An 872810-nucleotide genomic window follows, 5' to 3' on the forward strand; every position below is an offset into this window, starting at 1 on the left:
ATTACGCATATGAGGGAACAGCAGCACGTCACGGATAGATGCTGAATTGGTCAGCAGCATGATCAGACGGTCTACACCGATACCCAGTCCGCCTGTTGGCGGCATGCCGTACTCCAGAGCACGGATGAAATCATCATCCATCTCATGGGCTTCATCATTGCCCTGCTCTTTCTCGTGAATCTGTGCTTCGAAGCGCTGACGCTGGTCAATCGGATCATTCAGCTCGCTGAACGCATTGGCATGCTCGCGGGCTACAATGAACAGCTCGAACCGGTCGGTGAAGCGCGGGTCCTCTTCATTCTTTTTGGCAAGCGGTGAGATCTCTACAGGATGTCCCATTACGAATGTCGGCTGAATCAGCGTCTCTTCCACAAACTGCTCGAAGAACGCATTCAGAATATGCCCAAAGGTCATATGCTTCTCTACCGGTACCCGGTGTTCCTTAGCCAGAGCCTGTGCTTCTTCATCCGTCATCTGAACACCGAAGTCTACTCCGGTTACTTCCTTAACAGCATCCACCATAGTAACGCGGCGCCAGCCTGGAGACAGATCCACTTCCTGTCCTTGATAATTAATTACCTGGGACCCCAGCACCTCGCTGGCAATATGAGCGATCAGGCTCTCTGTCAGATGCATAATGTCCTTGTAATCCGCATACGCTTCATACAGCTCGATCATTGTGAATTCCGGATTATGGCGTGTTGAAATACCCTCATTACGGTATACACGGCCAATCTCATAGACTTTCTCCAGACCGCCGACGATTAGGCGCTTCAGGTGCAATTCGATGGCAATCCGCATATACAGCTGCATATCCAGCGTGTTGTGGTGGGTAATAAACGGACGGGCCGCTGCTCCGCCAGCGATGGCATGCAGGGTCGGAGTCTCCACCTCTAAATAGCCCAGCGAGTCCAGATAACGGCGCATCGACTGGATAATCCGTGAACGCATGATGAAGGTCTGCTGTACCTCAGGGTTAATGATCAGGTCCACATAACGCTGACGATAGCGGAGCTCTACATCCTTCAGACCATGATACTTCTCGGGAAGCGGAAGCAGGGACTTGGACAGCACCTCAAGGTTATCCACTTTAATAGAGGTTTCGCCGGTCTTTGTCTTGAACAGGTTTCCCCGGATACCGACGATATCGCCAAGATCAAGGATCGTGAAGGCTGCATATTGCGACTCAGGGATACTGTCCTGGCGCACATAGATCTGGATTTTGCCGCTAAGGTCCTGGATGTGAGAAAAGCTTGCCTTGCCCATGACCCGTTTCGCCATAATGCGTCCGGCCACACTAACCTCCAGCGCCAGCTCGTCCAGCTCTTCCTTGGTTAGCCCGTCGTATTTGGCCAGAAGATCGCCAGCAGCAGCGGTACGCTCATATTTCTTGCCAAACGGATCGATCCCGAGTGCGCGGAGCTCGTCCAGCTTGCCCCGGCGGATCTGCAGCAATTCACTTAATTCATTCTCTGTAGCTTCGACGTTGTTGATTTCTTCCGTCATGTTCTTCATCCTCTCTTACTCACTATACAAAAGAAGAAACGGCTCCGCCCCGATCTTGCGGACAGTCCGTTCCGTTACAAAATATAAGCTGTATGTGTTCACCCATATTTTACGGCTGGCTGTAACTTTGAAAAAAGCTTCCCTAAGGAAGCTTTCGGAACCGTCTTACTTCATTTTGATATCAAGAATTTTATATTGAATGACGCCTGCAGGGACACTAACATCCACAATCGTACCAATCTTCTTGCCGATGATCGCTCTGCCTACAGGGCTCTCATTGGAAATTTTGTTGTTCAGCGGATCGGATTCGGCAGTACCCACGATGGTGTATTCCATAATGTCGCCATACTCCATATCTTCAACGTTCACCGTTACTCCGATGCTTACCACATCTGTCACGATCTCATCGCTATTAATAATACGGGCATTGCGGAGCATCTTCTCCAAAGTAAGAACCCGTCCTTCAATGAAGGCCTGTTCATTCTTCGCGTCTTCATATTCCGAGTTCTCACTGATATCTCCGTAGCCGATGGCCACTTTGATACGTTCCGCTACTTCGCGGCGTTTAACGGATTTGAGGAACTCCAGTTCTTCTTCCAGACGCTTAAGTCCGTCCGGTGTAAGGATGACTTCTTTATCGCTCATCTTAACCGATTCTCCTGTCGTATACATTTATTGAAAACACCATACTATATGCGAATCCGGAGGGATCAGAACCCTCCTTCACCATTGCTCCTGCTGTAACGGCGATTTTATACTGTGAAATTATATTGGAACCGCTACAAAATGTCAATGACGCCCCATATAATGTTTAGCAATAATCAATAAAGCACACAGGAACGGGGCTTAATCCCAGGAATATGTGAGGCTCATACGGCAAAAAGCTCGCTATCCGCGCTGTTCTGCTCCTCATCCTGCTTAAGCTGACCGACAAAATCATTCAAAATCCGCACCATCTCGTCACGTTTGGTTTCTTCCATAATAACGTCCTTCACGCGGGCCGCCGCCTTAAAGCCCTTCAAGTACCAGGCCAGATGCTTGCGCATCTCGCGGACAGCCACCGCTTCACCCTTAAGAGCAATCAGGCGGTCCATATGAAGAATGGCTACCTTAATCTTCTCTTCAGCGCCAGGCTCAGGCATCAGAACACCGGTATCCAGATACTGAATCGTCCGGTACAGCATCCACGGGTTGCCCAGTGCACCCCGCCCGATCATTACACCGTCACAGCCGGTCTGATCCAGCATCGCCCGCGCATCCTCCGGCGTATTCACATCACCGTTGCCGATCACCGGAATCGATACTGCCTCTTTAGCCATACGGATATAGTTCCAGTCGGCGCGTCCGGTATAGAGCTGCTCGCGGGTCCGCCCGTGTACGCTGACCGCCGCTCCGCCGGCCCGTTCCACCGCACGCGCATTCTCTTCAACGAAGATATGCTCGCTGTCCCAGCCGATCCGCATCTTCACGGTGACCGGTTTGTCCACGGCCTCCACTACTGCGGATACCATCTCATAGATTTTGTCCGGATTCAGCAGCCAGCGTGCTCCGGCATCGCACTTCGTCACCTTCGGCACCGGGCAGCCCATATTGATGTCGATGATATCGGCATTCGTTTCTTTATCGACAATTCTCGCCGCATCCACCAGTGATTCCCGGTCCCCGCCAAAAATCTGCAGGCTCAGCGGTTTCTCACGCTCATCAACAAACAGCATCTCACGCGTACGCTGGTTGCCATGTACAATCGCCTTGCCGCTAACCATCTCCGCACAGACCAGGCCAGTCCCGAATTCCTTGGCAATCAGACGAAATGCCGGGTTACATACGCCAGCCATAGGCGCCAGCACGACCTGATTCTTCAATTCAATATCACCAATCTTCAGCATGGCCCAATCACTTCCCTACCTCAATTTGTAACGTTCAGCCCGGTCTTATGGTGCCGGATGGGCCAATTCCTCTACTGTCACTTCCAGAAAATCCGCAATTTTATTTAAAATTTGATCTTCCAAACGTCTGTTGCCCCGCTCCACTGCGCCAAGCACAGCAAGTGATATTCCGACAGAATCCGCCAGTTCCTGCTGCGTGTAGCCCTTCAGCTTCCGGAACGCTCTGACCCGCATTCCCATACGTTTGTTGTCCACAGGCGAATTCCTGCCTTTCCGTCTATGTCTTGCAGCGCTGTTGTAATTAATCTGCGGAATCCGGAAGACTCTTCGTTCTGCGATAAGATATCGCTGAGCGGCAGAAGGACAAACGCCCGCTCCAGCATCCTCGGATGAGGCAGCGTCAGATCCGGCGTGTCCAGGGTCAGCCCCTCTACCCACAGCAAATCCAAATCTACCGTTCTCGGTCCATACCGCACATCCCGGACCCGGCCTAACTGGGTCTCTGTGTCCAGCATCACATGAAGCAGCTCCTCCGGTGCCAGTGTGGTGCGCAGAACAGCCGCCATGTTAAGAAACTGAGGCTGATCGAGATATCCGACAGGCTCCGTCTCGTAGACCCGGGAGGTGCGCACAACTTCAATCTTGTCGTGATGCTCCAGCCGGTGCAGGGCTTCTCTCAAGGTGCCTTGACGGTCACCCAGGTTAGCCCCTAAAGCAATATAAGCCTCTGATGCCTCAGAGGTGGAAGGTATGTTCATCAGTCTGTCTCACTTTCTCGTCCGGCGCAATTCTACAGTGACTCCCTGGAAATGAATATCAAAAGGAGGATGCGGCTTGGTCACCTGGACCGTTACTGCATTGATAACAGTATAAGTGTCCAGTAACCCGGATGCAATATGTTCCGCCAAAGCTTCTATCAGCTTGAAGGACTGGGTTTCGACAATTTTTTTGACCAAAACATGAACTTCAGCATAATTCACAGTCTGCTCCAGATCATCGCTGAGCCCTGCTCCCTGCAAATCAAGCTCCAGCTCAAGGTCGATATAATAACGTTGTCCGAGCTTCCGCTCCTCTTCGAACACTCCGTGGTAACCGTAGTACTCCATGCGGTGCAGCTTCATTTTATCCATTAAGGGTACCTGCCTTCTCTTGAAGAATATAGTCTATACGCAGAACACAGGTGACCCTGCATATAACATGGCGTCACACATCTCTACTGTACGTTTTATTGCCGCAATATCATGAACCCGCACAAGCTGACAGCCCTGGGCAATCCCGAAGGCGACAGTAGCTGCGGTCCCCTCCAGGACATCATCTGCGGGCAGACCTAGGGCGGTACGAATGAATTTTTTGCGCGAAGTGGCCAGCAGCACCGGATATCCCAGCTTCGTCAGTGCGCCGAGGCCGGTCATGACCTGAAGATTCTCTGCATAGTCCTTGGCGAAGCCGATTCCCGGGTCCAAAATAATATTCTCCGGCTTCACTCCCGCTGCCAGCACCAGGTGAATGCTCGCGCTCAGGTCATCCGTCATATCGCTGATCAAATCGTTATAATCTCGGTCATGGCGGTTATGCATCAGAATGATCGGACAGTCTGCCTGCGCAGCAACTGCCGCCATCTGCGGATCGGCCTTGGCTCCCCATACATCATTGATGATATGCGCACCGGCCTGAATCGCCTGGCGGGCGACTTCCGCCTTGTAGGTGTCTATAGAGAGGGGGAGATGCGGGGCGGCCTGATGGATGCGCTCAATGACAGGAAGTACACGGGCCAATTCTTCCTCAGCACTCACCGGCTGGTGACCCGGACGCGTGGATTCTCCGCCTATATCGATAATATCGGCACCCTCTGCCGCCATTTGCAACGCATGCTCTACCGCTCTATCCCGCTCTGTCCACAGGCCCCCATCCGAAAAGGAGTCCGGCGTCACATTGAGTATGCCCATAATCAGCGTGCGCTTGCCCAATTTCAGCTCGCTGCTTCCGCAGCGGTAAGTCCGCTCATAGATCATCGGCTTCATATCAGCATATCCGTCCTTTCTCTGTACAGCCTCATAAGTGCAGCCGTCCGCTCTCCACAGCGCCCGCTGCCTATGGTTACCCTCCGGTCCCCATTCCACAAGGTGCTCACCGGTACGATCTCCTGCACGGAATTGGTGAGGAAGATTTCATCTGCAGCTTCAAGCTGCTCCCAGCGGTAAAAGCCCTGCTCAGGCTGAAGGCTGGACGCTGCCAGCTCAAGCACCATTTCCCGGGTAATTCCCGGAAGAATCCCGGTGTCGGCATCGGGGGTATAGAGCCGCTTATTGGAGATGAAAAAAATATTGCTCACAATCCCTTCGGCAAGCTCGCCCTGTGCGGTCAGCATCAGTCCCTCGGCTCCTCGCTCTGCGGACGGATAACCGGCCAATTCACGTTTTGCCAGAATGTTGTTCATATAGTGCAGCGATTTGAGTCTTACCGGGCCCTCCGGGGTATTGCGTCTGTGGTTCAGGAGCTGAAGTTCTTTGCCTTCCGTATAAAGGCTGGTTGGCGTGACCGGCAGGGCTTTGATATAGAGCAGCTGATTAGGCTGCTTATAGGCTGCGGATGGCAGACCCAGAATATCCTCACCCGCCGTAACGGTGTAGCGGATATACGCCTCACTAAGCTCATTCCTGTCCATTACAAGCTGAATCCATTCCCGCAGCCCCTGCACATCCGGCTCGAAGGGAATGCCCAGCTGACGGCAACCCGCTGCCATTCTGTTCAGATGACGATCCAGCAGGAACGGCTGCCCCCCATAGGTGCGGAAGGTCTCGAACAGACCCATGCCGTACAAAAAGCCGTGATCCAGAGCGGAGACCACGGCGTCTTTGGCGTCGACTGCTTTGTTGTTAAGTCCTATATATTTCATGCCGGTTCTCCGGCTCTCCGTTTCAGGAAATTACGCAGCATAGTATGACCGTGGTTCGTAATGATCGACTCGGGATGGAACTGTACCCCTTCAATCGGGTATTCCTTATGCCGCAAGGCCATAATCTCGCCTTCAGCGGTCTCGGCGGTAATCTCCAGGCAATCCGGCAGACTCTCACGTTCCACGATCAGTGAATGATAGCGTGTCGCTGTGAAAGGAGACTCCAGCCCCTCAAATACGGAGGTACCGTTATGATGGATGGGCGAGGTTTTGCCATGCATAAGGCGTTCTGCACGGATGACATTACCGCCAAAAGCCTGTCCGATCGCCTGGTGTCCGAGACATACGCCGAATATGGGGATGATGCCCTTGAAATGCTGCAGCAGCGCAAGGCTGATGCCTGCCTCATTCGGTGTGCAGGGTCCCGGGGAGATCAGAATATGATCCGGGGCTAATGCTTCTATCTCCTCAATGCTGATCTCATCGTTGCGCGCTACCTTAACTTCTTCCCCCAGCTCACCCAGATACTGCACCAGGTTATAGGTAAAGGAATCATAATTATCGATGACCAAGATCATATTGTGCTTCCTCCTTCGGCGCCGAGGGCAGCCCGCTCTTCCTGCTCGCGTTCACTGCAGAGAATGGCTTTTACTACCGCTTTGGCTTTGTTGTGGCATTCCCGGTACTCACGGTAAGGGTCTGAATCGATCACAATTCCCGCACCTGTCTGAATGTAGCCGATTCCGTCCTTCACTGCGAGCGTACGTATGATTATATTTAATTCCATATTGCCGTTATAGTCAATCCAGCCCATAGATCCAGTATATGGCCCCCGGCGGACCGGCTCCAGCTCTTCGATGATCTCCATGGTGCGCACCTTGGGCGCGCCCGTGATGGTGCCGCCGGGGAACAAGGCGGCGATGACATCGTACGCATCCCTGCCGGGTGCGATGATCCCCTCGACCTGCGAGACGAGATGCATGACATGCGAGTATCGCTCTACGGTCAGCAGCTCCGGCACGCTGACCGTTCCGTAGGCGGCGACACGGCCGATGTCGCTGCGCTCCAGATCGACAAGCATAATATGCTCGGCGATCTCCTTCTCGCTCCCGCGCAGCTCCGCCTCCATGGCGGCGTCCTCCGCGGGAGTATGGCCCCGCCGCCGGGTGCCGGCAATGGGGCGGGCGCTGACCTTGTCCCCGTGCAGCTTGACGAGCAGCTCCGGCGATGCGCTGGAGAGCGCGAAGCCGGGCGTGCGGAGCAGCCCCATGTACGGGGACGGGTTGAGTCTACGGAGCCATTCGTAGACTTCCTCGGGTGTAGACTTGAGCTGCGCCTGCTGGCGCAGCGAGAGGTTCACTTGGAATACATCTCCGGCACGGATGTATTCCTGGACCTTCAGCACAGCCTGCTGGAAGGGTGCGGCTGAGAAATCCGAGCTCATACCGGGCCACTCGCCGGTGATCTCGGCCTCGCTCTCCACCCTGCGTGTAAGCCCGGCGTACCTTGCAGCGGCTGCTTCTTCCGGCTCTGCCGGTGCGTAGAGAAGGCTCCACTGCTCCAGCATGCGCTCCGCACGGTGTACAGCAGCCTCATACAGACTCCTTAGCCCATCCAGGTTACCGGATACAGTATCCGGCACAGAGATATGAACTGCACAGTAGAGCTGCTGCTCCTGCTCATCGTAGATCCACACTTCTTCCAGTCTCATGAACAGATAATCCGGAAACTCAGGGTTGTTCCTGGCAAGCGACGGCAGCTTCTCCAGGGAACGGGCCACATCATAGCCAAGAAATCCGATACAGCCGCCGGTGAACGGCGGCAGACCGTCAAGCGGCAGGCGGGGAGACGTATATTCCCTCATCCATGCCTGCAGCACTTGCAGCGGCTGGCCTTCCGTTACGGCAGACTCTATATGCCCCGAAGCCTTGGCTCCGGGAGTATAGCTCTCCGCAACGGCTCCCCGGCCTTCGATGATCGAGACAGGGCTCAGGCCCAGATAGGTGTAGCGCCCGCCCTTGCCGCTCTCCAGGACAACCGAATAGGGGGAAGCCTGTTCCCAGGCCTGCTTCCAGCTGCGGGGCAAGCCTTGGTTGTCCTGCCGTTTCCTCAGGATCAGGGGAAGGACGCTCCAGGCCTCATCTGCCTCTGCCCACTGCTCCCAGTCCTGCCAAGCCGTTAAGATCTCCACAACCATTCTCCCGTCTCATCGATAGTTTATTGCCTGTCAGTATACTGTACATAGGGTTACTTTGAAAAGCCCGCAATTCTTATAAATGCTTATTATCCGAAAAAAGAGCCTGCGGTATCCCTGTGAAAGCAGATAGGGCAGGCTCTTCGTAAGAGCTGAATTCTCAGCAATTATACTTCAAAGTTATAGAGCGGAGTGCTCAGGTAACGTTCGCCGTTGCTTGGAATGATGACAACAATTTTCTTACCTGCGCCTAGTTCCTTCGCTACCTTCAGTGCAGCAAATACAGCCGCACCGGAGGAAATGCCGGACAACACGCCTTCTTCCTTAGCTACGCGGCGGGCAGTTTCGAACGCTTCATCATTCTCAACATGAATAATCTCATCATAGATATTCTGGTTCAGAATTTCTGGCACGAAGTTAGCGCCGATACCCTGAATCTTGTGCGGGCCCGGTTTGCCTCCAGCCAGAATCGGTGAAGCCGCAGGTTCTACCGCATAGATCTTCACGCCCGGATATTGACTCTTCAGCACTTCACCCGCGCCGCTGATCGTTCCGCCTGTGCCGACACCGGCAATGAATGCATCCAGCGGGCCGCCGACAGATTCAATCGCTTCAACGATCTCAGGTCCTGTGGTCTCGCGATGGATCTTCACGTTAGCCTTGTTCTTGAACTGCTCCGCAAGGAAATAATCCGGATTCTCGCTCAGAATCTGCTCAGCCTTCTTGACCGCACCGTTCATTCCTTCCGATCCCGGAGTCAATACCAGCTCAGCGCCGTAAGCGCGCAGCAGGTTGCGGCGTTCAAGGCTCATCGTTTCCGGCATAACAATAATGGCCTTGTAGCCTTTGGCAGCTGCCACAAGCGCCAGGCCGATCCCTGTATTACCGCTGGTCGCTTCTACAATCGTGCCACCCGGCTTCAGCAGGCCCTCTTTCTCAGCCTCTTCTACGATGCTGATGGCAATACGGTCTTTCACACTGGAGCCTGGATTCTGGTATTCCAGCTTCAGGAAGATCTCTGCCGAGCCTTCCGGAACAATCCGGTTCAGGCGGACGAGCGGTGTGCCACCGATCAAATCTGTTACACTGTTGACGACTTTAGCCATGAGTAAAAACCTCCTTGGAATGATAAATGAATTAGGGTGCGGGACTTATGACAGATGCTATCAGCATATATTACCGTAGCTCCCGGTTCACAATGCCTGGGTAACTAACAGTTGTAATTGTACCGCTTAATATTTCCGACTAAATCAGTAGGTTTTATATTTAATTTCATATTATCAATCTTGCAGGCTGTTGTCAATATATATTGCTGTATCATATTTGGCCCGTAATTCACGCTCTACCTGCTGCAAGGGCGCTGCCTGCTCCAGTCTCAGCTGCTGGCCGATCATCCGGCGCAGTTCCTCCTGATCCGGCTTCACCGGATCAATTAGCTTCTCCAGACGGATCACAGCATACCCCCCGTCAACCTGCAGCGGTCCTGCGATATCCCCGTTCTCCAGCCCGGCTGCTGTCTCCAGCAGCTCCTCAGGCCAGAACGGGTCCTTCTCCTCGACCGTTCCGATACTGCCGCCATGCTGGCGGCTCTCCTCGTCGATCGAGACCTCACGGGCCAGCGCTGCAAAATTCTCACCCCGCTCCAGGCGGTCCATCACTGTACTGGCCTCGTTATAGGTGGAGGTCTGGATGATGGAGAGCTGCATTTGCTTGCGTGGCATAAATCTCTCGCTATTTTGCTTCAGATAATCATCAATTTCCGCTTCACTGACCGTAATGCCGGCCGTTGCTATGGCTTGGAGCGTCAGCCGGTATAACGTCTCCTCACGCAGCTCCTGACGGGTTAGTCCAAGCTCAGACTGCATCTGCTGATAATATTGCTCCTCCGAGCTGTAACCGGACATTCCCCGCTTCAGTTCCCGTTCAATCTCCTCATCCGTGACCGTAATTCCCAGCGCTGCGGCTTCCTTGCCCACCACGATATGATTCAGCATGCTCAGCAGCACTTCTTCCCCGTGCTTCTTCTGAAGCTCCTCTATCCATTCCTGTTCCGTGACCGGCTGTCCTCCGGCAGCAGCGACATCCGAGGCTTCCCCTTCAGCCGTCTCTGCCTTCAGCAGTGCCATGGCACGCAGGCTCCAGAATAATAGCCCTCCCAGCACCAGCGTTGCCACGGCAAGTAATATAACGGCATTGCGCAGCGCGCGCTCCTGTCTTGTCACCATTTCATAGCCCTATGACTTCGCTTGATCGAGGATTACCTGCAGTTCATCCTTGTTAAATACATAGCTCTCATTGCAATAATGGCAGACAACTTCTGCCGTATCATCTTCTTCGATCAGCCGTTCCAGCTCGTGCTCACCCAGACTAACCAGAGTCTGCTCAATCCGTTCCCGTGAGCACTGACATACAAAGCGGACCTCGAGCTCATCTAGGATCACAGCATCCGGCAGCAGCAGCCGCAGCATTTCCTCAGGCTCAAGCCCCTGATCCAGCACCGACGTAACCGAAGGCATGGCTCCAACCGCTTGCTCAACCTCGGTAATCTCCTCATCGGTCAGGCCGGGCAGCAGCTGAATAATAAAGCCTCCGGCAACTCTGACCGAATTATCGGTCTCCACCAGCACTCCAAGTCCTACAGCAGCAGGCGTTTGCTCCGAGAGGGCAAAATAATAGGTAAAATCCTCACCCAGCTCTCCTGAAACGATAGGCACACTGCCACGGTACGGCTCCTTCATCCCCAGATCCTTGCTGACATCAATGAAGCCTTCCGTGCCTACCGCCCCTGCAACATCCAGCTTGCCCATGCTGTTGCTTGGCAGATGAACATGCGGATTGTGCACATAGCCGCGAACTTCTCCCAGGGCATTGGATTCAGCCGTAATCTGCCCGAGCGGACCGTTTCCTTTGACCATAATCGCGAGCTTCTCCTGCCCCTTGAGCATGGCCCCCATTATAGCTGCGGCAGTAACCGTACGTCCAAGCGCTGCCGTAGCCGTCGGATACGTATCATGTCTGCGCCGCAATTCATCGACAAGCTCTGTGGTACGGACAGCGAATGCTCTGACTCTTCCGTTCATCGCCGTCCCCCGGACCAGCCGGTCCTTCTTATTATCCATTAGGTGCATACTCCTCCTATCCCTCTCTCTTCTGTATAGGTTCATCTTTATGATTATTTGTTACGGTTGTAAATAATGCGCAATCCTTCAAGCGTCAGCATCGGATTAACCTCATCGATACATTCTGTCTCACTGGCAATCAGTGAGGCCAGCCCTCCGGTAGCAATAACCTTGAGAACGGGAGCGTTCATCTCCTGCTTGATGCGTCTGACGATACCCTCAACCTGACCGGCATAGCCAAAAATGATCCCTGCCTGCATCGCATGTACGGTATTGCGCCCGATTACCTTCTTGGGCTTCTCCAGCTCAATCCGGGGCAGCTTGGAGGCCCGCAGATAGAGGGCCTCCGTGGAAATGCCCAGACCCGGCACAATAGCACCGCCCAGATAGTTGGCCCCGGCATCAATGCAGTCGAAGGTGGTTGCCGTGCCGAAATCAACGACGACAAGCGGACATTTATACTGCTCAATCGCCGCAACCGCGTTCACAATCCGGTCCGCCCCCACTTCGCGCGGGTTCTCATAACGCAGATTAAGCCCGGTTTTGATACCAGGCCCCACAAGGAGCGGGTCCTTGCCGATGAATTTGACACACATCTCTACGATAACCTGCACGAGCGGCGGAACAACCGAGGAGATGATGACCCCCTCGACATCCCTGAACGAGAGATTCGACATGCTGAACAGATTATGAATCATCACACCATACTCATCGACAGTGGACCCGCGGGCAGTGCTCAGCCGGAAATGGTGCAGCAGCTCACTGCCCCGGTAGACGCCCAGCACGATGTTCGTATTGCCGATATCGACGACAAGTATCATCAGAGGGCTCCCTCCTTCTTGCCATTCAGATCCAGGCTGATATCGAGACTCGCGAAGGAATACGTCAGCCGTCCTACCGAAATCACATCCACACCCGATTCAGCAATGCCCCGGACCGTCTCCAGAGATACATTGCCCGATGCCTCAATGGTGACATGCTTCGCCTTGGTCCGGATTCTTCTCACGGCTTCAGCCATCTGCTCAGGAGACATGTTATCGAGCATAATAATATCAGCTCCGGCCGCCAGCGCTTCCTCTACCTGCTCCAGACTCTCCGTCTCTACTTCAATGGTCATGGTGTGCGGGATATTGGCACGGGCACGTCCTACTGCCTGACGGATGCCGCCGGCCCCCTTGATATGATTGTCCTTAATCATCACCGCATCATACAGACCGTAACGGTGGTTGGCTCCGCCGCCAATGCGGACTGCATATTTCTCCAGCATCCGGTGACCCGGGGTGGTCTTGCGGGTATCCACCAGGCGGGTCGGCAGTCCTTGAAGCTTCTCTACAAAAGAAGCCGTGCGCGAGGCCACACCGGATAAACGCTGCATCAAGTTGAGGGCAAGCCGTTCACCAGTCAGGATGGCATGAGTGCTGCCTTCTACCTCAGCAATCACAGTGCCCTTGGAGACAGCTTGTCCTTCCTGGACCAGCGCCGTGAATACGAGCCCAGGATCAACAACTTCGAATACCAGCTCAGCCACGGGGATTCCACAAATAATCCCGTCTTCCTTGGCATGGATGATTCCCTTGGACTCATGCCCGGCAGGAATGGTAGTACGGGTAGTAATATCCCCCGAGCCGACATCCTCCTGCAGCCAGCCCTTAATAGCCTTAAGCAGATCTTCATTGTATCCGTTAAACATCATCACTTAATTCCTCCACTATTCCAAGTTCGCGAATCTGGAGCAGATGCTTCTGCCACTGTGCGTCACTGCGCAGCGGATAATCCTCACGATAATGCGCACCGCGGCTCTCCTCCCGTGCCAGGGCCGATTCAGTGATCAGCAGACAGCATGTAAGCATATTGGCGAACTCGTATTCTTCCCGTGTTGTCAGTTTGGTCTTAAAAATCGGCAGCTGGCGCTTTATCTCATCCAAGCCTTTGTTCAGCATTTCCCGGTTCCGCCGCAGTCCGGCGTACCGCACCATAGCCTTTTGAAGCTTCAACCGCCGTTCAACAATAGCCTGTGCAGGAGCTTCTACCCTTGCCTGATGATAGGCTGAGGGTAAGTTATCCCGGTGAAGCGGCGGCAGCTGGCGGATTCGTTCAATGATCCGGCGGCCGAACACAACAGCTTCCGACAGGGAGTTGCTGGCCAGCCGGTTGGCACCCTGCACGCCAGTAGATGATACCTCACCGCAGGCAAACAGGCGGGCAACCGTACTCTCTCCGCTCAGGTCGGTCTTCACGCCCCCCATCATATAATGCGCAGCAGGAGCCACCGGAATCCAGTCACTTGTAATATCCAGCCCGTAGCTCATGCAGGTCGCATAAATGGTCGGGAAGCGGTGTTTAACCATATCCGCCGGTTCATGTGTAATATCCAGATAGACGAAGGTTGATTTGGTCAATTCCATCTCGCTTACAATGGCACGGGCAACAATATCCCGCGGGGCCAACTCCTGCAGCTCATGATAACGTTCCATGAACCGCTCACCGTTAATGTTCCGCAGCACAGCGCCTTCTCCCCGCACAGCCTCCGAGATCAGGAAGCGCGGAGCACCAGGATAGCTGAGTGCGGTCGGATGAAACTGAATGAACTCCATATCCCGGATATGGGCACCGGCACGGTAGGCAATGGCTACCCCGTCTCCGGTGGCCACCTCAGGATTGGTCGTGTAACGGTATAGCTGTCCTGCTCCCCCGGAGCATAGGATTGTTGCATCTGCCTGCAGGAATAACCGCCCGCCGTCAGGCCGCTGTACAAGAGCTCCCAGACACTCTCCGCCCTCCGTAATCAGGTCAATGACATAATGGTCGTCCCAGGTCTCAATATTCTCATGCCGGGCAGCCTGTTCAGCAAGTGCGCGGACAATCTCATATCCTGTAGCATCCCCATTTGCATGTAAAATACGGCGGTGGCTATGTGCCCCCTCCTGGGTTAAGGCCAGTACACCATTCTCCTTATCGAAAATAGTGCCAAGCCGGATCAGCTCACGGACGCCCTCGGGTCCTTCATTGACCAGCACATCGACAGCCGCAGAGGAGTTCAGCCCCGCGCCGGCCATCAGGGTATCCTGACGGTGATACGCCGGCGAATCATCCTCCGAAATGACGGCCGCAATTCCGCCCTGGGCATACCGTGTGTTGCTCTCCATTACGGTCTTCTTCGTAATCATAATAACCTTCCGGTCTTCGCTGGCCTTAATCGCTGTGAATAACCCGGCAATACCGGAACCAATGACCAGGCAGTCTGTCTTAACTACAGGAAGTCCCTGAAGATCAAAATCAACCAAATATTGTGGAATCATGACCGCTTTTCACCTGTTTCAACGAAAGAGTAGCGCATGCTACCGGACTTGTAGCATGCGCTCTAGGGATGTTCTGGCTTTGTCGGCGACTGCAGGCGGTACATAGATCTGCGGCTTCATCGTCTCCAGGCATTTGACCAGCTTTTTCAAATTATTTACCTTCATATTAGGACATACCAGGAATTTGGTGGCAAAATGAAACTCCTTATCCGGGCTATCCAGCCTTAGCTGATACCCGGTTCCATCCTCAGTTCCCACAATAAACTGCCGGCGGTCCGATTTCCGGCAATATTCCAGAATTGAGGTAGTGCTGCCCACATAGTCCCCCATTGCCACGACTTCCGGGCGGCATTCGGGGTGTACAACAAATTCAGCTTCCGGGTATTTGGCTCTCATCTCCATTACATCCTTGACGGTAAGCATGTCATGAGTATTGCAATAGCCCTCCCAGATAATCAGCTTCTTGCCGGTCTGATCCTGCACATATTGACCCAGATTCTTATCGGGCACCCAGATGATTTCTTCGGCATCGAGTGATTCGATCACCTTTACCGCATTCGCTGAGGTGCAGCAAATATCTGTCTCCGCCTTGATCTCTGCAGAGGAATTGATATAGGTTACTACCTTCGCACCCGGATGCTGAGCCTTCAGCTTGCGCAGCCCATCCACGTTGACCATGTCAGCCATCGGGCAACCAGCACGTTCGTCAGGAATCAGGACCGTCTTGTTCGGTGCCAGAATCTTGGCACTTTCCCCCATGAAATGAACGCCGCAGAATACGATTACATCTGCCTCTGTCTCCGCTGCCTTCTGGGCCAGCAGGAAAGAGTCTCCCCGGAAATCGGCGACCTCCTGAATTTCATCACGCTGATAATAATGAGCCAGAATAATAGCATTCCGTTCCTTCTTAAGCTGTTCGAGGCGCACACGAAGTTCACGATTCTGTTCCTGCTTGCGCTCAAGCGCCAGAGCTTCCACGGTCAGTCTCCCCCTTATGTCTTCATGGCTTGCCGCCAGTACATTTCTTATAAATGATAAATTTAATATTTATTCACTAATGTACACAACGTTCCACCCCCTGTCAATCCAAGCGGGTGCTCTGTTTCAGAGAGAAACCGGAGGACAAGTTGCCGTGTGAAACCTGTGCATGCTTATATCCAAAAAAAAAGCCCGGAGAACCAGTGGTTCTCCGGACTAGATTACACAATGTGCTGCGGTACAGCTTAGACGAGGCTTCCGCCGCCCTTATTCCCGTCATCCGGTCCGTTGCCCTCTTCAGGGTCCGGCTTGTTCGGAATATCCTTGGACAGGTCTAATGGGGATTCCTCGCCAGTTTTGCCTTGAATCCGGACACGCACATCACCGATGGAATCAATAATCGGCTCGCCCGCTTCATTGGTAACGGCGTCGCCTTCTTCTGGCTTGCCATCCTCGCTCAGGTAGCCTTGCTCAATCAATTCTGTGATCTGATCAAGCTCCAGCGTTTCCTTCTCAAGCAGGGTGTTGGCAATCAGGTGCATTTCCTTGGAATGCTTGGTCAGCAGCTCTCTGCAGCGCTCATAGCTGCTGCGGATAAGGTTCTGCATTTCCTGATCAATTTCATAAGCAATGGAGTCGCTGTAATTCTGTTCATGTCCGATATCCCGGCCCAGGAAGACTTGGCCTTGGGTTGCACCGAACTGCAAGGGCCCAAGCTTATCGCTCATTCCATATTCCATAATCATCGCACGCACAATGCGCGTAGCCTGCTGGAAGTCACTATAAGCGCCTGTGCCGATTTCGCCAATGAACATTTCTTCAGCAACGCGTCCACCAAGCAATCCGGTAACCTTATCCAGAAGTTCTTGCTTGGTTACGATCATCCGGTCTTCCTTAGGAAGCATAATGACATATCCGCCGGCACGGCCGCGCGGGATAATGGTAACCTTGTGAACCACATCAGCATGCTCAAGGAAGTAGCCGGCAATGGTATGGCCTGCTTCGTGATAGGCGACAATCCGTTTCTCGCGGTCACTGATGACGCGGCTGCGCTTCTCGGTACCGACGATGACACGGTCAATCGCTTCATCCACTTCACGCATCGTAATGTCCTTGCGGTTACGGCGGGCAGCAAGCAATGCCGCTTCGTTCAGCAGGTTCTCCAGATCCGCACCGGTGAACCCGGTAGTACGCTTGGCGATAACGTCAAGTCTTACATCCTTGGTCAGCGGTTTGTTGCGGGAGTGAACCTTCAGTACAGCTTCACGGCCCTTCACATCTGGGCGGTCAACCGTAATTTGACGGTCGAAACGGCCCGGACGGAGCAGCGCCGGGTCAAGAATATCTGCGCGGTTGGTAGCCGCGACAATGATAATGCCTTCGTTGCCGCCAAAGCCGTCCATTTCAACGAGTAATTGGTTAAGGGTCTGTTCCCGTTCGTCATGTCCGCCGCCAAGTCCTGCGCCGCGCTGACGTCCCACAGCATCGATCTCATCGATAAAGATAATACAAGGAGCATTCTTCTTCGCGTTCTCGAACAAGTCACGTACGCGGGATGCGCCGACACCGACGAACATTTCCACGAAGTCGGAACCGGAGATGCTGAAGAACGGAACGCCTGCTTCCCCTGCAACCGCACGGGCCAGCAAGGTTTTACCTGTTCCCGGAGGACCTACAAGGAGTACCCCCTTCGGAATCCGGGCACCCACTGCTGCGAATTTGCGCGGGTCCTTGAGGAATTCAACAACCTCAACCAGCTCTTGCTTCTCTTCGTCAGCTCCTGCAACATCCTCGAAGCTGATCTTCTTCTTCTCTTCATTATATAACCGGGCCTTGCTCTTGCCGAAGTTCATCACCTTGCCGCCGCCGCCCTGTGCATTATTGAACAGGAAGAAGAACAGGATGAACATGATAACCAGTGGAATCATGGAAGAGAGGAATGTCAGCCAGATGCTGTCACCTTCCATTTTCTTCTGGCTAAGTTCTATGCCGTTCTTATCGCTGGCAGCCACAAGCTCGTTAAGGGCCTCGTCTGTAGGAGGAACATAAGTGGAGAAATTCTTCGATTTAGCCTCGGGTGGCAGCTCTTTATATTCGCCAGTAACCAGAAATGCATTCCCCTCAAACTGAACCGTCATGCTCTTCACATTATTGTTCGAGATCTCCTGCCGCAACTCATCATATCTAGGGAGATCGGCGGATTCATTTCCATTGCTTACAAACTGGACTATGCCCACCACGACTAAAAATAAAATCAAATAAAAACCAGAATTCCGGATGAACCGATTCATCCCCTACCTCCTCTCGCAACGCTCAAGTTATTGTACCATAGCCTGACCGGACTCCTCAAATTGTCAGGAAATCCAGAAAAGTGATCCGTAGATCTAAGGCTGTCGGGTTGTTCATTTGGTATAAATCTCAGGCTTCAGTACACCGACATAAGGGAGGTTCCGGTACAGCTCGGCATAGTCCAGTCCGTAGCCTACGAGGAATGCATCAGGAATCACAAAGCCTGTATACTGGGCTTCAAGATTCACGGCGCGGCCCGAGGGCTTGTCGAACAGAGTGACTACATTGACAGAAGCGGCATTGCGCCCCTGCAGCATTTCAATCAGATAGCTGAGTGTAAGGCCACTGTCGATAATATCCTCGACAATCAGAACATCACGGCCTTCAACCGATGTGTCCAAATCCTTGATGATTTTGACTACGCCGGATGATTTGGTTGTACCGCCATAGCTGGATACCGCCATGAAGTCCATTTCAACGGGTACTGTAATCACTTTAACCAGATCCGCCATAAAAATAAACGCACCTTTGAGTACACAAATCACTAAAGGTGTGCGGTCTGCATATTCCTTGCTCAGCTGGGCGCCAAGCTCCCTGATTCTTTGTTGAATTTCTTCTTCGCTGATCAAGATTTCCTGAATATCATTCTGCAACTTGCGAACCTCCTAAGATATACTTATGAAAGACTTACTACGGCCATTACGATTCTTCGCCCTGTTCCATGTCTTCCAGGGTCAGGAGCAGAACTGAGGCCGTGTGCCGCCCAACTGCGGCATGCACCGAGCGCCTTACGCCCGGAATCCAGACGATATTGCCGAGTGCATCACATACGAGGGGAATTGCAGGCCGTTCGGAAGAAGGTATTTTATCATCAATGTAAATATCTTTTACCTTTTTGCTTCCGTTTAATCCCATAACCCTTATGGTATCTCCAGGCAACCGGGAACGAATGGTGAGCGGCAGGACAAGATCGTCCCCGTCAAACCAAGCCGAGTTCTTCCCGTAATCCTCCTCCTGTGCAGAAAAAACTTCCCCCGCAAGCCCCCTCATCGTCATAACCTTTCCTATCTCCATCAGCTTAATCCGGGGATGAGTCAAAGACAGCCGGTATGTATAGCTTACCTGCCGGGTCAAGGGCTTGGACGAGAACACAATGGTATCATATTGCCGCACACAGACATAACCGCCACCCATATCCAGTGTCCAGACGGTAGGGTATTCCTGCAGCGTTCCCCGGCGTACTGCTTCAATCTTGGAAAAATCCATGAATGATGAATCCGCCGACAGATAATTTAATATTAGTTTAATCAAACGCCGTTGTAAAGCGGAGGGTATGGCCGCAAAGGCAGCTCTTTTCAAGGTGTATTTTCCATGCTCGGTGAAAACCAGCTCATCAAAGCATTTTGCCGCATTCGCCTCCATATATTCATCTTCCGCCGAGGCAATTTCAGCCAGCTGCAGAAGCGATTGTCTCACTCTCGGATTATGCTGCTCCAGCATAGGGAGCAGTTCCAGCCTGACTGCATTCCGCTTGTACTGCGTCAGGAGGTTGGTCGCATCCTCCGCATAAGCTAAGCCCTCTTCTAGGCAAAAGCCGACAAGAGCCGTTTTGTTAATACGCAGGAAGGGGCGGATGAGTTCCACCTTTTTTTCGGTCCGTTTCCAGCGCATGCCTGCAAGGCCCGAAGGCCCGCTCCCCCGCAGCAGCCGCATAAGCACCGTCTCGGCCTGATCGTCTGCATGATGGGCCAGCGCCACCGAGCGCGCCCGGTAACGGTGTGCGGTAGCAATCAGGAACTGGTAACGCTTCTCCCGTGCAGCCCCTTCCGGGCCAAGCCCGCTCTCCTTAATGATGGACGGAATATCGAATTCGCCCAGCTCGAAGGGAATGCACAGCTCTGCCGCGAGGTCCCGGACCAGCTCTGCCTCCTCAACCGATTCGGCTCTGAAGCCGTGATTGACATGGGCGCAGATCAGCGTCAGCGGCATCCGGGTCAGGGAGATCTCATGCAGAATACGCAAAAGAGCCACAGAGTCCGGCCCTCCGGAAACTGCGACTACAATGGTGTCATGCGGCGCCCACAGCTCATATTCAGCCGCAGCCTCCATTACGGATTCCACCAGTTCCTTCCTGTGCTCCATAGGGGCTTCCTTTCCTGCCATCCCTTACACCGCCTGCTCCGGCGGTCAGCATCTTGTTGATTATGTACGATTTCAGATCTCAGAAACGGAAAACCCAGTATAGCGTGAATGCCAGCAGAAATAAAGACAGCGCGAACGCATTTTTGAGCCAGCGCGGGGTCGCCATCGTCTCGTGTCCGCTCTTCCGTCCTCTGTAGATGTGGCTTCTCCAGATCTCTGCTGCCTGCGCGGAACCGGGGAAACCGCCTTTGAGCGCGAGGCATAGCCAGGAGGACAGCTTCTTATCCGGCAGCTCCCGGGCCAGCTTCATCAGCTCCTCTACGCTCCTTGTCTGCGGCAGCTGCTGGGCGGCAGACTTCAGCCCTTCTTCATTAAGCAGACGCAGGCACAGGACGGCAAAAGAAAACAGGTCATAGCTCTGGTCGCCTGTCCGGCTGCCGGCATTCCAGAATCCGCGGTCATGCCATTCGGTGAACTGCTTCACGCTCCGTCCGATTGGGCTTGCCCCTCCGTAATCAATCAGCTCGGCTTCCCCATAGCTGGATACCATGACATTCTCCGGCTTCAGGTCCCCGAACACGAAGCCGCACTCATGCAGCGTCTGCAGCTTCTCCAGTATCGTCATTCCGACCAGCCCCAGCCAGGAGGCACCGTTCCTGGACAGGAAATGGTGCAGCGGCCTTCCTTCCACATAACGCATTACATAAAAGGGCGTATGGTCCCGGTCCTTGAAATCATCCGATTCCAGCAGATAGGAGGATAGCGGCGATTCCTTGCGGGCCCGGTGCTCGCTGCGCTTGCGGCAGGACTGCAGGGAGGTCAGCACGTTAATCTCAGACTGCAGCTCCAGCGTATCGTATCCGATCTTGAGCGCATACCGCTCCCGTCTGCCTTCCCGCTGCACCAGATATACGGTTCCGTTTGCCCCCTTCCCCAGCACACGCTCCACGACATAACGGTTCCCCCGCCATTTGCCGGTAATCACTGTGCCTGCCGGATAGGATGGATTAGACGACATACCCATCAATCATCCCTTCTCTTGCCCCGTCATCTTCCCCTGGAAGATAATTACGATGTTCTTCCAGTTTATCATACCGGTAATGTTCCAGCACCTTGAAAATAGCCGGTCCGGTCGGCGTAGCCCCCCGCATCTTCAGTCTGGAAAAGAGGGAGCGGACCTCGGACACATTCCGGGTCCAGTCGATATCCAGCATGGCATCCTCACTGCCGGAGCGTCCGGGAAAATGGAACACGGCAATCTCGCTGCGCCCTTCCCGAGCCTCCAGACTTAGCGCCAGATCACGGATGGCGTCCTCCACCGCGCCAAGCTTCGGCTTCATACTGGCGCTTGCATCAATTAAAAGCGCTATGCGCAGCGGCGAGGTCTCGGTCAGCTCATCGACCACGGTAACCACCTGTGAACGCTGCTGCGGAGGCAGCTCCGCCAGTGAGCCGTCGCCGAGAATTTTTTGCACCTCTTTATTAACCGCCTGCTGAATGGTCTGAACCACCGTCTTGCGTGTCATCATCTGAATGGTCTGGGCCAGCTGCGGGGTTCCCACGATCCGGCTGATCCCGCCCCCCGCCTTGGCAATATCGGCAATCTCCCGGCTGCCCAGCTCACCGATGGTTCCATAATCTACGACCCCTACAACATTGACCGTGATGCCCTCCTGACGGGCGTGTGCAGCCGCCAGCACCGGACTCTCCCCCACATTCGAACAACCGTCTGTGATCAGCAGAATTTGCTTCATGACCGTTCCTCCCTTCCTTGTCTAGTTACTAGCATTGCCAAGGTTGAGAGATTTCAAACGCCGCTTAACGCTTAAAGATTAGATCTGAATGAGCTCGTAAAAAAGAGTCTCTGCGAGAATTTTGGGCCTTCGATCGCTGTTGTCTTCCGATTTCTTGATTTATTGTACCGCAGCTCGCGGTTGAAATCGGAAGACAAAGGCGAACGCTTCGCTTCTACGGCTCCAAAATTCTCTCCGTTCCGTTAATTTTACGATAAACCTTCAACCTCAACTTTCGTCCGCTAACCAGCAGCGGTTGAAAAGGAGAGGAGCAGGGGCTGGCGCGTGGGTGGAATGCACCCGCTGAATAATTTAAAGACAAAACCCGGCCTTTCAGCGCTCACTTTGCTTTCGGCCCTTGAATGTTACTTTTACTCATACTTTTACTCATACTTTTGCCCATTCTCATGCTTCATCCCCTAGCTCCAGCTCCGAATCTAATAATCCTGCCTAAAATGCAACATTCCTCTCATTAATCCCTCCTGGTATGGGAAATGTTGCACAAAAGGCAGGAATCCTCCTCCTTTAAGCAGATTAGTGTAAAAAATCTTGCAATTCATGCAGCAATCCACTCCAACACCCGGATATCTTCAGCGTCAAGCTGCATTATGTGCAACATTTCCAGCTTACTCATCCAATAGACTAATTAGTTGTCAGTTCAATGGCTTACTGCGTTAGCTAACCGTACGCGGACGCTCCATCCGGCCCACGCCGGGCATATGCAGGCTGGACCATTCCGGGTGGTAATGATCCACACGGCTGACTACGATGGTCATGTCATCATGGACCTCATTGCCCTGATAGCGGATTACTTTATCTAGCAGCTCGTCCGCCATATCCTGCGGGTCATCGCCCTCCAGCTCCTGAATCAGACGTTTCATCCATATCTCCTTATTAACGGCATAACCGGGCGCATCATAAATACCATCAGTCATCATAATGAGGATATCACCGGGGCGCAGCTGCATGGTGACCAGATCGACCTCAATATCTTTGATGATGCCGATCGGCAGATTGCTGGCCGTCACGGGGATCACCTCGCTGCCCCGCCGGATGAAGCTCGGAGCGGAAGCAATCTTCATGAAAATGGTCTGCGCCGAATACTGGTCGATCAGCGCCATATCTACTGTCGCATAGAATTCATCCGGGGAGCGCAGCAGCAGAATGGAGTTAACGGACTTCACCGCCAGCTTCTCATCCATTCCCGATTGCAGCAGCTTCTCCAGCATAGATAACGCAGCGCTGCTCTCCATCCGGGCCCGCTCCCCGTTGCCCATTCCGTCACTGATGGAGACGGCAAAGGTGCCGTTACCCAGCTCCACCGTACTAAAGCTGTCTCCCGACAGCATATCGCCTCCCATTGCGGCGGCAGCTACACCGGAGCTTATCTCGTAAGCCTTCGCCGAGCCAAAGGTCACCATCGACAGGCCCTCGCGGGGATGGACGGCGGTCTCACTGACCACTGCGATATTCTCCTCCAGAATATCCGAGAGCAGCGGGGCGATCATTTTGCGGCATTCATCGAAGCCCCGGGTGTAGGCATGCACGACTTCAATCTCTACCCGGCCGGGATCGAGACTCAGAATCTCAATGCTGTGAATGGAGAGGCCCAGCTTCTCCAGCGCCTCCCGGATCTGGCTCTCCTGCCGGTACATCGCCTGCCCTTCCCGCTTAATCTCCTTCGCCAGGTCCTCCATTACCTGCGAGACGCCGGATAATTGCTCGGCCACAAATTGGCGGCTGTCGTATATTTGCCACTTCCAGCGCATATCATGCTGGTATAGCTCATATTGGCCCTTCATCACCTCAAGAACCTCCCCCGTCCTGCCGCAGATCCGGCTCCACTCCGGCGGCAGCTGGGCAGCGGTAATGTCCGGGCACTCCTCCACCGTGGTCATCATGTCGGTCATATATCTGTAGGTCTGATAGAACTTGGCATCCCAGCAGTGGGTCCGCCGGATGCACCCGGCGCAGGCTCCCTCTGTTACCGTATTCATAAAATCCTCCATCTCACGGTCGCTTTTGCCCGCCTCTGCGGCCCGGGGAATCTGCCCGAAGCTGCTGGAGAGCTGCTGGAATACCTGCGAGAACTGGGTCACCCGGTCTGCTGTAATATCCCGGACCCTCCGGGCATATTCATGCTGGGAACGGCTGTGATCGGCCGTGCCTGGTACATATTTGGCAATGGCAGTAATCATCCCCTTAGGTGTTAGAAGAAACAATACTACGGCTGCACAGGTCTCCCAGGTAGAATTCATGACATCGCCCGGTCCCATGAAGTATACGGATAGAATCGTTGATCCCAGCAGCATCCCGATGGAGACCGCCCCTTTGCGTCCGGACTGCATCATACCTGCCAGCATCCCGGAAAAGGCCAGCAGGCTCATTTGATAGATGGCTCCGATATCGGCCAGACTGAGAATAAGTCCGGTCACTACACCAACCGCAGCACCAAGCGGCGCTCCTCCGGCCAGGGCAAAGATCAGAATCAGAAACCGCGATAAAACATGCTCCAGCGATAGACCGTTAATGGTCCAGCCGACAAGGCCGGTCATGACGGAAGCCAGCAAGATGATCAGACAGAGTACCTCCTCATTGCGGAGTGCCCTGCTTTTCTGCTTATAGGTGAATAAAGGAAGCGCCTGCAGGAATACAAGCGTCAGCACGAACCCGAGTATGGCATCAATGGCCGCCATCATCAGCGGATACCACGTGAGCGAAGGACCGATAACGACCTGAAACAGTCCCACCATAAAAGAAGCTACGAACACCATCAGAGGGGCATAAGACAGATCCACCCGCTGGAAGTTCTCCAGCCCTTTGTAGATCAGATAAAAAATAATCAGCTCTGCCGCAACCACGATGGCACCCGGAAACGGGGTGAAGAGACTGCCGAGCACGATGGCTGCGGCCACAGGCAGCATGGAATCCCTGCGCATAAATACAATGACGGCGAAATAAGCAGCAGCAAACGGGGTAAGCTCATCCAGGATCATAGCCCGTCCCAGCAAAAAGCCCATAAGGCTAAGCAGCAGCACCCACTTCTTGACCGCGATGAACTGGATAACCGGCAGCTTGGTGCCCCACGCCTTCAAGCGCGTACCTAAGGCTTCTTTCTGATTTTTGTCTTTGCTTCCTGCTCTTGTCCACTCCGGCAAATTCACCACATTGCTTTTACTCATTCCCTGCACCACCCGTTTATGAATTTTATGGTTCTCATTATATAGCGGGGGTCTTAAGAAAGTTTGTCAGAAACGGAGAGCAATCTGTAAAAAATTTCCGACAAAAAAGCCTGTCCCGACATTCTGTGGAAAAGCCTCCCAATCCCATACGGGGTAAAAGATCGGCTGCGGACTGCCGCAGTCAGACTGCCGGTTGCTGGTAGTGGCCGCGCGGACATTCGTCAGCGATTGCCCTGGAGTTATGTGAGAATGGCATAGATGCTGTCGGCAATTTGTTCAAAGCCCGACAAAAATAGCCGGAAGCTTGGGCGCGCGGTATAGAGCTGGGGCGGGGTGGGCTGCTCATACTCTGCGTTGCGAGCAAAATGTAGTCGGTTTTCCGATTACATTTGGTCCATACACCTCTCCGTTGCCGATTGTAATCGGTTTTCCGATTACATTTGGTCAATGCACCTCCATGTTGCCGATTGTAGTCGGTTTTCCGATTACATTTGGTCAATGCGCTTCCACGTTATCGATTGTAGTCGGTTTTGCGATTACATTTGGTTCACGCTCCTCCAAGCTGCCAATGGTGTTCGGTTTTTGGCTTACATTCGGCCCGCGGGCACAAACACAAAAAAACCGCGAAGGGCGCAATGCCCCTGCGGTTTATTTATGATGTGCAAGACTCAGATTATACGCGCTTGGCTCCACGGCCGCCGCGCTTTCCTTCTGTGTTCTTCTTGATCGAAGATATCCGTTCTTCGCTGTCTTTCAGGAAGCGTGACATTTTATCCTCGAATGAAGGTTTACCGGCTGCAGGCTTGAATGGACGCCCACCCCGTTCACGATTGAATCCACCGCCGCCTCCGCCACTGCCGCCACCACCGCCGAAACGGTCTCCACCGCTTGGACGTTCAGGTCTTGGAGCTCTGGGGGGACGTACTTCCGATGCCGGCTTATCAACGGCTTGCTTAATGGAAAGTCCGATCTTGCCGTCCTTGTCAACATTGATCACCTTAACGGTTACTACATCCGCAATCTTCAAATGATCGTTGACATCCTTGACGTAGTTATCGGCGATCTCCGAGATGTGAACGAGACCTGTGACACCTCCTGACAGATCCACAAATGCTCCGAAATGCGTGATGCCTGTCACTTTGCCCTCTAACTTGGTGCCCACTTCAATTGCCATAGAATAAAATGATCCTCCCTTAAAAATATACAGACGAATATAATGTCCATCCTGTCTGCGGTGATTTGATTATACAGTAAAGAGCAAAGCAAGGCAACACAGCGTAAGCCTCTTTTCGCCTGCTTTTATTGCCCGGATTGCTCGGTACGGATAGGTGATTCGCCTGCAGGATACATATTGTACCATTTACGCGCTAATTGTCCGATATACTCATCGTCATTCAGACGCGAGACCTCATATTTCAGTTGATTCAGCGTAGCTGTTACACTCTCATTGCTCTCGGTCTTACGGGCGAGTTGTGCACTCTTGTCTGCGATTGCTGCGCTCTGGGCAAAGAAAGTGAATCCGGCCCAGCCGAAGAAAACAGCCATCACAAGAATCCATATAAACTTTCTTCTCTTCGCGCCTGCGGCCGAAGCACTCTGGTTCGTATTCTTCTCTTCCGCAGAGAATCTGTTCATTTAAGCTTACCTCCAGTTCCAGGGTTCAAGGTCAGCGCTTCCGCCACCCTGATATCCACTTGGTGATCCTCACGATCCGGGCGCTATGAACGAACCGGGATGTATACGGAGAGGCCCACCTTACAGGAAGTACCCAGATTGGCTTGGTTAGACGCAGCAGCAGCTTAAAAATATAAAGAAGGACCCGGCCGAACAGCAGCACTGTTCCCTTAATCAGGCGCCACAGCCAGAGAATCGGACCTCCGATAACTATGGTAATGAACCGCCATAGCTTCCTGCATGCATACTGCACCGACTGAATTAACCTTACCACAAAACGCTGCACCGTAATACTGAAGATCAAAAAATAGATCCATACACCTAGAAAGAGGCCAAGAACGACATAAAACCTCAATTGTCCCTGGTTTCCGGCATAAAGCATGCGAAAGACCAGCAGGGCCGCCCCTATCCAATACAGCAAATCCAGCAGCGCATTCAGCCAATTGGGAAATCTCAGCTTCTGCGACAGCACCCGGTAGCTGTCATAGGCCAGTCCCATGCAAATGCCGGACAGAATCATATAGAGCAGGGTGATCCATTGAACGGAGGGATTCATTTAAACAGCTTGCGGAGAATCCCTTTATTTTTGCCTTGCGCCCCGGGGTCAAGATAAATCAGGGAATGAACATTGCCTTCAAGGGACAGCATTCCATTCTCCAGACTTAGATTCTTGATATGTAAATGAGTACCCCGAATGGTCAATTGGCCGAGTTCTGTACTTAGCAGAAACTCCTCGTTGTCAAAGCTCTCCACATTCTGCACACCTGTCAGCTCAATCTGCTTACGGCTGCGCATGTGCAGATCATGCTGTTTGTTGACTTTAGTTGGCTCCATCATAGCATGTACCCCTCCTTCTTGGTTCTAATCTATGAAGGAAGGACAGGGTATAGAACAAGAAAAAAGAGGCATCCCGCTCCGCCGTCTTCCGGCTTCAGGAATACCTCTTCACCTTATGCTGCAATCATTTGCTGCTACCAGTCGAGTCCCGTGCTTTTGGCAACAGGCTCTTCACGGAGCAGGGTATACATTCCGGCGGCCTCGTCCTTGCGGGTGGTTTCCACCAGCTTTTCCACTTTGACCGTCACAAGCTTTTGGCCGAACTGCACGGTAATTTCGTCACCGATCTTCACCGTGCTGCTCGGTTTGGACTCCCGTCCATTGATCAACACCCGGCCCTGTTCGGACACATCCTTGGCCACGGTGCGGCGCTTGATCAGACGGGAGACCTTCAGGAACTTGTCCAGACGCATTAGTTAACGGCTTCTTTGAGCTTGTTACCTGCCTTGAAGGCCGGCACTGTGGATTCAGGAATTTCGATAGGTGTGCCCGATTGCGGGTTACGGCCGGTGCGGCCGGAACGTTTGCGCGTTTCAAAAGTACCGAAGCCGATCAGCTGTACTTTATCTCCGCTTGCGAGAGCTTCTGTAATTTCGCCGAGCATTCCGTTAAGTACGGTTTCTACGTCTTTTTTGGCCAATCCGCTTTTCTCGGAAATGTTGTTTACCAGATCTGTCTTGTTCATAATTTGAAGTTCCTCCTAGGATACAAAAAATAAATGAAAATCAGGTTTACCGGAGAATCACGGCAAATCGTCATTTCGTCTTTATGATATTCTGGATTCCGCCCTCAATTCCTGCCACGATCCGCCGTTTTTTTTGAAAAAGTAACATCGTGCGTAGGATATGGGGGTTATAGCACTATAACATTATAAACCTCTCAATGCATTTTAAATCAGAGATTCGCGCCAATAGTCACAGCATTGCCGTGAAACGCGCGGGATATACGCCGAAGACTATAATTCTAAAATCTATTGCTTCCGCTCTTCTGTCTTGGCTTCCTGCCAGAGGGCCTCCATCTCTTCGAGCGGGCTGTCCTCCAGCCGGACCCCCTGATCCCGCAGACGCTGCTCAATATACTCGAAGCGGGATACGAATTTGCGGTTGGTGCGGGTCAGCGCTTCTTCCGGATCGGCTCCGATGAAGCGGGCCACATTGGTGGCTGCGAACAGCAGGTCGCCCAGCTCCAGCATCTGCTCCTCGGCGGACTGTCCCGTCTCAATCGCTTCCTGAAGCTCGTCAACCTCCTCGCGGATCTTGGCCAGCACATCACTGGTGTTATCCCAGTCGAAGCCGACGCGGGACGCCTTCTTCTGCAGCTTATACGCCTTCATCAGAGCCGGCAGATCCCTCGGAACCCCGCTGAGTGCGGACAGGGCTTCGGGCTTCACGCCTTTGCGCCGCTTCTCCTCAGCCTTCATCCCTTCCCAGTTCTGCAGCGCCTCCTCGGCATTGCCCGCCGCCTGATCGCCGAATACATGCGGGTGGCGGAACAGCAGCTTCTCATTCAGCCCCTCAATGACATCGTAGACACTGAAGGTTCCCAGCTCCTCTTCCATCTGGGAGTGAAGCATAATCTGGAGCAGCAGGTCGCCCAGCTCTTCCCTCATATGGTCTGGATCATCCTCGTCAATCGTTTCCAGCACCTCATAGGTCTCTTCGATCAGATTTTTGCGCAAGGATTCATGCGTCTGCTCACGGTCCCAGGGGCAGCCCTCGGGGCTCCGCAGAATATCAACAATCTCATGCAGCCGGGCAAAGGTGCGGTTACGTGCTTCATCCGCACGGCTCGCCGGAACATATACCAGCGACAGATTACCATAGCCGTCCAGCCGGTCCAGCTCGTACAGCGGCACCCGGAGAATCTGCTCTTCGCCCTCCACGCCAAGCGCATGTGCGGCAATGACCTCATACTCTGGCGGGTACAGCTCCATCAGGCAGAGCTTGGTCTCGGACGCAGTGAAGCTGTCATAGACCTGCCCGATCAGGGTGTGCAGCTCCGGGTGAAGCTGGGAGCTGCGGATACCGGAGGCGTCCAGCAGCTGGAAGCCTTCAATCGGATCAAAGCCCAGACGGACAAACGCTTCGTCGAGGAAGCTCTCGCCGCCGAGGATATTCAGCTCAATGCCCGCCTCCGGGCAGCGCCCGCGCAGCAGAGAGACGGCGGATTCGGCCACCATGGGATGCCCCGGCACGGCATAGACGATCTCCGTGCCCTGCGGAGCGGATGCAGCCTTCTCCATTAGCGTTGCCGCAATGGCTTCATAGACCTCAGGGAAGGACGACAGCGACTCATACAGCCCGTCGAAGGACTCCCAGAATATCTCCATCTCCGCCAGTGCAGCCATGACAGGATGCTCTGCGGTCCGCACGTATACGGCCGAGGCCGCCTTCAGCTTCTTGATAATGCCCAGTGTCAGCCGGTCCGGGTTCCCGGAGCCCAGGCCGACGATCGTTAATGTTGCGCTCATGCCATTCTGCTCCTTCCAGGCAGCCGCGTCCTGCTGTTCGCGAAAGGCGGCTGCGCTATGTATCTATTGAGCTGCGCCTTATGGGAACAGGCGCAGCTTCTTCAGCTTGTCCGCTAAGCGCGGGCCGAAGCCCGGAAGCTGGCGCAGCTCGCTCTCGCTGAGCAGCCGCAGCGCCACTGCGCCGAGTGCGAAGACGGCGCAGCCTGCGAGCACGCCGAGCAGGCTCTGCGCCAGGGCCGCGGTCCGCCCGCCGCCGAAGCCGGCGGCGTCTGCCGCCCAGGCTGCGCCGTGGCTCACAGCCGCGGCGGCCAGCCCCAGGCCCGCGAGCAGCGCCGCGGGCTTCAGCAGGACATCTGCTGCGCGCAGCCGCAGATGTCCCTGCCGGTAGAGCAGCAGCACGTTCAGCGCTGCTGCGAAGAGATGTGCGGCCACGCCAGCGATGGCCGCACCGGTAATGCCCTGCTGCGGGACGAGCAGCAGGTTGAGGGCCGCCTTAAGCACAGCGGCGGCCAGCAGGGTCAGCGCCGGCGCGCGCACGGCGCCCAGGCCTTGCAGCAGCGCGGCGGAGATGATGCTGACCGTGCCGCCCGCGGCGGTGAAGGCCAGCCAGGTCATCGCGCCGCTGCCGGCGGCGTCCCCGTACAGAGCCGTGTTCACCGGCTCGGCAAGCACGGCCAGGCCTACGGAGGCGGCCAGCCCGAGGAGCCAGAACCAGCGCAGCGACAGCGTGATGCGCGTGCGGATCAAGGCCTCATCCCGCTGATACTTCGCTTCGGCCAGTGCCGGGATGAAGACGACCGAGAGCGAGGTCGCCAGCATCATTACGATCTGCACGAGCGGCAGCCCGCGGTTATAGATGCCGAACTGGGCCATCGCCGCCGTCTCGCTGCTCCCGCTCCCCGCCAGCAGACGGGGAACTGTGAAGACATCGACCAGTCCGATTAACGGAACAGCCAGCGCACCAAGCATCACCGGGAGGCCATAGGCTAACAGCTCGCGGGCAGGAATGCCCTGCTTATCCCTTCGTACGGCCGATGCCGTTCTGTTCTGAAGCGGAGCTTGAGGCAGCCTGTCGGGCAAGCCCCGGCGGTGGCTGCGCCAATACAGCAGCATCACGCCGAGACCGGCGATCCCGCCCCCGGCTGGACCCAGCATCGCACCCGCAGCGATTCCTGCCGCATCTGCGCCAGCGCCCGTTAGATACAGCAGAAGCGCGATCATGACCGCCACGCGTACCGACTGCTCGACCACCTGTGACACGGCGGTCGGCATCATATTATGCAGTCCCTGGAAGTAGCCGCGCAGCGCCGCCATCAGCGGCACCACCGCCAGCCCCCAGGCACTGCTGCGCAGCGCCGGAACAATATGGGAGCTGCCGACCCATACCGCAATGAGCGGAGCCCCGGCGTAGACCAGAATGCCGAGCACCAGGCCGCTGGCCGCTGTAATTCCGGCGGATAGAAGCAGGACCCGCCGCCCCTTCTGCGCGTCCTGTGCCGCCGAAGCCTCGGCCACGAACCGCGAGATGGCGGCAGGCAGCCCGAGCATCGCCACCGTAACCAGAATGGTATACAGCGGATAGACCGTATTGTAGATACCGAACGCGGCGTCACCGCCCAGATTCTGCAGCGGTATCTTCTGGAGCGTACCGATCAGTTTCGAGAAAATAGCTGCCGCGCTAAGAATAAAAGCGCCCTGCAGCAGCTTCGAGCCTTGCGAATTGGATGTCATCGTTTACCTGCTTCTACAGCCATAACTGCCATAATATAGAGCTTGCTTTAACCTAAGCAAATGAATTTCTATATTATAACTTATCTAAGGGTAGAAGTGTAAATGGCTATGCGTCTATTCCTTAGCGGGCCGATTCACAGCAAAAACCCGCCATTCCCTACGGTCATAATAACCAAAGGAAAAGCGGGACTCTCCAGCACCAGCTGATTACTGCTCCATTTGCTTGCCCAGGAAGGCTGCGGCTGTCTCCGCCATTTTCACTTCCATCTGGGCCATCTTGACCGAATCATCCTTGTTCAGCAGCACTACGCAGCCGATCGGATCTCCTCCGGAGATAATAGGCGCTGCCACATAAGTGGATAACAGCTCCGTGTGGTCCTTGCTGATGTCATAGCTGCCTGCATTGGTCTCAAGCATCGTTTTACGGCTTTCCATTACCTTTTCCAGCAGCACACCCACTTGCTTCTCCAGATAATCCTTCTTGGAGCCGCCGGCGAGCGCGATGAACGTGTCCCGGTCCGTAATCATGGTAATATGCCCTGTTCCTTCATACAGCGACTCTGCATATTCCTTGGCGAAATCGCCCAATTCACCAATCGGTGAATATTTTTTCAATATAACCTCACCATCGCGGTCAACAAAAATTTCCAGAGGATCGCCCTCACGAATCCGTAAGGTGCGTCTGATCTCTTTGGGGATAACAACTCGTCCGAGGTCATCAATACGTCTTACAATACCAGTAGCTTTCATTTCAAATGTTGCCCCGCTTTCCTTAAGATGTATGGTCCAACTACTGTCCATTATGGGAATGGTTAATCCCGGTGATTTATCGTAATATCTGACCATAGTATTCATCTCTTCCCAGTTCCTTATACATCCGTCAGTCCGCATATAATTGTTCATGGAGAATGAGAACGCCCCGGCCCGGCATCATTCCAGTTATGATCACAAATAGTCATTTCTATACCGCCGCAGTATTTTCCCCGTTTTGCTCTATTACGGCAAAAAAAACCGCCCGGATGCATGGCGCATCAGGCGGCTTGTCCAGCCTAAATTTATTTAGCGGCTTCTGTAGCAGCCGGTGTATCTGTAGCGGCTGGCGTGTCACTGCCCGCAGCCGGAGCCGGTGTGGCTGTGGCTCCCGCGCTGCCTGCAGCAGCAGAGCTCTTCGGCAGATTGATTTTAATCTCCAGACTATCCAGTTCCTTCTCCAGGAAGGTCTCCAGGCTGGCAGAAGCGGCAGAGTTCTTCACAGCCTTCAGCTGGTCGGCAGTCAGCGTATCGAAGGTAGTGTCCTTGCGGGCTTCCACCTTGATAATGTGATATCCGTAGGTAGTCTTGACCGGCTCACTGATCGTATTCAGCGGAAGAGAGTGGGCTGCAGCCTTGAACTCTGCTACATAATCTACCAGTGCCTTGTCCTTGTATTCACCGCCGGTTTCCTTCGTGCCGGTATCATCCGAGTATTCCTTGGCAACGGCTGCAAAGTCCGCCCCGCCATCCAGCTTCGCCTTCACTTCCTGGGCGCGCTTCAGCGCATCGGCATCCGTCCGCTCTTTACCGGCGCTATCGGTCAGGCCCACCAGGACATGGCGCAGAGTAGCCACGCTATAATCAGCCTTGGTGGCTTCATAATGGGTCTTGACCTGCTCGTCCGTTAATTTCAGCAGCATGTCCTGATATACGGTAAGTACGCGCTGCATATAGGAACGCAGGTCCGACTCGCTTAGATCCTGTTCCTTCAGCGTGCTCTTGTACTTATCGCCCAGCGCAGTCTTGATAGAGCCGATCTGAGTATCGACTTCTTTCTCTGCAGCCTTCTTCGCTTCATCTGTGGCCTTGTCCGCCAAGTATTCGAACGCGACCTCCTGTTTCAGGATGGACTCCTTGAACATATCGATCTCCAGATACTGCGCCTGCTCGGGGGACAGGAATTTCATTACGCGGGTATCCAGATTGAATTCCTTCTGGGTAATGGTGCCGCCCTTATACGTTGCCACCGCAGTATCATCACTTTTATTGCTGCAGGCAGCAAGCATGGAGAAGGACAGGGCTGCGGTCAGCGAGACCACCAGTACCTTCCAGGATTTTTTATTTAACGACATTGTGTAATTCTCCCTTCGATTTTAAAGACTGTTTGGCTGCCGCCAGGAATTGCTCCAGCACATCCAGCAGCTCCTTGTCACCTAAATCCTTCGCTTTGATCCGGATCGTTGCCTTGGCATCCTTATCAAATTGTACACGCCTTTCGAAGCTATTACCAACTTTGGCGAGCTTTGCCGTATCAAACGCCCCGAGGCTGCCCTCGTGGAAATTAAGCAGGGCATCATCCCCGCGCCGGACCATGGATTCCATGCCGTACAGCTTGCCATACACCTTCAACCGGGCCACAGAGAGCAGATTAATAACAGCTTCCGGCAATTCGCCGAACCGGTCCAGCAGCTCATCCTCAAGCTCGGAGGCATCTTCGAAGGAAGCCACAGCAGCAACCTTCTTATAGATTTCTATTTTTTGGATACTGTCGTAAATATACTCGGAAGGAAGATACGCGTCAATCGACAAATCAATGACCGTATTCCCCTGCTTCAGCGAAGTATCCTCCTCGCCAAGCACGCTCACCTTGCGTTTGCGGATTTCCTCCGCCAGCATCTGTGAATACAGGTCGAAGCCGACCGAGGCAATGAAGCCGTGCTGCTCCGCCCCCAGCAGATTGCCTGCTCCCCGGATGGAGAGATCGCGCATAGCAATTTTGAAGCCTGAACCGAGCTCGGTGAATTCCTTGATGGACTGCAGGCGCTTCTCAGCCACCTCGGTCAGCACTTTATCGCGCTGGTAGGTGAAGTAGGCATAAGCAATCCGGTTGGAACGGCCGACGCGTCCGCGCAGCTGATAGAGCTGGGACAGACCCATTTTGTCAGCATCGTGAACAATCAGTGTATTTACATTAGGAATATCGACACCGGTCTCTATAATACTGGTGCTAACCAGCACATCATACTCTCCGTCCAGGAAGTCGAGAATCGTCTTCTCAAGCTCCGATTCCGACATCTGTCCATGCCCGATACCCACTCTTGCCTCCGGCACCAGCATGGAGATCTGCGCCGCCATTTCCTGAATCCCCTGTACACGGTTGTACAGATAATAGACCTGCCCGCCACGGGCCAGCTCGCGCTCCACTGCTTCCCGGGTCAGCGTCTGGCTATGCTCCACCACATACGTCTGTACGGGAAAGCGGTTCTCCGGTGGTGTCTCAATAACTGACAAGTCACGCACCCCGAGCATCGACATATGCAGCGTGCGGGGAATCGGTGTGGCTGTCAGAGTCAATACATCGACATTGGTCTTCAGCCGCTTCAGCTTCTCCTTGTGGGTCACGCCGAAACGCTGCTCTTCATCGACAATCAGAAGGCCGAGGTCCTTGAAGACCAGATCCTGTGATAGCAGCCGGTGTGTGCCGATAATAACATCCACTGTCCCCTGGCGTACTCCCTTGATCGTCTCATTCTGCTCCTTGCGGCTGCGGAACCGGCTCAATACCTGAATATTCAGCGGATAATTGGCGAAGCGCTCACGGAAGGTCTCGTAGTGCTGCTGCGCCAGAATCGTCGTCGGCACGAGCACAGCCACCTGCTTGCCCTCTATAGCAGATTTAAAAGCAGCCCGGATCGCCACCTCTGTCTTGCCATAGCCTACATCACCGCAGAGCAGCCGGTCCATCGGACGGTTCTGCTCCATATCCTTCTTGATCTCTTCGATCGCCCGCAGCTGGTCACGGGTCTCCTCATAAGGGAACATCTCTTCGAATTCGCGCTGCTCCTGCGTATCCTTCTCGAAGCCATAGCCAAGCGCGCTCTGGCGCTCTGCGTACAGCTTGATCAGATCATCGGCGATATCCTGAACCGAGCTCCGTACCTTGCTGGTCACCCGGGTCCATTCATTGCCGCCCAGCTTATAGACCTTCGGCTCCTTATCTTCCGAGCCGACATATTTCTGAATCAGGTCAATCTGTTCAATCGGAACAGAGAGCTTGTCGCCTCCAGCATAGAGGATATGCATATAGTCGCGGTGAATGCCGCTGACCTCAAGCGTCCCGATGCCCATATATTTACCGATCCCGTGATTCTGGTGAACCACATAATCCCCGATCTTCAGCTCGGTATAGCTCTTAATCCGTTCGGCATTATCAATGCCCTTCGAGACCTTACGCGCCTTGCGCTGCTTCTGCGAGAACATCTCACCCTCAGTGATCACCGCGAGATGAATCGAAGGAAGCTCGAAGCCGGAGCCCAGGTTACCCTGCAGGATCGTCGGCTCCTCGATGCCATAGTCGTCCAGTACCCGGCGGATACGCTCCATCCGCTCCTCGCCATTAGCCAGCATGATCACCTTCACGCCGGACTTGTGCCAACGCTCCATCTCGGACTTCAGCACATTCATCTGGCCATGGAAGTCCTGCATTCCGCGGCTGATGAAGCCCAAGATATTCTGTGGCTGAATATGCGGAACCTGACGCAGAAATATCGACATAAACAGGCTCTGGAACGGACGCTGGTACATAATAACCTCGCTGTCGACAGAGAGCTGCAGCTCAGGCAGCGTCTTGCCGTTCTGCAGCAGGTGCAGATTCCATTCCGACTCATCCCGCTCCAGCTGCTTGGCGGTCTCCAGAAGTCTGGCCGGCTCATCCAGGACAAGCAAAGTATCCTGAGCCATATAATCATACAGATGAATACGTTCAGGGTAGAGCAGACTGATATATTTATAGACTTCCGGGAAATAGGTGCCCTGCCGCAGCATCTCCAGCTCCCGGCCCATCTCCTCACGCAGACGCAGCTTGGCCTGACGGTCACTCATCTTCTCAAGCTGCCGCTCCAGCATTGCAGACGCAGCGGTAGAAGCCGCATCCTGGCGGAGCTGATCGAATATAATCTCCTTGGCCGGTGTAATCTTCACACTGCGGACCTTATCGATGGAGCGCTGATCCATAGGATCGAAGGTGCGGATAGAGTCTACCTCATCATCAAACAGCTCCACCCGGTAAGCCAGTGGAGAGGTCATGGGATAGAAGTCGATAATACCGCCGCGTACACTAAGCTCACCGCGGTTCTCTACCCGCTCCACCCGCTCATAGCCCATCTCAATCATGGACATGAGGAAGTCATCCAGTGGTAAGGTTCCGTCCTGAGAAACCGTAAGCTGGGCTTCAGCCATGACATGCGGAGCGGGGAGCAGCCTCCGAACGCCGGAGTAGGGAACGACTACGATTCCCCGGAAGCCCTGGGCGCAGCGCGTAAGCACATCAATCCGCTGGGCCAGCGTCTCCGGGCTTGAGACAGCGGCCTCAGCCGCCACCAGCTCATTCGCCGGGTAGAGCAGCACTTGCTCCGGGGAAAGCGCTTCCTGCAAATCATCAGCCATCTTCTGGGCTGAGAACATATTATGGGTCACAACCAAGAGCGGACGCTGCGTCTCCTCATGCAGGGCAGCCAGCATGATTTGTCTGGCCGAGCCGGACAGACCGGAGATAAGCTGTTCCTTCATCCCTGCTGCGATGCCACGGGTGACAGACTGGAAATCAGTATCCTTGGAAAAAGCTTCTATAAGACCTTGTAACAACAGGTGCACCTCTCTTACTAAACAGGCTGACAGCGGCAATGCCGCTATCACCTATTATAATTGGAATCGAAAACAAGCCTCAGCGGATAAGGCCAAGGCTTGCGGATGACGATAGAGACAGGCGCTTCCACCTTACTGAAGCGGACTGGCCAGCAGGCTGAGCTCGGGGTTGTTATCCAGCGCCTGCTTGCAGTAATCGCAGGTCACCTTCACCGTAATCTCGCCTTCTGAATCATACGCTATGATATCTCTGCGCTCCGCAGGGGTCAAGGATTGCAGCCCCAGCTGCATCTCTGTAATATCGCTTCTGCCAATGCTTCCCAAGAACGTCCGGCAGTGCCTGCATACATAGTGTATTGCCATCTATATGCCTCCTGAAGGTAGTATATACCTTCAGTATGCCCCGCCCGGGAGGGCTTTAGCCGCAGGGTCCTGAACCCTATGCCTTGTATTTCATCCGTTGAATTTGGCCATGGTCTGTTCAAAGGTATGCTGCAGGCTATATTCCACAGCATCGCAAGTATCACTTATCATGCTCTCAAGCCTTGCTCCATCCTTCTTGGCGAAGGTAGATAGTACGTAGTCAACTATAGCAAAGCCCGGCTCCGGACGGGATATGCCCATCCGCACCCGGTTGAAGCTCTGGGTGCCCGTATGCTGAATGATGGACTTGATGCCATTGTGCCCGCCGGCACTGCCTTGATAACGCAGCCTGATCTTACCCAGCTCCGTATCCAGGTCATCATAGACCACAATCATATCTTCCAGCTGGACCTTATAATAATCCATATAAGCCCGTACCGCTTCCCCGGACAGATTCATGAAGGTCATCGGCTTGATCAGCACCGTCTTCACACCGCCGATCATCCCTTCACCGATTACCGATTTGCATTTATTCTGGTTAAAGGCAATTCCGTGTCTGGACGCAAGCTCATCGAGGGCCATGAAGCCGACATTATGCTTGGTCTTCGCGTATTGCGTTCCGGGATTCCCGAGTCCAACAATCCATTTCATATTTAAGGTTTTTCCTTTCCGCCCGGTACTCTCAGCAGAAGAGTTCCGTTTTTGGTACAATAAGTTTATACTCCGGAGACAGGTGATGAACATGCCACATCAGGGCGATATCTTAACACTGCAGCGCCATTTCCAGTACCATATTCAATATGCTGTGCCTGTTGAAGTCTATAGGGGGAACGCGCACGTAGACATCGGTGTGATTACAGCGGTGGACGAAGGCTTCGTAGAGCTGCAGGGTACGCTGTACAACCGCAGCCTCTTCACCTTCATCTCCCGTCCGGGATATTGAAGCTTATACGAGCCTTTAGTCCCTCCCGCTGCATCACGCCGATAAGGGTTACACCTTCCGCTTGACGAAAGGTGTAACCCTTTTTCTGCTGATCTGCCTGCGGCCTATTCGATTTCGAACAGCTTACTGATCGACAGCTCTTCATGCACGCGAATGATAGCTTCGCCCATAAGCGGGGCCACGGACAGTACCTTGAGCTTGGAGGTCGGGTTGCTGCTGCGAATTGGAATGGTATCCGTCACGATAATTTCTTTGATCGGAGAGTTTTCCAGACGTTCATGCGCCGGACCGGATAATACAGGATGCGTACAGCAGGCGTAGACTTCTTTCACGCCGCCTTCCATCAGAGCATTGGCTCCCAGAACGATCGTTCCTGCCGTATCGATGATATCATCGATCAGGATCGCCGTTTTGCCTTCAATATTACCGATAATGTTCATAACCTCACTGACGTTCGGTTCAGGACGGCGCTTGTCGATAATCGCCAGCGGAGCATTAAGGAAGTCAGCCAGCTTTCTGGCACGCACCACGCCCCCATGGTCAGGAGAGACGACCACCGGGTTCTGAATTTGCTTCGAACGGAAGTATTGAGCCAGAATCGGAACACCCAGCAGATGATCCACAGGAATGTCGAAGAAGCCTTGAATCTGCATCGCATGAAGGTCCATAGTAATGACGCGATGTGCACCCGCCTTCTCAATCAGGTTCGCTACCAGCTTGGCCGTAATCGGATCACGGGAACGGGCCTTACGGTCTTGACGGGCATACCCGTAGTAAGGAATTACGACATTGATGCTCTTCGCGGAGGCACGCTTAAGCGCATCTACCATCACCAGAAGCTCCATCAGATTGTCGTTCACCGGTCCGCAGGTGGACTGTACGATATAGACATGACAGCCCCGGACACTCTCCGACAGCTTAACCTGAATCTCTCCGTCACTGAAGCTGGTCGTATGGGACTCGCCCATCGGAATGCCGATATAATCAGCAATCTGGCTGGCCAGCTTAGGATTGGAGTTGCAGGTGAAAATCTTGAGTTTGGAATCACAATAAGTCATAAAATATAAACCCTCCGTGACGGAATTTAACTGGCCAAAGCACCGGCGCGGATGTGCAAGAAGTCCGTCCGGCGCTCTAAGCCTACAGCTGCTTTCTGCTTACACGCTTTACGATGGACTATGCTGGTCTTTCTTCGCCTTGGCCCGGGAGCGGATCTTCTCTGCATATCCCGGCTTATTCTCCTGCCTTGCTCTGGCAATCGCCAGATCGTTCTCCGATACCGGACGCGTAATCGTGGAACCGGCGACAATGAATGCGCCCTTGCCCACTGTAACCGGAGCCACAAGGTTCACGTTGCTGCCGATAAAGGCATCATCGCCAATCTCGGTTCTGAACTTATTATAGCCGTCATAATTAACGGTGATCGCGCCGCAGCCGATATTGACATTCTTACCGACCTCAGCATCACCGACATAGCTTAAATGAGATACCTTGGAGCCGTCGCCGATTGTAGCATTCTTGATCTCTACGAAGTCGCCGACCTTAACACCCTCACCCAGAACGGTACCGGGACGTAAATACGCAAAAGGCCCAACGGAAGCCCGTGTGCCGACCTGAGCCTGATTCAGCACGGAATGCTTCACAGCCGCTCCGTCCATAATCACGCAGTCTTCAATTTCACTTGCCGGACCAATCACACAATCTTCGCCGATCACTGTCTTGCCCTTGAGTACCGTGCCCGGATACAGCACAGTATCTGCTCCAATGACAACATCTGCTCCAATGTAGGTTGAAGCCGGATCGATGATAGTGACTCCTCCGAGCATATGACCCCGGTTGATGCGCTGACGCATATAGCCTTCGGCTTCAGACAACGCCAGTCGGTCATTCACACCAATGGACTCTGCTGCATCATGGGCCTGATAGCCCAGAACGATATCGCCCTGCGCCCGGAGTATGCCGATAACATCCGTCAAATAATATTCCTGCTGGTTGTTGGTATTCGTAACCTTCTCGAGAGCAGCAAAGAGCTTCGCGTTATCAAAACAATACGTCCCTGTATTAATCTCGTTAACCGCAGCTTCACTCTCTGTGCAATCCTTCTGTTCCACAATCTTCAGCACTCCGCCGTCTTCGCCGCGGATAATCCGTCCATATCCGGCAGGCTGCTCCATAACAGCAGTAAGGACTGTTGCAGCAGCATTCTGCGCTTCATGCAGCACCATCATGCCTTCGAGTGTCTCGCTCATGACAAGCGGCGTATCTCCGCAGATGACAATGGTGGTTCCTTCTTCGCTGCCCAGAAGATCCTTGGCCTGCTTGACGGCATGGCCGGTTCCAAGCTGGACATCCTGGAGCACATATTCGGCATCCTCGCCTAAGTATGCCTTAACCTTCTCGGCGCCGTGGCCTACAACAACTACATTACGCTGGCATCCGGTTGCCTTCACTGTATCAAGCACGTGCCCTACCATCGGTTTACCGCAGACAGGGTGCAGTACCTTGTATAATTTAGATTTCATGCGCTTGCCTTGACCTGCAGCAAGTACAACAGCCATTCTTTTCAAGAATGCCAACCTCCCACTTCTTGAACTCACTACTGAATATATCTCATTCCGGGCAAAAAGAAAAGAGAACCATGCAGGCATGGTTCCCTTTTCTTCGAACCCCAATAAAATCCCCCACAATGTGGGGCTTTGGCTCCGAGGCTGACCCGGGTACTTTGCGGGGACCCCGAAACATATAAAACGGTATGGCCTATTGCCGCCCTGGGGAGGCAGCAACTTCCAGAGAGTCAGCGGTTCACCGCTTAAGCTCCCTCTTCAATAACTTCCTCTTCTTCCGTAGCGGCACGTTCGTACTCGGCCAGAACCGCAGATTGAATCTTCTCGCGCGTTCCCGAAGAAATCGGGTGTGCGATATCGCGGAATTCTCCGTCAGGTGTACGCTTGCTGGGCATTGCAACAAACATCCCGTTATTCCCGTCGATGACGCGAATGTCATGAACAACAAACTCGTTATCGATTGTAATGGATGCGATTGCTTTCATTCTCCCCTCAGAGTTGACGCGGCGGAGTCTGACATCCGTAATTTGCATGTGTGTGTTCACCACCTTTTTCCATCAGAGACTTGGTGTATAATTCCACACAGCAAAGCGAATTCCTTCTTTTTCATTCCAAATAATGCCTGATTAAGAAGATTATTTTTGCAGAATCGTCGATTTCGACAGATTTCGTGCAGTTATCTTAAGAATCCTCACAGTTTCGACATTATGCGCGACTTTTCAGAACCGGCACTATCCCTCGTTCAGGAGGAGAAATAGTTGCCCGGAAACGCCGAAATACGCCGCACCTTGGAGTCCACCTCTGTCAGCTTCACCAGCGACACGTAGTCATGCAGCAGACGTTCTTCATTCTCCACGTCGCCGGACTCTACGAGCACGCCTACACCTGCGACCTCTGCATTGAACTCACCCAACAGATCGACCATTCCGCGTACGGTGCCGCCCGCCTTCATGAAGTCATCGACAATCAGCACCCGGGATTTCTCGCGCAGTGCCCGTCTGGACAGGGACATCGTATGGATGCTCTTATGGGAGCCCGATACATAGTTGATGCTTACAGCCGAGCCCTCGGTTACCTGATGGTCACGGCGGACCAGCACGACCGGCAGCCCCAGCTGCGCTGCCGTTGCGTACGCCAGCGGAATCCCCTTGGTCTCCACCGTCATGACGACATCAATCTCCACGCCGTAGAAGGCGGTGGCAATGATCTTGCCGGCCTGCTCCATCAGGGACGGGAGGCCGAGCAGATCCGACATATACAGATAACCGCCGGGCAGTATCCGGTCGCTCTGCTCAAGCTGCCCGCACAGACGGTTCACGAAGGCAAGCGCCATATCCATAGGCATGCGCGGAATATAACGCACTCCGCCCGCTGCCCCGGCCAGTGTCTGCAGCTCGCCCATTCCTTCGCCTTCAAATACCTCTTTTATAATAGCCAGGTCCTCGCTGACCGATGACTTCGCCGCACCGTACCGCTCTGCAAAAGTGGACAGAGGCAGCAGATCGTGCGGCTTCTCCAGTAAAAATTGGGTCATGTCAACTAACCGTTGGCTTCGTTTAAGTTTTTTCACGGAACGCTCCTCGCCTTATAAGCTGAATTTAAGAATAATGCATGCTTGCTTCTTAAATTCACTTTATACAAAACCGAATATTACTATGAATAATATCATTATTGTACGGATTTACACAAGCGAAAACCGCTCTGCCTCCGTGATTAGAGGATGGTCCTGCTCCGCTTAGCTCAGCGAACGCACTGCATAGACTTCCTTGCAGAATCCGCGCAGCCCGTTATAGATTCTCGCCACCTTGGAGTGCTTGGAGACAAGGCCAAATACGGTCGGACCGCTCCCCGACATCAGCACGCCGTCCGCTCCCAGCTTCAGCATCGCTTCCTTGAGCTGCTGCACCTCAGGGTGCAGCTTCAGAGTCACATCCTCCAGCACGTTGCCAAGGCCCTCACAGACGGCTGAGAAGTCACCGGCCTCCAGAGCCTGCTGCATGCGGAGCGCGGACGGATGCACCGCTATGTTGCCGGCGCGTACGCGTCCGTATACCTCAGCCGTCGATACATTGATCGGCGGCTTCGCCAGGATGACCCACATTTGCGGAGGATTCGCGATTTGGGTCAGCCGTTCGCCCCTGCCCGTAGCCAGGGCAGTGCCTCCTGTGACGCAGAACGGGACGTCTGAGCCCAGCTCAGCGCCCAGCTCCTGCAGCTCCTGCACCGGGATGCCCAGGCGCCAGAGCCGGTTCAGGCCGCGCAGCGTAGCCGCGGCATCGCTGCTGCCGCCGGCGAGGCCGGCAGCCACCGGAATTCTTTTGTCCAGATGGATATGTACTCCGCTTCTGACGTTATACCGGTCCTTGATCAGCCTTGCCGCCTGGAAGGCCAGATTCTTCTCATCCAGCGGAATATATCCGGCCTGGCTTGAGATAATAATCGAATCCCGCTTCAGCTCCGACAGCTCCAGACGGTCCGCCAGATCGACCATTGTCATTATCATTTCCACTTCATGAAATCCGTCAGCCCGCTTATGCAGCACATCCAGCATCAGATTAATTTTTGCCGGTGCCTTCTCATACATTTTCAAGGCGTTCACCCACCCTCAGCTTTTCCCGTACAAAACAACTTAACATATTATATGAGAAACTGACAGTGAAGTCCATTAAATAAACATCCGGTTCTATGATGCAGAAAAGGTACCGCCCGCAGGCGATACCCGGTGCGGCATAACACCGCTATAGCCGCTTACAATTTCCGCGCAGCAGCCTGCTCTGCCAGCTGAATCGCCCGTTTCACCATATTCCCGGCGTCGACTGCCCGGATTCCGCCCCAGCCCTCCTGCTCAACCGTTTCGTAGAACCCAAGCTCCTTGGCCAGCTCCGTCTTCAATTCCTCGGACATCATGCTTCGTCTTCTGCGGCTCATTACGAATTCCTCCCTTGTATGCTGCTCTATGATGAACGTACTGCCTATGTAGTATGCAGCCGGGAGGCCAGTGTCATGCAGCATAATTCAGGAAGACCCCCTACATGCAAAATAACCCCACAAAGTGGGGCTTTAGCGTAGGTGTTGACTCAGGTTCTTTGCGGGGACCCCAAAACATAAAAATTCTATCAAAAAACAGCCCCCCCGCAGGGAGACTGTCATGACGCTAAGCTTTGATATACATAATCCGCATCTGCCCATCGTCTTCGGTAACTGTGATTTCCACAGATTCAGTAAGTATATCGGCATAGCTATAGGAGACACGCTTGAATGTCTGCTGCTCCTGATCGAGTTTGACAATAAATACAGAAGGGTACGTTTCTTCCAGGACACCGGTGCGTTCAACGGTCTTCCGACGGCCACCGTTAGCCCGCAACGTGATCTTATGACCGACGTGAGCTTCAAGACTGCGTTTAATTTCTAACAGCGCGTTATTAGCCATTACCTGACGACCACCTCTTTCCTTGTCCATTATACAACCTCTATAACCACTTGTCAAATTAAATAAATAATTATAGATGATGAGAAAAAAGTTGTCAACGGAATTTTTTTAGACGGGGATATTCCTGACTTAAGCACCTTGTTATCAGTAATGATGACTGGCTGCTCCCTAACCCATCTTGTGTCCTAAGCGGCTTCCGTGGCAGCAAAATAGGATAAGCACGAATGCTTACCCTATTCCTTCCGCCTGTTCAGTTATCACTTGAATGGTTACAGCACCGAAGGCGCTACCTTCAGCGTAGCCAGGTTCTGCAGCTGAGGCATTCCGATCCGGAAGCTGCCCCGCGTCTCTATTCCGCCCATACCCTGATTGCCGCTGATCGTATGGCTCAGCACATCGCTTAAGTTCACCGTATCCCGGATAGAGGTAAAAGAGGCCTTGGCCGCGATATACACCGGGTCCAGGGCATGAATGAGTATTCTGCCCGGGGAGCTGGCGAAGTTGGCACCATTGCCCAGGAGAGCCTCGAAGTGCGACTGGCAGGCTCCGGCTACAATCGTCAAAGCATCGAAATTCCGCTCATATTCACGGGCCACCCGGATGGCTGCCACAAAATTCTGTGAATTCTTATAGCTGCTCAGACTGTACAGATCATAATTCTGCTGTTGCTTAAGTACTCCATCATGGCCGGTAATCACTACGATATCGGGACGCACACGGGGCAGCAGACGGTACAGCGTCTCCGCCATTTTGGATTCGTTGACATGATGTCCCTCCGCCGGTATGCGCAGCTGCTCGTAGAGGCTCAGGCTCTTCTTCAGATAGAGTGCATCACCATCCAAATGCAGGACCTTACCCGGCACTTCAAAATAAGCCGCTTCCTTCGGAGATTGGCCCCAGGTTCCCGTGGACCCCGACACGCTCTCTCCGCTTCGCTGGCTCTGCACCTGCCGGTCTTTACGCAACCAGGTTAGAGATTCTGTTGCCTTGATCTGCGCACGCGCTCCCCGCTCGGTAACCCGTGTAGGAGGCACCTGAACCAGATCCTCCAGCGGGGAATCCGCCAGCAGACGGAACTCCGTGCCTTTAATGACTGCTCTATTCTGCAATATATTGTCTACCCGGAAGGTCACATCGCCGCCATAGGATTTACGAATGACCAAGTCTCCTAGATTCATCACAACACCACCTCTACCCCATGTTATGGGCAAAGGCCCCGGTTGGTTCATCCGCCGGGAGGGTTTTCTGTATTCTATGCGATGCCTGCGGCCAGAAGAACCGCACTGAGCCGTGCATACTCCTCAATGCTAAGCGTCTCGCCGCGCCGCGAGGGTTCAATGCCGGCTTCGGAGAGCAGCGCCTCCAGGCGCTCCCGCCCTTCTTCCGGGAAAAAGCGTGCCTTAAGATTATTGGCAATCGTCTTGCGCCGCTGGGTAAAGGACGCCTGAACCACACCAAAGAAATGCTTCTCGTCCGCTACCTCCACCGGAGGACGTTCTCTGACCTTCAGCCGGATCACAGCCGATTCCACGTTAGGCTGCGGGATGAACACCGTACGCGGCACCATACAGACCAGCTCAGGCTCGCTGTAATACTGGACGGCAATACTCAGGCTGCCATACTCCTTGCCGCCCGGAGACGCCGCCATACGCTCGGCAACCTCCTTCTGGATCATGACCACGATATTATCCAGCGGCAGCTTCTCCTCCAGCAGCTTCATGAGGATAGGTGTAGTCACATAATACGGCAGGTTAGCTACGACACTAACCCGGTCCCTGCCCGCGAAATCCTCAGCGAACAGCTCCTGCAGATTCACCTTCAGCACATCGTCATTACGGATCTTTACATGGGGATAAGGCGACAGGACATCCCTAAGAATCGGAATCAGCCTGCGGTCAATCTCTACCGCAGTGACGGCCCCGGCCGTCAACGCCAGCCGTTCCGTCAGTGCTCCGATCCCCGGCCCAATCTCAAGCGCACCGGCTGTGCTGTCCAGACCGGCGGCATCCACGATTTTGTCCAGAATATTCTGATCGATCAGAAAGTTCTGGCCCAGGCTTTTTTTGAAGGAGAATCCGTAACGCTGAATTATCGCTTTGGTTCTTGTTGGGGACGAGATATTCTCGATACCGCTCATGAAGTAATGCCTCCCTGATCAATTTGGGCGAGGGCCTGCGCGAACTCTTCGCGGGTAATGCCGAACATCGCCAGACGTTTGTACAGCTGTTTGCCATTGCAATAACCGATACCGAGCAGATTGCCAAGCTGCATTCTGCGCTCAGCCGCCCGGGGATGCACCATCAGCCCTGCGGCCATAAGCTCATCCAGCCCGATGATGGGCGGCGCCCCCTCGAAGGAGGTATGTACATGCTCCAGCGCATGGCGGATAGCCTCAGGCGAAGCATTCTCTATTCCGATATCTCCTTTGCGCGTTGCATCCTTCTCCGGGATGAAGGCATGCTTGCAGCCCGGCACCTTGGCCGCGACGATTTTGCGGATTCGCTCTCCGGCATGATCCGGGTCGGTAAGAATGATTACACCCCGGCGCTCCATGGCCAGCTTGATCTTGGCAATGACCCTGCTATCTACTGCCGAACCCCCGGTTTCAATCGTATCGGCCTCAACCGCCCGCTTAACGGCAACGGTATCACTTTTCCCTTCAACCACAATTAGCTCTTTAATCATAAATATTTTTACTCCTTACTCCAGAACGCAAAAAGAAGAGGATTCGCTCCCCTTCTTTTTGGCTAAAGAATGTATAAGTGATGAGCGGCAGCTCTCTGAAATTTCGTAAGTGCTTCCCTCACTATATCGTATTAACCGCTAATTTGCAAAAGACTTTACGTTTAGTTCAGCTCCGGCTTCACAGGTCCGATCACATAGAGTGTGCGCGACTTGCGGCCGAAATTACGGGCATGACTCAGTGAATCGTAATAGACATCCACCTTGTTGCCTTTGATGGCACCGCCGGTATCCTCTGCTCGGCGAAACCCTAATCCTTCAATGTACACCCACCAGCCGATTGGTATAACCCTAGGATCTACAGCAATAGTGCGGCCTTCCGTTACGCGTGTGCCGGAGGCAGTACGTGTTCCAATACCCGGTTCCTGCGACGAATACGCGGTCATGGATACGTTTTTGATCATTCTTTTGTACTCGAAATCCACACCAGCCTTACTGGTAACATTGCTGGCCTTTGCGCTCGCTTTAGATGACTTGGAGGTTGTTACAGGTTTGGAAACTTTGGCAGTAACTACGACGGGCTTAGGAAGCGGCTTGGTTCCAATGGCAATGACTTTGTCCTTGGTAACCGTCTGTACTTCCTTGCCGATCATGCGCATGGATGCCAGCTCGCCATCTTGATAGATCTTCTCGATGTGCTGGACCATTACGCCAGGCTTACCTGCCTGTGCCACTCTTACGGTTCCCTTGGTCAATGAGGGGTCTGCTGTCTTAATGACCCGGAAAGGCAAATTAGTTGTCCGTTGAACCACATGCTTGTTAATCCGGACAATTTTGATTTCCATGTCTGCAGATACTGCGGTTTCTAGCGAAGGGTAAATCTTGTCTAAGCCTTCCAGGCTGTAGCCCAGCTTGTCGATGGCCTGACCAATGGTATCCTCGGTCGTAAATAACGTCTCGGTCTTTCCGTCTACGGTAAGAGCGAACTTCTGCGCAGTGTTAATCACGATACGGTCGCCGTCTTTTATTTCATCACTAAGGCCAATAGATAATTCATCATGCGCCTGCAGCGAAATCTGTTCCTTAGCCAGCACATCACTGAACAGCGTTTCCCGCGTCTCCAGTGTCTGTACCTGTCCGTCTATTACTAGGGTAATTTCTTTTTTGCTCTGACCGTGTACGTACAGCAGTATTAACAGTGCGATAACAATCGATGCCACACCGGCAAGTAAAACTACGCGGGGATTCACTTGCTTCAACCGTAATGCGAAAGACCTGCTGGATGATTGCGAATCATGGGATACCTCTGGTTGGAATACGCCCACTCTTTCCATCCTCCTTACATAGCCCCGTCGTCTAAGTTAGTTCAAGGTGACTGTATCACTTCTGACGAAACTAGGTTTGAGTTTGCAACAGGATACGCCCGCACTTGCTTCAGCGTTTCCTGCTCATGGATCGCCTGCTCGGCATAGTTACTCCGGAGATCTGTTATATAACAGTATGCCGGGAGCATTCTCATTATTCAAAACAAAAGAAGCCTAAAAAGAGCTCATAGAGGACTCTTTCGTGGCTTCCCGGTGTCGAATACGTCGGAATGCTTATGCACGAGGTTTCCTCTCTTACTTGCGCTTACGGGGTTAGCTGTCGGGTTCGGACATAAGAGAGACGCCCTATCTCAGGTCACCCGCTCACGGCGGTTGCCCTCAAATTCACCCCAAAGACCACGTAAAGAAATCAAATAATGCCTGCGGCAATTCTGCGTTGTACTCTGTACGTTCATGCGGCAGCGCATTATTGGTTCCCCCGTTCTCCATACGGAGACTCAGCGAGACGATCCATGAAATTAGTGACTGTCACAGTTACAACAGCTCACTGCACTGAAAAGATGATATCCTGTTTTGATACATGTTGTAAAGGACGATTCAACCACGTTTACGTAAAAAAATGATTAAAATATTGTAATAATCGGCCGTTTTTCCGTCATAAAAGTTTAATATATCCGCTATACTTCATTTTTCACCGCTTTTACTCCTGTTTTCAGAGTATCCCAAATCGTTCCAGTGCGTTCGCATACGTAATTTCCGCCAATTCCTGTAATTCAATCCCTTTTATTGCCGCGGCCGCCTCCGCTACCAGCCTCACATGAGCGGTCTCATTTCGCTTGCCCCGGAAGGGGTGCGGAGTCAGATATGGGGAGTCGGTTTCGATCAGCAGCCGGTCCAGCGGAGTCTGGGCAAGCACCTCTTTGGGCACCCGGGCATTCTTGAACGTAATCGGTCCTCCAAAAGAAAGATGGAAGCCCAAATCAAGACACATCTTGGCACTTTCCCAACTCCCGGAGAAGGAGTGCATTACCCCGCCAACCTCGCCCGCCTTCTCCTCGCGGAGTATACGGATCACATCTTCATGAGCATCACGGTTATGAATGCTGATTGGCATCTTCAGCTCACGGGCCAGCCCGATCTGCTTGCGGAATACTTCATGCTGCACATCCTTAGGAGAGGTATCCCAGTAGTAATCCAGCCCAATCTCGCCGATGGCAACCACCTTGGGATGAGCGCATAAGGAGGCGATCCATTCCAGGTCTCCGTCCTTCATCGTGATGGCATCCTGGGGATGCCAGCCAACGGCTGCATAAATATAATCATATTTCTCGGCAAGCTGCATGGTGGTCGGTATCGTATCCCGGTTAAAGCCGATGTTGATCATCTTGCTGACGCCGGCTTCCAGCGCCCTGGCAATGACCTCTTCGCGGTCTTCGTCGAATTGTGGAGCATCCAGATGGGTATGGGTGTCGAATAACTGCATTACATTACATCCTTTCGGCCTGTTGTTGTATCTATAATTCCAAGCATGATCTGATTATTTGGCAAAAATCTCTGCGATGGACGGCGGCAGCTGTGGAAGGGCTTTCTGCAGTCTGTCCTGCGGAAAATACAGATGGTATCTGCCGCGGTGAATACCACTGATAGAGCGAACAATATCCGAGACCTCCGAGATTTCCCTCAGCCGGTCATGCTTGTCCAGAAGCAGGATCTGCTTGCTGTCAAAGCCGTCTCCCGGACGGAACACATCATAGGGAAGATCGGTGGGATAATCAATTTCCAGATCATAATCGGGCCGGAGTCCCGCACCGGCGAAGCTGCGGCGGATTTCGTCAATCGTGTCAGAATCCAAATGCTCCATCTCCACATATTTATACAGTTTACGATGGATAAACCGGCTGCACAAGTCGCTCAGGATGTCATCCTCCTCCAGCGTCCACTGCATGAAGGCAGTCTGCATCAAGGCTTCATCCAGCAGCAGGTACTGCCCTACCGTTACCTCTCCGCTGAACAGATCACTTAAGGGCTCGATCATGAAGCGGAAGGCATGCTGCTGCTGCACCAGCTCCTTGGCCCGGCGGAGAATCTGCCTGAGAATAATCTCAGAGCTGCGGGTTACCGGGTGGAAATAGACCTGCCAGTACATCTGGTACCGTGACATCAGGTAATCCTCAATCGCATGCATCCCTGATTCCTTCACAACCACCCGGCCGTCATAAGGGCGCAGCATCCGCAGAATCCGGTCGATGTCGATGGTTCCATAATTTACTCCTGTATAATATGCATCCCGGAGCAGATAATCCATCCGGTCCGCATCCAGCGGTCCCGACACCAAATTGACAACAATTTCATGCTCATAGGTTTTGGAGATGACCGAGGCTACTTTACCGGGGAAATCTTCGGCCACATCACGCAGAATAGCCGTAATCTCTGTATCCTCCAGAATGATACGGCAGGTCCATTCTTCATGATCCATTTCGAAAGCTTCTTCTATAGAATGGGAAAATGGGCCATGCCCCAAATCATGCAGCAGTGCCGCACACAGGGTAAGCAGTCTCTCCTCCGGCATCCAGTCCTTATAGCCGCTACGTTCAAACTGGGAAATAATCCTCCGCGTAATCTCATATACCCCCAGAGAATGGGAGAACCGGCTGTGTTCCGCCCCGTGAAAGGTCAAATAGGAGGTGCCCAGCTGCCGGATGCGCCGCAGACGCTGGAACTCCATAGTATTGATCAATCTCCAAATAATAGTGTCCTGTACATGGATGTAGTTGTGGACCGGGTCCTTAAATACCTTCTCTTCTGACAGCGGTTGCTTCATGAAATCATCTCCTTTTCTTGTTTTATATAATATATTGTCGCTCTTTGTCGAATATTAGCGATTCATATACTGCCAAATCGACAAACATCTTCATTAGCTTTTTTAGAGTGATTTGCCCGATCAAACGCGGAATAAATGTGGTCTCAAAAGATTCCTTAAAATTAGCCTGAAAAAAGGTTGACTGTTTTGGGAATGGTTGGTATTATAAATATCATAAAACAGTGAAGAATGTCGAATAATGACGCTTTTGAACATTGAGAGGAGCAACGATTGTAATGATGAAATCAACAGGAATTGTACGTAAGGTAGATGAGCTTGGACGGGTCGTTATTCCAATTGAATTGCGTCGCACCCTAGGCATTGGAGAAAAAGATGCGCTCGAAATTTACGTGGACGGTGAGCGGATCATGCTTAAGAAATACGAGCCTGCTTGCATTTTCTGCGGTAATGCTGAGAATGTAACTTACTTCAAAGGTAAAATTGTTTGTCATGAATGCATTTCGGCTATCCCTACCCCTGTGACAAACTAAAATAAATAGGGTATAATAGGAACTAATCCAATTGTTAATTCTAACCTTTTTATATCTCCTTGGCCTCCCGTTCGCGCGGGAGGTATTTTTTTGTGTGTACCCTCCCAAACCCTTCCTACAGGGAGGGCCCCAAGGGCCCCGGCCCTCTGGACACCCGGAAGCTTGGCGGATCTCTGCAGCGGACGCGGAAGGAAGCGGGGTTCGGCGGTGGACCGGCCCTTTTCGGACTCCCTGCGGTGATCCCTCGGGCCTTGCCATACGAAGGGTTTCGCCATAGGCAGGTGCCTATGGCGGCTGCGCCGGGTGCTTCCGTGTCACAGATGAGCGTAGAACGCTCTCCCTGCGGGATACGCTTTACTATAGAGTGACTAGCGACTTGGATGCTGGATGGTTACTGGCTGCTGACTTTCTTTTTGCCAGAACTTGCTATGTGGAGCGACTAGTACAGTGTCAGATAATGAAACCCTATCATCCCAAAAAATCTAACGGACCGAAAAGACCTTATTCCCACGAGAACGTCACCTTTTGCAGCGTAACGGACTCAGGCGACCTTATCATCCTTCTACGAGTCGTTTTGGAGCTGAATTGCAGGGGATAAGGTCCTTGGGGTCCGTTAATCGCCCAAGTGACGACTTTCTTCCCGGATAAGAGCACCTCAGTCCGTTACGCTAAGCCAAACGCCCCTAAGGTGAGAATCATTATATAAGAAAAATGGTCTTGAGAAATTTGGATAACTGTATTCTGTACAGCTATTTATTGCTAAAACATCCATTTGATCATTATAAGTGTACTTTGAACACTTATATCCACATAATTCTTCCAAAAGATTTATTTTCCTATACATATAAATGTATAAACTACAACTATAATCAATAAATGGAACAAGACAATCCATATAAGTGTACGAAATACATTTATTTCATTGGGTAATCAGATGGTTAAACCCATCTTTAGGTTTTTACTGGAATTGTAATAACTACAACACCACAGTGTTCTAACTCCGCTCCAGGAGTTCATTATAAATATCTCGCTTGGACAGGCCACGGTCGGACGCTGCCTTTTTCATCGCATCCTTACGTGTTAAACCTGAAGCCTCATAGTGGGCTACATGCTCCCCGGTACTAAGCTGACGCCACCAGGAAGACTCGGCCAGCTCGGCCTCCTCCTTGCTCTCTCCCTCAAGCACAATTACGTATTCGCCAAGCGGGGGATGCTCCTCCAGCCAGGCCAGGCACTCCTCAATGCTTCCGCGCAGGAACTCCTCATACCGCTTAGTTAACTCACGGGCCAGTGTGATCCGGCGGTTGCCGAAGGCCTCCTGCAAATGAACAAGGGTCTTGGCCACGCGGTGCGGCGATTCGTAGAAGAGCAGTGTCCCTTGGGCAGAACGCAGAGGTGCCAGGACGGCCCTTATATCCTTGCGCTCTCTAGGCAGGAAGCCGACGAACGTGAAGCTGGCGGTAGGCAGTCCTGAGGCAATCAAAGCCGACAAGGCGGCATTCGCTCCAGGCACCGGAATCACCGGAATCTGATGGCTGACAGCCAGAGCTACCAGATCGGCACCAGGGTCGGAAATCGCCGGCAGACCGGCATCGCTGACGAGTGCCAGATTTTTACCTTCTATTATATAGCGTATCAGCTCCGGCCCACTGGCGGCCTTGTTATGTTCATGGTAACTGAACAGCATGGACGGTGTTATTTCAAAATGGCTCAGCAGCTTACGCGTCTGCCTCGTATCCTCAGCTGCGATAATATCGCATTCCTTCAGCGTGCGTACTGCCCGGTAAGTCATATCCTCCAGATTGCCGATCGGCGTAGCCACCAGATACAGGCATCCGCATCCTTCGGGCTTCGCTCCGTCATGGTTATTTTGAAAGCTGCTTTGGCATTGTATGGTCATTGGCTCGTATCCTCTTTGTTTCCGTAATAAATATCCATAATCTCGGGGCAATATTGATTGTCCTCATTATATACGATTAAAGGCGGTTGTAAACGCACCTCCGGCTTCCCGTCACGCGCGGCCTCGATCAGAACCATATTCGCTTCCAGATGGGCGCGGGGATGTACAAAGCGGATCAGCTTCGGTTCCAGCCGGTGCTTCCGCATCAGACTGATAATATCCACGAGGCGCTGCGGCTTATGCACCATGCTGACTTTGCCTCCGGTACGGACCAGCCGGACACAGGCCTGAATGACCTCCTCCAGGGTACAACCGATTTCATGGCGGGCCATCGCCTGATGGGAATTCAGCTTCAGATCGCTCCCGTTCAGCGGCATATAAGGGGGATTCACCGTGATCGCATCGTATACGCCATAGCCCGCTGTAAGATGAAGCTCCCGCAAATCGCCCTCATGAATCTGTACCCGCTCCTCCAGACCGTTAAGCGATACACTGCGCCGGGCCATGTCTGCCAGACGGGGCTGAATCTCGATTCCTTCAATAGAAGCCTTCGTCCGTGTAGTCAGGAGCATAGGAATTACTCCGTTACCCGTACACAGGTCAAGCACCCGTCCGCGCGGCGGTACACTGGCGAACCGTGCCAGCAATACGGCATCCATCGAGAAGCTGAACACTTCGTCACTCTGGATAATTCTCAGATCATGGGTGAGCAGGTCATCGACTCGTTCTGCTTCATGTAAGGGTACAGGTGTATTGTTCATTGAATGGGTCATTGTAATCTCCTTCTCTACATTCAAAAAAACCGTAGGCGACAATCTCCTACGGCTGGATATCCTCATTTATTAAGAAAAGAAAGGCAGAACAGACAATCGCCTTCCGTCCGCAAATGCCCAAAGTAGACATTACAGATGTGGAAGCCTTCGTGATACAGCCGGGCCAGATTATCGTAGCCTTCCCCGACAACCTCCTCTTTCCCTTCGGCAGCAAGTATAGCCTCCGCCTCCGCAGACAGTGCGGCCTTATCTACAGGCGCTTCCCTTTTCAATATGATACGAAGTTGCTCGTTCTCCAGACTCAGCTTCTGATTCGCTTCCATCAGCTCTTTGACCGTCTGCTTCCAATCGCCCAGAGTGGTGCGCATTTCATCCATCTGCGCTTCCATCTCCTGCATGTGTGCAAATATATTTTTCTTCTCCAAGTTTCCACCCCGAAAGTAACCTTATAATGGTTTACTTGACGACAACATCATCCATTGGAAGTTCTTTAACTTTGCCCACTTCAAACAGCTGCACATGAACCGTGCGGCTGCCGGCATTGATACCGACTACCTTGCCGTCACCCAGTGAAGTAACGACCATTTTGCCTACAGCCGGCATTTCTTCCTTCGTGCTCTCATAATTATCATGCTCAAACTTCAGACAACACATCAGCCGTCCGCATAATCCCGAGATCTTGGTCGGGTTAAGCGACAGATTCTGATCCTTCGCCATCTTGATGGACACCGGCTCGAAATCGCCAAGCCAGGAGGAGCAGCAGAGCACCCGTCCGCATGGGCCTAATCCACCCAGCATCTTGGCTTCATCACGCACACCAATCTGCCGGAGCTCAATGCGGGTACGGAAAATACTGGCCAGGTCCTTCACCAGCTCGCGGAAATCCACGCGGCCCTCGGCCGTGAAATAGAAAATAATCTTGTTACGGTCAAACGTAAACTCCACATCCACCAGCTTCATTTTGAGGCCATGATCGCGGATTTTATTTAAACAGGTGGTAAAAGCGTCCTTAGCTGCACCTTTGTTCTCTTCCACCACGCGCGCGTCGGTTTCACCGGCAATGCGCATGACTTTCTTAAGCGGCAGTACAACGTCAGCTTCCTGCACCTCTTTTTTGCCAACGACAACCTTACCGTATTCGACCCCTCTTGCAGTCTCGACAATCACGCATTGATCGCGTTCAATCGGGAAATCAAGCGGATCGAAATAATATATTTTACCCGCTTTTTTGAAGCGGACACCTACTACGCTGTACAAAAATTAACCCCCTTGTTTGACGGTAAAGGAACCCTTAAGCAAGACTGCTTCCCTGATGATCCATGCTTGTCCTTCCTCGTCCGCTATACCCGGTCTTTCCAGGTGCTGAGGATTATATCCCGGAGGATCTATTATAAATAACCCGAGCCTCTAGCTTTCCAGCCGGATTAAAAACTGCTCCAGACACAGCTGGGCATTGGCATTGGAACGCAGCTTCCGCTTGCTCTCCGCCGCATATTCCATATAAGCCACCCACTGCTGCGTACTCCTCTGACGGGCAGCCCTCGAAATAAAGTCTAACTGATCTATGAAAACGATACTTTCGTGCTTTCGGTACAGGAAGTAGAGCATATCTTTGAACCATAAGTGGAACATGCTGAATAGAGTGTCCAAATGTTCACCAAGTCCGGTCTTGAACAGCTTCGAACCCGCGGTTGCTACCGCAGTGCTGCCCTTGCCCAGAGACTCCTTCGCTAATTGTAACACTAGATTTCTCATTTCTGCAAACCAATTCTGTGCCAAAAGTTCCCTGCAGCCGTCAAGACCGGCCGTCAGTGATACCGCGCAACGTGCAAGCGGCACTGGAACCCCTTCTCCAGACAACGCCTGCAGCATAATATCCGGATGCAGCGGGCTAAACGGAATGCGCTGGGTTCTGGACTGGATCGTCGGAAGCAGGGAACTGCTGTTATCCGAAATCAGAATACCGACCGCCGGGGCAGGCGGCTCCTCCAGAAATTTCAGCAGACTATTGGCGGCTTGCACCGTCATTTTGTCCGCTCCTTCTATAATATAGACCTTCGGGTTAATCCCTTCCGAGCGGTAGGAAAAAACACGCTGAAGCTCACGAATCTGGTCGATCTTAATGCTGGCCCCGTCGGGACGCAACAGGGTGAGATCAGGATGATTGCCATGCTCCACCTTGCGGCATTCCAGGCACTCTCCGCAGGCATCATCTTTGCTGGCGGTACAGAATATCGCCTGGGCGAACGTCAAAGCCATCTTCACCTGCCCGCTGCCTGCCGGACCCGTGAACAGATAGGCATGGCTGACCGCATCCTTGCGTAAGGCATTCTGAAGCAGCCGCTTGGCGTCCTCCTGGCCTAATAGTTCATGAAAAGACATAGGTTCCTCCAAGTTGTCAGAAAGAAAGGTTAATCAGCAGCCCGCGAATCTCTCCAACCCGTCCCAGGAGATCGATCCGGCCCTGCTCGCTGTCCAGCAGATCATCCGCCATATTCAGCAGAGCGGCATCAACCTCTTCGAGCAGCTTGTAGCGTTTGCCACGGCCCCGCCGGTCCCAGCCTTTGGTGTCCTTCAGGATCACTCCGCGGCGGGCCGTCTCCTCCAGAAACCGTTTGATCAGGTTCCGATAGATGGATAGCTCACGCACAGTCATGGATTTGGAGAGCCGGTCGCCTTGCAGCTGGATATCTTTGATCTGACGGTTCAACTCATCTATAGTTTTCTGCTGGCTTTGCTGTTGAAATACATCGTTGAAGTTTTTTTGCTGGACCGGACGCCTCTCAGCCTCCGTGGTCAGCATTTCGCTTTTTAAGGGCCTGTAGCCCGGGTTGATCTTCATTATGCTCAATAATGCTCGAAACGATCGACGGGAAGTACGAATACGGTAGCTCCGCCCACCTGCACTTCAACAGGAAGCGGCAAATAGGAATCTGTCGTGCCGCTCATCGGCGTTACAGGAGTGACCAATTGCTCACGCACTTTGCAGCTGTTACGGATTACACTGAGTACGGCATCCACCTGAATATCATCTACCCCAATCAAAAAGGTAGTGTTACCCGCACGGAGAAATCCGCCTGTACTGGCCAGCTTGGTGGCACGGAAGTTCGCCTTCACCAGTTCACTGGATAGCCGGTTGCTGTCTTTATCCTGGATAATTGCAATGATCAAATTCATCTTCGTATCCCCTCCTATTAGTTATGTTCACAGGCTTTCCGCACAACATCGATTCAATCTGCGGAGAAGCCCTGTTCAATCATTATACCTCTATTATTTATTTGACAAAACACCTCAGAAATCCTTTAATATCCTGTCCTTCAGTACACGTACAATATCCTGCTCCACCATATGGATGGGACGACCCGCATCAAGCACCACAATCCGCTGCGGATCAGAGCTGGTTACCAGCTCATAGCCCGCCCGCACCTTCTGATGAAACTCCAGGCTCTCCAGATCCAGCCGGTTCACTTCCCGGTTCTGGTTGGCGGCAATCCGCGACAGGCCCACCTCAGGATCTACATCGAGGTAAAAGGTAAGATCGGGCATTCTCCCGCCGGTCGCAAACCGGTTAATCCCCCACACCTCTTCGATGCCCAGCCCTCTGGCGTACCCTTGATAGACCAGACTGCTGTCTACAAAACGGTCACAGAGCACGGTAATGCCCTCCTGCAAGGCAGGCTCGACCACCTCCGCCAGATGCTGGCTTCTTGCCGCCGCATACAGGAGTGCCTCTGTCCGGGCATCCATAGCCGTATGTGCCGGGTCGAGGATAATAGAGCGTATCTTCTCGGCGATCTCTATCCCTCCCGGTTCGCGGGTGATTAAATAGGGCATGGAATGGTTCTGCAGATAAGCTGCCACCCTGCCGAGTACGGTTGTTTTACCGGAGCCGTCGCCTCCCTCCAGTGTAATGAAGAATCCTTCTCGCTTCACTTATGCTTCTCCGCCCTTCTGAATGTTGTATACCCTAATATGCTGTAAGGCCGGATCAGCACAGGCCTGAAATTTCGCCCCGCCTATTCTCAGACGGATCAGCCTGTCACAGACAGACGCTGTAATGCTCTCTCCGGGATATAAGAGCGGGATGCCTGGCGGATAGGGAATAACCATCTCTGCCGCAATCCTGCCCGCGCTTGCCTCAAGCTCTATACTCTCTGTCTGCCCGGCAGCCACCGGCCGGATCGAGAACGCGACCGGAGCCGATACTGCCGGAATGTCGAAATTGTTCCACGTGGAAATATCACCGGAGAAGGTTGAGTCCCCTTCTCTGCTATTATATGACGCTGCCTGGGCTGCGGTCCGTGCGCTGGAGAAGGATTCTGCGCCTTGGGAAGCGGGAGCTGCGGCAGTGTCTGAGTAAGCAGGCTGGCTGGGGCCGGAAGCCCGATCACAACCGGGAGCCGATCCTGGGCCGGGAAATCGGTCAGGATCAGGATCAGGGCCAGAACCAGAGGTAAGATCGAGGCCAGCGACAGGATCAAGGCCAGCGGTAAGATCAAGGTCTGAGGGGGCTGCGCTCCCGCCGGTCTGCTGCGCTGCCAAGGAGGTCTGCGCTGCAATGTCCTGCAGCGCTGTCAGCAGCTCTGCTGCCTCTTCAGCCTTCGAGCCGAGGCTGAAGGCCAGAACCACGTGCCGGTCGTCGCTCATCTCCGGCACGATTCCCCTCTCTTCGAGCCTGCGCTGCAGCTCGAAGCCCCCCAGGACCCCCGCGGCGTCATATATGACCGCCTTGAAGGGGTCCTGGGTCACGTACGCCGCCCCGCGCAGCGGCGGCGAACTCACTCCTGCGGCGCCCGCCCCGCCGCAGACAGGCTGCTGCGGCGAGCCCGGCTGCAGCAGCCCGAAGCGCGGCAGCGCCGCCAGGCCGCGCCGCAGGACATCCACGGCGGCGAGTCCCGCCGTGAAGGCACCGGCGCCCTGGCTGTGCAGCAGGCGCCGGGCCAAATCGAGCGAAGCCATCACGGGGTAGGATGGGCTGGAGCTCTGCACCATGGCCAGGCGCTGCCGCAGCAGCGCGCGGTCCAGCCATGGCCCTTGCACATGCAGCATGGCGCCCATCGTCAGCGCCGTCAGCATCTTATGCGTGGACTGCACCACGCCGTCCGCGCCCTGGGCAAGCGCCCCCGCCGGAAGCGCGGGGTGCTGCCCGTAATGCGCTCCGTGCGCCTCATCCACCAGCAGCGGCACGCAGCAAGCGTGACAGGCCTGCGCGAGGGGCGCTAAGTCACTGCCCATGCCGTAGTAATTCGGCATGGTGACCAGGACCCCGGCAGCCTCCGGGTAAGCGGCCAGCGCCGCCTGCACCGTCTCAGCAGACGGTGCCACCGCAAGGCCGCTGTCCGGGTCGATCTGCGGCTCCAGGAAAACTGCACGCGCTCCCGCCAGCATCAGTCCATGGATCACGGACTTGTGGACGTTGCGCTGCAGAATAAGCAGACATCCGGGCTCAGAACAGACCGTCAGAATGAGCGCCAGATTCCCTGCGGTACTGCCGCCCACCAGCATATAACTCTCCTCCGCGCCGTAACAATCGGCTGCCAGCTCCTGGGCTTCCCTTATTACCCCTTCCGGATGATGAAGGTCATCCGTTCCGGTAATCTCCGTCACATCGTAACGCATCACTTCCGTGAGATATCCTGCACTCTCTGCACTTACAGCACTCCGGTAAGCCTCCCCGTTCTTGTGACCCGGCACATGATAAGATATATTACCCTTATGTCTATATTGTTCCAGCATTTCGTATACAGGTGCCCTGCCAGGCTGTAGCTTGTCCATAGATTCTTCCTCCCCTGGGGGTTACCTTCTATTTTAACGCAAATACACCCACACGCCTATCACTTCCGCAAAGGATTGCACGCAATAAAACGGCTCCCCTCACCCGGTCAGGGCGGAGAAGCCGTTAAGAGGAACCTTGTATTTGCAGCCAACGCGACACAGATTCACCGCCCGCTCTTTATATGTTGCTTGTTACAGGTACTGCAATTCGTACATTAAGCATGCATACGCAGATTGATCTTCTTCATCCGGTTAATGAAAAAGTTGTACTTCACATCCTCAGCCTCCGTACGCACCATCTCACTCTCACAGTCCACACAGATGAAATGCGCGACAATCACAATGCCTTCTTCCTTTTCCTGCCCGCAGATAATGCAGGCCTTCCCGGTTTGCTGTTCCATTTTCATCCCACCTTGACTCTTTTAAGAACAGTATGGTACACCTTCTATCATTTTAAACCTTTTCATAGTTTTTTCCTAATCCTTCATAGCCTAAAATATATATATTCGCCCGCTGCCCATTCGGTGAATCTGAGTCCGTTGTTTAATAAAAAGGCAGGAGCAGGCCGATAATAATAACAAGAGAACTTGCGAGGAGGTCCGAATTCCAGGTATGGAACCAAACACCAAAGGTGCCGCTACATTCTATCAATACAAGCTTATCAAAAAAATTACTATTACAGCATTCCTGCTGCGGGTCTATGTCACCCTGCCCTTTATATGCCTTGTACTCGAAAGTGTCTTTCTCTCCTGGCTTAGTATTCTGTTCATGATTATAGCCGGACCTGTCATGCTGTGGATTCAGTATGTCATCTCACGCTCTGTGCTGCTGATTAGCGGACACCCTATCGCCAAGCGCTGGAGATTATCCCTGCGCCTGCCCTGGCCCGGTTACATGCCCGATCAATATATCAATTACGGCATCTTCCGCACCGTACAGCTGCATAACCTCTGGATCGGTCTTTGTATAGCCGCACTCTTCATCGTCTGGGCTCCGCCAGCCTTTACGGTTTCGCTTGCGGTATGCCACCTGTGGCTGCTGCTACCCCGTCTGTATGCGCTGCTGCGGTTAAAAAGTGTAGGCAAAGACGGGATGCTCAAGTTGGGTGCGGCAGACGCCTCCTATTACGCCCAGTAATCCCAACCAGATATACATAGCGCTGTATTTAAGCGGCCAAGCGTGCACGCAAAATAACCCCACAAAGTGGGGCTTTAGCATAGGTGATGACTCAGGTAATTTGCGGGGACCCCAAAACATATAAATTCTTATCTTTCAAAAAAATCGCCATCCATAACCGGACGGCGATTTTTTATCTGTTCTTCAAGCCTTTGGTCGTGACCTTCTTTTCCTTCGGAATCATCACGATGAAATAGTCATCATGCACGGTCAGATGTACAATAAGTCCTTCTTTCTGAAAAACACGGGAGCTCCCGGAATCGTCTGCTTTCTGTTCCTGCTCTTCCCAGCCCCATGCTTTAATGGCTGCAAGATAAGGCTCCGGCACGCCTTTCTTCTCCTTCAACCCCGGCAAGGAGTACCGTACATAGTCCATGGCTACGTTTGTAGTTGTTCTGTCGGGTGAGCTTGCCTCTTTGGGAACGGGGAAGTCTTCCTCATTAAGTGCACCGTTAAAAGTATCCCAAGCCGGCTCCTTCGTTCCGCAACCCGCCAGCATTACTCCGACTATACAAAGAATAACTAATATCCACAAAGGTTGAGTTCGCTTCATACCTTAAATCCTCCTTACCTCTACCATGCATCTAAAGACGCAAGAAAATTCCAAGATAGAATTTATACGTAGTTCATTCGTATTAAGGCTTTTGCTTATTTATTGCACTTTTCCATTATACTTGGAACCATCGCCTCGTCGGTAACAAAAATGTCACTCGTTTGTAAGCGTTTTTATAATAAAACACCGCACCCCTGCCCGCTTTTTATATATACGGATATACAAAAAAGCCATTGTCGATAATTCGACAATGGCTCATGTGTGCTTGGCAACGTCCTACTCTCCCAGGACCCTTCGGTCCAAGTACCATCGGCGCTGGAGGGCTTAACGGTCGTGTTCGGGATGGGTACGTGTGGAACCCCTCCGCTATCGCCACCAAACATGATTTTTCGAAGCTTCCGCTTCTCGAAATCGCTGCGAGAAAATATCCGTCCCCAGAAAGGACATGCAGCTTAAAGTGTACCAGGCTTGATCGCCTGAAAACTGAATCCGAAACGAATTTGTGTGTTAGTGTGTTTGGATAAGCCCTCGACCGATTAGTATTGGTCAGCTCCATGCATTGCTGCACTTCCACCTCCAACCTATCTACCTCGTCGTCTTCAAGGGGTCTTACTAATTGGGAAATCTCATCTTGAGGGGGGCTTCACGCTTAGATGCTTTCAGCGCTTATCCCGTCCGTACGTAGCTACTCAGCCATGCTCCTGGCGGAACAACTGATGCACCAGCGGTACGTCCATCCCGGTCCTCTCGTACTAAGGACAGCTCCTCTCAAATTTCCTGCGCCCACGACAGATAGGGACCGAACTGTCTCACGACGTTCTGAACCCAGCTCGCGTACCGCTTTAATGGGCGAACAGCCCAACCCTTGGGACCTACTTCAGCCCCAGGATGCGATGAGCCGACATCGAGGTGCCAAACCTCCCCGTCGATGTGGACTCTTGGGGGAGATAAGCCTGTTATCCCCAGGGTAGCTTTTATCCGTTGAGCGATGGCCCTTCCATGCGGTACCACCGGATCACTAAGTCCGACTTTCGTCCCTGCTCGACTTGTAGGTCTCGCAGTCAAGCTCCCTTATGCCTTTGCACTCTGCGAATGATTTCCAACCATTCTGAGGGAACCTTTGAACGCCTCCGTTACTCTTTAGGAGGCGACCGCCCCAGTCAAACTGCCCGCCTGACACGGTCCCCGTACCCGCTAAGGGCACTAGGTTAGAACCTAGATACGATCAGGGTGGTATCCCAACGGCGCCTCCGCAGAAGCTTGCGCTCCTGCCTCACCGGCTCCCACCTATCCTGTACAGATCGTACCCAAATTCAATATCAAGCTGCAGTAAAGCTCCATGGGGTCTTTCCGTCTTGTCGCGGGTAACCTGCATCTTCACAGGTATTAAAATTTCACCGGATCTCTCGTTGAGACAGCGCCCAAGTCGTTACGCCATTCGTGCGGGTCAGAATTTACCTGACAAGGAATTTCGCTACCTTAGGACCGTTATAGTTACGGCCGCCGTTTACTGGGGCTTCGGTTCACAGCTTCGGGTTACCCCTAACCGCTCCCCTTAACCTTCCAGCACCGGGCAGGCGTCAGCCCGTATACTTCGCCTTGCGGCTTCGCACAGACCTGTGTTTTTGCTAAACAGTCGCTTGGGCCTTTTCACTGCGGCCCCCTCGGGCTATTCACCCTACCGAGGCACCCCTTCTCCCGAAGTTACGGGGTCATTTTGCCGAGTTCCTTAACGAGAGTTCTTCCGCGCGCCTTAGAATTCTCTTCTCGCCTACCTGTGTCGGTTTGCGGTACGGGCACCTTCTCCTGACTAGAGGCTTTTCTTGGCAGTGTGAGATCATGACCTTCGCTACTATAATTTTCGCTCCCCATCACAGCCCAGCCTTACGATGTGCGGATTTGCCTACACACCAGCCTCACTGCTTAGACGGACATCCATCAGTCCGCGTCACTACCCTCCTGCGTCACCCCATCGCTCATAGCGGATTACGGTGGTACAGTAATTTCAAACTGTTGTCCTTCGACTACGCCTGTCGGCCTCGCCTTAGGTCCCGACTTACCCTGAGCGGACGAGCCTTCCTCAGGAAACCTTGGGCTTTCGGCGGATCAGATTCTCACTGATCTTTTCGTTACTCATACCGGCATTCTCACTTGTATACTCTCCAGCGCTCCTTACGGTACACCTTCAACGTATATACAACGCTCCCCTACCCCAGATACAAAGTATCTAGCCATAGCTTCGGTGGTGTGTTTAGCCCCGTTACATTTTCGGCGCAGAGTCACTCGACCAGTGAGCTATTACGCACTCTTTCAATGGTGGCTGCTTCTAAGCCAACATCCTGGTTGTCTGTGCAACTCCACATCCTTTCCCACTTAACACACACTTGGGGACCTTAGCTGATGGTCTGGGCTGTTTCCCTTTTGACAATGGATCTTAGCACTCACTGTCTGACTCCCGGCAAGAAGTAAATGGCATTCGGAGTTTGACTGAGCTTGGTAACCCTTGCGGGCCCCGCACCCAATCAGTGCTCTACCTCCACCACTCCATTCACCGAGGCTAGCCCTAAAGCTATTTCGGGGAGAACCAGCTATCTCCGAGTTCGATTGGAATTTCTCCGCTACCCCCACCTCATCCCCGCATTTTTCAACATGCGTGGGTTCGGGCCTCCAGTGCGTGTTACCGCACCTTCACCCTGGACAGGGGTAGATCACACGGTTTCGGGTCTACGTCCACATACTCAGTCGCCCTATTCAGACTCGCTTTCGCTGCGGCTCCGGCTTCTCACCTTAACCTTGCATGTTAAACGTAACTCGCCGGTTCATTCTACAAAAGGCACGCCATCACCCATAAAGAGGGCTCTGACTTTTTGTAAGCACACGGTTTCAGGTTCTATTTCACTCCCCTTCCGGGGTGCTTTTCACCTTTCCCTCACGGTACTGTTTCACTATCGGTCGCCAGGTAGTATTTAGCCTTAGCAGATGGTCCTGCTGGATTCATACGGGGTTTCACGTGCCCCGCACTACTCGGGATCCGTCTCGGAGAGAACACAGTTTGGGCTACAGGGCTTTTACCTCTATCGCGGGCCTTTCCAGACCTCTTCACCTACTCTATTCCTTTGTAACTCCATGTGAGACGTCCCACAACCCCAAGAGGCAAGCCTCTTGGTTTAGGCTGTTCCGCGTTCGCTCGCCGCTACTGACGGAATCACTATTGTTTTCTCTTCCTCAGGGTACTTAGATGTTTCAGTTCCCCTGGTCTGCCTCTGCGTATCCTATGTATTCAGATACGAGTAACTGCGAATTACCACAGCTGGGTTTCCCCATTCGGACACCCCCGGATCAAAGCTTGCTTACAGCTCCCCGAGGCAGTTTCGTTGTTCGCCACGTCCTTCGTCGGCTCCTGGCGCCTAGGCATCCTCCGTGTGCTCTTAGTAGCTTAACCAATGCGTTTTCCCTAAGGAAAATCACGGTAGCAACTAATAACTATTTCCACTTGCTTACACAAGTTTCAGCTAAAAGATGTTCTAAAACGCAAATTCGTTTCGGTATCCAGTTTTCAAGGATCAAGTTGCTGTAAGTTCGGGTCGAACACAACTGTGTCGATTGAAGTTACAGCCGGTTGAGAGCTTAAACTCTCAAAACTGACCAACGAGTGAGTAACTAGCCGACCGGCTAGATTTAAGATTTGAATGTTTCCGTTGCAGGAAACGATTCTCCATAGAAAGGAGGTGATCCAGCCGCACCTTCCGATACGGCTACCTTGTTACGACTTCACCCCAATCATCTACCCCACCTTCGGCGGCTGGCTCCCTTGCGGGTTACCCCACCGACTTCGGGTGTTGTAAACTCTCGTGGTGTGACGGGCGGTGTGTACAAGACCCGGGAACGTATTCACCGCGGCATGCTGATCCGCGATTACTAGCAATTCCGACTTCATGCAGGCGAGTTGCAGCCTGCAATCCGAACTGAGACCGGCTTTGCTGGGATTGGCTCCACCTCGCGGCTTCGCTTCCCGTTGTACCGGCCATTGTAGTACGTGTGTAGCCCAGGTCATAAGGGGCATGATGATTTGACGTCATCCCCACCTTCCTCCGGTTTGTCACCGGCAGTCACTCTAGAGTGCCCAGCTTTACCTGCTGGCAACTAAAGTCAAGGGTTGCGCTCGTTGCGGGACTTAACCCAACATCTCACGACACGAGCTGACGACAACCATGCACCACCTGTCTCAACTTTCCCCGAAGGGCACCTGATGCATCTCTGCTTCGTTAGTTGGATGTCAAGACCTGGTAAGGTTCTTCGCGTTGCTTCGAATTAAACCACATACTCCACTGCTTGTGCGGGTCCCCGTCAATTCCTTTGAGTTTCAGTCTTGCGACCGTACTCCCCAGGCGGAGTGCTTACTGTGTTAACTTCGGCACCAAGGGTATCGAAACCCCTAACACCTAGCACTCATCGTTTACGGCGTGGACTACCAGGGTATCTAATCCTGTTTGCTCCCCACGCTTTCGCGCCTCAGCGTCAGTTACAGCCCAGAAAGTCGCCTTCGCCACTGGTGTTCCTCCACATATCTACGCATTTCACCGCTACACGTGGAATTCCACTTTCCTCTTCTGTACTCAAGTCACCCAGTTTCCAGTGCGACCTCAGGTTGAGCCCAAGGTTTAAACACCAGACTTAAATAACCGCCTGCGCGCGCTTTACGCCCAATAATTCCGGACAACGCTTGCCCCCTACGTATTACCGCGGCTGCTGGCACGTAGTTAGCCGGGGCTTTCTTCTCAGGTACCGTCACTCCGGTAGCAGTTACTCTACCGGACGTTCTTCCCTGGCAACAGAGCTTTACGATCCGAAAACCTTCATCACTCACGCGGCGTTGCTCCGTCAGGCTTGCGCCCATTGCGGAAGATTCCCTACTGCTGCCTCCCGTAGGAGTCTGGGCCGTGTCTCAGTCCCAGTGTGGCCGTTCACCCTCTCAGGTCGGCTACGCATCGTCGCCTTGGTGGGCCGTTACCCCACCAACTAGCTAATGCGCCGCAGGCCCATCCCCAAGCAGCAGATTGCTCCGCCTTTCATTCTCTCCTCAGGAGAAAAAAGAAATTATCCGGTATTAGCTACCGTTTCCGGTAGTTATCCCAGGCTTGAGGGCAGGTTGCCTACGTGTTACTCACCCGTCCGCCGCTAAGTCTGAAAGGAAGCAAGCTTCCTCTCAAACTCCGCTCGACTTGCATGTATTAGGCACGCCGCCAGCGTTCGTCCTGAGCCAGGATCAAACTCTCCAAATTGGTATTTAGAAAGAGCGATTGCTCATTTTGAAACATCTGACGAGAATTGTTAAATTCTCAATTTTGGATCTCACCGAAGTGATCTCCAGATACTCACTCGTTGTTCAGTTTTCAAAGATCAAGCTCGTTGTCAGCGGCGATGTTGTCGTCACCAGCAACTCTTATAATATATCACATCCAGCCGATCAATGCAAGCTCTTTTTTTAACTTCTTGTTCGAGCTCGGCGTTGATGTTTCGCGGCCAGAAATAGAATATATCACGGATAGAGATTCATTGCAAGTATTATTTCATACTCATTATCTAAAAGCTACGCTTCCCCTAACCAGCCATAGCCCGGCAAGCAAGTTAGCATAGCTCTACTCCTTTGTCCGTGTGCTTAAGCAATAATCTCCTGAATATGCAGCTCCCGTTCATTGATGAGATTAACGATGTTTCCTTCAACCTGAACCATGGGTCTTGTCGGGTTGTTACGGTCAGTAAAGATGATTTCCCCATGACGCCCATCGCTGAGCCGTATCCGTGTACCGTTGTAAAGGTCTGTCGTCTTTTGAATGAAGGTCTGTACGATTACCGGATCGAGCTTCCCGAAGCTCTCCTTCTGCAGCTGCTCCAATACCAGATAAGGCGACTGTGCCTTTCTGTAGGCTTTTCCCAGCGTCATGGCATGGAAGATATCGGCGACTGCCACAATCTTGGCGTAGAAATGAATCTGGCTGCCATCCAGCCTAAGCGGGTACCCTGAACCGTCTATCTTCTCATGGTGCTGCAAGGCGGCGAGTCTAACCCCTTCGTTAATGGCTGTAACATTGCGCAGCAGCTGATAACCGTATGTAGTGTGCCTGCGTACCTCGTCAATCTCTGCACCGCTTAGAGGGGTTGGCTTCTGCAGCAGCGCTTCGTCTACCTTAATGTTACCTATATCGTGCAGCAAGCCGGCAAAAGCAGCCTGCATCCAGTCCTTCTGCGGATATCCGCACCACTGGGCAATTCGATAGGAGGTCAGGGCAGACAAGACCGCATTATGATAGTTATATTCCTGGTCAATCAGCACACGCGGCGCAAACTTTAAGACATGGTAATCCTTCAAATGGGTGATCAGCAGCTCCAGCTGACTCCGCAGTTCGAAGATCGGCAACGCCGCAGCGGCCGCTGCGCGGTAGCTCTGCTTGATAAGCACCAGCATTTTCTCATACTCATCGTGAAGCGGAGAATTGCTCTTGGACAGCACCGACTCATTAATTAGAGCACCCGTCTTGGCCGCTTGCTGCTTCACTGCCGGTTTAGCGCTCTCTGCCGGTTTGTCTTCCCCATGCGCCCCTTCAATCTCGACCTGTCCGATCAAAAAAGCCTGCAAAATTTCAATATCCCGGGGGAGAATAATCTTCCCCTTTCCGAATAATACTCCCCCTAAGGGAGTAATTACATCCTTTATAATCTTTGAACCCGCTTTAATCTCTCCAACGGATATGTTTGGCATTAGCCTAAGCCCCTTTATGTCGGTGACACCTGTAATTCTCTAATTATAGTATGGAACACGGGAAGCGGCTAGATAGAGAATTCCCCGTTTACTCATTGCGAGGGTACAAAAAAAGAGCATAGGCTTCTGTAAATCAGAAACCCATGCTCTCCTGCAAAATATTATTCGAGATTGTCGTCTTCGTCCACAGCGTCCGCTTCAGGCTGGCTGGCTTCGCCATCGCCTTCTGCCGGAACTTCTTGAACGAAGTCTTCGCCATCCTCATGCTCAGACAGCTCTTCATCCTCTTTGTCCGCTCTGCACAGTGTAGCTACAGCATCATCCTCACGGATATTAATCAGCTTAACGCCCTGCGCATAACGGCCCATGGTGGATATTCCGTCCATGCTGGTACGGATCAGGGTACCGCTGGTCGTAATAATCATCAGGTCCTCGTCCTGCTTGACCACTTTCAGCCCGACAACCGGCCCGTTCTTATCCGTAAGGTTAATGGTCTTGATGCCTTTACCGCCGCGGGTCTGAGACCGGTAGTCAGCAGCAGGTGTCCGCTTACCATAGCCCTTGGTGGTTACGATCAGCACCTCAAGCTCCTGGTCTACGCAGTCCATGCCAATAACATGGTCATTGGAATCAAGCGTGATCCCCTTAACCCCGGTAGCGCTGCGGCCCATGGAACGCACATCATTCTCCGAGAAGGTAATCGACATTCCGCGTGCAGTACCGATAATCAGATTCTGCTCACCGTCTGTCAGCTTCACCTCAATCAGTGAATCCTCCTCACGGAGATTGATTGCAATCAGGCCACCCTTACGGATGTTGTTGTAATCTTCCAGAGGCGTCTTCTTCACAATTCCCTCGCGGGTAGCGAAGAACAGGTACTTGTCACTGTCCGCTTCCTCCACCTGGATGACCGCGCTGATCTTCTCACCCTGCTCAATTTGAATCAGGTTGATGATCGGCGTTCCCCGGGCAGTCCGTCCAAGCTCCGGAATCTCATAAGCCTTAATCCGGTACACCTTACCCTTATCCGTGAAGAACATCAGGTAGTTATGGGAGTTACTCACGAAGAGATGCTCCACAAAGTCCTGGTCCTTGGTGTCCATCCCGATGACACCGCGTCCGCCGCGCTTCTGGCTGCGGTAGGTGTTGACCGGAAGACGTTTGATGTAACCGGTGTGGGTAATCGTGATAACAACCTCTTCACGCGGAATCAGATCCTCGTCGAGGATGCTTTCTTCCCCAACCGTAATTTCTGTACGGCGGTCATCGGAGTACTTATCCCGGATCTCCTGCAGCTCATTGCTGATAATATCCAGCACAAGATGCTCATTGGCCAGAATCTCACGGTATTCGGCAATTTTGGCCAAAAGCTCGTTATATTCGTTCTCAATCTTCTCGCGTTCCAGACCGGTCAGGCGCTGCATCCGCATATCGAGGATCGCCTGGGCCTGCTCTACGCTTAGACTGAAGGTCTCCATCAGACCTTCCCGGGCAATGTCGGTAGTGCGTGAGGCGCGGATCAGGGCAATGACCTCATCCAGATGATCCAGGGCAATACGCAGACCTTCCAGAATATGCGCCCGTGCCTCCGCCTTCTTAAGGTCGAAGATCGTCCGGCGGCGGATGACTTCGATCTGATGCTGCAGATAGTGATACAACACATCGCGCAGATTCAGAATCTTCGGTTCATTGTTGACAATAGCCAGCATGTTGATCCCGAAGGTGGACTGCATAGAAGTATGCTTGTAGAGATTGTTGAGTACAACACTCGGATTCACATCCCGTCTCATTTCAACCACTACGCGCATTCCGTTACGGTCAGACTCATCACGCAGATCCGTAATGCCCTCGATGCGCTTCTCACGCACCAGCTCCGCAATCTTCTCCACGAGCCGGGCTTTGTTGACCTGGTAAGGAAGCTCATGCACAATAATCCGGGCCTTGCCGTTATTCTCTTCAATGACCGCTTTGGCACGCATGGTAACCGATCCGCGTCCCGTGCGGTAGGCCTGACGGATGCCTTCACGGCCCAGAATATATCCGGCTGTCGGGAAATCCGGGCCTTGAATATATTCCATAAGCTCCATAGGCGTAATATCAGGATTCTTGATCATCGCCTGCACACCGTCAATAACCTCACCGAGGTTATGCGGAGGAATGTTGGTTGCCATCCCCACCGCAATCCCGCCTACACCATTGACCAGCAGATTGGGATAACGTGCCGGCAAGACTACAGGCTCGTTCTCTTCACCATCATAGTTGGGCGCGAAGTCAACGGTCTCCTTGTTCAGGTCACGGAGCATTTCTCCGGCAATTTTGGACAAACGTGCTTCTGTATAACGCATTGCAGCCGCCATGTCTCCGTCTATGGAACCGAAGTTACCATGACCGTCTACAAGCATATAGCGCATGGAGAAGTCCTGTGCCATACGTACCATTGTTTCATAGACTGCTGAGTCACCGTGTGGGTGATACTTACCGATAACCTCACCGACGATTCTAGCTGACTTCTTATGTGGCTTATCCGAGGACATACCAAGTTCCGACATCGCAAACAAAATGCGTCGGTGAACAGGCTTAAGTCCATCCCGCACATCCGGCAAAGCCCGGCTTACAATGATGCTCATTGCGTAATCCATAAAGGATTCGCGCATTTCCACGCCAATGTCCCGATCTTTGACTTGCGGGTTATTTTGTTCAGCCATGAGTTGGTGGACCTCCTTCAGTTAAAAACCGCTACCCTATATTATATTACTTTCACAAAACCAGCACAATTAAACATGATAGCCTGTTATCGTCTATATTGATTTTCTTTTAGTACGGATAAGGGTATACGCCCTCTCCGCTGCTGTCTTCAGTACATAGACTGTAGAGACAAGAGAATTGGCTTCATGCCCCTGTTTTCGTCCCAAAAAGCATAATCTCATATCCTTATATTATAACATTTTTTTGTTTGCTTGTCCTGAAAATTCGCTATGCGTAAAGAAACGGAGGCAGAACATGAAGATTCAACGCGTGTCCAGCAAATGGGCAAAAACGAAAGTCATTCTGCAAAACCGTCAGCTATCGGTCTATATTCCGGAAACGCGCAAATACGGCCTGGAGGATCTGAAAGAAATGCTGCATCTGCATGGCACGGTATATATAAAGCCCGACCGCGGCACCTATGGCAGCGGAGTGATGAGAGCCGAGCAGAGGGTTGTACACTTAAGTCCCAGCGGGCAGCAGCCGGAGACCCGTGAACCGGAGACAGCAGCTGCAGACATTGAAGCAGAAGTACCAGCAGAGCCGAAGCTGATGTATATTCTCAGGTATGCAAAGGACGCCGAGGTCTTTAATAGCCCTGAAGAGCTTCATGCCGCACTGGTGCCCCGGATTAAAGACCGCAGCTATCTGGTCCAGCAGGGCATTGATCTGCTGCAGCATCAGGAGCGCCCCTTCGACCTGCGGGTGCTTACCCAAAAGAATCTCCAGGGCAGCTGGGAGACTACAGGCATGCTTGGCCGGGTTGCCGCACCGCAGAAGGTGATCACGAATTATCACAGCGGGGGCAGTGTTTTTCCGGTAGATGCCCTGTTCAAGGAGCATATGACCTCTGACGAAATGTCTGCGACTACCCAGCAGCTCAAATCGCTGGGCGTTCGAATCGGCGCACAGCTCGAAACGGCTTATCCAGGCCTTAAGGAGCTGGGGCTTGATGTAGCCATCGACCAGCATCACGATCTATGGCTGCTTGAAGTAAACACCTTACCCTCCATCATTGTCTTCAAATTGTTCAAGAACAAAGCAATTTACCGCAGAATCCACCGTTACGCTGTGGCCTATGGACGTTTGAAGCCTAACCGGAAGTCCGTGACCAGCCGCCGCAAGCGAATATCAAACTTCTAGCTCTATGTATTCAAGCGGCAGGATATATCCCCCTCTTGATTACTAAAAAACCTCCGGCTTCATCCGCAAGGGATAATCCGGAGGTTCGCTATGTGCGGCTTAAATATCCAGGTTCTTAACCGATTGCGCATGCTCCTGAATGAATTCACGGCGCGGTTCGACATTGTCACCCATCAGGGTATCAAAGATGCTGTCCGCCAGCATGGCATCCTCAATGGTCACCTGCAGCATGGTGCGGCTCTCAGGGTCCATCGTCGTGTCCCACAGCTGAGCGGCGTTCATCTCACCCAGACCTTTGTAGCGCTGAACGTTAACCTTCACGTTCTCACCGAAGGCAGCAATGATCTCATCGCGCTCCTTCTCGGTCTGTGCATAGCGCACAACCTTGTTGCGCTCGATCTTGAAGAGCGGCGGCTGGGCGATATAGATATACCCTGCGTCAACAATCTTCCGCATGTAGCGGTAGAAGAAGGTCAGCAGCAGTGTTCGGATATGGGCGCCGTCGACGTCCGCATCGGTCATGATGACAACCTTGTGGTAACGCGCCTTCGAGAGGTCGAAATCATCACTGATCCCGGTCCCCAGTGCGGTGATAATCGCCCGGATTTCCGCATTGGACAAGATCCGGTCCAGCCGGGCCTTCTCCACGTTCAGGATCTTGCCGCGCAGCGGCAGGATAGCCTGGAAGTGACGGTCCCGGCCCTGCTTGGCAGATCCTCCGGCCGAGTCACCTTCGACGATGTACAGCTCACTGATGGACGCATCCTTGGAGGAGCAGTCTGCCAGCTTACCCGGCAGGGCGCTGACTTCAAGCGCACTTTTGCGGCGGGTCAGCTCACGGGCCTTTTTGGCCGCTTCACGGGCACGGGAAGCCTGCAATGACTTCTCCAGCACCTTACGTGAGACGGCAGGGTTCTCTTCCAGGAACTCCTGCAGCTTCTCGCCGAACAGTGATTCTACAATCCCGCGGACTTCACTGTTGCCGAGCTTGGTCTTGGTTTGGCCTTCGAACTGCGGCTCAGGGATTTTGACGGAAATAATCGCCGTTAGACCTTCACGGACATCGTCCCCGGTCAGATTCTGGCTGCTATCCTTGATCACGCCGGCCTTGCGTGCGTAATCATTAATGATCCGCGTCAAGGCGCTCTTGAAGCCGGATTCATGCGTTCCGCCCTCGTGGGTATTGATATTGTTGGCGAACGAATAGATATTCTCTGTATATGAATCGTTATATTGGAGAGCTACTTCAACCGCGATCATATCCCGTGAGCCTTCCACGTAGATCGGTTCCTCATGAAGAGCTTCTTTTTTCTCGTTAAGGTATTTCACATACTCCACAATACCGCCTTCATACTTGAACGTATTGTTGACTCCGGTCCGTTCATCCAGCAGTGAAAGCTCAATGCCCTTGTTCAGGAAGGCCAGCTCGCGGATACGGGTAAGGAGCGTGGAGTATTCAAAAGTAGTGGTTTCGGTAAAAATATCCGGGTCCGGGTGGAAGGTAGTGGTGGTTCCCGTCTCCTCTGTATCCCCGATCACTCTGATGTCATATTGCGGCACGCCGCGGTTGTACTCCTGCTGGTAGACATGCCCGTCACGTTTGACAGTGACAACTACCTTCTCGGACAAGGCGTTAACTACAGAGATCCCTACGCCGTGAAGACCGCCGGACACCTTGTAACCCCCGCCGCCGAACTTACCGCCTGCATGCAGGACAGTCATGACCACTTCAAGCGTGGACTTCTTCAGCTTGACGTTCTCACCGACAGGAATTCCTCGCCCGTTGTCAATAACAGTCACACTATTATTTTCAGTAATTATGACTTGAATCCGGTCGCAAAAACCTGCCAGCGCCTCATCGATACTATTATCGACAACCTCCCAGACCAAATGATGCAGACCTTTGGAGCTGGTGGAGCCAATGTACATGCCGGGACGTTTCCGAACTGCTTCCAGCCCTTCCAGTACCTGAATCTGGCTCTCATCATATGTTGGTTGATTCATTGACATGCCTTCACCTACTTCTTTCAGATTATCTCTTGTAACTTACGAAACCTATATTTCTAACAAGATCTTGGCTCTTTTTTTGAGAGTGGAGGAGGAGATCGGGGAGTAGTAGACAGTATTCCTGGTCACGACAATAGACTTCGCTTCCTCTTCACCAATGCGTTCCAGCTTCTTATCCTGCTGGGAATGAGTCATAAACTGCTTCGATACCTTGGAGGATTTCTCAATCGATATATCAAATATAGCAATCAGCTCTGAGGATCGAATAATTTTTTCTCCGCCCAAATGAATATACATGGTCTTCCTCCGCTCTTTATAACCCCACTTTGCCGCCATGAACATGATACAGGATTGCACCCTTTAGTTTATCAGCATTCAGTCCCTCAACACCGGTGGCAGTGATGAAGGTCTGCACCTTGCTCTGAAAGGTTTCGATAAGCTGGGTCTGACGATAGGGATCAAGTTCGGACAAAACATCATCAAGAAGCAGCACAGGGTATTCTCCGATCTCCTCATGGATCAGTTCAATTTCCGCCAGCTTGAGCGATAAAGCTGCCGTACGTTGCTGCCCTTGGGAACCGTAGACCTGAGCTTCTCTTCCGTTGATAAAAAAGGACAGGTCATCCCGATGGGGACCCGTCAGCGTCATGCCGCGCCTGATTTCCTGATCTCTTGTTTGTGATAACTTTAACATAAATTTGTCCAATAAGACAGCTTCATCTTCCTCTTCACGCTCACCAAACGAGGGGACATAGAGCAGCTTGAGCTCTTCTCCGCCGTTTGTGATGCCCCGGTGGATGCTTTCTGCCCATATCTGCAGCTTCTTTATGAATTGTTTCCTTTTTTTGACGATTTTAACACCATGTTCTACAAGTTGGGCATCCCAGATGTCCAGAAGCTCCCGGCCGCCAGCCTCCTTGCCCCATAACTGCTTCAGCAAGTTGCCCCGCTGGAGGAGGATTTTCTGGTACTGCTGCAGATGAAACAGGTAGCTCGGCTGAACCTGGCCAATCTCCATGTCAAGGAACCGGCGCCGGATGCCCGGGGTGCCTTTAACAATCTCCAGATCCTCCGGGGCGAACATTACAACATTCAGCGAGCCTACGAATTCACTGAGCCGCCGTTGCTCCAGTCCGTTAATTCTGGCCTTCTTGCCCTGCGGGGACAGGGTCAGCTCCAGCTTAAGATCCCCGTATTTGCGCTCTACTTCAGCAACAATCTGTGCAGAGCCCGACGGGGCATCGAAGGAGATCAGCTCCTTGTCCTTGGAGGTCCGGTGGCTTTTGGTCATCGCCAGGACAAACAAAGCCTCCATGAGATTGGTTTTGCCCTGGGCGTTCTGTCCGAGAATGAGATTCACATCGCCCAGATGCTCAAGACGCAGCAGCCCATAGTTGCGGTAATCCTGCAGTCCGATATTTTTGACAAACAAGAGCCTGTTCCTCCTTAGGGTTACTCCTCCTTGACGCCGCCGCCCTCAACTTCAAACACGCCGTTATCCTGTACCTCTATTCTATCACCCGGGTAGAGCTTCCGGCCACGGCGTTCTTCAACCTCTCCGTTCACCTGCACATGCCCTTCCTGCAGCAGCGCCTTGGCCATCCCCCCTGTGGATACACAATCAGCGAGCTTCAGGAACTGGTCGAGCTTAATGTATCCACTGTGGATAACTATTTTTTTCATGATTTTAATCCTTTCAGCCACTTATCCACATGTTGATGGACAGGGCGTTAATTAGTTGTCCGGTACGGCAAAATCACATACAGGCTGCGGCTCTCATCGAGCGGTCTGAGAATAATCGGGCTCATCATACCGGTGAAGGCGATCACGAGCTGCTCACTCTCCACCACCTTCAGCACATCGAGCATATATTTGGAGTTGAAGGAGATGCGCAGCGGCTCGCCTTTGAAATCGATAACTTCCAGCTCTTCACGGACCTTCCCCAGCTCCGACGAGCTGGAAGAGATCTCCACATCACCGTTTTCCAGGGTCTGCATCCGGACGATGTTCGTTTTCTCTTCACGGGACAGCAAATAAGCACGGTCAATCGATTCGCTTAATTTTTTTGTGTCCAAAGTTAGTTCTGTTTTGTAGGTGGTTGGAATAATTCTAGAAGTATCCGGATAAATGCCATCCAGAATCCGCGAATAGAACAATACTTTGTCGATTTTGAACAGCACCTGGTTATCGGCGACGACAATATCCACCAGCATATTCTGATCAGGGATAATTTTGCTCAGCTCGTTCAGCGTTTTGCCGGCAATGACAATATTCGCGAACTGGATATTCTCTGTGCCTTCCAGGTGGGCAGCTCTGGTTGCGAGCCGGTGGCGGTCGGTAGCCGTGAACTTGAATTCATTGTCGGCCAGATTCCACAGAATGCCTGTCAGGATCGGTGTTGTCTCTTGGGTGGAGATGGAGAAGGCGGTCTGCTTAATCATATTCTTCAGCAAATCACCCGGCATGGAGATGGTTTCATTCTCCTCAATGCTTGGCAGAACCGGGAATTCTTCAGGATCAAGACCCACGATCTGAATCTCCGTAGAGCCGGAGGAGATATAGGTCTGGAAGCCTTCCTTGACTTCCATGTGAATTTCTTTGGAGGGAAGCTTCTTGATAATCTCAACGAAAAATTTGGCGGGAAGCACTACGCTGCCCGGCTGTTCTACCTTGACGATCGTCTGGCTGTCATTCTCGGCAGGGATGAAGGACTGAATGGAAATATCCGTATCACTTGCAGTCAGTGTAACGCCCTGATGGCTAACCTCAAACTTAATACCGGTCAGAATAGGGATAGTTGTTCTGCTGGAGATTGCCTTGGAGACATGGCCGATGGATTCGTTAAGCTCGTTTTTGAGAATGCTGATTTTCATGATTTCACTCCTAGCTGAAAAATTGGGAAATGGGTGTACGTAAATGCTCTTTGAAACCTGCTCTTAGAAGATGAATTATTATAGTTATTTAATAGTATTAGTAGTAGGGGCTCCGTTTATGTGGATAAGTGGCTAAACAGCATAAAATTAAGCCTACCCACATGTGTATAGATTGTGTATAGGCTCTTTGTTCCTCTTAGGAAGGATTTTTAATTTTCTCCGAAAGATTATTTACCACTTTATAGAGCTCCTGGTCCACCTTTAATTGCTGCGTAATCTTCTCATGGGCATGGATAACGGTCGTATGGTCGCGTCCTCCGAACGCCTCACCGATCTTAGGAAGCGAATAATCCGTCAGCTCGCGGGAGAGATACATGGCAATCTGCCTTGGAAAAGCTACAGCCTTCGTGCGTTTCCGCGCTTTGAAGTCCTCCATGCGCAAATTGTAGTATTCACCGACTTTTTGCTGAATATCGTTAATGGTGATCATCTTCGGACGGCTTGAAGGGATGATATCCTTCAGCGCTTCGGCTGCCAGATGTGTCGTCACATCCTGGTTCGTCAGGGAAGAATAAGCCACAACACGGATCAGCGCGCCTTCAAGCTCCCGGATATTCGTGTCGATCTGGTTGGCAATGTACATCATGGCTTCGTTCGGGATATCCAGGTTCTCCGCCTTGGCCTTCTTGCGCAGAATGGCAATCCGCGTCTCAAGATCGGGGGGCTGGATATCTGTGATCAGTCCCCATTCGAACCGGGAACGCAGCCGTTCTTCCAGAGTGGGAATTTCCTTGGGAGGCCGGTCGCTGGAGATGATAATTTGCTTGCGTTCTTCGTGAAGAGCATTGAACGTATGGAAAAATTCCTCCTGCGTGGACTCCTTGCCGGCCAGGAATTGGATGTCGTCAATCAGCAAAATATCAACATTGCGGTACTTGTTGCGGAAGCTTTCGCCGCGGTTATCACGGATGGAGTTGATGAATTCATTCGTGAACTTCTCGGAGGAGATGTAAATCACCTTGTTATTGGGGTTATGCTCCAGCACATAATGGCCGATCGCATGCATAAGGTGAGTCTTTCCGAGACCTACGCCTCCATACAGAAACAGAGGGTTATAGGCTTTGGCCGGCGCTTCGGCTACAGCAAGGGAGGCTGCATGCGCAAAACGGTTGCCTGAACCGATCACGAACGTGTCGAAGGTGTATTTGGGATTGAGCAAATGAGTCTGTGCCTCTTCGCGCGAAACAACGGGAGTAGGCGCACTTTGCTGAACTACAGGCTCAGAGGGCTTGTTCTCCTCAATGACAAATTTGACTTCCACCTGCTGTCCGGTAACTTCATATACCGTTGCTCCTACCAGTTTGGTATAGCGACTTTCCAGCCATTCTACGGCAAAGGTTGTAGGCGCCGAGATGATAAGAGCCTGGGAATTGAACGTCATGGCCTTGGTGGCCTTGAACCAGGTATCGAAGCTCGGCTTGCTTAGTTTGGTTTGAATAATCGATAATATTTGCTGCCATAATTCGGAAGTATGGCTGTCCACAGACTGTCACTCCTTTAAATCTTCCAAATGTGGCATCAGCCATGAAGTGGAAATGTCGAAGAAAATGGGTTGGTGCTGAATCTTATCCCCAGTATGCAACTTCAAGAGACAAAAAAATATGGATAAATTTGAATTGTTCACAACTTTATCCACAGCTTGTTGATAATTTATTGAACAAACAAATCTATTCACATTCAAAAGTAATACTATCATAGCAAAACGCCCCTTGTTTTTCAATGAGCGAGGCCATTTTATCCACAAATTCAATCACTTGTGTATAATTTTTAGGCACACCACTACATATTGTTGATAATTTGTTTACCGTTCGACAGTTTCCGCGGCTGCGCCAATTTTTTTATACACAGGTTGTGCTCACCTGTGAGCAAAATCCGCCCGGAATTAATCACAGGTGGATAACTGGACAAGCCTGTGGATTATTATTTTGGATGTGTTCCTTTGTGGATAAGCGGAGCAACCTGAAAAAGAGGGAGAAAGAGACATGGTTGACTTTTGGCGCTAATATATGTTTAAATATATAAAGGTGTTTTCTGTGAGGATATGTCTCCAAATTAAATTGATAATACTTGTAGATACTGTCCCTACTTTAAGGACGGCTTAGTCCGTTTCTGCTTATATGACAGTAATTATGTTCCTGTAAGGGAGGTGCAATACATGAGACCGACGTTCAGACCAAATGTTAGCAAACGCAAAAAGGTGCATGGTTTCCGCAAAAGAATGAGCACGAAAAACGGCCGCAAAGTGCTGGCAGCCCGCCGCTTGAAAGGCAGAAAAGTTTTGAGTGCGTAAGATAGGCCACTTTGGGACCACTGCTGTGGTCCTTTTTTACGCTTTATTTGCAGAATGCATCAGCTGTTTTTATTTCTCTTCTATATATAGCGCAGAATAGGATGACGCTCAGTGAGCAGAAACCCACGCACTACTTCTGCTGCTGCAACAATAAATGATAGGCTCTGCAGGGGATGTTAACGCTACTGCGGGGCTTTTTTTAAAGATATAAGAATTCCACAAGCTGTCTATGTTTGTTGGCAGGGGATCTCCAGGGCCGCCGCGGTAACTGTTTATGGTCTCCCTTGAATGACAATACTAATTAGAAGATGAAATTCCGGAGCCTGGAGCAATTCCGGTATTTGAATAGGAGATTTCCGTGCACAAAAGTCTACGATTACGAAACCGTGCCGACTTCAGCCGCGTATACCGCCATGGGAAGTCATTTGCGAATCATCAGTATGTGGTGTATTGGTTCCCCAGAAGAGAAGTGGAACGATTCCGGGTGGGCATATCCGTCAGCAAGAAGGTCGGGAATGCCGTAGTCCGCAACCGGATGAGAAGGCTGGTCAAGGAGATTGTCCGTCACCACGAGGCGGAAATTGCCGGCAATCTGGATATCGTTTTCATTGTCAGAAAAGGAGCGCTCTCCAAGGATTACGCCGAGCTGGAGAAAAGCGTGCTGCATGTGCTGCGCAAAGCCAAGCTGCTCAAGGCTTTACGCAAGTAAAAGAGCCTGAAGAGGGCTTGTTTATTTGTATCCATAATTATGTTATGATTTACGGTGCAATGGAATGTTTATGAGAGGGGTTTTGAAGTGTCTCTAATGAAGACTAAGCGAGGAAAAATGTTTCTTCTCCTCGGGTTAATGGTTCTAATGATCGCTGTTCTGTCGGGATGCTCTCCGTCTGCGACAACAGTGACGCACACTACGGAGGATTTGAAAAATGGAGGCTTCTGGCAGAGTAATGTTGTCTATTATTTCGCCTTAGCTCTGGATACTTTCGCCAAGTGGTTCAACGGCCAATACGGCTTTGCCGTTCTTGTGATGGTGATTATTGTCCGCACGCTGATTCTCCCGCTTACGATTAAGCAGGTGAAGAGCTCGCGCGCCATGCAGGCGATTCAGCCGGAACTTGAGAAGATTAAGAAGAAATATAAAGATGAGCCCGAAAAGGTACAGCAGGAGACCATGCGCCTGTTCCAGGAGAACAAGGTTAATCCGATGGCGGGCTGTCTGCCGCTGATCGTGCAAATGCCAATCTTTATTGCCCTATACAATTCCATCTACTACAACCCGGATCTCAGATTGCATGACTTCCTGTGGCTGCAGCTTGGCAAGCCCGACCACCTGTTCATTCTGCCGGTTCTCGCTGCCGCAACCACCTTCATTCAGACCCGCATGATGACCAAGATGAACCCGGTCCAACAGCAGGGTCCAATGCAGTTCATGATGATGGTCTATCCGGTTCTGATCTTCATCATGTCCTACAACTTCCCGGCTGCTCTGCCTCTGTACTGGGTATACAGCAATATTTACACCATTGTCCAGAACTACTTCCTGTACCGCAACAATGATAAGCACAAAGCAGCACTTGTGGCTGCGAATGCTACGGTAAGTGCAGGCAACAGCAAGGCCAAGGATGTTAACCTGACGAAGAGCAAGAACAGCAACTCTAACGCCCGCAAAGATGTAACTCCTGCTGCTAAAGGAAACGGAAGCAATGGGAAGAAGGGGGTCAAAAAGTCAAAATGAGCAAAGTCGTCGCGACAGGGAAAACCATTGAAGAAGCTGTAGAACGGGGACTTAATCAGCTTGGAGTTCACAAGGACCGGGTAACGGTCAACGTACTTGAACAGCCGTCAAAAGGATTCCTTGGATTGATCGGTGCGAAGGGTGCCAAGGTGGAATTGACCTTGATCCCGGAAGCCGCACCGGCATCAGCGGCGAGTGCTCCGCTACTGTCTCAGCAGACAACAAGAGAGAGCAATACAGAGGCGATCAGCGGTGTACCGCGCCAGGATTCCGGACACCCGGTAGAAGAAGCATACGGTCAGGCCGTTCATTTCATTGTAGATGTCGCCAAGAGCATGGGGCTTGAGGTGGAAGTTGAAATTGTTCATGCCAAGGAATCAACTGTTCTGCAAATTTCCGGTCCGGAGCTTGGGCTGCTGATTGGCAGAAGAGGACAAACTCTCGATGCTTTGCAGTATTTGGCTAATATTGTGGCCAACCGGTATTCTGACAGCTTCATCCGGCTCGTGCTGGATGCGGAGAACTTCCGGGAGCGCCGCAAGAAGACACTGGAGGAGCTGGCTGACCGTCTGGCCGGGCGTGTGGTGAGGACCCGCAAAGAGGTGGTCCTGGAGCCCATGTCCCCGCAGGAACGCAAGATCATCCATTCCAGATTACAGGATCACAAGCAGGTGAACACCCTCAGCAAGGGTGAAGAGCCGAACCGCCGCGTCGTTATAACTTTGAAGTAGAACCATATGCCGCAATGACTCCTTGACCTATGCGAGGAGTCATTGTTTTTTTGAAGAGACCATAACCAGAGGTGAATTACAACATGCTTAGTGACACTATTGCCGCTGTATCGACAGCCTTGGGCGAGGGCGGTATTGCCATCATCCGGGTTAGCGGACCGCAGGCAATCCCCCAAGTAGCCCCTTTGTTCAAAAGCCGTATCCCCCTTACGGAAGCTGATTCTCATACGGTGCATTATGGACATATCGTAAGTCTGCAGGACGGCGAACAGCTGGAAGAGGTACTGGTAACCGTCATGAAGGGACCACGCTCCTTTACCACGGAGGATGTGGTGGAGATCAGCGCCCATGGCGGTGTAATCTCTGTAAGAAGAGTAATGGATCTGCTGCTGCAGCAGGACATCCGGCTGGCCGAGCCGGGAGAGTTCACCAAGCGTGCCTTTTTGGGCGGACGGATTGATCTCTCGCAGGCCGAGGCCGTAATTGATCTGATTCGTTCCAAGTCGGACCGGGCCTTCTCGGTTGCCCTCAAGCAGGTTAGCGGCTCGTTATCCGCACGTATTCATGAGCTTCGGCACACGCTAATTGAGACATTGGCCCATATAGAAGTGAATATTGATTACCCCGAGCATGATGTGGAATCCTTAACTGCCGATTTCATCAAGGATAAGAGTCAAGAGGTTATGCAAGGCATAGATAAGCTGCTTCGAACCGCCAATGAAGGAAAGATTCTGCGCGAAGGGATTACGACAGCTATTGTGGGCAGGCCCAATGTCGGGAAGTCCTCACTGCTGAACGCGCTTGCCCGCGACAACAAGGCGATTGTGACCGACATTCCGGGAACAACGCGTGATGTGATAGAAGAGTACGTAACGATTAATAATATCCCGCTGAAGCTGCTGGATACTGCCGGTATCCGTGAGACGATGGATGTGGTGGAGAGAATCGGTGTGGAGCGCTCGAAGGCGGCTTTCAGCGATGCGGATCTGATTCTGCTGGTGCTGAATGCCAATGAGGAGCTTCATGAGGATGAACTGGCACTGATGGAACAAATCCACGGTAGACAAGCGCTGGTCATCATGAATAAAATGGACTTACCGTCCCGTCTGGACACGGGGAAGCTGCGCTCCTTTTTCGCTGAAGCGAGTATTGTACCGATGTCGGTGCTGGAAGAGGAAGGACTCGATAGACTGGAAGAGGCGATCTCCGCACTGTTCTTCGGAGGCAAGCTGGAATCTGGCGATCTGACTTATGTAAGCAATGTAAGGCATATAGCCTTGCTGAAGAAGGCACATAAATCATTACAGGATGCCTATGAAGCAGCGGAGATGCTGATTCCTATAGATATGATACAGATTGATGTACGTCTAGCCTGGGAGCAGCTTGGAGAGATTATTGGAGATACGGCGGCTGATTCGCTGCTGGACCAGATCTTCTCGCAATTCTGCTTGGGCAAATAAGAAGGAGGAACCGTTATGAATTATGATGGAGGCAGCTATGATGTTATCGTCATCGGCGCCGGTCATGCCGGCTGCGAAGCAGCTCTGGCTGCTGCACGGATGGGCTGCCGCACACTGATGATCACAATTAACCTGGATATGGTGGCCTTCATGCCATGTAATCCATCGATTGGCGGACCCGCCAAGGGCCATGTGGTGCGTGAAATTGATGCACTCGGCGGAGAAATGGGCCGCAATATAGACAAGACCTTCATTCAATTGCGAATGCTTAATACAGGCAAGGGGCCTGCGGTTCATGCTCTGCGTGCACAAGCCGACAAATTCCTCTATCAGCACGCGATGAAAGAAACGATGGAAAAGACTCCTAACCTGACTCTGCGCCAGGGGATGGTGGAGGAGCTGATCACCCAAGACGGACGCTGCGCCGGAGTGGTGACGAAGACAGGGACGGTGTATCAGAGCAAGACCGTTATTCTGACAACGGGAACCTACCTGCGCGGCAAGGTGATCATGGGTGAGCTGACATATGAGAGCGGACCAAATAATCAGCAGCCGTCCGTACGCCTGTCCGAGAATCTGCGCGAACTGGGGTTCGATTTGGTCCGCTTCAAGACCGGAACGCCGCCGCGTGTCCACAAGGATTCGATTGATTTCTCCAAGACCGAAATCCAGCCGGGCGATGAGAAGCTGAAATTCTTCTCTTTTGAAACCAAATCCTCGGATAATGAGCAGTTGCCTTGCTGGCTGACCTACACCTCCCCGGTTACTCACCAGATCATTAATGACAATCTGCACCGGGCGCCGATGTTCACGGGTATTATTGAAGGAACGGGTCCGCGTTATTGCCCTTCAATTGAAGATAAGGTTGTCCGGTTCAGTGATAAATCACAGCATCAGATCTTCCTGGAGCCGGAAGGTAAAAACACATCGGAATACTATGTACAGGGTCTGTCGACAAGCCTTCCTGAGGATGTGCAGCTGGCGGTTCTGCGGTCTATTCCCGGTATGGAGAAGGTAGAGATGATGCGCAACGGCTATGCCATTGAATATGATGCCATGGTTCCGACGCAGCTCTGGCCGTCTCTGGAAACCAAACGTCTGCCGGGACTATTCACTGCGGGACAAATCAACGGGACCTCCGGTTATGAAGAAGCGGCAGGGCAGGGGGTTATTGCCGGTATCAATGCAGCGCGTAAAGTGCAGGAGAAAGAGCCGGTGGTGCTGGATCGTTCGCAGGGCTATATTGGCGTTCTGATCGATGATCTTGTCACTAAGGGAACGAATGAGCCTTATCGCCTGCTGACTTCCCGTGCAGAATACCGGCTGCTGCTCCGTCATGATAATGCGGATCTCCGGCTGACACCAATCGGTTATGACATTGGGCTGATTACAGAGCAGCGCTATGAAGCCTTCCTTGATAAGAAGGGCCGGGTCGACCGTGAGATTATCCGTCTGCAGGAGACGAAGATTAAGCCGGTTCAAGTGAATGAAGCTCTAGCCAGTTATGGATCTGCACCGATTGTTGACGGAAGCAATCTGCTGACCTTAATGCGCCGCCCTGAGCTAGCCTACAGCTTCGTGGATCTGATCTCTCCTTCTCCAGAAGAGCTGGATGAAGAGATGAAGGAGCAGGTGGAGATTCAGATTAAGTATGCCGGCTATATTGAGAAACAGCTCCTGCATGTGGAGAAGCTGCAGAAGATGGAGAAGAAGAAGATTCCTGACGACATCAACTATAATGAGATTCATGGACTGGCCATGGAGGCCCGGCAAAAGCTGACCAAAATCGCTCCAATCTCCATTGGGCAGGCTTCACGTATCGGAGGCGTTACCCCGGCAGATATCTCTATTCTGCTGGTCTATCTGGAGCACTACAACCGTGTAACAGCGGCGAAAGGATAATCTATGGATACAACGGTAGCTGAGTTCACCGACCTGCTTAAGGTGCATGGGCTGGAACTCTCAATGAAGCAGCTTGAACAATTCGAACTCTATTATCAGGAGCTGGTCTCCTGGAATGAGAAGATGAATCTAACCGGGATCACAGAGCGGAGCCAGGTATATACCAAGCACTTCTATGATTCTTTATCTTTATCCTTCTATGTGAATATGCAGGAGACGAAGAGTCTTGCTGATATTGGTTCGGGGGCAGGGTTCCCTGGAATTCCGCTGAAAATCTGCTTCCCTGATCTTAAGCTGACGATTGTGGATTCACTTAGCAAACGGATCACCTTTCTGAAGCATGTCTGTGATACCCTGGGGTTGAAGGGGGTACAGCTCATTCACGGCCGGGCGGAGGATGTCGCCAGACAGTTTGTTCACCGGGATGCTTATGATGTAGTCACTGCCCGTGCAGTGGCCCGCTTATCGCTTTTGAATGAATTCTGTCTGCCATTCACCCGCAAGGACGGCATCTTCGCTGCCATGAAGGGGAGCGATCCGGCGGAGGAACTGCAAGAAGCCAAGCGCAGCTTCAAGGAGCTGCGTGCTGAACTGCACAAGGTAGAATCCTTCAGTCTGCCGGTGGAAGAATCTTCCCGGCATATCATTCTTGTACGTAAGACAGGGGCCACCCCGTCCAAGTATCCGCGCAAGCCCGGCGTACCTGCGAAGTCGCCGCTTATCTAATTGTTTCACGTGAAACAACATTTGACAGTCTTCTGTTATACTGGATCAAGCTCATGCGAATGTGAGCTTGATCTTTTTATTTTCCTGGAAAGCTGGCTTAGTTGAGGCTGGTTTGCAGGAAAAATAGGTCATTATGGAGAATAGGATTATTAGCAGAAAAGTGATAGAATAATATAGTAAGACTTTTAATAGATATGATCAGAATGAATGCCAGGCCGTCTTTTAAGAGAAGTGGCTAAGAATGACTTATGGATACTTTTCTTACGCTGTACGATAAGCTTTTCGCATGAAAGGTTAAGAGGATCGTACTATAACGAAATTAGGTGGTTATGAACGGAATGAAAGAACAATTCACCAAGCTTTTTGGATTTACCGAGCGGAGCAGCGGAGAAGAGATCAAACAAATCCCGGTTCATGAGGTCATCAGCAGTCCGTATCAGCCACGGACTATTTTCGATGATGAGAAGATCGACGAGCTGTGTCAGACTATCAAAACTCATGGCGTGATCCAGCCGATCGTTGTTCGTATGCGTGATTCCCAGTATGAGATTATTGCAGGCGAAAGACGCTGGCGGGCAGTTAAAAAGCTGGGCATGGACACCATTCCGGCGCTTGTCCGCGAATTCAATGATTCACAGGCTGCATCGATCGCACTGATAGAGAACCTGCAGCGTGAGGGCTTAACCTCTATTGAAGAGGCGATCGCGTATCAGAAGCTGATTGACTTGCATCAATTGACCCAGGAGAGTCTGGCTCAGCGGCTTGGCAAAAGTCAATCCACCATTGCCAACAAAATCCGCTTGCTGAATTTGCCTGAACAGGTTAAAACTGCATTAATGGAAAGAAAAATCACCGAGCGCCATGCACGCTCGCTCTTGTCGCTAGACACTGAGGAGATGCAGCTAAAAGTTCTGGCTGAGGTTATTTCCAAGGAATTGAATGTAAAACAAACAGAAGCACGTATCGCCTTCTACAAGGCCGTTACCCAGACCAAAAAATCAAAACGGACCTCCTATACCAAAGATGTCCGTCTCGCTCTTAATACAATTCGTCAATCTATAGACATGGTGACCGGCTCAGGAATGGAGATTAAGACCTCCGAGAATGACCGCGGAGATCATTATGAGATTGTGATCCAAATTCCAAAACGATAATGGCAACAAAAAGCTGAAGGCGGCCCTGAGGTGTTGGCCGCCTTTTCTATGACTAGCTCCGAACATTATCACATATACACTCTAAGGATAAGTTGTTGTCTATTTATCTACATCTCCGCAAATGTGATGCCGTAGATCCAGATTATAATGCCGTTAACAGCTAAGAACTACAAGATGATTCTTTCTAAACAATTCGAGGTGAAATAAGTGTCCAAGATTATTGCCATAGCAAATCAAAAAGGCGGGGTAGGTAAAACAACAACCTCTGTGAACCTGGGTGCCAGCATGGCTACTCTGGGGAAGAGAGTGCTGCTTGTTGATATTGATCCGCAAGGCAACACTACGAGCGGCGTTGGCGTCAACAAAGCGGATGTAGAGAATTGCATTTACGATATTCTTATTAATGAAGTGAATCCGCAGGAAACAATACAGGAGACCCGGATTGAGGGCCTTCATATTATTCCGGCAACCATTCAGCTGGCAGGAGCAGAGATCGAGCTGGTCTCTACGATATCGCGGGAACTGAAGCTGAAGAAGGCACTGAATGCAGTGAAGGCGAATTATGATTACATCATCATCGATTGTCCGCCATCATTAGGGATTCTTACCATTAACTCTCTAACGGCTGCAGACTCAGTGATTATCCCTATACAATGCGAATATTATGCGCTTGAAGGATTAAGCCAGCTGCTCAACACGGTAAGACTGGTTCAGAAGAATCTTAATCCGCATCTCAAAATTGAGGGAGTATTGCTCACGATGCTGGATGCCCGGACGAATCTCGGAATTCAGGTTATTGAAGAAGTGAAAAAATATTTCCAGGAAAAGGTATACAGAACGATCATCCCGCGTAATGTGCGCCTAAGCGAAGCCCCTTCACATGGACAGTCAATTATTACCTACGATTCCCGTTCCAAGGGAGCGGAAGTATATTTAGAGTTGGCAAAGGAAGTGATCTCTTATGAGTAAGCGTTTGGGAAAAGGCTTGGATGCATTAATACCTTCTCTGTCGATCAATGAAGACGATAAGGTAGTAGAGATCCCGTTGACGCAGCTTAGAGCCAATCCTTATCAGCCGCGCAAGGATTTCAATGAAGAGGCCATTCAGGAGCTTGCAGAATCCATAAGACAGCATGGTGTGATCCAGCCTATCATTGTTCGCAGTGTGTTGAAAGGGTATGAGATTATTGCCGGGGAACGCAGATTCAGGGCCTCGCAATATTGCGGCAAAGCTACGATTCCGGCAGTGGTCCGCAGCCTCAGTGATCAGCAGGTAATGGAGATTGCCCTGATCGAGAACCTGCAGCGTGAGAATCTTAACGCGATGGAAATAGCGGTTGCTTATCAAGGACTGATGGATCAATTCTCACTAACTCAGGAAGAGCTTTCTCTTAAAGTCGGAAAGTCCAGATCGCATATCGCCAACTTTTTGCGGCTGCTTAGCTTACCGGAAGAAGTGAAGGATTATGTTTCACGTGGAACAATTTCGATGGGGCATGCCCGGGCAATTGTGGCTCTGAAAGATCCGGAGGTCATCAAGCAATTGGCTGCTCAGTGTGTGGAGCTTCAGTGGAGTGTTAGAGAACTGGAAGAGGTAGTGAAGAATCTCGACCGCAAACCGGCTAACGGAATTAAGGCCAAGGTTGTGAAACGTGATCCTTATATTGATAATGTAGAGGAAGTATTACGGGAGCGATTCAAGACAACCGTCAAAATTAAACAAGGCAAGGAAAAAGGAAAAATCGAATTAAACTATTACAGTGCCCAAGACCTGGAAAGATTGCTGGAGCTGCTGGGGAACTGATTTGGATATTTGTACCGAAGACATATCCTGAGATATCCTTAATACGGATATGGAGGGGTATGTTTTTTAAATCGAAAAGAGGGAGGGCGGAAGATGGAGAGGCTGGTATATCTCGATCACGCAGCTACTTCGTGGCCCAAGCCGCCGGAGGTGGCTGCAGCTATGGTGGAGGCCTTGGAGCAGTCAGGAGCCAATGCCGGGCGGGGCAACCACTCACTGGCTATCGGGACGGGGCGGGTATTAGTTCGTGCACGAATGCTGCTGGCAGAGTTGTTTGGTATAGCGAATGCTCAGGATATCGCGTTCACTCATAACACAACTATGGGGCTAAATATGGCTATTAAGGGTACACTTCAACCAGGGGGTCATGTCGTGTCAACGATGACGGAGCATAACTCTGTGCGCAGACCCTTGGAGTATTTGCGCCGGAGCATCGGGATTGAAGTGGATTATATACAGGCGGACCGCGAGGGCCAAATTAATCTTCACGAGCTTCAGCGGTCTCTGCGTCCTAACACCCGGATGGTGATCTGCAATCATAGTTCCAATCTGCTGGGAAGTATTCTGCCGGTTGGGGATATCGGTGACATCGTGAAATCGCATGGGGCTGTGTTCCTGGTAGATGCCGCTCAAAGTGCAGGGGCGCTTAATATTGATGTGGCGGCTATGAATATTGATCTGCTGGCATTTCCGGGACATAAAGGGCTGCTCGGTCCGCAAGGAACCGGGGGGCTGTATATCTCTCCTGTGCTGGATCTGGAACCGCTGATGCATGGAGGGACTGGCAGTCAGTCGGAGAACAGCGAGCAGCCAAGTGTTCGCCCGGACCGTTATGAGGCAGGAACACAGAATGCCGTCGGAATAGCCGGTCTGCTGGCTGGCGTGAAGGCGGTTAAGGCGCTGGGAGTGGAACAGATTCATATGCAGGAATGGAAGCTGACACAGCTGTTGATGGAGGGCTTGGCTGCTATTCCGGGCATGCGGATTCTGGGCCCGGCGCCGGGCGCTCCGCGCAGCGGAATTGTGGCTTTTGTCGTAGAGGGACAAGAGTCGGCGCATATTGCCCACCGGCTGGACCGCGAATACCAGATTGCCGTACGGGCAGGTATGCACTGTACACCGCTGGCGCATCAAGCAGCGGACACTCTGGATAGCGGAGCGGTAAGGGCAAGTGTAGGAGTGAGCTCCACGGAAGCGGATGTTCAGCGGCTGCTGTTAGCCATGAAGGAAATGTACGGCGTATCGCGTTCAAGTTAGTAAGGGGATAAGGATTCGGGTGGATTATACAGGTCGGTGTCGTTACAGCGTGGGAATTCTTATTTTTGTATAAAGGATGATTCAACATGTCGGAGTTAAATGAAATCATAAGCGAGTATTTATCGGCGTTCATCATGGGCTTTGCCGGGGTCATCATACTGATGGTCATTATGTTGATCGTCCAGGGCGCCAAGCTTCGCAGAATGCGGAGCCGGTACGAAGCCATGATGGGCGGGAATGGCATAGAGGATCTGGAGAATCTGCTGGTCAACCTGAAGAATCAGGGGGATATGCTGGAGGAGGTCCAGCTGGAGCAGAAGACGCTGCTTGAAGCGGCACATACCAAAATGCGCGGCATGAAGTCCAAGGTGGCCATGAAGCGCTATAATGCTTTTGGAGAACGCGGTAATGACCTGAGTTTCTCGCTTGCCATTCTGGATGACAACCACAGCGGGATTGTGCTGAGCAGTCTGCACAACCGCGAGAACTCATATATCTATGCTAAGCCGGTTGAACAGGGAGAGTCTCCGTATGCTCTGTCACCGGAGGAGAAGGAAGTTATTGCTCTCGCGTTGCAGCAGATCTAGCATGCAGGTTCCATTGCTTCAAGGCAGAGTAGAGGCTGGATGAAATAATATCCGACAAGCGCATCACCAGGCTTAATCTGGTGTTCTGCAATACGAAATATTCCATGAATCCTCCCACATTAACGATGCCGGTCAAATGGATATCGCCAACAGGGGGGAGCTGCTTGTTGACCCCTGCGCCGGGACGCAGCGGACCTTCAACCACCTGAATACAGCCGACGCTGGTGGACTGGCCGAGGCAGGCGTCAATGGCGATGATGAACGGGTTGGCATGCTTTTGGTACACAAGGCCCACTGTCTCTTCCAGGTTAATAGCATGTACCGGCTCCTCCAGCGTTCCGTAGAGATGGAACAGCGGGCTGTGAAAGCGGGCCAGTGTCGTGCCGACCAGGGGGCCAAGAGAATCGCCGGTCGAGCGGTCCGTGCCCACGCAGATAATGACAATGGGCGTATCCGGACGGGTGCGCGAAAAGTGGAACAGCAGACGGTGGGTAATGGCAGAATAGATATTGGGATCGGCATGTGATATTTTTAAACAGGATGGTTCTTGCAGCGGTGGAGCTTTGGAAGAGAAATTCATATAATCGTCCTTTCTGGGGCGGCGACTGCAATTCACGGGAAAATCAGCTAAAAAAGCAGTCAGGCTGCCAGGCTGCTGATTATGCAAGGCTTACGTCCGCGGGAGCGTGTTCTGATGATCCTAGTATATGGATGGAAGTGGTTTTTTATACTATGGCGGCAATAGATAGGACCAATAGCCCAGAGGAGGCGTGGAGTGTGGAGGAGGAACTGCTGCTAGCGTTTGATTCGACCCAGCAGGCGCTGCGCGCCGAGATGCTGCTTGAATATGCGGAGATTGAAATCGATATCTTCCCTACGCCCAAGGAGATCACCGCCGGCTGTGCGATGTCGATCCAATTCTCCCGGAGTGCGCTGGATGAGGTAAGGGTCCTGGTCGAAGAGCAGAACGTAGAGATCCGGGGGATCTTCGCCAAGGCCGTTGAGGGTGCAGGGTATGTGGAAATAACGGAGAAGGAGGGGTTCGATGATTAACAGCTTACTTGCGGCCGACGGTGTTGAAGGTGTTGTTAATGATGCCGTCCGCTTCAAAGATAAATTATGGGACTGGTTCACCAATGCGGATATGTGGGCCACGGTCTTGTTTTCGGGAATCAGAATTCTCTTAATTTTCATTCTGACCCGGGTGATTATCAAAGTGGTCTCCAATGTGATTGACCGGTCTCTTGAGCGGGAGACGAGGGGGAGGATGCTAGCGAACAACCGGCGTTTCTCCACTGTCGGCGGACTGATGAAGAATGTGGTTACCTTCTTCTGTAACTTCACCATGATTCTGCTGGTTCTGTCGGAGTTCAACTTCGATCTGAAGCCGCTGCTCGCCGGAGCAGGGGTAGTCGGGCTGGCTATAGGGTTCGGCGCACAAAGTTTGGTCAAAGATGTGATTACGGGCTTCTTTATTATTTTTGAGGACCAGTTTGCAGTCGGTGATGTGATCCAGAGCGGAACCTATAAGGGAACGGTAGAGATGATTGGCCTGAGGACGACCAGACTGTTAAGTGCTACGGGCGAGGTACACATCATTCCTAACGGCACGATTGTGAATGTGACGAATTATTCGCTGGCGAATGCACTGGCTGTAGTAGATGTTCCGGTTAAAATCGAACGCGGGCTCGAAGCCACCCTGGCCCTGATCGGCGAGGCGCTTCAGGGCATCGAGGAACGCAGCTCCAGTGTCATTGCCTACCCTAATATTCTGGGAATCCAGTCGATGAGCACCTCGGAGTATGTCATCCGCATAGCGGCGAATTGCCTGCCTAATGCCAGAGACGCTGCCGAGCGGCAGATTCAGAATGATATCAAGCATGCTCTGGAGAAGCAGAGCGCCCTGGAGGCTGCTAAGGCCGAGCAGGAGGCGCGTGAGCAGGCGGAGAGGGAGGCAAGAGAGGCTAAGGCGGCTCGTGAGCAGGAGCGTACAGAGGAAGCCCGCAGAGCCCGTGAGGAGCAGGAGGCCAGCCCAAGAAGGCAGGTGGCAGCTGCGCAAGAGGCAGAGGAGGGGGAAGAGTAATGGAACGCAAGGTATTCGGGCTGGGTGATATAGTACAGATGAAGAAGCAGCATCCCTGCGGAACGAACGAGATGGAGATTATCCGTATGGGGATGGATATCCGGATTAAGTGCACCGGCTGTCAGCACAGTGTCCTCATTCCCCGCGCCAAATTCGAGAAGAATCTGAAGAAGGTCCTGCATTCAGCGGATAGCGGAGCGGAGAATAATTAAGCCGGTGCAGGCAGCGAAACGCAAATGAATAACGCTTGCAATTGTGCGATTGGCATGATATGATAATTCTTGCTGCGGAGAGGTACCCAAGAGGCCCAAGGGGGCTGACTCGAAATCAGTTAGGCGTGTCACAGCGTGCGTGGGTTCGAATCCCACCCTCTCCGCCACTTCAGCAATTATATTCTTAATTTATGAGACCTCCGTTCTGATACGGGGGCTTTTTTGTGCAAATATAAGAATTTTATATGTTGCACACGATTAATTATCCTTCTATTTCTCGCTGAAACGGTACCGTCCTGTAAAAGGACGGCAAAGCCGTTTCCACTTGCTGCATACTTCATCGTGAAGTCCGGATAGATTGCACGCAAAAAGAGAGACCTTCGCAGGTCTCTCTTCCAGAGGCAGTACATCAATGACGTTCGGAAATCTCTGTCTATAGCTACTACTGTGATTGGGTAATACTAAAGCTGTTACTCCTTTTTACAGAGCCAGCTTCACTCTCCCCGGGTACGATAGCTGCTGAATTCAGAATCCCTGTGATCGTGTTCGTCTGCGACGTTCAACGGAACCACACCTCTCTTTTGTACTGCCTGGGTCTAGTATGCGCAGCGTTCAAGGTTTTATACCTGGCTGCTGAAATTAATGGACACGGGCCTTCTCGACTTTTTTCCACTTGCGGTTCTGGTTGCTGGTCTCCGGGAAGGTGTCGCCTTTCTCCATTGTAATCCGCTTTGGATTCTGAATCTCCGTGTGGAAGCTCCGCGCTTCGCCTACCTCGGTGTAAACGCCCGGGTTGGGGGCTTTGTCGCCTTTTTCATACTCCGTCTGTTCGCCCATTGGTGAATAACCTCCTGTTATCGAATGATGAAGCGGTTATATTGTGGCCTTGACGATGAGGGATTACTCAGAGGTTATTATGGAATCCGCCAACACCTTTTTACTATGGTCCAGCATCTGGTACGTATTAATAAAACTTGCAATCCTCTGCTGGGTTTGGTATATTGATTTGGTGCGAGTCTATGTTTGTGCTCGTTCCTTGCTCCTGACCTGATCAGGGGCCGCAGACCATAAGGAGGTGAAAATTATGCGCAAATATGAAGTCATGTACATTATTCGTCCTGACATTGAACAAGAAGCCGTTCAAGCAGCAGTCGAAAAATTCCAAGGCATCATCTCCAACGGCGGAGAAATTACAAAGCACGATGTGCAAGGTAAACGCCGTCTTGCGTATGAGATCAAGAAACATCGTGATGGCGTTTTTGTTTTGGTTAACTTCAATGCAGAACCTGCAGTAGTTACTGAGCTTGAGCGTATCATGAAGATTTCTGACGAAGTAATTCGTTATCTCATTACGAACGACGTTGCCTAAGATATTGACAAGCTTTGTAACGAATCGCGCTATTAAGGAGGGGACCTAATTGTTGAACCGTATCATTCTGATCGGTCGGTTGACCCGTGACCCGGAACTTCGTTATACTCCTGCTGGTGTTGCCGTAACACAGTTTACGCTTGCCGTAGACCGTAACTTTACGGGCCAGAACGGTGAACGCGAAGCGGACTTTATCCCGGTAGTAACCTGGAGACAGCTGGCTGAGACCTGTGCCAATTATTTGCGCAAAGGAAGACTGGCAGCCGTGGAAGGACGCATCCAAGTACGGAATTACGAGAATAACGAAGGCAAACGTGTATACGTTACTGAAGTTATTGCCGATAATGTCCGTTTCCTGGAATCCGCGCAGAGCCGTGAAGGCGGAAATGCAGCAAGTGGCGGAAGTATGCCTGAAGAGCCAGCCTTCGGTGGCGGCGGTAACGGCGGGAACAGTGCTCGCGGAAATGGAAGCAACAATAATTTCTCGCGTAACAACAATACCCAAGATCCCTTTTCGGGCGATGGAAAACCGATCGATATATCGGACGATGATTTGCCATTTTAATAAGGAAGGACTGAACTGAACATGGCTTTCAAACCAAGAGAAGGTGCGGACAACGACAAAAGACCGGCACGTCGTGGTGGACGCAACAAGCGTAAAAAAGTGTGCTATTTCACTGTGAACAAGATTACTCACATTGATTATAAAGACACTGAGCTTCTTAAGAAGTTCATCAGCGAACGCGGAAAGATCTTGCCGCGTCGTGTAACTGGTACAAGTGCAAAATACCAACGCGCTCTGACTATTGCTGTAAAGCGCTCGCGTCAAATCGCGCTGCTGCCTTACACAACAGAATAGGACGTTTTATGAAGCAGCCGGCTTAGCCGGCTGCTTTTTGTATGGGATAACCCCTAATTGACAAACGGATTCCAGCTGTAGTAAATTACAGGTATCCTATAACTAAAGGGGAAATTTTGATGTTGGTGAGCGTTCTTAACTAAGCAATTTCATATCGTTCCGGCTGTTAGCCGCCGCATGCTCTGATTTTGCCAGAGGCATGTCTTGTTGGAGTCTGTCCTGGTGACATCTCTGACTGAGTAGACCGTGGGCTGCTGGAATGAATGATTTAGTTAAGAACACACGCGAAGCGTCATGATGGCCTCTTGATCCGGCTATTGTTCTCTTTGTGATTAACCGTGCTCTTGCAGCACGGTTTTTTCTGTTTTCAGGTGTCCTCCCGACAGAGCCGGGACTCTGAGGCCAAAGAGAAGCAGCAGCAATAAGAGGGCGAAGACTGCCGTAGTGGCGGTTCTTTGCCCTCTTTTTGCGTTATGCGCAGTGGATTGGGATAAGAAATATACTTGTATACAAGGAGGAATTCAGCTTGAATCTGCAAAGTCTGCACACATTGGAATATGAGACGATTAAGCAGGAATTGCTGCGTCATGCGGTATCTTATGAGGGAAGAAGGATTGTCAGTGAGCTTCAGCCGATGATCTATCTGCCGGCGATACACCGGGCGCTTGAGGAGGCGCAAGAAGCGAAGGAGCTGCTGGAACGCGGAGCCAGTGTGCCGATTCCCTCGCTGGAGGGCATTGAATGGGTGCTGTCACTGCTTGGAACCGGCTATATGTATAATGAGCAGGATTTCACTGCAGTCTCGCTGTTTCTGAACAGCTGCGGACAGCTCAGGAAATACATGGCCGCCAAGGAGCAGATAGCGCCGCGCATCGCCGCTTACGGGGCATCCCTTCAGGAGCTGAATGGGGTTCGGGACGAGATAGAACGGTGTATCCGGCTGGGCGTCATTGATGACCAGGCCAGCAAAGGACTGGAACGGGTCCGCAAACGGCTGGCGGTCGCCAAGGAGCGCCTGCACCGGAAGCTGGAGAGTATCATGAACCGCCACAAATCCATTTTACAGGAAAGTCTGGTCAGTATGCGCGGCGGGCGGTATGTCATCCCGGTGAAACGGGAGTATCATAAGCAAATTAAGGGCTCGGTGCTGGATCAGTCCACCAGCGGGCAGACGGTATTCGTGGAGCCGGATGAGGTGGCCTCGTTACAGGGAGAGATCGGGCTCCTGACTGCTGACGAGGCCCGCGAGGAAGGAATAATCCTGAGTATGTTGACAGGGCTGTTAGAGCAGGAGCAGGCCGCTATCCGGCTTAATATTGAGGTAACGGGCATGTATGACTTTATTTTCGCCAAAGGGAAGGTTGCCCGGGTAATGGATGCTGGGCCGGTTGCTCTGAACGAACGCGGGTATGTGAGGATGAATGGAGGCCGTCACCCCCTGCTGAAGGATATGGTGCCGGTCAGTCTGGAGCTGGGTCAGGGGTATAAATCGCTGATCGTAACCGGGCCGAATACAGGCGGCAAGACGGTGGTGCTCAAAACTCTGGGCCTGCTCGTATTAATGGCACAGTCCGGCCTGCTGGTACCGGTTGATCCCGGCAGTGACTTCGCGGTCTTCACCAATGTAATGAGCGTTATCGGAGACGGACAGAGCCTGACACAGTCCCTGAGCACCTTCTCGGCACAGATGAAGAGTATTGAAGGAATGCTCTATGATGCCGGCAGAGGCGTGCTGCTGCTGATTGATGAGCTGGCTGCCGGCACAGACCCTGGTGAAGGGTTCGCGCTGTCCATCGCGATTCTGGAGGAGCTGAACCGGAAGGGGGCTAATATCGTGGTAACGACCCACTTCAATGAGCTGAAGGCCTTCGCGGCGGCAACGGCAGGCTTCGAGAATGCACGGATGGAGTTCAATCAGAACACGCTGCAGCCGCTGTATAAGCTAACGATTGGCGAGGCTGGCGAGAGCTACGCGCTGCAGATCGCCGAGAAGCTGGGTATTCTCCATTCCGTTATCGAGCGGGCCAAACAGCTTGTGACAGAGCAGCAGGGACACAGAAGCGGCCACAGCCCGTGGACGGACGCTATCAGAGCTGCTCAGAGGGCTAAAGAAGCAGCGGAGGCTGAAATATCTGCAAAAGCGGATAGAACGGCTGAAGGACAGCAGGTAAACGGTGTATCACAGGAGGCGCATACTCCAGTACCTGAATTTGCGATCGGGGATGCTGTCTATGTCAGCTCTCTGGGGCGCACTGGAATTGTCGATGAGAGGAAGGACAGCCGGGGGAGGGTCGGAGTGATGATCCAGAAGCAGAAGCTGAGCATTAACCATAAGCGGCTGAAGCCTTATCTGTCCAAGGAGGAGCTGTATCCGGAGGATTATGATTTTGATATTATTTTTGAGAGCAAGGAGACCCGGAAGAAGCGTAAGCTGATGCGGAAAAAGCATGTGGAGGGCCTTAGCATCATCCACCCGGGAGAGGAAAATTAAGGCGCTGCTGTAGCTGAAGTCTGCCCGTCAGGGCAGGCTTTTTTCAACATCGGAAGGGTTCTTGGCTGCCCCGAAATAAATTAAAGACTTCACTTTACAGTGAATATTGTATATCCTCTATAATGTGGAATAATTAATTGTCCATAATCTGCATAATAGGCATTACAGTAAAATCTAGTGTGGAAACCGCTTACATTACTGTGTGATCCAACCCGGGAGGGAAGAAATATATGTCAAACCGACTCATCGGCAGACTGATGCTACCGCTTGCGCTCTTGGTGGCATTGTCGGCATGCAGCGGGCCAAGCCCGGCCGTCAAGAATGTTGTGGCGCGCCTTAGCCAAACAGCCGATGAACCCATTACAGGCGGGACTGTGACCTTCGGCTACCCGTCGGCTTTTCAAGGGATTTTTGAACCGGCATTCTTCGAAGGAGAAGATGATTCCAATGTGCTGGAGTTCACCACTGAGGCCATGTTCACTGTGAAGGATGATTTGTCCACTGCTCCTAATATCGCCAGCTGGCAGGAGTCCGAGGATCATACGGTGTTCACATTCACCATTAAGCCCGGGGTCCGCTGGCATAACGGGGATGAGCTGACCGTGGAGGATTGGAAGTTTGCTCTGGAGACTATCGCCAGCCCGGAGTATACGGGTTCCAGATACTATAGCGTTGAGATGATCAAGGGCGCAGAAGCTTACCACCAGGGCCAGGCGAAGGAAATTACAGGGCTTAAGGTGATGGACCCGTATACGCTGCGCATTACAATGAATTCAGCACGGGTGAACATGATTGATAATCTGTGGGCCTACCCGATGAACAAGCGGTACTTCGAGGGAGTGGCTGTTAAGGACATGCCGGACAGCGATCAGGTGCGCAAGCAGCCAATTGGCACGGGTCCGTTCATGGTAACCAGCATTGTGCCGGGCCAGACGGTGGAAATGAAACGGTTCGATAATTATTACAAGGGCGGAGCGCTTCTGGACGGGATTACTTATAAGGCGATCGACAGCAAGGATATTACCGCTCTGCTTGAAGCAGGAACTGTCGATATGGCGGCTTTGCCGCGTGATGCCTATGAAGCCGCAGGGCAATTGGATAATGTAGAGATTAGGGTCACACCAGGAATGTCGTTTGAATATATCGGGTTCAAGTTTGGACACTGGGATGAGACAGACGGTCAGGTGGTAATGGATAATCCCAAGTTTAAGGATAAACGACTGCGTAAGGCAATGTATTATGCACTTGACCGGCAAGGGATTCTAGATAAATATTCCTATGGCCTTGGGACGCTTATCGAGACACCTATCCCCAGCTCCAGCTGGGCCAAGATCGCGGATGAGGAGATCGACACCTATCCCTATTCTCCGGAAAAGGCTGGGCAGCTGCTGGATGAGGCCGGGTATCTGGATATGGACGGGGATGGACTCCGCGAAGATCCCGGCGGCAAGAAGCTTGTTATTCACTATGATGCGATGAGCGGCAGCAAGACAGCTGAGGCCCGGACGGCAGCCATTCTCCAGAATTGGCGTGATGTCGGGCTGGATGTGCGGCTCAGCGGAGGAAGCCTGAAGGAGCTGAATACCTTTTATGAAGCGGTGGAGTCGGATGATCCGGCAGTGGAGCTGTTCAACGGCGTGTGGGGACTGGCCAGCGACCCTGATCCTTCGGGCTTATGGCGCGCTGCCGATTCGTGGAATTACCCCCGGTGGACGTCGAAGCGCAGTGAGGACCTGATCCGGGAAGGAGTCAGCTTGAAGGCGTACGATAAGGACTTCCGGAAGGAAATCTATTATGAATGGCAGAAGCTGATCAATGATGAGGTTCCGATGATCTTTTTCGCTGAACGCTCGGATATTACTGCGGTGAATAAGCGCCTGCAAGGGGTAACAATGAACGCTTTAAGCAATATCATCAATCCGCAGAGCTGGTGGATTAAGGATACTGAATAGGCTAAGAGGACGGTCTGATCTGCTGTGTTAAGTGGCTGAACAGACTGTCTTTTTTTATTTTTTTCCCTGAAAAAGAATCAAAACGCCGTTTGCTGCGTCATATACTTTATGGAATATAAGCGGCTTAAATGCCAATGTTGTCGTTATTTGTTGTTTCTTTTTAGTTGTGAAGTGATTACAATAGAAATATTGTTTATGTGTCAAAGCCGTTTTCCAGGTTTATTCTACAATTAGAACGACCCGAATCCCGGAAAGGGGGAATAATACCATCTGAAGCAGGGCGGCGTACAGCAGCTAGAACAGCCCACTCATGACTGTCTTGGAAGCCCAAGCGGCCATTGTAAATAGATTACGTTCATAATATGTACATTCCACCATAAAGAAGGAATAAATAATGATGAATAAGCTTAAAAAAATAAAGAAAAGATACATTGCGCTCATTCTGGTACTGGTGATTGCCGCCGGAGGGTTTCTGTTCCAGAAGCCGCTTGCTGTGCTGGCCTTCGACCTCTTTTTGTCCGATCAGGTAGAGACCAAGCTGGCAAACGAATCTTATGTGCCTCTGGAGAATAACACCAGCAAGACACCGACTTCCGTTAAGGCTGAACCCGTGGCACTCAAAAGCGATCCGTTCTCTCTGATGCTTCTGGGTACAGATCAGCGGAAGAATGAAACCGCACGCTCAGATACCATGATGTATGCGGTGATCCGGCCGGAGGATTATAAAATTCTGCTGATCTCCGTTCCCCGGGATACCTACACGGAAATTATCGGATACAAGGACAATAAGAAGGATAAAATTACACATGCTTATGCGTTCGGCGGGCAGCAAATGTCCAAGGACACACTGGAAGCGCTCCTCGGCCATGATATTCAATATTATGCCACCATCAACTTTCAGGGGCTGAAGGATGCTGTCGATGCCATTGGCGGTGTGCCGCTCCCGATCAAGAAGGATATTGTCAACAAAGGCAAAGACCATGAGAAATTCACCATTAAGGCCAATAAGTCGAATTATAACGGCGAAGAGGCACTTAACTATACCCGCTACCGTGAGGATAGCGATTTCAACCGGACCAAACGTCAACAGGTCTTTATTGATGTCGTAGCGAATAAAATGTTATCAATCAGCCAGATCGGCAATATTCCTGAGCTGCTGGATATCATGGGCGACAACTTCAAAACGGATATTCAGCCCTCGATGATCATCAGTCTCGCCAAGAAGTTCATGGGCGGCAAGGACATGGATATCTCCAGCTTCACGGTGATGGGGGAAGGCAAACGGATGGACGGGGTCTACTACGATGTAGTGAACGAAGAGGATCTGAATAAAGCCAAGGCGCTGATCGACAATTGGATGAACCCCAGCACACCGGTTGACCAGCTGATTGAGCCGGGCAAGGCCGGCAATGCGCTTGAGCCTTCGGCCACACCTGCAGTACAATAGGATTAGAACGGCCATTGTTGTCCGTGTAAAAACAGCAGCCATTCCCTCAAGGTTAATGGCTGCTGTTTACTGTCTTCATGCTATAATGGAATGGAACTTATTGCTGAGGGCAGACGTATTACTACGGTGGGCTTTAGTGCAAGGAAGGTAAAGTAGCATTCCTTCGGAATTCTTTGAGGAGGATCAAGAGATGAACATTGCGTTTTTTTTACTTCCGAAGCAGGAGGTCGCATGTGTTACCATGGATTCGACGCTGCGGCAGACCCTGGAACGGATGGAGTTTCACCGCTATACAGCAGTGCCGATCCTGAACCGCAACGGTGAATATGCCGGAACGGTTACTGAAGGTGATTTGCTCTGGTATATGAAGGAGTCGGGCGGCGCGGTCACTTTTGAGAATGCTTCCAAATTTCTGCTTAAGGATGTCCCGCTGCGGATGAACAATCTGGCGGTCTCGATTGATGCGGATATGGAAGATCTGATTAATTTGGCCAAGGTCCAGAACTTCGTACCGGTGGTCGACGATATGAAGCGGTTCATCGGCATTGTACGCCGGAGCCAGATTATTGAATACTGCGAGAAATTTGTCTCACGGCAATCGCTCGAATCGTTATAAGGTACCAAGGCCTGTATTTCCGGCGAAGCGGAATGCGGGCCTTTTTTGAAAGATGGAAGGCGGTATTCAGGGGCGGCAGGCGTCCGTGTGGCTCGGAAATTTTTATGCTATAATGGAGAATAATGCTTTTTGCCGGAGGTAGAGAGACAGTGCCCAATGTGCCGAAGGATCTGGATGTGGCCAAACGCGCCAAGGTAATTGAGTGGTTAAAGACGGAAGTTATTGATCAAGTCTCAAGGTTATTCAAAGCGCTGTGGGAAGGCAGTACCACGCGTGTCGGCGACAGTCTGGCCAGCCTGATTATGAGCTCGTACATCTTGGGGCGCAGACTCGGTATCCCTTATCGCGAGCTGGATGATTTACTGCTGGAGAAGCTGAGAAAGCACAGGCAGGAGGGCCATCAGCTGGAAGAATGGTACCAGGATATATCTGCATTAGAAGAACATATGCGTAAGAGGTGAATACTGTTGAAATTTCGCTGGACATCTGTGGCTTGGAGCGTAGCTTATCTGTTGCTGCTGTTATCCCTGTCAACCCCGCTTTTGCTTATTACAACATTCTTTATGATTATTCCGGCCATAGTGCTCTTTACGACCCTTAACACCAAGCAGTTCATTCTGCATCTGTTACCGGTTCTGCTGATTGTGGGCCTGATTACCCCGATGTATATCCTGATTGCGGCTTATTTCTTAATCCCGGCCCTTGTGATGGGACGATGGTACAAGAAGCGTGCTTCAGCGATTTCTACACTGATTGCCGGTATGGTCGCTATCCTAGCTGAATTCCTGCTGATCCTGCTGATCAGTACGACGTTCCTTAAGTTCAACTTGTACGACTATGTCTATGATGTTCTGAAGACCTATGCAGACTGGCTGGCAAGTATGGGGGCAAGCAATCCGCTGCTGTCCGAGATCGCCCTCTCCTCCGATCAGATTGGCCAGATGAGCTGGCTGACGATCCAGGCGATACCGATGACGCTGATCCTCAGTGCGTTCGTGATTGCGGTCATTACCCATTCCATTGTCCGCCCTATTCTGAACAGTATGGGATATGCGGTGCCCAAGCTGAAGCCGGCGCGGGAATGGAGACTGGCCAGAGCATTCATCTGGTATTATCTGCTTGGCGTCGTAATCAGCCTGCTGTTCGGCGGTGCCGACAGCGGCTTCATGCTAATGGTCTCGGCCAATCTGCTGCCGCTGCTGCAGATTGCGTTCAAGATTCAGACCATCGGCTTCCTCTTCTTCCTGGTGCATGAACGGAAGTGGAGCAAGATCATCGCTCTTCTGCTGGCCATCCCTGTTATTGCTCTGCCGGGATTCTGGATTATTGGTGTGGTGGACCTGGCGTTTCCGCTGCGGGAGCTTGTGAAGAAATCGAAACGATAGGGTGAGGGCTCATGCCAAAATTTCTGCAAAGACGCTGGCACGGCTATCATACCGTGTGGGCGTTCTTACTGCTGCTGGTCCTGATTATAGTAGTGAGTATCTATAACTGGGTCCTCGGTGTTGCCAGCCTCTTCCTGGCCGGCACATTGTGTTTCACCATGCTGCAGGCCGAGCTGTCGTTCCGCCGCAACCTTGTAGATTATATCAACGGCCTGTCCTTCCGCATCAAGCGGGTGGAGGGGGAGGCTGTAAGCATGCTTCCGCTCGGAATTATCCTGTACAGTGAGGACCGGGCGGTGGAGTGGCATAACCGGAATGCCGGCCAGATCTTCTCCCGCAAGTCTCTTGTGGGTGAAGATATGCAGGAGCTGATGCCTGAGGTTATGGCTTCTCTGCAGAGCCTGCCGTCCAAGCGGGAACCGGTTAAGGAAGGGGTATTGAAGGAGCAGCGCCATGAGCTTACGGTGGATGACCGTTATTATGAGGTCGTGGTGATTCCAAGCGAACGGCTGCTGTATTTATTCGATATTACCGAGCTTGTGGTGCTGCGTGAGCGGTATGAGGAAGAGAAGCTGGCGATTGGAATTGTCATGATGGATAATCTGGATGAGGCCGCCCAGGGGATGGATGATCAGCAGCGCACTTCGCTAATCGCCAAGGTTGCCAGTGAGATTACCGAGTGGAGCAAACAATTCGAGGTATATCTGCGCCGGTTGTCTTCCGAGCGTTACCTGATGCTGCTGAATCACCGCAGCCTTCAGGCCCTGGAGGAGAGCAGGTTCGTGGTGCTGGATGAGGTCCGTGAGATGACGGCTGACCTCAAGGTGCCGATGACGCTGAGCATAGGCCTTGCCTACGGCTCGGAATCGGCCAGTGAGCTGGGAGCGCTTGCCCAGTCGAGTCTGGACATGGCGCTCGGCAGAGGCGGGGACCAGGCCGCGGTGAAGGCGGGCCAGCGGCTCTCCTTCTACGGCGGCAAGACCAATGCCGCCGAGAAACGCACCCGCGTCAGGGCGCGGGTGATCGCCCACGCCCTGCGGGATCTGATGCAGGAGAGCGACCGGGTCCTGATTATGGGGCACCGGATACCGGATATTGACGCGGTGGGAGCGGCGATTGGCCTGCTTAAGGCGGCACAGATGTACAATGTGGAAGCCAGCATTGTGATGGAGACGCCGAATCCTTCGATTACCCGGATGTTGGAGGAGATCCGTAAGGATGAGGCGCTCTACAAGACCTTCATCACGCCAGAGCAGGCTCTCCAGATGATGACGGAGCATACGCTGCTGATTGTTGTGGATACACACAAGGCTTCCATGACTATGGAGCCGAGGCTGGTGCAGGTTGCCAGCCGGATTGTGGTGGTTGACCATCACCGCCGGGGTGAGGAGTTCATCAATGACGCTGTACTCGTGTATCTGGAGCCGTATGCGTCATCGACCTGTGAGCTGGTGACGGAGCTGCTGCAGTACATTCATGACAAGATTAAGCTCAGCCCGCTGGAGGCCACGATGCTGCTGGCCGGGATTACGGTCGATACGAAGCATTTCGCGCTGCATACAGGTTCGCGGACCTTCGAGGCGGCCGGGTTCCTGCGCCGGGTCGGGGCGGATACGATTCTCATTCAGCGTATGCTGAAGGAGGATCTGCAGGAGTATATCTCGAAGGCGGAGATCATCAAGCATGCGCGTATGGTGTATGACCAGATAGCACTGGTGGTCACACAGCCCGGGATGAAGATTCCGCAGCTGCTGATCGCCCAGACGGCGGATACGCTGCTTGGGATGACGAATGTGGTGGCATCCTTCGTCATCAGTGAACGTCCTGACGGCCTGATCGGCATCAGCGCCCGTTCTCTGGGTCGGATGAATGTGCAGGTAGTCATGGAGAAGCTGGGCGGCGGCGGACATCTGTCCAACGCGGCTGTACAGCTTGAAGGAACAACCAAAGAAGCGGAAGCCAGACTGCTCGCAGTGCTGGCCGAAATTGAAGCGAAAGAGGGGTTATTTGAATGAAGGTCATATTCTTGAAGGATGTTAAGGGTCAAGGCAAGAAGGGGCAGGTCAAAGAGGTGTCGGAGGGCTATGCAGCCAATTTCCTGCTGCCGCGCGGGCTGGTTCGTCCGGCTACAGACGGTAATGTGAAGACACTGGAGAACCAGGCGGCAGCCGAACAGCGCCGCAAGGACCAGGAGAAGGAGGAAGCGGTACAGCTGGGCAAGAAGCTGGATGAGCTGACCCTGACTCTAAAGGCCAAAGCAGGCGAAGGCGGCCGTCTCTTCGGCGCTATTACCAGCAAGCAGATCGGCGAGACACTGGCAGCTACTCAGGGCATCGTCATCGACAAGCGCAAAATTGAGCTGAGCGATTCGATCCGCCATGTAGGCACGTTCCAGGCAACAGTTAAGCTGCATACTGAAGTAAAGGCTAACCTCACGGTTCAGGTAACGGAGGAGTAGGATGGGTGGAGATCTCTTTTTCGATCGGGTTCCCCCGCAGAATCTGGAGGCAGAACAGGCCGTACTGGGTGCAGTTCTACTGTCGGATGAGGCGCTAATTACCGCGATGGAGCGGGTGAATACCGAAGACTTCTACGACAAACCGCATCAGATGATATTTGAGGCGATGGTGCAGCTCGGAGAAGAGAGCCAGCCGATTGACCTGATTACATTGACATCCCGGCTCCAGGATAAGGGGGAGCTTGAGGATATCGGCGGTGTCAGCTATCTGGCGAAGCTGGCGCATGCGGTGCCGACTGCGGCCAACGTCGATTATTACGCCCAGATTATTGAGGAGAAGGCGATGCTGCGGCGGCTGATCCGCACAGCCACGCAGATTGTCAGCGAAGGCTATACCGGCGGCGAAGACGTAGGCATTATGCTGAGTGACGCCGAGCGGCGAATCCTGGAGATCTCGAACCGCCGCAGCGGCAGCGGGTTTATTGCCATCCGCGATGTGCTCATGCAGGTATTCGACCGGGTCGAGCTGCTCCATCAGAATAAAGGCGGAACCTCGGGGATTCCAACCGGGTTCGTTGACCTGGACCATATGACGAACGGCTTTCAGCGCAATGACTTGATTATTGTGGCGGCCCGTCCTTCCGTCGGGAAGACGGCCTTCGCTCTGAATATCGCGCAAAATGTGGCGGTGCGGGCGAAGGAGACGGTAGCCATCTTCAGTCTGGAAATGTCGGCGCCCCAGCTGGTTCAGCGTATGATCTGCGCAGAGGCCAATCTGGACGCCAATATTATGCGTACCGGTGATTTCAAGAGCGATGATGACTGGTCCAAGCTCACGATGGGCATCCAGTCGCTGTCCGAGTCCGAAATCTACATCGACGACACTCCGGGCATCACAGTTACCGATATCCGGGCGAAATGCCGCCGGCTCAAGAAGGAAAAGGGACTCGGAATGATTGTCATCGACTACCTGCAGCTGATCCAGGGCCGGGGCAAGGCCGGCGAGAACCGCCAGCAGGAGGTATCGGAAATCTCCCGTACCCTGAAGCAGATCGCCCGTGAGCTTGACGTTCCGGTTATTGCCTTGTCCCAGCTCAGCCGCGGTGTGGAGCAGCGCCAGGACAAACGGCCGATGATGAGTGACCTTCGTGAATCAGGCTCTATCGAGCAGGATGCCGATATCGTAGCCTTCCTGTACCGTGATGATTATTACAATCAGGATACCGAGAAGAAGAACATTATCGAAATTATTATTGCCAAGCAGCGTAACGGTCCGGTAGGGACGGTGGAGCTTGTGTTCCTCAAGAACTTCAACAAGTTCGTCAACTACGAGCGGGCCCATGCAGAACCGTTTGCAGGTTAGGCAAACTTCGCACAATACACGAACGATCGCACATTTCAGTCTGTGATCGTTCGTTTTTATTTGACTTTAAAAAGTGCCGCTGTTACACTGATTATTGTGCTTTGGCGGCCTGCCCGCCTGGTGTCCGGAGGGCTGCGTACAAGATGAAGCGCGTACAGAGCCCCTATGATAAGCGGAAAAATAATGGTGCTTGCTAGCACCTACGGAGGAATGTACATGTCAACGGTAGTCGTCGTGGGAACACAATGGGGAGACGAAGGCAAAGGCAAGATCACGGATTTTCTGGCGGAAAGTGCAGATGTGGTCGCCCGGTATCAAGGGGGTAACAATGCCGGTCACACGATTCTGATTGACGGAAAGAAGTTCAAGCTGAGCTTGATTCCATCTGGTGTATTTTATAAAGAGAAGACTTGTGTTATCGGCAACGGAATGGTCATTAACCCGGAAGCGCTGATCCAAGAAATTAATTATATTCATGACAATGGCTTCGATACGAAGAACCTGGTAATCAGCGATCGTGCGCATGTCATTATGCCTTATCATATGGTGCTGGATGCGCTTGAGGAAGACCGCAAAGGCCCGAACAAAATCGGTACAACACGCAAGGGGATCGGCCCGTGCTACATGGATAAGGCTGCCCGTAACGGCATCCGGATTGCCGATCTGATGGACGCTGAGGAATTCGAGCTGAGACTTCGTCCATTGATGGAAGAGAAGAATCAGGTGATCACTCAGGTATACGGCGCTGAGCCGCTGAATGTGGAAGAGATTCTGACCAAATATCTGGAGTATGCAGAAGTGCTGCGCGGCTATGTAACCGATACTTCGGTGGTACTGAATGATGCGATTGATGCGGATTCCCGGGTGCTGTTCGAAGGTGCGCAGGGCGTGATGCTCGATATCGACCAGGGAACTTATCCGTTCGTTACTTCATCGAATCCTTCGGCTGGCGGCGTCTGCATCGGTTCGGGCGTGGGCCCGTCCAAGATCAAGCAGGTTATCGGTGTGGCGAAGTCTTATACTACCCGCGTTGGAGACGGCCCGTTCCCTACAGAGCTGAACGATGCTACCGGTGATTATATTCGCGAGACCGGGCATGAGTACGGAACCGTAACCGGACGCGCCCGCCGCGTGGGCTGGTTCGACAGTGTGGTTGTGCGTCACGCCCGCCGCGTCAGCGGAATCACCGGCCTGTCGCTGAACTCGCTGGATGTCCTGAGCGGTCTTGAGACTGTGAAGATCTGCACCGGCTACAAGTACCGTGGAGATATTATCACACATTACCCAGCAAGCCTGAAAATGCTGGCAGAGTGTGAAGCGGTCTATGAGGAGCTTCCAGGCTGGAGTGAGGACATCACTGGGGCGAAGACGCTGGAGGATCTGCCGGCCAACACACGCAAATACGTGGAACGTGTATCGGAACTGACGGGGATTCCGATCTCGATCTTCTCTGTGGGCCGCAACCGTGAACAGACTAATCAAGTACTGCCAATCTATATCTAGACTGAAGCAGAACTAAATAGATATGTATAGGAGCAGGGGCCTCGGTGAGGCTCCTGTTTCTGTATGTTCTGATGTTTTTTTAGCAGGTTAATCAGCTTTAATGTGCTTCGGGGACGTTTCCCGGACGTTGTTCTAGTCAATACTGTGAGAATGGGATCATAGCGAACCGATTCTTCTGAGGTTGAATAGAGCAGGGTGTAAGGGAGTGATGTTGGTGAAAATAGTGAAGCGTGCGCTGAGCATCTGCCTGATTGTGGTGCTGGCGAGCGGCCTGTCCATGCTGACAACGGCCTATGTGGTGAATACGTATATCCAGTCGGTGCTGGCCAGCTTCGATATCAAGCTGGACGGGCCGGGGCCGGGAATCGGCGGCTTTGTGAAGAGTCTGACCGGTATGGGCGGCAGCGGGGCTGCTCCCAAGGAGAATTCCAAAGCGGCCTCAAGCGAGACTAAAAACTTCAATAAGGAGGCTGATTCAAGCAAGACGGAGGTAGAGAAGAAGGACAGCAGTGGCGGAAAAGCCGGGAATCTTCAAGAGAAATCGGTAGACGAGACGGTGCCCGATAATGCACTGCCTGTGATGGGACAAGCCGCTTCGGGAGAAGAACAGAGTGAGCAGGGGCTGGACCAGAATCTGGTGATGACGCCGGAGGCTATGAATGATCTAAAGGAGAACCTGCCTGCTAATGCGAAATCCAATATCTTCAATATTCTGATGAATAAGCTTCCCCAGGAGGAGATGATCAAGATCTCTGCTGCCCTGGAGGGCGGCTTGACAGAGAGCGAAGTAACGGAACTGCAGGGTATCATTGCGAAGTACGTAGATGAGGATGAATATAAGGCGCTGATGAAAATGCTTACACCAGATAGCGGAGGGACGAATCAGAATTAAAATTGTCATTTTTTGGACAAGATTTCGCCGTTTAAAACGCATATTTTGGGAATAAACCCGCGAAATTGGCGGGTTTTGCTATGGGAGCAAAGTTGAAATTTTTCTTCAGGCTATGGTACAGTAAAAAAGGACTAATAAGGGTTAATATTTTGTAACCTTTTTCGTATGCGTCATACAGTCATATTCGTACTCATGCAAATCGGATGCGCGAAGCATATACATTCTTGTTTTTACAGCCGAAAGGGAGAGTTTCATGAAAGGATTTAAGTTTATACGCCGGATGGGGAACCTGCGGAACCGTGCAGAAGCATCCGCAGGATCTGGTGCAGCAGGTGAACAAGGTAAGGATGCAATGACTTCGGGGGAATCCCGTGTCTTTCAGCCGGAGATGAAATCCCGCCGCCGGCGTTCATGGATACTGGCTTCTGCCGGTCTGGTTCTGCTGACCACCTTCCTGGTGGGGGCACAGAAGAAGCAGGTAGCAGCGAATACAGTAACCTATTACAAAGTGCTGGTGAACGGTGAGGAGATTGGAGCGCTGAACCAGGAGGCGGATTTGAACAAGCTGTTCGAGGAGAAGAGACGGGAATATCAGCTCAAGTATCCTGAATCTGTGATGGTACTACAGACCGGCGGTATTACGACCGAGGCCCAGCGGGCTTACAAGCCGGAGATTAACAGCGAGGCTACACTGGACAAGCTGGATGGTATGCTCAAGGCTTATGCCGTAGGCGTACAACTGGCTGTGGATGGGGAACCACTCGGGATTGTGAAGGATCAGGAGACGGCGGCGGCGGTGCTTCAGGCCGTTAAGTCGCATTACGCTCCGCAGAAGGCGGCAGCTCCGGGTGCGAAGCTGAAGAAGACAGCGGCCAAGGCGGGAGCGGCTGGTTCAGCCGCCAATGATCAGGTGGAGTCAGTCAAGATCCGGGAGGAAGTTAACATTGTTCCGGTGAAGGCAGATCCCAATAAGGTGCTTAGTGTAGAAGAGGCAGTGAAGGTGCTGACTGAAGGCAGGGAGGCGCCGCTGCGCTATGCGGTTCAAGAAGGCGACACAGTCTCCGCTATTGCTTCCCGGTTCAATATCACTCAGGCGGAGATTTTCCGCAATAATCCCGAGGTGAAGGAGCTTAGTCTGCAGATTGGGGATGAATTGCAGCTAACGGTGCCACAGCCTGACCTAACGGTAGTGACCGTAGAACAGGTAACTGAAGAGGTGGTCACGGAGCCTGAGGTTATTATCCGCAAGAGTGACCAGCTGCCGGCAGGCAAGCGGAAGGTAGTCCGCCCCGGACAAACCGGGCTCAAAACGATGAAGTACAGGCTGACCAAAGAGAACGGACAGGTGGTTCAGGAGGAGTGGCTGGGCCAGAGCGTAGTGAAGGCTTCTCTGCCTGAAGTGGTCTATTCCGGCACCAAGGTTGTAGGTGAAGGAACAGGAATGTTCGCCTGGCCGGTTAGCGGAGCGATGATCTCCAGCAGCTACGGCGAGCGTTGGGGACGCACACACAAGGGAGTCGATCTGGTATCGGGCAACCGCACGATCAAGGCTGCGGACGCTGGGACGGTCAGCTTCGCTGGTGTGCAGAACGGGTACGGCAATGTGGTGATCGTTAACCATAACAACGGATACGTTACGTACTATGGGCATTTAAGCAGTATTTCGGTCTCTATCGGACAGAAGCTGGGACAGGGCAGCCCCATCGGAATTATGGGCAACACCGGGCGCTCCACGGGGACGCATCTGCATTTCGAGATCCGCAAGAACGGGACGGCCATCAATCCAATGAAATACCTGAAGTAATGGATAAGAGCTAGACCACCATTCTATAATTCTTCTCTGCCGTCCGGATCATTTCGGGCGGTTTTTATTTCTCTTTGAACTGGCATCTTATATAGATGTGACGCTAAGGCAGGTATGTTAAAATAAAGGAATCAGGGTTTCGAGTATCGTTAGAAAGGTGAAGCTGAGCATATGCAAATGGGAACGATTCTTGTAGTGGATGACGAACAACCTATTGCTGATATATTGAAATTCAATCTGGAAAAAGAGGGCTACGAGGTCATCTGCGCCTTCGACGGCAACAGTGCAGTGGAGCTGGCTCTGTCCAAGCGTCCCGATCTGATGCTGCTGGATCTCATGCTGCCCGGCAAGGACGGAATGGATGTCTGCCGTGAGGTGCGCTCTGCCCATCTGGATATTCCTATCATTATGCTTACCGCCAAGGATGGGGAGATTGATAAAGTGCTGGGTCTGGAGCTTGGTGCGGATGATTATGTGACTAAGCCGTTCAGTACCCGTGAGCTGCTGGCCAGGGTTAAGGCCCAAATGCGGCGTCAGCATAAGCCGTCCCCGTCGGAAGCGCCGAGTGAGACAGTGGAGAGCAAGCAGGGGGTCTATCATTTCGGATTATTCATTGATACGGATATGTACATGGTCTACAAGGATAGTGAGCCGCTGGATCTGACACATCGTGAATATGAGCTGCTCTATTACATGATCCGCCATGCGGGCAAGGTAATGACCCGGGAGCATCTGCTGCAGGCTGTGTGGGGCTTCGAATATTTCGGCGATGTGCGGACGGTGGATGTGACCATCCGCCGGCTCAGAGAAAAAATTGAGGAGAATCCCAGTAAGCCGGAGTATATTCATACCCGGCGCGGACTCGGTTATTTGATGCATAGCCCCAAAAACGGAGGGTTGTAATGAAGGCACTGTCCTTTTTCCGGACGATTCAGGCCAGGCTTATCGTAATCTATGTGCTGCTGATTCTGATTGCGATGCAGCTGATTGGCGTATACTTTGTCAGCTCGATGAAGAACTCGCTGACGGATAACTTCACCAAGGATCTGAAGGCCCGGGCCGAGATGCTCTCGATCCTCACCGCTGACAAACTCGGCAGTGAGACAGGAACAGCCGATGAGGAGTCGGCGGTGGAGAGCCTGCGCGGCATGGTGAATAATCTGTATATCAATGGTGCAGAAATTCAGGTGCTGGATGCGAGCGGCAAGATTATTACCACCTCGATCCCTTCACAGAATGACTATGTCGGCCAGCGGAACACGCAGACCGTGGTCAGCCGCGCCTTGCAGGGGATCAGCGATAATGAGGAATATATCATCGCTGATGATAATGTGCGCAAGAAGGTAGTAGCGAAGCCGGTAATTTCCGGTGATAAGGTGGTAGGCGCCATCTATATAGCTGCCGATATGAAAGACTTATATGCCACCATGAGCCGGATTAACAGTGTGTTCCTCTCGGGGCTGCTGCTGGCGCTGGCGTTGACGGCCGTACTGGGTGTCATTCTGGCCCATACGATCACACATCCGATTAAGGAGATGACCAAGCATGCCACGGCTGTGGCCGAAGGGCGCTTCAACCGGAAGGTTCCTGTGTTCGGCAATGATGAGATTGGCCAGCTGAGCCAGGCCTTCAACTATATGACGGACCGGCTGCGCGAGGCGCTGCTGCAGAACGAAGAGGAGAAGGAGAAGCTGTCGTCCATTCTCGCCAATATGAGTGACGGTGTCGTAGCCACAGACGAGAGCGGCGCGGTGATTCTGATGAATACGCGCGCTGCCCTGATGCTGGGCGCGGAAGGACCGCTTCCGGCAGGAGCCTCGCTTGGCGGGCTGCTGGGCCTGGAGCCTGAGCAGTCTGTCTCGGTAACTCAGGGCGTTCCCCAGTCGGCCATGCTCCATCTGTCTCCCATGGTCGGAGAGGACCCCAATATTGTGCGGGTGACCTTCACCCCGATTCACCGCCGCGAAGGCGGACGGATCGCCGGGACGATTGCGGTGCTGCAGGATGTTACGGAGCAGGAGAATCTGGAGGAGTCTCGCCGGGAGTTCGTGGCGAACGTGTCGCATGAACTGCGGACGCCGCTTACGACGATCAAGAGCTATGCGGAGGCGCTGGATGACGGCGCACTTGAAGATCCGCAGCTTGCCGTGCGGTTCGTCGGCGTTATCCGCAATGAGACGGAGCGCATGATCCGGCTGGTTACGGATCTGCTGCATCTGTCGCGACTTGATTCTAAGGAATCCAGCCTGCGCATTCAGCAGACGGATATCACCGAGATGCTGGAGGATGTGGCGGACCGCTTCTCCTTCCAGATCCGCCAGAAGCGGATTCACATCAGCACCAGGGTGCGTAAGGATGTCGCTACAGCCTGGCTGGACCGCGATCAGATTGATCAGGTGCTGGGCAATCTGGTCTCCAATGCCCTCAAGTATACGCCGGAAGGCGGGACGATCCAGCTGGAGGCGCATAAGAACGAGGACGGCATGCTGGCCGTGTCTGTCCGTGACTCTGGTATAGGGATTCCGAAGAAGGATATTGAGCGGATCTTTGAACGCTTCTACCGGGTGGATAAGGCACGCTCGCGGAACATGGGCGGAACAGGTCTGGGGCTGTCCATTGCCCGGGAAATTGTCAAAGCCCACGGCGGCTCCATCTCCCTGCAGTCGGAGCTGAATGAGGGCTCGCTGGTCACGTTCACACTGCCTTTGATGAAGCAAAGGGGGAGTGAGGCGTGAAGGAGAGAATCAAGTCATGGATGCTGGTCCTGCTTATACTCGGAAGTCTCGTGGAGAGCTATTACCTGATCTACAGGCTGCCGGGCAGCGACTCGGCGGTGTTGTCGAAGACCTTATATGTGAAGACCGATAATATGGGGCCGGAGGAAAAGGTGGAGAACCTGCTCTACCCCGATAAAATGATTATTCATATGGGCGGGGACAAGCATACGCTGTTCTACCCTAGTTCCACCTTCTATAATCTGATCATGAACCGCCTGAAGGGCCGCAGCTTCGAGAGCTTCCAGCGGCGGTCCGTACAGGATTTCGACTGGGACAAGATTCGCAGCGAGAATCCGGGCATTGAGCTGTCGTTCGGGGCAGGCATTCCGGTAACGCTGCTGCAGCGGATCATGCAGATTTCGCCGGATTCACTGTTCGAGGGGGAGAGCATTGACCGGATCTGGATCTATAATATCAAAAATGACTCCAAAGCCCATGCCATCTTCTTCAGCACACGCGGGGATATTGTGTACGAAGCGGCTAAGGCCGATCTTACGGTCCAGGATGTGCAGCAGCATGTGGACTTCGGCAAGAATCTGACGCTGTATACAGCCGTGAACGGTGAGTATTATGTTCCTGAGGCGGATGTTCCGCTGGTTAAAGTCGTGATGCCTGCGGGTATGTATACCATTGAACAAATGCAGAGCAATCTGTTCTTCGATGCGGGCAGCACCAGGTACATTCCGGAGAAGGATGGCTCCAAGATTTATACGGATAGCAAGCGCAGCCTGCAGGTAGACCAGGAACAGAACTGGATGAGCTATAGCGACCCGGCTGCACTGCCGGATGGCGACAGTACGCCGGCAAAGGATGCGCTGGAGGCGGTGGATTTCGTGAACCGGCACGGCGGCTGGAACGGAACCTACAGGCTGGCTGCTACGGAAGAGGGCCGACAGGACCGCAAGGTTTCTTTTCAGCAATATTATGGCGCTTATCCGTCGGGCTCCTATCCGATTATGAGTAACCCGCAGCTTCAGTACGGCGTAATCCATCTGGAGCTACAACAGGGAACGGTCTCTTCCTATGAGCGCTCCCTGATGTATACGAATGAGGACAAGTCTGAGAAGACCATTGTCGAGCTGCCCGGCGGCGAACTGCTGAAGCAGCGGCTGGCGCAGATCGGCAGCTCCTTGCGGATTGTTGAGCTTACGCCTGCTTATATGCCTGCGCTGGCCGGGGAGAAGCTGCAGCTTCATCCCGTCTGGCGGGTTACGCTTAGTGATGGCAGTGAGCTTACATTGAATTAGGGCGGAGTTAAGCCAAGCGGACAGAATACCGATTCGAGGAGGGACGTTATGGACTGGGGAAGGGCCAAGAGTGTATTGATATATGCCTTTCTGGTGCTGAATCTGCTGCTGTGCTATCAGCTATGGATCGATGTGCGCGATCAGGTCAGTGCGGGACTTGACTTCACTTCCCTGTCCGCAGAGACTCAGGCGGTGATGGAGGAGAAGAATATCCGGCTGCTATGTCCGATTCCGGCTGCTACTCCGCAGCTGCCTGATATCACGTACCGTTATTCGGCCGAAGAGCAGAATGAACTGCCTGTGAAGCTTAAGGAGCCGATCGACAGCAAGCTGATGTACTCCTCGTTCTCGGAGCTGAGCAATCTGCTGAAGAGCCAGATTCCCGACATTGCCAATTACCGGTTCGATTCACAGGAGAGTGAGGTCGGGAGGTTCGTCCTGCATCCGCTGGTGGATAACAAGTGGTCTCTGTTCAGAGTGCGGCTGGAGCTGATTAACAGTGACCAGAAGATTGTGGCCTACCGCTGGCCGAAGATTGAGATCGCAGCAAGCCGGAGCGAGGATTTGCAGAAGGTGCTCCCGGCTTCGCAGGCGCTTAGCAGTCTGATCGAGAAGTATTTTCCTGCGGATGCCGCAGTGAAGGAGATTGAGCTGGGCTATTACGGCGAGCTGTTCAACTCCGAGAGCCAGGTGGCTTCGCCGATGTGGCGGTTCATGCTGGAGGACGGAAGCGCCTATTATATGGATGCGATCAGTGCGGACATTATCAGTCCGAAGACAACAGAGTAGAAGGAGCAGGAGAGATATGGGGATTTCATTTACAGTACTGTCCAGCGGTTCTACCGGGAATGTGACAGTGGTGCGTAACGGCGAGACCACACTTATGATCGACGCGGGTCTGAGCGCGAAGCGGATTGACGAGCTGCTGGCTATGCGCGAACTGACGGGAGCGGAGCTGGACGGAATTCTTGTGACCCACGAGCATTCGGATCATATTAAGGGGCTGGGCGCGATGGCCCGCAAGTATAATCTTCCGATCTATGCGAATTCGAACACCTGGGGAGCCATTGAGAAGGGGATTGGCAAGATTGAGGAGCATAACCGGGTCATTATGGAAACCGGGCAGCACCGGGATTTCGGCAGTATGCGGGTGGAATCCTTCGCCATCTCCCACGATGCTGCAGAGCCGGTGGCTTACAATTTCTATGACGGCAAGGAGAAGCTATGTGTTGCGACAGACCTCGGGTATGTCAGCGACAAGGTGAGAACGGCGATATCGGATGCCGATGTGCTGGTGCTGGAGTCGAATCATGATATCGAAATGCTGCGGATGGGGCGTTATCCCTGGAATACGAAGCGGCGAATTCTCGGCGATCTGGGGCATCTGTCCAATGAGGCGGCAGGCGCAGCGCTCAGCGAGATTCTGAGCGGGCGGACCAAGCGCGCCTATCTGGCACATCTGAGCAGAGACCATAATATGATGGATCTGGCGAAGATGTCCGTGCGCGGGGCTATGGAGGACCGGGGCTGCTTTTACAAAGACAGTGAGTTCAGGCTCTGCGACACCTACTATGACCGGCCTACGCCATGGGATAAGGTGAGCCAGTCATAAGACGGTCAACCTCGGTAATCTTGTGCTCCAGCTCCTGGCGGGAGAATAGCCCTTTATCAATTAACAGCTCAATCATTGCATGCTGGACAAGAATCAGCTGATAATGTTCATCCTTAAGGTCCCCCAGCTTGCCAATGAATTGCACCAGATCTTTACTTGTTGAAAAAGATTCCATAGTCGGGCCCTCCTTGTGAAATGGATAGTAATGAAGCTGTGAATAATTTACATTTATTTAACATAGAAAACATGTGGGCAGCGCGGCTGCCTGTGATACAATCATATAGAGCGTTCTAATCCTATTGTAGTCTTTTAAGTTGCAAAATATTCCGGATACAAGCTGTTAAACTTTTTAGTAGCTTATTAGAATAATAGACATCCCTTGCGCTTAGAACCCACTGGAATGTGGTGAATAAATCAAGTGAAACCTTTTAGTACTTCGTGAAGTCTAAGAGATATAGCGGGTAAGCTCGGGCGTGGTTGCTTGGCGTTCAGTCGTGAATGCGGTGGCAATAGAGGGGAGAGAGTGTAACATGGGATTATTCGATGATGATTTCTATTCAACCAAGGTGTCACGGCGCAAAAGCGGCAAATCTAAATCAACCGGCGATTATGCTGACGGCAAGTGGGCTGTCCGCAAATCGAAGCGGTCGCTGGCAACCTGGCAGATCTCGCTGATTAGCTCTGTCTGCAGTGCTGTAGTGGCTGTGCTGCTGTTCAGTCTGGTAACGGGACAGTTCGCCGCTGAGAGAGCTCAGGCTCCGGTGGTTATTGATAAGGTGGCTGCGAGCAGCGCAGATCCGTATGACCGGATTATTCAGGCTGCTGCACATATCCGCCCTGCGGTAGTGAGCATCATTAATCATAAACAAGACAATAAGGAACTTAATATTCTCGATGAATCTGCGCTAGGCTCGGGAGTTATCTATAAGAAGGATGACAATAAGGCATTTATCATCACGAATAATCATGTCATTGAGGGTGCCGGCAAGCTGGAAGTGGTTACAGTAGACGGCGTGACACACAAGGCGGAGCTGGTAGGGGCCGACAAGGTGAGCGATATTGCTGTACTCTCCATTGACGGCAAGGGAATCGACCGGATTGCTGAGATCGGGGATTCCTCCAAGCTGCGTCTGGGTGAGACTGTCATTGCCATCGGCAACCCGCTGGGGCTTGGAGATACACTGACTTCCGGCATTGTCAGCTACACAGAGCGGACGATACCGGTATCACTGAACCAGGACGGCGTGTACGATTGGGAGCAGGAAGTGATCCAAACGGATGCGGCCATTAACGAGGGCAACAGCGGGGGCGCACTAGTGGATCTGGACGGCAAGGTGATTGGTATCAATACGATGAAGATCTCCGATACGGGGGTAGAGGGACTGGGCTTTGCGATTCCCGCCAATCATGTGGTGGATACAGCCAATGAGCTTACCTCCAAAGGCCGGATAGCCCGGTCATACCTGGGCGTCTATTCAGTGGATCTGAATAATCCGTATGTGCCGCTGGCCGACGACCAGCGCAAGGAGCTTAATCTTCCGTCTGTAGTTACCGATGGGGTTGTAGTTCTGGATGCGGTGGGACCGGCGAAGGATGCGGGTCTGCAGCTTAACGATGTAATTACGAAGTTCAACGATAAGCCGATTACCTCCACCCTGTCGCTGCGCAAATATCTGTACGATCATACCAAGATCGGCGATAAGCTGAAGATTACCTTTTACCGCAATGGTGAAGTGAAGCAGACCACGGTCCAGCTTCTTGAGAAGCCAGAGGAATAAAATTGGAAATGGCCGTATATAATAATGAGGCAGTCACGATTACGGAAACAGTTCAAGCCGTCCTTTTCAGGAAAAAAGAAGAGGGCGGGGCTGTTTCAAGAATAAATAAATGGGGTAATTGGTAGCATTGGGTATAAATATTACAATTTAATATGACTGGTAGCCCTTACATTGGGAAGTAGTCCTTATAAGGGAAAAAACGGAGGAATTAGGATAGAACAGCTTGCCTTTGTTATTAAGGTGTGGTAACATGAAATTATTCTTACATTGATACCTTATTCTCGCATTGAAAAGGGCTGTCAACCAAAGCTACAACCTTTCTCAATGTGTGAATTTTTTCTTTGTCTGAAGATAAAAAGAACATATTAATTTAAATTTGTGGAGGTAACACACATGCAAACAGGTACAGTTAAATGGTTCAACGCAGAAAAAGGATTCGGTTTCATCGAAGTTGAAGGCGGAAGCGACGTATTCGTTCACTTCAGCGCAATCACTGGCGACGGCTTCAAAACTTTGGACGAAGGCCAACGCGTTGAATTCAACGTTGTTCAAGGCAACCGCGGACCACAAGCCGAAAACGTTGTAAAACTGTAATTAATAGAAGGTACCGTCCCCGCTTGTGAAAGTTGGGACGGTCTTTTTTTATCATTACTTGCTTGCAACATAAAGGAAGGGAGGAACGGCAATGAACTACCGGAAAAAGCCTTTGGAGGAAGTACCGGAAGAAAATACCGCAATTTGGGCCTGTACCAATGAGGATTGCAATGGATGGATGAGGGATAATTTCGCATTTGAACATGCGCCTTCCTGCCGTCTCTGTCATTCCCCAATGGTTCGTAGCATGAAGATGCTGCCGCAATTGCTTAATTCAAATGGCGATCTCAAATCGCTTAAGAAAGGTATTTCCATTACCTAGACCAATACCTTTATGAGTCAAGACAACTATATATGCAGGGCACCTTCAAGACGGTGAAACCGTCTTATTTTTTTTGCTTTTAAATGCAAAATTGTGATATTTGTCACAAATTTATTGTTTTTTATGCCTAAACGGGGCGTATAATGTGATAATTATCACACTTTGAGTGATAGAAATTTGACAAAATAGACATAACGAAATGGGGAGAAGGAAGGGGAGAAATATGGATACAGTACTGCTGTCGCGTATACAATTTGCGTCGACGACAATTTTTCATTATTTCTTTGTGCCAGTATCGATCGGACTTGCGCTCATAATTGCCATTATGGAGACCATGTACGTAAGAAAGGGCAATGAAGAGTACAAAAGAATGGCGCAATTCTGGGGGAAGCTATTCCTGATTAACTTCGCAGTAGGTGTAGTAACAGGGATCTTGCAGGAGTTCCAGTTCGGGATGAACTGGTCGGATTATTCGCGCTTCGTCGGTGATGTGTTCGGGGCTCCGCTTGCGATTGAAGCCTTGTTGGCCTTCTTCCTGGAGTCCACGTTCATCGGAATCTGGATCTTCGGCTGGGATAAGGTATCCAAGCGGATTCATCTGTTATCCATCTGGCTGGTTGCCTTCGGAACGATGCTGTCGGCATTCTGGATTCTGCTGGCTAACTCGTTCATGCAGCATCCGGTCGGCTTCCAGATTAGCAATGGCCGGGCTGAGATGAATGACATCTTCGCACTGATTACAAATGGCCAGCTGCTGGTCGAATTTCCGCATACAGTGCTTGCCGCCTACGCTACAGGCGCCTTCCTGGTAACAGGGATCAGTGCTTACAAATTGCTTAAGAAGCAGGACGTTGCTTTTTTCCGGAAATCATTCGAGATTGCAGCCATTGTAGGGGTTATTTCTTCCTTCGGCGTTGCTGTTGCAGGACATGCACAGGCTCAATATCTGGTAGAGACACAGCCAATGAAGATGGCTGCATCCGAAGCGCTGTGGGGTGAGAGCGGCGACCCGGCACCTTGGGCGGTATTTGCCAATATCGATGTGAAGAACCAGACCAACAGCAATGAAGTTCAGGTTCCGTATCTGCTGAGCTTTCTGTCCTACAGTAAATTCTCCGGTGATGTGAAGGGGATGCTGGAGCTGCAGAAGGAGTATGAAGTAGCCTACGGACCAGGAGATTATATTCCGCCGGTCAAAACAACCTTCTGGAGCTTCCGGATCATGGTTGCTGCCGGCACGCTGATGATGCTGTTCGGGGTATATGCTATCTACCTCATGTGGCGTAAAAAGATGGACAGACCCAATACCTGGTTCATGCGCTTCATGTTCTGGGGACTGCTGCTTCCGCCGATTGCCAACACGGCCGGCTGGATTATGACAGAGATCGGGCGTCAGCCATGGACTGTATTCGGACTTATGACTACAGAAGACAGTGTATCACCTAATATTACGAGCGGACAGGTGCTGTTCTCGGTGATTTCTTTTACCGCGATCTATGCCATATTGGGTGCAGTGCTGGTCGGCCTGTTCGTCAAAGTGATCAAAAAAGGTCCTTATGCTATGGATAACGAACACGGTGAATCCCACGATCCGTATAACAAGGAGGGCTAACCCATGTCACTTAATGAATTATGGTTTCTGCTGATTGCGGTGCTGTTCGTCGGGTTCTTCTTCCTGGAAGGCTTCGACTTCGGTGTAGGGATGGAGACGCAGATTCTGGCTAAGAATGATACGGAGCGACGGATACTGATCAATTCGATCGGGCCGTTCTGGGATGCGAATGAAGTATGGCTGATTACGGGTGCCGGTGCAATGTTCGCGGCCTTCCCGCATTGGTATGCTACGCTGTTCAGCGGCTTCTATATTCCGTTTGTATTTGCTCTCCTGGCGTTGATCGCCCGTGGTGTCGCCTTCGAATTCAGAGGCAAGCGCGATTCCAAGGCTTGGCAGAAAACATGGGATGTCTGCATCTTCTTCGGCAGCTTCCTGCCGCCGTTCCTGCTCGCCGTGGTATTCGCCAGCTTCATCAAGGGTTTGCCGATCGACAAGGATATGCAGATGTATGCCGGATTCTTCGATATCGTCAATGCGTATACGGTGGTTGCAGGGATTACGGTTGTCCTGCTGTGTCTGGTACACGGGCTGATGTTCACTACGCTCCGCACGCTTGGAGATCTGCAGGAACGGGCGCGTAAGCTGGCCCAGAAGCTGCTGATTCCACTGGCGGCGCTCTTGGTAGCCTTCGTTGTGATGACATATACTATGACGGATATCTTCGATAAACGCGGAACGCTGCTGTGGATTGTAGTTGTTCTCGCTGTAGCCGCTTATCTGCTGGCCGGATATTTCATGACTAAGAAGAAGGACGGCTATGCCTTCGGGATGACCGGCGCTGTGATGGCGCTGTCTGTTGCATCGATCTTCATCGGACTGTTCCCGCGGGTGATGATCAGCTCGCTGGATCAGGCGTTCAACCTGACGATTACGAATGCGGCCTCCGGCCAATATTCGCTGAAGGTGATGACGATTGTAGCGCTGACCCTGCTGCCGTTCGTGCTGGGCTATCAGATCTGGAGTTATTTCATCTTCCACAAACGGGTTCATGAGAAGGAGCATCTTGAATACTAATGGATAAAAATTTGCTTGGGTACAAAGGAGTTAAGCCTGTCTTTCTGCTGGTTGGCTTCCTGACCCTGGTGCAAAGCTTCTCCATTCTTCTGCTGGCGAAGTCGCTGGCAGAAGCTGTCTCTGCGCTGTTTGCGGGAGAACCGCTGAAGGAACAAGGGGCTAGAGCGCTCTTGTTCCTTCTTGCGTTTCTTGTACGCCATGCCTGCGCTCTGCTGATGAGCCGGGTGTCGTACCGCTTCGCAGAAGCGACCGGCAGCAGCATGCGGAGACAGATGATGGACAAGCTGTTCCAGCTGGGACCAAGGCTGGCTGGCGACCGGGGGACCGGAAATATGGTCACATTAGTGCTTGAAGGAGTAACGAAGTTCCGAACGTACCTGGAGCTGATTATTCCGCGTATGGTCGGTATGGCGGTCACACCCGCTCTGCTGCTTATCTATGTATTCACCCTGGATACGTCCAGCGGTGTCATTCTTACCTTAACGATGCCGATCATTATTGTATTCATGATCCTGATCGGGATGACGGCCCGCAAGCAGATGGACCGTCAGCTGAAGTCCTACCGTACCTTATCGAATCACTTCGTGGATTCGCTACGCGGTCTGGAGACGCTGAAATTTCTTGGACGCAGCCGCAGCCACAGTGAGAGTATTGCCAAGGTCAGTGACCGCTACCGTTCAGCAACCATGCGTACGCTGCGAGTCGCCTTCCTGTCATCGTTCGCACTGGACTTCTTCACTATGCTGTCTGTCGCTTCGGTGGCGGTAAGCCTCGGTCTGCGTCTGGTTAATGAGCAGATGACGCTGGTTACCGGACTAACGATCCTGATTCTCGCGCCGGAATATTTCCTGCCGGTGCGGCTGGTGGGTGCAGATTTCCATGCCACACTGGACGGCAAGGAAGCCGGAGAAGCGATGAAGAGCATCATTGACCGTGAGACGGTCCAGGCGAAGCTGCTGGAGCCGGGTGGGCAGAAGGAGATGACAGGCCTGGGCGGAGCTTGGTCCGGCGACTTTTTCACGTGGAACAATAACAGCCACCTGAAGCTTGAAGGGGTTGGCGTGACCTATGAAGCGGATGGAGTGCCGTCCCTTGAAGCTGTTCATCTTGAATTCAGCGGTTATCGCAAGATTGGCATTATCGGAGAGAGCGGGGCAGGGAAGTCTACGCTTGTAGATATTCTGGGCGGCTTCCTTCATCCGACCTCTGGAACCCTTACGATCAATGGAAGCCGTGTCAGCGCGCTGACGGATGAGGGGTGGCGGAAGCAGACGGCTTATATTCCGCAGCGCCCGTATATCTTCAGCGGCACGCTGGCTGATAATGTCCGGTTCTATTATCCAGAGGCTTCTCAGGAGGCTGTAGCTGCCGCGCTGGAGTCGGCAGGTTTATCGAAGCTGGTATCCTCGCTGCCGGAGGGATTGAACGAAATGATCGGCGGCGGCGGCCGCTCACTCAGCGGCGGACAGGAGCAGCGTGTGGCTCTGGCCCGCGCTCTGCTGAGCAGCCGCCCGATCATGCTGCTGGATGAGCCGACGGCCCATCTGGACATTGAGACGGAATATGAGCTGAAGGAGACGATGCTGCCGTTATTCGAAGGCAAGCTGGTATTCCTGGCTACACACCGCCTGCATTGGATGATCGACATGGATCTGATTGTCGTTATGCAGCAGGGACGGGTGGCTGAAATAGGCACACACGACGAGCTGACTGCGCGGAAGGGTGCTTATTATGAGCTTATTCAAAGTCAATTGGAGGGAATCCATTGAAACGTGAAGGATGGTTTGCTCCCTATTACTCTGCCTACTTCTGGCGGTTCGTGTTAATTATCTTGCTGGGCGCACTGACGATCTTCTCAGCGTCTTCGTTGATGTACACCTCAGGCTTCCTGATCTCGAAGGCCTCGATTCCGCCGGAAAATATACTGATGATCTATGTCCCCATTGTTGGTGTGCGTACCTTCGGGACCAGCCGGGCTGTCATTCACTATGTGGAACGGCTGGTGGGACATGACACGATTCTGCGCATTCTGTCGAAGATGCGGGTCCGGCTGTACCATATGCTGGAGCCGCAGGCACTGTTCTTATCCACACGCTTCCGTACCGGGGATATTCTCGGTATGCTTGCCGATGATATCGAATATTTGCAGAATGTGTATCTGCGTACGGTCTTTCCGGGTATTATCGCGCTCTTGATCTATGCAGCGGCGATGATTGCGCTCGGGACGTTTGATGTGGCCTTTGCTCTGCTTATGGGACTCTATATGCTGGTGCTGGTTGTCGTATTGCCGCTGATCTCCCTCCTGCTGACCCAGAAGCGTCAGCGTCAGGTGAAGCAGGAGCGCAACCGGCTGTATCAAAAGCTGACAGATGCTGTGCTTGGCTTAAGCGACTGGGTCATCAGCGGGCGGCAGAGCCAGTTCGTCGATACGTACGAAGCAGACGAGCAGGCGGTTGCCCGCGTAGACGGTTCGCTGCGGCGCTGGGCACGGCTGCGTATGTTCATCGGGCAGGCTGTTGTCGGCCTGGCCGTGTTGTCCTTGTTATACTGGGCGGCTGGACAGTATGCTGAAGGGACGATTGCCGGAACGCTGATTGCGGCGTTCGTGCTGGTTGTCTTCCCGGTAGCGGATGCCTTCCTGCCCGTATCCGAGGCTGTGGAGAAAATTCCGCAATACCGGAATTCACTGGAGCGGCTGGAGGGCGTGGAAGCCGCAGCGGGAGATGCGCCGCTTAGCACGGGAACTGCTGCTGGGAGTGCGGGAGCGGAAGCTCAGGCTGACGCTGCGATGCAGGCGGCTAAGGCCAGCGGACAGGTTGAGATTGAACTGAAGTCGGCGGGCTACCGCTATGCGGCAGGTGACGACTTCTCTGTTCAGGGGTTGGACCTTGCGCTGCCGCAGGGGCGGAAGGTTGCAGTTATCGGCCGCAGCGGAGCGGGTAAATCGACGCTGCTCAAGCTGGTGCAGGGTGTGATAGCGCCCACCATCGGCTCTGTGACGATTAACGGTATCGATGCTGCGGCTTACGGTGAGCGGATTCCGCAGCTCATCGCGGTGCTGAACCAGAGCCCGCATCTGTTCGACACCACGGTGGCGAACAATATCCGGCTCGGGGACCCGGGGGCTTCAGAGGCAGCGGTCCAGCAGGCGGCAGCCCTGGCGAAGCTGGATACGCTAATCTCTTCGCTGCCGGAGGGCTATGATACTCCGGTACGCGAGGCGGGGCAGCGCTTCTCCGGCGGAGAGCGCCAGCGCATGGCCCTGGCCCGTATTCTGCTGCAGAATACGCCGGTAGTCGTGCTGGACGAGCCCACGGTTGGCCTCGACCCGCGCACGGAGCGCGAGCTGCTGGCCACGATGTTCGAGGCAATGGCCGGCAAGACGCTGATCTGGGTCACGCATCATCTGGTGGGTGCCGAGCAGATGGACGAGGTCATCTTCATGGAGAACGGCCAAGTGGAGATGCGCGGCACCCATGCCGAGCTGATGGAGCAGCAGCCGCGTTACCGCAAGCTCTATGAACTGGACCGGCCGGGTCAATATCTGAATGGGGCAGATGGTGTGTAGAGGCTAGGATTAGAGCCGAGGTAAGTGTGTGAGTACAAAGGTAAAAGCTCTTCCTGTCCCGCTGGGGGCAGGAAGAGCTTTTTTGCACGTGCGCCCAATGTAATCGGAAAACCGATCACATTGGGCGAGTGCTGGGTGTTGGGGCGGGATGTAATCGGAAAACCGACCACATTGGGCGAGTGCCGGGTGTGCGGGCGGGATGTAATCGGAAAACCGACCACATTGGGCGAGTGCTGGGTGTTCGGGCCGGGTGTAATCGGAAAACCGATCACATTGGGCGAGTGCTGGGTGTTGGGGCGGGATGTAATCGGAAAACCGATCACATTGGGCGAGTGCTGGGTGTTGGGGCCGGGTGTATGCGAAAAAAGGTGCCTGGCTGTGGATGGGAGACGTTCAGGAATTAAGGTATACTGAAATGGATGATCCTGTCAGGATCAAGTAGAACGGGGTGGAAGCATGTGATAACGGAGGGCTCCTGCGATTATAAATAAGGAGAGATTAATCAATGGAATCAACAACATGCGAATTAACATGGAATCTGGACCGGATCTATCCCTCGTTCGAGTCGGAGGGATTTCAGCATGACCGCCGGCAGGTGGAGAGACTTGCCGGGGAGCTGAACACATGGTCGGCCTCGCAGCCCGTTAGCGGGCAGGCTCCTGCCGAACTGATGGAAGAGTTCCTTAAACAATATAATGCGTATCAACAGCTATATTTGCGTCTGTTCAGCTACGCGGAGCTGCGGTTCAGTGCGGACAGCCAGTGTGAGGAAGCTGTGAATCTGATGGACGAGCTGGAAGAGGTGACCAGCGGGGCGCAGGAAGCCCTGGTCCGCTTCAGCAAATGGCTGGCAGGTGTAAGTGCGGATGAACTGGAGCAGAGTCTCCGCTCCAGCGCTTATCTGGAGCAGCATAGCTTCTATCTGCGCGGATTACAGGGTAAATCGCAGCATATGCTCAGCGCGGAAGGCGAGGCAGTAATTGCCCGGATGCAGCGCACCGGCTCCAAGGCTTGGGAGCGGCTGTACATGCAGACGCTGTCTACACTGCGGACCGATCTGGAGCTGGCCGGAGTGACCCGCAGTGTGACGCTGGCGGAGCTGCGGAATCTGGTCTACGATCCCGATCCTGCGGTACGGCAGGCGGCGGCTGAAGCAGAGCATGAGGCTTGCCGCAGTGTAGCGGAGCAGAGTGCTGCCTGTATCAATGCTGTCTCCGGTGAGGCGGCAGCCATCTATGAGTTAAGGGGCTATGCTTCCCCGCTGCATAAGGTGCTGGAAGCAGCGCGGATGGATCAGGAGACGCTGGAGGTGATGCTTCAGGCCATCCGGGAGAGCCTGCCGGTCTTCCGGCAGTATTATGCTGAGAAGGCTGGGCGGCTGGGGCATGCGGGGAGACAGCTGCCGTTCTGGGATGTTTTTGCGCCCACCGGCACTGAATCCTCAGTCCGCGTAACCTATGCTGAGGCCCAGGCGATGATTATCGCGGGGTTCAGCGGGTTCAGCCCCGAGCTGGGCGGGTTCGCCCGCAAGGTGTTCGGGCAGCGCTGGATCGATGCCGAGCCGCGCAGCGGGAAGGGCAATTTCGGGATGTGTGTCGATATCGTCCCGATTGGAGAGAGCCGGATCATAACAAGCTTCCACGGCCAATATATAGATGTGAGTGTGCTGGCCCACGAGATTGGGCATGCGTACCATAGCAGCCGTCTCGCGGGACATACAATGGTTAACACGGAGTATCCGGTGCCGATTGCGGAGACGGCGTCGATTTTTTGCGAGAGTCTGATCCATGTTGAACTCTTGAACTCGCTGCCTGCGGAGGAAGCGGATGCGATCCTGGAACGTAGTCTTTCGGATGCGGGGTATTATATTGTCGATTTCTATGCCAGGTACTGCTTCGAGAGCGCACTGTATGCCCGCCGGTTATCCGGTCCCCTCCCATTAGAGGAGCTGAATGCATTGATGCTGGAGTCGATGGCCGCGACTTATGGGGACAGTGTGCTGCCCGGGTCCATTCATCCTTACCAGTGGATTAGCAAGGCCGGGTATTATATGGCAGGCAATGAGTTCCTGAACTTCCCGTATTCCTTCGGGCTGTTGTTCTCTAAGGGGCTGTATGCGCAGTACCAAAAGCAGGGGCAGGCGTTCGTAAGCCGTTATGAACAGTTCCTCTCAGCGACCAGTACCCGGAGCATTGCAGACGCTGCGAAGCTGATGGATATTGATGTGCATTCTCTGAATTTCTGGCAGGAGGCACTCGGATTTATTGCCGGGGATGTCCGGAAGTTTACGGGGCGGGAATAAGGGCGCGTTTTGCGCTGCGGGAGGTTCCTTTTTGCAGGGAAGTGTGGTAGAACAGTAGTATAAGTCTACGCCGCAGCGGCACAGAAAGGGATGCTTGATTGAATGTATGTAGTCTGTAAGGAACACGTAGAGCTGGCCATCGACAAATTTGTGGACGAGTACGAGGATGCACCAGATGTAGTCGATCTGAAGGAGACGGAGTTCTCGGACTGGGACCCGCCGGCGAAATGTGCGGAATGTGAACGAAATGCGGAATATCTAGTCGTCTGAGGACGGCTGGAATAAGAAACACCCTGTGGCTGTGAAGGCTGCAGGGTGTTTTGGCGTGTGGGCGTATGTGCGAGTGTGCGAGTGGTACAGTTGCGGATCTAGCATTACCTAAAATGGATCTAGCAGTCTGCGGCTTTCGCCATCTCGGACAGCGGTCCGCGCCCACTGCCCCGCAGGTAGATGAAGGCAGAGCCAATCGCCACGATTGCCGCAACCGACAAACCCCAGTAGATGTTGGAGTAAGCGGCTTGAAGCGGCAGGCTGCGCTGCCATTCCAGAGCGCTGGCGGCCATCGCTACACTGAAGGCACCGCTGAAGAACTGCAGCAGCTGGAAGAGCCCCATCCCGGAGCCGATCTGCGAAGCAGGCAGGATACGCGAGATTTCATTCGACACACTGCTCGACAGTACAGTGAAGGACAGGCTCATGATCATATAGACGAGCATAACGGCGATCCAGGATTGTCCGGCGAATAGGGCGAACAATACGGTGGCGGCCAGAACCAGCAGCGGTGCGAAGCGCAGGATTCCGGTATTGCCGTAACGGTCAATCATCCGTCCGACCAGGCGGGAGACGAAGATAGCCAGCAGCGAGCCCGGGAAGATCACAAGCCCGGCATGGCTGGCACTGAAGCCGAAGCGGTGAGTCAGAATCTGCGGCAGCAGGAACAGGGTAGCGAAGCTGCACAGGTAAGAGGCAACCCCGATCAGCGCCAGTACCAGATATGGCCGGTTGCTGAACAGCGCGGGCAGCACGAATGGATCAGGAGTCGTGCGGATGCGCCCTACGAATAAGGCAATCGCGGCGATGCCGGCGATCAGCGCGATCCACAGTCCGCTGGTCAGGAACAGCAGCAGACCGGTGGTACCCACGCCGAGGAAGATCCCGCCCAGAACGTCGAATGAGCCGCGAGCCGGAACTTCCTTGGGCAGCAGGATCAGGAACAGCGGCACCAGCAGCAGAATGGCAGCAGTGACCGCGAACAGCCAGGTCCAGCCGAGGTATTCAACAATGGAGCCGCCGGCTACCGGACCCAGACCGAGTCCCAGAGAGACGGCCGACATGATCGTCGCCATGGCTTTGCCGCGCCGGGCCTGCGGAATGTAGCGCGTGAACAGGACAAGGGACAGTGACATCACGGCGCCTGCACCCGAGGCTTGCAGAATACGCACAATCAGCAGGAAAATGAAGCTGGTGCTGAAGAATCCGGCCACAGCTGCAAGCCCTAAGGTGAGCAGCCCGATAACCAGCAGCCGGCGGATCGGCAGGAAGTCCGAGAGCCGGCTGTATGTGATTGAGGCAATAGAGAACATGATGGAATACCCGGTTACAATCCAGGAGGCGGACGCTGCGGTGATGCCGAAGGTCTCGGTTACATCAGGCAGGGCCAAATTGAACATCGCTGTGTTCATAATCACGAGGACGACAGCAACGCTGAATAGCAGAGTTAACAGTCCTTCCCGTGGAAGAGCCGCTTGCGGAGCAGCCATTGAATGCTCTTGATCGCCCTCAGAAGCAGGTGATGAGGTCATGAGAAAGCCACTCCTTCATTCTTTTATTGTATTGTTCGATTACTTACGAACTATTGAAATATAGCATGCGCTAATGTAAAATGCAATTAGGAAATAATCGTGAAAAGAAGTACTATTATATACTCTGAAGGAGTCTTATTCATGAAGCAGCTCCATCATCCGGAACGCAAGGACATTCAGCTCGCCTCGGTGCTCTATGCGCTTAGCGACCCGGTCCGTCTATATGTAGTGTCGGAGATCTGCAACCACGGCCCGCAGTCCTGCAACAGCTTCAAGGTGCCGATTGCCAAGTCCACGCTGACCCACCATGCCCGGACGCTGCGCGAAGCGGGTGTCATTCATACCCGGGTGCAGGGTACCCAGCGTATTCTGTCCCTGCGGACGGAAGATCTGGACGAGCGGTTCCCCGGGCTGCTGGATTCTGTATTGCAGGCTTACGTCAGTCCTGGCCCGGATGAGGGATTCGGGGAGCCGGAAGAATAGATGTGGAGCAGATTAATGAAGTAATCTACACCTGGTGAGCAACAGAGGAGACTATGGTCTCGCCTCTTGCCCACCTTTTTGATGTGGATCAAGCTTCTTATAGGACTCATTTGCTTCCGCCAGTACCTCCGCTCCGCCCGCCGCCAGGAACTCCTCCACGAACTCCCCGAATTCCTCCAGCGGACGCTCCCCGGTGATGAAGGCAATATACGCCTGGTCTCTTAGGTTAATAAGCCCAGGGCTGTTCCTGATCAGAGAGGGCGTAGCCACCTCCAAGGCATTATAGATGCCGTCGTGATCCAGCCCCAGGGTTGCCGCCCACTGCTCGCTCCGGCCGGCAGGAAGAATGGGCAGGGTCATGCCGATCCCCGCGCCGATCGTATTCTGGTAGCTGAACTTATGGTTATACGGCGGCAGCAGGATGATATCCTTCTTGTCCGTTCCGGCCCAGTCCCAGTGTGTCCCCTGAATACCGTACTGCAGAGATGCCGCTTCATCGGGGTCAGGATTTGCGCTGACGTAGTCCAGCAGCTGGAGGATCTTCTCCAGCTTGCCCGGCTCCTGGGTAGCATCCGCGCCAATGGCGGTGAAGCTCATCAGCATATCGTAGGCTTTGGAGCCGCGCCTGCCGTCCGGACCGCTGAAGGGCCGCCCGAAAGCGATCTTGGCCTGCGGATGCTTGGCGGTTAACTCCTTGACGTTAAACGTTGCTTCTACCGGAACCAGCCTCGCTGCCTTCTGGTCATCCAGTCTCCAGTCCGTATAATCCCCTGCCTGTGTCCAATGATAATAATTGCCCATGGAGGTCATGCCGATTCGCCCGTTAATGAAGGCATGCGACAGATGCTTGTAGCCTCCGCTATTCTCCCCGGTGATGAACTCGGGATCGATGACCCCGTCCCGGTACCATTTACGGAGATAACGCAGCGCTTCCTGCATGTCCGGCTCCAGAGCGCCAATGACCAGCCCCTGATCCTTCCGGCTGAAGTAGAGCTGATCCGTGAAGACCATCTGTCCGAATGCGCCGAAGACCACATTCATGCCCTCCTGCGACAAGCCGTAGGTGTCCCGGATCCCGTTGCCGTCCGGGTCCTCGTTCGTAGCCGCATAGATGAATTTCTCGAAATCGGCCAGGGTGTCCGGCACCTTAAGGCCGAGCTTGTCCAGCCAATCCTGCCGGTAGACCACGGGGACCCGATAGATATTGGTAGGATTAATGACCGGAATGCCGTAATAGGCCCCGTTAATGCGGCCATATTGCTGATAGGCAGGTGCATTCTCGCGGATAGCCTTAAGGATATTGGGAGCGTAGGTGTTCAGCATATCCTCGGGAATAGGGGCGAGCACGCCCTGCTGCTGGTACTTCAGCAGATCCTGGGTCTGCCTGACCCGGAACAGGTCGGGAATGCTGCCTTGCACCAGCTTCAGGTCGAGCAGGGATTCGTATTTGTTGTTCGGCAGATTCCAGAACTCCAGATCTACCTTGAACTTCTGCTCCAGCTCCCGCACGATCACTGCATCCTCCGCAACAGGCAGATTCTGATGCATGGTCCAGGAGATTTTGAGCTTCGGGGCAGAGGCAGCGGGAACAGCAGAATCAGCAGAATCAGAAGCGGAAACGGCGGCATCCTGCAGCCCTTGTCCAGGCGCGGATGAGAGGGAAGCTGGCTGCCCGCTGCAGCCGCAGATCAGCCCCAGGAGGGGCAAGAGCATTAATCTTTTATACATATACATAAGGCCCCCTCCTTATCCCATGCTAATCCCCGCCTGCGGCGGCAGTGTATTCACGGTTCGCAGATAATTCCCCGGCGTACAGCCGTAGATCTCCTTGAAGCGCTTGATGAAGTACGGAGTCGTTCCATAACCGACCGTACCGGCAATCTGTTCGATCGACATGTTATTGTTCTCAATCAGCCGCCGGGCCTCTTCCATCCGTATGCCGGTGATATAGTCGGTGTAAGTGATCCCCAGCTCTTCCTTGAACAGCTTGCTTAGATACTTGGGACTAATGAAGACCTTGGCGGATACGGCATCCAGCGATAGATCCTCGGACAAATGCTCCCCGATATAGGCCTTGGCCGCTTCAATGGCCGAGAGTGCGCGGTCACTGTTCCGCTTCTGTGTCTCCATAATGAAGGTGCCGATAGAGGCCGCGAACCACTCCTGCAGCTGCCGGATATCCGGCAGGGCAATATATTCGTTATACAGATCCAGAGGCCCGTGGGCGGAAGGGGTGTAGCGGATGCTTTTCAGATAATCCGAGTACATAAATACGGTGTTCGCCAGCACGAAGTGGCAATAATCCGCCGGGTAGCTGCCTTCCCGCATGACGGCTATGAGCTGTTCCAGCGCGGCCAGAGTCTCATCCAGCTGCCGGGTCTGCAGCTTATCCTTGAACCTCATCAGCACAGGCTGCGGAATCTCGTCAAGACTCTGCTCCTTCTTCAGCAGCTCCCGGTCCTTCAAGATCCTGCTCTCCGGCAGAAAATATGCATACTTCATTAAAGTCTGCGCTTCAGCGTAGCTGGTGTGGAGAAGGCTGATGGCATCCACCCAGCAGCCCTGCGAGAGCTGAATATCCAGCTGGAACTGCTGCTCCGCCGCTGCTGTAATCCGGTCCGAGAGCTGTTCGAGCAGCGTCCCGGAGGCTTCGTGCGCGCTGATAATGACAACTGTCTGCTTGTCCGGTAGCTCCTCGGTCAGAATGCGGCTTCCGTGAAGCCGGATTGCCTCAAGCGTCCCAGTCATCCCGCTTATTGCTGCCTGCAAGCCGCTTAGACTCATGCGGGCGTAGGCTCCACGGGTGTTGAGGAGCAGGCAGCAGTAATAACGGTGCTCCGGAGAGAGTCCCAGGAATTGGGGATCTACGGTTACGCTGCCTTGGGCAGGGCTGTCCTGAAGGAGATTCAGGATCATATTCTGCCGGATATGCGGACTGCTGGCCTCAAGCGTTCCCTCCAGTGTGGTCACTTTGTCGTTCAGGCGGATGAAAGCGGAGTCAATAATTCCGAATTCGTTAAGGGCTTGTCCTGGAAGTTCAGGTACCCCTGGCCCCGGGCTGTAGAGGTCCTTAATAGTGCGAAGCAGCCGCTTAAGCGGACTGTAATTCAATTTGGCCAGAATGCCGGACAGACAGATTCCTACCAATAGAGCAAGCAGACACAGGGAGAGGATGACCCTCTGGACAACGAGCCATTTCTCATAGAACAGGTTCGCCGGAGCCGCACTGAAGAGCTTCCACCCGGTGGTCGGCAGGTCCTGATAGGAAATGACGTAGGTACTGCCCCCGATCTCCTGGCTCATGTTCCCGGATGTTTCAGGAGAGGCTAGGGCATTCGAGATACTGGCAGCATAAGTATCGGCCTGAGCCGCAGCATCCGGATTCGATCCGGCCACGATTCCCCCGGAGGGCATAGCAATGAAGCTGCTCTGATAGCGGGCAGGCATCATATTCTGCAGGATGGCGCGCAAAGCGCTCTCCTTCAGATCAATGGCAATCAGCAGCTCACTGGCTGCCCCGGGAGATTGGAATGGATAGCTGTGCACATAGGTGATCAGCTGGCTGCCGCTGCCGCCGGGGATGCTGGAGACGATATCGTCCGGCACGAACCGGGCCTCCGTCCAGAGGCTGTTACGGGAATTAAGGTTCATGCCGTTCACCCAATCCATCCAGTAGGCGGCACCCGCCTGCTGGTCCGCACGGAATTTCAGCCCATACAGCGAGGACAGCAGGAGATGCTGCCTGGGAGCATACAGATGTACAGCTTGAATCAGGTCCGAATGATTGGATACCTGCATGTTCAGCGACTCCTGGAGACTGCTTACCTTGCTGAGATTCGCTGGAAGTGAAGCATCAGGCAGCATACGGAGCGCAGCCCGCTGGTTCAGGGAGACTTCCAGATAGATCTGCTGCACCCGCTGAAGCACGGAAGCTTCAAGGGTACGGGCGGTATTGTCAAGGATGAGCCGGTTGCGGCCCTGAAGCTCTTCCTTATAATGGTTCGAGAAATACAGATAGAAGGCAGAGCAGAGTAAGAGGACAATGACTAACACAACTGAGATGTATGAAGCGGCAAGGGCGGCAAAGGCAGAGTTCCATTTTCGCAAGATGTATTCTCCTCCCAGGCGGATTATACACTAGCCCCTCACAGATCTGTTCGGGATTCATGTTAAATCAATGTTAAATGGCCGGAAAAAAGCTGAATTGTTCCCAAAATCATAGAATTGCGAAATTGTGTTATTGAGCGGCGGTGGAGGCAGGTGCTATATTGAGTCCGATTCAGGCAATCAAAATAACAGGATAGGGGCTGACACATTGAACTTGAAGTCGAAAAGAAAGCTGTTGTCTGTTACGGCAGGTCTGGTACTCCTCACGAATTCGATCGCGGTACATCCTGCAGAGGCGGCCACGGGTCATTCATTAACCGGGCTGCCGGCTGCTCCGGCATGGGGACATTTCGTAGATACTTATAAGAATAACACACCTGTGAATACGGCGGTGTATTCCAACCCCTCGATCGGTGTTCTCTCCGGCTTCCTGGATCTGTGGACACCGGGCGCCACCTGGGATACCGGGAAGATGAAGAATCCCGATGTACTGAATTATAACATTCAATATGTGGCGGATCTGTCTAAGACCCGAACTCCGGCAGAGGAGGAGGCCGCGTATTACGATGACCGGCGGAATCAGACTTATGGAGCGGCTGACGGCCTTGGACCGTTGTCTGAGGTGTACCGTTCGATGTCAGGAACCTTCACGACCATTAACAGCATCCCTGATGATGCCACTTCCGTGAAATATAGTGACGGCAATGACAGTAACAAGGCAGGCGATTCCAATTCCAGCTTGGGCAAAATGGTGGACCTGATCGGGATTGTCCGCGGCAATTATGCTTCAACGAGTCAGGCCAAGAATTTCTACAGCTACATGCGTCCTTTCCGCTGGAAGGATATCTCCGTCATTGTGCCGACGCTGGTGCCGGCGAGAAGCAGTACGCCTGCCACAGACGGCGGCTTCCCGAGCGGACATACCAACGCTTCCTATCTGGCAGCCCTGGCTCTGGCGTATTCTGTACCTGAGCGCTTCCAGGAGCTGATGGCCCGGGCCTCGGAGATGGGCAACAACCGGGTTGTCGCCGGGATGCACTCGCCGCTGGATGTTATGGGCGGACGGGTGACGGCCATGGCCTTCGCAGCAGGAGCGCTCAATGACCCGGATAATGCGGCATTGAAGCAGGCGGCCTATACTCAGGCTCATGAAGTGCTGCTTACACAGACGGGTACCGCAGAAGACCGGTTCACGGATTATGCGAAGAATAAGGCCCAGTATACCCAGCGGCTGACCTATGGCTTCCCGCAGATTCACTCCACGACTGAGCCTGCCGTTGCTCCTAAGGGAGCGGAGGTCTTGCTGGAGACCCGCCTGCCTTACCTGACTGCGGATCAGCGTAGAGCAGTTCTCGTAACAACGGCACTCCCTTCCGGTTATCCGCTGCTTAATGATCCCGAAGGCTGGGGACGATTGAACCTGTTCGCCGCTGCTGACGGGTACGGTGCATTCGCTGAGCATGTGACGGTAGCGATGGACGCTGCGAAGGGCGGCTTCCACGCCGCAGACCGCTGGCGCAATGATATCTCCGGGATGGGCGGACTGACCAAGGAGGGTACAGGCACGCTGAAGCTGGCGGGCAACAATACGTACTCCGGCGGTACTGAGGTGAACGCAGGTGTCCTGGAAGGCGACTCGGCAACAGCCTTCGGCAAAGGGAATGTGACGAATACCGGCGGCTCTGTAGTTGAGAACGTCTACGGTAAAATAGTGATTGGCGGCAGCTTCACCCAGGCCTCCGAAGGTACGCTTGTACTGAGCCTTACCGGAGCAGACGATGTCCTTGAGATTAAGGGTGAGGTGAAGGCTGACGGGAAGCTGAAGGTGAACTTCGCGAACAGCTACGTTCCAGGTAGCGGCCTGATTCCGCTCATTACACATGGCGTCAACCAGCGCAGCGGGCAGTTCGCTTCTGTGCAGGTTGAAGGATTGCCAAGCAAATATAACACCCAGGTAGTATACCTGAGCGATCATATTGCGCTTAGTATTACAGATACGACAAGCGGCGGGAATCCTGGTTCCGGCGGTGGAACTGGCGGCGGAACGCCGGGTACTCCGGCTGGAAATACCGGAACAGTACCAGGCACCACTGGCACCACTCCAGGGAATGGCAGCACTACTCCGGCTGAACCGGGGAAACAGCCACAGGGCGGAGTTGATCCGTTCCAATCCGGAGTGGTCAGCAGAGAAGCGGTGTACAAGACCGTGACTGAAGCTATTGCAGCCACGAAGAATCAGAGCATCAGCTTCAAGGATACCGCAGACCACTGGGGCAGCAGCACCATCGCTACAGCCGTGAAGCTGCAGATTATCAGCGGCTATGCAGACGGCTCCTTCCGGCCGGATGCGCCGGTGACCAGAGCCGAATTCTCGGCGATGATCGCCCGTTCCTTCGGGCTAGGCACTACATCAGCGGTCTCTAAATTTGGAGATACAGCCTCCAATTGGGCGGCAGGCTATATCGGTGTCTTGGCAGACAAAGGCATCGTAACCGGCTACTCGGACGGCAGCTTCAAGCCGGGCGCGACCATTACCCGCGCTGAGATGGTCACAATCATTGGCCGTGTGCTTGATCTCGGCGTGCTCCAGACCGGCACTCCGGTGAGCTTCAAGGATGTCAGCAGCAGCTACTGGGCGGCTGACGCCATCCGCCAGGCTGCTTCGGCCAATCTGGTGAAGGGCATCTCTGCTTCAGCGTTCGCTCCAAAGAATCAGGCTACCCGTGCCGAAGCGGTGGCTGTGATCATCCGCGCGCTGGAGAGCGACAGCTCGGTTAAGGCTTTGATTGCGGGGTTGTAAGCGGCAGGGTTGTTAGCTGCAAGTGAGTGACAGGAGTAAGTAAGTTCTTATGAATAGGATGCAGGAAGTACAAGCCGCTGGCTTGTGCTTTTTGCTATGGTTACGGCTACTTAGCCACTTCGGGTGTCGTTTCGCGTGCTTTCATCACAATGTGGGCATATTTGACAAATTAAATCTACAAGTGTAATGTATAGAACAGAGCTTGTATTTACACTTGTAGATCGAATGCCTTCGCCACGGAATGGAGCTGTTATGATGAGTACAACCCCGAAGATTTCGGAAGCTGAATGGGAAATTATGAAGATTATCTGGGAGCATCATCCGCTCACCTCGGAACAAATCACCCGGCTCCTGCCTGCATCTGTGGAATGGAGCGAGCAGACGGTGCGCACCTTCGTCACCCGGCTGCTTAAGAAGAACGCGATAGCATATGAGAAATCCGGCCGGAGCTATCTCTATTATCCGCTGGTGTCAGAGAATGAGTGTGTCCGGGCCGAGAGCCGCTCCTTCCTGAAGCGCGTATTCGGCGGGGCCACCCAGTTAATGGTGACCAGCTTCCTGGAGGATGTCGAGCTGTCCAAGCAGGAGATTGAACAACTCGAACAGCTGCTGAGGGAGAAGAAGTCGCAGGGCACCAGCGGCAACTCAGGTAAGCAGGAATGAATATGGTCTACGGATGGTTTGCCGGTATCGCAGAACAGACACTCGCGGCAAGCATGGTGATTCTGGCTGTGTTGTTCATTCAATATGTTCTGCGGAGATTCATCAACGCCCGGGTGCGTTACCTCCTGTGGCTGCTTGTTATCGCCCGGCTGTTATTGCCTGCTGTACCGGACAGCCCTGTCAGCATGTTGCATATTCTTGGCAATAGTAAGCACTTCTTAACAACTGTCCTGGACAAGGGGCCGGGCACTGGAGCTTCTAAGGGTGATTATCAGGAGCTTCCGCCTGGAGAGGGAGCTAAGACTACATATCCGGCGAATAGTAACGTCCTGAATGAAACGGGACAGACAGGCCCAATCGAACAGAACGATGAATCGGCAGCCGTTAACCGCAGCTCTGCGGGGGCCGCAGGCTATCCGCTCTGGATGAAGATAGGCACCGTGATCTGGCTGCTGGGCGCTATGCTTATGCTGCTGAATGGACTCCTGTACATAAGGCGGATGCACCGCGAACGCAGACAGCTTAGACGGGTGAATGCCCCGGAGATTCTTAAGGTGGTTCTTGCCACCAGACGCCAGTTTGGAATAAGGAGAGCGATACCTATCTATACCGGAGGTTCCGCTAACAACCCATATCTGTCAGGACTCCTGCGTCCATGGATCTTTGTCCCGGAGCAAGCTCTGCGGGAACTGGATGCTTCCCGGCTGCGGCACATCCTCGCGCATGAGCTTGCCCACTACAAGCGGAGGGATATGCTGTGGAACCTGCTAGGGAGCCTAGCCGCAACGATACATTGGTTCAATCCCCTGATGTGGCTGGCGATCCGGCGGATGAAGATCGATAGGGAGGTTGCGTGCGACGCCTATGTGCTGGAGGTATTGGGAGAAGAGGAGGCAATTGATTACGGGCTTACTCTGGTAGAGTTCCTGAAGCGCTTTTCAAGAGTCCGGGAGAGGCGGGAGCAGCTCTATTTCTTCAATCCGCAGCAGCGGCAACAGATCAGAAGAAGAATCAGTATGATTCAATCTTTCCGAAAAGGCTCCTACCGCATCTCCGCAACCGCTGTAGTTCTGGTAGCTCTGCTCAGCGTCGTGACGCTTACAGGTGTCTCTAGAGAAGCTGGTGACTCTGCTGTCACGGAACCTGAGGCTAATTCCGCTGGTACTCATGCAGAAGGCGTTGCTGTGGGGGAACGCGTAGATACGGCAACGGAGCAAGGGGAGACTCTGGTGCCGTTAACGAGCATAGATGCACAACAGACGGAGTATGCCATCAGGCATAATCTTCTGGTGCCGATGAATGTGGAGATTGAACAAGACGGTTACCAGGTCACAGTGACGGGCTTCATGGCAGACAAGAACCAATTCCTTATCTTCTATACTGCGAAAGTGGACGGCGGTAGGTCACTATTCTCCAGTGATCCTCGTTTTGTAGAATGCATCATTACGGATGGTATTACTGGCAAGGTGATTAACGGCCGGACCCAGGCGCTAGTCAGCAGCAGCAGCCCGGAGCCGCATATTGCATATGCGGTTGCCAGACTTAAGTTCGCGACTCCTTTGACGGACCTGCCCTCAAAGATTAAGGTGGAGTTCCATTTGCGCACACTGGCAGCCAATGAGTCCAACATTCAGGAGTCTCCGGCACTCCAGACAACCTTTGATGTGAGGGCAAATTACTGGAAGCAAGAGACGCATACAATCACATCGCCAGAAACGCTTAATGTAGGCGGACACAAGATCAGAGTGAAATTACAATTGACACCCTTAACAACCATAGCCACTTTTTATTCAGATGAACCTTTGTTTAAGAATAAGGAATTTATTAAATCATTCCATGAGAAGTACGGTTCTCCCTTCCTGTGGTGGAGCAAGACTGGAACGGGAGACTATAGGCAGCAGCCAGGCACTTCATCAATTACGTTTACAGACTATGAAATGAAGATGGTTACAGAAAGCTATTATTTGTTGGATAAGTTGCAATCTCTGCGGCTGGATTTCATGAAGAGTCCGGCGAAACCTACTGGAATGAATGATCTTGAGCATACATACCAGATGACCTTTGATGTCCCCGGACAGGATCAGAGCTGATCCGGATGAAACAACCAACTTGTATTGAAGGAGAGTGTAACAATGATTAGAATGAAGCGGAATGAACTGGAGATCTCACATGCGGCGCAGATGCAGCCTATACAGGAGCAAAAGCAAGGGTCAGCGCCAGATAAACGGCGGTCCTCCAGGACCGGGCTATCTACCGCCATCGTCGCAGTCATGACAACCGCAGCGCTGGTGCTTAGCCCTTTTGCCGTGACAGGTCAAGCTTTGGCCGCCTCGGCAACCGCCGCGAAACCGTCGGCAGCGCTTGCCCCCTTTGTAAATCCCGAGATTCAGGGTTATCGACAGGTTGAGTATGCCATTAAGCACAATCTGGTACAGCCGCTGAACACGGTGGTCAAAAAAGACGGTTACCAGTTGACGGTAAACGGTTTTATCGCAGACAAATATGAGCTGATCATCCTTTTTACAGCCCAAGCCGACAGTAAGAGAGCATTCGTGTTCATGCCGCCAAAGGGTCATAGTCTCCAATTGTCCGATGCGGTTACAGGCAAGGTCATCAGTGGCAAGAAATTCAATGATGCTCTAGTCATAGGCACAAGTCCGGCAAAGAAAGATCATATTCTATATGGAATTGCTAAAATCCCGTTAAGCAGTCCATTGACCACGCCGCCCAAAAAAGTAGCTGCTGAGTTTCAGCTAGGCACCTTAACCGCCATTGAGCTGAATCAGTTAAAGGCGCTGGATGCTAAAATGCTCGCTACCGCCGAAAAGGCCCATGCGGACGACCCGGACCAGACCTCATCGTTCAGCTACAGTCCTGAACTGCTAAAGAAGTATAACACGCTCAAGTCCAACGTGAAGTATAGCCCTGTGCTGAAGGTGGCTTTTGATATCAATCCCAAGGTCTGGAAGCAGGAGACCCGGACACTGATGCCGGAGGAAACCATTGATGTGGCAGGGCATAAGATCAAAGTGAAGCTGGAATTGACACCGTTCACGACGGTAACCACACTATCCTCAGACGAAGCTTTGTTTAAAAACAGAGAGTTTATGGAGACCTTCTATATGGAATATAATCCATCGCTATTGGTCAAGAACGGAACCGGTGATTATAAATCGCAAGAGGGAGCTTCTGCCTATACCTATGCAGACCATGAGATGAGAATCGTGTCGGAAAGCTACTTCTTCTTGAATAAGCCGCAGTCGCTTCGCCTGGATTTCACCAATATGAAAGACCGTAAGATTACACAGCAGTTAGTTGTTGATTTGTCTAAGCAATAATTGCAGGTATTGCAGGTTATACGAAGTGTCTTAGGGCCATCCGTGAAGGATGGCTCTTCTTTTGGCGTTACAGGGTGTGTGCGGGGAATGTCTCCTTAGCAGGGCATGTTATGGACAGGGATGTGATAAAATACAGGGACATGACAAGATCAGACCGATGGAGGAACTATGTTAATTCAACTGATAAGCGTAGGCAAATTGAAGGAAAAGTATCTGACGCTCGGCATCGCAGAATATGCCAAACGGCTCACGCCCTACCTCAGGTTCCAGATGATTGAGGTGGCGGATGAGAAGGCCCCTGATAACCTCAGCGACGCAGAGGTTATTCAGGTGAAGGTGCGCGAGGGTGAGCGTATCCTCGCGCAGATTAAGAGCGAGGCGCATGTCATTGCGCTCGCGATCGACGGCAAGCTCTGGAGCTCCGAGGAGCTTGCCGCCGAGATCGACCGGCTCGGCACCTACGGGACGAGCCATGTCGTCTTCGTCATCGGAGGCAGCCACGGGCTCTCCGATGACGTCATGCGCCGCGCCCAGCAGCGCATGAGCTTCGGCCGCATGACGCTGCCCCACCAGCTCATGCGCCTGGTGCTGGTGGAGCAGATTTACCGGGCGGTGAAGATCAATCGGGGGGAACCGTATCATAAGTAGGGCGAAATTTAGGGGCAGCCTATAACACTGGGGATATTAAAGATATGACCCTCGGGGATATTCTGGTGGAAGGAAACACCATCCGAATTAAGAATGTTTATGAGAACCCTCTTCACAAATTAAAATTGCTTTTGACCAAACACCTGTTGGGGGAGAAGTATGTTCAGTATCACCATGACGTTATTTTTAATTCGATGATAGAGAAAATAGCTCGAAATTTGAAGGAACTGTCTAAGGATTAGTTATCTTTCAAACGATTAAGTGCAGGAGCGTCTTGCGCCTCCTCTAGTTTGGCGATTCTGGCCTTTGAACTAGTGCTGAACTTGCTTCCATAACTCTTCTGTTATGATCGCTTCATGGGTTCCGGTTACAAGCTTTTTTTGAGGGCCATTCGTAGTATTGAATTTTTCAAATGTAGTTATAGTTTTTCAAGATTCCACGAACTTACCCTGTTTACTACGCTCACGCATTCCGAGACTTACGTTCTGAGAGATTTGTACCCTTTTAAGTTGCGCTGTCGCACCCATCATTTGCAGCACAGACTTTCCCATCGTTCTATTGCGGAATAGAATAACACTGCGAAGCACATAGTAACAGCAGAAACAGAGGGAGGGATTATAGATTTTGGGTACTCCAACAGGTAAATTACCCTGGTGGCAGTTAACTTTATTTGGTGTTGGCTGCACGATTGGCACCGGTTTCTTTCTGGGTTCCAGCATCGCTATCCGAAAAAGCGGATTATTGGTGTTGGTTATTTTTGTGTTAGCCGCTATAGCAGCTTTATTCGTTTATGAAGCCTTGGGTCAAATGACGATGCAGAATCCTCAAAAGGGATCTTTCCGCAGTTATGCCAAAGATGCTTTTGGTAGCTGGACCGGCTTCAGTATGGGCTGGATCTATTGGTGTTCAGAGATTCTAATAATCGGGAGTTCATTGACTGCCTTGGGACTGTTCTCGCGGTTATGGTTTCCCAGTTGGCCACTTTGGAGTTTCACCGTATTCTACACAGTGCTGGGGCTGCTGGTTATTCTTCTAGGTAGCAGAGGGATTAATAAAGCGGAAAATTTATTTGCCATGATCAAAATCGCAGCTGTGCTGACGTTCATAGGGGTCGCCGTGGCCGCACTTGTGAGGGGGAAGGGAAACTGGGTTACGGTTTACAGCCTGGAAGCATGGCTGAATAAAGGATGGATAGGGGCCTGGAAAGGGCTACTCTATGCGTTCTATGCTTTTGGAGGCATTGAGGTGATGGGCTTTATGGCGGCGGATCTACGTAATCCGAAAGAAGCTCCAAAAGCAGGAAGATTTATGCTGTTAGGGGTGACCATACTATATGTATTGTCTATAGGGCTTGCGCTGCTATTCGTCAGTCCTGAGAAAGTAACTCCTGCCCAAAGCTCAATAATTGCTGCACTTGTAGCGATGGGCCTACCCATCCTTGTGTATGTGCTAAATGGAGTAATGATAGTGGCCGGATTCTCAATCCTCGTTGCATCATTGTACGCGGTCTCAACTATGCTGGTAGCCTTGGCTGAGGATAAAGATGCTCCTTCCTGGCTAGCGGTGACCAAAGGGAAAAGAAAACTGCCGATCTACGCACTTGGCATTAATACGCTGGGCCTGTGCGTGACGATTGTGCTAGGCGTACTGCTGCCGAAGCAAATATTCGAGCATATCACCACAGCGGCAGGATTAGTTATTTTGTACACTTGGCTATTCATCTTAGCTTCGTACCTTAAGTTATTGAAGCCGAAGATGGGGGGATGGATCAGATCGAGTATCGCTATGGTGCTGATTATTGCTGCCGTGGCAGGTGTACTCTTAGAGAAAAGCGGTCGTCCCGGCTTCTGGTCTAGCCTTCTGCTCGTCGGTATTATTATGTTGATCACTTGGTTTAAGCAGCATCACGGGAAGAAGCGCGGACAGCTTTTTTAAGCTTTCAAGAGTGGAATTTGGTTCCTAGTCCTTTGAACTTGTTCTTCATATTCGTAAAGGGACATTTAGAGGGTGCACTTTCGTCATCGCGTAGAAAATATTGCTTCCATTCCAAATTGTTCTCCTGCCCATACCATTTAAGGGAAGGATGCGCGGGAATACTATCGTAGTCGGCGAGCTTCTTGCGGATTAGCTTCTTCATATTGCGGCCAAATGCAGTAGAATCATTAATATCTTCGAATACCCATCGAGGCTGAAAGGCAATCACAAAATAAGGAGTATGGCGGCTTCTCCGCAACTGATGTGCCGGGGTTGCACAAAAGGCGAAATATGGTTGCCCATCAAAGCAGAACTCCCAGGAAGGGTTCGAGGGGTCTGTAGAAATCTGATCCGGCCAAGGTACTGTATCTACCGCGCTGACGCGGCTCAGGACGGACCAGAACAAAGCTTCATTGTCCTCAATGGAGCGGCCCTCTGCTAAATCTTCCGGAGTTTCGAAAAAGAGAACAAGTGAAGCATATTTGCCGGTATCCCGCGAGCACTCGCCATATTGGCGAAGGAAATCGGCGACTTCCAAAGTTGATGCTTCGTTTCGTGGATCAGTTGCAAATCCAAAACGTAAATGATTAGACAAAAAACCCTGCCTTCCCGGAATACAGGGATATTTCCCTTCGGGATCTGCAATCATAGCTGTAAATTGGCGAAAAGCATCCTGTTGCCAGTCCGGTATCTCGGACATATGTTCATCCAGCCATTGCTTTGTTTTCAAATAGACCATCCTAAAACACCCTCCTCGTTACGCACAAAACATCCTATGCGCTAGAAGGGGGATGGGTGAAAGCATAGAAACACTCTTGCCAGGTGAACTTATTAGGCGAACAATTGTATAAATGCCTGATATCCGAAATACAGACCAAAGCTAAGCAAGCAAATGCCAGCCGCAAGGGAAATGAATCGAAGTACAGCAGGGCCGGTAAACTGATGGAATAAACTGGATATCATTGCCATTACCAGATCCCAGAATAAGATGCCAACAAAAATACCAATGCTATTCCACAGCACTTGATCGAACTGTTGATTCTCCATGCTTTTGGCCAGAATTGAGCCGTAAATACCTAACCAGAACAAAATGCTGAGGGGGTTCATCAGTGCCATCAGAAATCCAGAATGAAAGGCGCTGATGCTTGTCTGTTCACCGCGCAAGGCGGTTTGGGAAGCGGTATTCATGTTTTTTAAGGTGTCAATCCCGGTATAAAGAAGAACAAAGCTGCCGAAAGTCCACAGGAAGGTTTTCATGAATGGGGTATTAAGGAAGTGCGCTAGTCCAAAGTAGATGAGCAGCATGTATACTAAATCTGCACACATGGCGCCCAGTCCGATCATCCAGGATTGCAAGAATCCCATCCGCGCTCCCCGATCGAGCTGGGCTACATTGATGGGGCCCATAGGTGCAGATAAAGAAATCCCTAGCACTATATAGGTTAAAAAGCTATTCATGGACATCGCTCCTTGAATGAGAAGTATCTTGTACAAGTCATTCTATTCAAAAAGTGGGCCAGATAGAAGACGAGCTTAATGGATTCTAAAGGATCTTCACCGCAATAGGGGTACATTTGTAACCGTTGCAAGCACTTTCGGAGCAGGGGCAAGCAGATATAGCAATAATAAGGTCCATCTCAGCCCGCAATTCAATGTAATCACCTGCTTTAGATAGCGGACGCTCCACGCTAACTTTTCCGGAAGGCTCAATGACGGTATTCATAAAAAGATTGAATGGATAATGCTGATCGGGAGCGGGCAGACCAAACTCTTTCAGGGCTTCATTTAGGTTGTTGTAGCAGCTGGTGTGATCTTTTCTGTTATATAACACCTCATACATCTCGGGACGGCAGGCAGAATTAATGAAATCATGGCGGCCCACGGTGTCCTTCATAATTGTAAGTAAGGGTCTATATTGATTGGAATAGAGGATGTCTCCTGGCATTACATTTATCTTCCCAAGAGCATCTATCGTTACGCCGGGATCAATCCGCTCATTGGGGCGAGAGGCATTATAGGCAGTAAAATCAGCAACCTGCTCTCCCTCCACATCGGTCACTCGGACGATCTGCCCTTTGTCCAGCTTGAAGCCCAATCTCTGCGTTGCTGGTATCAGCCATTGTTGTTCAGTCATCAGTAATCTCCTCTTGGATGTTCATAGTCTATACAAGTTAGTATGGCTGTTTGTCAAAAAAGTCATGCATAGTAAGAGCCATTATAGCTATGAGAAAAGAGATCTATCTTATTAGGGGCCGGGGGAACCAACGCCTTAATAGCGACTAGTGGATAAGGTCAATCAATTAGACAGTTAATAAAAGAAACTTTCTGGCGATAAATGAGCAAGGGAGGTCAATAAGATTATCGAAAAATACGGAAGTGACAGAGAGCGTTTTCTAATGGATTTAATGAATTTGATGGTGCCGGTAAAAGGGGGGACCATTGAGTTACGCGATTATATTAACACAAATAAATGGTTTAGCTCTGACTACACGTTATCAGACCCTGGAAGTAATAAAAAAGCTATTACATGGACTGAAACGATTGAACCTTTCTATGTAATGAAGTATCCGGTAACCCAGCAGTTGTATCATTTTGTCATGTATGAAGAAGAAGTGGAACCGCATGTAAATAACCTTCCAATTACGGAAGTTTCGTGGATGGATTCGCTTGTCTTTTGTAATGAATTGTCCAGAATGCTTGGAAGGACGGAATGCTACACATTCACAAATGAAAGTGAGAACACGAAATATAACAAGACAGCAAATGGCTTTCGATTACTGTCAGACGCTGAATGGCAATATGCGTGCAAAGCGGGAACTACGGGATACAGATATGCAAGCATTGATCAAATTGCATGGTATCAAGAAAACTCCAATGGTTCCGTTCATCAAGTAGGACAACTGCGTCCTAATCCATGGGGACTTTTTGATATGATTGGGAACGTTTGGGAATGGTGCTGGGATCTATATGATACTGAACGATATGGGAACTATAGAGTCTTCCGTGGAGGTAGCTGGGCTGAAGTTGAGAACAACTGTGGTTCTACCAGCAGAAGGAAAAGCATGCCCGATCTCAAGATAGATGATCTTGGTTTTAGAATAGCCCTTACAAAACCTTGAGAACGTGACATCAAGCATGCCGAAATTGACTTAAATTCATCATGAATACCATTCTGCAAAGGATGATCCTCAACTTGCCGTTACAGACAGCGCGGTGAACCGTATCATAAGTAGTAGTAAGCGGAAAGTTAGAGTCAGACATGTGACTGGTCTGGCTCTTCTTGATTTATGGAAAGTAAATTCACAATAGCGCTAAAAGGTATTTTTCTCGCTATGATTACCTCTCTCTACATCCCTACCCTCCAACACAACTCCTCCAAAACCTCACCCGCCCGTCTCATCACTCTCTTCATATCCTCGTCCGTTATCATCTCTAACTCCTTCCCCTCCCCATTAACGAGGGCAAAAAAGTTCGTTAGAAACAAAAGCGCAAGCCATTGGTTTGTGCTTTTTGCAGTAGTTAACCGGGTTTGGAATTATTTTATAGACTACTTTTTGCGCCCCTATAGCCGTATACTCTTATACGAAAGTCTAAAACAAAAAGGGGTGTGCCTATATGAACCACAAAAAAAACATCTTAGATCCAGGTCCGTTTTTTCATGGGACTAAAGCAGCATTGAAGATAGGAGACTTGCTTGAACCATTGTATGTATCCAATTATCAGGATAAAAAATCTAATCATATATATTTTACTGCAACCTTAGACGCTGCTAAATGGGGTGCTGAATTAGCAAAATCTAATTCAAAAGAGAGAATTTATATTGTGGAGCCCGTAGGTGATTTCGAGAATGATCCAAACTTAACAGATAAAAGATTTCCAGGAAACCCAACACGTTCATATAGGTCTAAATCGCCTCTGAAAATAGTAGCGGAATTAAGTTCATGGGAAAGACATTCCGATGAGGAAATAAATCATATGCTTACATCTTTGAAAAAACTGACTGAAGAAGGAAAAAATATAATATATGATTGAATCCTGCATTATTAAATGGGGTGATACCAGCATCGCTGTCACCAAGTGCAAACGTATAGGTTATATTGGAAATTTGTTGATCACCTCATTGTACTCGTGTTGTGCTTCAGTAATGGCGAGTTTTGAATACACCTCTAGCCAGTAAATCATCACACCAAGGCCTCGGTACCGGATGTGCCATTCCGTCATGAGGTTCTGATCCCCATGCACCGAATTCCTTAGAGTCTGACGCGCAAGACGTTGTACCCTCACCCCAAACCTCTTGCATCCTCACTTTGAAAATATGGTTGACGACATCGGCTATGGCATTTCGCAATTCGCAGAAAATTATGGCTTCAAACTTTTTCACGGTCTGATTCGTCTTGCATAATGAAAGGCGGTAAATAAAGAAATGCGCGCGCAGTAAAGAAGGAAGAGAGGCCTATTGATGAATAGCAAGCTATTTCACAAGATATTGACAGAATTTATGAGGGATTACAAGGAGAATGTGTACCGATTGGCTTATAGCTATGTAAAGCATCCGCAGAACGCCATGGATGTGGTACAGGATGCGATACAGAAGGCGCTGACCAAGAGCGATTCGCTGACAAAGCCAGAATCCATAAAGAGCTGGTTTTACCGCATCGTGGTCAATACGGCGCTCGATTATTTGCGGAGAGCAAAAAAGCTCGTTCCCGTTGCTGATGAGGTGCTGGAGCAGCAGGGAGTGAATGATCATGATGTGATTCAGGATTTGCATCTGTCAGAGACCTTAGAGGAGCTGCCTATGATGTATCGGGAAGTCATTATTTTGAGGTTCTTCGAGGATATGAAGCTGGAGGATGTGGCTCTCGTTCTCAATATACCGTTAAGCACCGTTAAATCCCGGTTATATCAAGCACTGAAAATTCTTCGCATCAATATGAAGCAAGAGGAGGCCTATTAATATGGACAAAAAAATGGAAAAGCTCAAGCAAGATTATATGAATATACAAATCCCCACTGAATTGGATACGCTCGTCACACAATCGCTGCGGCCTGCCCCGCAGCGCAAACGCAGCATCAAATGGTACCTTGGCTCGGCGGCAGCTGCGATTGCTCTGTTCGTGTCTGGGGTGAATATAAGCCCGACGTTTGCACAATCCATGTCAGAGCTGCCGGCTGTCGGTGCATTGGTGAAGCTGGTAACCTTCACGGAATATACAGCGGAGGGAGACGGCTACCATGCGGATGTGAAGGTTCCAGCAATTACGAATATGCCCGATATGAAGTTGCAAGATATGTTGAACGAGAAGTATATTGCGGAGGATCAAAAGCTGTACAAGGAATTCATGGCCGAGATTGATCAGTTGAAGGACAAGGGCAGACCCAATATGGGAGTAGACAGCGGGTATGAGGTTGTCACCGATACGGATCAGCTTCTCTCTATTCGGCGCTGGGTCGTGCAAACGGCGGCATCCGGTTATGAAACGATGAAATACGATACGATTGACAAAAAAAATCAAGTGCTGCTCACTTTGCCAAGTCTCTTCAAGGATGGAAGTTATGTATCTGTTATCAGCGAAAATATCAAGGAGCAAATGTACGAGCAAATGAAGGCGGACCCAGATAATAAGCATTATTGGATAAAGGGCGAAAGTGAGGATTATCCGACACGTGGATTCGACAGCATTTCGAAGACTCAGAGCTTCTACATTAATGCAGAAGGGAAATTGGTTATTTCCTTTAACGAATATGATGTTGCTCCGGGATTTATGGGACCTGTTCAATTTGTAATACCGACAGAAGTAATTAACTCGCTGCTGGTCAGCCAGGAATATATTAAATAGGGCATAGCGGCAGGGCGGTCTGAAGTGGGGACATGCGGGAGCATCTCCTTGTTGACACGAAAGTAATTAGGTGCCATACTATGTGTATGAAGAACAATAGAAAAATAAATGACATGGAGGCTATTCCCTCCCTTGTACAATCCCAGCGTCAGATTGATCGCTATAACCTAGACATAGACGCACAGGCTATACTCGTCGCATCTAGGCTAATGGCAGCGGGAGCCCAGCTTGGTCAGGCCTCGGAGATTCATTTCTCCAGATTCGGCTTATCAACAGGCCGATATCGTGTATTGGCAGATCTCGAGGATTACGAAGGAGAAGAGCTGCCTTCGCAATTAGCAGAGCATCTAGGCGTTACACGTGCTACAGTGACTGGTCTGATCGACATTCTTGAACGAGATGGCCTAGTATCTAGACGCTTAAGCTCAAAAGATGGCCGCCAGAGATCGGTTATTCTGACGGAAGAAGGAGCGAAGAAGCTACGTGAAATGGCTCCTGAGCATTTCGCTTGGCTGGAGGCCACGGTGGGCTTACTCAGTATAGACGAGCGCAGCGTATTCCTCGACTTGCTAGGCCGGGTTACACAAGGCATCTCTGCACTTACGGACGAACCAGGCACGAAACCAAAGTGAAACATCAGTAATGAGTAGAATGGGCTAGTAATGCTAGCCTATTTTTACTCCTATATAGTTAGGTTCCTAATTATATTCCGCTGAAAGTATCGTTGATTGAATGATCTCTAAGAAAGAAGGGAGCAACGAAATGAACCAGATGAAATACCCGAATCAGACAGATGATGTTCATGGTATCAAGACTGTGGGTTCCAGAAAAAAGGCCTTTGTACTATGGCGTGAAGTTGTAATGGCCTATGTCGCTCCTGCCATCATGGCAGGTATTGGGGGATTGGTTACTGCTGATAGGGGGCTTCAGATAGGGGCATTGACCACAATCGGCGGTGCATCGGCCTTCATGGCCTTGATGCTGGGCCTTTTGTTGCGCAGCCGAGTGGGCCATATGCGATGGGTCATAGGTGCACCTCACTTGGTTGTGCTAGGAGGGTTCGCATTAGCCGGGTCCTTGTGTGGCCTATGCGTGGCATGGGTGATATCTGGTGTACTAGAACTTATGATGCCTGGCCATCACTTGGCCTGGGTCGATCGCGTCTGGACCGATTTCCCGTTGTCCGGATTCATAGCAAGCACGATAGTGACATGGCGGTGGCGTCTGGCCGTCACAAATAATTTTTTATCCAAAAGGAGAAGAAAAAAATGATAGTTATTATGGGAGCAACAGGTACGATAGGCAGTGCGCTGGTGGAACGATTGGTTGATCTTGGCGTGCCCGTCAGGGCTCTGAGCAGAGACCCAGAGAAATTGCGTCATCAGATCGGAGAAAAAGGCCGGGCGGCTATTGAGGTCGCATGGGCAGACGCTGCTGACCCCGAATCGCTGCGCCGCGCCTTTACAGGTGCCAGCCAGCTCTTCCTCGCCATGTCCAACAGTCCAAGACAAATCGAATTGGAAACTTCAATCATTCAGATTGCAGCCGAGTCTGGAATCGAGCACATCGTGAAAATATCCAGCCCTGCCTTTGAGCAGAGCGCTCCCGTAGCAGTCGCGGGCTGGCATCAGGAAATCGAGAAAGTGCTGAGGGAATCAGGTCTCACCCACACCGTGTTGCGCCCTTATGCGTTCATGCAAAACCTCATGCGCTTTGCACCAACGATTACAACCCAAAATGCTTTCTTCGGCTCCATGGGCCATTCACCGTGTAACTTCATTGACTGCCGGGATATCGCAGATGTTGCCGCAGAAGCCCTAACCAACCCTGACGTATCAGGCCAAATATATACGCTTACGGGTTCAGAGATTCTCAGCTATCCTCAGATCGCGGACCGGCTATCCGTCCTGCTTAATCGGCCAATAAGTTATATCAACATGGAACCCCAAGAGCTACTCCGTAATCTTATCGAACACGGGCATATGCCTCCTTGGCTTGCGAACCACGTGGTGGAAATTCAATCCATGGCTACGGCGGTTCCAGAACGTCCAAATGACACTGTGCAGCGCTTGCTTGGCAGAGGGCCGCGCAAGCTGGAAGCTTTTCTGCATGAGAGTGTAGACAATTTCCGGTAGAGGCACCATAGTTTAAGGAACATTCCGGTGAACCGTATCATAAGTAGGGGCAAGTTTTTTCTGAAAAGCTTAATTTACTTGGTTTTTGTTGGACATATCAAAATCAACATCTTCAATTAATTCGATAATCTCTCCGTTGGGACTGTGAATGATCGCGTTCTTTATCAGAAGAGGCGGTTCGCCGAGAGAAAGGTTATCCGGTTCTATAAAAGCCTTTGCTCCATGAGCAAGGGCTCTTTGATACATTTCATCTACATTATCTACATAGAAGGCGAAATGTAATAACGCTCCGTGAGCTATATCTTCTTCGGAAGATGCTTTCTTCCCTTGAGCTGGGATGACTGCATCGTTATCAAAGATCTCAATGCAGGTTCTTTGGTCAGGTGAAATCAGCATGGAAGCTTCTTTGATTTGAAATAGTGGTAGACTCCAATGATGCCCTAACTTGAACCCTAGAACTTCAATATAGAATGTAATAGTTTCTTTATAATCTCTGGCTTGGATCGCTACATGTGAAAGGCCTTTTACGCTCATCTAAAATCGCTCCCTTAAATAATATATGTTTATTATAGTTATATTAAAATGTGAGATACATACAAAAGATAAGGGTTTTATAGTAATATGGTTATTGAATACAAGGTGTTTTAGTTAAATGGGTTTATTTTATTAAATAGGTTCAGGGGGTTCTTGATTTGGAACATCTTATGGATGACATTGATAAAAAGATCATGGCATTACTTCAGTACAATGCGCGAATATCCATTTCTCAAATCAGCAAAAAGGTTTCGATGTCGCAACCATCCGTTAAAGAAAGAATGATCAAGTTAGAAGAAAAAAACATCATTTCTGGGTATAACACAGTTTTTAATTTACGGGATCTGAATCGGGGTACGACCACTTTTATTCTATTAAAAACAGAACATTGCCAAGAGATCACTGATTTTTGTAAGAATGCTATGGAAGTAACTGATTTATTTCGCATTAGTGGGGAATACAATTATCTCATTAAGGTACAAACCGCATCTATTGAGGAACTTGCCGAATTTCAAGATTACCTTATAAAGTTCGGACCTTCAAAGTCTCATATCAGTTTGAAAAATATATTGGAAAACAGGATTTTGCTCTAACCTGTTACGTGCGCAGCTTGTTCCCCAGCAAAGATGGTATGTTACAATAGCATTATTTGATGAAGCTCTGGGTGATGAATTTCAAGTATATGATGCGTGATGCACCACAGTTTGAAAAACGATTTGCAACAATGATGGAAAAGGCGAACATCTCCCGCTATTCCGATTATAGAACGCCGAGGAGAAGGTACGTGTGGCTAAAAATGTACTGAAGGAATTATTATAAAGAATCATTATGAATCAAGCCTATCTATTCATAATATAAACAACAGTGGCGGCCCTACAGGCCGCCCTTTGTTTTTGCCTGTAGCCCCGTTAAGCTAAAGGAATCAAGGCTGCATAACCTTCACCATCTGCGCCTCGAATTCGGCGTAAGTGATTTTACCCAAAGCCAAATCCATGCTGTGAAGGTATATTTGTTCTGTTTTCGAATAGTCGCGCTTCACTTTCAGTGACTGCTCCTCCCCCTGGAGGGGCTCCAGGACATGACACTTGTTCGAAAAAGCTTCGAAATAGCGGTAGCCGAATTTGCGTTGCGAAACCGCGTTCATATGAATGCCATCAGGATTCGCGGTCAACTCTGCTGCCGTTACAAAATAACAATTTTGCTGTTCGTTAGCGAAGCGCAACAATTGTTCATTGACCTGTCTATACTCTGTCGCTTGCTGTCCAAAACCAGTCTTCCCAAGGAAATCACCAAGTCCGCCAATGATTAACGGCACCTCATCAAGATTCAATTCGTTTCTTAGGGTCTCGATGATAAGGGTTAATTTCTCGTAATACGTTTCATGCAGCGAATGATAGCTGTCGCTCTCACCCTGGTGCCAAAGAATTCCGCAGATTTGACTGGACCGCAAGGCGAAGCGGGCTTCGGACAAAGCATGCTGAAAAAGGATGCCCTCCGGATGCCAATCATTCAAAGAGCTGCCACCTTCTGCACAAGGAATCAAACCAATTTCTTCATCCGAATTGGCTTTTGACCAGGCATCGGCGAAAGACGCCGCCAGGCTTACACCGGAAACCGGACGGTCATAATTAATCGGCTCTGTCATCATCTGCCACTGTCCGTTACGCAGCATTTTTATTTTTTCATTATATATAGGGTCGACTTCATGCAAGAATCCACGGCCTGCCATATTAGATTGACCCAACATTAAAAATGATTTTATCATTTAATCTTCACTCCTTTACCTAACTATTATAGACTAATTGAATTATTTTATAGTCTGAGCGTTGTTCTATGCTGGGTTCAGCAATGAATACGAAAGAAACGTTGTGTAATTTTGAGGAAACGGTCAGCGGTAATATTCAAGAATTGGCTGGCTCAAGTCTTGAACAACTTATTCGAAATACGGTTCTCCATCCGCGTTCCTATTGGATAGCGTCGTCTCGGCATCGCATGTACAACGCGGGGTTAGTGCTAAAGCAATAAGCGGAATTAATAATTAATTCAAAGTACACGATAAGACTTTGTCTCCAAAAGCTTTAATATCCTCCAAGTAGTCGTACCCCGGTGGATTTGAACCTACTTGGTTATACATTCTAACCGCGACTAGCCGATGTTCAGGAATAACCAAACAGGCACAGCCAGTTAGTCCCAGCATTTGATAGGACCCGGGTGGGATTGTGTTTCCTATTTCAGAAATAGCTCTAGGCGTATCCTGAATCCACCATGCGAAGCCATTTCTAGGCAAAGTATCATCAAGATTTGCTGGGCTCTGATTAGTTGTAGCTTGTTCTATAACCTCTTTCGGAACAAGCTGTTGTCCATTAACGAGTCCATGGTTAAGGTGAAGATAACCCCACAATGCCAATTCACGGGCACTTACAAAAAGATTAGCTTCTCCCCCTTGGTCATCAGCATATTCTTCATTTAACCATACTAAATTGTCATCTCTATTCTTACACCAACCTGTCTCAATGAAATTGCAGGGTTTGAAAACATATTGTTGCATGACCCCTGACAGGGGCGCTTCAAATAATTTCCGTATTAATCTAATGAGCATATTGATTCCTATATTGTTATAATTCCAATTCGATCCCGGCGGGAAGAGTTTCTCTTGATTATTTTTGAGTCCATGAGTATGTGTTAATAAATGTCTTATTCTAACCCCTTCTACAGCAGCTAGGTTTAGATCTTCTAAGTATTCTGAAATATAATCATCAATGCTTGAAAGTTTATTTTGGTATAAGGCCAAGCTGATCGCAAAGCCAATGTATGACTTTCTTACTGAAGCAACATTAAACCGGGTTGAGGGCATCACTGATTGTATCTTTGAATTATACTCATATGAGCCAAAGTAGCTTTCATTAACAATGGTGTCATTATGGATGATAATTGTAGCGGCTGCGGAGCAGGAAATTTGGTTCTTAGCTCTAATTACATGGTTAGTAAGCGCTAAATATTTATCGTTTTTGGTATGTACTATTTCTTTTTGTAAAAACATAATCTCACTTCACCTCTAGGTGTTAACGTTGATAAGGTACAAAAGAGTTCTTATTAAGCTAAGTGGCGGTGCTGTAGCGGGTAACCGCAATTATTACAGCTAACGCGATGAAGACGATGTTCACTCCGAGTTCCCGGTATTCCTTACGGCTAACATGGAAAAGTGCCCCGCAAAGAACGATCACGGCCAGTCCCGTTGCGGCAATTGGCGTTAGCACAGGTGCGATTTTGGTGGCGTAAGGCAATATGATTCCAAGTGCCCCCAATAATTCGGCTAGCCCGATAAGAACCACAAGCGCTTGTGGAACGTCTTTTACCCATCCCCAGGACGCTTTAGCTTTCTCATACTGGAATGCCTTTAAACCACCTGAGTATACAAAACCGATTGCCGTAATAACCTGCACAACCCATAACGCGATATTCATGACTATGACTCCTCCTGAGTATTTATTCGTTGCCCGCTACAGGTATAATAGTCCCTAAGAGGGAACTCACGGAAGTAGGCACTTTAACTAAACATAGTAAACAAAAAGTAACCGTATTAAAGCAAAGGGTGGTGCGGACAATGAAATCATATTGTAAGTTTGAATCGGCGCTGGATATTCTAGCGGGGAAATGGAAAGCGGTCATCCTGCTTCAGCTTATTTCAAACGGCACAATGAGATTCGGTGAGCTTCAAAAGGCAATACCGGACATAAACAAGAGGATGCTTACCCAACAACTAAGAGAACTTGAATATAACGATATCGTTCATCGCGAGGTCTACAACCAAATTCCTCCGAAGGTAGAATATTCGATCTCGGAGTACGGCAAAGGTCTGAGTACGGTGCTACAGGTGTTAAACGATTGGGCAATTTCCCATATTGAACATATGAATAAGAAATAGTCGTCCAACGATGATCATCAAATGTATAAAGAAATAAGTGAACGTCAAGGGTCATCAGGGCCTTCGCCGCTATTAAAGAGAAGTACGGATTTATTGCATCAACACAGTAGCGCCAACACTTATCCAGTGTCCGGCAAGTGTTGCCGGAAATGCTGGATAAGCAAAGCGGTGCCCTGTTATTTACAACTGGAGGTGCATCAGTCCACCCAGTTCCAAGGATGGGGAATGTCGGAATTGCAATCTCAGGACTTCGTAATAATATCTTTAATTTGAACAGCGAATTAGCGGACAAAGGTGTGTATGCGGGTCACCTTTCGATCGGAATCTGGATGCAGCCGAATTCAGGAGTTCAAGACAAAATCGCTGATATTTGGTACGACATGTACACCAAAAGAGACAGAGTAGAAGAATTTATAAATTAACCAAGCAGCTCAATAAATAAGCCCCGCAAGAATCATGCACAAGCCACTCGCTTGTGCTATTTGCCGTAGCTTAAGTGTAGTTCATATTCTATGATTAATGGTGCTGATTTTGAGCGGTTATTTGAAGTAGGAGGTAAGGATCATTTATGACTGAATTATTAGCGCCAGCAGGAAATATGGAAGCTTTAAAGGCTGCAATATCTAATGGTTGTGATGCAGTATACTTAGGCATGCAAAAATTTGGTGCGCGCGCATACTCATCTAATTTTGACTTGGAAACGTTAAAAGAGGCTGTTACGTATGCGCATCTGAGGGACGTTAAAATCTATGTTGCCATGAATACCATCGTGTTCGAAAACGAAGTGGAAGAGATGAAACAGCAGATCCGCGAATTAAATGAAATCGGTGTGGATGGCATTATCGTCCAGGACCTGACGGCTTTCGATTATATCGTTAAAAACTTTCATGATATGGAAGCACATTGTTCCACCCAGATGGGAATAGACGATGTAGACGGAACTTTATTATTCAAAGAACTTGGTGCTAAAAGGGTTGTTCTGTCCCGTGAGGTTAAGATTGAAACAGTCAAAGAGATCAAAAGAGTAGCTGACATCCCTTTAGAGATTTTCGTTCACGGTGCGTTATGTGTATCTTATTCGGGAAACTGTCTAATGTCAGGACTAAGCGGCTTTCGGTGCGCCAATCGCGGAAGATGTGTGGGTTCCTGCCGTAAGGAATATGATCTGATTGATCAGACAACAGGTACATCTTTAGGCAAAAGCTATATTCTGTCTACTAAGGACTTGAACACCATCGATTATATCGACGATTTAAAAGAAATCGATTCTTTAAAAATAGAAGGCCGAATGAAAGTGCCGACGTATGTGGCGAATGTGGTATCCAAATATCGCAGGGCTTTAGATCATAAAATCACCGAAGCAGATAAAGAAAATCTGAAGAAGACATTCAATCGCACCTTTACCAAAGGCTATTTGTTCCACGAGGACCGGAGGAATATTACAAACATATCAAGACCTAATCACTTTGGTTATGAGATTGGAACCATTAGCAGGATTGAGAAGGACAGGTATGAAATCACACTTACACGTATTTTAAATCAAAATGATACCATTCGAATAAGCCATAACAATGAAGATGTTAATTTAACGGTTGCCAAGCTATACAACAAAGACGGCGACTTAATCAACACAGCAGCTGATGTCTGCTATATCAAAGTCAAAGAAAAGATGTCTACGGGAGATGTAGTCTATAAAACGAAGGATTATTTCTACCACAAGGAATTAGAAGCGTCACTGGAAAAAGAATTTAAGCGGTTCGACCTGGATCTTAGAGTATATGCATATCCAGGTTCAAAGCTTGTCATAGAGGCGGAGGGCTTAGGCTTTAATTATTCCTATGAAAGTGAGGAAATACTGGGCGAAGCCATTAATAATCCAACCACCAAAGACCAGGTCATCAAGCAATTCTCCAGATTAAATGATACAATATTTGAACTTAATCATGTCGATTATGAGGAAGGCAATGCGTTTATTCCAGCCAAACTGTTAAATGCAGCAAGAAGAGAGATTGTACTGGGCTTATATGACTTGAAGCTTAACAGCCAGCAGAAAAGAACCAAGGCTGTGTCTACAAAAGAAAAAATAAGCTTTGCCCCTGTAATGCCATACCTTACGGCCTCTGTAACGAATCAGGAACAGTATGATGCCTGCGTGAGCTGTGGAATTAAGGAGATCTATTTTGACAATGTGGTTAGAAGAAATCAGAATGATTATCAGGAAAAAGAAGGGCAGCTGCTGATCGGAGGATATGGCGGAATTCATCACTACCGAGAAACCAATCCGTTCGTTACGGACTATTCTCTAAATGTTATTAATGCTACTAGCTGCTATGAACTATATAAATTAGGGGCCAAGCGGGTCACTTTATCTTATGAAATGAATAAGAGCCAAATTGAAGATGTAATGAATGCTTATGTGGAAGAAAATGACGGTTCTCCTGCGCTGGAAATGATTGTGTATGGCAAGGCTCCTTTGATGTTCACTAAATATTGTCCGATGCGAAAAATGAATCAATGCAGAGTCTGCAGAACGAAGAGCTATGAGTTAAAAGATGAGCAAGGAACGTTCCCTATCCTTTCCCATGAGGATTGTACAGCGACTATTCTTAATGGGAAGACGCTTAATCTGCTAGATGAGCTGCCGAACCTCAAAGGAATCGAGGCGCTCCGGTTAAACTTCACCGTTGAATCTAAAGAGCAGGTTGTAGAGGTCATTCATATGGCCTCAGGCAAATTAAATGGCTCAATGAATCATGCTGTCTTTAATCCGGAAACCGACACAAGAGGGCATTATAATAAAGAGATTGTGTAAAGGATGACCTTCAGATGAAAATATTATTAGTTGAAGATGATAAGACGATCGCTTCGGGACTGGAATATTCGCTGCAGCAAGAGGGTTATTGGACTGTTCTCTGCCATAATGCCGCTTCAGCCCGAAAGGTGCTTGCCGAAGACATCGATCAGTTCACTTTGTGCCTGTTCGATTTACAGCTTCCAGACGGAACGGGCTATGAATTATGCAAGATGGTGAAGGAACGGCGGGATATTCCGGTCATTTTCTTAACGGTGATTGATGATGAGGTCAATGTCGTGATGGGGCTCGATATGGGAGCCGATGATTACATTACCAAACCTTTTCGGGTTCGCGAGCTTCTCTCCAGGATCAAATCCGTCTTGCGGAGATACCAGAAGCTATCCCACGCCGGAGCGGTCATCGACATTGACAATGTGCGCATCCATACGCTGGAAGGCAAAGTATATAAGAACGGTTCCGAAGTTTCGCTAACCGCTTTGGAATACCGCTTATTGCTGATCTTTGGCAACCACGTTGGACAGGTCCTCAGCAGGAATCAGCTCTTGGAGCAAATCTGGGACGTGGCCGGCGACTTCGTGAATGACAACACGTTAACGGTCTATATCAAAAGGCTAAGGGAAAAGCTGGAGGATAATCCGGAGCAGCCGGCTCTGATCAAAACGGTACGCGGTTTAGGCTATAAGGTTGGTGATTAGATGCTGCGCAATCGGGAAAATCTAATATTATTGCTCGTCATGGGCTCGATCAGCTTATCGGCGACCGTCATTGCTGCTTTCATTTCGTCTGCCGCCGTAGCCCTGGTTATTATTGTATCCGTGCTGCTCACCGGCACAGCTGTATTATTCACAAAACGAAGATATTACGAGCTAGAGAAGCTGTCCGTCTATTTGCGGGAGACTAGCAGAGGCCAGGCCTCCCTTGACCCCCGTGATAATCAAGAAGGCGAGCTTAGCATCTTAAAGAATGATATTTACAAGGTGACACGCATGCTCTCCGAGCATCGTTCGCTATTGCAGCAGGATAAGCTTCAACTGACCGATGCCATCTCCGATATTTCACATCAACTCAAAACACCGATCACCTCTATGACAGTCATGGCAGATCTGTTAAGCGCCCCTGATCTGCCTCCACTCAAAAGAACGGAGTTCACCCATCATATTCGCATTCAGCTTGAACGGATCGATTGGCTTGTTTCATCCTTATTAAAGCTAGCGAAAATGGATACGGGAACTATCCCGTTCAAAAAAGATCGAATACACATGAAAACCCTAATCCAAAAGGCACTGGAGCCGGTTATGATTCCGATGGATATTAAGGGACAGACCGTTTCCATCACAGGGGATGACAACGTCTCTTTTGACGGTGATTTGCATTGGACTGCTGAAGCGGTTATCAATATTTTGAAAAATGGAGTGGAGCATACACCTGAGGGCGGTGCGATTACCATCACATTTTCCGACAACGTGCTATTTACGGAAATCGTTATTGCTGACAACGGAGAGGGCATTCCGAAAGAGGATTTGCCTTATATATTCAAACGTTTTTATAAAGGAAAGAATGCTAATGAAGGAAGCATCGGTATAGGGCTTGCGTTGGCTCACAGCATCATTGCAAGCCAGAACGGCGTGATTGATGTAACGAGCGACAAAGGGACTGGTACAGAGTTTCGGATCAAATTTTATAAGCATGTCATTTAACAGCACTCCGTAAGTGACTGAACTGTCACCTCCAACGTCACTGTAAAGTCATTTTAGACAGATAAAATGATATTCATCAGATGAACGATGGAGGTACAACCATGCAAATGAAGCAGCAGCGCAAGATTACTTTTTTTATCACGATAGGCTACACCCTGATTATTCTTTATTTTATGTTTTTTGCTTTCGGCAGAGCAGATACGGTAGATCAAACCAGTCAGTACACCTTTATTTTTTTGCCGGACGATTTTTTTAGGGTGCCGGGTCTTTCCGATCTCCTGCATCCGACCCTGATGGACTTGGTGGGTATTGGAAATATTGCAGCCTTCATACCTTTTGGCATACTGTTCCCGCTGTTATACCGTACCAGCTTTGTTCGTTTCATGACAGGGTTTATCCTATCCATTCTTGTGGTGGAGACCATCCAGGCACTAACATTCCTCGGCAGCTTTGACATGAACGACGTCATAAAGAACTCATTGGGCGCTGCTATTGGATTCGGGGCGTACAAGATTGGCTTCCGTACAAAAACCTACTGGAGAAATATCACTGCTACGGGATTTGCCGGTGCTGTCTTAATGCTCGGCGTGTGGGGGGTCTTAGGAGTAGTGGATCAAGTGTTCACCAAAGAGTTGGCCCCTTTTGTAGCGATAAACGAATGGGAAGATAGTACCGGAAATCGATTAACGGGAACCAAACAGGACCGTCTTAAGATTGGCGGTCAAGACGTGACACCCCAATATAATGTGTATGGCATCGAAGGTAAAAAGAAGGAAACATATACGTATTCGCTAGACAATAAGGGAGAACTGTATCTTAGCTTGAATTATGGAATTCCTGATCATAAGGATTTTCAGGGCAGCCTTAAGGTTACCGTTGACGGGAATGAGCTCCTGTCTGTATCTGCAGAAGATCAGCTCCATGAGCCGGATAATAGGATCCTTCATCTCACCCGGGCTAATGAGCTTAAGATAACCATTGAGGGGAATGAAACCCTTTGGGATGTTGGATATAGAGAGATGGTGTATACCTGGAATTGAGCATCTAGGGAGGGAGGGGTGGCAATGGAGATTTTAACCATTGAAAATTTGTCCAAAATATACGGCACAGGCGAATCGGCGGTGAAGGCGCTTGATGATGTTTCCTTTTCGGTCCAAAAAGGTGAATTCGTCGCCATTATCGGACCTTCCGGATCGGGGAAATCGACACTCCTTCATATGCTGGGCGGTGTGGATCGACCGACTGGCGGGAAAGTGTATGTTCAGGATACGGATATGTATACCTTGGACGAAACGCAGCTGGCCATCTTCAGACGGAGGCAAATTGGGCTGATCTACCAGTTTTTCAATCTGATTCCCGTCCTGACGGTGGAAGAGAATATTACGCTGCCGCTCTTGCTGGATCAACAAAAGGTAGATCAAAAGCAATTGGCTGACCTTGTGAATACGTTAAATTTGCAGCATCGATTAAACCATCTGCCGAATCAGCTATCCGGTGGACAGCAGCAGCGTGTCTCGATTGGCAGGGCGATTATCGGCAATCCTGCGATCATGCTGGCCGACGAACCCACCGGGAATCTGGACAGCAGGAATAGCAACGAGATCGTCGTTTTATTGAAAATGCTGAATAAGACCTATCATCAGACACTGATCGTAATCACGCATGACGAACGGATCGCCCTGCAAGCCGACAGAATCATTTCGATTGAAGATGGGAGGATTGCCAAAAACGAGGTGATCAGGCGATGAATATTGTCAATACATTAACCATCCGGCATCTGAAGCAGAACAAGAGACGAACACTTGTGACTATTTTTGGCGTAATTATTTCGGTATCCATGATGACCGCTGTCATTACGCTTATTTTTTCCTTTGCGGATTTAATGATTAGACAAACTATCATAGATACAGGGGATTGGCATATTCAGTATCAAGATATAACCAAGAAACAGCTTGCGGCGATACAGGGCGATGATGCAACCAAAACGGTTGCAATCACAAGAGACCTTGGGTATGCCCCATTAGAAGGGGGACAAAATTTCAATAAGCCGTACTTGTTCATTAAGGAATATGATGTGCAAGGGTTCACACAATTTCAGATAGAAATAAGCAAGGGACGTCTTCCGCACACGGACAAGGAGGTTGTGATCTCCGAGTCTGTTGCAACAAATGGCAAAGTGAAGTACGAAATCGGCGACCGTCTAACGCTTCGCGTAGGCGACCGGTTCGACCAAGGGGGCGATCATCCCCTGGATCAGACGGAACCGCTGCGCAGGAAAGAAGGCACATTGACCGAGACATTACAGCATAGCATAATTAGGGATTATACGGTGGTAGGCTTCATTAAACGCCCGGTGTCGGAAACGGCTTGGGCCCCGGCTTATACGATTATTAGCTATGTCGATGATCATATCATCGGGGGGGACGATCGGGTCGATGCGTCGGTGGTCTTGCAGCAGGTCAATCCGTTCTTGTTCGCACATGCGGAGAAGCTGGCTGAGAAAAACCAAATTGACACTGTCCAATATAATAACGATTTGCTTCGTTATTATGGCTTGTCCAGCAGCGGGGCCTCATCCAGCATGATGTTCTCCTTATCGGCAATCATTATAGGGACCATTATCATTGGCTCGGTTGGACTCATCTATAACGCTTTTGCGATATCCGTCTCGGAACGTTCCCGCCATCTAGGGATGCTCGCAAGCGTGGGGGCGACGAAAAGGCAGAAGCGAAATTCCGTATTTTTTGAAGGTATCGTCATTGGTTTGATCAGCATTCCCATTGGTATCTTATGCGGTCTTGCCGGAATCGGAATCACCTTTTCGTTCATGAACACAATGATTGAAGGGGCATTATGGACTAGTGAAAAGCTGAGGCTTATCGTCACGCCGTTATTGCTCTTGATTACTTGTCTTGTTTCGATGCTGACGATTTTCGTTTCGGTGTATCTCCCGGCGGTTAAAGCATCCAGGGTATCTCCTATGGACGCGATTCGCCAAACCACTGACGTAAAGCTTACGGCCAATGCAGTGAAGACGCCCGAGATCATTCGTAAGCTCTTCGGAATCGAAGCAGAAATCGGGCTGAAAAACTTAAAAAGGAACAAACGAAGATATCATGTTATTCTTTTTTCGCTTGTCATCAGCATCGTTTTGTTTTTGACGATATCGTTTTTCACGACTGGCCTGACACAATCTCTGGCATTGTCGCTGGAAGGCATTAATTACGATATTGAAGTGTCGTCCAGTAATGGCGAAAGACTAGATGACCAGTTGATGCAATCGCTTGTATCTCTGGATGGCGTCACGGAATACAGTGTGAGTCATGAGTTAGTCAGGAACGCTTGGGTCGATGCAGCAAGCATCGCCGACGAGTTGCAAGAGAAGGTTAAGCAGGATAAGAGTATGCTGCAAGACGGGAAATACCCTTACGAAATTAAGCTCTATGCACTGAATGATTTGAGCCTGCAAGCCTATGCCAGAGCGGCTCACGCAGATTATGAACAGCTTACGGATCTGGATCATCCCGCCGCAATCGTGATGGATACGATTCATTACAAAGATATAGATACCGGGAAATATATTCAGACGAAGTCCATATATGCGAATATCGGACAACATATCGAGCTAACGAGTTTTTTTAAAGCGGGCGGGGAAGAAACGAAGACAAATAAAGTGATATTTGCCGCATTGACGGATAAGGCACCGATGGGGATGAGCCCGTTAGGCGTAGGCGGGTTAAATATGATCGTGTCGGAACGCGTCATGAATCGGCTGGCAGACGGCGAGGAGCTGGCTAATGCTTCGATGTACCTCCATTTGAAAAGCACGGAACCGTTGAAAACGCAGCAGGAAATTGAAGCGATGAATGAGACCCATCTGAATGTCTACAATGTAAATCAATCCAGAATAAGAGAAGAACAACAGATTCTGCTGATGAACGTCTTTTCTTACGGTTTTATCGTATTAATCTCTGCGATTTCCGTTGCGAACATCTTTAATACGATCTCAACAGGGCTGGCTCTTCGCAAACGGGAATTTGCGATGCTGAAATCCGTAGGCGTGACGCCAAAGGGGTTTGCAAAAATGCTGAACTATGAGAGTGTTTTTTATGGGGTCAAGTCGCTCTTGTATGGGCTTCCTGTCAGTTTCGCCGTGATGGTTCTGATCTATAAAGCATTTGCGAACAAATTCAGCTATGGGTTCACCCTGCCCTGGATGAGCATTCTGTCTGTCATTGTGTGTGTATTTGTCATTGTCAGCTCTGCGGTTGTTTATTCCGGAGCTAAAATAAAAAAGGAGAATATTATTGATGCATTAAAGCAAGAGAATATATGAAGTTCTGTTCAAAAGCCCACTTCTTTGAAGGAAATGGGCTTTTATTTATATTGATATATAAAACCTGTGGTCAAAGTGATATTAAATATTCGCTACCTGGTAATGATGGGAACACATAATACCTGCTCTATTTTAGCTCCTGGAGTTAAATAATTCTCTATACAAGGAAGATTTGCAAGCTCGTATCCAGATGTAGGAAGCCATTCAGTATATAAGCGCTGCCAAGCATTGACGTTATCGTTAGGGAAAACTACATATACAGAGGGAGGAAGAGTTAGTTCTTCCATATCGTTCGGTATATTTCCGTCATATCTACACCCCATAAGTAAATCAAAGGTATCCTCTTTAATTGCTGCATCTTTACCAAAGATACCAAGCAACCCTTCAAGTTGGCATTTTGGATTTTCCCAAGACATGTCTATCAGCTTTTGAAGAAACCCATTTGTTTGTGCTGTGGCCCACAATTGTGGAACAGTATTAAAAGCATCATCAGTTTTTACCGTTTCCCTTTTAACTGCAAAACGGAGGCTACAATCAATATTTTCAATTCGATACTCCATCTCAGAGACTCCTTTTATGGTAATCTGAAAGGACATGCGAGGATATGCTTTCAACTGAACATTGCTTTCACGAACGGAAGCAGGTGTAACGCCATGCAGTTGGCGAAAGGCTCTCGTAAATGCATCAGGGGAACTATATCCGTATTTCATAGAAATATCAGTAATCTTTGCACTATGTTTCTGTACTTCAAAAGCCGCCTTAGTAAGCCTTCTACGCCGAACATATTCAGCGAGAGTAACATTGGCTAAAGATGAGAACATTCGTGAAAAATGGAACTCGGAGCAGCAAGCAATTTTTGCAATATAAGAATAGTCAATTTCGTTATCAAGGTTACTTTCTATATAATCAATTGCTTTGTTAAATCTGTTTAACCAATCCATATACTCACCTGCCTTTCACTAATTACTATACAGCAGCTATCATTGAAATACCCTGCAATGCTTGCCTAAGTTTGCAGGAATATGCTATGTATTTGGAAACGATATTGATTAAGCCATAGAGGTGGAAATTATGAGTTTTGGAGAAAAAGATGCAGTACCCTTTGAATTCCTTGAGTTGGTTGGAGATGACGAGGCTTCATTGATTTGGGTGAATACAGCGAAGACCTATTATATTCAGGGTAAAAGTGGAGTAAATAAATATTTGAAAATCCAGGAAGCAGGACATGCTGAATCCTTAGAAAGACAAGCCCATAGGTTATTGTGGTTATACAATAAGTTACCTGTTCCGGAGGTTATTGATTTCGGTATGATCGGGAATTATGAGTATTTATTAACACTTGAATTGCCAGGCGTTCAAGCTTCCGATAAGCAGTATTCTTCAAATACAGAAGAGATAATCTCTTTATTGGCACAAGGTCTTCGGAGAATTCATGAAGTTTCAATTGAAGATTGTCCTTTTGATCATTCATTTGAACAGCTGATGAGCACTATTCAGTACAAGTTGAGTGGAGGGATTAAGTATGATTCGACGGAGCTGCACAGAAGATTTGGTGAGGAGAGTGTTGAAAAGTTGCTGCTTGAAGTCAACAATCATTCTCGGGGACTCAAAGAAGATTTAGTATTCACACATGGTGACTACAGCCTGCCAAACATCATCATTGCTGATGATTCTATAAGTGGATTTATTGATCTGGGGAACTGCGGGATTGCGGACCGTTATTATGATTTGGCAGTAGCGGAGAAGAGCATTATCAGAAACTTCGGCGAGCAATGGGTCAAGTTATTCTTTACATCCTATGGAGTTTCAGAGATTGATTATGCAAAAATAAGATTCTACCAAGTTGTAGAGCATCTGGTTTGGGCCTGATCAACAAGGTTATTATCTGTCTATATAGTATTTTAATTGAGTGGGCACAGGGAGGATACCGGGATGAGAATGCCAAGCGACAGCGAACTGACATTGCTATTCGAAGGAGATGGGCAACAGCTTGAGCAATTTACTTTTGCGTACAGCGTCATTGTAGATTGGCGAGAAGAGGACGAGGAGATCGTCAGGTTGTTCGGTAAACGGCTTCCAGATGAAACGGTTGAGGTGACATCAACGGACAAGGGACTGGACGTTACCTACAATGGACAACTGCATTCGATTGCGCTTACCTTTAGCGGACAAGACCGCTACATCACGATTCGCGGCTTTCAGGAGCTGATCCGGGACAAATACGAAATCCGGCTGTTTGAGGACTCATATTTTTCGGATACGCACGAATTTTTGATTTTACCGAAGCGGCAGTGGGAAGAGCTGGATGCCCGGTATCCGGCGCGGAGCAGGGAGATATTCCGTGTCATCGATGATGAGCTCGATTTTCCGTAACTTTTACAACTTGGAAGAAAACGGCCTCTGTCCGCATGGTTTGCGGCAAGGCCGTTTTTCGTTTTTCATACGCTAGCTTCAAATTGCTATTCTTGCCATACATTCATAGGGTCCCATGGCTTGATCAGATTGCCATATTTTTCGGCCAAAAAAGCTTTCATGTCTTCCAGCTTAGCAGGCACCTCGTTCCAGGCTGGAAGGGGGGATAACCCCCGTTTGCTTTTCAATAGGATATCCACGGTAACATACAAGCGTTCTGGCTGAATCCAATGAAGGAAGCGGGAAATATCAATTTGCTTGGTCAAGGACAAGGAATCAATTTCGTCATTGTAATGCTTGTTGAACTCGCTGATCAGGTTCAGGAGGTAGTCCCTCTGCTCCTTCACGAAGTCCAGGCCGCAGATGGCGCCATGTCCTGGAACAACGATTTCGGGTTTAATTTCATCAATAATGCGATCAAGCACTTTAACCCAATTGAGGGTTCCCTCTTCGCTGTATGCCGTACAACCGTTAAACACGACATCGCCGGCGAACAGCACTTTTTCTTTGGGCATCCACAGCAGCAAGTCACTGTCGGAGTGGGCCGGGGCTACGTTGTAAATCATGACTTCCGTATCGTCAAGCCGGATGCTGATATCGTCCTTGATCTGAATATTCGGGTATACCCATTCTACGCCCTCCAGGTCGAATCCTTCAAATTCTGCTGCAAAAAACCGCTCACCCGAAGTCGATTCCAGAGAATCCTTCCCTCTTCTGATGACGTTGTCCATCCAGCTGATATTCTCGGTGAGACGCTCTCTGGAGGCTTCCTTGTGCATAATAATGCAAGCATCTTCGAACACTTTGTTTCCCCAGGCATGATCACTGTTATAGTGCGAGTTCACCACATATGCGGGAGAGCCGCCGTTGCTTACTTCCTTATAAGCCTCCCGCATTTCCCGTGCATGGAACAAATCGAAAAACGTGTCATACACCAGCCCTTCACCCTTGTTGATGAACCCGGCATTGGCCCAACTGATACCGCGATACGGCGAAATACCGGCAAAGACGCCAGCTGCAACTTCAAAAAATTTGACGCGGGTTTTTTGGATAATACGTCCATACTTCATAAGAATTCTCCTTTGCGTATGTGCTTTTGGGATAAAGCATACTGATTATGCCTTTATTATAGAGAAGGGAAAACATAAATGCAAGCAAGTACTTGCACGCATTTACTCTATGTTTTATGATTGTAGCAGAACAACATCACACCACTATGTGGATGGAGGCACTGCCTATGCAAAACTTGTAGTAGAATAGGCTTAACATATGCAAAAGGGGAAATACAATGAATACTTCGGACAGAATCATTGAAGCCGCGACACGGCTCATCAGAAAGAAGGGCTATCAGGGAGTCAGCACCAAAGCCATTGCAACGGAAGCTAAAGTCAATGAATCTACGATTTTTCGGCAATTTGGAAGCAAGCAAGGCATATTGGAAGCCATCGTTGAAAGACATGCAGATATCCCGCAATTTGAGAAGCTGTTAAAAGAGGACGCAACCGATAATCCGGAAGTCGATCTGCTGAATGTAAGCCAGCAGTACCGTTTGTTCTTCCATAACAATGCGGACATCATTATGATTGGCATCCGTGACACAGGAATGCTTCCTGAATTGGACAGAGTGCTGGCTGATCCGCCAGTGAAGCTGCACTCCTTGCTGGTTGAATATTTTGAACGCCTGCAGAAGAAAAAAGTGATAGCTAGACAGGATGAGCGCCTTACCGCTATGTCTTTTCTCTCGATGTGTTACGGATTTCAGATGAGCGAGCTGATTCACCGGCAATATCAGTCCCAACTCATCACTGAGGAAGAGTTCTACAAGCACAGTGTCTCATTGTTTGTTAAAGGAATATTGTCTCAGTCATAAGCTTGGTGAGTACCATTTATTAAGGTTTCATGCTGTATATCAGTTACTTCAAAAAAATTTCAGGGTGAGTCAAAAACACTGACCGTAACTGTCAGTGTTTTTTTTGTATGCTTGTCGTGTGTAAGCCAATAATGGAATGGAGGAACAGGAAATGTTTACGAAAATTGAAGACTTTGCTGCGGAATGGACTAGCGAGGCGGAAATAACCGCTACTGTACTGGATGCACTTACGGATGATTCTCTTGGACAGGAGGTTATCGAAGGCCGGCGAACGCTTGGACAAATCGCTTGGCATCTGGTTCGATCGCTGCACTTCATGACATCTTTGGGACTCGCGTTCGAAGCTCCCTCTGGAGGCGAAGAAGCTCCGGATTCTGCTGCATTTATAGCTTCGGAGTATCGGCGGATCACCAAGAATGTGCTGAACGCGGTTCGAACGCAGTGGAATGACGAATCTTTGCGCGAGTCGGTCATGATTCAGGAGGAAGCTTGGCTGAACGGAAGTTCCCTTCGTTATACGATCATGCACCAAGCGCATCATCGCGGACAAATGACCGTGCTCATGCACCAGGCCGGACTTCGAGTGCCTGATGTTTACGGTCCGACTTACGATACTTGGGTCGAGAAAGGGATAGCGCCTTTAGTCTAAGCTCCTTTACAATGAAATAAACGGTCTAGGGAGTGAAGAACGGTTTGTCAAAAGCGGATAACATGCTGTCCATACTATGGTTGCTTCGTTCGGGAAAGCGGGTGACGGCGCAGCAGCTTGCGGACGATTTGGAGATTCATGTCCGCACCGTATACCGGTGCATTGATTCATTGTGCGCGAGCGGAGCCCCGATTATTGCCGATGCCGGTCCGAACGGCGGTTACCGGCTTCTCGGTGAATTCGTTGATTCTCCGCTGCTCTTCGATTCTGAAGAGCAGAAGGCGCTCGTACATGCATCCGTCTTCGCACGGGAAGCGGGCTATCCGTTCACGGATGCGCTTTCCCGGGCGGTCGATAAGCTGAAGCGATACACGAATGAAGAGCAGCTTGAGCGGATTAACAGACATAGCAGCGGGCTTGCTGTTATTCAGACACCCACGGACGCGAGAGAACTTGAATTGCTCAGACGGTTAGAGGAGGCCATAGCCCGGGGAGAGTCGCTGAACATGGACTATGCCAAAGGACCGGAGCTTACTCCAAGCCAGCGGGTCCTCGACCCCTACGGCATCGTGCATTGGAAAGGGATATGGTACGTTGCAGGGTTTTGCCGGTTGCGGCAAGAGATCCGAAGCTTCCGGGTGGATCGCATTATCCGTTTAGAGGCGGCGGATACCCGCTTCGAACGTCCGGCTGCCTTTTCCGCGAGGGATTTCCTCTTGCATTCTTTACTTCCGGATTCGCTCGAAGCCGAGACACTAGTCATCGTAAGGCTTCAGGGACACGAACACGCGCTTAACGAGCTATGCAAGCATTGGCTGTTTGGTCATGCGCTGATCGAACGCAGGCAGCCCGGCGAAGCTCTTTTTAAGCTGGGGGAACTGTCGCTAGAAACATATGTTCCGTACTTTCTTCTTCCGTATGGGAAGTCACTCAATATACTTGAGCCGCAAATACTAATCGATCGAATGGCTGAGGTCAGCCTCGAAATGTTTAAACACTACGAAGCGATGCAAATAAAATCAAAGGATAAGAAGGGATGAAGAGCGGATATGAGCAAATTTGCGATGTACGGAAAATTGACGGCCAGCCCCGGGAAACGGGATGAACTCGTATCATTATTGCTGGAAGCTTCGCGTAGCTTGAAGGATATGGCAGGCTGTGAGCTCTATATTATCAATGAATCCGTAGATGACCCCGATACGATCTGGGTCACTGAGCTGTGGAGCGATGCAGAGGCTCATGCCGGCTCTCTCAAGAACGAAGAAGTGTTGGCCGTCATTCAACGCGCACGCCCTTTAATCGCAGACGCAGAACAGGTTCGGCTTCGTCCCGTTGGCGGCAAGGGGTTAGACGAATAGAGAGTTGGGCCATAAAATCAACCGTCCGACGGGGCGTACTTACCTGCGTCCGGCTCGAATGCCGCTTCACCCGCCAGGTCCAGCTCTACGTGGGTAGTTCCGCGTTCGCCGGTCAGCACGATCATTCGCGACCCGACGAGGGGAACGCGGTCGGCGCTGGTGCGCATGTGTGCTGAGACAACACGAGGAGCACCGTCAACGATATAATTTACCTCAACCGTGAATATCGGGAAATGAAAGAGCCAACTGTTAGTAAAATTCACGGCGGTCAATGTCCCGGTGTATGACGCCCCCTCCACGCGGAGTCGCTCGATGTCCGCCTGACGCTGCCGGGCGTGGGTGATAGAGCCGGGCAACCGCAGGAGTGTGATGGCAGCCCAGAGGGCGAAGGCAGCCCCGACGACGGCGCCGAGCTCTTTCGGGATCGTCGTCGACGTCGCTATGGCCTCAAGATCGAAGGGTTGCGATGGATTGCTTGTTAGCGTCCAGAGCAGGAGGGCTCCCGCGGTTACGGTGAGTCCTCCTGTCACTCCTAGCGTCCCGAACAGACCAGCTATCCTGGTCTGTCCAAACTGCTGGGCCGCACTTGAATACAATCCGCTGGTTGCACCGATCGAGACGATGAGCAGCACCACGGAGACTCCCACGGTAACCGGATGACCGAGGAAAATGCTGATCGCCGTTGTCGGTGCCAGGCCGAGCAGGGCACCGAATGGCACGGAGCCTGTTAGTGCCCACAGAACAGCGGATGCGAGCAACCACGGCAGTACTGGAGCCACTCGTCCTATGCGGCGTCCAGGCTGAAGCGTAGTCATCCGTCCGTTCCTGTCTGTGGTGGAGAACAATGGCAGCATCACAATATGCTCTTGCTGCCCTAGCTTTTGCTGACCCTCCGCAGTACCCCTCATCAATATCGCCCTCCCGAAGAAGATGTTATTTTTGTACTCAGCCATACATATCTTCACCCTCAATACTTCATATCTATATTTTCAACATTTTAGTGAATATAGTGTTTTAAAGCAGGAAATAATTGTTGGTATAGAAAGGGCGGGGATAATATGTTAAAAGAAATAGGCTTATTAACCGTTGCAGTGACTATTATTTTTTCAGTTGAAACTCCTGTTAACACTAACTTTTCAACAAATAACGTAAAATCCGTAGAATCAGAAAAAAACGTAGAATCCGTAGAATCAAAAATCGCAAAAGGGGATTCTAGTCAATTCTATACACCTCATGGCATGTTTGTGCGGGCAGAGGAACAAAGTATCTTTAAGGAATCGGAGATAGCAAGAAAAATAGATGAAATCGGGCCTAATACGAATCAACTAATTTTTGAAGGCGCGTTTTTTTTAAAAGTAGATGAAGCAGAATTTCATAAAAATTATCCCAATTCGTTGCTCTTAGGTAAAACCTTAAATGATGAAAATCTGACTGATACAGATGTTCCATCAAGTTCATCAAAATAGTAAGTTCATTTCATAAAGAAGGAGCCATTGTTTTCGACAATGACTCCTTCTTCGCTTTTATGTCACGGAGCCAGCGTCACCGGTACGGTTAGAGACCTTGCACGCTTACGTCCCATATTTAGAATGTTCGCAGACTGTATTATTACCTGCGGTGATCCCCTCTCTTTTAAGATGATTATCGCCCGCATCACACATTTCTTTTAATAAGGGAAGCAATGTCCGGCCATAGTCTGTTATTGTGTATTCTACTTTAATGGGAACCTCGTCTGCATATACCGCCCGATGAACTAATCCATCCTGTTGCAGTTGCTTTAATTGTTCGTTTAAAACTTTATGTGAGACGCCTTCACAAATCTTGAGTAAGTCTTTTGTACGCTTTTGCTCATATCCCAGTTGATACAGGATAATGCTTTTCCATTTACCACTAATGATATTTTGTACCACATCAAATCCTGTATTTATTTTATTCATGATATCCTCCTTACTTCGAAGTAACCTAATGACTACAAAGTGCAGTATTTTCAATTGCAGACGCTCCAGATAAGATGATTATAGCAAATCTAAGCTATGGGGGGCGTTAAAGTGAGTGTGCAGGATATTATTTTACACAGGAAATCAGTCAGACACTATGATCCAAACTATGCGATTGAAAGAAAGGAAATACTTGATTCGATCGAACTGGCAGCCAAATCACCAAACGGAAATAACATTCAGAGTACACGCTATTTAATCATTGAAGATAAGGAGTTACGCGCTAAAGTTAAACCCATTGCATATCACCAGGAGCAGGTTGAAACCTCCAGTTATTTGATTTTGATTCTAGGGGATTACCATGCTTTTCATGCTGAGAATATCCAAGCTATTCAAGAGCAGGCTTTGGAGAAAGGTTATTTTACACAAGAGACGAAAACGTATTTAACAAATGCAGCCATTGGTTATTATCGAGACATGTCTAATCAGGAGTATTTAAAAGAGTTGGTCCGCGATGGCAGTCTGGCTGCAATGAGCTTGGTCCTTATTTTGAACGAAAAAGGCTACCAAACCATCACGATGTCAGGTTATGATAAAGCTGCCCTTTTTGCAGAGCTCGAAATTCCCCGGCACTATGAAGACATTATGTTATTAAGTGTGGGCAGAGGGATTCAAGAAGGACATTCCACTGTAAGACATGATGTTGAGGATATAACGTTTATAGATCGGGTAACCTCGTGATTTTATAAGGAAATAAGCCTGGAGTGACTAGAACATGATGAATTTATATGGAGCAGAGCATCACTTGATGGTGGTGTCCGATTCGATTGATGCGGAAGAGCACCGGCATTCTTTTGTACAGGTGACGATCTCCTTAACGGGTGAATTTGACATGGAGGTAGCGGGGCAAAGCTTGCGTTGTCCAGGGATCGTTATCAATTCAAGTGTCATTCACCGGTTAAAAGAAGCGGGACATCCGCTAATTCTTCTTCTGATCGACAGCGCCTCTGACATGGCGGCAAGCTTTAGCCGGATGCTGGAGGGGCAGCAGTTCCATGTGTTCCCGCATGAAGTGATGAGGAGCATTCGTGCATTGGTGCAAAAGGAGTACGCCGGCATTAAGGACCCGGACAGCTATCGTTCTTTTCTGGGACAACTCTTGAGGTTATTGGGTGTAGAGCAGGTGAATCCCGCTATTGTTGATCCGAGAATCAAAGAGTTTATTCAGCTCCTCAAAGATTGCACGCATTTCTTACATTACAAGGAAACATTCCGCAAATTCTAAAACGCTACTGACATTACTCTGCCAGTAGCGTTGTTTAATTGAACCCTCTCTCTTTTTCTTAACCAACATGCGCCACAGCCCGCACCTCTACCCACTGTTCCGGGAATGCCAGGTAAGTCACCCCGATCATGCTCCCCGCCGGCCGGTGCACTCCGACATACTTTTTGAACAGTCCGATCGCGGCTTCCCCGTGCTCCTGTGCATTCGTCAGATACAGCTCCACGTAAGCCAGATTATCCTTGGTCGCTCCGAACTCTTGTAACACGGTATCCAAATTCTTCAGCGTCTGTGTCATCTGTGCCTGAATATCGCCTGCTCCAACGAAGCTGCCCTCCGCATCATGGGAGAACTGTCCCGAGATATACAGGGTGTTGTCGACAAGGTACCCCTGCGAAATCCCGTGATCCCAGAGGGTATGGTTGTACGTTCGAATGGTTGTCATTGCTTTAGCCCCTTTACTTCAAAGTAAAGCTATTATAGACTGAGCAAAAATAAAGGGATAGTACGCACAAAGAAGTGGGCTACTATCCGAAAGGATAGCGTGAACATGGGCATTTCTGATCTGAAGGGCAAGGAGACGGTGATCCAAGACACGCCGTTCGGTTATACGATGTCGGTGATCGGCGGGAAATGGAAGATGGCGATTCTGTATCTGCTGTCCGCCAAACCGTCGATTCGATTCAATGAGATGCAGAGACAGCTCGGAGCGGTGACGTACAAGGTTCTCAGCGCGCAGCTTAAGGAATTGGAGGCTGACGGGCTGGTGAAGCGCGTGGAGTATCCGCAGATTCCGCCCAAAGTGGAGTATTCGCTGACACCGAAAGGGCAGACCCTGCTGCCTGTGTTGGAGCAGCTATGCGAGTGGGGAGCACAGAATCGGTAAGGTTCATACATTCACATTAGCGCCAAAAGGTAATTTCCTCGCTACTCAAGCGCACGGATTCATGACCCTCATCTTTGGCCTTGCCGATGGATAGGATCATGACCGGAACATACCTGTGGTCGTCCAGATCAAAGGCGCTAACGATCTGGTCGCGTTCAAAGCCCGCCATCGGATTAGTGTCATACCCATGGGCACGGGCGACCAGCATCAGTTGCATCGCGAATAAACTTGCATCGATTTTGGCAATTTCGATCTTTAATTCTCTAGGGATTTGCGGATACATGCCCAGAATTTGCGTGACCTGCTTGTCGCGTATGTCTTTGGGCATCTTTCCTTGCTCCACAGCCGTATCATAGATTTTCTCTACATATAAATCGCTCTGCGTATCTCCCAGAATGATGAGCATCGCCGCAGAGGTATCATTTTGCCGTGTATTGAACTGGACTAGAGGCCGAAGCTTGTCTTTCCCTTCAGGGGAATGAACCACGATTATGCGCCAGGGTTGCATATTCGCGGAAGAGGGAGCCAAGCTTGCTTCTTGAATCATAGCGTGCATTTCTTCCTCCGAAATTTTGATGCTCTCATCGTACTGTCGTATGGAACGGCGGCCGGTCAGAATGTTGACAAAATCATTATTTTGAATAGATTCCAGCATAAATGCACTCCTTCTGAGGTAACCCATTATTTTGACAGTATCGCTGTCCCGGGTTATCATATTTTTATTTTGAACTATGAACCTTGGTTTATAGCAAATATAAATTAATGATTTATTTAGAAGGAGCAGAGTATGAAAGCAAATGAAGTCTCCAGGCTGACGAATCTACCCATATCCACCTTGCGATTCTATGAACGCAAACAGTTGATCCCTGAGCAGTTCATATCAAGGGATGAGAATAATTACCGTGTATACGATGAAGGAGTGGTCACCTATTTGCATGATGTGAGAATGCTACTCACTTTAGGTTTAACGATCCAGGACATAGTTTTACTTATCAATGAGAGCTCGTATATTAAGAAGGAAGCATTGGTAAAGGAGAAAATCAAAGAAATCCAGGAGTTAGAAGCCAAGTTGAATGCATCCCAAAAGTTTTTAGGTGATTTGCTAGAGGGCAGAGCGCATTTTCAGACCGGATGTGAATCTCAATAATAGTTTCGTTACCCATGTTAGGATCTACAGAGGTAGTTATCCGATCACTTCATAATGGAGGTTGTAAAATGGCTTTTCCAACGCATATTGTGTCGGCAGGCGGAATTGTAGAAGATGGGAAGGGAAATATCCTATTAGTAAAAGCCCATGATGATGGCTGGGTGTATCCTGGCGGGATAACTGAAATTGGAGAGAACCTTATCGATGGCGTGATACGTGAAATCAAAGAGGAAAGCGGAATAGACGATGGGTGGCCAAGGAGAACGTTCTGGATTTCATTACCCTGCCCCCCATCCGCTTACGGTATGAAGCTTATTTGAACTTTAACGGCTCTGTAAATTTCATAGAGTACGCCACCACAACAACGTCCGAATGTAGCGTCAAGCTACAAAGAAAGGTTTGAGGCGCTTAAGAGTGAATTTTGACCGGAGATCGGAATGAAATCTATACAGATATTTTTCCATTTCAGCCGTAGATTATTCCGTCGGTATGCCGTCCGAAGACTGACTTCGCATCGAGAACGATAATATAGCCGGAAGGAGTGCGATGGCAACGCCCATTGCGCCAGCCACGCCGATTGACTGTAAGGAAAGACTCTCCACCACAAGACCGCCAATGGCAGCTCCGGCAGCAATCCCCAACTGGATGAAGGAGGTATTCAAGCTCAGAAGAATGCCCGCTGCGCTTGGTGCCAGGCTAATCATATAGACTTGTTGAATGGGACCCGTAGACCAAGCGAAAAACGACCATAACAGCAGCAGCGGAAAGACAGCGATAGACGTATGGGCAAAGAGGGTCATAAGGATCAGAATACCCGCGTGGATAATCAAGCTTCCATTCAGCGTACGCGGAATACCTAATTTATCTGCACCAAATCCTCCAGCCTGGGCGCCCAGCAAGCTTGCTATGCCGAATGAAAATAGCGCGATGCTCACCATCCCATTGCTCATGCCCGTAATGTCCAACAGAAATGGTGTAATAAACGTGTAAACGATCGTATAACCGACCATCCAAAAGAAGCTAATCGACAAGGTTAGTAATAGCTGCGGTCTTTTCAACAGGGCGAGTTGTTCTTTGAGAGGCACATTTGCTTCTCCCTGCGACTTGGGCAATGCCATTAAAATGACCAGCATGGCGATAAAACTAAGAGCGCCGATTCCATAAAAAATGATTTTCCAGTCGTAGGTGCTGGCGATGACTCTTCCCAGAGGAACACCTAAAATAAGCGATAGATTAAATCCCATCATGATGGTTGCTATGGCAGTGCCTTGTTTTCCAGGCCCGGCAATTTGAGCAGAAACCGTTAGGGCAACCACGGTGAAGACACCTGTACTAAGCGCTAAGATCACTCTCGCACCAACAAGCATGGGATAGCCCGTCGAGAACACCGTAATTAAATTCCCTATAAAAAACAGCGCCAAAGCAGCCAGCATAAGTGTTCTCCGGCTTAGTTTGGAGGTAGCCGCAATGAGAATCGGAGTACCCACTGCGTATGATATGGAATAGACCGAAATGAGTTGGCCGGCCGCAGCAATAGTTACGCCTACATCTTTGGACACCAGATCCAATATCCCGGCGATTACAAATTCCGAGGTTCCCACTAAAAAACTGATAATCGCTAAAATATAAACTTTCCAAGATTTAATCATTTGATTGTTCCCCTTTCAGATTCTTGAGCTGGTTTCTTGCGGTTTTTCTATAATTCTAAAAATATAGAAATGTTATTTAAAAAAATTTACGCCAGTAAATATGGCGCAAACTTCTTTGCCACTTCTTGATCAACGCTGTAGTGAATAAATGAACCGTTCTTTTGCGCCTGGATTAAACCCGATTCCGTCAGTTGCTTGAGATGATGGGATAACGTTGAACCGGCTACATGTCCAAGCTGTTCACTGATCGCGGTAACGCATTGATTCTCTTGCTTAATTAGCATTAAGGCTATTTTAAGCCGTGTAGGCTCACCTAGAGCCTTATATACTTTGACAGCTTGCACCAGATCACGATCGACATCAGCCATTATATTCTCCCTTCCACCATCATTTCTATATTTGTGGAATTATAGAAATGATATTACCACCTAAATGCTGCGATGTAAAGTGAAAATGTAGCCGGGTGCATTTATCTTAAATCCTCCACAAAATAACAAATGTTCTTATTGGGATAATACAAAATAACTAATCGGTCGCCGTCATCGTATCCTATACAGAGAACCCTCAGGCATACGAACCTGGTTTTTTCTACAAACGGGAGCTTCCCTGCATACGGAAACTGCTGAAACTTACGGATATGAACCATATCCACACCATTGTGGTGGAGACTCATCCCACACCATCACTTTCCAACAAGGAGTAAAAATTATCGCGGTCTTCATCATCAAATTTGCCAAGCGCCTGTACCCTGACAAATTGATGTCCGCCATATATATCGATCTCCTCACCATTACTATTGTAGAGCGCGATCCTATGACCATCCCGATCTCGTTCCATATACCCGTAACAATCTGCCTCAGGCTCTTCGCCGTTAAAGAGTACGGGACGTGATTAGAGGAGTACTATAACGTGCCGGTTAACACAACGGAGCCCTTTATAGTTTTATATCCCAAGTATTTCCTCCCTGTGTTAATATTATTGAGACAGCACGAGCCATTAAATGGATTGGAGTGGTTGAAAGTGAATCAATTTCTGCAAATGGGAGCAAATACAACTTTAAGTGCCGCAAAAGGTAGCATTACGATTAGCCACGAAATCTCTACTCTGGTAGACGTTTCTTTAACAGCCTTCCTCTTAACGGATTCGGATAAGGTACAAGGAGATAGCGGAATCATCTTTTATAATCAGCCCACAAGTTCCACGGGTGTAGCCACGCTTCAACCATCCGAGCAAGTGGGTAATACCAAAGTTCATAAGCTTAATTTCGACATGGATAAGGTCCCTGAAGGTATAACCAAAATAGCTGTAACTCTGACAGAGGATAACAGTACGGGATTTGCGAATGTGAAGAATCTGGCAGCAGAGATATGTATACAGAATACGGTTATTCAATTATCACCATCCAGCTTCACGAACGAGAATGGAATTGTAGTGCTTGAATTATATCTAAGGAACGGTCAGACCAAGGTAAAATCAATCTGGCGCGGATTTGATTCCGGGCTTGAAGGGTTATGCAAAAACTATGGTGTTGAGGTTGAAGCTGAGGCTGATGAGCCCATTGAGCATTCTGAACCTAAGATTATTCAAAAGCCTGTATCAAAGGAACCTGGTTCGGCTATGTCCATCAACCTTGAGAAGGTAAAGGGTAAGATCAATCTCGATAAAGGGCAGAAGCCGGTTATCATTGAGAAAACACCAGAAATTACGGCTACGGTATCTTGGGAGACTGGAACGGATTATGACATTTATGCTTTAGTCTATACAAAGGATGGAAAGCAGATTGATGTAGCTATGTTTGGTGCAACGGGAACACCTCCCCTCAAAAATTATGGTAAAGGGACAGTTGAGCATATGGGCGATGTGGGGAGAGGTAAAAAATCAAAGAAGACAGAGGTCATAAAGTTAAGACTAAGAGATGATGTTCTTGCGGTTGTTCCTGTAGTTTATTCAGCGCAATCCAATGGAACCGGTTCATTTTACAGATATAAGGTGTCCATGAGTATAGATAATCATAATGGAACCTCAGTTACGATCTCCGCCAAGAATGCAAATAATAATGATACGATCTATACCTGTGTACCCGGGATACTTCATAATACGCCAAATGGCGTAATTATTAGTCCGCTAGAGCTTTACAGCAGACCAAATTCAGAGTATAGGCCGATTCTTAAGGTAGGGGACTCCAATATGGTAGAAGTGATAATGGATCAAGGACCTTTAAATGATTATAAATAGGTTATCGAGAAAAGCTATGACCAATCATGCTTTTTTCATATAACATGCATTCCTTGCCCTCATGCTATACTCATTACACTATAGAATTGTAAGGAGAAATAGCGATGACGATACCTTTTCGCAATGACCATGTAGGCAGCTTTCTGCGTCCGGCAAACTTAAGCCAGGCCCGTGAACAATATAAGGCAGGCAACATCACATATGATGCATTAAGAGCAGTGGAAGATCAAGAGATTATCCGGATTATTGAGCAGCAGAAGGAGAATGGCGTATTCGCAGTGACGGATGGGGAATTCCGCAGAAGCTGGTGGCATTTTGACTTTCTGGGCGGCCTAGACGGCGTAGAGCTGTATGAGGAGATCGACGGGCCCAAGTTCCATAATATGCAGACCCGTAAGGGTGGCATTCGTGTGGTGGGTAAGGTGGATTTCTCGAGCCATCCCTTTGTGGAGCATTTTGAGTTTTTGCTGAAGCATGCAGGTGACGCCGTAGCGAAACAAACCATTCCAAGCCCCAACATGCTGATCTATCGGCTGGAGCCTGGGGCCAATAGTTATAACGACCGGGAGCAATTCCTTCAAGATACGATTGTGGCGTACCAAAAAGCCATTCAAGCGTTCTATGATGCCGGATGCCGGTACCTGCAACTGGATGATACAGCATGGGCAGACCTTTTCTCAGCAGCGGGTCACGATAAGCTGCGGGCAAAGGGTCTGGAACCGGCGGAAGAGCTCAAGATCATGCAGCGCATGATTAACGAAACCTTGGCTCATAAACCGGCAGACTTAGTTGTGACGATGCACATTTGCCGGGGGAACTATAAATCCAACTACTTCTCAAGCGGCGGTTATGATTACGCTTCTGAGGTCATATTTGGAGGCTTGAATGTAGATGGCTTATTCCTGGAATTTGACGATGAGCGTTCAGGCAGCTTCGAGCCACTGAAATATGTGAACCGGCCGGATTTGAAAATCGTGCTGGGTCTGCTCACATCCAAAACAGGCGAACTAGAAGATAAAGAGTACATTAAAGCCCGGATTGCCGAAGCAGCAACCTATGTGCCCCTTGAGCAGCTGTGCTTGAGCCCGCAATGCGGGTTCTCCTCTACAGAGGAAGGCAATATTCTAACGGAAGAACAACAGTGGCGTAAGCTTCGTTATGTGAAGGAAATTGCCGAAGAAGTGTGGAAGGCAGACCAAGAGACCGTTATTGTGGAGGCCTTCATTAATGGTCACCATGTACCCTCCCTTTCGCAGTCAGCCAAAGAGAATCCGGCGAACCCGGCTGAAATCGTAGGCTATTTCCCTGTCACTACGAAGGAACAAGCGGTGGAAGCGATTGAAGCGGCGGCAGAAGCTTTTAAAATATGGAAGAAGACCTCGATTGATGAACGTATTACCCGGATGCGTAAGGCAATAGAGAAGATTAGAGCAGCGGAGAATGAAATTGTCCATCTGCTGTCCAGAGAGCATGGCAAGCCCCTCTATGATGCCCATGGTGAGATTTATGTCTCGTTAATGTGGATGGAGTTCGCTTGTAATGAAGCTGCATCCGTTCTACAGGAAGAGGTCCAGGAGCATGACCATGGTACAACCATCCTGTCCTATGATCCAATGGGTGTGGTGGCAGCGATCAGTCCATGGAACTATCCGATTGCGTTATCTACGATTAAAATTGCGCCTGCCTTACTTGCGGGTAATACGATTGTGCTCAAACCGAGTCCATTTGCACCGCTGGCGGCGGCGAAGGTGGCAGAGCTGATCGCGGGTGAGTTCCCGGCGGGTGTCATCAATGTCGTTCATGGGGATGCGGATGTAGGCGTTGAACTGACCAGCAATCCGCTTGTCGCCAAAATCGCCTTCACAGGCGGGACTGCAACGGCCAAGCATATTATCAAAGCAGCTGCAGATACGATCAAGGATATGACGCTGGAGCTGGGCGGTAATGATGCGGCGATCTTCCTGGATAGCTTTGATGTTCAAGATGAGCGGGCCATGCGCCGGATTGTTATCTCTAACTTCCTGACGACAGGCCAGATTTGTATGATTGCCAAGCGTGTCTATGTACACCGTTCTATCTATGATGCTTTTGTTGAGAAATATATCGAGGCGGCCAACCGCTGGATTCGCATTGGTGATCCCTTTGACGCCAATACGACAGTAGGTCCGGTGAATAACCTGAAGCAGAAGAATTATGTGCAGGGTCTGATTGAAGATGCGCAGAGGCGCGGGGCTAAGATCATTCCTCTCGGCCAAATTCTGGATCAGGAGCGGTTTGAACAAGGTTATTACCTGCAGCCTACGCTTGTTCTGGACTGCGATTACCATGATCCGATTGTGGTGGAGGAGCAGTTTGGTCCTACCGTTCCGATTCTGCCCTTTGATGATGTGGAGCAGGTGATTCATCTGCACAATGAGAGCATCTATGGATTGACGAGCTCGGTGTGGGGGCAAGAAGATGAGGCCATCTTGGTCGCACGTCAGCTCGAAGCGGGAACGACCATGATCAACACGGCTGCTGTGCAGGGGCTCGATGTCCGGTTCCCTTTTGGTGGCTTCAAGCAGTCCGGTATCGGCCGTGAATACGGCGCAGAGGGCATCCGCACGTATACAGAGCAGCATGTGATCAACGTTCCGAAGACACTGGATCTTCCTTATATCCCGGAGTAAAAAAGAAAAAAATGTAAACACCTTCAAGAGAATGAACTCTGTCGTAAGATAGAGAGATCCTTGGAGGTGTTTTTTGCGTTGGCAACTAGAGTGAGTTACCCGGTAGAGCAGCATTACGAACTTTTTGGAGAAACATGATATCATTAAGGAGCGGGACTGCTCAAAGTACGGGTTCAAGGAGATAAATTCATGAAGAAAAAGATTGCCTGTTTACACGCCCACTATTCAAATATCCAGTATATTCAAAACGCTCTTACCTCTGATGAGTTGGAATTGGTTCATTTTGTGGATCCTGGTTTGATGAGTAGAATTACATCAGATAAAAATTTCGATGAAGGACAAGCCAAAAATAAAGTCATCGAACAAATAGAATGGATATCACAAGCAAATGTTGAGGCTATTCTTATCACATGTACTAATTATATTGCTCTTCTTGAAGAAAACCGGCTTAATACATCTATTCCTATAATAAAAATCGATGAGCCTTTCTTTAGTTCTGTCTGCAGTATTACAGAACCACAAGTTCTATTATTCACTAATCCAGCAACCGTCGAAGGGACAATGAGAAGGCTTAATGAATTTGCTTCTATTCAGGATAAGCCAATTCATATTGAGGCACGTGTCATAGAGAATACATTTGAGCTAATCATGCAAGGTAAAAATGAGCAATATGTTGAAGAATTATCAAAGTACATAAAGAGGATACTTGCATCAGAAAAAAACAAGAAAATTTCTGTTGCTCAATTATCTATGGTGGAATCAGCCGTTAAAGTTGAGCGAGAGTTAAATGTGAGAATCGGGAATCCGTTGGATTCACTGATAATTCATTTCGAGAGCTTGTTGCTCAACTAATGGCGAACGTGAACGTTAGGGAGAACAATAAACCGACCAAAATCCTTAGTGGACTTTGATCGGTTTATTCTTTTATCACCTGCCTGCACCTGAGTCACAGCATTTTTCCGAAGAAAAATCGAACGAAATTTTCTTTATTCCCCAATACATAGTGTAAGACCGAAGGGAGGGGTGATGAATGGAACATCCAAAAGAATATTCTCAGCTCATTACGCTTACGCTAGCCGGCAGTCGTGAAGCATTTAGTGAGCTATATGAAGCTACGATTAGGGATGTATATCAAACCGTTCATTTCCTCGTTCGCGAAACATCTGAGGTGGATGATATCGTTCAGGAGATTTATATTCAAATGCGCAGATCTCTTGAACATTTTGACATCAGTCGTCCCTTTAGACCCTGGCTTATGGGAATAGCAATGCGACAAATTCATGCCTACCGGAGAAAGAGATGGACGCATCTCCGAGTTCTCAAAAAGGCAGAGCAGGTCAATCTGATGGTGGAGCCTGAATTTACAAATAAGGTTGTGGACAGGATCTCTAACCATTCCTTGCTTGCTAGCGTAGAAAGTCTTCCATATAAGCTGAAGCAGGTGATTATTCTGCATTATTTAAATGAATTATCGCAGGAAGAAAGTGCCGCAATCCTTGAGATCCCTCTGGGTACCGTGAAATCCCGTATTCATGCTGCACTGCGCAAGCTTCGTCAGAAGCCAGAGAATCAGACTCTTTTTAAGGGAAAGGTGGAGGATCTGCATGAATTTCAATGAAAAGCTGCGAACAGTTCTGCAGGAAGAGGCCAGAAATTTAAATGCCCCACCGGAACTGAAGGAGAGAATACTAAATCAGACCGTAACCGGACAAGGGGGAAGACGAATGAAAAAGAAGTGGATCGTAGCAGGCGTTTTGGCAGCTACTTTATTAATTCCTACTGGAGCGTTTGCCGGATATCATTATCTGGCGGATAGTATGTATGGTTCGAAAGAAGCAGCGGCTACGATTGGCCTAAGCCAGCAGAAATATGAGGAGTTTGAGGCCAAGCTTCAGAGGTTGAAGCATAATTTTAGCGAGGAAGAAGCTGCCACGGTTATGTCCTTATTGAAGGAATTAGGCGATTACAATCTGCTGGCGGCAGATTCCAAGGGGATTTTTCACATAGAACAGCTTGATGCAGAAGAACAGAAGGCTTACAAGAAATTACTGGTGGAGCTTGAACCGTATTTCAAGAAAATGAACGAAACGGATAAATCCAAGGCAAAGGCATCTGGCACAGATCGTGGCGCTTTCTGGGATAGCTTGCTTGAGAAGGCTGAACAGAGACTCACTAAACAGGAGTATAGGGAGCTTGAACCCATAATAAATGAGTTGAAAAGCTATGATGCCAAGGTAACTGATGCAGACGGAAGTGTTCATATGGATCGGTTGTCGACAGAAGAAATACAGGATCAACAGAAGTTATTGGAGGCGCTCACCCCTTATGTTAATAAACTGGACCTAATGGTTAAAAAAGGCTTTTAAACCATACTCCCTCAGTATGGTTTAAAAATCAGTCATTATGATCCAAAACTCGCAGGAGCTTTATTTATCAGCAAACTTTTCGCGTTCCGCACAGCAGTAATGAATAACAATGATGTGATCGGACGGAAGGATGAAGTGGAAACGGTACCGTCCTTTTAAAGGACGGTACCGTTTTTTCGTACGCAGCGTTAATGTTATCCGCGCGATTTAGACTTCGGCTTCTCCAACCGGCTACGTTCACGCATAGCGTTAATTTGCCTTGCAGCTCTTTCATCCCGGCGGCCTTGTCTCGTTCGGAGTTGGCTGAGCATCACGAGCAGGCCAAGGGCGCCGAATACATAAGAGATGATGGGATTCACTTCATTCCACAGGTTGACCCCGGCCAGAAGTAATACTGCGCCAATGATGGTGGCAATCAACCGCTGTGTGTTTTTATTCTGCGTCTCGATTAATTTTTGCTCCAGGGAGCTCGACAGCTTGACTCTTAAGCCTCCGCTATCCATTTTATCGATTGCCGACATGAACTTCTTGGTCGTTGGAAGGATGTCTTTGAGCATATCCTTGCCATCCGCTACAACTTTGGAGATGACACTTCCCCGCAGATCCCTCCGCACCACCTGTTCCACATAAGGCTTAACCGTCCCGACCAGATCAAGCTCAGGGTCCAGTCCGGTACAGAGGCCGTACACGGTGCCTATGGCTTTGCCCAGGAATGTGGTATTGGCAGGTAATTGAAACGGCTGAGAGTAGAGAAAATTGCGTAATTCCTCCACATTGTCGCCTGACGTCACAAAACTCAGGTCAAATGTATCGCCGTTAATTTGTTCGAATAATAACGTAAGGTTCCTGGAGAAGACCTCCAGATCTACATTTCGTCTTAAAAATCTCAACCGGTTCAGGGCATCGATGGCGCCGTGGGCGTCTTTCAGATATACGGCTAGCAGAAGGGCTACCATCTGGGTCTTCATATCCTTGGGAATTCGCCCAACCATTCCAAAATCAATTAAGGCGATGGTGCCGTCAGGCTGCACGAGCACATTGCCAGGGTGAGGGTCTGCGTGAAAAAAGCCATTCAATAGAATCTGTTCTACGAACATTTCAATCAGTGACGTTGCCAGTTGGGTCCGGTCCACACCCCAAGCCTCCAGCTTGGTGAAATCATTGATTTTGACACCCTCCATAAACTCCATGGTCAGCACCTGAGAGGTAGTACAGGACCAATGAATGTGGGGAATCACGACATCCTTCCGGTGGGCTAACTGCTGCTTGAACTCTTCGGCATTACGCCCTTCTTGCTGATAGTCGAGCTCCTCCATAATGGTGTCATGAAACTCATCATATACGGCATCAAGATCCATGAAGTCTGTAATCATCTTTTGGCGCTTCAATAACGAAATAGCGACCTGAATGGATTTCCAATCAATCGCGATAATGTCCTCGACCCCGGGCCGCATCACCTTCACGGCGACTTGCTCACCTGTCCGTAAGGTGGCCCGGTGGACCTGTCCGAAGGATGCTGCTGCAATAGGAGTCTCGTTGAACTCAGCATACATCTTGCTGATGGATACCCCGAGTTCACGCTCTACCTTCTGCTGGATCTCGGAGAAATCTACGAATTCTACAGAATCCTGCAGCTTGGACAATTCTTCAATAACTTCCTTCGGCAGCATATCCACCTGCGCACTCACATGCTGCCCAAGCTTGATAATTAGCCCGCCCATATCCATGGCGGTTGTCGTGAAATACACTGCCTGCTTGCGGTATAAGGCTTTGGTTCTCGCTGCAAAGCGCCGCCGTGACATCAAGTACTTCAGCTTGCCCAGCCACCAGAAATCCCAGGCGAACTTGAAAATCATCCGCATGGTTCTTCTGAAACGTACATCCTTCATCAATTTCAGGAATTCGCTCATTCTTGTTCATCTGCCACAGAGTCAGTATGCTGCATCCCAGATCTCTCCTTCTAAAATCCATGTGCCTAATTGTATGATATTTCATATCAGACACATATACAATTACAGGCTTGGGCGGCTGGCTGCTGATGACTCCGGTTCGTCCCGGAACGCCCGGCGGCCGAGCAAGCCGACGCAGAAAGCCAGCGATGTCAGAACCGCCGCCAGCAGATACAGGTTGACGATCCCGAACCGTTCGGCCAGTCCGGCCATGACCAGCAGCGAGATGCAGAACACCAGATGCAGCAGCGAAGCTTGTGCCGACAGCACCTTGGGCAGCATCTGCCTGCTGGTGCTGCGCTGGATGAGGGTACGCCGGTTAATCACCGACATCTCCGCAAACGGTCCCATCAGCAGGACAAGGACCAGTGCTATATACGGCTGGGTAGTCAGAGCATACACCATGGTGAGCAGACCATAGCCCGCCATACCGGTGAGCATCGCCCCCAGGTAACGGTCTCCGATGAGACGCACTGCGGACAGGACCAGCAGCCCGCCTCCGACCGTTCCTGCGAAATAGGCTGCGTTAATGAAGCCCCACCATTCTTCGCCTTGCTTCAGCGCCACCTGGACGAAGGCCAGTGTGAACGCGCCGACCCAGACCGAGCCCCCCAGCATGTCGATGATGTCCATGAAGGTCAGCATCCGCAGGCGGGGCATACGCCAGATGACTTGCCAGCCTTCAGTCAAGGTCTTCCATTTCGAAGCAGATGACGGTGCCGGTTCAGAGTCCGCCGGCTGCCCCTGTATCTGGACACTTGCCTCTGCCGGCTCTCTGACGCCAAGTGTAAAAGCGGCCGCCAGCCCATAGATGGCCGCTGTCAGCAGCAGCGCCGGGCTGGGCCCAAGGAATGCGACCAAAAGGCCGCTCAGTCCCCAGCCCGCAAACTGCACGACCTGATCACTGACGCTGATCAGACCGTTGGCTTGAAGCAGCCCCTCCTCCCGCGTGACGAGCCGCGGCACCAGCGCATTGCGGGCCGGAACGCTCCAGCCGTCCAGGAAGGACATGACGAAGACCAGGGCAAAGACCAGCGTGAGTGAAGCCGCCGCACTGTTAAGCTGCAGGTACAGAGCCAGCAGCACAAACAGCAGGAACTGGCCTGTCTGTGAGATTAGCAGCAGCGAGGGCAGCTTGATCCGGTTGATGAGCAGCGGCGCAATGAAGCCGCTCACCATCTGGGCCGAGCTGCGCATCAGCGGCATCAGTGCTGCCGAGACAAGGGAATCTGTACGGTCCAGCACCAGCACCGTCAGCGCCATAATATACAAGACATCGGCGGCATTCGCCGCCGTCTGAGTTGTCCAGAGATAATAGAAGGAACGTGTTAATAACCGTGGTCTCAAGGAAATCCGGGCCTCCATTTCTGCATCCATAACGTCAAATGTAAGATAAGGATAACAATAATGGAAATATCAGAGTTTGACAAACCTCAGAGGAAATGTGAAGTCGTTACACGGTTCATTTAATGTGACGGGTTAATGCCCAGAATATAAGCGCCGCAGCACTGACCATTGCACCGAGCAGACACACCCCGTTCCAGCCCGAGTATGCATACATACTGGTAGATGCAATCGATCCGGTAGCGCTGCCAATCGAATAGAAGACCATGTAACCGGCAGTAATCCTGCTGCGCGCTTCCGGGCGCAGATTAAGGATCATGCTCTGGTTGGTGACGTGTACGGCTTGTACGGCCAGGTCAAGAAGGATAATCCCGGCGATTAACGCGAGGAGCGAATGTGGAGTATAACTGATTGGCAGCCATGAGAGAAGCAGCAGAGATAGCGCCACGCCGGTGGTTTTTTGCCCTAGCCCCCGGTCAGCCAGACGGCCTGCCCGTGCTGCTGCTAACGCCCCGGTGACTCCGGCCAGACCAAACGCTCCAATCGCAGTATGGGACAGGGACAGTGGCGGAGCGCTGAGCGGCAGCACCAGGGAAGTCCACAATATACTGAAGGCGGTAAAAATCAGCAGGCATAACACAGCACGGATTCGCAGAAGCCGTTCTTGTGCGAACAGGGTGAACATCGAACGGAGAAGCTGCGGATAGGATAAGGACTCTCTGCGGGGCTCAGATTGCGGCAGCACCCTGAACAATACACCTGCCATGATTAACGTGAGTCCCGCCGAGACTAGGTAGACTGAACGCCAACCGGCCAGATCGGTTAACACACCGGCGAACGTCCGTGCCAGTAGAATACCAACGACAATTCCGCTGGTCACCACACCCACCGTTCGTCCGCGTTCGGCCGGGGCAGCCAGAGTTGCTGCGAATGCAACAAGCGTCTGTGTCACTACCGCAAGCAGTCCGACCGTAGCTATGCCTATGAATAACACCATGCTGGTGGGGGCAGTGCCCACAACAACCAAAGCCAGCACGGATACCAGCATCTGTCCGGCAATCAGCCAGCGCCGACCCAGCAGATCGCCCAGCGGCACCAGCAACAGTAGTCCGATGGCGTAACAAATCTGAGTCACTGTAATCACGATACCTACGGACGAATGCGTAATCCCGAATTCGCTGGAGATCGCGTCGAGCAGGGGCTGCGCGTAATAGATGTTGGCAACGGTCAGACCGCAGGTGATGGCAAACAGAAGTGCTACCTTGCGGGACATTGAAGATGCAGGCGTTGGCCCGGATGGTGCGGTAATGGCTTGCGGTTCTTTTACAAAGTTAACCAGAGATAACGCCTCCTTCGATATATGGATATAATAATATACTGAACGGTATGAAATAATTCCTGATAAATATACCGCTAACCAAAATTAATTGTCAAGGGGAAAGCGGGAAGAGTCGGATATAAATTGCTCTAATTGACAGGGGCTACTTCGTCAAATACAATCGTAATATACCATTCGATACGAAATGAGGGAGATCTATGGCCCGGCCGCGTGAATTTGATGAGGACAAGGCGCTGGATGCAGCGCTGCATGTATTTTGGGAAAAAGGGTTCGAGGCTGCCTCCTTAAGCGACTTAACCGCAAGGATGGGTATTCAGCGTCCAAGCCTGTACTCTACCTTTGGAGACAAAAAGGGCTTATTTGAAGCTGCGCTGCGGAAATATACGAGTTCCCACGCTGCCTATGTCCGGGGCAGTCTGCACAAGCATTCTTCAGTGAAAGAGGCGTTCCGTACTTTTTTTGAAGATGTGGTGTCCAAAGAATATGAGAAAAGCCCGAGCACGGGGTGCTTCTGCATCAATTCAATGGTGGAGCTTGCTCCCCATGATGAGAAGTTTGAGATCCTGACCAGAGAACATCAGATGTACCTCTCGGTCATCTTCCAGGAAACGATTGAACGGGGCTTGCGGTCAGGGGAGCTAGCTGCCGGGATTAATGCCAAGAATCTGGCGCAGACACTGGTCATTTCGTTAATAGGACTTACGGTGTTCCTGAAGTCCCGTCCTGACAGAGCAGTTGTTGATACTTTTGTAAAAGAGATACTTAACTTATTAACCATATCCTAATCAAAAGAGGAAAGGTGATGACCATCTTCATGGAATCAACTAAAGAGAGGGAGCTCTCCTTCGATATCCGCAGAACCCTTATCTTGGGTGCCTATATGCGGGAGTGGCAGATGCCGGAATACCGGGTCATTCTGAAGAAGCCCGAAACAGGAGCCTATGTTGAGATCTATTATTTTCCTGCAGTGGAGGGGGAAGAGATTGCGAGGTTTGCAACAGTCGGGTTATCCGCGACTCACCGTCCGAATGGGCAAGCTGTGGGTACAGAGTGGGTGATGGCTCTGACCTCTGACTTAGGCGGAGAGTCTATGGACCGGATATTTACCTATCTCAGTGATCTTATCGCCCATCATATAGAGGCTGCCGGTGATTCGCGGATACCTAGGGTTATGGAAGAGAGCCCGCTTGCCCCGGCTAACTGGACAACCACTGCTTTTCTGCTGGATGAGCTGAGGGGAGAAAGTGAAGAGCTGGAGGAGATTCAGGTCGGGAGCGAGAGGGCCCAGATCCTATGGGCGCTGCCAGTCACGGCGCAGGAGGCCGCATTGATCTTAAGTGAAGGCGTGGAAGCGTTCGATTCCTACGTCGAGGATATCGAGCATTCCATTATTGATCCGCGGCGGCCATTGGGAAATGTTCACTAACAATGCTAAACTAATGATATATATCACCAAGGACAGGACGGAAGAGATGTAATGGGAAGAAAACAGTCTTTTACAGAGACAGAGCTGCTGGATACAACCAAACAATTGGTGCTTGAGCATGGATATGACGGGTTTCATCTTAAGCTGCTTTCACAGCATCTGTCAGGGGCCAGAAGCACTATCTATCAATATTATGCGAATAAGGAAGAGATTGTGGCGGCTTGTATGAAGCGCGTAATGTCAGCGGTACTAGACAAGGCTTTAGCCATTGATGAGGCTGATCCTATGGAAGCCCTGGAACAGCTGCTGCTCATTTACGTGGAAGAGTCTGCGCTCCATCAGCTGCTCGGAAATGCCAATAAGATTAATACGGCCAATTCTCTAGCGGCGGCGAGAGATCTCGAATATATTGAGGAAGGGCATCAGACGCTTAAAATTCAATTATCCCGCTTATTTGAACGCGCCCAGCAGAATCAGGACCTGCGGCAGGATATCCCACTTCCTGTACTTATTGGTGTGTTCTTTAACCTGATTGATACGCCGAATATGCTGAATATCCCTACTCCTGCTTGGGGTAAGCTGCTGTTTCAAATGTGGATCGGAGGGGCCAAGAGCTAACATGCGCCTTGAATATAATTTGACACAAGTGTCAAATATGGTGTTTAATTTAAGTGTCGGATGCCGGTGATGGTAACAGCAGGTTTAAATTGACACATGTGTCGAAAAATAAATAAGGAGTTGGCAAGGGAATGTTTTTAGCTGTAAAAGAATTGATGCACAGTAAAGTGAGATTTTTAATGATCATCATTATTTTCGTGCTCTTAGCTTGGCTGGTATTTATCTTATCAGGCTTAGGGAATGGCCTATCTACGCTGGCTGCGTCAACCTTTAAGACGATGAAGGCAGACTATGTCATTTTTGAAGAAGGGTCACAGTCCTCAATGAGCAAGTCGCTGTTGTCAGATCAATTACTAGCAGAAGCGGAGCTGCTGCCTAATGTAGATGACGCTGCCCCGATGGGAACTACCATGGCAGCAGCGATGAAGGCAAACAGTACAAGCAGTGAAGACAAGCTGGATATCGCGATTATAGGGATTAACCCGGGAAGCTTCCTGGAACCGGCTGTCATTGAAGGGGAGAGCTTATCTGCTGAGAACCTTACGGGTGTCATTGTGAATTCGACCATGAAGGACGAAGGTTATGGCGTGGGTGACACTTTTCAATTAGACGGCACAAGGGAGTCACTAACGATTATAGGATTCGTGAAGAATCAGACCTACAACCACGTGGCCTCCGTGTTCACTCCAATGGCCGAATGGCGGAAGATTGCCTTCGCGGCTCCGGGTTCGGATAAAGGCATTGCCGGGCCCGTTAATGCGATTATGCTACAGGGCAAGGATATCGACCCAGACGCTATGAATAGCGGGCTAACTGGGACGGACACGGTTACCCGGTCGGCAGCAGTACAAGGAATGCCAGGGTACAAAGAAGAGAACGGGACTATTCTGATGATGCTGGCATTTCTGCTCGCCATCGCCGCGTTTGTGCTTGGCGTATTCTTTTACGTAATGACGATGCAGAAAACCAATCAGTTCGGCATTATGAAAGCTATAGGTGCCAGTAACAGATTCTTAAGCAAAGCCATTGTATCACAAGTGCTTGTGCTATCGCTGACCAGCATTGTAGTCGGAGTCCTGCTTACGTATGGAACAGCAGCCATTATGCCGAAGGGTATGCCGTTCAAGCTGGAGACTACTCTTGTTGTCACTTATTCTGTTATCCTGCTGGTTATCGCTATGTTAAGTTCGCTGGTATCGGTTCGAAAGATTACCAGGATTGATCCGCTCAAGGCGCTCGGGAGGGCTGAGTAATGACAATGACTAAGGGATTACAAATGAGTGAAGTCACCAAGTACTATGCCGAAGGAAGCAACCGGATCGCAGCACTCGATCATGTGTCTATCTCCGTGGAGCCGGGTGAGTTCGTTGCTGTCGTTGGACCGTCGGGTTCAGGGAAAAGCACATTCCTGTCTATTGCCGGAGCACTGCTGAAGGCTTCAGAAGGAGAGGCCAAGCTGAATGGACATCCTATATCCAAGCTCACAGCACAGGAACTGGCGGATCTAAGGCTGAAAGAGATCGGGTTTATTATGCAATCCTCGAATCTGGTTCCCTATCTAAATGTACTCGACCAATTACTCATCGTCAAAAAGATGTCAGGGAGGGTGAGCAAAGCAGATAAAGCATTCGCCGTTAAACTGCTGGAAGAGCTGGGCCTGGGCTCGAAGCTGAACAGCTTCCCAGAGGAACTGTCAGGCGGTGAGAAGCAGCGGACAGCGATCGCCCGTGCGCTCATTAATAATCCCGGGATCATCCTGGCGGATGAACCTACCGCAAGCCTAGACACCAAGCGTGCCCATGAAGTGGTCTCCCTGATTGCCCATGAGGTGAGAACACGCCGCAAAGCGGCGATTATGGTCACACATGATGAGCGTATGCTTGAATATTGCGACAAGGTGTACCGGATGGAGGATGGCAGGTTATCTGTGGCAGAACTGGAGCCCAGCGTATAGCACTCGGAAAACAGGGAGAGTGATTGCCATATCCATTGAATCCAGCGAAGAACATGAGCTTTCCTTCGATATCTGCCGGTCGGTCATCTTAGATGCTTATATCAGGGTGTGGCAGATACCGGAATACTGGATCACTTTAATGAAGCCCAAAACAGTCCATGTAGAGATCTATTATTTTCCGGCGGCAGAAGAGAAGGAGGTAGCGAGATTTGCGACAGTCGGGTTATCCGCTAATCACCTATCCGGTGGACGAGCGCTGGGGACAGAATGGGTGATGGCCGTGCCCGGCGACTTAGGCGGAGAGACGCTGGAGCGGATTTTCACCTATTTATGCGAGCTAATCGCCCATCATCTGGAGGCTGTCCCTGATTCCCCGATGCCCAGGCTGATAGATGAGAGCCAGTACACACTGGCCTACTGGCCACACCATCCCTCCCTGCGGGGGAAGCTGATGGAGGAAAGTGAGGAGCTGGAGGAGATTCAGATCGGGGATGAGGTCATCCGCATCCTGTGGTGGTACCATTCACGGGGAATGAGGTTTCATTAACCGCAAGTCGCTTGATCCTGATGGATGGAATTATTACACTTTTCATAAAAAGAAGAGGAGCTGCTGAGGGATGGACAAACCAATCAATCTGCTGGCCCAAAGAACAGACTGTATGCTGTATTATGTGGAGCCGGCTATAGCGGACATCCCCCGAGCAGGCTGGATCGGCGGGAATGCGCCCGAGTTTTTTGACAATCCAGCCCATCTCCTTGACCTGGGGGGCCGAACCTACCTGTTCTATCTGAGCTTCGTTCATCCGTTTCAACCCGGGCGCATGATTTCGATCTTCATTCCTGAAGAGTATGAGGAGTACTTGGAACATAACATGTACCCTGACTGCCCGATCAAGGTAATAGAACATCCTCTATCTGCGGAAAGCCATATAGAGACGTATACAAACGCGGGTCTGCGGAAACACCACATTACAACCGGAGAACCGTGTACTGATGATAAATCGGTAGAACGGTCCTTCTTGATCAAAGTGGGCGGGACGCCGAGACTTCTTCAGAATGAAACGTATTATTCCGCAAAGCTGGAGGAGGAGGCCTTCTCTTTCTTCTTCCAAGTCGATGAAGACGGCTACCCCGACACCTTGCTTCAAGGGGACGGGAGTTATCTTCTTGGGTTTGGAGCGCTGTATGTATACGCCCATATCGGAACGAAAGGAATCGGCCATCCGGTAGCAGGGTTCTGGCAATTCTCTTAGGGGCGGTTCGGCTTACTGATATCATTATTTATGATACTCACCTTCTCTTCTAATCATTTTACCTGACCGCTGTAACAGCCTACACTTTGTATGAAGCCACTACAGCGTAACAGGAGGATATGAAGATGAAGGCAATTATACTTGGACCGCAGGGTCTACAATATACGGATCATTCGGACAAGCATCCTGAACAGGGGCAGGTTAGGGTAAGGTTAAAGACAGCCGGATTGAATCACCGGGATTTATTCATCATCGCTGCTGCTTCTGCTACAGAAGGTGCGTCTGGTCCGGTTCATCCTTGCGTGCTGGGTTCAGACGGGGCTGGCGTTATTGCAGAGACGGGTGAAGGGGTAACTGGCCTGTCTCAAGGGATGGAAGTTATCATTAATCCATGCCTGGGCTGGGATCGGGCGGATGAGGTGCCTGTGGTTCCTGACATATTAGGGTATCCTGCAGACGGGACTTTTGCGGAATATGTCATTGTGCCTGAGCAGAATGTTGTGCCTAAGCCAGCGTATCTGTCCTGGGAAGAGGCGGGTGTGTTACCCCTAGCGGCACTTACTGCGTACCGGGCGTTATTCACTAGAGGGGGCCTGAAGCGGGGCGACCATGTGCTGATTCCGGGCATTGGCGGCGGAGTGGCTACCTTCGCAGCACTAATGGCGGCAGCCGTTGGGGCGCGGGTCACAGTTACGTCCAGAAGTGAAGCGAAGCGTGCAGAGGCTCTGCAATTACCGGTTACTCAGGTTATAGACAGCAACAGTCCTTGGCGGGAAGAGCTTCAGAACAACCCAGTGGACCTGATCCTGGATAGCGTAGGTCCAGCCACATTCGATCAATACTTCGAGGTCATTAAGCCTAACGGGAGAATCGTCATGTTCGGCGCAAGCTCAGGCGATGATCTCACTATTCCGGCAAGAGCGATATTCTTCCCGCAGCTTCAGGTGCTTGGAACGTCCATGGGCAGCCATGAAGAATTCACCGCGATGCTTCAGTTCATGGAGCAGCATCAGATACACCCTATCATGGATAGCGTGTATTCCATAGCGGAGACTCCGCTTGCCCTTCAGCGGATGGAGCGCGCGGAGCAGCTCGGGAACATTGCCCTGAGAATAGGCTAAGGGTAGAGGATACACGTATAGCTACTGGCATAAAAACGCTACTGACATAACGTTGTCAGTAGCGTTTTTGTATCATTGGACATGTAAACATTCAAGAAAGGATGAACACTTATGAATTTCGCTTCGATACGTATCATTACTGACGACATCGATCGTCTGGTTGAATTCTATGAACAAGTGACGGGGGTGACGGCAGAGCGGCCCGCTCCTGTATTTGCCGAATTCGTAGTGCCGACATGTACCTTGGCCATCGGCCACTCCAAGACAGCGCAGCTATTCGGTGCTGATTCTGTAGTGGCGGGCAGTAACCGCACGGTCATTCTGGAGTTCCGCGTCCATGATGTCGATGCTGAATATGTGCGCCTCCAGCAGGTTGTCCAGGATTGGGTACAGCAACCTACAACGATGCCCTGGGGGAACCGTTCGATGCTGTTCCGTGATCCCGACGGCAATCTGGTGAATCTCTTTCAGCCGGTGACGGAGGATGCGGTGAAACGGTTTGAGGGCAGGCCTTGACGGAAGCTTATGGGAGCGCCCTTATAGCGCCCCTGCATCTCTTGCCGTATAGAACGACGGATAGATCGGCCGGTAATGCAGCTCATCTCTAATCCGCGAAGTATCAACGATCATATCCCAAGGATCATAGGGCTGCTGCAAGGCTTCCGGCGTAGACTCGGCCTGATGAAGCTGAAGCATCTCGGCCACGGAGATCGGCGCATCATCAGCCACATTATAGATGCGTCCATCGATGCCCGGCGTGAAGGCAGCGAGCATCAGGGCCTGGCTGATATCCGCATGATGGGCCATATGAATGCGTCTGGCCGGATTCCATTGGCTGAAATAGGGCAGAACCTCCGCGATATGGGGGTCGCGCTCACCGTGGACGAAGGGAAACCGTACAATGCGCAGCCCTAAGCCCTGTTCACGGTGGAGAGCCAGCAGCGCCGCTTCAGCCTCAGCCTTACTCTGGGGATAAGCAAAAGCAGGCCGGAGTTCATCCTCCTCCCGGCTGGGCCGCGAATGGCCTCCCGGTCCATAGACGTGGTTGGTGCTCGCGAATACGAACCTTGGCACATCCGCATCCAGCGCAGCCCGGGCCAAGGACACGGCGCCGTCAATATTGGCTGTTCGGGTGGTCTGCTCATCTACACCCCGAAACTGGGCAGCCAAGTGCACTACAGCGTCATTGCCCCGCAGCGCATTAAGGTAATTTTCCGGCTGCAGAAGGTCACCATCGACACATTCAGCCCCTTGCCGGTGAAGCTCCTCCACCCTGGCAGCATCCCTGACCAGCAGCGTGTGCTGGACACTATGTAATATTAGCTTTGGTCAACATTTCCAGGACTTTTAATGAGGCCTCCAGCTTTTTGGTTCTTGTATAGCAAATTATGATTTTCTTCTTTTGGGATAAGATGTGCTGCGATGAGGGATGGGCCCCATGCTCCCAAGCGAATAACATTTTTGGAGAAATCCTGCAAGAAGTGCAACAATGCAGCCCAATAGGAGCGGTATATGCCGAAATCCTGCACGAAATGCAACAAATTCAGCGCTAACTTGCTATCAGCATCGGAATTTGTGCAAATAATGCAACATTGTACCGCATTCAGTAACCTTGATAGAGAAATCCTGCAAAATGTGCAACAACGCTCTATGCAAGCGGTCGGTGAGAGAGATTCAACAAGCCCAGCCTGCGGAATACGCGGGCCGGGCTCTATAGATGCAGTTGTAGCGTTGCAGTAGTGGTTATTTTCGATGCGGACTTTCCTGCGGATAGCTCTGTTAATTTTCAAGTTCAATCTTAATTAGTCCCGTAACTCTTCAGCCACGATTTCAGTGATCCGCTCATAATCTCATATTCGCTCTGTGCATCACCTGGATGCAGCTCAATTCCCCCAGACGGGCCCAGAATCACCATATCTACACGGGTCTGGTCCTTAAAGGTGATAGTCCCGGTGTTGCTTGCCCCGAACGAATTCCCTGCATCAAAAGGTCTAAGCTCAGCATCCTGGATCATTTGGATCATTCTATTCGTTTCTTCTTCGCTTAATACGGTGGGGTTAATCATGCCGATGCTGATTTCCAGAACCTGCCCCGATTCCAGCTTCTCTTTGAAATTCTCCGACCAGCGGCGCTCTGCGTTTCCTGAGGCGCAGCTGGATACCATCAGGATGAAACCGGCGATTACCAGGACCACCCCGGTTACCCGTTCCGCCCCTAAGGCCAGCCCGCTGGGCTCCGCATTTTTGAACCTCCAGCCAAGCCGCAGATACCAGGCTACCTTCGGCCAAATGGCGATAACCAATCCTATGGCTAGGATTATAACACCGATAAATCCTGTCACATCAATCACATCCCATGTCTGTTTATTCATATGTACTACGGGAGACTCTTCTTTCAGGTTTCTTTTATAGAAATGCCATCCTGCCCAGGGGGGCTTTAACTTTTGAAGGGAAAACGCGGCAGCTTACAGAAATAGTATATTAGACAAGAAAATCAACCCAATGAAAGGATAGAGCCATGAGTAACTTCATCCAGAAGCATTGGACGGAGGAGCGTGAGCTGCCGGGGATCAATTGTATTGCTTGGGCAGATGGCAGCATTACGATTCTAAATATTGAGACCTGTTACGACCCAAATACCCGTCAGCGCACAATGAGCTGTTCCCCCTTGTGTGACACAACGATTGAGAGCATTGTGAAGTACAATGATGATCCTTGGATCATCGTGGATGAATGGACGAGCCTGGATTATGAGGGCGGTACAATCTACGGCGGGGACGGGCAGATGGGGAACGAGGGCTTCATTGCCTGCACCGATACGGGCGGTGATTTGGTTTGGGCTTTTTTCTCGGATGTCACCAATCCTATTAAGCAATTAAGTATCGAAGCCCGGACATTAATCGCGGTGAATGAGCATGATGAGCTGAGGATCGAGATCAATCTGGATCATCTTACAGAGATGAGGCTGATCCCATGCCGCAAGTAGAATCAAGAAATGCCTTTTCCAGTATTCTAGAATGAACATAGAGCGGTTGGAACGAGGGGGTGAGCGGACGGTGTACGAGTGGCACAGGCAGATCCAGACCATTGTCGATGATATGGACCAAAGCATTAAGCAGCATAACAGTGAGGCCATAACGCTGCAATCTCTTGCTGACAAGCTGGGGTATTCGGAGTTTCATACGACGAGGAAATTCAAAGAGATATCCGGGATGCAGCTTAGGGATTACCTTCGCCACCGGAAGCTGGCTTTTGCACTGAAGGAGGTGCGGGACAGCGGAAAAAGCATTCTGGATATTGCGCTCGACTATGGATTCTCCTCCCATGAAGCCTTTACGCGCGCGTTCAAGGTGACCTATGGTGTGGCCCCAAGCGAGTACCGGAGACACCCGTATCCTGTCGTCCTTCGTACCAAAATCAACCCGTTTGACCGCTACTTTTTCGGACTAGGAGAGGTTGGCATGATCAAATCTACAGAAGAGGTTAAGATTTATTTCGTAACCATTCCGGCGCACAAATTCCTGCACATTAAGAACTACGAGAGCAACGGGTACTGGGATTTCTGGCAGAAGCAGAGCCTGATTCCAGGGCAGGACTGCGAGACCATCACCGGCTTGCTGGATAGTATCAAGGGCAAGCTGGATGATGACGGCGGAAGCGACACGAACAGCGGCAACGGCCAGATTATGGCCTATATGAATGACCCGGACGGCAGGCTCTGCGATTGGGGATTTCCGCGTACAGAGTGCTATGGGGTACGTCTCCCCTATGATTATGAAGGCGAAGTCCCTGCGCAGATGCTGATGGCGGATGTCCCCGAGGCGGAGTATATTGTGTTCGAGCACGGGCCATTCGATTATGAGCAGGAGAACCGCAGTGTTGAGGAACGGATGGAGCAGGCGATGGCCGCTTTTGACTATACAGGCACTGGCTACTGCTTCGACTCTACCCCCGGCCGGATCATCTACTTCTATTTCAACCCGGAGCGGTACTTCAAGTATGTCCGGCCTGTACGGAAGTCATAATTGCTGCCAAGCACCTGCTGCTTCATAGGGCGGGTGCTTTTCCTTTTCGATAGTAAGCAAACCTGCGGAAATGGTATATTAGTATGGTAGTTTCCATTTCTTAAGCGGATGGGCAGGTGTATCATTTGGACATGAATAATGGAAAAGGAAAAACTCATATTGGGGAATTTATCATTTGGGCGGAGGCAAACGGCTGGGAGATAAGGAGAAAGTCCGGTGCTCAGCTGCATTTGAATAGCGGCATTACTTCCAGATATAAAGGACTCCCCAATGAGTATTTAGAATTTCTAAAGGCAGTTGAGACCTGCGTTGCACCGGATGAACAAACCTGGTTTATTGGTGAGGCTGAGTTCAATCATAGCGCGGAAACCGAATTCCGGTGGAATGAATTTGAAATGCTTAGCGTGGAGGCAGCAGTGGGTGATCCAGCTTGGCAGTCCGAGATCACGGCCTGGTGGGATCATCACTTGCCGATCGTAATGTCTGTGGAGGATGGATATTCCTTCTATGCCATCGATTTAACAACGGATAGCGGGGCTATTGTTCATGGATGTGAGCCTGAATTCGAAGAGGTTGAGAAGGTAGCCGACTCGTTCGGGGAATTCCTGGCCTGGCTGATATCGAATTCGAATAGATAGATTCTAAGATGCGAGAAGATCAGAGCCTGAGGGAATAGGTTCTGATCTTTTTTATTGATTAGGAGATTATGATTTTCGTCCAATGTGGATAAGTTGTGCATAAAGTTGGGGGTAAGTGTCTTGGAGCATCGGCAGGATGACTATATTCTGGTTCAGTAATAGGAATGACTTCGCTGATTTCACCGAACAGCCGGATAAGGTCGAAAACCGATCACATTCGGTGCGGCAGAGGCGAGTGGGCCGGATAAGGTCGAAAAACCGATCACATTCGGTGCGGCGGAGGTGTGTGGGCCGGATAAGGTCGAAAAACCGATCACATTCGGTGCGGCAGAGGCGAGTGGGCCGGATAAGGTCGAAAAACCGATCACATTCGGTGCGGCAGAGGCGAGTGGGCCGGATAAGGTCGAAAAACCGACCACATTCGGTGCGGCAGAGGCGTGTGGGCCAGATAAGGTCGAAAAACCGATCACAACGGGGATGCCGCAGGCATTTTATGCTTGGATAGAGCTTGAGAGTTGCTTCAATCCTGCTCCCAGTCTCTGTCATACTCAAGTTCAACCAATTTAAAGTAGGAGGGAGTAATCTTTAAGCCTCCGATAATTTGTTTAAGGGTGTGGTGTGTATCGTTCAAGGAAAATATTCCTTTTATCATTACTATCTCTGTCCCACCATCTCCAAAAACCTGGACATTGCACTGGAAAGCACGGAGTTGCGGCGGTATATCAACCATACCTCTAGCTTTCTGTATTCTTCGGGCAGGCGGTGGGAGATAATTCGTCCGGCCTCTTCCGCCTTGCGGATCGAGGACTCAGGCAGCAGGGATACGCCGAGTCCGGCAGATACTCCGTGTAGTATCATTTCCAGCGTGCCGAATTCCCAGATCTGAACCGAGTGCATCCCGCTCTCGCGCAGGAAGCGCTCCGCTTTGACGCGGTGCGTGCAGCCAACGTCGAAGAACAGCATGGGCTTGTGCAGCAACTCATGCAACTCAGTTGTCCCCGGTTTAGCAATGAGCACCAGTTCCTCCTCGTAAGCCGCAACATGCCCGATATCCGGCTGGTCTATAGGTCCATAGACAAAGGCGCCATCCAGCTTGTGATCAAGCACCTTGTGCAGAAGGTTATGCGTTTCGCCTGTGATGAGCGACAGATGGACATCGGGGTAGCGGGAATGGTAGTCAGCGATCATGGATGTGAGATGAATGACCGCTGTTGTCTCAATAGAGCCGATTCGCAGAGGGCCTGCCGGGTGCTCGGAGTATTGTGTTGATTGGACAGCCTCATCCATTAGCATCAGTATGGCATTCGCGTATTCCAGCAGGTTCTCACCCGCAGGCGTTAACTTCATTCCCCGGTTGGACCGGTGGAACAGCGGGACCTTCAGCTCGGCCTCCAGGAACTGAATCCGGCTGGTCACATTGGACTGAACATAGTTCAAGGCTTGCGCAGCCTTCGTAATCGTACCCTCACGGGCCACAGCCTGAAAAATCCTCAAATCTCCACTTTCCATTGCGGTGTCACCTTCTGTATATCATAATCTATGGTAGTACCTTCCGATGCTGATCATTGTACTGAATTCCATCCTTAATGACAAATCCGGCACCCGCTAGGGCCACCTGGATTAACGATCTCTTACAGGGAGTGAGCAGATGGAACACCGCAAATTAATAAAAGCATTCAACAAAGAGATCCGTACCCTCCAAAAGAAAACCGTATCCGAAGAAGAACTCAAAGGATGGTATACGTTAATTAAAGAAAGTATCCAGGACGACATCAAAGACGGATACAAAGAGACCATCGCCAGAAACCTGACCCTTGGAATCGGTGTACATGGCGGAGATTATCCGAAAAATCTGATTCTGAACGGGGAACAGGAAGGGTGGAAGTATGTTACCCGGTTTCTTTATTGGGAGGAACATATCCTGCGGAGGCTGTTTGATTATAAAGAGGTCTCTTCAAGAACGATAGGCTGTATCATAGGATTAGCCTTGCTATGGGATATGAAGGAGCTGGCGCAATTAGCCAGGGACTATTTTCAGATGATATTTGAAAAAGATGCACAGCGCTATGCCCTCAAGGAGACGCATCATTTGTTCATGGCGTTGTTACATGACTTATTCATCACGGAGCAGATCAATCAGGAGCTGTATCCGGTGTTGCCGGAGCAGCATGTGTACCGGAGGCTTCTCGATCATTGGTCTACCACGGATGAAGCGCTGCTGCGCAGCCTGATGGGTGAAATCTGCGATTACCATATCTATAGCTCGCTGGATCTGACTAATAAATTCGCAGAAATTCTATGCTTGAATTACATCCCTTATGAAGTCCGGCTCATCCAAAAAATGAGACAGGCCGAGGGGCTCAATAACGTTTCAGTAGACCATCCACTGCTGACCACCCCGCTTGCTCAGATTCCTGAAAGCAAAGTAGAGTGGGATTTAGCGAGTGATGAAGTGTATCAATTTGTATTAAGAAGGGAAGCCGGGAGCTAGAGCTCCTGGCCGAAAGGAGACCTATATGGCATATGACCGGATCGATTGGCATTCCGGGGGAGATTATCCCTCGGATCTGCCGGAAGAGAATGGCGGGATTCATATCGGCATGTTTCTAGCCTGGGCCTTAGGCCGCGGTATGGCGGGGGAAATTCACCTTGAGGAGTCGGCGGAGGCGCTGAAGCGGCTGAAACGCCGTGAGCTCACGGGGCTGGATTACCTGCTGGAGTATTGCGACGGGAAATTCTGGGATGAAGATCTGGATGAGCGCGGCAATGCCTTCGCCACTGATTATTACGACGGTCAATCGGCCTTCGCCGCACAGTATGGAAGCTATCTTAATGATTATTGTGAAGTCTTCAACCGCCAGGCGGCTGAACAAGGCCGCGAATACCCCAGCATCTATCATGTGGAGAACACCTGGGAGAATTATGACCGCCTGCAGCCCTTGCTGGACGAACGTTATGCCCAGTGGGAGGTCTGGTCAGAAGGTCTGTCCAACCGTAAGGTCGATCCCAAAGCTCAATTCCTTCAGGCCTGTCAGCAGATCGGACAGCAGTTCCTCCAGGCCGAGGGCTTCAGATCCAATAAGACGGGTACGGTATGGAAAAAAACAGCGGCCGACAAAGATACCGTATTCGAGCTCTCTTTCCAACCGCAGTCTTACAACACCCGCACCGATGTGCGGATGACGGTGAACCTGTGGATTGCCAGCAAGCCCCTCAAAAAATGGCTTGCCGGACAAACCGGCAGAGGGGACGATACCGTACTGTTCGGCTCGCTGCGCAGGCCGCAGAAATTCTCTAGCGCCATCGTCTGGCAGGTCGCCGGCTCACAGCTGGATTCCTCCCTGGAGAGTATCGGTCAGCAGATCGGGGAACGTGTCCTGCCGCTGTTCGAGCTGTTCGCAGACCGTCCCCGCGCACTGGAGCAGCTTGCCGCCTGCGGCGCAGGATTCCCCGGCATCTGCGATACTGAATCCAGTCCGCTGGCCTATTTGCTGTGTTTCGGCACACAAGAGCAGGCGCAGCGCTTCTTCACGCATTACTTCAACAGCCGGCCGTCGCCTTGGCGCCGGAATATTCATCAGACCTACAAGCGGCTGCAGGAGGGAGAATCCTGGGACTATTCCGCCTATGTCCGTGAGAATGATGTGAAGCTGGCGTTCAAGAACGGCCTGGTTATCCCTTGATGCTGTAGACAGGCAGCAGGGATGTTACCACACTCCGAAGCCCGGATCATACTCACGGACGGCTGAATAAATCCCCTCCACTATACGGGGAAGATCTTCTTCCGGGTAGCCATAGTCCTCGGGCATGGCCTGCGGGGGAACAATAGCAGATACGCTGCCGGGGTACAGCTCAATCTTATGCCTTTCCAGCCCAATCTCGAAAGAATCCTTGAATGTCAACCCGTCATGGACCAGAAAAAAGTACATGTCGTGGATATCATCCTCTTCAATGATGAGCACACCTTGTTCGTTCAGCTTCATGTGGCTACCCCCCTGCTCAAATAGTGTTACATCTATTATATTCGATTTGTTATGAGAGAAGCACGGTAGGACCGGGGAGTTGCCGACTCGTATTTCTTGAAGATCTTAATGAAATAGCCGGCATCGCAAAAATTCAAGTGATTGCTGATCTCGTTGACTGACCAATCCGTTGTTGCCAGCAGCTCCTTCGCCCACCCGACCTTCATGCGGGCGACATATAGGGAGAAAGGCTCGCCCATCTCCCTGGTGAACAGGCGGCTGAAGTAGCTCGGACTGATATGGCATAGCTGCGCCAGCATTTTCAGCGAGAAATTCTCCTCCCGGTGGCTTAGCATATAGTCAAAAGCAGGCTGCAGCGTAGGACTTATGCATTCCGTCTTGTATGCGCTTCCCGAAGAGGCCGGAGTCTTGGGAGCCGAGGGCGGCTCTACGGGCAGCGCAGACAGCTCGGGCTTCGGCTTGGACTCCTGCTGCGGGTTCAAGGCCTCATGCTGCCGGTTCCGCTCCAGCAGCTCATGCTTCAGGATCGATTCCTTGACCACATAGTTGCACAAATGATAGAGCATATCGGCGGTGGCCACAACCTCCTCATACGTCATGACAGGCAGCAGCTCGTACTTCCGGGCCCGATCCTCCGTCATGGCGTCCTGCTGCGGACGGGACACAATCTGCTCCAGATTCGGGCCGCTTCCCTCCGCCAGCCGGATCTGTCCGGCCATCAGCGCCCCGATGTACTGATTATCGACAATGATAGGGATAGCAATGTCGAGAATATCGAAGTGGCAGCGGTAGATATAGGGCCGGCTCAGCCGTACAGCCTCCAGACCTCCGCGCGCGTCACATTTTTGACAATAGGGCGAGAATTCCTTGTCGCTGCGCACGGTCTGGCAGAAGGCCTGACAGCGGCTATGTGCCGTAACCGGCACGCCTTTATAATCGACCATAATGATGGCCATGCGCGTCACCAGGGACAACGATTCCTGAAGCTTGCCCCATTCATCCATATCAATGATATATTTCAAATCGAATTTGGATTGCATTCGGCTCACCCTTTCCATCTACAGTCACAATGAGTACAAAATAATTATAATTCAGATGTCTAGAACATAATAATACTATTTTGCAGCATATTAATTCGTTTGCTTTGTCCCATGCGCCCCTCTATCCACTTGTCTATAATGGGGACATACGACTCGAGGAGGAATGAAAGAATGAGAAGAACCTTTATCAGCCCGGCTAAATACACACAAGGTGAGGATGAGATGCTTCAATTGGGATACTTCGTCAGTACTTTCGGCACATCGGCTCTGCTGATTGCGCACCCGGATGATGTGAAGCGTGTGCAGGCCAAGCTCGATGCCACCAGCAGTCAATTCGGCATTACTCTCGTGAAGGGGGATTTCCAGGGCGAATGCTCCCGGCCGGAGATTTCCAGACTACAGGAGCTGGCCCGTGAGCATAAGTGTGCTTGTACTATCGGTCTTGGCGGCGGCAAGGCCATCGACACGGCTAAATGTGTGGCAGAAGGCGAGGCGCTGATTATCGTTCCTACCATTGCAGCCACCGATGCACCCACCAGCCATTCCGCTGTGATTTACACTTCTGAAGGCGCTTTCGAGGATTATGCTTACTTCAAAGCCAGCCCTTCGGTCGTGCTGATTGATACGACTGTTATCGCGCAGGCTCCTACCCGCTTCCTGGTATCCGGGATGGGCGATGCCCTCTCCACCTACTTCGAGGCCAGAGCTACTGCGGCATCCTATTCCAATGTCAATGCGGGGCTTCCTTGCGGAGTGCATGCAGGTGTAATTACGGAGGCCAAAGGCACCAAAGCCGCGCTGGCCCTTGCCCGCTTATGCTACGATACCCTGCTGGAGGATGGCGTCTTAGCCAAGCTGGCTTGTGATCAGAACGTGGTGACACCGGCGCTGGAGAATATTATTGAAACGAACATCCTGCTGTCGGGGCTCGGGTTCGAGAGCAGTGGTCTGGCTGCCGCACATGCCATCCATAACGGCCTGACGGCGCTCGAAGGCACCCATCATTATTACCATGGCGAGAAGGTGGCCTTCAGCACGATTGCACAGCTCGTTCTGGAGAATGCGCAGCAGGCAGAGATTGATCAGGTGTTGTCCTTCTGCCACTCGGTGGGCCTTCCCGTATGCCTGGCCGATATTGGTGTCGCTTCCATCTCCCATGAGGAGCTGCTGGAAGTGGCCCGCAAGGCGTGTATCCCGGAGGAGTCGATTCATTCGATGCCGTTCCCGGTTACCGCTGAAGCGGTTGCCGCTGCCATTGCTGTTGCTGACAAGCTGGGCGAAGCCTTCAAGAAGAGCAAGGAGCAGCGCGTATGAAAAAGATAATCAACGATCCGGCCAATCTCGTCCGTGAGATGTGCAGCGGACTGGTGATGGCTCATCCGCAGCTGACATTCGACAGCAAATACAAAATTGTCTCCAGGTCTGCGCCCAATCCTGACAAGGTAACGCTGATCAGCGGCGGGGGCAGCGGCCATGAGCCGGCGCATGCCGGGCTGGTTGGACCGGGAATGCTGGATGCCGCAGTCTGCGGGGATGTCTTCGCCTCCCCGTCACAGATTCAGGTCTATCAGGCGATCCGCAACCATACCGGCCATAAGGGCGCTCTGCTGATCATCAAGAATTACAGCGGCGATATGATGAACTTCCAGAATGCGGCTTATCTGGCGGCTGAGGACGGCCTGGCTGTGGACTATGTGAAGGTTGATGATGATATTGCAGTAGAAGACAGCCTGTATACGGTGGGACGCCGAGGGGTTGCAGGCACGATTCTGGTGCATAAGGTTGCCGGGGCGGCTGCCGAGGCTGGACTGCCGCTGGCAGAGGTGAAGCAGGCCGCGCAGCATGCGGCTGCTCATGTGCGCAGTCTTGGTTTTGCTTTTACCTCCTGTACCGTTCCGGCCAAGGGTACGCCTACCTTCCAGCTTCAGGAGGATGAGATGGAGTATGGGGTCGGCATTCATGGTGAACCGGGCATCCGCAGAGAAAAGCTGCTGACCGCCGATGAGCTGGCGGAACGTATGATCTCTGCCCTGCTGGCCAGTCTGAACCTGGATCAGCAGGATGGCGGAGAGGTGGTGGTGCTGGTCAACGGCTTCGGCGCAACGCCTCTGCAGGAGCTGTACCTGCTCAATCACTCCGTGATCCGTAGTCTGGGAGAACGGGGGATCATCATCCGCCAATCTCTTGTGGGCAACTATATGACCAGCATAGATATGGCCGGCGCTTCCATCAGCCTGATGAAGCTGGATGATGAGCTGCGCAGATGGCTTGCTGAGCCTTGCGATACTCCGGCGCTCCGGTTAACGGGCGAGCTTGCGCCGGTGCAATACGTCAGCCCGCTTCCGCAGCAGGAGACTCAGGCTGAGGTGAGCCTGACAGCCGAGACCGATCCGGGCTTCGCTGTCCTCCGTGACGAACGGCTGCGGCTGGAGAATATCATCTATCTGGTGGATAAGATGAGTGAGATTATTATCGCGAATGAGGCTCCCTTCTGTGAGCTGGATGCTCATGCGGGTGATGGAGACTTCGGGATGAGTGTCGCCAAGGGTTTCAAGCAATTGAAGCGGGAATGGAAGGAGCTTGTGCAGCATCATTCCACGGATATCGGCAGCTTCCTTCAGGCCTGCTCCCTGATCATTATGGAGCATTGCGGCGGAGCCTCCGGTCCAATCTGGGGCTCAGCCTTCCGCTCAGCAGGCAAATATGCCACTGGCCGGACCTCGCTGAAAACGCTGGAGATGGCCGAAATGCTGGAAGCAGCGGTTCAGGGCATCCAGGCTACTGGTGAACGCTCCTTCGGTCGCGGGGCAGTCGTGGGCGATAAGACGCTGATTGATGCGCTGGTCCCTTGTGCCGAAGCCTGGAAGAGCAGTGCACAGCAGAAGCTGTCCTTGAAGGAAGCCTTCGCCAAGGCGGCCGAAGCGGCTGTTGAGGGAGCCCGGCGCACCGAATCCATCGTTGCGCGGATGGGCCGGGCCGGGACGGTAGGTGAGCGCAGCATCGGCCACCCGGATGCGGGCGCATTTGCCCTGGGTGTTATTTTCACAGAGCTGTCTAACGCTGTCCAATAAGTATTCTATCGTTATAAGCCCGCCTGTCATTTCACCGTGACGGCGGGCTTATTCTTGTCTGGTAAACGAGGAGCCTGGAACATATGCAGGGTGTGATATGATGGAAGACAATCGGCCAGGCCATTATGTGACATTCTTTGAATATGCAGGAGGGATCATCATGGAATTAGAGAAGCAGGCTGATCAGCTTGAGCGGATCAGGACGAAGCTGGAGCAGGCCCTGCGCAAGGATGCGGAGTTCGCGGAATTTGGGGCTTCATCGCATCGATATAAGCTGAAAGAAAAGCTTACAGCAGGCGAGCTGGCGGACTGGGAGGCACAATATGGGATCAGGCTTCCTGAACCGTTCGCCCGGTTCTTGACAGAGATCGGGAACGGCGGGGCGGGACCGTATTACGGGATCTATCCCCTTGGACAGGCAACCTCCTATACCGAGCTTCCGGCACTTCAGGGGCGGGCGGCACTTTATCCGGGGATGATCCCAGAGGAATGGAATCTCTTGACGGAGCCTCTGACGGGGGAACGGGACATCTCGGATGAAGAGTACGAGGAAGCGAGAAACATGGCGCTTGGCGGAATGCTGTGTATCGGCACCCAGGGCTGCGAATATGAGATGTATCTCGTGTTGGAAGGGGAGCACCGGGGGAGGATTGTGTATACCTCGGAATTTTTCCCTGACCGCCCGTTCTTCTTCGTCTATGAAGATAACTTCCTGGACTGGTACGAGCGCTGGCTGGATGAGATTATTCTGGATTATGACAACGCATGGTTTGGCAGCCGGCTGCCGGGTGACGAGAATACGCTTATTCAGCTGTATCGGAACACTCCTGACGGGAAGCTGCAGGCCAAGGCGCTGGAGGCCATGTTCAAGTTCAAGCGAATCGCCCCGTCGACCCTGGAATTCCTGAAGCATGTGACGGAGCATAGCCCCAGGGATTCCAAAACAGCCATCTCGCTGCTCTGCAAAACGTCCTTTGCGGCGGGCAGACCCTATCTGCTGAAGCTGCTGCAGTCGGATGACGCTGAGGGATCGCTCCGCGCCTTAAGCATTCTGCATACTTACGGCAAGAATGAGGACCGGACCGAATTCATTCCACTGATCCGGCAGAGGCTTGAACGGATTAATGACGCGGAAACTCTGCGTTATGCAGGTTATATCCTCAAAGACTGCGATGCTGTGAACCTCCGCGATTTCGCACCCTTCCTGTGCCATACCAGCCTGGTTATGCAGACGACTGCGATCTATGCCGTGAGAGACTGCGGGAATAAGCAGGAGAGCTGGCAGATCATTGAGCAGATGTTCCGTACTGGAGGTACAGAGGTACTGCGCAGCTCTATTTCACATTGGGATGTTATTCCACACGGGAAGCTGCTGACTTACTATAAGGCGATATGGCCCGAATACAGAGGAAATCCTAATTTCAGGGAGAAATTCACCGCTTGCCTGCGGGAGCTGCACCTGCCGGATGATTATTTGGACTGAGGAGTTGGCCCGGCCTATTCAGGATTAGATGTAGCCCTCACCGCCGTCAGATAGGCCCAATCTTCCCCGGCCCGGAATGATTATCAAATGAATACCGGTTGAAGATGTCGTTAAGCTGCCTTTTATGTCCTCCTCACTACTATTGTGAGATTCATAAGAAAAGTTAGACTATGCAAATAAAACAATGTTCTAATAGGAGTGTTCCCATGAGACTTCGAGATAAAGTCGTTCTCGTAACAGGCGTTACGGGCACGGCAGGAGATAAAATAGCCAGAAGATGTGTTAGCGAGGGAGCGGAGGTCAAGGGACTTATCCGAAATAGGGACCAGATCGTGCGATGTGAAGAGCTCGGCATTACACCTGTCATCGGAGACTTGACAGATAGAGCCGTCATCGCGGAAGCGCTCAGGAATGTGAATATTATTATTCACGCTGCGGCATATCTGGGTGAGGACCGGGTGATTGCCGAGGCGTCCAACATCCAGGGGGTGCAAAGTCTGGTGGACGGGGCAATATCCGCGGGAGTGGAACGCTTCGTGCATATTTCTACAGTATCGGTCTATGGTCATTTTGATGGAGAGGTGGAGCTGGATGAGTCAAGCAGCCTTGCCTTCGGCCACGGGGAGGTATACATTTCAACCAAATGCGAATCGGAACGGATCGTACAGGCTGCAATGGCTAACGGTTTGACAAGTGTTATTCTGCGTCCTGGAGTGATCTGCTCTGAATATAACTCGCACTGGGGCGACCGGCTGATCGCTAAGCTTGCTGATTCTGCGGAAGTGGACTGGATTCATCCGGAGGACTTAACGCCTTGGGTGCATGCGGACAACCTGGCTGAGATGTGTGTACTGGCAGCGACGCAGCCTGCGGCTGGGAACCAGTGCTATAACGCAATTGACGGAAATTATCCGGAAAAAGATTTTACGATGCGTATCGGGCTTGCCCTGAATAAGAAGTTCATTATACCGGGCGGGGACCCTATAAGAACGGCGTATAGTTGCGACAAAATAAAAAACGAGCTCGGCTACAGTCCGGTCAAAACGTTCGAGGAGACCGTTGTCCGGCTGGAGCAGCAAGCTAGGGGAGAGCTAAATGTATCATAAACCGAAGGCCATGCGTTCCGTTCTAGATCCAAAGTATTTGGAATATTGCCTTAGTCCTCTGTATGACATTGGGGATTGGCGAGATTGCCTGTTCTGGTTACGCGGCTTAAACGATACTTACAGAATCCGTACTGGCACAGGTACTTATATTCTTCGGATCTACCGCCAATCGATAGCTGAAAGTGATGTTGTCTATGAATTGTCTCTGCTGACACAGCTGGAACACCAATTAAGCGCAGTAAATACAAAGGTTTCCGTTCCCCTCCCTCAAAAGAACAGCAGCTTATATACGGTCATCGATGCGCCGGAGGGCCCGAGAGTTGCCGTGATTTACAGCTATCTGACAGGCACTGAGAACGTGCTGCATGATGAGGAATCATGTGCTTCCTTCGGGAAATCTGCTGCTGAATTGCACGCTGCCCTGGACAGGGTTTCCTTGGATCTGCCTAGACCGGATCTGGATACCCGCGCTCTGATCCTCCAGCCGCTGAACCGTATTGTGGATTATCTCGGCGAGGGACACCGCTCAGCTGCCTATCTGCGCGAGTTCGCCGGTGCATTAACGGAGCGGATCATCGCTGCCAGTCCGGGCCTGGACTGGGGCATCTGCCACGGAGATTTGCACGGGAACAATAATGCCTTCCAGGAGGGCGATGCGTTCACGCATTATGATTTTGAATGGGCGGCACAAGGTTGGCGCGCCTACGACTTGGCCCAGGTCCGGCACAGAAAACGTCTGCCGCAGGAGAAGAAGGAACCGCTGTGGCAGGCGTTAATGTCAGGCTACCGCTCGGTCAGAGACTTCTCGGAACAAGATGAATCTGCAATTGATCTGTTTATGATTGCCCGCCGGTTGTGGGTGATGGGACTTGATGTCGAGTTCATCAGTGACAGCGGGGCGCTGGATTACACGGAAGACTGGCTGGAGGAGTTCATTGATGAGTTCCGCTCTTACGATATAGCCTGATGATCCATGAGCTATAGTGCCGATTACCCTCCGCTAGGCGGAATACTGTTAAAAGCCCATTGCAGCTGGGCACCCGCCCAGGCATCTTCTCCGCGAATGCATATGATGATTATGCCTAATGAAGCGAAAGAGGAGTGATATATATGGGATTTATACCAGTGCCGGGAGGCGGCGGAGGATTTCCGGGGATACCGGGATTTCCGGGTGGACCAGGCTTGCCGGGAGGGCCGGGGACTCCGGGGATACCAGGTTTGCCTGGGATTCCAGGCGGAGGGCCTGGAGGTTTTCCGGGGGCGCCCGGGGGTGCGCCGGGAGGAGTAGCCGCACCGACGGCGCCACCGCCGCAATTCGTACCGCAAGCACCAGCGGTCACGGCTTATGCGGTTGACCCCGGAGGCATCAGAGGATGCCTGTTCCGCAACACCTATATCTGGCTGAATAATGGTGAGCAGTTCTGGTTCTACCCGGTATTCGTGGGCAGAAGTTCGGTCGCAGGCTTCAGATGGAACGGCTTCTTCTGGGGATACTACGGCGTTGATTTGAACCGGGTTAGCTCGTTCACCTGCTTCTAGGTTGACCTATCTCCCTGTTTGGCCTCACTTGTGCTGGTTAAGTATACAGCAAGACAACTAGACAGGGAGGTGTACCATGGGGAACCTATGGATGGCATTCGTCTACCCTGGCAGCTTCTTGAGTCTGCTGGGGATTGTACTACTCATTATTGGCTATCAACGGCGGCGTACGGGCAAGCGTACCCGTCTGGAAGGCGCGGTAGCCCAGCCCGGCCCGCCGGCACCTGGAGGCCCAGGCACCGCATCGTTTCAGCGGGAAGTACGGTATTCGCTGATGGGCGGCATTCTGTTGGGGCTGGGCTTGCTCCTATTTGCTGCACTGGGCGTTACCTCGCTATTAGAATAGGACAAGCATATTGAGCTGGAAACGGCTTAAGTGATAGCGGGCAGAACGATACACCTTGCTAAATTCGGGAGCAGGGTGTATTCTTAGTCTAATATGTCAGTTAGTACTGACAGTCAACTTTTGAAATGAGGAACATGATGATGGAGAGCAAATCGCTAAGTACCAGTGATAAACTCCTGACCGCTGCCATTGATCTATTCGCAGAGAAGGGCTACAAGAGTGTGACCACCCAGGAGATTGCGGCGGCGGCAGGCTTAAGCGAGAAGACGCTGTTCCGCCAGTTCGGAACCAAGCTGAACCTGCTGGAGCGGGCCTTCGACCGGTTTCATTATACCGAAGATATGGCCAGGCTGTTCAATGAAAGCATCATATGGGATCTTCCTACCGATCTGCTTCTGGTCAGCCGGACGTATCATGAGATTATGAACCGCAACCGGAAGATGAACATGATATTTATCAAGGAAGGGGATCAGCTCCCCGGTCTTAAGGAGTATAGCAGAACCGCCCCGGAGCAGTTGATGCGGAATCTGACGGATTATTTCAAGACCATGACCGAGCGGGGGAAGCTGATTCCCGGGAATCCCAGAGTGCAGGCTGTGCAATTTATGGTGATGAATTATGGCGCATTCCTGAACAATCTGGACGATGAGGGGAATTTCACTTCGGTGTCGCTGGATGAATTCATCACGGCAAGTGTCCAGACGTTTACTAGGGCGTTAACGCCCTAGTTGTTTTTTTGAATGAAATGACAGTAAGTACTGACTAACCTTATCGAATTGATATACGGAGAGAGGAGCACCACCTATGGAGAATCATGCTGTAACCCCTACTACCAAAGGTAATGTGTTAATGCGCGCACTCGTTTTTACCCTGGTGATTTCGTCAATGAATGCGAATATGTTCAATATTGTGCTGCCTACGATCAGTAAGGAATTTGAATTATCACCATCCCAGGTGAGCTGGGTCATTACCAGTTATATGATTGTATATGCTGTCGGTGCGGTTACTTTTGGCAAATTGACGGAGAAGTACCGGCTGAAGGACCTGCTGACGTATGGATTATTACTCTTTGTCCTGGGTTCTATGGCTGGCGTTGCCGCTACCGAATATTGGATGATCATTGCGGGCCGTGTAGTTCAGGCAGGCGGGGCTTCTGTGATTCCTGCTATGGCGATGATCATCCCGATCCGTTACTTTTCTCCCGAGAAAAGAGGCCGTGCGCTGGGTACCTCTGCTATCGGGATAGCCTTGGGTACAGCGCTGGGCCCGATTATTGCCGGGATGGTCATCAGCGCCTGGAGCTGGCGGGTTCTATTCCTCATTCCGTTGCTGTCGCTGCTGACACTGCCAGTCTACCGCAAATATCTGCAGGATGAATCAAGGAAGGCTGCTTCGATCGACTGGCTTGGCGGGATATTGCTGGCTGGGGCGGTAACGGCTATCCTTTTGGCGCTAACGAACGGGAGCTTCCGGTTTGCGCTGGCAGCGGTTCTGATGCTCATTCTGTTTATTCTGCGTATCCGCTCCGCTGCGGCTCCGTTTATCCATCCTGATATTTTCCGCAACAGGCAGTATGCGATCATCCTGATCATTACCTTCTGCATTACAGGCATCAGCTTCAGCACTCCATATCTCATCCCGCAGCTGCTGACACTTGTAAACGGCCTGTCTCCCGCCTATATTGGAATCGTCATGCTGCCCGCAGCTATCGTTACCACGGTTCTGGGCCGTAAGGGCGGTAAGCTGGCAGATGAGCACGGGAATCCGCGGCTCGTGTATACGGCGGCCTCACTTCTGGGGATAGGCTTCCTGTGCTTGTCTTCCGTAGCTGGAGGATCAGCGGTCCTGGTCTCGATCTCGCTCATCTTCTGTGTGCTGGGCCAGTCGTTCATGCAGATTGCTATGTCCAATACGGTCTCGCGGACGTTGACCCCAGAGCAGACAGGAGTGGGGATGGGGCTGTTCTCCATGCTCACCTTCATCTCAGCCGCTACATCGACGGCCGTCTTGGGCAAGGTGCTCGACTCCGGTGCCCCGGCAGCGGCGTTCAATCCTATACCTGGAAATGAGGCTTCCTTTGTGTTTAGTAATATTTTCACGGTGCTTGCTGTTCTGGTTATGGCGGTGAGCATGGTTTATTATGTGCAGTTCGGGCGCAAGGAGAGCAGATCATCCGGGACCATAAGCAGGGGCTTATAATAACAGACCGGCCAGCCGGTGAATCCCCTGCTCAATTAAGGTCTCATCCACCTTGGCAAAACCCAGCACCCAACCCTTCCTGCGGCTCTCCAGACAGTAGTGCGCAAGAGGATATACCCGGATTCCCTGCTCCAGGGTTAACCGGGTCACGGCTTCCTCATCGTAGTCTGATTCTGCCTCAAGGAATACATGCAGTCCCGTCTCTGCTCCGCTCAGGGTGAACCGCTCGCCTAGACCGCTTGCGGTTATCGCCTTGGTGATGGCCTCATGTCTGCGGCGGTACACATTGCGGACTCTGCGCATATGGCGCATGAAGTGCCCCTTTTGAATAAAATGAGTCAAGGTGAGCTGGTCCATCACGGGAAGGTGGCGGTAGGTCAGCTCCTGTACACGCGCCAACTGGGCAATGGCCCGCGCCGGGCCGACAATCGCCGAGATGCGGATGGCCGGGGCGATCATTTTGGAGAAGCTCATCAGATACAGGGTATTATTCGGAGCTTGGCTATAGAGCGTGGGCAGAGGGTCGCCACGGTAGCGGAATTCACTGTCATAGCCGTCTTCTATAATCCATAGCTGCTCCTGCACGGCCTGATGCAGCAACTGCTGCCTGCGCGGCTCTGACATCACGGAGCCTATGGCGCACTGGTGCGATGGAGTTACGAAGACCAGCCTGGAATTCGGGTGGATCTGGTCAACCACAAGACCATGTCCGTCTACCGGGACAGGGGCTACGTGCATCCGCCGGTAATTCATCGCCATCCAGGCCGCAGGGAAGCCGGGATCTTCCACAGAGACGGTATCTCCTTCCGTGAGCAGGGATTGGGCAATCAGGTCAAGGCTGTGCTGCGCGCCTGAGGTCAACAGAATCTGATTGAGCTCAATCCGTATGCCCCGCTCAAGCAGCAAGTAACGCTGAATCTGTTCCCTGAGCGGCAGGAGACCATAGGGATTACCGTAGGACCAATCGGATAGGTCCATTGCGGCAGAGGCGTGAAGCAGAGATTGCCGCCAGTGGTTCTGGAAGGTCCTATCCACATAGGGCTCGTGGGGGGTGAAATCGATCTCCACCTCCTGAGGCAGATGGCCTCCGAACCAGTCTTGCAGCTGATCTACCGCCGAGTTCAGCAGGGGGATTGAGGGAGGAACGGGTCCTTCCGGCATGGTCTCCCGGGTAGTCTGGATGGACGGATTCCAGTGGCTGACCCGTGTTCCGCCCCGCCGGGAGGTTACGGTATATCCTCTGCTCAGCAGTTCCTCATAGACGAGCTGCACCGTGGAGCGGGAGACTCCCAGCTGCTCGGCGAGTTCACGGGAAGGGAGCAGCAGCTCACCCGGCGCCCAGATGCCTTGTGTAATATTATGAATGGCCTGATTCAGCAATTGCTGCCAGATCGGGGCCTTGTCGTTACGGTTGACGAACATCATGAGGAATCCCTCCTAATCGTAGCTTTGGTTCCGTATTTGCATTATGGATTGCCAAGAACCGTCCTCTTTGGATATTTTAGCACAATCCAATAGCTGATATACTACCGAATAACGTATACGCGGAGGACGCGGGAAGGAGAGGGTTCGATATGAATCCGGTTCGTTACAAGGTCAGGGAATGTAAGGATGAGGCGAGGATTGAACAGTTTTTGAAGCAGGCGAGAATTGGGTTTCTGGGATTAGTCGATGGTAATCTCCCGTATGTTGTGCCGCTTAACTATGTATGGATGGACGGCAAGCTGTATATCCACGGGGCCGGGGATGGAAGACGCAATCAGGTGATGAGTGACAATTCAGAGGTATGCTTCACGGTCTGTGAGGAATACGGAACGATCACGAACCCCGTGCCCGCCAAGACGGATACCGCTTATATGAGCGTGATGGTCTTCGGCCAGGCAGAGCCGGTGACGGATCTGGATGAGGCTACGCAGGTCCTGCAGGAGATGGTGAACAAGTATGTGCCCGGTTACTATAACCGGCCTCTGTCCAAGCAGCATGTCGAGAAATACCGGTCGGCTGTGTACGGCGGGCCCGTACAAGTGTACCGGATCACTCCGCAGCATCTGACAGCCAAAGAGAACCCGGTTGAAGCGGAGAGTATGTACAAGGCAGGGACGAATGTGGGGCATGGCGTGTAGGGACTGTACTCCAAACTGAATATAGAATAAGTGCTCGGGCCGGTAACGGCCCGGGCCTGTTTGCGTTATGGCGCGGGCCGAATATATGTGAAAAACCGAACACAATGGGCGGGGCAGGGCGGGGGATGTGCTGGGCCGGATGTAATCGAAAAACCGATTACAATGCGTCGCGAGGGGGGAATGGACGGAGATGTAAGCGGAAAACCGATTACAATGCGTCGCGAGGGAGGAATGGACGGAAATGTAAGCGGAAAACCGATTACAATGCGTCGCGAGGGAGGAATGGACGGAAATGTAATCGGAAAACCGATTACAATGGGCCGCGAGGGGGAATGGACGGAAATGTAATCGAAAAACCGATCACAATGGGCAGGGTGGGGGCTTGTGGACCAAATGTAAGCGAGGATAGAGGGCCGGCAAAGTTGCTGTGAGCCCCAGGATATCGTATGGTTGAGTTAGTATAGCAAACAAAGGTAGTCTGGAGAATATTAGTAGTTTCGTGAATACAGGTAGGATCAAGCAGAAAGGATGAAGCAAATGTCCAAAGATAACCAATCTCTTCCCCCGGCTCCGATTACAGAACCAGGGAACTACGTCATTGACCTCACTGGCCCTGGCAGCCACACACTGGTCCGTAAGGCTGGGGTTGGCAGCTTATCGATCGGCCCCCGGGAATCGAAGCCACCGGCAGAGGTGCTGGTCGCTGCGGATGAGCGCATCAACTGGTCCGTCTTCGAGCCCTTCGCCACCCCCGCCGGCTCGCCATGGCCGCGTTATATAAGCTATACCGGCGGTGACACGGGCTTCCTGGAGTGGGCAGAGCAGCGGCCGATCGAGAATATAAGCTGGACTCCGGTGCTGCCGGAGGCTGCATCCTTGGACGGTAGCCGGGCGGATATCTATACCCTGGGTATCAAACTGGGTCCTCTGGTAAATGGAGGGCTGAGCCTTGTCCTGCCGGAGAAGCTGTACAACCTGAGCCTGTCCGGCGATCTGACGCTCTTCTCGGCTTCCGGCCATCTGCCGGCTTATCTGGCCCTGGTGCCGGACACCAGCCGGCGCAAGAGCGATGCGCCTTACCGGTTGCCGGACTTGGGCATGCTGCATGAGGTGACCACTCTGGCGCTGAATAACCCGCCGCTGGGCCAGCCCGTCTCGCTGGCGGGCCTGGAGCAGTTCCCGAACCTGGAATCCCTGAGCCTGTGGGGAAGCTTCTGCGATCTGGAAGCACTTGCCCGCCTTACCGGGCTGACCAGCCTGGAGCTGCGCTTCATGCCGGAGCTTGACGGTCTGCCTTCGCTGGATACGTGGCCGCTGCTGGACCGGTTCATTGCCTTCAATGTGGAAGAGGCCGGCGGTAAGCGTCTAAGGCAGCAGATGAAGGCGCGGGCCAAGGTGCGCCCTTGGGATGAGTATGCGTCTGTGAGCCAGCTGAGAAAGCCGGAGTGGTGGGCGAGTGAGTACGGCCGCCCGTTCTCCGCCTGGCCGAAGCGTCTGGCCAAGCTGGCGAACGAAGCCTACGATGCTGCGCAGGCAGCCTTGGCGGAGGCCCGCAGTCTTGAAGAGGCAGAAGCAGCCATTACCGCCTTCACTCTGCGCTTCAATTCACTGAAGGGCATCGAGACTACCGAGAGGGAAGACCTGGGCGAAGCGGTATGGCAGCTCAGCCAGTCAGAGCACCAGCTCGGGCAGCCTATAACAGAGGAAGCGGCGCAGGGCTGGTTCGATGCGGCCCGTGATTATTAATTAAAAAGTTTATAAAAAATAAGATAAATCTTAAAATTTAGTTTCATTAGTGATAAACTAGGATCAGGATTGATCCAAACGGTGTGTGACCTGGTCCGCGCTGGCTTGCTATGGCGCCTAAGCAGGAGTGTCTGCATCCTTCCTGCAAATCGTAGGGTAGAAGGACGGTATAATATGAGCAACCAACAAACAAAAACAGACGTTATTTTAATTGGTGCTGGAATCATGAGTGCAACACTTGGTTCACTGTTAAAGGAATTAGTACCGGATTGGAAAATAACCGTGTTTGAGCGGCGTGCGGGTGCCGGGGAGGAAAGCTCGGGGGAATGGAACAATGCGGGAACGGGGCATTCTTCACTCTGCGAGCTTAACTATACTACAGAGCAGCCGGACGGATCGATCGACATCAGCAAGGCGATTAAGGTGAACGAGGAATTTCAGTTCTCCAAGCAATTCTGGTCCTATCTGGTGAGCCAGAAACGAATACACAATCCGCAGGATTTCATTGTTCCTGTGCCACATATGAGCTTTGTGGAAGGGCAGAAGGACGTAACATTTTTACAAAAACGATTTGAAGCGCTTTCAAACAGTCCGCTGTTTCAAGGCATGGAATTCTCCGATGATCCAAGGCAGCTGATGGAATGGATACCGCTGATGATGAAGAACCGGAAGCTGGACCAGCCGATAGCGGCTACCAAAATCGATTCGGGAACGGATGTGAACTTCGGCGCCCTGACCCGTATGCTGTTCAACCACTTGCAGAGCAATAACACCGATATTAGATATAATCATCAGGTGGATGACCTGAAGCGCGCGCAGGACGGCTCCTGGGAGCTGAAGGTGAAGAATCTCGCCAGCGGCGCAACAGAGCGTCATAACGCCAAGTTCGTCTTCATCGGCGGCGGGGGAGGAAGCCTGCATCTGCTGCAGAAATCCGGCATCCCGGAAGGTAAAAAGATTGGCGGATTCCCGGTAAGCGGACTGTTCATGGTCTGCAAGAAGCCGGAGATTGTAGCCCAGCATCATGCCAAGGTGTACGGTAAGGCTGCGGTGGGTGCGCCTCCGATGTCTGTTCCGCATCTGGATACCCGGGTGATCGATAAGCAGGAATCCCTGTTCTTCGGGCCGTTTGCCGGCTTCTCGCCCAAGTTCCTGAAATACGGCTCCATGTTCGATCTGATTACCTCGGTCAAGCCGGATAATCTGGTTACGATGCTTGCAGCAGGAGCGAAGAACCTGTCATTGACCAAGTATCTGATCGGGCAGGTCATGCTGTCCAAAGAACAGCGCATGGAAGCGCTGCGGGAGTTCATCCCGGATGCGAAGAGCGAGGATTGGGAGCTGGTGGTGGCGGGCCAGCGGGTGCAGATTATTAAGGATACAGCAGCCGGTAAAGGCATGCTTCAATTCGGAACGGAAGTGATCAGCAGTGCTGACGGCTCGATCGCCGCATTGCTGGGAGCCTCTCCAGGGGCGTCAACGGCCGTCTCTGTCATGCTGGAGGTAATCACCAGGTGCTTCCCGCAGCAGATCAAGGCCTGGGAGCCGAAGATCAAGCAGATGATTCCTGCCTACGGCATGTCCCTGTCCGCTAACCCGAAGCTATTGAACGACATTCATGCTTCCGCAGCGCAAACGCTGGGCCTGACGAATGGAACAGATGGGCATGAGCCGCCAGTCGCGGTCAATCATCTATAGAAAAGATTGGCGTGTGCTGACCACAAGCCTGTCAGCTTTTGTATACGTGTAAAGAGGCCATCCCTTGGGATAGCCTCTTTGTCTTGCTGTATTAAACCTGCCCAACCTATACCCCGAAAGAGATCAAGCCTTATGAGTCTTGAACAGCCGGATGGCCAGAATCAGAGCCACCGCTACAGCCGCGAGACCCGCCCAGTTCAGGTGGAGCACCGAGGTGCGGCTGATCACAAAGCCGCCTAAGCCCGATCCCAGCGCGAATCCGAACTGGATGAAGGAGGTGTTTACGCTCAGGGCCATATCCGGGTTCCGGGGAACCAGGGTGACCAGCAGGAGCTGCTGCGCAGGGGAGATGCTCCAGGTCCCCAGCATGAAGATCATCAGGATCAGTAGGAGGACAATCACATGAACGCCTGCCAGCGCGAACAGGAGGAGCGTGGCTGCCTGTAACAGAAGTCCCGTAATTATGGTGAACTTCGATCCTTTGGAATCAGCCAATTGCCCGCCTAACTTGGAGCCCATGAAGCTGCAGACTCCCGCCAGGAAGAGCACCCCGCTGATTTCGGTCACAGACAGTGAGGATGCGGCCTGCAGGTAAGGGGTAATATAAGTGAAGAGTGTAGCGTAACCCCCTACATATAGTAAGGTGATCGCCAGAGCAGTAACAATTCTGGAATCCTTCAGCACAGACAGCTGCATCCTGAGGGTGACGGCTTCTTTTTCTTTGATGGCAGGGACCTTGGCAGAGATAATGAACAGCGGAACAAGGCTCAGCCCCCCGACGATGATGAACAGAGCCCTCCACCCAAAGTGTTCGCTGAAAAAAGTGCCGGCAGGAACGCCCAGAACCAGCGAGCTGCTCAGTCCCATCAGAATAATGCCAATCGCATTGCCTCTGCGCTCCTTCTCCACGAGCCGTGTAGCTACAGCCATAGCGACTACGGTAGCTATGCCCCCGCTTGCCCCTTGGATAACCCGTACCCCCAGCATAGCTTCATAAGGCAGGTTCAGAAGCATCAGCCCGTTGCTGGCAATGAACACGCCGAGGGCGGTCAGCAGCAGCTTTTTGCGGTCCATATTGAGGGTGAGTGCAATGAGAACCGGGGCAATAATCGCTGCGGACAGCGCGAATACGGTCACCATCAGCCCCACTTCAGAGGTGGATACGCTAAGATCTGCCGCCATCATCTCAATGACGCCGGTAATAATATATTCAATCGTCCCGATCAGAAAAACGGCAAGTGCCAGAATGTATATCGTCAATCGGTTATTCAAGTTCATTCGCTCCTTGTGGTTTCATATCCTTGTACATGCATAACGGAATCGGCCGCCGTTCTTGTCATCACTCTACGATGCTGCTAAGGTTAAGTCAAAGAAACGTTTCTGAATGGAACGTTCATTTTTTTTGAATGAAGGAGTGATACAGATGGAATTACGCCAACTTAAAACCTTTTATACGCTGGCTTCCACACTCAATTTCGCCCGCGCCGCCGAAGCGCAGAACTACGTTCCCTCAACGGTTACGATGCAAATGAAGGCCCTGGAGGAAGAATTGGGGGTGAAGCTGGTGGACCGGCTCGGCAAAAATGTGACGTTAACCGATACCGGAAAAACGTTCCTGCGTTATGCGGATAACATCCTGTGTATGGTGGAGGAGGCGCAGCACGCGCTCAAGCAGCCCGGCGAGCTGACAGGCACCATCGTAATCAGCGCAGATGAGACATTATGCACCTACCGGCTCCCCGCTGTGTTACAGAAGTTCCGGCAGCTTCATCCCGGAGTCCGGCTGATTTTCCTGCCGCTGGTGAGTTCAAGCCTCAGACAGAGTCTGCGGGACGGGGATGTCGATGTGATCTTTATGCTGGATGAAGTGAAGGGCGAGAGCGGATTTTGCGGAGAAAAAATAAGGGAGGAACGCTTCTGCCTTCTGGCCGCTCCCGATCATCCGCTGGCGTCGCGCCTGGCGCTGGCTATCGAGGATTTCCACGGTGAAACGTTCTTATTGACGGAGCAAGGGTGCTCCTACCGCAGCTTCTTCGAGCGCAGCCTGTCGCAGAAGGGAATGGCGGGCATTACGGAATTGGAGTTTCACAGCGCAGAAGCCATCAAACAATGTGCGAAGCTGGGCATGGGCATTGCCATCCTCCCTGAAATGGCCGTAAGCGAAGAATTGAAGCGGGGGGAGCTGATCTCCCTGCCGTGGGATTTGACCGCAGTATCTTTTGCCACCCAAATGTTCTGGCATGAGGAGAAGTGGCTCTCCCCGGCAATTGAGGCTTTTATCCATCTGGCCCGGGATCTCGAATCCTCCCCTTGACCTTAGGTCAGACCCAGGGTGTATCGTAGAGATATTCCAAGCCGCAGTCCGGGGAGTGATTAGGATGAGAAATGAAATAACGATTAGTGAACTGGCCAAGCTGATGAATGTGTCGGTCCACCAGATCCGGTATTTTGAAGAGAAGGGTGTGCTGCAGCCTGCTTATACCGGTGAGAATCAATACAGAATGTACAGTATGGATCAAGTGTATCAGCTCGCGCATATCCTGCTGCTCCGCAAGCTTGGAGTGCCTGTTCAGTCGATTAACGAATGTATGACCTATAGTCCGGAGCAGCATCGCGGGCTGCTGGAGAACTCTCTCGAAGGAATTGAACAGGAGCTGGCGCGTCTTCAGGAGCTTCGGCAGTTCATCCGTAAAATGTTGGAGGAACAGCAGAGCTACAGCACCTCGCCTGAGACCTTTCAGATCAAGAAATGTAAGGCTACAAGTCTTATGCAGGTGATGAAGCTGGATTCACACAGGAAGCTGAGTGCAGCGCTGCTTGCGGAGCAGGCGGCAGGGATACCGGATCTGTTCGAATCGGATATGTATTATGTGCTGGAGGAGTCGGGTGCGGTAACCTTGTGTCTGGAGCAGCCGGATGCGGGCGGGGTGATTTTGCCGGACGGGGAGTATCTGACTCTGCAATGTGTGGCCCGCGAGGAGGAGCTGGAACAGTGGATCAGTCAATTACTGGAGCATGCTGCTGCACAAGCGATTCCTCTCGCGGGACCGCTGGTGGTTATTGAACGTTCTTATCTCTCCCTGTTCGTTCAAGGCAAGCTGCATTATGAGCTGAGGGCCTGCATCGGCCCGGCTGCACCTGTGGAAGGGAGAGGTTCCGTATGAGAACGATGCCAACAGGTACAACGTCAATAAGTACAGCGCCAATTACTATCGAGCCCATGGAAGCGAAGTATAGTCGTGCGGTAGGTGGGTTGCTGGCTGAGGCTTTTCAGGGGAAATTTCAGAACCGGATCAGGCTGAAGGAGGCAGAGCTGGCAGAGTGCTTCGAGTTGCTGCTTCAGCATGCTCCGGCTGATCCCTATACACAAGCCTGCATGTATCAGCCGGTAACCCGCATGCCCGTCAGCTATACGGGAAGTGGTCCTTCCACACGGAAGCCTGGGAGACACGTTATACCCTGTACTTATTGTTCAATGAGTTGAGCTGGGAATACATGGTTCAGCAGAGGGGGGGATAAAGAAATGAGGACAACGAAGAAACTATGGATATCTCTGCTAATTGTAGTACTGCTCCTTGGCGGTGCGGGGTTGTATATTGTGCAGCAGAACCGCTTTGAGATGACGGAGCAGGCCATCGAGATTGCGTCGCCCGAAGGCAAGTTGACGGGTACGCTGGTACTGCCTAAGGAGGCTTCGCAATCTTCCGGCAAGCTGGGACTTGTGCTCTTCATCCATGGGGACGGGCCGATTAATGCCTCGCATGATGACGGGTATAAGCCGCTATGGGAGCGGTTAGCCAGTCTGGGGTATGCCTCCTTGTCGCTGGATAAAAGAGGTATCGGTGGTTCCGCAGGCAATTGGCTGGATCAGAGTATAGATGACCGGGTGGAGGAAGCCCGCGAGGCTATCGCATGGGCCCGGAAGCAGCCGAATATCGATCCGGACCGGATCGGGGTGTGGGGTGCCAGTCAGGCAGGCTGGGTGATTCCCAAGCTGGCGGGCAAGGAGCCGCTCGCCTTCAGCATTCTGGTCTCACCGGCCGTCAACTGGCTGCGCCAAGGAGCCTATTATACCCGGCAGCAGATGCTGCAGGAAGGGAAATCGGAGGCGGAAATCGCAGCCAAAGAGGCGGCTAACAACGAGGTTAGGCAGCTTCTGGCGCGGAAGGCGGGCTATGAAGACTATCTGGCTGCGGTGAAGGAAGATGACCTGATGACGCGGGAGCGGTGGACTTTTGTCAGCAAGAATTATCTGTCGGATGCCGGGCAGGATCTTAAGCAATTCCATTCCCCGGTGCTGTTGCTGCTGGGCCAGCAGGATATTCATGTAGACTGGCAGGAGACAGAGCAGGTGTACCGCAAGCTCGTCCAGCCGGAGCTGCTGAGCGTGGCGGTCTTCCCGGAGGCCGAGCATTCGATGCTGAGCAAGAAGACGGCGGATTCCAGCGTCAAGGCGCTCATGATCAGTCTCTTTGCCCCGCGCCACATCACAGTTCCGGGCTATATGGACCGGATTGAGGAATTCCTTAAGGAACTGGACTAACAGCCAGCTCCCTTAACACCGTAATTACTACGTATACCGGCTCATCATTTCAAGTAGATACTTACGGAATTCTTCACGGTAGGGCTTCGGCTCCATAATCTCCAGACGGGTGCCGAAGCCGGCCAGGAATTGATATCCGATCGGGTGCTGCGGAATATAGAACGTAGCCAGCAGTTGTTCAGCGCTATAGGCTTCGATGCTCTTGCGGCCGTACCGTTCAATGAAATGATCCTTAATCCCCGGCGAGATCAGCGCCTTCACTTCGGTTAACTGCGGCGGAACTTCAGCCTCCCGTGCCTGATTCAGCATGTCCGCTCTGGGGCTGAACGTCTGTTCCTTACGCTCAAGCTGCTCCATCCGGGAGAGCTTGAACATCCGTATCCCCATCCGCTCCAGGCAGAAGCCTTCAGATACCAGCTCGATTCACTGAAATGAAGCTGATAGGGCTCCACTGTCCGTGTCGTCGGAGTGCCGGATCTGTCGGTGTAGCCGAAGGACAGCAGCCAGCTCCCGGCGATGGCCTCCTGGCAGGTCTTCAAGGCTCCGGCAAGCTCTGCGCGGCCCTCCCAATCATAGAAGGACAGTTGAACCGACCCCTTAGGAGCGATTGGACTCACCATCGCTTCTATTTTTCGTAGCGTCATGGCAACGTCTTCGCTGATCAGAATTTGCTCCAGCCCGCCGAGCGCAGCCAGTATATTCTCCAGATCGGAGCTGCTCAACAGGCGCTTATCCACCTTGTATTCTTCCATGATGCCATAGCCGCCCTGCACGCCGGGTGTGGCGTATATAGGTATGTGCGCCAGACTGAGCGTCTCCATATCGCGGAGAATCGTCCGTTTGGACACGCCGAATAACTGGGCGAATTCACTGCTGGGCACAATGTCTTTTTTGAGCAGAATCATAATGATGGTAATCAGCCGCTCCACCTTGTCCATCCGCTTCCCTCTTTCTTGAGTTGAGTATGAAACGGTGACATACAGCCGTCACCTATCGTGTATTATACTACATTTATCTTACGAAGGAGGTTATGCTCAATGTCAGCGATTGCTTATCTTAATTTCGATGGTGTTGCCGAACAGGCGATTGAATTCTACACAGAGGCTCTACAGGCCACCCAAGTGAAAAAGGTCAAATTCGGAGATATGCCGCAGGACCCGAACTATCCTCTGTCCGAGCAGGAGTCAGCGATGATTATGGAATCCTCTATAGAATTCGCAGGCGGCAAAATTATGATGTCCGACCTTCTGCCCTCGATGCAAGCGGTAATGGGAGAGCTGGTGAAGGGGAATGCCATGCTGATCAGCCTGGTGATGGAGGACAAGCAGAAGCTGGAAGAGTACTTTAAGGGCCTGTCTGCGGGCGGACATGTCATCATGCCTTTATCCGCTACACCATGGTCTTCGTGCTTCGGCTTGCTGGTGGACCAGTATGGTGTGGGGTGGAAATTCAACAGTGATGCCGAGCAGTTTCTGGATGCGATCATGGAGGGGAATTCAAGTAAATTGCAATAATGGGACGTAAATCACAGTTTGTTAAATTTTCTCCGCTAAAGCCCTGAATCGTTGAAGGAATTGGCCTGAATCTATGGAAAGATAGAGTACCTGAGACCAGTCTGCGTCATATATTCAGGAATTCACTCATGAAAAGAGGAATTTGAGCTGATGTCAACGATTCGTCTGGGCAATACCCGGCTAACAGGAGCGGATGGCGTTCGTGCGATCGCCTGCCTGTCAGTCATCCTGCATCACTTGTCGCAAAAGCTGATCATGCCCGCACAAAAGCCCTGGCTGCAGGAGCTGCAATCCGTGCTGCTTCTGGGGAACAGCGGGGTCAGCTTGTTTTTTCTGCTAAGCGGCTTCCTGCTGTCGTTTCCCTTCTGGAGTGCATATCTCGATAACAGGCCGTATCCGAGTTTGAGGACGTACACCCTGCGCCGTGCCGCAAGAATTATGCCCGGCTTCTATGTATCCCTGCTGGTCTGCCTGCTCCTGACCTGGAGGCTGGATATTCCGATGGAGTACTTAGGGCGGCGTATTGTCACAGCCTTCACCTTCACATCGGGCTTCCACTATACCACGTTCTTCCCCTCCGACTTGAACGGCCCGCTCTGGTCGATCAGCTTCGAGGTATTCTGCTACCTGCTGATGCCACTCTTCATGGCGGTGTTATTCCTGCTCGGTAAGCGGCATTCCTTCAGTAAGGCGATCCTGTTCTGGGTCGCCGTGTTTGGGTTGGTGCTCACCGCCAATGCCCTGATTCATCATTGGTTTACTCCAAGCGCGCAGGGCCGGGGCTGGGACTATGGCCAGGTCGGCGGCGCGAAATTCTGGATGCCGAGATACAATCCGGTCGGCTTCTTCGGCCACTTCACCATCGGCATTCTGGCGGCGGGCATCACGAATGCCTTGCTGCAGTGCCGCTCCAGAGTGGAAAGGCTCAGCAGACTTGGTGTGTTCGATGCCGCCGCGGCGTTTTCCCTGGGTCTTGCCGGTCTCCTGATCTGGCAGATGCGCCACGCAGGCGAATTCGATTTCAGTCTCCAGCAGCAGCCGTATCTATTCCCGGTCTATGCCATGCTGTTTGGCATTGTACTGTTCTCGGCACCGTTCAGCCGGGTGGTTGGGCGTGTGCTGGATAACCGCTTCTTCCGGTTTACAGCCAAAGTGTCGTTCGGCCTGTACATATGGCACTATCTGTTCATTACCTTGATCGAGAAGTATGGCCTTCAGGATTTCCATTATTCCGGGATCAGGGATGTGTGGCGCTGGCTGGGCATCAGTATGTCTGTTGTGGTCATCTCGTATGCAGCGGCCACTATTTCGTATTACGCCATAGAACAGCCGTTCATTAACTGGTCCAAAGGCAAGCCGCTCTTCCGGCGCAAGCCGAAGGATAAGCCTGCGGAGGCGGCAGCCTAATCTTCACCCGACCGTTGACTTTTTGAAATCCCCGTGATACATTGTGTATACACGGAATACACAATTTATTGGGGAGGGTTGTTATGCTGGCCTTGGATGTTAGACACTTGAATAAGAAATACCCGAATTTTCAGCTCAAAGACGTATCTTTTCAACTGGAGCAGGGGTATATTATGGGCTTCATCGGCGTGAACGGCGCCGGCAAAACAACTACGATCAAATCGATTCTAAATATGATTCAGATGGACAGCGGCGAGATTCACATTCTGGGCAAGAATATCGCGGAGCATGAGATGGAGCTGAAGCAGGACATCGGCTGTGCCTTCGGCGATATTAACTTCTACACCCGCAGCCGGATCAAGACGCTGACGGGCATCACGAAGAAGTTCTACAAGAACTGGAATGATGACACGTATTACAAGTATCTGAAGCGGTTCAAGCTGGACGAGAACAAGAAGATCGCTGAGCTGTCCACCGGCATGAAGGTCAAATACAGCTTGACCCTTGCCCTGTCGCACGGCGCCAAGCTGCTCATACTGGATGAGCCGACCAGCGGACTCGATCCCGTCTCCCGTGATGATCTGCTCGATATTTTCCAGGAGCTTATCATGGGCGGCGAGATCAGCATCCTTTTCTCCACTCATATAACCTCTGACCTCGAACGCTGTGCGGATTATATCACCTTCATTGAGCAAGGAGAGATTGTGGCAAGTAGCGAGAAGAACGAGTTCAAGGAGTCATACCGGTTACTTAGCGGCAGCGAGTCGCAGCTTAACGAATTGAAGGAGAAGCTGATTTCCTACAAGATCAACTCCTTCGGCTTCACCGGATTGATTCATGCCCGGGATATCGATCCCGCCTGGACGCTTAACACGGCCATCCCGACTCTTGACGACATCATGATCTACTTTGCCAAAAAGGAGGGTGTATATGTATAATCTGGTGCTGAAGGATTTGAAGTTAGGCGTCAATCCCTGGTTCTTCGTCCTGCCCTTCCTGATGGGCGGTCTTATGCTAATTCCCGGCTGGCTCTATTTCCTGGTCCCGCTGTACTTCTGCTTCATCACGGTACCGAACATTTTCGGCGGCTTCAAAAGCCAGAATGATCTGATGTTCAGCACCGTATTGCCTGTGACCAAGAGCGATATTGTGAAGTCCAGAGTCACTGTACTTGTCATTCTGGAGCTGATGCATCTGCTGGTCGCCATGATTGCCAGTATATTTACCTTTCAGCTATACCCGAAGATGCAATATTTCTTTTTTGCGCCGCATATGGGCTTCTGGGGCCTATGCTTCATTATGCTGGCGGTGTTCAACCTTATATTTATCTCGATGTATTACAAGACGGCATATAAGTATGGCGCGGCTACGACTGCATCGACGGCTGCGGCGATCCTGTTCGCGGGCCTGGTCCAATGGGCCGGAATTCAGAATAGCTGGATGCACGGCATTTTCTACGGCTCCGGGACCGGCAATGCGGCGCTTCAGTTCTCGATTCTGATCGGAGGCATCCTCATTTTCGCGGTCTTCACCCTGCTTGCCTACCGGATTGCGGTGAAGAGATTCCTCAGAGTGGAGATTCTATGAATGTAACAATATCCAGCACCTCTGAGAAGCCGATCTATCAGCAGCTGTATGAACAGATCAGCGCCCAGATTCTCCAGGGGGAGCTGGAGAGCGGCTATTGTCTGCCGCCGATCCGCCAGGCTGCGCTGGAGCTTGGTGTCAGTGTCATCACGGTCAAGAAGGCCTGGGAGGAGCTGGAGCGGAGCGGGCTGATCAACACGGTAACCGGCAAAGGCTGCTTTGTCGCTGAATTCACGCCGGAAGAGATGCTGCGGATTCGTAGTGAAATGGTCTTGAAGCAGATGAAGGGCGACATTCAGTATTATAAGTCCTTCGGTCTTACGCTTGATGAAGTGATCGCGCTGCTGGGCAAGATCTACTGAACAATATGGACTGGATAGGAAAAGGCTTTTCACGATCCCTTGCGGGGTTGTGAAAAGCCTTTGTTTGTTCGTGTTTAGGAAATTATGATTTTCTTTTATTGTGGATAAGATATGCATAGATTTAGGGATAAGTATTCCTTGAATACATCCAAATGATCAGTTAGGCATGTAAGTGCAAAACTGAATACAGTGTGCTGGGCGAAGGTACGTGGGCCTGATTGTATACGAAAACCCGAATACCATGGGTGCTGCTGCGCCGAGGGAAGGGCCCCATGCGTCACAGCGAATAACATTTTAAGAGGAATCCTGCCAAAAGTGCAACATTACTGCCCCAAAGAAGCGGACTATGCTGAAATCCTGCATGAACTGCAACAAATTCAGCGCTAACTTGCTCTAAACACCGAAATTTGTGCAAATAATACAACATTGTACTTGCAACCCGTAAAAGGTATAGAGGAATCCTGCAAAAAGTGCAACATTACCATTACTACTCCTTAAAAGCGGCCGGTGAGAGAGACATTAGCATCGTTCATCCGCAGTGTGATTTTGTGCGATCAACTTCCCTTTGGGTGGGATGGGAGAATCTGTATTATTATGGCTAAGTTGGATGGTTATATGCGGATCTATTGCAGGCTACATTACTCCTGAAACTTGACATGATCCAGTATCGTATTCCCCCACTCAGGCAGCAAGTGTGCCTCTCCCGCAAAGCGGCTTCCAGCTATGGAGCCGTCTTGAAACAGCGCCCCCTCAAAGCTGCATTCCTCGAACCGGCAATACAGGAATAAGGCACCGCGAAAGTTGGCGCCGTCAAAGCGGCAGCGGGTGAAGGATGCATCATTAGCGATCGCTTTGCTGAAGTTGCAGCCGGTGAAATCACAATCATGGAACTCCTTGCTGATTCGGGCACGATTCAGCTTCGCTTCCCGGAAGGAACAGTGGCTGAAGGTATGGGTCACGAATCTGTTGTCCAGCTTGACCCCGTCCAGGCAACAATGGGTAAGCGTTGAGGTATTGAGGCTTGCCGCATCCTCGAAGCGTGAATAAGAGAAATCAATGCCCTGTAGAGTGAGGTACTGTATGCTCTCTATCAGAGTAACCCCCCGGTAATCTTCCAGTCCTGCCTCCGTCTGTCCATAAGGGGAGACGGGAAAGGAGCGGTCCTTTTGATGGAGATTATGTTTGCCTGAAATAGCGGCCAGACGCCGGTTCACTTCAGAGAGCTGGTCGTCCTGCCATCTGGCCAAGAGGAATTTCTTATTCAAGGTAGCCCCTCCTTACATTAATTTGGTAAAATGAATGGAATCTAGTTTATATGTTAGTATGCCAAGCAACTATAGACAAGCCATTAAAGGAGGCCATCCACGCGTGGGAAGATCGTTTGCAAATCTGCACATCAAGTCAGGTGACCTGGACAAGACCCTTCAAGCCTTGAAAGAGCTGACCGCCAAGCATGGCAAGGTTCTGGGTTATCCTGATTCTGAGACGCCGGAGCGTAAGGCAGTTATCTATGTAAGCCAAAGCAACGAGGGCTGGATCAGCGTGCTTCACGATTATTTCGTATGGGGTACGGTGAAAAAGGTTGGCAGAACGTTGTCCGGGCTGCTGGAGGAGCCGGTGATGACGGCGGGATACATGAATGAGGAGATCTTCGAGCTGTCGTTCTTTGAACAGGGGGAGATCCAGGCCGAACGAATCTTCTGTGAGCCGTGGACCCGGGAGGAATACGAACACCTGCGGGAAGAGCGTATAGCTGACGAATATATGCAGCGGGTGCTCGGGATGCAAGCTCAGGAGGAGAACTTCGGCGCATTCATCAGCCTTACCAGCCCCGGGCAAGCGGTGGAGCGGCTGTCCGAAATTACTGGATTGTCTCTATGGAGCGATGCGGAATGGCTGCCGTATGAAGAGACGCTCAGAGCACGGTTTGTTGCCTATGAGTGGTAGAAGAAGATGCTAAAAAACAGCGGATTCTACAAGCAGCGCTTCTTCATCACACCCGAGGAGCTTAAGAGAGTCGTAGAGCTTCTGGAGCCTACGCAAGTGCGGTACTATTTAACCAATTATACCCATACAGAGCATGATCAGAATCAGGTGGTGGAGGCGTATCGCGCCTTCTATCAATATTATACAGCTGCGGAAAAAGAGAGCGGGGTGCGCCCTTTCTTCATCTATTCGATATCGGTTCTGCCGGATACAGAGAGCTTCGGTTTTTTTGCGAGAAATGAGGGGATTTCTATTCCCTATCACGGGCAATGGGCAGAGAATGAGCTGCCCTGTATCCTGATCTCCTGCCCTAAGGGGCACCGGGTCAATGCTCAGGATGAGCAAGGGGAGTATTATCTCTATGAGGATGTCCGGGAGCACAAGCCGCTGAGCTATGCCCTGTATAAGGAAATCACCGGCTCTATTCAAAAAATAACCAAGCCTCTCCGCTTCTCGGCGCAAGATACGGAGGCGATGGACGAACAGAAGCCCTCTGTACGTATAAGCCGTGATGCGGCTCAAGACTTAAGCGACTCGTGGATGGTCAGACAATATGGACTCTTGATCCATGGGCAACCAGGGCCTAGCTGATCTATTGGATTACTCATGAAAGGGAGGGGAGCCGATGGCGCTGAAGTTCATCTGTACCTGGGGCGTGCTGGCTCTATCGTGCTGGGCGGTATGGTGGAGCTTCAAGACCGAAAAGCTGATCACCGTCGCCTGGCTGATGTTCCTGCTCCCTGCGATTCTCCAGCTCGTTGCTGCTGTACGGATCGGGCTAGGCAAAGCCAAGTTATTTCTTGTATTCGGCTGTATTAATCTGCTGTTCGCAGCCCTGACCGGTGCGGCCGTCTGGTATCTGGTCCAGCTGGCAGATGCCTATAGAAGGGGGAAATAGTTCAAGCGTGTCTTAAGCGGGGGAGGGGTGCTAATATGCAACTGGGTTTTACGCTGGATACCCATGGAACATGTGTGGGTGTACTAAGAGATGAATTGCTGCCGTTAGAGGAGCTGGCGAATACATTGGAGTTCCCCTACGATATCTTCGTTGTGTTCCGGGTGTTACCTGATAGCTACGGGCGGAGAACGTTCAGACGCTTTGACAGCGGGGATCATACCCTCTATTTGGATATCAGCCTCAGCTATGAGCAGTACCAGCGTATGTCCAAGAATGAGCAGCGCGAGGCTCTGGGCATTCACCTGTACAGCTATCTGGCAGAATCTATTGCCAAGTATACCAAGCATGCCGGTAAAACTGCCCAAGCAGAGCTGCTGGAACGGGTGAAGAGCTGGATGCTGGCCAACAACTGGCTGGAAGGGAAAATCCATCAGGCACGCCTCCTCCTCTCCCGGGAGATGGGACTCCATGAGGTTAGCCGGACCTTGAAGCTGCCGCTGGAGGAGATTGAGTATATCCTGCTGCGCATGAATAATGATGCGCCAGCTGCTGTTCATCCTGACAATCTATAATCAACCCTTAGCAGGGAAAGGGGAGTACAACTATGTATGAGCGTCTGACAGAGTTATTAAGCAAGCCTTCCCCGGTCCGGTGGTTTCCGGGCCATGGGGCCGAGGAGAGCTGGATTGCCGAAGCCGAGGAGGAATTAGGCTTCAGGCTGCCGCCGTCTTACCGCTGGTGGCTGGCCCGTTATGGGGGTGGGAGCCTGGGGGACGGGCAAATTCTGACGCTGGTTGCTCCCGAGGATAGGGAGTATACCGACTGGGATCTGCTGTATATCCACAGGCTGAATCTGGCGGAGGATTGGTGGGTCAGCCGGTTTCCGCACCGGCTGGATCTGTTCGTGCCGGACAGCGATGAGCTGTATTACTTTGACACCTCTGTCCCCGATGTGCAGGGGGAATTCCCGGTCATGCGTTATGACCTCATGAATGATCTGATCGAGGAGTATGCTCCCACGTTCGCCGGATTCCTGGAACAGCTGATCGACGACAGGAAGTAACCATGAATACGGCACAGAAGGAAGTGGAGCGGCTGGCGGCGGAGATTGCGGAGGCGGCCCGGAGGTCGTTCCGCGCGCTTTTTGCGAATGGGGAGCATTATTATTACTGCACGTTATATACAACGGGTGAGGGACTTGCGCCAAGCCTCTCTGCCTGGTCGCGGGAAGCGCTGGAGCAGGAGGCGGCCAGACAGGCAGAGGGCGGCAGCACACCGGCAGCAGAGATCGCCGAGCTGATTAAATGGTCTTATGCTGATTCGCCGTATTGCTGCTTCGGAGATGAGTATTTCGATGAGGTCAAGCGGTTATTCCTGGCGCGTCCGTCCATTGCGGAACTGGAGGATGACGAATGGAACGATGAGTTCATTATGAGACTGGGGGCCATGGAGCTGGCGATACGGATGCTGGATGCTGAGGGTCTGTTCGCGCTCAATCAGCCCAGGGAGGACGTATGCGTGCTGGCCGAGGTGATGCCGCCGGACGAGGGGAATACGCAGATTGCCCTGCGGCTGAACCGGGAGGAGTCTCCGGCGATGCAGGCCTGGCTGGCGGAAGCGGCAGAATAAGATTATAGATGAATAACTCACGCAGGAAACCGGGGGAATGTCGATGTATATCGTAAGTGAGCCGATAGGGTTGTCAGAGCATCACAGGCGCCTGCTTGAAGCGGAGAACGCGGGTCTCTATCCGCCAGCCTATACCCGGTTCTTGCAGCAGTACGGCGAAGGGACGTATCGGGGCTGGATGAATGTGCAGACCCCTGACCCGGAGGTGCTGCGGCCTTTTGCCGAATATGGATTATGGGAGCATGATCAGGATAGCCCTATAACGGAGCAGCAGATCGGCGAGTGTACCGCTATCGGGACCACTGTGGACGGTGATTTCCTGGCGGTTCATCCCAAGGTGGACGGGCTGCTATGGCTGCCTCGTCATGCGGAACAGATTCAAGTGATCCCGCTGCCATCCGGGGAACAGGAGAAGGATGAGAGCTATGCCATGATCCTGGACGGCATCTACCGCCGGATGTATGGGCGGAGCCAGGAGGAGAGCGTCTATTATGAGCCATGGACGGGAACCCGCAGGCATCTTTTCCTGCGGATGCCGCCGGGAGAGGGCCAACTGGCGCTCACGGAGCTGGCTGACCTGTGCCGGGCGGAGTCTCAGCCGGATCTCTTCATTGAGAATTCTTACGTCTGCTACCTGTTCTACCGGAATCTGGGCGGCTATATCCGCCTGAATCTGGCGGGTGGGCAGGAGGTAGCCGTCTTCTATGAGCAGGCTGCCAGGCAGGTATCGGCCAAGATGAAAGAGTGGCTTCTGTCGAAGGGATGCGAGCAGTATTCGTGGGAGTGAAGAATAAGGAGGAGTGCGGATGATTGCCCTGAAGGACATAGGAAAATTCGAGGTGCTGCCGGAGCGGGCGATGCAGATCTATCAGGGGGATGTTCCGGCCTTGCAGGCGGCCGTTGCTGCGGGCTGGGATATTGAAGCGGAGCTGGAGCTTAGCAAGCGGACCACGATCAGCCCGCTTGATCTGGCGATTATTACGCAGCAGACCGAGGTTGTGAAGCTGCTGGTGGAGCATGGCGTGAACCTGAATGTACCTCAGAATCCGGCCTTCCTGCGGGCGGTCCGTTACGGGAAGGAGGAACTGGTCCGATACCTTGCTGCACAGGGCGCGAAGCTGGACCTGCTTAACCGGACGGGATCGGGCGCTTATTCACAGGCCTACTATGGCAACAAGAAGAATATCCCGCTGATCCATGAGCTGGGTCTGGACATCCGGCAACATGCCGGTGCTGTGCTGCGGCAAGCCGCCTCGGATCATGATCTGAAGACGCTTACCTATCTGCTGGATCAGGGAGTGGATATCAACTACAACAAGCCGGATATGGTCTATCCTTACGGGGCGACGCCGCTGACAGTGGCTGCCCGGCTGGGCAATCTGAACATGGTCCGCTTCCTGGTGGAACGCGGTGCGGACCTTATGATGACGGAGAAGGACGGCGAGCGGCCGTATTCGATTGCGGTCAGCAGCAGGCATACCGCTATGGCGGAATACCTGAAAGCTTTGGAACCGCCGGATGTCCATGATGTGGAGAACAAGAAATACGAGCTGGCCAAGTATAAATTGCCCGATGAGCTGGTCCGCTTCCTTACAGGGGACCAGCTGCGCCTGACACTTGCCCCCAATGAGTATGAGATCGGGTACATCGACTTCTTTAGCTTCACTGACACGATAGAGATGAAGGCCGGCCGGCGCAAGCTGTTAAGGCTGTCTGCCGATATCGATAATTACTCCGGTCTGGTGCTGGTCTGGAATCCGCAGAAGAAGGGGCAGCTCGGCTGCTATGATCTGGAGCATCAGACGTATGCGGATCTGTGCAGCTTCCCGGAATTTGTTGCGCAGCCTGAACACTACCTCATACAGTTCATGGAGGGAGAGCTGGACGGGTCATGAAGGAGAGGCTGTCTAAAGTGAATCATAATCATGAGACCTATGAGACCCCGGAGACCCTGAACGGACTGGAGGACATGCGCTCCGAGCTAACCGGGTATTGTTACCGGATGATGGGCTCCATCTTCGAAGCGGAGGATGCCGTCCAGGATACCATGATCCGGGCCTGGCAGCACCAGGAGCAGATGAAGCAGCAGGCCTCTCTCCGGGCCTGGATGTACCGGATAGCCACCAATGTCTGTCTTGACCGGTTGAGAAGCGCCAAGCGGCGGGCGCTGCCGATGGATCTCTCGGAACCGGCCGCTGCCGTTACGGAGCCTAGGGAGAGCCTGCCTCAGCATTCCTGGATCTGGCCCGCTCCGGGCTATGTGGATGACCCTGGTAATATTCTGGTCAGCAGAGAGACCCTCCGGCTGTCCTTCATTGCACTGCTTCAGCTGCTGCCGCCCCGCCAGCGTGCTGTGCTGATTCTGCAGGAGGTGTTCCGGTGGTCGGCAGCCGAGACCGCCGGGGCACTGGAGATGACCGTGGCAGCGGTGAACAGCGCGATGCAGCGGGCACGGGCAGCCATGGCCAAGGCACAGCTCCGGTCCGAGGCCTTGCAGGCTGATGATAATGAAGTGGACGAAGGACTGATTACCCGGTACGTGGAGGCTTTTGAACAATACAATATTGCTGCGTTGTTAGACCTATTCCAGGAGAACGGCAGCCTGTCGATGCCGCCATTTACGATGTGGGTGCAGGGCGGCGCGGATCTCGCGGCCTTCTACCAGATCACACGCAGTCACTGTGTGGGATCACGGATGGTGCCCGTCCAGGTGAACGGGAACCGGCCCGCATTTGCCCAGTACGTTCCCTCTGGAGAAGATGGATTGCTGGTTCCGTGGGCGATTCATGTGCTTGAGCTGAGCGGGGGGAAGATCGCGCATGTTCATCATTTTATAGATGCTGATTTATTTATTTGCTTCGGATTGCCGGAACACCGATGATTCTGCCGCGGCCGGAACGTCTATACTAATGAATCGCACAAGCGAGACCATTCCGAACTCAAGGAGGAACACACAATGACAATCAAACTTACTCCCTACATTACCCTGGAGGGGCGCACGCAGGAGGCCATTCAGTTCTATGCACAGACTATGGGTGCCGAAGTCCTCTCCATCCTGACGTACGGTGATATGCCGGACCTCCCGGACACGTTCCCGGATGAGGTGCGGAGTCTGGTGGCACATGCCAAGGTACAGGTGGGCGGCACGGAGCTGATGTTCTCGGATACTCCCGGCGGTACGCCAGTTGAGAGCGGGAAGCGGGTAACGGTCTGCGTTACTACGGACAGCGTGGAGGAGTCCCGGAGAATTTTTGATGCGCTGCAGGAGGGCGGTCAAGTCAATATGCCGTTTCGGGAAGAGCCGTTCAGCCCCGGCTTCGGCGATCTGACGGACAAGTTCGGGGTGACGTTCCAGATCTATACGGAGCTTGGATAGAGTGGAGATATAACGGCGGAGAGGATCAATTATGAATAAGACGAACGTAGAAGTACCCATACGTTGTACAGGTGTTGCTGTAGTATTGCTGAAGAATACACCCTCTGGTCATCATGTCCTGTTACTGAAGCGGGCCGGTTCGGTACTCAGGGATGCCTGGTGCTATATCGGCGGGGGCATTGAAGAAGGGGAGCAAGCGTGGGAGGCTGCGCTAAGAGAGGTTCGGGAAGAGACGGGGATTACCCAAGTCACTCTCTACACTTCCAATACCTTCGACCAGATCTATTCGGCAAAAGAAAACTATATCTACGTCGCACCAGTGTTCGTGGGATATGTGAATGACGACCAGGATGTCATTCTTAATCATGAGCATAGTGATTATGAATGGCTGCCGGTGAATGAAGCCATAGACAGGGTCGCTTTACCGGGGAATGATGTAGTGCTTGCTTCGGTAGAGAAGCATTTCATCAGGAAAACTCCAGCAGCATGGTTACGTGTTGGCACACCATAAGAGGGCTTGAGAAGGGCTGCACGTGATAAGCGTGCAGTTTTTTTTGCTCTCTGGCGAGGGCATCGATCAAAATGTAATCGAAAAACCGATCACATTTGGCATTGTGGTATTATCCCCTTTAAGTAGACACTCGAAAAAACCTCATGTGTTAACATGAGGAAATGAGTGAACTGGGAGGGGATTTTGGTATGGCCAAAAAGGGACAAGTGTTTCAATCGTACACGGAGGCATTCAAGAAAGAGGCTATTCAAGCCTATTTTACAGGAGGGGAGAGCTATAAGGTCGTCTCCGACAGGTTGGGGATTGTGAACTGTACCCAGCTTAAAGTATGGGTAAAGAAATATCGGAATGGGGAGCCACTCGATACACCAAAAGGGGCAACAAGCCCTTTAAAAGGACGTCCACGTTCTACATTTGCCAGTATAGAAGAAGAACGAGATTACTTAAAGGCACAGGTGGACTACTTAAAAAAGCGGTATCCAAATCTGTAAAGGGAGGGAAGCTTGGACTGCATGACAAATACGCCGTAATTGAAGAACTACGTGACCAACATGGCATCACCCGCCTATTAGCCATTGCAGAGGTATCGCGGGCAAATTACTACAAGTGGCGAGGTGCAGAGGTTCGACGAATGGATGCCCATGAGCAAGAGCACGCCATGAAAGAGCATATGGTGGCGATTCACCTGGTTCATCCCTATTTCGGGTACCCTCGAATGCAGGCAGCCCTGCGGGAGGCAGGCTACCTCGTCAACCACAAGAAGGTATGGCGGCTCATGAAAGAGCTATCGATCCAGTCTGTCATTCGCAAGAAAAGGAGTCGTGCGGGCTCTACTCCTTCCGTGGTCTACCCGAACCGATTAAAGCGTAAGTTTCATGCGACAGCACCTCAGCAGAAGCTAGTAACGGACATTACGTATATCTCAGACGGCACCCGTTTTTATTATCTGTCTGCGATTCAGGACCTCTTCAACAATGAAATTGTAGCTTGGCAGATCTCGGAGCGAAACGACGTAAACCTCGTCTTGGATACGGTTGAACAGTGGACACGGAAAAGAGACGTGTCTGAGGCCGTGCTCCATTCGGACCAAGGCTTTCAGTACACGTCTCAGGCGTACAACACACGATTAGAGGCATTCAGCGTCAAGGGCAGCCACTCTCGCAAAGCAACCTGCCTGGATAACGCCTGCATCGAATCCTTCTTTTCGCATCTGAAGACAGAAAAGTTGTACCTTCACCAGTGTAAGTCAGAAGCAGAGATTCATCAAGCCGTTGAGGAGTATATCTACTTTTACAATTACCAACGTTTTCAGGCGAAACTGAAACAGCGCGCGCCGATTGAGTATCGACACGCGCTGGCTGCTTAGCTTTTTTCATCTGTCTACTTGACAGGGGTATGACCAGTGTGTGGGCGCGTGGGCCGAATGTAATCGAAAAACCGATCACATTCGGCGTTGTGTGGGCGCGTGGGCCGAATGTAATCGAAAAACCGATTACATTGGGCGTTGCGTGGGCGCGCGAGCCAGATGTAATCGAAAAACCGATTACATTGGGCGTTGCGTGGGCGCGCGGGCCAGATGTAATCGAAAAACCGATCACATTCGGCATTGCGTGGGCGCGCGGGCCAAATGGTAGGTCTATTTCTATCATTTTCGCAAAATAGCCAGTCCATGCAAACTATACCCGAGCAGACTCTTGTCCTCACAGGTCCGCAGATGAAGCTGAAGCCAGCGTTCAAAATCTTCTTGCTGTGCCTCATTGATGTGCTTGGCAAACAGATAACCGACGCCGTCTGTTCCAATATGGGCCACAAGCTCTGTGTGATAGGCCGCTGCTATGCGTTCCATTTCCAAGGGGGACATATGTAGGAATAGACCATCTTTCGTCTGGTTGGTATGCCAGGTAAGCACATCATCCATATTCCCTAACCTATCGCCTATGCTTAATAACGAAACGGCAGCATTGTTAATATATGAGACTGCCAGCAGCCCTCCCGGCTTCAGCACGCGCAGGCATTCGGCCATGGCCAGCTGCCGATCTTCATTGCCGATATGATAAAAGGCTCCCATGTTCAAAACAACATCAAAGGTTTCACTGTCAAAACGGGATAAATCCGTGATGCTTCCTGCATACATATCGGCCAATACCGGATGCTTGCTCTGCTTCTCTCTTAGGATATCTACATGATAAGGAACGAGATCTCCAGCTACAACTTTATGCCCCAATTCTGCCAGTGGAAAAGAGTAATTCCCTGTCCCTGCGCAGCCGTCAAGAATGTAGGCTTCCGGCTTAAACAGCTTCTTGAAGTAGGCCATCGTTGTGATCCATTCGATCTGATGACCGTTATCCCTGGACAGCCTTCCTTCTTCATCATAGGAATCATAGTAATCCGTTATCGCATTCGCCATATTGCCCTCCTTAAAGTTGGCCGGGCCTTATCAAGAAAAACTGCCCTCCCCCAACCTTAACGGATCGGGAGAGGGCAGCCTATGACCTAAATTACTTGAAGATCCGCTGCGAGAACTGGTACAGTCCGCTGCTCCAGACCTTGCCTTCATGTCCGCCGACATCCAGATACCACAGATGCGGAACATTCATGCTGGTTAGGCTGTTATGGAAGTTCTGGCTGATATACAGCAGGCCGTCGGAAGCACCGCAGGAGAGCCAGAGCAGCTTCAGCTGGCTGGCCGTCTGCGCCGGATTCGTGATCAGCTGTGAGGCCGGCTTCGTATTCGGAGCAGAGGAGAACGCGCCGATCCAGGAGAACTTGTCCAGATGCTTGAGCCCGAAGTTCAGCGTCTGGCCGCCGCCCATGGATAAGCCGGCCAGGGCGCGGTTTTGCTTGTTTTTGTATACCGGGAAGTGGGAATCGACATAAGGAATGAGATCATTGATCAGGTCGAATTCAAACCGCTCGAAGGCGGCTACCTTGTCCGGTGCATAAATATCGCCGATCGGGCGGTCATCCGCCATCGCGCGGCCGTTCGGGAACACCACGATCATCGGCGCAAGCTTGTTCTCGGAGTACAGGTTGTCCAGGATATTGCGCGGATTCATCCCGTTCAGCCATTCGTTCTGATCCCCGCCGATGCCGTGCAGCAGGTAGAGAACATTGTAGGTCTTGGAAGGGGTATAGCCCGGAGGGGTGTATACCATTGCGTTTCTTGACTTACCTACGGTAGTCGAATAATAAGAAATCTGCTGTACGTTGCCGTGGGGAATATTATTGCGGTATCCGTCATAGCCTTGCGGAGCGGGAGTGATGGTACTGGTTATAGCCGCAGCGGCATCCGCAGAGAGGCTCAACTCCTGCTCTTCGGCTACCGGCGAGGCATAGGACATAGCGGGCAGCATCAGCGCTGCCGTCAGAGCCAAAGCGGCAATACGAGTCATAATCTTCTTCATTTCACATATCCTCCTTAGTTTAAATAGATTAGGCCAAACCTGATTCATCCGTCCTCTTATGTCCCTCTATGAAGCAGAGCTCTTCTTTTACGGCATAAAATGTAAGCGAATCCACCATAAGGATACCATATATAACATATTATGTAAATTGTCTTTTTGGGATTTTTTGATAGATTTTAGAGTCATCCGGCGGCTAAGCTGTAGTCATACCGGAAGAGGCAGGGTAATAGACAGATATAGACGCTTTAACTGTAGCCACAGCAATCCCGGCGCGGAAACGTTACAGGTACGATCATCCGGAATGCGGCGGGACCCAAGGACTGGAGGGATGGATCATGATAGGACAGAGTGTATCAGGAATCAGTCCGGTACAGGTCATCATGGCCTACGGCGGCACACAGAGCGATGTCAGCTCACTGGAGAAGCAGCGGGATCGGCTGATGCTGGAGCTGGACCGGGTGAACGCGGGACAGAGCAGCGAGGCCGTGCCCTACCGCCGTGAGCAGCTGCAGCGGCAGATCCGGCTGCTGGAGGTTCAGCTTGCACGCAAAGCCGGCAGCAGTACTTCCACCGACGTAAGCACAGCCTTCCAGAATGTCCAGGGTCCGCTGATGAGGACCGAGTGGAAGGGGTTCCTGAAGGGGATCGGCCAGACCGATCCGCGGACGGCGACGGTGAATGCAGAGGGGCGTTTCGAAGCATTCATCTAATGCATAACATCTAAGGTTAACAGATGGTGCAGAACAGTATAATTGTGTCCCTGGAGAGTGGGTTTGCCACCCTCCTTTCTTTTTGGCCCGGGATTATAGTAAGGAATGACTCTATGTATCCTGCTGGAAATTGAAAGCGGTTGCCTGGAGCCAAATCGATCTGGAGGAGGTATTTATGCTTACTCACAAAGTCATGAGATTACTGCTGGTGCTTGCCGTCGCATTCACGGGGTTCATCCCGCAGACCGCCGGTGCGGCTGAACCGGAACCGGGAACGGAACCAGTGCCGCAGGTGGCCGCCGCTGGCCCGGCAACCATCCAGAATTACCCGATGCCGTCTATCTATACTCCGTCTTCTGTTTACTCGTTGAAGGTGAACAATGAGGCGGTCCCCGTCGTCAAGTATTTACCCGACTATGATTATGCCCAGTTCTCCTTTGAAGGAACCATTAGCCTTGAGGTGACGGCAGACAAGCCAATCACCTCGTATTCGATCAGCCCGCTGGCCAAGAACATCACGGGAACGGTCAACGGCAACAAGCTGACCTTCACCCTGTCGGCCTCTACCTATGTGATCGTCGACATTAATGCACCTGCGAACGAAGACCCGAATGAGAAGGACCCGGACAAGCGCCGCAAAAGACTCGTGATCGCCGCCGATCCGCTGGAGACAGACATCCCCGCGTCCTCCGGCCCGGGAATCTACAATGTGACCGCTGCACCGTACAACGCAGACAAGACGGGGGCAACGATCACCTCGGGCGCCATCCAGCAGGCGATTGATGCTGCCAATCAGGCCGGAGGCGGTATCGTCTATATTCCGGCGGGCGTATATAAGAGCAGCAATCTGACCCTCAAAAGCAATGTTACGTTCTATCTGGCCGGGGGTGCAGTCATCGTCGGTACAGGCCGGGGCGAGGACTACCGGAATGACTTCCGCAAGGATTCGATCTCGGATGGAACCTATTTCATCCGCACCGCCACCAATTCCGTGAATATCACCATGCGGGGGCGCGGAACCATTGACGGCAAAGGGATAGAAATGCGCAAACGCAAGATGACGAACCCGCCTGCAACCCATAAGCAGGGAGAAGGATTCATTAATAACCTGGTGGTGCCGATGGCGACCAGCAACTTCAAGTTCGACGGATTAACCCTGCGGGACGGCGGCTTCTGGGCGTTCCTGGTGGTCCGCTCCGATAACGTGACCATCACCAACTATAAGGGATACCAGGATTTATTTACGCTTGAGGATGATGCCATCGATATTAACGAGAGCCAGAACGTGCTGGTGAAGCATGCCCTTGCCATCTCGGATGACGATACCTTCTCCACCAAGACCTGGCCGCAGAAAGGAATGTCCAAGGACTGGCCGGGAGCCATCGAGCATCTGGAGAATGTGGTCTTCGAGGACTGCTTCGCCTGGACACGCTGCGCCGCCTTCAAGCTGGGGATGGGCATATGCACGCCGCAGATTGGCGTAACCATCCGCAATTCGTATGTCTATCAAAGCGCGCGGGCGCTGCTGGTGGATCATGCCTATACAGAGAATCCGCTCCCGGTCGAAGGCTGGGCCCAGGATGTGACCTTCGAGAATATCGATATTGAACGGGTGGGCATCAACCAGTTCGGCAATTACTGGCTGCGGGTCTCCACCAGTACATCCGGTGATGTAAGCAATGTTATTCTCCGGAACATCAATGTCCGCGAGACGGGAGGAGATTCTCCTATTCAGGGCAATCCCACCAGAGGCGGGATGGTGAACGGGGTAACTTTTGAAAATGTGGTGGTCAAAGGAACGCTGGCGAAGAATCTCAGTGACCTGAAGGTGAGCATCAAGAATGAGAATGTAAGCGGGGTAGTCTTCGCGAATACGGATCAGGCCTGGTTCAGCGATCACTTCACCTCCGGGCTGCTCCCGGATTGGACCGTGGCTTCAGGTGCCAACAGTTGGGCGGTAACCGATCGAACAGGGAACCGGGTGCTGTCCACCAGCCAGACCACGACGGCGCTGATTACCGCCAAGGCCGGTATATCCTGGACAGATTACACGTATGAAGCCAGAGCCAGACTGCCTCTCATTAATGGAAGCGAGAACGCAGGCATTGTCTTCCGGGTGCAGGATCAGAACAACTTCTATATGTACCGGATCGATGCCAGCACAAGCCAGCTGCAGCTCTACAAGGCTGTAGCCGGAACGTTGACGCAGGTCTCGAACACCTCGTTCGTGCCTGTCAAGAACCAATGGTATACCCTTAAGGCGACGGTTCAAGGCAATACCGTCAAAGGGTATGTGGATGGAGTGCTGAAGACGACATGGACCAACCCGGTCAATGAATTAACCTCGGGCGGAATCGGCTTCCGCACCACTTCAGCCGGGGTCTGGTATGATGATGCCAAGGTGACCGCCATTCACAATCCGCCCACGGATATTACACTCAGCGCTACCCAGGTGCCGGAGCTGACTACTCCAGGCGGTGTAGTGGGCACCTTCACTACAGCACATCCGGATGCGGGCCAAACCTTTATTTACGCGCTGGTTCCGGGGCAAGGAGACGCCGATAACAGCAGCTTCTCCATTGCCCCGCAGGGAGACAGGCTGACCCTCCGCACTACGCCGGATTATGAAGCGAAGAGCAGCTACAGCATCCGGGTGAAGAGCATTGACGCCAATGGCCTGTCGCTGGAGAAGAGCTTCACGATTCAGGTTACAGATGTGGACGAGACTCCGATTGATGCCAATCCGAATTCCGTCCGGTTCACGGATAACTTTGAGGATGGCAATACGACGGGCTGGACGGCTGCCAGCGGGACCTGGAGTGTAACCACTGACGGCAGTACGAAAGCCTTGATCCAGACAAAAGGAAATGGGGCGGGGCTCATTACAGCCGGGGATTCATGGCAAGATATTGCTATGGAAGCCAAAGTAAAGGTTCCCATCGCGAATGCCAATGCCGGCATTCTCTTCCGGGTGCAGGACGCCAACAACTATTACATGTACCGGATCAATGTCAACGACAAGAAGCTGGAGCTGTTCAAGGCGGTAAACGGAACGCTGACCCCGGTGTCCAGTACCCTCTTCGCCGATGCGGCTGCGGGCCAGTGGTATACGCTGAAGGCGGTCATCAAAGGGAACAGAATTCTAGGCTTTGTGGACGGCCAGTTGAAGCTCCAATGGACGAACCCGCAAACGGAATTAACTGCAGGTAAGATTGGCTTCCGAACAACCTCCCAGAATACGGTGTTCGATAATGCCCGTGTTACAGGGATACAAAAGGTGACGGCCAGTGCGCTTAAGACGGTAACCCTCGATGTGTATGAAACGGTTACGCCTGAAGGCAACCGGCTCAGCGTTAGCCCGGGCAGCCCTTTTGCAGGGGAAACACTTACCCTGACGGCCGAAGGCTATAACCAGAGCCTGGTACCTGCCAACCCCGGAGATGAACGTTATCATCCGGAGGCCTGGAGCTCCACAGAGGAAGGTATGGCAGGCGTCTTCACCGTAACGGATGAGGTGTATCAGGCTGCATATGTTCCGTCTGCTGTAGGTGATTACAAGATAACCGTTATCTACCGCAAGCAGATATGGGACGGCTCAGCCTGGGCCGATACGGAGCTGACGGATACCCTGATTGTGGACATTAGAGTAACCCTGAAACCGGCAGACATGGAGGATGACAGCACGGATGAGCAGGACCCGCCGGTCCTCGGTTAACCTATAGATTACTATCTCTATCCCGGTGTGTAAGCAGTGATATGCTTATGTTCCGGGATTTTTTGCGTAAAAAAAGATTAGCGTATAAGTGCAACCGGCACCCGGAATTCTCTACTATATAGATAAGAGGATACCAAAGGAGAAACAGCAGATGGAAGATCAGGGAATCATTCAGCTATACTTGCAGCGCTCACAGCAGGCCATCACGGAAACCCGGAACAAATACAGCGCGTACTGCCGGGCGATCGCCAGAAACATTGTTGCTAACCCTTCCGATACCGAAGAGTGTGAGAACGATACATACCTCGCTGCATGGAACGCTATACCGCCTAACCAGCCGAGAAGGCTGCCGGTATTCCTGGGGCGGATCACCCGCAATATCGCGCTCGATAAGTATGGGTATAATACGGCCAAGAAGCGGAGCCGCCAGCTTGAGGTGATTCTGGAGGAGCTGGAGGACTGCCTGCCCGCAGCAGAGACGGTGGAGACCGAGTATGCCGCCGGTGAAACCGCGCGGTTGATCAACGAATTTCTGTACGGGCTGGAGGAGGGCACACGAAATTTATTCATCAGGCGGTATTGGTATGCGGATTCCATAGAATCCCTCGCCGGCAGGTTCGATATGAGCAGCAGTAAGGTGAAGTCGAGCCTATTCAGGACCCGGAACAAGCTTAGAATTCATTTAGACCAGGAGGGCGTTCACCTATGAAGCGGGAGGACTTGTATAAGGAGATCGGTCAGATTGACGAGGAATTGATTGCGGCGGCCGAACACAGCGGAGTAAGGGGAAGATCCAGAAGAAGAGGGTTCTCCAAAAGGTGGATCGCACTGGTCGCGTGCCTGATTGTCTACAGTTCTACGGCTACCGCGCTGCTCGCCACGGAGTACACGAAGAATAAAGCGGCGGAGCCTTACATCCGTTATCTGACAGCGGAGGATATGGAGCTGGCCCCTCCTGCTCAATATAAGGCGGACAAATTCCTGAAGGCGTTAGCCAGCGGCAACGATGAACATGTCTACATTGCGGTAAACCGGCTGGTGGAGAGCTTCAATGATCCGAAGGCGCGGGAGCTGGCGTTGCAGAAGCTTCAGCCTTTGCTGAAGGATGATTCTCCGAAGATCGCGGGTGCGGCTGCTTTTGCCACAGATATCCTGTCGAAAAGCTACCAGAGTCCGTATCTCCACAAAATGGCTGACGGGAGCATCGTATTCGCCTTATTCAACAACTATTCGGATTACGGTACCCAGAATGTACTGTGGCGCATACAAGATGATGTGCTTGAACCCTATTTCAGCTTCGCGGCCCCTTCCATGTACATTAAGGAAATCCTCCCGTCACCGGACCGGAAGCTCCTGGCAGTGGTCACCGGCTCTAACAAAAGTGAATTCGTGCAGATCCTGAATGTGGAGAAGGGGACAATCAGCCCGGAGCTGGTAGAGTCGGCGAGGATCAGACACGGCGCGCAGCGCAAGCTGGATACCTGGGTCCGCCCGGATCATGAGAATTACAGCTATCCGAGTCAACTTGTGTGGAAAGATAATGACACGTTAGCGTTCGAGGGCTCCCTGGCCTACGACGACACAGCGGTTATCGAGAATGTTAGTGTGACGTACCGCTTCAAGGATAAGGTCATGGAGGTACAGCCGGTGAAGTAGTGAGTTTGCGCTACACGAATTAGCTGCGAATGGATGAGACATCCGTTTGCGGCTTTTTTTGCTGCTGGCGGGAGGGCGATCAGGCCGAATGTGCTGCTGCGCTGAGAATTTAAGAAAGTTTTAATCTTTACCCGACTTGTTCTTAAACAGTTGAGCCTATTCTTGAGTACAGGGAGGGAGCAACTTGAAGAATTGGGCCCGTAAAGATTCATCGATTGCATGGTTATTTCTGGCACCCAGTGTGGTTGGGTTCGCCCTATTCTATCTGATTCCGTTCGGCATGGGCGTGTTCTATTCCTTCATGGACCGCACGGTGGGGGGCCACTATGTGGGACTGGATAATTACCGGGAGGTCATTGCGGGCGAATCCTTACGGAAGGCGGCCTCTAATACCTTCTACTTCAGTATGGTGAGTGTTCCCCTGCTGATTGTGCTGTCGCTTGGACTAGCGCTGCTGCTGCACAGGAAATTGTATTTTCAGAAATGGCTGAGAACTGCGTACGTACTCCCGCTGGTCGTGCCTGTAGCCTCGATTATCTTGGTCTGGCAGATCCTGTTCGACTGGAACGGGGTGCTTAATGCCTGGCTGAGCGGCTTCGGCCGGACGCGGGTGGACTGGATGAAGACGGAGGCTGCGCGGAATGTCATCATGCTGATGTATGTCTGGAAAAACATCGGGTATAACGTGATCCTGTTCCTGGCCGGCTTGCAGCAGATTCCGAAGGATTATTATGAGACCGCCCAGATCGAGGGGGCCGGACGGATAAGGCAGTTCCGTAGCATTACGCTGGTCTATTTAACCTCTACGATGTTTTTTGTCGTCATTATGTCGGTCATTAATTCCTTCAAGGTCTTCCGGGAGACATATCTGATTGCCGGAGCTTACCCGCATGACAGTATCTATATGCTGCAGCACTATATGAACAATATGTTCCTGTCGCTTGACCTCCAGAAGATGACGGCTGCATCGACCTTAATGGTCGGCGGCATTCTGATCATCGTGCTGGGATTGTTCGCTATGGAACGCCGCTACCGGCGGTATATGGAATAGAGGTGAAGGAGTCTTGGCAGCTGGTAAAGTCATACAAAAGCTGACGTTAACCGTCTTGATGGGGGCGATTGCCCTCCTGATGCTGTTCCCCATCGGAGTGACCCTCATCAATTCGTTCATGAGCAGCCGCGAAATCGGGATCAATTACGGCCCCATCGGACAGATGAATCAGGTAACTCCAGGCAGGAGCGATCCGTTCGCCAACCTGAAATGGCTGCCGGACCAGGTCTCCCTGGAGCAATACGGCAAGGTGCTGCTGGACAGCCCGATGTACCTGTCGATGTTCTGGAATTCGGTCTTCCTGGTGGTGCCGATTATTGCCGGACAGACGCTGATCGCCGCGCTCGCGGCCTATGCGTTCTCCAAGCTGAAATTCCGGGGCCGGGAAGCGCTGTTTCTGGTCTATGTCCTGACGATGCTGATGCCCTTCCAGGTCACACTGGTGCCCAACTACATCATGGCAGACCGGCTGGGGCTGCTGAATAGCGCGGGTGCCATTATCCTGCCCGGTATTTTTGCCGCATTCGGTGTGTTCATGCTCCGGCAGTTCATGCGGGATATCCCGTATGCCTATATTGAAGCGGCCAAGATGGACGGAGCCGGACATTTGCGGATTTTCTATACGATTATTGTTCCGATGGTCCAGCCGGGCCTGGCCGCTCTGATGATTCTGTTATTCGTCGATTATTGGAATATGGTGGAGCAGCCGCTTATTTTCCTGGACGACCCGTTCAGACAGCCCTTGTCTGTCTACTTATCGAATGTCAGCAGCGAGAAGGGCCTGGCGTTCGCCGCTTCCATGATCTATATGGCACCGATGGTGCTGCTCTTCCTGTATGCGGAGACGTATTTCATTGAGGGCATTCAGTTATCCGGGATCAAGGGCTAGGGCTCGTATATGAGGGACTTATGAGGATAGGAGGAGAACGGGGAAATGGAGACTACAGGAGTGCCCGCAGACCGCAGACGCAAAAAAAATATCAGAACAGCCTTCCTTCTGCTCATGGGCGTGTTACTCTTCTTCACCTTCTTCAGCAATACGCTGCAGTCGTTGACCCTGCCCAAGGTGACCACGGTCAAGCCGCAGACCAAGAGCCTAGAATTCACGCTGGAGGGCAGCGGGAAGCTTACGCCCTTGAGAGAAGCGAAGCTCCTGAATGCCAGCGGCTGGAAGGTCAGGCAGGTTCTTGTGAAGGAGGGGGAACAGGTCACGAAGGGGCAGACGCTGATCCGCTATGACAGCCAGGTCGCCGAAGCGGAGCTGAAGGATGAAGTCGCGGCGCTCGATAAGCAAAAGATCGCGCAGCAGACGCTGCAGGATCAGTTCATTCAGACGTATGCGGAAGGCGATGAGCTTCAGATTCGCAAGGCACGGCGCGAGATTGAAGCGGGCAAGGTCGATCAGGTCACCCAGGCGCGGAAAATTGCCGGATTGAGAGAGCGGTTAACGGCGGAGCAGCAGCTTAAGGCACCCTTCGACGGGATTGTGACCCAGTTGAATGCCCTGCCGGGGATACTGTCATCGGGCGAGCCGGATCTGGTGCTGTCGAGCAGCCGCGAGGGGTTCCAATTCGATTTCACAGCGGACGCTGGGCTATTATCCAGCCTTGGAATTACCCTGGGGGAGAAGCTTGAGGTGGAGGTTCATTCTGCTGAGGGGCCATCGGCCCGGATATTGCCGGGAAAGATTGCAGAGATCAAGAGCGCTCAGGCGCGTGCGGGAAGTCCGGCCGGTGAGGATAACAGCGGGGCGGAGGACATCGCGCAGAAGACGGTCTTCATTGTAATGAATGAGGGTTCGCTCCAGGGGGGGGAGCAGGTTCAGATTAAGCTGAAGAAGCCGTCCCTTCAGGAGGGCGTGGTGGTACCGACTAAGGCCATCCATCAGACGGGCGGGCGCAGCTTCGTCTATACCATCGAGGAGCAGAGGGGGGCATTAGGCAATACGTTTGTCGCCCGCGAGGTTCAGATCCGCTCCAGTATCACGAACGGCCCGGACAGCATGATTCAGACGGATAACCTGTATGGGGACGAGATGATTATTTTGGAGAGCAGTGAGCCCTTGCAGGACGGGAACCGCGTACGTCTGCAATAGCCGTAGGAGTACGGCATACTATACGAACAATTATTGGAGGTAGCGAAAGATGAAGATGATTAACAAAATGGGCTTTCTGGGGATGAGTCTTGCTTTTACAACGATGATGTCAGCATGCAGTTCAGGGAGCAATACAGAGGCTCCAAGCACCGGGGGGAAGACGGTTGTTACGTTATCGGTCCAGCAGGATAGTGAGTTCTACCGTGCGGTTGAGCAGAAGTTTGAACAAGCTTACCCGGATATCGACTTGCAGATTCAGGCGTATAAGGGGATCAGCGAGAAGATGGAGGGGCCGGATTATGAGAAGTATCAGAAAACCGCCGGTACGGCATTGCTCTCAGGCAAAGGAGCCGATATTTATGAAACGGGCAGTCTGCCCGCCAGTGATTACGTGAGCAAGAAGCTATTCCTTGATATGAATGATTACCTCAAGCAGTCGAAGACGCTGAAGCAGGAGGACCTGCAAATGAATGTGCTGGATGCGCTGAAGGTGAACGGGGGCACCTATATCATTCCATCCGGGTTCAGCCTGAGAGCGTTCCTCGGAGACGGGGATGTACTTAAGCAAGCGGAAATCATTGATAAGAGCTGGACTTGGCAGGATTGGAAAAAAATATCCAAATCGCTGATCGCGTCGGAGCAACAAGCGGGGGCCGCACACCGCTACGCGCTTCCGAATAATCCGCCGGATATGCTGCTTCAGGAGATGGTGGTCGACGGCTATAACCAGTTCGTAGACGTAGCTGCACGCAAGGCCAAGTTTGATTCCCCTGCCTTCATATTTATGATGCGGGAGATTAACGAGATGTATCAAGAGAAATTGATGACCACCGAGCCGGTGGAGACCGAGAATCAATTGTTCTATTCTGCCGTTATACAGGGCCCGGCGGATTTCATCAACATTCCGTATACCAATTTTGCCAATCCGAAGCTGCTGTATAAGCCGCATAGCGGAACTTCCGGGGCCATGAGAATTATTCCGAGCTATACGTTTGCGATACAGGCCAAATCGCCGGTTGCCGAACAAGCCTGGACGTTCATGGAGTTCCTGCTCTCTGATGAAGTTCAGTCCCTGCAGAGCAGAGAAGGCTTCTCCCTGCTCCGATCGCTTAATGAGAAGCAGTTCAGTGAGCTTCAGCAGCAGGTGAAGAGCGGGACGTATAAGCTCCCGGGCGGCAAGCTTGCAAGTGTTCCTGAGGGACAATTCAAGGTGTTCCAAGACATGATGGATACAGCGGATAACTTCGCTATGATGGATGTGAAGATTCTGAGCATCATCGGCGAGGAAGCAGGCGCGTTCTTCAGCGGACAGAAGACGGCAGAGGATGTGGCCAAGCTGATTCAGAACAAGGCGACTACGTACCTTAACGAATAGATTCAGGCCTAGGAGGGTCCCGGTATGAAGCGAGTTACTATTCTGATCGCAGAGGACGAGAAAGAGATTGCCGGCCTGATTGCCCTGCACCTGGAGAAGGAAGGGTATCACTGCATTCAGGTATCCGACGGCCAAGCGGCCGTTCAGGCTATTCAGTCCCAATCCATTGATCTGGCCATCCTGGATATTATGATGCCGAAGCTGGACGGATACGAGGTCACCCGCCAGGTGCGGGTGAAGCATAATCTGCCGATTATTTTCCTCAGTGCCAAGACTTCTGACTTCGATAAGATTACCGGCCTTGTCATGGGCGCGGACGATTATATGATCAAGCCCTTCAATCCGATGGAGCTGCTGGCCCGGGTCAATTCCCAGTTACGGCGCTCCCTGCAGTTCAGTCAGCCTCCGGGTGCCCCTCTGACTTCGGTTCTGGAGCTGGGCGGGCTGATCATCTCCCCTGACCAGCACACCGTTATGCTGTATGGAGAAGAGATTGACCTTACGCCGAAGGAATTCGACATCCTCTATCTGCTGGCGAGCCACTCGAAGCAGGTGTTCAGTGCAGAGAGCATATTTCAGCAGGTATGGGGCGAGGCGTACTATGAGAGCGGGAATACAGTGATGGTACATATCCGCACCCTGCGCAGGAAGCTGGGAGAGGATCAGAACAAGGACAGGTTCATCAAGACCATCTGGGGTGTCGGGTACACGTTCAATGCCTAAGAGACGCCGGGGCTTCAGAACCAGACTGGTTCAGTTACTGGGCGTAAGCATGCTGCTCTCCGCCGGGATCACCTACGGGATCTTCAAGCTGCTTCAGCTCTATTACGCCGGGGTGAAGTGGGAGGACCCGGAGGCGGAAATCCGCCGGTTCATCTACAGGATCGGAGACTTCAATGTGTCTCTGATGCTGTTCATTCCAATCATGCTGATCTTATTCTTCATGTTCACCAAGCCGTACATCCGCTACCTTAACGAGATTTCCAAGGGGATTCATCATCTGGCGGGCGGAGATTTCCAGAATCAGGTGCGGATTGCCTCAAGGGATGAGTTCAGCGCAATCGCAGAGGATCTGAATGTGGCCGGGGCCAAGCTGCAGGAGGCGGTACAAAGAGGTGATTTCGCCGAGAGCAGCAAGGACCAGCTAGTCGTCAATCTGGCGCATGATCTGCGTACACCGCTGACGTCCGTTCTCGGATATTTGGATCTGATTCTGAGGGATGAGCAATTACCAGTGGAGACGATCCGGCATTATGCGACGATTGCCTTCACCAAGTCCCAGCGGCTGGAGAAGCTGATTGATGGGCTGTTCGAGATCACCAGGATGAACCATGGCACACTGCCTGTGGTGAAGACATATCTGGATATTACCGAATTGCTGCGGCAATTGAACGAGGAGATGTACCCGGTATTCGAGCGCAATGGCCTGACCTCCCGGCTGAATGTGACTCCTGGCCTAATGATCTACGGGGACGGGGATCTGCTGGTACGAGTATTAGGCAATCTGCTGACCAACGCCGCCCGTTACGGGCAGGAAGGCGGTTATGTGGATATTAACAGCCGCCCTGATTCAGGTTCAGTAGCGGTTGAGGTCATCAATTACGGAAATCCCATTCCGCCGGAGGAGCAGCCGCATATCTTCGAGATGTATTACTCGGGGGACCGGGCACGGACACATCAGGAGGGCGGGACCGGCCTGGGACTGTTCATTGCACGCAATATTGTAGAGCAGCATGACGGGAGCCTGTCTGTAGAGAGCAATGAGCTGCGGACGAGGTTCGAGGTCCGGCTGCCGCAAGCTTAAGCGAAGTTAAGGGAGGAGAGAATTATGAATCATTCCACTAGAAAATATGCTGTCGCCATGCTAAGCCTGGCGGTTCTCAGCCAGTCCATCGCCTTCGGAGCCTATGCGGCGGCCGGGCCTTCAGCGGGAAAGGCGGCTACAGCCGCCGTGTCCACGCTGGAGGGACTGGGGGCGGTCTCATTGAAGAGCGGGGTGAGCGTGAAGCTGCTGGACGCTGCCCTTCAGCCCCAGGAGAGCGGGAATATGATTACGTACACCCTGAATTACGTCAACGGGAGTAACAGCAACGTGAGCCTGATTGATTATTTCTCCAAGGTTACTACCTCAAGCGGCGCAGTTATTCAAGGCAAGCCGGTAACAAGCAGTGCTGCGATCAAGTCTATTCCGGCTAATAGCAGCCAGTCGGTCACGTATTATGTCAATGCGGGGAAGGCTGCCAAAATAACCGGAGTCCGAATCGCCCTGTACGGCTGGGACTTCAGCCAGGCGAATTACCAGAAGAAGCTGGGAACGTTCACGATTCCGGGTTCCTATTCGGTAGCCACCGCCAGAGGGCAGAGCAAGAAGCTGGTCCTGGCGGGTATGCCGGTGATCAGTAAGGCCGAGAGCCTGCAGATCGTTAAGGCTAACGGAAAAGTGTATGCCAGGGTGGGCATCAGCTTCGCCAATTCGGGCACCAAGGTGCTTAAAGACACGGGCCTGAAGGGATATCTGATATCCTCGGGAGGCTCCAGATTTGAACTGAATGCCGCTCCTGCCGATTACCAGATTCAGCCCAAGGAGAAACGGACCGTGCAGTATCTGGCGGACATCCCCTCCTATACGAAGACGGATAATATGTCCCTGCAATTCGTCCAGGAAGACAGCGAGCTGCAGCTGAACCTGCCGGTGGCTGAGTATAAGCTGCCTGCTGCACAGTCGCCCAACTTCACCGTACCCGCTAATGCCGTCGCGAAGCTTAAGATAGCTAACCATACAATTGAGACACAGCTCGCAAGCGCGGCGGTGTATTCGGAGGATCATCTGGCGAAATGGAGCCTGAAATTCCGGGTGCGCAACACAGGCAACCAAGCGGTGACGATTCCGGCCTACCCCTTCAGCCTGACGACTGCCGAAGGGTACAGCTATCCGGTAAGCAATAAGGCACTGGCCGGTCTGAGTCTGAAGCCGCTGGAGGAGCGGGTAGTCGAACTCAGTGCAGAGCTGCCCCTGAAGCTTAATCAGGGAGTGCTCCAGCTACAGATGAACGAGCCGGCAGAAGAGGGCCGGATCGCCTTCCCGGCGGCTTACTATCAGATTCCCTACTCCTTACAGCCGAATCATCTGCTGGCGACTGAGTACCCCGTGCAGAACAGTCTGGGTACCTTCGTGGTGAAGCTGGAATCGGTGGAACGCCTGCCGTGGTCGGACCGCGATCAGGTCGTGACCAAGATCAGCCTCCGCAACTCAGGGTCCACGAATGTGCAGCTTCCGGCGCTAACAGCGCTTCTGAAGGCGGGGGATCTCGATATCAGCGGCAGTGCGCAGATGGTGATCGAAGGCTCCAAGAGCCAATTGGCCCCGCAGGAGACAGCGGTTCTGTATATCACGGGGAACCTTCCCTATTCTTATCAGCTGATGAAGCTGAAGGTGATCCTCCAGTATCCTTCGGAAGAGACCCAGGCGAATTTCCTTACGCTGTTCACCAGCCAGGTGGAGAATACCTTAAGAACCGTAGCGGCCGGTCAACCCTTCCGCCTGGAGCTGGCCGGGAAGAAGGCAGAGATTCTGGAGCGGCAGAGCCGGATCTATCCGGGCACCGATTCCAAGCTGATCTATACCGAGCTGGTGATGACCAACGAGGAACTACGTAAGACCCAGCCGGCGCAGCTGGTGGGCTACTACCGGACCCCGGATCGGCAGTATTTCGAGGCGGTAATCTCGCAGTCCGCCGCAGCCCTGAACCCCAAAGAGAAGAGTCTCGTAACCGTCTGGAGTAAGCTTCCTCCGGAGATCAATGCGTCGGATCTAACCCTTTTCCTCGGGGAAGGCATCGCCGAAGGCAAGCTGACCACACCCGGCGCAGTGCCGGCCGCTTACATCCAGACCGTGGGCCTGGGGCTGAGTCCGGCCAATCCTGCTCCGCAGCCGTCCCTTCAGAAGCTGGACCTGTTCCCGTACTCCCTGTCCGTGAACCAGGTGACCGCTACTATGCCTGAAGACCGGGAGTCCATAGAGGTACAGATGAACTACCGGTTAACCCGCAGTGAGCAGTATGTTGCTGAGGCGAATGAGCATAAGCTCGTAGCCGAGCTGATCGATCCGTTCGGTCAGCCGTCGGAGCAGCTTCTGCCTCTGGGAGACGGACCGGCTGGTGCGGGAGCCACGGGCAGCTTGTCCTTCCCGCTGAACAACAAAGCATACAAGGCCCTTAACGGCGGCACGGTGCGGTTGAACATCTATGACGAGTTCCAGGGCAAACGGATTCTACTGGGCAGCCAGAATTATGCTGTGGTGTATGAGCGGCCTGCGCCGAAGAAGGCGGAGGGGGAGTGATATGAAGTTGGAATGAACAGCGTAAGGATGACAAGAGGAGACTAGACAGGTCTCTTTAAGAGAGCTGCCTATGTAGGCAGATAAGGAACAGGCCGTATCCAGAGGAAGGATAGCGGCTTGTTTTCTACAGTATAGAAAAGTGCATACTGCGATTAAGTAAAAAGTGAAATTATTCAGGACAGAAATGGAAGACATATGGGATAATAAAGCAATATAAGGTGAGTGGATAGAGAAGACGGAGTTGCATGAGCTTGGGTTAAACGTAAATAGTAATGACAAAACTATACAGTACGAGATTTGCATTTTAACAAAGAAGGGAGAGCGCGATAATGAAGTCTAGGATCGAAATCATATCTTTGCTGGATCAGTTGGACATTGTAGTCGCTGACGATCTTGAAGGGCAGGATTTGGATTTTAAGGAATGGGGCAATCGCAGCTTAAATGATAACCTCTCTCTTATGGTGAAAATGGCAGTTTGTATGGCTAATGGAGGTGGAGGTACAGTCGTCTTCGGTGTGGCTGATCGCGTTAGAGGAAAGAGTAAAGCCCTAATTGGTGTGCCGTATGAGGTGGATGTGCTTACTTTACAGAAGTGTGTATACGAAAGAAGCGAACCCCATATAACGCCTGTATTTGAAGAGATCCGAATCTTTGAAGGTACAGGGAGAATTCTTCTGATGCATGTGTATCCCGGTATACCCCCATACACCTTAACAGACGGCGCTGCAACAATTAGACAAGGAAAAGATTGTATTCCATTCACAGGTACTTTAAGAAGACAACTGGTTGAGACAACAGGTCAAGTGGATTTAACTGCAGAGATTGTTTACGAAGACTGGAAGGATAACATATCTCCATCTGCAGTCGAACGGATACGAGAAATGATGTCTGCTGAGAGAGCGCCTGATGGACTAAAAGATTTAAATGATGAGGATTTACTTAGCTCAATCGGAGCATTGAAAGGAAATCACCTTACAAAAGGCGCAATTCTCCTTGTTGGAAGGCCTGATGCAATTGCTCGTCTAGTACCTGAATATCGTTGGTCCTACCGCAAGATGATGAGTGATACTGACTACTCCCATCGTGACGATGGAACGCAAGCAATACCTATTGCATTACACGAATTAGAACGTTTTATAGCTGTGGACAATCCAATGGTGACAATCGAATCTGGATTAGTGCATCCAGAGTTCAGCACTTACCCTCGAATTGCACTACGTGAAGCGTTGCTAAATGCGTTCGGTCATCGCGATTTTAGAATGATAGGTGCAGTGATGCTTAAACATTATCGAGATAAGCTAATCATAACTAATCCTGGCAAGTTCATAGGTGGAATAACCCCTCTAAATATTCTCCATCATCCTCCAGTAGCTAGAAATAATCATCTGATGGACTTGTTGGATCGCTTAAAACTCGTTAACCGTTCTAATCTGGGTGTCTCCCGGATTTACCGCTCTCTATTAGTTGAGGGTAAGGAGCCACCGATATACAGGGAAGTGGGAAACCATATCGAACTAACATTCACAGCTTCCCCTTTAAATACTGGTTTTATGAACTTGATTAATAAAATGACGGAAAGTAATCAGCTTGTTGATGTCGACCATCTTCTGATTATTCAGTATTTGATGCGGCATGAAGATATTGATACGCATAATGCTGCTCTAGTCACACAAAGAAGTCTGGAGCAAGCAAGGGAATTGCTTAGTAGACTTGCACACAACATGAATCTAATTGAATCTGTCGGTCGTGGGAGAGGACGCTACTACACTCTAACCAGAACGGCATATGAGCATCTGAAAGGTAACATGACGTATGAGCGACAACAGAGCTTGGATAAAGAAGCTATTAAGATTCGGTTACTATCAATCTTGCGGGAGCGAGAGCTAACGAACAGAGAGATTAGACAGATGACAGGTCTAACCAGTAAACAGGTTCAGCGAGTTATAAAAGACCTTGCGACAGATGGAGTTAAAGTTATAGGTCATGGAATGGGCGCTAGGTATGTATTGGATCGGGAATAGGGACAAATAAGGACAGAATAAGGACAATAGATACATATGATAACCAAGGATGCACAGGTTTTCACGGAAAGAATTAGGACAAGTAAGGATTGAATAGGGACAATTGGATAAGGAGTGGATGAATGGAATTGTTCTCTTCTAACAAATGAGTTTTGCTTTTGTAATGATATGCTGAACCTTATCATAATTCATGTGTAAAAAATAAAACCCAAAACAAGCCTCTAGAATACTTCTAAGGCTTGTTTTGGGTGCATTAAATTACGCTACAGCTCTAACCAGCGGCCCACACATCCAATTCAATCTTCAGCTCAGGCAGACCTAATCCCTGGATATAAGCAACCGTCATGGAGGGCGGCGTGGGGCCGAACACCTTATTCCAGATGGAATAGAAATGATCCCAATCGATTTCCTCCGTGGCCCAGATGTTGATTTTGATGACATGATCGGGAGTTAGTCCTTGAGAGGACAGAATGTCAACAATATTGCTCATCGTATGGGTTACTTGCTGGTTGAAGTCGGCAGGGATATTATTGTTCTGATCGATCCCGATTTGACCGGAAAAGACATACATTTCAGCGTCTCTGCTGATCTTAGTGACATGGCTGTAGCTTCCAACCGGTTTTGCTATATTTTCCGGATTATATCTTTGAATGACATTGTTATTTAGGCTCATTGCTTATAAGTCTCCTTTTAAATGGGTTGTTTTTTCATAGTATTACTTCATATTGGACAGACCTATCCCGTCCACATGAATTCTAGAAAAAAACAGCAGTCGAATACCCGATTCCAGCAGACAAATATTGAATAGATCTCTTTTTCATCAGGTATCCCTCCTAGACATTTAAAATTTAACTTACGTAAGAATGATAACATATCCTCAACAAAAACCAAAATACAGGGTGCGATAAGGTGCGGGGCGGCAAAATAAGTTAAAATTTCCCTCTGTCGTAATACTTCCGCCCTGTTGGCCTGCAGAAGCGTATGCGATGATGGATTCATCAAACGGCGGCAAGTTCGCCGGGAGATCTTCAGGCTATTGCGGTTCTTCCTTCTACTCAATTGGATGAATTAGAGCCGCAGCTCTCCTGAAGGATGCTTATCCAGAGAGGAGGCGTCCAGGCTATTGTATTCCTTCCTTCTACCCATGGACTGAAACCGAGTAGGGATACGGCTCTCCTGGACACTTTTACTATGAAAATAAACCGAATTTACCTGCGTAGAGCAGGCAAAATGATGCTGAAACACACACCTGACGCTGCTGACACGAAACAGCTCCCGAAGGGGTACTTGGCCGCAGCTCTCCGCAATCTGCAGGGGCTCGGGTATACCCTGTCGCCTGCCTTCTTCCGGGCGGTCCAGAGGCTGCCCCGCGAGGCCTTCGAGCAGCTATACTATCCGCTGATTGCAGATATAAGACGGATGGTTGGCGCGCATGTGCATTATGCACCGATGTATCCGGGGTTCCCGGAGCAGGTCATGCAGGAGGACGAAGCGGAGCTGTATTTCAATGCGATGTTCCATTACTACACTTGGGAAGTGCCGGGTGCTGAGCCTGTGCAGAGAGAACCGCTTCAGGAGAAAGTCACGCTGAAGGTCATTGACCTGGGCAGCATCACGGAGTTCCGGACCCTAATCCGCCAGCTGATGGAGGCCAGAGGCTCGATCTCGGCAGAGGATCAGAAGGATATCGATGCTGTGATTGCGAATACAGCCAACGAAGAGCTGGATGAACTCCTGCCGCAGGAGATCCCGTTCAAGGAGATTGCCGGTTATGTGGCGGCGTCGCTGCTTAAGCATGGTAAGGCGGATGTGGCGAGAATAAGCCCTTACTTCAAGACGGCAACCGATGTGCTGCGGCTGGCGGTGGCCTGGTCGGAGGGCGATGTTAGTCTGGCCTTGCCCACCCGTTTCCGCAAGTTCAAACGTAGTGAACGCCGGCTGCTGCTGGGGCTCTTGGAGCGGTGTCAGCCGATCACGGAGGATATGCTTAGGTACAGGGAGCGCTGGATTCGTCTCGGCGAGATCCTGCATCCATCTGAATACAAGCAGCGGTATAAGCGCTGTGAGGAAGCTTTTGATATCCTGCGCAACAGAAAAGCCTTCACGACCTTTAATGGAAGTGTGGAGCTGGCCCTTCAGTATCACCAGATGTGGACGGCGCTGGATCTGCTGGCGAAGCGTCCGGGTGAATTCGCACGAAGATTGGCGAAGCTGCTGCGGATGACCCGGGAGCCTGAGTATGTCGTGATGGCCTTCGGCGAAGTGGCCGATCAGGTATCGACCCCGGTGCTGCTACAGGTGAAGAACTACTTCGAACGCCAGCGGGAGCTGCCGGATCTGAGGGTGTTTTTCCCCAAGGGAAATGTCGCCAAAGCCTGGGCCACCCCTAACACCCTGCCAGAGATCAGTGAAGAAGCCTGCCGGGATATTGTGGATCTCTGCGAGCAGACGCTGGTTGCGCGCTTCTCTGCACAGCCTTCCCTGGGGAAGGTATATGTTGACGAGCGCCTGAAGAATTATCTTGTGCCGTTCTCCCAGAGATCGGCCAGTAAAGCGCTGCATACTCTGGTACGGGGAAGCCGGATTCCGATGGCCGAAGGGAACACGATCCGCTTCTTCTGCTGGTGGAAGGAAGGGAAGGTGGACGGTACATCCACAGGCCGCGTAGATATTGACCTGTCCGCCGTGATGTATGATCAGAACTGGAAGTACGTAGAGCATATCTCTTATACCAATCTGCGCTCGGCACAATATCATGCAGCCCATAGCGGGGATATTGTAACGGCGCCCTACGGGGCCAGTGAGTTCATTGATCTGCATATTCCTTCTATTGTTGAGTATGGCGGAAGGTATGTGGTGGCTACCCTCCATTCTTTCACAGGACAGCCGTACTGCAATCTGCCGGAGTGCTTCACGGGCTGGATGATGCGGAAGAAGCCAGGGTCCGGTGAAATCTATGAGCCAGCTACGGTGTCGAACAAGATTGATGTCACGGCGGATACCCAAATCGCCATTCCTGTGATACTCGATCTGGTGGAGCGGACCGTGATCTGGACAGACCTGTCCCTGACCAGAGATCCGTTCCATGTGAATAACGTGGAGGGGAACCAGAAGGGGATGGTAATCATCGGCAAGGCGATGACCTCGCTCCGAAAGCCCGATCTGTATGAATTGTTCACGCTTCACGCCAAAGCCCGCGGCGAACTGGCCGCTTCACCGCAGCAGGCCGATACCGTATTCTCGGTGGATCAGGGAGTGACTCCATACCACATTGAGCAGATTATGGCCGAATATGTGGTGTGAGCAGAGCGGGCAACCGGTTGGCTTATAAAAAAAGGGGTGTCTCCGCCATTTGCATGGTGTGGGACACCCCTTCTTTAATGTATGCGAAAACCGAATATCGATGGGTACTGCTGCGCTGAGAGAAGGACCCCATGCTCCACAGCAAGTAACAGTTATAGAGAAATCCTGCAGAAAGTGCAACAATGCTACCTCATAGAAGCGGTATATGCCTGAAATCCTGCACGAAATGCAACAAATCCAGCGCTAACTCGCTCTAAATTTCGAAATTTGTGCAAATAATGCAACATTGTACTCCAGCCAGTATCTTTTTGAAAGGAATCCTGCAAAAAGTGCAACAATCCTGCTCCTTACAAGCGGACGACGAGAAAAGCACCAGCATCCTTCACCTGTTAGGACGGTACCTATTCTATCTCGATTCCGTACCAGCCGTCGGCCAGCGTAGTCAGCTTATACTTAATCGGCTCTGCGGCATAGGCCTGCTCCACCATGCTCTGACTTGCGCAATACACGATATGATAGGTGGGGCCATGCTCCCGTTCCCAGTCGAATACGAACCGGAGGAGCGGCTTCCCGTCCTGCCTGCTGTAGCGCACGAAGTCCAGGCTGTCTCCGGACCATGCAGCGATCTGCCCGATCTTGTCTTGCATTTCTGTATTCACACTGTCATGAAACGGAGAGGTGGTATTACCATTATTGGAGTAGATGAAGGTATTCCCGATATCACTCCGTTCATCCAGGTTGTCCATCAGCAGCAGGGTCTCCGACTTCACGGCCTCAAACTGCCCGCTATGCTCATGGAATAGTCCGTATTTCGCCCCGGAGGGATCATAACGGATGATGAAGCCTGCTGCTGCAAGCAACAGTATGAGGGTCATGCCAATGAAGATTCGTGTCCTGCGGCTCAATCATTTCACCTGCCTACTTATTTAGAATGTTTTTACGGAGCCGCTGAACTCCAGCTCGCAATCAATTGTTGTAATGAACGGCACATATTTGCCATTGAACCGTTCGTAGTGCTGCAGGGTGAACCAGTCCACAAATCCCGGATTATTGATCTCATCATCGGCATCCAGGCCGAAATGATCGTAGAAATGGAATACCAGCTTCCCGCTGAATTGCCCCCCGATGTTCTTGAAGTCCTTAATGGTAATATTATGACCATGGAAGGCATGAATGGCGAGCGATAACGCCAGATTGCTCTTCTCTGTAAATACCGGATACGGGCTCGTCGGAAATTGATTCACATAATTATTCACAAGATTCCGGCTGCTGTTCGGGTCAAATTTCAGCCTGGACAGATCACCGTTATTACTGCGCAGCTCCTGCACAACATAATTCTTGATGAGCTCTACATAGTTCTGGGTGCTGGAGTCAGTAATAACGGCGTTGCCCAGCTGGCTGTTATGATACTTGATGTATTTGCTGGTATCGAAGGTATCGCCAAGGGCTACCGATGTTCCCTCGGTTATGGTTTTGCTGTATTTGAAGGTTGAGATCAGATCGCCAAGAACGAACTTCATATCATCTGTTGCACCTATCTTACCGACAGCGAACAGAACGGCCATCTCGCCCCAGATCATGGACTCGGGCGTAATCCTGGCCACCGAGAATACCGGGCCCAGCTTGATTAATTCACTATACGTGTAGTCATTGAATGTCAGGTCGTCAGAGACAGGGGACGTTCCCTGCGCAGCGGTCTTCAGAATCCCTTCCCTGTGATTCGATTGAAGGATTAAGGCCTGCTCCACATCTGGAATCAGTCTTCTGCTGTCCACCGCATCGTTCAAGCCGTCGCCGTCCGTATCGGCCAGGTTGGGATTGGAGTACAAATAAGCGTAGACCTTGTCGCCGGATTTGACAATGCGAATCTCTTGCCCGTCCTTAAGACCGTCGTTATCGCTGTCAGCATCCAGATAATTCAATCGGATAGCCGCACCGCCAGTACCAACACGCAGTCTTCCGGCCTGCATCTCCTTCTCATGATAATCACTGATGCCGTCCTTGTCGGTGTCCTTGTACAGGTCAGAAGTCTCCGCAATCGTATCGAAAATTCCATACAACTGGCTGGCATTGCTCGCATGATAATAGCTGCCGCCGGTGCCCTGGGCCATGCTGGTCAGCACACTGGTCGAAATACTGCTCCCCAGGCCCACTGTATAAATGACGATGCCCTGATCCGCAGCCCGCTTAGTCAGAGCGGTGTCATAAGAGCCTTCCCCGTCCGTGAGCATGATAATGTACTTCAGGACATCCGCTCTGCCGCCGGCGGCGAACAGACTAAGCGCACTGGCAATCCCGCTGCTCAGAGTCGTTCCGCCATACGCATCAATCCGTCCCGCAGCCTGACTCAGCACGGCCTTGTCTGAAGTGAAGCCGGATAATACCGTAGCATAGTCGTCAAAATCAACCACAGCCCCGCGGTCACTGTCCGTCAGCAGATCAACAAACTGCCGGGTGACGCTGATTCTCACATTGTTCCGGTCATTATCTGACATACTGCCCGAGGAATCGATGACGAAGGCGATATCCATCCCGGCATAATGCTCCTGCCCCTCATCATACAGGAACTTATACTGCCAGACCTGGTCGTAGACCGTCTTATTCAGGAGAATGTATCTGGAGAAATGAGCCGTCCCGGCCGAGACCACATTTCCGTCCACCTGCTGATCCGGCAGCTCCTCGAACAGCTGCGACTCCTCATTGTAATAGTAGATCCGCGGCGCAAAATCTGCCTGATTCCATAGGCTCTGATCGAACTCAAAGGAGATCGTTGCCTTCTCAAAGCTTCCCTCGATGGAGAAATTATAGCCTTGATCAATGTATCCGGGAATGGTTGTATCATTAAGAATGCCGTCTTGGACCGGCTGGACAGACAAGCTGTCTACCTGCTCCGCAGTGATCCCTTCAACGAACACACTTGGAACGGCCTTGCCCCCGGCATCCTCTGCCTTCACCGTTCTTGCGAACTTCGCCTCAGGCACAAGCGGGTCGCTACCGATCTTGAGTTCCCAGGCGTCAGAGAGCCCGTCGCCATCGGTGTCGGCCTTCAGGGGATCGGTCTTGTGCGTATGAACCTCTTCGCCGTCCGTAAGCCCGTCACCGTCACTGTCCTCGCTGATGAGGCTGGTGCCCAGCAGCAGCTCCTCCAGATTAGTTAATCCATCCTTATCGTAGTCTTCATCACCGTCAGCGGTCCCATTCTTATCACTGTCCGGTTCAAGCGGATTCAGCTTCAACACGAGCAGCTCATCCCGGTCGCTTAATCCGTCACCATCGGTATCCTTGCTGGTAGCGGAGAGCCCATAATGCTCCTCATAGTAATCGCTGATGCCGTCATTATCGCTGTCCTTCTCCCGGTCGATCCCGAGGTTATCCAGATTGCCCTCGTCGAAGTTCACGATCATATACTCTTTGGTCACTTCAGTCCCGTCTTGAACTTGTGCGCGCAGCTTCAGCAGATTGTATCCGGTCCCAAGCCCGATTCCTTCTGCAGACCACACCGCACTTACAGGGATTGTCCCTTGCTGGAGGACTGCTTTATTTCGGTCTTCAATCTGATAAGTGAGGGCCGTAACGCTTGCTGTCCCGCTCAGCGTTCCGGTCAGCTTATCCATCTTCGAGGTCAGGAAGTAGTAGTCTCCATCCGGACTGTTCTGAAGCTGGAGGCTGTACGTATCGAGCTGTACGGATACCCCCTCCGGTTCAGGAGCTTCCTGCCTTGAAGAGATCTGCGTCAACTGATAGCCTGAAGGCCCGCTTACCACATTCCCCGGACTCCCGGAGAAGCCCAGGATAAGAGTCTCACCCGGCTGAATGTTGGCATTGTAGCCCGCATTATGTATAACGTAATGATTTCCGGTATGGCTGGTGATGTCAGCCGTCCAGAAGCGGTCCAGCTTCCCGTCATAATCGAATTCCAGCGTCCAATCCTCAATGGCGGAGTGCGATATATTTTTAATGGCAATCTCGCCGTTAAAAGCGCTCCCCCAATCACTTGTTACCTTGAAGCTTGTTTCGTATTGCCCCGCCGGTACGATCTGTTCCGCGCCCTGCATTTCAAATGCTACAGGCAGCTGAAGCTCTCCTTCAAATGAAGCCGTGAAGCCAAAATTCACACTGCCGCCTACCGGAATGTCCTGGTTGCTGCCCGCATTCTTGATGGTATACATCCCGTTCTCGTAGGCCTGTACCTGTCCGTTCCAGATATTCGTAATCTCATAAGGGGATGTAAAACCAATACTCCAGTTCTCCAGCGTCCGGTACCCCGTATTCCTGATTGTGACATCTGCGTTAAAGGCATCCTCCCACTTGGAGGAAATCGTGTAGATTACCTCGTACCCCTCTCCAGTGTACGTTGTTTCCTGCCTGCCGCCCGTGTCTTCCTGAGCTAGAGCGGGCCTGAGCTGAAGAGAAGAGAATACCAACACCAGAATGGCAAATAAGATGAAGCTTCGTTTCATGATCCTTTTCTTGAACATTGCTGCCGTTCCTCCTTATATGTTCGCTAATAGGGTGGAGAATATGTAAGATCTTGGAGTATATAAATCTATCATATTTGCATAAAGAGGTTTAGGCAACAACAAATGGAATAAAAGTATGAGGACGACAAATAGGGCCGAAGTTGTGGAAAATCGGGCTTGCATTCAGCCATGAATTCTGTTATTTTGATATTAACAAAATGTAATTATCAATTAGTTAATAAGTAATCATTTTCTTAGGATACAGAGAAGCGGAGGGATGAGCATGAAGAAGGCACCCGGCAACTGGAGCGGGTTTGAACTCGCCTGGCTGGTGATATTTACGCTGATCGCTGTTACTTTTACGGTGATGTCCAAGGATTCGCTCTTCGGGTTCACGGTCTTCATCACCGGGGTACTATGCGTGGTGCTGACGGCGAAGGGGAAGCTGGCGAGCTATGGATTCGGGATGTATAATACGTTCGGATATGCTTATTTGGCCTATATCAACGGATTATTCGGCGAGGTTATGCTGAATCTGCTATTTTTTGTGCCGATGAATATTGTAGGCTTCTATATGTGGAAAAGAAACATGCACGGCGGCAAGCTGTCCATGCGCCAAATGGAAACGAGGGGCATCCTGCTCACCGTTGCAGTCTGTGTGGCGGGAGCGCTGCTGCTGGGCTTCGGCTTATCGTTCATTCCCGCGCAGAATTCGCCTTACATCGATGCCCTGACTACCGTGTTATCGGTAGTGGCAACGCTGCTGATGGTGCGTCGTTTCAAGGAGCAGTGGCTAGTCTATATTGTGCTGAATATGTTCACCGTGCTGCTCTGGGTGATCCGGACGCTGGAAGGCAGCGGGGAGGGGCTGCTGATGATTGTCATGTGGAGCGCCTATCTGATCAATGCGGTCTACGGCTACTACAACTGGAACAAAGGGGCTAAGGAGGCGCTGTCATGAAAACACTTGGATTAACACTCGGGAAGTTCGCCCCGCTGCATAAAGGGCACCAGTTCATGTTCGAGACGGCGCTGCGGGAGGTTGACGAGCTGATTGTGGTGATCTATGAGACCAAGGTCTCTCCGGTACCTCTGCAGATCCGGGCGAACTGGATTCGCAGCCTCTATCCTGCCGTCCGGGTAATCGAGGCCTGGGACGGCCCCGATGGATACTCGGATGACAGGGAGCATGAGATCCGGGAGGAGCAGTATATTCTCGGGCTGCTGAAGGGCGAGCAGGTGACCCATTTTTATTCGAGTGAATTCTATGGAGAACATATGAGTCTGGCGCTGGGTGCTATTGACCGGCGGGTGGATGAGGCGAGGGTGCAGGTTCCGGTATCGGCCACGATGGTCCGCTCGGACCCTTACCAATACCGGGGTTATGTCAGCGGGCTAGTCTACCGCGATCTAATTACCAAGGTCGTATTTGTAGGGGCGATGTCTACCGGCAAGTCTACGATCACCGAAGCACTTGCCCGGAGATACGGTACGGCCTTCGCCAGTGAATACGGGCGGGATTACTGGACAGAGCATCAGGTGGACCGCCGGATTGGGCTGGAGGCTTTTGACGAGATCGCGGTGGGGCATCTGGAGCGGGAAGAGCAGGCACTGCTTGACGCCAATAGGTATTTATTCGTTGATACGAATGCGATTACCACGTATATGTATGCGCTGGATTACCATGGGAAGGCACCTGACCTGCTAACCCGGCTGGCCCTGGAGAACGCGCAGCGCTATGACCTGTTCTTCCTGTGCGACGACGATATTCCGTATGACGATACGTGGGACCGCAGCGGGGATCAGAAGCGGCAGGTGTTCCACAAGCAGATTATCGCAGACCTGAAGGAGCGGCGGATTCCCTATATAACCCTTAGGGGCACGCTTACGGAACGTATAAGCAAGGTGGACAGTGTACTGGCAAAATTCAAGCCGTACGGGAATTATTTCGGTGAGCTGGAGCATTGAACCAGAGGGCAGAGGAGGCGGAGAGTGTGGAATTGAGAGATCGTAACGGACTTACGGAACAGGAATTCCTGGAACAGTACCGGCCTGGGGATTATGTGCGGCCTTCAGTGGCTACGGATATGGTGATCTTCACTGTCACAGACACAGAAGCAGACCAGGGGCCTGGTCCAGTGGCGAAGGAGCTGCGCTTGCTGCTCATCCGCAGAGGCGGGCATCCTTGCCTGGGCAAGTGGGCGCTGCCGGGCGGCTTCATCGAGCCGCATGAGAGCGGGGAGCAGGCGGCTGCGCGGGAGCTGTATGAGGAGACCGGCGTTACCGGCGTCTATCTGGAGCAGCTTCGCACCTTCAGCGATCCCGGGCGCGACCCCCGCACTTGGGTGATCAGCAGCAGTTATATGGCGCTGGTCGACAGCCGCCGCAGCCAATTAGAGGCAGGGGATGATGCCGAGGCTGCGGCCTGGTTCAAGGTAAGCTACCAGCTCCGGCAGGAGCATAAAGAGCTGCTGGAGCAAGGCTGCATCCGCACCCGTACCTATGAGCTGCGGCTGGAGGCCGCAAACCAGGCTCTGACTGCGGTGGTAGAACAGACGGTGACGGCGGCACCGGCGGCCAGATCGGTGCAGTATGCCGTCTTGTCCAATGACGGACTTGCTTTTGATCACGCTAAGATCATTGCTTATGCCATTGAACAGCTGCGTCAGGAGACGGAAAGAACAGGAATCGCACTGCACTTAATGCCTGCGCGCTTCACCCTGGCGGAATTGCAGCAGGTCTACGAGGTGATTCTCGGCCAGGAGCTGCTGAAGGCGTTCTTCCTGGACAAGGTGGCTGCGCTTGTAACCGCAACTAACCTGTACACAGAGCATACGGAACACACACCCTCCCGCCGCTTGTATCAGCGGAACTGGGGAGAAGTCTGAATCTATTAAATCGGAGGAAATCATCCATGAACGCAGGAAGAGCAATATTAAGAACAATGGAATTCAGCCACGAACTGGATGTGCCGCTACTCAGGCGCGGCAATGCGCATCGTGACTTTCCCGCCCCCGGATGGGGAGACATTGCTGAGGTGCAGACTGCCTCCGTGCTGCTCGGCCACAGACCTCGCAATATATAGCCCCATCCCGTGATGATTCCCGGAGCTGCGGCTCGGATCACCCCGGTAGAATTGGTTAGTGGCCTCCCGCAGGTCGGCCGCTGAGAAGCCGCTGCCGGTATCGGTAACCGTGAACTGAACCGCCCCGGCTTCGCCCTGGACGAGCAGGGCAATGCTTCCCCCGGTCGGCGTGTGTTCGGCCGCATTGGCGATCAGGTTCATGATGCCCCGCAGCAGCAGCTCCTTGTAAATGAACAGGAATTCCGGCAGCTTCTCCTGCCGGACAGAGGTCTGCAGGTCCCTGCCTGCTGCGAGGGCCATCATCTGCAGCTCCAGCTCGGCTATAAGCTCGGCAGCCGGGACCCGAGTCTGCTGGCGGGATGAGCCGGCCTGCAGGCTGGACAAGTCTATGACCTCCTGCACGAAGGCTTCGATGTCTGCGGCGCTGCGGCGGATATAGCCGCTGTATTCACGCTGCGGCTCAGTCTCTACAATCTCCTGCAGCAGCTCGGCATTGCCCCGGATAATGGTCAGCGGCGTCTTGATGTCATGGGCCAGCGCAGAGATCTGCTCCCTGCGGGAGCGCTCCAGCTCCCACTGCTTCTCCAGTGAAGTCTGCAGGGCATCCTTCATCCGGTCCAGGGAGCCCAGCACCTCGTCAATCTCCTGGATGCCGCTGGGCTGGACGGTGAACTCCAGATTCTCGCGCCGGATGTTCTCGGTCGCTTCCTGCAGCCCGGCCATCCGCTCCGAGAGCTTTCGGCCGAACCGGGCTGCGAGCAGGCCAGCCTGAAGCAGAAACCCGAGCACGAAGAGCACGGGGGCCAGAAGCTGGGGGTTCGGCAGCGAGCTGCGCAGCAATGGAGAAGCGTACTGCGGCGTCAAGACATAACGGAAGATCCACAGCTTTTGTCCGTGCTCGGCGGTGGTGTAGAAGTAGGAGCCTCTGTAGTCCCCCTGCCGGGTAATTCTCCAGGCCTGCTGTGCCTCTTTAGCATTCAGATTGCCGGCCAGCGGTTTCCCGTCCAAGGTGAATACGGTGTAATCCAGCCGGTCCGGAACCTGCGGGGCCGTATCCGCTGCACCCGCAGCCAGCTGCTGCTTGAACTGGGTGATCTCCTTCTCGTCATAGTTGGCAGGCAGCACGGCACCCCAGGCGAACGCCAGCGTGAATGCGCCAAGCAGTCCTCCCAGCAGCAGAAGCGTGCCCAGACTCAGCAGCAGCAGGTATTGCAGGAAAAAGGTGCGCAGCCGCACGGTTTTGCGTTGTTTTACAGCTTCCACTTATATCCGATCCCCCAGATAGTTTCAATGGCCTCAAGCCCGTACCGGCCCAGCTTGGCGCGGATGTTCTTGACATGCTCCGTAATGGCACTGCTGTCACTCTCCCCGTCATATCCGAAGACCCCTTCATAGATATTCTCCTTGGAGAAGACCTGACCGCGGTGGCGGGCCAGAAACTCGCAGATTTCATATTCACTTTTGGTCAGCGGCACCTTGTCCTCCCGGGCGTAGAGCTCTTTACCGGAGAGGTTGAAGCGCACAGGGTCCATATACAGAATGTTGCGCTTCTCCCGGCTCTCCCGCCGCAGATGAGCGTTGATCCGCGCCCGCAGCGCACCTATGCCGAAGGGCTTCATAATATAGTCATCCGCGCCCAGCCCGAGTCCGTACATCAGGTCACTTTCCAGCGTCTTCGCCGTCAGGAACAGAATCGGACAATCCACCGCCGTGCGGATCTCCCGGCACAGGGTGAAGCCGTCCACGCCGGGCATCATCACATCCAGCAGAATCAGGTCATACGCACCGAGGTCAGTCCGGCGCACCAGCGCGGGATCAGAGAAGGTGGTTACCAGATGGCGGTCGGTACTGAGCGCGTTGGCTATCAGAGACAGGATGGCGGGTTCGTCGTCTACCACAAGTATTTTGGCCATAATCATTAATTCCTTCATTTACAGATTAGCAGGCTAGTTATCCGCAGAGCGGCCTTCCCACTTGTAGAACCATAACATACTGAGGAGGCCGGCAGCTATCGTTGCTCCTATACAGATGGATACGCCGGTGGCCAATCTCGTTTCGGCAAAAGACGGCAAGCCTCCCGAATGCTGAATCTCCAGCAGGGAGAGGAAACGGCCGCCCCAGGCGAAGGGGATATACGGCCACAGGATATCGCCAAGACCGGTCAGCATCAGGGCGGCGATCAGGCTTCCCGTGATTCCTATGCCGATAGAGACGCCCCGTCCGAAGCGCAGGCTGACTGCGAAGTGAAGCAGATAGAGCAGGATATTGCTTGCGAACAGGATCACAGACCCGGTGAGATAAAAGGGGATGCCGTGGCGGTCCTGTCCCAGCATTCCGGCAAAGCCAAGGCTGAACAGGACGAAGACTAGCAGGACAGCCCCCAGGCTGAATCCCAGCAGGAGCAGCAGCTTGCTCAAAAAGGTTGTTGTCCTGCCCGCAGGCAGGGCAAGCATCCCCTGGAACCCTCCGGAGGCGGCCTCCTGCTCCGCCGCCATCGCACAGACCAGCCCGATGAGGGTAGGAAACGCACAAGCGACGGCCTGCATGAACCCCATCACCTTGCCTGCTTCACTGGCAGGGGAGATGGAATAGTAGGCCACGAACAGGGCAGCCCCGATCAGCGGGGTCACCAGATGGAACAGGAGAAACGGGGTGCGCCGCATTTTGAGCAGATCGGCCCTGAGCAGACCCGGAAGTGCATTCATGCTACTTCGCCTCCTGTCTACGGAACCATACGGTGGTGAGCAGGAACAGGATGGCGAACCATCCGAGAGAGACCAGTGTACCCGGAAGAATCATGTCTGTGCTGCGCAGCGGGCTGTCCGCCGGGACCGGCAGGCCGTTCGGCAGGATGGACAGCACCGGACACATGAGCCTGAAGGTAATTGTATAAGGAATGTAGTCCCACAAGCCGCCCCTGTCAAATTCAACTACACCCAGAACGGTACCGAACAGGTTCAGCAGGACCGCTGCGAATAATCCGAGACGGGCAGCCAGGAACAGGCACAGCGGGATCTGCCACAGGAAGGTGAGGAAGATCAGTATGCTGCCCGCCAGACTGCTCAGCAGTGTAATCGTCTGTCCGAACAGCAGGCCCCCGGCTGTAACGCCGATCAGGAATACGAGCAGGGCGGCCAGGAGCCAGCCGATACAGGCAAGGATTTTGCCGGCCCAGAGCGTTCCCGGTGTAAAGGGCAAGGCCAGTATCCCCCGGTACTTCAGCTTCGCATCTTTCTGCAGTGCCAGCGAACAGACCAGGCTCAGCGCTCCGGGCAACAGCATCGTGTACCACCAGTTGTAGGACCCGCTCTGAAAAAAGCCGCCGCCCATCAGAACAGCGCACAAGAGCAGAGTGAATACAGGAGCGATCCAGGCCAGCTTGGGAATGAAGGTACGCCGCCATTTCAGGTGTTCCGCCCTAACGATATTAAGCATAAGCGGCACCCTCCCGCCGCTGGGCTGTTACGACCTGCATGAACAGCGCCTCCAGGTCCTGATCCGGGGAGATCGCCCCCTGATAGCCCAGCACGCCGCCTGCGATGATGCCGATATGGTCGGCTGTCTGCTCCACCTCGGAGAGCAGGTGGCTCGACAGAATGACGGTGATTCCCTGCTCCGGGAAGGAGCGGATCAGCTCCCGCAGCTCCTGAATCCCGATCGGGTCCAGCCCGTTCGTCGGCTCGTCCAGAATCAGCAGCTCCGGCTGGTTCAAGAGCGCAATCGCGATGCCGAGCCGCTGCTTCATCCCCATGGAGAATTGTCCGGCGCGTTTTTTCCCGGTAGCGGTCAGATCGACAACAGCAAGCACCTCTTCAATACGCGACTGCGGCAGTCCGAGGGCCAGTGTGCGTACCTTGAGATTCTCCCGGGCGGTCAGATTATCGTACAGCGGCGGTGCTTCAATCAATACGCCGATCCGGCTTAAGTCCTTCCGGGTCCATTCCTGCCCCTGAAAACGGATTGTCCCGGAATCGGGACGCAGCATCCCGGTAATCATTTTGAGCAGGGTGGATTTGCCTGCACCGTTCGGACCGAGCAGCCCGTAGACGGAATTGCGCGCGACTGTTAACGATACGTTGTTGACGGCTGTCTGGCGCTTGAAGCTTTTACATAGATGCTGTATTTCCAGAATATGTTCCTGCATAGTATATCATCCTTTCTCTGCCTCTACTCTAAGGGCAGATTCTAAGGATTCTGTAAGGATGACATGGCAGAGCCCCTGCCTGGGTGAACAGGAGGGGCTCTGTGTTGACTTTGCAGCAGCCGGCGGGAAGGATTAACGGCGCCGGAAGGCGCCGCCGCGGGCCAGGGCAAAGAAGATCAATAGTGCAACGATGGAGCCGATAATGGCCGGAACAATGTGGAAGCCACCTACTACAGGGCCCCTTGGACCAAGCAGCTCGGTGCCCAGCCAGGAGCCGATGAAGCCGGCGATGACATTGCCCAGCACGCCTCCCGGAACATCGCGCCCGATCAGATTGCCGCTTAGCCAGCCGATGAGTCCCCCTATGATGATTACCCAGAGCAGATACATTGATTTGTCCCCTTTCTAGTTGGTTTATTCAAGGTATGTTGAGAAGCGGGCAAGGTGAACCATCTGCGAAGGTTTATTTTTGGAAAGCGGTGAAAACAGGTGATCTGCGCTGCGGGGAGATTAACGTCCTTTGCCGGTGTTAATATTAAGTATAGGAGGAGGGATCGGATGAACAAAATTCTCGTAATCGACGATGAAGCGGCTCTTAGAGATCTGATCGAGCTTGTGCTCCGCAGAGAGAATTATGAGGTGCGGACAGCGGAGAACGGAAGTGCGGGACTTACAGCCCTGGAGGCTTTTCAGCCGGATCTGGTGGTACTGGATCTGATGCTGCCCGATTGCTCCGGCTATGACCTGTGTAAGGAAATCACCAAGCGGCAGGCGGTTCCCGTCATTATGCTGTCGGCCAAGAATGAGATTATCGATAAGGTGCTGGGGCTGGAGCTGGGGGCCGAGGATTATATGACGAAGCCGTTCGATAACCGGGAGCTGCTGGCGCGGATCAAGGTGGTGCTCCGGAGAGCCCAGAACAGCGGACTGCCGACAGATGCCGAAGATACCCGGATTACGCATGAGGAGCTGACCTTCGATCTGGAGACCAGGGTAGTGCAGAGAAGCGGCGTTCCGGTTGCCCTGACGGCCAAGGAATTCAGAATTCTGGAGACGCTGCTGAAGCGCCCGGACAAAATCTATACCCGGGATGAGCTGCTGGAGATCGTCTGGGGCTATGACTTCATGGGAGACAGCCGCAGCGTGGACATGACGATCATGCGATTAAGAAAGAAGCTGGAGGATGATGCCGAGAATCCGAAATATATCCGGACCGTCTACGGCTTCGGTTATCAGCTGGGAGGTGGCTCCGCCTGAAATATGCGACCCGGCTGGTGCTAATGTATTTGCTGTTCTCGGTACTGTCCTTTGCCGTTATCATTATTTCGGTGAATAAGGCGATTGACTATTTCAGCTTCGTGACGATAGAGAAGCAAATGATGGAGAAGGCGGATCTGGGCGAGATGTCCTTCAGGGAGGTGCTCTCCAGGCACGAACAAGAGGTAGATGCAGGGCAGATGGAGGAGGTGGCAAGAAGCGCGCTGGAGACGTTAAAAGCTTCCGTCAAGGAGGTGCGGATCTACGACAGCAGCCAGAAGCTGCTGGGACTCGCTGTTGACGGGATTGTGATCAATAACAAGACCCCCGTCATTTTTCCCGGGAATATCCAGAACGCCCTTAAGGGCAATTATGCATACACGGTCTCTGAGGATCACCTGCTGTACTTCGCGGTTCCGATCCAAGACAAATATTATCAGAACAGCTACGTGTACGAGTTCGTGGAGGATGTCTCTTATTTCTATACGATGATGGACCAGATCAGGTATATCCTGTTCGCCGGTGCGGGAGGATTCATTATTCTGATTGCGCTCTCCAGTCTGTTCATCGCCCGCAATACGACGAAGCCGATCAAATACCTGCTTGGCGCCACAGAGAGCTTCTCCAGGCAGCAGTTCCGGGAGGTTCACCTGAACAGGAAGGATGAGCTGGGCATGCTGGCTGCGGGCCTGAACCGGATGGGCATTCAGCTCAGTGACTATATCCAGTATCAGAAGCAGTTTGTCTCGAACGTATCCCATGAGCTGAAGACGCCGCTTGCTGCTATCAAGGGATTCTCTCAATATTTGTACGAAGGTGAGGACGAGGATGAGGAGCTGCAGCGGATCTACTTCCATCTGGTGAATGAATCGGACCGCCTGACCCGGCTGGTCAATGAGCTGCTCATGCTGTCGCGCTTCGATAAGGCAGGGCAGGATGGAATCGATGCCGAGAAGACGGACCTGGCGCAGCTGGCTGCGGGGGTAGCCGCTGGATTGAGGACCAAGGCTGACAGTAAGGGGATAGAGCTTACGATCCAGCAAGGACCGCCAGCCTTCGTCTTAGTGAATCAGTTGTTGATGTCCCATGCCATCGCCAATGTGCTGGACAACGCGATTAAATACTCCGGTCCCCGTACCCGGGTAAGTATTGAAACTTCGGTCCGTGAGCAGGAAGCCATTGTACAGATCAGCGATCAGGGGATTGGAATCAGTGCGGATGAACTTACCCGTGTACAGGAACGGTTCTACCGGGCAAGGAATGCCAGCGCGGCAGGCGGAACGGGGCTGGGGTTATCCATCTGTAAGGAGATCGCCGAGAAGTTCGGCGGGCAGCTGGATATAGAGAGCCAGCTCGGCGCGGGAACCACGGTCTACATCCGGCTGCCGCTCCTGTGATATGCGTTACAAGAATGATACAACTCTGTTATTACACTAATAAATGCTTTTCGTATACTAACCTCATACCAAACAAACAACGCGTCCATCGCGTACATTCATGGAGGGATTACTTATGGGAACATTTAAAAAACCGGCAGCGCTGCTGCTGCCCGCAGTATTATTAATGACACTTCTGGCCGGATGCCAGTCCGATTCGGCCGCTCCGGCGGCTACCCCTTCGGCAGAACCTACAGCTGAAGCGGTGGCCACGGCGGCACCGGAGGCTTCGGCTACCCCGGCTGCTGAGCCTGCGGCGACTGAAGCTGCTCCGGCTGAGCCAACCCCTGCGGCTTCAGCAGGCAGCTCCGAGGCGATCAAGGAAGGAACTATTGAGAAGGAAGGGAATGTGATTCTGAAGGAGCTGGCTTTTGTCCATAAGGATCACACCATCGCCCTCTCCGACATTGTGGATGATGCTAAGCTGGAGAGTATGCTGGGCAAGGCAACGGCGAAGAAATCGCACACGTATTCCTTGGATGACGGTAAGAATATGGATACCCTGATCGGCAGAACAGAGAACACGTATACCTTCCCGGGCCTTGAGATTAAGACGATTGATTCGGGTGACGGCAAGCAGTTCTATATCTTCAGCATGAAGATTACCGATCCGAAGTACACTACGGTCCGCAATATCAAGGTCGGAGACAGCCTGGACACGCTCAAAAAAGCCTATCCCGAAGGCAAGCTGACCGGAGACGGGGCACCTGAGGAAGAGGATGACTACCGGTTCGCCCCAAGCAACTACGTGGATTATATGCTCTTCCATGTGAAGGGCGCTAAGATTGAAAGCATAAGCATCTCTACTCTGCTGGACTAAACATTGAGCCGGTTCAGCGGGATTGAATAAGAACAGCCCTGACCGCTTCATGACCGTTACAGGCCGTGAAGCGGTCAGGGCTGTTTGTCTCTGTCTTCTATTTCCGGGCGGACTACCCTATTCCGCAGGAGCTGGCTCCAGCACCCGCACCGTCTCCCCCTCTACCAGCTCAGGCAGATAGTAGGTGCTGTTCTTCAGATCTTTTTTACCCTGGAGCTTCTTAATGACCCATTCGGCCGCATCCCGGCCCATCTGCTCCTGCGGGTGGGTTAAGGTCGTCAGCTTGATGCCAGCGTTCTTGGCGATATAGGAATTGTCCTGGCCGATGATCGACAGCTCCTCTGGAATAGAAAGTTCCAGCTGCTTGCATACGTTAACCACTTCGAGTCCCACCTCGTCGTTATAGCACACAAGGGCTGTCAGTACCTCCCGGTTATCCTTCAGGAACTGCTTGAGGTTCGCCGACAGGTCACGCTTGGATTCCGTATCGAAGGAGAGCACCTGCTCCGGGTGGAAGCGCAGCTTGGCTTCGCCGAGCGCCTTGATATAGCCCTTCATGCGGTATTTGCCCTGGAGATCGTCCATTTTGGCAATAATTCCGATCTGGGTATGGCCCTTCAAGATCAGCTCACGGGTCGCCAGATAGCTGGACTGTACATCATCCAGACAGAAGAACGGCACCTCCAGCTCTTCATAGTAAGCGTTAATCATAATGAACGGAACGTCCTGCTCCTTAAACGACAGGTAGTAGGCAATGTTCGGGTTGTACAGGTTACTCTTCGTAGGCTCGATGATCAGCCCGTCTACCCCGAAGGACAGCATCATCTCCAGCGCCTTTTTCTCCTGGGCCACATCATTATTGGTGCTGGCGAGCAGCAGTGAATAGTTGTCCTCATTGAGCCTGCCTTCAATCCCCCGGATAATGGACGGGAAAATATAATCGGAGAGGTAAGTGGTTATTACGCCGATGGTCCGTTTGCCCGCGCCATTCCCGGATTTGGACCGGAACTGGTGGCTGACATAGGTGCCCGAGCCCTTCTCGCTCCGCAGGAACCCCTCGTTGGACAGCTCCAGAATGGCCTTCCGCACGGTCTGGCGGCTGACGCCGTACATCTCCTGCAGCGCAGATTCCGTAGGGATTTGTTCGCCCACACTGTAGGTGCCGGACAGGATATTGCTTTTGAGTTCATCGAAGATGATCTGGTACTTGGTTCTCACACGGGTCACTTCTTTCATAGTTGTTCTTATATAGAGTGGAAAAATTAATGTAGTTGTACGTACATATTATAGCTTGAATATAAGCTTAATATCCTCCGGTGTCTACCATATATCATGATTTGCGTAAAATACGGGTAATTTTCCGGTAAATTTGTAGGTATATCTTATATCTATTATTGACAAATGTACGAACAAAAAATATACTAAACCTGTTCATAAAGGAAGCGCATTCTTTAGATTCGTAAGTAACACAGTTTGGTTCAGAGAGGAGTAACGTGGGCATGGATCAGAACATCAAGCAAGCGATACTTAAGGGAGAGACATCACTGGGTATCGAATTTGGGTCCACACGTATCAAGGCCGTCCTGATTGATCAGGGGTTCGAGACGGTTGCATCCGGAAGCTACGAGTGGGAGAACCTGCTGGAAGGCGGGTACTGGACGTATCCCCTCACCGATATCATCAAGGGGCTGCAAGCGGCTTACCGCGAGATGAAGCATGAGGTTGCACAGAAATACGGGGTTACGCTTACTACTGTCGGTTCGATCGGATTCTCAGCAATGATGCACGGATATATGGCCTTTGACAGCGCGGGTGAGCTGCTGGTTCCGTTCCGGACCTGGCGTAATGCTACAACCGGTGCGGCGGCCAAGGAATTAACAGAGCTGTTCCAGTTCAATATTCCGGAGCGCTGGACCATTGCCCACCTGTATCAGGCGATTCTGAACGGGGAAGAGCATGTCCCGCAGGCAACGTTCGTAACGACGCTGGGCGGATATATCCATTGGCTGCTGACCGGCAGCAAGGCGATCGGGATTGGCGATGCCTCCGGGGTCTTCCCTATAGATGAAGCTTCACAGGATTACCACCCGGCCATGGTCAGCCAGTTCGATGAGCTGATTGCTGCTAAGAATTACCCTTGGAAGCTGAGTGATCTTCTGCCCAAGGTCTACGCTGCAGGCGAGCAGGCAGGGGTGTTAACGGAAGCCGGAGCGAGACTGCTGGATGAATCCGGGGACCTGCTGGCAGGCATTCCGCTCTGTCCTCCAGAGGGCGATGCCGGAACCGGAATGGTCGCTACGAACAGTGTGCGCAAACGGACCGGTAATATCTCTGTAGGTACCTCCGTGTTCGCCATGATCGTGCTGGAGAAGGACCTTACAGCGGTATACCCTGAGATCGACATGGTGACTACCCCGGATGGCAGTCCGGTAGGGATGGTGCATGCCAACAACTGCTCCAGCGATATCAATGCCTGGGTCGGCTTGTTCCGGGAATTCTCGGAGGCGATGGGCTTCAAGGCTGATCCGGCGAAGTTATTCAGCGTTCTGTTCAACAAAGCGCTGGAGGCGGACGCCGATGGCGGCGGGCTGCTCAGCTACGGCTATTTCTCAGGTGAGAACATCACCGGGATGGAGAAGGGACGGCCGCTGTTTGTCCGCTCGCCGGAGAGCCGGTTCACGCTGGGCAACTTTATGCGGACGCATCTGTTCTCCGCTTTTGGCGCGCTGAAGATTGGGATGGATATTCTGACCTTGAAGGAGCAGGTGTCCATCGACAGCATTCTGGCGCACGGCGGCCTGTTCAAGACGCCTGTCGTCGGACAGAGAATCGTGGCTGCTGCGATGAATGTTCCGGTCTCTGTGATGGCAACAGCCGGAGAAGGCGGCGCGTGGGGCATGGCGATTCTGGCCTCTTATATGAAGAACAGAGCGCAGCAGGAGCGTCTGGATGATTTCCTCGACCAGAAGGTCTTCAAGGATATCGAAGGCGAGACCATTCATCCGGTTGCGGCGGATGTGAAGGGCTTTGAATTGTTCATGGAACGCTACACGGCGGGTCTGGCGATTGAGCAGGCCGCTGTAGATCATCTCGTAGAGAACGGGGGGCATTAACACATGCTGGAGCAACTGAAGGAAGAGGTGTACGAGGCCAATCTGGAGCTGCCTAAGCACGGGCTGGTCAAATACACCTGGGGCAATGTGAGCGCGGTGGACCGGGCGAGCAGTCTGTTCGTCATCAAGCCGAGCGGCGTCAGCTATGACAAGATGAAGCCGAGCGATATGGTCGTTGTGGACTTCGATGGCAATGTGGTGGAGGGAGAGATGCGTCCTTCCTCGGATACAGCGACCCATGCTGTACTCTACAAGCATTACGCCGAGATCGGCGGCATCGTGCATACGCATTCCACGTGGGCAACCATCTGGGCTCAGGCCGGACTGGATGTTCCGGTTATGGGGACGACACATGCAGACACCTTCTATGGTTCTGTACCGTGCACCCGGTTCCTGACACAGGAAGAGATTGACCGCGGTTATGAAGCAGAGACCGGGCATGTGATCATTGAGACTTTTGAACAGCGGGGGCTGGATGTGATGGCGATTCCCGGCGTTCTGCTGAAGGGCCACGCGCCGTTCACGTGGGGCAAGGATGCCCACGCTGCTGTCATGAACAGTGTGGTGCTGGAGGAAGTGTCCAAGATGAACCACTTTGCCCGCCAGCTGAACACCTTCGCCGAGGAGCTGCCGCAGCGGATTCTGGACAAGCATTATCTGCGCAAGCACGGCAAGGATGCGTATTACGGACAGAAGTAACTGACTTTTACCAATTCAAGTAGAGAAGAGGATGAATGATATGTCAACAGTAAGCGACAAGCAATTCTGGTTCGTAGTAGGATCGCAGCACCTGTACGGAGATGAAGCGCTGGGTGAAGTGAAGGCTCATGCCCAGGAAATGACCGATGCGCTCAACAACAGCGGGTTGCTTCCTTATCCGCTGGTACTTCAGGATCTGGCCGTCAGTGCAGATAAGATTACCTCCATCATGAAAGAAGTAAACTACCGTGACGAGGTTGCTGGTGTTATCACCTGGATGCACACCTTCTCCCCGGCCAAAATGTGGATTCGCGGCACGAAGCTGCTGCAGAAGCCGCTGCTGCACCTGGCTACCCAGTACAATGAGAGCATTCCTTGGGCAACGATTGATATGGATTTCATGAACCTGAACCAGGCTGCCCATGGTGACCGTGAGTATGGCTTCATTAATGCCCGCCTGAAGAAACAGAACAAGATCGTTGTAGGATACTGGGAGCGCCCGGAAGTCCAGAAGCAGATTGCAGAATGGATGGACGTTGCCGTAGCATATAACGAAGGCTTCAATATCAAGGTTGCCCGCTTCGGCGACAACATGCGCAATGTTGGTGTTACTGAAGGCGATAAGGTGGAAGCTCAGATCCAGTTCGGCTGGACTGTGGACTACTTCGGTATCGGCGATCTGGTAGCTTATGTGAATGAAGTGAAGCAGGAAGAGATTGATGCCCTGTTCGCTGAATATACCAAGCTGTATGCCGTTGATTACGGCACGTACAGCAAGGAAGATTGGGAAGCCAGCGTGAAGGTGCAGGCGAGCTATGAGATTGCTCTGAAGCGCTTCTTGGATGCAGGCGGCTACAATGCCTTCACCTCTAACTTCGAGGACCTGCACGGCATGAAGCAGCTTCCGGGTCTGGCTGTTCAGCGCCTGATGGCCCAAGGCTACGGCTTCGCCGGTGAAGGGGACTGGAAGACTGCGGCCCTGGACCGCCTGATGAAGGTGATGAGTCACAACCTGAACACCGGGTTCATGGAGGATTACACTTACGAGATGGCTGCCGGACAGGAAGCGATTCTCCAGTCCCACATGCTGGAGGTTGATCCGAGCCTGGCCAGCAACCAGCCGAAGATCATTGTCTCTCCGCTGGGAATCGGCGACCGTGAAGACCCGGCCCGTCTCGTCTTCGACGGCAAGGCAGGCGAAGGTGTCGTGGTATCGATGGCTGACTTCGGCACTCATTACAAGCTGCTAATCAACGAAGTTACTGCCTTCGAACCTACCGTTCCGGCTCCGAATCTTCCGGTAGCCCGCGTACTGTGGCAGGTGAAGCCGAACTTCCAGGACGGAGTAAGAGCCTGGATCGAGAACGGCGGCGGCCACCACACGGTCGTATCGCTCAACCTGACTACCGACCAAATCGTTACCTACGCCAAGCTGGTGGGTCTGGAATACGTGATTATTAAGTAATTGAGTTACTTTAAAGTGAACAGCGAGTAGATGTTAAAAAGAGCGAGGAGGCATATAGCCCTCTCGCTCTTTTTGTTTGGCAGATATGGTGGGCGCGGCGGCGGTATGCCAAAGACATCTGCCTGCCCGCCGGGAAGCGTGGAAAGATGTATGCGAAAAACCGATCACAATGTGCAGGCGCGGACCAAATGTAATCGAAAAACCGACTACAATGCGGCGGATGGGGGCGTGCGGACCAAATGTAGTCGGAAAACCGATTACAATGCGGCGGAAGGGGGCGCGTGGACCAAATGTAATCGAAAAACCGACTACAATGCGGCGGATGGGGGCGTGCGGACCAAATGTAGTCGAAAAACCGACTACAATGCGGCGGATGGGCGCGTGCGGACCAAATGTAATCGAAAAACCGACTACAATGCGGCGGATGGGCGCACGCGGACCAAATGTAATCGAAAAACCGACCACAATGCGGCGGATGGGGGCGTGCGGACCAGTGCCCCTAGTGTCCCTAACGTCCCCGCCCGCCCCGCTCACTTCTTATTCCGCGCACGGTACTGCTGCGGTGTGGCGCCGACGATCCGCTTGAACAGGTTGGAGAAGCTGCCGAGGCTGGTGTATCCGACCTGCTCGGCGATGTCGGTGATCTTCAGCTCTGTCTCCTCCAGCAGCTGCTTGGCCTTCTGCAGCCGTTCCTGAATGATCACATCGGAGATCGACAGCCCGGTCTCCTTCTTGAACAGCCGGGACAAGTAGGCCGGGTTCAGGTAGACATAGGCCGCGAGTTCGTCGCGGGTGATCTCCTCGCTTAGACGCGAGCGGATATACTGCCTAATCTTGGACACCGTGGCCGAGGATACGTTATTGCTTGTCTGCAATAAGTGCATTACGGCTCGCAGGCATTCCATCGCCCAGCTCTGGAGCGAAGCGGACTGCTTCGGATAATTTTCCTTATCCATCAAGGGCTTCAGCTCCGCTGAGGCGTGAGCGGATAAGCCTTTTTTGGCGAGAACGGTGTGTACAATGAACAGGATGCCGTGGATAAGCTGGCGGTGCAGCTCACTTGTCCAGCGGCCGGGCCCGATGCCCGAGAACCACAGCGTCACGCGGCGCTCCAGCTCCTCCAGCTCGCCAAGCTCCAGAAGGGTCGCCCACTCTCCGAAGATATGCATAGGCGCTGCCTGAGGCACCGGCGCGAGCGGCTGATCTCGGCTATAGGCCTGATCCTCCGGTCCGAACACCTGACGCGAACGGTTCAGGTTGCGTTGTTCCCGCTCCGTGACATCCGTGTAAGCGCTCATGATTCCGGACAGAGGGACACCCGCGCTGATGTAGATCGACAGGGAGCAATGCAGCAGCCGTCCGCAGGTATCCAGGAAGGTGCGGCCATTCTGCTCCAGCGTATGCCAGGCGGCGTTCATATCGCCACGCACGTAGATGACCGCCAGATTATGGCCGACCTGATCCTGCAGCACAGTGCCTTCCAGCCCGCTTAGCAGCAGCTCATCGGCCATGTTGCGCAGTGCATATTCCATAATCGTCTCATCCCGTGCGCTAAGGTTCTCCTTCCACTGCTCCAGCCCCAGCAGGGCGAGGAAGTAGCGGTCTCCAGGCTGCAGATCCAGATTATAGGTGTTCGCCGGAAGGGTGAGCGATTCCAGCACGGGCGCTGCCCGCTGGCTGAGAATATCCTGCCAGAACCGTTCCACCAGCAGGGGGAGCTGATGCTCCCACTGTCTCCGGTACTTCTGGATCAGGGCCTCGAACTGCTGCTGCTCTCTCTGTTTGCTGATTTCGAATAGCGCCTCACGGGAGATTTTCATCAATTCCTCATAGTCTACCGGCTTGAGCAGATAATGGAAGGCACCGTGATAAATCGCGCGCTGGGCATACTCGAAATCGGCATGGCAGGTCAGCATAATCGTCAGCGTGCCGGGAGCGGATTGCTTCACCCAGGCCAGCAGCTCCAGGCCGCTTCTGCCTGGCATTTCGATATCGCAGATCAGCAGGTCTACAGGCTGCTGCTCAAGAACGGCAATCGCCTGGTCTACGTTCTCCGCCAGACAGACATCTGACACGCTAAGCGCGCTCCAATCCACCCCCTGCTGGAGGCCGAGCAAGGCGAAGTATTGGTCGTCAACGATTAGAACTCTGTACATTGAACGTCACAGCTCCTTTTGAACGGGTAGTCTGATTTCCACAACCGCGCCTCCGTCTGGAGCATTGTGGAAGGTAAGCCGTGCCCGGTTGTTATAGAACATCAGCATGCGTCTGTATACGTTCCATATTCCCAGATGGCGGTCTGTCGGCTTGCGCTCATATACGCCATGATTGAGCCTGTCGAGCTGAGCCGCGGAGAAGCCCGGCCCGGAATCGCGGATCTGAATGGCAATGCAGGAATCGCCGCTCTCTCCGGCTTCTTCACTGACTGTGATGCCGACATTGAAGGGCTTCGAATTGTTAATGAAGCCATGCTTGATGGCATTCTCGACGAAGGGCTGGATCAGCAGCGGCGGAATCAGCGTAGACTCCAGCTCCTGCGGAAGCAGCACCTCATAAGACAGCTTGTTCGGATACATAACCATCTGGATCTCAATGTAGTTCTGAATATGACCTAGCTCGCTGCGCAGCGGAAGCCAGGCGTCGTTGGTATTCATGATGAACCGGAAGTGGGAGACCAGATGTCCGATCATTTTTTTGATTAGCGCATATTGCTTCAGCTCTACCAGATGAAAGACGATGTTCAAGGAATTCATGAAAAAATGGGGATTGATCTGTGCCTGAAGATGCTTCAGCTCCGCTTGCTGCACCTTCATCTGCTCCTCATACACATCAATCTTGAGATTGCCGATCTGCTCCGCCATCTGGTTGAATTGCATCGTAATGATCTGGAACTCCCTGCTGTTGCCATCCTTCAGCCGGTATTCCAGCTGTCCCTTCCCCAGGATGCGCATCCCGCTGGTCAATTGCTGGATAGGCTTGAACACCAGTCTGCTAAGCAGAGCCAGCAGGATAACCATTACGAGGATAATGACGAAGGGAATCACCTTGATGATCCGCTGGAAGACCGGCAGCTCGTCCAGAATGGATTTCTCGTCGAGCAGGAAAAAGACATTCAGATTGGAATATTGGGAGGGCTTGTCAATCAGCAGATACGAATTGCCGTTACTCAGGCGAATCGAGGCATCCGCACGAGGGTTGGGCTGATTAAGCCGGCTGCGGATGAGCGCAAGATCTTCACTGGCGAACTGGCCCCAGAGTAACTTACCGTCATTGTCGATCATGCCGACCTGTCCGCTGCCCCCGGTAGACTCCAGCTGGGTCAGGGGCTGGGCCAGAGAGTCGATGCTGACCAGTACCCCCATGAGAAGCCGGCCGCTCTTGTCCGGCAGCACCTTGAATAACACCGGCTCTCCGCCGAGGGTCACGGTCTCCCACTTCAGGGAGGCCTGGAGATTAGGGGTCTTGAGGTGTGAAGACAGCCCCGAGGCAATCATCTCCTTCTCTTGGTAATACTCCTTCTGGCTGCTCAGGAAGAGTTCATCCCGGTCCTGATGGTAGACGAAGACACTGCGGATAATGGTATAGTAGCTGACATCGCTGTACCACTGGTCCATCAGCTTACGGATGGACAGATAATAATTGACGCTGTCGGGACCGCTGTCGGAATAGAGCTCCAGCAGCATGTTTTCATTGGCCGTACGCAGCAGATAATGGCTGGTCTGCTCCAGCAGCTCATCGAGTGTACCTAAGTGCAGGGTCAACGTGTCCGAAGCGGACTTCGCAACCTTCTCCCGGACAATGTTGGTGGAATAGAGGTTGGTGTAAGAGAGAAAGAGGAACAGCGGCGTGACCAGCAGCAGGACAAGGGCACTCACTTTGAATCGCAATGATAGTTTCACAGTCTTCCCCCTTATCTTAGGTACAATTACACGCTGAGCGGCAGGAAAGGGGAAGGACGGCAGCCGTCCTTCCCCTCAGCTTAAAATATAAGAATTTGTATATTCCACACGACAACTTATCCTTATATTTCTCGCTGAAACGGGTGCCGTCCCTAAAAAGGACGGCATCGTCGTTTCCACTTGTTTGTTTAGGATTGTTTGGCCTTCCAGGCATCGTATTGCTTCTGAACCTCGGCGCGGATTTCTTCAATGCCGTTAGCCTTAAGCTTCTTATTGTACTCCGTAAGCACCTTATCTACACCCAGGCTGCCCGTTTCCAGCAGCGGGCGGAATTCCTTGATAATGTTGCTGACCACGGAGACCTGTGTTTTGACAGCGTCGGTATTGAAGTTGAAGCCGAAGGACTTCACCTTATGGGCGCTCTCGTTATAAGCCTTGAATTTCTCCCACTTGTCGGCGCTTTCGCCTTCCCACAGATAGGTTATGGTCTGGTTACCGAACATCCATTCAATGCCCGGAGCCCAGCCGGTATCGGCACGGGTAGCAATGCCGTCAGGCAGCTTGATGAAGTTCTCTTTGCCTTCCACCTTCACATATTGCCGTCCTTCTACACCGAAGTCAATGAGATTGACCAGCACCGGGTCGGTATGCAGCAGGTTCAGCAGCATCATGGTCCGCTCGGGATCAATCGAGGTGCGTCCGATGGCCATCATGGAGTTGCTGACGCTGGCTGTACTGATCTCAGGCTCATTCCCCTTCAGCTTCACCAGCTCAATGCCGGTGGCGATGGAATCTTCCTTGTCGGAATCCGGTTTGTCTGAACCGAATTTCATCCAGGTCTTGCCGGCCTTGAAAGCGTCTTCAGTACTGGTTTTGGTCGTTGCAGCATCTTTATTGATGTAGCCTTTGCTGAACCAGTCGCCGTAGAGCTTCATCCGGTAGATTGCGGTGTCGGATTCCATGGAGCTGATCACCATCTTATCAGTCTTGGTATCCAGTACAATTCCGGCAGGAGCGCCGGCCACCAGCTCATAACGGAAGTTCTCCTTCATGCTCTCTCTGGTCTTATCGAAGTAGCCCAGGGTATCGGAGCCGCTGCCGGAGAGCCAGATCGGCGCAATTGCCGGTTCCTTCTCCTTGATCGTCTGCAGCCATGGCTCCAGATCCTCCAGCGTCTCAATCGAGTTCACATCGAATCCGTATTTATCTACCAGATCCTTGCGGAACATAATGGTATGGCTCTCACCAATTTCCTTATTGGTAGGAATCGCATAGATTTTGCCGTCTACAGTTCCGCCGTCAAGGAAGCGGGGATCAAGGGTCTCCTTGATGCCTTGTCCATATTTGGCTAACAGATCATCCAGCGGAAGGAACGCGCCCTTGGCTACGTTATTGGCGAAGTCGGCCCAGTTGGGGGCGAAGGTCAGATCGACCTGTTCACCGGACTGGTAAGCCAGTGCCATCTTCTCGGCCCAGGAGGACCAAGGGAGTCCCTGGAAGTCAATCTCGGCGTTGATTTTCTCTTTGAGATACTTGTTGATCTCATCTACAACCGCCTTGGTATCATTCTGCGGGAAATTCCCGACCGTGTACACTTTCAGCTTCCGGAACGTTGAGGTATCAGGATTCGTGCTGCCTTCCGTGCCTGCTGTTGCGGCTGCTGCTGTCGATTCTGCCTTGGACGGGGCGGATGGACCTGAATTGCCCCCGCCGCATCCGGTAATGCCCAGTATCACGGCAGTCAGAGCGGCAAGCACCGTGCCTGAGCTTCTTGTTGTTCTCATTTGTATGAACCTCCTCGAATGATAATTAGATCATATATTCTAACCGGCATTTACGCCAGAGCTAGACCGCTTAACCCTTGATCGCACCAATCGTAAGGCCCTTGGTGAAGTACTTCTGGAAGAACGGATAGATGAACAGAATCGGACCAATCGACAGCACGACCATAGCCATCCGCAGACTTTCGGTCGGAACGGATTCCTGGACCATCAGGGCGACACCGCTGCCTGCAAGCTGGGTTTTGAAGAATTCCGCCTGGCGGATCATCTGAATCATGACGTATTGCAGGGAGAACTTGTCGGTGTCATTAATGAATAGCATGGAGTTGAACCAGTCATTCCAATACATCAGTGTAGTGAACAGACCGATCGTAGCCAGAACAGGCAGGGAGATCGGAAGCACAAGCTGGAAGAATATCCGCCATTCCGAGGCCCCGTCCAGCTTGCCGGATTCAATCATCTCCTCCGGGATCGTCTGCTGGAAGAAGGTACGGGTGATGAAGATATAGAAGGCATTGGACAGGCCGGGCAGGATCAGCGCAACCAGCGAGTCCTTCAGATCGAGATAGTTCACGTACAGCAGATAGAAGGGGACAAGCCCTCCCGAGAACAGCATGGTGATCAGCAGGTAGAAGTTGAATGTTTTTTTGAAGGGAAAATCCTTCCGGTAGAGCGGATACGCATACAGCGCAATCAGCAGCACGGCCAGCACAGTTCCGATCACTGTAACCGTCAGGCTGACGCCATACGCCTTAACCAGTGTCTCCGAATGCTTGAACAGATATTGGTACGCAGACGCGTCGATATGATCGGGCCAGAACTTGTAACCCTGCAGCGTCAAGGCCTTCTCGTTGGTTAAGGAGATGGCGACAATGAGCAGGATCGGCAGAATACATGCCAGGCTGAAGGCGATGAAGAACACATTCAGAATAATCTGGGCGGTAGTGGAGCCCTTGGTATATGGGTTGCTTCGGGATGCAGTAGTCATTAGAATCCTCCGTTTCTAGAAAAGCGCCGTATCGCGGTTCAGCTTGCGGGCCAGAGCGTTCGCGCCGATGACCAGGAAGAAGCCGACGACCGATTGATAGAAGTTCGCCGCTGAGGACATCCCCAGGTCGTTGAGCTGGATCAGGCCCCGGTAGACATAGGTGTCAATAACGTCCGTAGTTGAGCGCAGCGCACCGGAGTCCAGGGTCACATGGTAGAACAGCCCGAAGTCAGAGCGGAAGATGCCGCCCATGTTAAGAATCGTGAGAATGACCATGATCGGCGTGAGCAGCGGCAGGGTAATCTTGGTGATCTGCTGCCATTTGCTGGCGCCGTCCATCACCGCAGCTTCGTACAGCTCTTCGCTGATGCCGGTGATGGCTGCAAGGTAGATGACACTGCCGATCCCGATGGAGTGCCACATTTTGGTGATCCACAGAATGTAAGGCCATGCGTTAGGATGCATATAGGCATTCACTGAGGAGTAGCCGAACATTGGCAGAATATGCTTGACCAGGAAGCCGTACTCCGGGTGCAGGAAGGCATAGACGATGAAGCTGACCACGACCATGGACAGGAAGTTCGGCATAATCATGACGGTCTGGAAGAACTTCGAGGCCAGCTTGTTACGCACCTCATTGATCGCAATCGCCAGCGAGACGGAGAGAATGAGGCCTGAGATAATGAAGACCACATTGTAGCCCACGGTGTTGATGGTCACGCGCAGGGCGTCAGAGGTGGCGAACAGGAACCGGAAGTTGTCGAGCCCGGCCCAGGGACTGCCCATAATGCCGTCCACGTAGTTGATGTTCTTGAAGGCAATGAATAATCCGAACATTGGAATATAGCAGTTGATGAAAAAAATAATCGATGTGGGCAGCAGCATCAGCAGCAGCACCCGGTATCGCACGATATTGTGCAGCAGACGGCCGAAACGGCCCTGGGGCGGTGTCGCTAACTTGGTGTTCATAGCTTGTGGTGCGGGATTTGCCATAAGTTCTAACCTCACTCTACTTGTTCTGGATGAATTTATTATATTAGAGCGGTTGAACCGAATTCTCTCTTGCAAATGACCCTGTTTATTCAAAAATGACTTTGTGCAAGTAGGAGGTTATTCTGCGCTCCTGTCACAAAATAGCAGCAGGTGAACGTTATACCTGTATATTCTTAATAAGCAAAGGAGAGAAACTATGTACACGATCAGCTTAAATACGATGAAGAAAGCAATTATAGCAACAGCAGTAACCGCTGTACTCGGAGGGACAGTTGTCGGCGGGGGATTCACTGTACCCGTAGCGGCGGCAGCCAATGTCAACAAGGATGCTAAGGCTGACAGCGCGTTCGCGGCCAGCGACAACGCCACTCTGAAGGCTATTTTCCAGAAAGGGCTTGCTGCTGCCCCGAATCAGGCCGTGACCCAGGAAGGGGTGACCCTGACTCTAACCGATCTGATCTATGACAGTAATCAACTTATCGCAGGCATCCGGCAGGAGGGAGGGACGGTGGACAAGAACGGTTCTTTCATGGACCAGACCAGGAATGTGGACGTGTTAATCAATGGGAAAAAGCTGCTGTTTGATACTTCCATCATTCCCAATTTGGAAGATACGGACACAGCCTTGATCTATTTGAGTAAGGGAGCCATGAAGCAGCAAATCCCGGACAAATTCGACCTGACGCTGAAGGCATACGCCAACGGGGTGAAGGAGCCGTTTATTTTCAAAGTTCAAGTGAACAAGCTGGGGACCCTGTTAAGCCTGAAGCCGGGCGTCTCCAAGAAGAACAACAAATTCAATTATACGGTGAATTCCTTCGAGATGACCGCGTTAACGATGTCTCTGCAGGTGACCTTTAAGGGGGAAGTTCCGGCAGCGGCCAAGTCCAAGGTGAACAACCCGGAAAGAATGTTATATGACCTTGTGGACGAGAAAGGAAATGTGATTTCGCCATGGGGCAAGCCGTTTGAGAAAGTCCGGACAAGCGGTACCGAGGAACAGAACTATAGTGCATTCCCAGCCGTTCCGAAGTCCATTAGCGTTAAGCCTTTTACGTATTCCAAAGATTCCAGCGGGAAGATGTTCAAAGACAAGCAGGGCCAGTGGGCTAAAACTTATTATAAAGACCTGGAAACCAAAATTACGGTTAAATAACTTGCAATGAAGCAGTGCAGGACACCCGGCGATGACCAAGAGAGTAACAAATGATATTGACAGAAGTCTGGACTGTGCATAGAATTGAAAAATATTTACATGAAGTCAGCTTCAAATAATTAAATATTCGCAAGCTATGAAGGCTATGGATCACACTATAGCTGGAGCAGCTTCTGGAGAGACTGCGGGGAACCGCAGCGCCGAAGGGTTCACAATCTCAGGCAAAAGGACAGAAGAGTACCGGATTTGTTTTTTGCCGTGCGGATTAGCCGCTGCTGCAGAAGCTTATTTGGAACTTCTTATGAACCGGGAGATTGGATGACATCCAGTCTCCTTTTTGCGTTATTTACAGCGTTGAATTCATTAAGGGGGAAACAGGTATGGCACAGACAGAATTAAAAAGAGAGCTTGCGAACCGGCATGTTCAGCTAATCGCCATCGGAGGTACGATCGGCACAGGATTATTCCTGGGCTCAGGCAAGGCGATTCAGCAGGCCGGGCCTTCCATTATGCTCACGTATCTGATCGTGGGGATTGCCGTGTTTTTTGTGATGCGGGCGCTGGGGGAGCTGCTGCTCTCGAAGGCGGGGTATCAGTCTTTTACAGACATTGCTGAGGATTACTTGGGGCCGCGCGCGGCCTTCATTACAGGCTGGACCTACTGGTTCTGCTGGATTATGACGGCGATGGCCGATGTGATTGCGGTGGGTGTCTATGTGCAGTACTGGTTCGATATTCCGCAGTGGGTGCCGGCCGTGATCTGCCTGATCATTCTGCTCGGGCTCAATCTGCTCACGGTCAAAAGCTTCGGCGAACTCGAATTCTGGTTTGCTCTGATCAAGGTGGTTACGATTCTGGCTCTGATCGGCCTGGGGATTGTCCTGCTGGTGACCCAGTTCAAGACGGATGCAGGCTCAGTGTCGGTCCGCAATCTCTGGGAGCACGGGGGCGTGTTCCCGAACGGGGTGAAGGGCTTCCTGTTCTCCTTCCAGATGGTGGTATTCGCCTATGTCGGCGTGGAGCTGGTGGGGGTATCGGCAGCGGAGACGGCTAATCCTGAGAAAAACATCCCGTCCGCGATCAACAAAATTCCGCTGCGGATTCTCTTCTTCTATGTCGGCGCGCTCTTCGTGCTGCTGTGCATTAATCCCTGGACCCAGCTTAGCGCGTCTGAAAGTCCGTTCGTGCGCACCTTCAGTCTGGTCGGCATTCCCGTCGCTGCGGGCATTATCAACTTCGTTGTGCTGACCTCGGCGGCCTCTGCCTGCAACAGCGGGATGTTCTCGACCAGCCGGATTCTCTACAATCTGAGCAGACGGAATCAGGCCTCCCCTCAGCTCGGTAAGCTGAACCGGAATCATGTACCTGCGAATTCCCTATTCATTTCTACTATAGTGATCTCTGCCGGGGCACTGCTCAGCAAGCTTATTCCGGGTCAGGCCTTCGGCATCGTGACTACGATCAGTGCCATTTGCTTCATCTGGGTCTGGGGCGTTGTGCTGGTCTGTCATATCAAGTATAAAAGGAACCGCCCGGACTTACATGCCGCTTCCAAATTCAAAGCGCCGTTCACCCCGGTAATTAACTATGCTGTCCTGGCGCTGTTCGCCACCATTCTGATCATCATGCTCTTTGCCGATGAGACCCGTCCAGCGCTGCTGTTCACCCCGCTCTGGTTCATCCTGCTGTTCGTTCTGTATTCCATTCGAAGCCGTAAGGAGAAAAGTGAACAGGAAATCAGTATAATCAATACATAAACTGATTTCAGGATGAAGAGGGTGCAGCCGCCGCATGAACAAGACAGACCGCATGTTAGCCATCGTACTGGAGCTGCAGCGCAAAGGGGTCGTACGGGCAGAGGATCTGGCGTCCGTCTTCGAGACGAGTGTAAGAACCATCTACCGCGATATCCAGGCGCTTAGTGAAGCCGGAGTGCCAGTGGTAGGAGCTACGGGTCAGGGATATTCACTGGTAAAAGGGTATTTCCTGCCCCCGGTCAGCTTCACGGCCGAGGAGGCAGTGACCCTGCTGATCGGAACGGATTTCGTGGAGCAGCGGTTCGACACTCAGTATGGTCACCAGGCCTCCGCAGCAGGCCGGAAGATTGAAGCGGTTCTGCCGGATGATGTCAAGGAGAATGCCGCCCGCATCCGCCAGAGCATCCGGCTGCTGAGTACCCGTAAAGATAGGCTGCAAGGACAGGAGAAGGAGTACATGGAGCAGATCCGACGCGCGATTCTGGAGCAGCGGAAGATCAGCTTCGGGTATACAAAGGGCAGACAGGAAGCTGACGGAAGTCACCGCAGTGTCCGAACCGCCTCGCCGTATGGACTTGTCCTGAACAGAGGCGCATGGACCTTGGTGGCCTGGTGCGGGCTGCGGCAGGAGATCCGTCATTTCCGCTTATCCAGAATGAGCGGGCTTACCATTCTGGATGACCGGTTCGAAGCACCTGCGGATTTTGATCTGCACGAGTACCAGCCGGAGGATGACCGCCATGTACGCGTGTGCATTTTGGTTCAGCCGGAGATAGCGGGCAAGGCGGCTGAATCCGGGAACTTTTATCTGGAGGAAGTGGAGGACCGGGCAGACGGCAGGCTTATGACCTTCCGCGTGCGCCAGCCCGAGGACCTGCTGCAATGGGTGCTTGGCTGGGGATCGGGGGCGGTTGTCCTGGAGCCGGAAGCCTTGCGGAAGCTTGTGCGGGCCGAAGCGGCGAGAATGCTGGAACGCTACTGACATAACGTTGTCAGGAGCGGTTGTGTATATTCAGGGCAGACCGAGGAATAAAGGAGCTGCCTGAATATTATGAATAAGAATCTTATAGAAGCTTTAGAGCATTTTGAGAAGACTGCGAATCACTATCTTATGGAATTAGATACCTTCAGTATGGAGCAACTGCTGCGGCAGCCTGGTGAGGGAGAGTGGTCGCTCGGGCAGATGGTCCAGCATTTGATACAGTCGGCGCTGTACATGCAGCTCCGTAATATCGATCAGTGTCTGGCCGGGAACGGGGAAGCGGCGGGGAATGAAGCAGAGATGACCCCGGAGGGTAAAGCAATTTTTGCCGGGGGCAGCTTCCCGCCTGTACGTGTTCATGTTCCGCCGTCACCGCAGTATACGCCGGTGCAGCCGGAGAGCAAGGAGCAGTTGATCCAGGGCCTGAACACGGTGGTTGAACGGATGCGGGAGACCTTGCCGAAGCTTGCGCAGGCACCTGAGCACAGTACCGTCCCTCATCCCCGGTTCGGCCCCTTGTCTGCGGCAGAATGGTATCTGCTGATCGAGATGCACTACCGCCATCACTTGCTGCAGCTGGACCGGTTGAAGGATGCAATAGCGGCAGGAGTACAATAGAGTTAAGCCGCAATGAGCGAAGGAAAGCCGAAGCCTGTCAGCAAAAGACTGACGGGCTTCGGCTTTTTTTGGTTGAAAAACCGCCCACACTAGGTACGCCGAAGGCGCGCGGGCCAGATGTGGTCGAAAAACCGCCCACACTGGGCACGCCAGCAAGTAGGCGGAGAAAATCAATTTTTAATTATTCATTTTTGATTAAAGGAGGTTTGTCATAAAATGTCGAACTTAACTCTTGATTTCGCTGTACCCTGAAGCCACCTGACTAAAAGGAGACTCACACCTATGAAAAACATCGTCCGCTCTCTTGAAGATATAGTGAATCTGGCACCGATTCTGAAAGCTGCCTTTCCATATGATATATCGATTGCTGTCTGTGATACCGTGAAGTTCCTTGCCTATTACCCCGGCGATTCCATCGATCTGGGGATTCGCGCCGGGCAGATTATTCACGCGGACGAACCTCTGTATCACGCACTAAAAAATGATAAATACTCAAGGGCCAACGTTCCCAAAGAGTATTATGGATACGAATTTGTGGGTACGGTCCTTCCGGTACATGGAGAGGATGAACGTGTCTGTGGGGCGGTCTGCATTCAGGTACGCAGACAGACCGAGCTGCGGGAAATTGCCGACCGGATGGCACTGTCCCTGAATCAGGCTAATGCGCGGATCATGCAGGTAGCGGGCGGGTCTAACCAGCTGGCCGGCTTCTCTCAGAAGCTGCTGGTCCAGTCAGAGTCGACAGCCCATAGTGTCCACAAAAGTAGTGAAGTGCTGGCCGTTCTGAGGAAGGTTGCCGACCAGACGCATCTGCTTGGAATTAATGCGGCCATTGAGGCCGCCCATGCCGGAGAGAGGGGCCGGGGCTTCGACATTGTCGCCAGAGAAATCCGCAAGTTCTCACAGGAGACCGAGCAATCCGCGCAGCGGATACGGGACACCCTGCGGGAGATCCAGGCAGCGATGAAGGGAATCGGCCAATCCATCGGTCAGATTGCCTCAGTGGGACAAGAGCAGGCAGCTTCAACGCAAGAGATGTCCAGCTTCATTGAGGAGATCCGGGCGATGTCTGAGCAGTTGAACGAGTTCGCGCAGAAGCTGTAAGGCTTGAGCAGAGAGGAAGCTGCCTGCATCGCTCCGTGAAGCTTACAGGTGTGCGATCAATGTGGCCGCCAGCGCCAGAAAGGCGGGGAGGCCTTGCATCAGCAGGATAGATCTCTTGGAAGTGAGTCCGCCATAGATGGCCGCAACCGCCACACAGATCAGGAAGAACAATTGCAGCTGGTACCCGAAGTCCGCGCTTGGATGCAGCAGCCCCCAGATTAGACCGGCTGCCAGGAAGCCGTTATATAAGCCCTGATTGGCTGCCAGCGATTTCGTCTCCTGTGCGAAGGCAGGGGTCAATCCGAACGCCTTCTGTGCTCTCGGGGTGGTCCACAGGAACATCTCCAGTACAAGTATGTACACATGCTCAAGTGCTACTAAGGCAACAAGAATTAAACTTACAGTCATCATAAGAAGTCCCTCTTTTCAAGTGATAGGAATTTACATTGCGCAAAATATAATTTTACAAACCTAAATATAACCAAATATTAGCCTTTTGTCAATTTATTGAATACATATTGTAAGGGAGGAAGGAAATGTACATCAGAACACTGGCCCCCCCGGACGCCGAAAGCTATCGTGCGCTTCGTTTGCAGTCGCTGCAGCTGCACCCGGAAGCTTTCCTTAGCTCTTATGAATCGGAAGCGAAGCTGTCTATCGAGACTACCCGGATTAGGCTGGATTCCTCCGATGAGCATTTCACCCTGGGCGCCTTCTTGGAGGGGGAGCAGAGGCTGGCGGGAATGGCTACCTTGTTCCGGGAGAGCAGGCCCAAGATTCAGCACAAAGCTAATGTCTATGCAGTATATGTAGATCCGGCTGCCCGCAAACATGGCGTGGGCCGCGCGCTGATGCTGGAGCTGATTGCACAGGCAAAGGCCGCACCGGGGCTGGAGCAGCTTACGCTGACCGTAACCTCCAATAACGCTCCGGCCAAAAGGCTCTACGAATCCCTTGGATTCGTCTGCTACGGCACAGAGCCAAGGGCGATGAAGCTTGGCAGCGAGTATCTGGACGAGGATCTGATGGTGCTGATGCTGTAGAACACAGCACAAACCCCTCCCGCATGTTCGCAGAAGGGGTAAGATAAATGACATATGTTGCTTACTTCGCAGACTTTCCGCTCAGGATGGCCTTCACCTGGCTGACCATTGCCGCTGCGTCAGCACTGGTGACCCCGTCCTGCGGACGGAAGCTTCCATCTTGATCCAGCTTCACGATGTTGAGGGCAAGCGCGGTCTGAATGGCTCCTGAGTTCAGGATATTGATCTTGTCGTTATCCTTGATCTCCACCGGGATCAGCTTGATCATCGGCAGTTGGCCGCTGGTCTGGAGCGTGTTGATGAGCAGATACGTGAACGATTCTCGGGTTACGCTCATATTCGGATCGATTTTGATCTGAAGATTCACCTCAGGCCCGGCAGCATCCTTGATGAACTGGACGGCCTCGGTTGCGGTGATTGTCTTGCTTACAGCACCGGGTGCCGGATGGGCCTTCAAATAATTCATGGCATTTCCGGCGATGGAAGCAGCCTCAGGACGGGTGATTGCCGCCTTTGGATTGAAGTTCCCGTCGGCATCCAGCTCCACAAAGCCAAGAGCAAGGGCGGTCTGGATAGCTCCCGAGTTCAGGATGTCGATCTGATCGCCGTCCTTCACGTCTACTGGAATGACATTAATCATCGGCAGTTGACCGCTGGTCTGTAACGTATGGATTAACAGATACGTGAAGGCTTCACGTGACATGCTGGCCGCCGGAGCAATCTTGATCTGCAGGCCGGCTTCAGGACCGACCGCTTCTTTAATAACCTTCACAGCTTGTTCTGCGGTCAGGACCTCATCCGTAGCAGCAGGGGCTGGATGTGCCTTCAGATAAGCGAGTGCATTGCTGATGGCTACTGCCGCTTCCGCACGGGTGATTTCCTGCTTCGGGTTAAGCTTGCCGCTACCATCCAGCTTCAGGATACCGTAATTCAGCGCACGCTGCAGGGCACCGGAGTATTCTACCTGCACCTGATCCTGATCGGCATACTCCACCACCACTGGCTTAATCATCGGCAGGCGGTTCGTGTTCTCCATCGCATCAATGAGCTGGTAGGTAAATTCTTCGCGGGTCAGCTTCTCACCAGGCTTCAAGTCCGCTGGCAGGTCCAGGCCGTGCACACCGGCAATAATCAGCGCCTGTGCATACCAGGCGGAGTCACTCGCGTTCTTGAAATAGTCGGTGGCATGCGGCTCCTTCACGAACCGGATCGTATCCAGATTCAGATCAAGCGCACTCACGATCATCTGCACCCCCTGGGCTGCTGTGATGCTGAGGCTCGGGCCGAACAGATCCGCGCTGATGCCTTTAATCAGTCCGCTGTTCTGAAGCGCGATAATCTTGTCTTTATCCTGCACGTTATGGATATCCTTGAAGGCTGCGGCCGAGGCGAATTGTTGTCCTGTGAAGCTGAGCGCCAGAGCTGCTGCTGCGGATAGGGTTATCATCTTGAATGTCTTCTTCATGTCCAGTCACCTCGCAAGAGTAGTTTGTGGTTTATTTGTGATCTTAGACGGCAGCTTAGTCAAAAAGGTTCCAGCAAAACTAAAAAAACAAAATTATAAAAAAAGCACTGGCCGCTTCGGGCTAGTGCCGTTTTCTCATACAAATCTCCTGCCATCTCATAAGCCATCCATACTGCTCATCACAGAATTCTTTCGATACAGACTGTAGGCCCTGGCAGCGGACAATGCGGGAGATAATCTGATAATGCCTTACCGCAATGAAGTCGAAAATCCCGTAGATCTCAATGTCACTCAGGGTTCGCACCTTACAATACCCGGTATAGATGCGTTCAAATAAACGCTGGGTAGCATCATACATAGAGTCGTGATATCGATTAAAATGAGTAGCGTCAGACATGTATGCCATGTCCATGCAGGGGTAGTCGCCGGAGGCATCATCAAAATCCATAAAGATATACTGTCCGTGGCTGTCCCTAATCATGTTGCCTGTATGAAGGTCGCCGTGGCAAAAGCCATGCGGGAGCTTTGACATACGGCCCCACAATTCATTTCCATATTGTTCAAGAGCAGCCACGGAGTTAGAATCACAGTCCAACTCGCTCATAATAGAGAGATAATCATCAATATATTCTTTTTTTGTCCGCTTAATCAGTTGTTTTTCAGGGTAATTCTGCATTAGCTTATGAAGCTCGGCTGTCTGGTAACCGATAAGCTCCGCTTCGGCTAGTCCATCAGGAGTGTCACCCTCTACATAGTCGTAGAGCACAGCGGTATGCCGGCCCTCCTGAGCTTCAAGAAGAATGTGATTCTTGTGTCCGGAAGTCCGTAGGACCGTCACAGCCGGAAAGGAATGAGCCTGCAAGTAGTCAAGAATTCGAAGAGACTGCATGGCATCGGCTGTTTTGAAGCTGCGGTATATTTTGAACACATAACGTTTACCCCCGCCCTCTGCAAAATAAACCGAGCCAATCATCTCCCTGTAAAGCTTGATCTGCTCAATACGTAACGAGTAGGATTGGTTAATCTCACGGATAAGATGATCATGGTTCATCTGGCAGCATCCCCTTTGAATGGCTCCAACTGCTATTCATTATCCTATGGGAGAAAGACAGGTGTATAGAGAAACATTAGTTATAATTATACCTCCGCCGCAACAATCTGATTCCGGCCCTGATGCTTGGCGGCGTACAGGGCTTTGTCGGCAGACTTGAACAGGTCGTTCAGGTAGGTGGTCGCATCCATGGCAGGCGGGATCTTGAATTCGGCGATGCTGAGCAGTCCCATGCTGATGGTGATGGACACAGGCTCATCGATATAATCGATGTGGATGGTATTGTGCTCAACCTCGGATTTCAGCTGCTCCGCCAGACGCCGCGCCTCGGCTCCATCCGTATCCGGCAAATAGATAATGAATTCCTCTCCGCCGTAGCGGGCCAGAATATCGGAGGGCCGCAGGCTGCGCTGCAGCAGCTCCACTGTGTTGCACAGGACCATATCTCCGGCCAGATGGCCGTGCTGGTCGTTGATTTTTTTGAAAAAGTCGATGTCGATCAGTATAATAGTCGAAGGTGTCCGGGTATCGCTGACCCGCAGCGCCTCCTGCTCCAATTGCTGCATCAGATAATGCCGGTTGTAGCAGCCGGTCAGGCTGTCGGTGATCGCCAGCTTCCTCAGCTTGCCGTTCGTCTGGAACAGCTCCTCCTGTACCTTCACCAGCGAGTCGTTGCGTTCCTTCAGGATGGCATTCTGCTGGTTCGTCTCATCGATGAGCCGCCGGATCTCGGTAACATTCTGGAAGGTGACAATCCGTCCGACCCGGCTGCCACTAACCATGATGGGTGCTGCATGAATACTGACAACCATTTGGATAAGGGGATACAGAATTTCCAGCTCGGCTGTCTCCAGCGGATACCCATGGTATTTCTCAAGGAAGGACTCGATCTTCATGGCAGGATCATCCGGCAGATAGCTGCTCATGTTGAACGCCGCACCCGTCACAAGCGGGATATAGGGATGCAGGGCATGATTGATCTCTACGACTTGCTCCTGGTCATCCAGCACGAGAATTCCGTATTCCATGGTATTGATAATATCCTGATGGGCGATAGTTACGATATCGAATACTTTGTCCTGGTGGATCGTAATCACAAAGAACGTAGCCGACACCACGATACCCAGCGAAGTGAAGCCCGGAATTACCGGCAGATAGTCATCCAGAATGACATTGAGAAGCACATCGATCATAAGGAAGACGCATAGGGCTGTAATGCCTTTGAGCATATACATAACCTGATTTTTGATCCGTGCAGCCTGATTAGAGGTCAGAGCCACGTAGATGACATACATGGACATGATGGCGTTAATCGCAAGTACGCTTATGCTAATCCAGAAAATAGGTCCGTAGATCCGCTCCACATACCCTCCGTTCACCGGACGGACGAACCATCCATAAGGATTGAGCACCACTCCGAGGGAGGTCAGTACTGCAGGGATCACCAGCGCGGACACTATTTTTCTACTCAGGAACTGGGATTGTCCCGCAAGCAGAATCGTGAAGAAGATCCAGCCCAGGCCCAGCAGGGAAGCATCCACGAAGGCAAGCTTCACATAAAAGAGCTGATAGAGAGGATCATCAACGGTTCTTATGGCAAACTGGCAGTAAGGCCAGATCAGCATGGAGAAATGGAACCCTAAATAGACCTTGTGCAGCTTGGTAATGGTGACCGTAGCCACGATATAGATGAGCAGCAGGAACAGAAGGAAGCACATAATCAGGTCAATCCAAGAGGCTAAGGCCAATATGTTACACCTTCTTGATTTTAATAGTATTTATTGATTTTTGTGGGTCTTAGGTCTTATATATTGTTTTTAATATATAATTAGCGTGTGCAGATTACAAGATTTTTAGATAAATCTATCGGAAAATATTGGATTGGGAGGGGACCACATGAAGTCTATTAGCGTGCAGAGTCTTGTAGAGAAATTCCATCTGGAGGTGCTGGCCGGAGCGGGCCGGATGGACCGGAACATCACCCGTCCAAGGACGCACAGACCGGGTCTGGAGTTTGTCGGTTATTTTGATTTTTTTCCGATGGAGCGGGTGCAGGTCCTTGGACGTAAAGAGATCAACTACCTGTTAACGCTGAGTGTAGAGGAGCGGATGCTGCATATTGGCAACATCGTCAAATACCATCCGCCCTGCTTCATCGTGACCAGCGGCCAGCAGGAGATTCCTTACCTGACGCTGTTCTGTGACCAGGAAGGCATTCCGCTGCTGCGGACGCCGGAGGTGACCACCGAATTCATCGCCAAGCTGGACAGCTTCCTGGTGAAGACGCTGGCGCCCGAACTGTCTATCCACGGGGTATGCGTTAACGTGTCGGGGATCGGTATCCTGCTGCGGGGCAAGTCGGGGATCGGCAAGAGCGAGACGGCGCATACGCTGATCCGCAGGGGCCACCGCTTCGTAGCTGATGATATTGTGGTGCTGAAGAAGCTGGGTCCGGCGACGCTCCTCGGGACCCACAATGAGACCACACGTGAATTCCTGGCCCTGCGCAGCATCGGCCTGATCAACGTCGTGCGGCAGTACGGGCGGCGGGCGTTCCAGGATGAGACGCGGATTGTGCTGGATATCGAGCTTGCCCCCTGGCAGGAGAATTCACTCAACAATGAGCTGGAGCTGGTGCCCCAGTTCACCGAATATCTCGGGGTGCAGATCCCGCATATCGAGGTCCAGCTTCAGCCGGGCCGCGATGTAGCGGGTCTGATTGAAGCGGCTGCGAACAACTGGTATCTCAAGCAGCTGGGCTACAGCGCGGTGGAAGAATTCATGCAGCGGATTGAGGACGGGATGCAGTCTTAAAGGACGACAGGGAATGAAGGCCAACACTCCTGGGTAACTTAGAGGAAAGACAGCAAGGGAGTGTGTCCTTAAATGGCGAGAAGAAGCAGAAAGTATGCTGTACCAGGGTCCGCCCAGGGAATGCAGACATTCAAAGCGGAGGTTATGCGGCAGGAAGGATATCACGTAGATCCGAATCACCCGGACGATGTGAAATACGAGGTGGCGAAGGAACTGGGCATCCCGCTGCAGGCCGGTAATAACGGTAAGCTGACGACCGAATCGGCGGGACAGATTGGCGGCCGCATCGGAGGCTCCATGGTTCGTGAGATGGTGCGTCTGGCACAGGAGCAGCTGGCGGGTAAGCAGAAGTCGTAGCATGCGCTCTAAGATTTTTATGCCGCATTGCAAAAGATCCCCTTTCTTAATCAGAAAGAGGATCTTTTTTGGCATGTGCTGACTGTAGTTAAAGCTGCAATTACGGTTCAAGGTACAGGCTGCCGCTGTAATATCTGTACTCTGAGTTAATCTTAAATCCGGCACGGAGATAGAGATTCAGCGCCCGGACATTCCCGGTGACAACACTTAGGCGAATAACCGGGTAAGGCTTCTGCAACAGGATACCGACGGTCTGTCTTAGCACCTTCCCGCCAGCCCCCTTCCCCTGATGGGAAGGCAGGATACAGAAATTATGAATAAAAGCCGTATCCTCATTGATATAGTTGACCCGGATCAGGCCGATTCGTTCACTCCCTGTCCAAGCGATATACGTTATCCGCTCTGGCTCATCCGTCTGTGTGAAGTACTTGCGCGTATCGTCTTCCGATTCTCCGAAGGCCTGGGAGGAGCAGGAGACTATGAATTCGAAATCCTCAGGCGCAGCGGGAAGCAGGATTAGCTCTGAAGGAAACGTGCTGGCGGAATTCATACCGGCGTAGGACATGGCGTATTCTGACCGGTCAAAATCCCCGCCCAGGGCCTGCGCCGCCCATAGTCCTGTCTGCGAGCTGGCGGGAATTTTGTAGCTGAGCAGGTGTACGCCAAGAGGCTCAATGTCTGCTCTGGCACGTTTCACAAGGCTGCGGAACACACCTTGCCGGCGGTAATCCGGATGGACCATGGCATTGATCTGTGCATAATCACTGTCCGCAGCGAACCAGCTAAGCAGGCCAATGAGCTGATCTTCGCAGTAACAGAGCAGGGCATGGTCGCCGTCTTCCTTGACGAGATGCTCTAGATCGGAGCTTAATTGGATAGAATCGGCTTGGCTGCACTGCTGCTCTAACGCCTTAATGTCCGCTGCCTGCTGCTTAGAATGGTAGGTCATTGGTATAATGTTATTCAATTGGAGAAGCCGCTGGAACTCCGCAACATTCTCCAGAATGCCGTCCGGCGCAAGATCATAGGCCTGACTCTGGAAGGTGGGTAGCCAGCGGACAGCGTAGGTCCGCATTCCGGCAGCCTTGCCTGCGAGAATATCCGCATTGCTGTCCCCTACGAATATGGCCTGGGATGGTTCAATGCCCAGTGTTCGCAATGCCGATTGTATACCTTCGGGATCAGGTTTTGGCTTCGCGACATCATCGCCGGTAATCGAGATATCGAAGAAATGCTCCAGATCCAGCGCTCCGGCCGATATCTGATAGGCCCGCCTGCTTTTACCGGTAATGACTCCAAGCTTCATTCCCCGAGCCTTCAAGGCTTGAAGTAATCCAAGGATGTGTGCATTATTCTGGAATTCTTCGGTGTGTCCCAGCTTATATATTGAATAATAATCCTCTATCGCTTGTGGAACCGAAGCCGGATCTGTGAAATTTCCGCTGATGATGCCTTCCTCGGTGGGACCGAACATCGCGACAAGCTCATCGCGGGTGACCTCTCTCAGGTCATATTGCTTAAATACAGCCTGGAAGACACGAAAGGATAACGGCAAGGTGTCTGCCAGGGTTCCATCGAAATCAAACAGCACAGCTTGAATGGACATAAAGACAGGGCCTCCTCTCCCTTGGGTTCATGCGGGTGGGACGGTACCCCAGCATCATTATGAAGTAGGCGTGCCCTGAAGCAGGCTGTTTCTGTAATTCATGAGCGGGGCCAGCCAGACCATGCCGGTTCCCCGGTACACGTTGACCAGGCCTTCGCCTGAGGCGGCGGAGCCCAGACGGGTCTTGCCTGACTTCTCGACCGTGAAGTCCAGAGAGTTGGACCACATGAGGGCAAAATTCCCGTCCACCTTCAGCACATCATTCTGCAGCTCGACCACGACAGCCTCCTCGGAAGGAATGGGAGCTTCGAGGGCAAGAATCCCTTTGCCGCGCGCGCTCAGGTTGAACAGCCCTTCACCGCCGAGGACGGCAGAGGAGATGTTCTTGCGTGCCGCAACAGAGATGTCGAGCGTAGTCTCACAAGCCAGGAACATGCCGTCATCGATTACGATATGGTCGTTGTCCACATCAATCAGCCAGAGGTATTTGTAGGTGGTCTCCAGCAGGATGGTTCCGGTTCCCTTGTAGAGCGGCTTGACTGCACTGGTTCCGGTTGCCGCCCCGGATAGCATATTGCGCATCAGTCCACCTACGCCCTTGATGCCGGAGGTCATCTCGATATTGCCGATCATATACTGCATGGCTCCGGCACTGAGCATCACCTCATTGTTATTCAGCTCAATCATCAGCTGCTTGTTGCGCATATTGCTCTTGCTCATGAAGAAGTTGGTCTCTGCTTCATACCGGGTAGTGGTGCTGAGATCCTCTTTGTATTCGATGATGCTGAAGCCGCCTAGCTGCTCTTTAATGATAACGTTGGAATTGTCCTTCAGATTATTAATGGTAAAAGCCATGGATACCCGCTCCTTCGGTAGCTGTAGTTATGCAATTCTGTGCATCATGCCTTCAAAGCATACGTATTCGACACTTCTCGCGGGTATCCTTGAATTCCGGGAGAAAAAACGCATACAATAATTCCTTTACTTCTAATATCAGGTTAGCGTAATGTTCTAAGTATAGTGCTCAGAATACAAACGTATCTCTTGACACCAGCATTAGAACCGAAAGGAAGTTAGCCTTGTTTGAGACGCTGCTGCTCAATTTTTTGTTTATGCTGTTTCCGGTGCTGATATTTCTGATTTTCTTCGAAAACAGGCCCCACGCCTACAATCATAAGATTCTTGTACTGCTCATCGCCGCCACCATGATCCTGTGTATCGCTAAGCCGATCCGGCTGGAGACCGGGTTCATCTTTGACTTGAGGTATGTTCCGTTTGTGATTGCGGCCTTGTATGGAGGGTACAAACATACCCTGCCCTTATATGTGATTCTGAATGTGTACCGTTTCTACATAGGCGGTGAGGGAACCGTCCAATCTTTACTTTTTTCGACAGCAGTCCTCATTCTGGTTCCTTCCATAAGCGCCAGATTTCTCCGTTCTAAGCCCAAGGGACGGATCTTGTGGGCTACCTCCATCGTGGTCCTGACTATGGGCTGTTATCTGATCATTCTGGGCCGGATCATGGATAAGCTGGATACCCAGTTCTGGACGCTTGCCTTCTATGCCTTAACTACGCATGCGGTGGTCATGGTGATCCTAATGATCCTGCTGGAGCAGATCCTGGCGAATCTCAGGAACCGTGAGCGGATTATGCAGTCGGAGCGGCTGAATGTGGTCAGTGAGCTGGCGGCCAGCGTCTCCCATGAGATGCGCAATCCGTTAACCGTGACCAGCGGTTTTCTCCAGCTGCTTAATCTCTCCAAGAACCTCACACCGGAGGAGAAGGGGTACGTCGAGCTGTCACTGCTGGAGCTGAACCGGGCGGAGAAGATCATCAGCGATTATCTGTCTTTTGCCAAGCCGCAGTCGGAGAGCCGGGTCTACTCCAACCTGATGGCTGAATGTGAATACACCAAGAATGTGATCCTGCCGTATGCCACGATCCACAAGGTTGCGGTTGAATTCAGCTTCAACAACCCGCTTAGCACCCATTATGACAGTAATGGGATGCAGCAATGCCTGATTAATCTGTACAAGAATGCGATTGAAGCGATGGATGGGGTGGAGGATGCGGTCCTGTCTATTTCTGTCTTCGCGAGCGGGCAGAATATTATCATTACCATCCGCGACACCGGTGTCGGAATGACCAAGGATGAGATCTCGCGCCTGGGCAAGCCGTATTACTCCACCAAGGCAGACGGGACAGGGCTCGGAATGGTCATGGCCTATAACACGATTAACAAGCTCAAGGGGCGTATTGAGGTCACCAGCGAGAAGGGCAAGGGAACCGTCTTCCGGATCATTATCCCGGCCTAGCGCACGGCAACAGTGGGAAACTTGGTGTGAAAATGATAAAGTATCTCTAAGAGAACTTGGAACTATTAACCGGGAGGCTATGGGTAATGAGAGAAGAATTAATCGCGCAATTGAACGCTTGGCACGAGGCGGACGAATATGAAGAAATCGTATCCCGCATCAAAGAGGTGCCGACACCGCTGATCGATGAAGAGCTGGCGGTACATTTGGGCCGGGCGCTCAACAATCTGGGCCGCTACCGGGAAGCGCTTAAATGGTTCAACAAGGCAGCGGATCAGGGTAAAAAAGATCCGCTCTGGCATTTCCGCGTCGGCTACGCCCACTATTATCTGGACGAGTACGATCAGGCGATCAAGGCGTTCAAGAAGGCAAATAAGCTGGACCCTGAGGATCAGGATACTATCGAATTCCTGGAATGGAGCCGCAGTGAGAAGGCGGCGCTGGCCGCTGCGGACGAGGATAGCGAGGATGCAGAAGAAGCTGCCGAAGCGGATTCCGCTTCAGATGCCAGCCCTGATGCAGAACCGGATGCGGCAAAAGGGACTAAGCACTAGGGCTTGACGGCCGGTCTGGCCGAAGCATACAATGAAGGTCAATCTTATCAAAGAGGTGAAATGGATGCCATTCCGTACCGTCGCAAGGAACTAGTTATCGGGCTGGGTAGAACGCGTACCAGCCACCAAGGGGGAGGTCTGTCCTCTTGGTCACAGCTAACTGGATTTTTGTACGGTGCCTGGAAGGTCATTCTTTGTGAGCCGGGACACTGAGTTATTCCGCTTGAAGACTATACTGCCGGGGCAGGAGTCTTTGGCGCGGGGTGGCGAGGAGAGTTCCCGGCTTTTTTGCCATATTCTTATGTATAAGATTGGAGATTGTGATCATGTTAAAGAAATGTCTTGTCCACCTCAGAGGGTGGGCCGCTCTGTATATAGGTCTCGGCTTCGCCATTCAGCTCTTAAGCAGTCTGGGCATTGTTGTCTTTCAGCGGATTCTGGATCAGGCGGTGGCGGGAACGGGCTTCCGTGAAATCTTATATGGGGTTATCTTTTACGGCATACTGCTCGGCCTGAATGTCCTGCTGAATTATGCGGATGAATATCCCAGCGCTTATCTATCGAACAGCATCACGGAAAGACTGAAGATTATGGCCTTGTCCAAAATCTCCAGAATGGATTATTCCGCCTATCAGAACATGGGCACAGGCCAGATGATCAAGGTGATTGAGAACGGCGCGGCGGCCGGGAACAGCATTCTGTTTTCTTTTATCCTCCACACGCTGCATGAGCTGCTGCCTACGATTCTCTTCAGCCTGCTCTTCATCAGCTACTATGACCTCCGGATCATGCTGGTGATTGCGGGCGGGTACGTGGTCATCTTCCTGTTAACGAATGTTCTGCTCAAAGTGCTCTACCGGATCAAGGAATCGGTGCTTATGCAGCAGGAGGCCATGTCCCGGTACGGGGTCCGCGGCTTCATGGAGCTGGTCGTCTTCCGCACCAACAAGAAGTACGCGCAGGAGATCGGCAGACTGAACAAGGCGGCACAGCAGATCATCAGGCAGAGCGCGAAGCTGCAGATGATTCATGAATCCTTCTTCGCCTTATTCGAATTGTTCATTACGGTCATTAAGGTAATCGTGCTGCTGTACGGCGTGAAGAATGTGGTCTCCGGGCAGGCTTCTGTCGGGGTCATGGTCGCGCTGTTCATGTTCATTGAGAAAATCTATACGCCGATCGCCATCTTCAACGTATTATTCGTCGGCTATAAGCTGAACAGGGTGACCTATCAACGGTTCGAGGCCTTCCTGAATGCCCCCGAGGACCGGAATCTGGAGCAGGGCAAGGCGCTTGCGCACCTACAGGGCAGCATCGAATTCAAGGAGGTATCGTTCAGCTATGGAGAGGTGCAGGTGCTGGACCGGCTGTCCTTCTCGGTTGCGCCCGGAACCTCAGTAGCTCTGGTCGGCCTAAGCGGCAGCGGTAAGTCAACAGTCATTAAGCTGATTACGGGCCTGCTCAAAAAAAGCGGCGGACAGCTGCTGGTCGACGGCACGGATATCGATGAGCTGAGTCTCGACAGCTACTATGATCACATCTCTTATCTGTCACAGGACAGTCCGATCTTCGACACTACCATCCGGGGAAACATGGTGTTCGAGCAGGACGTCCCGGATGAAGAGCTGTATGCGGTGCTGGACAAGGTTCATCTGAAGGAGAAGGTACTGGAGCTGCCGGAGAAGCTGGAGACGCGGGTTGGGGAGCGCGGGCTGAAGCTGTCGGGCGGGGAACGGCAGCGGCTGGCTTTTGCCCGGGCGATCCTGCAGAAGCGGAATCTGATCATCCTCGATGAGCCGGTATCGGCACTGGATAATATTACGGAGCGCAGCCTGATGGAGACGGTGTTCGCGGAGTTCAGGCATAAGACGGTCATTATTATCGCGCACCGGCTGAATTTCATCAGCGGCGTGGACCAGATTCTGGTCATGGAGCAAGGCAGGCTGGCGGGGGAAGGGGATTTCGATTCCCTGATCCGGGACTGTTCATCCTTCCGTACGCTGTGGAATAACGGCAGGGGGCAAACGGATTAAACTATCTTTTACCTTGTGGACAATCCTGGGCCTGAACTATGCTGGGGACAGATAGAACTTGAAGGTGAGGGTATGCGTATTATGAATCCGGTACTGTCCAGGATGAGGCTCGAAACGGAGCGGTTAATCATCCGTCCCTATATGGAAAGTGATCTTATGGCTTCATTCGAGCTGATGCAGAACCCGGAGGTGCTGGCCTTCATGCATATGGAGGTCATGCCGCTGCATGAGTATGAGGGGATGTTCCGCTGGCTGATGTTCAGCTATCATACGCCGTTCGAGCTGCCGTTCAAATATTCATTCGCCGTCTGCGATAAGGCCACCGGCCGGCTGATCGGCTGGTGCGGGACCGGCGTGCTGGAGTTCAGGGCGCCGGATGCGGAGCTGTATTATCTGATCGGGCGCGAACACTGGGGCCGGGGCTATGCTACCGAAGCCGCTGCGGCGATGGCGGACTACGCCTTCGGTGTGATCGGACTGGAGCAATTATATGCCAAGGCAGATCCGCGCAACACCGCATCGCTCGGGGTGCTCCGGAAGCTGGGCTTCCGGGTGGAGCAGGAGCTGGCCGGATTAACCGGCGATTATGAGGACTGCAATGGGGAGCTGCTGCATGTGCTGAGGAAGGAGCGGTTGATGGAGCGGCTTAAAGGTGGGAAGTGACCATAAGCTGAGCAGGCGGGCGATGAACTGAAGAGGGTTATGCGTGAAGGATGCGCGTAATATATAATCGGAAGAAGATCGGAAGAAGATCGGAAGATTAGAGATTACAGCTTGCTTTGCCGTATTTTAATAACAGGTGCCGTCCTTATAGGATGGCACCTGTTGTGCATGAGCAGGACTCCTATCGCTATCTTATGCAGGATTGCAGCAGTTTTGTAGACTGATTGTATTTTCTGCAATAGAATTCGCACTTTGCTAAGCTAAATGATCATCTGTTGTATTTCAGAGACAATTTCATAATTCAAAACCCTTGCTATACCTGGTTTTTTTGAGCATAGAAAAAGGAGTACCTCCCCAAATTCTCGAAGTTATAGGCGACGAAACCAACACCCGAGAAGAAAAGAGGTAATCCCCATCTATTCTATTCGACAAGAAGAACTGTTTTCCTTCGAGGAATTGCTCCAAATGAGTCCAGAAGATAAATACAGCCAAATCTTTGAACACTTACATTTAGCTCCAGTTCTGTTCGCACTGGGGAAAAAGAACCATCGCGGACGGCCTGAAAAATTAAACGTACCTGCCATGATCTACTCGCTGCTGATTGCAAAAATGGAGAACATCGAGTTTGTCTCTGCCTTGGTCCGGCGACTGAATCATAGCAACGAATTTCGAGTCCAGTGCCGGTTCACCGGCTCGGATAACATTCCAAGTCAGGCCTCCTATTCCCGTTTGATTCATGCGCTGGAGCAAACGGGAATGCTGGAACAACTTCAGGATCGCCTAGTCACGTCTGCCCTAGAAGAAGGCTTTGTGAGCGGAACCCATCTGGCTGTGGATTCCTCCATGGTCGAGGCTTGGGATTGCCAATTTAGCGAATCGGCCTCCAAGCGTCGTGCAGCTCGCCGGGGGCAAAAGGAAGGCGAAGCTTCGGTGGCCGAGCAAATTCAGCTCGAACATCCCGAGCCTGAGCCTAAGGTGGCGAACGAGCCGCTGAAGAAACCCAGATATAGCAAGCCCGGCCGTCCATCCCAGGCGGAAAAGGAACGTCGGCGCGAGGAAATGGAAGCCTATGAACAAAGTCTCGGACCGTTCCAGAAAACCATTGAAGCGATGTTGCCGTACCCGTACGATGAACTACTGACCGCGTTGCCCCGGCATGCTGCGCGTTGTGACAAGAAAAATACGAAGGGCCGAATGACCAGCTATTACGGGTTCAAGGCGAATCTGCTGGTCGACACGGACAGCCAGTATATCCTCAGCGGCCTCTTTAGTTCGGCCAATCCGAATGACCAGCGTATGGCGGTCGTCCTTCTCAAAGGCCTGCTCCTGAAGTTTCCGATGCTAAAGGTCAAGCATATCTTGGGCGACAAGGGGTACGATTGCGCGGCGGTCTACCAGCTGATTCATTCGCTCGGCGCCTATCCTGCGATTTCCCTGATTCACCACAAAGACCCGCCTGCGGGAATGAATCTGGATTACACGCCGGTGTGCGCTCAAGGGCATGCGTACCGTTACGACAGTTTTGATGCCAAATATGAGACCCTGAAGTACACCCGGCCTAGTGAATGCAAAGGCTGTGCGCTTTCCGGTACCGAATGCCAAAAAGTGTTTAAAATTCGAATCCAAACGGATTTGCGTTTACACACCTATCCCGCCAGAGGTAGCGAAAGTTTTACAACACTGTACAAGAAGCGTACGGCCGTGGAGCGTGTATTTGCCTATCTCAAAGAGTATTTCGGGATGAAGCGCACACGCCACCGCGGTGTCCGGGCAAGTGTCGATTTCCAGCTCAGTACGCTCGCGTACAATTTGAGTAAGTTTGCGTTAGACAAATTGAACCAGCAGTTGAGGAATTCCCAGCAAATCGCCTGATTTTTTAAAAATGTGACCTTAGATTTTGGCCTAATCTTGCTATTTAACAAATTGAATTATGAAATTGACTCTTTCATACAATGGCTTTCGTGAATTCTGCCCGTGGGCCCTGATTTTTCCCGATTCTGCTGTACAGAGTGCAACAGATTTGATTTTTAGAACAATTTCGGGGTCAGCTAATGTACAAAGTGCAACAGAAGTAGAGTGCAGCCAGTTCTGAACCCGCACACAATTCAGGCATAAGTGTGCCTAGATAAGACAACTTACGTTCGCGGATTAACTCTAACCTGTGCGCCCTTGCCGCTGGTCTGCAGGCCGGAGGCCTTGGTTCCGGCTTCCTTCAGATCGGCCACGAGCCGCTCCAGCACTGCCTTCGCAGCGGCGGCCTCCTTGGCGCCGGAGGACTTCACGACAAGCTGCACCGGCTTGCCGGAGCGCAGATGCTTGTCCGCCTGACGCAGCTTCGTGTCGTAGTCATGCTCTTCAATATGGGCAGTGAAGCGCAGCTCTTTCACCTTCTCATTACTGCCGCCGCCTTGCGGACGGCTGGTATCGCCCTTGCGGACAGCTTGCGCAGCCGCTTTGCCTTTGCCCTTGGCAACCAGGCTGCAGGGCGGCGGGCTGCTCATCAGCGAGGTGCAGACCAGGTCGGCCCCTGCGGCTCTGGCCTTGGACAGCGCCTCGCTTCTGGATACGGTGCCGAGCTTCTCGCCCTTCAGCCCGGTCAACTCTACCTCGGCTGCCTTAATCTGTTCATTAATCAGTACGGCCACGGAAATGATCCTCCCTTTGCGGATATGATATAGCTATCATATATGGAAGCGGCCAGGGCTTCAATAACGGCTGCCGGATGCTTGCAGCAGCCAGGCCGGCAGGTTGAGACAGTTGTGCAAAGCGGTTATACTCAGTGGACGCAGGTTTTTCAGCATTGAACCACTGGCACTACTATATTTTCTGTTGAATGGGGGATGGCAATTGAATGACACAGCTGACGATAAGCAGTTAATTCTGCTTATTGCACAGAAAGACTCGAATGCCCTCGAACTGCTCTATGACCGGTATGAACGGGTCATCTATAGCTTTGCTTACCAGATCGTGAAGGATTCGATGGCTGCCGAGGAGGTTATGCAGGAGCTGTTCCTGCGCCTGTGGAAGAATGCAGGGCAGATTGACTTCGGCAAGGGCAAGCTGCTCACCTGGATGTTCGCAGTGACCCGCAATCTGGCGATCGATTATCTCCGCAAGCGGGACGCCAGGCTGCCGCGTCAATCCGGCGAATCCGGGAATCTGGAGCAGGTTCAGGACCATAGCGCGCTTACTGAGGATCTCGTTGAGCTGCAGATGGCGGGGGAAGAGATCAGAGAGGCGCTGCTGGGATTAAGCCGCGACCAGCAGCAGGTAATGGATATGATCTATTACCAGGGCTACACCCAGCAGGAGGTAGCGCAGCTTGCGGCTATCCCGCTGGGCACGGTCAAGGGAAGAGTCCGGCTGGCGATGAAGCAGCTTCACAAATCGTTACGGCACTGGGGAAGGAGGGATCATGCGCATGAGTGAACACAATGAGGAACTCTGTGAATTGGCCGAATTATATACGCTGGGCGCGCTGACTGCAGAAGAAATGCAGCAATTCGCTGCCCATGCGGCAGAATGCGCGGAATGCAGGGAGCTGGTGGCGGAATACCGCCAGGTACTGGACCATCTTCCGCTTGCCTCTGTGCCGGTAGACCCGCCCTCCGGCATGAAGGAGCGCATCTTGTCACGGGTGCTGGAATCCGGGAATGCGGGCGCACCGGCAGCCCGGCCGGAGACCCGCCTGCTCAATATGAAGCCTGATGCAGAGCGGGGGGCGGAGCATGAGCCAGCGAGGACTCCTGCGGCAGAGCAGGAGCAGGGCATGCCCCAGTTAAGCATCCCGGAGCCCAAGAGAACCCGCTTCTGGGGGTACCTGAGCCTTGGACTGGCTGTGGCTGTGCTGCTCCTGGTCGTCTACACCGGCCAGCTGCGCGGGAATGTGTCTGAGCTGAAGGAGCAGCTGGCCTCCGGCACCGGACCGCTCCAGGGGCTTAAGGTGAATGAGGCGGTAGCGCTTAGTCCGGCGGGAGAAGGGATTACCGCCAAGGGCACAGCAACCATTGTCGCAGACCCTGCTGGCACCCACCTGGTGCTTCAGGCAGAAGATCTGCCGGAGCTTACCGGCACCGAGGTCTATCAGGTATGGCTGATCAAAGGGGACAAGCCGGTGAATGCGGGCACCTTCATCTCGCAGGACGGGAACGGGGCACTGTATTATTCCTTTGACCCGAAGGCTTATGATACCATAGCCGTTACGCTGGAGCCGGATGGCGCGGGCGTTACCCCACGCGGGAAAATGATTCTCGCAGCGCCGATTAAGCAGGGGTAGCGGGCATTAGAATTCCACAGCGGCTGAAATCGGAAGACCAAACGTCATTAAATGACGATCAGGAGGGATTAGGTATGTCTGAGACAATGATTTCACGTGTAGAAGGTCTTGAACTGGTTCTGGAACGTGTATTCGCCGCCCCGCATGAGCTTGTATTCAAAGTGTTCTCTGAAGCTGAGCATCTGAAGCAGTGGTGGGGGCCCCGCGGCTGGATCGTTCCCTTCTGCAGTGTTGATTTTAGGCCAGGCGGCATTTGGCATTACTGTATGAAGTGTGTCGATGAGAAGCAGGGGGAATTCTTCGGAATGGAATCCTGGGGCAAAGGCATCTATCATGAAATTACCGATGGTGAGAGCTTTGTCTACACCGACTACTTCTCCGATGCCGAAGGCAATGAGACTGAGGGAATGCCGTCTACATTGGTCAGCATGATCTTTGAAGAGGCGGAGGGTGGCGGAACGAAGCTGGTCAGCCGCTCGAAATATGAGTCTGAAGAAGCGCTCCGCACTGTTATGGATATGGGGATGATTCAGGGAATTACCGAAACCTGGGACCGTCTCGGGGAGCATCTGCAGTCCATTCAGTAGAGCTTTGCCGGAATAGAAGTTGAACGTTCATAGAGAGGTTGTCTTGATGCCGGATGCCCGGCCGAGGCGGCCTCTTTTTGGGATGGACTGTTATAGGTTTCACCTCAAAAAGGACTGTGTGGCCGTTTCTACTTGTGATTTTCCGGTGAATGGGTAATAGCGAATATACTGACAAGAAGCAGTCCTTCGGAATAGGGGACAGGCTTGTTTTGCAGTGTCCAATTAGGGAGGCTAAAGGCATGGAAGAGGCGTTGCTGGAACAGGTGAAGCGTTGGCATGAAGAAGATGAATATCAGCAGATTGTGGACCGTATTCTGGAGATTCCGCCGGATGCAAGAGATTATGAGTGTATCGGCCAATTAGGCAGAGCCTACAATAATCTGGGTGAATATAGGGAGGCGCTGGAGCAGCTGCTCAGCATCTCCAAGGAAGGCGAAGATGATCCGCTGTGGCAATTCCGCATAGGGTATTCTTACTATCATCTGAAGCAGTATGAGCAGGCTATTCATGCATTTGAACGTGCAGAGGAGCTGGAGCCGGGAGACGGGGATACCGCAAGAATGCTGGAGTGGAGCCGGGAAGGCGCCCGGCGTGAGGCAAGAGAGCAGGCAAGACGCGCCGAAGCGCTGGAGGCCTTGAAGGTGAATAGAGAGGGTGGCGGTAGAGACCTTGGTGCATTCCTCGACTATTGCGCGGATTTCTGGGAGGACAGTGATTATGCCTTGAAGTCTTATGTCTCTCCGCTGCCCAGTGACGAGCTGATTGCTTCTGTGGAGGAGGAGCTGGGCTATAAGCTGCCGGCCTCTTACATCGCCATGATGAAGCAGCATAACGGCGGAGTTCCACTCAATACGTGTTTTCCTGTGAATGAACCCACTTCCTGGTCAGCAGATCATGTCGCAATTTCGGGAATTGCCGGGATCGGCCGCGACAAACTCTATTCCCTCTGCGGGGAGCTGGGCAGCCGTTTCATGATTGAGGAGTGGGGCTACCCCGATATCGGCGTGGTCTTCGGCGACTGTCCTTCTGCCGGACATGATGTCATCATGCTGGATTACCGTCACTGCGGCCCGGAAGGGGAGCCTGAGGTGATTCATGTGGACCAGGAGAGCAACTATGAGATTACGTTCCTGGCCCCGGATTTTGAGACTTTCATTCGCGGGCTGGTGAATGAGGAGGTCTACGATACCTCGGAGGAGGATAAGCAGGAGGACCTGGAGAAGGTAGCGTCCGCGCCATTCTCTCCGCTGCTTCAGGAGCTGTGCGATAAGGTTACGGAAGTGGACCATATGGAAGGGATCATCCGCAAGATCTGCACCGCCATCGTAGAGGAGAAGGGCCATTTCTCTCTTCATGCGGACGAACGCTCCACCCTGATGTATGATCTGCAGTTCTGGCTCTATACCAGCGCTTACCCGAATACGGGCCGTGACCAGTATCTGGAGGTGTATTCCACAATGATCGCGTTCGGCGGTGAATTCAGCACAGGCGGATATGCCCCGGGCTTCATCACGGACTGGCTGGATGACCGGGTTAAGCAGGGAATGATCGTGGAGACTGAGGGGACGCTCCGGTTTACGGATACAGCGAAGGATCAATTGCTTGAAAAGCTGAAGGAAGCAGAAATAGCGGGAGCTGAGGATCTGAAGCCTTTTATTATCGTGGAGCAGGATAACGGCGGCAAGTCGGTCATTCTGAGCGTTGGCAATTATAAGACAGAGGTATTCGCTGCACGGGAGGAGGAGGGCTTCGAGGGCAATGGATATGATTGGGCCTCTCTGGCAGCCGTATTCCTGGAGGAAAAGATGCCTGCGCTGGCGGGTGTTGTCCAGTTCGACCCGGAGGCCGGTATGTTCTGCGCCTATTCATCTGACGGTGATGCGCTTGTCGCCTTCGCGACTGCCTTCAAGCAGGCTTGCGAGGACGATATGCTCATCCGCGATTTATTCTCGCGGGCTGAGCTGGACTAGGACGAATCAGACGGGGTTGCCTGTATATAGGCAGTCCTGTTCTTTTATAAGGGGACTAATTGGATAGCTTATCTGATTACGTGACAGCCAAATATTGTGGAATGTGGGGAAGGGTAAGGGATAGTTGTAATTGGTGACACTCGATCATTTTCAAATTCAACGTTACGGAGACGCTTGGCTTATGAATTTGTTGAAGGCTAATAAATGTGGGTCTTTATATACAAAATAAGTAGAATAAAATTCAAGGGTTACTCTAAGTAACTCTATTTTTGTTGTTAAAAGTCGAACTATGTAAAGAAATACACAAAATTGATTCGAAAGTAACTTACCATTTAAATCGCTTAATTGATAAAATTTAGTATTTAATACTCATGAAACCAAAAATGTTATCATCCATACTTATATCTGTAATTATAAATTATTTGAAGGGGAGATTTGAGAATTGAAGAAGATGAAAATTTTAGCGAGTTTAGGGTTGTCATTGGCAATTGCCTTCGTTGGTGTTAATCCTTCTGTTTATGCAGCAGAAACCAAACCAACAACTGAAGTAATTACAGAAACTAGCGATATTTATTCAAAAGAGGGGGATTTAATTGGTTCAGTAGCTAAAACACATACGGTAAAGATAATTGAGGCAACTGAAGGTTCAACTACAACAGTTACAACGACAAGAGATTTTACACTATTACCTGAATATGAAAACGTAGAGAGTTATAAGACAATTTTCCAAGATGACTCAACTACATCGGAAATATTTTATAATAACTTAAATCATAAGATTTTAGTAAATGACGAAGAATTGAATATCGAAGATTTAAATGCCGTCACTAACCCACTTATCTCACCATTACAAGATACTGGGGGCGTAACATGGCTTAGTCATTACTACAGTACAAACGATTTATCCTCTTATGTATTTACTGGCTACCAGTCAATGAATTATAATTGGATTGGGAACAATAACTCACATGGAGAACCAGAAGGCGCTCATGTGTACAAGAGTGGTGTTAAGCCAAGCAACACTTGGTTTCCAACTACTAAAAACGCAGTGGATTTGTTTAGCCATTCTTATGCAGACTTTAGACAGGCTCAATATGTAATGTACGCGGAAGCTATTGGATCAGGATGGACGGGGGCTATACTTCTTTGGTCTGGATGGGGATGGGTTGCTGCTGGTGGGGCTGTGTCAGTTCTTGCAGGTATAACTATTAATTCATTTAACACTGCTAAGAATGATATGCAGAAAGCTTACACTTATATGGTAAAACTATAAAATTTATTAGTTGGGTTTGATCTTCTATGATACTAAATATACTTATAGGAATTGGAATCATTTGGCTTGCTTACTATAGCATTTACTCAGCTTATAAAAAAGATCGCAGTGCTCAAAGTGTTTCACTTAGTCTTATAACTACCTTTACCTTATTGGCAGCCGCACTTCTTTTGGCCGATAAAAATGACAACTATTATATTTTGGTGGCCGTAAGTATCGCTATTCTGCTTCATAATATCAGCATTTTTTTTAGCAGACGAAAAAGAAAGTGAAGCTTCTTCAACAAAACCATGCTCATTGAGCATGGTTTTGTTTTTATTATCTTGAGGTTAGAGTAAAGCGCTCAGGGATAATTCTAGCCGCCTGTCCTATCAGAAGGCAGCTATTATTTTATCCAAGGTCTCCAAGGAAATATTACGGTCTCCGCGTTCAACCCCACCTATATAGCTATAGTGAAGTGATGCAGCTTCCGCCAGCTGTTCCTTGGTCCATCCTTTTGCTTTTCTAAGTTCGCGTATCCGAGCTCCTACACTTTCTGGTAAATTCTTGGGATCACCTCAGGAATACTTATGCCTCAAAAGCTCCTTTTACCTCGCTAACAATCCTCTGCAGAGTACTGATTTGCTTCACGCTCAACCCGCTGACAATAACCGCATATTCATCAAGGGCTTTCCGCTGCGCAGCTTCAGTGTCGTTAAGATCATGTAAATTGAGAAATAACTCTGCGGGCTGAATTTGTAATGCTGTTACGATCTTCTCTAAGGTATCTATAGAAAAATTACGTTCTCCACGTTCAACTGCCCCTATGTATGCATCATCCAAATTGGATAGTTCCGCTAATTGCTGTTGTGTTAATCCTTGGGCCTTCCTTATTGCGCGCATTCGGTCTCCGACCGTGTTCCGTAAATCTGTCATAGCGTAGTATTCTCAGAGGTCATGTTTCTTCTCTTCCCACTCTAAAACGGATTTTAGCAAACTAAGCGCCATTTTCTGATCTTCTGAGGGGCGCTCAACCAGTAACTCTATAATCTGACTAAGAGCATCCTTTTGTTCCATGGGTCCAATATAGCGGAACAGTTCCTCAAGCGATATGTTTAACCCTGTAACGACCTTCTCCAAGGTCTCAAGCGTGAGGTTCTTCTCTCCGCGTTCAACTTGACCCACATAATTAGTATGAAGACCGGACCGTTCTGCAAGTTGCTCTTGCGAGAGGTTCATTTCTTTGCGTAATCTTCGGATACGTTCTCCGATTCTTTTTACAAGCTCTGTTTTGGACTCGTCTGGCATCTTGGATCACCTCTTAGAAGTAGGGCTTAATTTAGTTAGTATCCTTTCTTCCAGAGATATCTAGTGTAACAATCACTTCCCGGTTTATTTTAGTGAGGGCAACTATTTCTTCAATACTCCGATCACTAATCAAAATCATATGTTCATCTAACGCCTTGCTGCGGTCACTTTCATCCTCAAAGCGAAAAATTTCTAATGCTGGAACTTGGAAGGCAGCTATTATTTTCTCTAGTGTCTCTAAAGAAATGTTACGGTCTCCCCGTTCAACACCACCTATGTAACTGTAGTGCAGCGATGCTGCCTCAGCCAGTTGCTCTTGTGTCCATCCTTTGGCCTTTCTGAGTTCACGTATCCGATTTCCTACACTTTCTGGTAAATTCATGGTATCACCTCCACTTAAGGTTAGAAGAGGTGCGCTAACCAATACAGATAACTAAACTCAAACTTAATGAGAATTAAATTGTACTTATAAGTACAATTTATATTGACCAAATATATATTCGGCTATACAATTAATTGGAAATGGATAATAAAGGAGGCCCCATCCATGCGCCCTTCTATTCTGAAACTACTTAATCCAGACATTGTCGTTGAAATGCTGGACATGGCGTATCGCTTAGAGGATTGGGACAAGATGCTGAATACGGCAGGTATTCTGTACAGCTATGCGCAGTGTATCTATGAGGAGCGGCAGTATCACAAGGCTAAAGGCCTTCCGGTACCACTTGTGGACACGCAGCGTCCGCTTGTGTATTACTTCGGGTTCAGTCACCTGATGCAGGGCATTGCCTATCAGAAGCAGCGGAAGTATGACGAGGCTAGAGAGACGATATACCGCTATGCCGAGCTTGGGTGGATGGAGGACTTGGGGGTAGAAGGGGAGGCAATTGCCGAGGAGTTCAGAGGTTTGGCTCGTGCCAACCTGTATATCGTGGAGATTTTGTCTGGCAGAACGGAGTTTCTGGAGGGGTATACTCAGTTCTTGCAGGATAATCCTGAAGAGCTGTTGCCGGGGTTAGGAACTATTGTGCAGGCTGCGGTGCAGTATAGGTTAGATGTGGACGATCTGCTGTATACGTTCGCGGAGCAGAGCGCCGGATTTGGGGACTACGAGGATGCAGGCAATCTCTCGCATTATTTCAACTATTGTTATAATTTGGCTCTCTATCATAAACGGGCAGGCAGACTGCCGGAGGCGCTGGACTGGACCATGCAATCTTTAAGGCTGGCCCACCAGTCCAGGCATGACGGTAATTTCAAGCGCTGTCTGGCGTTGTTCGAAGCACTGCGGGAAGGGGTGACAGACCAACAGGCTGGGGGGTATTATGAGTTACTACAGGAGTACCTAGGTCAAATTGTTTGAGTGCATGTGGAGTTAGGCTCAAATCTTGTTCTTCTTCTGTAAGAGAAAAATCAATCCTCCAATCAAAAATTCGCTTATCACTCCTGCTAAGACGGATTTGAGGATGCTTAGTATAATATCTATGGATGTGTCGTCAGGTGTTGAAAGTGGTATCCTTTTTTGCAAAGTGAAATTATAGGCACCTACAATTCTACCATAATTATCCTGCAAAATAACCAGACGGCAGCTATCCGGCTTCCTCAGTTATACTGGGTTTATCTCAAGCGACAAGGAGACAAGAACCAGAATGGGCGAGATCATTAGACATGATGTGAATGAGGAATATGCATACTCCGGTTTTGTAGAGGCGGGGGACTTCATTTTCCTGAGCTTCTGTGTAGGTAATGTTGGCGGAACAGTGGAGGAGCAGGTAGACGGTGCGCTGAATGATATGAGCGGCCGTCTGAGTCAGGTAGGTCTTACGCTAACAGATGTGGTGAAAGTGGACATTCTGCTGCGGGATGTGTGGGATATTCCGGTTATGGAAGAGGTGTTCAAGCGCAGATTCCAAGGCAAGTACCCTGCCCGCAAAACGATCTCCACCGAGTTCGCGCATGTGGGCGGCCCGGATGGACTTAAGGTCCAGATCGACGGTGTAGCGTACCGTCCGCGTATGTAGCGGTAATTCCAACCCCAAGAGCAGCCCTCCTGCCGGGATGAGCTGCTGTTTGGGTTGCCTAAAAGTTGCAGCGGGATACATGACTTAGGGCAGCAGTGATACCATACAATGTTCCTTCAGGATTATGACGGCTGTCCATTATGCTCCTTCGGGGCAGGGCGAAGCATGCTGCCGACCAGCCGCAGACTTTGTCTGCGGGTCATGAACCGGGAGATCTGGGCACCGAGGTAGTTGCGGAATCCCGGAACAACGTATTGCTTCCCTCTGGCCATAGCGCGCAGTGTAAGGGCTACTACACGTTCCGGTGAGTCTTTCGCGCCGCCGACTGAGGCATCCTCCGTTCCTACCACGTTGAAGAAATCCGTCTCCGTTGAGCCTGGACACAGGGTGAAGAATTGCACGCCGCGGTCACGATTCTCCCAGTAGAGGGCATCGGTGAAGGATAAGACAAAAGCTTTGGTCGCCCCGTAGACCGCCATATAAGGCAGCGGCTGAAAGCCTGCGGTAGACGATACATTGATCACAGCGCCTGCTCCTCTGTGGAGCATCCCAGGCAGGAATAGATGAGTCATATCCACTACAGCAGATACGTTCAACATGACCTCTTCATGCTGGCGCCCGCCGGAGACCTGCTCGAACAGACCGTGAGTGGCGAATCCTGCATTGTTCACCAGCAGATCGATGCTCAGGCCTAACTGCTGGCAGGTCTGATACAGCTCTCCGGCAGCACCTTGAAGCGACAGATCCTGGGGAATCACCCGGCACTGAATTCCATGGCTTCGGGTCAATTCGGCTGCGAGCGCATCCAGTTTGTCTTTGGATCTGGCTACAAGCACCAGATGGCTGCCTTTCTTGGCGAGTTGTCTGGCGAACTGTTCGCCGATTCCCGAAGAGGCCCCGGTGATTAATGACCATTTCCCTGCAATATTCATGTTTTTTGCTCCTTTTAGAATCAATGTTTTGTGATGGAAACAACGTTACCACATTCGAAAAAATATAACCCGTCTTAGCGGGCTTAAATTCGTTCTCAGCGTGATATATTTATTCGGTAACACTGTTTCTTATATGAATCATAGTAACCAAAAGAATACTGCTGTGTCAATCTGTTTTTTTCGCGTAAGGGTTCAATTGACATCCTATGTTCGAATGTTTAGAATTCCTGTTAGAACCCGGCAACCCTGTTGCTGGTCAACAACATTGATAACCGAATGAAGGTGATTCCTATCCATAACGAAGACAAGTCCTCGCCGTCCACGGGCCGTACCTTAAAAACCTATCAGGAAGCCCGTCTGCAAAATACGGAAAATCTCCGTAAGCTGGTGGTGGATGCCGCCGCAGCCATTCTGCAGGAAGAGGGGCCAGAGGCCGTTACGGTGCGTAAAGTATCGCAAAAGATGGGCTGTTCCACCAAAATTATCTATAGTTTGTTCGTCAATAAAGAGGGTTTGGCCCAGCAATTATATCTGGAGGGCTGCAGCCTGCTGGCCCGGCAGTTTGATGAGGTGCCGCCGTCCGCTAATCTGCGGCAGCATCTGCTGGAGCTAGGCGAAGCCTTCTGGCAGTTTGGACAGGAGCACAGCAGCTACTACAAGCTGATGTTCGGAGGAGCCTTTGCCGAGTTCAAGCCGGATGCGGAGAGTATGCAGGGAACGCTAACTGCCATACGCCAATTACAGGTTTTAATCATTACTGCCCAGCAGCAGGGACTTATTTCGGACCAGGAAGAGACCGGGGCACTTGTCGCCGCCATCTGGTCATCGCTGCACGGTGTAATTCACCTGTATATGGGCGGGTTCCTTGGCGATGCCGATGCCGCCCATACCGTATACAAACAAACCATGGCTATGCTGGCCCGATCCTTGTTTACCGCACCGGAGCCAGGCAGAGGAGAGAGCAAGGGATGATTGCATTAATCTTGGCTGCGGGGTATGCGACCCGCCTGTATCCGTTAACGTTAGACACACCGAAGCCGCTGCTCCCGGTTCAAGGAAGCCGGACGATTCTGGATCTGCTGGCCGCCCGTCTGGAGGTGCTGGAGGAGATCTCGGAGATTCTCATTGTGACGAATGACCGCTTTTTCAATGCTTTTGAACAGTGGCAGCAGCAGTATAAGGGTATGAAGCCGATTCGCGTTCTGAACGATGGCACTTCTTCTCCTGAGGGGCGGTTAGGCGCGATTGGCGATATCCAGTTTGTGCTGGAGCGGGAGCAGCCGCAGGAGGATCTGTTGGTTCTGGCAGGCGATAATGTGCTGGGATTCGGCCTTGAGGGGTACTTGGACTATTTTCACAAGGTGGATACCGACTGTATTCTTGTCCGTAAGGTGGATGATCCAGAAGAGTTGCGCAGTATCGGTGTGGCGGAGCTGGATGCGCAGAATCGGGTCTTGTCCCTGGAGGAAAAGCCGCAGGCGCCCCGCTCGAACATTGGCGTATTCGCGCTGTATATCTACAAACGGTCTACGCTGCCGCTGTTCTCCCGTTATCTGGCTGAGGGGGGCAACCCGGATGCGCCGACTTATTTCCCCGAGTGGCTGCATGCCCGTCAGGAGATGCGGGCCTACTATACGGAGGGCACGATAGAGGATGTCGGCACCCCGGAAGCCTATGCGCAGATGCGGGCGAGGCTGGAGGAACAGGCAGAGTGACCTGGGTTAACAATCCAAAAAACGCACGGGTACAGAGAGAATTTCTCATTCCCGTGCGTTTTATTTGGCAGAGAAAGGGTAGTAGAGCGGTTCTTGGAGATTATCTATGATTCAATACAATTGGGCCGCCGCCTCTGGAGTAAAAGCTTGAATCTCTTCCAGCCTGCCCTCACGGATTTTCTTCGCCCATGCCGGATCACCCAGAAGTGCGCGTCCAACCGCTACCAGATCGAACTCCTGGTGGTCCAGCCGCTTCAGCAGCTCCTCCATCCCTTGATGATCTGCTTCCCCGCCTTCAGCGGGATCATTGGCCATGCCTACGGAACCAACGGCAATCGTTGTCTTCCCGGTAAGCTTCTTCACCCATCCGGCGAGACCCAGCTCCGAGCCCGCGAATTCCGGGTCCCAGAACCTGCGGGTCGAGATGTGGAAGATATCCACCCCTGCCTGTACCAGCACATCCAGGAATTGCTCCAGCTGCTCCGGTGTATCCACCAGCTTCGCCGTGTAATCCGTCATCTTCCACTGGGACAACCGGATGGAAATCGGATAATCCGGTCCGACTGCAGCGCGGACGGCCTGGACAACTTCGGCTGCAAACCGGGTACGCTTCAGGAAATCGCCGCCATAGCGGTCCGTCCGCTGATTGGTTCTTTCCCAGAAGAACTGGTCAATCAACAAGCCGTGGCCGCCGGAGAGCTCTATTCCGTCGAAGCCAGCTTGCTGTGCATTCACTGCCGCATCGGCATAGGCTTGAATGACCCCCGCAATTTCTTCTTCTGTCATCGGCCCGCTTATCTTGTTCCCCTGCATGTCAAGTCCTGATGGCCCGATCGATGGTGAATCCGGGTAGGGCTGGGAACCCATGGGCCGAATCATTCCCATATGTGACAACTGCGGAAAAATGATACCGCCGGCCTCATGAACCGCTCTGACGACTTCACGCCAGCCGTTCAGAGCGGCTTCACCAAAGAGATTAGCCAGTCCCGGATCACTGCTTGCTGCCGGATGGTCAATCATACCAACGGTGATGATTAACCCCACCCCATTCTCAGCACGGCGGCGGTAATACGCTGCCATATCCTCACCCGGTACTCCCTCCGGTGAAAAAGCACGCGCCATCGGTGACATTACAATCCGGTTGGGTATAGTTAATTGTTGAACCGTGTACGGTTCAAATAAGGTCTCCAGTGAGTGGATTTGCTCCTGTTGTTTAGCCGTGGTTAACGCCTCCTGTAGGTTGAATGATTATTCTCAAAGCGGGGTATGAATGCAATAGTAACAAGCTCCAGTCCACCCTTCAACCAACAAACTGCGCAAGTTGTTGCTTAAGCTAGAAGCCGGAAAAACTGTCGTATTGGCAGATCCTATTTGTTGTGTACAGAGCACATGTTTATAATAAGAGGATTATAATCTCTTCTGAAAGGGGTGCTCCTTGGATGGCTGGCATACTTCCCCCCAATCCGAACGACCCGCGGGTGATTCGGACCCGTCAATTAATTCTGGATGCCTTCGTCCGGCAATTGAATATTATGGACTTCAACTCGATAACCGTCGGCGACATTACCAAAGCAGCTACGATTAACAGGACCACCTTTTATGCCCATTTCCAGGATAAATATGCGCTGTTCGAAGCCTTTTTGTTAGATGCCTTTACGAATATGGTCCTCCATAAAGTCGATGCCAAAGGACCGTTGACCGAGAAAACGCTTCAAGAGCTGATAGTAGCATTATGTAATTATCATGAAACCAGTCACCGCTGTTTCAAAAGATATGATTCTGTAGCTCTCTTGCTGGAGGAGAATATTAAGCTGCATCTCGAGAAACTCATCCTGCAGCTGATCTCCGGACCAGCTGCGGCTACAGATTCGAAGCCGCTTGCAACTGCCGCCACGCTGCTAAGCTGGTCCTTATATGGCGTAACCTACCGCTGGAATCTGGAGGGAAGATCAGAGTCTTCCTCCGAACTGGCGGAGCGGGTAATGCCGCTGATCACGGGCGGATTTCCCATGAGCCCCCAATGACCAAAAACGCAGAGCAGCGATTCTCCCATTTGGAGGATCGCTGCTTTGCTCACTTTTTGTGGTTTTAAGAATGAAGAAAACTGTCTTCTGCCGTAGAAAACCTGCTTTTGGGACAGCCTCGTAGCCGTTTCCGCTTGGTTACGGCTCTACCCCGTAAATGAGCGTTCCGTTATGGTAGACTGTGATCCGGTCATTGGCGGTGTAGCTGGTCAGCAGCGGCCGGAAAGAGTAATCGTTGGCCTGGCTGTAATTCGCATAGTTATCCTTGTGAATACGGAACTGGATATCTCCGGTCGAGCCGGAAGCCGCCAGACTGCCCGCCCCATCCTTGAAGGAGATTTCAGCGTAGGCATCCGCGTTCGGGACCGGGACCGCGAGCGGGACGATGGTGGTCTGGATATTATTTTTGCCGACGACGGCGTAGTCAATCTCCATGGTATGGGCGGTGCTGCCGTCCTGGGTGAACCAGTAACGGATTGTGAATTGGCTTAGCGGGACGGGGACGGTGGAAGTGCTCTTCAGCTGGAGACTGGCCCGGATGGAGCCCACGTTGTTGCCGGTCTCATCACTGCGGTAGAGCGGAGTGGCGGTTACAGGTCCTGCCCCGGGGCCGCCGGGCTCCTCAATAGGAGGGAAGGTGACCGTCTTCATGATCCGGTTCAGCATGAGCTGCTTCGGCCGGTTCCAGGTTACCCAGTCATCCTGCAGTAGACCGCCGGTATCCCCGCTGTTGGGGTTCAGTGTCCAGTAGGTCCAATAGAGATCATTCGTGCCGATGTAATCGACTAGTTTATTTTGCCACTTCCCTTCAACCGAGAGGGTGTCCACGCTGCGGCCTCCGAATTCACCCATGATTAGAGGGGCAATGTTCTCTTTGCTGATATAGCCCCAGGTCTGATCCCATATAGCAGGCAGGTTCGCCGGAAAAGCCGGATCGCTGAACCATGGCTGCTCCGCCACCCCGGGACCGTAATCATGCGGAGAATACACCACTTGATTAGGTACGGTAAGCGTTACCGGATAATTCCGCACCCCGGTAAGGTTGCCGCCCCACCAGTACTTGCTGGTGTTACCCTGGACATTCTGCTCAATCCCTTCGACGATGATCAGCCAGTGCGGATTAACCGTAAGGATGGCATTCCCTGCCCGCTGGGCCGCGAGCCGCCAGTCTGTGCTGAGATCACCGGTCCCCCAGCTTGCCGTGCCGTGAGGCTCATTATGCAGATCTGCGCCGATCACCGTAGGATTATTCGCATACCGTGCAGCCAGCATCACCCAGTCACTGATCCAGCGGGATTCAGGATAAGCGGCGGTATACCAGAGCGTCGATTGCCCGCCGGAATCGGGACGGTGCCGGTCCAGGAAGATTTGAATGCCGCGCTGGCCGGCTTTTTCAATTAAGGTATCCATAATTTCGATGGGAGTCAGACCGGCCAGGTCCGGGTTTTTGGCATAATCAATGCTGTTGGCCTGGGAAGCCGGATCGAACATTTGACTGCTGAACGGCAGGCGAATCAAGTTGTACCCTTCTGCGCGGACCTGATCGAGCACATCATCCATGGAACGCGACCATAATCCGTGCGGGGAATAGTTCGGCGTCTCGAAGCCAAACCAGTTCAGTCCGTTGAACACGGCCGGGTTCCCCTGCGAGTCTACAATCCGGCTGCCCGAGGTGTGATAAAAAAGCTTCCCTGCCCCCTCAGCCTTCACCGGCTGTCCGGCAATAGCGGCGGTACCTGCAAGCAGTGTTAGAGCCAAAAGCATTGTCCCCAATGTCCTGAAACCAAAGGTCATTCATCTTCCTCCTCGTATATGGTTCTTGATAAAGTCGAACTTTATATCATACGGGTAAAATGAAAACCTATTCATCCTGGATGGGTCTTAAATATGGAAAATTATTGAATAAAACAGGAGGGGGTTGCAGGAACGGGGGGTACTCGCCCCTGTTATATCTCTCCTTGTCCCCGCTAGTAATTATCCCAAATTGTAAGAATACCACCTAGCTTAAAAAGGGAATAATTGCTATAATTACTAATGTAAGCGATTGATAACAACGGAGCGTATACATACAGTTATAGTCTTAGCGGCTTCATCCTTAAGATTTACTGCTTAACGGTTACAGTCAGGAAACTATTTCATTCGAGAGGAGATTAGAAGAATGTTTAAAAGTAAAGCTATACAATGGGCAGCTATCGGGTCGCTTGTCGTGTCTTTATTTATGGGGTCGCTGGCTTTGGGCGGGGAGAAGGTGTTCGCCGCCGATTGCTCGGCGGGCTACGTCGCTCTAACGTATGATGACGGGCCTAATCCAAGCACCACGACGAATCTGCTGAATGCTCTGCAGCAGAATGGCCTGCGCGCCACGTTCTTCAATATCGGGCAGAATGCGCAGAACAATCCTTCGCTTGTACTGGCCCAGAAGAACGCAGGAATGTGGATCGGCAACCACTCCTGGTCGCATCCTAATCTGACACAGTTGGGCGCTTCCCAGGTCACGTCTCAGATTACGCAGACGCAGCAGACGCTGCAGTCTATTACCGGCACCGCTCCGAAGCTGTTCCGTCCGCCGTATGGGGCGACCAACGCGACTCTCAAGTCCATCGAGGCCCAGAACGGCCTTACCGAAGTGCTCTGGAACGTGGATTCCCAGGACTGGAACGGAGCGGGAACCGCCCAGATCGTGGCCGCTGTGGGCACGATGAAGAATGGGGATGTCATCTTGATGCATGACCAGTATCAGCCCACACTCCAGGCGGTTCCGCAGATTGCGCAGAATCTCAAGAACCGCAACCTGTGTTCAGGCATGATTTCTCCGACCACCGGCAGGGCGGTTGCGCCTGATGGCGGTGGCAATGGTCCTGGCCCCGCTGTAACGAAGGTAGAGGCGGAGAGCATGACCAAGGCCGGTCAATATGCCGCCAATATTAGCTCCCCTTTCTCCGGAGTTGCCTTATACGCTAATAATGATTCTGTGAAGTACACCCAGAATTTCACCAGCGGCACCCATAATTTCTCCCTGCGCGGGGCCTCCAATAACGCCAATATGGCCAGGGTGGACCTCAAGATCAGCGGGGTGACGAAGGGGACCTTTTACTACGGGGGAAGCAGCCCTGCAGTCTATACGATCAGCAATGTCAGCCATGGAACTGGCAATCAGGTGATTGAGCTGGTGGTTACCGCCGATGACGGGACTTGGGATGCTTATATTGATTATTTGGAGATTAACTAAAGCTACAAAATTGAAGGGGGTGCCCCAGCTATCGCATAGCTGACGGGCACCCCCTTATTCAAGTATAAGCCTATCGGTTTCACACGATAACTTATCCTCCAGCGTTAGCTTGCTCTTCATTCACCCGCAGGGTAATTTTGTGGAACGAGTTCTTTGAATGATTCGTAGAAGGACTTTGATGCTAAATGTGACTGAAGGCTGAGGGTATGCTTACAACCGAATACAATTGGTTGTTACAGCGGAAATATGGACCAAATATACGTGAAAAACAGCATATATTGTGCTCGCAAGCAGGCGCACGGCCTGAATATATGTGAAAAACAGCATATATCGGTGCGACCCCCTTATCCCGGAGTCCTCCATATAAAATCAGCACTTGTCGTACATATGCTCTTTATTTCGCTTTTTCTCTCGGCCAGAAGAAGCGGGAGCGGTCTTCTAGAGTCTGGACCCACTCCGCAAAGGTAGCTGGCGGCATGTTCCGAAGGCTCGTATGCATTCTGCGATTGTTGTAAAAGTCCATGTACCGGTCCACTGCTTCATAGGCCTCTTCGAACGTGTCGAAGGCCTCTTTGCGGAACAAATCCCGATCAATATTACTGTGGAACGATTCAATAAAAGCATTGAAATCCGGCGTTCGAGGCGGAATACGTTCATGGGTCATTTCCCAGCTTTCACACATGTCGCCAAACAGGTGGCTGACGAACTGTGGACCGTTGTCGGTGCGGATCACCGGGCGTGCGCTGTCAGGGGCGCAGTGTTGCTCCATGGCGCGTCCCAGCGTCTGGCAGGCGTGCTTGGCCTCACACGACGATCCTCGGTGGTAGCCGACGATAACACGGGTAAACACATCGATAATGCTCAGGACAAAGAAATGCCGGTCACGGCCCGCCACGTACCCGTACTTAATGTCCATCTGCCAGAGCTGGCCCGCCCCGGTAATGACTCGGTTCTCCGGCAGCTTCCGGGGGTGCTTAAAGCGCTTGTGGCGCTGCGGCTGCAGGATATCCAGCGCCTGACACAGCCGATAGCTTTTCTTGTGATTGAGCCTCAGCCCGTGCTGGTTCCATAAGCACTTGGCCAGAAGTTTGTATCCGTACACATGCTCTTCTCCAGTGATTAATTCCAGCAGCCATTCCTGGATTTCCTCGTCGCTAATCTTCTCTCCAGACTCGGTCAGGGAATAGCCGGGTACGGGTCTTCCGCGCCCCTGGGATACGGCCTGTGCAACCTGCTTCTTGCGTTTCTTACGGTCGTAATACGTAGACTCTGCTAGCCCCACGAGACGTAGTACCAACGCTGCGGTATTCCCCTGCTTAATGAACATGTCGGCTACCTCGATTTTTTCGGATAAGCAGGGGTTGGCTTTTTTAGCAGTTCACGTAGAATCTCGATCTCTAACTCCTTTTCGCCGAGGATCTTGACGGCCTTCTCGTATTTCTGCTCCACTTCCAGGAGGCGCTTCAGTTCCTCCACCTGCTCCTGGGGATACGGATGATCTTGTTCCCCATGGGTCTCTCGGTAGTCCCTCACCCACTGATTCACCGTCGATGGGGTCACCCCATACTTTCGGGCAACCACCGCTGCCTTAATGCCTGACAACACCTCTTGCGCAGCCTTCTCTCTTGTTCCTGTTAAGTGTCCCATACCGTTCATCCTCCTCCTATATCTAGTCTACATTTTTGTGGGGGAGGACTCCAACTTCTTTAGGGGGCTGTGGAGATATTGTGCTCGCAAGCAGGCGCATGGCCTGAATATATGTGAAAAACAGCATACATTATACTCGCAAGCAGGCATATGACCTGAGTGTATGTGAAAAACAGCATATATTGTGCTCGCGCGAAGGTAATCTTATTCATCCTTTAGGGTAATTTTGTTCTGGTTCAGTCCCGCCCTAAACCAGCCTCCGGATCTGCTCCAGATCACTGCTGCACAGCTCCTTCAGATGGGCGGTGATCTTCTCAGCGCTCCAGTCCCACCACTTCAGCTCCAGCAGCAGGGCGATGAGCTCGTCATCGAAACGCTGCCGCAGAATTCGGGCGGGATTGCCCCCGGCAATATGGTATGCGGGAACATCCTTGGTGACGGTAGCATTAGCGGCGATAATCGCCCCGTCGCCAATGGTCACGCCAGGCATAATCGTTGCATTCTGGCCGATCCAGACATCGTTGCCGATAACGGTATCGCCTTTGTAGGGCAGATCCGCCAGTTCAGGAGTGGCCTGCTCCCACCCGCCGCCCATAATGTTGAAGGGGTAGGTGGTCACGGAGCCCATCCGGTGGTTGGCGCCGTTCATAATGAACTCGGTACCCCTGGCGATGGCGCAGAACTTGCCGATAATCAGCTTGTCGCCGATGAACTCATAGTGATGGGTAACACGGCTCTCGAAGGTCACCGCCTCGTCGGGATCATCATAGTAGGAGAAGTCTCCGGCGATGATGTTGGGGCGGGTCAGCGTATTTTTGATAAAACGGACCTGTCTGATCTGGGGATTGGGATGGATTGCGTTCGGATTCGGACCAACAGGCTGCATAAGCACACACCTTTCCAGAAGAATGATAGGGTTCATATAAGTCCCCATTATAACCGATGGCTCCCTCAAGGCAACTGCACATAGAAGGTCACGGACTCTCCGGTCACGCTCTTTGCATAGATCTTTCCTTGATGCTGGTCCACAATGGACCTCGCGATAGCCAGACCCAGCCCGTAGCCGCCCTGCTTGCGCGCTCTGGAGGTATCCGTACGGTAAAAGCGGTCAAAGATCCGCGCCAGATGCTCCGCCGCGATGCCTTCCCCTGTATTCGAGACGGAGAGGAGGACATCGCTGTTCTGCTTATAGAGCGAGATGTGTACAGCGCCCTTGGGATTCGTATATTTCACTGCGTTATCGAGCAGAATCATGACCACCTGCTTGATCTGCTCGTTGTTGCCCAGCACGGTAAGCCCGGGCTGAATATCGTAGTCGAAGGAGAGGTTCTTCTCGAAGATGACTGCCTCCATGGTCAGAATAATATTCTCAACTGCCTCGCTCATATTGAACCGGCTGTGGAGCTTCCCGGTCCGGGAGTCATCCATCTCCGTCAGGTACAGCAGATCGTTAGTCAGCCGGGTCATGCGTTCCGTCTCGGACTTGATATATTGCAGCCATTTTGCCTGATTGCGGATCGTATCCTCACTGTTCGCCAGCAGCACATCCGCGTTGGTGTTAATAATCGTCAGCGGCGTCTTCAGCTCATGGGAGGCGTCGGCAATGAACTGCTTCTGCTTGTCAAAAGCCTCCCGCACCGGCGCAATCGAGCGCCCCGCAAAGTAGCGGCTGGTGAAGTAGAGGATGACCAGCGTCAGCAGGCCGACAGCCGCGAAGGTATAGATCAGGTTCGTCAGGATCTGCTGCTGGGCGGTGATGTCCATGAAGACATACTGTTGTCCGCTGCTTACAGGCTTGGCCATGAAGATCCAGCGGCTGCCGTCCAGCGTGAACCGGCCGGTATCCTTGCCGATACCCTGAGCCTCCTTCAGTGCGGCGGTATAGAGTTCATCGTCCATCGTGAACTTCGATTCTTTGCCGGTCATCGCGCCGCTGGCATCTGTTTGTACCGTGAACGAGACGGAACGCTCCGGCTGGTAAGGGTCGATCGGCCCTTTATCCATGGGGCTGGCCCCCCCGCCGCCTCCCGGACCGCGCGGACCTTGCCCGTCGCCCGGACCTCGCTGCTGCATGTCCGCAATCCGGTGGAGCGCCATATCGATGTCTCCCTGCACATTGCGGTACGTGAAGATGTAGATGGCGGCGAAGGCCACCAGCATGATGATGGAGATGGTGACCAGATTGACAATCAGGAACCGGGTTCGGAGTTTATTGAACATCAGGCACTCCCCTCCAGCACGTACCCTACGCCCCTAATCGTGCTGATGCGCACCTCCGAGTTCAGGAAGGCCAGCTTTTTACGCAAAAAAGAAATATAGACCTCCACGTTATTATGCTCCGCATCGGAATCGAACCCCCACAGCTTCTCAATGATCTGCTCCTTCGAGGTGACCGCCTGCTTCCTTAGGATCAGCAGCTCCAGCAGCTCCGTCTCCTTGAGATTTAGCTTCATCTCCTTGCCCTTCACCGTCAGCTTCGGGTTAGCCGTATTCAGCTCCAGATCCCCGAACTTCAGGGCATCGTCAGGAATCACCTCGCCCTTACGCCGCAGCGCAGCCCGGATACGGGCCAGCAGCTCCTCTGAAGCGAACGGCTTGGCGATATAATCGTCTGCTCCATGATCGAGTCCGGTCACCATATCGGTGATCTCCCCTTTTGCGGTAAGCATAATGACCGGTGTGGAGACTCCGTCCCTTCGCAGGATCTTCAGCACGCTGATTCCGTCCAGCTCCGGCATCATAATATCCAGCAGCAGCAGGTCATAGATCCCGCTCTGCGCATAATCGAGACCGGCTCTGCCGTCATGCACCGCATCTACCGAATAATTGTGTTTTTTGAGGATTTGGGTTAAGGCCTCCGCCAGATGGACCTCGTCTTCTACAATTAATATTCTCATGGGATGGCTCATCCTCTTCCTAAGTAAGGTACTTGCTGCTGGTGCCATTATATCAAGGGGACCTTTAATCAACCTTAACCCATTTAAGATTCGTTAAAGGTTCGGGGGCTAAGATACATTCATAAGCAAGTGCACCCCATACTCACCCGAAAGGATCTGAACCCTATGGCGATCGAGGTCTTCAACCGCTACGAGAACAAGTATCTGTTCGACCACGAATCTTATCTGAAGCTCTATGACGAACTGCTGGAATATATGGAGCCCGATGCGTACAACAAGCAGCACGAATTTTATTCTATCACCAATCTGTATTATGACACCCCGCAGAATTCCCTGATCCGCAGCAGCCTGGCGAAGCCGAAATACAAGGAGAAGCTCCGCATCCGGGCCTACGGCATTCCTGAAGGCGACACCAGAGTCTATCTGGAGATCAAGAAGAAGGTGCTGGGTCTGGTCAACAAGAGGAGAACCTCACTGACGCTGAAAGAGGCCTATACGTTCATTGAGAGCGGCAGAGAGCCTGAATTCGAGAGTTATATGAACAAGCAGGTGATTGAAGAGATCAAGTACTTGCTGACCCGCTATGATCTGCAGCCGAAGCTGTATCTGTCCTATGACCGCAAAGCCATGTTCTGTAAAAATAACAGGGACCTGCGCATCACCTTCGACACCAACATCCGCTGCCGCCGGTATGATCTGAAGCTGGAGCACGGCGTGTATGGCGAGGAGCTGCTGGAGCCGGGGCAATGGCTGATGGAAGTGAAGGCGGAGAAGACCATTCCGGTCTGGCTGGCCAGGATGCTGTCGGAGCATCAGATGTACCGCACCAGCTTCTCCAAATACGGCAACGAATATAAAAAGATGCTGCGAAACAGCCAATCAGAAAGAGAGAGTGTTCTATATGCTTGATTCGATTTTTGCCGTAGCGGAGTCTACTTCGGAACTAACGTTCATGAATGCTGCCTTAACCATCGTCATCGCCATTATACTCGGCGGGCTAATCAGCTTCACCTACATGAAGACGAGCCCCGCCGGATACTCGCAGAGCTTCACACTGACCATGGTTCTGCTGCCGGTGATTGTTGCTATCATTATTCTGCTCATTGGCAGCAATGTGGCCCGGGCCTTCAGCCTGGCGGGTGCTTTCTCGATCATCCGGTTCCGAAGCGCTCCCGGCGATCCGAAGGATATCACTTTTGTCCTGTTCACCATGGCCTCCGGGCTGGCCTGCGGGGTAGGGGCGTTCGGTTACGCGGTCTTCTTCACCCTTATCCTCTGCGCTCTGATGGCCGTGCTTAACCGTACGGGCTTTGGACTTAAGCAGTCGATGCACAAGACACTGAAGGTAACGATCCCTGAGAATCTGGGCTATGAGGAGGCCTTCGCGGAGGTCTTCAATACCTTCAATGTCGCCTACGAGCTGAAGAAGATCAGAACCACGGAGCTGGGCAGCCTGTATGAGCTGGTCTACGCAGTAACGATTAATGAGCAGACGAGCCAGAAGGAGCTGCTGGACGCCATCCGCACACGTAACGGGAACCTGGATCTCTCACTAACCATGGCACCTGTCATGAATGAATACTAATCCGCTACAGGAAGGGAATGATGACTGATGAAGAACAGATTAACAGCCGGTAAAATCGGACTTATGCTGCTATGCGCCGCAGTCATGTCGGCATGCAGTGCAAAAGTCGCTACGCCATCAGATACAAGTAACAACGCGGGTGCATCAGTTGCGGCCGTGCAGAGCAGTTCCTCTGCCGCTGTGCAGCCGGCAAGTGTGAAGGCGGCAGATCTTGTGACTTGGGAGGAAGAGGATACTGTAACTGCCTGGACGGCAGCAGATTCGACCGCAATAACTCTGGCTGGCACTGCTGCTGTGGTGGACGGTGCAGGCGCAACGGCGCAAAAGGGCACGGTAACTATTACAGAAGCAGGCACTTATGTGCTTAGCGGCACACTGAGTGACGGCCAGATTATCGTAGATGAGCAGGCCAAAGGGACCGTAAGGCTGGTGCTGAACGGCGCTCACCTGACGGACAGCGATAGTGCCCCGGTCTACATCAAGGAAGCCGGCAAAGTGGTCATCACCTTGCAGAAAGGGACGGATAACAGTGTGACGGATGGAGCCGCCTATGTATTCGCAGACGGAGCTGAGGATGAGCCAAGCGCGGCGGTCTTCAGCAAAGCAGACCTGACGATTAACGGCACCGGCAAGCTGACGGTAACCGGCAACTATAACGACGGCATCACCGGCAAGGATGATCTCAAAATCATGTCCGGCACCATCGAAGTGCAGGCAGCAGATGACGGTATTGTCGGCAAAGACATGATTGCCATTCAGGACGGCAATCTAACGATTCAAGCAGCAGGCGATGGCATCAAATCAACCAACGATAAGGATGCCGCCAAGGGCTTCATCGCCATTGCAGGCGGGACCTTTGATATTACGGCCGGTAATGACGGGATACAAGCGGAGACCGCTGCTGTCATCGACGGCGGCACGTATACACTGGTGACTGGCGGCGGCTATGTGAATGCCGAAGTGAAGACCGGCGATCAGGGAGGGCCGGGAATGGGCGGCGGCTTCGGCCAGCGTCCGGAGGGTGGAGCCTTCCCTGCTCCCGGGGAAGAAGGGGGTACGCCGCCTGCGGTGGATGCTGGGCCGGCGGCTGACCAGCCCCAAGCAGCGGAGAGTGGCACCGCAGCCGTGGCGCAGTCAGACACCGCTTCAGCGGCACAGACGGACACCACAGCAGCGGCGGAGACAGAATCCGTCAGCGCCAAAGGGATTAAGGCAGGCGGCAACCTGACGGTGAACGGCGGAAGCTTCACGGTGGACGCCGCAGATGATGCGCTGCACAGTAACAGCAGCCTCTCGGTAACGGATGGGGAATTCCAGATCGCTACAGGGGATGACGGGCTTCACGCCGATGCTCTGGTCTCGATATCGGGCGGCACCGTCAATATTACGCGGAGCTATGAAGGGATAGAAGGGGCGGACATCACCATATCCGGCGGTGAGATCCATGTGACAGCTACAGACGATGGCGTCAATGTGGCCGGAGGCAACGATGCTAATACGGCAGCAGGAACGCAGGCTCAGGATTCGTTCAGCAGCACCGGCAGCAACCTGCTGACCATCAGCGGCGGTACCCTGACTGTAGATGCCGCAGGCGATGGCCTGGACTCTAACGGCTCGGTGACTATGACCGGGGGCACCGTCATTGTGAATGGCCCCGAGAACTCCGGCAACGGTGCCTTGGATTATGACGGGGCCTTCAACATCACAGGCGGATTCCTGGTAGCCGCAGGCGCTTCCGGCATGGCACAGGCTCCGGGCGAGGACTCCGGCCAGTATTCGGTAAGCGTGGAATTCGCAGCTACTCAGCAGGCCGGAACGATGGTTCATTTGGAAGACGCTGACGGTAATGTTATTCTGACCTTCGCTCCGGCGAAGAGCTTCCAGACCGTCGTAGTTAGCGCTCCAGAGCTGAAGGACGGCTCTTATGCCGTCTATACCGGAGGCAGCTCTACTGGAACAGCTGCGGATGGACTGTATACCGGCGGGACGTACAGCGAGGGCAGCAAATTCGTTGCTTTTGACATCACCAGTACAGTGACCTGGGTGAATGCATCGGGTGTAACCACAGGCGGCAGCGGTATGGGCGGGCCGGGAGGCTTCGGCGGCGGCAGAGGCAACAGAGCCGGAGGCGGACCAGGCGGAGAGGGAGGAACGCCGCCTGCGGACGCGGGCACCACGAAGCCAGCCGACGCGGGCACCACGAAGCCGGCCGATGCAGGCACTACAGCTCCAGACAGTGCAGGTACAAGCACGAATTAAGCGGGACAACAGAGCAGAGACTATCCATTAGCGGATAGTCTCTGTTTTTGTACAAATATAAGTGTGATCAGCGGCTACATGAAGTCGAAATAGTAGCGGATCACATGGAAGAATACCGGTGCGGTGTAGGCAAGACTGTCTACGCGGCTCAGATAGCTTTGCTTAAGGGCAGCGAATTTGTCATCGTCCCCGATCAGCAGATCCCGCTTCAGGACGGAGACTGTCAGGCTGCCGAAGAAGCCGCTGAGACTGATCAGCATGCCGGAGAGATAGCCAAAGGCCGGATTCAGCGGGGTGAGGTGCGGATACATCAGATATGAGGCGATCGTTGTGATCACGAACGCACAGCCGAAGCCCTCCCAGGTGAGGTTCGGGTTCGCGGTCGGGACGATCCGGTGCTTGCCGATGTAGAGCGAGGCCAGATAATGCACAGCATCATTGAGCTGGGTCAGCACCACCAGGAAGAGAACCAGCCCTGCACCGTATTCCGGCGTGGCGAACTGGAAATAGGCCAGATGGCTAAGCCCGAAGACCATCAGCATCAGTCCCCACTGCACCGCGCTGACACCGCGCAGGAAGCCGAGCGTTCCCTTGTTAATCAGCCGGGGAATCGGCAGCAGCAGGAACACATAGACTGGAATGAAGATAATGAACATCCCGTACCATTCCACGTAGATCCAGTAGAATTGCAGCGGAATGGACAGGTACGCCCAGAGGAACAGCCTGCGGTCTGCTTTGCGGGTGCGGATCATGGAGAAGTATTCCTTGAGGGCGAAGAAGCTCAGCACCATCAGGGACAGCAGGGAGACAACAGCATTGGACAGCGTGGCGAGGCAGAAGATAAACACCATGCCCCACCAGGTTCTGATCCGGAAGCCGATGCCGGAATAGTCCTTGTCCTTCTGCAACCGGCTGACAATCAGATACAGTACATTTACAACCGACAGCACTGCAATAATAAGAATAAGTGTGAATAAGGAGCGGTTCATCAGCAATCACCAACTTGTCTCGGGGTGGGCATTCAATACAGGGATTTTATGCTAAAATAGACAAAGCGTCCAGCTTATTATGAAGCAAAACAACCGACTTGATAAGGGGAAATATTGTAAATGTCAGCAGATCCATCGGTGTACATCATGCTCACCAATACGGGAACGCTGTTCACGAAGCTCATTCAGGGCTATACCAAAGCGCCGTATAATCATGCCTCGATCTCGTTTAACCGGGAGCTGTCCGAGCTATACAGCTTTGGAAGGAAGCATCCGGCCAATCCGCTGAACGGCGGGTTCGTGAAGGAGGATATCCGCACAGGCACCTACAGTAAATACCCGGAGACGACCTGCGTCATCTACGAGCTTCAGGTTACGGACCGTGAGGTTGAGAAAATGAAGCGGGTGCTCCAGGTCTTCATCCGCAGCCGCCAGAAGTATCTCTACAATATCCTCGGTGTTATCGGCATTGCACTGAAGGAGCCGGTGGAGTTCAGCAACTCCTATTTCTGCTCACAGTTCGTGGCCGAGATTCTGGAGCGCTCCGGCATTAAGCTGTGGAACAAGCTGCCTGCGCTCGTCACCCCGGATGACTTCCGGCAGAGCGACCGGCTGCATCTGGTCTATTACGGTAAGCTGAGCGAATACAAGCCGTCCAGCCACTAGAGAAGTCCTCGTTCCCGGTAGGGAAAGGGGGCTTCACTTCAAATATAACGGAATGCGAAGAAGAGGAGAGTGAAGGAATGGTTCATGCCAAGGATGTGCTGGCCAATCAATTGCTGGCCGGGGCCAACGATCCCAGCTGGCATCTTCCCTATATGCAGGCTGTGGAGAACGTGACCGAGGAGGAAGCGTTCTGGAAGCCCGGTGAAGGAGTCAGCAGCATAGCTGAGCTTACCCAGCATTTGCTGTACTGGAATGAAGCCTGGCAGAGCCGGTACCGCGAGGGGCGTATGGACGCTGTGCCTCCGGTGAAGGATAATAACCTCAGCTTCAGGCTTCCGGCAGATATTGCGTTCAGCGAGCTGCGCGGAAGGCTGCTGCAGACGCTCTTGAACTGGCAGAGCCTGTTGTCTGAGGAAGGGCTGGAGGAACAGGTGGACGGCTTCCCGGTAACGGCTGCATGGTGGGAGATCATCAGCAATGCGGCAACTCATAATGCCTATCATATAGGTCAAATGGTGTTGATCCACAAGCTGTACGTCCCGGCCAGGCCACAAGCATAAGCCCCTTCCAGGGCAGGCATTGGCTGTGCAGGAGACCGCTATGCCGCTATGAGGCATGGCTCCAGCAGACTGGCCGGATTCTCTCGCCGGTCTCTTTGTCATACATACAGTGAGGGCCGCCAGCATAGATCTGCTTGTGCAGAATAGCTTAATCTGTAATGAAATGGAGCATGTGATATTCTTGGAATAAAGGCTTACAGAAGGAAAAAGAGAGGGATTCATATCATGATTGAGAACATCATCAGAGGTCTGGAAGCAAGATATGCCTGCCGGCTGGAACGGCTGACAGGGGGATATACGAATCTCACCTATCTGATGGCGGGGGCCGAGCCGCCGCTTGTAGCCAAAATAACAAATCTGTCCAATGAAGATACGCTCAATGAGGTTCAGGTAATGCAGCTGGTGCAGGGAAGCTGTGATACCCCGGTGGTGCATGAGGTGGCAGAGATGGACGGGAAGCGCATCATCATCATGGACTGCATGCAGGGCGGGAACGCCCAATCCGTTCTGGATGCCAGGGACTGGACAAGAGCCGAGCGGATCTACAGCAGAATGGGGCAGCTGCTGGCTGCCCAGATTCATTCCCGCCCTTATCAGCCGCAAGAGACAGAGATCCGGCTCAGCAACAGGTCTGCACTGAGTCAGGTGATTCAGAAGCTGGAATTCGTTCCCGCCGCTCTCGGCAGGCAGTCGCTTCACTTGCTGTCTGCGGCGGAGGCCGGGGAGCTTCCGTGGGTCCTGACCCATGGCGATTACGGAGTACATAATCTGCTCTGTGAAGCCGATGATCTGCTGCATGTGCTGGACTGGGAATGGGCGGAATGGGGCAGCCCGCTGAATGATGTAGCCTGGGTCTGCTGGTTCACGAAGCACCATTATCCCGTACAATCCTCGCTGCTCAACACTGCCTTCATGCAGGGCTATCTGTCTGTTAACCCGTTATCCTTCACGCCGCAGCAGATGAAGGCGGCGAGTCTGTACAGGGTATGGAATATCCTGCACCGCCTGCAGATCGCGCCCAAGGAGGTGCAGCGTGAATGGGTCAGACGTCTGGAATGGACACTCGGTGAGGACTTCGCAGAGCTGCACGGAATCAGCTAAGGAAGAGGCTTCTCCCGGATTCCTGTATTCTGCAGCCTGGAGCACCTGAGGCGCCCGAGCTGCTCAGTCCTCCGGCACCACGACCTGAATGTGGCGCGGAATGGTGCTTAAGCGGATCGGCAGCGGCGGACCTTGCTCGCCGTCCACATTCGTCTGTACCGGCTCGGCGGAACGGACGGTGACCTCCTTGGCTGTGAAGTAGATGACATCCTTATGATTCCGCAGATTGCCGAGCAGCAGGGAGATGCTGACCGTAACGGAATTCAGCAGGTGCAGGTCCTTGACGATGAAGCAATGGAGCAGGCCGTCATCTACGGCAGCGGCAGGGGCAAGCTTCTCGAAGCCGCCCACGGAATTGGTCAGTGCAGCAATGAACAGCGGGGAGGAGCCTTCCCAGATCTCCCCGTCGTGAGTAATCGTCAGGGTATGTGCAGTATTGCTGGCCAGCTCCTTAATGCCCTCTTTTAGATAAGCAAGGAACCCGAGCCGGCTCTTGTCTTCGGAGCTAACCGAGGAGAGGGAGCCTGCCAGAGAGCCTGCGGCCACCACATTGACGAACAGCCGGTCATTCAGCCGGCCCATATCGACTCTTCGGGTCCGGGGCGAAGCCAGGCTCTGGATTGCCTCTTCAGGAACAAGCGGAATCTGTAGCGCGCGGGCGAAATCATTGACGGTGCCCATTGGCACAATGCCAAGTGTAGGGCGGTGCTGCTGATCTGTGAGGCCGTTCATCGTCTCGTGGAGCGTTCCGTCTCCGCCAATGGCAACCACCAGATCATAGCACTCGGCGCAGGCCTGGAGGCAGAAGGCGGTTGCATCTCCTTCCCCTGCGGTCTCCTGGACGGTAACCTGATACCCTGCGCCTTGCAGCACCTCTTCCGCTGCTCTAATATAATCCCGCGCCTCTGCCTTGCCGGACGACGGGTTCATGATGACCATGGCCTGCTGCATACTGCACTCCTCTCTCTTGTAACCGGATTAATATCCATTAACCAACTAAGTATAGCGTTTGAATCAAAAGCGCCAAAGGGCGCAGTGTCCCTTTGGCGCTGGGCCGGTGTATAGCTGCCACAGCGGGCAGAAGCTATCTTCCTTCGATCCGCCGCCCATAAGATTCGGCGTAGGCCGCACTGCGGAACTTAAGAATCGGATCATCCGAGAGGAGCATACCAGTTGTAAGGATCGTGGGGTCCATGAGCAGATATGCCGGATCGGGGCAGATCTCTGAAATATGCAGCCGCCCGAGATCGATTCTGCGGCGGTCCTCCGGCCAGGCGCGGGTAGGATCATCCGTAGCATCGCCTTCCTCTCCAAGAACAGCGACCAGTTGGAAGATAGCCGGCTCATCCTTGAAGCGCAGCTCCAGCTCATCCTCCAGATAGCGGTCCGGCTGCTGCGCAGCCTCTTCCAGTGTCAGTGTGCGCACGCCCGTCTCGGGAACCCACTCGAACCGGACAGGCTGCTGCCTGCCCTCTGCATTGACCAGCACATAAGCATGTATGCAGTAGTAATGACATTCGGCGTAGCTGGCAGGCGGCTTCAGCCGCCGCACAGCAAGCAGAGCTTCCTTGCTCTCGCTGAAGTGGCTGACAATTTCCTTCATCAGCTCAATCGGTCCGAGTGTCCCGGTCCGCAGCCGGTGGGCCATATGCACAATGTCGATGAAGGACTCCGGGGTCCGCGCAAAAAAGACAGGGACGGTCACTCCAACCAGATTCGTAACCCCGCCATCCGGCAGGATGAACTGGACAGCCATCCCCTTGGCAGGGGATAGCAGATCCGCAAGTGCCGGATCAGTCGAGCTGCCCGAGAAGCGGATAATGGCATTCACCTGCTGCTCCTGAAGATGCGCAGCCTCCGTGAATTCCATTCCCAGCCCGCTCGGCCGGAAGAAGCCGCGGCAGCAGACTCCCGCCGCATGGGCGCGGCGGTATCCGGGATGGATACCGGACAGGTTCTCTATGGCATCTACAGCCTCAGCGGCAAGCGCTGTATGCTCCCCGATGTCTGCGGCAGGCTGGCTGCTGCTGTGCTCCGATTCCGATTCATTCATGCCCTCATTCACTCCTTCACGGTCATTTATAACGTATACAAGCTATCTTCTAATTATTACCACTTCCATCGCTCATCCAAACTGCTTCTTGTAGACATCCATCTGGTTACCAGGTTGAATCAGGCAGGGGGCGGAGTTAAATCAAGTTATATGTTAAACTTAGACAGACTTATCCCTATAACACATGCTTAAGCAGGAATGGAGAAAAGAAATCATGAATGAATTGCCAAATTGCCCGCAGTGCAGCTCTGTGTACACCTATGAGGACGGAGCGCTTCTGGTCTGCCCGGAATGCGGACATGAGTGGTCTTTGGATGCAGGAAGTGCAAGCGGTGAAGAAGAGAAGGTAGTTAAGGATGCTAACGGAAATGTACTGGCTGACGGGGACACCGTAACGGTGATTAAGGATCTCAAGGTCAAAGGCAGCTCGTCCGTTCTGAAGATAGGCACCAAGGTGAAGAATATCCGTCTGGTGGAAGGCGACCATGATATCGATTGCAAAATCGACGGGTTCGGCGCAATGAAGCTGAAATCGGAGTTTGTACGCAAGGCATAGCATGAAGCAGGACCGGAAGAGATGGAAATAAGGCACTTATTTCTGGCGGAATGGAGTCATATGAAGAAGCAGTTGGAAAAAGTACACCTGATTCACCGAATCTCATAGAATCGGCCACGTTTGGTCAGATTAAGTGCCTTTTTTCCAACTGTCACTCCTGAATGGGGCATTTGCTTAACAGCAAGTGTAGAAAATCCAACTGTTACATGGTTTGCCTAATCTCTCCCCGTTATAGAATCCGCCGCGCGGTAACAAACCGCTGCTTCCACTTACTGCTGAAATCCTCCATATGTACACCCTGCTCCTTGGAGTAGGTATGCAGGATCCGGTTATTTCCGGCATAGATGGCTACATGTCCGATGTCGAGACCTCTGGCGGTGAAGAACAGCAGATCTCCGGTGCGCAGCTCGTCCAGGCTAATCTTTCGGCCTTCAAGGGCCTGATCGTAAGAGACGCGGGGAAGCTCAATCCCGAGCGTATCCCCGAACACACGCTTCACAAAAGAAGAACAGTCGAACGTATCCGTCTGGTCAGGAGAAGCGCCGAATTCATAAGGGGTATTCAGGTATTTCCTGCCCTCGTTAATCACTGCCTCTCCCTGCTTCTGCAGTAGCGAGGGGCTTCTGTAATCCGTGAATTTCGGCTTGGAAGATACATATCCTCTTACATGATCTGCGGTCCGCACCTCCAGCCAGAGGGCATCAATCTCACGGATGACATGAACCTTGCTTCCGGCGGGCAGCAGGCCCAGACTGGTGGCGCTGCTCCCGGCATCCGGGGTGCTGCGCAGGTTGACCCCCCAGGTGACCGAGGTCTCATAGGCAGCCGCCGAGGAGATAAGGACGGAGCCCGAAGCCGGCTCCCAGCTCACCTCGCTGCCCAGGGCTTCACTGACGAAGCGCAGGGGAATCATACTGTAGCCTTGCGACAGTTGTCCCGGTACAGCCAGCTGGGAGGTCTTCCCGTTCAGCAGAGCTGTGGACGAGCCTAAGGTATAGGTGAGTGCAGTGCCGCCTTTGACGGCGGTTACCGTCTTGCTTGCATTGTCCCAGGAGAGCTCGGCCCCTTGGGCTTCGAACAGCCCGCGCATAGGAACCAGTACAGTCCCGCTGATGTTCAGCGGCCGGGTCTCCGGCTGGAGCTGCTGCCCGTCCAGGTAGATGGAGATGGGCTGGGGTGAAGGGGCTGCATCTGCATGGACGCGCTCTGGCAATAACAGGGCCAGTCCAAGCAGAGACAGCAGCATAGTCGTTCTTGTTGTCATGGATTCATCACCTTATGGATAGATTTAACTCTCTCCAGTTAGACGCGATTGGTGTGAATTGGTTTTGTGCCAATTGTTGGCAGGAATATGGAGACAGGATAGTTCCTCAGCTCAAATAAAATACCTTCTGCTGCAAGAGATCGAGCGCCCACTCGGTCTCTTTGCGTTCCTCAGCGCTCAGGCCGGCGATGCGCTGCTCGAACCGCACGGCTATCTGCGAGAACGCCTCATTCATCAACGCCTCGCCTGCGGCGGAGAGCGTAATTCCCTGCCTGCGGCGGTCAGCGGGGTCGGTGATGCGGGTACATAGTCCTTTTTCGCTGAGCTTCTTCAGCTCCCGGCTCGTATTGGGCATCGACATGTTCATGCAGTCGCTGATCTCGCTGAGCGTAACGGGCTGGCTGACGGCGATGTATTCGATAATCTTATATTGCAACGGCGTTAAGCCGTCCGAATTCACATCTTTGGAAATATTGTTCGTTATTTGATGGACGGCGGCAGTGAAGGCTATGAATTTCTGGAATAGATGGTTGTTGTCCATAAGATCACCTCAGAGGTCACAATACCAGAATAATTATCAAAAAACAATTATCATTTGACAAGTAATTCGCGGCTGTGCTATGTTTTGGTTATCAAATGACAACTAAAGGGGAATGCCACTAATGAATACACTTGTGATCTACACCCATCCGAACCATAAGAGCCTGAGCTACGCCTTCCTGGAGGAAGTGCTGCGCGGCAGCAAGGAGAATGCGAAGATTACGGAAGTGAAGGTGCTTGATCTGTATGAGGCCGGATTCGATCCGGTCCTGGTGTTCAATGAGAATCGGCGCAGACGGGATATGTACCGGGAACCGGAGCTGGCAGAGTACAGGGAGCAGCTGCTGTGGGCCGATCAGATCGTCCTGGTCTATCCGATCTGGTGGGGACGCCCGCCAGCGATGCTGATGGGCTACATCGACCGGATGTTTGCATCGGGCTTCGCCTACCGGGATAAGGGCGGACTTTTGCCGGAGGGGCTGCTCAAGGGGAAGAGCGTGATCTGCATCTCCAGCATGAAGGGGCCGACCCACTACCCGCTGCTATGGCTGGGGAACTCGCATAAGATACTGATGCGCAAAGCCCTGTTCAACTACGTGGGCATCCGTAAGGTGAAGTTCTTCGAATTCGGTAACATGGAGAGCAAGAAGGGGAAACATAGCAAGAAGCTGGAGCAGATCTACCGCTATTTCAAGACGGTGGGGTGAATCTTGAACAATCTATTTGACATCCGGCCAACTTGTAACTACAATGGTTACATGAGTGATGATTACCGATGTCAACGAGAGCTTATAGCTGAGATTGAAATACAAGAACCCAAATGGAGGAATTAGAGATGACAATCGCATTAACAGGAGCAACAGGTAAATTTGGTTCCATCGTAGCAGAGACTCTGCTGAAGACCGTACCCGCTGGGAATATTGTAGCCAGTGTCAGAAACCCGGAGAAGGCAGAAGCACTGAAGGCGCGCGGGGTCGATGTCCGTCATGGTGATTTCGATCAGCCGGAGACGCTGGACACCGCCTTTGCCGGAGTGGAGCGCCTGCTGATCGTCTCGGCTGACGGCGACAACGACACCCGTATCCGCCAGCATAAGGCAGCTATAGACGCAGCTGTCCGTGCAGGTGTAGGCTTCATCGTCTATACCAGTGTAGGCGATGCCGATAACAGCTCCCTGTTCCTGGCGCCGGTACACCGTGCGACAGAAGAGTTCATCCGTGAATCCGGCATTCCGTATGCTTTCCTGCGCAACAACTGGTACCTGGAGAACGAAGTCGGCTCCATTCAGGCCGTGAAGGCCGGCGCTCCATGGCTGACCTCTGCCGAAGACGGCAAGGTAGGCTGGGCATTGCGCAGCGACTATGCTGAAGCGGCGGCTGCTGTTCTGGCTGGAGAGAGCCGTGAGAGTGTCATCTACGAATTGTCCGGCACCCCGCTTACCCAGGCAGAACTGGCAGCGGTGGTCGGCGAGGTTCTGGGCCAGGAGGTTGCCGTGCAGCAGGTGGATGACACCGCCTATGCGAAGATTATGGCAGGTGCAGGCGTGCCGGAAGCGGCGCTGCCGATCGTCGTGGCCATTCAAGCAGCTATCCGTGATGGCGCGCTGAATATCGAGAGTGGCGACCTTGCGAAGCTGCTGAACCGTCCGCTTACCCCGCTGAGTGAAGGCGTACGCGCGTTGCTGGGTTAACCAGCGTTCTGCTGGCAGGTTATATCATTACAAGAGGCTGCCCGTTCCGGTGTTTTATACCGGCGGGCAGCTTTTTTTTGCGGGATGGTGATCCAAACCTGAATTCCCTGCGTTTCAGTGTATGTACAGGCAAACAGGCAGACAGGAAACGTGAACACCATATATTACACCAACCCAAGGAGTGAAGTGAGATGAAGATGAAGAAGCTAGTCGTTCCGATGTTAAGCTTGGCCCTGATGATCCCTGCGCTGGCAGGTGCAGAGGCAGCTCCGGCAGCCACAGTGATGAAGGCTTCGGTGAATACACCGGCAGCTGAGCTGAGAGCGGGCCTGGATTATTTGCTCTCCGAGCATTTCACCCTTGCCGTAACCGCAATGACGAAGGCCTATGACGAGACCAAGGATGCGGCAGCAGCCTACCAGGCGCTTGATCAGAACGCGCTCGATATGCAGCCCGCCATTGCTTCACTGTACGGTGATGCAGGTGCAGCTGAATTTGAACGGATTTTCCGCGCTCATAACAAGTACACCGACGATTTGGTGAAGGCGACGAAGAACAAGGACGCCGCAGCCGTCAAAGCTGCAGAAGATAAAGTAAGCGGCTTTGTAGACGAATTCGGGAATTTCCTCGGCACGGCAACAGAGGGCAAGCTTCCGGCAGCTGCCGCGAAGCAGGTTATCCGCAGTCATGAGAACCATGTCCAGGAAGTGTTCGAGGATTATGCAGCCGGCGATTACAAGGGCGCTTATGAAGCCTACCGTAAGGGGTATGCTGAGATGTTCAGCATCAGCAAGGCCTTGTCCAGTGCAATTACTACGCAAATGCCTGCTAAATTCGAGCATACCATGGCAGATACCAAGGCTGCTGATCTGAGATCCGCACTCAACCAGTTAGCGGGTGAACACTTCGCTCTGTCCGTCCTGCAAATGCAGGAGCAATATGACGGAAGAGCCGCTTCCAGTGCGCTGCTTACAGCCGAAGCCATGAATACGGCCGACTTCAAAGCAGCGATTGCCTCCATCTATGGTGCAGACGGGGCAGCGGCCTTTGAGAAGATCTGGGTCACGAATCATGTGAATGCCCAGGCTGATTTCACAGCGGCAGTGAAGAACAATGATGCAGCGGCAAAAGCAGCAGTAGAAGCGCGTATCGCAGGCTTCACCACTGAATTTGCAGCCTTCCTTGATTCGGCTACAGCAGGCAACCTGCCGAAGTCGGCGGGGCAATCCGCACTGACCACCCACGAGAATCAAGTGCAGCAGGTGCTTACGCAATATGCAGCGGGCAACTATGACGCATCGTACAAGACGAACCGCGAGGGCTACAAGACAATGTTCGGGGTAGGCCAAGCGCTGGGCAATGCAATTGTCACACAGTTTAACGACAAGTTCCAGGATGCAGTAGCACCTGTAACACCGGCAGATCCCGCTTCCATGATGAAGGTCTGGATGAAGGTAGGCAGCAGCGTCCTGAATATTAACGGAACTGTAACCCAAATGGATACCAAGCCGTTCATCTGGAGCGGAATGACCTACATCCCGCTTCGCTACCTGAGTGAAGGCATCGGGGCAGAAGTGAAATGGGATAAGCAGGCGCAGCAGGTTACTATTACCGCAGGCAGCGACACCCTGGTATTCTGGATGAACAAAGACTTCATGGAAGTCAACGGCATGAGAAAATCCGTCGGCGCCAAGGTCTTTGTGAACGACGACAACAGAACCGTAGTTCCCCTTCGTTTCATCACCGAATTACTGGGCTGGAACGTACAATGGGGTAAAGCGGATCAATCCATTACATTGACCAAGAGCATGTAATTTTAAGTAAGCTAACTTAGCTAACCTTTCTGTTCTCCCCCCAGACTTCCCCACAAGCGGCCCACTATAAAGGGCGGTTGTTTGTGGGGCTTTTTTTAATGTACACGTAGAATGAGTATTCAAAGGGATAAATACTATTAAATTAGGCGGAGGTTAGCTATATCGGACAAGCAGAGGGATAAATCCCATTAATTCAGGTGAAACGTGCTCGTTGCAAGGGGATAAAAGGGATAAATCCCATTAAATATGGTTAAAGCGGTTGGTGTGAGGAGATCAAAGGGATAAATCCCGCTAAATTTGGTAAAGGCGGTCAGAGTGGCAGAACTGAGGAGCAAAGGACCCCTGAATTCCTGGAAAATGGTAGGGAAGTAGAGTTGTGGAGCAAAAATGCCCCCGAATTCCTGGAAAGTGGGCTGGAGGCGGGAAGGTAGGTTACCTTATAATCAATGCCGTTCACCGGAGCCACACCATTACGTTAGCAACTATCACCATCCGCACATTATCACCAGCAATCAGCCTATAAGCTCATAAGCCCCATCATCCACCCCAATACCACCAGCCACCACCACAGCTACTACTATCCCAACCAACGATCCTAATCCCGCCCCGACCACCAACAGCGCCCTTTAGCCCAATTTTTTAAAAATTTTTTTAATCCGAAAATTACCATCGGGCATTTTGCTGAGGTTTGCGGGCGGAATCCAAATTTTACATTGACAACCTGCCCCAGCCCCTATATATTTATCGATAATGATTCTCATTATCGTATAAAATTGCACGATGTCTTATTGCCGGATAAGCCACAGTATAAGATCGACCAAAACCTTTTCAGATAAGGAAGGGTCCACACATGAACCGTACCAAAAAGTTCTCTTTCAAGACATTATTCATTCCATTAGCGCTAACTATAGTGCTGGCAGGCTGCTCGTCCAACCAGCCGAATTCAGCAGCTTCACCTTCCCCTGCACCGGCAGCAGCTGCAACCAGCGAAGCGGCAAGCACAGAAGCACCAGCGGCGCAGGATGCTGTGACCTATCCGATTACCATCAAGCATGCGCTTGGTGAAGCTGTAATTAAGAGCAAGCCGGAACGCGTAGTTACTGTGCAGTGGGCTAACCATGATGTGGCTCTGGCCTTGGGCGTTGTCCCTGTAGGCTTCTCGGCTGCGAACTTCGGCGTGCAGGATGGCAGCGGACTGCTGCCTTGGACTGCAGATAAGCTCAAGGAGCTGAATGTAACCGATCCGAATGTATTCCAGGATACCGATGGTCTTGATTTCGAGGCGATCTCAGACGCCAATCCTGATGTTATTCTGGCCGCGTACTCGGGCCTAACGAAGGAAGACTATGAGACACTGAGCCAGATCGCTCCAGTGGTAGCTTACCCGACAGCTGCTTGGGCTACGACATGGCGTGAGCAGGTGCTGCTGAACGCAGAAGGAATGGGCATGAAGCCTGAAGGCGAGCAGCTCATCAAGGACACCGAAGCCCTGGTTAAGGACAAGCTGAGCAAATATCCGCAGATTGCCGGCAAAAAAGTAGTCTGGGTCAATTTCTCCGCTGAGGATTTGTCGAAACTGCATATTTATACACCTGTGGACTCCCGGGTCGCATTCCTGTATGAGCTGGGCATGACGTATCCCGAGAGCATTACCAAACAGATTACAGACCCAACCAGCTACTCGCTCAGCTTAAGCTCTGAGAATGTAGAAGCTCTGAATGATGCGGATCTGATCGTAGGTTATGGAAATGCCGAATTGCTTAAGACGCTTCAGGCAGATTCACTGATCGGCAAAATCCCGGCCATTGAACGGGGATCGGTAGCTTTTATCGACAGTGATACTCCGCTGGTTGCTGCCGGAACACCGAATCCGCTGTCCATTGCGTACACCATTGATGAATACCTTGCCTTAATTGGGGGAGCTATTGATAAAATAAAATGATGAGTTCACCGGTCTCGGACAACAATAAGCTAAAATTGCATATGCCGAAGAATTTCATCCTGGTGCTGATGAGCTGCATGGTCCTGCTGGTCCTGTGCATCATTGCGTCACTGGTACTGGGAGCCCGTCATGTAGGCTGGAATGAGCTGATTGACGGGCTTTTCCGTCCAGAGGTGGACAGCTATGGGGCAAATGTGGTGCGCAAGCGGATCTCCCGGACGGTGTTCAGCCTGATGTGCGGCGGGGCGTTAGGTGTATCGGGAGCCTTGATGCAGGCGGTGACCCGCAACCCGATTGCCGACCCCAGCATCCTCGGGGTGAACACGGGAGCCTCTTTGTTCGTGGTCTGCGGAATTGCTTTCCTGAACATAAGCACTGCGGGCCAATATATATGGTTAGCCTTAGCCGGAGCTGCAATTACAGCGGTCTTCGTATTCGGAATCGGCTCGATGGGGCGTGGCGGAGCCACGCCCATTAAGCTCGTTCTGGCGGGTGCTGCGATCAGCGCGGCTCTGTCCTCTCTGGTCACTGCCATCATGATTCCGCGCGCTTACGTCATGGACCAGTTCCGGTTCTGGCAGGTGGGCAGCGTGGGTGCGGGGACCTGGAGCGGCATTACAACCTTCATTCCGTTCCTGATGATCGGCATGCTGATTGCCTTCCTTACAGCTCCGGCCCTGAATGCGCTGGCCCTGGGCGATGATGTGGCGACAGGCCTCGGGGTCCGCACAGGGACACTGCGGCTTATCGCCGCGCTGGCAGGGGTATTGTTATGCGGAGCTGTGACGGCCCTGGCCGGGCCTATCGGGTTCATCGGCCTTTTGTCCACTCATGTGATCCGTCTGATCCTCGGTTCGGACCTGCGGTTCGTGATCCCGATGTCAGCGGTCACCGGGGCGATTATTCTGACAATCTCCGATGTAGGCGGGCGGCTGATCGGCAGCCCCGGAGAGCTTGAAGTCGGTGTAGTTACAGCCTTCGTAGGGGCACCGATCCTGATTCTATTAGCGATGAAGTCGAAAGCGCGATCCTTATGAGAAATGAAACGATTGAATTTATTATGGCGGGCAGACGTCAGCGACACCGCCGCGGCCTGATTGTTACCAGCCTGCTTGCAGTACTTGCCGTAGGGCTCTGCTGCGCCATGCTGCTGCTCGGCAATACCGTCTATCCGATTGCCGATGTGCTGCGCGCACTCTCCGGGGAAGAGCTGAAGGGCGTCTCCTTCGCCGTGAATGTGATCCGGCTGCCGAGGATGCTGGCGGGTCTTTTTGCCGGATTCGCCTTCGGGATTGCCGGGTACACCTTCCAGACGATGCTGCGCAATCCGCTGGCGAACCCGAATGTGATTGGCATTACCTCAGGATCTAGTGCGGCAGCGGTATACTGCATCGTGATCCTTCAAGCCAGCGGAGCTGTAGTCTCTGTTGCTTCGGTAATCGCTGGCCTTGCCACCGTGCTGCTGATCTATGTGCTCTCCAGGGGAAGAACCTTCTCCATCGGGCGGTTAATTCTGATCGGGATTGGTCTTCAGGCGATGCTGGATGCCGTGATCTCCTACCTGCTGCTGATCGGCTCCGAGAAGGACATCCCTTCAGCGGTCCGCTGGCTGACCGGCAGTCTCAACGGCTCACAGATGCGCGAGCTTCCGCCGCTGGTGATCATCGTGCTGATCTGTTCGCCTATCATCATCCTGCTGGGCAAGCATCTGAGTATTCTGGAGCTGGGGGAGCAGTCGGCTACCTCGCTTGGAGTCCGCACAGACCGGACCCGAATTGCGCTGATTGTCAGCTCTGTCTTCATGGTGGCGATTGCTACGGCTACTACTGGACCTATTGCGTTTGTCTCCTTCCTGTCAGGGCCAATTGCCAAAAGACTGGTAGGTACAGGTGCCTCCAGCATCATACCCGCAGGTCTGGTCGGCGTGAATCTGGTCCTGGCGTCTGATCTGATTGGACAATTTGCTTTTGAGTACAGATTCCCTGTAGGCATCATTACCGGATTACTCGGAGCGCCTTACCTGATCTTCCTGTTAATCCGCATGAATCGAAAGGGAGAATTATAATGAACAAGGCACATGTGTTTGGAGCTGAGCAGTTGATAGCGGGCTATGAGAATAAGACGATTATTCATGGGATAGACCTGGTGATCCCGGATCATCAGATCAGCGTCATTATCGGCGCGAACGGCTGCGGGAAATCCACCCTGCTCAAAACCATGGCCAGGCTGATCAAGCATACCGCAGGCCAGGTAACGCTGGACGGCAAGCCGATTTCACAGATTCCGGCCAAAGCGCTGGCCCGGGTCATCGGGCTGCTGCCGCAATCACCGATTGTGCCGGAAGGAATATCGGTTGCCGATCTGGTGGGACGCGGCAGATTCCCGCACCAGTCCTTGCTTGGGGGCTGGTCCCGGAAGGATTACGAAGCCGTGGCCGAAGCGATGGAGATTATGAATATCACAGAGTTCGCTAACCGTAATATCGATGAGCTCTCAGGCGGCCAGCAGCAGCGGGTCTGGATTGCGATGGCCCTGGCCCAGCAGACCGATATCCTGTTCCTGGATGAGCCGACCACCTTCCTGGATATCACCTACCAGGTGGAGATTCTGGACCTGCTCACCGATCTGAACCGCAAGCACGGAACCACCATTGTGATGGTCCTGCATGATATCAACCTGTCCGCCCGGTATGCCGACCATATCTTTGCGCTGCATTCCGGTCGGCTGGTTGCCGAGGGCTCGCCCGCAGAGGTTATCACAAGCCTGCGGGTTAAAGAGATCTTCGGACTGGATAGCACAGTCATTCCTGACCCGGTCTCCGGTTCCCCGCTGGTCGTGCCTAGAGGGCGGTATCATAACAATTAAGCTCATATAAGGCTGTCCGTACCGGAGTATCTGGCGGATGGCTTTTTTTCTGATGATAAATACATGCTCCTAAGCATCGTTTAAAATTAATCCGCGTTAATGTAACCGTAACTTCGCCTAAATCATATGGAACCAAGTGGCTGGTAAGATACGGCCATTTATATTATGAGAATATGATGATCCTATTTGGTATTGCTCTTCTGAATTATTTGTTGTTTAACCACAAAAAAAGAAAAAAGGTAGTAGATTCCTCTCAAAATTCTCCCTTATAGATGAGAAGCAAAACGGCGCGCCAGCTTCCAAGCTACTCAACTCATACAAATAAGGAGAGAAAAATTATGCTTAGACATGGTGCAGTAAGAACACTTACAAAATCAGCCTCTTATACAGGAGTGACAACCAAACTCATTTTGCCTACGACCATCAACTTGGTCAATGGGTATGTCGATTGGTACCTGGGCATTGGAGATGCGGCTATTGAAGCCGGCATATCGTATTCCTCCGCAGGATTCAAAGTTTTCCTTGGTTCGTCCTACAATAACAACTCGACGTATTTTCAATCCAACCCGGTAGCCAGTCTGGGCAAAGGTCAAACCGTAGATTTGAAGCTGGTATACAACTACGCGACGAATCGGGCAACTTTGTATGTAAACGGTTCTGCCCTGCCTTGGACGGATAACGTTAACGTTGGACTTACCCAAAACCTGCTGGGCACCTACAACAAAGTCAAAATGATTCACGGTGTTGAGGATCAGGGCGGCAGCTCGTACAGCCAAGCCAGCTTTTCACAAACCCAGCTGCGGATGGATGTCGCAGGAGCGATTTACAATACATGGACGGACAATCTATCTACCACTAACCGCGTAGTAGTCAGCACAGAGGAAAATCCTGCTGACCCCAATAGCGCCGCCAAATTCACCATCTATAACTTCGCTCCGCTTATCACCAAGCTTGACCCTGCCTAACCGGAGCAGTCATACTAAAAACAAAGAAGAAACTTCTTTTAAGAAGTTTCTTCTTTGTTTTTAGTAACATTTTGGATATATTTGCGTCTACATTACAGGGAGTGAATACAATAAATGGAACAAGGAGGATGTGATAACGTGAAAAAAATGTTAAAAAGATCATTTGTTGGGTGTCTCGCTGCGTCCCTGCTGATCGCGGGAAGCGCCATATCTGCAGGAACGGCTTCCGCAGCTTCTACAGCAATCAAAATTAGTATCAACGGCCTTTACGCAAATACGGATGTAGCCCCTTATATCACTAGTGGTACGACTATGGTGCCCTTGCAATTAGCCCAAAAAATACCTGGAAGCTCGATACAATGGAATAACGCATCCAAGACCGTCACCATTACCCGGGACGGGGCAACCACCACCTTGGTAGCGGGCCAAAAAACAGCAAAGGTCGGGAATAAAGAAGTGAAGCTGGAAGCGGCCTCGACCCTTAAACAAGGGCGTGTGATTGTACCGTTACGCTTTATCGCAGAATCCACGGGGGCATATGTCCTGTGGAATCCTAAACAACGAATGGTATTCGTCGCACAATCCGGTGAAGAGCTGAAGGAACAATTGGCTTCGTCCAGCCTGGCTGAAGCTCGGAGTGCAGCGCTGAAATTTCCAATGGTGAGTTCATTAAAGGCCTTGAAATTTATCCCTAGTGAAGTTGGAGGAAATCAAAATTATTATTTCCCGGAAGGAAGAGCAGATCAATTTTTCTTGACTGGGGGTAATAGCATTTCATACTACGAAGTTTCGGGGAACCATAGCGAAGAAAAATGGACAGCCACCTTTAAATCAGATTCAGGTTCAAGTGGCCTGTTCTTTTTGCCCCGAAAAATCACCGACCAGGATGGCGTACTTCCAAAAATCACGAGTCGTGTCTTCTTTTTCCACTTCAAGGGGCATGTCGGACAATCGGATTATGGATTCGTTGAGACTAACGGTGAGGTCACTACCCTGGGGACAAAGGAAATGAATCTGAATCAGTTCTTCGACATTCCGGAAGAAAACAAGTCCTAAAGCATTCCCATAAACATAGCGGGCAGCGCCACTTATCAGGCGTTGCCCGCTTCTTTATGAGATGTTGTTTCTTTGAATATAAGCCAACAGCTCCGTCACAATATGAGAAACTGCATCTTCTCGCGGGATGCGGATACGTTGACTGACGGTTTCAATATCCTCCTGGAACAATTCGATTATTTTTAGTATGGCTTCGGGCTGCTGCTGTTTGGCCGCCTGCAGTAGCTCTACAAATTCACAGTCTGTGATAGCTGCTGTATCATTCTTCGTTTCCATTTGTTAACCCCCTGTTGACTCATGTGCAGCTGCGCAGCGACCTCGGCTTCTGTCAACTCTTGCAAGTACAGCTTTTGCAAGATCATCTTTCCTTTGGCCGGCAGCGTGTCCAACAATTGCTCTATGGATAACCGGTTAATTATGTCCTCTGCTTCATCCTTCTGAATAGGGTTGATATCCAAAAAGCCACACTCATTTCGATAGATTTTTTTGCTCCGATATTGCAAGCGCCAGCCAATCCGATACACTTCCCGGCGATAGCGTTGTATTATTTGCTGCTCCATCCTCAACCTACCTCCTTGGTACAAATATCTTTCTACTTAGAGGGAAAATTTAGGAGGTGTTTCACAACCAAAATACGAACTTGTGTTCCTATATCTTATCATATTTGGTTGTATATCCATATCAAAAATTTCCCTATTTGTAGAATCCAGAGACACTATGTAGAAAGGAGGAGGTTCTCGATGTCTCCTACTGATTTGATATCCTTGGTTACGAACGTCGGATTTCCGGTCACACTATGTTTCATCTTGATTCACTATGTATTGCAAACCATTGTTGAGAGACTGGATCACTTGGATCAGTCACTCGCCCAGCTCGTTCAAGCGATTCAGGCCCTTCCGGATAAAATAAAGCCCTCAAAGAGAGAGGACGACACATGATGACTCGATGCGCCTCCAGCTCTTTCACATCTTGATCGCAATTTCCAACAAAAAACGTTGAGATAGAGATAAGCTCCATCTCAACGTTAGGCTCAAACCTACGATAAACAGGGTAATTCTAATCCTAAATTAGAATTACCCTGTTTATCGTATTCGTTATACTGACACTGCCCCCGTTATGGATTGGAGGTTCAGTTGGGGAATACTGGCGGCATTGCTGTTTATTTTTACGCTGAAAGGCTCGGTTGATCTGGTCCGCAAGAAGACAGGCGTGAGACCGTCCAGACATTCAACCCGGGTGTGGAAAAGGCTGCTAAATCAGGGGGCCAAGCACTTGAGCTTGACTGATCTGCCGCTGTTCTCCCCCATCCTTGCGAATATGCTGCAGCGCGGGCAGGCGGATATCGATAAGTATTACTGTATTGAGACCATGAACAGGCTAATTCTTGAATTCTATGACTATACGTTAAAAGGCACCGGGCGGTTTGCGCCGCAGGTGGTGTATTAAGTGGGGATGCAGAGTCAATTGCTATGTACCCAAGACAGAAGACTGAACCAGTTCCGCTATCCCTTCCTCTAACCCTGTCACACCCTCATCCTCCAACCACTCCGGCGGGACGAGCAGATAATGGCTGGAGCTGTTCTTGAGGTAGCTGTAGATGATCTGTGCCTCGTCGATCTTGTGGCGGTTCATCTCTTCCGTAGCGGCGGTCTGGCTGCTGCTGTGGAAGACTTCCCTGGCAGATGCAGCGATCATCCCGGTGAGCTGCCCCTTGTTCAGCGCGTCTCTTGCCAGCAGGGTGCGGTAGAGGATGACGCTGCCCTTGATGAGGATCAGCTTATGGGACTGCGCGTCCACTGGCTCCAGCACGATAATATTCTTGTTCGCTCCGGTGAATTCGATCACTTGCTCCTTCTGCAGCAGCGAGTGAACCGCCCCCAGATAATCGCGGAATTTGGCGGCCGTCTCGAAGTCGAACCGCAGCGCAGCTTCCTCCATCCGGGCTTCCAGTCCGGCTACAATTACGCTGTCCCTGCCTTCCAGCAGGCAAATGATCTCATCTATAACGGCTTCATATTGTGCCACAGCTGCCTCCCCGCCGCCGCACATGCCGATGCATAAGCCCAGCGAATGGTTCAGGCAGCGGGAGCTGCGGGAATGGGGACTGCTGCACAGAATGCGCTGCGATTCTTTGATGCCCAGCACCGCTCTTTCCACCGTACTCCGGCTGGTATAAGGGCCATAGACGAGGCCGCCCGCCTCTGTACTTGGCTCATAGCCGATCTCAATCTGCCGGTAAGGCGCTTTGTCCACGATGGAAATATAGCTGTAGGCGAGCGGATTTTTCATTTTGCGGTTATACATCGGCTTGATCTCTTTGATCAGCTGGCATTCCAGCATGAAGGCCTCCAGCTCTGTATCGGTCAACCGGTAGTCCAGATCGCGGATATGCTTAACGAGCTGCTTCACCTTGGGCGAATGTCCCTTATTATTATAAAAATAAGACTGGACCCGCTTCCTCAGCTGCTTCGCCTTACCGACATAAATCACATGACCCAGGCCGTCCTTCATTAGATATACGCCAGGCGTCAAGGGCAGGTCAGCGACCTTGTCTGTTAGCTTTGCGGGCATGGCAGCCGCCTCCGTTCGTGAGTTTCTTCCGTATCTTTCAAGTATAGACCATGCCGCCGTCACCTGCGACAGGAAAAGCTCCTCCCGGTCCTCCGGCAGAAGCGGTGTGACATAATCCACAATGTCTCCCGGTCAAACCCTCTATCATTAATTACATGAATCATAGGCATGAGCGTATGCGATCAAGTAAGCTGGGGGGCTGCTGATGAAGTATTCAATCGGTGAATTTGCATCCATTCTGGGAGTGACGGCAGATACACTGCGCTTATATGAGAAACATGATATTGTCCGGCCGATGAAGGATCATCATAATAATTACAGGTATTTCAACGATCTGGATGCGCGGAATCTATTGACGAGCAGATGGTACCGGAGCATGCAGATCCCGCTTCAGGATGTAGCCGGGCTGATCAAGGACGCGCCGTGTGAGCAAGTGGTAGAGTCGATTGCCGCTGCGGGTATGCAGCTGGAGGAGGAGATCCGGCGCAGCACGCTGCTGCTCGGCAAGATTCAGGAGATTCAGGCGGAGCTGGCGCAGGTCAGCGCATCCCTGTATACGTGCAAGATGAAGCAGGTGCCGCGCATGTACCGGATTCAGCAGACGAACAAGAATCATTTGCTGCAAAAGGAGGAGCTCAAAGACACGGTTCAGGCGTGGATGGAGCTGCTGCCGTTCACCTTTTATTCCTTCCGGGTTGAGCATAAGGCGGGCGAATACGTCTGTGGACCAGGGGATCTGGAGTATAGCTGGGGACTTGGCCTGCTTGCGGAGGATCAGGTGAAGCTCGGAGTCTGCCTGAATGACAGTGTGGAGGTTCTGGAGCCGGCTACCTGCATCTCTGCCGTCATTGTCAGCGGCCAGGAGGATTACCTGGAGCGGGATGCCTTCGGATTCATGCTGGAGTATGTGGAGGCAAGGAATTATAAGATTAGCGGGGATATCAGCGGTAAAATTCTGTTCACTGAGCGCACGGGTAACGGCAGCAAAACGTATCTGGAGATTAATATTCCGGTTGAACTGGAGGAAGCGTCTTCCCTACTTTGAGAAAAGTTTCACATATTGTCCATTGACCTTGGTACTGTACCAAGGTTTACACTTTGTGCGGTAGTCAGCAGTCCTATTAGAGAGAAACGGGACTGCATTAACCACACAGGGGGAGAAATTAATGCGTAAGCAAGCAACAAAACGAGTGTTCCTATTCACCGTATGTCTGGTATTGGTCCTGTCGCTCCTGAGCGGCTGTAGCGGTAATAATTCCGCCGCACCGGCAGCTTCCGAGCAGCCGTCCGCTTCGCCGCAGGCGTCACAGCCAGCGGATACAAGTGCTGTACCGGCAGGCTTCAAAGCCGGAACCTATAAAGCAGAAGCTGAAGGCAAGGACGGCAAGATTCAGGTTGAGGTGACGCTTGACGATCATTCGGTCATTACCGGAATCAATGTGGTCAGCCAGAACGAAACCGCCGGAATCGGGGTGGAGGCGATCAATAAGGTCAAGGAGGAGATTCTATCCGGCCAGACCCTGAATATTGATGCCGTCAGCGGTGCGTCCGAGTCCAGCAAGGCGATTCTGACCGCTGTGGAGGATGCGCTTAAGCAGGCGGGCGGCAATGTGGAGGCTTTTAAAACAAAGGCTGTAGTGAAATCGGGAGAAGGCAAGACCGAGCAGCTGTCCGCAGATGTGGTCGTGGTTGGAGCAGGTGCCTCTGGAGTATCGGCAGCGGTATCGGCAGCGGATAAGGGCGCGAAGGTGATCCTGATCGAGAAAACAGCGACGATCGGCGGCGCGAGCAACCTGTCCTGGGCGGGCAAATTCTACAACTCCTCGGCCGCGCTAAGCAGCGGGCTGAAAGTAGAAGTCGAGAAGGAGATTGCCGACTGGATCGTGAACAATCACTGGCGCGTGGATGCGGCGGCAATCCGCCAATACGTTACGAAGTCGGGCGAGACCTATGACTGGCTGACCGGCAAGGGCTACACCACCACCTTCCTGAACTTCGCCGGGGAACAGCTCCATATGCTGCCTCCTTATGAGACCCGCCAGGAGCTGCTGCGCAAGATGCTTGCAGCATCCGTAGAGAAGGGCGGCGGACAGGTGATCACGGAGGCCACCGCGCAGAAGCTGATGACTGGCGCTAATGGAGAGGTGACCGGAGTCGTTGCCAAGAAGTCTGACGGAACAACCCTGGAGATTGCAGGGGCAAGCGTTGTGATGGCTACCGGAGGATATGCCGGGAATAAAGAGATGGTTAAGGAAGCCTTTGGCTTCGAAGGCGTGAACGGCGGGCTTGGGCAGAACATCGGCGAAGGGCTGAAGATGTCCTGGGAGATCGGCGCGAAGGTGCCGGACAACTTCGGCGGGCAGATGCTTCACCAGACGCTGGCCAGAGCTACAGATAAGCTGAAGACGGAGTATGAGCCGTTTGAAGCCAGCTATCCGATGATGCTGTCTTACCTGCCAACCCTGATGAATGTAGGCCCTTCGGGCGCGAGATTCAGAGATGAGGCGGCGACGCTGACGGCGGTTGCAGCGGCGAATACCAGTGCTTTTAACGGAGCGTATCATCTGGTTATTGTCTCGCAGGCGCAGCTGGATGCCCTGAAGTCCAAGGGGATGAAGGGGATTCAGGCACCTAAGCTGCCGGGCATGCCGCCGGAATTCTATGCCTCCTACAAGGGCAAGTTCACGCTCGACCAGCCTTGGAAGGATGCCGATAAAGTCTTCGAATCCATGGTAGCGAACGGCGACGGCTTCAAGGGCAATACACTTGAGGAGCTGGCGAAGAATGCAGGGATGGACCCGGAAGTATTTGCCGCTGAGTTCAAGCTCTATGAGGAAGCAGCGAAGACGGGCACCGATACGGAGTTCGGCAAGGCGAAGGAATATCTGATTCCTATGGGCAGCAGCGGGCCGTATTACGCCGTTATTGCTGAGATCAACAACCTCTGTTCAGTAGGCGGTCTGCTGGTCAATACCAAGTTCCAGGTGCTGAATGATAAGCGTCTGCCGGTCAAAGGACTGTATGCCGTAGGCGTGGAGTCTGAAGGGGTGTTATTTAATGATACCTATGTAGGCAACGGCGTTGGACTGGGATACTCCTTCACCTCCGGGCGGCTTGGCGGTGAGGATGCAGCTGCGGACGCATTGGCTAAGGAATAGCCCTTTATAAGTAATTTTCCTCTTTTTGCCGATAAATAGTTGTCCTGAACTTTACGCGCGAGAAGAGGAGCGTCCGATGTATATTCCCATATCACGAATCAACGCCGCTTCGCTGACCCGCTCACCGCAACAGGCGGACCACACTTCCGCCGGGTCATCCCCGCTTAGCTTCCCGGAGATGATGGCGGCTGTGGGAGCGGCAATTGAGGATCAGGCACGAAGAATCAAGGCAAGGTACGGTCTGTCCGTCCGCATTATGGCGGTAGCCAAAGACGGCAGCAAGGGGAAGAAGACGGATGCAGGAGACCGGAGGGACCAGCGAGAGCTTGTAATCGCTCCGAATATTCTGCAGCAGATGAGCAAAGATCCTGTGATGCAACGTAAGGTATATGGCTACCTTGACGAGTATGTGCGCGAGCCGCACCCCTCGCCCGGCCATAGTCTGATCGTTCACAGGGACGGCACCTCCACTCTTCTTCCTGCTGCCGCAAGACCGGCAGCAGTGCAGGAGATTACCCATCTACATACCGGGCAACCGGAAACCGCGGGCAGCTTATACGATCAGGACAGACTGAAGCAGCTCGCGTTCCTCCGGGCCAGAAGAGCAGGCAGGCACCGGTAACAGAGTGTAATCCGCAAATAAGATCCCTGAACCCATGTGATGTGGAGGCGGGGGTCTTTTTGCGCGTCCCTGAGGCGAACAATAGCCTATCCTCCTGCATAGCATATAGCACCTGCTTGCTATTTGTAAGTGGAAAGGGGGCGCATGGCTAATGGGTATCCAGCTTACTGCGATTCATTGGGTGTATCTGGTGTTTATTGTGTTCATTCTGGCGCTGCTGATCAAGCGGCGTGATACAACCATGATCTGTGTGACCGGGATTCTGGCGCTCGGGCTGCTGGCAACGGCGACGCTTAGCGGGTCGGTGTCGGGGATCTTTAACTCTTTTGTCTATGCGACTAAGGAGCTGCTCGGCACTATAATGATTATCTCTATTATCGTGGCGATGAGCCGGATTCTGATTATAACGGGCATCAACGAGACGATGGTATCGCCGCTCACCCGGTTCCTGCGCACACCGGCGATGGCCTACTGGGGAATCGGACTGATTATGATGGTGACCTCGTTCTTCTTCTGGCCGTCCCCTGCGGTAGCGCTGGTCGGGGCGGTTCTGCTGCCGGTGGCGGTCCGGGTCGGCCTGCCTGCGCTGGGCGCAGCGGTAGCCATGAACCTGTTCGGGCACGGGATCGCCCTCTCCGGCGATTATATTATTCAAGGCGCTCCGAAGCTGACGGCGGATGCCGTCGGTCTTCCGGTGTCCAGCGTGATGGAGGCCAGTATTCCGCTGGTGGTCGTAATGGGGGTAGTGACTACGGTGACAGCCTTCTGGATGATGAAGAGAGACCAGAGGAACGGCACCTGGAGAGACGGTCTGGTCACTTCACCCGTAGCAGCAGCAGAGCCGCTGGCTGATGCGGGGACGGAGGATGACCAGCCAGTCCTCCTGAGTGAACGTCTGCGCAAAGGGCTGGCGATCGCCATTCCGCTGCTCTTCCTGCTGGATGTGATCGGCATGTTCATGCTTCACCTGCAAGGCGGCGATGCTACCGCGCTGGTCGGAGGAACCGCTGTGCTGATCCTGATTGCCGTTACCCTGCTGGCCCATCGCGGCCAGGGGCAGGGGCTAGAGAGGATTACCGCCTATCTCATTGAAGGGTTCACCTTCGGCTTCAAGGTCTTCGGGCCGGTCATCCCGATTGCCGCCTTCTTCTATCTGGGTGATGCCGCCTTCACCGAGCTGTTCGGCAAGGTGCTGCCGGACGGCTCGCACGGCATCGTGAACGACCTGGGCGTGGCCCTGGCCAATCACGTGCCCCTGAACGGCGCGGTAGGAGCCGTTACGCTGACGGTAATCGGCGCGATCACCGGCCTCGACGGCTCCGGGTTCTCCGGCATCTCGCTGGCCGGCTCGATTGCCGGGCTCTTCGCCGCCGCGATCCACTCCGGCGCGGCGACGCTGACCGCCCTTGGGCAGGTGGCCGCCATCTGGGTCGGCGGCGGCACCCTGATCCCGTGGGCGCTCATTCCCGCCGCTGCGATCTGCGGCGTCAGCCCGTTCGAGGTGGCCCGGCGCAATCTGAAGCCGGTCCTGCTGGGTCTTACGGCAATGACCATTGTCGCCATGTTCCTGGTGTAGATGCCGCTTAAGGTACCATAACCTCCGCTACTCAGTTACGTACGGACTCCAGCGCCGTTATTTCCAGCAATCAGCCTGTTTTCGAGCCCATGCGGACTCCAGAGCCTTTATTGCTCCCATTTGGCACAATTCGGCCTTGCTTTTGGGGGGATAAGGTCTCTCCAGTCCGCATGGAGCGAAAGGCCACGGTTTTGAGAGTAATAACGTCCGTACGGTCCGCATGTGAACCCCGCGCCTACAATCCGCATAAGATTTCCTTCCCTAATCCATCCTACAGAAGAACGGACATTGTGATGGAGGGGGAAATATAATATGAAGCATTACGAATCTAGTCTGCGCACCAACAGCACGGTGGATCAGGCGCACGATGCGGTGACGAAGCTGCATAACGCTGTAACCCAGGCCGTGAGCCATCCGACCGGACAGATGATGGAGCAGGCAGAGAACAGCCTGGACCACGCTGAAGAAGCCGTGCGCCATGCCCCGGAAGGTTCGGTCGGCAGACAAGGGGTAGAGCTGGTCCAAGAGAGGCTGGAGGAAGAGAAGCGCAGATTGTCTTCGCTGGATGGGCAGGCAGGCGAGTCACAGGATTAAAGCCTGAACCAGGCTATGGTGAACCGGCATTCCCGGAGTTGATCCGGGAGTGCCGGTTTGCTGTTGCTGGGATGCGAGGCCCGGATATGGGGCCTCTGCAATCATTTGCTGTGAAAAAGGGTTATAAGGTAATGACGAGACCATTCAGGGGAGGTACATAACTATGCCAGAAGCGGACAATACCGGTTCAGGAGGGCCTCCGGAGACACCGGAGATGCTGTATGCCGCGCTTAAGGAGATTACCAGGTGGGAGAAAGAGCAGAATAGGCTGATGATCTGGGACCGGATTACCCGGTTGCCCTTCAAGCTGCTGGATGCAATCACGCCAAAGGTTATCCACGAGAAGGTAGGCCGGTTGCTTGATGAACTGGGCGGCTACATCCAGAACGGCGGCAACTATCTGGTGGCCGGGCGCAAGGTGGGCAAGCTGATGGAAGAGACAAGCCGGGCGGCGGGCGCTCCCTCTACCGGGCCTTACCCGCTGGCTGTCATGGATGCAGTGGCACTGAAGCTCGCGGAGCGGAGCCGGAATACGGCTACGGCCCAGGGGGCGACCACGGGCTTCGGCGGGATTTTTACACTGGCTGCCGATATTCCGGCTGTCCTGGGCCTCTCCTTGAAGGCGATTCAGGAGATCGGGTTGTGTTATGGCTACGATCCGACCGATAAGGCCGAGCGGATCTTCACCGTGAAGGTGATGCAGTTCGCCTCCTCCGATGTAGTGGGGAAGCGCACGCTGCTGAAAGAGCTGAATCTGCAGGCAGGCGGGGACGGCAACATTCTCGCCGCGACCCAGGAGACCGTCTCCAGGATTCAGGGCTGGAAGGAGGTAGTGACTGTATACCGCGACAATTGGGGCTGGAAAAAGTTGCTCCAGACCGTTCCGGTCGCAGGCATGTTCTTCGGCGCATACCTCAACCGGAAGACGCTGGAGGAGGTTACAGAGGCTGCGCGGATGCTCTACCGCAAACGACGGATTATCTCCAGGCTGGCAGAGCTGGAGCAGAGATGATACGCTGAGGGTACTGTAGCAGGGCACGCATGGATAGGAGAGAGAAGATGAATCACACAGTTCCACAGCATAGCACTCAGGAGCTGATCCGGCAGGCGGAGTCCTTCATTACGGCCTGCTATCAGGAGCTGGGGTTAACAGAGGGTGAACGGGACCTTCGTCTGGCGGATATATTCGAAGAGGTGCAGCGCACAGGTACATACAGGCATACGGCAGAAGAGCTGGCGCACGGGGCAAGGATGGCCTGGCGCCATAACAGCCGCTGCATCGGAAGACTGTTCTGGCATTCCCTGGAGGTGATTGACGCCCGCAGAGCAGAGACTGTCGCGGAGGTCGCGGAGGCGCTGCTGCATCATATGAAGCATGCGAATAACGGCGGCCGTATCCGGCCGGTCATTACCGTCTTCCGCAGTGAAGAGGAGCAAGACCGTGCCATCCGGATCTGGAATCATCAGTTGATCCGCTATGCCGGTTATCCCGGGGACGGGGAGCATCCGCGTGCCGGTGATCCGGCTTCGGATGAATTCACCGCCGTCTGCCTCAGGCTGGGCTGGCAGGGCACGGGCGGGGATTTCGACATTCTGCCGCTCGTGATCAGCATCGGCCGGGAGGAGCCCCGTTACTTCCCAATCCCGCCAGGACTTGTGCAGGAGGTTCCGCTCAGCCATCCGGAGATTCCGCAGTTCACGGAGCTGGGCCTGCGCTGGTACTCCGTTCCGATTGTCTCGGACATGTGTCTGGAGATCGGCGGCATCCGTTACCCGGCAGCGCCATTCAACGGCTGGTACATGGAGACGGAGATCGGCTCGCGGAATTTCGGCGATACGGACCGCTACAACCGTCTGCCTGCGGTAGCTGACCTGCTAGGCCTGGACCGGTCCACTAATACCTCGCTGTGGAAGGACCGGGCGCTGCTGGAATTGAACCGGGCTGTCCTCCATTCCTTCAAGCAGGCTGGGGTCAGTATTGTGGACCATCATACTGCCGCAGACCAGTTCGTCCGCTTCCAGGAACAGGAGCAGCAGCAGGGACGGGAAGTATCCGGCAAGTGGGGCTGGCTGATTCCGCCGATGTCGCCTTCCTCCACGCCGATCTGGAATGACAACAAGCTGCGAGATTTGCAGCTAAGCCCGCGCTTCGTCTACCGGAAGAAGCAACAGGCGGACTCTGGGCAGCATGAGGCTGCGGAAGCGAAGGGCTGTCCTTTTCATCAGTCCATGAAGAGTGATTGATCAATAACCAGTATGATTTGAAGCCGTAGAGCCGGATTTTTTGATTTTTCCTTATAGCTCTAGGGTAATTTGCACAAGATACAAATAGTCACGATACCCATTCTGTGATACTATTTATTTCTATATCCAATGAGGAAGTGAAGCTTAATGATCAGCATTACCATTCCGTCACCGGAAGTTATTATTTACAAGCAAGCTAACCCTGAGCTGAGCCATATTTACGGATTCACCGATTTCCACCTGATTACCCGCGAATCAGGCGGCATCTTCATGTTCTACAATGATCAGGACGAGCTGTTGTTTGTGGGCAAGGCCCGCAAGCTGAGACCGCGGATCAAGAAGCATTTCGAGGATAATGTATCCGTGATGAAGCCCCACCGCGATGAGGTTACCCGCATCGAAGTCTGCCTCGTCGAAGATCCGGTGGACAGAGAGATTTATGAGACCTATATCGTGAACAAGCTCCGCGCGAAGTACAATGTCGAGAAGGTTCTGTATAAATAAGGTTTGGCGAAAAAGGCGTGGTCCCTGCGGACTGCGCTTTTTGTAAATATAAATTTATATGTTTCACATGATAAATTGTCCTTCTATTTCTCGCTGAAACGGTACCGTCCTTTAAAAGGACGGCAAAGCCGTTTCCACTTGTTTCTCTGCTCAAAAGCGCCCGGCTCCGCAGTGTTTCCTCTTGTTTTAATAAACGAAATTTGAGACAATAAGGTATTGTTGCTAATGTCCCTGTCAAGGTAGAATAGATAGATTGAACTTTAATGTTTTGAAAAGAGGATATGAAATGAATAAAGAATCCATTTATGGATTGACTTTGGAGCAACTGACAGCATGGCTGCTGGAGCATGGCCACAAGAAATCCCGGGCCGCTGCGGTCTGGGAATGGCTGTACCGCAAGCGGATCACCAGCTTCGCCGAGATGGACGGAATGAATCAGGAATGCATAGAGCTGCTGGAAGAGCATTATGTGTTTCAGACGATGGAAGAGCATGTGAAGCAGGAATCGGCCGACGGTACGGTGAAGTTCCTCTTCCGCCTTCAGGACGGCAACCTGATTGAGACAGTGATGATGCGGCAGAAATACGGCTTGTCCGTATGTGTCACCACTCAGGTCGGCTGTAATATCGGGTGCAGCTTCTGTGCAAGCGGGCTGCTGGCGAAGAGCCGGGACCTGACCAGCGGCGAGATCGTGGAGCAGATTATGAAGGTCCAGCATTATCTGGATCAGGCCGGCCACGGCCAGAAGGTCACTCATGTCGTGGTTATGGGGATCGGCGAGCCGTTCGATAACTTCCGGCATCTGCTGAACTTCCTGATTACCATCAAGGATCACAAGGGTCTGGCGATTGCCGGCAAAGGAATCACCGTATCCACCAGCGGCCTGGCGGACAAAATCAGAGAATTCGCCGACGCCAATATGCAGGTTAATCTGGCGATCTCGCTGCACGCCCCGAATAATGAGCTGCGGACACAGATTATGAAGATTAACCGGGCCATTCCTATAGAGAAGTTAATGCCGGCGATTGATTACTATCTGGAGAAGACGAACCGGAGAATCACGCTGGAGTATATCCTGCTGAAGGATATCAATGACCGCGAGGAGCATGCGCTGGAGCTGGCCGAGTTAATCGGAGACCGCCGCCAGCTGGCGAACGTTAACCTGATTCCGTATAATCCTGTGGATGAGCATAGCCAGTATCAGCGGAGCAGTCGGGAGTCGGTGCGTGCCTTCTTCGATACGCTGAAGAAGCAGGGCGTCAGCGTCAGCACCCGGCTGGAGCAGGGCGTCGATATTGATGCGGCCTGCGGACAGCTGCGCAGCAAGCAGATTAAGAAGACCAAAGGCAAAGCCGCAGATACTGTGTTACAATAATCTGGCAGTGAATTGAGAAATGAGGAATGCAACTTGTTGACATTTACAAGCTACACCGTGGAGAACGTAAGAGATCCATTTAATATCCTAAGCGGCAAGCGATATGAGTTCGTCGTGAATATTGATGTGCCGGAGGATGATGAGCTGTACGTGGAGAACGGCGTGTCCGCCCGCGTGATTGTCAAAGTGGAAGAGGAGCAGACAAGCATTGTCAGCTACGATCTGCTGGAGACCTCGTCAGGCCAGCTGCTCGATTTCGATATGGAAGAAGATGAGGAAGCCGCGCTGCTTCAGTTCTGTTCGGAGCATGTACCTGCATAGGACAAGGCGGCAGCGGTCTTAAGAGAAAGGAACTGCTTATTTCAGCAGTTCCTTTTTTTTGTACAAATGGGTTCGCGTTCAAGCCCGGCTTCACTAGCCCAGGCAGCCTTCCACATAATAATGAATCTGCTTGTTCCACCATGGCCAGTCATGGCTGACATCATGGCCCCAGTAGTCGATCCTGGCCGGAATACCCTTTTGCCCCAGCACTTCCTGAAGCAGCCGGGTCTCATGAAGCATCTCGTCCTCATACGCCCCTTGACCGACACAGACGATGATTGTGCTGCTGCGGTACTGGTTCAGATAATGCTCATCCGTCAGCCCGGGCAGGTAATGCAGCGGTGAATTAAGATAGACGTTCCCGCTCATATAGTCGCCGAAGAAGTAGTAGGTGGAGTAGACGCCGCTCAGGGCGATCAAGGTATCGAAATAGTGCGGATAACGGAAAAAGAAGCTGGCGCTGTAATAAGCGCCCATCGAGCAGCCGGAGATCAGAATGCGCTGGTCGGTCCCGCCGTTGTTGTGCTTGCTCTCATGGAGGATGCCGGGAATCAGCTCATGCGCAATATATTTGTCATACTGCTCATGGCGGTGCACACGGTCCTCATTGTTCCAGTGGGTGGAGAAGAAGGTCTCCTCATCCAGACTGTCGCAGGCCCAGATCTGCAGCTTGCCCGCTTCAATGAAGGACGAGAGCGTATCGATCATGCCCGAATCCTCATATTGATAAAAGCGTCCAAGCGAGGTGGGGAAGACGAGCATCGGTTTGCCGGCGTGGCCGTATATTTTATACTCCATGTCTCTGCCCAGGTTGTGGCTGTACTCCTTATGGTAGCTTATCCTCATCCGTTAACACATCCTATCCCTCTTCTTGTTGAATATAGCCTCTAATGTCTCTGACCTCCGAAAGCTCGGGTGAACGGAACTGATAAGCGCGGTTGCCCATCGCTCTGCTGAAGACCTCTTCAATCTCGTCATAATTGACGATCTTCCCGCCGAATGCACGGTAGATGTCCTCGTGGCTGTGAGCGTAATGCTTATGATTCTTGCGGCTGGCATAGCCGGTATAATATTTGCCTTCGTATGGACCGCCGACCTCATTATGCACAACCATACTGGCCCATTCCTTATACACATTGACATCATAGGCGAAGTTAATCGCATCAGTCATCCAGGCGCCGGGCGGTCGCATATTCACTTCCAGGGCAATGATCCGGCCATCCTTGTGCGATTTGAACAGCTCGATATGGAAGAACCGTTCCCGGATGTCAAAAGCCTGCAAAATGCTCCGGCCCGCCTCCTCGACCTCTGGACTGATCTCCCGCAGACAGAAGTAGTAGAGGTGATTGTCCGTATTGACGACATCCATTACACTGTTCTCGAACAGGTGGCTGACTGCGAAGCGTACATTCCCGTCCCTGTCCACCAGCCCGTCATAGGTGAGGATGACCCCGTCTATGAATTCTTCAATAATGAAGGCTACATCCTCCGGCTTCGTGTCAAAAAAGTGCTGGAGCTCCTCTTCGTTATTGATCTTATACGTGTTACTGGCCCCGGAGCCAAGATCGGGCTTCACCACCAGCGGGAAGCCGGCGCTCTGGATGAAGCTCTCGACGCTCACGCGTGTTGTGCCGGTGGAGAACTGGACGGTGCTTACCCCGCTTTTGCGGAAAAATTCCTTCATCTTGGACTTCTGCTTCAGATTATGGACGAAATCCGACTTGGTGCCGTAGATGTTGAAGTCCGTACGGATCGCCGCATCCTGCTCCAGCCAGTATTCATTCAGCGACTCAAAGCGGTCAATCTTGCCGTATTTATGGGTGAAATAACCGACAGCCCGCAGAATCTCCTCGTAGCTCTCGAGGTTGCTTACCTTATAGTACTCGGTCAATGCCGATTTCAGCTTGTCCTCCAGCTGGTCATAGGCTGCATCGCCAATCCCAAGCACCGTGGCTCCCTGCTCCCGCAGATGCGTACAGAAATCAGCGCTGTTCTTGGGGAAATGCGGGGAAAAGAAAATAAAGTTCATGCAGACCGGCCCCTTTGGCTAAAATATAATTCCGAGTTATTTTGTATGATTAATTCAATCTACCAGCTTCGCCAGCATCCGTCAATCCTCTTCGTGCTATTTTTGCTGCAGGGTGCGGTTGAGCCGGGCGAGCAGTCCGCTGAAGAGTCCGCAGTCCTCCGGGGACCAGTCCCCGAAGATCTCCCCGTAGCGCGCAAGCCGGATGTCCCGGGCCTCGGCGAAGGTCTGTGCACCAAGCGCAGTAAGCTGAAAATAGCTGGAGCGCCCATCCTGCGGATCAGGCACCCGCTCCACATAGTTCTTCGCCTCCAGGACACTTGTCTGCCTGCTGATGGTAGAGGTGTCGAGGCCGAATTGTTCGGCAAGCGCCTTAACGCCTACCTTGTCGTGTATCGACAAATGGTGGAGCAGGGTATACGAGGAGCGGTCCAGCCCGCCATGCTTCTTATCCAGCGAGCCGAGGCGGATCAGCGTGATCAGCTCCTGGTTCAGGGCTTCGAGGTGCTTATCCTTCTGTTCATCAGCCATAGTTAGATTCCGTCCTTTACCGGTTACTTTGTCATATGTCTCCCTAGTATAAGTGATAACACCGGCCTTATGCTAAGGGAACCGGATATTGCCGCCTTATTATGAAAGAATCATGAAATAAGTCAAGTTGACTTTCAAACATATAGTTGTATAATACACATATATTAAATTAATTGTATTATACACCTATATTGGGGTGAACCGCAAAATAGAGGAGAGAGCGCCCTTGAGCAGTCCGGCGGCAAAACATTCATCATTCTGGCTGATTATTCTGGCCATCTTTTTCGGAAATTTCATGGCGATTCTCAGTACGACCACCATTAACGTAGCGTTCCCGGTCTTTCTGAACGACTTCCACGCCGGGATCAGCACCGTACAATGGATGATAACCGGCTATCTGCTGGCTACCGGCGTCATTGCGCCTGTGGTGGGTTATTTCGGGGATAAATGGAGCTATAAGGTTCTGTACGTATTCGCCCTGTCGGGCTTCACCTTGTTCTCGGCACTGTGCACGGTGGCCTGGAATATTCATTCCCTGATTACCTTCCGCATTATCCAGGGGATATTCGGCGGTCTGATCATCCCTACTACCATGACGATGATTTATCAGTTCATCGACAAAGAAAAGCAGGCCTTTGCGATGAGTCTCTGGAGCCTGTCCTCGATGCTGGCGCCTGCCTTCGGCCCGACACTCGGCGGTTGGCTTACCGGATACTTCGGCTGGAAATCGCTGTTCGTAATCAATCTGCCGATTGGCCTGATTGCCATTGGCGTAGCTCTCAAGTGCCTGCCGTTCCAGCAGCAGAGCACCGGGAGCAGAAGCTTCGATCTGCCGGGCTTCGTCACAGTCATTCTGAGCAGCGCCTTCATTATTCTGGCGTTCAATAAAGGGGGCGCCTGGGGCTGGACGTCATGGAACACCCTGACCCTGCTGCTGGTTGGGGCGGCGGCCTTAACGTATTTCATCCGCAGGGAGCTGTCGATCCAGGAGCCGCTGCTGAATCTGAAGGTCTTCCGGCAGAGCCGGTTCACCTACAGCCTGATCATCAACTGCATTATTACCGTTGCGTTATACTCGGGAACCTTCCTGATCCCGGTCTTCCTGCAGGATATTCAGCAGTCTACCCCGCTGAAGACCGCGCTGGTGCTGTTGCCGGGCTCCATCGTGATGGCTGTTCTGTCACCGGTGGTCGGCAAGCTGTACTCCCGGATCGGCCCGTTCTGGCTCATCCTTGGCGGCATTCTGCTGCTAAGCGCCTCAACCTGGGAGCTTGCCCACATCACGCTGGCCGTGGCTCATACCCGTGTGGCGGTGCTTATGGCGGTGCGCAATGTCGGCATTGCACTGGCCTTCATGCCGGTGACCAATGCCGGAATGTCGGCGGTGCCAAGAGCCATTACCGGGCATGCCTCCTCTGTAACCAACTGGGTCCGCCAGGCTACAGGTGCCTTGTCCATTGCCGTATTCAGCTCGCTGCTCGCTTCCAGATCGCTGGCCCATCAGCAGGAGCTGGCGGATGGGCCAGCCCGGACAGCCGGTTCTCTGCTGAAGGCGCAGGGGATGACGATGGGCGTGCAGGATATTTTCCTGATCGCTACGGCAGTGGGGCTGCTGGCTATTCCGCTGACCTTTCTCCTGAGAAGCGGCAGCGGCAAGCCTGCAGCGGCCCCTGCTCCGCAGGCAGAGGCTTGAAGCCGGGACTCTGCCGTAAATACTCCTTAATAATGCGTTATAGCGCTTTCTCTTCGCATGTTGGGCGATTATGAGTTAGAATACTATAAAGTGAGCAAATAATAGGAGTTGTATACATGTCTAATAATGACGAAGTATTTTTGACCAAAGAAGGCTTGGCCAAGCTGGAGGAAGAGCTGAGGGAACTGAAGGGAGCAGGGCGCAAGGAGCTTGCAGCCCGGCTTAAGCTGGCGATCAGCTACGGCGATCTGAAGGAGAACAGCGAATACCACTCCGCCAAGGAGGATCAATCCTTCATGGAGACCCGCATTATGATTCTCGAGAAGATGCTGATCAAGGCACAGATTGTGGATGCCAGCAATATGGATCTGAGTACAGTCAGCGTAGGCTGCATCGTTATCCTCAACGATGTGGAGTACTCGGAGAAGATCGAATATAGAGTGGTTGGACCGGCGGAAGCCGATGTGCTGGACAACAAGATTTCCTACGAGAGCCCGCTCGGCAAAGAGCTGATCGGCAAAAAGGTAGGCGATATCATCAGCGTCAATGCCCCGATGGGGATCATCAAATACGAGCTGCTTGAGATCAAAATGCTGTAAAATGAAGACCTGACCGGAATCCCGTGGCCCTTAATTTAAGGGTGCGGGATTTTTTTTATGTTTTGGGGTCCCCGCAAAGTACCTGAGTCAACACCTACGCTAAAGCTCCACTTTGTGGGGTTATTTTGTCTGCACGGGCCGGGGGTCATAGGCAATTGCTATCAAGGATATTGCTTCCTTGTCTTAGACGCTCCCTGCCCGGAGGGTTATAGTAGAAATAACTACTACATAGAGGAGTCCTGGCTTGTGATTCAGACTGTACTCACGACACTTGTTGAGGTCATCGTGCCGCTGTCCATTCCGGTGGCCGCCGGAGCGCTGCTTGGACGGTATAAGCAGCTCGATACGAAGCCTCTGCTGACGCTGTACCTGTATTTTCTCAGTCCGGCTATTATTCTCGACACGCTGGCTACGGCAGATATCTCCTTCGATGATGTCTATAAGACACTGGCCTTCTCGCTCATGAACCTGTTTCTGCTGTGGGGTGTGGCGACCCTAATCGGTAAAATGCTGAAGCTGGCTCCGCCGGAGGCCGCCGGCCTGACGCTCATCTCCACCTTCACGAACAGCGTCAATTACGGCCTGCCGCTGGTGCTGCTGGCCTTCGGCCAGCTGGGCCTGGACAAGGCATCGATCTATGTCATCGCCCAGATGGTGATCGTGAATACGATCGGCGTGTATTTTGCCGCCCGGTCACAGTTCTCCGTGCGCAGCGCGGTGAAGTCCGTCTTCTCGCTGCCGGCCATCTACGCCGCCATCCTGGCGCTGCTGCTGCGGGCGCTGGGCCTGCATATGCCGCATGAGCTGGCCTCAGGCGTTGCGATGGCCGCCGGAGCATATTCGCCGGTAGTACTGGCGATCCTCGGCGCGCAGATGGTCAAGGTCCAGGCAGCACATACGGAGCGCAATGTGCAGCTGGCCTTCTGGACGGGGCTGACCGTCCGGCTGGTGCTGGCTCCGCTGCTGGCCGCGCTGGTGCTGCTTGCCCTGAACATCACAGGCACCCTGTTCTCGGTGCTGCTGATTCTGGCCTCCATGCCGGTGGCTGTCAATTCCGTCGTCCTGGCGGAACGCTTCGGCAGCTCGCCTGCGCTGGTCTCGCGCTGTATCGTCTGGACGACGCTGGCCTCCTTCCTGGTCCTGCCGGTGTTGATTGCGGCGGTGGGGGGATAGGGGCGCTGAGGAGCACTGGGTTGATGCGGAGTGCGCAGGCCGAATGTATGCGAAAAACAGCATACAATTTGCTGATACGGGGTGCGCGGACCGAATGTGTGTGAAAAACAGTATACAATTTGCTGATGCGGAGTACGCGGGCCAAATGTATGCGAAAAACAGCATACAATTTGCTGATACGGGGTGCGCGGACCGAATGTATGCGAAAAACAGCATACAATTTGCTGATGCGGAGTACGCGGGCCAAATGTAAGCGAAAAACCGAATAAAGGGGCAATAGCGCCCCCCAGAAGAAATTATTAAGACACAGGTACTTCGCTCATCAGTGCATGTACATTTTGATCGGGGTCCTGAAAGAACGTCATCCAGGTAGCGGTTTGACCCATCTCAGCGACTTTATGCGGCTTGTCCAGAAAATGTACATTCCGCTCGACCAACGTTTCGTACGATGCGTGAATATTGTCAACTTGGAAATAGAACACCGAGCTGGGATGATCGAACCGCGGGTCTTCGGCAATACTCAAGACCAGCTGAATTCCGTTACACTCCAGGAAAGTCATGTTTGGGATCTGAAATAAAAGGTTTAGGCCTAGGGTATCTTGATAGAACCGGGTGGCAGCTTCCATGTCATGTACCCGAATGGATATTTGCCCGATGCCTTTGATTTGAAATTCTGAATTCATGTGAATATCGCTCCCTTGTTATATTGTATGCTCCACATAGTAAATGTAACATGTGCGGATGAAGGTTACTTTTCCAAAATCACTTTTTTCTAAACATCCGGGGTGAGAGTCCCGTTCTTTGTTTAAAAACCTTATTGAAGGAAGAGACATTATCGAAGCCAATACTTAGGCTAATCTCGGTTACACTGCTTTCCGTTTGAGCAAGGAGACGCTGTGCTTCAAGTAACCTTTTATCGATGATGAACTGGTGTGGCGTTCTTTTGAAAAAGTGGCGGAAGCTGCGGATCAGATGGTTTTTAGAGAGACATGAGACCTTTGAGACTTCTTCAAGAGACACATTTTGGTTGTAGTACGCATGCAAGTATTCGTATGCTACGGTTAACCGCCGGAACAGCTCCTCCCTGGTGGCCGGGCGTGTGCCGGGGACGGTATTAATTTCTTGAGCCATCTTCTGATGGACGTTAAGCAGTGCCTGAATTAGATTTTGATACTGTTCATCAAGCCAGAGATTCTCGCTGCCGAGTACAGGTAAGGAATTCTTGAAGTTCTCGATAAGCGCAGTTATCAAATGACTATGGCGGTATGACTTTGTATGAAATTGCAACGGGTGCTTAGATTCTGAAAATGGATCGTCCAAAGACTTCTCTGTTCCGACATGAATGGCTCGATGAAATTCTTCAGCAAAGCCAGTCTTGAAAAAGACACAAAAAGAGTCGACTTCTGTCTCTGACTCAATGGCTATTCCGTACTGCTCCCCCTCATTTAGAAGAAGGTAGCCCTCTTCCTCCACAGCATAATGACCAAGATTTGTTTTGTAATAGGCCCGGCCATTCCGAAATGTCTTGATCGAAAGGGGACCGGTGCCTTCCCAATGATGAGTTGTACTTCGCGCCTGCAGCACGAAGTTTTGCTGGAACAAAGGGAATCTAGAGGTTCCCATCTAAAGAGTTCATCCCCTTCCAGAGTTAATCCATTTCATTCTACAATAGTCCACAGCAATAACAAAGAAGCTCCCGCTTCATGATCTGAAGGGGGAGCTTCTTGTATGCAGTGAGACGGGTTCATGCTGAAGGACGGGGGAGCCTCAGTCCGGCTGGCCTTCAGCGACCTGGATGGTGAAGATGAAGGTAGCCCCGCCCACTACACCCGGCTTGGCATAGATCGTTCCGCCCATGAGGTCGACCAGCATTTTGCAGATGGACAGCCCGAGCCCGGTTCCGCCGAACTTGCGGTTGATGGTGGCCCCGATCTGGGTGAATGGCTGGAACAGATATTTCATCTTGTCTTCTGGAATGCCAATACCGGTATCTTCAATAATGAATTCCAGCTCCAGCAGCTTATCCATAGCCTGCCGGAGATGGACATGCACTTTGACGCCGCCGGTGATCGTGAACTTGATGGCATTGCCGATCAGATTATTCAATACCTGGCGCAGACGGTTGGGGTCACCGATAAGCAGGGCAGGAATGTCAGGATCAATAGAGGTCTCCAGGGTCAGGCTGCGTTCTCTCGCCAGAGCCCTGAACAGATCGACCGTTTCTTTGATGCAGGAGTGAAGATTGAAGAGCTCATAATCCAGCTCCATTTTGCCGGATTCGATCTTGGTGAAGTCCAGGATGTGCGTAATGACAGAGACAAGCGCGTGACCGCTGGTATGAATGATTTCGGCCATCTCCTGGTCGTCCGGGGACAGCTCGGAGGAACGAAGCACATCCGACATGGCGATAATCCCGTTCAGCGGAGTACGGATCTCATGGCTCATCATGGCAAGGAAGCCGCTCTTGATCCGCAGCGCCACCTCGGCGGTCTCCTTCAGCTCGGTCAGGATGCTGTTGGCTGTCTCCAGCTCCTGCGTTTTGAGCTGCAGCTCCTTGCGGGTCTGGTAGAGACGGACGAAGCCGTCAATCTTGCTTTTTAACACGATCGGATGGAACGGCTTGGTCAGGTAGTCAATGGCCCCTGCCGAATAAGCCAACATATAGTTCTCCAGCTCAGAGGTCAGCGAGGTTAGGAAAATAATCGGGATATCCCGTGACTTCTGACGCATCTTAATCCGTTTCGCCGTTTCAAACCCGTTCATGCCAGGCATGAGCACATCCATAATGATCAGGGCGAATTCCTGCTCCAGCAGACATTTCAGAGCATCCATGCCCGAGAGGGCTTGAACCAGCCGGTAGGGCGAATCGGCCAGCAATGCCTGAATGGACAGGAACTCATCTGCCCGGTCATCTACAATCAAAATATTAATCGGATACTCCATGCTGCCTCCTATTGAATCAACCATAATTTCAGCACTCTCACCAGCTGTGTGGTATTAATCGGTTTGGATATATAATCGCTCGCCCCAGCTTCGAGGCATTTGACCCGGTCTTCCTCCAAGGCGCGGGCGGTCAGCGCAATAATGACGATCTGATCATAGTCCGGATTTAGCCGGATATGCTTCATCGTCTCGTAACCATCCATCTCCGGCATCATAATATCCATGAATACCAGTTCAACGCCAGGGTGGGTCTCCAGATGCTCCAGGGCTTCTCTGCCATTCTGGGCAAAGCTGATCTCCATATTATAACCTTCCAGCACACTGGATAACGCAAAAATATTACGCATATCATCATCCACAAGCAGAATGCTTTTCCCGGCAAAAGCGGACTCCGGATTATGCAGGTTCTCGATCAGGCGCTGCTTATCCAAAGGCAGGTCTGCATGCTTGCGGTGGAGGTAGAGGGCCGTATCGTCATAGAGACGTTCCATTGAACGCACGTTCTTGATCACAATACTCTCGGCGTAGTGCTTAAGGCGCTGCTCATCTGTCTTGCTGAGATCCTTGCCTGTATAAATAATCACCGGCAAGGTCTGCAGCTTGCGGTTGGTCTTGACCTGCTCCAGCAGGTCGAAGCCGGAAATATCCGAGAGGCCCAGGTCCAGCACCATACAGTCAAAATGATGGCTGGCCAGATGCTCCATCGCTTCTCTTCCGGTGCCCACTGCAATAATGTTCACATCGGGATGGGCGATGAATTCGACAAGACTGCCGCGCAGAACCTTGTTGTCTTCGACAATCAGCAGACTCTTCACCGGACGGCGGATATAAGTCTCAATCTGGAGAAAGGCTGCTTCCAGCTCTGCATAATCATTCGGCTTCTTCCAGAAGGATAAGGCGCCCATCGACAAGCTCTGCTGGTTCTCCTCGGCTGTCGAGATGACATGCACTGGGATATGCCGCAGTTCCGGCCTGCTCTTCAGGCGGCTGATAATGGACCAGCCGTCCAGAACGGGAAGATGCAGATCCAGCAGGATGGCATCAGGCTTGTAGGCATGGGCCAGGGCAAGCCCCTGATCGCCCTGGAAGGCGACGATGGTCTTGAAGCCCCGGCTGCGCGCCAGCTCCAGCAGCCGGGCGGCGAATTCGGCGTCCTCTTCGATAATCAGCAGGGTAATATCCCCGCTCAGCAGATTGCCCCGGTCATCATCCATTTCCGCATATTGCAGCAGCTTCGGATTGGAGATGGAAATGTCGGGCACGAAGGACTCGCGGAAGGCCGGATTCTCGCGGCGGATAGGCTCGGAAGCCGGAATCTCCGGAGAGGCTGCTGCTGAATAGGCTGCGGCAGCAAGGGTCTGGGCATCCTCTCCCGGTTCCACAGCGGGAATAATGAGGGAGAAGGTGCTGCCCTTGCCTTCCACGGAATCAACCTCAATTCTTCCGCCCAGCAGGGTAGCCAGCTCCCGGCAGATCGTGAGGCCGAGACCGGTGCCGCCGTATTTGCGGCTGGTGGTGCCGTCTGCCTGCTGGAACGCTTCGAAGATGCTCTCCAGCTTGGAAGCGGCTATGCCGATACCGGTATCGCTGACGGCGAAGATGACCTCTTCGCCGCTGGTGCGGATCGACAGGGAGACGGAGCCTTGCTCCGGTGTGAATTTGATGGCGTTGGATAACAGATTATTCAAGACCTGCTGCAATCTGTGACCGTCGGTCATCAGATAATCCGGCAGCCGGTTGTCGGAATGGACATCGAACCGCAGGTTCTTCTTCTTGGCCTGCTGTTCGAAGTGACGGAAGACATGATTGCTGAGATCCTGTGGGGAGACCGGCTCGATTACAGGGGTCATTTTGCCGACCTCAAGCTTCGCCAGATCGAGAATCTCATCGATCAGCTGCAGCAGATCCTTGCCTGCCGAGAAGATCGTATGAACGTATTCCAGCTGCTTCGCTTCCAGATTGCCGTCCTTGTTCTCGGCAAGAATCTGCGAGAGGATCAGCAGGCTGTTCAGCGGGGTGCGCAGCTCATGGGAGACATTGGCCAGGAATTCCGATTTGTACTGCGCGGCCATGAAGATTTCCTGCGCCTGTGCCTGGATCTCCTCCTTTTGCTTCTCAGTAAGCTCGACTTGAAGCAGCAGCTGATCATGGGAGGCAGCCAGCTCCTCCTTCTGGATCAGCAGTTCATCAGCCTGAGTTTGCAATGTATCGGTCTGGGCCTGAAGCTCCTCCGTCTGAGACTGAAGCTCTTCTGTCTGGGCCTGAAGCTGCTCCTTCTGCTCCAGCAATTCACTCGTCTGGGCCTGGAGCTCCTCGGCCTGATCTGCGATCTCGGACTTTTGCATTTCCGTGATTTGCAGCTGCTTCTGCATATCGCGGTTTGCCGCAGAGATCTCGTCGGCCTGGGCCTGGATCTCCATGGTTTGCCGGCGGGAAATCTCCATCTGATTCTGCAATTCCAGGTTGGAGGCATGCAGCTCTTCCGTCTGCTGCCGCAGTTCCTCCGTCTGGGCTTCAATCTCGTCCTTCTGGGCCTCTGTGAGCTTCATTTGTGTCTGAAGCTGTTCATTGGAGGTCAGCAGGCTCTCGGACTGCGCCTCGAGTTCAGTCTTCTGGTCCTGTAACTGGTCGGTCTGCAGCCGCAGCTCCTCTGTCTGGGCCATCAGCTCTTCGGTCTGAGCTTCCAGCTCCTGGGTCTGGGCGGTCAGTTCTTCGGTCTGGGCCTCCAGTTCTTCCTTCTGCAGCTGAGTCTCGCTCAGCAGCTCTTCAATTCTGGCGACATCCGCCAGCGTATTCATCAGCACGCCCATGTTCTGTCCGGTGCGTTCAATCAGCTGCATCTCCTTGGAGTTGAACGGGCTTAAGGCAGCCAGTTCCATGACTGCTACAACTTCCTGTTCATGCTTAATAGGGACTATAATCAGCGAGGAGGGCGCAGCCTCCCCCAGGCCGGAGCGGACCTTGATATAATTCTCTGGTAGATCCTGCAGTACGATCATCTGCTGATCCAGCGCGCATTGTCCGACCAGGCCGCTGCCCAGCGGTATGGACTCCTGTTGCCCTGAAGCATCATCGAAGGCATAGCCGGCCGCGAAGTTCAGCTGCCCCCCCTGCTTCAGATAGATCGCCCCGTAGCTTCCGCCGACAGCGGTAGCCAGCCTGCCGATGAACACACGCGAGGCCGTCCTCAGCTGGACAGAGCCTTGAAGCAGCAGCGCCATCTCAGACACCTGCGTATTAATCCAGGCCTGTTCCTCGGCTCTAAGCCGCAGTTCGCGCTCATCGGCGGTTCTGTGATGGAGCTCAGCTGCCAGCCCGAAAAAGGAAGCTGAAAGCTGGCCAAATTCATCCTTCCGGACAGTAGCCGCAGCAGCAGGGTCAAAAATGCCTGCTGCGATATCCTGTGAGATCTCCGTGATCCGGCCCAGGCCGCGGTCTATATTTCGCTGAATACTGTACAGAATGCCGATACTAACCAGAATGCCGCCCGCGCCTAATCCTGCTGTAAGCAGGCGCGGGCCACCCTCCATAAAGAGGATAGATATAGTAATCATACTGCCTAGCAGCAGGATAGAAGCTGATGCAGCTAACCAAACCTGTTGTTTTATTCTCATTGTCCGCCGCCTTTGTTCAGTTAGAATGCTAAGCTATATAATTATAGCTTTTATGGAGCTTCAGTGATATAGAAGACATGAAGAATACACCTTAAACCTAAAATTTACAAGGCTTTCCGGAGGCAGGCCCGCTTTTGCCGGAGTTTTCATGAAAACTTTGAAATCACCGCAATTTACTTAAAATTTTGCTTGTAAGCAGCGAGTAGAGCGTGTAAGATAACAAACATGATTCATTCTGAGTTCAAATAACAGATTTCATATAACTCATATAATCTTGGGAATATGGCCCATAAGTTTCTACCGGATAGCCACTGTAATTATCCGACTATGAGTGAAATAGCGCATCTAGGGTTCCGTTTCTTGTGCTGCGGCACGGGAAAGACTGGTCCAAGCGATGCGGACACGTATATGTGTTACACCACCAAGGGACAAAAACCCAGAAGGACAGATTCACTTGAGAGAAACACTCAGGGAATCTGTCCTTTTTATTTTATCTGTCTTTTTTTATTTCTAAGGAGGAAGATCCGCTGTAATGAAAGTATTAGAAGAACGCATTAGACAAGAAGGCTTAATTCTATCGGAGACTGTGCTGAAAGTGGACTCATTTCTTAACCATCAGGTAGACACGGCGCTTGCGCTTGCGATCGGGAAGGAATTCGCAGCAGTCTTCGGAGACCGGCAGATCACCAAGGTGCTGACTGTGGAGGCCAGCGGCATTCAGTTCGCCATGGCGGCGGGAATTGCGCTGGGTGTTCCGTTCATCTACGCCAAGAAGAAGAAGGCAGTCACCTTGTCCGAAGCGGTGTATTCGGCACCGGTTCACTCCTTCACCCGTCAGGAGGACTACCAGATCAGCATCTCGCAGAAATATCTCGGGCCGGACGATACCGTATTGATCGTTGATGATTTCCTGGCTACCGGCGCGGCGCTTGTAGGGCTATGCGATATCGTAGCAGAGTCGGGGGCGCAGCTGGCCGGGGTCGGCTGTGTCATCGAGAAGAGCTTCCAGGAGGGACGCGGTCTGCTGGAGCAGCGCGGAGTTCCGGTGTATTCCCTGGCACGGATTGCTTCCATGTCGCCGGGTGAGATTCATTTCATAGATAATGAAGGATTAATCAAGGAGCGTGCAGGATGTTAAGCAAACAGAAGATACTGGCCCTAGGGCTTCAGCATGTACTGGCGATGTATGCCGGAGCGGTCATAGTACCGCTGGTTGTCGGGGGAGCACTCAACTTGAATGGTACGCAGATGGCGTATCTGATTGCAGCGGATCTGTTCACCTGTGGACTGGCGACCCTGCTGCAGATTATGGGCAGCAAATATTTCGGAAGCGGGCTGCCGGTTGTTCTCGGCTGTACCTTCACAGCCGTTAGCCCGATTATCGCCATCGCTTCAGGCTCCAATCTGGCAACGGCTTATGGCGCAATCATTATCTCCGGGTTGTTCGTGGTGCTGGCAGCCCCGGTGTACGGGAAGCTGCTGAAGTTCTTCCCGACCGTGGTCACCGGCTCGGTAGTCACAATTATCGGACTGTCGCTGATTCCCGTAGCGATGAATAATGTGGCCGGCGGCCAGGGCAGCGCCGACTTCGGGCAGCCCCGCAATCTGCTGCTGGCTCTGATCACACTGCTCGTTATTCTGGCCGTTAACCGGCTGACCACAGGGTTCCTGCGCTCCGTATCCGTGCTGGTAGGACTTGTAGTGGGTACAGTAATCGGCTATGCCATGAGCATCGTTCATTTCTCTACCGTGACCACAGCTTCCTGGGTCAGCGTTGCACAGCCGTTCTACTTCGGCTGGCCTCAGTTCAGCATTACCGCCATATTCACAATGATCATCGTCAATATTGTGTCTATGGTCGAATCCACCGGGGTCTACTTTGCCGTAGGTAAGGCGACGGACCAGCAGGTGGAGCAGAAGCAGATCGTGAACGGCCTGCGTTCCGAGGGACTGGCCATCATGCTGGGGGGCCTGTTCAATGCCTTCCCGTACACCGCATTCTCCCAGAATGTCGGCTTGCTGTCGCTGACGCGGGTGAAGACGCGGAATGTTATTTTTGCAGCAGGCGGAATTATGATCGTACTTGGTCTGCTGCCGAAGCTGGCGGCACTGACTACAGTGGTGCCGAATGCGGTGCTGGGCGGGGCGATGATTGTCATGTTCGGCTCGGTCGCTGCTTCAGGTATGTCGATTCTGTCCGATGTGGATCTGCGCAAGGACGGCAATCTGCTGATTGCTGCCTGCAGCATCGCGGTGGGCCTCGGCTCTGCAGTGCTTCCGTCCATGTTCGACCAGCTGCCGGAGTTCGCCAGAATGCTGCTGCAGAACGGAATCGTGTCGGGGTCGCTGACAGCGATCATTCTGAATATCTTCTTGTCGAAGACCCAGGAGAGTGCGGTTCCTGCCGCAGCCGCTCCGGAAACGAAGTAAAATATTCCATCCGCGTAGCTCTAATAAGATGAACAGCCGATTCCGAAATAAATGGAACTCGGCTTTTTTTTTGCTTCAGATGAACGGAGCCTGTTGTATAATTTATACAATGACAACTAGAAGGGACTGGCAGAGGACATGAGAAAGTATTGGCTGAGCATTCTCGGCAGTCTGGTGCTGGTGTTGATCGTTCCGCTGCTCTCGGTCCTCCAGACACATCAGATTAAGGGAGACAGGCCGCAGGCGGTGCAGGGTGTGATTGACCTTCGCTCCTGGGACGCCCGCCACGACGGGATTATGAAGCTGGACGGAGAGTGGGAGCTGTACCGGGATGTACTGCTGTCGCCCGGGGATTTCCATCCGGTGAACGCTGGTAAGGAGGTCCCCGCCCCCTCAACGATGATTCAGGTCCCGGGGAAGTGGAACGACGATATCTCCGAACAGGGCGAGCGCAGAGCCAAAGGCTATGCTACATACCGCCTTCAGGCGATGATTGCCCCAGGGGAAGACATGGTCTACGGCCTGCGCACCAGCAACATCCGCAGTGCCAGCAAGGTCTATCTGAACGGGCAGGAGATTGGAAGCAGCGGAACCCCGGCAGCCTCGGCCTCTGAGGGCAGACAGAATAACATGCCTTTTATGGGATTCGCCTCGGTAACCGGGGATACCATGGAGATTATTGTGCAGGCAGCTAACTACAGCTACTCCTCAGGCGGGATCGTTCAGCCGATTGTGATCGGTAATCAGGCCGCTATTTTGAAGCACAGGGAATTTGCCCTGTTTGTAGACGGGGCTGCACTGATCGGATTCTTCGTGCTAGCCCTCTTCCTGCTGATGTTCTCCAAGGTGAGGGAGAGCCGGGGGGTCACATTGTATCTGGGCTTGTTCTGCATAGCGGCTTTTGTCTACATTTTTACGCACGGCGAAAAGCTTATCCTGGCGGCACTGCCGGGCTTCCCTTACGAGATTATACTCAAGCTGCAGCTCGCGTCCTCTACACTGGTCTATTATTATCTGCTGCACTATGTCGCCAATTCAGTGAATTACCCGATGTCTATCGGGGTAATTAAGGCCTCCAGGCTGGTTACGGCATTCCTGCTGCTGATTGCTGCCTTCGTCCCGGCCTATCTGTTCAGCTATCTGGAGGTGCTGCTGCTGACCTGGGGCTCGGTAAGCCTGGGCTTCGTGCTCTACTCCATGGTCCAGGGCACCCGGCGCAATCCGAAGAATATGTTCCTGATGATGGTCAGTATTGAAAGCCTGAGCGTGGTCATTATCTATTATCTGGTCAGCTTCATGGGCATGACCTTCAGCTATTTCATCATCTCCTACGAGATACTCCTGTTCGGGTTCGTGCAGGCGATCCTTATGACCCGGCAATACGCAGCTTCCTTCCGCGAAGTGGAACAGCTCTCACGCCGCCTTTTGTCGCTTGACGGCTTGAAGGATGACTTCATCTCCGATACCTCGCAGGAGCTGCGGAGGCCGCTGCAGGGAATTGTCAACATGGCCAAGGTGCTGGCTCAGGGGACGGCCGGCTCCATCAGCGCTGCCCAGCAGGATCAGCTGCTCACGATTGTCTCCACCGGCAAGCGGCTTACAGCCCTGATCCATGATATGTCGGACTTTGCGAAGCTGAATCACGGCGCGCTCTTCCTGCGCCGGCAGGCCGTCGATCTCCGCATGGCAGCTTCCTCCATTATGGCGGTCACCCGTCAGGTCTACGGCAACAGCCAGCTGGAATTCCGGCTGAATCTGCCGGAGCAGCTTCCGCTGCTGGAGACGGATGAGCAGCGGTTCGCTCAGATTCTGCATAATTTACTCGCAAGTGCAGTGAATTATACGCCCAGAGGCGTGATAACGCTGTCTGCTGAGGTTAAAGAAGAGTATGTTGCCATCATCATAACAGACACTGGCCAGGGTATCGCGCCTGAGCGTCTGCGTACGATCTTCGATGCCAATGATCCAAGCGGTCCTGCCGCCAGTAAGGTCTACCGTGAGAACGGGCTTGGCCTCAGCATTACCCAGAGGCTGGTAGAACTGACGGGCGGGGAGATTGAGGTGCATTCCGAACTGGGGCAAGGCTCCGTCTTCAGCTTCACCCAGCCGATCCTGCAGAGGAGTCATGCACTGCTGGAGGAGGAATTCGGAGAGCTTCACGGCTGGGAGACGGCGCCTTCGTACACGCTTCACGGAGAAGAACCTGTGCAGCTGCCGGCTGAAGACTGCTGCTCCATTCTGGTAGTGGATAATGATCCCGTTAACCTCCGCGTGCTGGTAGGCGTATTGCAGCTGGATAACCATTCTGTGATTACCGCCAGCAGCGGGGCTGAGGCGATCCAGATCATCCAGCAGCATCCTGAGCTTGATCTGGTGATTGCCGACTGGGTAATGCCGGAGATGCCCGGGCTTCTGCTCTGTAAGGCCATCCGTGAACGGTTCACCTTGTCCGAGCTGCCGATTCTGGTACTGATGGCGAGCAGCCGCCCTGATGATATCCTCGCAGCCTTCGAGGCCGGAGCGAATGATTATCTGAGCAAGCCGGTGGAGGTGCGCGAATTCAAGGCACGGATGCAGACCCTGCTGGATATGCGCAAGTCGATCCGTGTATCTGTCCAGTCGGAGATTGCCTTCCTCCAGGCGCAGATCAAGCCGCATTTCTTATATAATGCGCTGAATGCCATTATATCGGTCTGTCCGGAGGACCCGGACAAGGCCACGGAGCTGCTGCTGGACCTCAGCCAATACCTGCGGAGCAGCTTCGACTTCCAGAACCGGGGACAGACGGTATCCATGGAGAAGGAGCTGGGACTGGTCAAATCCTATCTTGCGCTGGAGCAGGCGAGGTTCGATGAACGGCTGAACATCGAGTTCGATGTGCCGGAAGATGTGATGGCTATGGTTCCGCCGCTGAGCATCCAGCCGATTGTGGAGAATGCCGTGAATCATGGCCTGATGCAGAAGGAGGCCGGAGGAACGGTACGGCTGACCGTCGAGCTGCTGCCCGGCTGTCTCAAGGTAGCAGTCACGGATGACGGTGTAGGTATGACCCCGGAGAAGATTGCGGAGGTCCTCTCGGAAGAGCGGACAGATGGGGGCATCGGACTGCGCAATATTCAGCACCGCCTGCTCAAGATGTATGGAGCAGGCCTGAATATTGACAGTGTACCGGGAAGAGGGACCGCTATATCATATACTATCCCCACCTAAAGGCATTTGAGAACTACGAACGAAGAGGAGGTGAGTCCGACTGATGAAGGCCATATTGATTGACGATGAGAAGCCGGCGCTGCAGCATCTGGAGCGTATGCTCCTGAAGGATGGGCGTGTGGAAATCACCGGGAAATTCACCTCGGCACGCCTGGGACTTGCGCATCTGGAACGGGAGAAGGCGGATATTGTCTTCCTGGATATCGGGATGCCGGAGATGAACGGGCTGGAAGCAGGTGAATACATTGCCGGTATGGACCGGAGCACCCGGATTGTCTATATTACCGCATACAGCGAGTATGCGATCGAAGCCTTTGAACTCAATGCAGCTGATTATTTGCTGAAGCCGGTGACCTCCCAGCGGTTAAGCAAAACCCTTGAGCGGCTGGAAGTCGGCAAGGAGAGTCCTGAAGTGAAGATGCCGCCTACACCGGCGCCTGTCAAGGAGCTGTCAATCCTCTGCTTCCACCGGCTTGAATTCACAGACAGCACGGAGCCGGGGCGCAAAATGCAGTGGAGAACCAGCAAGGCGCAGGAGGTCTTCGCCTTGCTGCTGCATAACCGCGGCCAGTGGATACTCAAGGACACCATTGTGGATCTCGTCTGGCCCGATTTCAAGCCCGAGAAGGCCGTAACGAACCTGCATACTACGGTATACCATATCCGCAAGCTGCTGAAGGCCTGGGATATGGAGGTGCTCGTCGAATTCTCGCAGGAGCGGTACAGGCTGACCAAGGAGCAGGTGCTGCTGGATGTGGAGGAGTTCGAGCTGGGCTATGCCGGTACGCCTGTGGAGTCAGAAGAGGAATGGCTGCGCCGGGAAAAGATATTGAAGCTGTACCGTGGAGACTACCTGCAGGAGCATCATTACGACTGGGCAGAGATCCGGCGCAAGGAGCTGCAGGTCCGGTATATCCGCATGGCGCTGCATTCCGCCGAATATGAGCTGTCCTCCGGGCGGCCCCGGCTGGCACTGGAGAGGCTGCTGGAGCTGCAGGCAGCCGATCCTTATTCCGACCAGCTCTGCAGGCTGATTCTGCGAAGTTACGCCGACCTGGGGGATTTCATCGGATTCAGGACACACTACGATAAATACAAGGAGCTCCTGGAGAATGAGCTGGGCATCCGCCCTGACCAGGTCATGGACAGCTGGGTCCAGAAGGTATTGTAAGTCCGTAGCCGGCCACTGCAAAACTGCTTGTTGTCATTATTATTTATATGCTGTGGTATACATATTCAAGGCTGCGGGAGTTGAAACGAAAGAGTCATAGCAGCGTATCAGAAGCATACGAGTATTCAAGAGGAGATGGAGTAGAATGGATAACGGGTTGAAGGTCATCCTGTTCGAGAAGCTGCCTGAAGGCGACCTGCAAATGATTGAAGAGCGCGTCTGGAGCATGAATATGGTTACGGCGCTTGAGCATGTCAATTATATTGTCGTTGGCGGCCGTGAGTTCGAGGCGGTAGAGGGAAGGCTGAATGTGGATGAAGGGAAGCTGGAGCTTCTGCTGGTTCCTATGCGTACGGAAGGTTAAGGATGAATACCAGGAAAGGAGGCCCCAAGTTGGCAAAAGACGAAAATGCTAAAGAACCCGCAGTCAGCAGGCTGTTCACCCCGGACGGCAAACCGGTCCGCGTATTATCCACCTCGCTCGGCATTGCCCTGCTGGCTAACGCGTTATTCATTCCCGGAGGTGCAGGCGCAAGCGGCACAGGCGGTGAGGAGCCTAAGCTGGTCTCCTGGTCTACCGAGGAGGTTAAGCAATACTTCGACAAGAATGTAGACTGGAGTATTCCATATCCGGAAGACCAGGAAGAGAAGGTCCAGGAAGGGCAAGGGGCAGTAACCTCTGGCGGCACGACGGTAATCAACAACTACGGCGGGTATAACTCGGGCTTCGGCTGGGATGATGTGCTTCTGTATCACATGCTCTTCAATAGCGGTTCGTTCTACTCTTCCAGAGGCTGGTACAATGACCGGCCTACTTATTATGGTGGTACACGCAATACCTATAAGCCGCCTTCCTATAATAGCGGACGATTCCAGAACAAGCCGGTGGCCGGCTCGGTGGTGAAGCCGAAGACCTCAACTTCATCCACCGGCTCCATTACCAGAAGGAATACCTCTTCCAAATCGGGCGGTATCGGCGGCACCTCCAGCGGGCTGGGTTCGAGCAAATCCAAATCCGGCTCTAAAAGCTCCGGCAAAAGCTCGGTGCGCTCCGGCAAGAGCGGGTTCGGCGGATGATCCGGGCGGAGCAGGCATTCGAGTATATAGACCAGTCCGGTCTGGAGCGCGCTCCCCGGGTTGAGCGGCTGCATGAGCTGGGCTTCACCTGGGCCGATCTGGAGGACGAGGAATACTGGCTGGATGCGGTGGCTGTGATGCGCAGCGAGACCTATCAGGAATTGAAGGAAGCCGCCGCCGCGCTCTGGGCGATTCTGGATAAGGCCGTGCGTTATGTCCATCTCAGACATGACCTGTACGACCTGCTGGGGATTCCGCCGGTGCTGTGGCAGATGCTGGATGACTGTCCGTTGCCGGAGCCGGGATTGATCAGCCGGTATGCCCGGTTCGATTTTGCCGTGGCAGGTGATGGTACGATTAAGCTGCTGGAGCTGAATGCGGATACTCCGACCGGCTATGTGGAGGCTTCCATTGCAACGCCGTGGATCTGCGCGGAAGCAGGCGTCGGAAGCGCGAATGCAGCCATGAAGCAGCAGCTTGCTGCAGCCTGGGGCGTGGAGCGCCCCGACACGGTAGCCTGTGTGGATTATGGCAGCCATGAGGAGGACAGCGGAACGATTGAGGCTCTGGCCGCGCATAGCGGACTGGATGTCCGCTGTGTCGATTGCCTGGATTTGTGGATTGATGAGGGTGTGGTCAAGGACGGAGAGAACCGGATCATAGAGCGGATGTTCGCGCTGTATCCGAAGGAGTGGATGGCCGTAGATGAAGGAGGCGAGGCTCTGGCCTACGCCATTGAGAGCGGGAAGCTCCAGCTGTTCAACGGACCGCATAGCATCATTCTCCAGTCCAAGGGGCTGATGGCCGCTGTCTGGGGAATGTACGAGCTTGGCCTGCTGTTCACAGAGCCGGAACGCGAGGCCATCTCCCGGTACATCCTGCCGACGTACAATAAGGCAGTGTTCTCAGAGAGCTTTGTATCCAAATCTGTATTCGGCCGCGAAGGCGGATCTGTACGGATCTTTGATGACAGCGGCGCGCTTGAGATCGAAGACGAGGAGGGCTACGACAGCAGCCAGCTCTTCCCCGTGGTCTATCAGAAAAGGGCAGAAATGGCCCGGATCATGACGGCGGAGGGTGAGCTGCACCTGCTGACCGGCATATTCGTCATTAACGGAACGCCCTGCGGGCTGCTTGGCCGGGCCGGCGGGCCGATTACAGGCAATGCCAGTCATTTTATCGCGCTAGGAGTGAGGGGGCTTGAAGATGTTCAAGGATAGAGAGGGGCATGCTGCCGGGCGCAGAGCCCGGGGCACCCTGCTGACTACAGTGCTGCTGCTGGCGGTTATGGTGCTGAGTGCATGCTCAGCGAACAGCGACAGTGTATTTCATACCGGCACTGATACGTCGGATAGTGTATCGCGTGTACCATGGGATTACCGGGTGGTGGAAGGCAAGGTTGGCGATCTGGTCGGCAGCGATATGACTATATTGCCGGATAATGAGCTGCTTCCCAACGACGGGAATTATGCTACAGGCGACACCGTCTGGACGCTCCAGTTCATGGATGCCGAGCTGATAACGGACGCTGACCAGAAGAATGAGATTAAGCTGTCCGCCTGGACGACACTTAAGTCTTACGCCGACCAGAAGGCGGCCACAGAGGATCTGGCTAATCTCAAGGTGTCCATCACAACGGATGTGGACCTGGTTGGCGTGTACAAGACGGAATACCAGAGCAAGACCAGAAATTTCGCAGTGCTGGAGCTGCCTTCCGGCAACCGGATCAAGCAGCCGATTGACGACAAGCGCTATACCGCGCTGGAGAAGCAGAAGAAAGTCTCAGTGGTGCTGGAGGAAGTACATGATTTCGCCGACTATGATTCGGCCTATGCGAAATTTCGGGGGTGGGCTAAATGACGATCGTAATTAATCTGGTGGTTAGTATTCTGACCATTGTTCTGCTTCAGGTGCTGGGTATGGTGATCTTCGCGCTCATGACTCCATTCAAGGATATGGAGGAGCTGAAAAAGGGAAATGTTGCGGTAGGCCTGGCGTTCGGCGGCAAGTTCCTGGCTACGGCGGTCATTCTAGGCGTGGCGGCCTACACAAATACCTCCATCTGGTTCATGATGCTCTGGTTCGCTGTGGGGTATGTCTGCCTGATTGCTTCTTACTGGATCTTCGAGCTATTCACGCCCGGCTTCCGGATTTCAGAGCAGCTGGAGAAGGGAAATGTTGCGGTCGGCGTCATGCTCTGCATGGTGTTCATCGGGACGGCCTTTGCGGTCAGCAGTCTAATTATTTAGAAAGCCTGGCAGGCGGTCAGCGGCTGCGCTCCGCGAGGGACTTGGTGCAGGCTGCTGCCCGCCGGCTCAATTCACCCGGGAGGCAGGGATGAGCATTGCATTTTCTAATCCAATTATCCGGTAAGCTGCTTCATCTCAAGAAGAAGTCCATTGCCTTTATTATTCTGGCCTTCATTCTTCTGAGCGCAACCATCGCCTTCCTGCTGGAGCCGGATACGTTTCATAGCTGGTTCAACGCCTTTTATTGGGTAATGACCACCATGGCTACCGTCGGGTATGGCGATTACTTTGCCGCTACCGTCACCGGCAAGGTGTTTACGATTTTCTTATATATCTTTGGCATCGGTCTGCTCAGTCTGGTGATCGGCAAGATTATCGATGCCATGGGCGAGATGCAGCGCAGGAGAGGAGCCGGAACCTTGACCTTTCACGGGCACAATCATGTGGTGCTGATTAACTGGAACCGCAAGACACAGGCGGCAGTGGATGAGATTCTGTGTTACGACGGGGAATGCAAAGTAGTCATTATTGATGAGAACGGACGGCATCCGCTGGAATCCATGGAGCAGGTCCACTTCATCAGCGGCGATGCTGCGAGCGATGACATTCTGCTGAAGGCGAATATCGGGAGCGCCAGAGCAGCGATTGTGTTCAGCGACACCCGTATTGACGAAGCTTCCTTAAGCGACGGCAAGTCGCTGTTGATTGCTTCCAGCATTGAGCGGATTGCCCCGCAGGTACATACTACCGTAGAGATTATGCAGGAGAAGAACATTCAGAACTTCAAGCATGTGCAGGTGAACGAGTTCGTGCTCTCCCATGATGCCATCTCCAGACTGGCCGTCCGCTCTGCCCTGCAGGAGGGCAATTCAGAGGTCATTACTCAGCTGCTCAGCCGCGAGCACGGGGATGATATCTTTGAGATTCCCCGCCGCAGCGGCTGGACAACCTATGGAGAGGCCTTTCAGGATCTGCTGCGCCAGGGGGCGACCCTGTTGTCCGACCGGGGCGATCTGGGCATTAACCGTAAGCTTGACCAGGCGATTCCGGCAGACGCTAGACTCTACATCGTCGCTGATGAGGCTACGTACCGGAGAATTAAAGAGAGCTAGAGATAGAGAATACCTAAGCATTCATAAGAGCTGTTCCAGTCGTTAAGACATGGAGTGGCTCTTTTTCTGGCGGAAAAGGAGAAATATGTGATAGCGGCACATAATGTTTGAAGAAACAGTAAATAATGTGACAATAATTACCGTTATATTAGTATGGATCAATTGGTAGTTGTCATTTAAGGATGTGATCGATTGGAAAACAGATATAGCAAGGCTGCTGTTCTGGGGATGTCGCTGCTCCTGCTAACGTCCTGCGGCGGCGATCAGTCCGGGCCGGCACCATCCTCTCCCTATACTCCGGTAGCCTCTCCTTCAGAGACTACACGGCCGGATGAAGCGCCGCAGCTTGAGCCTACAGTGGAACAGCGGGAATTATTTCATTTCATAAATACGCAGCTTACAGGACCCGATGGTGTATATACGAATCTGAAGGAGACCTCTGAAGCGGCAGAGGTGGCTACAGGCCATGAGATTCTGAGCGAGTCCGCGTCTCTCCTGATGGAGACTGCTGTCAGGACCCGCAATCAGGAGCTGTTCGACCGGCAGTGGAAGACGGCCCGCAGAACCTTCGATATGGAGGGCGGCTTCAGCTACCGCTACAGTCCCAGGCAGCAGAAGCGTTATCCCGTGAATGCAGCGGTGGATGACCTGCGGATGATCGGAGCGTTATATGAGGCAGGGCAGGCATTTAGCCAGCCGGAATATACCAGAGAAGCTGATAAATATGGAGAACGTTTCTATAAAAACAATACTAAAAAAGGTTACATTTATGACATCTATGACAATTATTTGAAAGTGGTCAACAGCTTCGTAACTTTGTGTTATATTGATCTGAGTGTATTGCAGAAATTGTCGATATCTAGCGAATTACAAGAGAATTTGCTGAAGAATATGAGCGGTATTTTAGAGGAGGGATATTTGTCCGATTCTTTTCCATTCTATGAGACCCGCTTCGATTACCAGAGCGGACAGTACAGCTCTGAAGGCATCAACTCGGTAGAATCTCTGCTGACTATTCTTCATCTGGCAGAGACCGGCCGTCAAAAGCCGGCCAGCATCAGCTACATCAAAGCTCAGGTCGCAGCGGGAACCTTATTCGGACAATATACACGTGAGGGCAAGCCGGCTAATGATATCCGTTCAACAGCGGTCTATGCGCTCACAGCCATGATTGGAGCCGTGCTGGAGGATGGTGACCTCTATCAGTCCAGTATAGAACGGATGAATGAATTCAGGGTGACAGATCCAGTGAGTCCGCTATATGGCGGCTTCGGTGATCCTGCCTCCGGGCAGGCATACTCTTTTGATAACCTGATGGCACTGCTGGCTTACTCCTATAAGGCTCCATAATATAACCAAAAGGGGAATCGGAATGATAAACAACCTAGAGCTTACATCCACCCGGCCCGGTATCACGTTAGCTGGCTTTCGGATTACTCCGGCATTTGCCGCCGCATTCTGCGTGCTGCTGGTGACGGCTATTTCGCTGTTTACCTCCCCTTATATCGGCATGGCAGATAACGGAGACTTTTACCGGATTATATATAGCAACGGTCTGTATTTCAATGCTCCGGACTATGACAGCCAGTACTTCGGCTATTTCGTCAAGCAGTTCGGAATCTTTCAATATTTCAACGAGAACAGCACGATGGTGGTCTCCTCCCAGTCCCTGTTCATCAAGCTGGCGATCTTCGTCAACAAGCTGTTTTTCAGCCGCGAGGTCTTCGATATCCGCTTCCAGGCTGCCATCTACACCGTGCTGTATGTTGCCGCAGTCTACTTGCTGGTTGAAGCAATCACGCTGAAAATGTCACTTAAGCGGGGGATGGCAGTCGCGGCTCTTGCGGTGTTCATTTTCGGGGATACGGGTTATACCAACTACTTCAGCTCCTTCTTCGGCGAGAGCCTGGTGATGGTGACCATGATTCTGGTGTTCGCCTCCTGGCTGCTGCTGTACCGGAAGAGATACAACGATTATGCCATGCTGGCGATCCTGCTGATCAGCACCCTGATCCTGACCACCTCCAAGCAGCAGAATGCTCCGGTGGGGATGGTAATTTCCCTGCTCTCAGTTCCGCTGGTGCTGATCCGCCGGGATAAGCTGTTCCGCTGGGTCACGCTCCTGTCGGCCGGTCTGATGATGTTCGCCGGAATTGCGACGTATCTTAATATCTCCAAAGAGTTCGTGAATATTAACCAGTATCATGCGATGACGCGCGGGGTGCTGATGGAATCCAAGAACCCGGAGACGGCGCTTGGCTCCTTCGGAATCAATGAACAATACGCAATTCTCAAAGAGAATACGTACTATGACCAATACGGGACGGTGGATGTGAAATCCGAGCTGCTGGATAAAAATTTCTACAGCCGTTACGGCTTCGTCTCCATTCTGACCTATTATGCTTCTCACCCGAATGAGCTGGGCTCGATTCTGGATACGGCTGCTGAGAGTGCCTATAAAATTAAGCCGGCGGCCATGGGGAACTACGAGCAGTCCGCAGGCAAGGAGTTCCGGGCGCAGAGTCATTTCTTCAGCTTGTACAGCACACTTAAGGAGAAGCTGGCGCCCCGTCCCTTTGCCTTCATTCTGCTCTGGATGGCTGTAACGATAGGGGTCTATATGCCATCGTTCGTCCGGTCCATCCGTACCCGGGATTTCCGGGGCATGCAGCGTCTGCTGGTGATTCTGGCGACCATGCTGGTCGGACTGTCGGGTATCGTGGTCTCCATTATCGGGGCAGGTGACGCGGATATTGCCAAGCATGAATTCCTGTTCACGCTGGCCTTCGACCTGATCATCTTCCAGACGGCTGCCAGCGTAATCGGCCGCGGCATCTCATCACGCAGATCGGTGCCCTCTGCACCGTCCGCGCCGTCTGCACGGCCGCTCAAGGAATATCCGGCACTGAATAAAGGGGTGGGCATGTGAGACGCAGAGGGATCGTCATTCTGCTGTTCATTGTATTGGCGGGTGATCTGCTGCGGTCTGCCGGTCCGGCATCCGCTGATGCTTCTCCGGCTCCGGCGCAGCGGATTCTGCTGCTGTTCGACAGTCTGGCGAATAATTCAGGCCAGCAAGGGAATGTGGCCGAGCTGCAACGGCTGCTTGCCGCCTACAGCGCACAGGTTACGCTGAAGCCTATTTCCTCTTATGAGCCGGGCGGCATGAAGGGCTATTCCGGCGTGATCACTGTGATTAACAATGATGAGCTTGAGATTACGAATCAAGCCTACCTTCAGGAGGCTGCCGGGTATAAGGGGGCTATGCTGCATGTTGGATATAGACCGCCTGCCCGAATGCAGCAGACGCTGCGGCTGAAGACCGGGGTATGGCATAGAGCGGGCGCAAGTCTCTCCATCGGCGGATTCACCGGAATTCCGGTGGAGGCCGAAGGGATGCCTTATATAACCGCTTCGGACGCGGGGCGTTCTTATGGAACGTGGTCCTCATCAGATGCGGGGGCGCAGGCGCCGTTTGCGGTAAGCAGCGGCCGGACCGCATACCTGCCTTATCTGAAGCAGGGCGATTTCACAGCCATAGCTGCGGCCTATGTGCTGAAGGATTGGCTGCACTATACCGCACAGCCGCAGATGTATCTGGTAATCAAGGAGATCTATCCCTTCTCGGATCTGAACCTGCTGGAGCAGATGGCAGACCGCCTGTATAGAAGCGGTATTCCCTTCATCGCCAGTGTCCGTCCGGTATTCGCGAATACGGATTTCCCCGCGATGAAGCGGTATCTGGAGGCGCTCAGAGCCGTCCAGTCCCGCAACGGCAGCATCGTGGTCAATGCCCCTGCGGTCAGACCGCCGATCAATTCGAATGACCGGTCCCTGCGCGGGAAGATGAATCAGTTCATTAATGTTCTGGCGGAAGGGGGCGTGGCACCGCTCGGCGTTGCTGCCGAGAGCTACTGGACGTATGACAAGGAGTATTCTGCCGCAGGCATGGGGTTCTTCAATTCGGCGGTGCTCTTCCCGGACGGAGAGACCCATTATATGGAGCAGACAGACACCTCAGCGCCCTTCTCTTCCTCTCTGTACAGTCTGCCCCCGGCACTGCTGCAGGGAATTGGCAGAACAGGCAAGGCGATGCCGGAGCTTCCGCTGAATACGGCGGTGACGCTGGACCTGCCGGAGGATGAGCGCGGGCTGGAGGAACTTCTGCAGAATCTGAATGCGGAATGGTATACCTTCGCAGACTATAAGCAGGAGGCCCATACGGTCCGCACGGATATGCACACCCTTGAGTCTGCTGACGGGGTGATCCGCTTGGATGGCAACACACTGGATGTCGATTATACCCCGCAGAAGGTCGCCGTTGATTTCCAGTACAAGGAGAAGCAGGCGACAAGCTTCAACAAGCTGTTCAGCGTGCAGAATCAATTCTTCATCATCGTGATCCTGGCTGCGTTGCTCTTGTTCGGCGGCCTGCTCACTATCGGTTACAGGCTGTACCGCAGGAAATATTTGAACAAGTAATTCGGGAAAAATATAGCGAGTTTAGGAGAATACTATGACGATCTCAGACGTATTGATGGTGATCGCGGTCATCTGTATCTGGTCCCTGCTGCTGGTGAATGTGATGCTGATTATAGCGGGGTATCTGTACTACATTCAAACGGAAAACGAACCGGTGCCTGAGATTACCGGGGAGCATCCCATGGTGACGATTATGGTTCCTGCCCACAATGAGGGGGTCGTCATCAGCAAAACCGTGGAATCCCTGCTGGCACTGGATTACCCGCATGACCGGTATGAGATTATCGTCATCAATGATAATTCGTCAGACAACAGCGCTGAGCTGCTGGCTGCTATCCAGGAGCGGAATCCGCAGCGCAAGCTGATCATTATCAATACGGACGCCGTCACAGGCGGCAAAGGGAAATCCAATGCGCTGAACATCGGCTTCACCCGCAGCAGCGGGGAGCTGATTGCGATCTATGATGCCGACAATACGCCGGAGCGCACGGCGCTGAAATACCTGGTGGCGGAGATTATGAATGATGCCTCCCTGGGGGCGGTGATCGGCAAGTTCAGAACCCGCAACCGGAATGCCAGCCTGCTGACCCGGTTCATTAATATCGAGACGCTGTCCTTCCAGTGGATGGCGCAGGCAGGGCGCTGGAAGCTGTTCAAGCTCTGTACGATCCCGGGAACAAACTTCATTATGCGCCGGACCATTGTCGAGAGCATCGGCGGCTGGGATGTGAAGGCAATTGCCGAGGATACGGAGATCAGCTTCCGCATCTATATGATGGGCTACCGGATCAAGTTCCAGCCGAAGTCGGTCACCTGGGAGCAGGAGCCGCAGACAGTGAAGGTATGGTTCAAGCAGCGGACACGCTGGGCGAAGGGCAATATCTATGTCATTGTGAAGAACCTTCCGCTTCTGTTCGACCGGAAGGCGGTCAAGATCCGCTTCGATATTCTGTATTATGTCTCGATCTACTTCCTGCTGCTGATCTCGCTGGTCACCTCGGATATTCTGCTCGTGCTTCATGCCATGGGGTATGTACATACCACCATCGCCGGGCTCAGCAGCTTCCTGTGGCTGCTCGCCATTGTGCTGTTCGTGGTGGGGATCTTCGTTACCCTGACCACGGAGAAGGGCGAGATGAGCCTGTCGAACCTGTGGATCATTCTGCTGATGTACGTCTCGTATTGCCAGCTCTGGATGGTAGTGGCCGCTTACGGGCTGTACAACTATTTCAAAGACGTTATCTTCAAACGGGAAGTCAAGTGGTACAAAACCGAGCGGTACTAGTGCGCCGGAGGTCCAGAAATAAGATATACAGGAGATACGGAACATGATGAAAAAACAGATCCTAACAGTGCTGCTCTGCCTCTCCCTCTTCCTGGTTCAAATTCCTGCGGCGCAGGCGGCGGTGCTTCCCGGTGAAGCCGGAGCAACGTATGAGACGCTGTTCACCAGCGATGTCTCGCTGAGGGGCGCAAGCTCCCAGCAGCAGTTCTTCACAGTCATGGATTACTGGAATGTGGATAAAGTGATGATCAATCTGCAATTCCAGACCTCACAGATCAGTGAGGATAAGCTGTCGAGCGTAACACTGTCGCTGAACGGCATTCCGTTCTATTCCTTCCGGCCGTCCCTGGACAATAACGGGCAGCAGAGCCTGAGTGTAGAGGCGCCCAAAGGCTTCCTGACGAAGGGCAGCAATACGCTGCGGATACTGGGGAGCTTGAGAACCACAACGGGCGGTTATGAGCTGTGCAATATCGATGATATGCAGGACAGCTGGCTGCATCTGTTCAACACCTCGAACATTGCTGTGAATTATACACCGAAGGCCATTACAGGAGGCATTCAGGATTTCAGTGCCAGATTCTCAGGAATGGATACGGTAAAAAATGAACAAAGCCTGCTCGCCGTGCCGCAGAATGCCAGCGGAGCAGAGCTGGAGAGTGCTACTTACGCCCTCTCGGGATTCGCCAAAGGCAACACGCTGAATGACAGAACCATTCCGCTGCTGCCTTACCGCGAGGATACCGTCAAGGACAAGAGTGCAGTAGTGCTGGTAGCTATGTATGATCATCTGCCCGATAGGATCAAGAAGCTGGTAAGTACGGCGGATGACCTCGGCACCCATGCGGTCATTCAGCTGGTGAACAAGGATTCCCTGCCTACGCTGGTGGTGACCTCGAGGGACGAGAGCCTGCTGATCAAGGCCGGACGGCTGATGGCAAGCCGGGAGCTGGTGAGCCAGCTCCGCAAGGATCTGAAGGTTGTTACTGGTGCTACCGATGTAGTGAACCCTGCGCCGGCCATCAGCTCGAACATTACGTTCACGGAGACGGGGGACAAGCTCACCGGGCCGAATCATCAGGAGCAGACGTATTTCGTCTCTCTCCCGTCCAACCGCTCCATTGCGGATGACGGCAGAATCAGCCTGGATTTCCGGTATGCGGCGAATCTGGACTTCAACCGTTCCCTGGTGACGGTGAGCATCAATAATACGCCCATCGGCAGCAAGAAGCTGACGAAGGAGCTGGCCAACGGTGATGTGCTGAATCTGAATGTGCCGCAGAGCCTGAATATCTCCGGCAACTTCACCGTGACGGTGGCGTTCGATCTGGAGCTTGCGAGTATGCTGTGTACTCCGAACAAAGAGGAGATGCCGTGGGCCTATATCAGCAAGGAATCGCTCATGCGCCTGAACACGAAGGACCGCACCGACCTCCTGCTGAGCAATTACCCTTATCCGTTCCTGCGGGACGGCATCTTCAACCGTGTGGCGGTGGTGCTGCCGAAGGAGAGGGATGATTACACCTACCGGAGCCTCGGGAATGTCTTCAATATGCTCGGGCAGTTTGCCGGAGGAAATACCGGTGATGTCCACTTTTACAGCAATAACGCAGCAGCGGATAACCTGAAGGACAACAATATCATTGCAATCGGGACCTATAAGAATAACAAGGTGATCCGTGACAACAACGGCAAGCTCTTTTTCAAGTATAACAAAGAAGGATCAACCCTCCTCTCCAATGAAAAAATCGCTCTGGACGAGCAGTACGGAGCCGCCATCGGCACGCTTCAGCTCCTGGAATCCCCTTACGAGAGCGGACGAGGCCTGCTGGCAGTCACTGCGGTCAGCTCAGAGAGCTACTTCGTAGTCTCCAAGCTGATCGGGAGCGAGAAGGACCGGTGGAGGGTGTACGGTGACGGCGTTGTAGCGGATAAGGACGGCACGGTGAATGCCTACCGCTTCAAGACGGTCTCCGGCGCCAAGCCGGACTCTCTGGTCTCGCGGGTGATGGAGCGCAGCGATGTGCTGGGCTTCGTGACCGCAGCGGTGATGATCGTGACGCTGGTGGTCGTGGCGCTGATTCTGATGCTGCGCAAACATAAGAAGAAACGTGGTGATCAAGCGTGAGACGTAACCGCAGCAGTCTAACCTCGGATCTGGGCTTCCTGGCCTTTCTGGTTCTGATCTTCGCCTGCATCGTATATATCGCGGGCTCACCGGATAACTACGTCCAGAACATTATTATTCTGAATGTATCGTTCATCCTGGCGCTGGTCACGTATTTCACCACGGTCACGGCGGGACTGACGCTGAATCTGGCGTTTGTCTTCGGCTACGGCTTCTTCGTGGTCTATCAGACGGTATCGCAGGGCGCATCGATTGGTGTAGAGACGTATTTCTGGCTGATTATGACCCCGCTGCTTACGGTGGTGCTGTGGGTCTTCACCTCCAGCACCCGTGAGCTGCAGGCAGAGAATGAACGGCTGCTGAAGCGCACGAATAATCTGGCTGCGGTGGATGAGAATACGGATCTGCGCAACAGCATTTCTTTTCAGAAGGACGCCAGCCTGTTCACCGGAATCTCGGTCCGTTATAAAATCCCGCTGACGCTGCTTGTGGTGAAGGTGAAGTACTGGAATGAAATCCGCCGCCTGATCCCGGAAGAGCAGCTGTCCGAAGCCATCTACGATGTCTCCCAGCTCAGCCAGTCGAGCATTCGTACCAATGACGCGCTGTATCTGCTGGACAAGGAGGATGCTACCTGGGGCCTCCTGCTCTTCACGGACCGGGAAGGGGCCAAGATTGTCATTGAGCGGATCAAACAGCGGCTGCAGGAGCTGAATGACTCGGAGTTCTCCGGCAAGTACAAGGTCACCTTGGGGCTGAAGATCGGTGCAGTGGAATATGCGGCGGACACTATCGAGAATCCGCTGGATTTCATTGTCCAGGCCAAAAAGGAACTGGAATACGATGTATAATGAGTGGGAGCAGGAAGTCCTGCAACCAATCTGACAGGAGGACTGGACGATGGATTTGGGTCTTGAGGGGAAATCGGTGCTCGTTGCGGCAGCGAGTAAGGGGCTGGGATTGGCGACCGCCCTGGAGTATGCCCGTGAAGGGGCGAGGGTGACGATTGCGAGCCGGAGCCTGCCGCAGCTGGAGACGGCGCGGCAGGCGATCCGTGAGGCTACGGGACAGGAGGTCGCCGTAGCGGAGCTGGATGTGACCCGCCCGGAGGAGATTGCCCGGGCGGTGCGGACGGCCGCCGGATTCGGCGGCGGCCTGGAGGTGCTGGTCACGAACGCCGGCGGGCCTCCGGGCGGCAGCTTCGGGGATATGGCCGACGCTGACTGGAGCGGCGGCTTCGAGCTTACGCTGATGAGCGCGGTCCGCCTGATCCGCGAGGCGCTGCCGCATATGCGCAGCGCAGGGGGAGGGCGGATCGTCAGCATCAGCTCGGTCTCGATCAAGCAGCCCATCGCGGGGCTGATTCTCTCGAATGTGTTCCGCGCAGGCGTGAGCGCGCTGAACAAGAGCCTGGCTACAGAGCTTGCCCCGGAGGGCATCCTGATCAACAGCCTGGCCCCCGGACGGATCGGCACAGACCGGATCCTCCAGCTTGACGGCAAGCGGGCGGACGCGCAGGGCATCACACTTGCGCAGATTCAGGAGGAAGCCCTGAAGGCGATTCCGCTGGGAAGAACCGGCACGCCGGAGGAGTTCGGCAAGGCGGCGGTATTCCTCGGTTCTTTTGCCAATACTTATATAACCGGACAGTCCCTGCTGATCGACGGCGGAATGGTGAAATCGCTCTAGGACAGGCTCTTGACTCAGCGGCTCATTTCACGTATGATAGTATGGCGTGTAAAAATCGGAAGATTTACGCATCTCCCTTTGTCTAACCGGATTTTCAAATAGACCAAGAGATGGCTTCAATAATTCTTCATAAGTTGTATCCGTACGGAAAGGAGGTTACTACAATGAAACAAGGCATACACCCTAAGTTCAACCAGGTTATTTTCTTCGATGCTAGCGTAGGCTACAAATTCCTTAGCTCATCCACCAAATCATCCGGTGAAACTATGGAATGGGAAGACGGCAACTCTTACCCGGTAATCCGTGTAGACTCCAGCTCTGCATCCCACCCGTTCTACACAGGTAAACAAAGAGATACCGAAACTGGCGGCCGCGTTGACAAGTTCAAACAACGTCTCGCTCAGAAGAAATAATGGTATTGCTATAGAGGATATTCCCGCATCCATGCAGATGGTGAAGGAGTATCCTCTTTTGTTTTGTCCGGTACTTTAGGTACCGGTAGTATTTTTTGGCAGGATGATTCATTTGTGCGAAAGAGTAGGATATAATAAGGCAAAGCAATCTCAAAAATAGGAGAAATATGACATGCCGTGGATGCAGGGTTATCCGTTTTACTTGGTAATGGGCAGCGTTCTAAGTCTCTACATGGGCATCGGTTCTTACAAGCACCGACATACACCAGGAAGATGCTATTTATGGATATTGATGCTGCTGGTCAGCATGATCTTCGCTGCTACGGCCGGAGAGATTCTAACGGATTCCTTCGAGGCGAAGCTATGGTGGAAGAATGTGCAGCAGGGCCCGCTTTTTTTGAGTGCGATCTTCACCTATGCGGTTATTAAAGAGTATGTATCCCGTTCCTCTGAGGGTTTGTCCAAGAGGCTTATTTATTTTTGTATCCCGGTGGCGGTGGATGTGCTGCTGATCTTCACCGACTCTTACCATCATCTGATGCGCAGTGAGGTCGGACTGGCTACGGTAGCCGGTGTTACCGGAATCGTAGTGAAGCCCACGGTACTCAGCATGATTCTCATCGCGTACGATCAGTTATTCGGACTGTATGCTGTATATCTGCTGGCAATCTCCCTCCTGAACGGTCCCAGGTATTATTTCCGCCATAATGCGCTGCTGTTATTCAGTCTGCTGGTGCCGGTCCTGGCGGTGTTCCTGCTTCCGCTGCTGCACATTACGATTACAGGCTTCACGGCCTTCACCTACCTGCCGCCCATCGTGGCCGCTTACCTCACCTTGTTCCGCGATCCCAGACTGTCCTTATATCCGCTGGCTAAGAATAAAATCTTCGAGAATATGAAGGACGGTATCGTCCTGACGGACCGCTACGATTACATAATGGATATCAATGAGGCTGCTGCTGCTATGCTCTCTGAGCTGCTGGAGGAGAAGCCGGAGACCTGGATGGGCACTAGCATTCAACCGCTGCTGAGGCAGCACGGGCAGCTGTCGGCCTGCTATGCGGAGCGGAGGGAAGGCCAGTTCGAAATCGAGCCTCCCGGCCGGAGCGGGTCCTGCTATGGGGTTGTGCTCATTGCCACAGAGCAGGTCCGGGCGAAGAGTACGGGAATGCTGCTGGTATTCAGTGATCTCAGCGAGAAGAAGCGCTATGAGCGGGAGCTGCTGTATCAGGCCACGGTGGACGATCTGACCGGGCTGTACAACCGCAGGCATTTCATGAGGCTGGTGCAGAATTATTCCGCACAGATCGGCGCGGGCATGGCCTTGCTGCTGTTCGACATCGATGATTTCAAATTAATTAATGATACATACGGACACATGGCCGGTGATCAGGCACTGTTGGATTTGTCTGGCAAGATTATGCGGGTATATCATAACAAAGGAATTGCCGGGCGCGTAGGCGGCGAAGAGTTCGCCGTCTGCTTCTTCGCCGGCAGCGAAGCTGCGGCCTTGAAGGAGGCGGAGAGCTTCCGCACCGCTATGGGCGAGCACATCGTTGAGCTGGACGGGGGGCATCACATCCAGCTTACGGTGAGCATCGGCATTGCTTTTACGGATCGCACGGATGTGACCTTCGAGGACCTGTACCGCGAGGCGGACGAGGCCCTCTACCTGTCCAAGGCCACCGGCAAGAACCGGGTAACCTTAGGCCGTGAGCCTATGGTGCGTCAGGCGGCTAAGGGGTAGGCGCGGCCTCAACCGGCCTTGTTCTGGCTAAAGACGCGTCAGCTTCAGGACCGCGCTGCTGCGGTCGTAATGCATCGCTACGCCTAGCTCGGAGCATAGCGCATCCAGCGGAACCATGACCTTCCCGTTCCGCAGCTCCGGCGGAGTTCCGGTAAGGAGAACCTTCTTCCCATTCACGGTCAGAATCATCGGCGGCTCGAATTGCTTCAGCTGCTGGATGGACAGCTCTGGGGTTAGGGTCCGGTTCCCTTCATTGATCCGTGGAGCGTTCAGTGTGGTTCTGGAGCTCAGGCCCAGCCCGATATTGAATTTCAGACGGATGCCGAGTGAATCGCAGACTTCCAGCAGCTTGTCGTTATAGGAGCCGTAAGGGAAAGCGATAGCCGAATCGGTATTGCCCAATTCTTCTTTCAGCCTGCGCTCTGCATGAGCCAGGTCCCCGGTTACTCTTCTGTAGTATTCTTCATTCAGTTCATTCCGGTTCTCATCATGAATGTACAGCAGGGAGCTCGCCGCCGGGCGGGTGCCGCCCTCTGCATCGACTTCGGCGTAATAATGCAAATTATACGTATGATTATAAAAGCCCATTCCGGCGCGCTTCATCTCCCGCATCTGCTCCCAGGTCAGCTTGGGCACCTGACGCTTACTAGTGTTGTCTACATCAGAGACAATGATGAAGTTCACTGCGGTGTAGCCGTACTTTTGCAGAATGGGAAACGCCAGCTTGTAAAAGCTCTCATAGCCGTCATCGAACGTCAATAGAACCGCATTATCGGGAACCGGCGCGCGGTCCAGCATGAATTCCCGGTACTGCTTCATCGTAATGACATGGAAGCCCTCCTGCATCAGGAGCTGCATCTGCTCATCGAACTGTGCTGCGGGTAATACGCCGGGATAGAGCATTAACGGGTCTTTCGTCAGATGGTGATACATGAGTACCGCCACATGATCCTTATAGTACACACCCTTGGGGAGCGAAGCCTCCTTCTCCCAGCCGATACGTGCATTCAGAATCCGTTCAGCGATGTCTTTATCCAGCATTAGCTTATGGTCCGCTGTCAGTGCATAGGCATCTGTCTTGAATTCGACTCCGTCAAGGCCGGTAATGCTTAGCTTAGTCATCGCTTTATGTATAAAAGGCACAGGCAGGAAGACCAGCAGCAGTAACAAGATGAGGATATAACGTTGTTGTGGTTTATGCAGGTTCAGTTTCAATGTACGATTCTCCCCATCTCCCGAATATTAAGATAATAATAAACCTATAACGTCTGCCAAGACAAAAATGTGACAGGATCTTAACTAAGCGATGTGGTTTTTGTAAGGTCTGTGGTGGTAATTAGAAATATAGTAATATCAATATATTAACAATTTGCCGATTAGCAGATACTGGGGGGCGGCTATGGAGGATTTCAGAGATCGGATGAGGGCTGTGCAGCAGCAGCAGGACGGGCTTTTGAAGGAATACCAGTCTTTGATTGAAGAATACGAGAGCAGTGATCTCGTCCGTGAGAACGAAGTGTTAAGACGGGAAAATGGGGCAAACAGGCAGAGCCTGGCGGAGCTGAAGGCTCAGGCTGCGAGGCTTGAGCGCGATAACTCGGAGCTGCGGACTGCGCTGGCGGAGCAGATTCTGGATGAGAAGCTGGGCATTCTGCGGGTATCGCGGCAGAAGCTGCAGACTTATTTTGCCTCCCGGGATCATGCGTACCTCGACCGTCTGACGTCCTTCGAGCAGGACGCCAAGCGGCGAATAGAGGAGATGTACAGTATCGGGGCACGCGAGCTGGGCCAGGAGAAGTCCCAGATCACTTACATTCTGGATGAGGTACAGGCGAAGCTGAATGAGAGTATCCTGCTGCGCAGACAATGGCAGCGGGAGGCAGAGCGTTCGCTCAGGGGGACGATGGACAGCGGTCTGGATGATTTGGCTGCTGAAGGGGTTGACGAGGAGACCCTGCAGCGCCGCCGCAAGCAGAACCGGATCGAAATGAAGATCGGCCTGAACTGGATCAACCGCCTGGGGATTCTGCTGCTAATCCTGGCTGTGGGCGCCGGGTTCAGATACACCTACTCCACCTGGTTCAATGATTATATGAAGGGCAGCGCCTTCTTCCTGCTGGGGGCAGTCATGCTCGCGGGAGGGGAGTGGCTGTTCCGCAAGGGGCGGGGAGCCTTCGCACTGGGTCTGATTGGCGGCGGGGTGTCGGTACTGTACGGCTCGATATTTTACAGTTATTTTCTGCTGGAGATTATCGGGTTATGGGCCGGGATCGGCCTGTCGGTGCTGGTCACGCTGTCCGCTGTGTTGCTGTCGCTGCGCTATGAGTCACGGACGATCTGTTCCATGGGGCTTGTAGGGGGCTATCTGCCGCTCTTCTCTTATATTGGAGCCTTCGGGCTGGAGGGGAGTGCGGTGTATGCGGCTATGGGATATCTGTTCGTGCTGAACCTGCTGATTCTGCTGATCTCTCTGCGCAAGCGCTGGGTGGTTGTCAATTACATCAGCTTCCTGTTCAATACGCCGTCTATCCTGCTGCTGATTTATCTGGCGGATAGCTATGCTGCGGGCATTCTCTGCGCCGTGCTGACCTTCGCCATGTATCTGGGTATTACCCTCTGGTATCCGTTCAAATTCAAGACGAAGCTGAACTGGCTGGACTTCGGCCTGCTGGGCTGTAACACGCTCGTTAGCTGCATAACGCTGTATCTTCTGTTCCTGAATGCCGGTCTGGATGAATTCAAAGGCGCGCTGGCGCTGGCCTTCTGCCTGATGTATCTGGGGCTTGGCGTGCTGCTGGAGAAGCAGATGCCGCAGGAACGCGAGAGCCGTCTGCTGTTCTATGTCACCTCACTGACCTTCGCCATTCTGATGATTCCATTCCAGCTTGGAGCGGCCTGGTGGTCGATCGGCTGGCTGGTGGAAGGCGTGGCGCTTACAGTCTACGGACATCTGTACCGCTTCAAAATGGTAGAACGTGCAGGCTGGGGCATCCTTTCCCTCTGTCTGCTGACCTTCTTCGGATTCGACGTTCTGCTGCAGCTCTCGGATTATAATGCGGTAATCTACTACACGAATACCTATTTCGATCTGAAATATACATTCATTACGGCGGGAATGATGATTGTAGCCTTATTGTATGCCATTCGTTATTCGAATCAGGAGACGCTGCTCCGCAGCACGCCTGCGGAGGTGCAGGCTACCGTCTGGTTCAAATATGCGGCTACCGTCAACTTCTACGGGTATGTGGTGTATGAAGCATTACGCCTGTACGACCGGATGGTGCCGGAGGATATAGCGCACAATGCCTTCTACAAGCTGCTGCTGGCGGGCCTGCTTACCTCTGGACTCGCTTATGCGCTGCCGAAGGTGAATGTTCTGTATGACAGGGTGGTCGGCATCATGGTCCTGGTGCTGCACGGGATCGCCTATGCAGTCTGTATTGGCATCACACTGGGTCTGCCCAGTCTTCCGGAAGGCTGGTCCCGCAGCACAGCTGCAGATATTGTGGTGCTGGGTCTGCTGATCCTGTTCAATGTGTTCGTGTGGTTCAGCAGTGCCAGGCTGCTGCGGACGACGCTGCTGCGCGATTACAAGAATATAGAGCTGTACCCGGTAGCTATGGGTATCTATCTGCTGGTGATGATTACGGCGTTCCTGGGGGTGCAGATGCAGGTGCGTGACGGCGGGCTGGCCTTCAGTCTGCTCTATCTGCTGCTGGCCGTGCTGTTCATTATGTACGGCTTCTGGAAAAGATATCTGTATATCCGCCGCTTCGGCCTGGCGCTGTCTCTGCTGGCAACCGGCAAGCTGCTGCTCTATGACTTGACCCTGCTGAACACTGGCAGCAAGATCATCGCGTACTTCAGTTTCGGACTCTGCCTGCTGGGGATATCCTACCTCTACCAGCGGATATCGGTCAGAATGGAGGAAGCTTATGCGCTTGCTGAGCAAGACAGGCCGGAGAGCTAGAGCAGCTGTGCTGCTCGCTGTATTGGGCGGACTCGTGCTGGGGCCCGGCGCTTTCCCGGCGCACAGTGCAGCAGCAGCATCCGGCGGAGCGGAGAAGACGGGCGGCGGGCAATGGAAGTTCTCGCGTGAAATCTCCGTCCCCGAGGCGGCTCCGTACTATGAATTGTATCTGGATGAAGCGGTGTACCGCTCGGCGGCAGAGGACTTGCGCGATCTGCGCATACAGGACAGCACCGGCGCTCCGGTTCCCTATTATAGGGAGAGCGGAGCAGAGACGGTGGAGGAGCATAGTGCGGTCTACTCCTCGGCTCTGATCCACAAGGCAGTGAAAGGAACGGATACTCTGCTGGATTATCAGATTAAGCCGCTTGCCGAGCATGTCGATATTCAGGGGAACCGCCTGGTGTTCGAATTGCCCGCAGAATCCTTCCTGAAGCATGTGGAGGTGTGGGGCGGCTATGACGGGCAGGCCTGGGAGCAACTTGGTACAGGGGATCTGTATGCCACGAACGGGTTGAGTGCGGACAGCATTACGCTGGAGCGCAGCTACAAGTTCGGCTATTACCGGCTTGTAGTGAAGAACAACCCGGAGGGGCTGGAGTTCCCCGGCCTGACGCTGGTGGACAGCAGCCGGGAGTGGAGCACGGCTGCATTCATGCGGCAGAAATCGCCGCAGGCGGAGATTACGCAGGTGGAGAACCGGACCGAGATCCTTATAAGCAACACGGACCGGCTGAAGATTGGGAAGGTGAGGCTCGGCAGCGCCGGGAATTTCCTGCGGCGTTATGAACTGTATGACAGTGCCGGGATCAAGCTCCCGGTCACCGGAAGCGGGGAGCTGTACCGGCTGGACTTCAAGGATACCCGGATCTCCCGGACAGAGATTCAGCCTGTGGCCCCAACCTCTTCTGATTCCCTGCGGGTGGTTATCTACAATCTGGACGATGCCCCCATCTCCATCACGGACCTTAAGATCGAATATCTGGTAGACCGGCTTGTATTCGCGGGAGGGGAGAAGACTCCGTATTCCTTGCGCTATGGCAACGCGCTGGCAACTGCTCCTCAGTATGATATTATTAATTTCAAAGACCGGATCAGCGGGGAGAAGCTTGTGCAGGCTGCTCTTGGTGCAGAGGCCTTGGTACCGGTGACGGCAGCAGAGCCGCCCGGCACAAGCTGGTGGCTTCAGGGCCGCTGGGGCTTCAATGCCATTATTATTGCGGTCTCGCTGTTGCTCATTCTTATCGTAGCTCGCAAGCTGGGCCAGGCGAAATAGGAAAGGCTGATCCTGTTATATAAGATGGGCTGGAATCGCTAGACATGAACCCGCAGAAAGAAGGATTACCGCATGACCCTGATTATTATTGGTTCTATTCTGCTTGCAGTTGTTGCCGCTGCGTATCTTATCATGACCGTATATCCGGCGTTCGGGCGCAGGGCCGGGGAGCAGGAGAGGGCCCGTAACCTCGGCTCCGCCCATTACAGCAAGGGCAAATTTGCTTATCCGCAGACTGCGGACCTGAGCGGTGAGAAGGCCGGAAGCAACGGACTCTCCATTCTGAAGGACTTCATTAAAGGCAACCCCCACTCCAGACCCGCTGAGCCTCTTCAGCCGCAGCCGCTGTTACCGTCCTCTATAGGAGCGGGCCGCGACACCCGGGTTACCTGGTTCGGACATTCAGCGGTGCTGCTGGAGATGGACGGCTTGACCCTGTTCCTCGACCCTATGCTGGGCCGTGCCCCGTCCCCGTTTCCGTTCATCGGCGGCCGCCGCTACAGCAAGCAGCTTCCGCTGGAGGCTGCCCTCCTGCCGCAGCTGGATGCGGTGCTGCTCTCCCATGATCATTATGATCATCTGGACTATGGAACCATCCGCCAGCTGAAGGATAAGGTCGGACTGTTCATTGTACCGCTGGGTGTCGGCGCCCATTTGCGCCGCTGGGGGGTAGCCGCAGAGAAGATCCGCGAGCAGGACTGGGGCGACACGCTTACCTATGAAGGGATTACCTTCACCTGCGCTCCGGCACGGCATTTCTCCGGGCGGAGTCTGCTGGACCGCAACACCACGCTGTGGTGCTCCTGGATTTTGGAGGGGGAGAAGACCAAGGTCTTCTTCAGCGGAGACAGCGGGTATGGTCCGCATTTTGCCGAGATCGGACGTACGCATGGACCCTTCGATCTTACGCTGATGGAATGCGGCCAATATGATCCGCGCTGGGCGGACATTCATATGCTGCCGGAACAGACTGTCGAGGCGCATATCGATGTGCAGGGAGGTCTGCTGATCCCCATCCATTGGGGCGCATTCACCCTGTCGATGCATGACTGGACTGATCCGGCAGAACGGATCTCGGCTGCTGCGGCGCTGAGAGGGGTGCGGCTGGCCACGCCGCGAATCGGGGAGACTGTAACCGCAGGGGCCGCCGGATATCCGGTTCTGCCCTGGTGGAGATGAGGCTGCCCGCCTGAAGGGGACTTGTGGTACAATCAGGGTTCATAGATACCAAGGAGCTGACGAACGAAGATGAGTAATGAAGTGAATGAGCAGGAACTGGTGGAGGTATTGTCTGCACAGACGAAGGTGAACCCGGCCGTTATCCGGCTGGTGCTGAAGCATGAGCAGACGTTCATTAATAAGGCCAAGGCCAATGCCAAAGGCGAGGTTGATATCGATAATGATGATCTGGTTGACTATGTGACTGCACAGCGCGATGTGAAGCTGGACGAGCTGACGGTGGAGACCATTCTGGATGCGGAAATGGATTACCTGATGGACAAGGGACTGGCCGGATATATCGACTGAAGCCTTAGCCGGTGGTGCGCGGCTGATCCCCCAAAGCCGTGCGCCTGGCATAGGTTCTCTAAAATTTAAAATTTATTTTGTATTATTGGCAGTAACCCTTTGCATTTGGGAAAATAGTGTGCTACAATGAAGTCAATCATAAATTTAACCCTTAATTCACATATTGTAAAAGGTTAGCATTTGTGTATGAAGCCTTTTCCAATGTGTGAATTTTTATTTGTTCGTACAATACGTAGGAATAAAAGGACATGTGTTAAATAAACTTTGGAGGTAATATCATGCAAACAGGTACAGTAAAATGGTTCAACGCAGACAAAGGTTTCGGTTTTATCGAGGTTGAAGGCGGAAGCGACGTATTCGTACACTTCTCCGCAATCACTGGCGAAGGCTTCAAGTCTTTGGACGAAGGCCAACGCGTTGAGTTCAACGTAACTCAAGGCGCTCGTGGACCACAGGCTGAGAACGTTGTAAAACTGTAATTCCACAAATAAGCTGCCCTTAACACCAGTTGAGGGTAGTTTTTTTTATGACCATGTAGTAGAGAACAAGCTTCCGTTCTGCCATAACAGTCCGTAGGACGCACTAACTAAGCTATTAGGAGGGGTACTTATGTATTTTCGTAAAAAAGCGATGGTAGATCTTCCGCAGGAAGAGACAGCTATCTGGTCCTGCACCAAGGAAGAATGCACCGGATGGATACGCGACAACTTTGCCTTTCAACATGTGCCTACCTGCTGGCAATGTAATTCGCCCATGACCCGGAGCATGAAGATGCTGCCTACGCTCGTTAATAAGAATTTGGACGCGAAGGCTATTAAGAAGAGCGTTACTATCCGCTAAGCTGCCGCTCTTTAAGCGGTTCATACAGAATTAGAGGATAGTAACCTTATACAGCTGTCTGTTCCTTGCCCGCAATGGGCTATTTTTTTTGGATTGACAATAATGGCAAATACAGGGATGATGTAGCTATGAGAAAATATTTTCTGCTTCTGACGCTCCTTGCGGTTGCCTTGAATGCAGCGGGGATTTTTTATCATAAGCCTATGCTCAACATTATCGCGATTGGTCTGATTCTGATCTTGATTCCGCTTGATATTTATCTGGAGCCGACCCGCCGCAAAATCATGAGCTACTGCATCGGCGCGGTATTGCTGGTTCTGCTGTGGGCAGCCCTGCACTTCGAATGGATCACTCCGTTAATGTTCATCTAAGTAGTCTTCTGTGTTAGCCCTTAGGGCAGCTCCTCGAAGCGGGAGAACTGTGCTAAGGGTTTTTTGTTGCTGGTATCCGCGGGGACCTCAGGGCCGTCTCTCGCCTGCGGGCAATGATTTATCTTGACAAAACTCCCGGGGTTTGGAGAATAGAGTTGGAAACGCTGCCAACGAAAGAAGGAATTCTGATGCTTCAGAGGTTCAGAGAGCTCAACACACTGCGCAATCAGATATTCATCGGTTTTTTGCTGGTGATGCTCATTATTATTCTGGTGTCCGGAGCATTTGTATATGACCGTGTCTCTATTCTGCTCAAAAATAATGCCGAGCGGCACATCCAGCAGACGGCGGTTCAGGCCAACGGAAGGCTGGACGCGCTGACCGGCCAGATTGACGGTCTGATGGAGCAGGTGGCCAATCATCCTACCGTTCAACAGCTGCTGCTGGAGGAGCTGGACGGCAATGAGGTGTCCTTCAATCAGCGCCAGTCGCTGCTGCAGATTGTCTCCAGCTATCAGGCGTACATGCCGAGCGTAGGCTCGCTGGAGCTATATACCGCTGATTACAGGCTGCTGTTCCCGATTAAGGAAGGCAGCCTGGAGAGCAGAATTAACGAGCAGCATATCAGTGAGGCTAATGCCCAGAAGGGCCGGCTGGTCTGGATCGGCGTTGATCCGCATGATGAACAGAGCCTGCTGGCGATCCGCCAGGTCAGCCTGATGGACCGCTGGTTCTCGCGGGGCGGCTACCTGATGGCCCGCATCCAGCGCAGCTACTTCCAGCTCGACGATCCGTTCTCCGGCAGTGACAGCGGAGAGTCTGTGCTGCTCGTGAATGATGAAGGACAGCTCCTCGGGAGCAGCGGAACGCCGCAGGAGGATCTGCTGCCGCTGCTGGAGAGCGGAGACCAGACGGTGAGCTTCCGGGGCAAGGAGTATGTACAGGTCAAGCTGCGCTCGGACAAGACCTCCTGGACGCTGCTGGTGCTGACACCTGTCAGCTATGTCACCAAGGGACTGTCCGTGCTGCGGACGGTGCTGCTGGTGTCAGGCGGAATCGGAACCCTGCTGTTCCTGATTATATCCTTTCTGTTGTCAACAATGATTACCCGGCCGATTATTCACCTGATCCGGGCGATGCGCAAATCCCGCATGGGGGTGCTGACCCCCAATTCGCAGAAGGTATCTACCATGGAGCTCCGGGAGCTGAATAATACCTACAACGGTATGGTGGCTAATATTAATGATTTGATCAGGGTGGTCTATGAGAAGGAGGTCCTGCAGAGCCGGACCGAGCTGAAAGCCTTGCAGGCGCAGATCAATCCCCATTTCCTGTTCAATACGCTGGAGGCCTTCAACTGGTCACTGGAGGAGAAGGGGGAGGAGGAGCTGGCCGGATTAGTGGTCATGATGTCCAGGCTCTTCCGCTACATTATGGGCAGCCCGCACAACAAGGATGAATGGGTCACGCTGAGTGAAGAGGTGGAGCAGATCAGGCGGTATCTGCGGATTATGGAGATGCGGATGGGAGAGCGGCTGTCCTGGGACATCAGGCTTGACCCGCATGAGGCTGCTGTACCGGTACCGAAGCTGCTGATTCAGCCGATTGTCGAGAACGCCATACTCCATGGCGTGGAGAGCCGAGTCGGCAAGGGCGTGATTGAAGTCATAATCACCCCCTCCTCCCGCAAGGGGTGGACCTCAGTTGAGGTGTCGGACAACGGGCCGGGTATGGATGAGGCCACGCTGCTGGCGCTGCGAGATGCACTGGATGGCGGGCCGCCGGTCTCTGCCAAGGGCAGTGGAGTGGGGCTGGTGAATGTGCAGCGGCGGCTGAAGCTGTACTATGCGGAAGCGGGCATGAAGACGGAGGGGCTGATCGTAGAGAGCCGGCGGTCTGAGGGGACTGTAATAAGGTTTGAGATTCCAAGCAATGGAGGGGATACCTATGAGTCTGGGCAACAAGACGATTCTAATCGTAGATGATGAACCAAGAACGCGTCAGGGGATTAAGCAGACGCTGGAAGTATGGGCGGCAGGCAGGTATATCGTGGAGACCTGCGACAACGGGGTGGAAGCGCGTGAGCGGCTGCGGCAGGAGCGCGTCCACCTGCTGATCACAGATGTGCGCATGCCGGAGGTGAGCGGGCTGGATCTGATCCATTCGCTGCAGGAAGCTCCCCGGAAGCCGGTGATCATTGTCATCTCCGGCTATGCGGAGTTCGATTATGTGCAGCAGGCGATGCGGCTGGGGGCAGTCAATTATCTGCTGAAGCCGCTGGACAAGTCCGAGCTGCTGACAGTGGTCGAGGATGCGCTGAAGCGGGAGGAGGAGCAGCAGCGCCATGTGAAGCTGGAGAAGCTGGTGGATCACAAGCTGCTGGAGATTGACCCGGAGCAGGCCGGGATGGGGCAGCCGGTTAAGGAGGCCATTGCCTATGTGGAGCAGCATTTGCACGAACAGCTGACGATGGCTGAGGTAGCGGGGATGATTCACCTGAATGCCAGCTATTTCAGCGTGCTGTTCAAGGAGCAGGCCGGGGTCTCCTTCACGGAATATCTGTCCCGTCTGCGGATTCAGCGGGCGAAGGAGTTATTGCTCCAGACCGCGCTGCCGGTCGGGGAGATTGGAGAGCGTGTAGGGTATCGGACGGATAAATACTTCATTAAGGTTTTCAAGTCCTTGGAGGCGATAAGCCCGAGCCGGTACCGTCAGCAGATGAAGGGCGGAGCACAGGAAATCCAATAAATGTGGTATTTTAGCCAATAAATGTGCCCTTATCTGCCTCGGAGTACGATGCTAGAATTTGAATGATAGCGATTACATGGATAATTACGGCCTTTTGCAATGTGAGATGGGGAGGCAATGGCAATGCGAAGGAATCACATGACCAAGGGGCTGCTCCTGGCCTGCATCTGGCTGCTTGTTCTGACAGGCTGCGGCTCTGCGGGAGACAATAATAGTGAGCTTGCAGCTACCGGTGCCTCTTCCCCCAAAATAACCATTCATATGATGCACATCTGGCCCGCCGGACTCTCCGCGCAGCAGTATAAGCTGGTCAGCCAGATTATCGCAGAATATGAGAAGGAGCATCCGGGTATTATCATCAGGCAGGATGTGCTGGAGAATGAGCAGTATAAAAGCAAGCTCAAGGTGCTCTCCGCTTCCAATGACCTTCCCGATGTGGGCATAACCTGGGCAGCCGGCTTCATGGAGCCTTATGTAAGAGGCGGATTATTCGCTCCGCTGGATGACATCCTGCATGGCGGGCAGCTTAAGGATAAGTTCCTGAAGAGCACTACAGAGTCTTATGTTGTCGATAACAAGACCTATGCGCTGCCTCTGGAGATGAACATCTCACCGATCTTTTATAATAAAGAGATCTTCGCCCAATATAATCTTCAGGTGCCTTCAACGTATGAGGAGTTCAAGGCAGTTGTGAGAGCGCTCTCCAGTCATGGTGTGCCTCCGGTGGGGCTGGGCAATAAGGACCGGTGGACAGGCTCGCTCTGGTATATGTATCTGGCGGACCGTATTGCCGGAAGTGAGACGCTCAAGCGGGCAACGAAGGGGATGGGCTATTTTGATGATCCCGGACTGGTGCAGGCTGCGGCGGAAGTGCAGAACCTCGTCGATATGAACGCCTTCAACAACGGCTTCAACGGCTTGTCGTATGATGAGGGCAAATCGGAATTCATGGAAGAAAAGGCGGCCATGTACCTGACCGGTACCTGGGAGCTGCCCAACTTCACGACCAACCCGGAGATTCCGCAGGCCTTCAAGGACAAGGTCGGCTTCTTCAAATTCCCTACAGTGGAAGGCGGGAAGGGGAATTCGGGGGACTGGGTAGGCGGTCCGGGTGTCGGACTGTTCGTAGCGGAATCGTCGAGGGTGAAGGAGGAGGCCAAGGCTTTTGTCGAATACTTCGTCTACAAATGGGGCGAGGCTTCAGTGACGAGTGCGGGGGTGATTCCGGCGACCAAGGTCGATACCACGAATGAGGAGCTGCCGCAGCTATACGTGGATCTGCTGAATGAATTGAACAATGCCGGCAGTATTACCCTGTTCGCGGATGTGCAGATGAAGCCGAATGCTGCCCAGGTCCATCTGGATATGATCCAGGCGCTGTTCGGCAAAGCAGTCACGCCGGAGCAGTTCGCAGCCAGACATAAGGTTGCAGTAGCCAAGGGGAACTGAGCATGGGCCAAGCTTACGACAAAGGGATGCTAATCAGCCGTATTTCCGGTGGCTGATTAGCATCCCTTATTTGTGTGCGAGCCGGCCTGAGGAGCTGCCGCAGAGTTAGTGCGCCGGAGCTGCCGGAGCGGCTTCCGGCGGTTCGTGCTGGATCAGGCCATGCTTCTCCCAGGCTCTGCTCTTCCAGCGGAAGTACATAATGACGGCCCGCACCCATTCGTCGAACGCTGTGGCCAGCCATACCCCGGCCAGACCCAGATCAAGTGTGAACACCAGGAAGTAGCCCAGCGGCAGACTCATGCACACCATGGAAATCATGCCCATGTAGACCGGGAACTTGGCATCGCCCGACGCGCGCAGCGAGTTGATAATGACCAGATTGCAGGTCCGTCCGGTCTCCAGGAAGAAGCTGAGCAGGATGACCTGGGCGCCCATGGCGATAATCAGCTCATTATCCGTGAACAGGCCCAGCAGCGGCTTGCGGAACAGAATGACGATCAGGTCCATGATGACTGTGACCAGCAGTGCCCACTTCACACTGGTGAACACCCGTGAGTAAGCCTCCTGCGTCCGTTTTGCACCTACAAGATGCCCTACAATAATTGAGGTCCCCATTGCCACCGCTACGCTGAACAGGAAGATGTAGTTCGAGATATTAACCGCATACTGGCGGGTTGCCATGGCCTCGGCCCCCAAATAGATGATGTACAGGGTGAAGACGAGCTGGCAGCACTGGTACATTACCGATTCGAAGGCGGACGGAATACCGATTTTGAGAATCTGCAGCACGTATTTCTTGGAGAGGTGAACGTAATAGCTCCATTTCACTCGTACCTCCATAATGCGGTAGAGCAGCAGGAAGAAGATCAAGAGAGCGATGGAGCGGCTGATCACAGTTGACACGGCCGCACCCTCCACGCCGAGCGCAGGCAGCCCGAAATGGCCGAAGATCAGCAGATAGTTGCCGCCGACATGGATAACGTTCATCAGCAGCGATACCGCCATCGTCTGCTTGGTGAAGCCGTGGGTCCGGATGGTGGCGGCCAGCGCGTTGATGAGGGCCTGCAGGAAGATCGCGCCTCCGACAATGTTGATATACGAGCGGGCGTAGGCGAGAATGTCACCCTTCACGTTCAGCGCCTGCAGCAGATGGCCTCCGAGCAGCAGCATGACTGTGCTGAGTATAATCCCTACCGCAAGATTCAGGGTAACTGCATTGCCGATCACTCTGGCGGCTTCTTTGGGCTGCTTGGAGCCGAGGTATTGCGACACGACTATCGCCGCGCCGTTCCCGATGACACTAAGCGCCAGAATGGCTATGGCAATAATCTGATTGGCCGCTCCGACACCGGAGACCGCATCATCGGACACAGAGCTGATCATGAAGGTATCCATACTGCCCATGAGCATGAACAGGAACAGCTCCAGGAAGATCGGCCAGGTCAGCTTCATTAAGTTGAATGTTGCGGGCTTGCTTGTTTCCATCATACACCTTCTTATTAGGATTCCTTATGGCTGTGAATCTTTGAATCAAATGTATGGTAGCACAGCTGTTGTGAAAATGCAGTAGGATTTCAGACATGTTGCCTCAAAATCCGCCTGCGCCGCCCAATAGTATCCTCCAGGTGACTACCTCACTTAAAAGTGCCTACTTCCCTAATCGGCAGTATATCCCTAAACTGAGAAACAGCACTTCCTAAAATAATTTACGGATAAGGAGAACTTACACATATGAAATTACAGTTAGCACTCGATCTGGTGGATATTGCCGGAGCCAAGGCGGTTGTTGCAGAGGTTGCTGAATCTATAGATGTTGTTGAGATTGGAACACCGGTCGTTATCAATGAGGGCCTGCATGCGGTAAAAGCGATTAAAGACGCTTTTCCGGCGCTTACGGTACTGGCCGATCTCAAAATTATGGATGCCGGCGGATACGAGGTCATGAAGGCTGTGGAAGCGGGCGCAGGTATCGTGACTGTGCTGGGCGTATCCGATGATTCAACGATCCGCGGCGCGGTGGAGGAAGCGAAGAAGACAGGCGCTGAGATCCTGGTCGATCTGATTAACGTGAAGGATCTCAAAGCCAGAGCCGCTGAAGTGGATGCGCTGGGTGTGGATTATGTCTGCGTGCATTCCGGCTATGATCATCAGGCTGAAGGCAAGAATTCCTTCGCGGATCTGAGAGATATTAAGAGCGTGGTTACCCGGGCCAAAACGGCAATTGCCGGCGGCATTAAGCTGAGCACACTGCCTGAAGTGATTGCTGCGCAGCCTGATCTGGTAATCGTGGGCGGCGGCATTACTAGTGAAGCCGACATGAAGGCAACTGCGGCGGAAATGAAGCGCCTTGTCAGCCAGGCTTAAGGCAGCCATGGACACGCAGCATTACGCAAAGGAGATTGTGAAGGAGCTGGAAGGCTCCGTCTCCGGGTTGAATGCCGGAGAAGGCGAGGCACTGACGGAGCTGCTGCTGCGCGCAGGCCAGATCTTCGTGGCCGGTGCCGGGCGTTCCGGCCTGATGGGCCGGGCCTTCGCCATGCGGCTGATGCAGGCCGGGCGGACAGCTTATGTGGTCGGAGAGACAGTAACGCCGGGCATTGGCCCCGGCGATGTGCTTGTACTGGGTTCCGGCTCAGGCGAGACGAAGGGACTAGTCTCCATGGCTGAGAAAGCCAAGGCAATCGGAGCAGCTATAGTCCTCGTAACCATTCAGCCGGATTCGACGATCGGACGTCTCGCAGATTATACAGTTAAGCTGCCTGGCGCTCCGAAGGAACGGCCGGACGGCGGCTATACTACGCTGCAGCCGATGGCCTCCTTGTTTGAACAGACGCTGCTTGTATTCTATGATGCAGTCATTCTGCGGATCATGGAGCAGACGGGGCAGACCTCCGGCCGGATGTTCGGCAAGCATGCCAATTTGGAATAGCATGCGATTTGGAATAGAATAGAGCTTGGAATACAATAAAGCTATCACACGGATGCTTTCCTTGACGGGAGGGCATCCTTTGCTGCCTATGTGCGGCCCATGATGGAATTGGTAGTATGATTTATAGCCGGAAGGGGGCTGGATCTTGGCAACTGAAATTAAAGACCGTATCAACCTGAAGGAGATCAACTGCGAGAAGGAGCTTACGCTCGCTGTGATCGGCGGCAAGTGGAAGCTGATTATTCTGTGGCACCTGGGTCTGGAAGGGACCAAGCGGTTCAGTGAATTGAAGAAGCTGATTCCCCATATCACCCAGAAAATGCTGACCAATCAGCTTCGCGAGCTGGAGGAGGATCAGCTGGTATTCAGGCAGGTATATGCGGAGGTTCCACCGCGGGTAGAATACTCCCTGACAGAGTATGGACATACGCTGATGCCGGTGCTGCGTATGATGTATGACTGGGGCAAGAATTACGGGGAACAGGTGATCTGGAAAGATGCGCCTCACTGTGATAGATAGATAGCATCTGTAAACGAAGGTGCTATATTTGTATTGTGCAAAATTAAGTTGTATACTAACATTCGTGAAGATTTAAATAAATGGAGGCTGGTAGGTATGCTGAAGACAGAATATAGCCCGCTGCTGGAGACGTTCAAATTCAAGAACGGGATTGAACTGAAGAACCGCGTGGTCATGGCGCCGATGACTAATTTCTCCTCGAATGAGGATGGAACTGTCTCCCGGCCGGAGCTGGATTATTATATCCGCCGTTCGGGCGGGGCGGGTATGGTCATTACCGCGTGTGTCTATGTCTCACGCGGCGGGAAGGGCTTCCCTGGCGAATTCGGAGCTGACCATGACGGGCTGATTCCAAGCCTGCGTGAGCTGGCAGAGGCCATCAAGGGCGAAGGAGCGAAGGCCGTGCTCCAGATCTTCCATGGCGGACGCCAATGCCCGCCGGAGCAGCTGGTTGACGGGCAGCCTGTTAGTGCAAGCGATGTGCCGGCTGAGCTGCCGGGCGGCGGACAGGGTGCGGTTCCGCGCCCGCTGACAGACGAAGAGATTACCGGAATTATCGCTGATTTCGGTGAAGCGACGCGCCGGGCGATCGAGGCCGGCTTCGATGGCGTCGAGATTCACGGTGCGAACGGATATCTGCTGCAGCAGTTCTTCTCGCCGCATTCCAACAGACGCGAAGACCGTTGGGGCGGGGATCTGCAGAAGCGACTCGCCTTCCCGCTGGCCGTTCTGCGCAGTGTCAAGGCTGCGGTGAAGCAGCATGCAGAGGGTGCATTCCTCGTAGGCTACCGCTTCTCGCCTGAAGAGCCGGAGACGCCGGGGATTACGATGGCTGAGACCTTTGCCCTAATCGATGCACTGACAGCGGAAGGGCTGGATTACCTGCATGCCTCCCTTATGGAGCTGTGGTCGCTGCCGCACCGGGGAACGGAGGACAGCCGTCCGCGCATTGAGCAGATCGTAGACCGGGCAGGAGGCAAGGCTCCGGTAATTGGCGTAGGCTCGCTCTACTCTGCCGCCGATGCCCTGAAGAGTCTGGACAGCGGCATCAGCCTGGTAGCCCTGGGCCGCCCGCTGCTGATTGAACCGGACTGGGTGCAGAAGCTGGCCGGGGGCCGGGCCGATGAGATTAAGACGGAGCTTGATCCGAACGCCCAAGCAGAGCTTGTGATCCCGGATTACCTCTGGGGAGCACTGGTGAACACGCCGGGCTGGCTGCCGGTTAAGCAATAAAGTAACAGACGGATAACGGTCTGTGACCAAAGCAATAGAAGAACCCCGTGCGCCCCTGTTTCCAGGGCAGCACGGGGTTTTTGCTGTTTTTAATATAATCTTATTTACGCTTTCTGCTCCGCCAGACGGGCAATCTCAACGATAACCTGTACAGCCTTCAGCATTACGTCAACAGAGGCGTATTCAAATTTGCCGTGGAAATTCTCGCCTCCGGTGAATATATTCGGTGTAGGCAGCCCCATATAAGAGAGCTGTGAGCCGTCAGTTCCTCCGCGGATTGGACGGATAACCGGCGTGATTCCGAGGCCCTCCATCGCTTCCCGGGCGATATCGACGATATGCCGGACGGGCTCGATTTTCTCGCGCATATTATAGTATTGGTCATTCATCTCCAGCACGATGTTGTCCGCTCCGTACGTAGATTTGAATTCCTCCACAATCGCAGCGATATTCGATTTGCGGTTCTCGAAGCTGTCGCGGTCAAAATCACGGATAATGTAATGCAGCTTGCTGTGCTCGGCACTGCCTTGCATGGAGATCAGGTGGTAGAACCCCTCGTAGCCGTCTGTGAATTCAGGGGCTTCACCGGCGGGCAGACGGAGATGGAAGGCCATGGCGATTTTGGACGAATGGATCATCTTGCCCTTGGCTGTACCGGGATGGACATTGACTCCGTGGAAGGTGATTTTGGCGGCGGCGGCATTGAAGCTCTCATATTCCAGCTCCCCAAGCGGGCCTCCGTCCACGGTGTAGGCATAGGAAGCGCCGAAGGCGGCAACGTCGAACTTATGCGGGCCGCGTCCGATTTCTTCATCGGGGGTAAAAGCGACCCGGATCTTGCCATGCTTAATCTCCGGATGCGCCAGCAGATAGGCCATAGCCGTCATGATCTCAGCGATGCCTGCCTTGTTGTCCGCCCCCAGCAGGGTGGTGCCGTCGGTCGTAATCAGCGTATGCCCCTTGTAGCCGCTCAGCTCCGGGAAACTCTTCGTGGACATGATGATATTCTGCGCTTCATTCAGCACCAGATCCTGCCCGTCATAGTTCTCTACAATCTGCGGCTTCACATTCGTGCCGGTAAAATCCGTAGCGGTATCCAGATGGGCCAGGAAGCCGATTACCGGAACCTCTTTATCTGTGTTGGCGGGCAGCGAGGCCATGACATAGGCATGCTCGTCCACCGTAATCTCCGTCAGTCCCAGCTCCTGCAGCTCCTCTGCCAGCTTATGCGCCAGTACCATTTGGCCTGGAGTGGACGGGCAGGACTCGCTGTCCTCATTCGATTGGGTATCCATTTCAGCATACGATACAAAACGTCTAATTAATTCTTCCTTCAATGCGGGTCATCTCCTCTTCAGCTTCGTATGTCTATATTATCACGATCCGGCCCGGGTCTCATACTTTAGGCAGCGGGTGCGGAGTGAAAGGGGATAACTGGCTGGAAGGAGGCGAGGGGCCGGAGATAAGTTGGAAGGGGGAAGGCAGCGTGTAAGTGGGGGACGGGAGAACGGGCTATGGCTGCTGCCCCGGCAGCTGGCTGGAGACGAGCTTGGCCGAGAGCAGGTAGCGGTCGGGCGCTGAGCCTACATAAGAGAACGGGTAACAGGTAATCAAGGTGAGTATGGGATCTCTGCTGGGCTTAACCGCTCCCCGCGTATCTCCATCAACAATCCGGCTGCCGGTCACTTCATAGGTAAAAGTTCCATCTGCTGTCGCAAGCTCAAGCGTGTCTCCGGGCCCCAGCTCCCCGAGGCTGCGGAAGACAGTGTCACGATGTCCGGCCAGGACGCTGTTCCCTGAGGCGCCCGGGGCGGCGCTTGCCTCATCGTGTCCGGCGCCCTGGTTAAGCTCCGCCCATCCGGTTCCCTCCAGAATGGCCACCCGCTTTTTAAGCTTCGGAAAAAAGATCTCTCCAATTACCTCGCCCGCTATATAAGCGGGTATGTCAACCCTTGGTGCTTCCGCGCTGCTGACCATACCTTCAGGAAGTGGCGTTTCTTCTTCGGAACTTACGGGATTTTGGGCTTCCTCCCTCTTTTTGTCCCAGATTCTCAGGGCTTCGCGGGCTTCGGCGGGCGCTTGGAGGATCTGGAAGGCGGAATACAGCATAACGCACACAGAGAGCAGGAAGATCAGCTTGACGGCTAAAATGAACCCGCTGCGTATCTTCATGCTCTCTCCTCCTTACATCTACATAAAGTTACTTCTTCTGGCCCAGCCTGCGGAGCACAAGCACACTAATCATGGCGACAACCAGGCTGGCCGCAATCAGATTGTACCAAGGGCTGGCTGTGTCCGGCAGTCTGCCGTCTTCCTCCGGCCCGCCCAGCGGAAGCGTGTCGTCTGTGAGGTTGACCTCTTTCCCTGGTGAAGGGGCTGGTGTGCTGCCGGGTGCAGCGGCTCCGGAATCAGGAGTTGCGGACGGACGGTTGCCGCCGTCTTCCTCTCCTGCCCCTAGCGGAACAGGCTCTTCGCTTACGCTCACTCCATCCGGTGCTGCCGTAGCAGTTGCCGATGCCTGTGATGGCGCTGCTGAGCTGCCAGGCGATGCACTGCCCGCCGGTGAGGCTGTAGGGACTGATGTTGCAGCAGGCGGTGTACTGCCAGGGCTGCTGGAGGACCCGGGCGTTGACGTAGGCATAGGCGTTACTGTAGCCGTTGGCTCCTCTGTGGATTGCGGTGTAGAGGTCGGACTGGCTGTAGGCGCAGGCGCAGCAGTTGCCGTGAATTCAAAGGCGACACTTACCGTCTTCTCCTGGAACTCGTTGCCTGCCTCTGGAGGGAACAATACCTTCATTTCGATAGCTTCCGCTTCCCCTCCGGCAAGCGAGCCGATGGTCACTACCCCCGGGGCCTCGCTCATTACCCCTGAGTAGAGGATTACTCCCTCTTTTTGCAGGGTCATTTGCAGGATATTGTACAGAGCTGCGTCCCCGGAACGGAACTGAAAGGCTACTGCATAATCGAACGGATCATTTCCGTCATTGATAATCTTATAATCCGAAGCCATCGTATCTCCCGGCTGCATGTTGTTCATGGTTGCCGTACTGGTCGTATGTGAGTTGACAGTGAGCTTGATCGTATCCTCGGCGCTGACCCCTCCGGCATGCCAGATTACACCTGCCAGAACGGCCAAAATATACGCGCCAATTATAGATGTATGTCTCTTCTTCACTCTCCCCGCCCCTTCCTGTGCAGACCTTCGGCAGCCAATAGCCACAATCCGCCCCGGTTCGCGCTTCTAAATCATAGTTTGTCGAATAAAGTGGTTTCTTGAAGAACTACTACTAAATGAAGCGATAATATAAATCGGAACGAGTATGAGCGGGTCTGGATAAGCCTGAACATGCGTGAACGGGGCGGAATGGTCAAAATGCGCTACCGTTCGTTATAACGAATATTAACTACAGTATAATCTTAAATGGGCATAAAGAAAAACCGGATAAGGGGTTTGAATTTAATGAATTTAGCTACTTTTTCTATTGAAATTAGATTTAAGTCCGAATACCTACGGATATCTCTTTATTTCTCTGTTTATTGCATTTTATTGTATGTTATAAAGAACATAGTGATTGCGGAAAACTCGTGGTTGCTGCACAGAAACAGCCCGTATAACTAACCTGCTGGGTTTGCGCAGGCCGTTGTACGGGCTGATTAATTCAATAAAATCGGCAGTATTACTTCTTCAACAGGTCGGCCACAAGCTCATACGAATGCAGGCGGGCAGAGTGATCATAGATCTGTGAAGCGATAATCCACTCATCGGCATGGGTCTCTTCGAGAATCTGGAGCAGCCGTTCTTCGATCAGGGCTTGGTCGCCCGCAATGGAGTATTGCTGTTTGCTCATGAGCAGCGCCTTCTCCTGGGAGGTCCAGATTCCGTCCAGACTGTCTACAGGCGGCTGGAGCTTGCCGGTGCGGCCACGGATGATGTTAAGGAATTGCTGCTGCTGGGAAGTGGCAAGTCTGCGCGCTTCTTCTACTGTATCCGCTGCCGTAATTCCCAAGCCCACCATAACATAAGGCTTGTCGAGTACAGCTGAAGGCTTGAAGCTGGTACGGTACAGATGCAGAGCCGGCAGCAGATAATCCGGTGCGAAGTGGCTGGCAAAAGCAAAAGGCAGACCCAGCTGGCCCGCAAGCTGGGCGCTGAAGCCGCTGGAGCCGAGCAGCCAGATCGGGATGTTCAGCCCTTCACCGGGCACGGCGCGGACACCGGCCGGACGGGAGCCTGATCCTTCGGGGTCGAAATACGCCCGCAGCTCGCTAAGCTGCTCGGGGAATTCACTGCCATCGCTGCCGAGGCCACGGCGCAGTGCTCTGGCGGCTGCCTGGTCGGAGCCCGGGGCTCTGCCCAGACCCAGATCAATCCGTCCGGGATACAAGGATTCCAGCGTACCGAATTGTTCTGCAATCATAAGCGGTGCGTGGTTGGAGAGCATGATGCCGCCTGAACCAACGCGGATGGTGTTAGTTCCGGCTGCCACATGTCCGATAACCACGGAGGTAGCGGAGCTGGCAATGCCGGTCATATTATGATGCTCTGCCAGCCAGTAGCGGTTATACCCCCACTTCTCAGCATGACGGGCCAAATCAAGGGTGTTATGAAAAGAATCCGCCGCCGTTCCGCCCTCCCGGATAGGGGCTAAATCCAGTACGGAGAATGGTATGTCGTGCAATTGCTTCACATGAATCCCTCCTATAGTAGATGCATTCCGCATCAGTAGCATTATTTGCAGCCATGAATCAATATACCCGCCAATTATAACATGAAATAATATAATTTACACACTTTAAGTAAGCGGCATGACGGGGAGAGGGAACTTGAAGGGGGAAAGGTACAGTTATTGAAGGGATGAATTTGGAGTATTTGGACTGAATTTGGACGGTTACAACCGTAAAGCAAGGGCTCCGCAGGCAAAAATGTAAGCGCATAACAATTTGCTTGCCAATTTAAGGGAGCCTTGCTATAATCGCTTTGAAAAGCTTTTCTAACTTAAGCGGCAAGGCCAACCCTGGTAAGGAGGGCACACGTTTCGGGCTAAAAGAATAAGAAGGAAGTCAGACTATGAAGCCAACAATCAGAGATGTCGCCAAGATGGCCGGAGTATCCATCAGCACTGTGTCCCGTGTAATGAATGCCCCGGATACGGTCGTGGAGAGTAAGCGCAGCCGGGTCATTGAAGCGATAGAAGCGCTCAAGTACCAGCCTAATGCATTCGCACGGGGGTTAATTTACAGGAAATCATTCACTCTTGGGCTACTCATTCCTGATATTGAGAACCTGTATTTCGCAGGGGTGATCCGGGGCATGCAGGATGCCTGCATTAAGCTCGGTTACAGTCTGATGATCTGCAATACAGACCGTGACAAGGAGCGGACATTGTCCTATATGGATACTTTTCATGAGAAGCAGGTGGATGGTGTTGTGTTCGCCAGTGATATTCTGCACCCTGAGTATTATGAGAAGCTTATAGGCTGCAGAATTCCATTCGTGCTGGTCTCCTCCCATTCCGATGAGTACGAGGTAGCGTCGGTCGAGGTGGATGATGAGAAGGCGGCGTATGATGCTGTGAAATTCCTGATTGAGCTGGGGCACCAAGAGATTGGGATGATCGGCTTCAATCATGATAATTCGGTGTCCGGGCCACCGCGGATGGCGGGGTTCGTGAGAGCCCTGAGCGAATCGGGGCTGGAGCGTAATATCGGGAAGATCAAGTACGCTAACCACCGCTTTGAGCAGGCCTATCAGGCAACGCACGAGCTGTTCACTGAATATCCGGAATTAACGGCTGTATTCTGTGTAGCGGATGAGTTCGCCATGGGAACGATCTCTTACTTAAAGGACCGCAATATTCTGGTTCCCGGGCAAGTATCGGTCATCGGCTTCGACAATCTGCGGATGTCGGGGATGTTCATTCCGAAGCTGACAACCATCGCACAGCCTATCTATCAGCTGGGGTACCGGGCGGCCGAGAAGCTGCATGAATTGCTGACTACGGGCAAGGTGGCTGTCATGAAAGAGAAGATGGAGCATAAGCTAATCGTAAGAGAATCCTCGCGTGAGAAATGAGATGTAAGTTCCTGCAGGCTGAAGCACGGCTGCCTGGGGATAGGGCAGCACGGTTTCTTCGCATTATTCTGAAAAGCTTTTCAGAATAATGCGTTACAGGAATATGAGCTAATTGTTTCGGGACCGTTCCGGGAACCATTTCAGGAAACGTACCCACAGCAGAAGGTACTAACACACTATTGGAAGCGCATACATGTGAGTGTGATATGGAAAATATACGTTTGAATTAGCGGTTGTAATGGGTGTGGGTGCCTGTTGTCCGTGAATTTCGATAAGGGGGTGAGTTGCTGCGCTGCCGGAAGGAATTCCGGTAATGAAGCTGGCTTAATGCAATCTCTAAAAACAATTAAAGGGGATGTATGAAACAATGAAGAAAGCTCCAGCACGTAAACTGTCACTTGCGATGGTGCTGTGTCTATCCTTCACCATGATGCTCAGCGGCTGCGGTGGCAATAACAATGCTGCACCAACGCAGGCTCCGGCAGCTACAGAAGCGCCAACAACCGCACCTTCAGCAGATAACAACGCAGCAGCAACAGAGAGTCCGGATCCCGCTGCGGCAGGCAGTCCATTAGACTTGGCGATGAAGGGTGAATATAAAGGCATGAAGGTCACGATGTTCGGACCGTTCGTCGATGCGGACCAGGTGAAGTTCGAGAGCAGCATTAAGGAATTTGAAGAGAAGACCGGCATTGATATTCAATACGAAGGCTCCAAGGAATTCGAAGCCACGATTAATATCCGGGTCGATGGCGGCAATGCGCCGGATATCGCGGACTTCCCGCAGCCCGGTCTGCTGGCCTCCATTGCCAAGACAGGTAAGGTCATCGATCTGACCGGGGTGCTGGATCAGGCGAAGCTGACGGCTAATTACAATAAGAGCTGGCTGGATATGTCCACCATGGACGGCAAGGATGGCAAGATTATGGCCGGGATCTGGAACCGCAGCAACGTGAAGAGCCTGGTCTGGTATCCGAAGAAGCAATTTGACGAAGCGGGATATACGGTTCCGCAGACCTGGGATGAAATGATGGCCCTGACGGAGCAAATCGCCAAAGACGGTGATCCGGCCTGGGCAATCGGTATTGAGAGCGGCGCGGCAACCGGCTGGGCGGCAACCGACTGGGTAGAGAACATCATGCTGCGGACCACGACGCCTGAGAATTACGACAAGTGGGTAGGCGGGGAACTGCCGTTCACTTCTCCAGAAGTGAAGAACGCGGTAGAAGTGATGTCCAAGATCTGGCTGAACAAGGATTATGTCTACGGCGGTGCTAAATCCATTGTCACGACTGCCTTCGGCGATGCTCCGAAGCCGATGTTCGAGAATCCGCCCAAAGCCTGGTTCAACCTGATGGGGAACTTCATTACCAGCTTCTTCCCGGAAACGGCCAAGGTGGATACAGACTATGACTGGTTCTATCTTCCGCCGATTGATGAGCAGTACGGCAAGCCGGTCCTGGTGGCAGGCGACATCTACGCTATGTTCAATGACCGCCCTGAAGTACGCGCTGTAATGGAGTTCTTCACTACTGGCGAATCGATTAAAAGCTGGGTGCAATCCGGCGGTGTCATTGCCCCGATGAATGATGCTTCCCTGGATTGGTACCAGTCCGAATCCGACCGCCGGATGGCGAAGCTGGTACAGGATGCCTCGACCCTGCGCTTCGATGGCTCGGACCTGATGCCGGGCAAGGTGGGTGCAGGTACCTTCTGGAAGGGCATGACTGACTATGTGAGCGGAACCGCTACGCTGGATCAGGCCCTGGAGCAAATTCAGTCAGGCTGGAAGAACTAAGAACCAGGCAGCATGGGACTTAGACGCCAAGAGGTTGAAGGGGTGGTCTTGAGCAATCAGGCCTGCCCCTCGGCTGGTGGTAACGGGTGCTTATGATGAGGGCTCTGCTCTAACAGAGCCTATAGGAGGAACCGATATGGATGCACAAATAAGGCCGGAGCCGGGTGCCGCCGGGGCGCAGGCCAAGCAGAGAATCAGCGGCAGGGCAGTGCTGCTATCGCTTGGCGTCTTGCTTGCGAATATTGTGGTCAACGGGCTGATTTTCCTGTTTTTCCGCGATTCAACGCTTCAACCGCTGCTGACTGCGGTGCTCGCAGTGTTGTGGGGCGTGCTGGGCGTATATCTGATCTACTACACCTTGACCTGGGCAGTGGAGCAGTACCCGGACCATGTCCGCAGGAAGGTGCTGCCATATGTTTTTGTCGGACCGGCTGTCCTTATTCTCGGTTGGCTGCTGATTCTGCCTGCCCTGCGGACGCTGTACTTAAGCTTCTTCAACGCGTCCTCCGAGAAGTTCGTCGGACTCAGCAATTACGCCGCCATCTTCAGCGACCGTCTGATGGCTACGGCTCTGCGCAACAACCTGCTCTGGGTGTTCGTGGGCACGCTGGCCTGTGTCTGCTTCGGGCTGCTGATTGCCATTCTTGCCGACCGGAGCAGCTATGAGCGGATCGCCAAATCGATTATTTTCATGCCGATGGCTATTTCCTTTGTGGCCGCCGGGGTCATCTGGAAGTTCGTCTATTATTATCAGCCGGGCGATGAGCAGATTGGACTATTGAATGCGATTGTGACCTATTTCGGCGGTGAACCGCAGGCCTGGACGAGTATGCTGCAGCCGTGGAACAACTTCTTCCTGATTATCATTCTGATCTGGATGCAGACGGGGTTTGCGATGGTTATTTTCTCGGCGGCCATCAAAGGAGTGCCCGAGGATATTCTGGAGGCTGCACGGGTGGATGGCGCGGGTGAGGTGAAGATCTTTTTTGGCATCATGATTCCTTACATCTCTACGACGATTCTGACGGTGACCACCACGATTATTGTCTTTACGCTGAAAATATTTGACGTTGTCATGGTGATGACAGGCGGTCAATACGATACAGAAGTTGTAGCGACGCAGTTCTACCGGCAGTTCTTCATGTACCGCAACTTCGGCTACGGCTCTACGCTGGCTATCGTGCTCCTGATCGCGGTATTGCCTGTTATCCTTATTAATCTGCGGCAGTTCCGCAAGCAGGGGGGATTCTAATGGTGGGCACCAAGAAAAAAAAGGGCAGCAAAACGGCCGTCAATCTGATTCTGGGCGTCATCTGCTTCCTCTGGATTCTGCCGACCTTCGGACTCTTCGCCTCCTCCTTCCGTCCCGCGGCGGATATTCTGCAGACGGGCTGGTGGAAGGTGTTCCCCCATCAGGAATGGAAAGCGGGCGGGACGGTGCAGCTTCCCAAGGAGGTTGATCTGCGGGAGCCGATTGAGGTGAACGGCAAGACCTATACGGATGAACAGCTCAAGGCAGGGGTGAAGGCGGATGGCAGCCGCCTGATGTGGGAGAATCGCAGGGTACGTACGGTGAATATGCAGGAGCAGGGCTGGCAGGCGGTGCCTGATCTCACACTCGACAACTATAAGAATGTGTTGTCCGGCAAGGAGTACACACTCAAGGAAGCGGATGGCAGTGAAACGGTGCAAAAGGGGAGCGGATTGTCGCAGGCGTTCTGGAATACCCTGACGATTGCTGTTCCGGCGACGGTGATTCCGGTGCTGATCGCCTCTTTTGCCGCCTATGCCTTCGCCTGGTTACGGTTCCCCGGACGCAAGACGCTGTTCGTCATCATTATTGCGATGCTGGTCATTCCGATTCAGGTTGCGCTCATTCCGGTACTCAAGGATTACACGGCGCTTGGGCTGAACGGCAGTTATCTGGGAATCTGGCTGGCACATACGGCCTTCGGCCTGCCGCTGGTTACGTACTTCATGTACAACTTCATCAGCCAGCTGCCGAAGGATCTGTTTGAATCTGCTTTTATTGACGGCGCCAGCCACTTTACTATTTTCAGCAGACTGATTCTGCCGCTGTCGGTGCCCGCGCTCGCTTCGATCGGGATCTTCCAGTTCCTCTGGGTATGGAATGATTATCTGGTGTCGCTGATCTTCATCGGGAACCAGCCGTCGGTGCAGGTCATGTCGATGAAGATCGCCGATCTGGTCGGCTCGCGCGGCAATGACTGGCATCTGCTGACCTCGGCAGCCTTTATCTCGATGCTGATGCCGCTGGCGATCTTCTTCCTGCTGCAAAAGTATTTCGTCCGGGGTCTGATGGGCGGCTCAGTTAAAGGCTGATCTGCGGCTGGGACAAGAGAAGTCGGCAATCGGGAGGAGAATACGAAGATGAGACCGGAGATCAGTGCGGAGATAAGTACGGAGATACGCACGGAGATGAACATAAAGATGAAGTCCTGTGAGCATCCTCCCGCCCTATATCCTTACAGGGAGTGGAGTATCGAAGAGGAACACTACGAGGATGAATACAATCAGCGGAGCGAGAGTGTCTTCGCACTAGGCAACGGCTATATCGGCATGCGCGGGAATTTCGAGGAAGGCTATCACGGCAAGGCTGGGGCTTCGGTAGCCGGGAATTATCTGAACGGCTTCTTTGATTCTGAGCCGGTTGTCTATCCTGAGGGGGCCTTCGGATACCCCTCCCGCAACCAGGCCATGCTGAATGTGAGCGATGCCCGTATCATCCGGCTGAGCATCGAAGGCCATGAGTTCCGGCTGGATCAGGGGAAGCTGCACCGGTATAAGCGCCGGCTGGATATGCGGAGCGGTATGCTGCACCGGGAGCTGGAGTGGGAGTCTCCCGACGGACACCGGGTACTGCTGGTGATCCGCCGGATGGTTGCCTTGACGCATAAGCATCTGGCCGCTATCGACTATGCGGTGACGGCGCTGAACTTCTCCGGGACACTGAAGTTCGATTCAGCGGTGGACGGCGAGATTGCCCGGCCTGAGGTTACCGGTGACCCGAGGCTGGGGGCGGGCGGCGGCGAGTCCCGCCTGCTGCTGGAGGATACCGGATATGACGCTGCCGCCCGGAAGCTGTGGATGAAGCAGCGCACCCGCCACACGCGGTTTGCGCTGCTGACCGCTGTCAGCCATGCACTGCAGGCGAAGTCCGGGCGCGAGATGAGCCACCAATTGATCGGGCAGCGCATCTCCGTCTGTTACGCCGCTGCTGTCCGCAGCGGAGAGACGGTGACGCTTACCAAATATATAACGTATCATACCTCCAGGGATTACAGGGAGGAGGAGCTGCCCGGCCGGAGTGCTGAAGTCTTGGCGCTGGCCAATGAGCTGGGCTTCGCCGGTCTGGCCGGGGAGCAGCAGGCGTATCTGGACAGCTACTGGGCACATGCGGATGTGGAGATTAGCGGTGATCCTGCACTCCAGCAGGGCATCCGCTTCAATGCTTATCAGCTGCTGCAATCCGTGGGCCGGGACGGAGCAACGAATATCGGAGCCAAGGGCTTAACCGGCGAAGGCTATGAGGGGCATTATTTCTGGGATACGGAGATGTACATGCTGCCGTTCTTCACCTTCACGCAGCCGGAGATCGCCCGTGCGCTGCTGGAATTCCGTTATGCTACGCTCGGCAAGGCCAGAGAGCGGGCAGCGGTCATGTCGCAGAAGGGGGCGCTGTACCCGTGGCGGACCATTGACGGCGAGGAGAACTCCGCTTACTTCCCCGCAGGCACTGCCCAGGCGCATATCAATGCCGACATTGCCTACGGCCTGAAGCAATATGTCCAGGCCACAGGCGATATGGATTTTCTGGTTAGCCGGGGTGCGGAGATGCTGTTCGAGACCTCAAGGTTCTGGGCCGATCTGGGCCACTACAACCCCGCGCACGGAGGGGCCTTCTGCATTGATGCAGTAACAGGGCCGGATGAATATACGGCGATTGTGAATAACAATGCTTACACCAACCTCATGGTGCAGGATCAGCTCCAGTATACCTATGAGACGGCGCTGCTGCTTCAGCGGGAGTATCCGGCGGATTACGAACGGCTGCGGCAGGCGATCGGGCTAACTCTTGAAGAGGCGGAGGGTTGGAGAGAGGCCGCAGCACGGATGTTCATTCCTTTTGACAAGCAGCTCGGGATCTATGCCCAGGATGACACCTTTCTGAGTAAGCAAAAATGGGATTTCGAGCATACGCCTGCGGATAAGTATCCGCTGCTGCTCCACTATCACCCGCTGGTGATCTACCGGCATCAGGTGCTGAAGCAAGCCGATCTGGTAATGGCTCTGTTCCTGCTCGGGAACAAGTTCAGCCTGGCGGATAAGCTGCGCAACTACCATTATTATGAGCCGCTGACGACGCATGACTCCTCGCTGTCTCCGTGCATCCACAGTATTATGTCTGCGGAGATCGGCGATCTGGCCGGGGCATACCGTTATTTCAGCCGCACGGTACGGATGGATCTGGACGATATCAACTACAATGCCAAGGACGGGCTGCATATGGCGGCAATGGCCGGGTCATGGATGTCGATTGTGAACGGCTTCGGCGGCATGCGGCTGTACGACGGAGAGTTGAGCTTCGATCCGGCTCTGCCGGAGCAGTGGGAGAGCTACCGCTTCAAGGTTACAGTGGGCGGTCAGCTGCTGGATGTCTTCGTTGACCGTGAGGCCGTGTTGTATACGCTGCTGGAGGGGACGGGGCTTGGGATCAGGCATAAGAAGCAGCCGCTGCGGCTGCTTCCGCAGGAGCCGGTGAGGATTTCGCTGGCGCACCGGCTGGAGGCCGTAATCTTCGATCTCGACGGCGTGATTACGGATTCCGCCGAAGCTCATTATCTGGCCTGGCAGGCCCTCGCGGATGAGCAGGGTATACCCTTCAGCCGGGAAAAGAATGAACGGCTGAAGGGCGTCAGCCGGATGGAGTCGCTGGAGATTGTGCTGGAGGGTAGCGGCCTTGCGAAGCTGCCTGAGGCCGGGAAGCTCCGGCTGGCGGAGCAGAAGAACGATCATTACCGGCAGATGATCGGCCGTATCACCCCGGCGGACCTCCTGCCGGGGATCAGGGAGCTGCTCGATTCCCTGCACGAGCGGGGAATCTCCGTGGGGCTGGCCTCGGCCAGCCTGAATGCGCCGCTGATTCTGGAGCGCCTCGGCGCAGCCCGGTGGTTCCAGGCCGTTGCCGACCCGGCTGCGCTCCGGAAGGGCAAGCCCGATCCGGAGATCTTCCTGCAGGCGGCAGAGCGGCTGGGTGTTCCGCCGGGCAACTGCATCGGCGTGGAGGATGCAGCCGCAGGCGTGGCCGCGATCCGCGCGGCGGGCATGAAGGCTGTGGGCATAGGGGAGGCCGAGCAGCTTGGCGCGGCCGACCTGGTGCTGCCCTCTACGGCGGAGCTGGACGCAGGGAAGCTGCTTGAGCTGTTCGCGCGTTAGCCGCTGGCGGTAGGCGGCATCGGGCAGTGGGATTGCTGTCCGTACAGTCAGGGAGCGGGCGCGTGGCCGGCTGTATGCGAATACAATTTGTTAAGCGAGGACTAGTGGACCAAATGTATGCGAAAAAGCGAATACAATGTGCTGGCGAGGAATAGAACGTTAATTACTCAAAAGTCGATTTTGTTCATGCAACACACCACTTACTATGAGATTAAACAAGGGGCTGTCCCATAGCCATGCAATGGCTGTTTGGGCAGCCTCTTCTGTTTCGGCTTTGGCCGGAAGCGGGCTATACGGGGAAATGAAGGGGATAAATCCCATTAAATCAGCCGGAAACGGGTCGGATGTGGAAATGAAGGGGATAAATCCCATTAAATCAGCCGGAAACGGGCCGGATGGGAAAATGAAGGGGATAAATCCCATTGAATCGGCCGGAAACAGGCCCGATGGAGAAATGAAGGGGCTGTCCCAAAAGTAATTTTCTATGAGCGACGACAGCCACTTGCAGAAATCTCCGGAAGCCTCGATTGTTCTTCAGGTGTCCAAGCAATTTCCGGTTCTGTCATTCAGCGTACAGCTAATGGGTCGTCTTTTAAGGCAACACCTCCTTACGCAACTGCCGAACGCCCTCTGAGCGATTTTTTTGTTTCTTTTTTAGCATGGATGAGTGGTTTCCCGCTTAAGCAGCGGTGCGGACGGAACGATTGTGTAAAAGCGGAAGCGGTCGCCTTTGTGTCCGGATTTTCACCGCTAAGGGGAATGAAAAAAATCTGGACACAACAGCGATTGGAACAACGGTCCGTTTGCGGAGCGTCCACCTAAGTGCTCAGGTTGGTCCCACTCCGCAATAAAGAGCTGTCACAAGCAGCCATTTCATGACTTTTGAGACAGCCTCTTCTTTCGGTGTACGCCCAGCATGGGCGCCATCACTAGGGTGAAAGTCCCGGACGGGGGCTGGCGAAAGCCTACCGTTAGCCAAGAGCAAGGGTGTCCGCCGCGAGGCGGAATCTGAAGGAAGCTGGAGGTAAATGCACGAACCAAGGTATACGAACTCAATTTGAGGTAGGGATAGTCGGATGAGTCATCACAACATGACAAAATCATAGTCAGCAGATGCCATAGTACGGGAGTACGGAACGCCAGAAACCGGAAGGGCAGAACCGAAAGGAGAGAGGAAACCGATGCCTTCGCATGAAGAGCAAAGACAGCAGAATATCTCGCAAGAGAGCTTATGGCAAAGAGGAGCGGTGAAGCCGTCAGGGCAAAAAAGATCCTTACTTCTAGGAAAAAGCAGAGTGCCGGAGTGCTATACTTGTTCAACTATCATTCGACGTTAATTCAACTCTTTCGGAAATATTTTTACTTATTTCTTCAGGATCTTTAATGCCAATGATCAACTTTGATATTTTGAATTTACCAACTTTAAAGCTATCCAAATCGAAATGAAGAGTTTCTAGCTCATTCTCAAAAAAGTGCAGTTGAAAACCACCTTTTGATCTAAATAACCCATTTCTCTTTTCTCCTAATAAAGCACCATATAGTTTAAAAGCATTTGGTATCGGTCTGCCTGTTGTTATTCCCTTGATGAAAGAGTATGGAATTTGCAACCCTGTATCTATTTTTAAAAAGGGTGAGTTTCCAAGGTCGATATTTACGTAGGTTTCCATTAGTTGAATTTTACGTTCCATATTTTGAATCCCCATTCCATTTATTTCACAACTCATAATTACATATAATACCACAAAACCCTCTTTTAGTAAAAAAGTCTAAGCTCTGCCCGTTGGCTTAACGCACGCCGCCAGTCCACAACTTTAATTTTCAGTCTAATTGATGCATTCGAGAAGGAAGGAGAGGAGCTTTTCCGTTATTTGTTATTTGATTGTGATGTTTTATTATTCTTCTTTAGGTGGCTAAATTTCTTTTCTGAAAGTGTGATCAGCACAAGCGGCGAGAAGAACGTTCTAATTAAGATTTTGCCGCAAGGCTGGTCGTTCTTTAGTAAGTCGCCACGTGACCATGAATTTGTTGTCCTTGATCCTGACACACTGGAGCTTGCTGTCGCGGCGATGTATGGGGGTTTGTTCGATAGTAGCCCTTCAAGTAGCAGCCCTCTCAGGTAGTCCCCCCCTCCTCCAGCTCCACAGGCAGAATGTGCGCGGCGGCCACGCTCTGGCCCTGCACCTGCTGCAGGATCAGGTCCACGGTGAGCTTGCCGATCGCTTCCATCGGCTGGCGGATGGTGGTGATATGCGGGTCGAGCAGGCTGCGGAGCATAATGCCGTCATAGCCGACGATCTTCACATCCTCCGGGACGCGCCGTCCTCTGGTACGGCAGGCCTTCAGGGCATAGGCGGCGATGATATCGCTGCCCGCAAAAATCCCGTCCACCTCAGGATGCTCCGCAAAGAGCTGACCGAGCAGCTGCTCGTAAGCTTCGAAGTCGAAGCTGTTGTTGTCGGTATGGAGGGTGACATACTCCAGGCTGTGCTGCTTCGCCATATCCTCGAAGGCCACGCAGCGCAGATGGGATAAGATATTCAGCTTGGGATGCCCGCCGATATGGGCGAGGTGACGGCAGCCTTTTTGAATCAGAAGAGTGGTAGCCAGCTTGCCTCCCTCATAATTATCCGAGCAGACATAAGGGATATCCGGTGAGATCTGCCGGTCAAACGTCACCAGCGGCAGATTCATCTGCCGGTAGGCTTCCACCTCCAGTGTATGGCTGCCCATAATAATGCCGTCTACCCGGCTTGCGCGCAGCATGTGGATGTATTCCTGTTCCTTCTGCTTGTCCTGCCACGAATTGCAGAGCAGCAGCTTATAGCCTTCCCGGTAGGCATGTTCTTCAATATGACTGGTCAATTCGCCGAAAAAAGGCAAAGACACATGCGGAATAATCAGTCCGATGATGTTGGATTTCGAGCGGCTAAGGGAGCGGGCCAGTTCGTTCGGCCGGTAATTCAGCTCCTCCATCGCCTGGTGCACCCTGTGCTTCAATTCCTCGCTTAAGTAACCCCTGTTGTTCAGTACCCGGGATACGGTGGTTGCCGATACGCCAGCCTTCAGCGCAACGTCTTTGATGGTCGGCATGGCATGGCCTCCTGTCTGAGCAGTCAACTGCAGATTCATTCTAACGTGAGCGGTCTGCTCTGTCCAATATCGGCGGCTGCTGTCGCTTTTTGTTGTTTCTAAAAACACCTTTACCCCCTATAATTGTATCAAAGCAGTCCCCGTAATGAAGCCTCATGTATACATTATCCTTCTACTTGTCAGATTCCGATTATAGATAGATGAACGGGAGTGTGCGAATGAGTGTAGATCATATTCATCTCAGGTTGTTAAGAAGCTTGCTCTTGCCTCTGCTGATCTTCCTGTGTATAACAGGACCGGCAGGAGCTGCATACGCCGCAGCCGGGGAGCTTCCCGCCCGGAACGTGCTGGTGCTGCATTCCTATCAGAAGGGCTTTGCTTGGACTGATGACCAAAGTGCCGGAATAGAGGAACGTCTCAAGGGCACAGCTAATCCTCCCGTCATCTACACCGAATACATGGACTGGAAAAGGTACCCCACGCAGGGGAACCTCGAACATTTCTACGAAACCATCCGCTTCAAGTATCAGAACATCCCTATTCATACGATCATTACAACGGACGATGCGGCCCTGAGCTTCGCAATGAAGTACCGCCATGAGCTTCTGAACGATGCTCCGGTTATTTTCAGCGGGGTCAATGAGCTGGGGGTATCCAGTATCGGGGACCTGAGCAACATGACAGGCGTTATTGAGAAAATCGATGCGGCACCCACCATCCGTATGGCGATGGACCTCAACCCTTCGCTGAAAAAGGTGTATGTCGTCTTCGATAATTCGGAGAGCGGACTGTCAACCGGCCGGATGGTGATGGATCAGATTAGCGCCTTGAATCCGGGGCTTGAGCTGTTCCCCATGAACCGCTTGTCCATGGAACAGATCACAGCCACGGCAGCTGCGCTGTCCCCGGACAGTATTGTGCTGATGACTACATATTATAGTGACTCTACCGGAAGAATTGTGGAATTCGACAGGTTCGCAATCGAGCTGGGCAAGAGCAGCAGTGTTCCGGTGTACCATATCTATGATTTTGCATTGAACCACGGCGCCTTCGGCGGGAGCCTGATCAGCGGCAGAATGCAGGGGCAGACGGCGGCCGATCTGGCACTGCGTATCCTGAAGGGGGAGCGTGCCGGGGATATCCCGGTGGTGACCGACAGCAATGTACGCAAGGTGTTTGATTACAATGAGCTGCAGCGGTTCAAGATATCACCGGATAAGCTGCCGAAGGGCAGCGAAGTGATTAACGAGCCGTTCTCCTTCTATCAGACCTACAAGGTGCTGGTGCTGAGCATCGTGGCTGCTTTTGCGGTGCTGGTAACCTTCATTCTGGTGTTGTTATTCTATGTGCAGCTGGTCAGAAGGATCAGAAGCAATCTGGAAAAAAGCAATGAACGCTTCAGCCTGGCAACCTACGGCTCAGATGCGGTAATCTGGGACGTTGACATGTCTACCATGATCTATTATTTCTCGGACAGCTGGTATGAGGTGCTGGGATATGCCCGGGATGAGCTTAATGAGAGCCGCGGCGGCTGGCGGGATATTCTCCATCCGGAGGATGCCGAGCAGGAGAACCGGCTGCGTATCCAGCATCTGGAGGGTCGTTCTTCTTACTACTACGCTGAATACCGGATGCGGAGCAAGGCAGGCGAATACAAGTGGTTTCAGGCCCGGGGCAAGGTGCTGCGTAATGCGGGCGGCGGATATATCCGGTTTGCCGGGTCGATGGTGGATGTCACGGACCGCAAGGGTTATGAGAGTAAGCTGCAGACGAGCTATCAGGAGCTGGAATCGACCTATGAGGAGCTGACTGCCCTGCAGGATGAGCTGCTGGAGCAGTATAACAAGGTGGTGGAGAATCAGGCGCTGCTGCAGACCAGTGAGGAGAAATACCGGCTGCTGGCTTATAATGACGTGCTTAGCGGTCTGCCGAACCGGCTGTCGTTAGCCGAGGAGCTGCAACAATTCATTGAAGAGCATTCCGGCGGACATGCGGCGTTGTTCTTCCTGGATCTCGATAACTTCAAGTACATTAATGACTCCATGGGCCATACCTTCGGGGATGAGCTGCTGGTGCAGGTCGGGGAACGGCTGCTTAGCCGCTCTGACGGGCGCAGTAAGCATTTTCGCTTCGGCGGCGATGAGTTTGTGATTCTGTTCAAGGATGTGGCGGAAGCAGGAGAGGTGATCCGCTATGCGGATTCACTGGTACAGGGCTTCATGGAGCCATTCCAGCTTCATGCAAGTGTGGTGCATATCTCGGCCAGTATCGGGATTGCCCAATACCCGGAGAACGGGAAGAGTGCGGAAGAGCTGCTGAAGAATGCAGACATTGCCATGTACAAGGCCAAAGAAGCGGGCAAAGGCAGCTATATGATCTACGGGCAGGAGATGCAGCAGTATTTTGACGAACGGATGATTATTGAGAATCACTTAAGAAGCGCGGTATCCAATAATGAGCTGTCGCTGCATTACCAGCCGCTGGTGGATACCGGCTCCGGTGAGCTCTGGGGCTTCGAGGCGCTGATCCGCTGGAACAGCCCGGTGCTCGGCTTCGTCTCCCCCTTATCCTTCATCCGCATTGCCGAGGACTGCCGCCTGATCATCCCCATAGGGGAGTGGGTGCTGCGGGCTGCCTGCCGGTTCACCAAGGATCTGCAGAATCAGGGCTATGAGGGCTATCATATCTCGGTCAATATCTCCGTCATTCAGCTGATGCAGGATGACTTCACAGAGATGGTGCTGAGCGTGCTGGAGGATACCGGGCTTGCGCCGGAGCATCTGGAGCTGGAGATTACGGAATCGATCTTCATGGAATCCTTCGAGGCGATCAGCTCCAAGCTGGAGGCGCTCAAGGAGAGGGGCATTGGCATTGCGCTGGATGACTTCGGAACGGGCTATTCCTCACTCAGCTATCTGAAGCAGCTCCCGATTACTACCCTGAAGATCGACAAGTCCTTCATCGACAGCATCGATACCCCGAACAATAGGTCGCTGGCCAGCTCCATCGTCACCATCGGCCATGATATGGGACTGAACGTTACGGCTGAAGGGGTGGAGACCCCGGAGCAGCTTGCTTTTCTGGAGCGGACCCGCTGTGACAAGATTCAGGGCTACTATATCAGCAAGCCTATTCCAGAGAAAGAGGTCGCGGGCTGGGTCGCTGGGCGGATGGCGGGTTGAGGTAAGTTAGCGCTATTTCAGCAGCTTCCGCGCCAGCTTGACCTTGCTGCCGTAGGGCGGGTAGACAATGCCGAGATCAAGACGGGTGCCCCGCTTAACAATGCTTTTGTGATGGGAAAAGAGGTCGAAGCTGTATTTGCCGTGGTAGCCGCCGATCCCGGAATTCCCGACACCGCCGAACGGCAGCCGGGTGCTGGCTACATGGGAGATGGTATCGTTAATGCAGCCGCCGCCGAAGGACACCTCAGTCATTACCTGTTGCTCCACCTGCTTATCGCGGGTGAACAGATAGAGGGCAAGCGGCTTCGGACGGGCATTGATACTCTGGATGGCCTCCTCCAGCCGGGTATACTCCATAATCGGCAGCACAGGCCCGAAGATCTCGTCCTCCATGGAAGCGTCACTCCAATCCGCCGGATAGATCAGGGACGGCTCGATGTACAGCTCCTCAGGAATCACTGTCCCGCCCAGAATCAGCTTATCGCGGTCCCGCTCCAGCATCTCCCCGATCCGCCGCAGCTGGCGTTCATTCACAATCCGTCCATAGTCTGTGTTATGCCGGATATCAGTGCCATAGAAATCGGTGACGCAGCGCTTCATCCGTTCGATCAGCTCCGCTGCCACCTCGCTATGGACCAGCAGATAATCAGGCGCAATACAGGTCTGCCCCACATTGATCAGCTTCCCCCAGACAATCCGCTTCGCTGCGGTCTCCAGGTCGGCGCTCCGGTCTACGATTACGGGGCTTTTGCCGCCCAGCTCAAGGGTGACTGGCACCAGGTTCTTCGCCGCCGCTTCCATGACAATTCTGCCTACAGGCACACTCCCGGTGAAAAAAATATAATCGAACGCCGCATGAATCAGCAGATTCGTCGTTTCCTTCTCGCCCTGTACTACCCGGATATAGGCGGGATCAAAGGTCTCCCGGATCATATCCTCGATGACAGCGGAGGTAGCGGGTGTACTCTCGGAAGGCTTCAGTACGGCGCAGTTCCCGGCGGCAATGGCGCCGATTAACGGCTCGATCAGCAGTTGGAACGGGTAGTTGAACGGCCCGATAATTAGCACCGTCCCGTAAGGCTCGGCTATGATTCTGCTCCGTGCCGGGAACAGGTGCAGCGGTGAGCCTACCTTCACCGGCTTCATCCAGCGCCGTAGATGCTTCATCATATAGCCGATGCTGTCCAGCGTGAATCCGATCTCTGTGGCGTAAGCCTCGAACTCGCTTTTATGCAGATCCTGGTTCAGTGCAGCGATAATCCGGGCTTCATTGCGTGAGATGGCATCCTTCAGCTTCTGAAGCTGCTCCAGCCGGAAGCCGGGGGTTCTCGTGACTCCGCTGGTGAACCATTGTCTGTGCTCAGCCAGCAGCCGGTCGATCTGTTGTGCAGTGTATGGTGGCATGCTTGTATCCTCCTTGGTGATTTGCGGTTCCTATAGATTGCCTGCCGAAGAGGGCAGAGTCTGGATGTAATCATGCATCCGGCTCCGGTTCAGCAGGGTGATTTCATTGCCCTTGAATTCGATCCAGCCCTGGTCGCGCAGGAATCCCAGCTCCCGCGACAAGGAAGGGCGGGCGGTATTCATATGCTCAGCCCATTCCTTCCGGCTGAAGGGAAGCTTCAGGGTATCGGATTCCTGTTGTTCTCCCTGTTCCAGCAGGAAGTCTACGATACGGCGGCGCAGCGGTCCGGCGGACAGGTTCTCAATCTTCCGGTTCACGAGCACCAGCCGCTCGGACAGATTCTCGATGAAGCGGGTAAGGATATCGGTGTCGGCCGCGAATAATCTCAGCAGCTCCTGCTTGCTGATGAACATCACCTTGCAGGGACCTGTGGCTGTAACCGTAGCGGGCACGGTGTTATTCCTGCGGAACAATACGGCTTCGCCGATCGTCTGCCCTTCCTTCAGATGCGCGATGGTCACACTGCTGCCGGTGGGATGTGTCTTCTGCACCTCAATGCGGCCAGAGAGCAGAATCCCAAGCCGGTCCGCCGGATCGCCCTCTGCCAGAATAATCGCCTTCTTATGGTAGGAGCTGACAGCGTAAGCCAGCGTATGCAGCAGCTGTTCGATCTCTTCTACGGACTTTCCGCGAAATAGCAGGCAGGATTGCAGCGAAGCAGGCTCCGGTCTCATACTTTTCCTCCCGATGTGTTGTGATTGGTAACATTCGTTACCGATTGATAGACGAAAGTCTACTACAATTATTGGTAACTGTAAAGGCGAGGCACAGAGCTATTCCATTAATGATAAGGAGTGATTCAGGTAATGAGCGAAATGTTTTGTTTCCAGTGTCAGGAGGCAGCTAAGGGGACGGGTTGTACGATTCAGGGGGTGTGCGGCAAGACCAGTGAGGTAGCGAATCTGCAGGATCTTCTGGTGTATACACTTAAGGGCATTGCCGTCTTCGCGCGCAGCGGGCGTGAGCTGGGGATTACTGATCCGGTGACGGAGAGATTTATTATAGAGAGCTTGTTCGCTACGATTACCAACGCCAACTTTGTGCCGGAATATTTCACCGCGAAGATCCGCGAGGGTCTGGCCCTGCGGGATACGTGGCGCAGCAGGGTGGCGGATGCCGGAGTGGCGGCGTATCTGTCTGATCATGACGCGGCGAACTGGAATGTAATGACTGATGAAGAGATGATGGACAAGGCGGCAACGGTAGGTGTGTTAGCTACAGAACATGAGGATATCCGTTCCTTGCGCGAACTGCTGACCTACGGTCTGAAGGGGATGGCTGCTTACATGGAGCATGCTGCGGTATTGGGCTTCTATGAAGCAGGAGCCCATGCTTTTATGGAAAAAGGCTTGGCTGCTGCCCTTGATGACAGTCTGAGCGGCGGTGAGCTGACGGCTCTGGTGCTGGAATGCGGCAAGTTCGGTGTAGATGTGATGGCCTTGCTTGACCGTGCGAACACCGCAGCCTACGGCAACCCTGAGATTACCAAAGTGAACATTGGTGTAGGCACGAATCCTGGTATTCTGATCAGCGGTCATGACCTTAAGGATATGGAGGCGCTGCTGAAGCAGACCGAGGGTACCGGAGTGGATGTGTATACGCACAGTGAGATGCTGCCGGCCCACTACTATCCGGCCTTCAAGAAGTATAGCCATTTCGTTGGCAACTACGGCAATGCATGGTGGAAGCAGAATGAGGAATTCGCCAGCTTCAATGGTCCGATTCTGATGACCACGAACTGCATCGTGCCGCCGAAGGACAGCTACAAAGACCGGCTGTACACGACAGGCAACACCGGGTATCCGGGAATTCAGCATATCGCGGCAGGCGCGGACGGAGAGAAGGATTTCTCACCCCTGATCGAGCAGGCCAAGAGCTGCAGTGCTCCGGTGGAGATTGAGACAGGCGAGATTATCGGCGGCTTCGCCCATGCGGCTGTAATGAATGTGGCGGATCAGGTGGTTGGAGCGGTAGAGAGCGGCGCCATCAAGCAATTCTTCGTCATGGCCGGCTGCGATGGACGGATGAAGAGCCGGAATTATTACACTGACTTCGCAGCAGAGCTGCCTAGTGACACGGTGATCCTTACCGCAGGTTGTGCCAAATACAAATATAACAAGCTGGCGCTTGGCGATATCGGCGGAATTCCCCGCGTGCTTGATGCCGGCCAGTGCAATGACTCCTATTCCCTTGTGGTTATAGCGCTTAAGCTGAAGGAAGTGTTCGGTCTTGCGGATATCAACGATCTTCCGATCTCCTATAACATTGCCTGGTATGAGCAAAAGGCGGTCATCGTACTGCTGGCCCTGCTGCATCTGGGCGTGAAGAACATTCACCTGGGTCCTACACTTCCGGCGTTCCTGTCGCCTAATGTAGCCAAGGTCTTGGTCGATACCTTCGGTATCGGCGGGATTACTACCGTACAGGAAGACATGGAGCGGTTCATTGCTGCGGTCTGATACCATACAGATTCAGCATTAGCCAAAATACACAAAAGCGAGTCTCCGTATACGGAGGCTCGCTTTTGTGTATGGATATGAACATCACCGTCAGCGTTTACGGCAGCCGGTAGACTGCAAACGGCTCGCCGGTGCGGAGGGCGGCGCTGGCCTGGTCAAGCTGCTCAAGTGTTCCTGCATCCGGTGAAGCAGAGAGACTCTGCAGATTATGCTGTACCTGCTCTACTGTAGTTGCGCCGACAATCACTGTGGAGACGGCGGGCCGGTTCATCAGCCAGGCCAGGGATAGAGCCGCAGGTGAAGTGCCCATCTCCTCCGCAATTGCTTGAACCTGCTCCCCGAGCGAGATGCGCTCCGGGGTAAGGAAGCGGCGGAAGTTCGGATCGGTCTCTGCTCTGGAGCCGGCAGGGGCACTGCTGCTGCCGGCATATTTGCCGGTAAGAATGCCGCCCGCCAGAGGGAAGTATGGGATGATGCCCAGACCCTGATCCAGGCAGAGCGGAAGCAGCTCGGCTTCGGGCGTGCGGTCAGCCAGCGAATAGCTGCATTGGATAGAGATGTATTTCGCCCAGTTACGCGCATCGCTGATTCCGAGCGCCTTCATCAGCTCCCAGGCGGCATAATTGGAGGCTCCGATATACCGCACCTTGCCTGCGGAGATCAGATCATCCAGTGTGCGCAGTGTTTCCTCCAGCGGTGTGTAGGGGTCGAAGGTGTGAATCTGGTACAGATCCACATAGTCGGTCTTCAGCCGGCGCAGGCTGCCCTCCAGCTCCTGCATCAGATGATGGCGCGAAGAGCCGCTGCCGCCGGGTCCCTCATGCTTCGGCAATCCGGCCTTGGTCGCCAGCACAGCGTTATGGCGTCTGCCTTCAAGCGCAAGGCCAATGATCCGCTCCGATTCAGAGCCGGCATAGATATTGGCAGTATCGATGAAATTGATGCCCTGATCCATAGCGGTGTGCAGAATGCGGACCGAGGTCTCCTGATCTGCCCGTTTGCCGAAGGAATTGGTTCCAAGACCCAGGGCGGACACCTGCAGGCCGCTATTGCCCAGACGGTTATATCTCACGCTCTCACTTCTCCTTATATAGTAGTAGTCTTAGCAGAATCACGCACAAGCAGCTTGCCGCCGGACTCCAGGCGGCTCTCCTGCGACCGGGCAAGATTAATCACCGCATGCTCCTCCTGGAGCAGCTCAATCTCCTCGCCCAGCTTGAGGAGCAGCCTGGAGAAGCGGCTTAGCACATTGTCTGTGATGTACCCGGTGAATTGTCCCGGATGGGCGAATACCTCAAGCATCTGCCGGAGCGGGTCTGTGCCGGAGCCGAACTCTCCGTTCATACGGCTCAGGGCAGCCTGAAGATCACGGATCAGGCTGCCGAGGTGGCTGTATTTATCCTCCAGCAGCAGCATGACTACCAGGCCGTAATTCACGGATTGCTGGCGGGATTCCACATTCTTGGCCAGCTGGCGCGCTGCCTCCAGCAGTCCGTCCGTCTCTGTCCGCAGCAGGCTTGCGAGGCTATGCAGACGATGCTGCAGTACCCCGGCGTGTCCGGCGTACAGGCCGCTGCCGGTGACCTGGCCGCTAACGTAAATACTGCCGGTGGCTATAATTGTAGATTGGCGGATATCGCCATAGACGTACACATTCCCGAGGGCTTCAACCCGTACAGGTCCTTCCAGATCTCCCGGTACAATGATGTCACCTGCGAACATAACATCGCCCGCAGGATCGGTCATCTCGCTGGTCAGCAGACAGGCCGGAGGGAAGTCACATATCCGGACGCTGCTGTTTCCTCCGCAGATGCGGGGTCTGCCGGTATGCCGGGCCACGATATGACCGCAGGGAAGGAGCTTGGCATGATTACCGGCAGCAAAGTAGAGATCCTGCGGCGGGGGAGGGGGCAGTACCCTTCCTTCTGTGTCGAGGCCGGGAATGCCTTCTTCGGGCGGCAGTTTGCGGGCGAAGACTTCGCCTGCAAAGGTAAAGGGGGCTCCCGGGAAACGGAGATACTCCATGGTATCCTCAGGCTTCTGACCCGGGGCTCCCTGTCCCTGAAGCATCCGGTTCCCCTCCAGTGTATGCTCCGGCAGCAGGAATTCCAGCCGGGCTTCCTTGCCGGGCAGCGGGGATCTTCCTTCAGCGATGCATACGGGAAGATATGTAGGGTTCTCCAGCTCCGCGTACAGGGCGGGAATGTTCAGGTTGCGCAGAATAAAACGGTTGTCCAGTGAGGCGATAATCTGTTCTATGGTGAGCGTGGACAGCAGCATCGCCGGATTGGGCTGGGCACGGACAACCGCTTCGAAGGCGGCAGGACAGTTGACCAGATTCCAGGCGTACTTCTCTGCACGGTATAAAGTGAAGTGGACCTTGAGCTTGTCAGGCGATACGGTAATTTCATATTGCGGCTTCTCACAGATCTCCCAAGTGATATAATCCGCCCTGGTCACCTCGGTTGGTTCTGTAACGGTCTTCCAGTTGATCTTCAGGACAACAGGGTGGATCGCAGAAATGCGGGCGGGAGCACCTCCGGGGAGCGGGGGAGTAATAAATATCTGGTTGTCCTGCACGAGGATAATTCCATTCTTATCTCCAGTTGTCCCGTCAGAAGTCCGGCCCTCCACAGAGAATGAATCCAGGAGACCTTTACGTTCGAGCATCAGGGACTCTACGAATTCATATCGGCTTGGTTCGATATCCTGCTGCGGCATGGTTGTAACCTCACTTTTTCGTATGATCAATGGCAATTCGTACAGAAAAAGAACATCATCAAGCCTGGGAGGCTTCCCCTCCTGAACAGCTGGCTTAAGTGGTCTCTATTGGCAGCCTGGCAACCGTAAACGCAGATTCTGGCGTTCTTAGGCCCATAGCTTTGCGTCCTGCCCTTTCGGGGAGTTTGCCTTTAGAAATAGATCAATGATATACATCCTGTAGAGGCAATGAATAGTGGTCGACTGCAATCGACAAAAAGAATCATAAATAGTTCTTATGCGTCATTAACTTCTGCAAACAAGCTTAATTCTAGTACTTAAAGAGCTATTTTTCAACTATATTATGCCTATTTATCAAAAAACTCGAAATATGCAGCTCTATTTCGACAAAAAAACTGGTTTCCCAGCGCTTACAGCTTATGGAAGAGGCAGAAGGGGGGAAGTGTGAGCATTGAACTGTTGGGACACTCTGGGCTTGGTAAGACCCGGAGTGTTCCTTTTTGATAAGGAGTATTGCGAGTATAAATGTTATGTATATGTTAACTATGTAAATAAACACAAACATTCAGTGTATTATTTCGTAATAAAACCGAAGACATCCCAAATTCATTGTAATATAATCTAACTCATACCAAGGAAACGCGAATTAATGTTAACTAATATAACATTAATAGAGATAGCGACATCAGGAGAGGAGCATAAACCATGCAGATTGCAGCAACACCTTACATCTGGCCTTATGACGGGGCTGTGGACCCGGCGAAGACAGCGCTGATGATTATCGACATGCAGACGGATTTTTGCGGCAAGGGCGGTTACGTCGAGAGAATGGGTTATGACCTCTCATTAACAGCGAGGGCGATTCAGCCCATTCAGCGGCTGCTGGCACGTATCCGGGAGATTGAAGGGTTCACCGTGATCCATACCCGCGAGGGGCATAAGCCGGATCTGTCGGATCTGCCGGCGAACAAACGGTGGCGCAGCCGCCAGATTGGGGCCGAGATCGGCTCCGAAGGACCGGCGGGACGAATCCTCGTGCGGGGGGAGCGCGGCTGGCAGATCATTGAGGAGCTGGCGCCTGCTGGCGGAGAGTACATTATAGACAAGCCGGGCAAAGGGAGCTTTTACGCAACGGACCTGGACCTGATCCTGAAGAATAAAGGAATTACCCATCTGATTCTGACCGGTATTACGACCGATGTCTGTGTACACACCACGATGCGGGAAGCTAATGACCGCGGGTATGAGTGCCTGATTCTTGCAGATTGTACGGGAGCGACGGATGAAGCGAATCACCTGGCGGCACTCAGTATGGTTCAAATGCAGGGCGGGGTGTTCGGCAGTGTAAGTGATTCACAAGCGGTGCTGCGTGCGCTGGAGCAATACTAAATCATTCATAAACGGGGGAATAACCATGTGGAACAAGTCCAGAACGAAAGCGCTGATGCTGTTAACCTCGCTGATGCTGCTCCTGACCGCCTGCGGTAACACTACGGAAGCCGGTAAGGCCGAAGGCCAGGGAGCGGAAGGCTCAGGCGAGCTGAAGAAGGTGGTGCTCCGGCTGAAGTGGATTCACCAGGCGCAGTTTGCCGGCTTTTATACCGCGGTGGAAAAAGGCTTCTATAAAGAAGCGGGGCTGGATGTTGAGATCCGCCCGGGGGGCTCGGATTTCCCCGCTGTGCAGATGGTAGCTTCCGGCAGTGAGGAGTTCGGAGTTACGGGTGCCGACCAGGTCGTCATCGCCAGAGAGAAAGGCGTCCCTGTCAAAGCGTTATCCGCGATCTACCGCAAAACCCCGTTCGTCATGTTCACACTCAAAGAGTCCGGGATCAAGACGATGGAGGACCTTGTCGGGCAAAAGGTAGGCATTAAGCTGGGCGGCAACGAAGAGCTGACCTTCCGGGCCATGGAGAAAAGCGCGGGCATCGACCCTTCGCAAATCGAAGAGATGCCGGTCAAATACGATCTGAGTCCGCTGTTGACCGGGCAGGTCAAGGCCTGGCCCGGCTATGTCATTAATGAAGTGCTGGCTGTAGAGGAGCAGGGCAAGGAAGTGAATATTATCGACCCGAACGACTATGGCATCAATTTCTATGCCGATACCTTATTCACCACGGAGTCTGTCATCAAGAAGGACCCGGAGATGGTCGCAAGCTTCGTGCAGGCGTCTATGCAGGGCTGGGATTATGCGGTGAAGCATCCGGAAGAGGCGGCAGAATTCGGTCTGAAATATGGCGAGAAGCTGGATCTGAAGCATGAGGTCAATATGATGAAGGCCAGCATTCCGTTGCTTGATCCGGAGAAGCTCCCGCTGGGCTCAATGGACGAGGCATCTTGGGAGACATTGCAGAAGAATCTGGTCGAGCTGGGATTTGTGAAAAAGGAACAGGATACCGGCGGATTGTTCACCAATGAGTTTTTGAAATAAGGAGGGACCCGATAATGACAACAGCGATCAAAGAACAGCTGGATACTGCCGCCGCGCAGCATCCCGGTACCCGGGAAACCATGCTCTCCCTGCGCAACTGCTCTCTTTCCTTCGGCAACGTGCCTGTGCTGGATAAGGTCAGCCTTGATGTATACCGCAATGAGTTCATTTCGATTCTTGGACCAAGCGGCTGCGGAAAATCCACAACACTCCGGCTGATGCTGCGGCTGTTAAGCCCGGAGGCCGGTGGAGAGGTGGCGTATGCTTCTCCGGATCTGTCCCTGGGCATGGTCTTCCAGAAGCCTGTCCTGATGCCGTGGCTGAGTGCACTACAGAATGTCATGCTGCCGCTGGAGCTGGGTGAGAAGAAGAAGTTCAGTAAAGCCGAGGCGCGTGAAAAAGCAGAAAGTGCCCTGCGCCTGGTCGGTCTGCAGGATTATCTGAACCACTTCCCGCATCAGCTCAGCGGCGGGATGCAGCAGCGGGCGGCGATTGCCCGGGCCCTGGCTGCCGATCCGACGGTGCTGCTGATGGACGAACCGTTCGGCGCGCTGGATGAGCTGACACGTGAGAAGCTGAATTTCGAGCTGCTGCGGCTGTGGGAGAGCCCGGAGACCAGTCTAAGCAGCATTGTGATGGTCACCCACTCCATTCATGAATCCGCGCTGCTGTCAGACCGGGTCGTGATGATGTCTCCCCGGCCCGCCGGTGTGACGGATATCATTCCGGTGACGTTGCCCTCCCCGCGTGAGGCGGGCATGGAAGAGCTGCCGGAATTCCACCGGATTGTCAAGGAACTGAGAAAGCGGGTGAAGCATCTATGACGGTCAAAATCAAAGACACCCTGTACCCGGTCACGTTTGCGCTCGGCTTCCTGCTGCTCTGGGAGCTGGCAGTACGTCTCCTGTCGGTTCCGATGTATCTGCTGCCTGCGCCTACGCAGGTAGTCTCGGCAATTAATGGCTCGCTCTGGTCGCATACGCTGGTTACGCTGGGCGAAGCCCTGACCGGGTTCATTCTCGCCAATATCCTCGGCCTGGCTACCGCAGTGATTTTCGTGCATTCCAAGCCAATAGAGAAGGGAATGTTCCCGCTGGCCATCGCCCTTAAGACTACGCCGCTGGTGGCGCTGGCCCCGCTGCTGGTCGTTTGGCTGGGGACCGGGTATACCTCGAAGGTAATCGCCTCGATGCTGATCTGCTTTTTCCCAATTCTGGTGAATAGTGTTAAGGGTCTTAAGGCGATTGAATACGAAGCCTGGGAGCTGTTCTCGACCTACAAAGGGACGAAGAGTGAAATTTTCTGGAAGCTGCGGCTGCCGACGAGTCTGCCTTATATCTTCTCTGCCCTGAAGATCTCCACCTCGCTCGCCATTGTCGGAGCCATAGTTGGCGAATTCGTCGGAGCGAATAAGGGGCTGGGTTATGTGGTGCTCGTCTCTTCCTATCATATGGATACGCCGGTGATGTTCTCGGCCATTATTGCTTCGGCGCTCTGCGGCCTGCTGCTGTTCTGGTGTATCGGGCTGCTGGAGAAACGGGTTATTTTCTGGACAAGGAGCGATGATCTATGATGAACTGCTCGGTTATCCGTATCCCTGCGGGTGCGCCGCATGATATGTCGGGCCTTGGCGCAGCGGTGGAAGCGGGGCTGTTCCGGCCGGAGGAAGTGGTCGCGGTGCTGGGGAAGACGGAGGGCAACGGTTGTGTGAATGATTTTACGCGGGGCTATGCTGTGATGGCCTTGAAAGGATTCTTTGCTGAAGCGGCAAAAGGAGGAGCTGCCAGCATCTCTTATGTGATGTCCGGAGGTACGGAAGGGGTGCTCAGCCCGCATTTCACGGTTATCAGCCGCAGCGGACAGGGGGAGCCGGGGGTGGCCGCTGATGGCCTGAAGTCACTGGCCATTGGAGTCGCCAGAACCCGGAGCTTCCGGCCGGAGGAGCTGGGACGGCTCCCTCAGGTGGACGCCGTGGCGGATGCCGTGGCCCGTGCGGTCATGGATGCGGGCATCACCTCACCGGAGGATGTGCATTTTGTACAGATCAAGTGTCCGCTGCTAACCGCTGAACAGATCTATGAGGCACATAGCCGTCAGGCGTCCCTGGTGACAGAGGATACGTACAAATCGATGGGGTATTCGAGAGGCGCTTCTGCACTGGGTGCCGGGGTCGCGCTGGGTGAGGTGGATCGTGCGTCTCTACAGGAGGAAGATATCTGTACAGACTGGAGCCGATTCAGTGCGGTAGCCTCCACTTCGGCGGGCAGTGAGCTGTCCTGCTGCGAAGTGATTGTGTTCGGGAACTCGCTGTCTGCGGACGGCCCGTACCATATCGACCATGCCGTGATGCAGGATGCAGTAGATGGCGCTGCGTTGCAGGGCCTGCTGGACCGGTATCCGGGTGAAGAGCTGGTGCAGGTGCTGGCCAAGGCTGAAGCTGATCCCGATGGTGTCATCCGCGGACGCCGCCATATCATGCTGGATGACTCGGATATCAATCATACCCGCCATGCGCGGGCTGTAGTCGGCGGTGTGCTGGCCTATGTCGGCGGCGACCCGATGATCTACGTCTCCGGCGGAGGCGAGCATCAGGGGCCGAAGGGCGGAGGGCCGGTGGCGGCTGTGTTCCGCCGCAGGTAAGATACAACTACATTTTATCCATCATGGGGGAATCGAATATGCATACACAGGAAACGAAAGTGCTGGCAGCAGCGGATATGACATGGGAGCTTATGCCGAATCACATAGAGCTGTATCACCGGGAGATTGTCTCGGCAACGGAGGCGGACCGCCTGGGTATCCGGATGAGCTCGATTCTGTGGGAGAAGCTGGGGATCGGCGGCCAGGTCTTGCCGCACTATCATGATGTAGTCGAAATCATTCATATTACCGTAGGAGAGGTCAAGCTGCTATGTGACGGGGAGTGGTACAGCTACCGGGCCGGAGATACGTTCCATGTGCCTGCGGGCGTAGTCCATTCTGTCAGGAATACAGGGGATTCTCCTTCGGAGCAGATCAGTATTTTTGTACCGGCGGAGGCGGAGGTGCCGGGGAACAGCTTCTTCGGCACTACACTAATCGAGGATATCTATTCTTCCAAGCTATAGTAAAGGCGGCGGAGCCATGGGCAGCAATGTAATTACCGGTTTGACCTGCAGCGATATTCTGCTGATTCCCGACCTGAAGGAAGCGGCCCTGCTGGCCGGAGCCGGGGGTCTTGGGCGTTATATTAACCGGGTCAATGTAATGGAGGTTCCCGATGTCATTGACTGGGTGCGTCCGGGGGAGTTCCTGATTACCAGCGGCTTCCCTTTTCATAACCGGCCGGAGCTGATCGCAGAGATTATTCCCCAGCTGAACCAGAAGGGGGTGTCCGCGCTCGGGATCAAAACCAAACGTTATATCGATGAGATTCCGCCGAGGGCGCTGGAACTCGCGGATCAGCTGGGCTTCCCGATCTTCGAGCTGCCCGCCTCCACCTCCTTCTCCGATGTGGTCCGCGACATTATGGAGCGGGTGCTGGTGCAGGAGGCACGGGAGCTCTCGCAGCTGCAAAGCCGCTTCCAGAAGCTGTCGAAGCAGCTTCTCCATGGCGACGGCATTGAGGATTTCCTGCTGACCCTGGACGGAATGTTGCATAATCCGGTCGTCCTGCTGGATGATACCGATCAGGTCTTCTGTTCTCCGCAGGCGGAAGCGCTGAAGCTGGAAGAGCAGCTTCCGGCCTGGATACAGCTTCGCCAGGAAGGCAGTCTCGGCATTACATTCCTCACAGTTGGAGAACGGCGAATCCGTGCCTATGTCTCGGCCGTCAATGACAAGGGGGCAGACCAGTGTCTGCTGGTGCTGCTGGAGTGGAACAGCGAGCTGTCGGTAGTGGATCAGTTAACGATTGACCGGGTCGGTGTGCTGGTCGGCCTGGAGATGATCAACGCCGGGGCCCGCCGGGAAGTGGAGCTGAAGTATGTGGACCAGTTCCTGCAGGACTGGATCAGCGGGCGGATTGCTGCTGCCGAGGATCTGAAGCTGCGCGGCGCGGCCTGCGGCTGCCCGCTCCCGGAGCGCCCGCTGCGTGCTGTAACCGCCGGATGGCTGGAGGATAAGCCGGAGCTTAAGCAGCTGCAGCAGGTAGTGAAGAGGGTGCGTGCCCGGGCAGACCTGCAGCATGTGAAGCTCACCATCCTTGAAGGGGAGCTGGTGCTGACCGTGCCGGAGCAGCCGGAGCTTCCGCTGGAGGAGACGCTGGGGCGTCTGCTGGCCGAGATGAACCGGGTGTTTGTCAGCGGGAGCTGTGCCTTCTGTATTGGCGATCTTGCGGACGGCCCTGATCAGGTGCGGTTCAGCTATGAATCCTCCCGCAAAATCGCCCGCATCCGCCAAATCAGCGGCTACAGCGGGTCTTATGTCGATTACCGGAAGCTGGGTGTCTTCCGGCTGCTGTACCATCTGCCCGAGCTGGAGGAGATCACCGAGTACAGGGATCAGTATATTGCTCCGTTGCTGGAGTACGACCGCAAGCATAATGCTTCCTTGCTACAGACGCTCCAGCTGTATTTCAAGTGCAACCGCAACGTCAAGCGGACCTCCGGCGAGCTGTTCACTCATTATAATACGGTCACCTACCGGATCGACCGGGCCTGCGAGCTGCTGGGACTAAGCCAGGATGACGGTGACGATATGCTGGAGCTGCAGCTCGCCCTGAAGCTGCATGAGATGGGCAAGGGCCGCAGGTCCGGTACCGATACGCAGAGAAGGAGATGAAGCCTGATGACAGCAACAACAGAATGGCCCGCGAAGCTGACTGCCGGCTGGCTGCGGGGTCAGTATTTGAATGGCACGCTGGACCCGGAGGAGGTCATCCGGGAGATCATCCGCCGCGCTGCGCGGGACAAGGACATGAACATCTGGATTGAACCGCCCGCCGAGGCGCAGATCAGCCCCTTCCTGGAAGCGCTCCGAGAGCTGAATCCGCAGGAGCATCCCTTGTGGGGCATTCCGTTCGCGGTGAAGGATAACATCGATGTGAAGGGGCTGCCCACGACGGCGGCATGTCCTGAATTCGCTTATCAGCCGGAAGCCGACGCAGCGGTTGTGGCGAGATTGGTGGCTGCGGGGGCGATCCCTGTCGGCAAAAGCAATCTGGACCAGTTCGCCACCGGTCTCGTCGGTGTGCGCAGCCCTTACGGCGAGACGCATAATGCCCTGCGTCCCGAATACATCAGCGGCGGCTCCAGCGCCGGTTCGGCGGTTGCCGTAGCCCTGGGCCAGGCCGTATTCAGCCTGGGCACCGATACCGCCGGCTCGGGCCGTGTGCCGGCCGCGCTGAACGGGCTGGTCGGCTACAAGCCCAGCCTGGGCGCCTGGCCGGTGCGCGGCGTAGTACCGGCGTGCGCCAGCCTGGATTGTGTCACCGTATTCGCGCACAATCTGGAGGATGCGCTCACGGTGGACCACGCAGCGCGCGGCTTCGATGCGGCCGATCCGTGGTCGCGTTCCGTGAAGCGGGGCCGAGCCGCTCTGCCGGGGAAGCTGCTGCTGCCGCAAGCGCCGCTGGACTTCTATGGGCCCCATGCGGACGAATACCGACGGGCCTGGGAACGGGCCGAAGCGGCGGTGCAGAAGCTGGGGCTACCGGTTGAACGGGTGGACTGTACGCTGTTCTCCGAAGCGGCAGCCATCCTGTACGACGGCCCCTGGGTAGCCGAACGCTGGGCGGATCTGGCCGGATTCGTAGAGAGTCACCGTGAAGCTGTGCTGCCGGTGACGGAGTCGATTCTCTCCTCCGGGGCCGCGGAGCGCCACACCGCTTCGAGCCTGTTCCAGGCCATGCACCGCTTGCAGCAGTATAAGCGGGAAGCGGAGCTGCTGCTGCGGGATGCGGTGCTGGTCCTGCCGACCTGCGGCGGAACCTGGACCCGGGAGCAGGTGGCGGCGAACCCGGTAGGGGCCAACTCCGATATGGGCCGCTACACCAATCACTGCAACCTGCTCGATCTGTCGGCGGTGGCAATTCCCGCCGGAGAAGCGGCGGAGAACCTGCCGTTCGGCATTACGCTGTTCGCTCTGGCGGACAGTGAGCATCTGCTTGCCGGAGCGGGGAAGCTGCTGGCGGAAGGGGATTCGCCGGGGCGGGAGGATGGCGGTGCTGCTGCCGGTGACGAATCACCATCGTCCGGCATGGTTACACTTGCGGTCTGCGGGCTGCATATGCGCGGCTTCCCGCTGGAGAAGCAGATGCTGGAGCATGGCGCCCGCTTCTGGCAGGAGGCGCGGACCGCTGCCTGCTATGAGCTGGTCAAGCTCCCTACCGTACCGGCTAAGCCGGGCCTGCTGAGACAGGCGGCAGGGGGAAGTGCTGTCGAGCTGGAGCTGTGGCAGATGCCGGTGGAAGCGCTGGGCGCGTTCGCCACGCTCATCCCGGCTCCGCTGGGCCTGGGACGGGTAGCGCTTGCCGATGGCCGCGAAGTGACGGGCTTCATCTGCGAAGGCTATGCCGCTACCGGAGCTGAGAACGTTACGGCCTACGGGGGCTGGAGATATCTGCCTGCTGAATAAATACCGCTTTCGGCGTTTAGCCCTGAGTGCGGCAATATACCAAACGGCAAACGTTTCGGCGGCGATCTTGAGAGCCGGGCAGGTGCAGCGCGACCTGGACAAAACAAAAAAAGGACTCTCCCAAGCTTATAGCTTGTGGAAGAGTCCTTTTTGTATGAACTGGATGGCGCGTGCAGGCTGTGCCTTGACATGCTGTGGTGCGGTGGAAAGGGCCGCATAATCGGCGCGTTCGATCTCCTCAAGAATCCGGTTCAGGTGGGAGAACACCGCACCGAGATCACGGAAGGCCGCGAGCGGGCACTGATCCTGCAGCTGCGAGAACCAGGCGAGCTGCACATCGCGGGCTCTTCTCAGACTCTCGGGGAGTGACCGTCCGCTGCATTCGGCATCCGATAGCGTCCTTGTGCCGTACAGGGCGATACAGTCTGCCGTTGCGGTTACAACCTCCAGCATCCAGTCGGCTGCGGCATAATGGGACGGCAGCAGAGCGATCTCTTCGCTTATGGCTTTGACATAGGAGTGCACCTTGATGAGATGGGTGGTCGTCTGTGTCAGCTTGCCAATGTCCTTACGGCACTGGTAATGAGACAGCGTGTAATGCATCTCCTTCTGCAGCCGGTCGCTCTTCTTCAGCAGCTCGCCGGAGCGCTCAAGAGCAGCCTTGGCCTGTGCGGCATCCCGTCCGCTTGCGGCGAATCCGGTTAAGGCATCGGATAAGGTCAGGCTGCCCTTCAGTGCCAGGTCCTTGACCTTGACGAAGCTCTTGGGCAGCACGATAATCATATTGATAATCAGGGCAATCAGTACGCCGATCAATGTCTCGGCGACTCTCCAGACGATATATTGGTCATGATAGAAGGTAAGTGCGAGCACCGAGGTAACGCCGACCTGCGAGACGGCCTGGATATTGATCCGGCAGGCTGTAGCCACACCAATGCCGATCAGCAGCATTAGCAGGATCGACAGCGCGCCCACATCGAAGAACTTGCCCACGATCAGGCTGACGATTCCGCCGAGGATGACGCCGGTCATGCGGTAGAAGCCTTTTTCGAGGGAGGCCTTGACGCTGCTCTGGGTAATCAGAATCGCCGCAAGCGGGGCGAAGTACAGGTACTGGTCTCCGTAAATGGTGTGCACCGTCAGCCACGAGAGCGAAGCGGCGAGTGTAATCCGTATCATATATAAGGATAATCCGAACTTTTCAAGGCGCTCCTGTAAGCCCTCGTTCATGTTTGTCATCTTCTTTCATGTAAATAGGAAAAATTTTATGGTTTTCATCCGTTTTCATTATAGCACCTCAAAACAGGCTGGAGGCGGGCAAGATTTTACGAACTTGTTAAGTTTTTGTGCTTGATTTCACAATGTAAGCTATCGCATATATTGCAGGATTCCTTTATGCTATATATATTGAAGTCTGTCGAACTAAGGCAGGAATTGTCGCTTATCCGTGCTGAGCATGCTGCTGCCGGATTGTCTCCCGCAAGAAGCGGGTAAAATAGGTTGTACTACATAAGTAAGGGAGGTTGTTAGCTATAGCTACCCCGGAAGGCACTATTATTTCTTTTGACCAGGTGATTAAGCAATACGACGACGAAGAGGCTGTACTCAAAGGCGTGAGCTTCGAAATTGAACGCGGTAAATTCTACACGCTGCTGGGCCCTTCGGGCTGCGGAAAAACGACCATTCTGCGTCTGATCGCCGGCTTCGCGGAGCCGACTGAAGGTTCGATCTATCTGAACGGCAAAATTATCAACCACATTCCCGCCAATGAGCGGCAGGTCAATACGGTGTTTCAGGACTATGCGCTGTTTCCGCACCTGAACGTATTCGAGAATGTGGCGTTTGGACTGCGCATCAAGAAGCTGAAGAAGGATGTTATTCAGCAAAAGGTGCAGGAAGCGCTGCGCTTCGTTAACCTGGTCGGCTATGATCAGCGGGCCATTAATGAAATGTCCGGCGGGCAGAGACAGCGTGTTGCCATTGCACGCGCCATTGTCAACGAGCCGCAGGTGCTGCTGCTGGACGAGCCGCTCTCGGCGCTTGATCTGAAGCTGCGTACGGAGATGCAGTATATTCTGCGGGAGATGCAGCAGCGGCTGGGCATCACCTTCATCTTCGTCACCCATGACCAGGAAGAGGCGCTGGCGATGTCCGACTGGATCTTCGTCATGAACGGCGGCAAGATTGAGCAGAGCGGAACGCCTAATGATATCTACGATGAGCCGATTAACCGGTTCGTGGCTGACTTCATCGGAGAGTCGAACATTGTGCCGGGTGTGATGATTGAGGACTATGTAGTTGAGTTTAACGGTCACCGGTTCGAATGTGTCGATGCCGGTCTGAAGCCGAATGAAGCGGTGGAGGTGGTAATCCGCCCTGAGGATCTGGAGATTGCGGCCCTTGAAGCGGGCAAACTGAAGGTGCGTGTAGATTCCCAGCTGTTCCGCGGAGTTCACTACGAGATCAGCTGCTATGACGGCTCCGGCCATGAATGGCTCGTCCATTCCACCCGTAAGGCAGAGGTTGGCTCCGAGATCGGGCTGTATTTTGACCCGGAAGCGATTCATGTTATGCGTTTCGGTGAAACGGAGGAAGAGTTCGACAAGCGTCTGGAGGCCTACGCCGAGGTGGAGAGCCATGATGACTAAGGGCAAGTCGTATTATCTCATTCCGTACTACCTGTGGATCGCGCTGTTTGTCATTGCACCGGTGCTGCTGGTGGTCTACTATTCCCTGTTCGATCTGGAGGGGAAGCTGACGCTGAATAACTACGTCAATTTCTTCACACCGGTCTATATGAGAATGATGCTGAATTCGTTCTGGTACGCTTTTCTGATCACGGTGTTCTCGCTCCTGGTGGCGTATCCGGCCGCTTATCTTCTGACGCGAACGAAGCACAAGCAGCTGTGGCTGCTGCTGATTATTCTGCCGACCTGGATCAACCTGCTGCTGAAGACTTATGCCTTCATCGGGATCTTCGGCACCTTCGGCCCGGTCAATAATTTCTTTGATCTGATGGGGCTGGGTGAGCAGCAGATTCTGTTCACAGGCTTCAGCTTCGTGTTTGTGTCGGTCTATATTTTCATTCCATTCATGATTCTGCCGATCTTCAGTGCCCTGGATGAGATGAATCTGTCGCTGGTCGATGCCGCGCGCGATCTGGGCGCATCGGGATGGACAACGTTCCGGCGGGTGGTTTTTCCGCTGACGATCTCGGGTGTACGCTCCGGCTGTATGGCGGTATTCATTCCGGCGCTGTCGCTGTTCATGATTACGCGTCTGATTGCCGGGAACCGGGTGATTACGCTCGGCACCGCGATTGAGCAGCACTTCCTGGTCACACAGGATTGGGGGATGGGCTCCACCGTTGCGGTGTTCCTGATCGCCATTATGGCGCTGTTCATGATTCTGACCGGCGGCTCGCGGAAGGGGGTGCGCGGGTGAAGAACAGACGAAGGGTTAAGAACAAGAACGGCATCGCCAATATCTATCTGGTGCTGGTCTTCCTGGTGCTGTACGCGCCGATCTTCTATCTGATGTATTACTCGTTCAACAGCGGTGGCACGATGCACAAGTTCGAGGGCTTCACGCTGGATTATTACCGTGAGGTAGTTGCTGATACCCGGCTGATGATTATTGTGATTAACACACTGGTCATCGCCCTTCTGTCATCGACCATTGCGACGATCATAGCGGTAATCGGTGCGCTGGCGATCCATCATGTCCGCAGCCGCCGGGCCAAAAACACACTGCTCTCGCTGAACAATGTGCTGATTGTCAGCCCGGATGTCATCATCGGAGCCTCCTTCCTGATCCTGTTCACGATTGTCGGGATCAAGCTGGGCTTCACCTCCGTGCTGCTCTCGCATGTGGCGTTCAGCATTCCGATTGCGGTCATTATGATCCTGCCGCATTTGCAGGAGATGAGCCCGACCCTGACGGATGCCGCACGTGATCTCGGGGCCACGCGCCGGGATGTGCTGACGAAGGTCATTCTGCCGATCATCAAGCCGGGAATCTTCAGCGGATTCTTCATGGCTCTGACCTATTCCCTGGATGATTTCGCGGTTACCTTCTTCGTCACAGGCAATGGCTATTCCACCCTGTCGGTGGAGATCTATTCCCGGGCCCGTCAGGGGGTCTCGCTGTCGATTAACGCATTGTCGACGCTGATTTTCCTCTTCACAATTCTGCTGGTCATCGGTTATTACTACCTGAACCAGCGTAAGAGCCGCCCGGCGGTACAGATTGCCGAGCCGGTGGCCGAAGCGGGGGTGCCAAGATGAAGCAGCTTGTGAATACGTTCCTGGCGATTCTGATCGTCGCGTTCGGCCTGATGTTCCTGGCGTCCCGGCTGAACTCGGCCCAGGGCTATAGCGGCGGCAATACGCTGACGATCTATAACTGGGGCGACTATATTGATCCTGACCTGCTCAAGCAATTCCAGGAAGAGACCGGTATTACGGTCATCTACCAGACGTTCGATTCCAATGAAGCGATGCTGACCAAGGTCGAGCAGGGCGGTACGGTCTTCGATGTCGTTGTGCCTTCCGACTACGCCATTGCCAAGATGCGGGAGGAGAAGCTGCTCTTGCCGCTGGATCACAGTAAGCTTCCGAATCTGGCCAACATCGGTTCCAAATTCATGAATCTGTCCTTTGATCCCGGTAACAAATATTCGGTTCCTTATTTCTGGGGGACGGTGGGGATTATCTTCAATCCCGAGATGACGAAGGGGATGGATTTCAGCAGCTGGAATTCGCTGTGGGACAAGCGGCTGAATAATAATATTTTCCTGGTGGACGGTGCCCGTGAGGTGATGGGCATGGCGCTGAACAGCCTGCACTATTCCGTTAATGACAGGAATGAGGAGCATCTACAGGAGGCGCTGGCCAAGCTGAACAAGCTGTCGCCGAATGTGAAGGCGATCGTCGGCGACGAGATCAAGATGCTGCTGGCGAACGAAGAGGCGGCTGTCGGGATCGTCTGGTCCGGCGACGCTTCCGAGATTATGGATGAGAACGACAAGCTGGATTATGTGGTGCCGGAGGAAGGCTCGAACATCTGGTTCGACAACATGGTCATTCCGCGCGGAGCCGCCAATATCGAAGGGGCGCATCAGTTCATCAACTTCATGCTCCGCCCGGATGTGGCGGCCCAGAATACGGAATACGTCGGCTATTCCACGCCGAACGTTCCCGGCCTGAAGCTGATGCCGGAGGACATCTCCGGCGACGAGCGCTTCTACCCGCCCGCCGAGATCACCGGCCGGCTGGAGGTCTACGACAACCTCGGCAAGCGGATGCTTGCCCACTATAATGAGCTGTTCCTGATGTTTAAGATGAATAAGAAGTAGCTGGCAGGCTGTAGGCCTGCAGAAAAGCCCCCGTTTGTGCTTATGCGCAGGCGGGGGCTTTTTTCTTAAGGGGATAGGCGCTGGGGAGGATAATTTGATTGATGATAAGAACCGGTGCTGCAGAGGCTTGTGGAGTAGGGGGATAGTACAGCGGAAGCGGGAAATAGATGGATTTTGTCCACTTGCTGATAAGTATTAAAGGGTTCTGGCGGAGATAGTTGGAAAAACAGCACTTAAATTCTCCCAATTCACTCCGTAGCGGCAAAACCAAGAGTAGCAGATGCTGTTTTTCCACTTGTTGCCGGTCATTCCTCAGGAATCAGGAAATTAAGGTGCGTTATTCCAATTATTTGCCGAAGGCTAATTAAAATATTCCAGTACACCGCGCTTCAACTCATTAAAATATTCCAGTACACCGCGCTTCAACTCATATCGTGCGGTTCGTTCCTGATTGCTGGTGGGAACCGGTAAGAGCCAGCCCTTGTCAGACAGACTGCGCAGGGTGCGGACAGCGGTTCTGTAATCAATTGAGAAATGCTGCTTCACATCCTGCGGACGGATAGGCCGGGCTAGATGAACGGTTAACCGGATGACCTCCTGCTCCATCAACTGTACGCGCGATACTGGGGTTGCCGCAGGCTGATATCTGCCCAGCACCATCCGCAGCAAGGTTATACAGAGCTCGGGACGCTGTTCAACATCATCGTATGCGAAGGAAATCATGTGATAGCCCATGGCGTACAGGAAGGTCTCACGGTTCAGCTCGCCGCAGTATTTGTTCCGGTCCATATCGCGTACATGTGAAGCATAGCCCTTGATTTCAATCAGTAGCTTCACGTACCCCGGCAACCAGGCGAAGTCGGCAAAATAAGATCTCCCCCGCCAATCTATCACCTCATACTCCGGATGAAGCCCGTCAAAATGGCCCCGCAGCGGCCACCATACCTTATGCAGGAATAAGCTCTCGGCATGCCGATGCCCCCGTTCCAACCGTGCCCGACGTTCTCCATCAGCTCTGCTGTCCAAGTGTCCGCTGATAAACTGATCATGTGCTTCTTCAAAAGTCATGCTCCTCATCCTCTCTGGAAAATAGAAAACGCCCCGGCTTTCCCATAAAGGGGCTACCGGGACGTTCTTCGTCTCGCTGATGTTAAGTATAGGGTAGAGCTTGAATGCAGTGGAAATGCGGTAGTTGATGGCGTTCCGCATATGGTAAATAAGAAGTGTTCGTGATTGTCTGACGACAGTCCAGTAATACATATAGCTTATGTGCAGACTTTAAGAAATCTTCAAAAACAGTAAGGATATTTAGCTACCGCCAACACCATGAGACATAGTTTGAAATGAACTTTGTGTGTCACTGCCTGAAGCAGCCTCAATTATCTCAATAGAAGAAATAATCACAGTAACCATACTACATATAACTAGAAGCTTTAAAAGCCTTTTGATCATTTGTATTACGCACCTCTCTAATTAGGAGTTTGTATGTCTCGATTTCATCATCACGTGCTACATGTCTGTATTGTTCAAATAGATCTACGCAGGTGATGACTACACTCTCGTTGTTAATTTTAGCAGAGGATTCCAAACTTTTTAAGATAAAGATAATACCTTCACTTCGATTATTTTTTACATAATAGGTGGCCAATTCTGCTAGAAATCGGACATGCTTGTCTGCCATAACTTGCTGGTTGTATTCCCGGAATTCCGATTTATAAATTCGGTAAGGGATATGCTCAGAGAAGCGTTCCAGAATATCATCCACATTCCAATCATACCGGTTCGCTGACCTAACAATATGGTACATAGCTGTAAATATCTCGTCTGGCTGCTTAGAGATATACTCCACATAATCAGATAATACCTCTAGCTGTCCATCAAGCAGACGATATAGGAAGATATTTGCCTTCCCCCACTCCCTGAACTGGGCTAATGTTCGAGCTGCTTCATCATCCTTCTCTTGTATCCAGCTACCATCTATATAGAGAGGGACATGCTCAATCGCAGATTTGTAATCCCCATATTCCATATAAATGCTCGAGATTAAAAGCCGGGCATTTAGAATATATAAATACAGCGGCTTTGAAGGCAATCTTTCGTTGTCCGGTTTACGTTTCGAGCGGTGCTGTAGATTGTAACGGAGGGTAGCGAGCTCAAGCATTTTCTCGGCAAGCTCGTTCACTTTAGCCCACTTCTGCAGAGAGTAGTAGACATCCAGCAGGTCTTTCAATCCGTCCAGTTGATCCGCCTCATTCAGCCGGTCGATGAAGCACTCGAACAGGATGGCTACCCGCAGATTGCTGCTCTGGTCATCACCGAGGCCAATTCGGAATAACCTGTATTGGCATACGGCGAGCCGGTCGGAATTCTGATATTTCTCACTGGTGCTCACATTCTCATACAATAATGCTGCTGCGTTCCACAATCCCTGCTCAAACAGCCCTTCTGCAACTTCGAATAGCATAGGGGCATAGACCAGATTCTCCAGCAGGTTCCTAACTACCTGTTCAACACAGTCAAGGCGGCCGAGCGCCGCTGAACGCACAAGAAACGGCCGCAAGCGCCGCCAGGTGGGAGCTGAATGGTGAAAGCATTCGTCCACATATAAGCTATAGAAGTGGTCCTCCGGCAGGCCCATGCCCCGGGTAATGCGCTCCAGATGATCCATGGCAATCGGCTGACGGTCTTTAACGACACGGCTGAGTGTGCCGGAATTGATTCCTGACGAAATGGCAAACTGATTAATGGACAGGCTCTGATTAGACAAATATGCGGTTACCTGATCGCGAATCGTGGTTGTGGACTTCATACAAACACCACCTGACCTAATCCCAGTAAATAGATTTTTAATTCATTGGTGTAATAATATGTGATAATATTCCAACGGTCAATAGAGCGGATTAGTAAATACGGTGAACAAAAGGAAGGGCAGACTGGAACTATATCCCTGGCTAAGCTTACCGTGACACATTGAAACGCCCCGGTTCCCTTGCGGGGATAACCGGGGCGTACTTGATTCAGCTTGTTCTATTAGACGGAGGTAGGGCGCTAACGGAAATGGTTACTTCACGGCGATCCGCATCCGGTAGCTAATCGGCACCTGCAAGGTCCGGCCCTGGAAGAATGCCTCTACCTCTGCCGAGAATTCGGCAATATCCTGCACAAGTGAGGCCGGGCTAAGCTTCAGGAGGGACTGGATGCCGCCCTGGCTGAGGGCCAAGCCGATATAGCGCTGTGCATCGCATGATTCTGTGTTGTGAAAAACAATCTCTCGCGCATACGTAAACCGTCCGCTGGCTTTGATCCGGCCCAGATGTCCTTCTTTATCCCATTTGCTGGCCTGATCGGTGTCCGGCTGAAGCTCTGTAAGCAAGTCATCTGAAGCTGCAATCAGTCGGTTATACCGGGCTTCAATAGCGGGCTGCAGCACCAGAGGCCAGTCACAATCATAGGCGGCGAATACTCCGCCGGGCCGCAGGCAACGCGAGATCTCCTGAAGGGTGCTGTCCGGGTCCATCCAGTGGAACGACTGCGAGCAGGTGATGATGTCCACACTCCCCGTGTCAAAAGGAAGCTGGTTAGAGTAGCCCTGCACAAAACACACGTTATTCGCTCCGCTGCCGAGAAGACGCAGCTTATCCTGAGCCTTGCTGAGCATATCTAGATTAGGCTCTACTCCGGTTACCGCTTCAGCGGCGTCCTTCCACAGGAAGGTGGACAGGCCGGTACCGCAGCCTATATCTGCAACATGGGCAGGACGGCGGCCCAGGTAATTACTCAGCAGTTCAATTACCAGCGGAGGGGCTTCGGGCCGGTAACGGTCATATTCGTCCTGGTATCCCAAGAATCGGTCAATGTTAGCCTTGCTGTTGCCTGAAGGAATCATAGGAAGGGCCTCCTCGCGGGATGGATTATTTCCTTGCTTAGCTATCGTAGAAGCGAAGGATCAACAGCAGGTACAAGCCCTTCGGCAGCAGCCCGGTTAAGCAGTGCAGAGATGGCTGCATAGCCGTCCTCGCCAAGGCTCATCGTGAATTCGTTGACGTAGAGATCAATATGCGACTTGGCGACTTCCGGCGAGAGCTCCTGGGCGTGGCTTAGCACGTATTCCTGGCAGTCGAGAGGATGGTCCCAGGCATACTGGAGTGAACTGCGAATCCAGCCGGTAATGGCCTCATGGTCCAGATCGCGGCGGGCAATAATCGCACCAAGCGGGATCGGCAAGCCGGTATCGCTCTCCCACCAGCTCCCGAGGTCAGTAAGCAGGTTGAGATTGTAGGACGGGTAAGTGAAGCGGGCTTCGTGAATGACGAGTCCGGCATCAATCTCTCCCTTCTGTACGGCAGGCATGATCTCATCAAAAGGCATAACGACGATCTCAGCCGGACCGCCCTGCACCTGCTGTGCTACCCAAAGACGGAACAGCAGGTATGCCGTAGAGCGTTCGCTCGGGACGGCAATTCTGCGGCCGGACAGCTCGCGCGGATGCTTGATCGCGCCTGCGCCTTTGCGGGTTAGTACAAGCGGGCCGCAGCCCCGTCCCAGCGCACCGCCGCAAGGGAGCAGCTTGTACCTGTCCAGCACCCAGGGAAGGGCAGCGTAGGAGATTTTGAGCACCTCAGGTCCGGCACCGTCTGCAGCAAGCCCGTTCGTAATATCGATATCGGCAAACATTACATCCAGCTTAGGTGCGCCGGGAATCAGGCCATGCGCCCAGGCATGAAAGACAAAGGTATCGTTCGGACAAGGGGAATAAGCAATATGAAGCTCTTGTGTCATTACAGCACCTCCCGTAAAATAGCCGCCGCCGCTGCCAGGGCGTCCAGCGCTTCATTGATCTTCCACGCGGCCCGGTCGCGCGGGCCGACCGGGTTCGAGATCGCGCGCACCTCCAGCGCCGCGATCCCCAGCGCCTGGGCGGCCACGGCGACCCCGTGGCCTTCCATCGCCTCCGCCGCCGCCTGCGGATGGCGGGCGGCCAGAGCCGCGGCCGGCCCGGCGGTGCCGGTCGCGGTCGACACGGTAAGCACGGGGCCCGTGCTTACCGTGAGGCCGGCCGCTGCGAGCGCGGCCGCAAGGGCCTGCACCGTGCCGCCCGGCGCAGGCACGGACACGCTGCCGAAGCCAAGCTCGGCAGCGCTGCGGAAGCCCTCCGGCGTCTCTGCGCCGAGGGCCGCGTCCCGCATCTCGCTGGCGACGACCAGCGAGCCTACGGGGGCGCGTCCCGGGAAGCCGCCGCCGATCCCGGCGCTGACGACGCAGCCGTACGAGCCGGCTGCCAGGGCGGCGGCGGTTCCCGCCGCTGCCGCTGCGGTGCCGGCGCCCGCCGCGATGACGTCGAACCTGCGGCTGCCGGACAGGCCGCGCAGGACCGCTTCGCGCTCAGCCGCGACTGCCGTTACGATCAGCACGTGCGGCTTCTTTTCCGCTGCTTCGAGGCGCGCGTCGGCCCCGGAATGATGATGATCCTTCGATTCCATAATCAGCCTCCTTCTATAGAAATAGTTTCATTCCTCAGTTCATACTCACCTTTTGAAAGTCTACGCCGTTTTGAAGAACAGGTCAAATATGCGGGGCGGGCAATAGAAGGATTTTGTCCACTTGCTTGTTGCGGGAGTTGGAGGAGCTAATTGTTGTGCAGATTGGGGGAGTATTTGCCGCAGGAGTTAGAGGTGGAGTGTTTGTTGCAGAGGTCGGGGCGAAAAAAATGAAATGAAAATTAATTCATCTCCCGCGCTTGACAGACTGTCATCAATAAAGTATATTCATCTTAACTTAAAGATAATTACCTTAAAGATAAACGCAGCCGGACAGGAGGTGCAGGATATGAGCAGCAAGAATAAGACAGCAGGAACAGAAGCAGACACTACGCAGGATCAGGCAGCATCGCTGAAATTGTTCGTCGTTCTGTCGAAGGCGTACAAGAGCCTGATGGATCAGGCGGTGAAGGATATGAAGAGTCACGGGCTGGCATCGGCGGAGTTCATGGTGCTTGAGGTGCTGTATCATAGAAATCGGATTCCACTTCAGCAGATTGGCGAGAAGATTCTGGTCACCAGCGGCAGCATCACATACAATATCGACAAGCTGGAGAAGCGGGGACTGCTGAAGCGCGTACCTTGCGAGGATGACCGCCGTGTTACGTATGCCGAGATTACAGAGGCGGGACGGGAGCTGTTTGATGATATTTTCCCGCAGCATGTCGATTCTATTCACAGCCTGATGGGCGGACTGGACAGCGAAGAGAAGGCTCAGGCCACGCTGCTGCTGAAGAAGCTGGGCAAGGGCGTATAGAAGGGAGTCCTTAGCAGCCCAGCGGCGGTAAGGTTGTCTGCTTGTTATTAAGCTGAACTAATGAAGAGAATAATAGATCAGTAAATTTTTTTAGCTAATATCTTAACGTTAAGATAATTAAAACCAAGAGAATGGAGAGTGTTTAAAATGGTTAGTGTAGGTTTATTGTTGATGAGATTGGTGATCGGTGTAGCGTTCATTGGGCATGGCGCACAGAAGCTGTTCGGCTGGTTCGGCGGATATGGGCCTAAGGGAACAGGCGGCTGGATGGAGTCGATTGGTATCAAGCCGGGCGTGCGTATGGCGGTGCTGGCAGGTGTGATGGAGCTGGTCGGAGGCCTGCTGTTCACTCTGGGTCTGCTGACTCCGGTGGCTGCGGTATTGATTGCGGCAACGATGCTCGGTGCCATAGTGAAGGTTCATGCTCCTAACGGATTCTGGTCCACGGCGAACGGGATTGAATTTCCATTAACGGTGCTGGTAGTCGCTGTAGGTATAGCGCTGACAGGCGCGGGTTCGATTTCACTGGACGCAATATTCTTCAATTAAAATAAACGCATCATCATCACAACTATCAGGAGGTTTCATTTATGACTATGCATACTGCAGGGATTCACCATGTTACCGCTTTTGTGGGAGACGCTCAGCGTAATGCTGATTTCTATGCCGGAATTCTAGGCCTGCGGCTCGTCAAAAAAACCATCAATTTCGACGCCCCCGAGGTCTACCACCTCTACTTCGGCAATGAGCAGGGTGCGCCGGGTACGATTATCACCTTCTTCCCTTGGGCTCATGGCCGCAAAGGCAGAATCGGCGGAGGACAGGTCGGTGTGACCACTTATGCTGTACCGGCTGGCTCTTTCGGATTCTGGGAGCAGCGGCTGGCCGCTTATCAGATTCCTGTGACTAAGGTTACCCGGATTGGCGAGTCGTATCTCTCTTTCGCGGATTATGACGGACTGCGGATTGAGCTGGTGGAGCGGGAAGAGGGGGCGCTGAGCACCTGGTCTTTCGGCGGCGTTCCGGTAGAGCATGCGGTCAAAGGCTTCGGAGGCGCTGTCCTCTACAGCACGGCCCCGGACCGGACAGCGGATACACTCTCCCGCACCCTGGGAATGGAGCGTATCGCTGAAGGGGACGGCTACATCCGGTACAGAGCTTCCGGCAATATCGGTAATATTATTGATCTGAAGGCTGCTCCGGTTCCGCAGGGCGGCGGCGGTACAGGTACGGTTCACCATATTGCTTGGCGGGCCGCAGATGACAGTGAGCAGCTGGATTGGGGCCGCCGGGTTCAGAGTCACGGCTACCAGCCGACTCCGGTGCAGGACCGCCAGTACTTCAATGCCATCTACTTCCGGGAAGAAGGCGGAATTCTGTTCGAGATTGCAACCGATCCTCCGGGCTTCGCCCGTGATGAAGCACCTGAGGCGCTGGGACAGAAGCTGATGCTTCCGGCATGGTTTGAGCCGCAGCGTACGGCGATTGAAGCGAATCTAAGCCCGTTTGAAATCCGCGAACTGGAGGTGAAGCCGGTATGATTCATGTATTTGAGCAAGGTACAGACGTAACGCAGCCCACACTGGTTTTATTCCATGGCACAGGCGGCAATGAACGTGATCTGCTGCCGCTGGCCGAGCTGCTGGCACCTGGAGCATCTGTCCTGGGTATCCGCGGCAACGTACTGGAGAATGGCATGCCGCGTTACTTCCGTAGGCTGGCAGAGGGGATTTTCGATGAGGAGGATCTGATCTTCCGCACCCATGAGGTGAAGCAGTTCCTGGAGGAGGCGGATGCAAAATATGGCTTCGATGCCGGTAATCTGGTAGCTGTCGGCTATTCCAACGGTGCGAACATCGCGGGCAGTCTGCTCTTCCATTACGGAGCCCTCTTCCGGGCGGCGGTGCTGCTGCACCCGATGGTTCCGCTGCGCGGCCTGGCGATTCCTTCGCTGCAGGGGGTTCCGGTCTTTATCGGAGCAGGGACCAATGATCCGATTATCCGCTCCGAGGAGACCCGGGAGCTGGAAGCACTGTTAAGCGGCGCCGGAGCTGAGGTTACCTCGCACTGGGGCAATCAGGGGCACCGCCTGAGCGCCGCCGAGGCGGAGGCGGCAAGAGATTGGCTGGCTGAGCATACCGATTCAGTGAAGTAACAACAGCACCACCCGAAATAACCGCCTGCGGGCCTGCCGATCACCGAGAGGATTGGCGGCTACGGCAGGCGGTTTTTTGTGGTTCTGGAGATGGTAATGCTGCATTTTCTGCAGGATTTCCATGCAGGCCGTTCCTGCCGAACCGCGCTTTTCCGCCGAACCAGAAATTCATTGAACATTCCGGCGGTAATCGGTAGTATGGAGAAATATATTAACGGACCTGAACATAAATGGCTCTGCCGTTCTACTAAAGGTTACGGGCAAGAAAGGATGTATCCTGTTCATGATGAAGCAAAATTCGGTGACAAGCCTGGCTGAGGGCGGGCCGTCCAGAAGCCAGCGGCTGCAGCTTGCCGTGATTCTGGGAGCCATCGCTACCATTGGTCCCCTGTCGATTGATATGTATCTGCCTGCCCTGCCGGCTCTTGGCCTCTATTTCGATACCAGTCCCGCCATGATTCAGCTTACCCTGACCTTCTTCCTGCTAGGGCTGGCTTCGGGCCAGCTTGTGGCCGGACCGCTCAGTGATGTGCACGGGCGCCGGATTCCGCTGTTGTTCGGAATGATGATCTATGCGGTATCCTCGCTGCTCTGTGCGTTCAGCCCGTCCATCGGACTGCTGATTGTGCTGCGCTTCGTCCAGGGCCTGGCCGGATCGGTAGGGGTGGTGATCTCCCGTGCGGCGGTCCGTGATATGTACAGCGGCTCCGAATTAACCAGGTTCTTCTCGCTGCTGATGATTGTCAACGGACTGGGCCCGATTGCAGCGCCGGTCATCGGGGGGCAGCTGTTGAGAGTGACGGACTGGAAGGGCGTATTTGTAGTCTTATTCGTATGCGGGCTGCTCTTCGCGGCGGTCATTCTCCTGCGGCTGCCGGAGACCCTGCCCAAGGAACGGCGTATCCGCAGCGGGCTCAGAGGGACCCTGCGTACCTTCCGCATCCTGCTCGGCAATGCCGGATTCATGGGCTACGCGCTCTCCCAGGGCTTTGTTATGGCAGGCATGTTCGCTTATATCTCGGGATCCTCCTTTGTTCTGCAGACGATTTACGGGGTATCCCCGCAAATGTACAGCCTGATCTTCGCCGTGAATGGCTTCGGCATTATTCTGACCGGGCAGATTGCCGGGCGGATGTCGGCCAGAGTGGGTGAGCGCAAGCTGCTGATCTGCGGCCTTCTGCTCAGTACCTCCGGAGGTATTCTGCTGCTGATTACCCTCCTCGCCGATGGCGGGCTGCTGCCGATCCTAATCTGTCTGTTCGCTGTGGTTGCAAGTGTAGGTCTTGTGGGTACGACCAGCTTCTCGCTGGCGATGCAGGATCAGGGGGAGACGGCGGGCAGCGCCTCTGCGCTTCTGGGTCTGCTTCCCTTGCTGCTGGGGAGCTGTGCGGCTCCGCTGGTCGGACTTGGCGGCAGCGGCTCGGCCCTGCCGATGGCGCTGGTCATCGCGGGAGCGGGCCTCCTGTCGGTTCTGTCCTATCTGCTGCTGTGCAGAAGAGAGGTTAAGCTGTGAGCCGCAAGGACTTTGCTACCCTGCTGCTGCTTGCTTTTGCCTGGGGGGCTTCCTTCCTGTTCATGCGGATTGCCTCGCCGGAGCTAGGTCCGGTCTTCACGACAGAGCTGCGCGTTACGATTGCCGGAGCTGCTCTGCTGCTCTATGCGTTGCTGACCCGGCGCAGGCTGGGCCTCCTGAAGCACTGGAGATCTTTCCTGCTGCTCGGTGCGGTTAACGCGGCGCTTCCGTTCACGCTGATCTGTATGGCTGAGCTGCATCTGAGCGCCTCACTGGCGGCGATTCTGAATGCTACAACCCCGATGTTCGCGGCACTGGCGGCGTGGGGGACCCGGAAGGAGAAGCCGGGGGCGGCCAAATCAGCCGGGCTGATCATAGGCCTGGTAGGTGTGGGTGTGCTGGTCGGCTGGAGTCCGCTCCCGCTGACCGGTACGGTTCTTTTATCCGTAGGTTACTCTCTTGGAGCCGCGCTCTGCTATGCGTTCGGAGGATTATATGCATCACGCGTAGGCTCCGGTCTCACTCCGCTGGCGCTTGCTGCGGGACAACAGCTGGGCGCAAGTGTGGTGCTGCTGCCGCTGGCGGTGATTTTTGCCCCGGATCATCTGCCTTCCTCCGCCGCTGTATATTCTGTCCTCGGCCTCTCGCTGATCTGCACCTCAGTGGCGTATCTGCTGTATTTCCGCCTGATTGCCAATATCGGCCCGGTCAAGACCGTTAGTGTTACCTTCCTCGTGCCTGTATTCGGCCTGTTGTGGGGCGTAATCTTCCTGCAGGAGCAGATCTATGCCAACACCATTGCCGGGCTGGTCATCATCCTGCTGAGCGTTATGCTGGTGAACCGGAGGGCCAGGAAGGGTTGAGGGGATATTCAGCAAACTTTCAGCGCATTTTAACGTTCATTGTAGAGAAAAGGGATATATTGAAGAGGTGAAAGGAGGGACACCCATGAATGTCTCATCCGTTGCCGCTTCATCATCTGTATCTTATACATCCTCCAGCGCCAGCGATACCGCTGCACTTGAGAAGCAGAAGGCGAAGCTGGAAGCTGAGCTTGAGAAAGTAAGCGCAAGCAAGGACAACGAGCAAGCCAAAGAAACCAAAACCAAGCAGCTAGAACAGCAGATCAAGCAGATTGAAGCACAAATTGCCCAGAAGTCACAGGCTGCGGGCAGCTCCGTTTCTGCCCAGAGCGCTGCTGCGCCCCCGGACAAGCCTGCCGGTAACCATAAGCTGACAGCAGCATCTGTTCAGGAGATGGCTAACGCAACCACCGACAGCGCAGGGAGATTCGACATTCGAGTATAGTCTTGAGCGAGAATTGCATGCCTCTGAAGAGAGCCGCCATTGCCGTGATGACAGGCTCTCCATTAGGGGATGATAACCCTTGGCACGATGATAAAAGCACCCGGACTAATCGCAGTCCGGGTGCTTTTATGCAAATATGGATGTATACGCTTCTCACCATTACTGGAACAAATACAGCCCCTGTGCAGGGACTTACCCTTCGCCCGCCGTCTAACTCTTGTAAGCGTGTGACCATTATACGGGAGATCTGCTGCTGATCTTGCTATAATGGGTTCGTATGGAGAGGGCTGAATATGTTCAGGCAACAAGAGCGTTCGGCAGTGAGGACAGGTGAAGTCATGCATACTGTAATCAAAAATAAATTGGAACGCTTCAAATTCGTACGGCTGCTGATATCCATCTACCGGATTAAGGCGGTGCGGGCGCTTTTTCCGCTGCTGATTATCGGACTGGTCTATCTGGAGGGGCAGCATGAGCTGAAGCAAATTCATTTAGGCAAAATCATCCGTGATCTGAAATCCGTTCCCGTACCCTCTATTATGCAGATGCTGGGAATTTCGCTGCTGTCGGTGGCGGTTATGAGTACTTATGATTACTTGATCCGGCGGCATTTCCGCCTGCAGATCGGCTGGTTGCGGACCTTCCGTTATGCCTGGATCGCCAATACGTTCAATAATATGATCGGATTCGCCGGTCTGGCTGGCGCGGGCCTTAGAACGCTGCTCTATAAGCGGAGCTGTGTGCCTGCGTCCTTGCTCGCACCGGCCATAGTGTTTCTGTCACCGCTGATGATTACGGGGCTGTCGCTGCTCGGGTGGGGGACGATTACCGGTCTTTTGCCGGCGGACCGGCTGCTGGAGGCGCATCGCTGGCTGGATTTTGCGGTCTGGGGGATGGCGCTGTATCTGCCGTTCTTTGTACTCCTCCAGCGCTCTGCGCTTTTCGCCAAATGGGTTAACCGGGGTGAGGGGAGAACCGCCTGGCTTACCGTAGTTGCTTCTGTGGGTGCGTCCTTCCTGGAGTGGGTGTTCGCCGGATTGACCTTCTGGTTCATCGCCGGTGAGCTGCTCGGGAGCGCCCCATTTCTCACCGTCTTCAGTATCTATGTAGTGGCTGCGATAGCCGGAATTCTAAGTATGGCTCCCGGAGGCATCGGCGCGTTCGATCTGATTGCGCTGCTCGGACTTACCCAACTGGGCATCAAGAGCGACCATGCCATGGCAGTCCTGGTCATCTACAGATTATTCTATTACATTATCCCCTGGCTGATCGGTCTGGTGCTGGCTGCGCTGGAGTTCGGGCTGCCGGGTACGAAGGGCGCTGAACGCAGCGGCGACAGAGTGGAAGCACCCCTGACGATATGGCAGAGAATATGGGGCTGGCCCGGCCAATATACCTTCCTCAGCGATCTGGGTGTATGGGCACTCGGCAAGCTGGTCCTAGCCAGCGGTCTGCTTCTGCTGCTGTCCGCAGCTACGCCTGAGCTGCTCTACCGGCTGAAGGTGACAGAAGAATTGCTGTCGCTGCCCGTGATGCAGATCTCGCACCATCTGTCCGTGCTGATCGGCTTTATGCTGATTCTGCTGTCGCGTGGGATCTCCCTGCGCGTCCGCAGGGCTTATGTCTGGACAGGCCTGCTGCTTTTGGGCGGGGCGGTCTTTGCATTTACGAAGGGGTTCGATTACGAGGAGGCCTTGTTCCTGCTGGTGGTGGCACTGATTCTGTGGATCTCCCGAAGCCGGTTCTACCGGATCAGTGTCCCGCTGAGCGCCAAAAGCACCTTATGGTGGCTGCTCCTGACCTCGGCTGTAGCCCTCAGCTATTACGGGCTGGCGAGTTATACCCATCACGGCTTCCTGAAGCATCTCCCGCCCGGCATTCAGCCGGAATGGCTGCGGCAGCACAGTAATGTGGCCGTTACGGCGGCCGGCGGACTGATTTGCTCCTGGCTGCTGCTGACGATGCTTGTAGCCCTCAGGCCGCAGCACAAGGCAGATACGCTTCTCGCGGATAAGGATATGGCGCGGCTGGAGCGCTTCCTCTCGGAGGGCTGGGGCAATGCCTTAAGCCATATGCTGTTTCTTGGCGACAAAAGCTTCTATTGGGCCCAGGAAGGCAAGGTGCTGTTCGCCTTCGCCAGAGTCCGGGACAAGCTGGTGGTACTGGGTGATCCGCTTGGGCCGATGAATCTGCTTAATAACGGAATCAGTGAGTTCAGGCAGGCTGCTGATTTGTATGGACTATCTGTAGTCTTCTATCAGGCGGCCCCGGCATATCTTCCGCTCTATCATGAGCAGGGCTACCGGTTCTTCAAGCTGGGGGAAGAAGCGCTGGTTCCGCTGGCGGACTTCAGCATTAGCGGATCGCGGAACGCCAGCCTGCGGAGTGTGAAGGGGCGGTTCGAGCGCGAAGGCTACCATTTCGAGATCACAGAGGCCCAGCATTCGAAGGAGCTGCTGCAGGAGCTTCGCTTGTTGTCAGAGGAATGGCTGGCCGGGCGCAGGGAGAAAGGCTACTCGCTGGGCTGGTTCAGCGAGCCGTACCTCCAGCTCGCACCGCTGGCGCTGCTGCGTGGAGCAGACGGCCATTTGCTGGCTTTTGCCTCCATAGCTCCTGGTTACGACGGGCAGAAGACAGTCTCGGTGGATCTGATGCGCCATCACAAGGATACCCCGAACGGGACTATGGATTACCTGTTCCTGTGTCTGCTGGAATGGGCGAAAGCGCGCGGTTACAGAAGCTTCAATCTAGGGTCTGCCCCGCTGTCCAATGTCGGGGGCCGCTTTGGAGCGCTGCGGGAGGAGAAGCTTGCCCGGCTGGTTTTTGAACGCGGAGGCCACTGGTACGGCTTCTCCGGTCTGCGCCGGTATAAGGAGAAGTTCAACCCGGCGTGGGAGCCACGTTATCTGGCCTATCCCGCTGCGGTGACTCTCCCTCTCTTGACTCTGGATCTGGTGAGGCTGGTCTCCAGGCATCCGGAGGAGGAGAATTGAGATGAATAGCCTTTTGGCGATTGGCGAATAAGCCTTGTAGTAGACGGAAGGCCGGATACGGCGATAAGGAGTTGCGGAAAATATTTGATTTTCTGCAACTTTTTATATATACAAGCGTCATAAACAAGGATTCAAAAATCGCGTAACAGGAGGATTATTCTATGTTCAAGAAGGTATTGGTTATTTCCGCGTTGACTATGGGCCTGCTGATTTCCGCCGGTCCGGCGAACGCCAGTCCCAAAGAGCAGCCGCTTAATGAGCAGACCGATGTGATATGGATTAGCGGAAATGCAGTGGCACTTGTGGATCATGTGAATAATAAAGCAGATATCGTTGATTTACATACAAACACTGCGATTACGATATCAGAGGACTCCAGCCGTATCCTGGACTTACAGGTGATGAGCAGTCCCCCGAAAATTGTGCTGCTTAAACAAGGCAAGGGCACTAAAATATCGAAATCTGTATTCTCTTCTAATGGAAGTCTCCTCAGTAAAAGGGATATTCCGCTTAAAACGGCAGGGGATAAAGTGAAATGGGTAGCTCCAACCGGTAAAACCAATGAACGGGTTATGGTCCAAGCGGGGAATACCTTCAGCCTCTATCAGTATCCCTGGGTGAAGCCGAATGTTACTTACAATGCCAAGTTTGTTGATAAGGGATATGAGAATGTATCCGTAATGGATTGGGATTTTCAGGGATACCCGTATTTGGCGGTTAAGTATCAGGCACAGGGCATTATGAGCACGGACTATCTGTTGAGGCTGGTTGATCTGCATTCAAGAAATGAGACAGTAATCAAGGACTTCAATACGGACTTTTCCATTCAATCCAGCGGGAACTTCTATACTGCCTTCACTTCGTACACCTATCAGCCCGTGCCGGGGAATGTCAGTCGTCCTTCAGCTGATGAGACTCAGAAGGTCTTTCGGTTAATCAGCAAAGCTACTGGCAAAGAAACAGCTTCTGTAAAACAAGTCTTCAAAGAGGAAGGCGACGTTTCCGGTTGGGTTACGGAGGCTAATAATGGTCAGGTTTTTGTGGGGGATCTGCAGGTGAACTCATGGTCCTTATTCTCTCAGGGGGGCGCGGAGCTGCTGAAGAATCAGGAATGGCCGAAGAATGGCACCACCAAATTCCTATACGCTAATGTGAAGTCGAAAACAGCGTATTTCCTGGATTATTCCTCAGGTGATATCTCGGTCATTGCGAGTACATTGAAGTAAATAAAGCTGCTGTAGCTGCAAAAAAAAGGTGCCGCCCTCTCCGAAGCTGGAGGTGGCGGCTTGCTTTTAATTAGGAGTGTTCGAATGGTTGGAGGGGCTCGGACGCATGCTGAATGAGTAAATGGTGTGCCAAGATTGTATGCGAAAAACAGCATACATTGGGCAGCTAGAGGGTACGCGAGTCAAATGTATGCCAAAAACAGCATACAATGTGCTGCCGCGCAGGCGCACAGGCCGAATGTATGCCGAAAACAGCATACAATGGGCAGCTAGAGGGTGCGCGAGTCAAATGTATGTCAAAAACAGCATACAATGTGCTGCCGCGAGGGAGAGCGGACCGGATTAAGGCCAAGTGAGCAAAAATCAGGGGCAATAGTGCCCCTGATTTCGCCGGATGCCCCACAAGTGGGCGGATGCGGATAGGTAAGGTGGGGAGAACTGTACTAGCTGCGCAGCCGTATAAGTTCTTACACTATCCATCCGCTATGGTGATTTTGTTCACTGAATCGTCCCGTACCCGCTCAGCTGATACGCGCTACCCACCACAGCATAGCTGCGACCGTCAGGATACCTAGCGCTGCCAGCGTGTCACGCCTGCTCCAGCGGAGCTGATAGACGGGGGTCCGCTGCTTGGCTGGATCGTACCCCCGCGATTCTACGGCTGTCGCCAGCTCGTCGCCCATACCCAGGACAAGAATCAGCAGAGGCACGATGATTAGGGCGATCTGCCTCGGGGACCAGCGGGCCACCCCGCGGGCGCGCCTTCCGCGTGAGCCCAGCGCAAGCTGCAGCTGGGCCAGCTTGCCGAGAATCCACGGCACGAACTGCAGGGTCACGGATACGGCAAGCGACCAGTTACGGGTGAGGATGCCCAGGGCCCGCAGCGGAGCGATTCCCCATTCCAGACCCTCGCGCAAGGGTGCACCGGTGGTCGTCTCGGTGAACAGGAAGCCCAGGGCAATTAACAGCAGGAAGCGCAGAGCGTTAATTCCCCCGCGCATGAGTCCTGCATAGCTGAAGCTGAGCGGTCCGAGTGCGAAGTCGGGAGAGCTCCAGCTAAGCCCGGACAGGAGCCAGAGGAACAGGAACATCAGCAGGAACGGGCGGAAGAAGCGGAAGGCCCGGCGCCAGGAGATACGGGCCGAAGCCGCGAGCCCGGCTAGCAGACCGGCAGTAAGCAGCAGCGGGAGCAGAGTGTTCATCCCTAGCAGGACCAGCGAGCCGAGAATCATCCCCAGCCATTTGGCCCGGGGATCGAGTCCTTGCCAGCCGGGCCTGCGAGGGGTGTTCTGTTCTTGTCTTGGATTGCCAGGCCTGATTATTGACTGGTCCGTCTGCGCTCCGGCAGGTTGAGGAGGATTCCCCCGGTGCCGTTTATCTTCTGCACTGTATTGCGTGCGGTGTTCGCGGGTGCGACCGCTCTGGTTGCCGGGTGGCATGGTGCTGCTGCGGGCAGAGGCGCCAGTGCCTGCCGGCAACCTGTCCGTCTGCGGCATAGGCAGCGGGTGCTTTTTCAGCCCTATCAGCAGCTCCTCCAGATTGTCCGGGACTGCTTCCAGCAGGCCATGCTGCACCGCTCTGCGTCCCATAGAAGCATAGACGGGGGGAGTGAGTCCGGCGTCTGCCAGCAGGCTGGGATCAGCAGTCAATGCCGGAGCAGGACCGTCATAATGGATAGCACCGTGCTTCATCACGATGACCTTGTCGGCAACCGGCAGGAAGCTGTCCAGATCATGGGTGCCGATGATCAGGGTCAGGCCGCTACTGCGCAGCTGCTGTACCATTTCGAGCAGTGCCTGCGCTGCCTGGGGGTCCAGCCCTGCGGTCGGCTCATCCAGAATCAGAAGCCCGGGCTGTACGGCCAGAGCACCCGCAATACATACGCGCCGCTTCTCACCCCCGCTAAGCAGAAAGGGAGAGCGCCCGGCGAATTCATCGTAAGCCAGCCCGGTCTTCGCCAGAGCGCCCGCGATGATCTCCGTCCGCTTCTCCTTGGACACCCCTCGCTCCATCAGGCCGTATTCGATATCCTTATGTACCGTACCCGCGAACAGCTGAGTCTCCGGCTGCTGGAATACCATGGATGCAGCTTCGGCAGTCTTGTAGTCCGTCTTCTTCCCGTGATCGTAAAGTATCTGCCCGGAGGAGGGCTGTGCAAGGTCCGCGAGCAGACGGAGCAGCGTAGACTTACCGCTCCCGTTCACACCGCAGAGGACGGTCAGCGAACCTGTAGGGATATCCAGAGATATCTCTTGAACGGCTGGCCTGCCTCCTTCATAGCAGAAGGAGAGATGCTCCGTATGAATTCTCATAGCAGCTCCTCCAGATCCTGTCCGGTCAGCGGCAGCAGGTGAAGCGGCCAGCCCTGCTTCTGCAGCAGCTTCCCGACCCGGACGGCCGGAGAAGGAAGCCAGCCGAGGGTCTCCGGTAGCTCCGAGGTATAGAACAGGCTGCGCGGGCTGCCGTCATAGAGCAATTGCCCTTTGCCCAGCACCGCGATGCGCGGGCTTGCGGCCAGCTCCTCCATCCGCTGCGTGACCCAGAGGATGGTAGTCCCTGCCTGCCATAGCCCCTGGGCCAGCTCCAGAATATCCGATCTTCCCTCAGGGTCCAGCATCGAGGTAGCCTCATCGAAAATAATCATTTCGGCTTCCAGTGCCAGGCAGCAGCCTACCGCCAGACGTTGGCGCTCTCCGCCGGATAGTGTAGATACCTCTGCCTCCGCTTTATGGCTTAGTCCTACCTGCTGTAGAATCTCATGGATTCGTGCAATCATCCGCCCCCGTTCCAGTCCCCGGTTCTCCAGTCCGAAGGCGATATCCTCGAAGGGGGTGGAGCCAACCGTCTGTGCTTCGGGATTCTGAAATACGAGCTGCACCCGCTGCTTTACTATTGTCCGGTTCTCCGGCAGGCGCAGGTCCAGTCCGGCCACGGACAGACTGCCGCCGGAGGGGGTGTTCAGTCCGTTGAAGGAGCGGATTAGCGAGGTTTTGCCGCAGCCGTTGGCCCCTGTCAGCGCTACCCATTCCCCAGGCTCTATATGAATGTTAATCCCTTGCAGTACTGTACGGTGATGCGGCCCCTCCCGCACGGACAAGCTTATATTATGCGCCCTGATCATCCTCATGCCTGCTTTCCGTCCAGCTCTAGTCAACAATTGCTACCCATTATAACAAAGATTTCAGGATTGATGTATCTGGAGGGTGATGTTATAGTGATCCCAAGTGAAAACGGCTTTGCCGTCCTTTTAAAGGACGGTACCCTTTCGGCGAGAAATAGAAAGATAATTTGTAGCGTGAAACATATAAATTCTTATATTTTTAGAAAAGGGGGAACCTCCCGGCCATGAAGAAATGGACCACCCGCGGCCTGATATTCAGTGCCTTATTCGCCGCCGTCATGATAGCTCTGAGTTATTTGAAAATCTCGCTGCCCTTCTCCACGGTACCCATTACCATGCAGACCCTCGCGGTAATGCTGGCTGGTTCGATCCTTGGGGCCCGTTACGGGGCGCTTGCTGTACTGATCGTGCTCGGACTCGCCGCTGCCGGATTCCAGGTGATGGGCGGAAGCGGAGGATTGGCGGTCCTGGTTGGCCCTACCGCAGGATATATCTTCTCCTGGCCGTTCGTGGCCTGGCTGATCGGCTTTTTCGCCGAACGCATTAAGCAGGACAAATACACCTTCGTGAAGCTGCTGGCCGCTAACTTTATCTTCGGGGCATTGTTAGTTTATCCGGGCGGTGTGGGGTGGCTGGCCTATTCTACAGGCATGGATTCACTCGGCAAGGCATTGACGGCAGGCATGTGGCCGTTTCTTCCGGGCGACCTGCTCAAAGCAGTCTTGTGTTCGGCTGTAGTAACGGCGGTATGGAAGGTATATCCGATCGAACGTATCCTGAACAGTGACACAGGCGTCTGGGCTGAAGGGGACAACACAACCACAACTCGTTAACCGCAAGCTGCTAACCAATAAATGCAAATGCTAACTGCAAGCTATGTCTTGCTCAGCATAAATAGGCGAATTCATAGCCCCTGCGGCGTGGATTCGCCTATTTCGCGTTATTCACAATAGGAATTCTGGGGGCGTTCATCGAATGTTAAGCGTGCTGTGGATAAAATGTGGATAAGGTCGGGGATAAATCTTTTTTTCAGCAGAATCGCCGCAGGACAAATTTGCTTTTACACGGTGACTCCAGCTCACCCATATGACTCTTCTGCTAATGTGAATCCCGTGCTGAAAGTGGGCCGGATGAGTAAATGAGAGGGATAAATCCCATTGGTGGGGCTGAAAATGAGCCGTATGAGTAAATGAAAGGGATAAATCCCGTTGGTGGAGCCGAAAATGAGCCGTATGAGTAAATGAAAGGGATAAATCCCATTAGTGGGGCTGAAAATGAGCCGTATGAGTAAATTAAAGGGATAAATCCCTTTGGTGGAGCAGGAAATGGGCCGGATGAGTAAATGAGAGGGATAAATCCCATAGGTGGAGCAGGAAATGAGCCGGATGAGTACCAGATGAGGAAATGAGGAAATGAGTGAATTGTTTAGGTTTATAGAGAGTAATATATTTCTTTTGTGGATAATATGTGGATAAAATGGGAGGGGGTTGCGAAGGCAGTGAAGTCGCAGAGGAATAGATGTGTTGGAGTACTACTGCACTTAATTTTACTACCCGAGTAACTTCTCACCTATAAAACAAATGCCGTCCCCCTAACAACAGGGACGGCATTATTCATCTTTACAGGCCTACTCCTCCGCGCAGGCATCGGCTGGCTTCGGCTCGGGCAGCGCCCAGACGGAGACGCTGCCGCCGTTGACCGGGAATACGGCCCAGCCGTCTTCGCCGATCGTAACGGATTCCCCGCGGTTATGGGTGAAGTCCTCCCATACCTCTCCGCTGCGCGCTTCGCCCACGAACATCCGCTTCTCTCCGTTGTCTCCATTGGAGATGACTACAGCGCAGCCGGAGCCTTCAATCTCCTGAACGCCGCGCCGGACCCAGCCGATAGTGTTGGGATGGTCGAAGTAATCGTCCTGCTCCCCGTACGCTTTGGTGTGGCGGGCGCAGAGCAGAGGATCGATGGCGTCCTTCTTGCCTTCCATCGGCGCAGGGCCGCCGATGCCGTAATAATCTCCGTAGAAGACAACGGGATAGCCGTCGCGCCGCAGCAGAATCAGGGCGTAGGCGCTTTGCTTGAACCAGTCGCCCACCCAGGATTCCAGTGCCTCATGCGGCTGGGAGTCGTGGTTGTCAACGAAGGTGACAGCATTCGCGGGATGTGTCTGGACCAGCGTATCGTCGAAGATATGCGTCAGGTCGAAATCCCGGCCTGCCAGTGCGGCGGAGTAGAGCTTGTAATGAAGGGAGACATCGAACAGATCGATCTGGTAATCTACAGTGTTCAGGAATTCGCGGCAAGCCTCCAGATTAGAGTTCCAGAATTCACCGACGATGTAGAAGTCCTCGCCGCGCTTCTTTTTCATCTCCATGGCGAATTCCTTGATGAACTCATGGTTGATATGCTTGATCGCATCCAGCCGGTATCCGCTGCATTGCAGCGTATCGACCAGCCACTTGCCCCAGTTCAGCATCTCATTCTTCACATCGTCATTGCTGTAATCAATGTTGGCGAACATCAGATAGTCGTAGTTGCCGAATTCGTCATCCACATTCTGATTCCAGCCTTTATTCGTGCCGTCAATCCGGAAGACGCCGTTGCGGCCTTCCTTGGCATCGAAATCGGTTCCGTTGAAGTGGGTGTGATTCCACTTGAAGCTGGAGTATTCATCCCCGCGTCCCGGGAAATCAAATTTGGTCCAGCCTTCAATCTCGAACGGCTCGGAGATATCCTTGGTACGGTCGTTCGGGTCCACCTCAATCACCTCGAAGACCTCGGTCTCATCCGCTCCGGCTTTATGGTTCATGACCAGATCCACGTAGACCGCAATGCCGTTCTTCAGGCACTCGGCAATCGCGTCGATTAACTCCTGCTTGGTTCCATACTTCGTGCGTACATCACCCTTTTGATCGAATTCACCGAGGTCATACAGATCGTAGACTCCATAACCGGTATCTTCGGGCGAGACGGCCTTGGTAACAGGGGGAACCCATACCGAATCAATGCCCGCCGCCTTCAGTTCCGGGGCCATCTGGGCAAGGCGTTTCCAGTGTTCTCCGTCCGCCGCGACATGCCATTCAAAAAACTGCATCATAGTATGATTTCTCTTCATAATTCTTTGGCCTCCTCTACAATATAAGACGAATGGGACGGTGATCAGATGCTTCAGCAGGGAGTAGAAGAGATTTATGTAGACCTCTGTACATCAGTTGAATAAGTCCAGTTGGCGCGGGGCCAGCCCTCCGTCGATCCCAAACAGCGATTGCAGCTCCTGAGCATTGGGAGTGGCATCCCCGGCAGAATTATTATTAAATACCACGTAAATATTCTTACAGGTCTGTTCAAGCTCCAGCAGCCGGTCCCGCCACTGCGTTAACTCTTCGGTGCTGTAACGGTACAGATAGCGAAGCTTGCGCCAGTCCGGGTGGCTGCTCTGATTCCAGCCTGCAGTGTTGCGCCCATGCAGCCGCACGTAGGTGAGGTCCGGCCGGGTGGCGACAGGGACAATCGGGATGGAGCCGGAGCCTGCCTGCGGCTCGTCGGCTATCGTATGAATCCAGCCTTCTTGCTTCAGGAACCCGAGGGTCCGCTCACGCATCTCAGGGCTGTACCAGGAATCATTACGGAATTCGATGGCAGCGGGCACATCCAGCAGCCGCTCCTTCGCGTCACGCAGGAAATCCACGTTGTCTTTGGTGCAGTCGAACCAGGGCGGGAATTGAAACAGTGCCATCGCCAGCTTCCCCGCTGAGCGGACAGGAGCGATAGAGGTATGGAAGGCCCGGTACATCTCCTCCGGCGTATCGTAGTAATTCTTTTTCCCCCGCAGATGTCCGGTCATTCCCTGATAAGCCTTCACAATGAACTGGAACGCCTCCGGCGTCTGGTTGACCCATTTCTCATAATTCCGGACCGGCTGAACCGCGTAGAAGGAACTGTCAATTTCCACAATGGGAAAATGGGCGCTGTAGGCGGGGAGGCGGTCGGCAGGTTTGATTTTGCCGTACAGCTCCTCATGGTCTCCGAAGCCGGTCAGCCCGATCTTGATCATAGAACCCCCTCCTTGTCGCATGAACCTGAATTCTGCCGAACGGATCGGCTAACTCTTATTAAACTGAAAACCCGCCTATGCAAACAACAGGAGAACACGAATGACGGAATTCAGTGCAGGGACAGGAAAGAACTGGAGAAAAAGGGACTATGGAAGCTGGTATCACCAAAAGAGAAGGCGGATATACCCGGCAGGTGCCATTTATTCAAATATAAGAATTTTTATGTTTCACACTATAAATTATTCTTCTATTTCCCGCTGAAACGGTACCGTCCTTTAAAAGGATGGCAATGCCGTTTCTACTTGATATGCGCAGGGGAAGCGGGAGGTGCCATGCGGGGCAGGAAAAGAGGGCTTGCCTCCATCACATGGGCTTGAAGCGGGTGATGGAGGAGACGCCATATAGATGTACGCTATTGCGGCCGTTACGCTTGGAGGAGTAGAGGGCATGGTCTGCTTCCGAGAGCAGCTCCTCCAGTGAGGTCGAACGGCGGAAGGCTTCAGCCACGCCGAAGCTGGCTGTGATTTTAATTGTTCCTGTGAAGGTAGAGAAGGTGCTCTGCTCGATGTCCCTGCGGATACGCTCAGAGATCAGGGCTGCTTCCTTCAAGAGGGCTCCCGGCAGGCTTAAGACGAATTCTTCACCTCCGTACCGTCCGAAGACATCCCCCTCCCGGACATGCTGGCGGCATACGCTTACTACATGCTGTAAGGCCATATCCCCGTGATGGTGCCCGTAGCGGTCGTTAATGCTTTTGAAGAAATCGATATCCAGCAGGATGACCGAGAAGGGGGCGGCGGAGTCGGCAGCTTCCTGCAGCCGTTCCCGGCTCAGCTCCATGAAGTGGGTCCGGTTGTAAATGCCGGTCAGGCTGTCGATGGTGGCGAGCTGCAGCAGCTTCTCCTGGAGCAGGGTGCGTTCGGTAACATCGATCAGCATGATCATCCGCCCGGCAAGATGGCCGTCATGCTTCTGGACCGGAGAGGAACGGACCTGATAATAGCGGACTTCTCCGCCGGAATGCCACACCAGTTCCTGCTCTTCGCTGATCTGCGGATTGGAATTCATTACATAATCGACCGCCTCCTTGCCGGCAGGCAGGAAAAGCTGGGCCAGCGGGCGGCCGATGGCGGCGGCATCCAGATCCTCAAGCATCTCGGCAGCGGCCCGGTTATAGTCCACCAGCTTGTCGGAGAGGTCCATGACGAGTACGCCGTCGCGCATGCTCTCGAACAGATTCTCTCTGGCAATCGGCGCGGCGGTCAGCATCCCTCTGGACAGAATGGCCCATATATACAGGGACGAGGTTACACTCATCACAACGGGAACAGGGTCTGTTCCATACGGAGTCAGGTCCATCAGATAGAGGAAGGCCCCCAGCGCAGGCAGGAATTGTCCGACAAAAATAATCAGCATCTGCCGCAGATAAGCCCGCCGCATCCGCCCCCAGCGCCAGAGGATCAGGCACATCCCGGCCAGCATACAGCCGAAGGTCAGACTGCCCTGGACGATATACCAGGGTCCCATGACGATATCCACCAGCGGTGCAGGCGCGCCTTCCCGGAAGTAGATAGCCTTATAGAACAGGTGATGGGAGTCGTTGGTCCAGACAAGCACCGTGGAGATCACGGGGACGGAGTAGAGGAGGACCAGCAGTTTTCGGGAGACCAGACGCTCCAGGCCCACGAAGTGCATGATCATCAGCAGACTGGAGGGCGCGATGTACGGCATTCCGAGATACTCCAGCTTGATCCAGAACTTAATCTGTTCCATCGAATTCCCCGAGAGCTCGAGCGCGAAGGCGAATGTGTATACCGCCGAGGCGGCGGAGCTGACGATGAATGCGCGCAGACCCGAGAAGTCAGTCTTCCTGTAAAAAGCAAACAGGGCGAGCAAGGCGTTCAGCACACCGGAGATCGAAACGATAATAATGTAGTTGGAAATCAGAGATGCCATGGGGAGCGCCTCCATGGATTGGGATAAGCATTGGACATTGTGAATAGTCTCCTGGACACAAAATGAAATGCAAATAAAGGATAGCACACATCCGAATCAAGGGGATACATCCCAGGGCTCGGGCTGGTGCGGCTGTGGGAGAGACGCGAGCAACATAGAATGTATGCGAAAAACCGAACACATTGAGCTTGCGCGAGTGCCCCGGGCCGAATGTATACGAAAAACGGAACATAATGTGCTGCTGCGAGGCCCGTGGGCCGAATGTATACGAAAAACCGAACACATTGTGCTGGTGCGAGGCCCGTGGGCCGAATGTATACGAAAAACCGAACACATTGTGCTGGTGCGAGGCCCGTGGGCCGAATGTATGCGAAAAATCGAACACATTGTGCTGGTGCGAGGCCCGTGGGCCGAATGTATGCGAAAAACCGAACACATTGTGCTGGTGCGAGGCCCGTGGGCCGAATGTATGCGAAAAACCGAACACATTGTGCTTGCGCAAGGCCCGTGGTCCGAATGTAATCGAAAAACCGATCACATTCGGCGCTGCGTGGGCACGTGGTCCAAATATAATCGAAAAACCGATCACTTTCGGCGCGGCTTGGGCACGTGGTCCAAATGTGATCGAAAAACCGATCACATTCGGCGCTGCGTGGGCACGTGGTCCAAATGTAATCGAAAAACCGATCACATTCGGCGCGGCTTGGGCACGTGGTCCAAATGTAATCGAAAAACCGATTACATTCGGCGCTGCGGAGGCGCGTGGTCCAAATGTAATCGAAAAACCGATCACATTCGGCGCTGCGTGAGCACATGGTCCGAATGTAATCGAAAAACCGATCACATTCGGCGCGGCGTGGGCGCGTGGTCCAAATGTATATGTTTCACGCGAACACGTATCCTTCTGTTTCACATTAAAACGGTACCTTCCCTGTGAGGACGGCAAAGCCGTTTCCACTTATAGTTACTTACTATTTTTATCGGCAATCAGCTCTATTATTTACACTGTAAGCGGCTCCCTAGACAAAGTGACGTAATTTCACAGCCTCAATGTTACGCTTTGTCTAATGTGGGATTCGCAGGCAACGTGTAACATGTTAATTAATCCTACATGAAGAAAGAAAAAGTACAGAAAACGCGATAATTATGTTATTTTAATTAACATTTAATAGATTCAGGGATGGAGGGGACTGGAGATGTCACTAGTAGCAGCAACAATTCCTGAAATACAGCTGAAGCATGTCGAAATGCGTTACCAGACGGAGACGGCAGATGTGCTGGCCCTGCATCAGGTAAGTCTCGATATTGCCAAGGGGGAGTTCGTCTCCCTGCTGGGTCCTTCCGGGTGCGGAAAGACTACGCTGCTGAGGCTGATGGCAGATCTTATCACACCAACGGCTGGAAATATCATGGTGGCAGGCAAAAGCGCCAAGGAGGCCCGGCTGGCACAGAAATACGGTATTGTGTTCCAGAGTCCGGTGCTGTATGACTGGCGGAAGGTCAAGCATAATATTACCCTGCCGCTGGAGCTGCTGGGCGTCAAGAGATCGATCCGTGAGGACAAAGCGCTGGAGCTGCTTGATCTCGTGGGCTTGCAGGGGTTCGCCGATAAGTATCCCTGGCAGCTCAGCGGGGGGATGCAGCAGCGTGTAGCTATTGCCCGGGCACTCTCCATGGAGCCGGAAATTCTGCTCATGGATGAACCGTTCTCGGCGCTGGATGAATTCACGCGCGAGCGGCTGAATGAAGAGCTGCTCTCCGTCTGGAGTAAGGTACAGAGCACAATTGTATTCGTTACCCATAGCATTCCCGAATCGATCTTCCTGTCGGACCGGGTGTTCGTCCTGTCTCCGCATCCGGGCAGACTCTCGGCGGTTGTCGATATTCCGCTGCCCCGTCCGCGTACAGCGGACATGAGGAACCGTCCGGAGTTCTTCGAGCTGATTGCCCGTATCCGCGACAGCTTCGAAGGGGTGTAGTGATGAAGCTGAACCGTGCGTTAATGCGGGGGCGTGCGCTGCCGCTGCTTGTCTGGATCTGCGGGCTGCTGGTGCTGTGGGAGGCGGTCTCCTGGTGGCTGCTGCATGTGGCGAAGACGCCGCTGGCCCAGTCCAAGCTGCCTTATGTTCACGAGGTGGCGCTCACTCTGTGGCAGTACAGCGGCACCCTTCTCCGGGAAGGGGGAGCCACCTTCGGCAATGCCGGGGTGGGTTTCCTGATCGGAGCGCTCTCCGGAGTGCTGTTGGCCGTGTTGATGAGCCTCTCCCGGACGATAGAGCAGCTTGCCTTCCCGTATGCGGTTGCTTCGCAGATGATTCCGATTCTGGGGCTGGCGCCGATTATATACGGGATTGTGCGGGATGAGCAGATGTCGCGGATCATCATCTCCGGCTATATCACCTTCTTCCCGGTGGCGCTGAATATGCTGCGCGGTCTGCGGAGTGTGGACCCTTCTGCCCTGGAGCTGATGCACTCTTATGCCGCTAAGCCGTGGGCTGTATATTGGAAGCTGCGCTTCCCGGCAGCGCTGCCGGGGCTGTTCAGCGGGCTGAAGATTGCAGCGCCGCTGGCTGTAACGGGCGCAATTCTGGTTGAGCTGATGGGTGCTCAGCGCGGAATCGGGGTTATTATGCTCCGCAATCTCTATTATGGACCCTCCCATACCTACATGTTCTGGTCCACGGTGCTGGTCGGTGCTCTGCTGGGTATGGCCAGCTATTGGCTGATGAGTCTGGTGGAGCGTCTGGTAGCCCCCTGGCAGCCGGAATTCCGTCCCCAAGGAGGCAGCCGCTAATGGAAAGTAATACGGTTCGCGAATTTACATCCTCTAACAACGTTATTTCGCCAGATACGGACCAAGGCGGAGATCCATGGAAATTCCTGAAATGGCTGAACCCCGGGTTCGTGCTGCCGCTGCTTGCCGGAGCTTTGTTCCTGCTGCTGTGGGAGCTCCAGATCTTTCACCGCATCTTCGATCTGAAGAAATATCAGCTGCCGCTACCCTCCGCCATCGCTGAAGCGATGCGGGACAATCTCAGTCTGCTGCTCTCTTATACCGGGTATACCCTCACTGAAGCCGTTCTTGGTATGCTGATCGGCTCCGGCTGCGGCTTCCTGATTGCCTTGGCTGCTATGGCCTGGCCCCGCTGGGGCGGCGGCAGCCTCACGATGGTAGCTGCACTCAATGCCGTTCCCATTGTAGCGCTTGCCCCTATCATGAACCTGTGGTTCGGGGACGGCATCGGCTCGCGGGCGGCGATTGTGACCGCGACCACGATGGCGGCTATGGCGATCAATGCCCACAAGGGTATGGCGGCTGTGGACCCGCTGGCGCTGGACCTGATGCATTCCTATGCGGCAGGCAAACGGGCGGTATTCCGCCATCTGCGGATTCAGAACAGTCTGCCTTATGTATTCACCGCCTTGAAGATCAACGCTACAGCGAGCATGATCGGGGCGATTGTCGGAGAATTCTTCTTCTCCTCGCGGGGGCTGGGTTATCTCCTCTCGAATTCCATCAAGGTGGCGAAGATGCCGCTGGGCTGGGCCTGTATCGTGCTTGCCGCGGTTGCCGGAGTCATCTTTTACCTGGTCGTGGAGCGGCTGGAGAAGGTGTTTATCAAGTGGCACCCTTCCCGGCGTACGTAGTGTGTAATTCCTGCAAATAGCAACAAGAGCGCAATCATACTGTGTCAGACCGTCTTACAAAAAAATGATTGGTAGGGGGAGTTGCTATGATGAAGGGAAAACAGGGCAAAACTCGTGGAGGATTATGGCTTGCGGCGGCTCTAATGCTGATCTCGCTGCTTGCGGGCTGCGGCGGCAACAACAACGCCAGTCCCTCCGGAGCAGAAGCGACTGCGGGGAATGCGGCGGCAGCTTCACCGGAAGCTGCGGCAACTTCAGAACCGGCGGCTGAGCCGGTTACCGTGAAGCTGCAGCTCAAATGGGTGCCGCAGGCCCAGTTCGCAGGGTACTTCCTGGCGCAGGACAAAGGATATTATGCGGCGGAGGGCCTGAAGGTCGAGATTCTGCCGGGCGGGCCGGATATCGTGCCTGAGCAGCAGGTAGCGGGCGGTTCGGCCGATATCGGGGTGGACTGGGTGGCGAGCCTGCTGACCAGCCAGGAGCAGGAGATGCCGCTGGTGCAGATCGCCCAGATTTTCCAGAAGAGCGGGCTGGTGCTGGTATCCAAGAAGGAGGCGGGCATCACTACACCGGCTGAGCTGAAGGGCAAGAAGGTAGGCAACTGGATGGGCGGCAATGAGTTTGAGATTCTGGCGCTGTTTGATAAATACAAGCTGGATTCTGGCAAGGATCTGAACTTCACCAAGCAGGGCTTCACCATGGATCAGTTCCTCGGCGGTGAGCTGGATGCGGCTTCGGCTATGACCTACAACGAATATCAGGTGGTGCTGGAGTCGGGCGTTAAGGCGGAGGACCTGAGTGTCATCGACATGAATGACGAAGGTGTGGCGATGCTTGAAGACAACCTGTTCGCCAACAAGGAGTGGCTGGAGGGCAATAAGGAGACGGCTGCCAAGTTCGTCCGTGCTTCCCTGAAGGGCTGGGCGGATGCGATTGCCGATCCCGAAGCGGCTGTGGACAGTGTGATGAAGCTTGCCGAAGCGGGCAGCACGACCCGGGAGCATCAGCTGACGATGATGACGGAGGTTGCCAAGCTGATCCAGCCGGAGGGCTTCGATGCTTCCAAGCTGGGCTATACGGATGCTGCCGCCTTCCAGCAGACCGCCGATATCGCGCTGAAGTTCGGGGTCATTAAGACGGCTTCCAAGGTGGAGGAGGCCTACACGAACGAGATTGTGGAGATGGCGGCGAAATAACAGGTAACAGGATTTCTTCATAGCTGAAGCAGATGGCCGCCTGGTAAGGCGGTCATCTCTTCTAGGATAGCGGACGAACACAGGAAAAGAGGTGCGGACGATGACACTGCTCACGGGGCAGGCCAGTAAGGTGAAGAACTATGTAAACGGAGCTTGGGTGGAGTCCTCCTCCGGGCGGCAGGAGGAAGTGTTCAACCCGGCGACCGGCGAAATCATTGCCTATGTGCCGATCTCCAGCCGGGAAGAGCTGGATGCAGCCGTGAGGGCAGCTTCCATAGCCTATTCCGCGTGGAAAAGGGTCGCTGTTCCGCGAAGGGCCCGCTATTTCTTCCGGTACCAGCAGCTGCTGGTCCAGCACAGCAAGGAGCTGGCGGAGCTGATCACGCTGGAGAACGGCAAAAGCCTGGAGGAAGCGCTGGGCGAGGTGCAGCGCGGCATCGAATGCGTGGAATTCGCCGCCGGCGCTCCCACGCTGATGATGGGCAGCCAGCTGCCGGATATCGCGACAGGCGTAGAGTCCGGCATGTACCGCTATCCCCTGGGAGTTGTGGGCGGCATCGCCCCGTTCAACTTCCCGATGATGGTGCCCTGCTGGATGTTCCCGCTGGCGGTAGCCTGCGGCAACACCTTTGTGCTGAAGCCCTCCGAGCGGACGCCGCTGCTGGTGAACCGGCTCGCGGAGCTGTTCGCAGAAGCGGGCTTCCCGCCGGGGGTGCTGAATGTGGTACACGGGGCGCATGAGGTGGTGGACGGCCTGCTGGCGCATGAGGAAGTGAAGGCGGTCTCCTTCGTGGGCTCACAGCCGGTGGCGGAATATGTCTATAAGCAGGGGATCGCGCACGGCAAGCGGGTGCAGGCGCTGGCCGGCGCGAAGAATCATTCGATTGTGCTGAAGGATGCCGATCTGGACCATGCGGTGAAGAATATCCTATCCGCAGCCTTCGGCTCAGCGGGCGAACGGTGCATGGCCTGCGCTGTAGTGGTGGTGCAGGAGGACATTGCCGATGAGCTGGTAAGCCGGATCACGGAGGCTGCGGACGGGCTGAAGATCGGGAACGGCAAGGAGGAGGGGGTGATCCTGGGCCCGGTCATCCGGCAGGCGAACAAAGACCGGACGATCGATTACATTGAAGCTGGGCTTGCCGAGAAGGCGGTGCTGGTGCGGGATGGCCGCAAGGATGCTGCAGCTGCGGGCAACGGCTATTTCCTGGGCCCGACGATCTTCGATCATGTGATGCCGGGCATGAAGATCTGGCGTGACGAGATCTTCGCGCCGCTGCTGGCAGTGGTGCGGGTGAAGGATCTGGCGGAGGCGATAGCGGTCACGAATAAGTCGTCCTTCGCCAACGGGGCTTGCATCTATACGGACAGCGCCAGGGCAGTCCGCGAATTCCGTGAGGAGATTGACGCCGGGATGCTGGGCGTCAATCTGGGCGTGCCTGCTCCGATGGCATTCTTCCCTTTCTCAGGATACAAGAAATCGTTCTATGGAGACCTGCACGCGAACGGCCGTGACGGTGTGGAATTCTATACCCGCAAGAAAATGATTACCGCGCGTTACTAAAAGAAGGAAAGCCAAGGAGGAGAGTGTGCCGTGCAGAGTCTGGGCAAAGAAAGCGAGCTGGCGGTTAAGAAGGACCAGCGGTATTTGTGGCATAATATGACCCCTTACAGTGAGCAGTATCCGCCGATGATTGCAGCCTCCGCAAGCGGCTCATGGGTTACCGATATCGACGGCAACAAATTCCTGGACGGCATGTCCGGCCTGTGGTGTGTGAATGTGGGGTACGGGCGGAAGGAACTGGCGGAGGCGGCGTACAACCAGCTGCTGAGCCTGCCGTATTTCCCGCTGACGCAGAGCCATATGCCGGCCATCGCGCTGGCCGAGAAGCTGAATGAATGGCTGGAGGATGAGTATGTCATCTTCTTCTCCAACAGCGGGTCGGAAGCGAACGAAGCAGCCTTCAAAATAGCCCGTCAGTACCAGCAGCAGACCGGCCAGCCGGACCGCCACAAATTCATCGCCCGCTACCGGGGCTATCACGGAAGCTCGCTGGGCGCCCTGGCGGCGACCGGGCAGGCGCAGCGCAAGTACAAGTACGAGCCGCTGGGCGGCGGGTTCCTGCATGTAGCCCCGCCGGACAGCTACCGCCGCCCGGCCGGCATGAGCGAAGAAGCGTTCAACCTCCAGTGTGCGCAGGCGATTGAGGATATGATCGTCTGGGAAGGCGCAGCGTCTGTAGCGGCGGTGATTATGGAGCCGGTCATTACCGGCGGGGGCGTGATTGTCCCGCATCAGGTCTATATGGACCGGGTGCAGGAGATCTGCCGGACCCACGGCGTATTGCTGATTATCGACGAGGTGATCTGCGGCTTCGGGCGGTCCGGCCGCAAGTTCGGACATCACAATTTCGGGATCAAGCCCGATATTGTCACGATGGCGAAGGGGCTGACGAGCGGCTATCTGCCGTTATCGGCTACCGCTGTGCGCAAGGAGATCTATGAGGCCTTCAAGGATAACAGCGATGACTACGGGCATTTCCGGCATGTGAACACCTTCGGCGGCAATCCGGCTGCCTGTGCGCTTGCCCTGCGCAACCTGGAGATTCTGGAGCAGGAGCAGCTGGTTGAACGCGCCGGAATTCTGGGCCGCAGGCTGGCGGACGGGTTCGCCGGGCTTTTGGAGCATAAGCTGGTTGGCGATATCCGCAGCTTCGGGCTGGTCCTTGGGATTGAACTGGTGGCGGATAAGGCCACCAGAGTGCCCACTGAGCTAAGTGTGGTCAAGGGGATTATTGCCGAGTGCAAAGCTAAGGGGCTGATCATAGGCAAGAACGGCGATACGGTGGCGGGCTTCAATAATGTGCTCACCTTCGCTCCGCCGTTATCCTCGGCCGATGAGGATGTGCAGTTCATCATCGATACCTTCACAGCTGTGCTGAACGGGAGCTGGGCAGAGTGAATTTCTCCGGGTACAGGAACTGGTAGGCGCGCAGGGCGACCTGAATGGAGATCCGGTTCTCCGGGAGCATGAAGTCCTCGCCGAGCAGCTCGGTGATTTTGTCCAGCCGGTAGTAGAGGGATTGCCTGACGATGAAGAGGCTGCGGGCGGCGATCTGCTTCGACCCGTCATGATCGAGGTAGACGCGCAGCGTCAGCAGCAGCTCGCTGCCCTTCGCCTCATCGTGGTCAATCAGCGGGCCGATATAGCTGCGGATGAAATTCTCCAGCGTCTTGCCGTCGTTCAGGCTCAGCAGCAGCTGGAAGACGCCTAACTCCTCATACATGAGGACCGGCTTCTGATAACAGGAATAGAGGGACAGCGCTTGTACGGCTTCCTGATAACCGGCATGAGCATGCTTCAGGCCCCGGTGGGACTTGCTGACTCCGATGACGAGCTGCAGGTCCTTCAGCTTCTCATCCGCGCGGATATGCTGCAGGGAATCAAGCGCCTGCTGCAGGCGCAGCTTGCCGGGCAGCTTGGACTGGATATCCAGGGCAATGACGGTCAGCCGGTTGTTCTTCAGGGTGATCAGCGGCCGGAGGGAGTGCTTCTCGAAGATGGAGCGCAGGATGAGCGAGAGATGGAAGGTGATGGATTCCCAGTCATTCTCCGAGCTGTTCCATTTGACATCCCGGGGATTCTCAATCTCGATCAGGCAGACCCGGTAGGGCAGCTCATTAACCAGGTTGAAGTCCGGGCCGACCAGCCCCTTGAGCCGGTTGTCGTCCTGAGTACGTCCCCCGACCAGCTCATCTACCCACAGATTCTCCGAGAACAGCTTTCGTTCCTCCATGTACCGGGTGCGCAGCAGCTCCTGTGCGATGGATAAGGAGGCGGAATCGAGCAGCAGACAGTCGAATTCCTGCGGCTTGTGATTACAGACCATCAGGATATAGGCCCAGGTCTGGTCCAAGGCTCCTACGGGCTTCACGGCGATGGTCTTGTGGCCGTATTCGCGGATATAGGGGGCGGCCTCCGGTGCTGCTCCCTCCATCTCTTCGCTGAAGGTCTCGAAGAAGCCCAGCAGCGGGCGCTGCTCCTCGGGCGCGAGGGCCGGGAAGAAGAGAGGTTTGCCTTGCAGCTGCATATAGAGAATCTGTGTGCGGGTGCTTTTACATAACAATTGCAGGACCTTAAGGGTTCCCTGGGAGGTTAGCGTCAGCCGGTGAAATTCGCGGGAGATGCTCTCCAGCTCCTGCAGCATCCGGTGGTGGCGGTTGATGATGAGGGAATGCAGATCGAGTGTAATGTCGACGAACCGTACAGTGCGGGTGAATTGGATCAGCGGAAAATCGTGCAGGTTCGAAAGAGCGATCATCTCCTGCGGAATGGCACTGAAGTAGGCTCCCAGCTCAATGCACAGGCAGGCGGCGTTCTTATCAATCAGATTCTGCATGAAAGACAGGGCAGCGTCCAGATCCGTGCTTGCGCTCATTCCGGTGGTCAGAATCATCTCTTCCCCGTGAATCAGACTCTCCAGGCTCGCGCTCTCCAGCACATGCACCCAGCGGACGGCCCGGTTCAGGCCGTTTCTTCCCCCGATCAGCTCAGCTTCAGCGAACAGCGGCCGCTTCAGCGCGTCGCGGATCGTAAATACAAGTTCCCAGTCCATAAGCTTCCCCCTCATTCACTTCGTTCTCAGGCCATTCTCACAGGTAAAAAAGTGACTTTTGAAATTAGACAATCTGTCTAATGTAACGAAAAAACGGATTGGCTATAGTTTGAATATAATATGTCAGGAAACTTAACTTAAATTGGAGTGTGATTAGCGATTTTACCGGCTTGAAGTTTATTTTACTACAATAATTCTTACAAGTATGCAAAATAATAAGGCGATCATCGTAATAATGTTATATTATATAACATAAATCGAAGCCGAGAGTGGAAGCTACTTTGGCCAGAAGGAGGGGTACCCGATGGAGCAATCTTCACCGTTAACCACATTGACGCCTGAGCTGTTCATGCGTAATTTTGCCGAGGCAGAGCCGGGGCTTACCCGCAAGGGGGCCACCGAGGAATCCAACCGCTGTCTGTACTGTTATGATGCGCCGTGCATCAAGGCCTGTCCGACCAGCATCAATATCCCTTCCTTCATCAAAAGAATCGCTACCGACAATCTCAGAGGGGCGGCGCAGACCATCATGGAGGCCAATCCGGTCGGTGCAAGCTGCGCAAGGGTATGTCCTACGGAGGAGCTGTGCGAGGGGGCCTGTGTGCTGAACGGCGCTTCCGCACCGATTGAGATTGGCCTGCTGCAGCGTTATGCCACGGATTGGGCGATCCGCAGCGGGCTCCAGCTCTTCCGGGCAGGTGAGCCTAACGGCAAGAAGGTAGCGGTGATCGGCGGCGGACCGGCAGGTCTGTCAGCGGCCAGAGAGCTGGCGCGCGAAGGCTTCCAGGTGGTGATCTATGAGGCGAAGCCGCTGGCCGGAGGCCTGGATACCCACGGGATTGTCTCCTTCCGGCTGCCGCAGGACATCTCGCTCTGGGAGGTGGAGCAGGTGGAGAAGCTGGGCGTAGAGATCCGTACGGGAACGAAGGTGGGAGTGGATATTTCTATAGAAGAGCTTAAGGCCGGATATGATGCGATTGTGCTGGCGGCCGGGATGGGTTACGTGCCTCCGCTGGGGATTGAAGGCGAGAAGCTGTCCGGTGTCTATGATGCGATCGAGCTGGTGGAGACCACCAAGACCGGGATTCCTGCCCTGGAGCTGATGGGACAGCGTGTGGCTGTTATTGGTGCGGGCAATACGGCCATTGATGCGGCCACCTGCTCGGTGCGGCTCGGCGCGGCGAATGTGAAGATGATCTACCGCCGGACGCGCGGGGAGATGACGGCTTATGATTTCGAATATGAATTCGCCAAGCAGGAGGGGGTGGAATTCAACTGGCTGACCCTGCCGAAGCGGATTGTCGGGGATGAGCTGGGGAATGTCGCGGCACTGGAATGTGTGCGGATGGAGCTGACCGGTGAGGCCGGGCCGGATGGACGCCCCTCTCCCGTGCCGGTGGCGGGCTCGGAATTCCTGCTCCCGGTGGATGCCGTAGTGGTGGCTATCGGCCAGAAGCGGCGGATGGACCTCATTGAGGCGCTGGGGCTTAAGCATAAGCGGGGCGTAGTTGAGATCGATCCCGCGACCGGCCGTACCTCTGATCCGCAGATTTATGCTGCCGGCGATATTGTTTTTGGCGCAGGGACGGGGGAAGCCATGGTGGTCTCTGCCGCGCAGCAGGGCAAGGATGCTGCCTATGCGATTGTGAAGCAGTGGTCAGGCCGTCAGGATGGCGTAGTCGGCTCTGCCGTATAACGCGGATTTCATAGAAGAGGGAGGGAATGGCAATGGCAGATCTCAGTATTGATTTTGCAGGCATCAAGTCACCGAATCCGTTCTGGCTGGCCTCTGCGCCGCCTACCAATACAGGCTATCAGGTGCAGCGTGCGTTCGAGGCGGGCTGGGGTGGCGCGGTGTGGAAGACGCTCGGGGAGCCGGTCATCAATACCTCGGCCCGGTTCGCCGCCGTTCATTTTGGCGGACAGCGTGTAGCGGGGTTTAACAACATTGAGCTGATTACCGACCGTCCGCTGGAGGTCAACCTGAAGGAAATCTATGAGACGAAGCGGAGATTCCCGGACCGTACGATCATTGCTTCCCTGATGGTGGAGCCGAAGCGGGAGAAGTGGCATGAGATTGTGAAGCGTGTGGAGGCCATCGGCGTAGACGGTCTGGAGCTGAACTTCGGCTGTCCGCACGGCATGGCTGAACGCGGCATGGGCGCGGCTTCGGGCCAGCAGCCGGATCTGGTGCAGGCGCAGACCGCCTGGGTCAAGGAGGTGGCAACCACCCCGGTCATTGTGAAGCTGACGCCGAACATCACCGACATTACCGTGGTGGCCCGGCACGCCGTCAAGGGCGGCGCGGATGCGATCAGCCTGATCAATACCATCAACAGTCTGGCCGGGGTGGACATCCACAGCTGGAATACGATTCCGAATGTCGGCGGCCAGGGAGCGCACGGCGGCTATTGCGGCCCGGCCGTCAAGCCGATTGCCCTTAGCATGGTGGCGGAATGTGCCCGGGACCGTGAAGTCGGCGTGCCGATCTCCGGCATCGGCGGCATCTCCACCTGGCAGGATGTCGTCGAATTCATGCTGATGGGCTCGACAGGGATTCAGGTCTGCACAGCGGTTATGCATCATGGCTTCAGGATTGTGGAGGAGATGATCGACGGTCTGAACCATTACCTGGACGAGAAGGGGCTGGCTTCGGTAACCGAGCTGATTGGCAAGTCGGTGCCCAAATATTCCAACTGGGGCGATCTTGATCTTAACTATCAAGTCGTTGCGCGGATCAACGAGGAGAACTGCATCAACTGCAATAAATGCCATATTGCCTGTGAAGACGCCTCTCATCAATGCATCGATATGCTGACGAATGCGGAGGGCAAGGCGATTCTGCAAGTGCGCGAGGAGGATTGTGTAGGCTGCAATCTGTGTTCGATTGTCTGCCCGGCAGACGGAGCCATTGATATGATTGCACTGGAGGGCGGAGCGGCCCCGATGAGCTGGAATCAGCGCAGCCGGATCATCAGCGGAGTCAACGGTGCTTATTCGGAAGTGGAGGCGGGTTAAGATGAAGAAGATCATTAAGCACGGGATTATCGTTACAGCGGCAGATACGTATACGGGGGATGTCCTGATTGAGGATGGAATCATCAGCGGCATCGGCCTGAATCTGGAAGCGCCGGGAGCAGAGATCATAGATGCTTCCGGCTGTTATGTCTTTCCGGGAGGGATTGATCCCCATACCCACCTGGATATGCCCTTCGGCGGTACGGTTACCGCCGATGACTTCGAGACCGGCACGATTGCCGCCGCTTACGGCGGAACCACCACGGTAATCGACTTCTGCCTGACCACGAAGGGGCAGCCGCTCCAGCAGGCCGTAGACACCTGGCATTACAAATCGCAGGATAAAGCAGTCATCGACTACAGCTTCCACCTGATGGTGTCAGAGCTGAATGACAAGGTGCTCAGCGAGCTGCCGCAGATTATCGAGCAGGAGGGCATCACCTCGCTGAAGGTGTTCATGGCCTACAAGAACACGTTCCAGGCCGACGACGGTGTACTGTATAAGACGCTTCAGGCGGCGAAGCGCGAAGGGGCGCTGGTTATGGTGCATGCCGAGAACGGGGATGTCATCGAGTATCTGGTGGACCAGGCGCTTGCCGCAGGAAATACCGATCCGCTCTATCATGCGCTGACCCGTCCCCCTGAGCTGGAGGGGGAGGCGACTGGCCGGGCGGCGTATCTAACCGGGCTGACGGATTCACAGCTCTATGTGGTGCATGTCACCTGCGCCGAGGCAGCCTGGAAGATTGCCGAAGCCCGCAAGAAAGGGCTGCGCGTCTACGGCGAGACCTGCCCGCAGTATCTGGTGCTGGACCAGTCGGCGCTGGCGAAGCCGGATTTCGAAGGCGCCAAGTATGTCTGGTCCCCTCCGCTGCGCGAACAGTGGAACCAGGATGTGCTGTGGGATGCGCTGTGGAGCGGGACGCTGCAGACCATCGGCTCCGACCAGTGCTCGTTCAACTTCAAGGGACAGAAGGAGCTGGGGCGGGGTGATTTCTCGAAGATCCCGAACGGTGGACCCACCATCGAAGACCGGTTCAGCGTCCTCTACTCCGAAGGGGTGCAGAAGGGCCGGATCACGCTGAACAAATTCGTAGATATCATCGCCACCTCAAGCGCCAAGCTGTTCGGCCTGTTCCCGCAGAAGGGCACGATTGCCGTGGGCAGCGATGCCGATATTGTGATCTTCGACCCGGCAGTGGAACGGACACTGTCGGCAGAGACCCATCATATGAACGTGGACTATAATGCGTTCGAGGGGCTGGAGGTCAAGGGAGAGCCGGTCTCTGTGCTGAGCCGGGGAGAGTTCGTGATTCGGGACAAGGTATTCGTCGGTGCCGCAGGACAGGGGAAATATCTGCACCGCAAGCGCTTCGAGGCCGAAGCTCCCCATGCGGCCCAGGCAGAAATCAGCGGAGGAGTGGTCTGAGATGTCAGCATTTGCAGAGTTCGACCGGGAACGGCAGGAAATTGACAATCTGATCGGGCTGGGCTATACCGTTGCTGGCATCTATGAGAATCTGGACGGTGCCAGAGTTACCTTCATCCGCAGGGAGCCGGCCGGCGGGCCGGTGGAGCTGCTGCTGCTCACAGCGGACGCGCGCAAGCATGTGACGACGCTGCTTGTTGGCCGAACCAGACCCGTGGAGCCGATTGAAGCCCAGGCGTAAACCGGATAACGAAAGATCAAGCTCCGAACGTCTCTGACGTTGGCTTGGTCTTTTATTTATGTTTAGGAGAGTAAGAGTCCAGAATGTATGCGGAAAACCGAATACAATCTCATGCTTCTCAGGGCTAATGCTGTATCCTATGTATATTCACCATAGTACAAAAAATATAGACGGCAGCTAATGATGTAAGGGATATGTATGTGGATGGAGCTGCCGCAACTGTAGGATTCACTGCTACGTAAGACGGTTAACAGACTCCAGTGCAGAGAAGACGGAGACGGACGGAGATTGGGTAATTTCGATCCTTGCCGGGGAGTTCGCTGTGACATCGGGCGAGTAGAGATAAATGCTATTTGCGGCTTCAGAGGTGCGGATTCTGGTGAATTCATTGGCCAGGCTGATCGTTGCGGAGGAGGCGAGCGTAAGTGCTTTGACCCGCAGCTTGAACGTGACCAGCGTCTGGTCTACCGCCGGAATCGTCTGCTGTCCGCTGCCCGCTTCAACCTGAATATCAATGCCGCGCATACTTGTATTTTTTCCGAGATAGATACTGCCATCCACGGGACTCTGGAAATTGAACTGGAACAGGTCATCGACCTCGCTTCCAGCCGTATAATTTCCTTCCGCATAGACCGAATGCTGTGTATATTCAAGGTTATCAAATACCTGGCTGTCATATTGGATAATGAAGTTAAGATAGCTGTAGCCACGGTCATTTGGCGCGAAGTCTTTTAAATGCACCAGCACGGTAACTTCATCCCCCGGATTATAGGCCTCTTTGTCAGTGGTCACCTCAACAGACATCGCAGGAGCGGTGTTATCCACTGCAGCCTCACGAATCATGGACATCATAAGCGGCAGTACCTTCATCCCTCTGATTGCCCGCTTGAATCTATTCCTTTTATTCATGTTACATCCCCCATTGCCATCATAATGATGCATCCCTATGCACGAATGATCTTTGTATATGAACAATGGTAACAATTGTCACTGATAAAACACTGATAAACGTCGAATCATGGCGTAAAATATCGAGTGTTTTTTTCCATGCGCAAAACTGGAGCAGATGTACCAGATGGTATTGGCGGCAGAAAGTATGTCGTTCAGACCAGAATGATGCTACCGTAGCACGTGATTCTAGCAACAATGTTATAATTTCTTTAACTGGGAATTAATTGATAATATAGCCAATTCCTTAGATTGTTAGGGGGTGGTAATATCACTTAGATTCTTCGATGAAATAAAAACCAAAGGAGCTGAATTGTAAGATATGCGCAAATCAATAAAAGTGCTGTTCTCATTTTTCCTTGTTATATTCTTAATTGCGATGGTCAGTAAAGAGTCTGCTTTTGCGAAAAATGGAATTAGAGTGATATTGTATGGAAATCCCATTCAAAAAAAGCACTCACCAATTATGAAGAACAGCACGGTATTGGTTCCATTTAAAGGGATATTTGAAAAAATAGGTTTTAATGTTAGTTACGACTCAGCAAGCAAAACAATTTCTGGTCAGAAGACAGGCACTACTATTAAATTAGTAATTAATCAAAATACGGCTTGGATAAATGATACTCCAACTATACTTCAAGTATCTCCACAGATAATTGATGGGGCAACGTTTGTACCACTTCGTTTCATTGGGGAAGCCAGCGGACTCGAAGTGAAGTGGTACGGGGAATCTCAGATTGTTTCATTATACTCTAAGCAAAATCTTTTTCCGGTATCACGCGGAGGGAAATTTGGCTATATTGATGCAGAAGGCAAAGTGGTTATTGATTATCAAACGAAATTTACAGATGCCTATGCTTTTAATGAAGGGCTAGCCATTGTTTATTCAAATGCTAAATTTGACGGATTCATCAATCAACAAGGAAATAAAGTAATACCTAAGGGAAATTATTATGATGCCAAGGAATTTTCAGAAGGACTTGCAGCGTATAGAACGCTTAAAACTGCAACTGATTTTGCTGTATCTAACTATGGTTATATGGATATTACAGGAACTAGTCTTATTAAACCGCAATTCAAAAAAGCTAATAATTTCTCCGAAGGATTGGCTGCTGTCCAAGTGGGAAGTGGATGTGGATACATTAATTCTTCCGGGCAAATAGTAATAAAAGCCCAATATAACAGCGCTGAGGATTTCTCTGAAGGCGCTGCTCTGGTTACAATAAATGGAATTTCCCATTATATTGATAAGAAAGGGAAGTTTTTGTTCAATTCAAGTTATAAAAATGGGGATTCTTTTTCAGAGGGATTGGCAGCTGTTAAAGCAGGAGCTAACTATGGCTTTATTAATAAGAGAGGAAAATTAGATATTCCTGCTAAGTATGAGGAGGTTCACTCTTTTTCGGAAGGCTTGGCGGCGGTTAAAATAAATGGGAAATCAGGTTATATAGATAACAAAGGAAAACTACTTATTCCTAACCAATTTGATGCAGCGAGTGACTTTCATGAAGGACTTGCAGTTGCCGAATCGGGAGGGAAGACCGGATTCATTAATAAAACAGGGGCTTGGGTTATTCAACCAACGCTTGACTGGGCTGGACGCTTTTCTAAGGGGCTTTCTTACGCATATAGTGTTGATGGAGAAGTATACATTAATAAAAATGGTCAGATTGTGTGGAGGAGAAGCCAACCTTAACAGAGGAATGAGTAATGAGGAAAAAGCCAAAATATGAACAAAATTAATTTTCGAAGCAAGTCTTTATATGCGACTATATCGGTATTTGCTATTCTTGTAATATTTTTAGTGCTTATCGTTGTGTACAAATAGTAATTCGACTGAGTTTGCAGACTTTAAATGTCCCGCATGTAAAAAGTGGAAGAAGGCAAGTACAGGAGAGGCTATTGCTAAACAGAATAATGAGAAATTTTGGGGATACTATGAAAAGCTAATACGACCATCAAGGGTATGAAACTGAAATTTGGGCGATTCAAGGATTCCTTTTAAATTTTGTGAAAAATAATATTATGGGATTGACTATAAGTTATTTGAAGAGGATTTCAAAGGCCATACAGCTATCGAATACCAATTATCATTTAAATAATACAAGTGTATAAAAGTATTCTGAAAGGACGACAATCATTCGCTAAGTTCGAATGATTGTCGTCCTTTTACTGTTATATAGATGAACTAAAAATTTAAGTTAAAGGAAAAGTGTCGGAGGGGAATTTTGGAACTGGAGGAGCGGTAGCGACCGCCTTTGTCTACGGACTTCAACCGTTAAAAACGGTATAAAATCATGAAATCTGTAGACAACAGCGGCCGGAAGTCCAAAACTTCTCTGGAGTCACAGCTAATTCCAAAACATAAAAACATTAGTTCAATTTATATAGTTTCCAAAGCATACGATAAGAAATATTTCTCGGTCTCTCAAAGGATATTATGGAGTAACGATAGAATTTCGACGCTATCTCCCCAGCCGCCGGTATTCATCGACGAACCAGTCCGGCAAGGCGTCGCCGGTCTCTGCGATGTAGGATTCACTGAACTGGGTGAATTTGCGCAGGGCGCGCAGGGGTTTGGCGGTTTCGTAATAGATCGCAATCAGCCGCAGGGCGTAGCTCTCCTCCAGCGGCTCCAGCTCCGTCAGGCGCACGGCGTAATCTTCGGCCTCGTGTGGACGTGCAGCCTGCACCAATCCCTGGGTAAGCTGCTCCAGCAGCTTGAGGTACAGCCGGCGGTATTTGTCACGGGCGGAATATACCCAGAGGCTGTCCAGCGACTGAAGCAGGTCACCGGTGTACAGGGCGGCGGCCTGCTGCATACCCTCCAGTTGGCTGCTTTGCAGCGCAAGGGTGGCAGCTTCCTGAAATTTCTCAATGTCGCCCTCGATTCCCCTTGATTCCAGCCTGTAATTCTCCCTGCCGAAGGTCAGCTCAATCTTGTCCTCCAGCGCGGCTTTCTTCAAGGTGGTGCGGATCTGGTAGACCGTAGTGTGCAGATATTGCTTGCCCTTCTCGTAATTCCACTGCGGAAACACATCATTCAGAATGACGCTGACACTGCCCTGCCTGTGAATCCACAGATACGCAAATAATTCCTGGGCCTTATGTGTTCTCCACTTCACTAAGCCCTGAGGGCTGGTTAGCTCATAATCCCCCAGGAGCCGGAACGCAGTTGTCCTCCCGGCTGCTCCAGTTGCTCCGGCTGCCCCGGCAGCCGCCGGCGCTAGACGCTTACTGAGCAGCTTGTTCCATGTCTTCAGCAGCCGCGAAGGATCAACGGGCTTCAACAGATAATCCATCGCAGACAAGTCGAAGGCTTCGACAGCATAATTCCGGTAGGCGGTTACGAATACGATGTCTGTGTCCGGAGATACTGGCAACAGCTTCTCGGCAAAAGTGAGGCCGGACAGCTCCGGCATCTGGATGTCCAGGAATAGAACATCCGGCTTCAGTTCGGAAGCAGCAGCGAGGGCTTCGCGCGGGTTATCGTATGTCAGGACAGAGGATACTCCTTCACACTGGAGCAGCAGCCGCTTCATCTGATCCAGTGCCGGCCATTCGTCATCAATTACCATTACAGAGATGCTCATACTCAGGAGACCTCCTCCTTCCATGGGATTGTTATCAGTACATCTATACCTCCGCTGGCTCCCCGGGTAAGAATCAGCGGACGCCCGAACTGTGTGAGCAGCCGGCGGTTAATGTTCCGCAGGCCGATTCCGGTGCCTTCGCCATGCGAAGATCGGTAGTCGTCCTTCATCCACGAGGATAGCTGTTCATCGCTCATTCCCTTCCCGTTGTCCGAGACGGTGATCAGGATATCACCGCCCTCCTGCCGGGTGGAGATGATCACTGTTCCTCCGTCAATTTTCTCCATCAGTCCGTGACGAACAGCATTCTCTACAATGGGCTGCACAATCAGCGGCGGCAGCGGGAATTCACTGACCTCAATATGATATTCGGCCTTCAGCCGCTTCCCGAACCGGGCCTGCTCCAGCGACAGATAGGCTTCGATCAGCTCAAGCTCCTTCTCGAACGGAATGGCGGTCTCCTGGTTGCTGAAGTCGAAGCTGCCGCGCAGGAAATGGCTCAGATCGTATAACAGCTGCTGTGTCTTCTCGGTGTCACGCGTACTCATCCAGATGATTGTATTAATCGCGTTGTAGAGAAAATGCGGTTTGATCTGCGCGCGCAGCATGGCGATCTCTGAGCTGAGCCGCTCGGAGACAGACCGCCTTAGCTGAACCAGCGTGTTGACCCGTCCCTTAAGATCACTCCAGATATAAGGCTTATGGATGAAATCATTGGCTCCGGCCCGGAAGGCCGCCTCGTTGAAGTGAAGCTGCTGCCCGGCCGTAGCCATCAGGATCGGCAGGTCCAGCGGGGTGTAGGTCAGGCGGATGATCCTGCACAACTCCAGCCCGGACATCTCCGGCATCATGACATCAATAATGCAGAGATCGAAATTCCGGTCACCGGCCAGCAGTGCCAGCGCTTCCTTGCCGCTGCTGCGGCTTGCGATGCTGTAATTCTCCAGCGACAGCAGGTTAGTCAGTGCCTTCAGGTTGGCATAATCGTCATCTACGATCAGGATACGCGGCGCATAGGGAGCAGCTTGCCCGCTGGATTGCGGCGGATCAGCCGACCGGTATTTCCAGAGGTCATCCAGCATTTCCGGCTGGGTATACGCTTGTCTTAAGAGCGCCTGTTCTCCGGCTTGGGCGGCAGCGGCGGCTTCCGCCTCGTTGCCCGGAAGCGTGAAAGTGAATGTACTGCCCCGGCCAACCCGGGAAGAGACGGAGATGCTCCCGCCATGCAGTTCTACCAGCTTGCGGCTGATTGCAAGACTTAGTCCGAGACCTCCAGTCTCCAATGAATCGGCCTCGCTGAGCTGCTCATAGTCGCGGAAGAGGTACTCCAGCTGATCCTCGGGAATGCCCTTTCCGGTATCGGTGACGGCAACGGAGAGGAACTCCTCCTGCCAGGCGGCCTCAATCATCACGCTGCCGCGGTCCGTGAATTTCAGCGCATTATCCAGCAGGGTATAGAGAATCTGCATCAGCCGCTGCTCATCTGCCTGGACCAGAAATTGGCCCGGCGGAATGTGATTTTTGATGCGGATGCTGCCCTTCTTGTTCAGGAACTGGAAGACCTCGATGACAATGGCCGCTACCCCCTGGATATCGACAGTCCCCCATTGCAGGGTGATGCGCTGGCGCTTGATCTGTTCATAGTCGAGAATGTCTCTGACCATGAAGGCCAGTCTTCTGCCGGTACCGAGAATCAGCCGCATATCCTCCCGCTGAGACGGGCTTAGCGGTCCTCCCGCTCCCTCATGCATGGATAACGCCACGTTAATGATGGCATTCAGCGGCGTCCGCAGCTCGGCGGAGGTCTTCAGCAGGAACTCGTCCTTATCCCTGTCCTTGCGCTCAAGCAGCTGGGATAGCTGCTTAATGGTCTGATATGCATGGGCATGGCGAGCAGACAGGAACAGCCCCTCGGCAAGAATGAAGATCGGACCGGATACCGGCGGAACGGCATAGAGTTCAGTCCCGAAGAACAGATTGCTCACTAAGGATAAGGTGAACATGACTGCAGCAATCACACCGATCAGCAGATAGTTAGAACCGGTCTCCCTCCGCCAGGCGGCCTTGACCATGACGTAGAAGGTATAGCAGACAGAGATGAAGCTGAAGGTCAGCAGCACCCCTGTAATCCGCGAATATACAGGCAGCGTGGTGAACAGTACAATGGTGCAGAAGCTCAAGGCATACACGAAGCAGATCCGCTTGAAGAGCCGGGAATACAGAGCAGGAAACAGGGAATAGGTATAGCTGGACACGCAATAGAACCCGACTACACCTGACACCGCCTGCAGCTTGCTGAATCCTTCATACGAGAGGGATGGGAGGTACTCGAAGAGCAGCTTCTCGCTGTGCGTCAGCATATAGAGGGCAATCATGAAACAGTAGACGGCCAGCTGGAATGAAGACTTGTCCTCTTTGCGCTGGAAGCCCTGACCGAATAAGTACAGGCCGATAAAAGAAAAGCCCGCTACCAGCAATATATCATAGGTCCGGTTCCGCTGGTCGATGGCAGCTATAGCAGCAGGAGTACCGATCCGGATAGGCTCCGCAATGCCTCCGTTTGAATATGTGAAATTGGATGTATGTATCAGAATCTCCGCCAGGTTAGAATTGCTCTGAAAAATCAGGGAATACGGATGATTGCGCGGCTTGGTGGTCTCCCGGGATTCCCCTGGTGTCCCGCTTCCGCCCAGCCGCTCGCCATTTACATATACCTCGCTGGCATTGCGGATATTGCTCACCTTGAGGGCGAAGGCGGGGACCCCTGGCGGCAGCTGAACCAGCAGTCGGTAGGTCGCATATCCGTAGCGGGAGGAGCCGGTAGCCTCCGATCCCCGGCCCCAAGCGCCGGGCACGGACATATAGGCCGGTGCCTCTGCGGTCCGGGATAAGGAATGCTGCGGTTCCAGCAGCTCCTGCCAATAGAATTCCCATTCCCCTCCAAGCGGGTAGACGGCAGTATTATCGAAGGTGCAGGAGGACAAATCGGCCCATCCTGACCGTGGGCTGTAGCAGGCAGACGAGGAGCCAAGCAGGGGAACCAGCGCCACTGCGGTGAGCAGGCCGATGCATAACAGGGCGAGCACTCTTTTGGCCAGCAGACTATAATCAAATGTTCTCATAATTTCATCATATCTCCGGCAGCTTGCGCTTGTCCAGCCTGTTGATTACATATCCTTCTATTTCCCGCCGATACGGTATCGTCCATAAAATAGACAGTAAAGCCGCTTCCGCTTGGCATCAGAGAAGCAGAAAGTATTGTATAATTGAAACTCACTAGAGTACTTGAGGAGCGCTGAAGAAATGTTCTATATAGATATTATGTCATGGCTGACCGAGGAGCGCCTGTTACAGCTGCTGGAGCAATACCGCTCGTTCGGTCCGCTCCCGGGTGTGGGGCTTACCTTCATGAAATCGTTCGTGCCTCCGCTGCCGACTATAGCGATTGTAGGGCTTAACGGGGCGGTGTACGGGTTATGGCTGGGGTTCCTGTATTCCTGGATCGGCCTGGTCGCAGGCTGCACGGTCACCTTCCTGATTATCCGCAAAATTGCCGGCCATCCCTACCTCACCAAATGGGCCAAGCGGCCCAAGGTAGCCAAAGCGATGACCTGGGTCCGCCAGAGCGGGTTCAGCTATGTGTTCCTGCTTAGCCTGTTCCCGGTGGGGCCGTTCGTGGTGATTAATATGGCGGCGGGTCTGGCCGGAATGCGGCTGCGTTCCTATCTGATTGCACTGTGTGCCGGCAAAGCCATTATGGTATTTGCGGTATCCTACATCGGCAATGATGTGCAGCGGTTCATCCGCCATCCGGCGGAAATCATCTATGTGCTGCTGTTTATCGGAGCTTCCCTGTGGGGGGTTAAAGCGATTGAAGCCAGGTTCGCCCGGCTGGCGCGGGAGCGGGAGCTGCGCGGCCAAGCGCCGCTACAGCACAAATAATTCACGAATCTCCTCGTCCTCTGTAACGCCTCTCTCCCCGGTATGAAGCCAGCTATTGGTGACCGCATTGTAGCGGTAATCCTTACTCCATTCCCCGATATTGCTGACGATAGACTGTACGGCGAAGATCATATGCTCTACCTCCCGGTCCGTCATGATCGGGTGCAGGGACAGGCGGACCCAGCCCGGCTTCAGCGACTGGTCCCCGGCGTGAATCGCCTGGATGAATGCCTGGGATTGCGCCGGGTTCAGCCCGAGCAGCTGATGGCCGTACGGACCGGCGCAGGAGCAGCCGCCGCGCGCCTGAATGCCGAAGCGGTCATTCAGCAGCCGTACCGCGAGATTGTAATGAATCTCCTTCAGCGTGAAGGAGACAATGCCATGCCGCTTACGGTGTACGCCCTCCAGCACAGAGCAGCCGGGAATCTGCCCCAGACCCGAGAGCAGCTTCCGGCAGAGCTCCTGTTCACGGACGATCATATATTGTCCGGTTCCGTTCATCTGCTCCTTCAGCTTCACGCAGAGGGCGGTGCGGATCGCCTGCAGGAAGCCGGGGGTGCCTCCGTCCTCGCGTACCTCAACATCATCAATGTAGCGGCGTCCGCCCCAGCGGTTCACCCATACTACGGTGCCGCCGCCGGGCTCATCCGGCAGCCGGCCGGTGCTGAGCGCGGTGTCGAACAGCAGCACACCGCCGGTTCCCGGGCCTCCGAGGAATTTATGCGGAGAGAAGAAGATGGCGTCCAGCTTCTCCTGCGGGGCTGCCGGATGCATATTGATCTCCTGATAAGGGGCGCTGGCTGCGAAATCCACGAAGCATACCCCGCCATGCCGGTGCATGAGCGCAGCAAGCTGATGATACGGGGTCTCTATGCCGGTGACATTGGAGCAGGCGGTGAAGGAACCGATCTTGAAGCGGCGGTGCCGGTAGATCGTCAGCAGCTCCCCGAGCCGCAGCAGATCCACCTCGCCGCCCGGCCCGGAGGGGACGGTAACCACCTCGCCGAAGCTCTCCTGCCAGGGCAGCAGATTGGAATGATGCTCCATATGGCTGACGAAGATAACCGGGCGCTCCTCCGGTGCGCAGAGGGTTTCCTGCTTCAGCCATTCCGGCAGCTTCAGGCCCATGATCCGCAGCAGCTTGTTCACCGCGCCGGTGGTGCCGTTGCCGCAGAAGAGCAGGGCATCTGCGGGGGCGGCATTCACATGCTGCCGGATGATGCTCCGCGCTTCATGGTAAGCCAGGGTCATGGTCAGGCCGGTGGTATTGGAGTCGGTATGCGGGTTGCTGACATAGGGGCCGAAGGTCTCCTGTATTTTGCGCTCGATCGGCTCATACAGCCGGCCGCTGGCCGTCCAATCGGCATACAGCAGCGGTTGCCGTCCGTAGGGGGTGGAGATCAGATGGCGGCTGCCGACAGTGTGCTCACGAAATGCCGCAAAATGCTCTTGCAGTGAAGACGGCGCGTCTGCCGCAGCGGCGCGGTGGATACTCAGCACGGACAATCCCTCCAGGCAATGAATGCTCTATCAATGAGACGGATTCTGGCAGTCGCTGGTGCTGCGCAAGGCAAGTATCGTGTGAGTCGCAGCCTCTGCGTGCCCGCCGGGGGTAACCAATCCGTCTTCGTCTGCCTCAGTATATGCCCGGTGGTGTAATTAGGTTAAAGCCCATAGCCATCAGATGAAGAGCTGGATATCGCTCTCCAGCGCATCCTTCAGATACGCGGCGGCATCGATAATCTCCACCTCGGGCAGCAGCTCCTCCGGCTTGAAGCCCATGATCTCCACCGAGAGCTTGCAGGCGTAGAACTTGATGTTCTTTTTGCGCGCGCCCTTCAGGAAATGTATAAGCTTCGGTGCTCCTTGATCCTCCATCATCTCCTCCAGCATCAGCTTGCCGAGCCCGCTGAAGTTCATCCGCGAGAGCGGGAGCTGCTCCGGTCCCTTGGGAGTAATGACATCCATCAGCTTCTCATAGATACTCTTATCCTCTAGCGTCATAGTCTCCGGGTCCCGGACGAGGAACAGCCCCCAGAACGAGAAGAACATCGTAACCTCCACCTCAATATCCCTGGCCGCATTCGCCAGAATCAGCCCGGCCATCGCCTTGTCATACTCCCCGCTGAACATTAGCAGATTCAGTTTTTTGCCCATTCATCAGCCCTCCATCGGTATCCATAGAATGTCATTAGTATGGTTAGGGAGAGGGAAAGTATGCCTGTAGCGCAGCCGGAAGACACGAAAAAAGGCTCCCTGGCGGGAGCCTGAAAGGTACATATAAGCTGTTACAGCGGCATATGGTCCGAATGTATGCGAAAAACAGTATCTACTGGATGCGGATAGAGAGGGGGGGCGAATGGTGGCCGGGTTACTTCAGGTTGTTCTCCATTCAGCTATCCCCGCTCCACGCAGCAAACGCACCGTGTCCCTCAATGCTCCTCTCCCTGCTCAGCCTCAGCCTGGCGGGCGTTGTCATAGCGGCGGGCGGACAGCCAGATGCTGCCGGTGAACAGGACGATCAGGCCGAGAATAATGCCGAAGCGCCAGTCTCCGGCCTTGAAGTTGAGCTGCAGGACGGTAAGCACCAGGGCGACCTGGGTCCAGACGAGGGTCCGTTTGCGGAAGGCGGTAATGTCTCCGGCCATCTTCGGCATGCCGCGGATAATCCGGTACGCCAGGAGGGCGAGGATCAGCGCAAACAGGGCGGTTCCGGCCATTTCGCCGGTAGTCAATCTATTCATGGTCTCAGAATCCTTTCGGGTTAACATCGGATGAAGCTAATTATAACGATCCCCCTACCCGCGTGCAAAAGCATCCTGAAAGCTTCAGGAGACCAGCTTGCGGATCTCATCGGCAGGCAGCGGAGGGAAGAACAGGAATCCCTGAATATGCGGGCAATTATGCTGCACCAGGAAGGCCAGCTGCTCCTGCGTCTCGACTCCTTCGGCAATCAGGTCATAGCCAAGCTGGGAGGCGACGAAGACGATCGATTTGATGATGGTCTCATCTATGGAGCTGACGCCGATGCCGGTGATGAAGGTGCGGTCAATCTTGATTTTGTTCACGGGAAAATGCTTCAGGTAATTCAGCGAAGAATATTTCGTGCCGAAATCATCGATGGAGACGATGATCCCGTGATCGCGCATCTGCTGCAGCAGCGGATAATGCTCCTCCAGCAGTGCGGTGCTCTCGGTAATCTCAAATTCCAGCACACCGGTATCCAGCCCGTACTCGTCAAGCACGGCGAACAGATTCTCGATCAGGTTCCGGTTGTAGAACCAGCTGTTGGAGATATTGATTGAGGTCCGCAGCAGCGGCATCCCCAGGCCGCGCCACTCGCAGAGCTGGCGGCACACCTCGCGCAGCACCCAGTCGGTGAGCTGGATCATCAGCCCGGCTTCTTCGACGGCAGTGATGAACGTCCCTGGTCCAATCAGCCCCTTCTCGGGGTGATTCCAGCGGATCAGCGCCTCTATGCCGATCATTTCGCCTGTGATGGCGTTGATCTGGGGTTGATAATACAGCACGAATTCTTCCCGTTCCAGGGCGGAGTGCAGATATTTGGCGATCATCGTCTTCTGCTCCAGCTTCTCGCGCAGCTCCCAGTCGAAGATGAAGTAATTGGTGTCCTCCTGCGACTTGGCCTGATACATCGACATATCGGCGAATTTCAGCAGATCATCCGTATTCTGCGAATGCTCGGGGTACAGGGAGATGCCAATACTGGTGGACAGGCTCAGATGCGCTCCCGAGATCAGGAGGGTCTGTGCGATCAGCGTGCTGATCCGCCCGGCGATTACAGGAATATCCGTGTGCGGCAGACCCGCGAAGATCATCACGAATTCATCTCCGCCGGTACGGGCGAACAGCTTGAAGGGCAGGCTCCCGGATTTGAGCCGTCCGGCCAGGGTCTTGATCACCTGATCCCCCGTAGAGTGGCCGAGCGTATCATTAATCTCCTTGAACCGGTTCAAGTCAAAAAAGAATAAGGTATAGGTCTGTGTGGGCTCCGAGCTCTGCAGCAGACGCTCGAATTCGTCCATGAAGAACCGCCGGTTGGGGATCTCCGTCAGACTGTCGTAGTGCGCAAGCTTTTCATAGAGACGCTTGGAAATACGCAGGTCCCGGGTCCGGATGCTGACCACCCGTTCCAGCTCACGGTTGAAGCGGCTCTGATACCAGAAAATATATAGAATGAAGGCAATCACCAGCAGAAAAGCAATATCGATCCACAGCACGCTGAGCAGCACCTGCCATTTCTTGTGGGAGGGCAGAGAGATCCCCATCAGCCAGTGCTGATTGTAGGTATTCACGGGAACGGTGAGCTGCGGGTCCTTCGTATGGGCTTCATTGCCGAACAGGAAGGTATGGTCCTTGGCAGTGACATAGATATTACTGTCCTTATACACAAGCTGGTTAATGATATTATCAATCTTCACGGTGACGGAGACGATACCCTCCAGAGAGTTGTCCTTATAGATGGCCTGCCGGATCACCATGCCATAGCCGCCCTGGGCAAGTGTACGCGGACCGTCTATTGTAATGCTGCGGGAACGGATCGTTTCTTGGATCATGCCGGGAGAGGCCAGGGAGGAATCCAGCAGCAGGCTTCTGCCTAGCAGTGACGAATTGCCTTCAAGCGGGTAGAGGTAGCGGATCAGACCATCCGGAGCGATCATGATATTCGTGACGTTGCTGGTGTTTTTGGCGTGTGCGGTGACCAGGTAGCTCTGGATTAGTGCAGGATCAGCATCGAAGCCGACGGTTTGGATAAAGGAGCTGACCCCTTTCACAATAGCCACCCGCTCTTCGATGTTCGAGGCCAGCATGACCGCCTGTGAGGCCAGATCCGCCTTCTCGGCTCTATATTCCCGGGCCAGGGATACGGAATAGTAATAGAACAGGCAGAGCTGCAGGACGATGATAAAGCCGATGATGATGCTTAAAGGCTTTTTACTAAGGAAAGCCATGGATTGCCCCCGATACCGGAAAAATAAAAGCCGCAGATGTCAAAGTGTATAATAAGCGGTTCCTAGACCGCAGGGAGATGTCGATAAATGTCGTTTGGGTCTCTATAGCATGTCATTATTATCGTGTTTGCGCAAGGGAATTCCTAACAAAACCCGCCTGAATCCAAAAACGGATAAACACCGTCTGCATAAAAGGGCAGTAAGCATTTATCCGAGTCTTTGGAGAGGAGGGCATGGCCCTGCCCGGCTGGAAGGCCGGTGCTATTTTTTGAAGATGCCCAGCGGGGCACCAATCGGCAGGAAGGTACGTCCGAAGTGGGCGTTGAGCACAGATGCGCCGCAGCCGTAGAGCGATACGATACCGATAGCCATTTCCGATACGGCAGCCAGCTTGTGGAAGAATTCCGCAGCGACGCCGAAAGCATCCATCGAGAGTCCGAGGAACAGGAAGTCGATCAGGATGAAGATAATCAGCAGTACACGGTTTGCCTCAACGGCGCCGAGCGTCATGAAGAGGGTGAACACAAGATATCCTGCAAAAACAAATCCCAACTGCTTGGGGTCCACGCCCTCTGCCAGCACTGCACCGAATACACCGAGCTTGATCAGCCAGCTTGCCCCCATGCCGAACCAGAAGAACGCATAGGCGCCAAAGGCAGTCATGCCGAAGGTATTGTTGTGCTTGGCATCCTGGATGGATGCGAATAGCTGGGCGAAGGCTCCAAGGAAGATGGCCCATGGAATAGCATAGCTGAGACCTGTTGTAATTTCGAGCTTTTGTGAAGAAGCGACCAGGGTAACGATGGCTAGTCCGAATAAGCCGATGGCGCTGGGGTCGGCGGTAATGATTTTGACGGACTGTGCGGTGTGCGGTTGCGCTGACATAACAATGAAAGCCTCCAATTTTCATAAGTGTTCGCATAGGATAACAGCACCCTGAGCCGGGTGCTGTTATCAGCCTGCCTATCATATCATATCGCCAGTAGCTTGCCTATAAAAGAAGTAGCTTATCGGCCGGTGTAATAATTACCCTGCTCCAGAAAAGAATACAGCGCCTGGGCCTGAAGCGGCCTGCTGATATAGTAGCCCTGAAGCTCGTCGCTGCCCAGCTCCCGCAGCATATCGAATTGCTCTCTTTGCTCAATGCCTTCCGAGACTACGCGCAGCCCCAGATTATGGCTCAGCTCGATAATCGCCTTGACGAGCACATCCCCTTGGGCCTCCCGTGACATCTCGGAGATGAAGGAGCGGTCAATCTTGATCACATCCACCGGGAAGCGGCGCAGATAGCTGAGGGAGGAGAAGCCGGTGCCGAAATCGTCCAGCGAGATCCGGAACCCGTGGGCCCGAAGCTGCTGCAGCGACAGGAAGATGCCGTCCCCGGAGACGAGCACGCTCTCCGTGATCTCCAGCTCCAGGCTGGAGGCGGGCAGCTCATATTCATCGAGCAGCTCTAAGAGCAGCTCCAGCAGGCCCGGCTGCATGAGCTGCAGCGCGGAGATATTCACTGCGGCGGTGAGCTCAAGACCCCGGCTGCGGAAATCGCGCATATCCGAGCACACCTGGCGCAGCACCCAGCTGCCGATGCCGACAATGGAGCCGCTGCTCTCCGCCAGCGGAATGAATTCGGCCGGTGAGATATTGCCGTAAGCAGGGCTGGTCCAGCGCAGCAGAGCCTCCACCTTGGATACCTGCAGCTGTCCCGTGCTGAGAATCGGCTGGTAGTGCAGCTCGAACTCGTTCCCGGCGGCAGCGGAGAGGAGCTGCTGGGCCAGTACCTTTTTGCGCCGGATGCCTGCTTCAAGATCCTCTGAATACTGGAAAATGTTATTGCGGCCGGTCTCCTTAACATGGAACATGGCCAGGTCTGCCTGCTTGACCAGATAATCGGCGTCTTCCCCGTTCTGCGGATAAATACTGATGCCGATGCTGGCGGTATTATATAGAAGATGCCCCTTGATCCGGTGAGGCATGGAGAGGGCTTCCTGAATCCGGGAGAGCTGCCGGGCAATGCTGCCTTCATCAGGCACATCATAGAGCAGAATGGTGAATTCATCCCCGCCGAGCCGGGAGACCACATCATGCTTGCCGACAACCTGTGTGATGCGGAAGGCGGTCTCCTTCAGGATGGCATCTCCGAAGTCATGGCCGAGGGTATCGTTCACCGTCTTGAAATGATCCAGATCAATGAAGACCAGCACGATCTGCCGGTCACTTCCCTTGACGGCGGCAATTGCTTCATTCAATTTGTCAAAAAACAGCGAGCGGTTGGGCAGACGGGTCAGCGGGTCCAGCATCGATTGCCGCCGCAGCTCATCCTGGGTCTGCTCCAGCGAATCAATCATCCGGTTGAATTCGACCTCCACTTCACTGAATTCATCCTGGCCTGAGCTGGGAATCCGGATGGAGAGATCCTTGCTGCTGCCGATCCTTCGGATGTTGCGTACCAGAGTGGACATCCTTCTCAGAATGAACCGGTTCACGAAGAGGAGGCTGGCACCCAGCATTAGCAGAATGGAGATGAAATAGAACATACGGAAGGTGGAGAGCGACTTGAGCCCGCTGTTGTAGAACTGGCGCGGCTCCTTCAGGGTGAGGACCATCCCGGGATCTTCGAACAGGTCGTCCAGTATGGTGTGGATGGACATCTGCCCGCCCCGGGCGGGGCTGGTCCAGACGCGTTCCCCTCCGCTGTCCGCAAGCAGCGGGGTGGTGAGACGCGACATCTCCATCGTGGACAGGGTATCCTCCCAGATCTGTGCGATTCCATCCTGGTGCAGCATCCGTCCGGCAATGGCTGTTCCGATGACCGGCTTGTTCTTGCTGCTGTTAAGAATAGGCGTAATTGTAATTAGCATAGTCCCTTTATCCAGATTAACGAAGCCGCTCCGGCTCTTGCCGGGAGATCCCGGCACAGGCAGACGGCTTCGGATCAGCTTGATTAACGTCAGTTGCTCCTCAGTTAGCGGGGTGACTATTCCTGCCGGAAGGTCGTAGGAGCCGCCGTACAGCGGTTGTCCGTCCAGATCAAGCAGGGCAATCATATCGAAATGATTCATTGGATAAGCAGCCGGTTCAAGGCTGCTGCGGATGAAGGCGGCAGCCGTACTGCCGGAGTCCGCCGAGCCGGTAGCCGCTGCGTTCTCTATGAAGCGGTAGGTTTCATCCCGGACGGCAACATCAAGGAGTCCCGTTCTCAGGCTCTCCAGCTCTTGATGATAAGCTGCGGTAGCCTTGCTCAGGTTGCGCTTCAGCTCTGCCTCGTCCAGCTTCTCGAAGCGGTTCAGCAGAATCACATGAAGCATCAGATAGGTGGCACCAATGCCGAGGATAGCGACAAAACTAATGAAGATGATTATTTTTTTGCGGAGTTTCATCTGATCCCCTTCATTATTTAAGATTTAATAGGAAATAAGTACCATCGATTATAGTGTACCACGATTAGGGAATATTTTGCAGCGTAAATCTGCCCGAAGTGTCGAATTTTGATGTATAATAATTTAATGATAATAATTATCAAATAATAATAAAAGGAGATTTTTCTTGGCATGATGGAGAAGTGGACCCTTTTTAAGAAAGCCTCACGGTTTGGAGTGATCCCCGTTATGCTCATACCGGTTGTCCTGGGAACAGCCGGGGCCTATGTATGGCAGGGAGTGTTCCATCCGTTTTTATTTGTAATAACGTTCATCGGAGCGGCTGCGGCCCATTTATTCTCCAATATGGTGAATGACCTGTGGGATTTCCGCAACGGCACGGATACAGAGGCGCAGCATACACCTGGAGCCATCTCTACGAACTCCGGGCTGCTGTCCGGGGGCGTCATGCGCGAGTCGCTGTTTGCCCTGCTGACCTGGGGGCTGCTGGCCGTTGCGGCCGGGTGTGGCCTGCTGCTCAGCCTGTACAGCGGCTGGGAGATTCTGTGGTTTGTAGCCGGCGGTGCGCTGATCGCTTATTTCTATGTGGCTCCGCCGCTGCGGTTCGGATACCGGGGCAAGGGCTACAGTGAGCTTGCGATCTTCCTGGCCTTTGGACTCATGCCGGTTCTCGGTGCTTATTTCGTTCAGACCGGGGGGTTCAGCCTGAAGCCGGTGCTGTTATCGCTGCCGAGCGGCCTGCTCACAACCCTGCTGCTGTTCAATCATCACTTTCTGCACTGGAGAGCCGACCGGCAGGCCGGCAAACGCTCACTGGTCGTGGTATGGGGTGAACGCAGGGCGCTGATCTTCTCGCAGGTACTGCTCTACATCTCCTATGCTTCACTGATTGTATGTGTGCTGCTTCATATCTTGCCGGTATACGCGCTGCTCGCTCTGCTGACAGCCATTGCCCCGATACGGATCTACCGCAGCCTCCAGCCGGAGAATCCCTCTGAAGCCTATCTGCCGCTTATGGGTGCCTCACAGCGCGCATCGGTACGCTGCGGGGCGGTCATGACAGCAGCCCTGCTGATCCAGGGGCTATTTTAAAATATATATCATTGACTACTACACTATAGAAAGCGGGAGAATTCATGGACAAGCATCTGCCAGCAAACGAAGGTATGCCTGCAACACAGGGCAAGCAAACGGTGATCGGGGATTTCCATACCATACTAGAGGAAGGGAAGGTCTGGCAGACGGGCGGCTTTAAGCTGCCGGACGGCTCGTTCTGGGCGTATCGTGAGCCGGAAGCGGTGGTAATTGTGCGTAATGAGTATCTGTACGTGCGGGCTCAGCTGAGCCGCCGTCATGATCAGGTGCAGATTCTGGATAATGCCAAGCATATGTACTATTCGGCCCAGCCGGTAGAGATTCCGGAGGAAGGCGAAATCCGCTTCGAGCTCCAGATCCGCGCCCGCACACAGGGCACTGCACCAGGGGATCTGTATGACGGCTATGTGTCGCTGAATCTGCTGGACTTCACCACAGGCGCTGCGCTTGATTTCTTCGCCGGCAACGACAAATACGCCAGTGTGTACGGCATCCTTCCGTTCCCCGGGGTAACTGTACCCGAGACGGGAGGGACCAAATACTTCTGTATTTTCAAGGAGGATACGGACTTCAAGCCGCGCGAATTCAACACGTACACCATCACCTACCACCGGGGCAACAATGAGGCTGTCTTCTATGTGAATGGGAATGAGGTGCGGCGCGAGCGGAATGTGCCTGTGAAATTCAACAGCTTCACCATCGCTCTGGGCATTATGACGGAGAAGGACCTGACCCCGGAAGGCAGCGTGTCGGCGCACGGACAGACGGTTATCGCTGAGTGGTCGCCGGTTACCATTACAACCACCGCACAGTAACGTGCTCATATGACTGATAAGGATGAATGGCTGTGAATATAAGAACTTTCTTCAAGTTTGTCGAGCTGCCGACGAAGGTGGCCAGTATGCTCCCGCTGCTGCTGGGGACGCTGTATGCCCTGTACCGGTTCGAGGATTTCTATATCCTGCGCTTCGTGCTGATGCTGGTGTCCCTCTTAAGCTTTGATATGGCGACAACAGCGATCAACAACTATTATGATTTCAAAAAGGCCGCCAAAACCCATGGCTACGGGTATGAGACCCATAATCCGATTGTCCGCTTCAAGCTGAAGGAGTCTACGGTGGTGGCGCTGATCGTCATTCTCCTTGTGCTGGCGGCAGGCGGGGGCATTGCCCTGGTGTTCCAGACCGGACTGCTGGTATTCCTGCTCGGGGGACTCTCCTTCCTGATCGGCATCCTGTACTCCTTCGGACCGATCCCCATCTCGCGGATGCCGCTCGGCGAGCTGTTCTCCGGGCTGTTCATGGGGTTCGTCATTATTTTCATCTCGGCCTATATCCATTCGGATCAGGCGGTGGTCACTCTGCTGCTGAAGGGGGAATGGATCAGCCTGCATATCAATTTCCTTGAGGTGCTGTATCTGTTCTGGTTCTCCGTCCCGGCGATTCTGGGCATTGCCGGAATTATGCTGGCGAACAATATCTGCGATATCGAGGATGATATCGAGAACCGCAGATACACGCTGCCGGTGTACATCGGACGGGAGAATGCGCTGCTGCTGTGGAGGCTGCTCTATTATGTGTCTTTTGCCGATCTGATTGTGCTGGTGCTGCTCGGGGTCCACCCGGTCCTGGTCCTGCTGCTCCTGCTGACCCTGATTCCGCTGCGCCGTAATATTGCACGCTTCTATCAGGAGCAGCATAAAGGCACGACCTTCATCCTGGCGGTGAAGAATTTCGTGCTTATGAGTGCGGCAAGAATCCTTGTGCTGGGTATAGCTGTTATATGGGTTACACTAAGATAAGGAAGGTGATAACGATGGCAGAGAAGCTTCGCTGGGGAATTATGGGCTGCGCGCAGATCGCTACAGGCTCGGTCATGCCGGCTATCCAGGAGTCCGAGACCGGAGTGATCCGGGCGGTGGCCAGCCGCGGGCTCACGAAGAGCAGCAGCGTAGCCGCCGAATTCGGCATTGAGCAGGCTTACGGGAGCTATGAGGAACTGCTTGCTGACCCGGAGGTGGATGCCGTCTACATTCCGCTTCCCAATCATCTCCACTGTGAATGGGTGATCCGCGCGGCGGAAGCGGGTAAGCATATCCTATGCGAGAAGCCGATTGCGCTGAACAGCCGTGAAGCGGCCGAGATGGTAGAGGCTTGCCGGAAGGCGGGCGTTCACCTGGCGGAGGCTTACATGTACCGGCATCATCCGCGCATCAATGAGCTGCAGGTGATTATCGCCAGCGGCGAGATCGGCGCGGTGCGTACCATCCGCGGCACGTTCACCTACAACGATGCTACGGATACCTCCAACATCCGCTTCAATGCTGCCTGGGGAGGCGGATCGCTCTATGATGTCGGCTGCTATCCGCTCACCGCGGCGCGGCTGCTGTTCGGCACAGAGCCGGAGGCGGTAACGGTGCACGCGCTGTTCTCGCCGGAGCATGACAATGTAGATATGGTAGCTTCCGGGCTAGTGGAGTTCCCCGGCGGGAAGAGCCTGATCTTCGATTGCGGGATGTGGGCGTACAACCGCCAGCTCCTGGAGGTGCTCGGTACGCAGGGGCGGATCGAGATTCCGATGCCGTTCAATGCGAGATTCGATGATGCGGAGTTCTTCGTATACGGCGGCGGAGAGCCCCGGCGTGTAGAGGCCGTCGGAGCCAACCCTTACGTCCAGCAGGCCGACCATTTCGCTACAGCGGTCTTCAGCGGCAAGCCATGGATTTCGTCGGAGGACCCGGTGCTGAATATGAGGCTGATCGAGAGCTGCCTGGAGTCAGCCCGCAGGCGTGAGCGTATCTGCTTAGGGTAATCATTTGTTCCATCTGTTAATAACGCCAAAAAGCAGCGATTCTTCCAGTTACGGAGGAATCGCTGCTTTTTGGCGTCTTTATGGCTTTTACGAAGAGGAAAGGGGACTTGCTTAGATTGCGTTCAGGAGAACCTCGTCCTCGTCTTTGTCACCACGGTTGAAGGCTTCGCGGTCGAATTCGCCCTCTGAGTTAGCCACCAGCAGGGCTGTTACGGTAGTCCCGGTAGCATTAACTGCGGTTCGGCCCATATCGATAAGGGCTTCTACCCCTGCAACGATGGCTATACCCTCAAGCGGCAAGCCGAGTGCGGTTAATACCACAGTGGTGGAGATAACAGCCGGTCCTGGCACGCCTGCTACCCCGATGGAGGAGATGATGCTGACCAGCACCAGCGTAATATAGTCGGTTCCGGTAAGCTGAATTCCGTAGACTTGCGCGGTGAATACAGCCACAATGGCCGGCCATACGCCACCGCAGCCATTGAAGTTGACGGACGCGCCCAGCGGAGCCACGAAGCTGGCAATGCGCGGTGAGACATGCAGACGTTTCGTAATCACCTCAAGATTCACCGGCAGGGTGGCGTAGCTGCTTCTGGTGGTGAAGGCAACGGTCAGCATCGGATAGATTTTGCGGAAGAAGCGGATAGGGTTCACCTTGGCAACAAACAGCACCAGCCCGCCGAAGATCAGGATAAAGTGCAGAATCAGTGCGGCGTAAGAGGTTAGGATGACACTGCCCAGCTCCTGGAGGGTATCCCAGCCGTAGCGTGCCGTGATTCCGGCAATCAATGCGAATACGCCGTAAGGCGTCAGACGGATGACGAATTTTACAACTTGGTGCAGCACTGTCGTCAAGGATTCAATAAGATCGCGGACAGGCTTCACAGCCTCCGGCTTCTTGGAGCCGACCTTAATAATGGCCACAGCCAGGAAGATGGCAAAAATCAGCAGAGGCACCACCTTGCCGGTAGCCGCTTCATTCACGGGATTGGAAGGGACAAGGTCGAGGATCACCTGTGAGAAGGTGGGAATTTCACGGGCGGTGAAGTCCTCGGGAACGGTCTGCTGGATGCCTTTGCCCGGGTTGAACAGCAGAGCTACAGACAGACCGATGATGGAGGCAACACCGGTGGTGCCTAGGAACCAGGCGAAGGTTTTAATTCCGATTTTGCGCAGGTATTCAAGGTTAGTTAAGGAAGAGATGCTGTTCAATACCAGAATGAACACCAGCGGCACAACAAGCATACGGATCAGACTGACATAGATGCTGCCGAAGGTGCTGATGGCCTTGGTCTCCAACGTGAAATATTGAAAAAATATTCCCGCAATCAGTCCGATGCCCAGCCCTGCCAGAACACGGGTGCCGAAGCCGATTCTCTTGCGGGCCAGGAAATAAAGGATACCGAATACGATAATAGAGACCACAAAGCCATGCCAATTCGTCTCAATGGCGGTTAATAGATTGTTGTCGATATTATTCATGCTGCTATAAAGCCTCCTAATAATAGTTTTTTGGTCGGAATTATGGGTTTAAATGTATATGGTAATTTTATGAATGTCAATGTATGAATATGTCAATTATCTTTAAATCCGATAAAACAGATGTGATAAATAAATTGGTGATTGACAAAGGATGGCAGGATGAATAATATGGAACTTATCTGCAAGCCATTTAGGGATCGACTGGACCGCCAGAGATTCAACAGAAGCGCATAATCATGCGTGCTGTTGAATCTCTTTTTGCGTTCCGCAGCCCTGAAATCATCTATACCAACTATCAGCCTAGGGCGAAGTGAAAGGAATGATTCATCTATGAAAAAGCTTACGGTATCCGTTATTACCGCAGCGGTAGTCTTCTCGGCATTGACCTTTGCCGCAGTATCCGCCACTAAAAAAACAGCGGAGGCTGAGCCGGTTCAGGAGAAGGCCGCCGCTGCCGCAGCGGCAAGCCAGCCACCGGTAGCACCCGTGCAGACGGCCCAGCCTGCTGAGAGCTCTTCCGCTGTAGCGGTGCAGACCGAAGCGCCTCCGGCAGAAGCGGCCCAGACCGCAGCAGTCCAGCCTGAGGCATCAGCAGTACCGGCTGTGGTTGCTGCCGTGCAGACTAAGGCCAGCGCAGCCCCTGCCGTGGCGGCTCCAGCCGCTGCAGCTTCAGCAGAGCCGAAGGATGCCGCAGCATTGAACAAGACGGCGGCTCAGCCGAAGGCTACCCCCGCCCCTGCCGTTCAAGCCCCTCAAGTGCAGGCTGCCGGCGCCAAACCGCAAGCTGCCGTTCCAACAGCAGCTCCTGTAATCAGCACCCCTGCTCCTAAAGCAGCCGTTGCAGCGGTTCCTACGGCCGCTCCGGCTGCTGTTACCGCCACGCAACAGCCGGTGGTTGCCGCAGCGCCTGCTGTAACACAGGCCCCTGCTGCGACACAGGCTCCAGCCAAGGCGGTTACCTTCTCCACAACCGAGGTGGTCAAAGCCAAAGCTACTGCAGCCCCTGCTTCTTCGGCTAACACAGCTAATTCTGCACCGCAGCAACCGGTAAGCGCTCCTGCGCCTGCACCGGCAGAAGCTGCCCCTGCGGAGGCTGCTCCGGCTCCGGCAGCCACAGAAGAGGTTTGCCCATGACGGGCAAGCCTGCTTCTGAAGTCCGCTGGCCGTTACAGAACATACCCCAATCCGAGTCGAGGTGCACATAATGACAAAACTGATTCAGCTCAAAAAGATAGTTCCGCTGCTGCTGGCAGCCTCTCTATTTGTTCTCCCGGTTCGCCAGGCAACAGCAGACCAGGCCGTGCCGGAAACGGAAGCCTTCGTTCAGGCTGCTGCCGGGGGCAGTGTAAGCCATTATAATTATTTCAACAATGTCTACAGCAATTTGAAGGACGAGAAACATGTGTTCAAGACAGCGACGTATGAGGACATCGTCCATCTGTTTGAGAGCGAAGGGAATTACGCTGTGCTGGTGGGCGGAGCGTGGAGTGAGAATACTCAGGCAGAGATAGGCTTTATTAATGAGGCTGCCAAGGCGTACGGTATATCCACCATTTATAATTTTGATACGAAGCTGGATGGAGATAGCCTGGATATTGCTGACAGCAATAATAAGTATGCATATAAATACGTGGATCTGGTCAATAAGTACTTGAAGAATCTTGCCTTGTACGACAAAAGCATTCCCGAGCATAATGTCAGCTACGTAAACAAAGCGGGAGCCGTAATTACTGCGAACAAGCTTGAAGCGCCTTTTCTGTTCGTATACAACAAGGATCATAGGGACAGCCAGGGCAACAGTGCCCCTATCGTATCTTATCTGAACGAGAGCAGGTCCTGGAGTGATTTCCAGACTGGCGGAAAGCTGGACCCTGTTAAGGTTGCGGATTACAAAGCCCTGCTGGAGCCTGTATTCCGTTCGGTGCCTTCCATTAACACGATTGATGAGTCAGCTTATATCAAGGCGGCCTTCAATAAGAACTATCTGGGGGAGAATCCGGGGAAGCCGGCAATCTTCACGGAAGGGGACGGCAGTCTTGTCTATGAGCATGTTACCTACCATCAGCTCAAGCAGATTTTGGCCAGTGACGGGAATTATGCGGTTCTGTTCGGCGGGTCCTGGTGCCCGAATACGCAAGCGGTCATCAAATACATTAACGAATATGCCAGAAAATATCAGGTGGACAAAATATATTTCTTCGACACCAAGCTGGATGCCGGGGTGACTGTCGCCGAACCGGATAATAACAGCGGCGGTACCTATCCGGCCAATCCGCACGGCAATGAAGAGCTTCAGATCCGGCTAACAGGACATCCCTATGCGAACCTGTATGTCGATCTGGTTAACACCTATCTGACCAACATCAAGACAGAGAACAATACGGCGGCGAAGCCTTCCGTCATCAGCTATACCGATGCGAGCGGCGTCAAGATCAACGGCGACCGGCTTCAGGTTCCGTATCTGTTCACTTACAGCAAGAATAATAAGGATGAAGCGGGGAATAGCGCTCCGATCCTGGGGCATGTGGAGCTGATGTACTCCTGGACGAACATTCAGCCGGGTTATGTGGATACCAGATATCCTGGCGTGTATCCGGCCGGCGTCCGATATTCCAATACCGTTGCGGCGTTGTCGGCTCTGTATTCGAGACTGGAGAGCGTGCCGGGCGGATTGACAGGAATAGCCCCGGCTGCGGCCGGAGGTACTGACGGGCAGATTGCAGGCACAGCAAACAGAGCATTGGAGTACACAAGGGAGGGGGGAACTGCATACACCCCTGTAACAGGCGACTCAATTACCGGACTCGCTCCGGGAACCTACACTGTCCGCTACGCCTCCAAGCCGGGGTATCAGGGGCCGATTACGTCCACTGGCGGTGCAGTAGCCATCTCTTACCCGGCAGGAGCTCCAGTGAAGGTAGTGGTGCCGGAATATATTGAGTCCCAGGCGGCACCTTCCGGATTGACGGGGGTAGCTCCTACTACAGAGGAGAATATTGACGGGCAAATTACAGGGACGGTGGCCGGACAGGAATATAAGCTGGCTGAAGGCGCTGAATACCTCAAAGTAGAAGGTTCTTTGATCACTGGACTGACCCCGGGGATCTATCTGGTGAGATATCCTGCCAGAGAAGGCTATAGCGCCAGCCCGGCAACCGAGGTTGAGGTTCCTGCCTACGGGGAGCAGGCGGCGCCGACCGGACTGGCAGGCATTGCACCGACCACTCCCGAGAATAAGGATGGACGGATCACAGGCACCACCACGCTACTAGAGTTCAAGCTCTCCACAGTCACAGATTATGTCTATGCGACGGAGGGTGAGATTACCGGACTCGTGCCGGGTGTATACAATGTAAGATTTGCAGCCAAAGAAGGCTATAAGGCGGGGCGCGCTGCGGATGTAACCGTGCCGGCTTATACGGCTGAGCAGGCAGCCCCAACGGGACTGGCCGGGATTGCTCCAACATCTGCAGCGAATAAGGACGGCCGGATTACCGGTACCACGGCAGCTCAGGAATATAAGCTGTCTACGGCTACGAGCTACGTGTATGCAACAGGCCCGGAGATCACCGGTCTGGTTCCGGGTACGTATGACGTCCGATATTCAGCCAAAGAAGGCTATAAGGCGGGGGTGGCGGCCAGCGTCATTGTGCCTGAGTATGTACCGGCTTCCGGCGGCAATCCTCCGGCATCATCCGGCAGTACACCGCCAGGAACCGTGCCAGGATCAGCACCGGCCGCACCCGTCAGCAGTGAGCCTGTTACGACAACAGAAGGGGAGACGGTGATAGTATCGTCAACGGCTTCGGCCACTACCGATGACACTACCGGAGTAACTACGGCGTCCCTTACAGCGGATACGCTCTCCCGACTGGTGGAGAGCCTCATCAAGGCTGAAGCTGCCGGTAAAAAAGCTATCCTGGAGATTAAGGTGGAGACTAAGACAGATACGCAGACCGCAGAGCTGATTTTGCCAAGAAGTGCTTTCAATGCTTTGGCCTCAGGGACGAAGGCTGAGATTAAAGTGAACTATCTGAATGTGGGAACCATTACACTCGATGCCCGGTCCGTAGCCAGCATCAGCGGAGCGGCAGACGGCGGGGATATCCATATCCGGATCGCCAAGGTCTCGCTAAGCGAGGAGGGGCAGGCCGTACTCGGCAACCGTCCGGTCTATGATCTGTCCCTGACTGCGGGCGAGAGTGAGATCAAGGCGTTCGGCGGCGGGAAAGCCAGTATCAGTGTGCCGTATACTCTGAAGGAAGCTGAGGATGCCAATGCTTTGGTGATCTATTATATTACGGAATCCGGCAGCCTGGAAACGATTCGCGGCGGGTATAGCCAGGCGGCGGCCAGTGTGAATTTCGTTACCCCGCATTTCTCCCAGTACATTGTCGGGTATAACAAAGTGAGCTTTACCGATGTGCCGGAGAGTGCCTGGTATAACAACGCAGTGAGCTTCCTGGCAGCCAGAGGAATAACCTCCGGCACGGAAGACAACAATTACAGTCCGAATGCCGCTGTAACCAGAGGCCAATTCATTGTTCTGCTGCTCAAGGCTTATGGAATAGCGCCAGAGAATGAAGGAGCCGCCAACTTTACCGATGCGGGGGCTACTTATTACACCTCTTATCTGGCGGCTGCCAAGAAGCTGGGGATTGCCTCCGGCTCCGGGGATAACCAGTTCAAGCCGGATCGGCAGATTACACGGCAGGAGCTGTTCACCTTGCTGTATCGCGCATTGAATACGCTGGGCGAGCTTCCCGGACGGACTGGAGGCGTAACCCTTGCCGCTTACAGCGATGCACCGCAGATTGCCGGCTATGCGCAAGAAGCCCTGCAGGCTCTTGCGGAACACGGAGTGATCAAGGGGGATAATGGAAGATTATACCCGCAGGAGCTGTCCACGAGAGCACAGGCGGCCCAGGTTATCTATAATCTGTTGGCGCAATAGCACCGCTTCCTCAGTAGCATAGCAAGTTCATCAAGAGTAGCCTAAGGGCTGCTCTTTTTGCTGTTTTCGGGTCTATGCAGAAATCACGCTGCGATAAATCACAGGAATCAAGTGCTAAAATTTGCTAGAATAGGGTGAATGGTACTTTCTGTTGCTTGAAGGAAGAGTGTGCTTACCGAAGGGAGAGAGACGTCAATGGGCTTAACTGAAGAGCCGGTGATTTCAATTGAGAGCTTGTGGATGAATTATAGTGACCGGATGGTGCTGCGGGGGATTGATCTGAAGGTATACCGCGGGCAGATTATCGGATATATCGGACCCAATGGGGCCGGTAAAAGCACGACAGTCAAGATTATGCTCGGTCTGGTGGAGGGTTACAACGGGACCATACGGATTTTTGGCAGGGATATCTCGGACGGGGATACGGCTTACAAAAAAAGAATCGGTTACGTGCCTGAGGTAGCAGAGCTGTATGACAGCCTGACAGCGCGGGAGTATCTGACCTTCACCGGTGAGCTGTACGGACTGAAGCAGGCGGATGCCGATGACAAGGCGCGGAAGCTGATGGGGCTGCTGGGAATGGAGAAGGCCTATGATATGCGGATTGCCTCCTACTCCAAGGGGATGAAGCAGAAGGTGCTGCTGATTGCCAGCATGCTGCATGACCCGGATATTCTGTTCCTGGATGAGCCGCTCAGCGGGCTGGATGCCAATAGTGTCATGGTGGTCAAGGAGATCTTCGCCACGCTTGCCGCCAGGGGCAAGACCATCTTTTATTCCTCGCATATTATGGATGTGGTCGAGCGAATCAGCAGCCGGATCATCCTGCTGGACGGAGGCGATATTGTCGCGGACGGAACCTTCACGCAGCTGCGGGAGCAGAGCCGGGAGGGGTCACTGGAGGAGATTTTCAATCAGCTGACCGGGTTCGATCAATACAGGGATATTGCAAGCGAGTTCGTGGCTGTGATAGGCGAGGGTGCGGGGCATGAATGAATTCCTGATTCTGAAGCTGCTTGACCGGGTACAGTGGATCTTTAAGAGCCTGGGAGCCGATTATGCGCTCATGCGCCGTATTCTTCAGGTCAAGCTGACGATGGATGGCAGACGGACACCTACCCTGTTCTCCGGGTCGCAGAATTCCAAGCTGGAGATGGAGGGCTCCCCCTTCAGAGTCCAGTGGCTCTATCTGCTGCTGGGGCTGATGCTGATCGCTATGGTTGCGCCTAGAGACCACCATATCCTGATGATGAGTCTGCTGTTCAGTATCGTGATGTTCCTGATCACCACGACGCTGATCTCCGATTTCTCGACGGTGATGCTGGATTTGCGCGACAAGAACATCCTCTTCTCCAAGCCGGTGGACCGCCGCACACTGAACATGGCCAAGAGCTTACATATTCTGATCTATCTGCTGACCTTAACACTGACCTTCACCGGACCCTCACTGCTGTTCTCTCTATTCCGGCACGGGCCGGGCTTCTTCTTCGTGTACGCAGCTGAGATTCTGCTGATGGACGGCTTCATCCTGGTGTTCACTGCGCTAATCTATCTGCTGATCCTGAGGTTCTTTGACGGGGAAAAGCTCAAGGACATCATCAACTACGTTCAGATTGTCCTGTCTGTGGCGGTAACTGTCGGCGCGCAGCTGGTTAGCAGGATGTTCAATCTATCGGAGCTGGGGCTGGATTTCACTCCCGCCTGGTGGCATTTCCTGCTGGCTCCGGTCTGGTTCGGGGCGCCGTTCGAGCTGCTGGGCGGAGGAACAGGAAGCCGGTCCGTGATTATTCTGACAGCGCTCTCTGTGGTGGTGCCTGCCGTGATGTTCGCCGCCTACATCCGGCTGATGCCGGTATTTGAACGCAGCCTTCAGAAGCTGGCTGAGCATGGCGCAGAGGGCCGGGATAGCGGACGGCTTGCCCGTGTGCTGTCCGAGACCGTATGCCGGAACAAAGCGGAGGCCATGTTCTTCCGCTTCACCTGGTCGATGATGAAGAATGAACGCGAGTTCAAGCTCCGGGTATATCCGACCATCGGCTTCTCGCTGATCTTTCCCTTTATCTTCATCTTCAATCAGGTGTGGAGCGGCGATCTGGCCGGGATCAGAAGCTCCAAGTCCTTCCTGTTTATCTATTACAGCGCGCTGCTGCTGATGACAGTCGTGCAGATGGTCCGTTACTCGGCCAGCTATAAGGGGGCATGGATCTATCAGGTGATTCCTTTACCGGGCAAGGGGCTGGTCTACCGGGGAATGCTGAAGGCAGCGGTCGTGAAGCTGCTGGTGCCGCTCTTTCTGCTGGAGGCGGCAGTGTTCATCGCTCTCTTGGGCTCCTGGATTATTGCAGATATGGCAGTCGTCCTGCTGGCTCTGCTGCTGTATGCCGTGATTTGCTTCCTTACGTTCCCGAAGGCGCTCCCGTTCTCGGAGAAGTACGAGGCGGCGCAGCGGAAGGAATTCACCGGCAGTGCTTTTGTACAATTGTTCATTCTTGGGGGGCTGGCCGGAGTGCACTATGTCTTCACCCTGATTCCTGCAGGAATATACATCTACATGGTAATTCTGGTAGCTGCTAATGCCTGGATCTGGCGCAGGGCGTTCCTGCCGGACACCTCCCGGGACAACGGATTTCCAACCCTTCGCGCAGGCGGCTGAGGACAAATATGGACAATTTTTGCCGGCGTTCAAAAAAGGGTCCAAGTTCCATTATTTACTTAGACAGCCCGGTGAATACAAGGTAAAATACAGCTAAAGTTAGTTTTCAGAGAATACCTGCAATCATTATATACTCTTCCATTTATCCGCTATTCGTATATTGATTTATAACTTAAGATAGACCCTGAAACGACGCTGATACTATAACCAGTGAAGAGGTCAACTATGGATCAAATGGGAATCCACTATAATATCTGGATCGTTTTACTATCCTATGCGCTAGCTGCCGCAGCAGCGTACTCCGCGCTTAATCTGATTTCGCAGGTTTCCCATTCCGCGGGCCGGGTCAGACGTCTCTGGCTGCTCTCGGGTGCCTGTGTCCTTGGCGGCGGGATCTGGGCCATGCATTTTGTCGGCATTATGGCCAGCCGCCTGCCGTTCAAGGCCAGCTACCATCCGGTGATGGCTGGCGTGTCCCTGCTTATTATTATGTCCTCCTGCTATGCAACCCTTCAGCTGGTTACGGCTCCCCGCCAGAGAAGCTGGCGGCTTCTCGCGGGCAGCGGCATACTCGGCAGCGGCATATCGTTCATGCATTATGCCGGAATGTCCTCGATGGAGATGGAGGCCAAGATTCATTACAGGGCAATGGATCAGGCTGTATCGGTACTGATTGCCCTTGCCGCTTCCTACATCGGAGTTCTGATGTTCCGCAGATTCAAGGATCATACAGGCTTCAACCGCTGGAAGCTGTATTCGGCTCTATTCATCGCCCTGGCGGTTACCGGTATGCATTATACGAGTCTGAGAGCAAGCGACCTGCATAGTTACAGCTGGCAGGCGCCCGCCCCGATGCTGATGGAGACCGATGTGGTTCTGCTGACAGGGATTTCACTGGTTACCCTGTTCGTGCTGGCAGTCTCCGGCGGGACTGTGTTTCTGGACAGGGATGTATTGGAGCGCATGGCCTATCATGACCCGCTCACCGAGCTGCCGAACCGGCATGGTCTGGAGCGCTACTTCAAGGATGATTTCTTCGGCGGGATCTCCGGCGCCGTGTTTTTTGTTGACCTGGACCGCTTCAAATCGATTAATGATACGCTGGGCCATGATATTGGCGACTTGCTGCTGCGGGATGTATCTGCGAGGCTGACCTGCTGCGTGGATGGGAAGGGGAAGGTGTTCCGGCTTGGCGGGGATGAATTCCTGATTGCGCTGCCGGATTGCACCACCGTGGCGGCAGAGGAAGTAGCACAGCATATCCTCCAGGAGCTCAAGAAGTCTTACAGTATTGAAGGTAACGAATTGTACGTAACTGCGAGTGTGGGAATCAGCATGACTCCGGCGCACGGCACCGACCGTTCGGCGCTAATGAAGGCAGCCGATACGGCGCTCTATACCTCCAAGGATTCGGGCAAGAATAAATTCAGTGTGTTCGATCTGGAGATGAACCGTCATCAGGTCCGGCGGATGTCACTTGAGAAGGATCTGCGCAAGGCGCTGGCCCGCTCGGAATTCATGGTGGTCTACCAGCCCAAATGGGATTCGCTGCTGAATGTCACCGTGGGGCTTGAAGCGCTGCTGCGCTGGAGACATCCGGAGCATGGCGTCATCTCTCCGGGAGAGTTCATTCCGATCGCCGAGGAGACCGGCCTGATTGTCCCTATTACATACTGGATGCTGCATGAGGTGTGCGGACAGAATATGCTCTGGCATCAGGCGAAGGTTGCCAGTGTAGCGGTCTCGATTAATATGTCGGCGCGGATGTTTGAAGGCGGAAGCCTGTATGAGGTAGTGGAAGAGGCGCTGTCGCGTTCGGGCCTTGCGCCGCATTTCCTTGAACTGGAGATTACCGAGTCGATTGCGATGAACAATATGGAAGAGACGGTAGCCCAGCTCTCCAAGCTGCGGGATCTCGGTGTGCGGGTGTCATTGGATGATTTCGGAACCGGTTTCTCTTCGCTTGGCAATCTGGATGAGATTCCAGTGAATACCCTGAAGATTGATCAGGTCTTCATCCGCAAGAGTAAGATGCATTCCAAGAAAGCGATCATCAGCAACATCATTGCCATTGCCAGCAATCTGAACATGGAGGTTGTGGCGGAGGGCGTGGAGACTACGGAGCAGATTGAACTGCTGCAATCGCTGGGCTGCCGGGTGATGCAGGGCTTCTACTACGGGCGTCCGATGCCGGTTAACGAATTGGGCCAATGGTTCATTGAGAATACGGCATAATGTATCTGATTGCTGTTGCACAAAAAGGGCTGTCCTGGACGTGGAGGGTTATTCCACATCAGGGCAGCCTTTTTCATGAATAATATATAAAGCTCCGGTCTAGATTTTGAAATTCTCGACCAATACCTGCAGCTTCTCTGCCAGGGAGGAGAGGAATGCGGCGGAGGATTCGACCTCCTGCATGGCGGCAAGCTGCTCTTGAGACGAGGCGGACAAGGTCTCCGCGCCCTCGGCCGTCTGATTGGAGACCGCTACGATCTTCTGGATCGAAGCGACAAGTCCGTCAGAGAGCAGGGCCAGCTCACGCACAGTGGCTGAGATCTGCTGGCTATGTGCAGACATATCGGAGACGGATGACTCAATCTCGGAGAAGGAATGGCCGGCCGCTATAATCATCTCTTTGCCGTGATGCATCTCTTCCGTGGAGTGCTTCATGGTCTCTCCGGCCTTGTCCATCTGCTGGACAATCAGACTGACCAGCTCACCGATCTGGCGGGCAGATCCGGCCGAACGTTCAGCCAGCTTGCGTACAGAGCCTGCCACAACGGCGAAGCCGCGGCCCTCTTCTCCGGCCCGTGCGGCTTCAATCGCCGCATTGAGGGATAACAGATTCGTCTCCTCGGCAATACTGGCAATAGTGCCGACAATATTCTCAATCTCTTTGGAATGGCTGCCCAGCGTCTCGATAATACCGGATAGATCCGAGATGCTTGCGCCCACAATGGCCATCTGGGAGGTGGTCGAGTCCATAGATTCCCGGCCCGTCCGGGCCTTCTGGGAGTTGATGGCGGCCTGGTTCATTGCGCTGTCGGCATTGCCTGCAATCTCGGTAATGAAATGCGACATATCCTGTACGGCCTTGAAGCTGCCCTCCAGATTCTGCAGCTGGGTATGCGCCCCGTCGGCGAGATCCAGGGTGACATTAACACTATGCTCTCCGGCGCGGTTGGTCTCCTGGGCACTGGCGGACAGCTCCTGGGAAGAGGAGGCAACCAGCATGGACGTATCATTGACCTGTGTAATCAGGTTGCGCAGATTCAGAGTCATCGCATTGAAGTCGCGGGCAAGCTCGCCGATCTCGTCCTTAGCTGTGAAGAGCAGCGGTTCCCGGGTCAGATCGCCTTGGGCTACCGTATTCACGGATGCAGACAGCTTGGTGAGCGGGCTGACCATCCGGCGGATCAGCAGATAGGCGGCAAGAATCGCAATAATCAGAATGGAGCTGCCGATCAGGAAGGGCTGGGTGATGATATCCATGGTCCGGGATTGAATTAAGGGGCCGTCGAAGTTAATCGCCATTAATGCAATGATGGGTTTGGTAGGGTCATGGTCCTGATAGATGGGGCCGTAGCCGGTTTTGAGGGAGGTGCCCTGATATGTATACACCTTCGAGTAGGCGGAGTGCTTCATCTTGATAATCATTTGTTTATCTTCATCTGAGAAGTAGAAGGAATCTCCAGCTTTGTAGCCGCGTTTTTTGAAGTTTTGGTCAGCGGCCAGCACCTTGCCGTCCAGTGATAGAATGAAGGCTTCTTTGAAAATAGGCTTGTGATCACTGATCCATCCGATGCGGTCTTCAATCGCGGTCAGCTTGCTGGAATCCCCGGCAGCCAGAGCGGTTATGTCGGCAGGATCAATAAGGCCGGTAGTGATATTCGCGCAGCCTACCAATTCAATGCCTGCAGCTTCATCGATCTGCTTGTAGGCCGCATGATAACCGAAGAAGCCTATGGATGAACCAACCAGCAGCAATACAATCAGCATCATCCATGTTAATTTTGTTGCCAATTTCATAACAAATATCACCAGCCCTGACTCTAAAAGATTAAGTGAATTATGGGTTCACTGCTACGATTATAGCGCATACGCTGCGGTTTGAGCAGACGTCAGAAAAAGAATTTTTGTGTCGGAAAATGATGGATTATGTATAAAAAATCATTGAAAATAGGCGCTGAATCCTATCTTAAATTCAAAAAATATTGTTGCCGGACCCGTATAATGGTACGCTTGAAGCAGAACAAACGGACTGGGAGCTGAAGGAATGTCGCAAGAAATCAATCCTTTGATCGAACGTGTGGGATTATCCATGTGGAAGGTTCAGCGCAGAATCATGTCGCAGATGTCATTGCATAAGGAATTGGGCTTGACTGTGCCGCAATTCGGGCTGCTGCATATGATCTTTCAGGAGCAGCAGGCACGGGTGATTCAGCTGGCGGACAAGATGGAGGTGAAGTCCAGTGCAGTCACTGTCATGCTGGACCGGCTGGAGCTGCTGGAGCTGATCGCCCGCGTGACGGACGAGAATGACCGCAGAGCGGTAATCGTCACGATCACCGGCAAGGGACAAGAGGTGCTGGAAGAAGCACAGCGCCGGTCACTGCTGCTGCTGGAAGAGCATTTGGCCATTCTGGAGCCGGCAGAGCTGGAGAACTTCGCGGATTATTATCTCATGCTGGAGAATCAGGAGCGTTAACATAAGCATCACAAAGAGGCAGCGCTTCTCCCGTTACGGAGAGGCGCTGCTTCGTGTCTTGAAAGATTTTATATGCTTTGGGGTAAGCCCAAGCTTACCCTTACTTGTTATTTTACTTAAAATGGAATCCATTGGGCTGATACAACGGTATATGGACCAAGTGTATGTGGAAAACAGCATACATTGTGCTCGCAAGCAGGCATATGGACCAGATGTATGTGAAAAACAGCATACATTGTGCTCACAAGCAGGCATATGGACCAGATATATGTGAAAAACAGCATACATTGTGCTCGCAAGCAGGCATATGGACCAGATGTATGTGGAAAACAGCATACATTGTGCTCGCAAGCAGGCATATGGACCAGATGTATGTGAAAAACAGCATACATTGTGCTCGCAAGCAGGCATATGGACCAGATGTATGTGAAAAACAGCATACATTGTGCTCGCAAGCAGGCATATGGACCAGATGTATGTGAAAAACAGCATACATTGTGCTCGCAAGCAGGCATATGGACCAAATGTATGTGAAAAACAGCATGCATTGTGCTCGAGCGAAGGTAGTCCTAATCACCCGTTAGGATGATTTTTTTAAAAGATAAGCCAGTTTTGGGGTAAGGCCAAGCTTACCCCAAAACTGGCTATTCTGCGGCAGGTTCTTTGTCCGGCAATTGTGTAACGTAACTGTCAGACAGCTGGCGCAGCCGCAGAGCGCGGTTGTATTCATCCTCGTTGCCGGCCGGAGCAGTACCTCCGGTCGCCAGCGGATATTGGGTATTATCCTCGAAGCTGTTGCCCGGAATCAGCAGGGCAGAGCTGGAGATGAAGGAGCCGGTAGGCAGGTAATACCGCTGCGGCAGCAGATTGTAGGACTGGCTGAGCAGATCCTGGCCGAAATGAATGTTGTTATCCATGGATACCCCCAGCAGGCTGGCAGCTGTAGGCATAATATCGACTTCTCCGCCGACCTGCGCAAGCTTCTGCGGAGCAATTCCTTCGCCATGGATAAGCAGCGGAATATTGAGCATATTGGCGTAGCTGTAATCATATCCGTAGATTTCCTTCATTAACTGTTTGTCGTCATGATCCAGGGAATAGATCGGCAGTCCCATATGGTCGCCGTAGACCATAACCAGACTGTTCTCCCATAATCCGCTGTCCTTAAGTTCATCTACAAACTGTCCAAAGGCATAGTCCGCATAGTTCTGGGACCGGACATAATCGCCGACAAAGGTTCCTTCATACCGCTCAGGAAGCTTCATCTTGTGCTTTTCTTCAGGAATAGTGAACGGGTGATGCGCCGACATGGAGATGACCTGGGCATAGAACGGCTGGCCCGCATCGCTCATTTCCTTCAGCTTCTCCGAGGATTTGCGGTAGAGCACCTCATCGGAAGCGCCGAAGAAGAAGGCATCCTCGTCACCGAAGAACTGGTGATCGTAATATTTCTGCCAGCCGAGGGCTTTGTACAGCTCGCCCCGGTTCCAGAATTCCACTACATTGGTGTGGAACGTGGCCGTCTGATAGCCGTTGTCTCCCAGCAGACGGGGGAGACTCGGCAGCTGCTTGTCGATATAAGACATGGTAGCCGCACCCTGCGGAGGAATATAGAAGGACGAATTGACCACGAATTCCGCATCGGAGGTGTTGCCCTGGCCGACCATCTGATAGAAGTTCGTGAAGTACAGGCTCTCCTCCATCAGGCGGTTCAGGTTAGGGGTAATCTCCTGGCCGTCTACCTTCAGACCAAGCAGGAAGTTCTGGAAGGACTCCAGCTGGATCACAATCAGATTCTTGCCCTTGGCGGCACCGGCATAAGCCGAGACTGCTGAAGGGTCGATGCCCTTGAGCTGATTAATCGTGCCCTGTGTGATTTCACTGGCCTGGACCAGCTCGGTTTTATCTTTGGCAAAGATCGTGTATGCTTCATAATTAAGGATGCCCATTTCCTGGGCCTTCTTGATCTCATTCATGCTCGCCTTATTCGGAAGAATATTGAACAGGCAGAGTCCGAGCGAGACCGCGAACAGTACGACATGCAGCGTCCGGCCGCTGCGCCGGTTGATCTGGTCTTTTTTATAATTGCGTCCGTTCTTATTAATGAAGAAGTAGAAGCCCAGCACGATAATATCGGTGAAGATCAGCAGATAATAAGGGTCCATCAATGAGAACACGCTGTTCTTGACGGCAGTGACCTGGTTCACCTGCTCGGCGGCATGGTAAGTGACAATGACCCCGTAATATTTGAAGTACATAATGGCGGCAAAAAAGATCGCGGTAACCAGCAGATTGACCGTCATGTAATAGCCGAGCTTCCGTCTGGAAGCAAAGCGCTCAATCAGGAAAAACAGGGCCCAGACAAAGGGCAGCTCCGTCAATACGGATTTCCAGAATTGCAAATCATCAAAGATTACACCCCAGGCCAGCAGGCTTTTGAACAGAAAAAGAATGGAAAAGAACACAAATGGCTTAAGGAGCCAGCGTTTCACAGTTTGGGATGACACAGCTTCGCCTTCTTTCTGAAGAATGAACAGGTTTCCCGGGTGATAGGAAACAGCAGCATGAGGACATAAGAATACCATTATCAATAGAACTTATTATGCAGTGCCAGGGAAGGAATGTCAAAAATCAGAAGCGGCCGTATACTCCCTGGAGCGCGCGTAAACTACGGCTAGAACGAACCCGGCGCAGGCCACTCCCTCAGGCGGGGGAATATCGGCGTTAAACGAAGAATATGAGCCTTATGCAGCGGAAGCTGGCGGAAATTATTGGAGGTGGGGACGGATGGAGCATACAGAAATCACACTGTCCGTGAGGGCGCTTGTGGAATTTGCCTACAGCAGCGGCAGTCTGGAGCCGGGCTTCCGCAGCGGAGCCGCCATGGCGGAGGGGACGCGCAGCCATCAGCTGATCCAGAAGCAATACAAGGAAGGGGACCGCAAGGAGGTCTATTTGAAGACCGGAATTGCTTACGGAGAGCTGCTGTTCCAGATTGACGGACGCTGCGACGGCCTGCTTACGGCGGAGGATGGGAGCCTGACGGTGGAGGAGATTAAGTCCATGGCCGGAATCCCGGACCCTGCGCTTGAAGGGAAGGAGGTACACTGGGCGCAGGCTTACATGTACGCTTACATGCTGGCAACGGATCTTGAGCTTCCCTGCATTCAGGTGAAGCTCACCTATGTGCAGCGGGGAAGCGAGGCACAGTACAGTCTCTACCGGGAGATGTCCCGTGAAGCGCTGACGGCCTTTGCGCTAGAAACGGTAAGCAGGTATGCACCGTATGCCGAGATGATGGTCCGTTACAAGGCGAAGAGAGGGGAGAGCATCACGAACCTGTCCTTTCCATTCTCGGCTTACCGGCCCGGCCAGCGCCATTTCGCCGCCGCAGTCTACACCTCCATTGCTGAGGGGGCGAATCTCTTCGCCCAGGCACCGACTGGCATCGGCAAAACCATGTCCACCCTGTTTCCGGCGGTGAAAGCGCTGGGTGAAGGCAAGGCGGCCGGTATCTTCTATCTGACCGCCAAGACCGTTACACGGATCGCGGCGCAGGAGGCAGCCACGATGCTGAACCTCCGGGGGCTGCATCTGCATGTCATTGCGCTGACGGCGAAGGAGAAGGCCTGCTTCCGGGAGGAAGGCATCTGCGGCACGGATTCCTGCGCGTATGCGGAGGGCTATTATGACCGGATCAACGGCGCCCTGATTGATATGCTGGAGCATGAGACGCTGATGACCCGGGAGACGATCGCCGGCTATGCCCATAAGCATCAGGTCTGCCCGTTTGAATTCTCGCTGGATGCCGCCTATGCCTGCGATGTTGTTATCTGCGATTACAATTATATCTACGACCCGCGCATCAGTCTGAAGCGCATGTCTGAGGAGCGTAAGAAGAACACCGTGCTGCTGGTGGATGAAGCGCATAATCTGGTGGACAGGGGCCGGGAGATGTATTCGGCCGCGCTTACCAAGGCACCCTTCCTGGCGCTCAGCCGGACCTACAAAACGGCGAATCCCCGGCTCGGCACTGCCGCCAAAGCGGTGAACACTTTCTTCATTGCGCTGCGTAAGATCTGCGGTGATAAGGGTGCGGGAGAGTGGGCGCCCTATCCGGAGGAGCTGCCGGAGCTGCTGGAGAACTTCGCAGCCGAAGCGGAGCTGGAGCTGCTGAATTCCTCTTCCCCGGTAAACTCTGTGCAGCCGGAGGAGGACGGGGCGGATAGCCTGCTGGATACCTATTACGCAGTACAGGGGATGCTTCGCACCTTCAAAACCTACGATGAACGCTACATTACCTATGCCGAGGTGCGCAGCGGAGATGTGTATCTGAAGCTGTTCAATCTCGATCCGTCGCATTTGCTGCAGCAAATGGGCAAGAGCTTTCGCAGCCAGATTCTGTTCTCCGCGACCCTCTCCCCGCTCTCGTACTACAGGGACATGATCGGTGCAGGCGAGGAGGACTACAGTCTGAGCCTGGCCTCGCCTTTTCACAAAGAGCAGTGGCAGGTGTCTGTCCTGCCGGTATCCACCCGGTTTCATGACCGGGAGGCTTCCTTACAGCCGCTTAGTAATGCTCTTAAAGGCATGGTCTCGAAGAAGGGCAACTACCTGGTCTTCTTCCCCTCTTATGTGTACTTGAGGAATGTCTATGAGGTGTTCACTGAGAAGTACCCTGAAGTGCCTACGCTGCTGCAGGGCAGCGGGATGAGCGAGCCGGAGCGGGAGAGCTTCCTGGCGGCCTTCCGCCCGGATAACCCGGAGCCGCTGCTTGGCTTTGCCGTGCTGGGCGGTATTTTCTCCGAAGGGGTGGATCTGCCCGGCGACCGGTTGAACGGGGTAATGGTGGTGGGGGTCGGACTCCCGCAGGTGGGTCTGGAGCGCAATCTGCTCCGTAGCTATTTCCAGTCACAGGGCAAGAACGGCTTCGATTATGCTTATATCTACCCTGGCATGTGCAAGGTGCAGCAGGCTGGAGGGCGGCTGATCCGCAGTGAGAGCGACAGCGGGGTCATTGTGCTCGCAGACGACCGCTTCATGCAGCCTTCCTACCGGCAGCTGCTCCCAGAGGAGTGGCGGGACTACTCTGTTATGACCTAAGCGGGTATAATCTACTGAAAAGGCATTCACCAGACAACTCAGGAGGTAATGACATGACGCTTAATATCGGACTTGTTGGAACAGGCTGGTTCTCCAAGGTACATGCGGATTTGCTGGCGGGCATGGAGGATGTGTCGCTGAAGGCGGTCTGCGGCAGCAGCAAGCTTAAGGGAGAAGAGATGGCCCGCCCTTACGGGGCCGAAGGCTACGGGGAGATGACCGAGATGCTGGACAGCCACAAGCTGGATGCCGTCTACATCTGTGTGCCGCCACAGTCGCACGGGGCGATTGAGCGGGCGCTGATCCGCAGGGATATCCCCTTTTTCATCGAGAAGCCGCTAGGCTCAAGTACGGCCATTCCGGCCAGTCTGCTGGAGGATATCAAGCAGCATCAGCTGCTGACTTCGGTAGGCTATCATTTCCGCTATCAGGAGAATATCCAGCGGCTGAAGCAGACGCTTGCCGGAGACAAGGTAGGGATGATTACCGGAGAATGGATGGGCGGAATGCCCGGCGTGGCGTGGTGGCGCAATCAGGAGCAGTCCGGCGGGCAATTCACGGAGCAGACGACGCATATTGTTGACCTGCTGCGTTATCTGGCCGGTGAGGTGACAGAGGTCTACGGCATGTTCGGCAACCGGATTATGCATGAGAAGCATGAAGGGGTGACCGTAGCCGATGTGGGCACCGTGTCGCTGAAGCTTGCGAGCGGCATTATCGCCAGCATCTCCAATACCTGTGTGCTGCCCGGTGAGGTGAACAAGGCCGGAATCAGCTTCTATAATGACAACGGCATGCTTGACTGGAATCCGGAGCGTCTGCTCGAAGTCCGCAGCGGGGACAGCAAGGAATACAAGAATACGGGCAACCCTTACGCAGTAGAGAGCGAGGCATTCCTGTACGCTGTCCGTACCGGAGACCGCTCCCGCATTCTCAGCGATTATGAAGACGGGTACAAGACGCTGAAGGTAACCTGCGCCGCGTATGAATCCGCCCAGAGCGGATTGCCTGTGAAGCTGTAGGCCTCCGTCTTAGGGCCAGGAAGCTGCTTAATGAATGAACACTGCGATCAGTGCGGGTGCCAGCCCAATGGAGAACAGCGCCGCCAGAATCATCGAGATACTGGAGATGGTTCCGGTCAGCGAGCTAAGCTCGAAGGCCTTGGAGGTACCGGTGCCATGCGCTGCAGTGCCCAGCGAGACTCCGCGTGCCACTTCATTCTCAATGTGGAAGAGGCGCAGCACCGAGGGCCCCATCATCGTTCCAAGCACACCCGTGAGAATGACGAAGACTGCGGTGATGCTGGGAACTCCGCCGATGCTCTGCGAGATGCTCATGGCAATCGGCGTAGTTACCGAACGGGGGACCAGGCTGGTGGCGAGATCTCCGCTCAGGTGCATTAATTTGGCCAGCAGCATGGACGACAGTACAGCCGTTACCGTTCCTGACAGCACGCCTGCCGCAATTTCGGCGGCGTGCTTTTTGAGTAGCTTGAAGTTCTTGTGCAGCGGAATCGCAAAGGCGATTGTCGCCGGCTGAAGCAGGTCTGACAGCCATTTGCCGCCTGCATTGTAGGATTCATAAGAGCTGCCTGTGATCAGCAGGAAGCCGATGATTACCAGCGGAGTGATGATCAGCGGAGAAGTGTACATTTTACCGCTGGCCGCATAGATCCGTTTAGTTATAAGATATACCGCAATGGTAAGTCCAAGGAATAATAGTCCAGTCATCATGAGCTTCTACGCTCCTTTACTTTATAGATAACGCCTGTCAGCAGACCTGAGCTGGCCATGACAGCAAAGGTGCCCACCAGCACAACAGCCAGTACCTGCAGGCCGAAGGATTCCAGCAGCTTCGAGTAGTTCATGACCCCGATAGCCGATGGAATGAAGAACAGCAGCAGCTCAGCCAGCAGCCATGAAGCTCCTGCCTCCACCCAGTTCAGCCGGATCACGCCGGATTCGAGCAGCAGGAATAATAGAATCATCCCGATAATGCTTCCGGGAAGCGGAATATGCAGTAGTGAGGTTAATCCGTTAACGAGCAGGGAGAACACGGTTAGTCCGGCCACCTGCAGTAAGCCTAAGGCAATCTTTTTCATCATGATTACCTCCTTTCATCTCTTACTGAAATTTTACATCTAATTCTTTCATAGGTACAATGAATGGATTGAATAGCTCACATTCTAATTGTCTATGCATGGAGGGTACCTAATGGATATCAGACAGCTGGAGTATTTCGTGCAGGCTGCCAGGCTGAACAGCTTCTCCAGAGCCGCAGAATCGCTGTATATCACCCAGCCGACCATCAGCAAGATGGTCCGCAATCTGGAGACGGAGCTGGGAGCCGATCTGTTCTACCGCGAAGGCCGGAGCATCCGTCTGACGGATGCCGGAGAGCTGCTGCTCGTCAAGGCGCAGAACATTGTAGAGTCCTTTGCCAGCCTCTCCTCCGAGCTGGACAGCCTGCGCAATCTGAAGCAGGGGCATATCCGTATCGGACTTCCGCCCATGGTGGGGGCCAGCTTCTTCCCGGCGGTCATCGGGGAATTCCACCGGAAGTATCCCGAGGTGACGATCCGGCTGCATGAGGACGGGGCGAAGAAAGTGGAGGATGACGTAGAGTCCGGCCTGCTTGATATCGGGGCGATTGTACTGCCGGTGGACCCGGCCAGATTCCACTGCTTCACCTTTGTGGAGGAGAAGCTGGAATTGCTGGTTCCCACAGGCCACCGTCTGGACGGAGCGCAGCAGGTGCCGCTGAAAGAGCTGGCCGGGGAGGAGTTCGTCCTGTTCCGGGAGGACTTCGCCCTCCATGACCGGATTATCTCGGAATGCGTCAAGGCGGGCTTTCAGCCCAAGGTGGTCTATGAAAGCTCCCAATGGGATCTGATCAGCCGGATGGTGGCCGCCGGAATGGGCATTGCGCTGCTGCCGGAGACCATCTGCCGGGATATCGACCGTTCGCGGATTGCGGTGATTCCCCTGACCGAGCCGGTGATTCCCTGGCAGCTGGGCATGATCTGGCGTAAGGACCGCTATCTGTCCTTTGCCGCGAGGGAGTGGATTGCTTTTGCGATGAATGTATTAGGAGAGCGGTATTCGCGGCCGGAGCCTCCGGAGGATATATAAATAACAGAGCTTATTTATACTTCCGCCGACATTTTTTTCTTTTTTTGCAAATTTTGTTTTTTGGCATCATGATTTATGATAAGGGAGAAGTTGATAGAGAGAAGGTGAGTAACCGTGAACCTTTACCAGAATTCTCCTGATATTAGCGGCCGGGATTACAGAGAAGATGAGCTGTTCCTTACTATAGAGAATTTAAGAAGCGAGCTGCTGGAGGTGGCCCAGGAACGGAGTCTGAGCGACCATGCAGTGCTGGAGCTTAGCCAGCGGCTGGACGGATATATTGTGATGGCCCAGAACCTGATGATGGAGAGCCTGCGCAGCCGCAAGAATGGAGCCGCGCCCTACGGCAAGAATAAGAAGAGCCAGCGGATCAGGAATCAGGCGGCTCTGCAGCAATAATCTATAATACACCCGAGCATCTGACGGTGTTTGTTAATCATGGTCCTACTAATGTGGGGCCATTTTGTTGTGCTTTTCATAGTGTTGTCCTATAATGGCAATTAATAGAAGGATAACCTGAATGATGGATAGGGAGGTGCCGGGTGGAGGCGAAGCTGACTACATTACGTACGGAAATCGAGAAGAGTCTGTCCCGCTCGGGCCATAATCTTGCCTCATTTGCCAAAGTCTCCGGCCTGAACCGCGGCAGTCTCAGCGCCATTCTTCACGGCAATCCGCCGAAGCCCATCTCGCTGGGACAGCTCGATGCCATGATCCGGGCCTTCGGCTTCCCGGAAGGCTGGCTGTATCCGCTGTATGTGGATGAGTGCTTCAGTGAAGAGCGGATCTCCCGCCGCCGTATCGAGCCCTTCCTGGTTAAATGTGCCGAGATGGGCAAGCAGCAATGCATTGAAGAGGTCTTAAGGCGGATTATGGAATATCAGCGGCCGCTGGATATCATCTACAGGGTGGCAGAGAGGCTATTCTGCAGCGGCAAAGTACAGGAGTCCATCGTATTCTACAAGCTGATTGTAGACCATGAACAAGACAGCTATTCCGAGCGTATGGCGATTAGCCAGTACCGTATCTTCATGTCCTTGCAGTCTACTCCGGATGTGGATATGGAGCAGAAGCTGCGCGCCGTCATCAGCTTCGAGCCGTACCGCGGGCTGCTTCCCGAGGAGATGCAGCTGGACGGGCTGCTGAAGCTGGCGAAGGTATGCTTCGCGCTGCACCGCTGGAAGGATGTGGAGAAATTCTCCGATGAGCTGAGGGCGTTAGCAAGCGGAATCTACCGCGAGGAGCTGCGCCGCAGCAAGGCGAGGAGAGGGGAGCCCTTTCAGGCGGAACGCCCGCTGGTGGTCTATTACGGGCACGGTTATCTGCTGAAGGCTTCCGCGCTTACGAAGCAGGGGGAATATGAGCAGGCCAAGAAATATACCGCCGGCTATGCGGACCTGGGATGGTTCGAGATGCTGGATGACGAGGGGCGCAGCAGTGTGGACAGCTTCAAGCTGTTTGCCACGGCCAACGGGTTCACGCTGGAGATTCTGATGGGCAACATCTCTGTATTGCCGTCCTATATCGCGTTCTTGTCCGAGCATCCCGGCGAGATTCTGTCCGGCATGGTGATCATTATGGAGTCGGCCAACCGCTTCGGGTTCTCCGCTGATGCGGTGATGTCGCGCTTTTCCCGGGAGATGCTGCGCTTCGAACAATTCCAGGATACGATCAATGTAGACCGGGTGTACCGTCTCTATTATCAGATTGCGATCTATCATATCTCCCGCCAGCAGTATGCCAAGGGAATAGACTATATCATTCATTGCCTGCGTCTGACCATCAGACTGAACAGCGGCAAGGACTTCATTAACTGTGTAACCTTATTTGAACTGAACAGAGACTATGCCTCGGATACCCAGCAGAATGCATACCGGGAGCTCATCAGGGAGGTGAGAGCGCATGAAGAGATCACTGTTGATGACGGTCAGCGTTTTGGTATTGTTTAGCTTCATCCTTGCGGGTATAGGAACAGATCAGAAGTCCAAGACAAGAGGGCTAACTGCTGTTGAACACGGAGTGGAATTCTAAAGCGGATTAGAGCAGTTAATTGTATAGCTAAGAGAGACTCCCCGGCCCTTTGTGTCGCGGGAGCGTTTGCGCGTGATAATGTGAAAAAAGTTACAAGACTCTGCCGAATGATGTTCTCCATTCTGTAAATATTAAGAGCGCATTCAAGAATTGACAAAGTGCGAGCACGAAAATATAATTAGGTAGCCTAATTAATATAGAGTTTAATTATTTGTAGACCTAACTAAAAATGGAGGTGGAAGCATTGGGATAAATCGCGAAGGTGAAAACTCAGTCGGACACAAGCTTTTCTCTGCACTCCGGAAGCTGCGCAAAGGGCATTGGCATCACTCGGTGGAGGGGCATAAGCCAAGTGAGATGACTTTATTGATATGTATTGCACGGGCGTCGCATGCTTCAGATCTGGGGCTTAAGGTGTCGGAGATCAGCCGCTTCCTGGGACTGACTCCGCCAACAGTAACCCAGCTGATTAACAGTCTTGAAGCCAAGCAGATGGTAGAACGGCAGGCTGATCCGTCTGACCGGAGGGTAGTGCGCATCAAGTTGACCGAACAGGGGAAAATTATTACCCGCAGGGCCAGGGACCATATGGACGCCACACTGAACAAGATGGTGGAGTACTTAGGTGAGGAAGAATCTGATCAACTGGCGGAACTGCTGCTGAAAGTCTATGCCTTTATGGAGGATAATCCTCCGCCTAATCTAGACCGGTTACAAATGAACGGAGATGAGAAGCATGATTAAATTAATGAAACAACTGAAGCCCTTCCGCTTGGCTATCGCAGGGGTACTGATTCTGGTATTCCTGCAGTCCATGGGCGATCTGTATCTTCCCACCTTGATGAGTAACATTATCGACAAAGGGATTGTGGAGGGTGACCAGCCGTATATCTGGAGAATTGGCGGCTTCATGCTGCTGGTGGCGGCCGGAGGTGTGCTATGCTCTATTATTGCCAGCTATCTGTCAGCCAGAGTGGCGGCAGGCTTCGGAAAGAATACCCGTTCACGGGTGTTCAATCATGTGGAGAACTTTACGCTTCATGAATTCGACAAGCTGGGCACGGCCTCATTGATTACACGTACCACTAATGATATTACACAGGTTCAGACGGTACTGACTATGATGCTCCGCATGATGGTCGGTGCTCCGATGATGATGATCGGCGGGATTATTATGGCGGTGTCGGAGGACGCCAAGCTCTCGCTGATCTTTGTAGTGGTGATTCCGCTGCTGGTCGGAGCGATATTTTTCATCGGAATGAAGGGTCTGCCGCTGTTCAAGGCGATCCAGATCAAGCTGGACAAATTAAATCTGGTGCTGCGCGAGCATCTGACCGGTATCCGCGTCATCCGCTCCTTCAACCGGATTGAGCATGAGAACAGACGGTTCAGTGCGGCCAACGCAGATCTTACAGATACTGCAATCAAAGTCAATAAGGTGATGGCGGGCCTGATGCCGCTGATGATGATCGTCATGAACTTCTCGATGATTGCCATTCTGTATTACGGCGGAATCCGCATTGGCGACGGGGATCTGAAGGTTGGCTCCCTGATGGCATTCATTCAGTATGCGATGCAGATTATGTTCTCGCTGATCATGGTGTCGATGATGTTCGTGCTGATTCCAAGAGCTTCTGCCTCAGCGCTGCGCATTAATGAAGTGCTGGATATGCAGCCAGAGATTAAGGACCCTACCTCTGCAGAACTGAAGACTACGGCTACAGCTACACAGGAGGACGGCCGTGACGGATTGCACGGGTATGTGGAGTTCGACAATGTATCCTTCGCTTATCCGGGTGCAGAGCAGGCAGCCTTGTCGGGAATTACCTTCAGTGCGCGCCCCGGTGAGATTACCGCCATTATCGGCGGAACCGGGTCAGGCAAGTCCACGCTGCTGAACATGATTCCGAGATTCTATGATGCCATAGAAGGTACGGTAAGTGTGGACGGTGTGGATGTGCGCCAGATGACGCAGGAGGAATTGCGGAGCAAGATTGGTTATATTCCGCAAAAAGCCGTGCTGTTCACCGGTACCATCAACGAGAATATCCGGTACGGCAAAGAGGATGCAACCGAGGAGGAGATTCTTCATGCCGCCAAGGTGGCACAGGCCTATGACTTTGTCACGGCGATGAAGGAAGGCTTCGATTCAAGCATCTCCCAGGGGGGCGGTAACGTCTCCGGCGGCCAGAAGCAGCGTCTGTCGATAGCCCGTGCCCTCGTCCGCAAGCCGGAGGTATATCTGTTCGATGACAGCTTCTCCGCGCTGGACTTCAAGACCGATGCCAAGCTGCGTGCCGCGCTCAAGGAGGAGACTACGGAATCTACGGTCCTTATCGTCGCACAGCGGGTAAGCACGGTAATGGATGCAGACCGGATTATCGTACTGGATGAAGGTCAAATTGTCGGTATGGGTACGCACCGCGAGCTGCTGGACAACAATGAGGTGTACCGCGAGATTGTATCCTCGCAGCTGTCAGAGGAGGAAATAGCATGAGTGAGCAGAACAAAGCAATGAAGCCGCCCGCCCGCAGACACGGCGGATTCGGCCCCGGCCCGGGCGGACCCGGCATGGGTATGCCTCCCGAGAAGGCGAAGGATTTCAAGGGCACCCTGCGCCGCCTGGTCCGGTATTTGCGCCCGCGCCAGGTACAGCTGATTATCGTATTCGTAACGGCGATTGCCAGTACCGTATTCAGTATTTTCAGCCCTAAGGTGATGGGTAAGGCAACGACCAAGCTGTTCGAAGGCGCTTATGGCAAGATGATGGGCGTGCCCGGGGCTGAGATTGATTTTGGCTATGTGAATGATATTCTGATCCTGCTGGCAGGCCTGTATCTGTTCAGCGCGCTGTTCAGTTATATCCAGCAGTATGTCATGGCCGGTGTGGCGCAGAAGGTTGTCTACGATATGCGCGAGCAGATCAACAGCAAGCTGGAGCGGCTGCCGCTGAAATACTTTGATTCCCGGACCCACGGGGAGACGCTCAGCCGGGCGACCAATGATGTGGACAACATCAGCACCACTCTGCAGCAGAGCTTGACCCAGCTGATCACCTCCATTGTGACGATTGTCGGGGTTATTGTGATGATGCTGACGATCAGCCCGTGGCTGACCCTGATTACGATCGTAACGCTGCCGCTGAGCTTCGTGGTGATTATGCTGATCACCAAGCGCTCCCAGACCTATTTCGTCGGACAGCAGAAATCGCTGGGCCAGCTGAATGGTCATGTGGAGGAGATGTATACCGGGCACCGGATCATCAAGGCTTTTGGACGGGAGAAGAATTCCCTGAAGGACTTCAATGCCATCAATGAGGAGCTGTATAACTCCGGCTGGCGCTCCCAGTTCATCTCCGGGATTATTATGCCGCTGATGATGTTCATCGGGAACCTGGGGTATGTGCTGGTCTGTGTGGTCGGCGGGATCTTCGTGACCAAAAAAGCGATCGACGTCGGTGACATCCAGGCATTCATCCAGTATTCGCGCCAGTTCACCATGCCGATTACGCAGACTGCCAATATTGCCAACATCATTCAGTCCACCATCGCTTCGGCAGAACGTGTATTTGAACTGCTGGATGAGGAAGAGGAAGTCCCTGAAGTGGCGGCTACACTGGCGAAACGTTCAGCAGCTGCAGAAGAGGGCTCTGTGGAATTCCGTCACGTGCAGTTCGGATACAAGCCGGGTGAACTCCTGATTGAAGACATGAACATCGAGGTCAGTCCGGGACAGACCATTGCGATTGTAGGGCCAACCGGGGCCGGCAAAACCACGCTGATCAACCTGCTCATGCGCTTCTATGAGATCAGCGGCGGGGAGATTGTGATCGACGGTGTGAATATCACCGATATGAAGCGCAGCGAGCTGCGTAGCAAATTCGGTATGGTGCTTCAGGATACCTGGCTGTTCAACGGGACCATCCGCGATAATATCGCTTACGGCCGGGAAGGGGCTTCGGAGGCTGATGTGGTGCGGGCAGCCAAGGCTGCGCATGCCGATCACTTCATCCGTACGCTGCCGCTCGGGTATGACACGATTCTGAATGAAGAGGCCTCGAACATCTCCCAGGGTCAAAAGCAGCTGCTGACCATCGCCCGGGCGATTCTGGCCGATCCGTCCATCCTTATTCTGGATGAAGCAACCAGCAGCGTAGATACGCGGACAGAGGTGCAGATCCAGAAGGCGATGAACACGCTGATGCACGGCAGAACCAGCTTCGTGATCGCCCACCGCCTGTCCACCATCAAGGATGCCGATCTGATCCTGGTGATGAACCAGGGCAGCGTCATTGAGAAGGGCACCCATGTGGAACTGCTGGAAGCGGGCGGCTTCTATGCCGATCTCTATAACAGCCAGTTCTCCGGGGATGACCTGCCGGATGCAGGCTGATCTCTGATCTGAATGGAATAGTTACCTGAATATAACCGGCTGTAGGTCACAGCCAGGCATCACCTAGCGTTCATGCAGAGCGTCTTCGGACATTCTCTGTATGAACGCTTTTTTGCAACTCATCCAAAAGCCCAGCCTTTTCCTGCATAAAATACAACTTTCCCCGCGTCCAATTGGCCTTAATCTTAAATTGTTGTACAGAAGGCAGCATTCCTCCTCCATCCATAGGCTGCCAATGAAAATTCCTGCATTTCGTGCAGCAATCCTCCAAATATCAGGTTATCTGTAAGCGAAAGTTGCAATAACTGCAAGATTTCCGTGTGCAGGTTCAAGTCATAGTCTTTAGACGCCTGTGTATTATATAGTATTTTCCAGATTATACTAGAAAAAGAGTCCGGGACCCCCCTGCGTCCACGGCATAAGTTCAGGAATTCCAGGGGCACAGCGGCAGTGATCACTCTAGTTTTTCAACATTTCAGAAAAAAGATTTGCTTAAAATTTTCGGGGTATATATGATAAGGATATCAAAATGACCCGCGGCTCATTTTTTGGGCGGACGGATAGGAGAGAGGATGAAAGGTATGTCGGGCTACGGAAAATGGGTAGCAGGGAGCAAGACCAAATGGATTACTCTGCTGGTGTGGGTTGCACTGGTCGGGGTGCTTACGATGCTATGGCCTTCAGTGAATTCACAGGTTGCTAACAATGCCTCCAATCTGCCTGAGGATTCACAATCGGTGCGGGCATCGGTCGTTGCCGAGAGAGAATTTCCGGCCGGAAGCGGAGTGCCGGCACTGCTCGTCTGGCATCGTGACGGAGGCATCCCGGAGGAGGATCTCGTACATATAACAGCAGTATACAGCAAGCTGGAGCAGCAGCCTCTTATGCATCAGAACTTCGTTCCGCCGCTGGGCAAGCTGCCGCCGCAGGCGCTGCAGGCGTCCTTGTCGGAGGACCGGAGCACGCTCGTTACCCCGGTGCTGTTCGACAAGACGGCGGACAGCGACCAGCTGGGAGAGTCGCTGAAGAGCCTGAAGGAGCTGGTGCGGACGGAGACGGGGACTGACCCGTCTGCCGCCAAGCCGGACAGCGGAGACTTGAGCCTGCGCGTATCCGGCCCGGTCGGAATCTCGGTAGATGCTACAGGGCTGTTCAAGAATGCCGATGTGTCGCTGCTGATTGCCACCGTCATTCTGGTGCTGGTCTTCCTGCTGCTGATCTACCGTTCGCCGATTCTGGCGCTGATTCCGCTGGTCGCTGTAGGCTTCGCTTATGGCGTAACCAGCCCGGTGCTTGGCCTGATGGCCAGGGAAGGCTGGATTACAGTGGATTCGCAGGCAGTCTCGATAATGACGGTGCTGCTCTTCGGGGCAGGGACAGACTATTGCCTGTTCCTGATCTCGCGCTTCCGTCAGATGCTGAAGGTGGAGGAGAATAAGGGGCGCGCACTGCTGAGCGCCATTTCCCACTCCTCCGGGGCGATTGCGATGAGCGGCTTCACCGTGGTACTGGCCCTCTTCGCTCTGCTGCTGGCCAAATACGGCGCGTACCACCGGTTTGCAGTGCCGTTCAGCGTCTCGATTCTGATTATGGGGGTAGCCAGTCTGACCCTGGTTCCGGCCTTGCTGGCGATCTTCGGACGGACCTCCTTCTTCCCGTTCGTGCCGCGCACGCCGCAGATGGAAGCAGAGCGGGCCAAGGCCAAGGGCAGACCGGTCCCGCAGCCGCAGCCTGCCCGCCGTAAGGGAATCGGGTACCTGGTGGTATCCCGCCCGTGGGCCATTGTCGGAATTACTGTAATACTTCTGGGAGTGCTGGCCTCATTCTCCAGCGGAATTAAGTTCACCTATGATATTCTGTCGTCGTTCCCGAAGACTATGGAGTCGCGGGAAGGCTTCGACCTGATCGGCAAGCAATTCTCCCCCGGTGAGCTGGCACCCGCCAAGCTGATGGTCGATACGGAAGGGTTATCCGGCGGAGAAGACCTGAAATCGGTGCTGAGCAGCCTGTCCTACGTGGATGTGGTCTCAGACCCGCAGCAAGGGGCCGTTAACCCGAAGATTACCGCCTATGATATTGAGTTCAAGGACAATCCGTATTCGATTGAGGCGATGGACCACATCCCGGCACTTCAGGCTACGGTTGAGTCGGCCCTGACGGAATCAGGGATTGAGAACGCGCAGGATAAGGTATGGATTAGCGGCCAGACCGCTACCCAGCACGATACCAAGGAGCTTGGGGAACGTGACACCGATCTGATCATCCCGGTTGTTATCGGCCTGATTACGGTGCTGCTGCTGGTCTATCTCAGATCTGTCGTAGCCACAGTATATCTGGTGGGGACAGTAATTCTATCGTTCTTCTCGGCACTGGGCCTGGGCTGGATCATCATTCATTATGTGCTTGGAGCAGATGCGATTCAAGGGTCCATTCCGCTATATTCCTTCGTCTTCCTGGTAGCGCTCGGGGAGGATTACAACATCTTCATGATCTCGAATATCTGGAAAAAGCGTAAGCATATGCCGCTGAAGCAGGCGATTGCAGAAGGTGTGAATGAGACCGGCTCGGTCATTACCTCCGCCGGACTTATCCTGGCCGGTACATTCGCCGTTCTGGCAAGTCTTCCGATTCAGGTACTGGTCCAGTTCGGCATCATCACTGCGATCGGTGTCCTGCTGGATACCTTCGTGGTCCGTCCGTTCCTGGTCCCGGCTATCACTGTTCTCTTCGGCCGTCTGGCCTTCTGGCCCGGCAAGCATCAGGAGATAAGCGAAGCCTCTGCTTCGGATACACAGCGGTAAGAAGTGGTTAGTTCAGCAATTTTCTGAAAAAACAACAAAGAAATCGCCCTTTCAGGTAAATGGAAGATCCATCAACCATCCCGAAAGGAGCGATTTTTTTGCTTTTGCCAGCAAATCTCTATTAAAGGGAGAAGCGCTTCTTTTGATCGGAGCTATTCAGCCTGAACGTCCGGAGTGCGGCTGTGCACCAGCTCGTACTTGTCGAGCGAGGAGCCGACAATGGCTTCGTTCCGGCCGGCACCGCGGTGCGAGTCGCGGAAGGCGGGGCTTGAGGTCCAGCCGTTCAGCGCTTCCTCATTCTCCCAGACGGTGCTGATCTTCAGCTCCTCTACGCCTTCCTTGGGAGCGCCGCGCCACACCTCCATGCGGATGAAGCCGGGGATGCTCTGCACCCCGTTATCTGCGCTGAACCGTGAGGCCAGCGCTTCACCATGCCCTTCCTTGATCTTAATCGTATTAGTAACTACCAGCATGCCAAGTCCTCCTTGTAGAGCTTTGCGTAATTTCCGCCTCCATTATTGCGGATTGGTGGTCCAGATGCCTGCCGTCTTCAGGAAGACACGGTCAGGCAGCTTAAGCGCAGCGAGCGTCAGCTCGGCAACGTCCTCCGGCTGCATCATCCGGTCCTCGTCCCCGATCTTAAGACCCGCGCCGGTAGCGAGGCCTGTATTCACTGTGCTTGGGGTCAGCGCCACGACACGGATATTATGCTTGCGTACCTCCATCGCCAGTGACTCCGTCATGCCCATAAGAGCAAACTTGGAAGCACAGTAGGCCGAGCCTGTGGCGAAGCCGCGTTCCCCTGCGGTGGAGGAGATGTTGATGATATTGCCGCTTGAACGCTCGATCATCGCAGGCAGTGCTGCACGGGTCACATAATAGGCGCCGAACAGGTTAATCTGCATATGCCGTTCCCAGTCTGCCGGGTCCATCTCCAGGAACGTGCCGAACTGGGCGATCCCGGCGTTGTTAATAAGCGCGTCGAAGGGGCCGAGGTCCTTCTGCAGCGCTACTACCGCCCGCTCTGCTTCTTCACGTACTGCAATATCGGCTACGGCGATACTGACCTTGATGTCGTACACCTCGGTCAGCGCCGCCTTCAGCGCCTCCAGATCCGCCGAGGTTCTGGAGATCAGCCCCAGGTTGGCGCCTTCCTTAGCCAGCGCCATAGCGAGCGCCTTGCCGATTCCCTTGCCTGCACCTGTAATGACAATACTGGTTCCTCTCAAATCCATAACCTGTCGTCACGCTCCTTATATATAGAATGATGGGTAATTCTAGAAGATACTGTCTATTATACCTGAGCGGCCGGGCACAATCACGCCGGAGCCGCAGCTCCGGCAGTGCAGGCCGCCAGTCCCCCGGTACCACTTGTGCCGCTAATGTCCCGCAGCGCCCGGTCATCCCGCTTTAGCCTTCCGGCGTGATCGTCTTAAGCGGCACGGTCGCCGGACCTTCAAGCACATCGCCTTCGTAGGAGAAGCGGGAGCCGTGACACGGGCAATCCCAGGAGCGCTCGGCGTCATTCCACTCGCATTCACAGCCCAGATGAGTGCAGGTTCTGTCAACGAGATGCAATTGGCCCTCAGGGTCGCGGTAGGCACCTACGCGTTTGCCGTCATGGAAGACGACTGCACCCTGATCCGGCTCCAGATCCTTCGTCTTGGTGTGTACAATCTCCACTTTGCCGGCCACCAGCTCCTTGGCGACCGAGAAGTTCTGCACGATGAAGTTCTTGATCGCGGGCACCGCCTTGAAGCGTGAGGGATCATATAACCCGGTGTAGGGGTTACTGCTTCCCAGAATGCCGTCTGCGATCAGGCGGGCAGCCACGGTTCCGTTCGTCATGCCCCATTTCCCGAAGCCAGTGGCGATATAGATTTCCTCGTCCCCGGCGCGCTTGCCGATGTAAGGAACCCGGTCCAGTGTGAGCAGATCCTGGGTGGACCAGCGGAACGGAATACTGCGGATGCCCAGCAGCTCCCCGGCGAACCGCTCCAGATTCTCATAATGGCCGAACGTACAAATGCCTTGACCCGTCTTGTGGTTCTCCCCGCCGGCGATGACCAGCTTTCGGTCTCCCCATTCCACTGCCCGCAGCGAACGGGTAGGTTCACCGGCACTCAGATACATGCCGCCCTCATAATCCGTCTCCGGCTCGAACGCCAGACAGTAGGAGCGTTCCGCATGCAGCCGCGAGAAGTAGAGAGACCCGCCGTCATAGAAGGGGAAGTGGGAAGCCGACACGGCATGGCGGCAGCGGATCTGGAGCTTCTCTCCCTCGGTATGCAGGGTTATCTGTCCGTCCGTATCGACCTTCTCTCCGATCATCGTGTGCTCAAATACAGTGCCGCCCCTGTCCAGAACCGCCTGCAGCAGTCCCTTTAGGTACTCCAGCGGGTGAAAACGGGCCTGATCCGGCATCCGGATGGCCCCGCCCGCGCCCAGCGGCAGGGGCACCTGATCCAGCCACTCTCCGGGCAGTCCCAGCTTGCCATAAGCCTCGAATTCCTTATTCAGCGCCTTCAGCGTCTTCTCGTCACCTTGATCCGCATACAGGTAGGCCGCTTCCCGCTTCATCCCGCAGGACAGGTCCAGCTCCTCCGCTGTGGCAATCATCCACTCCATGGCCTCGCTGTTCGACTGATAATACATCCGGGCCTGCTCCTCGCCGAAATGCTTCAGCAGATCATTATAGATCATGCCGTGCTGGGCGGAGATTTTGGCGCTGGTATAGCCGGTAGTCCCGCCGAGAATCTGTCCGGCTTCAAGCAGGGTGACCTTATATCCGGCCTTGGACAGCAGATAAGCGGTAGTAATCCCGGTAATTCCTGCCCCTACAATAGCTACGTCTGTGACATGATCTTCCGCAAGCACCGGAAAAGACGGCAGACCTGTACTGCCTATCCATAACGATTCCGGAAATTGCGGAAGACCTTGCGAACGGGGTTCCTGTGTGCTCATAGTCTAGTCCCTCCTAAGTGATGATCCATTTCATTTATTACCACTCTTCCGTGAAAAGAAACGCCCCGCTCCCCCGGCAGGTGCATGAAAACCGCCAGAAAGTGCCAACCTAAGAAGAAATTCACCGGGCAGCGGGCGGAGAGGGGCAGGGACGGACCTATGTCGGGACAACAGCATAAGCAGGCAGCCTCGCTCGACTGGATCAGAGGTCAGCTAAACGGGTTCGGCGATCTTGAAGACAAGGTCTTGACGATTCCGGCGGGACAGGTCAGCCTGCTCTATATCAAAAGTGTGACAGACGGACAGGCCATCAGCCGCAATATTATTGCTCCGTTCTACGAGATGGGCCATCCCGCAGCCTACTACAGCTATGTGGCCGATTACCCCGGCAGTGAAGAGGTGACAGACGGGCAGCGTGCTCTGGAGCTTCTGCTCAGCGGGTATGCCTGCATCGGCAGGGAGGGGAAGCTCTGCTTCTTCGATGTTCTCAAGACGGAGACCAGCAGTATTAAGGAGACAATCACAGAGAGCATCAGCCAAGGGCCTTCCGATGCGCTGGGGGAGAGCCTGGCGGTGAATCTGAATATGGTCCGGCGGCGTTACCAATCCTCGGCACTGAAGACGGAATTCACCGTCATCGGCAATGTATCCAAGACGAAGGTGGCTATTCTCTATGATGAGGACCGGGTGAATCCCCAGGTTCTGGCCGAGTTAAAAGAGAAGCTGGACTCGCTGAAGCTCGACATTCTGCAGGCCGCCGGTGAACTGGAGAAATATATCAGCAGCGACAAGCTGCGCATTTTTCCCAAGACCATAGTAACCGAGCGCCCCGACCGGGTGGTATTCAATCTGGCAGAGGGCAAGGTGGCGATCCTGCTGGATACGACCGGGTATGCGATTGTGCTTCCGTCGATATTCAATGATTTCTTCACTGCCATGGATGACAAAATCCATCTGCCCTTCGTCGGCCGCTTCCTGAAGCTGCTGCGCATTCTGGGCGTGGCCATGACGTTATGGCTGCCGGCCTTGTACATTGCCTTCACCTCATACAATCCGGAGATTGTGCGGGTGCAGATCGCCCTGCTGATCGGGGGAAGCCGCGCTACGGTGCCTTACCCTTCTTTTGTCGAGGTGATTCTGATGATGATCATGATGGAGTTCCTGACGGAGGCCAGCTTGCGTCTGCCCAGAGCCATCGGTCCTACAGCGACCACGGTCGGCGGTCTGATCCTGGGGCAAGCTGCTACAGCGGCGGGGCTGATCGGCAACATTATGATTATTCTCGTCTCCGTAGTAGCGATATCCAATTTCCTGGTTCCGCTGAATATGATGAGCTTCTCCATCCGTGTGCTGAAGTATTTCTTTGTGATCGCAGCGGCCGTGCTGGGGCTTGTCGGGGTGGTTGTCTGTCTGGTCGGCTTCACGATGTATTTATGCAGCCAGCGCAGCTTCGGCCAGCCGTATTTCAAACTGTTTTTCCTGGATTCCCTGGGAACAACCCTCCGGAAGAAAAGCGGTGGGCAATGATGGCAAAAAGCCGTTATTTTTATTGTCTGTTTCTGATGAATTCCCTGATCAATATCATTAATTTCGCCCCGCGGGAGCTGATTGATGCCCGCTTCGAAGGTGCGCAGTCCTCCATTCTGATTGCGGTGGTGACGGGGACGCTGTTTATCTACTTGTTCACCAAAGTCATCAATAAATTTCCCGGGCAGGGGCTGCCGGAAATCTTTGGAGCTGCCTTGCCCAAGCTGCTGGCCTCCCCGCTGATCTTCATTTATGCATTTCTCTGGTATATGGCCGGGGCGCTGATTATGCTGTCCTTTGTGGACATTACCCTACGGTTCATCAGCCCGGATACCGGGCCTTACGCGGTGTTGATCGGCTTCCTGGCCGTCGTCTGCCTCTGCTCCAGAATTGATTCGCTGTCCCTGCTCTACGGGCTGGAGGTTACACTCGGGATTACCCTGCCTTTAATCCTGTATACGACAGTCAAGGCGGTGGTGAACCCGGACTTTAGCTGGGATGCTGTACTGCAGATTATGACCCATTCCCTGCATGCCCCGGATATGAACAGCCTGTCAGCGGCCACCTTTACCTTCAGCGGGTATATCAATCTGGCGATCTTCAACCGGGTCTTTCATGGCTTGAAGCTGAAGCATCTATGGATCTTGAGTCTGGAGGGTCTGCTGGTGCTGGCCCTGACTTTTTTTGTGCCTATAGGGTATCAGGGAACGGTCGGCATCGAGCGGCATGTATATACCTGGTTCACGACGGCGGACAGCATCCGCATTGAAGCATTTCTGATCGAGCGCATGTTGTACATCTTCTATTTCGCCTATATTACCCTGTCGCTGGTCAGCGCCATTATCCAGTGGCATGTCGGCAAGGAGCTGCTGCTCAGTCTGCTTCCGTCCACCGCCAGGGCGCCGAAGAAAAAGCTGGGACAGGAGATAGCCATCCTTACCCTTTTTGCAGCCGGTGCGTTTCTTCTTATGCGTATGGATCAATACAACCTTAATATGCTGGGGGTGTTCCTGCTGCACCTCCGCTGGTACGGGGAGCTCCTGCTGATCATACTGTTATTCTGGTGCTACTGGTTTATAAGGAGGCGTAGAGCATGAGAGGACGAATCGCCGGTATTCTTATAATGGTGCTTCTGCTGTGTATGGCGGTTACAGGCTGCAATTTCAAAGATATCGACCGGCGAATCTTCGTGGTCGCCATCGGGATTGACCCCGGCCAGCGGGAAGGGACATTCAAGGTAAGTCTCAAGCTGGCGATTCCCCAGGGGGATGTGACGAAGATTGACGAGAAGATGCAGATCCTGACCGAAGAATCGGATAGTATCTCTGAAGCACTGCGGAGAATGAAGTCCAAGGTGGAGAAGGAGCTGGACTATGTCCACTGCAAATCAGTCATTCTGGGTGAGGGGGTTGCAGCCAATGATATCCGGCATGTGACGGACTGGGCCGTACGGCGCAGAGATATCCAGCTTATTCTTAACTTCTCCATAGGAAGGCCCGGGGCCCTGGAGGTGCTGAGGGTTAAGCCGCCCGCCGAGCGCATTCCGTCGAACTCGCTGATCCTGGCTATGAGCGGGCAGGGAACAGAGTCGCCTTTTATCTCAAGCGTGTACTCCTATCAGCTTATGAGAAGTATTTATGAGAATGGCATTGACCCCATACTGCCGGTCATTGAAGCGCAGGGGAAGGAACAGTTCCTGATTAACAAGATCGCTCTGCTGGATAAAAATAAAATCCGGCTCGTCCTCTCACCTGATGAGACCAGGCTGCTCAATCTGCTGTCCCGCTCCAATCTGCGGACGAACTTCCCCGCCCATATAGGCAGCGGAATGTATGAATACTACACCGAGAGCTCCTCCTCCGGCTATAAGATTGTTGTTCCCCGGGAGGGTGAGCCTTACATCCGCTATACTATTAAGATTCGTGCGATCCTGGAGGAGAACAGTACGGAGGAGATGATTACCCACCATATGCTGACAAAGATTGGAGAGGCCGGTGCAGCAGAGCTGAGCGCTGCGGTTAAGGCGCTGCTGGTCAAGATCCGGGACAGCGGCATGGACCCGCTGGGCTGGGGGCTGCATTACGGGGCGAGGCACTGGAATAACGACACGGAAATGAGGGTATGGGAGAGTCTATATCCCCGTCTCGACTTCCGCGTGAATGCCAAAGTGGACGTTAAATACTCGGGCATGATCAAATAGGGCCGCAGGATTGACGCTTCCGGCATCAGGACTTATACTTGATCTAAAAACAAATTAGAGGATGATAAAAGATGAGAACCCTGAACCTGACCTCTCAGCGTCAAGCCGTGTATGATATCGTCCGCAATTCCCATGATCACCCTACCGCTGCGGAAGTCATGAACCGGCTGGTTGAGCAGGGGCATAACCTCGCTTATGGAACGGTCTACAATTCCCTGCGCTACCTTACAGATAAGCAGATGATCCGCGAGCTGAAGCTGGGCGAGGCGGCCAGCCGGTATGATGCGCGACTGGACGACCACCAGCATATTGTCTGTGAAATCTGCGGTGCCGTGGATGAAGTGATGAGCCAGGTCCCGCAGGAGTGGAGTGACTCGGTGGCGGCGGATACAGGCTATTCAATCACTCATACGCATGTGGTATTCGGAGGCATCTGCCCGGTCTGCCAGAGCAGAAATTCACGCCAGAACTAGGACGTTTGTATGAGGTATGCTGGCTCGCTTAGTAACGGAATATAACAAAAGACCGTTTTCATGGAAACGGTCTTTTTGCTGTGCTGATATAAAAATTATCAATAAACATAGGGAAATAATCATAAGTTTCCAGAAAAAAGAGGGATTCGGGGGCTGGTATTTAATTATATATAGGATCCGGGAAATAATCCTTCTTAAGACCTATAAGGAAAGAGAGAGTGAGTCCATCATATGAATAAAAAGGTGCGTCTGAACATCCGTACGAAGCTGATTATTACCTATCTGCTTGTCCTGCTGGCACCGAGCATCATTATAGGCTGGTTAACCTATCAATCAGCCAGCAGCAACGTTGAGAAGCAGCTTACCAATAATGCCCAGGAAAGCGTAATTGCAGTGAATGAGATCATAAGTTCTAATATCCAGTCGAAAATAGATGATATTCTCTATTTCGCCGGACAGCTTCCGGCAGATTCCATTAATAACGAGGCGGCCGGACTGGCGGCGCCTGCACTGGAGAACAGATTGCGGGAGTATGCCGCGCTGCATCCCGATGTGCTTGATATTTATGCCGGAACCAGCAAAGGCAAGAGCATCCGTGCGGCAGAGCTGGAGCTGCCGGAAGGCTATGATCCGCGCAAGGAGAATACCTATATCAACGCGCTTAAGCATGGCAACGGCACTGTAATCTCCCCGGTATTTCAGACAGTGAATGGAGAGAGCGCCATTGCGGTATCGGCGGTGCTCGCGGATGGCAACGGTGTTGTCAGTCTTGATCTGAATCTGTCCTCGCTTGCCGGTATGACGGATATCAAGGTCGGTCAGGAGGGCTATATTCTGATTATCGACAGCAGCAAGAAGTTCCTGGTTCATCCCACAGAAGCGATTGGCGCGGAATCCTCGCTTGAGTTCGTGAAGCAGATGTTCGGGAGTGAGAGCGGAAGCTTCGATTATGTATATAAGGATGCACCCAAGAAGATGACCTTCATGGTGAATGAGCTGACGGGCTGGCGAATCGGAGGCACGATCAGCTTGAATGAGATTACGCAGGCAACCAGCGGCATCCGTGAGACGGTCTGGCTGGTCATCTCTGTATCCGTGCTGCTGGCGCTGGTGCTGATCTATTTCAACATTGCGTCGATTCTGAAGCCGCTGATCCGCCTGCGCAAGGCAACCGAGCGGATTGCCGGCGGTGACCTGTCGCAGGATATCGGGGAATTCCGGGGGGATGAGATCGGCCTGCTGGCCGGAAATTTCCGCCTGATGGTGGAAAATCTGCGGCAGATGATTATCGGGGTGCAGACCATGACGGATAATGTCTCTTTCTCCGCTGAGCAGCTGAGCGCAGGGGCAGAGCAGACGACCAAAGCTATAGAGCATGTTACAGTGGCCATCCAGGAGGTGGCAGCCGGCACGCAGCAGCAGGTAAACAGTGTACATAAAGGAATGGCAAGCACGGCTGCCACCACAACCGAGGTAGCCCATATCTCGGAGTTCATGAAGCAGGTGTCGGTAATGATGGACAAGACCTCGCTGTCGGCTTCGGAGGGCAATGATTCGGTCATCAGCGTAGTCGACAAAATCAACGGTATTCATGAGACCGTGGAGGAAATGGGTACTGTCATCGATCAGCTGAGTGAGCGGGTCGGGCAGATCCAGGGGATTACCGGCGTGATCTCGGGAATCTCGCGGCAGACGAACCTGCTGGCGCTGAATGCGTCCATAGAAGCGGCCAGAGCCGGTGAACAGGGTCGCGGGTTCGCTGTGGTAGCCTCGGAGGTCCGCAAGCTGGCGGAAGAATCCGGAAAGTCGGCAAGCCTGATCTCCGAGCAGGTTGCCTCTATCCATTCAGAGATGCTCCGGGCTACGGCAAGCATGGAGGATGCGAAGACCAAGGTGATGGACGGCATTATGGCTGTGGATACAACAGGACGTTCGTTCTCGCGTATCCGCAGGGCGATTAAGGGGGCCGCGGAGACTATAGGCGGAATGAACGAAGGCGTTCAGACCCTGACTGCAGAAGCAGATAGTCTGGATCAGGCTATTAGCGAGATCCGCGGCATTACCGAGGCTGCGGCAGGCAGCACCGAGACGATCTCGGCAGCAGCCCAGCAGCAGCTTGCCTCGGTGGAAGAGATCGCCTCTTCCTCAGCCGACCTGAGCCGACAAGCCGATGAATTGCAGCAGCTGGTCGGACGCTTCAAGCTGTACCCGGGAAACCAGGCTCCTGCCGCGCCGGAAGCGGTCAAGCCGGGGGAGAGTCTCCCTGGGGAACAGCAGAATTCATGAGGCCGAATATGCGGTCTGGTCTTTTCTTTTACCTCACTTTGCAAGTATACTGGTAAGCAACAATACGGGGTGATGAAGGGGAGAAGCGTTCATGGCAGAGCAATTAAAGGGCATTACCGTAGCCCTGGCCGGTCCGCGTAAAGCGGAAGACATGGCCAAGCTGGTAGAGAATATGGGAGGAACCGCGCTGCACCGTCCCGCTCAAGGGACAACCTTTCTGGATGATGCCGCCCTGCGTGAGGGGCTGATTGCCTGGACAGAGCAGCCGCCGGATCTGGCTATTCTGACTACCGGTATGGGGTTGGACGCATTGTTCGAGACGGCTGCGAAGCTGGCGCTTGCGGACCGCTTCCTGGAGGTTCTCTCTGGCTCACCTGTTGCTGCCCGTGGTTATAAGACAGTGAATGCCCTGAAGAAGCGCGGACTTGAGCCGGTTGTGCGTGACGATGACGGCAGCTCTGCCGGACTGATTCGCGGCCTGCAGGACTATGATCTGCAGGGCAAGCGGGTCATGCTTCAGCTGCATGGGGAGACTGCCCCGCAGCTGACCGGCTGGCTGGAGCAGGCGGGCGCAGCCGTAAGCTGTGTGCAGCCTTACCGGTATACTCAGCCGGAGCCTGGAGCGCTGGAGCTGCTGCTCACAGAGATCACCGAAGGACAGGTGGATGCAGTGGCGTTCACAAGTGCGCCGCAATTCCGCTTCCTGGCACAGCATGCGCGGGAGCAGGGGCAGCTTGCGGCGTTGGTGCAGGCTTTTGAAGAGAGGGTGCTGGCGGTATCTGTCGGCCGTATGACCTCGGAGGCCCTGAAGGAAGAAGGCGTGAAGCGGATTGTCATGCCGGAGCACGAGCGGATGGGCAGCATGTTCGTTACCCTGGGCCGCTATATTGCAGCTAACCGGTAGCAGCCGGCTGTTCAATTAACAGTTACTGCTACAAATACAGAGAGATATGGAGGAGGAGACCTATGGACAAGAGAAAATGCCTGTTGTTAGGCGATTACACACACCCCCGGTTTCACCCGTTGCAAGGTGTGGACAAGCAGGTCAGTGAAATTCTGCATGAGCTTCTGACGGTACAATGCTCGGAGAACAAGAAGCTGATGCTAAGCGAGCATTTGTCCGGATATGATCTGTGCATCGCATATAATGAATTGTGGAATGAAACCGTATCTCCGCAGCAAACGGCAGGTCTGCTGAGCTATGTCAGCGGAGGCGGCGGTCTGATTGTTCTGCACACCGGGGTATCCCTGGCGAAGCGTTATGAGCTGGCCCAGCTGATCGGTGCCAGATTCACCGGCCATCCGGCCTATACTCCGCTTCAGTTCAAGGTGCAGGAGCATGATATTACCGAAGGCATCGAAGACTTCCAGCTCGATGAAGAGCCGTACCGGTTCGAGTTCGATCCGTTCACCGAGAAGCAGATTCTGCTCGAATACGAAGCGGACGGGGAGATGCTGCCTGCGGCCTGGTGCCACAGCTATGGCCTGGGACGGGTGGTCTATCTGATGCCCGGCCATCATGAGCCGTCGTTCCGGCATCCGGCGGTCCGTCAGCTGATTCTGCGTGCAGCCACCTGGGCGGCGCGTATCCCCAGATAATCAGCAAATAATCGGCCATATCGAAGCTAAGCCCCACTTTTGTGGGGTTGTTTTGTGAAATGGCGGGCGAAGGGGTATACTTTATCCATAACTGCAATCTTTGGGAGGGAAGTACCATGAGTGATCTGTTGAAGAAAGCTATCTCATTAGGCGTAGGCCTCACCATTGTCAGCAAGGAGAAGGTTGAGAAGGTCGTAGACGAGCTGGTGAAGCGGGGCGAGCTGGCCCCGTCGGAATCCAAGGCGCTGGTCGAACGGCTGGTCGAGCGCGGAGATGAAGAACGGGGTGTGTTCAAGTCTGCCGTGCAGGAGCAGGTTCAGCGGGTGCTGAAGGAGCTTAAGGTACCTGTGCAGGAGGATATCACCAGGCTGGAGTCGCGCATTGCCCAGCTTGAGGGCCGTGTTGCCGAGCTTGAAGGCAAGTCACCCCAGGAGACCACCGTGCCGGAACAGCGTACGGAATAAATGGCTGTCCGCATAAGGCATGCCGGACGTTACCGGGCAATCGCCATGGCGCTTATGCGTCATGGCTTCGGCTATATGGTGGAGGAACTGGGCCTTTACCATCTTCTGTCACTTCCCCGCAGGATCATCACACAGGAGGTTCATGAAAGTGTGACCCTCGGTGAACGGGTCCGCAGGGTGCTGGAGGAGCTGGGGCCAACCTTCGTCAAATTGGGCCAGCTTGCCAGCACGCGCTCCGATCTGCTGCCTGATGCGATTATTCAGGAGCTGGTCAAGCTGCAGGACCATGTGCCGCCGTTCTCAGCCGAGACAGCCCGCAATATTCTGGAGCAGGAGCTGGACCAGAATATCGATGCGGTCTTCCAATACTTTGAGAATAATCCGCTCGCTGCCGCCTCCATCGGTCAGGTGCACCGGGCTGTGCTGCATGGCGGGCAGAGTGTAGCGGTCAAAATACAACGTCCAGGCGTCATGCGGACGATGAGCAGGGATCTTGAGATTCTATCGGATCTGAGCCTGCTCGCCGAGCGCAAGATGGACTGGGCCAGGCAATACGGATTAGCCCGGATGGTTGAGGAATTCTCCCGGGCGCTGCTGGCGGAGCTGGATTATGCCCAGGAAGGGCGCAATGCCGAGCGCATAGCCGGGCAGCTGTCTGCTCAAGATAACGTATATATACCGGCCATCTATTGGGACTTCAGCTCCACCAGGATTCTGACCATGGAATACATGGAAGGAATTACGCTGAACCGCAAGGACGAACTGCTGGGCTCGGGCGTGAAGCTTAAGACCATCGCCCAGCAGTTTGTGGAGATGATGCTGAACCAGATTTTTATTCATGGCTTCTTTCATGCCGACCCGCATCCCGGGAATGTCATGGTGCTGGAGGACGGGAAGCTGGCCCTGATCGATTTCGGGATGGTCGGACGGCTTAGCGAGGAGATGAAGGACGGTCTGTCCGCGCTGGTGATTGCACTCATGCGCAAGAATACGGACTCGATGGTACGGGCCATTCTGCGCCTGGGAGTGATCCCGGAGGAGGCCGACCGGATGGCACTGCACGAGGATATGGACCGACTGCGCGAGCAGTATTATGATATCCCGTTCAAGCAGGTCAGCATCGGCAAGGCGCTGAATGATCTGTTCAGCATTGCCCGCAAGCACCGGCTGGTCATTCCGCCGGATCTGGCGCTGCTGGGCAAGACGATGCTGACCCTGGAGGGCATGGTCGCCAGCCTGGACCCGGCCTTCAGCATTATGCAGATGGCCGAGCCGTTCGGCAGGCGGCTGATCAAGCAGCGCTTCAGCGGAAGCCGCCTGCAGCGCAAGCTGCTGGGCGGGGTAGCTGATCTTGCCGAGAGTCTGGTCGAGCTTCCCGCTCAGGCCCGGCAGCTCTCCTCGCTGATCAGCAAGGGGAAGCTGAAGGTGGAGATCGGGGTCCCCGAGCTGCAGGACCTGGAGCATAAGTTCAGCCGGATCGGCAACCGCCTCTCCTTCAGTATCGTGCTGCTGGCCTTCAGCATCATCATGGCCGGACTGATTGTTGCCTCCTCCCTGCGCGGCGAGCCGTCGCTGCTCTGGGACTTCCCGATTGTGGAGATCGGCTCGGTCATCGCACTGCTGATGATTCTGTGGCTGCTGTTCTCCATCTTCAAATCGGGCAGATTCTAGCCGGGAGGGCCGGATAAATAATTATTCTTCGCCGAATGCACACAAAGGTTGCAAAATCAAGTACAATATTAAGATAACTTGCCACAATTAAAGTGTAATGGAACGCAAATGGAGTGCCGTCTGAACGTCCGGTGGATCGCTGCTGCGCCGTATAACCGAACGTTCGACCGCTGCCTTGCGGGCCCATGGGACGGAAGGGCTCCGGTGACGGGGTGCTTCCGCTTTTATTTGATACGATAAGAATGTGAAACGGTACCGTCCTTATACAGGGCCTGAGGGTGATATGCCCTCTGCTTACCTTGCGTACATTACTCCGTTACATGGATGAATATAAGTTATGGACTGACATGATGAACTGAAAATTTAGAAAATTAGTGAGGTGGAGCAATTGCCGGGTTTTAAAGATTTAGGAGTATCTGAAGTGCTGATGGATCTGCTCAAGGGGCAGGGCATCGTGAAGCCGACGCCGGTGCAGGAAGAGGCGATTCCGCCGCTGGTGCAGGGTCTGGATGTGATCGCACGTGCGAAGACGGGAACGGGGAAGACGCTGGCTTTTCTGCTGCCGATTATGGACAAGATCCGGGTTGAGGCCGCTTATCCGCAGGCGCTGATTCTGGCTCCGACGCGTGAGCTGGCGCTGCAGATTACCGAAGAGGCACGCAAGCTGGCCCGTCATACGGGCGTGAAGATTCTGGCGGTCTACGGCGGTCAGGATGTGGAGAAGCAGCTTCGTAAGCTGGAAGGCGGCAGACATCTGATCATCGGTACGCCGGGACGGCTGCTGGATCACCTCCGCCGGGAGACCCTGGACCTTAGCGGCGTGAAGATGCTGGTGCTGGATGAAGCGGACCAGATGCTGCATATGGGCTTCCTGGAGGATGTGGAGACGATCATTACGGCTGTGCCTTACCGCCGCCAGACGATGCTGTTCTCCGCGACGATGCCGGACCCGATCAAACGGCTGGCAGCTAACTATATGAAGGAGCCGCTGGATGTCATTATCAAGAGCGGCTCGCCGATCCCTCTGGACAATATCCGCCAGCAGGTGGTGGAATGCTCGGACCGCAACAAGGAGGAGGCGCTGATCTCCCTGATCGAGCGCGACCGTCCTTACCTGGCGATCATCTTCTGCCGGACGAAGCGCCGGGCCATCAAGCTGAACGAGGCGCTGCAGGCGGCCGGGTATGACTGTGACGAGCTGCACGGCGATCTGTCACAGGGCAAGCGCGAAGCCGTCATGAAGCGGTTCCGTGACGCCAAGCTCCAATTGCTGGTGGCTACGGATGTGGCGGCACGCGGCCTGGACGTTGAAGGGGTCACCCATATCTTCAACTATGATCTTCCGCTGGATGCGGACAGCTATATTCACCGGATCGGCCGCACCGGCCGCGCCGGAGGCAAGGGCCTCGCGATCACGTTCGCTTCGCCGCGTGAGCGCGCCGGGCTCGAACTGATCGAGCACGGCATCTCCCAGCGGCTGGACCGCCGCCGGTACGAGAAGGATGAATTCGGCGTAGGCGAATTCACCTCGGTGCAAGGCGGCGGCTCGCCGCGCGGGCGGCAGAGCGCGGCGCCTGAAGCGGCGCGCGCCGGCCGTGGCGGCCGCGGGCAGGGCCGCAGCGGCGGTGCGCCGCGCGGCGAAGCCGCTGGGCGTCCGGGCGGGCGCGGACGCGGCGGCAGAGACGCAGGCGGCTGGGGCGCGCCTGCGGAAGGCGGCGGCCGCAGCCGGAAGGACGCGGCCGGAGGCGGCAAGCGCAGCGCGTACAGCGCGGCTGCGGCGCCGAAGGGCGACTCCGCCGGGCAAGGCGCGGCGAAGAAGCCGAGACCTGGCGGCGGCTACGGTGCCTTCGCCAGCGGCGGTGACAGCGCAACAGCCAGCGGCTATGCTGCGGGTGCAGGTGCGGGTGCCGCCACCGGGCGCGGCGGCAAGGGCGGCGCTGCGCGGGGCGGGGCCGCCAGAGGCAACGCCGCCCAGGGCGGGCCGAGCAGCGGCTACAGCACCAACGTATCCCGGGGCGCAGAAGCCGGGGGCTTCAGCTACGGCGCTTCGAAGGGTGCCGGCTCCGGGGCCGGGTATAATCCCGGCGGCGCGAAGTCGAGCCCGAAATTCCGGGCGCATGTAGCGCGCAGCAACGATGCGGGCGGCTATAACGCCTCCGCTCCCAAAGGCGGCTCACGCGGCGGCTCTAAGGGCGGCAAAGGCGGCTTCAGCTCAGGCGGACGCAGCAGCGGCGGCTCCGGCGGCGGTTCACGCGGCGGACGCGGCTCCTCCAGATAAAGGTGCTTTACATGCATAGCTAATCCTTGTTACCATAGGGCCGTTGGCGTCACAGCCAACTGACTCTATGGTAATATTTATTTACTGAAACCTTTTGGATATTAGGCCTGTCTATATAGATACTGCCGTAACATTCGGGTACAAATATAATAGAGAGATATAGAATGTAACCTGCGCTTTTGATCCTGCGGATTCTGCCGGATTCAGAAGTGCGAGGGTACACAACGTTTAGGAGGATTACACAGCATGTCCAAAACCGCCAAAATTGTCATTCTACTCATCGCCGTCATTGCGGTCGGCTGGGGAATCGGGAAGTATACGTCCCCTTCCGCTTCCCCGGAGAACGGAACCAATATAAACACAGGTGCAGATCTGGGAGCTGAGGGGCCGGATGCAGCGCCAGAAGCTTCGGCAGTGCCTACGGATCGGCCGGCTCCTGGAAGCTCCGGGAACAATGATGCGCAGATGGTGGTAGCCGAGCCGGAGAGCATAACGGTCATGGTCAATAAGCAGTACAGCCTGCCTGATCAGTATAAGCCTGCCGATCTGGTCTACCCGGACGTACCTTTTATCTTCTCGGAGAAGATTGAGAAGCGGATGCTGCGGCGTGAAGCGGCTGCGGCGCTGGAGGAGATGTTCGCGGGGGCGAAGGCGGACGGGGTCTATCTGGCCGGTGTATCCGGCTACCGTTCCGAATCGACCCAGAGAAGGCTGTACGATAACTATGTCGCCAGAGACGGCGAGGAGAAAGCCCAGACCTACAGCGCGATGCCCGGTCACAGCGAGCATCAGACGGGGCTGGCCATTGACCTGTCCGGCAGAGACGGCAAGTGTGCGGCCGAGAGCTGCTTTGCAGGGACGAAGGAAGCAGAGTGGCTTGCCGCCCATGCCGCTGAATACGGCTATATTATCCGGTTCCTTGAGGGCAAGGAGGCCATTACCGGGTACAAGTACGAGCCTTGGCATGTCCGGTATGTAGGCAAGGAGATTGCCGCTTCCATCGCCGAAAGAGGGATTACACTCGAAGAATATTATGACGCCGTCCCGGTGTCGAATTAACCCTGCACTATAATCAGGCGGTCCCGCGATTTGCGGGGCCGTTTGTGTATCTGGGCGGGAGTAGCTCGTCACCAGTATCTGCCCAGTATCTGCCCTTCCATAAATGGGGCAAGATTTGAAGCTGCGTTCGTAGCGAAAAAACAGGGATAAGTGTATTCCGTGCAACTAAAAACGCTGAAACGGAAGGCTTTTCCCTCCTAACTGTAGTCTGTACAACTAAACTTGCCCGGATGGGCGAAAATTCAGGTATAGAGGTAGTTTAATTGCACGAAATACAGCTAAACATAGATTTAGAGGCACATCCGGCGATTTAGTTGTACAGACTGCAATTAAGCGCTGGATCTCCACAATGAAGTGTTGAGACTCTAAATGGGCGCTATAGTAAGCGGTTGCAAATCTGAAGCTACAGAGAATCATGCTAGGGTGAGTTAAGTATACACTCTGATGCTACAAGGTGCGCTAATGCCGGGTAATGTACACTCTAATGCTACAAGGTGCGCTAATGCCGGGTAATGTATACTCTGATGCTAAAAGGTGTGCTAATGTTGGGTAATATATGCCCTGATGATGCGCGTCACAGGAAATAAGTGGATTCCATCCAACTGCTGCGGCGCAATTGAATCATCCACCGGAAGCAGTTGGATAATGAGCACTTAATTAATCAATATTCAGCAAAAGTACCAAAACGCCACCAACTAGCTGCTCTTTTTCCACTTGCTTCCTGCCAATCCTCTGAAACCGGGAAAATAAGATACGTTTATCCACTTACATGCTGCTGAAGCGGGCGGAGACTCGTTCGGGAACGGTGGTTCACCCCCGGGAACGCTGGTTAAGTAGTGGGAAACCGCACACTATGAAATGGGAGGCGTTTCTTGATGTCTGAACATAATCATGTGGTGAGTAAGGACGGCAGTGTGACCATGAACCGGGTAACGGAGGCGCTGGACCGGATCGATCCGGGACAAAAGGAAATGATACTGGACAACTTCGAGCATTTCAAGGCGTATTTAGGTAAGCGCATTCAACTGGCGCAAAAAATCGGTCTCAGCGACGAACAGCTGGCGCTGGCCGCCGAGAAAATCGCCGGTTATCTGGCAGCGTATGAGGAACCCCGCAATAGTGAAGAGAAGCTGCTGCTGGAATTGTGGAAGGCCGGGAACAAGGAGGAGCGCCACCGGCTGGCGCATATGCTGGTGAAGATGGTGCAACAGTAACAGAGGCAGCGCCGGTAAGCAACAGGAGCACTACCAGTATCACCAACAGCAACGAGCAACATGGCTCCCTGAAAAAGTAACATGAACAGCATTGTTGCATTCATTCCTATGAAAATAAATCCAGGCGGTTCCGTGATCCTTGCGGAGCCGCCTGTTTCCTGTGCAAGTACCCTTTGACACATCAGTCTGTGGCTGAACCGTATCTTGGGCCCGTGCGTTTGCTAGGACGGCATTACAATCTTCCGGTTGTGAATTACATCGGTACGGGTATAGTTAGTATAGGATGTACGGTACTCTGAAGCCTCTACAATCCAACCCATTGGAGTTGTTCTCATATGAAATTAAGCATTCTCGATCAATCCCCGGTGCCGGAGGGAAGCACTCCGGCCGAAGCGCTCCGGCAGACGGCGCTGCTGGCCCGCGAAGCGGAGCGGCTCGGTTATCACCGCTTCTGGGTCGCGGAGCATCATGCTGCGCCGGGCCTCGCCAGCTCCAGCCCGGAAGTGCTGATGGCGCATCTCGCTGCGGTAACCTCAGCGATCCGCATCGGCTCGGGAGCGGTGCTGCTCCCGCATTACAGTGCGTTCAAGGTCGCTGAGAATTTTCGCGTCCTGGAGGCGCTATATCCCGGGCGGATCGATCTCGGGATAGGGAGAGCGGCAGGCGGCGGTGCCCTGGCCGCCAAAGCACTACAGGATACCCGTGTGACTATTGACGACGTTGACCGGTACGAGCAGCAGATTCAGGAGCTGATAGCCTATCTCTATGAATTTGAGGGCGGAGCAGCCCCGCAGCGTTATGCCGGATTAAGGGCAACGCCTGCGGTGGACTCAGCGCCGGAAGTCTGGCTGCTGGGCTCAAGCCGGGAGAGTGCGGTGCTCTCGGCCCGGCTGGGTACCGGGTATGCCTTCGCCCGGTTCATTGCCGGGAATGGGGGAGCGGACGCGGTGCATGAGTACCAGGACAGCTTCGCGCCATCCGTGGCTGCTGCATCGCCGAAGCCGCTGCTTGCGGTGTTCGCCGTCTGTGCGGAGACATCGGCCGAAGCAGACCGGCTGGCTGCCAGTATGGATCTCTCACTGGTTAGCCTGGAGAGGGAACACCTCTCTTCCCCGACCCCGTCTGTAGAGACTGCACTGAACTATACATATACCCCGTACGACCGTTTCACCATTACGGATAACCGGAAGCGGATGGTCATAAGCTCGCCTGCTGAAGTCAGGGAGCAGCTTCAGCTGCTGGCGGACGAATACCGCTGCGGGGAGCTGATGATTTCTTCGCATATCCATGAGTTCAAGGACAAGCTGCAATCCATCCGGCTCATCGCCGAAGCCTGCGGGCTGCAGCGCAGGGCGTAGCCTTTGCCGCCGGAATTTGGTTTTGGCTGCGAATAGGGTAGAATGAAGAGGTTAATTATATAGCCGAAAGGAAGCGAAGCAGAGATGTCGATTTATAGTTTTGCAGGAGTGACGCCTTCGGGTACAGAAGTGCCGTTCAAGGACTATGAGGGCAAGGTACTGCTGATCGCCAATACGGCCAGCAAGTGCGGACTGACCCCGCAATACGGAGATTTGCAGAAGCTGTACGAGCAGTACGGGGACCAGGGGCTGGTGGTGCTGGGCTTTCCATGCAACCAGTTCGCCGGTCAGGAGCCGGGCACAAGCGAGGAAGCGGAGTCCTTTTGCCAGATTAACTATGGGGTTACGTTCCCGGTGTTCGCCAAGGTCGATGTGAATGGTCCGGAGGCGAGCCTGCTGTTTCAATATTTGAAGGGCCAGCAGCCGGGTGACGGCGAGAGCAGTGATATCCAGTGGAACTTCACGAAGTTCCTGGTGGACCGCAGCGGCAATGTAGTGGCCCGTGTCGAGCCTAAGGAATCACCGGAGAGCATGAAGGGACTTATCGAATCCCTGCTGTAATGAGGCTGAAATCACCCGCTCTGAAGGCTGGAGCCAGGCTATACGTGTTCTCCCGGATAGTGGTGCAGATGCGCCCGGTCCGGGAGTTTTCTATACAATTAAGTTTCACCCTGTATGAAAATTATCCTTGAATCTTTTCAGAGACCCTGTATTCTTTGAAGAGAAATGCTTCGCCTGACTACATGAATCGCATACAGGAAGCAAGGATGCAGGATAATAACGGCAGGAGGGTTACATAACGGCATGAGGTTAATTACAGAGGTAGCATCGGCAGCGGGGATCAAGGAGGAGCATCTGGAACTGTACGGCAAATACAAAAGCAAGCTGTCGCCCTCGCTCTGGGCAGAGCTGAAGCACAAACCGGACGGCAAGCTGGTTCTGGTGACCGCGATGAATCCAACACCGGCAGGTGAAGGCAAGACGCTGACGACCATCGGGCTCGCCCAGGCGATGAATGCAGCGGGTGTACGCACGGTAGCAGCGCTGCGTGAACCTTCGCTCGGTCCCTGTCTGGGAATGAAGGGCGGAGCGACCGGAGGCGGCAAGGCGCAGATCGTTCCGGCAGATGAGATTAACCTGCATTTCACAGGGGATATCCATGCGGTGAGCGCAGCGCATAACCTGCTCTCGGCGATGATCGACAATCATATGTTCCAGGGCAACAGTCTGGGGCTTGATCCGCAGCGGATCGTCTGGAAAAGGGTTATGGATATGAATGACCGCAGCCTGCGGAATATCGTGACCGGCATTGGCGACGGCAACGGAACTGTGCGGGAGAGCGGCTTCCAGATTACAACAGCCTCCGAGATTATGGCTGTGCTCTGCCTGTGCAGCGATCTTGCGGATCTGAAGCAGCGCCTCAGCCGCATTCTGGTCGGGTATGACCATGCGGGCCAGCCTGCAACGGCACAGGCGATTGGAGCCGTGGAGGCGATGACTGCGCTGCTGAAGGAGGCGGTGAAGCCGAATCTGGTGCAGACGCTGGAAGGAACCCCGGTCATTGTGCATGGCGGCCCGTTCGCCAATATTGCCCACGGCTGCAGCAGTGTGATAGGAACCCGCTACGCGCTGAAGCTAGGCGATGTGGTGGTGACGGAGGCAGGCTTCGGCGCGGATCTGGGCGCGGAGAAATTCATGGACATCAAATGCCGCCAGGCCGGGCTTGCTCCTGCGGCTGCTGTCCTGGTGGTGACGGTGAAGTCGCTGAAATACAACGGCGGCGTCCGCAAGGAGGAGCTGTATGAGGGCAACCGTCCGGCGCTGCTCTCCGGATTGTCCAATATGGTGCGGCATATTGAGAACCTGCGCAAGTTCGGTGTGCCTGTGCTGGTGGCGCTGAATCATTTTGAAGGGGATGCTCCTGCTGAAGTGAATGAGGTGCTGGAAGCCTGCGGGCGGCTGGGTGTACCTGCTGCAGTATCCAAGGTATGGGCGGAGGGAAGCGCGGGCGGACAGGAGCTGGCGAAGGAGCTGATGAAGCTGTTGGACCGGGAAGAGCCTGTGAATTATGCGCCGCTGTATGAAGACCATCTGGATATTCCGTCCAAAATCAACCGCATCGTCACGGAGATCTACCGTGGCGCGGGAGTAGCCTTCTCTCCGGCAGCCAAGCGCAGTCTCGCTGTCATTGACCGGCTGGGTCTGCACCATCTTCAAGTCTGCATGGCCAAAACCCCGTATTCCTTCTCGGATCAGCCCCGGCTGCTCGGCGCACCGGAAGGCTTCACTATGGGCGTCCGGGATATTACCTTGTCCCTCGGGGCAGGATTCGCTGTAGTGATCACCGGGAACATGGTCACGATGCCGGGTCTCCCCGCCAAGCCCGCAGCAGAAGGCCTGCTGGTCGATGAGGAGGGCGTAATTTCGGGTCTGGAATAAGACAGCATCAGCTAATAGTTGTAGTTTGGCCTCACTTTACCGTAGATATGCTGCGGAGGGTGAGGCTTTTTTGTATGCCAAAACAAACATGTCTTTCAAGGCACAACCCCAGCATGAAAATGAGCAGCGCGCCTAAAAACAGAACGAACACAATGGGACTGGGCGCGCCGCGTAGGCCGAATGTAATCGAAAAACCGATCACAATTGAACCGGGAGCGCCGCGTAGGCCAAATGTAATCGAAAAACCGATCACAATGGGACCGGGCGCGCCGCATAAGCCAAATGTAATCGAAAAACCGATCACAATGGGACCGGGCGCGCCGCATAAGCCAAATGTAATCGAAAAACCGATCACAATTGGACCGGGTGCGCCACGTAAGCCAAATGTAATCGAAAAACCGATCACAATTGGACTGGGCGCGCCACGTAGGCCAAATGTAATCGAAAAACCGATCACAATGGGACTGGGTGCGCCACGTAAGCGGAATGTAATCGAAAAACCGATCCCAATTGAACAGGATGTGCCGGGTGCGCCGCGTAGGCCAAATGTAATCGAAAAACCGATCACAATTGGACCGGGCGCGCCGCGTAGGCCAAATGTAATCGAAAAACCGATCACAATTGGACCGGGAGCGCCGCATAAGCCAAATGTAATCGAAAAACCGATCACAATTGGACCATGGGAGCGCCGCATAAGCCAAATGTAATCGAAAAACCGATCACAATTGAACCGGGCGTGCCGCGTAGGCCAAATGTAATCGAAAAACCGATCACAATGGGACCGGGCGCGCCGCGTAGGCCAGATTCCCTCTTGTTGTTTCCTGCTCCTGGCAGACATAATGCCCCTCCTCCGGGGGAAACTAAGCCAAGGTTGAAGAGGGAATCGGCGGCACAATTGGAGTGGATGATGTGGTGGAACTCCAAAGTGATTAAAATTTGAAATTGTGAACAATGTGAGAAAAATCACAATAACTCTTGCAATGTGATAAATATCACAATATAATCAGTGTATAAAGTGAAAACAATCACAAATGCATAGTTTTATAAGCACAGTCACGAGCTCACAAGCCCTACTAAATAAGCTTTTCAACTTGGAGGAGGAAGAAATCATGAAAGTAGCAGTTATTGGATGTACCCACGCCGGAACGGCCGCCATTGTAAATACCGCACAGTTATACCCGGATGCACAGATTACGGTGTACGAGCGCAACGATAATATCTCATTCCTGTCTTGCGGCATTGCCTTATACGTTGGCGGTGTGGTCAAGGACCCGCAGGGACTATTCTATTCCTCCCCGGAACAGCTGGCTGCGCTGGGTGTGCAGACGAAGATGCGCCATGAGGTAATCAACATTGATACCGCCCGCAAAACCTTGAAAGCCCGCAACCTCGTGACCGGCGAGGAAATGGAAGATACTTATGACAAATTGATTATGACAACAGGCTCATGGCCGATTGTGCCTAAGCTTGAAGGAATAGAGATGGAGGGCATCCTGCTCTCGAAGAACTACAATCACTCCAACACCATTATCGAAGAAGCGCAGAAGGTGAAAAGAATTACTGTGGTCGGTGCCGGATATATCGGGGTCGAGCTGGTGGAGGCTTTTCAGATGAACGGCAAGGAAGTTACGCTGATTGATGGGGAAGACCGCATCCTGAGCAAATATCTCGATGAAGAGTTCACCGCACCGATCCAGCAGTCGCTTGAGGATCACGGCATTAAGCTGGCGCTGGGCGAGAAGGTCGCCTCCTTCGCTGGTGAGAACGGAAGAGTGACCAAGGTGATTACGAGCAAGGGTGAACATGAGACCGATCTGGTGATTCTCTGCATCGGCTTCCGTCCGAATACCGAGTTGCTGAAGGGTCAAGTGGATATGCTGCCGAACGGCGCGATTATGGTTAACGATTATATGCAGACCAGCCTGCCGGATGTCTATGCTGCCGGTGACAGCTGTGCGATTCATTACAATCCGACGGGTAAACACGCGTATATCCCGCTGGCCACCAACGCAGTGCGTATGGGAACGCTGGTTGCCCGCAATCTGGTCTCGAACACGATCCCTTACATGGGTACGCAAGGAACGTCGGGTATCAAGATCTACGAGGACAATATTGCCGGAACCGGACTGACTGAAGAGGCTGCCAAGGCTGAAGGGATGGATGCGGAAAGTGTCATGCTGATCGACAACTACCGTCCGGAGTTCATGCCAACCTTTGAGCAGGTTCAGGTAAAAGTGGTCTTTGACCGTGCCACCCGCCGCATTCTGGGCGCGCAGATTATGTCCAAGATGGATCTGACGCAGTCGATCAATACCGTATCGGTCTGCATCCAGAATAAGATGACTGTAGACCAGCTTGGCTTCATCGACTTCTTCTTCCAGCCGCATTACAACAAGCCTTGGAACTTCCTGAACACCGCAGGCCTCCAGGCTCTGCCGAAACTTGCTGCAGTCAAAGAGCCAGTACACGCATAATTGTAAAATATAAAATGTTCTGCCGGAGCCCATTCAGGGCTCTTTTTTTGATGCGGCAATAGACAAGGAGAGCTGCCTCTCAAGTCAACTTCGACTTGTTGAGGCAGCTCAACTTTAACGATACGTGTCGATTACGATTGATTGCGATACCCGGAGATTATATTCTTGACGGCGATAGGATTGCTGTCTGTGGGTCCAATCTCAATAGCAGGCAGGGCCGTTGCGTTTGCGGTTGTCAGATCAATCGGGCGAATCGCTCTTGATTCTCCCACATAAGCCTTAGTGTCGGAGAAGAATGCCAGATCGCCGACAGAAGTAAGCGGAACGAACCGGGTCTGGGCGCGTGTAGTGTTGAAGATTTGCAGACCTCCCGTCGGTAAAGAAGTTGGTTGAATTGTGACCCCAATATACACTTGCCTACGCGAAAGCCGGATTTTATCCTGGCCTTTATAACTGGTGACATCTGGAAGGGCATTGCCATATATGGTTCCCATCCAATCAGCGTACAGGTCATTAAATAGTTTCAGATAGCCTCTATCGTTTTCCGTGGTGCAAAACAATAATTTGTTGTCCAGGTAGACGCCGGATACCGTGTTATCCAGCAAACTTGAGGTCGTAGGCTCGCCTTGTACATCACCGTCATAAAAACAGAGCATACCGGTCTTTCCAAGAGCGATTAGCGAATACCCCTCCGGGTGGACGACCAGTGGATTGTGTGCCGTGTCAAAGGTGAGCTGAAATTGGGACCCGTATGGATGAACGCTGTCATCCTCAATGGATATGGCGGCGACATAATCTCTTCCATCGGCAACCTTACAGGCTACATACATATAGGAGCTATTCTCATTGCTCGCCAAGGCGAAAGGCCGGCCTGGACCGACATCCACATTTTTCAAAACCGTATTCGTAGGAGAATCAATAATCGTAACGTTCTTATCTCCATAATTCGCCACATAGGCTTTCTTGCCATTCGAAGCAACCAAGACTGCAACGGGACGGGCAGGATTGGAGCTCATATTGCCCACGGGAACCGTATTGAGAATGCTATGGGATCTCGTATCAATAATGGAGAGTGAACCGATGCGGGTATTCGCTACGAATAGCTTCTTCTCGTCGGGGTCCATAGCCATAGCGCCAGGGTTAGCACCTACCTGAATCCGCTTGATGATCCGATCTTCTGCAGGATCAATAACAGCGACATAGCCATGTTGATAGTCAATTTCATAAGTCACGTAGACATAAGGATCGCGTGAGGGTAATTTCCTGTTGCTTGCTTCTGCCTTGTTTAAATTCATGGATTAATCCCCTTTCCTGGTGTTGAACCGGATGGACTTCCCGGACCCGGAGGACCGGCTGGCCAGATGGGCAGGCGCACCAGATGGAATACGGATGCCGCATTTGGAAGTCTGCTGTAGGGTATGTATGAATTCTCCAGCCCGACTAGCATAATGTCCTGCCAGATTGTCAAAAAGGGCGGAAATAACGAAGAATAATAGAATCCCACGAGGAAAGCCCATAGGAAAGAACTGCCTCTTTAGGGGAGACATCCGTTTTCTCTTTGTACCGCAGCACCAGCTTTTATGGTAAATTTGACATGTCAGTGAAAACTTTCACGTGGTTTTTATGATAGTGACTTTTATCACGTAAATGTGATTGGGATCACGTTACAATGGCATAAAGGAACAAATTTTAAGTAATTAGAAGGGGATAGGAATCATGGCTTATAACAAACCGCAGGGAATCGCTGAAGTCACGGTAGAGAACGGAGTGAAGAAGGCACATAATCCGCTCAGCACTGTACTCATTCTTGGTTTCTTGGGAGGAGCGTTTATCGCGCTCGGATTTTTGCTGGATATTCGTGTCATTGCAGGTGCGCCTGCCGAGTGGGGGTCCATTGCCAACTTTATCGGAGCAGCCGTATTCCCGGTCGGACTGATCCTGGTGCTGCTTGCCGGAGGGGAACTGCTGACAGGGAATATGATGGCGGTGCCGCTGGCGTTCATTGCGAAGAAGATTTCGTTCTGGGAAGTCATTAAGAACCTCGTGCTGATCACACTCAGCAACCTGGCGGGTGCCTTATTCGTCGCTTATTTCTTCGGTCACATCGTTGGTCTTACATCAGATGGCGTGTATCTGGAGAAGCTGGTAAGTATGGCGGAGCATAAGATCGATGCTACGTTCCTGCAGGCTTTTATCTCCGGGATCGGCTGTAACTGGCTCGTAGCGCTGGCGGTATGGCTGTCGTACGGGGCAGACAATTTCAGCGGCAAAATCCTCGGTATCTGGTTCCCGACCATGGCGTTTGTAGCCATCGGCTTCCAGCACGTTGTAGCTAACATGTTCCTTATCCCTGCTGCGATCTTCGAAGGACATTTCACCTGGGGCCAGTATGTGGCCAACTTCGTTCCGGTCTGGCTGGGCAATCTGACGGGCGGCGCAATCTTCGTGGCTGCGGCGTACTGGATGGCTTATCTGCGCAAGGAGCCGGGTGCTGTGAGCCCAGCCGCAGGCGTACCTGCTGCTGGATTGAAGAAACACGCTTAATCTACAGATTTTGACCCGGTGTGAATCACATCGCTGGTCTGTAACATAGCTTGGCCTAAGCACTTCCTGCTTCTCGGCACCCTGCACCAAGGGATTCGTAGAGACAGGGAGTGTTTTTGTATCGGGTACAGCAGGATCATCCTCCGGACAAAACAAAATTCACCGTGCAATCCGATTCGGGGGAACGAAATCGGATCTCACGGTGAATAAAATAGGGAGTGTTTCATATGGTTCATTACCCCGGCTTCCGGGGAACGAATCAGTGCGGGCGAGGTATTTTTCTTTACGTGTGAAAGAGCGGGTTATAGAATATTAATATCGCTGGCGGCGGTGAAGACAGGATTGATTTTCAATAGGATAATTCCCTGGTTTCCCGCGATACAGCATTAACGCGTATGCTTGCCCCGCCCCCTGTTTTGGGATGATACTGGATGGATTAATGACAGCTATGTTACAGGGGATGACAGACAAGATATGAGATTCATGCAGGCCTATCCGAAGGAAATTAAAGTATTTTTGATTGCCAGTCTTATTAATGCTACCGGCAGTGCGCTGATGTGGCCGCTGGTTACAATGTATGTATTCGATGAACTGGGACGCAGTATGAAGGACGCGGGAATTGTGCTGCTGGTGCAGTCACTCGGCGGGATTGCCGGTCAGCTGCTGGGCGGTTCGTTGTATCATAAGGTAGGAGTGAACCGCCTGATTGTCGGCGCATTAGCGATGAATGCCTTGACGCTGTTTGCCCTCCCGTGGGCGAGCGGAAGCTGGAGCGTATTCATAATCGTCATGGGTCTGATGGGATTGTTCAACTCCCTCTCCCTCCCGGCGATCCAGGCGTTTATCGGTTTCCGGTTCGCGGAGCAGCGCGCAGAGCTGTTCAATATCATCTATGTTGCCAATAATATAGGGGTAGCCCTGGGAACCGCGCTGAGCGGCTTCCTGGGCAATTATATGCTGAGCTTTGTGCTCAACGGGGTGACCTCGGCCGTATTTGCCGGATTCTTCTTCGTCTATCTGCGCAAGGTAGGGACGGCACCGGCTCATAGCACAGTATCGAAAAAGCAACCGCAGCATGAAGTGTCGGGCTGGAGACTCCTCGGCCATATACGGATCTATCTGTTCATGGCGGTGGGCTCGATGTTCCTGCTGATCGGCAATTCGATCTGGAACAGCGGAGTCTCGCCGTTCATTATCTCGGAAGGCTGGTCGAAGCAGCTATACGGCTTCCTCTGGACGCTGAACGGCGTGCTGATCTTCGCGGCGCAGCCGCTGGTCAGCCTGATCAAGCGCGGGTTCGCGCAGACGTCAACCGCGCAGATGACAGCAAGCGCCGTCTTTTACCTGGGCGGGTATGCTGTAATTCTGTTTATGCCAAGCTATCCGGGGATGCTGCTGGGTATGGTGCTGGCTACCCTTGGGGAGATGCTGATCTCTCCGGCGATGCCTTCCTTCATCTCGGAGCATGCCCAGCGCAGCGCGCCGTTCTATCTCGGACTGAGCGGCGGAATTGGCGCAATCGGCCGTGTCATCGGGCCTTATCTGATGGGTGTTCAGTTCGACAGGGGCGGTCTTGCGCCAACCGGCTGGCTGGCTTGCGGCATGGCTGTGCTGTCCGTAGGATTCTTCGCGCTCCACGCCTATATGAACCGTTCCGCTGTACAGCTTGAGCGCAGGGCTGCATAATCGTTCATGCTGCAACTAATCCTTTTACTAACTGCTTAGTAAGGCAAGGGGTGTATAATAATGCAACCAATTAACAGAGATGCTGCACTGCTTATCCGGCCCTCCGAAATCAAGGATGCCCGTGAGCTGATCGTGCTCGATAATATGATCTGGACGGAGAATACAACCCCGGGTCCGCTGATGTGGCGCTCTCGGGAGGACTATCTGCTGCATGCGCCGCCCGGCTCCCAGCTTGTGGCCTTGCAGGACGGGGAGCTATGCGGTTATGTCGGCTTCGGCTGTCCCAGCGGGATGGAGAGCAACCGCCATGTATGCGAGGTGAATATCGCTGTGCACCCGCGCTTTCAGCGGCTGGGTGTAGGCAGCCGATTGATCGCGGAGATCAAGCGCCATGCTGCGAGGCATGGAATCCGCAAGCTGCGGCTGCGTGTGCTCTCCTGCAATACACCGGCGCTTCAGTTCTACCGCAAATGCGGATTCGAGGAAGAGGGACGGCTGCGGGAGGAATTCTACTTAAGCGGACGTTATGTGGATGAAGTATTCATGAGCTGCAGGCTGACGGGAGGAGAAGGGGATGGAGAGTGAAGTGAAGATGCAAGTCGTCTCGCTTAATGTAGGCAAGCCGAAGACGGTAGAGTACCGCGGTAAGCCGCTGGATACCGGAATCTACAAGCTGCCGGTAGCCGGTCCGCTTGCGCTTCGGGTGGGTGGGTTCACCGGAGACGGGCAAGCGGATCTGGTCAATCATGGAGGCCCTGACAAGGCAGTCTGCGTCTATCCGGTGGAGCATTATGCCCACTGGGAGGAGCGGCTTGGCCGGAAGCTGGAGGTTTCCGCCTTCGGCGAGAATATCACGGCGCGCGGACTGCTGGAGACTGAGGTGTGCATCGGGGATGTGTTTGAGATCGGTACAGCACTGCTGGAGGTGAGCCAGCCGCGCTTCCCGTGCTTCAAGCTCACGCAGAAGCATGGACCTGCAGATATGCCGGCCCAGGTGCTGTCCACCGGTTACAGCGGCTTCTACCTTCGCGTGCTGCGTGAAGGCAGCCTTGCGGCCGGGGACCGGATTACCAAGCTTGCGGGCGGAGCAGGCCGTATCCCGGTGAGGCAGGTTCTGTACTCGATGGAGCATGGGCGCAAGGATCATACGGGCCTTGCGGAGCTGGCCGGACTGGAGAGCCTTGCGGCTGGCCTCCGGGAGCGGTTCCAGAGATGGCTGGATGCGGCGGAGGGCTAGGACGCTCGTCCCTCTCCACCCCGCGTGCACATGCCACTCCGCCCAGCCCTTCAAGCAAATAACCGCAAACAAGTGGAACAAGTCCAGCTAAAATAGTTAGTTTCAGCCCAGCAGCTTCCATTCGCTGCGCAGCAGGCCGTACACCGCGTGGTTCACATAACCGGCAGGCAGCTTCTCCGCCTGGCGGATGACCCCTTCGAAGATAAATCCCAGCCGTTCGGGGATCGCTCTGCTGGCCATGTTGCCTGTGGCACAGCGGATCTCGATGCGGTTGAGCTCCAGCTCCAGCAGGGCATAATCGACAAAGACCCGGCAGGCGCTGGTCATATAGCCTTGTCCCTCATAGCCTTCGCCCAGCCAGTAGCCGATGCCGACCGAGCGGTTATGCCAGTCAATCTCGTGATAGCCGATAATACCGGCCAATTCCTCCCGGACCCACAGCCCGGCGGTGAACCCGCCGTTATCAATGCCTTGCTTCACGGAGTTCTTAATGAACGTGGTGAGATGGGCCTGTTCGGTTACGCCGTCCACCCAAGGCAGCCACTGCCTGAGCCGGTGGCGGGAGCGTTCCACCAGAGCGAACATCTGACGGGCATGCTCCGGCATGAGCAGCTTCAGCTTCAGCTCTTCATCTATGACATAATTAAACATGCGGCTGCCCCCTATACGTTATGAGATATAACCCACGCTGAACTAACGCTTCCTCCACTCCAAGGCGTAGATGTCTTCCTCCAGAGCCTGCATGCGCTGGAGGGTAAGTGTGCGGCAGTCGCTAAGCGCCCCGTTATAGATCGCCGGTCCCAGCTCCTTCAGGAAGAACTCCAGCAGATTGTCTGCGGCCAGGTGGCCGATCGTTTCCCCGCGCTCCGTCTCGAAGTAGGCACGGATATTGTCCGTAATCATATCGCGCTGCTCTTTAGGCAGTTTTACCGGTTGCATAAGCATCCCCCTTGTCTTAATATTCCTATATTTATCATGCTACTCCATCGCCGGGAGAGAAGTCAAAGGATGCGGGGGCTGCTCAACTTTTATTGAACATTCCCGGCTTAACGGGTATATTAGTAGGAAACATGTTCATACAAGGAAGTAGTTATATTACAGAATGAAAGGTTGATCAATGTGGAGAACCAGGGTACACCCTCCAATTTCATTAAGAACGTCATTACCGAAGATCTCCGCTCGGGTAAGGTTAAGGAAGTCGTCACCCGCTTTCCGCCGGAGCCGAACGGTTATTTACATATCGGACATGCCAAGGCGATCTGGATTAACTTCACGCTGGCGGATGAGTTCGGCGGCAAGACCCATCTGAGATTCGATGATACGAATCCGCTCAAGGAAGATACCGAGTACGTCAATTCCATCCAGGAGGATGTGAAATGGCTCGGGTATGAATGGGAGGAGCTGCGGTTCGCCTCGGATTATTTCGGGGAGATGTATGCGCGGGCCGAGCTGCTGATCAAGAAGGGCAAGGCCTATGTCGATGATCTCAGCGCCGAGCAGATCCGTGAATTCCGGGGAACCCTGACGGAGCCGGGGCAGAACAGCCCTTACCGCGAGCGCGGGGTAGAAGAGAACCTGGATCTGTTCCACCGCATGAAGGCGGGAGAATTCAAGGACGGCGAGAAGGTTCTGCGCGCCAAAATTGACATGTCCTCTCCTAACATCAATCTGCGTGACCCGGTCATTTACAGGATCTCCCACTCCCATCACCATAATACGGGCGACGCATGGTGCATTTACCCGATGTATACCTTCGCACATCCGCTGGAGGATGCCATTGAGCATGTCACCCATTCCCTCTGTTCCCTGGAGTTCGAGGACCAGCGCCCGTTCTATGACTGGGTTGTCGCGGAATGTGACATGGAGGCTGCACCTCACCAATATGAATTCGGACGCCTTAATCTGGCCCAGACCGTTACGAGCAAGCGCAAGCTGAAGCTGCTGGTCGATGAAGGCCATGTGGACGGCTGGGATGATCCCCGCATGCCGACCATCTCCGGGCTGCGCCGCCGCGGCTATACGCCGGAGGCCATCCGCAGCTTCGTGCATGAGACCGGTATCTCCAAGAGCCAGGGGCTCGTGGACCTGCAGATGCTGGAGCACTTCATCCGTGAAGATCTCAAGCTGACGGTTCCCCGGACGATGTCTGTGCTGCGGCCGCTGAAGGTGGTTATTACGAATTATCCTGAAGGCGAGACCGAATACTTCGAAATTGAGAACAATGTGGAGAACCCGGAGATGGGCAACCGCCAGATTCCGTTCTCCCGTGAGATCTATATTGAACGCGATGACTTCATGGAGATTCCGCCGAATAAGTATTTCCGCTTGTTCCCCGGCAATGAAGTGCGTCTCAAGAATGCTTATTTCATCAAGTGCAACGACTTCATCAAGGACGAGAACGGCGAAGTGGTGGAGCTGCACTGTACCTACGATCCTGAGACGAAGAGCGGCAGCGGCTTCACCGGCCGCAAGGTTAAGGGAACGCTGCACTGGGTAGATGCAGGACAGGCTGTACCGGCGGAATTCCGCCTCTATGAGCCGCTGATCTCTGCCGAAGAGGCGGAGACGGATGCTGAAGTAGAAGGTCTGGAAGCTTCCGCTGACAAGCCGGAGCCAACCTTCCTGGATCAGCTGAATCCGAAGTCCATCGAGATCCTGCAGGGCTTCGTGGAGCCTGGGCTGAAGGACAGTGTGGCGCAGGACAAGTTCCAGTTCTTCCGTCACGGGTACTTCAACGTAGACAGCAAGTATTCGTCGCCGGAGCATCTGGTGTTCAATCTGATTGTATCCCTCAAAAGCTCCTTCCAGCCCAAGAAAGGCTAGAAGAGCTGCATATAAGCAAACAGGCTTGGTCTCCCGCCGGGAGGCCAAGCCTGTTTGCTGTATCCAAATATAAGGATTTATAGGTTTTACGCTATAAATTATCCTTCTATTTCTCGCTGAAACGGTACCGTCCTTTTAAAGGACGGCAAAGCCGTTTCTACTTGTGCGCATTCCTAGTCTTCCGCCAGTTCGTCCTCGGGATCAGCCGGAGGGCGGTAGCTGCCGCGAATGACAGTGAGCCACATCATTCCGAAGCCGATCGCCCCGAACAGGGCAAGAAGCGCACCGGATTGATACATCGTCTGCGCGCCGAGGGTCTGATACATCCAGCCGCCGAGGACGCCGCCAAGAATGCCGGAGATTCCGCTCCAGGTGAGCGTGTAGAGAGCCTGTCCCGAGGAACGGTAGGGCCTTGGCACCAGCAGCATGGTCAACTGGGTTCCGACATAGAAGAAGCCGCCGAAGGTAATGGAGTGCAGCACCTGAATAAGTGCGACCTGCAGCGGAGTCGTTGCATCGGCCATCAGCCACCACCGCAGGAAGAACAGCGCGCTGACCAGCGTGAGCGAGGCCAGCAGGACCGGGATTTTGCGCCGGAGAACGATATTGCACAGGAGCAGCACACCCATCTCCAGGATGGAGGACAGGAATACAGCGAGACCGATCATGGTCTTGCTTCCGCCCAGCTCCGTGATGTACAGTGACACAAAGGTGTTATTCATCGTATTCGGGATCGAGACCAGGATGCCGAAGAGGATGAAGCACAGGAAGAACGGGTTATGGAAGATCTGGCTCATGCCTTTGAAGGGCAAGGGGGCGATTCCGATCGAATGGTCCAGCTTCGGCAGGGTGATCAGTGCAATCATCGCCGCACAGAGCAGGGACGCAAACAGATAGGACAGCACAGAGATGCCGGCCCATTCAATCACGGGACCGGCAAGGATGGCGGTGAAAGCCCAGCCTAGTGATCCCCATAGCCGGAAAGAGCCAAAGCTGCGGCTGGTTCCGTCAATATAGCTGAGAATCATCGTGTTGCTCTGGGCGAACAAGGGCCCCTGGAAGAAATAGAAGAACAGAATGGATATGTAGATCATTTCATATGTATTCGCCTGAAAGACAAGTTGGGTCAAGACCAGCGTTCCCGTCAGCATGACGAGGACAATCCGCCGGATATTCTGATACCGGTCACTCCAAATGCCCCAGAAGGGGTTGGCAATAATGGAGACCAGTGCGCCTACAGACATCAGGCTCCCAATCTCCAGCTTATTCATCCCCACATCCTGCAGATATAAGGGAAAGAAGCTGGTGAAGAGGACAACCGTTCCATATACGAAGAAGTTGAACCATTTCAGAGAGGTGAAAGACAGCTGCTTATCGAGATGATCCCGCAAACGTTGCACTCCTTTCCCGCTAGGATGCCTTGCATTCTTGCTGTGGCCGCCTTATTATGCCGCTGATATCACTGTAACATTTGTTGAAAAGGGATACAAACCAACTTTTATGGGGAATTACAAATCAATGGCAAAATATCTGTTTAACTTCAGTTTACATAGGCCAGTTATTCTGGGTTCTAAGGCGGAAGCGGGGCCCCACTGCTCCATACATCTATCTGCCGGAAAAGGGGATTCCTTATGACAAACAAGCAAGCACCGCAGAAGCAGGGCGCGGCCATGAAGCCGTTCCTGAAGCTGCTGCACGAAACCAAGCCATCTTATCTGCTGCTGGCGCTGGCCCTTGGCCTCAGCATCATTTCGACCCTGGTCGGTCTGGTCATTCCCATGTTCACGAAGAATCTGGTGGACGGCTTCTCGCTGGCTTCTGTCAGCAAGCTGCAGATTGCCGGCATCGCCGGAGCGTTCATTGCGCAGACCGTCGCCGGCGGAGTCTCGATCTATCTTCTGAATGCCGTCGGGCAAAAAGTTGTGGCCGGGCTTCGTGACAGGCTGTGGCGCAAATTCCTGGTGCTGCCCGTCTCCTATTACAATGAGAACCGGACAGGCGAGAGCGTCAGCCGGATGACTAATGATACAGGAATTCTCAAGACACTGATCTCGGAGCATCTGGCCAGTCTGTTCACCGGCCTCATCTCCATTGTCGGCTCTGTCCTAGTGCTGTTCTATCTGAACTGGAAAATGACGCTGGTGCTGTTCACGGTGCTCCCGCTGTCAGCGCTCATTCTGGTGCCGCTGGGACGGCAGATGTACAAGATCTCCAAAGGCACGCAGGACGAGACGGCCTCCTTCACCGCTGTACTCAGCGGCGTATTGTCCGAGATTCGGCTGGTGAAATCCTCGGGCGCGGAGCAGAAGGAGTATGAAGCCGGGCGGAAAGGGATTATGAACCTGCTGGGCTTCGGGATTCGTGAGGGTAAGATCAGCGCCCTGATCAGCCCGCTGATCTCCTTCGTCTTCATGATGCTGCTGGTAGTTATTATCGGCTATGGCGGGATGCTGGTATCCTCGGGGGCGCTTACTGCCGGTGAACTGGTCGCCTTCATTCTGTATCTGATCCAGATTATTATGCCGCTGACGCAGCTGACGCAATTCTTCACCCAGCTCCAGAAGGCCAAGGGAGCCTCTGAGCGGATTATTGAGACCCTTGCCGCAGAGGAAGAGGTGTATGACGGCGTGGAAGAGGCTGAAGGCACAGAGGGACCGATTGCTGTGGAGGATCTCAGCTTCGGATACAAGACGGGCGAGAAGGTGCTCAGCAAGGTAAGCTTCACTATGCAGCCGGGGCAGGTGACTGCCATTGTCGGTCCGAGCGGAGGCGGCAAAACCACCCTGTTCTCGCTGCTGGAACGCTTCTATGAGCCGCAGAGCGGAGTCATCCGGCTGGACGGCAAACCGGCATCGATGTTCTCCCTCAAATCCTGGCGGAAGAGAATCGGTTATGTCTCACAGGAAAGTCCGCTGCTGGCCGGTACTATTGCCGAGAATCTCGGATACGGGCTGGACCGCGAGATCAGCAAGGAGGAGCTGAAGCGGGCGGCGGCCATGGCCTACGCCGACGGCTTCATTGAAGAGCTCCCGGACGGGTACAACACGGATGTCGGAGAACGTGGGGTGAAGCTGTCCGGCGGACAGCGGCAGCGGATTGCCATCGCCAGAGCACTGCTGCGCGATCCGAAGGTTCTCATGCTCGATGAGGCGACCTCAAGCCTCGACAGCCAGTCGGAGGCCGTGGTGCAGAAGGCGCTGGGCAATCTGATGCAGGGCCGGACTACGATTGTGATTGCTCACAGATTAGCTACGGTGGTGAATGCGGACCAGATTATTTTCATGGAGAAAGGCCGGATTACCGGCAAGGGCACACATGAGGAGCTGCTGAGAGACCATGAGCTATACCGTGAATTCGCCGAGCAGCAGCTGCAGATGAACACACCTGAGCTTCTGAGCCAAGGGATAGAGGAGGGTTCGACAGATTATGGTCAAAATACTGGTGGTGGACGACGATCCGCATATCCGCGAATTGGTGGGAGTGTTCCTGAGAGCTGAAGGGATGGCCGAGGTGCTGAGCGCTTCTGACGGACTGGAGGCGCTGCGGCTGCTCGAAGAGAGCGCGGCGGATATGGCGATCATTGATATTATGATGCCGAATATGGACGGCTGGGAGCTGTGCCGGGAGCTGCGTAAGCAGTATGATTTTCCGATTCTGATGCTGACGGCCAAAGGGGAGACCTCGCAGATTGTCAAAGGCTTCGAGCTGGGCACAGACGACTATCTGGTCAAGCCGTTCGAGCCGCCGGTGCTGATCGCCAGGGTCAAGGCCCTGCTGAAGCGTTACCAGATTGCGGCCGCCCAGAGTGTTACCGTTGGCAGTCTGCGGATGAACCGCGCCACCTATGAGGTGCAGTCCGAGCATGGCGAGTTCACGCTGCCGCTGAAGGAATTCGAGCTGCTCTTCAAGCTGGCCAGTTACCGGGGGCAGACGCTGACCCGAGACCGGCTGATTGAAGAGATCTGGGGCTACGATTACGAAGGCAATGAGCGGACGCTGGATGTGCATGTAGGCCGTCTGCGCGAGCGTTTTCCGCAGGAGAAGTTCGGATTCTCCATTCGTACGATCCGGGGGCTTGGCTACCGGCTGGAGGGATAGGCATGAAGCGCAGAGTCATGAAGATATGGGAGAAAATCAGTATAGTTGGACCTATAGCCGGAATGTTGACCATGTTCTTTATCTCCTGGAACGGAAGCTATTTCGGCTCAAGGCTGCTGGTCCATTATTTTCACTGGTCCTTCTCCGAATACGGGTATCACCTGTTTGTTATGGCGATGCAGATTATCATCTTTTTCGTCTGCGGGGCGATGATTGCCTTTGCTACACGCGGCAAGGATCAGAACTTCTATAGGCCGATCCTTACAGCCATGCGGCAGATCTCTCAAGGCAACTTCAAGATTGAACTGGAGAACAGCGGCCAGTACCGGCAGTTCGGAGGGATTGTGGAAGGGATCAACGAAATGGCGAGTGAGCTGAGCCGGATGGAGCTGATGCGGCAGGACTTCATCGCCAGCGTATCCCATGAGATCCAGTCGCCGCTGACCTCGATCCGCGGGTTCGCTGCCGCGCTGCAAGAGGAGAACCTCAGTCCGGAGATACGCAAGCATTACCTAGATATTATTGAAGCGGAGAGCCGCCGCCTGTCCGGCCTGAGCGACAATCTGCTGAAGCTGTCCGTGCTGGATGCGGAGAGCTTCCCGTTCGAGCGGAAGCCTTATAGGCTGGATAAGCAAGTGCAGGCGATGATCCTGGCCGCAGAACCGCAGTGGCTTGGCAAGGAGATTGAGGTGGAGGCCGAGCTTCAGGAGACCACCGTGACTGCGGTGCAGGATCTGCTGAGCCAGGTATGGACCAACCTGCTGCATAACAGCATCAAATTCACTCCGCAGGGTGGAAGGATCACTGTCACTATGCGCAATACGAGGGAGTGGGCGGAAGTGGAGGTCAGGGACAGCGGGATCGGCATGACCGAAGAGGAGCTGACCCGGATATTCGAACGGTTCTATAAGGCGGATAAGTCCAGAAGCGTCAATAGCGGCAGCGGCAGCGGGCTGGGACTCCCGCTCGTGAAGAAGATCGTGGAGCTCCACGAAGGCAGCGTACACGTAACAAGCCGCCCCGGAGAGGGGACGGCGTTCATCGTGCGGCTGCCGCAGCAGGGCGGATGAGCCTGCGGTAGAAGGTAATGATCAGATTGCTGACCAAGCCCCAGTGTTCACCGGACAGGCGAGTGATTACGCAGGCGATGTCCTCCGGTTCCCCCAGGTATCTGAACAACATAGCCCCGAACCCATGACAGCCAGAGGATGTTGTCAGGGTTCGGGGCTATTTGCGCATTGGCTTGAGATAGGGCTGCGTTGTCTCCCATCAGAGTTCCCGCCGGATCATCTCTGCCAGCAGGGGGATGCCGCGCTCCAGTTCTGCCGCAGAGGCATAGGCGTAGGACAGTCTGAGATGCCTCCCGTCGCTGCGGTCATACAGATCGCCAGTATTCAGCAGCAGTCCGGCACGCAGCGCTGCGGTGAACAGTTTGCGCGGGGGGACAGCCTGGTGGAGCGACAGCCAGATATAGAAGCCGCCTGCCGGTATATTCCAGCTTGCCAGTCCGGTGCAATGGAGCTGCAGCAGCTCAAGCATGTGGTCGCGGCGCGAGCGTAGTCTGCCGCGCAGCACATGCACGTGCTCCTCATGATAGCCGCCCGTAAGCCAGCTGGCGGCCGCCAGCTGAGACAGGGAGCTTGCGCCGTAATCACTCTGCATCTTGATGTCGGCCAGCCGCCGGACGACCGGCTCTGGTCCGGCAATCCAGCCGATGCGCAGACCGGGGCTGGCGGCCTTGGACAGAGTACCCAGATGCAGGACCCGTCCCTCATGGTCCAGTGCCTTCAGCGGCGGTGGTGGCGGAGCGTCCAGCCATAATTCCTGGTAGGCCCCATCCTCCAGAATGGGCAGCCCAAGTTTGCCTGTGACCTCCATCAGCTCCCGGCGGCGCTCGGCATCCATCAGGATTCCGGTAGGGTTATGAAAAGAAGGGATGCTGTAGAGCATCGCCGCCTTACTGCGGACCGCCTCGGCTGCAAGCTGCTCCGGGATCAGACCACGCCCGTCCATAGGCAGGCCGCTGAATTTCACCCCGGCAGACTGAAAGGCATGAATCGAATACAGATAGGACGGCTTCTCTAGCAGGATAGAAGAGCCGCGCGGCAGCAGCCCGAGGGCAATAAGCTGAAGCCCCTGAAGGGCACCGGAGGTAATCAGGATGGAGTCCGGTCCAGCGGTAATGCCGCTCCGGGCCAGTAACCGGCTGACCGCCGCCCGCAGCGCCGAATTGCCAAGCGGCTCCTCATAGGAGAGCGGGGGAAGAACGCGCTGCGCGAGTCCGGCCAGCACCTCGTTCATCGCGGCTCTGGGCAGCAGCTCAGGCGCTGGCTCACCGGTGCCAAGGCGGATCAGACCCGGCTCATACTCGAGCCGGTTAATGTCCTGGATGGTGGGCAGGTTGGGATAGTGAATTCCCTCCTCTACATAGTCATTCCAGTTGCCTGAGCGTTCCGGCCCGGCTGGAGCCGCTGCGTTTACCGTATCTGTACGGCCGATAGGCGGCCGCCCGCCTGTAACTATTGTTCCGCCGCCGCGTCTGCCTTCAATCAGGCCAAGGGCGGTAAGCTGGCCCAGCGCTGTAACCACTGTGCTGCGGTTCACGCCGAGCTGGCGGCACAGCACCCGCTGCGGGGCCAGCCGCATGCCGGGCGGCCAGGCCCCGATGGTGATCTTGATTAGGAAGTAGTCGGTGATCTGACTATGCAGCGGCAGCGGAGAAGCCGGGTCCGGCTTCCATGTGTCCAGCAGGCCGGAGCCAGCACCAGCTTGCTGCGCTTCAGGAGCTGCGGGCCGGGAATCATCCGTATATACGGATGGGCCGGGCGTGCCTAAGTCTGTTGTTGTATGGTTGTACCGTTGAGGATGTGTCAAGGGCAGGTTCCTTCCGGACAAAATAATGTACAAAAGCGAAAAACTGAACACATTATGCTTCAGCGCAGGCAACCGGCCCCAATGTATGCGAAAAACTGAACACATTGTGCCACTGCGAGGGCTACCGAGCGATTGTCGCTCCTCACAGCCGCTATTGAATAGCATAGCCCTCATTTCTTTCTCTCTTTCGTTCCTTCTTTCTTCCAGTCTACCATGATTCCTCCTCTTTCATTCGTCTTGGTTGGTATGTGCCGCAGAACTTGGATGGTTACGGCAGCTGCTATGGCAGGGTACGATCAGTAGGCTATTACCGGAGGTAGCCTGAGAGGCTCGTTTATCTGGAAGCACTACTAGGAAGATATAAGGGGGAAAAGAAATGGTACAGGCCATTATACATGGAATCATTCTGGCCTTCGGGCTGATTCTGCCGCTGGGCGTACAGAATATATTCGTCTTCAATCAAGGGGCACAGCATACGAGATTCCGCAGTACGCTGCCTGTCGTTCTGACAGCGGCAGTCTGCGATACGCTGCTTATCGCTGCGGCAGTCGGCGGAGTTTCCTTGGTCATTCTTTCGGTGAGCTGGGTCACGCCTATTATATATGGAGCGGGCATTCTGTTTCTCACCTTCATGGGCTGGAGAATCTGGCGCTCTACTCCAGCGAAGGATGAGTCGGGCCGTCTCTCGCCGAAGGGACAGATACTCTATGCGCTGTCTGTCTCCCTCCTGAACCCGCATGCCCTTCTAGATACGGTGGGCGTGATCGGGACCAGCTCGCTGCAATACGATGGGCTGGTGCGTTGGATCTTCGCGGCGGCGACAGTGACTGTCTCCTGGCTCTGGTTCCTGGGTCTTGCTGCAGCGGGCCGCCAGCTCGGCAGGCTGGATGCTTCCGGCAAAGTCATGAAGGGGCTGAATACCGTTTCCGCCCTGTTGATCTGGGGGATCGCCTTTTATATGGGAGTTCAGCTGTGGGGGCTGATGTATGGCTAAAGAGATTTACCTTTAATATAGATAAGGTTCAATCCGCCTCGCGTGTTCAGGGGAAACGACGCAATATTTTGCGCCAAATGCATACAAAACTGGTTCCAGGTATTCCAGTCGTAATGGTCTTTGTTCGACATTGATCCAAGTCTTTTTTAATCAAAAAAAGGAAAACTAACCATCGGCTTTGGCCGATGGTTACGATTTACATTATTTTTGTAGTTAAAGACCGTGATGTTCATTTAATAGACACTTTACTCAACAGATCTGTTAATTCTTTAGAACTGCGATCTTTTAATTTTAACATTTTTTCGCTATTACTATCTTTAATCAAAAATCCACTTTTGGTTTTAAAATCTAAATAAAGGCTAAATTTAACCACCTGGGTATCCGCGTAAGTAACATTCATTCGATACGTTGGTGGACCCACATCAACAGCCCCGCGTACTTTTTTCACAGTTCTTATAGCATCGTTGAATATTCGGATGCTATCGTTATCAGTGTAAGTAGTTTCAGATGTTTCGGAAATAAGACTGACGCTAACAATATCAGGATTTGGTCTGACTAAAATATATATTAAAACAAGTAATATCATTAAAGAAATTATTGAAATTGAAATGATTCTGATTTTTCTCATAAACTCCCCCCTTACTGAAAAAAGATGGAGACTGATTAATCAGCCTCCATAATAAATTTATAACTCATTTGAGTACGTGTTGGCAATTTCACTAAGTAAATTATCCCTCACACTGTTTTCTCGTGTTATAAATGTTCCTGGTCTATTAATAGTTGCAGAATTCACCTCATCAATTGTAAAGGTACCTTCATTTCTATTAATTATTTGATATTGTCCTTGTGAATCCTTCTTTAAAAACATTATATAATCTTGTCCTTTTTGAGTTTCTTTATATCCATCATTTATCATCTTTATCTTTTGTGCACCAAAATCGACTAAACCATTTGATTCAATAACCTCTAAATTTTCTCCAATGTTTGACTGATCTCCTGTTAATACTTTTTTAATACTTAGATTATTTAACGTGTAGTAATCTTGTAGATCGCCTGTATCATAAAAAGTAGCTATATGCTTTCTATTTTCAAAATCATCAATTGGTGATGCAATTACTACAAGGTCTGAATAATCTGACAATTCCGATAAAGTGGCAAAGCTCTCATGTTGCGTTTCAATGTTGATCTCACTTTGATTAGAAGTATCTACGTTTATGGGAAGAGCCATAAATGCAGGTCCACCATAAAGCGATCTCAATTCACTGATATCGTAGCTTGAAGGAGTATTAATATTCCTATTCAGAGAAGGATTATTCCCTTCTGTCATTAGCGAAGTACTTAATTGGGCACTTGAGGTTGTATGTGCTAGCCCAAGTGAGTGCCCCACTTCATGGGCAGTGGTATGCCTAATTCTTGTTGACGTAAAATTAACACCATTTTGATAATCCTTTAATTGATTATGATAGATTGAAACAACAGAACGGCTATAAGAAAACCAATCTGGATCTACATTTATACCTAAATCATTATACCAATTAGTCCGTCCAAATAAACCCAACTCGGCGGTAGTACCAACATAGTACCTGTCCACCTGGCCAGAGTTGTTAAGTGTCTTGGAAATCGAAACATTTGCATTTCGTCCGTTCCAAGTGGATACAGCATGATCGAAATGACCTGTATAACCGTATGATGATACAGATGAATCATACCAAGCTTGAATATGGCCATGGTCATTCCCACCTCGTGGCTTATGCGTATCAGCGCTAACAATAGAAGAGAATAACAACGACGTAGTTAACACTGAACAAAATGTAATTAATTTTTTCATTTTCACCTCCATGTTTTGGCATATTTTAACTAAGAATTACCATAGCATAAATAATGGGTAAAAAGAAATTTTTATGATATTAAATTCAAAAATTGAGTAATTTAGACTATTTTTTAAAGACAATACCTCGATAATTCCGATCAATACAGTCTCATATCAAGTCTATTGTTGAAATATGTAAATTAAAGATTTAAAGTCATAAACGGAAACTATCTTTAAAAGTCCCAAAGTAAGAAACAATTCTAACAGGATAGAACGTTGGATCTCCAAAGACAGCAGTGCATGCGACAGGTGACATCTTTTGAGCTCAGTTTAGCCTTATATAACCGGGTTCGGCCAGCCCGTTGCCAAACTGTTTCGAATTCTTCACAGTTTCGCGATATAGTTGTTTTTTTGACTCGATTCTATTGAAATTTCAAATTCGATCCCCTACTATTACAGATATAAACATAATGTTCTAAATTCTGGGATGTAGGAGGTGATGTTCCTTTGAAGCCTGCAGTCATGATTCGAGACCAGCTTGCAGATTATTTAACCCAACATGGGCTGTCGATTAATCAGTTCGCCATAAGCTCCGGTATTAATTCCGGGACACTGAGCCGGATTATTAATGGTCATCAACCCATTGCCATGAGCCATCTGGAGTTAATCACTGCAGGAATGGGGCTCAGAGAGGATTTTTTTTACAGCTTGTATGTGGAGGAATGCTTCTATTATTCGGCACCGACCTGGCGGCGGCTTCGCCCGTTCATTGTGAAATGTGCGGAACTCGGGCGTACAGATTGTATCGAGCTGCTGGTACAGAACCTGCTGGATAATCTGACTTATGTCCCCATGCTGTACGAGGTTGCGGAAGGCTTGTTCCAGCAGGGTCACTTGGCGGCGGCTGCACTACTATATGAGAATGTAAGCGCCAGCGAGAAATACCAGTATTCCGAACGCTTGGCCACCTGCCAATACCGCCTGTTCCAGATTGCCCTGGGTGATGACCAAAGCACGAACCTGCGCGCAGCCACGCTGTTCGAGAGCTACATCCCGCGGTTGAATGAGGCGGATCAGTTGGATGGGCTGAAAGATTTGTTGGAAGTATACTATTCCTTGCAGCAGTGGCCTAAAGTTAATGAACTCGCAGAGAAGATGCTTGAACTGGCTACACTACGTTATAATCTCCAGCTCCAGTCAAACTTAAATCGAGGCAACATTAAGACTTCTAAAACTCCACTATATCTCTATATTTTGCGATCTCATCTCTTTCTCTCTAGTATTTGCATGGAATACGGGGATTATAAATCTGCTATAGAACTTGTGCCGCGCTATATGGACGGAAGCTGGATAAAGGAAGATGATGAAGAAGCGAGACGGACGTTAGTTCAGTTTAGAGAGTGGGGTACTGCGAATATTTACTTATACCGTATGCTGGACGGACAAATAGAAGTGCTAGACGAGTATGTCGAATATATATCTGCACAAACAGACGAGATATTTACGGCGATTTACAATATTATCCGATGTGCAAATTGGTATGATTGGAATGTTGATCATATTCTGGAGCGCTTCTCTGCCTATATCCCATATCGAACTTATAAATCAGAATTCGGCCAATACAACTCACAGATTATGGCAGACAAACACGCGAGATTTCTTGCTGAATTGGCAAACTATTATTTACATAATAAAAGAAACAGAGGGATTGAATTCTTACTAGAAAGTTTGGAATCTTCATCTATTATAAACAATGAGAGTGTGGCAATCACTTGTGTCAATTTGTTTGAACAATACAGGGATGTTGCCAGTGTAGAAGAGTTGGAAAGATACAAATTTTTAATGAGAGAGGTGTGGAAACCAAATGAAAAAACAATTTATCAAGCTTCTGGTTCTATGTAGCGTATCTGTCGTAATTTTGTCTGCAATTTCAACTAGTGGAATTGTAAAAGATAGCAGCATTCAGTCAATAATTCAAACTAACTCACATGGTATTGGTGGTTAACTGATCCATCAACTAACGTTCCCGTTTATTCCGGGAACGTTTTTTATTTGCTGATTTCTAAAGGGGGAGGTATCCAGAACCTAACTGCCGTGTAAATGTACATACATTTATCAAACGGTTGATGTCAATTGTAAGAGGCAGAGCAGACTTACTGTTTCTCGCCATGGTTTTGAAATAATTGTATCTATAACCAATATAGTAGATAATGCAAAGAGACCTATTTTATGCAGTTTTACATAAATATCTATAATGTTGCATAAGGAGGCGGGATTCCCATGCATAGTCCAGCAATCGTTAGAATTCGTATAGAGCAAGCTAGGAGTAAGCTTTATACATTACATATTCAATATGGCGGTTTCAATCACCCGGAGGTCTTGCGGCAATCCGTAGTACTGGATGAGCTGCTCAATGCCTACGATAATGCCTATCGGATGAACAAGCGTCCGCCTGCTTAAATATTGATCATGAAAATAACTGGAAATTTAAATATAAGATCCAACGGATACGTGTATAAAAGAGGTGGTAAATGCGGTGGAGCATACAGTCAAAATTCGAGATGAGATAGCGGCGCATCTCACAAAACATAAACTGTCTATTAATCAGTTTGCAATTGCCAGCGGAATTCATTCCGGCACACTCAGCCGGGTCATGAAAGGCCAGCAGGCCTTGGCGATGAATCACCTGACCCGCGTGACCAACGGGATGGGGCTGCCGGAGGACTACTTTTACAGTCAGTATGTGGATGAATGTTTATACGATTCGACACCGACCTGGCGACGTTTACGGCCGTTCCTGCTGCAATGCGCGGCGTTATCGCGTCTTGATTGTATTGAGCGGGTGGCGCAGAATTTACTGGATAACCTGCTGTATGCACCGCTGCTGTTCGAGGTTGCGGAGGAGTTATTTGAGCAGAAAAACTGGCAGGCCGCAGCATTAATCTACGAAAATGTGGGAGCCAGCGAGAAATACCAGCATTCCGAACGGCTGGCGCTCTGCCAGTATCGGCTCTTCCTGATTCATCTTGGTGATGATCCGCACAAAAATCTAATCACTGCTACTTTATTAGAGAATTATGTCGATAAGCTGGACGAAGTTAATCAGTTGGATGCTTTGAAGCAGTTGGCGGATATCTATCTCGCGCTTCAGAAATGGGACAAGGTATCTGAGATTGTAGAAGAGATGCTCCGAGTGGCTTCCGTCCATTATGATTTTCATGGTGAATCAGGCCGTAGGCATAGAGATCATAAGTTATATAAAAGGCCGCTGTATACTTATATATTACATGCTCAGCTAATGAGGTCGTCTACTTATGAAGAGATGGGGAACTATACATCCGCATTGGATATTGTACCTCTCTATATGGATCATAGCTGGATACGGGAAGATGACGAAGAAGCAAGGCGTATTAAGGCCCAATATATAGAATGGGGAACGGCGAATACGTACCTTTACCGCTTAATGGATGGACAGATTGAGGTGCTGGAAGAATATATAGAGTATATCTCAACCCGTGAGAATGAGATTTTTATGGCACTGTTCAAGATCGTGCAATTGGCTAATCAGTATAAGTGGGACGTGGATCATGTGATACAGAGATTTGCGGACTACATTCCTTACCGGAAGGTTTACAGTATCTTTGGTGAACACAACAAATTCATTCATGAAAAAAACTATACCCAATTCTGCAGCGAGCTGGCGACCTACTATCTCACCCGCAAACGGTACAAAGGTGACGATGTGATTATGCAAAGCGTCGACTTATCCGCCAAATTAGACAGCGAGCAACAAGTGATCCGGGGGACCATATCCGTCGATTTCGAGATTGCGATTACGGATATTCCTAAGTCGGGTTGAGGTATTCAGGAACGGTTTAAACTATAGATCCTCCTTACATGAAGTCTGAGATCCTTCAAGGAATCTCAGACTTCATGCGTTGGACAGCATAGAATTATTATAGATTTCCAAAAATGAGATATTATTGAGACCTTAATGAGAACTTTCCGCAATTCGTTTAGCCTATGATGGATAAATAGGTTTCTGAAGTGTGGGGAGGAATTAACAATGAATTATAAAAGAAGATTATTAGCGAGTGTCGTATTAATAGAAATATTGTTAGTTGGTTGTAGTCGGGTTAGTAACATATCTTCTTCTGATCCAGCCCAGACCGCTAGGCCGTCTGTGACTGAGCCGATCCAAACCGAAAATGCTGATAACGATTCAGGAGAGATGGACAATCCAGAGAAGCAACAAGGTGAACTGTTAAGTTACACTGATGAGCAAAAAAACGAAATCCTTACTGCTGCGAAGAAAGCTGGACTTAGTAAAGTGTACATACCCACAATTGGCTTGGGTGTTGATGACTACCTGCATAGCGTTAAGGCCGCAGAAAATGAAGTTAATCTCTCGTTTATTCGTGGTTTAATTACGGAGTCCTCCAGTGAGCTTGAACCGTTACATGAAATTGAAACAACAAGAAAAGTTCAGCTTACTCAAACCATAACGGGAAACTGGATTAAGGAAAAAGGGGACCAGGAGTTTTTATATTTTGAGGTTGATGGAATTTACTTTAGTATGAAATCTGCCAAGGAAATTGATCCAGAGGCTTATGAAAAGGCGGTTGCTTCAATGACTGTGTTGGAGTAGCTTAACACTTGAACTATGAATCTGCTCTACTTAAGCAGGCCCATGAACTTGTTCATGGGCCTGTTACATTTCTCTCTGTGGCATCTACCCGCCAATCTGCGACATGCGGCGGGCGGTGGGGGTGTGGCTCTGGGCTTTGTGCTCCAGGGCCAGGGCCATTTCATGGTTATGCGGCTTGTTGCCGAGCGCCTCGCGGAACAGGGCCTGCACCGCCGCAGGGTCGCTGATCAGCGGGCGCACATTATATTCGTCCTGCCAGTACAGGCAGGCTTTGATGTTGCCGTCGGCGGTCAGGCGCAGGCGGTTGCAATTGTCGCAGAAATGCTCGCTGACCGGATGGATCAGCCCGAAGGTTCCCTTCGCGCCGGTGACACGCCGGTTCTGGGAAGGGCCATTCCCGGAGGGCATGTCGGCCTCCTCGGTGGTCCAGCCAGCTCCCTTGCAGGCCTCTACTACAGTCTCCAACGGCAGATAGGTCTGCCGCCAGGCATCGCTGGCGCTGCCAATCGGCATGTATTCAATGAAGCGAACATTGAGCGGGCTGTTCAAGGTCAAGGCGATGAAATCCTTAATCTCGTCATCGTTAATGCCTTTCATCAGCACGACATTCAGCTTGATCGGGGACAGTCCAGCGGCTTCTGCGGCTTCAATTCCCTTCAGCACCTTGGCAACATCGCCGCCACGGGTAATCATCGAGAAGCGGTCCGGCCGCAGCGAATCCAGGCTGATGTTCACCCGGGACAGCCCGGCCTGCTTCAGGATAGCCGCTTTGGCTGGCAGCATCAGCCCGTTCGTCGTCAATGAGATATCTTCAATGCCGGGTATAGCGGAGATCATGGCTACCAGCTTCTCCAGATCCTTACGGACCAGCGGTTCGCCCCCCGTCAGCCGGACCTTCCGCAGGCCCAGGGGCGCAAGCGCCTCCACCACAGCGGCAATTTCCTCGTAGCTCATAATCTCGTCCTGCGGCTGGAATTGCATTCCTTCGGCGGGCATACAATAGATACAGCGCAGGTTGCAGCGGTCTGTAACCGAGATACGGAGGTAATCATGTATGCGTCCAAAAGGGTCAGTCAGCGGCTCCATAGCGTTGCTCCTTCACCTGTTGATTTTAGTTTAAATTTTAAAGAAAGCAGCCCGCTGCGTCAATGCACAAGCGGACAATCTAAAGCATAGGGGGACAGAAGGCCAAAGCAGCAGCCTAATTATGACAAAAGTGCGACAATTCCAGGGAATGGTCATAGAATGCTCACCGAAAGCGCTTATCAATTTCGATATAATTTAGGTGCGGAAGATTCAAACTTTAGAACCTTTTACTTTTGCGAAGCACAGCTATGATACCGGAAGGCTCAGGCGGCGATCCCTAAGGATACCCCGGGTATCCGGCAAACTATGTAGGGAGGATTTGCAAAATGACCATACCAACTGTTCCATCGCTTGTCGTGCCGGAGGCTTGCAGCCGCTGGCTGGAGAGTCGGGGATTAATATATCAGCTGCTGGTGGATTTCTATGGAAGAAAACCTTCTCTCTCACTGGTCGCCCAGTGGAGCCGTAACCGTGAGATGAGTGTCGCTGCGGAGATGACCGAAGGCGGCCGTGAATTGAAGCGTTACCTGTGCAGCCAGGAGCCGTCGATGCTACCGGCCATCTGTGAGAAAGAGAAACTCGAATACAAACGTCTGATGAATGAGCGGGCCGTCAGCTCCTTCGTGGCCCGTGAAGCGGCTCAGCTGGGCCGTGAGGAAGAATTCTGCAACGTGCTCTCGGATGTGTACGCATCGGCGGGCATTGTCTTCAAGAAGTGCAGCGGTGAAGCCGACGACCATATTGCCATTGAACTGGAATTCATGGCCGTGCTGCATGAACGGATGCTGTACAACAGCTTCTCGATCCGCAGTGCGATGGAGCTTCTGGAGATTCAGGAGCGATTCCTTGAGGAGCATCTGCTGAAGTGGACTCCACAATTCTGTGCGAGAATGAACGCTGCCACCGACAGCCCGCTGTATCTGGGACTCAGCCATATGCTGGAGGAATTCCTGCCGCAGGATCTGCACATGCTGCGTGCCTGGAAGGCTTCGCTGGAGAGCAGTGCGGCGGCGATGGCTTAATAAGCATCCATACTCAATCAACAAGGCGCCCTTCCATCAACCGGAAGGGCGCCTTTTTTCTGCTCGCGGGGTCTTGAACTTAAGCTTTCACTTTATAGGTTTTGATTGAAAGAAAATACAAAAAGCGTGTAGGATCGGAGGGGGATTTTGGAACTGTAGGAGCGGTAGCGTCCGCCTTTGTCTCCGGATTTCTACCGCAACAAGCGGTCTAAATCAGGAAATCTGGAGACAACAGCGGCCGGAAGTCCAAATATCCACTGTAGTGACGTCTGAGCTTTACGCTATGTTCTTACAATCTGCTCTTATAAATGAAACTGAAGTTCATCCCCTATTTATTCGTAAGTTTTCTTACTCCGGAACTTCATCAGGAACTCATACACCACCGGTACAACGACCAGGGTCAGGAGCGTGGAGCTGACCAGACCGCCGATGACGGTTACGCCAAGCCCCTTGGAGATGATCCCGGCGCTGTTCTCCAGGCCTGTAACCAATGGCAACAGGGCGCCAATGGTAGCGAGCGCAGTCATGAGAATCGGGCGAAGGCGGGTAGCCCCGGCCTCAAGCAGCGCCTTGCGGGTAGACATTCCCTCTTGTTCCTTATGGATTACGCGGTCAATTAAGACAATCGCATTGGTGACCACGATCCCGATCAGCATCAGTGCGCCCATCAGTGCCGAGACGTTCAAGGTCTCGCCAGCGAGGAGCAGGGCGACAAGAGCGCCGATAACTGTGAACGGCAGCGAGAACAGGATGGCGAACGGTGCCAGACCGCCGCCGAAGGTGACTACGAGCACGAAGTATACAATGGCTATAGCCGCCAGCATGGCGATACCAAGCTGCCCGAAGGTTTCATTAATCTGCTCGGTGACTCCGCCGAAGGTGATGGTCACGCCATCCGGGAGATCAAGGGCATCTATTTTGTCCTGAACGGCCTTAGATGCACTATTAATGTCACTGGAGATAATGTCGGCGGTGACCTCGACCTTCATTTTGCCGTCTTCACGGGTAATGGAATCCGGGGACTGGCCCTGTTCAATGCTTGCTACCTCGCCAATCGGTACAGTAATGCCCAGTGGAGAAGTGAGCGTGGCAGCCTGCATTTCTTCAATACTGCTGTAGGAATCCTTGTCTGTCTCAATGTAGACCTTGTAATTCTTGCCGTCCAGCTCTACCTCAGTCAGTACAGGCCGGGTGCCAGCGGGGCTCAGCTTCATCGCAAGCTGTCCGGCCGTTAGGCCCAGTGAGCTAAGCTTAGCCTGGTCAGCCACGATGGTGTATTGTTCATAGGCTTCGGAGAGGCTGGTCTTCCCGTCTTTGAAGTTCTTGGTGTCTGCCTGAACAATTCCGGCAATTTCATCGGCTACCGGTTTGAGCTGTTCCAGCGTATCGCCGTAGATATTGACAGTGAGGGTGCTGCCGCCGAGCCCGCCTCCGGCCATGCCGGACAGATCGCCCCACACGCCATCCGGCACCTCTTTGGTTAAGCCTTCAATTAGCTTTTCCTTCACGGTATCAAAATCAGGTGTATTGCTGTCATATGTGACATAGAACAAGCCTGAATTGCCTGAGCCCATTCCGAACGGGCCGCTGCCGCCGATGGAATATTGCATTTTGTCCAGATGCTTCTGGGCCAGAATGAACTTCTCGGCCTTCAGGCCTTGCGCCTTCACATCCTCCAGCGTCTGACCGGCCTTCGGGGAGAAGGTAAGCGTAACATTCTTCTCTTCCTGGGAAGGCAGGAAGCTGACGCCGATCGGCTTGATCAGGAACAGACTGCCTGCCAGCAGCAGGACAGCAACACCCAAGGTGATCAGCTTATGCGAGAGACACCAGTCCAGGATTCGGACATACCCGCCCGCCAATGCGCCGGGCTTGTCTTCGTGGCCCTTTTTCCCCTTCTTGAGTCCATTACGGAACAGGGTATGGGCCAGTGCAGGCACCAGGGTAATGGCAACCACCAGTGAAGCCAGCAGCGCGAATACCATAGTGAGGGCAAACGGCAGGAACAGCTCACCGACCATACCGCTGACAAAAGCGAGCGGCAGGAAGACGGCAATCGTCACAATGGTTGAGGACATAATCGGCACAAACATCTCACGGGTAGCCGCGCTGATCAGCTCTCTGCCGCGAAGCTTCTCGCCGGTCAGCGTAAGCCGCCGGAAGATGTTCTCAATGACCACGATGGAGTCATCGACTACCCGCCCAATGGCCACGGTCATGGCGCCGAGTGTCATCATGTTCAGCGTAATATCCATTTGCCGCAGGCATAATACTGCAATCAGCAGTGATAATGGAATCGAGATAATAGAAATAATGGTAGAACGGATATTGCGCAGGAACAGCAGGATGATAAGCACGGCGAACAGGGCGCCGAAGGCAGCCTTGGATAGCATCGTGTTCACGGAATCCTCAATCGGCTTGCCTTGATCCAGCAGTACGGTGAGATCCATCGACTTGTATTGTTTCTTCAGTTCTTCTGTCTTGTCCTTGACCCCGTTCACGACATCGACGGTGTTGGCATCATTGGCCTTCACAATCTGAATCCCGATCGATTCCTTGCCGTTGGTGCGGGAGATTGATTCCGATTTGCCGACTACCTCGATAGTGGCAAGCTCACTCAGCTTCACCGTCGGCAGCCCGGTCATGGCGCCAGCGCCAGCGCCGTTATTGCCAGCCGCAGCATTGGTGCCGCCAGCAGCACTAGCACCACCTGAAGCTGCACCGCCTGCCTCCCCGGCTCCCGCACCGGCAGCTCCTGCTCCGGCAGCGCCAGGGGCGGAAGGAACCAGCGGAATGCTGACATTCTGCAAGTCCTCCACCGTAGTGATGTTGCCGTCAACCACAACAGCCTTCTGTGACTTGTCCATCTCGAACAATCCGAGCGGCACCCGCAGGGAGGAGGCCTGGATGATGCCTTTGATCGTATCCTCGGTCAGTCCGTACTGCTTCAGCTTCTCCTGATTGAACTTCAGGGACACTTCTTTGACATATTGTCCGGCAATCTGCACAGAGGCGACGCCTTCGATATCCTCCAGCGCCGGGCGGATATCATTCTCGGCAACCCGGGTCAGCTCCTCCAGATCGCCGGAGCTCTCATCAGAGATGCTGAGGGAGATGACCGGCAGCGAGCTGAGGCTGAAGCGCGAGATTTGCGGCTTTTGCACCTCATCCGGCAGCTTCACCTCGTTCAAGGCTTCCCGTACTGCTGCTGTGGCATTGTCCAGGTTCGTGCCGTAGTCGAACTCAATGGTGACGCTGGAGGCGTTCTCCAGAGAGGTGGAGGTCAGCATCTTCACGCCGTCTACGTTGCGGAGCTTCTGCTCCAGCGGCTTGCTGACGTCATTCACGACCCCTTCGGGTGCGGCTCCGGGATAAATAGTAGTAATGCTGAGATAAGGGATACTAATGTTAGGCAGGGTCTCCTGCTTCATAGTCAATCCGCTGTACAGACCGGCGAAGACAATAATGATCGTCAGCAGCCAGACGGCGAATTTGTTGCGGAGCGAGAAATTAATTAGGCTTTTCATCAGTAAAAAGAACCTCCAGTACATTTAATCTTGATATTACAGGCGTGCCGCATCTGCGCTTCGCTTAATGAAATCCGCAGGAAGTGTGCATATAAGGAGCGAATACTTTCTTCAATTGACTTAGCTCGCCGGATAGCCCGGGGTACCCCTCAAGATTGGCCAGCATCCCTTGAATGATCGCTTTACGGGGCTGGGAGGTTAGGATCTCGTTCTCCAGAATGCTTAGGGACTCCAGGCCGTCTTCGGCATGCTCGTGGTGTATTCCGTCCGCTTCACTGAGCAGGAGCTTCATCGCCTTAATCAGCTGAAGCGGGCTCTGGCGCGGTCGTTCACCCTGACCCTCGGCCCATCCGGCAAGGACTTCGGAAGAGATCAGAGGGGCGGGCTTCCCTGCAAGCAGGCCGGAGACCATAATGTCCAGCCAGTCCACCAGCCGGTCAGCCAGCTCAGGGATGGAGACAACAGTCTCCTGACCGAACAGCAGCTTGATGCTGGAACTGATCATGCCGTGGCTGAGCACGCACAGCTCGCCTGCATAGGGCAGAATCTCTGGGCCGTACATGAGCTCCAGCTTCTGCTGGAACCAGCGCAGCAGGGCGGCGTTGTTCTGCTTCACCCAATCGGGAATTTCGGCTACACCCCGGCCGGCCACCTCCTGGAATTGGCGCTGCAGGAATTCGCGCAGCTCGTATACATGACTAAGCAGTATTTCGAGCTGGTTCCGCAGCTTCTCCCTGGGCTCTATGCCTGCTGCCTGCTCCTCCTGCTGCAGCGGATCATGAATCATCCGGAAGCAGTAGATGTATATACTGCGCTCCAGCTCCTCTTTGGATTTGAAGATCAGATAGAGACTTCCTTTGGAGATCCCGCATAATTCGGCAATCTCCTGCATGGAGGTGGAGGAGGAGCCTTTTACAGCGAACAGCTGCATGGCGGTCTTAATGATTTGTTCTTTTTTGGTCATGCTTTTAGCGGTCAAGGCGATATAGGCCCCCGTTCTGACTAGACAGTTCTGTATTTGACTGATTGGTCAGTGAGATTATATTATATATCCTGCAGCAATACAAATTTGCAGGTTTCAGTAGGAAGAAACGGATTCTTCATGTAAGATATAAATGTGTCATTTTGGTGAGAATCGGCGGAATGAGAAGGTAGGGTACATATGAGAAGAGGACTGCAGGCTATGGTCATCATAGCGGCTATGCTGGCTTTCTATTATTTTGGATTTGGGATTTTCGGCAGTACAGCCGGAACCATTATCAGTATATTTTCGACATTGACGGTTATCTCTGTCGCGCTGGGGATCTTCATGGAGAACCGCAATCCCTCCACCACAGTGTCCTGGATTCTGCTGCTCGCGCTGATCCCGGTGCTGGGGCTGGTGTTCTATTTCCTGTTCGGGCAGAATGTATTCAAGCGGCGCAAGTATGACAAGAAGGCCCAGCGCGACCTCATGGCCTATGAACGGATTGAGAACGATGCGTTGCGGATGCACCAGGACTGGTCGGTGTTCAGCCCCTCGCAGCAGAAGCTGCTGGGCCTGTCCCAGCGGCTCGGTCGCACGCCGATCTCCTTCAATTCAGAGTCGCGCATTCTGACCAACGGGGAAGAGACCTTCGGGACACTGCTGCTGGAGCTGCGGCAGGCGCAGCATCATATCCATATGGAATATTATATTTTCCGGGCGGATCATATCGGCACGCGCATTCAGCAGATTCTGATTGAGAAAGCCCGCGCGGGCGTTGCAGTCCGGTTCATGTATGATGCGGTCGGGAGCATGCAGCTCTCCAGAGCCTTCCTTAAGGAGCTCAGTGATGCAGGGGTGCAGGTGGCTGCTTACGGCAACTCGACATCCTTTTTCTCCAGCAGGGTGAATTACCGCAATCACCGCAAAATCGTGGTCATCGACGGCGATGTCGGCTTCATGGGCGGGCTGAATGTAGGGGATGAGTACCTGAGCCGCAGCAAGACCTACGGGTTCTGGCGGGATACACATATGCTGCTGAGGGGCGAAGCGGTGCGGACGATGCAAATTATCTTCCTGCAGGACTGGATGCACACCACCGGCGAGAAGATCCTGGAGCAGGACTACCTCTCCCCGCAGCTTCGCTTCACTACCGGAGACGGGGCGGTGCAGATTATTGCCAGCGGCCCGGATAATGAGCGGCGTGCGCTCAAGAATATTTTCTTCTCCATGATAACTACAGCGGAAAAATCCGTCTGGATTGCAAGTCCCTACTTCATCCCTGATGAGGATATACTGACTGCGCTGCGTGTGGCGGCGATGTCGGGGCTGGATGTCCGCCTGCTGTTCCCGGCCAAGCCGGATAAATGGATTCCGTTCCTGGCCTCCCATTCCTACTTCCCGGCGCTGCTGGAGTCCGGCGTGAAGATCTATGAATATGAGAAGGGCTTCATCCACTCCAAGCTGCTGATTGCAGACGGGGAGATTGCTACGATCGGAACAGCGAACATGGATATGCGCAGCTTCCATCTTAATTTCGAGGTGAACGCGCTGCTGCTGCAGACCGAGAGTGTCTCGCGCATTGTCGCAGACTTCGAGCGTGACCTGCAGTCCACGCGGCAGATTGTCCATGAGACCTTCATGGAGAAAAGACTGCTGGAGCGGCTGCTGGAATCCGCAGCCCGGCTGATGTCTCCGCTGCTGTAAGCGGACAAGCGGACAAGCGGACAAGCGGACAACAAAAAAACGGTACCGTCCTTTTGTGGCGCTGTACCGTTTTTTGTTTTTAGGAAATTATGATTTTCTTCTGTTTTGGATAAGTGGCGCGCAGGCATTTGGCCCGAATGTATGTGAAAAACAGCATACATTGTGCTCGCATGCAGGCGGATGGCCCGAATGTATGTGAAAAACAGCATACATTGTGCTCGCATGCAGGCGCATGGCCCGAATGTATGCGAAAAACAGTATACATTGTGCTCATATGCAGGCGCATGGCCGAATGTATGTGAAAAACAGCATACATTGTGTTTGCGCGCAGGTATTTTATTCACCCGTCTAGGGTGAAATGTGTTCTTTTCCCATTCAGAAGGTAGTGAAGCCAAGCCGGGTCTGTATCCGGTAGAGGATGTATTTCAACCAGGTGGCGTCACTCTGATATTCCGTGAGCGGCAGGCTGTATTCAGCGCCCTCGTTGTTCCATAGCCGGTTGAAGTAGCCCTCCACCTCCGCATACAGCGGCTGTTCCCGCGGAACGGATACATAGAGGTCATTCTCCAGGTTATAGTCGTCCAGATTACGGGCTGTGAAGTTCGTTGATCCGCCCAGCAGGGTAGAGTCGCCTGACGCCTTGGCAATGAACATCAGCTTGCTGTGATACTGCTCCTCGCCTGTATTGTACCAGCGGATTAGAATATTTCCTTGAGAGCGACGGTCCAGGTCCATGGCAACGGGACGGTTCGGGATGCCGATTTTGTCCCGTCCGAAGGCATTCTGGTTGGGATCAAGCAGCAGTCTCACCTGGGCGCCGCGGGCATCTGCGGCAAGCAGGGCATCGATAATTCCGTCATCCGCCAGATAGAACATACCCATCCAGATGACATCCCCGGGTCCTGCCGCAGCGATCCCCTCCAGTGCATATTTGTATACCTTGCCTTCAGTCAGATAGCGCACTTCAAGCGAAGGTTCCCCCGATGCGGCGGCGGGCGGTTTGAATTCAGGGGGCTTGCTCAGCAAGGGGCCGGCTCCCGAGAGATTAGCCGCCGCCTGCTCACTCCGCAGAATATCCTCCTGGATTGGACCCTGCACCTCCAGGGCAATGTTGGAATGATAAGCGCTGGCATCATGCACATTGCCGGAGGAGATCAGGGCAGTGTTCTCGCTGAGCACGACTTTGCGGTGGTTCGCTTTGACATTGAGCAGCTTCAGGTAGGAACGTGCGGTAATGTCCGGTCCTCCGCTGGCCATCAGATTCGGAATCCAGCCGGTGCCGGATTGTCCGAACCACTGGATGAAGGTGCGCCAGACCGCAGAATAGGCAGGAGTCGAGTCCCGCAGACCGTCTACATCCGTCATGATGATCTTAATACCGGCGGCTCTCATCTCTTCCAGGAGGGCATTAGGCGCAGAGCCGTAATTCGTATTCACCTCATCGGTGATGAAGACGATCTCCATCGCAGGATGGGCGGCTTTCTGGGCAAGCAGCTTATCGGTAAGCTGTCTGCTGACAGGGGGGAACTGCTGGTCTGTATGGGTATAGTTATTGAACAGGAACAGATCGATCACGAGGAACTGTCTGGACTCTTCAATAATCTGCAGGATTCGGGGCAGAATCTGTTCTTCCCTTGCCTGCTTCCCGCTGTTGTCCTGGTAAGTCAGATCATGCCAGAAGGCGACCGTATTCACCTTATACGCAGGACTCTCCGCAGAAAGTCCGGGCGGCAGCGGCTTATGGGTCTGATAGATCATCACCCCGGCCAGCCAGAGGAGAAGAAGAGACAGGGCCATCAGGAGTCTGGAGCGGCGGCGCAGGAAGAACTGCCATTGGCGCTTGTGGCGGGATGGCGTAATGGCGCCGGAAGCCAGCGTGATATGTAACTGTTCGGGTGTGACGGGACGGCGGCCTTGATTCATAATAATCCTCCTGGGTCTGCTGCGGGGCCAGAGCGGCTCTAGTGTGGCCAGCATTGTAAATACCTATAACGCCCGCTAAGGAGAAGTGAAGCAGCTGACGGCAAAATCCCTGAAAAATCTAGTGTTACAATAAGCGCTCCATTTCATCCGCACCGTACCATGGAGCTGCATCATACAAGTTCTGGTGACATAACACAGATGCAATTGTATAATGAGTGTAAATAATTTGTATAAGGTTTGAATCTTCAAATGTATTCAGTGTAAACAGGAAGGCAGTGAGATCCATCGTGTATTCCATCAAACAGGTCGTCGAAATGCTCGATATTCCCTCTGTCACTCTGCGGGCGTGGGAGAACCGGTATCAGGCTGTCGTCCCGGAACGTACCGAATCCGGCTATAGGCTGTACAACCAAGAGAATATTGAGGACCTTCGCTGGTTGAAGGAAAAGACCGATAAACAGGGCATCAGTATCTCACATGCCGTGCGGATGCTGAAGCAGCATAAGCAGAAGGACCTGGATGAGCGTATGTCCGTTGCGGGCGGGGACCCTAAGGATGCCTTGGACAAAATGAGGCAGCAGATCTATGCAGCGCTGCTCGACATCCAGGGCGAGCGGGCGGATGCCCTGATCGATTTCGGGTTCTCCCTGTACAGCTATGAGGCGATGGTCCATCAGGTGCTGGTGCCTGTTCTGGTGAAGGTTGGCGATGCCTGGGAGCAAGGGACGGCAACCGTGGCCCAGGAGCATTATATGACACATATGATCTCGAACCGGCTGTCCCAGTTCTTTCACGTGTTCCCGGTGTATGCCCATCTGCACAAGGTGCTTGCCTTCTGCCCGGCAGGAGAGCATCACCAGGTCGGCCTGCTGCTGTTCTCGCTTTTCCTGCGCAGAAACGGGGTTGAAGTGATCTATCTGGGGGCCAATACCCCCGAGGACGGTGTGATGGAGCTGCTGGAGAAGCAAGAGCGGATCGGAGCTGTCTGCCTATCCGTTACGAATGGTTCGCTGGTCCCCTATACGGAGGAGCTGCTTGAACGGCTCGGCAGCTTGTACCCGGAGATGCAGCTCATCGCGGGCGGTAAAGCTTATGAGGCAATCAGCCTCCAGGATACCAACGCCACCTATGTGATGGCGGAGCCGCCGGAGAAGTGGCAAGCCTGGTTCGATCAGGAATATGCCACAACCCGGCATAGAGCGTAGCAAATATAGCGGATTTTAATTGAAGTAGATTCCATAGGAACCGGTCAGAACCCTTGTACAGGGCTGGCCGGTTCTTTTGCTGTGGACAAGTCTAGCAACCAAATTGCTGGAAGTCTGGCAGATGATATTTACATGGCCCGGCAAAGTATGTATGATATTTGTATCACTATTGTATAGTTTTTGTATAATGTTTGAACGAAGGAGGACGTTGCTTGATCCGAACCACAGATACCGCAAAAGTCGCAGTAATTGGCGCAGGACCGGGCGGGCTGGCCGCCGCCATGCTGCTTGCCGCCGAAGGATATGAAGTCGATCTCTATGAACAACAGGCAGAAGTTGGCGGAAGATCAGGCGAACTGAAGCTGGGCGACTACCGTTTTGACCGGGGAGCCACCTTCTTGATGATGCCGCATTTGCTGGAGGAGCTGTTCACTCTGGCAGGGCGTTCGGTGCATGACTATGTCTCGCTTACAGCGCTTGATCCGCTGTATTCACTGCATTTTGGAGATACCGTATTTACGCCCTCCACGAACCAGGATCAGACGGCTGAGGAGATTGAGCGGCTGTTCCCCGGCAACGGCAGCGGCTACCGCCGGTTCATGGCAGAAGAAGCCGATAAGCTGGAGCGGGTGATTCCGCTGCTGCAGCGTCCGTTCCAATCGTTAGGGGATTATGTTAAAAGAGATGTGTTCCACTCGCTGCCCAAGCTGAACGCTACAGACACCGTGTATAACCGGCTGTCCCGTTATTTCGATGATGAACGGCTGCGGTTCTCGTTCTCGTTCCAGGCCAAGTATCTGGGGATGTCGCCTTGGGAATGTCCGGGCACCTTCACGATTCTGTCGTACATGGAGCACCGTTATGGCCTGTACCATCCGTCTGGCGGCATTAACCGTGTGCTTCAGGCTATGGCTGAGGTCATCCAGGAGCATGGCGGGCGGGTGCATACCGCAAGCGGAGTGAAACGCATTATCGTCAAGGACGGGCAGGCCGCAGGCTTGCTGCTGGAGAACGGGGAGAAGGTGGATGCGGATTATATTGTGATTGGAGCAGACTTTGGCTCTGCGATGACACAGCTGTTCGAGCCCGGGCTTCTGAAGAAATACACTCCTGCCAAGATTGCCCGCAAAAGATATTCCTGCTCCACCGCCATGCTCTACCTCGGTGTGGATGGAGAGGTGGACCTCAGTCATCATTCGGTTCATTTCGCGGACGATTACCGGCGTAATGTCAGAGAGATCACGGAGCTGGGCGTGCTGTCGGAGGATGCTTCTATCTATATCCATAATCCGTCAGTCATCGATAAGACACTGGCGCCTCCCGGTAAGTCCTCGCTGTACGTGCTGATGCCGGTGCCTAATCTGAGTGCCGATATTAACTGGGAGCAGGAGCGTGAGGAGGTAGAGAACTGGATGATGGAGCGGCTGGAGCAAATTCCGCAGCTGGCGGGAATCGCCGGACGCGTGGAAGAGAGCCTGTTCTTCTCCCCGCTGGACTGGCAGAACCAGCAGAATGTATATAACGGGGCCACCTTCAATCTGGCCCATAACCTTGGGCAGATGATGCATCTGCGGCCGCATAATACCTTCGAGGAGGTACGCGGCATCTGGCTGGTCGGCGGGGGAACCCATCCGGGCAGCGGCCTGCCGACGATCTTCGAGTCGGCCAAGATCAGCGCACGGCTGCTGCGGGAGCATGACCAGGCTGTGCGGAGGCGGTTCAACGTACAGGCGGGTGCGCCCGGCGCAGGTGCGGGGGTTCCGTTATGAGCCGCATAGCCATCGTAGGCAGCGGAATCGGCGGGCTGACGGCAGCGCTGCTGCTTACCCGTCAGGGACATGAGGTGGTGATCTATGAACGGGCACCCCAAGCGGGCGGGCGAGTGGCCTTTGAAGAGCAGGACGGCTACCGGATTGACCGCGGCCCTACCATCGTGCTGCTGCCGGAGATGCTTCTCGCTATTCTGGAGGAAGGCGGCCTTCCGCGATCCAGCCTGGAGCTGCTGCGCTGTGATCCGCTCTACCGGGTTCACTTCAGAAGCGGGCGGGTGCTGACCAAATTCGCAGATGCGTCGGCGCAGGCGGAGGAGATTGACCGGCTTTATCCCGGAGAGGGCAAGGGCTTCACCCGGTTCATGAAGGACATGTCAGTGCTGTATCCGCAGGGGCGGACGTCGTTCCTGGAGCGGGGGTATGCCAGCGGGCGGGAATTCTTCAGTCCGGCTAACCTGTCGCTGATGGTCCGCCTGCGTGCTTACCAGAATCTGCGCTCTGCTATCGGGCAGTATTTCCGCAACGAGGAGCTTAAGGATGCGTTCTCCCTGCAGAGCCTCTATATTGGAGGAGCACCCTTCCGCACACCCGGTATCTACACCATGCTTCCTTACGCCGAGCATGCCTTCGGCATCTGGATGCTGAAGGGCGGATACGGGACGCTGCCGCAGATCATGGCCCGGGAGCTGGAAGACCGCGGGGTACAGATTCATACGGGCGCTGAGGTGGAATCCTTGCTTGTTGAAGGAAGCCGCTGCTACGGAGTTGTTGTTCAGGGGCAATCGATTCCTTATGATGCCGTTCTGTACAATGGAGATTTCCCGAATGTGGAGCAATTGCTGCCGCCTGGTGTATTCAAGCAGGAACGGGCGCTGGGTGTGACAGCGGATAAGGACAGACACATATCGGCCAAGGCCATAAAACGCGGAAGCTGGAAGCCCTCCTCGGGCTGTCTGCTGATCTATGCAGCCACGGATAAGCAGTGGCCGGAGTCGCTGGTGCACCAGTTCTTCCTGCCGGACAGTCTGAACAGCAGCCTGCATGAGCTGTTTGACCGGGGACAAATCCCCCAGGATTCATCTTATTATGTATTTAATCCGGTAGCGCTGGACGACAGCGCAGCTCCTCCCGGACAGAGCGTGCTGTATTTCCTTGTTCCCGTCCCGGCGGCGCCGGATAAGAACTGGGAGGAAATAGCCGGAGCACTGGCCGATAAAGTCATGGCGGATGCCGAGAAGCGGGGCTTCCCCGGGCTTGCCGCGAGTGTAATCTGGCGCAGGCTGAGAACGCCTGCCGATGCGGAGCAGGAAGGAATGTATGGCGGGGGCAGCTTCGGTATTGCACCGCTGCTGAGCCAGTCGGGGGTATTCCGGCCCCAGCCGAAGCCTTATCCGCTCAAGGGGTTGTATGCCGCAGGTGCTTCCGTCCATCCGGGCGGCGGTGTGCCGATCGTGATGCAGGGAGCGAAGCTTGCCGTTCAGGAAATTTTAAAGGAGATGAGCGTACATGGATGAAAGGATACTGCAGCAATGTGAGGAACTGATGAAGAAAGGGTCCACTTCGTTCCATAAGGCGTTTGATGTTCTGCCAAGTCCCAGGCGTGAAGCGGTGCATGTGATTTATGCCTTTTGCCGGATTATAGACGATAGTGTGGATGAGCCGGAAGGCGCGCCGTACAGCATTCATGAGCTGCGGGAGCATTTCATGAATCTGGAGCAGGCGGACGGGCATTTCATCTGGCCGGCGCTGCGCTGGCTGTTCAGCAGCTTCCCGCAGCTTCAGCGTGAGCCGTTTCTTTTGCAAATGGAGGGACAGCTTAGAGATCTTACCTTCACAGCCTATGACACGATGGAGCAGCTTAAGGATTACTGTTATCTTGTAGCGGGAACGGTAGGGGAGATGCTGCTGCCTGTTCTGCGGGATGATCAGAGTGAAGCGGCACGGACATCAGGGATTGCGCTGGGGATAGGAATGCAGCTGGTCAATATCATCCGCGATGTGGGTGAGGATCTCCGAAGAGGACGCAGATATGTGCCGCTTGAGGTGATGGAGGGACATGGCTACAGCCAGCAGGAGCTGGAGAACGGGGAGGTCAATCACCGTTTTACTGCCGTTATACAGGAGCTGCGGACAGAAGCGCTGGACTGGTTCCGGCGAGGGCTGGAGCATGTGCATACGTATCCTTTGGAGAGCGGCCTTGCCATTGAACTTGCCGCATCCTTCTATGCTGCTATTCTGGATGCTGTGGAGGCAGACGGGTATGATGTTTTCCGCAAAAGATCCTATGTCACCGATGAAGCCAAGCTCCAGCTGTTCCAGCGTACGGTTGTGCGTTATGCCGGTGCAAGAACTGCGGTGGTCTAACGATGGTCCGAACCCTTTTTTGGATCTGGTATACCATCGGTGCGCTGCTGCTGATCGTGTTCGGAATTCCGGACAGCCTGAAATTCTCTAACGGATTATTTCTCGTATTCTATGGTGTCTATGGGCTGGATTTATTAATCAAGGGGCAGTTCAAACCCTTCATGTCTGACTGGTCAGTCAATTCTTCGGGAGGCCGGATGACCAAGCGATTCTGGTATGCTGCGGCTCTTATCTGGTTAGGCGGAATGGCGGTGGAATGGGTAGGCGTGCATTCCGGCCGGTTGTTTGGGGATTATAATTATTCTACTATTCTCGGGCCTTTATTATTTGGTGTGCCTGTTACACTGGGCTTCGCCTGGATTGCGGTTGTGTGCAATGCCGTGCTGATCAGCCATGATTTCGGACAGCGCGGCCTCCGGCTCCTGCTGCTGCGGGCCGTGCAGGTTGGCTTCTGGACGGTCCTGATGGATCTGGTGCTCGATCCTGTTGCCCATGCCAGGAACTTCTGGCATTGGGAGGGCGGCGGGGGCTTCTATCAGGTGCCCTGGAGCAATTTCGGCGGCTGGCTGATTGCAGGCGCTGCCTTGTCCATGCTGCTCCCGGCTGTGCCGTTCACCCGCCTGGCTGCCCGCCGGGGTACCCGCCTGTATCAGGCGATCCTGATCCTGTTCGGCCTGATCAGCCTGACAGAGGGATTGCCTGCCTGCGCGGTGATCGCCGGGGCAGGTGCCGCTTTGGCCGAAGGGAGTCTACGCTATGCTGGAAGCCGTTCCATCGGGAAGGTTTGACTGGTTATTCTACCGTTATAATTCCTTCTATCTGCTGCGCAGGCATTTTCACTTCATTGGAATCAGCGGAGAGCTTCAGCCCGCTGCCGCTGCCGGGCGGGGGATTCTCTACCTTATGAATCACAGCTCGTGGTGGGACGGCCTGCTGGCCTATCACGCCGCAGGGAAGCTTCCGGGGAAGCGGCATTATTTCATGATGGAAGAGGAGCAGCTGCGGAAGTATGCCTTCTTCAGGAAGCTCGGCGCCTATTCCATTAACCCCGGCAATGCCGGGGATGCGCGGGCTTCTCTGCGGTATACAGCCGGACTGCTGCAAAAGGGTGAGAGTGTCTGGATGTATCCCGAAGGCGAAATCCGGCCGCTAGAGCACCGGCCGCTGAGCCTGAAGGAAGGGGCGACCCTGGCGCTGCGGCTCAGTCCGGGGGCGGCCGTAGTCCCAGTGACGCTATACCACGGCCTGTTCCGGCATACGAAGCCGGAAGCTACGCTGCTGGCCGGTGCGCCGCTGCTGCTGCCTTGGGCGGAGATGGACCGCTCAAGCGTAGCCCGTAAGCTGGAGACTGTTCTTGGCGGACAACTGGAGTCACACCGCAGCAGAGTGCTTAACCATCAAGGCTATATGCCGGATGAATTCAGGCCGCTGCTCCGCCGGGGGAGATCTACCAATGAATGGCTTGACCTGCTGCGGCCAGGCGGTGGGAGCGGATGAACGTATTCTTTCAGGCTGTAACCGGTATTGTGCTGCTCCAGCTATTGTTCGCAATATGTAATGCAGCGCAGCTCCCCAAGCTGGGGGCAGCACCAGGAGCAAGAGCGGCGCAGGCGCTGTCAGCAAAAGCAACGGCATCCTCACGGGCCTTGCGCTTGTCGGTGCTGATCCCCGCCCGGGATGAAGCGGATAATATTGGGGACTGCCTCTCCTCTGTGCTGGCCTCAAGCACCGGCGTAATCGGGGTGGAGATTATTGTACTGGATGATTCATCCACTGACGGAACGGGAGCTATTGCCGCAGCAGCGGGCAGCGGAGTACGCGTTCTGAAGGGAAGAGAGCTGCCGGAGGGCTGGCTGGGCAAGTCCCATGCCTGCGCTCAGCTTGCAGAAGCGGCAAGCGGAGACTGGCTGCTGTTCCTGGACGCAGATGTCCGTCTTCAGCACGGGGCGCTTCAGGCGGCGCTTTCTGCTGCCTCCGCTGCGGGCGGCGGCATGATTACCGGCTTCCCCCGGCAGATGACCGGAACCTGGCTGGAGCGGCTGGTTGTTCCCCTGATGGTCTTCACCATCATCTGCCACCTGCCCATTCCACTGGTCCGCGGCTCCAGAGATCCGCGCTTTGTTGCGGCGCATGGAGGCTTCATCCTGATTCACCGGGACAGTTACGACAGCTGCGGCGGGCATGAGGCCATCCGCAGCGAGCTGGTGGATGACATGGCGCTGGCCCGCGCCGTGAAGCGGTCGGGCGGAACGGTGACGCTCATGGATGTTACGGAGCAGGTGTTCATGCGGATGTACCACAATGCCCGGCAAGTATGGAACGGCTACCGGAAGAATATCTATGCTGGTATCGGCCGCAGCCCGTTGCTGCTGCTGGGTGTGCTTATTGCATATCTGTCGCTGTATGCGGTGCCCACCGCCGCCGTTCTGTACTATGCCCTAAGCGGACAGCTAAGCGCGGCGCTCTGGCCTGCTGCTGCGCTACTTGCGGGTCTGGCCGTGAAACGGACTAGTGATGCTGCCGGACGACAGCCGTTCTGGTTCTGTCTCCTTCTCCCGGTGAGCATGCTCTGCCTGTCCTTGATTGCTGTGGCGTCCTGGCGTGGAAGCCGCACACGCGCAGGCTATGAATGGAAAGGAAGGCGTTATGAATGAAACCGAAGGCAGTAATCATAGGTGCCGGATTCGGGGGGCTGTCATGTGCGGTCACCCTTGCCGCTGAAGGCTGGGAAGTCACTGTGCTGGAACGCCAGCAGCAGCCCGGCGGCAAGCTGCAACGGGTGAAGGCAGGGGGCTACTCCTTCGACCGTGGCCCAAGTACGATTACGATGCCCCATGTCTTCCGCTCGCTCTATGAGCTTGCGGGAGCCCGCATGGAGGATTATGTCCAGCTCTATGAGCTGGAGCCGCGTACCCGCAATGTATTCGCAGACGGCAAGATTGTCGATTTTTCAAGGGATACCGGGCGAATGCAGGAGCAGATGGCCTCCTACAGCCCGGCAGATGCTGCGCGGTTCCCGGAGTTTCTGGCTGAAGCGTCGCGGCTGTATCAGCTAAGCGAGAAGCAGTTCCTGAACAGGCTGCTGCTATCCTGGAGAGATAAGCTCTCCCCTTCGCTTGTGCGGGATCTGGTGCGCGTAAGGCCTTTTCTCAGCCTACATGGCTTGCTGCTCCGCTACTTCAGTCACCCGCATACCCTGGCTATGCTTGGCCGCTATGCCACCTATGTGGGATCATCGCCGTATCGCTCCCCCTCCATCTTCGCCATGCTTGGTCATCTGGAGATTCAGGAGGGCGTATATGGTGTGAAGGGCGGCACCTATGAATTAATCAGCGGTCTGTCTGCACTCGCCCGGAATTTGGGCGTACGGCTGATTACAGGCACAGAGGTGACGGGGATTTCCGTAATCTCCGGTGCGGTGGAAGGTGTGGATACGGCGCAAGGCTTCTACCCGGCCAAGACCGTGATTGCCGGTGGCGATGTCCTGAGCATCAACCGGATGCTGCTTCCTGAAGCGGTCCGGCCGGGAATGAAGGACCGCAGGATTGAAGCTTACGAACCGTCCCTGTCCGGTCTGGTAACGCTGGCGGGCGTGCCGCGCACGTATGATAAGCTGCTGCATCATACGGTATTTTTCCCGGAGAACTATGAGCAGGAATTCAAGGATATCTTCGGGCACAAGCGTCCGCCGCAGCAACCGACAGTGTATGTATGCCACTCCGGTTATTCCGAGCCTGAGATGGCGCCTGCGGGCGGCAGCAACCTGTTCATTCTGGCTAATGCGCCTTATCTGAGCCCGGCCTGTGACTGGAGTGAGGAGAGGGATGCGTACGGGGAGCGGGTGATTTCTGTACTGGAGAGTCACGGTGTGAGAGGGCTGTCGTCCGCAGATGTGCTGGAGCGTTACACCCCGCAGGATATCGCCCGCGATACGCTGGCACATCAGGGGGCCATTTACGGGATATCCTCCAATACGGTGAAGCAGACCTTCTCCCGCCCGGGCAACCGTTCCAGGGATGTTAAGGGACTGTGGTATGTAGGCGGAACCACGCATCCAGGCGGGGGAACCCCTGTGGTGTCCTTATCGGGCAGGCTGGTAGGGGAATATATTGCAAGCCATGTATGAAGAGTAAGCACCCCGCCAGCGTTCAATGGCCAAGCGGGGTTGTGCTACAGTTGTGCTATAATGGAAGGTAATTGTGGAGCGGGATATATTGCAAGTAGATGAATAACTCGTAGAGTGACTTTGTTGCTGAATGTATGCTAAAAACCGAATACAATCGGCTGGTACAACGGCGCATAGGCCAATGTATGTGGAAAACAGCATACATAGTGTTCGCAGACAGGCACATGGCCGAATGTATGTGGAAAACAGCATACATTGTGCTCGCAGGCAGGCGTATGACCGAATGTATGTGGAAAACAGCATACATTGTGCTCGCAGGCAGGCGTATGGCCGAATGTATGTGAAAAACAATATCCATTGTGCTCGCAGGCAGGCGTATGGCGGAATGTATGTGGAAAACAGTATACATTGTGCTCGCAGGTAGGCTTATGGCTCGAATGTATGTGAAAAACAGTATAGATTGTGCTCGCAGACGGGTATATGGCGGAATGTATGTGGAAAACAGCATACATAGTGCTCGCACACAGGCGTATGGCGGAATGTATGTGGAAAAGAGTATACATTCTCCGTAGGGTGATGTTGTTATAGTTTGAGAAAAGCGAAGCAGAAACGGAGGAAGACAGCATGAATGATATGCCGCGAAACGGTGTGCCGCAGAGCGCTGTGGAGCAGTTAGGCACATATGCCCAGCAAGGGCAGCAGACAGCAGGCTCAGGTCCTTCCGGACATAAATCTCTGCTGCCCGACTCCAGAACCGGGGAACGGAAGATTGAGCATGTACGGCTCTGCCTGAATGAAGATGTGGCAGGCAACGGAATTACAACCGGGTTCGAGCAGTACCGGTTCCGCCATAACGCGCTGCCGGAACTGGATTACGATACCATCTCACTGGGTACTGAGTTCTTAGGCCGAGCGCTGCGTACCCCGCTGTTAATTAGCTCCATGACCGGGGGAAGCGCGGCCACAGGGAAGATCAATGAGCGGCTGGCCGAAGCGGCGGAGCGCCGGGGCTGGGCGCTTGGCGTCGGCTCGGTGCGCGCGGCTGTAGAACGTGCGGAGCTGGCGGCTACCTTCCATGTGCGGGCCAATGCACCCACAATTCCGGTCATTGCCAATGTCGGAGCCGTGCAGCTCGCTTACGGCTTCGGGGTAGAAGAATGCCGCCGGGCGGTTGAGATTGCCGGAGCCGATTGGCTGGTTCTCCATCTGAACGGGCTGCAGGAGGTATTCCAGCCCGAGGGTGACACCGGCTTCGGTTCCCTGCTGCAGCGGATAGAGGCATTGTGCCGGAGCCTTGAGATTCCAGTGGGGATCAAGGAGGTCGGCTGGGGGATTGACGGCGATACGGCTGCCCGGCTGTATCAGGCGGGTGCTGCCTTCATTGATGTTGCCGGAGCAGGCGGCACTTCGTGGAGCCAGGTGGAGAAGTTCCGCAGCATTGATCCGGTACGGCGTGCGGCTGCGGAGGCCTTCGCCGACTGGGGTATTCCCACGGCGGAGTGCATTGCCGAGGTCCGCGCGGTCTCCCCGCGCGGGGCATTGATCGGCAGCGGCGGACTGAAGCACGGCGTCGATGCCGCCAAGGCGCTGGCCCTTGGCGCTGATCTGGCAGGCTTCGGACGGGGGCTGCTGGGTCCGGCCGTCAGCTCCGAGGAGGCGCTGGATCAGGCGCTGGCCCAGGTGGAGCTGGAGCTGCGGACGGTGATGTTCGGCATCGGTGCACCGGACCTTGCCGCGCTGCGCGGAACGCCGCGTCTGGTCCGGCGCTGAGCCAGGCTTGCTTTTATAATCAGAACCGAAGGAAGGTATCCAAATGACGATTACATTGGTCCCGATGGACGAAACTGCGTTTCAGTCGTTCTTGAAGCAATCTACCCGCGACTACGCAGAAGAGAAAGTACAAGCCGGTGCCTGGGATGCAGATACAGCATTAGCGCAGGCCCAGGAATCGATGAATCGCTACCTGCCGCAAGGCCTCAATACGGCGGGAGCTTATTTCTATTCGGTAGTAGAGGAGACTTCGGAGACTCAAGCCGGTTATCTCTGGTTCAACGTGACCGAGAACCGCGGGGTGCGGGAGGCGTTCATTTATGACATTTATATCTTTGAGCCGTTCCAGGGCCAGGGCTATGGCAAGCAGACACTGCTCCTGCTGGATGAAGAAGCTAAGAAGCTGAAGGCGGCCAAGATCGGCCTGCATGTCTTTGGGCATAACGAACGCGCCTTCGGGCTATACAAGAAAATGGGCTTCCAGGTTACAGACATCACGATGTCCAAGACGCTGTAGGCCGCAGGCGGAAAGTAGCACCAGGCAGGCATAAGGTTCTGCACAGCAACAGCCGAAGTAACTGGACTCCTCAAGGAGTCTTTTTGCATAAGGGGCAGTGTTCGAGAGTAAGTGCGGCGGTGTGTGAGCCAAGGATTCACGGAAAAACGAAAAAAATGGGACTAGCTCAACGTGTAGGCTGGATGTAGTCGAAAAACCGACCACAATTGGAGCAGAAGCGCCGTGTAGGCCAAATGTAATTGAAAAACTGACCACAACGGGCAGCGCCAAGTAAATATTTTTTACCTGGTAAGATGAGTTTGGCCGCCCGCCCTTGACATCCGCTGTTGCTGGAGAATTTGTTCTAATATATAATGGTTTGAGATCAGTTCGGGATTTCATGCGGTGATCAAACCAACCGAAAATAGGAGTTGTCATATAAATGGCTTTGAAAGCAGGTATCGTTGGACTTCCCAACGTAGGCAAATCGACATTATTCAATGCAATTACACAAGCGGGCGCAGAATCCGCCAACTATCCGTTCTGCACCATCGACCCGAACGTCGGGGTTGTAGAAGTACCGGACGAACGTCTGGATAAGCTGGTGGAGCTGGTACAGCCGAACAAGACGGTTCCGACCGCTTTTGAATTCGTCGATATTGCCGGACTGGTGCGCGGTGCGAGCAAGGGCGAAGGCCTGGGCAACAAGTTCCTGGCCCATATCCGCGAGGTGGATGCCATTGTTCATGTGGTGCGCTGCTTCGTCGATGAGAACGTGACCCATGTAGACGGCAAGGTGAATCCGATCAGCGACATCCAGACGATTAACCTGGAGCTGATTCTGGCTGACCTGGAGAGCGTGGAGAAGCGGATTGAGCGTTCCCGCAAAAATATCAAGGGCGGCGACAAGAAATACGCCCAGGAAGTAGAAGTACTGGAGCGCGTTAAGGAAGCCCTGTATCAGGACCAGCCTGCACGCAGTCTGGAGTTGTCTGACGATGAGCGCCAGATCGTGCGTGATCTTCACCTGCTCACGCTGAAGCCGGTGCTGTATGCGGCGAATGTGGGCGAGGATGAAGTGGCGACTGCCGAGGAGAATCCTTATGTGCAGCAGGTCCGTGAATTCGCAGCAGCCGAGAATGCTGAAGTCGTGCCGATCAGTGCCAAGGTGGAAGCGGAGATTGCGGAGCTGGAAGGTGAAGACAAGGCGATGTTCCTAGAGGAGCTGGGTCTGCAGGAATCCGGGCTTAACCGTCTGATCAAAGCGGCTTACAAGCTGCTGGGTCTGTACACTTATTTCACTGCGGGTGTTCAAGAGGTTCGTGCCTGGACTATCCGCAAGGGCACTAAGGCCCCTGGAGCAGCGGGCGTGATTCACACTGATTTCGAGCGCGGTTTTATCCGTGCGGAGGTTGTGGCTTACACCGATCTGGTGGCGGCGGGTTCAATGAACGGTGCCAAGGAACGCGGGCAGCTGCGTCTGGAAGGCAAGGAATATCTGGTGCAGGACGGCGACGTTATGCATTTCCGGTTCAACGTATAGATACTTTTCGCTTGTTATAGAGAGGCCATTCAGGAGTAGAGGTACTTGCTTGCTGGATGGTTTCTTTGCGTCATTCGGACTGGGTGCCGGTGTATAAGCTGGCCGGAGGCTCAACATCATAAGATCATACAGAATCTTAATTTAAAAAAATCCCCGGCCCGCCGCATGTACTGTAGCCAATTGAGGCTTGTGGTGGTATAATATAAAGTCGTATATCTACTTCAGTTGTAGCAACGATTTAAAGTAATAATGAACGAAGAATTTGAATCAGGAGAGGTGAATTCCCTTGTTGGACCGATTGCAATCCCTGGCGGACCGCTATGAGAAACTCAGTGAACTGCTATGTGACCCGGATGTTGCAAGCGACAGTAAGAAACTGAGGGACTATTCCAAAGAACAATCCGACTTGCAGCCCGCCTTCGAGGCGTATAGCGAATATAAGAACGTAATGGAAGAGCTTGAAGCCGCGAAGATGATGCAGGCCGAGAAGCTTGATGATGAAATGAAAGAAATGGTCAAGATGGAAATCGATGACCTGTCCGAGCGTCAGGCCGTTCTTGAGGAGAAGATTCGTCTGCTCCTGCTGCCTAAGGACCCTAACGACGACAAGAACGTAATCGTGGAAATCCGCGGCGCAGCCGGCGGGGACGAAGCGGCCTTGTTCGCCTCTGACCTCTACCGGATGTATACCCGTTATGCCGATACCCAGGGCTGGCGCGTAGAGCTGATGGATGTGAACACGAATGATCTCGGCGGCTTCAAGGAAGTCATCTTCCAAATTACCGGGCGCGGCGCTTACAGCAAAATGAAATTTGAAAGCGGCGCACACCGTGTGCAGCGCATCCCTACCACAGAATCCGGCGGACGTATCCATACCTCTACCTCTACCGTTGCCGTAATGCCGGAAGCGGAAGATTTCGAAATCGAGATTCATGACAAGGATATCCGTGTCGATACCTTCTGTTCGAGCGGTGCGGGCGGACAGTCCGTTAACACGACCAAATCAGCAGTACGTGTAACCCATGTACCTACGGGGATCGTGGCTACCTGCCAGGACGGCAAGTCCCAGAACTCCAATAAGGATAAGGCGCTGAAAGTGCTGCGTACCCGGATCTCGGATTTGAAGCGGCAGGAAGAGGAAGCGAAGTATTCCGGAGAACGTAAAAGCAAGGTGGGAACCGGTGACCGCAGTGAGCGTATCCGTACCTACAACTTCCCGCAGAGCCGTGTGACGGATCACCGGATCGGCTTAACCCTCCACCGTCTGGATCAGGTGATGAACGGGGATATTACCGAGATTATCTCGGCACTGTCAATTGCGGAACAAGCAGAATTGATGGAAAAAGGAGAATAATGCTTTGAAACACGACTCTTATGTCATGCCTGACGTGCAAAGCATCCGGGAAGCCTTTGCGGAGGCTTCTTCTTTTTTGGCCGGACACGGCCTTACGGAGCCGCAGCGCAGCAGCCAGCTCCTGCTGGAGCATGTGCTGGGCTTGTCCGGGGCGGCTTATTATATGGCGCTGGCTGATCCGTTCCCGCTGGCGCGCAAGGCCGAATGGGAAGCGCTGGTGACCCGCCGGGCGGCGGGAGAACCGGTGCAATACATCACCGGCGAGCAGGAGTTCTACGGCCGGGCCTTCGAGGTCACGCCCGATGTGCTGATCCCCCGCCCGGAGACGGAGCTGCTCGTCGAGGCGATTCTGAAGTACGGCGCGGAGCTGTGGCCGGACGGAATGGTGGCGGCCGATGGATGCACGCTGGATATGACAGCGGGCGATCGGGGCGGCACGATGCGGGGCGAAGCCGCACCGGAAGCTGGAGGAGACGAGCAGGGACAAGCAGCGGGCGGCGAGGTCGGCGTGGTGCGGGGCGAAGCCGCACCTGAAGATATGGCGGCTGCGGATGAAGCAGCCGCCCACAGCCCGGCGGGCCGCATCGCCGCCCGCCGGGAGAGCGGCGCGGGCGCAGCCGGCGCCGCACGGCCGCTGACCGCCGTCGATATCGGCGCCGGCAGCGGAGCCATCTCCGTCACGCTGGCGGCGGAAGCGCCGGCGTGGCGGGTCTGCGCCGGCGATATCTCGCCCGGCGCGCTGGCCGTGGCCCGGCGCAATGCGCAGCGGCACGGCACGGCGGTGGACCTGCGGCTCGGCGATCTGCTCGAGCCGTTCGCGGGGCTGGAGACGGATATCCTCGTCTCCAACCCGCCGTACATCCCCGGCGGCGACATCGCCGGGCTGCAGCGCGAGGTGCGCGACCATGAGCCGCGCACGGCACTGGACGGCGGCGGGGACGGGCTGGACCCGTACCGCCGCATGATGGAGCAGCTGCCGCTGCTCCCGGCTCCGCCGCGCCTGGTCGGCTTCGAGCTCGGCCAGGGGCAGGCCGAGCAGGTAGCCGGACTGCTGCGGGCAGCCGGACATTGGGACGAGATCATCACCATCGATGATCTCGCCGGGATTCCCCGGCATGTGCTCGGGATAGCCCGCCGGGGACGGACGTAGCCGGGCCGGTGTAACCGTCTGGTGCGGCGTCATTTTTAGAAGGAGCGGCGCTGCTGTTGCGGTTGGAAGTCCAATTTTCACCGCAGTGACGGCCATGCTTCGAGTCTAATTTTAACCAATAGCCTGCTGAAGATTTGCCGTGCCCCATTAAGCTGCAATCGCTGCGCTAAATGCACTTTGTACAACTAAATTATCTATTATTCCATCCATAATCTGTTTAACTGTATAACGTACACTTAAATTTCCCTCCGCACCCGATGTTCCCGTAATCAAGCAGATTTAGTTGTACAGACTACAATTAGAAGAGGAAAACCATCATCATTTTTACTACTTTTAATTGCACAAAATACACTTATTACTGAGTGGCCGGGAGAACGAGGGGCGGAGTAGATATGCCTATCGCTGAATGGCTGGGAAAGCGAGGGGCGCGTGAGGGCATTGGGAGCGTACGCGCAAGCACAATCTCCTCGGGCGAAGCAGACGAGCCCCAATATTTGGTAAATTGTATTTAGGCGGTCCCTTCCTTTACAATAGACAGGACGGAACTTCTGCCTGGGCGGCTGCCAGGGGACAAGAACGGGAAGAACCAGTACTGAGTAAGGAGACAGAATATGCTTCAGAAGATTAAGAAGATTGACGGCGTTATCCTGGTGATTCTTGTGCTGCTGATGGTGGTCAGCATTTTCTCCATATACAGTGTGACCCACGGGCGTGAGAGGCTGGACGGGTCGCATATTAAGATGATCAAATTCTATATCGTGGGCTTTGTTGCCTTTATCGGGCTGACGTTCGTGGATTACCGCCTGCTTGTAAAATATGCGTTATATGTCTACATCACGGGGATTGGCATTCTGGTAATGGTCAGCTTCATCGGTACAGAGCAGAACGGCGCACAAGGGTGGATCAAGTTCGGCGAAAGCTTCAGTCTTCAGCCGGCGGAGCTGTTCAAGCTGATTCTGATTCTGTTCCTGGCAGCTGTGCTTGTACGCAAGAATAAAAATAAGCTGCTGTTCTGGCGTGATGTGGTTCCGCTGGGATTATTCAGTCTCATGCCGTTTGTCATCGTAATCAGCCAGAATGACCTGGGGAATGCGCTCTCGTACATCGTTATTCTGATCGGTCTCCTGTGGATCGGCAATATTAAATTCACCCATGCGCTGATCGGGCTGCTGGTTATAGGCGGCTCTGCGGCTGCCGGAATTATGAGCTATATTCATTATCACGATGAAATTAAGGATTTCCTGGTAGATATCAAACGCTCGCACTGGATCGAGCGCTTCGACCCGTGGCTGGTGCCGGATAAGGCAACGGCCAAGGCGATCTACCATACGAAGAACGCCAAAATGGCCATCGCCTCCGGCGGCATGAGCGGTGAAGGTTATATGACAGGCAGCTCGGTGCAGACTGACCGTGTGCCATACACCTATTCGGACTCCATTTTTGTACAGATTGCGGAGGAATACGGCTTTGTCGGGTCGGCGCTGGTGCTGCTGCTGTACTTTATCCTCATTCACCGGATGATACTGATTGCACTGGAGTGCAAGGATAGGGGCGGGCCGTTCCTGATCGTCGGGGTGGTGGCGATGCTGCTGTACCAAATCTTTGAGAATATCGGGGCCTTCCTGGGTCTGATGCCGCTGACCGGGATTACGCTGCCGTTCATCAGCTTCGGGGGAACCTCACTGCTGATCAATATGGCGAGCATAGGGCTTGTAATGAGCGTGCGTCTGCATGGGCAAGAGGTGGAGGAGGATCTGCCGAGTCCTGCACTGTATTCTTCCGCCGCCCCCGCCAAAAGAAGCTAACTTATTAAGAATAGTAAAGCCCGCGCCTTTAGGGGGGCTGGATGCTGCTTCATCCATACCGGAATTCTTCGTTAACGAAGGGTTCCGGTATTTTTTTTGCGGTTTAGGAAATTATGATTTTCTCCTTAAAAGCGGCCGGTGAGAGAGGCATTAGCATCGTTCACCCGCAGGGTGATTTTGTTGTGCTTAGAGGGTGAGGGATGTGGGTCAGCTATGCAGAAATAGAAAAATTGAATAAATGCTCCCAATTGCATTACAATGGAAATTAGTGGATTGCAGCCTGGGATGGCTACAGCGGGCGGATTCCTAATCCGGAGAGGTTGAGGGGTTATCCTTATGTTGCAGAGAATCAAAAGAATAGACGGCAGCATTGTGCTGATTTTGATTGTGCTGATGGGGATCTGTATCTTCTCCATTTATAGCGTGACTCATGGAAGAGACGGCCTGGATGGTATGCATATCACCATGCTGAAATATTATGCGTTGGGGTTTATCGCGTTTATCCTGATCACCCTGTTCGATTACCGCCTGCTGGTGCGGTATGGACTCTATATTTACATCGCCGGGATCGGGATTCTGCTGTCGGTCAGCTTTTTCGGCAAGGTGAAGAACGGTGCCCAGGGCTGGATTGGTATAGGAGATTTAAGCATTCAGCCGGCGGAGCTGTTCAAGCTGATTCTGATTATTTTTCTGACCACCGTGCTTGTCCGCAAAAATAAAACCCGGCTCCAGTTCTGGCGCGATGTCGTGCCGCTGGGTCTGATTGCATTCATGCCGTGCGCGCTGGTCATCGTCCAGAATGATCTGGGCAATGCGCTCAGTTATATCGTAATCCTGCTTGGCCTGCTATGGATCGGGCGTATCAAGTTCTCGCATGCGTTGATCGGGCTGATCATCGCGGGCGGGGCGATTCTGGGCTTCATCCTGTGTTATATCAACTATCACGAGCAGACGGTTGATTTTATTGAGAAAACGCTGGGCCGTGATCACTTCGTCAGCCGGTTTGACCCTTGGCTGGTGCCTGAGCTGGCCAGCAGCACTGCTAGCTATCAGACGAAAAATGCCCAGACGGCGATTGGCTCCGGAGGCTTGAAGGGAGAAGGCTATTTGCAGGGCAGCTCCGTACAGAGCAACCGTGTGCCGTATCTGTATTCGGAATCGATTTTTGTGCAGATTGGGGAAGAATTCGGCTTCCTGGGTGCAGCGGCGCTGCTGATGCTCTTTTTTATCCTGATCCACAGATTAATCCTGATTGCCTTGGAATGCAGGGACCGCGGCGGGCCGCTGCTGATAGTCGGGATCGTGGCAATGCTGCTGTATCAGATTCTGGAGAATATCGGAGCGATGACCGGACTGATGCCGCTGACCGGCATTACTCTGCCGTTCATCAGCTACGGCGGAACCTCGCTGCTGATTAATATGGCCTGTATGGGGATTGCGATGAGTGTAAGGCTCTACGGGCAGGATGTGGAGGACGATCTCCCGCTGCCGCAGCCGGACACGAAGGGCAAATCCCTTTTGTCCAAAAACTAGGTGCTTCCGTCTCTACTTCATGAATAATAGATTACTAGGTTTGCAGTCTCTCATTCCTGGACATACTGGGAACATAAGAGGTTCAGAGGGAGAGGGGCTGCGGAAGATGGAGGATGTTAAGCTGGAGCGAGGGGATTCCCTGCGGATTACCTTTAAGTATACTGCCATTTTAATTTGTTTTTTTATGATTCTGATGATGGCCTGGGAAGGGCAAAAAAGCGATGCCGCCGTAGCGGAGGTATCGATCCCGCAGGAGTCAATCCGTCTGCGTATTCTGGCGAATTCGGACGGCACCGGGGATCAGCTGGTCAAGCGCCAGATTCGTGACCGGATCGTGGAGCAGATCAACCAGTGGGTGGCCGGGCTGGAAGATCCGCAGAGCCTGGAGCAGGCCCGTGCCCTGATCCGTAATCATCTGCCGGAGCTGAATGAGCTGGTGGGCAGAGAGCTGGCACAGCGCGGGATTGAATACGGCTATCAGGTGGAGCTGGGTACGGTTCCTTTTCCGACCAAAATGTATGGCGGCCGGGTCTATCCTGCCGGAGAATACGAGGCCGTCCGGGTCACGCTTGGAGCAGGCAAAGGGCAGAACTGGTGGTGTGTGCTGTTTCCGCCGCTCTGCTTCATCGATGCGGGAACAGGGGATGCTGCGGCTGCAGAACCAGCTGCTGCGAAGGCGGGGGCCAAGGATGCGGCTAAGGTCTCAGCCAAGGCTTCGGGAGACGGTGCGAAGGTGAAGGCTGCGGATGGAACAGCGCAAGGGGCAGTATCCAGTCTCTCGGATTCTGCTAACAAGGGAGGAAATGCGGGTGATGCTGCTGAGACACCGAAGGTGAAGTTCTTCGTGTGGGAGCTGCTGAAGAATATCTGGAGCTGGATCTGCGGGTTGTTCGCCTGAATGTCCTGAGAAGGATAGTGTAGATGCAGATTGGATTCTACAGTTTTTGCGCCGGATATGGTACGATGATTGCAGCACTTGAGCAGAGGCGGCTCCACCTGAGGGGGCCGTTTTTGGTCGTATAGTAAACTATAGATTCCTCCTGTTGTCGACAAGCTGCCTAAAACCGAATGCTATAAGCTGGCACAGGGTCTTATGGACCAAATGTATGTGAAAAACAGCATACATTGTGCTGATATAGGAGGCGCATGCCCGAATGTATGTGAAAAACAGCATACACTATGCTGGCGTGAAGGAGTATGGCCCAAATGTGTGCCAAAAACAGCATACATTGGCTACCATGCAGGCGTATGGACCAAATGTATGTGGAAAACAGTATACATTGTACTGGCGTGAAGGTAATCCCATTCATCCGTCAGGATGACTTTGTGCAAAGATAAGAATTTATATGCTTCGCGCTATAATAAAGGACGGCAAAGCCGTTTCCACTTGCGTAATAATTCAATCAGAAAGCTAGTGATGATAGATGACAGAGGATATGCATTCACCGTTCGCGGCCCAGCGCCGCAGCGGTCATATAGAATCTACCCTGTACTGGAGCCTCGTTTCCGGCAAGGAGGGAAGGGATGGCGGATCGGGTAGCTCTGCCGGTTGGCAGCCGGGCGGGAGTGATCTGGACATGATCTCGGAAGCGGCAGCGCTGCTGCGGAGCGGGGAGACGGTGGCCTTTCCGACGGAGACGGTGTACGGACTGGGCGCAGATGCGCGGAATACCGCAGCGGTAGAAGCGGTCTTCGCAGCCAAAGGCCGTCCTTCGGATAACCCGCTGATCGTGCATATTGCCCGGCGGGAGGAGCTCGGTCGCCTGGTGACTGAGGTGCATCCGGTGGCCTCGGCGCTGATCGATGCGTTCTGGCCCGGCCCGCTGACGCTGGTGCTGCCGGTGCGTCCCGGCGTTCTCTCGCCGCTGGTGACGGCGGGCCTGGACACGGTTGGCGTGCGCATGCCGGATCATCCGGTGGCGCTTGCGCTGCTGCGCGCGGCGGATTGTCCGGTTGCCGCGCCCAGCGCCAACCGCTCCGGGCGGCCGAGTCCGACGCTGGCCGCCCATGTGCTGGAAGACCTCGCCGGATATATCGGCGGGGTTCTGGACGGCGGCGCGTCCGGGGTCGGCCTGGAGTCGACCGTGGTGCAGGTGCAGCCGGACGGGACGGTAGCCGTGCTCCGTCCCGGGGGCATCACCGCCGAGCAGCTCGCAGCGGTGACCGGCACTGAAGCGGCCGCAGCGGAGCCGGCCGCCGGGGCGGACACGCCTGCCGGTGCATCCGGCGGCGGGTCCGTGCCTGTGCCGCCGGCAGCCGTGCCCGGCGGCGGCGAAGCCGGCGCTGCTGCGCAGGCGGCCGCCGGCAGCAGCCCGGCGCCGCGCGCGCCGGGCATGAAGTACACGCACTATGCCCCGCGCGGCGCGCTTGGCATCGTACGCGGCTCCTCCGCGCAGCGCGTGGCGGAGACCGCCGCAGGGCTGCTGCAGGCGGCGCAGCGGGCGGGCGAGATCACGGGCCTGCTCCTCTTCGAGGAGCATAGGGCCCTGTATCCCGCCGACCCGGCCGCCTGCACGGTGTCTCTCGGCTCGCTGTCCTCGCCGGAGGAGGCCGCCCGCTTCCTGTATGCCGCCTTGCGGCGCTTCGATGAAGCGGGGGCCACGTACATTCTGGCCGAGGCCTGCCCGGTCACGGGCCTCGGCGCAGCCATCATGAACCGGCTGATGAAAGCCGCCGGTGATTCGGTGATCGACGCAGACTAACGCCGAATTATTATCCCCCGTTCATTCCGGATGGCTTTGCGGACCGTAATGCCGTTATTTTCTCATATTAGCCCATTTTCCAGGCCTAAAGGACTGTAATGCGCTTATTTCCTCTCCGCCAGCTCATTTTGGGGTGGAAGTCAGCAGATAAGCGCATGGGAGTCCGTTGGCCCGCGCAAAAGTGGTTTTTCTCAAAAATAACGGCTTCTCAGTCCGTGACAAGCCAGAATCTCCAGTTCCTGCCATCCACCCCGCAGTCATGAATACCATCTTGTCCGCATATCGTTGTTGTACAAGAACTTACGGACTCAGGGTGGAGGGCTATTCATGGGCTGGGACGGAATGGTTGGGGGCTGGGGCGGAATACATGGGGGCTGGGGCCAGATAGTAACAGTGGCCATTATGGCAGTTGCGCTGGGGATGGATGCGTTCTCGCTTGGCGTGGGCATCGGGATGAGGGGCATCCGTCTGCTGCATGTGCTGCAGCTTAGCCTGCTGATTGCTTTTTTTCATGTGCTGATGCCGCTGCTGGGCTTGTTCACGGGCAGCTATGTCGGCCATTTGCTGGGACAGGTTACCACCTATGCTGCCGGAGGCCTGCTTGTTCTGCTGGGCGGACATATGGTGTTCAATTCCTTCCGCCAGGAAGACGGCGGCAGCAGCCGGCAGATGGATCACCGGACAGTGTGGGGCATGCTGCTGATCTCGCTCAGTGTAAGTGTGGATTCTTTCTCGGTCGGGGTTTCGCTGGGGATGTTTGTGAATAGTATTATTCTAACCGTGCTGGCCTTCGGTGCCTGCGGCGGTGTTATGTCCATTACAGGGCTGCTGCTGGGCAGGCGGGTGAGCCGGGGCCTCGGAGAGTACGGGGAAGCGCTGGGCGGAGCCATTCTTCTGGCGTTTGGCTTGATGTTCATCTTTTGATACAATAACGGCAATACCCATAATTTTTAAGCTTGCTTCATACCGAAATTATAATGTTTACCGGAGGTGGAAAGGTTGCTGCATATTTTATTTGTCTGCACAGGTAATACCTGCCGTAGTCCCATGGCCGAAGGGCTTCTGCGGAAGCTTGCGAAGGAGCGGGGCATTCATGTGGAGGTGCGGTCTGCCGGAGTTTCTGCTGTCCCGGGTACTTCCATATCCAGACATGCTGCCGGCATTCTCCAGGATGAAGGGATTCAGGACCGCATCGTATCCTCTCAGCTGGACGGGGAGGCAGTGGCTTGGGCCGATCTGATCCTCACCCTGACAGGAGCGCATAAGCGGCACTTGCTGCAATATTTTCCTGAAGCGGTACCCAAGACCCATACCCTTAAGGAGTATGTCCAGACGCAGGAATCCGTGAACGCCGATATCCGGGAGCTGGACAGCTTGTATGCAGATGCGGAGCTGAATCTGGCCCTGGGCACCGAGCCGGATGCTGCGGCTATGCAGCGGATGATTGAGATCCGCCAGCGTATCCCCAGCTTCGATATCAGTGATCCGTTCGGCGGCTCGCGTGAAGATTACGAGCTGGCGGCTGCCGAGATCCGTACGGCGCTGTACGGTCTGCTCGATAAGCTTGAATCGCTGAGACGGCTTTGAAGTGGTTGATTTTTTGCCGCCAATCCCTTAAGATGTAATAAATATGATCCGGTTCCGGTGTAACTGGCGACGAGTGTGGATGAAACCACGATGGAGCACCTGGAATAAACGGCCGGTCGCCTGGGCAAAAGAGCACATCCGCAGTTCAACCTGCGGACTGCTCTTTTTTGTTTAAAAGTTGCATCTCCATGGAAATCAGAAACGGTTGAAGGGGGCGGTAAGATGGAGGAAGTCCTGAAGCAAAAGTCAGGGGAGGATCGCTTATCCGGTATGGCGGCTGCAGAGCAGCAGCTAACGGGCGGCGGGGAACTTTCTTTGGCCGCAGCCACTGCTGCGGTAACGCGTGAACTTGCAGTAGCGGGCAAGCTCGGTCCGGGGAAGATCCTGGTCGTCGGAGCCAGCACCAGCGAAGTGGCGGGCAAGCGGATTGGGACAGGCGGTGCGCTGGAGGTTGCGCGGCAGCTGCTGGAGGGGATTACGCAGATTGCGGATGAATTCGGCTTTCACCCGGTCTACCAGTGCTGCGAGCATTTGAACCGTTCGCTCGTGATGGAACGCGCTCTGCTGGAAGCCCTTGGTCTCAGAGAGGTGTCGGCTGTACCCATTCCGGGAGCCGGAGGCTCTATGGCTGCTGCGGCCTACCAGTCCATGACAGATCCGGTGCTGGCAGAGACCATAGAGGCTCATGCCGGTATAGATATCGGGGAGACCCTGATTGGCATGCATCTGCGCCGGATTGCCGTACCTTACCGGCCTAGCCTGCGGGTTATCGGGGCTGCCCGGGTAAATGCCGCATGGAGCAGACCGCCGCTGATCGGCGGGGAACGGGCCGTGTACCGCACGCCTGAGACTAGCGGTTCCGTGAATTGTGACTGAAGTGAGAGGGTTTAACTAACACCACATAAATCAGAGTTACAGGGAGGAAATTAGAAACATGGAACAATTGCGTAAAAGTGACCCGGCAGTACTGGAAGCGATGGGCCTCGAACTGAGCCGTCAGCGTGCGAACATTGAACTTATTGCCTCAGAGAATATTGTAAGTGAAGCCGTCATGGAGGCCATGGGCTCCGTGCTTACGAACAAATACGCCGAAGGTTATCCCGGCAAGCGTTACTACGGCGGCTGTGAAGATGTGGATATCGTAGAGAACCTGGCCCGTGACCGTGCCAAGGAGCTGTTCGGTGCCGAGCATGCCAACGTGCAGCCTCATTCAGGCGCACAGGCTAATATGGCTGTATATCTGGCTGCGCTCAAGCCCGGCGATACCGTTCTCGGTATGAATCTGGCGCATGGCGGCCATTTGACCCACGGTAGCCCGGTGAATGCTTCCGGAATTCTGTATAACTTCGTGGCCTATGGCGTACAGGAGGATTCCTTCCTGATCGATTATGATGAAGTGCGCAAAGCCGCCTTCAAGCACCGTCCCAAAATGATCGTTGCCGGTGCGAGCGCGTATCCGCGTACGATTGATTTTGCTGCACTCGGTTCGATTGCAAATGATGTGGGCGCTCTGTTCATGGTCGATATGGCTCATATTGCCGGTCTGGTAGCTGCCGGTCTTCACCCGAATCCGGTTCCTCATGCCCACTTCGTCACTACAACTACGCACAAAACCCTGCGCGGTCCGCGCGGCGGGATGATTCTGTGCAGACAGCCATGGGCTGCCGCTATTGATAAAGCGGTCTTCCCTGGTTCCCAGGGCGGACCTTTGATGCATGTGATTGCGTCCAAAGCCGTATCGTTCGGCGAAGCGCTGCAGCCTTCATTCAAGACTTATGCCGAGAGCGTAATTAAGAATGCCAAGGTGCTGGCGGAGACCCTTGTCGGCGAAGGGATTAATATTGTATCCGGCGGAACCGATAACCATCTGATCCTGCTCGATACCCGCAACCTGAACATTACCGGCAAGGATGCTGAGAAGGTGCTCGACTCCATCGGAATTACAGTCAACAAGAACGCAATTCCGTTTGACCCGACCAGCCCGTTCGTCACCAGCGGTATCCGCATCGGTACACCGGCAGTTACGTCACGCGGAATGGATGAGCAGGCTATGGTTACGATCGGCCAGATTATTGCAGGTGTCCTGAAGAACCCGCAGGATGAAGCTCACTTGACCCAGGCAGCCCGTGAGGTAGCTAAGCTGACTGAACAATATCCGATTTACCCTGGATTGCAGTATTAATCTGAGTCCCTCTAACATCGCCTTTGCGTATCCGGTTCCGCCGGATTTACGCAAGGGCTTTTTTTGCTGTTACATAATGTTCACAAATGGCTGCCGCGAAAACGTGTGAATTATACTGAAAGTTACATGAAAGTTCATGGAATTTTCAATAAAAGTAGTGAAAGAACTGTGAATAGTATTAAAAGCGCTTAATCGTACAAACTAAACTTTGTTTTATATCCAGAGAGGTGGCTATATTGCCTTAAGCTTCCATGGGCTGGGAATTTCCAGTAAGCGGGGGGACCTGCGGATTTGTCTATCTGTAGGTGAAAAGCGGCCTTGGTGATGATATAATAGATAGGATTTAGCCACCTGAGAAGCACAGCGCTTACTTTGGCTATAAATAAGACTTACAATTACCGGAGGGACAACATGGGAAAATTGGTGATTTGCGATCATCCATTGATTCAGCACAAATTGACATTCATTCGCGATGTGCGGACCAACACAAAAGACTTCAGGGAGCATGTCGATGAAGTAGCAACACTTATGGCTTATGAGATTACACGTGATATCCCGCTGGAGACCATTACGGTGCAGACGCCAGTGCAGGAAACGCAGAGTAAGGTGATTTCGGGAAGAATGCTTGGACTGATTCCGATTCTGCGCGCCGGTCTTGGCATGCTGGAAGGTGTTCTTAAGCTGCTTCCTGCGGCGAAGGTAGGTCATGTAGGCCTGTTCCGTGATCCGGACACCCTGCAGCCGGTGGAGTACTACATTAAGCTTCCTACGGATGTCCAGGAACGTGAGCTGATCGTAATCGATCCTATGCTGGCTACAGGCGGCTCTGCCATTGCGGCAATTACCTCGCTCAAGAACCGCGGCTGCACCCAGATCAAGATGATGAACCTGATTGCTGCCCCGGAAGGTGTTGCGGCTGTACAAGCTGCTCATCCGGATGTGGATATCTATGTTGCGGCGCTTGACGATCATTTGAATGATCACGGATATATCGTTCCGGGACTCGGAGATGCCGGGGACAGACTGTACGGAACCAAGTAAGAAGCACAGATAATAATAGAACGAACACAATAGACTGCAGTTTTCAGAAGAGAGGGAAGGGCTTATGTCCAAAATTAAAGTAATGACGATTTTCGGAGTGCGCCCCGAGGCAATCAAGATGGCGCCTCTGGTTCTGGAGCTGAACAGACATCCTGAGCAGATTGAATCGATTGTTTGTGTAACTGCGCAGCACCGGGAGCTGCTGGATCAGGTGCTTGAGGTGTTCAAGATTACCCCGGATTATGATCTGGACGTAATGAAGGACCGCCAGACGCTCAATGAGATCACGATCCGGGTGCTCGAAGGCCTGGAGCCGGTGCTCCGCGAAGTGAAGCCGGACCTCGTGCTTGTACATGGCGACACCCTGACCACCTTCCTGGCCAGCTATGCGTCTTTCCTGCAGCAGATTCAGGTTGGGCATGTGGAAGCAGGTCTTCGGACATGGAACAAGCTTTCGCCTTATCCGGAAGAAATGAACCGTCAGCTGACAGGCGTGCTTGCTGATCTGCATTTTGCTCCGACTCATTGGTCAGCGGGCAACCTGAGACACGAGAACAAAAAAGAATCAAGTATTTATATCACAGGCAATACCGTAACTGATGTGTTTCAATATACCGTACAGCCGGACTACCGGCATCCGGTCCTTGATTTTGCTTCAGGAAAAAGACTTATTTTGATGACGGCGCACCGCAGAGAATCCCAAGGCGAACCGCACCGTCATATTTTCCGTGCAGTCAAAAGAATCGCTGATGAATTTGAAGATGTAGCCATTGTGTATCCTGTGCACCCGAGTCCGGCAGTCAAGGAACCGGCGCATGAGATCCTCGGCGGACACCCTAGAATCAAGCTGATTGATCCGCTGGATGTCGTTGACCTGCATAACTTTTATCCGCATACCCACCTGATATTGACCGATTCCGGCGGCCTGCAGGAGGAAGCTCCCTCCTTTGGAGTTCCTGTGCTTGTGCTGCGTGATACAACCGAGCGCCCGGAAGGGATCGAGGCCGGAACACTGGAGCTTGTGGGAACGGACGAGGAGAAGGTGTATCAACGGACACATGCTCTTTTGACCGATCAGAACCTGTATCAGTCGATGAGCCGGGCCGCCAACCCGTATGGAGACGGCAAAGCCTCCGAGAGGATTGTCAATGCGATTTTGCACCATTTCGGAGCTGTTCAAGAACGTCCGGAAGAATTTCACACAATGTTCACAAATGATAAAACAGGGCAAGACAACTAATATACTAACGTTAATAAAAGCAGCATACAGTTAAACTGTACGGTTTATATGGTTTTGGTGTATTTTGCTGTGATTATTTTCATATTTTCATGCGATTTTGGGCAATTTTCTGTGAATTGACAAAGAGTCTGGATATTCAGTAAAATTAGTTGGGATTGTAGCCTATGAAGGAACCAAAGAATGAGCCTGGACTGGGGCGTACGGCTCTAGTACTCGGGGGTGCGGGCAGCTTGCTCGCCGCTTACATTGTAATAGGCTTTTTTGTGGCAAAGTGGCTGCGCAATCTGATGGACGGACCTGCCTTTTGGCTGGCTATCGGAACAATTACCGGGTTGATTCTCGGAGTTGTGAATGTTGCTTTGCTAATCAAAAATTTTTTGGGGGAGCAAAATGGATAATATGACTCCCGTAATCAATATCGTCACCAGGGTGACAGTAATCATTATGGCAGGATTGGTAATGGGGTGGGCTCTCCATCATGAGACCCGTGCAGTTACTCTGGGAATGACACTCGGCTTGCTGGCAGGACTGGTTAATTTCCGTTATCTGGCCCTTAAGGTCAGAAGAGTGACAGCAGCGGTGGCGAAGCAAGGGAAAAGCTCCTTCAGCCTTGGTTTTGCTACAAGAATCAGTTTTGGAATTCTGGTGACCATGTTCTCAGTCAAATATGAGCATTTCTCGCTGGAGGCAACGATTATCGGCCTGTTCATCCCCCAGCTTCTGGCTATTCCCGTGGGGATATATCTAGGAATCAAGAATAAGCTGTAGCCATACTAACGAGAAAGGGGGATGATACAATGCACGAAATGCCTTTAATCTATGTTGGCGGAATACCGATTGACCTGTCTGCTGTGCTGATGCTGGTAATCAGCTCGGTGATTGTGTTCGTACTGGTCATGCTGTCCGTCCGCAACCTGTCGGTTGAGAATCCATCCAAGCTCCAGAATTTTATGGAATGGGTGGTCGAATTTGTACAGGGACTGATCAGCAGCGCCATGGATTTGAAGAAGGGAAAGCCTTACATATCACTGGGATTGACGCTGATACTGTTTATCTTCGTCTCCAATCTCCTTGGTCTGCCGTTTTCCTTCATTACAGAAGCGCATGAACCGGTCTACATTTTTGGACATGTTATTGAAGCGACCAAAAACCTGACCGATGGCGCGCATGCTGAGATTCTGTGGTACAAATCGCCGACTGCAGATATCAACGTAACCGCAGGACTTGCGATCGTTGTGTTTGTACTCATGAACTACCTGGGCATCAAGCTGAACGGCAAGCATTATTTCAAACATTATATTGAGCCGTTTCCAATTTTCTTGCCGCTGAACATCATTGAGAACCTGGCGAAGCCGGTGGCGCTGGCCATTCGTCTATTCGCTAACATCTTTGCAGGCGAGGTTCTTATTACCGTCATTCTGAAGCTGGGACTGTTCAGTATTCCGTTCCTGGCCATCTGGCAGGGCTTCAGTATCTTTGTCGGGGCGCTTCAGGCCTTTATCTTTACGATTCTGACGATGGTCTACATCGCACAGATGACGATCCACGAGGAAGAAGCGCATTAATAAGCTGCCGTGAGGATAGCGGCAGCCGCCGGAACACTCTTCGCGGGAGATTTTATATTATTAAGACATTACAAAAAGAACCGAAATTAAAGGAGGATATTTACAAATGGAATTTTTAGCAGCAGCAATCGCGGTTGGTTTGGGCGCACTCGGCGCAGGTCTGGGTAACGGTATGATCGTCAGCAAGACAGTGGAATCTATCGCCCGTCAGCCGGAAGCACGTAACGCACTGCAGACAACAATGTTTATCGGTGTAGGTATCGTGGAAGTTATTCCTTTGGCCGCTACAGTTATCGCGTTCCTGATCATGTTTACTTAATAAACCGTTTTTACGGTTTGGCGGGGAGGGCAAGTGCCATCCGCGCCTTACTTTTGTATATGTCCGCAAGCCGCGGTAACGGAAGGGAGTGACCTCAGTGGATATCATTTGGACCAATATAGTGTTTTCTATTGCTGCTTTTGTAATTCTATACTTCCTGCTCAGCAAATTTGCCTTCAGCAAGCTGTTCGGAATTATGGAGAAGCGCCGCGAAATGGTGCTGCAGCAAATGGATGAAGCAGCCAAGACCAGAGAGCAGGCGGTCGCTTATGTAGAAGAGCAGAAGCAGGCCCTGCAGCAGGCACGCCAAGAGGCACAGGCTATCATTCAGCAGTCCCAGGCTACCAGCAACAACCAGGTTGACAAGATTCTTGAGCAGGCCCATGTGGAAGCGAGCCGTCTGAAAGACGAAGCGGTCCGTGACATTGAGAACGAGAAGAACAAAGCGGTAGAAGCGCTGCGCAGCGAGCTGGGCACAGCCTCGGTCCGCATTGCCTCGAAGCTGCTTGAGAAGGAAGTTGCAGCTGACGGCGAGCAGGAACAGCTTGTTGATCAATACCTCAAAGAGGTAGGAGGCCGATCATGAGCCGCGACACGGTAGTTGCCGGGCGCTATGCCAAAGCCTTGTACAGTGTAGCGGTGGATGAAGGCATTACGCTTCAAGTGGAGGAACAGCTCAAATTAGTGGTCGAAGTGCTTCATAATGATGCAGAGGTGAAACGGTTTATCCTGGCACCCCGCATTTCGCAATCCGACAAGCTGAATGTGCTGCGCGTGACACTTCAAGGTAAAGTCTCGGAAGCGGTTATGAACACGGTAGAGCTATTGGTAGAGCGGGGCAGAACCGATATTTTCGAAGAGTTGCTTGCCAAGTATATCAAGATTGAAGGGGATGCTCTTGGCATTGGCTACGCTACTGTCTATTCCGCTTATTCCCTGAATCAAGCTGAACAGGATAGTGTTGCGGCTGAATTCAGCCAGCTTACTGGCCGTAAGATTCGTGTAACCAATGTGGTCGATACAAGCCTGCTCGGCGGACTGAAGGTCGTCATCGGCGATACGCTGTATGACGGAAGTCTGTCCGGTAAGCTTACGCGTCTTGAGAAATCCTTTAATGATAAGCAAAGAAGATAGGGGTGAGGATATTGGGCATCAGACCTGAAGAGATCAGCACTTTGATCAAAAGTCAAATTGAGCAATATAAAGCCGATATCGAAGTGGCCGAAATTGGCACCGTCATTCAAGTCGGCGACGGTATCGCCCGTGTCTACGGTCTGGAAAACGCAATGGCAGGGGAACTGCTGGAGTTCTCCAACGGGGTAGTGGGCATGGCGCTTAACCTGGAAGAAAGCAACGTCGGTGTTGTTATTCTGGGTGAATACAAAGAGATCCGCGAAGGCGATCAGGTTAAACGTACCGGCCAGATCATGCAGGTTCCGGTTGGCGAAGCCATGCTGGGCCGCGTAGTGAATGCACTGGGCCAGCCGCTTGACGGCAAGGGACCGATCGCTACTACAGAATTCCGTCCGGTTGAACATAACGCACCGGGGGTTATCGACCGTAAGTCGGTACACGAACCGATGCAGACGGGTCTAAAAGCAATCGATGCCATGGTGCCAATCGGCCGCGGACAACGCGAGCTCATCATTGGTGACCGTCAGACAGGTAAGACAGCAATCGCAATTGATGCGATTATCAACCAGAAGGGCAACGGGATGAAGTGTATCTATGTTGCTATCGGACAAAAACAATCTACTGTAGCACAGGTAGTAGAAACCCTCCGCCGTCATGGCGCGCTGGATTACACTATCGTTGTAACCGCGTCGGCTTCCGAGCCTTCTCCGCTGCTCTATATTGCTCCGTACGCAGGCTGCGCTATGGGCGAATACTTCATGTACAAGGGCGAGCATGTGCTTGTAATCTATGATGACCTTTCGAAGCAGGCTTCGGCTTACCGCGAATTGTCCCTGCTGCTCCGCCGTCCACCGGGCCGTGAAGCCTTCCCTGGTGATGTATTCTATCTGCACTCCCGTCTGCTGGAACGTGCGGCCAAGCTTAGCGATGCGCTTGGTGGTGGTTCATTAACCGCGCTGCCATTCATCGAAACACAGGCTTCTGACGTATCGGCTTACATTCCAACGAACGTAATTTCGATCACAGACGGCCAAATCTTCCTTGAATCCGACTTGTTCAACTCCGGCCAGCGTCCGGCAATCAACGTAGGTATCTCCGTATCCCGTGTAGGGGGCTCCGCACAGATCAAAGCCATGAAGAAGGTCGCCGGTTCCCTGCGTCTGGATCTGGCTCAATACCGTGAGCTTCAAGCCTTCTCCCAGTTCGGCTCCGATCTGGACAAATCAACGCAGGCCCGTCTGAACCGCGGCGCGCGTATGATGGAGATTCTGAAGCAGGGCGTGAACCAGCCGCTTAGCGTTGAGCATCAAGTGCTTAGTCTGTACACCGCTGTCAAAGGACATCTGGATGATATTCCTGTCAAGGACGTTAAGCGTTTCGAGAAGGAATTCCTGGCCTTTATCGACAGCAGTGCAACTGAAATCCTGAAATCCATCGCGGATACCAAGGATCTGACAGCAGACAACGAAGCTGCGCTTAAGGATGCCATCGAGAAATTCAAAAGAGGCTTTGCTACAAGCTAATATATAGAGTCTACCGTTTATGCTTACGAAGTTAGCTTTGACTACGTCAAAGCTCAGAGGTGGTGAAATCATGGCAAGAAGCATGCGCGATATTAAACGTCAAATTAAGAGCGTTCAGAACACCAGACAGATCACCAAAGCGATGGAGATGGTCGCTGCATCCAAGCTGCGCAAGGCGCAGGAGAAGGCGGAAGCAGCCCGTCCGTATTCAGAGAAGCTGAAAGAGGTCGTCTCGAGTATTGCTGCCGGCACACAGGATCTCCAGCACCCGATGCTGGTCAGCCGGCCTGTCAAAAAAACAGGTTATCTGATCATCACCTCGGACAGAGGGCTTGCCGGCGGCTACAATGCGAACATTCTGCGTAAAGTAACGATGCTGATCGCAGAACGCCATAAGTCCAAGGATGAGTATGCGCTGTTTGTGATCGGGCGCAAAGGCCGTGACTTTTTGCGGCGCCGTGAATATCCCATTGTAGAAGAAATCACCGAGCTGTCCGATACCCCGAAATTTGCCGACATCAAGTCGATTGCCTATTCGGCGGTTAACCAGTTCGAGACAGGCGTCTATGATGAGATCTACATTTGCTACAACCGGTTCGTTAATGCGATCAGCCAGGTTCCGACTGTAGACAGACTTCTGCCTATGGAAGGCGTTGGGGAAGGCGGGCATCACGGAGCATCTGCTGCTTATGAATATGAGCCTTCACCTGCAGGCGTGCTGGAGGTTCTGCTTCCGAAATATGCCGAAACTTTAATCTATGGTGCTCTTCTGAACGGCAAGGCCAGCGAGCTGGGAGCCAAGATGACAGCGATGGGCAGTGCAACGAAGAACGCGTCAAAAATGATCGGAGAACTTAGACTTACGTACAACCGTGCCCGTCAGGCGGCCATTACGCAAGAAATTACCGAGATCGTGGCTGGTGCGAACGCGCAGTCTTAATATGAGTGGGCCTCAAGGTCCATATGTAACAGCTTTCGAGGAGGGAAATGAAGATGAACAAAGGACGCGTTGTGAGCATTATGGGTCCGGTTGTCGATATTGAATTTGAACGCGGCCAGTTGCCCCAGATATTCAACGCCATCAAAATTGTTGCGAGCCTCAGCGATGGCCGCAGCATGGATCTGACTCTTGAAGTTTCCAATCATCTTGGAGATAACCTGGTGCGTTGTATCGCCATGTCCTCCACAGATGGACTGGTTCGCGGGATTGACGCTATTGACCAGGGAGTGCCGATCTCGGTTCCTGTCGGTGAAGCAACACTGGGCCGCGTATTTAACGTACTTGGCAATCCAATCGATAACGGTGCTGAAGTGGTGGCAGCAAGAAACCCGATTCACCGTCTCGCTCCTACCTTTGATGAGTTGTCAACTCAGGCAGAGGTTCTGGAGACCGGGATTAAGGTTATCGACTTGCTGGCCCCTTATGCCAAGGGCGGTAAAATCGGCCTGTTCGGCGGTGCCGGCGTAGGTAAAACAGTAACCATTCAGGAATTGATCAACAACATCGCACAGGAGCACGGCGGGATCTCCGTATTCGCCGGCGTTGGCGAGCGGACACGTGAGGGGAATGACCTCTATCACGAAATGACCGATTCCGGCGTTATCAAGAAAACGGCGATGGTCTTCGGACAAATGAATGAGCCTCCGGGCGCGCGTCTGCGCGTAGCACTGACCGGTCTGACCATGGCGGAATATTTCCGTGATGTGGAAGGCCGCGATACGCTGCTCTTTATCGATAACATCTTCCGCTTCACCCAGGCGGGTTCCGAAGTATCGGCCCTGCTCGGCCGGATGCCTTCTGCGGTAGGTTACCAACCTACACTGGCTACAGAAATGGGTCAGCTGCAGGAACGGATTACGTCCACGAAGAAAGGCTCTGTTACATCCATCCAGGCGATATACGTGCCTGCGGATGACTATACTGACCCTGCACCGGCTACGGCGTTTGCCCACTTGGATGCAACGACCAACCTGGAGCGTAAAATCTCCGAAAAAGGGATTTTCCCTGCGGTTGACCCGCTGGCTTCCAGCTCGCGGATGCTGGCACCGGAAATCGTCGGCGAAGAGCACTATAACGTGGCACAAGGCGTTAAGCAGCTGCTGCAGCGTTATACCGAGCTTCAGGATATCATTGCCATCCTCGGTATGGATGAGCTGAGTGAAGAGGATAAGGTCATTGTAGCCCGCGCCCGTAAGGTTGAGCGCTTCCTGTCCCAGCCGTTCCACGTAGCAGAGCAGTTCACCGGCTTCAAGGGCAAATACGTGCCGATCAAAGAAACCGTACGCAGCTTCAAGGAAATCCTGGAAGGTAAGCACGATGATCTTCCGGAAGTAGCGTTCCTGTTCGTAGGCACGATTGAAGAAGCCGTGGAAAAAGCGAAAACGTTGTAACCCTAAGCATGCTATGCTGGGGGATCGGGCTTTATTCTGTAAAGCTTTGAGGAGGAATGGAAGTGAATACCTTTTTGCTCGAAATAGTTACTCCGGAGCATCTGGTCTACTCCAAGCAAGTGAACAGTCTGACGGTACGCGGCGTGAATGGTGAACTGGGGATTCTCCCGGGACATATTCCGCTCGTCACCCCGCTTCAGGTTGCTCCGCTTAGCGTTAAGGCGGACGGCGTTACAGTCTCCATCGCTGTGCATGGCGGCTTCGTTGAAGTGCACAAAGATAAGGTAACGGTGCTGGCTGAAAGTGCTGAGCTGCCCCGGGATATTGATGTGGAACGCGCTGAAGCGGCTAAGGAGCGGGCTGAGCGCCGCCTTAAGCTGCAAAGCAAGCAGGATGAGATCGATCACCGCCGTGCGGAGCTGGCATTGCAGCGTGCTGTAACGCGGATCAAAGTTTCGACCGGCAAAGGACAACAGTAGCAGATAAGCGGTCAAGCCCTGGGCTTGACTGCTTTTTTTGAAAGAATTTATATGTTTTTGGTCCCCCGCAAGGGTGATGTTGCTTGCACGAATCTAGCAGAGTATGAACATATCGTCATCAGATCTGCATATAAAGACCCAATTGTTTAAAATTTCGTAAAAGTACTGGATTCTTTTCCCCTGCACAAGTATGATATAAGAGTCGATTTCCGAGTACCTAACACAGGGGGCTAATATGAACACACGTTTATCCGCTGAGTTGTCGGGTGCAATCGGCACCAGCAATATGATTTCGATGGTTGTTTCTTTGATTTGCGTTGCATTATCCTGGTGGTCACTTCAGAACCTTAAGCTGGATTTGGTCATAAGATATCCCAAGAGCCCTCAGGGCAGACTGCTGCACCTGCTCTTGGCGATTGTTCTAGGTCACTTCGTGGCCGGGTTCCTGCTTGATTATCTGGGCTGGAGCGGACTTATAGGACGGATGTTTTAACGGCAGCAGCTTTGGTTATATCTGTATAGGCTGATGCAGTGAAAAAAGTGTCGAATAATAAGGTTTTATTATGTCAACACTGAAGTTAAGCAAGGAATCTGCACCTAAGACGCAATGGCGGAATATTCAATATCTTAACAGACGAATTTTAACCTCAAAATTAATTTCAGAAATAATGGACGCGGAGGGAAACCGAAATGAGCAAATTTATCGTCCGCGGTGGCAACAGATTGACCGGGAGCGTGAAAGTCAGCGGCGCAAAAAATTCCGTACTACCGATCATAGCCGCCTCTCTATTGGCAGAAGAAGGAGTCAGCGTCATTGTGGACGCACCTCCGTTAGACGATGTAATGACGATTAACAAGGTATTGGAATCTCTGGGTGCAGGTATTACATACCAGAACGATGTGATTGAAGTAGATGCCACCAATATTACTTCCTGTGAAGCACCATATGAATGGGTACGCAAAATGAGGGCTTCTTTCCTGGTTATGGGCCCGCTCCTGTCCCGTATGGGGCATACTCGTATTTCTCTGCCTGGCGGTTGTGCCATTGGAACTAGGCCGATTGACCAGCATTTGAAGGGTTTTGAAGCGCTTGGGGCCGAGATTAGTCTGGGCCAGGGCTATATTGATGCGAAAAGTAACGGGAGACTGCGCGGCGCCAAGATTTACCTGGATGTGGCCAGCGTAGGAGCGACCGAAAATATAATGATGGCTGCCGCGCTTGCCGAAGGCACCACAGTGATTGAGAACGCCGCGAAAGAGCCGGAGATTGTTGACCTTGCCAATTACCTGAACGGGATGGGCGGCATAGTACGCGGAGCCGGTACCGGAGTGATCCGGATTGAAGGCGTTGAGCGTATGCACGGCGTAAGACATCATGTCATTCCTGACCGGATCGAAGCTGGAACCTACATGGCGGCAGCGGCGATTACGGGCGGTGATGTGTATGTTGAGGGAGCTATTGCCGACCATCTGGGTCCGGTGATTGCCAAGATGGAGGAAATGGGCGTTACGATTATCCCGGATGAGAACGGAGTCCGTGTCATCAGCGACAAGCCGCTGAAGGCTGTCGATCTCAAGACATTACCTTACCCGGGATTCCCGACAGATATGCAGTCACAGATGATGGCGCTGCTGCTCCGTTCGGAAGGAACCAGCGTAGTGACAGAGACTGTCTTCGAGAACCGGTTCATGCATGTGGATGAATTCCACAACATGAATGCGGAGATCAAGATTGAGGGCCGTTCTGCAATCGTGACCGGCAATGCCAGTCTGGTCGGCGCTAAGGTATGTGCTACGGACCTGCGTGCAGGAGCTGCGCTTATTTTGGCAGGACTTGTGGCGGAAGGCACTACAGAAGTTAGCGGAACGCATCACATTGACCGCGGGTATGTGCACCTGGCTGAGAAGCTGTCAGGACTTGGTGCGGACATATGGCGGATTTCCATGGAAGAGTCGGCTGTTCCTGCTGCGAAGGAAGAAGCGCTTAAGCCTGAACCGGCCAGAAGCGAATCCTCCAAAGCCGAAGAGATCAGACCCCGTTTCCAGATTCAGCCGTCTTGGGTATAATAGTTATTCTTACAAGTATTAGGACCAGCCGCTAAGCGGCTGGTCCTTTTTTTTGAAAATATAACCTATATGTTCCGGGGGATTCCGCAACTCTCTTTCTCTCAAAATCCCGTTCTAGCAGGTGCCGCAAATTCATATCTATAAGAATCACCGGTGCTTACGGAAGGAGCCATAGAGATGAAAGAGTTAATCAACCTGCGCCGCATCCTGAAGCGTCCGCGCAGCGTAGCGCGCGTGCGGCGGCGCGGCGCCCCCCCGCTGCGGCGGCTGGCCCCCGCCGCCTGGCTGGCAGCGCCCCTGCTGGCGGCGCTGCTGCTGCCGCTGGCTGTTGTCCCGCAGCGCGGGGGACAACAGCCGCCGGCGCCCCCGGCCGTGCCGCCGCAGGCCACGGCCGCTCCGGCGGCGCCGGCACCGGCTGCCGCAGAGGCGCCGCAGCCGGAGGTCTCCGTCTATTTGTCGCGGAGCGGACAAATAGAGACCCTGCCGCTGGAGGAATACGTCAGCGGCGTACTGGCGGCCGAGATGCCGGCCGAATTTGAGCTCGAAGCGCTCAAGGCGCAGGCCGTAGCGGCCCGCACGTTCATTGCCCGCCGTCTGGCCGCCGGCGATCACAGCGGGGTACCCGTTCCCGAAGCGGATGTGAGCGATACGGTAAGCCATCAGGCTTACGTATCCCGGGCCGTGCTGGAACGGGACTGGGCGTCCGGCAGCAAACGCGCCGGACTGGCGAAGATCCGCCGCGCGGTCCTGGAGACGCGCGGGACCATCATGACCTATCAGGGGCAGCCGATCACGGCTTCCTTCTTCGCCTCCAGCGGAGGTTATACCGAGAACTCCGAGGAGTACTGGAATGCTGCGGTTCCCTATCTGCGCAGTGTAGCCAGCCCGTGGGAGCTGCAGATCACCCCGAACCTGGCGGTAAGCTACACCTTCAGCAATTCGGAGCTGCGCAGCAAGCTGGGCCTTGGAACCAAGGACCTTCCGGCAGCAGCCAGTCTGGGAGCTTCGGGCAAGGCGCTGCCGGTCTCCTCTCAATCCTCTACCAGCTTGCCAGCGGAGGTACTGTCGCTGACAGCCGGCCACCGGATCAAACAGATCTCTATCGGTGGGAAGGTGTTCACCGGGCGGGAAGTGAGAGAGAAGCTGGGGCTGCGCTCGAGCCAGTTCACCTGGAAGCGCCAAGCGGGGAAGGTACAGATCACCACGTATGGCAACGGCCACGGTGTCGGTATGAGCCAGTGGGGGGCGAACGGGATGGCGAAGCAGGGGAAGACAGCCACGCAGATTCTCAAACACTACTACAGCGGGGTCTCTTTTACCGGAATCTCAACTCTTCTGAAAAAATAATCTGCAAGATACGTATAAAAGCGAAGCGCCCGGTAACACTGGTTACTGAGGTGATAACCATATGAATGAACAAGACAAAATCAAATCAACCCATGATGAATCTCTCAAAAACAAGCAGGGAGATTCAGGCGCCAAGCCTTCTTCATGGAGCAGACTGTTATCCAAACGGTGGGTATTCCCGGCAGTCTACACGGCGGCAGCGGCACTTATACTAACCTTGGTGTGGGTCTATCAGGATGCCGGCCAGAAGCCGCTGAATCCGGACAACGCCGCGGTAGTATCCCAAGGTGAGGCCGGTAGCAAAACCGGAGCCGCAAACGGTGATCCCGAAGCCCTGGAAGTTGTCGCATCAGCCGAAAGCCTGGTCTGGCCGGTAGCAAGCCCGAGTGAAGTGGAAGTGGTCAAACCGTACTACGATGAGAACGGCACGGAAGAGAATCATATTGCGGCGATGGTGCAGTACAACAATACCTTTGTCACCAACACCGGAATTGATATTGCCCGTGAGGACAACAAGACGTTTGATGTGAAGGCGGCGCTCAGCGGTGAAGTCACCAGAGTGGAAGATGTTGCTGTATTGGGTAAGGTAATCGAGATTACCTCTCCCGGCGATCTGAAGACGGTCTATCAGAGTCTGGGTGAAACCAAAGTGAAGCAGGGCGACGAAGTGAAGCAGGGCGATACGCTGGCAACAGCGGGGCGCAATGAGATGGAGAAGGATCTTGGCAACCATGTGCACTTTGAAGTGCATGAGGACGGCAAGATTGTGAATCCTTCGGATCTGCTTCCGCAGCGCTAAGCCGAATAATCAGCAGGGGGCGGAAGCCTCCTGCTTTTTTTCTACTTGAAATGGACAGTCCGGCAGGTTCTATTGTGGGAATAGGGCTATGAAATGCAGTGAATTGGGTTGTCCGACAAATAAAATGAGCCTTCCTGAGCTTGTCATGTCCTGAAAGCGCGAATATATAGGCCCGCCCCTCATATAATGTACCAAACTATTCACAGTTGGGAGGCGGGAGCGTGCACGATTACATCAAGGAACGTACCATTAAAATCGGACGCTGCATCGTGGAAACCAGGCACACGGTCCGGACCATAGCCAAGGAATTTGGCGTTTCAAAAAGCACGGTGCATAAAGATTTAACCGAACGGCTGCCGGAAATCAATCCGGATCTGGCTGATCAGGTGAAGCACATTCTCGAATATCACAAGTCCATCCGTCATCTTCGGGGGGGAGAAGCCACAAAAATTAAATATAAGAAAACCACAGGTAAGAAGCGTGAGGTTGCCGTAGCCTCAAAGCCATGAGATTTTCGGATTTTCGCGCCATAATTCAGGTTTAGTCCATTGTACTCACCCCCTAAAGTATGGTATTTTTAAATTTGGTACAATCATCTTTTCTCATTTAAAATAACACTTTGGGGGCTCTTTCATTATGCTTAGCAAGGATATCGGAATCGATCTCGGCACAGCCAACGTGCTCATTCATGTCAAGGGAAGGGGAGTCGTTCTGGATGAACCTTCCGTAGTCACACTTGAAAGTGATACGAAGAGGGTCCTTGCGGTTGGTGAACAGGCACGCCGGATGGTCGGGCGGACACCTGGAAATATTACGACGATTCGTCCGCTCCGTGACGGGGTAATCGCCGACTTTGCCATTACGGAAATGATGCTCAAATACTTTATTGACAGCGTTGGCGGCCGGACCTGGTATTCGCGGCCCCGTATTTTGATTTGTGCTCCCACCAATATTACTTCTGTGGAAACGAAGTCCATCCGTGAGGCGGCAGAGCGCAGCGGGGCCAAAGAGGTCTTCATGGAGGAAGAGCCCAAAGCTGCAGCCATTGGCGCAGGAATGGACATTTATCAGCCTAGCGGAAATATGGTCGTCGATATTGGCGGCGGAACGACGGATGTAGCCGTATTGTCCATGGGCGACGTCGTTACCGCCTCTTCCATTAAGATCGCAGGGGACAAGTTCGACGATGCCATTTTAAGATATATTAAACAGAAATATAAGCTACTGATCGGTGAACGTACGGCGGAGGATATCAAAGTGACCATCGGCTCGGTACGTCCGGGCGGCATGAAGGCAGAGATGGACATCCGCGGGCGTGATATGGTGAGCGGCTTGCCCCAGACCCTTACCATTTCATCCGGCGAGGTGAAGGAAGCGCTGTGGGACCCGGTCTCTTCCATTGTGGCTGCGGCCAAGTCGGTGCTGGAGCGTACGCCTCCTGAGCTGTCGGCAGATATTATTGACCGTGGAGTTGTGTTGACTGGCGGAGGCGCCCTGCTTAACGGACTGGACGAGCTGCTCTCTGAACAGCTGCATGTTCCGGTCTGGGTGGCTGAAGACCCGATGCACTGCGTAGTCAAGGGCACGGGAATTATGCTGGATCATTTGGACAAGGTGGTTAAGAAAAAGTTCTAGCCTGCCGATAATAAGGGAGAACAGCAGATTCCAGGAAGGGACTGACCTCATGCTCAGAGGATTATATACAGCCGCAGCAGGAATGGTGACGCAGCAGCGCAGACATGATACGGCGACGCAGAACTTGGTCAATTTAAATACTACGGGGTACAAGCAGGTAGACAGTGTCAGCCACGCTTTTCCCGAGGTGCTGGTCACCGCGATGAACGGGGGCGCTGCGAGACCCGTCGGACGGATCAATACCGGGGTTTTTGCCGAGCAGTCCGTCTCCCAATACCTGCAGGGCGACCTCATTGAGAGCGGCAAAAGCACAGATTTTGCGCTGTCCACCGACTTGCAGGTCGAGGACCCCGATAATCCTGGGACCAACCTTGCTTTTGACGGCTCGGGTAAATATATCAGTCCGGATGGCGAGGTTACTTACCGGCCCCAGGCGTTCTTTACAGTTCAGGATAATGAAGGCAATAATTTATATACACGTAACGGAAGCTTTACCGTGGCTCCTACAGGGGAAGTGCTTAGCTCGGGCGGATTCAGAGTGCTGGGCAGTAACGGCAATCCGCTGCGGTTGACAGGGCCCCAGGATAACCTTACAGTGGACGGGCAGGGCAATCTGATTAACAATGCTACCGGACAGCCTTCAGGCACCCGGATCGGAATCAGCGTCATCACAAGACCGCAGGAGCTGGTGCGTGACGGCAACGGGGTCTTCCATGCCGATGATGCGGAGGCCGCAGACATCCGCTTTTCTAATGGAACGGATAATCTGCAGGTACGGCAGGGTTACCTTGAGAACTCTAATGTGGATGCCACTCAGGTCACTGTGGATATGAACGCCGCTTACCGCGCTTATGAAGCGAATCAGAAAGTGATCCAGTTCTATGACAGCAGCCTGCAGAAGGCCGTGAATGAAGTCGGCCGGGTATAGCCGGGCTGCATGGACCATTACACTGATGCTGTAAGCCAGTTTCTTCTTATCAAGCTAGTAGGAGGTTAGACCTGTGAACAACTCGACAATCGGTGCTTCTGTCTCAATGGCCAGTCTGCAGCAGCGGCTGGATATTATAGCGGATAACATTGCCAATATGAATACCAATGGTTATAAGAGCAAACAAGGCTCGTTCGAGGATGTGCTTACCCGTGTGCAGCAGCAATCCAAGGATTATAACCAGCCTGGGCGCAGCATGCCGCTGGGCTTCAATATCGGCTTTGGTGTGCGTGTGCCTACAGTGTCAAGTAATTGGGAGGAAGGCACGCTCCAGGAGACAGGGAAGCCTACGGACTTGGCGCTTCAAGGCAATGGATTGTTCGGCGTTCAGGTGAACGGTGAAACGGCATATACCCGCCAGGGGAATTTCCACTTCACCCCGGATACGGCCAATAAGGATAAGATGATTCTTGTGGACAATACCGGCAATCCTGTGCTGGGTGCTAACGGTACTCCGCTCAGCGTAGGGGCTAATGTAAGTGCTGCTATTGATGAGCGCGGGCAGGTATGGACTAAGACGGATGAGAAACAGCCGCCTGTCCTGGCAGGCAGCTTAATGATAGTTGAGCCGCTCAGCAAGAATGCTTTGCAAGCTGTAGATGGTAATTTCTATGTATTGGCTGAGGGCGTGACAACGCAGCAGGCATTCGTGCCAAGAGCAGCGGGCGAAGCGAAGGATGTAGGCGTTCGCTCAGGCTATCTGGAATCCTCTAACGTGGATCTGAGCCGGGAAATGACGGAGATGATGCAGATTCAGCGTACGTATCAGCTTGCTGCCCGGGCGCTGTCCTCCAGTGACCAGATGCTGGGCCTGGCTAATAACATGCGCGCGTGAGGTGAAGGAATGAGTCGTGAGAAGGTTAAGACTGCACAGAAAGCAGAAGAGGAACAGCAGCAGCCGGTGAAGCGGCGCAGGATTAGGGCCTGGACCATTATCCAGTGGTTCCTGATTCCATTGCTGCTGGTTGCCGCGCTTGGAGGCGGGCTGGTCGTAGGGTATGTGATCCTCGGCAAAAAGGAACTAAGTGATGTGCTCCTGTGGAGCACGTGGAAGCATGTATATGATCTGGTGTTCGCACCTTAAAGCGTTATGGCATACCGATATCGGAGGCTCCCTTGTTGTGCAGGGGAGTTTTCTTTTTTATACTGAAAAATGTATAATGATGGCGTGCCCTAAGAGCGCCAAAAAGGGCCCTCTCCGCCATGCTGCCGCGTGCGGTGGAGAAAGCCCCTTATCTTAACCTCCACTGCTGCAGGTGGTGAAGGATAATTATAGTTTTTGCCGAAGCTGTCCATATTTATGCAGAGACGGCGGAGAATAAAACAAAAGTGCTGCTGTAGGCGGAGGTTCATAGACGCGGTTATAACCGAAGGGAGCTTTATAATCATGATGAATACCAATGAGATTCAAGAAATAATCCCCCACCGGCCCCCATTTCTGCTGGTGGACAGAATTACTGAAATAGAAATGGGCAAACGTGCGGTAGGCATCAAGAATGTTACAGTGAACGAGCCGTTTTTCGCCGGACACTTCCCTGGCTTCCCGGTGATGCCGGGTGTGCTGATTACGGAAGCCTTGGCTCAGGTGGGCGCTGTGGCTATTCTTGGCGTAGAAGCTAACCGGGGCAAAATCGGTTTTCTGGCCGGGCTTGACGGCTTCCGCTTCCGTGGACAGGTTGTTCCCGGCGATACCCTTGTGCTTGAGGTAGAGATTACCCGGCTTAAAGGCAGTATCGGCAAAGGACAAGCCACTGCCAAGGTGGACGGCAAGACGGTAGCTTCCGGCGAGATTATGTTCGCACTCAGCTAGTTCCTGTTATAAACTTATACATTATAGATGGAGAAGGAGAGATTGACATGACTGGATTAAGCCCGAAGGCGCAGGAGACTCTGACACGCTGGCTGCAGGACCCTTCTGTCGACGAGAACACCAAAGAAGAGCTGAAGGCTCTTGCCGGTGAACCCAAGGAACTGGAAGAACGATTCTATAGAGATCTTGAATTTGGTACAGGCGGTTTGCGCGGAGTCATCGGAGCAGGCAGTAACCGGATGAACCGTTATACTGTCGGCCGGGCTACTCAGGGCTTCGCTGATTACGTTCTGGGACAGCATACGGGAGAAGGCAGACCCTCGGTGGTTATTGCCCACGATTCCCGGCGCTTCTCGCCGGAATTCACGCTGGAGGCTGCGCTTGTACTCGCCGGCAACGGAATTGAGACCCACCTGTTCTCTTCCCTGCGCTCTACGCCGCAGTTGTCCTTTACCGTCCGTCATTTGAAGGCGTCTGGAGGCATTGTAATCACTGCCAGCCACAATCCGCCTGAATACAACGGATACAAGGTCTACAATGCCCAGGGCGGACAGCTGGTGCCGCATGAAGCGGAGAAGGTTATTGCTAATATTCTGAATGTGGACTCCTTCAACGGAGTGAAGCGCATGTCTCAGGAGGCTGCAGAGAGCGCAGGCCTGCTGCACTGGCTGGGGGCCGAAGAGGACGAGGCGTTTACGGATACGGTTGCTGCGGTAAGTGTCAGCCGTGAAGAGATTGCCTCTTCGCTGGGCTGTGACTTCTCCATTGTCTATACTCCGCTGCACGGGACAGGCAATCTTCCGGTCCGCCGTGTACTGGAGAAGATCGGCTTCACTCAGGTACATGTAGTTCCTGAGCAGGAACAGCCGGATTCCGAATTCTCTACCGTGAAATCACCGAATCCGGAGGAACGTGAAGCCTTCACCCTGGCGATGAAGCTGGGCGAAGAGCTGAATGCGGATCTGCTGATCGGTACAGACCCGGATGCTGACCGTATGGGCGCTGTGGTTCGTGACAACGAAGGCAAATTTGTAGTGCTGTCCGGGAATCAGTCCGGCGCGCTCATGATTCATTATTACCTTAGCCGTTTACAGGAACAAGGGAAGCTGCCGGCTAACGGCGCTGTAGTCAAGACCATTGTAACCAGTGAGATGGGTGCTGCTGTAGCCAGCCATTATGGCGCTACAGTGTTCAACACTCTGACCGGGTTCAAATATATCGGGGAGAAGATGAACCAGTTCGAGCAGTCCGGCGAGTACACGTATCTGTTCGGATATGAAGAAAGCTACGGCTATCTGGCCGGCAACTATGCCCGTGACAAGGATGCAGTCCTTGCTGCAATGCTGATCGCTGAAGCAGGTGCCTATTACAAGGCCCAGGGCAAGACCCTGTACGATGTGCTGCAAGAGCTGTATGCACAGTTCGGATACTTCCTGGAGAGCCTGGAATCCCGCACGCTGAAGGGCAAGGATGGAGTGGCCCAGATTCAGGGGATCATGAATGACTGGCGGACCAGCCCGCCGCACGAAATCGCCGGGGCATCCGTAACACAGGTGCTGGACTACTCCCTGGGACTGGACGGTCTGCCTAAGGAGAACGTGCTGAAATACTTGCTGTCGGACGGCTCCTGGTTCTGCCTGCGCCCTTCCGGCACGGAACCGAAGATCAAAGTGTATTTTGCCGTGGTGGGTGAATCTCTGGACAACGCCAAGCACAAGGTTGCGGAATTGACCAGTCAGGTTATGGCACGGGTAGACGGGAAATAATAAGCAATAGATAACTTCCCTGCGGAAACGGAGCTGCTCCAGATGGACAGACCTCCGTTTCCGCTTCAATTTGCCGGTGGCAAGAGGGTCGGCGTCTGTAAATAGCAATCAGCTTTAAAGTGAAAGAGGAGGTACTTTGGTGCAGCAGAAATGGCAACGCTGGAATATAGCATCACGCAAGTGGTTATGGATCATTATGGTGATAGGTCTGATCGGTGCGCTTCCGGTCGTATATGACCGTCTACAGACAGAGAAGTCTTCCAAAACGGTTGAGTTTGTCTTTGATTACCGCGATCTGGTTGAGGTTGCGAGCTACCGGGAGAACCCGCAGGATTATATCAACGAGCAGCTGGACCGGCTGAAGGCAGCCGGTGTTCAGAGTATGGCTATCTATGAGAATACATTGGAGGATTTCCGCAAGGCGCGCCGCCTGATGATCTGGGGAGCGTCTGATATCGCCAATCTTACCGATACTGTGATTCCGGAGAATGAGAACTATACATATGTCCTCTTTACCAGTGCGAAGAACAGTGAAATGCTCTCACCGGTTATCCGCGATGCCTTCAGCAGACTGGACATCCGGACGGAAGAATGGAACTACCGCGGCCAGCAGGGGCTGATCATCCAGACACCGCTGGAGGATGCAACGCTCAAGCCGCTGCAGCCGGACCCGATTACCCTGGAAATGCTGCACGGGAAGGGCTTCAGCATTGTGCCCCGGCTTGTAGACTCTCTGGCATACAATCAGGATGCCGTGAAGAAGCTGCTGGACCGTTACGCCGAGCTTGGCGTCAAGCGGATTCTTTTTGAAGGGGAGTCTGTCAAAGGGTACTCCGATGATGCAGATACGGGCAGTCTGACCGTCTTCGCCGATCTCCTGAAGCAGCACGGGATGGGAATTGCGGCAATCGAGAATATTAAGGTTCAGCAGAAGGGCTTCTCCAAGCTGGCTTATATGCTGGATTACAACGTGACGCGCCTGTATTCACTCAGCGAGGCGGATTCCAGCCTGAAGACTGAAGTGATCGCAGACCGTTTCGCGCTGGGCACCAAAGACCGCAATATCCGCATGATCTATCTGAATACGATTCCCTCCAGAGACACCAAGAAGGCTGCTATCACAGATACGCTGGATAACCTGATTGAGAGTCTCAGCGGACCTGAGGGTGCAGTGGCCAAGATTGAGGCGAACGGCTTCAAGATTGGACAGGCTACAGCATTTGATGTGAGCGACTCCTCCTTCCAGCGTTACTTCAAGCTGATTGCGGTAATCGGAGCGGTGGCTATGGTTGCGCTGCTGTTCTCCTACTTCATTCCTTGGCTTACTCTGCCTGTATGGGTGCTTGGACTGGTTGGAAGTGCAGGTCTGCTGGTTCTGAAGCCGGCATTATTTGAACAGGCGCTTGCGCTTGCCGTAGCCATAAGTGCGCCTACCCTGGCTATAATTCTGGCTATCCGCAAAATTAATGAGATGGGTCCGCCTTTGCGCGCCAATCCGTTAACCTTTGCCGTAATGAGCCCGCGCCGCCGTCTGACGCATAGTCTGGTCCTGTATGTCAAAACTGCGTTAATCACCTTCAGTGCGGTGCCTTTCGTCATTGCACTGCTGAACAATATCACCTATGCCCTGGTACTGGAACAGTTCCGCGGTGTGAGTCTGCTGCATTTGGCCCCGATCGGGCTTACCGCAATCTATGTGCTTTTGTACCGTGGGGATTTTGCCTTTAACAAGACAGGTAAGCTGCTGCGGACGCCGATTACACTCGCTATGGTCATTGCCGCCGGTGTGATCGGTATCGTGGGGATGTATTATTTGAGCCGGACCGGGAATGCCGGAAGTGTAAGTGCACCGGAGAAAATCCTGCGTGTCTTCCTGGAGAATACCGTCGGGGTAAGACCGCGTAACAAGGAATTCCTGCTGGCACATCCGCTCTTTATCCTCGGCGCATTCTTGGCCTATAAATATCGGAGCGCAGCCTTCATTATGATTATTGCTGTTATTGGGCAGTTATCTATGGTGGATACCTTTGCCCATATTCATTCACCTGTGCTGATCTCGCTGATCCGCGGACTCCTGGGTCTTGGACTCGGCCTGATCATCGGTATTATCGCTGTTGGGGTATGGCAGATTGCGGAAGGATGTTGGAAACGATGGTCACCACTCCTCAAAAAATTGTAATCTCCGGTTTCTACGGCTTCCGCAACAGCGGAGACGAAGCCGTTCTGCAGTCGATTCTGAATGCTCTGCGCAAGCAGTCCCAGGCCGCCGGAATAACGCTTGCGCCTGTGGTCTTATCCATTGATCCGGAGTGGACGGCTGCCACGTACGGGGTGGAATCTGTACACCGGATGAAGCTGGGAGAGGTCCGCAGAGCCATATCAGAAAGCTCGGGCCTGATCAGCGGCGGCGGCAGCCTGCTTCAGGATGTTACAAGCAGCAAGACCATTCCGTATTACCTTGGTATTATCAAGCTGGCCCAGTGGATGGGGAAGCCGGTATTTATCTATTCCCAGGGAATCGGCCCGGTGAACCGCAAGCTGTTTCATCCGCTGATCAAATCCATTTTCCGGAAATGTGCCTATATCTCCGTGCGGGATGAACAGTCCCGCCTGTTGCTTCAGTCTATGGGGCTTAGTATTGATAAGGTAGAGGTAGTACCTGACCCGGTTATGGGTCTGGAGTTGCCTGAGGATATGCAGCCAGGGGTAGAAAAAGGGACGTTGATTGGGGATACGCCAGATCCTGGCCTGCAAGTTGTGCCCGCTACTGTAGGTGTCTCTGTCCGCTTCTGGGAGCAGTCCCGTAAGGAGCTGGACGCGTTGGCTGAAGGCCTTGTGAAGGCTTCTGCGGTCCAGCCGCTCCATGTACACTTTCTGCCCTTCCATCATTCTGCGGACAATGAGGCTTCCCGCTATGTAATGCAGAAGCTGGGCCGGAGTATAGAAGACAATGGAGGATCGGTAACGATCCGTGAGGATGCGCTTCATCCGCTGCAGATGCTGCGGGAGGTAAGCCAGTGCCAGGCGCTTATAGGCATGCGGCTGCATAGCCTTATCTATGCTGCGGGACAGCGTGTTCCGCTGATGGGCGTCTCTTATGATCCGAAGATTGATCATTTTCTTGAGCGGGTGGATTGTCAGCCGGTAGGCAAGACAGATACACTGGAGGCAGACAAGGTGGCTGTCGGGCTTCTGGAGCTGCTGAGCTCAGGGGAGCGCTGGAAGCAGGAGCGGGAGCCGCTGATTGCCGCGCTCACCCAAGAGGCAGAGGCGCCGGCCCGGCGAATTGTCCAATATTTCGGCCGTAAAGGATGAGTGACAAGTGAAAGCAGATAGCGCATTACCGACAGTACCCATTTTTGGTATACGAGTATCCAAGGCGGATATGAAGACCACCGTTTCCTATCTGACAGAGGCGGTTCATAAGCGTGAGCCTCATCAGGTAATTACTGCCAATCCGATTATGGTCATGGCGGCGCTGGAGAATCCGTCTTATATGGAGATTATGAAATCAGCAGAGCTGGTTGTCCCTGACGGAACCGGAGTGGTGTGGGCCGCGAATTATTGTCAGGAGCCTGTAGCTGAGCGTGTAGCGGGCTTTGATCTTTTACATGAATTATTGCACCAAGGCGAAAGCTATAACTGGAGAGTATATTTGCTCGGTTCAACCCCTGAGGTGATTCGCGAGACGGCTTCCCGGTTACAAACAAGATATCCCGGTATTGTCATCGCAGGATATCATGACGGGTATTTTGGTCCGGCAGAGGATGAACAAATTGTGGGCGGAATCCTTGAAGCGAAGCCTGACTTGCTCTTTGTTGCCAGAGGAGCGGACAGCCAGGAGCCATGGATCGCCAAATACAAAGCCCGGCTGCAGATCCCGGTGATGATGGGTGTCGGCGGGAGCTTTGATGTGATCTCCGGCAAGAGCCGCCGTGCCCCTGTGGCCTTCCAGAAATTAAGGGCAGAATGGTTATACCGGCTGCTCAAGGAACCTACACGTTACAAAAGAATGCTTGCGCTGCCGAAATTCGCAGTAAAAGTGGTACGAGAGAAAGATAAAGTCACAAAAGACCAGTAAAATGAGGAAATTTACTGAAAAAATCCGTGGTATCGCCTAAAAACAGTATTGGAATTTGTTTTTGGTTCAGCGTATAATTCAATGCGGTAGAGAAATGGAGGTCGACTTTTCACATGTTAATTATATACATCGCCGGATTCGTTGTGTGCATGGGGCTTGCACTGCTTTTGACGCCGTTCGTGAAGAAATTCGCCATTAAGATCGGTGCGACAGATGTGCCAAATGCCCGGAAAGTGCATACGAAGATCATGCCCCGCCTTGGCGGACTCGGCATATTTCTGGCGTTTGTGTTAGGCCTGCTTGCCGTATTACCGATTATTCCGTATGACTTCACTCCCCGGGAGGCTAATTTCATTAAAGCGCTGCTATGCGGCGGAGGCCTGATTGTGTTGATCGGCGGTCTGGATGACCGTTTTGAGCTATCAGCCAAAGTGAAGCTGCTGGGCCAGATTGCCGCTGCCTGTATTGTAGTTTTCGGGTTTGGCATCACGGTAGATTTCGTAAATATTCCTTTTCATAATAGCTATTCTTCCTTGGAGAGCTGGATTGCCATCCCTCTGACGATCTTCTGGATTGTCGGCGTCACGAATGCCGTGAACCTGATTGATGGGCTGGACGGGCTTGCAGCAGGCGTATCCGGTATTGCCATTGCTACGATTGCCGTCATGGCCTTCCTGATGGGGAACACCATGGTTGCCCTGCTCTGCCTGCTGCTTCTGGGCAGCATTCTGGGATTCCTGTTCTTCAACTTCCATCCCGCCAAAATCTTCATGGGAGATACGGGCTCGCTGTTCCTGGGCTTCTGCCTGGCACTGCTTGCACTCCTCGGCTTCAAACAGATTGCGGTGGTCTCATTCATCACACCACTCCTGATTATCGGAGTTCCGTTATCGGATACGTTCTTCGCCATCGTCCGGCGCAAGCTGCAGAAGAAGCCGATCTTCGCTCCGGACAAAGGCCATCTCCATCACTGCCTGCGTGAGCTGGGCTTCAGCCACCGCCAGACGGTACTGATTATTTACGGTATTGCCGCATTCTTCGGTATCCTGGCAGTCATCCAGACCTCCGCTTCGCTCTACGAAGCCAACTGGGTTACCTTCGTAGTCATCTGCGTCATGCTCTTCTTCCTGCAGATCGGCGCAGAGATCACCGGCGTCATCAGCAAGACGAAGCGTCCGGTGATTGATTTGTTTTTGCGGATGCGGATGAAGGTTGGGCAAGAGCGGGGCAGTAAGCTATAATTTCTTTTGAAGCTGAATACAATTCACAAATTGTTTCATTAAATATCCGTGCGTAACCTTCCATAAGGGTACGCCCTTTTTTTTGTCTTATTGCAGATCTGGATGCCGCTTACAGAAAAGTTGGGCGGAGTCCTTCATATTATGGGCTGCTGGACCGATAAAATAATTATCATCAACAAAAGGGAGAGGTTAATGACATGCAGCGCATGAAAAAAACATTTATCTGGACACTTCTGCTCGCTTTATTGGTATCCTTAGTCCCGCCTGGACTTATGAATATTGCGGCGGCTGCAGATAAGCCGACCAGTTACTTTACACCGGATAATCAAAAGCTGCGGAATACGGTTGATCTGACTTTACTTCCGTCTTCTTCAGTGCCGTCAAAGCAAATTGCCAGAGATAATGTATTGCAGGTGACAGATGCAAGCCTGACAGTTACAGGTACCTTTACAAAGGTAACGAGTTCTACACTCGGAGCAAATGTACAATTATTAAATTGGGATCAGCAGAACAACAAATGGCTGGAAGATCCTACACACGTAACACCGGGAGTGGTCCAACTGGATGTTGACAGCCCCGATAACCGTTTCAGTGCCAATCTGACCCTGTATCCTGGTATGAACCGGATAACATTGACCGGATCACAGGGCAGCAATGACCGCTCAGAAGCATTTTATGTTCTGTTTGATAAGGTCCCCTATGTGGAGAAGCTTCAGGTTCTTGGGGGATCAGAGAAGCTGAATTTGAATGAAGGCGCTCAGTTGGTGGTAGCTAACAAGGAAATTACACTTGAAGGTAAGGCCCAGAATGCTACTAAGGTTACAGTTTCTCTTAATGATGGTACTGCTTCAAGCACATCATTATTGCAGGATGGCACTTTCTTTTCCCAGCGTATGGAGCTTAAGCCTGGGGTGAACAGCCTTAAGCTGGTTGTACAGAATGGTTCTGACACACTCAGCTTTCAATATTCAATTTTCTATTATGATGAGAAGAACCCAATAGTCGCTATGTACTTAGGGGATAGTACCGGTCAAGGGCAAGACCTCTTGTACGGAGATCAGCCGGTGATGACAGAGGATAAAGATACTGCCAGCCTATTTGTCCAGATGATGGTTCCAGACAATGCCGGAGTGCCTTTCAGCGGTTCGGCAGTTGTGAAGCTGGATAGTGTAGTACCTGCTATTGAATATGGAGGAGGATTAGAACTTCAAAGCAATGGCAAAGTATCTTTGGTAGGAGATAAAGAAATTTTGGTGCCATCCCCAATTAAGGATGCGCCTGCTTATCGGTTGGTAACCTTTAAAATCCCTCTGACTCTAAACAAGGATAATGCAACACCGGCTAACCGTTTAGAAAAGCAGACGCACAATCTTTCAGTAGCGTATGGAACCAAGACCGTTAACCGGTCCATTGATTTTCAGTATATGAAGAATAACATTGTAATTACAGATATGAAGTATTTGCCGGGATATGACCCAACAACAGGGATAGTACCTGCCGGAGTAGCGCTGAATGGGGCTAAGGTCGATTCTGGAGAATTCTATATCTTGGTCAAAACCAATACGGCAGTAACAACCACACCTGTTAATCTAACTGCACAATATTTGCCTTTGTCCACCAGAGTGTTGACTCCTGAATGGGTGAAGTCGCCATCGTCTACAGAGCACATCTTTAAAATTACTGATTTCCAGAACGGAAATCAGACTGTTCGCTTCAAGATTAGTGGTTCTTCCTCAAATAAGGACGTAAATATTTCATTTGCTTCCAAGAGCTATATTTATGTATCCAACCTTACGGATGGACAGACTTATGTGATTAACTCCAGCGAGAGCAAAGTATTGAACGTAAAAGGACAGTATATCGATTTTAATCTGGGAAGTAGTTACTTCCTGGCTGAAATGTATGTGAATGGAATAAAAATGAAGCCTACTGGGACTGAGAAATGGCCCAACCCAAGTGACGGTACTTTTTCAGTGGATTTAAAGATTGATGCCAAAGAGGGACCCATCGTATTTGGAGAGAACAAAATTGTTCTGACAGGAACAGGGGTAGATGAAAAAGGACAGGTCCGTGAGGTCCGTAAGGAGCTGCGCGTCTATATTCTCGATGAGAATGTATCAACCATCAGCAAGTTCCAGCCGGCCTTAGGCACAGGGAGACCTACATTCCCGGACGCTAATTTTGGACCAACGGATGTACTGCTCACGAAGCTGTTCAATTTGACACCTGATTTTATTTATAATGAAACAAAGTATACAACTAGTCTAAAAACCTACGATTTGGTGCTGCGAGGCAGCGGGGCTGTGAAGCTGAACCTGAACCTGGGTACCAAAAATATATTGTCGCTTGATATTCCGGCTAACGCCAGTGCTGCTAATACAGCAAGCCCGGTGTTTGCAGATCAACGTTACACCACCAGCTTTGCTGGCAGTCAAAAGGACTTCGTAATGCGGATTCAGGATCTTACTAATGATACACCGGGAACCTACATCTATACGCTTGAGCTAATCAACAGCACGGGTGCCAAGACTAGCCAGAAGCTGGAGCTGATCCGGGAGGTTAGTGCTTACCGCATTCTGTCTCCTCAGCCCTCTGTAGGGACTCAGTATGTTGTGAATAAGAACTTTGTTCATTTCGATATTGAGGCTGAGGGAGCTACAAATGTAATTATTGACAAAGAGCAGGCCGTTAAGCGAACGGATCTGGGACCGGGCAGGTTCGTTCTGGATTACGTAGGCTTGAAGCCAGATAAGGCAAACAGCATCAAAATTCAAATTGTCAGAGGAAGCAGTACAAGTACAGATACTATCTCAATATTCTATACGGGCACTGTAGCAGTTGATTCGCAATACATGGCGCCTAAGGTAGCGGACAAATACAGTGTATTTAATAAGAAGCTGGAATTGACCTTCCCGAAAGGGACTGTAATGCAAAGTACAGATACACGCAATCTGAAGAAGTTCTATCCTGATACCAAACTTCGCTTCGGTATTGCTGAACCGACAACAGGAGTGGTGGAACGCCGTAACGATTATGGCAATGTCATCGGCTTCCCGGTAACATTTGAAGAGAGCGGAATTCCTAACTGGACCATTCCCGATGAATTCTCACTTCGATTCAGTTCTCCATATGAGAGCAGTAACTTTGTAAGAATATCCGATGTGTACTGGATTAGCGGAGGCTTGGGCGAATTGGGTACAGTATCGACTGGAGGGTACATTCCTGCAACGAATGGCCTGGCTCCATATTCTGTAGATGGTTTGTTCGGTGATCCGCAGACTCCGGCAGAACGCAAGATCACTCCATCCAAGCGGGGGAAACTAACACTGGCTTTTGACTCCAATGTTGTTGATGACGCGGGGACTGTTGTCACTGTATTCCAATATAACTCCAACCGTGAATGGGTGAATATTGGTGGTACTGTGGATACCAACAAGCATACAATCAGTGTTCCGTTTGATGAATTTGGTTATTACAAGGTTATGAAAATGAGCCGTGGCTATAACGACATTACGAATCACCAATGGGCCCGGAACATTCTTAATGCCCTGTATTCCAAGGGGATCATGAATAATCTTCGTTTTGAACAGTTTGGCACAGACGATCAGACAACAAGAGGAGAGTTTGCAACCCTGCTTGTTAAGGGCTTGAATCTGCCGCTTAACTACGATAGTAATAAGACCTATTCAGATTTGGTTCCAGGGGCCAGTTCAGTAACCTGGGATTATGAACATATTGAGACAGCATCCAGAGCCGGAATTGTGACTGGACTTACCGATGGGGTTTTTGGTCCAGATCAACCGATTACGCGTGAGCAAGCGGCTGTGATGATTGCCAGAGCACTTAAGCTGAAGCTGCCGGTTAATGATCAGAAATTAAAGGATGCAGTAGCCAAGTCCTTCCTGGATTCCGGTAAGATAGAGTCTTATGCATTAGCCGCAGTTCAGGCCGTGTCAAAGGCTAAAATTATGAATGGGGCTGAAGTGACCACTACGGGACAAAAGAAGGCTTCGTACAACTTTAATCCTAAAGCCAATATGACCAGAGCTGAGGCTGGTAAAATTGCTGTGGAGCTTTTGAAGAAAAGCACTACAATTTTCCCTAAAACCCTGAGCTAGGCAGTAACAGTCCTAGAGTAAAAACCTTATTCAGGTTAAATTACCATTCGGACATCTTTGTAATCTGCTCCCATTTGCGTTACAATGTCAAAGAAACCATTTTTACGTGAAAGGTGAAAGCCATCGATGAAACCGATTTTATCAAAAGCACAATTGGATTACACGAAAGCAAAGAATATGTTTGAGAATAGAGCAAAGGTTATGGAAAAGGAAATTGCAGCGAAGCGGGCTCTGCAGGAGATCACTCAGGAGGTAATGGAAGAGCTTGTCCAAGCAACTGGCTTCCATGATGCTTATAATGAACTGGTTATTGCTGAGAATGCTTTGATCGATTGGTCCCATAGCACCATCAAGCATGAGAAGACCTACCGTGAGAACCGCGCAGCGATTGATGCCATGTATGAGAATGTAAATGCAAGTCCTGAGAAGCGCCAGGAGTTAATACAGCTATCGATGAAGATTCGATAGCCCTGGATATACTGAGTTGAAGGAAAGGCTGCTGAGTTGATCTCAGCAGCCTTTCTTTATGTCAATCATTATCCGGGAATGTGTTAACCCTGTTGCAATGTGGGTATATACTTATTAGCTCGAATGCTGGTCAACAAAAACACCACGTTCAGTATGCAATATTTGTTTGTAAACTTAGCAAATATTGTTTAATGACGTTTGGAATGCCTCTATGCTATACTGATTCCCGTAGCCACCCAACATTAACAATAGTTAGTAGAACATACATATTGTATCTTCTAGAGTATCGGGGCAGGGATACAGCAGGGCAGAAAAAAATTTTTTAACCAAAGCGCAACTTTTTTGAAACTATTGCGTTTAAGGTGTAGAGTCACTTGCACGAGGCAATTGCGGAATGCCCTCAAGGCACTGTTCATTGCTAAATGGAAAAATTAGCTTTACGTGACTAGAGGCACATTGTATAATACTTAGGTAGAATTAGGAATCTAGTATTACTATGCCTTGAAGCTGTTTACAAGTTTCTGTGATACCCGTCACAGACATTATTTATACTTAATCTGCTCAACTCGGGAAAGGGGGTGCTCGACAAATGAGTGATATGAGCTACACAACTAAAGAAAAATCCCAGTTCATGAATGTCCAAGGAGGAGAAAAAAAGGTTATGAAGAAAATTTTATCCGTAGCATTATCTACAGCAATGGCATTCTCGATGTTTGCCTCTGTAGCATTTGGTGAAACAGCAAAGGTAACTCCACAACAAGCATTTGATGCTTTAGCAGCAAAAGGTGTTGTTAATGGGTTCCCGGATGGAAAGGCTCATCTTGATAAAGATCTGACTCGCGGAGAATTCGCTAAGATCGTTACTAAATTGTTCGGTCTTACTGAAGTAACTGGCAAGTTGTCTTACAACGATAAAGGTTACAACGCTAAAAACTGGGCTGTTCCTTACATCGAAGCAGTTACTGCAGCAGGATTGATGCAGGGTCAAGATACTGTTAAAGGGATCTTCAACTACAACGGTAAAGTAACTGTTGAAGAAGTAGCTAAAGTATTGGCTATCGCTCTTAAGCTGGAACAACCAACTACAACTGATAACGGTGCATCTGTATGGGCTAAAGGCTATGCACAAGCAGTTATCAACGCTGGTCTGGTAGCTAAAGATACCAACTTCAAAGCTAACGCTCTTCGTTCTTTGGTAGTTGAAACAGCTTACTATGCTGACCAAATCGGTAAAGTTCCTACATTGACTGTTGCTACTGCTGAAGCAGTAAGCCCAACCAAAGTAGTTGTAACTTTCTCTGACAAAACTACTGCAAACGTTGAATTGACAACTGCTCTGGTAGCAGGCGTTGAAACAACAATCAACTTCAAACACCTTGAAAAGGACTACACTGCAAAAGTAACTCTGCAGGCTCCTAAGGTAGTTTCCGTAACTGCTCCAAACGCTAAGCAACTGGTTGTTAAATTCAACCGTGCTATTGATGGAGAAACTCTTGTTGAAAACACTGCTAACGGCGCGAAATTGATTGATGAAGTTGTTAAAGTAACTCGTGTTAACAACAGCGATCAATTGGTGAATGCTAATAACGCAAACGTAGTTCTGGCTTCCGACGGTACAGAAGCTTGGATCACATTTGCAGGTAGTGAGTATCTTAAAGGTACTTACACTGTTGTAATTAAGGACAGCGTGAAAACAACTGCCGGAGAAGCTATCCCAGCCTTCACTAACCTGTTGACTGTTGCTGATACTACTGCTCCAACTGTTGCTTCCGTATCCTCTGTTGCTAAAACAACAACAAACAAAGTTTACGTTAAACTGAGTGAGCCAGTTAAAACTGCTGGATTGATCGCATACGTTAACGGTGCTCCAGCAAGTGTGAGCCGCGATACTTATGCTCCACTTGACGAAGTGACTTTGAACACTGGTTCTGCATTGACTAGTGGCGCAACTTATGATGTATCCCTGACTAATCTGACTGATTATGCGGGAAATGTTGCTAACCCTAATCCAACAAAAGCTTCAGTCACTGTAACTGCTGATTCCGCTGCTCCTACAATCGTAAGCGCGACTGCAGAAGGCGACAAGAAAGTTAAAGTTGTATTCAATAAAAACATTGATTTCAATTCTCTGGTAGGTAGCGTACGTTTGCTCGACCCTAACGGTGAACTGAAGAGTGTTATGCAAATCAATGCTGGTGTTGATGGCAAGACGTTTATCTTGACTTCAACTATGGCGAGCCTGCCTGAGAGTGGAACATTCACAGGAACAATTGTTTTCGGAGCAAGTGTTCGTGATACACTTGGTAACACTCTGGGAACTGCACTGTCCCAACCAATCACTTTCACTAAGGATACAGTAGCTCCAACGGTAACTAGCGTAACTTACAAAGCTGGAACTGGTATCACTATCAAGTTCTCTGAAGAAGTTACTTATGGTAATGTTAATGGTCTGACTTTGATCAATGACTCTACTGGTGTTGCTAATACTGATCTGACTTATACTGGCCGTTCTAATGATGGCAAGTCTTTGACATTCAAAGTAGGAACGACTGCTGTAGTTGGTGCTCAAACTCTTCGTCTGCCTGCAGGCCTTGCGGCTGATACGAGCTACGCCAAGAACAAATCTGCTGCAACAGTATTGCCTGTAACAGGAAGCAGTGCATCTACTGATACTGAAAGACCAACAGTTATCAGCGCTGTATACCAAACTGAGGTTGAGACTAGCGCAGATTACGTAATCCGTGTAACTGCTACGGATAACTCAGAACTTAACATCAAATCGCTTCAAGATAATAACAGTTATACGTTGGCTGACGCTGCACTTCCAGTAGGTTCTTATGTAACACTGCTTCCTGCAACAAGTGGCAGCACTACAAGAGTTGCAGAAGTTCACATTCCTAAGTCCAGCATTAGCGAAACTAAAAACTACAAGTTCACAGTTGCTGGTATTGTGGATACTGCCGGAAACGGTTTGGACGTTGCTTTTGAACAGGTCATCAAACTGGGTGATAGAGTTAGACCTACATTGTCTTCTGCTGTAGTATCTGCTTCTGACAGCAAAACAATGATTCTGACATTCTCTGAAGCAGTTAAGAATGCAGATGCTAATGACTTTATCTTCACGCTGAATGGTACTCCTGTACAGCCTTCATCATTTGCTACTATCGGTAATGCTTCTGTGGCCGATAAGTTCTATGTAACATTCAACGATGCAAATGGAGTTATCGATCTTAATGGTAACACTGTTTACACATTGACTGTGAAAGTTAGAGATGTAGCTCCTGTGGCTAACATCACTGACGTTGAAGGTAACAATGTTAACACTGGTACTTCCATCACTGTTAAGTAATCTCCGATTACTGCAAGGAAGAATAGCCTCTTCGGAGGCTATTCTTTTTTTATAGCCATTTATCCCACTATGAGGAGGAATCACATTTGAAGACTGCTTGGAAAGTTACGATGTCTGCAGTGCTGCTGGCGGGTGGACTGTGGGCAGGCTCCATGCTCAACATAACGGCTGAAGGCGCCGGTGTTGGATCACAGCCAGGAACGGCAGAGGACCCGGTGGTTACTAAGAGCTATGTGGACCAACAGATTCAGAAGGCTTTGCAGGGTGGAACAATTAGTCCACCTACTCAGGCTCCGGCTGCAACTGCAACTAATGCACCGGCTGCAACCACAGCTCCTACCAAAGCGCCGGCTTCCAGTTCGGGTGATACAGGCAATACGGGCAATGCCAGCGAAATCGTTGATGTGAAACCTGGACAAACCCTGATTGCCGGGGCGGGTGCAGAATTTATTGTTCGCGCCGGCAAAGCGGTTATTTATTCCCAAGATGCTAATGGGGTAGCTGATTTGACGGATGGTGTCGATTTGGCGAATGGTGTAGCTGCGCCTACGAATCATCTGTTATCTTTCCCCCGGGATGGCCGTGGAATCGCTGTACAGAACGGTCAAACGATGAAAATCGTTGTTATGGTCCGTGGTGCATATACTCTGAAGTAGCTGCAATCTTTTTTTAGTACACTTCAATCGACATTTTTCTTTCTATATAAAGAATGCCCTATATTGGGTCTTCATATACCCCGGAACTCATTCCCACAGTTGACAAACATTAAGCCGACTCAGGCCTTTGGGATTCGTACACAATACCACCTGTAATCTTAAAAAAAATTCGCAGGAGGTGCTGTAACATGGCACGTACAAATCGCACTGTAGTACCAGAGAGCCGGGCAATGCTGAAACAAATGCAATATGAAATTGCTTCTGAATTCGGGTTATATGGAGCTTCGTACGGCGGAGGGATGGACACAGAGTTTGCTTCTGAGCTGGGGACAATTGGCGGAGCAAGCGTTTCTGGAGGAACTCCATATCTGGGGCATCTAAGCTCCAGAGATAATGGATCTGTTGGCGGGGAAATCACAAAGAGGTTGATCAAACAGGCGGAGCAGTCTCTTTTCGCATAACTGGCTTCAATTGACAGCCACCGGTAAATAAGATAATATGACCTTTGAGGAAGGCCGTAGACCTTTTCCATCCGGAAAAGGTTCATTTTTTGAATAAAACAGGCATTAGCCATCATAAATTATTATACTACTTATATTTGGCCTGTTATCTACTAGGGAGCCCCCTTGAATACAGTGTCAGATCAACAATATGGGAGGTTGTTGTGTATGTCGATCAAAGGGCGTCATCTGTTTACTTCTGAGTCCGTAACGGAGGGACACCCCGATAAAATCTGTGATCAGATATCCGACGCGGTACTAGATGCATTTCTTGCTAACGATCCTAATGCCCGTGTAGCTTGTGAGGTAGCTGTAGCAACAGGTCTCGTGCTTGTCATCGGGGAAATTAGCACCAAGTCTGAATATGTGGATATTCCGGCAATCGTACGTAATACTATTAAGGAAATTGGCTATACCCGCGCGAAGTTTGGCTTTGATTATAATACTTGTGCTGTCCTTAGCTCCTTGAACGAGCAATCGGCAGACATTGCCCAGGGTGTAAATGCTGCTCTTGAGCATCGGGACCCTGCGTCATTAGCTGAAGAGACTGCTAACATTGGTGCCGGTGACCAAGGTCTGATGTTCGGGTTCGCTACGAATGAGACACCTGAGCTTATGCCGCTTCCGATTGCCCTGTCTCACCGGATTGCCCGGCGTCTGGCGGAAGTCCGTAAAGATGGAACTTTGAAATATCTGCGTCCGGATGGCAAAACTCAGGTTACGATTGAGTACCAGGGCGACAAGCCGGTGCGTGTGGATACTATTGTTGTGTCTACCCAGCATGCAGAAGAAATTACCCTTGAACAAATTCAGGCAGACATCAAAGAGCATGTCATTCTTCCGGTTGTTCCGGCTGAACTATTGGATGAAGCCACTAAATACTTCATTAATCCTACTGGCCGTTTTGTGATTGGTGGTCCTCAAGGAGATGCCGGTCTGACTGGACGCAAGATTATTGTGGATACATATGGCGGTTATGCCCGTCATGGCGGCGGAGCCTTCTCCGGTAAAGATCCGACCAAAGTGGACCGTTCTGCAGCCTATGCGGCTCGTTATGTAGCGAAGAATCTGGTCGCTGCCGGCCTTGCTGACAAGTGCGAGATTCAATTGGCGTATGCTATCGGTGTTGCTACCCCTGTATCGATCAATGTGGATACATATGGAACGGGGAAGATCAGTGAGGAGAAGCTGGTTCAACTGATCAGCGATAACTTTGATCTTCGTCCGGCGGGAATCATCTCAATGCTGGATCTGCGTAAGCCTATCTATAGACAGACAGCAGCTTATGGACATTTTGGCCGCACAGATGTGGACCTTCCTTGGGAACGCGTGGATAAGGCGGATTTGTTAAAAGCCCAGTCCGGAATTTAAAGTTGCAGCAAATGAATTGAGCTAGTTTGCATAATGTCATCAAATTATAATCATGCCTATATAGTACTCCTCATCAGGGGGGATTATATGGGCTTTTTTTTGTGAAAAAAGCAAGCTGATGTGCCCTCAGCGGTCATCTTCTAAACTTTGGAAGCCCTTTAGCCGAAATATAACAGTATACAAATACAAGAAGTGCTGGAAGGGCTGAAAGGGGTTTTTTAAGAATGAAAAAGAAATTAAGAATAGGAACGGCAATTATCATTGCAGGCAATCTGCTGCTTGGTCTGGGCAGTCCGGCTATCGGTATACATACATCAGCGGTATACGCCGCTTCAGAATTCGGAATCAGCTTTGCTCCTGCGAATGGGGCTGCCTTTGTAAATGTCGGGGCTTCACTGGGGCTTAGCTTTGACCGCCAAGTGATCCCGCAAGCCGGGAAAATCACCATTACAGATGTAAATGCCGAAACGGTATTTACGGAAATTGCAATCGGGAGTGCAGGACTAATCGGAAACTCGTCAAGCTACGAGATCAAGCTAGGCGCCAGCCTTAAATTTGCTCCCTACAAAACATATAGCGTAAGTGTGCCTAAGGGGCTGTTCAAGGATAGTGCAGGCAATGAATCTGCGGCAACAAGCTGGAAGTTCACGACAGCCCCGGAGGTGAATCCGGCGATTACAGCAAGTACTATGTCTCCTGCCCTCAATTCCAGGGTAGAGGCTGCAAGCTTAACGGAGCTGAGTATACGCTTATCTGGAGTCCTTACAGCCGGAGGAGGCAGCGTCAGGCTGCTCTCGTCAGCGGATAACGCGGTTATACAGGAGTTTGCGATCAGAGATGGAGAACCTGGGGTAGCATTCCAGAGTGCAGATTCCTCGACAACGGTGACGTTGACACTGGCTAATAAGCTTCCGTCCGGAGGGAATTATTATGTGCTTATCGACGCTTATGCATTCAAGGATGCTAATAATACAACCTATCAGGGGATAGCAAGCGGCAGCGGCTGGAGCTTCTCCACGGTCGGCACGGGTACTATCTCTGCATCTACGGCTCCGGCCAATGCATCTTTTGGCGCATCGGTTAGTGGAGCCCTGAAGCTATACTTCGACCGCCCGATGAGTCCGGCCTCTGGAGTAATCTCGGTCGCTCCAGGTGTAGGGGACCCTAGAACAAGATGGTTGAATGTCAATTCAACGAATGTTACCGGTGGGGGAAGCTCGACAATCACTCTGTTGCCAGCCTCCGCAGCTTCACCGCTATTGAGCGGTACACTATATACAGTGACTATACCACAGGGAGCTTTTTATGATCAGGATGGTCATCTCTTTCCGGCTTCAGGCCCGTACTCCTGGACGTTCACGACAGCTTCACTGACAAGTCTGTCTGTAGCCGCGTTATCACCAGCAGACCGCAGTGAGTCGGTAGATATCTCCAAAACAATAGCGGTTAATTTCAACAGGGATGTTATCTATAATAGCACCGTCACGAACGGAGTTGTTCTGTACAAAAGCAATGGATCTAAAATGGATGCGGTAGTTCAGCAAGGCTCCTCTGCTAAAGAATTCATCATTAAGCCATCCGCAGCGCTGGAATCAGATACGATCTATTATATCGACATCGCCAAAGGAGCGTTCACAGATGCCGCAGACCCCAGTGTGCAGTATGAGGGATTAAGCGGTACCAAGTCCTGGAGCTTCCGTACTGTGGCCATAGATAAGACTCCACCCTCGCTGACGAGCGCAGTGCTGGAGAATAACCGGACGATCCGCCTGAGGTATAATGAGACGCTTAATGCTTCAGTGGCGCTGCTGGCTTCCAGCTTCGGCGTAACCGTCAATGAGGAAGTCCGGAATATTGAGAGTGCCTATATTCAAGGAGATAGTGTATTTGTAGTGATTAGCACAGGCATCGCTGTAGGCCAGAATGTAAAAATCAGCTATACCGGCGGCGTGCGGACAATTCAGGATGCGAGCGGGAATGCTGCGCCTACCTTTTCTGGACAGCAGATCACTAATACTATAGAATCGGCGCTCCCTACGCCCAAAGAAGGCAGAATTACTGGCAGAACGGTGACACTGACCTTCAATGATACGCTCAAAACAGTCTCTCCTTATGCATATGATCAGTTTGTGGTAACGACTGACGGCTACTCTCTTGGGGTGAACTCTGTCAGCTCCAGCGGCAACACCTTGTATTTAACAGTAGGTTCGGAGGTGGGCAATTCGGAGTCGGTCCGGGTATCCTACTACGCCGGTTCGTATCCGCTGGTTAGCTCTCTGGGGCAGAATATCGCCAACTTCGCTGAGTTTAACATCCGTAACAGTAAGGATAATGTGCCGCCGGTGTTCCAGAATGCGACGGGAGCGGGCAATAAGATCATTCTGAATTATAACGAAGGTCTGTCCACGATTAATTTGCCGATGAATAGCCAGTTATCAGTACTGGTTGGCGGTAAGCCAAACTATGTTACTAATGTATCGGTGAGTGGAACGCAGGCTACATTGACCCTTCAGAATGCCTTGCCGCTTAGCGGAACAGTGACGGTATCCTATGTTCCAGGTACTCTTGGGCTTAGTGATCTGAATGGTAATCGTGCAGCCTATGTTGATCTTCAGCCAGTGTCTGTAACTTCGGCCACGATAGTATCCGAGATCAGTGTAGCTACGGTGAAAGGCAATGAACTTAATGTTACCTTTACCAAGAGCATGCAGTCCTCTTCGAAATTGTATGTCAATCAGTTTGGGGTAAAGGCTGATGGTAGCAGCATTAATGTTCAGGATTTCAGCCTGTCCGGAACTCTTTTGAAATTGAATCTCTCGCAAGCAGTGACGGCTGGACAAAAGGTTGAGCTCTCTTACCTGTCTGGTGCAGGGATGATTACAGACACGAATGGGAACTCTCTTCCTTCCTTCAACTCACTGTCTGTTCAGAATCTGACCACTGGTGTAACCGGCAACGGAAGCCGCCCTTCTTATCTGGGAACCCTGGCTGCCAGTGAGTTTGGCAAGGAGTACCCGCTACTGAAGAGTGATTCTGCTCTTGCGGTTACAGATCTCTCGGTCTACAAGCAAATGGTTAAAAGATATGATCTGAATGCAGAGCGAATGGCTGCCAGTTATCAATATCTGAAGCTTGCAGGTGCGGATGAGTTGGTATTCGAGGTTCCCTCTACAGAGAAATCAGCCTATGTTACCGTTCCATTAAAAGCTCTATCGGATGCAGCCGCAAGCAACAAAAATGCAAAGCTGATCATCCGGTACGGAGATCATATGTATGGTGTAAAACTAAGCGATATTGATGTGAATTCGCTAATTGCTAGTTTGGGGACAGATATCGATAAGGTCTCACTTGTTCTGCGTATGGAGAGTGTTCCAGGCGGGACGTTCTATTCTTTCGAACAAAAAATAGGAAGTCAGGCCATGCGTAACGTTACCGGTCTTATAGATTTACGTCTAACTGGTTCTATTAAAGATAACTATTCCAACGCCAAAGAGTTAAATGTAAAAGGGCAATACACTGTTCGTAATGCTGCTGTACTGAACTCCGCACAAACAATGGCTGCTGGCGTAGATTCGACATACAATGATGCTATTTATTTGCCGGCCCAATTTGCTACTGTGGGCAGTAATAGCGTTGTTAGTGCACGCACGAATGGTAACCAGGTGGTGGGGGTGTTTATCTCCTTGCGTACATTTGGAGATATGACCTCCCATTGGAGTAAGACGGCTGTAGCAGAGTTAGCCGCCAAAAATATCATCGATAGCAGCTATGGTACAGCGTTTAAGCCTGATCAGCCGATCACCCGTTCTGAGTTCGCTGTGATGCTCAGCCGGGGCTTAGGTCTACAGGCAGTACGCGGTGGAGCTTCCCAGTTCAAGGATGTACGTCCTTTTACACAAACAAGTGATTTCATAGAAGCCGCTGCCAAAGCCGGCATCATCACCGGCAATACGGACGGGACCTTCCGTGCTGAGGATAAGATTACCCGTGAGCAGATGGCGATTATGATGGTGAGAGCGCTGGAGTACACGGGGCAATCGGTGACGCTGAGTGCATCGGTGATGGATACGCTTAGCCCGTTCAAGGACCGGGCGAAAATCCTGAGCCAGAGTATAGAGTTTGTAGCCAAGGCGGTCAAGGCGGGGATTATTCAGGGAGTGAGCACCACGCAATTCCAGCCGCAGGGTAATGCTACCCGAGGGCAGGCTGCGGTCATGCTGCAGCGGATGCTGAAATCGGCAGGCTATTTGTAAGGGGATTGTATAGTTAAGCAGAGCATCCGGTCTATGGGCCGGGTGCTTTTTTGGCATGCCTTGACAGTTCCAGCGTGACTCCGCCCAGCCGGTAAAACCTGCTAGTCCTCTCCAATTTTCGCAACTTTTCGAGCTGAATTCAGTCTATTAAAGGTATAGTCTATTACTATGAACTGATATCGGGAGCTTGATAGCGAAGTAGAAGAGTACAAATAGATGGGAGAGTTACACTGAAATGAATGAGTTTTTCATGGGGAAAAAGAGTACAGAGCACACACGGGGAAATCAATGGTCGCCTGCTAAAAAATGGATTGCTGCATCTCTGGCGGGTGTAATCTGGATCATGCCGGTTGTCGGGAGTGAAGGTGCAGGATGGCTGGGCGCAAGCACTGCGCCGGTAGCACAAGCAGCAGCAGCGTCCTTCTCGGCGACAAAACTGAGTGAAGAGGTTATCACTTCCGGTGCGATGATGATGAAATATAAGTTTACCACGGTGCGTTCCGGTAAGAGTGCCACAGGACTGGCCAGCGTCATTCGTGTCGATCTGAATAATCCTTATGTCTCTCTGGATGTAATGACCGGCAAAGGCGGGAATCTGACGACACGGCAGAGCACCGGGGGCATGGCGGCTGAGACAGGTGCGGTCGCGGCGGTGAACGGGGATTACTTCAATACCGGGGGAGAAGGTGCACCGATTGGCGGTCAGGTATCCGGCGGTGTGCTGGTGTCCACTCCTTCACAGCTGAACGGAATGTATGCTTTTGCAGTAACCAAGGACCGTAAACCTATGATTGATGAATATACGTTTGAGGGGATGCTGACCGCAGAGGATGGTTCCCAGTTCCCGCTGTCCGGCATCAACAAAGGGGCCTACAATCCCGAAGGCGGCAGTTCGACTTACAGTCATGCTAATGCCGCGTATATCTATACGGATGCATGGACAGCGCTGGAGCGGCCTAAGGGCAGCTCTACTACACCGACGGAGGTCCTGGTAGAGAATGATATCATTACCCAGATCTCGCTGGATTCGGCCCTGCCGGTCAAGGTGCCCAAGGGAGGCTATATTCTCCGTACACACGGGCTGGCTGCCCAGTTTGTCAAGGCCCATTTAGTTGAAGGGCAGAAGCTAAGCAGCACATACAAGCTCCGTTCCAAAACCACCCAGCAGGAGCTCGATCCTTCTACGCTACAGATGATGATCGGGGGGCATACGATTCTGGTCAATAACGGCAAGGCGTCGTCGTTCTCCCGTTCTACAAGCAGCATTGGCGGGTACCGGGCGCGTACAGCGCTGGGCTATTCCCAGGATGGCAGGTACGTATATGTCATTGCAGCCGAGAAGAATAGCAATAGTGCGGGTCTGTCGCTGACAGAGCTGCAATCCTTCATGACGAATATCGGGGTGTGGAAAGGGATTAATCTGGACGGAGGGGGCTCTACAACGATGGTAGACCGCCCGCTGGCTGAAACCTCGACTACACTTACCTTCAATACCGAATACGGCAAGGAGCAGCGCACAATCGTTAACGGCGTAGGGGTATATACTTCTGCCCCGCAAGGTGAAGTGAAAGGGATCAAGATCAGCGGCAGTTCGGTACTGTTAATCGGGCAAAAGGCCACATACTCCCTAAAGGGGTATGATACGTACTACAATCCGGTGGATGTAGCGGCGGCTAATCCGGCCTGGACCGCAAGCGGCGGCAGTGTGACTGTGAATGCGGGCGAAGCCACGGCCGTCAAGCCGGGAACCGTCAAGCTGAAGGCGACCAGCGGAACAGCAAGTGCCGAGACCGAGGTCACCGTTCTGGGCGGAGAAGACTTGTCCAGCCTGATTGCAGGTACAGCAACTGCACCGCTGCAAGCAGGAGCCACTGTATCGGTTCCGGTTAACGCGGTGTCGAAGAGCGGGGCAACGATAGCTGTTCCGGCAACCGCACTGAAGTGGGAGTTTATCGGCTTCAAAGGAAGTGTGGGGGACGGCAAGCTTAAAGTGGAGGCAGTCGATCCCGGCGTAACTACCGGATATGCGATTGCCCGCTATGACGGCTTCAGCACGGCGGTTGTTTTGTCTACTGCAGCTGCCACGGCGTGGGAGGATTTCGAGAATGCCAATTATCCGTTCACGTTCACTACCAATGCGGCAGGGGTTACTGGAACAGCAGCAGTAGTTGCGGGCAGCGCAGAGCGTGCAGGCTCGAAGGTCTTATCGCTTAGCTACGATATGAGTGCAGGCACCGGTAAAATGTACGCATACGCCCAGTTCAACGGTACAAAGGGCAAGGATATTCCGGCGGCGGCAACCTCAATGTCAGTCGATGTGATGGGGGACATGAGCCTGAACTGGATGCGTGCCGAGCTGACAGATGCCAGCGGAAAGACGGCCTATATTGATTTGGCGAAAGTTATCGACTGGAACGGCTGGAAGACGCTTAATCTCGATCTGTCCGGCTCAGGGATTAAATTCCCAGCTTCCCTTAAGAGACTTTACGTGGTAAATGTAGAAGAAGGCCAGGATGAACGGGCCAAGACAGGGACAGTGGCTTTTGATAATATTTCCTTCGTGATGCCATCGCTCTCCAGTGAGGCGGGACTGCCCAAAGGGACGGCGGCGATGAGCATTGGCGGCAAAGCGATGACGGTTAATGGCACCAAGCGGCCGATTGATGTCGCGCCGATCGTGAAGGACGGCAGTACGTATGTGCCGATAAAATATGTTCTGGACGCGTTCGGCGGCAATGCGGTCTGGGATGCGAAGACAAAGAAGATTATGGTCCTTCGGGGCTCTAAGGCGCTCGATCTGACCGTGAATAAGAAGGAGTTCGTACTGAACGGGAAGCGGCAGAGTGCTGAAGTAGCACCGATGATTCTGAATGCCAGGACTTTAGTACCGCTTCGACTCGTGACAGAACAGCTCGGACTCACTGTAAAATGGGAACAGAACACTAAGACCGTAACTATCGAATCGTGATATGTTAGTATAAAGGAAAGCCTTTAATACGATTCGATAGAAATGGGGCAAGCATCCGTGGAATTTCAAGCCGATGCGATAGATCGGGTGATTAAAAACACCATCGACGTGATGGAGAGCAGCAAGTATCAGATATTCGAAATATTGCAGGTGGCACGCGATGAGCTTGCTGCACTCAACAAAGAACTGCAGCGGGTCATGGAAGAAACGGATGAAACATTGCAAAAGGTAGACAAGCTGGAGCAGCAGTACCACCGCTCCCGGATCCGGCTGACAGAGGTCAGCCGGGATTTTGTCCGCTACACGGAGAAGGATATCCGGATTGCCTATGAGAAGGCGACGGAGCTGCAGCTGGAGCTGATGATGACCAGGGAGAGAGAAGCTTATCTGCGGAGCAGACGCGATGAACTGCAAATGCGGGTTCGCAGTGTCGAAAATTCTGTAGAACGTGCCGAATCGATTGGTTCGCAAATGAGCGTTGTCCTGGAATATCTGTCCGGAGAACTAGGTCAAGTGACGCGAATTGTCGAATCTGCGAAGAACCGCCAGATGATTGGACTCAAAATAATCCTGGCTCAGGAAGAGGAACGGAAAAGAATTGCCCGGGAAATTCATGACGGTCCTGCTCAAATGCTGGCGAATCTAGTCCTAAGGACGGAAATTGTAGAAAGAATGCTGGTAAAGCAGGAATTTGGGCTGGTACAAGCCGAAGTAATAGACTTAAAGGGGCAGGTAAGATACAGCCTGGAAGAAATGCGCAAGGTGATTTTCAACCTGCGTCCGATGGCGCTTGATGATTTGGGGCTGATTCCGACTCTGCGGAAGTATGTGCATGATTATGAGGAGAAGACGAGGATCCGCACCTCTTTTGAAACCAGGGGGAAGGAGCACCGTTTGTCCTCGGCAATGGAAGCGGCGGTATACCGGCTGGTGCAGGAGGGTCTGTCCAATGCGGCGAAGCATGCTTACCCGAGCTACGTACTGGTAGAGATTACTTATCAGGCTCAATTGATCAAGATTGTCGTGAAAGACAATGGCTTAGGCTTCAATGTGAAAAAAATCAGTGAACAAGCCAACCGGGAAAGCTTCGGGCTGGTGGGAATGCGCGAACGCGTGGAATTGCTGGAGGGAAGAATGGAAATACAATCAGCCGAGAACCAGGGCACAACAATCGTAATTCACATTCCGACGAATGTGGAAAAGGGGAAGGAGTAATGTGATGGAGAACCAAAACTCTGGCAAAGCGCCCATTAAAGTTCTTTTGGCCGATGATCATCAATTGTTTCGTGAAGGGCTTAAGCGTATTTTGAATATGGAGGATGACATCGAGGTCATTGGCGAATGCGGGGACGGCATCCAGGTGCTTGAATTCTGCAACGGCAACAAGCCGGATATCGTGCTGATGGATATCAATATGCCGATTGAGAACGGTGTGGAGGCTACACAAAAGCTCCGTGAAATGTTCCCGGATGTCAAAGTGATTATCCTCTCGATCCATGATGATGAAAGCTATGTGTTCGAGACGCTGCGCAAGGGGGCGAACGGATATCTGCTGAAGGATATGGAGGCCGAGTCGCTGATTAATGCGATCCGCTCTGTATGCGAGGGGCATGCTTTTATCCATCCGAAGGTGACCGGCAAGCTGATTAATCAGCTGCGGCGCATGACGTACCTTAACGAGACTGGCGCAATGGCCGAGACGGCCGTGAAGGAAGCCGGTGTCAAATTCGTTGCAGGCGATAACAATCCACTGACCCGCCGCGAGGCAGAGGTGTTGCGGCTGATGGCGGAGGGCAAGAGTAACAAGATGATCGGGGAGTATCTGTTTATCAGTGAGAAGACGGTCAAAAACCATGTCAGCAGTATTCTGCAAAAGATGGAAGTGGATGACCGTACGCAGGCTGTAATTAATTCTATCAAATACGGCTGGGTAACTTTATAGCTTCCCTCATAAACTTTTAACTGAGCGTTTTGGAGAATCCTAATGATCCTTATAAACGGTACATAACTTGTATGCAGCTGAGAGCTGCAGCCATAGTATTGTTTCAGTCCGCACTCTATTCGAATTTTGCAAAATGCTAACTTAAATATGTACCCTAAGTTAAACTGGCGGGAGGGCTTCCGCGCTAATGGGCTGTCACCGTCCTTTTATCACCGGCATATAGTGTGGGTATAAGAGGGAGGTGCATCTTCATGATCGCCCAGTTAATCTGGATTATCTCTATTTATGCATCCGCAGCAGCCCTTGTTCAACTCCTGCATCATCGGGAAAAGACCCGGGCAGCAGCACGGACTGGTAAGCGGCTTCACTATATTCTGATTACCCGTAATCATGAGGCTGTGGTGGAGTGGTATCTCAGGGTATTTGCAGTGTATGCTTGCTGGATCGGCAGGCCCCTGCAGGTCACCTTGGTGGATGACGGTTCAGAAGACAGGACCATGGCGGTAGCCTCACGGATGGCTTATCATAACTCTTCGATTGAATTTGCACCTGCGGTGCCGTTCTTCGGTCTTACGGGCAGGGAAGAGCTCCGGCAGGGGGTTACAGTAGACCTGCGGGTTCAGGAGCCGCTGCTGCCGCTGCGGATGATGCGGTTGCCGGGAAGAGGGAGATCCCCATCCAAGCCCGGCGAATGACAGCTAAATATGTAAGTTACGGGTGAAGCACACTCTCCAGGAATGGGGCGGTGTGCTTTTTGGCGTGCTCTAAAAGATAAGGAGGCGTTGGGATTGAAGGTGGCTGTGTATGTGGTGGCGCAGGGCGGGGATTGGGAAGCGAAGGTGTCGCTGAATATAGCGGTAGATATCCTGTGGTGGGGCGGGGGGAAAGCAGGCGGGTCGGGCTGGAACTCCCGGCCGGCAGACCGGGTGGTGCTACTCTCCAGGTCGTTACCGCTCGGCTGGGCGGTGAAGCTGGCAGCAGTCTGCAAGTTCACGGACCCAATGCAGCGCTGGAAAGAGGCGGACTGGGGGGAATATGCAGCAGCGCTCTTAAAGGCGGAGATTGAGGCGGAGCTGGCAGCCGGAGGAAGCCGGGGCGCGGGCTGGCCATTTGAAGCGTTGGAGATTCATTCGTTCTTGAAGGAAAGAGGCGGGAGCAGATCGGAGGAAGCGGAGGTGCTTGCAGCGGGTGCTGACCGGCTGGTTGCAGCGCTGGACGGGCGTTCTCTGCTTCAGGGTGAAGCAGAGGCGCTGGTGGCCGAGCAGCTTCCGGAGCTGGCGGAGAATTGGCGGGCTGCGGCGCAGCTCGCCTATCTCCAGGGACGGCTGCAACTGGAAGCCGCCGTCCAGGGCAAGGCGGGCGCGCGGCTGGGCTTGCGCCGCCGCGAAGTGCCGCGCTGCCTGCGCTGCGGCAGCGTGCCCACGGGCCGCACGGCCTGCGCCGCGTGCGGCCTTGCCGGCTGCGCCTATTGCGAGGCCTGCCTCGCACTGGGGCGCAGCCGGGCTTGCGCGCTGCTGCTGCGCAGCGCACCGCTGCCGGCCGTGCGCTGCACGGCCGGCGTGTCCCCCACCGTGGCGGCACGCCACCGTGGGGGCTTAGCGCAGCGCAGGCGGCCGCCGCCGCCGCTGCGCTGGGGTTCCTGGCGGAGCCGCGCAAGCGCTCCGCCGCAAGAGGCCCAGAGCGGTTCCTGCTCTGGGCAGTGACGGGAGCGGGGAAGACGGAGATGGTCTTCCCGCTCCTGGAGGCGGCGCTCGCAGCCGGGGGCCGGGCGCTGATCGCCACGCCTCGGCGCGACGTCGTGCTGGAGCTTGCGCCGCGCCTGGCCAGAGCCTTCCCGGCGGATGTCCCCGCCGTGCTGTACGGAGGCAGCGAGGACCGCTTGCGCCGCAGCCGGATTACCCTGGCGACCACGCACCAGCTGCTGCGGTTTCACCAGGCCTTCGATCTGGTCATCATCGATGAGATCGATGCGTTTCCCTATCACAACGATCCTATGCTGGACTATGCTGCAAGGCAGGTCTGCAAGCCCGGAGGACGATTCATCCTTCTCTCGGCCACGCCGCCTGCGGAGCAGCAGCGCCTTGCCCGCTCCGGCAAATTGCCGCATGCAAGGGTCCCGGTCCGTTTTCACGGCCATCCTTTGCCGGTTCCGCGCCATATTCAGATGCCGCCGCTCTACCGCTGTTTGAGACAGGGAAAGCTTCCGGGGAGGCTGCTGTCGGCTCTGCAGCGGTCCCTTGACCGTAAGGCGCAGATTTTCCTCTTCGTCTCGCGGATTGCCCATATTGAGGGACTGCTGCAGCTTCTGCGGACGATGTTTCCGGGAATTTCTATAGAGGGTACTTCCTCTCAAGATCCGGGCAGAGCAGAGAAGGTACTGAAATTCCGCGATCGTACCATCTCATTGCTTGTGACGACAACGATTCTGGAGCGTGGGGTCACGGTACCGCATAGTGATGTTTTTATTCTGGATGCAGACAGCGGACTATTTGATGAGGCGGCCTTAGTACAGATGGCGGGCCGGGCGGGGCGCTCCAAGGATGATCCGGCGGGCAATGTCATCTTCGCTTCGGCAGAGTGGAGCCGCTCGCAGCGCGCCGCCATATCACAGATCCGCAGTATGAATACTATTGCCCGCAGACAAGGATATCTCAAGTCTTAATGATTTTGTGAGGATTCCTTGGAAATAGCTTTGAATGCCCAGCTCCCACAATTTGAGTTCTATACACTCTGTACTTTTAAACTCTGCACATTCTATTTTATAAGGAGGATTACCATGCGTTCCCTGACGTCATGGATGAACCAAGCCCGCTCCCTAATCGCGCCTTCGCAGCCGGAATGTCTGTTCTGCGGCCGCCGAGGCCGTCCTTCTCCCGAATGGCCTGAAATCTGCCTGCACTGCCAGCTTGGCATTCCATGGATTCGTGTTCCCCGGTGCCAGACCTGCGGGCGTCATGTGGGCTGTCCCGACTGCAGCCGCAGCCATGGACCCTTGCCGATCCGCTGCAACCGGAGTGCAGTAGCCTACACCAGTGAAATGCGCGAAATCCTGGGCCAATACAAGTACAGAGGCAATGAGCGGCTCGCGCCTCTGCTCGGCCGGATGCTGGACAGGGCATACGTGCTGCTGCAACAAGAACAGAGTGGACAACAACTGAGAGAAGCGTTACAAAGCAACTTTTTTAGTAAACCATTCCCGATATGGCATTCAAAGCTTCGTATGCGTTCTAACCTGTGGCAAGCCGACCTGCTGGTCCCTGTACCTGTGAGTGCTGTCCGTCTGTCCGAGCGGGGCTTCAATCAGGCGGAGCGGCTGGCAGAAGCAGTCTCCCTGCGCAGAGGAGTCCCTCAGCTTCCGCTGCTGGTCCGCACCCAGCACACCGCCAAGCAGAGCTTCAAAAGCCGAAGGGAGCGGCTGGCCGATATGAAGCATGCTTTTGCCGGGACTACAGATTCGGCGGTTCTGCAAAGTCTGAATGAACACCAACATTCCCGTGCGTCGCACCAGCTTGAACAGCACCCCTTGCGAATCATCATTGTCGATGATATCTACACTACTGGGAGTACGATTCGTGCCTGCGCCGAAGCTCTTCAGCAGCTCTGCCGCAGCCAGAATTGCCCTGCTGAGATCTACTCTCTGACCTGGGCGCGTTCCTAGCAGTTGCCACCGCTCCGGAATTCAATAAAACCGCTTCCCTGACCGATACTAAACATAGACGGATCTTCGGCGATCATGTAATCTTAGTAGCATAAGCGATTCATGAGTTGTGCAGAATGATAGAAGGGAGCCGCGGTAGAAATGAATGTAGACAATTGTCCGAGATGCGGCCGGTTATATGTCAAGAACTTGATGAACCTGTGCCAGCCCTGCATCAAAGAGTTAGAGCATGAATATGAAATCTGTGTAGAATATTTGCGTAAAAATAGAGGCACCAACATACAGGAACTGTCCGATGCCACCGATATTTCCATTAAGGAAATCACACGTTTTATCCGGGAGGGCCGGATTTCCATCGCCAATGCGCCTAATATGATGTACCCTTGTGAGGTATGCGGAACCCTGATCCGGGACGGGCATATGTGCGACAGCTGCCGCAGCCGTCTGACCAAGGACCTTGCCAATGCAGCCAAGGAAAGTGCAGACTCGGGCGCTTCCAAGAAGGCTCCAGATGGCGCTTACCGGGCAGTGGACAAGTTCCGCAACTAAACAATTCTGCAAAAAAACGCTTGCAGCTATAAAGAATGTTTCAACAGGGGCCGATAAACTTAGTAAAGATTATCGGCTTTTTTATTACAGAAGGAAGGTGAAGTTATGAAAATTAACGATGCCGGACGAATCAATGCGATTAATCCATACCAACGAAGTGCGGAATCGCAAAGGCAGGAACAGATGAAGAAAAGTACACGCAAGGATGAGGTATCGATTTCGGATGAAGCCATTAAGCTGCTTCAGGCACAGAAGAGCGGGAAGATTGACACTGAACGTGCGAACAAAATCGAAAGCCTGAAACAGCAAGTATCCGCAGGTACCTACCAGGTTGACGCAGCCAAGCTCGCCGAGACACTCGCCCCCTACTTTAAGCAATCCTCCGAGAATTAGGTGAAAACACCCATGGCACTTACAACATTATTAGAATTGCTTGAGCGGCTGGACGAGGCGCATGTGCAGATGCTGGATCTGGCCGCAGTCAAGAAACAGACCATTATGGACAACAAGGTAGAGGGTCTTATTGATATCCTGAACCGCGAGTCCAAGCTGATGAAGGTGATCGGACAGCTGGAAGAACGGCGTGCAGAAGCGGCCTTCGAGTTTTTGCAGGGGGTTGGAATCCGTTCCAATCTGAATCTGAATCTTACCGAGCTGTCCCGCCTTGTCTTTGATCCCGATGACAAATCGCGCCTGCTGCAGATTCAGCAGAAGCTTTCCGGCACATTGCAGCAATTAAAAAAGGCCAATGAGCTGAACCAGAAGCTGATTGAGCAGTCGCTTACCTTTATAGATTATTCCCTGGATTTGCTGGTCGGAAGACCAAATCAGGAAATGACATACCATCACCCGTCCGACAAGGGCAGCAGTGTGACTCGGCCGGGGCTTTTTGATGCCCGTGGATAATCAGGTTATCCGCTGAGCTGCGCTCACCGCAGCAATCACAAGGGAGGAACAAGTAGCATGACATCCACATTCCACTCCATCGAGACCGCAAGACGAAGCCTGTTTACCCAGACAGCGGCGCTCAACACCACCGGCCACAACATTGCCAACGCCAACACGGAGGGGTATACCCGCCAGCGTGTGAATATGAGAGCATCTATTCCGATTGAAGCCTACGGCCTTAACAACTCTACAGTACCAGGACAACTGGGAACAGGCGTAGAATTCGGTTCCATTGATCGAATACGTGAGACCTTCCTGGATACCCAATACCGGGGCGAGAATTCAGCCTTGGGAAGCTGGGCGATCCAATCGGATACGCTTGATAAGCTGGAATCGATTTTTAAAGAACCATCGGATACAGGGATAAGTACAGTGCTGGATAATTTTTGGAAGTCATGGTCGGATCTCAGTAAGAACCCGGAAGACAGCACTTCCCGTAAGATCGTAGTTCAGACTGCTCAGGCTATGACCGATGCACTTAATTATATGAGTAGGCAGCTTAGTAACCTTGATACGGATTTGGCCGCCAATGTGGCAGTCAAAGGTACTGAGGTACAGGGATATTTAACATCCATTGCAGATTTGAATTCATCTATTTTCAAAATTGAGAGCATGGGCGACAAAGCGAATGATCTGCGGGATCAACGTGACCTGCTGACGGACAAGCTCTCCAAGATTGCTAATGTCACTGTAGTAGATAGCGAATACGGCTATAATATTTCGCTTGGGAGCCAACAGCTTGTACAAGGACCTGCTGTCTCTGCGACTGTGGACAGTGCCTTCCTTAACACTGCTTTTGCTTCCGGGGATCTTAAGACTGGAGAAGTACACGGTATGATCACTTCCAGTCAGAAGTATGTTGCGGATTATAAGAAACAACTCGATAATATTGCGAATACGATTGCTACAGGAGCAATGGAGATCACTCTTCCGAAAGGTTCAATTCTTCCTGAGGGTACGATTCTTACAAGTGATGCCACGATTACTCAAGCAGATGGAACAACTAATACTATTGCAGCAGGATCTGCACTCCCTAAAGGAGCGACCTTGAGCGCCGATGTTAAGACAACAGTCAAAGGCTTGAACGGTCTTCATCAGCTTGGTTATACCATGGATGGCACCCTCAATCCTGGTAAGCCGCTGTTCACAATTACTGGTGACGGGAATGTATTTACAGCAGGTAACATTAGCTTTAATTCTGTAATTGCTGCCGATACTAATCTTTTAGCTACCTCGCTCCGAACTGTGGGAACAGGTACTTCTGAATCAGTTGTCAAAGGGAACAATACGCTTGCCCTGCTTCTAGCCACCCAACAATCTGGTTCGTTCACATCTCCTACAACTGGAATTAAGGCAACTGCAAATTCCTTTTATAAATCGATGGTTGGACAACTGGGAGTTCAATCCCAAGAGGCGACCCGCCAGACAGAAAACTCCAATTATCTTGTAGAGCAGGTGAATGCGCGCCGTCAATCGGTCAGTGGAGTTTCCCTTGATGAAGAGATGTCCAATATGCTGGTGTTCCAACATGCCTATAGCGCTGCTGCGCGTTTTATGACCACTTATGATGAAATGCTTGATAAATTGATTAACTCTACAGGCACCGTAGGCAGATAAGAAAGGGGGATTTAAGCGATGTTACGTGTAACCTCTAATATGATGAATTCCCAGTTGCTGCTTAACCTGAACCGCAACGCCCGCACGATGAATGATACACAACTGCAGCTAGCGACTGGACGTAAGATTAACAAGCCTTCGGATGATCCTGTAGGTATTACTTATTCTCTTCGCTACCGCGCGGACTTGTCTGCTAATGAGCAATTTCAGGAGAATGTAGATGATGCTACATCTTGGCTGGAGTTTAATGATACAGTATTGACTCAGACGGGGGATGTGATCCAACGACTTCGTGAACTCTCTGTAAAGGGAGCTAGTGGATCTAATCCGCAAGAGGCTCTTGATAGTATTAATGCAGAGGTGAAACAGCTTAAGGAACAGCTTATTGATATTTCCAATAGCCAGTTCAAGGGCAAATATATCTTTAATGGGCAGCAATATGATGTTCAACCCTATAAGTTTGCTACAGGAGCAGATGGAACTCCTGACACATCTGGTGCAGCTTCTGTTGTTACAGATAAAGGGCTATTGAATTATTCTGTTGGTGACAGTGTGCAACTTCCAATTAACATTACAGGTAGTGATGTGTTTGGCGGAAATGAAGAAGATAATATATTCGCAGTCATCGATAAAATTACAACTGCATTGGCTAATGGAACTACCTCGGAGGTATCTACTCAATTAGGTAATCTTGATAGTAGAATCAATAAGATATTAACAGTCCAGGCTGAAGTAGGAGCCAAAGCTAACCGGATAGAATTAATGAAGAACAGACTAAGTGATATGGAAGTGAATTTAACAGACCTGCAGTCCAAGACTGAAGATGGTGATTATGCCGAGTTGTTAATGAAGTCCAAAATCCAGGAGAACATTTACAATGCTTCTCTGTCTGTAGGTTCCAAAATTATTCAGGCTACCCTAGTTGACTTCATACGATAGGGGGAAGCCTCTAGATGATACCCACAGTTCAAATACGGCAAACAAATGCATTGATTGGAATGGAGACTACTGCTGGGAGCCTATCTATAGTCCAGCCTAAAGCGGATCTGCAAATAAATACAACTCCTGGGCAATTAGAAATTCGTCAGTCTCCAGCTGAAATGACGATTGATCAAACTCAGGCCAGAGCCGCATATACAGGTGGAACGTACCGTGAGATGAATCAGCGTATCTATTCAGGTATTGAGCAGCTATGGCTTCAAGGCATTGCTAAACGAATGGAGCAAGGGGAACGTGCGGCTAACTTTCATAAACCGGGAAATAGTATAGCAGAGATTTACGGTGAAGATTGGCAACCAGTTTCCTACCCGGAGATTCGTGGACCTGCATCGGTTGATAACGTGCATATAAATGTCGAGTTAGTTCCTCCTGAAATCGAATATCGTAAATCTGAAGTGAGTATTCAAGCAGAGGCTCATGCCCCTCAAATTAACTTTACACCATCTAAGGTAGATATTTACTTAAGACAGAGACCATCCATAAGCTTTGTACCTCCAGAGATAGATATTCAAATGTAAATATTGTTACAAGCTATAGATTCGGTTGATATAACCAAATATCTATGGCTTTTTTATTAGACAATAAGAATAAGGAGTGTTCGTAGAATGATTATAGAAACATTGACTTGGGGAACGCTGGATATTACGGAAGAACAAATATATCATTTCCCCAAAGGTGTTCTGGGTTTTGAAGAAGATATTGATTTTGCTTTGATTACGGTAGAAGACGGACCGTTTAGCTACTTACAATCTCTTGAAAATACAAGTGTGTCTTTTTTATTGAGTGACCCTTTTGTTTTATATCCGACTTATGAATTTGAGCTTCCCAAGGTTGATAAAGAAGAATTAGAGATTATAGATGATGTAAATGTTCGTTGTATGGTTACAATTAAAGAAGAGTTGGAGCACTCAACTGTTAATTTACTTGCTCCCATTGTTCTTAATCCGATTACACGCTCAGGGAAACAGGTTGTACTTCACAACTCGAACTATCAAACTAGACATAGCTTATGGAATGTTCCCCATGATCATTTTGAAAAGGGTGGTGAATGATATGCTCGTTCTTACCCGCAAAAAAGGCGAGTCGATTATTATCCAGGATAATATTGAGATTACTATTCTGAGTGTTGAAGGAGACATTGTGAAGGTAGGTATTAACGCTCCGAAGCATGTCGATATCTTCAGGGAAGAAGTGTACCTATCAATAAAAGAAGCGAATAAGGAATCAGCTTCGCCAACCCCAAGCAATCTTAATGCTCTAATGGAGCGGTTACGCACAGAAAAATAAATTTGCAAATTCATGTAATTAGCTATAAACAAATTAGCGGACAAGTCGATATATATATTAGACGCTGATCCGGAGGGGCGGCCGACCTTAACGGCAGCGTTTACCACATGGATGTGGAACAACTTAATTTCAGGGAGGAAATACAAAATGATTATCAACCACAATATCGCGGCTTTGAACACGCATCGTCAGCTGGCATCTAACACTGCTAACACTAACAAAAATATCGAGAAGCTGTCTTCTGGTCTTCGTATCAACCGTGCAGGTGACGACGCAGCTGGTTTGGCAATTTCCGAAAAAATGCGGGGGCAAATTCGTGGTTTGGACCAAGCTTCCCGTAACTCGCAAGATGGTATTTCTCTGATTCAAACTGCTGAAGGAGCTCTTAGCGAAACTCACAGCATGTTGCAACGTATGCGTGAATTAACAGTTCAATCGAACAATGGCACAAACACAGCGGATGACCTTACATCCATCCAAAAAGAAATCACAGCACTGAGTGATGAAATCACTCGTGTAGCTACAAAAACAGAGTTCAATACAAAGACATTATTGAATGGTTCCCTTGGTACAAAAGCTGCTGATGGTACTGTTGCTATTGCTGACCTCACTACAGCAGGTATAACTGTTTCTGCAAATGGAGTCAAGCCAACTGAAACAATAACTTTTGCTGTAGATGCCACTACCCATAAAATCACCGCTACAGGTACTAACAGTGGAGTTTCGCAAACACTGGATCTGGGTACAGGTGCAGTAAAATCAGGAGCTAACCTGAATTTTGATAAACTGGGCTTATCACTCGCTTTTGGAGCTGATAGCACTCAAGCAGCACTAAATACCTTGGCTGACGGTAAAACTATTACCACAACTGGTAGTTCTCTGAGCTTCCAAATTGGTGCTAATAATAATACCACTCTCTCTATCTCTATCGGCGATATGACTTCGTCGGCGCTAGGTGCTGGTAATGGTGGTACTTTGACTTCGATTTCAGCTGTTAATGTTAAAACAGCTTCTTTTGATGACAACCTCAAAGTAATTGATCAAGCTATCAGTCAAGTTTCAAGTCAACGTGCAGATTTAGGTGCGTGGCAGAACCGTCTGGAGCATACTATTAACAATTTGAATGCTTCTTCCGAGAACTTGAGCGCTGCTGAATCCCGTGTACGCGATGTTGACATGGCGAAAGAAATGATGGAGCAAACTAAGAACAACATCCTTTCTCAGGCAGCCCAAGCAATGTTGGCTCAAGCAAATCAACAGCCACAAGGTGTTCTACAATTACTTCGTTAATTCTAATACAAAAAAAGAGACCTCGATTCTTTTAATCGAGGTCTCTTTTTTATGTTTCAAAGTTAAAACCTGAATATTACATTGAAATATTCTATATATAGGGTACCATAAATTACGCTATTATAATTACATATAAAGTATATCTATTTTTTACCGATATAAATAGTATAAATAAATGTGTTGGAGGGTTGGGCATGAATGTACAATTTTCCCTATCTGCAAGTTCAATTCAACCTAGTTCCAGTAAACTCGATAGGATATATAATAATACTTTAGAGACTAAAAAAGATACGTCTTCTTTCAAAGATGATTATACACATGAGAAAGGAAGTCCAAGGATCTCAATTGCAGAAGATCAGCTTATTAGAACAATTGAGAAAGCAGTAAAATCTTTACAAGGCCCACAGACTACATTAGAAATAAGTATTCATGAGAAAACGCATGATATTATGGTGAAAGTACTTAATAAAGAAACAGGAGAGATTATCCGTGAAGTTCCTCGTGAAAAAACGTTGGATCTTGTGGCTAAAATGATGGAAATAGCAGGGATACTTGTTGATGAAAAAATTTAATGGTAGGGGGTATAGATTTGGTTACTCGTATAAATGGTTTTTCAGGTATGGATATTGATAGTATGGTCAAAAGTCTTATGGCGGCAAAACGTGCTCCTCTAGATAAATTATATCAGCAAAAAGAAACCTTGAATTGGACTAGAAATAGCTATAGAGAAATTAGTAGCAAATTGTATGATTTTCGCATTAACAAATTAACAGATAAATATGGCCTCTCTGGAGCGTTGAACTCCAACAAAGCAGTTGTTACAGGTAATACTAGTGCAATTAAAGCAGAAGCAACGTCTACTGTAAATGGAATCGATATGGAAGTAACAGTAAAAGAACTTGCTACTAGGACCTCTGTAGAAACATTAGGGGTTGGATTTGGAAAATCTAATAAAACAACCTTAGCGGAATTAGTGACTGGTAAAGCTTATAAGGATTTAACAGATGAAGAAAAGGAAAAAGAATACACTCTTAATATTAATGGTGTAAGTTTTACTTCTAAGAATAGTGATAACACTACGAAATCTTTATTCACCGGAGAGACTTCAATCAGTAGTTTAATAGCAACTATTAATGGGGACAGCAAAGCTAATGTATTAGCAAGTTTTGATGAAATTTCCGGAAAACTTATTCTTCGTTCAAAAACTTTTGGATCTGAAAGTGAGGATCCGACAAGCAGCGACGGCAAGATTGATTTAGGTGTCAATAATAGTATAATAACTGACGTGTTTAAAGGTGTTTCATCCAAAACAGACGGTACGGATGCAGTTGTCGTAATCAATAATTCACAAGAAATAAAACAAAAAAGTAATACTTTTCTCGTAAATGGAATTCAACTTACTTTACTTGAAAAAACGGGTGCTAACGGAGTAAGTAAAATTACTACTCAAACTGATCCTGGTAAGACGGTGGAAACGATTAAAGCTTTTGTAGAAGATTATAACAATCTGTTATCACTATTGAATACTAAAGTAAATGAAGAAAAATTCAGCGGGTATCCACCATTGACAGATGAACAAAAAAAAGAGATGAAAGAAAGCGAAATAACAACTTGGACGGAAAAAGCAAAAAGTGGTCTCTTAAAAAATGATGAAATTTTAAAATCCACAATAATTTCTATGCGTACTCTAATAACAGAAAATTTGGGCAAGTTAAGTGATATGGGAATTACAACCGGGAAATATACCGAAAATGGGAAATTATATATTGATGAGTCTAAACTTAAGAATGCGATAAATAGTAACCCTCAAAGTATTGTTGATTTTTTTCAAGGACCATCAAATTCACAGACAGAAGGATTATTTGATAAACTAGCAGATAAATTTGATAAGCCCTTAGAGTTTATTTCACAGCGATCAGGAACTAATAAATATACTACTGATTTAACTAGTAGTTTTAAAGAAGAGAGTGTAATGGGAAAAAAACTTAAAGAATATAACAAACAAATAGCTACATTATTATATAATTTAAATAATACAGAAGCACGTTACTATAAACAGTTCTCTGCCATGGAAACGGCAATGAATAAGCTTAATTCCCAATCTTCCAGCCTTTTCTCCACCGGCAAATAAGAATATTTCACAAATAGAGGGTGACCAATTTGATTAAATCTCCTTATGATAAATACCGCCAGTCTTCTGTCCAGACTTCAACACCTGCTCAACTCGTGATTATGCTGTATGATGGGGCCATTCGCTTTGTGAAGACTGCCGTTGACGGGTTGAATAAGCAGGACTTGGAGAAGTCCAATTTGAATTTTGGCAAGGCTCAGACCATCATCAGTGAGTTGATGAGCACACTGGACCACTCTATTGAAGTCTCGAAGGGACTATACTCCCTTTATGAATATACGAACTACCTGTTAATTCAGGCGAACATCCAGAAGAGCCCGGAGAAGGCCGAAGAAGCCATTGGCTATCTTATCGACCTCAGAGAGACTTGGCTTCAGGCCTCTAAGCTGGCGGCTAGTCAGACTGAGATTGCGAATGGATGAGCTTATCCGTAACTTGGATCTGCTGACCCAAGCGATGATGGACAGGCTTCAAGAAGCAACCTATGAAGTGCTTGAAGACTTCGTAGAGGAGCGGCAGAAGCTTGTCGATTCCATCACACAAGAGGTCGAATTGTGTCCATCCACTCCTGCACAAAAGCAGGAAATTCATCGGATTTTGTCACATGATAATGAATTGCTGGACCGGATGAACGCTCTCCGCCAAGAAGCCCAAGACTTCCTTCAGAAGCGGGGCCAAGCCAAAATCCAACGCAACGCCTACGAAACGGCCTACACCCCGGACAGCTTCCTGATGGACCGCAAAAAATAAAGATAGAATAATAGATTTCCTCCTGTTTCAATAAGGGAGCAGGCGGGTATTTACAAGCGTCTGCTCCTTTTTTTGTAACTTATATTACCGAATTCTATCCATTTCTGATGTCAATTGTACTCTGGTAAATTATTGAAAGTAATCATTTACTATTCCAATTGACAATAGAGAAGCTGCGGTGGTATAGTCGAATTGTGAGCAAGACTCACGTTCATCTGATGACGAAGGGAATGTTTAGTCAATGGAAGGTAAAGTTAAATGGTTTAACGCAGAAAAAGGTTATGGTTTTATCGAAACTTCCGATGGTGGCGACGTATTCGTACACTTTTCCGCGATTCAAACTGACGGTTTCAAGACTTTGGATGAAGGCCAATCCGTAGAGTTCGATATCGTTGAAGGCGCACGCGGACCACAAGCAGCTAACGTCATCAAATTATAATCATCCGGCGAAGCCGACCTACATATATGGTAGATGGTTAGCAATTGAGACAACGCTAGCGTTAGACCCTGGGGATATTCCCTGGGGTCTTTTTTATTGTGGCTGTAAATAACGATTACTGCCTGTTAGGGATAAGGTGTATATGGAGTTGAGGGTCTTTGAGATCGCGGGGAGATTTTACATATTTCTTGTAAATATCCTACTTTACTGGTCGAAAAGAGTCCGAAATTGGACACTTTGTAAAAATTAGTTACGGAAAAATGTTACCATCCTCCAAATTATGGGTAATAGAAACCGTTGGGCTTTTTTGTTGCCTAGTCTGCACTCTCATTATTGCTTAGGCGTATGCTTCCGAAAGATCTTTTGGTAAGAAGTCATGCAGTGAAGCCTATGCCCATCAAACTCACAGGAGGATGAACAAAAGAATGAAGAAATTGTGGCGTGGCCTTACGGCCGGAGTACTTGGTATTTCAATGCTGCTTGGATCACTGGGGAGTGTGTCCGCAGCGCCTGCACCTAAGGATATTCAAGGACACTGGGCGCAGAAGCAACTGCAGAGCTGGCTGGATAAAGGATACCTGGGCGGTTATCCTGACGGAACGGTGAAGCCGAATAAGGCAATTACCCGTGGTGAATATGTAGCACTGATTAATCGTCTGTTCGGGTTCACCGAAGCAGCTACTCTTAACTTCACAGATGTGAAGAAATCCAACTGGGTCTACAGTGAAGTGGCTAAGGCTGTGAAGGCCGGTTATATTGGCGGGTATGAGAATAATACCTTCCGGGCCAACAACCCGCTCACTCGGCAGGAAGCAGCAGTTATTGCTGCCAAGCTGCTTAAGCTGAGTACAAGCTCTACTCCGCTTAAGTTCAAGGATAATGCTCAGATCGCAGCTTGGGCCAAGGCTGCAGTGGGAGCGGCGGCTGAGAAAAAGATCATCAACGGTTATCCTGACGGAACCTTCGGTCCGAAGAAATCCCTTACCCGTGCCGAAGCGGTTGGAATTATAAGCAACTCAGTTGTGCATAAGCCGGGTACGGGCGGAGTAACGCCTACACCAGCACCGACAGCAACACCGGCTCCTTCTGCAACACCTGTGCCAAGCACCAGCCCAACAGCTACTCCAGCTCCGGGCGGCGGTAGTGGTGGCGGCACTGGCGGAGGTGGTGGCGGAGGCGGTAGCGTGACCTTGCCGTCTGTAAGCAACGTGACTTACGGCCATGTAGGTTCTGTTACCGCTGATGTATATGTTACGCCTTCTGTTACAGGAGCCGTGTATTATGTAGTTGCTCCATACAGCGTGAACGTAACTGCACCAACTGCAGCACAAGTGAAGGACGGGCTGATTAATGCAACAACAGCAGGCGTTCATTCCGGCAAAATCGCAGCAACCGGCAATACTACCGTTGCTTTCTCTGTATATGGTCTGATTGCGGGTATGGATTATACCGTATACGTTGCCCTGGCTGATGCTTCAGGTAATTGGTCCGGCGTAACACCGCTTCAATTGAAAACAGCAGCAGGCAGCAACTGGTCAGTTTCTCAAGTTGGAATCACGAACGTAACAACAGTATCTGCGGAAGTATACGCTGCTTACGGGCAGGCGGGTTCACCGGTAACCCCTCTGAAATATGTGGTGGTTAAGGCAACAGATGCTGATCCAACTGCATTGCAGATTTCCCAAGGATTGAACAGTGCAGGTGCTCATTTAACAACACCTTGGGCTGGTACTCTTACAGGTAATCCAGTTGTGAAACACAGCATTAACCTGACTGGACTCACTGCCAATACAGCGTATAAAGTCTTCTTTATCACGGACGCTAATGGTACCTTGTCACCTGTAGAGCTTCTGCGGATTCACACGAAATAAGTAATCTTGATGGATGCAATCATTCATAATCCAGGCTTCAGCGTGAAATAATACAGCAATCAGTATTCGGTCCGGCGAGGGCGGCTTTATGCTCGAGCCGGGCCGTTTGTTGTTACGGCAGGTCTGTTACATATATTGTTAGGTGAATGTAAAGTCTGTCATGATTTGTTTTTTACTTAGCCCTGACAATTTGCTATAATGGAAAAGTAAACAAAGGAGGAGTGCCTTATGAAATTCAGCATTCGAGGTCAACAAATTGAAGTGACCGACGCTTTGAGAGACTATGTTGATAAGAAGCTCAGCAGACTTGAGAAGTATTTCGAAGCACCCCCTACCTCTGAAGGATATGTGACGCTTGGCGTCGTTCGCGGCCTTCATACGGTGGAAGTGACAATTCCTCTAGCTGGTGTGACGCTTCGTGCGGAAGACCGCAGCGATGATATGTATGCATCCATCGATGCCGTAGTGGACAAGCTGGAACGTCAGATCCGCAAGCACAAGACTAAGCTTAATCGCAAGTTCCGTCAGGAAGGCAGCCTGAAGACGTTGTTCGTTGAAGGTACGGGCAGTGCCGTAGCTGTTGAAGAGCAGGAACAGGATTATGATGATCTTGAGGTTGTGCGGAACAAACGGTTCACCTTGAAGCCTATGGATGTGGAAGAAGCGATTCTGCAAATGAACATGATTGGACATACGTTCTTCGTGTTCTCCAACATTGACACTTCCGAAGTTAGCGTAGTATACAAACGCGATGACGGCAAGTACGGTCTGATCGAGCAGAACTAATCAGCCGACCGGGAATTGTTGGAATAAGGAAGGGCTTCGGTTCAGCCTAACGTGGACAATTAGACGAGCCCCTATTCGCCTGAAGCGAATAGGGCTCTTGTGCGTATATATAGAAGTTTCATTAAAATGCCATTATCTGTCCTCATCTAAGAGGATTATACAGAATAAGGTTAGGGCGGCTTGTATTGCGGCTTCTCTTACAAACTGTTACAATTTATGAAGCAGCGGAATCGAAATCATATATGGCCCTTTCAATCTATGAGGATGGGCTCGGTTCCACCATCTGTGTTGCATGAAAGGGGTTAACCATGCTAGGACTTGTTAAGAAAATATTTGGCGACACTAATGAACGGGATGTCAAACGTCTGATGAAGACGGTCGAAGTAATTAATGGGCTGGAGCCGGATTTCGTATCGCTTACGGATGAAGAGCTGCAGGCGAAGACAGCGGAATTCCGCGCCCGTATTGAGAAAGGTGAGACCCTGGAAGAGATTCTTCCCGAGGCCTTTGCTACCGTACGCGAAGCTTCCAAACGGACGCTGGGCATGCGGCATTTTGACGTTCAGCTGGTTGGGGGTATGGCGCTGCATGAAGGCCGGATCTCCGAGATGAAGACCGGGGAAGGCAAGACGCTGGTTGGAACGCTGCCGGTGTATTTGAATGCGCTGCTGGGTAAAGGCGTGCATGTCGTCACCGTAAATGATTATCTGGCTCAGCGCGACAGTGCGCAAATGGGACAAATCTATAACTTTCTGGGCATGAGCGTTGGGGTGAACCTGAACGGCATGGACCATAATGATAAACAAGCGGCATATGCCTGCGATATTACGTACGGAACCAACAATGAATTCGGGTTCGACTATCTGCGCGACAACATGGTGCTTTATAAGGAACAGATGGTACAGCGCCCGCTCTACTTCTGTATTATTGACGAAGTCGATTCCATCCTTATTGATGAAGCGCGGACACCTCTGATCATCTCCGGCCAGGCTGAGAAATCGACAGAACTGTATTATGCAGCAGACCGTTTCGTGAAGAAGCTGACTGCCGAAGAGGATTACACGGTGGATATCAAGGTGAAGTCTGTTGCGCTTACCGAGAAGGGCGTGGCTACGGCTGAGCGTGCTTTTGGGATCGAGAATCTGTATGACCATAGCCATGTTACCTTGAACCATCATATTGTACAGGCCTTGAAGGCGAACGCGATTATGCGCCGGGATGTCGATTATGTCGTTAATGAAGACGAGGTTATGATCGTCGATGAGTTCACAGGCCGTCTGATGCAGGGCCGCCGTTACAGCGACGGGCTGCACCAGGCGATTGAAGCCAAGGAAGAGATTGAAGTTCAGAATGAGAGCATGACGCTGGCTACTATCACCTTCCAGAACTACTTCCGCATGTACCGCAAGCTGGGCGGCATGACGGGTACTGCGAAGACGGAAGAAGAGGAATTCAAGAAGATTTATGGTCTTGAGGTTCTTCAGGTTCCTACGAATAAGCCGAATCAGCGTATTGATATGCCGGATGTGGTCTACAAAAGTGAAAACGGCAAGTTCAACGCTGTTGTCGCTGAAATTGTGGAACGCCACAAGAAGAATCAGCCGGTGCTGGTAGGTACGGTATCGATTGAGAACTCCGAACGCGTATCGGAAATGCTGAAGCGCAAGGGTGTCAGACACCAGGTGCTGAATGCGAAGCATCATGCGGCCGAAGCCGAAATTATCTCTTATGCCGGTCAGCCGGGAACCGTAACGATTGCCACGAACATGGCTGGACGCGGTACGGATATCGTGCTGGGCGAAGGGGTAACCGATGTTGGCGGTCTGCATATTATTGGTACAGAACGCCATGAATCGCGCCGGATTGATAACCAGCTTCGCGGCCGTGCCGGACGCCAGGGCGACCCGGGTTCGACACAGTTCTATCTGTCCCTCGGCGATGAGCTGATGAAGCGCTTCGGTGCGGACAACGTGCTGAACATGATGGACCGTCTTGGATTCGAGGAAGATCAGCCGATTGAGAGCCGTATGATTACCAAGGCTGTTGAATCTGCTCAGAAGCGGGTAGAAGGCAATAACTTTGACATCCGCAAAGTCGTATTGCAATACGATGACGTCATGAATCAGCAGCGTGAGATTATCTACAAGCAGCGCCGCGAAATTCTGGAGTCGGACAATATCAAAGACATCGTAGTGGAAATGATCAAGCCGGTTATCGACCGTATTGTGAATGCACACTGTAGTGATGATATCCCGGAGAACTGGGAGCTGCAAGAGGTTGCAGATTATGTGAACAGCAAGCTTCTGGAAGAAAATGAGCTGACCCGCGATGATCTGTGGGGAAAAGAAGTGGATGAAATGGTCGAATTCATCTTCACCCGTGTACTTGAGAAGTATGCTGCACGTGAAGAACGTCTGGGCTCTGAGCTGGTACGTGAATTCGAGAAGGTTATTGTGCTTCGCTCCGTAGACAGCAAGTGGATGGATCATATCGACGCCATGGATCAGCTTCGTCAGGGGATTCACCTCCGTGCTTACGGCGGTACCGATCCGCTGCGCGAATATCAATTCGAGGGCTTCGAGATGTTCAACGCTATGACCGCGAACATTCAGGAAGAAGTAGCGACCTACATTATGAAGGCGCACATTGAGACGAATCAGGAGCGGCAATCGGTAGTGGAGGAAGACAAGATCTCCACCAACGCAGAGCCTGCTGAGAAACGTCCGGTGCATGTGGAATCCACTGTGGGCCGTAACGATCCTTGCCCATGCGGCAGCGGCAAGAAGTACAAGAACTGCCACGGCCAGGCGTAAGATAAACAGAATTACGGCCGGATCTGAGAGGTCAATTCACTCTCATTGGAACGGGGCAATCCAGGAGTTAAAGCCGGTTCTGGTAGTGTACGGTGAAATAATGAGCAGGCACGAAGCTGCGAATACCTTTCACCATAACGCACTTCCTGTTTTGTGCACTTGCACTTAGGTTATAATGACAATAAAAAGCGGCTGGGCCCGGGGGACTCCCCGTTTGCGGCCCGGCTGCTTTTTTGGATGTTTGCAGGAAGAGCGCCGCCGCTTCAAAGGAAGCGGATGGAATTGTTCTTTAGAACTGCAATTGAGGTGGAAGTGACGGAGGGGAAGTTTGGAACTGGAGGAGCGTCAGCGTCCGCCTTTAGGATTGAATTTCTACTGCGAAGAGCAGTTTAAATAAGGAAATTCAATCCTAACAGCGGCCGGAAGTCCAAACATTTCCCGCAGTTACGGCGTACACCGACAGGCATTTCTTAAGAGCGATGAAGCGGCGATCAGAAGCTGCGTCGCCTATCCGCCAAACATCCAAACCGGCAGCCCGGCGCGATATTCAATTATGAAAGGTGAAGTGATCCAATTGATCGATCCTAATGTGAAGCAGGACCTGCGTGAAATGGGCAAGAAATTAACCAACCTTAGGGGGTCACTTTGACTTAGACCTGAAGCTGGAGATGATAGCGAACTTCGAAGAGAAGATGGCGGCTCCCGGGTTCTGGGATGATCCCGATCAGGCGCAGAGCGTGATTGGCGAGATGAATGCCGTGAAGTCGGTGGTTGACCAATTCGAGAAGCTCCAGCAGGATTATGACGATGCTGCCATGATGGCGGAGCTGGCCGATGAGGAAGGCGACGACGCGTTGGCAGAGGAGATAGCCGGAACGATTCGCAGTATAAGCGCCAGAGTGGATGAGTTCGAGCTGCAGCTGCTGCTTAATCAGCCATACGATAAGCTGAACGCGATTCTGGAGCTGCATCCCGGTGCAGGCGGTACGGAGTCCCAGGATTGGGGCCAAATGCTGCTGCGCATGTACACACGCTGGGCGGAGAAGCGGGGCTTCAAGGTAGATGTGCTGGATTATCTGCCGGGCGATGAAGCAGGAATCAAGAGTGTAACTTTGTTAATTAAGGGCCACAATGTATATGGGTACCTCAAGGCAGAGAAGGGCGTGCACCGGCTGGTGCGCATTTCGCCTTTTGACTCCTCAGGCAGACGGCATACCTCCTTCGTATCCTGCGATGTGGTACCGGAGATTGCAGACGACGTCGAGGTGGATATCCGTACGGAAGACCTGAAGATTGATACGTACCGGGCCAGCGGCGCGGGCGGTCAGCACATCAATACTACAGACTCCGCGGTGCGGATTACGCATATGCCAACCGGCGTGGTGGTCACCTGTCAGAATGAGCGTTCCCAGATCAAGAACCGGGAGCAGGCGATGAAGATGCTGCGTTCCAAGCTCTATGAGCGCAAAATCCAGGAGCAGCAGGCACATCTGGACGAGATCCGCGGCGAGCAATCGGATATTGCCTGGGGCAGTCAGATTCGTTCCTATGTGTTCCATCCTTACAGCATGGTGAAGGATCACCGTACCTCTGTGGAGACGGGCAACGTTGGAGCGGTAATGGATGGAGATCTGGACGGCTTCATTGACGGGTATCTGCGGAGCCAGATCAAGACGGAAGCTGAATAAAAGTAATCCAATTCCTACGCGTCTTCGGAGGTGTAGGAATTTTTGTCTGAACATAAAGGAGTCCGGCCAACCATGCAAAAAATCAATTCACGCAACAAACCTCCGCTCATTCCCTTGAACGGACCGCTGCGTCATACGGTGGACATTGCGCTTATTCTGATTGGCTCGCTGATCACCGGCCTGGCGTTCAACCTGTTCTTCCTCCCGAACCGGATTGCATCCGGCGGGGTGTCGGGGCTGTCGGTACTGGCCGAGGCCTGGTTTGGGGCAGAGCCTGCTTTTACCCAGTGGGCGCTGAATATTCCACTCTTCATTCTCGGCGTGATCTTCCTCGGCAAACAGTACGGCATCCGCTCTCTGCTGGGCAGCTTTGTGCTGCCGCTGTTTATCTTCCTGACGAAGGACGGGCCTGTGCCGACCACGAATCCGCTCCTGGCCTCTATCTATGGAGGAATTGGTGTGGGTCTCGGGCTCGGCCTCGTCTTCCGGGGGCGCGGCTCTACAGGCGGACTGACCATTGCGGCACAGATTATTCAAAAGCTTACCGGCTTCAGCTTCTCACTGTCCGTTGTGCTGCTGGATGGTACGGTGATTACCTTGGCGGCTTTTGTACTGGGGATGGAGCAGGCGATGTATGCACTGATCGGGCTGTTCGTCACCGGCCGGGTGATCAACGCGCTGGAGGTGGGCTTCAGCACCACAAAGGTGGCGTATATCATCTCGGATCACACTGAGGACATCTCGCAGGCGATTCTGAATGATCTGGACCGCGGGCTGACCAAGCTGAATGCGCAAGGCGGCTATACCGGGGATAACCGTACGGTGCTGATGGTTGTAGTAGGCCAGAATGAAATTACGAGGCTGAAGGCGATCGTCCGCTCGGTGGACCCGGCTGCATTTGTAATTATTACCGAGGCCCATGAAGTGCTGGGCGAAGGGTTCAAAAGAGAAGCGTAGACTCCCTTAGGGGGCTCTGCGCTTCTTTTTTTATCGTGGAGCGAATAGGATGACCCTGCCTTTTCTTCTTGTGTGCCAGCTGAATAAACTTGACGTAACATGTTGTATTTATATTAATTCGGTCGTATAATAATACATATTTGCAGGACGGTTATGCATGAGCGATAATGATAGAAATGAGAAACGGGAAGCGGGGATGACAGTGACAGGCAAGCTGAGAGCGGCAATTGTCGGATCAACGGGATATGGGGGCGTGGAGCTGATTAGACTGCTGCAGGGCCACCCTGATATAGAGATTACATCAGTGATTTCCTCTTCGAGTGCGGGTGCGCCGATTGAGGAGGGTTTTCCGCATCTCACGGGAGTGGTGCAGCGTAAGCTGGACGGTGTAGATGCAGCAGAGATTGCAAGCAGAGCAGATGTTGTATTTACTGCTACCCCGTCGGGGGTGAGTGCGAAGCTGGTGCCCGGGCTGCTTGAGGCGGGACTCAAGGTCGTGGATCTATCCGGGGACTTCCGGCTGAAGGATGGCGCAGAGTATGAGCAGTGGTATAAGCACCCGGCTCCTCCGGAAGCTTACCTGGAACAGGCGGTATACGGGTTATGCGAGGTGTACGGAGAGCGTGCGGCCGGAGTGGACTTCATCTCTAATCCCGGTTGTTACCCGACAGCTACGCTGCTGGGGCTGATTCCGGCGCTTGCGGCAGGCTGGATCAAGCCGGACAGCATCATTATTGATGCGAAATCCGGGGTGTCCGGGGCAGGGCGGGGAACGAGCCTGATGGTGCATTTTGCTGAGATCAATGAGAACTTCAAAGCTTACAAAATCAACAAGCATCAGCACATCCCTGAAATTGAACAGGTGCTGACCGATATTGCCGGGGAGAAAGTTACAGTAACCTTCACTACCCATCTGGTGCCGATGACCCGGGGGATTATGGCTACGATGTATGCCGGACTGATTGGTGAACATAGTGAACAGGAACTCGTAGATTTATATCGTAACTATTATGCAGGCAGGCCGTATGTGCGGGTGCGTGAGCCCGGCGTGGTTCCGGCGACGAAGGAAGTCAGCGGATCGAATTACTGCGATATCGGCTTCGCCACAGACGCACGCACCGGACGGGTTACTATTGTGTCGGTCATCGACAATATCGTTAAGGGCGCCGCAGGGCAAGCGATTCAGAACCTCAATTTGATGATGGGATGGGAGGAAACCCGCGGGCTGGGTTACACACCAGTGTATCCATAAGCGCAAGCGGTCAAACAATATCATGAGTGAGAAACCACTATATACCGTCGTAGAAGGCGGAAGTATTACTGCACCTAAGGGCTTCACCTCCGGTGGTCTGCACTGCGGTCTCAAAAAAACTGAGCGTAATGACCTCGGCGCAATTCTATGTGAGGTGCCTGCTACGGCGGCTGCGGTGTATACGACCAATGTATTTCAGGCGGCTCCGCTGAAGGTTACGCGGGAGAGTCTGGCGGACGGAACGCTGCAGGCGGTGATCGTGAACAGCGGCAATGCCAATGCCTGTACAGGGGACCAGGGAGAGGCGGATGCGTACGAGATGCGTGCTGCCGCTGCCCGTCATCTGGGCGTGAATGAGCTGGATGTCGCTGTCGCTTCCACAGGTGTGATCGGGGAACTGCTGAAGATGGACTGTGTGCGCAGCGGGATTGCCGGACTGCCGGAGAAGCTGGACACGGGCGCTTCCGGTGCGGAGGAATTCAGCCAGGCGATCCTGACCACTGATCTGGTCAAAAAAGAAAGCTGCGTAAAAGTAACGGTAGGCGGTACAGAGGTTACGATTGCCGGAGCGGCGAAGGGTTCCGGGATGATTCACCCGAACATGGCGACGATGCTGGGCTTCATGACCACCGATGTGCTCATTGATGGGGAGGATCTGCTCAGTCTGCTGCGCACAGCTACTAATTCTACTTTTAATATGATTACCGTTGATGGTGATACCAGTACGAATGATATGCTGGTTGCGATGGCCAGCGGGCTGGCCGGCAATGAGAAGCTGACGCGGCTGCATGCGGACTGGGAAGCTTTTGCTGCGGCGTTCACCCATGTGTGCCAGCATCTGGCGATGGCGATTGCCCGTGACGGCGAAGGGGCCACGAAGCTGATTGAGGTGCAGGTGAACGGGGCGGTGCATGATGAAGGTGCGGCGGCGATTGCCAAGACCGTGGTCGGCTCCAGCCTGGTGAAATCGGCGATCTTCGGCGCGGATGCCAACTGGGGGCGGATTATCGCGGCTGTAGGGCGCGCGGGCGTTCCGGTATCGCCGGAGCGGGTAGATATTAAGCTGGGTGAGATCGAGGTGCTGCGCGGGTCGCGTCCGGTGGCTTTTGATGAGGAACAGGCACTGCATTATCTGCAAAAGACGGATACCGTGCTGATCACGGTAACCTTGTCGGACGGCAGCGGTCAGGCTACAGCCTGGGGCTGCGACCTGACTTATGATTATGTGCGGATTAATGCGGCTTACCGCACGTAATTTGTGCAGAGGCGTGTAGAAGCTTGTACAGAGGGGGCAGGGAGATGACGTTAGAACCGATAGAGTCTCAGGCGCAGGCGGGGGCCGCCGGGTTGTTCGTAATGAAATGCGGGGGGAGTACGCTGGCGGCGCTGCCGGATTCATTCTTCGAGGATCTGCGGGAGCTTCAGGTCAGCGGGAATCAGCCTGTAATCGTGCATGGCGGCGGCCCGGCGATCTCCGGCAATCTGGAGAAGCTCGGCATTGAGAGCCGCTTCGTGAACGGCCTGCGGGTAACGACGGAAGAGGTGCTGGATGTGGTGGAGATGACCCTGTCTGGCAGCATCAACAAGGCGATTGTCCGGCGTATTCAGGCCAGCGGGGGACAGGCGCTCGGCGTATCGGGCGTAGACGGTAACCTGATTACGGCGCGTCCGGTGGCTAACCATCATGAAGTGGGTCTGGTGGGAGAGGTAAGCGGAGTCCAGGCGGAGATTGTGACGGGTATCCTGGCGATGGGCTATATTCCGGTTATTGCACCAGTGGGCGTAGATGGCGAAGGCCAGCGGTACAATATCAATGCGGACACCGCTGCCGGAGCAGTGGCTTCATATATCGGCTCGCCGAGTATGATCGTGGTTACGGATGTGCCGGGTATTATGCGGACGGTGGACGGGGAGAAGGTAGTGCTTCCGTCCGTAACGGTGGCGCAGATTGAAGCGCTGATTGAAAATGGTGAGATCTACGGCGGAATGATTCCCAAGGTGCGCGCCGCGATGGACTGCATCCAGGGTCAGGTGTCCGAAGTTATTATTGTAGACGGCAAAGAGCCGCGTGTCCTCAGCCGGGTGCTGAAGGGTGAAGCGCTGGGCACGCGGATTGTTCGATAAGGAGATAGCAGATTGAGTGGAAAGACGTTCTGACAGGGATTCGTAGTTCTGTAGCAAAGTGACAAGTAAATTAGACGCGCTGACGGGGAGCCGGCAGCAGCATGGTGGGAGAGTGACTAAGAATGAGTGAGCTTACGCAAACGGACAAGAATTCTTTGACAGAGGCGCCGCAGGAGCGTTCAGCAGGAACGAACGGACAGGGGGCCGCTCCTGCCAAGCTGAGTGCGGTATTCCCGTCATATAGCAGATATGATATCAGTCTGGTCAAAGGCAAAGGCAGCTGGGTATGGGATGAGCAGGGTAACAAGTATCTGGACTTCATGAGCGGCCTCGCAGTAACGAGCCTGGGCCATGCGCCGGAGAAGGTCGGTGCGAAGCTCAAGGAGCAGATTGATACGCTGTGGCATGTCTCGAACCTGTTTCACATTCCGGGCCAGGAACGGGTAGCTGCGCTGCTGACAGAGAATAGCTGTGCGGATCAGGTTTTCTTCTGCAACAGCGGAGCGGAAGCGAATGAAGCAGCCATCAAGCTGGCGCGCCGGTATCACCAGAAGGTGAAGGGGACGGACCGCTATGAAGTGATTACCTTCGAGCAATCGTTCCATGGCCGTACGCTGGCTACACTGACAGCAACAGGTCAGGCGAAGGTAAAAGAAGGCTTCCTGCCGCTTCCGGCAGGCTTCAAGACGGTGCCGCTGCATGATCTGGAGGCGCTGAAGGGTGCCATTACCGAGCATACGGCAGCGATTATGCTGGAGATGGTGCTTGCCGAGGGCGGTGTGCTTGAGGTACAGCAGGAGTTCATGGATGCTGTTGTAGCGCTGTGCAAGGAGCACGGACTGCTGCTGATCGTGGACGAAGTGCAGACCGGGATGGGCCGTACGGGCAAGCTGTTCGCTCATCAGCATTACGGCATTGAGCCGGACATCTTCACCTTGGCCAAAGGGGTAGCCAGCGGCTTCCCGGCCGGTGTGATGCTCGGCAAGGGCTATCTGCGCGAGGCCTTCAGCCCGGGCAGCCACGCCAGTACCTTCGGCGGCACCCCGCTGGCGGCAGCAGTGATGCAAGCGACCATTGAGACCATGCTCGAAGACAAGCTGCCCGAGCGGGCTGCGGAGATGGGCGAATACTTAAGCGGACAGCTTAGAGCGAAGCTGGCGGACACTTCCTTCGTGAAGGAGATTCGCGGCAAAGGCCTGCTGATCGGCATTGAATGCCAGGAGCCGGTAGCCGAGATCGTTCTCGCCGGACAGAAGCAAGGACTGCTGTTCGTTCAGGCTGGCCCGGATGTAATCCGTCTGTTGCCTAATCTGTACGTCAGCACGGCCGAGATTGATCAGGCGGTGGACATCCTATCGGAACTAATTCATACTTATGCTAATCAAGGAAACGGGGAGGCAAATTCATGAGTCACGGTACACCAGGCGTAACAGAGACGATTGCCGCACAGCTCAAAGGCCGTGATTTGCTGGAGCTGAATGATTACAGCCCGGAGGAAATCACGTATTTGATTGATCTGGCGATTGAGCTGAAGCGCAAGCAGAAGAACGGTGAGGTCTACCAGCCGCTGCTGGGGAAGACGATCGGTCTTATTTTTGAGAAATCCTCTACCCGCACACGGGTGTCGTTCGAAGTGGGGATGTATCAGCTGGGCGGTCATGCCCTGTTCCTGAGCAAAAATGATATCCAGCTCGGCCGTGGCGAGACGGTTGGTGATACGGCCCAGGTCATGTCGCGTTATCTGGACGGTATCATGATCCGTACGTTCGGCCATGATAAAGTGGAAGATTTGGCCCGCTACGCTTCGGTGCCTGTCATCAACGGCCTTAGCGATCTGGCCCATCCCTGCCAGGTGCTGGCAGACTACCAGACTGTATACGAGCACAAGGGCAAGCTGAAGGGACTGAAGCTGGCGTATATCGGCGACGGTAACAATATGGCGCATTCCCTGCTGATCGGCGGCGCCAAGCTGGGCGTACATGTCTCTATCGCCGCACCGGAAGGCTACGAGCCGGACGAGTCTGTGGTGGCCGAGGCGCGCGAGATTGCCAAGGAGACAGGCTCGGTCATCACCGTGACCCGAAGCCCGCAGGAGGCGGTACAGGACGCTGATGTGATCTATACGGATGTCTGGGCGAGCATGGGCTTCGAGGCCGAGCAGCTGGCACGTGAAGCGGCGTTCAAGGACTATCAGGTCAACGAAGAGCTCGTAAAAGGCGCGAAGAGCGATTATCTGTTCCTGCACTGCCTGCCGGCCCACCGCGAGGAAGAGGTCAGCACCGGTGTCATCGACGGCCCGAACTCCGCGATCTTCGATCAGGCGGAGAACCGCCTGCATGCGCAGAAGGCGCTGATGGCGGCTTTGATGGGCTAGATTGAGCCTAGCAAAGCGTCAGAAGCAAAGAAATGAGTTCATACCACCCACAAATGCGCGCATGTATGAATTGAAGTGTCATTTTTAGCAGACATTTAGAGATAAGTGTATTCTGTACAATTAAAAACCGTGAAAAGTTAGAGTGTCCTCTTCTAACTGTAGTCTGTACAACTAAATCCGCCCTAATAGGCGAGAATTCAGGTATAGAGGCATTTTAATTGTACGAACTACAGCTAAACGCACACTCTGCGTTATATCAGCCAATTTAGTTGTACAAATTGCAATTAAGTCCACCCATGGCACCTTAATCGTGCACAGCCAACCCTGAGCAAGTGATAGGTTTCGATGGGTTGAAGTAATTGAATTATATATATACAACACATATATAAGATCAACTTAGGTACGGAGCGTTGGATTTCCGGTGCATAGCAGCGAAGTGAAAGTTTGGAACTGTAGGAGCGTAAGCGTCCGCCTTTGTCTCCGGATATTATCCGCTCTAGCGGTATATTCAAGAATATCTGGAGACAACAGCGGCCGGAAGTCCAAACATTTCATGCAGCTGCGTCCAAGCACCGGATGTCTATACGCAAAGCTTGAAGTTGATCTTATAATCACCCTCCACACCGAAAGGAAGCTAAACCCCCATGCCAAAAGAAAAAATTGTACTCGCCTATTCCGGCGGGCTGGATACCTCAGTCATTCTGAAATGGCTGAAAGAAACGTATGATGCGGAGATTATTGCTTTTACAGCGGATATTGGTCAAAAAGAAGAGTTGGATGGTCTGGAGGAAAAAGCACTCGCAACCGGCGCATCCAAGGTCTACATCGATGATCTGCGCGATGAGTTCGCGAATGACTTCATCTATCCGATGTTCCAGGCGGGTGCACTCTATGAGGGACAATATCTGCTGGGCACCAGCATTGCCCGTCCGCTGATCGCCAAGCGCATGGTGGATATCGCTATTGCCGAAGGCGCTACAGCCATTGCCCATGGAGCTACAGGTAAAGGGAATGACCAGGTCCGCTTCGAGCTGAACGCTGCTGCGTTATCGCCGAGCATTAAGGTAATCGCGCCTTGGCGTCTGGAAGAGTTCCGCAACCAGTTCCCGGGCCGGGCCGAGATGATCGCTTACGCCGAAGCCAACGGTATTCCGGTACAAGCCTCTGCGGCTAAGCCGTATTCGATGGACCGCAACCTGCTGCATATCAGCTATGAGAGCGGCGTGCTGGAAGACCCGTGGTTCGATCCAAGCGCACCGGAGAACAAGGAAATGTTCCTGCTCTCCAATGCGCCGGAGGACGCCCCGGATGAAGCTGAGTATCTGGAGCTGGACTTCGTCAAGGGTGACTGTGTAGCGCTGAACGGCGAAGCGTTATCCCCGCTGCAAGTGATGGAGAAGCTCAATGAGCTGGGCGGCAAGCACGGGATTGGACGCGTGGATATGGTCGAGAACCGTTTTGTCGGCATGAAGAGCCGTGGCGTGTATGAGACTCCGGGCGGAACCATTCTGTTCACCGCTCACCGCAAAATGGAATCGATCACCATGGACCGTGAAGTGATGAACCTGCGTGACAGCCTGATCACCCGTTACAGCACGCTGGTGTATAACGGCTTCTGGTTCGCACCGGAGCGGATTGCGATGCAGGCCCTGGTGAAGGAGAGCCAGAAGAACGTGACCGGTACGGTACGCGTGAAGCTCTACAAGGGCAACATCATCGGCGCCGGAGTCAAGAGTCCGGTCAGCCTGTACAACCCGGATATCGCCACCATGGAGGCAGATCCTACTCAGGCCTACGACCAGGGCGATGCGACCGGCTTCATCCGTCTGAATGCCCTTCGTCTGAAGGTATCGGCAGGCGTAGCAGAATCCAATAAGTAGCAGCATATAAAAGCGGACACAAGAAGGCCGTTCCTCCCAACTGGACAGGGGCGGCCCTTCTAACGTCTATCGAGGAGGAACAACAGGTGAGCAAGCTGTGGGGCGGACGTTTTACCAAAGGAACGAACAAGCTGGTAGAGGAATATACGGCTTCTATCGAGTTCGATAAAGTGCTGGCGGAAGAGGATGTGCAGGGCAGTCTGGCCCATGTCACGATGCTGGGTAAATGCGGAATTCTGCCGCAGGAGGATGTCGAGACGATTAAGAACGGGCTCGCGAAGGTACTGGACAAGGTACGTGCGGGGGAGATTGTGTTCTCGGTTGCCGATGAAGATATCCACATGAATATTGAAAAGAACCTGATCGAACAGATCGGCCCGGTCGGCGGCAAGCTGCACACCGGACGCAGCCGCAACGATCAGGTGGCTACAGATATGCACCTCTACCTGCGTAACCGCGTGGTGGAGCTGGTAGCGCTGCTGCATGAGCTGCAGGGTGCGCTGATCGGGCAGGCCAAGGATAACCTGGAGACCATCGTTCCTGGATATACCCACCTGCAGCGGGCACAACCGATTCTGTTCGCGCATCATCTGCTGGCCTACGTGTCGATGTTCCGCCGCGATGCGGAGCGCCTGACCGACAGCTACAAGCGGATCAACGTGCTGCCGCTGGGTGCCGGGGCGCTGGCGGGAACGACGTTCCCGATTGACCGTCACTTCGTGGCCGAGCAGCTTGGCTTCGACGGGGTCTATGAGAACAGTCTGGATGCGGTCAGCGACCGCGACTTCATCGTGGAGTTCCTGGCGAATGCATCGCTCGTTATGACTCATCTGTCCCGGCTCAGCGAAGAGCTGGTGCTGTGGAGCAGCACCGAATTCAGCTTCGTGGAGCTGGATGATGCCTTCTGCACCGGCAGCAGCATCATGCCGCAGAAGAAGAACCCGGATGTGCCGGAGCTGGTGCGCGGCAAGACAGGCCGTGTCTACGGCAACCTGATCGGACTCCTGACCGTGCTGAAGTCGCTGCCGCTGGCCTATAACAAGGACATGCAGGAAGACAAGGAGGGCATGTTCGATACTGTAGCTACGCTTACAGGGGCCTTGCAGCTGTTCGCGCCGATGATCTCCACCATGAAGGTGAACAAGGCGCGGATGCGCGAAGCGGTGAATACGGACTTCTCCAACGCGACCGATATCGCCGACTTCCTGGTAGGCAAAGGCCTGCCGTTCCGTCAGGCACATGAGGTGATCGGCAAGACTGTCCTGTATTGCATCAACGAGGGCAAGTTCCTGCTCGATCTGACGCTGGACGAATTCAAGCAATTCTCGCCGTTGTTCGACGATCAGATCTATGCGGTGCTCCAGCCGGAGGCCGTGGTGAACGCCCGTAATGTCTACGGCGGTACCGCTACGGTTCAGGTGCAGGCTGCCATCGGGCGGGCTGAAGCGGACCTGGCTGCTGCGGGTGAATGGGTGAAGCAGCATGGGAATGCGGCGGAGTAAGCCTGGGAGAGCCTGAAGGCGAAACTAGAGGATAAGTGGAAACGGCATTGCCGTCCTTTTAAAGGACGGTACCGTTTCAGCGAGAAATAGAAGGATAAGTTATCGTGTGCAACATATAAATTCTTATATTTTAAACGAAAGACTGTCTCTACTAGCATCGGTTAGATGCGGTAGAACAGTCTTTTTTTTGAGCGATAATGTTATATTCTCCGCACCCCAGGTAGAAGCTCACGGAAATGATCCGTATCCGCTTACAATCTGGAAGATTCTACTTGCTTAGCGGCAGCCACTTCAGCACATCGCGGATCTTGGCATCCCAGTATCCCCACTCATGCTCGCCCGGCCCTTCCTCGTAGGTCAGAGACAGCTTCGTCTTGGAGCAGGCCTTACGGAAGACCTGGTTATCCTCATACAGGAAATCCTCGGTTCCACAGCACTGATAGAGCAGCGGCTTCGGTCCTTTGGAGCGGTTCACTTCCTCAAGCAGCCATAGCAGATCTTCCGGAGTACCGGTAATGTCCTTGTCCCCAAAAATCTGCAAATAATCCTTAGTCTTCTGCGATGGATCTTCAAAGTTCAAGAAATTGTGTGCCATATCGAGGGCTCCAGACAGACTTGCTGCGGCAGTCCAGTCCCCCGGCTTGCGCAGTCCGAGCTTCATTGCCCCATATCCGCCCATCGACAATCCCGCCACGAAGTTATCCTCGCGCTTGGCCGACAACGGGAAGAAGGAACGGGCCAGTGCCGGTAACTCCTCACTAATGAATGTCCAGTACTTGCCGCCTGCCTCCATATCCGTGTAGAAGCTGCGGTGGACCTGCGGCATAACCACAGCGATGCCCAGCTCCGCTACATAACGCTCAATTGAGGTCCGGCGTAGCCAGATCGAATCATCGTCAGACAGGCCGTGCAGCAGATACAGCGTGGGGTGTAAGGTCCCTTTGGAGACATTGCTCATTCCGATCTGCGTAGTGGTCTGCTGCGGCAGAATGACAGTCATCGAAGTACTGAGCCCCAGCACCTCCGAATAAAATTTACATTCAATTAAAGCCATTTGCGTATCCCCTTTCTGCCCACATGATAGCACAGCCCTTACCTGATATAAATTGTAGATTTCTCCAGATTAATTGTCCGCAAGCATTGCTGCTGCCGGAGCAGAAAGAATATAATGGAAGTAGGTAGAAAGATTCATATAAACATGCAAGGACACAGGACTGAAGACACGGATAAGCCCATAATTGAATTTCAATAGAGTATAGGGAGCGAACATAATGTCCTGGAAAGACCCATGGAACCGCAGCCGCGAGCGGGGCAAGGAAGCGGGCTTCACCCTGATCGAGGTGCTGGCCGCCATCGTCATTTTGTCGATAGTGTCCCTGGTGCTGACTTCTTATTTCACCAATGCCATGACCTATTCCAAGTCCAACCAGAACAAGACGATCATGGTCAATCTGGCACGGAACGCGCTTTTTTATATGGAGAAGCAGGATTTTGACAAAACCGTAGAGTTCTTCAGAGATAAGACAGATAGACTTTCTGCAGATGTTTGCAAGATTGAGGGCTGTGGTGATGCCATCAGCGATGAAGGAGTTGCCTACCGGAAGGCGTTTAACACGGAAACCCTGTCTCATGTACTACACCCCAAAGTAAACGGAATGGATTACAGTATTGATGTTATTTATCAAAAGGAGTTAGATGACGCTTATCAAGAATATCTGCTCCCAGTCAAAGTCGTGGTTACCCGTGATTCCGAGGGCGGCCCATCGGCACCAGTAGAGGTGGAGGGATATATCAGCAATGAAGAGATTCGCTAATACAGCTGAGCGCGAGATTGGTTTTACTCTGATTGAACTGATCGCTGCCATCAGTCTATTTGCCATTGTGGCCGGGATCATTGGCTCCGTGACTATGTTTGGTTTCCGAAGCTATCATAAAATTACGGTGGAAAATAAACTGCGCGATGAAGCTGATCTTGTGATGTCCTCCATTATTACGCAACTATATACGTATGGACCTGAGGAAATCCAGAGTACTAATTCAGGAATTATGCTATTAAGATCTGATCGTGATCCTCTGCGTATTCAGGTTGACGGCAACGATATTCAAATAGGGGATTCCAGAATTGGTCCGGGAAGCACATCGGCACTTCATTTGGACTCGGCATTAGCGGGATCAGCCATAGCAGTAACCAAGGTGGATGAGAATAGATCCAATCTTAACGCATTATATGAATCCGGACTGGTGCGAATTCAGCTCAAATTGAATTACAAAGGCGGGGCATCAGAGGAGGATGAGCTACATGTGGATAGCCAATTCGGCTTCTAAAGGTAAGGCTAAGCTTCTTAAGCTGAAGGCTCTCTCACGGGAGGGAGAGAACAGAGCCAGGGGCCAGCAGTTTCGTTCCGAGAGTGGCTCCGCTCTGGTTCTGGTAATGTTCATCGTGCTGTTGCTTACGATTCTTGGGATGGGGGTACTCAGCGCGACTGTCGGTGGAGCTGTACGGACAGAGACCAGAGAGAATGATGTGCAAAGTCTTCACTTGGCGCAAAAGGGCCTGGATGAGGCCACCGCGTATATTCAAGCCAAGCTATCCCCAATAACGGATATTAACCCGGATAAGCTAGAGCATGTTCTGAACGGGTTAGATCAGAAAGGTCTCAATGTATCTACAGAGCTTGGCGTTAACAGCAGTGGCATCATTGATTACATAGAATATAAAGACAAGAAATTCGATGATATTAAGCAGACAAGACAATATTATATTGATGTAGAGGCTTCAGCATTGGTAAATGGAGTGCAACGCACACTGCAGCAGAGAATTACTATCGATACCTATCCTGACTTTCTGAAATATGCCTTTGGCTCCGAACAGAACGTCTATCTAAATGGAGCTCCGGTGGTAAAAGGTAATATTTACGCAGGCAATAAGCTGATTATCTCTAACAGGGCAGAGTATAAATATCTAGAGGATTCCGGGTTGAAAAAACCAACAATGTTTCCGCAGATACAGCCGAATGGAATGGATGCTGCCAATTTGGGAGAGGTATTTGTACAGTCTCTTAAAGATATTGAATACCATGTATTCGATCCGTCAGGAAACGGGGGGGAGGCCAAGAGATTAGCTGACAGCTCCGATATGAAACAAACGGTTCAAGATATTATGGGGATTGATTTAGACAAAATTAAAATTAAAGAGCAGAAAAAGTTTGTGCAAATTAATGTAGAGGAGTCCTTTATCGATAAGCTGGTCGAATCGACTTCGCCTTCTAATGACAATGCGGCCGATGCACTGAGGGGGCGGCTAAGCGGAAAGAATCCAAGTGAGCTAACCCAATGGCTTCAGACAGGGAGTCTTATTGAAGCCAAGACAGTTAATCCTCCTCCCGAGAAACCTGCACAGGGCGAGGAGGAGAGTGATCAAGATTATCTGGTGAGACTTGAACAATATGACAATGAGCTTAGAGCGTATCATGAGTCCTTCATGGGCTTGAATCAATCCTACCGGGTTGACGGTAATCTCACCATTGAGGGAAATGATTTCTACGGACTGACTTTTGAAGAAATGGCTAAAAGAGGTGCTGTGCCCAAGTGGATTGTGGTGGATGGTAACTTGAATATTATAAATAATAAAGCCGGTTTTATTCCCATAAAAGCAAACATTCTAGTTACCGGTGATGTGAAGATTAAAGGCAATGTCTCCTTCGATTCTACGATGTTTGTGCTAGGAAGTACTACAGTGGAGGATGCTGTAATCAGCGGTTTGGGAACGGGTACTGATAAAAAGGAATTAGTGCTAATCTCCAAGGGACCGGTGCTGGTAAACCGGATTGATGCTTTTTCCAATGCAGATCCAGATGAAATGAATGCATTTTTTTATACGGATGCTGAAGCTAAGCTTTATGGAGTGGGTTCCATATTCTGGTTGAAGGGCGGTTTTTTCTCAAAAGGAGATTTGACAGTAAACGCGGTGCTGGGTAATACATCTGAACCGTCTGAAGCGGCACTACCCAGCCAGTTGATCTTCTCGGAACCTCAAGTTACAGAGCCGAGGGCAAGGGAGCGTTTTCGGGTCATATACAATTATAAGGTCTACACCGATCAGCAATCCAGTCTGCCGCGGGTCCGCAAAGTGAATATTGCTGTCAGTCCGATGAGGCTGGTTAGTATACCTCCCAGATCTTCTCATACTGATACAACAGAGTAATTAAGATAATGAGCATGATGTAAGCCGAAATAAGACCTTCTCGTACGTTCCGTAGATATCGGAGCGGAGAAGGTCTTTTATTTCACATAAGAGTTCTACCCAAGGAATTAGTAGAGGTCTCCCTCATTGAGGTTTGCTTCGCGCTTTTTAACAATTACTTCAATAGTTGCCGTAATTTTAGTTGCTCCAGGAGGTGCATAGGTGACTATCACCGTCACTGTACCTTTTTTGTTCCCTGTAATTGCACCTGTGTTGATGTTGGCAAACGAAGCAATAGCCGGGTCGCTGCTGGTCCAGGTTAAGTCATTCAGAATGGATGCCAAGGAGAAGGTGCGTGGTATTGTCCATAGCAGCTCCGCCAGGTTAAAGGCAGGATCGCCGACATATATAGTTTTGCTGAACTGGCTGAATTCAAGACTGGTAAGACCGGTAATATTTACAGCATAAGGCAGACTGGTGATTCCGCTAGTTTTGTCTTGAACTACAACCTGCACCGTATGGTTGGGAACATCCTTTGCTACCAGTTGACATTGGTTTGTTCCGGAAATGGGCTTCAGCTCTGCATAGTGACTATCATTCGGATTAAGGAAGCTCCACTCCAAGGATGTTTCGTCTGCATTTACTGGTGTGAGAACTGCCGTCAGAGTAAGAGAACCCTTCGTTGGTATCGAATTCCCGTTGCCCGAAATGGTCAGTGCCTCAAGTGGAGTTTTCACGGTTATGATTTTGCTCGCAGAAACATTATCAGCCTTGTCGCTGGAGACGTAGACCTGGACCTTATATTTTCCGGACGCAGGTGCATTAAATGTGGCACTTTCAGCGGCTGCTTGAATATAGCTGCTCACATCTTTGCCGTGTACATCAAAAACCTTCCAGCTATAGGTAATGTTCTTCTCCAGGATTGTATTATAAATGGCCATAAGTCCGACATAGGTATTAGGTTTAATCGGGCTATCTCCGCCTTCAATCCTCAGACTTCGATCCTTGACGGTAATCATAGCTCTTCCCGTCACTCCGCTTCCGTCTGTAGCTGCAGCTGTTATTTCCACGGAACCGGTTCGATTACCGGTAATATCTCCGTTTATGGGATCAATGGATACAATTGACGGATCGGCTGAACTCCAGCTCAATATCTTATTAGTCGCATCCGCAGGTGAAATTTCTGTAGGAACAATCCGCAAGGGTTTATCATTCAGCAGGATATCTGTTGGCGGCAGCGTGATTTTCTCAACCCGGATTGCCGCATGCAGTTTTAACTCTGGTGCAAACACAGCCGTGCCTGGGACAAGGACTTCATTGACCGGAATCATTCCGTCAAAAGGTGAGTAGAATAAAGTTGTCATCTTCGTAACGGAACCTGCAATAACCTGACCCGTAAGCTCTCCATTATCAAAACTTACAGTAGCATTCGGAGCCAAGAATGTTCCTCTCAGGGTGTAGTGTAGTTCCAATGATTTAGCACTTGGAAAGTTGTAAATAACATGGGCGGCATCGACTCCGCTGAGATTAGTGTTGAGTGCCATTTTGACAGTATCACTGTCTGAGCCAGTGTTGACTAAGACAGTAGAGCCTGATGGGACCGATATATTTAAGCTGGTTGCAGAAGCAACCATAGCAGCCGGAACGGTAAATACAAATAGTTTGGCATCGCCCGTGCCCGTTAGTTTAATTGTGCCATACGCAGATTCTACTGATCCATTACTGGTCAGTGTACTGAGTCTGGCTGAAAGACTCGTCATCCGGTCCCGAAGTGAAGTGAAGTCAATAGGTGATCCCTTCACCACCTTTCCTCTGATAGACTGCGTGTCTGCAGCACCGCTGTAATAATAAGTACCGCCATATACTGCATTACCGTTGATAGTGATATTGTTGTTGTAGTATAGACTTCCACCTACTACTAGAGCATTTTGGGAATAATCACCGTTAGCGTTATTCCCGTAAATAGTGGCACCCCCGCTAATATTGCGGAAGTCGACATCGCCACTTACAGCCACCCGCCCTTTAATAGAGAGATTATTGATTGTAGCCGCTGTTTGATTATTGATAACAATTAGGTTGTAATCCAGACCGGCTCCAAGAAGCGGACCGTTAGCTGCAGCGTGAATTTCATCATATTGTAGAGAAGCTGAATTCAATGTGAAGTCCCCGCCTTTTTGCGGGGATACGGTAATTGAGAAAGTAACCTCCTGACCTGGATCGGGAATAAATGTCTTCACAGCGTTTGCACCAGTCTGGAGTGTGTAATGAATATCATTTAATTTTTTGTTGATGCTATAGCCCGATTCTACCGTTCCTGTTTGGTTAATAGGTGAGGATGCCCCGACAATTTCCAGACCGGATGGAAGATTATTTTTAAAGATAATATTAGAAATAATCTGGCTGTCGCCGACATTTGCCGTTATTTTTGCTTGGGAGAATGGGATCGGTTTTGGAGTAATTGTATAAGTAACGGCAACCTGTTCCCCCCTTACAATGTGGCCATCAACAATATTTGCGGGTAAGGATTGTGTAGCTGTCAGGCTGGAAGTGGCCGGTTTGATCGTTACGTTAACCGTTTTGGTTGCCAGCGCACCATGACTGTCCCAGGCTTTAATTTCAATTTGTAGATTCCCTCCATTCGGAAGCGGATTAGTAAAGGAGCGGCTGATGGTCAGTCCAGACTGAAGGTTCAAGTCAGTTGCCCCAATATTATCTATATAATTCCCTTCCGTTTTAAAGCGAACGGAGGTTTTTAAGTTGCGGTCATTCAGATCAAAATCTCTTACGCTGTAATCTACCAGTATTTCATTTGCATAAGACGGGATGACACTGCCTTCAGCAGGAGAATTTACCGTAATCTCAGGAGCGTGGTTAGCGCCGGCAAAAGCCCTGTACATGGTATTGACGAAAAGCCTCTGTTCCCAGTCGGGAAATTTGATATTACTATTGATATCTCCTTTTTTGCTATGCCCTGTGCCAGAGAATGTAATACTGCCTACTGAGTAAGTGTAGAAGTGGTTATAGCTGTCGTCGACATCCCGCTGAATTTTTCCGGACTCACTCTTAATGTTATACCAGGGCACTACATCGGCACGCTCCAGATCCAGCATGAAGAATTGATCATGCGTATCGGCAACAGGATAGTAGGTATTGTTCGCATTATTAAGGTTAAAAGGATATTGCGTTAGTAAGCCGTTATTGACTGGAACAACCTTGGAGGAGGTATTTACTGCATTTCCCCCGAGATAAGTTCTTATAGTCTGGCCAACGGGTGCCCGGAAATAATCGCCCCAGAAATTTGAATCGTTTGGATCATCAATAAAAATCGTATCATGGGTGAGCATGATGCTTTGTTTTGTAGTATTAGCGAAATCATAGACTGTTTGGGCAGCCTCTTTTGAAAGCATTGGATTGGTTACCCGGTCATACATATCCTGAAAACCGAAGACGATCATATCATAAATACCGTTAAGACCACGCTGTGGATCTTTGGCATGCTCAGTGATATAAGTGTTAAACTTGTCGACGTTCATCGTAGAAATAGAAAGCTGATAGTTGCTGGTATTCAAGTAATTCTGATTCATGTTAAGACTATTAAGGAGCGAGCTGTCGGAACGGCCAGAGGGCATAACCTGAAGAACATTGATGATAGGCTTAACACCCGTAAAGCGGATGACGTCTCTGTCAAAGGTTTTAAGGTTAGTAGAGGTATCGGTGACCTCCAGCTTCCAGTAAAGTAGTCCGGTATAAGTATCCGGTAGTGTGTAGCGGAGCGTCCCTTCAGTTGAATTCAGCTCAAGTGAGGCGACCACATGCTCCTCTGTCATAGGAATCGAAGGATCCATATTCATATATAATCTTACCCTGACAGGGGCGGCAGCAATATTAGGGACATTATCAAGCTTAATTCCGAATGTCATGGTGTCGCCTGGTCCATAAGTCTCATTAGGATTAGCCAAGTAACTCTTAATCTTTGATTTATTGGAAATAGTAAGGAGCGGACGCCGAATTAGGCCAGTTATGGTTGGCGAAGTACGGGTCTTAATTGCGGTTATCAGACTGCTGCGGGTAGCATCCGTGAGAAATATGACATTGCTCTTTGCACCCATAGAGGAACGGAAGATATTAAAAGAGGCATAGAGTTTCCCTTGAAGAGTCTTATCTTTAGCCTGAGTTGCAAAGGTATCCTCTTGAAAGTATACATAAAGTCCTTTATTGATATAGTAATCGATAATTTCTTGTGCCTTCAGACCCGTGATATCATTCTGGACAGCGAGCGTATTATGGGCTTTGTCCCGGTCGGTATCTTTAGTGTTCACAGTGCTTGTAACCCATTGCTTATTGAAGCTTCCACGGCCTATGTAGATTGCATCGTACTTTCCATCCCAGTCCTCACGCAGCGACACGAATCTTTTCATAGTCACAGTCTCTACGTTGACATTAGAAATATTCTTGAGTTCTTCCAGTTCACTGCCGCCTGAACTTAGACTGCTACTGGATGGATCAGTGATCTCAAGAATGCGTATCGGATAGTTATTATTGGAGGCCTCCACATCCGGACTGAACATCTGAACTAGTACAACTAGCATTACAATTAATGCAATAGCCCCAGAAAAAAAGACCAACTTTCTCCGTCTAAACATTTCCTTCATCAACAATTCCTCCGTTTATCGAAAAAATAGATTGAATAGTTTGTTTCATATGGCGAAATTGCATTTTTTCCCTAAAATTATTGTAAGATCACCTATAATATGCTATATATCATTCTAGGATAAATTTCACAGATAGGCAATGAGGGAATGTGTAAATGTACCTCTAAATTTGAGTCTTTGGAATTATATTTTTAAAATTATTTATCAAAATGTTTATTTTTAAAATTTTAATTAGGTACTTAGAATCATATTACGAACCGATAATCTACATAATCCACATGGCATGGAGATGAGCTGCGGTTGGCAATCATAAAAAAGAGATTGGGAGATTTGCTGGTAGAGAACGGAATTATATCAGAGGAACAGCTTCAGGAGGCGCTGGTAGACCAGCGTAAGACCAAACGCAAATTAGGTGACCTGCTGATTTCACAAGGGTATATTACAGAGCAGCAATTGATTGAGGTGTTGGAATTCCAGTTGGGTATCCCTCATGTCAGTTTGCATAAATACCATATTGATCCGGCGATTACACAGATTATTCCGGAAAGTATGGCCAAGCGTTATCAGGTTCTCCCTTTCTTGAAGGAGGGGGGGAAGCTGATGGTAGCGATGGCAGATCCGCTGGATTATTTCGCAATTGAAGACTTGCGGATGAGTACGGGGTTCCGGATCGAACCGGCTATTTCTACCAGAGACGAATTGCAGCGTGCTATTGCAAGACACTATGGTATGCGCGACTCTATGAACCAGATGCTGATCGAGCTGCCGACACAGGAAGAGATTACAGAGACAGAAATTACTGACGAGGATTCGCCCATTGTCCGGCTTGTTAATCAGATGATTCAACAGGCGGTTCAGCTGCGTGCGTCTGATATTCATGTCGATCCCGGTGAGAATAACCTGCTCATCCGCTACCGGATTGATGGAAGCCTTCGTACCGAGCGGTTGATACCCAAGCAGATGCAGGGATTTATTACAGCTAGGCTCAAAATCATGGCGCGGCTGAATATAGCGGAACGCCGCCTTCCCCAGGATGGCCGGATCAAAATGCAATTCGACTACAAGATGATTGACATTCGTGTGTCGTCATTGCCAACGATGCACGGGGAGAAAATTGTACTGCGGCTGCTGGATCTCAGTACAGGTATCAAGGCAGTGGATACGCTGGGGTTCAGTGAAGGCAATGCAGCGGCGTTCAAGGAAATGATTGGCCGTCCGTATGGAATCATGCTCATTACAGGGCCTACAGGCAGCGGAAAGACTACGACACTGTATTCGGCGCTCAGCCAATTAAATCAGGAGACTGTTAACATTATCACGGTAGAAGATCCTGTGGAGTATCAGCTTGAAGGGATTAATCAGGTGCATGTTAATCCGGCCATTGGCCTTACATTCGCAGCGGGATTACGCTCTATACTCCGTCAAGACCCCAATATTGTCATGGTAGGTGAGATCCGGGATACCGAAACAGCTGAAATTGCGGTCCGGGCTTCACTGACAGGACACTTGGTACTTTCAACACTACATACTAACGATGCTGTAAGCAGCATATCCCGGCTGCGCGATATGGGTGTCGAGCCCTATCTGATTGCGTCATCATTGATCGGTGTGGTTGCCCAGCGGCTGGTGCGCAGAATTTGCACAGACTGTAAAGAGACCTATAAGCCTTCCCAGCAGGAAGCGATTATGCTTGAACGTTACGGCCTCCGAACAGATATACTTCACCGGGGAAGCGGCTGTGGAAGCTGCAACTCTACCGGCTATCGGGGCAGGCTTGCCATTCATGAAGTCTTGACTATCGATGATCATATGCGGCAATTGGTTACCGACTCTGCTTCGGTAGAAGAACTGCGCTCCGCTGCCAAAGTACGCGGCCTGGTCCAACTGATGGAAGACGGTCTGCTTAAAGTATCGCAAGGGATGACCACTTTGCAGGAAGTGCTGCGGGAGACGGTATCCCATTAATGATTAGGGGGAGACAAATTGCCAGTTTCAACTAGAACGATTATACAGCTTCTGCACTTGGCTCACTCCTCCAGAGCGTCTGATTTGCATATCTCCGTGGGCTCACCTCCCGTGCTGCGGATTGACGGCAGGCTCGAGAATGTGGAGGGTACATTCATTGGTCCCGGCGAGGCTGAACAGATGGCCCTTGACCTGTTGGGGCCCGAGAGAGAATCTGAATTCCGGGCAGCGGGTGAGTATGACTTCTCCTACCCTCTGGAAGGCGGAGTCCGGTTCCGCGTGAACGTATACCGGCAGCGTGGGGGGATCAGTATAGCTGCCCGGAGTATTCCGGCAGATATTCCGACCCTGGAGAAGCTGGCGCTTCCGCCCATACTTTCATCACTGGCGTTGAAGCCACAGGGGCTGATTCTGGTAACAGGCCCGACCGGGAGCGGCAAATCCTCCACACTAGCGGCAATGATCCATCATATTAACAGCATTGAACGTAAACATATTGTTACGCTGGAAGATCCGATTGAATTTTTACATAGCCATGGGACCTGCATTATTGATCAGAGAGAGATTGGCAGTGACACGGTCAGCTTCCCAACCGGGTTAAGGGCGGCGCTCCGGCAAGATCCCGATGTGATCCTTCTTGGAGAAATGCGCGACTTGGAGACGATATCGGCAGCGGTAACCGCAGCTGAAACCGGACATCTAGTCATGGCAACCCTGCATACCTCAGACGCACCGCAGACGATTGACCGGATAATCGATGCATTTCCCGGACATCAGCAGAACCAAATCCGCTTGCAGCTGGCTTCTGTATTGCTGGCAGTAGTCTCTCAGCGCTTGTTCCCCCGCTCTCAAGGTCAGGGGCGAATCAGTGCAACTGAGATTCTGATTAATACGCCTGCAGTCGGGAATATGATACGGAGCGAGAAGACACATCAGATCAAGAATATCATGCAGACGGGTAAAGCCCAGGGGATGCATACGCTGGAGATGAACATCCGTGAGTGCCTGGCTAGAGGGCTAATTGATACATCGGCAGCTAAAATCTATCTTGCGGGGGTGAGTTCCGATGCCTCAATTTGAATATCAGGTCAAGACTCCGGCAGGCAAACAACTCAAAGGCAAGCTTACGGCACAGGATAAGTCGATTGCCATGGAGGAACTCCGTAAGCGGGGACTTACTGTTTTCTCACTGAACGAGCAGAAGAACTCTATCCTGTCGATGGAGATTTATATCGGTAATCCGGTGAAAACCATTCATTTCATTATTTACTGCCGCCAGTTCGCTACGTTAATCCGTGCAGGTGTGTCTATCGTTGATGCGACCCGAATTCTGGCGGAGCAGACAGACAGCAAGCCGCTGGCCAAAGCGCTACAGGATGTCAGTTCCAGTCTTTTGCGGGGAATAGCTTTCTCACAGGCCATACAGGATCACAAAAAGATATTCCCGCATTTGTTCGTGAGTATGGTACGGGCGGGTGAGGAGACAGGTGACCTTGAAGGAACGCTGGAACGGCTGGCGATGTATTTTGAGAAACAGCACACCACTACTGAGAAAATTAAATCTGCGCTGATGTATCCAATCACCGTTGGCGTTATGGCGGTGGCAGCTGTGATCTATCTGCTGTGGGCTATCGTTCCGCAGTTCGTAACTATGTTTGAGTCGATGAATGCAGAGCTTCCGGCTATCACCAAGATGGTACTTGTGCTTAGTAAAAGTATACAAGGGCAATGGTATTTCTGGCTGATGGGTCTAATTGTGATCATAGTAGCCTTTCAGATAACGAAGCGTACAGAGAAAGGGGCCTACGCATTGGATTATGCCAAGCTGAAGGTGCCTGTGTTCGGGAAGCTTAATCAGAAGGGCTCTATCGCGCAGTTCACCAGAACCTTCTCCTCGCTGTACGCCAGTTCAGTGCCGATCCTGCAATCGCTGGCGATTGTTGAAGAAATTGCGGGCAACAAGGTAATTGGAAAGTACATATGCAGCGCAGGGGACTCACTCAGACAAGGAAAGCCTCTGTCAGAACCTTTGAAAAAAGCCTGGGTCTTTCCGCCGCTTGTCACACAGATGATCGCCATAGGCGAAGAGACGGGGGCGCTCGACCAGATGTTGTCCAAGATAGCAGATTTCTATGAGATGGATGTGGAAAACACGGTTGACCGGCTGAAGTCTTTGCTTGAGCCGTTATTGATAGCTTTCCTGGCGGGAGTAGTCGGTGTAATTGTAGCAGCCATTATGCTGCCAATGTTCAGTATCTATAGCAATATGTGATGAGACATCTTTGAGAGGGGTGACGCCGGGCGGGGGCAGATAGCCTTCGTGCTGACGAATGCAGAGACAACGAATCAAGCACTCATCCAGACCTTTAAAATCTTATTTTACTAGGAGGAAATCAAATGTTGGCAAATGCGATTAAGAAGAGATTGAGTAAAGAGGAAGGCCAGAAGGGCTTTACGCTGATCGAGTTATTGGCGGTTATCGTTATCCTGGGGATTATTGCGGTTATTGCGATTCCGTTGGTTGGAAATATTATTTCTAATGCTAAAGCAGATTCAGATGTTGCTACTGCTCGGCAGGTCTATGATGCTGCGAGATTATACATTGCTGGTGAGAAGGATGGGAAATTCAATACTATTCCAGCTACAAAAGTTTATGTTAAGACTTTGCAGGAAAAGGGATATCTAGATAATGGTTTAAGTCTACCAAGCACAAAGGCCACTGTTACTGGTGGGGAAGTAATCTTCACAACAGCGGGTCAATTAGATTCCGTTACTTTAGCTCCAAAGCCGCTTGGCTCCACATCTGATGCAGCTGTCAAGGTTAGTGAATCATCAGCGGTGGCTGGAGGCAGCTTTTCAGCTTCGCAGGTTTTGAAGTCAAGTACATCTACAGCGGCACCAACAACAAATCCTTAAAGATTATATGAGTAATCCAAGCAAGCTTACTTGTTTTTCAAGGAATCGGATCATTCCGGTTCCTTTTTTACAACATCACATTACACAAAAGGAACGGACTATGACCATCGTTATCGCTGTATATATCACGCTGCTCGGGCTAATATTGGGCTCCTTCTATAACGTTGTCGCTCTGCGTGTACCAGCGGGAGAATCTCTCACTCATCCTCCTTCACATTGCACCGGTTGTGGAACACGCCTGAAGCCGCGGGATTTGGTGCCGGTGCTCAGCTGGTTGGCCAGCGGTGGTAAATGCAGGTATTGCGGTGCCAAAGTATCCATGCTGTACCCGCTAGGTGAGCTTGCGACCGGACTGCTGTTCTTGTGGTCCTATCTGGAGTTCGGCGTAACCGTTAGAGGTGTGACGGCGATTGTATTATCAAGTGTGGCTGTTATTGCAACGGTGGCTGATCTCAAATATATGCTGATACCGAACAAAGTACTGCTATTTTTCACACCATTCCTGCTAGTGCTCACTCTATTGAATGTTGATGGATCGATATGGTTATTCTTTCTAGGTGCTGCTGTTGGAGGAGCGATCATCCTACCCTTTGCCTGGTTCGGCGGAATGGGTATGGGTGATTTCAAGCTATTCGCATTGCTGGGACTGGCCATAGGGTTCCCTAATGTGCTGTTGGCCTTCTTCGCAGCATGTCTATTAGGTACAATGGTTGGCGGTACACTCCAAATGGCGGGTATCGTTAAGCGCGGGCAGCTCGTTCCCTTTGGTCCTTGGCTTGCTCTAGGAGCATTACTTGCATACGGTTATGGTTCAGAGATTATCGGCGGGTATCTCTCGCTTATTCATTAGGAGGCTTATGGCTTATGCTTGGACTTCAGAACCCGGTGGCCGGTCTTGCGATTGAGCAGACGGGAATCCGCTATATCAGCTTTAAGAACAAAAAGTCATGGGAAGTACGCAAGAAGCGCTACCTTCCGCTCCCGTCAGGGTTAATTGTTGAGAATCAGGTAGCCGATCGTGAAGCTCTCTTGGAAACTGTCAAGCAGTGGGTGAAGGTTGAGAGGCTGCGCGGTAAGCGGATCTCGCTGTCGATTCCCCCATCGCAGATCATCATCCGTAAAATGAGTATTCCCAGCACCAATTCGAAGCAAGTAGAGCAGCTTGTGAAGCTGGAAGTAGAGACGGGGATGCATCTGCCCTTTGAAAGCCCAGTTTATGATTATGTCACGATTGATGTGGATGAGGAGAACAGCCATCTCCTGGTATTTGCTGCCCCGCGTAAGCCGATCCAAGATTATATTGATGTGCTTGAAGGAGCGGGTCTGCGCGTTGCTACTGTGGAGATTGCGGCAACTGCACTTGCCCGTAGCTTGACCATTGGCCGGAAGGCAGAGTTTGAGGATACGATGCTTATTAATATCGAGCAGAATGTTCTTGACGTATATATGTTCCGCAGCGGTAATCCGGTGTTCATCCGAACTATTAATCAAATGGATTTGAACAGCGGCGTACAGCCTTCTATACAAGCTGGGATAGACTATGTCAGAGAAGCTGCGGCTACGTCGACTGGTATGGCTGGTGGTTTACTTGCACCTGGGCGGATGCTGGAGATCACCGCTGAAATATCGCGCATGCTGAACTTCTATCAATACAGTCTTCATGACGGAAGCACGAGAATTCAAAGTGTCCTGATTACAGGCCCGCTACAGATTCGCAACCAGCTGCTTGAGGAGCTGCAACAATCCTTGACGGAGCTTGAGGTAGCGACGATCGGACTGGAAGATGTCAGGGGGGACAGTGCTCCTGATCCAGAGCTGAATGATTATTGTGTAGCTGCCGGGGCAGCCCTGCAGGATAGTAATACTCTTGCCGTTAACCTGCTGCCACGGGAAGACCGGGAGGCCATACTTTTCCCATATGTTGCTGTCGCTCTTGTTGGAATATGGCTGATCGGTGCGGTAGGAGTCGGTATATTTTTTGCAACGAATAAAGGACAGATTGTAGAGAACGAGCAACAAATTCAGGGTGCCCAGGACCGCTCACTGATGCTTCAGAGCGAACTCGCCAAGATCAATGGATTATCCGGGAGTCTGAATAGAAAAGCTGCAGTGGATGAAATACTCGCATATAGGACAAGTATCGTACCTGTATTGAATGAGCTATCCTCGGGGTTGCCGCAGGATAGCTTGCTGCGAAGTATAAACTATACGTATCATGATTCCATCGATCTCACGTTAAGAGTGCCGAGTATGGAAGCATCCTCGATTTATTTGGCCAATCTGCGCAAAATGTCTTTCACTAAGGGAGCAGAAATTCAGAAGCTGACAGAAGGGGATACCACTGTACAGTCCGGTTCGGTCTCAGGATACGGTACGTATACTGCGGTTTATCATGTGAGCTTACTAAAAACGAAGACTAACGATACAGCAGCCGGAACAGACCAACTGGAAGCTTCAGGTGAGGGGGATGGCAGTGGAACAAATTAATAGATACAGGTCCCCTATTACATTGGGTGTGCTTATCCTGTTTTTGTTGCTGTTCGCCTTCTTCATGCTTGGTCTACAGCCCGCCAGTCGAACCGTCAAAGACCAGGAATCAGAGCTCAGCCAGTTGAATGAACAGAATAGTCTGCTTGAGCGCAAAATTGATGAACGCAAGAACGATACCTCACAGCAAGCCGAAGAGGCTGCACTGCTCACCCAGCTTCCGAAAGAGGACAACAGTGAACAAATGATTCTGGATCTGCGCTCTATCGGATCAGTATCCGGAGCGAAGCTAAAGGATGTCAATTTCAGTATAGGCCTAGAGAATCCGATTCAGGCAATGACAGGTTCAGGTACGGCGGTATACCCCACGGTCAAGCCGCTTACTATGACGGCTGTAGTCGAGGGGGATTATTCGGGCATCAGTAAATGGCTGACTGCACTGCAACAGCTGCCCCGCGTAGTGAATGTTGATACATTAACATTTCAGCGCTCCTCGGATGGCGGGGGTGCAGGAGGAACTTCCAGTATTATTACGGCGAATGTCTCGTTTACCGCCTACTTCGAGGATGCCGGGGATACAGAAGGTGAAGCTCCAACAGCTGCTGATGTGGATCCTGCTCCCATCTCAATGAGCGAAAATAATTAGCCGTTAATTTATAAGCAACTCCGCTTCCTCTTTATTGGGAACGGAGTTTTTTTACGCTTTTCCTCCATTACCCGTTTATACCCCCGGGTGGTTTGGGTATTACAGCTTACGGGCTATTGTAATGTTATACAGTACTTATCGCAGCAGCTTAGTCTGAAGTACGCTTCAGGCTACCACACAGGAATACGAGGAGGCGTTCAAGATGAACAAAAAATGGATGATTGGTTCACTGGCATTATCACTGGGTCTTGTCTCTGCAGGGGGCGGAGCGCTTGCGGCTTCACCGGTGGCAAGCATTGAGGGCGTAAGAACGGTTGCGGCGTCTGCACCGGGTAAGGAAGGGCCGGCGACCATTAACAATCTCACGGAACGGAGCGTTGTTCCGCTGGTGGTTCATGCCAAGAAGCTATACACGTATGCCAGCCGGGGAGGCAATGTATTCAGCCCGGAGCTGTTCACTTATAAAGCACAGGAGTACCGCTATTTGTCGAGCGATCTGGGCACGAAGCAGCAGCTAATGAGCTACATCAAGAAGGGGTTCACGCATAATGCGGCCGCCTTCTATGCACAGACACAGTTCCTGGAGCATGAGGGCCGGATGGCGCAGGTCAATTCCGATCTGGGCAACTCGCTTGATTTCACTAGAGCGACTGCACGGATGGTCTCCAAGAATGCACTTGCGGCAGTGTTCGAGCTGACTGTACCTGCGGAAGGGCCGAACGGGTCTTCCGAAGTAGTAACAGTGAAGCTGAAGAAGGTTAACGGTTACTGGAGAATTGATATGTCGCCGGATACCCTTTTCTAAGCAGCAGAGGCTTCAGGCTCCATCCAGCGCTTCATAAAATAACAGCTGTGCCGACCTTGTCATAAGGTCGGCACAGCTGTTTATGTTTGGCAATACATTTCAGGCGAACCGGACGTTACCGCCCCTTCACACCGTCCTCGACCAGCTGTCTGCGCGGAGATTCGGGCTGATCGGATTTGCTCATCCCGCCGCGGTTGATGGCGATGACACGTTTCTGGGCGTAATAGGTATCGCGGGAGAGCAGATTTCTCTCTACCGCTGTACCATCCACATGGCGGGTAATGTAAGTTTCAACTACATAGCCGGTTTTGCCGGCAAGCAGTACCCGGGTTCCGCCCTTGGGGAGCGAGGCATCGCTCACATATTTATCTGTGGGGGGCAGCACCTCGACGGTTCTGGATTCAATGGAATAGGTGACGTTCTTCGGGAACGTGCCGAACAGCTTGATGGTCAGCGTGCGCCCCTGGACTTCGGACTTGATGATCAGATATTTGCCGGTGTTGTTGCGGAAGCGGAAATTAATATACCCCTCGGCAAAAGTGGCGTCCTGCCCCTTGGGCAGATAGCTGACCGGAAGCGAGTGGTTGCGCCGCTCTACAATCTCAAGCCCGGAGCGCAGCGCGGCATTATACAGGGTGCTGGAGACCTGGCAGATCCCCCCGCCCGTGCCGGGCTGTAGCTTGCCGTTCACGATGACCGGGGCTTCGCGGAAGCCGTATTCGGTCTGGGCCTTCTGGATTGCTTTTCCGTAATCAAAAACCGCATTCGGCGGCAGTACCGTACCGTTTACAGCTTTGGCGGCGGCCTCTACATTGAAGCTGCGCCCGGGGCCGCTGGCACCTAGGGAGGTGCTGAACTGGACAATTTTGCGATCGATGCCCTGATCCTTGAGCGCTTGCAGCGTGATCTTCGGCTGCTTGACGGCAAGGGGAACCTCCAGCTGAATCTGCTGATCTTGAAGCTTGCCGTCAGCAGCCAACCGGGTGGGCACTGCCGCCTGCATCGCAAGCTCCAGCGCCTGCCAGTCCACCTCGTAGGAGGAGGTGCCCGGCGTATATACGACCCGGTCATCTCCGGTAATCCGCCGGACTGCATCGACCGGAACGCCGAAGGAGGATTTTTCCCATTCGGGATTCAACAGACTTCTGAGCTGCGCAGTCTGCAGCTGAATCTCCATATTCCAGCTGCCGGACCAGCTGCGCCGGGCTTGTACCCGCTCCATCAGCGTGCCGTCCGTCAGCGTCTTCAGCGCCTGGAGGAAGTCCCCGGCTTCATAGGTAACACCTGCCTGCTTAAGGGTGACCTGTAGTCCGGCATTATTTTTTGCCTTCAGCATGAGTGGAGTGGCTTCCAGCGCCTGAAGTCTTGAATCCATTCCGGCCGTTACGTCAGCGATGTTCATTCCGCCAACCTCCCAGCCAGCGATAACGGTGTTTGCGGGCAGGGTAGGCTGGGTGCCGTATAGATGAAGTCCTCCGGCAGCCAGCGAACCGGCCAGCATCAGACCGAAACCCGCGATGAGAGCGGCGTGTATTTTTTTCATAAGTAATCTCTCCTTCTATGGGGGCGAAACCTGATGTTTTTATGTATATGTAAGGATTCGGTAAAACTTTCGGGTACTCAAGGGGTTATGGATTTGTTACAATAGATACGCCTGCGATAATCATGCAGTTTATGGAAGCTCCCCCGGCCCGGTGGCCCGGCGGAAGATGTCAGAATCGGGAAGTGAGAAAATGATTGAGATGCAGGATGTATGGAAGACCTATGCTAACGGGACCCATGCATTGCAGGGAATATCGGTCAAAATCGACCGCAATGAGTTCGTCTACATTGTCGGACCGTCCGGCGCAGGGAAATCAACGTTCATGAAATTAATTTATAGAGAAGAAACGCCGACCAAAGGACAGATCTCCGTAGGCGGGTTCAATATCGGCAAGCTGAAGCCCCGTAAGATCCCTTATGTGCGCCGCAATATCGGTGTGGTCTTTCAGGATTTCCGGCTGCTGCCGAAGATGACGGCGTATGAGAATGTGGCTTTTGCGATGGATGTTATTGAGGCGCCGAAGAAGATTATCAAGAAGCGTGTGAATGAAGTGCTCGATCTGGTGGGACTGCGCAGCAAGGCGGGGCGTGAGCCCTCACAGCTCTCAGGGGGGGAGCAGCAGCGGATCGCAATTGCCAGAGCCATCGTCAACAATCCTTCCGTTATTATTGCGGACGAGCCTACCGGCAATCTGGACCCGGAGACCTCGTGGGGCATTATGCAGCTGCTGGATGAGATTAATTTTCGCGGTACCACGATCGTTATGGCGACCCACAACCGGGATATTGTGAACAAAATGCGCAAACGGGTGCTAGCGATTGAGAATGGAACGATCGTCAGAGACCAATTGAGAGGGGAATACGGTTATGAGTTTTAAAACCTTCTTGCGGCATTTGCGGGAAGGCTTCAAAAACGTATTCCGCAACGGCTGGATGTCGGTGGCGTCCATCACTTCCATCGTTGTCTCTCTCTTCGTACTCGGAGTGTTCATCCTGCTGGTGCTCAACGTCAATCAAATTGCGGACAAAGCAGACAGCCAGGTGCAGATCAATGTGCATCTGACGCTGAATACGGACCAGAAGATGCGGGAGAAGCTGGAAAACGAAATCGGCAATATGCCGGAAGTCAGCAAGGTGGAGTTCGTCTCCAAAGAACAGGGCTTGAAGGAATTCCGTGAAGATATGGGGCCGGATGCCGCCGAGCTCCTGGAAGGCTTCGATGAAGACAATAATCCGCTGCCGGACAAGCTGCTCGTTGAAGTCATTGAGCCGACCACGGTTCCGTTTGTAGCGGAGAAGATAGAAGCACTGAACAAGACGCATGAAGAGCAGCCGATCTACAAGGTGAACTACGGTAAAGGCTCAGTGGAGACTTTATTCAAGGTGACCAAGGCGGTGCGGAATATCGGGTTTATTTTTGTAGCAGGACTGGCGCTGATGTCGATGTTCCTGATCTCGAATACCATCCGGGTAACGATTCTGGCCCGCCGCAAGGAAATCGGCATTATGAAGCTTGTGGGAGCGACGAATTATTTCATCCGCTGGCCCTTCTTTATCGAAGGTGCTCTGATCGGGTTGATCGGTTCAGTAGTAACCTCTGGCGCGCTCTACGCCGGTTACAGCAGTCTGGTGTCTTCTGTGAAGGGAGATCCGATGCTGGGGCTGCAGCTGATTCCGTTTGAGAATATCTGGTTGCTGCTATGCGGGCTGCTGGTGGGCCTCGGTGTACTGATTGGCGTATGGGGCAGCACGGTGTCGATCCGCAAGTTCTTGAAGGTATAGCCTGTATGATTCACATCTTTGAACAAAGGACGGAGAGTGCAAGTTGAAAAGAATTGCTGCCGGAATGGCCGTAATATTGCTGGCTGTCACAATGTTCGGGCCCTCTGACGGGTATGCGAAGAAAACAAGCGTTGCCGAGATTGATAAGCAGCTGAAGCAGCTGCAGCAGGAGGTCCAGGCGGCCAAGGCGGCGCAGGAGAAGGCGGATTCCCGTAATCAGGAGGCTAAGCACTATAAGAATAAGACCACGCTGAATCTGGACTATGTCCTGGGGCAGATTGCACAGGTGAAGGGTGAGATGACCACGATATCCGGCAAAATTGCCAGCACGGAGAAGTCGCTTACCGTGACGGCAACGGAGCTGGATGATGCTGAGGCGCGTGTAGCCTCCCGCGAAAAGCTGCTGGAATCCCGTGTCCGTCTGATGTACACGGATGGCGCAGTCTCCTATCTGGATGTGCTGCTGTCCTCGACCAGCTTCTCCGACTTCCTGGACCGGGCCGATTCCCTGAAGATGATCGTGGATCAGGATCAGGATCTGCTGGTGCAGCATAAGCTGGACAAGCAGACGGTGATTGCCAAGAAGCAGGAGCTGGAAGGGCAATATGCCACGGCGAAGCAGCTGTATACCGATCTGGAAGCCCAGCGCAGTATGCTGAAGGAGAAGGAAGCGGAGAAGCAGGAGCTCATCGCTTATTATGATGAGGAGATTCAGAATTCGGAGGTTATCTCTGCTGAACAGGATGCTAAGCTGGTAGAGCTGGCTAGCAGCCGCTCTGCGCTGGAAGCGCAGAAGGACAAGCTTAAGGCGGAGGAAGCGGCACGCAGAGCGGCAGCCGCGAAGGCTGAGGCGCAGCGCCGGGCGGCAGTAGCCGCAGCCAAGGCGGCGGAGAAGGCGAAGGCCGCGAAGGCCGCAAGGTCTGCGGGCGGAGACAGCTCCTCCGTTGCAAGCGAAGAAGAATATTCCGGCGGCGATGGTCCTTACCTGCGGCCGGTGGGCTACGCGCGGATCTCTTCTCCTTTTGGCTACCGGACCCATCCGGTGACGCATGAAGTCGGCAAGCTGCATACCGGTGTGGACTTTGCCGTACCGCAGGGTACGAGTATCCATGCGGCGGATTCCGGTACAGTACTGGTAGCGCAGTGGTATAGCGGTTACGGATACTGTGTAATTATTGATCATGGCGGCGGGGTATGGACGCTGTACGGACATATCCGCGAGGGCGGTATCAAGGTGAGCCAGGGACAACGGGTGGAGCGCGGGCAGAAGATTGCCGAATCCGGGTCTACCGGACGTTCAACCGGCCCGCATCTGCATTTTGAAGTGCGGATCAACGGGAAACCGGTGAATCCTATGCCTTATCTGTAAGCAGACTGAGCGGATATATTTCAATTGAGGCTGAACTATATAGATTGAACTAAAAAATTATAAAATAAATATATTTTCGTGCTGCGGCATATACTGGAAGAGATGCCGTTTCTCATGGAACGGGCCCATGCTGGTGTTAAGATGGACAAGAAGGGACGGTGGGAACATCATGTTAAAGAAAAGCACTGCGGCCTTTATGATCGTCGCGGCACTGCTGTGCGGCAGTCTGCTGACCCTGGGCGTGACCGGTTATGTACAGGTATTCGGACAAGCGGCAGGTGAAGGGCTGGCCACGGTCCTGCAGACTGCCGGACTACAGGAGAAGGAATCAAAGAAGCTGGGAACCGCTCTTAGCCTGATCGAGAGCAATTATTATGAGAAGGTCGACCGGGAGAAGCTGATTGACGGTGCGGTCAACGGAATGATGGAAGCACTGGGCGACCCGTATTCCAACTACATGGGCAAGGAGACGGCACAGCGGTTCGAGGAGAGTATTGAAGGCTCTTTCTCGGGGATTGGCGCTGAAGTCTCGTCCGACAACGGCAAGGTCGTTGTAGTCTCGCCCATCAAGGGCTCACCGGCAGAGAAGGCAGGCATTCAGGCTAAGGATGTGATCCTCTCCGTGAACGGTGAATCGCTGGAAGGGCTGGAGCTGAATGCGGCTGTAGCCAAAATTCGCGGTCCCAAGGGAAGCAAGGCGACCCTGAAGGTCCAGCGGACCGGAACAGCAGAACCGCTGCAATTCGTCATCACCCGTGATGATGTCAGACTGGAGACGGTCTATGCGAAGATGGAGAAGGAGCATGTCGGTGTGATCGAGGTTACGCAGTTCTCACAGAACACCTCGGAGCGGTTCAAGGAAGAGCTGACGAAGCTGGAGAAGCAAGGCATGAAGGGACTCGTTATTGATGTCCGCAATGACCCGGGCGGTGTGCTGCCGGTCGTCATTGAGATGGTCGAGCAGTTCGTACCTTCCGGCAAAGCCATTGTGCAGGTGGAAGATAAGAACAAGCGGCGCGAGATCAGTACCTCGAAGGGATCAAGCAAGAAGTATCCGGTAGTCGTGCTGATGAACAAAGGCAGCGCGAGCGCTTCGGAGATCATGGCCGGAGCCCTGCAGCAATCTGCCGGAGCCAAGCTGATCGGGGAGAATTCGTTCGGCAAAGGAACCGTGCAGACCAGCTTCGAGGAGCAGCTCGGTGACGGAAGCCTGCTGAAGATTACGATTGCCAAGTGGCTGACGCCAGACGGCACCTGGATTCACGGCAAGGGCATTAAGCCGGATATCGCCGTAGCTCAGCCGGATTACTTCTCGGTGGCGCCGATTAACAAGAGCGTTACGCTGCAATATAATATGAACAATGCAGATGTCAAAAGTGCACAGACTATGCTGGATGGGCTAGGCTACAAGCCGGGCCGCAAGGACGGTTACTTCGATGCCGGGACCAAAGAAGCGGTCAGGAAATTCCAGAGCGCAGCCAAGCTGAAATCGACAGGCTCGATTGATGCCAAGACCGCGGAAGCGCTGGAGCTGGCGCTGATCAAGGTCATCCAGGATCCGGTGAATGACAATCAGCGGAATAAGGGGATCGAAGAAATTCAGAAGGAAATCAAGGCTGCGGCGTCGAACAAGTAAGAAGGCTGATTTCAGCCTTCTTTTTTTCTTTAAATGGGATATTGTCATTTAATTCTGTTTTTAATTGTGGCCCGAATGTATGTGAAAAACAGCATACATTGTGCCGGCGTGCAGGCGTATGGGCCAAATGTATGTGAAAAACAGCATACATTGTGCTGACGTGCAGGCGCATGGGCCAGATGTATGCGAAAAACAGCATACATTATGCTGGCGTGCAGGCGTATGGGCCAAATGTATGTGAAAAACAGCATACATTGTGCTGACGTGCAGGCGCATGGCCCGAATGTATGCGAAAAACAGCATACATTGTGCCGGCGTGCAGATAATCCCTATTTGTTCTAGGCTATGAAAAGGAGTGTGCGAACCGTTGAATGTACTCCCGGAGCTGCTGACCAGCTGGGGCACGGCAGTGCTTCATCTGCTGATTCAGCCCTATTACTATATCGCTATTCTATTTATTGCCCTATATTACCGCAGACAGGTAGCCCTGGAGCGGAAGCTTATTCATGTGAAGCTGCATAGCTGGGGACCGGAAACCTGGCGGACCGTGTGGACCGGCGGACTTATGGGGCTGTTTGTCTCCCTTGGCGCGGTTGCACTGGGAGTCTCAGTGACCTATACGGCTGTAGCCTGTATCTGGGTGGTCAGCCTTGTCTTAATGCTGTTTCGGGTGCGTTATTTATGCTTTGCGTATGCCATAGGCGTGCTGGGAATCGTGCAGTTTGTACTGTCGTTCTTCCCGGGGACGCTGCAGAGCGGAGCCGCCGGAACGGTTGCCAGTGCCGTGCGGGAGATGGACATCCCGGCGCTGCTGGCGCTGGCCGCGCTGCTCCACGTGGCCGAGGCGCTGCTGGCGCGCTGGCAGGGGCCCCGGCTGGCGACGCCGCTGTTCCTTGCCGGCAAGCGCGGCAAGGTGGTGGGCGGCTACCAGCTGCAGGCCTTCTGGCCGCTGCCGCTGTTCGTGCTGATTCCCGCAGGCACGGGAATCGGTGAACTGCCGTGGCATCCGCTGCTGGGCGGGGGCCTCGGCCTGGTCTCGCTGCCGGTCATCATCGGCTTCAGCGAGATGACCCAGGGCATGCTGCCCGGACGCAAGGCGGCCCGGACGTTCGGACGGCTGCTGGTCTACAGCGCCGTCCTGCTCGGCCTCAGCCTGCTTGCGGACCTATGGAGCCCGCTGACGGTTGTCGCGGCGCTCGCGGCTATTCTGCTGCACGAAGGGTTAAGCTGGTACAGCGCTCTGGAGGAGCGCAGCCTTAGCCCCGTCTTCGTGCATCCCCCGGCCGGCCGCAAGGTGCTGGCCGTGCTGCAGGGCAGCCCCGCGCAGGAGCTGGGCATCCTGCCCGGCGAGATCTTGCTGAAGGTCAACGGGGTCCTGTTGACCAGCGCAGCGCAGCTGCATGAGGCGCTGCGCATGAACCCCGCGTTCTGCAAGCTGGAGGTGCAGAACCGCGAAGGCGAGAGCAAGTATCTGCAGCGCGCGATCTATGCCGGGGACCATCATCAGCTCGGCATCATTCTGGTGCCGGACCCGGACGGGGGCATCACCGCAGAGACCAAGCCGTCCAGCATCTTCAGCATCATCGGGATGCGGACAGGCATCCGGCAGCGGGGAGTGCAGGGTGACCGGCTGGGCCGGGCGAAGAAGACGCCGCCGGCAGAGGCTCAGCAGGAATCTGCCGGTGTCTGACGGAAGATTATCAACGTAATTGATTCCCCCGGCGGCTGCTGGCACGGGAGGTTAAAGAGGCCCGTTCTTTCTGAACTAAGTTCAGGGGGAACGGGCCTTGTATATTTGTTAAGGAAGTGATGTGTGGTACCTGGAATGTAATCGAAAAACCGATCACATTCGGCGCTGCATGGGCACATGGACCAAATGTAATCGAAAAACCGACCACATTCAGCGCTGCGTGGGCACATGGGGCAAATGTAATCGAAAAACCGACCACATTCGGCGCTGCGTGGGCATGTGGACCAAATGTAATCGAAAAACCGACCACATTCGGCGCTGATTGGTGCGTGGACCAAATGTAATCGAAAAACCGACCACATTCGGACGGAGTGGATCGCACTAAGCACCAGAATTCCTGCAAATGATGCAACAATGTACCCGTAGCCCGTAACATTTTTAGAAGTATCCTGCAAAATGTGCAACAATGCGGCTCCAGACAAGCGGCCCGTGAGAGGAAACGTTCAGAATTGGCGACAGACAGGCGGAGCGCCACCATGAAAGGAAGAGGCACTTCAGAACGTATGCGAAAACCGGCTACAAGGTGTGACCAAAAAGGTATATGGGCTGGATGTATGTCACCAGACAGTGATAATTGTTCACCTTATATATCGCCAGTCCATGGCTCAAGGGTTCCCCTGCGTGCTCTTCAGATACAGAATCGCAATCTGCGTCCGGTCACGTACGCCGAGCTTGCTGAGGATGTCGGTGATATAGTTTTTGACGGTGCCTTCGCTCAGGAACAGCTTGGCGGCGATTTCCTTGTTGGTGAGCCCCTCTGCAATGGAGGTGACGACTGCCTGCTCGGACTTGGTCAGGCCATAGGAAGCAAGCGGCTGAGCCTCTGGAATTTCCTGACGCGCGGATGGCTGGAGGAAGCCCGTCAGCTTGCGGGCAATCTCGGGATGAATGAGCATATTGCCCTCATATACGGTTTTGATGCCTTGAATGATCCGGTCCGGCGGGATGTTCTTGAGCAGATATCCGCTGGCTCCGGCGCGCAGAGCCTCAATAATATATTCGTCATCATCAAAGGTGGTCAGCATCAGGACGGCTACGGCCGGATAGGCTTCTTTGATCAGCAGTGTGCCTTCCACCCCGTCACATCCCGGCATCCGGATATCCATGAGTACAACATCCGCTCCGCCGGGCAGATCCCCCAGCAAGGAGAGAGCCTCCCGGCCATCCCCTGCGGTTCCGGCCACTTCGATGCCGGCATCCAGCCCGATCAATACCTTCAGGCTCTCGCGGATAAAAGAATCATCGTCAACAATCAATACGCTAATCATGAATCAGCACCTCTTATCTGTGAATATTCTCCCGCTGCCCGTCCCCGGCGAACTTGATGAGTGTATGCGAACTCTCAGGTAAGCTCCATTTCTTATAAGACTAATTGGAAAGTTGGGGTGATGCGGCATAACGGGAATCTGCGCTATGCGTTACAGTTGGAGAGCGGATCAGTCTGCTGGTATTGTGGCGTGGGGGAATAGGTAGATGGCTAATCAGTTTGGCGATGCTCTGGTACACGGCTAATTGGAGAACTGACCAGTCTGCCAATACTGCGACACGGAAAATAGTTGGATTTACAACACTTGCTGATTAGCAAATGCCCTCTTTGGGGACAACAGTTGGAAAAACGACACTTAATTACTCCCGAATCGTCCGTCAGCATCACAACCAGCAACAGCAGATGCTGTTTTTCCAACTAATTTCCTGGAATCATCAGAAACTGTGAATTTAAGATGCGTTTTTCCACTTGTTTCTGGCAGAGGGGGAGCAGCTCCCCGAGAACCGCGAGTTGTCCGTATGCAGCACAGGCGCCTCCACCCCCGCCCCCATTCCCCTATTCAGCGCAGCGCTCCCTCCGGCTGCAGGTACACCGGCAGCCGGGTGATGACCGTGAACTGCGGCTGCAGCCGCAGCTCCATCGTCCCGCCCACCATGGAGCAGCGCTCGCTCATGCCCTTCATGCCCATCCCGCTGCTGCCCGGCAGACGGCTCAGCGGGTCAGCTTCGGGCAGCCTCCCATTATTGCCAGTCTCCATCCGCACCTCATGCTCCGTATAGGTGACCTCCACCCATACGGAGCTGGCCTGCCCGTGCCGCAGCGCATTGGTGATGGCCTCCCGGGCATTGGTGTACAGCACAACCTGAAGGCTCGGATAGAGCGGATAAGGAATCCCTTGCACCGTATAGGAGGTGGCAATGCCTGTATCGCGGCCCACTTCTTCCAGCAGCCGGTCCAGCGCATAGGCTCCTTCAAGCTGCGGAGTAGGGTTAATCCGCTTCAGCGCCGCACGCATATCGTCCATACTGCCCGAGAGCTGATCCCGGATCTGGTTCATCATCTGCAATCCCGTTTCCGGTGCGGCAGGGAGGGTGTGGATGGCCGCTTCGGTCATCATCTTGACCCGGATCAGCCGGTGGCCGATGTCATCATGCAGCTGGCGGGCGATCCGCACCCGTTCTTCTGCCTGCGCAGCCACCTCTATGTGCGAGGTGAATTGGAGCAGCCTTGCGCGGGCCTCTTCCAGCTCAAAATGCTTTTTGCGCAGCTCATCATAAAGAAATAAGGTATCGGCACGCCCGCGCCCTGCCCGGAGCAGCAACAGATTCAAGCCGGCACACAGCAGGAAGGTAAGATTCATGTAGACAAGCACTGCCGGAGCCGCATGAAGCAGGGCGGCATTCAGCAGGGCCAGATGAATACAGAAGAAGGCAAGGGCCGTATTCTTGGGCTGCAGCCGGGTGTAGGAGATCACCGCAGACAAGGCCGGAAAAACCATCAGCGGCCCATATTCGTAACAAAGCCAGGCGGTGAAGATCAGCTCCATGCCTCCGGTCAGTGTGGAGAGAGGGCTGGATTGCCTTGCACCCAGGGTGACCAGCAGCATCAGCAGCATGAAATGCAGAGTGAACCAGTCATAGTCGGCGAATGCATAGACTTGAATCGAGAGGATCGCCGGGATCATAAGCAGGCCATAGCGCAGCAGAATCAGTTCTCTGGTCAAGTAAGCTCATCCTTTTAGATAAAATATCCCTAATCGGTCAACATTCTTCTCAGGTATAACCATCTTAGCATAAGAGTGCTGCCCTTCAGGAGATGACTTTCGTCACCTCTGGATCATGACCTTTAGTACCTTCGGCTGTGTCCGCCCTACTATACAATAAGAATACGAGAATGAAGGAACAGGGGGCATCGGCAATGGCACTTGCAGTACTGAGCGATGTTGTGAAGAGATATGACGGTAAGCTGATTGTGGATCACGTGAATTTCAATATACAGGAGGGTGAAATCTTCGGCCTGCTGGGCCCGAACGGTGCCGGCAAAAGCACGACCATCAGCATGATCTGCGGGCTGCTTCAAGCCGACAGCGGCGATATTATCATCGACGGGCTGTCCGTACGGGAGCAGCCGCTTGAGGTGAAGAAGCGTATCGGGCTTGTACCCCAGGAGCTGGCGTTATACGAGAATATGACGGCAACCGATAATGTAAGCTTTTTCGGCAGGCTCTATGGGCTGCGCGGACAGCTGCTGAAGGAGCGGACCCAAGAGGCGCTTGAGTTCACCGGCCTAAGCGACCGGGCGAGGGATAAACCATCCACCTTCTCGGGAGGGATGAAAAGACGGCTGAATATCGCCTGTGCCATCATGCACCGGCCGCGCCTGATTATTATGGATGAACCCACAGTAGGCATTGATCCGCAGTCACGCAATCATATTCTGGAATCCGTGAAGGCTTTGAATAAGATGGGGTCGTCGGTGATCTACACCAGCCATTATATGGAGGAGGTTGCTGCGATCTGTGACCGGGTGGCCATTATGGACCAGGGGCATATTATTGCCTGCGGTACGGAGAACGAGCTGCGCGAACGGGTGGCCCACGAGGAGAAAATCGTTGTGAAGGCAGCGGGCATCACCCCTGCCTTAGTGAACGAGCTGGGGCAGCATCCCCGGATCAACCGGGTAGAAGCGGTGCAGGATGCGGTAGAGCTGTATCTTCCCTCCTCGCAAAGTGCGCTCCAGGATATTCTGTTTATTTTCTCCAAGCACGAAGGGGTCATTGCCTCCCTGAATATTGAAGAGCCGGATCTGGAGACCTTGTTCCTTAGTCTGACCGGCCGGACCTTGCGGGACTAGAGAGGGGGAGAAACGTGAATACCTGGATTATTATGAAATTTGAGCTGCGCAGACAGCTCCGTTCACGCACGTTGCTGCTTAATATGTTCCTGCTGCCGCTGGTGCTGATCTTCCTCTTGGGCGCTTCGCTCTCCGGGGTGGTCGGGGTACAGGGGGCAGATGAGATCAAGCCTGTACGTGTAGCTATTGTGAATAACGGAGGCGGGGGGGCGGAGGCATCTGCGATCCTTACGGCTTTTCTTGAGACGCCTGAGGTGAAGGGACTCATTATTCCTGTCAAGACAGAGAGCCGTGAAGCCGCGGAGAGCGGGCTGCGCACCAGCAAATATGCCTATGGGGTGATTGTTCCCCCCGGCTTCGACCAGGAGGTGCAAAGCGGTAAGAAGGCGAGCCTGGAGTTCATTCTGGGCAGGAGCCATGCCGATAACCGGGTCGCCGGAACCGCCTTCGACAATCTGCTGATGGAGCTGAATTATAAGCAGGCGGCAGCCGTAACCCTTGGACCACAGGCTCTTACAGCGACTACGGCACCTGCCGGTAAGCCGGGGGTGGTACTGGGGGATCTGAACAATGGCGGGAAGACCTATTCGGCGGCCCAGTTCTATGCAGCGTCCATGCTGCTGATGTTCCTGATGTACAGCGGGTTGACCGTGACAGCCTCACTTTTTAACGATAAAGAGAACCATACGCTGTTCAGAATCCATTCCATGCCGGTAAAAGACAGTCATCTGTTCATCGGCAAAATGCTCGGCGTAGGCCTGGTCAGCATCCTGCAGTGCCTCACGATTATTCTGCTGTCTGACTGGCTGTTCGGCGTCTACTGGGGCAACCGCCCGGGACTGCTGCTGCTGTTCTGCCTGCTGATGATTGCCGCCTCAATGACACTGGCCGTACTGATCTGCCTCTTCAGCCGGACCTCAGCGACAGCTACGAATATCATTAGTGTCCTGACTGTAGTAATGACCTTTGTCAGCGGTGGAATGGCGCCGCTTCCCGATTCCTGGGTGAACAGCGCAGGGGCATTCACGCTTAACCATTGGGCACAGCAGGCAGTCATCCGGATGATGCTGCATTCCGGTCTGGAGCAGCTTTTGCCGAATCTGTGGGTGATGTGCATCATTAGCGCGGCATTGTTCGCGGCAGTGATTGTCTCATACCGGAAGGTGGGTTACCGTGGATAAAATATTAATTATTGCCTGGAATATGATCAAACGAAGTATTGGCACCTTCAGAGGGCTTATGGTATTCATTCTGCTTCCCGGCGTAGTGGTGGCAGCGATTATCTCCCTTACCGGAGGGATGGCGGAGGGACCGGCAACCGTTCTATACGTCAACTCGGATACGGGGGCAGCTGGCAGACATTTGATTACGGAGCTGGAGCTGGCCGGAGAGTATAAGTTCGAGCCGCGCAGCGACGAGGCTGCCTTGAAGGAAGCGACAATTAAGCAGGAGGGAACGGTGGGGGTGTTCATTCCTGCCGGGTACACTGCCGCCTTAATGGCGGGGGAGCCGCCGCAGATCAGCATCTATGAGCTTCGGGCAAGTGAAGGCTCAATGATGATGAAGATGAAGATCACCGCCACTGCCGCTCAAATTGCCGAAGCAGCACATACCGTTGCTGCCGCCAGCGGAGGAACAGGCGATATGCAGGCGCAGCTCGCTGCTGTGCTGAAGCAGTCGGAGCAGCACAACGTGGGCAGCATCCGTACCGATTATGATCTCTATCCGCGGCAGACCCTGGGCGTAGTTACAGGGATGACGCTTATGTTCCTGATGGCGCTGGTGACCAGCTCTGTCTCCCAGATCACGGATGACCGCAGAGGGCGGACCATGATGCGCATGTTCAGCGCTCCAGTCCGTTCCTATGAAATTGCGCTTGGCAACTTCCTGGGCAGCTTTCTTGTAGGAATGATTCAGATCACCGTAGTGCTGGCCCTGGGCAAATGGGTGCTCCGCTACGATTATGAGATGCCGCTCTTTCTCTACTTCCTGGTTCTGGCGGCCTTCATGCTGGTCTCCATGGGGATTGCCAGCACCGTTGCCGGGCTGATCCGCAATCCGCGCAATGCGGGGATGCTGAATTCGCTGATTCTTACCCCGACCTGCATGCTGGGCGGCTGCTTCTGGCCCGTCTCCATCATGCCGGAATATATGCAGAAGCTGGCCAACTTTACACCGCAGAAATGGGCGATACAGGCGGTGGACATTGCCGCGACCGGTGGCGGCTGGAATGAGCTGTGGATGCCGTTTGCGATCCTGGGCCTGATGGCCGCCGTTCTGCTGGCGATTGGCTCTGCCATTCTCCGTCCGAACGAAGCGGGAATCAGTACCTGATATCGAAGCATATCCTTGCTGCCCCTGATGTCCGAATCGGACATGTCCAAACCACTTAATTATGTGATATGATTGAATCGAAGGAACATATGACAGGGGGATGCGAGATGGGCAGCAACAAGCTGGCTTGGACCTGGAAGGTGAAAGAGGAAAACTTAGAGGAATACGTACAGATGCATCTGGACCCGTGGCCGGAGATTCTGGAGGAGCACAGTAAAGCGGGCATCCGCAACTATTCGATTTTTCAGAATGGCAACCAGTTCTTCTATTGCTTCGAATGTGATGATACGGAAGCAGCATTCGCCTACATCGCCGGGAGCGAGGCCTGCAACCGCTGGAATGCGATCACCTCGAAAATGGTCGAGGGATCCTTCGATTTCAACGATGCGGTTCCGATGGTACCGCTGCAAGAGGTCTTTTATCTGAAGTAGTCCGGTTTACAGCAATATTCATTGGAGTTATACTGGAGAGAATCGTGTGAAGTGAACTGAATAGGTCAGTGTTATTAGGAGGAGCCTGTCACCAAGGCTTCTCTTTGTCGTTTTATGGAGTTTTTCAGGAGAAAAGGAGTGGAAATAGCAAGTGGAATTCATACTGTATTTACTGCTGATTCTATTATTCACCAAGCTGGCCGGGGACTTGTCTGTGCGGCTCGGGCAGCCTGCGGTGCTGGGGAAGCTGCTGGTCGGCATCCTTCTCGGACCTGCCGTGCTCGGCTGGGTGCAGCCGGGCGGATTCATTCATTACATGTCCGAGATTGGCGTGCTGCTGCTGATGTTCATCGCGGGACTGGAGACAGACCTGAAGCAGCTGCGTGAGAACTGGAAGTCGGCTCTGGCGGTCGCGGTGGGCGGAATTCTGCTGCCTTTTATCGGCGGGTATGGCATCGGGGCGTGGTTCGGCTTCGCGGATCATAATGCCCTCTTCCTGGGGGTGATTCTTAGCGCAACCTCGGTCAGTATTTCCGTTCAGGTGCTGAAGGAGATGGACCGGCTGAATTCGCCGGAGGGCTCGACCATTCTGGGAGCGGCGGTGATCGATGACATTCTTGTTGTGATTCTGCTGGCGGTGCTGATGAGCTTTTTCGGCACAGGCAGTGACATCTCCATTCCCCTCTTGATCGGCAAAAAACTGCTGTTCTTCGCCGTCGCCATTCTCGCAGGCTGGCTGGCCGTGCCCCGGCTGCTGCGCTGGCTCGCCCCCCTGCGGGTAACCGAGGCGGTCATGACCGCTGCTCTGGTGATTCTCTTCGCCTATGCATATTTTGCCGAACGGATGGGGATGGCCGGCATCATCGGCGCTTTTGCCGCCGGAATTGCTATTGCCCAGACGTCCTTCAAGCAGGTGGTGGAGTCCAAAGTAGAGCCGATTGCCTATACGCTGTTTGTACCAGTCTTTTTTGTGAGCATCGGGCTGAGTGTCAGCTTCGAGGGGCTGGGCAGCCACATTCTATTTGTGGTGGTGTTATCCTTGTTCGCAATATTGGCGAAATGGCTGGGCGGCGGAATCGGCGCACGGCTGACCGGGTTCAATACCCGGTCCTCGTTCATTATCGGCGCAGGCATGATCTCCAGAGGCGAAGTCGCTCTGATTATAGCCGCCACGGGCCTGTCGAGCGGGCTGCTGCAGCCGGAGTATTTCACTGGAGTGATTATTGCTGTAATTGTAACCACACTTGTCACGCCCCCGCTGCTCAAGGGCATGTTCCGATGACTATTTTTTAAAGAAAATAAGACAATCTCTAAATTTGTGGACCGTGATAATCTTATATAATAGGTTGTACTCAAAAAACGATTAGAGGGGAATGAGTCCAATCCGGTCTACAGCTACAACACGTACAGCGGGCGCACTCCTGGTACTCGGCCTGCTGCTGGGGTGCAGCAGCCAGGGTGTATCCGGCACAGCTACTCCGTCGGCAGAACCGGCTCCGTCTGCTATAGCATCTGCTCCTGCGTCTCCACCGGCAACAACCGCTTCACCCGCAGCCTCAGAAACTGCATCCGCAGCGGTTCCGGCAACTACAGCAGGCCTATCGAGTCCGGTTCAACCAGAAGCTCCCGCCAACCTGGTAATTGCCGATTCCGTTAATGCTGCGGGAACCATACGCGCTAGAAGTGCAGCGGGACAAGGCGAGCTGCTGATGATCGCAAGCAGCTCCGAGGAGCGCGGACATCTGGAGACATCCAGCAATTACGGTCTCGAAGGGGAGCAGACGTATCAGGCTGATTACTCCATCGTGTACCGGGCGGGGGATCAGGATCAGGTCTTGCTTAAGCTGCCTGCTTTCTTGTTCGTACGCCCATCAGACCAGGTCCTCGAGTTCGATAAAGTCAGCTTCAAGGATGCAGAAGTATATCTGTTTGCTCCCCAGTATAAGTCCGGGCATGGATTAGTTGCTTACGCCTTCGCGGTCAATAAGATGAGCGGAGAAGTATTTCCCCTGTCCTTCAAGCAGGGGGATATCGTGCATGACACGCTGGTCTACTCCGAGATTCAACCCGTACCTGCTAACCAGAATGAACAATTAGTGGTACACTCGCCTGAGGGTGCCGGGACCGACCCGGAGCTGAAGCCGCAGGTGTACGACTTGGATCTGGAGAAGCGGCTGTTTATCGCGCGTTAGAGGTGTTATGCGTTCTTTTTAAGAGGTACCCGTGCTCTGCTTAAACAGCAGAGCGATTGGAACAACGGTCCGTTTGCGGAGCGTCCATCAATGAACTAACACTGATCCTGCTCCAAATGTATTTAACTAACATTCAGTTCCCCGTACTCTCATACCGGGACAGCCCGTACCGGAAGACCCCGTAAGCCGCAGCCGCGCTTCCGATAGCCGCGACAGGGGCGAGGAGCCACCAGCCGGACCAGCCGCTTTTGCCGAAAATATAGGTTGCCGGGTAGAAGCTGATGAACGCATAGGGCAGCACCGTCGAAATGAAGATGCGGATCGCCTGCGGAAACAGGGTAATCGGATATTTGGCCAGATCGGACAGATTATGCACCATTAGCGGGAATGCATTCCCGGCATTGCGAATCCAGAAGGCCGCCGAGTTACCCATGAGGTTAATGGATACCCGGATAATGACCGCTGTGACGAATAACAGGATAAGAATGGCGGCCTTGCCCGTAGTCCAGTGGATGGGGCTGTGCACAAGCGACTGCCAGATGATGACCCCGCCGATGAGCAGATTGCCGAGTCCGTTAATCCCAATCCCTGTGCAGAACACCTGAAGAACCACCGGCACCGGCCGCAGCAGATAACGGTCCAGCTCTCCTGTGTTGACCAGCCTGCCCAGCCGCCAGCTGCCCTCGAAGAACAGCGAACCCGCCCCCTCCGTCAGGAAGATCATAGCGTACATGAAGGTGACCTCCCAGAACTGCCAGCCCTGAATATCCGGAATCCGGTCATAGATCACCCACAGGAACACGAACCCCAATACCTGCGTCAAGGCTGCCGCACACATCAGGATGTAAAAGTCTTTATTATACTCCAGAATCGCCTTAAGCTGCTGCACATACAGCCTTCTATAGAGATAGAGCATTTGCGATATTTTCATTCTGCGTCCTCCTTCAGCCTTAGCCTCCATGAATGGTCACCTGGCGGACCGCCCAGTTCCACATGGCTTTGCCCGCCATCCAGAGCCCTGCCCCCCAAAAGAGCTGAATCCCTATCAGCCGCAGGCTTTCCCACGTATCTGCCTGTTGCAGGAAGATCATCGTCGGCGTATGAATGATGGCCTGGAAGGGCAGCAGCAGCGCCAGCTTTTCCAGCCAGTCCGGGAAGAAGGCCAATGGCACCAGCGCGCCCGACAGCAGGTTAGTGAGCGCAATCCGCGTCCAGACAATCCCGAGGGACCCCGTCGACCAGAAGCATAACAGCGCCGCCAGATAGACCACGCCGAATTTGACCACAACCGCGCAGAGCAGACTGACCGCAAACAGCAGATAGACGACCGGCGAGTGGGGGAAGGTCACTCCGGTAAGGAAGGTGGCGAACACGATCAGCAGAACCGTACTCATTGCCCCCTCCAGCAGGCTTGCGCCCAAGGTCTCGGCGAATCGGGCCGTCTGGAAATCAATCGGCTTCAGCAGGTCCATGGCGACGCTGCCGTCCAGGATTTTGCCGGAGATGGCGGTCTCGGAATACCAGGACAGGACGGAATTGGCCAGGAAGGTCACCAGCAGATAGGTCTTCATCTGATCCCAGGAGTAGCCGCCCACTGCCTCGCGCCCGCCATAGATTCCCTGCCAGAGGAAGAAGATCGTTACGAGATTAATCGAGTTCGCCAGTAAATTAATGATATAGGAGTTCCGGTAGGCCATCACATTCTGCAGGGAGCGGTTGGCAATGCTTCTGTATTTGTTAAGCCCGGCTGCTGTTATCATTCAGCTCCTGCCCCCTTGCTTCCCGATGCTCGTTCAGGTCCAGATGGCCGTCATAGACAGCCTTAATGACCTGCTCAATGTGGGTATCCTCCATGCGGAAATCGAGTACCTCCCCATGCTTCATCACCCGGCTAACCACTTCACTGGCGGTATATTCATACCGGTCAAAAGTGACCGAGAACTCCTGGCTGCTCTGCTGTTCCAGCTTCAGCCCGGGGCTCTGCTCCAGCAGCTCGTACAATTCCGGCATGGGGGAGCGTACCTGGAAGAAGATGACGCGGTTTTTGGCAAAACGGGCCTTGACCTCGCTCAGTGTCCCGTCATAAATAATCGCGCCGTGATCGATAATGACCAGCCGCTTGCACAGGTCCTCAATGTCGCCCAGGTCATGGGTCGTCAGCATCACGGTCGTCTGCTGCTCCTGGTTGATCTGCTTAATGAACCCGCGGATCTTCTCCTTCACAGATACATCAAGGCCAATCGTCGGCTCATCGAGATACAGAATCGGCGGATTATGCAGCAGGGCTGCGGCCAGATCGGCACGCATGCGCTGACCCAGCGAGAGCTTCCGTGCGGACAGGTGGATGAATTCGCTCATCCCGAGCATGTCGGTGAACAAGTCCATGTTCTTCCTGTAGAGGGCATCCGGAATCTGATAGATATCCTTCAGCAGCGAGAAGGACTCGGCAATCGGAATATCCCACCACAGCTGGGTGCGCTGCCCGAAGACTGCGCCGATCTGGGCGGCGTTTTCCATTCTTTTGCGGTACGGATTGATCCCGTTCACCGAGATACTCCCGGAGGAAGGCATCAGAATGCCGGTCAGCATCTTGATGGTAGTCGATTTACCGGCGCCGTTCGGTCCCACGTAGGCCACCGTCTCCCCCGCTTCGATCCTCAGATCCAGCGGCTTGACCGCCACCTTCTCAATATGCCTGGGCAGGAAGAGATGCTTCACCGCTCCCTTAAGGCCCGGCTCCTTCACCGCCTGCATGAAGGACTTACTCAGCCCTTTGGCTTCAATCATACTCAAGCTTAACCCTCCTGTTCATTGCTCTGAAAGCGTTACCGCAGATGCCTGCGGAGAAAACTTCTGAATCCTCAGCGGTCTGACAGACGTAAGAGTAAATATATCACTGAGCAGATGTCGAAAACTATCAGTTTAAGTCGATTTTGCAAAAAAAAGCGGCAACCCCGTATAGCCTACACCAGCCGGGAGTTGCCGCTACGCTTAAGGAGAGTCTGGACGGCGAACCCTACCAGCAGGGGAAGCGCCAGCTGAACCTCGAGTCTCCAGTCTACAGCATACAGGTCTACGAGATTAATCTGCTTCAACAATACATAGGTCACGTTGTATAAGAGGAATGAACAGCTGAAGGTGAGCAGAGGGATAAGATATAATGTCCTTTTGTTCTGCAGCAGCCGGTATCCCGCAAGGGTTAAGAGGGTATAGCTGGCCATGATGAGCAGGGCATAATTACTGCCGAAGCGCAGGAATGACACCATGGCAGTAGCCAGATTAAGAGCAGCCGATAGATAGCCGATGCGAAGCATGTCGAACCTCCCGGAATGATGTAGAAATATAGGATGAACAGATTTCTACATTTTACAGCGCTAACGCGGGGATTTACAGATCCAATACTGAATGTTCATTATTCCGTAATTGTATGTTATAATGCTTTCTTTTAAAATTGATTATATAGGAATTGGTAAAAATGGAGGGATCGTTTGTGAGAGTCTTTAATCAATCAAGAGCATGGAGTATGCCTGGGGATTTAGAAGCAAGCGAACTTGAAGCCTTCCGGCCTCTGGGTGAACCCCAACTTGATGTCCAGAGCGGAATGTCCGTGGCGGGTTCTTCTGAAGAATCCAGGGAGCATATCTATCATAGAGCTATGATTGCTTCCATCCGCAGTGAAATGAACAAATTAAGCCAGCTGCTCTCCATTCCTTATGTGGTGTTCCTGACGGACAAGGCGGGGACCATTCTGGAGCTGGTCTATTCTTCTTCGGAGACGCAGGCCGAGATGGAGCAGGCGGAGCTGCGTCCGGGGGTCAGCTTAAGCAGGCAGCAGGCGGGAATGAATGCTGTATCGCTGGCGATGGAGATGAACTGCATCGGAGTGGTGCGGGGGACGGAACATACGGATCAGACCTTCCGCGACTGGAACTGTGTATGCGCTCCCTTGCAGGATCATGATACCGTTTACGGATATGTTGATATTTCTTTTAATAGAGGAGAGCCTATTGAATTCGCCATTCCCTTCGTGCAGCAGATTGCTGAGAATATCATGGAGAAGTGGATGGAGAAGAACCCGGAGATGCAGCAGTACCGGCTTGAATCCACATTGCTGGAGTATAAGCTGACCGCGCGGGAGCAGGAGGTAGCCAGGCTGTGGCTGCTGGAGAAGAGTGCGCTGCATATCGGAAGCGATCTGGGGATCAGTGAAGGCACCGTGCGCAATATGCTGAAGAGCATCTATAGTAAAATGCGGGTGAATGACCGCTTCCAATTCGTGAAGCGGCTTACGCCGTAGCCGGGGAAATCTGCATCAGGTACATATATCAAATAGCCGGGCAGCGATACCAATGTATCCCTGACCCGGCTATTTGGTGTACCATCTAAGTCCGGCTTCTCTGGCAGAAGGTTAACCGCAGGAGCAGTTGAGTACCGGCTTACGCGCGGCCTGTGTCTCATCCAGGCGGCTGATTTCAGTCGTATGCGGTGCATTAATGACAATCTCAGGCGTCTCCTCGGCTTCCTTGACGATTCGGATCATGGTCTCAATGAAGCCGTCGAGCGTCTCCTTGCTCTCGGTCTCGGTCGGCTCAATCATCATACATTCCTCTACCGTCAGCGGGAAGTAGACGGTTGGCGGATGATAGCCGAAGTCAAGCAGCCGTTTGGCTACATCCAGCGTGCGCACACCGTATTGCTTAAGGTTCTTGCCGGACATCACGAATTCATGCTTGCAGACCCCCGGAAAGGGAATCTCGAAGTAAGGAGCCAGCCGGTGCATCATATAGTTGGCGTTCAGCACAGCGTTCTCGGACACCTCACGCAGGCCGTCGGGACCGTAGGTGCGGATATAGGCATATGCACGGACGAGAATCCCGAAGTTGCCGTAAAAGGCTTTGACGCGGCCGATCGATTCCGGCCCGCCGCAGTCCAGCGTGAAGCTGCCGTCTTCGTTCTGGGCCACCGTAGGCTGCGGCAGGAATGGAATCAGCTTCGCCTTCACGCCGACCGGTCCGGCTCCCGGCCCGCCGCCGCCGTGCGGCGTGCTCATCGTCTTGTGCAGGTTGAGATGCACCACATCGAAGCCCATATCGCCCGGGCGGGTAATGCCCATAATCGCGTTGGAGTTCGCTCCGTCATAATAGAGCAGGCCGCCCGCTTCATGGACAATTGCCGCGATCTCGACGATCTGCGTCTCGAAGAGTCCGAGGGTACTCGGGTTCGTGAGCATCAGCGCAGCGGTGTCGCTGCCGACCGCCGCCTTCAGCGCTTCGAGATCGACCATTCCCTTGTCGTTGGAGGGGATGGTCACGGTATCCAGTCCCGCTGCTGCGGCGCTCGCCGGGTTGGTCCCGTGCGAGGAATCCGGCACGATGACCTTGGTGCGGACCTCGCCGCGGCTCTCATGGTAGGCGCGGATCATCATCAGTCCGGTCCACTCGCCATGGGCGCCGGCAGCAGGCTGCAGGGATACGGCATCCATGCCGGTCAGGGCGGCCAGATCCTTTTGCAGCGTGTACATCAGTTCAAGCGCCCCCTGGATGCTCTCTTCCGGCTGATAGGGATGGATCTTAGAGAGTCCCGGGAAGCGGGCGACATCCTCGTTGATCTTGGGGTTGTATTTCATCGTGCAGGAGCCAAGCGGATAGAAGCCGTTATCGACTCCGAAGTTGCGGCGGGACAGGGCGGTATAGTGGCGGATGACATCCACTTCCGATACCTCCGGCAGTACGACCGGCTCACTGCGCAGCAGCCCTTCGGGAATGAGTGAGCCAAGGCCCTCGTCCTGCGGCACATCACACAGAGGCAGGGAGTAGGCCGAGCGGCCGGGACGGCTTAATTCAAAAATCAGACTTTGTTCCGGTTTCATACACAGCCCTCCAGTGCGCTTGCGAATTCGTCAATTTCGGTCTTGCTTCGTTTCTCCGTTACGGCCACCAGCATGTGTCCGGCCAGCTCGGGATAATCTCGGCTTAAGTCATAACCGCCCAGATAGCCTTCCTTCAGCAGCTTGGAGTTAATTGCACTCACACTGCTGCCCTCCGGGAGCTTCAGGACGAATTCATTGAAGAATGGGGCAGTGAAGACGCGCTCTGCGCCAGTGATTTCAGCCAGCCGCCCAGCGGCATAGTGGCTCTTTCGGATGTTCAGCTCACCCACCTCGCGCATGCCCTCCTTGCCCATCACGGACAGATAGACGGAAGCGCATAGCGCCAAGAGTGCCTGGTTGGAGCAGATATTCGAGGTCGCCTTCTCACGGCGGATATGCTGTTCGCGGGCTTGCAGCGTCAGCACGAAGCCGCGCTTGCCATTCCGGTCAACCGTCTGGCCGACGATCCGGCCCGGCATCCGGCGCATCAGCGGCTCGGCCACGGCGAAGAATCCGCAGGTGGGTCCACCGAGTGATGCGGCGATTCCCAGCGGCTGGGCGTCGCCGACTACGATGTCTGCGCCAAGCCTTCCCGGGGATTCCAGCACGCCGAGCGCAATCGGGTTCGCACTGACCACGAGCAGTCCCTTGACCGCGTGGATCAGCGGCTCGATCTGGCGCAGATCCTCAATACCGCCGAAGAAGTTCGGCGACTGAACCAGCACAGCGGCCGTATCGCTGTCAATGGCTTCGGCCAGCTTGGCGAGATCCGTTACCCCGTCTGCGTAGTCAATCTCTACAATTTGCAGGCCCCAGGCGTTGGCGGAGGTACGAAGCACCTGACGCGCTTCCGGGTGAACCGTACGGGAGACAATCAGCTTCTTGCGTTTGGTGGCGCCTGCGGCCAGCACAGCCGCTTCGGAGAAGGCGGTTGCGCCGTCATACATACTGGCATTGGCAACCTTCATTCCGGTCAGCTCACAGATATACGACTGGAATTCAAAGATCGCCTGAAGCTCCCCCTGACTGATTTCCGGCTGGTAAGGAGTGTAAGCAGTATAGAATTCCGAACGGGAAATCACATGGTTGATGACAACCGGAACATGGTGATCATACAATCCGGCGCCCAGGAAGCTGGTGTGCGTGTCGAAGTCGGCATTCTTGTCAGCCAGACCCTTCATATGGCGAAGCAGTGCGTATTCGTCCAGAGCGCCGGACATCGGCATCGTTCCCTGGTAGCGGACGGACTGCGGAATATCGGCGAACAGCTCGTCGATGGACTGGATGCCTACGGTTTCCATCATTTCTGCACGGTCTTGCTCAGTCATAGGCAGATAGCGGTGCTTCATTGCGGCTTCACTCCTTGGCTTCTTTTGTAGAATGGGGCTTTGATGACGGCAGCCTTAAGCTGCTTGCCGCGAATCTCCACATACACCTCTGTGCCGATCTCCGTATAGGCAGCATCCAGCAGGGCAAGTCCGAGATTCCGTTTCAGTGTCGGGGATTGGGTGCCAGTCGTTACTTCACCGATCTTGACTCCGTCCGCGTACACGGGGTAGTGGGAGCGGGGAATGCCGCGGTCGATCATCTCCAGGCCCACAAGACGCCGGGGCAGACCGGCTTCCTTTTGCTTCAGCAGGGCGTCACGGCCGATGAAATCCCCTGCATCCAGCTTCACGAAGAACTGGACACCGGCTTCAAGCGGCGTAATATCCGCCGACAGCTCCTGGCCGTACAGCGGCAGCTTGGCTTCGAAGCGGAGCGTATCGCGTGCGCCGAGTCCGGCGGGAGTCAGGCCATGGGGTGCGCCTGCGGCCAGCAGGCCGTTCCAGAGTGCTGCTGCTGTATCTGCGGGAGCATACAGTTCGAAGCCGTCCTCGCCAGTATATCCGGTACGGGAGAGCAGGACGGTGACGCCGCAGATTTCAGCGTGTTCGATGAAGTGGAACGGCTTAAGCTCTGTTAGAGACACCTGCGTGACCTTGGACAGAATCGTCTCTGCCAGCGGTCCCTGCAAAGCGAGCAGCAGCGTCTCATCCGAGATATTCTTCAGGGTGACACCGCTGAATTCAGCGGTAAGATGCTCCTGCAGCCACTGGAAGTCCTTGTCGATATTCGACGCATTGACGACAAGCATGTAACGCTCCTCACCCAGCCGGTATACGAGCAGATCGTCCACCACTCCGCCGCTTGGATAGAGCATGAGAGTATACTGCGCCGCGCCGTCTTTCAGGCGGCTGACATCATTCGTGGTCATTCTCTGGAGGAAGGCTTCGGCGCCCTCTCCGGTAACCATGAATTCCCCCATGTGGGAGACATCGAACAGTCCGGCCTGATTGCGGACGGCTTCATGCTCCTTCACGATGCCTGTGAACTGCACCGGCAGCTCCCAGCCGCCGAAATCAATACATCTGGACTCCGCATAAGCGGCATAGAGATCATAAAAAGGTGTTCTTCTCAAAGACTCCATCTCGTCACTCCCTTGGCTTTGATTACATACGAAAAAGGACAGGCGAAAGCCATTATGCACGCATGCATAAATGGACTTTCGCTCTGTCCTTTGTACCTGAGAGTTACCCTGCAGCTGTTGGTGCAGGTTTCCCCGTTGGTGATCCGTGAGCCTATGCTACAGGCCTGGATGCTCTCCAGAGATGCGTCCGGCAAAGGTCCTTTTGCCTGAGAGATTCACCCATCCCGGGCTTACTCCTTCGGCGCTGTCTTCCTGTGAGACAGTCTCTCCCTATGCCATCATTCGCAAACCATATGTTTTTCTACTGACTCCATTAAACCGGGTAACCCTCCGCCCTGTCAATCAAAAAACGTCAAAAAGTTGACAAATTTAATTTTACTGTCAGTTATATTGACATTAGGCAAGCCGATAACTTAGGCTATAACTAAATTTAGAACTCCAATTACGGAAAAGAGGCGGCTTGGACATGAGTGAAGTGCTTGACAACCTGCTATACAGCGAAGAGCATGAGTGGGCGCAGCAGGGCGAGGGACGCGTAGTACGTGTAGGGATTACGGATCATGCGCAGCATCTGCTCGGCGATATCGTGTTTGTAGAATTCCCGGAAGTCGGCGCGGCGATCTCCGCAGGCGACAGCGTGGGCAGTATCGAGTCCGTGAAGACGGTATCAGAACTATATTCACCCGTATCCGGTAAGGTGACCAAGATCAACGATGCGCTGGAGGCCAGCCCGGAGCTGATCAATGATCAGCCTTACGGAGACGGTTGGATTTTTGAGCTGGAGCTGGACGCAGAGTTCGCAGAGGCAGTAACCGGCCTGCTGGATGCGGCAGCGTACAAGGAACTGGTTGGGGAATAAGGCTTAGCTTATTTACGAAAGCGGCTGAATACGGCAGACTTCTCTTTATTACATTATATGTTACTAATGTGAGAGGTCTGCCTTTTTGCGTCTGTATATCATTCTGGATACCCGAGCAGACCCGGATACAGGCCCGGAGCCAGATGCCACAACAGGGGCAGAAGAGCCAGACCCGCAAGGGAAAATGCAGAGCACAACAGCAGGAAACGGTATCTTTTTCGCGGACGGGTGGCGGGCTTGAGCACGAAATAATACACTCCGGCTGAATAAAACGGGAAAAGCACGGCGGCAGACATCCCCATACAAACGATAAATGTAGCTTCCCCGGCAGAACTGGGGATCATGGCTTCCGGGTTATAGACCGGATTGACTTGTAAAAAGAGGAGAAGAAACGTCGAATACGCGCTCAGCAGAAGCAGGGGGAAACAGCGGATCCGCCCATTCCCGGACAAGCCGTAGAGCATCCACCAGACCCCGAACCAGGCCAGGGCGAAGATAGCTCCGGCAATAAGGTAATCAGCGCCAATGGCAATCAGCTTATCCAGCGGGTAGACGCGGGCCAGGTCTCCCCAGAAGTAGCGGGAGGAGAAGAACTGCATGAAGGCGGCAAAAAATCCGACGAAGAGGGTAAGTATCCCTTGGGCAATAATGATCATGATCAGCGAAACTGCCAGCCGCAAAAACCTTAAAAACCCTGCGGCCTCCGGCGCCGCTCTGTTTGTATCCTGCATAGCGGTCTATCTCCTTATATTAGCAAATGGATATATGCTTTTGCCGCCTGCCGGTATCTGAGCTGATTCGCTCGCGGTTACGTACTATTCTTCCTCCTGAAGCTGACGCAGCACAATGAGTTCGACCCGGCGATTCTTCTGTCTGCCTTCGGCGGTAGCATTATCATATGCAGGTCTGGTATCCGCGTAACCAGCGTACTGGAAGGAATCAGGGCTAAGGCCCTCGTTATCCAGGAAAAAGCGCAGCACAGATAATGCGCGGGCGCCGGACAGCTCCCAGTTATCCGTATATTCCGAAGCGGCGGTTACCGGAACATTGTCAGTGTGGCCTTCGATGCTGATGGTCGCGCCGATGCCGCGGAACAGGCCGGAGAGCTGGCGCAGGGCAGGGAGTGCAGGCGATTTCAGCTCAGCCTTACCCGCATCGAACAGGAAGCGGTCACTGAGCGTGATCGCAATGCCCTGCGGCTTATCGGCAACAAAAATCTGCTCACCCAGGTTATTCTCCTCCACGTATTGGGTGATAACCCCCATAAGCGCAGTCAGCTTCGCCTCCTGTTCCCGAAAAGCAAGCTCGCGCGCTGAAGGCTGGTGTGCAGCCCCATCTCCTTCTTGTCCGGCTGCAGGAGTATCTGCCCCGGCTCCATCCGTCCCGTCCGCATTCGCAGAATCTGTGGCCGAAGGACCGCCAGCCGTTCCGCCGTCTTCATTATGCCCCTTCGCGACGCCAGTCCCTGTGTTTCCCTGATTGCCCTCCAGCACGCCGCTTCCGCCCTCCAGTACTGTACTTCCGCTTTTGAAGGTATCCGATAAGGAGCCGCTGACAATGGCATATTTCTGCGAGTCGAGGCTGCTCATGGCATACAGAATCACGAAGAAAATAAGCAGAAGCGTGATCAGATCCGCGTAGGTAATCATCCAGCGGTCCCGGCTCTCCTTACCTGCGGCGGCGCGGTGCTGCCGGCGGTTTCTTTGTCTCATAGCGGGTCTCCCGGACTGGTGCTGGCGCTGCGTTTAGGGGCGTCTGCCAGGAAGGGGGCCAGCTTTTGCCGGACGAGATGCGGGTGATCCCCGTTCTGCAGGGACAGAATGCCAACAAGCAGCATCTCCATGGTGCCCAGCTCACTTTGGCTGCGGGATTTAATTTTGGAGGCAATGGGTAAAAAGAGTAGATTGGCGCTGGCTACGCCATAGAGTGTTGCTGTAAAAGCTACGGCAATGGACGCGCCCAGATTCGAAGGGTCCGTTAAGTTGCTGAGTACCCGGATCAGCCCCATAACGGTGCCGATAATGCCCATGGTCGGTGCATAGCCGCCAGCGGCTTCGAATATTTTGGCATAGCCTTCATATTTCAGTTCCTTGGCATCCATCCCAAGCTCCAGGATCTGCCGGACCTGATCCGGGTCATTGCCGTCGACAATCAGAAAGAGGCCTTCACGGGTGAAGGGATCTGGATGTTCCTCCGCTCGTTTCTCCAGTGCAAGCACACCGCCGCGCCGCGTGAGTGCAGCCATAGCAATCAGCTCTTCAGCTTGTTCCCGGCTGGTATCTTGCTGCCTGCCAAAAGCCACACGTAGCGCCGCCGGAATGCTGCGGAGCTTGGATGCCGGGAAGCTGATGAGTACAGCCGCAAGTGTGCCGCCGAATACGATCAGGGCAGCATTGGGCTGCAGCAGGCCGGACAGGCTGCCGCCTTCCCACAGAAAACCGCCGATCATGGCGGCAATCCCGGCCAGCAGGCCGATTATTGTAGTAAAATCCATAAATTCAGGCTCCTTAAATTTCTATATATTATGGTTTGCAACAGTCTGGGCAACGCTGTATAATAAACGGGAACGTGCATTCCTATCTTCCATATTTTTCAGTATGGTATGGAGGAGGAAGCTATTGGGTTACAATTATAATATATTCATATATTCTAGACGATAGAGGGGAGACGGGCAAATGAGTGATATTGTCGTCAGTACGAAGACTTTTGAACTGGAGTCCGAGTATACACCCCAGGGCGATCAGCCTCATGCCATAGAAGAGTTATTGGACGGCATCCGGCAGGGCAAGAAGCACCAGACGCTGCTGGGAGCGACAGGTACAGGCAAGACCTTTACCATCGCACAAGTGATTTCCAAGTTGAACCGCCCCACGCTGGTTATTGCGCACAACAAGACGCTTGCTGCGCAGCTGGCGAGTGAGTTCAAAGAATTTTTTCCGAGCAATTCTGTGGATTACTTCGTCAGTTACTACGATTATTACCAGCCAGAGGCGTACATCCCTTCCTCCGATACCTACATTGAGAAAGACTCCAGCATAAATGAAGAAATCGACAAGCTCCGCCACTCGGCAACGAGTTCACTGTTTGAACGCCGTGACGTCATTATCGTGGCGAGTGTGTCCTGTATTTATGGTCTCGGTTCGCCGCAGGAATACGGAAGCCTGCTGCTCTCGCTGCGGGTAGGGATGGAGAAGCCGCGTAATCAGATTCTGAGCCGGCTTGTAGATATCCAGTATCAGCGCAATGATATTAATTTCGTGCGCGGTACGTTCCGTGTGCGCGGGGATGTCGTTGAGATCTTCCCGGCATCCCAGGGCGAGCATGCGATCCGGGTAGAGCTGTTCGGAGACGAGATCGAACGGATTACGGAGATTGATGTTCTGACAGGCGAGCTGATCGGTGAACGCGATCATATCGCGATTTTCCCGGCGTCCCACTTCGTTACCCAGGAAGAGACTATGCGTGTCGCGCTGGTTAATATTGAGCGTGAGCTGGAGGAGCGGCTGGCTGTGCTCCGTGAAGCGGGCAAGCTGCTGGAGGCCCAGCGGCTGGAGCAGCGGACCCGTTATGATATCGAGATGATGAAGGAAGTCGGCTTCTGTTCGGGGATCGAGAACTATTCCGGTCCGCTTACCTTCCGTGAGCCGGGAGCGACTCCTTATACACTGATGGACTATTTCCCGGATGACATGCTGATTGTGATTGACGAGTCTCATGTGACGCTGCCGCAGATCCGGGCGATGTATAACGGTGACCGTGCGCGTAAGACAGTCCTTGTAGAACACGGGTTCCGCCTGCCGTCTGCGCTGGATAACCGTCCGCTGCAATTCGAGGAATTCGAAGACAAGGTGAGCCAGATTGTATACGTGTCCGCAACACCGGGACCTTATGAGATGGAGCATTGCGATACGATGGTCCAGCAGATCATCCGTCCTACCGGTCTGCTTGATCCGATCATTGAAGTGCGCCCTACCGAAGGGCAGATCGATGATCTGATCAATGAAATCCGTGACCGTGTAGAGCGCGATGAGCGTGTTCTCGTTACCACTCTTACGAAGAAGATGTCTGAGGACCTGACGGATTACTTCAAGGAGATTGGCATCAAGGTACGTTATATGCACTCCGATATCAAGACACTGGAGCGGATGGCGATACTGCGTGATCTCCGTCTGGGCACATTCCACGTATTGGTCGGTATTAACCTGCTCAGAGAGGGTCTTGACCTGCCGGAGGTGTCGCTGGTCGCGATTCTGGATGCCGACAAGGAAGGCTTCCTCCGTTCCGAGCGTTCGCTGATCCAGACGATCGGCCGTGCCGCCCGTAACTCGGAGGGCCGGGTCATTATGTACGGGGACCGCATTACGGACTCCATGGAGAAGGCCATGAGCGAGACCCAGCGGCGGCGCGAGATTCAAATCGCCCATAATGAGAAGCACGGGATTACCCCGACGACCATCAACAAGAAGGTGCGCGATATTATCGAGGCGACCAAGGTGGCCGAGTCCAAGGCCGATTATCTCACCGGTGTCGGCGGCAAGATGAACAAGAAAGACAAGCAGAGCCTGATGCAGCGTCTGGAGGCCGAGATGAAGGACGCCGCCAAGAACCTGCAATTCGAGCGCGCCGCCGAGCTGCGCGATGCCTTGCTTGAGTTGCGGGCAGAGTAACCCGGCGCTGAAGTTAACGATCCAGGGAACGGCGCTATTCAGGCCGTTCCTTTTGAAGATAAAGGGGCCATGCCCTTGCATATCCCGAAGGGACAGCCCGCAGTTGAGTACTTAGCGCGAATCCCGGAGGGACAGCGTGTTGTTGAAGCCTTTTGCGCATTCCGCAGGAACAGCCCGCAGTTAAGCCCATAGCGCGTATCCCGGAGGGACAGCGTTATCGGCAAGCATAGCGAGCCGAATTGCTCTAATCGTATAGCGGCCCCGTAGGGGGTAGCGGGCCCACAGCCCAGTAGTCGTCCATTCACCAACCTAATTCCTTCCGCCGAGCTTGCGGGTGTCCAGAGGGTGCAACCCTTGGGGCCCTCCCTTGGAAGGGAGGGTTTGGGAGGGATCGAAAATATTTTCCCAAAATGTTTTTCCATTTTAAATTCCCCTTAAAGGAGAGGTACCGTTGGCACATGAAAGTATAGTAATCAAGGGCGCGAGGGCCCATAACCTCAAGAACATCGACGTAACGATTCCGCGTGACCGCTTCGTGGTGCTAACGGGACTGAGCGGTTCGGGCAAATCCTCCCTGGCCTTCGACACCATCTACGCCGAGGGACAACGCCGGTATGTGGAGTCTTTGTCTGCCTATGCCCGCCAGTTCCTGGGCCAGATGGAGAAGCCGGATGTGGATTCCATCGACGGACTCTCACCGGCCATATCGATTGACCAGAAGACGACTAGCCGTAACCCGCGTTCCACGGTAGGGACGGTTACCGAAATCTATGACTATCTGCGGCTGCTCTTTGCCCGGATTGGCCATCCGCATTGTCCGGATCATGGCATAGAGATCACTTCGCAGACCGTTGAACAGATGGTGGACCGGATCATGCAATACCCGGAGAAGACCCGTCTGCAGATTCTGGCCCCGGTCATTTCCGGCCGTAAGGGTGAGCATAAAGGCTTGTTCACCGATATCTCGAAGCAAGGCTTCGTCCGTGTACGTGTGGATGGTGAGCTGCGGGAAGTGACGGAAGATATTGTACTGGAGAAGAATAAGAAGCATACCATTGAGGTTGTCGTTGACCGGATTGTGATTAAGGATGATATCGAAACCCGGCTTACCGATTCGCTTGAAACTGCCCTGAAGCTGTCGGGTGGTCAGATTCTCGTTGATGTGATGGGCCAGGAAGAGCTGCTGTTCAGTGCCAGCTTTGCTTGTCCGGTCTGCGGATTCAGCATAGAAGAGCTGGCGCCGCGCATGTTCTCCTTCAACAGCCCATTCGGAGCCTGCCCTGAGTGTGACGGACTGGGGATGAATATGGTAGTCGATCCCGATCTGCTGATCCCGGATACAGAGAAATCCATTGAAGAAGGAGCTTTCCTGGCCTGGACAGGCAGTACGTCGAACTACTATCCGCAGTTCCTTAAATCGGTGTGCGAGCATTTCAAGATTCCGCAGAATGTACCGGTAAGTAGCCTATCGCCGGAGCATATGAACAAGCTGCTGCACGGAACAGGCAGCGAGAAGATCCGTTTCCGGTATGAGAACGACTTCGGCCAGCGCAAAGACGCCCTGGTTGCTTTTGAGGGCATTATTCCGAATCTGGAGCGCCGGTACCGTGATACAGCCTCGGAAGGTATCCGCGAGTTTATAGAAGGCTTCATGAGCGCCAAACCTTGCCATTCATGCAAGGGAAAGCGGCTCAAGAAAGAGATTCTGGCGGTGACCATCAATGAGCAGAATGTTGCGGATGTGACGGATCTTTCGATTGGGGATTGCCTGGACTTCTTCGCAGACCTCAAGCTTAGTGAGAAAGAAACAGCGATTGCCAATCTGATCCTCAAGGAAATCAGCAGCCGGCTCGGCTTCCTGGTGAATGTGGGGCTGAACTATCTTACCCTTAGCCGGGCAGCTGGTTCTCTATCCGGCGGGGAAGCCCAGCGCATCAGGCTGGCTACCCAGATTGGCTCCAGTCTAATGGGTGTCCTCTATATTCTGGATGAGCCAAGTATCGGCCTGCATCAGCGGGACAATGACCGGCTGATTGCCACGCTGGCCCATATGCGTGACCTGGGCAATACGCTCATCGTTGTTGAGCATGATGAGGATACCATGATGGCGGCTGACTATATTATCGACATTGGACCGGGTGCCGGCAAACACGGCGGTCAGGTCATTGCCCAAGGAACACCGGAGGAAATTATGAAGGACCCCGGTTCCCTGACCGGTGAATACTTGAGCGGACGCAAGTTCATCCCGGTGACGGCCAAGCGGCGGCCAACCGACAATGAACGCTGGATCGAGATTCGCGGAGCGAAAGAGAATAACCTGAAGAATGTGAATGTTAAGATTCCACTAGGTGTCTTCACAGCGGTAACCGGCGTATCCGGCTCCGGTAAATCTTCGCTCATTAACGAGATTCTCTACAAGAGTCTGGCCCGCCAGCTGAACAAGGCGGTCAAGGTCCGTCCCGGCCTGCACAAAGAGATCCGCGGCCTGGAGAATCTGGACAAGGTCATTGAGATTGATCAGTCCCCCATTGGACGTACTCCGCGTTCCAATCCGGCTACGTATACAGGTGTGTTCGATGATATCCGCGACCTGTTCTCCAAGACGAACGAGGCCAAGGTGCGCGGCTTCCAGAAGGGGCGCTTCAGCTTCAATGTGAAGGGCGGCCGCTGTGAGGCATGCCGTGGAGACGGCATTATCAAGATTGAGATGCACTTTCTGCCGGATGTCTACGTACCTTGTGAAGTCTGCAAAGGCAAAAGGTATAACCGCGAGACGCTGGAAGTGAAATATAAAGGCAAGAATATCTCGGATGTGCTGGAGATGACGGTGGAGGATGCCACGGAGTTCTTCAAGAATATTCCCAAGATTCACCGCAAAATGCAGACCTTGCTGGATGTAGGTCTGGGTTACATCAACATCGGCCAGCCGGGAACCACCCTATCCGGCGGCGAAGCCCAGCGTGTGAAGCTGGCTTCCGAGCTGTACCGCCGCAGTACCGGCAAGACTCTCTATATCCTGGATGAGCCGACAACCGGTCTGCATGTCGACGACATCGGCCGCCTGCTGGAGGTGCTGCACCGCCTGGTCGATTCCGGCGAATCGGTACTGGTCATCGAGCATAATCTCGATGTTATCAAGACCGCCGACTATATCATCGATATGGGACCGGAAGGCGGCAGCGGCGGCGGTACGGTCCTGGCCACCGGAACACCAGAGAAGCTGATTACTGTTGAAGAATCCTACACTGGCCGCTACCTGAAGCCTGTCCTGATCCGTGATACGGAACGCACACAGGCTATGGAGCTGCAGACTTCTGAGACGGTGTAACTGTAGAACCCCAATACCCCATGACTCTTCTTACAGGAGAGCATGGGGTATTTTAATATTGCGGCAGGTTTCACACGTTTCATAAGTCATGAGAGCCAGGACGAGCGCGCCGATTAGGTGCAAAGGTAGGCTTAATTGTAATCTGTACAACTAAATCGCCGGATGTGCCGCCGAATCTCTGTTTAGCTGTATTTCGTGCAATTAAAATGCCTCAATACCTGGATTTTCACCCATTCGGGCAATGTAGTTGTACAAACTACAATTAGAAGAGGAAAGCCTTCCGTTTCATTGTTTTTAGTTGCACAGAATACACTTATCTCTGAGGGTTCGCTACAAACTGAATGCATTCTTTAAGTAATCAACAGTAATGTTATCCGGTCTGGATTTTACATGATCTGCTCTCCCGCTACAACTCACTGCGGATGCCGAAGATAATTTTAAACCGGCGGGCAGCCTTAGATCCCCGTTTGAACCCTTCCCGTGAGTCCGCAATCCAGACTGTTCTTCCGATCCAGACTCTGAGATATAAGGAACGGAAGATAATCGGCCGGACGATCCCCTGTGCTTCGACCTCTGTGCCATCGGGCTGTTCAATCTCTGTTCGCACCCACCAAGTGTTTCCGATTCCAAATTCGATGTATTTCAAGCAGGCGTCACCGTTCTTTCTACTAGCCTGTATTCTGAATTCAGGATTGATTGTAACACTATAATATAAGAAAATTAAACAGACAGCAGACAAGCAGTATAGGCATATCTATAGCATGTCCGCCGTAAGATTTAATGAGAAGCTTTTGCGTTGATTGAATAGCAACAGCTGTAGGCTGGATTGAGGTGGATTGGCTCATTGAAAATTGAAAAAACAACAGCGGTCAATGATGAATATCGCCAATCCGAGGCGCGATTTAGCCATGAGGAAACTTTTTTGTGACAAATACGCCATTTTTAAAATATTTCTATTGCGTGACGGAAATGGTAACGATAACATAGAAGGTGATATGGATTAGAGAAACTTGCTTGACAACACTCTCAGGGAGGGATTGCCATGCTGCTTGCAGAAGCTGCCGCGCAAGAACCGTCTAAATTTCATACCTTCGATGCATTTATGATTGTATTCACGATCCTGATACTTATCGGTGTAGTCCGGCTGCTTAGAGCTCCGCAGAAGAACAAATTTGCCATCGGTTTTGCAGTGGTAAGCCTGCTGGTTTTTGTGGTATCCGATTATGCAATGATTCTGAACTGGTTCAGCTAGAGTAAGGCACACATAACCTCAGAGGCAAGCTCATCTTAAAGACACCTTTACCGCCAGCGGCGATCCTAAAGGCGTCTTTTTTTGAAGATAAGAATTCATATGCTTCGCGCGCAGGAAAGAAGGGGAGAGCCATGGGAATGGGGAGGAGCGGAATTGCCCGGGGTAGTGTGGTACTGCCGGGTATTCTGCTGTTATTATTGTCGGGATTCATAGGTCCAGCCGGTGTGGTTCATGGGGCGGGCCACGGCGGGACAGGAGCATTAACTGCTGAGAGAGGCACGGCTGTGAACGTAATGAAGGCCGGACAAGCAGGTGAGGTGCAAAAGGAGAGCAAGGGGCAATGGAGCCAGCCTGCAGCAGCAGACCCGGTTCCGCAAATCATAAGCACCGTCTCGCCGTCTGTAGTCGGCATTATCGGTAAAGCGGGCGGAGAAACCGGCGGACCGGATGACCGTTACAATCTGACCCACGGCTCCGGGATTATCGTCAGAGCAGACGGATGGATCATTACTAATGCCCATGTGATGGCCGGGCTGGAGAAGGCGGTAGTGGTCACCTCAGACGGGACGAGCTATAACATCACAGATACATACTCGGACGAATTCAGTGATCTTGCATTGGTCAAAATCAAAGCCAAAGCCTTAAAACCCGCAACCTTCGCAGGCAGCGCCGCCAAGCTTCAGGTAGGGGAGAAGGTTATCGCAATCGGGACGCCGATCTCCTTTTCCCTGAGAAATTCGGCTACTGTAGGTGTGATCAGCGGTCTTAACCGTTCGGTGGATGCGGCGTACCGGCTGATCCAGAGCGATACGGCCATCAATCCCGGCAACAGCGGAGGACCGCTGGTCAATATGAAGGGGGAGGTACTCGGGGTCAACAGCATGAAGTTCGCAGCCGTGGGTGTGGAGAATATGGGCTTCTCGATTCCCGCAGATACGGTGAAGTACATCATGAATCAGCTGCTCCAATATGGAGAGGTCCGGCGTCCGAGCCTCGGCATTGAGCTTGAGGAGAGCTGGCCCGTAATTGTCGGACTGCCTGGGCAGGAGCCGTTAACAGTGACGAAGGTGCTTACGGCAGAAGCGCGCAAGGCAGGAATTACGGCGGGAGATGCACTATATGCCATAGACGGACACCGGGTGACTTCACTTGTTGACGTTAATGAATTATTCAGACAGTACAAGCCGGGGGCAGTGGTCAAGCTTCTGATGCAGAGTGACGGCGATATCGTAGCCAGAAGCCTTGTTCTTGGACAAGGCGACCCTCTGGTTAATGCTGCTAAGGCGGAGGGGGATATGGATGATCAGACGACAGAGTGAGGCGGCGGCAGGTGCAGCCGGACCGGGCAGCAGGGCGGGACATCTACGGCGCGGAGTGTCTATTATTGTAGTCCTATTGTTGCTGCTCAGCCTGTTTCCTGTGGGAAAGGCCCAGGCGGCGGAGGGGACTTTGTTACAGCTTAGTGTTCAAGCGGGCAGTACAGCTGCGACGGTTAACGGGAAGCTGGTCACGATTCCGAAGCCTTTTGCTGAGAATGGAACGCTGCTGGTCCCGCTGGGAATTTTCAAAAAAGCCTTCGGCAGCACCGTCTCCCTCACAGGCGATGATGTAGTCAAGGTAATGTACGGGCCGCATACTGGTGCGATGACGATAGGCAGTACGACTGCCTGGAAGGATGGCGTCAAAATCAAGCTCGCCGCGCCCCCGCGTATGGTATCCGGTGTGCTGATGGTGCCGCTGAGGTTCGTGGCTGGGGTGCTGGGTGCGCGGATGACTCCGGCGGAGGGCGGAGGGGTACTGGTTACGCTATCTCCTCCAGTAGCAGTAGTAGACGTTGAAGCACAGAGCGGGATCGACAGTGACGCCGGCAAAACCCGGATCGGCAACAGCTATCTGGAGTGGAGTATGAACTATCCACCAGGTCTGGTGGTAGGCGACAGCGGAGGGAATGAGAGCGTAGCGACTTTTACGAGTGCAGAGAACGGGTATTATCTGGAGGTGCACGCTTCGCCGCTTGCCGTTCCGCTTGATCCCGAGGGGCTGCTGGAGAATCTGGTCCGCTCCTCGGAGGAGGGCGGGGAGATTGTGCTGGACCGGGAGGCTGTATCTAAGGCCAAGGTTCCTTACGCCCGGACTGTGAGCAAGGATTCGAGCGGCGCGCTCTGGGAGGGCAGGCAATATTATGCTGATGGCAGGCTGTATGAGATCTATCTGACAGATGATAATGCAGCGAATTATAAGGATTTGGGCAAATATGCAGCGCTGTTGAATTCTTTTCAGCCCTCCTTTGACGCTTCCGACCGAAGTATCCGCGACCTCTCCACGATCCGCAACGGGCTGCGCGAAGGCTACAACGATGACTACGGGATTGCGCTTAAGGTCCCTGCCGACTGGAGTGCGGATGACCAGCAGCTCTATTATGCAGGCAAACAGGGGAGTTATCTGCGTGTAAAAGTAAGCTCGGCCCCGGCAGGCTCCACGCTGGCAAGCTGGAACGAGGAACTGCTGTCTCAGCTCCGTGATACGTATGTGCCTGATGCCTACACCTTGAAGGACAGCGTAGCGGGCAAGGTCTCCGGTGAGCCGGTGCAGATCAACGAGATCGGACTTAACCCGGGCAGCGGGTGGAGTACGGAATATCAGATTCTGCTGCTGAAGAACGGGTACCGTTATTATTTTGAATATGTTGCGGCATCCGGGCCCGGGCAGAGCGGGGATCAAGCGCGCTTTACAGAGGTGCTGAACTCGATCGATATTGATTTTGCCCAGACGAAGAGGAACTTCGGACGCCTGACGTCAGAGGATTATACCCAGCTCAGCCAGAAGTCGGTCACCAAAATCTCCAAGACCTACGGCTACAAGCTCGAGATTCCGAGGCTGTGGAGCCCAGTTCAGGATCTGTTTGAGAGCCAGAGCGTGGAATACCGCTTCACCGGCGGCCGGTTTCAGCTCTATGCCAGTCCCGAGGTTACGCCGGAATATGCCGTCAGCCAGCTCCAGAGCTATTACCAGAACACCAAGCAAGACCCTAAGGGCCCGCAGGTGAAAAGTGTTGTCGAAACTGCCTTCGCCGGTGTACCCGCTACGATGCTCACGGTAGAGCAGACCAAGAACAGCATCCCCGTGGGCACGAAGATTATTGTCTTCAACCGCAACGATGTGGTCTATACGCTCACTGTCACACTGAATGATGCCAACGCCACGGCGAGCCAGCAGGCGGTGCTGGAGCGGGTGCTGGGGTCGTTTGGTTGGGTGGGGGAGTAGAAGAGTAAAGAGTATATAAGAACAACGTCCCAGGCTGCCGGTCAGCCGGGACGTTGTTTTTGTAAACACGAATAAATTAATTACTTAAATCTGATAAACAAAATTATGCTTTACGTCCTTTAACAGCGGTGCTTGTTCATCCTTGGCAGACAGCACAGGAATCACATCGATCGGCCATTCAATGGCAATTTCAGGGTCATTCCACAGAATTCCGCCGTCACATTCAGGCGCGTACAGCTCATCGCACTTGTACTGCACCTCGACATCCTCCGTTAGTGTCATGAAGCCGTGGGCGAACCCTTTGGGGATGAGAAGCTGCTTCTTGTTCTCAGCATTTAGCTCAACGCCGAACCACTTGCCGTAAGAAGGACTGCCTTGACGGATATCTACAGCTACATCAAAGATCGACCCGCGTGTACAGCGTACAAGCTTGGTCTGTGCTTTCGGGTTAAGCTGGAAGTGGAGTCCGCGCAGAGTGCCTTTTACCGCTGAATAGGATTGATTATCCTGAACGAACTGGTAACGGAGATTGTGTTCATGGAATTTGGCCTCGCTGTAGGTCTCCATGAACCAGCCACGGTGGTCCCCGAAGACTGCCGGTTCAACGACAAGAACATCCTCCAGATTGGTTTTGATAAACTTCATCGTATCCACTCTTTCTATGGTTTAAAATTGGATTTTACCTGTAGCGACCTTAATTAAATATTGGCCGTATCCGGTCTTGCTCAGCTTATGTCCGCATTCCAGGAGATGTTCCTTAGTGATCCAGCCATTGATATAAGCAATTTCTTCGGGTGCGGAGATTTTGATCCCTTGATGATCTTCAATCGTTCTGACGAAGTTGGTGGCATCCACCAGGCTCTGGTGAGTTCCGGTATCTAGCCAGGTAAACCCGCGTCCCAGCAGAGCAACATCCAACTCGCCCAGCTTCAGATAGGCTTCATTAATCGAAGTGATTTCCAGCTCGCCACGGTGTGAAGGCTTGACTTCCTTAGCAATAGAAATTACCCGGTTGTCATAAAAATAAAGGCCGGTAACCGCATAATTGGATTTTGGATGCTCCGGTTTCTCTTCGATGCTGAGGACCTTGCCGTCTCCGTCAAATTCCACTACACCAAAACGTTCGGGATCGGGAACATGATAGCCGAATACGGTCGCCCCGCTTGTTTTGTCGGCAGCTTGCTTCAACATCTTGGTCATACCGTTGCCGTAATATATATTATCTCCGAGAACCATAGCTACGGAGTCTTCCCCGATAAAGGATTCGCCGAGGATGAAGGCTTGTGCCAGTCCATCTGGACTCGGCTGGACGATATACTGCAGTGAGATTCCGAACTGGGAGCCATCACCAAGCAAATGCTCGAACCGTGGTGTGTCCTCAGCAGTAGAAATGATCAGAATTTCTCGGATGCCTGCCAGCATTAATGTGGATAGAGGATAATAAATCATGGGTTTATCATAGACCGGCAGTAATTGTTTACTGGTAACCATTGTGAGAGGGTATAGCCGGGTGCCGCTTCCTCCCGCAAGAATTATGCCTTTCATAACTGTTTCAACTCTCCTTTTGCTGCATATAAATTTTGGGAACGGTGAGATCATTTACGTATTTATTCTTTTCTATTCATATTTTACGCAGGTTCTTCTTCATTTGTCTATTAAAGCAGGAGCTTCTGTACTATTTTAAAATAGAATCTTATGGAAAGCAAAATCCAAGTGTTTCTATTTTACTGGCAGACAGCTGTGATATTTGATACAATTAATAAGTTAAAAAGCTGTAAATGACCCGCCATCAGGCGGTTTGGGAGGATATAAATGAAAGAGCAAGGAATACGCAGAGAAGACGTAGAACTGCTGGCTCCGGCGGGAGATTGGGACTGCATGCGTGCAGCGGTGGCGAACGGGGCGGATGCTGTCTTTTTTGGCGTAGAGAAATTTAATGCACGGGCCAGAGCAAACAACTTCCGGATGGACGAGCTGCCGGAGATTATGGCGTTTCTGCACAGCTATGGAGTGAAGGGGTTCCTGACCTTTAATATACTGGTGTTCGAGAATGAGCTGCCGGATGCCAAGGGACTGATTGATGCCTGCGTGGATGCGGGTGTGGATGCCGTTATCGTTCAGGACCTGGGGCTGGTGAAGATGATCCGCGAGATCTCGCCGGATTTCCCGATTCACGGTTCTACGCAGATGACGATTACCTCACCGGAAGCGGTGGAATTCACGAAGCCATGGGGGCTGGAACGCGTCGTCCTCGGCCGTGAAAATAATCTGAAGCAGATCCGCACGATTGGCGAGCAAGCCCGTCTGCCGATGGAGGTATTCGTGCATGGTGCGCTCTGCGTGTCGTATTCGGGCCAGTGCCTGACCTCCGAAATGTGGGGCGGACGTTCGGCGAACCGTGGGGAATGCGCCCAGGCCTGCCGTCTGCCGTATGATCTGATGATTGACGGTGAAGTGAAGCCGATGGGCGATGTGACTTATCTGTTGTCGCCGAAGGATCTTGCCGCCATCGACCTGATGCCGGAGCTGATTGAAGCCGGAGTGACCTCGTTCAAAATCGAAGGCCGGCTCAAAACCCCGGAGTATGTCGCTAATGTGGTCAGTAAGTACCGTAAGGCGATCGATAAGTATTTTGAAGGTAATTGGACGCCTACCTCGAAGGAGGATATGCGTGAGCTGCAACAGAGCTTCTCACGCGGGTTCACGAACGGTTTCCTTGAAGGTACCAATAATAAGAAATTAGTCGATGGCACCTTCCCCAAGAGCCGGGGGGTGTATCTGGGCACCGTGGAGCAGATCCTGCGCGATGGCGTGGTCTGCCGCATTCATGCTCCGCTTAAACGTGGAGACGGCATTGTGTTCGACGCCGGAGATCCGACGAAGAAGGAGGAAGGCGGCCGCATCTACGATCTGCGCCGCAAGGGCGTCAAGCTTGAGGGCGAAGCAGGCGAAGGATGGATTATTGACATCGTTCCGGGCCGGAATGACGTAGATCTGCGCCGTCTGCATGTGGGGGATCGCATCTGGAAGACGAACGACCCGGCGCTCGACAAGGCGCTGCGGCAGTCGTATGAGACCGAGAAGCCGTACCGGGTATTCCCGGTTCATGTGCGGGTGCAGGGCTGCGCAGGCGAGAAGCTGACGACCTGGTGGACAGACGTTCAGAAGAACGTCACTGTCCGTGTGGATTCGGAGCTGGCGCTGGAGACAGCGCAGAAGCGTCCGATGGATACCGCGCTGCTGGAAGAACAATTCGGCCGCCTGGGCGGGACCCTGTTCCAGCTTGAAGCGCTGGAGTCGCATCTGCAAGGCGACGTGATCGTGCCCATACGCGAGCTGAACAGCATCCGCCGTCAGGCGGTGGAGCTGCTTGCGGGCGAGCGCCCGAAGCCTCCCGTGTATGTGAAACGGGAGGTTGAGGTCTACGGCGGCACCTCCCACAGGGGCGCCGCAGCTGGCAGCGGTGAAGCGGAGCTTACCGCGCTTTGCCGCAGCCTGCCGCAGGTACAGGCTGCACTTGAAGCCGGCGTAACGAATATCTACGCCGACTTCGAGTTCATCAAGCAATTCCCGGCGGCAGTAGACGCTGTGCGGGCAGCAGGGGCCAGCATTGCGCTGGCCACACCACGCATCCATATGCCGAACGAGAACGGCTACCATGCCAACATCCTGCGCCTGCAGCCGGATGCTGTGCTGGTGCGTAACACCGGCGCGCTGTATTATTACCTGCGCCACCGCATGGAGCACCCGGAGGCTGCGCATCCCCGGCTGATCGGCGATTTCTCATTGAATATCGCCAATCACCGGGCTGTGGATCTGTTCCTGGACGCCGGTTGCGATATGGTTACACCGTCGTATGACCTGAACATTCAACAGATGGTTGATCTGCTGGGGCACAGCGACACCTCGCGGATGGAGGTTGTTATCCACCAGCATCTGCCGATGTTCCATACAGAACATTGTGTCTACTGTACCTTCATGAGTGAAGGCACAGATTACACGAACTGTGGCCGCCCTTGCGAGGAGCAGCGTGCATCCTTGCAGGACCGCATCGGCATGTCCCATCCCGTCCGTGTAGACGAAGGCTGCCGCAACACCGTCTATAACGCGGTCGAGCAGTCCGGTGCAGAATACCTGAATCACTTCCGTGAGCTAGGCGTAGCTTCTTTCCGTGTAGAGTTCCTGGAGGAGACTCCAGAGCAGGTAGCAGAGGTCATCAGCCTCTACAGCCGTGCACTGCGTGGTGAAATCTCCGGCACCCAGGTTTGGAAAAGCCTGAAGGCTACCAACCAGCTTGGCGTTACACGCGGACAACTGGTGAATGCGAAGTAAGTGAATTAGTCCCATTCCCTCAAGGATTGACCTATTTTCGCGCGCTTTACGCACTTAATCAGCTAAGGCCATAAAAACAGACCCGGCAGTTACCGGGGCCATCCAACCAGATGGCTCCCGATATTCTTCCGGGCCTGTTTTTGTATCCTCCACACTATCCAGGCCAACCAAACCTTTTACCCATCAGCTCTTTCTTACAACGGCAACAGCTCCGGCCAGATGTCCAGAGCTTCACCACAGGCCGGGCAGTTCACCTTTCCGGTGAGATAAGGCAGTTGCTCCATCAGCTGACCGTTCTTGATGGCATGAGCTGCTTGCCATAAGCGGGCCAGTGGCCCGTCTTCCGGCCTGATGCAGCCAAGCGCGGAAGGCGTAACGGCTTGACCATTCTCCTTGCCGTTGAATACCGGGTCGTCAGAATAGGCGGTCATCCTGGGGCTGTTCTCATTCGGCCAAATATACATTTCCTCATAACAGCTCGGGCATCCGACCATGTATTCATCGCCTTCCGAATAGGTCAACAATATACCCGCTACTGCCTGATCTCCCCGGTAAGCGGCATCCGCAGCGAGGATGTATCGCTTCTCCTGGTCATCCTTTTGAGCCGCTTCTGCATAGAGGAAGATTTCTTCTGATAGCTTGCCCAGATGTTCAACGGCATTGAGGTAGGCTGTATAAATCCCCCGTACAAGTTCCTCAGCAAGCGGCGGGTTCTGGTGGGCGAATTCAGCGGGCAGCTTCTCGCTGTGCACTGTCATCTGATTTGCCACGAAGATCCCGCAGGTCACGTAGATATCCAATTTTACTTCGGGATCAGCCGACTGCCCGGCCAATTCCGCCAGATAAGGCAACGCGGCATAAGTGCTACTGTAGATCGTGTCCTGATGGAACAGGTGCTCCCAGTACAGCTGATCTTTAACCTCGGTGCTATACTCCTTCTGCAACTGCTGCAGTAACCCGGGGACCGCTTCAGCCGGGCCGAAAGGGCCGTGAAGCTGTTGCCATACCGGACTGGATAAGTCTAACATGGATACCCTCCTCTTCGAATGGAAGTGCTGTATAGTGCTGTTATATCAACATCCAATGGGAACGTCAACGCCGGGCGTTCACCCAGAGATCTTCGTCCCTGTTTGTCTCTGCCTCAGTATACTGCCCAAAATCAGCAGGAACTGTTATAATTGAGATTATGAGTATATCTGTTAAAGGAGCCATGAGATGAAGATCCGTAAAGCGATTATTCCCGCTGCCGGTCTGGGAACCCGCTTCCTGCCTGCGACCAAAGCGATGCCCAAAGAAATGCTGCCCATCGTAGACAAACCCACGATTCAATATATTGTTGAGGAGGCAGTAGCTTCCGGGATCGAAGATATTATTATTGTGACAGGTAAAGGCAAGCGTGCAATCGAAGACCATTTCGATAATTCATTCGAACTGGAATTCAATCTGGCTGAGAAGCAGAAGTGGGAGCTGCTGGAATCGGTGCGCAAATCCTCCGAGATGGCCGACATCCACTACATCCGCCAAAAAGAACCCCGTGGCCTCGGACACGCAATCTGGTGTGCACGGAAGTTCATCGGTAACGAGCCCTTCGCAGTGCTGTTGGGGGATGACATCGTGGAGTCGAACAAGCCTTGTCTCAAGCAGATGATAGAAGTGTACGATCAATATAGATCCTCTATTGTGGGTGTACAGCCTGTACCATGGGAAGAGGTGTCCCGTTACGGGGTAGTGGACAGTTCTGAAATAGCAGAACGTGTCTACAGAGCCAACCGGCTTGTAGAAAAGCCTAAGCGTGAGGATGCTCCATCCAACCTGGCGATTCTGGGACGGTATATCCTGACTCCGCGCATCTTCGATATGCTGGGTGAGCAGCAGGTTGGTGTAGGCGGTGAGATTCAGCTTACGGATGCGATCTCCCGTTTAAGTGAAGTGGAGCGGATTATAGCTTATGACTTCGAAGGCAGACGGCATGATGTCGGGGAGAAGATGGGGTTTATCCAGACAAGCATCCACTACGCGCTTCAGCATGAGGAGCTCAAGGAAGGGCTGTTGGAGTATCTGAGGGAAGTTATTGAGAATGAGGAGAGACTGATTAGCAGATAAGGATACTATCGCTTATCTTCATACGTATTCTTATTCAATCTCACTTAAATCATAATAAAAGGCGGCTCACTGTACTTAGACAGTAAGCCGCTTTTTTCTATATCTGTTCTGTTATTGCGATCAGTACTGCGTATTCACAACCGCCTCAATGGCTGCAGCCTCAGCCGGATCAGCGGCAACCAGCTTGTCATAGATTGGCTGATCTACTGCTGCTCCTGCTTTTTTCAGTGCCGCCAAGTACCAGCGGGCTACCTCGCGGTTAGTAGTGTCATTGTAATCGTCACTTAAACCAAGCTTCAACGTAGCAGCAGCCACATCATTTTGTCCTGAGATGACCTGCAGCTTACCCACATTTAGTGCAATGACAGGGGTAACCGAGAACGGACGGCCCTGCAGCTGCTCAGGCGGTAAAGTTTTCAGATGCTCCACACCATCCACAACATGCTTATACGCATCCAGTCCGGCCGTGAGGTATTCCTGTTTCTTGGCCTCATCCTTCTGCTCACTAGCTGCCGCAGCAAGCGTCTGAGCACGGTTAATCAATGACTCATACCACGTGATATCCCAATTGAACTTGTAGGCATTGTCACTGTATACTGCCAACGCCATGTCAGGTTGACCCTTCAGATCGTAATAGCTGGCCAGTTGAGCCAAAAGATTTTTATTGTAAGGTTCATCTTTCAAAGCACGTGTCAACACATTGGATGCTTCAGCCAGATACTGCTGATCTTGAGTTTGCTTGAATACTTGCATGTCAAGAGTGGACAAGTATAATGCTGCTTCCGGATGGTACGGACGGGCATCTAATGCTTTGACCAACGGAGTTTTGATCTCCTCATAGGAAGTACTCACGGAAACTAAGTTTTTGCCTTTGAGAGCAGCGTTACTGGACCCGATGTAGCTGATCGACAGGAACAGCAGGAATATCGTCCCGATGGTCAGGACAGCCATGTGTCCCATCCGAATGCCGGCTTTGTTCCAGCTCTGGCGGAGCGGTTTGTTCTCCATCACAGCACCCATACCAGCCAAGCCGATGAAGACCAGAATCCCCATGAACGCGTAACTCATGTTAAAGTCCAGCAGACTGTGAACAAGAATGGATAGAGCAATGATGTAGAAAAAGAATCCATTATTGAACTCGTCCTTGTCCCGCTTCAGATATGCCCGGATGTATTTGTAGAAAATATATCCGATAAAGCCCATAAACACAATGAATCCGACAATCCCGACTTCGATCAAATACTGCAGGAAGAAGTTATGAACCTGACGGCTTATATAAGGGTTGTTCTGGTACTCTTCATATAACGCAGACCAACCGCCCCCGCCCGACCCGAGAACCGGATAATCCTTCACTACCTTCATGGCATCCTTGTAGAAAGTAAAGCGTTCTAATACACTATGCTGCTTGAAGTTAATGTTCTCCAGCCGCGTCTCGATATTATCCGGTAAAATACTTTTCAATCCTGTTCCGATCAGCAGGAATGCAACGACAGCCACAGCTACGACTGAGCCGAGGGGAATCCATAGTCCTGTGAATCTGCGGGTTTCCGAGCCTCCCAGCTTTCCATGCAGCCATGGTGCAACATAACGTTGAATCACCCATCCTAGTGCGGCAACTACAGCCGAGGCTACGATCAGATAGGCCCAGGCCTTAAGTGCTGCTGATGAGGTATAAGTCGTATTTAACTCTGTTCCAAGTGTGGTCAGCGGGTTAGTAACCAACAGTGCCGCAAGGCCAGAAAGCGCAAGATGAATAATCCAGAGAATCTGCTGTGCAGGCTTCAGGAACAGCAGGAGCAGGATGAACACTACAGGCAGCATGACAAGTCCCCCACGGGACAAGGTCAGCAGCAGAGATACAATAATCGGTACCAGCATGAAGCTGTGCGTCAGCGTGCCGTACCACTTTTTGGAGCGGACCAAGGCATACACCGCCACGAACAGGAAGGCCATGAGAAAGGCCGCATAAGTATTGGCATACTGGAAAATGGAGGTCAAACGCAGACCGTTAGAGTCCGTCATGACTGCATCCAAGTATTTACCATCACGTACCGTATTCGAGAACCAGCCGATCAGCCCCCCGGCGAATTTCCAGCTGCCAAGCCAGTTCAGCAGACCGAAACCGACGATGAAATAAGCGATCGCCAGAATAGCATTTTGAATGACAACATTTAGTTGCTTTTGCTGGAGCAAATATAACGCTATAATGAATACTGCGACATACATGCTCTGCACAAACAGCAGATTCATCGCCATATAATGCGAAGCAGCGCCAATAAGCGACAATGCGTAGGTAGCTGGCAACAGCAGCGAAGCCACAGCCAGCGCATCCCGCTGTCCTTCCAGCCTGAACTTGGTGAAGTACAAGCTTATCCACACCAGCAGCAACAGGCTGCTTAGGAGGGAAGACAGATAGACCGGCTTCTCGAAGTCAATCTGCTGCCCATTAAATAATCCCACTTGAAACGGGGTCCAGACCAAAAAAACAATGAACCCTATCGCTAACGCCCATATGTAACTGGATATCTTTTCAACATTTCTCGACTGAACCGCATTTTTACCGTATACTGGTTTCGACACGTTTATATTCTCCTTTATCTGTAGGTACGAGGATATTTTAGCATATGAGCGAATTGATTAAAACTTTTATCCTTTTTAGGTGAATCTTAAGAGATAGTTAGGAGAAATAATGAATGAAGTTAGTTAAACGAATCTTACTTTTACTTAGTGCTTTATTGATATTAGTTGTTTCTTTTTATTACATTAAATTGTACGTCAAAGATAACGGGAAAATAATCTTGAAAATGGATGTTAATTCTGAAGTATCTGATGAGTACCAAGTATTCTATTCTTCCTCCCCCGAAGGCTGGGACGAAACTAAATCAGTCAAAAAGATCTATGATCAGAATACAAAGTGGCAAACTCTAAAATTTGATATTCCTAATGGGTATTTTTTTATAAGAGTAGATATTGGGAATGAGAAAGGTTCAATATCTGTAAAAAATATATATCTAAGCGGTAATTCTAATGTGAAGATCGATTTGTTTAATAGTGATCTACAATTAAATCAAATTTCTTTATCTAATGATGGCAATAGCGAAAAAGTAGTTCTTATTTCAACTGGAACTGATCCGTTTTTCATTCTTAATGGAACGGTACTACTGGATAAACTTAATAATCAACTTGATCGCACTCATATGGGGGTTGTTTTAGTTTTAAGTTTGTTAGTAGCATTTTCTTTTTATTATGTGGGAAGTTCAGTAAAAGATATTCTACAGTTTGTTAAAGACTTTGTTAACAATAGAAAGCTTATTTTTAATTTAGCTAAAAATGATTTTAAAACAAAATATGCTTCTTCATATTTGGGAGTTTTATGGGGGTTTATTAATCCCCTCTTGACCATTGCTACATATTGGTTTGTGTTTCAGGTAGGATTAAGAAATGGGAATGTCGGTGATACTCCGTTTATTATTTGGTTTATAGCGGGAATAATACCATGGTTCTTCTTTTCAGATGCTCTATCAAGTTCAACAAACTCATTTATGGATTACAGCTATTTAGTAAAGAAAGTTGTTTTTAAAATTGAATTGCTTCCATTAGTGAAAATTTTCTCTGCATTTTTTATTCAAGTATTTTTTGTTGGTTTTATATTTTTGATTTATGGGGCTTATGGACATTACCCAACACTTTATAGTTTTCAATTAATTTATTATATTTTTTGTTCAATATTCTTAGTTGTTTCGCTTTCTTTTTTTACATCAGCAGTCGTACTGTTTTTTAAAGATTTAAACCAGATTATAGCAGTGATACTTCAAATGGGTTTTTGGTTTACTCCAATCGGTTGGAACGTAACTATGCTCTCTGATTTTCTGGCTCGATTATTTAAATTAAATCCTATGTATTATATTGTTCAAGGCTATAGGGATTCTTTAATTGATCATATTTTATTTATTGATCGTCCGTATCAAACGGTTTATTTCTGGATATTTTGTTTGGTTATGTTCACTTTCAGTCTCAAAATTTTTAAAAAACTTAGACCTCACTTTTCTGATGTGCTATAGGAGTGGTAATTATGAAAATTATTGAGATAAAAAATATTGTTAAGTCCTATAAATTGTATGATAAACCTGCTGATCGTTTTAAAGAATCCATTCACCCACTAAAAAAGGTGTATCACAAAGACTTTGTTGCTTTGAATGGAATTAGTCTTTCTGTGGAAAAAGGAGATGCTATTGGTATTCTTGGAAGGAACGGATCGGGCAAATCAACACTTTTGAAAATGATAACAGGGGTACTTACTCCTACTAGTGGGGAAATACAAGTGAACGGCAAAATATCTGCTATATTAGAGCTTGGCGCTGGTTTTAACCCTGAATATACTGGTAGAGAAAATATTTATCTTAATGGATTAATGATGGGCCATAACAGGGAGAAAATGGACGAAAAAATTGAATCTATTATTAATTTTGCTGATATTGGGAGTTTCATTGATCAACCAGTTAAATTGTATTCTAGTGGGATGTTTGCAAGGCTTGCCTTTGCTGTTTCTATAAATGTTGAACCTGATATATTAATTGTGGATGAGGCACTAGCTGTTGGAGATACACGTTTTCAAACAAAATGTATAGATAAAATGAAAGATTTAAAGCGTAGTGGAACAACAATACTATTTGTTTCTCATGCTTCGGAACAAGTTAAAAGATTTTGTAATAAAGCTGTTTGGATAAAAGATGGAAAAATAGAGTCAGTCGGAGAGTCAAGCGAAGTAGTGGATAGATACGAAGATTATATGAGAAATGATACAAACAGTTCAGAGGAGATGAAAAAACCTCCAAAAGTGGAAGTGGTAGATCCCGATTTTATATTACCCTCAAATCCTGATATTCTTGCATTAATAACTAAAGTAGAAATTAATAAGACAGCCTTTAAAACTTTTGATGAAATGAATGTAGAAATTGAGTATGAAGTTTATGAAGAAATAATCGATGATCTTTTGTTAGGGGCAGCCATATACACTCCGAATAGAGAGTACATCTTTGGTCCTAATACTTTTTTGGAAAAAATATCGATACCCAATGATATGGGACGTCATAAAGTGAAATATTGTATACCTCAGATTCCTTTACTTGGAGGTACATTTTGTTTGGATGTAGGTCTATTTAATAATGAAGGATTAGTCAATATACATTATAAAGAAAATTCAGTCTCATTTACAATAACTAATAAATATTTCTCAGAAGGTCTGGTTTATATTAATCATAATTGGGAGGTCTTAAAATGATTGATATATTATTTGATCAATTTCAAAGATATAATAATGTAGCAAACATAATAAATAATTTAAGAGAAGCCGGACAAATATTTAACATTTTAGAGGTTGGTGCAAATGAACATCAAAATCTCGAAAAGTTTTTGCCTGAGGATCACATAACGTATTTAGACATTCAGTTACCCGATAATTTAAAGGATAATCCCAAATATTTATTAGGCGATGCTACTTCTATGCAGTTTCCCAATAATAAATACAATATCGTTGTTGCATTGGATGTTTTTGAACACATATTTCCAGAAGATAGAGAAAAGTTTATCAAGGAAATTTACAGAGTAAGTTCCGATTTTTTTGTGATCACTGCACCTTTCCATTCCTCCAAGGTGGTTGAAGCTGAAAGACGAGTGAATGCAGTGTATAAAACGATTTTTAATAAAGATTTCATCTGGCTCGAAGAGCACATGATGAATGGGTTGCCTGTCCTAAATGATCTTGCCAAATATTTAAATTCACAGGAAATAAACTATAATTTCATAAGTCATGGCGATATAGAAATTTGGGAGAAAATGATGACAATTCATTTTGTTGCGGCACAGGATCCCAAATTAGGAATATACCGAAATGAAATCGATAGATTTTATAATCAGTATATCTTTAACTATGATTATGTTGATGAGTCCTATAGGAAAATATGTGTTGCGACGAAGAAAAAAGGGCTATCTCTAGTGCAACCGTTAGAAACTGATTTATTAGCAAAAGATAGTCTTCTAGCAAAATTAAGAGATCTAGAAAGTAAGTTCTATATGTTAGCAGGACTTAAAACTATCGAATCATCCAAGACCATTGAGGATTTCGTTCAAATTTTCTTGGATTCTGGAGATGGTTTTAGTGAATCGAATAGTAATAAGATTGAATTTGAAGGCGTAGAGAAATCGATAAGTATGATTTGCAAAGGCAAATCGATAAGAGCATTCAGAATCGATCCTTCGAATATTAAAGGTGCATTTCGAATTAATAATATTACAGTTAGAACTTCCCAACAGATAGTGGCTAAAAAAGATATTTTGATGAGTGGTAATTATAATTTTGTTTATGAGGATACTTTTGTTTTTTACAATGATGATCCTTTCCTAACATTTGAACTCTTAAATGTAGTTTCTATTGAAGAAATTAGTTTTGACATTCTAAAATTAACCGAAAATGATACATTGATATCAATTATTGATTACTTCAGTAATCGAATGAAAGAGTTTGAAATTAAAGAAATACAATCGCGGGAAGAGTTATCTTTAATTAAAGAGGGAAATACGCATATCGCCTATGAGAATGAAAATTTGATGACAGAAATCAATCGTTATAAAGTCTTAACTGAGGATTTTGAAAGATTAATAGGAATTTTGAAAGTTGAGAAAAATGAGATAAATCAGAAAAATAAGGAATTACGATCAACCAATGAAGAACTGGTACAACGTAATTTAATATATGAGAAGGAATTAGAATCTATACGAACCTCAAGATCATGGATCTATCTAACAAAATTTAAAAAAATATTTGGGAAGTAATATTAATGAGAGTAGGTGTTTTTTGTTGTTCAGGATTAAAAAAATTTTCTTTTTTATTTTAGGTTTATTTGGGATGAAGAACAATTTAAAAATAATTCCGCTTCATGATTTGAAGGGGAGAAATGATGATTGGACAATTGTAGGACCTGATCCTCATTTTTTAATTGAAGGTATGATACTAGCTGGATGGAATGAGTTGTATTGGAACTCAAATGCAGATGAGAATATTCCACTGAAAATGTATTGGGATGATGGAAGTGGATTCAGCGAAGTTCGGAGCATGATCATCGCAGAGATTCCTAAAGGAGTCTCTTTTAATCGAGTTTTTCTTTATATTCCTACTGAGGCGAAGGCTATAAGGTTAGATCCGGGAGAAAAGGAAACGAATTTTGAGTTTGGAAGATTAAAGATAAGGAAAGTAAGTAGATTATCTATTGTCTTTAAATCATTTAAAAAATATCGTGATCAAAGAGGTATCAGTTATAGGAAGATTGGAGAGCCTTTAAAAAAGGCTTGGGGAATTTACAAGAGTAGAGGTTTGAAATCGCTGTGGAGCAGTATAAAGCAAACTCTTGAATTTAGTAATGGAGATTCGATAAATGAGTATTTACAATGGATGGATAAAACTCGATTGACAGATTTGGATATTGTTAGAATTAAGGAGTCTGTCGAACAATTTGACTATAAGCCTTTAATTTCGATAATCGTTCCGGTGTATAACGTAGAAGAGGTTTGGCTTAGGAAATGTATCGAGTCAGTAAAAGATCAACTTTATTCTAACTGGGAATTGTGTATATCTGATGATGCTTCAACAAAACCGCATATCAAGAGAATATTACAAGAATACCAGAAATTTGATTCAAGGATAAAAGTGATCTTCAGAAATCAAAATGGTCATATTTCTAATTCATCTAATTCAGCGTTGGATATAGCAACTGGAGAGTTTATAGCTCTATTAGATCATGATGATGAATTGACTCCTGATGCTCTTTACGAAAATGTACTATTATTAAATGAGTTTCCTGCTGCAGATGTTATTTATAGCGACGAAGATAAAATATCAGTTGAAGGGGAACGATTCTCTCCATTCTTTAAACCGGACTGGTCACCAGATTTATTAATGTCCCAGATGTATACATGTCACCTATCTGTCTACCGTAAAAGCTTAATTGATCAAATCGGTGGGTTTCGGGTTGGATATGAAGGTAGCCAAGATTTTGATTTAATGTTACGAGTTACTGAATTAACGGAAAATATCTATCATATCCCCAAAATTCTTTACCACTGGAGAGCAATACCAACCTCAACAGCATCTAATGGTTCAACAAAAGATTATACTCATGTTGCGGGACTAAAAGCTATTCAAGATGCCATTAATAGAAGAGAGCTTGATGCTACAGTTGAATCAATCGAAGGACACTCTAATGTTTATCTTATGAGATATAAACCTACACATAATCCTAAAATTTCAATTATAATACCTAGCAAAAATATGTGCTTAGTTTTGAAAAAATGTTTAGAGTCTATTTTTAGTAATACTAGTTATGAGAATTTTGAAGTTATTATTATAGATAATGGAAGTAATGAATCTGAGGTATTTGAATTGTATCGTCATTATGAAAGCGTTGAGGGAAATAGATTTAAAGTTTACGTTTTAGATATCCCCTTTAACTATTCTAAATTAAATAATTTTGGTGTTGAGAAAGCAACGGGAGAGTTAATCCTATTGTTGAATAATGATGTGGAAGTAATTACTGCTGATTGGTTAAATGAAATGGCAGGTCAAGCTATACGCAAAGATGTAGGTGCTGTAGGAGCTTGTCTCTATTATCCGGATAATACAATTCAGCATGGCGGTGTGGTATTGGGAATTGGTGGGGTAGCTGGTCATAGTCATAAATATTTCGCCTCTGATCACACAGGATATTATCGCAGACTGAAAATAGTATCAAATTACACAGCAGTTACTGCAGCATGTCTTATGCTTCGTAAGGATGTATATAATGAAGTGAATGGTTTAGAAGAGGAACTACAAGTTGCTTTTAATGATGTGGATCTCTGTCTCAAGATATGGAGTTCAGGTTATAACAATGTTTGGTTGCCTCATGTAAAGCTTTATCATTATGAATCAAAAAGTAGAGGGCATGAGGATACGATTGAAAAGCAGGTGAGATTCTCGAAAGAAATATCCTTGGTTAAGAATCGTTGGTCTGATCTGTTGGAGAATGACCCAGCGTATAATCCAAACTTGTCAAAGGTGAAAGAGGATTATTCTATAGGAGAACCAGTTAAAGTGCTAAGTAATAATTTAGGTGTAAGGTGTTTGAGGAATGATAAAAAGGTCGGAATAATTTTTAACTCAAAATAAAAAAAGGTTAAAGTGATTTGTGTTTTACTATCAAGTGACTCATATAGAGATGCGATTACGACGCTTAAATTGTGGGGAAGGGAAAAATAAAAGCTAACCTTAATTTTCAGCAAACCTCTGAATTACTTAATTCAAAGGTTTGGTTGGTCCTAATAATAATGTATCTATTGAATTGGAGATAATTATGAGAATTAGAAAAAATATTGATAAAGAATTGATTTGGCTAATCATTGGAGTGTCAATTATTGGGTTTTTTGTATTTAAAGATTATTTTTTCTTGAAAAATGCATACGTTTATACAGATGTTGGAAGTGATACTAATAATTCTTATTGGCCATATCTTACTTATCTTTCTAATATGATCTATACAAATAATCTTTCTTTTTGGTCATTTAATATAGGCATTGGAACAAGTATATTTTCAACGAATCCAATTCTTACTGATCCATTTAATATTCTAGCTGCGCTTTGGGGACCACATCTTCTAATATATATCCTGCCATATATTGCACTTCTGAAAATTATGGTTGCAGCCTTAGGATTTTATGCTTATTTGAAATGTATTGGTATTAATAGGATTTCTTCTTTGATAACCTCTTTATTATATGGATTTAACGGTTTTATAATATTGTGGGGACAGCATTATCATATGGGAACGATTATAGTATTTATTCCTTTTGTGTTATTAGGTTTTGAAAGATGGATGAAGGGGGGGAATATCTCTTTATATATTGTTTCTTTGTTTTTTATAGCATTTAGCAGTTATTACTTTTTGTATATGTTTGTTATATTTTTTATTATGTACGTAATAGTTAGATATTTTGAACAATTTAAATTCAGTATAAAAAGTTTTAGTGCTTATCTGTTTAAAATTGCTGGATTTTCTGTTTTGGCAATCGGGTTAAGTTGTTTTATCTTACTTCCCTCAGTATACGTAGCTTTGAATAATCCTAGAATAAGTGGTCAATTTATAGGGAATGATATTTTGAGTTTTGCTAGTGTCATGGATTATATAACTATTATATTTAGGTTCTTCTCAAATGATATTCTTGGAACAGGTAATCAATTTTATGGGTTGTGGAACTACTATGAAGCCCCAATGTTATATTCTGGGACAATTTCTTTTCTCCTAATTCCGTTATATTTCTTTTATGCCAGTAGGAAAAATAGAATTATTTATGGGTTGCTATTTCTTTCCCTCTTTCTTTTCTTACTTTTTCCGTTCTTTTCGCAATTTTTAAATGCATTTAGTGCAAATTCATATCGCTGGACATTTATTATTATTATCTTTGTTTCAATAATAAATGCAAAATCCCTTAATTATATCATTGAGAATAAATTAAGAATTAATAATAATTTATTGTTTGCTTTGATTCTTATTTTAATATTTATATCAGTAGCTTCTTTATTGATTGGAAATGATCTGTTAAACTGGAGTCAATTTTTTACACATTCTTTTAAGTATTTGTTTATTTCATTTTTATTACTTCTGGCATATAGCTTTCTTATAAAAAGGATAAGCAATAAGTTTTATAAGAAAGTTTTGCTTGTCTTAATATGCATTGAATTAATCGCTTTTTCATCAATTACTGTAAATAGAGTCGTATTAACTGAGGAGTCGATTAATTCAAGAACTGGTTATAATGACTACACAAAAGAAGCCCTGGAATACATTGATAAAAGAGATGACGGTTTCTATAGATTGGATAAAAGCTACAATTCTGTTTTTTTTGCGGACGCAATGCATCAAGGATATAGAGGAGTTAAATCGTATAATTCATTAAATCAACCTTCATATGTAGAATTTCTAAGAAGCATGGAAGTTCCATTTAAAGTTATTAATCATCCGAATTATTTAACAGGGTTGGATTTGAGTACTAATCTTAGTAGGATTTTAGACGTTAAGTATCTTTTGATTAATAATGCAGCACTTGCACCTAATGGATACGAATTAATAAATGAAATTCATAATGTGAAGATTTATGAAGATAAATATGTTCTACCATTAGGATTTACTTATGATACTTTCATTTCTTATGAAGATTTTATGAATTTAAATGCTGAGGAACGAAGGGGGATATTGCTAAAATCCTTCGTAACTAAAAAAGAATCAGATATCTATACAAAACTTGATCCGAGTAAAGTAGATTATGTCAATACAAAAATAATAATGCCTATAGATGAGAAAAAAGTTAATTTTAATAACATAGAACTAGTTAACGGGCAACTTGGAACTTCATTTACCTTCAATGCTCTGAATAATGATCCGCAAATCATTCTTCCTATTAAACCTATTAATCATTCACAAGAATTCAATCGAAAAATCAAATTGTCCATGCATGTTAATAGTAATGTTGTTTCTGAAGGACAAGTTTTTTTTAGTAGTGATAATGATTTCAGTGAAGAAAATTCTAGAACTTTCAACTATGGCATTGGTGATACTTATTTCGAGACAACATTTGACTATGCAAATTTAAGTCAAATAAGATTAGATATTTCAAATATACCTGGGCTCTTTACTATTTCTGGTTTTAAAATAGAGATTGTCGATGATGGATCATTAAGTGATATCGGAAAACTTAAAGAAAGTAGTTATGTTGTCTCTAAGTACTCAAACGACTATATAAGAGGGAATATATTGACCGACAGTCCTAAAATGTTATTTGTGTCAATTCCCTTTGATAAAGGATGGAATGCTAAAGTTAATGGGAAAAAGGTTGAAGTCTCTAATATTAACAATGGTTTTATTGGCATTGACCTATTACCAGGGAATAATAGAGTGGAATTGAGTTATATGCCTCCTCTGTTAATTACAGGGTGTCTGATATCTTTTGTTTCACTTATTGTTTTTTTAGCATTATGGATCTTAAAAAAGCGTAAGTGTGACAAAAAAATAAGTGGGGGAAATGATGGAAATGGAAATCAGTAAAGTTATATTTGTGAATGAGTTAGGCGATGAGAGAGGGAAATTGGCAGTAATTGAATCCAACCAATTAATACCATTTATAATTAATCGAGTATTTTATATTTATGGTACCAAAGGGGAAGTGAGACGCGGGTTTCATGCACATCATAAAACCAGGCAAGCTCTAATTTGTGTTTCTGGTAATTGCAAAGTATATCTAGATAACATCAAAAGAAAGACAGACGTATTATTAGATTCACCCACAAAAGTTTTAATTCTTGAACCAAATGATTGGCATGAAATGTATGATTTCTCTGTAGACTGTGTTCTTCTCGTACTTGCATCACATCTATATGATGCAGAAGATTATATTCGTGATTATGAAAAATTCAAAGAGGTGTATGGGGGATGAAACACTACTTTACTCATCCACAGGCTATTGTCGAATCAGAGGAAATTGGAGAGGACACTCGCATTTGGGCGTTCGCACATATCTTACCTAATGCGATAATTGGATCGAATTGTAACATTAATGACCATACTTTTATTGAAAATGATGTTGTTTTGGGAGATAATGTTACAGTTAAATCAGGAGTCTATATTTGGGATGGGGTTAGAATAAAAGACAACGTTTTTATTGGACCCAATGTTACGTTTACTAATGATCTTAGACCCCGCTCCAAACAGTACCCAAGTGTATTTCTTGAAACTATTCTTGAGGAATGGGTTTCAATAGGTGCAAACGCAACTATAATCGCAGGGAACACTATTGGTAAGTATGCCATGGTAGGGGCTGGCTCGCTGGTAACTAAAAATATTCCTAATAATACACTTTGGTATGGAAATCCAGCTAAATTCAAAGGCTACATTTGTAATTGTGGTGAGAAATTGAATCAACAATTCTCTTGTCCAACTTGCGCTAAGCAGTACTCTTTAAAAAACGAGATTATTATTGAAAACTAATAAATTATTCGAAATAGAATAGGTGGGTTAAAATGATCCCTTTCCTTGATTTAAAGAAGATTAATTTGCGTCATGAAACGGAAATATTAGATAGTGTTCATAAAGTCCTACACTCCGGGTGGTATATCCTTGGTGAGGAAGTTAAAGCATTTGAAAAGGAATTTGCTACTTATTGCGGTACTGAATATGCTCTGGGAGTAGCAAACGGTTTAGATGCACTGGAATTAATAATGAGAGCTTACAACATTGGTCCTGGGGATGAAGTAATTGTACCTTCAAATACTTACATTGCATCCATATTATCTATATCTGCAAATGGAGCAACGCCTATATTAGTAGAACCAAACTTAAAAACATACAATTTAGATCCTAACAAGATTGAAGAAAGTATAACTTCTAATACTAAAGCGATTTTGGTTGTTCACCTGTATGGCCAGTCATGTAATATGGAGCCTATAATAAATATCGCAGAAAAATATAACTTAAAGATAATTGAAGATTGTGCTCAAGCTCATGGTGCTGTTTATGGTAACAGAAAGGTTGGAAACTTGGGAGATGCTGCAGCATTTAGTTTTTATCCGGGTAAAAATCTTGGCGCTTTAGGAGACGCAGGGGCAATTACAACAAATGATGAAAATTTGTATAAAGATCTTCACGCTTTAAGGAATTATGGATCGCATAAGAAATACGAAAATCTATTTAAAGGATATAATAGCAGATTAGATGAGTTTCAAGCTCCTATCTTGAGTGTGAAATTGAAATATCTGGATCAAGATAATGACTATAGAAGAAAGATAGCTATGTATTATTTAGATAATATCAATAATAACCATATTGTATTACCAAGCGTAGAAGAGGGACCCTTATCACATGTGTGGCATGTATTTGTTGTGAGGACCTCGTCAAGAAACCATTTTATTGATTATATGACCAATAATGAAATTCAGACAATGGTTCATTACCCTATTCCTCCTCATAAACAAGAGGCTTATAAAGAGTGGAGTGAGATGGTATTCCCCCTTTCTGAAAAAATTCATTCTGAAATTGTGAGCCTTCCAATCAGTCCAGTGATGGAAATGGATGATGTTAACAGAATTGTGGAGGTTGTAAATGAGTATAGACCGAATTAAGTTATCGATCGTTGTACCTATTTATTATAACGAACTGAATATTCCACATACTATTCCGCGCTTGCAGGACTTAGAGAATATTATACCGGATTGTGATTTTGAGTTTGTTTTTGTAGATGATGGTTCAAAGGATAGATCGTTTTCGCTGCTGATGGAAGCGAAAAAGCAAGATCCGCGAATCAAAGTCATTAAGTTAAGTCGTAACTTCGGCTCCATGTCTGCAATACAAGCAGGGTTGAACTATACTACTGGCGATTGTATTGGGATCATAGCGGCTGATTTACAAGATCCTCCAGAATTGTTTAAGGAGATGATAGAGTACTGGAGATCTGGCAAAAAGATTGTACTTGCTACAAGAGAAGACAGGGAAGAATCGTTTTCTCAGAAACTGTTCTCTAATACTTATTATTTGTTGCTGGAGAAATTTGCTTTAAAGGGATATCCAAAGGGCGGATTCGACTTTTTGCTAATAGATAAACAGGTTGTTCATGAAGTGGTCAGGATCCAAGAAAAAAATACTAATATCATGAGTCTTATATATTGGCTCGGACATGATCAAGTGCAAATTCCTTATGTTAGACAGGAAAGAAAATTGGGCAAGTCAAGATGGACACTTTCAAAAAAAATAAAGCTTTTTATTGATTCTTTTGTAAGCTTCTCATATTCTCCAATCCGCTTTATGTCCTTTATTGGAGTTATAACAGCTATTTTAAGTTTTTTATACGGGGTTTTTGTAATAGTTGGAACTTTGTCTGGATTTATCGAGCTTCAAGGGTGGACTACAATTATTGCTTTAATTACTTTTTTATTAGGAATCATTATGATCATGTTGGGGATTATAGGTGAATATCTTTGGAGGATATTAGATGAAAGTAGAGAGCGGCCGTCCTACGTTATTGACCAAACTTTTGAATAAAGAGTTTTTGAAATTTGTCGTAAGTGGTGGAATTAATACATTAACTACATATTTAATGTATTTGCTACTGCTACTATTTTTGAATTATTCTTTAGCTTATACGGTTTCTTACGTTTCCGGAATATTTCTGTCCTATTACTTGAATACAGTATTTGTTTTCAAAGAAAAAATGTCGATCAAAAAATTTCTTAAATTCCCCATTGTATATTTGATACAATATTTCATTAATTTATTAATGTTATATATTCTAGTAGAACATTTACATCTATCTACAAGAATTGTACCTTTAATTGTTGTTGTAGTGACTATTCCAGTTACCTATGTTCTTTCTAAGCTTATTATAAAAAGCAAATAACAAATTACTTCTCACCCATATCAAGCTCTGAATAGACGAATTTTATTCCACTGAGAATGACTGGGGCATACTATGGAATGACCTAGAGCTTTAATGTCATAACAGATAATTTTCCCATAATGAAAATGGCCATTAATCATAATTACTAATAAAGACTAATAAAGGTGGGTACACAAATGAAACTCCTAATCACCGGCGGAGCCGGCTTTATCGGCAGCAATTTTGTAATCTACATGCTGCAGCAACACCCAGATTACCAGATCGTCAACGTGGATGCGTTGACGTATGCAGGGAATCTGGAGAACTTGAAATCTGTTGAGAATCATCCGAACTACACGTTTGTGAAGGCGGATATTACCGATGTAGCAGCGATGGATAAGCTGGTCGGTGACGGTGTAGATGTAGTGGTTAACTTCGCGGCGGAGTCGCATGTGGACCGGAGTATTTTGGAGCCGGAAGTGTTCGTGAAGACGAATGTGTTAGGAACGCAGGTGCTGTTGGATGCCGCCAAGAAATACAACATTACGAAGTTCGTGCAGGTCTCTACAGATGAGGTCTATGGATCGCTTGGCGCTACAGGCCTGTTCACGGAAGAGACACCCCTGACGCCGAATAGCCCGTATTCTGCGAGTAAAGCAGGTGGAGATTTGCTGGTGCGTGCTTACCACGAAACCTTTGGGTTACCGGTTAACATTACCCGTTGCTCGAATAACTACGGTCCTTATCAGTTCCCGGAAAAGCTAATTCCGCTGATGATCTCGCGTGCGTTGGCAGATCAGGCTTTGCCTGTGTATGGAGACGGAATGAATATCCGTGACTGGCTGTATGTTGAGGATCACTGCAGCGCAATTGATCTGGTTATTCATGAAGGCGTGAATGGTGAAGTGTACAATATCGGCGGCAACAATGAGCGGACGAATGTGCATATCGTGAATACTGTGCTTCAAGAGCTCGGCAAGCCAGATTCGCTGATTTCATATGTTCAGGATCGTCCCGGGCATGACCGCCGTTATGGCATTGATCCAACGAAGATTACGAATGAGCTGGGCTGGAAGCCTAAGCACACATTCGAAACCGGCATTAAGGAAACTATTCAGTGGTACTTGAATAACAAGGAATGGTGGACCCGCATCCAATCTGGCGAATACCAGAAATATGCCGCACTCCAGTACGGAACCCGTCTGGGGGATTCTCTGTAATGGCGAAGATGAAGGTGTTTGTCACAGGCTCTGGCGGGCAACTGGGGCAGGATCTTATGCTTTTGCTTCAAGGGCAGGGTTATGAGGTGCTGGGCTGTGACCGTCAGGAGATGGATATTACCGATCTGGACCAGTGTCAGCAGATGATTGGTGCGTTCGCTCCCGATGCGGTCATTCATTGTGCGGCTCATACAGCAGTGGATGCAGCTGAGACTGATGTGGATGCAGCGTACCTCATTAATGCTACAGGAAGCCGGAATGTGGCACTCGCTGCTGAGAAGGTGGGAGCTAAGCTGGTCTATATCAGCACGGATTATGTATTCGATGGCATGGGTGAGCAACCTTACCATGAATATGATAACACTGATCCTAAGAGTATCTATGGTAAGTCCAAACGGGCAGGAGAAATTCTGGTCCAGTCCTTATCTTCTAAATTCTTTATCGTACGCACCTCATGGGTCTATGGCAAATACGGCAACAACTTTGTCAAAACCATGCTGAAGCTGGGGCAGGAAAAGCCGTTGCTGCAGGTTGTCGATGACCAGAAGGGCTCACCTACCTATACGGTGGACCTGGCAAGATTCTTGCTTGAGCTGATCCAGACTGAAAAGTATGGAGTGTACCACGCCTCGAACACAGAATCTTGCACCTGGTATGAATTCACTCAGGCCATCTTTGCGGAAGCAGAGGAACTTCTGGGGCTGAAGTTTACAGCGAAGCTTGAACCTTGTGCGACGGAGCAATTTCCCCGTCCGGCGCCTCGTCCACGCAACTCGGTGATGGAGCATCTGGCGATCCGTACCAACGGGTTCCAGGATATCCGTCCATGGCGTGAAGGGCTGAGAGACTTTTTGCTGGAGCTGAAATAGCTGCAGGATATGTTGAAGAACCCCTAATCCAGCTTAATGGTTAGGGGTTTCTTATTGTAATTCGATAGTCTTGATGAGTGCGGTTCAACAACCTTCCATAGCCCGGCACCTCTCTTTTCGTTATAATGGAGAGTAACAGGTTCGACTAATCAATATATGGAACTCGAGGTACCCCATGAAACTTAAAACGGTCAGTGTGCATATTGTTACTTATAACAGCGCAGATGATATTGCGGATTGCTTGTCGGCTGTGCTCAGCCAGGATTATCCGGTTAAAAAGATTGTGGTGGTGGATAATGCTTCTACAGACGGATCGGCGGAGACGGTGAGGGCGTTCTATCATGAGCTTACCCAGGGATCAGCGCGTATGCTTATCGATCCGTTACACTCCGTTGACGAAGCAGTAATCTCATCATATAACGCAGCATTAGCCAACTATGTAGGAAGTTTGGAGAGCCCCCCCAGCCCAACCCTCGTCCTTCTGGAAAATGAACACAACACCGGCTTCGCCCCCGCACACAATCAGGCGATTGCCGGTACTACGACCGATTATGTGCTGGTGCTGAACCCGGACCTTACGCTGGCCCCGGACTATATCTCCAGGCTGGTCGCCCGGATGGAGGCCGATTCCCGGATCGGGAGTGCCACAGGCAAGCTGCTGCTGAAGGCGGATCATTCGCTGGTGGACAGTACCGGACTGCGGATGAATAAGGCGCGGCGGGCGTTTGACCGCGGGGCAGGAGAGCCTGCTGACCAGTGGAATGAGTCTGGTGAAGTATTCGGTGTCTCCGGTGCAGCGGCGATGTACGCGCGGCGGATGATTGAGGATATCAGCGTGGAGGGGGAGTTTTTCGACGCGGATTTTTTTGCGTATAAGGAAGATGTGGATGTGGCCTGGCGTGCAGAATTGTTCGGCTGGAAGGCCTACTATGATGCAGAAGCGATAGGCTACCATGAGCGGGGTTGGAAGACGTCAGGCCGGAGCGGCAAAGCGATGTTCATCAAGCGGATCTCCTATATTAACCGGTATAAAATGATATACAAGAACGAGCCCTCCCGCACACTGCTGCTCACTCTGCTAAATTCTCTGCCTTATGAGATCGCCGCACATGGCTACTCGCTATTGAAAGAGCCTAAGCTAATTGGAGCCTGGTCATCGTTCTTCTCGCAGCGTAGTGCTCTGAAGCGCAAGCGCCGGTATATTCAAGAGGAGGCCAAGCGTCAAGGTAGAGGGGCAGAAAAAGAGAACTCCAGAGCAGAATCTTGATACAGTTGGTTTGTTAGCGTACGTTGGCTGCTTCTTGCAACGAGCCTTTCCGAGTAATGACTGATAGCCCTGTAAAAACCTCCCTGAACAGACCCTGCCTATCAGCGGGGTTTTTGTGTTATAATAATTGTCGATAGATTACTATATTTGTCAGGAGAGTATAGCAGTGAATGTAGATGTTAGTATATTGATTCTAAATTACAACACATGCCGCCTGACGATGGATTGTCTGAGGTCGGTGTATGATTCGGAGACAAGGTATTCCTATGAAATTATTCTAGTAGATAATAACTCCCAGGATGACTCGGTGGAGACGATAAGCAAGGAGTTCCCGGAGGTGCTGTTAATCGCCAATTCGGAGAATGTAGGCTTTGCCAAGGGGAATAACCAGGGGATGGAGGTAGCCTCCGGGCGTTATGTGCTGCTGCTCAATTCAGATACCGTGATCCGTAAGGATACGCTGGAGACGATGCTGACGTTCATGGATAGCCGTCCGGATCTTGGCGCGTCCGGGTGTAAGGTGATTCTGCCGGATGGGTCGCTGGATAAGGCCTGCCGGAGAGGGTTTCCTACACCGTCTGCGTCCTTTTATTATGCGTTTGGCTTCAGTAAACTGTTCCCGGACCGTCCGAAGTTCAACGGCTATCAGCTCGGCTATCTGGACCCGGATGACGAGTATCCGGTAGATTGTCTGGTTGGAGCGTTCATGCTGCTGCGCCGGGAGACGATTGAGCAGGTGGGCGGGCTGGATGAGACCTTTTTCATGTATGGAGAGGATCTGGATTGGTGTTACCGGATCAAGGAAGCGGGCTGGGGGATCTATTATTATCCGCAGACATCCATCGTACATCTGAAGGGTGGCAGTGCGCGCCGCAGACCATTGAAGATTGTGTATGAGTTTCACCGGGCCATGATTTTATTTCATAAGAAGCATTATAGCAGCCGCTACAACAGTATGATAAATGGAGCGGTCTATGCGGGCGTCGGCGTTAAGTTCACTCTATCGCTGCTGCGCAACGCATTGATTGCCCCGCGTAAGGTACCTACACCCGCACAGAGTCTGAATGTTCCCGGGGAAGCCGGTATCCGCAATGAATCGAAGGCTGAGGTGAGATTATGATTCGCCGGAATCAAAAATTTTTGACCCAACTATATATGGTAGCCGACTTTATCGTGATCCAGTTGTCCTTCCTTGCGGCCTGGTGGCTGAAGTTCAAGAGCGGCTTGCTGGAATCCTACCGGACGCTGCCTATAGAATCCTATGGGTACTGGAGTATTATCTACGGGGCCATAGCCGTACTGATCGGTATTGTAGTGTCTCTATATTTGCCCAAGCGCAAGAAGCGGTTTATTGATGAATTCCTGAAGGTTTTTCAGGTTCATGCCATGGGGATCTTTATTCTGCTGGGTCTGATGTTCTTCCTGAGGGAGATTGATGTCTCCCGGCAATACCTGGCGATCTACATGGGCTTCAATATTCTATCCATTATGCTATACCGTTATGTGCTGAAGAAGATGCTGAAGTCGCTGCGTGAAAAAGGCTTCAACCGCCAGTTCGTCCTGATTCTTGGTGCAGGCACATTGGGTAAAAGATTCTATAACAACCTGGAGCAGTACCCGGAGCTGGGCTATGAGGCGATTGGCTTCCTGGATGACTTCCATCAGTGGGATGGTATTGAAGAGCAACGGTATAAGCCGATTCTGGGCACAGTGGATCAGTTGGAGGCTATGCTGGAGATGCTCCCTGTCGATGAGGTCATTCTGGCGCTGCCGCTGGATGCCCACTCGAAATACCCGGCTATTATCGCTACTTGCGAGAAGGCAGGGATGCGGACTTTGATTATCCCAGACTTCTTCGATTATCTGCCGGCCCGCCCGTATTTCGATAACTTTGCCGGGATGCCTATGATTAATGTACGCGATATTCCGCTGGATATGGCCGGGAACAAAATGGCGAAGCGTGCGTTTGATATTGTGTTCGCCTTGTTCGCCATTCTCATGCTGTCTCCCGTGATGCTGATTGTAGCGCTCGGAGTGCGCCTGACTTCACCGGGACCGGTGATTTTCAAGCAGGAGCGGGTGGGCCTGAACCGCCGTAATTTCATGATGTACAAGTTCCGTTCCATGAAAATGCAGACGGACGGTGAGGTGGACACAGGCTGGAGCACGAAGGAAGATCCGCGCCGGACCCGCTTTGGTACGTTTATCCGCCGAACGAGTCTGGATGAGCTGCCGCAATTCTTCAACGTGCTGTTCGGGCAGATGAGTGTGGTTGGTCCCCGGCCGGAGCGCCCTTATTTTGTAGAGCAGTTCCGCGGCGAGATTCCGAAGTATATGGTTAAGCATCATGTGCGGCCGGGGATTACCGGCTGGGCTCAGAGCAACGGTCTGCGCGGGGATACCTCGATTGAGGACCGGATCAAGCATGATATTTTCTATATCGAGAACTGGTCTCTGCTGTTCGACATCCGGATTATTGCCAAGACGATTCGTAACGGCTTCAAGAACGCTTATTAATACACGGTCTTATCTATATTATATTCTCCGCTAAAAAACGGTTGCTGCCCCTAGAGGATGACACAGCCGTTTTTGCTTTTTTAGCAGACACTCTCTACTACTTGCAAAGGAGACTGCCATCATGAAGAGAACAAAGCTTATTGCTTCTATTACTATGATCGGGGCTGTTGCACTTCTGCTTGTATTGATGCTTGGAGGAAAAGAAAAACAGCCAGCTACAGGCTTCGCGGCCCACAGGGTCATTGCCCATGCCATGGGCGGAATCAATGACAAGGCGTATACCAATACCAAGGACGCTTTTATTGCGAACTATGAGCAGGGGACCCGGATCTTTGAGGCGGACCTGCTGCTGACCAGTGATGAACAGCTCGTGGCCCGTCATGAATGGACTACAGGGATGAGTAAAAAGCTGGGTCAACAGGAGGTTCTTCCTCCTGACAAGCAGGGAGAGGTGCTGACTCACGATGAAGTGATGAACAGCCCGGTGCTGGAACTCTACTCTCCGCTGGATATTGAGAAAATCGTCAATCTGATGGAGATCTACCCGGATACCTATATTGTAACGGATACGAAGGAGCTGGAGCCGCAGCAGGTAACGAAGCAATTTGAGCTGATTGTGGAAGCCGCCCGGAAGAAGGACCCAGCGCTGCTGGAGCGGATCGTTCCGCAGATTTACAGCCGGGAGATGCTGGAGGTGGTGAAGCAGGTGTACGCTTTTCCGGAAATCATCTATACCCTATACCAGACAGAGGACAGCGACGAGGTGGTCATTGAATTCGTCAAGCAGACCGGCGTGGACATCACGATGCCGACAACCAGGGCTACCAAGAGCTTCGTGCGTAACTTGAAAAAAGCGGGTGCCAGAGTCTACGTGCATACCGTGAACGAGGAGAAGAAAATTCTGGAGCTGTCCCGGCTGGGGGTTGACGGGTTCTATACTGATTTTGTCCCGGAAAACGACTTGAACCGGATCAAGGGTCTCCGCTGATCGAGGAGAAGTCCAAGGCAAATATGCGAAAAAATGTTCGCATTTTGTTCTCTTTTAAATTGACACTCCCCTTCGTACTGACTTAGACTAGAGATACGGATTTTGCGTGCACAGGAGTGTGTATATTCACTTAGATGAACAATGAGGATGGACAAAGATGAACGAGATGCGGCAAATGATCAGGCCGTGGCGGCATGTATTCAAGCTGGACCCGGACCGTGTGCTTGGTGACAAGGAGCTGGCCGCTGTCTGCCAGTCGGGAACCGATGCGATCATCGTAGGCGGCTCTACCGGCGTGACTTATGAGAATACAATGAGTCTGCTTGCGAGAATCCGGCAGTATGACCTGCCTTGCGCGCTGGAGATTTCGGATTTGGAGGCCGCTGTGCCCGGTTTCGACCTGTATATGATTCCCATGGTGCTCAACACTGACGATACTTCATGGATTCTCGGCCATCACCGCCGGGCGATTGAACGCTTCGGCAGTCTGATCCCATGGGAATTGCTGCTGACAGAGGGCTATATTGTGCTGAACAGCGATTCCTCGGTTGCGCGCCTGACCGGTGCGGACTGCTCGCTGGATGCGGCTGGTGCGGGAGCCTATGCGCAGATTGCAGACAAGCTGATGAACCTCCCGGTGGTCTACCTTGAATATAGCGGACGCTATGGAGATCTGGAGATTGTGCGCGAGGTCAGGGAAGTGGTTGAGCACAGCCAGCTTTTCTATGGAGGCGGAATTACAGGTGCAGAGGAAGCCATGCAGGCAGCCGCACTATGTGATACAGTAGTGGTCGGCAATATTATTTATAGCAATGTGGAACAAGCGCTGTTGACGGTCCAGGCTGTGCGGGATACCCCGCAGATGGGCTGGGAGAATTGATAGATCATGAGCGTAGCTTATATTCAGAAAGGAGCATGTAACACATGCAACTTGTTAACATACAGGACGCCGTAAGCCGTCTGAATCCCCCGCAGCGTCAGGCTGTAGAAGCAACTGAAGGACCCCTGCTCATCATGGCTGGCGCAGGCAGCGGCAAGACCCGCGTGCTGACCCACCGGATTGCTTGGCTGATCGCGAACCGTAAGGCACCACCTTGGGCGATTCTGGCGATTACGTTCACGAATAAGGCCGCCCGGGAGATGCAGGAGCGTGTCTCCAAGCTGGTTGGGCCGGAGGGCCGGGATATTTGGGTATCCACTTTTCACTCCATGTGTGTGCGGATTCTGCGGAAGGATATTGATCAGATTGGCTTCACGTCGAACTTCTCCATTCTGGATTCGACAGATCAGCTGTCCGTTATCCGCAATTGTATGAAGGATCTGGACATCGACACCAAGAAGTTCGAGCCGAAGGCCGTTCAAGCGGTTATTAGCACGAACAAGAATGAGTTAATTACACCGGCGCAGTATGAGCAGAAGGTTGGCGATTATTTTGAAGGTCTGGTGGCCAAGGTATACACCAAATACCAGCACCGGCTGAGAAGCAATAACTCCCTGGATTTCGATGACCTGATTATGAAGACGATCGAGCTGTTCAAGGAGAAGCCGGATGTACTGGATTTCTATCAGAAGAAGTTCAAGTATATTCATGTTGATGAGTACCAGGATACGAACCGGGCGCAGTACATGCTCTGCCGGATGCTGGCTGAAGGCCACCACCGGATCTGCGTGGTCGGAGACAGTGACCAGTCGATCTACCGCTGGCGCGGGGCGGATATCTCGAACATTCTGAACTTCGAAGAGGATTACCCCGAAGCCCAGACGATTCTGCTGGAGCAGAATTACCGTTCCACCTCGAACATTCTGAATGCCGCCAACGGCGTCATTGCCCTCAATACGGGCCGCAAGCCGAAGAAGCTGTGGACCGACTCGGATGAAGGCGCGAAGATTAAGGTGTTCCGCGGTGACACTGAGCATGACGAAGGATATTTCGTCACCGGGGAGATCAGCAAGAATGTGAAGCAGGGACAGGCCTACCAGAACCATGCGATTCTCTACCGTACGAATGCCCAGTCCCGTGTAATAGAAGAAATTCTAATCAAATCAGATATTCCCTACCAGATCGTCGGCGGCATCAAGTTCTATGACCGCAAAGAAATTAAGGATCTGCTGGCGTATCTGCGCCTGCTGTCCAATCCCGATGATGATATCAGTCTGACGCGGATTATCAATGTTCCGAAGCGCGGGCTGGGGGATACCACTGTCGGTAAGCTGGCGGCAGCGGCTGCTGCCCAGGGCGTCTCGATCTTCCGGGCACTGCAGACGGTGGATGATCTAGGCTTCGCCGGACGGACCCGCAATACGCTAGTGGAATTCTATGACATGATCGAAGCCCTGCACCGGATGGTGGAATTCCTCTCGGTGACAGAGCTGACGGAGAAGATTCTGGAGCTGTCCCAGTACCGCCTTGAATTGCAGAATGAGAATACACTGGAGTCCCGTTCACGCCTGGAGAACATTGACGAGTTCCTGTCGGTTACGATGGAATTCGAGAAGAACAATGAAGACAAGTCACTGGTCTCCTTCCTGACCGATCTGGCCCTGGTTGCGGATATCGACAGTGTCAACGATGAAGAAGAACGCAGTGATGCGGTGGTGCTGATGACGATGCACAGCGCGAAGGGTCTGGAGTTCCCGACCGTCTTCATCATCGGGATGGAGGAAGGGGTGTTCCCGCACAGCCGCGCCTTCCAGGACAATGATGAACTGGAAGAAGAACGCCGGCTGGCGTATGTGGGCATTACCCGTGCGGAGAAGCAGCTGTTCCTCAGCTGCGCACGGATGCGCACGCTGTTCGGGCGGACGAACGCCAATGCGCCGTCCCGCTTCCTGGAGGAGATTCCGGAGGAGCTGAAGGAAGATACCGTCCGTGAATCGGACCGCTTCCGGCGCGGAGGCGCGGAGGCTGGCGGTGCCTATGGCGGGCGAGGCTTCGGCGGAAGCGGAGGCAGCCGGGGGAACTTCGGCGGCCGCACCGCTGCTGCCGGGAACGCGCCGGGAGGCGGCGGGTCCGCCAGCTTCGGCAGCGGCAGCTCGGCAAGCGCGGTGCCTGGCGCGGGCCGGGTGGTGGTGACGAGCGGAGGCGCGCAGCGCACGACGGGCGGAGCCGGGGCGGCTGCCGAGGCCGGAGGCTTCAAGGCGGGCGACAAGGTCGCCCACGGCAAATGGGGCACCGGCACCATTGTGGCCGTGAAGGGCAGCGGCAACGATACGGAGCTGCAGATTGCCTTCCCGGCGCCGGTAGGTGTTAAGCGGCTGCTGGCCGGCTTTGCGCCGATCACCAAAGTTGAATAAATCAAGCTTGCGATTAACGGCAGTGCTTTTGGATCACGCTAACCGTAGGAAACCTATTTGACGGAGGGATATGCCGGATGGATATGATGTTCACGATGGAAGAGCTTGTAGAAGAGCTGAATCAATACAATTATCACTACTATACGCTGGATGCCCCGCAGATTAGCGACAAGGAATATGATGTGCTCTACGATAAGCTGGTGGCCCTGGAAGCGGAGAGCGGGATTGTGCTTCCGCATTCCCCAACCCAGCGTGTAGGCGGAGAGCTGCTGAAGGGCTTCACGCCGCACCGCCATCTGGCGCCGCTGTGGAGTCTGGATAAGGCGCAGAATATTGAACAGCTTCGTACCTGGAACACCCGTGTGCTGAAGCTGGTGAATGATTATAATACCAAGAACCCGGACAATCCGCTGCCGGAGCCGTGTTATGCCGTGGAGCTGAAGTTCGACGGCTTGACCCTGAACCTGACCTATCGTGACGGGGCACTTGTACAAGCAGCTACCCGCGGCAACGGGGTGACAGGTGAGGGAATTCTGGCCCAGGTGAAGACGATCAAGTCCGTTCCGCTGAATATTCCGTTCAAGGAAGGCGTTATTGAAGTGCAGGGTGAGGGGATTATGAACCTGTCTGTACTGGCGGATTATAATACCCGCGCAGCAGAGCCGCTGAAGAATGCACGCAACGGTGCGGCGGGTGCGCTGCGCAACCTGAACCCGAAGATGACTGCCGACCGCAGGCTGAATGCTTTCTTTTATAATGTGGGGTATGCAGAGGGCGTGCAGTTCGCCGATCATCAGGAGATGATGGATTTCCTGCGCAGCAACCAGTTCAAGGTTAACCCTTACCTCAACTATTTCAGCAATTTCGATGATGTGACCGAGCAGCTGGCAGAGATTGAAGAGAGCCGTTCCGGTCTGGATTATCTGATTGACGGGGCGGTTATTAAGGTCACGGACTTCCGCATCCGTGAGGCCCTGGGCTATACCGACAAGTTCCCGCGCTGGGCCGTAGCCTATAAATTTGAGGCGGAAGAGACTACGACTGTGCTGGAGTCCGTCAGCTGGAATGTCGGCCGTACCGGCAAGGTCACTCCGCTGGCGCGGGTAGAAGCAGTGGAACTAGCCGGGGTCACGGTACAGAACTGCACACTCAATAACGTAGGCGATATTGAACGCAAGAACTTGAAGTTTGCCCTGGGTACACGGGTATTCATCCGCCGCTCCAATGATGTTATCCCGGAGATTCTGGGTAAGGTGACAGAAGAGAGTGACGGCGGGGAGATACTATTCCCTGAGGAATGTCCAGCCTGCGGGTTCCCGCTGGAGATGCGCGGCGCTCATCTGTTCTGCAACAACAAGCTTGACTGCAAGCCGCAGATTGTCAGCCGGATTACGCATTTTGCCTCCAGAGATGCCATGGATATTGAGACGTTCAGTGAGAAGACGGCGGCTCAGCTGCATGAGGAGCTTAGTGTACGGGAGCCTGCGGATCTGTACGAGCTAACCTTCGACCAACTGGTGAAGCTGGAACGGTTCGGAGAGAAGAAGGCGGCGAATCTGCTGAAGGCACTTGAAGACAGCAAAGGGAGAGATCTGGCATCCTTCCTCTATGCACTCGGCATTCCTAATACCGGCAAAGCCACGACAAGAATGCTGGCCGACCATTACCGCAGCCTGGAAGCCGTCATGTCTGCTACAGCGGAGGAACTGGCCGGACTGCCGGATATCGGAGGGATTGTGGCGGAGAGCATCGTGAATTATTTTGCCGACCCGTTTGTAGTGGTTAGCATCGACCGTATGCGGGCGCTGGGGGTAGAGGCCAAGGCTCCTGAAGCTCCGCGTGTAGTCAATACGAATACCTATTTCAGCGGCAAGACAGTCGTCTTGACCGGTTCCCTGCAAAAAATGACCCGCGAGGAAGCCGCCGAACGCCTGGAAGCTCTGGGAGCCAAGGTATCCGGCAGCGTCTCCAAGAAGACTGACCTGGTCATCGCCGGGGAGAAGGCGGGCAGCAAGCTGGCCAAGGCTCAGCAGCTCGGCATTCAAGTCATTGAGGATGAAGACGAGCTGATCCGCCTGCTGGAGATGTAGAATAAGGATTATCAACGGATATTGAATGTAACAGAACAGGAGTCCTGTACTTCCTTTGCCTGACGGCGGAGGGATACAGGGCTTTTTATATGAGTAGCCTTTATATGTTTCACATGAACACTTGATAATTTAATACAACTCCATACTTATTTTGACAGTTAGTTAATCTTTCCAAGGTAAGCTTGGGATTAGAACCGTCACAATGAGGAAGGGGTATATGATGAACAAGTTAATGAGGGGCATGATTTTTGGAGGATTGGCGGCAGCCGTAGTCTCAGGAGCAACACTTGCAGGGGCGGCCAAGAGCCCGGCTAATTCCGGGGGCGCTGCCAAGGCCCAGTCTAAGAATCTTATCGTTCTGATCGGCGACGGCATGGGCCCGGCCCAAGTGTCTGCGGCAAGATATTTTCAGCAATATACCAAGGGAGTCAAGCACCTGAACCTCGATCCATACTACGTGGGACAAGCTACTACATATGCAGACCGGGGAGAGGACAGCGGGAAAATCGTATCCGGGATCGTCACAGACTCCGCCTCTGCCGGTACTGCATTTGCAACAGGCCATAAAACCTATAACGCAGGCATCAGTGTCTCTAATGAAGATGTCTCCAAGCCGTTTGCTTCTATTATCGAAGCTGCCGAGAGCGCGGGCAAGGCCACCGGCCTTGTGACTACTGCCCGTATCACCCATGCCACACCTGCCGTGTACGCTTCCCATGTCCGTAACCGTGACAATGAATCGGCGATTGCCTCACAGTATCTGGAGAGCGGTGTAGATGTGCTCATGGGCGGCGGGAAGCAGTTTTTCCTGACCAAGGATGAGAAGGGCAAGCGTACGGATAAGAACCTGCTGCCTGACTTCAAAGCCAAAGGCTATACGGTGGTTGAGAATACCGCAGCCTTAAATGCACTCACTTCCAAGAATACCAAGGTATTAGGCTTGTTCGGTAACTCCCATGTGGCTTACACGCCAGACCGCACTCCGGAAATTCCAAGCCTCCCGGCGATGACCTCCAAGGCACTGAATATTCTGTCCGCCGATAAAGACGGCTTCGTCATGATGATTGAAGGCGGGCGTATCGACCATGCCGGTCATGCCAACGATCTGCCGACCCTGGTGCAGGAAGCGCTTGACTTCGACGCCGCCTTCAAGACAGCAGTTGAATTTGCGAAGAAAAACGGTAACACCTCCGTAGTGGTTACTGCTGACCATGAGACAGGCGGTCTCTCACTCTCGCGTGACAATATCTATGAGATCAACATCGATCTGTGGAACAAGCAGAAGCACTCCTCCGAGAGTCTGGCAGCAGATCTTGAAGCAGCGCAGACACCGGAAGAGATCCGCAAGATCGTAACGGCAAACACCTGGATCACGGATCTGACGGAGGAGGAAGTTACCCAGATTATGAATGGTGACGGATCTTCGTACAAACGGGAGGGCGCATATAATGCAGTGATCTCCAAGCGCCTGCTGGTCGGCTGGTCGGGTCACGGCCACTCTGCAGTGGATGTTGGGGTGTGGGCGTATGGCCCGATTGCTGACAAGGTGAAGGGACAGATTGACAATACGCAGATCGCAACTATGGGAGCGGGAATACTGGGACTGGATCTGAACAAGCGTTCCGCAGAGCTGCAGTCGAAGTATGTCTATCCGAAATTCAAAATCAGCCGCGACAATGAAGTGCTCTACCCGGCTCAGGCTCTGGTGAAGGCGCTTGGAGGAAGCTATACAGGGAATACTTCTACCGCCAAGCTCACTATCGGAAAGAATACGATCGAGGTCGATCTGACCGGTAAAACAGCGAAGCTGAACAGCAAAGCGGCCGCATACACGGTGGATGTGGATAACAACGTACTCTACCTTCCGCTTAGTGCATTCAACCAGTTGAAGGGCACGACCTTAACCTGGGATGCGTTATCCGAACGCATTGTGCTCAGATAGGAGTGGCTCTTATTGCTTCAGATTCAGAATTTGACCAAACAATTCAAAGTGGACGGCAGAGCTGTACCGATTCTCAATATCCCCCTTTGGAAGGTTGAAAAGGGAGAGTGCGTAGCCATTACCGGACCCAGCGGGTCCGGTAAAAGCACGCTTTTGCACCTGATCAGCGGCATTATGCGTGCAGACAGCGGCAGAATTACCGTAGATGGGCAGCCGCTTCACGAGTTAACTGAGGCGAAGCGCGATGCCTTTCGTGCTTCTGCTATCGGCTATGTGCTTCAAGACTTCCATCTGATTCCTTCGCTAACTGCACGGCAGAATATCGAGATTGCCATGACGACCCGGCTTCCGCAAAAGGAGAGACGGCGCATAGTGGACGGCTGGCTGGAGCAGGTGGGTCTGGGTGGCCGCGGAAGGCATCTGCCTTCCCAGCTCTCACGCGGGCAGCAGCAGCGTGTTGCTATTGTAAGGGCCATGGTCAATCACCCGCCGCTTCTGCTGGCAGATGAACCGACCGGCAGCTTGGACTGGGAGACGGCCGATGAGATATCCTCTCTGCTCCTGGAGCTTAGCGCGGCGCATGGACACACTTTAATCGTGGTAACCCATGACCTCAATATGGCTGAACGGTTTCCACGCCGCTTGAACATTCAGGATATCAATGAAGTGCGGCGGGAGGCATTATCCCGGCAGCGCTCTTCGCTCAGTGGGGTGGACAAGGAGGGGATTTCGCTATGAGTCTGTTCCGGCTCACTCTCCGCAATGTACTGCACCGGCGATTCCTGTCTCTTCTTACCGTGTGTGCAGTGGCGATTACCGTTGCTTTTATCGTTTTGCTTGTCCTCTCCCGGCAGAGTGTGGAGCAGGGGGCCAAGAAGGGATATGGACCCTTTGACCTTGTCATAGGAGCAGCGGGAAGTGAGACGCAGCTGGTGCTCAATACCTTTTATCATATCGGCGCACCAACCGGGAATATCCCGCTCACTGTTCTGGATGAGGCACGGCAGGACCCGTCTGTCGAAGCCGCCTTTGCGATGACCACGGGCGATAACTACAAGGGGTATCCGATTGTCGGGATAGATTCCGGTTACTTCTTCACCCGCTATGGCGGCAGCAGGCTGCAGGAAGGTAAGATGTATGCCCATACCGGTGATACGATTATCGGCTCGTATGTTGCCCAGTCACTAGGACTGAAGGTAGGCGATACCTTTGCGGGGGCGCATGGACTTGTGCAGGGAGAAGACCACGAATCCGCAGCGGCTGAGCACGAGGAGGGTCATGAGGAGGAACATGAAGCCGGAGAGTCAGGCGGGCATGCCCATGAGGATTTTCGATACAGGGTAGCGGGTATTCTTCCAGAGCTCCATACTCCAGATGACCGTGCGGTCTTTACAACGGTGGACTATGCCTGGGCTGTACACGGGCTCGCGCCTGAGGAACGGGAGATTACGGCGGTGCTCGTTAAGCCGGCCAGTCTGCTGGGGGCCCATGATTTGAAGCAGGCGTTCGATGGCAGCAATGGTGTCCAGGCGGCGTATACCAGCAAGGCTGTGTCCGAGGTGTTGAATGCAGTGGATCAGGGCTCCCGGCTGCTTGGGATGCTGACAGCCATATGTGTGCTGCTCGCAGCTATTGCGATTCTATTATCTCTTGTTGCAGCAGCCTCGGAGCGGACCAAGGATGTCGGAATACTGCGTCTTCTCGGAAAATCACGGGCCTACGTATGGCTCTCCCTGACCACAGAAGGCCTGCTGGTAACAGCAACCGGACTTATCGTGGGGCTTGTAATCGGACATCTCGGAGCTTATCTGCTTAAGGATATGCTGTTCTCGCAGGCGGGTATTCAAATCGAGCCCTACCACTGGACACCGGAGCATGGGCTTATTGTGCTTGGTGCGCTGGCTATAGGTCTGCTGTCCTCGCTTGGACCGGCCTTCCGGATGTACCGGATGCATCCGCTCGCCTTGTTCAAATCATAGGAGGTACGTTCAATTGATACGACTACAAGGAAGAATGCTTCTGCTGTCAGGAGCTGTGACAGGTATGCTGCTGCTTCAGGCATGTGGCCAGAATGCTGCTACTAACGGAAACGGGGAGTCCTTTGCGGCGGTGGCAGAAGCTCCGCAGAGCACTGAGGAAGTCGCGAAGGAAGCACAGATATCCTCATCCCCTTCTCCGCAGGCCACTGCTCCAGTAGCCAAAGACGGAGTTGCTGCATCCGCTGCTCCATCCAAAGGTACGGATGCCGGACCTAAGGTGACGGTTACGTTCAAGCCGTCTCCCGCGCCTACTGCTGCACCTGTAGGGACGGCTACCCGGAAGCCCTCCGGAAAGACTGTAACTACTACCCCGAGCCCGGCCGCCTCTTCTTCTGTACACAGCCCCCGCCCAGTGGCATCGCCTAAGGATACCGGGGGGAGCAGCGTTGTAGCGGAACCCGTCAAGGCTGGATCTGCTCCGGCATTAAGCGTGTCACCGTCACTGTCTCCGTCTGCGGCACCAGCGGCAGCCGCTACCGTGGGTGCTGCCTTCACGGGGAATAAGGCCATAGACTGGAATGGTTTTTTTGATGGAGACGATCAGACCCGGCCCTCAGAGCACTTCTGGGATCTCAGCGGACAGCAGGTGACCATTAAGGGCTTCATGGGTGAGGTCCTTTCTTTTGAGAAAAACTGGTTTCTGCTGATCCCCGAACCGGGTGCCGAATGTCCGTTTGATAATGGGGATGAGACCTACTGGAACAAGATTATGATCGTATTTGTTCCTGAAGGCAGTAAGCTCCGGTACATCTCAGGTCCGCTGGAGATATCGGGGCGCCTGGATGTTGGAATCAAGATTGACGAGTCCGGCTACAAAACCATGTTCCGCCTGTACGACGCTTCCTTCACCAGCCTGTGATCCATGAAGCAAGAACCAAAAAACCTCCAAATCCCGGATTGGGAAAGGAGGTTTTTTGTACTGAATAGAGAACAAAAGCTACATTACACCCGCTTCGCACCCGGCAGCCAGGCATCCTTATCGTATCCCCGCTGTTCCCAGTACCCGGTATAATCTTCATTGATTAACTCAATCCGGTTCAGCCATTTGACGGACTTATAGGCATACATTTGCGGAGTCACCAGTCGAACCGGCCCGCCGAGCTGATTGGGGATAGGTTTGCCATCGTGCATCACGGCCACCATGATATCGTCCATCCTCGCCTGATCCAGAGTGAGTGAGTCCGTATAGACACCGTCTCCCGAGTAGAGCTTGACCATGACGGCCCCAGGCTGCACACCGGCCATATCGAGCAGCTTCGAGAGGGGGAGGCCCTCCCATGTATTTTTGTACACAGACCAGCCGGTCACGCAGTGAAAATCACTGACCTGTACCTCGCGCTGCAGCTTGACGAACTCTTCCCAGTTCCAGCTCAGCTTCTTATCCACCAGCCCATCAATGGTAAAAGACCAGTTGGAGTTGTCGAACGCAGGAATGGCTGTGACCGTATATACGCGAAAGCTGCCCTCGGCTCCCCCGCCGATAGGAGGTGCTGATTCCGCCAGCGGAATAGGATCTGGAATCAATGCATTGGCATTGGTTGCCGCATAGTCGGCTGTACCCGGGAACTGCAGGGATTTACCGATCCAGCGGACAAAAGTAGGGCCGAGCGTGACAGCAAGCCCTGCGCCTACCGCAGCCTTGATGAAACCACGGCGTGAATACATAGGCTGGGCTTCAGAAGGAGCCGCGCGCCGTGCCCGTCCTGCGGGTGAAGAGGCCTCTTCAAGAGGGACAGCTTCTGCCACAATCGTGCGCTTCTTGGGCTCCTTCAGCCACTTCACCCGGGTAATGGAGTGATAGATGATGACTGGAAGGCCGATCCAGGTCAGCAGATCATGAATGAATAACGCAGTATTCGCTGCTCTCGGCCCGGCAAGCCTGAACTGCCAGAGCACAACCCCTGAGATCAGCCAGCCGATCAAAAGCGTAAGCACGAAGAGGACGTTGGCTTTTTGCGCAGGTTTACCCTTCAGCCGCTTCCAGTGCTTCGCTGCCAGGAACAGATAGTAGACCACAGGGATCAACAGCGCCAGTCCAAATACGATATGGCCCCATTTCAGCCACACTCTGCCCTCGCCCAGCAGCTCTCTCCAGAAGCCGCCCACTAGCATCAGACCGCTAACGGCAAGGATTAAGACCAGCCAGGCATTCCACAGGTGAATCGAGACGAGCTTCTTGCCGTATCCTTTGCGAAGGGTCGTAAGTAAGTTTTTCAAGCGCTTGGCCTCCTCTGGTGCCCCCGGCTTAGAGTGATTAATTCAAGTTTTAACTAATTGTACCGCAAAAAGTGTCCCTTGAATAATTCTCTGGCGTTATCCAGATTCTACGGATTATTCCGCCGCCCATTCCTCCAGCTTCTTGTCACCGGGCAGCAGCAGCGCCAGCAGGCCGAGCAGCGGCAGGAAGCCGCAGGCCACGAACACCGTGGCGATTCCGATCGTGTCGATCAGATGCCCGATCACGACAGAACCAATTCCGCCAAGCCCGAAAGCAAGGCCGGTTATTAGACCCGAGACCGTCCCGATATTGCCCGGATACAGCATCTGCGCGTAGATCACAGTGACGGAGAAGCTGGATAGTAGAATGAACCCGGAGATGATCAGCAGCACGGCCGCCCAGAACTGGTTCACAAAAGGCAGGGCCAGCGCAAACGGCACCGTCCCGATCATCGACACCAGGATGAGATTGCGTCGGCCGAAGCGGTCTGCCAGCGGTCCGCCGAAGAAGGTGCCTACAGCGCCGGCAGCGAGATAGATGAAGATATAGATCTGTGCCTTATCCAGCGTCATCCCGTATTTGTCCATCAAATAGAAGGCGTAATACCCGCCGATGGAGGCGCCGTACCAGGATCGCACGAATACGATGAAGACCAGAATAACCGTTGTAATCAGAATACGTTTGCTGCGGGCAGGGTCGATAGAGCGTGCCGCTGACTTTTTGCGGAACGTGTATCCGGCATCCAGCATCTCGCGGTACCAGCGGGCCACATAGGCCTGGATGGCCACCCCGGCAGCGGCGATAACGGTGAAGCCGAGAGCGCCCATCTGTCCGAAGGGAATGAATACCCACTTCATTAATAGAGGACCCAAGGCCTGGCCGGCGTTGCCGCCCACCTGAAATATGGATTGCGACAGCCCCTTGCGCTGACCGGCAGCCATATGAGCCACGCGCATGCCTTCCGGATGGAACGCTGCTGATCCGAAGCCCACAAGCATTACGGACACAATCACTAATACATAATTGCCGGCAAAAGCGAGCAGGAAGACCCCCGCAAAGGTACAGCACATCCCCAGCGGGAGCAGGATCGGACGCGGCTTCCGGTCAGCGGCGAAGCCGATAATAGGCTGAATCACCGAGGAGGTGAGATTCAGCGCGAACGCAATCCAGCCGATCTGGGCATAAGAGAGCACCAGGTTATCCTTTAGTACAGGGAACATCGCCGGAATCAGTGCCTGAATGGAATCATTGAATAAATGAACAAAGCTGACAGCAAGCAAAATGCGGTAGATGGTAGCCTGCTGCAGATTGCGTGATTCACCCAAAGAGCCGGGTGGAGCTTGAGGCAGGGTCTTGTTGGACATTTGAACTCCTTTCAGGAACAGTTAATAAGTAAGTTATCTATGGATACGAAGATAAATTCTATTGTAGCGACAAATGAAGCATTATGGGAATCAATTTGTGCAGGGGAGCGGTCAACTATTCATTATTACCTCAAAAAAAGAGGTGCCTAATCTTTGTTTCAAAAAAGACTTGCAAACGTTTGGAACGCGTGATATATTATCTCTTGTGCTTATGAGACATCGACGCTGAATTGAGCGGCGGAAGAAAAATAAGTTGACAACAAACGTAATAAAATGATATGATCTAATTCCTGTGCAAGAGACGTAAGGTTGAAATGCCGGGAGCAAGTTCTTTGAAAACTGAACAAATGGAACGCTTTAATTTTTACAAGATTCATTTATGAATCGTCAGTTTCAAAATGAGCAATCGCTCTTTTCGATAGTTTTCGGAGGGTTATTTCCTTCGGAAAAACCTAATTGGAGAGTTTGATCCTGGCTCAGGACGAACGCTGGCGGCGTGCCTAATACATGCAAGTCGAGCGGAGTCTGAAAGGAAGCTTGCTTCCTTTCAGACTTAGCGGCGGACGGGTGAGTAACACGTAGGCAACCTGCCCTCAAGCCTGGGATAACTACCGGAAACGGTAGCTAATACCGGATAATTTCTTTCTTCTCCTGAGGAGAGAATGAAAGGCGGAGCAATCTGCTGCTTGGGGATGGGCCTGCGGCGCATTAGCTAGTTGGTGGGGTAACGGCCCACCAAGGCGACGATGCGTAGCCGACCTGAGAGGGTGAACGGCCACACTGGGACTGAGACACGGCCCAGACTCCTACGGGAGGCAGCAGTAGGGAATCTTCCGCAATGGGCGCAAGCCTGACGGAGCAACGCCGCGTGAGTGATGAAGGTTTTCGGATCGTAAAGCTCTGTTGCCAGGGAAGAACGTCCGGTAGAGTAACTGCTACCGGAGTGACGGTACCTGAGAAGAAAGCCCCGGCTAACTACGTGCCAGCAGCCGCGGTAATACGTAGGGGGCAAGCGTTGTCCGGAATTATTGGGCGTAAAGCGCGCGCAGGCGGTTATTTAAGTCTGGTGTTTAAACCTTGGGCTCAACCTGAGGTCGCACTGGAAACTGGGTGACTTGAGTACAGAAGAGGAAAGTGGAATTCCACGTGTAGCGGTGAAATGCGTAGATATGTGGAGGAACACCAGTGGCGAAGGCGACTTTCTGGGCTGTAACTGACGCTGAGGCGCGAAAGCGTGGGGAGCAAACAGGATTAGATACCCTGGTAGTCCACGCCGTAAACGATGAGTGCTAGGTGTTAGGGGTTTCGATACCCTTGGTGCCGAAGTTAACACAGTAAGCACTCCGCCTGGGGAGTACGGTCGCAAGACTGAAACTCAAAGGAATTGACGGGGACCCGCACAAGCAGTGGAGTATGTGGTTTAATTCGAAGCAACGCGAAGAACCTTACCAGGTCTTGACATCCAACTAACGAAGCAGAGATGCATCAGGTGCCCTTCGGGGAAAGTTGAGACAGGTGGTGCATGGTTGTCGTCAGCTCGTGTCGTGAGATGTTGGGTTAAGTCCCGCAACGAGCGCAACCCTTGACTTTAGTTGCCAGCAGGTGAAGCTGGGCACTCTAGAGTGACTGCCGGTGACAAACCGGAGGAAGGTGGGGATGACGTCAAATCATCATGCCCCTTATGACCTGGGCTACACACGTACTACAATGGCCGGTACAACGGGAAGCGAAGCCGCGAGGTGGAGCCAATCCCAGCAAAGCCGGTCTCAGTTCGGATTGCAGGCTGCAACTCGCCTGCATGAAGTCGGAATTGCTAGTAATCGCGGATCAGCATGCCGCGGTGAATACGTTCCCGGGTCTTGTACACACCGCCCGTCACACCACGAGAGTTTACAACACCCGAAGTCGGTGGGGTAACCCGCAAGGGAGCCAGCCGCCGAAGGTGGGGTAGATGATTGGGGTGAAGTCGTAACAAGGTAGCCGTATCGGAAGGTGCGGCTGGATCACCTCCTTTCTATGGAGAATCGTCTTCTGCAACGAAGACATTCAAATAAAAGTCTTTAGGAAGCTTGCTTTCTGAAGCAGGCTTTACTTCGTGAAGCCTTGAGCGTTTCCATTTGTTCGGTTTTGATGGAATTTGCGGGGCCATAGCTCAGCTGGGAGAGCGCCTGCCTTGCAAGCAGGAGGTCAGCGGTTCGATCCCGCTTGGCTCCACCAACAAACTTCATCTATTTGTTATGTCTGAAATACTCGATACATTGTCTGTTATTCCGAACATCACAGTCGTGATTGTTTCATAATAACAGCGACATGATCCTTGAAAACTGGATACCGAAACGAATTTGCGTTTTAGAACATTCCTTTAAGCTGAACTTGTGCAAACAAGTTTTGAATTAATGGCGATGCAACGATGATCTGGATGGAAATACAGGCGTTGAAGTGATTCGATGTCCGATATTTTCCTAAAGGAAAAATCGAGGTTAAGCTACTAAGAGCACACGGAGGATGCCTAGGCGCCAGGAGCCGACGAAGGACGTGGCGAACAACGAAACTGCCTCGGGGAGCTGTAAGCAAGCTTTGATCCGGGGGTGTCCGAATGGGGAAACCCAGCTGTGGTAATTCGCAGTTACTCGTATCTGAATACATAGGATACGCAGAGGCAGACCAGGGGAACTGAAACATCTAAGTACCCTGAGGAAGAGAAAACAATAGTGATTCCGTCAGTAGCGGCGAGCGAACGCGGAACAGCCTAAACCAAGGGGCTTGCCTCTTGGGGTTGTGGGACGTCTCACATGGAGTTACAAAGGAATAGAGTAGGCGAAGAGGTCTGGAAAGGCCCGCGATAGAGGTAAAAGCCCTGTAGCCCAAACTGTGTTCTCTCCGAGACGGATCCCGAGTAGTGCGGGGCACGTGAAACCCCGTATGAATCCAGCAGGACCATCTGCTAAGGCTAAATACTACCTGGCGACCGATAGTGAAACAGTACCGTGAGGGAAAGGTGAAAAGCACCCCGGAAGGGGAGTGAAATAGAACCTGAAACCGTGTGCTTACAAAAAGTCAGAGCCCTCTTTATGGGTGATGGCGTGCCTTTTGTAGAATGAACCGGCGAGTTACGTTTAACATGCAAGGTTAAGGTGAGAAGCCGGAGCCGCAGCGAAAGCGAGTCTGAATAGGGCGACTGAGTATGTGGACGTAGACCCGAAACCGTGTGATCTACCCCTGTCCAGGGTGAAGGTGCGGTAACACGCACTGGAGGCCCGAACCCACGCATGTTGAAAAATGCGGGGATGAGGTGGGGGTAGCGGAGAAATTCCAATCGAACTCGGAGATAGCTGGTTCTCCCCGAAATAGCTTTAGGGCTAGCCTCGGTGAATGGAGTGGTGGAGGTAGAGCACTGATTGGGTGCGGGGCCCGCAAGGGTTACCAAGCTCAGTCAAACTCCGAATGCCATTTACTTCTTGCCGGGAGTCAGACAGTGAGTGCTAAGATCCATTGTCAAAAGGGAAACAGCCCAGACCATCAGCTAAGGTCCCCAAGTGTGTGTTAAGTGGGAAAGGATGTGGAGTTGCACAGACAACCAGGATGTTGGCTTAGAAGCAGCCACCATTGAAAGAGTGCGTAATAGCTCACTGGTCGAGTGACTCTGCGCCGAAAATGTAACGGGGCTAAACACACCACCGAAGCTATGGCTAGGATCGACTTCACTGCGCCTTTGAGGCGTGTTTATCCGGAATCATGAATGCCAATAAATCATCTGAAAGGATGGTTGGCTAAATGACTCCAGGGGATAGACACGAACTTCGAAGCTGGAGTGAAGTCGATCCTGGGGTAGGGGAGCGTTGTATATACGTTGAAGGTGTACCGTAAGGAGCGCTGGAGAGTATACAAGTGAGAATGCCGGTATGAGTAACGAAAAGATCAGTGAGAATCTGATCCGCCGAAAGCCCAAGGTTTCCTGAGGAAGGCTCGTCCGCTCAGGGTAAGTCGGGACCTAAGGCGAGGCCGACAGGCGTAGTCGAAGGACAACAGTTTGAAATTACTGTACCACCGTAATCCGCTATGAGCGATGGGGTGACGCAGGAGGGTAGTGACGCGGACTGATGGATGTCCGTCTAAGCAGTGAGGCTGGTGTGCAGGCAAATCCGCACATCGTAAGGCTGGGCTGTGATGGGGAGCGAAAATTATAGTAGCGAAGGTCATGATCTCACACTGCCAAGAAAAGCCTCTAGTCAGGAGAAGGTGCCCGTACCGCAAACCGACACAGGTAGGCGAGAAGAGAATTCTAAGGCGCGCGGAAGAACTCTCGTTAAGGAACTCGGCAAAATGACCCCGTAACTTCGGGAGAAGGGGTGCCTCGGTAGGGTGAATAGCCCGAGGGGGCCGCAGTGAAAAGGCCCAAGCGACTGTTTAGCAAAAACACAGGTCTGTGCGAAGCCGCAAGGCGAAGTATACGGGCTGACGCCTGCCCGGTGCTGGAAGGTTAAGGGGAGCGGTTAGGGGTAACCCGAAGCTGTGAACCGAAGCCCCAGTAAACGGCGGCCGTAACTATAACGGTCCTAAGGTAGCGAAATTCCTTGTCAGGTAAATTCTGACCCGCACGAATGGCGTAACGACTTGGGCGCTGTCTCAACGAGAGATCCGGTGAAATTTTAATACCTGTGAAGATGCAGGTTACCCGCGACAAGACGGAAAGACCCCATGGAGCTTTACTGCAGCTTGATATTGAATTTGGGTACGATCTGTACAGGATAGGTGGGAGCCGGTGAGGCAGGAGCGCAAGCTTCTGCGGAGGCGCCGTTGGGATACCACCCTGATCGTATCTAGGTTCTAACCTAGTGCCCTTAGCGGGTACGGGGACCGTGTCAGGCGGGCAGTTTGACTGGGGCGGTCGCCTCCTAAAGAGTAACGGAGGCGTTCAAAGGTTCCCTCAGAATGGTTGGAAATCATTCGCAGAGTGCAAAGGCATAAGGGAGCTTGACTGCGAGACCTACAAGTCGAGCAGGGACGAAAGTCGGACTTAGTGATCCGGTGGTACCGCATGGAAGGGCCATCGCTCAACGGATAAAAGCTACCCTGGGGATAACAGGCTTATCTCCCCCAAGAGTCCACATCGACGGGGAGGTTTGGCACCTCGATGTCGGCTCATCGCATCCTGGGGCTGAAGTAGGTCCCAAGGGTTGGGCTGTTCGCCCATTAAAGCGGTACGCGAGCTGGGTTCAGAACGTCGTGAGACAGTTCGGTCCCTATCTGTCGTGGGCGCAGGAAATTTGAGAGGAGCTGTCCTTAGTACGAGAGGACCGGGATGGACGTACCGCTGGTGCATCAGTTGTTCCGCCAGGAGCATGGCTGAGTAGCTACGTACGGACGGGATAAGCGCTGAAAGCATCTAAGCGTGAAGCCCCCCTCAAGATGAGATTTCCCAATTAGTAAGACCCCTTGAAGACGACGAGGTAGATAGGTTGGAGGTGGAAGTGCAGCAATGCATGGAGCTGACCAATACTAATCGGTCGAGGGCTTATCCAAACACACTAACACACAAATTCGTTTCGGATTCAGTTTTCAGGAATCAATTTCCTGAAGCATTTACGCTGTAAATGCCCGTTTGGTGGCGATAGCGGAGGGGTTCCACACGTACCCATCCCGAACACGACCGTTAAGCCCTCCAGCGCCGATGGTACTTGGACCGAAGGGTCCTGGGAGAGTAGGACGTTGCCAAGCACATGAGCCATTGTTGAGCAATCGACAGTGGTTTTTTTGCGTGCGGGCAGGGCTGTGGAAAAGCTGTGGATAGATTTCAGTAAGTACAGAAAAGTTGCGCACATGTGGATACTATTCCAGGAACTGAATGGTCCACGGATTATGGGGACATAAGGCATAATATTGTGGATGAGTCAAGCGAAAACATAAGTAATACACCGATTTTGTGGATAAAAAGTGAATATTGTGGATAGATAAAATGTAATCGGGGATAACTCATTTCAGCCGGAAAGAAACTCTTTCCGGTTTTTTGCTTTGCTGTGCAAAAGCTGTGGATAACTATTCTTTTTGCAACGGATGGCCAGCCTTTATTAGCATCCGGCGGCTTGGCTTGTTATACTCTCTATTAAGCAAATATCTGGAGCTAATTTATGGAATGTAACGGGGGGAACAGAATGGAAATCAGGCAATTACGTGCCGGAGAATTTGAGGACAGCCTGAGCTTGTCCGAGTATGCTTTTAAGTATAAGGTTTCTGCAGAAGATAGAGTACGCGCCAGGGAGAACTTCAAACCGGAACAAACCTGGGGGATTTTTGAAGGAGACAGCATAGGTGCGAAGCTGACGCTTCTTCCGTTACAGGTATATATACAAGGCAAACCCGTTTCTATGGGGGGCATCGCCGGTGTAGCCACTTGGCCGGAGAACCGCCGGCAGGGTTATGTAGCCCATCTGCTGACCCATGCGCTCCAGACGATGAACGAAGCCGGTCAGACGTTGTCCTTTTTGCATCCGTTCCTGATTCCCTTTTACCGTAAATTCGGCTGGGAGATCTACTGTGAATATAAGAAGTATACTCTTCCGGTAGGGAAGTTCCCGCACAAGACGGAGATTAAGGGCAGCGTGAAGCGCGATATCCCGGATCTTGCAGTATTCCAGCAGCTGTACGACCAATTCGCCATGAGGTATAACGGGACTCTACAGCGCACTGAGACCTGGTGGAAGGAAAGTGTGCTTGATGACGATGCGCATTCCTGTGTGTTTTATTCTGAGCAGGGTGAACCGGAGGGCTATGTGTTGTATAAAATAGTGCAGCAGGAGCTGGTCATAGATGAGTTTATCTATGGAAACGAGTCTGCCCGCCAGGGCTTGTGGACCTTCCTGGCCAATCATGACTCCATGATTACGGCTGCACAGCTGAAGCTGGTGCCTGCTGACGACATTCTGCCCTTCCTCCTCCCTGATCCGCGGATTACGCAGGAGAATTATCCATACTTCATGGCGCGTATCGTCAATGCTAAGGCTTTTGTGGAGAACATGACCTTCAATGTGCCGGAGGGTGACCGGGAGCGGTTGCTTTATATTGAAGATAAGCAAGCGTCATGGAACAACGGGTTATGGCGGTGGACTGTGTCGGAGCAGGGGGGAGCGACGTTCACCCGGATTCAGGGCGGGCGGTCTGAGGCTGATCTTGAATGCAGTATCGGCACGCTTACTGTGCTGCTGATGGGATACAAACGTCCGCTTCAAGCGGCAAAGTACGGACAATTATCCGGGACTGCGGAGGCGGCGGCTTGGCTTGAAGCGCTGATTCCGCAGGCCGAGACGGCATTATTCGATTTTTTCTGACAGAGAACGGCTCTTCCGCTTCCCTTGGAAAGGGAGGAGCTGTCCTATACATAACGCCTCAATTCAGTGAACGAAGCAGGCAACCGGAATACAATACAGCCAAAAAGTAAAAAATAAGAGTAACCCCTTGGAATTCAGTGAGAATATGTTATAATATGAAAAAGTCAAAGAAAGTCAAAGTCAACGCAGTCCGGAGTTCATCGTTCTCAGGAATGTAACATTTAGAGGAAAAGCGCAGTGCAGAGGCTATTGCAGCCGATTCTTAATGCATTGACCGGGTTAAGTTCTTAAGAGCATGTTTCTGACGGCAGGCGTTGGCGCAGCACAGATTTAACCAATGCTTACACACTGGAGGATGAGTGATGCGTAATATCTCCGATATTATTGAACAATATCTGAAGAATATTTTGCATGAAAGTCCCGAAGGTACGGTGGAAATTCAGCGCAATGATCTGGCGGACCAGTTCTCCTGTGTCCCGTCACAGATCAATTACGTTATCAGCACACGGTTCACATTGGAAAAGGGATATGTGGTGGAGAGCAAACGCGGCGGCGGAGGATATATCCGCATTCAGCGCTATGAGCTGCCTCAGAATGTGGCCTTATACGCACATCTGAACTCCACGATAGGGAATGATATTGATCAGAATTCTGCCGAAGGGCTGATTTATCAGCTGGAGGAGGCCCGTTTCCTCTCCAAACGTGAAGCGTGTCTGATGCGGTCTGCGGTTTCCCGGGAATGCCTGACGGTTAATCTGCCGTACCGGGATGAGATTCGTGCCAAGCTTATGAAGGCTATGCTAATCTCTTTATTGGGCAAATAATTTGTCAAATGGTAAGGAGGGACACCGCTCATGCTATGCCAGGAATGCGGCGTCAAACCGGCTACACTCCACTTCACGAAGATTGTGAACGGGGAGAAGACGGAATTTCATATCTGCGAAAGCTGTGCGCGGGAGAAGGGTGAACTAATTCCCGGAACTGCGGGAGGCTTCTCTATCCACAGCTTGCTTTCCGGTCTCCTGGATCTGGAAGGCGCAGGCAAGAGCAAGACAGCAGCACAGAATGCGCAGGGTCTGCATTGTGAAAACTGCGGCATGACCTATTCACAGTTCAGCAAGCTGGGACGGTTCGGCTGCAGCTCTTGCTATAAGTATTTCGACAGTACGCTCGACCCGCTCTTCAGACGGGTGCATGGCAGTACAGCGCATGTTGGCAAGCTGCCCAAGCGGGCGGGAGCACAGATCATGTGCAAGCGCCAGATTGATGAGCTGAAGCAGGAATTGCAGCAGAGTATTGTACAGGAGGAGTTCGAGACCGCAGCTGAGCTGAGGGACAGAATCCGCAAGCTTGAAAAAGAAATGCCACAAGAGTAAAGTCTTTGATATATAGGAGGGATCCGGGCATGTCAAGTCTCCGGTTTACCGAACAAGCACTGAGTGACTGGATGCGCTGCGGCGGCAGCCATTCGGAGATTGTCATCAGCAGCCGTATGCGTATCGCCCGTAATCTGGAGCATCTTCCGTTCCCGCTGCTCGCTTCAAGAGAGCAGTCCGAGGAGGTGCTGGAGCAGCTTGCCCCCGTATTTCAGGGTGAAGCTTCGGCCGACTTCGGCAGCTTCGAGCTGCTGAGACTGGATGAACTGGGTGAGCTGGACAAAAAAGTGCTGGTGGAAAAGCACCTCATCAGTCCCAATCTGGCGGATGATTCCAAAGGCGGAGCCGTCATTCTTAACGAGGACGAGTCGGTCAGCATTATGATTAATGAGGAGGATCATCTCCGCATTCAATGCCTGTTCCCGGGGCTGCAGGTCAGAGAAGCCTGGGTGAGGGCAACCGCCATCGATGATATTTTCGAGGCTGCTGTCAATTACGCTTTCGATGACCGCAGAGGCTACTTAACAAGCTGTCCCACCAATGTGGGAACAGGGCTGAGAGCTTCGGTTATGGTTCATCTGCCGGCCTTGGTGATGACGCATCAGATCAACCGCATTTTGTCCGCAGTTAATCAGGTAGGGCTTACCGTTAGAGGAATTTACGGTGAAGGCAGCGAAGCAGTAGGGAATATCTTTCAGATCTCCAACCAGATTACGCTCGGACAGACCGAAAATGAGATTATTGAGAATCTTCACAGCGTAGTCACTCAGATTATAGAGCATGAACGCAACGCCCGCGAACGCCTGCTGGTCGATTCCGCTCTGCGGATTACGGACCGTATCAAGCGCTCCTACGGAATTCTGGCCTATGCTGCTGTGATGGAACTTAAAGAATCGGCACAGCGGCTTTCTGATCTGCGGCTTGGTGTAGATCTGGGGATTCTGGAAGGGCCTTCGATTTCAGTGCTCAATGAGCTGAATGTCAAGACTCAGCCGGGCTTTCTGCAAAAGCTGTTCGGCGACGAGCTGTCGCCTACTGAACGCGATATGTACCGGGCGAAGCTGCTCCGGGAGACACTGGGATCACAACATTAAATTATAGATATTTATTATCCGTGGAGGTGCAGGAGATATGATGTTTGGAAGATTTACGGAACGCGCACAAAAGGTGCTGGCGCTGGCGCAGGAAGAAGCCGTACGTTTGGGACACAACAACATTGGGACAGAGCATATTTTACTCGGACTGATTCGTGAAGGAGACGGCATTGCCGCTAAGGCACTCATCGGACTTGGTCTGGGTCTGGAGAAGATACAGGATGAAGTGGAAACGCTGATTGGCAGAGGTCAGGAACAACCGACCAACATCGCATATACTCCTCGTGCCAAGAAGGTCATCGAGCTGTCCATGGACGAGGCCCGCAAGTTGGGTCACACGTATGTGGGAACAGAGCATATCCTGCTCGGTCTGATCCGCGAGGGAGAGGGCGTAGCCGCCCGTGTGCTGAACAATCTCGGCATTAGCCTGAACAAGGCCCGCCAGCAGGTATTACAGCTCTTGGGCAGCAGTGAAGCCACCTCGAGCCACAGCGGAGCTCCGGCTAACGTCAGCACGCCAACGCTGGACGGCCTGGCCCGCGATCTGACGGCCTATGCCAAGGACGGTAACCTCGACCCTGTGATCGGCCGCAGCAAGGAAATTGAGCGTGTCATTCAGGTGCTGAGCCGCCGGACCAAGAACAATCCGGTGCTGATCGGTGAACCTGGGGTTGGTAAAACGGCGATTGCCGAAGGTCTGGCTCAAAAGATCATCAACAATGAAATTCCGGAGACGCTGCGCGACAAACGTGTCATGACCCTCGATATGGGTTCTGTAGTGGCTGGTACGAAATACCGCGGTGAATTCGAAGACCGCCTCAAAAAAATCATGGATGAGATTCGCCAGGCTGGCAACATCGTGCTGTTCATTGATGAGCTTCATACGCTGATCGGAGCGGGTGGTGCGGAAGGCGCGATTGATGCCTCCAACATCCTTAAGCCTGCCCTCGCCCGTGGTGAGCTGCAATGCATCGGTGCCACAACGCTTGATGAATACCGCAAATATATTGAGAAGGACGCCGCGCTGGAGCGCCGCTTCCAGCCGATCACAGTGGATCAGCCTTCCCCTGAGGAAGCTGTACAGATTCTGTTCGGTCTTCGTGACCGGTACGAAGCCCATCACCGGGTGAAGATTACAGATGAAGCCATTGTGGAAGCAGTCAAGCTGTCTGACCGCTACATTCCTGACCGGTTCCTGCCGGACAAGGCAATTGACCTGATTGATGAAGCAGGCTCTAAGGTAAGACTGAATTCTTACACCATCCCGCCGAATCTGAAGGAACTGGAAATGCGTCTGGATGATATCCGCAAGGAGAAGGATTCCGCAGTACAAAGCCAGGAGTTCGAGAAGGCTGCTGCGCTTCGCGATACCGAGCAGAAGATTCGTGAAGAGCTGGATACAACGAAGAACCAGTGGAAAGAAAAGCAGGGCCGCACCGATTCCCAGGTTACACCTGAGGATATCGCACAGGTGGTGGCCAGCTGGACCGGCATTCCGGTCAGCAAGCTGAAGGAAGAAGAGACAGACCGCCTGCTGAATATGGAAGCCTTGCTGCATGAACGTGTAATTGGCCAGGACGAAGCCGTTAAGGCGGTCAGCCGGGCACTCCGCCGGGCGCGTGCGGGTCTGAAGGACCCGAAACGTCCGATGGGCTCCTTCATCTTCCTCGGACCTACCGGGGTGGGTAAGACAGAGCTGGCGCGGGCGCTTGCCGAAGCGATGTTCGGTGATGAGAATGCGGTAATCCGCATCGATATGTCGGAGTATATGGAGAAGCATTCCACCTCCCGGCTGGTCGGAGCGCCTCCAGGGTATGTAGGGTATGAAGAAGGCGGACAATTGACAGAGAAGGTGCGCCGCAAGCCTTACTCGGTTGTACTGCTGGATGAGATCGAGAAGGCCCACCCTGAAGTGTTCAACATTCTGCTGCAGGTGCTGGAGGACGGCCGTCTGACCGATTCCAAAGGCCGCGTGGTCGATTTCCGCAATACGCTGATTATCCTGACCTCTAACGTAGGGGCACAGGCGATCAAGAAGAATTCGACGCTTGGCTTCACGGCCGTTCAAGATGCAGGCGCCGATTACACGAATATGAAGGGCAAGGTTATGGAAGAGCTGAAGAAGAGCTTCCGGCCTGAGTTCCTGAACCGGATCGACGAGATCATTGTCTTCCACTCGCTGGATGAGAAGCATATCGCTGAGATCGTGACTCTGATGTCCGAGGAGCTGCGCAAGCGTCTGCGTGAGTACGATGTAGATTTCCTGCTCACTGACGGCGCCAAAGCATTCCTGGCCAAAGAGGGCTATGATCCGGCCTTCGGTGCCCGTCCGCTCCGCCGGGCGATTCAGAAGCATATCGAAGACCGCCTCTCCGAAGAGCTGCTCAAGGGCAACATCAAGAAGGGGGATTCCCTGAACATTGATGAGGTGAACGGCGAACTGGTCGTAACCACCGTTGAAGCACCGGCCGAGGTCTCCCTGGAGAAAACAGTCGAAACTGAATAATTGCTCCGGAAAATGAAACAAAGCTCCCGCTCCTCCGTATAGAGGGGCGGGAGCTTTATTTGTTTCCACCCTTCAGACATACCCTAACACGCCCAAAAGAAGACGCAAATGAAAACTAGATCTTAAGTGTCCTTCCGTTCAGTGTGTAGAAATGGTAAACTTTGAATAAGAGTAAAATATCCGCAATTTTAGCAAGTTCGGACGGTAAGGAGTACACATGGCTAAACCTAAAACAAAATTTTTCTGTACCGAATGCGGCTACGAATCACCGAAGTGGTTCGGAAAGTGCCCGGGCTGCCAGGAATGGAACTCGATGGTAGAGGAAACGGAAAGCGTAGTCAAAACACAAGGCATGAATGCACCTATTTTTCAGAGTAAAGAAAAGGCGCAATCGATCATAAATATAGAAAGTGACAAGGAGCCCCGTATTCTGACGGGCATCGGTGAGCTTAACCGCGTGCTTGGCGGCGGGATCGTTCCCGGCTCGCTGGTGCTGGTCGGAGGCGACCCCGGAATCGGGAAATCGACACTGCTGCTGCAGACTTCGCATGCCCTGACTACACAAGGGCTGCGCGTACTGTATATTTCGGGGGAAGAATCTGTGCGGCAGACTAAGCTGCGGGCCGACCGCCTCGGAGCGCTGTCTGCGGAATTGTACGTTCTGTGTGAGACGAACATGGAGAGCATTGAGGAAGCGATTGAGCAGATTCAGCCTCAGTTTCTGGTCATTGACTCGATCCAGACTGTATTTATGCCGGAGGTAACCAGTGCGCCGGGCAGTGTAGCACAGGTGCGGGAATGTACGACAAGATTCATGCGGATCGCCAAGATCCGGGGAATTGCTACGGTGCTTGTAGGGCATGTAACCAAGGAAGGCGCTATTGCCGGACCGCGTATGCTTGAGCATATGGTGGATTGCGTCCTTTATTTTGAAGGGGAGCGCCATCATACGTACCGTTTGCTGCGGGCGGTGAAGAACCGCTTCGGCTCCACCAATGAGATCGGGATTTTTGAAATGGGGGAAATCGGGCTGACCGAGGTTGAGAACCCGTCGGAGCTGTTCCTGTCCGAGCGCCCGCTCGGAGTGGCCGGGTCAGCCGTGGTAGCCAGCATGGAGGGTACAAGACCCGTTCTTGTTGAATTGCAGGCGCTGGTGGCTTCGACACATTTCCCTTCGCCCCGCAGAATGTGCACAGGTATGGATCATCAACGGATGGCGCTGATCATTGCTGTGCTGGAGAAGCGGATGGGCATGTTCCTGCAGAATCAGGACGCTTACCTCAACGTTGCGGGAGGGGTGAAGCTGGATGAGCCGGCGGTGGATTTGGCTGTCGCTATCAGCATTGCCTCCAGCTTCCGTGATTTTCCGACCAAGCCGTATGATGTGTTTTTCGGGGAGGTAGGGCTTACCGGTGAGGTGAGAGGGGTATCACGCGCAGAGATGCGGGTGAAAGAGGCGGCCAAGCTTGGCTTCCGGCGGGTCATTATGCCCGAGAAGAGTCTGAAGGGCTGGAAGCATCCGCAGGATATCCAGATTATAGGCGTCAGCACAGTAGCACAGGCACTAGCGGTCGCGTTAGATTAGGGGGCACAGGGACATGAAAGAATATAATCCATCAGATAATATGAATGATCTGCTTAGAATGGCTGCACCCGGAACACCCTTCCGGGAAGGGCTGGAGAATGTGCTTCGCGCGAAGACCGGGGCACTGATTGTTGTCGGATATAGTCCGGAGGTCATGGAGGTTGTCGATGGCGGCTTCTCCATTAACTGCGATTTTTCACCAAACTATTTATACGAGCTGGCCAAAATGGACGGAGCGATTATTCTGAGCGAGGATCTGAAGCGGATTCTGTACGCCAATACGCAGCTGATCCCCGATTCCTCCATCTCTTCGATCGAGACAGGAATCCGGCACCGGACGGCAGAACGGGTAGCGAAGCAGACCGGCAAGCTGGTCGTTTCCATTTCCCAGCGCCGTAATATTATTACGCTGTATCAGGGTTCCATCCGTTACGCACTCAAGGAAATCGGTTCGATTCTGGCCAAAGCCAACCAGGCGATCCAGACCCTGGAGAAGTACAGAGCCGTTCTGACACAAGGGCTGACCAACCTGTCTGCTTCCGAATATGAAGGGATTGTGACGGTGGCCGAGGTCGTCGGTGTGATCCAGCGCGTAGAGATGGTGCTGAGAATCAAAATGGAAATTAAGCGTTACATCAACGAGCTTGGCAATGAAGGCCGGCTGATCAGTATGCAGATGGAAGAATTGGTTGGAAATACAGAGGAAGAAGCATGGCTGCTGTACAGAGACTATGCCAGAGAAGAGCAGGAGGAGAAGATCCGTGAGATCATTGCCGGGCTGAAGCGCAGCAGCGATGATGAACTGATGGATGACAACCATATTGCCCGCCTGCTGGGCTATTCCTCAACAGCCATTTCCTCCGAAGAAGCTGTAACTCCGCGTGGTTACCGCCTGCTGAACAAGATTCCACGGCTGCCGAATGTAATCATCCACAATTTGGTGGAACGCTTCGGAATGCTGCCTAACCTGATGAAGGCAAGCATAGCTGAGCTTGATGAAGTGGACGGCATTGGCGAGGTCCGCGCACGCAATATTCAGGACGGGCTGAAGCGGCTCCAGAAACAAGTTCTTATTGACAGACAAATGTAAATACCATACAATCACGTAATGTTGCAGTCCCATGCAGTACAAGTAGGAAAATTGAGGTGAAGAAATGATACAAAAATCAATTCCAAGTCTTTTTACGATTGGTAATCTGATGCTTGGAATGTTTGGTATCATGATGGCGTTTGACGGCAAGCTGAGCATGGCCGCTATCATGGTGATTATCGCGATGCTGCTCGATGGGCTGGATGGCCGGATGGCCCGTGCGCTGAAATGTGAGAGTGAATTCGGCAAGGAGCTGGATTCTCTATCCGATGTAGTTTCGTTCGGAGTAGCGCCGGCGCTGATTATGTATTTGACAAGTCTGCAGGAGCTGAATCCTGCACTGGGGTGGACGATCACAGCGATCTTCCCTGTATTCGGAGCCTTGCGTCTGGCCCGGTTCAATGTCCGCCCGGGGATTCCGGGATATTTCGTAGGATTGCCGATTCCTGCTGCGGGCGGGGTTTTGGCCACGCTTGCACTTTTCCATAAGGATGTATCTGCACCATTCATGATTATGGCTACCCTGCTGCTGTCGTATCTGATGGTCAGCACAGTCAAGTACCCCAACTTCAAGAAGATCGGTTTTCCCAAAAAAGCGGTTATAGGCGCACCTGTAGTTATCGTGATCGCTGTAGCTGTTGCGGTGGTCTTCCCTGAACAGATTGCCAAGCTGATCTTTGGACTTCTGGCGCTGTACGCCTTATATGGCTTCAGACAGAGCTTAGGGCTGTTTAAGGTCCGCCGGCAACGCCGCCGCAGAAGACGCTCGGAGGATAAGGTGTATCATTCCAAGAACGGTTAGCCCTTCTTCAGAACTTATTTCATTCATAGACCGCTATATACAAAAGGCATTGCCTTTCCTGAATATCAGGAGAGTGCAATGCCTTTTTGCTGCCTGCGGGAAGGGGAGTATACGGTATACGGTTCCCCCGGAGCTGGCGGAATGGATGAAGGAGAGCGCGGACGGTCTGCTCAGGACAAGTTGAACAACCCGAGTGTTGCGCATTTCTGCGATTCCTTGGCGACAACCTCGTCCATATTGATAGCAAGCAAATTGCAGAGTGCAGACATGTAGAACAGCTCGCGGCCCAGCTCGGAGCCAATGACCTCCCGGCAGTTCTCACACAGCTCCCCTGCCAGATGGGTTCCGGCAAGCTCCTTGGCTTGCTCAAGGCCTAGAGTGGGCTCGAAGACCTGCTTGGTGGCATGCAGCTGAATGCAGCCGCATTCGGTAATGGCTTTGACGACAGCCCGGTTGACGGAAGCACTGCTCTGTCCGTTCTTGGACATTACATCCAGAAGACTACGGTGACGGAGCAGCAGTTCGGAGACTTGATCCTGGAAGGCCTGTAAACTTGGTGCGCTCATTTTCCATTCACCCCTGGGTTCGAATTGAATTCATTATATGCCAGGGCCTCCCTCATTTTCAACCAGGAATAGCAGTTTACGGCAACAGAGCCGGACGAAATTCGGGGCTTGCAGAAAAAATAATGCGCCCCCGGATTATTGTCCTAAAAATTGGAACATACTGGTGAGGTATAGAGGATTGATGGATGAATAAAAGGAGGTGCGAGGTTATGTGGAAAAAGTCTGTTTTGATACTTGCCGGGTGTTGTGGAGCCTGGTCCGGTTATTCGCTATATCACGCGGCAGAAAGAGGGTTCCCGGTAGGCCTTGGGAAACTGGAGGATAGCTTGCCTATGGAAGGAAGCATTTTGTTTGCGGTGCTGGGTGCCATTATTTTTCTGATTGCGGGGACTTTATGCGCGGAATGGGCAAGTTCAAAGCTGCGGGAGATGGTTGCGTATTGCTCGCGTATCCCGATGAATGAGCTTGCTGCAGGCGCAGCAGGGCTTACGGGAGGTCTGCTGCTGTCCCTGCTGCTGTATCCCGCTATGTCCTGGCTGGGTAAAGCAGGGGAGCTGCTGCAGGTAGCTGCCACGCTTGCTCTGGGCTATATGGGTCTGCGGATCGGGCTGGAGAAGCAGGAGGAGCTGGCTTCGCTCTGGAATACCGGACGCTGGGCACGCTCTGCTGAACCGGAGGAGCGTGGAACTCAGGAGCATAAAATTCTCGATACCAGCGTGATTATTGACGGGAGGATTGCTGACATCTGTAAAACGGGCTTCATCGAAGGCACGATTGTTATTCCTGAGTTCGTGCTGGAGGAGCTGCAGCATATTGCGGATTCATCGGATCTGCTGAAGCGTAACCGCGGACGCAGAGGGCTTGATATTCTGAATAAGATTCAGAAAGAGCTGGACGTTAAGGTGCTGATCTATGAAGGGGATTTCGAGGAGATCTCAGAAGTGGACAGCAAGCTGGTCAAGCTGGCGAAAGTACTGCACGGCAAGGTCGTCACCAACGACTTTAACCTTAACAAGGTATGCGAGCTGCAGGGAGTGTCGGTGCTGAATATTAATGACTTGGCGAATGCAGTGAAGCCGGTGGTTCTGCCGGGCGAAGAGATCATTGTTCAGGTGATTAAGGACGGCAAAGAACATGGACAAGGCGTAGCCTATCTGGACGATGGCACGATGATTGTGGTGGAGGGCGGCCGGGATTATATCGGCACTACGATGGAGGTTCTGGTGACGAGCGTGCTGCAGACATCGGCAGGACGGATGATTTTTGCCAAACCGAAGCTTCTGGAAAAAGCACAATAAGTTCAGCCCAGGCCTCCGGCAGCACCCTTTCGGGCTTGGAAATGCCAGCCAAACACGTTATGATGGGAGTATACGTGAAAGAAAGACAGGAGCCGAAAGCATGTCAAACAGTGTTGGCGTCGTTATCGTAGCGGCAGGCAGAGGAACCCGGATGGGAACGGCAGAGAGCAAGCAATATTTGCTGCTGCAGGGCAAGCCGATACTCGTGCATACCCTGGAGGTATTCCAGCGGCATAAGCTGATCTCCGAGATTGTGCTTGTCACCGGGGAAGAGGATGTGCAGCGCTGTAAGCAGTGGGTACAAGCCTTCAAGCTGGATAAAGTGGCTGCGGTCATTCCCGGGGGAACGGAGCGCCAGCATTCGGTACGCCGCGGACTGGATGAACTTAAGACCCATTGGGTCATGGTTCATGACGGGGTAAGGCCGTTCGTACAGGACAGCGAGATAGAAGCTTGCTACGAGCGTGCGAAGTCAGCCGGAGCGTCGGTGCTTGCAGTACCGGTTAAGGATACGATCAAGCAGGTCGACAGTGAAGGCAAGGTGCTGTCAACGCCGGATCGGCGAAGTCTGTGGGCGATTCAGACCCCGCAGACTTTTCGTTTGTCCGATCTGCTGTCCGCCTATGAGGAGGCAGAGCGGGACGGTTTTCTCGGGACAGATGATTCCAGTCTGGCGGAACGCAGCGGCATTACCGTGTCAGTTGTAGAAGGAAGCTACATGAATATTAAGATCACGACGCCGGAGGACTTGGATTTCGCTGAATTCACAGTAAGAAGCAGGGGAGAGGAACACAGATGATTGCTGTAGGACAAGGATTTGACGTACACCAGCTGGTCGAGGGAAGGCCGTGTATTATCGGCGGAGTAACGATTCCTTATGAGAAGGGGCTGCTGGGGCATTCCGATGCGGATGTGCTGCTGCATGCTGTAAGCGACGCTATACTGGGAGCGCTGGGTCTTGGGGATATCGGCAGACATTTTCCCGATACCGATCCGGCCTTCAAGGATGCAGACAGCCTGAAGCTGCTGGAGCAGGTATGGGCACTTGCACGTGAGCGCGGATACCGGCTGGGGAATATCGATTCAACCATCATCGCGCAACAACCGAAGATGGCACCTTATATTCCGCAGATGACGGAGATTATTGCCCGCACGCTGAACGCTGACGTATCGAAGGTGAATGTAAAAGCAACAACGACTGAGCAGCTGGGCTTCGCGGGGCGCGGAGAGGGAATTGCCGCTCAATCTATTGTCTGTCTGCTGCAAGATGTGATATCATCGTGAGATGGCTTTAGCGCAAGTAAAGGTCTAATTTTAACCAATATGAAGCGGAGGGAAACCCATGGCGGATCAAGTTCGGGTGCGTTACGCACCGAGCCCTACGGGACATTTACATATCGGAAATGCCAGAACAGCCTTGTTTAACTATCTGTTCGCCCGCAATCTGGGCGGCAAATTCATTATCCGGATCGAAGATACGGATCTTAAGCGCAACATTGCAGAAGGTGAAGAGAGCCAGCTGAAGTATTTGAAGTGGCTGGGAATCGATTGGGATGAAAGCGTGGATGTAGGCGGCGAATACGGGCCTTACCGCCAGACGGAACGTCTGGATCTGTACCGTGTCTACTGGCAGGATCTGCTGGACCGCGGCCTGGCTTACCGCTGCTATTGCACAGAGGAAGAGCTGGAGGCTGAACGCGAGGAGCAGACGGCACGCGGCGAAACCCCGCGTTATTCCGGCAAACACCGTAATCTGACCGAGGAGCAGCGGCTGGCCTTTGAGGCAGAGGGACGCGTGGCCAGCATCCGTTTCCTTGTTCCGGAAGACCGCACTTATACCTTCAATGATATCGTAAAAGGCAGCATTTCGTTCAACAGCAAAGAAATGGGCGACTTCGTCATCGTGAAGAAGGACGGTATTCCGACCTATAACTTCGCTGTAGCGGTGGACGACCATCTGATGGCTATCTCCCATGTGCTGCGCGGAGAAGATCATATCTCCAATACCCCGCGCCAGCTCATGATATATGAGGCACTGGGCTGGGAAGCTCCGCTCTTCGGGCATATGACGCTGATTGTCGGCGATGACCATAAGAAGCTGAGCAAACGGAATGAATCGATCATTCAGTTTATTGAACAGTACGATCAGCTGGGCTACCTGCCGGAAGCTCTATTCAACTTCATCACCCTGCTGGGCTGGTCGCCTGAGGGCGAAGAGGAGATCTTCACCAAGGAAGAGCTGATCTCGATCTTTACGGCGGACCGCCTGTCGAAGAGCCCGGCAGTGTTCGATACGAACAAGCTGGCTCATCTGAACAATCACTATATCAAGCATGCCGATCCTAAGCGGATCGCGGCACTTGCCATTCCTCATTTGCAGAAGGCGGGCCGCTTGCCTGAGGTACTCAGTGAGGAGCAGCAGAGCTGGGCGGAGAGCCTGGTTGCGCTGTACCAGGAGCAAATGACAGCCGCGTCGGATATTGTCGCCCTCTCCGAGCTGTTCTTCCGCAGCCACCTGGAGCTGGAGACCGAAGCGGCAGGGGTGCTTGCCGAAGCCCAGGTTCCTGAAGTGCTGTCTGCATTTCTGGCCAAAGTGGAGGCTGCCGAAGATTTCAGCGCTTCCCATATGGCTGTTCTGATCAAGGAAGTGCAGAAGGAGACCGGACACAAAGGCAAAGCGCTGTTTATGCCGATTCGTGTCGCTCTTACCGGACAGATGCATGGCCGTGATTTGAATGCAACGATTGCGCTGCTCGGCCGCAGCCGGGTGATTGAACGCCTGAAATCACAAATCAAAGGCGCTTAGGGCAGGGACAGGCGAGGGTAGAAGACACTTGTCAGTTCTGCGGCTTTTCGCTAAGATAGAAGAATATAAGAATAGCTGGGATCAGGAAAAGTAGGCGTATAAGGGCAATTGCCAGAGAGAATAACCGCTTAAGGGCGAATGCCCTTGCAGGCTGGGAGTTATTCATTTGTCTGCCGCTGAAGATGCACCTGTGAGCTGCATGGTTGAATGTCCCTGTGCGGGGCTGTAGACTGTGCCGGGCTGTCGCCGTTACAGACACCAAGAGGAACACCGGATACAGCGGCTGCGAAGTTTAACAGCTCTGGCATATAAGAATGTTCTAGCAGAGTGGGACCGCGGTTAAACGTCTCTGCAGCTATCATGCTGCAGGGGCGTTTTTTGTTGAAATATAAGAGAATGTGCATCTCAAAGAAGAGGGGAACCGCGATGTTTAAGCATATTAAGTCGGACATTCGGGCAGTATTCGACAATGATCCCGCTGCCCGCAGCAGGTTCGAGGTCGTCTTCACCTACGCCGGGCTTCATGCGATCTGGGCACACCGAATGGCCCACTCTTTTTACAAACGCCGCTGGTTTACCCTGGCACGCATGGTCTCGCAGATCAGCCGGTTCATGACGGGAGTGGAGATTCATCCGGGCGCGGTCATCGGCAGCCGGTTGTTTATTGACCACGGAATGGGTATTGTCATTGGTGAGACCTGTGAGATTGGCGATGATGTTATTATCTATCAGGGCGTTACACTTGGGGGAACCGGCAAAGAGAAGGGCAAGCGTCACCCTACCGTCGGCAACAATGTAGTCATTGGCTCTGGCGCCAAAGTACTGGGTTCCTTCCGGATCGGCGATAATTCTAATATCGGCTCTAACGCAGTCGTGCTGCGTGAAGTGCCTAACAACAGCACGGTAGTCGGCAATCCCGGGCGTGTAGTCAAGCGTAACGGCGAACGTGTATCCGACCGGCTGGATCATACCAAGATGCCTGACCCGCTGGTCGATTCCCTCAAATTCCTGCAGAAGGAGATCGAGGAGCTAAGAGAACAGATGGGTGCTGAAGATAAGCAGAAGAAGGAACAGCGGCGGCTCGAAAGCCAGCAATATATCGGCGATTATGAAATTTAAGCGTACCGGCATTTCAGAAATCCGGGGACAATAGAAAGGGTTGGGACAAGAATGGCTTTGCACATTTACAACACAATGACGCGCACGAAGGAAGAATTTGTACCGCAGGAGCCGGATAAGGTGAAGATGTACGTCTGCGGACCCACGGTCTACGGCTATATGCATATCGGGAATGCAAGACCGGTCATTGTTTTTGACATGGTGCGCAACTACCTGGAGGCGCTTGGTAATGAAGTCCGCTATCTGACAAATTTCACCGATGTGGATGATAAAATGATCCGCAAGGCGGAGGAGCTGAACATCACCGTAGCCGAGGTTGCCGAAATGTTCATTGCCGCCTACCAGGAGGATCTGGCCGGGCTGGGCGTGAAGCCGGCGACGATGAATCCGCGCGTTACGGAGAGCATGGACACGATTATCGAATTCATTAAGGAGCTTGAAGACAAGGGCTACGCGTATGAGAACGGCGGAGATGTGTATTACCGTACCGGCAAATTTGCCAACTACGGCAAGCTGTCCCGCCAGAATCTGGAGGAGCTGCGCTTCGGTATCCGTGTCGAGGTGGATTCGCGCAAGGAGAACCAGGAGGATTTCGTACTCTGGAAGGCAGCCAAGCCGGGCGAAGTGCACTGGTCCAGTCCATGGGGAGAGGGCCGTCCAGGCTGGCATATTGAATGCTCGGCGATGGTGCGTGAATATTTGGGTACAACAATCGATATTCACGGCGGCGGAGAGGATTTGAAATTCCCGCATCATGAATGCGAATGTGCCCAGACCGAAGCGCTGACGGGTCAACCGCTGTCGAATTACTGGATGCATAATGCTTTTCTGAATATCGGTGACGAGAAAATGTCAAAGTCGCTGGGGAATGGCCTCCTCGTGAAGGATATCCGCGCGCGCTTCAAGCAGGGGGCTATCCGTTACTTCATGCTGTCCAGCCATTACCGCAATCCGCTGAACTTCACCGAGGAAGCACTGCTGTCTGCCGAGAAAAGCGTAGAGCGGATCGCTCTGGCTGAAGGCAATGTGAAGCATCGCCTTGAGCTGGCAGCAGAGGGGGCAGAGGGTGAAGCAAGTCCGCAGGTTACGGAGCGGCTGGCCGCTACCCTGAGCAACTTCCATGCGCGGATGCAGGATGATTTCAATACACCGGACGCTATTACGGCGGTGTTCGACTGGGTGAGCCTGGCGAACCTTACGCTTGCTGCTCCTGAGGCAAATCCGGCTGACTTCGCCGCGCTGCTGAAGGCTTTTGCGGAGATGAATGCGGTGCTTCGCCTCACGGTAGAGGCTGAGGAAGAAGTGGCAAGCGAAGAGGTGGAACGCCTGATTGCAGAGCGTGCGGAAGCGCGCAAGAACAAGAACTGGAGCCGGTCGGATGAAATCCGCGATGAGCTGAATGCGCTGGGAATTCTGCTGGAAGATACTCCACAGGGAATGCGGTGGCGGCGCAAATGAACGGGCTGTTTGATCTGAACCGCGCCTGGTTCCCGTATGAACCCTCTAAGCCGGCCCATCTGCTGCCTCCTATCGTCCTGGCTTATGCAGGTGACGCTATCTACGAAGTTGCAGTCCGGCAGTATCTGATCTCGCTGCCTAATTTGCGCCCCCAGCATCTGCACCGGTCGGCGACAGGACTGGTCTCCGCGAGAGCTCAGAGCAACATTCTTGCTTATCTGGACCCGGTGCTCACCGAGGATGAGAAGGATGTGGTCAGAAGGGGACGCAATGCCAAATCCGGCAGCATTCCCAAAAATGCGGATGTGCTGGAATACCGCCACGCCACTGCTTTTGAATGCATGATCGGCTATTTATATTACACAGGACAGCAGACGAGAATCCAGGAGCTTGTTCACAGCAGTATCGAATATATGATGCACCGCCCCAAGTGAGTATATAGAACAGGAGATAAAACAATGGAAGAATTGAGAACGGAAGAGGAAATACTGGCAGGCAAGCATTCGGTGCTTGAAGCCCTTAGAGCGGGACGGACACTCAACAAAATCTGGATCGCTGAGACCGCGCAAAAGCACCTGACCGCACCTATCGTTGCCGAAGCGCGCAAGGCGGGCATTGTCATTCAGCATGTGGACAAGCGCAAGCTGGATCAGCTCGCACCGGGCGTCCAGCATCAGGGAGTGGTTGCGCAAGCGGCGCCTTTTGCCTATACAGAGGTTGCTGATATTCTGGCAATAGCTGAAGCCAAGGGAGAACCGCCGTTTCTGCTCCTGCTGGACGAAATTGAAGATCCGCATAACCTCGGGTCTATCCTGCGTACGGCTGACTGCACAGGTGTGCACGGAGTCATTGTGCCGAAGCGCCGCTCTGCGCAGATTACAGCTACCGTATCCAAGACCTCGGCTGGTGCAGTCGAATATGTGCCTGTGGCCCGCGTAACGAATCTTGGACAGACCATTGACCGGCTGAAGGAGCTGGGAGTCTGGGTAGTCGGCACGGATGTGGATACCGATCAGAATCTGTTCGGATCTGATATTGTCACCGGGCCGGTAGCGGTGGTGATCGGCAATGAGAACAAGGGGATGGGCCGTCTGATCCGTGAGAAATGCGATGTGCTGCTTAAGCTGCCGATGGCCGGAAGGATCAACTCTCTGAATGCTTCGGTGGCAGCGGGTGTAATCATGTACGAGGTACTCCGCCGCCGCCAAGAACAGGGATAACTATGGCAGACTGGCGCGATATCCTGCTCGTGGACGGATACAACATGATCGGCGGCTGGCCGGAGCTTGCGGCATTGTCGCAGACCGGTATGCAGGGGGCACGCGACCGGCTGCTCGATATGCTGGCCGATTATCAGGCATTCTCCGGGCTGCGCGTCATTGCTGTATTCGATGCCTACCGTGTGCCGGGACTGGGCAGGTCGTTTGAACAAGGGAAGATCCAGGTCTTCTTCACCAAGGAGAAGGAAACGGCAGATGAATGCATCGAACGGCTGGTTGGGGAATTCACGCACCGCCGCAGACAGATCTCGGTAGCCACCAGTGATTTTGTGGAGCAGCATGTCGTTTTTGCCCAGGGCGCACTCCGGATTTCAGCCAGGGAACTGAGGCTTGAGATTGAGGAGAACCAGAAGCAGGTGAAGAAGGCGATTGAGCCGGGAAGCGTGAGCGGGACCCGTCACTCGCTGGAAGACAAGCTGCCGCCGGAGACACGTAAACGGCTGGAGGACTGGCGCAGACAATAGGACAGAAATAGGAGTTGCCCCTCACGAGAAAATGACATAATATGTTATTGAAGATTGTTTTTGGACAAATCCGGTTGACGGTGTAAGGTAACATAATATATACTGTTCCTATATTTCGAGAAGTAACGATGTGTCTTGCGTTGCAGCCGGGGGGATTCTTGGTGAGTGTCGACCTCAAGGAATTAATGCTGTCCGAGTATGATTTCATAAGTGATGAAGAAATTGTCGAGATCTTCCGTGGTGGCGACAGTGGCGCATTGGAGCATTTAATTAACAAGTACCGTAATTTTGTGCGTGCCAAGGCCCGTTCCTATTTTTTGATCGGGGCAGATCGTGAAGATATTGTGCAGGAAGGCATGATTGGCTTATACAAGGCCATCCGTGACTTCAAGGGTGACAAGCTGTCATCCTTCAAGGCCTTTGCCGAGCTGTGCATCACCCGTCAGATTATAACCGCCATTAAGACCGCTACCCGCCAGAAGCATATTCCGCTTAATTCATATGTCTCGTTAGACAAGCCCATCTATGATGAGGACTCCGACCGGACATTGATGGATGTGATATGCGGAAGTCAGGTGCTGGACCCGGAAGAGCTGATTATCAACCAGGAGGAGTTCATCGGACTGGAAGATAAGATGGCCGAGATTCTGAGTGATCTGGAGCGCAAGGTTCTGATGCTCTATCTGGACGGACGGTCCTATCAGGAGATTGCCGAGGATTTGAAGCGGCATGTGAAGTCCATTGACAATGCCTTGCAGCGAGTGAAACGTAAATTGGAAAGATATCTGGAAGTGCGTGACAATTAATGATATAATGACTAAGAAGGCTCGGGACTCGAGTCTTTTTTTAGTGTCCGCTAGATTTGGATACGGCGAATTTGCGATGGCTGAAGCGTCGGAGGATGGCAGGTTTATACACAAGCGAATTGCAGCATAATGATTATGGAAGACAGCTAGCGGTAAAAGAAGAAGCAGGATCAAAGATGACTTATGGCATAAGGCTACAGCACCCGGAATTACCCAGTGCGATGGGGGAAACTTTCGTTGACACAGACATTGATATTATGCTAAAGTGTTTTAGGTAGGCCTAAATTCGCGGCTTTTTTTTGAATCAATATCTACGTCTTCTAATTTGATGATTAGAAGTACGTCTTCGGGAGGTGCACATCATGCGGGTAATTATCACTTTGGCTTGTACAAGTTGCAAACAAAGAAACTATGCAACAACCAAAAACAAGCGAAATCACCCCGACCGCTTGGAGATGAAGAAATTTTGCAAGTTCTGTAACGAGCAAACTCCTCATCGCGAAACCAGATAGTCTTTTGGAGGTGTAGTCGGCGTGAAACGTAGTTTCAAGTCTTTGTTTTCCTTTTTCACTGAGAGCTGGAGTGAACTCAAAAAGGTTCGCTGGCCTAGCCGTAAAGAACTGAAGAACTATACATTGATCGTTCTCGGTACAATTGTAGTTATTTCGCTTTACTTCTGGGTTCTGGACATCGGTATTTCCGCTGTGATTGAAGCGATTATTTAGAGAGGTCCCAGGTGGCTTGATATGGAAAAAAGATGGTACGTTGTTCATACCTATTCCGGGTATGAGAATAAGGTCAAGGCCAATTTGGAAAAACGCGTTGAGTCCATGGGCATGGAAGACAAAATATTCCGCGTTCTTGTTCCTATGGAAGAAGAGCTGGTAAACAAGGATGGCAAGAAAAAAACTGTCATGCGCAAAGTTTACCCTGGTTACGTTTTGGTCGAAATGGTTCAGACTGATGATTCTTGGTATGTTGTCCGCAATACGCCGGGCGTTACCGGATTTGTCGGTTCAACTGGTTCGGGCTCTAAGCCTACCGCTCTGCTACCCGAAGAGGTTGAACAGATTCTGAAGCATATGGGCATGGTTGAACCTAAAGCGAAGATTGATTTCGAAATTAAGGAATCCGTACGTATTATGGTCGGTCCATTTGCGAATTTTGTGGGCTCCGTGGAAGAAATTTTGGCAGACAAAAGCAAGATCAAGGTACATGTCAACATGTTTGGACGGGAAACCCCGCTGGAGTTGGATTTCACTCAAGTGGAGAAGATATAACAAGCACAAGGGTTTCTTGTGGGAGAATGCTGTTTAGCATTCGAATACCACTATTTACGCAAGGAGGTGTCACTCATGGCTAAAAAAGTTATTAAAATGGTGAAACTGCAGATTCCTGCAGGGAAAGCGAATCCAGCGCCTCCAGTAGGTCCGGCGTTAGGTCAAGCGGGTGTCAACATCATGGCATTCTGTAAGGAATTCAACGCTCGTACTGCCGACCAGGCTGGTCTGATCATCCCGGTTGAAATTACAGTATTTGAAGACCGTTCGTTTACCTTCATCACCAAAACTCCTCCGGCTGCTGTTCTGCTTCGCATCGCTGCAAAAGTAGAAAAAGGCTCCGGTGAACCAAACAAGAAAAAAGTAGCGAAGCTGGGCCGCGCAGCGGTTCGTGAAATCGCTGAAACCAAAATGCCCGATCTGAACGCTGCATCTGTTGAAGCTGCAATGCGTATGGTTGAAGGTACTGCCCGCAGTATGGGAATTACAATCGAAGACTAATATGTATTCGATGAACCGGTCATTCATGACCGCAATATGTGGGAGGAATTTCCGCTAACACCACAAAGGAGGAACATTTTCATGGCTAAACATGGTAAGAAATACATGGAATCTGCTAAGCTGATCAACAGCGAAGCGACTTACGAGCCTTCAGAAGCTGTAGAGCTTGTGAAAAAGGCAGCAACTGCCAAATTCGACGAAACCGTTGAAGCAGCAGTTCGTCTGGGTGTAGACCCGCGTAAACAAGACCAGGCAGTTCGTGGTGTTGTTGTCCTGCCTCACGGCACAGGCAAAACACAACGCGTGCTTGTATTTGCAAAAGGTGAAAAAGCGAAGGAAGCGGAAGCGGCTGGCGCTGATTTTGTTGGTGATGCTGACATGATCAACAAGATTCAACAGGGCTGGTTCGAATTCGACGTCTGCGTAGCTACACCTGATATGATGAGTGAAGTCGGTAAACTGGGTCGTCTGCTCGGTGGTAAAGGCCTCATGCCTAACCCTAAAGCAGGTACAGTTACTTTCGACGTTACCAAGGCTGTTCAAGAAATCAAAGCCGGTAAGATCGAATACCGTCTTGACAAAGCGGGCCAAATTCACGCGCCAATCGGCAAAGTGTCTTTCAACGCTGAACAACTGAACGAGAACCTTAAAGCTCTTATGGACGCTCTGAACCGTGCGAAACCGGCTGCTGCCAAAGGTGTATACCTTAAAGGCATCGCTATTTCGTCCACAATGGGACCTAGCGCTCGTGTGAATGCAGCTGCTTTCAGATAATTAAAGGTTGACTCCTAGAGTTATCTTTGATAATCTATGACAGTTGTGAACATTAAGGTGATCAATCTTAAATGTGAATATGCTTACCGTAGACAGTAGGTGCCGTAGGGCTTAATTTCCTACCGAGGTGTTGTGATAGAAACAAAAAGTGCCAGGCTCGCCTGATTAACTTTCCGTTTTATCAAGCCTTCGTGAATCTGCGGAGGCTTTTCTAATGCCTGCGTAGGAACGGCGGGGTTTCTCCGGAATAACCGCCGTGACATAAATTTTCAGGAGGTGTATATAATTGGCAAATGCAAAAGTAATCCAAGCTAAACAGGACGCGGTTGATGTTGTTACTAGCAAACTGCAGAACAGTGTCTCCACTGTTGTTGCAGACTACCGCGGATTGAACGTATCGCAAGTGACTGAACTGCGTAAGCAGCTTCGTGAAGCTGGCGTTGAGTTTCAAGTCCTGAAGAACACATTGCTTCGCCGTGCAACTGCGGCAGCTGAGCTGACTGATCTGGACGCTGTCCTGACGGGTCCTACAGCGATCGCATTCAGCGAGACTGATGCGGTAGCAGCAGCTAAGATTCTAAATGACTTCGCTAAGAAGAACGACGCTTTGAAACTGAAAGGCGGCGTTGTAGAAGGTAAAGTTATCGATGCGGACCAACTGAAAGCACTGGCTGAACTGCCATCCCGCGATGGTTTGCTCTCCATGCTGCTTAGCGTGCTTCAAGCTCCAATGCGCAACTTCGCGCTTGCAGTTAAAGCTGTTGCTGAGAAAGAAGAACAAAGCGCGTAAGCCTTTGCTTCTGGCTTCATAATCAAGACCACAAACCAATTCAAATATAATGGAGGTTCAATCATGAGCAAAGAAACAATCTTAGAAGAAATTAAAGGCATGAGCGTACTGGAACTGAACGACCTGGTAAAAGCAATCGAAGAAGAATTCGGCGTAACTGCAGCAGCTCCAGTAGCAGCTGGCGGCGCTGTAGCAGCTGTTGAAGCTGAACAGTCCGAATTCGACGTAATTTTGACAAGCGCTGGCGCTTCCAAAATCAACGTTATCAAAATCGTTCGCGAAATCACAGGTCTTGGCTTGAAAGAAGCTAAAGAAGTTGTAGACAACGCTCCAAAAGCAATCAAAGAAAAAGTAAGCAAAGAAGAAGCCGAAGCTACCAAAGCAAAATTGGAAGAAGCAGGCGCAGCTGTAGAAGTAAAATAAGTTGATTCAATAGGTACTGCCCCGGAGCAGAAGTCATTCTCTCCGGTTTCCGCAACCCCCTTGAACTTGTTCAAGGGGGTTGCTCTATAAGGGAGCCTTGCAGGTATATGTAGTTCAACGTGAAAGGGAGGATGGTATGTCGCAGCATTATTACTCGCAGCAGCCGGAAGCGCGTCATGACAGACGCAGCATCGATACGGAGCTGAGAGGCAAACGCCTCCGCTTTACCAGCGACGCCGGTGTTTTTTCTAAAGGAGATATTGATCATGGCAGCCGTGTTCTGATTGAGGCGATGGAGATTCCGGAGGATGCGAAGGTACTGGATGTGGGTTGTGGTTACGGGCCTATAGGGATTAGTGCGGCGCATCTCGCTTCTAAGGGACACGTGACGATGATTGATATCAACAGCCGTGCGGTAGAGCTTGCCCGCGAGAATGCGCAGCATAATGGAATCCGCAATGTTACGGTGATGGAAAGTGATGTGCTATCGGCAGTAGAGGGGCAGGCCTTCGATGTGATCCTAACCAACCCGCCGATTCGCGCCGGGAAGGCCGTAGTGCATGCGATTTTTGAACAGGCGTATGATCATTTGAATGAGGGCGGTTGTCTGTGGGTTGTCATTCAGAAGAAGCAGGGTGCGCCGTCGGCGGTTGCCAAGCTGGAGAGTATGTTTGCGGTGGTAGAAGAAGTAGGGAAAGACAAGGGCTATAGAATCTTAAAAGCTCAGAAATAAATAATAATACTCATTGACATGCGATGTCCGTAGTGGTATTATTATAAAATGTCAGTATTAAGCTAGGCTCCATGTCTTTAGTTTGCTGAAATGTCAAGTGATATATTGTTGCCCGGTAAGCGCATGCCGCACGGCAGGTTTCTGCGAATTCCGTTCTCTATGTTCCTGTCACGGCGAAGGTCGCCGGGGCAATAGATAATAGCGCATGAACTGTAGCCTGGTGACGTATAATACGCACGTTTTGGGCAAATCTACTGGATAAGGAGTATTTTGGCCGTGGATAGATGTGCTCTTTTTTCGAAAGATTTCGATAAGGGGCTTTTCTGTATTTATGGCTGAGTCCTTGTGTTATGGTTCCATTATACGGGTCCAAACAAGGGTTCGCAATCAATTTTTAAGTGAGTAGACATGAGGGGTGAGTAAAGTTGGCAGGACATCTTGTTCAGTATGGTCGACGCACTCGGCGGAGCTATGCGAGAATTAAAGAGGTACTCGAGGTCCCGAACCTGATCGAGATCCAACAAAAATCTTATGATTGGTTTTTGGAGGAAGGATTGCGGGAAATGTTCCAGGACATCTCGCCGATCCAGGATTTCACAGGGAATTTGGTACTAGAGTTCATTGATTACAGCCTGGGTGAACCGAAGTACACGGTTGACGACGCTAAAGAGCGGGACGTAACATATGCAGCACCTCTGCGTGTGAAGGTGCGTCTCATCAATAAGGAGACCGGTGAGGTAAAAGAGCAGGAAGTGTTCATGGGAGATTTCCCTCTGATGACGGAAACCGGCACTTTTATTATCAATGGTGCGGAACGGGTTATTGTCAGCCAGTTGGTTCGCTCTCCAAGCGTCTATTTCAGCACAAAAGTGGATAAGAACGGCAAAAAAACTTACACCGCCACAGTAATTCCGAATCGCGGAGCCTGGCTGGAGCTTGAGACCGACGCTAAGGACATCATGTATGTCCGTATCGACCGGACTCGTAAGATCCCGGTAACAGTGCTCTTGCGTGCTCTGGGCTTCGGCAGTGATGCTGAAATTCTGGAACTGCTTGGCAATGATGAATATATTCGCAACACGCTGGATAAAGACAACACGGATTCCACGGAGAAGGCGCTTATTGAAATCTACGAGCGTCTGCGTCCGGGCGAACCGCCTACACTTGATAATGCCAAGAGCTTGCTCGTCGCACGTTTCTTTGACCCGAAACGTTATGATTTGGCCAATGTAGGCCGTTACAAAATCAATAAAAAGCTGCATATTAAGAATCGTCTGTTCAATCAGCGTCTGGCACAGCCTTTGGTTGATGAATCTACCGGAGAAATTCTGGCAGAATCCGGCCAAATGGTGGACCGCCGCCTGCTTGATGAGCTGATTCCTTATTTCGAGAAGAGTATGGCTGCCAAAAACTACCGTGTAACCGGCGGTGTAATGGACAGCGAAGATATTCCGCTTCAGACCATTGACGTATTCTCGCCAATCGAAGAAGGCCGTATCATCAAACTGATCGCCAATGGCAACATTGATAAATCGGTTAAGCATATTACTCAGGCTGATATTATATCCTCAATCAGCTACTTTATTAATTTGCTGCATGGTATCGGCAACACGGATGATATTGACCATCTGGGTAACCGCCGTCTGCGTTCTGTAGGTGAGCTTCTGCAGAATCAGTTCCGGATCGGTCTGTCCCGTATGGAGCGCGTAGTCCGCGAGAGAATGTCGATTCAGGATGCCAATGCGATTACACCGCAGGCGCTGATCAACATCCGTCCGGTTATCGCATCCATCAAAGAGTTCTTCGGCAGCTCGCAGCTGTCCCAGTTCATGGATCAGACGAACCCGCTTGCCGAGCTTACGCATAAGCGCCGTCTGTCAGCACTCGGACCCGGCGGTCTGACTCGTGAACGCGCAGGCTTTGAAGTCCGCGACGTCCATCACAGTCACTATGGCCGTATGTGTCCTATCGAGACTCCGGAAGGTCCGAATATCGGTCTGATCAACTCCTTGTCCACCTTCGCCCGCATCAATGAATACGGCTTTATCGAAGCTCCGTATCGTTGGGTAGATCCGAAGACAGGTAAGGTAACTGAGCAAATCGACTATCTGACTGCCGATGAAGAAGATAACTATGTAGTTGCACAGGCGAATGTACTGATCGATGAGGATGGCTCCTTTAAGGAAGACCAGGTTATCGTTCGTTACAACAAGGATTCAGACAACATCACTACTATGCCTAGCAACCGTGTAGACTACATGGACGTTTCGCCAAAACAGGTCGTATCGGTCGCAACGGCGCTCATTCCGTTCCTTGAGAACGATGACTCCAACCGCGCACTGATGGGATCGAACATGCAGCGTCAGGCCGTTCCGCTTCTTATTCCTAAGGCTCCGCTTGTAGGGACAGGGATGGAGCATAAGTCTGCTAAAGACTCCGGCGTATGTATTGTCTCCAAATATGACGGTATTATCGAACGCTCCTCTGCCAATGAAATCTGGCTGCGCCGTGTTAAGGCAGTTGAGGGCAAGGAAGTCAAAGGCGATATCGTTAAATATAAATTACACAAATTCATGCGTTCGAACCAGGGTACCTGTATTAACCAGCGTCCACTGGCTAAACGTGGGGATATCGTCAAAAAAGGTGACATCCTGGCAGATGGACCTTCCACAGAAATGGGCGAACTTGCGCTTGGCCGCAACGTAGTCGTTGCGTTCATGACTTGGGAAGGCTACAACTACGAGGATGCGATCCTGCTGAGTGAGAAGCTGGTGAAGGAAGATGTATACACTTCGATCCACATCGAGGAATACGAATCCGAAGCCCGTGATACGAAGCTCGGACCTGAAGAGATCACACGTGATATTCCTAACGTCGGTGAAGAGGCGCTCCGCAATCTGGATGAGCGCGGAATTATCCGTATCGGTGCGGAAATCAATGCCGGCGATATTCTGGTAGGTAAGGTTACTCCGAAGGGTGTAACTGAGCTGACTGCTGAGGAACGCCTGCTGCATGCGATCTTCGGTGAGAAGGCCCGTGAAGTTCGTGATACCTCCCTGCGCGTTCCGCATGGTAGTGATGGTATTATCGTTGACGTCAAAGTATTCACACGCGAGAACGGCGATGAGCTGCCTCCTGGCGTGAATCAGCTGGTTCGTGTCTACATCGCCCAGAAACGTAAAATTTCTGAAGGTGACAAGATGGCCGGACGTCACGGTAACAAGGGTGTCGTTGCCCGTATCCTGCCAGAAGAAGATATGCCGTTCCTTCCTGACGGTACGCCGGTACAGGTTGTCCTGAACCCGCTGGGCGTTCCTTCGCGTATGAACATCGGACAGGTGCTTGAAGTCCATATTGGTATGGCTGCACTGCGTCTGGGTATCCACGTGGCTACTCCGGTATTCGACGGAGCCCGCGAGTATGACGTGTTCGATACGATGGAAGAAGCCGGTATGCAGCGTAATGGTAAGACTGTGCTGTATGACGGACGTACAGGCGAGCGCTTCGAGCGTGAGGTTACTGTCGGCGTCATGCACATGATCAAGCTCGCGCACATGGTTGACGATAAGATTCATGCCCGTTCTACAGGTCCTTACTCACTCGTTACACAACAGCCACTGGGCGGTAAAGCTCAGTTCGGCGGACAGCGTTTCGGGGAGATGGAAGTGTGGGCGCTTGAAGCTTACGGCGCGGCGTATACACTGCAAGAGATTTTGACCGTGAAATCCGATGATGTGGTCGGCCGTGTGAAAACGTACGAATCCATTGTCAAAGGTGAAAATGTTCCAGAACCGGGTGTACCGGAATCGTTCAAGGTATTGATCAAGGAACTGCAGTCGCTCGGGATGGATGTCAAAATCCTCAGCGGTGACGAGCAGGAGATCGAGATGAAGGAACTGGACGATGAGGACGAGACGTCAGGCGATAAGCTGAGCCTCAATTTGGAAGGCGCAGAAGTCGGCATAGAGTAGTTCATCAGCAAGCCACTAATTTCATTACACAAAGGACCATGCCCTCTGTTGACTTCAGCGTCAAGAGAGGGCAGTGGTACTAAATCAGGATATAGGTTAAGGAGGGTTGCTCCTTGTTGGACGTTAACAATTTTGAATTTATGAAAATCGGGCTCGCTTCCCCGGAAAAAATTCGTTCTTGGTCCCGCGGAGAAGTTAAAAAACCGGAAACCATTAACTATCGTACATTGAAACCGGAAAAAGAGGGTCTCTTTTGCGAACGTATTTTTGGACCGCAAAAGGACTGGGAATGTCACTGTGGTAAATACAAACGCGTCCGTTATAAGGGCGTAGTGTGCGACCGCTGCGGCGTGGAAGTTACCCGCGCTAAAGTCCGCCGCGAACGTATGGGCCACATCGAACTGGCAGCTCCTGTATCTCATATCTGGTATTTCAAAGGTATTCCAAGCCGTATGGGTCTGGCGCTGGATATGTCTCCTAGATCGCTCGAAGAGATTATCTACTTTGCATCTTATGTTGTAACTGATCCAGGGGAAACTCCGCTGGAGAAGAAGCAGTTGTTGTCCGAGAAAGAATACCGCAGCTACCGTGAGAAATATGGCTACGGATTCCAGGCCGGCATGGGTGCAGAAGCTGTCAAAAAGCTGCTTCAGGATATCGACATCGATAAAGAACTGGAATTCCTCAAAGAAGAGCTGCGTACCGCTCAAGGCCAGCGCCGCAACCGGGCAATCAAACGTCTGGAAGTCATTGAGGCCTTCCGCAACTCCGGCAACAAGCCTGACTGGATGATCATGGATGTACTCCCGGTTATACCTCCGGAGCTTCGTCCAATGGTTCAGCTGGATGGCGGCCGTTTCGCTACGTCTGACCTTAATGACCTGTACCGCCGTGTAATTAACCGGAACAACCGTCTGAAAAGACTGCTCGACCTCGGCGCGCCTGACATTATCGTTCAGAATGAGAAACGGATGCTACAGGAAGCTGTAGATGCGCTGATTGACAACGGCCGCCGCGGCCGTCCTGTAACAGGACCAGGTAACCGTCCGCTCAAATCGCTCAGCCATATGCTGAAAGGTAAACAGGGACGTTTCCGCCAGAACTTGCTCGGTAAACGTGTTGACTATTCCGGCCGTTCGGTTATCGTCGTAGGACCTTACCTGAAGATGTACCAATGCGGTCTTCCTAAGAAGATGGCACTGGAGCTGTTCAAACCGTTTGTAATGAAAGAACTGGTTAACAAAGGGCTAGCCCACAACATAAAGAGCGCGAAGCGTAAGGTTGAGCGCGTAAGTCCTGAAGTATGGGATGTGCTTGAAGAGGTAATCAGAGAGCATCCGGTTCTGCTGAACCGTGCCCCTACGCTGCATAGACTGGGTATCCAGGCGTTCGAACCGATTCTGGTAGAAGGTCACGCGATCCGTCTTCACCCGCTCGTATGTACGGCTTACAATGCCGACTTTGACGGTGACCAGATGGCGGTACACGTTCCTCTGTCCGCTGAGGCTCAAGCTGAAGCCCGTATTCTCATGCTGGCGTCCGGTAATATCCTGAACCCTAAGGACGGCAAGCCGGTCGTTACCCCTTCCCAGGATATGGTCCTTGGTACGTTCTACCTGACCATGGACAACAAGGAAGAAAAGGGTACCGGGATGATCCTGCGTAACGTGAATGAAGCGGTCTCTGCTTATCAGCGCGGAACTGCAGGTCTGCATGCACGTGTTGCTATTCCTGTTAAGGCTCTGGGTAAAACCAGCTTCACTGAAGCGCAGCAGAATGCTCTGCTAATCACTACTGTGGGTAAGATTATCTTCAACGAAATCTATCCAAGCAGCTTCCCGTATATCAACGAAGCTACCAAAACTAACCTGCTGCAGGGAACTCCTGAGAAGTACTTCATCTATGAAAAGGGTGCGGATGTCCGCGAACTGATCATGGCAGCTCCGGAAGCCAGTGCTGTAGGTAAGGAATATCTGGGCCTCATTATCGCCCGCTGCTTTGAGACGTATCACACCACCAAGACTTCAGTGATTCTGGATAAAATTAAGCAACTCGGCTTTACGTACTCTACACGTTCCGGTGTTACGGTTGCCGTATCGGATGTTATCGTGCCTGAGGAAAAAGCTACCATTCTTAAGGAATCCGAAGCTAAGGTTGATGTGGTTGCGAATCAATACCGCCGTGGTCTGATTACCAATGATGAGCGGTATGACCGCGTTATCGAGATTTGGTCGAAGACCAAGGATGATCTGACTAACGTATTGCTTAAATCAATGGACCGCTTCAACTCCATCATGCTCATGGTCGACTCCAAGGCGCGTGGTAACAAATCGCAGATCACCCAGCTCGGTGGGATGCGTGGTCTGATGGCAACACCTTCGGGCCGAATCTTTGAATTGCCAATCAAAGCGAACTTCCGCGAAGGCCTAACCGTCCTCGAGTACTTTATCTCCACTCACGGAGCGCGTAAAGGTCTGGCCGATACAGCGCTGCGTACAGCGGATTCCGGGTACCTGACACGCCGTCTGGTTGACGTAGCGCAGGATGTTATTGTCCGTGAAGAAGATTGTGGTACTGATAAAGGCTTCATGGTTAGCCGGATTCAGGATGGCAAGGAAGTCATTGAGGATCTCTACGACCGTATTGAAGGCCGTTATTCCTTCGAGACCGTCCGTCATCCTGAGACGAAGGAAATCATCGTTCACCGTAACGATCTGATTGACTCGGATAAGGCTGAAGAAATCGTGAATGCTGGTGTTACCAAGCTGCAGATTCGCTCTGTACTCAGCTGCCGTGCCCGTCACGGTGTCTGCAAGAAGTGCTACGGACGTAACCTGGCAACAGGTAAATTCGTGGAAATCGGGGAAGCTGTCGGTATTATTGCCGCACAATCCATCGGTGAACCGGGAACACAGCTTACCATGCGTACGTTCCATACCGGTGGTGTAGCCGGAGACGATATTACGCAAGGTTTGCCGCGTATCCAGGAGCTGTTTGAAGCCCGTAACCCTAAAGGTCAGGCTACAATCAGTGAGATTGACGGGGTAGTTAAGGAAATCCGTGAAACCAAGGACCGCCGCGAAATCGAAGTCCAGGGTGAAGCAGAGTCCAAAACGTATTCCATCACTTACGGCTCCCGTCTGCGTGTCAGCGAAGGCCAGGAGATTGAGGCCGGCGATGAATTAACAGACGGTTCAATTGACCCTAAAGAAATGCTGCGTATCAAAGGGATCCGCGGGGTACAGAACTACATTCTGCAAGAAGTACAGCGTGTATACCGTAACCAGGGCGTTGAAATCAATGATAAGCACATTGAAGTTATGATCAAGCAGATGCTGCGCAAAATCCGCATTATCGATGCTGGAGATACCAGTCTCCTGCCGGGTGCATTTGCGGATATTCATGAATATGAAGCAGCCAACAAGGAAGCCATTCTTGCCGGAAATGAACCAGCAGTCGCCAAACCGGTTCTGCTCGGGATCACCAAGGCCTCCCTGGAAACTGATTCATTCCTGTCTGCGGCATCCTTCCAGGAAACTACGCGCGTCTTAACAGATGCAGCTATTAAGGGTAAAGTGGATAAGTTGCTCGGTCTGAAAGAGAATGTAATCATCGGTAAGCTGATTCCTGCAGGTACAGGCATGAATCGTTACCGTAATGTGAAGCTGAGCGATCCGAATGCTGAAAGCAATGAAGAAGCTTTAGAGCCGGTACCCGCTGAATAATTGAATACTCATGGCAAGCAGTATCCGCGTGACGCAGAAATCTGGCGTGACGCGGCTGTCTGCTGTGATTATTAATAAATTTATTGTCGTTTTTCTTGACATCATGTGCTGAGGATGCTAATATGTCTAAGGTGCGTGAGTAGTCTTGTCATTCTTATTCAGTGGAGGTAATGATTTTCATGACTGATGACAGAGGGTTACAGGATGCTCAGGTCAAGATCGGTTCCAAGCAAACCGTCAAGGCGGTGGAGTTGGGCCAAGCCGCAGAAGTCTATGTGGCAGAGGACGGAGATCAACGGCTTACTTCCAGAATTGTAATGCTTTGCAACAAACAAGGTGTGAAGGTCACTTATGTGGACACGATGCTGAATTTGGGCAAGGCCTGCGGTATAGAAGTTGGTGCTGCGATGGCAGCCGTCTTAAAACAATAGCAGCAAGAGAACGTTTTTGTACCGGGGTACACTTCGGCAGCAAGGACTTTTCATTTGTCTTTTTATGAACCACCTGGGTCTGTGGACTTAATGTTTGTAAATTGACTATCATTTCAGGAAGGGGGTGGCACAACATGCCAACTATCAATCAATTGGTTCGTAAAGGCCGTCAAGCCAAAATCGAAAAATCCAAATCTCCCGCTCTTCAAAAAGGGTTCAACGCCCTCAAGCGTGAGGCTACAAATTTGAGCGCTCCGCAGAAACGCGGTGTATGCACTCGTGTAGGCACAATGACTCCACGTAAACCAAACTCAGCACTTCGTAAGTATGCCCGTGTTCGTCTGACGAACCGTCTTGAGGTGACTGCTTACATTCCGGGTATCGGACACAACCTTCAAGAGCACAGTGTAGTATTGCTGCGCGGAGGTAAAGTTAAAGACCTTGCAGGAGTTCGTTACCACATCGTTCGTGGCGCACTGGATACTGCAGGTGTTGCTAACCGGATGCAGGCTCGCTCCAAGTATGGTGCGAAACGTCCTAAAGTCAAGAAATAAGATGAGCTTATCAGCATAATAACCATATAAGAAAGGGGGATATCCATGCCACGCAAAGGTCCAGTTACTAAAAGAGATGTATTGCCAGATCCATTGTATAATAGCAAGTTGGTTACTCGTTTGATCAACCGTATTATGCTGGGTGGTAAAAGAGGTGTCGCTCAAAGCATTTTGTACAATTCGTTCAAGTTGATTCAAGAACGTACAGGTAAAGAGCCGATGGAAGTTTTCGAAGCTGCCATCAAGAATATCATGCCTGTATTGGAAGTTAAAGCTCGTCGTGTCGGCGGTGCTAACTACCAAGTACCTATTGAGGTTAAACCTGAAAGACGTACTGCTTTGGGATTACGTTGGCTTGTAAACTACTCGCGCAACCGCGGTGAGAAGACTATGGAAGAGCGTTTGGCGGCTGAGATTATCGATGCTTCCAACAACACAGGTGCTTCCGTTAAGAAACGTGAAGATACACACAAGATGGCTGAAGCGAACAAAGCGTTTGCTCACTACCGTTGGTAGGATTGCAGTCGTTCAAATAACTTCTATTTTGAAAGGAGATCCATTTCATGGCAAGAGAGTTCTCCTTAAAAAATACACGTAATATCGGGATCATGGCACATATTGATGCTGGTAAGACTACTACCACTGAGCGGATTCTATTCTACACAGGCCGTACGCACAAAATCGGTGAAGTTCACGAGGGTGCTGCTACAATGGACTGGATGGAACAAGAACAAGAGCGCGGAATCACGATTACTTCCGCTGCTACAACTGCTGCATGGAAAGGTCACCGCATCAATATCATTGATACCCCAGGACACGTTGACTTCACCGTTGAAGTTGAACGTTCCCTGCGTGTATTGGATGGGGCAGTTGGAGTATTTAGTGCGAAAGAGGGCGTAGAGCCTCAGTCTGAAACCGTATGGAGACAGGCTGACCGTTACAACGTACCACGGATCGCATATGTGAACAAAATGGACATTATCGGTGCGGATTTCCTTAACGTAATCGAAACTATGCGTGATCGTCTTCAAGCCAATGCAGTTGCTATTCAACTGCCAATCGGTGCAGAAAATGATTTCGCAGGTATCATCGACCTCGTTGAGCAAAAAGCACATATGTTCAGAGATGATTTGGGCCAAAATATTGAAGTTACGGATATTCCGGAAGAATATTTGGCAAAGGTTGAGGAACTGCGTCTTGAGCTGATCGAGAAAGTTGCTGAACTTGATGAAGATCTGACTATGAAGTACCTGGAAGGCGAAGAAATTACTATTCCGGAAATCAAAGCTGCTCTGCGCAAAGGCGTAGTTGAAGTTAAAATTTTCCCAGTAATTTGCGGCTCTTCCTACCGGAACAAAGGGATTCAGCTTATGCTGGATGCTGTTGTTGATTACTTGCCTTCACCTTTGGATGTACCGGCTATTACGGGTCATCTGGAGGATGGAACAGAAGCGGAACGTCATCCTTCGGATGAAGAGCCATTCGGTGCCTTGGCATTTAAGATCATGACAGACCCTTATGTTGGTAAACTCACGTTCTTCCGTGTATACTCCGGTATCCTGGAATCAGGTTCTTATGTAATTAACGCTACTAAGGGCAAACGTGAGCGTATTGGGCGTATCCTGCAGATGCATGCGAACAGCCGTCAAGAAATCTCCATCGTTTACGCTGGTGATATCGCGGCAGCCGTTGGTCTGAAGGACACTAGCACAGGCGATACACTCTGCGACGAGAAACATCCGATCATTCTGGAATCCATGAACTTTCCAGATCCGGTTATCGAAATCGCAGTCGAGCCAAAAACCAAAGCTGACCAAGATAAACTGGGTGTTGCTCTCGGAAAGTTGACTGAAGAGGATCCTACTCTTCGTGCTCACACTGATGAAGAAACAGGCCAAACCATCCTGGCAGGTATGGGTGAGCTTCACTTGGACATCATCATCGACCGTATGCGTCGTGAATTCAAAGTAGAAACCAATGTGGGTAAACCGCAGGTTGCTTACCGCGAAACGTTCAAGGCATCTGCCCGCGTAGAAGGCAAGTTTGTTCGCCAATCCGGCGGTCGCGGTCAGTACGGTCACGTATGGGTTGAATTTGAACCTCTCGAGCCAGGTACTGGCAGCCAATTCGAAAGTAAAGTTGTCGGTGGTTCTGTACCTAGAGAATACATCGCTCCTGCACTTGCCGGTATTGAAGAGCAAATGAAGAACGGCGTTATTGCAGGCTTCCCGCTTGTTGACGTTAAAGCTACCATCGTAGATGGTTCTTACCATGATGTTGACTCCAACGAAATGGCGTTCAAAATTGCCGGTTCGATGGCGCTTAAAGCTGCAAAAGACAAATGTCAACCTGCATTGCTTGAGCCAATCATGAAAGTGGAAGTAACTGTTCCTGAGGAATACATGGGCGATGTAATGGGTATGCTGAACTCCCGTCGCGGTAGAATCGAAGGTATGGATTCCCGTGGTGGAGCGCAAATTATCCGTGCGAAGGTGCCTTTGTCCGAAATGTTCGGATACTCCACAACACTCCGTTCCGGTACTCAAGGACGCGGCGTATTCTCAATGGAGCTGTCTCACTATGAAGAAGTACCTAAATCCATTGCTGAAGAAATCGTAGCCAAGAACAAAGGCGGAGAATAAGCTTGATTTTTAACTTGCCGTCCGGGTATAACACATAAGTCACCTTAGAACTGCAAATAGGCGGACGGCTCAAATATATGGACCCCACAATAAGGAGGAACTGTTCAAATGGCAAAGGCAAAGTTTGAACGTAACAAACCGCACGTTAACATCGGTACTATCGGTCACGTTGACCATGGTAAAACAACTCTGACTGCTGCAATCACAACTGTATTGTCCAAAAAATACGGTGGTGCTGCTGTAGCATTCGACCAAATTGATAAGGCTCCTGAAGAACGCGAACGCGGTATCACTATCTCCACCGCTCACGTTGAATATGAAACTCCTAACCGTCACTACGCTCACGTAGACTGCCCTGGACACGCCGACTATGTTAAAAACATGATCACTGGCGCAGCGCAAATGGACGGAGCAATCCTGGTTGTATCCGCAGCTGACGGCCCTATGCCACAGACTCGTGAACACATCCTGCTGTCCCGTCAAGTAGGCGTTCCTTACATCGTTGTATTCCTGAACAAATGCGACATGGTTGAGGACGAAGAGTTGCTTGAATTGGTTGAAATGGAAGTTCGCGATCTGCTTAGCGAATACGACTTCCCAGGCGATGACACTCCAATCGTTCGTGGATCTGCTCGTGAAGCTCTGCAGAACCCTGATGGCGAGTATGCACAGAAGATCGTTGAAATGTTCGAAACGATCGACACATACATCCCGCTTCCAGAACGTCAGACTGACAAGCCTTTCTTGATGCCTGTCGAAGATGTATTCTCCATCACTGGCCGCGGTACTGTGGCAACTGGTCGCGTAGAACGCGGAACAGTTAAAGTCGGAGAAGAAATCGAAATCGTTGGTATTCACGAAGAAACTAAGAAGTCTGTAGTTACTGGCGTGGAAATGTTCCGCAAATTGCTTGATTCCGCTCAAGCTGGCGACAACATCGGCGCATTGCTGCGTGGTGTTGACCGTAACAACATCGAGCGTGGCCAAGTATTGGCTAAGCCGAACTCCGTTAAGCCACACACTGAGTTCACTGCTCAGATCTACGTTCTGACTAAAGAAGAAGGCGGACGTCACAAACCATTCTTCACTGGTTACCGTCCACAGTTCTACTTCCGTACAACTGACGTAACTGGCATCATCAACCTGCCAGAAGGTACTGAAATGGTTATGCCTGGTGACAACATCACTGTAACTGTTCAGCTGATCTCCCCAATCGCTATTGAAGAAGGTACTAAATTCTCCATTCGCGAAGGCGGACGTACAGTTGGTGCCGGTTCCGTAGCTTCTATCCAAAAATAATTCAGGCTCTATCCGTTAGGATAGACTGAATATAAGTCAGGCCCCCTTCAAATGAAGGGGGCCTGTTTTATTTTATAGATAAGATTGAGAATTAGATTTCCTTCGCATAGTCCGCACTTGGCAGCTTGGACAGAACGACATGCAGGCTGGACGGCGATGAACTATTATTCGTATAAGCGAATGACTCGTCACCGGCAATGTAGATGGTCTCTCCTTGGATGAAGGAGAACTCTTCCTCATTAACATGAATGGTACCGTCACCGTGTAAGGCGAGGATATAGACATCTGCTCCGGGGTGCTTGTGAACGGGCAGCTTTTGCCCAGGCATGAAATTAAGCACAAATACTACGCTATCGCCTTTTTGGAAAATGATCTTTTTGGTAAAGCGTTCCTCTTGATAATCTACGGCCTCAGCTAATGTTTTCTTTTCCATTATAAATCCCTGCTTTCATTATATTAGTATTATTTAAAGCTTAACTTCGTACTCGCAGTGCTCATGACCGGTGACATTACATTTGATCTCTTTCACTGAAACCTTGCGGCCGAGAATTCGGCACAGAGCACCTTCAATGATAGCTCCCTCCAGATCACAGACCATTCTTTCATCTTCAAGGGAAGGTAGTCCTTTGCAGAAGCAATCGTCAACAGCGATATTAATTTTGCGCTCATCGGAATGAACAATTCGGGGAATCCCGATTTTGAGCTCCTCAAAGATCTGCAGCAGCTCTTCCACGGAATGGACAGGCAGGCTCTCGCCGATCTTTCTGCCAATGGTCACAGTCGTTCCCTTTCCGCCTAACGGCAATCCTTGGTTCATTCCAATTAGACGGATGGTCCGGAATAGTTCAAGCGGTACCATCTTGCCCAGAGTTGTTCTATTCATCTGGCGCATGTCCTCAAAAGTGTATTGTTGCAAGCCCATCAACTCCTTTTCTCTCTATGAACCTATTGTATAGACAGCCGGCGCGTTAATCCTTGATATAGATCAAGTTTTATGAAAATTTGTGCGTCCAGTCACCCGGCAGCGCTTCGATCATTGATATGGTGGGATAAGCGACAGTAGAGGAGGAATGATGTATGGAATGCAATACGTGCAGTTCTCATGCCTGTGTGCGCCAGGTTCCGGTATTCAGGAGCTTGTCCGATGAAGAATTGGTTATCATAGAATCAATCACAGAATCCCATTCATATAAAAAGGGTAGCCAGGTCTGCCGAGAAGGAGAGCCGTCTCAAGCCTTATATGTGGTAAAGAGCGGTCTTATCAAACTGACGAAGAACAGTAAAGAAGGCAAGCAGCATATTGTACGCTTTCTTTTCCCCGGTGATTATTTCGGACAGTTTGCCCTGCTTCACAATAAAAATAATGATGTAACGGCGGAGATTATTGAAAGTGGAGTGGTCTGCCGGATGCACCGGAAGGATTTCATTCCCCTCTTGGAGCAGAATGCGGGCCTGGCGTTTAGCTTTCTGATGTCTGTTAGTGAGCAGCTGCATCTGGCGGAAGAAACAGCAGGGGCACTGCATATGTTTGAAGTGGAAAAACGGTTAGCCCGGCTTCTAGTCTATTTGTACACGAGGAATCTGCCAGAATCAGCACTGACAATGCAAGCTTTGCGACATTCCGTGGATCTCCCATCGGCGCAAAAAGAAGTGGCAGCGATGATCGGCACGACTGCCGAGACCTTAAGCCGTAAGCTGAACAAGCTGGAAGCGCAGAAGATCATCGATATGCATAAGAGAACCGTGAATATTCTGGAGATGGAGGCTCTAATTCAGCTTGCTGAAATCAGTAATTAACAATTTTCAGATAAAACCGTGTGTTTTTTAACTTTTTTTCTGGAAAAGGTGATTTGTTTTGCAAAGGCTCTTGCAATATAGCCGCCTATTAGATATAATAATAAATGTTGTTCTGAGACGTTGCGATGATGTGAGAGGTTACTGACACACCCGGCCCCTTTGCCATGAGGTCGACGTCGGAAAATTTTCACGGAGTATGTCCGATAATAAATTGGGCGATAGAAGGAGGGACTAAAATGGCAAAGCAAAAAATTCGTATTCGCTTGAAAGCATACGACCACAGAATTCTTGATCAATCCGCAGAGAAAATCGTTGAAACAGCAAAACGTTCGGGTGCTGGTGTATCCGGGCCGATTCCGCTGCCAACTGAGAAGCAAATCATTACTATTCTCCGTGCGGTACACAAGTACAAGGATTCCCGTGAACAGTTTGAGCAACGGACTCACAAACGTTTGATCGATATTGTGAACCCAACACCACAAACTGTGGATGCCTTGATGCGCTTGGATCTACCGTCCGGTGTAGATATCGAAATCAAATTGTAATTCATTAAGTAACCAGGAAAAGAAAAGAGGTGTCAACATTGAAAGGTATCTTAGGAAAAAAACTCGGTATGACTCAAGTGTTTACTCCAGAAGGTAACGTAATTGCGGTTTCTGTTATCGAAGCTGGACCTTGTGTGGTACTGCAAAAGAAAGACCTGAATATCGACGGATATGAAGCAGTGCAGCTGGGCTTTTCCGATAAAAAGGAAATTCGCTCCAACAAGCCTGAACAGGGTCACGCCAAAAAGGCAAATGCAACACCTAAGCGCTACGTTCGCGAAATTCGCGGTGTTGACCTCGGGTCACTCGAGGTTGGACAAGAGCTTAAGGCTGACATCTTCGCTGAAGGCGAGTTTGTTGACGTAACAGGTACTTCGAAGGGTAAAGGCTTCCAGGGTAACATCAAACGCTGGGGACAAAGCCGCGGACCAATGGCACACGGATCGCGCTACCACAGAAGACCGGGCTCGATGGGTTCCATCCAGGCTAACCGTGTTCCTAAGGGCAAACGCCTGCCAGGACATATGGGTCACACGACTGTAACGGTTCAAAAGCTTGAAATCATCCGGGTTGACGTAGAACGTAATGTACTGCTGGTTAAAGGCGCTATTCCGGGCCCTAAAAACAGCTTCGTGAAAGTTAAACAAACCGTTAAGAAATAATTGCTGAAGAAAGGAGGAACATGAAATGCCAAAAGTAACACTTTTCAATACTAGTGGTAACGAAGTTGGCGAAGTTGAACTGAGTGATTCAGTTTTCGGTATCGAACCGAATGTACATGTGCTGCATGAAGCTGCACTTATGCAAAGAGCTTCCCTTCGTCGCGGTACACACAAAGTAAAAGGACGCTCTGAAGTGCGTGGCGGCGGACGTAAGCCTTGGAAACAAAAAGGTACAGGTCGTGCTCGTCAAGGCTCCATTCGTTCTCCACAATGGAAAGGCGGCGGCGTAGTCTTCGGACCAACACCACGCAGCTATTCCTGGAAATTGCCTAAGAAGGTTCGCCGGTTGGCCATCAAATCCGCGTTGTCCTCAAAAGTGCTTGAGAATGACATCATCGTATTGGATAGCCTGACCCTGAATGCTCCGAAGACGAAAGAATTCGCAGCGATTCTGAACAACCTTAAAGTGGGCAGCAAAGCCCTGATCGTAGCACCGAGCTATGATGACAATGTAGCACTTTCCGCTCGTAACATCCCTGGGGTGAAATTCGTAGCGGCTGACGGCATCAATGTTCTTGACGTACTGACGTACGACAAACTGATCATCACTAAAGAAGCAGTTCTGAAGGTAGAGGAGGTGTTCGCGTAATGAAAGATCCTCGTGATATAATTAAGCGTCCAGTGATTACGGAACGCACATCCGAATACATGAGCGAACTGAAGTACGCTTTTGAAGTGGATATCCGTGCTAACAAGACCGAAATCAAAAAAGCTGTCGAGGCTATTTTTAAAGTAAAAGTCGTTAGTGTGAACACAATGCGCGTACCTGGTAAACTGAAACGTTATGGCAAATACTCCGGTTATACTCCAGAGTGGAAAAAAGCCATCGTGAAGCTTAGCCCGGACAGCAAGCCGCTTGAGTTCTTTGAAGCGGTAGAATAATACTCTTAAAGTAAGGAGGAAACTATAGTGCCAATCAAAAAGTACAAACCGACCTCTCCGGCAAGACGCAACATGTCTGTGTCTACGTTTGAAGAAATTACAACAAACCAGCCAGAGAAATCGTTGCTGTCCCCGCTGTTCAAGCATGCCGGACGCAACAACCAAGGTAAAATTACGGTTCGTCACCATGGCGGCGGACACAAACGTAAATACCGTATTATTGACTTCAAGCGGACTAAAGACGGCATACCAGGTAGCGTTGCTACAATCGAGTATGACCCGAACCGTACTTCCAATATTGCTTTGATCCACTATGCTGATGGAGAGAAACGTTATATCATCGCTCCTAAAGGCCTTAAAGTTGGGGACAAAGTTGAGTCCGGCCCTGCTGCGGACATCAAAATTGGTAACAGCCTTCCGTTGATCAACATCCCGGTAGGTACAGTTATCCACAACATCGAGTTGAAACCAGGCAAAGGCGGACAATTGGTTCGTGCTGCCGGTACTGAAGCTCAGCTGCTGGGTAAAGAAGATAAATACGTATCTGTTCGTTTGAACTCGGGTGAGGTTCGCAGAATCCTCAGCGTTTGCCGTGCGACTATCGGAGCCGTAGGCAACGGAGATCACGAACTGATCAAGATTGGTAAAGCCGGACGCAGCCGCTGGCTCGGACGTCGTCCTGAAGTACGCGGTGTTGTCATGAACCCTAACGATCACCCACACGGTGGTGGTGAAGGCCGCGCTCCTATCGGACGGAAATCGCCAATGTCACCTTGGGGCAAACCAACCCTCGGCTACAAAACGCGTAAGAAAAACAAAGCATCTGATAAATATATCGTTCGTCGCCGCACAAAATAAGACGCTTCAGGCAAGTTAGTTAAGCGCGAAGCGTCGATTCGCGGTTTTGAAGAACCGGATGAAGGGAGGATTCACACATGGGTCGCAGTTTAAAGAAGGGGCCGTTCATCGATGGCTACCTGCTGAAAAAAGTTGAGGATTTGAACGAGACAGACAAGAAAGTCGTAGTAAAAACCTGGTCCCGTCGCTCAACCATTTTCCCTCAGTTTATCGGACATACGTTTGGTGTATATGACGGCCGCAAACACGTGCCTGTATACGTAACGGAAGATATGGTAGGTCACAAGTTGGGCGAGTTCGCGCCAACACGTACTTACAAAGGCCACGCGGGTGACGATAAGAAAACCAGAAGATAATTAACGTCTTCGTTTGAGAGGAGGGAAAACAATGGAAGCAAAAGCACATGCAAGATCGGTGCGGATTTCCGCTCGTAAAGCGAAACTGGTTGTTGACTTGATTCGCGGCAAGCAAGTGGGGGAAGCAATTGCAATTCTTCGCCACACTCCGAAGTCCGCTTCTCCGGTTGTTGAGAAGCTACTGAACTCGGCGATTGCGAACGCTGAGCATAACTACTCTATGGACGTTAACAGCTTATTCGTAAGCGAAGTTTTCGTTAACCAGGGTCCTACAATGAAACGTTTCCGTCCGCGCGCCATGGGCCGCGCAAGCCGGATTAATAAACGTACCAGCCACATTACTTTGGTGGTATCTGAGAAATAAGGAGGGATAACACGTGGGTCAAAAGGTAAATCCAGTCGGACTCCGAGTCGGTATTATTCGCGATTGGGAATCAAAATGGTATGCAGGCAAAGATTTCGGTACTCTTTTAATGGAAGACGTCAAAATCCGGGAATACCTTAAAGGCAAGTTGAAAGATTCCTCTGTTTCCCGCATCGAGATCGAAAGAGCGGCAAGCCGAGTGAACGTTACAATTCACACTGCCAAGCCAGGTATGGTAATTGGTAAAGGCGGAGCAGAAGTAGAAGTACTTCGCAGCGCAGTTACAACTATCGCCGGCGGTAAGAAAGTACACATCAACATCAATGAAATCAAACACCCTGAACTGGATGCTATTCTTGTTGCTGAAAGCATTGCACAACAGCTGGAACGTCGCGTATCGTTCCGTCGTGCTCTGAAACAAGCGATTCAAAGAACTATGCGTTCCGGCGCAAAGGGAATTAAAACTCAGGTTGGCGGACGTCTTGGCGGCGCTGAGATTGCCCGTTCAGAAGGTTATAGCGAAGGAACAGTTCCACTTCATACGCTTCGTGCTGATATCGATTACGGAACAGCTGAAGCACATACAACTTACGGCCGTATCGGCGTAAAAGTATGGATTTATCGTGGAGAAGTTCTTCCCCCAGCTAAGAAACAAGCTGCTCAGGAAGGAGGCAACTAATCATGTTGGTACCAAAGCGCGTTAAACACCGCAAGCAACAACGCGGTCACATGAAGGGTATGGCAAAAGGCGGAACTGAACTTAACTTCGGCGAATTCGGTTTGCAGGCACTGGAGCCATCTTGGATCACTAACCGTCAGATCGAAGCTGCTCGTATCGCAATGACACGTTACATCAAACGTGGCGGTCAGGTTTGGATCAAGATTTTCCCGGATAAGCCAATCACTCAGAAGCCTCTCGAGGTTCGTATGGGTAGTGGTAAAGGTAACGTTGAGAAGTGGGTAGCTGTAGTTAAACCGGGTAAGATTATGTTCGAACTCGGAGGCGTGTCGGAAGAAATCGCTCGTGAAGCGATGCGTCTTGCCGCTCACAAGCTGCCTGTAAAGACTAAGTTTGTGAAACGTGAAGAATTGGGTGGTGAAGCAAATGAAAGCTAATGAACTTCGCAACTTAACCACTGCTGAGATTGAACAGAAAATCGCCGGATTTAAGGAAGAACTTTTCAATCTCCGTTTCCAATTGGCAACAGGCCAACTGGACAACCCGACTCGGATTCGTGATGTGCGTAAGGAAATAGCTCGTGCTAAAACCGTTATCCATCAAAGAGTACTTGGGATTAGTTAAGTGACGGCGGATGCATAATCCGTAATCAGGAAGGAGGCTAATTATGAGCGAAGAGCGTAATGCACGTAAAGTGCTGATCGGTAAAGTAGTCAGCGACAAAATGGATAAAACCATCGTAATTGCTGTTGAAACCTATAAAAAGCACAATCTGTATCACAAACGCATCAAGTCCACGAAGAAATTCAAGGCACATGATGAAGAGAATGTAGCTAAAATTGGTGATGTCGTGAAAGTCATGGAAACTCGTCCATTGTCGAAGGACAAACGGTGGAGACTGGTTGAAGTGGTAGAAAAAGCGGTAATCATCTAAGACATGAAGCAGATCCCTTTCCGGAAGGAGGAAAATAATAATGATTCAACCATTTACACGTTTGCATGTGGCTGACAACTCTGGTGCGAAGGAACTGATGTGTATCCGCGTACTGGGTGGTACTGGACGCCGTACAGCAGCAATCGGCGATCTGATCGTTTGTTCCGTTAAACAAGCAACACCAGGCGGCGTTGTCAAAAAGGGTGATGTTGTCAGAGCGGTAGTTGTTCGTACAAAACGTTCGGTACGCCGTAAAGATGGGTCTTACATCGCATTCGACGAAAATGCAGCTGTTGTTGTCAAAGACGACAGAAGCCCGCGCGGAACACGTATCTTCGGACCAGTTGCTCGCGAACTTCGCGACAAGGACTACATGAAGATCGTTTCCTTGGCACCGGAAGTAATCTAAAAATCCGAGTGATGCTCGGTTGTACTTGAAAAGGTCAGTTATAGGAGGTGTAATCAATGCCTAGAGTTAAAAAAGTTCTGGAATCCCATAACAATAAACTGCACGTGAAAAAAGATGATGTGGTGCTTGTGATTAGCGGGAAAGACAAAGGTAAAAAAGGCCGTGTCATCGCTGCTTATCCTCGTGAAAACCGCGTCCTGGTAGAAGGCGTGAACATGGTGAAGAAACACCAGAAGCCTAACCAGTTGAATCCGCAAGGCGGAATCATCGAGCAGGAAGCTTCGATCCATGTGTCCAACGTAATGCACATTGATCCGAAGAGCGGGAAAGTTACGCGTATCGGCTATAAAGTACTAGATAACGGTAAGAAGGTTCGGGTAGCAAAAAGATCCGGAGAGATTATCGACTAATACAGTCCTAATGAAAGGAGGTAAATCTTCATGGCAGCAAGAATGAAAGAACGTTATCTGAATGAAATCACACCATCTTTGATGCAGAAGTTTAACTACACAACAGTTATGCAAGTGCCTAAGATCGAGAAGATCGTCATCAACATGGGTGTAGGTGACGCTGTTCAAAACTCCAAAGTACTTGACGCTGCAGTTAACGATATGCAACTGATTTCTGGTCAAAAGCCGGTTATCACTAAAGCTAAGAAATCCATCGCCGGTTTCAAACTGCGCGAGAATATGCCGATCGGGGTTAAAGTAACACTGCGCGGCGAGCGTATGTATTACTTCCTGGATAAATTGATCAACGTAACGCTTCCACGCGTTCGTGACTTCCGTGGTATTTCCAGCAAAGCCTTTGATGGCCGCGGTAACTACACACTGGGTCTTAAAGAGCAATTGATCTTCCCGGAAATCGAGTATGACAAAGTGGATAAGGTTCGCGGTATGGACATCGTTATTGTAACGACTGCTAAGACGGACGAGGAATCCCGTGAGCTGCTGAATCAGCTGGGAATGCCTTTCACAAAATAAGAATCATCCATTTCTCCGAAAATGTTTAGGAGGTGTCAGTCTAAGTGGCAAAGACTTCAATGAAAGTTAAACAACAACGCGAGCCTAAGTTCAAAGTACGTGCATACACACGTTGCGAGCGTTGCGGTCGTCCACATTCGGTACTGCAAAAGTTCAAAATTTGCAGAATTTGTTTCCGTGAATTAGCTTATAAAGGCCAGATCCCTGGCGTGAAAAAAGCAAGTTGGTAAGAAGTTTATAAACGGGAAGGAGGTTTACACACATGACTATGTCTGATCCTATTGCAGATATGCTTACTCGTATTCGTAACGCCAACACTGTGCGTCACGAGACAGTAGAAATGCCTGCTTCTACTATGAAAAAACAAATCGCGGACATCTTGAAGCGTGAGGGCTTCATCCGTGATGCTGAATTCGTTGAAGATAGCAAACAAGGGATTATCCGTATTTTCCTGAAGTACGGCCCAAGCCAGGAGCGCGTTATCACTGGTCTGAAAAGAATCAGTAAACCAGGTCTTCGCGTATACACGAAGAGCAATGAAGTGCCTCGTGTACTCGGTGGCCTTGGAATCGCGATTATCTCCACATCTAAGGGAGTTATGACCGACAAAGAAGCTCGTCAATCTAAATCCGGCGGAGAAGTTGTCTGCTACATTTGGTAATAAACGTCACAAGATAAGGAGGTGCAACACATGTCTCGTATTGGTCGCAAACCAATCGCAGTACCTAGCGGTGTAGATGTCACTTTGGACAACGCCGTTATTACAGTAAAAGGTCCTAAAGGCACTTTGACTCGTGAGCTTCATAAAGACATGAAGATTACAGTTGAAAATAACGAAATCACTGTTGTTCGCCCGTCGGACAACAAATTGCATCGTTCACTTCACGGCACAACCCGCTCCGTTGTCAACAACATGGTGAGTGGTGTGACTGAAGGTTTCTCGAAATCTCTGGAACTGGTTGGGGTCGGATATCGTGCAAGCAAATCCGGAGATAAAATTGTATTGAACGTTGGTTACTCCCACCCGGTTGAAATTACACCGGAAGCGGGTATCGAGTTCGATGTTCCTGCGAACACGAAGATCATCGTTAGAGGGATTGACAAAGAACGCGTTGGCGCTTATGCTGCCAAAATCCGTTCCGTACGTGAACCTGAACCATACAAAGGTAAAGGTATCAAATATGAAGGCGAGCGTATCATCCGCAAGGAAGGTAAAGCTGGTAAGAAGAAATAACCAGCTCTACCTTAATTGTAAGATACCCCGTGCATCTTAAAGTGAAGCTGTTTACGGCAAACTGAAGGGAGTGAAAGGGAAGTCATGATTACAAAAGAGGATAAAAACAAGGCTCGTCTCAAAAGACACCTGCGTGTTCGTAAGAAGATCCAGGGTACTACTGAGCGTCCACGTTTGAATGTGTTCCGTTCTTCGAAACACATCTACGCTCAACTGATCGATGATGTGACTGGCGTTACTATCGTATCGGCCTCCACACTTGATAAGGAATTGAGTGCTACAATCGGAAATGGCGGCAGCGTTGAAGCTGCAAGCAAAGTGGGTCAATTGATCGCTGAGCGTGCCAAAGAAAAGGGTTATGCAGTGGTTGTATTTGACCGCGGTGGATACTTGTACCATGGACGGATTCAGGCTCTGGCTAGCGCAGCTCGCGAAGCTGGTCTTGAATTCTAGAATATTTCTAAAAGGAGGTTAACGACTTGCGTGTAGATCCGAACAGTTTAGAACTGACAGAAAGAGTTGTACACATCAACCGTGTTGCAAAAGTTGTAAAAGGCGGACGCCGTTTCAGCTTTAGTGCACTTGTTGTTGTGGGCGACGGCAACGGCTACGTTGGTGCTGGTATCGGTAAAGCCGGCGAAGTTCCGGATGCCATCCGTAAAGGCATTGAAGACGCCAAGAAAAACCTGATCCACATTCCAATCGTAGGAACTTCGATTCCTCACCTGGTTACTGGACATTTCGGCGCAGGACGCGTTCTGCTGAAACCAGCATCCGAAGGTACCGGCGTTATCGCTGGTGGACCGGTTCGTGCGGTGCTTGAATTGGCAGGCGTTGGCGATATCTTGACAAAATCTTTGGGTTCTTCGAATTCCATGAATATGGTCAATGCTACTTTAGAGGGTCTTTCCCGTCTGAAGCGTATTGAAGAGGTCGCGAAGCTTCGCGGCAAATCTGTCGAAGAATTACGCGGTTAAGGAGGGGAACGTCAATGGCTAAATTGCAAATTACCCTCGTACGCAGTGTAATTGGACGTCCAGAAACACAACGTGTTACTGTTAAGACGCTCGGCCTGCGCAAAACCAACTCGTCCGTGGTTCACAACGACACTCCTGCAATTCGCGGGATGATCAACAAAGTGAGCCACTTGCTGTCCGTTACTGAAATTGAAGGCTAAACAGCCTCGCATAAATTAACAAACATAAGGAGGTGCAAACGATGAAGTTACATGAACTTGCTCCAGCTCCTGGATCACGGAAAGAACGCAACCGCGTTGGTCGTGGACCAAGTAGCGGTAACGGTAAAACTTCGGGCCGTGGACACAAAGGTCAAAACTCCCGTTCCGGCGGTGGTGTACGTCCAGGCTTCGAGGGTGGACAAAACCCACTCTATCGTCGTCTGCCTAAACGTGGTTTCGTCAATCCTACCCGTAAAGAGTACGCGATTGTGAACCTGGAAGATCTGAATAGCTTTGCAGAAGGAACAGAAGTAACTCCTGAGCTTTTGCTTGAAACTGGTGTTGTCAGCAACACTAAGAGCGGCATCAAGATTCTCGGCAACGGTGAACTGGCTGTTAAATTGACTGTCAAAGCAAATAAGTTCTCTCAATCTGCGGTAGAGAAAATCGAAGCTGCCGGCGGTAAAACCGAGGTGATCTAATGTTCAAGACGCTTAAGAATATATGGCATGTTGAAGATTTGCGCAAAAAGATCCTGTTTACCCTGTTCGTTCTGATCATTTACCGCATCGGTTCGTTTGTACCGGTTCCCGGTGTGAACAAAGAAGTACTGGAATCAACAAATCAGGGCGGAGACGCTTTGATGGGTCTTTTGAACACCTTCTCGGGCGGAGCGCTCAAAAACTTCTCGATTTTTGCGATCAGCATTTACCCGTATATCACAGCATCCATCATAGTTCAATTGCTTTCGATGGATGTTGTCCCTAAGTTTGCCGAATGGGCTAAGCAAGGGGAACACGGGAAAAAGCAGCTGGCGCAAATTACGCGTTACGGCACAGTAGTGCTAGGTTTGATCCAAGCGTTTGCCACATCTATCGGGTTTAACCGGATTTATGGCACTGAGATGATTCCAAATGCAACCTTTGCGGATTACCTGCTTATTGCGATCATATTGACGGCGGGTACATCGTTCTTGATGTGGTTAGGTGAGCAGATCACTGAAAAGGGTATAGGAAACGGGATTTCGATCCTGATTTTTGCGGGAATCGTCGCCGCCTTTCCGGGATATATCACCACTACGGCGCAATCAAGCTTCATTCAGCCGGGTCAGATGTTCCTGAATATTCTTAAAGTCGTTATTGTACTGATCGTGGTTGTTGCGATTATTGTCGGGGTGATCTTTGTTCAACAAGGTATCCGTAAAATCCCTGTACAATATGCCAAGCGCGTAGTCGGTAACAAAATGTACGGTGGACAGAATACGCACATTCCGCTTAAAATTAATGCGGCTGGTGTAATTCCTGTTATCTTCGCCGTTTCGCTGCTTCAATTCCCGGTCGTTTTATCGAGCTTCTGGTCCACCCACGCTTGGGCTAAATGGGTCTCGGCCAATCTGGATCATACCAAGCCGCTCGGCATGCTGCTGTATGTAGTCATGATCATCGGATTCACGTTCTTCTATACGTTTGTTCAGATGAACCCGCAGCAAATGGCTGACAATATGAAAAAGAATGGCGGATACATTCCAGGTATACGTCCAGGTAAGGCTACTGAGAAATATCTGACTAGAGTAATGTCGCGTCTGACCATGTCCGGTGCGCTGTTCCTGTCATTAATCTCTGTACTGCCAGTATTATTTGGATCGTTGTCCGGGTTACCGAAGCAAGTGCAGATTGGTGGTACGGCACTGCTTATCGTTATCGGTGTTGCACTGGATACCATGAAGCAGATCGAGAGCCAATTGATCAAACGCCATTACAAAGGCTTCATCAATAAATAGGCGATAGGTTCCGGAGAAGTACCTAAGGCTTTAAACTTCCCGGTACCTATTGTGCTGTTTCTTGCTTGGTGGCGAACTTTCGGGGGGAGAAGAGAATCGTGAACATTTTATTCATGGGCCCTCCTGGGGCAGGCAAGGGAACACAAGCCGCTGTTGTTGTAAAAGAGTTGGGTATTCCTCATATTTCGACTGGTGATGCATTCCGCTTGGCTATTAAGCAAGGCACACCGGTTGGACTTAAGGCCAAATCTTATATTGATCAAGGGTTGCTTGTACCTGATGATGTGACTATTGGAATCGTCGAAGAACGGCTGCAGCAGTCCGATTGCGAAAAAGGTTTTTTATTGGATGGCTTTCCAAGAACCCTTTCGCAAGCGGAAGCGCTGGGAGAAATCCTCAGCCGGCTTGGAACTTCACTGGATCACGTTGTTAACTTGAATGTGGACCGCGGACTGCTGATGGCACGTCTTACCGGACGCCGGATCTGCTCCGTATGCGGAACATCCTACCATTTAATTTTCAACCCGCCGAAGCAAGAAGGCGTCTGCGACATTGATGGCGGAGAATTGTATCAGCGTCCGGACGACAACGAAGAAAGTGTAGGCAAGCGTCTTGATGAGTATGATAACAAGACAGCGCCGCTGCTTGCATTTTATGACGATAAAGGTCTTGTGCGTCAGGTAAACGGAGAAAACGAAATCAATGTCGTTTCTTCTGAAATCGTATCTATGCTGCGGGGTTAATGTAATGATCATTTGCAAATCCGAACAGGAACTTGTCTTTATGAGGGAAGCTGGTCGAATTGTTGCCGAGAGTCACCGTCTTATTGCTGAAGCTATCCAGCCAGGCATTACTACCGGTGAGCTCGACAGAATCGCCGATGGGTACATTCGCAGTCAGGGTGCTGTGCCGTCTTTCAAAGGCTACAACGGTTTTCCTGCCAGCATTTGCGCTTCAGTCAACGAACAATTGGTGCACGGATTTCCAGGGAAACGCAAACTGGTAGAAGGCGATATCGTTACGCTGGATATCGGTGCAGAGTACCGTGGTTATCACGGTGATTCCGCCTGGACATACGGGGTGGGCAGCATTTCTGAAGAGGCTCAGCGTCTGCTGGACGTCACGGAAGGCTCCCTGTACGCTGGACTGGCGTTAGTCAAACCGGATGTGCGCTTGTTTACAATCTCCCATGCAATTCAGTCATACATTGAAGACGCCGGATTCTCCGTTGTCCGCGAGTATGTTGGTCATGGCATTGGGGCAGAACTGCATGAAGAACCGCAAATTCCGAACTATGGCATAGCGGACCGCGGACCACGTTTGAAGCCGGGTATGGTACTCGCCATTGAGCCGATGGTTAACGCTGGAGAACGTTATGTCAGAACGCTGGATGATAACTGGACGGTCGTTACGGTAGACGGTTCACTGTGCGCTCACTTCGAGCATACAGTAGCAGTTACACCGGACGGCATGGAAATTTTCACAAAACTGAATGCGTAGGTGATCTTCACGTGAATACTGGGAGCAGCCCGCAGGTTGGTCAAATCGTGAGAATTCTCAAAGGCAAGGATGCCGGAGAGGCTGCCGTTGTTATCGCAGTTGTGGATAGCAGATTTGTATATATTGCTGATGGAGACAAACGTAAGTTTGACAGCCCAAAGAAGAAGAATATTCAGCATCTGGAGCTCATACCCTTCATCAGCAGTGAGATTGTAGACAGTTTGGAAGAAACCGGCCGGGTCACCAACGGAAAGCTGCGGTTTGCAGTGATGAAGTATGGCCAGCCCGCTGGAAAAAGTGCTAATGAGAAAGGAGACTAACTGTGGCTAAGGAAGACGTCATTGAGGTAGAAGGAACGGTTATTGAGCCGTTGCCTAACGCAACTTTTAAGGTTGAGCTTGAGAACGGTCATCAAATACTTGCCCATGTGTCCGGGAAATTGCGGATGCACTTTATCCGTATCCTAACCGGAGACAAAGTGGTCGTGCAGTTATCGCCTTATGATTTATCAAAAGGCCGTATAACTTACCGTAAATAGATGGGAACTACAACAAAAGTTTTGCTTCGCAAAACTTTGAGGAGGTAATTAACATGAAGGTAAGACCTTCTGTAAAGCCCATTTGCGAAAAATGCAAAGTCATCCGCCGCAAAGGGACTGTTATGGTAATTTGCGAAAATCCGAAACACAAACAAAAACAAGGTTAAGAAGGGGGTGTAGCGTAAAATGGCTCGTATAGCTGGAGTGGATTTGCCACGTGATAAGCGCGTTGAGATCGCCTTGACTTATATTTTCGGAATCGGTAAAACGACTTCCCAGAAAATTCTTAATGAAACAGGCATTGACGTTAACACACGTGTCCGTGATTTGACGGAAGATGAAGTCAGCAAACTGCGTGAAACGATCGACAAAGAGGTTAAGGTTGAAGGTGACCTTCGTCGTGAAATTTCCTTGAATATTAAGCGTCTTACTGAGATCGGCTGTTACCGCGGTGTTCGTCACCGTCGTGGATTGCCTGTTCGCGGTCAACGTACCAAAACCAATGCTCGTACCCGTAAAGGCCCGCGTCGTACTGTAGCAAACAAAAAGAAATAAGAAGAGGTGATAAGAGACAATGGCTAAACCGAAAAAAGTCGTACGTACGAAACGTCGCGACCGGAAAAATATCGAGTCTGGCGTGGCACATATCCGTTCCACGTTCAATAACACTATCGTTACGATCACGGATCCCCACGGAAATGCAATTTCCTGGGCAAGCTCCGGCGGTCAAGGATTCAAAGGTTCCCGTAAATCGACTCCATTTGCAGCGCAAATGGCAGCCGAAACAGCTGCTAAGGCAGCTATGGAACACGGCATGAAGTCCGTTGAAGTTATGGTTAAAGGACCGGGCGCGGGCCGCGAAGCAGCCATCCGTTCCCTTCAGGCCGCTGGCCTTGAAGTAAACCTCATTAAAGACGTTACTCCGGTTCCTCACAATGGATGCCGTCCGCCGAAGCGTCGCCGCGTATAATTCAATCAGAATTGTGATTGTGGTATAATTCTGACGCATCTGCTAATAATAGGTGTTTAGGCATACTACATGATACACCTGATGGGGTGACTGTTTCATATAGGAGCGACGTTTGAAGGAGGGGTACACTCGTGATAGAAATCGAAAAGCCGAAGATTGAGACCGTAGAAGCCAATGATGATGGGACCTATGGGAAATTCGTAGTTGAACCGCTGGAACGTGGATATGGCACGACTCTGGGGAACTCGCTTCGCCGGATCCTGCTTTCCTCCCTTCCGGGAGCCGCAGTGACTTCGGTCCAAATTGACGGCGTTCTGCATGAGTTCTCGACCGTTCCCGGCGTAATGGAAGATGTGACGGAAATCATCCTGAACCTTAAAGCTCTGTCTCTGAAGATTCATTCGGATGAAGAGAAAGTGTTCGAGATTGATGCTGAAGGAGAAGGCATCGTTACCGCGGGTGATATCCGTGCGGACAGCGATGTTGAGATCCTGAACCCGGATCTTCATATTGCAACGCTGGGACCTGGCGCGAGACTGCACATGCGCATTTTTGCAGGCCGTGGTCGCGGCTACGTCCAAGCGGACCGGAACAAACGCGACGATCAGCCAATTGGTGTAATTCCAGTTGACTCTATCTACACTCCTATTTCACGTGTGAATTACGGTATTGATAATACCCGTGTTGGTCAAGTGACTAACTACGACAAGTTGACGCTGGAAATTTGGACAGATGGCAGTATCCGACCGGAAGAAGCCGTTAGCCTTGGAGCCAAAATTTTGAACGAGCACCTCGTTCTGTTCGTAGGTCTTACGGATGAAGCGAAAGACGCCGAAATTATGGTTGAAAAAGAAGAAGACAAAAAAGAAAAAGTACTTGAGATGACGATCGAGGAGCTTGATCTTTCTGTCCGTTCCTACAACTGCCTCAAACGTGCCGGTATTAATACCGTGCAAGAGCTGACTACGAAAACTGAAGAAGATATGATGAAGGTTCGTAACCTGGGCCGCAAATCTTTGGAAGAGGTTCAAGAGAAGCTTGAGGAACTTGGTTTGGGACTTCGTACAGAAGAATAGGACCCCGGAGTTCTTGAGACTTGAGTGAAGGAGGGAAAACAAATGGCATACCAAAAATTGGGCCGTGATTCCAGCGCGCGTAAAGCTTTGTTCCGCGATATGGTAACGGATCTGTTCCTATACGAACGTATTCAGACAACAGAAGCCAAAGCGAAGGAAGTTCGTTCCATCGCTGAGAAACTGATCACTAAAGCGAAAAAGGGCGATCTTCATGCTCGCCGTCAAGTAGCTGCATTTGTTCGTCGTGAGACTGTAGATGGTGAACAAGATGCAATCCAAAAATTGTTCTCTGACATTGCTCCACGTTACACAGAGCGTCCAGGCGGATACACTCGTATCCTGAAGCTGGGACCTCGCCGTGGCGATGCTGCGCCTATGGTTTATCTTGAACTGGTAGACCGCGCGTAGTTTCACAAGCCATGATTTCCGGATGTACGCTTTACGTATTTAACGTTATTGTACTGCAGGGCATAGTACCCTGCCGTGCAAATAACCGCGGGAATCACCTTGTATAGAGTAGAAGGAGCTCCCGCCGGGGCTCTTTTTTTTGAGAATAAATTAAGTATATGGACCAACAGGAGAATGAAATGCGCAATCTATTGATGAAAGTCAATTATGACGGTACCCATTATGATGGCTTTCAGACCCAGCCTCAGGGCAATACGATTCAGGACAAGCTGGAGCATGCTATTCAGCATCTGACCGGTGAGACGCTCAAAATCACGGGCTCAGGACGGACTGATGCAGGGGTGCATGCTTATGGCCAACCTTTTAACTTCATAACCTCCTCACAGATTCCGCTGGAGCGCTGGTGTCTGGCGCTGAATGCCAGGCTGCCGCAGGATATCGTTGTTACTGAGGCTGCTGAGGTTCCGCTCTCGTTCCACTCCCGTAGAGGGGCGAAGCGTAAAACCTACCGCTATACAATTAACGGAAACCGGTTCCCGGACCCGTTCCAGCGACGCTGGCAGCATCATCATCCGATGAAGCTGAACGTTCCTGCGATGGAGCTGGGGCTAAGCTCGCTGCTAGGTACCCATGATTACACCTCGTTTGCGTCCAGGAAGTCTACCAAGACTTCGCATGTGCGGACCATTTATGAGGCTTATCTTGAAGTAGACCGCAGCATGTGCCGCCCGGGCTCTCCTGACCAGGGAGTGATCCATACCTATATTACAGGCAGTGGCTTTTTGCAACATATGGTACGCATTATTATGGGCACGCTGATGCAGGTGGGGCAAGGTAAAATCAGCGCAGATAGAATGCCTGTCATTCTTGCGGCTTGTGATCGTGCAGCGGCCGGACCTACGGCTGTGTCTAAGGGGCTGGCACTCTGGAGTGTGGAATATGACGAGATAGACGACTAAACGGCCGATACTATATTTTTTATGAAAATAAGTACTGATTGTTTAAAAATCGCTTGCGCTTGTCATGTTTATACTGTAATATAAAAGTTGTGTTTTCTTGATGGCTATCCCACAGCCCCGATCAAGGAAATGCCAACAAATAAGTTTTTTAACTCACTAAATTGTAATTCAATCGCGAAACAAGATATACGAAACAGATGATTTTCGTACGAGAACAAGGAGGAAACATTCATGCGTACCACCTACATGGCGAAGCCGAACGAAGTTGAACGCAATTGGCACATCATTGATGCCGAAGGCAAAACACTTGGCCGTTTGGCAAGCGAAGCCGCTGCCCTGATCCGCGGCAAACACAAACCGCAATTCACTCCACACGTTGATACTGGTGATTTCGTAATTGTTATCAACGCTGAGAAGATTCACCTCACAGGTAAGAAAATGCAAAACAAGAAATACTACCGTCACTCGATGCACCCAGGTGGCTTGAAAGTTACCGTTGCGGAAGAACTGCTCAAGACCAAACCTGAGCGTATGATTGAATTCGCAGTTCATGGTATGATTCCTAAGACTCGTCAAGGTAATCACATGAAGCTGAGACTCAAAGTATATGCAGGCGCTGAACATCCACATGCAGCACAAAAACCTGAAGTTTACGAACTTCGCGGATAAGAATAAAGGAGGACAGTTTCATGGCACAAGTACAATACTATGGGACAGGTCGTCGTAAACATTCGGTAGCACGTGTTCGCCTTGTACCGGGTGAAGGACGCATTGTCATTAACAAACGTGAGATGGACGAATATTTCGGTGTTGAAACACTGAAGATGATCGTAAGACAACCTTTGAACCTGACTGAAACTCTGGGCAGCTACGATGTAATCGTGCTTGCACATGGTGGCGGCATTTCCGGTCAAGCTGGCGCAATCCGTCACGGGATCTCCCGTGCATTGCTCAAAGTAGACCCTGAATATCGCGGTACGCTGAAGAAAGCCGGCTTCCTGACACGTGACCCACGTATGAAGGAACGTAAGAAATACGGCCTCAAAGCTGCTCGTCGCGCTCCTCAGTTCTCGAAAC

The 872810-nt window shown here is 52.3% G+C and carries 784 protein-coding genes, 2 tRNA genes, 6 rRNA genes, 5 pseudogenes, 7 riboswitches and 1 other annotated feature (1 of these 805 running past the window's edge); of the genes and pseudogenes, 561 read left to right on the forward strand and 236 right to left on the reverse strand.

The features are described 5' to 3' along the window. The 36 genes from lysS to pth form a co-directional block, all read right to left on the reverse strand. Positions 1-1506, reverse strand: partial view of a lysine--tRNA ligase gene (gene lysS / locus MKY96_RS28465; protein WP_340945716.1) — the 5' portion only. It extends 9 nt beyond the left edge of the window; 1506 of the gene's 1515 nt are visible here — the first part of the coding sequence; it begins with the start codon at positions 1504-1506; its stop codon lies beyond the left edge, outside the window. A 165-nt stretch (positions 1507-1671) separates the two neighbouring features. Beyond that, entirely contained in the window at positions 1672-2151 is a 480-nt protein-coding gene (greA, locus tag MKY96_RS28470) for a transcription elongation factor GreA (protein WP_036696487.1), read from the reverse strand. A gap of 224 nt (positions 2152-2375) precedes the next feature. Continuing rightward, a complete protein-coding gene (gene dusB / locus MKY96_RS28475) occupies positions 2376-3392 on the reverse strand; it encodes a tRNA dihydrouridine synthase DusB (RefSeq protein ID WP_036723910.1) in 1017 nt (338 codons plus the stop codon). A 45-nt stretch (positions 3393-3437) separates the two neighbouring features. Further along, on the reverse strand, positions 3438-3626 hold the full coding sequence (locus MKY96_RS28480) for a helix-turn-helix domain-containing protein (RefSeq protein ID WP_445253456.1): 189 nt from the start codon (positions 3624-3626) through the stop codon (positions 3438-3440). Next, the gene (folK, locus tag MKY96_RS28485) at positions 3599-4150 is read right to left on the reverse strand and encodes a 2-amino-4-hydroxy-6-hydroxymethyldihydropteridine diphosphokinase (protein ID WP_340945718.1); all 552 of its coding nucleotides are present in this window, start codon (positions 4148-4150) and stop codon (positions 3599-3601) included. The genes MKY96_RS28480 and folK overlap by 28 nt, the downstream gene beginning before the upstream one ends. A 9-nt stretch (positions 4151-4159) precedes the next feature. Then, complete coding sequence (gene folB, locus MKY96_RS28490; protein ID WP_076082833.1) at positions 4160-4522, reverse strand: dihydroneopterin aldolase; 363 nt, start codon at positions 4520-4522, stop codon at positions 4160-4162. Between the two features lie 33 nt (positions 4523-4555). Continuing rightward, on the reverse strand, positions 4556-5413 hold the full coding sequence (folP, locus tag MKY96_RS28495; RefSeq protein WP_340945720.1) for a dihydropteroate synthase: 858 nt from the start codon (positions 5411-5413) through the stop codon (positions 4556-4558). Next, positions 5410-6288 (reverse strand): aminotransferase class IV, encoded by an 879-nt coding sequence (locus tag MKY96_RS28500; protein ID WP_340945723.1) that lies wholly within the window; start codon positions 6286-6288, stop codon positions 5410-5412. The genes folP and MKY96_RS28500 overlap by 4 nt, the downstream gene beginning before the upstream one ends. Beyond that, positions 6285-6866 carry an aminodeoxychorismate/anthranilate synthase component II gene (gene pabA, locus MKY96_RS28505; protein ID WP_076082822.1) on the reverse strand — a complete coding sequence of 194 codons (582 nt, stop codon included), beginning with the start codon at positions 6864-6866 and terminating at the stop codon, positions 6285-6287. Before pabA ends, MKY96_RS28500 begins: the two co-directional genes overlap by 4 nt. Next, positions 6863-8485 carry an anthranilate synthase component I family protein gene (locus MKY96_RS28510; RefSeq protein ID WP_339252704.1) on the reverse strand — a complete coding sequence of 541 codons (1623 nt, stop codon included), beginning with the start codon at positions 8483-8485 and terminating at the stop codon, positions 6863-6865. The genes pabA and MKY96_RS28510 overlap by 4 nt, the downstream gene beginning before the upstream one ends. A 164-nt stretch (positions 8486-8649) precedes the next feature. After that, complete coding sequence (cysK, locus tag MKY96_RS28515; protein WP_036723922.1) at positions 8650-9588, reverse strand: cysteine synthase A; 939 nt, start codon at positions 9586-9588, stop codon at positions 8650-8652. A 174-nt stretch (positions 9589-9762) separates the two neighbouring features. Continuing rightward, complete coding sequence (locus tag MKY96_RS28520) at positions 9763-10707, reverse strand: peptidylprolyl isomerase (RefSeq protein WP_340945726.1); 945 nt, start codon at positions 10705-10707, stop codon at positions 9763-9765. A 9-nt stretch (positions 10708-10716) separates the two neighbouring features. After that, positions 10717-11601 (reverse strand): Hsp33 family molecular chaperone HslO, encoded by an 885-nt coding sequence (gene hslO, locus MKY96_RS28525; RefSeq protein ID WP_340945728.1) that lies wholly within the window; start codon positions 11599-11601, stop codon positions 10717-10719. Positions 11602-11654: 53 nt separating this feature from the next. Continuing rightward, complete coding sequence (locus MKY96_RS28530) at positions 11655-12422, reverse strand: type III pantothenate kinase (RefSeq protein WP_036723925.1); 768 nt, start codon at positions 12420-12422, stop codon at positions 11655-11657. Next, positions 12422-13294 (reverse strand): carboxylating nicotinate-nucleotide diphosphorylase, encoded by an 873-nt coding sequence (gene nadC / locus MKY96_RS28535; RefSeq protein WP_036723928.1) that lies wholly within the window; start codon positions 13292-13294, stop codon positions 12422-12424. The genes MKY96_RS28530 and nadC overlap by 1 nt, the downstream gene beginning before the upstream one ends. Further along, positions 13284-14900 (reverse strand): L-aspartate oxidase, encoded by a 1617-nt coding sequence (gene nadB, locus MKY96_RS28540; RefSeq protein ID WP_340945730.1) that lies wholly within the window; start codon positions 14898-14900, stop codon positions 13284-13286. The genes nadC and nadB overlap by 11 nt, the downstream gene beginning before the upstream one ends. 39 nt (positions 14901-14939) lie before the next feature. After that, positions 14940-15878 carry a quinolinate synthase NadA gene (nadA, locus tag MKY96_RS28545; RefSeq protein ID WP_036696456.1) on the reverse strand — a complete coding sequence of 313 codons (939 nt, stop codon included), beginning with the start codon at positions 15876-15878 and terminating at the stop codon, positions 14940-14942. Positions 15879-16123: 245 nt separating this feature from the next. Next, positions 16124-18169, reverse strand: coding sequence for an ATP-dependent zinc metalloprotease FtsH (gene ftsH / locus MKY96_RS28550; protein WP_340945735.1), 2046 nt, complete (start codon positions 18167-18169; stop codon positions 16124-16126). Positions 18170-18280: 111 nt separating this feature from the next. Next, complete coding sequence (gene hpt / locus MKY96_RS28555) at positions 18281-18820, reverse strand: hypoxanthine phosphoribosyltransferase (RefSeq protein ID WP_340945737.1); 540 nt, start codon at positions 18818-18820, stop codon at positions 18281-18283. A gap of 46 nt (positions 18821-18866) precedes the next feature. After that, entirely contained in the window at positions 18867-20309 is a 1443-nt protein-coding gene (tilS, locus tag MKY96_RS28560) for a tRNA lysidine(34) synthetase TilS (protein ID WP_340945739.1), read from the reverse strand. Between the two features lie 79 nt (positions 20310-20388). Next, on the reverse strand, positions 20389-21327 hold the full coding sequence (locus tag MKY96_RS28565; RefSeq protein ID WP_445322091.1) for a serine/threonine protein kinase: 939 nt from the start codon (positions 21325-21327) through the stop codon (positions 20389-20391). Beyond that, positions 21317-22063 carry a hypothetical protein gene (locus tag MKY96_RS28570; RefSeq protein WP_036723943.1) on the reverse strand — a complete coding sequence of 249 codons (747 nt, stop codon included), beginning with the start codon at positions 22061-22063 and terminating at the stop codon, positions 21317-21319. Before MKY96_RS28570 ends, MKY96_RS28565 begins: the two co-directional genes overlap by 11 nt. A 713-nt stretch (positions 22064-22776) precedes the next feature. Further along, positions 22777-25284, reverse strand: a complete 2508-nt coding sequence (spoIIE, locus tag MKY96_RS28575) for a stage II sporulation protein E (RefSeq protein ID WP_340945746.1) — start codon at positions 25282-25284, stop codon at positions 22777-22779. A 673-nt stretch (positions 25285-25957) separates the two neighbouring features. Then, positions 25958-26458, reverse strand: a complete 501-nt coding sequence (locus MKY96_RS28580) for a S1 domain-containing RNA-binding protein (protein ID WP_036696437.1) — start codon at positions 26456-26458, stop codon at positions 25958-25960. Positions 26459-26583: 125 nt separating this feature from the next. Further along, a complete protein-coding gene (locus MKY96_RS28585; RefSeq protein ID WP_340945749.1) occupies positions 26584-26919 on the reverse strand; it encodes an FtsB family cell division protein in 336 nt (111 codons plus the stop codon). A 31-nt stretch (positions 26920-26950) separates the two neighbouring features. Continuing rightward, positions 26951-27514 carry a spore cortex biosynthesis protein YabQ gene (yabQ, locus tag MKY96_RS28590; RefSeq protein WP_340945750.1) on the reverse strand — a complete coding sequence of 188 codons (564 nt, stop codon included), beginning with the start codon at positions 27512-27514 and terminating at the stop codon, positions 26951-26953. Further along, positions 27511-27795 carry a sporulation protein YabP gene (yabP, locus tag MKY96_RS28595; RefSeq protein ID WP_076082791.1) on the reverse strand — a complete coding sequence of 95 codons (285 nt, stop codon included), beginning with the start codon at positions 27793-27795 and terminating at the stop codon, positions 27511-27513. Before yabP ends, yabQ begins: the two co-directional genes overlap by 4 nt. Before the next feature lie 134 nt (positions 27796-27929). After that, positions 27930-28208, reverse strand: a complete 279-nt coding sequence (locus MKY96_RS28600; protein WP_036723951.1) for an RNA-binding S4 domain-containing protein — start codon at positions 28206-28208, stop codon at positions 27930-27932. After that, on the reverse strand, positions 28208-28480 hold the full coding sequence (locus MKY96_RS28605; RefSeq protein WP_036723954.1) for an HU family DNA-binding protein: 273 nt from the start codon (positions 28478-28480) through the stop codon (positions 28208-28210). Before MKY96_RS28605 ends, MKY96_RS28600 begins: the two co-directional genes overlap by 1 nt. Positions 28481-28765: 285 nt before the next feature. Beyond that, positions 28766-30265 (reverse strand): nucleoside triphosphate pyrophosphohydrolase, encoded by a 1500-nt coding sequence (gene mazG / locus MKY96_RS28610; protein ID WP_340945753.1) that lies wholly within the window; start codon positions 30263-30265, stop codon positions 28766-28768. A 78-nt stretch (positions 30266-30343) separates the two neighbouring features. After that, complete coding sequence (locus MKY96_RS28615) at positions 30344-31996, reverse strand: putative polysaccharide biosynthesis protein (RefSeq protein WP_340945756.1); 1653 nt, start codon at positions 31994-31996, stop codon at positions 30344-30346. 207 nt (positions 31997-32203) lie between these two features. Then, complete coding sequence (gene spoVT / locus MKY96_RS28620) at positions 32204-32746, reverse strand: stage V sporulation protein T (protein ID WP_036723994.1); 543 nt, start codon at positions 32744-32746, stop codon at positions 32204-32206. Between the two features lie 305 nt (positions 32747-33051). Beyond that, positions 33052-34101, reverse strand: coding sequence for a peptidylprolyl isomerase (locus MKY96_RS28625; RefSeq protein ID WP_340945759.1), 1050 nt, complete (start codon positions 34099-34101; stop codon positions 33052-33054). After that, positions 34088-37612 (reverse strand): transcription-repair coupling factor, encoded by a 3525-nt coding sequence (mfd, locus tag MKY96_RS28630; RefSeq protein WP_036723961.1) that lies wholly within the window; start codon positions 37610-37612, stop codon positions 34088-34090. The genes MKY96_RS28625 and mfd overlap by 14 nt, the downstream gene beginning before the upstream one ends. A 132-nt stretch (positions 37613-37744) precedes the next feature. Further along, positions 37745-37975, reverse strand: a complete 231-nt coding sequence (locus MKY96_RS28635) for an anti-sigma-F factor Fin family protein (RefSeq protein ID WP_036696405.1) — start codon at positions 37973-37975, stop codon at positions 37745-37747. 90 nt (positions 37976-38065) lie between these two features. Further along, positions 38066-38626 carry an aminoacyl-tRNA hydrolase gene (pth, locus tag MKY96_RS28640; RefSeq protein WP_036723962.1) on the reverse strand — a complete coding sequence of 187 codons (561 nt, stop codon included), beginning with the start codon at positions 38624-38626 and terminating at the stop codon, positions 38066-38068. A gap of 85 nt (positions 38627-38711) precedes the next feature. On the opposite strand from pth, the gene MKY96_RS28645 reads away from it, so the two are divergent. Continuing rightward, complete coding sequence (locus MKY96_RS28645) at positions 38712-38918, forward strand: hypothetical protein (protein WP_379254216.1); 207 nt, start codon at positions 38712-38714, stop codon at positions 38916-38918. A 104-nt stretch (positions 38919-39022) separates the two neighbouring features. On the opposite strand, the gene MKY96_RS28650 is transcribed toward MKY96_RS28645, so the two are convergent. The 13 genes from MKY96_RS28650 to MKY96_RS28710 all read right to left on the reverse strand — a co-directional run bounded on the left by MKY96_RS28650 (position 39023) and on the right by MKY96_RS28710 (position 51740). Further along, positions 39023-39976 (reverse strand): ribose-phosphate diphosphokinase, encoded by a 954-nt coding sequence (locus MKY96_RS28650; protein ID WP_019914487.1) that lies wholly within the window; start codon positions 39974-39976, stop codon positions 39023-39025. 108 nt (positions 39977-40084) lie between these two features. Beyond that, complete coding sequence (gene glmU, locus MKY96_RS28655; protein ID WP_340945764.1) at positions 40085-41485, reverse strand: bifunctional UDP-N-acetylglucosamine diphosphorylase/glucosamine-1-phosphate N-acetyltransferase GlmU; 1401 nt, start codon at positions 41483-41485, stop codon at positions 40085-40087. A 242-nt stretch (positions 41486-41727) separates the two neighbouring features. Then, on the reverse strand, positions 41728-42015 hold the full coding sequence (gene spoVG / locus MKY96_RS28660) for a septation regulator SpoVG (RefSeq protein ID WP_036696395.1): 288 nt from the start codon (positions 42013-42015) through the stop codon (positions 41728-41730). 209 nt (positions 42016-42224) lie between these two features. After that, positions 42225-43052: a pur operon repressor gene (purR, locus tag MKY96_RS28665; protein ID WP_036723965.1), complete on the reverse strand. Its 828-nt coding sequence runs from the start codon at positions 43050-43052 to the stop codon at positions 42225-42227. Between the two features lie 165 nt (positions 43053-43217). Then, positions 43218-44072, reverse strand: coding sequence for a 4-(cytidine 5'-diphospho)-2-C-methyl-D-erythritol kinase (gene ispE / locus MKY96_RS28670; protein WP_340946788.1), 855 nt, complete (start codon positions 44070-44072; stop codon positions 43218-43220). 158 nt (positions 44073-44230) lie between these two features. Further along, complete coding sequence (locus MKY96_RS28675) at positions 44231-44410, reverse strand: small, acid-soluble spore protein, alpha/beta type (RefSeq protein WP_036723967.1); 180 nt, start codon at positions 44408-44410, stop codon at positions 44231-44233. Positions 44411-44636: 226 nt separating this feature from the next. Further along, entirely contained in the window at positions 44637-44912 is a 276-nt protein-coding gene (veg, locus tag MKY96_RS28680) for a biofilm formation stimulator Veg (protein WP_036696386.1), read from the reverse strand. A gap of 269 nt (positions 44913-45181) precedes the next feature. Then, a complete protein-coding gene (gene yabG / locus MKY96_RS28685; protein WP_340945767.1) occupies positions 45182-46090 on the reverse strand; it encodes a sporulation peptidase YabG in 909 nt (302 codons plus the stop codon). 74 nt (positions 46091-46164) lie between these two features. After that, a complete protein-coding gene (gene rsmA / locus MKY96_RS28690) occupies positions 46165-47049 on the reverse strand; it encodes a 16S rRNA (adenine(1518)-N(6)/adenine(1519)-N(6))-dimethyltransferase RsmA (RefSeq protein ID WP_340945768.1) in 885 nt (294 codons plus the stop codon). Then, a complete protein-coding gene (rnmV, locus tag MKY96_RS28695) occupies positions 47046-47597 on the reverse strand; it encodes a ribonuclease M5 (RefSeq protein WP_036696379.1) in 552 nt (183 codons plus the stop codon). The genes rsmA and rnmV overlap by 4 nt, the downstream gene beginning before the upstream one ends. Before the next feature lie 161 nt (positions 47598-47758). Then, positions 47759-48919: a 3D domain-containing protein gene (locus MKY96_RS28700; RefSeq protein ID WP_340945769.1), complete on the reverse strand. Its 1161-nt coding sequence runs from the start codon at positions 48917-48919 to the stop codon at positions 47759-47761. Positions 48920-49205: 286 nt separating this feature from the next. Beyond that, positions 49206-49432, reverse strand: a riboswitch (cyclic di-AMP (ydaO/yuaA leader). Between the two features lie 199 nt (positions 49433-49631). Further along, on the reverse strand, positions 49632-50402 hold the full coding sequence (locus MKY96_RS28705; RefSeq protein ID WP_036723976.1) for a TatD family hydrolase: 771 nt from the start codon (positions 50400-50402) through the stop codon (positions 49632-49634). Between the two features lie 54 nt (positions 50403-50456). Next, positions 50457-51740 (reverse strand): HD domain-containing protein, encoded by a 1284-nt coding sequence (locus tag MKY96_RS28710; RefSeq protein ID WP_340945773.1) that lies wholly within the window; start codon positions 51738-51740, stop codon positions 50457-50459. Between the two features lie 275 nt (positions 51741-52015). On the opposite strand from MKY96_RS28710, the gene MKY96_RS28715 reads away from it, so the two are divergent. Further along, positions 52016-52270 carry an AbrB/MazE/SpoVT family DNA-binding domain-containing protein gene (locus MKY96_RS28715; RefSeq protein ID WP_019914502.1) on the forward strand — a complete coding sequence of 85 codons (255 nt, stop codon included), beginning with the start codon at positions 52016-52018 and terminating at the stop codon, positions 52268-52270. Positions 52271-53264: 994 nt separating this feature from the next. On the opposite strand, the gene rsmI is transcribed toward MKY96_RS28715, so the two are convergent. The 10 genes from rsmI to MKY96_RS28765 all read right to left on the reverse strand — a co-directional run bounded on the left by rsmI (position 53265) and on the right by MKY96_RS28765 (position 61119). Further along, positions 53265-54170 (reverse strand): 16S rRNA (cytidine(1402)-2'-O)-methyltransferase, encoded by a 906-nt coding sequence (rsmI, locus tag MKY96_RS28720; RefSeq protein WP_076082757.1) that lies wholly within the window; start codon positions 54168-54170, stop codon positions 53265-53267. After that, positions 54167-54943: a tRNA1(Val) (adenine(37)-N6)-methyltransferase gene (locus MKY96_RS28725; RefSeq protein ID WP_200869522.1), complete on the reverse strand. Its 777-nt coding sequence runs from the start codon at positions 54941-54943 to the stop codon at positions 54167-54169. The genes rsmI and MKY96_RS28725 overlap by 4 nt, the downstream gene beginning before the upstream one ends. Before the next feature lie 62 nt (positions 54944-55005). Continuing rightward, a complete protein-coding gene (yabA, locus tag MKY96_RS28730; protein WP_036723981.1) occupies positions 55006-55368 on the reverse strand; it encodes a DNA replication initiation control protein YabA in 363 nt (120 codons plus the stop codon). 31 nt (positions 55369-55399) lie between these two features. Further along, positions 55400-56200: a PSP1 domain-containing protein gene (locus MKY96_RS28735; protein WP_036696365.1), complete on the reverse strand. Its 801-nt coding sequence runs from the start codon at positions 56198-56200 to the stop codon at positions 55400-55402. A 150-nt stretch (positions 56201-56350) separates the two neighbouring features. Next, positions 56351-57325, reverse strand: a complete 975-nt coding sequence (holB, locus tag MKY96_RS28740; RefSeq protein ID WP_036696363.1) for a DNA polymerase III subunit delta' — start codon at positions 57323-57325, stop codon at positions 56351-56353. 16 nt (positions 57326-57341) lie between these two features. Beyond that, on the reverse strand, positions 57342-57785 hold the full coding sequence (locus tag MKY96_RS28745) for a YaaR family protein (protein WP_036723982.1): 444 nt from the start codon (positions 57783-57785) through the stop codon (positions 57342-57344). A gap of 5 nt (positions 57786-57790) precedes the next feature. Further along, complete coding sequence (locus tag MKY96_RS28750; protein WP_036723983.1) at positions 57791-58120, reverse strand: cyclic-di-AMP receptor; 330 nt, start codon at positions 58118-58120, stop codon at positions 57791-57793. Positions 58121-58234: 114 nt separating this feature from the next. After that, positions 58235-58876: a dTMP kinase gene (gene tmk, locus MKY96_RS28755; RefSeq protein ID WP_340945778.1), complete on the reverse strand. Its 642-nt coding sequence runs from the start codon at positions 58874-58876 to the stop codon at positions 58235-58237. Next, on the reverse strand, positions 58877-60718 hold the full coding sequence (locus MKY96_RS28760) for an aminotransferase class I/II-fold pyridoxal phosphate-dependent enzyme (RefSeq protein ID WP_340945781.1): 1842 nt from the start codon (positions 60716-60718) through the stop codon (positions 58877-58879). Between the two features lie 215 nt (positions 60719-60933). Then, entirely contained in the window at positions 60934-61119 is a 186-nt protein-coding gene (locus MKY96_RS28765; RefSeq protein WP_340945785.1) for a sigma factor G inhibitor Gin, read from the reverse strand. A 211-nt stretch (positions 61120-61330) separates the two neighbouring features. Between MKY96_RS28765 and MKY96_RS28770 the strand changes: the two genes are divergently transcribed. Beyond that, the gene (locus MKY96_RS28770) at positions 61331-61855 is read left to right on the forward strand and encodes a hypothetical protein (RefSeq protein WP_340945787.1); all 525 of its coding nucleotides are present in this window, start codon (positions 61331-61333) and stop codon (positions 61853-61855) included. Between the two features lie 172 nt (positions 61856-62027). Here MKY96_RS28770 and MKY96_RS28775 read toward each other — a convergent pair whose 3' ends face one another. From MKY96_RS28775 to gyrA, 6 genes are all read right to left on the reverse strand, one after another. Continuing rightward, entirely contained in the window at positions 62028-62447 is a 420-nt protein-coding gene (locus MKY96_RS28775; RefSeq protein WP_036723990.1) for a hypothetical protein, read from the reverse strand. A 263-nt stretch (positions 62448-62710) separates the two neighbouring features. Further along, positions 62711-62827: ribosomal RNA gene (gene rrf / locus MKY96_RS28780) — 5S ribosomal RNA — on the reverse strand. 136 nt (positions 62828-62963) lie between these two features. Beyond that, positions 62964-65889 (reverse strand): 23S ribosomal RNA (locus MKY96_RS28785). A 279-nt stretch (positions 65890-66168) separates the two neighbouring features. Continuing rightward, a 16S ribosomal RNA gene (locus MKY96_RS28790) occupies positions 66169-67729 on the reverse strand. A 377-nt stretch (positions 67730-68106) separates the two neighbouring features. Next, on the reverse strand, positions 68107-69207 hold the full coding sequence (locus MKY96_RS28795; protein WP_340945789.1) for an HD-GYP domain-containing protein: 1101 nt from the start codon (positions 69205-69207) through the stop codon (positions 68107-68109). Positions 69208-69368: 161 nt separating this feature from the next. Beyond that, positions 69369-71912, reverse strand: a complete 2544-nt coding sequence (gyrA, locus tag MKY96_RS28800; RefSeq protein ID WP_340945790.1) for a DNA gyrase subunit A — start codon at positions 71910-71912, stop codon at positions 69369-69371. 295 nt (positions 71913-72207) lie between these two features. Between gyrA and MKY96_RS28805 the strand changes: the two genes are divergently transcribed. After that, positions 72208-73095: a YheC/YheD family protein gene (locus MKY96_RS28805; protein ID WP_340945793.1), complete on the forward strand. Its 888-nt coding sequence runs from the start codon at positions 72208-72210 to the stop codon at positions 73093-73095. A gap of 99 nt (positions 73096-73194) precedes the next feature. Here the strand turns inward: MKY96_RS28805 and gyrB are convergent, their stop codons facing one another. From gyrB to dnaA, 6 genes are all read right to left on the reverse strand, one after another. After that, a complete protein-coding gene (gene gyrB / locus MKY96_RS28810; protein ID WP_036728073.1) occupies positions 73195-75105 on the reverse strand; it encodes a DNA topoisomerase (ATP-hydrolyzing) subunit B in 1911 nt (636 codons plus the stop codon). A 45-nt stretch (positions 75106-75150) separates the two neighbouring features. Further along, positions 75151-75399: an extracellular matrix regulator RemB gene (remB, locus tag MKY96_RS28815; protein ID WP_036728071.1), complete on the reverse strand. Its 249-nt coding sequence runs from the start codon at positions 75397-75399 to the stop codon at positions 75151-75153. A gap of 16 nt (positions 75400-75415) precedes the next feature. Continuing rightward, positions 75416-76534 carry a DNA replication/repair protein RecF gene (recF, locus tag MKY96_RS28820; protein ID WP_340945796.1) on the reverse strand — a complete coding sequence of 373 codons (1119 nt, stop codon included), beginning with the start codon at positions 76532-76534 and terminating at the stop codon, positions 75416-75418. 20 nt (positions 76535-76554) lie between these two features. Then, a complete protein-coding gene (gene yaaA, locus MKY96_RS28825) occupies positions 76555-76785 on the reverse strand; it encodes a S4 domain-containing protein YaaA (RefSeq protein ID WP_340945799.1) in 231 nt (76 codons plus the stop codon). Positions 76786-76832: 47 nt separating this feature from the next. Beyond that, entirely contained in the window at positions 76833-77975 is a 1143-nt protein-coding gene (dnaN, locus tag MKY96_RS28830; RefSeq protein ID WP_036728067.1) for a DNA polymerase III subunit beta, read from the reverse strand. 196 nt (positions 77976-78171) lie between these two features. After that, complete coding sequence (gene dnaA / locus MKY96_RS28835; protein ID WP_036699882.1) at positions 78172-79518, reverse strand: chromosomal replication initiator protein DnaA; 1347 nt, start codon at positions 79516-79518, stop codon at positions 78172-78174. A gap of 672 nt (positions 79519-80190) precedes the next feature. Between dnaA and rpmH the strand changes: the two genes are divergently transcribed. The 12 genes from rpmH (at position 80191) to MKY96_RS28895 (ending at position 91681) form a co-directional block, all read left to right on the forward strand. Further along, positions 80191-80325: a 50S ribosomal protein L34 gene (rpmH, locus tag MKY96_RS28840; RefSeq protein WP_039295761.1), complete on the forward strand. Its 135-nt coding sequence runs from the start codon at positions 80191-80193 to the stop codon at positions 80323-80325. Between the two features lie 358 nt (positions 80326-80683). Further along, complete coding sequence (gene rnpA / locus MKY96_RS28845) at positions 80684-81034, forward strand: ribonuclease P protein component (RefSeq protein ID WP_036699878.1); 351 nt, start codon at positions 80684-80686, stop codon at positions 81032-81034. 87 nt (positions 81035-81121) lie between these two features. Continuing rightward, complete coding sequence (locus tag MKY96_RS28850; RefSeq protein ID WP_076081919.1) at positions 81122-82060, forward strand: YidC/Oxa1 family membrane protein insertase; 939 nt, start codon at positions 81122-81124, stop codon at positions 82058-82060. After that, complete coding sequence (gene jag / locus MKY96_RS28855) at positions 82057-82791, forward strand: RNA-binding cell elongation regulator Jag/EloR (RefSeq protein WP_036699874.1); 735 nt, start codon at positions 82057-82059, stop codon at positions 82789-82791. Before MKY96_RS28850 ends, jag begins: the two co-directional genes overlap by 4 nt. Before the next feature lie 83 nt (positions 82792-82874). Continuing rightward, positions 82875-84251, forward strand: a complete 1377-nt coding sequence (mnmE, locus tag MKY96_RS28860; RefSeq protein ID WP_076081918.1) for a tRNA uridine-5-carboxymethylaminomethyl(34) synthesis GTPase MnmE — start codon at positions 82875-82877, stop codon at positions 84249-84251. 15 nt (positions 84252-84266) lie between these two features. Beyond that, positions 84267-86153 (forward strand): tRNA uridine-5-carboxymethylaminomethyl(34) synthesis enzyme MnmG, encoded by a 1887-nt coding sequence (gene mnmG, locus MKY96_RS28865; RefSeq protein ID WP_340945804.1) that lies wholly within the window; start codon positions 84267-84269, stop codon positions 86151-86153. Between the two features lie 3 nt (positions 86154-86156). Further along, positions 86157-86879 (forward strand): 16S rRNA (guanine(527)-N(7))-methyltransferase RsmG, encoded by a 723-nt coding sequence (rsmG, locus tag MKY96_RS28870; RefSeq protein WP_340945807.1) that lies wholly within the window; start codon positions 86157-86159, stop codon positions 86877-86879. A 338-nt stretch (positions 86880-87217) separates the two neighbouring features. Further along, entirely contained in the window at positions 87218-88033 is an 816-nt protein-coding gene (noc, locus tag MKY96_RS28875; protein WP_036728058.1) for a nucleoid occlusion protein, read from the forward strand. 207 nt (positions 88034-88240) lie between these two features. Further along, entirely contained in the window at positions 88241-89002 is a 762-nt protein-coding gene (locus MKY96_RS28880) for a ParA family protein (RefSeq protein ID WP_209987398.1), read from the forward strand. Further along, positions 88995-89837, forward strand: coding sequence for a ParB/RepB/Spo0J family partition protein (locus MKY96_RS28885; RefSeq protein WP_036728055.1), 843 nt, complete (start codon positions 88995-88997; stop codon positions 89835-89837). The genes MKY96_RS28880 and MKY96_RS28885 overlap by 8 nt, the downstream gene beginning before the upstream one ends. 93 nt (positions 89838-89930) lie before the next feature. Beyond that, positions 89931-91094 carry an aminotransferase class V-fold PLP-dependent enzyme gene (locus MKY96_RS28890; protein WP_340945812.1) on the forward strand — a complete coding sequence of 388 codons (1164 nt, stop codon included), beginning with the start codon at positions 89931-89933 and terminating at the stop codon, positions 91092-91094. Positions 91095-91180: 86 nt separating this feature from the next. Further along, the gene (locus MKY96_RS28895; protein ID WP_340945814.1) at positions 91181-91681 is read left to right on the forward strand and encodes a DUF4446 family protein; all 501 of its coding nucleotides are present in this window, start codon (positions 91181-91183) and stop codon (positions 91679-91681) included. Here MKY96_RS28895 and yyaC read toward each other — a convergent pair. Then, complete coding sequence (gene yyaC, locus MKY96_RS28900) at positions 91653-92261, reverse strand: spore protease YyaC (protein WP_076081912.1); 609 nt, start codon at positions 92259-92261, stop codon at positions 91653-91655. The two genes, MKY96_RS28895 and yyaC, sit on opposite strands and share 29 nt — an antisense overlap. A gap of 197 nt (positions 92262-92458) precedes the next feature. On the opposite strand from yyaC, the gene MKY96_RS28905 reads away from it, so the two are divergent. The 4 genes from MKY96_RS28905 (at position 92459) to MKY96_RS28920 (ending at position 94143) form a co-directional block, all read left to right on the forward strand. Then, positions 92459-92734, forward strand: a complete 276-nt coding sequence (locus tag MKY96_RS28905; protein ID WP_340945816.1) for a DUF3343 domain-containing protein — start codon at positions 92459-92461, stop codon at positions 92732-92734. Then, the gene (locus tag MKY96_RS28910) at positions 92727-93764 is read left to right on the forward strand and encodes a mechanosensitive ion channel family protein (RefSeq protein ID WP_340945819.1); all 1038 of its coding nucleotides are present in this window, start codon (positions 92727-92729) and stop codon (positions 93762-93764) included. The genes MKY96_RS28905 and MKY96_RS28910 overlap by 8 nt, the downstream gene beginning before the upstream one ends. Continuing rightward, entirely contained in the window at positions 93764-93976 is a 213-nt protein-coding gene (locus MKY96_RS28915) for a DUF951 domain-containing protein (protein WP_076081909.1), read from the forward strand. Before MKY96_RS28910 ends, MKY96_RS28915 begins: the two co-directional genes overlap by 1 nt. Positions 93977-94052: 76 nt before the next feature. Continuing rightward, positions 94053-94143: transfer RNA gene (locus tag MKY96_RS28920), tRNA-Ser, on the forward strand. 472 nt (positions 94144-94615) lie between these two features. On the opposite strand, the gene MKY96_RS28925 is transcribed toward MKY96_RS28920, so the two are convergent. Beyond that, positions 94616-94813, reverse strand: coding sequence for a YjzC family protein (locus tag MKY96_RS28925; protein ID WP_036728044.1), 198 nt, complete (start codon positions 94811-94813; stop codon positions 94616-94618). A 247-nt stretch (positions 94814-95060) separates the two neighbouring features. On the opposite strand from MKY96_RS28925, the gene rpsF reads away from it, so the two are divergent. The 20 genes from rpsF to MKY96_RS29025 all read left to right on the forward strand — a co-directional run bounded on the left by rpsF (position 95061) and on the right by MKY96_RS29025 (position 117751). Next, positions 95061-95345 carry a 30S ribosomal protein S6 gene (gene rpsF / locus MKY96_RS28930; protein ID WP_036728042.1) on the forward strand — a complete coding sequence of 95 codons (285 nt, stop codon included), beginning with the start codon at positions 95061-95063 and terminating at the stop codon, positions 95343-95345. Positions 95346-95394: 49 nt separating this feature from the next. Beyond that, complete coding sequence (ssb, locus tag MKY96_RS28935) at positions 95395-95910, forward strand: single-stranded DNA-binding protein (RefSeq protein WP_076081908.1); 516 nt, start codon at positions 95395-95397, stop codon at positions 95908-95910. Between the two features lie 21 nt (positions 95911-95931). Further along, positions 95932-96204, forward strand: coding sequence for a 30S ribosomal protein S18 (rpsR, locus tag MKY96_RS28940; protein ID WP_036699837.1), 273 nt, complete (start codon positions 95932-95934; stop codon positions 96202-96204). A 526-nt stretch (positions 96205-96730) separates the two neighbouring features. After that, entirely contained in the window at positions 96731-98695 is a 1965-nt protein-coding gene (locus MKY96_RS28945) for an endonuclease MutS2 (RefSeq protein WP_340945822.1), read from the forward strand. 230 nt (positions 98696-98925) lie between these two features. Next, positions 98926-100647, forward strand: a complete 1722-nt coding sequence (gene opp4A, locus MKY96_RS28950) for an oligopeptide ABC transporter substrate-binding protein (RefSeq protein ID WP_340945824.1) — start codon at positions 98926-98928, stop codon at positions 100645-100647. Positions 100648-101041: 394 nt separating this feature from the next. Next, a complete protein-coding gene (locus MKY96_RS28955) occupies positions 101042-102094 on the forward strand; it encodes an LCP family protein (protein WP_340945828.1) in 1053 nt (350 codons plus the stop codon). Positions 102095-102284: 190 nt separating this feature from the next. Beyond that, positions 102285-102710 carry a CBS domain-containing protein gene (locus MKY96_RS28960; RefSeq protein WP_036728036.1) on the forward strand — a complete coding sequence of 142 codons (426 nt, stop codon included), beginning with the start codon at positions 102285-102287 and terminating at the stop codon, positions 102708-102710. A gap of 158 nt (positions 102711-102868) precedes the next feature. Continuing rightward, positions 102869-103171 carry a MazG-like family protein gene (locus tag MKY96_RS28965; RefSeq protein WP_179090524.1) on the forward strand — a complete coding sequence of 101 codons (303 nt, stop codon included), beginning with the start codon at positions 102869-102871 and terminating at the stop codon, positions 103169-103171. 27 nt (positions 103172-103198) lie between these two features. Further along, positions 103199-104095 (forward strand): DUF2232 domain-containing protein, encoded by an 897-nt coding sequence (locus tag MKY96_RS28970; protein WP_340945832.1) that lies wholly within the window; start codon positions 103199-103201, stop codon positions 104093-104095. An 11-nt stretch (positions 104096-104106) separates the two neighbouring features. Further along, positions 104107-106110, forward strand: coding sequence for a DHH family phosphoesterase (locus tag MKY96_RS28975; protein ID WP_340945835.1), 2004 nt, complete (start codon positions 104107-104109; stop codon positions 106108-106110). Next, on the forward strand, positions 106107-106553 hold the full coding sequence (gene rplI / locus MKY96_RS28980; protein WP_036728030.1) for a 50S ribosomal protein L9: 447 nt from the start codon (positions 106107-106109) through the stop codon (positions 106551-106553). Before MKY96_RS28975 ends, rplI begins: the two co-directional genes overlap by 4 nt. A 1-nt stretch (position 106554) precedes the next feature. After that, complete coding sequence (gene dnaB, locus MKY96_RS28985) at positions 106555-107916, forward strand: replicative DNA helicase (RefSeq protein WP_036699821.1); 1362 nt, start codon at positions 106555-106557, stop codon at positions 107914-107916. Between the two features lie 216 nt (positions 107917-108132). Further along, positions 108133-109419, forward strand: coding sequence for an adenylosuccinate synthase (locus tag MKY96_RS28990; protein ID WP_076081902.1), 1287 nt, complete (start codon positions 108133-108135; stop codon positions 109417-109419). Positions 109420-109633: 214 nt separating this feature from the next. Continuing rightward, positions 109634-110311 carry a hypothetical protein gene (locus MKY96_RS28995; RefSeq protein ID WP_340945837.1) on the forward strand — a complete coding sequence of 226 codons (678 nt, stop codon included), beginning with the start codon at positions 109634-109636 and terminating at the stop codon, positions 110309-110311. 253 nt (positions 110312-110564) lie between these two features. Then, entirely contained in the window at positions 110565-112115 is a 1551-nt protein-coding gene (locus MKY96_RS29000) for a M23 family metallopeptidase (RefSeq protein WP_340945839.1), read from the forward strand. A gap of 171 nt (positions 112116-112286) precedes the next feature. Further along, entirely contained in the window at positions 112287-113018 is a 732-nt protein-coding gene (yycF, locus tag MKY96_RS29005) for a response regulator YycF (protein WP_036728027.1), read from the forward strand. Next, positions 113018-114850 (forward strand): cell wall metabolism sensor histidine kinase WalK, encoded by a 1833-nt coding sequence (gene walK, locus MKY96_RS29010; protein WP_076081899.1) that lies wholly within the window; start codon positions 113018-113020, stop codon positions 114848-114850. Before yycF ends, walK begins: the two co-directional genes overlap by 1 nt. Next, positions 114847-116139, forward strand: a complete 1293-nt coding sequence (locus tag MKY96_RS29015; RefSeq protein WP_340945841.1) for a YycH family regulatory protein — start codon at positions 114847-114849, stop codon at positions 116137-116139. Before walK ends, MKY96_RS29015 begins: the two co-directional genes overlap by 4 nt. 48 nt (positions 116140-116187) lie before the next feature. Continuing rightward, entirely contained in the window at positions 116188-116928 is a 741-nt protein-coding gene (yycI, locus tag MKY96_RS29020; protein ID WP_340945843.1) for a two-component system regulatory protein YycI, read from the forward strand. Between the two features lie 16 nt (positions 116929-116944). Continuing rightward, positions 116945-117751, forward strand: coding sequence for an MBL fold metallo-hydrolase (locus MKY96_RS29025; RefSeq protein ID WP_036699804.1), 807 nt, complete (start codon positions 116945-116947; stop codon positions 117749-117751). Here MKY96_RS29025 and MKY96_RS29030 read toward each other — a convergent pair. After that, positions 117720-117926 (reverse strand): hypothetical protein, encoded by a 207-nt coding sequence (locus tag MKY96_RS29030; protein ID WP_209879260.1) that lies wholly within the window; start codon positions 117924-117926, stop codon positions 117720-117722. The two genes, MKY96_RS29025 and MKY96_RS29030, sit on opposite strands and share 32 nt — an antisense overlap. Positions 117927-118281: 355 nt before the next feature. On the opposite strand from MKY96_RS29030, the gene MKY96_RS29035 reads away from it, so the two are divergent. From MKY96_RS29035 to MKY96_RS29080, 10 genes are all read left to right on the forward strand, one after another. Further along, complete coding sequence (locus tag MKY96_RS29035; protein WP_340945845.1) at positions 118282-119529, forward strand: S1C family serine protease; 1248 nt, start codon at positions 118282-118284, stop codon at positions 119527-119529. 393 nt (positions 119530-119922) lie between these two features. Continuing rightward, positions 119923-120123, forward strand: a complete 201-nt coding sequence (locus MKY96_RS29040; RefSeq protein WP_019914582.1) for a cold-shock protein — start codon at positions 119923-119925, stop codon at positions 120121-120123. 91 nt (positions 120124-120214) lie between these two features. Continuing rightward, positions 120215-120445, forward strand: a complete 231-nt coding sequence (locus tag MKY96_RS29045) for a cold-shock protein (protein WP_036699797.1) — start codon at positions 120215-120217, stop codon at positions 120443-120445. A 223-nt stretch (positions 120446-120668) separates the two neighbouring features. Then, complete coding sequence (locus MKY96_RS29050; protein WP_340945848.1) at positions 120669-122057, forward strand: cytochrome ubiquinol oxidase subunit I; 1389 nt, start codon at positions 120669-120671, stop codon at positions 122055-122057. 3 nt (positions 122058-122060) lie between these two features. After that, positions 122061-123074: a cytochrome d ubiquinol oxidase subunit II gene (gene cydB, locus MKY96_RS29055; protein ID WP_036728016.1), complete on the forward strand. Its 1014-nt coding sequence runs from the start codon at positions 122061-122063 to the stop codon at positions 123072-123074. After that, entirely contained in the window at positions 123074-124843 is a 1770-nt protein-coding gene (cydD, locus tag MKY96_RS29060; RefSeq protein ID WP_340945850.1) for a thiol reductant ABC exporter subunit CydD, read from the forward strand. The genes cydB and cydD overlap by 1 nt, the downstream gene beginning before the upstream one ends. Next, on the forward strand, positions 124840-126642 hold the full coding sequence (cydC, locus tag MKY96_RS29065) for a thiol reductant ABC exporter subunit CydC (RefSeq protein ID WP_340945853.1): 1803 nt from the start codon (positions 124840-124842) through the stop codon (positions 126640-126642). Before cydD ends, cydC begins: the two co-directional genes overlap by 4 nt. 24 nt (positions 126643-126666) lie before the next feature. After that, complete coding sequence (locus MKY96_RS29070) at positions 126667-127056, forward strand: hypothetical protein (protein WP_340945855.1); 390 nt, start codon at positions 126667-126669, stop codon at positions 127054-127056. Between the two features lie 91 nt (positions 127057-127147). Further along, on the forward strand, positions 127148-128944 hold the full coding sequence (locus tag MKY96_RS29075; RefSeq protein WP_340945858.1) for a M3 family oligoendopeptidase: 1797 nt from the start codon (positions 127148-127150) through the stop codon (positions 128942-128944). 102 nt (positions 128945-129046) lie between these two features. Beyond that, entirely contained in the window at positions 129047-129214 is a 168-nt protein-coding gene (locus tag MKY96_RS29080; protein WP_063829067.1) for a CxxH/CxxC protein, read from the forward strand. Between the two features lie 119 nt (positions 129215-129333). On the opposite strand, the gene MKY96_RS29085 is transcribed toward MKY96_RS29080, so the two are convergent. Next, a complete protein-coding gene (locus MKY96_RS29085) occupies positions 129334-130746 on the reverse strand; it encodes an MFS transporter (protein ID WP_340945862.1) in 1413 nt (470 codons plus the stop codon). Between the two features lie 141 nt (positions 130747-130887). On the opposite strand from MKY96_RS29085, the gene MKY96_RS29090 reads away from it, so the two are divergent. After that, complete coding sequence (locus tag MKY96_RS29090; RefSeq protein ID WP_340945865.1) at positions 130888-131229, forward strand: ArsR/SmtB family transcription factor; 342 nt, start codon at positions 130888-130890, stop codon at positions 131227-131229. Between the two features lie 51 nt (positions 131230-131280). On the opposite strand, the gene MKY96_RS29095 is transcribed toward MKY96_RS29090, so the two are convergent. Next, positions 131281-132957 (reverse strand): ABC transporter substrate-binding protein, encoded by a 1677-nt coding sequence (locus MKY96_RS29095; RefSeq protein ID WP_340945866.1) that lies wholly within the window; start codon positions 132955-132957, stop codon positions 131281-131283. An 18-nt stretch (positions 132958-132975) separates the two neighbouring features. Further along, positions 132976-135336, reverse strand: a complete 2361-nt coding sequence (locus MKY96_RS29100; protein WP_340945869.1) for a helix-turn-helix domain-containing protein — start codon at positions 135334-135336, stop codon at positions 132976-132978. 208 nt (positions 135337-135544) lie between these two features. Between MKY96_RS29100 and MKY96_RS29105 the strand changes: the two genes are divergently transcribed. The 5 genes from MKY96_RS29105 (at position 135545) to rlmH (ending at position 142785) form a co-directional block, all read left to right on the forward strand. Beyond that, a complete protein-coding gene (locus tag MKY96_RS29105; protein WP_445671502.1) occupies positions 135545-138136 on the forward strand; it encodes an S-layer homology domain-containing protein in 2592 nt (863 codons plus the stop codon). Between the two features lie 255 nt (positions 138137-138391). Further along, entirely contained in the window at positions 138392-138799 is a 408-nt protein-coding gene (locus MKY96_RS29110; protein WP_076161349.1) for a BlaI/MecI/CopY family transcriptional regulator, read from the forward strand. After that, positions 138796-140889, forward strand: a complete 2094-nt coding sequence (locus MKY96_RS29115; RefSeq protein ID WP_340945875.1) for a M56 family metallopeptidase — start codon at positions 138796-138798, stop codon at positions 140887-140889. The genes MKY96_RS29110 and MKY96_RS29115 overlap by 4 nt, the downstream gene beginning before the upstream one ends. Before the next feature lie 42 nt (positions 140890-140931). Further along, entirely contained in the window at positions 140932-142137 is a 1206-nt protein-coding gene (locus tag MKY96_RS29120; RefSeq protein WP_340945876.1) for a DUF4179 domain-containing protein, read from the forward strand. A 168-nt stretch (positions 142138-142305) separates the two neighbouring features. Beyond that, positions 142306-142785, forward strand: a complete 480-nt coding sequence (gene rlmH / locus MKY96_RS29125) for a 23S rRNA (pseudouridine(1915)-N(3))-methyltransferase RlmH (protein WP_340945877.1) — start codon at positions 142306-142308, stop codon at positions 142783-142785. Between the two features lie 311 nt (positions 142786-143096). Here rlmH and MKY96_RS34010 read toward each other — a convergent pair whose 3' ends face one another. Beyond that, positions 143097-143207, reverse strand: a complete 111-nt coding sequence (locus MKY96_RS34010; protein WP_445671510.1) for a recombinase family protein — start codon at positions 143205-143207, stop codon at positions 143097-143099. Between the two features lie 202 nt (positions 143208-143409). Between MKY96_RS34010 and MKY96_RS29130 the strand changes: the two genes are divergently transcribed. Continuing rightward, positions 143410-144720, forward strand: coding sequence for an amino acid permease (locus MKY96_RS29130; protein ID WP_340945879.1), 1311 nt, complete (start codon positions 143410-143412; stop codon positions 144718-144720). A gap of 4 nt (positions 144721-144724) precedes the next feature. Here the strand turns inward: MKY96_RS29130 and MKY96_RS29135 are convergent, their stop codons facing one another. The 3 genes from MKY96_RS29135 to MKY96_RS29145 all read right to left on the reverse strand — a co-directional run bounded on the left by MKY96_RS29135 (position 144725) and on the right by MKY96_RS29145 (position 146893). Then, positions 144725-145498 (reverse strand): YqcI/YcgG family protein, encoded by a 774-nt coding sequence (locus tag MKY96_RS29135; RefSeq protein ID WP_340945881.1) that lies wholly within the window; start codon positions 145496-145498, stop codon positions 144725-144727. 92 nt (positions 145499-145590) lie between these two features. Then, positions 145591-146217, reverse strand: a complete 627-nt coding sequence (locus MKY96_RS29140) for a LysE family transporter (protein ID WP_340945883.1) — start codon at positions 146215-146217, stop codon at positions 145591-145593. Positions 146218-146302: 85 nt separating this feature from the next. Further along, positions 146303-146893 (reverse strand): urea carboxylase-associated family protein, encoded by a 591-nt coding sequence (locus tag MKY96_RS29145; protein WP_340945886.1) that lies wholly within the window; start codon positions 146891-146893, stop codon positions 146303-146305. A 262-nt stretch (positions 146894-147155) separates the two neighbouring features. Here MKY96_RS29145 and MKY96_RS29150 point away from each other — a divergent pair, with 262 nt between their 5' ends. Together MKY96_RS29150 and arr are read left to right on the forward strand one after the other, a co-directional pair. Next, positions 147156-147878 carry a formylglycine-generating enzyme family protein gene (locus MKY96_RS29150; RefSeq protein WP_340945889.1) on the forward strand — a complete coding sequence of 241 codons (723 nt, stop codon included), beginning with the start codon at positions 147156-147158 and terminating at the stop codon, positions 147876-147878. A 496-nt stretch (positions 147879-148374) separates the two neighbouring features. Next, a complete protein-coding gene (gene arr / locus MKY96_RS29155; protein ID WP_340945891.1) occupies positions 148375-148791 on the forward strand; it encodes an NAD(+)--rifampin ADP-ribosyltransferase in 417 nt (138 codons plus the stop codon). Positions 148792-148929: 138 nt separating this feature from the next. Here arr and MKY96_RS29160 read toward each other — a convergent pair. Beyond that, positions 148930-149110: pseudogene (locus MKY96_RS29160) on the reverse strand (Tn3 family transposase); the annotation flags it as partial. Between the two features lie 147 nt (positions 149111-149257). Between MKY96_RS29160 and MKY96_RS29165 the strand changes: the two are divergent. The 5 genes from MKY96_RS29165 (at position 149258) to MKY96_RS29185 (ending at position 152734) form a co-directional block, all read left to right on the forward strand. After that, positions 149258-149716: an RNA polymerase sigma factor gene (locus tag MKY96_RS29165; RefSeq protein WP_340945894.1), complete on the forward strand. Its 459-nt coding sequence runs from the start codon at positions 149258-149260 to the stop codon at positions 149714-149716. A gap of 1 nt (position 149717) precedes the next feature. Next, positions 149718-150599 carry an anti-sigma-V factor rsiV gene (locus MKY96_RS29170; RefSeq protein ID WP_340945896.1) on the forward strand — a complete coding sequence of 294 codons (882 nt, stop codon included), beginning with the start codon at positions 149718-149720 and terminating at the stop codon, positions 150597-150599. Between the two features lie 86 nt (positions 150600-150685). Next, on the forward strand, positions 150686-151231 hold the full coding sequence (locus tag MKY96_RS29175) for a MarR family winged helix-turn-helix transcriptional regulator (protein ID WP_340945898.1): 546 nt from the start codon (positions 150686-150688) through the stop codon (positions 151229-151231). Positions 151232-151361: 130 nt separating this feature from the next. Continuing rightward, positions 151362-151871 carry a hypothetical protein gene (locus MKY96_RS29180; RefSeq protein WP_340945900.1) on the forward strand — a complete coding sequence of 170 codons (510 nt, stop codon included), beginning with the start codon at positions 151362-151364 and terminating at the stop codon, positions 151869-151871. Further along, on the forward strand, positions 151868-152734 hold the full coding sequence (locus tag MKY96_RS29185) for an SDR family oxidoreductase (RefSeq protein ID WP_340945902.1): 867 nt from the start codon (positions 151868-151870) through the stop codon (positions 152732-152734). The genes MKY96_RS29180 and MKY96_RS29185 overlap by 4 nt, the downstream gene beginning before the upstream one ends. Positions 152735-152803: 69 nt before the next feature. Here the strand turns inward: MKY96_RS29185 and MKY96_RS29190 are convergent, their stop codons facing one another. Continuing rightward, complete coding sequence (locus MKY96_RS29190) at positions 152804-153268, reverse strand: VOC family protein (RefSeq protein WP_340945904.1); 465 nt, start codon at positions 153266-153268, stop codon at positions 152804-152806. Between the two features lie 170 nt (positions 153269-153438). Between MKY96_RS29190 and MKY96_RS29195 the strand changes: the two genes are divergently transcribed. Then, a complete protein-coding gene (locus MKY96_RS29195; RefSeq protein WP_445671511.1) occupies positions 153439-153861 on the forward strand; it encodes an Lrp/AsnC family transcriptional regulator in 423 nt (140 codons plus the stop codon). A gap of 329 nt (positions 153862-154190) precedes the next feature. On the opposite strand, the gene MKY96_RS29200 is transcribed toward MKY96_RS29195, so the two are convergent. The 3 genes from MKY96_RS29200 to MKY96_RS29210 all read right to left on the reverse strand — a co-directional run bounded on the left by MKY96_RS29200 (position 154191) and on the right by MKY96_RS29210 (position 156732). After that, complete coding sequence (locus tag MKY96_RS29200) at positions 154191-155033, reverse strand: sialate O-acetylesterase (RefSeq protein WP_340945909.1); 843 nt, start codon at positions 155031-155033, stop codon at positions 154191-154193. 273 nt (positions 155034-155306) lie between these two features. Further along, a complete protein-coding gene (locus MKY96_RS29205) occupies positions 155307-156308 on the reverse strand; it encodes a serine hydrolase domain-containing protein (protein ID WP_340945911.1) in 1002 nt (333 codons plus the stop codon). 58 nt (positions 156309-156366) lie between these two features. Continuing rightward, entirely contained in the window at positions 156367-156732 is a 366-nt protein-coding gene (locus MKY96_RS29210) for a DoxX family protein (RefSeq protein ID WP_340945912.1), read from the reverse strand. Positions 156733-156872: 140 nt separating this feature from the next. Between MKY96_RS29210 and MKY96_RS29215 the strand changes: the two genes are divergently transcribed. From MKY96_RS29215 to MKY96_RS29250, 8 genes are all read left to right on the forward strand, one after another. Continuing rightward, positions 156873-157193: a winged helix-turn-helix transcriptional regulator gene (locus MKY96_RS29215; RefSeq protein WP_340945914.1), complete on the forward strand. Its 321-nt coding sequence runs from the start codon at positions 156873-156875 to the stop codon at positions 157191-157193. 149 nt (positions 157194-157342) lie between these two features. After that, positions 157343-157615, forward strand: coding sequence for a dehydrogenase (locus MKY96_RS29220; RefSeq protein ID WP_340945915.1), 273 nt, complete (start codon positions 157343-157345; stop codon positions 157613-157615). Between the two features lie 146 nt (positions 157616-157761). Beyond that, a complete protein-coding gene (locus MKY96_RS29225) occupies positions 157762-160005 on the forward strand; it encodes a U32 family peptidase (RefSeq protein WP_340945916.1) in 2244 nt (747 codons plus the stop codon). A 14-nt stretch (positions 160006-160019) separates the two neighbouring features. Beyond that, positions 160020-160703, forward strand: a complete 684-nt coding sequence (locus MKY96_RS29230) for a response regulator transcription factor (RefSeq protein ID WP_340945919.1) — start codon at positions 160020-160022, stop codon at positions 160701-160703. Next, entirely contained in the window at positions 160704-161705 is a 1002-nt protein-coding gene (locus tag MKY96_RS29235; RefSeq protein WP_340945921.1) for a sensor histidine kinase, read from the forward strand. It begins immediately after the preceding gene. A gap of 101 nt (positions 161706-161806) precedes the next feature. Continuing rightward, positions 161807-162745, forward strand: coding sequence for a VanZ family protein (locus tag MKY96_RS29240; protein ID WP_340945923.1), 939 nt, complete (start codon positions 161807-161809; stop codon positions 162743-162745). A 24-nt stretch (positions 162746-162769) separates the two neighbouring features. Further along, positions 162770-163453, forward strand: a complete 684-nt coding sequence (locus MKY96_RS29245; protein ID WP_340945924.1) for an ABC transporter ATP-binding protein — start codon at positions 162770-162772, stop codon at positions 163451-163453. Next, positions 163450-166041 carry an ABC transporter permease gene (locus tag MKY96_RS29250; protein ID WP_340945927.1) on the forward strand — a complete coding sequence of 864 codons (2592 nt, stop codon included), beginning with the start codon at positions 163450-163452 and terminating at the stop codon, positions 166039-166041. Before MKY96_RS29245 ends, MKY96_RS29250 begins: the two co-directional genes overlap by 4 nt. 92 nt (positions 166042-166133) lie before the next feature. Here the strand turns inward: MKY96_RS29250 and MKY96_RS29255 are convergent, their stop codons facing one another. Next, positions 166134-166982 (reverse strand): AraC family transcriptional regulator, encoded by an 849-nt coding sequence (locus MKY96_RS29255; RefSeq protein WP_340945928.1) that lies wholly within the window; start codon positions 166980-166982, stop codon positions 166134-166136. A gap of 130 nt (positions 166983-167112) precedes the next feature. Between MKY96_RS29255 and MKY96_RS29260 the strand changes: the two genes are divergently transcribed. Together MKY96_RS29260 and MKY96_RS29265 are read left to right on the forward strand one after the other, a co-directional pair. Next, entirely contained in the window at positions 167113-167910 is a 798-nt protein-coding gene (locus MKY96_RS29260) for an APH(3') family aminoglycoside O-phosphotransferase (protein WP_340945929.1), read from the forward strand. Between the two features lie 63 nt (positions 167911-167973). Then, entirely contained in the window at positions 167974-168414 is a 441-nt protein-coding gene (locus MKY96_RS29265; RefSeq protein WP_340945932.1) for a hypothetical protein, read from the forward strand. 86 nt (positions 168415-168500) lie between these two features. Here MKY96_RS29265 and MKY96_RS29270 read toward each other — a convergent pair whose 3' ends face one another. Beyond that, entirely contained in the window at positions 168501-169523 is a 1023-nt protein-coding gene (locus MKY96_RS29270; protein ID WP_340945935.1) for an MBL fold metallo-hydrolase, read from the reverse strand. A gap of 218 nt (positions 169524-169741) precedes the next feature. On the opposite strand from MKY96_RS29270, the gene MKY96_RS29275 reads away from it, so the two are divergent. From MKY96_RS29275 to MKY96_RS29290, 4 genes are all read left to right on the forward strand, one after another. Further along, positions 169742-170323 carry a TetR/AcrR family transcriptional regulator gene (locus MKY96_RS29275; protein WP_340945938.1) on the forward strand — a complete coding sequence of 194 codons (582 nt, stop codon included), beginning with the start codon at positions 169742-169744 and terminating at the stop codon, positions 170321-170323. A gap of 151 nt (positions 170324-170474) precedes the next feature. Next, the gene (locus MKY96_RS29280) at positions 170475-170972 is read left to right on the forward strand and encodes a DinB family protein (protein ID WP_340945941.1); all 498 of its coding nucleotides are present in this window, start codon (positions 170475-170477) and stop codon (positions 170970-170972) included. Positions 170973-171016: 44 nt separating this feature from the next. Further along, a complete protein-coding gene (locus MKY96_RS29285) occupies positions 171017-172012 on the forward strand; it encodes a helix-turn-helix transcriptional regulator (protein WP_340945944.1) in 996 nt (331 codons plus the stop codon). A 24-nt stretch (positions 172013-172036) separates the two neighbouring features. After that, entirely contained in the window at positions 172037-172330 is a 294-nt protein-coding gene (locus tag MKY96_RS29290; RefSeq protein WP_340945948.1) for a putative quinol monooxygenase, read from the forward strand. A gap of 17 nt (positions 172331-172347) precedes the next feature. On the opposite strand, the gene MKY96_RS29295 is transcribed toward MKY96_RS29290, so the two are convergent. After that, positions 172348-173283 (reverse strand): hypothetical protein, encoded by a 936-nt coding sequence (locus MKY96_RS29295; RefSeq protein ID WP_340945951.1) that lies wholly within the window; start codon positions 173281-173283, stop codon positions 172348-172350. A gap of 105 nt (positions 173284-173388) precedes the next feature. On the opposite strand from MKY96_RS29295, the gene MKY96_RS29300 reads away from it, so the two are divergent. Beyond that, positions 173389-173796 (forward strand): hypothetical protein, encoded by a 408-nt coding sequence (locus MKY96_RS29300; protein ID WP_340945954.1) that lies wholly within the window; start codon positions 173389-173391, stop codon positions 173794-173796. A gap of 105 nt (positions 173797-173901) precedes the next feature. Here the strand turns inward: MKY96_RS29300 and MKY96_RS29305 are convergent, their stop codons facing one another. Then, positions 173902-174267, reverse strand: a complete 366-nt coding sequence (locus tag MKY96_RS29305) for a winged helix-turn-helix transcriptional regulator (protein ID WP_340945956.1) — start codon at positions 174265-174267, stop codon at positions 173902-173904. A gap of 96 nt (positions 174268-174363) precedes the next feature. Between MKY96_RS29305 and MKY96_RS29310 the strand changes: the two genes are divergently transcribed. After that, positions 174364-175008 (forward strand): nitroreductase family protein, encoded by a 645-nt coding sequence (locus MKY96_RS29310; protein ID WP_340945957.1) that lies wholly within the window; start codon positions 174364-174366, stop codon positions 175006-175008. A gap of 34 nt (positions 175009-175042) precedes the next feature. Further along, positions 175043-175552 carry a hypothetical protein gene (locus MKY96_RS29315; RefSeq protein WP_340945959.1) on the forward strand — a complete coding sequence of 170 codons (510 nt, stop codon included), beginning with the start codon at positions 175043-175045 and terminating at the stop codon, positions 175550-175552. A gap of 58 nt (positions 175553-175610) precedes the next feature. Here the strand turns inward: MKY96_RS29315 and MKY96_RS29320 are convergent, their stop codons facing one another. Beyond that, positions 175611-175994, reverse strand: a complete 384-nt coding sequence (locus MKY96_RS29320; RefSeq protein ID WP_340945964.1) for a RidA family protein — start codon at positions 175992-175994, stop codon at positions 175611-175613. A 105-nt stretch (positions 175995-176099) separates the two neighbouring features. On the opposite strand from MKY96_RS29320, the gene MKY96_RS29325 reads away from it, so the two are divergent. After that, positions 176100-176435, forward strand: coding sequence for a winged helix-turn-helix transcriptional regulator (locus MKY96_RS29325; protein ID WP_076085712.1), 336 nt, complete (start codon positions 176100-176102; stop codon positions 176433-176435). Positions 176436-176451: 16 nt separating this feature from the next. Here the strand turns inward: MKY96_RS29325 and MKY96_RS29330 are convergent, their stop codons facing one another. Continuing rightward, positions 176452-177090 carry a nitroreductase family protein gene (locus MKY96_RS29330; protein ID WP_340945966.1) on the reverse strand — a complete coding sequence of 213 codons (639 nt, stop codon included), beginning with the start codon at positions 177088-177090 and terminating at the stop codon, positions 176452-176454. Between the two features lie 132 nt (positions 177091-177222). Here MKY96_RS29330 and MKY96_RS29335 point away from each other — a divergent pair, with 132 nt between their 5' ends. Continuing rightward, the gene (locus MKY96_RS29335; RefSeq protein WP_340945969.1) at positions 177223-177582 is read left to right on the forward strand and encodes a helix-turn-helix domain-containing protein; all 360 of its coding nucleotides are present in this window, start codon (positions 177223-177225) and stop codon (positions 177580-177582) included. Between the two features lie 68 nt (positions 177583-177650). Beyond that, entirely contained in the window at positions 177651-177902 is a 252-nt protein-coding gene (locus MKY96_RS29340) for an NUDIX hydrolase (RefSeq protein WP_340945970.1), read from the forward strand. 156 nt (positions 177903-178058) lie between these two features. Here the strand turns inward: MKY96_RS29340 and MKY96_RS29345 are convergent, their stop codons facing one another. The 3 genes and pseudogenes from MKY96_RS29345 to MKY96_RS29355 all read right to left on the reverse strand — a co-directional run. Continuing rightward, entirely contained in the window at positions 178059-179231 is a 1173-nt protein-coding gene (locus MKY96_RS29345) for an MFS transporter (RefSeq protein WP_340945973.1), read from the reverse strand. A gap of 86 nt (positions 179232-179317) precedes the next feature. Then, the gene (locus MKY96_RS29350) at positions 179318-179599 is read right to left on the reverse strand and encodes an ArsR/SmtB family transcription factor (protein WP_340945975.1); all 282 of its coding nucleotides are present in this window, start codon (positions 179597-179599) and stop codon (positions 179318-179320) included. 301 nt (positions 179600-179900) lie between these two features. Then, positions 179901-180119 (reverse strand): annotated as a pseudogene (locus MKY96_RS29355) (hypothetical protein); the annotation flags it as partial. A gap of 132 nt (positions 180120-180251) precedes the next feature. Here MKY96_RS29355 and MKY96_RS29360 point away from each other — a divergent pair. The 6 genes and pseudogenes from MKY96_RS29360 (at position 180252) to MKY96_RS29385 (ending at position 186501) form a co-directional block, all read left to right on the forward strand. Then, positions 180252-181466: a TerD family protein gene (locus MKY96_RS29360; protein WP_340946792.1), complete on the forward strand. Its 1215-nt coding sequence runs from the start codon at positions 180252-180254 to the stop codon at positions 181464-181466. A 104-nt stretch (positions 181467-181570) separates the two neighbouring features. Next, positions 181571-182656, forward strand: a pseudogene (locus tag MKY96_RS29365) (5-methyltetrahydropteroyltriglutamate--homocysteine S-methyltransferase); the annotation flags it as partial. Next, positions 182648-184135 (forward strand): aldehyde dehydrogenase family protein, encoded by a 1488-nt coding sequence (locus MKY96_RS29370; RefSeq protein ID WP_340946793.1) that lies wholly within the window; start codon positions 182648-182650, stop codon positions 184133-184135. The pseudogene MKY96_RS29365 and the gene MKY96_RS29370, both read left to right, overlap by 9 nt. Before the next feature lie 189 nt (positions 184136-184324). After that, positions 184325-184987, forward strand: coding sequence for an aspartate/glutamate racemase family protein (locus MKY96_RS29375; RefSeq protein WP_340945978.1), 663 nt, complete (start codon positions 184325-184327; stop codon positions 184985-184987). A gap of 178 nt (positions 184988-185165) precedes the next feature. Beyond that, positions 185166-185753 carry a sigma-70 family RNA polymerase sigma factor gene (locus tag MKY96_RS29380; RefSeq protein ID WP_340945979.1) on the forward strand — a complete coding sequence of 196 codons (588 nt, stop codon included), beginning with the start codon at positions 185166-185168 and terminating at the stop codon, positions 185751-185753. Further along, the gene (locus MKY96_RS29385) at positions 185740-186501 is read left to right on the forward strand and encodes a DUF3600 domain-containing protein (protein ID WP_340945981.1); all 762 of its coding nucleotides are present in this window, start codon (positions 185740-185742) and stop codon (positions 186499-186501) included. Before MKY96_RS29380 ends, MKY96_RS29385 begins: the two co-directional genes overlap by 14 nt. 194 nt (positions 186502-186695) lie before the next feature. Here MKY96_RS29385 and MKY96_RS29390 read toward each other — a convergent pair whose 3' ends face one another. The 3 genes from MKY96_RS29390 to MKY96_RS29400 all read right to left on the reverse strand — a co-directional run bounded on the left by MKY96_RS29390 (position 186696) and on the right by MKY96_RS29400 (position 191067). Further along, positions 186696-188390, reverse strand: a complete 1695-nt coding sequence (locus tag MKY96_RS29390; protein ID WP_340945984.1) for an ABC1 kinase family protein — start codon at positions 188388-188390, stop codon at positions 186696-186698. Between the two features lie 123 nt (positions 188391-188513). After that, on the reverse strand, positions 188514-189797 hold the full coding sequence (locus MKY96_RS29395; protein WP_340945986.1) for an MFS transporter: 1284 nt from the start codon (positions 189795-189797) through the stop codon (positions 188514-188516). 115 nt (positions 189798-189912) lie between these two features. Then, a complete protein-coding gene (locus MKY96_RS29400) occupies positions 189913-191067 on the reverse strand; it encodes an MFS transporter (RefSeq protein WP_340945989.1) in 1155 nt (384 codons plus the stop codon). Between the two features lie 263 nt (positions 191068-191330). Here MKY96_RS29400 and MKY96_RS29405 point away from each other — a divergent pair, with 263 nt between their 5' ends. The 9 genes from MKY96_RS29405 (at position 191331) to MKY96_RS29445 (ending at position 198021) form a co-directional block, all read left to right on the forward strand. Then, complete coding sequence (locus MKY96_RS29405; protein WP_340945991.1) at positions 191331-191918, forward strand: TetR/AcrR family transcriptional regulator; 588 nt, start codon at positions 191331-191333, stop codon at positions 191916-191918. Between the two features lie 29 nt (positions 191919-191947). Continuing rightward, positions 191948-192559: a suppressor of fused domain protein gene (locus MKY96_RS29410; RefSeq protein ID WP_340945993.1), complete on the forward strand. Its 612-nt coding sequence runs from the start codon at positions 191948-191950 to the stop codon at positions 192557-192559. Positions 192560-192610: 51 nt separating this feature from the next. Next, positions 192611-193177, forward strand: a complete 567-nt coding sequence (locus tag MKY96_RS29415; protein WP_340945996.1) for a TetR/AcrR family transcriptional regulator — start codon at positions 192611-192613, stop codon at positions 193175-193177. Between the two features lie 131 nt (positions 193178-193308). Further along, positions 193309-194430, forward strand: coding sequence for an ABC transporter permease (locus MKY96_RS29420; protein ID WP_340945998.1), 1122 nt, complete (start codon positions 193309-193311; stop codon positions 194428-194430). A gap of 5 nt (positions 194431-194435) precedes the next feature. Beyond that, entirely contained in the window at positions 194436-195131 is a 696-nt protein-coding gene (locus tag MKY96_RS29425; RefSeq protein ID WP_340946795.1) for an ABC transporter ATP-binding protein, read from the forward strand. A 139-nt stretch (positions 195132-195270) separates the two neighbouring features. Then, positions 195271-195678 carry a hypothetical protein gene (locus MKY96_RS29430; RefSeq protein ID WP_340946000.1) on the forward strand — a complete coding sequence of 136 codons (408 nt, stop codon included), beginning with the start codon at positions 195271-195273 and terminating at the stop codon, positions 195676-195678. A 70-nt stretch (positions 195679-195748) separates the two neighbouring features. Next, positions 195749-196384 (forward strand): hypothetical protein, encoded by a 636-nt coding sequence (locus MKY96_RS29435; protein WP_340946003.1) that lies wholly within the window; start codon positions 195749-195751, stop codon positions 196382-196384. A 125-nt stretch (positions 196385-196509) separates the two neighbouring features. Then, positions 196510-197505, forward strand: coding sequence for a zinc-binding dehydrogenase (locus MKY96_RS29440; RefSeq protein WP_340946006.1), 996 nt, complete (start codon positions 196510-196512; stop codon positions 197503-197505). A 111-nt stretch (positions 197506-197616) separates the two neighbouring features. Further along, on the forward strand, positions 197617-198021 hold the full coding sequence (locus MKY96_RS29445) for a VOC family protein (RefSeq protein WP_340946010.1): 405 nt from the start codon (positions 197617-197619) through the stop codon (positions 198019-198021). A 21-nt stretch (positions 198022-198042) separates the two neighbouring features. Here the strand turns inward: MKY96_RS29445 and MKY96_RS29450 are convergent, their stop codons facing one another. Both MKY96_RS29450 and MKY96_RS29455 read right to left on the reverse strand, forming a co-directional pair. Continuing rightward, positions 198043-198825, reverse strand: a complete 783-nt coding sequence (locus MKY96_RS29450; RefSeq protein WP_340946796.1) for an NAD-dependent epimerase/dehydratase family protein — start codon at positions 198823-198825, stop codon at positions 198043-198045. Positions 198826-199303: 478 nt separating this feature from the next. Next, positions 199304-199876 (reverse strand): DUF6199 family natural product biosynthesis protein, encoded by a 573-nt coding sequence (locus tag MKY96_RS29455; RefSeq protein WP_340946013.1) that lies wholly within the window; start codon positions 199874-199876, stop codon positions 199304-199306. A gap of 146 nt (positions 199877-200022) precedes the next feature. Here MKY96_RS29455 and MKY96_RS29460 point away from each other — a divergent pair, with 146 nt between their 5' ends. The 4 genes from MKY96_RS29460 (at position 200023) to MKY96_RS29475 (ending at position 202734) form a co-directional block, all read left to right on the forward strand. Continuing rightward, positions 200023-200490: a hypothetical protein gene (locus MKY96_RS29460; RefSeq protein ID WP_340946015.1), complete on the forward strand. Its 468-nt coding sequence runs from the start codon at positions 200023-200025 to the stop codon at positions 200488-200490. A gap of 70 nt (positions 200491-200560) precedes the next feature. Further along, positions 200561-201529 carry a helix-turn-helix transcriptional regulator gene (locus tag MKY96_RS29465; protein ID WP_340946017.1) on the forward strand — a complete coding sequence of 323 codons (969 nt, stop codon included), beginning with the start codon at positions 200561-200563 and terminating at the stop codon, positions 201527-201529. A 131-nt stretch (positions 201530-201660) separates the two neighbouring features. Continuing rightward, entirely contained in the window at positions 201661-202167 is a 507-nt protein-coding gene (locus MKY96_RS29470) for an SMI1/KNR4 family protein (RefSeq protein ID WP_340946020.1), read from the forward strand. 282 nt (positions 202168-202449) lie between these two features. Next, a complete protein-coding gene (locus MKY96_RS29475; protein ID WP_340946023.1) occupies positions 202450-202734 on the forward strand; it encodes a hypothetical protein in 285 nt (94 codons plus the stop codon). An 87-nt stretch (positions 202735-202821) separates the two neighbouring features. On the opposite strand, the gene MKY96_RS29480 is transcribed toward MKY96_RS29475, so the two are convergent. Next, positions 202822-203676 carry a LysR family transcriptional regulator gene (locus MKY96_RS29480; protein WP_340946025.1) on the reverse strand — a complete coding sequence of 285 codons (855 nt, stop codon included), beginning with the start codon at positions 203674-203676 and terminating at the stop codon, positions 202822-202824. Between the two features lie 139 nt (positions 203677-203815). Here MKY96_RS29480 and MKY96_RS29485 point away from each other — a divergent pair, with 139 nt between their 5' ends. Together MKY96_RS29485 and MKY96_RS29490 are read left to right on the forward strand one after the other, a co-directional pair. After that, positions 203816-204658 carry a hypothetical protein gene (locus MKY96_RS29485; RefSeq protein ID WP_340946027.1) on the forward strand — a complete coding sequence of 281 codons (843 nt, stop codon included), beginning with the start codon at positions 203816-203818 and terminating at the stop codon, positions 204656-204658. Between the two features lie 25 nt (positions 204659-204683). Continuing rightward, positions 204684-205850: a DUF7832 domain-containing protein gene (locus MKY96_RS29490; protein WP_340946029.1), complete on the forward strand. Its 1167-nt coding sequence runs from the start codon at positions 204684-204686 to the stop codon at positions 205848-205850. Between the two features lie 24 nt (positions 205851-205874). Here MKY96_RS29490 and MKY96_RS29495 read toward each other — a convergent pair whose 3' ends face one another. Next, complete coding sequence (locus tag MKY96_RS29495) at positions 205875-206150, reverse strand: hypothetical protein (RefSeq protein WP_209868982.1); 276 nt, start codon at positions 206148-206150, stop codon at positions 205875-205877. Positions 206151-206185: 35 nt separating this feature from the next. Further along, positions 206186-207190, reverse strand: coding sequence for a PocR ligand-binding domain-containing protein (locus MKY96_RS29500; protein WP_340946036.1), 1005 nt, complete (start codon positions 207188-207190; stop codon positions 206186-206188). A gap of 171 nt (positions 207191-207361) precedes the next feature. Between MKY96_RS29500 and MKY96_RS29505 the strand changes: the two genes are divergently transcribed. From MKY96_RS29505 to MKY96_RS29545, 9 genes are all read left to right on the forward strand, one after another. Continuing rightward, positions 207362-208504 carry a glycerol dehydrogenase gene (locus MKY96_RS29505; RefSeq protein WP_340946038.1) on the forward strand — a complete coding sequence of 381 codons (1143 nt, stop codon included), beginning with the start codon at positions 207362-207364 and terminating at the stop codon, positions 208502-208504. Then, the gene (gene dhaK / locus MKY96_RS29510) at positions 208501-210261 is read left to right on the forward strand and encodes a dihydroxyacetone kinase subunit DhaK (RefSeq protein WP_340946040.1); all 1761 of its coding nucleotides are present in this window, start codon (positions 208501-208503) and stop codon (positions 210259-210261) included. The genes MKY96_RS29505 and dhaK overlap by 4 nt, the downstream gene beginning before the upstream one ends. A gap of 160 nt (positions 210262-210421) precedes the next feature. Beyond that, positions 210422-211744, forward strand: a complete 1323-nt coding sequence (locus MKY96_RS29515) for an SMI1/KNR4 family protein (RefSeq protein WP_340946043.1) — start codon at positions 210422-210424, stop codon at positions 211742-211744. Between the two features lie 206 nt (positions 211745-211950). Further along, complete coding sequence (locus MKY96_RS29520) at positions 211951-212850, forward strand: NAD-dependent epimerase/dehydratase family protein (RefSeq protein WP_340946044.1); 900 nt, start codon at positions 211951-211953, stop codon at positions 212848-212850. Next, complete coding sequence (locus MKY96_RS29525) at positions 212840-213817, forward strand: phosphotransferase (RefSeq protein WP_340946045.1); 978 nt, start codon at positions 212840-212842, stop codon at positions 213815-213817. The genes MKY96_RS29520 and MKY96_RS29525 overlap by 11 nt, the downstream gene beginning before the upstream one ends. 143 nt (positions 213818-213960) lie before the next feature. Next, positions 213961-214389, forward strand: a complete 429-nt coding sequence (locus MKY96_RS29530) for a collagen-like protein (protein ID WP_340946046.1) — start codon at positions 213961-213963, stop codon at positions 214387-214389. Between the two features lie 76 nt (positions 214390-214465). Then, positions 214466-214735: a hypothetical protein gene (locus tag MKY96_RS29535; RefSeq protein ID WP_340946047.1), complete on the forward strand. Its 270-nt coding sequence runs from the start codon at positions 214466-214468 to the stop codon at positions 214733-214735. A 137-nt stretch (positions 214736-214872) separates the two neighbouring features. Further along, positions 214873-215463: a TetR/AcrR family transcriptional regulator gene (locus MKY96_RS29540; RefSeq protein ID WP_340946049.1), complete on the forward strand. Its 591-nt coding sequence runs from the start codon at positions 214873-214875 to the stop codon at positions 215461-215463. 76 nt (positions 215464-215539) lie between these two features. Further along, positions 215540-216934, forward strand: a complete 1395-nt coding sequence (locus MKY96_RS29545) for an MFS transporter (RefSeq protein WP_340946050.1) — start codon at positions 215540-215542, stop codon at positions 216932-216934. Here MKY96_RS29545 and pdxR read toward each other — a convergent pair. Further along, positions 216929-218359 (reverse strand): MocR-like pyridoxine biosynthesis transcription factor PdxR, encoded by a 1431-nt coding sequence (gene pdxR / locus MKY96_RS29550; protein WP_340946052.1) that lies wholly within the window; start codon positions 218357-218359, stop codon positions 216929-216931. The genes MKY96_RS29545 and pdxR overlap by 6 nt on opposite strands. A 149-nt stretch (positions 218360-218508) precedes the next feature. Here pdxR and MKY96_RS29555 point away from each other — a divergent pair, with 149 nt between their 5' ends. The 4 genes from MKY96_RS29555 (at position 218509) to MKY96_RS29570 (ending at position 222501) form a co-directional block, all read left to right on the forward strand. After that, the gene (locus MKY96_RS29555) at positions 218509-219057 is read left to right on the forward strand and encodes a pyridoxamine 5'-phosphate oxidase family protein (protein WP_340946053.1); all 549 of its coding nucleotides are present in this window, start codon (positions 218509-218511) and stop codon (positions 219055-219057) included. A gap of 87 nt (positions 219058-219144) precedes the next feature. After that, on the forward strand, positions 219145-219405 hold the full coding sequence (locus MKY96_RS29560; protein WP_340946054.1) for a hypothetical protein: 261 nt from the start codon (positions 219145-219147) through the stop codon (positions 219403-219405). A gap of 189 nt (positions 219406-219594) precedes the next feature. Next, the gene (locus tag MKY96_RS29565) at positions 219595-220803 is read left to right on the forward strand and encodes a hypothetical protein (RefSeq protein ID WP_340946056.1); all 1209 of its coding nucleotides are present in this window, start codon (positions 219595-219597) and stop codon (positions 220801-220803) included. 174 nt (positions 220804-220977) lie between these two features. Beyond that, entirely contained in the window at positions 220978-222501 is a 1524-nt protein-coding gene (locus MKY96_RS29570; RefSeq protein ID WP_340946058.1) for a malate:quinone oxidoreductase, read from the forward strand. Positions 222502-222624: 123 nt separating this feature from the next. Here the strand turns inward: MKY96_RS29570 and MKY96_RS29575 are convergent, their stop codons facing one another. Beyond that, positions 222625-223779 carry an MFS transporter gene (locus MKY96_RS29575; RefSeq protein ID WP_445671503.1) on the reverse strand — a complete coding sequence of 385 codons (1155 nt, stop codon included), beginning with the start codon at positions 223777-223779 and terminating at the stop codon, positions 222625-222627. 145 nt (positions 223780-223924) lie between these two features. Here MKY96_RS29575 and MKY96_RS29580 point away from each other — a divergent pair, with 145 nt between their 5' ends. From MKY96_RS29580 to MKY96_RS29590, 3 genes are all read left to right on the forward strand, one after another. Further along, positions 223925-224815, forward strand: coding sequence for a LysR family transcriptional regulator (locus tag MKY96_RS29580; RefSeq protein WP_340946062.1), 891 nt, complete (start codon positions 223925-223927; stop codon positions 224813-224815). Positions 224816-224879: 64 nt separating this feature from the next. Then, positions 224880-225665, forward strand: coding sequence for a MerR family transcriptional regulator (locus MKY96_RS29585; RefSeq protein WP_340946065.1), 786 nt, complete (start codon positions 224880-224882; stop codon positions 225663-225665). 359 nt (positions 225666-226024) lie between these two features. Next, positions 226025-227044 (forward strand): alpha/beta hydrolase family protein, encoded by a 1020-nt coding sequence (locus MKY96_RS29590; RefSeq protein ID WP_340946066.1) that lies wholly within the window; start codon positions 226025-226027, stop codon positions 227042-227044. A gap of 27 nt (positions 227045-227071) precedes the next feature. On the opposite strand, the pseudogene MKY96_RS29595 reads toward MKY96_RS29590, so the two are convergent. Next, positions 227072-227982, reverse strand: a pseudogene (locus MKY96_RS29595) (helix-turn-helix transcriptional regulator). A gap of 99 nt (positions 227983-228081) precedes the next feature. On the opposite strand from MKY96_RS29595, the gene MKY96_RS29600 reads away from it, so the two are divergent. From MKY96_RS29600 to MKY96_RS29620, 5 genes are all read left to right on the forward strand, one after another. Continuing rightward, positions 228082-228558, forward strand: a complete 477-nt coding sequence (locus MKY96_RS29600; RefSeq protein ID WP_340946069.1) for a VOC family protein — start codon at positions 228082-228084, stop codon at positions 228556-228558. A gap of 150 nt (positions 228559-228708) precedes the next feature. Continuing rightward, positions 228709-229965 (forward strand): acyltransferase family protein, encoded by a 1257-nt coding sequence (locus MKY96_RS29605; RefSeq protein WP_340946072.1) that lies wholly within the window; start codon positions 228709-228711, stop codon positions 229963-229965. A gap of 83 nt (positions 229966-230048) precedes the next feature. Next, positions 230049-230903, forward strand: coding sequence for an ABC transporter ATP-binding protein (locus tag MKY96_RS29610; protein ID WP_340946075.1), 855 nt, complete (start codon positions 230049-230051; stop codon positions 230901-230903). Then, complete coding sequence (locus tag MKY96_RS29615) at positions 230896-231552, forward strand: ABC-2 transporter permease (RefSeq protein WP_340946078.1); 657 nt, start codon at positions 230896-230898, stop codon at positions 231550-231552. Before MKY96_RS29610 ends, MKY96_RS29615 begins: the two co-directional genes overlap by 8 nt. Continuing rightward, on the forward strand, positions 231549-231914 hold the full coding sequence (locus MKY96_RS29620; RefSeq protein WP_340946080.1) for a GntR family transcriptional regulator: 366 nt from the start codon (positions 231549-231551) through the stop codon (positions 231912-231914). Before MKY96_RS29615 ends, MKY96_RS29620 begins: the two co-directional genes overlap by 4 nt. A 638-nt stretch (positions 231915-232552) precedes the next feature. Here the strand turns inward: MKY96_RS29620 and MKY96_RS29625 are convergent. Further along, on the reverse strand, positions 232553-233179 hold the full coding sequence (locus MKY96_RS29625) for a pentapeptide repeat-containing protein (protein WP_340946082.1): 627 nt from the start codon (positions 233177-233179) through the stop codon (positions 232553-232555). Positions 233180-233282: 103 nt separating this feature from the next. On the opposite strand from MKY96_RS29625, the gene MKY96_RS29630 reads away from it, so the two are divergent. From MKY96_RS29630 to MKY96_RS29690, 14 genes are all read left to right on the forward strand, one after another. Then, positions 233283-233861, forward strand: a complete 579-nt coding sequence (locus MKY96_RS29630; RefSeq protein WP_340946083.1) for a hypothetical protein — start codon at positions 233283-233285, stop codon at positions 233859-233861. A 6-nt stretch (positions 233862-233867) separates the two neighbouring features. Further along, positions 233868-234491 (forward strand): hypothetical protein, encoded by a 624-nt coding sequence (locus tag MKY96_RS29635; protein WP_340946084.1) that lies wholly within the window; start codon positions 233868-233870, stop codon positions 234489-234491. 34 nt (positions 234492-234525) lie between these two features. Next, positions 234526-234798 (forward strand): hypothetical protein, encoded by a 273-nt coding sequence (locus tag MKY96_RS29640; protein ID WP_340946085.1) that lies wholly within the window; start codon positions 234526-234528, stop codon positions 234796-234798. A 35-nt stretch (positions 234799-234833) separates the two neighbouring features. Continuing rightward, complete coding sequence (locus tag MKY96_RS29645) at positions 234834-235370, forward strand: hypothetical protein (protein ID WP_340946087.1); 537 nt, start codon at positions 234834-234836, stop codon at positions 235368-235370. Between the two features lie 32 nt (positions 235371-235402). Next, positions 235403-235861 (forward strand): SMI1/KNR4 family protein, encoded by a 459-nt coding sequence (locus tag MKY96_RS29650; protein ID WP_340946089.1) that lies wholly within the window; start codon positions 235403-235405, stop codon positions 235859-235861. Between the two features lie 2 nt (positions 235862-235863). Beyond that, positions 235864-236427, forward strand: coding sequence for a DUF4303 domain-containing protein (locus tag MKY96_RS29655; RefSeq protein ID WP_340946090.1), 564 nt, complete (start codon positions 235864-235866; stop codon positions 236425-236427). Positions 236428-236470: 43 nt separating this feature from the next. Beyond that, positions 236471-237214, forward strand: coding sequence for a hypothetical protein (locus tag MKY96_RS29660; RefSeq protein WP_340946091.1), 744 nt, complete (start codon positions 236471-236473; stop codon positions 237212-237214). A gap of 19 nt (positions 237215-237233) precedes the next feature. Next, positions 237234-238322 carry an ankyrin repeat domain-containing protein gene (locus MKY96_RS29665; RefSeq protein WP_340946093.1) on the forward strand — a complete coding sequence of 363 codons (1089 nt, stop codon included), beginning with the start codon at positions 237234-237236 and terminating at the stop codon, positions 238320-238322. 17 nt (positions 238323-238339) lie between these two features. Next, on the forward strand, positions 238340-239308 hold the full coding sequence (locus tag MKY96_RS29670) for a sigma-70 family RNA polymerase sigma factor (RefSeq protein WP_340946095.1): 969 nt from the start codon (positions 238340-238342) through the stop codon (positions 239306-239308). Positions 239309-239383: 75 nt separating this feature from the next. Continuing rightward, positions 239384-239803, forward strand: a complete 420-nt coding sequence (locus tag MKY96_RS29675; protein WP_340946096.1) for a VOC family protein — start codon at positions 239384-239386, stop codon at positions 239801-239803. A 31-nt stretch (positions 239804-239834) separates the two neighbouring features. Beyond that, a complete protein-coding gene (locus MKY96_RS29680) occupies positions 239835-240314 on the forward strand; it encodes an NUDIX hydrolase (RefSeq protein ID WP_340946097.1) in 480 nt (159 codons plus the stop codon). Positions 240315-240502: 188 nt separating this feature from the next. Beyond that, the gene (locus tag MKY96_RS34015; protein ID WP_445671425.1) at positions 240503-240805 is read left to right on the forward strand and encodes a transposase; all 303 of its coding nucleotides are present in this window, start codon (positions 240503-240505) and stop codon (positions 240803-240805) included. Next, a complete protein-coding gene (locus MKY96_RS29685) occupies positions 240727-241680 on the forward strand; it encodes an IS3 family transposase (protein WP_445671478.1) in 954 nt (317 codons plus the stop codon). The genes MKY96_RS34015 and MKY96_RS29685 overlap by 79 nt, the downstream gene beginning before the upstream one ends. 29 nt (positions 241681-241709) lie before the next feature. Further along, the gene (locus MKY96_RS29690; RefSeq protein WP_340946099.1) at positions 241710-241976 is read left to right on the forward strand and encodes a hypothetical protein; all 267 of its coding nucleotides are present in this window, start codon (positions 241710-241712) and stop codon (positions 241974-241976) included. Here MKY96_RS29690 and MKY96_RS29695 read toward each other — a convergent pair. Both MKY96_RS29695 and MKY96_RS29700 read right to left on the reverse strand, forming a co-directional pair. Continuing rightward, positions 241960-242721 (reverse strand): class I SAM-dependent methyltransferase, encoded by a 762-nt coding sequence (locus MKY96_RS29695; protein WP_340946100.1) that lies wholly within the window; start codon positions 242719-242721, stop codon positions 241960-241962. The two genes, MKY96_RS29690 and MKY96_RS29695, sit on opposite strands and share 17 nt — an antisense overlap. Before the next feature lie 91 nt (positions 242722-242812). Then, positions 242813-243718, reverse strand: a complete 906-nt coding sequence (locus MKY96_RS29700; protein WP_340946102.1) for an alpha/beta hydrolase — start codon at positions 243716-243718, stop codon at positions 242813-242815. A 335-nt stretch (positions 243719-244053) separates the two neighbouring features. On the opposite strand from MKY96_RS29700, the gene MKY96_RS29705 reads away from it, so the two are divergent. The 12 genes from MKY96_RS29705 (at position 244054) to MKY96_RS29760 (ending at position 260680) form a co-directional block, all read left to right on the forward strand. Further along, a complete protein-coding gene (locus MKY96_RS29705) occupies positions 244054-244428 on the forward strand; it encodes a hypothetical protein (RefSeq protein ID WP_340946105.1) in 375 nt (124 codons plus the stop codon). Positions 244429-244603: 175 nt separating this feature from the next. Beyond that, on the forward strand, positions 244604-248143 hold the full coding sequence (locus MKY96_RS29710) for a family 16 glycoside hydrolase (RefSeq protein ID WP_340946107.1): 3540 nt from the start codon (positions 244604-244606) through the stop codon (positions 248141-248143). Between the two features lie 151 nt (positions 248144-248294). Then, entirely contained in the window at positions 248295-248852 is a 558-nt protein-coding gene (locus tag MKY96_RS29715; protein WP_340946110.1) for an RNA polymerase sigma factor, read from the forward strand. Then, positions 248849-249799, forward strand: a complete 951-nt coding sequence (locus MKY96_RS29720) for a hypothetical protein (RefSeq protein WP_340946112.1) — start codon at positions 248849-248851, stop codon at positions 249797-249799. Before MKY96_RS29715 ends, MKY96_RS29720 begins: the two co-directional genes overlap by 4 nt. 184 nt (positions 249800-249983) lie before the next feature. Continuing rightward, the gene (locus tag MKY96_RS29725) at positions 249984-250850 is read left to right on the forward strand and encodes a carbohydrate ABC transporter permease (RefSeq protein ID WP_340946113.1); all 867 of its coding nucleotides are present in this window, start codon (positions 249984-249986) and stop codon (positions 250848-250850) included. Positions 250851-250908: 58 nt separating this feature from the next. Beyond that, positions 250909-251739, forward strand: coding sequence for a carbohydrate ABC transporter permease (locus tag MKY96_RS29730; protein ID WP_340946798.1), 831 nt, complete (start codon positions 250909-250911; stop codon positions 251737-251739). A 45-nt stretch (positions 251740-251784) separates the two neighbouring features. Next, positions 251785-252945 carry an efflux RND transporter periplasmic adaptor subunit gene (locus MKY96_RS29735; RefSeq protein ID WP_340946116.1) on the forward strand — a complete coding sequence of 387 codons (1161 nt, stop codon included), beginning with the start codon at positions 251785-251787 and terminating at the stop codon, positions 252943-252945. A 49-nt stretch (positions 252946-252994) separates the two neighbouring features. Next, complete coding sequence (locus tag MKY96_RS29740) at positions 252995-254320, forward strand: ABC transporter substrate-binding protein (protein ID WP_340946118.1); 1326 nt, start codon at positions 252995-252997, stop codon at positions 254318-254320. A 24-nt stretch (positions 254321-254344) separates the two neighbouring features. Beyond that, complete coding sequence (locus tag MKY96_RS29745; RefSeq protein WP_340946119.1) at positions 254345-255043, forward strand: response regulator transcription factor; 699 nt, start codon at positions 254345-254347, stop codon at positions 255041-255043. Then, complete coding sequence (locus tag MKY96_RS29750; protein ID WP_339252366.1) at positions 255036-256124, forward strand: HAMP domain-containing sensor histidine kinase; 1089 nt, start codon at positions 255036-255038, stop codon at positions 256122-256124. The genes MKY96_RS29745 and MKY96_RS29750 overlap by 8 nt, the downstream gene beginning before the upstream one ends. 24 nt (positions 256125-256148) lie before the next feature. After that, on the forward strand, positions 256149-258659 hold the full coding sequence (locus MKY96_RS29755; RefSeq protein ID WP_340946120.1) for a hypothetical protein: 2511 nt from the start codon (positions 256149-256151) through the stop codon (positions 258657-258659). A gap of 329 nt (positions 258660-258988) precedes the next feature. Further along, positions 258989-260680 carry an ATP-binding protein gene (locus MKY96_RS29760; protein WP_340946122.1) on the forward strand — a complete coding sequence of 564 codons (1692 nt, stop codon included), beginning with the start codon at positions 258989-258991 and terminating at the stop codon, positions 260678-260680. A 271-nt stretch (positions 260681-260951) separates the two neighbouring features. Here MKY96_RS29760 and MKY96_RS29765 read toward each other — a convergent pair whose 3' ends face one another. Beyond that, entirely contained in the window at positions 260952-261353 is a 402-nt protein-coding gene (locus MKY96_RS29765) for a RidA family protein (protein ID WP_340946123.1), read from the reverse strand. 518 nt (positions 261354-261871) lie between these two features. Between MKY96_RS29765 and MKY96_RS29770 the strand changes: the two genes are divergently transcribed. Beyond that, positions 261872-263983 (forward strand): TerD family protein, encoded by a 2112-nt coding sequence (locus MKY96_RS29770; protein WP_340946124.1) that lies wholly within the window; start codon positions 261872-261874, stop codon positions 263981-263983. Between the two features lie 401 nt (positions 263984-264384). On the opposite strand, the gene MKY96_RS29775 is transcribed toward MKY96_RS29770, so the two are convergent. Together MKY96_RS29775 and MKY96_RS29780 are read right to left on the reverse strand one after the other, a co-directional pair. Next, entirely contained in the window at positions 264385-264858 is a 474-nt protein-coding gene (locus MKY96_RS29775; protein ID WP_340946127.1) for a hypothetical protein, read from the reverse strand. A gap of 51 nt (positions 264859-264909) precedes the next feature. Beyond that, the gene (locus MKY96_RS29780; RefSeq protein WP_340946129.1) at positions 264910-268461 is read right to left on the reverse strand and encodes a DUF3289 family protein; all 3552 of its coding nucleotides are present in this window, start codon (positions 268459-268461) and stop codon (positions 264910-264912) included. 265 nt (positions 268462-268726) lie between these two features. Here MKY96_RS29780 and pnuC point away from each other — a divergent pair, with 265 nt between their 5' ends. From pnuC to MKY96_RS29795, 3 genes are read left to right on the forward strand one after another with little or no spacing between them, the layout of a single operon-like run. Beyond that, positions 268727-269404 carry a nicotinamide riboside transporter PnuC gene (pnuC, locus tag MKY96_RS29785; protein WP_340946132.1) on the forward strand — a complete coding sequence of 226 codons (678 nt, stop codon included), beginning with the start codon at positions 268727-268729 and terminating at the stop codon, positions 269402-269404. Further along, the gene (locus tag MKY96_RS29790) at positions 269401-270411 is read left to right on the forward strand and encodes an AAA family ATPase (RefSeq protein WP_340946133.1); all 1011 of its coding nucleotides are present in this window, start codon (positions 269401-269403) and stop codon (positions 270409-270411) included. Before pnuC ends, MKY96_RS29790 begins: the two co-directional genes overlap by 4 nt. Before the next feature lie 26 nt (positions 270412-270437). After that, entirely contained in the window at positions 270438-271331 is an 894-nt protein-coding gene (locus tag MKY96_RS29795; protein ID WP_340946134.1) for an NUDIX domain-containing protein, read from the forward strand. 86 nt (positions 271332-271417) lie between these two features. On the opposite strand, the gene MKY96_RS29800 is transcribed toward MKY96_RS29795, so the two are convergent. The 6 genes from MKY96_RS29800 to MKY96_RS29825 all read right to left on the reverse strand — a co-directional run bounded on the left by MKY96_RS29800 (position 271418) and on the right by MKY96_RS29825 (position 276062). Further along, positions 271418-272791, reverse strand: coding sequence for a HAMP domain-containing sensor histidine kinase (locus tag MKY96_RS29800; protein ID WP_340946135.1), 1374 nt, complete (start codon positions 272789-272791; stop codon positions 271418-271420). Beyond that, positions 272779-273441, reverse strand: coding sequence for a response regulator transcription factor (locus MKY96_RS29805; protein ID WP_340946799.1), 663 nt, complete (start codon positions 273439-273441; stop codon positions 272779-272781). Before MKY96_RS29805 ends, MKY96_RS29800 begins: the two co-directional genes overlap by 13 nt. Positions 273442-273474: 33 nt before the next feature. Then, positions 273475-274233 (reverse strand): lantibiotic immunity ABC transporter MutG family permease subunit, encoded by a 759-nt coding sequence (locus tag MKY96_RS29810; protein WP_340946137.1) that lies wholly within the window; start codon positions 274231-274233, stop codon positions 273475-273477. Position 274234: 1 nt separating this feature from the next. Beyond that, positions 274235-274963, reverse strand: coding sequence for a lantibiotic immunity ABC transporter MutE/EpiE family permease subunit (locus tag MKY96_RS29815; protein WP_340946139.1), 729 nt, complete (start codon positions 274961-274963; stop codon positions 274235-274237). After that, complete coding sequence (locus MKY96_RS29820) at positions 274956-275672, reverse strand: lantibiotic protection ABC transporter ATP-binding protein (protein ID WP_340946141.1); 717 nt, start codon at positions 275670-275672, stop codon at positions 274956-274958. The genes MKY96_RS29815 and MKY96_RS29820 overlap by 8 nt, the downstream gene beginning before the upstream one ends. A gap of 132 nt (positions 275673-275804) precedes the next feature. Then, positions 275805-276062: a GlsB/YeaQ/YmgE family stress response membrane protein gene (locus tag MKY96_RS29825; protein WP_173134188.1), complete on the reverse strand. Its 258-nt coding sequence runs from the start codon at positions 276060-276062 to the stop codon at positions 275805-275807. 168 nt (positions 276063-276230) lie between these two features. Between MKY96_RS29825 and MKY96_RS29830 the strand changes: the two genes are divergently transcribed. The 3 genes from MKY96_RS29830 to MKY96_RS29840 all read left to right on the forward strand — a co-directional run bounded on the left by MKY96_RS29830 (position 276231) and on the right by MKY96_RS29840 (position 279185). After that, positions 276231-276929, forward strand: a complete 699-nt coding sequence (locus MKY96_RS29830) for a response regulator transcription factor (protein WP_340946146.1) — start codon at positions 276231-276233, stop codon at positions 276927-276929. A gap of 23 nt (positions 276930-276952) precedes the next feature. Then, positions 276953-278326, forward strand: coding sequence for a sensor histidine kinase (locus MKY96_RS29835; RefSeq protein ID WP_340946149.1), 1374 nt, complete (start codon positions 276953-276955; stop codon positions 278324-278326). Positions 278327-278441: 115 nt separating this feature from the next. After that, a complete protein-coding gene (locus tag MKY96_RS29840) occupies positions 278442-279185 on the forward strand; it encodes a hypothetical protein (RefSeq protein ID WP_340946150.1) in 744 nt (247 codons plus the stop codon). A 117-nt stretch (positions 279186-279302) separates the two neighbouring features. Here MKY96_RS29840 and MKY96_RS29845 read toward each other — a convergent pair whose 3' ends face one another. Continuing rightward, positions 279303-280403, reverse strand: coding sequence for a GntR family transcriptional regulator (locus tag MKY96_RS29845; RefSeq protein WP_340946151.1), 1101 nt, complete (start codon positions 280401-280403; stop codon positions 279303-279305). A gap of 281 nt (positions 280404-280684) precedes the next feature. On the opposite strand from MKY96_RS29845, the gene MKY96_RS29850 reads away from it, so the two are divergent. The 4 genes from MKY96_RS29850 (at position 280685) to MKY96_RS29865 (ending at position 285048) form a co-directional block, all read left to right on the forward strand. Then, entirely contained in the window at positions 280685-282298 is a 1614-nt protein-coding gene (locus MKY96_RS29850) for a xylulokinase (protein WP_340946153.1), read from the forward strand. Between the two features lie 3 nt (positions 282299-282301). Further along, entirely contained in the window at positions 282302-282997 is a 696-nt protein-coding gene (locus tag MKY96_RS29855; protein WP_036722865.1) for an L-ribulose-5-phosphate 4-epimerase, read from the forward strand. Positions 282998-283037: 40 nt separating this feature from the next. Further along, a complete protein-coding gene (araA, locus tag MKY96_RS29860; RefSeq protein ID WP_340946156.1) occupies positions 283038-284462 on the forward strand; it encodes an L-arabinose isomerase in 1425 nt (474 codons plus the stop codon). A gap of 76 nt (positions 284463-284538) precedes the next feature. Beyond that, on the forward strand, positions 284539-285048 hold the full coding sequence (locus MKY96_RS29865) for a hypothetical protein (protein ID WP_340946157.1): 510 nt from the start codon (positions 284539-284541) through the stop codon (positions 285046-285048). Here MKY96_RS29865 and MKY96_RS29870 read toward each other — a convergent pair. From MKY96_RS29870 to MKY96_RS29890, 5 genes are all read right to left on the reverse strand, one after another. After that, on the reverse strand, positions 284993-286618 hold the full coding sequence (locus MKY96_RS29870; protein WP_340946158.1) for a response regulator: 1626 nt from the start codon (positions 286616-286618) through the stop codon (positions 284993-284995). The two genes, MKY96_RS29865 and MKY96_RS29870, sit on opposite strands and share 56 nt — an antisense overlap. Before the next feature lie 6 nt (positions 286619-286624). After that, a complete protein-coding gene (locus tag MKY96_RS29875; RefSeq protein WP_340946160.1) occupies positions 286625-288337 on the reverse strand; it encodes a sensor histidine kinase in 1713 nt (570 codons plus the stop codon). Positions 288338-288549: 212 nt separating this feature from the next. Further along, positions 288550-290145, reverse strand: a complete 1596-nt coding sequence (locus MKY96_RS29880; protein ID WP_340946162.1) for an ABC transporter substrate-binding protein — start codon at positions 290143-290145, stop codon at positions 288550-288552. Between the two features lie 70 nt (positions 290146-290215). Beyond that, the gene (locus MKY96_RS29885; protein ID WP_340946163.1) at positions 290216-291130 is read right to left on the reverse strand and encodes a carbohydrate ABC transporter permease; all 915 of its coding nucleotides are present in this window, start codon (positions 291128-291130) and stop codon (positions 290216-290218) included. Between the two features lie 15 nt (positions 291131-291145). Beyond that, entirely contained in the window at positions 291146-292099 is a 954-nt protein-coding gene (locus tag MKY96_RS29890) for an ABC transporter permease (RefSeq protein WP_340946166.1), read from the reverse strand. Between the two features lie 244 nt (positions 292100-292343). Here MKY96_RS29890 and MKY96_RS29895 point away from each other — a divergent pair, with 244 nt between their 5' ends. From MKY96_RS29895 to MKY96_RS29915, 5 genes are all read left to right on the forward strand, one after another. Then, the gene (locus tag MKY96_RS29895; protein ID WP_340946169.1) at positions 292344-293279 is read left to right on the forward strand and encodes a DUF5643 domain-containing protein; all 936 of its coding nucleotides are present in this window, start codon (positions 292344-292346) and stop codon (positions 293277-293279) included. Positions 293280-293442: 163 nt separating this feature from the next. Then, positions 293443-293522: riboswitch (glycine riboswitch) on the forward strand. Positions 293523-293659: 137 nt separating this feature from the next. Then, positions 293660-295036: an amino acid permease gene (locus tag MKY96_RS29900; RefSeq protein WP_340946171.1), complete on the forward strand. Its 1377-nt coding sequence runs from the start codon at positions 293660-293662 to the stop codon at positions 295034-295036. Between the two features lie 34 nt (positions 295037-295070). Further along, entirely contained in the window at positions 295071-296018 is a 948-nt protein-coding gene (locus tag MKY96_RS29905; protein ID WP_340946174.1) for a helix-turn-helix transcriptional regulator, read from the forward strand. Between the two features lie 69 nt (positions 296019-296087). Further along, positions 296088-296636, forward strand: a complete 549-nt coding sequence (locus MKY96_RS29910; RefSeq protein ID WP_340946176.1) for a DinB family protein — start codon at positions 296088-296090, stop codon at positions 296634-296636. Positions 296637-296918: 282 nt separating this feature from the next. Continuing rightward, positions 296919-297740 carry a methyl-accepting chemotaxis protein gene (locus MKY96_RS29915; RefSeq protein ID WP_340946178.1) on the forward strand — a complete coding sequence of 274 codons (822 nt, stop codon included), beginning with the start codon at positions 296919-296921 and terminating at the stop codon, positions 297738-297740. Between the two features lie 42 nt (positions 297741-297782). On the opposite strand, the gene MKY96_RS29920 is transcribed toward MKY96_RS29915, so the two are convergent. Then, on the reverse strand, positions 297783-298151 hold the full coding sequence (locus MKY96_RS29920) for a DUF1304 domain-containing protein (protein ID WP_036722850.1): 369 nt from the start codon (positions 298149-298151) through the stop codon (positions 297783-297785). Positions 298152-298276: 125 nt separating this feature from the next. Here MKY96_RS29920 and MKY96_RS29925 point away from each other — a divergent pair, with 125 nt between their 5' ends. After that, complete coding sequence (locus MKY96_RS29925; RefSeq protein ID WP_340946179.1) at positions 298277-298783, forward strand: GNAT family N-acetyltransferase; 507 nt, start codon at positions 298277-298279, stop codon at positions 298781-298783. Between the two features lie 61 nt (positions 298784-298844). On the opposite strand, the gene MKY96_RS29930 is transcribed toward MKY96_RS29925, so the two are convergent. From MKY96_RS29930 to MKY96_RS29940, 3 genes are all read right to left on the reverse strand, one after another. After that, positions 298845-300248 (reverse strand): S-layer homology domain-containing protein, encoded by a 1404-nt coding sequence (locus MKY96_RS29930; protein ID WP_340946181.1) that lies wholly within the window; start codon positions 300246-300248, stop codon positions 298845-298847. Between the two features lie 121 nt (positions 300249-300369). Further along, complete coding sequence (locus MKY96_RS29935; RefSeq protein WP_340946182.1) at positions 300370-301299, reverse strand: phosphotransferase enzyme family protein; 930 nt, start codon at positions 301297-301299, stop codon at positions 300370-300372. Positions 301300-301385: 86 nt separating this feature from the next. Next, on the reverse strand, positions 301386-303047 hold the full coding sequence (locus MKY96_RS29940) for a histidine kinase N-terminal 7TM domain-containing diguanylate cyclase (RefSeq protein WP_340946184.1): 1662 nt from the start codon (positions 303045-303047) through the stop codon (positions 301386-301388). 148 nt (positions 303048-303195) lie between these two features. Here MKY96_RS29940 and hprK point away from each other — a divergent pair, with 148 nt between their 5' ends. Both hprK and MKY96_RS29950 read left to right on the forward strand, forming a co-directional pair. Continuing rightward, a complete protein-coding gene (hprK, locus tag MKY96_RS29945; protein ID WP_076080767.1) occupies positions 303196-304113 on the forward strand; it encodes an HPr(Ser) kinase/phosphatase in 918 nt (305 codons plus the stop codon). Between the two features lie 72 nt (positions 304114-304185). Beyond that, positions 304186-304470, forward strand: a complete 285-nt coding sequence (locus MKY96_RS29950) for an alpha/beta-type small acid-soluble spore protein (protein ID WP_036722845.1) — start codon at positions 304186-304188, stop codon at positions 304468-304470. A gap of 100 nt (positions 304471-304570) precedes the next feature. Here the strand turns inward: MKY96_RS29950 and MKY96_RS29955 are convergent, their stop codons facing one another. Together MKY96_RS29955 and MKY96_RS29960 are read right to left on the reverse strand one after the other, a co-directional pair. After that, complete coding sequence (locus MKY96_RS29955; RefSeq protein WP_340946186.1) at positions 304571-306076, reverse strand: GNAT family N-acetyltransferase; 1506 nt, start codon at positions 306074-306076, stop codon at positions 304571-304573. A gap of 57 nt (positions 306077-306133) precedes the next feature. Next, complete coding sequence (locus MKY96_RS29960) at positions 306134-306931, reverse strand: AIM24 family protein (RefSeq protein WP_036722844.1); 798 nt, start codon at positions 306929-306931, stop codon at positions 306134-306136. 224 nt (positions 306932-307155) lie between these two features. On the opposite strand from MKY96_RS29960, the gene MKY96_RS29965 reads away from it, so the two are divergent. The 5 genes from MKY96_RS29965 to MKY96_RS29985 all read left to right on the forward strand — a co-directional run bounded on the left by MKY96_RS29965 (position 307156) and on the right by MKY96_RS29985 (position 313516). Continuing rightward, entirely contained in the window at positions 307156-308394 is a 1239-nt protein-coding gene (locus tag MKY96_RS29965; protein WP_340946188.1) for an ATP-binding protein, read from the forward strand. A gap of 86 nt (positions 308395-308480) precedes the next feature. After that, a complete protein-coding gene (locus MKY96_RS29970) occupies positions 308481-308948 on the forward strand; it encodes a tetratricopeptide repeat protein (protein WP_340946189.1) in 468 nt (155 codons plus the stop codon). 326 nt (positions 308949-309274) lie between these two features. Continuing rightward, on the forward strand, positions 309275-310981 hold the full coding sequence (locus tag MKY96_RS29975; protein ID WP_340946190.1) for an ABC transporter ATP-binding protein: 1707 nt from the start codon (positions 309275-309277) through the stop codon (positions 310979-310981). Positions 310982-311083: 102 nt separating this feature from the next. Further along, on the forward strand, positions 311084-311644 hold the full coding sequence (locus tag MKY96_RS29980; protein ID WP_340946801.1) for a GNAT family N-acetyltransferase: 561 nt from the start codon (positions 311084-311086) through the stop codon (positions 311642-311644). Between the two features lie 465 nt (positions 311645-312109). Beyond that, positions 312110-313516 (forward strand): transposase, encoded by a 1407-nt coding sequence (locus MKY96_RS29985; protein ID WP_340940833.1) that lies wholly within the window; start codon positions 312110-312112, stop codon positions 313514-313516. A 263-nt stretch (positions 313517-313779) separates the two neighbouring features. On the opposite strand, the gene infC is transcribed toward MKY96_RS29985, so the two are convergent. After that, positions 313780-314289 (reverse strand): translation initiation factor IF-3, encoded by a 510-nt coding sequence (gene infC / locus MKY96_RS29990; protein WP_076080779.1) that lies wholly within the window; start codon positions 314287-314289, stop codon positions 313780-313782. Positions 314290-314491: 202 nt separating this feature from the next. Here infC and MKY96_RS29995 point away from each other — a divergent pair, with 202 nt between their 5' ends. The 5 genes from MKY96_RS29995 to MKY96_RS30015 all read left to right on the forward strand — a co-directional run bounded on the left by MKY96_RS29995 (position 314492) and on the right by MKY96_RS30015 (position 319750). Then, positions 314492-315073 (forward strand): RNA polymerase sigma factor, encoded by a 582-nt coding sequence (locus tag MKY96_RS29995; protein WP_076080781.1) that lies wholly within the window; start codon positions 314492-314494, stop codon positions 315071-315073. Next, complete coding sequence (locus MKY96_RS30000; RefSeq protein ID WP_340946196.1) at positions 315066-315920, forward strand: anti-sigma factor; 855 nt, start codon at positions 315066-315068, stop codon at positions 315918-315920. The genes MKY96_RS29995 and MKY96_RS30000 overlap by 8 nt, the downstream gene beginning before the upstream one ends. A gap of 74 nt (positions 315921-315994) precedes the next feature. Further along, positions 315995-316507, forward strand: coding sequence for an SRPBCC domain-containing protein (locus MKY96_RS30005; RefSeq protein ID WP_340946198.1), 513 nt, complete (start codon positions 315995-315997; stop codon positions 316505-316507). A gap of 239 nt (positions 316508-316746) precedes the next feature. Further along, positions 316747-318477, forward strand: coding sequence for an Imm51 family immunity protein (locus MKY96_RS30010; protein ID WP_340946200.1), 1731 nt, complete (start codon positions 316747-316749; stop codon positions 318475-318477). Between the two features lie 442 nt (positions 318478-318919). Next, on the forward strand, positions 318920-319750 hold the full coding sequence (locus MKY96_RS30015) for a hypothetical protein (protein WP_340946201.1): 831 nt from the start codon (positions 318920-318922) through the stop codon (positions 319748-319750). A gap of 377 nt (positions 319751-320127) precedes the next feature. Here the strand turns inward: MKY96_RS30015 and MKY96_RS30020 are convergent. The 4 genes and pseudogenes from MKY96_RS30020 to MKY96_RS30035 form a co-directional block, all read right to left on the reverse strand. Beyond that, a pseudogene (locus MKY96_RS30020) lies at positions 320128-320268 on the reverse strand (helix-turn-helix domain-containing protein); the annotation flags it as partial. 49 nt (positions 320269-320317) lie between these two features. Beyond that, a complete protein-coding gene (locus MKY96_RS30025) occupies positions 320318-320665 on the reverse strand; it encodes a helix-turn-helix domain-containing protein (protein WP_340946203.1) in 348 nt (115 codons plus the stop codon). 12 nt (positions 320666-320677) lie between these two features. After that, on the reverse strand, positions 320678-321037 hold the full coding sequence (locus tag MKY96_RS30030) for a helix-turn-helix domain-containing protein (protein ID WP_340946205.1): 360 nt from the start codon (positions 321035-321037) through the stop codon (positions 320678-320680). Between the two features lie 31 nt (positions 321038-321068). Further along, positions 321069-321419, reverse strand: coding sequence for a helix-turn-helix domain-containing protein (locus MKY96_RS30035; RefSeq protein ID WP_340946207.1), 351 nt, complete (start codon positions 321417-321419; stop codon positions 321069-321071). A gap of 165 nt (positions 321420-321584) precedes the next feature. On the opposite strand from MKY96_RS30035, the gene MKY96_RS30040 reads away from it, so the two are divergent. Together MKY96_RS30040 and MKY96_RS30045 are read left to right on the forward strand one after the other, a co-directional pair. Next, on the forward strand, positions 321585-322400 hold the full coding sequence (locus MKY96_RS30040) for a DNA-binding protein (RefSeq protein ID WP_340946209.1): 816 nt from the start codon (positions 321585-321587) through the stop codon (positions 322398-322400). A 286-nt stretch (positions 322401-322686) separates the two neighbouring features. Further along, complete coding sequence (locus tag MKY96_RS30045; protein WP_340946210.1) at positions 322687-323058, forward strand: RidA family protein; 372 nt, start codon at positions 322687-322689, stop codon at positions 323056-323058. A 122-nt stretch (positions 323059-323180) separates the two neighbouring features. Here the strand turns inward: MKY96_RS30045 and MKY96_RS30050 are convergent, their stop codons facing one another. Then, a complete protein-coding gene (locus MKY96_RS30050; protein WP_340946212.1) occupies positions 323181-323990 on the reverse strand; it encodes an SDR family NAD(P)-dependent oxidoreductase in 810 nt (269 codons plus the stop codon). 276 nt (positions 323991-324266) lie between these two features. Between MKY96_RS30050 and MKY96_RS30055 the strand changes: the two genes are divergently transcribed. Continuing rightward, positions 324267-324962, forward strand: a complete 696-nt coding sequence (locus MKY96_RS30055; protein ID WP_340946213.1) for a TetR/AcrR family transcriptional regulator — start codon at positions 324267-324269, stop codon at positions 324960-324962. Beyond that, complete coding sequence (locus tag MKY96_RS30060; protein WP_340946215.1) at positions 324959-325705, forward strand: nucleotidyltransferase family protein; 747 nt, start codon at positions 324959-324961, stop codon at positions 325703-325705. The genes MKY96_RS30055 and MKY96_RS30060 overlap by 4 nt, the downstream gene beginning before the upstream one ends. Before the next feature lie 111 nt (positions 325706-325816). Here MKY96_RS30060 and MKY96_RS30065 read toward each other — a convergent pair whose 3' ends face one another. Continuing rightward, the gene (locus MKY96_RS30065; RefSeq protein WP_340946803.1) at positions 325817-326905 is read right to left on the reverse strand and encodes an NADH:flavin oxidoreductase; all 1089 of its coding nucleotides are present in this window, start codon (positions 326903-326905) and stop codon (positions 325817-325819) included. 239 nt (positions 326906-327144) lie between these two features. Between MKY96_RS30065 and MKY96_RS30070 the strand changes: the two genes are divergently transcribed. After that, positions 327145-327729, forward strand: coding sequence for a TetR/AcrR family transcriptional regulator (locus tag MKY96_RS30070; protein WP_340946216.1), 585 nt, complete (start codon positions 327145-327147; stop codon positions 327727-327729). Between the two features lie 138 nt (positions 327730-327867). On the opposite strand, the gene MKY96_RS30075 is transcribed toward MKY96_RS30070, so the two are convergent. Beyond that, on the reverse strand, positions 327868-329493 hold the full coding sequence (locus MKY96_RS30075; protein WP_340946805.1) for a cellulase family glycosylhydrolase: 1626 nt from the start codon (positions 329491-329493) through the stop codon (positions 327868-327870). A 394-nt stretch (positions 329494-329887) separates the two neighbouring features. On the opposite strand from MKY96_RS30075, the gene MKY96_RS30080 reads away from it, so the two are divergent. Next, positions 329888-330958: a polysaccharide deacetylase family protein gene (locus tag MKY96_RS30080; protein WP_340946217.1), complete on the forward strand. Its 1071-nt coding sequence runs from the start codon at positions 329888-329890 to the stop codon at positions 330956-330958. A gap of 394 nt (positions 330959-331352) precedes the next feature. Here MKY96_RS30080 and MKY96_RS30085 read toward each other — a convergent pair whose 3' ends face one another. The 5 genes from MKY96_RS30085 to MKY96_RS30105 form a co-directional block, all read right to left on the reverse strand. After that, complete coding sequence (locus MKY96_RS30085; RefSeq protein ID WP_340940700.1) at positions 331353-332285, reverse strand: IS3 family transposase; 933 nt, start codon at positions 332283-332285, stop codon at positions 331353-331355. A gap of 5 nt (positions 332286-332290) precedes the next feature. Then, entirely contained in the window at positions 332291-332605 is a 315-nt protein-coding gene (locus MKY96_RS30090) for a helix-turn-helix domain-containing protein (protein ID WP_340940699.1), read from the reverse strand. Between the two features lie 247 nt (positions 332606-332852). After that, complete coding sequence (locus MKY96_RS30095; protein WP_340946806.1) at positions 332853-333491, reverse strand: Vat family streptogramin A O-acetyltransferase; 639 nt, start codon at positions 333489-333491, stop codon at positions 332853-332855. 65 nt (positions 333492-333556) lie between these two features. Next, positions 333557-334825, reverse strand: coding sequence for a sensor histidine kinase (locus tag MKY96_RS30100; RefSeq protein ID WP_340946218.1), 1269 nt, complete (start codon positions 334823-334825; stop codon positions 333557-333559). Next, the gene (locus tag MKY96_RS30105) at positions 334825-335502 is read right to left on the reverse strand and encodes a response regulator transcription factor (protein WP_340946220.1); all 678 of its coding nucleotides are present in this window, start codon (positions 335500-335502) and stop codon (positions 334825-334827) included. Before MKY96_RS30105 ends, MKY96_RS30100 begins: the two co-directional genes overlap by 1 nt. 165 nt (positions 335503-335667) lie before the next feature. On the opposite strand from MKY96_RS30105, the gene MKY96_RS30110 reads away from it, so the two are divergent. From MKY96_RS30110 to MKY96_RS30120, 3 genes are read left to right on the forward strand one after another with little or no spacing between them, the layout of a single operon-like run. Beyond that, on the forward strand, positions 335668-336411 hold the full coding sequence (locus tag MKY96_RS30110) for a polyphosphate polymerase domain-containing protein (protein WP_340946221.1): 744 nt from the start codon (positions 335668-335670) through the stop codon (positions 336409-336411). After that, positions 336404-337087 carry a DUF4956 domain-containing protein gene (locus MKY96_RS30115; RefSeq protein WP_340946808.1) on the forward strand — a complete coding sequence of 228 codons (684 nt, stop codon included), beginning with the start codon at positions 336404-336406 and terminating at the stop codon, positions 337085-337087. The genes MKY96_RS30110 and MKY96_RS30115 overlap by 8 nt, the downstream gene beginning before the upstream one ends. Positions 337088-337114: 27 nt before the next feature. Beyond that, on the forward strand, positions 337115-339346 hold the full coding sequence (locus MKY96_RS30120; protein ID WP_340946223.1) for a carbohydrate-binding domain-containing protein: 2232 nt from the start codon (positions 337115-337117) through the stop codon (positions 339344-339346). A 74-nt stretch (positions 339347-339420) separates the two neighbouring features. Here MKY96_RS30120 and MKY96_RS30125 read toward each other — a convergent pair whose 3' ends face one another. Next, positions 339421-340335: a phosphatidate cytidylyltransferase gene (locus tag MKY96_RS30125; RefSeq protein ID WP_340946224.1), complete on the reverse strand. Its 915-nt coding sequence runs from the start codon at positions 340333-340335 to the stop codon at positions 339421-339423. Between the two features lie 120 nt (positions 340336-340455). Here MKY96_RS30125 and MKY96_RS30130 point away from each other — a divergent pair, with 120 nt between their 5' ends. The 3 genes from MKY96_RS30130 to MKY96_RS30140 all read left to right on the forward strand — a co-directional run bounded on the left by MKY96_RS30130 (position 340456) and on the right by MKY96_RS30140 (position 342662). Then, positions 340456-341001 carry a hypothetical protein gene (locus tag MKY96_RS30130; RefSeq protein WP_340946225.1) on the forward strand — a complete coding sequence of 182 codons (546 nt, stop codon included), beginning with the start codon at positions 340456-340458 and terminating at the stop codon, positions 340999-341001. 77 nt (positions 341002-341078) lie between these two features. Continuing rightward, entirely contained in the window at positions 341079-341561 is a 483-nt protein-coding gene (locus MKY96_RS30135) for a DinB family protein (RefSeq protein WP_340946226.1), read from the forward strand. Between the two features lie 225 nt (positions 341562-341786). Then, entirely contained in the window at positions 341787-342662 is an 876-nt protein-coding gene (locus MKY96_RS30140) for a phosphotransferase family protein (protein ID WP_340946228.1), read from the forward strand. Between the two features lie 63 nt (positions 342663-342725). On the opposite strand, the gene MKY96_RS30145 is transcribed toward MKY96_RS30140, so the two are convergent. Together MKY96_RS30145 and MKY96_RS30150 are read right to left on the reverse strand one after the other, a co-directional pair. Then, entirely contained in the window at positions 342726-343613 is an 888-nt protein-coding gene (locus MKY96_RS30145; RefSeq protein ID WP_340946231.1) for a diacylglycerol/lipid kinase family protein, read from the reverse strand. 133 nt (positions 343614-343746) lie between these two features. Then, complete coding sequence (locus tag MKY96_RS30150; RefSeq protein WP_340946232.1) at positions 343747-344715, reverse strand: catalase family peroxidase; 969 nt, start codon at positions 344713-344715, stop codon at positions 343747-343749. Between the two features lie 214 nt (positions 344716-344929). Here MKY96_RS30150 and MKY96_RS30155 point away from each other — a divergent pair, with 214 nt between their 5' ends. Beyond that, positions 344930-345271, forward strand: a complete 342-nt coding sequence (locus tag MKY96_RS30155) for a zinc ribbon domain-containing protein YjdM (RefSeq protein ID WP_339312045.1) — start codon at positions 344930-344932, stop codon at positions 345269-345271. A gap of 229 nt (positions 345272-345500) precedes the next feature. On the opposite strand, the gene MKY96_RS30160 is transcribed toward MKY96_RS30155, so the two are convergent. Both MKY96_RS30160 and MKY96_RS30165 read right to left on the reverse strand, forming a co-directional pair. After that, entirely contained in the window at positions 345501-346535 is a 1035-nt protein-coding gene (locus MKY96_RS30160) for a C40 family peptidase (RefSeq protein WP_340946235.1), read from the reverse strand. 106 nt (positions 346536-346641) lie between these two features. Beyond that, a complete protein-coding gene (locus MKY96_RS30165) occupies positions 346642-347076 on the reverse strand; it encodes a MarR family winged helix-turn-helix transcriptional regulator (RefSeq protein WP_340946237.1) in 435 nt (144 codons plus the stop codon). Between the two features lie 121 nt (positions 347077-347197). Between MKY96_RS30165 and MKY96_RS30170 the strand changes: the two genes are divergently transcribed. From MKY96_RS30170 to MKY96_RS30210, 9 genes are all read left to right on the forward strand, one after another. Then, a complete protein-coding gene (locus tag MKY96_RS30170; RefSeq protein ID WP_036722791.1) occupies positions 347198-347782 on the forward strand; it encodes an NAD(P)H-dependent oxidoreductase in 585 nt (194 codons plus the stop codon). Positions 347783-347910: 128 nt separating this feature from the next. Further along, on the forward strand, positions 347911-348765 hold the full coding sequence (locus tag MKY96_RS30175; RefSeq protein ID WP_340946240.1) for an SDR family oxidoreductase: 855 nt from the start codon (positions 347911-347913) through the stop codon (positions 348763-348765). Positions 348766-348956: 191 nt separating this feature from the next. Beyond that, a complete protein-coding gene (locus MKY96_RS30180) occupies positions 348957-350579 on the forward strand; it encodes a copper amine oxidase N-terminal domain-containing protein (protein ID WP_340946241.1) in 1623 nt (540 codons plus the stop codon). Between the two features lie 850 nt (positions 350580-351429). After that, complete coding sequence (locus MKY96_RS30185; protein WP_340946242.1) at positions 351430-352521, forward strand: iron-siderophore ABC transporter substrate-binding protein; 1092 nt, start codon at positions 351430-351432, stop codon at positions 352519-352521. Further along, positions 352518-353558, forward strand: a complete 1041-nt coding sequence (locus tag MKY96_RS30190) for a FecCD family ABC transporter permease (protein ID WP_340946243.1) — start codon at positions 352518-352520, stop codon at positions 353556-353558. Before MKY96_RS30185 ends, MKY96_RS30190 begins: the two co-directional genes overlap by 4 nt. Further along, complete coding sequence (locus MKY96_RS30195) at positions 353555-354586, forward strand: FecCD family ABC transporter permease (protein ID WP_340946245.1); 1032 nt, start codon at positions 353555-353557, stop codon at positions 354584-354586. Before MKY96_RS30190 ends, MKY96_RS30195 begins: the two co-directional genes overlap by 4 nt. Then, the gene (locus tag MKY96_RS30200) at positions 354586-355386 is read left to right on the forward strand and encodes an ABC transporter ATP-binding protein (protein ID WP_340946247.1); all 801 of its coding nucleotides are present in this window, start codon (positions 354586-354588) and stop codon (positions 355384-355386) included. Before MKY96_RS30195 ends, MKY96_RS30200 begins: the two co-directional genes overlap by 1 nt. Before the next feature lie 272 nt (positions 355387-355658). Then, the gene (locus MKY96_RS30205) at positions 355659-356351 is read left to right on the forward strand and encodes a hypothetical protein (protein ID WP_340946249.1); all 693 of its coding nucleotides are present in this window, start codon (positions 355659-355661) and stop codon (positions 356349-356351) included. A 147-nt stretch (positions 356352-356498) separates the two neighbouring features. Continuing rightward, a complete protein-coding gene (locus tag MKY96_RS30210) occupies positions 356499-357407 on the forward strand; it encodes a copper amine oxidase N-terminal domain-containing protein (protein WP_340946810.1) in 909 nt (302 codons plus the stop codon). Between the two features lie 54 nt (positions 357408-357461). Here the strand turns inward: MKY96_RS30210 and MKY96_RS30215 are convergent, their stop codons facing one another. Beyond that, complete coding sequence (locus MKY96_RS30215) at positions 357462-357683, reverse strand: hypothetical protein (RefSeq protein WP_340946251.1); 222 nt, start codon at positions 357681-357683, stop codon at positions 357462-357464. Then, positions 357635-357967, reverse strand: coding sequence for a sigma factor-like helix-turn-helix DNA-binding protein (locus MKY96_RS30220; RefSeq protein ID WP_340946253.1), 333 nt, complete (start codon positions 357965-357967; stop codon positions 357635-357637). Before MKY96_RS30220 ends, MKY96_RS30215 begins: the two co-directional genes overlap by 49 nt. 592 nt (positions 357968-358559) lie before the next feature. On the opposite strand from MKY96_RS30220, the gene MKY96_RS30225 reads away from it, so the two are divergent. After that, the gene (locus tag MKY96_RS30225; RefSeq protein ID WP_340946255.1) at positions 358560-358853 is read left to right on the forward strand and encodes a hypothetical protein; all 294 of its coding nucleotides are present in this window, start codon (positions 358560-358562) and stop codon (positions 358851-358853) included. A 21-nt stretch (positions 358854-358874) separates the two neighbouring features. On the opposite strand, the gene MKY96_RS30230 is transcribed toward MKY96_RS30225, so the two are convergent. Next, positions 358875-360098: a UvrB/UvrC motif-containing protein gene (locus MKY96_RS30230; RefSeq protein ID WP_340946257.1), complete on the reverse strand. Its 1224-nt coding sequence runs from the start codon at positions 360096-360098 to the stop codon at positions 358875-358877. Positions 360099-360183: 85 nt separating this feature from the next. Between MKY96_RS30230 and MKY96_RS30235 the strand changes: the two genes are divergently transcribed. From MKY96_RS30235 to MKY96_RS30280, 10 genes are all read left to right on the forward strand, one after another. After that, the gene (locus MKY96_RS30235; protein WP_340946258.1) at positions 360184-361023 is read left to right on the forward strand and encodes a MerR family transcriptional regulator; all 840 of its coding nucleotides are present in this window, start codon (positions 360184-360186) and stop codon (positions 361021-361023) included. Positions 361024-361144: 121 nt separating this feature from the next. Beyond that, the gene (locus MKY96_RS30240; RefSeq protein ID WP_340946259.1) at positions 361145-363136 is read left to right on the forward strand and encodes an FAD-dependent oxidoreductase; all 1992 of its coding nucleotides are present in this window, start codon (positions 361145-361147) and stop codon (positions 363134-363136) included. A gap of 76 nt (positions 363137-363212) precedes the next feature. Further along, on the forward strand, positions 363213-363758 hold the full coding sequence (locus MKY96_RS30245; protein WP_340946260.1) for a hypothetical protein: 546 nt from the start codon (positions 363213-363215) through the stop codon (positions 363756-363758). Between the two features lie 151 nt (positions 363759-363909). After that, a complete protein-coding gene (locus tag MKY96_RS30250; protein WP_340946261.1) occupies positions 363910-365334 on the forward strand; it encodes a hypothetical protein in 1425 nt (474 codons plus the stop codon). Between the two features lie 312 nt (positions 365335-365646). Next, positions 365647-365928: a hypothetical protein gene (locus MKY96_RS30255; RefSeq protein ID WP_340946263.1), complete on the forward strand. Its 282-nt coding sequence runs from the start codon at positions 365647-365649 to the stop codon at positions 365926-365928. 163 nt (positions 365929-366091) lie between these two features. Beyond that, positions 366092-366940 (forward strand): EcsC family protein, encoded by an 849-nt coding sequence (locus tag MKY96_RS30260; RefSeq protein ID WP_340946264.1) that lies wholly within the window; start codon positions 366092-366094, stop codon positions 366938-366940. A gap of 47 nt (positions 366941-366987) precedes the next feature. Then, positions 366988-368172: a nitric oxide synthase oxygenase gene (locus MKY96_RS30265; RefSeq protein WP_340946266.1), complete on the forward strand. Its 1185-nt coding sequence runs from the start codon at positions 366988-366990 to the stop codon at positions 368170-368172. 147 nt (positions 368173-368319) lie between these two features. Beyond that, positions 368320-368676, forward strand: a complete 357-nt coding sequence (locus MKY96_RS30270) for a nucleotide excision repair endonuclease (protein WP_340946268.1) — start codon at positions 368320-368322, stop codon at positions 368674-368676. A 286-nt stretch (positions 368677-368962) separates the two neighbouring features. Beyond that, complete coding sequence (rlmN, locus tag MKY96_RS30275; protein ID WP_340946269.1) at positions 368963-370051, forward strand: 23S rRNA (adenine(2503)-C(2))-methyltransferase RlmN; 1089 nt, start codon at positions 368963-368965, stop codon at positions 370049-370051. Between the two features lie 33 nt (positions 370052-370084). Next, complete coding sequence (locus tag MKY96_RS30280) at positions 370085-370372, forward strand: DUF6509 family protein (protein WP_076081434.1); 288 nt, start codon at positions 370085-370087, stop codon at positions 370370-370372. Positions 370373-370465: 93 nt separating this feature from the next. Here the strand turns inward: MKY96_RS30280 and MKY96_RS30285 are convergent, their stop codons facing one another. The 3 genes from MKY96_RS30285 to MKY96_RS30295 form a co-directional block, all read right to left on the reverse strand. Then, positions 370466-371218, reverse strand: coding sequence for an esterase family protein (locus MKY96_RS30285; protein WP_340946271.1), 753 nt, complete (start codon positions 371216-371218; stop codon positions 370466-370468). Between the two features lie 13 nt (positions 371219-371231). Then, on the reverse strand, positions 371232-372401 hold the full coding sequence (locus tag MKY96_RS30290; RefSeq protein ID WP_340946274.1) for an ATP-grasp domain-containing protein: 1170 nt from the start codon (positions 372399-372401) through the stop codon (positions 371232-371234). 96 nt (positions 372402-372497) lie between these two features. Continuing rightward, positions 372498-372929, reverse strand: coding sequence for a MarR family winged helix-turn-helix transcriptional regulator (locus tag MKY96_RS30295; protein ID WP_340946277.1), 432 nt, complete (start codon positions 372927-372929; stop codon positions 372498-372500). A gap of 226 nt (positions 372930-373155) precedes the next feature. On the opposite strand from MKY96_RS30295, the gene MKY96_RS30300 reads away from it, so the two are divergent. The 3 genes from MKY96_RS30300 (at position 373156) to MKY96_RS30310 (ending at position 376394) form a co-directional block, all read left to right on the forward strand. Next, positions 373156-374622: an MDR family MFS transporter gene (locus MKY96_RS30300; RefSeq protein WP_340946278.1), complete on the forward strand. Its 1467-nt coding sequence runs from the start codon at positions 373156-373158 to the stop codon at positions 374620-374622. 116 nt (positions 374623-374738) lie between these two features. Next, positions 374739-375221 (forward strand): transcription elongation factor GreA, encoded by a 483-nt coding sequence (gene greA / locus MKY96_RS30305; protein ID WP_036691918.1) that lies wholly within the window; start codon positions 374739-374741, stop codon positions 375219-375221. A gap of 246 nt (positions 375222-375467) precedes the next feature. Further along, on the forward strand, positions 375468-376394 hold the full coding sequence (locus tag MKY96_RS30310; RefSeq protein ID WP_340946281.1) for an AEC family transporter: 927 nt from the start codon (positions 375468-375470) through the stop codon (positions 376392-376394). Positions 376395-376693: 299 nt separating this feature from the next. Here MKY96_RS30310 and MKY96_RS30315 read toward each other — a convergent pair whose 3' ends face one another. From MKY96_RS30315 to MKY96_RS30330, 4 genes are all read right to left on the reverse strand, one after another. Further along, positions 376694-377077 (reverse strand): VOC family protein, encoded by a 384-nt coding sequence (locus MKY96_RS30315; protein WP_340946283.1) that lies wholly within the window; start codon positions 377075-377077, stop codon positions 376694-376696. A gap of 79 nt (positions 377078-377156) precedes the next feature. Then, positions 377157-378017 carry a helix-turn-helix domain-containing protein gene (locus MKY96_RS30320; protein WP_340946284.1) on the reverse strand — a complete coding sequence of 287 codons (861 nt, stop codon included), beginning with the start codon at positions 378015-378017 and terminating at the stop codon, positions 377157-377159. Between the two features lie 144 nt (positions 378018-378161). Next, positions 378162-379337: an ATP-binding response regulator gene (locus MKY96_RS30325; protein WP_340946285.1), complete on the reverse strand. Its 1176-nt coding sequence runs from the start codon at positions 379335-379337 to the stop codon at positions 378162-378164. An 8-nt stretch (positions 379338-379345) separates the two neighbouring features. Next, positions 379346-382951, reverse strand: a complete 3606-nt coding sequence (locus MKY96_RS30330; RefSeq protein WP_340946286.1) for a response regulator — start codon at positions 382949-382951, stop codon at positions 379346-379348. Between the two features lie 244 nt (positions 382952-383195). Next, positions 383196-383299: riboswitch (purine riboswitch) on the forward strand. A 184-nt stretch (positions 383300-383483) separates the two neighbouring features. Here MKY96_RS30330 and MKY96_RS30335 point away from each other — a divergent pair. From MKY96_RS30335 to MKY96_RS30425, 19 genes are all read left to right on the forward strand, one after another. Next, a complete protein-coding gene (locus tag MKY96_RS30335; RefSeq protein ID WP_209868713.1) occupies positions 383484-384089 on the forward strand; it encodes a xanthine phosphoribosyltransferase in 606 nt (201 codons plus the stop codon). Next, a complete protein-coding gene (locus tag MKY96_RS30340) occupies positions 384083-385381 on the forward strand; it encodes a nucleobase:cation symporter-2 family protein (protein WP_340946288.1) in 1299 nt (432 codons plus the stop codon). Before MKY96_RS30335 ends, MKY96_RS30340 begins: the two co-directional genes overlap by 7 nt. Before the next feature lie 138 nt (positions 385382-385519). Then, entirely contained in the window at positions 385520-388591 is a 3072-nt protein-coding gene (locus MKY96_RS30345) for an ATP-binding protein (protein ID WP_340946289.1), read from the forward strand. Positions 388592-388634: 43 nt separating this feature from the next. Further along, positions 388635-389762 carry a response regulator gene (locus tag MKY96_RS30350; protein ID WP_340946291.1) on the forward strand — a complete coding sequence of 376 codons (1128 nt, stop codon included), beginning with the start codon at positions 388635-388637 and terminating at the stop codon, positions 389760-389762. 145 nt (positions 389763-389907) lie between these two features. Beyond that, positions 389908-390126: a hypothetical protein gene (locus MKY96_RS30355; RefSeq protein ID WP_036691939.1), complete on the forward strand. Its 219-nt coding sequence runs from the start codon at positions 389908-389910 to the stop codon at positions 390124-390126. A gap of 29 nt (positions 390127-390155) precedes the next feature. Next, entirely contained in the window at positions 390156-390839 is a 684-nt protein-coding gene (locus MKY96_RS30360) for a hypothetical protein (protein ID WP_340946292.1), read from the forward strand. Further along, a complete protein-coding gene (locus MKY96_RS30365) occupies positions 390836-392059 on the forward strand; it encodes a glutathionylspermidine synthase family protein (RefSeq protein ID WP_340946294.1) in 1224 nt (407 codons plus the stop codon). The genes MKY96_RS30360 and MKY96_RS30365 overlap by 4 nt, the downstream gene beginning before the upstream one ends. Continuing rightward, positions 392046-392699 carry a signal peptide protein gene (locus tag MKY96_RS30370; RefSeq protein ID WP_340946295.1) on the forward strand — a complete coding sequence of 218 codons (654 nt, stop codon included), beginning with the start codon at positions 392046-392048 and terminating at the stop codon, positions 392697-392699. The genes MKY96_RS30365 and MKY96_RS30370 overlap by 14 nt, the downstream gene beginning before the upstream one ends. After that, positions 392696-393088 carry a DUF350 domain-containing protein gene (locus MKY96_RS30375; RefSeq protein WP_339311995.1) on the forward strand — a complete coding sequence of 131 codons (393 nt, stop codon included), beginning with the start codon at positions 392696-392698 and terminating at the stop codon, positions 393086-393088. The genes MKY96_RS30370 and MKY96_RS30375 overlap by 4 nt, the downstream gene beginning before the upstream one ends. A 95-nt stretch (positions 393089-393183) precedes the next feature. Continuing rightward, positions 393184-394200 carry a potassium channel protein gene (locus MKY96_RS30380; RefSeq protein WP_340946296.1) on the forward strand — a complete coding sequence of 339 codons (1017 nt, stop codon included), beginning with the start codon at positions 393184-393186 and terminating at the stop codon, positions 394198-394200. Positions 394201-394392: 192 nt separating this feature from the next. Then, complete coding sequence (locus MKY96_RS30385; protein ID WP_340946298.1) at positions 394393-395550, forward strand: hypothetical protein; 1158 nt, start codon at positions 394393-394395, stop codon at positions 395548-395550. 22 nt (positions 395551-395572) lie between these two features. Continuing rightward, positions 395573-397129, forward strand: coding sequence for a glycan biosynthesis hexose transferase WsfD (gene wsfD, locus MKY96_RS30390; protein ID WP_340946299.1), 1557 nt, complete (start codon positions 395573-395575; stop codon positions 397127-397129). After that, positions 397126-398682, forward strand: coding sequence for a hypothetical protein (locus MKY96_RS30395; RefSeq protein ID WP_340946300.1), 1557 nt, complete (start codon positions 397126-397128; stop codon positions 398680-398682). The genes wsfD and MKY96_RS30395 overlap by 4 nt, the downstream gene beginning before the upstream one ends. Before the next feature lie 34 nt (positions 398683-398716). Beyond that, positions 398717-399967, forward strand: coding sequence for a glycosyltransferase family 2 protein (locus tag MKY96_RS30400; RefSeq protein WP_340946301.1), 1251 nt, complete (start codon positions 398717-398719; stop codon positions 399965-399967). Positions 399968-400010: 43 nt separating this feature from the next. After that, positions 400011-402095 carry a cellulose biosynthesis cyclic di-GMP-binding regulatory protein BcsB gene (locus tag MKY96_RS30405; RefSeq protein ID WP_340946302.1) on the forward strand — a complete coding sequence of 695 codons (2085 nt, stop codon included), beginning with the start codon at positions 400011-400013 and terminating at the stop codon, positions 402093-402095. After that, the gene (locus tag MKY96_RS30410) at positions 402092-402946 is read left to right on the forward strand and encodes a diguanylate cyclase domain-containing protein (protein ID WP_076081509.1); all 855 of its coding nucleotides are present in this window, start codon (positions 402092-402094) and stop codon (positions 402944-402946) included. Before MKY96_RS30405 ends, MKY96_RS30410 begins: the two co-directional genes overlap by 4 nt. Positions 402947-402995: 49 nt before the next feature. Further along, on the forward strand, positions 402996-403784 hold the full coding sequence (locus tag MKY96_RS30415) for an SDR family oxidoreductase (RefSeq protein ID WP_340946303.1): 789 nt from the start codon (positions 402996-402998) through the stop codon (positions 403782-403784). 164 nt (positions 403785-403948) lie between these two features. Next, the gene (locus MKY96_RS30420; RefSeq protein ID WP_036722727.1) at positions 403949-404197 is read left to right on the forward strand and encodes a type B 50S ribosomal protein L31; all 249 of its coding nucleotides are present in this window, start codon (positions 403949-403951) and stop codon (positions 404195-404197) included. Positions 404198-404369: 172 nt separating this feature from the next. Next, on the forward strand, positions 404370-405944 hold the full coding sequence (locus MKY96_RS30425; RefSeq protein WP_340946305.1) for a sensor domain-containing diguanylate cyclase: 1575 nt from the start codon (positions 404370-404372) through the stop codon (positions 405942-405944). 27 nt (positions 405945-405971) lie between these two features. Here MKY96_RS30425 and MKY96_RS30430 read toward each other — a convergent pair whose 3' ends face one another. Further along, positions 405972-407159 carry a polysaccharide deacetylase family protein gene (locus MKY96_RS30430; protein ID WP_340946307.1) on the reverse strand — a complete coding sequence of 396 codons (1188 nt, stop codon included), beginning with the start codon at positions 407157-407159 and terminating at the stop codon, positions 405972-405974. Between the two features lie 184 nt (positions 407160-407343). On the opposite strand from MKY96_RS30430, the gene MKY96_RS30435 reads away from it, so the two are divergent. From MKY96_RS30435 to MKY96_RS30480, 10 genes are all read left to right on the forward strand, one after another. Next, positions 407344-409914 carry a DUF2339 domain-containing protein gene (locus MKY96_RS30435; RefSeq protein WP_340946308.1) on the forward strand — a complete coding sequence of 857 codons (2571 nt, stop codon included), beginning with the start codon at positions 407344-407346 and terminating at the stop codon, positions 409912-409914. Beyond that, positions 409880-411190 (forward strand): DUF3999 family protein, encoded by a 1311-nt coding sequence (locus MKY96_RS30440; RefSeq protein ID WP_340946309.1) that lies wholly within the window; start codon positions 409880-409882, stop codon positions 411188-411190. The genes MKY96_RS30435 and MKY96_RS30440 overlap by 35 nt, the downstream gene beginning before the upstream one ends. Positions 411191-411262: 72 nt before the next feature. Then, positions 411263-412369 carry an MBL fold metallo-hydrolase gene (locus tag MKY96_RS30445; protein WP_340946311.1) on the forward strand — a complete coding sequence of 369 codons (1107 nt, stop codon included), beginning with the start codon at positions 411263-411265 and terminating at the stop codon, positions 412367-412369. A gap of 69 nt (positions 412370-412438) precedes the next feature. Beyond that, a complete protein-coding gene (locus MKY96_RS30450) occupies positions 412439-412717 on the forward strand; it encodes a hypothetical protein (RefSeq protein WP_340946313.1) in 279 nt (92 codons plus the stop codon). Positions 412718-412995: 278 nt separating this feature from the next. Beyond that, a complete protein-coding gene (locus MKY96_RS30455; protein WP_036722718.1) occupies positions 412996-413196 on the forward strand; it encodes a cold-shock protein in 201 nt (66 codons plus the stop codon). A 130-nt stretch (positions 413197-413326) separates the two neighbouring features. After that, on the forward strand, positions 413327-413557 hold the full coding sequence (locus MKY96_RS30460) for a cold-shock protein (protein WP_036691977.1): 231 nt from the start codon (positions 413327-413329) through the stop codon (positions 413555-413557). A gap of 128 nt (positions 413558-413685) precedes the next feature. Then, a complete protein-coding gene (locus MKY96_RS30465; protein ID WP_340946315.1) occupies positions 413686-413928 on the forward strand; it encodes a hypothetical protein in 243 nt (80 codons plus the stop codon). 188 nt (positions 413929-414116) lie between these two features. Beyond that, a complete protein-coding gene (locus tag MKY96_RS30470; RefSeq protein WP_340946317.1) occupies positions 414117-415913 on the forward strand; it encodes a cache domain-containing sensor histidine kinase in 1797 nt (598 codons plus the stop codon). Continuing rightward, positions 415876-416676, forward strand: a complete 801-nt coding sequence (locus MKY96_RS30475; protein ID WP_036728093.1) for a response regulator transcription factor — start codon at positions 415876-415878, stop codon at positions 416674-416676. Before MKY96_RS30470 ends, MKY96_RS30475 begins: the two co-directional genes overlap by 38 nt. 123 nt (positions 416677-416799) lie before the next feature. Continuing rightward, positions 416800-418125, forward strand: a complete 1326-nt coding sequence (locus MKY96_RS30480) for an extracellular solute-binding protein (RefSeq protein ID WP_340946318.1) — start codon at positions 416800-416802, stop codon at positions 418123-418125. A 105-nt stretch (positions 418126-418230) separates the two neighbouring features. On the opposite strand, the gene MKY96_RS30485 is transcribed toward MKY96_RS30480, so the two are convergent. After that, positions 418231-419610, reverse strand: a complete 1380-nt coding sequence (locus tag MKY96_RS30485) for an MATE family efflux transporter (RefSeq protein WP_340946320.1) — start codon at positions 419608-419610, stop codon at positions 418231-418233. Between the two features lie 246 nt (positions 419611-419856). Between MKY96_RS30485 and hxlA the strand changes: the two genes are divergently transcribed. The 4 genes from hxlA to MKY96_RS30505 all read left to right on the forward strand — a co-directional run bounded on the left by hxlA (position 419857) and on the right by MKY96_RS30505 (position 422807). Further along, the gene (gene hxlA / locus MKY96_RS30490; RefSeq protein ID WP_340946322.1) at positions 419857-420489 is read left to right on the forward strand and encodes a 3-hexulose-6-phosphate synthase; all 633 of its coding nucleotides are present in this window, start codon (positions 419857-419859) and stop codon (positions 420487-420489) included. A 7-nt stretch (positions 420490-420496) separates the two neighbouring features. After that, on the forward strand, positions 420497-421054 hold the full coding sequence (gene hxlB, locus MKY96_RS30495; protein ID WP_340946811.1) for a 6-phospho-3-hexuloisomerase: 558 nt from the start codon (positions 420497-420499) through the stop codon (positions 421052-421054). 145 nt (positions 421055-421199) lie between these two features. Next, positions 421200-421574 carry a winged helix-turn-helix transcriptional regulator gene (locus tag MKY96_RS30500; protein ID WP_340946324.1) on the forward strand — a complete coding sequence of 125 codons (375 nt, stop codon included), beginning with the start codon at positions 421200-421202 and terminating at the stop codon, positions 421572-421574. A 99-nt stretch (positions 421575-421673) separates the two neighbouring features. Beyond that, complete coding sequence (locus MKY96_RS30505) at positions 421674-422807, forward strand: NADH-dependent flavin oxidoreductase (RefSeq protein ID WP_445671512.1); 1134 nt, start codon at positions 421674-421676, stop codon at positions 422805-422807. Positions 422808-422911: 104 nt separating this feature from the next. On the opposite strand, the gene pepT is transcribed toward MKY96_RS30505, so the two are convergent. The 4 genes from pepT to MKY96_RS30525 form a co-directional block, all read right to left on the reverse strand. Continuing rightward, on the reverse strand, positions 422912-424144 hold the full coding sequence (gene pepT / locus MKY96_RS30510; RefSeq protein WP_340946327.1) for a peptidase T: 1233 nt from the start codon (positions 424142-424144) through the stop codon (positions 422912-422914). 175 nt (positions 424145-424319) lie between these two features. After that, on the reverse strand, positions 424320-424979 hold the full coding sequence (locus tag MKY96_RS30515; RefSeq protein WP_340946329.1) for a sortase: 660 nt from the start codon (positions 424977-424979) through the stop codon (positions 424320-424322). Between the two features lie 28 nt (positions 424980-425007). Next, entirely contained in the window at positions 425008-425982 is a 975-nt protein-coding gene (locus tag MKY96_RS30520; RefSeq protein ID WP_340946330.1) for a hypothetical protein, read from the reverse strand. Between the two features lie 502 nt (positions 425983-426484). Further along, entirely contained in the window at positions 426485-427528 is a 1044-nt protein-coding gene (locus MKY96_RS30525) for an LLM class flavin-dependent oxidoreductase (protein WP_340946812.1), read from the reverse strand. Positions 427529-427875: 347 nt separating this feature from the next. Here MKY96_RS30525 and MKY96_RS30530 point away from each other — a divergent pair, with 347 nt between their 5' ends. From MKY96_RS30530 to MKY96_RS30555, 6 genes are all read left to right on the forward strand, one after another. Continuing rightward, entirely contained in the window at positions 427876-428880 is a 1005-nt protein-coding gene (locus tag MKY96_RS30530) for a LacI family DNA-binding transcriptional regulator (protein WP_036728109.1), read from the forward strand. Positions 428881-429247: 367 nt separating this feature from the next. Further along, positions 429248-430678, forward strand: a complete 1431-nt coding sequence (locus MKY96_RS30535) for an ABC transporter substrate-binding protein (protein WP_340946331.1) — start codon at positions 429248-429250, stop codon at positions 430676-430678. A 136-nt stretch (positions 430679-430814) separates the two neighbouring features. Continuing rightward, positions 430815-431930: a carbohydrate ABC transporter permease gene (locus MKY96_RS30540; protein ID WP_340946332.1), complete on the forward strand. Its 1116-nt coding sequence runs from the start codon at positions 430815-430817 to the stop codon at positions 431928-431930. After that, positions 431930-433021 carry a carbohydrate ABC transporter permease gene (locus tag MKY96_RS30545; RefSeq protein ID WP_340946334.1) on the forward strand — a complete coding sequence of 364 codons (1092 nt, stop codon included), beginning with the start codon at positions 431930-431932 and terminating at the stop codon, positions 433019-433021. Before MKY96_RS30540 ends, MKY96_RS30545 begins: the two co-directional genes overlap by 1 nt. A 48-nt stretch (positions 433022-433069) precedes the next feature. Then, positions 433070-436135: a beta-phosphoglucomutase gene (gene pgmB / locus MKY96_RS30550; protein WP_340946336.1), complete on the forward strand. Its 3066-nt coding sequence runs from the start codon at positions 433070-433072 to the stop codon at positions 436133-436135. A gap of 241 nt (positions 436136-436376) precedes the next feature. After that, on the forward strand, positions 436377-436613 hold the full coding sequence (locus MKY96_RS30555; RefSeq protein WP_340946337.1) for a hypothetical protein: 237 nt from the start codon (positions 436377-436379) through the stop codon (positions 436611-436613). 838 nt (positions 436614-437451) lie between these two features. On the opposite strand, the gene MKY96_RS30560 is transcribed toward MKY96_RS30555, so the two are convergent. Further along, a complete protein-coding gene (locus tag MKY96_RS30560) occupies positions 437452-437823 on the reverse strand; it encodes a hypothetical protein (RefSeq protein WP_340946339.1) in 372 nt (123 codons plus the stop codon). A gap of 243 nt (positions 437824-438066) precedes the next feature. Here MKY96_RS30560 and MKY96_RS34020 point away from each other — a divergent pair, with 243 nt between their 5' ends. Continuing rightward, positions 438067-438255: a hypothetical protein gene (locus MKY96_RS34020; protein WP_445671513.1), complete on the forward strand. Its 189-nt coding sequence runs from the start codon at positions 438067-438069 to the stop codon at positions 438253-438255. Here MKY96_RS34020 and MKY96_RS30565 read toward each other — a convergent pair. After that, complete coding sequence (locus tag MKY96_RS30565; RefSeq protein WP_340946340.1) at positions 438248-439225, reverse strand: LacI family DNA-binding transcriptional regulator; 978 nt, start codon at positions 439223-439225, stop codon at positions 438248-438250. The two genes, MKY96_RS34020 and MKY96_RS30565, sit on opposite strands and share 8 nt — an antisense overlap. Positions 439226-439443: 218 nt before the next feature. Here MKY96_RS30565 and MKY96_RS30570 point away from each other — a divergent pair, with 218 nt between their 5' ends. Next, positions 439444-442407 carry an ABC transporter substrate binding protein gene (locus MKY96_RS30570; RefSeq protein WP_340946341.1) on the forward strand — a complete coding sequence of 988 codons (2964 nt, stop codon included), beginning with the start codon at positions 439444-439446 and terminating at the stop codon, positions 442405-442407. Positions 442408-442419: 12 nt separating this feature from the next. On the opposite strand, the gene MKY96_RS30575 is transcribed toward MKY96_RS30570, so the two are convergent. Further along, positions 442420-443811 (reverse strand): aldehyde dehydrogenase, encoded by a 1392-nt coding sequence (locus MKY96_RS30575; RefSeq protein WP_340946343.1) that lies wholly within the window; start codon positions 443809-443811, stop codon positions 442420-442422. A gap of 30 nt (positions 443812-443841) precedes the next feature. Beyond that, positions 443842-444546, reverse strand: a complete 705-nt coding sequence (locus MKY96_RS30580; RefSeq protein ID WP_340946345.1) for a Crp/Fnr family transcriptional regulator — start codon at positions 444544-444546, stop codon at positions 443842-443844. A 132-nt stretch (positions 444547-444678) separates the two neighbouring features. On the opposite strand from MKY96_RS30580, the gene hcp reads away from it, so the two are divergent. Further along, a complete protein-coding gene (hcp, locus tag MKY96_RS30585; protein ID WP_340946347.1) occupies positions 444679-446331 on the forward strand; it encodes a hydroxylamine reductase in 1653 nt (550 codons plus the stop codon). Positions 446332-446428: 97 nt separating this feature from the next. Here hcp and MKY96_RS30590 read toward each other — a convergent pair whose 3' ends face one another. Then, positions 446429-447403 (reverse strand): aldo/keto reductase, encoded by a 975-nt coding sequence (locus tag MKY96_RS30590; protein WP_340946348.1) that lies wholly within the window; start codon positions 447401-447403, stop codon positions 446429-446431. 14 nt (positions 447404-447417) lie between these two features. Further along, a complete protein-coding gene (locus tag MKY96_RS30595) occupies positions 447418-449082 on the reverse strand; it encodes a flagellar assembly protein A (RefSeq protein WP_340946349.1) in 1665 nt (554 codons plus the stop codon). A 77-nt stretch (positions 449083-449159) separates the two neighbouring features. Continuing rightward, positions 449160-449252, reverse strand: a riboswitch (cyclic di-GMP riboswitch). A gap of 505 nt (positions 449253-449757) precedes the next feature. Between MKY96_RS30595 and biuH the strand changes: the two genes are divergently transcribed. Genes biuH through atzF form a run of 8 tightly spaced genes read left to right on the forward strand, consistent with a single transcriptional unit; the run spans position 449758 to position 458035 of the window. Further along, positions 449758-450441, forward strand: coding sequence for a biuret amidohydrolase (biuH, locus tag MKY96_RS30600; protein ID WP_340946351.1), 684 nt, complete (start codon positions 449758-449760; stop codon positions 450439-450441). Between the two features lie 25 nt (positions 450442-450466). Next, positions 450467-451480 (forward strand): ABC transporter substrate-binding protein, encoded by a 1014-nt coding sequence (locus MKY96_RS30605; RefSeq protein WP_340946352.1) that lies wholly within the window; start codon positions 450467-450469, stop codon positions 451478-451480. A 14-nt stretch (positions 451481-451494) separates the two neighbouring features. Beyond that, positions 451495-452304 (forward strand): ABC transporter ATP-binding protein, encoded by an 810-nt coding sequence (locus MKY96_RS30610; protein WP_340946354.1) that lies wholly within the window; start codon positions 451495-451497, stop codon positions 452302-452304. Beyond that, positions 452301-453053, forward strand: a complete 753-nt coding sequence (locus MKY96_RS30615; RefSeq protein WP_036728133.1) for an ABC transporter permease — start codon at positions 452301-452303, stop codon at positions 453051-453053. Before MKY96_RS30610 ends, MKY96_RS30615 begins: the two co-directional genes overlap by 4 nt. Next, on the forward strand, positions 453050-454120 hold the full coding sequence (locus MKY96_RS30620; protein WP_340946356.1) for a ring-opening amidohydrolase: 1071 nt from the start codon (positions 453050-453052) through the stop codon (positions 454118-454120). The genes MKY96_RS30615 and MKY96_RS30620 overlap by 4 nt, the downstream gene beginning before the upstream one ends. Before the next feature lie 38 nt (positions 454121-454158). Further along, positions 454159-454587 (forward strand): cupin domain-containing protein, encoded by a 429-nt coding sequence (locus MKY96_RS30625; protein ID WP_340946357.1) that lies wholly within the window; start codon positions 454159-454161, stop codon positions 454585-454587. A gap of 16 nt (positions 454588-454603) precedes the next feature. Further along, entirely contained in the window at positions 454604-456241 is a 1638-nt protein-coding gene (locus MKY96_RS30630; RefSeq protein ID WP_340946358.1) for a PucR family transcriptional regulator, read from the forward strand. A gap of 6 nt (positions 456242-456247) precedes the next feature. After that, positions 456248-458035, forward strand: a complete 1788-nt coding sequence (gene atzF, locus MKY96_RS30635; protein WP_340946359.1) for an allophanate hydrolase — start codon at positions 456248-456250, stop codon at positions 458033-458035. Between the two features lie 126 nt (positions 458036-458161). Here atzF and MKY96_RS30640 read toward each other — a convergent pair whose 3' ends face one another. Further along, positions 458162-459265, reverse strand: coding sequence for an FUSC family protein (locus tag MKY96_RS30640; protein ID WP_340946360.1), 1104 nt, complete (start codon positions 459263-459265; stop codon positions 458162-458164). Positions 459266-459558: 293 nt separating this feature from the next. On the opposite strand from MKY96_RS30640, the gene MKY96_RS30645 reads away from it, so the two are divergent. Genes MKY96_RS30645 through MKY96_RS30660 form a run of 4 tightly spaced genes read left to right on the forward strand, consistent with a single transcriptional unit; the run spans position 459559 to position 463391 of the window. Then, positions 459559-460683 carry an ABC transporter ATP-binding protein gene (locus MKY96_RS30645; protein WP_340946362.1) on the forward strand — a complete coding sequence of 375 codons (1125 nt, stop codon included), beginning with the start codon at positions 459559-459561 and terminating at the stop codon, positions 460681-460683. Beyond that, positions 460673-461479: an ABC transporter permease gene (locus MKY96_RS30650; protein WP_036728143.1), complete on the forward strand. Its 807-nt coding sequence runs from the start codon at positions 460673-460675 to the stop codon at positions 461477-461479. The genes MKY96_RS30645 and MKY96_RS30650 overlap by 11 nt, the downstream gene beginning before the upstream one ends. Beyond that, positions 461476-462321, forward strand: a complete 846-nt coding sequence (locus tag MKY96_RS30655) for an ABC transporter permease (RefSeq protein ID WP_339252086.1) — start codon at positions 461476-461478, stop codon at positions 462319-462321. Before MKY96_RS30650 ends, MKY96_RS30655 begins: the two co-directional genes overlap by 4 nt. Next, positions 462318-463391, forward strand: coding sequence for an ABC transporter substrate-binding protein (locus MKY96_RS30660; RefSeq protein WP_340946363.1), 1074 nt, complete (start codon positions 462318-462320; stop codon positions 463389-463391). The genes MKY96_RS30655 and MKY96_RS30660 overlap by 4 nt, the downstream gene beginning before the upstream one ends. Positions 463392-463751: 360 nt before the next feature. On the opposite strand, the gene MKY96_RS30665 is transcribed toward MKY96_RS30660, so the two are convergent. The 5 genes from MKY96_RS30665 to MKY96_RS30685 form a co-directional block, all read right to left on the reverse strand. Beyond that, positions 463752-464459, reverse strand: coding sequence for a hypothetical protein (locus MKY96_RS30665; protein ID WP_340946364.1), 708 nt, complete (start codon positions 464457-464459; stop codon positions 463752-463754). 346 nt (positions 464460-464805) lie between these two features. Further along, positions 464806-466200 carry a transcriptional regulator gene (locus MKY96_RS30670; protein ID WP_340946366.1) on the reverse strand — a complete coding sequence of 465 codons (1395 nt, stop codon included), beginning with the start codon at positions 466198-466200 and terminating at the stop codon, positions 464806-464808. A gap of 252 nt (positions 466201-466452) precedes the next feature. After that, complete coding sequence (locus MKY96_RS30675; protein WP_340946368.1) at positions 466453-467277, reverse strand: class I SAM-dependent methyltransferase; 825 nt, start codon at positions 467275-467277, stop codon at positions 466453-466455. 41 nt (positions 467278-467318) lie between these two features. After that, positions 467319-468170: a 1,4-dihydroxy-6-naphthoate synthase gene (locus tag MKY96_RS30680; RefSeq protein WP_340946370.1), complete on the reverse strand. Its 852-nt coding sequence runs from the start codon at positions 468168-468170 to the stop codon at positions 467319-467321. After that, positions 468170-468871: a futalosine hydrolase gene (locus MKY96_RS30685; RefSeq protein ID WP_340946372.1), complete on the reverse strand. Its 702-nt coding sequence runs from the start codon at positions 468869-468871 to the stop codon at positions 468170-468172. Before MKY96_RS30685 ends, MKY96_RS30680 begins: the two co-directional genes overlap by 1 nt. 346 nt (positions 468872-469217) lie before the next feature. On the opposite strand from MKY96_RS30685, the gene MKY96_RS30690 reads away from it, so the two are divergent. From MKY96_RS30690 to MKY96_RS30735, 10 genes are all read left to right on the forward strand, one after another. Further along, positions 469218-469685 (forward strand): MarR family winged helix-turn-helix transcriptional regulator, encoded by a 468-nt coding sequence (locus tag MKY96_RS30690; protein WP_340946374.1) that lies wholly within the window; start codon positions 469218-469220, stop codon positions 469683-469685. Positions 469686-469832: 147 nt separating this feature from the next. Next, complete coding sequence (locus MKY96_RS30695; RefSeq protein ID WP_340946375.1) at positions 469833-470234, forward strand: DoxX family protein; 402 nt, start codon at positions 469833-469835, stop codon at positions 470232-470234. Positions 470235-470275: 41 nt separating this feature from the next. Beyond that, complete coding sequence (locus MKY96_RS30700) at positions 470276-471226, forward strand: ring-cleaving dioxygenase (protein ID WP_340946376.1); 951 nt, start codon at positions 470276-470278, stop codon at positions 471224-471226. Further along, positions 471223-471840, forward strand: coding sequence for an alpha/beta hydrolase (locus MKY96_RS30705; protein ID WP_340946378.1), 618 nt, complete (start codon positions 471223-471225; stop codon positions 471838-471840). The genes MKY96_RS30700 and MKY96_RS30705 overlap by 4 nt, the downstream gene beginning before the upstream one ends. Positions 471841-471918: 78 nt before the next feature. Further along, complete coding sequence (locus tag MKY96_RS30710) at positions 471919-472158, forward strand: hypothetical protein (protein ID WP_340946379.1); 240 nt, start codon at positions 471919-471921, stop codon at positions 472156-472158. Continuing rightward, entirely contained in the window at positions 472124-473353 is a 1230-nt protein-coding gene (locus tag MKY96_RS30715) for a multidrug effflux MFS transporter (protein WP_445253453.1), read from the forward strand. The genes MKY96_RS30710 and MKY96_RS30715 overlap by 35 nt, the downstream gene beginning before the upstream one ends. Continuing rightward, on the forward strand, positions 473350-474216 hold the full coding sequence (locus tag MKY96_RS30720) for a DMT family transporter (protein WP_339252066.1): 867 nt from the start codon (positions 473350-473352) through the stop codon (positions 474214-474216). Before MKY96_RS30715 ends, MKY96_RS30720 begins: the two co-directional genes overlap by 4 nt. 85 nt (positions 474217-474301) lie before the next feature. Beyond that, a complete protein-coding gene (locus MKY96_RS30725; RefSeq protein WP_340946381.1) occupies positions 474302-474661 on the forward strand; it encodes a FlxA-like family protein in 360 nt (119 codons plus the stop codon). A gap of 338 nt (positions 474662-474999) precedes the next feature. Continuing rightward, positions 475000-477654, forward strand: coding sequence for a bifunctional lysylphosphatidylglycerol flippase/synthetase MprF (gene mprF / locus MKY96_RS30730; protein WP_340946815.1), 2655 nt, complete (start codon positions 475000-475002; stop codon positions 477652-477654). 161 nt (positions 477655-477815) lie between these two features. Continuing rightward, on the forward strand, positions 477816-478880 hold the full coding sequence (locus MKY96_RS30735; protein WP_340946382.1) for a hypothetical protein: 1065 nt from the start codon (positions 477816-477818) through the stop codon (positions 478878-478880). A gap of 521 nt (positions 478881-479401) precedes the next feature. On the opposite strand, the gene MKY96_RS30740 is transcribed toward MKY96_RS30735, so the two are convergent. Beyond that, complete coding sequence (locus MKY96_RS30740) at positions 479402-481192, reverse strand: ATP-binding cassette domain-containing protein (protein ID WP_340946385.1); 1791 nt, start codon at positions 481190-481192, stop codon at positions 479402-479404. Further along, positions 481189-482001 (reverse strand): ATP-binding cassette domain-containing protein, encoded by an 813-nt coding sequence (locus tag MKY96_RS30745; protein WP_340946386.1) that lies wholly within the window; start codon positions 481999-482001, stop codon positions 481189-481191. The genes MKY96_RS30740 and MKY96_RS30745 overlap by 4 nt, the downstream gene beginning before the upstream one ends. 224 nt (positions 482002-482225) lie before the next feature. Here MKY96_RS30745 and MKY96_RS30750 point away from each other — a divergent pair, with 224 nt between their 5' ends. Next, positions 482226-482834: a biotin transporter BioY gene (locus MKY96_RS30750; protein ID WP_340946387.1), complete on the forward strand. Its 609-nt coding sequence runs from the start codon at positions 482226-482228 to the stop codon at positions 482832-482834. Positions 482835-483628: 794 nt separating this feature from the next. Here MKY96_RS30750 and MKY96_RS30755 read toward each other — a convergent pair. From MKY96_RS30755 to MKY96_RS30765, 3 genes are all read right to left on the reverse strand, one after another. Further along, complete coding sequence (locus tag MKY96_RS30755; RefSeq protein ID WP_340946388.1) at positions 483629-485113, reverse strand: alpha-amylase; 1485 nt, start codon at positions 485111-485113, stop codon at positions 483629-483631. A gap of 93 nt (positions 485114-485206) precedes the next feature. Further along, positions 485207-486052, reverse strand: a complete 846-nt coding sequence (locus MKY96_RS30760; RefSeq protein WP_340946389.1) for a DUF72 domain-containing protein — start codon at positions 486050-486052, stop codon at positions 485207-485209. Positions 486053-486416: 364 nt separating this feature from the next. After that, entirely contained in the window at positions 486417-488009 is a 1593-nt protein-coding gene (locus MKY96_RS30765) for a histidine kinase N-terminal 7TM domain-containing diguanylate cyclase (protein ID WP_340946391.1), read from the reverse strand. 494 nt (positions 488010-488503) lie between these two features. Here MKY96_RS30765 and MKY96_RS30770 point away from each other — a divergent pair, with 494 nt between their 5' ends. From MKY96_RS30770 to MKY96_RS30800, 7 genes are all read left to right on the forward strand, one after another. After that, on the forward strand, positions 488504-488818 hold the full coding sequence (locus MKY96_RS30770; protein ID WP_340946392.1) for a hypothetical protein: 315 nt from the start codon (positions 488504-488506) through the stop codon (positions 488816-488818). A 387-nt stretch (positions 488819-489205) separates the two neighbouring features. Further along, entirely contained in the window at positions 489206-489988 is a 783-nt protein-coding gene (locus MKY96_RS30775; protein WP_340946393.1) for an ABC transporter ATP-binding protein, read from the forward strand. Between the two features lie 2 nt (positions 489989-489990). Beyond that, positions 489991-490803: an ABC transporter permease gene (locus tag MKY96_RS30780; protein WP_340946395.1), complete on the forward strand. Its 813-nt coding sequence runs from the start codon at positions 489991-489993 to the stop codon at positions 490801-490803. Then, entirely contained in the window at positions 490803-491657 is an 855-nt protein-coding gene (locus MKY96_RS30785; RefSeq protein ID WP_340946396.1) for an ABC transporter permease, read from the forward strand. Before MKY96_RS30780 ends, MKY96_RS30785 begins: the two co-directional genes overlap by 1 nt. Positions 491658-491743: 86 nt before the next feature. After that, positions 491744-492853, forward strand: a complete 1110-nt coding sequence (locus tag MKY96_RS30790) for an ABC transporter substrate-binding protein (protein ID WP_340946397.1) — start codon at positions 491744-491746, stop codon at positions 492851-492853. Positions 492854-492953: 100 nt separating this feature from the next. Further along, positions 492954-494417 carry a CoA-acylating methylmalonate-semialdehyde dehydrogenase gene (locus MKY96_RS30795; RefSeq protein ID WP_340946398.1) on the forward strand — a complete coding sequence of 488 codons (1464 nt, stop codon included), beginning with the start codon at positions 492954-492956 and terminating at the stop codon, positions 494415-494417. Between the two features lie 30 nt (positions 494418-494447). Continuing rightward, positions 494448-495815 carry an aspartate aminotransferase family protein gene (locus MKY96_RS30800; RefSeq protein ID WP_340946399.1) on the forward strand — a complete coding sequence of 456 codons (1368 nt, stop codon included), beginning with the start codon at positions 494448-494450 and terminating at the stop codon, positions 495813-495815. Here the strand turns inward: MKY96_RS30800 and MKY96_RS30805 are convergent. Continuing rightward, positions 495781-497469 (reverse strand): PucR family transcriptional regulator, encoded by a 1689-nt coding sequence (locus MKY96_RS30805; protein ID WP_340946401.1) that lies wholly within the window; start codon positions 497467-497469, stop codon positions 495781-495783. The genes MKY96_RS30800 and MKY96_RS30805 overlap by 35 nt on opposite strands. Before the next feature lie 304 nt (positions 497470-497773). Here MKY96_RS30805 and MKY96_RS30810 point away from each other — a divergent pair, with 304 nt between their 5' ends. Genes MKY96_RS30810 through MKY96_RS30825 form a run of 4 tightly spaced genes read left to right on the forward strand, consistent with a single transcriptional unit; the run spans position 497774 to position 502157 of the window. After that, positions 497774-499165 carry an NAD(P)-dependent oxidoreductase gene (locus MKY96_RS30810; protein WP_340946402.1) on the forward strand — a complete coding sequence of 464 codons (1392 nt, stop codon included), beginning with the start codon at positions 497774-497776 and terminating at the stop codon, positions 499163-499165. 32 nt (positions 499166-499197) lie between these two features. After that, positions 499198-500487 (forward strand): NAD-dependent dihydropyrimidine dehydrogenase subunit PreA, encoded by a 1290-nt coding sequence (preA, locus tag MKY96_RS30815; RefSeq protein ID WP_340946403.1) that lies wholly within the window; start codon positions 499198-499200, stop codon positions 500485-500487. Position 500488: 1 nt separating this feature from the next. Next, on the forward strand, positions 500489-501916 hold the full coding sequence (gene hydA / locus MKY96_RS30820) for a dihydropyrimidinase (protein ID WP_340946405.1): 1428 nt from the start codon (positions 500489-500491) through the stop codon (positions 501914-501916). 1 nt (position 501917) lies between these two features. Continuing rightward, a complete protein-coding gene (locus tag MKY96_RS30825) occupies positions 501918-502157 on the forward strand; it encodes a hypothetical protein (RefSeq protein WP_340946406.1) in 240 nt (79 codons plus the stop codon). Positions 502158-502391: 234 nt separating this feature from the next. Here MKY96_RS30825 and MKY96_RS30830 read toward each other — a convergent pair whose 3' ends face one another. Beyond that, positions 502392-503066 (reverse strand): cohesin domain-containing protein, encoded by a 675-nt coding sequence (locus tag MKY96_RS30830; protein ID WP_340946407.1) that lies wholly within the window; start codon positions 503064-503066, stop codon positions 502392-502394. Between the two features lie 361 nt (positions 503067-503427). Between MKY96_RS30830 and MKY96_RS30835 the strand changes: the two genes are divergently transcribed. Then, complete coding sequence (locus MKY96_RS30835) at positions 503428-504801, forward strand: WG repeat-containing protein (protein WP_340946408.1); 1374 nt, start codon at positions 503428-503430, stop codon at positions 504799-504801. 769 nt (positions 504802-505570) lie between these two features. Here MKY96_RS30835 and MKY96_RS30840 read toward each other — a convergent pair. Further along, a complete protein-coding gene (locus MKY96_RS30840) occupies positions 505571-506698 on the reverse strand; it encodes a response regulator (protein ID WP_340946409.1) in 1128 nt (375 codons plus the stop codon). 2 nt (positions 506699-506700) lie between these two features. Then, positions 506701-509820 (reverse strand): ATP-binding protein, encoded by a 3120-nt coding sequence (locus MKY96_RS30845; protein ID WP_340946411.1) that lies wholly within the window; start codon positions 509818-509820, stop codon positions 506701-506703. A 181-nt stretch (positions 509821-510001) separates the two neighbouring features. Here MKY96_RS30845 and MKY96_RS30850 point away from each other — a divergent pair, with 181 nt between their 5' ends. Next, on the forward strand, positions 510002-510640 hold the full coding sequence (locus tag MKY96_RS30850) for a TVP38/TMEM64 family protein (protein ID WP_036728222.1): 639 nt from the start codon (positions 510002-510004) through the stop codon (positions 510638-510640). Here the strand turns inward: MKY96_RS30850 and MKY96_RS30855 are convergent. From MKY96_RS30855 to MKY96_RS30880, 6 genes are all read right to left on the reverse strand, one after another. Further along, entirely contained in the window at positions 510626-512140 is a 1515-nt protein-coding gene (locus MKY96_RS30855; RefSeq protein ID WP_340946413.1) for an aminotransferase class V-fold PLP-dependent enzyme, read from the reverse strand. The two genes, MKY96_RS30850 and MKY96_RS30855, sit on opposite strands and share 15 nt — an antisense overlap. A gap of 180 nt (positions 512141-512320) precedes the next feature. Beyond that, positions 512321-512797 carry a DsrE/DsrF/DrsH-like family protein gene (locus MKY96_RS30860; protein WP_076080972.1) on the reverse strand — a complete coding sequence of 159 codons (477 nt, stop codon included), beginning with the start codon at positions 512795-512797 and terminating at the stop codon, positions 512321-512323. 275 nt (positions 512798-513072) lie between these two features. Beyond that, complete coding sequence (locus tag MKY96_RS30865; protein ID WP_340946414.1) at positions 513073-513384, reverse strand: hypothetical protein; 312 nt, start codon at positions 513382-513384, stop codon at positions 513073-513075. Between the two features lie 84 nt (positions 513385-513468). Beyond that, a complete protein-coding gene (locus MKY96_RS30870) occupies positions 513469-515613 on the reverse strand; it encodes a bifunctional diguanylate cyclase/phosphodiesterase (RefSeq protein WP_340946416.1) in 2145 nt (714 codons plus the stop codon). 261 nt (positions 515614-515874) lie between these two features. Continuing rightward, positions 515875-516498 carry an acetate uptake transporter gene (locus tag MKY96_RS30875; protein WP_340946417.1) on the reverse strand — a complete coding sequence of 208 codons (624 nt, stop codon included), beginning with the start codon at positions 516496-516498 and terminating at the stop codon, positions 515875-515877. A 122-nt stretch (positions 516499-516620) separates the two neighbouring features. Further along, complete coding sequence (locus tag MKY96_RS30880; RefSeq protein WP_340946418.1) at positions 516621-518990, reverse strand: bifunctional diguanylate cyclase/phosphodiesterase; 2370 nt, start codon at positions 518988-518990, stop codon at positions 516621-516623. Positions 518991-519161: 171 nt separating this feature from the next. On the opposite strand from MKY96_RS30880, the gene MKY96_RS30885 reads away from it, so the two are divergent. Genes MKY96_RS30885 through MKY96_RS30900 form a run of 4 tightly spaced genes read left to right on the forward strand, consistent with a single transcriptional unit; the run spans position 519162 to position 522896 of the window. After that, positions 519162-520082 carry a prenyltransferase gene (locus tag MKY96_RS30885; protein ID WP_340946419.1) on the forward strand — a complete coding sequence of 307 codons (921 nt, stop codon included), beginning with the start codon at positions 519162-519164 and terminating at the stop codon, positions 520080-520082. A gap of 44 nt (positions 520083-520126) precedes the next feature. Beyond that, the gene (locus MKY96_RS30890) at positions 520127-520900 is read left to right on the forward strand and encodes a DUF6081 family protein (protein ID WP_245367895.1); all 774 of its coding nucleotides are present in this window, start codon (positions 520127-520129) and stop codon (positions 520898-520900) included. A gap of 32 nt (positions 520901-520932) precedes the next feature. After that, entirely contained in the window at positions 520933-521886 is a 954-nt protein-coding gene (locus MKY96_RS30895; RefSeq protein WP_340751150.1) for a 1,4-dihydroxy-2-naphthoate polyprenyltransferase, read from the forward strand. 14 nt (positions 521887-521900) lie between these two features. Continuing rightward, positions 521901-522896: a Gfo/Idh/MocA family protein gene (locus MKY96_RS30900; RefSeq protein WP_340946421.1), complete on the forward strand. Its 996-nt coding sequence runs from the start codon at positions 521901-521903 to the stop codon at positions 522894-522896. 111 nt (positions 522897-523007) lie between these two features. On the opposite strand, the gene MKY96_RS30905 is transcribed toward MKY96_RS30900, so the two are convergent. Next, complete coding sequence (locus tag MKY96_RS30905; RefSeq protein ID WP_340946423.1) at positions 523008-524378, reverse strand: dicarboxylate/amino acid:cation symporter; 1371 nt, start codon at positions 524376-524378, stop codon at positions 523008-523010. A 330-nt stretch (positions 524379-524708) separates the two neighbouring features. Between MKY96_RS30905 and MKY96_RS30910 the strand changes: the two genes are divergently transcribed. The 5 genes from MKY96_RS30910 (at position 524709) to MKY96_RS30930 (ending at position 534220) form a co-directional block, all read left to right on the forward strand. Then, the gene (locus tag MKY96_RS30910; protein WP_340946424.1) at positions 524709-525512 is read left to right on the forward strand and encodes a hypothetical protein; all 804 of its coding nucleotides are present in this window, start codon (positions 524709-524711) and stop codon (positions 525510-525512) included. 70 nt (positions 525513-525582) lie between these two features. Beyond that, entirely contained in the window at positions 525583-529332 is a 3750-nt protein-coding gene (locus tag MKY96_RS30915) for an S-layer homology domain-containing protein (RefSeq protein ID WP_340946425.1), read from the forward strand. Between the two features lie 195 nt (positions 529333-529527). Beyond that, positions 529528-530328, forward strand: a complete 801-nt coding sequence (locus MKY96_RS30920; protein ID WP_340946427.1) for an ABC transporter ATP-binding protein — start codon at positions 529528-529530, stop codon at positions 530326-530328. After that, positions 530321-531985: a hypothetical protein gene (locus tag MKY96_RS30925; RefSeq protein WP_340946429.1), complete on the forward strand. Its 1665-nt coding sequence runs from the start codon at positions 530321-530323 to the stop codon at positions 531983-531985. Before MKY96_RS30920 ends, MKY96_RS30925 begins: the two co-directional genes overlap by 8 nt. A 225-nt stretch (positions 531986-532210) precedes the next feature. Then, entirely contained in the window at positions 532211-534220 is a 2010-nt protein-coding gene (locus MKY96_RS30930) for a putative bifunctional diguanylate cyclase/phosphodiesterase (RefSeq protein WP_340946431.1), read from the forward strand. Positions 534221-534319: 99 nt separating this feature from the next. Here MKY96_RS30930 and MKY96_RS30935 read toward each other — a convergent pair whose 3' ends face one another. After that, positions 534320-536014 carry a methyl-accepting chemotaxis protein gene (locus MKY96_RS30935; protein WP_340946434.1) on the reverse strand — a complete coding sequence of 565 codons (1695 nt, stop codon included), beginning with the start codon at positions 536012-536014 and terminating at the stop codon, positions 534320-534322. Between the two features lie 247 nt (positions 536015-536261). Here MKY96_RS30935 and MKY96_RS30940 point away from each other — a divergent pair, with 247 nt between their 5' ends. Beyond that, complete coding sequence (locus tag MKY96_RS30940; protein WP_340946436.1) at positions 536262-536693, forward strand: MarR family winged helix-turn-helix transcriptional regulator; 432 nt, start codon at positions 536262-536264, stop codon at positions 536691-536693. 644 nt (positions 536694-537337) lie between these two features. On the opposite strand, the gene MKY96_RS30945 is transcribed toward MKY96_RS30940, so the two are convergent. Then, positions 537338-539278, reverse strand: a complete 1941-nt coding sequence (locus MKY96_RS30945; RefSeq protein ID WP_340946437.1) for an LTA synthase family protein — start codon at positions 539276-539278, stop codon at positions 537338-537340. Positions 539279-539480: 202 nt separating this feature from the next. Between MKY96_RS30945 and MKY96_RS30950 the strand changes: the two genes are divergently transcribed. Beyond that, positions 539481-541796, forward strand: a complete 2316-nt coding sequence (locus MKY96_RS30950) for an ATP-dependent DNA helicase (RefSeq protein WP_340946439.1) — start codon at positions 539481-539483, stop codon at positions 541794-541796. 53 nt (positions 541797-541849) lie between these two features. Then, positions 541850-542818 carry a Gfo/Idh/MocA family protein gene (locus MKY96_RS30955; protein ID WP_340946441.1) on the forward strand — a complete coding sequence of 323 codons (969 nt, stop codon included), beginning with the start codon at positions 541850-541852 and terminating at the stop codon, positions 542816-542818. Positions 542819-542845: 27 nt separating this feature from the next. On the opposite strand, the gene MKY96_RS30960 is transcribed toward MKY96_RS30955, so the two are convergent. Continuing rightward, the gene (locus tag MKY96_RS30960; protein WP_340946817.1) at positions 542846-543526 is read right to left on the reverse strand and encodes a CidB/LrgB family autolysis modulator; all 681 of its coding nucleotides are present in this window, start codon (positions 543524-543526) and stop codon (positions 542846-542848) included. Beyond that, positions 543526-543897, reverse strand: coding sequence for a CidA/LrgA family protein (locus MKY96_RS30965; protein ID WP_036692167.1), 372 nt, complete (start codon positions 543895-543897; stop codon positions 543526-543528). Before MKY96_RS30965 ends, MKY96_RS30960 begins: the two co-directional genes overlap by 1 nt. A gap of 112 nt (positions 543898-544009) precedes the next feature. On the opposite strand from MKY96_RS30965, the gene cidR reads away from it, so the two are divergent. From cidR to MKY96_RS31000, 7 genes are all read left to right on the forward strand, one after another. Continuing rightward, on the forward strand, positions 544010-544927 hold the full coding sequence (gene cidR, locus MKY96_RS30970) for a cidABC operon transcriptional activator CidR (protein ID WP_340946443.1): 918 nt from the start codon (positions 544010-544012) through the stop codon (positions 544925-544927). A gap of 114 nt (positions 544928-545041) precedes the next feature. Further along, positions 545042-545326: an aspartyl-phosphate phosphatase Spo0E family protein gene (locus MKY96_RS30975; protein WP_340946444.1), complete on the forward strand. Its 285-nt coding sequence runs from the start codon at positions 545042-545044 to the stop codon at positions 545324-545326. A 143-nt stretch (positions 545327-545469) separates the two neighbouring features. Continuing rightward, positions 545470-546876, forward strand: coding sequence for a DNA-binding protein (locus MKY96_RS30980; RefSeq protein ID WP_340946445.1), 1407 nt, complete (start codon positions 545470-545472; stop codon positions 546874-546876). 439 nt (positions 546877-547315) lie between these two features. Further along, complete coding sequence (locus tag MKY96_RS30985; RefSeq protein ID WP_340946446.1) at positions 547316-547702, forward strand: MarR family winged helix-turn-helix transcriptional regulator; 387 nt, start codon at positions 547316-547318, stop codon at positions 547700-547702. Next, a complete protein-coding gene (locus MKY96_RS30990) occupies positions 547695-549455 on the forward strand; it encodes an ABC transporter ATP-binding protein (protein ID WP_340946448.1) in 1761 nt (586 codons plus the stop codon). Before MKY96_RS30985 ends, MKY96_RS30990 begins: the two co-directional genes overlap by 8 nt. Then, entirely contained in the window at positions 549452-551350 is a 1899-nt protein-coding gene (locus MKY96_RS30995) for an ABC transporter ATP-binding protein (RefSeq protein WP_340946450.1), read from the forward strand. Before MKY96_RS30990 ends, MKY96_RS30995 begins: the two co-directional genes overlap by 4 nt. 572 nt (positions 551351-551922) lie before the next feature. Then, positions 551923-554151 carry an MMPL family transporter gene (locus tag MKY96_RS31000; RefSeq protein ID WP_340946452.1) on the forward strand — a complete coding sequence of 743 codons (2229 nt, stop codon included), beginning with the start codon at positions 551923-551925 and terminating at the stop codon, positions 554149-554151. 152 nt (positions 554152-554303) lie between these two features. Here MKY96_RS31000 and MKY96_RS31005 read toward each other — a convergent pair whose 3' ends face one another. The 3 genes from MKY96_RS31005 to MKY96_RS31015 all read right to left on the reverse strand — a co-directional run bounded on the left by MKY96_RS31005 (position 554304) and on the right by MKY96_RS31015 (position 557115). Further along, positions 554304-554624 (reverse strand): antibiotic biosynthesis monooxygenase, encoded by a 321-nt coding sequence (locus MKY96_RS31005; protein WP_340946453.1) that lies wholly within the window; start codon positions 554622-554624, stop codon positions 554304-554306. A gap of 42 nt (positions 554625-554666) precedes the next feature. Further along, positions 554667-555386 (reverse strand): 3-ketoacyl-ACP reductase, encoded by a 720-nt coding sequence (locus MKY96_RS31010; protein ID WP_340946454.1) that lies wholly within the window; start codon positions 555384-555386, stop codon positions 554667-554669. Between the two features lie 175 nt (positions 555387-555561). Next, positions 555562-557115 carry an FAD-dependent oxidoreductase gene (locus tag MKY96_RS31015; RefSeq protein WP_340946456.1) on the reverse strand — a complete coding sequence of 518 codons (1554 nt, stop codon included), beginning with the start codon at positions 557113-557115 and terminating at the stop codon, positions 555562-555564. A gap of 159 nt (positions 557116-557274) precedes the next feature. Between MKY96_RS31015 and MKY96_RS31020 the strand changes: the two genes are divergently transcribed. From MKY96_RS31020 to MKY96_RS31100, 17 genes are all read left to right on the forward strand, one after another. Continuing rightward, positions 557275-558642: a spore germination protein gene (locus MKY96_RS31020; protein WP_340946458.1), complete on the forward strand. Its 1368-nt coding sequence runs from the start codon at positions 557275-557277 to the stop codon at positions 558640-558642. Next, entirely contained in the window at positions 558639-559739 is a 1101-nt protein-coding gene (locus MKY96_RS31025) for a GerAB/ArcD/ProY family transporter (RefSeq protein WP_340946460.1), read from the forward strand. Before MKY96_RS31020 ends, MKY96_RS31025 begins: the two co-directional genes overlap by 4 nt. Next, complete coding sequence (locus tag MKY96_RS31030; protein ID WP_340946462.1) at positions 559736-560842, forward strand: Ger(x)C family spore germination protein; 1107 nt, start codon at positions 559736-559738, stop codon at positions 560840-560842. Before MKY96_RS31025 ends, MKY96_RS31030 begins: the two co-directional genes overlap by 4 nt. A gap of 71 nt (positions 560843-560913) precedes the next feature. Next, entirely contained in the window at positions 560914-561315 is a 402-nt protein-coding gene (locus MKY96_RS31035) for a Fur family transcriptional regulator (RefSeq protein WP_340946463.1), read from the forward strand. Positions 561316-561546: 231 nt separating this feature from the next. Next, positions 561547-563601: a methyl-accepting chemotaxis protein gene (locus MKY96_RS31040; protein ID WP_340946464.1), complete on the forward strand. Its 2055-nt coding sequence runs from the start codon at positions 561547-561549 to the stop codon at positions 563599-563601. Between the two features lie 91 nt (positions 563602-563692). After that, positions 563693-564505, forward strand: coding sequence for a uroporphyrinogen-III synthase (locus MKY96_RS31045; protein WP_340946466.1), 813 nt, complete (start codon positions 563693-563695; stop codon positions 564503-564505). 62 nt (positions 564506-564567) lie between these two features. Beyond that, the gene (locus MKY96_RS31050) at positions 564568-565200 is read left to right on the forward strand and encodes a ThuA domain-containing protein (protein WP_339251967.1); all 633 of its coding nucleotides are present in this window, start codon (positions 564568-564570) and stop codon (positions 565198-565200) included. A 116-nt stretch (positions 565201-565316) separates the two neighbouring features. Further along, positions 565317-565664: a phasin family protein gene (locus MKY96_RS31055; RefSeq protein ID WP_036728281.1), complete on the forward strand. Its 348-nt coding sequence runs from the start codon at positions 565317-565319 to the stop codon at positions 565662-565664. Then, positions 565665-567335, forward strand: a complete 1671-nt coding sequence (locus tag MKY96_RS31060; protein ID WP_076080907.1) for an ABC1 kinase family protein — start codon at positions 565665-565667, stop codon at positions 567333-567335. Positions 567336-567762: 427 nt separating this feature from the next. Then, on the forward strand, positions 567763-569613 hold the full coding sequence (locus MKY96_RS31065) for a DEAD/DEAH box helicase (RefSeq protein ID WP_340946820.1): 1851 nt from the start codon (positions 567763-567765) through the stop codon (positions 569611-569613). A gap of 246 nt (positions 569614-569859) precedes the next feature. After that, positions 569860-570672, forward strand: coding sequence for a M15 family metallopeptidase (locus MKY96_RS31070; protein WP_340946468.1), 813 nt, complete (start codon positions 569860-569862; stop codon positions 570670-570672). An 875-nt stretch (positions 570673-571547) separates the two neighbouring features. After that, positions 571548-571886: a DUF3243 domain-containing protein gene (locus tag MKY96_RS31075; protein WP_340751213.1), complete on the forward strand. Its 339-nt coding sequence runs from the start codon at positions 571548-571550 to the stop codon at positions 571884-571886. A gap of 335 nt (positions 571887-572221) precedes the next feature. Then, on the forward strand, positions 572222-573244 hold the full coding sequence (locus MKY96_RS31080; RefSeq protein ID WP_340946471.1) for an LLM class flavin-dependent oxidoreductase: 1023 nt from the start codon (positions 572222-572224) through the stop codon (positions 573242-573244). Between the two features lie 84 nt (positions 573245-573328). Next, complete coding sequence (locus MKY96_RS31085) at positions 573329-573805, forward strand: glutathione peroxidase (protein ID WP_340946473.1); 477 nt, start codon at positions 573329-573331, stop codon at positions 573803-573805. Positions 573806-574048: 243 nt separating this feature from the next. After that, positions 574049-575683: a formate--tetrahydrofolate ligase gene (locus tag MKY96_RS31090; protein WP_340946475.1), complete on the forward strand. Its 1635-nt coding sequence runs from the start codon at positions 574049-574051 to the stop codon at positions 575681-575683. 152 nt (positions 575684-575835) lie between these two features. Then, entirely contained in the window at positions 575836-576390 is a 555-nt protein-coding gene (locus MKY96_RS31095) for a hypothetical protein (protein WP_340946477.1), read from the forward strand. Between the two features lie 402 nt (positions 576391-576792). Continuing rightward, entirely contained in the window at positions 576793-578157 is a 1365-nt protein-coding gene (locus MKY96_RS31100) for an FAD-dependent oxidoreductase (RefSeq protein ID WP_340946479.1), read from the forward strand. 131 nt (positions 578158-578288) lie between these two features. Here the strand turns inward: MKY96_RS31100 and MKY96_RS31105 are convergent, their stop codons facing one another. Continuing rightward, a complete protein-coding gene (locus MKY96_RS31105) occupies positions 578289-579452 on the reverse strand; it encodes a YncE family protein (protein WP_340946481.1) in 1164 nt (387 codons plus the stop codon). 421 nt (positions 579453-579873) lie between these two features. On the opposite strand from MKY96_RS31105, the gene MKY96_RS31110 reads away from it, so the two are divergent. The 4 genes from MKY96_RS31110 (at position 579874) to MKY96_RS31125 (ending at position 583624) form a co-directional block, all read left to right on the forward strand. After that, the gene (locus tag MKY96_RS31110; protein WP_076080893.1) at positions 579874-580701 is read left to right on the forward strand and encodes a formate/nitrite transporter family protein; all 828 of its coding nucleotides are present in this window, start codon (positions 579874-579876) and stop codon (positions 580699-580701) included. 474 nt (positions 580702-581175) lie between these two features. Continuing rightward, positions 581176-582387 carry an MFS transporter gene (locus MKY96_RS31115; RefSeq protein ID WP_340946483.1) on the forward strand — a complete coding sequence of 404 codons (1212 nt, stop codon included), beginning with the start codon at positions 581176-581178 and terminating at the stop codon, positions 582385-582387. A 60-nt stretch (positions 582388-582447) separates the two neighbouring features. Continuing rightward, positions 582448-582972, forward strand: coding sequence for a GNAT family N-acetyltransferase (locus tag MKY96_RS31120; protein WP_340946484.1), 525 nt, complete (start codon positions 582448-582450; stop codon positions 582970-582972). Continuing rightward, a complete protein-coding gene (locus MKY96_RS31125) occupies positions 582962-583624 on the forward strand; it encodes an MOSC domain-containing protein (RefSeq protein WP_340946485.1) in 663 nt (220 codons plus the stop codon). The genes MKY96_RS31120 and MKY96_RS31125 overlap by 11 nt, the downstream gene beginning before the upstream one ends. 102 nt (positions 583625-583726) lie before the next feature. On the opposite strand, the gene MKY96_RS31130 is transcribed toward MKY96_RS31125, so the two are convergent. Both MKY96_RS31130 and MKY96_RS31135 read right to left on the reverse strand, forming a co-directional pair. Continuing rightward, positions 583727-584275 carry a GNAT family N-acetyltransferase gene (locus MKY96_RS31130; RefSeq protein WP_340946486.1) on the reverse strand — a complete coding sequence of 183 codons (549 nt, stop codon included), beginning with the start codon at positions 584273-584275 and terminating at the stop codon, positions 583727-583729. A 42-nt stretch (positions 584276-584317) separates the two neighbouring features. Next, a complete protein-coding gene (locus MKY96_RS31135) occupies positions 584318-584563 on the reverse strand; it encodes a DUF2164 domain-containing protein (RefSeq protein ID WP_340946487.1) in 246 nt (81 codons plus the stop codon). A 180-nt stretch (positions 584564-584743) separates the two neighbouring features. On the opposite strand from MKY96_RS31135, the gene MKY96_RS31140 reads away from it, so the two are divergent. Then, positions 584744-586447: a glutamine--tRNA ligase/YqeY domain fusion protein gene (locus MKY96_RS31140; RefSeq protein ID WP_076080992.1), complete on the forward strand. Its 1704-nt coding sequence runs from the start codon at positions 584744-584746 to the stop codon at positions 586445-586447. Between the two features lie 173 nt (positions 586448-586620). On the opposite strand, the gene MKY96_RS31145 is transcribed toward MKY96_RS31140, so the two are convergent. Then, positions 586621-587838: an MFS transporter gene (locus MKY96_RS31145; protein WP_340946488.1), complete on the reverse strand. Its 1218-nt coding sequence runs from the start codon at positions 587836-587838 to the stop codon at positions 586621-586623. A 240-nt stretch (positions 587839-588078) separates the two neighbouring features. Between MKY96_RS31145 and MKY96_RS31150 the strand changes: the two genes are divergently transcribed. From MKY96_RS31150 to MKY96_RS31160, 3 genes are read left to right on the forward strand one after another with little or no spacing between them, the layout of a single operon-like run. Further along, complete coding sequence (locus MKY96_RS31150) at positions 588079-589944, forward strand: ABC transporter ATP-binding protein (protein ID WP_340946489.1); 1866 nt, start codon at positions 588079-588081, stop codon at positions 589942-589944. Next, positions 589874-590545: a response regulator transcription factor gene (locus MKY96_RS31155; RefSeq protein WP_340946490.1), complete on the forward strand. Its 672-nt coding sequence runs from the start codon at positions 589874-589876 to the stop codon at positions 590543-590545. The genes MKY96_RS31150 and MKY96_RS31155 overlap by 71 nt, the downstream gene beginning before the upstream one ends. A gap of 2 nt (positions 590546-590547) precedes the next feature. Beyond that, complete coding sequence (locus MKY96_RS31160) at positions 590548-591615, forward strand: sensor histidine kinase (RefSeq protein WP_340946491.1); 1068 nt, start codon at positions 590548-590550, stop codon at positions 591613-591615. Here MKY96_RS31160 and MKY96_RS31165 read toward each other — a convergent pair. Both MKY96_RS31165 and MKY96_RS31170 read right to left on the reverse strand, forming a co-directional pair. Continuing rightward, entirely contained in the window at positions 591584-591727 is a 144-nt protein-coding gene (locus tag MKY96_RS31165) for a hypothetical protein (protein ID WP_340946492.1), read from the reverse strand. The two genes, MKY96_RS31160 and MKY96_RS31165, sit on opposite strands and share 32 nt — an antisense overlap. Positions 591728-591814: 87 nt before the next feature. Next, positions 591815-593296, reverse strand: coding sequence for an aminotransferase-like domain-containing protein (locus MKY96_RS31170; protein WP_445671514.1), 1482 nt, complete (start codon positions 593294-593296; stop codon positions 591815-591817). 499 nt (positions 593297-593795) lie between these two features. On the opposite strand from MKY96_RS31170, the gene MKY96_RS31175 reads away from it, so the two are divergent. Beyond that, positions 593796-594413: a LysE/ArgO family amino acid transporter gene (locus MKY96_RS31175; protein WP_340946495.1), complete on the forward strand. Its 618-nt coding sequence runs from the start codon at positions 593796-593798 to the stop codon at positions 594411-594413. Positions 594414-594642: 229 nt separating this feature from the next. On the opposite strand, the gene MKY96_RS31180 is transcribed toward MKY96_RS31175, so the two are convergent. Further along, entirely contained in the window at positions 594643-595041 is a 399-nt protein-coding gene (locus tag MKY96_RS31180) for a hypothetical protein (RefSeq protein ID WP_340946497.1), read from the reverse strand. Between the two features lie 57 nt (positions 595042-595098). Further along, a complete protein-coding gene (locus MKY96_RS31185; protein ID WP_340946498.1) occupies positions 595099-596241 on the reverse strand; it encodes a matrixin family metalloprotease in 1143 nt (380 codons plus the stop codon). A gap of 489 nt (positions 596242-596730) precedes the next feature. Between MKY96_RS31185 and MKY96_RS31190 the strand changes: the two genes are divergently transcribed. The 4 genes from MKY96_RS31190 (at position 596731) to MKY96_RS31205 (ending at position 600871) form a co-directional block, all read left to right on the forward strand. Further along, on the forward strand, positions 596731-598125 hold the full coding sequence (locus MKY96_RS31190; RefSeq protein WP_340946499.1) for a helix-turn-helix transcriptional regulator: 1395 nt from the start codon (positions 596731-596733) through the stop codon (positions 598123-598125). A 378-nt stretch (positions 598126-598503) separates the two neighbouring features. Continuing rightward, positions 598504-598683, forward strand: a complete 180-nt coding sequence (locus tag MKY96_RS31195; protein ID WP_340946501.1) for an aspartyl-phosphate phosphatase Spo0E family protein — start codon at positions 598504-598506, stop codon at positions 598681-598683. A gap of 76 nt (positions 598684-598759) precedes the next feature. Then, on the forward strand, positions 598760-600082 hold the full coding sequence (locus MKY96_RS31200) for a helix-turn-helix transcriptional regulator (RefSeq protein ID WP_340946502.1): 1323 nt from the start codon (positions 598760-598762) through the stop codon (positions 600080-600082). Between the two features lie 207 nt (positions 600083-600289). Beyond that, on the forward strand, positions 600290-600871 hold the full coding sequence (locus MKY96_RS31205; protein WP_340946504.1) for a hypothetical protein: 582 nt from the start codon (positions 600290-600292) through the stop codon (positions 600869-600871). Positions 600872-600955: 84 nt separating this feature from the next. On the opposite strand, the gene moaA is transcribed toward MKY96_RS31205, so the two are convergent. Then, positions 600956-601957 carry a GTP 3',8-cyclase MoaA gene (gene moaA, locus MKY96_RS31210; RefSeq protein WP_340946505.1) on the reverse strand — a complete coding sequence of 334 codons (1002 nt, stop codon included), beginning with the start codon at positions 601955-601957 and terminating at the stop codon, positions 600956-600958. Between the two features lie 326 nt (positions 601958-602283). Here moaA and MKY96_RS31215 point away from each other — a divergent pair, with 326 nt between their 5' ends. Beyond that, positions 602284-602979, forward strand: coding sequence for a TorD/DmsD family molecular chaperone (locus MKY96_RS31215; protein ID WP_036726172.1), 696 nt, complete (start codon positions 602284-602286; stop codon positions 602977-602979). Between the two features lie 332 nt (positions 602980-603311). Here the strand turns inward: MKY96_RS31215 and MKY96_RS31220 are convergent, their stop codons facing one another. Together MKY96_RS31220 and MKY96_RS31225 are read right to left on the reverse strand one after the other, a co-directional pair. After that, positions 603312-606506 (reverse strand): efflux RND transporter permease subunit, encoded by a 3195-nt coding sequence (locus MKY96_RS31220; protein ID WP_340946507.1) that lies wholly within the window; start codon positions 606504-606506, stop codon positions 603312-603314. Between the two features lie 64 nt (positions 606507-606570). Then, on the reverse strand, positions 606571-607470 hold the full coding sequence (locus MKY96_RS31225; protein WP_340946509.1) for a TetR/AcrR family transcriptional regulator: 900 nt from the start codon (positions 607468-607470) through the stop codon (positions 606571-606573). Between the two features lie 198 nt (positions 607471-607668). Between MKY96_RS31225 and cls the strand changes: the two genes are divergently transcribed. Next, positions 607669-609177: a cardiolipin synthase gene (gene cls / locus MKY96_RS31230; RefSeq protein WP_076080844.1), complete on the forward strand. Its 1509-nt coding sequence runs from the start codon at positions 607669-607671 to the stop codon at positions 609175-609177. 375 nt (positions 609178-609552) lie between these two features. On the opposite strand, the gene MKY96_RS31235 is transcribed toward cls, so the two are convergent. Further along, entirely contained in the window at positions 609553-611100 is a 1548-nt protein-coding gene (locus MKY96_RS31235; RefSeq protein WP_340946511.1) for a phospholipase D family protein, read from the reverse strand. A 287-nt stretch (positions 611101-611387) separates the two neighbouring features. On the opposite strand from MKY96_RS31235, the gene MKY96_RS31240 reads away from it, so the two are divergent. The 87 genes from MKY96_RS31240 to argH all read left to right on the forward strand — a co-directional run bounded on the left by MKY96_RS31240 (position 611388) and on the right by argH (position 712655). Continuing rightward, on the forward strand, positions 611388-612305 hold the full coding sequence (locus tag MKY96_RS31240) for a MerR family transcriptional regulator (protein ID WP_340946512.1): 918 nt from the start codon (positions 611388-611390) through the stop codon (positions 612303-612305). 281 nt (positions 612306-612586) lie between these two features. Beyond that, a complete protein-coding gene (locus MKY96_RS31245; RefSeq protein ID WP_445671515.1) occupies positions 612587-614074 on the forward strand; it encodes a phytoene desaturase family protein in 1488 nt (495 codons plus the stop codon). Next, positions 614071-615591 carry a phytoene desaturase family protein gene (locus MKY96_RS31250; RefSeq protein WP_340946517.1) on the forward strand — a complete coding sequence of 507 codons (1521 nt, stop codon included), beginning with the start codon at positions 614071-614073 and terminating at the stop codon, positions 615589-615591. The genes MKY96_RS31245 and MKY96_RS31250 overlap by 4 nt, the downstream gene beginning before the upstream one ends. Beyond that, complete coding sequence (locus MKY96_RS31255) at positions 615584-616441, forward strand: phytoene/squalene synthase family protein (RefSeq protein WP_340946518.1); 858 nt, start codon at positions 615584-615586, stop codon at positions 616439-616441. Before MKY96_RS31250 ends, MKY96_RS31255 begins: the two co-directional genes overlap by 8 nt. 2 nt (positions 616442-616443) lie before the next feature. Continuing rightward, a complete protein-coding gene (locus MKY96_RS31260; protein WP_340946519.1) occupies positions 616444-617229 on the forward strand; it encodes a carotenoid biosynthesis protein in 786 nt (261 codons plus the stop codon). Further along, positions 617198-617938, forward strand: a complete 741-nt coding sequence (locus tag MKY96_RS31265; RefSeq protein WP_340946521.1) for a lysophospholipid acyltransferase family protein — start codon at positions 617198-617200, stop codon at positions 617936-617938. Before MKY96_RS31260 ends, MKY96_RS31265 begins: the two co-directional genes overlap by 32 nt. Further along, a complete protein-coding gene (locus tag MKY96_RS31270) occupies positions 617935-619095 on the forward strand; it encodes a glycosyltransferase (RefSeq protein WP_340946523.1) in 1161 nt (386 codons plus the stop codon). Before MKY96_RS31265 ends, MKY96_RS31270 begins: the two co-directional genes overlap by 4 nt. Next, positions 619092-620567 carry a phytoene desaturase family protein gene (locus MKY96_RS31275; RefSeq protein ID WP_340946525.1) on the forward strand — a complete coding sequence of 492 codons (1476 nt, stop codon included), beginning with the start codon at positions 619092-619094 and terminating at the stop codon, positions 620565-620567. The genes MKY96_RS31270 and MKY96_RS31275 overlap by 4 nt, the downstream gene beginning before the upstream one ends. A gap of 624 nt (positions 620568-621191) precedes the next feature. Continuing rightward, positions 621192-622337, forward strand: a complete 1146-nt coding sequence (fni, locus tag MKY96_RS31280; RefSeq protein WP_340946526.1) for a type 2 isopentenyl-diphosphate Delta-isomerase — start codon at positions 621192-621194, stop codon at positions 622335-622337. 43 nt (positions 622338-622380) lie between these two features. Beyond that, the gene (locus MKY96_RS31285; RefSeq protein WP_340946528.1) at positions 622381-622854 is read left to right on the forward strand and encodes a GNAT family N-acetyltransferase; all 474 of its coding nucleotides are present in this window, start codon (positions 622381-622383) and stop codon (positions 622852-622854) included. 421 nt (positions 622855-623275) lie between these two features. Continuing rightward, positions 623276-624376 carry a redox-regulated ATPase YchF gene (gene ychF / locus MKY96_RS31290; RefSeq protein ID WP_036726185.1) on the forward strand — a complete coding sequence of 367 codons (1101 nt, stop codon included), beginning with the start codon at positions 623276-623278 and terminating at the stop codon, positions 624374-624376. Between the two features lie 286 nt (positions 624377-624662). Continuing rightward, positions 624663-625730, forward strand: coding sequence for a peptide chain release factor 1 (gene prfA, locus MKY96_RS31295; RefSeq protein ID WP_340946530.1), 1068 nt, complete (start codon positions 624663-624665; stop codon positions 625728-625730). A gap of 4 nt (positions 625731-625734) precedes the next feature. Next, on the forward strand, positions 625735-626880 hold the full coding sequence (locus tag MKY96_RS31300; protein ID WP_340946531.1) for a N5-glutamine methyltransferase family protein: 1146 nt from the start codon (positions 625735-625737) through the stop codon (positions 626878-626880). Positions 626881-627491: 611 nt separating this feature from the next. Beyond that, entirely contained in the window at positions 627492-628685 is a 1194-nt protein-coding gene (locus tag MKY96_RS31305) for an FtsW/RodA/SpoVE family cell cycle protein (protein ID WP_340946533.1), read from the forward strand. A gap of 336 nt (positions 628686-629021) precedes the next feature. After that, entirely contained in the window at positions 629022-630218 is a 1197-nt protein-coding gene (locus MKY96_RS31310) for an FtsW/RodA/SpoVE family cell cycle protein (RefSeq protein ID WP_340946535.1), read from the forward strand. A gap of 139 nt (positions 630219-630357) precedes the next feature. Then, a complete protein-coding gene (gene spoIIR, locus MKY96_RS31315; protein ID WP_445671516.1) occupies positions 630358-631116 on the forward strand; it encodes a stage II sporulation protein R in 759 nt (252 codons plus the stop codon). A gap of 526 nt (positions 631117-631642) precedes the next feature. Beyond that, the gene (locus MKY96_RS31320) at positions 631643-632920 is read left to right on the forward strand and encodes an L-threonylcarbamoyladenylate synthase (protein ID WP_445671504.1); all 1278 of its coding nucleotides are present in this window, start codon (positions 631643-631645) and stop codon (positions 632918-632920) included. 327 nt (positions 632921-633247) lie between these two features. Further along, positions 633248-633844 (forward strand): manganese efflux pump MntP, encoded by a 597-nt coding sequence (locus tag MKY96_RS31325; RefSeq protein ID WP_340946540.1) that lies wholly within the window; start codon positions 633248-633250, stop codon positions 633842-633844. 75 nt (positions 633845-633919) lie between these two features. Beyond that, entirely contained in the window at positions 633920-634507 is a 588-nt protein-coding gene (locus tag MKY96_RS31330) for a low molecular weight protein arginine phosphatase (protein WP_340946542.1), read from the forward strand. A gap of 49 nt (positions 634508-634556) precedes the next feature. Continuing rightward, positions 634557-634640: riboswitch (ZMP/ZTP riboswitch) on the forward strand. 137 nt (positions 634641-634777) lie between these two features. Beyond that, the gene (locus tag MKY96_RS31335) at positions 634778-635383 is read left to right on the forward strand and encodes a TIGR01440 family protein (RefSeq protein ID WP_340946823.1); all 606 of its coding nucleotides are present in this window, start codon (positions 634778-634780) and stop codon (positions 635381-635383) included. A 58-nt stretch (positions 635384-635441) separates the two neighbouring features. Continuing rightward, on the forward strand, positions 635442-636689 hold the full coding sequence (gene glyA / locus MKY96_RS31340) for a serine hydroxymethyltransferase (RefSeq protein WP_340946543.1): 1248 nt from the start codon (positions 635442-635444) through the stop codon (positions 636687-636689). A gap of 411 nt (positions 636690-637100) precedes the next feature. Beyond that, positions 637101-637730, forward strand: a complete 630-nt coding sequence (gene upp / locus MKY96_RS31345; protein WP_036721735.1) for a uracil phosphoribosyltransferase — start codon at positions 637101-637103, stop codon at positions 637728-637730. A gap of 64 nt (positions 637731-637794) precedes the next feature. Further along, the gene (wecB, locus tag MKY96_RS31350; protein ID WP_340946544.1) at positions 637795-638970 is read left to right on the forward strand and encodes a non-hydrolyzing UDP-N-acetylglucosamine 2-epimerase; all 1176 of its coding nucleotides are present in this window, start codon (positions 637795-637797) and stop codon (positions 638968-638970) included. A 164-nt stretch (positions 638971-639134) separates the two neighbouring features. Beyond that, a complete protein-coding gene (locus tag MKY96_RS31355; protein ID WP_209868447.1) occupies positions 639135-639368 on the forward strand; it encodes an ATPase F0F1 in 234 nt (77 codons plus the stop codon). Then, the gene (locus tag MKY96_RS31360) at positions 639361-639738 is read left to right on the forward strand and encodes an ATP synthase subunit I (RefSeq protein WP_036699219.1); all 378 of its coding nucleotides are present in this window, start codon (positions 639361-639363) and stop codon (positions 639736-639738) included. Before MKY96_RS31355 ends, MKY96_RS31360 begins: the two co-directional genes overlap by 8 nt. 29 nt (positions 639739-639767) lie before the next feature. Further along, positions 639768-640535, forward strand: coding sequence for a F0F1 ATP synthase subunit A (gene atpB / locus MKY96_RS31365; RefSeq protein WP_340946546.1), 768 nt, complete (start codon positions 639768-639770; stop codon positions 640533-640535). Between the two features lie 106 nt (positions 640536-640641). Continuing rightward, positions 640642-640854 carry a F0F1 ATP synthase subunit C gene (gene atpE / locus MKY96_RS31370; RefSeq protein ID WP_036699216.1) on the forward strand — a complete coding sequence of 71 codons (213 nt, stop codon included), beginning with the start codon at positions 640642-640644 and terminating at the stop codon, positions 640852-640854. A gap of 97 nt (positions 640855-640951) precedes the next feature. Beyond that, entirely contained in the window at positions 640952-641440 is a 489-nt protein-coding gene (atpF, locus tag MKY96_RS31375; protein WP_036721727.1) for a F0F1 ATP synthase subunit B, read from the forward strand. Beyond that, entirely contained in the window at positions 641437-641988 is a 552-nt protein-coding gene (locus MKY96_RS31380) for a F0F1 ATP synthase subunit delta (protein ID WP_340946547.1), read from the forward strand. The genes atpF and MKY96_RS31380 overlap by 4 nt, the downstream gene beginning before the upstream one ends. A gap of 11 nt (positions 641989-641999) precedes the next feature. Next, positions 642000-643511 (forward strand): F0F1 ATP synthase subunit alpha, encoded by a 1512-nt coding sequence (atpA, locus tag MKY96_RS31385; protein ID WP_036721723.1) that lies wholly within the window; start codon positions 642000-642002, stop codon positions 643509-643511. Positions 643512-643581: 70 nt separating this feature from the next. Next, entirely contained in the window at positions 643582-644451 is an 870-nt protein-coding gene (atpG, locus tag MKY96_RS31390) for an ATP synthase F1 subunit gamma (protein ID WP_076084536.1), read from the forward strand. A 53-nt stretch (positions 644452-644504) separates the two neighbouring features. After that, entirely contained in the window at positions 644505-645902 is a 1398-nt protein-coding gene (gene atpD, locus MKY96_RS31395; protein ID WP_076084533.1) for a F0F1 ATP synthase subunit beta, read from the forward strand. A gap of 62 nt (positions 645903-645964) precedes the next feature. Continuing rightward, a complete protein-coding gene (locus tag MKY96_RS31400; protein WP_036699230.1) occupies positions 645965-646381 on the forward strand; it encodes a F0F1 ATP synthase subunit epsilon in 417 nt (138 codons plus the stop codon). 235 nt (positions 646382-646616) lie between these two features. Then, positions 646617-646874: a DUF1146 family protein gene (locus tag MKY96_RS31405; protein WP_340946548.1), complete on the forward strand. Its 258-nt coding sequence runs from the start codon at positions 646617-646619 to the stop codon at positions 646872-646874. A gap of 197 nt (positions 646875-647071) precedes the next feature. Beyond that, positions 647072-648448 (forward strand): UDP-N-acetylglucosamine 1-carboxyvinyltransferase, encoded by a 1377-nt coding sequence (gene murA, locus MKY96_RS31410; protein WP_036699206.1) that lies wholly within the window; start codon positions 647072-647074, stop codon positions 648446-648448. Between the two features lie 177 nt (positions 648449-648625). Next, positions 648626-649795 carry a stage II sporulation protein D gene (gene spoIID, locus MKY96_RS31415; protein ID WP_340946549.1) on the forward strand — a complete coding sequence of 390 codons (1170 nt, stop codon included), beginning with the start codon at positions 648626-648628 and terminating at the stop codon, positions 649793-649795. A 61-nt stretch (positions 649796-649856) separates the two neighbouring features. After that, the gene (locus MKY96_RS31420; RefSeq protein ID WP_340946550.1) at positions 649857-650594 is read left to right on the forward strand and encodes a M23 family metallopeptidase; all 738 of its coding nucleotides are present in this window, start codon (positions 649857-649859) and stop codon (positions 650592-650594) included. A 221-nt stretch (positions 650595-650815) separates the two neighbouring features. Then, positions 650816-651103, forward strand: coding sequence for a sporulation transcriptional regulator SpoIIID (gene spoIIID, locus MKY96_RS31425; protein WP_019915029.1), 288 nt, complete (start codon positions 650816-650818; stop codon positions 651101-651103). A gap of 127 nt (positions 651104-651230) precedes the next feature. Beyond that, positions 651231-652229 (forward strand): rod shape-determining protein MreB, encoded by a 999-nt coding sequence (gene mreB, locus MKY96_RS31430; RefSeq protein ID WP_036699265.1) that lies wholly within the window; start codon positions 651231-651233, stop codon positions 652227-652229. Positions 652230-652278: 49 nt separating this feature from the next. Next, on the forward strand, positions 652279-653157 hold the full coding sequence (locus MKY96_RS31435; protein ID WP_340946551.1) for a flagellar hook-basal body protein: 879 nt from the start codon (positions 652279-652281) through the stop codon (positions 653155-653157). A 73-nt stretch (positions 653158-653230) separates the two neighbouring features. After that, the gene (locus tag MKY96_RS31440; protein WP_340946553.1) at positions 653231-654052 is read left to right on the forward strand and encodes a flagellar hook-basal body protein; all 822 of its coding nucleotides are present in this window, start codon (positions 653231-653233) and stop codon (positions 654050-654052) included. A gap of 9 nt (positions 654053-654061) precedes the next feature. After that, on the forward strand, positions 654062-654301 hold the full coding sequence (locus MKY96_RS31445) for a DNA-directed RNA polymerase subunit beta (RefSeq protein WP_036699259.1): 240 nt from the start codon (positions 654062-654064) through the stop codon (positions 654299-654301). A 303-nt stretch (positions 654302-654604) separates the two neighbouring features. Then, a complete protein-coding gene (fabZ, locus tag MKY96_RS31450) occupies positions 654605-655027 on the forward strand; it encodes a 3-hydroxyacyl-ACP dehydratase FabZ (RefSeq protein WP_339251866.1) in 423 nt (140 codons plus the stop codon). Between the two features lie 47 nt (positions 655028-655074). Continuing rightward, the gene (locus MKY96_RS31455) at positions 655075-656793 is read left to right on the forward strand and encodes a phospho-sugar mutase (protein WP_340946556.1); all 1719 of its coding nucleotides are present in this window, start codon (positions 655075-655077) and stop codon (positions 656791-656793) included. Between the two features lie 139 nt (positions 656794-656932). Next, positions 656933-658972 carry a DUF5693 family protein gene (locus tag MKY96_RS31460; RefSeq protein WP_340946558.1) on the forward strand — a complete coding sequence of 680 codons (2040 nt, stop codon included), beginning with the start codon at positions 656933-656935 and terminating at the stop codon, positions 658970-658972. Next, positions 658945-660108 (forward strand): polysaccharide pyruvyl transferase CsaB, encoded by a 1164-nt coding sequence (gene csaB, locus MKY96_RS31465; RefSeq protein WP_340946560.1) that lies wholly within the window; start codon positions 658945-658947, stop codon positions 660106-660108. Before MKY96_RS31460 ends, csaB begins: the two co-directional genes overlap by 28 nt. A 7-nt stretch (positions 660109-660115) precedes the next feature. Beyond that, positions 660116-660874, forward strand: coding sequence for a WecB/TagA/CpsF family glycosyltransferase (locus MKY96_RS31470; RefSeq protein WP_036721695.1), 759 nt, complete (start codon positions 660116-660118; stop codon positions 660872-660874). Between the two features lie 113 nt (positions 660875-660987). After that, positions 660988-662115, forward strand: a complete 1128-nt coding sequence (locus MKY96_RS31475; protein ID WP_036721693.1) for a glycosyltransferase family 4 protein — start codon at positions 660988-660990, stop codon at positions 662113-662115. Between the two features lie 197 nt (positions 662116-662312). Next, positions 662313-666233: an S-layer homology domain-containing protein gene (locus MKY96_RS31480; protein WP_340946562.1), complete on the forward strand. Its 3921-nt coding sequence runs from the start codon at positions 662313-662315 to the stop codon at positions 666231-666233. Positions 666234-666434: 201 nt separating this feature from the next. Then, positions 666435-666701 (forward strand): hypothetical protein, encoded by a 267-nt coding sequence (locus MKY96_RS31485; RefSeq protein ID WP_445671505.1) that lies wholly within the window; start codon positions 666435-666437, stop codon positions 666699-666701. 589 nt (positions 666702-667290) lie between these two features. Beyond that, positions 667291-670050, forward strand: a complete 2760-nt coding sequence (locus MKY96_RS31490; protein WP_340946564.1) for an Ig-like domain-containing protein — start codon at positions 667291-667293, stop codon at positions 670048-670050. Between the two features lie 86 nt (positions 670051-670136). Continuing rightward, the gene (locus tag MKY96_RS31495; protein WP_340946565.1) at positions 670137-670706 is read left to right on the forward strand and encodes a hypothetical protein; all 570 of its coding nucleotides are present in this window, start codon (positions 670137-670139) and stop codon (positions 670704-670706) included. A 188-nt stretch (positions 670707-670894) separates the two neighbouring features. Continuing rightward, positions 670895-671167, forward strand: coding sequence for an alpha/beta-type small acid-soluble spore protein (locus MKY96_RS31500; protein WP_209868427.1), 273 nt, complete (start codon positions 670895-670897; stop codon positions 671165-671167). 207 nt (positions 671168-671374) lie between these two features. Continuing rightward, entirely contained in the window at positions 671375-672577 is a 1203-nt protein-coding gene (gene metK, locus MKY96_RS31505; RefSeq protein ID WP_076084485.1) for a methionine adenosyltransferase, read from the forward strand. Positions 672578-672801: 224 nt separating this feature from the next. Next, entirely contained in the window at positions 672802-676830 is a 4029-nt protein-coding gene (locus tag MKY96_RS31510) for an Ig-like domain-containing protein (RefSeq protein WP_340946566.1), read from the forward strand. A gap of 250 nt (positions 676831-677080) precedes the next feature. Beyond that, positions 677081-679798, forward strand: a complete 2718-nt coding sequence (locus MKY96_RS31515; RefSeq protein WP_340946567.1) for a stalk domain-containing protein — start codon at positions 677081-677083, stop codon at positions 679796-679798. A gap of 57 nt (positions 679799-679855) precedes the next feature. Next, entirely contained in the window at positions 679856-681013 is a 1158-nt protein-coding gene (locus tag MKY96_RS31520) for a sensor histidine kinase (protein WP_340946825.1), read from the forward strand. A gap of 4 nt (positions 681014-681017) precedes the next feature. After that, on the forward strand, positions 681018-681740 hold the full coding sequence (locus tag MKY96_RS31525; RefSeq protein WP_036699238.1) for a response regulator: 723 nt from the start codon (positions 681018-681020) through the stop codon (positions 681738-681740). Between the two features lie 251 nt (positions 681741-681991). Then, positions 681992-682435, forward strand: a complete 444-nt coding sequence (locus tag MKY96_RS31530) for a hypothetical protein (RefSeq protein WP_340946569.1) — start codon at positions 681992-681994, stop codon at positions 682433-682435. A gap of 809 nt (positions 682436-683244) precedes the next feature. After that, positions 683245-684402, forward strand: a complete 1158-nt coding sequence (locus MKY96_RS31535; protein WP_340946570.1) for a DEAD/DEAH box helicase — start codon at positions 683245-683247, stop codon at positions 684400-684402. Between the two features lie 114 nt (positions 684403-684516). Next, complete coding sequence (locus MKY96_RS31540) at positions 684517-685398, forward strand: ComF family protein (RefSeq protein WP_340946571.1); 882 nt, start codon at positions 684517-684519, stop codon at positions 685396-685398. A gap of 141 nt (positions 685399-685539) precedes the next feature. Next, on the forward strand, positions 685540-685947 hold the full coding sequence (locus tag MKY96_RS31545; protein WP_340946573.1) for a TIGR03826 family flagellar region protein: 408 nt from the start codon (positions 685540-685542) through the stop codon (positions 685945-685947). A 105-nt stretch (positions 685948-686052) separates the two neighbouring features. After that, positions 686053-686340 (forward strand): flagellar biosynthesis anti-sigma factor FlgM, encoded by a 288-nt coding sequence (flgM, locus tag MKY96_RS31550; protein ID WP_036694667.1) that lies wholly within the window; start codon positions 686053-686055, stop codon positions 686338-686340. A gap of 12 nt (positions 686341-686352) precedes the next feature. Then, complete coding sequence (locus MKY96_RS31555) at positions 686353-686853, forward strand: flagellar protein FlgN (protein ID WP_076080047.1); 501 nt, start codon at positions 686353-686355, stop codon at positions 686851-686853. A gap of 57 nt (positions 686854-686910) precedes the next feature. Further along, positions 686911-688512, forward strand: coding sequence for a flagellar hook-associated protein FlgK (flgK, locus tag MKY96_RS31560; RefSeq protein WP_340946575.1), 1602 nt, complete (start codon positions 686911-686913; stop codon positions 688510-688512). A gap of 18 nt (positions 688513-688530) precedes the next feature. Then, complete coding sequence (gene flgL / locus MKY96_RS31565) at positions 688531-689451, forward strand: flagellar hook-associated protein FlgL (protein WP_340946576.1); 921 nt, start codon at positions 688531-688533, stop codon at positions 689449-689451. Positions 689452-689465: 14 nt separating this feature from the next. After that, on the forward strand, positions 689466-690029 hold the full coding sequence (locus MKY96_RS31570) for a DUF6470 family protein (protein WP_340946578.1): 564 nt from the start codon (positions 689466-689468) through the stop codon (positions 690027-690029). 87 nt (positions 690030-690116) lie between these two features. Then, positions 690117-690563, forward strand: coding sequence for a flagellar assembly protein FliW (locus tag MKY96_RS31575; protein WP_340946579.1), 447 nt, complete (start codon positions 690117-690119; stop codon positions 690561-690563). A 1-nt stretch (position 690564) separates the two neighbouring features. Further along, positions 690565-690798: a carbon storage regulator CsrA gene (gene csrA / locus MKY96_RS31580; protein ID WP_340946581.1), complete on the forward strand. Its 234-nt coding sequence runs from the start codon at positions 690565-690567 to the stop codon at positions 690796-690798. A 147-nt stretch (positions 690799-690945) separates the two neighbouring features. Then, positions 690946-692088 (forward strand): flagellin N-terminal helical domain-containing protein, encoded by a 1143-nt coding sequence (locus tag MKY96_RS31585; RefSeq protein WP_340946582.1) that lies wholly within the window; start codon positions 690946-690948, stop codon positions 692086-692088. Between the two features lie 194 nt (positions 692089-692282). After that, the gene (locus tag MKY96_RS31590; protein ID WP_340946584.1) at positions 692283-692660 is read left to right on the forward strand and encodes a flagellar protein FlaG; all 378 of its coding nucleotides are present in this window, start codon (positions 692283-692285) and stop codon (positions 692658-692660) included. A gap of 17 nt (positions 692661-692677) precedes the next feature. Continuing rightward, on the forward strand, positions 692678-694219 hold the full coding sequence (gene fliD, locus MKY96_RS31595) for a flagellar filament capping protein FliD (protein WP_340946585.1): 1542 nt from the start codon (positions 692678-692680) through the stop codon (positions 694217-694219). A 29-nt stretch (positions 694220-694248) separates the two neighbouring features. Beyond that, the gene (fliS, locus tag MKY96_RS31600; RefSeq protein WP_340946587.1) at positions 694249-694641 is read left to right on the forward strand and encodes a flagellar export chaperone FliS; all 393 of its coding nucleotides are present in this window, start codon (positions 694249-694251) and stop codon (positions 694639-694641) included. Next, positions 694634-694969 (forward strand): flagellar protein FliT, encoded by a 336-nt coding sequence (locus tag MKY96_RS31605; RefSeq protein ID WP_340946588.1) that lies wholly within the window; start codon positions 694634-694636, stop codon positions 694967-694969. The genes fliS and MKY96_RS31605 overlap by 8 nt, the downstream gene beginning before the upstream one ends. Positions 694970-695210: 241 nt before the next feature. Further along, the gene (locus tag MKY96_RS31610; protein WP_036721237.1) at positions 695211-695408 is read left to right on the forward strand and encodes a cold shock domain-containing protein; all 198 of its coding nucleotides are present in this window, start codon (positions 695211-695213) and stop codon (positions 695406-695408) included. Between the two features lie 425 nt (positions 695409-695833). Then, complete coding sequence (locus MKY96_RS31615; protein ID WP_340946590.1) at positions 695834-697279, forward strand: S-layer homology domain-containing protein; 1446 nt, start codon at positions 695834-695836, stop codon at positions 697277-697279. Positions 697280-697507: 228 nt separating this feature from the next. Further along, positions 697508-698065, forward strand: a complete 558-nt coding sequence (gene hpf, locus MKY96_RS31620; RefSeq protein ID WP_340946592.1) for a ribosome hibernation-promoting factor, HPF/YfiA family — start codon at positions 697508-697510, stop codon at positions 698063-698065. Between the two features lie 308 nt (positions 698066-698373). Beyond that, positions 698374-700878 carry a preprotein translocase subunit SecA gene (gene secA / locus MKY96_RS31625; RefSeq protein ID WP_340946593.1) on the forward strand — a complete coding sequence of 835 codons (2505 nt, stop codon included), beginning with the start codon at positions 698374-698376 and terminating at the stop codon, positions 700876-700878. 553 nt (positions 700879-701431) lie between these two features. Further along, a protein-coding gene (gene prfB / locus MKY96_RS31630; RefSeq protein WP_340946595.1) for a peptide chain release factor 2 occupies positions 701432-702566 on the forward strand; the annotation gives its coding sequence in 2 pieces (ribosomal slippage) (positions 701432-701524 and positions 701526-702566; 1134 coding nt in all). Between the two features lie 72 nt (positions 702567-702638). Beyond that, on the forward strand, positions 702639-703523 hold the full coding sequence (locus tag MKY96_RS31635; RefSeq protein WP_339251791.1) for a YitT family protein: 885 nt from the start codon (positions 702639-702641) through the stop codon (positions 703521-703523). A 196-nt stretch (positions 703524-703719) separates the two neighbouring features. Continuing rightward, positions 703720-704775 (forward strand): N-acetyl-gamma-glutamyl-phosphate reductase, encoded by a 1056-nt coding sequence (gene argC / locus MKY96_RS31640; RefSeq protein ID WP_445671517.1) that lies wholly within the window; start codon positions 703720-703722, stop codon positions 704773-704775. A gap of 22 nt (positions 704776-704797) precedes the next feature. Beyond that, on the forward strand, positions 704798-706030 hold the full coding sequence (gene argJ, locus MKY96_RS31645) for a bifunctional ornithine acetyltransferase/N-acetylglutamate synthase (RefSeq protein ID WP_340946596.1): 1233 nt from the start codon (positions 704798-704800) through the stop codon (positions 706028-706030). 44 nt (positions 706031-706074) lie between these two features. After that, the gene (argB, locus tag MKY96_RS31650) at positions 706075-706899 is read left to right on the forward strand and encodes an acetylglutamate kinase (protein ID WP_340946598.1); all 825 of its coding nucleotides are present in this window, start codon (positions 706075-706077) and stop codon (positions 706897-706899) included. A gap of 122 nt (positions 706900-707021) precedes the next feature. Further along, on the forward strand, positions 707022-708308 hold the full coding sequence (locus MKY96_RS31655; RefSeq protein ID WP_340946600.1) for an acetylornithine transaminase: 1287 nt from the start codon (positions 707022-707024) through the stop codon (positions 708306-708308). Next, the gene (gene argF / locus MKY96_RS31660; protein WP_340946602.1) at positions 708305-709273 is read left to right on the forward strand and encodes an ornithine carbamoyltransferase; all 969 of its coding nucleotides are present in this window, start codon (positions 708305-708307) and stop codon (positions 709271-709273) included. The genes MKY96_RS31655 and argF overlap by 4 nt, the downstream gene beginning before the upstream one ends. A gap of 644 nt (positions 709274-709917) precedes the next feature. After that, entirely contained in the window at positions 709918-711153 is a 1236-nt protein-coding gene (locus tag MKY96_RS31665) for an argininosuccinate synthase (RefSeq protein ID WP_340946604.1), read from the forward strand. Positions 711154-711239: 86 nt separating this feature from the next. Continuing rightward, positions 711240-712655: an argininosuccinate lyase gene (gene argH / locus MKY96_RS31670; RefSeq protein WP_340946605.1), complete on the forward strand. Its 1416-nt coding sequence runs from the start codon at positions 711240-711242 to the stop codon at positions 712653-712655. A 268-nt stretch (positions 712656-712923) separates the two neighbouring features. On the opposite strand, the gene MKY96_RS31675 is transcribed toward argH, so the two are convergent. Further along, positions 712924-713709, reverse strand: a complete 786-nt coding sequence (locus tag MKY96_RS31675) for an alpha/beta hydrolase (protein WP_340946607.1) — start codon at positions 713707-713709, stop codon at positions 712924-712926. A gap of 217 nt (positions 713710-713926) precedes the next feature. Here MKY96_RS31675 and MKY96_RS31680 point away from each other — a divergent pair, with 217 nt between their 5' ends. The 3 genes from MKY96_RS31680 to MKY96_RS31690 are packed head-to-tail and all read left to right on the forward strand — an operon-like array spanning position 713927 to position 716859. Further along, positions 713927-714469: a prepilin-type N-terminal cleavage/methylation domain-containing protein gene (locus tag MKY96_RS31680; RefSeq protein ID WP_340946609.1), complete on the forward strand. Its 543-nt coding sequence runs from the start codon at positions 713927-713929 to the stop codon at positions 714467-714469. Continuing rightward, entirely contained in the window at positions 714453-714980 is a 528-nt protein-coding gene (locus MKY96_RS31685; protein WP_340946611.1) for a PulJ/GspJ family protein, read from the forward strand. The genes MKY96_RS31680 and MKY96_RS31685 overlap by 17 nt, the downstream gene beginning before the upstream one ends. Further along, positions 714955-716859: a hypothetical protein gene (locus tag MKY96_RS31690; protein ID WP_340946613.1), complete on the forward strand. Its 1905-nt coding sequence runs from the start codon at positions 714955-714957 to the stop codon at positions 716857-716859. The genes MKY96_RS31685 and MKY96_RS31690 overlap by 26 nt, the downstream gene beginning before the upstream one ends. Positions 716860-716966: 107 nt before the next feature. Here the strand turns inward: MKY96_RS31690 and MKY96_RS31695 are convergent, their stop codons facing one another. Next, entirely contained in the window at positions 716967-721490 is a 4524-nt protein-coding gene (locus tag MKY96_RS31695; protein ID WP_340946615.1) for a DUF5057 domain-containing protein, read from the reverse strand. A 300-nt stretch (positions 721491-721790) separates the two neighbouring features. On the opposite strand from MKY96_RS31695, the gene MKY96_RS31700 reads away from it, so the two are divergent. The 8 genes from MKY96_RS31700 (at position 721791) to MKY96_RS31735 (ending at position 730309) form a co-directional block, all read left to right on the forward strand. Next, on the forward strand, positions 721791-723455 hold the full coding sequence (locus MKY96_RS31700) for a GspE/PulE family protein (RefSeq protein WP_340946617.1): 1665 nt from the start codon (positions 721791-721793) through the stop codon (positions 723453-723455). A gap of 18 nt (positions 723456-723473) precedes the next feature. Further along, on the forward strand, positions 723474-724535 hold the full coding sequence (locus MKY96_RS31705) for a type IV pilus twitching motility protein PilT (protein ID WP_340946619.1): 1062 nt from the start codon (positions 723474-723476) through the stop codon (positions 724533-724535). Beyond that, positions 724522-725727 (forward strand): type II secretion system F family protein, encoded by a 1206-nt coding sequence (locus tag MKY96_RS31710; protein ID WP_340946622.1) that lies wholly within the window; start codon positions 724522-724524, stop codon positions 725725-725727. The genes MKY96_RS31705 and MKY96_RS31710 overlap by 14 nt, the downstream gene beginning before the upstream one ends. A 125-nt stretch (positions 725728-725852) precedes the next feature. Next, positions 725853-726371, forward strand: a complete 519-nt coding sequence (locus MKY96_RS31715; RefSeq protein ID WP_340946624.1) for a type II secretion system protein — start codon at positions 725853-725855, stop codon at positions 726369-726371. A gap of 7 nt (positions 726372-726378) precedes the next feature. Further along, entirely contained in the window at positions 726379-727221 is an 843-nt protein-coding gene (locus MKY96_RS31720; protein WP_340946626.1) for a prepilin peptidase, read from the forward strand. Positions 727222-727235: 14 nt separating this feature from the next. Beyond that, positions 727236-728858 carry a pilus assembly protein PilM gene (gene pilM / locus MKY96_RS31725; protein WP_340946627.1) on the forward strand — a complete coding sequence of 541 codons (1623 nt, stop codon included), beginning with the start codon at positions 727236-727238 and terminating at the stop codon, positions 728856-728858. Further along, complete coding sequence (gene pilO / locus MKY96_RS31730; RefSeq protein WP_340946629.1) at positions 728845-729504, forward strand: type 4a pilus biogenesis protein PilO; 660 nt, start codon at positions 728845-728847, stop codon at positions 729502-729504. The genes pilM and pilO overlap by 14 nt, the downstream gene beginning before the upstream one ends. A gap of 202 nt (positions 729505-729706) precedes the next feature. After that, positions 729707-730309, forward strand: coding sequence for a DL-endopeptidase inhibitor IseA family protein (locus MKY96_RS31735; protein WP_340946631.1), 603 nt, complete (start codon positions 729707-729709; stop codon positions 730307-730309). Positions 730310-730424: 115 nt separating this feature from the next. Here MKY96_RS31735 and MKY96_RS31740 read toward each other — a convergent pair whose 3' ends face one another. Then, on the reverse strand, positions 730425-731852 hold the full coding sequence (locus tag MKY96_RS31740; RefSeq protein ID WP_340946632.1) for a VanW family protein: 1428 nt from the start codon (positions 731850-731852) through the stop codon (positions 730425-730427). Positions 731853-732042: 190 nt separating this feature from the next. Here MKY96_RS31740 and ftsE point away from each other — a divergent pair, with 190 nt between their 5' ends. The 6 genes from ftsE to MKY96_RS31770 all read left to right on the forward strand — a co-directional run bounded on the left by ftsE (position 732043) and on the right by MKY96_RS31770 (position 738672). Next, positions 732043-732729 carry a cell division ATP-binding protein FtsE gene (gene ftsE / locus MKY96_RS31745; RefSeq protein WP_036721184.1) on the forward strand — a complete coding sequence of 229 codons (687 nt, stop codon included), beginning with the start codon at positions 732043-732045 and terminating at the stop codon, positions 732727-732729. Then, positions 732719-733633 carry a permease-like cell division protein FtsX gene (ftsX, locus tag MKY96_RS31750; protein WP_036694712.1) on the forward strand — a complete coding sequence of 305 codons (915 nt, stop codon included), beginning with the start codon at positions 732719-732721 and terminating at the stop codon, positions 733631-733633. The genes ftsE and ftsX overlap by 11 nt, the downstream gene beginning before the upstream one ends. A 43-nt stretch (positions 733634-733676) precedes the next feature. Beyond that, positions 733677-735002: a murein hydrolase activator EnvC family protein gene (locus tag MKY96_RS31755; RefSeq protein WP_340946634.1), complete on the forward strand. Its 1326-nt coding sequence runs from the start codon at positions 733677-733679 to the stop codon at positions 735000-735002. A 169-nt stretch (positions 735003-735171) separates the two neighbouring features. After that, positions 735172-736638 (forward strand): S41 family peptidase, encoded by a 1467-nt coding sequence (locus tag MKY96_RS31760; RefSeq protein WP_340946635.1) that lies wholly within the window; start codon positions 735172-735174, stop codon positions 736636-736638. 367 nt (positions 736639-737005) lie between these two features. Beyond that, positions 737006-738328, forward strand: a complete 1323-nt coding sequence (locus tag MKY96_RS31765) for a PDZ domain-containing protein (protein ID WP_340946637.1) — start codon at positions 737006-737008, stop codon at positions 738326-738328. A gap of 119 nt (positions 738329-738447) precedes the next feature. Then, complete coding sequence (locus MKY96_RS31770; RefSeq protein ID WP_340946638.1) at positions 738448-738672, forward strand: hypothetical protein; 225 nt, start codon at positions 738448-738450, stop codon at positions 738670-738672. A gap of 321 nt (positions 738673-738993) precedes the next feature. On the opposite strand, the gene MKY96_RS31775 is transcribed toward MKY96_RS31770, so the two are convergent. Together MKY96_RS31775 and MKY96_RS31780 are read right to left on the reverse strand one after the other, a co-directional pair. Next, on the reverse strand, positions 738994-739656 hold the full coding sequence (locus tag MKY96_RS31775) for a response regulator transcription factor (RefSeq protein WP_340946639.1): 663 nt from the start codon (positions 739654-739656) through the stop codon (positions 738994-738996). 558 nt (positions 739657-740214) lie between these two features. After that, the gene (locus tag MKY96_RS31780) at positions 740215-741378 is read right to left on the reverse strand and encodes a sensor histidine kinase (RefSeq protein ID WP_340946640.1); all 1164 of its coding nucleotides are present in this window, start codon (positions 741376-741378) and stop codon (positions 740215-740217) included. A gap of 194 nt (positions 741379-741572) precedes the next feature. On the opposite strand from MKY96_RS31780, the gene MKY96_RS31785 reads away from it, so the two are divergent. From MKY96_RS31785 to MKY96_RS31810, 6 genes are all read left to right on the forward strand, one after another. Continuing rightward, positions 741573-742508 carry an ABC transporter ATP-binding protein gene (locus MKY96_RS31785; protein WP_340946641.1) on the forward strand — a complete coding sequence of 312 codons (936 nt, stop codon included), beginning with the start codon at positions 741573-741575 and terminating at the stop codon, positions 742506-742508. 14 nt (positions 742509-742522) lie between these two features. After that, positions 742523-743689 carry an ABC transporter permease gene (locus MKY96_RS31790; protein WP_340946642.1) on the forward strand — a complete coding sequence of 389 codons (1167 nt, stop codon included), beginning with the start codon at positions 742523-742525 and terminating at the stop codon, positions 743687-743689. Then, positions 743682-744842, forward strand: coding sequence for an ABC transporter permease (locus MKY96_RS31795; protein ID WP_340946643.1), 1161 nt, complete (start codon positions 743682-743684; stop codon positions 744840-744842). The genes MKY96_RS31790 and MKY96_RS31795 overlap by 8 nt, the downstream gene beginning before the upstream one ends. Positions 744843-744949: 107 nt before the next feature. After that, the gene (locus tag MKY96_RS31800) at positions 744950-745273 is read left to right on the forward strand and encodes an L-rhamnose mutarotase (RefSeq protein ID WP_340946645.1); all 324 of its coding nucleotides are present in this window, start codon (positions 744950-744952) and stop codon (positions 745271-745273) included. 151 nt (positions 745274-745424) lie between these two features. Then, on the forward strand, positions 745425-746555 hold the full coding sequence (locus MKY96_RS31805; protein ID WP_340946646.1) for a cation:proton antiporter: 1131 nt from the start codon (positions 745425-745427) through the stop codon (positions 746553-746555). Positions 746556-746646: 91 nt separating this feature from the next. Then, positions 746647-747465 (forward strand): hypothetical protein, encoded by an 819-nt coding sequence (locus MKY96_RS31810; RefSeq protein ID WP_340946648.1) that lies wholly within the window; start codon positions 746647-746649, stop codon positions 747463-747465. A 133-nt stretch (positions 747466-747598) separates the two neighbouring features. On the opposite strand, the gene MKY96_RS31815 is transcribed toward MKY96_RS31810, so the two are convergent. The 4 genes from MKY96_RS31815 to MKY96_RS31830 form a co-directional block, all read right to left on the reverse strand. Then, positions 747599-748396, reverse strand: coding sequence for an ABC transporter permease (locus MKY96_RS31815; RefSeq protein WP_340946650.1), 798 nt, complete (start codon positions 748394-748396; stop codon positions 747599-747601). A gap of 19 nt (positions 748397-748415) precedes the next feature. Then, positions 748416-749225, reverse strand: coding sequence for an ABC transporter permease (locus MKY96_RS31820; protein WP_340946651.1), 810 nt, complete (start codon positions 749223-749225; stop codon positions 748416-748418). Beyond that, entirely contained in the window at positions 749203-750252 is a 1050-nt protein-coding gene (locus tag MKY96_RS31825; RefSeq protein ID WP_340946828.1) for an ABC transporter ATP-binding protein, read from the reverse strand. Before MKY96_RS31825 ends, MKY96_RS31820 begins: the two co-directional genes overlap by 23 nt. Positions 750253-750428: 176 nt before the next feature. Then, entirely contained in the window at positions 750429-750779 is a 351-nt protein-coding gene (locus MKY96_RS31830) for a hypothetical protein (RefSeq protein ID WP_076080104.1), read from the reverse strand. Between the two features lie 209 nt (positions 750780-750988). Between MKY96_RS31830 and MKY96_RS31835 the strand changes: the two genes are divergently transcribed. Beyond that, positions 750989-751762, forward strand: a complete 774-nt coding sequence (locus MKY96_RS31835) for a LuxR C-terminal-related transcriptional regulator (protein WP_340946652.1) — start codon at positions 750989-750991, stop codon at positions 751760-751762. A 111-nt stretch (positions 751763-751873) separates the two neighbouring features. Here MKY96_RS31835 and gcvPB read toward each other — a convergent pair whose 3' ends face one another. From gcvPB to gcvT, 3 genes are read right to left on the reverse strand one after another with little or no spacing between them, the layout of a single operon-like run. Beyond that, the gene (gene gcvPB / locus MKY96_RS31840) at positions 751874-753334 is read right to left on the reverse strand and encodes an aminomethyl-transferring glycine dehydrogenase subunit GcvPB (RefSeq protein ID WP_340946653.1); all 1461 of its coding nucleotides are present in this window, start codon (positions 753332-753334) and stop codon (positions 751874-751876) included. Further along, a complete protein-coding gene (gcvPA, locus tag MKY96_RS31845) occupies positions 753331-754683 on the reverse strand; it encodes an aminomethyl-transferring glycine dehydrogenase subunit GcvPA (protein ID WP_340946655.1) in 1353 nt (450 codons plus the stop codon). The genes gcvPB and gcvPA overlap by 4 nt, the downstream gene beginning before the upstream one ends. After that, positions 754680-755804, reverse strand: coding sequence for a glycine cleavage system aminomethyltransferase GcvT (gene gcvT, locus MKY96_RS31850; RefSeq protein WP_340946656.1), 1125 nt, complete (start codon positions 755802-755804; stop codon positions 754680-754682). The genes gcvPA and gcvT overlap by 4 nt, the downstream gene beginning before the upstream one ends. Before the next feature lie 81 nt (positions 755805-755885). Then, a riboswitch (glycine riboswitch) is annotated at positions 755886-755985 on the reverse strand. A gap of 3 nt (positions 755986-755988) precedes the next feature. Next, a riboswitch (glycine riboswitch) is annotated at positions 755989-756086 on the reverse strand. 184 nt (positions 756087-756270) lie between these two features. On the opposite strand from gcvT, the gene gcvH reads away from it, so the two are divergent. Then, complete coding sequence (gcvH, locus tag MKY96_RS31855; protein WP_036721148.1) at positions 756271-756663, forward strand: glycine cleavage system protein GcvH; 393 nt, start codon at positions 756271-756273, stop codon at positions 756661-756663. A 98-nt stretch (positions 756664-756761) separates the two neighbouring features. On the opposite strand, the gene MKY96_RS31860 is transcribed toward gcvH, so the two are convergent. The 3 genes from MKY96_RS31860 to MKY96_RS31870 form a co-directional block, all read right to left on the reverse strand. Continuing rightward, positions 756762-757394 (reverse strand): hypothetical protein, encoded by a 633-nt coding sequence (locus tag MKY96_RS31860; protein ID WP_340946657.1) that lies wholly within the window; start codon positions 757392-757394, stop codon positions 756762-756764. Between the two features lie 84 nt (positions 757395-757478). Then, positions 757479-758375 carry a flagellar motor protein MotB gene (locus MKY96_RS31865; RefSeq protein WP_340946658.1) on the reverse strand — a complete coding sequence of 299 codons (897 nt, stop codon included), beginning with the start codon at positions 758373-758375 and terminating at the stop codon, positions 757479-757481. Then, entirely contained in the window at positions 758372-759157 is a 786-nt protein-coding gene (locus tag MKY96_RS31870; protein ID WP_340946660.1) for a flagellar motor protein, read from the reverse strand. Before MKY96_RS31870 ends, MKY96_RS31865 begins: the two co-directional genes overlap by 4 nt. A 181-nt stretch (positions 759158-759338) precedes the next feature. Between MKY96_RS31870 and uvrB the strand changes: the two genes are divergently transcribed. Beyond that, positions 759339-761330 carry an excinuclease ABC subunit UvrB gene (gene uvrB, locus MKY96_RS31875; protein WP_340946662.1) on the forward strand — a complete coding sequence of 664 codons (1992 nt, stop codon included), beginning with the start codon at positions 759339-759341 and terminating at the stop codon, positions 761328-761330. A gap of 451 nt (positions 761331-761781) precedes the next feature. Then, positions 761782-764658: an excinuclease ABC subunit UvrA gene (uvrA, locus tag MKY96_RS31880; RefSeq protein ID WP_340946664.1), complete on the forward strand. Its 2877-nt coding sequence runs from the start codon at positions 761782-761784 to the stop codon at positions 764656-764658. Positions 764659-765064: 406 nt separating this feature from the next. Here uvrA and MKY96_RS31885 read toward each other — a convergent pair whose 3' ends face one another. Next, positions 765065-765304, reverse strand: coding sequence for a DUF3977 family protein (locus MKY96_RS31885; RefSeq protein ID WP_340946666.1), 240 nt, complete (start codon positions 765302-765304; stop codon positions 765065-765067). Between the two features lie 396 nt (positions 765305-765700). Between MKY96_RS31885 and MKY96_RS31890 the strand changes: the two genes are divergently transcribed. The 3 genes from MKY96_RS31890 (at position 765701) to MKY96_RS31900 (ending at position 769174) form a co-directional block, all read left to right on the forward strand. Further along, a complete protein-coding gene (locus MKY96_RS31890; RefSeq protein ID WP_340946667.1) occupies positions 765701-765910 on the forward strand; it encodes a hypothetical protein in 210 nt (69 codons plus the stop codon). A 137-nt stretch (positions 765911-766047) separates the two neighbouring features. Further along, positions 766048-767229 carry a S1C family serine protease gene (locus tag MKY96_RS31895; protein ID WP_340946669.1) on the forward strand — a complete coding sequence of 394 codons (1182 nt, stop codon included), beginning with the start codon at positions 766048-766050 and terminating at the stop codon, positions 767227-767229. Then, the gene (locus tag MKY96_RS31900; RefSeq protein WP_340946670.1) at positions 767210-769174 is read left to right on the forward strand and encodes a stalk domain-containing protein; all 1965 of its coding nucleotides are present in this window, start codon (positions 767210-767212) and stop codon (positions 769172-769174) included. Before MKY96_RS31895 ends, MKY96_RS31900 begins: the two co-directional genes overlap by 20 nt. 84 nt (positions 769175-769258) lie before the next feature. Here MKY96_RS31900 and rfbC read toward each other — a convergent pair whose 3' ends face one another. Together rfbC and rfbA are read right to left on the reverse strand one after the other, a co-directional pair. Next, positions 769259-769819: a dTDP-4-dehydrorhamnose 3,5-epimerase gene (gene rfbC / locus MKY96_RS31905; protein WP_340946671.1), complete on the reverse strand. Its 561-nt coding sequence runs from the start codon at positions 769817-769819 to the stop codon at positions 769259-769261. Positions 769820-769840: 21 nt separating this feature from the next. Next, complete coding sequence (gene rfbA, locus MKY96_RS31910; RefSeq protein ID WP_340946673.1) at positions 769841-770719, reverse strand: glucose-1-phosphate thymidylyltransferase RfbA; 879 nt, start codon at positions 770717-770719, stop codon at positions 769841-769843. Positions 770720-770986: 267 nt separating this feature from the next. Here rfbA and MKY96_RS31915 point away from each other — a divergent pair, with 267 nt between their 5' ends. Continuing rightward, a complete protein-coding gene (locus tag MKY96_RS31915) occupies positions 770987-773506 on the forward strand; it encodes a DUF3656 domain-containing U32 family peptidase (RefSeq protein WP_340946675.1) in 2520 nt (839 codons plus the stop codon). Positions 773507-773700: 194 nt separating this feature from the next. Here the strand turns inward: MKY96_RS31915 and MKY96_RS31920 are convergent, their stop codons facing one another. Beyond that, entirely contained in the window at positions 773701-774534 is an 834-nt protein-coding gene (locus MKY96_RS31920; protein ID WP_340946676.1) for a hypothetical protein, read from the reverse strand. A 187-nt stretch (positions 774535-774721) separates the two neighbouring features. Here MKY96_RS31920 and galU point away from each other — a divergent pair, with 187 nt between their 5' ends. Beyond that, positions 774722-775609, forward strand: a complete 888-nt coding sequence (gene galU, locus MKY96_RS31925) for a UTP--glucose-1-phosphate uridylyltransferase GalU (protein WP_340946677.1) — start codon at positions 774722-774724, stop codon at positions 775607-775609. A 120-nt stretch (positions 775610-775729) separates the two neighbouring features. On the opposite strand, the gene MKY96_RS31930 is transcribed toward galU, so the two are convergent. Beyond that, positions 775730-778189, reverse strand: a complete 2460-nt coding sequence (locus MKY96_RS31930; RefSeq protein WP_340946678.1) for an O-antigen ligase family protein — start codon at positions 778187-778189, stop codon at positions 775730-775732. Between the two features lie 113 nt (positions 778190-778302). Here MKY96_RS31930 and MKY96_RS31935 point away from each other — a divergent pair, with 113 nt between their 5' ends. The 23 genes from MKY96_RS31935 to MKY96_RS32045 all read left to right on the forward strand — a co-directional run bounded on the left by MKY96_RS31935 (position 778303) and on the right by MKY96_RS32045 (position 808141). Then, entirely contained in the window at positions 778303-779670 is a 1368-nt protein-coding gene (locus tag MKY96_RS31935; RefSeq protein ID WP_340946679.1) for an ABC transporter permease, read from the forward strand. 11 nt (positions 779671-779681) lie between these two features. Continuing rightward, the gene (locus MKY96_RS31940; RefSeq protein ID WP_340946681.1) at positions 779682-780890 is read left to right on the forward strand and encodes an ABC transporter ATP-binding protein; all 1209 of its coding nucleotides are present in this window, start codon (positions 779682-779684) and stop codon (positions 780888-780890) included. After that, positions 780887-782440, forward strand: a complete 1554-nt coding sequence (locus tag MKY96_RS31945) for a class I SAM-dependent methyltransferase (RefSeq protein WP_340946683.1) — start codon at positions 780887-780889, stop codon at positions 782438-782440. Before MKY96_RS31940 ends, MKY96_RS31945 begins: the two co-directional genes overlap by 4 nt. Positions 782441-782465: 25 nt before the next feature. Beyond that, the gene (locus tag MKY96_RS31950) at positions 782466-784808 is read left to right on the forward strand and encodes a glycosyltransferase family 2 protein (RefSeq protein WP_340946684.1); all 2343 of its coding nucleotides are present in this window, start codon (positions 782466-782468) and stop codon (positions 784806-784808) included. A gap of 184 nt (positions 784809-784992) precedes the next feature. After that, positions 784993-787737 (forward strand): YfhO family protein, encoded by a 2745-nt coding sequence (locus MKY96_RS31955; protein ID WP_340946686.1) that lies wholly within the window; start codon positions 784993-784995, stop codon positions 787735-787737. Further along, complete coding sequence (locus MKY96_RS31960) at positions 787724-788125, forward strand: sugar 3,4-ketoisomerase (RefSeq protein WP_340946688.1); 402 nt, start codon at positions 787724-787726, stop codon at positions 788123-788125. Before MKY96_RS31955 ends, MKY96_RS31960 begins: the two co-directional genes overlap by 14 nt. Further along, positions 788122-788676, forward strand: a complete 555-nt coding sequence (locus MKY96_RS31965) for an acyltransferase (protein ID WP_340946689.1) — start codon at positions 788122-788124, stop codon at positions 788674-788676. The genes MKY96_RS31960 and MKY96_RS31965 overlap by 4 nt, the downstream gene beginning before the upstream one ends. A gap of 32 nt (positions 788677-788708) precedes the next feature. Next, positions 788709-789806: a DegT/DnrJ/EryC1/StrS family aminotransferase gene (locus tag MKY96_RS31970; protein ID WP_340946691.1), complete on the forward strand. Its 1098-nt coding sequence runs from the start codon at positions 788709-788711 to the stop codon at positions 789804-789806. Then, positions 789787-790722, forward strand: coding sequence for a glycosyltransferase family 2 protein (locus MKY96_RS31975; protein ID WP_340946692.1), 936 nt, complete (start codon positions 789787-789789; stop codon positions 790720-790722). The genes MKY96_RS31970 and MKY96_RS31975 overlap by 20 nt, the downstream gene beginning before the upstream one ends. Beyond that, positions 790673-791077 (forward strand): GtrA family protein, encoded by a 405-nt coding sequence (locus MKY96_RS31980; protein ID WP_340946693.1) that lies wholly within the window; start codon positions 790673-790675, stop codon positions 791075-791077. Before MKY96_RS31975 ends, MKY96_RS31980 begins: the two co-directional genes overlap by 50 nt. Positions 791078-791253: 176 nt before the next feature. Continuing rightward, positions 791254-792276, forward strand: a complete 1023-nt coding sequence (gene rfbB, locus MKY96_RS31985; protein ID WP_340946694.1) for a dTDP-glucose 4,6-dehydratase — start codon at positions 791254-791256, stop codon at positions 792274-792276. A gap of 8 nt (positions 792277-792284) precedes the next feature. After that, on the forward strand, positions 792285-793145 hold the full coding sequence (gene rfbD, locus MKY96_RS31990) for a dTDP-4-dehydrorhamnose reductase (RefSeq protein WP_340946829.1): 861 nt from the start codon (positions 792285-792287) through the stop codon (positions 793143-793145). Between the two features lie 175 nt (positions 793146-793320). After that, the gene (locus MKY96_RS31995) at positions 793321-794412 is read left to right on the forward strand and encodes a glycosyltransferase family 2 protein (protein WP_340946695.1); all 1092 of its coding nucleotides are present in this window, start codon (positions 793321-793323) and stop codon (positions 794410-794412) included. A 166-nt stretch (positions 794413-794578) separates the two neighbouring features. Next, positions 794579-795532, forward strand: coding sequence for a glycosyltransferase family 2 protein (locus MKY96_RS32000; RefSeq protein ID WP_340946696.1), 954 nt, complete (start codon positions 794579-794581; stop codon positions 795530-795532). After that, the gene (locus MKY96_RS32005; protein WP_340946697.1) at positions 795529-796929 is read left to right on the forward strand and encodes an undecaprenyl-phosphate glucose phosphotransferase; all 1401 of its coding nucleotides are present in this window, start codon (positions 795529-795531) and stop codon (positions 796927-796929) included. Before MKY96_RS32000 ends, MKY96_RS32005 begins: the two co-directional genes overlap by 4 nt. A 121-nt stretch (positions 796930-797050) precedes the next feature. Next, positions 797051-797917 (forward strand): phosphatidylinositol-specific phospholipase C/glycerophosphodiester phosphodiesterase family protein, encoded by an 867-nt coding sequence (locus MKY96_RS32010; protein WP_340946698.1) that lies wholly within the window; start codon positions 797051-797053, stop codon positions 797915-797917. A gap of 166 nt (positions 797918-798083) precedes the next feature. Then, entirely contained in the window at positions 798084-798797 is a 714-nt protein-coding gene (locus MKY96_RS32015; RefSeq protein ID WP_340946831.1) for a heptaprenylglyceryl phosphate synthase, read from the forward strand. 44 nt (positions 798798-798841) lie between these two features. Next, positions 798842-801211, forward strand: coding sequence for a DNA helicase PcrA (pcrA, locus tag MKY96_RS32020; protein WP_340946700.1), 2370 nt, complete (start codon positions 798842-798844; stop codon positions 801209-801211). Positions 801212-801288: 77 nt separating this feature from the next. Then, positions 801289-803301, forward strand: a complete 2013-nt coding sequence (gene ligA / locus MKY96_RS32025; protein ID WP_340946701.1) for an NAD-dependent DNA ligase LigA — start codon at positions 801289-801291, stop codon at positions 803299-803301. 220 nt (positions 803302-803521) lie between these two features. Next, entirely contained in the window at positions 803522-805243 is a 1722-nt protein-coding gene (locus MKY96_RS32030; RefSeq protein ID WP_340946832.1) for an alkaline phosphatase, read from the forward strand. Positions 805244-805255: 12 nt separating this feature from the next. Continuing rightward, positions 805256-805981: an ABC transporter ATP-binding protein gene (locus MKY96_RS32035; protein WP_340946702.1), complete on the forward strand. Its 726-nt coding sequence runs from the start codon at positions 805256-805258 to the stop codon at positions 805979-805981. Continuing rightward, positions 805978-807222 (forward strand): ABC transporter permease, encoded by a 1245-nt coding sequence (locus MKY96_RS32040; protein ID WP_340946704.1) that lies wholly within the window; start codon positions 805978-805980, stop codon positions 807220-807222. The genes MKY96_RS32035 and MKY96_RS32040 overlap by 4 nt, the downstream gene beginning before the upstream one ends. A 13-nt stretch (positions 807223-807235) precedes the next feature. Beyond that, a complete protein-coding gene (locus tag MKY96_RS32045) occupies positions 807236-808141 on the forward strand; it encodes a hypothetical protein (protein ID WP_340946706.1) in 906 nt (301 codons plus the stop codon). An 83-nt stretch (positions 808142-808224) separates the two neighbouring features. On the opposite strand, the gene MKY96_RS32050 is transcribed toward MKY96_RS32045, so the two are convergent. Beyond that, positions 808225-809499 (reverse strand): molybdopterin-dependent oxidoreductase, encoded by a 1275-nt coding sequence (locus MKY96_RS32050; RefSeq protein WP_340946707.1) that lies wholly within the window; start codon positions 809497-809499, stop codon positions 808225-808227. A 114-nt stretch (positions 809500-809613) separates the two neighbouring features. Further along, positions 809614-810864 carry an MFS transporter gene (locus MKY96_RS32055; protein WP_340946709.1) on the reverse strand — a complete coding sequence of 417 codons (1251 nt, stop codon included), beginning with the start codon at positions 810862-810864 and terminating at the stop codon, positions 809614-809616. Between the two features lie 453 nt (positions 810865-811317). On the opposite strand from MKY96_RS32055, the gene MKY96_RS32060 reads away from it, so the two are divergent. The 12 genes from MKY96_RS32060 to pssA all read left to right on the forward strand — a co-directional run bounded on the left by MKY96_RS32060 (position 811318) and on the right by pssA (position 826642). Further along, positions 811318-812878, forward strand: a 16S ribosomal RNA gene (locus tag MKY96_RS32060). A gap of 127 nt (positions 812879-813005) precedes the next feature. Further along, positions 813006-813081, forward strand: a tRNA-Ala gene (locus MKY96_RS32065). A gap of 261 nt (positions 813082-813342) precedes the next feature. Beyond that, positions 813343-816387 (forward strand): 23S ribosomal RNA (locus tag MKY96_RS32070). A gap of 78 nt (positions 816388-816465) precedes the next feature. After that, a 5S ribosomal RNA gene (gene rrf / locus MKY96_RS32075) occupies positions 816466-816582 on the forward strand. 434 nt (positions 816583-817016) lie between these two features. After that, positions 817017-818189, forward strand: a complete 1173-nt coding sequence (locus MKY96_RS32080) for a GNAT family N-acetyltransferase (protein WP_340946710.1) — start codon at positions 817017-817019, stop codon at positions 818187-818189. A 362-nt stretch (positions 818190-818551) separates the two neighbouring features. After that, complete coding sequence (locus MKY96_RS32085) at positions 818552-819013, forward strand: CtsR family transcriptional regulator (RefSeq protein WP_036721901.1); 462 nt, start codon at positions 818552-818554, stop codon at positions 819011-819013. Positions 819014-819043: 30 nt separating this feature from the next. Continuing rightward, complete coding sequence (locus MKY96_RS32090) at positions 819044-819565, forward strand: UvrB/UvrC motif-containing protein (protein ID WP_340946713.1); 522 nt, start codon at positions 819044-819046, stop codon at positions 819563-819565. 29 nt (positions 819566-819594) lie between these two features. Further along, positions 819595-820659: a protein arginine kinase gene (locus MKY96_RS32095; RefSeq protein WP_036721897.1), complete on the forward strand. Its 1065-nt coding sequence runs from the start codon at positions 819595-819597 to the stop codon at positions 820657-820659. A 37-nt stretch (positions 820660-820696) separates the two neighbouring features. Further along, a complete protein-coding gene (gene clpC / locus MKY96_RS32100; RefSeq protein ID WP_340946714.1) occupies positions 820697-823165 on the forward strand; it encodes an ATP-dependent protease ATP-binding subunit ClpC in 2469 nt (822 codons plus the stop codon). Between the two features lie 217 nt (positions 823166-823382). Next, entirely contained in the window at positions 823383-824750 is a 1368-nt protein-coding gene (radA, locus tag MKY96_RS32105) for a DNA repair protein RadA (protein WP_036692317.1), read from the forward strand. A 13-nt stretch (positions 824751-824763) separates the two neighbouring features. Beyond that, positions 824764-825840, forward strand: a complete 1077-nt coding sequence (gene disA / locus MKY96_RS32110; RefSeq protein WP_340946715.1) for a DNA integrity scanning diadenylate cyclase DisA — start codon at positions 824764-824766, stop codon at positions 825838-825840. A 64-nt stretch (positions 825841-825904) separates the two neighbouring features. Continuing rightward, on the forward strand, positions 825905-826642 hold the full coding sequence (gene pssA, locus MKY96_RS32115) for a CDP-diacylglycerol--serine O-phosphatidyltransferase (RefSeq protein ID WP_340946718.1): 738 nt from the start codon (positions 825905-825907) through the stop codon (positions 826640-826642). 170 nt (positions 826643-826812) lie between these two features. Here the strand turns inward: pssA and MKY96_RS32120 are convergent, their stop codons facing one another. After that, entirely contained in the window at positions 826813-827208 is a 396-nt protein-coding gene (locus tag MKY96_RS32120; RefSeq protein WP_036692322.1) for a hypothetical protein, read from the reverse strand. A 209-nt stretch (positions 827209-827417) separates the two neighbouring features. On the opposite strand from MKY96_RS32120, the gene MKY96_RS32125 reads away from it, so the two are divergent. The 25 genes from MKY96_RS32125 (at position 827418) to tuf (ending at position 853562) form a co-directional block, all read left to right on the forward strand. Further along, the gene (locus MKY96_RS32125; protein WP_340946720.1) at positions 827418-828506 is read left to right on the forward strand and encodes a PIN/TRAM domain-containing protein; all 1089 of its coding nucleotides are present in this window, start codon (positions 827418-827420) and stop codon (positions 828504-828506) included. A 100-nt stretch (positions 828507-828606) separates the two neighbouring features. Then, entirely contained in the window at positions 828607-829305 is a 699-nt protein-coding gene (gene ispD / locus MKY96_RS32130; protein ID WP_340946722.1) for a 2-C-methyl-D-erythritol 4-phosphate cytidylyltransferase, read from the forward strand. After that, positions 829302-829790, forward strand: a complete 489-nt coding sequence (gene ispF / locus MKY96_RS32135; protein WP_076081728.1) for a 2-C-methyl-D-erythritol 2,4-cyclodiphosphate synthase — start codon at positions 829302-829304, stop codon at positions 829788-829790. The genes ispD and ispF overlap by 4 nt, the downstream gene beginning before the upstream one ends. A gap of 58 nt (positions 829791-829848) precedes the next feature. Then, on the forward strand, positions 829849-831312 hold the full coding sequence (gltX, locus tag MKY96_RS32140; RefSeq protein WP_340946724.1) for a glutamate--tRNA ligase: 1464 nt from the start codon (positions 829849-829851) through the stop codon (positions 831310-831312). Between the two features lie 426 nt (positions 831313-831738). Then, a complete protein-coding gene (cysE, locus tag MKY96_RS32145) occupies positions 831739-832431 on the forward strand; it encodes a serine O-acetyltransferase (RefSeq protein WP_076081729.1) in 693 nt (230 codons plus the stop codon). Between the two features lie 51 nt (positions 832432-832482). Continuing rightward, positions 832483-833889 (forward strand): cysteine--tRNA ligase, encoded by a 1407-nt coding sequence (gene cysS / locus MKY96_RS32150; RefSeq protein ID WP_340946726.1) that lies wholly within the window; start codon positions 832483-832485, stop codon positions 833887-833889. Continuing rightward, positions 833886-834323: a Mini-ribonuclease 3 gene (locus MKY96_RS32155; protein WP_340946729.1), complete on the forward strand. Its 438-nt coding sequence runs from the start codon at positions 833886-833888 to the stop codon at positions 834321-834323. Before cysS ends, MKY96_RS32155 begins: the two co-directional genes overlap by 4 nt. Positions 834324-834347: 24 nt before the next feature. Then, positions 834348-835109: a 23S rRNA (guanosine(2251)-2'-O)-methyltransferase RlmB gene (gene rlmB / locus MKY96_RS32160; protein ID WP_076081731.1), complete on the forward strand. Its 762-nt coding sequence runs from the start codon at positions 834348-834350 to the stop codon at positions 835107-835109. A 2-nt stretch (positions 835110-835111) separates the two neighbouring features. Continuing rightward, positions 835112-835633, forward strand: a complete 522-nt coding sequence (locus tag MKY96_RS32165) for an NYN domain-containing protein (protein ID WP_036692346.1) — start codon at positions 835112-835114, stop codon at positions 835631-835633. A gap of 161 nt (positions 835634-835794) precedes the next feature. Further along, a complete protein-coding gene (gene sigH / locus MKY96_RS32170) occupies positions 835795-836439 on the forward strand; it encodes an RNA polymerase sporulation sigma factor SigH (protein WP_036692348.1) in 645 nt (214 codons plus the stop codon). Between the two features lie 362 nt (positions 836440-836801). Next, a complete protein-coding gene (gene rpmG / locus MKY96_RS32175; RefSeq protein ID WP_074086515.1) occupies positions 836802-836951 on the forward strand; it encodes a 50S ribosomal protein L33 in 150 nt (49 codons plus the stop codon). A 21-nt stretch (positions 836952-836972) separates the two neighbouring features. After that, positions 836973-837164, forward strand: coding sequence for a preprotein translocase subunit SecE (gene secE / locus MKY96_RS32180; RefSeq protein ID WP_036692354.1), 192 nt, complete (start codon positions 836973-836975; stop codon positions 837162-837164). Between the two features lie 21 nt (positions 837165-837185). Next, positions 837186-837719, forward strand: coding sequence for a transcription termination/antitermination protein NusG (gene nusG, locus MKY96_RS32185; RefSeq protein ID WP_020427084.1), 534 nt, complete (start codon positions 837186-837188; stop codon positions 837717-837719). A 75-nt stretch (positions 837720-837794) separates the two neighbouring features. Next, the gene (rplK, locus tag MKY96_RS32190; protein ID WP_019908208.1) at positions 837795-838220 is read left to right on the forward strand and encodes a 50S ribosomal protein L11; all 426 of its coding nucleotides are present in this window, start codon (positions 837795-837797) and stop codon (positions 838218-838220) included. 81 nt (positions 838221-838301) lie between these two features. Further along, positions 838302-838994 (forward strand): 50S ribosomal protein L1, encoded by a 693-nt coding sequence (rplA, locus tag MKY96_RS32195; RefSeq protein WP_340946731.1) that lies wholly within the window; start codon positions 838302-838304, stop codon positions 838992-838994. Between the two features lie 68 nt (positions 838995-839062). Beyond that, positions 839063-839216, forward strand: a sequence feature (ribosomal protein L10 leader region). Positions 839217-839280: 64 nt separating this feature from the next. After that, positions 839281-839784: a 50S ribosomal protein L10 gene (rplJ, locus tag MKY96_RS32200; protein WP_340946733.1), complete on the forward strand. Its 504-nt coding sequence runs from the start codon at positions 839281-839283 to the stop codon at positions 839782-839784. 63 nt (positions 839785-839847) lie between these two features. After that, the gene (gene rplL, locus MKY96_RS32205) at positions 839848-840207 is read left to right on the forward strand and encodes a 50S ribosomal protein L7/L12 (RefSeq protein WP_036721862.1); all 360 of its coding nucleotides are present in this window, start codon (positions 839848-839850) and stop codon (positions 840205-840207) included. A 136-nt stretch (positions 840208-840343) separates the two neighbouring features. Then, positions 840344-840940, forward strand: coding sequence for a class I SAM-dependent methyltransferase (locus MKY96_RS32210; protein ID WP_340946734.1), 597 nt, complete (start codon positions 840344-840346; stop codon positions 840938-840940). A 425-nt stretch (positions 840941-841365) separates the two neighbouring features. Continuing rightward, on the forward strand, positions 841366-844911 hold the full coding sequence (gene rpoB / locus MKY96_RS32215) for a DNA-directed RNA polymerase subunit beta (RefSeq protein ID WP_340946736.1): 3546 nt from the start codon (positions 841366-841368) through the stop codon (positions 844909-844911). A gap of 113 nt (positions 844912-845024) precedes the next feature. Further along, entirely contained in the window at positions 845025-848636 is a 3612-nt protein-coding gene (gene rpoC / locus MKY96_RS32220) for a DNA-directed RNA polymerase subunit beta' (RefSeq protein WP_076081733.1), read from the forward strand. A 179-nt stretch (positions 848637-848815) separates the two neighbouring features. Then, positions 848816-849067 carry a ribosomal L7Ae/L30e/S12e/Gadd45 family protein gene (locus tag MKY96_RS32225; protein WP_036692367.1) on the forward strand — a complete coding sequence of 84 codons (252 nt, stop codon included), beginning with the start codon at positions 848816-848818 and terminating at the stop codon, positions 849065-849067. Between the two features lie 134 nt (positions 849068-849201). Next, positions 849202-849621: a 30S ribosomal protein S12 gene (rpsL, locus tag MKY96_RS32230; protein ID WP_036721853.1), complete on the forward strand. Its 420-nt coding sequence runs from the start codon at positions 849202-849204 to the stop codon at positions 849619-849621. Positions 849622-849666: 45 nt separating this feature from the next. Beyond that, positions 849667-850137, forward strand: a complete 471-nt coding sequence (gene rpsG / locus MKY96_RS32235) for a 30S ribosomal protein S7 (protein ID WP_020427074.1) — start codon at positions 849667-849669, stop codon at positions 850135-850137. 47 nt (positions 850138-850184) lie between these two features. Then, complete coding sequence (gene fusA, locus MKY96_RS32240) at positions 850185-852263, forward strand: elongation factor G (protein ID WP_076081734.1); 2079 nt, start codon at positions 850185-850187, stop codon at positions 852261-852263. 108 nt (positions 852264-852371) lie between these two features. Then, positions 852372-853562: an elongation factor Tu gene (gene tuf / locus MKY96_RS32245; RefSeq protein ID WP_036721850.1), complete on the forward strand. Its 1191-nt coding sequence runs from the start codon at positions 852372-852374 to the stop codon at positions 853560-853562. Between the two features lie 91 nt (positions 853563-853653). On the opposite strand, the gene MKY96_RS32250 is transcribed toward tuf, so the two are convergent. Next, a complete protein-coding gene (locus MKY96_RS32250) occupies positions 853654-853995 on the reverse strand; it encodes a cupin domain-containing protein (protein WP_340946738.1) in 342 nt (113 codons plus the stop codon). A gap of 33 nt (positions 853996-854028) precedes the next feature. After that, entirely contained in the window at positions 854029-854445 is a 417-nt protein-coding gene (locus tag MKY96_RS32255; protein ID WP_340946740.1) for a V4R domain-containing protein, read from the reverse strand. Positions 854446-854699: 254 nt separating this feature from the next. On the opposite strand from MKY96_RS32255, the gene MKY96_RS32260 reads away from it, so the two are divergent. From MKY96_RS32260 to rpsI, 35 genes are all read left to right on the forward strand, one after another. Continuing rightward, positions 854700-855359: a Crp/Fnr family transcriptional regulator gene (locus tag MKY96_RS32260; RefSeq protein ID WP_340946742.1), complete on the forward strand. Its 660-nt coding sequence runs from the start codon at positions 854700-854702 to the stop codon at positions 855357-855359. Between the two features lie 236 nt (positions 855360-855595). Then, complete coding sequence (gene rpsJ / locus MKY96_RS32265; protein ID WP_017692074.1) at positions 855596-855904, forward strand: 30S ribosomal protein S10; 309 nt, start codon at positions 855596-855598, stop codon at positions 855902-855904. A 38-nt stretch (positions 855905-855942) separates the two neighbouring features. Further along, positions 855943-856566, forward strand: coding sequence for a 50S ribosomal protein L3 (rplC, locus tag MKY96_RS32270; protein ID WP_340946744.1), 624 nt, complete (start codon positions 855943-855945; stop codon positions 856564-856566). Positions 856567-856591: 25 nt separating this feature from the next. Next, the gene (rplD, locus tag MKY96_RS32275; RefSeq protein ID WP_036721837.1) at positions 856592-857215 is read left to right on the forward strand and encodes a 50S ribosomal protein L4; all 624 of its coding nucleotides are present in this window, start codon (positions 856592-856594) and stop codon (positions 857213-857215) included. Next, the gene (gene rplW, locus MKY96_RS32280; protein ID WP_019908225.1) at positions 857215-857508 is read left to right on the forward strand and encodes a 50S ribosomal protein L23; all 294 of its coding nucleotides are present in this window, start codon (positions 857215-857217) and stop codon (positions 857506-857508) included. The genes rplD and rplW overlap by 1 nt, the downstream gene beginning before the upstream one ends. Positions 857509-857535: 27 nt before the next feature. Next, a complete protein-coding gene (gene rplB / locus MKY96_RS32285) occupies positions 857536-858366 on the forward strand; it encodes a 50S ribosomal protein L2 (RefSeq protein WP_036692392.1) in 831 nt (276 codons plus the stop codon). Positions 858367-858443: 77 nt separating this feature from the next. Further along, positions 858444-858722: a 30S ribosomal protein S19 gene (rpsS, locus tag MKY96_RS32290; RefSeq protein WP_036692395.1), complete on the forward strand. Its 279-nt coding sequence runs from the start codon at positions 858444-858446 to the stop codon at positions 858720-858722. 31 nt (positions 858723-858753) lie between these two features. Continuing rightward, complete coding sequence (rplV, locus tag MKY96_RS32295; protein WP_019908228.1) at positions 858754-859086, forward strand: 50S ribosomal protein L22; 333 nt, start codon at positions 858754-858756, stop codon at positions 859084-859086. 13 nt (positions 859087-859099) lie between these two features. Continuing rightward, a complete protein-coding gene (gene rpsC, locus MKY96_RS32300) occupies positions 859100-859765 on the forward strand; it encodes a 30S ribosomal protein S3 (protein WP_036721832.1) in 666 nt (221 codons plus the stop codon). A 2-nt stretch (positions 859766-859767) separates the two neighbouring features. Further along, positions 859768-860202: a 50S ribosomal protein L16 gene (rplP, locus tag MKY96_RS32305; protein WP_020427064.1), complete on the forward strand. Its 435-nt coding sequence runs from the start codon at positions 859768-859770 to the stop codon at positions 860200-860202. After that, positions 860192-860389: a 50S ribosomal protein L29 gene (gene rpmC / locus MKY96_RS32310; RefSeq protein ID WP_019908232.1), complete on the forward strand. Its 198-nt coding sequence runs from the start codon at positions 860192-860194 to the stop codon at positions 860387-860389. The genes rplP and rpmC overlap by 11 nt, the downstream gene beginning before the upstream one ends. Before the next feature lie 43 nt (positions 860390-860432). Beyond that, a complete protein-coding gene (rpsQ, locus tag MKY96_RS32315; protein ID WP_036692400.1) occupies positions 860433-860699 on the forward strand; it encodes a 30S ribosomal protein S17 in 267 nt (88 codons plus the stop codon). Between the two features lie 40 nt (positions 860700-860739). Beyond that, positions 860740-861108 (forward strand): 50S ribosomal protein L14, encoded by a 369-nt coding sequence (rplN, locus tag MKY96_RS32320; RefSeq protein WP_036680556.1) that lies wholly within the window; start codon positions 860740-860742, stop codon positions 861106-861108. A gap of 56 nt (positions 861109-861164) precedes the next feature. Then, positions 861165-861518, forward strand: a complete 354-nt coding sequence (gene rplX / locus MKY96_RS32325) for a 50S ribosomal protein L24 (protein ID WP_019908235.1) — start codon at positions 861165-861167, stop codon at positions 861516-861518. Positions 861519-861548: 30 nt separating this feature from the next. Next, on the forward strand, positions 861549-862091 hold the full coding sequence (gene rplE / locus MKY96_RS32330) for a 50S ribosomal protein L5 (protein WP_036721829.1): 543 nt from the start codon (positions 861549-861551) through the stop codon (positions 862089-862091). A gap of 44 nt (positions 862092-862135) precedes the next feature. After that, a complete protein-coding gene (locus MKY96_RS32335; protein ID WP_036589425.1) occupies positions 862136-862321 on the forward strand; it encodes a type Z 30S ribosomal protein S14 in 186 nt (61 codons plus the stop codon). A 32-nt stretch (positions 862322-862353) separates the two neighbouring features. Further along, positions 862354-862752 carry a 30S ribosomal protein S8 gene (gene rpsH, locus MKY96_RS32340; RefSeq protein ID WP_036692403.1) on the forward strand — a complete coding sequence of 133 codons (399 nt, stop codon included), beginning with the start codon at positions 862354-862356 and terminating at the stop codon, positions 862750-862752. Positions 862753-862782: 30 nt separating this feature from the next. Further along, positions 862783-863325, forward strand: a complete 543-nt coding sequence (gene rplF / locus MKY96_RS32345; RefSeq protein ID WP_036721827.1) for a 50S ribosomal protein L6 — start codon at positions 862783-862785, stop codon at positions 863323-863325. 84 nt (positions 863326-863409) lie between these two features. Next, complete coding sequence (gene rplR, locus MKY96_RS32350; protein WP_036692407.1) at positions 863410-863778, forward strand: 50S ribosomal protein L18; 369 nt, start codon at positions 863410-863412, stop codon at positions 863776-863778. Positions 863779-863804: 26 nt separating this feature from the next. Beyond that, complete coding sequence (rpsE, locus tag MKY96_RS32355; RefSeq protein WP_036652980.1) at positions 863805-864302, forward strand: 30S ribosomal protein S5; 498 nt, start codon at positions 863805-863807, stop codon at positions 864300-864302. A 14-nt stretch (positions 864303-864316) separates the two neighbouring features. Next, positions 864317-864502 carry a 50S ribosomal protein L30 gene (gene rpmD, locus MKY96_RS32360; protein WP_019908243.1) on the forward strand — a complete coding sequence of 62 codons (186 nt, stop codon included), beginning with the start codon at positions 864317-864319 and terminating at the stop codon, positions 864500-864502. A gap of 41 nt (positions 864503-864543) precedes the next feature. Continuing rightward, a complete protein-coding gene (rplO, locus tag MKY96_RS32365; protein WP_036692409.1) occupies positions 864544-864984 on the forward strand; it encodes a 50S ribosomal protein L15 in 441 nt (146 codons plus the stop codon). Further along, positions 864984-866282, forward strand: a complete 1299-nt coding sequence (secY, locus tag MKY96_RS32370; protein ID WP_036721825.1) for a preprotein translocase subunit SecY — start codon at positions 864984-864986, stop codon at positions 866280-866282. Before rplO ends, secY begins: the two co-directional genes overlap by 1 nt. Positions 866283-866380: 98 nt before the next feature. Continuing rightward, positions 866381-867025 (forward strand): adenylate kinase, encoded by a 645-nt coding sequence (locus MKY96_RS32375; protein ID WP_036721823.1) that lies wholly within the window; start codon positions 866381-866383, stop codon positions 867023-867025. Positions 867026-867029: 4 nt separating this feature from the next. Beyond that, positions 867030-867782, forward strand: a complete 753-nt coding sequence (gene map, locus MKY96_RS32380) for a type I methionyl aminopeptidase (RefSeq protein ID WP_036721822.1) — start codon at positions 867030-867032, stop codon at positions 867780-867782. An 11-nt stretch (positions 867783-867793) separates the two neighbouring features. Continuing rightward, positions 867794-868102: a KOW domain-containing RNA-binding protein gene (locus MKY96_RS32385; RefSeq protein ID WP_036721819.1), complete on the forward strand. Its 309-nt coding sequence runs from the start codon at positions 867794-867796 to the stop codon at positions 868100-868102. Between the two features lie 2 nt (positions 868103-868104). Continuing rightward, on the forward strand, positions 868105-868320 hold the full coding sequence (infA, locus tag MKY96_RS32390; RefSeq protein ID WP_018753971.1) for a translation initiation factor IF-1: 216 nt from the start codon (positions 868105-868107) through the stop codon (positions 868318-868320). 53 nt (positions 868321-868373) lie between these two features. Further along, entirely contained in the window at positions 868374-868487 is a 114-nt protein-coding gene (rpmJ, locus tag MKY96_RS32395) for a 50S ribosomal protein L36 (RefSeq protein ID WP_003322638.1), read from the forward strand. Positions 868488-868506: 19 nt separating this feature from the next. After that, positions 868507-868875: a 30S ribosomal protein S13 gene (gene rpsM / locus MKY96_RS32400; RefSeq protein ID WP_036721817.1), complete on the forward strand. Its 369-nt coding sequence runs from the start codon at positions 868507-868509 to the stop codon at positions 868873-868875. A gap of 19 nt (positions 868876-868894) precedes the next feature. Next, on the forward strand, positions 868895-869290 hold the full coding sequence (rpsK, locus tag MKY96_RS32405) for a 30S ribosomal protein S11 (RefSeq protein ID WP_020427052.1): 396 nt from the start codon (positions 868895-868897) through the stop codon (positions 869288-869290). A 131-nt stretch (positions 869291-869421) separates the two neighbouring features. After that, positions 869422-870366: a DNA-directed RNA polymerase subunit alpha gene (locus MKY96_RS32410; RefSeq protein ID WP_036692422.1), complete on the forward strand. Its 945-nt coding sequence runs from the start codon at positions 869422-869424 to the stop codon at positions 870364-870366. 42 nt (positions 870367-870408) lie between these two features. Beyond that, positions 870409-870774, forward strand: coding sequence for a 50S ribosomal protein L17 (gene rplQ / locus MKY96_RS32415; protein WP_019908254.1), 366 nt, complete (start codon positions 870409-870411; stop codon positions 870772-870774). 179 nt (positions 870775-870953) lie between these two features. Continuing rightward, the gene (truA, locus tag MKY96_RS32420; RefSeq protein ID WP_340946747.1) at positions 870954-871733 is read left to right on the forward strand and encodes a tRNA pseudouridine(38-40) synthase TruA; all 780 of its coding nucleotides are present in this window, start codon (positions 870954-870956) and stop codon (positions 871731-871733) included. Between the two features lie 231 nt (positions 871734-871964). Continuing rightward, the gene (rplM, locus tag MKY96_RS32425; RefSeq protein WP_036721811.1) at positions 871965-872402 is read left to right on the forward strand and encodes a 50S ribosomal protein L13; all 438 of its coding nucleotides are present in this window, start codon (positions 871965-871967) and stop codon (positions 872400-872402) included. A 20-nt stretch (positions 872403-872422) separates the two neighbouring features. Continuing rightward, positions 872423-872810 (forward strand): 30S ribosomal protein S9 (gene rpsI, locus MKY96_RS32430; RefSeq protein ID WP_340946748.1); only part of this gene is annotated, 388 nt, incomplete at its 3' end.

The sequence above is a fragment of the Paenibacillus sp. FSL R7-0302 genome (genome assembly GCF_038006885.1).
GTDB lineage: Bacteria > Bacillota > Bacilli > Paenibacillales > Paenibacillaceae > Paenibacillus_AQ.

Coding starts and splice junctions, on each gene's coding strand:
- MKY96_RS29425 (WP_340946795.1), top strand. CDS start 194,436: ATGACTAAGGGATTACAAATGAGTGAAGTCACCAAGTACTATGCCGAA.
- csaB (WP_340946560.1), top strand. CDS start 658,945: ATGGTCACCACTCCTCAAAAAATTGTAATCTCCGGTTTCTACGGCTTC.
- MKY96_RS30570 (WP_340946341.1), top strand. CDS start 439,444: ATGAGTGTAGATCATATTCATCTCAGGTTGTTAAGAAGCTTGCTCTTG.
- ispF (WP_076081728.1), top strand. CDS start 829,302: ATGATTGCTGTAGGACAAGGATTTGACGTACACCAGCTGGTCGAGGGA.
- MKY96_RS29405 (WP_340945991.1), top strand. CDS start 191,331: ATGGCCCGGCCGCGTGAATTTGATGAGGACAAGGCGCTGGATGCAGCG.
- MKY96_RS28645 (WP_379254216.1), top strand. CDS start 38,712: ATGAACATGCCACATCAGGGCGATATCTTAACACTGCAGCGCCATTTC.
- MKY96_RS29335 (WP_340945969.1), top strand. CDS start 177,223: ATGAAAGCAAATGAAGTCTCCAGGCTGACGAATCTACCCATATCCACC.
- MKY96_RS30925 (WP_340946429.1), top strand. CDS start 530,321: ATGAATGAATTCCTGATTCTGAAGCTGCTTGACCGGGTACAGTGGATC.
- MKY96_RS29140 (WP_340945883.1), bottom strand. CDS start 146,217: ATGAATAGCTTTTTAACCTATATAGTGCTAGGGATTTCTTTATCTGCA.
- MKY96_RS31510 (WP_340946566.1), top strand. CDS start 672,802: ATGAAAAAGAAATTAAGAATAGGAACGGCAATTATCATTGCAGGCAAT.
- rplX (WP_019908235.1), top strand. CDS start 861,165: ATGCCTAGAGTTAAAAAAGTTCTGGAATCCCATAACAATAAACTGCAC.
- MKY96_RS31915 (WP_340946675.1), top strand. CDS start 770,987: ATGAAAGAGCAAGGAATACGCAGAGAAGACGTAGAACTGCTGGCTCCG.
- MKY96_RS30935 (WP_340946434.1), bottom strand. CDS start 536,014: ATGAAATTGGCAACAAAATTAACATGGATGATGCTGATTGTATTGCTG.
- MKY96_RS31185 (WP_340946498.1), bottom strand. CDS start 596,241: ATGAAAAAATTAATTACATTTTGTTCAGTGTTAACTACGTCGTTGTTA.
- MKY96_RS30760 (WP_340946389.1), bottom strand. CDS start 486,052: ATGATCAAGATCGGGCTGACCGGCTTCGGAGACCATGAGGAGCTGTAC.
- MKY96_RS31830 (WP_076080104.1), bottom strand. CDS start 750,779: ATGCTTCGCATCGGCTATCTATCGGCTGCTCTTAATCTGGCTACTGCC.
- MKY96_RS30555 (WP_340946337.1), top strand. CDS start 436,377: ATGGCTGTTTGGGCAGCCTCTTCTGTTTCGGCTTTGGCCGGAAGCGGG.
- MKY96_RS31285 (WP_340946528.1), top strand. CDS start 622,381: ATGACGATTACATTGGTCCCGATGGACGAAACTGCGTTTCAGTCGTTC.
- MKY96_RS31355 (WP_209868447.1), top strand. CDS start 639,135: ATGAAGGAACCAAAGAATGAGCCTGGACTGGGGCGTACGGCTCTAGTA.
- MKY96_RS31095 (WP_340946477.1), top strand. CDS start 575,836: ATGGGACTGGGCGCGCCGCGTAGGCCGAATGTAATCGAAAAACCGATC.
- MKY96_RS31255 (WP_340946518.1), top strand. CDS start 615,584: ATGGATGAAAGGATACTGCAGCAATGTGAGGAACTGATGAAGAAAGGG.
- MKY96_RS30875 (WP_340946417.1), bottom strand. CDS start 516,498: ATGTCAGCGCAACCGCACACCGCACAGTCCGTCAAAATCATTACCGCC.
- MKY96_RS30205 (WP_340946249.1), top strand. CDS start 355,659: ATGAGAAGCAAAACGGCGCGCCAGCTTCCAAGCTACTCAACTCATACA.
- MKY96_RS30160 (WP_340946235.1), bottom strand. CDS start 346,535: ATGACAACAAGAACGACTATGCTGCTGTCTCTGCTTGGACTGGCCCTG.
- MKY96_RS30335 (WP_209868713.1), top strand. CDS start 383,484: ATGAAAGTATTAGAAGAACGCATTAGACAAGAAGGCTTAATTCTATCG.
- MKY96_RS30725 (WP_340946381.1), top strand. CDS start 474,302: ATGAATGTCTCATCCGTTGCCGCTTCATCATCTGTATCTTATACATCC.
- MKY96_RS30470 (WP_340946317.1), top strand. CDS start 414,117: ATGCTTCAGAGGTTCAGAGAGCTCAACACACTGCGCAATCAGATATTC.
- MKY96_RS28650 (WP_019914487.1), bottom strand. CDS start 39,976: ATGACTTATTGTGATTCCAAACTCAAGATTTTCACCTGCAACTCCAAT.
- MKY96_RS30885 (WP_340946419.1), top strand. CDS start 519,162: ATGATGGAGAAGTGGACCCTTTTTAAGAAAGCCTCACGGTTTGGAGTG.
- MKY96_RS30375 (WP_339311995.1), top strand. CDS start 392,696: ATGACGATCGTAATTAATCTGGTGGTTAGTATTCTGACCATTGTTCTG.
- MKY96_RS31405 (WP_340946548.1), top strand. CDS start 646,617: ATGAACACACGTTTATCCGCTGAGTTGTCGGGTGCAATCGGCACCAGC.
- MKY96_RS31735 (WP_340946631.1), top strand. CDS start 729,707: ATGAACAAAAAATGGATGATTGGTTCACTGGCATTATCACTGGGTCTT.
- MKY96_RS30255 (WP_340946263.1), top strand. CDS start 365,647: ATGAAGCATTACGAATCTAGTCTGCGCACCAACAGCACGGTGGATCAG.
- MKY96_RS29555 (WP_340946053.1), top strand. CDS start 218,509: ATGAATCCGGTTCGTTACAAGGTCAGGGAATGTAAGGATGAGGCGAGG.
- MKY96_RS31980 (WP_340946693.1), top strand. CDS start 790,673: ATGAAAGTAGAGAGCGGCCGTCCTACGTTATTGACCAAACTTTTGAAT.
- MKY96_RS29315 (WP_340945959.1), top strand. CDS start 175,043: ATGATGAATTTATATGGAGCAGAGCATCACTTGATGGTGGTGTCCGAT.
- preA (WP_340946403.1), top strand. CDS start 499,198: ATGGCAGATCTCAGTATTGATTTTGCAGGCATCAAGTCACCGAATCCG.
- MKY96_RS30735 (WP_340946382.1), top strand. CDS start 477,816: ATGTTCAAGAAGGTATTGGTTATTTCCGCGTTGACTATGGGCCTGCTG.
- MKY96_RS29735 (WP_340946116.1), top strand. CDS start 251,785: ATGGAGACTACAGGAGTGCCCGCAGACCGCAGACGCAAAAAAAATATC.
- MKY96_RS30100 (WP_340946218.1), bottom strand. CDS start 334,825: ATGTTCAATAAACTCCGAACCCGGTTCCTGATTGTCAATCTGGTCACC.
- MKY96_RS29040 (WP_019914582.1), top strand. CDS start 119,923: ATGCAAACAGGTACAGTTAAATGGTTCAACGCAGAAAAAGGATTCGGT.
- MKY96_RS29445 (WP_340946010.1), top strand. CDS start 197,617: ATGAATTTCGCTTCGATACGTATCATTACTGACGACATCGATCGTCTG.
- MKY96_RS30415 (WP_340946303.1), top strand. CDS start 402,996: ATGGATTTGGGTCTTGAGGGGAAATCGGTGCTCGTTGCGGCAGCGAGT.
- murA (WP_036699206.1), top strand. CDS start 647,072: ATGAGCAAATTTATCGTCCGCGGTGGCAACAGATTGACCGGGAGCGTG.
- MKY96_RS30940 (WP_340946436.1), top strand. CDS start 536,262: ATGTCGCAAGAAATCAATCCTTTGATCGAACGTGTGGGATTATCCATG.
- atpD (WP_076084533.1), top strand. CDS start 644,505: ATGAACAAAGGACGCGTTGTGAGCATTATGGGTCCGGTTGTCGATATT.
- MKY96_RS30580 (WP_340946345.1), bottom strand. CDS start 444,546: ATGAGACCGGAGCCTGCTTCGCTGCAATCCTGCCTGCTATTTCGCGGA.
- ispD (WP_340946722.1), top strand. CDS start 828,607: ATGTCAAACAGTGTTGGCGTCGTTATCGTAGCGGCAGGCAGAGGAACC.
- dnaB (WP_036699821.1), top strand. CDS start 106,555: ATGGGTGGAGATCTCTTTTTCGATCGGGTTCCCCCGCAGAATCTGGAG.
- pgmB (WP_340946336.1), top strand. CDS start 433,070: ATGAGACCGGAGATCAGTGCGGAGATAAGTACGGAGATACGCACGGAG.
- MKY96_RS30060 (WP_340946215.1), top strand. CDS start 324,959: ATGATTGCATTAATCTTGGCTGCGGGGTATGCGACCCGCCTGTATCCG.
- MKY96_RS29215 (WP_340945914.1), top strand. CDS start 156,873: ATGAAATCATATTGTAAGTTTGAATCGGCGCTGGATATTCTAGCGGGG.
- MKY96_RS30365 (WP_340946294.1), top strand. CDS start 390,836: ATGATCCGGGCGGAGCAGGCATTCGAGTATATAGACCAGTCCGGTCTG.
- rplQ (WP_019908254.1), top strand. CDS start 870,409: ATGGCATACCAAAAATTGGGCCGTGATTCCAGCGCGCGTAAAGCTTTG.
- glyA (WP_340946543.1), top strand. CDS start 635,442: ATGGAACAATTGCGTAAAAGTGACCCGGCAGTACTGGAAGCGATGGGC.
- MKY96_RS29240 (WP_340945923.1), top strand. CDS start 161,807: ATGCAAATGAAGCAGCAGCGCAAGATTACTTTTTTTATCACGATAGGC.
- MKY96_RS31770 (WP_340946638.1), top strand. CDS start 738,448: ATGTGTGGTACCTGGAATGTAATCGAAAAACCGATCACATTCGGCGCT.
- MKY96_RS31250 (WP_340946517.1), top strand. CDS start 614,071: ATGAGCCGCATAGCCATCGTAGGCAGCGGAATCGGCGGGCTGACGGCA.
- MKY96_RS29745 (WP_340946119.1), top strand. CDS start 254,345: ATGAAGCGAGTTACTATTCTGATCGCAGAGGACGAGAAAGAGATTGCC.
- MKY96_RS31675 (WP_340946607.1), bottom strand. CDS start 713,709: ATGGCTTTAATTGAATGTAAATTTTATTCGGAGGTGCTGGGGCTCAGT.
- MKY96_RS29715 (WP_340946110.1), top strand. CDS start 248,295: ATGGAAGATCAGGGAATCATTCAGCTATACTTGCAGCGCTCACAGCAG.
- MKY96_RS28890 (WP_340945812.1), top strand. CDS start 89,931: ATGGAGAGGCTGGTATATCTCGATCACGCAGCTACTTCGTGGCCCAAG.
- MKY96_RS29790 (WP_340946133.1), top strand. CDS start 269,401: ATGAAAACACTTGGATTAACACTCGGGAAGTTCGCCCCGCTGCATAAA.
- MKY96_RS30350 (WP_340946291.1), top strand. CDS start 388,635: ATGAAGGCCATATTGATTGACGATGAGAAGCCGGCGCTGCAGCATCTG.
- MKY96_RS30095 (WP_340946806.1), bottom strand. CDS start 333,491: ATGCAGCCTGTTGGTCCGAATCCGAACGCAATCCATCCCAATCCCCAG.
- MKY96_RS31270 (WP_340946523.1), top strand. CDS start 617,935: ATGAACGTATTCTTTCAGGCTGTAACCGGTATTGTGCTGCTCCAGCTA.
- MKY96_RS31120 (WP_340946484.1), top strand. CDS start 582,448: ATGCAACCAATTAACAGAGATGCTGCACTGCTTATCCGGCCCTCCGAA.
- cls (WP_076080844.1), top strand. CDS start 607,669: ATGAGAAGAGGACTGCAGGCTATGGTCATCATAGCGGCTATGCTGGCT.
- MKY96_RS31820 (WP_340946651.1), bottom strand. CDS start 749,225: ATGATAACAGCAGCCGGGCTTAACAAATACAGAAGCATTGCCAACCGC.
- MKY96_RS30005 (WP_340946198.1), top strand. CDS start 315,995: ATGTCTGAGACAATGATTTCACGTGTAGAAGGTCTTGAACTGGTTCTG.
- MKY96_RS28600 (WP_036723951.1), bottom strand. CDS start 28,208: ATGCGTCTGGACAAGTTCCTGAAGGTCTCCCGTCTGATCAAGCGCCGC.
- MKY96_RS29780 (WP_340946129.1), bottom strand. CDS start 268,461: ATGTTCAAGAAAAGGATCATGAAACGAAGCTTCATCTTATTTGCCATT.
- MKY96_RS30630 (WP_340946358.1), top strand. CDS start 454,604: ATGGGCAGCAATGTAATTACCGGTTTGACCTGCAGCGATATTCTGCTG.
- MKY96_RS29490 (WP_340946029.1), top strand. CDS start 204,684: ATGGCATATGACCGGATCGATTGGCATTCCGGGGGAGATTATCCCTCG.
- MKY96_RS29235 (WP_340945921.1), top strand. CDS start 160,704: ATGCTGCGCAATCGGGAAAATCTAATATTATTGCTCGTCATGGGCTCG.
- MKY96_RS29250 (WP_340945927.1), top strand. CDS start 163,450: ATGAATATTGTCAATACATTAACCATCCGGCATCTGAAGCAGAACAAG.
- rpsJ (WP_017692074.1), top strand. CDS start 855,596: ATGGCAAAGCAAAAAATTCGTATTCGCTTGAAAGCATACGACCACAGA.
- MKY96_RS31125 (WP_340946485.1), top strand. CDS start 582,962: ATGGAGAGTGAAGTGAAGATGCAAGTCGTCTCGCTTAATGTAGGCAAG.
- MKY96_RS30420 (WP_036722727.1), top strand. CDS start 403,949: ATGAAACAAGGCATACACCCTAAGTTCAACCAGGTTATTTTCTTCGAT.
- MKY96_RS31090 (WP_340946475.1), top strand. CDS start 574,049: ATGAGGTTAATTACAGAGGTAGCATCGGCAGCGGGGATCAAGGAGGAG.
- MKY96_RS30990 (WP_340946448.1), top strand. CDS start 547,695: ATGATTAAATTAATGAAACAACTGAAGCCCTTCCGCTTGGCTATCGCA.
- rlmB (WP_076081731.1), top strand. CDS start 834,348: ATGGAAGAATTGAGAACGGAAGAGGAAATACTGGCAGGCAAGCATTCG.
- MKY96_RS31050 (WP_339251967.1), top strand. CDS start 564,568: ATGGACAAGAGAAAATGCCTGTTGTTAGGCGATTACACACACCCCCGG.
- MKY96_RS31325 (WP_340946540.1), top strand. CDS start 633,248: ATGGGCTGGGACGGAATGGTTGGGGGCTGGGGCGGAATACATGGGGGC.
- MKY96_RS32255 (WP_340946740.1), bottom strand. CDS start 854,445: ATGAATAGAACAACTCTGGGCAAGATGGTACCGCTTGAACTATTCCGG.
- atzF (WP_340946359.1), top strand. CDS start 456,248: ATGACAGCAACAACAGAATGGCCCGCGAAGCTGACTGCCGGCTGGCTG.
- MKY96_RS28520 (WP_340945726.1), bottom strand. CDS start 10,707: ATGGTGACAAGACAGGAGCGCGCGCTGCGCAATGCCGTTATATTACTT.
- MKY96_RS30795 (WP_340946398.1), top strand. CDS start 492,954: ATGACACTGCTCACGGGGCAGGCCAGTAAGGTGAAGAACTATGTAAAC.
- MKY96_RS31935 (WP_340946679.1), top strand. CDS start 778,303: ATGAAGTTAGTTAAACGAATCTTACTTTTACTTAGTGCTTTATTGATA.
- MKY96_RS30050 (WP_340946212.1), bottom strand. CDS start 323,990: ATGAATATTGCAGGGAAATGGTCATTAATCACCGGGGCCTCTTCGGGA.
- MKY96_RS30860 (WP_076080972.1), bottom strand. CDS start 512,797: ATGGGCAAAAAACTGAATCTGCTAATGTTCAGCGGGGAGTATGACAAG.
- MKY96_RS30000 (WP_340946196.1), top strand. CDS start 315,066: ATGAGTGAACACAATGAGGAACTCTGTGAATTGGCCGAATTATATACG.
- MKY96_RS29520 (WP_340946044.1), top strand. CDS start 211,951: ATGAGACTTCGAGATAAAGTCGTTCTCGTAACAGGCGTTACGGGCACG.
- MKY96_RS29075 (WP_340945858.1), top strand. CDS start 127,148: ATGGAATCAACAACATGCGAATTAACATGGAATCTGGACCGGATCTAT.
- folB (WP_076082833.1), bottom strand. CDS start 4,522: ATGGATAAAATGAAGCTGCACCGCATGGAGTACTACGGTTACCACGGA.
- MKY96_RS29000 (WP_340945839.1), top strand. CDS start 110,565: ATGAAAGGATTTAAGTTTATACGCCGGATGGGGAACCTGCGGAACCGT.
- MKY96_RS29180 (WP_340945900.1), top strand. CDS start 151,362: ATGAACCAGATGAAATACCCGAATCAGACAGATGATGTTCATGGTATC.
- tilS (WP_340945739.1), bottom strand. CDS start 20,309: ATGGAGCACAGGAAGGAACTGGTGGAATCCGTAATGGAGGCTGCGGCT.
- MKY96_RS31360 (WP_036699219.1), top strand. CDS start 639,361: ATGGATAATATGACTCCCGTAATCAATATCGTCACCAGGGTGACAGTA.
- mazG (WP_340945753.1), bottom strand. CDS start 30,265: ATGAGCGCAACATTAACGATCGTCGGCCTGGGCTCCGGGAACCCGGAC.
- MKY96_RS30605 (WP_340946352.1), top strand. CDS start 450,467: ATGTGGAACAAGTCCAGAACGAAAGCGCTGATGCTGTTAACCTCGCTG.
- MKY96_RS29895 (WP_340946169.1), top strand. CDS start 292,344: ATGAAGAAAGCAATTATAGCAACAGCAGTAACCGCTGTACTCGGAGGG.
- MKY96_RS31690 (WP_340946613.1), top strand. CDS start 714,955: ATGTGGATAGCCAATTCGGCTTCTAAAGGTAAGGCTAAGCTTCTTAAG.
- MKY96_RS29980 (WP_340946801.1), top strand. CDS start 311,084: ATGAGGCTCGAAACGGAGCGGTTAATCATCCGTCCCTATATGGAAAGT.
- MKY96_RS30170 (WP_036722791.1), top strand. CDS start 347,198: ATGAATACACTTGTGATCTACACCCATCCGAACCATAAGAGCCTGAGC.
- MKY96_RS28615 (WP_340945756.1), bottom strand. CDS start 31,996: ATGACATCCAATTCGCAAGGCTCGAAGCTGCTGCAGGGCGCTTTTATT.
- MKY96_RS31100 (WP_340946479.1), top strand. CDS start 576,793: ATGAAAGTAGCAGTTATTGGATGTACCCACGCCGGAACGGCCGCCATT.
- MKY96_RS30650 (WP_036728143.1), top strand. CDS start 460,673: ATGATGACTAAGGGCAAGTCGTATTATCTCATTCCGTACTACCTGTGG.
- MKY96_RS30930 (WP_340946431.1), top strand. CDS start 532,211: ATGGATCAAATGGGAATCCACTATAATATCTGGATCGTTTTACTATCC.
- atpG (WP_076084536.1), top strand. CDS start 643,582: ATGGCAAGAAGCATGCGCGATATTAAACGTCAAATTAAGAGCGTTCAG.
- MKY96_RS30525 (WP_340946812.1), bottom strand. CDS start 427,528: ATGCGGAATGCATCTACTATAGGAGGGATTCATGTGAAGCAATTGCAC.
- MKY96_RS29635 (WP_340946084.1), top strand. CDS start 233,868: ATGCTAAAAAACAGCGGATTCTACAAGCAGCGCTTCTTCATCACACCC.
- MKY96_RS31570 (WP_340946578.1), top strand. CDS start 689,466: ATGATACCCACAGTTCAAATACGGCAAACAAATGCATTGATTGGAATG.
- rpsK (WP_020427052.1), top strand. CDS start 868,895: ATGGCTAAACCGAAAAAAGTCGTACGTACGAAACGTCGCGACCGGAAA.
- rfbA (WP_340946673.1), bottom strand. CDS start 770,719: ATGAAAGGCATAATTCTTGCGGGAGGAAGCGGCACCCGGCTATACCCT.
- ligA (WP_340946701.1), top strand. CDS start 801,289: ATGGATATGATGTTCACGATGGAAGAGCTTGTAGAAGAGCTGAATCAA.
- MKY96_RS29805 (WP_340946799.1), bottom strand. CDS start 273,441: ATGGCCAAAATACTTGTGGTAGACGACGAACCCGCCATCCTGTCTCTG.
- MKY96_RS31890 (WP_340946667.1), top strand. CDS start 765,701: ATGCTGCTTGCAGAAGCTGCCGCGCAAGAACCGTCTAAATTTCATACC.
- MKY96_RS30425 (WP_340946305.1), top strand. CDS start 404,370: ATGCCGTGGATGCAGGGTTATCCGTTTTACTTGGTAATGGGCAGCGTT.
- MKY96_RS29165 (WP_340945894.1), top strand. CDS start 149,258: ATGAGGGATTACAAGGAGAATGTGTACCGATTGGCTTATAGCTATGTA.
- MKY96_RS30030 (WP_340946205.1), bottom strand. CDS start 321,037: ATGCCAGACGAGTCCAAAACAGAGCTTGTAAAAAGAATCGGAGAACGT.
- ftsE (WP_036721184.1), top strand. CDS start 732,043: ATGATTGAGATGCAGGATGTATGGAAGACCTATGCTAACGGGACCCAT.
- MKY96_RS29600 (WP_340946069.1), top strand. CDS start 228,082: ATGTCAGCGATTGCTTATCTTAATTTCGATGGTGTTGCCGAACAGGCG.
- MKY96_RS30285 (WP_340946271.1), bottom strand. CDS start 371,218: ATGAGGATAAGCTACCATAAGGAGTACAGCCACAACCTGGGCAGAGAC.
- flgM (WP_036694667.1), top strand. CDS start 686,053: ATGAAAATTAACGATGCCGGACGAATCAATGCGATTAATCCATACCAA.
- MKY96_RS28915 (WP_076081909.1), top strand. CDS start 93,764: ATGGAACGCAAGGTATTCGGGCTGGGTGATATAGTACAGATGAAGAAG.
- MKY96_RS31025 (WP_340946460.1), top strand. CDS start 558,639: ATGATGGCAAAAAGCCGTTATTTTTATTGTCTGTTTCTGATGAATTCC.
- MKY96_RS31115 (WP_340946483.1), top strand. CDS start 581,176: ATGAGATTCATGCAGGCCTATCCGAAGGAAATTAAAGTATTTTTGATT.
- MKY96_RS30355 (WP_036691939.1), top strand. CDS start 389,908: ATGGATAACGGGTTGAAGGTCATCCTGTTCGAGAAGCTGCCTGAAGGC.
- remB (WP_036728071.1), bottom strand. CDS start 75,399: ATGTATATTCATTTGGGCGGAGAAAAAATTATTCGATCCTCAGAGCTG.
- MKY96_RS31605 (WP_340946588.1), top strand. CDS start 694,634: ATGGATGAGCTTATCCGTAACTTGGATCTGCTGACCCAAGCGATGATG.
- wecB (WP_340946544.1), top strand. CDS start 637,795: ATGTCCAAAATTAAAGTAATGACGATTTTCGGAGTGCGCCCCGAGGCA.
- MKY96_RS30085 (WP_340940700.1), bottom strand. CDS start 332,285: ATGTTCATTAAGCAGGGGAATACCGCAGCGTTGGTACTACGTCTCGTG.
- MKY96_RS31720 (WP_340946626.1), top strand. CDS start 726,379: ATGAGTAATCCAAGCAAGCTTACTTGTTTTTCAAGGAATCGGATCATT.
- MKY96_RS29440 (WP_340946006.1), top strand. CDS start 196,510: ATGAAGGCAATTATACTTGGACCGCAGGGTCTACAATATACGGATCAT.
- MKY96_RS29290 (WP_340945948.1), top strand. CDS start 172,037: ATGTACGGAAAATTGACGGCCAGCCCCGGGAAACGGGATGAACTCGTA.
- holB (WP_036696363.1), bottom strand. CDS start 57,325: ATGTCTTTTCATGAACTATTAGGCCAGGAGGACGCCAAGCGGCTGCTT.
- MKY96_RS29975 (WP_340946190.1), top strand. CDS start 309,275: ATGTTAAAGAAATGTCTTGTCCACCTCAGAGGGTGGGCCGCTCTGTAT.
- MKY96_RS31005 (WP_340946453.1), bottom strand. CDS start 554,624: ATGCTGGTAGTTACTAATACGATTAAGATCAAGGAAGGGCATGGTGAA.
- MKY96_RS30215 (WP_340946251.1), bottom strand. CDS start 357,683: ATGGAAACGAAGAATGATACAGCAGCTATCACAGACTGTGAATTTGTA.
- MKY96_RS31835 (WP_340946652.1), top strand. CDS start 750,989: ATGCCTGGGGATTTAGAAGCAAGCGAACTTGAAGCCTTCCGGCCTCTG.
- MKY96_RS29035 (WP_340945845.1), top strand. CDS start 118,282: ATGGGATTATTCGATGATGATTTCTATTCAACCAAGGTGTCACGGCGC.
- MKY96_RS28745 (WP_036723982.1), bottom strand. CDS start 57,785: ATGAAGATCAACCCGGGCTACAGGCCCTTAAAAAGCGAAATGCTGACC.
- MKY96_RS34015 (WP_445671425.1), top strand. CDS start 240,503: ATGGCCAAAAAGGGACAAGTGTTTCAATCGTACACGGAGGCATTCAAG.
- MKY96_RS31665 (WP_340946604.1), top strand. CDS start 709,918: ATGCCAAAAGAAAAAATTGTACTCGCCTATTCCGGCGGGCTGGATACC.
- disA (WP_340946715.1), top strand. CDS start 824,764: ATGAAAGAATATAATCCATCAGATAATATGAATGATCTGCTTAGAATG.
- MKY96_RS31555 (WP_076080047.1), top strand. CDS start 686,353: ATGGCACTTACAACATTATTAGAATTGCTTGAGCGGCTGGACGAGGCG.
- MKY96_RS29755 (WP_340946120.1), top strand. CDS start 256,149: ATGAATCATTCCACTAGAAAATATGCTGTCGCCATGCTAAGCCTGGCG.
- MKY96_RS29095 (WP_340945866.1), bottom strand. CDS start 132,957: ATGTATAAAAGATTAATGCTCTTGCCCCTCCTGGGGCTGATCTGCGGC.
- MKY96_RS30145 (WP_340946231.1), bottom strand. CDS start 343,613: ATGCAGCAGGCCATGGTCATCATGAACCCGTCGTCCGGCAAGGCAGAG.
- MKY96_RS29750 (WP_339252366.1), top strand. CDS start 255,036: ATGCCTAAGAGACGCCGGGGCTTCAGAACCAGACTGGTTCAGTTACTG.
- MKY96_RS30455 (WP_036722718.1), top strand. CDS start 412,996: ATGCAAACAGGTACAGTAAAATGGTTCAACGCAGACAAAGGTTTCGGT.
- MKY96_RS29115 (WP_340945875.1), top strand. CDS start 138,796: ATGAATATGGTCTACGGATGGTTTGCCGGTATCGCAGAACAGACACTC.
- yabG (WP_340945767.1), bottom strand. CDS start 46,090: ATGAATCTAGGAGACTTGGTCATTCGTAAATCCTATGGCGGCGATGTG.
- MKY96_RS29855 (WP_036722865.1), top strand. CDS start 282,302: ATGCTGGAGCAACTGAAGGAAGAGGTGTACGAGGCCAATCTGGAGCTG.
- rpsS (WP_036692395.1), top strand. CDS start 858,444: ATGGGTCGCAGTTTAAAGAAGGGGCCGTTCATCGATGGCTACCTGCTG.
- MKY96_RS29660 (WP_340946091.1), top strand. CDS start 236,471: ATGTATATCGTAAGTGAGCCGATAGGGTTGTCAGAGCATCACAGGCGC.
- MKY96_RS30715 (WP_445253453.1), top strand. CDS start 472,124: ATGATGAAGCAAAATTCGGTGACAAGCCTGGCTGAGGGCGGGCCGTCC.
- cysE (WP_076081729.1), top strand. CDS start 831,739: ATGTTTAAGCATATTAAGTCGGACATTCGGGCAGTATTCGACAATGAT.
- MKY96_RS29665 (WP_340946093.1), top strand. CDS start 237,234: ATGATTGCCCTGAAGGACATAGGAAAATTCGAGGTGCTGCCGGAGCGG.
- MKY96_RS31265 (WP_340946521.1), top strand. CDS start 617,198: ATGCTGGAAGCCGTTCCATCGGGAAGGTTTGACTGGTTATTCTACCGT.
- greA (WP_036691918.1), top strand. CDS start 374,739: ATGTCTAATAATGACGAAGTATTTTTGACCAAAGAAGGCTTGGCCAAG.
- MKY96_RS30475 (WP_036728093.1), top strand. CDS start 415,876: ATGAGTCTGGGCAACAAGACGATTCTAATCGTAGATGATGAACCAAGA.
- gcvT (WP_340946656.1), bottom strand. CDS start 755,804: ATGGAGTCTTTGAGAAGAACACCTTTTTATGATCTCTATGCCGCTTAT.
- MKY96_RS30740 (WP_340946385.1), bottom strand. CDS start 481,192: ATGAGAATTCATACGGAGCATCTCTCCTTCTGCTATGAAGGAGGCAGG.
- MKY96_RS30920 (WP_340946427.1), top strand. CDS start 529,528: ATGGGCTTAACTGAAGAGCCGGTGATTTCAATTGAGAGCTTGTGGATG.
- MKY96_RS30915 (WP_340946425.1), top strand. CDS start 525,583: ATGACAAAACTGATTCAGCTCAAAAAGATAGTTCCGCTGCTGCTGGCA.
- secY (WP_036721825.1), top strand. CDS start 864,984: ATGTTCAAGACGCTTAAGAATATATGGCATGTTGAAGATTTGCGCAAA.
- MKY96_RS31865 (WP_340946658.1), bottom strand. CDS start 758,375: ATGAGACAAAGAAACCGCCGGCAGCACCGCGCCGCCGCAGGTAAGGAG.
- MKY96_RS30320 (WP_340946284.1), bottom strand. CDS start 378,017: ATGGGAACCTCTAGATTCCCTTTGTTCCAGCAAAACTTCGTGCTGCAG.
- spoVT (WP_036723994.1), bottom strand. CDS start 32,746: ATGAAAGCTACTGGTATTGTAAGACGTATTGATGACCTCGGACGAGTT.
- MKY96_RS30110 (WP_340946221.1), top strand. CDS start 335,668: ATGGCGATCGAGGTCTTCAACCGCTACGAGAACAAGTATCTGTTCGAC.
- MKY96_RS32005 (WP_340946697.1), top strand. CDS start 795,529: ATGATTCGCCGGAATCAAAAATTTTTGACCCAACTATATATGGTAGCC.
- MKY96_RS30175 (WP_340946240.1), top strand. CDS start 347,911: ATGACAATCGCATTAACAGGAGCAACAGGTAAATTTGGTTCCATCGTA.
- MKY96_RS32040 (WP_340946704.1), top strand. CDS start 805,978: ATGAGTCTGTTCCGGCTCACTCTCCGCAATGTACTGCACCGGCGATTC.
- yyaC (WP_076081912.1), bottom strand. CDS start 92,261: ATGAATTTCTCTTCCAAAGCTCCACCGCTGCAAGAACCATCCTGTTTA.
- MKY96_RS29460 (WP_340946015.1), top strand. CDS start 200,023: ATGAGTAACTTCATCCAGAAGCATTGGACGGAGGAGCGTGAGCTGCCG.
- MKY96_RS30465 (WP_340946315.1), top strand. CDS start 413,686: ATGAGAAAATATTTTCTGCTTCTGACGCTCCTTGCGGTTGCCTTGAAT.
- MKY96_RS30070 (WP_340946216.1), top strand. CDS start 327,145: ATGGCTGGCATACTTCCCCCCAATCCGAACGACCCGCGGGTGATTCGG.
- MKY96_RS28725 (WP_200869522.1), bottom strand. CDS start 54,943: ATGACCCATTCAATGAACAATACACCTGTACCCTTACATGAAGCAGAA.
- MKY96_RS29775 (WP_340946127.1), bottom strand. CDS start 264,858: ATGACCCTCATACTGTTGCTTGCAGCAGCAGGCTTCATCATCCGTTAT.
- MKY96_RS28625 (WP_340945759.1), bottom strand. CDS start 34,101: ATGTCGTTAAATAAAAAATCCTGGAAGGTACTGGTGGTCTCGCTGACC.
- nusG (WP_020427084.1), top strand. CDS start 837,186: ATGGAAAAAAGATGGTACGTTGTTCATACCTATTCCGGGTATGAGAAT.
- yabQ (WP_340945750.1), bottom strand. CDS start 27,514: ATGAATCCCTCCGTTCAATGGATCACCCTGCTCTATATGATTCTGTCC.
- MKY96_RS29610 (WP_340946075.1), top strand. CDS start 230,049: ATGCTGGCCTTGGATGTTAGACACTTGAATAAGAAATACCCGAATTTT.
- hxlB (WP_340946811.1), top strand. CDS start 420,497: ATGGACACGCAGCATTACGCAAAGGAGATTGTGAAGGAGCTGGAAGGC.
- MKY96_RS30405 (WP_340946302.1), top strand. CDS start 400,011: ATGATGAAAAAACAGATCCTAACAGTGCTGCTCTGCCTCTCCCTCTTC.
- yycI (WP_340945843.1), top strand. CDS start 116,188: ATGGACTGGGGAAGGGCCAAGAGTGTATTGATATATGCCTTTCTGGTG.
- MKY96_RS28990 (WP_076081902.1), top strand. CDS start 108,133: ATGTCAACGGTAGTCGTCGTGGGAACACAATGGGGAGACGAAGGCAAA.
- MKY96_RS31960 (WP_340946688.1), top strand. CDS start 787,724: ATGGAAATCAGTAAAGTTATATTTGTGAATGAGTTAGGCGATGAGAGA.
- rplO (WP_036692409.1), top strand. CDS start 864,544: ATGAAGTTACATGAACTTGCTCCAGCTCCTGGATCACGGAAAGAACGC.
- MKY96_RS29170 (WP_340945896.1), top strand. CDS start 149,718: ATGGACAAAAAAATGGAAAAGCTCAAGCAAGATTATATGAATATACAA.
- MKY96_RS32225 (WP_036692367.1), top strand. CDS start 848,816: ATGACTGATGACAGAGGGTTACAGGATGCTCAGGTCAAGATCGGTTCC.
- MKY96_RS30950 (WP_340946439.1), top strand. CDS start 539,481: ATGGAGCATACAGAAATCACACTGTCCGTGAGGGCGCTTGTGGAATTT.
- MKY96_RS30960 (WP_340946817.1), bottom strand. CDS start 543,526: ATGACTGGACTATTATTCCTTGGACTTACCATTGCGGTATATCTTATA.
- MKY96_RS32015 (WP_340946831.1), top strand. CDS start 798,084: ATGCGGCAAATGATCAGGCCGTGGCGGCATGTATTCAAGCTGGACCCG.
- pcrA (WP_340946700.1), top strand. CDS start 798,842: ATGCAACTTGTTAACATACAGGACGCCGTAAGCCGTCTGAATCCCCCG.
- rplM (WP_036721811.1), top strand. CDS start 871,965: ATGCGTACCACCTACATGGCGAAGCCGAACGAAGTTGAACGCAATTGG.
- rplW (WP_019908225.1), top strand. CDS start 857,215: ATGAAAGATCCTCGTGATATAATTAAGCGTCCAGTGATTACGGAACGC.
- MKY96_RS29650 (WP_340946089.1), top strand. CDS start 235,403: ATGTATGAGCGTCTGACAGAGTTATTAAGCAAGCCTTCCCCGGTCCGG.
- MKY96_RS29580 (WP_340946062.1), top strand. CDS start 223,925: ATGGAATTACGCCAACTTAAAACCTTTTATACGCTGGCTTCCACACTC.
- rfbB (WP_340946694.1), top strand. CDS start 791,254: ATGAAACTCCTAATCACCGGCGGAGCCGGCTTTATCGGCAGCAATTTT.
- MKY96_RS30200 (WP_340946247.1), top strand. CDS start 354,586: ATGAACAAGGCACATGTGTTTGGAGCTGAGCAGTTGATAGCGGGCTAT.
- MKY96_RS30445 (WP_340946311.1), top strand. CDS start 411,263: ATGACCCTGATTATTATTGGTTCTATTCTGCTTGCAGTTGTTGCCGCT.
- MKY96_RS30665 (WP_340946364.1), bottom strand. CDS start 464,459: ATGACTTTTGAAGAAGCACATGATCAGTTTATCAGCGGACACTTGGAC.
- MKY96_RS28605 (WP_036723954.1), bottom strand. CDS start 28,480: ATGAACAAGACAGATCTGGTAAACAACATTTCCGAGAAAAGCGGATTG.
- MKY96_RS30435 (WP_340946308.1), top strand. CDS start 407,344: ATGGAGGATTTCAGAGATCGGATGAGGGCTGTGCAGCAGCAGCAGGAC.
- MKY96_RS30575 (WP_340946343.1), bottom strand. CDS start 443,811: ATGCCACCATACACTGCACAACAGATCGACCGGCTGCTGGCTGAGCAC.
- MKY96_RS30045 (WP_340946210.1), top strand. CDS start 322,687: ATGGGCGAGATCATTAGACATGATGTGAATGAGGAATATGCATACTCC.
- MKY96_RS32010 (WP_340946698.1), top strand. CDS start 797,051: ATGAAGAGAACAAAGCTTATTGCTTCTATTACTATGATCGGGGCTGTT.
- MKY96_RS29410 (WP_340945993.1), top strand. CDS start 191,948: ATGGAATCAACTAAAGAGAGGGAGCTCTCCTTCGATATCCGCAGAACC.
- MKY96_RS31165 (WP_340946492.1), bottom strand. CDS start 591,727: ATGTTGTTCAGATACCTGGGGGAACCGGAGGACATCGCCTGCGTAATC.
- MKY96_RS29870 (WP_340946158.1), bottom strand. CDS start 286,618: ATGTACAGAGTTCTAATCGTTGACGACCAATACTTCGCCTTGCTCGGC.
- pilM (WP_340946627.1), top strand. CDS start 727,236: ATGCTTGGACTTCAGAACCCGGTGGCCGGTCTTGCGATTGAGCAGACG.
- MKY96_RS29655 (WP_340946090.1), top strand. CDS start 235,864: ATGAATACGGCACAGAAGGAAGTGGAGCGGCTGGCGGCGGAGATTGCG.
- MKY96_RS32030 (WP_340946832.1), top strand. CDS start 803,522: ATGAACAAGTTAATGAGGGGCATGATTTTTGGAGGATTGGCGGCAGCC.
- MKY96_RS29145 (WP_340945886.1), bottom strand. CDS start 146,893: ATGACTGAACAACAATGGCTGATACCAGCAACGCAGAGATTGGGCTTC.
- MKY96_RS29920 (WP_036722850.1), bottom strand. CDS start 298,151: ATGATGACTGTAAGTTTAATTCTTGTTGCCTTAGTAGCACTTGAGCAT.
- rpmD (WP_019908243.1), top strand. CDS start 864,317: ATGGCTAAATTGCAAATTACCCTCGTACGCAGTGTAATTGGACGTCCA.
- MKY96_RS29260 (WP_340945929.1), top strand. CDS start 167,113: ATGAGTTTTGGAGAAAAAGATGCAGTACCCTTTGAATTCCTTGAGTTG.
- csrA (WP_340946581.1), top strand. CDS start 690,565: ATGCTCGTTCTTACCCGCAAAAAAGGCGAGTCGATTATTATCCAGGAT.
- MKY96_RS30845 (WP_340946411.1), bottom strand. CDS start 509,820: ATGAGAACATTTGATTATAGTCTGCTGGCCAAAAGAGTGCTCGCCCTG.
- MKY96_RS29680 (WP_340946097.1), top strand. CDS start 239,835: ATGAATAAGACGAACGTAGAAGTACCCATACGTTGTACAGGTGTTGCT.
- MKY96_RS30540 (WP_340946332.1), top strand. CDS start 430,815: ATGGATGCACAAATAAGGCCGGAGCCGGGTGCCGCCGGGGCGCAGGCC.
- MKY96_RS30055 (WP_340946213.1), top strand. CDS start 324,267: ATGAAGGTGATTCCTATCCATAACGAAGACAAGTCCTCGCCGTCCACG.
- MKY96_RS32250 (WP_340946738.1), bottom strand. CDS start 853,995: ATGGAAAAGAAAACATTAGCTGAGGCCGTAGATTATCAAGAGGAACGC.
- MKY96_RS31810 (WP_340946648.1), top strand. CDS start 746,647: ATGAGTCCAATCCGGTCTACAGCTACAACACGTACAGCGGGCGCACTC.
- MKY96_RS29905 (WP_340946174.1), top strand. CDS start 295,071: ATGAACAAGACAGACCGCATGTTAGCCATCGTACTGGAGCTGCAGCGC.
- MKY96_RS30220 (WP_340946253.1), bottom strand. CDS start 357,967: ATGGAGCAGCAAATAATACAACGCTATCGCCGGGAAGTGTATCGGATT.
- MKY96_RS29150 (WP_340945889.1), top strand. CDS start 147,156: ATGGATTTAATGAATTTGATGGTGCCGGTAAAAGGGGGGACCATTGAG.
- MKY96_RS29485 (WP_340946027.1), top strand. CDS start 203,816: ATGGAACACCGCAAATTAATAAAAGCATTCAACAAAGAGATCCGTACC.
- MKY96_RS30340 (WP_340946288.1), top strand. CDS start 384,083: ATGTTAAGCAAACAGAAGATACTGGCCCTAGGGCTTCAGCATGTACTG.
- MKY96_RS30790 (WP_340946397.1), top strand. CDS start 491,744: ATGATGAAGGGAAAACAGGGCAAAACTCGTGGAGGATTATGGCTTGCG.
- MKY96_RS29200 (WP_340945909.1), bottom strand. CDS start 155,033: ATGATAAAATCATTTTTAATGTTGGGTCAATCTAATATGGCAGGCCGT.
- rpsL (WP_036721853.1), top strand. CDS start 849,202: ATGCCAACTATCAATCAATTGGTTCGTAAAGGCCGTCAAGCCAAAATC.
- MKY96_RS30450 (WP_340946313.1), top strand. CDS start 412,439: ATGAGTAATGAAGTGAATGAGCAGGAACTGGTGGAGGTATTGTCTGCA.
- MKY96_RS29925 (WP_340946179.1), top strand. CDS start 298,277: ATGTACATCAGAACACTGGCCCCCCCGGACGCCGAAAGCTATCGTGCG.
- MKY96_RS28955 (WP_340945828.1), top strand. CDS start 101,042: ATGATGAATAAGCTTAAAAAAATAAAGAAAAGATACATTGCGCTCATT.
- MKY96_RS31015 (WP_340946456.1), bottom strand. CDS start 557,115: ATGAGCACACAGGAACCCCGTTCGCAAGGTCTTCCGCAATTTCCGGAA.
- rpsF (WP_036728042.1), top strand. CDS start 95,061: ATGCGCAAATATGAAGTCATGTACATTATTCGTCCTGACATTGAACAA.
- MKY96_RS30775 (WP_340946393.1), top strand. CDS start 489,206: ATGTCACTAGTAGCAGCAACAATTCCTGAAATACAGCTGAAGCATGTC.
- MKY96_RS30115 (WP_340946808.1), top strand. CDS start 336,404: ATGCTTGATTCGATTTTTGCCGTAGCGGAGTCTACTTCGGAACTAACG.
- rplA (WP_340946731.1), top strand. CDS start 838,302: ATGGCTAAACATGGTAAGAAATACATGGAATCTGCTAAGCTGATCAAC.
- rplD (WP_036721837.1), top strand. CDS start 856,592: ATGCCAAAAGTAACACTTTTCAATACTAGTGGTAACGAAGTTGGCGAA.
- MKY96_RS31150 (WP_340946489.1), top strand. CDS start 588,079: ATGACAAACAAGCAAGCACCGCAGAAGCAGGGCGCGGCCATGAAGCCG.
- MKY96_RS29590 (WP_340946066.1), top strand. CDS start 226,025: ATGAGGACAACGAAGAAACTATGGATATCTCTGCTAATTGTAGTACTG.
- MKY96_RS29340 (WP_340945970.1), top strand. CDS start 177,651: ATGGCTTTTCCAACGCATATTGTGTCGGCAGGCGGAATTGTAGAAGAT.
- fni (WP_340946526.1), top strand. CDS start 621,192: ATGAATGATATGCCGCGAAACGGTGTGCCGCAGAGCGCTGTGGAGCAG.
- MKY96_RS30610 (WP_340946354.1), top strand. CDS start 451,495: ATGACAACAGCGATCAAAGAACAGCTGGATACTGCCGCCGCGCAGCAT.
- MKY96_RS32125 (WP_340946720.1), top strand. CDS start 827,418: ATGTGGAAAAAGTCTGTTTTGATACTTGCCGGGTGTTGTGGAGCCTGG.
- MKY96_RS30695 (WP_340946375.1), top strand. CDS start 469,833: ATGGTTAGTGTAGGTTTATTGTTGATGAGATTGGTGATCGGTGTAGCG.
- gcvH (WP_036721148.1), top strand. CDS start 756,271: ATGAGTGAAGTGCTTGACAACCTGCTATACAGCGAAGAGCATGAGTGG.
- ftsH (WP_340945735.1), bottom strand. CDS start 18,169: ATGAATCGGTTCATCCGGAATTCTGGTTTTTATTTGATTTTATTTTTA.
- MKY96_RS28480 (WP_445253456.1), bottom strand. CDS start 3,626: ATGCGGGTCAGAGCGTTCCGGAAGCTGAAGGGCTACACGCAGCAGGAA.
- MKY96_RS31610 (WP_036721237.1), top strand. CDS start 695,211: ATGGAAGGTAAAGTTAAATGGTTTAACGCAGAAAAAGGTTATGGTTTT.
- MKY96_RS29455 (WP_340946013.1), bottom strand. CDS start 199,876: ATGAATAAACAGACATGGGATGTGATTGATGTGACAGGATTTATCGGT.
- walK (WP_076081899.1), top strand. CDS start 113,018: ATGAAGGCACTGTCCTTTTTCCGGACGATTCAGGCCAGGCTTATCGTA.
- MKY96_RS30825 (WP_340946406.1), top strand. CDS start 501,918: ATGTCAGCATTTGCAGAGTTCGACCGGGAACGGCAGGAAATTGACAAT.
- MKY96_RS30640 (WP_340946360.1), bottom strand. CDS start 459,265: ATGAACGAGGGCTTACAGGAGCGCCTTGAAAAGTTCGGATTATCCTTA.
- MKY96_RS31740 (WP_340946632.1), bottom strand. CDS start 731,852: ATGAAAAAAATACACGCCGCTCTCATCGCGGGTTTCGGTCTGATGCTG.
- clpC (WP_340946714.1), top strand. CDS start 820,697: ATGATGTTTGGAAGATTTACGGAACGCGCACAAAAGGTGCTGGCGCTG.
- MKY96_RS30810 (WP_340946402.1), top strand. CDS start 497,774: ATGGAGCAATCTTCACCGTTAACCACATTGACGCCTGAGCTGTTCATG.
- MKY96_RS29525 (WP_340946045.1), top strand. CDS start 212,840: ATGTATCATAAACCGAAGGCCATGCGTTCCGTTCTAGATCCAAAGTAT.
- MKY96_RS32155 (WP_340946729.1), top strand. CDS start 833,886: ATGAACGGGCTGTTTGATCTGAACCGCGCCTGGTTCCCGTATGAACCC.
- rsmI (WP_076082757.1), bottom strand. CDS start 54,170: ATGACCATACAATGCCAAAGCAGCTTTCAAAATAACCATGACGGAGCG.
- rsmG (WP_340945807.1), top strand. CDS start 86,157: ATGGATACAACGGTAGCTGAGTTCACCGACCTGCTTAAGGTGCATGGG.
- MKY96_RS31955 (WP_340946686.1), top strand. CDS start 784,993: ATGAGAATTAGAAAAAATATTGATAAAGAATTGATTTGGCTAATCATT.
- MKY96_RS31445 (WP_036699259.1), top strand. CDS start 654,062: ATGAGTCGTGAGAAGGTTAAGACTGCACAGAAAGCAGAAGAGGAACAG.
- MKY96_RS29530 (WP_340946046.1), top strand. CDS start 213,961: ATGGGATTTATACCAGTGCCGGGAGGCGGCGGAGGATTTCCGGGGATA.
- hxlA (WP_340946322.1), top strand. CDS start 419,857: ATGAAATTACAGTTAGCACTCGATCTGGTGGATATTGCCGGAGCCAAG.
- MKY96_RS30370 (WP_340946295.1), top strand. CDS start 392,046: ATGTTCAAGGATAGAGAGGGGCATGCTGCCGGGCGCAGAGCCCGGGGC.
- pnuC (WP_340946132.1), top strand. CDS start 268,727: ATGAAGAAGGCACCCGGCAACTGGAGCGGGTTTGAACTCGCCTGGCTG.
- MKY96_RS30670 (WP_340946366.1), bottom strand. CDS start 466,200: ATGAAGTCCACAACCACGATTCGCGATCAGGTAACCGCATATTTGTCT.
- MKY96_RS31710 (WP_340946622.1), top strand. CDS start 724,522: ATGCCTCAATTTGAATATCAGGTCAAGACTCCGGCAGGCAAACAACTC.
- MKY96_RS29185 (WP_340945902.1), top strand. CDS start 151,868: ATGATAGTTATTATGGGAGCAACAGGTACGATAGGCAGTGCGCTGGTG.
- gcvPB (WP_340946653.1), bottom strand. CDS start 753,334: ATGAAACCGGAACAAAGTCTGATTTTTGAATTAAGCCGTCCCGGCCGC.
- MKY96_RS29110 (WP_076161349.1), top strand. CDS start 138,392: ATGAGTACAACCCCGAAGATTTCGGAAGCTGAATGGGAAATTATGAAG.
- radA (WP_036692317.1), top strand. CDS start 823,383: ATGGCTAAACCTAAAACAAAATTTTTCTGTACCGAATGCGGCTACGAA.
- secA (WP_340946593.1), top strand. CDS start 698,374: ATGCTAGGACTTGTTAAGAAAATATTTGGCGACACTAATGAACGGGAT.
- MKY96_RS29085 (WP_340945862.1), bottom strand. CDS start 130,746: ATGACCTCATCACCTGCTTCTGAGGGCGATCAAGAGCATTCAATGGCT.
- MKY96_RS28565 (WP_445322091.1), bottom strand. CDS start 21,327: ATGTCGTCTAATCCATCCTATCCGGCAGGCACAGTGATTACCGGCAAA.
- MKY96_RS29385 (WP_340945981.1), top strand. CDS start 185,740: ATGAATTTCAATGAAAAGCTGCGAACAGTTCTGCAGGAAGAGGCCAGA.
- MKY96_RS30180 (WP_340946241.1), top strand. CDS start 348,957: ATGAAGATGAAGAAGCTAGTCGTTCCGATGTTAAGCTTGGCCCTGATG.
- rplK (WP_019908208.1), top strand. CDS start 837,795: ATGGCTAAAAAAGTTATTAAAATGGTGAAACTGCAGATTCCTGCAGGG.
- MKY96_RS31860 (WP_340946657.1), bottom strand. CDS start 757,394: ATGCAGGATACAAACAGAGCGGCGCCGGAGGCCGCAGGGTTTTTAAGG.
- MKY96_RS29700 (WP_340946102.1), bottom strand. CDS start 243,718: ATGAAGAAGATTATGACTCGTATTGCCGCTTTGGCTCTGACGGCAGCG.
- MKY96_RS29495 (WP_209868982.1), bottom strand. CDS start 206,150: ATGAAGCTGAACGAACAAGGTGTGCTCATCATTGAAGAGGATGATATC.
- MKY96_RS31615 (WP_340946590.1), top strand. CDS start 695,834: ATGAAGAAATTGTGGCGTGGCCTTACGGCCGGAGTACTTGGTATTTCA.
- rplF (WP_036721827.1), top strand. CDS start 862,783: ATGTCTCGTATTGGTCGCAAACCAATCGCAGTACCTAGCGGTGTAGAT.
- MKY96_RS30270 (WP_340946268.1), top strand. CDS start 368,320: ATGATCAGCATTACCATTCCGTCACCGGAAGTTATTATTTACAAGCAA.
- rsmA (WP_340945768.1), bottom strand. CDS start 47,049: ATGAGCGGTATCGAGAATATCTCGTCCCCAACAAGAACCAAAGCGATA.
- MKY96_RS31040 (WP_340946464.1), top strand. CDS start 561,547: ATGAATAAAAAGGTGCGTCTGAACATCCGTACGAAGCTGATTATTACC.
- MKY96_RS31085 (WP_340946473.1), top strand. CDS start 573,329: ATGTCGATTTATAGTTTTGCAGGAGTGACGCCTTCGGGTACAGAAGTG.
- MKY96_RS31380 (WP_340946547.1), top strand. CDS start 641,437: ATGAGCCGCGACACGGTAGTTGCCGGGCGCTATGCCAAAGCCTTGTAC.
- dusB (WP_036723910.1), bottom strand. CDS start 3,392: ATGCTGAAGATTGGTGATATTGAATTGAAGAATCAGGTCGTGCTGGCG.
- biuH (WP_340946351.1), top strand. CDS start 449,758: ATGCAGATTGCAGCAACACCTTACATCTGGCCTTATGACGGGGCTGTG.
- rplN (WP_036680556.1), top strand. CDS start 860,740: ATGATTCAACCATTTACACGTTTGCATGTGGCTGACAACTCTGGTGCG.
- rpmG (WP_074086515.1), top strand. CDS start 836,802: ATGCGGGTAATTATCACTTTGGCTTGTACAAGTTGCAAACAAAGAAAC.
- MKY96_RS30705 (WP_340946378.1), top strand. CDS start 471,223: ATGATTCATGTATTTGAGCAAGGTACAGACGTAACGCAGCCCACACTG.
- MKY96_RS29045 (WP_036699797.1), top strand. CDS start 120,215: ATGAACTACCGGAAAAAGCCTTTGGAGGAAGTACCGGAAGAAAATACC.
- MKY96_RS31010 (WP_340946454.1), bottom strand. CDS start 555,386: ATGGATTTGAGAGGAACCAGTATTGTCATTACAGGTGCAGGCAAGGGA.
- MKY96_RS31130 (WP_340946486.1), bottom strand. CDS start 584,275: ATGTTTAATTATGTCATAGATGAAGAGCTGAAGCTGAAGCTGCTCATG.
- MKY96_RS29030 (WP_209879260.1), bottom strand. CDS start 117,926: ATGGAATCTTTTTCAACAAGTAAAGATCTGGTGCAATTCATTGGCAAG.
- rpsH (WP_036692403.1), top strand. CDS start 862,354: ATGACTATGTCTGATCCTATTGCAGATATGCTTACTCGTATTCGTAAC.
- MKY96_RS31155 (WP_340946490.1), top strand. CDS start 589,874: ATGGTCAAAATACTGGTGGTGGACGACGATCCGCATATCCGCGAATTG.
- MKY96_RS31135 (WP_340946487.1), bottom strand. CDS start 584,563: ATGCAACCGGTAAAACTGCCTAAAGAGCAGCGCGATATGATTACGGAC.
- MKY96_RS30870 (WP_340946416.1), bottom strand. CDS start 515,613: ATGGCTTTCCTTAGTAAAAAGCCTTTAAGCATCATCATCGGCTTTATC.
- MKY96_RS30955 (WP_340946441.1), top strand. CDS start 541,850: ATGACGCTTAATATCGGACTTGTTGGAACAGGCTGGTTCTCCAAGGTA.
- rpsM (WP_036721817.1), top strand. CDS start 868,507: ATGGCTCGTATAGCTGGAGTGGATTTGCCACGTGATAAGCGCGTTGAG.
- MKY96_RS29850 (WP_340946153.1), top strand. CDS start 280,685: ATGGATCAGAACATCAAGCAAGCGATACTTAAGGGAGAGACATCACTG.
- MKY96_RS30620 (WP_340946356.1), top strand. CDS start 453,050: ATGATGAACTGCTCGGTTATCCGTATCCCTGCGGGTGCGCCGCATGAT.
- MKY96_RS32165 (WP_036692346.1), top strand. CDS start 835,112: ATGGCAGACTGGCGCGATATCCTGCTCGTGGACGGATACAACATGATC.
- rpsR (WP_036699837.1), top strand. CDS start 95,932: ATGGCTTTCAAACCAAGAGAAGGTGCGGACAACGACAAAAGACCGGCA.
- MKY96_RS31525 (WP_036699238.1), top strand. CDS start 681,018: ATGGAGAACCAAAACTCTGGCAAAGCGCCCATTAAAGTTCTTTTGGCC.
- MKY96_RS31975 (WP_340946692.1), top strand. CDS start 789,787: ATGAGTATAGACCGAATTAAGTTATCGATCGTTGTACCTATTTATTAT.
- MKY96_RS31035 (WP_340946463.1), top strand. CDS start 560,914: ATGAGAACCCTGAACCTGACCTCTCAGCGTCAAGCCGTGTATGATATC.
- MKY96_RS29970 (WP_340946189.1), top strand. CDS start 308,481: ATGAGAGAAGAATTAATCGCGCAATTGAACGCTTGGCACGAGGCGGAC.
- MKY96_RS31055 (WP_036728281.1), top strand. CDS start 565,317: ATGAGTGATCTGTTGAAGAAAGCTATCTCATTAGGCGTAGGCCTCACC.
- MKY96_RS29500 (WP_340946036.1), bottom strand. CDS start 207,190: ATGCAATCCAAATTCGATTTGAAATATATCATTGATATGGATGAATGG.
- MKY96_RS28885 (WP_036728055.1), top strand. CDS start 88,995: ATGAGTAAGCGTTTGGGAAAAGGCTTGGATGCATTAATACCTTCTCTG.
- MKY96_RS31215 (WP_036726172.1), top strand. CDS start 602,284: ATGACCATACCAACTGTTCCATCGCTTGTCGTGCCGGAGGCTTGCAGC.
- MKY96_RS31335 (WP_340946823.1), top strand. CDS start 634,778: ATGGCGGCTGCAGAGCAGCAGCTAACGGGCGGCGGGGAACTTTCTTTG.
- nadB (WP_340945730.1), bottom strand. CDS start 14,900: ATGATTCCACAATATTTGGTTGATTTTGATCTTCAGGGACTTCCTGTA.
- MKY96_RS30235 (WP_340946258.1), top strand. CDS start 360,184: ATGAAGTATTCAATCGGTGAATTTGCATCCATTCTGGGAGTGACGGCA.
- argJ (WP_340946596.1), top strand. CDS start 704,798: ATGAGTGAGAAACCACTATATACCGTCGTAGAAGGCGGAAGTATTACT.
- MKY96_RS29645 (WP_340946087.1), top strand. CDS start 234,834: ATGCAACTGGGTTTTACGCTGGATACCCATGGAACATGTGTGGGTGTA.
- MKY96_RS29840 (WP_340946150.1), top strand. CDS start 278,442: ATGGGAACATTTAAAAAACCGGCAGCGCTGCTGCTGCCCGCAGTATTA.
- MKY96_RS30155 (WP_339312045.1), top strand. CDS start 344,930: ATGAATGAATTGCCAAATTGCCCGCAGTGCAGCTCTGTGTACACCTAT.
- MKY96_RS30025 (WP_340946203.1), bottom strand. CDS start 320,665: ATGACAGATTTACGGAACACGGTCGGAGACCGAATGCGCGCAATAAGG.
- MKY96_RS30345 (WP_340946289.1), top strand. CDS start 385,520: ATGAGAAAGTATTGGCTGAGCATTCTCGGCAGTCTGGTGCTGGTGTTG.
- MKY96_RS30675 (WP_340946368.1), bottom strand. CDS start 467,277: ATGATTCCTTCAGGCAACAGCAAGGCTAACATTGACCGATTCTTGGGA.
- MKY96_RS31545 (WP_340946573.1), top strand. CDS start 685,540: ATGAATGTAGACAATTGTCCGAGATGCGGCCGGTTATATGTCAAGAAC.
- MKY96_RS32120 (WP_036692322.1), bottom strand. CDS start 827,208: ATGAGCGCACCAAGTTTACAGGCCTTCCAGGATCAAGTCTCCGAACTG.
- opp4A (WP_340945824.1), top strand. CDS start 98,926: ATGTCAAACCGACTCATCGGCAGACTGATGCTACCGCTTGCGCTCTTG.
- rlmN (WP_340946269.1), top strand. CDS start 368,963: ATGAATAAAGAATCCATTTATGGATTGACTTTGGAGCAACTGACAGCA.
- MKY96_RS28710 (WP_340945773.1), bottom strand. CDS start 51,740: ATGAAGCAACCGCTGTCAGAAGAGAAGGTATTTAAGGACCCGGTCCAC.
- MKY96_RS30700 (WP_340946376.1), top strand. CDS start 470,276: ATGACTATGCATACTGCAGGGATTCACCATGTTACCGCTTTTGTGGGA.
- MKY96_RS31515 (WP_340946567.1), top strand. CDS start 677,081: ATGGGGAAAAAGAGTACAGAGCACACACGGGGAAATCAATGGTCGCCT.
- moaA (WP_340946505.1), bottom strand. CDS start 601,957: ATGGAGCCGCTGACTGACCCTTTTGGACGCATACATGATTACCTCCGT.
- MKY96_RS31540 (WP_340946571.1), top strand. CDS start 684,517: ATGCGTTCCCTGACGTCATGGATGAACCAAGCCCGCTCCCTAATCGCG.
- MKY96_RS28750 (WP_036723983.1), bottom strand. CDS start 58,120: ATGAATTTGATCATTGCAATTATCCAGGATAAAGACAGCAACCGGCTA.
- MKY96_RS30985 (WP_340946446.1), top strand. CDS start 547,316: ATGACTTTATTGATATGTATTGCACGGGCGTCGCATGCTTCAGATCTG.
- fusA (WP_076081734.1), top strand. CDS start 850,185: ATGGCAAGAGAGTTCTCCTTAAAAAATACACGTAATATCGGGATCATG.
- MKY96_RS29575 (WP_445671503.1), bottom strand. CDS start 223,779: ATGAACTTGAATAACCGATTGACGATATACATTCTGGCACTTGCCGTT.
- MKY96_RS30090 (WP_340940699.1), bottom strand. CDS start 332,605: ATGGGACACTTAACAGGAACAAGAGAGAAGGCTGCGCAAGAGGTGTTG.
- MKY96_RS30565 (WP_340946340.1), bottom strand. CDS start 439,225: ATGCCGACCATCAAAGACGTTGCGCTGAAGGCTGGCGTATCGGCAACC.
- rlmH (WP_340945877.1), top strand. CDS start 142,306: ATGTTAATTCAACTGATAAGCGTAGGCAAATTGAAGGAAAAGTATCTG.
- MKY96_RS29435 (WP_340946003.1), top strand. CDS start 195,749: ATGGACAAACCAATCAATCTGCTGGCCCAAAGAACAGACTGTATGCTG.
- MKY96_RS31045 (WP_340946466.1), top strand. CDS start 563,693: ATGGCAGAGCAATTAAAGGGCATTACCGTAGCCCTGGCCGGTCCGCGT.
- MKY96_RS30330 (WP_340946286.1), bottom strand. CDS start 382,951: ATGAGAATAAAACAACAGGTTTGGTTAGCTGCATCAGCTTCTATCCTG.
- MKY96_RS30995 (WP_340946450.1), top strand. CDS start 549,452: ATGAGTGAGCAGAACAAAGCAATGAAGCCGCCCGCCCGCAGACACGGC.
- MKY96_RS30010 (WP_340946200.1), top strand. CDS start 316,747: ATGGAAGAGGCGTTGCTGGAACAGGTGAAGCGTTGGCATGAAGAAGAT.
- MKY96_RS30460 (WP_036691977.1), top strand. CDS start 413,327: ATGTATTTTCGTAAAAAAGCGATGGTAGATCTTCCGCAGGAAGAGACA.
- cysK (WP_036723922.1), bottom strand. CDS start 9,588: ATGGCTAAAGTCGTCAACAGTGTAACAGATTTGATCGGTGGCACACCG.
- wsfD (WP_340946299.1), top strand. CDS start 395,573: ATGATAAACAACCTAGAGCTTACATCCACCCGGCCCGGTATCACGTTA.
- MKY96_RS29295 (WP_340945951.1), bottom strand. CDS start 173,283: ATGGCTGAGTACAAAAATAACATCTTCTTCGGGAGGGCGATATTGATG.
- galU (WP_340946677.1), top strand. CDS start 774,722: ATGAAGATCCGTAAAGCGATTATTCCCGCTGCCGGTCTGGGAACCCGC.
- MKY96_RS31110 (WP_076080893.1), top strand. CDS start 579,874: ATGGCTTATAACAAACCGCAGGGAATCGCTGAAGTCACGGTAGAGAAC.
- MKY96_RS29565 (WP_340946056.1), top strand. CDS start 219,595: ATGTCCAAAGATAACCAATCTCTTCCCCCGGCTCCGATTACAGAACCA.
- MKY96_RS31305 (WP_340946533.1), top strand. CDS start 627,492: ATGCTTCAGAAGATTAAGAAGATTGACGGCGTTATCCTGGTGATTCTT.
- atpE (WP_036699216.1), top strand. CDS start 640,642: ATGGAATTTTTAGCAGCAGCAATCGCGGTTGGTTTGGGCGCACTCGGC.
- MKY96_RS32210 (WP_340946734.1), top strand. CDS start 840,344: ATGTCGCAGCATTATTACTCGCAGCAGCCGGAAGCGCGTCATGACAGA.
- MKY96_RS31825 (WP_340946828.1), bottom strand. CDS start 750,252: ATGATTGAAGCCAAAGGGCTGAGTAAGTCCTTCATGCAGGCGGTGAAG.
- MKY96_RS31105 (WP_340946481.1), bottom strand. CDS start 579,452: ATGAATTTAAACAAGGCAGAAGCAAGCAACAGGAAATTACCCTCACGC.
- mreB (WP_036699265.1), top strand. CDS start 651,231: ATGCTTAGCAAGGATATCGGAATCGATCTCGGCACAGCCAACGTGCTC.
- MKY96_RS29380 (WP_340945979.1), top strand. CDS start 185,166: ATGGAACATCCAAAAGAATATTCTCAGCTCATTACGCTTACGCTAGCC.
- yaaA (WP_340945799.1), bottom strand. CDS start 76,785: ATGAAAAAAATAGTTATCCACAGTGGATACATTAAGCTCGACCAGTTC.
- spoIID (WP_340946549.1), top strand. CDS start 648,626: ATGAAAGAGTTAATCAACCTGCGCCGCATCCTGAAGCGTCCGCGCAGC.
- MKY96_RS29820 (WP_340946141.1), bottom strand. CDS start 275,672: ATGCAGGAACATATTCTGGAAATACAGCATCTATGTAAAAGCTTCAAG.
- MKY96_RS31480 (WP_340946562.1), top strand. CDS start 662,313: ATGCAGCGCATGAAAAAAACATTTATCTGGACACTTCTGCTCGCTTTA.
- MKY96_RS29675 (WP_340946096.1), top strand. CDS start 239,384: ATGACAATCAAACTTACTCCCTACATTACCCTGGAGGGGCGCACGCAG.
- MKY96_RS30165 (WP_340946237.1), bottom strand. CDS start 347,076: ATGGACAACAACCATCTATTCCAGAAATTCATAGCCTTCACTGCCGCC.
- MKY96_RS29740 (WP_340946118.1), top strand. CDS start 252,995: ATGAAGATGATTAACAAAATGGGCTTTCTGGGGATGAGTCTTGCTTTT.
- MKY96_RS30660 (WP_340946363.1), top strand. CDS start 462,318: ATGAAGCAGCTTGTGAATACGTTCCTGGCGATTCTGATCGTCGCGTTC.
- ychF (WP_036726185.1), top strand. CDS start 623,276: ATGGCTTTGAAAGCAGGTATCGTTGGACTTCCCAACGTAGGCAAATCG.
- pssA (WP_340946718.1), top strand. CDS start 825,905: ATGATACAAAAATCAATTCCAAGTCTTTTTACGATTGGTAATCTGATG.
- MKY96_RS30195 (WP_340946245.1), top strand. CDS start 353,555: ATGAGAAATGAAACGATTGAATTTATTATGGCGGGCAGACGTCAGCGA.
- rfbC (WP_340946671.1), bottom strand. CDS start 769,819: ATGAAGTTTATCAAAACCAATCTGGAGGATGTTCTTGTCGTTGAACCG.
- MKY96_RS29120 (WP_340945876.1), top strand. CDS start 140,932: ATGATTAGAATGAAGCGGAATGAACTGGAGATCTCACATGCGGCGCAG.
- cidR (WP_340946443.1), top strand. CDS start 544,010: ATGGATATCAGACAGCTGGAGTATTTCGTGCAGGCTGCCAGGCTGAAC.
- MKY96_RS29080 (WP_063829067.1), top strand. CDS start 129,047: ATGTATGTAGTCTGTAAGGAACACGTAGAGCTGGCCATCGACAAATTT.
- folK (WP_340945718.1), bottom strand. CDS start 4,150: ATGAACATACCTTCCACCTCTGAGGCATCAGAGGCTTATATTGCTTTA.
- MKY96_RS29545 (WP_340946050.1), top strand. CDS start 215,540: ATGGAGAATCATGCTGTAACCCCTACTACCAAAGGTAATGTGTTAATG.
- MKY96_RS29620 (WP_340946080.1), top strand. CDS start 231,549: ATGAATGTAACAATATCCAGCACCTCTGAGAAGCCGATCTATCAGCAG.
- MKY96_RS30125 (WP_340946224.1), bottom strand. CDS start 340,335: ATGAACCGCTCCTTATTCACACTTATTCTTATTATTGCAGTGCTGTCG.
- MKY96_RS29400 (WP_340945989.1), bottom strand. CDS start 191,067: ATGTCCCGCAAGGTAGCACTTCTGTTTGCCATCACCTGCGGTCTGACC.
- MKY96_RS30105 (WP_340946220.1), bottom strand. CDS start 335,502: ATGAGAATATTAATTGTAGAAGACGAGGTCCATCTGGCGGAGGCCTTA.
- MKY96_RS29825 (WP_173134188.1), bottom strand. CDS start 276,062: ATGTATCTGCTCTGGGTAATCATCATAGGGGGACTCATCGGCTGGCTA.
- MKY96_RS29765 (WP_340946123.1), bottom strand. CDS start 261,353: ATGAGCCTAAATAACAATGTCATTCAAAGATATAATCCGGAAAATATA.
- MKY96_RS30745 (WP_340946386.1), bottom strand. CDS start 482,001: ATGATCAGGGCGCATAATATAAGCTTGTCCGTGCGGGAGGGGCCGCAT.
- nadC (WP_036723928.1), bottom strand. CDS start 13,294: ATGATGTTTAACGGATACAATGAAGATCTGCTTAAGGCTATTAAGGGC.
- MKY96_RS30680 (WP_340946370.1), bottom strand. CDS start 468,170: ATGACACAAGAGCTTCATATTGCTTATTCCCCTTGTCCGAACGATACC.
- noc (WP_036728058.1), top strand. CDS start 87,218: ATGAAAGAACAATTCACCAAGCTTTTTGGATTTACCGAGCGGAGCAGC.
- gyrA (WP_340945790.1), bottom strand. CDS start 71,912: ATGGCTGAACAAAATAACCCGCAAGTCAAAGATCGGGACATTGGCGTG.
- MKY96_RS30865 (WP_340946414.1), bottom strand. CDS start 513,384: ATGAATAGATTGACTACCGGCGAAATGGCCGGAACCGCCCTGTTTGCG.
- MKY96_RS30240 (WP_340946259.1), top strand. CDS start 361,145: ATGCGTAAGCAAGCAACAAAACGAGTGTTCCTATTCACCGTATGTCTG.
- MKY96_RS29585 (WP_340946065.1), top strand. CDS start 224,880: ATGAGAAATGAAATAACGATTAGTGAACTGGCCAAGCTGATGAATGTG.
- mprF (WP_340946815.1), top strand. CDS start 475,000: ATGCATACTGTAATCAAAAATAAATTGGAACGCTTCAAATTCGTACGG.
- gyrB (WP_036728073.1), bottom strand. CDS start 75,105: ATGTCAATGAATCAACCAACATATGATGAGAGCCAGATTCAGGTACTG.
- MKY96_RS28765 (WP_340945785.1), bottom strand. CDS start 61,119: ATGGAACAGCAAACCGGGAAGGCCTGCATTATCTGCGGGCAGGAAAAG.
- MKY96_RS31680 (WP_340946609.1), top strand. CDS start 713,927: ATGTCCTGGAAAGACCCATGGAACCGCAGCCGCGAGCGGGGCAAGGAA.
- MKY96_RS29255 (WP_340945928.1), bottom strand. CDS start 166,982: ATGGATTGGTTAAACAGATTTAACAAAGCAATTGATTATATAGAAAGT.
- rplI (WP_036728030.1), top strand. CDS start 106,107: ATGAAGGTCATATTCTTGAAGGATGTTAAGGGTCAAGGCAAGAAGGGG.
- rpmJ (WP_003322638.1), top strand. CDS start 868,374: ATGAAGGTAAGACCTTCTGTAAAGCCCATTTGCGAAAAATGCAAAGTC.
- MKY96_RS29470 (WP_340946020.1), top strand. CDS start 201,661: ATGAATAATGGAAAAGGAAAAACTCATATTGGGGAATTTATCATTTGG.
- jag (WP_036699874.1), top strand. CDS start 82,057: ATGAGCAAAGTCGTCGCGACAGGGAAAACCATTGAAGAAGCTGTAGAA.
- MKY96_RS31685 (WP_340946611.1), top strand. CDS start 714,453: ATGAAGAGATTCGCTAATACAGCTGAGCGCGAGATTGGTTTTACTCTG.
- rpsG (WP_020427074.1), top strand. CDS start 849,667: ATGCCACGCAAAGGTCCAGTTACTAAAAGAGATGTATTGCCAGATCCA.
- MKY96_RS29770 (WP_340946124.1), top strand. CDS start 261,872: ATGAAAATAAACCGAATTTACCTGCGTAGAGCAGGCAAAATGATGCTG.
- MKY96_RS30625 (WP_340946357.1), top strand. CDS start 454,159: ATGCATACACAGGAAACGAAAGTGCTGGCAGCAGCGGATATGACATGG.
- rplR (WP_036692407.1), top strand. CDS start 863,410: ATGATTACAAAAGAGGATAAAAACAAGGCTCGTCTCAAAAGACACCTG.
- MKY96_RS30190 (WP_340946243.1), top strand. CDS start 352,518: ATGATGAGTTCACCGGTCTCGGACAACAATAAGCTAAAATTGCATATG.
- MKY96_RS29390 (WP_340945984.1), bottom strand. CDS start 188,390: ATGAAGGATGTACGTTTCAGAAGAACCATGCGGATGATTTTCAAGTTC.
- MKY96_RS29985 (WP_340940833.1), top strand. CDS start 312,110: ATGAGTCCAGAAGATAAATACAGCCAAATCTTTGAACACTTACATTTA.
- MKY96_RS29910 (WP_340946176.1), top strand. CDS start 296,088: ATGAATAAGAATCTTATAGAAGCTTTAGAGCATTTTGAGAAGACTGCG.
- MKY96_RS29220 (WP_340945915.1), top strand. CDS start 157,343: ATGCTGGATAAGCAAAGCGGTGCCCTGTTATTTACAACTGGAGGTGCA.
- MKY96_RS30440 (WP_340946309.1), top strand. CDS start 409,880: ATGCGCTTGCTGAGCAAGACAGGCCGGAGAGCTAGAGCAGCTGTGCTG.
- MKY96_RS30890 (WP_245367895.1), top strand. CDS start 520,127: ATGGACAAGCATCTGCCAGCAAACGAAGGTATGCCTGCAACACAGGGC.
- yycF (WP_036728027.1), top strand. CDS start 112,287: ATGCAAATGGGAACGATTCTTGTAGTGGATGACGAACAACCTATTGCT.
- MKY96_RS30685 (WP_340946372.1), bottom strand. CDS start 468,871: ATGGAATCGAAGGATCATCATCATTCCGGGGCCGACGCGCGCCTCGAA.
- MKY96_RS29090 (WP_340945865.1), top strand. CDS start 130,888: ATGAAGCAGCTCCATCATCCGGAACGCAAGGACATTCAGCTCGCCTCG.
- MKY96_RS30400 (WP_340946301.1), top strand. CDS start 398,717: ATGACGATCTCAGACGTATTGATGGTGATCGCGGTCATCTGTATCTGG.
- MKY96_RS29960 (WP_036722844.1), bottom strand. CDS start 306,931: ATGGCTTTTACCATTAATAATCTGAAGGACAATTCCAACGTTATCATT.
- MKY96_RS30805 (WP_340946401.1), bottom strand. CDS start 497,469: ATGGACTGGGAACTTGTATTTACGATCCGCGACGCGCTGAAGCGGCCG.
- MKY96_RS31235 (WP_340946511.1), bottom strand. CDS start 611,100: ATGAATCAAGGCCGCCGTCCCGTCACACCCGAACAGTTACATATCACG.
- cydD (WP_340945850.1), top strand. CDS start 123,074: ATGGATAAAAATTTGCTTGGGTACAAAGGAGTTAAGCCTGTCTTTCTG.
- MKY96_RS30535 (WP_340946331.1), top strand. CDS start 429,248: ATGAAGAAAGCTCCAGCACGTAAACTGTCACTTGCGATGGTGCTGTGT.
- MKY96_RS29570 (WP_340946058.1), top strand. CDS start 220,978: ATGAGCAACCAACAAACAAAAACAGACGTTATTTTAATTGGTGCTGGA.
- MKY96_RS30210 (WP_340946810.1), top strand. CDS start 356,499: ATGTTAAAAAGATCATTTGTTGGGTGTCTCGCTGCGTCCCTGCTGATC.
- MKY96_RS31195 (WP_340946501.1), top strand. CDS start 598,504: ATGCATAGTCCAGCAATCGTTAGAATTCGTATAGAGCAAGCTAGGAGT.
- MKY96_RS30780 (WP_340946395.1), top strand. CDS start 489,991: ATGAAGCTGAACCGTGCGTTAATGCGGGGGCGTGCGCTGCCGCTGCTT.
- flgL (WP_340946576.1), top strand. CDS start 688,531: ATGTTACGTGTAACCTCTAATATGATGAATTCCCAGTTGCTGCTTAAC.
- MKY96_RS29880 (WP_340946162.1), bottom strand. CDS start 290,145: ATGAGAACAACAAGAAGCTCAGGCACGGTGCTTGCCGCTCTGACTGCC.
- MKY96_RS30185 (WP_340946242.1), top strand. CDS start 351,430: ATGAACCGTACCAAAAAGTTCTCTTTCAAGACATTATTCATTCCATTA.
- MKY96_RS31075 (WP_340751213.1), top strand. CDS start 571,548: ATGTCTGAACATAATCATGTGGTGAGTAAGGACGGCAGTGTGACCATG.
- flgK (WP_340946575.1), top strand. CDS start 686,911: ATGACATCCACATTCCACTCCATCGAGACCGCAAGACGAAGCCTGTTT.
- MKY96_RS30690 (WP_340946374.1), top strand. CDS start 469,218: ATGAGCAGCAAGAATAAGACAGCAGGAACAGAAGCAGACACTACGCAG.
- MKY96_RS31945 (WP_340946683.1), top strand. CDS start 780,887: ATGATTGATATATTATTTGATCAATTTCAAAGATATAATAATGTAGCA.
- MKY96_RS29350 (WP_340945975.1), bottom strand. CDS start 179,599: ATGGCTGATGTCGATCGTGATCTGGTGCAAGCTGTCAAAGTATATAAG.
- MKY96_RS28795 (WP_340945789.1), bottom strand. CDS start 69,207: ATGCCAAACATATCCGTTGGAGAGATTAAAGCGGGTTCAAAGATTATA.
- hprK (WP_076080767.1), top strand. CDS start 303,196: ATGAAGTCTATTAGCGTGCAGAGTCTTGTAGAGAAATTCCATCTGGAG.
- MKY96_RS29190 (WP_340945904.1), bottom strand. CDS start 153,268: ATGAGCGTAAAAGGCCTTTCACATGTAGCGATCCAAGCCAGAGATTAT.
- MKY96_RS30245 (WP_340946260.1), top strand. CDS start 363,213: ATGTATATTCCCATATCACGAATCAACGCCGCTTCGCTGACCCGCTCA.
- MKY96_RS29505 (WP_340946038.1), top strand. CDS start 207,362: ATGAGAAGAACCTTTATCAGCCCGGCTAAATACACACAAGGTGAGGAT.
- MKY96_RS30080 (WP_340946217.1), top strand. CDS start 329,888: ATGTTTAAAAGTAAAGCTATACAATGGGCAGCTATCGGGTCGCTTGTC.
- pdxR (WP_340946052.1), bottom strand. CDS start 218,359: ATGATGTTCGTCAACCGTAACGACAAGGCCCCGATCTGGCAGCAATTG.
- MKY96_RS31785 (WP_340946641.1), top strand. CDS start 741,573: ATGGCACTTGCAGTACTGAGCGATGTTGTGAAGAGATATGACGGTAAG.
- cysS (WP_340946726.1), top strand. CDS start 832,483: ATGGCTTTGCACATTTACAACACAATGACGCGCACGAAGGAAGAATTT.
- rplV (WP_019908228.1), top strand. CDS start 858,754: ATGGAAGCAAAAGCACATGCAAGATCGGTGCGGATTTCCGCTCGTAAA.
- MKY96_RS29225 (WP_340945916.1), top strand. CDS start 157,762: ATGACTGAATTATTAGCGCCAGCAGGAAATATGGAAGCTTTAAAGGCT.
- MKY96_RS29375 (WP_340945978.1), top strand. CDS start 184,325: ATGAAGAAAAAGATTGCCTGTTTACACGCCCACTATTCAAATATCCAG.
- hslO (WP_340945728.1), bottom strand. CDS start 11,601: ATGGATAATAAGAAGGACCGGCTGGTCCGGGGGACGGCGATGAACGGA.
- MKY96_RS28510 (WP_339252704.1), bottom strand. CDS start 8,485: ATGGTTGTGGAGATCTTAACGGCTTGGCAGGACTGGGAGCAGTGGGCA.
- MKY96_RS29935 (WP_340946182.1), bottom strand. CDS start 301,299: ATGAACCATGATCATCTTATCCGTGAGATTAACCAATCCTACTCGTTA.
- metK (WP_076084485.1), top strand. CDS start 671,375: ATGTCGATCAAAGGGCGTCATCTGTTTACTTCTGAGTCCGTAACGGAG.
- MKY96_RS31760 (WP_340946635.1), top strand. CDS start 735,172: ATGTTAAAGAAAAGCACTGCGGCCTTTATGATCGTCGCGGCACTGCTG.
- MKY96_RS31815 (WP_340946650.1), bottom strand. CDS start 748,396: ATGAAAATATCGCAAATGCTCTATCTCTATAGAAGGCTGTATGTGCAG.
- MKY96_RS31275 (WP_340946525.1), top strand. CDS start 619,092: ATGAAACCGAAGGCAGTAATCATAGGTGCCGGATTCGGGGGGCTGTCA.
- rfbD (WP_340946829.1), top strand. CDS start 792,285: ATGAAGGTGTTTGTCACAGGCTCTGGCGGGCAACTGGGGCAGGATCTT.
- MKY96_RS30755 (WP_340946388.1), bottom strand. CDS start 485,113: ATGAAGAGAAATCATACTATGATGCAGTTTTTTGAATGGCATGTCGCG.
- MKY96_RS30880 (WP_340946418.1), bottom strand. CDS start 518,990: ATGAAACTCCGCAAAAAAATAATCATCTTCATTAGTTTTGTCGCTATC.
- MKY96_RS29195 (WP_445671511.1), top strand. CDS start 153,439: ATGGATGACATTGATAAAAAGATCATGGCATTACTTCAGTACAATGCG.
- MKY96_RS30900 (WP_340946421.1), top strand. CDS start 521,901: ATGGCAGAGAAGCTTCGCTGGGGAATTATGGGCTGCGCGCAGATCGCT.
- MKY96_RS31065 (WP_340946820.1), top strand. CDS start 567,763: ATGGATCTGCTCAAGGGGCAGGGCATCGTGAAGCCGACGCCGGTGCAG.
- MKY96_RS29890 (WP_340946166.1), bottom strand. CDS start 292,099: ATGAACACCAAGTTAGCGACACCGCCCCAGGGCCGTTTCGGCCGTCTG.
- MKY96_RS29050 (WP_340945848.1), top strand. CDS start 120,669: ATGGATACAGTACTGCTGTCGCGTATACAATTTGCGTCGACGACAATT.
- MKY96_RS29830 (WP_340946146.1), top strand. CDS start 276,231: ATGAACAAAATTCTCGTAATCGACGATGAAGCGGCTCTTAGAGATCTG.
- MKY96_RS31870 (WP_340946660.1), bottom strand. CDS start 759,157: ATGGATTTTACTACAATAATCGGCCTGCTGGCCGGGATTGCCGCCATG.
- MKY96_RS30150 (WP_340946232.1), bottom strand. CDS start 344,715: ATGAATGAATCGGAATCGGAGCACAGCAGCAGCCAGCCTGCCGCAGAC.
- truA (WP_340946747.1), top strand. CDS start 870,954: ATGCGCAATCTATTGATGAAAGTCAATTATGACGGTACCCATTATGAT.
- folP (WP_340945720.1), bottom strand. CDS start 5,413: ATGAAGCCGATGATCTATGAGCGGACTTACCGCTGCGGAAGCAGCGAG.
- MKY96_RS29615 (WP_340946078.1), top strand. CDS start 230,896: ATGTATAATCTGGTGCTGAAGGATTTGAAGTTAGGCGTCAATCCCTGG.
- MKY96_RS31970 (WP_340946691.1), top strand. CDS start 788,709: ATGATCCCTTTCCTTGATTTAAAGAAGATTAATTTGCGTCATGAAACG.
- MKY96_RS30290 (WP_340946274.1), bottom strand. CDS start 372,401: ATGAACTTTATTTTCTTTTCCCCGCATTTCCCCAAGAACAGCGCTGAT.
- rplL (WP_036721862.1), top strand. CDS start 839,848: ATGAGCAAAGAAACAATCTTAGAAGAAATTAAAGGCATGAGCGTACTG.
- MKY96_RS28635 (WP_036696405.1), bottom strand. CDS start 37,975: ATGGCAATACACTATGTATGCAGGCACTGCCGGACGTTCTTGGGAAGC.
- rplP (WP_020427064.1), top strand. CDS start 859,768: ATGTTGGTACCAAAGCGCGTTAAACACCGCAAGCAACAACGCGGTCAC.
- MKY96_RS31260 (WP_340946519.1), top strand. CDS start 616,444: ATGGTCCGAACCCTTTTTTGGATCTGGTATACCATCGGTGCGCTGCTG.
- MKY96_RS31205 (WP_340946504.1), top strand. CDS start 600,290: ATGAATTATAAAAGAAGATTATTAGCGAGTGTCGTATTAATAGAAATA.
- MKY96_RS29275 (WP_340945938.1), top strand. CDS start 169,742: ATGAATACTTCGGACAGAATCATTGAAGCCGCGACACGGCTCATCAGA.
- MKY96_RS31895 (WP_340946669.1), top strand. CDS start 766,048: ATGGGGAGGAGCGGAATTGCCCGGGGTAGTGTGGTACTGCCGGGTATT.
- MKY96_RS31060 (WP_076080907.1), top strand. CDS start 565,665: ATGGCTGTCCGCATAAGGCATGCCGGACGTTACCGGGCAATCGCCATG.
- MKY96_RS31245 (WP_445671515.1), top strand. CDS start 612,587: ATGCTGCTTGCCGCCGAAGGATATGAAGTCGATCTCTATGAACAACAG.
- MKY96_RS29915 (WP_340946178.1), top strand. CDS start 296,919: ATGAAAAACATCGTCCGCTCTCTTGAAGATATAGTGAATCTGGCACCG.
- MKY96_RS29885 (WP_340946163.1), bottom strand. CDS start 291,130: ATGACTACTGCATCCCGAAGCAACCCATATACCAAGGGCTCCACTACC.
- MKY96_RS30075 (WP_340946805.1), bottom strand. CDS start 329,493: ATGCTTTTGGCTCTAACACTGCTTGCAGGTACCGCCGCTATTGCCGGA.
- MKY96_RS29305 (WP_340945956.1), bottom strand. CDS start 174,267: ATGAATAAAATAAATACAGGATTTGATGTGGTACAAAATATCATTAGT.
- MKY96_RS31655 (WP_340946600.1), top strand. CDS start 707,022: ATGAGTGAGCTTACGCAAACGGACAAGAATTCTTTGACAGAGGCGCCG.
- MKY96_RS31220 (WP_340946507.1), bottom strand. CDS start 606,506: ATGAAAAGCCTAATTAATTTCTCGCTCCGCAACAAATTCGCCGTCTGG.
- MKY96_RS30750 (WP_340946387.1), top strand. CDS start 482,226: ATGAAGAAATGGACCACCCGCGGCCTGATATTCAGTGCCTTATTCGCC.
- MKY96_RS29835 (WP_340946149.1), top strand. CDS start 276,953: ATGTATTTGCTGTTCTCGGTACTGTCCTTTGCCGTTATCATTATTTCG.
- MKY96_RS30480 (WP_340946318.1), top strand. CDS start 416,800: ATGCGAAGGAATCACATGACCAAGGGGCTGCTCCTGGCCTGCATCTGG.
- MKY96_RS28925 (WP_036728044.1), bottom strand. CDS start 94,813: ATGGGCGAACAGACGGAGTATGAAAAAGGCGACAAAGCCCCCAACCCG.
- MKY96_RS29270 (WP_340945935.1), bottom strand. CDS start 169,523: ATGAAGTATGGACGTATTATCCAAAAAACCCGCGTCAAATTTTTTGAA.
- MKY96_RS30910 (WP_340946424.1), top strand. CDS start 524,709: ATGAAAAAGCTTACGGTATCCGTTATTACCGCAGCGGTAGTCTTCTCG.
- MKY96_RS29535 (WP_340946047.1), top strand. CDS start 214,466: ATGGGGAACCTATGGATGGCATTCGTCTACCCTGGCAGCTTCTTGAGT.
- hcp (WP_340946347.1), top strand. CDS start 444,679: ATGAGCGAAATGTTTTGTTTCCAGTGTCAGGAGGCAGCTAAGGGGACG.
- argF (WP_340946602.1), top strand. CDS start 708,305: ATGAGTCACGGTACACCAGGCGTAACAGAGACGATTGCCGCACAGCTC.
- MKY96_RS28775 (WP_036723990.1), bottom strand. CDS start 62,447: ATGAAGCGAACTCAACCTTTGTGGATATTAGTTATTCTTTGTATAGTC.
- MKY96_RS31590 (WP_340946584.1), top strand. CDS start 692,283: ATGAATGTACAATTTTCCCTATCTGCAAGTTCAATTCAACCTAGTTCC.
- MKY96_RS28675 (WP_036723967.1), bottom strand. CDS start 44,410: ATGAGCCGCAGAAGACGAAGCATGATGTCCGAGGAATTGAAGACGGAG.
- MKY96_RS31310 (WP_340946535.1), top strand. CDS start 629,022: ATGTTGCAGAGAATCAAAAGAATAGACGGCAGCATTGTGCTGATTTTG.
- MKY96_RS31455 (WP_340946556.1), top strand. CDS start 655,075: ATGACTGGATTAAGCCCGAAGGCGCAGGAGACTCTGACACGCTGGCTG.
- MKY96_RS30765 (WP_340946391.1), bottom strand. CDS start 488,009: ATGGCATCTCTGATTTCCAACTACATTATTATCGTTTCGATCTCCGGT.
- MKY96_RS28975 (WP_340945835.1), top strand. CDS start 104,107: ATGCCAAAATTTCTGCAAAGACGCTGGCACGGCTATCATACCGTGTGG.
- MKY96_RS31800 (WP_340946645.1), top strand. CDS start 744,950: ATGGGCAGCAACAAGCTGGCTTGGACCTGGAAGGTGAAAGAGGAAAAC.
- rpmH (WP_039295761.1), top strand. CDS start 80,191: ATGAGACCGACGTTCAGACCAAATGTTAGCAAACGCAAAAAGGTGCAT.
- MKY96_RS31225 (WP_340946509.1), bottom strand. CDS start 607,470: ATGACCAAAAAAGAACAAATCATTAAGACCGCCATGCAGCTGTTCGCT.
- MKY96_RS31920 (WP_340946676.1), bottom strand. CDS start 774,534: ATGTTAGACTTATCCAGTCCGGTATGGCAACAGCTTCACGGCCCTTTC.
- MKY96_RS31530 (WP_340946569.1), top strand. CDS start 681,992: ATGATCGCCCAGTTAATCTGGATTATCTCTATTTATGCATCCGCAGCA.
- uvrB (WP_340946662.1), top strand. CDS start 759,339: ATGAGTGATATTGTCGTCAGTACGAAGACTTTTGAACTGGAGTCCGAG.
- MKY96_RS29640 (WP_340946085.1), top strand. CDS start 234,526: ATGGCGCTGAAGTTCATCTGTACCTGGGGCGTGCTGGCTCTATCGTGC.
- MKY96_RS30840 (WP_340946409.1), bottom strand. CDS start 506,698: ATGAGCATCTCTGTAATGGTAATTGATGACGAATGGCCGGCACTGGAT.
- MKY96_RS31020 (WP_340946458.1), top strand. CDS start 557,275: ATGTCGGGACAACAGCATAAGCAGGCAGCCTCGCTCGACTGGATCAGA.
- MKY96_RS29025 (WP_036699804.1), top strand. CDS start 116,945: ATGGGGATTTCATTTACAGTACTGTCCAGCGGTTCTACCGGGAATGTG.
- mnmG (WP_340945804.1), top strand. CDS start 84,267: ATGAATTATGATGGAGGCAGCTATGATGTTATCGTCATCGGCGCCGGT.
- MKY96_RS29430 (WP_340946000.1), top strand. CDS start 195,271: ATGAAGCCCAAAACAGTCCATGTAGAGATCTATTATTTTCCGGCGGCA.
- MKY96_RS31585 (WP_340946582.1), top strand. CDS start 690,946: ATGATTATCAACCACAATATCGCGGCTTTGAACACGCATCGTCAGCTG.
- MKY96_RS30785 (WP_340946396.1), top strand. CDS start 490,803: ATGGAAAGTAATACGGTTCGCGAATTTACATCCTCTAACAACGTTATT.
- MKY96_RS28580 (WP_036696437.1), bottom strand. CDS start 26,458: ATGGCAATTGAAGTGGGCACCAAGTTAGAGGGCAAAGTGACAGGCATC.
- MKY96_RS31490 (WP_340946564.1), top strand. CDS start 667,291: ATGAGTGATATGAGCTACACAACTAAAGAAAAATCCCAGTTCATGAAT.
- MKY96_RS31180 (WP_340946497.1), bottom strand. CDS start 595,041: ATGAGAAAAATCAGAATCATTTCAATTTCAATAATTTCTTTAATGATA.
- MKY96_RS30250 (WP_340946261.1), top strand. CDS start 363,910: ATGGGTATCCAGCTTACTGCGATTCATTGGGTGTATCTGGTGTTTATT.
- greA (WP_036696487.1), bottom strand. CDS start 2,151: ATGAGCGATAAAGAAGTCATCCTTACACCGGACGGACTTAAGCGTCTG.
- MKY96_RS31715 (WP_340946624.1), top strand. CDS start 725,853: ATGTTGGCAAATGCGATTAAGAAGAGATTGAGTAAAGAGGAAGGCCAG.
- MKY96_RS30830 (WP_340946407.1), bottom strand. CDS start 503,066: ATGAATAAAAGGAATAGATTCAAGCGGGCAATCAGAGGGATGAAGGTA.
- MKY96_RS31175 (WP_340946495.1), top strand. CDS start 593,796: ATGGTACAGGCCATTATACATGGAATCATTCTGGCCTTCGGGCTGATT.
- cydB (WP_036728016.1), top strand. CDS start 122,061: ATGTCACTTAATGAATTATGGTTTCTGCTGATTGCGGTGCTGTTCGTC.
- MKY96_RS29175 (WP_340945898.1), top strand. CDS start 150,686: ATGAAGAACAATAGAAAAATAAATGACATGGAGGCTATTCCCTCCCTT.
- MKY96_RS29210 (WP_340945912.1), bottom strand. CDS start 156,732: ATGAATATCGCGTTATGGGTTGTGCAGGTTATTACGGCAATCGGTTTT.
- MKY96_RS29205 (WP_340945911.1), bottom strand. CDS start 156,308: ATGTTTTTACAAAAAGAAATAGTACATACCAAAAACGATAAATATTTA.
- MKY96_RS30260 (WP_340946264.1), top strand. CDS start 366,092: ATGCCAGAAGCGGACAATACCGGTTCAGGAGGGCCTCCGGAGACACCG.
- rnmV (WP_036696379.1), bottom strand. CDS start 47,597: ATGATTAAAGAGCTAATTGTGGTTGAAGGGAAAAGTGATACCGTTGCC.
- MKY96_RS29300 (WP_340945954.1), top strand. CDS start 173,389: ATGTTAAAAGAAATAGGCTTATTAACCGTTGCAGTGACTATTATTTTT.
- MKY96_RS31420 (WP_340946550.1), top strand. CDS start 649,857: ATGAATGAACAAGACAAAATCAAATCAACCCATGATGAATCTCTCAAA.
- MKY96_RS31575 (WP_340946579.1), top strand. CDS start 690,117: ATGATTATAGAAACATTGACTTGGGGAACGCTGGATATTACGGAAGAA.
- gcvPA (WP_340946655.1), bottom strand. CDS start 754,683: ATGAAGCACCGCTATCTGCCTATGACTGAGCAAGACCGTGCAGAAATG.
- MKY96_RS28500 (WP_340945723.1), bottom strand. CDS start 6,288: ATGAAATATATAGGACTTAACAACAAAGCAGTCGACGCCAAAGACGCC.
- MKY96_RS31500 (WP_209868427.1), top strand. CDS start 670,895: ATGGCACGTACAAATCGCACTGTAGTACCAGAGAGCCGGGCAATGCTG.
- MKY96_RS28960 (WP_036728036.1), top strand. CDS start 102,285: ATGAACATTGCGTTTTTTTTACTTCCGAAGCAGGAGGTCGCATGTGTT.
- MKY96_RS31000 (WP_340946452.1), top strand. CDS start 551,923: ATGAAAGGTATGTCGGGCTACGGAAAATGGGTAGCAGGGAGCAAGACC.
- MKY96_RS30130 (WP_340946225.1), top strand. CDS start 340,456: ATGTCAGCAGATCCATCGGTGTACATCATGCTCACCAATACGGGAACG.
- argB (WP_340946598.1), top strand. CDS start 706,075: ATGACGTTAGAACCGATAGAGTCTCAGGCGCAGGCGGGGGCCGCCGGG.
- dnaN (WP_036728067.1), bottom strand. CDS start 77,975: ATGAAAATCAGCATTCTCAAAAACGAGCTTAACGAATCCATCGGCCAT.
- MKY96_RS29135 (WP_340945881.1), bottom strand. CDS start 145,498: ATGGTCTATTTGAAAACAAAGCAATGGCTGGATGAACATATGTCCGAG.
- MKY96_RS31030 (WP_340946462.1), top strand. CDS start 559,736: ATGAGAGGACGAATCGCCGGTATTCTTATAATGGTGCTTCTGCTGTGT.
- hpf (WP_340946592.1), top strand. CDS start 697,508: ATGAAATTCAGCATTCGAGGTCAACAAATTGAAGTGACCGACGCTTTG.
- MKY96_RS29815 (WP_340946139.1), bottom strand. CDS start 274,963: ATGCTTAATATCGTTAGGGCGGAACACCTGAAATGGCGGCGTACCTTC.
- upp (WP_036721735.1), top strand. CDS start 637,101: ATGGGAAAATTGGTGATTTGCGATCATCCATTGATTCAGCACAAATTG.
- MKY96_RS30545 (WP_340946334.1), top strand. CDS start 431,930: ATGGTGGGCACCAAGAAAAAAAAGGGCAGCAAAACGGCCGTCAATCTG.
- MKY96_RS31320 (WP_445671504.1), top strand. CDS start 631,643: ATGACAGAGGATATGCATTCACCGTTCGCGGCCCAGCGCCGCAGCGGT.
- MKY96_RS28585 (WP_340945749.1), bottom strand. CDS start 26,919: ATGAACAGATTCTCTGCGGAAGAGAAGAATACGAACCAGAGTGCTTCG.
- MKY96_RS29955 (WP_340946186.1), bottom strand. CDS start 306,076: ATGTCCATTCAAGCTGTGCTGTTTGATTTCGATGGAACCCTGGCAGAC.
- MKY96_RS31080 (WP_340946471.1), top strand. CDS start 572,222: ATGAAATTAAGCATTCTCGATCAATCCCCGGTGCCGGAGGGAAGCACT.
- MKY96_RS29320 (WP_340945964.1), bottom strand. CDS start 175,994: ATGACAACCATTCGAACGTACAACCATACCCTCTGGGATCACGGGATT.
- MKY96_RS29690 (WP_340946099.1), top strand. CDS start 241,710: ATGACCAGTGTGTGGGCGCGTGGGCCGAATGTAATCGAAAAACCGATC.
- spoIIE (WP_340945746.1), bottom strand. CDS start 25,284: ATGAGTAAAAGCAATGTGGTGAATTTGCCGGAGTGGACAAGAGCAGGA.
- MKY96_RS28570 (WP_036723943.1), bottom strand. CDS start 22,063: ATGAAGCAAATTCTGCTGATCACAGACGGTTGTTCGAATGTGGGGGAG.
- araA (WP_340946156.1), top strand. CDS start 283,038: ATGTCAACAGTAAGCGACAAGCAATTCTGGTTCGTAGTAGGATCGCAG.
- MKY96_RS32085 (WP_036721901.1), top strand. CDS start 818,552: ATGCGTAATATCTCCGATATTATTGAACAATATCTGAAGAATATTTTG.
- MKY96_RS29325 (WP_076085712.1), top strand. CDS start 176,100: ATGGGCATTTCTGATCTGAAGGGCAAGGAGACGGTGATCCAAGACACG.
- arr (WP_340945891.1), top strand. CDS start 148,375: ATGAACCACAAAAAAAACATCTTAGATCCAGGTCCGTTTTTTCATGGG.
- pabA (WP_076082822.1), bottom strand. CDS start 6,866: ATGATCTTGGTCATCGATAATTATGATTCCTTTACCTATAACCTGGTG.
- gltX (WP_340946724.1), top strand. CDS start 829,849: ATGGCGGATCAAGTTCGGGTGCGTTACGCACCGAGCCCTACGGGACAT.
- MKY96_RS29930 (WP_340946181.1), bottom strand. CDS start 300,248: ATGAAGAAGACATTCAAGATGATAACCCTATCCGCAGCAGCAGCTCTG.
- MKY96_RS29230 (WP_340945919.1), top strand. CDS start 160,020: ATGAAAATATTATTAGTTGAAGATGATAAGACGATCGCTTCGGGACTG.
- MKY96_RS30515 (WP_340946329.1), bottom strand. CDS start 424,979: ATGAAGATACGCAGCGGGTTCATTTTAGCCGTCAAGCTGATCTTCCTG.
- tuf (WP_036721850.1), top strand. CDS start 852,372: ATGGCAAAGGCAAAGTTTGAACGTAACAAACCGCACGTTAACATCGGT.
- fabZ (WP_339251866.1), top strand. CDS start 654,605: ATGATGAATACCAATGAGATTCAAGAAATAATCCCCCACCGGCCCCCA.
- MKY96_RS29330 (WP_340945966.1), bottom strand. CDS start 177,090: ATGCTGGAATCTATTCAAAATAATGATTTTGTCAACATTCTGACCGGC.
- MKY96_RS31940 (WP_340946681.1), top strand. CDS start 779,682: ATGAAAATTATTGAGATAAAAAATATTGTTAAGTCCTATAAATTGTAT.
- MKY96_RS32090 (WP_340946713.1), top strand. CDS start 819,044: ATGCTATGCCAGGAATGCGGCGTCAAACCGGCTACACTCCACTTCACG.
- MKY96_RS31475 (WP_036721693.1), top strand. CDS start 660,988: ATGTTAATTATATACATCGCCGGATTCGTTGTGTGCATGGGGCTTGCA.
- MKY96_RS32095 (WP_036721897.1), top strand. CDS start 819,595: ATGTCAAGTCTCCGGTTTACCGAACAAGCACTGAGTGACTGGATGCGC.
- MKY96_RS28760 (WP_340945781.1), bottom strand. CDS start 60,718: ATGGACAAGCTACAGCCTGGCAGGGCACCTGTATACGAAATGCTGGAA.
- MKY96_RS30040 (WP_340946209.1), top strand. CDS start 321,585: ATGCGCCCTTCTATTCTGAAACTACTTAATCCAGACATTGTCGTTGAA.
- MKY96_RS30530 (WP_036728109.1), top strand. CDS start 427,876: ATGAAGCCAACAATCAGAGATGTCGCCAAGATGGCCGGAGTATCCATC.
- MKY96_RS31900 (WP_340946670.1), top strand. CDS start 767,210: ATGATCAGACGACAGAGTGAGGCGGCGGCAGGTGCAGCCGGACCGGGC.
- MKY96_RS28715 (WP_019914502.1), top strand. CDS start 52,016: ATGATGAAATCAACAGGAATTGTACGTAAGGTAGATGAGCTTGGACGG.
- MKY96_RS29950 (WP_036722845.1), top strand. CDS start 304,186: ATGGCGAGAAGAAGCAGAAAGTATGCTGTACCAGGGTCCGCCCAGGGA.
- map (WP_036721822.1), top strand. CDS start 867,030: ATGATCATTTGCAAATCCGAACAGGAACTTGTCTTTATGAGGGAAGCT.
- MKY96_RS28530 (WP_036723925.1), bottom strand. CDS start 12,422: ATGATACTTGTCGTCGATATCGGCAATACGAACATCGTGCTGGGCGTC.
- MKY96_RS30850 (WP_036728222.1), top strand. CDS start 510,002: ATGTTCTATATAGATATTATGTCATGGCTGACCGAGGAGCGCCTGTTA.
- MKY96_RS28910 (WP_340945819.1), top strand. CDS start 92,727: ATGATTAACAGCTTACTTGCGGCCGACGGTGTTGAAGGTGTTGTTAAT.
- MKY96_RS31435 (WP_340946551.1), top strand. CDS start 652,279: ATGCTCAGAGGATTATATACAGCCGCAGCAGGAATGGTGACGCAGCAG.
- argC (WP_445671517.1), top strand. CDS start 703,720: ATGACAGTGACAGGCAAGCTGAGAGCGGCAATTGTCGGATCAACGGGA.
- MKY96_RS30905 (WP_340946423.1), bottom strand. CDS start 524,378: ATGAATAATATCGACAACAATCTATTAACCGCCATTGAGACGAATTGG.
- MKY96_RS28770 (WP_340945787.1), top strand. CDS start 61,331: ATGGAACCAAACACCAAAGGTGCCGCTACATTCTATCAATACAAGCTT.
- MKY96_RS31965 (WP_340946689.1), top strand. CDS start 788,122: ATGAAACACTACTTTACTCATCCACAGGCTATTGTCGAATCAGAGGAA.
- MKY96_RS29515 (WP_340946043.1), top strand. CDS start 210,422: ATGGAATTAGAGAAGCAGGCTGATCAGCTTGAGCGGATCAGGACGAAG.
- MKY96_RS29245 (WP_340945924.1), top strand. CDS start 162,770: ATGGAGATTTTAACCATTGAAAATTTGTCCAAAATATACGGCACAGGC.
- MKY96_RS29705 (WP_340946105.1), top strand. CDS start 244,054: ATGATAGGACAGAGTGTATCAGGAATCAGTCCGGTACAGGTCATCATG.
- MKY96_RS30485 (WP_340946320.1), bottom strand. CDS start 419,610: ATGGAAACAAGCAAGCCCGCAACATTCAACTTAATGAAGCTGACCTGG.
- rpsQ (WP_036692400.1), top strand. CDS start 860,433: ATGAGCGAAGAGCGTAATGCACGTAAAGTGCTGATCGGTAAAGTAGTC.
- MKY96_RS30965 (WP_036692167.1), bottom strand. CDS start 543,897: ATGAAAAAGATTGCCTTAGGCTTACTGCAGGTGGCCGGACTAACCGTG.
- MKY96_RS31775 (WP_340946639.1), bottom strand. CDS start 739,656: ATGATTAGCGTATTGATTGTTGACGATGATTCTTTTATCCGCGAGAGC.
- yabP (WP_076082791.1), bottom strand. CDS start 27,795: ATGATGGAGCCAACTAAAGTCAACAAACAGCATGATCTGCACATGCGC.
- MKY96_RS29415 (WP_340945996.1), top strand. CDS start 192,611: ATGGGAAGAAAACAGTCTTTTACAGAGACAGAGCTGCTGGATACAACC.
- MKY96_RS30295 (WP_340946277.1), bottom strand. CDS start 372,929: ATGGCTGATGAACAGAAGGATAAGCACCTCGAAGCCCTGAACCAGGAG.
- MKY96_RS30265 (WP_340946266.1), top strand. CDS start 366,988: ATGAATCACACAGTTCCACAGCATAGCACTCAGGAGCTGATCCGGCAG.
- MKY96_RS29810 (WP_340946137.1), bottom strand. CDS start 274,233: ATGAATGCACTTCCGGGTCTGCTCAGGGCCGATCTGCTCAAAATGCGG.
- MKY96_RS29345 (WP_340945973.1), bottom strand. CDS start 179,231: ATGATTAAATCTTGGAAAGTTTATATTTTAGCGATTATCAGTTTTTTA.
- atpB (WP_340946546.1), top strand. CDS start 639,768: ATGCACGAAATGCCTTTAATCTATGTTGGCGGAATACCGATTGACCTG.
- hydA (WP_340946405.1), top strand. CDS start 500,489: ATGAAGAAGATCATTAAGCACGGGATTATCGTTACAGCGGCAGATACG.
- rpmC (WP_019908232.1), top strand. CDS start 860,192: ATGAAAGCTAATGAACTTCGCAACTTAACCACTGCTGAGATTGAACAG.
- MKY96_RS29265 (WP_340945932.1), top strand. CDS start 167,974: ATGAGAATGCCAAGCGACAGCGAACTGACATTGCTATTCGAAGGAGAT.
- mnmE (WP_076081918.1), top strand. CDS start 82,875: ATGCTTAGTGACACTATTGCCGCTGTATCGACAGCCTTGGGCGAGGGC.
- MKY96_RS31070 (WP_340946468.1), top strand. CDS start 569,860: ATGTCCAAAACCGCCAAAATTGTCATTCTACTCATCGCCGTCATTGCG.
- MKY96_RS32055 (WP_340946709.1), bottom strand. CDS start 810,864: ATGTCCAACAAGACCCTGCCTCAAGCTCCACCCGGCTCTTTGGGTGAA.
- MKY96_RS29310 (WP_340945957.1), top strand. CDS start 174,364: ATGGGGGGCGTTAAAGTGAGTGTGCAGGATATTATTTTACACAGGAAA.
- MKY96_RS29420 (WP_340945998.1), top strand. CDS start 193,309: ATGTTTTTAGCTGTAAAAGAATTGATGCACAGTAAAGTGAGATTTTTA.
- MKY96_RS30120 (WP_340946223.1), top strand. CDS start 337,115: ATGAAGAACAGATTAACAGCCGGTAAAATCGGACTTATGCTGCTATGC.
- MKY96_RS29695 (WP_340946100.1), bottom strand. CDS start 242,721: ATGGCGAATGCGATAACGGATTACTATGATTCCTATGATGAAGAAGGA.
- rplE (WP_036721829.1), top strand. CDS start 861,549: ATGGCAGCAAGAATGAAAGAACGTTATCTGAATGAAATCACACCATCT.
- MKY96_RS32080 (WP_340946710.1), top strand. CDS start 817,017: ATGGAAATCAGGCAATTACGTGCCGGAGAATTTGAGGACAGCCTGAGC.
- MKY96_RS31995 (WP_340946695.1), top strand. CDS start 793,321: ATGAAACTTAAAACGGTCAGTGTGCATATTGTTACTTATAACAGCGCA.
- MKY96_RS29480 (WP_340946025.1), bottom strand. CDS start 203,676: ATGGAAAGTGGAGATTTGAGGATTTTTCAGGCTGTGGCCCGTGAGGGT.
- MKY96_RS31635 (WP_339251791.1), top strand. CDS start 702,639: ATGCAAAAAATCAATTCACGCAACAAACCTCCGCTCATTCCCTTGAAC.
- MKY96_RS30615 (WP_036728133.1), top strand. CDS start 452,301: ATGACGGTCAAAATCAAAGACACCCTGTACCCGGTCACGTTTGCGCTC.
- MKY96_RS29710 (WP_340946107.1), top strand. CDS start 244,604: ATGCTTACTCACAAAGTCATGAGATTACTGCTGGTGCTTGCCGTCGCA.
- MKY96_RS29720 (WP_340946112.1), top strand. CDS start 248,849: ATGAAGCGGGAGGACTTGTATAAGGAGATCGGTCAGATTGACGAGGAA.
- pth (WP_036723962.1), bottom strand. CDS start 38,626: ATGAAATGGATTGTTGGACTCGGGAATCCCGGAACGCAATACGCGAAG.
- MKY96_RS29280 (WP_340945941.1), top strand. CDS start 170,475: ATGTTTACGAAAATTGAAGACTTTGCTGCGGAATGGACTAGCGAGGCG.
- veg (WP_036696386.1), bottom strand. CDS start 44,912: ATGGCTAATAACGCGCTGTTAGAAATTAAACGCAGTCTTGAAGCTCAC.
- MKY96_RS29605 (WP_340946072.1), top strand. CDS start 228,709: ATGTCAACGATTCGTCTGGGCAATACCCGGCTAACAGGAGCGGATGGC.
- MKY96_RS30835 (WP_340946408.1), top strand. CDS start 503,428: ATGCGCAAATCAATAAAAGTGCTGTTCTCATTTTTCCTTGTTATATTC.
- spoVG (WP_036696395.1), bottom strand. CDS start 42,015: ATGCAAATTACGGATGTCAGACTCCGCCGCGTCAACTCTGAGGGGAGA.
- MKY96_RS28705 (WP_036723976.1), bottom strand. CDS start 50,402: ATGCAGTTATTCGACACCCATACCCATCTGGATGCTCCACAATTCGAC.
- MKY96_RS30945 (WP_340946437.1), bottom strand. CDS start 539,278: ATGGTATTCTTATGTCCTCATGCTGCTGTTTCCTATCACCCGGGAAAC.
- MKY96_RS30560 (WP_340946339.1), bottom strand. CDS start 437,823: ATGGAACGTAAAATTCAACTAATGGAAACCTACGTAAATATCGACCTT.
- MKY96_RS30035 (WP_340946207.1), bottom strand. CDS start 321,419: ATGAATTTACCAGAAAGTGTAGGAAATCGGATACGTGAACTCAGAAAG.
- MKY96_RS28895 (WP_340945814.1), top strand. CDS start 91,181: ATGTCGGAGTTAAATGAAATCATAAGCGAGTATTTATCGGCGTTCATC.
- MKY96_RS31695 (WP_340946615.1), bottom strand. CDS start 721,490: ATGAAGGAAATGTTTAGACGGAGAAAGTTGGTCTTTTTTTCTGGGGCT.
- MKY96_RS31485 (WP_445671505.1), top strand. CDS start 666,435: ATGGAAAAGGAAATTGCAGCGAAGCGGGCTCTGCAGGAGATCACTCAG.
- MKY96_RS29760 (WP_340946122.1), top strand. CDS start 258,989: ATGAAGTCTAGGATCGAAATCATATCTTTGCTGGATCAGTTGGACATT.
- MKY96_RS29540 (WP_340946049.1), top strand. CDS start 214,873: ATGATGGAGAGCAAATCGCTAAGTACCAGTGATAAACTCCTGACCGCT.
- MKY96_RS28805 (WP_340945793.1), top strand. CDS start 72,208: ATGAAGATTCAACGCGTGTCCAGCAAATGGGCAAAAACGAAAGTCATT.
- MKY96_RS30325 (WP_340946285.1), bottom strand. CDS start 379,337: ATGGAGTATCCGATTAATATTTTGATTGTAGATGACCGGGCAGATGAG.
- MKY96_RS30135 (WP_340946226.1), top strand. CDS start 341,079: ATGGTTCATGCCAAGGATGTGCTGGCCAATCAATTGCTGGCCGGGGCC.
- MKY96_RS29900 (WP_340946171.1), top strand. CDS start 293,660: ATGGCACAGACAGAATTAAAAAGAGAGCTTGCGAACCGGCATGTTCAG.
- MKY96_RS31160 (WP_340946491.1), top strand. CDS start 590,548: ATGAAGCGCAGAGTCATGAAGATATGGGAGAAAATCAGTATAGTTGGA.
- MKY96_RS29730 (WP_340946798.1), top strand. CDS start 250,909: ATGGGGGCGATTGCCCTCCTGATGCTGTTCCCCATCGGAGTGACCCTC.
- MKY96_RS30140 (WP_340946228.1), top strand. CDS start 341,787: ATGATTGAGAACATCATCAGAGGTCTGGAAGCAAGATATGCCTGCCGG.
- dhaK (WP_340946040.1), top strand. CDS start 208,501: ATGAAAAAGATAATCAACGATCCGGCCAATCTCGTCCGTGAGATGTGC.
- ftsX (WP_036694712.1), top strand. CDS start 732,719: ATGAGTTTTAAAACCTTCTTGCGGCATTTGCGGGAAGGCTTCAAAAAC.
- MKY96_RS30315 (WP_340946283.1), bottom strand. CDS start 377,077: ATGAATTCAGAATTTCAAATCAAAGGCATCGGGCAAATATCCATTCGG.